This window comes from Mucilaginibacter sp. NFX135, assembly GCF_048565145.1.
Lineage (GTDB): Bacteria > Bacteroidota > Bacteroidia > Sphingobacteriales > Sphingobacteriaceae > Mucilaginibacter.
Map to the genome: position 1 here is coordinate 5303147 of NZ_CP183412.1, position 762526 is coordinate 6065672.

644 protein-coding genes, 5 tRNA genes and 3 rRNA genes (1 of these 652 only partly in view) are annotated in these 762526 nt (G+C 42.6%); 266 read left to right on the forward strand and 386 right to left on the reverse strand.

The genetic code is table 11. The features are described 5' to 3' along the window. Positions 1–823 carry the 5' portion of an aspartyl protease family protein gene (locus ACNURT_RS22045; protein WP_419699527.1) on the reverse strand. 473 nt of this gene lie to the left of the window's left edge, so the window shows 823 of its 1296 coding nt (coding positions 1–823); its start codon is at positions 821–823; its stop codon lies beyond the left edge, outside the window. A 160-nt stretch (positions 824–983) separates the two neighbouring features. On the opposite strand from ACNURT_RS22045, the gene ACNURT_RS22050 reads away from it, so the two are divergent. Both ACNURT_RS22050 and ACNURT_RS22055 read left to right on the forward strand, forming a co-directional pair. Continuing rightward, complete coding sequence (locus ACNURT_RS22050; protein WP_419699528.1) at positions 984–3440, forward strand: AsmA-like C-terminal region-containing protein; 2457 nt, start codon at positions 984–986, stop codon at positions 3438–3440. 315 nt (positions 3441–3755) lie between these two features. After that, positions 3756–4616 (forward strand): sigma-70 family RNA polymerase sigma factor, encoded by an 861-nt coding sequence (locus tag ACNURT_RS22055; RefSeq protein ID WP_076378021.1) that lies wholly within the window; start codon positions 3756–3758, stop codon positions 4614–4616. Positions 4617–4754: 138 nt separating this feature from the next. Here the strand turns inward: ACNURT_RS22055 and ACNURT_RS22060 are convergent, their stop codons facing one another. The 3 genes from ACNURT_RS22060 to ACNURT_RS22070 all read right to left on the reverse strand — a co-directional run bounded on the left by ACNURT_RS22060 (position 4755) and on the right by ACNURT_RS22070 (position 6349). Next, complete coding sequence (locus tag ACNURT_RS22060) at positions 4755–4946, reverse strand: cold-shock protein (protein ID WP_076378023.1); 192 nt, start codon at positions 4944–4946, stop codon at positions 4755–4757. Between the two features lie 297 nt (positions 4947–5243). Continuing rightward, positions 5244–5621, reverse strand: a complete 378-nt coding sequence (locus ACNURT_RS22065; protein ID WP_370996361.1) for a response regulator — start codon at positions 5619–5621, stop codon at positions 5244–5246. 155 nt (positions 5622–5776) lie between these two features. Next, positions 5777–6349: a thymidine kinase gene (locus tag ACNURT_RS22070; protein WP_419699529.1), complete on the reverse strand. Its 573-nt coding sequence runs from the start codon at positions 6347–6349 to the stop codon at positions 5777–5779. Between the two features lie 72 nt (positions 6350–6421). Here ACNURT_RS22070 and ACNURT_RS22075 point away from each other — a divergent pair, with 72 nt between their 5' ends. Next, complete coding sequence (locus tag ACNURT_RS22075; RefSeq protein ID WP_419699530.1) at positions 6422–7474, forward strand: hypothetical protein; 1053 nt, start codon at positions 6422–6424, stop codon at positions 7472–7474. 96 nt (positions 7475–7570) lie between these two features. Here ACNURT_RS22075 and ACNURT_RS22080 read toward each other — a convergent pair whose 3' ends face one another. From ACNURT_RS22080 to purH, 14 genes are all read right to left on the reverse strand, one after another. Continuing rightward, positions 7571–9682, reverse strand: coding sequence for a peptidase domain-containing ABC transporter (locus ACNURT_RS22080; RefSeq protein WP_370996358.1), 2112 nt, complete (start codon positions 9680–9682; stop codon positions 7571–7573). An 11-nt stretch (positions 9683–9693) separates the two neighbouring features. Then, positions 9694–10860 carry an HlyD family secretion protein gene (locus ACNURT_RS22085; protein WP_370996357.1) on the reverse strand — a complete coding sequence of 389 codons (1167 nt, stop codon included), beginning with the start codon at positions 10858–10860 and terminating at the stop codon, positions 9694–9696. Positions 10861–10923: 63 nt separating this feature from the next. Further along, positions 10924–11085, reverse strand: a complete 162-nt coding sequence (locus ACNURT_RS22090) for a hypothetical protein (protein WP_172336958.1) — start codon at positions 11083–11085, stop codon at positions 10924–10926. 113 nt (positions 11086–11198) lie between these two features. Beyond that, complete coding sequence (locus ACNURT_RS22095) at positions 11199–11408, reverse strand: hypothetical protein (protein ID WP_419699531.1); 210 nt, start codon at positions 11406–11408, stop codon at positions 11199–11201. 134 nt (positions 11409–11542) lie between these two features. Then, on the reverse strand, positions 11543–11758 hold the full coding sequence (locus ACNURT_RS22100; protein ID WP_419699532.1) for a hypothetical protein: 216 nt from the start codon (positions 11756–11758) through the stop codon (positions 11543–11545). Positions 11759–11889: 131 nt separating this feature from the next. Continuing rightward, entirely contained in the window at positions 11890–12096 is a 207-nt protein-coding gene (locus ACNURT_RS22105) for a hypothetical protein (protein ID WP_370996354.1), read from the reverse strand. A 147-nt stretch (positions 12097–12243) separates the two neighbouring features. Continuing rightward, positions 12244–12441 carry a hypothetical protein gene (locus ACNURT_RS22110; protein WP_370996353.1) on the reverse strand — a complete coding sequence of 66 codons (198 nt, stop codon included), beginning with the start codon at positions 12439–12441 and terminating at the stop codon, positions 12244–12246. Between the two features lie 187 nt (positions 12442–12628). Further along, the gene (locus ACNURT_RS22115) at positions 12629–12832 is read right to left on the reverse strand and encodes a hypothetical protein (RefSeq protein WP_419699533.1); all 204 of its coding nucleotides are present in this window, start codon (positions 12830–12832) and stop codon (positions 12629–12631) included. Positions 12833–13371: 539 nt separating this feature from the next. Continuing rightward, the gene (rodA, locus tag ACNURT_RS22120; RefSeq protein WP_419699534.1) at positions 13372–14640 is read right to left on the reverse strand and encodes a rod shape-determining protein RodA; all 1269 of its coding nucleotides are present in this window, start codon (positions 14638–14640) and stop codon (positions 13372–13374) included. A 1-nt stretch (position 14641) separates the two neighbouring features. Further along, a complete protein-coding gene (mrdA, locus tag ACNURT_RS22125; protein WP_419699535.1) occupies positions 14642–16654 on the reverse strand; it encodes a penicillin-binding protein 2 in 2013 nt (670 codons plus the stop codon). Next, entirely contained in the window at positions 16651–17169 is a 519-nt protein-coding gene (locus tag ACNURT_RS22130; RefSeq protein WP_370996349.1) for a rod shape-determining protein MreD, read from the reverse strand. The genes mrdA and ACNURT_RS22130 overlap by 4 nt, the downstream gene beginning before the upstream one ends. Continuing rightward, the gene (mreC, locus tag ACNURT_RS22135) at positions 17162–17995 is read right to left on the reverse strand and encodes a rod shape-determining protein MreC (protein WP_419699536.1); all 834 of its coding nucleotides are present in this window, start codon (positions 17993–17995) and stop codon (positions 17162–17164) included. The genes ACNURT_RS22130 and mreC overlap by 8 nt, the downstream gene beginning before the upstream one ends. 97 nt (positions 17996–18092) lie before the next feature. After that, positions 18093–19115: a rod shape-determining protein gene (locus ACNURT_RS22140; protein WP_076378059.1), complete on the reverse strand. Its 1023-nt coding sequence runs from the start codon at positions 19113–19115 to the stop codon at positions 18093–18095. Positions 19116–19329: 214 nt separating this feature from the next. After that, positions 19330–20856, reverse strand: coding sequence for a bifunctional phosphoribosylaminoimidazolecarboxamide formyltransferase/IMP cyclohydrolase (gene purH, locus ACNURT_RS22145; RefSeq protein WP_370996347.1), 1527 nt, complete (start codon positions 20854–20856; stop codon positions 19330–19332). A 254-nt stretch (positions 20857–21110) separates the two neighbouring features. On the opposite strand from purH, the gene fabG reads away from it, so the two are divergent. The 5 genes from fabG to ACNURT_RS22170 all read left to right on the forward strand — a co-directional run bounded on the left by fabG (position 21111) and on the right by ACNURT_RS22170 (position 27693). Then, on the forward strand, positions 21111–21854 hold the full coding sequence (gene fabG, locus ACNURT_RS22150; RefSeq protein WP_370996346.1) for a 3-oxoacyl-[acyl-carrier-protein] reductase: 744 nt from the start codon (positions 21111–21113) through the stop codon (positions 21852–21854). Positions 21855–22080: 226 nt separating this feature from the next. Beyond that, positions 22081–24162 carry a hypothetical protein gene (locus tag ACNURT_RS22155; protein WP_419699537.1) on the forward strand — a complete coding sequence of 694 codons (2082 nt, stop codon included), beginning with the start codon at positions 22081–22083 and terminating at the stop codon, positions 24160–24162. A gap of 299 nt (positions 24163–24461) precedes the next feature. Beyond that, entirely contained in the window at positions 24462–25652 is a 1191-nt protein-coding gene (locus ACNURT_RS22160) for an acyltransferase family protein (RefSeq protein ID WP_419699538.1), read from the forward strand. Between the two features lie 146 nt (positions 25653–25798). After that, positions 25799–26224 (forward strand): endonuclease domain-containing protein, encoded by a 426-nt coding sequence (locus ACNURT_RS22165; RefSeq protein WP_419699539.1) that lies wholly within the window; start codon positions 25799–25801, stop codon positions 26222–26224. A gap of 80 nt (positions 26225–26304) precedes the next feature. Beyond that, the gene (locus ACNURT_RS22170) at positions 26305–27693 is read left to right on the forward strand and encodes an IS4 family transposase (protein WP_419699540.1); all 1389 of its coding nucleotides are present in this window, start codon (positions 26305–26307) and stop codon (positions 27691–27693) included. A gap of 168 nt (positions 27694–27861) precedes the next feature. On the opposite strand, the gene ACNURT_RS22175 is transcribed toward ACNURT_RS22170, so the two are convergent. From ACNURT_RS22175 to ACNURT_RS22220, 10 genes are all read right to left on the reverse strand, one after another. Next, positions 27862–28185: an FtsB family cell division protein gene (locus ACNURT_RS22175; protein ID WP_370996341.1), complete on the reverse strand. Its 324-nt coding sequence runs from the start codon at positions 28183–28185 to the stop codon at positions 27862–27864. A gap of 167 nt (positions 28186–28352) precedes the next feature. Continuing rightward, positions 28353–29726, reverse strand: a complete 1374-nt coding sequence (locus ACNURT_RS22180; RefSeq protein WP_370996340.1) for a DEAD/DEAH box helicase — start codon at positions 29724–29726, stop codon at positions 28353–28355. Between the two features lie 470 nt (positions 29727–30196). Beyond that, entirely contained in the window at positions 30197–30739 is a 543-nt protein-coding gene (gene lspA, locus ACNURT_RS22185; RefSeq protein WP_419699541.1) for a signal peptidase II, read from the reverse strand. A 60-nt stretch (positions 30740–30799) separates the two neighbouring features. After that, positions 30800–31120, reverse strand: coding sequence for a DUF7683 domain-containing protein (locus tag ACNURT_RS22190; RefSeq protein WP_370996338.1), 321 nt, complete (start codon positions 31118–31120; stop codon positions 30800–30802). Positions 31121–31178: 58 nt separating this feature from the next. Beyond that, entirely contained in the window at positions 31179–32474 is a 1296-nt protein-coding gene (gene eno / locus ACNURT_RS22195; RefSeq protein ID WP_419699542.1) for a phosphopyruvate hydratase, read from the reverse strand. Positions 32475–32645: 171 nt separating this feature from the next. After that, positions 32646–33380 (reverse strand): DUF2490 domain-containing protein, encoded by a 735-nt coding sequence (locus ACNURT_RS22200; protein ID WP_419699543.1) that lies wholly within the window; start codon positions 33378–33380, stop codon positions 32646–32648. 82 nt (positions 33381–33462) lie between these two features. After that, on the reverse strand, positions 33463–34956 hold the full coding sequence (locus ACNURT_RS22205) for a TonB-dependent receptor (protein ID WP_419699544.1): 1494 nt from the start codon (positions 34954–34956) through the stop codon (positions 33463–33465). A 180-nt stretch (positions 34957–35136) separates the two neighbouring features. Next, positions 35137–36231, reverse strand: coding sequence for an ABC transporter permease (locus ACNURT_RS22210; protein ID WP_419699545.1), 1095 nt, complete (start codon positions 36229–36231; stop codon positions 35137–35139). A gap of 114 nt (positions 36232–36345) precedes the next feature. Beyond that, positions 36346–37110, reverse strand: a complete 765-nt coding sequence (locus ACNURT_RS22215; RefSeq protein ID WP_419699546.1) for an ABC transporter ATP-binding protein — start codon at positions 37108–37110, stop codon at positions 36346–36348. A 625-nt stretch (positions 37111–37735) separates the two neighbouring features. After that, positions 37736–37936: a hypothetical protein gene (locus ACNURT_RS22220; protein ID WP_419699547.1), complete on the reverse strand. Its 201-nt coding sequence runs from the start codon at positions 37934–37936 to the stop codon at positions 37736–37738. Positions 37937–38439: 503 nt separating this feature from the next. On the opposite strand from ACNURT_RS22220, the gene dctA reads away from it, so the two are divergent. Then, positions 38440–39744: a C4-dicarboxylate transporter DctA gene (gene dctA / locus ACNURT_RS22225; RefSeq protein ID WP_370996331.1), complete on the forward strand. Its 1305-nt coding sequence runs from the start codon at positions 38440–38442 to the stop codon at positions 39742–39744. A 346-nt stretch (positions 39745–40090) separates the two neighbouring features. Here the strand turns inward: dctA and ACNURT_RS22230 are convergent, their stop codons facing one another. Next, a complete protein-coding gene (locus ACNURT_RS22230; protein WP_419699548.1) occupies positions 40091–41095 on the reverse strand; it encodes a hypothetical protein in 1005 nt (334 codons plus the stop codon). Positions 41096–41326: 231 nt separating this feature from the next. Between ACNURT_RS22230 and sucD the strand changes: the two genes are divergently transcribed. From sucD to ACNURT_RS22290, 12 genes are all read left to right on the forward strand, one after another. Continuing rightward, a complete protein-coding gene (gene sucD / locus ACNURT_RS22235; protein WP_166095774.1) occupies positions 41327–42202 on the forward strand; it encodes a succinate--CoA ligase subunit alpha in 876 nt (291 codons plus the stop codon). 89 nt (positions 42203–42291) lie between these two features. Continuing rightward, complete coding sequence (locus ACNURT_RS22240) at positions 42292–42852, forward strand: hypothetical protein (RefSeq protein ID WP_419699549.1); 561 nt, start codon at positions 42292–42294, stop codon at positions 42850–42852. Positions 42853–43254: 402 nt separating this feature from the next. Then, positions 43255–44136: a helix-turn-helix domain-containing protein gene (locus ACNURT_RS22245; protein WP_419699550.1), complete on the forward strand. Its 882-nt coding sequence runs from the start codon at positions 43255–43257 to the stop codon at positions 44134–44136. A 122-nt stretch (positions 44137–44258) separates the two neighbouring features. Beyond that, on the forward strand, positions 44259–44657 hold the full coding sequence (locus ACNURT_RS22250) for a cupin domain-containing protein (protein WP_419699551.1): 399 nt from the start codon (positions 44259–44261) through the stop codon (positions 44655–44657). A 10-nt stretch (positions 44658–44667) separates the two neighbouring features. Continuing rightward, positions 44668–45075 carry a putative quinol monooxygenase gene (locus tag ACNURT_RS22255; protein ID WP_419699552.1) on the forward strand — a complete coding sequence of 136 codons (408 nt, stop codon included), beginning with the start codon at positions 44668–44670 and terminating at the stop codon, positions 45073–45075. Between the two features lie 280 nt (positions 45076–45355). Continuing rightward, positions 45356–46339: an aldo/keto reductase gene (locus ACNURT_RS22260; protein WP_419699553.1), complete on the forward strand. Its 984-nt coding sequence runs from the start codon at positions 45356–45358 to the stop codon at positions 46337–46339. A gap of 363 nt (positions 46340–46702) precedes the next feature. Next, positions 46703–47074 carry a methionine-R-sulfoxide reductase gene (locus ACNURT_RS22265; protein ID WP_419699554.1) on the forward strand — a complete coding sequence of 124 codons (372 nt, stop codon included), beginning with the start codon at positions 46703–46705 and terminating at the stop codon, positions 47072–47074. 560 nt (positions 47075–47634) lie between these two features. Next, positions 47635–48606, forward strand: coding sequence for a ribonucleoside-diphosphate reductase small subunit (locus tag ACNURT_RS22270; RefSeq protein ID WP_419699555.1), 972 nt, complete (start codon positions 47635–47637; stop codon positions 48604–48606). A 183-nt stretch (positions 48607–48789) separates the two neighbouring features. Further along, positions 48790–51162, forward strand: coding sequence for a ribonucleoside-diphosphate reductase subunit alpha (locus ACNURT_RS22275; protein ID WP_370996320.1), 2373 nt, complete (start codon positions 48790–48792; stop codon positions 51160–51162). Positions 51163–51343: 181 nt separating this feature from the next. After that, positions 51344–51550: a cysteine-rich CWC family protein gene (locus ACNURT_RS22280; protein WP_419699556.1), complete on the forward strand. Its 207-nt coding sequence runs from the start codon at positions 51344–51346 to the stop codon at positions 51548–51550. Between the two features lie 217 nt (positions 51551–51767). Beyond that, positions 51768–52163, forward strand: coding sequence for a RidA family protein (locus tag ACNURT_RS22285; protein ID WP_419699557.1), 396 nt, complete (start codon positions 51768–51770; stop codon positions 52161–52163). A 563-nt stretch (positions 52164–52726) separates the two neighbouring features. Next, positions 52727–52921, forward strand: a complete 195-nt coding sequence (locus ACNURT_RS22290) for a hypothetical protein (RefSeq protein WP_419699558.1) — start codon at positions 52727–52729, stop codon at positions 52919–52921. Between the two features lie 81 nt (positions 52922–53002). Here the strand turns inward: ACNURT_RS22290 and ACNURT_RS22295 are convergent, their stop codons facing one another. After that, complete coding sequence (locus tag ACNURT_RS22295) at positions 53003–54160, reverse strand: hypothetical protein (RefSeq protein WP_419699559.1); 1158 nt, start codon at positions 54158–54160, stop codon at positions 53003–53005. Positions 54161–54294: 134 nt separating this feature from the next. Here ACNURT_RS22295 and ACNURT_RS22300 point away from each other — a divergent pair, with 134 nt between their 5' ends. The 6 genes from ACNURT_RS22300 to rpsJ all read left to right on the forward strand — a co-directional run bounded on the left by ACNURT_RS22300 (position 54295) and on the right by rpsJ (position 60478). Next, on the forward strand, positions 54295–55572 hold the full coding sequence (locus ACNURT_RS22300; protein WP_419699560.1) for a hypothetical protein: 1278 nt from the start codon (positions 54295–54297) through the stop codon (positions 55570–55572). Positions 55573–55697: 125 nt separating this feature from the next. After that, entirely contained in the window at positions 55698–56699 is a 1002-nt protein-coding gene (locus tag ACNURT_RS22305; protein WP_419699561.1) for a hypothetical protein, read from the forward strand. Between the two features lie 155 nt (positions 56700–56854). Beyond that, positions 56855–57268 carry a 30S ribosomal protein S12 gene (rpsL, locus tag ACNURT_RS22310; RefSeq protein WP_002993550.1) on the forward strand — a complete coding sequence of 138 codons (414 nt, stop codon included), beginning with the start codon at positions 56855–56857 and terminating at the stop codon, positions 57266–57268. Between the two features lie 19 nt (positions 57269–57287). Further along, on the forward strand, positions 57288–57755 hold the full coding sequence (rpsG, locus tag ACNURT_RS22315) for a 30S ribosomal protein S7 (RefSeq protein WP_090462876.1): 468 nt from the start codon (positions 57288–57290) through the stop codon (positions 57753–57755). A 173-nt stretch (positions 57756–57928) separates the two neighbouring features. After that, complete coding sequence (fusA, locus tag ACNURT_RS22320) at positions 57929–60040, forward strand: elongation factor G (protein WP_370996311.1); 2112 nt, start codon at positions 57929–57931, stop codon at positions 60038–60040. 132 nt (positions 60041–60172) lie between these two features. Next, a complete protein-coding gene (rpsJ, locus tag ACNURT_RS22325) occupies positions 60173–60478 on the forward strand; it encodes a 30S ribosomal protein S10 (protein WP_022830652.1) in 306 nt (101 codons plus the stop codon). Positions 60479–60743: 265 nt separating this feature from the next. Here the strand turns inward: rpsJ and ACNURT_RS22330 are convergent, their stop codons facing one another. Both ACNURT_RS22330 and ACNURT_RS22335 read right to left on the reverse strand, forming a co-directional pair. Beyond that, complete coding sequence (locus tag ACNURT_RS22330) at positions 60744–61154, reverse strand: VOC family protein (protein ID WP_419699562.1); 411 nt, start codon at positions 61152–61154, stop codon at positions 60744–60746. 228 nt (positions 61155–61382) lie between these two features. Continuing rightward, entirely contained in the window at positions 61383–62924 is a 1542-nt protein-coding gene (locus ACNURT_RS22335) for an acyl-CoA carboxylase subunit beta (RefSeq protein WP_370996309.1), read from the reverse strand. A gap of 612 nt (positions 62925–63536) precedes the next feature. Between ACNURT_RS22335 and ACNURT_RS22340 the strand changes: the two genes are divergently transcribed. From ACNURT_RS22340 to can, 5 genes are all read left to right on the forward strand, one after another. After that, on the forward strand, positions 63537–63869 hold the full coding sequence (locus tag ACNURT_RS22340; protein WP_419699563.1) for a hypothetical protein: 333 nt from the start codon (positions 63537–63539) through the stop codon (positions 63867–63869). 141 nt (positions 63870–64010) lie between these two features. Further along, positions 64011–65615 carry a SulP family inorganic anion transporter gene (locus ACNURT_RS22345; protein ID WP_419699564.1) on the forward strand — a complete coding sequence of 535 codons (1605 nt, stop codon included), beginning with the start codon at positions 64011–64013 and terminating at the stop codon, positions 65613–65615. A 7-nt stretch (positions 65616–65622) separates the two neighbouring features. Next, complete coding sequence (locus ACNURT_RS22350) at positions 65623–66315, forward strand: carbonic anhydrase (RefSeq protein ID WP_370996306.1); 693 nt, start codon at positions 65623–65625, stop codon at positions 66313–66315. Between the two features lie 335 nt (positions 66316–66650). Then, positions 66651–67397: a YoaK family protein gene (locus tag ACNURT_RS22355; RefSeq protein WP_419699565.1), complete on the forward strand. Its 747-nt coding sequence runs from the start codon at positions 66651–66653 to the stop codon at positions 67395–67397. Positions 67398–67422: 25 nt separating this feature from the next. Continuing rightward, complete coding sequence (gene can, locus ACNURT_RS22360; protein ID WP_419699566.1) at positions 67423–68085, forward strand: carbonate dehydratase; 663 nt, start codon at positions 67423–67425, stop codon at positions 68083–68085. A gap of 156 nt (positions 68086–68241) precedes the next feature. Here can and pruA read toward each other — a convergent pair whose 3' ends face one another. Continuing rightward, on the reverse strand, positions 68242–69879 hold the full coding sequence (gene pruA, locus ACNURT_RS22365) for an L-glutamate gamma-semialdehyde dehydrogenase (protein ID WP_419699567.1): 1638 nt from the start codon (positions 69877–69879) through the stop codon (positions 68242–68244). A 166-nt stretch (positions 69880–70045) separates the two neighbouring features. Between pruA and ACNURT_RS22370 the strand changes: the two genes are divergently transcribed. Beyond that, positions 70046–70459 (forward strand): GNAT family N-acetyltransferase, encoded by a 414-nt coding sequence (locus ACNURT_RS22370; RefSeq protein WP_419699568.1) that lies wholly within the window; start codon positions 70046–70048, stop codon positions 70457–70459. Here ACNURT_RS22370 and ACNURT_RS22375 read toward each other — a convergent pair. After that, a complete protein-coding gene (locus ACNURT_RS22375; RefSeq protein WP_419699569.1) occupies positions 70449–71315 on the reverse strand; it encodes a DUF6340 family protein in 867 nt (288 codons plus the stop codon). The two genes, ACNURT_RS22370 and ACNURT_RS22375, sit on opposite strands and share 11 nt — an antisense overlap. 278 nt (positions 71316–71593) lie before the next feature. Here ACNURT_RS22375 and ACNURT_RS22380 point away from each other — a divergent pair, with 278 nt between their 5' ends. The 3 genes from ACNURT_RS22380 (at position 71594) to ACNURT_RS22390 (ending at position 74038) form a co-directional block, all read left to right on the forward strand. Beyond that, positions 71594–72709, forward strand: coding sequence for a M42 family metallopeptidase (locus ACNURT_RS22380; protein ID WP_419699570.1), 1116 nt, complete (start codon positions 71594–71596; stop codon positions 72707–72709). 99 nt (positions 72710–72808) lie between these two features. Further along, the gene (locus ACNURT_RS22385) at positions 72809–73711 is read left to right on the forward strand and encodes a nucleotidyltransferase family protein (protein WP_370996299.1); all 903 of its coding nucleotides are present in this window, start codon (positions 72809–72811) and stop codon (positions 73709–73711) included. A gap of 150 nt (positions 73712–73861) precedes the next feature. Further along, a complete protein-coding gene (locus ACNURT_RS22390) occupies positions 73862–74038 on the forward strand; it encodes a hypothetical protein (protein WP_419699571.1) in 177 nt (58 codons plus the stop codon). Between the two features lie 87 nt (positions 74039–74125). Here the strand turns inward: ACNURT_RS22390 and dnaK are convergent, their stop codons facing one another. Next, positions 74126–76036: a molecular chaperone DnaK gene (gene dnaK, locus ACNURT_RS22395; protein WP_370996297.1), complete on the reverse strand. Its 1911-nt coding sequence runs from the start codon at positions 76034–76036 to the stop codon at positions 74126–74128. A gap of 362 nt (positions 76037–76398) precedes the next feature. Here dnaK and ACNURT_RS22400 point away from each other — a divergent pair, with 362 nt between their 5' ends. Then, positions 76399–76761 (forward strand): hypothetical protein, encoded by a 363-nt coding sequence (locus ACNURT_RS22400; RefSeq protein WP_419699572.1) that lies wholly within the window; start codon positions 76399–76401, stop codon positions 76759–76761. A gap of 248 nt (positions 76762–77009) precedes the next feature. Here ACNURT_RS22400 and ACNURT_RS22405 read toward each other — a convergent pair whose 3' ends face one another. From ACNURT_RS22405 to rplC, 30 genes are all read right to left on the reverse strand, one after another. After that, a complete protein-coding gene (locus tag ACNURT_RS22405) occupies positions 77010–77195 on the reverse strand; it encodes a hypothetical protein (RefSeq protein WP_419699573.1) in 186 nt (61 codons plus the stop codon). Between the two features lie 512 nt (positions 77196–77707). After that, entirely contained in the window at positions 77708–78298 is a 591-nt protein-coding gene (gene rplQ, locus ACNURT_RS22410; protein WP_419699574.1) for a 50S ribosomal protein L17, read from the reverse strand. A 187-nt stretch (positions 78299–78485) separates the two neighbouring features. Then, the gene (locus ACNURT_RS22415; RefSeq protein WP_076377379.1) at positions 78486–79478 is read right to left on the reverse strand and encodes a DNA-directed RNA polymerase subunit alpha; all 993 of its coding nucleotides are present in this window, start codon (positions 79476–79478) and stop codon (positions 78486–78488) included. Between the two features lie 188 nt (positions 79479–79666). Beyond that, complete coding sequence (gene rpsD, locus ACNURT_RS22420; RefSeq protein ID WP_076377381.1) at positions 79667–80275, reverse strand: 30S ribosomal protein S4; 609 nt, start codon at positions 80273–80275, stop codon at positions 79667–79669. Between the two features lie 68 nt (positions 80276–80343). Next, complete coding sequence (gene rpsK, locus ACNURT_RS22425) at positions 80344–80733, reverse strand: 30S ribosomal protein S11 (RefSeq protein ID WP_166095849.1); 390 nt, start codon at positions 80731–80733, stop codon at positions 80344–80346. A gap of 132 nt (positions 80734–80865) precedes the next feature. Beyond that, entirely contained in the window at positions 80866–81243 is a 378-nt protein-coding gene (gene rpsM / locus ACNURT_RS22430) for a 30S ribosomal protein S13 (RefSeq protein ID WP_076377385.1), read from the reverse strand. Between the two features lie 71 nt (positions 81244–81314). Further along, the gene (gene rpmJ / locus ACNURT_RS22435) at positions 81315–81431 is read right to left on the reverse strand and encodes a 50S ribosomal protein L36 (protein WP_074487407.1); all 117 of its coding nucleotides are present in this window, start codon (positions 81429–81431) and stop codon (positions 81315–81317) included. 8 nt (positions 81432–81439) lie between these two features. Next, the gene (gene infA, locus ACNURT_RS22440; protein WP_022833270.1) at positions 81440–81658 is read right to left on the reverse strand and encodes a translation initiation factor IF-1; all 219 of its coding nucleotides are present in this window, start codon (positions 81656–81658) and stop codon (positions 81440–81442) included. Positions 81659–81722: 64 nt separating this feature from the next. Next, positions 81723–82514: a type I methionyl aminopeptidase gene (gene map, locus ACNURT_RS22445; protein WP_370996293.1), complete on the reverse strand. Its 792-nt coding sequence runs from the start codon at positions 82512–82514 to the stop codon at positions 81723–81725. An 8-nt stretch (positions 82515–82522) separates the two neighbouring features. Then, positions 82523–83863, reverse strand: a complete 1341-nt coding sequence (secY, locus tag ACNURT_RS22450; RefSeq protein WP_166095856.1) for a preprotein translocase subunit SecY — start codon at positions 83861–83863, stop codon at positions 82523–82525. A gap of 6 nt (positions 83864–83869) precedes the next feature. Beyond that, positions 83870–84316 (reverse strand): 50S ribosomal protein L15, encoded by a 447-nt coding sequence (gene rplO / locus ACNURT_RS22455; protein ID WP_076377391.1) that lies wholly within the window; start codon positions 84314–84316, stop codon positions 83870–83872. Positions 84317–84320: 4 nt separating this feature from the next. Continuing rightward, complete coding sequence (gene rpmD / locus ACNURT_RS22460) at positions 84321–84500, reverse strand: 50S ribosomal protein L30 (RefSeq protein WP_076377393.1); 180 nt, start codon at positions 84498–84500, stop codon at positions 84321–84323. 6 nt (positions 84501–84506) lie between these two features. Then, positions 84507–85025, reverse strand: a complete 519-nt coding sequence (gene rpsE / locus ACNURT_RS22465; protein ID WP_076377395.1) for a 30S ribosomal protein S5 — start codon at positions 85023–85025, stop codon at positions 84507–84509. 12 nt (positions 85026–85037) lie between these two features. Next, complete coding sequence (rplR, locus tag ACNURT_RS22470) at positions 85038–85397, reverse strand: 50S ribosomal protein L18 (RefSeq protein ID WP_419702140.1); 360 nt, start codon at positions 85395–85397, stop codon at positions 85038–85040. Continuing rightward, on the reverse strand, positions 85394–85951 hold the full coding sequence (gene rplF, locus ACNURT_RS22475; protein ID WP_090462794.1) for a 50S ribosomal protein L6: 558 nt from the start codon (positions 85949–85951) through the stop codon (positions 85394–85396). The genes rplR and rplF overlap by 4 nt, the downstream gene beginning before the upstream one ends. A 16-nt stretch (positions 85952–85967) precedes the next feature. Further along, positions 85968–86366 carry a 30S ribosomal protein S8 gene (rpsH, locus tag ACNURT_RS22480; protein WP_076377401.1) on the reverse strand — a complete coding sequence of 133 codons (399 nt, stop codon included), beginning with the start codon at positions 86364–86366 and terminating at the stop codon, positions 85968–85970. 148 nt (positions 86367–86514) lie between these two features. Next, positions 86515–86784 carry a 30S ribosomal protein S14 gene (rpsN, locus tag ACNURT_RS22485; protein WP_166095871.1) on the reverse strand — a complete coding sequence of 90 codons (270 nt, stop codon included), beginning with the start codon at positions 86782–86784 and terminating at the stop codon, positions 86515–86517. Next, the gene (gene rplE, locus ACNURT_RS22490; RefSeq protein ID WP_090462789.1) at positions 86777–87340 is read right to left on the reverse strand and encodes a 50S ribosomal protein L5; all 564 of its coding nucleotides are present in this window, start codon (positions 87338–87340) and stop codon (positions 86777–86779) included. The genes rpsN and rplE overlap by 8 nt, the downstream gene beginning before the upstream one ends. After that, a complete protein-coding gene (gene rplX, locus ACNURT_RS22495; protein ID WP_166095873.1) occupies positions 87340–87684 on the reverse strand; it encodes a 50S ribosomal protein L24 in 345 nt (114 codons plus the stop codon). Before rplX ends, rplE begins: the two co-directional genes overlap by 1 nt. Position 87685: 1 nt before the next feature. Beyond that, complete coding sequence (gene rplN / locus ACNURT_RS22500) at positions 87686–88054, reverse strand: 50S ribosomal protein L14 (RefSeq protein WP_073405786.1); 369 nt, start codon at positions 88052–88054, stop codon at positions 87686–87688. Position 88055: 1 nt separating this feature from the next. Then, positions 88056–88310 carry a 30S ribosomal protein S17 gene (rpsQ, locus tag ACNURT_RS22505; protein WP_090462782.1) on the reverse strand — a complete coding sequence of 85 codons (255 nt, stop codon included), beginning with the start codon at positions 88308–88310 and terminating at the stop codon, positions 88056–88058. A 16-nt stretch (positions 88311–88326) separates the two neighbouring features. Further along, entirely contained in the window at positions 88327–88536 is a 210-nt protein-coding gene (rpmC, locus tag ACNURT_RS22510; protein WP_090462779.1) for a 50S ribosomal protein L29, read from the reverse strand. 120 nt (positions 88537–88656) lie between these two features. After that, a complete protein-coding gene (gene rplP / locus ACNURT_RS22515; protein WP_076377413.1) occupies positions 88657–89079 on the reverse strand; it encodes a 50S ribosomal protein L16 in 423 nt (140 codons plus the stop codon). Positions 89080–89126: 47 nt separating this feature from the next. Continuing rightward, entirely contained in the window at positions 89127–90002 is an 876-nt protein-coding gene (rpsC, locus tag ACNURT_RS22520) for a 30S ribosomal protein S3 (RefSeq protein WP_090462776.1), read from the reverse strand. A 6-nt stretch (positions 90003–90008) separates the two neighbouring features. Next, complete coding sequence (rplV, locus tag ACNURT_RS22525; RefSeq protein ID WP_172337928.1) at positions 90009–90437, reverse strand: 50S ribosomal protein L22; 429 nt, start codon at positions 90435–90437, stop codon at positions 90009–90011. Positions 90438–90443: 6 nt separating this feature from the next. Next, a complete protein-coding gene (gene rpsS, locus ACNURT_RS22530; protein WP_076377419.1) occupies positions 90444–90710 on the reverse strand; it encodes a 30S ribosomal protein S19 in 267 nt (88 codons plus the stop codon). Next, positions 90710–91537 carry a 50S ribosomal protein L2 gene (rplB, locus tag ACNURT_RS22535; RefSeq protein WP_370996291.1) on the reverse strand — a complete coding sequence of 276 codons (828 nt, stop codon included), beginning with the start codon at positions 91535–91537 and terminating at the stop codon, positions 90710–90712. The genes rpsS and rplB overlap by 1 nt, the downstream gene beginning before the upstream one ends. A gap of 7 nt (positions 91538–91544) precedes the next feature. Continuing rightward, a complete protein-coding gene (gene rplW / locus ACNURT_RS22540) occupies positions 91545–91835 on the reverse strand; it encodes a 50S ribosomal protein L23 (protein ID WP_067059752.1) in 291 nt (96 codons plus the stop codon). Positions 91836–91841: 6 nt separating this feature from the next. Then, the gene (gene rplD / locus ACNURT_RS22545; RefSeq protein ID WP_370996290.1) at positions 91842–92471 is read right to left on the reverse strand and encodes a 50S ribosomal protein L4; all 630 of its coding nucleotides are present in this window, start codon (positions 92469–92471) and stop codon (positions 91842–91844) included. A gap of 1 nt (position 92472) precedes the next feature. After that, complete coding sequence (gene rplC / locus ACNURT_RS22550) at positions 92473–93090, reverse strand: 50S ribosomal protein L3 (RefSeq protein ID WP_166095886.1); 618 nt, start codon at positions 93088–93090, stop codon at positions 92473–92475. A 458-nt stretch (positions 93091–93548) separates the two neighbouring features. Here rplC and ACNURT_RS22555 point away from each other — a divergent pair, with 458 nt between their 5' ends. From ACNURT_RS22555 to ACNURT_RS22570, 4 genes are all read left to right on the forward strand, one after another. Further along, a complete protein-coding gene (locus ACNURT_RS22555; RefSeq protein ID WP_419699575.1) occupies positions 93549–94955 on the forward strand; it encodes a C45 family autoproteolytic acyltransferase/hydolase in 1407 nt (468 codons plus the stop codon). Between the two features lie 820 nt (positions 94956–95775). Continuing rightward, the gene (locus ACNURT_RS22560) at positions 95776–96771 is read left to right on the forward strand and encodes a hypothetical protein (RefSeq protein ID WP_419699576.1); all 996 of its coding nucleotides are present in this window, start codon (positions 95776–95778) and stop codon (positions 96769–96771) included. A 625-nt stretch (positions 96772–97396) separates the two neighbouring features. After that, a complete protein-coding gene (locus ACNURT_RS22565) occupies positions 97397–98704 on the forward strand; it encodes a DUF3472 domain-containing protein (RefSeq protein ID WP_419699577.1) in 1308 nt (435 codons plus the stop codon). Positions 98705–98829: 125 nt separating this feature from the next. Then, positions 98830–99507, forward strand: a complete 678-nt coding sequence (locus ACNURT_RS22570; protein WP_419699578.1) for an alpha/beta fold hydrolase — start codon at positions 98830–98832, stop codon at positions 99505–99507. A gap of 86 nt (positions 99508–99593) precedes the next feature. Here the strand turns inward: ACNURT_RS22570 and ACNURT_RS22575 are convergent, their stop codons facing one another. Further along, entirely contained in the window at positions 99594–100079 is a 486-nt protein-coding gene (locus ACNURT_RS22575; protein ID WP_419699579.1) for a hypothetical protein, read from the reverse strand. A 307-nt stretch (positions 100080–100386) separates the two neighbouring features. Continuing rightward, complete coding sequence (locus ACNURT_RS22580; protein WP_370996285.1) at positions 100387–101646, reverse strand: NAD(P)-binding domain-containing protein; 1260 nt, start codon at positions 101644–101646, stop codon at positions 100387–100389. 133 nt (positions 101647–101779) lie between these two features. On the opposite strand from ACNURT_RS22580, the gene ACNURT_RS22585 reads away from it, so the two are divergent. Beyond that, on the forward strand, positions 101780–102511 hold the full coding sequence (locus ACNURT_RS22585; RefSeq protein WP_419699580.1) for a hypothetical protein: 732 nt from the start codon (positions 101780–101782) through the stop codon (positions 102509–102511). 213 nt (positions 102512–102724) lie between these two features. Further along, the gene (locus tag ACNURT_RS22590) at positions 102725–103348 is read left to right on the forward strand and encodes an NUDIX hydrolase (RefSeq protein ID WP_419699581.1); all 624 of its coding nucleotides are present in this window, start codon (positions 102725–102727) and stop codon (positions 103346–103348) included. Positions 103349–103390: 42 nt separating this feature from the next. Here ACNURT_RS22590 and ACNURT_RS22595 read toward each other — a convergent pair whose 3' ends face one another. The 5 genes from ACNURT_RS22595 to ACNURT_RS22615 all read right to left on the reverse strand — a co-directional run bounded on the left by ACNURT_RS22595 (position 103391) and on the right by ACNURT_RS22615 (position 107363). Then, entirely contained in the window at positions 103391–104095 is a 705-nt protein-coding gene (locus tag ACNURT_RS22595; RefSeq protein ID WP_419699582.1) for a carboxypeptidase-like regulatory domain-containing protein, read from the reverse strand. 564 nt (positions 104096–104659) lie between these two features. After that, complete coding sequence (locus tag ACNURT_RS22600) at positions 104660–105661, reverse strand: LiaI-LiaF-like domain-containing protein (RefSeq protein WP_419699583.1); 1002 nt, start codon at positions 105659–105661, stop codon at positions 104660–104662. Between the two features lie 80 nt (positions 105662–105741). Further along, complete coding sequence (locus tag ACNURT_RS22605) at positions 105742–106350, reverse strand: PspC domain-containing protein (RefSeq protein ID WP_419699584.1); 609 nt, start codon at positions 106348–106350, stop codon at positions 105742–105744. A 52-nt stretch (positions 106351–106402) separates the two neighbouring features. Next, positions 106403–106537 carry a hypothetical protein gene (locus ACNURT_RS22610; protein ID WP_419699585.1) on the reverse strand — a complete coding sequence of 45 codons (135 nt, stop codon included), beginning with the start codon at positions 106535–106537 and terminating at the stop codon, positions 106403–106405. 121 nt (positions 106538–106658) lie between these two features. After that, positions 106659–107363 (reverse strand): SDR family oxidoreductase, encoded by a 705-nt coding sequence (locus ACNURT_RS22615; RefSeq protein ID WP_419699586.1) that lies wholly within the window; start codon positions 107361–107363, stop codon positions 106659–106661. A 220-nt stretch (positions 107364–107583) separates the two neighbouring features. Between ACNURT_RS22615 and ACNURT_RS22620 the strand changes: the two genes are divergently transcribed. The 6 genes from ACNURT_RS22620 (at position 107584) to ACNURT_RS22645 (ending at position 114005) form a co-directional block, all read left to right on the forward strand. Beyond that, positions 107584–108315: an MlaE family ABC transporter permease gene (locus ACNURT_RS22620; protein WP_419699587.1), complete on the forward strand. Its 732-nt coding sequence runs from the start codon at positions 107584–107586 to the stop codon at positions 108313–108315. Then, positions 108312–109064 carry an ABC transporter ATP-binding protein gene (locus tag ACNURT_RS22625; RefSeq protein WP_419699588.1) on the forward strand — a complete coding sequence of 251 codons (753 nt, stop codon included), beginning with the start codon at positions 108312–108314 and terminating at the stop codon, positions 109062–109064. The genes ACNURT_RS22620 and ACNURT_RS22625 overlap by 4 nt, the downstream gene beginning before the upstream one ends. A gap of 125 nt (positions 109065–109189) precedes the next feature. After that, positions 109190–110074 carry a class I SAM-dependent methyltransferase gene (locus ACNURT_RS22630; RefSeq protein ID WP_419699589.1) on the forward strand — a complete coding sequence of 295 codons (885 nt, stop codon included), beginning with the start codon at positions 109190–109192 and terminating at the stop codon, positions 110072–110074. A 73-nt stretch (positions 110075–110147) separates the two neighbouring features. Beyond that, complete coding sequence (locus ACNURT_RS22635; protein ID WP_419699590.1) at positions 110148–111806, forward strand: N-acyl-D-amino-acid deacylase family protein; 1659 nt, start codon at positions 110148–110150, stop codon at positions 111804–111806. 64 nt (positions 111807–111870) lie between these two features. Continuing rightward, on the forward strand, positions 111871–112929 hold the full coding sequence (locus ACNURT_RS22640) for a hypothetical protein (RefSeq protein WP_419699591.1): 1059 nt from the start codon (positions 111871–111873) through the stop codon (positions 112927–112929). A gap of 110 nt (positions 112930–113039) precedes the next feature. Further along, positions 113040–114005, forward strand: a complete 966-nt coding sequence (locus tag ACNURT_RS22645) for a Gfo/Idh/MocA family protein (RefSeq protein ID WP_419699592.1) — start codon at positions 113040–113042, stop codon at positions 114003–114005. A 68-nt stretch (positions 114006–114073) separates the two neighbouring features. Here ACNURT_RS22645 and ACNURT_RS22650 read toward each other — a convergent pair whose 3' ends face one another. The 7 genes from ACNURT_RS22650 to ACNURT_RS22680 all read right to left on the reverse strand — a co-directional run bounded on the left by ACNURT_RS22650 (position 114074) and on the right by ACNURT_RS22680 (position 123317). After that, a complete protein-coding gene (locus tag ACNURT_RS22650) occupies positions 114074–114922 on the reverse strand; it encodes a metallophosphoesterase family protein (RefSeq protein ID WP_419699593.1) in 849 nt (282 codons plus the stop codon). Positions 114923–115048: 126 nt separating this feature from the next. Beyond that, a complete protein-coding gene (locus ACNURT_RS22655) occupies positions 115049–115501 on the reverse strand; it encodes a hypothetical protein (RefSeq protein ID WP_419699594.1) in 453 nt (150 codons plus the stop codon). A gap of 93 nt (positions 115502–115594) precedes the next feature. Beyond that, positions 115595–116413, reverse strand: coding sequence for a glycerophosphodiester phosphodiesterase family protein (locus ACNURT_RS22660; RefSeq protein WP_419699595.1), 819 nt, complete (start codon positions 116411–116413; stop codon positions 115595–115597). A gap of 24 nt (positions 116414–116437) precedes the next feature. Next, positions 116438–117532 carry an alkaline phosphatase family protein gene (locus ACNURT_RS22665; RefSeq protein ID WP_419699596.1) on the reverse strand — a complete coding sequence of 365 codons (1095 nt, stop codon included), beginning with the start codon at positions 117530–117532 and terminating at the stop codon, positions 116438–116440. A 77-nt stretch (positions 117533–117609) separates the two neighbouring features. Beyond that, positions 117610–119220 (reverse strand): SusD/RagB family nutrient-binding outer membrane lipoprotein, encoded by a 1611-nt coding sequence (locus ACNURT_RS22670; RefSeq protein ID WP_419699597.1) that lies wholly within the window; start codon positions 119218–119220, stop codon positions 117610–117612. 14 nt (positions 119221–119234) lie between these two features. Then, positions 119235–122552 carry a carboxypeptidase-like regulatory domain-containing protein gene (locus ACNURT_RS22675; protein ID WP_419699598.1) on the reverse strand — a complete coding sequence of 1106 codons (3318 nt, stop codon included), beginning with the start codon at positions 122550–122552 and terminating at the stop codon, positions 119235–119237. A gap of 180 nt (positions 122553–122732) precedes the next feature. Then, positions 122733–123317: a phosphonate degradation HD-domain oxygenase gene (locus tag ACNURT_RS22680; RefSeq protein WP_419699599.1), complete on the reverse strand. Its 585-nt coding sequence runs from the start codon at positions 123315–123317 to the stop codon at positions 122733–122735. A gap of 255 nt (positions 123318–123572) precedes the next feature. Here ACNURT_RS22680 and ACNURT_RS22685 point away from each other — a divergent pair, with 255 nt between their 5' ends. From ACNURT_RS22685 to ACNURT_RS22705, 5 genes are all read left to right on the forward strand, one after another. Beyond that, a complete protein-coding gene (locus tag ACNURT_RS22685; RefSeq protein WP_370996267.1) occupies positions 123573–124151 on the forward strand; it encodes a helix-turn-helix domain-containing protein in 579 nt (192 codons plus the stop codon). A 331-nt stretch (positions 124152–124482) separates the two neighbouring features. Then, the gene (locus ACNURT_RS22690) at positions 124483–124635 is read left to right on the forward strand and encodes a hypothetical protein (protein WP_419699600.1); all 153 of its coding nucleotides are present in this window, start codon (positions 124483–124485) and stop codon (positions 124633–124635) included. 2 nt (positions 124636–124637) lie between these two features. After that, positions 124638–125984: a DUF5690 family protein gene (locus ACNURT_RS22695; RefSeq protein ID WP_419699601.1), complete on the forward strand. Its 1347-nt coding sequence runs from the start codon at positions 124638–124640 to the stop codon at positions 125982–125984. A gap of 4 nt (positions 125985–125988) precedes the next feature. Continuing rightward, the gene (locus ACNURT_RS22700) at positions 125989–127152 is read left to right on the forward strand and encodes a TIGR03364 family FAD-dependent oxidoreductase (RefSeq protein ID WP_419699602.1); all 1164 of its coding nucleotides are present in this window, start codon (positions 125989–125991) and stop codon (positions 127150–127152) included. 123 nt (positions 127153–127275) lie between these two features. Beyond that, complete coding sequence (locus tag ACNURT_RS22705; protein WP_419699603.1) at positions 127276–129825, forward strand: phosphocholine-specific phospholipase C; 2550 nt, start codon at positions 127276–127278, stop codon at positions 129823–129825. 140 nt (positions 129826–129965) lie between these two features. Here ACNURT_RS22705 and ACNURT_RS22710 read toward each other — a convergent pair whose 3' ends face one another. Continuing rightward, the gene (locus ACNURT_RS22710) at positions 129966–131219 is read right to left on the reverse strand and encodes an alkaline phosphatase family protein (RefSeq protein ID WP_419699604.1); all 1254 of its coding nucleotides are present in this window, start codon (positions 131217–131219) and stop codon (positions 129966–129968) included. Positions 131220–131495: 276 nt separating this feature from the next. Between ACNURT_RS22710 and ACNURT_RS22715 the strand changes: the two genes are divergently transcribed. After that, positions 131496–133172, forward strand: a complete 1677-nt coding sequence (locus ACNURT_RS22715) for an ArnT family glycosyltransferase (RefSeq protein ID WP_419699605.1) — start codon at positions 131496–131498, stop codon at positions 133170–133172. A 272-nt stretch (positions 133173–133444) separates the two neighbouring features. Here the strand turns inward: ACNURT_RS22715 and ACNURT_RS22720 are convergent, their stop codons facing one another. Next, positions 133445–134332 carry an alpha/beta hydrolase gene (locus ACNURT_RS22720; protein ID WP_419699606.1) on the reverse strand — a complete coding sequence of 296 codons (888 nt, stop codon included), beginning with the start codon at positions 134330–134332 and terminating at the stop codon, positions 133445–133447. 290 nt (positions 134333–134622) lie between these two features. Here ACNURT_RS22720 and trxA point away from each other — a divergent pair, with 290 nt between their 5' ends. From trxA to ACNURT_RS22740, 4 genes are all read left to right on the forward strand, one after another. Beyond that, positions 134623–134919, forward strand: coding sequence for a thioredoxin (gene trxA / locus ACNURT_RS22725; RefSeq protein WP_370996258.1), 297 nt, complete (start codon positions 134623–134625; stop codon positions 134917–134919). Between the two features lie 112 nt (positions 134920–135031). After that, positions 135032–135685, forward strand: coding sequence for a TetR family transcriptional regulator C-terminal domain-containing protein (locus tag ACNURT_RS22730; protein ID WP_419699607.1), 654 nt, complete (start codon positions 135032–135034; stop codon positions 135683–135685). A gap of 4 nt (positions 135686–135689) precedes the next feature. Continuing rightward, complete coding sequence (locus tag ACNURT_RS22735) at positions 135690–137063, forward strand: ABC1 kinase family protein (RefSeq protein WP_419699608.1); 1374 nt, start codon at positions 135690–135692, stop codon at positions 137061–137063. Between the two features lie 64 nt (positions 137064–137127). Beyond that, positions 137128–137613, forward strand: coding sequence for a DUF4304 domain-containing protein (locus ACNURT_RS22740; protein ID WP_419699609.1), 486 nt, complete (start codon positions 137128–137130; stop codon positions 137611–137613). A 73-nt stretch (positions 137614–137686) separates the two neighbouring features. Here the strand turns inward: ACNURT_RS22740 and ACNURT_RS22745 are convergent, their stop codons facing one another. Further along, a complete protein-coding gene (locus ACNURT_RS22745; RefSeq protein WP_419699610.1) occupies positions 137687–138160 on the reverse strand; it encodes a DinB family protein in 474 nt (157 codons plus the stop codon). A 484-nt stretch (positions 138161–138644) separates the two neighbouring features. Between ACNURT_RS22745 and ACNURT_RS22750 the strand changes: the two genes are divergently transcribed. Genes ACNURT_RS22750 through ACNURT_RS22760 form a run of 3 tightly spaced genes read left to right on the forward strand, consistent with a single transcriptional unit; the run spans position 138645 to position 141760 of the window. After that, the gene (locus ACNURT_RS22750; RefSeq protein ID WP_419699611.1) at positions 138645–139556 is read left to right on the forward strand and encodes an NAD(P)H-binding protein; all 912 of its coding nucleotides are present in this window, start codon (positions 138645–138647) and stop codon (positions 139554–139556) included. Beyond that, positions 139549–140454: a TIGR01777 family oxidoreductase gene (locus ACNURT_RS22755; protein WP_419699612.1), complete on the forward strand. Its 906-nt coding sequence runs from the start codon at positions 139549–139551 to the stop codon at positions 140452–140454. The genes ACNURT_RS22750 and ACNURT_RS22755 overlap by 8 nt, the downstream gene beginning before the upstream one ends. Next, a complete protein-coding gene (locus ACNURT_RS22760) occupies positions 140447–141760 on the forward strand; it encodes a cryptochrome/photolyase family protein (RefSeq protein WP_419699613.1) in 1314 nt (437 codons plus the stop codon). Before ACNURT_RS22755 ends, ACNURT_RS22760 begins: the two co-directional genes overlap by 8 nt. A 1-nt stretch (position 141761) precedes the next feature. On the opposite strand, the gene ACNURT_RS22765 is transcribed toward ACNURT_RS22760, so the two are convergent. The 4 genes from ACNURT_RS22765 to ggt all read right to left on the reverse strand — a co-directional run bounded on the left by ACNURT_RS22765 (position 141762) and on the right by ggt (position 145906). Beyond that, positions 141762–142790, reverse strand: coding sequence for an FKBP-type peptidyl-prolyl cis-trans isomerase (locus ACNURT_RS22765; RefSeq protein WP_419699614.1), 1029 nt, complete (start codon positions 142788–142790; stop codon positions 141762–141764). A gap of 62 nt (positions 142791–142852) precedes the next feature. Beyond that, entirely contained in the window at positions 142853–143350 is a 498-nt protein-coding gene (locus tag ACNURT_RS22770; RefSeq protein ID WP_419699615.1) for an FKBP-type peptidyl-prolyl cis-trans isomerase, read from the reverse strand. Between the two features lie 276 nt (positions 143351–143626). Further along, positions 143627–144058 carry a MarR family winged helix-turn-helix transcriptional regulator gene (locus ACNURT_RS22775; protein ID WP_172337954.1) on the reverse strand — a complete coding sequence of 144 codons (432 nt, stop codon included), beginning with the start codon at positions 144056–144058 and terminating at the stop codon, positions 143627–143629. A 135-nt stretch (positions 144059–144193) separates the two neighbouring features. Beyond that, complete coding sequence (ggt, locus tag ACNURT_RS22780; protein ID WP_419699616.1) at positions 144194–145906, reverse strand: gamma-glutamyltransferase; 1713 nt, start codon at positions 145904–145906, stop codon at positions 144194–144196. 244 nt (positions 145907–146150) lie between these two features. On the opposite strand from ggt, the gene ACNURT_RS22785 reads away from it, so the two are divergent. Beyond that, positions 146151–146645, forward strand: coding sequence for a hypothetical protein (locus ACNURT_RS22785; RefSeq protein ID WP_370996247.1), 495 nt, complete (start codon positions 146151–146153; stop codon positions 146643–146645). Between the two features lie 74 nt (positions 146646–146719). On the opposite strand, the gene ACNURT_RS22790 is transcribed toward ACNURT_RS22785, so the two are convergent. Continuing rightward, positions 146720–150463, reverse strand: coding sequence for a S8 family serine peptidase (locus ACNURT_RS22790; protein WP_419699617.1), 3744 nt, complete (start codon positions 150461–150463; stop codon positions 146720–146722). A 358-nt stretch (positions 150464–150821) separates the two neighbouring features. Then, positions 150822–152471 (reverse strand): NAD+ synthase, encoded by a 1650-nt coding sequence (locus tag ACNURT_RS22795; protein ID WP_419699618.1) that lies wholly within the window; start codon positions 152469–152471, stop codon positions 150822–150824. A gap of 137 nt (positions 152472–152608) precedes the next feature. On the opposite strand from ACNURT_RS22795, the gene gldB reads away from it, so the two are divergent. Continuing rightward, the gene (gldB, locus tag ACNURT_RS22800; RefSeq protein ID WP_419699619.1) at positions 152609–153646 is read left to right on the forward strand and encodes a gliding motility lipoprotein GldB; all 1038 of its coding nucleotides are present in this window, start codon (positions 152609–152611) and stop codon (positions 153644–153646) included. Between the two features lie 175 nt (positions 153647–153821). Here gldB and ACNURT_RS22805 read toward each other — a convergent pair whose 3' ends face one another. From ACNURT_RS22805 to ACNURT_RS22825, 5 genes are all read right to left on the reverse strand, one after another. Beyond that, positions 153822–154016 carry a hypothetical protein gene (locus ACNURT_RS22805; protein ID WP_419699620.1) on the reverse strand — a complete coding sequence of 65 codons (195 nt, stop codon included), beginning with the start codon at positions 154014–154016 and terminating at the stop codon, positions 153822–153824. 59 nt (positions 154017–154075) lie between these two features. Next, a complete protein-coding gene (locus ACNURT_RS22810; RefSeq protein WP_419699621.1) occupies positions 154076–154951 on the reverse strand; it encodes a DUF4349 domain-containing protein in 876 nt (291 codons plus the stop codon). A gap of 202 nt (positions 154952–155153) precedes the next feature. Beyond that, the gene (gene odhB, locus ACNURT_RS22815) at positions 155154–156737 is read right to left on the reverse strand and encodes a 2-oxoglutarate dehydrogenase complex dihydrolipoyllysine-residue succinyltransferase (protein WP_419699622.1); all 1584 of its coding nucleotides are present in this window, start codon (positions 156735–156737) and stop codon (positions 155154–155156) included. A gap of 115 nt (positions 156738–156852) precedes the next feature. Continuing rightward, entirely contained in the window at positions 156853–159672 is a 2820-nt protein-coding gene (locus ACNURT_RS22820; protein WP_419699623.1) for a 2-oxoglutarate dehydrogenase E1 component, read from the reverse strand. A gap of 179 nt (positions 159673–159851) precedes the next feature. Continuing rightward, positions 159852–161159, reverse strand: coding sequence for a DASH family cryptochrome (locus ACNURT_RS22825; RefSeq protein ID WP_419699624.1), 1308 nt, complete (start codon positions 161157–161159; stop codon positions 159852–159854). A 475-nt stretch (positions 161160–161634) separates the two neighbouring features. Here ACNURT_RS22825 and ACNURT_RS22830 point away from each other — a divergent pair, with 475 nt between their 5' ends. From ACNURT_RS22830 to ACNURT_RS22845, 4 genes are all read left to right on the forward strand, one after another. Then, the gene (locus tag ACNURT_RS22830; RefSeq protein ID WP_419699625.1) at positions 161635–162066 is read left to right on the forward strand and encodes a hypothetical protein; all 432 of its coding nucleotides are present in this window, start codon (positions 161635–161637) and stop codon (positions 162064–162066) included. A 171-nt stretch (positions 162067–162237) separates the two neighbouring features. After that, a complete protein-coding gene (locus ACNURT_RS22835) occupies positions 162238–163845 on the forward strand; it encodes a GmrSD restriction endonuclease domain-containing protein (RefSeq protein ID WP_419699626.1) in 1608 nt (535 codons plus the stop codon). A gap of 145 nt (positions 163846–163990) precedes the next feature. Beyond that, positions 163991–164491, forward strand: coding sequence for a hypothetical protein (locus ACNURT_RS22840; RefSeq protein ID WP_419699627.1), 501 nt, complete (start codon positions 163991–163993; stop codon positions 164489–164491). 162 nt (positions 164492–164653) lie between these two features. Further along, entirely contained in the window at positions 164654–165178 is a 525-nt protein-coding gene (locus tag ACNURT_RS22845) for a DinB family protein (RefSeq protein WP_419699628.1), read from the forward strand. 133 nt (positions 165179–165311) lie between these two features. Here the strand turns inward: ACNURT_RS22845 and ACNURT_RS22850 are convergent, their stop codons facing one another. Beyond that, positions 165312–166154, reverse strand: a complete 843-nt coding sequence (locus ACNURT_RS22850) for a 5'-nucleotidase, lipoprotein e(P4) family (protein ID WP_419699629.1) — start codon at positions 166152–166154, stop codon at positions 165312–165314. Between the two features lie 203 nt (positions 166155–166357). Beyond that, the gene (msrA, locus tag ACNURT_RS22855; protein ID WP_370996232.1) at positions 166358–166903 is read right to left on the reverse strand and encodes a peptide-methionine (S)-S-oxide reductase MsrA; all 546 of its coding nucleotides are present in this window, start codon (positions 166901–166903) and stop codon (positions 166358–166360) included. A 112-nt stretch (positions 166904–167015) separates the two neighbouring features. Between msrA and ACNURT_RS22860 the strand changes: the two genes are divergently transcribed. Beyond that, positions 167016–167411 (forward strand): DoxX family membrane protein, encoded by a 396-nt coding sequence (locus ACNURT_RS22860; protein ID WP_419699630.1) that lies wholly within the window; start codon positions 167016–167018, stop codon positions 167409–167411. Between the two features lie 153 nt (positions 167412–167564). Here ACNURT_RS22860 and ACNURT_RS22865 read toward each other — a convergent pair whose 3' ends face one another. Then, on the reverse strand, positions 167565–169901 hold the full coding sequence (locus ACNURT_RS22865) for a M1 family metallopeptidase (RefSeq protein ID WP_419699631.1): 2337 nt from the start codon (positions 169899–169901) through the stop codon (positions 167565–167567). Next, a complete protein-coding gene (locus ACNURT_RS22870; protein WP_172337863.1) occupies positions 169898–170488 on the reverse strand; it encodes a HupE/UreJ family protein in 591 nt (196 codons plus the stop codon). The genes ACNURT_RS22865 and ACNURT_RS22870 overlap by 4 nt, the downstream gene beginning before the upstream one ends. 68 nt (positions 170489–170556) lie before the next feature. On the opposite strand from ACNURT_RS22870, the gene ACNURT_RS22875 reads away from it, so the two are divergent. The 4 genes from ACNURT_RS22875 to ACNURT_RS22890 all read left to right on the forward strand — a co-directional run bounded on the left by ACNURT_RS22875 (position 170557) and on the right by ACNURT_RS22890 (position 175348). Then, complete coding sequence (locus ACNURT_RS22875) at positions 170557–171033, forward strand: DUF6702 family protein (RefSeq protein ID WP_419699632.1); 477 nt, start codon at positions 170557–170559, stop codon at positions 171031–171033. 375 nt (positions 171034–171408) lie between these two features. Next, positions 171409–173835 carry a beta-galactosidase GalB gene (gene galB / locus ACNURT_RS22880; protein WP_419699633.1) on the forward strand — a complete coding sequence of 809 codons (2427 nt, stop codon included), beginning with the start codon at positions 171409–171411 and terminating at the stop codon, positions 173833–173835. 201 nt (positions 173836–174036) lie between these two features. Further along, the gene (locus tag ACNURT_RS22885) at positions 174037–174903 is read left to right on the forward strand and encodes an aldose 1-epimerase family protein (protein ID WP_419699634.1); all 867 of its coding nucleotides are present in this window, start codon (positions 174037–174039) and stop codon (positions 174901–174903) included. A gap of 100 nt (positions 174904–175003) precedes the next feature. Further along, positions 175004–175348 carry a hypothetical protein gene (locus ACNURT_RS22890; RefSeq protein ID WP_370996226.1) on the forward strand — a complete coding sequence of 115 codons (345 nt, stop codon included), beginning with the start codon at positions 175004–175006 and terminating at the stop codon, positions 175346–175348. Positions 175349–175402: 54 nt separating this feature from the next. Here the strand turns inward: ACNURT_RS22890 and ACNURT_RS22895 are convergent, their stop codons facing one another. From ACNURT_RS22895 to ACNURT_RS22905, 3 genes are all read right to left on the reverse strand, one after another. Next, complete coding sequence (locus ACNURT_RS22895) at positions 175403–176173, reverse strand: hypothetical protein (protein WP_419699635.1); 771 nt, start codon at positions 176171–176173, stop codon at positions 175403–175405. Positions 176174–176696: 523 nt separating this feature from the next. Then, positions 176697–179516, reverse strand: a complete 2820-nt coding sequence (locus tag ACNURT_RS22900; protein WP_419699636.1) for a DNA gyrase/topoisomerase IV subunit A — start codon at positions 179514–179516, stop codon at positions 176697–176699. Positions 179517–180037: 521 nt separating this feature from the next. Then, complete coding sequence (locus ACNURT_RS22905; protein WP_419699637.1) at positions 180038–181237, reverse strand: hypothetical protein; 1200 nt, start codon at positions 181235–181237, stop codon at positions 180038–180040. A 390-nt stretch (positions 181238–181627) separates the two neighbouring features. On the opposite strand from ACNURT_RS22905, the gene ACNURT_RS22910 reads away from it, so the two are divergent. The 3 genes from ACNURT_RS22910 to nagB all read left to right on the forward strand — a co-directional run bounded on the left by ACNURT_RS22910 (position 181628) and on the right by nagB (position 186392). Next, entirely contained in the window at positions 181628–182407 is a 780-nt protein-coding gene (locus tag ACNURT_RS22910) for an SDR family NAD(P)-dependent oxidoreductase (RefSeq protein ID WP_419699638.1), read from the forward strand. Positions 182408–183011: 604 nt separating this feature from the next. Then, positions 183012–183818: a phytanoyl-CoA dioxygenase family protein gene (locus ACNURT_RS22915; RefSeq protein WP_419699639.1), complete on the forward strand. Its 807-nt coding sequence runs from the start codon at positions 183012–183014 to the stop codon at positions 183816–183818. A 651-nt stretch (positions 183819–184469) separates the two neighbouring features. Further along, positions 184470–186392, forward strand: coding sequence for a glucosamine-6-phosphate deaminase (gene nagB, locus ACNURT_RS22920; protein ID WP_419699640.1), 1923 nt, complete (start codon positions 184470–184472; stop codon positions 186390–186392). A gap of 145 nt (positions 186393–186537) precedes the next feature. Here nagB and ftcD read toward each other — a convergent pair whose 3' ends face one another. The 5 genes from ftcD to ACNURT_RS22945 all read right to left on the reverse strand — a co-directional run bounded on the left by ftcD (position 186538) and on the right by ACNURT_RS22945 (position 193362). Further along, positions 186538–188196 carry a glutamate formimidoyltransferase gene (gene ftcD / locus ACNURT_RS22925; RefSeq protein WP_419699641.1) on the reverse strand — a complete coding sequence of 553 codons (1659 nt, stop codon included), beginning with the start codon at positions 188194–188196 and terminating at the stop codon, positions 186538–186540. A 100-nt stretch (positions 188197–188296) separates the two neighbouring features. Then, complete coding sequence (gene hutI / locus ACNURT_RS22930; protein WP_419699642.1) at positions 188297–189517, reverse strand: imidazolonepropionase; 1221 nt, start codon at positions 189515–189517, stop codon at positions 188297–188299. 132 nt (positions 189518–189649) lie between these two features. Next, entirely contained in the window at positions 189650–191323 is a 1674-nt protein-coding gene (gene hutU, locus ACNURT_RS22935) for a urocanate hydratase (protein WP_419699643.1), read from the reverse strand. After that, positions 191301–192860: a histidine ammonia-lyase gene (hutH, locus tag ACNURT_RS22940; protein WP_419699644.1), complete on the reverse strand. Its 1560-nt coding sequence runs from the start codon at positions 192858–192860 to the stop codon at positions 191301–191303. Before hutH ends, hutU begins: the two co-directional genes overlap by 23 nt. Further along, the gene (locus tag ACNURT_RS22945; protein ID WP_419699645.1) at positions 192853–193362 is read right to left on the reverse strand and encodes a MarR family winged helix-turn-helix transcriptional regulator; all 510 of its coding nucleotides are present in this window, start codon (positions 193360–193362) and stop codon (positions 192853–192855) included. Before ACNURT_RS22945 ends, hutH begins: the two co-directional genes overlap by 8 nt. Before the next feature lie 380 nt (positions 193363–193742). On the opposite strand from ACNURT_RS22945, the gene ACNURT_RS22950 reads away from it, so the two are divergent. The 3 genes from ACNURT_RS22950 to ACNURT_RS22960 all read left to right on the forward strand — a co-directional run bounded on the left by ACNURT_RS22950 (position 193743) and on the right by ACNURT_RS22960 (position 197333). After that, complete coding sequence (locus ACNURT_RS22950) at positions 193743–195611, forward strand: patatin-like phospholipase family protein (RefSeq protein WP_419699646.1); 1869 nt, start codon at positions 193743–193745, stop codon at positions 195609–195611. Between the two features lie 42 nt (positions 195612–195653). Further along, complete coding sequence (locus ACNURT_RS22955; RefSeq protein ID WP_419699647.1) at positions 195654–196499, forward strand: class I SAM-dependent methyltransferase; 846 nt, start codon at positions 195654–195656, stop codon at positions 196497–196499. A gap of 72 nt (positions 196500–196571) precedes the next feature. Continuing rightward, positions 196572–197333 carry a hypothetical protein gene (locus ACNURT_RS22960; protein ID WP_419699648.1) on the forward strand — a complete coding sequence of 254 codons (762 nt, stop codon included), beginning with the start codon at positions 196572–196574 and terminating at the stop codon, positions 197331–197333. Between the two features lie 10 nt (positions 197334–197343). Here the strand turns inward: ACNURT_RS22960 and ACNURT_RS22965 are convergent, their stop codons facing one another. Then, a complete protein-coding gene (locus tag ACNURT_RS22965; RefSeq protein WP_419699649.1) occupies positions 197344–197856 on the reverse strand; it encodes a YdeI/OmpD-associated family protein in 513 nt (170 codons plus the stop codon). Positions 197857–198029: 173 nt separating this feature from the next. Between ACNURT_RS22965 and ACNURT_RS22970 the strand changes: the two genes are divergently transcribed. Both ACNURT_RS22970 and ACNURT_RS22975 read left to right on the forward strand, forming a co-directional pair. After that, positions 198030–198458 (forward strand): nuclear transport factor 2 family protein, encoded by a 429-nt coding sequence (locus ACNURT_RS22970; protein ID WP_370996210.1) that lies wholly within the window; start codon positions 198030–198032, stop codon positions 198456–198458. A 157-nt stretch (positions 198459–198615) separates the two neighbouring features. Further along, complete coding sequence (locus ACNURT_RS22975) at positions 198616–199044, forward strand: nuclear transport factor 2 family protein (RefSeq protein ID WP_370996209.1); 429 nt, start codon at positions 198616–198618, stop codon at positions 199042–199044. 54 nt (positions 199045–199098) lie between these two features. Here the strand turns inward: ACNURT_RS22975 and ACNURT_RS22980 are convergent, their stop codons facing one another. The 4 genes from ACNURT_RS22980 to ACNURT_RS22995 form a co-directional block, all read right to left on the reverse strand. Further along, the gene (locus ACNURT_RS22980; RefSeq protein WP_419699650.1) at positions 199099–199758 is read right to left on the reverse strand and encodes a GDSL-type esterase/lipase family protein; all 660 of its coding nucleotides are present in this window, start codon (positions 199756–199758) and stop codon (positions 199099–199101) included. 80 nt (positions 199759–199838) lie between these two features. Further along, positions 199839–200333 (reverse strand): cytidine deaminase, encoded by a 495-nt coding sequence (locus tag ACNURT_RS22985; RefSeq protein ID WP_370996207.1) that lies wholly within the window; start codon positions 200331–200333, stop codon positions 199839–199841. A 371-nt stretch (positions 200334–200704) separates the two neighbouring features. Next, entirely contained in the window at positions 200705–202600 is a 1896-nt protein-coding gene (locus ACNURT_RS22990; protein WP_370996206.1) for a DNA topoisomerase IV subunit B, read from the reverse strand. 284 nt (positions 202601–202884) lie between these two features. Beyond that, positions 202885–203574 (reverse strand): hypothetical protein, encoded by a 690-nt coding sequence (locus ACNURT_RS22995; protein WP_419699651.1) that lies wholly within the window; start codon positions 203572–203574, stop codon positions 202885–202887. Positions 203575–203867: 293 nt separating this feature from the next. Here ACNURT_RS22995 and ACNURT_RS23000 point away from each other — a divergent pair, with 293 nt between their 5' ends. Beyond that, complete coding sequence (locus tag ACNURT_RS23000) at positions 203868–204161, forward strand: GNAT family N-acetyltransferase (protein ID WP_370999425.1); 294 nt, start codon at positions 203868–203870, stop codon at positions 204159–204161. Between the two features lie 145 nt (positions 204162–204306). On the opposite strand, the gene ACNURT_RS23005 is transcribed toward ACNURT_RS23000, so the two are convergent. Together ACNURT_RS23005 and ACNURT_RS23010 are read right to left on the reverse strand one after the other, a co-directional pair. After that, on the reverse strand, positions 204307–205074 hold the full coding sequence (locus ACNURT_RS23005; protein ID WP_419699652.1) for an SDR family NAD(P)-dependent oxidoreductase: 768 nt from the start codon (positions 205072–205074) through the stop codon (positions 204307–204309). Between the two features lie 184 nt (positions 205075–205258). After that, positions 205259–206974, reverse strand: a complete 1716-nt coding sequence (locus ACNURT_RS23010; protein WP_419699653.1) for an IlvD/Edd family dehydratase — start codon at positions 206972–206974, stop codon at positions 205259–205261. Positions 206975–207375: 401 nt separating this feature from the next. On the opposite strand from ACNURT_RS23010, the gene ACNURT_RS23015 reads away from it, so the two are divergent. The 5 genes from ACNURT_RS23015 to ACNURT_RS23035 all read left to right on the forward strand — a co-directional run bounded on the left by ACNURT_RS23015 (position 207376) and on the right by ACNURT_RS23035 (position 216930). Continuing rightward, the gene (locus ACNURT_RS23015) at positions 207376–207981 is read left to right on the forward strand and encodes a DUF1684 domain-containing protein (protein WP_419699654.1); all 606 of its coding nucleotides are present in this window, start codon (positions 207376–207378) and stop codon (positions 207979–207981) included. A 242-nt stretch (positions 207982–208223) separates the two neighbouring features. Then, positions 208224–210647, forward strand: coding sequence for a TIM-barrel domain-containing protein (locus ACNURT_RS23020; RefSeq protein ID WP_419699655.1), 2424 nt, complete (start codon positions 208224–208226; stop codon positions 210645–210647). Positions 210648–211176: 529 nt separating this feature from the next. After that, entirely contained in the window at positions 211177–213351 is a 2175-nt protein-coding gene (locus tag ACNURT_RS23025) for a DUF5916 domain-containing protein (RefSeq protein ID WP_419699656.1), read from the forward strand. An 81-nt stretch (positions 213352–213432) separates the two neighbouring features. Beyond that, positions 213433–214608 (forward strand): IS4 family transposase, encoded by a 1176-nt coding sequence (locus ACNURT_RS23030; RefSeq protein ID WP_419699657.1) that lies wholly within the window; start codon positions 213433–213435, stop codon positions 214606–214608. A 234-nt stretch (positions 214609–214842) separates the two neighbouring features. Further along, a complete protein-coding gene (locus ACNURT_RS23035) occupies positions 214843–216930 on the forward strand; it encodes a TonB-dependent receptor (protein WP_419699658.1) in 2088 nt (695 codons plus the stop codon). A gap of 165 nt (positions 216931–217095) precedes the next feature. On the opposite strand, the gene ACNURT_RS23040 is transcribed toward ACNURT_RS23035, so the two are convergent. Together ACNURT_RS23040 and ACNURT_RS23045 are read right to left on the reverse strand one after the other, a co-directional pair. Beyond that, positions 217096–219651 carry a family 20 glycosylhydrolase gene (locus tag ACNURT_RS23040; RefSeq protein ID WP_419699659.1) on the reverse strand — a complete coding sequence of 852 codons (2556 nt, stop codon included), beginning with the start codon at positions 219649–219651 and terminating at the stop codon, positions 217096–217098. Positions 219652–220058: 407 nt separating this feature from the next. Continuing rightward, positions 220059–220988, reverse strand: coding sequence for a cobalamin-binding protein (locus ACNURT_RS23045; RefSeq protein WP_419699660.1), 930 nt, complete (start codon positions 220986–220988; stop codon positions 220059–220061). A gap of 246 nt (positions 220989–221234) precedes the next feature. On the opposite strand from ACNURT_RS23045, the gene ACNURT_RS23050 reads away from it, so the two are divergent. The 6 genes from ACNURT_RS23050 to ACNURT_RS23075 all read left to right on the forward strand — a co-directional run bounded on the left by ACNURT_RS23050 (position 221235) and on the right by ACNURT_RS23075 (position 225411). Then, positions 221235–221858 carry a LysE family transporter gene (locus tag ACNURT_RS23050; RefSeq protein WP_370999075.1) on the forward strand — a complete coding sequence of 208 codons (624 nt, stop codon included), beginning with the start codon at positions 221235–221237 and terminating at the stop codon, positions 221856–221858. A 70-nt stretch (positions 221859–221928) separates the two neighbouring features. Then, entirely contained in the window at positions 221929–222489 is a 561-nt protein-coding gene (locus ACNURT_RS23055) for an NUDIX domain-containing protein (RefSeq protein ID WP_419699661.1), read from the forward strand. A 40-nt stretch (positions 222490–222529) separates the two neighbouring features. After that, positions 222530–223264 (forward strand): lysophospholipid acyltransferase family protein, encoded by a 735-nt coding sequence (locus ACNURT_RS23060; protein ID WP_419699662.1) that lies wholly within the window; start codon positions 222530–222532, stop codon positions 223262–223264. 310 nt (positions 223265–223574) lie between these two features. Further along, complete coding sequence (locus ACNURT_RS23065; protein ID WP_090473820.1) at positions 223575–224048, forward strand: ribonuclease H-like YkuK family protein; 474 nt, start codon at positions 223575–223577, stop codon at positions 224046–224048. 59 nt (positions 224049–224107) lie between these two features. Next, a complete protein-coding gene (locus ACNURT_RS23070) occupies positions 224108–224944 on the forward strand; it encodes a sulfurtransferase (protein WP_419699663.1) in 837 nt (278 codons plus the stop codon). Next, entirely contained in the window at positions 224941–225411 is a 471-nt protein-coding gene (locus ACNURT_RS23075) for an SRPBCC family protein (protein ID WP_419699664.1), read from the forward strand. Before ACNURT_RS23070 ends, ACNURT_RS23075 begins: the two co-directional genes overlap by 4 nt. A 348-nt stretch (positions 225412–225759) precedes the next feature. On the opposite strand, the gene ACNURT_RS23080 is transcribed toward ACNURT_RS23075, so the two are convergent. The 6 genes from ACNURT_RS23080 to ACNURT_RS23105 form a co-directional block, all read right to left on the reverse strand. After that, positions 225760–227067 (reverse strand): acetylxylan esterase, encoded by a 1308-nt coding sequence (locus ACNURT_RS23080; RefSeq protein WP_419699665.1) that lies wholly within the window; start codon positions 227065–227067, stop codon positions 225760–225762. 30 nt (positions 227068–227097) lie between these two features. Continuing rightward, positions 227098–227949, reverse strand: a complete 852-nt coding sequence (locus tag ACNURT_RS23085) for a hypothetical protein (protein ID WP_419699666.1) — start codon at positions 227947–227949, stop codon at positions 227098–227100. A 181-nt stretch (positions 227950–228130) separates the two neighbouring features. After that, the gene (locus ACNURT_RS23090) at positions 228131–229477 is read right to left on the reverse strand and encodes an acetylxylan esterase (protein ID WP_419699667.1); all 1347 of its coding nucleotides are present in this window, start codon (positions 229475–229477) and stop codon (positions 228131–228133) included. Positions 229478–229482: 5 nt separating this feature from the next. Further along, a complete protein-coding gene (locus tag ACNURT_RS23095) occupies positions 229483–230313 on the reverse strand; it encodes a hypothetical protein (RefSeq protein WP_419699668.1) in 831 nt (276 codons plus the stop codon). 19 nt (positions 230314–230332) lie between these two features. After that, positions 230333–231556 (reverse strand): acyltransferase family protein, encoded by a 1224-nt coding sequence (locus ACNURT_RS23100; RefSeq protein ID WP_419699669.1) that lies wholly within the window; start codon positions 231554–231556, stop codon positions 230333–230335. Between the two features lie 178 nt (positions 231557–231734). Continuing rightward, positions 231735–232685 carry a TIGR01212 family radical SAM protein gene (locus ACNURT_RS23105; RefSeq protein WP_419699670.1) on the reverse strand — a complete coding sequence of 317 codons (951 nt, stop codon included), beginning with the start codon at positions 232683–232685 and terminating at the stop codon, positions 231735–231737. 179 nt (positions 232686–232864) lie between these two features. On the opposite strand from ACNURT_RS23105, the gene ACNURT_RS23110 reads away from it, so the two are divergent. The 3 genes from ACNURT_RS23110 (at position 232865) to ACNURT_RS23120 (ending at position 235249) form a co-directional block, all read left to right on the forward strand. After that, positions 232865–233266: a DoxX family protein gene (locus tag ACNURT_RS23110; protein ID WP_419699671.1), complete on the forward strand. Its 402-nt coding sequence runs from the start codon at positions 232865–232867 to the stop codon at positions 233264–233266. 423 nt (positions 233267–233689) lie between these two features. After that, the gene (locus tag ACNURT_RS23115) at positions 233690–233965 is read left to right on the forward strand and encodes an ArsR/SmtB family transcription factor (RefSeq protein WP_419699672.1); all 276 of its coding nucleotides are present in this window, start codon (positions 233690–233692) and stop codon (positions 233963–233965) included. A gap of 75 nt (positions 233966–234040) precedes the next feature. Beyond that, positions 234041–235249, forward strand: coding sequence for an MFS transporter (locus ACNURT_RS23120; RefSeq protein WP_419699673.1), 1209 nt, complete (start codon positions 234041–234043; stop codon positions 235247–235249). Between the two features lie 63 nt (positions 235250–235312). On the opposite strand, the gene ACNURT_RS23125 is transcribed toward ACNURT_RS23120, so the two are convergent. The 3 genes from ACNURT_RS23125 to ACNURT_RS23135 all read right to left on the reverse strand — a co-directional run bounded on the left by ACNURT_RS23125 (position 235313) and on the right by ACNURT_RS23135 (position 236667). Beyond that, positions 235313–235891: a YdeI/OmpD-associated family protein gene (locus ACNURT_RS23125; RefSeq protein ID WP_419699674.1), complete on the reverse strand. Its 579-nt coding sequence runs from the start codon at positions 235889–235891 to the stop codon at positions 235313–235315. 6 nt (positions 235892–235897) lie between these two features. Next, positions 235898–236332 (reverse strand): VOC family protein, encoded by a 435-nt coding sequence (locus tag ACNURT_RS23130; protein ID WP_419699675.1) that lies wholly within the window; start codon positions 236330–236332, stop codon positions 235898–235900. Between the two features lie 134 nt (positions 236333–236466). After that, a complete protein-coding gene (locus ACNURT_RS23135; protein ID WP_419699676.1) occupies positions 236467–236667 on the reverse strand; it encodes a hypothetical protein in 201 nt (66 codons plus the stop codon). 135 nt (positions 236668–236802) lie between these two features. Between ACNURT_RS23135 and ACNURT_RS23140 the strand changes: the two genes are divergently transcribed. From ACNURT_RS23140 to ACNURT_RS23150, 3 genes are all read left to right on the forward strand, one after another. After that, entirely contained in the window at positions 236803–237102 is a 300-nt protein-coding gene (locus ACNURT_RS23140; protein ID WP_419699677.1) for a hypothetical protein, read from the forward strand. A 45-nt stretch (positions 237103–237147) separates the two neighbouring features. Continuing rightward, positions 237148–237624: a hypothetical protein gene (locus tag ACNURT_RS23145; RefSeq protein ID WP_419699678.1), complete on the forward strand. Its 477-nt coding sequence runs from the start codon at positions 237148–237150 to the stop codon at positions 237622–237624. A gap of 149 nt (positions 237625–237773) precedes the next feature. Next, positions 237774–241682 (forward strand): methylmalonyl-CoA mutase family protein, encoded by a 3909-nt coding sequence (locus tag ACNURT_RS23150; RefSeq protein WP_419699679.1) that lies wholly within the window; start codon positions 237774–237776, stop codon positions 241680–241682. Positions 241683–241735: 53 nt separating this feature from the next. Here the strand turns inward: ACNURT_RS23150 and ACNURT_RS23155 are convergent, their stop codons facing one another. Then, positions 241736–242110: a WGxxGxxG-CTERM domain-containing protein gene (locus ACNURT_RS23155; RefSeq protein WP_419699680.1), complete on the reverse strand. Its 375-nt coding sequence runs from the start codon at positions 242108–242110 to the stop codon at positions 241736–241738. A 95-nt stretch (positions 242111–242205) separates the two neighbouring features. Between ACNURT_RS23155 and ACNURT_RS23160 the strand changes: the two genes are divergently transcribed. Beyond that, positions 242206–242781: a pentapeptide repeat-containing protein gene (locus ACNURT_RS23160; RefSeq protein WP_419699681.1), complete on the forward strand. Its 576-nt coding sequence runs from the start codon at positions 242206–242208 to the stop codon at positions 242779–242781. Here ACNURT_RS23160 and ACNURT_RS23165 read toward each other — a convergent pair whose 3' ends face one another. Further along, the gene (locus ACNURT_RS23165; RefSeq protein WP_419699682.1) at positions 242782–243555 is read right to left on the reverse strand and encodes a hypothetical protein; all 774 of its coding nucleotides are present in this window, start codon (positions 243553–243555) and stop codon (positions 242782–242784) included. It lies immediately after the preceding gene. 146 nt (positions 243556–243701) lie between these two features. Here ACNURT_RS23165 and ACNURT_RS23170 point away from each other — a divergent pair, with 146 nt between their 5' ends. Beyond that, on the forward strand, positions 243702–244412 hold the full coding sequence (locus tag ACNURT_RS23170) for a M23 family metallopeptidase (protein ID WP_419699683.1): 711 nt from the start codon (positions 243702–243704) through the stop codon (positions 244410–244412). Beyond that, positions 244409–245170 carry a DUF4846 domain-containing protein gene (locus ACNURT_RS23175; protein ID WP_419699684.1) on the forward strand — a complete coding sequence of 254 codons (762 nt, stop codon included), beginning with the start codon at positions 244409–244411 and terminating at the stop codon, positions 245168–245170. The genes ACNURT_RS23170 and ACNURT_RS23175 overlap by 4 nt, the downstream gene beginning before the upstream one ends. A gap of 417 nt (positions 245171–245587) precedes the next feature. Here the strand turns inward: ACNURT_RS23175 and ACNURT_RS23180 are convergent, their stop codons facing one another. After that, positions 245588–246607: an aldo/keto reductase gene (locus ACNURT_RS23180; RefSeq protein WP_419699685.1), complete on the reverse strand. Its 1020-nt coding sequence runs from the start codon at positions 246605–246607 to the stop codon at positions 245588–245590. A 358-nt stretch (positions 246608–246965) separates the two neighbouring features. Here ACNURT_RS23180 and ACNURT_RS23185 point away from each other — a divergent pair, with 358 nt between their 5' ends. Both ACNURT_RS23185 and ACNURT_RS23190 read left to right on the forward strand, forming a co-directional pair. Beyond that, positions 246966–247292 carry a hypothetical protein gene (locus ACNURT_RS23185; RefSeq protein ID WP_419699686.1) on the forward strand — a complete coding sequence of 109 codons (327 nt, stop codon included), beginning with the start codon at positions 246966–246968 and terminating at the stop codon, positions 247290–247292. A gap of 47 nt (positions 247293–247339) precedes the next feature. Then, on the forward strand, positions 247340–248953 hold the full coding sequence (locus ACNURT_RS23190; protein WP_419699687.1) for a mechanosensitive ion channel family protein: 1614 nt from the start codon (positions 247340–247342) through the stop codon (positions 248951–248953). A gap of 266 nt (positions 248954–249219) precedes the next feature. On the opposite strand, the gene ACNURT_RS23195 is transcribed toward ACNURT_RS23190, so the two are convergent. Further along, positions 249220–250200, reverse strand: coding sequence for an acyl-ACP desaturase (locus ACNURT_RS23195; protein WP_370999046.1), 981 nt, complete (start codon positions 250198–250200; stop codon positions 249220–249222). A gap of 640 nt (positions 250201–250840) precedes the next feature. Further along, positions 250841–251926 carry a glycoside hydrolase family 5 protein gene (locus ACNURT_RS23200; protein ID WP_419699688.1) on the reverse strand — a complete coding sequence of 362 codons (1086 nt, stop codon included), beginning with the start codon at positions 251924–251926 and terminating at the stop codon, positions 250841–250843. A 118-nt stretch (positions 251927–252044) separates the two neighbouring features. Here ACNURT_RS23200 and ACNURT_RS23205 point away from each other — a divergent pair, with 118 nt between their 5' ends. From ACNURT_RS23205 to ACNURT_RS23225, 5 genes are all read left to right on the forward strand, one after another. Further along, positions 252045–253394 (forward strand): sensor histidine kinase, encoded by a 1350-nt coding sequence (locus tag ACNURT_RS23205; protein ID WP_419699689.1) that lies wholly within the window; start codon positions 252045–252047, stop codon positions 253392–253394. Between the two features lie 13 nt (positions 253395–253407). Then, complete coding sequence (locus ACNURT_RS23210) at positions 253408–255492, forward strand: cellulose biosynthesis cyclic di-GMP-binding regulatory protein BcsB (protein ID WP_419699690.1); 2085 nt, start codon at positions 253408–253410, stop codon at positions 255490–255492. Positions 255493–255675: 183 nt separating this feature from the next. After that, entirely contained in the window at positions 255676–257520 is a 1845-nt protein-coding gene (locus ACNURT_RS23215) for a glycosyltransferase family 2 protein (RefSeq protein WP_419699691.1), read from the forward strand. 158 nt (positions 257521–257678) lie between these two features. After that, entirely contained in the window at positions 257679–259244 is a 1566-nt protein-coding gene (locus ACNURT_RS23220; RefSeq protein ID WP_419699692.1) for a hypothetical protein, read from the forward strand. A 138-nt stretch (positions 259245–259382) separates the two neighbouring features. Further along, positions 259383–260357, forward strand: a complete 975-nt coding sequence (locus ACNURT_RS23225; protein WP_419699693.1) for a hypothetical protein — start codon at positions 259383–259385, stop codon at positions 260355–260357. Between the two features lie 139 nt (positions 260358–260496). Here ACNURT_RS23225 and rrf read toward each other — a convergent pair. The 5 genes from rrf to ACNURT_RS23250 form a co-directional block, all read right to left on the reverse strand. Then, a 5S ribosomal RNA gene (gene rrf, locus ACNURT_RS23230) occupies positions 260497–260608 on the reverse strand. A gap of 238 nt (positions 260609–260846) precedes the next feature. Beyond that, positions 260847–263727, reverse strand: a 23S ribosomal RNA gene (locus ACNURT_RS23235). Positions 263728–263989: 262 nt separating this feature from the next. Next, positions 263990–264063 (reverse strand) — tRNA-Ala (locus ACNURT_RS23240). Between the two features lie 96 nt (positions 264064–264159). Further along, a tRNA-Ile gene (locus ACNURT_RS23245) sits at positions 264160–264234 on the reverse strand. Between the two features lie 300 nt (positions 264235–264534). Beyond that, positions 264535–266056: ribosomal RNA gene (locus ACNURT_RS23250) — 16S ribosomal RNA — on the reverse strand. The 16S, 23S and 5S rRNA genes sit together here with 2 tRNA genes alongside, the layout of an rRNA operon. Before the next feature lie 1284 nt (positions 266057–267340). Here ACNURT_RS23250 and ACNURT_RS23255 point away from each other — a divergent pair. From ACNURT_RS23255 to ACNURT_RS23300, 10 genes are all read left to right on the forward strand, one after another. Further along, positions 267341–268273 carry an outer membrane protein assembly factor BamD gene (locus tag ACNURT_RS23255; protein ID WP_370999151.1) on the forward strand — a complete coding sequence of 311 codons (933 nt, stop codon included), beginning with the start codon at positions 267341–267343 and terminating at the stop codon, positions 268271–268273. 11 nt (positions 268274–268284) lie between these two features. Then, positions 268285–268617, forward strand: coding sequence for a DNA-directed RNA polymerase subunit omega (locus ACNURT_RS23260; protein ID WP_076379032.1), 333 nt, complete (start codon positions 268285–268287; stop codon positions 268615–268617). Between the two features lie 195 nt (positions 268618–268812). Beyond that, complete coding sequence (coaBC, locus tag ACNURT_RS23265) at positions 268813–270015, forward strand: bifunctional phosphopantothenoylcysteine decarboxylase/phosphopantothenate--cysteine ligase CoaBC (RefSeq protein WP_419699694.1); 1203 nt, start codon at positions 268813–268815, stop codon at positions 270013–270015. Further along, entirely contained in the window at positions 270012–270923 is a 912-nt protein-coding gene (locus ACNURT_RS23270) for a DUF4835 family protein (protein WP_419699695.1), read from the forward strand. Before coaBC ends, ACNURT_RS23270 begins: the two co-directional genes overlap by 4 nt. 413 nt (positions 270924–271336) lie before the next feature. Continuing rightward, positions 271337–271714, forward strand: a complete 378-nt coding sequence (locus ACNURT_RS23275) for a BlaI/MecI/CopY family transcriptional regulator (RefSeq protein ID WP_370999148.1) — start codon at positions 271337–271339, stop codon at positions 271712–271714. A 6-nt stretch (positions 271715–271720) separates the two neighbouring features. Continuing rightward, a complete protein-coding gene (locus ACNURT_RS23280) occupies positions 271721–273709 on the forward strand; it encodes a M56 family metallopeptidase (RefSeq protein ID WP_419699696.1) in 1989 nt (662 codons plus the stop codon). A gap of 69 nt (positions 273710–273778) precedes the next feature. Then, positions 273779–275476, forward strand: a complete 1698-nt coding sequence (recN, locus tag ACNURT_RS23285) for a DNA repair protein RecN (protein ID WP_419699697.1) — start codon at positions 273779–273781, stop codon at positions 275474–275476. Between the two features lie 149 nt (positions 275477–275625). Next, a complete protein-coding gene (locus tag ACNURT_RS23290; protein WP_419699698.1) occupies positions 275626–276438 on the forward strand; it encodes an enoyl-ACP reductase FabI in 813 nt (270 codons plus the stop codon). Between the two features lie 438 nt (positions 276439–276876). Then, complete coding sequence (locus ACNURT_RS23295) at positions 276877–277890, forward strand: hypothetical protein (RefSeq protein WP_419699699.1); 1014 nt, start codon at positions 276877–276879, stop codon at positions 277888–277890. A gap of 143 nt (positions 277891–278033) precedes the next feature. Next, entirely contained in the window at positions 278034–279485 is a 1452-nt protein-coding gene (locus ACNURT_RS23300) for an IS1182 family transposase (RefSeq protein ID WP_419698415.1), read from the forward strand. A gap of 217 nt (positions 279486–279702) precedes the next feature. Here ACNURT_RS23300 and ACNURT_RS23305 read toward each other — a convergent pair whose 3' ends face one another. Next, positions 279703–280101, reverse strand: a complete 399-nt coding sequence (locus ACNURT_RS23305; RefSeq protein WP_370999143.1) for a hypothetical protein — start codon at positions 280099–280101, stop codon at positions 279703–279705. Between the two features lie 162 nt (positions 280102–280263). Here ACNURT_RS23305 and ACNURT_RS23310 point away from each other — a divergent pair, with 162 nt between their 5' ends. Further along, positions 280264–281379, forward strand: a complete 1116-nt coding sequence (locus tag ACNURT_RS23310) for a carboxypeptidase-like regulatory domain-containing protein (RefSeq protein WP_419699700.1) — start codon at positions 280264–280266, stop codon at positions 281377–281379. Between the two features lie 59 nt (positions 281380–281438). On the opposite strand, the gene ACNURT_RS23315 is transcribed toward ACNURT_RS23310, so the two are convergent. Then, a complete protein-coding gene (locus ACNURT_RS23315; RefSeq protein WP_370999141.1) occupies positions 281439–283973 on the reverse strand; it encodes an ATP-dependent Clp protease ATP-binding subunit in 2535 nt (844 codons plus the stop codon). A 535-nt stretch (positions 283974–284508) separates the two neighbouring features. Between ACNURT_RS23315 and ettA the strand changes: the two genes are divergently transcribed. The 4 genes from ettA to ACNURT_RS23335 all read left to right on the forward strand — a co-directional run bounded on the left by ettA (position 284509) and on the right by ACNURT_RS23335 (position 290153). Next, positions 284509–286191 carry an energy-dependent translational throttle protein EttA gene (ettA, locus tag ACNURT_RS23320; protein WP_370999140.1) on the forward strand — a complete coding sequence of 561 codons (1683 nt, stop codon included), beginning with the start codon at positions 284509–284511 and terminating at the stop codon, positions 286189–286191. Between the two features lie 172 nt (positions 286192–286363). Continuing rightward, positions 286364–286906, forward strand: coding sequence for a hypothetical protein (locus ACNURT_RS23325; RefSeq protein ID WP_419699701.1), 543 nt, complete (start codon positions 286364–286366; stop codon positions 286904–286906). Between the two features lie 90 nt (positions 286907–286996). After that, the gene (locus ACNURT_RS23330) at positions 286997–288982 is read left to right on the forward strand and encodes an AAA family ATPase (RefSeq protein ID WP_419699702.1); all 1986 of its coding nucleotides are present in this window, start codon (positions 286997–286999) and stop codon (positions 288980–288982) included. A 103-nt stretch (positions 288983–289085) separates the two neighbouring features. Further along, complete coding sequence (locus tag ACNURT_RS23335; RefSeq protein ID WP_419699703.1) at positions 289086–290153, forward strand: branched-chain amino acid aminotransferase; 1068 nt, start codon at positions 289086–289088, stop codon at positions 290151–290153. 67 nt (positions 290154–290220) lie between these two features. On the opposite strand, the gene ACNURT_RS23340 is transcribed toward ACNURT_RS23335, so the two are convergent. The 3 genes from ACNURT_RS23340 to ACNURT_RS23350 are packed head-to-tail and all read right to left on the reverse strand — an operon-like array spanning position 290221 to position 292333. Continuing rightward, positions 290221–290931: an SGNH/GDSL hydrolase family protein gene (locus ACNURT_RS23340; protein ID WP_419699704.1), complete on the reverse strand. Its 711-nt coding sequence runs from the start codon at positions 290929–290931 to the stop codon at positions 290221–290223. Beyond that, positions 290931–291686 (reverse strand): lipoyl(octanoyl) transferase LipB, encoded by a 756-nt coding sequence (gene lipB, locus ACNURT_RS23345; RefSeq protein ID WP_419699705.1) that lies wholly within the window; start codon positions 291684–291686, stop codon positions 290931–290933. The genes ACNURT_RS23340 and lipB overlap by 1 nt, the downstream gene beginning before the upstream one ends. Beyond that, a complete protein-coding gene (locus tag ACNURT_RS23350; RefSeq protein ID WP_370999136.1) occupies positions 291686–292333 on the reverse strand; it encodes a 4'-phosphopantetheinyl transferase family protein in 648 nt (215 codons plus the stop codon). Before ACNURT_RS23350 ends, lipB begins: the two co-directional genes overlap by 1 nt. A gap of 232 nt (positions 292334–292565) precedes the next feature. On the opposite strand from ACNURT_RS23350, the gene dcd reads away from it, so the two are divergent. Both dcd and ACNURT_RS23360 read left to right on the forward strand, forming a co-directional pair. Then, a complete protein-coding gene (gene dcd / locus ACNURT_RS23355) occupies positions 292566–293102 on the forward strand; it encodes a dCTP deaminase (RefSeq protein WP_419699706.1) in 537 nt (178 codons plus the stop codon). 166 nt (positions 293103–293268) lie between these two features. Continuing rightward, a complete protein-coding gene (locus ACNURT_RS23360; protein WP_419699707.1) occupies positions 293269–295989 on the forward strand; it encodes a TonB-dependent receptor in 2721 nt (906 codons plus the stop codon). A gap of 106 nt (positions 295990–296095) precedes the next feature. On the opposite strand, the gene ACNURT_RS23365 is transcribed toward ACNURT_RS23360, so the two are convergent. Further along, positions 296096–296968, reverse strand: a complete 873-nt coding sequence (locus ACNURT_RS23365; RefSeq protein ID WP_419699708.1) for a hypothetical protein — start codon at positions 296966–296968, stop codon at positions 296096–296098. Positions 296969–297083: 115 nt separating this feature from the next. Between ACNURT_RS23365 and ACNURT_RS23370 the strand changes: the two genes are divergently transcribed. Next, positions 297084–297365 carry an ATP-dependent Clp protease adaptor ClpS gene (locus tag ACNURT_RS23370; protein WP_076379060.1) on the forward strand — a complete coding sequence of 94 codons (282 nt, stop codon included), beginning with the start codon at positions 297084–297086 and terminating at the stop codon, positions 297363–297365. A 54-nt stretch (positions 297366–297419) separates the two neighbouring features. Then, positions 297420–297980: a histidine phosphatase family protein gene (locus ACNURT_RS23375; RefSeq protein ID WP_419699709.1), complete on the forward strand. Its 561-nt coding sequence runs from the start codon at positions 297420–297422 to the stop codon at positions 297978–297980. A gap of 186 nt (positions 297981–298166) precedes the next feature. Here ACNURT_RS23375 and ACNURT_RS23380 read toward each other — a convergent pair whose 3' ends face one another. Beyond that, positions 298167–299594 carry an L-serine ammonia-lyase gene (locus tag ACNURT_RS23380; protein WP_419699710.1) on the reverse strand — a complete coding sequence of 476 codons (1428 nt, stop codon included), beginning with the start codon at positions 299592–299594 and terminating at the stop codon, positions 298167–298169. A 132-nt stretch (positions 299595–299726) separates the two neighbouring features. Here ACNURT_RS23380 and ACNURT_RS23385 point away from each other — a divergent pair, with 132 nt between their 5' ends. Both ACNURT_RS23385 and ACNURT_RS23390 read left to right on the forward strand, forming a co-directional pair. Further along, positions 299727–300203: a DUF5684 domain-containing protein gene (locus tag ACNURT_RS23385; RefSeq protein WP_419699711.1), complete on the forward strand. Its 477-nt coding sequence runs from the start codon at positions 299727–299729 to the stop codon at positions 300201–300203. Next, complete coding sequence (locus ACNURT_RS23390) at positions 300203–300568, forward strand: DUF2752 domain-containing protein (protein WP_419699712.1); 366 nt, start codon at positions 300203–300205, stop codon at positions 300566–300568. Before ACNURT_RS23385 ends, ACNURT_RS23390 begins: the two co-directional genes overlap by 1 nt. Here ACNURT_RS23390 and ACNURT_RS23395 read toward each other — a convergent pair. After that, a complete protein-coding gene (locus tag ACNURT_RS23395) occupies positions 300550–301296 on the reverse strand; it encodes an RDD family protein (protein WP_419699713.1) in 747 nt (248 codons plus the stop codon). The genes ACNURT_RS23390 and ACNURT_RS23395 overlap by 19 nt on opposite strands. 94 nt (positions 301297–301390) lie before the next feature. Between ACNURT_RS23395 and ACNURT_RS23400 the strand changes: the two genes are divergently transcribed. The 6 genes from ACNURT_RS23400 to ACNURT_RS23425 all read left to right on the forward strand — a co-directional run bounded on the left by ACNURT_RS23400 (position 301391) and on the right by ACNURT_RS23425 (position 307647). Next, on the forward strand, positions 301391–302359 hold the full coding sequence (locus ACNURT_RS23400; RefSeq protein ID WP_370999126.1) for a stage II sporulation protein M: 969 nt from the start codon (positions 301391–301393) through the stop codon (positions 302357–302359). Beyond that, a complete protein-coding gene (locus ACNURT_RS23405) occupies positions 302343–303230 on the forward strand; it encodes a hypothetical protein (RefSeq protein WP_419699714.1) in 888 nt (295 codons plus the stop codon). The genes ACNURT_RS23400 and ACNURT_RS23405 overlap by 17 nt, the downstream gene beginning before the upstream one ends. A gap of 2 nt (positions 303231–303232) precedes the next feature. Further along, positions 303233–303985, forward strand: coding sequence for a hypothetical protein (locus ACNURT_RS23410; RefSeq protein ID WP_419699715.1), 753 nt, complete (start codon positions 303233–303235; stop codon positions 303983–303985). Then, the gene (locus ACNURT_RS23415) at positions 303982–305166 is read left to right on the forward strand and encodes a DUF4350 domain-containing protein (protein WP_419699716.1); all 1185 of its coding nucleotides are present in this window, start codon (positions 303982–303984) and stop codon (positions 305164–305166) included. The genes ACNURT_RS23410 and ACNURT_RS23415 overlap by 4 nt, the downstream gene beginning before the upstream one ends. Further along, the gene (locus tag ACNURT_RS23420; protein WP_370999122.1) at positions 305156–306133 is read left to right on the forward strand and encodes an AAA family ATPase; all 978 of its coding nucleotides are present in this window, start codon (positions 305156–305158) and stop codon (positions 306131–306133) included. Before ACNURT_RS23415 ends, ACNURT_RS23420 begins: the two co-directional genes overlap by 11 nt. Positions 306134–306300: 167 nt before the next feature. Beyond that, on the forward strand, positions 306301–307647 hold the full coding sequence (locus ACNURT_RS23425; protein ID WP_419699717.1) for a DUF58 domain-containing protein: 1347 nt from the start codon (positions 306301–306303) through the stop codon (positions 307645–307647). Between the two features lie 253 nt (positions 307648–307900). Here the strand turns inward: ACNURT_RS23425 and ACNURT_RS23430 are convergent, their stop codons facing one another. From ACNURT_RS23430 to ACNURT_RS23470, 9 genes are all read right to left on the reverse strand, one after another. After that, complete coding sequence (locus tag ACNURT_RS23430) at positions 307901–308689, reverse strand: mechanosensitive ion channel family protein (RefSeq protein ID WP_370999120.1); 789 nt, start codon at positions 308687–308689, stop codon at positions 307901–307903. 542 nt (positions 308690–309231) lie between these two features. Further along, complete coding sequence (gene groL / locus ACNURT_RS23435) at positions 309232–310866, reverse strand: chaperonin GroEL (protein WP_419699718.1); 1635 nt, start codon at positions 310864–310866, stop codon at positions 309232–309234. A gap of 149 nt (positions 310867–311015) precedes the next feature. Beyond that, entirely contained in the window at positions 311016–311291 is a 276-nt protein-coding gene (gene groES, locus ACNURT_RS23440) for a co-chaperone GroES (protein ID WP_076375713.1), read from the reverse strand. A gap of 401 nt (positions 311292–311692) precedes the next feature. Continuing rightward, complete coding sequence (gene secG / locus ACNURT_RS23445; protein ID WP_419699719.1) at positions 311693–312061, reverse strand: preprotein translocase subunit SecG; 369 nt, start codon at positions 312059–312061, stop codon at positions 311693–311695. A gap of 9 nt (positions 312062–312070) precedes the next feature. Continuing rightward, positions 312071–313477 (reverse strand): hypothetical protein, encoded by a 1407-nt coding sequence (locus ACNURT_RS23450; protein WP_419699720.1) that lies wholly within the window; start codon positions 313475–313477, stop codon positions 312071–312073. A gap of 33 nt (positions 313478–313510) precedes the next feature. Next, entirely contained in the window at positions 313511–314041 is a 531-nt protein-coding gene (locus ACNURT_RS23455) for an LptE family protein (RefSeq protein ID WP_419699721.1), read from the reverse strand. 210 nt (positions 314042–314251) lie between these two features. Beyond that, positions 314252–315505 (reverse strand): sigma-54 interaction domain-containing protein, encoded by a 1254-nt coding sequence (locus ACNURT_RS23460; protein WP_370996721.1) that lies wholly within the window; start codon positions 315503–315505, stop codon positions 314252–314254. A gap of 68 nt (positions 315506–315573) precedes the next feature. Continuing rightward, positions 315574–315939, reverse strand: a complete 366-nt coding sequence (locus tag ACNURT_RS23465; RefSeq protein WP_262494189.1) for a four helix bundle protein — start codon at positions 315937–315939, stop codon at positions 315574–315576. A 48-nt stretch (positions 315940–315987) separates the two neighbouring features. Continuing rightward, positions 315988–317484: a MiaB/RimO family radical SAM methylthiotransferase gene (locus ACNURT_RS23470; RefSeq protein ID WP_419699722.1), complete on the reverse strand. Its 1497-nt coding sequence runs from the start codon at positions 317482–317484 to the stop codon at positions 315988–315990. Positions 317485–318067: 583 nt separating this feature from the next. On the opposite strand from ACNURT_RS23470, the gene ACNURT_RS23475 reads away from it, so the two are divergent. Beyond that, a complete protein-coding gene (locus ACNURT_RS23475; protein WP_419699723.1) occupies positions 318068–319870 on the forward strand; it encodes a hypothetical protein in 1803 nt (600 codons plus the stop codon). 272 nt (positions 319871–320142) lie between these two features. Here ACNURT_RS23475 and sprA read toward each other — a convergent pair whose 3' ends face one another. The 14 genes from sprA to ACNURT_RS23545 form a co-directional block, all read right to left on the reverse strand. Then, entirely contained in the window at positions 320143–327168 is a 7026-nt protein-coding gene (sprA, locus tag ACNURT_RS23480) for a cell surface protein SprA (RefSeq protein ID WP_419699724.1), read from the reverse strand. A gap of 25 nt (positions 327169–327193) precedes the next feature. Further along, positions 327194–327778, reverse strand: coding sequence for a Holliday junction branch migration protein RuvA (gene ruvA, locus ACNURT_RS23485; protein WP_370996725.1), 585 nt, complete (start codon positions 327776–327778; stop codon positions 327194–327196). A 116-nt stretch (positions 327779–327894) separates the two neighbouring features. Then, entirely contained in the window at positions 327895–330210 is a 2316-nt protein-coding gene (locus ACNURT_RS23490; protein ID WP_419699725.1) for an NADP-dependent malic enzyme, read from the reverse strand. Positions 330211–330380: 170 nt separating this feature from the next. After that, the gene (locus tag ACNURT_RS23495) at positions 330381–331610 is read right to left on the reverse strand and encodes a transglycosylase SLT domain-containing protein (RefSeq protein ID WP_419699726.1); all 1230 of its coding nucleotides are present in this window, start codon (positions 331608–331610) and stop codon (positions 330381–330383) included. 146 nt (positions 331611–331756) lie between these two features. Beyond that, positions 331757–333181: an Asp-tRNA(Asn)/Glu-tRNA(Gln) amidotransferase subunit GatA gene (gatA, locus tag ACNURT_RS23500; protein ID WP_419699727.1), complete on the reverse strand. Its 1425-nt coding sequence runs from the start codon at positions 333179–333181 to the stop codon at positions 331757–331759. 155 nt (positions 333182–333336) lie between these two features. Then, positions 333337–333510, reverse strand: coding sequence for a twin-arginine translocase TatA/TatE family subunit (tatA, locus tag ACNURT_RS23505; protein WP_419699728.1), 174 nt, complete (start codon positions 333508–333510; stop codon positions 333337–333339). A gap of 43 nt (positions 333511–333553) precedes the next feature. Next, positions 333554–334000, reverse strand: coding sequence for a Sec-independent protein translocase subunit TatA/TatB (locus ACNURT_RS23510; RefSeq protein WP_370996730.1), 447 nt, complete (start codon positions 333998–334000; stop codon positions 333554–333556). A 59-nt stretch (positions 334001–334059) separates the two neighbouring features. Next, positions 334060–335349, reverse strand: a complete 1290-nt coding sequence (locus tag ACNURT_RS23515; RefSeq protein WP_419699729.1) for a murein hydrolase activator EnvC family protein — start codon at positions 335347–335349, stop codon at positions 334060–334062. Positions 335350–335366: 17 nt separating this feature from the next. Continuing rightward, positions 335367–336140 carry a DUF4292 domain-containing protein gene (locus ACNURT_RS23520; RefSeq protein WP_419699730.1) on the reverse strand — a complete coding sequence of 258 codons (774 nt, stop codon included), beginning with the start codon at positions 336138–336140 and terminating at the stop codon, positions 335367–335369. 79 nt (positions 336141–336219) lie between these two features. Further along, complete coding sequence (locus ACNURT_RS23525) at positions 336220–337992, reverse strand: tetratricopeptide repeat protein (RefSeq protein ID WP_419699731.1); 1773 nt, start codon at positions 337990–337992, stop codon at positions 336220–336222. Positions 337993–338046: 54 nt separating this feature from the next. Then, positions 338047–338481, reverse strand: a complete 435-nt coding sequence (dut, locus tag ACNURT_RS23530) for a dUTP diphosphatase (RefSeq protein ID WP_419699732.1) — start codon at positions 338479–338481, stop codon at positions 338047–338049. Next, the gene (locus ACNURT_RS23535; protein WP_419699733.1) at positions 338478–339965 is read right to left on the reverse strand and encodes a lipopolysaccharide biosynthesis protein; all 1488 of its coding nucleotides are present in this window, start codon (positions 339963–339965) and stop codon (positions 338478–338480) included. The genes dut and ACNURT_RS23535 overlap by 4 nt, the downstream gene beginning before the upstream one ends. Before the next feature lie 43 nt (positions 339966–340008). Next, on the reverse strand, positions 340009–340290 hold the full coding sequence (locus ACNURT_RS23540) for an acylphosphatase (RefSeq protein WP_419699734.1): 282 nt from the start codon (positions 340288–340290) through the stop codon (positions 340009–340011). A 125-nt stretch (positions 340291–340415) separates the two neighbouring features. Next, positions 340416–341582: an amidohydrolase family protein gene (locus ACNURT_RS23545; protein WP_419699735.1), complete on the reverse strand. Its 1167-nt coding sequence runs from the start codon at positions 341580–341582 to the stop codon at positions 340416–340418. A 152-nt stretch (positions 341583–341734) separates the two neighbouring features. Between ACNURT_RS23545 and rlmN the strand changes: the two genes are divergently transcribed. From rlmN to ACNURT_RS23560, 3 genes are all read left to right on the forward strand, one after another. Then, positions 341735–342802, forward strand: coding sequence for a 23S rRNA (adenine(2503)-C(2))-methyltransferase RlmN (gene rlmN, locus ACNURT_RS23550; protein WP_419699736.1), 1068 nt, complete (start codon positions 341735–341737; stop codon positions 342800–342802). 23 nt (positions 342803–342825) lie between these two features. After that, positions 342826–343524, forward strand: a complete 699-nt coding sequence (locus ACNURT_RS23555; RefSeq protein ID WP_419699737.1) for a ComF family protein — start codon at positions 342826–342828, stop codon at positions 343522–343524. Positions 343525–343591: 67 nt separating this feature from the next. Beyond that, the gene (locus ACNURT_RS23560) at positions 343592–344770 is read left to right on the forward strand and encodes a glycosyltransferase family 87 protein (protein WP_419699738.1); all 1179 of its coding nucleotides are present in this window, start codon (positions 343592–343594) and stop codon (positions 344768–344770) included. A gap of 7 nt (positions 344771–344777) precedes the next feature. On the opposite strand, the gene ACNURT_RS23565 is transcribed toward ACNURT_RS23560, so the two are convergent. The 3 genes from ACNURT_RS23565 to ACNURT_RS23575 form a co-directional block, all read right to left on the reverse strand. Next, positions 344778–347903, reverse strand: coding sequence for a PAS domain S-box protein (locus tag ACNURT_RS23565; protein WP_419699739.1), 3126 nt, complete (start codon positions 347901–347903; stop codon positions 344778–344780). A gap of 3 nt (positions 347904–347906) precedes the next feature. Beyond that, positions 347907–349193, reverse strand: coding sequence for a serine hydroxymethyltransferase (gene glyA, locus ACNURT_RS23570; RefSeq protein ID WP_419699740.1), 1287 nt, complete (start codon positions 349191–349193; stop codon positions 347907–347909). 167 nt (positions 349194–349360) lie between these two features. Continuing rightward, positions 349361–350107: a segregation and condensation protein A gene (locus tag ACNURT_RS23575; protein WP_419699741.1), complete on the reverse strand. Its 747-nt coding sequence runs from the start codon at positions 350105–350107 to the stop codon at positions 349361–349363. A gap of 206 nt (positions 350108–350313) precedes the next feature. Here ACNURT_RS23575 and dxs point away from each other — a divergent pair, with 206 nt between their 5' ends. Next, positions 350314–352245, forward strand: a complete 1932-nt coding sequence (dxs, locus tag ACNURT_RS23580) for a 1-deoxy-D-xylulose-5-phosphate synthase (RefSeq protein ID WP_419702141.1) — start codon at positions 350314–350316, stop codon at positions 352243–352245. 78 nt (positions 352246–352323) lie between these two features. Here dxs and ACNURT_RS23585 read toward each other — a convergent pair whose 3' ends face one another. The 16 genes from ACNURT_RS23585 to upp all read right to left on the reverse strand — a co-directional run bounded on the left by ACNURT_RS23585 (position 352324) and on the right by upp (position 369466). Next, positions 352324–353910, reverse strand: a complete 1587-nt coding sequence (locus ACNURT_RS23585) for a gliding motility protein RemB (RefSeq protein WP_419699742.1) — start codon at positions 353908–353910, stop codon at positions 352324–352326. Positions 353911–353926: 16 nt separating this feature from the next. Next, a complete protein-coding gene (gene gmd / locus ACNURT_RS23590) occupies positions 353927–355063 on the reverse strand; it encodes a GDP-mannose 4,6-dehydratase (protein WP_419699743.1) in 1137 nt (378 codons plus the stop codon). A 185-nt stretch (positions 355064–355248) separates the two neighbouring features. After that, the gene (locus ACNURT_RS23595; protein ID WP_370996746.1) at positions 355249–355812 is read right to left on the reverse strand and encodes a DUF3109 family protein; all 564 of its coding nucleotides are present in this window, start codon (positions 355810–355812) and stop codon (positions 355249–355251) included. 10 nt (positions 355813–355822) lie between these two features. Continuing rightward, on the reverse strand, positions 355823–356599 hold the full coding sequence (locus ACNURT_RS23600) for a DUF3108 domain-containing protein (RefSeq protein WP_419699744.1): 777 nt from the start codon (positions 356597–356599) through the stop codon (positions 355823–355825). Positions 356600–356789: 190 nt separating this feature from the next. Next, positions 356790–357305 carry a DUF2480 family protein gene (locus tag ACNURT_RS23605; RefSeq protein ID WP_419699745.1) on the reverse strand — a complete coding sequence of 172 codons (516 nt, stop codon included), beginning with the start codon at positions 357303–357305 and terminating at the stop codon, positions 356790–356792. A 189-nt stretch (positions 357306–357494) separates the two neighbouring features. Beyond that, positions 357495–359612: a SurA N-terminal domain-containing protein gene (locus ACNURT_RS23610; protein ID WP_419699746.1), complete on the reverse strand. Its 2118-nt coding sequence runs from the start codon at positions 359610–359612 to the stop codon at positions 357495–357497. A 246-nt stretch (positions 359613–359858) separates the two neighbouring features. Then, the gene (locus ACNURT_RS23615; protein WP_419699747.1) at positions 359859–360428 is read right to left on the reverse strand and encodes an LPS export ABC transporter periplasmic protein LptC; all 570 of its coding nucleotides are present in this window, start codon (positions 360426–360428) and stop codon (positions 359859–359861) included. Between the two features lie 79 nt (positions 360429–360507). Next, positions 360508–361848, reverse strand: a complete 1341-nt coding sequence (locus ACNURT_RS23620) for a hypothetical protein (protein ID WP_419699748.1) — start codon at positions 361846–361848, stop codon at positions 360508–360510. Continuing rightward, positions 361841–362584, reverse strand: a complete 744-nt coding sequence (locus ACNURT_RS23625; protein WP_419699749.1) for a type III pantothenate kinase — start codon at positions 362582–362584, stop codon at positions 361841–361843. The genes ACNURT_RS23620 and ACNURT_RS23625 overlap by 8 nt, the downstream gene beginning before the upstream one ends. Further along, positions 362584–363276: a phosphoribosylformylglycinamidine synthase subunit PurQ gene (purQ, locus tag ACNURT_RS23630; protein ID WP_090471569.1), complete on the reverse strand. Its 693-nt coding sequence runs from the start codon at positions 363274–363276 to the stop codon at positions 362584–362586. Before purQ ends, ACNURT_RS23625 begins: the two co-directional genes overlap by 1 nt. 55 nt (positions 363277–363331) lie before the next feature. Beyond that, complete coding sequence (locus ACNURT_RS23635) at positions 363332–364330, reverse strand: DUF6427 family protein (protein WP_419699750.1); 999 nt, start codon at positions 364328–364330, stop codon at positions 363332–363334. Positions 364331–364549: 219 nt separating this feature from the next. Continuing rightward, positions 364550–365536: a glycosyltransferase family protein gene (locus ACNURT_RS23640; protein ID WP_419699751.1), complete on the reverse strand. Its 987-nt coding sequence runs from the start codon at positions 365534–365536 to the stop codon at positions 364550–364552. Positions 365537–365785: 249 nt separating this feature from the next. Beyond that, entirely contained in the window at positions 365786–366640 is an 855-nt protein-coding gene (locus ACNURT_RS23645; RefSeq protein ID WP_370996755.1) for a UDP-2,3-diacylglucosamine diphosphatase, read from the reverse strand. Between the two features lie 698 nt (positions 366641–367338). Next, on the reverse strand, positions 367339–367851 hold the full coding sequence (locus ACNURT_RS23650) for a DinB family protein (RefSeq protein ID WP_419699752.1): 513 nt from the start codon (positions 367849–367851) through the stop codon (positions 367339–367341). Beyond that, on the reverse strand, positions 367848–368573 hold the full coding sequence (locus ACNURT_RS23655; protein ID WP_419699753.1) for a YjjG family noncanonical pyrimidine nucleotidase: 726 nt from the start codon (positions 368571–368573) through the stop codon (positions 367848–367850). The genes ACNURT_RS23650 and ACNURT_RS23655 overlap by 4 nt, the downstream gene beginning before the upstream one ends. Before the next feature lie 248 nt (positions 368574–368821). Next, positions 368822–369466, reverse strand: a complete 645-nt coding sequence (upp, locus tag ACNURT_RS23660) for a uracil phosphoribosyltransferase (RefSeq protein ID WP_419699754.1) — start codon at positions 369464–369466, stop codon at positions 368822–368824. Between the two features lie 334 nt (positions 369467–369800). Here upp and ACNURT_RS23665 point away from each other — a divergent pair, with 334 nt between their 5' ends. The 6 genes from ACNURT_RS23665 (at position 369801) to ACNURT_RS23690 (ending at position 376950) form a co-directional block, all read left to right on the forward strand. Continuing rightward, positions 369801–370298, forward strand: coding sequence for a GNAT family N-acetyltransferase (locus tag ACNURT_RS23665; protein WP_419699755.1), 498 nt, complete (start codon positions 369801–369803; stop codon positions 370296–370298). A gap of 15 nt (positions 370299–370313) precedes the next feature. Next, positions 370314–370793, forward strand: a complete 480-nt coding sequence (locus ACNURT_RS23670; RefSeq protein ID WP_419699756.1) for a MarR family winged helix-turn-helix transcriptional regulator — start codon at positions 370314–370316, stop codon at positions 370791–370793. Positions 370794–371462: 669 nt separating this feature from the next. Next, positions 371463–373487 carry an excinuclease ABC subunit UvrB gene (gene uvrB, locus ACNURT_RS23675; RefSeq protein WP_419699757.1) on the forward strand — a complete coding sequence of 675 codons (2025 nt, stop codon included), beginning with the start codon at positions 371463–371465 and terminating at the stop codon, positions 373485–373487. Between the two features lie 235 nt (positions 373488–373722). After that, positions 373723–373971 carry a hypothetical protein gene (locus ACNURT_RS23680; RefSeq protein WP_076375620.1) on the forward strand — a complete coding sequence of 83 codons (249 nt, stop codon included), beginning with the start codon at positions 373723–373725 and terminating at the stop codon, positions 373969–373971. 5 nt (positions 373972–373976) lie between these two features. Continuing rightward, positions 373977–374273 carry a hypothetical protein gene (locus ACNURT_RS23685; RefSeq protein ID WP_370996763.1) on the forward strand — a complete coding sequence of 99 codons (297 nt, stop codon included), beginning with the start codon at positions 373977–373979 and terminating at the stop codon, positions 374271–374273. Between the two features lie 190 nt (positions 374274–374463). Next, entirely contained in the window at positions 374464–376950 is a 2487-nt protein-coding gene (locus tag ACNURT_RS23690) for a hypothetical protein (RefSeq protein WP_419699758.1), read from the forward strand. A 70-nt stretch (positions 376951–377020) separates the two neighbouring features. On the opposite strand, the gene ACNURT_RS23695 is transcribed toward ACNURT_RS23690, so the two are convergent. The 6 genes from ACNURT_RS23695 to ACNURT_RS23720 form a co-directional block, all read right to left on the reverse strand. Then, positions 377021–377773 (reverse strand): glycosyltransferase family 2 protein, encoded by a 753-nt coding sequence (locus ACNURT_RS23695; RefSeq protein WP_419699759.1) that lies wholly within the window; start codon positions 377771–377773, stop codon positions 377021–377023. After that, positions 377766–379049 carry a glycosyltransferase gene (locus ACNURT_RS23700; protein ID WP_419699760.1) on the reverse strand — a complete coding sequence of 428 codons (1284 nt, stop codon included), beginning with the start codon at positions 379047–379049 and terminating at the stop codon, positions 377766–377768. The genes ACNURT_RS23695 and ACNURT_RS23700 overlap by 8 nt, the downstream gene beginning before the upstream one ends. A gap of 617 nt (positions 379050–379666) precedes the next feature. After that, the gene (locus ACNURT_RS23705; protein ID WP_419699761.1) at positions 379667–380041 is read right to left on the reverse strand and encodes a hypothetical protein; all 375 of its coding nucleotides are present in this window, start codon (positions 380039–380041) and stop codon (positions 379667–379669) included. Between the two features lie 87 nt (positions 380042–380128). Then, a complete protein-coding gene (locus tag ACNURT_RS23710) occupies positions 380129–381040 on the reverse strand; it encodes a sugar transferase (RefSeq protein WP_419699762.1) in 912 nt (303 codons plus the stop codon). 135 nt (positions 381041–381175) lie between these two features. Then, entirely contained in the window at positions 381176–381949 is a 774-nt protein-coding gene (locus ACNURT_RS23715; protein WP_419699763.1) for a class I SAM-dependent methyltransferase, read from the reverse strand. A gap of 281 nt (positions 381950–382230) precedes the next feature. Continuing rightward, positions 382231–383241 carry a glycosyltransferase gene (locus tag ACNURT_RS23720; RefSeq protein ID WP_419699764.1) on the reverse strand — a complete coding sequence of 337 codons (1011 nt, stop codon included), beginning with the start codon at positions 383239–383241 and terminating at the stop codon, positions 382231–382233. A 49-nt stretch (positions 383242–383290) separates the two neighbouring features. On the opposite strand from ACNURT_RS23720, the gene ACNURT_RS23725 reads away from it, so the two are divergent. Next, complete coding sequence (locus tag ACNURT_RS23725; RefSeq protein ID WP_419699765.1) at positions 383291–384787, forward strand: lipopolysaccharide biosynthesis protein; 1497 nt, start codon at positions 383291–383293, stop codon at positions 384785–384787. Between the two features lie 29 nt (positions 384788–384816). Here the strand turns inward: ACNURT_RS23725 and ACNURT_RS23730 are convergent, their stop codons facing one another. The 3 genes from ACNURT_RS23730 to ACNURT_RS23740 all read right to left on the reverse strand — a co-directional run bounded on the left by ACNURT_RS23730 (position 384817) and on the right by ACNURT_RS23740 (position 388455). Next, positions 384817–385614 carry a LamG domain-containing protein gene (locus ACNURT_RS23730; RefSeq protein WP_419699766.1) on the reverse strand — a complete coding sequence of 266 codons (798 nt, stop codon included), beginning with the start codon at positions 385612–385614 and terminating at the stop codon, positions 384817–384819. Between the two features lie 81 nt (positions 385615–385695). Beyond that, complete coding sequence (gene typA / locus ACNURT_RS23735) at positions 385696–387507, reverse strand: translational GTPase TypA (protein ID WP_370996774.1); 1812 nt, start codon at positions 387505–387507, stop codon at positions 385696–385698. Positions 387508–387666: 159 nt separating this feature from the next. Next, complete coding sequence (locus tag ACNURT_RS23740; RefSeq protein WP_419699767.1) at positions 387667–388455, reverse strand: alpha/beta hydrolase; 789 nt, start codon at positions 388453–388455, stop codon at positions 387667–387669. 279 nt (positions 388456–388734) lie between these two features. Between ACNURT_RS23740 and ACNURT_RS23745 the strand changes: the two genes are divergently transcribed. From ACNURT_RS23745 to ACNURT_RS23775, 7 genes are all read left to right on the forward strand, one after another. Then, a complete protein-coding gene (locus ACNURT_RS23745) occupies positions 388735–389442 on the forward strand; it encodes an esterase family protein (RefSeq protein WP_419699768.1) in 708 nt (235 codons plus the stop codon). Between the two features lie 162 nt (positions 389443–389604). Next, positions 389605–390738, forward strand: a complete 1134-nt coding sequence (locus tag ACNURT_RS23750; protein WP_419699769.1) for an ATP-grasp domain-containing protein — start codon at positions 389605–389607, stop codon at positions 390736–390738. Positions 390739–390920: 182 nt separating this feature from the next. Further along, positions 390921–392018, forward strand: a complete 1098-nt coding sequence (locus ACNURT_RS23755; protein ID WP_172337539.1) for a carboxylate-amine ligase — start codon at positions 390921–390923, stop codon at positions 392016–392018. 265 nt (positions 392019–392283) lie between these two features. After that, positions 392284–393120 carry a type 1 glutamine amidotransferase gene (locus tag ACNURT_RS23760; RefSeq protein ID WP_419699770.1) on the forward strand — a complete coding sequence of 279 codons (837 nt, stop codon included), beginning with the start codon at positions 392284–392286 and terminating at the stop codon, positions 393118–393120. A 160-nt stretch (positions 393121–393280) separates the two neighbouring features. Beyond that, positions 393281–393934: a FadR/GntR family transcriptional regulator gene (locus ACNURT_RS23765; protein ID WP_419699771.1), complete on the forward strand. Its 654-nt coding sequence runs from the start codon at positions 393281–393283 to the stop codon at positions 393932–393934. Between the two features lie 10 nt (positions 393935–393944). Beyond that, positions 393945–394778, forward strand: a complete 834-nt coding sequence (locus ACNURT_RS23770) for a sulfite exporter TauE/SafE family protein (RefSeq protein ID WP_419699772.1) — start codon at positions 393945–393947, stop codon at positions 394776–394778. A gap of 10 nt (positions 394779–394788) precedes the next feature. After that, on the forward strand, positions 394789–395190 hold the full coding sequence (locus ACNURT_RS23775) for a DUF1634 domain-containing protein (protein WP_419699773.1): 402 nt from the start codon (positions 394789–394791) through the stop codon (positions 395188–395190). A 77-nt stretch (positions 395191–395267) separates the two neighbouring features. Here the strand turns inward: ACNURT_RS23775 and ACNURT_RS23780 are convergent, their stop codons facing one another. Both ACNURT_RS23780 and ACNURT_RS23785 read right to left on the reverse strand, forming a co-directional pair. Then, complete coding sequence (locus ACNURT_RS23780; RefSeq protein WP_419699774.1) at positions 395268–396602, reverse strand: efflux RND transporter periplasmic adaptor subunit; 1335 nt, start codon at positions 396600–396602, stop codon at positions 395268–395270. Positions 396603–396638: 36 nt separating this feature from the next. After that, positions 396639–398084, reverse strand: coding sequence for a TolC family protein (locus ACNURT_RS23785; protein ID WP_370996783.1), 1446 nt, complete (start codon positions 398082–398084; stop codon positions 396639–396641). A 96-nt stretch (positions 398085–398180) separates the two neighbouring features. On the opposite strand from ACNURT_RS23785, the gene ACNURT_RS23790 reads away from it, so the two are divergent. The 4 genes from ACNURT_RS23790 to ACNURT_RS23805 all read left to right on the forward strand — a co-directional run bounded on the left by ACNURT_RS23790 (position 398181) and on the right by ACNURT_RS23805 (position 401905). Continuing rightward, positions 398181–398801 carry a polysaccharide deacetylase family protein gene (locus ACNURT_RS23790; protein ID WP_419699775.1) on the forward strand — a complete coding sequence of 207 codons (621 nt, stop codon included), beginning with the start codon at positions 398181–398183 and terminating at the stop codon, positions 398799–398801. Positions 398802–398847: 46 nt separating this feature from the next. Beyond that, the gene (locus ACNURT_RS23795; RefSeq protein ID WP_419699776.1) at positions 398848–399060 is read left to right on the forward strand and encodes a hypothetical protein; all 213 of its coding nucleotides are present in this window, start codon (positions 398848–398850) and stop codon (positions 399058–399060) included. A gap of 1 nt (position 399061) precedes the next feature. After that, positions 399062–399442 (forward strand): type II toxin-antitoxin system VapC family toxin, encoded by a 381-nt coding sequence (locus ACNURT_RS23800; RefSeq protein WP_419702142.1) that lies wholly within the window; start codon positions 399062–399064, stop codon positions 399440–399442. Between the two features lie 195 nt (positions 399443–399637). Then, positions 399638–401905 carry an aconitate hydratase gene (locus ACNURT_RS23805; RefSeq protein WP_419699777.1) on the forward strand — a complete coding sequence of 756 codons (2268 nt, stop codon included), beginning with the start codon at positions 399638–399640 and terminating at the stop codon, positions 401903–401905. Positions 401906–402466: 561 nt separating this feature from the next. Here ACNURT_RS23805 and ACNURT_RS23810 read toward each other — a convergent pair. The 7 genes from ACNURT_RS23810 to ACNURT_RS23840 all read right to left on the reverse strand — a co-directional run bounded on the left by ACNURT_RS23810 (position 402467) and on the right by ACNURT_RS23840 (position 408997). Next, positions 402467–403243: a 5'-methylthioadenosine/adenosylhomocysteine nucleosidase gene (locus tag ACNURT_RS23810; protein WP_419699778.1), complete on the reverse strand. Its 777-nt coding sequence runs from the start codon at positions 403241–403243 to the stop codon at positions 402467–402469. Positions 403244–403279: 36 nt separating this feature from the next. Then, a complete protein-coding gene (locus ACNURT_RS23815) occupies positions 403280–403768 on the reverse strand; it encodes a cupin domain-containing protein (protein ID WP_419699779.1) in 489 nt (162 codons plus the stop codon). A 28-nt stretch (positions 403769–403796) separates the two neighbouring features. Continuing rightward, positions 403797–405428 carry an ABC transporter substrate-binding protein gene (locus ACNURT_RS23820; RefSeq protein ID WP_419699780.1) on the reverse strand — a complete coding sequence of 544 codons (1632 nt, stop codon included), beginning with the start codon at positions 405426–405428 and terminating at the stop codon, positions 403797–403799. Between the two features lie 399 nt (positions 405429–405827). Beyond that, positions 405828–406835 carry a recombinase RecA gene (recA, locus tag ACNURT_RS23825; RefSeq protein WP_370996791.1) on the reverse strand — a complete coding sequence of 336 codons (1008 nt, stop codon included), beginning with the start codon at positions 406833–406835 and terminating at the stop codon, positions 405828–405830. Between the two features lie 203 nt (positions 406836–407038). After that, positions 407039–407800, reverse strand: coding sequence for an endonuclease III (gene nth / locus ACNURT_RS23830; RefSeq protein WP_419699781.1), 762 nt, complete (start codon positions 407798–407800; stop codon positions 407039–407041). A gap of 205 nt (positions 407801–408005) precedes the next feature. Continuing rightward, positions 408006–408200, reverse strand: coding sequence for a hypothetical protein (locus tag ACNURT_RS23835; RefSeq protein WP_370996794.1), 195 nt, complete (start codon positions 408198–408200; stop codon positions 408006–408008). A 212-nt stretch (positions 408201–408412) separates the two neighbouring features. Then, a complete protein-coding gene (locus ACNURT_RS23840; RefSeq protein ID WP_076375554.1) occupies positions 408413–408997 on the reverse strand; it encodes an RNA polymerase sigma factor in 585 nt (194 codons plus the stop codon). Positions 408998–409528: 531 nt separating this feature from the next. On the opposite strand from ACNURT_RS23840, the gene uvrA reads away from it, so the two are divergent. Further along, complete coding sequence (gene uvrA / locus ACNURT_RS23845; protein ID WP_419699782.1) at positions 409529–412441, forward strand: excinuclease ABC subunit UvrA; 2913 nt, start codon at positions 409529–409531, stop codon at positions 412439–412441. Between the two features lie 90 nt (positions 412442–412531). Here uvrA and ACNURT_RS23850 read toward each other — a convergent pair whose 3' ends face one another. From ACNURT_RS23850 to tsaD, 3 genes are all read right to left on the reverse strand, one after another. Beyond that, positions 412532–412930: a contact-dependent growth inhibition system immunity protein gene (locus ACNURT_RS23850; protein WP_419699783.1), complete on the reverse strand. Its 399-nt coding sequence runs from the start codon at positions 412928–412930 to the stop codon at positions 412532–412534. Between the two features lie 49 nt (positions 412931–412979). Next, a complete protein-coding gene (locus ACNURT_RS23855) occupies positions 412980–413150 on the reverse strand; it encodes a hypothetical protein (protein WP_419699784.1) in 171 nt (56 codons plus the stop codon). 123 nt (positions 413151–413273) lie between these two features. Further along, positions 413274–414275: a tRNA (adenosine(37)-N6)-threonylcarbamoyltransferase complex transferase subunit TsaD gene (gene tsaD / locus ACNURT_RS23860; RefSeq protein WP_419699785.1), complete on the reverse strand. Its 1002-nt coding sequence runs from the start codon at positions 414273–414275 to the stop codon at positions 413274–413276. A gap of 190 nt (positions 414276–414465) precedes the next feature. Between tsaD and ACNURT_RS23865 the strand changes: the two genes are divergently transcribed. Beyond that, the gene (locus ACNURT_RS23865) at positions 414466–418899 is read left to right on the forward strand and encodes a translocation/assembly module TamB domain-containing protein (RefSeq protein WP_419699786.1); all 4434 of its coding nucleotides are present in this window, start codon (positions 414466–414468) and stop codon (positions 418897–418899) included. On the opposite strand, the gene ACNURT_RS23870 is transcribed toward ACNURT_RS23865, so the two are convergent. From ACNURT_RS23870 to ACNURT_RS23880, 3 genes are all read right to left on the reverse strand, one after another. Beyond that, the gene (locus ACNURT_RS23870; protein WP_370996800.1) at positions 418893–420098 is read right to left on the reverse strand and encodes a bifunctional 3,4-dihydroxy-2-butanone-4-phosphate synthase/GTP cyclohydrolase II; all 1206 of its coding nucleotides are present in this window, start codon (positions 420096–420098) and stop codon (positions 418893–418895) included. The genes ACNURT_RS23865 and ACNURT_RS23870 overlap by 7 nt on opposite strands. 161 nt (positions 420099–420259) lie before the next feature. Then, positions 420260–421687, reverse strand: coding sequence for an LptF/LptG family permease (locus tag ACNURT_RS23875; protein ID WP_419699787.1), 1428 nt, complete (start codon positions 421685–421687; stop codon positions 420260–420262). A gap of 105 nt (positions 421688–421792) precedes the next feature. Beyond that, complete coding sequence (locus ACNURT_RS23880) at positions 421793–422173, reverse strand: START-like domain-containing protein (RefSeq protein WP_370996802.1); 381 nt, start codon at positions 422171–422173, stop codon at positions 421793–421795. Between the two features lie 160 nt (positions 422174–422333). Between ACNURT_RS23880 and ACNURT_RS23885 the strand changes: the two genes are divergently transcribed. After that, positions 422334–422407: transfer RNA gene (locus ACNURT_RS23885), tRNA-Met, on the forward strand. Between the two features lie 650 nt (positions 422408–423057). On the opposite strand, the gene ACNURT_RS23890 is transcribed toward ACNURT_RS23885, so the two are convergent. The 4 genes from ACNURT_RS23890 to ACNURT_RS23905 form a co-directional block, all read right to left on the reverse strand. Further along, positions 423058–424509, reverse strand: a complete 1452-nt coding sequence (locus ACNURT_RS23890; protein ID WP_419698415.1) for an IS1182 family transposase — start codon at positions 424507–424509, stop codon at positions 423058–423060. 131 nt (positions 424510–424640) lie between these two features. Then, positions 424641–425585 (reverse strand): DUF4397 domain-containing protein, encoded by a 945-nt coding sequence (locus ACNURT_RS23895; RefSeq protein WP_419699788.1) that lies wholly within the window; start codon positions 425583–425585, stop codon positions 424641–424643. Positions 425586–425605: 20 nt separating this feature from the next. Continuing rightward, positions 425606–427195: a SusD/RagB family nutrient-binding outer membrane lipoprotein gene (locus ACNURT_RS23900; RefSeq protein ID WP_419699789.1), complete on the reverse strand. Its 1590-nt coding sequence runs from the start codon at positions 427193–427195 to the stop codon at positions 425606–425608. Between the two features lie 12 nt (positions 427196–427207). Further along, on the reverse strand, positions 427208–430276 hold the full coding sequence (locus tag ACNURT_RS23905) for a SusC/RagA family TonB-linked outer membrane protein (protein ID WP_419699790.1): 3069 nt from the start codon (positions 430274–430276) through the stop codon (positions 427208–427210). A gap of 315 nt (positions 430277–430591) precedes the next feature. Here ACNURT_RS23905 and ACNURT_RS23910 point away from each other — a divergent pair, with 315 nt between their 5' ends. After that, positions 430592–431338 carry a DeoR/GlpR family DNA-binding transcription regulator gene (locus ACNURT_RS23910; protein ID WP_419699791.1) on the forward strand — a complete coding sequence of 249 codons (747 nt, stop codon included), beginning with the start codon at positions 430592–430594 and terminating at the stop codon, positions 431336–431338. 262 nt (positions 431339–431600) lie between these two features. Here the strand turns inward: ACNURT_RS23910 and ACNURT_RS23915 are convergent, their stop codons facing one another. From ACNURT_RS23915 to ACNURT_RS23925, 3 genes are all read right to left on the reverse strand, one after another. After that, positions 431601–433262: a DUF4932 domain-containing protein gene (locus ACNURT_RS23915; protein WP_419699792.1), complete on the reverse strand. Its 1662-nt coding sequence runs from the start codon at positions 433260–433262 to the stop codon at positions 431601–431603. A gap of 404 nt (positions 433263–433666) precedes the next feature. Next, the gene (locus ACNURT_RS23920) at positions 433667–434803 is read right to left on the reverse strand and encodes an acyltransferase family protein (protein WP_419699793.1); all 1137 of its coding nucleotides are present in this window, start codon (positions 434801–434803) and stop codon (positions 433667–433669) included. 279 nt (positions 434804–435082) lie between these two features. After that, positions 435083–436087, reverse strand: coding sequence for a hypothetical protein (locus ACNURT_RS23925; protein WP_419699794.1), 1005 nt, complete (start codon positions 436085–436087; stop codon positions 435083–435085). Between the two features lie 389 nt (positions 436088–436476). On the opposite strand from ACNURT_RS23925, the gene ACNURT_RS23930 reads away from it, so the two are divergent. After that, positions 436477–437361 carry a DUF3078 domain-containing protein gene (locus tag ACNURT_RS23930; RefSeq protein WP_419699795.1) on the forward strand — a complete coding sequence of 295 codons (885 nt, stop codon included), beginning with the start codon at positions 436477–436479 and terminating at the stop codon, positions 437359–437361. 137 nt (positions 437362–437498) lie between these two features. Here ACNURT_RS23930 and ACNURT_RS23935 read toward each other — a convergent pair whose 3' ends face one another. After that, complete coding sequence (locus tag ACNURT_RS23935; RefSeq protein ID WP_419699796.1) at positions 437499–438131, reverse strand: DUF1349 domain-containing protein; 633 nt, start codon at positions 438129–438131, stop codon at positions 437499–437501. Between the two features lie 188 nt (positions 438132–438319). Between ACNURT_RS23935 and ACNURT_RS23940 the strand changes: the two genes are divergently transcribed. From ACNURT_RS23940 to ACNURT_RS23950, 3 genes are all read left to right on the forward strand, one after another. Then, complete coding sequence (locus ACNURT_RS23940) at positions 438320–439198, forward strand: flagellar motor protein MotB (RefSeq protein WP_370996812.1); 879 nt, start codon at positions 438320–438322, stop codon at positions 439196–439198. Between the two features lie 253 nt (positions 439199–439451). After that, entirely contained in the window at positions 439452–440807 is a 1356-nt protein-coding gene (locus tag ACNURT_RS23945; protein WP_370996815.1) for a Gfo/Idh/MocA family protein, read from the forward strand. Between the two features lie 200 nt (positions 440808–441007). Further along, positions 441008–442045 carry a PmoA family protein gene (locus ACNURT_RS23950; protein ID WP_419699797.1) on the forward strand — a complete coding sequence of 346 codons (1038 nt, stop codon included), beginning with the start codon at positions 441008–441010 and terminating at the stop codon, positions 442043–442045. A gap of 331 nt (positions 442046–442376) precedes the next feature. Here the strand turns inward: ACNURT_RS23950 and ACNURT_RS23955 are convergent, their stop codons facing one another. Next, positions 442377–443933 carry an alginate lyase family protein gene (locus tag ACNURT_RS23955; RefSeq protein ID WP_419699798.1) on the reverse strand — a complete coding sequence of 519 codons (1557 nt, stop codon included), beginning with the start codon at positions 443931–443933 and terminating at the stop codon, positions 442377–442379. Positions 443934–444577: 644 nt separating this feature from the next. Between ACNURT_RS23955 and ACNURT_RS23960 the strand changes: the two genes are divergently transcribed. Both ACNURT_RS23960 and ACNURT_RS23965 read left to right on the forward strand, forming a co-directional pair. Further along, entirely contained in the window at positions 444578–445318 is a 741-nt protein-coding gene (locus tag ACNURT_RS23960) for a M17 family peptidase N-terminal domain-containing protein (RefSeq protein ID WP_419699799.1), read from the forward strand. Between the two features lie 81 nt (positions 445319–445399). Beyond that, positions 445400–447688, forward strand: coding sequence for a glycosyl hydrolase family 95 catalytic domain-containing protein (locus ACNURT_RS23965; RefSeq protein ID WP_419699800.1), 2289 nt, complete (start codon positions 445400–445402; stop codon positions 447686–447688). 32 nt (positions 447689–447720) lie between these two features. On the opposite strand, the gene ACNURT_RS23970 is transcribed toward ACNURT_RS23965, so the two are convergent. Both ACNURT_RS23970 and ACNURT_RS23975 read right to left on the reverse strand, forming a co-directional pair. After that, on the reverse strand, positions 447721–449238 hold the full coding sequence (locus tag ACNURT_RS23970; RefSeq protein WP_419699801.1) for an FAD-dependent monooxygenase: 1518 nt from the start codon (positions 449236–449238) through the stop codon (positions 447721–447723). A 41-nt stretch (positions 449239–449279) separates the two neighbouring features. Continuing rightward, entirely contained in the window at positions 449280–450098 is an 819-nt protein-coding gene (locus ACNURT_RS23975; protein ID WP_419699802.1) for a helix-turn-helix domain-containing protein, read from the reverse strand. A gap of 320 nt (positions 450099–450418) precedes the next feature. Here ACNURT_RS23975 and ACNURT_RS23980 point away from each other — a divergent pair, with 320 nt between their 5' ends. Next, positions 450419–450835 (forward strand): acyl-CoA thioesterase, encoded by a 417-nt coding sequence (locus ACNURT_RS23980; RefSeq protein ID WP_419699803.1) that lies wholly within the window; start codon positions 450419–450421, stop codon positions 450833–450835. 108 nt (positions 450836–450943) lie between these two features. Beyond that, complete coding sequence (purD, locus tag ACNURT_RS23985) at positions 450944–452218, forward strand: phosphoribosylamine--glycine ligase (protein ID WP_419699804.1); 1275 nt, start codon at positions 450944–450946, stop codon at positions 452216–452218. Positions 452219–452365: 147 nt separating this feature from the next. Here purD and ACNURT_RS23990 read toward each other — a convergent pair whose 3' ends face one another. The 3 genes from ACNURT_RS23990 to ACNURT_RS24000 form a co-directional block, all read right to left on the reverse strand. After that, positions 452366–453511: a redoxin domain-containing protein gene (locus ACNURT_RS23990; RefSeq protein WP_419699805.1), complete on the reverse strand. Its 1146-nt coding sequence runs from the start codon at positions 453509–453511 to the stop codon at positions 452366–452368. A gap of 72 nt (positions 453512–453583) precedes the next feature. Then, positions 453584–454756 carry a redoxin domain-containing protein gene (locus ACNURT_RS23995; protein WP_419699806.1) on the reverse strand — a complete coding sequence of 391 codons (1173 nt, stop codon included), beginning with the start codon at positions 454754–454756 and terminating at the stop codon, positions 453584–453586. 58 nt (positions 454757–454814) lie between these two features. After that, positions 454815–455996: a formimidoylglutamase gene (locus ACNURT_RS24000; protein ID WP_419699807.1), complete on the reverse strand. Its 1182-nt coding sequence runs from the start codon at positions 455994–455996 to the stop codon at positions 454815–454817. 177 nt (positions 455997–456173) lie between these two features. On the opposite strand from ACNURT_RS24000, the gene ACNURT_RS24005 reads away from it, so the two are divergent. Together ACNURT_RS24005 and ACNURT_RS24010 are read left to right on the forward strand one after the other, a co-directional pair. Continuing rightward, positions 456174–457145 carry an NAD-dependent epimerase/dehydratase family protein gene (locus ACNURT_RS24005; RefSeq protein WP_419699808.1) on the forward strand — a complete coding sequence of 324 codons (972 nt, stop codon included), beginning with the start codon at positions 456174–456176 and terminating at the stop codon, positions 457143–457145. 120 nt (positions 457146–457265) lie between these two features. Beyond that, a complete protein-coding gene (locus ACNURT_RS24010) occupies positions 457266–458555 on the forward strand; it encodes an HAD-IB family phosphatase (RefSeq protein ID WP_419699809.1) in 1290 nt (429 codons plus the stop codon). An 89-nt stretch (positions 458556–458644) separates the two neighbouring features. On the opposite strand, the gene ACNURT_RS24015 is transcribed toward ACNURT_RS24010, so the two are convergent. Then, positions 458645–459115 (reverse strand): universal stress protein, encoded by a 471-nt coding sequence (locus ACNURT_RS24015; protein WP_370996830.1) that lies wholly within the window; start codon positions 459113–459115, stop codon positions 458645–458647. Positions 459116–459311: 196 nt separating this feature from the next. Between ACNURT_RS24015 and ACNURT_RS24020 the strand changes: the two genes are divergently transcribed. Next, positions 459312–460259: a tryptophan 2,3-dioxygenase family protein gene (locus ACNURT_RS24020; RefSeq protein ID WP_419699810.1), complete on the forward strand. Its 948-nt coding sequence runs from the start codon at positions 459312–459314 to the stop codon at positions 460257–460259. Positions 460260–460460: 201 nt separating this feature from the next. On the opposite strand, the gene ACNURT_RS24025 is transcribed toward ACNURT_RS24020, so the two are convergent. The 10 genes from ACNURT_RS24025 to ACNURT_RS24070 all read right to left on the reverse strand — a co-directional run bounded on the left by ACNURT_RS24025 (position 460461) and on the right by ACNURT_RS24070 (position 476415). Then, positions 460461–462512 (reverse strand): M13 family metallopeptidase, encoded by a 2052-nt coding sequence (locus ACNURT_RS24025; RefSeq protein ID WP_419699811.1) that lies wholly within the window; start codon positions 462510–462512, stop codon positions 460461–460463. Between the two features lie 256 nt (positions 462513–462768). After that, entirely contained in the window at positions 462769–464094 is a 1326-nt protein-coding gene (locus ACNURT_RS24030; protein ID WP_419699812.1) for an MFS transporter, read from the reverse strand. 423 nt (positions 464095–464517) lie between these two features. Beyond that, entirely contained in the window at positions 464518–465897 is a 1380-nt protein-coding gene (locus tag ACNURT_RS24035) for a M20/M25/M40 family metallo-hydrolase (protein WP_419699813.1), read from the reverse strand. Positions 465898–466287: 390 nt separating this feature from the next. Beyond that, positions 466288–468387: an ATP-dependent DNA helicase RecG gene (gene recG / locus ACNURT_RS24040; RefSeq protein WP_419699814.1), complete on the reverse strand. Its 2100-nt coding sequence runs from the start codon at positions 468385–468387 to the stop codon at positions 466288–466290. Positions 468388–468590: 203 nt separating this feature from the next. Beyond that, the gene (locus ACNURT_RS24045) at positions 468591–468968 is read right to left on the reverse strand and encodes a RidA family protein (RefSeq protein ID WP_419699815.1); all 378 of its coding nucleotides are present in this window, start codon (positions 468966–468968) and stop codon (positions 468591–468593) included. Continuing rightward, positions 468965–469108: a DUF6728 family protein gene (locus ACNURT_RS24050; RefSeq protein WP_317042954.1), complete on the reverse strand. Its 144-nt coding sequence runs from the start codon at positions 469106–469108 to the stop codon at positions 468965–468967. The genes ACNURT_RS24045 and ACNURT_RS24050 overlap by 4 nt, the downstream gene beginning before the upstream one ends. 225 nt (positions 469109–469333) lie before the next feature. After that, a complete protein-coding gene (locus ACNURT_RS24055; RefSeq protein WP_419699816.1) occupies positions 469334–470680 on the reverse strand; it encodes a M28 family peptidase in 1347 nt (448 codons plus the stop codon). 100 nt (positions 470681–470780) lie between these two features. After that, positions 470781–471323 (reverse strand): transposase, encoded by a 543-nt coding sequence (locus ACNURT_RS24060; RefSeq protein ID WP_419699817.1) that lies wholly within the window; start codon positions 471321–471323, stop codon positions 470781–470783. Positions 471324–471419: 96 nt separating this feature from the next. After that, positions 471420–474590 (reverse strand): ATP-dependent helicase, encoded by a 3171-nt coding sequence (locus tag ACNURT_RS24065; RefSeq protein WP_419699818.1) that lies wholly within the window; start codon positions 474588–474590, stop codon positions 471420–471422. Between the two features lie 97 nt (positions 474591–474687). Further along, on the reverse strand, positions 474688–476415 hold the full coding sequence (locus ACNURT_RS24070) for a glycoside hydrolase family 3 protein (protein WP_419699819.1): 1728 nt from the start codon (positions 476413–476415) through the stop codon (positions 474688–474690). Positions 476416–476661: 246 nt separating this feature from the next. Between ACNURT_RS24070 and ACNURT_RS24075 the strand changes: the two genes are divergently transcribed. Further along, positions 476662–477333 carry a porin family protein gene (locus ACNURT_RS24075; RefSeq protein WP_370996846.1) on the forward strand — a complete coding sequence of 224 codons (672 nt, stop codon included), beginning with the start codon at positions 476662–476664 and terminating at the stop codon, positions 477331–477333. A 160-nt stretch (positions 477334–477493) separates the two neighbouring features. Then, positions 477494–478411, forward strand: coding sequence for a glycosyltransferase (locus tag ACNURT_RS24080; protein WP_419699820.1), 918 nt, complete (start codon positions 477494–477496; stop codon positions 478409–478411). Positions 478412–478509: 98 nt separating this feature from the next. On the opposite strand, the gene ACNURT_RS24085 is transcribed toward ACNURT_RS24080, so the two are convergent. From ACNURT_RS24085 to ACNURT_RS24105, 5 genes are all read right to left on the reverse strand, one after another. Beyond that, the gene (locus ACNURT_RS24085; RefSeq protein ID WP_419699821.1) at positions 478510–480372 is read right to left on the reverse strand and encodes an ABC transporter ATP-binding protein; all 1863 of its coding nucleotides are present in this window, start codon (positions 480370–480372) and stop codon (positions 478510–478512) included. A gap of 95 nt (positions 480373–480467) precedes the next feature. Beyond that, positions 480468–481409 carry a glycosyltransferase gene (locus ACNURT_RS24090; RefSeq protein ID WP_419699822.1) on the reverse strand — a complete coding sequence of 314 codons (942 nt, stop codon included), beginning with the start codon at positions 481407–481409 and terminating at the stop codon, positions 480468–480470. A 37-nt stretch (positions 481410–481446) separates the two neighbouring features. Beyond that, entirely contained in the window at positions 481447–482265 is an 819-nt protein-coding gene (locus ACNURT_RS24095) for a hypothetical protein (protein ID WP_419699823.1), read from the reverse strand. Next, the gene (locus ACNURT_RS24100) at positions 482262–483257 is read right to left on the reverse strand and encodes a glycosyltransferase family 2 protein (protein ID WP_419699824.1); all 996 of its coding nucleotides are present in this window, start codon (positions 483255–483257) and stop codon (positions 482262–482264) included. The genes ACNURT_RS24095 and ACNURT_RS24100 overlap by 4 nt, the downstream gene beginning before the upstream one ends. Positions 483258–483406: 149 nt before the next feature. Continuing rightward, the gene (locus ACNURT_RS24105; protein WP_419699825.1) at positions 483407–484462 is read right to left on the reverse strand and encodes a glycosyltransferase family 4 protein; all 1056 of its coding nucleotides are present in this window, start codon (positions 484460–484462) and stop codon (positions 483407–483409) included. Between the two features lie 404 nt (positions 484463–484866). Here ACNURT_RS24105 and meaB point away from each other — a divergent pair, with 404 nt between their 5' ends. Continuing rightward, positions 484867–485754, forward strand: coding sequence for a methylmalonyl Co-A mutase-associated GTPase MeaB (meaB, locus tag ACNURT_RS24110; protein WP_419699826.1), 888 nt, complete (start codon positions 484867–484869; stop codon positions 485752–485754). Positions 485755–485837: 83 nt separating this feature from the next. Here meaB and ACNURT_RS24115 read toward each other — a convergent pair whose 3' ends face one another. After that, on the reverse strand, positions 485838–487127 hold the full coding sequence (locus ACNURT_RS24115; RefSeq protein WP_419699827.1) for an aminopeptidase P N-terminal domain-containing protein: 1290 nt from the start codon (positions 487125–487127) through the stop codon (positions 485838–485840). A 139-nt stretch (positions 487128–487266) separates the two neighbouring features. Here ACNURT_RS24115 and ACNURT_RS24120 point away from each other — a divergent pair, with 139 nt between their 5' ends. Then, a complete protein-coding gene (locus ACNURT_RS24120; protein ID WP_419699828.1) occupies positions 487267–488637 on the forward strand; it encodes an OmpA family protein in 1371 nt (456 codons plus the stop codon). 411 nt (positions 488638–489048) lie between these two features. On the opposite strand, the gene ACNURT_RS24125 is transcribed toward ACNURT_RS24120, so the two are convergent. From ACNURT_RS24125 to ACNURT_RS24135, 3 genes are read right to left on the reverse strand one after another with little or no spacing between them, the layout of a single operon-like run. Then, a complete protein-coding gene (locus ACNURT_RS24125) occupies positions 489049–489849 on the reverse strand; it encodes an ABC transporter permease (RefSeq protein ID WP_419699829.1) in 801 nt (266 codons plus the stop codon). Positions 489850–489854: 5 nt separating this feature from the next. Beyond that, on the reverse strand, positions 489855–490754 hold the full coding sequence (locus ACNURT_RS24130; RefSeq protein WP_370996857.1) for an ABC transporter ATP-binding protein: 900 nt from the start codon (positions 490752–490754) through the stop codon (positions 489855–489857). Continuing rightward, entirely contained in the window at positions 490748–490957 is a 210-nt protein-coding gene (locus ACNURT_RS24135) for a hypothetical protein (RefSeq protein ID WP_090471301.1), read from the reverse strand. The genes ACNURT_RS24130 and ACNURT_RS24135 overlap by 7 nt, the downstream gene beginning before the upstream one ends. Positions 490958–491255: 298 nt before the next feature. Between ACNURT_RS24135 and ACNURT_RS24140 the strand changes: the two genes are divergently transcribed. Both ACNURT_RS24140 and ACNURT_RS24145 read left to right on the forward strand, forming a co-directional pair. Continuing rightward, positions 491256–492296: a sensor histidine kinase gene (locus ACNURT_RS24140; protein WP_370996858.1), complete on the forward strand. Its 1041-nt coding sequence runs from the start codon at positions 491256–491258 to the stop codon at positions 492294–492296. Between the two features lie 115 nt (positions 492297–492411). Beyond that, complete coding sequence (locus ACNURT_RS24145) at positions 492412–493137, forward strand: LytR/AlgR family response regulator transcription factor (protein WP_166091457.1); 726 nt, start codon at positions 492412–492414, stop codon at positions 493135–493137. 118 nt (positions 493138–493255) lie between these two features. Here the strand turns inward: ACNURT_RS24145 and ACNURT_RS24150 are convergent, their stop codons facing one another. The 3 genes from ACNURT_RS24150 to frr form a co-directional block, all read right to left on the reverse strand. Beyond that, complete coding sequence (locus ACNURT_RS24150) at positions 493256–493534, reverse strand: hypothetical protein (protein WP_419699830.1); 279 nt, start codon at positions 493532–493534, stop codon at positions 493256–493258. Positions 493535–493615: 81 nt separating this feature from the next. Continuing rightward, complete coding sequence (locus ACNURT_RS24155; protein ID WP_419699831.1) at positions 493616–495382, reverse strand: ABC transporter ATP-binding protein; 1767 nt, start codon at positions 495380–495382, stop codon at positions 493616–493618. Between the two features lie 74 nt (positions 495383–495456). Next, complete coding sequence (gene frr, locus ACNURT_RS24160) at positions 495457–496020, reverse strand: ribosome recycling factor (RefSeq protein ID WP_419699832.1); 564 nt, start codon at positions 496018–496020, stop codon at positions 495457–495459. Between the two features lie 329 nt (positions 496021–496349). Between frr and ACNURT_RS24165 the strand changes: the two genes are divergently transcribed. Next, positions 496350–497936: a serine hydrolase domain-containing protein gene (locus ACNURT_RS24165; RefSeq protein ID WP_419699833.1), complete on the forward strand. Its 1587-nt coding sequence runs from the start codon at positions 496350–496352 to the stop codon at positions 497934–497936. A gap of 386 nt (positions 497937–498322) precedes the next feature. After that, positions 498323–498700, forward strand: a complete 378-nt coding sequence (locus tag ACNURT_RS24170; RefSeq protein WP_419699834.1) for a hypothetical protein — start codon at positions 498323–498325, stop codon at positions 498698–498700. On the opposite strand, the gene cdaA is transcribed toward ACNURT_RS24170, so the two are convergent. The 3 genes from cdaA to ACNURT_RS24185 form a co-directional block, all read right to left on the reverse strand. Then, complete coding sequence (gene cdaA, locus ACNURT_RS24175) at positions 498697–499488, reverse strand: diadenylate cyclase CdaA (RefSeq protein WP_076375400.1); 792 nt, start codon at positions 499486–499488, stop codon at positions 498697–498699. The genes ACNURT_RS24170 and cdaA overlap by 4 nt on opposite strands. A 100-nt stretch (positions 499489–499588) precedes the next feature. Next, positions 499589–500074 (reverse strand): group II truncated hemoglobin, encoded by a 486-nt coding sequence (locus ACNURT_RS24180; protein ID WP_419699835.1) that lies wholly within the window; start codon positions 500072–500074, stop codon positions 499589–499591. Positions 500075–500154: 80 nt separating this feature from the next. Further along, the gene (locus ACNURT_RS24185; protein ID WP_419699836.1) at positions 500155–501126 is read right to left on the reverse strand and encodes a polyprenyl synthetase family protein; all 972 of its coding nucleotides are present in this window, start codon (positions 501124–501126) and stop codon (positions 500155–500157) included. A gap of 264 nt (positions 501127–501390) precedes the next feature. Here ACNURT_RS24185 and ACNURT_RS24190 point away from each other — a divergent pair. Together ACNURT_RS24190 and ACNURT_RS24195 are read left to right on the forward strand one after the other, a co-directional pair. Next, positions 501391–501478 (forward strand) — tRNA-Ser (locus ACNURT_RS24190). Positions 501479–501741: 263 nt separating this feature from the next. Further along, on the forward strand, positions 501742–501912 hold the full coding sequence (locus ACNURT_RS24195) for a SidA/IucD/PvdA family monooxygenase (RefSeq protein WP_419702143.1): 171 nt from the start codon (positions 501742–501744) through the stop codon (positions 501910–501912). 260 nt (positions 501913–502172) lie between these two features. Here the strand turns inward: ACNURT_RS24195 and ACNURT_RS24200 are convergent, their stop codons facing one another. The 3 genes from ACNURT_RS24200 to ACNURT_RS24210 form a co-directional block, all read right to left on the reverse strand. Beyond that, positions 502173–505598: a DEAD/DEAH box helicase gene (locus ACNURT_RS24200; RefSeq protein WP_419699837.1), complete on the reverse strand. Its 3426-nt coding sequence runs from the start codon at positions 505596–505598 to the stop codon at positions 502173–502175. After that, positions 505595–506425 carry a hypothetical protein gene (locus ACNURT_RS24205; protein ID WP_419699838.1) on the reverse strand — a complete coding sequence of 277 codons (831 nt, stop codon included), beginning with the start codon at positions 506423–506425 and terminating at the stop codon, positions 505595–505597. Before ACNURT_RS24205 ends, ACNURT_RS24200 begins: the two co-directional genes overlap by 4 nt. 177 nt (positions 506426–506602) lie before the next feature. Then, positions 506603–506986: a YadA-like family protein gene (locus ACNURT_RS24210; RefSeq protein ID WP_419699839.1), complete on the reverse strand. Its 384-nt coding sequence runs from the start codon at positions 506984–506986 to the stop codon at positions 506603–506605. 631 nt (positions 506987–507617) lie between these two features. Here ACNURT_RS24210 and istA point away from each other — a divergent pair. The 3 genes from istA (at position 507618) to ACNURT_RS24225 (ending at position 511346) form a co-directional block, all read left to right on the forward strand. Next, the gene (gene istA, locus ACNURT_RS24215; RefSeq protein WP_419699087.1) at positions 507618–509147 is read left to right on the forward strand and encodes an IS21 family transposase; all 1530 of its coding nucleotides are present in this window, start codon (positions 507618–507620) and stop codon (positions 509145–509147) included. A gap of 19 nt (positions 509148–509166) precedes the next feature. Continuing rightward, positions 509167–509913, forward strand: a complete 747-nt coding sequence (gene istB, locus ACNURT_RS24220) for an IS21-like element helper ATPase IstB (protein WP_128533444.1) — start codon at positions 509167–509169, stop codon at positions 509911–509913. A gap of 320 nt (positions 509914–510233) precedes the next feature. Further along, on the forward strand, positions 510234–511346 hold the full coding sequence (locus ACNURT_RS24225) for a Fic family protein (RefSeq protein ID WP_419699840.1): 1113 nt from the start codon (positions 510234–510236) through the stop codon (positions 511344–511346). A 33-nt stretch (positions 511347–511379) separates the two neighbouring features. Here the strand turns inward: ACNURT_RS24225 and ACNURT_RS24230 are convergent, their stop codons facing one another. Beyond that, positions 511380–512363 carry a 5'-nucleotidase gene (locus ACNURT_RS24230; protein ID WP_419699841.1) on the reverse strand — a complete coding sequence of 328 codons (984 nt, stop codon included), beginning with the start codon at positions 512361–512363 and terminating at the stop codon, positions 511380–511382. Position 512364: 1 nt separating this feature from the next. Continuing rightward, entirely contained in the window at positions 512365–512961 is a 597-nt protein-coding gene (locus ACNURT_RS24235) for a master DNA invertase Mpi family serine-type recombinase (protein ID WP_419699842.1), read from the reverse strand. An 80-nt stretch (positions 512962–513041) separates the two neighbouring features. On the opposite strand from ACNURT_RS24235, the gene ACNURT_RS24240 reads away from it, so the two are divergent. Continuing rightward, complete coding sequence (locus tag ACNURT_RS24240; RefSeq protein ID WP_419702144.1) at positions 513042–514442, forward strand: Eco57I restriction-modification methylase domain-containing protein; 1401 nt, start codon at positions 513042–513044, stop codon at positions 514440–514442. Here the strand turns inward: ACNURT_RS24240 and ACNURT_RS24245 are convergent. From ACNURT_RS24245 to ACNURT_RS24255, 3 genes are all read right to left on the reverse strand, one after another. Further along, entirely contained in the window at positions 514426–517587 is a 3162-nt protein-coding gene (locus ACNURT_RS24245) for an Eco57I restriction-modification methylase domain-containing protein (RefSeq protein WP_419699843.1), read from the reverse strand. The two genes, ACNURT_RS24240 and ACNURT_RS24245, sit on opposite strands and share 17 nt — an antisense overlap. Beyond that, on the reverse strand, positions 517588–520953 hold the full coding sequence (locus ACNURT_RS24250; protein ID WP_419699844.1) for a helicase-related protein: 3366 nt from the start codon (positions 520951–520953) through the stop codon (positions 517588–517590). A 300-nt stretch (positions 520954–521253) separates the two neighbouring features. After that, complete coding sequence (locus ACNURT_RS24255; RefSeq protein WP_419699845.1) at positions 521254–522696, reverse strand: HEPN domain-containing protein; 1443 nt, start codon at positions 522694–522696, stop codon at positions 521254–521256. 187 nt (positions 522697–522883) lie between these two features. Here ACNURT_RS24255 and ACNURT_RS24260 point away from each other — a divergent pair, with 187 nt between their 5' ends. Further along, positions 522884–523297, forward strand: coding sequence for a helix-turn-helix domain-containing protein (locus ACNURT_RS24260; RefSeq protein WP_419699846.1), 414 nt, complete (start codon positions 522884–522886; stop codon positions 523295–523297). A gap of 595 nt (positions 523298–523892) precedes the next feature. On the opposite strand, the gene ACNURT_RS24265 is transcribed toward ACNURT_RS24260, so the two are convergent. The 8 genes from ACNURT_RS24265 to ACNURT_RS24300 form a co-directional block, all read right to left on the reverse strand. After that, on the reverse strand, positions 523893–524495 hold the full coding sequence (locus tag ACNURT_RS24265; RefSeq protein ID WP_419699847.1) for a hypothetical protein: 603 nt from the start codon (positions 524493–524495) through the stop codon (positions 523893–523895). A 39-nt stretch (positions 524496–524534) separates the two neighbouring features. Beyond that, entirely contained in the window at positions 524535–525515 is a 981-nt protein-coding gene (locus tag ACNURT_RS24270) for a relaxase/mobilization nuclease domain-containing protein (protein WP_419699848.1), read from the reverse strand. Beyond that, complete coding sequence (locus tag ACNURT_RS24275; protein ID WP_419699849.1) at positions 525505–525882, reverse strand: MobC family plasmid mobilization relaxosome protein; 378 nt, start codon at positions 525880–525882, stop codon at positions 525505–525507. The genes ACNURT_RS24270 and ACNURT_RS24275 overlap by 11 nt, the downstream gene beginning before the upstream one ends. A 206-nt stretch (positions 525883–526088) precedes the next feature. Next, on the reverse strand, positions 526089–527006 hold the full coding sequence (locus tag ACNURT_RS24280) for a toprim domain-containing protein (RefSeq protein ID WP_419699850.1): 918 nt from the start codon (positions 527004–527006) through the stop codon (positions 526089–526091). Between the two features lie 216 nt (positions 527007–527222). Then, the gene (locus ACNURT_RS24285; protein WP_419699851.1) at positions 527223–528422 is read right to left on the reverse strand and encodes a primase-helicase family protein; all 1200 of its coding nucleotides are present in this window, start codon (positions 528420–528422) and stop codon (positions 527223–527225) included. A gap of 8 nt (positions 528423–528430) precedes the next feature. Continuing rightward, entirely contained in the window at positions 528431–528778 is a 348-nt protein-coding gene (locus ACNURT_RS24290) for a helix-turn-helix transcriptional regulator (protein ID WP_419699852.1), read from the reverse strand. Between the two features lie 129 nt (positions 528779–528907). Further along, a complete protein-coding gene (locus tag ACNURT_RS24295) occupies positions 528908–529861 on the reverse strand; it encodes a hypothetical protein (RefSeq protein ID WP_419699853.1) in 954 nt (317 codons plus the stop codon). 2 nt (positions 529862–529863) lie between these two features. After that, on the reverse strand, positions 529864–530940 hold the full coding sequence (locus ACNURT_RS24300) for a tyrosine-type recombinase/integrase (protein WP_419699854.1): 1077 nt from the start codon (positions 530938–530940) through the stop codon (positions 529864–529866). A 199-nt stretch (positions 530941–531139) separates the two neighbouring features. Here ACNURT_RS24300 and hemW point away from each other — a divergent pair, with 199 nt between their 5' ends. The 4 genes from hemW (at position 531140) to ACNURT_RS24320 (ending at position 535221) form a co-directional block, all read left to right on the forward strand. Beyond that, positions 531140–532261, forward strand: a complete 1122-nt coding sequence (gene hemW / locus ACNURT_RS24305) for a radical SAM family heme chaperone HemW (protein WP_419699855.1) — start codon at positions 531140–531142, stop codon at positions 532259–532261. 210 nt (positions 532262–532471) lie between these two features. Then, the gene (locus ACNURT_RS24310; protein WP_370999260.1) at positions 532472–533020 is read left to right on the forward strand and encodes a fasciclin domain-containing protein; all 549 of its coding nucleotides are present in this window, start codon (positions 532472–532474) and stop codon (positions 533018–533020) included. 208 nt (positions 533021–533228) lie between these two features. Further along, positions 533229–534107 carry a cupin-like domain-containing protein gene (locus ACNURT_RS24315; protein WP_419699856.1) on the forward strand — a complete coding sequence of 293 codons (879 nt, stop codon included), beginning with the start codon at positions 533229–533231 and terminating at the stop codon, positions 534105–534107. A gap of 232 nt (positions 534108–534339) precedes the next feature. Beyond that, positions 534340–535221, forward strand: a complete 882-nt coding sequence (locus ACNURT_RS24320; RefSeq protein WP_090471200.1) for a cupin-like domain-containing protein — start codon at positions 534340–534342, stop codon at positions 535219–535221. A 111-nt stretch (positions 535222–535332) separates the two neighbouring features. On the opposite strand, the gene ACNURT_RS24325 is transcribed toward ACNURT_RS24320, so the two are convergent. Further along, positions 535333–535752 carry a YybH family protein gene (locus ACNURT_RS24325; protein ID WP_370999262.1) on the reverse strand — a complete coding sequence of 140 codons (420 nt, stop codon included), beginning with the start codon at positions 535750–535752 and terminating at the stop codon, positions 535333–535335. Positions 535753–535914: 162 nt separating this feature from the next. Between ACNURT_RS24325 and ACNURT_RS24330 the strand changes: the two genes are divergently transcribed. The 7 genes from ACNURT_RS24330 (at position 535915) to ACNURT_RS24360 (ending at position 543124) form a co-directional block, all read left to right on the forward strand. Further along, the gene (locus ACNURT_RS24330) at positions 535915–536793 is read left to right on the forward strand and encodes a carbohydrate kinase family protein (RefSeq protein ID WP_419699857.1); all 879 of its coding nucleotides are present in this window, start codon (positions 535915–535917) and stop codon (positions 536791–536793) included. Between the two features lie 285 nt (positions 536794–537078). Continuing rightward, on the forward strand, positions 537079–538176 hold the full coding sequence (locus ACNURT_RS24335; RefSeq protein WP_076378770.1) for a vWA domain-containing protein: 1098 nt from the start codon (positions 537079–537081) through the stop codon (positions 538174–538176). An 81-nt stretch (positions 538177–538257) separates the two neighbouring features. Further along, the gene (locus ACNURT_RS24340) at positions 538258–538635 is read left to right on the forward strand and encodes a VOC family protein (protein ID WP_419699858.1); all 378 of its coding nucleotides are present in this window, start codon (positions 538258–538260) and stop codon (positions 538633–538635) included. 12 nt (positions 538636–538647) lie between these two features. Beyond that, positions 538648–540156 carry a sigma 54-interacting transcriptional regulator gene (locus tag ACNURT_RS24345; RefSeq protein WP_419699859.1) on the forward strand — a complete coding sequence of 503 codons (1509 nt, stop codon included), beginning with the start codon at positions 538648–538650 and terminating at the stop codon, positions 540154–540156. Positions 540157–540302: 146 nt separating this feature from the next. Beyond that, entirely contained in the window at positions 540303–541580 is a 1278-nt protein-coding gene (locus ACNURT_RS24350) for a metallophosphoesterase (protein WP_419699860.1), read from the forward strand. A gap of 31 nt (positions 541581–541611) precedes the next feature. Beyond that, a complete protein-coding gene (locus tag ACNURT_RS24355; protein ID WP_419699861.1) occupies positions 541612–542496 on the forward strand; it encodes a hypothetical protein in 885 nt (294 codons plus the stop codon). A 4-nt stretch (positions 542497–542500) separates the two neighbouring features. After that, positions 542501–543124: a class I SAM-dependent methyltransferase gene (locus ACNURT_RS24360; protein WP_419699862.1), complete on the forward strand. Its 624-nt coding sequence runs from the start codon at positions 542501–542503 to the stop codon at positions 543122–543124. Positions 543125–543395: 271 nt separating this feature from the next. Here ACNURT_RS24360 and ACNURT_RS24365 read toward each other — a convergent pair whose 3' ends face one another. The 3 genes from ACNURT_RS24365 to ACNURT_RS24375 form a co-directional block, all read right to left on the reverse strand. After that, positions 543396–544088 (reverse strand): response regulator transcription factor, encoded by a 693-nt coding sequence (locus tag ACNURT_RS24365; protein WP_370997271.1) that lies wholly within the window; start codon positions 544086–544088, stop codon positions 543396–543398. A gap of 3 nt (positions 544089–544091) precedes the next feature. Next, complete coding sequence (locus ACNURT_RS24370; RefSeq protein WP_419699863.1) at positions 544092–545735, reverse strand: sensor histidine kinase; 1644 nt, start codon at positions 545733–545735, stop codon at positions 544092–544094. 108 nt (positions 545736–545843) lie between these two features. Then, positions 545844–547628, reverse strand: coding sequence for an alpha/beta hydrolase family protein (locus ACNURT_RS24375; protein ID WP_419699864.1), 1785 nt, complete (start codon positions 547626–547628; stop codon positions 545844–545846). Positions 547629–547895: 267 nt separating this feature from the next. Between ACNURT_RS24375 and ACNURT_RS24380 the strand changes: the two genes are divergently transcribed. Continuing rightward, complete coding sequence (locus ACNURT_RS24380) at positions 547896–549701, forward strand: tetratricopeptide repeat protein (protein WP_419699865.1); 1806 nt, start codon at positions 547896–547898, stop codon at positions 549699–549701. Between the two features lie 117 nt (positions 549702–549818). Further along, complete coding sequence (locus ACNURT_RS24385; protein WP_419699866.1) at positions 549819–550118, forward strand: DUF4286 family protein; 300 nt, start codon at positions 549819–549821, stop codon at positions 550116–550118. Positions 550119–550462: 344 nt separating this feature from the next. Here the strand turns inward: ACNURT_RS24385 and ACNURT_RS24390 are convergent, their stop codons facing one another. The 20 genes from ACNURT_RS24390 to ACNURT_RS24485 all read right to left on the reverse strand — a co-directional run bounded on the left by ACNURT_RS24390 (position 550463) and on the right by ACNURT_RS24485 (position 571122). Beyond that, positions 550463–551272, reverse strand: coding sequence for an OmpA/MotB family protein (locus ACNURT_RS24390; RefSeq protein ID WP_419699867.1), 810 nt, complete (start codon positions 551270–551272; stop codon positions 550463–550465). A 168-nt stretch (positions 551273–551440) separates the two neighbouring features. Beyond that, positions 551441–552106, reverse strand: a complete 666-nt coding sequence (locus ACNURT_RS24395; RefSeq protein WP_419699868.1) for a DUF2461 domain-containing protein — start codon at positions 552104–552106, stop codon at positions 551441–551443. Further along, on the reverse strand, positions 552084–552488 hold the full coding sequence (locus tag ACNURT_RS24400) for a DUF983 domain-containing protein (protein WP_370997259.1): 405 nt from the start codon (positions 552486–552488) through the stop codon (positions 552084–552086). The genes ACNURT_RS24395 and ACNURT_RS24400 overlap by 23 nt, the downstream gene beginning before the upstream one ends. Positions 552489–552582: 94 nt before the next feature. Further along, positions 552583–552861 (reverse strand): hypothetical protein, encoded by a 279-nt coding sequence (locus ACNURT_RS24405; protein ID WP_166091289.1) that lies wholly within the window; start codon positions 552859–552861, stop codon positions 552583–552585. Positions 552862–553224: 363 nt separating this feature from the next. Continuing rightward, positions 553225–553800, reverse strand: coding sequence for a DUF420 domain-containing protein (locus ACNURT_RS24410; protein WP_370997255.1), 576 nt, complete (start codon positions 553798–553800; stop codon positions 553225–553227). A gap of 218 nt (positions 553801–554018) precedes the next feature. Beyond that, positions 554019–554714, reverse strand: a complete 696-nt coding sequence (locus ACNURT_RS24415; RefSeq protein WP_419699869.1) for an SCO family protein — start codon at positions 554712–554714, stop codon at positions 554019–554021. Beyond that, the gene (locus tag ACNURT_RS24420; protein ID WP_370997252.1) at positions 554714–555058 is read right to left on the reverse strand and encodes a cytochrome C oxidase subunit IV family protein; all 345 of its coding nucleotides are present in this window, start codon (positions 555056–555058) and stop codon (positions 554714–554716) included. The genes ACNURT_RS24415 and ACNURT_RS24420 overlap by 1 nt, the downstream gene beginning before the upstream one ends. Positions 555059–555069: 11 nt before the next feature. Continuing rightward, on the reverse strand, positions 555070–555795 hold the full coding sequence (locus ACNURT_RS24425) for a cytochrome c oxidase subunit 3 (RefSeq protein ID WP_370997251.1): 726 nt from the start codon (positions 555793–555795) through the stop codon (positions 555070–555072). A 22-nt stretch (positions 555796–555817) separates the two neighbouring features. After that, on the reverse strand, positions 555818–556402 hold the full coding sequence (locus ACNURT_RS24430) for a cytochrome c oxidase subunit 3 (RefSeq protein WP_419699870.1): 585 nt from the start codon (positions 556400–556402) through the stop codon (positions 555818–555820). After that, on the reverse strand, positions 556399–557262 hold the full coding sequence (gene cyoE / locus ACNURT_RS24435; protein ID WP_419699871.1) for a heme o synthase: 864 nt from the start codon (positions 557260–557262) through the stop codon (positions 556399–556401). Before cyoE ends, ACNURT_RS24430 begins: the two co-directional genes overlap by 4 nt. Next, entirely contained in the window at positions 557259–558320 is a 1062-nt protein-coding gene (locus ACNURT_RS24440; RefSeq protein WP_419699872.1) for a COX15/CtaA family protein, read from the reverse strand. The genes cyoE and ACNURT_RS24440 overlap by 4 nt, the downstream gene beginning before the upstream one ends. 140 nt (positions 558321–558460) lie before the next feature. Then, positions 558461–560350: a cytochrome c oxidase subunit I gene (locus tag ACNURT_RS24445; protein WP_370997244.1), complete on the reverse strand. Its 1890-nt coding sequence runs from the start codon at positions 560348–560350 to the stop codon at positions 558461–558463. 18 nt (positions 560351–560368) lie between these two features. Continuing rightward, positions 560369–561565 carry a cytochrome c oxidase subunit II gene (locus tag ACNURT_RS24450; RefSeq protein ID WP_419699873.1) on the reverse strand — a complete coding sequence of 399 codons (1197 nt, stop codon included), beginning with the start codon at positions 561563–561565 and terminating at the stop codon, positions 560369–560371. Positions 561566–561613: 48 nt separating this feature from the next. After that, entirely contained in the window at positions 561614–562882 is a 1269-nt protein-coding gene (locus ACNURT_RS24455; protein WP_370997242.1) for a quinol:cytochrome C oxidoreductase, read from the reverse strand. Between the two features lie 13 nt (positions 562883–562895). Beyond that, a complete protein-coding gene (locus tag ACNURT_RS24460) occupies positions 562896–563480 on the reverse strand; it encodes a c-type cytochrome (protein ID WP_370997240.1) in 585 nt (194 codons plus the stop codon). Beyond that, positions 563464–564000, reverse strand: coding sequence for a DUF3341 domain-containing protein (locus ACNURT_RS24465; RefSeq protein ID WP_370997239.1), 537 nt, complete (start codon positions 563998–564000; stop codon positions 563464–563466). Before ACNURT_RS24465 ends, ACNURT_RS24460 begins: the two co-directional genes overlap by 17 nt. A 5-nt stretch (positions 564001–564005) precedes the next feature. Further along, on the reverse strand, positions 564006–565478 hold the full coding sequence (nrfD, locus tag ACNURT_RS24470) for an NrfD/PsrC family molybdoenzyme membrane anchor subunit (RefSeq protein WP_419699874.1): 1473 nt from the start codon (positions 565476–565478) through the stop codon (positions 564006–564008). A gap of 27 nt (positions 565479–565505) precedes the next feature. Continuing rightward, positions 565506–568568 carry a TAT-variant-translocated molybdopterin oxidoreductase gene (locus ACNURT_RS24475; RefSeq protein ID WP_419699875.1) on the reverse strand — a complete coding sequence of 1021 codons (3063 nt, stop codon included), beginning with the start codon at positions 568566–568568 and terminating at the stop codon, positions 565506–565508. Positions 568569–568606: 38 nt separating this feature from the next. Further along, on the reverse strand, positions 568607–569887 hold the full coding sequence (locus ACNURT_RS24480; RefSeq protein WP_419699876.1) for a cytochrome c3 family protein: 1281 nt from the start codon (positions 569885–569887) through the stop codon (positions 568607–568609). A 254-nt stretch (positions 569888–570141) separates the two neighbouring features. Next, the gene (locus ACNURT_RS24485; protein WP_076378712.1) at positions 570142–571122 is read right to left on the reverse strand and encodes a deoxyhypusine synthase family protein; all 981 of its coding nucleotides are present in this window, start codon (positions 571120–571122) and stop codon (positions 570142–570144) included. A 257-nt stretch (positions 571123–571379) separates the two neighbouring features. Here ACNURT_RS24485 and ACNURT_RS24490 point away from each other — a divergent pair, with 257 nt between their 5' ends. Then, a complete protein-coding gene (locus ACNURT_RS24490; protein WP_419699877.1) occupies positions 571380–572513 on the forward strand; it encodes a BamA/TamA family outer membrane protein in 1134 nt (377 codons plus the stop codon). A 120-nt stretch (positions 572514–572633) separates the two neighbouring features. Here the strand turns inward: ACNURT_RS24490 and ACNURT_RS24495 are convergent, their stop codons facing one another. After that, entirely contained in the window at positions 572634–573422 is a 789-nt protein-coding gene (locus tag ACNURT_RS24495) for an O-methyltransferase (RefSeq protein WP_419699878.1), read from the reverse strand. 45 nt (positions 573423–573467) lie between these two features. Between ACNURT_RS24495 and ACNURT_RS24500 the strand changes: the two genes are divergently transcribed. Next, positions 573468–574325 carry a transglutaminase family protein gene (locus ACNURT_RS24500; protein WP_419699879.1) on the forward strand — a complete coding sequence of 286 codons (858 nt, stop codon included), beginning with the start codon at positions 573468–573470 and terminating at the stop codon, positions 574323–574325. 15 nt (positions 574326–574340) lie between these two features. Beyond that, entirely contained in the window at positions 574341–574901 is a 561-nt protein-coding gene (locus ACNURT_RS24505) for a GNAT family N-acetyltransferase (RefSeq protein WP_419699880.1), read from the forward strand. Between the two features lie 6 nt (positions 574902–574907). On the opposite strand, the gene ACNURT_RS24510 is transcribed toward ACNURT_RS24505, so the two are convergent. The 4 genes from ACNURT_RS24510 to ACNURT_RS24525 form a co-directional block, all read right to left on the reverse strand. After that, entirely contained in the window at positions 574908–575312 is a 405-nt protein-coding gene (locus ACNURT_RS24510) for a hypothetical protein (RefSeq protein ID WP_419699881.1), read from the reverse strand. A gap of 5 nt (positions 575313–575317) precedes the next feature. Next, positions 575318–576229 carry an alpha/beta hydrolase gene (locus ACNURT_RS24515; protein WP_419699882.1) on the reverse strand — a complete coding sequence of 304 codons (912 nt, stop codon included), beginning with the start codon at positions 576227–576229 and terminating at the stop codon, positions 575318–575320. A gap of 122 nt (positions 576230–576351) precedes the next feature. After that, positions 576352–577444, reverse strand: a protein-coding gene (prfB, locus tag ACNURT_RS24520) for a peptide chain release factor 2 (RefSeq protein ID WP_370997224.1) whose coding sequence is annotated in 2 segments (ribosomal slippage) — positions 576352–577383 and positions 577385–577444 — 1092 coding nt in all. Because the reading frame shifts where the segments join, the coding sequence is not laid out codon by codon here. Between the two features lie 401 nt (positions 577445–577845). Further along, a complete protein-coding gene (locus tag ACNURT_RS24525) occupies positions 577846–578283 on the reverse strand; it encodes a hypothetical protein (RefSeq protein WP_370997223.1) in 438 nt (145 codons plus the stop codon). Positions 578284–578536: 253 nt separating this feature from the next. On the opposite strand from ACNURT_RS24525, the gene pgi reads away from it, so the two are divergent. The 3 genes from pgi (at position 578537) to tnpA (ending at position 581791) form a co-directional block, all read left to right on the forward strand. Then, positions 578537–580183: a glucose-6-phosphate isomerase gene (pgi, locus tag ACNURT_RS24530; RefSeq protein ID WP_419699883.1), complete on the forward strand. Its 1647-nt coding sequence runs from the start codon at positions 578537–578539 to the stop codon at positions 580181–580183. A gap of 316 nt (positions 580184–580499) precedes the next feature. Next, on the forward strand, positions 580500–580853 hold the full coding sequence (locus ACNURT_RS24535) for a hypothetical protein (RefSeq protein ID WP_419699884.1): 354 nt from the start codon (positions 580500–580502) through the stop codon (positions 580851–580853). Positions 580854–581287: 434 nt separating this feature from the next. Then, complete coding sequence (gene tnpA / locus ACNURT_RS24540; RefSeq protein ID WP_419699885.1) at positions 581288–581791, forward strand: IS200/IS605 family transposase; 504 nt, start codon at positions 581288–581290, stop codon at positions 581789–581791. Positions 581792–581802: 11 nt separating this feature from the next. Here the strand turns inward: tnpA and ACNURT_RS24545 are convergent, their stop codons facing one another. The 4 genes from ACNURT_RS24545 to ACNURT_RS24560 form a co-directional block, all read right to left on the reverse strand. Continuing rightward, complete coding sequence (locus ACNURT_RS24545) at positions 581803–582888, reverse strand: glutaminyl-peptide cyclotransferase (protein WP_419699886.1); 1086 nt, start codon at positions 582886–582888, stop codon at positions 581803–581805. 7 nt (positions 582889–582895) lie between these two features. Then, positions 582896–583264 carry a YraN family protein gene (locus ACNURT_RS24550; protein ID WP_419699887.1) on the reverse strand — a complete coding sequence of 123 codons (369 nt, stop codon included), beginning with the start codon at positions 583262–583264 and terminating at the stop codon, positions 582896–582898. 130 nt (positions 583265–583394) lie between these two features. Beyond that, positions 583395–585329, reverse strand: a complete 1935-nt coding sequence (gene dnaG / locus ACNURT_RS24555; protein ID WP_419699888.1) for a DNA primase — start codon at positions 585327–585329, stop codon at positions 583395–583397. A 118-nt stretch (positions 585330–585447) separates the two neighbouring features. Next, positions 585448–586311 (reverse strand): DMT family transporter, encoded by an 864-nt coding sequence (locus ACNURT_RS24560; protein WP_419699889.1) that lies wholly within the window; start codon positions 586309–586311, stop codon positions 585448–585450. 110 nt (positions 586312–586421) lie between these two features. On the opposite strand from ACNURT_RS24560, the gene asnS reads away from it, so the two are divergent. From asnS to ACNURT_RS24580, 4 genes are all read left to right on the forward strand, one after another. Further along, positions 586422–587858 carry an asparagine--tRNA ligase gene (gene asnS / locus ACNURT_RS24565; RefSeq protein ID WP_419699890.1) on the forward strand — a complete coding sequence of 479 codons (1437 nt, stop codon included), beginning with the start codon at positions 586422–586424 and terminating at the stop codon, positions 587856–587858. Between the two features lie 226 nt (positions 587859–588084). After that, positions 588085–588558: an SRPBCC family protein gene (locus tag ACNURT_RS24570; protein ID WP_419699891.1), complete on the forward strand. Its 474-nt coding sequence runs from the start codon at positions 588085–588087 to the stop codon at positions 588556–588558. 96 nt (positions 588559–588654) lie between these two features. Continuing rightward, positions 588655–589197 carry an RBBP9/YdeN family alpha/beta hydrolase gene (locus ACNURT_RS24575; RefSeq protein ID WP_419699892.1) on the forward strand — a complete coding sequence of 181 codons (543 nt, stop codon included), beginning with the start codon at positions 588655–588657 and terminating at the stop codon, positions 589195–589197. A gap of 137 nt (positions 589198–589334) precedes the next feature. Next, positions 589335–590417 carry an Ldh family oxidoreductase gene (locus tag ACNURT_RS24580; RefSeq protein ID WP_419699893.1) on the forward strand — a complete coding sequence of 361 codons (1083 nt, stop codon included), beginning with the start codon at positions 589335–589337 and terminating at the stop codon, positions 590415–590417. A 421-nt stretch (positions 590418–590838) separates the two neighbouring features. Here ACNURT_RS24580 and lepB (ACNURT_RS24585) read toward each other — a convergent pair whose 3' ends face one another. From lepB (ACNURT_RS24585) to ACNURT_RS24615, 7 genes are all read right to left on the reverse strand, one after another. Next, positions 590839–592308, reverse strand: coding sequence for a signal peptidase I (lepB, locus tag ACNURT_RS24585; protein ID WP_419699894.1), 1470 nt, complete (start codon positions 592306–592308; stop codon positions 590839–590841). Between the two features lie 219 nt (positions 592309–592527). Then, entirely contained in the window at positions 592528–593673 is a 1146-nt protein-coding gene (lepB, locus tag ACNURT_RS24590) for a signal peptidase I (RefSeq protein ID WP_419702145.1), read from the reverse strand. Positions 593674–594028: 355 nt separating this feature from the next. Further along, positions 594029–595471 (reverse strand): signal peptidase I, encoded by a 1443-nt coding sequence (gene lepB / locus ACNURT_RS24595; RefSeq protein ID WP_419699895.1) that lies wholly within the window; start codon positions 595469–595471, stop codon positions 594029–594031. Between the two features lie 14 nt (positions 595472–595485). Then, the gene (dapB, locus tag ACNURT_RS24600) at positions 595486–596232 is read right to left on the reverse strand and encodes a 4-hydroxy-tetrahydrodipicolinate reductase (RefSeq protein WP_419699896.1); all 747 of its coding nucleotides are present in this window, start codon (positions 596230–596232) and stop codon (positions 595486–595488) included. Positions 596233–596366: 134 nt separating this feature from the next. Beyond that, complete coding sequence (locus ACNURT_RS24605; protein WP_419699897.1) at positions 596367–597056, reverse strand: DUF5683 domain-containing protein; 690 nt, start codon at positions 597054–597056, stop codon at positions 596367–596369. A gap of 142 nt (positions 597057–597198) precedes the next feature. Beyond that, the gene (locus ACNURT_RS24610) at positions 597199–598122 is read right to left on the reverse strand and encodes a ParB/RepB/Spo0J family partition protein (protein ID WP_370997198.1); all 924 of its coding nucleotides are present in this window, start codon (positions 598120–598122) and stop codon (positions 597199–597201) included. A gap of 3 nt (positions 598123–598125) precedes the next feature. After that, complete coding sequence (locus ACNURT_RS24615; protein WP_076376030.1) at positions 598126–598929, reverse strand: ParA family protein; 804 nt, start codon at positions 598927–598929, stop codon at positions 598126–598128. 290 nt (positions 598930–599219) lie between these two features. On the opposite strand from ACNURT_RS24615, the gene ACNURT_RS24620 reads away from it, so the two are divergent. Beyond that, positions 599220–599741 carry an NADPH-dependent FMN reductase gene (locus ACNURT_RS24620; protein ID WP_370997197.1) on the forward strand — a complete coding sequence of 174 codons (522 nt, stop codon included), beginning with the start codon at positions 599220–599222 and terminating at the stop codon, positions 599739–599741. Here ACNURT_RS24620 and ACNURT_RS24625 read toward each other — a convergent pair. From ACNURT_RS24625 to ACNURT_RS24635, 3 genes are all read right to left on the reverse strand, one after another. Then, positions 599731–600420: a VIT1/CCC1 transporter family protein gene (locus ACNURT_RS24625; protein ID WP_419699898.1), complete on the reverse strand. Its 690-nt coding sequence runs from the start codon at positions 600418–600420 to the stop codon at positions 599731–599733. The genes ACNURT_RS24620 and ACNURT_RS24625 overlap by 11 nt on opposite strands. Positions 600421–600485: 65 nt before the next feature. Continuing rightward, the gene (locus tag ACNURT_RS24630; RefSeq protein WP_419699899.1) at positions 600486–600917 is read right to left on the reverse strand and encodes a DUF1801 domain-containing protein; all 432 of its coding nucleotides are present in this window, start codon (positions 600915–600917) and stop codon (positions 600486–600488) included. 85 nt (positions 600918–601002) lie between these two features. Then, positions 601003–601620, reverse strand: coding sequence for a class I SAM-dependent methyltransferase (locus ACNURT_RS24635; RefSeq protein WP_419699900.1), 618 nt, complete (start codon positions 601618–601620; stop codon positions 601003–601005). A gap of 393 nt (positions 601621–602013) precedes the next feature. Here ACNURT_RS24635 and ACNURT_RS24640 point away from each other — a divergent pair, with 393 nt between their 5' ends. From ACNURT_RS24640 to ACNURT_RS24670, 7 genes are all read left to right on the forward strand, one after another. Then, the gene (locus tag ACNURT_RS24640; RefSeq protein WP_419699901.1) at positions 602014–602913 is read left to right on the forward strand and encodes a LysR substrate-binding domain-containing protein; all 900 of its coding nucleotides are present in this window, start codon (positions 602014–602016) and stop codon (positions 602911–602913) included. Positions 602914–602988: 75 nt separating this feature from the next. Continuing rightward, on the forward strand, positions 602989–603999 hold the full coding sequence (locus ACNURT_RS24645; RefSeq protein WP_419699902.1) for an NAD(P)/FAD-dependent oxidoreductase: 1011 nt from the start codon (positions 602989–602991) through the stop codon (positions 603997–603999). Between the two features lie 2 nt (positions 604000–604001). After that, the gene (locus ACNURT_RS24650; RefSeq protein ID WP_370997186.1) at positions 604002–604310 is read left to right on the forward strand and encodes a 2Fe-2S iron-sulfur cluster-binding protein; all 309 of its coding nucleotides are present in this window, start codon (positions 604002–604004) and stop codon (positions 604308–604310) included. Positions 604311–604780: 470 nt separating this feature from the next. Then, positions 604781–605128, forward strand: coding sequence for an antibiotic biosynthesis monooxygenase family protein (locus tag ACNURT_RS24655; protein WP_419699903.1), 348 nt, complete (start codon positions 604781–604783; stop codon positions 605126–605128). Between the two features lie 602 nt (positions 605129–605730). Then, positions 605731–606423 carry a flavin reductase family protein gene (locus tag ACNURT_RS24660; protein ID WP_419699904.1) on the forward strand — a complete coding sequence of 231 codons (693 nt, stop codon included), beginning with the start codon at positions 605731–605733 and terminating at the stop codon, positions 606421–606423. Between the two features lie 662 nt (positions 606424–607085). Beyond that, positions 607086–607652 (forward strand): Crp/Fnr family transcriptional regulator, encoded by a 567-nt coding sequence (locus tag ACNURT_RS24665; RefSeq protein WP_419699905.1) that lies wholly within the window; start codon positions 607086–607088, stop codon positions 607650–607652. A 60-nt stretch (positions 607653–607712) separates the two neighbouring features. Then, on the forward strand, positions 607713–608159 hold the full coding sequence (locus ACNURT_RS24670) for a DoxX family protein (RefSeq protein WP_419699906.1): 447 nt from the start codon (positions 607713–607715) through the stop codon (positions 608157–608159). On the opposite strand, the gene ACNURT_RS24675 is transcribed toward ACNURT_RS24670, so the two are convergent. Both ACNURT_RS24675 and acs read right to left on the reverse strand, forming a co-directional pair. Beyond that, positions 608160–608747 carry a hypothetical protein gene (locus tag ACNURT_RS24675; RefSeq protein WP_419699907.1) on the reverse strand — a complete coding sequence of 196 codons (588 nt, stop codon included), beginning with the start codon at positions 608745–608747 and terminating at the stop codon, positions 608160–608162. A gap of 305 nt (positions 608748–609052) precedes the next feature. After that, positions 609053–610954, reverse strand: coding sequence for an acetate--CoA ligase (acs, locus tag ACNURT_RS24680; protein ID WP_419699908.1), 1902 nt, complete (start codon positions 610952–610954; stop codon positions 609053–609055). A 238-nt stretch (positions 610955–611192) separates the two neighbouring features. Between acs and rpmB the strand changes: the two genes are divergently transcribed. The 9 genes from rpmB to lpxB all read left to right on the forward strand — a co-directional run bounded on the left by rpmB (position 611193) and on the right by lpxB (position 619329). Next, positions 611193–611426 (forward strand): 50S ribosomal protein L28, encoded by a 234-nt coding sequence (rpmB, locus tag ACNURT_RS24685; protein WP_090473485.1) that lies wholly within the window; start codon positions 611193–611195, stop codon positions 611424–611426. 107 nt (positions 611427–611533) lie between these two features. Further along, positions 611534–611716 carry a 50S ribosomal protein L33 gene (rpmG, locus tag ACNURT_RS24690; protein WP_022830075.1) on the forward strand — a complete coding sequence of 61 codons (183 nt, stop codon included), beginning with the start codon at positions 611534–611536 and terminating at the stop codon, positions 611714–611716. A gap of 83 nt (positions 611717–611799) precedes the next feature. Beyond that, entirely contained in the window at positions 611800–611964 is a 165-nt protein-coding gene (locus tag ACNURT_RS24695; protein WP_076376000.1) for a DUF4295 domain-containing protein, read from the forward strand. A 182-nt stretch (positions 611965–612146) separates the two neighbouring features. Further along, on the forward strand, positions 612147–613112 hold the full coding sequence (gene ftsY / locus ACNURT_RS24700) for a signal recognition particle-docking protein FtsY (protein WP_370997174.1): 966 nt from the start codon (positions 612147–612149) through the stop codon (positions 613110–613112). 107 nt (positions 613113–613219) lie between these two features. Then, entirely contained in the window at positions 613220–614557 is a 1338-nt protein-coding gene (gene rimO / locus ACNURT_RS24705; protein WP_370997173.1) for a 30S ribosomal protein S12 methylthiotransferase RimO, read from the forward strand. A gap of 110 nt (positions 614558–614667) precedes the next feature. Beyond that, positions 614668–616320, forward strand: coding sequence for a bacillithiol biosynthesis cysteine-adding enzyme BshC (gene bshC, locus ACNURT_RS24710; protein ID WP_419699909.1), 1653 nt, complete (start codon positions 614668–614670; stop codon positions 616318–616320). Positions 616321–617184: 864 nt separating this feature from the next. Continuing rightward, the gene (gene surE, locus ACNURT_RS24715; protein ID WP_419699910.1) at positions 617185–617958 is read left to right on the forward strand and encodes a 5'/3'-nucleotidase SurE; all 774 of its coding nucleotides are present in this window, start codon (positions 617185–617187) and stop codon (positions 617956–617958) included. After that, the gene (locus ACNURT_RS24720; RefSeq protein ID WP_370997170.1) at positions 617951–618220 is read left to right on the forward strand and encodes a hypothetical protein; all 270 of its coding nucleotides are present in this window, start codon (positions 617951–617953) and stop codon (positions 618218–618220) included. Before surE ends, ACNURT_RS24720 begins: the two co-directional genes overlap by 8 nt. Next, a complete protein-coding gene (lpxB, locus tag ACNURT_RS24725) occupies positions 618217–619329 on the forward strand; it encodes a lipid-A-disaccharide synthase (RefSeq protein ID WP_419699911.1) in 1113 nt (370 codons plus the stop codon). Before ACNURT_RS24720 ends, lpxB begins: the two co-directional genes overlap by 4 nt. 56 nt (positions 619330–619385) lie before the next feature. Here the strand turns inward: lpxB and ACNURT_RS24730 are convergent, their stop codons facing one another. The 4 genes from ACNURT_RS24730 to ACNURT_RS24745 form a co-directional block, all read right to left on the reverse strand. Next, positions 619386–619547, reverse strand: a complete 162-nt coding sequence (locus ACNURT_RS24730; RefSeq protein ID WP_419699912.1) for a hypothetical protein — start codon at positions 619545–619547, stop codon at positions 619386–619388. A 41-nt stretch (positions 619548–619588) separates the two neighbouring features. Continuing rightward, positions 619589–619717, reverse strand: coding sequence for a hypothetical protein (locus ACNURT_RS24735; RefSeq protein ID WP_370997166.1), 129 nt, complete (start codon positions 619715–619717; stop codon positions 619589–619591). 30 nt (positions 619718–619747) lie between these two features. Further along, positions 619748–619918: a hypothetical protein gene (locus tag ACNURT_RS24740; RefSeq protein ID WP_419699913.1), complete on the reverse strand. Its 171-nt coding sequence runs from the start codon at positions 619916–619918 to the stop codon at positions 619748–619750. Positions 619919–620134: 216 nt separating this feature from the next. After that, positions 620135–621331: an MFS transporter gene (locus ACNURT_RS24745; protein ID WP_419699914.1), complete on the reverse strand. Its 1197-nt coding sequence runs from the start codon at positions 621329–621331 to the stop codon at positions 620135–620137. A gap of 747 nt (positions 621332–622078) precedes the next feature. Between ACNURT_RS24745 and ACNURT_RS24750 the strand changes: the two genes are divergently transcribed. The 4 genes from ACNURT_RS24750 to ACNURT_RS24765 all read left to right on the forward strand — a co-directional run bounded on the left by ACNURT_RS24750 (position 622079) and on the right by ACNURT_RS24765 (position 628262). Further along, positions 622079–622152 (forward strand) — tRNA-Ala (locus tag ACNURT_RS24750). A 125-nt stretch (positions 622153–622277) separates the two neighbouring features. Next, positions 622278–622592 carry a DUF6660 family protein gene (locus tag ACNURT_RS24755; RefSeq protein ID WP_419699915.1) on the forward strand — a complete coding sequence of 105 codons (315 nt, stop codon included), beginning with the start codon at positions 622278–622280 and terminating at the stop codon, positions 622590–622592. An 80-nt stretch (positions 622593–622672) separates the two neighbouring features. Next, on the forward strand, positions 622673–627052 hold the full coding sequence (locus ACNURT_RS24760) for a CusA/CzcA family heavy metal efflux RND transporter (RefSeq protein ID WP_419699916.1): 4380 nt from the start codon (positions 622673–622675) through the stop codon (positions 627050–627052). Between the two features lies 1 nt (position 627053). Continuing rightward, positions 627054–628262, forward strand: a complete 1209-nt coding sequence (locus ACNURT_RS24765; protein ID WP_419699917.1) for an efflux RND transporter periplasmic adaptor subunit — start codon at positions 627054–627056, stop codon at positions 628260–628262. Between the two features lie 239 nt (positions 628263–628501). Here ACNURT_RS24765 and ACNURT_RS24770 read toward each other — a convergent pair whose 3' ends face one another. The 3 genes from ACNURT_RS24770 to ACNURT_RS24780 all read right to left on the reverse strand — a co-directional run bounded on the left by ACNURT_RS24770 (position 628502) and on the right by ACNURT_RS24780 (position 631086). Then, positions 628502–629203, reverse strand: a complete 702-nt coding sequence (locus tag ACNURT_RS24770; RefSeq protein WP_419699918.1) for an NUDIX hydrolase — start codon at positions 629201–629203, stop codon at positions 628502–628504. 176 nt (positions 629204–629379) lie between these two features. Continuing rightward, positions 629380–629724 carry a TfoX/Sxy family protein gene (locus tag ACNURT_RS24775; protein ID WP_419699919.1) on the reverse strand — a complete coding sequence of 115 codons (345 nt, stop codon included), beginning with the start codon at positions 629722–629724 and terminating at the stop codon, positions 629380–629382. Positions 629725–629844: 120 nt separating this feature from the next. Then, positions 629845–631086: an RNA polymerase sigma factor gene (locus ACNURT_RS24780; protein ID WP_419699920.1), complete on the reverse strand. Its 1242-nt coding sequence runs from the start codon at positions 631084–631086 to the stop codon at positions 629845–629847. 456 nt (positions 631087–631542) lie between these two features. On the opposite strand from ACNURT_RS24780, the gene ACNURT_RS24785 reads away from it, so the two are divergent. The 10 genes from ACNURT_RS24785 to ACNURT_RS24830 all read left to right on the forward strand — a co-directional run bounded on the left by ACNURT_RS24785 (position 631543) and on the right by ACNURT_RS24830 (position 639056). Beyond that, a complete protein-coding gene (locus ACNURT_RS24785) occupies positions 631543–631989 on the forward strand; it encodes a nuclear transport factor 2 family protein (RefSeq protein ID WP_419699921.1) in 447 nt (148 codons plus the stop codon). Positions 631990–632064: 75 nt separating this feature from the next. Beyond that, positions 632065–632967 (forward strand): helix-turn-helix domain-containing protein, encoded by a 903-nt coding sequence (locus ACNURT_RS24790; protein ID WP_419699922.1) that lies wholly within the window; start codon positions 632065–632067, stop codon positions 632965–632967. 431 nt (positions 632968–633398) lie between these two features. Further along, positions 633399–634406, forward strand: a complete 1008-nt coding sequence (locus ACNURT_RS24795; RefSeq protein ID WP_419699923.1) for an aldo/keto reductase — start codon at positions 633399–633401, stop codon at positions 634404–634406. Next, positions 634406–635377 carry a zinc-dependent alcohol dehydrogenase family protein gene (locus ACNURT_RS24800; RefSeq protein ID WP_419699924.1) on the forward strand — a complete coding sequence of 324 codons (972 nt, stop codon included), beginning with the start codon at positions 634406–634408 and terminating at the stop codon, positions 635375–635377. Before ACNURT_RS24795 ends, ACNURT_RS24800 begins: the two co-directional genes overlap by 1 nt. A gap of 235 nt (positions 635378–635612) precedes the next feature. Next, positions 635613–636392, forward strand: a complete 780-nt coding sequence (locus ACNURT_RS24805) for an N-acyl homoserine lactonase family protein (RefSeq protein WP_419699925.1) — start codon at positions 635613–635615, stop codon at positions 636390–636392. Positions 636393–636586: 194 nt separating this feature from the next. Then, positions 636587–636991 (forward strand): tautomerase family protein, encoded by a 405-nt coding sequence (locus ACNURT_RS24810; protein WP_419699926.1) that lies wholly within the window; start codon positions 636587–636589, stop codon positions 636989–636991. A 145-nt stretch (positions 636992–637136) separates the two neighbouring features. Then, a complete protein-coding gene (locus tag ACNURT_RS24815; protein WP_419699927.1) occupies positions 637137–637736 on the forward strand; it encodes a hypothetical protein in 600 nt (199 codons plus the stop codon). A 131-nt stretch (positions 637737–637867) separates the two neighbouring features. Continuing rightward, positions 637868–638356 carry an OsmC family protein gene (locus ACNURT_RS24820; protein WP_419699928.1) on the forward strand — a complete coding sequence of 163 codons (489 nt, stop codon included), beginning with the start codon at positions 637868–637870 and terminating at the stop codon, positions 638354–638356. A 14-nt stretch (positions 638357–638370) separates the two neighbouring features. After that, complete coding sequence (locus ACNURT_RS24825; RefSeq protein ID WP_370997149.1) at positions 638371–638739, forward strand: hypothetical protein; 369 nt, start codon at positions 638371–638373, stop codon at positions 638737–638739. 8 nt (positions 638740–638747) lie between these two features. Beyond that, a complete protein-coding gene (locus ACNURT_RS24830) occupies positions 638748–639056 on the forward strand; it encodes an isochorismate lyase (protein WP_419699929.1) in 309 nt (102 codons plus the stop codon). A gap of 72 nt (positions 639057–639128) precedes the next feature. On the opposite strand, the gene ACNURT_RS24835 is transcribed toward ACNURT_RS24830, so the two are convergent. Together ACNURT_RS24835 and ACNURT_RS24840 are read right to left on the reverse strand one after the other, a co-directional pair. Then, positions 639129–639671 (reverse strand): DUF4199 domain-containing protein, encoded by a 543-nt coding sequence (locus tag ACNURT_RS24835; RefSeq protein WP_419699930.1) that lies wholly within the window; start codon positions 639669–639671, stop codon positions 639129–639131. A gap of 118 nt (positions 639672–639789) precedes the next feature. Then, positions 639790–640263: a response regulator transcription factor gene (locus ACNURT_RS24840; RefSeq protein ID WP_419699931.1), complete on the reverse strand. Its 474-nt coding sequence runs from the start codon at positions 640261–640263 to the stop codon at positions 639790–639792. Positions 640264–640493: 230 nt separating this feature from the next. On the opposite strand from ACNURT_RS24840, the gene ACNURT_RS24845 reads away from it, so the two are divergent. Continuing rightward, positions 640494–640679 (forward strand): CsbD family protein, encoded by a 186-nt coding sequence (locus ACNURT_RS24845; RefSeq protein WP_370997145.1) that lies wholly within the window; start codon positions 640494–640496, stop codon positions 640677–640679. Positions 640680–640717: 38 nt separating this feature from the next. Here ACNURT_RS24845 and ACNURT_RS24850 read toward each other — a convergent pair whose 3' ends face one another. The 10 genes from ACNURT_RS24850 to ACNURT_RS24895 all read right to left on the reverse strand — a co-directional run bounded on the left by ACNURT_RS24850 (position 640718) and on the right by ACNURT_RS24895 (position 652007). Then, the gene (locus tag ACNURT_RS24850; RefSeq protein ID WP_419699932.1) at positions 640718–641644 is read right to left on the reverse strand and encodes a hypothetical protein; all 927 of its coding nucleotides are present in this window, start codon (positions 641642–641644) and stop codon (positions 640718–640720) included. 153 nt (positions 641645–641797) lie between these two features. Then, positions 641798–642982 (reverse strand): M20 metallopeptidase family protein, encoded by a 1185-nt coding sequence (locus ACNURT_RS24855; protein ID WP_419699933.1) that lies wholly within the window; start codon positions 642980–642982, stop codon positions 641798–641800. After that, positions 642975–643436 carry an SPOR domain-containing protein gene (locus tag ACNURT_RS24860; protein WP_370997142.1) on the reverse strand — a complete coding sequence of 154 codons (462 nt, stop codon included), beginning with the start codon at positions 643434–643436 and terminating at the stop codon, positions 642975–642977. Before ACNURT_RS24860 ends, ACNURT_RS24855 begins: the two co-directional genes overlap by 8 nt. A gap of 167 nt (positions 643437–643603) precedes the next feature. Beyond that, positions 643604–646912, reverse strand: coding sequence for a preprotein translocase subunit SecA (gene secA, locus ACNURT_RS24865; protein WP_419699934.1), 3309 nt, complete (start codon positions 646910–646912; stop codon positions 643604–643606). Between the two features lie 326 nt (positions 646913–647238). Continuing rightward, on the reverse strand, positions 647239–648168 hold the full coding sequence (locus tag ACNURT_RS24870) for a bifunctional riboflavin kinase/FAD synthetase (protein ID WP_419699935.1): 930 nt from the start codon (positions 648166–648168) through the stop codon (positions 647239–647241). Between the two features lie 353 nt (positions 648169–648521). Further along, positions 648522–648827, reverse strand: coding sequence for a GIY-YIG nuclease family protein (locus ACNURT_RS24875; protein WP_419699936.1), 306 nt, complete (start codon positions 648825–648827; stop codon positions 648522–648524). A gap of 238 nt (positions 648828–649065) precedes the next feature. Further along, positions 649066–649788: a tRNA pseudouridine(55) synthase TruB gene (gene truB / locus ACNURT_RS24880; protein WP_419699937.1), complete on the reverse strand. Its 723-nt coding sequence runs from the start codon at positions 649786–649788 to the stop codon at positions 649066–649068. A gap of 145 nt (positions 649789–649933) precedes the next feature. Continuing rightward, positions 649934–650728: an undecaprenyl-diphosphate phosphatase gene (locus ACNURT_RS24885; RefSeq protein WP_419699938.1), complete on the reverse strand. Its 795-nt coding sequence runs from the start codon at positions 650726–650728 to the stop codon at positions 649934–649936. A gap of 34 nt (positions 650729–650762) precedes the next feature. After that, a complete protein-coding gene (locus ACNURT_RS24890; RefSeq protein ID WP_370997137.1) occupies positions 650763–651041 on the reverse strand; it encodes a DUF3098 domain-containing protein in 279 nt (92 codons plus the stop codon). 87 nt (positions 651042–651128) lie between these two features. Further along, a complete protein-coding gene (locus ACNURT_RS24895; RefSeq protein WP_370997136.1) occupies positions 651129–652007 on the reverse strand; it encodes a cell division protein FtsX in 879 nt (292 codons plus the stop codon). 249 nt (positions 652008–652256) lie between these two features. Here ACNURT_RS24895 and ACNURT_RS24900 point away from each other — a divergent pair, with 249 nt between their 5' ends. Continuing rightward, complete coding sequence (locus ACNURT_RS24900; protein WP_370997135.1) at positions 652257–652490, forward strand: hypothetical protein; 234 nt, start codon at positions 652257–652259, stop codon at positions 652488–652490. A 113-nt stretch (positions 652491–652603) separates the two neighbouring features. Here the strand turns inward: ACNURT_RS24900 and ACNURT_RS24905 are convergent, their stop codons facing one another. The 3 genes from ACNURT_RS24905 to ACNURT_RS24915 all read right to left on the reverse strand — a co-directional run bounded on the left by ACNURT_RS24905 (position 652604) and on the right by ACNURT_RS24915 (position 655939). Next, positions 652604–654403, reverse strand: coding sequence for an ABC transporter ATP-binding protein (locus ACNURT_RS24905; RefSeq protein WP_419699939.1), 1800 nt, complete (start codon positions 654401–654403; stop codon positions 652604–652606). Between the two features lie 125 nt (positions 654404–654528). Further along, complete coding sequence (truA, locus tag ACNURT_RS24910; RefSeq protein ID WP_419699940.1) at positions 654529–655338, reverse strand: tRNA pseudouridine(38-40) synthase TruA; 810 nt, start codon at positions 655336–655338, stop codon at positions 654529–654531. 70 nt (positions 655339–655408) lie between these two features. Beyond that, entirely contained in the window at positions 655409–655939 is a 531-nt protein-coding gene (locus ACNURT_RS24915; protein WP_419699941.1) for a DUF892 family protein, read from the reverse strand. A 131-nt stretch (positions 655940–656070) separates the two neighbouring features. Here ACNURT_RS24915 and ACNURT_RS24920 point away from each other — a divergent pair, with 131 nt between their 5' ends. Continuing rightward, positions 656071–656538: a DUF4293 domain-containing protein gene (locus ACNURT_RS24920; RefSeq protein ID WP_419699942.1), complete on the forward strand. Its 468-nt coding sequence runs from the start codon at positions 656071–656073 to the stop codon at positions 656536–656538. A gap of 125 nt (positions 656539–656663) precedes the next feature. Here ACNURT_RS24920 and ACNURT_RS24925 read toward each other — a convergent pair whose 3' ends face one another. Further along, positions 656664–657452, reverse strand: a complete 789-nt coding sequence (locus ACNURT_RS24925; RefSeq protein ID WP_419699943.1) for a class I SAM-dependent methyltransferase — start codon at positions 657450–657452, stop codon at positions 656664–656666. A 218-nt stretch (positions 657453–657670) separates the two neighbouring features. Between ACNURT_RS24925 and ACNURT_RS24930 the strand changes: the two genes are divergently transcribed. Next, positions 657671–659518 carry a DEAD/DEAH box helicase gene (locus ACNURT_RS24930; protein ID WP_419699944.1) on the forward strand — a complete coding sequence of 616 codons (1848 nt, stop codon included), beginning with the start codon at positions 657671–657673 and terminating at the stop codon, positions 659516–659518. Positions 659519–659811: 293 nt separating this feature from the next. On the opposite strand, the gene ACNURT_RS24935 is transcribed toward ACNURT_RS24930, so the two are convergent. Genes ACNURT_RS24935 through ACNURT_RS24945 form a run of 3 tightly spaced genes read right to left on the reverse strand, consistent with a single transcriptional unit; the run spans position 659812 to position 661566 of the window. Further along, positions 659812–660138 (reverse strand): hypothetical protein, encoded by a 327-nt coding sequence (locus tag ACNURT_RS24935; RefSeq protein WP_370997128.1) that lies wholly within the window; start codon positions 660136–660138, stop codon positions 659812–659814. Between the two features lie 38 nt (positions 660139–660176). Then, positions 660177–660518, reverse strand: a complete 342-nt coding sequence (locus ACNURT_RS24940) for a hypothetical protein (protein WP_419699945.1) — start codon at positions 660516–660518, stop codon at positions 660177–660179. Positions 660519–660558: 40 nt separating this feature from the next. After that, on the reverse strand, positions 660559–661566 hold the full coding sequence (locus ACNURT_RS24945; protein ID WP_419699946.1) for an NAD(P)H-dependent glycerol-3-phosphate dehydrogenase: 1008 nt from the start codon (positions 661564–661566) through the stop codon (positions 660559–660561). 578 nt (positions 661567–662144) lie between these two features. Between ACNURT_RS24945 and ACNURT_RS24950 the strand changes: the two genes are divergently transcribed. From ACNURT_RS24950 to ACNURT_RS24965, 4 genes are all read left to right on the forward strand, one after another. Beyond that, positions 662145–663338, forward strand: coding sequence for a hypothetical protein (locus tag ACNURT_RS24950; protein WP_419699947.1), 1194 nt, complete (start codon positions 662145–662147; stop codon positions 663336–663338). A 68-nt stretch (positions 663339–663406) separates the two neighbouring features. Continuing rightward, entirely contained in the window at positions 663407–663568 is a 162-nt protein-coding gene (locus ACNURT_RS24955) for a FeoB-associated Cys-rich membrane protein (RefSeq protein WP_419699948.1), read from the forward strand. Between the two features lie 69 nt (positions 663569–663637). Then, a complete protein-coding gene (locus ACNURT_RS24960) occupies positions 663638–667021 on the forward strand; it encodes a glycosyltransferase (RefSeq protein ID WP_419699949.1) in 3384 nt (1127 codons plus the stop codon). Between the two features lie 470 nt (positions 667022–667491). Further along, the gene (locus ACNURT_RS24965; RefSeq protein ID WP_419699950.1) at positions 667492–669402 is read left to right on the forward strand and encodes an alpha-L-fucosidase; all 1911 of its coding nucleotides are present in this window, start codon (positions 667492–667494) and stop codon (positions 669400–669402) included. 13 nt (positions 669403–669415) lie between these two features. Here ACNURT_RS24965 and ispF read toward each other — a convergent pair whose 3' ends face one another. Further along, the gene (gene ispF, locus ACNURT_RS24970) at positions 669416–669898 is read right to left on the reverse strand and encodes a 2-C-methyl-D-erythritol 2,4-cyclodiphosphate synthase (RefSeq protein ID WP_166091114.1); all 483 of its coding nucleotides are present in this window, start codon (positions 669896–669898) and stop codon (positions 669416–669418) included. Beyond that, a complete protein-coding gene (gene porV / locus ACNURT_RS24975; RefSeq protein WP_419699951.1) occupies positions 669898–671079 on the reverse strand; it encodes a type IX secretion system outer membrane channel protein PorV in 1182 nt (393 codons plus the stop codon). The genes ispF and porV overlap by 1 nt, the downstream gene beginning before the upstream one ends. Positions 671080–671320: 241 nt before the next feature. On the opposite strand from porV, the gene ACNURT_RS24980 reads away from it, so the two are divergent. Next, positions 671321–672985: an SUMF1/EgtB/PvdO family nonheme iron enzyme gene (locus ACNURT_RS24980; RefSeq protein ID WP_370997118.1), complete on the forward strand. Its 1665-nt coding sequence runs from the start codon at positions 671321–671323 to the stop codon at positions 672983–672985. Positions 672986–673294: 309 nt separating this feature from the next. Here ACNURT_RS24980 and ACNURT_RS24985 read toward each other — a convergent pair whose 3' ends face one another. The 31 genes from ACNURT_RS24985 to ACNURT_RS25135 all read right to left on the reverse strand — a co-directional run bounded on the left by ACNURT_RS24985 (position 673295) and on the right by ACNURT_RS25135 (position 704323). Continuing rightward, positions 673295–674701, reverse strand: a complete 1407-nt coding sequence (locus ACNURT_RS24985; protein WP_419699952.1) for a RagB/SusD family nutrient uptake outer membrane protein — start codon at positions 674699–674701, stop codon at positions 673295–673297. Positions 674702–674716: 15 nt separating this feature from the next. Then, a complete protein-coding gene (locus ACNURT_RS24990) occupies positions 674717–677776 on the reverse strand; it encodes a SusC/RagA family TonB-linked outer membrane protein (RefSeq protein ID WP_419699953.1) in 3060 nt (1019 codons plus the stop codon). Between the two features lie 126 nt (positions 677777–677902). Then, a complete protein-coding gene (locus ACNURT_RS24995) occupies positions 677903–678400 on the reverse strand; it encodes a biotin/lipoyl-containing protein (RefSeq protein ID WP_419699954.1) in 498 nt (165 codons plus the stop codon). A gap of 112 nt (positions 678401–678512) precedes the next feature. After that, on the reverse strand, positions 678513–679127 hold the full coding sequence (locus ACNURT_RS25000) for a DUF4159 domain-containing protein (protein WP_419702146.1): 615 nt from the start codon (positions 679125–679127) through the stop codon (positions 678513–678515). A gap of 44 nt (positions 679128–679171) precedes the next feature. Continuing rightward, positions 679172–679882: a 16S rRNA (uracil(1498)-N(3))-methyltransferase gene (locus tag ACNURT_RS25005; protein ID WP_419699955.1), complete on the reverse strand. Its 711-nt coding sequence runs from the start codon at positions 679880–679882 to the stop codon at positions 679172–679174. Positions 679883–679979: 97 nt separating this feature from the next. Further along, the gene (locus tag ACNURT_RS25010; RefSeq protein WP_370997113.1) at positions 679980–681320 is read right to left on the reverse strand and encodes a hemolysin family protein; all 1341 of its coding nucleotides are present in this window, start codon (positions 681318–681320) and stop codon (positions 679980–679982) included. Positions 681321–681327: 7 nt separating this feature from the next. Continuing rightward, the gene (locus ACNURT_RS25015) at positions 681328–681873 is read right to left on the reverse strand and encodes an inorganic diphosphatase (RefSeq protein ID WP_370997112.1); all 546 of its coding nucleotides are present in this window, start codon (positions 681871–681873) and stop codon (positions 681328–681330) included. A 19-nt stretch (positions 681874–681892) separates the two neighbouring features. Beyond that, positions 681893–682534, reverse strand: coding sequence for a DedA family protein (locus ACNURT_RS25020; RefSeq protein ID WP_370997111.1), 642 nt, complete (start codon positions 682532–682534; stop codon positions 681893–681895). A 57-nt stretch (positions 682535–682591) separates the two neighbouring features. Then, positions 682592–683968 carry an NADH-quinone oxidoreductase subunit N gene (locus ACNURT_RS25025; protein ID WP_419699956.1) on the reverse strand — a complete coding sequence of 459 codons (1377 nt, stop codon included), beginning with the start codon at positions 683966–683968 and terminating at the stop codon, positions 682592–682594. A gap of 121 nt (positions 683969–684089) precedes the next feature. Further along, on the reverse strand, positions 684090–684329 hold the full coding sequence (locus ACNURT_RS25030; RefSeq protein ID WP_419702147.1) for a four helix bundle protein: 240 nt from the start codon (positions 684327–684329) through the stop codon (positions 684090–684092). Positions 684330–684523: 194 nt separating this feature from the next. After that, a complete protein-coding gene (locus ACNURT_RS25035) occupies positions 684524–685996 on the reverse strand; it encodes a complex I subunit 4 family protein (protein ID WP_419699957.1) in 1473 nt (490 codons plus the stop codon). Between the two features lie 23 nt (positions 685997–686019). Continuing rightward, positions 686020–687936: an NADH-quinone oxidoreductase subunit L gene (nuoL, locus tag ACNURT_RS25040; RefSeq protein ID WP_419699958.1), complete on the reverse strand. Its 1917-nt coding sequence runs from the start codon at positions 687934–687936 to the stop codon at positions 686020–686022. 114 nt (positions 687937–688050) lie between these two features. Continuing rightward, entirely contained in the window at positions 688051–688380 is a 330-nt protein-coding gene (gene nuoK / locus ACNURT_RS25045; protein ID WP_370997105.1) for an NADH-quinone oxidoreductase subunit NuoK, read from the reverse strand. Next, entirely contained in the window at positions 688380–688877 is a 498-nt protein-coding gene (locus ACNURT_RS25050; protein ID WP_370997104.1) for an NADH-quinone oxidoreductase subunit J, read from the reverse strand. The genes nuoK and ACNURT_RS25050 overlap by 1 nt, the downstream gene beginning before the upstream one ends. Positions 688878–688937: 60 nt before the next feature. After that, entirely contained in the window at positions 688938–689435 is a 498-nt protein-coding gene (locus tag ACNURT_RS25055; RefSeq protein ID WP_419699959.1) for a NuoI/complex I 23 kDa subunit family protein, read from the reverse strand. Positions 689436–689440: 5 nt separating this feature from the next. Continuing rightward, complete coding sequence (gene nuoH / locus ACNURT_RS25060) at positions 689441–690484, reverse strand: NADH-quinone oxidoreductase subunit NuoH (RefSeq protein ID WP_419699960.1); 1044 nt, start codon at positions 690482–690484, stop codon at positions 689441–689443. Then, on the reverse strand, positions 690484–691473 hold the full coding sequence (locus ACNURT_RS25065) for a 2Fe-2S iron-sulfur cluster-binding protein (protein ID WP_419699961.1): 990 nt from the start codon (positions 691471–691473) through the stop codon (positions 690484–690486). Before ACNURT_RS25065 ends, nuoH begins: the two co-directional genes overlap by 1 nt. Before the next feature lie 167 nt (positions 691474–691640). Continuing rightward, positions 691641–693005, reverse strand: a complete 1365-nt coding sequence (nuoF, locus tag ACNURT_RS25070; protein WP_370997101.1) for an NADH-quinone oxidoreductase subunit NuoF — start codon at positions 693003–693005, stop codon at positions 691641–691643. 117 nt (positions 693006–693122) lie between these two features. Then, positions 693123–693647, reverse strand: a complete 525-nt coding sequence (nuoE, locus tag ACNURT_RS25075; RefSeq protein WP_419699962.1) for an NADH-quinone oxidoreductase subunit NuoE — start codon at positions 693645–693647, stop codon at positions 693123–693125. Next, complete coding sequence (locus ACNURT_RS25080; RefSeq protein ID WP_370997099.1) at positions 693640–694851, reverse strand: NADH-quinone oxidoreductase subunit D; 1212 nt, start codon at positions 694849–694851, stop codon at positions 693640–693642. Before ACNURT_RS25080 ends, nuoE begins: the two co-directional genes overlap by 8 nt. Before the next feature lie 127 nt (positions 694852–694978). After that, positions 694979–695482: an NADH-quinone oxidoreductase subunit C gene (locus ACNURT_RS25085; protein WP_166091090.1), complete on the reverse strand. Its 504-nt coding sequence runs from the start codon at positions 695480–695482 to the stop codon at positions 694979–694981. After that, positions 695482–696024, reverse strand: coding sequence for an NADH-quinone oxidoreductase subunit B (locus ACNURT_RS25090; RefSeq protein WP_076375850.1), 543 nt, complete (start codon positions 696022–696024; stop codon positions 695482–695484). Before ACNURT_RS25090 ends, ACNURT_RS25085 begins: the two co-directional genes overlap by 1 nt. Positions 696025–696291: 267 nt before the next feature. After that, positions 696292–696663 carry an NADH-quinone oxidoreductase subunit A gene (locus tag ACNURT_RS25095; protein WP_370997098.1) on the reverse strand — a complete coding sequence of 124 codons (372 nt, stop codon included), beginning with the start codon at positions 696661–696663 and terminating at the stop codon, positions 696292–696294. Positions 696664–696771: 108 nt separating this feature from the next. Continuing rightward, positions 696772–698460 carry a tetratricopeptide repeat protein gene (locus tag ACNURT_RS25100; protein WP_419699963.1) on the reverse strand — a complete coding sequence of 563 codons (1689 nt, stop codon included), beginning with the start codon at positions 698458–698460 and terminating at the stop codon, positions 696772–696774. 6 nt (positions 698461–698466) lie between these two features. Beyond that, entirely contained in the window at positions 698467–699393 is a 927-nt protein-coding gene (locus ACNURT_RS25105; RefSeq protein ID WP_419699964.1) for a PstS family phosphate ABC transporter substrate-binding protein, read from the reverse strand. Between the two features lie 219 nt (positions 699394–699612). Then, a complete protein-coding gene (locus tag ACNURT_RS25110) occupies positions 699613–700440 on the reverse strand; it encodes an energy transducer TonB (protein WP_370997094.1) in 828 nt (275 codons plus the stop codon). A gap of 46 nt (positions 700441–700486) precedes the next feature. Then, the gene (locus tag ACNURT_RS25115) at positions 700487–701023 is read right to left on the reverse strand and encodes an ExbD/TolR family protein (RefSeq protein ID WP_370997093.1); all 537 of its coding nucleotides are present in this window, start codon (positions 701021–701023) and stop codon (positions 700487–700489) included. Positions 701024–701029: 6 nt separating this feature from the next. Further along, the gene (locus ACNURT_RS25120) at positions 701030–701653 is read right to left on the reverse strand and encodes an ExbD/TolR family protein (protein WP_419699965.1); all 624 of its coding nucleotides are present in this window, start codon (positions 701651–701653) and stop codon (positions 701030–701032) included. Positions 701654–701767: 114 nt separating this feature from the next. Next, entirely contained in the window at positions 701768–702607 is an 840-nt protein-coding gene (locus tag ACNURT_RS25125) for a MotA/TolQ/ExbB proton channel family protein (protein WP_419699966.1), read from the reverse strand. 400 nt (positions 702608–703007) lie between these two features. Further along, positions 703008–703343 carry a translation initiation factor gene (locus ACNURT_RS25130; protein WP_419699967.1) on the reverse strand — a complete coding sequence of 112 codons (336 nt, stop codon included), beginning with the start codon at positions 703341–703343 and terminating at the stop codon, positions 703008–703010. Positions 703344–703432: 89 nt separating this feature from the next. Further along, entirely contained in the window at positions 703433–704323 is an 891-nt protein-coding gene (locus ACNURT_RS25135) for a diacylglycerol/lipid kinase family protein (RefSeq protein WP_419699968.1), read from the reverse strand. 348 nt (positions 704324–704671) lie between these two features. Between ACNURT_RS25135 and metK the strand changes: the two genes are divergently transcribed. The 4 genes from metK (at position 704672) to ACNURT_RS25155 (ending at position 708840) form a co-directional block, all read left to right on the forward strand. Then, the gene (metK, locus tag ACNURT_RS25140) at positions 704672–705922 is read left to right on the forward strand and encodes a methionine adenosyltransferase (protein ID WP_419699969.1); all 1251 of its coding nucleotides are present in this window, start codon (positions 704672–704674) and stop codon (positions 705920–705922) included. Between the two features lie 136 nt (positions 705923–706058). Beyond that, complete coding sequence (locus ACNURT_RS25145; RefSeq protein WP_419699970.1) at positions 706059–706928, forward strand: tetratricopeptide repeat protein; 870 nt, start codon at positions 706059–706061, stop codon at positions 706926–706928. 172 nt (positions 706929–707100) lie between these two features. Continuing rightward, complete coding sequence (locus tag ACNURT_RS25150; protein ID WP_419699971.1) at positions 707101–707877, forward strand: SDR family NAD(P)-dependent oxidoreductase; 777 nt, start codon at positions 707101–707103, stop codon at positions 707875–707877. 108 nt (positions 707878–707985) lie between these two features. Then, positions 707986–708840 (forward strand): NAD(P)-dependent oxidoreductase, encoded by an 855-nt coding sequence (locus tag ACNURT_RS25155; protein WP_419699972.1) that lies wholly within the window; start codon positions 707986–707988, stop codon positions 708838–708840. 283 nt (positions 708841–709123) lie between these two features. On the opposite strand, the gene fabF is transcribed toward ACNURT_RS25155, so the two are convergent. Then, positions 709124–710368 carry a beta-ketoacyl-ACP synthase II gene (gene fabF, locus ACNURT_RS25160; protein WP_419699973.1) on the reverse strand — a complete coding sequence of 415 codons (1245 nt, stop codon included), beginning with the start codon at positions 710366–710368 and terminating at the stop codon, positions 709124–709126. A gap of 164 nt (positions 710369–710532) precedes the next feature. On the opposite strand from fabF, the gene ACNURT_RS25165 reads away from it, so the two are divergent. Both ACNURT_RS25165 and ACNURT_RS25170 read left to right on the forward strand, forming a co-directional pair. Further along, positions 710533–711273 (forward strand): SDR family oxidoreductase, encoded by a 741-nt coding sequence (locus ACNURT_RS25165; RefSeq protein WP_419699974.1) that lies wholly within the window; start codon positions 710533–710535, stop codon positions 711271–711273. Between the two features lie 141 nt (positions 711274–711414). After that, entirely contained in the window at positions 711415–711900 is a 486-nt protein-coding gene (locus ACNURT_RS25170; protein WP_419699975.1) for an N-acetyltransferase family protein, read from the forward strand. Positions 711901–711915: 15 nt separating this feature from the next. Here ACNURT_RS25170 and ACNURT_RS25175 read toward each other — a convergent pair whose 3' ends face one another. Next, positions 711916–712488 (reverse strand): Crp/Fnr family transcriptional regulator, encoded by a 573-nt coding sequence (locus ACNURT_RS25175; protein ID WP_419699976.1) that lies wholly within the window; start codon positions 712486–712488, stop codon positions 711916–711918. A 138-nt stretch (positions 712489–712626) separates the two neighbouring features. Between ACNURT_RS25175 and ACNURT_RS25180 the strand changes: the two genes are divergently transcribed. Further along, on the forward strand, positions 712627–713490 hold the full coding sequence (locus ACNURT_RS25180) for an NAD(P)H-binding protein (RefSeq protein ID WP_419699977.1): 864 nt from the start codon (positions 712627–712629) through the stop codon (positions 713488–713490). A 91-nt stretch (positions 713491–713581) separates the two neighbouring features. Here ACNURT_RS25180 and ACNURT_RS25185 read toward each other — a convergent pair whose 3' ends face one another. The 4 genes from ACNURT_RS25185 to ACNURT_RS25200 all read right to left on the reverse strand — a co-directional run bounded on the left by ACNURT_RS25185 (position 713582) and on the right by ACNURT_RS25200 (position 729070). Then, positions 713582–713914 carry a hypothetical protein gene (locus tag ACNURT_RS25185; RefSeq protein ID WP_370999014.1) on the reverse strand — a complete coding sequence of 111 codons (333 nt, stop codon included), beginning with the start codon at positions 713912–713914 and terminating at the stop codon, positions 713582–713584. Positions 713915–713985: 71 nt separating this feature from the next. Next, entirely contained in the window at positions 713986–715986 is a 2001-nt protein-coding gene (locus ACNURT_RS25190; protein ID WP_419699978.1) for an OmpA family protein, read from the reverse strand. A gap of 11 nt (positions 715987–715997) precedes the next feature. Beyond that, on the reverse strand, positions 715998–716999 hold the full coding sequence (locus ACNURT_RS25195) for a PorP/SprF family type IX secretion system membrane protein (RefSeq protein WP_419699979.1): 1002 nt from the start codon (positions 716997–716999) through the stop codon (positions 715998–716000). Between the two features lie 77 nt (positions 717000–717076). After that, the gene (locus ACNURT_RS25200; RefSeq protein WP_419699980.1) at positions 717077–729070 is read right to left on the reverse strand and encodes a gliding motility-associated C-terminal domain-containing protein; all 11994 of its coding nucleotides are present in this window, start codon (positions 729068–729070) and stop codon (positions 717077–717079) included. A 390-nt stretch (positions 729071–729460) separates the two neighbouring features. Between ACNURT_RS25200 and ACNURT_RS25205 the strand changes: the two genes are divergently transcribed. Next, a complete protein-coding gene (locus tag ACNURT_RS25205) occupies positions 729461–731995 on the forward strand; it encodes a hypothetical protein (protein ID WP_419699981.1) in 2535 nt (844 codons plus the stop codon). 20 nt (positions 731996–732015) lie between these two features. On the opposite strand, the gene ACNURT_RS25210 is transcribed toward ACNURT_RS25205, so the two are convergent. Next, entirely contained in the window at positions 732016–733764 is a 1749-nt protein-coding gene (locus ACNURT_RS25210; RefSeq protein WP_419699982.1) for a c-type cytochrome, read from the reverse strand. A 201-nt stretch (positions 733765–733965) separates the two neighbouring features. Here ACNURT_RS25210 and ACNURT_RS25215 point away from each other — a divergent pair, with 201 nt between their 5' ends. After that, entirely contained in the window at positions 733966–735276 is a 1311-nt protein-coding gene (locus ACNURT_RS25215; RefSeq protein ID WP_419699983.1) for an amino acid permease, read from the forward strand. 92 nt (positions 735277–735368) lie between these two features. Here ACNURT_RS25215 and ACNURT_RS25220 read toward each other — a convergent pair whose 3' ends face one another. From ACNURT_RS25220 to ACNURT_RS25250, 7 genes are all read right to left on the reverse strand, one after another. Further along, positions 735369–737648 (reverse strand): GH92 family glycosyl hydrolase, encoded by a 2280-nt coding sequence (locus tag ACNURT_RS25220; RefSeq protein WP_419699984.1) that lies wholly within the window; start codon positions 737646–737648, stop codon positions 735369–735371. 232 nt (positions 737649–737880) lie between these two features. Then, a complete protein-coding gene (locus ACNURT_RS25225; RefSeq protein WP_419699985.1) occupies positions 737881–738900 on the reverse strand; it encodes a hypothetical protein in 1020 nt (339 codons plus the stop codon). A gap of 40 nt (positions 738901–738940) precedes the next feature. Continuing rightward, positions 738941–741121, reverse strand: coding sequence for a hypothetical protein (locus ACNURT_RS25230; RefSeq protein ID WP_419699986.1), 2181 nt, complete (start codon positions 741119–741121; stop codon positions 738941–738943). Positions 741122–741229: 108 nt separating this feature from the next. Then, a complete protein-coding gene (locus ACNURT_RS25235; RefSeq protein WP_419699987.1) occupies positions 741230–741979 on the reverse strand; it encodes a DUF3823 domain-containing protein in 750 nt (249 codons plus the stop codon). 10 nt (positions 741980–741989) lie between these two features. Continuing rightward, entirely contained in the window at positions 741990–743897 is a 1908-nt protein-coding gene (locus ACNURT_RS25240) for a RagB/SusD family nutrient uptake outer membrane protein (protein ID WP_419699988.1), read from the reverse strand. A gap of 12 nt (positions 743898–743909) precedes the next feature. Next, positions 743910–747080: a SusC/RagA family TonB-linked outer membrane protein gene (locus tag ACNURT_RS25245; RefSeq protein ID WP_419699989.1), complete on the reverse strand. Its 3171-nt coding sequence runs from the start codon at positions 747078–747080 to the stop codon at positions 743910–743912. A gap of 929 nt (positions 747081–748009) precedes the next feature. Then, positions 748010–750595, reverse strand: coding sequence for a Kelch repeat-containing protein (locus ACNURT_RS25250; protein WP_419699990.1), 2586 nt, complete (start codon positions 750593–750595; stop codon positions 748010–748012). Positions 750596–751027: 432 nt separating this feature from the next. Between ACNURT_RS25250 and ACNURT_RS25255 the strand changes: the two genes are divergently transcribed. Together ACNURT_RS25255 and ACNURT_RS25260 are read left to right on the forward strand one after the other, a co-directional pair. After that, entirely contained in the window at positions 751028–753853 is a 2826-nt protein-coding gene (locus tag ACNURT_RS25255) for an outer membrane beta-barrel family protein (RefSeq protein ID WP_419699991.1), read from the forward strand. Between the two features lie 4 nt (positions 753854–753857). After that, complete coding sequence (locus ACNURT_RS25260; protein ID WP_419699992.1) at positions 753858–754634, forward strand: GLPGLI family protein; 777 nt, start codon at positions 753858–753860, stop codon at positions 754632–754634. Positions 754635–754754: 120 nt separating this feature from the next. Here the strand turns inward: ACNURT_RS25260 and ACNURT_RS25265 are convergent, their stop codons facing one another. The 5 genes from ACNURT_RS25265 to ACNURT_RS25285 all read right to left on the reverse strand — a co-directional run bounded on the left by ACNURT_RS25265 (position 754755) and on the right by ACNURT_RS25285 (position 760169). Then, complete coding sequence (locus ACNURT_RS25265; RefSeq protein WP_419699993.1) at positions 754755–755546, reverse strand: SDR family oxidoreductase; 792 nt, start codon at positions 755544–755546, stop codon at positions 754755–754757. Between the two features lie 29 nt (positions 755547–755575). Next, complete coding sequence (fucP, locus tag ACNURT_RS25270) at positions 755576–756853, reverse strand: L-fucose:H+ symporter permease (protein ID WP_370999031.1); 1278 nt, start codon at positions 756851–756853, stop codon at positions 755576–755578. Positions 756854–756897: 44 nt separating this feature from the next. Beyond that, positions 756898–758049, reverse strand: a complete 1152-nt coding sequence (locus ACNURT_RS25275; protein ID WP_419699994.1) for a DUF6786 family protein — start codon at positions 758047–758049, stop codon at positions 756898–756900. Between the two features lie 67 nt (positions 758050–758116). Beyond that, positions 758117–758974: a fumarylacetoacetate hydrolase family protein gene (locus tag ACNURT_RS25280; RefSeq protein WP_419699995.1), complete on the reverse strand. Its 858-nt coding sequence runs from the start codon at positions 758972–758974 to the stop codon at positions 758117–758119. A gap of 22 nt (positions 758975–758996) precedes the next feature. Beyond that, on the reverse strand, positions 758997–760169 hold the full coding sequence (locus ACNURT_RS25285) for a glycoside hydrolase family 172 protein (protein WP_419699996.1): 1173 nt from the start codon (positions 760167–760169) through the stop codon (positions 758997–758999). Between the two features lie 239 nt (positions 760170–760408). Between ACNURT_RS25285 and ACNURT_RS25290 the strand changes: the two genes are divergently transcribed. The 3 genes from ACNURT_RS25290 (at position 760409) to ACNURT_RS25300 (ending at position 762295) form a co-directional block, all read left to right on the forward strand. Continuing rightward, positions 760409–760984 carry a Crp/Fnr family transcriptional regulator gene (locus ACNURT_RS25290; protein WP_419699997.1) on the forward strand — a complete coding sequence of 192 codons (576 nt, stop codon included), beginning with the start codon at positions 760409–760411 and terminating at the stop codon, positions 760982–760984. Positions 760985–761161: 177 nt separating this feature from the next. Beyond that, positions 761162–761878 carry a pirin family protein gene (locus tag ACNURT_RS25295; protein ID WP_419699998.1) on the forward strand — a complete coding sequence of 239 codons (717 nt, stop codon included), beginning with the start codon at positions 761162–761164 and terminating at the stop codon, positions 761876–761878. Positions 761879–761995: 117 nt separating this feature from the next. Further along, a complete protein-coding gene (locus tag ACNURT_RS25300) occupies positions 761996–762295 on the forward strand; it encodes a hypothetical protein (protein ID WP_419699999.1) in 300 nt (99 codons plus the stop codon). The last annotated feature ends 231 nt before the right edge of the window (positions 762296–762526 follow it).

Sequence of the window (762526 nt, forward strand, 5' to 3'; positions counted from 1 at the left end):
CGCCAAGGGCTTTAATAACAGGCAAGCCGATAATGCCGTTTATTTTATAGGCCCCGCCGGCAAAGCTCAAGGCGCTATCCGGAAATATCAGGAATAGGACATTATTGATCTGTACTTTTCCTATGTACAATTGTTTGGCTATACCTAAATTTACTTTGGTACTTACCCCATTCATGCCACCCTCAATACTCACCTGGGAGTTTTTAACCACATCCAAATGCAGCTTTTGGGCATAGGTAGCGGTTATGGTTGATATATTGGCACCGGTATCAAAAACAAACAGATAATTGCTATCCTGTTGTTGCACAGGGATATTCCACAAACCGGCCATATCCTTTTTTATCAGGATAGATGATGATGCCTGTTTGTGCACCTGTTGAGCAGGGGTAGCTGTAAGTGCCGCCCATATCTTATTTTCTTCCTGCTGATCGGTTAATTCGCTCTTGCTAAACCAGGTACTATAATATTTAACCAATTGTTCAGAAGCAGTTTGGGCGGCTTTATAGTTATTCAGTTTAACATAGTTATCATAAGCTATGCGGTGCAGATAAAATTGCAGTTTGCCGTCATTTGCGGCTATTTTACGGGCAAATATTTTTTTCAGGAGCAAATTGGAAGCTGCGGGTTGATTAAACGCGTTGGTTAAAAACGCACTATAAAGCATTTTGTCATTTGCGGATAGATTAGTGCCGGATAAAGCCTGCTCCAGTTGAATATATTGTTTGGTGTATACCAATTCATTCAATTGTTTTACCTGGGCAGATGCCGGTAGTTTACAAATAAGTAAAATTGCTATAGCAGTTAAAAGGTATAGTGTTTTCATTCGGTAAGGTAAATTATTAAGATATTTCCGGATAAATTTTGTTACAGGATATCGCTGAAATCAATGATAAACTTTGTAAAAAAGAGCAGACATTTTACAACCATACGCTTTATATCCAAACAATTAGGTTATTTAACCCTTTATTGGTAAATTAACAAATATGCCTCATTGGGTTAAAACAGCATTAAAAGTATTGGGTGGTATTATAGTATTAATTATAATAGCAATTGCCGGTATTGCCGCTTATGTAGCATACAACAAGCAAAAAGTACTTAATCTTATTACTACCGAGCTGAACAAAAACATCAACGGAACCCTCACCATCGGAGGTCTCAACCCTACTTTTTTTAAAGGTTTTCCTGGGGTGTCTTTGGCGCTAAAAGATGTTACTTTGAAAGATAGTCTTTGGGTCAATCATCACCATACCCTACTAAGCGCAAAAGATATTTATGTTTCTGTAGATGCCAGCGCTTTACTAAAAGGCACAGTTACTATTAATAAAGTAGAGATCAGCAATGCTAAGATCGACCTGTTTACAGATAGTATCGGTTATAGCAATACGGCGGTTTTTAAAAGCAAACATCCAAAAAGCGCGCCCACTAAAGAAAAAGGCAGTTCATCCATGCAGATAAAACGCTTTGAGTTAAACAATGTTGATTTTGTTGTGAACGACCGTAAGGCGTCTAAATTATTTCAGTTTGAGGTGCAGGATATCGACGGTAAAATGGACTATCCCCTTACCGGCTGGAAAGCGCACCTTCAGTTAAAGACATTGGTAAAAAGCTTCTCGTTTAACACAAAAAAGGGAAGCTTTATGAAGGATAAACTGCTCAACGGCCCCTTTGATATCAGTTACGATAATAAAAACAAGCTGATCACCGTGGCACCCAATAAATTAGGGATTGGTGATGATACCTTTACCATTGGCGGGCAATTTAACCTGGCCAAAGATCCGGTTAATTTTACGCTTAACATAGCCGACGATCATATCCTTTGGAAAAGCGCATCAAATCTGCTGGCGGCCAATATCACTAAAAGTCTGCGGATGTTTGATCTGGATGCCCCTATTGCCGTAACTGCTAATCTGAAGGGAAGCTTTGGCGCCGGTGACCCCTTGATTTTTGTTACCTGTAAGGTAAAGGATAACACGCTCACCACTCCCGGAGGCCGTATTAATAATTGTAGTTTCAATGGTGTGTTCAGCAATAATTATGTTAATGGTAAAGGTTTAGGCGATGAAAATTCAATTATTAAACTCTATCATTTTAATGGCGATTATAAAGGTTTGCCTTTTACCGTTGATACAGCTTTCATTAACAATTTAAATACACCGGTTGCAACCGGTGTATTCAGATCGAAATTTGATGTGGAAAAGCTTAATCCCGTTATTGGCGAGCAGAGCCTTACGTTTACAAAAGGTACTGCTGATATTACCATGGCTTACAAAGCCGACCTGGTAAATTACGAGTTAAACAAGCCTTTACTGAATGGTGTAGTTAACATCAAAAATGCCGACGTAAGTTATTTACCGCGTAACCTTCATTTTAAAAATACGGGTATTGCACTAAGATTTTATAAGAACGATTTGTATATGAATAATATCCGCTTGCAAACTGGTAATAGTGTGGTAAATATGCAAGGAAAGGTGAGTAATTTTTTAAATCTGTACTACACCGCCCCTGAAAAAATACTGATCGTATGGCAAATAACAAGTCCGCAGCTACACATAGCCGAATTTTTAGGTTTTTTGAATGCACGGCAAAGTCAAACATCTGCTAAAACAAAAAACACTAAAATAAATTTAAACAGCAAGCTAAACACGGCCTTTGACAAAGGCAAAGCGGAACTGCACCTGCGTGTTGCCAAAGTTTACTATAAAAAGTTTTTAGCTACCGATGCCACTGCCGATCTCTTACTGGATAATAATATTATAAAGGTGCAGAATGTGAGCGTTAAACATGCTGGTGGTTCACTAAAACTGGCGGGTAACATTGTTCAAAATGGTAAGGTAAATAACTTTTTGCTCAACACCCAGGTTGACAATGTAAACGTGAGTAACTTTTTTTACTCGTTTAATGATTTTGGACTGAAGAGCTTTTCGTCAAAAAATTTAAAGGGATTTCTATCGGCACAGGCGCATATCACCGGCAGCATCAATAATGACGGTAACCTGGTACCACGATCGTTAAATGGAGTGGCGACAATCGATTTGCAGAAAGGCGCGTTGATCAACTTTAGCCCGATAACAAGCGTAGGGAAATTCGCGTTCCCGTTTCGTGACCTGAATAATATTACTTTTTCAAACCTGAAGGGTAAATTTGACATTAACGGCGATAAAATTACTATCAGCCCCATGCAGATCAACTCAAGTGTATTGAATATGGATGTAGCCGGAGTATATTCTTTATCAAGGGGTACCAACATAGCGCTCGACATCCCATTGCGTAATCCCAAAAAGGATACCGCAATAGTTGATCAAACTGAACGAAATAAAAAACGTATGCGTGGTATTGTTTTGCATATATTAGCAACAGACGGGGATGACGGTAAGATTAAGATAAAATGGAATAAGAACCGGGCGAAAAAAGAAGAGACAAGTGCAGAAATAACCAACTAAATTAAAAAAAGAACATAATAAACCGTTATTACATCCTTGCGTCATGTAATTTTGACACAATAATAGCATTTAATTGAGTATCTTTGTGCATCCATTTAAGAGATCATACATTTGATTAAACATTTATTGGTTACTAACACCACGCTTCGTACTGCAATAACAGCATTAGCCAACCCTCGTAACTATCCCGGGTATAGTAAAATTTACGGAAGCAAAGTTTAATTTAATTTATTTTTTAATACCGCCCGGTTAAAGCTAACCGGACAAAAATCTTATCGGACTGTTTATTAGCTTGAAAAAAATCTATTCAAAAAAATGAGACAACTAAAAATATCCCAATCCATTACCAACCGCGAGTCTCAGTCGCTTGAAAAGTATCTGCATGAAATAGGCAAGGTAGATTTAATTAGTGCACAGGAAGAAGTGATCCTGGCGCAAAAGATTCGTGAGGGCGACCAGGCTGCATTAGAAAGGTTAACAAAAACTAACCTTCGCTTTGTAGTATCAGTAGCAAAACAGTACCAAAATCAGGGCCTTACCTTAGGCGACCTTATAAACGAAGGAAACTTAGGTTTGATTAAAGCAGCAAAACGCTTTGACGAAACCAAAGGCTTTAAATTTATTTCATATGCTGTATGGTGGATCCGTCAGTCTATATTATCGGCTGTTGCGGAGCAATCACGTATTGTGCGCTTACCTTTAAACCAAATTGGTTCATTAAGTAAGATTCATAAAGCGGCTTCGAAATTAGAGCAGGAATTTGAAAGGCAGCCAACACCTGAGGAACTGGCTGAAGATTTGGAAGTATCTGTTGATAAAATTGCCGATTCACTGAGCAATGCCGGTCGTCAGATATCTATGGATGCTCCGTTTATACAAGGCGAAGAAAACACTTTGCTTGACGTATTACAAAGCACCGATGCAGCGACTGATACCGAGTTGATGATGGACTCTCTTTCACAGGAGATCAAACGTTCATTAAGCATATTGGCCGAACGCGACCGTGAAGTTATTATTCTATTCTTCGGTTTGGGTGGCTATGCCCCTCACTCCTTAGAGGAAATAGGTGAGAAATTTAATCTTACCCGCGAACGTGTACGCCAATTAAAAGATAAAGCTTTGATGCGCTTGCGTCATAACTCCAAATCAAATCTTTTACAATCGTATTTGAACTAAGTAATTACCGGGTAATAGCCCATGAATAAAAAAGCGGATGGCTGAAACCATCCGCTTTTTTTGTTTATCCAATTATCAGGCACAAAAAAAAGCATCCACACAATGTGCAGATGCTTGTACGATTATAATAATAGTTATTTAACCTACTTTTACATTTACCGCATTTAAGCCTTTTTTACCTTGTTCTACATCGTAGGTAACACTGTCGTTTTCACGGATAGTGTCAATAAGGCCTGAGGCATGTACAAAAACTTCGGCACCACCATTACTTGGTGTAATAAATCCAAAACCTTTGCTTTCATTGAAAAATTTTACTGTTCCTTGCATTATATTGTTATTTAATTACGTAAAGATACGGTTAATAATCAACAATTAACTATAAGTAAGGTAATTAAGTTTTTTTATCATCTTTTAGTTTGAAAAAACACAATAAAAAGGTGCTCATTTGTAAGCGTGTGCAACGTTATACCACCTCATTTATACGCACTCTTAGTGTAACAATAACACGGTTCATAAAACTGACAAAATAGTGCTTGAGTTTAGCAATGGCAGTAAATTATATGGTAATTTCTCGCAAGCATATCACCCGTATCTGTATGCGGCTGTTACACCTATCTTGATCTTCTTTTACAAACTTATTTTGATATGACGCTTCACCAGTTCGGTCAGCTCGGTTAGGTCAAACGGTTTTTTGATGTAGTCATCTGCTTCGCCGGCCTGGGCAATTTCTTTTAAATTATTAACTGCCGAAATAAGAATTACCGGTATATGGCTTGTAGCCGGATCGCTTTTCAATGCTTTGCTCAATTGCTGGCCGCTTAAATCGCTTGTCCAATCGGTAAGCCAGTTATCAAGCATTATCAGATCAGGCTCCAGCTCATGCACCTTTTTCAGTATTCTGGCATTGTCAGAAGCTATCACTTCATAACCCTCCTCTTCCAGCACGTACACAATGGTATCCCTGATGTCCTTATCATCTTCGATCACTAAGATTTTTTTCGCCATAAAGTCATTTGCTTAAGAATGAATACTGTATGGAGCTTTAATTATAATTAAAAAATTAAATTATAAACACCATAATATATCCTAAACATAAACAAACAACATGCTACCTTTTGTTTTGAAAAAGAGAGATTTATGCAAAAAATACTTTGCTTTAGTTAGCTATGGTAGCAAATACGACAGCGAGGCTCATAGCTTTCCTGTTCACCCAGGAGTATTCTGGCTTCATCAGGAACCAAACGATATGAATAAAGCGCCGGGTTACCACATCGTACGCATACGGCATGCAGTTTGGTAACCGACTCGGCAATGGCCATAATAGCCGGCATCGGGCCAAACGGGCGCCCCTTAAAGTCCATATCCAAACCTGCCACTATTACGCGTATTCCTTTATTGGCTAATATATTGCAAACATCGGGCAATTCATCATCAAAAAACTGGGCCTCATCTATACCAACCACATGAACATCACTGCTCAGTAACAATATAGCCGAAGCACTGTCGACTGGGGTAGAAGGAATAGAATTGGCATTATGTGATACCAAGGCATCTTCAACAAAACGAGTGTCGGCTTTAGGACTGAATATCTCTATTTTCAGCTTCGCGATACGGGCACGGTTAAGCCTTCTGATCAGTTCCTCTGTCTTACCAGAGAACATCGATCCGCAGATCACTTCAATACTTCCGCCCAATTCACTTTTACGTTTAAAAATTTCCTCGTTAAATACCATTCTGACTATTGTGGAGGGCAAATATCAGAATTTAATCCTATTTTTGGTAAGCATTTTTCTAAGATTGAAGCCATGAAGCAAATGGATGTATTTAAAAAGATAGGTGGTATTTTAAAAGAGCTTAATGACCAATATAATTACCTTGAAGCAGAAAGCAGTGAACTCAACGAATTGGAGTTGGAGTTGTTTGTTGCCAACGCTCATTTTTTAAAAGATCATGCCGAAATATTACGCCGGCTGCATGAACGTTCTAATCCGGCGCCCCTGGCACCCGTTGCCGAAAAACCGGAGCCTGTAATAGAAATAAGCAAACCTGTTCCATTGCCCACGCCCCCTCCTTCACTTATAGATAAAAAACCGGAGCACATACATGAGCAGCGTTATTTTGAACCTGTTGTACAACAAAAGCCCGCTACCGAAACCAAACTGGAGCTAAGCGATGCTGTTGTTACACCCGTTCAGCCACCTTATAATCCCATTCAAAACGAGCCGGAACCAGAACCGGTACAAGAAGAGCAACCTGTACCGCACATCGATCTGAAGGCCGAAAATACTGGCGACACCTATTCGTTTGAACGCCATGAACCAGAACCTGTAAAAGAAGAACTGGAGATTGACCAGGCTGCCGAATGGGAAGATGAAGAAGACCATTTTGAGCAGGAAGAACTTACGGAACAACTACCTCCGGCAGGTACAGATACCCGATCCGTTCCCGAACCTGCATTCACCCCAACCGATCCGGAACTGGTTGCAGATCATACCAATGACAGCAAGGCTATAACCGACGATAAAGTACTGACCATTAATCAAAAAATATCGGCATTAAAAGCCGAAAAAGATAAAGGAGCGGTGACTGCAGTTGCATCGCCTGCGACTGTTTTGCCTATTACCGATCTAAAGTCGGCCATTAACCTGAACGATAAATTACTTTATATCAAAGATCTGTTTAATGGTTACAGCCTCGCTTACAGTGAAGCTATTGAAATAGTAAACCGCTTTAATTCATTTGATGAAGCCGAACGCTTTTTGAAAACCAATTACGTTGTAAAAAACAATTGGGAAAGTAAGCCTGCTACTACCGAAAAATTCTACGCTTTACTCAAGCGGAGATACCCAGGAGGCTAAAGGCTAAAATAAGAAAAGCCCCGGTATACCGGGGCTTTTCTTATTTTATAGAAAACCGTCATTGCGAGCTGGCTTTTCGCTTTAAGCCTTCAGCTTTTAGCTCAAGCTATAGTTTAATTTTTTATGACTGCCTTGTTCCACAACTACGCCCTTATCCAATACAATAATATTATCGGCATTGTTTAAGGTACTTGAACGGTGAGTAATTACAATTACCGTTTTTTGTTCTTCCTTTAAAAATTCAATCATTTTTTGCACATACTTTTCAGATACGGAATCAAGCGAAGACGTTGCTTCATCTAATATCAGGATCTCGGGGTTACGATACAATGCCCGGGCTATCGCGATGCGTTGTCTTTGACCACCAGACAGCGATGTACCGTTCTCGCCCAAATACGTTTGGAAACCTTTTGGCAATGATTCTATAAAACCGGTTATACCCAGTTTAGCCGAAATGTCGATGATTTTTTTCATATCCGGCTCATTATCACCAACAGCGATGTTATCAATAACGTTACCTGCAAACAAATCAATTTGTTGTGGTACTACCGATATCATCCGGCGAAGAGACGAATTGTTGATGTATTTAAGATCATACTCACCAATACGTACATTACCATTTTGTATAGGATATATGTTTTGCAATATCGACATGAGTGTGGATTTGCCCGAACCACTTTCGCCAACAATAGCGGTAAATTTACCTTTCGGGATAATCAGGTTCAGATTATCAAAAACAGCAACCCGGGTACCGTAGCGGAAGGAAACATTTTCAAAACGTATATCACCAATTTTATCAGGACTAAGATCAATTTGGTTCTCATCTTTTTCGCGCTCCAGGTCCATGATCTCAAATAACCTGTCGGCTGCAATTACCGCGTCCTGTACGGTTCTGTTCATCCCGATCAAGGAAGATACCGGTCCGGTAAAATAACCTATCAATGTATAAAATGATAAAAGCTCACCAGGGGTTATATTATTATCCATCACATAACCGGCACCAACCCAAAGCAAGGCAATAGTTAATAAACGGGATATCAATTCTGAAGAGGTACCTGAAAAAACAGAGTTCAGGTTTGACTTCATGCCGATCTTCAACAACCTGACAAAACGCACTTCTGTTTTTTCATCCGCATGATCTTCCAGCCCGAAGCGTTTAATGGTACCCACCGAGTTTAAGCTTTCTACCAATTGCGATTCCAGCTCCGCGGCATCCTCCATCAGCTTACGCTGTGCCTTTTTATTGAGCTTATCGGTTATATAATAAATAGCCAGATATAAAGGAATAACGGTAAGCATGATGAGTGCCAGTTTCCAGTAATAAGTAAACATCATGATGAATGAGAACACCACGATAAATATGTTTACCAGGAAATTGATACTTACATCGTTTAAAAACGTACGGATTTTTACCGCGTCATTGATACGCGAAATGATCTCGCCCACGCGCATGGTATCAAAAAACTGCTGTGGTAACCTAAGCAAATGCTTGTAATAGCCCAAAATGAGCTTGGCATCAATCATTTGCCCCGTTTTCAGGGTAAATATGGTTTTGGCTGTACCTATAAAAAGCTGCAATGCCAAAATGAGCACCATACCAATACCCATAATATTAAGCAGGTTGCGATTGCCGTCAACCAACACAAAGTCGACCAGTTTTTGTACAAAAACCGAGGTTGATAGACCTAAAATAGTGTAAACAATGGCACCAAACAGGGCTTGTATCAGAATACTTCTGTGCGGTTTGATGAGTGTCCAAAAGCGACTGTTTACAGATTTTTTTTCGTTGCCGACCTCAAACTCTTCTGATGGCAACAGCAAAATCAACGCTCCAGACCATTCTTTTTTAAATTCATCATGGCTTCTGCGGCTTAGTTGCCCGTCAATCGGGTCCATCACCTCAACAAACTTATCCGTAACCTTATATATTACTACGTAGTGGTGCAAAATTTCTTTTACCACTAAGTGCGCTATGGCGGGTTTGGGTATTTTGAACAGGCTTTCAAAAGGTCCTTTTACGCCTTTGGCTTCAAACCCTAATTTCTGAGCGGCCTCAACCATGCCCAATACATTGGTTCCTTTTTTATCGGTACCGGCAAGCTGCCTGATACGGGCTACCGCGAGATCAAGCTTATAATGTGATGCTACTGAAGCTAAACAAGCTGCCCCGCAATCCGTTATATCCCGCTGTTTTATTTTGATGCTCATTGCTTTCTGGTTTAGCTGCCAATATTAGGATTTACCCAATCATCTACCTTATCGTACAATAACTGATATAAGCTCCGCTTGGTTACGTTAAATCGGGCTGTAAAATTCATCCCTTTTTTCAGGTATCCTTTGTAGCCATTCTTTAAAGTGAGGTAGTTTTTATCAAGCGTACATTTTACCTTAAATACCGGTTGGTTTTGGTTTACTATAATAATATCATCAGAAATATCAACCACCTTACCAGTCATCAGTCCCCATTGATTGTAATTGAATGCATCTACCTGGAAACGTACCTGCTGCCCCTTTTTAATCAACCCGATATCTGAGGGTTTGATATAGCAAAAGGCAGTTAAATTGGCATCTGGTGATATTTCACCGATCTTTTGGTTAGCAAACACGTACGCGCCGTTTTGCACACCTGATATATTTTGAACTGAGCCGCTTATAGGAGCCCTCAGCATGTATTGTCTTTTTTGTTCGTTTATCTCAGCTTCCTGTCCGTTTAGCTGGCGCAATTCATTCCTGAAACCATTAGCTTCGGTTTGCCATTGCGTTTTATATTTGGCTAACACCATTAAATAAGCAGATTTAGCCTGTTCATACTCAAATTTATACTTTTCGTACTCCGATTCGGTAAGCACTTTGTTCTTATACAATTCGTTATAGCGGTTAAATGTACTTGCCGACTGTTGTTTGGCAATGGCCGAATTTGCCAGCTCCTGCGAAAATTGCTGCCATGAGGCATTATATTGCCCGGTTTGCAAATTAGGGGTACTTGTTCTTCCCCTGTTAACGCCAGCCAATAATTCGTTGATATCACCTAAAAACTGTCCTATTTGTCTTTTGCGATTATCGGCCAGAGCGCCTTGTTGTTTCTGCACGGAGGCGTCTATCACTAAAATGGTATCGCCACGGGTAATTTTTTGATTGTCGGTAAGTTTAAGCCTGGTGAGCCGGCCGTTAACCGGAATAGTTAACTCGGCTTTTTCAATAGATGATTGTAAAAGCCCGGTCCCCTTGATACTGATGGGGGTTTTAATAAATGGAAGCAGTACAAAAGTTACTATTATTGCTAATACCGTAACTAAATAGATAAGCTGGGTTCTCCTGCTTATCTGTGAACGGTAAACAATAGAGGTTTCAGCAATTGTTTCTGTAGAATAGGTAGATAAAGCCATGCCTTTGCAACATATTAAAATAGTCGTTATCCCAATGAATCGTGATAACGACTATTTATGTTTTTATAAACCTTGAACCAATTTAACAACGGCATCTAAAATAGAGCCTAAAGCTGTAAATACGGCGCCAAGCAGATCACCTAAGCCGTATCCACCGTTAACATTGATCATTTCCTTAGCATCCATTTCCTGAACACCAAGTTCTTTTAATTCTAAATTTTTCATAATTGTGAGTGTTTATTTGTTTTTTTTACGAAAATGAGCCAAATTAAGTTGACTCTGTTGAAAAGAAAATAGCCGTACCCTTAAGCATTTAAGAACAACGGCTATTGCTTATCTTACAAGCCGCCCTGAAGTAATTGAAACAGCGAGCCCAATGTTTTGGTAAGGAGTGAACCTGTATCAGTTAATACACCTGCTAAAAATTTCAAAACGGGCTCAAGGTTAAGGCTGATTGAAATGTCGCCTAAACCACCACCGTTAACTTTTGTCATTTCAGCAGTATTCATTTCCTGAACACCAAGCTCTTTTAATTTTAGATTTTTCATAATTGTGTTTTTTGTATATAAAATCCCTTACTCTGTTAAGGCTTTTCAGGATACGCCTTAATCGGCAAAAGCCGATATATCAAGTATACGGCTGCCTTATAGCTTTTAATTAGCTCAAGTGCTTGTATAAGATCTTAAATTCGATTAAGAAGACCTGACACGGAATGTAAAATATTCACAATTACATTTGAAAGCCCCGGAAGCAGGGAACCAAGCGAACCACCAATAAGAAGGGCGACATTATCAACAAGGGTAGCAACACCATCCAAAATAGCACCACCATTAACCGTAGTCATTTCAGCAGTATTCATTTCCTGGACATCCAGTTCTTTTAATTCAAGGTTTTTCATGATTGTAATCTTAAACATTTTCCTTACTCTGTTATGGCTTTTCAGGATTCGCCATGTATATAATAAGTTTTGGGAATAATCTCAGTTTAAATATATGGGTAAATAACTGTTTAATTCAATTTAAGCAACAGTTATCCGTGCAGCAAACCTTTAAGGGTAGTAAAAAAGGTTTTAAAGTCCTGAATGATCCCATCCAGGTTTACATTTGCCTGAAGGCCGTCTACAAGTGCCTGAACAGCATTGATGATACCTCCAATTACACTGCCGCCATTTACATCGGCCATTTCAGCAACATTCATTTCCTGAACTCCAAGTTCTTTTAACTCTAAATTTTTCATAAGGGTAGTTTTAAAAAATTTCCCTACTCTGTTCATGGCTTTTCGGGATCCGCCATTTATGTGAAATTGAGGAATAGGATTTGTTACGTGCGATAGGAATAAATAGCCGTTAACCCAACCTGGGCAACGGCTATTTAAAAGGTTTTATTATAATGCTCCAAGAATAGCACCAACGATTTTAACTTGAGTAGTAACAAAAGACACAACTTCAGTTACTGTTTTGTTAAGTTGAGCGAAAAGTGGGCCAAGGTCAATGCTGATGCCTAATAAACCACCATTAACGTTAGTCATTTCAGTAGCATTCATTTCTTGAACGCCAAGTTCTTTTAATTCTAAATTTTTCATAATAGTATTTTTTTGTTCAATAATCCCTTACTCTGTTAGGGCTTTTCAGGATTCGCCCGTCTGGCCGGCCAATAATGGCAATGCCACAAATTAATTAGAATCGCAATCAGTGAGATAAGCTGTGTTAGCCACCTTATCGGAACAGGGATCGCGAAATTGTTTTTGGGAAATAGTTAAATAAAACTAATTAGCTTTTAATGAAGCCTAAAAGCGAATTTACAGTGTAACCAACAAACTGAACTGTGTTGTTTACCAAAATGCTTACACCTCCCAAGGCCACAAATAAAGTGTTAACCAGTATGTCGCTTAAAGGACCGCCACCGTTAACTTTTGTCATTTCAGTAGCATTCATTTCTTGAACGCCAAGTTCTTTTAATTCTAAATTTTTCATAATAGTGTTATTTATTGTTTTGTCCCCTTACTCTGTTATAGGCTTTTCAGGATACGCCTCCGTTCGGCCAAACGCTTAAAACAAATATAATATATAACAATAAATACTTAAATGCGTACCAGTTTGCGGGTACTGCTTCTGAAAGGGAAAAAGGCTTAAAAATGGGTTAAAACATTATAAAAACCTGCTTTTTAGACCAAAAGCGCACTTTTATGGCTCTATATTCAATTCATTCATTTTACTCAACAGCAGTTTGCACGCTAATTTACGGGGCTATTTAATAAATAAAATGTTAAAATATGGGATTAACAGGCGATTTTTAAGAAAAGTAATCTATAATTAACACAATTGTTAACAAGTCAATGATTTAACTAAAAGATTAATAATTTAATTATTGGATATTTAAATATTTAACCATTCTGTAACTATATTTACCTTATCAGTATTAAATAAATTAATATTAATGTAACAATATAGTAATAAGACAAATCATACAGTATACATAGTCAAGGCGTTAGCGCCAGACACTTCAGCGTATATTAAACGATGCCCATTCGGTTTGAATCGAGCTTAACGAGGATAAAAAGCAGTATGGTAAAACTGAGCAAAGAAGAGCCGCCATAACTGATAAATGGCAGAGGTATACCAATTACAGGCACCACCCCAATGGTCATGCCAATGTTAATAACCACATGAAAAAACAATACAGAAGCCACCCCATAACCGTATATACGGGAGAAAGGCGATCGCTGCCTTTCGGCCAGGTAGATCACCCGCAATATCAAAAACAAATAAAGCCCGATGACCACAACCGATCCGGCAAAGCCCCACTCTTCGCCAATGGTACAAAAAATAAAATCGGTACTTTGCTCGGGTACAAAGGAGTATTTGGTTTGTGTGCCATGTAAATAACCCTTACCCCATAACTTGCCCGAGCCAATAGCTATTTTCGACTGGTTTACGTTATACCCTTTGCCTTTTAAATCAGTAGTGATACCTAATAGTATATTAATACGTTCGGTTTGGTGCGGCTTTAAAACATGGGAGTAAATAAACTTAACGCTAAAAATAAACGCGACAGATATGGCCAGGCCTACCAGCATAGTAAAAATAAGCTTGCGATGCCGTCTGAATAAAAATATGACCAGGGCGGTTAATGCCACTAATACCAGGATTACATAAACTGGATTATACAAAAGTGAAACTACAAACAGCACAATAAGCAAACCACTGATCACCAAAAAATATGGCGACAGGCCCTCACGGTAAAGTACAAAAATAAGCGAGCAGAACACCAACGTTGACCCGGTATCGGGCTGCAGCATGATCAGCAACATCGGGAAGCCAATTATGGCCGCGGCTATCAGAAATGATCTTAATTCGGTAACTTTAATATTAACCGAGCTCAGATAACGGGCCAATAGCAAACACGTGGAAAACTTAGCAAACTCTGAGGGTTGTAACCGGAACCCACCACCCATGTTTATCCAGGCCTGGTTACCACCCACGTTTCGGCCCACTACTAACACCAATATCAGCAGCAGTACCGTTATACCGTAAAATGCAGGTGCAAGCGCGGTTAAAAACCTGCTCTCCAACAACAGTATAACTATGGCTACTACGATGGATACGTTGATATAAATAAATTGCTTACCATAGTTAGTTGAGGCATCAATAATACTGGGGTGCTTTTCATCAAACACAGCAGCGTGAATATTGAACCAACCAATAGTACACAGGGCCAGATACAGGAGCACTATTAACCAATCTACATTGAAAAAAAAGCTGCGCTGGTTGTTTACACTCATATTATTTACCAGCCCCCCTGCCTGCTAAAAGATTGCTTAAACTTCCTGATTTATTATTGTTAGCCGTTTTGAGCTGAGCCGCCTTTTTGATCGAATCGGCTTTCACCTTCCTGATTGAATCAGCCCGCACAGATCTGATACTATCTCTTTTTCTTTCTTTTAACCTTTCCGGCAGATAAATATTTAAATCGGGCAACAGGTTGGCATTGATGTAATAATCAGGTGTAATACCCGATGGCCGTTGCGATATCGATTTTTTTAAATATTGTTCAACAATAAAACTGGCAATGGGCGCTGCCCATGTACCACCCTGCCCTGCATTCTCAACCACTACGGCTATGGCTATTTTGGGGTTATCCCTTGGGGCAAAAGCAACAAATACCGAATTATCCTTACCTGTTCTGTTTTGAGCCGTACCGGTTTTCCCGCACATGATGATACCCGGTATTTTTGCCCCTTTGGCCGTTCCATAATCAACCACACTTTCCATACCATCAATAACCGGCTTAAAATACTGTGAATCTATGCCCACATAATTCTTCACATTATACTCGTGTTTGATCACCTGTTTATCGCCAATGGCTTTTATCAAATGCGGTTTGTAATAAAAACCACGGTTGGCAATAGTGGCTTCGATATTGGCTAACTGTAAGGGGGTAGCTAATAATTCGCCCTGCCCTATCCCTAATGAAATAACCGTACTTGAACGCCAGCCGCCTTTATGGTATACTTTATCATAGTAGGATGCCCTTGGCAGGTTACCCCGGCCTTCGTTTGGCATATCAAGCCCTAACTTGGTACCCAAACCAAATTTGGCTACATTACCTCGCCAATAATTAAATGATGTATCGGTCTTTTTGGCCCCATTACGGTTTATCAGCTTCTCAAAAACCATATCAAAGTAACCATTACATGACTCTGCTACAGCTTTACTTAAATTAACAGCCCCGTGCACTTCGCCATGAAAACAAGGTATCCTTCTGTTACCCGCTATATAATATCCCGGACAGTAATACATGGTTTCGGGGGTAATTACCCCTTCCTGTATGGCGATAAGTGCGCTCAAAGGCTTAAATGACGACCCAGGAGGATAATAGGCCTGTATAGGCCGGATAAAAAACGGATTATAAGGATCGTTGTATAGTTTGGAGGCATTGTTTCCCCGCTCCCGGCCAACCATCAGGTTGGGGTCATACGTAGGGCTGCTTACATAACATAATATTTCGCCGCTTGACGGTTCAATAGCTACGATACTACCCAGTTTGTTTTTCATCAGCTTTTCGCCCAGCTTTTGCAGGTTCATATCAAGTGATGAAGTAAGTCGTTCGCCGGGATGGGCCAAAGTATCAAAGGCGCCATTGGCAAAAGAACCTTTGGGTATGCCACGCGAATCAACCATTTGTATTTTCACGCCTCTTTGTCCCCGCAAAACTTGTTCATAGGACTTTTCGACACCGGTAACACCAATATAATCGCCCTGGCGATAATAGCCGTTTGAGCGTTCAATATCCCGGTCCTGCACCTCGCCAATAAAACCTAAAAACTGAGCGGCAGTTGAATCGGGATAGGTTCTTACCGTACGTCGCTGCACATAAAATCCCGGAAATTCGGTTAGTTTTTCCTGGAAAGACGCGTACAACTCAAAAGGGAGCTGTTTTTCAAATATCGACTCCTTATTAGGAGAGTATTTGATGGCCTTGATCATACGCTTATCAAAGCCTTCTTTATCAATACCTAATAATTTACAAAACGCCAGCGTATCAAACGGTTTTACTTCTTTTGGATTAACTGTAATGTCATAAATGGGTACATTCTGAACCAGTATTTTACCATAACGATCAAGTATGGGGCCACGCGCCGGGTATTGGATCTCTATGCGCCTTACATTACGATTAGCATATAATGTATAACGATCATCAACTATCTGGATATAGTAAAGCCTACCCAAAAGAGTGATCATAATTACCAGAAAAATACCTGTTACAACGTACCGACGCTCAAAAAACTTGTTCATTTACGTTCTTTCCTTCTGAAAAATAGTAATCCTGAAATAAGCATTAAAAATACAGTAAATATTGAACTCAATACAACACGGCTTAGTGTGTATTGGATTTCAGAAAAACTAAATACCTCTAAATTCAGCAGAAAGAAATGATGAAAGAGGGTAAGCACCAGGGCATAGGTAAAAAACCACCGGAACCCCATAATACTCAAGGTAGGTTCAGGTTCATTATCAAAGCCATCTTTTTGCACCGTGATGCTGATAAACAGGATACGCACTAAAGCCAGTACCACACACGCGGCTGCGTGCAGACCAGGCGTATCATAAAAAGCATCAATGGTTAACCCTAATAAAAACGACAGTACAAACAGCAATATATTAGGCACCTCAAACGGAAGCAGCAAAATAAACAAGATATACAGATACGGGGTCGACAGGTTATAAAAGGTAATGTTCTTGAGCAAAAACACCTGCATAAAAACCAGCACCAGAAACCGGATAGCATTAACTAAAATAGCTCTACTCATTTTTTTTCTGTCCGGCCTCCAGATCCGTTTGCTCCTGCGCAAATTTGTTATTTATCACGTAAACATATTCCAGTTTACTAAAATCAACAGCAAGTGTCACATCCACATTAAGCAGTAAGCCGCCACCTTTAGCATGCAGGTTTGTTATTTTTCCAAAGGGAATGCCCGTAGGAAAAAGCGAATACCCCGAGGTAACTACCTGCTCACCCAGTTTCGGTTGAGCATCGTTCTGGATATCCGTTAACAATCCCTTTTTAGGGTCAAGATCAGCCCCCCATATAAATGAGCCAATCTCTTTATTATTAGCCAGCATAGCACTAAAACGGGTGTTTTTATTCAATACCGATTGCACTATAGCCAAATGCTCTGAAACATCAACTACCATCCCTACTACCCCCGAGCTGCAAATAACCCCCATATCCTTAGTTATACCTTCTTTACTACCCCGGTTAATGGTAATATAGTTACTGCGCTTGTTGGTAGAGTTATTGATCACTCTGGCTACAATATAGGTATACTGTTGTTTGTAAGTGGTATCAACCACCTTATGTTTTTCAATCGTATCTACATACAAAGCCGATTTTAATATCCCGCGCAGTTGGGCGTTTTCGCAGGCGAGGCTGTCATTTACTTCTTTTAACGACAAGTATGCATAAAACTGACTAACCTGTGTGTACAGCGTACCGGTAACCTTGTTGGTTGAATTAATAAAAGTAGCTTTTTGAAAGGAGTTGTATTTGATATAAATAAGCAGCGAGCTTATCTCAAAAATCAGGAATAAAAAAAACGCGTTATACTTAGTGATAAATATCAAGAGGTTACGCATCGTTTTATAATTATTGAATTATTGAATTACCGAGTTATTGAATTAAAAAGATCCTAAAACCACTAATTCAATAACTCAATAATTCAGTAATTATAGGCTATTGCATTAAAAATTTAAAATTTCCTATGTTTTTAAGGGCGGTTCCTGTTCCGCGTACTACGGCACGTAGCGGATCTTCGGCCACGTGAACCGGTAGTTTTGTTTTTGCCGCTACACGTTTATCCAAACCACGTAGCAAAGCGCCACCACCTGTTAAATAAATACCTGTTTGGTAAATATCGGCTGATAGCTCTGGCGGGGTAATTTCCAGTGCTTTCAATATCGCTTCCTCTATTTTAGAGATCGATTTATCCAGGCAGTGTGCAATTTCGGTATAGGATACCATGATCTGCTTTGGAACACCGGTCATCAAGTCGCGGCCCTGAACAGCAAAATCACTTGGTGGATCTGCCAATTCCGGCAAGGCGGCACCAACCTCAATTTTGATCTTCTCGGCAGTACGATCACCAATCATGATGTTATGTTGACGGCGGATATATTGTACAATGTCTGAGTCAAAGTTATCTCCCGCTACGCGGATAGACTGGTCGCAAACGATACCTGACAGGGCGATAACTGCAATCTCGGTAGTACCACCACCAATATCGATGATCATGTTACCCATGGGTTCTTCCACGTCGATACCGATACCTACAGCAGCGGCCATTGGCTCATGTATCAGGTAAACCTCTTTGGCGCCGGCAATCTCGGCAGAGTCACGCACGGCGCGTTTTTCCACCTCGGTAATACCCGAAGGGATACAGATCACCATACGCAATGAAGGGAAAAACCAGCCTTTACCTTGGTTGATCATTTTGATCATACCCCGTATCATGTGTTCGGCAGCGTTAAAGTCGGCAATTACACCATCCTTCAGCGGGCGTACCGTGCGGATGTTATCATGTGTTTTACCTTCCATTTGCATGGCCTGCCTGCCAATGGCAATTACTTTATTAGTTGTCCTGTCAAACGCCACGATAGAAGGTTCGTCAACAACAACTTTGTCGTTATGTATAATGAGGGTATTCGCGGTACCCAAATCGATAGCTATTTCTTGTGTAAAAAAGTTAAATAAACCCATCTGTTGCTTCTTTCAAATAATCTGTAAAGTTTATAAAAATACGCTTAAAAAAATCACATAGTTGCAATTAAGAGCGTATAAATTTCATATTTATTGTTTGGACAGGTCGGTTAAGTTAAATTATGTTAATCGGGCTTTCGGAGTTGTAAAACTACCATTTATTTCCAATCTGCCACACTTCATCCAACCCAACAAGCCCGGTTAATCTTTAATTTTAGTGTTTAAAATGACGAACGCCGGTGGTCACCATCGAAATGTTTTTTTCATTACACATTTCAACAGAAAGTTTGTCGTTTATGGATCCGCCTGGTTGTAATATAGCTGTTATACCCGCTTCTGCAGCCAACTCGGCACAATCCGGGAACGGAAAAAAAGCATCAGATGCCATCACTGCGCCATGCAGGTCGAAGCCAAAACTATGCGCTTTGATAACCGCCTGTTTTAAAGAATCAACTCTTGAAGTTTGACCAACACCGCTGGCCATCAGCTGACCATTTTTTGCAAATACTATAGTGTTTGATTTGGTGTGTTTTACCACTTTGTTGGCAAAAAACAGATCATGCAACTCGTGCTCAGTCGGTTTTCTGTTGGTAACCGGGGTCATTTGAGCGGGACCTTCAATAACCGCGTCTTTATCCTGCTCAATAACGCCATTCAATAAAGTTTTGAACTGCTTGGTTGGCAAAGCCACCGGTTGGCGGACCAAAATAATACGGTTCTTTTTGCTCTGTAAAATTTGTACGGCTTCGTCGGTATAAGCCGGGGCTATCAGTACTTCGTAAAATATTTTGCTGATCTCCGTAGCCGTATCCGCGTTGATTTCATCATTGGCAATGATCACACCACCAAAAGCTGAAACCGGGTCGCAGGCCAGCGCATCGATCCAGGCTTCTTTAATAAAAGATCGCGAGGCAATACCGCAAGCATTGGTATGTTTCAATATCGCCACGGTGGGCTCGGTAAACTCGTCGATCAAAGCAACGGCTGCATCCACATCGACCAGGTTGTTGTAAGATAATTCCTTACCGTGCAGTTTGGTGAACATGGCGTCCAGATCACCATAAAACACACCGCCCTGGTGTGGGTTTTCGCCGTAACGCAAAACCTGACTGCTTTGTATACTTTGTTTAAATACCGGTAGCGGCTCTTCCTGGTTAAAATATTGGAAGATGGCGGTATCGTAATGTGATGATATATTGAATGCTTTTTGAGCGAATGAACGGCGTTGATCAAGCGTGGTTGCGCCACCCTGTGTTTTCAGGATATCTTCCAGCGTACCGTAATCATTTTTGGAAGCTACGATTACTACATCCTTAAAGTTTTTTGCTGCCGCGCGGATCAATGAAATACCACCGATATCGATCTTCTCGATCACATCTTCCTGGGCTGCGCCTGATTTTACGGTTTCTTCAAAAGGATAAAGATCAACAATTACCAGGTCAATCTCCGGTATCTCGTACTGGGCCAGCTGCTGTCCGTCACCATCAAAACTCCTGCGGGCAAGGATGCCTCCAAACACTTTGGGGTGCAGGGTTTTAACACGTCCGCCTAAAATAGATGGGTATGATGTAAGGTCCTCCACGGGCACCACATTAACACCCAAATTACGGATAAAAGTTTCGGTACCACCGGTAGAATAGATCTCGACACCAAGGCGGTTTAACTCCAGGATAATAGGCTCTAAATTATCTTTGTAGTAAACAGAAATTAAAGCGTTTTTTATTTGAACAGACTGGCTCATGCACACGTAATTTTTTGAGCCGCAAAGGTAGTGATATTTTTTATAGTCCGGAAGTTAGAAAGTTAGTAAAGTCCGAAAGTTTATGATATTAAAATCGTACAAAACAGGCCTTTGCTATTTTAGGTTTCAGATTTTAACACTTCTGCCTTACGCAGCTTCCGGACTTACAGACTTTACAGACTTTCGGACTTCCCCCCTTTCGGACTTTCCGACTAATTAACTAACTTCACCGCCCGAAATCATATATTCAATTTATGAAATTATTAGAAGGAAAAATAGCGCTTATTACCGGCGCCTCAAAAGGTATAGGGCGTAAAATAGCCGAGAAATTTGCCGAGCAAGGCGCCAACGTGGCATTTACCTATTTATCGTCGGTTGAAAAAGGCCAGGCGCTGGAGCAGGAGCTGCAAAGCTTTGGCACCAAAGTAAAAGGCTACCGCTCTGATGCTTCCAAATTTGAAGAAGCCGAAAAACTGATCAATGATATTGTAGCCGATTTTGGCACCCTGCATATAGTGGTTAACAACGCCGGCATCACTAAAGATGGTCTGCTGATGCGCATGACCGAAGAGAACTGGGACGAGGTGTTGAACGTAAACCTGAAATCGATATTTAACGTTACCAAAGCCGCCTCCAAGATCATGATGAAAAACCGCAATGGTGTGTTTATCAACATGAGCTCTGTGGTAGGTGTACAAGGTAATGCCGGGCAAGCCAATTATGCTGCTTCCAAAGCGGGCATCATCGGCTTTTCCAAATCAGTAGCTAAGGAGCTGGGTTCACGAAACATCCGTACTAATGTTGTGGCGCCAGGCTTTATCAAAACCGAAATGACAGACGTACTTGATCCTAAAGTGGTTGAAGGCTGGGAAGCAGATATCCCGCTGAAACGTGCCGGACAGCCCGAAGATGTGGCCAATGCCTGTGTTTTCCTGGCATCAGATATGGCTACCTACATTACCGGCCAGGTGATCCCTGTTGACGGTGGAATGCTTTAATTTTAAGTTCTAAGTTTAAGAAAACTTAAATTACAAAGCGTCATTGCTGTAAGGTATGAAGCAATCCCTACATAAGCAGGTCAACTATCCAAGTTTGCTCTGTATAGCATAGAGATTGCTTCGTACCTTGCAATGACGCTTTTTTTATTCCCCGCATTTCACAATAATTTCGCATTTTGCAGCTGAGCGTAAAACGTATTGCGTTATACATTACAACCTATAAAAAATGTTTTCAATAACCTGGGGGTCAGTTTCCGGATGGTGGGTGCCTGTTTGTTTAATACTGGGCATACTTTATGCCTGGCTATTATACCGGCAACCGGTTAACCTGGGCAAAAATTTCAGGTTGTGGTTAGCCGTTCTCCGTGCGTTGGTAGTGTTTGTTATCGCTATGCTGCTGGTTTCGCCACTGGTAAAAACCATTAAATACGATCCGCAGAAACCTTTGGTGCTCGTCGCGCAGGATAATTCATCTTCTATCAATACGTTTAAACCTGCCAGTTTTAATTCTGCTCAATTTATAAGCGACCTGGCTAAACTCAAACAACAACTGGGCGATAAATATGATGTGCAGGAGTTTAATTTCAGTAAAGATCTGAGTAACGGCTTGTCCGATAAATTCAGCGGCAAGCAAACCGATATCGCAGGGGCATTGCAGCAACTCAATAACCGCTTTGTAAACCAAAATATAGGCGCACTGATTTTAGCTACCGATGGTTTGTACAACCAGGGCAACGATCCGCAGTACGAAGCCAAAAACATCAAAACCAGCATTTATACTATTGCCCTGGGCGATACGGTTGCCAAACGCGACCTGCTCATTGGCAACGTTAATTATAACAAGACCGCCTTTTTAGGTAACGATTTTGAAATAGAGGTTTTAGCCGCGGCCTATCAAAGCAAGGGTGAGAATATGCACCTAACGGTTACCGAAGACGGCAGGCAGGTATCCACCCAAACTATTCCCGTTGCTTCGGCCGATTTTAAAAAGACAGCCCCCATCAAGTTAACTGCTGATAAAAAAGGCTTACGTAAATATAACATCAGCATTGCCCCGGTTAAAAACGAACTATCTACCCAAAACAATACCGAAACTATTTATGTAGATGTGCTGGATGCCCGGCAAAAGGTACTGGTTGTGTACCGCAGTCCGCACCCGGATATTACCGTTATTAAGCAGGCTATTGAAACTAATAAAAACTTCGAGGTAAAAACCACGCTGCTCGCGGATATGGCCGGTATTAAACTGGCTGATTATAGCCTGGTTATTCTTTACCAGATCCCGGCAGGTGAATACGCGCCGCTAAAAAACTTTATCACTAAAAGCAAGATCCCCGTTTGGTATATACTGGGCTCGCAAACCGATCTACAGGCTTTTAATGCGGAGCAAAACAGCGTCAAGATCAGTGCGGGTCGTTCCGAATCGCAGGAGGTGCTTGCCCTGCCCGAAGCCGGCTTTTCGGCTTTTACCCTGTCCGATTCATCACGCAAAAAAATAGCGGTAATGCCGCCACTTCTTGCTCCCTTTGGCAGTTATGGCACAGCTGCAAATACCGCTGTACTGTTAAAACAAAAAATTGGCGCGGTAGCTACTACCTACCCCCTGTTGGCTTTTGCCGACGATGCCGGGCGCCGTACCGCTATACTCACCGGCGAAGGCCTGTGGCGCTGGCAACTGGCCGAGTATCAGAATTATGGCAACCGCAACGCTACCGACGAATTGTTGAGCCAAACCGTACAATACCTAACCGCCAATGCCAATCGCCAGCGATTCAGGGTATACCCTGCCCGCAATGTTTTTGACGAGGGCGAAAACGTGATCTTGAATGCCGAACTGTATAACGATGCCCTGGAACTGATCAATACGCCAGATGTCAGGATCGAGCTGAAGAACCAGGCGGGTAAAAATTACAGCTTCCTGTTTAGCCGCAGCGGGCAAAGCTACCAGCTGGATGCCGGTACACTACCCATTGGCGAATATAGTTACACTGCTACTACCCAAAATGGCACCCAACGCTTTAATGCCAGCGGACAATTGACCGTAAAACCGCTTAACCTGGAAACACGCCAAAGTGCTGCCAATCATCAGTTGCTAAACACCATAGCTAAACAAAGCGGCGGCCAAATGCTATATCCGAATCAACTCAACCAGCTTGCCGACCTTATCCGCAAAAATGACAATATCAAAACCGTTGTTTACGAAGACAAACACTACAGCGATGTCATCGATGTAAAATGGATATTTGTGCTGATCCTCCTGTTGCTATCCGGCGAGTGGTTTTTAAGGAAACGTGAGGGGGAGGTTTAGGGCAGAGAGACAAGAGATTAGAGGCAAGAAGTAAGATTGTTTTTGAAGTTTGTGATCGATGTTTGGAAGAGTGACGTTTACAAAAACGATGTCATTTCGATAGAGCATGGGCGGATATGAGCGTGGTGCGAAAGAGAAATCTTCTACTGCGTACAAAGTCCCAATTGCATGTCGAAGAAGATTTCTCCTCCTACCTCGTTCGAAATGACAAACTTTTTTATTAGAAATAAGATAATATCCCCTATTAGTTATCTTATTTATTTCAATAAATTACAGCATAAATTTCCCGATTAAATTTCATGTCAGACAATACCACAGCCAACATATCCAATAAACATAAATTATTGGGTTTAGACCATTTACGGGCATTGGCCATTACCTATGTTTTGCTGTTTCATTACCAGCTGTTCGGGCATCCGGAATGGATAAGTAAAATAGGCGGCTTTGGCTGGACTGGCGTCGACCTGTTTTTTGTTTTAAGTGGTTTTTTGATCGCCGGTCAGCTTTTTAATACCATCAAAAACGGCAAAGCCATTGATATGCGTAAGTTTTTCGCAAAGCGTTTTTTCCGGATCATTCCACCTTACCTGGTAGTGCTGCTATTATATACCGCCATCCCATTCCTGCGCGAACGGGAGCACATGGCCCCACTCTGGAAATATTTCACCTTTACCCTCAATTTTGGGTTGGATCTGAAAACAACCGGAACCTTTACACACGCCTGGTCGTTATGTGTGGAAGAACAGTTCTATTTAATACTGCCTTTAACCTTTTGGCTGCTCAGCTATTTTAAAGCGGGTAAAAAAGCCATCTACATCCTGGCTATGTTGTTTATTGCTGGTTTTATGATCAGGTATGCTGGCTGGCACTATTTTTTAGCGCCCCACCTATCCGGAGATGATTTTGGGGCGATATGGCACCAGGTGATCTACTACCCCACCTACAACCGCTTGGATGGATTGCTTATTGGCGTGAGCATTGCCGGCGCCTATACTTTTTATCCGCGGGTAAAAGAAATAGTGAACAGGTACAATCACCTCCTGATGCTGCTGGGCCTGATAATTTTAATAGCCGCTTACTTTGTTTGCTCACCCGACAATGGTCTAACCAGCACTATCTTGGTTTTCCCCTTGGTTTCGCTGGGATACGGATTGATTTTGGCAACCATCGTTTGTCCATCCAATTTCCTGTATCGTCGCCAGTCGGCCATTACCTCACAACTGGCCACCTTATCCTACAGCATCTATCTTTCGCACAAGCTGGTGATCCACCTTACCCAAAACCTGTTCCAAAAAACCGGCATCGACAAAAACAGTAATCTGATGATGCTTTGCTGCCTCCTCAGCACCATCGCATGCGCGCTGATATTAAGATATGCCGTAGAAAAGCCTGCGCTGAGGGTCAGGGATAAACTATTGCAGCGCTGGAGGCATAGTGAGAAACATATGGCTGGCGGAGGCGGTATGATGGAAAAAGAAGCGTTAGCTTAGTATGATTTCCTCCCTCTGGAGGCTTGCAGGGAAAGATTTCGCTAAGTGAAGAAGAAAACGACACAAAAGACAAAAAAGCGACGCCTGGTGCGATTCCATCCCGTTGGGAGGGTGCAGGGAGGGGTTTCATAAAGCGGATATATAAAATGGCAAAAAAGATTATTCCATACAATCCTGCACTTAAAGTCCTCGCACGCAAACTGCGAAAAGATATGACCGATGGAGAGCTATTGTTATGGAGCGAATTAAAAAACGACAAACTCCTTGGCTTTGACTTTGATCGTCAGCGATTCATAGACAACTATATTGTAGATTTTTATTGCAAGGACTTAATGTTGGCTGTTGAAATTGACGGGATGTCGCATAATCATGATGAGACTTTTAATAAAGATGAAGTAAGACAACAAAAATTAGAGGGCTTTGGAATACGCTTTTTAAGATTTTCAGAATCCGAAATGAAAAGCGATATGCAGAATGTTTTGAGAACGATAGAAAGTACAATAATAGCGTTGATTAAAGATGGTTCGGATATTAAGCTTCCGAAGGGGTTTGACCCAGGATTACTTGAATAGTATGCGAAACCCCTCCCTACACCCTCCCGTTGGGCTACTGTGTGGACACAAGTATGCTATAAAAGTTCGATTTTTGCGAAATGGATGAACCTATAAATTCGAACCCTGATTTTAAGGGCGCATTTGGCGATAAACGGATAGAAAGGCGTGCGACTGATGCATTAAGGAAGCTAACCACGGGCCGTAATAGTAGTTTACGACAGATCACAGAAACAGATGCAGAACAAAAAAGCTTCTATCGTTTGTTTAACAACGAAAGTTTCAGCGAAAGCGCTATAGAAAAAAGTATAGTTGATCGTTGCCGGAGATTAAGTTCGGGCCGCCATTTATTGTGTATACAAGATACCACAGAGTTTAACTTTTCATCCAAGCGGGGACGAATTAAACCTAAAAGTGGATTAGGAACTACTTCAAGGGATGATATTCTGGGCTTTATGTTGCATAGTAGTTTAGTAGTTGATGCAGAGCATAGTCATGCATTGGGCTATTCTTATATTAAAACATGGGAAAGGCCCGCAGATACTCCGGGGAAACATGATCGTGATTATCAGCATTTACCTATCCAGGAAAAAGAATCTTATAAATGGATAGCGGCAGCCAATCAGAGTAAAGCGTTATTGGAGCAGGCAAATGCGATAACCATCGTTGCAGATCGGGAAAGCGACATTTACGATCTGTTTGACGTAGTTGAAAAAGACAAAGTACATTTACTGATCCGCTCTAATCATGACCGGCTGATAAGCGGGAAATTAAAGCTAAGCGGTTGCCTGAATGCCTTACCTGTTATGTATAGTTATGATCTTGCTGTAGCGGGCGATATCAGAAAGGCCAGCAGTAAGGGTATTGTTCGAATGGGGCTAAAATGGGCTAAGGTCGAGCTTTTAAAGCCGGTTTCCTGCAGAAATGAACAATTGGCAAACGTTCAGGAAATATATGTGGTAGAGGCAGCTGAACAAAACAAAGGTATTTACTGGCGGATATTAACCACACATGAAGTAACAACAGCCGAACAGGCCTTGCAGATCATTTGCTGGTATAAAGAGCGCTGGCATATTGAACAGATCCACCGTTTACTTAAAACAGACGGCTTCAGAATCGAAAAATCTCAACTGGAACAAGGTTGGGCTATACGCAAACTTACTTTGTTGGCGATGATGGCAAGTCTGCGTATCCTGCAGATGATGCTCGCATATCAGGATGATAATGAACAATCTATAGATGAGGTATTTGATCACCAGGAACAAAAATGTTTACAAATGATAGCCAAAAAGTTGGAAGGGGCAACAGAGAAGTTAAAGAACACGGCAAAAGTAAACACCCTGAAATGGGCAACATGGATAATTGCACGCATAGGTGGTTGGAAAGGGTATACTTCTCAAAGAAAACCAGGCCCGATCGTCTTGCAAAAGGGCCTGGCTAAATTCTATAACGTTTATGAAGGATGGCTACTCTATCAAGATTACAACTAAAAGATGTGTCCACACAGTAGCCCCACGGGAGGGAATCACACGAGGCCAACGCTTTTTCCCTATCATCATCGTTCAAACGCCCCGTTTTCGAATTTCAATTCGATAAAAAAAGCGATGGGTTTATCCATCGCTTTCTATATCTTAATTCCTGACTCTTATCTCTTGATTCTATTTTTCTTTTTTCTGATGCACAATCACATAAACATCTTCATTGTCTTTTTTCATGAGGTATTTTTCGCGGGCAAATTTTTCGAGTTTTTGGGGGTTCGAGGTTAGCTCGTCCAGTTCTTTGTTTACCTGGTCGGTCTCTTTTTTATAAAAATCGCGTTCTTCTTTTAGCTTATTCACCTGGCGGCGATATTCGTACTGTGAAAACAGATCGTTTTTGTCGAAGAATATCATCCATACTAAAAAAGCCAGGGTAACCAGAAAAAACTTATTCTTTACCAGGTTAATGAGGCGTTTCATGGATATAGGCTCTATAAATTTCATTTAAAAATATTTAAAAAATTGTAGAGGTACAAATATGCTTATTAACTTATTAACAACGAAACGTTCATTGGTTCATTAGCTCATTGGTTCATTGGTATAAAATGGCTACTAAGTAACCCGTAATAAAGACCCAATAAACTAATGAACAAGTGAACCAATGAACTAAACTATCTTCCCGATGAACGGCTGGCTCCACTCATGCCGCTTGCGCCGCCTGGTTTGCTGCCTCCGCGGTTGTTGCCACCGCCTGAGCGGTTACCACCACCCGAACGATTGCCACCTCCGCCATTGCCACCACGGCGTTTGTTGTTACCGCCGCCGCTACGACCACCCGATGAGCCGTTACGTAAATTGGCATTAGCCGTTCCTTTTTTGGCGCCCATGCCAGCGGCTATAGCCACCGGACTAAGTGGGTAAGGATGTGCTTCTTCTACAGGGATCTCCTTAGCTATGAGTTTATGGATATCCTTTAAAAATTCTATTTCATCCTCATCGCAAAAAGAAAGCGCTATACCGCTTGCTCCCGCACGGCCGGTACGGCCAATACGGTGTACATAGGTTTCGGGGATGTTCGGGATCTCGTAGTTGATCACGTGGGTAAGCTCGTCAATATCAATACCGCGTGCGGCAATATCAGTAGCTATCAATACGCGCGTAGTGCGGTTTTTAAAATTGGTAAGGGCACGCTGACGCGCGTTTTGTGATTTATTACCGTGAATAGCTTCGGCAGTGATGCCTGCACGTATCAGGTCTTTCACCACCTTATCGGCGCCGTGCTTGGTACGGGTAAATACCAGGGCTGTTTTAATATTTTTATCCTTCAGGATATGGATCAGCAATGATTTTTTATCGCCTTTATCTACATAAAAAAGCGACTGCTGTATGGTATCGGCAGTTGACGATACCGGGGTAACTTCAATTTTTTCGGGATCAGACAGGATGCTGTCGGCCAGTTGTTGTATCTCTTTAGGCATAGTAGCCGAAAAGAACAGGGTTTGCCTTTTAGCCGGCACTTTGGTAATGATCTTTTTAACATCATGTACAAAGCCCATATCCAGCATCCGGTCTGCCTCATCCAGGATCAGCATTTTTACGTGCTCCAGGTGTACATAGCGTTGGTTAACCAGATCAAGCAAACGACCGGGGGTTGCTATCAGGATATCCACGCCGCGCCTTAAAGCGTCAACCTGTGGATTTTGCGATACACCGCCAAAAATAACCAGGTTTTTTAAACCGGTATGTTTACCGTAGGCTGTAAAGCTTTCGGCAATTTGTATAGCCAGCTCGCGGGTTGGGGTAAGGATAAGCGCTTTGATGGTTTTTTGTTCTTTATGCTGTATCCTATCCTGATGCAGCAATTGCAAAATAGGCAGCGCGAAGGCGGCGGTTTTCCCGGTACCGGTTTGGGCGCAGCCTAAAAGGTCGCGGCGTTGCAGTACAATGGGTATAGCTTGCGCCTGTATAGGGGTTGGTGAGGTATAGCCCTCGGTTTTTAAAGCCTTTAATAAGGGCTCAATTAAATTTAAATTTTCGAATGACATGTAATGATTGTAATGTGTATGTGCTATCGCCAAAGCATAAGCGGGTCTGAAGAGTTTTCGGTGATCAAAACCGTAAGCGATTATGTAATCTTTTTTGCAAAGATACGCTTTTTATTGCAGATGCTAACAAATGTGCAGATGTGCAAATTTCAAATGTGTAGATAACACAAATATCTCCTCTTGTTTCTGTATCTTTATATACGTAGCAGCCCGGGTTTCTGAAAAAAGGAAATTCGGGCTGTTTGGTTAAAGAGGAAAGAGTCAAAACACGACCGGTATGTAGCCACTTGATATCAAAAATTTAATACTTTTTAAACTTTTCAAAACACATCGAAAATTTGTTAAAAAGTGTTAAAATGGCATTAAAGTTTAATTAAAAAGGATAATTCCCGAGCTCTTTTGCTCTGTTTTTGACTAAAAAGTGTTAAAATTTAAGGTTTAAAAAGTTTTTAGCGGAACCTGCGGGTTAATTATACCGCCACTTTTTCGGCGTTATTTTCGGACTTTTTATTTTTGGAACCTCTGTCATTTAAAAACGACTGGATCAGCAACAGGCCTACTCCAATCATGATAGAAACATCGGCCACATTGAACACACCAGTTTTAAACCAGGGATATTTGATGAGCATAAAATCGGTTACACTGCCATAAACCCAACGGTCATATAGGTTACCCATACCACCGGCCAATACCAGGATAATGCCCAGTACGGTTAGTTTATTTAGGTTGGTTTTTACAATAATGTAAGTCAAACCGAACAAAAGCACAGCCGCCGGCATCAGCGTAAGCAGCATAAACCGCCAGGGATTAGCCAATGAATCGCCCAGGCTTAAAAAAGCGCCTGTATTTTCGACCCGGGTAATAAGGTAATGAAGATTATTCTTGAAGGGTAATATCTCTTCGTAATAACGGAAATTATGGCGTATATAATTTTTAGTGATTCTGTCTAAACCAATATCAGCAACCAGGATCAATAGTATTACCAGGCCCCTCAAAACCCCTTTCTTGTTCATTAATGTAGTTTGTATGTGTATATGGTTATAACGTGGCTGGTATGGTTAAATTATTCGGGCTTATTGCTTCGGCATTGGATATTGGCCCATAAAACCTTTGTCGTGTTTAGTTTGCTCCCAGTTATTGGTATAGGCTGCCAGCCAGTAATCATACTTTTCAAAATCAAATTCCAAGGAGGTGTATGGTTTTAAAAAAGTAGCGTCGACAGGTTCCAGCTGATAGGTATCAAATATGGGATCATCGGCATCGGCCTCAAAATAATTTTGCAGGATAGACAGCTCAATAGGCGCAAGCTCAGCTTCGCCTGCTAAGGATTCGTCGGCCTTATTAAAGTACTGTATTTCCCGTTTTAACCATTCCGGCTGTTTGTTCTTTCCCATCTATACCAATTAAAAAGAGCCACCTGTTTTTAGGCAGATGGCTCTTTGATGAGTTAAATTATTTTTTGTAGAATTTGAAATTCTTACCGATGAATTTTGCATTGCTGCCTAATTCTTCTTCGATGCGTAATAACTGGTTGTATTTCGCGATCCTGTCTGAACGTGAAGCCGAACCGGTTTTGATCTGACCGCAATTTAAAGCTACAGCAAGATCGGCAATGGTTGCATCCTCAGTTTCGCCAGAGCGGTGACTCATTACAGAAGTATAGCCATTGGTTTGAGCTAAACTTACCGCGTTGATAGTTTCGGTCAATGAACCTATCTGGTTTACTTTTACCAGGATAGAGTTAGCGATACCTTCGGTAATACCTTTTTGTAAACGGGTGGTGTTGGTTACAAATAAATCGTCGCCTACTAATTGTACTTTAGCGCCCAATTTTTCGGTTAATAATTTCCAGCCAGCCCAATCGTCCTCGTGCATACCATCTTCAATGGATATTACAGGATATTTAGAGGCCAATTCGGCCAAATATTCTACCTGCTCGGCGCTGGTGCGGATGGCACCTTTTTCGCCTTCAAATTTGGTGTAATCGTACTTACCATCTTTGTAAAACTCAGATGCGGCACAGTCAAACGCAAGGAAAATGTCTTCACCGGCTTTGTAACCCGCTTTTTCAATAGCTTTTAAAACGGTTTCAACAGCATCTTCGGTACTATCAAAGGTTGGTGCGAAACCACCCTCGTCACCTACAGCGGTAGAAAGACCACGGTCATGCAGGATCTTTTTCAGATTATGAAATACCTCGGTACCCCAGCGTAATGCTTCGGAAAAAGATGGCGCGCCAACCGGCATGATCATAAATTCCTGGAACGCGATAGGCGCATCAGAGTGAGAACCACCGTTGATGATATTCATCATCGGGATAGGTAAAGTATTAGCGTTTACACCGCCGATATAACGGTATAAAGGCTGACGGCTTTCCTGAGCTGCAGCTTTAGCAACGGCTAAGGAAACACCTAAAATAGCGTTGGCGCCAAGCTTGCCTTTGTTTTCGGTACCATCGATCTCGATCATGATGGCGTCGATAGCGTTTTGTTCAAAAACATCAATACCTTTCAATTCTGGTGCAATGATGTCATTTACGTTGGCAACGGCATTTAAAACGCCTTTACCCATGTATTTTGATTTATCGTTATCGCGAAGTTCAACAGCTTCGTGTGCACCGGTTGATGCACCTGAAGGTACAGCAGCACGACCTAAAGCGCCGTTCTCGGTTAAAACTTCTACCTCCACAGTGGGGTTACCGCGCGAATCTAAGATCTGGCGGGCGTGTACGTCAATTATTAAGCTCATAGTTTATTGTCAGATATTTGTAATTTGTAAACCGCGGGCTAAGTTAAGCAAATTCAGGAAATCGCAAAAAAGAGTTCAGATATTAGAATCAAGCTTTGGGGAATAAAGATTCAGAGAGCAAGGATTATTTGTATTGTCCTTACTCTTTGATCCCTAAGTCCTTGCTCTTAATTAATCGGTTGTTGTAGGTACATGCTCTTGCTGACCAGCCCCTTTGCGACTGATACGATACATCAGCATCAGCATAATATTATTTTTACCGCTGCTTTGTGTAGCCGTATAATTACGCTGATTGATCCAGCCAGCTTGCGCTATCCATTTTTTATCAAACTGATAACCTAATGCTGCAGATATCCGGTTGCGCTCAAAATTGGGCGCCTTATTATTAAAAAACACCTCGTCAAAAATGGACAGGAACCAGGTTTTAGCAACGATCTTGGTATTATTCAATGGGATGAACATATTTAAACGGTACCTGAAACGGTTACGGTAATCGCCATTAACCCAGCGCTGTTCTATACGGTAACGGTGTTCAAATTTAAGGCGGTATAGGAATTGGTTAACGGTCATTTGCTCCCACAATCTAAATTCATTAGTGTTGGGGCCGCTGCCCAAATCGGCATAGTCATAAGTATGATAGGTGCCCGTACCCAGTAAAGCGGTAAAATCTTTGTTGATATCATAACTTACACCAGCTTTAGCCTCGTAATATTGAAATTGGCTAAACGGCCCATTGGTGCGTATCTGCAATTCGGAGTAGCCGCCCCATTTGTGGCTGCTGTCTCCGGGAAGTACTACTGTGGCAATTCCCCATGTCCCAACTTTGGAGTCCTGGGCGTGAGCACGAAATAAGCACGCTGTTAACAGTACAAAAATTACAATTATAATAATAGGGATTTTTAACATCTTACGCAGGTTTTATACCGCAAAGATATTTCCACAATGTTATCTAAATGTTAATTTTAAGATAGTTAATGTTATGATAATGTTAAGCAATATCTTTTACCGCTCCCGAATCTTCATTTGCAGCGGGTAGGTCTTGTTTGGCTCCATCTGCCGTTAAAGGGTATCCAAATAAATGACGTTCTTTGATCATCGCAGCTACCTCGGCCGGAACATATTCTTCCCATCCTGCTGCCCCCTGCTTAATGAGCTGTAATACGTTATCTGTCTCCACGTTCAGGTTATTTTCATTAAAGTGTCTGATATCTTCAATTTTATTATTAGCTATCAGGTATCTGAACAGGTCGATGAGGTGTGAAGGCAGCGAGAATTTCAGGCAATTCCAGATCACGCCATCGCGTAAAGTAGGATAGATAAATAGCTTTACTTTACGGCTAAATAAAGTGGCGAACGACTCGAGGATACCACCCGGCAGATCCTGGTAATGTTCTTCCGAAAAAATGTATTCCAGGTTTGGATAACCTAATACCACGCCCATTTTTAGCTTGGTGATCTTGGATAGGTAAGCTACCAGCTTATAATATTCATGAAAGTTAGAGATCAGTACAGTTTGCCCCAGTGAGCAAAGAATATCTACGCGGTCAAGAAAATCCTTTTCGTCAATCTCGGCATCAAGATCGGCGTCCCTTTCCTTTAACGACTGCAGGGTAAGTTCGGTAACAACAATTACATTGCTCTTATCCACATCGGGTTCCTGCAGAAATTGCTTAACACCCTGGGTTAGCATATCGAGGTGCACGTTGATAACCGGACGGAAACGACCGCGTACCACTACGGCATGCTTTTTATATAATGCCTCTGTTGGCTGCAGGTTTTTACCATCGGGACTAAATACAGCAGCATCCGAAAATCCAAATTTAACCAGGTGAAGACTCATCAAGCGGTTATCTACTTTCTGGAAATCAGGTCCCTCAAAGCTGATCATATCAATCTGGATACGATCTCTTGAAAGGTTATCTATCAGTGAAAGCAAAAACACCGGAGCTATTTCATGATAATAGAAACAAGCATAAATCAGGTTGACACCCAATATACCAGCGGCCTGCTGCTGCAGAATGTTATCATTATCCAATAGCTTTACATGGATCACCACATCATTAAACCCGCCATTGGGCTCTGTTTGGAAGCGAACCCCCATCCAGCCATGCCCTTCGTTTGTTTTATGATAGTTGAGTGCCGAAAAGGTATCAGAAAAAGCAAAAAAGGTTGTAGTATCGCCACGCAATGCGGCCAAACGCTCAATCAGCAAACCATATTCATGGTCAAGCATAGATATCAGCCTCGACTCACTTACATAGCGGCGTGTTTGCTGAACCCCATAAATAGCATCAGAAAAAATCATGTCATAAGCCGACATGGTTTTGGCGATTGTGCCTGACGAAGCACCGGCTTTAAAAAAATTGGCAGCTACCTCCTGCCCTGCACCAATCTCGGCAAATGAACCATAAATTGAGGGGTCGAGGTTAATGGCAAGCGCTTTTTGTTTTGTTCCAATATCCTTATTATGAACGATATTCATAAGCTACGATTATTTATAGTTTACTGCTGCCAGTATGATGATCTGAAATACAGCTCAAAAATACGATTTTTTAAAGAATACAGCGAAAAACTGATAAACAAAGCAAGAAATCGACTTACATTTTTCGGTTTTTGGATTTTACATTAAGGAAGGATTATCACTATGTTAACGAACACTCCTTTATTCCCATTTAAAGGTTTTAACAGCAACAGCGTATATAATCACAAACCATATTAATAATATAAACAGTTGGTGCGTTACATCGCCTAAACCGGCACCTTCAAAAGCCACTTTACGCATGGCATTATTCAGGTGGGTTAACGGCAATGCATTACTGATCCCTTGCAGCCATTTAGGGAAAGCGGTAACCGAAAAGAATGTACCCGACAATAGAAATTGCGGCAGGGTTATAATGTTAGATAATGGAGGCACGGTACTCTCGTTCTTGGCGATGCCTGATATGGTGAAGCCAAAACCCATAAAAATAATAAGCCCTATGGCCGAGAGCACCAGCATATTGAGCACCGTGATTATACCATGTATCAGGGTGAAACCAAACATATAGTGGCCAACCAGAATAATAAACAGGGAGCCTAATAATGAAAACGTCATCCTGGCTAATGCCTCGCCTAATACAATGCTGTAGCGTTTAACCGGCGTAGCAAAAAAACGTTTGATCACCAGCGTTAAACGCAGGCTCAGAAATACGAATGCCGTACCAAAAACACCGCTGCTCAATAAGGAGAAACCTAATTGCCCCGGCAGTATAAAATCAATGTATTTATACTCGCGGCCCTGAATGGTGGTTTCCCTGATCTCGGCTACCGGCGGGGTGTTAATCTGCGCATTGTTATTGATATTGTAATATATATTGCTGAGTACCGACCGCAGGATATTCCCTTTTTCGGCAGAAGCTTTAGTGTATTCTACATTAACCGTAAACGGTGGTCTGGTATTGTTTTTTTGTATATTGATGATCGCGTCAATACTGCCTTTTGACAGGTTCGCGTTCATCTCTTCGGTCGACTGATCTTTTACCAGATGAACCACCTTTACATTTTTCAATGCCTGGTAAACCGGGCTAATGGTATCACAATTTTTAGCCACACCAACATCAACCGTAACGCCACCGCCGCCAATATTGGCAAACACAATAATAAATATCAAAGGGAAAGCCAACGTAAATACCACCGCCGAAGGGCTGCGCAGTATCGACCGGAAACTGGCTTTGGCTATAGCCAGGGTTGCTTTTGTATTGCTGTAATTTTGGTTCATTAGTTCAATCGTTCATTGAGAATCATCGTTCGGTTATTTGTGTGGGGCGCCATTGAGTCATTTTTTTACTGCAAACTCAAAACTGATAACTGCTCCCACTTCAGGGTTGGGGGATTATCCCTCCCGCCATTCTTTACCGGTAAGGTTAATAAACACATCTTCCAGGTTGGCCAGCTTTACTTGTTTTTTGCGTTCAAATCCGGATGCTACCAGCTGATCAATAAAATGATCGGGGGTATCAATACCGATGATATAACCGCCATCAACAAAGGCTACTCTATCGCACAATACTTCAGCTTCATCCATATAATGGGTGGTAATCACAACGGTGGTGCCCTGATCACGGATCTCGCGGATCAAATCCCACAAATTACGGCGGGCCTGCGGATCAAGGCCGGTTGTAGGCTCATCCAAAAAAATTATCCTCGGGTTATTAATAAGTGTGGTAGCTATAGAGAAACGTTGCTTTTGGCCGCCCGACAGATCTTTATATTTAGCTTTCGCCTTATCGGTCAACGCTACTTTCTCCAGCATTTCCATGGGGCTTTTATCGATTCCATATAAGCCCGAAAACAGCATGATCAGTTCCGATAGGTTCAGATTGGGGTAATAGCCTGCCGCTTGCAATTGTACACCGATACGCTTTTTGATGCTATCGGTATCTGTTTCAATATCAAAGCCATCAACTGTGATATGGCCTGATGTTTTTTCGCGCAGGGTTTCAATGATCTCGAGAGTAGTGGTTTTACCGGCACCGTTTGGACCCAACAAACCAAAAATTTCGCCCTCATATACTTCAAAACTAATGCCTTTTACGGCTGCAAAATCGCCATAGTTTTTTACCAGGTCATTTACAGTGATGATGGGTTGTTTTGTCATAGGGTAAAAATGCATTACTATAATGAAATAACCATGAGTTTTATTTATATCCCGAAAATTTTACAGCTTGGATGACTATTGTACCCGGTACTGCTTAGGGCGTATTACTTTATCAGGTGACCAATGGAGTGCCACAATGCTTCGGCATGTTGGGCGGCTTTCATAACCAGGTGAATAATTTGTATGGCGAGTAAAGTTTTCATGATGTGATGATTTTATAGTTCAAATGTGCTAACAGAATATGTTTTTGAGTAGTGCTTTTAGGTAAAGGCGGCTAAACTTCCGGTAAACGGCGGAAAATTACCGATGAATGAACCTGCTTTAGCCGCTTAGTTGGCAAGCATCCCCAGGTACTTTTTCTCAGGTAAATAAATTAGCCATCAGTTGTGTAAACAGGGGTGAATGTTCCTGTAGATATACTATTAATGATATAATGGGAGTAGATAAAGTTTTCATAGCAATGTTGTTTTTTCTTCAAAATTGCTGTGTGGGAGCTATAGTAGCCAAAGCTTTTTGATCAGCTGCGGGAAAATTTCGGTGAACGGCAGAAAATTGCTGGTGAGGATTTTCGCCGATAATCAAAAAGCCGGGCTAAGCCGGCTTCCTGATCCTTTAACAAGTTTTATTATTTACAGGTTTTGTCGCAATTGCCCGAAGTTTTGCAAACCTTGCTGCAATAATCCATACAGGCATTTTTATCGCAGGTTTTTGAACATTTTGTGCAATGGTTCATTTTGCTGTTGCAGCATGGTGTATTAGCGTTAGCGATTGATGTAGTGCCCAAAGATGATACCATCACTATGGCGATGAAAAGAAACTTTTTCATGATTTGAATTTTTTAAATTGTTTAATAATAGAAGTTTAACCTAAACGGATAAGGCAAAGGCAGACAGGAGCATATTATTAAACTTTTGGAGGGCGCCAGGACGACGATGAATAAGCAGACAAGCTCCCCGAAAGGTAAGGTGTAACTGATCGTTCCCTCAAAACCGGAACAATTGGATTTACAGTTACCTGTTCAACAAACAGAAAGCCGCAGGTATTGCAGGATAACATGGTGTTGCACATACCCTTTCCACAATCGTCTTTTTGCTGATGTTCGCAGGACTGGCTTCTGGTTGTTTTATGGCAGCATTTTTCAAGCATGCCGCTACCCTTTGCCCTTACTGTAAAAACAGAAACAAAGACCATACAAATAACCAAAAGGAGCGCTGTTGCTTTCACTATTTCAAAGAACGTTACTTTTTTAATTACATTACAAACCTATTTATCAGGCAAGTGTCATATCAAAATATTGGTATCCTGAACCTAAAGCTGTATCATTGGGTAATGAAACGCTTTTTCTCTAACCTCACTGTTCAGGTACTTATCGCTATTGCTTTGGGCATTGTAGTTGGACTGAATTTTAAACAATTCGGACCAACGGCCGAGATGATCAGCAAAATGTTCATCAGCCTGATTACGATGTTGATTGCACCTATTATATTTTTCACCATTGTATTGGGCATAGCTGGCATGAGCGATATGAAAAAGGTTGGCCGGGTGGGCGGCAAAGCTTTACTCTATTTTGAGATCGTAACCACTTTCGCACTCATTATCGGGGTTACCGTGGCCAATATTCTTAAACCGGGCGCTGGCTTTGTTCGGCAAGGGCCTATTGATACCGGTAAGATCGGGGTGTACGAAAAGGCTGCTTCTGAAATGCATTGGGGCGATTTCTTTGCTCACATTATCCCATCCAATGCTTTTGAAGCCTTTGCCAAAGGCGATATTTTGCAGATCCTGTTTTTTGCAGTACTGTTTGGTTACGGCCTGAGTTTGATGGGCGAAAGCGGGCAGCCCGTAATACAGCTGTTTGATAAGCTGTCAAAAGTATTTTTCAATGTGATGAAAATTGTGATGAAGGTAGCCCCTATAGGCGCTTTTGGGGGTATGGCTTTTACCATCAGCAAGTATGGTTTAAAAACATTAAAACCATTGGCTTTGCTCATGGGTTCGGTTTACCTCACTATGTTCCTGTTTATTTTTGTGGTGCTTAACCTCATCTGCTACCTGTTTAAATTTAGTCTATGGAAATACCTGAAACATATTAAAGAAGAGATCCTGATTGTGCTGGGAACATCCTCCTCAGAATCGGCCCTGCCGGGTATGATGAATAAGATGGAAACTTTCGGCTGCTCCAAATCGGTAGTAGGTTTGGTGATCCCGACAGGATATTCTTTTAACCTGGATGGGACCACCATATATCTTTCTATGTGTGTTATATTCCTGGCGCAGGTTTTCAATATCCCTTTATCCTTATTCCAGGAGCTCACCATTATCGGCATTCTGATGGTTACCTCTAAAGGTGCGGCAGGCGTAACCGGTAGTGGCTTTATAGTATTAACCAGTACCCTGACGGCCATCAAAGTTATCCCGGTGGAAGGGGTAGCAATACTGCTCGGGGTCGACAGATTTATGTCCGAAGCACGGGCCATCACTAATGTGATCGGCAATGGGGTGGCCACCATCGTAATAGCCAAGAGCGAGAAAGAGTTTACACCACAACCGGATAAAGATGACGATGATGACGGTACCGGCGATTTTATAAAAGGAGCGGCAAAGTTTTTAAGTACTTTCCGGGGATTTAATTAGATCAGATGATTTCAGAAACTTTTTAAACCCCAAATTTTAACACTTTTCTGCCCAAAAGCGGCCGAAAATCACTCAAAAAACATTCAAAAAACTTCATTTTAACACTTTTTAACAAATTACAGCCCAGTTTTGAGCAATTTTTAAAACTTTAAAAAGTATTAATTTTTGATAGTCAAATATATTACATACCAAGTGGTCGGTTTATACCTTTTTTACCCTAAACTAAAACGGCCAGTTTCTCCGGATAAAGGAGAACGGGCCGTGGTGTTTTTAAAAGATACTAAATCTTGGAGCAATGTCAAACATCGACGACTCACCAAAAGCCCCCTCTTTAGGGGTCGGCGGGCTAATTACAAATCACTTTCAATTTCTTCGTCACATCGGGGTTCAAAGGCTCATTGGTTTGGGCCAGGCGCTGGGCGCCTACGTTGGCCGGGCAAGCTATGCCATTGGGGCCATCATATGTAAGTCCAGGTTTGGTATCGATCAGCTCTTTGGGCACATAGATCTGTACGGTGGTTTGTGAATAGCCATGCGGGATAAACCGGATATAATATCCATCGGGATGTAATGACCAGATACCCGACGGAACTTCCGGATCGGGTTGCGGAGCCAGACCGGCAATCATGGCATATTTCTCCATTTCTTCGTACGATGCATTACCCGATGCCGCCAGCTGACGGATATTATTCTCAGCCTCAAAAACACTTTGCGCGGCAGGTGGCAGTTGATCCTTGGCTTTGGCCATTACACTGGCGGGCAATACACCCAGGGCACCGCCTTCCAGCATCAGTAGTTCATTGGGCGATAACAGCCTGGTGGCGGTGAGCTTAATATCGGTACCAAAATCGGCAAATTTGGTGCGGGCAATTATCGCCCATAGCAATATCTGGATGCTGTGCTGGTTAACCTCCGGATGCGTTTCGGCATGCTTCAGTATCAGTATCACCACATCGCGCTTGGGGCCAAGCACGGGGGCAAGCATATAACCGTCGCCGCTGCTGGGGCCGCGTGTACCAGCGTGCAGGCAATAGCTTTTATTGGTCATTTCGTAAAAGCCGGCGCAAAGCTTATAAGCGCCTGTGGGTGTTTTGGGTAAAAGATACAAGGGCTCGGGTGTTTGTCCTTCCATAAACGATGGCGGTTTTGAGCCCGTTTTGTTTACATCTTTAAAACTGGTGGTGATGGCCTGCGGTTGTTTCAAGATCTTGTTAAGACCACCTCCAGATGCCATTTCGGTACCTTTATCCAGCAGTTTTTTTCCCAGGCCGCCAAATTGCGCCTGTGCGGCAGTGGCACAAAAAAAGCATGCTATAAGCAAGGGGACCAGGTTTTTGTTTGTTTTTTTCATAGTGTTAAGGCGTAATGTGGGGCTAAATTAATTAAAAATGTTGCAAAACAGATAGCTGATAAAGACGATCCGCTTCTTCGCGCGCCCTAAAACAAGCTCTTTCCGATAACCCGAAAGTCAACTTTATGTTAACAAACAAAATTATTACCGTATAAGCAGTTTGTGCGGCTAAATTTAATTTGACTTTATTGTCAATAACTTTAGCTTTGCCGTACTAAACGAAAAAAGCCAATGAGTGTTCTCGTAAATAAAAATTCTAAAGTTATTGTACAGGGTTTCACAGGTAAAGAAGGTACTTACCATGCGGAGCAAATGATTGCTTATGGTACCCAATTGGTTGGGGGTGTTACACCGGGTAAAGGCGGTCAGCAACATTTAGACAGACCGGTTTTTAATACTGTTAAAGACGCGGTTACTGCTACTGGTGCCGATGTATCTATCATTTTTGTACCTCCGGCTTTTGGTGCGGATGCCATTATGGAAGCTGCCGAAGCTGGTATTAAAGTTATTGTTTGTATCACCGAAGGTATCCCTACAAAGGATATGATCGAGGTAAAAGAATATTTAAGCGATAAGGATTCACGCCTTATCGGTCCTAACTGCCCGGGCATCATTACTGCCGACGAAAGCAAAATTGGTATTATGCCAGGCTTTATCTTCAAAAAAGGTAACGTAGGTGTAGTTTCTAAATCAGGTACCTTAACTTATGAGGCCGTTGACCAGGTGGTTAAAGCCGGTTTAGGTATCACTACCGCTATTGGTATTGGTGGAGACCCTATCATTGGTACACCAACCAAAGAGGCTGTTGAGTTATTGATGAATGATCCTGATACGCATGGTATCATTATGATAGGTGAAATTGGTGGCGGCATGGAAGCTGAAGCTGCCCGCTGGATCAAAGCAAACGGTACAAAACCTGTAGTAGGTTTCATCGCGGGCCAAACAGCGCCTCCGGGTCGCCGTATGGGTCATGCCGGTGCAATTGTTGGTGGGGCCGATGATACTGCTGCCGCTAAAATGAAAATTATGGCCGAATGCGGTATCCGCGTAGTGGCATCACCCGCCGAAATTGGCGCTGCCATGGCAGAAGAACTGGCTAAATTATAACCCCCCAGCCCCCTAAAGGGGGAGCTTGGAAAATCATATTTAAAAATCCCGGTCAGCTTTGATCGGGATTTTTTTGTTATTTTTATTCTATGGAAAGAGCAATAAGCAAATATTATGACTTGAAATTTGATTTAGAAAATTTGAATTATAAATTGAATCTATATAACAACGACGAAGGAAAATACTTGGAAGAAATAAAAGCTATTAATCAAGAGATTAGTTCCAAACAGAATGAATTAAATGATGTCAATATTTATCTTGATAAAGAGAATGAGATAGCAGATAAAATAAGATCTAATTTGATTGCTGTGATGAACAATTTTCTATTTCAATTTAACCTATTCAAAGAAAAAGGTCTATTCCCAACTTTAGGCCAAGGACTTATTATACCCGTGTACATTTTCTGGAAAATATTATCTGACTTAAAATACACTCTTACATATGAGGGATATGGATATCCCATATCTTGGCTTCAGGCAGGAAAAGATAAATGGGAGATAAATAATTTGGAACTTATTCTAAAATCAACAATTGCCGAATTGTCCGCCTCAAAATTCACAACATTTAAACAAGCAATTGGGTTTTATGAAAATATAATTGAAAAATTCAAACAAGAATATAATGTAGTTTACCAAGCTAATTATAAGTGATAACAAGCAAAAGCCCTACCGTTCTTGACCTTTAGAAGCATGGACTGCAATTATTTGCCCTGCTTCGCACTCTCAATGCTCTGCTTCAGCAAAAACTTGCTATGTCCCTGCCACCACATAGGCTAACATCGTTCGGTCCTCTTTCACCCAAAGCTTATCTCCTGACAGGGGTGAAGAAGCAAAAGACAATTCTTACTGTACAAATCCGGATTTGCGGCTCAAACCAACAAAAACTTGTCATCCTGAGCGTAGCGAAGGATATTCTTCAATTTGTCAGGTTGCAATAGATGCTTCACTCCGTTCAGCATGACAAATTTTAATAATGATTATTTCGCACCACCGGCTCGTTCACGGCACGCCTTCACTTACATTTACTATTTGTTTTTCTTATTTTTACCTTATATGGATGATAAAGGAATGGCGGCGCTTTGCGATGCCCACGCGGTTGATTTGAAGCTTAAAGGTTTTAAGGTATATGAAATTGAAACCGGTGCAAGCCGTGTGCCGGCTTACCGGCGTAAGGATTTTTATAAAGTATGTATCCTGAATGCAAAAAGCATCATACATTATGCCGACAAGAGCATTAACCTGGATGGCTCCACTTTATTCTTTGCCAATCCACACATACCTTACGCCGCCGAACTTTTATCCGAAAAACAAACCGGCTATGCCTGTCTATTTACAGAAACATTCCTAAAAGCCAATGAGCGTTCGCAAAGCCTGCAGGAATCACCTTTGTTTAAGATCGGCGGTAACCCTGCATTTTCATTAAATACGGAGCAGTCTGCATTTGTGAACACCATTTTTAAAAAGATGCTGGAGGAACAAAGTACCGATTACCTGTACAAGAATGACCTGATCCGCAATCACATCAATCTGCTTATCCACGAGGCGATGAAAATGCAACCTGCCGATAATTTTATCAAGCATAAAAACGCGTCGTCGCGAATCACTTCCTTGTTTCTGGAACTCCTGGAAAGACAATTCCCGATAGAAAGCGCCGACCGGCCGCTCAGGTTAAAAACAGCGCAGGACTTTGCCCAAAACCTGTCGGTACATGTTAACCACCTCAATCGTTCGGTAAGGGAAATTACAGGCAAACCTACCACCGCGCATATTGCCGACCGCATCATCAGCGAAGCAAAAGCGCTTCTGCAACATACCGACTGGAGTACTGCCGAAATTGCCTATGCTTTAGGGTTTGAATATCCCACCTATTTTAACAATTACTTTAAAAGAATCACCGGCACTATCCCTAAATCTTTAAGGACTAAAGCTGTTTGATTTTCTTACTCTTCTGTTTGATATTCATTAACCGAGGCCTGTTTGCTGGCGATATCTTTGTGCTATCTAAAACACTATGGATAAATTAGTGTAATAATTAAGTATATCAAACAGATCATTTTATGGAAATTAAACGCAGCGGCTCACAACCATCGGGTAAAGGTCCCGCAGAATATTTTACCGGAACGGTACGTATCGATCCGCTTTTTAATCCGCCAGACCCGGCGCGTGTGGCCATGGCCCTGGTTACGTTTGAACCGGGTGCCCGCACGGCATGGCATACACACCCGCTTGGCCAAACGCTTATTATTACCGCCGGCAGCGGCTGGGTACAGCGCGAGGGCGGACCAATAGAAAACGTTCACCCCGGAGATGTAGTTTGGTTTGCCCCGGCTGAAAAACACTGGCATGGCGCTACAGCCACTACAGCGCTGAGCCATATAGCCATCCAGGAAAAATACAATGGTTCGCCGGTTGACTGGATGGAGCAGGTTACGGACGAGCAATACAATAATCAATAAAGGCAAAAAGATGAAACCTGTTATTTCAAAACCCCGTCACGCAATAATGGTTATGATCCTGGTGTTAACGTTGTTTTCGTTCGGTAAAGCCGCTGCGCAGGATAAAAACCAGGTGGTACGCATAGCCAAACTACAGATAGACCCGGCTCAGCTGGAAAACTACAAAGCAGCCTTGAAAGAACATGCGGAAACCGCCGTGCGTGTAGAACCGGGAGTAATAACTTTATATGCAGTGGCCGAGAAAAATAATCCTACGCACATCACGGTTTTTGAAATATATGCCAATGCCGAAGCATACCAGGCGCATTTGCAAACAGCGCATTTTAAAAAATACAAGAGTACGACAAAGGATATGGTCAAGTCGCTCGAATTGGTTGATGTTGAGCCGATCGCTTTGGAAACGAAAATGAAGCAGTAGCATCTAAAAAAGGGCACTGTCAAGCTACACTAAAAAGGCACTGTCAAGCTACAAGGTTAAAGTCAAGGCGCTGAACAGACTCACCCGGTCTACGCTACGCTGGACCACCTTCTCTACGGCTTCGCCGCAAAGAGGGTAAAGAAAAAAGAAAGCCCCCTCTATGCGCGAAGCGGAGAGAGGGGTGACTAGCGAAGCGATGTCGGGGTGAGTCGATTGCCACCATGTTTCGATGACACTCAGCACGCCCCCGTTCGGACATAGTAATTAAAAATTCTACAAAATGGAAAAACGAAAATTAGGAAATAGCGGCCTTGAAGTTTCCGCACTGGGACTGGGCTGCATGGGTTTGAGCTTTGGCTATGGCCCGGCCACAAACATACCGGATGCCATTAAACTCATCCGTACCGCCTTTGAAAGTGGTGTAACCTTTTTTGACAGCGCCGAAGCCTACGGCCCTTTTAAAAATGAAGAATTATTAGGCAAAGCGCTGGCTCCATTCCGGGATGAGGTGGTGATCGCCACCAAGTTTGGCTTTAAGAACGGAAACGTTCAGGAGGGTGTGGATAGTCATCCGGAAAACATCAGACAGGTAACCGAAGCCTCGCTTAAACGATTAAAAACCGATCGTATCGATCTGCTGTACCAACACCGTGTAGACCCCAATGTACCTATGGAAGATGTGGCCGGTACCGTAAAAGAACTTATTGCCGAAGGCAAAGTAAAACACTTCGGCATGTCTGAAGCCGGTGTACAAAACATTCGCCGGGCGCATGCAGTACAGCCGGTTGCCGCCCTGCAAAGCGAATATTCGTTATGGTGGCGCGAGCCAGAGCAGGAAATTCTACCTGCATTGAAAGAACTGGGTATTGGCTTTGTACCCTTCAGTCCGCTGGGTAAAGGTTTTTTGACCGGAGCTATTAATGAGAATACCACGTTTGACAGTACCGACTTCCGCAATATTGTGCCGCGCTTTACGCCCGAAGCTCGCAAAGCTAACCAGGCACTGGTTGATCTGCTGGGTAAGATAGCCGCTCAAAAGCAAGCTACACCCGCCCAGATAGCGCTGGCCTGGCTGCTGGCCCAAAAGCCATGGATTGTACCGATACCGGGAACCACCAAACTGCATCGCCTGCAAGAAAACCTTGGGGCGGCCCAGATAATGCTTACGGCTGATGATCTGCACGAAATTGAAGCGGCAGCTGACAGTGTTACCATTGAAGGCGCCCGTTATCCGCAGCACTTGCAGCAACGGGTTGATCGCTGATTTGATTTGAACGTTGGCGAAGACTCACCCCAACATTGCTTCGCTTGTTGACCCTCTCTCCGGCTGTGCCGGAAAGAGGGTTGGGAAAATACCTATTTTGTCAAGGAACGGAGCAAAGCATCTGTTGTACGACAGGCATATTGAAGAAGATCCTTCGCTGCACTCAGGATGACAACTTTTATATCACTACATCCTCATCTTCACATTTGAAATCCGCACATCTGCACACCCAAATACCCATGTCAAATCAGTGTAAACAAGCCCGTAGCAGGCCATCCGTCCCGGTAAAATTCCGTATCTTTAAGTAACTAAAGAAGGTTTGAGAAATCACTAATTCAGTAATTCACTAAATCAATAATTATCATGTATAATCAGTTAACACCCGATGAAGAATGGGTGATATTGCATAAAGGAACCGAAAGACCATTTACCGGGGCTTTGCTGAACAATAAGGCCGAAGGCCTGTATGTTTGCAAACGCTGCGACACGCCGCTGTATACTTCCGAATCAAAATTTGAATCACACTGCGGCTGGCCAAGTTTTGACGATGAGATACCCGGAGCTGTAAAACGGGTACCGGATGCCGATGGACGCAGGGTAGAAATTGTATGCGCTAATTGTGGCGCTCATTTGGGACATGTGTTTGAGGGGGAATACCTCACGCCAAAAAATGTGCGCCATTGCGTTAATTCGGTATCAATGAAATTTGTATCGGCCGACGACATAAAAAAATAATTAAAACTTTTAGGAATATCCCGACAGATGGTCAACCCCTGTTGGGATATTTCGTTTTCCACAATTGCAAAATCAGCCTGTTTTTCCGATCAATTTCAAAGTTGTAATTGGTGCTTAGCAAAGCCATTATACAATTCGCAATAATTGTCGGTGTTAAGTCAACTAATTCTCAATGTTAAATTATCGTTTTTTGCAAATATTTTCCGGGCAAATTCCACCTGCATTTTTTAACCGACTGTAATCAAGTTCATTAATTTTTTCTTTTATCAGACAAGGGCATTAAAGTGTTAATAACTCGGGGGTTTGTGTAAAACTATCATTAAAAACTTGAGGTTTCAAACATTAACTTTGTTGAACAAGGTTCGCAAAAAGTATTCAAAAGACAGCCGGATGTATTCCCCATCCAAAACAAAAGAACTTAGCTGTCAGTACGTTACATAATAAAACCTGTGATTGGTCAGGCCAAACGCAAATATCCAAACTCCCTAATTGAAAAACTGGGGTGGCTTTCGTGTCTGATTGCTTGAAGTAATAAAAAGGAACAATAAAAAAGGTATCATATGAAACAGGAAGATGAAATATTACTCAAAGAAAACAAGGACAGGTTTGTAATTCTGCCGATTAAATATCCTGCTATTTGGGAAATGTATAAAAAGGCCGAAGCCAGTTTCTGGACGGCCGAGGAGATCGACCTTTCGGACGATATGAAACATTGGGAAAACCTGAATGAAGGCGAGAAACATTTCATCTCACACATCCTGGCCTTTTTTGCGGCGAGTGATGGCATTGTGAATGAAAACCTGGCCGTAAACTTTATGAGCGAGGTACAATTGCCCGAAGCCCGTTGTTTTTATGGTTTCCAGATCATGATGGAGAACATCCACTCCGAAACCTATGCCCTGCTTATTGATACTTATATAAAAGATCCAGCCGAAAAAGACCGTCTTTTCCATGCCATTGATACCGTACCGTGCGTGGGCAAAAAAGCAGAGTGGGCATTACGCTGGATAAACAACGGCAACTTTGCCGAGCGCCTGGTAGCATTTGCTGCCGTAGAAGGCATTTTCTTTTCGGGTAGCTTCTGCTCTATATTCTGGCTTAAAAAACGCGGCCTGATGCCTGGGCTTACCTTCAGCAATGAACTAATATCGCGCGATGAAGGTTCGCATTGCGAGTTTGCCTGCTTATTATACAAAATGCTGAACACCCGCCTTAGCGCAGAAGCTGTAACCAAGATCATTACCGACGCGGTAGAGATAGAAAAAGAATTTGTAACCGATGCCCTTCCGGTTAACCTGATCGGTATGAACGCCAAAATGATGAGCCAGTATATTGAATTTGTGGCCGACAGATGGTTGGGCGAACTGGGTTACGAAAAACATTATGGCGCAACTAACCCATTCGATTTCATGGAAATGATATCCTTACAAGGCAAAACCAACTTCTTTGAAAAACGCGTAGGCGACTATCAGAAAAGCGGCGTAATGAACAATGCCGAAAGCAAAGCGTTTTCGTTGGACGAGGACTTTTAGAGACAGTATCAAGTAGTTAGTATCAAGTATCACGACAAGAATACCAGCAAGTTGAAAATCATGATACTTGATACTAACTACTTGATACCAATAACCACTATATACTAAAATTAATTAACACACTATATACACAAGTTGGTATAGGGCTTGCTACCTGATATCAGCTTCTAAATACTCGAAAACATGCTTGTAGTAAAAAGAGACGGTAGAAAAGAGTCGGTAAAATTCGACAAGATCACAGCACGTATAGAAAAACTGTGCTATGGGTTTAACCTGGTTGACCCCATTGATGTGGCCAAAAAAGTAATTGAAGGTTTGTTTGACGGGGTTACTACCTCCGAGTTGGATAACCTTGCTGCAGAAACGGCGGCATCGTTAACCACCAAGCACCCCGATTATGCTTTGCTGGCATCGCGTATCGCGGTATCCAACCTGCATAAAAACACCATCAAGTCGTTCTCTGAAACCATGCGTTTACTGCATGAATATATCGATCCCAAAACCGGTAAGGACGCGTCACTCATAGCTGATGATGTTTGGGAAGTAATTGAAGCCAACGCTGAATTACTGGACAGCACCATCATTTATGACCGCGACTTTGGTTTTGATTACTTCGGTTTTAAAACCCTGGAGAAATCATACCTGTTAAAGATCAACGGTAAAATAGCTGAGCGTCCGCAACACCTGTTTATGCGTGTATCGGTTGGTATCCACAAAGCCGATATTGAAAGCGCTATTAAAACCTACCATTTAATGAGCGAGCGCTGGTTTACCCACGCTACTCCTACGCTGTTCAACGCGGGTACACCAAAACCGCAAATGTCGTCATGCTTCCTGTTAACCATGAAAGATGACAGCATTGACGGTATATATGATACTTTAAAACAAACCGCCAAAATTTCGCAAAGTGCCGGTGGTATCGGTTTAAGCATCCACAATGTAAGGGCTACAGGCTCGTACATTAGCGGAACAAACGGTACCAGCAATGGTATCATCCCTATGCTGCGTGTATTTAACGATACTGCCCGTTATGTTGACCAGGGCGGTGGCAAGCGTAAAGGCGCCTTCGCTATTTATCTGGAGCCATGGCATGCCGATATATTTGAATTCCTTGACCTGCGTAAAAACCATGGTAAGGAAGAAATGCGTGCCCGTGACCTGTTCTATGCCCTTTGGGTATCTGACCTGTTTATGCAGCGTGTAGAAGCCAACGAAGACTGGAGCTTATTCTGTCCGCACGAAGCACCAGGCTTAGCCGATTGCTTTGGTGACGAATTTGTTGCCCTGTATACCCAATACGAAAAAGAAGGCCGCGCCCGTAAAGTGATCAAAGCACAGGAATTGTGGTTTGCCGTATTGGATGCCCAGGTTGAAACCGGTACACCTTACTTATTATACAAGGATGCCGCCAACTCAAAATCGAACCAACAAAATTTAGGTACTATCAAAAGCTCAAACTTGTGTACCGAAATTATGGAATATACCGATGCCAATGAGATAGCCGTTTGTAACCTGGCTTCATTAGCATTGCCACGCTATATTATCAATGGCGAGTTTGATCATCAAAAACTGTACGAAGTAACCTACCAGGCTACTTTGAACCTGAACCGCATCATCGACGGTAACTACTATCCTGTTGCCGAAGCAGAATACTCAAACCTGCGTCACCGCCCTATTGGTTTAGGTGTACAAGGTTTAGCTGATACCTTTATACAACTGCGCATGCCGTTTGAAAGCGACGAAGCCAAACAGTTGAACAAAGAGATCTTTGAAACTATCTACTTCGCGGCTATGACAGCTTCAAAAGACCTGGCCATTGCCGAAGGTCCGTACGAAACTTTCAAAGGCTCGCCACTGTCAAAAGGTAAATTCCAGTTTGACCTATGGAACGTAGAACCTGCCAGTACCCGTTGGGATTGGAAAACCTTGCGCAAGGATGTGATGAAAAATGGTGTACGTAACTCTTTATTAGTTGCGCCAATGCCAACCGCCTCCACCTCACAAATATTAGGTAACAACGAGTGCTTTGAGCCATATACCTCCAACATTTACACCCGTCGTGTATTAAGCGGTGAGTTTATTGTAGTGAACAAATACCTGCTGCGCGACCTGGTAAACCTTGGTTTATGGAGCCCGGCTATGAAAGATAAGATCATCAGCGCCAACGGATCTATCCAGGACATTGCCGAAATACCTGCTGATATCAAAGAACTGTACAAAACAGTTTGGGAGATCAAGATGCGTAACATCATTGATATGGCCGCTGATAGGGGCGCTTATGTTTGCCAGTCGCAATCATTAAACCTGTTCATCAACTCACCAAACGCTTCGAAATTAACTTCAATGCACTTCTACGCATGGAAAAAAGGTTTAAAAACCGGTATGTACTACCTGCGTACTCAAGCGGCATCACAAGCGGTTAAATTCACCGTTGAAAACCAGGGCGGTTCAAACATGGAGCCTGTAATACCAGAAGTGGTTGAACAACTGGCCGACAATGTACCGGAAGGCCCAAGCTGCTCAATGGAAGAAGGCTGCGTAACCTGCTCTGCATAAGCTAGTCCGGAAGTCGGCATAAGTCAGGAAGTCCGAAAGATAAAAAAGACCGGGAGTGATAGCTTCCGGTCTTTTACATTATAATGATCAGCCGGATTTTTATATCTTGTATAACTTACTGACCTTTGCTTAATACTTCCGGACTTACGCGGACTTCCCGACTATGGACTCCAAAAAACAAATGACCAAACACGAGATCATCCGTTGCGAACGCTGTGAAGCCCCTTTTGAATGTAAAGCCAATTCATTCAGCAAGTGCCAGTGCAGTACCGTTCAGCTCAGCCTCAACGAGGTGCAGTACGTAAGCGAACTATATGACGGATGCCTGTGTGCCAGCTGCCTGTTCGTTATTCAACAGGAATATAGGGTGAGTATGGGTCTGATATAGCGCTATTTTTCCGGATCGATTGCTATTGAAATAAATCCTGACTTAAGGGTCAGCTGTTAAAGCTATTTGTTCTCTTTAATAAAAAGAGGCGAATTGTGTGTAGAAAACTACAGAAAAGCAGCCTGAAAAACCCTTTTTAATAAAAATTGGAATTGTAATAAACCTGGAATACCTTTGTTGAAGTGCAATAATTTAACCATAACAAGAAACCCAATCAATGATGCTCGAGTGCATTAATCCCAAAGATCTCCCAACTCCACAAACATACACCCAGGTCGTCGTTGCAACGGGAAGCAAGATGGTATTCGTCTCGGGTCAGGAACCCGAAGACATAAATGGCAAACTCGTTGGGCCCGGTGATCTTGCTACTCAGGCGCGCCAGGTGTTTGACAATCTCGGCCGGGCACTTGCTGCTGCCGGTGCACAATCTGCGCAGGTCACCAGGATCACGATCTACGTCGTCAATTACAAACGCGACGAATGCTTGCCGATTATTGAAAAGGCCCGGATAGCGCTGTTTGGAGATCACAAGCCAGCAGACGTGGTGCTCGGCGTAGCAGCACTGTCCCCTGGCTACCTGATCGAAGTTGACGCCATCGCGATCATTGATTGACCAAAACATCGGGAGCTGCACAAGTTCGCATACGCCTTTCATATGCTGATCAAAAAACTGATTTGAAATTCTCCAAAAAAGTTAAGGTGAATTAACGCTCTTCATTTAAGCAGCCTACATTATCGCCCCCATTAATCCTTTTCATTTTTATCCAGTCATATAGTTATACATCTTTAATAAGATGGGCAAAACTTTAAATACGATCATCATGAAAAAGAGATTTTTTGCATATATGTTAGCGTTAACAGCGATAGTATCAGTAACCTCAGGTTGCGTAGTACGTGAAGGAGGATATGGATATCATCACAGATATCATAATGGCTATTATAACCATTACCGTGGTTATTAATTGAGTAGTGTTTGAGTGAGTTAGTTTTGATAAATGATGAAAGAGCGGTGCGTGAGTGTTCCGCTCTTTTTTGTTACTATCTGTTGATTGCATATGTCATATCCATACCATTCCTTTCCAACCGTGAACCCTTACCTGTTAATCCTTTTCAATTTAATCCAGTCAAACCTATATAAAGCCTGTTAGTTAGAGGGCCACATTAATGATTATCACCATGAAAAAGAATTTGTTTGCATATATGCTGTTACTAACAGCGATAGTATCAGTAACCTCGGGTTGTATGGTACGTGAAGGATACGGAAACCGCAGGTACCATCATGACAGGTACCACAATAACGGTTATAATAATGGTTATAATAATGGTTATAACCGTGGAGATCATTACCATGACAGCACACATGGTTATTAATAAAAAGTGCTAATTGAGTTAAGTTTTGATAAATGATGAAAGAGCGGAGCGTGAGTGTTACCGCTCTTTTTTTGTTCCGGATTACTGCTGCAAAACCGTAATGCCATCCATATTTTGCATGCGTGCCACAATACCCCAGCCATAAAAATAGTTGGATACTCCAATGATCAATTCATTATCGCCGGCTTTAAGCGGGACATCAAAGGCGGAATTGGCAATATCTAACCGGCCATCGGGATATTTACGAATGGGTTGCGGGTACTGGTTTTTATCTACATAAAGCAATCCACGGTTAATAAACACATACACTTCGTCGCTAAAACCCAATTGAATTCTGGCAATTTGTTCTTTACTGGAGTGTATGGTGGTTTTAAGCCATACATACCTGTTTTTGTCCTGCACGCCGCCATAGCGGTTCTCTACCCCACCAAACATGCGCGTAAGGTTGATCAGTCCCCTTCGTTCGGCCAGTATAGGTTTCCATTTAGTGGTATCTGTTGGCAGATCCTTGATGATAAGCTCCCGCCCGTTTTCCAGGAATTGAGAGGCCGATACATCCCAGCGGCGGATATAATCGATATCATGATTAGTCAGGTCCGCGCCCTCTTCCGGTGACAATCCTTCCGTTTCGTTAGGTTTCACGGTGAGATTGGCAAAATAAGCCGGCCCGTCGAAGGCAATGGTACCGGCATGGCTTTCCCCTTCCAGACGCGGAATTTGCAGTACCGTACGTTCCATATTATTCAGGTACACCTTCATCTGCAAGCCCGATATTACCAATTTAAAATGGTTCCAGTCGTCGTTACGGATAGGTGCGGATGCCTGGAACTGACCATATGTATCCCACATATTGATGCCATGTAGTATTGGGGCGTACTGGATACCATCATTACGCTGCTGGCTTTCATCGGGCCGGGTACGCAAATAAACAATTTCGCTTTCGCCGGGGCTTTGCTGCCTAAAATATACGCTCATGAACGACGGTCGGCTGCCATCAACAGGCTGCGTATCAAATTCAATAGTACCATTGGTAAAACTAAAATCTTTTAATATCACCTGGTTGCTACCGTTTTTACCCCGCACTATTTTCATAGCTTTTACATTTTTGTAGGTTAAAAATTCCGCGTGCTGTTTAGTAGTATCCCAACGGCTTGCTTCAAAGGGAATGGATATGGCTTTGCCCTTGCCTGTTTTGACCTGAGCCGTACCCGCGGTAGTAAGCAGGAGTAGGCATAGCATACTTGTAATTAATGGTTTAATTTTGTGTTGGTTAAGTTTATTTTTCGTCTTTATGAATATTTTAGCTAAAGGTGAAATTGTATCGGCGTAAACCCATATTCAAGTACATTCAATCACGTTCACGGTCATAAACCATGCAGGAAGAGGCCCCATATATCAATACCTGGTGCAAAACGGTCGAGAGATCGCTGGATTGGGGCGAAAGCTCGTCATGGAACGATCATGATTTTGAAAAACTGGGCGAGCTTATATTTCAGAAAACCGGCACACTATTGAGCATCACCACGCTTAAACGCATTTGGGGACGGGTTAAATACAACAACTCGCCCACCATAGCTACATTAAATACCATGGCGCGCTTTGCCGGAGCTGAAGATTGGCGCATCTATAAAAAAAATATAACAGCCGAAAAAAAGATCTGCACCCCGCCGGTATCGCAAACAGGCATTAAACAAAAAGGCTATATTATTGTGGCAATGGGCATGGCATTGGTTGTTGTGGTATTAGGCATATTGGCCGCCCGCAATTTAGCTCCGCCAAAAGTTGTAAAACCCAACCTCAACGGCCCGGTTAAATTCTCGAGCCGGAAAGTGACCGATGGTCTGCCCAATTCTGTAGTGTTTGATTATGACGCATCGGCCCTAAACATTGATAGCGTAACCCTGCAGCAAACCTGGGATCCATCGCGGGTAGAAAGACTGGCTACCAGCGGCCGGCAGCATACCTCTATCTATTATTATCCGGGCTATTTTACAGCAAAACTGATTGCCAACGGCCAGGTAAAAAAAGAGAATTCGGTATTTATTAAAACGCGCGGATGGACAGGCATCATCGGCAGAAATAATAATCCGGTTTACCTGGATGATAAGGACATTCATCGATCCGGGGCTATGGGCCTCGATAGTAAAACACTGGCCTTAAAATTATCATCGCCGGTATTTAATGGCCAATGGCTCAGTTTTTATAATGTACGTGAGTTCGGCGGCCTGGATGGCGGTGATTTTACATTCGAGACCACGCTACGTAATACCTCGGGAATGGATGAATCATCCTGCCGGAAAATGATCCTGTATATTTTAGGTAAACAGAATGCCATCATTATCCCCCTGGCCGATAAAGGCTGTATTTCGGACCTTAATATATATACCTCGTCTGACTGGATATCGGGCAAAGACCATGACCTGAGTGCTTTTGGCTGCGATTTCAGCAATTTTCAAAAACTCAAATGCGAGGTAAGGGATATGAAATTAAGCGTGTATTTAAACAGCAAGCTCATCTTTACAAAACCCATTACGCAAACCATCACCCAGATAGCGGGTATCTGTATAGCTTTTGAAGGTTCAGGCGAAATAAAGGATGTAAAACTTGGCAATCGGGATAAGGTAGTACTGAACGATCAATTTGAGAAGTGATTTCAGGTCGATATCGCAGGTTATTGAATAATAAACCCTCTCTATTAAAAACAACTACCCATGTATTGAAAAAGATTCTTTTATAAAAAACTAATAGCAAGCTTTATAATAACAAGCTATTTTTTATGAAAGGAATTTTACCTGTTAAAGGCGTCTCTATTGCCGGCACTTTCCTTCTAACCCATATCACCCGCAATCTGCTCCTGATTGCTTTGTGTACTCTATGCTCTTTCGGTTATGGGCAAACCAGCATCATAGATACAGGCATCATGCCCCAGGTTTTTGCGCCAGGGGTGATATCCACACCTTATTCTGAATGGTCAACATCTTTTACACCCGATGGGCAGACTGTTTACTCGAGCCAGGGAAGCATTTACTGGACCATTGTTTTTTCAAAACGGCAGAACGGGCAATGGATGAAACCAAAGGTTGCCTCATTTTCGGGTAAGTTCAGGGATACCGATCCGTTTGTAACACCCGACGGGAAAAAGATCTTTTTTATTTCTAACCGTCCGCCAAAAGGTAAGCCTCAGGATAAATCACTGCAAGCCGAGCATATCTGGTATACTGATCATCTCCCGGGTGATGCCTGGGATACACCACAACAACTCGATTCAGTTATTAACTTAACCGGCATCAGCAATTATGCGCCATCGGTAAGTGCAAAAGGTACACTTTTTTACTGCTCGCGCCGTAAAGGGCTTACTGGTATGCAAAGTTTTTACGCCGCATGGCTGGGCAGTCATTATGATAAACCCCGGCAGCTTATTATCCCCGGCGTGAGCGAGATACAAGACCCTTTTATCGCCCCAGATGAAAGCTATCTTGTTTTTTTAAGTGGTAACGATATCTACATCAGTTTTAAACAAAACAACAATTGGGGACAGGCGCAAAAGTTAGGGCCCGCGGTTAATAATGGCGATGGTAATTCATCACCTTATGTTTCGGCTGATGGAAAAACCTTGTATTATAGCTCCAACCGGATGCAGGGATTTTATAAGCGCGACCTGAAAAAACCAGCCCTTAATTATGATGAGCTGATCAAAGAAAACAATAGTCTTTTTAATAGTCAGGGCAATATTTTAATGATTCCTATTCACTTACCACAGCACACTGGTAGTAAATAATTTAGCCTTCTATCCCTCCATAAAACCCGCCTATAAATTGGGGTATCAACCCATTACAAAAACTTTTTTGCGCAACCACTTGAAAATCAAAAAATAAGTCCGTACTTTTGCAGTCCTTAAAATAAGGATAAAACTGTAAATACAAAAAAGGAAAAATGCCTACTATTCAGCAATTAGTTAGAAAAGGTAGAGTAGCTCTGGTTGACAAGAGTAAGTCACCAGCGTTGGACAGCTGTCCACAGCGAAGAGGCGTATGCACCCGTGTGTATACCACTACCCCTAAGAAACCAAACTCAGCAATGCGTAAAGTTGCCCGTGTGCGCTTAACCAATGGAAAAGAAGTAAATGCTTACATCCCTGGTGAAGGTCACAACTTACAGGAGCACTCCATCGTGTTGATCCGCGGTGGTCGTGTTAAGGATTTACCAGGTGTACGTTACCACATCATCCGTGGCGCGTTAGATACATCAGGTGTAGCCGGTCGTAACCAACGTCGTTCTAAATATGGTACTAAACGCCCTAAACCAGGACAAGCTGCTGCAGCCCCTGCAAAAGGTAAAAAGAAATAATTAAGGAGGATAGATAGCAATGAGAAAGTCAAAACCAAAAAAGAGAATTATCCTTCCTGATCCAAGGTTCAATGATACCCTGGTAACAAGGTTTGTAAATAACATGATGTATGATGGTAAAAAATCTACCGCGTACTCTATATTCTACAACGCAGTTGATATTGTTGAGAAAAAAACCAGCGAAAATGGTTTAGAGACCTGGAAAAAGGCTTTAAACAATGTAATGCCTGCTGTTGAAGTAAAAAGCCGCCGTGTAGGTGGTGCTAACTTCCAGGTACCTACAGAGGTTCGTCCGGAGCGTAAAATAGCTTTGGGTATGAAATGGTTGATCAGCTATGCCCGTCGTCGTGGTGAAAAAACCATGATGGAGAAATTAGCCGGCGAGATCATCTCAGCAGCTAAAGGTGAAGGTGCAGCAGTGAAGAAAAAAGAAGATACGCATAAAATGGCTGAAGCCAACAAAGCGTTCTCACACTTTAGGTTTTAATTATTGAATTAGTGAATTAGTGAATTATTGATTACGTAACATTATGCTAATCGGTAATTCACAAATTCGCAATTCCTTAAACAAAATTTACTGAATAACAGAATCAGTGATTTGAAATCTTAAAAAGTAATTTTCACTCACTAATTCACTAATTCAATAACTCAATAATTAACATGTCAAGAGATCTAAGATATACAAGAAACATAGGTATTGCCGCCCACATTGATGCCGGTAAAACCACCACAACCGAACGTATCCTTTATTACGCCGGTGTTAGCCACAAAATTGGTGAAGTGCACGAAGGTGCCGCAACTATGGACTGGATGGCACAGGAGCAGGAACGTGGTATCACTATCACTTCTGCAGCTACAACTGTAAACTGGAAATACAGGGGCCACAACTATCACATGAACATCATTGATACTCCGGGACACGTGGATTTTACCGTTGAGGTAAACCGCTCCCTGCGTGTATTAGATGGTTTGGTTTTCCTTTTTAGCGCGGTTGATGGTGTTGAGCCACAATCTGAAACTAACTGGAGGCTTGCTAACAACTATAACGTTGCCCGTATCGGTTTCGTTAATAAGATGGACCGTTCTGGTGCCGACTTCTTAAACGTTGTTAAACAGGTTAAAAGCATGTTAGGCAGCAACGCCGTTCCATTGCAATTACCTATTGGTGCTGAAGAGCATTTTAAAGGTGTGGTTGACTTAATTAACTGGAGAGGTATTGTTTGGAATGAGCATGATAAAGGTATGACCTTTACTGAAGTGCCTATTCCGGAGGATATGATCGAGGAAGCAACCGAGTGGAGAGAGAAATTATTGGAATCAGTAGCTGAGTATGACGAAAGCCTGATGGAAAAATTCTTTGACGCTCCTGAAACCATTACTGAACGCGAAGTGCTTGACGCTTTACGTAAAGCGGTTTTAGATGCGAAGATTGTTCCTATGGTTTGCGGTTCATCTTTCAAAAACAAAGGTGTACAAACCATGCTTGATTACGTGATGGAATTATTGCCTTCACCAATGGACGTTGAAGGTATCATCGGTACAAACCCTGATACTGGCGAAGAAGTATTACGTAAACCAGATGTTAAAGAGCCATTTGCGGCTTTAGCATTTAAAATCGCGACTGACCCATTCGTAGGTCGTTTGTGCTTTATCCGTGTTTACTCTGGTAACCTGGAAGCCGGTTCATATGTACATAACATGCGTTCTGACAACAAAGAGCGTATCAGCCGTATATTCCAAATGCACGCTAACAAGCAAAACCCTATCCCTAACGTAGGTGCAGGTGATATTGCCGCGGTAGTAGGCTTTAAGGATATCAAAACTGGCGATACTCTTTGTGACGAGAAACACCCGATCATTCTGGAGTCAATGAACTTCCCTGAGCCGGTTATCGGTTTAGCTATTGAGCCTAAAACACAGGCCGACGTAGATAAATTAGGTATGGCCCTTGGTAAATTAGCCGAAGAGGATCCAACTTTCCGTGTAAACTCTGACGAAGAAACCGGCCAAACTGTAATTTCAGGTATGGGCGAGCTTCACTTGGATATCATCATGGACCGCTTAAAACGTGAGTTTAAAGTAGAGGTTAACCAGGGTGCTCCGCAAGTTGCTTACAAAGAATCTATCACAGGTACTATCCAACACCGCGAAACATATAAGAAACAAACCGGTGGTCGTGGTAAATTTGCCGATATACAGGTTATCCTTTCTCCAAATGACGAAGGTAAAGAAGGTTTACAGTTTGTGAACGAAATCAGCGGTGGTTCAATCCCTCGTGAGTTTATCCCATCTGTTCAAAAAGGCTTCGAAGCTTCAATGGTAAACGGTGTATTAGCCGGCTATCCATTAACCAGTTTAAAAGTTCGCTTAATTGATGGTTCATTCCACGCTGTCGATTCAGATGCTTTATCATTTGAGTTAGCTGCTAAAATGGCTTACCGTGAGGCATTGCCAAAATGTAAACCAGTATTGCTGGAGCCGATCATGAAAATCGAGATATTAACCCCTGAAGAAAACATGGGTGATGTTATCGGTGACATGAACCGTCGTCGTGGCCAGCTTTTGGGTATGGATTCACGTGCAGGTGCACAGGTTATTAAAGCTACTGTACCACTTTCTGAAATGTTTGGTTATGTAACCCAGTTACGTACCATTACTTCAGGCCGTGCTACTTCAACCATGGAGTTTGATCACTATGCTGAAGCGCCACGTAACGTACAGGACGAAGTAGTAGCCAAAGCAAAAGGCAAAAAAGCTGCTGCAAACGCGTAAATTAATTTTGAATTATTGAATTAGTGATTTAGTGAATTAAAACACAAAAAACTGATTCAATAATTCATTAATACAATAAATCAACAATTGCTCTAATAAATAGCTCTTAGGGTAATTAAAATCAAAAACAACATGAGCCAAAGAATCAGGATCAAATTAAAATCTTACGATTACAACCTGGTAGATAAATCTGCCGAGAAGATCGTAAAAACAGTAAAGCCAACTGGCGCTGTAGTTAGCGGACCACTTCCGTTACCAACCGAAAAGAAAATTTTCACCGTATTACGTTCACCACACGTAAACAAAAAAGCACGTGAGCAATTTCAATTATGCTCATACAAGCGCTTATTAGACATTTACAGCTCTAATTCAAAAACTGTAGATGCCCTGATGAAGCTTGAATTGCCAAGCGGTGTTGAAGTTGAGATCAAAGTTTGATAGACGACCGGCCCACTGAAAGGTGTGGGACAACATAAAAAAACACCATCCGAAACCGGATGGTGTTTTTTTGTTAAAACTCTTCCTCACCTATCACGTCATTGCGAGCGTAGCGTGGCAATCCCCAATAAGCAGAGCCGCTCTGTAAGTAGGGGATTGCCACGCTACGCTCGCAATGACGCGTTTATGAAATGTAGAGGTCCTCTTTGCAGCTGCACATTTGAAATGGCGAAGCCTTCACCGAAGTTAATCTGCACATCTTACATTACATTTGCTGCGGAATAGCGCTCATATCCATATAGGTAAACTCCCATAAGTGGCCGTCAAGATCCTGGAAACCGTGACCGTACATCCAGCCGTAATCCTGTTTCTCGTTTGGTACTGTTGCACCGCCGGCTACGGCCTTCCGTACCATCTCATCAACAGCTTCCCGGCTATCCAACGAAATACAATTAATAGTTTCGGCTACTTTGGTAGCATCAGCAATATCTTTTTTAATAAATGATTTAAAGAAAGGCTCGGTTAGCAGCATAAAAAATATGTTATCGCTGATAACCAGTGATGCCCCTTGCTCATTGGTGAACTGAGGATTGAAAGAATAACCAAGACTGGTAAAAAATTCGATAGATTTGTTAAGATCTTTAACTGGTAGGTTTACAAAAATTTGAGTTGCCATAATGTTTTAATATTAGATGTTTATTTGTTTAAATGTCTGATACAAACATACAGGCATTAACCCAACCCGATGAGGGGCAAAAACGACAAATTAAGGGTAAATAAGGACAACTGAACAGGGCATATCTTACAGGCGCTTATATCCCCAAGGTCTTTTTCACTTCGCGGGTAGTTTATCGGCAAGTAAAATTCAAAAAATCTTCAATCGAATATCCCAATTCCGAAATCCTTACAACGGCATATTCCCGTGCTTTTTTCGTGGGTTGTTTACTACCTTATTCTCCAGCATTTTAAAGGCCTGTATCAGCTTAAAGCGGGTTTCGGCAGGTTCTATCACTTCGTCAATAAACCCACGTTCAGCAGCCCGGTACGGGTTGGCAAAGGTATCTGAGTATAGTTGCTCCATCTCCCGCCATTTGGCCTCTTTATCTTCGGCAGTACTGATCTCCCGTTTAAAAATAATTTCGGCGGCTCCCTTGGCGCCCATAACAGCTATCTCTGCCGATGGCCACGCAAAATTCATATCGGCGCCTATGTGTTTGGAGTTCATTACATCGTAAGCGCCGCCGTAGGCTTTACGGGTGATCACGGTGATACGCGGTACGGTGGCTTCGCAAAAAGCATACAGCAATTTGGCACCATTGGTGATAATGGCGTTCCACTCCTGATCCGTACCTGGTAAAAACCCGGGCACATCCTCAAATACCAGCAACGGTATATTAAAGCTATCGCAAAAACGAACAAAGCGCGCCGCCTTAATAGAGGAGTGTATATCCAGCACGCCGGCCAGAAAAGCCGGCTGATTAGCCACAATGCCTATACTTCTGCCGGCAAGCCTGGCAAAACCCACTACAATATTTTCGGCAAAATCCTTATGTACTTCAAGGAATGAGCCCTGATCAATTACATGATCAATGATCTCCCTGATATCATAAGGTGTAGAGGCATTTTCGGGCAGCAGGGTGTTCAGCTCGGGCCGAAGCTCGTTGCTGGTTTCGTATGGTAATGCCGGAGCCTTGTCTTCACAATTTTGCGGCATATAACTTAGCAAAGCTTTTATATTTTGAATAGCGGCAATTTCATTGGCGCAGGCAAAGTGGGTAACGCCCGATTTGGTGGCATGAGTAGTTGCCCCGCCCAGTTCTTCGGAGGTCACCACCTCATGAGTAACCGTTTTTACCACGTTTGGCCCGGTCACAAACATATAGGAGGTATTCTCTACCATCAAAATAAAGTCGGTTATAGCAGGCGAATACACAGCGCCACCTGCACAGGGACCCATAATAGCCGATATTTGCGGTATTACACCCGATGCCATAGTATTGCGGTAAAAGATATCGGCATAACCACCCAGGGACACTACCCCTTCCTGTATCCGCGCACCACCAGAATCATTAAGTCCTATCACCGGCGCCCCGTTTTTGATAGCGAGATCCATGATCTTACAAATCTTTTCGGCATGTGTTTCAGACAATGACCCGCCGAAAACGGTAAAATCCTGCGAAAAAACATAAACCAATCGCCCATTTATAGTACCGTAGCCGGTCACTACGCCGTCGCCCGGATATTTTTCTTTCTCCATTCCAAAATCGGTAGAGCGGTGTGCAACCAACATCCCGATCTCCTGGAAAGAGCCTTCATCCATCAAAAAATGCAGGCGCTCCCGGGCTGTAAGCTTTCCTTTTTTATGCTGACTTTCAATACGTAACGCGCCGCCGCCTTCAAACGCTTTTTGGCGCTTATCCCTTAATAATCCGAGCTTTTTATTCACAATTCAGGTTGATTAAAAAGAATCAAGAGGTGAGAGTCAAAAATTAAGACAAAAACAATAGCTACTCATACCAACATTTCAGATAAGCAATCTTATCTACATGGAAGCTATTTTATTATTGTCCTGACTCTTAATTCTAATATCTTGATTCACGATCCAATAGGTTAAAAATAGTAATTAAATTGATAAAATAAGCCTCACCCAGCCCTCTCTCAAGAGCTACTGTGTGTACACATCTTTTCAATGCACTAATAGTTAAAAAAAGCTGCTCCAGAGGAGCAAAATGTCGGTAGAAATAATAAAATTCAACCTCTTTAGTGCTGTTGGTACTCCACTAACCTGGTTCAAGTTTCTTGATGCGCCATTATTTGACCTGCAAAGTTCAATAGTGACGTACCTATGGCACGTAAACTTCTTTTGATTCTATTTCTACCAACATGAAACCCCTCCGGGGGTTTATCAAAAAGATGCGTACACACAGTAGCCCGTGGAGAAGATTATTACATGAGAGTTTCACCGTTTATATGAGATTTAATAGTAATTAAATTGTAAGATTAGACTAAAACTATATTCCCCACGTTTTAACAGCTGTATTTTTATATATTTGTAGTAATGAAGATCAGGAATTTCAAAACGCTGATAGTAGTAATGTTTATGGGTGTCTTTATGATAAAGATGGCCATATCACTTGCGCCTGCGTTTTTATATCTTGATACCAAAACCGTGAGAGCAGTTATATTGCAGCTTGAACAGGAGTCCAAAACCGAAAAAGAAAATCCGGATAAGGATGCATTTAAGGAGAAAAAAGCCTTTGATGAATATTATCTGCACAGTGTAGCTCATATTACATTTGTTGCAGAAACTAATATACTCCATAACCAGGAAGATCATTTGTACAAACAGGTATATCATCCTATTGTCCCCACACCCCCTCCCAACGTTTAAATGATTAACCGGATACTTCCCTATCCGGATGCTAACGCTTTACAATTCATTTAAAATTTTATCAAAATAATTTATTAACGATGATGATTTATCATCCTGATCATATACCGGGACGATACTTTCATTCAAATTATCGATCTTATGCAAGATAAGCAAGGTGGCTTTGCTGTGGGCAATCTCAACCTGAAAAAATATTTCTTACCCAAAAACTTAAAGAAGGATATTCCGTCGAGTATCGTTGTATTCCTGGTAGCGCTGCCTTTATGTTTGGGCATAGCGCTGGCATCGGGCGCGCCTTTGTTTGCCGGGGTATTAACGGGTATTATTGGTGGCATTGTAGTAGGTACATTAAGTGGTTCGCAATTGAGCGTGGCCGGTCCTGCTGCCGGTTTAACCGTAATTGTATTAAATGCCATAACCAAACTTGGCTCGTACGAAACCTTTTTGTTAGCCATTGTGCTGGCCGGTGTTTTCCAGATGCTGTTAGGGATATTAAAAGCAGGTACTATAGCCAATTATTTCCCCTCATCGGTAATTGAGGGCATGCTTGCGGCCATAGGTATTATCCTGATCATGAAGCAGTTTCCACATGCTGTTGGCTATGACGCCGACTTTGAGGGTGATGAACGCTTTAGTCAGACCGACGAGCACAATACTTTTTCAGGTATACTGCGAGCGGTAGCCCGTATCAATTATGGCGCTGTTATTATTACTGTTGTTTCGTTAGCGCTGCTCATCTACTGGCCCAAATTCAAGAAACTGGCTATTATACCAGCCCCGCTGCTGGTTGTTTTAGCCGGTATTGGTTTGAGCACGGCATTTGCGGGTAGCGGTTTTGCCTTGTTGGATAAGCAGTTTGTACACATACCTATTGTAAACAGCAGTGCCGAATTTTTTGGTTTGTTCAAATCGCCGAACTTTAGCGCTATTGGCAACAAAGAAGTTTGGATAACAGCTTTTACCATAGCCGTAGTAGCCAGCTTAGAAACCCTGCTTAGTCTTGAAGCTGTTGATAAGATTGACCCGATAAAGCGTATTTCACCCACCAACCGCGAGCTGGTTGCCCAGGGAATTGGTAACATCACCAGTGGCTTATTAGGTGGCTTGCCCATGACTGCCGTAATTGTACGTTCATCTGCTAACGTAAATGCAGGTGCCCGTACCAAAATGAGCAGCATAACCCATGGTTTGCTCCTGCTGGTATCACTGCTTTGCATCCCCTTCCTTATCAACCTCATCCCGCTATCGTGCCTGGCAGCTATACTCCTCATGACTGGTTACAAACTAACCCGCATCAGCCTGTTTAAGCACATGTGGCATTTAGGCCTGAGCCAGTTTATACCATTTGTGGTTACTATAGTGGCGGTTGTGTTAACAGACCTGCTGAAAGGTGTGGGCATTGGTATGCTGGTCGGTATATTTTATATCCTGCGTACCAATTTGCGCAACCCCTACTTTTACCAAATCGATCGTAATGGCGATAAAAAAGTGATCAGGATAAAGCTCGCCGAGGAAGTATCCTTTTTAAATAAAGCTGCCATACAGATAACGCTAACCAGCTTACCTAAAGGCACAGATGTGATCATCGATGGTTCCAACTCCAGGTTTATAGACCCGGATGTGATCGAGATTATCCACAATTACAAGCACAATGCCTACACTAAAGGTATAGTTGTGCAACTACATGAAGTAAAGGAGAAGTATGATATACCTCCTTTAAAAGAATTAATGTATAACCCTAACTAAGAAAATCATGACCTCAATAAATAATAATTTACACCTGGTTAACAACGACAGTTATAACGCCCTGATACGCGGCAACAGCCAATGGGTTGACCTGAAGCTACAGGAAGACTCAGACTATTTTAAAAAACTGGCCAAAGGCCAAAGTCCGGAAGTATTATGGATAGGCTGCGCCGACAGCCGCGTACCTGCCAATGAAGTAACAGGCACCAGGCCCGGTGAAGTATTTGTACACCGCAACATTGCCAACGTAGTAGTACACTCTGATATGAATATGCTGAGCGTGCTTGACTATGCCGTAAATGTGCTTAAAGTAAAACACGTAATTGTAGCCGGCCATTATGGCTGTGGTGGTGTTGCAGCCGCTATGAGTAACAAACAGTTTGGTGTTATTGACAACTGGTTACGACATATTAAAGATGTATACCGCTTGCATGCCAAAGAACTGGATGCCATCGAAGATCAGCAGGAACGTACCAATCGCCTGGTTGAACTTAACGTAAGCGAGCAGGTATATAATGTTTGCAAAACCACCATTATACAAAATGCCTGGATGGAACGCAGCGATCTGGAAGTTCATGGCTGGGTGATTGATCTGAGCTCGGGCCTGATCAAGGATCTTAAAGTCTCCAGCAGCAGTCCGCATAACCTGGGTTATGTGTATGAGTTCGACAACGCAGATGCTGTTGCTCAACATTCATAAAGGCTGCTGCCCTTAAGCCTTCAAGAATTCTCCCCGCTACCTGCTAAGGGAGAGGTTTATGTTTGGTTTGCCCCGGTTCATGGAAATGGCCGGGGTTCTTTTTTGGGGCATAAGAATTCACATTGATGATAAAGCTCCCCTCTTGAGAGGGGGCGGGTTGAAATGCGCGGTAGCAGGGGTGTGTTATTCTCGTTGTAATAAACACACCCCTCCACCCCTCTCAAGAGGGGAATCGCACAATCTCTTACTCTTTCCGTAAGGCTTTCTATAAATTCATACCCAATCCTCATTATTTTTATCCTATTTTTATCCTGAGCACCAAGCAAGGATATTTTATGCTAAGGCAATCAAAAGAAACACGTACTTTAAAACAGAATTTATTGCTGGCATCGTCAACCGCTTTTGTATCGGGTGTAACCAATGTGGCGGGCATGATCGCTTTTCTGGCTTTTACCTCTAATATCACCGGGCATGTGGCCAACCTGGCCAAACATGTGGTTGAACAGAATTGGGGCGAAATTGTGGTATTTGTTATCTGGCTGCTCATGTTTTTCGCCGGGGCCTTTCTATCCAACTTCATTGTACACTCATTGGAGCATAAAAGCCGCTACCGGGCGCACTCCATCCCTATCGTTATCGAGATCATACTGCTGTTGTTCGTTGCTATTTATGGGCATAACTTTTACCGCGAAACCCAAACCGAGCGCGAAGTAGTGATCGGGGTGATTATTTTTTGCATGGGTTTACAAAACAGCCTGGTATCTACCATATCGGGCGGGCTCATCAAATCCACTCACTTAACCGGTCTGTTTACCGATCTGGGCGGCGATGTATCTGAATGGCTTCATCCCAATACGGCCAAAACCGAAACCATCCGTAACAAGATCTACGTACGACTTACCGTACTGGGCTTCTACTTTTTTGGCGGCATCATGGGCGGCTTCTTTTTTAATTTGTATGATTTTGCTATATTTTATTTCATTCCGCTAATTTTGCTTACCATTTTATATTACGATCTTTCGCCGGTGGCACTGCATAAAATAAGCCGGATATTCCGGACCAACAAAAGCAGACCGGTTTAGATCATTACACTCAACATTTATACCTATGTGCGCAAAAACAAACACTCATGACACCAGCCATATTACCTACGAAGGCTTGCTGGAAGGTAACAAACAGTTTATTACAAACGCGTTAGACTCCGATCCGGATTTTTTTAACAAGCTGGCTAACGGCCAAAATCCACCTGTATTGTGGATAGGCTGCGCCGACAGCCGTGTGCCCGCCAACCAGATCACCAATACTGCACCCGGCGAGATATTTGTTCACCGCAATATTGCCAATATGGTTATTCACTCTGATATGAATATGCTCAGTGTGCTTGACTATGCAGTGAATGTATTGAAGGTAAAACATGTAATTGTAACCGGCCATTACGGTTGCGGTGGTGTGCTTGCCGCCATGAGCAACAAAGCCTTTGGGCTTATTGATAACTGGCTACGCCACATTAAAGATGTATACCGCCTGCATGCCGAAGAACTTGATGCCATTACTGATGATACCGAACGCGGCAACCGCCTGGTGGAGTTTAACGTGATCGAGAACGTATATAACCTATGCAAAACCACCATTGTGCAAAATGCCTGGAAAAATGGGCAGGAACTGGGCGTACACGGCTGGGTTTACAGCCTGAGTACCGGCAAAATTGGCGACATGAACGTGAGCACCTATAACAACGATAATATGGAGGATGTGTTTAGGTTTAAATAACCCCCCAGCCCCCTAAAGGGGAGCTCTTTGATGTGCAGATGTGCAAATTTCAGATGTGCAGATAATTTAAAATAATAAAGCCTTGGTTCTCAAAAGAACCAAGGCTTTATTATTTAATCATACTATTCAAAAGCTCCCCCTTCAGGGGGTTGGGGGTTAAACTTCTTTTTCTAAAAACGGATACCTGTAATCCTTTGGTGGATCAAAGGTTTCTTTGATGGTGCGTGGCGATACCCAGCGCAACAGGTTGATCATAGATCCTGCCTTGTCGTTTGTACCAGATCCTCGGGCGCCCCCAAATGGCTGCTGACCAACAACGGCCCCTGTAGGTTTGTCGTTAATATAGAAATTACCGGCAGCATTGCGTAAACGGTAAGTAGCCTCGGCAATAGCATATCTATCCTGTGATATGATAGAGCCTGTAAGTGCGTAGATAGATGTTTTATCTACAATGTTAAGCACCTCATCAAATTTGGCGTCCTCGTACACGTAAATGGTCAATACGGGGCCAAACAGCTCCTCGCACATGGTTACATAGTACGGATCATCTACTTTTAATACGGTTGGTTCTACAAACCAGCCAACGGTTTTATCATAGTTACCACCGGCAACCACTTCAACACTTTTATCGGCTTTAGCTTCATCAATGTATTTAGCCAGTTTATCAAACGATACTTCGGTGATCACGGCGTTAACAAAATTTTCAAAATTTTCCACCGGACCCATTTTAAAGGATGCGATATCGCGCTGTACATTGGCTTTTACCGCAGGCCATAACGAGGCCGGGATATAGGCACGAGAAGCAGCAGAACATTTTTGTCCCTGATATTCAAAAGCACCACGAACCAGGGCAGTACTTACTACATCGGCATTGGCACTTGGATGGGCCAGCACAAAATCCTTACCACCGGTTTCGCCTACAATACGCGGGTAGGTTTTATATTTATGAATGTTGGTGCCAATAGTTTGCCAGATATTCTGGAATACTTTGGTTGATCCGGTAAAGTGGATACCGGCAAAATCGGGATGGTTAAATATCACCTCACCTGCAACCGGACCATCAACATAAATCAAATTAATAACACCGGCAGGTACACCGGCTTCTTTAAACACCTTCATGATCACGTTGGCCGCATATATCTGGGTATAGGCAGGTTTCCAAACCACTACATTACCCATCATGGCTGCTGATGAAGGCAGGTTACCCGCGATGGCCGTAAAGTTAAATGGCGTTAAAGCAAACACAAAACCTTCCAGCGGGCGTTGTTCCACACGGTTCCAAACACCTTTGCCCGATACAGGCGGTTGTTGTTTGTAGATCTCGGTCATGTATTCTACGTTAAAACGCAGAAAATCGATCAGTTCACAGGCAGAGTCGATCTCGGCTTGGTAGGCGTTTTTCGACTGGCCCAGCATAGTTGCCGCATTAATTTCGGCACGGTACGGACCGGCAATCAGTTCGGCAGCTTTTAAAAATATGGCGGCGCGCTGCTCCCAGGGTAAATTTTCCCAATCGGCCTTGGCAGCCAGGGCAGCATCAATAGCAGCGGTTACGTGACTGGCATCACCTTCAGAAAAAGTGGCCAGTAAATGTTTATGATCATGCGGCGGACGGATCTCGAGCTTAGTGCCCGTACGTACTTCTTTGTCGCCGATGTACATAGGTATATCCAATTGTTGAGCACGGGCAGCCTCTAACGCGGCTTTAAGCGCTACACGTTCCAAACTGCGCGGGCCATAGTTTAAAACAGGCTCGTTCTGCGGCGGCGGAACATTAAAAAATCCTTTAAGCATAGATGGGTTATTTATGTTGCCGCAAAGATACGGATTTTGGAGGGAAGGGTGAATTGAGGCAATGTCAAAAATGCTATGGATACAACACAAACGTTTGTGAAAATTAAACTGGATACCTTACGTCAAAATCAACCGTACTATTAATATCAATATTACTTTTGCATCTATGATCCACATAGAACAAATACGTCCTGAACTCACCTGGCGCTTACGCCGGCAGGTGCTTTATCCTGAGCAAAAGCTGTATGAAATGGAAATGGAAGAGGATAATCACGGTCTGCATTTTGCCGCTTTTCTGGACAATAATGTGGTAGGTGTAATATCCCTTTTTGCCAAAGGTGATGATTACCAGTTCCGCAAGTTCGCGGTTGATGGATCGGTGCAAGGCAAAGGCATCGGTACCCAAATGCTGGCATACGTTACAGATTTTGCCCGCACCAACGGCGCGAAACGCTTATGGTGCAATGCCCGCGTAACCGCCATCAGCTTTTACATCAACGCGGGGTTTCAGCATACTGGGCAGCTGTTTACCCGCCAGGGTTATGATTACGAGATCCTCGAAAAAGACCTTACTCTTTGATCAACGCGGCAATCAACGTAGTGGCATAATTATTTTGCTGTTTCTGATTGGATAGTTTAGCCAGGGCAAGCGCCTCGTCTATATCGCCCTGCGCCTCATAAACTACGGCCAGGTTATAAGCGGCCCTGCTGGCTAATTTGGCATCGGCACCATCAATAAGCGGGTTAAGTATTTTAAAGGCAAGATCAAACCGGCCCGCCAATATTTGTTTTACAGATGAAGCCAGCAGGTCATTCTGATTATAAAGCGGCCGGTAATTGGTAATGGTATAAGGTAAATAATCCTTCAATGCGTCAAGCGCCGCGTTTCGGGCAGCGCCATCAATAGAGTATCCATACCTGCCGTCCTGCGGTTCGGTAGCTACACCCTTAAGCTTTTTAAAAAAGATCCCATTACTTTCATATAAAGTAAAAGCTACATTGGCCTTGGTGCTGTAATAAGCTATCTGGGCATTGCCATCGTACTGTACATTGTCCAGCACAAGGCCTGCATTAAAGCTATCAAGCGTTAAAACATAATTAGCCTTGTATTTGGCTGCCAAATGTTTTACAGAATCTTTATTAGCGCTAAATGTTACAGAATCAATAAGGTTGGAAACTTTAACGCCCGGTAACAGTTTCAATTCCTTTTCAGCCCCCTTTATCGCGCTATAGGCAGCAGCTTTAAGCGCTATGATCTTGCGCTTGTTGATGCGGGTTGAATCAAAAGTAAGTTTATTAACAACCAATATACGTGCGGTATCCGTTCTGAATACCAGCTTTGGGGCATAACTAACCGGTACAGTAGCATATTGCACAACATTGCATGATGTTAGTCCGGCGATAAATAATATACAAATTAACTTAAACAGTTTCACAGCGCGGGTAATTATAGATGATGTAAATTTACGAAACTACAATGAATTTGAAATGAATATTAATATGGCTTTATATGTAAACCATACAGTTAATCACAACTAACTAATCAAGTGGCATAAATTTTACACTTTTCAAAAAAAAACGCTAATACTGTAACATTAGTATTAAATTAATAATAAAAACGTGCTTTTATTTCCAATATGACAGGGTATTTTATCGCTTTAACACCAACTTTATTATATTTGCTTATTGCACATTAATAGATTGCTAAAGAAATATGGCTAAAAAAAAATCAGATGCATCAACGCATGCCCCTGTTGTAAACGAAACCTCTCTTTCATTTTTTGAAAAATATATAAACAACCCATCCCCTACCGGTTTTGAATGGAAAGGCCAGGAATTATGGCTCGACTATCTGAAACCTTACATTGATACCCATTATGTAGATAATTACGGTACCGCGGTAGGTGTAATCAACCCCAAGGCCGACTATAAAGTAGTTATTGAGGCCCATGCCGACGAGATCTCATGGTTTGTAAATTATATTACCAATGACGGCCTAATATACGTGATCCGTAACGGCGGTTCAGACCACCAGATAGCCCCTTCAAAAAGGGTGAACATACATACCGATAATGGTGTGGTAAAAGCGGTTTTTGGCTGGCCGGCTATTCATACCCGCTTAGGCGGCGATAAGGAAGAGGCGCCAACTTTAAAAAACATTTTCCTTGATTGCGGTTGCACTTCAAAAGAAGAAGTAGAAAAGCTGGGCATCCATGTAGGTTGTGTAATTACCTATGAGGATGAATTCATGATCCTGAACGATCGTTATTATGTTGGCCGCGCGCTGGATAACCGTGCCGGTGGTTTTATGATAGCCGAGGTTGCCCGTTTGTTAAAAGAGAACAAAGTAAAGTTACCTTTCGGACTATATATCGTGAATGCGGTACAGGAAGAAATTGGATTGCGTGGCGCCGAAATGATCGCTCACAAAATAAAGCCAAACGTGGCCATTGTAACCGACGTTACGCATGATACGCAAACGCCGATGATCAATAAGATAACCCAGGGCGATCTGGCTTGCGGTAAAGGTCCGGTAGTATCATACGCGCCAGCGGTTCAAAACAACTTGAACAAACTGCTTATCGAAACAGCCCAAAAAGCTAATATACCTTTTCAGCGCCAGGCATCATCGCGCTCAACCGGTACGGATACAGACGCCTTTGCTTATTCAAATGATGGCGTGCCATCGGCGTTGATCTCTTTACCATTACGGTACATGCATACTACTGTTGAAATGATCCATAAAGAAGACGTAGACAACGTGATACGCCTTATTTACGAGTCATTATTAAATATCAAAGCCGGTCAGGATTTCAGATATATCAAATAATTACGCGTTTTTTTAAAACAATTTAGGTAATAGATTCATTTCATTATAAAATTTTATGCAAAAGCATTTGGTTATTCCAAAATACCCCAATATCTATCTATGAAACCAACACTTCTTATTTTGGCCGCGGGAATGGCCAGCCGCTATGGCAGCATGAAACAAGTTGATGGCTTTGGCCCCAACGGAGAAACAATTATCGACTATTCCATTTACGATGCTATCAAAGCGGGTTTTGGCAAAGTTAGTTTTATTATCCGCGAAGAATTTGCTGATAATTTTAAAGCTATTTTTGAACCGAAGCTTAAGGGCCGTATCGAAACCGATTATGTCTTTCAAAGTTTTGATTTAACGCCTTTTGGTATTGATAAAACCATTGAACGCGCCAAACCGTGGGGTACTGCTCACGCGGTGCTTGCCGCACGTAATCAGATCAACGAGCCTTTTTGTGTGATCAATGCGGATGACTTTTACGGTTATGACTCATTTGAAAAGATGGCCAAATTTTTAACCACCGAAGTTGCTGACGACACTTATTCGCTGATCGGTTACCAGATTGACAGAACCCTGTCTGACTATGGTTCGGTATCTCGCGGTGTTTGTAAGGTTGATGATGCAGGTAATATGGTGGAGATCAACGAGCGCACCGAGGTTTACTTTAAAGAAGACGGCAGCGTAGCTTATAAAGATGCTACCGGCGAGCATGCCTTATCAAACGATACCCGCGTATCTATGAATTTTTGGGGCTTTACTCCGGCTGTATTTGCGCAAAGCGAAAACATGTTCAAAGAATTTGTAGCGGCGAATGAAAATAACCCAAAATCAGAGTTCTTTATCCCCCTGGTTGCCGATCAGCTGATCAAATCCGGCACGGCTTCATTCAAAGTTATCCCAACCGGTTCCAAATGGTTTGGTGTAACTTATAAAGAAGATAAACCTATTGTACAAAAAAGCATCTCGGAACTGGTAAATAACGGCACCTATCCTTCAAAACTTTGGGATTAATTTAGTCCTCTTTCTATATTTAAATCCCGCCATTGTGCGGGATTTTTTGTTTTGTGTTAAAAGAATTTTTCAATACTTATCGTTTAATTTACTATTTTAATTTTGCCTTCGAAAAGGATAAGCATTTTTTAACTTTTAAAACTTAACAAAATGAAAAACCAAACAATTAATGAAAAATTGCAGTTAATAGAACTGACGGAAGATGAGCAAAGAAAAATTTCTGGCGGAACCGCCGAATTAGTTCAAGATAGCAGCTTTGCAACCCTTACAAGCATTATGAAGCTGAAACAAGATACAGCAAAAAACGCCATTAATAATCTCAGATAATTATGCTTTTGTTGTGCTAAAAGCCTAACAAAAAAGCCCGGTCAGGAAAATCCTGACCGGGCTTTTTATTATTCAACAACACTTATATTATTTTGTATCGTCTTTTACTTCTTCAAAGTCAACATCGGTTACGCTGTCGCCTTGATCCTGCGGACCTGCACCTGGAGCGCCTTCGGCACCTGGCTGACCTGCTTCGGCAGAGGCTTTGTACATCTCTTCAGATGCAGTTGCCCATGCAGCATTCAGTTCGGTTTGAGCAGCTTCGATAGCATCGAAGTTCTTAGATGCATAGGCTTCTTTCAGCTTGGTTAAACCAGCTTCGATAGGACCTTTTTTGTCGGCTGAAATTTTGTCACCATACTCTTTCAGTTGTTTTTCTGTGGAGAAGATCAGGGCATCAGCAGCGTTCAGTTTTTCAACTTCTTCTTTTGCTTTTTTATCGGCATCAGCGTTAGCTTCAGCCTCGTCCTTCATCTTTTTGATCTCGGCATCAGTTAAACCTGAAGAAGCTTCGATACGGATCTTTTGTTCTTTACCTGTTGCTTTATCCTTAGCAGATACGTGTAATATACCATTTGCGTCAATATCAAAGGTTACTTCGATCTGAGGCACACCGCGAGGTGCTGGTGGTATACCATCCAGGTGGAAACGGCCTATAGTACGGTTACCCGCAGCCATTGGGCGCTCACCCTGTAATATGTGGATCTCAACAGATGGCTGGCTATCAGACGCAGTTGAGAATGTTTCAGACTTTTTGGTTGGGATAGTTGTGTTCGACTCGATTAGTTTGGTCATTACACCACCCATAGTTTCGATACCTAATGAAAGCGGGGTAACATCTAACAGCAACACATCTTTCACTTCACCGGTTAATACACCACCTTGAATAGCAGCACCGATAGCTACAACCTCATCTGGGTTAACACCTTTTGAAGGTGCTTTACCAAAAAATTTTTCAACAGCTTCCTGTATAGCAGGGATACGGGTTGAACCACCTACCAGAATAACTTCGTCGATATCTGATGTGCTTAAGCCAGCGTTTTTCAAAGCTGATTTACATGGATCGATAGTACGTTTGATCAGACTGTCTGCCAGTTGCTCAAATTTAGCACGGGTTAAAGTTTTAACTAAGTGCTTTGGCATACCATCAACAGCAGTGATGTAAGGCAAGTTAATTTCTGTTTGTGCAGAGCTTGATAACTCAATCTTAGCTTTCTCGGCTGATTCTTTTAAACGTTGTAAAGCCATTGGATCTTTACGCAGATCAATACCTTCATCATTTTTAAATTCGTCGGCTAACCAGTCAATAATTACCTGGTCAAAGTCGTCACCACCTAAGTGCGTATCACCATCGGTTGATTTTACTTCGAATACACCATCGCCTAATTCCAGGATAGATACGTCATGTGTACCACCACCGCAGTCAAATACCGCGATCTTCATATCCTTGTGCGCTTTATCAAAGCCATAAGCTAAGGCAGCAGCAGTAGGTTCGTTAATGATACGACGTACTTTTAAACCTGCAATTTCACCGGCTTCTTTAGTAGCCTGACGCTGAGCATCGTTAAAGTAAGCTGGTACGGTAATAACCGCTTCAGTTACTTCGGTACCCAAAAAGTCTTCAGCTGTTTTCTTCATTTTCTGAAGGATCATGGCCGAGATCTCTTGCGGAGTGTATTTACGATCGCCAATTTCAACACGCGGGGTGTTGTTATCACCTTTTACTACCTTGTAAGGTACGCGGGCTGCTTCACTTGTAACTTCGTTAAACTGGTTACCCATAAAGCGTTTAATTGACGAAATGGTTTTTGTAGGGTTAGTGATGGCCTGACGTTTTGCAGGGTCGCCAACTTTACGCTCGCCGTTGTCAATAAAAGCTACTACGGACGGCGTAGTACGTTTTCCCTCACTGTTAGCAATAACTACAGGCTCATTACCTTCCATTACAGCTACGCAGGAGTTTGTTGTTCCTAAGTCGATTCCAATTATTTTAGACATATGATTGTTTTACTTGATTTAATATTTTACTAACTACAGCTATTTATCAACGTTTGTGCCAATAGCCATTTGGCAGTATATATAGTCAGGATGACAAATATTGCGTCAGAAATGCTATAGACATTGGTGACAGGTTGGCAGAAAATTTCCCCGAACCAGAATTTTGTCTGAACCGGAGTTTTCAGATTTATGGGTTATCAGATTATAGAAAAAATCACGAATATCTCTCGATTTCGCTCATGGACAACGCGATCGGAATTACTTAATAAACAAAACAGTAAAACCCAAATCATTTAAAATATACTTTAGCTATAGTCGCACAATACGTTTATATTCATAATTATTATGCAACTAAATAAGCTATGATACGCCAGCTACTATTTTCTGCTTTTTTAATGCTATTTTTTACTGTAGCTATCAGTAAGGCTATGCCAGTAAAAATAGCTGATATTGTTATACCTACCGGCTTTAAAAAATTGATGGAAACCAAAGGCGATCTGGATAAAGATGGTATCCCCGAACTGGTGGTAGTGTTTGATACACCTAAAAAAGTTGAACTGGGTACTGAAAGGCAACTATGGATCTATAAGCAAAATGGTTCCACATGGAAGCTTTGGCACAAAAGCATTGGCCCGGTATTATCAAGCGAACATGGTGGCATGATGGGCGATCCTTTTGAATCCGTTACAATAGAACGTGGCAAGCACGAGTCTTTTTATTTTTAACATTGTAAAAATCCCTTCTGGCGCAAGTCTTGTGTTGCAGTTTGTGAGTAATGGCTGACTTGTGACTTCAATGCTTAGTATAAAAGCACAAGTCATCAGCACACTAAACAGTTGCACAAGATTTGCGCTAATGAAGGAAAGGCCGGATTGTATAGGGAGTTTGAGCTATTAAACAGGTTTTAACATCTAATAAGGCAATCATCATTACCCGCAAAGCGGGTAATGATGATTAAACTGCTTTGTTTTTATTAATTTAAACAGTTATCCAAAGAAGTTACACAAAGGGTTGAAACCGGACAGGTATAAAGTCCATGGCAACACCCCTCTGTCCAAAACTTCGCTTTGTTTCCTTCTATACCGCATCCAATACCGATACCGCCTTTAATTTGTTTCATTTCTTTTCTGCTAATGGTTTTCCCAAAATTAGTTTTCATTTCTCTCTTTAATTTAGTTTTCGGTTATGGTTTTATCATAAGGTACATAACTCCCTACCTAATCTAAAGCAAGTTAATGATAAACGTTTAATTAATGGTTAAAGGAGTTGTAAATCTATTTTTACAATACTCGCATTTGTATTTTGTTTCCCTGGTTGAAAAACCTTTTATAAAATAGTAGGCACCCAATATTAAAGAGGCCACCGCAAGGCAAGGACTCCACATCAGTTCTAAAAGAACAACCCGGTCAACATCTTCTTCTTTTTGCACTGAATTAAAAGAAAACCAACAAAATAAGATCAACAAAAGGCATGCAACCGATTTTATGAAATACTTTCGCTTAGTATAACTTGTTACAAAATCGCTTTTACATTTTGGACACTGTACTTTCATTGCTTTAAGGTTCATTTCAAAGCTATCATAAAAAGAAACCTGGTGTATATAAAATCGATTAAAACAAAAACGCCTTGCTCAAATGAGCAAGGCGTTTTCTTAATATCTCAAAAGAGAAATTATTCTCCTTTTTCAGCGTTTTCTTCTGCTTCTGGTGTTGCAGGAGCTTCAGCAGCCGGAGTTTCAGTAGCTTCAGCAACCGGTGTTTCTGCTTTAACTTCTTCTTCAACAACTTTTGCTTCTTCAACAGGAGCAGTTTCTTTAGCAGGCGCTGCTTTTGCTTTAGCACCAGAACCACCACGACGACGGGTTGATTTTTTAGCTGCAGCTGCAGTATCAGCACCGTAAACGGTGTTGTAGTCTACTAATTCGATGATTGCCATTTCAGCGTTATCACCTAAACGGTTCTCTAACTTCACAATACGGGTGTAACCGCCTGGGCGGGTAGCAATTTTCTCAGCAATTTCGCGGAACAGGATAGTAACCGCGTCTTTGTCTTGTAAATAGCTAAACACTGTACGACGAGAGTGTGTAGTATCGTTTTTTGATTTTGTTAAAAGTGGCTCAACATAACCGCGTAAAACTTTTGCTTTTGCTAATGTTGTAGTGATACGCTTGTGTAAAATAAGCGAAGTTGCCATGTTAGCCAGCATCGCTTTGCGGTGGCTGGTAGTACGGCCTAAGTGATTGTTTTTGTTTCCGTGTCTCATTATTATTAAATTATTTCACGTGCATACCGTCCGGCGATAAAATCAAGCCTTCGGAATTATGCCTTCGCTAATTAGATTTTAGTACTGAGATGTGAGATTTGAGATTGCTCCTGGCCCACACCTTTTAATTATATTTAAAAGTCAGATATGAAATTTGTCTCAAATCTCATATCTAACATCTCAAATCTTATTCTTCGTCTAACTTGAATTTAGACAGGTTCATACCAAAAGATAAGCCTTTTGATTTAACCAGGTCCTGAATTTCAGTTAATGACTTTTTACCAAAGTTTCTGAATTTTAACATATCAGCAACATCGTATGATACCAAGTCGGCCAGGCTGCGGATGTCGGCAGCTTTTAGGCAGTTCAGGGCGCGTACAGAAAGGTCAAGATCAACCAATTCAGTTTTCAGGATCTTGCGCATATGCAGGATCTCTTCGTCAACTTCTTTAGTTTCTTCTTTAGCCTGTGCTTCCAACATCATGTTTTCATCGCTGAACAGCATAAAGTGCTGAATCAGAATTTTGGCTGCTTCTTTTAAAGCGTCTTCCGGATGAATTGATCCATCGGTAGCAATATCCAATACTAATTTTTCATAGTCGGTTTTTTGCTCAACACGATAGTTCTCAATAGTATATTTTACGTTTTTAATAGGCGTAAAGATGGAATCGATAGCTATTACACCAACGTTCGCATCCGGATTCTTATTTTCTTCGCTTGGTACATAACCACGGCCTTTACCTACAGTAAGCTCAATTTCAAGCGTTACAGATGAGTCCATGTTACAGATAACCAGATCAGGATTTAAAACAGTAAAGTTATTAGAGAATTTAGTAACATCTCCGGCTTTAAAAGCGTCCTGGCCATTTATGATAACGAATACCTTTTCAGTATCACCAGACTCGCCTGTTTTTTTGAAACGAACTTGCTTCAGGTTCAGAATGATCTCGGTTACGTCTTCAACAACACCTTTGATGGTTGAAAACTCATGCGTAACTCCTGAAAAACGAACAGAAGTGATGGCAAAACCTTCAAGTGATGAAAGTAAGATACGACGAAGAGCATTACCAATGGTTATACCGAAGCCTGGTTCTAACGGACGAAACTCAAACGTACCATCGAAATCATTTGCTTTCTGCATGATAACCTTGTCTGGTTTTTGAAATGCTAAAATTGCCATTTATATCCTTTATTTATTGTTTACTTGATTATAGATGCGAGATGTGAGATTTGAGATGTGAGACTTACACTCACCCTTTCTGAAATCTTATCATCTAACCTCTTTTACTTATTTCCTTTTGTATATGTATGAAACCAGAAATGAGATTTGAAAACAAGTCTCAAATCTCACATCTAATATCTCATATCTTATTTAGAGTACAACTCGACGATTAGGTTTTCTTTGATATTCTCAGGTATCTCGTCGCGGTTAGGATAGTTTAGGAATTTACCTGTTAAGGCGTTAGCATCCCATTCTAACCAGCTGTATTTATTGATTCTTCTTCCGGCTACTGATGTAGTGATTGCTTCTAATGATTTAGATTTTTCACGTACAGAGATCACATCACCTGCTTTTAAAGCGTATGAAGCGATGTTTACCACAGCACCATTAACATTAATGTGTTTGTGATTAACTAACTGACGGGCTGCAGAACGTGTTGGAGCAATACCTAAACGGTAAACAGCGTTATCTAAACGAGCTTCTAAGAATTTCAGCAGGTTTTCGCCTGTGATACCCTCTTTAGCAGATGCGCGGTGAAACAAGTTCTCGAACTGACGCTCTAACACACCATAAGTGTATTTTACTTTTTGTTTCTCCTGTAACTGAGTTGAATACTCAGATTGTTTTCCTCTTCTTTTTGAGGCACCGTGCATTCCCGGTGGATAGTTCTTACGTTCTAACGCTTTATCCGGACCGAAGATCGGCTCACGGAAACGACGTGCAATTTTGGATTTTGGTCCTGTATATCTAGCCATTTTTGTGTGTTCTTAAAGTATCAAGCAACCTGTAGCTGCCGAATCTTAGCTTTAAAAATAATTGTTAATTAAACTCTTCTTCTTTTTGAAGGACGACAACCGTTGTGCGGAAGCGGTGTGATATCTTTGATAGTTGTAACCTCAATACCTGCAGTTTGCAAAGTACGGATAGCCGACTCGCGACCTGCACCCGGACCTTTTACAAATACTTCAACTTTACGTAGGCCCAGGTCATAAGCTACTTTACCGCAATCGGCAGCTGCTTGTGAAGCGGCATAAGGGGTGTTCTTTTTTGAACCTTTAAAACCCATTTTACCTGCTGATGACCATGATACAGCCTGACCGGTTTTGTTGGTAAGGGTGATGATGATATTGTTAAAAGTAGCATTGATGTGTGCTTCGCCTACAGGCTCAACAATTACAACGCGCTTTTTGGTTACTTTTTTGCTCTTAGCCATTTTTTTAATTTTTGAATTAATGAATTACTGAGTTATCGAATAACCCGGACCCATTAATTATATTGTTAAATGAGGTAATCCTAATGAATTGTTAAGCGACAAAACTCATCGCTCTCCAATCACTATTCAATATTATTTAGTAGCTTTTTTCTTGTTAGCAACTGTTTTACGTTTTCCTTTACGGGTACGTGAATTATTTTTAGTACGCTGACCACGTAATGGTAAACCTTTACGGTGACGTGTACCACGGTAACAACCTATATCCATCAAACGTTTGATGTTAAGCTGCACTTCTGAACGTAGCGCACCTTCCACTTTGATCTGATCGTTGATAATTCCACGAATTGAGGCTAATTGCTCATCGGTCCAGTCTTGTACTTTTGTATTAAAATCAATACCAGCCTCAGTCAAAATCTTTTGAGCTGTTGAGCGGCCTATACCGAAAATGTAAGTAAGTCCGATTTCTCCTCTTTTGTTTTTCGGTAAATCTATACCTGAAATCCTTGCCATATTTATTGTTTGTTTTTTAAATGATAACCGAACGGCGGGCCACCGTTGTACGAATTATCACAGTTTTTTAATTATCCCTGACGCTGTTTGTATTTAGGGTTCTTTTTGTTAATAACATAAAGTTTCCCGTTACGGCGAATGATCTTGCAATCAGCGCTGCGTTTTTTTATGGATGCTCTAACTTTCATCTCTTTGTTTATTTATATCTATAAGTTATTCTACCCTTTGTTAAGTCGTACGGGCTCATTTCAAGCTTCACTCTGTCGCCAGGTAAAATTTTAATGTAGTGCATACGCATTTTGCCGGAAATGTGTGCAATAATCTCATGACCATTTTCCAGTTCAACCCTGAACATTGCATTTGACAATGCTTCCCTAATTGTACCGTCTTGCTCAATCGAAGATTGTTTAGCCATATTTTGTTGATTATTACTTAATTATCCGCCCTAAAACCGGGATGCAAAATTAATAAAAATTTATTTAATTATTATTCTTTTCTTTCAAAACATTTTCAACATACTCAAACGTTGATAAAATGTCTGGTTTACCTTTACCAATAGCTACGGTATGCTCATAATGGGCCGATGGCTTTTTATCGACAGTTGAAACCGTCCATCCGTCGTCCCAAAACTTAACACCCGCACGGCCAGCGTTGATCATGGGCTCAATAGCAATCACCATTCCTTCTTCCAGTTTGATACCCGCTCCGCGCTTACCATAATTAGGCACTTCAGGTTTTTCGTGCAGCTTAACGCCAACTCCATGCCCCACAAGCTCCTTTACTACGCCAAAGCCGTTCTTCTCTGCATGTTCCTGTATCGCATAACCGATATCGCCTATGCGCATACCAACAACCGCTTTCGCAACTCCTAAGTCAAGACACTCCTTGGTTACCCTCATGAGCTTCTTAACAGTATCGCTTACCTCGCCAATAGCGAAGGTATAAGCCGAATCTCCCACAAAGCCATTTAAGGTAGCTCCACAGTCAACAGATACCAGATCACCTTCCTGCAGGGTATAGTTTCCGGGGAAACCATGTACTACCTGATCATTCAGCGATATGCAAAGTGAATAAGGAAAGCCGCCGTAGTTTAAAAAAGTAGGGACTCCGCCGTTGTCGCGTATAAAGGTTTCAGCAAGTCTGTCGAGTTCAATAGTTGTAACACCAGGTCCGATCACTTTGGCAACCTCCGCGTGTGTGCGGGATACCAGTAAGGCGCTTTCTCTGATGAGCTCTATTTCTTCGGCAGACTTGTAAAGAATTTTTGACATGCTTTAAATTAGATAGCCGTCGGAGTTGTTCCGGCAGCAGCAGGCATTGCTGTACGACCTTTAATTCTTCCGGTTTTCATTAAACCATCATAATGACGCATCAACAGGTGACTTTCTATTTGTTGCAGGGTATCCAAAACTACACCCACCAGGATGATCAGGGAAGTACCACCAAAGAATCTTGCGAAAATTGGAGATACGCCAACCAAGCTGGCAATGGCCGGGATAATGGCTATAATAGCCAGGAATATTGATCCCGGTAAAGTTATTTTTGATATTACACCGTCAATAAAATCGGCAGTTGATTTGCCTGGTTTAATGCCAGGTATAAAGCCACCGTTCTTTTTCATATCATCAGCCATCTGGTTAGGATTAACCGTAATAGCTGTATAGAAATAAGTGAACAGGATGATCAGGATACCAAACAACAGGTTATGCTGCCATGAGTTATAGTTTGACAATGCGATCAGGATACCGTTTGATGCAGCATTCGGGAAAAACTGCTGTACAGTTTGCGGAATGAACATCAGGGCCTGGGCAAATATGATAGGCATTACACCGGCAGCATTTACCTTTAAAGGTATATACTGGCGCACACCACCATATTGCTTGTTACCTACTATACGTTTAGCATATTGTACCGCGATTTTGCGTGTACCCTGTACTATCAGTATAGTGAACATTACCACACCTATCAATGCAACAATCTCAACAATGAAAGTTACCAAGCCGCCTGTACCACTGGTACGTGAGCTAAACTCTGTTATAAATGCGCCAGGCAATTGGGCAATAATACCCACCATGATAATTAACGATATACCGTTACCGATACCTTTATCTGTAATTTTTTCGCCCAGCCACATTACAAATAATGTACCCGCGGTTAAAACTACTGTAGTTAATAAGGTAAACAGCGGATCGCCGATTAAACGTGCATCAGGGCCAATTTGTGAACGTACATAACCGATGGCCTGCAAAGCAGTAATACCGATGGTTAGGTAGCGTGTCCACTGGTTAAGCTTGTTACGCCCGCTTTCACCTTCCTTTTGCAGTTTGGTAAAATAAGGCACAGCAATACCCAGCAGTTGCACCACAATTGACGCCGAAATGTAAGGCATTACGCCTAACGCGAAAATAGAGGCACGTGAAAACGAGCCTCCTGCAAACATATTCAACAATCCTACTAATCCTTCTGCTTTTTGGTTTGCGAATGACGCACCGTTCACGCCAGGCAACACTACGAATGAGCCTACGCGATATATTAAAAGAAATAAGAGTGTGTTAATAATACGCACTCTCAGATCTTCGATTTTCCAGATATTGGATAATGTGGTGAAAAATTTCTTCATTGAAACTTACAACTTAACTATGGTACCACCAGCTGCTTCAATAGCTTTTTGAGCTGTAGCAGTAAATGCATGTGCTTTAACTTCCAATTTGGCTTTCAGTTCGCCACGGCCCAGGATCTTCACCAGGTCGTTACGTGAAACCAAACCATGTTCTTTCAGGGTATCGAAATCAACTGCCGCCAGCGAGAATTTCTCAACTAAGCCTTGCAGTACATCCAAATTAACACCTGTGTATTCAACACGGTTAGGGTTTTTGAAACCAACCTTAGGTACACGACGTTGTAAAGGCATTTGACCACCTTCAAAGCCTACCTTAGTGCTGGTACCTGAACGTGAACCGGCGCCTTTGTGGCCACGGGTTGACGTGCCGCCACGGCCAGAACCTGTACCACGGCCAATTCTTTTTCTATTTTTAGTAGAACCTTCTGCAGGTTTTAGATTACTTAAATTCATGATATTAAATGTTTTCTACCGCTACCAGGTGATTAACTTTTCTAACCATCCCAATGATAGCAGGTGTAGCCTCTACTTCCACACTGTGGTTAATTTTACGTAAGCCTAAAGCTTCGACTGTCTTTTTTTGGCGTTCACTTCTGTCGATCACGCTCTTAATCTGAGTTATTTTGATTTTGGCCATGACTGATTATCCGTTAAATACTTTACCTAAACTAACGCCACGTTGCTGAGCTACAGTATGCGCGTCGCGTAATTGCGCTAATGCCGATACAGTTGCTTTTACCACGTTGTGCGGATTTGATGAACCTTTTGATTTTGCCAGTACGTTGTGAATACCTGCCGACTCTAATACGGCACGCATCGCACCACCCGCAATAACACCGGTACCATTTGCTGCTGGTTTAATGAAAACAAAACCGCCAGAAAATTTACCAATTTGCTCGTGAGGTATAGTTCCGTTTAAGATAGGAACTTTTACCAGGTTCTTTTTAGCATCATCAATGCCTTTTGCAATAGCTTCGGTAACCTCTTTGGCTTTACCTAAGCCGTAACCTACAACACCGTTCTCGTCACCTACTACCACAATGGCAGAGAAACTGAATGTACGGCCACCTTTGGTTACTTTGGCAACGCGTTGTATGCTTACCAAGCGGTCTTTTAATTCGATCTCGCTTGTTTTTACTCTTTTTATGTTGATTGTTGACATTTCTCTTTTCGATTAAAAGTTTAAACCACCTTCACGTGCACCTTCGGCCAGTGATTTAACACGACCATGGTACAAATAACCGTTCCTGTCGAAAACCACATCTTTAATACCTGCTGCAATAGCTTTTTGAGCTACCAGTTTGCCTACGGCTACTGATTGATCTGATTTAGTGCCATTGGCTGCAAAATCTTTTGATAAAGATGAAGCCGATACGATAGTTTTACCGGTTAAATCGTCAATGATCTGCGCGTAAATTCCTTTATTACTTCTGTAAACTGACAGGCGAGGACGCTCTGTTGATCCTGAAAGGCGTTTTCTGATGCCTTTTTTAATCCTGTCTCTTCTTGATAATTTAGCTCCCATGACGATTATTTTTTAGATGCTGATTTACCTGCTTTTCTTCTCAATACTTCGCCAACAAACTTGATACCTTTACCTTTGTATGGTTCTGGTGCACGTAACGAGCGTATTTTTGCCGCTACCTGACCGATCAGTTGTTTGTCGATAGATTCCAGGATGATGGTAGGGTTTTTACCCTTCTCAGCAGTGGTTGTAACTTTAATTTCTTTTGGTAATTCAAATACATAGTGGTGAGAGTAACCCAACACCAGATCTAAAGTATTACCTGTATTGGTAGCACGGTAACCTACACCTACTAATTCCTGCTCCACTTTGTAACCAGTGGTTACACCTACTACCATGTTATTTAAAAGCGCACGGTATAAACCATGTAATGCTTTATGACGTTTTTGTTCAGACGGGCGTTGAACTAACAATTGGCCGTCTTCCTGTGCAATGGTGATATCGCTATCAACCGCTTGCTGCAACTCACCTTTAGGGCCTTTTACAGTAACAACATTCTCTGCTGATACGGTAACGGCAACTCCCTGAGGTAGTGCTATCGGTGCTTTTCCTACTCTTGACATTGCTTAATTTCTCCTATTAATAAACGTAGCATAATACTTCGCCACCTACATTTTGCTGACGAGCTTCTTTATCGGTCATTACACCTTTTGAAGTTGACAGGATAGCGATTCCTAAACCATTTAATACTCTTGGCAGGTTATCGGTACCTGCGTATTTCCTCAAACCTGGTTTACTGATGCGCTGAATGCTGCGGATAGCAGAAATTTTAGTTATCGGGTGGTATTTTAAAGCAACTTTAATGCTGCCTTGCGGACCAACTTCCTCAAACTTGTAATTGGCAATGTAACCTTTGTCGAAAAGCACTTTCGTGATTTCCTTTTTCAGATTTGATGCAGGAATTTCAACAACCCTATGGTTGGCTTTAATAGCATTCCTTACTCTTGTAAGATAATCTGCGATTGGATCTGTATTCATTTTATTGTGTTATGATAGTGGTTTCCTTCCGGTAACATCCCGGGCGACCTTCCATCGGTTAAATTCATTTTTTGTGCTTAATGCTAAAAGCACAAAGCCTAAAGCTTCATGAGCCTTACGCTTTATGCCTTAAGCTTTAAGCTTAATATTACCAGCTTGCTTTCTTTACTCCCGGTATTTTACCAGCTAATGCCATATCACGGAATGTTACACGTGAAATGCCAAACTGACGCATATAACCACGAGGGCGGCCGGTTAATTTACAACGGTTGTGTAATTTTACCGGAGATGAAGCTTTAGGCAATTTATCTAAGGCTGCATAATCGCCGGCCTCTTTAAGGGCTGCTCTTTTCTCTGCGTATTTAGCAACCAATTTAGCGCGTTTTAATTCACGTGCTTTTACACCTTCTTTAGCCATTGTTATTTTGATTTTTAAATGGTAATCCAAATTGTTTCAACAACTCCAATGCTTCAACATCGTTTGTTGCGGAGGTTACAAAGGTAATATCCATACCTTGAATTTTATTGATTTTGTCAATATTTATCTCAGGGAATATAATTTGCTCTGTAATACCTAATGTATAGTTACCTCTTCCGTCAAAACCTTTGTCGTTGATACCTTTAAAGTCACGGATACGTGGCAGGGCAACAGCGATTAAACGATCCAAAAACTCATACATTGTGTTGTCACGCAGGGTAACACGTACGCCAACCGGCATATTTTTACGCAATTTAAAGTTTGAGATATCTTTTTTAGATTTTGAAGCAACTGCCTGCTGACCGGTAATGGTAGTTAACTCAGTGATGGTGTTTTCGATCAATTTCTTGTCGGTTGTGGCAGCGCCAACACCCTGGTTAATGGCAATTTTTTCCAGTTTAGGAACCTGCATTACGCTTTTATACTGAAATTTATCTTTCAGAGCGGTACGGATCTCCTCTTTGTATTTTGTTTTGAGTCTTGGTATGTAAGTCATTACTTAATTTCCTCCCCTGATTTTTTTGCTACCCTTACTAATTTGCCGGCATCGTTTTTCTTACGGCCAACACGGGTTGGGTTACCTGTTTTAGGATCAACCAGCATTAGGTTTGAAATATGTATAGCAGCTTCTTGTTTAACAATACCACCGTTTGGATTAGCAGCATTAGGTTTGGTATGTTTTGATACCATATTGGCACCTTCAACAATAGCCCTGCCTTTGTCTAACAAAACCTCAACAATTTTGCCTTGTGTTCCTTTTGAATCACCGGCTATAACTTTAACCAGGTCGCCCTTACGGATCTTTAATTTAGCTGGTTGCTCGTGTTTTTTCTTTTCCATGTTACAATACCTCCGGTGCTAATGATACAATTTTCATAAATTGTTTCTCACGCAGTTCCCTTGCAACAGGGCCAAAGATACGGGTACCTCTCGGCTCGTCCTGGTTATTTAACAATACAGCTGCGTTATCGTCGAAACGGATGTATGAACCATCTTTTCTGCGGATCTCTTTTTTGGTGCGTACTACTACGGCTTTTGATACAGTACCTTTTTTCACGTTACCTGATGGTAAAGCGCTTTTTACAGTAACTACTATCTTATCGCCGATTGATGCGTACCTTTTACCAGTACCGCCCAATACACGGATCACTAAAACTTCTTTAGCTCCGCTGTTATCGGCTACGTTTAATCTTGATTCCTGTTGTACCATCTTATTTAGCCCTTTCTATAATTTGAACTAATCTCCAGTTTTTGCTTTTGCTCAACGGACGTGTTTCCATAATCAATACGGTATCACCAATACCACAGGTATTTGTCTCATCATGAGCCATGAATTTGGTAGTTTTCTTTACGAATTTACCGTAGATAGGGTGTTTTACTTTACGTTCAACAGCTACTACGATTGATTTTTGCATTTTATTGCTAACTACCAAACCGGTACGTGTTTTTCTTAAATTTCTTTCCATTTTTCTGAACGCTTAATTAATTGTTTTCAGAAGTTGACGCAGCTTTACGCTTTGTTAATTCAGTATTTAACCGAGCAATGTCCTTGCGTACTTTTGTTATACGTGTTGGATTCTCAATAGCTGATACTGCATGGGCAAATTTAAGTTTGGTAAGGTTTGTTCTCTCCTCTCCTACTCTTGCAACCAATTCTTCAGTTGATAGCTCCAAAATTTCTGAGTTCTTCATTTTCTTTTGTTATTTGTTGTTGTTCGCAGTTTCAACGCTGTATTGTTTTTTTGATGGGTGAATGTTCGGCATCTAACATCACAACATGAAAACTTTACAACTTTTCAACTAACTTTCCGTTTATGCTTCTACGTAATCTCTACGTACTATAAATCTGGTTTGTACCGGAAGTTTTTGTGCTGCAAGGCGTAAGGCCTCTTTAGCAACGTCCAATGGTACACCTTCGGCTTCAAAAATGATCCTTCCGGGGCGCACTACCGCAACCCAGTATTCTGGAGCACCTTTACCTTTACCCATACGTACCTCTGCTGGTTTTTTGGTTACAGGCTTGTCAGGGAATATCCTGATCCATACCTGGCCTTCACGTTTCATAAAACGTGTTACAGCGATACGCGCAGCCTCGATCTGGCGGCTGGTGATCCAGGCCGCTTCGAGTGATTTTATACCGAAAGATCCGAATGAAAGTTCTGCACCACGGGTGGCTAAACCTTTCATCCTGCCTTTTTGCATCTTTCTGAACTTCGTTCTTTTTGGCTGTAGCATTTTCTTAAGCTTTTATATCGTTACGATATCTTTCTCTACTTTAATTATTATCTCTTTCCTGGACCACCCGGACGATTGCCGCCTTGGCCACCCGGACGGTTGCCACCTTGACCACCACCACGGTTGTTGTTTCCACCACCACGGCGGTCACCACCTGGTTTCCTGTCGCCTCTGCGCTCACCGCCACGTTCGCCACCGCGTTGGTTGTCACGTCCGCCGAATGCCGGAGCACCGTCTGGACGACCACCTTTACCGCTGCTGCTGCTTGTGCCGCCGATGTTTGGAGACAAGTCACGCTTTCCGTAAACTTCGCCTTTGCAGATCCATACTTTAACACCTATTTTACCATAAGTAGTTAAGGCTTCTGCCAGTGCGTAGTCAATATCTGCACGGAAAGTGTGCAAAGGAATTCTTCCTTCTTTGTATTGTTCGCTACGTGCCATCTCGGCACCGCCTAACCGGCCTGATGTCATGATCTTGATTCCTTCTGCACCCATTCTCATGGTTGAAGCAATTGTAGTTTTCATGGCACGGCGGAAAGAGATACGTGCTTCCAGTTGTTTCGCGATACCTTCCGCAACTAATTGCGCGTCAAGCTCAGGACGTTTGATCTCAAATATGTTGATCTGAACTTCCTTTTTGGTAAGTTTTTTCAACTCTTCTTTGATCTTGTCAACTTCCTGACCACCTTTACCGATCACAATACCCGGACGGGCAGTGTGAATAGTTACAGTGATGCGTTTTAATGTGCGTTCGATAACCACTTTGGATACCCCACCTTTAGCTATACGAGCTGAAAGGTATTTGCGGATCTTTTCGTCTTCAACTAATTTGTCAGAGTAGTTGTTGCCTCCGAACCAATTAGAATCCCATCCTCTGATGATTCCTAACCTGTTACCTATTGGATGTGCTTTCTGTCCCATTTCAAATTAATTATTATCATTTTTACTATCCACAATAAGGGTTACGTGGTTTGAGCGTTTGCGTATACGGTAGCCTCTTCCTTGCGGAGCAGGACGTAACCTTTTTAGCTGACGGCCGCCACCTACCGAAACTTCTTTAACAAATAAAGCGCTGTCTTCAACACGTTTGCCTTCGTTTTTTGCTTCCCAGTTTTTGATGGCTGATAACAAAAGTTTTTCTACACGAATAGCAGCTTCTTTGTTAGTATATTTTAATATGTACAACGCTTTTTCAACGTTCTCGCCACGGATAAGATCAACCACCAAACGCATTTTGCGTGGTGAAGTTGGACAGTCCTGTAGTTTAGCAACCGAAGCACCGCCAACCTGGGCTTTTGCTGCTTCTTTTTGTTGCCTGATCAATACAGACTTTTTGATTTTTGTTGTTGCTTCCATTGCCTGTTATTTTTTCTTTTCTGCGTGACCGCGGAATGTACGGGTTGGAGCAAATTCTCCCAACTTGTGACCAACCATGTTTTCTGTTACATACACAGGTATAAATTTATTACCGTTGTGTACTGCGAATGTATGACCAACGAAATCAGGAGAGATCATGGAACGACGTGACCATGTTTTTACAACTGATTTTTTGCTTGATTCATTCAAGGTAAGAACTTTTCTTTCCAGGTTATGATCAATATACGGTCCTTTTTTAATTGAACGTGCCATTATTTTTTCCTTCTTTCAATGATATAACGATCCGACCCTTTTTTCTTATCACGGGTTTTGTAGCCTTTAGCTAATAAACCTTTACGTGAACGTGGATGACCACCTGAGGCTCTACCCTCACCACCACCCATAGGGTGATCTACCGGGTTCATGGCTACACCACGAACTCTTGGTCTGCGGCCCAACCAACGGTTACGGCCTGCTTTACCTAACACCGCGTTTGCTTTTTCGCCATTTGAAACGGTACCGATAGTTGCCAAACAAGTTGACAGTATCATACGTGTTTCGCCTGAAGGCAATTTGATGATAGCATATTTACCATCGCGTGCTGAAAGCTGAGCATAAGTACCGGCGCTGCGGGCAATAACACCACCCTGGCCTGGGTTTAACTCAATGTTGTGGATGATAGAACCTAACGGGATGTTTTTCAAAGGCATGGTATTACCAACCTCTGGAGTAGCAGTCTCGCCAGATACAACTATTGTACCAACTGTTAAGCCTTCCGGAGCTATCATATATCTTTTCTCACCATCTACAAAGTGTAGCAGAGCTATACGTGCAGAACGGTTAGGATCATATTCAATAGTGGCAACTTTTGCCGGGATATCAAACTTATTACGTTTGAAATCAATTAACCTGTATGCTTGTTTATGACCACCACCTAAGTAGCGCATAGTCATTTTACCGCTGTTGTTACGACCGCCCGATCTGGTGTTGGCTGATACAACCAACGACTTTTCAGGAACGTTTGTTGTAATATCTGAGTTAGATACATCAACTCGGAAGCGGGTACCCGGTGTAACCGGTTTAAATCTCTTTACTGCCATGTCTTAATTATATATTGCTGTAAAAATCAATTGTTTCACCGTCCTTCAACGTAATGATCGCTTTTTTATAAGTTGCAGCACGGCCTGAAACGGCGCCTGCCTTAGTGTTGCGAGTTTTAAGTTTGCCGACGTATTTCATGGTGTTTACCGCCGTAACGTTTACACCATACATTGCCTCAATGGCTCCTTTAATCTGAATTTTGTTTGCTCTGTGATCAACTTTGAAAGCATAACGGTTAAGTTTCTCGGTTAATTGAGTTACTTTTTCAGTAAGTAGGGGTTTCTTTAAAATTTCCATAATTACTTAAGCTAATGCTTCCTCCAAAGTTTTAACAGCACCTGTAGTTAATAACAGTTTGCCTGCGTTCAACACATCATAAGTGTTCAACTGCTCAACCGAAATAACTTTTGATTTTTTCAGGTTTCTGCTTGATAAATACACATTGTTATTATCAGCGGCTGCAATTACCAATAATGTTTTATCATTAGTAACATTCAGATCAGCCTCCATTTTAAGGTAGTTTTTAGTTTTGATGCTATCGAAGCTAAAATCTTCCAATACTAAAATGTTGTTATCTTTTGCTTTGTATGATAAAGCTGATTTACGTGCCAGTGATTTCAGTTTCTTGTTTAATTTGAAGCTGTAATCGCGTGGTTGCGGACCGAAAACGCGGCCACCACCGTTAAACAACGGAGATTTTACGCTACCTGCACGGGCACCACCTGTACCTTTTTGTTTATATAATTTGCGGGTTGAACCTGCAATTTCGTTACGCTGTTTTGCTTTGTGTGTACCCTGACGCTGGTTAGCTAAATACTGCTTTACATCAAGATAGATCGCGTGATCGTTGGGTTCAATGCCGAATACCGACTCAGGAAGCTGCACCTTGGCACCTGTTTCTTTACCTGATACGTTTAATACGTTAACTTCCATCTTATTTATCAACTATTACGAATGAACCCTTAGCTCCTGGGATGGAACCTTTAACAACTAACAGATTCTGCTCCGCATAAACTTTCACAACTTGTAAGTTCTGAACTTTAACACGGCCGTTTCCGGTTTGACCAGCCATACGCATACCTTTAAATACGCGAGATGGCCATGATGACGCACCCAAAGAACCCGGTGCACGTAAACGATTGTGCTGACCGTGAGTTTGCATACCCACACCACCAAAACCGTGACGTTTTACCACACCCTGAAAACCTTTACCTTTTGAGGTACCAACCACATCCACAAAATCTCCCGCAGCGAAAATCTCTACAGTAACAGTGTCACCTAAGTTTTTTTCGTCTTCGAAAGTTTTGAATTCAACAAGTTTACGCTTTGGAGCAGTACCTGCTTTTTGGAAGTGACCTTTTAAAGGCGCAGAAGTGTTTTTTTCCTTTTTGTCGCCATATGCCAGCTGTACAGCAGCATACCCGTCTGTATCTACAGACCTAACTTGTGTTACCACGCAAGGGCCAGCTTCGATTACTGTGCAGGGAATATTCTTCCCTGTTTCGTCGAAAATGCTGGTCATTCCTACTTTTTTACCAATAATTCCTGACATTTCTTTAATTTGTTTGTGCCCATCGAAGCAGTAGGGCTTCGTTCAAGGCATATTATTTCCCCTAAAGGGACGGCAAAGATAGGAATTTTGTATTAACTCTCAAATAGTTAGTGAATTATTTTTTAATATTTTTCCACAATCATTTTTAACAAGAGCTTTACGGGTATTTAGCTGGCGCCTAAGGTATTTAATACGTGTCGCGAAATTATGATTTTTGGAGTTTACTCAGAAATGATAAAAACATGATGGCTAAAGATTCCTGAAATGTAAATCCCGGGTTTAAATTTTTCAAAATCTGGTTTTACAACAGCCAACAATAAAGCTCATATTAACTGTAAATGCGCTGCTCTAATTTGATCTGGGTTAATATCCGGCTGAATTAAACTTTTGATCACCTAACTATCTGCAATTCAACATTCTTTTATTAAATTGAGCTTTCTTTAAAACTATTACTGATCATGAAAGCCACTACCCCAACCATTACTATCGCACTCATCTGCTCTCTGCTTTTTAGCTGTAAACCAGAAACCAAACCACATGACCGTATGGGCAAGGCCAGCCGCGCCGATAAAAACGGCTGGATTTACCTGCACATAGAAGGCTCGCCGGCAGATATGGGCTATCAGCATGGATACCTATTATATAAGGAGATAGACACGCTGCTTAAAGTGATGGCCTATTACCTGCCCTACAGCAGTAAAAAAGACTGGGCATTTTACCGCAGCGCATCGGCCCGGTTCTTATGGAAAAAGATAGATAAGGAATACCAGGACGAAATACGCGGGATAGCCGAGGGCCTGCAAGCTCACGGCCTTAAATATGATACATTGGACATCACCGCCCTTAATGCCAACATTGAGCTGGCCCAATATTATGTGCCAGGCCTTATGAATAAGATAAAACCCGGCAGCGGCGATAACAAAGCCCCCGGCAATTGCAGCGCATTTATAGCTACCGGTCGTTATACTAAGGACGGTAAGATAGTAATTGGTCATAATAACTGGACAGACTATATTATAGGTGAACGCTGGAATGTGATAGCCGATGTAGTGCCCCAAAAAGGCAACCATATATTAATGGACTGCGCGCCGGGCTTTATCCACAGCGGCGACGATTTTGTGGTCACCAGTAATGGTATACTCATTACCGAAACCACCATTACCGGTTTTAAAGGTTTCGATACTACCCGTACCCCTGAATTTGTGCGCGCCCGTAAAGCATCACAATACAGTAAGAATATAGATGATGTGATCAGGATCATGAGTGCGGATAATAATGGCGGCTATGCCAACGACTGGCTCATTGGCGATACCAAAACTAACGAGGTAGCCAAACTGGAGCTCGGATTAAAAACCGTAAAAGTATGGCGGTCAAAAGATACGGCCATGATCGGCTCAAACTTCCCGAGTGATCCGGCGCTGATTAAAACAGAAACTACTTTTGATGTGAACGATAAAACCACCTCGCCCAATGCCCGCAAGCTCCGCATGGAAAAACTGGTATGCCTGGATTATAAGGGCAAACTGGATGTTGAGAACGGAAAAATGATTGAGGGTGATACCTTTGACGCCCTGCAAGGTAAAAACGCCTTTAACCGCTGCATTATCGACGGGCACATTGATCAGGACCCTAAAGGCTGCCCCGAATGGAGCGAGGGCCCCTACTTCCCGATGGGTGCCGTACAAGGCAAGGTGACCACAACCGCTCTGGCCGATAAAATGCAACTATGGGCACACATGGGTCATCCGGGCGGAACCGATTTCCTGGCTGCCCCTTTCTTCAAGCAACACCCGGAGTATAATTACCAGGCCAAATACCTACGGGATATGAAAGCTTATCCATGGACCTTGTTTGCAGCGAAGTAGGTGGCTGTCGCTCGCAGACATATTGATCATCAGACTTACGAAGTTTCAAAAACTTCGTAAGTCTTAAAAACCCCTCCCTCTATTGGCGCAAGTCTTGTGTTGTGGAGTTGTGTGTGTATAAAGGCTGACTTGTGACCTCAGCAGAGCACAAGTCAGCCCTCCATAGGCAACCACACAAGACTTGCGCTAAAAGCGGGATATGAAAGCTTATCCATGGACCTTGTTTGCAGCGAAGTAGGTGGCTGTCGCTCGCAGACATATTGATCATCAGACTTACGAAGTTTCAAAAACTTCGTAAGTCTTAAAAACCCCTCCCCACGGCTACTGTGTGGACACATCTTTTAATATGCCCTGTAGGGGCTGAATGTCGGTAGAAGAAGGATCAAAAGAAATTTTTACGTGCCGTAGGTACGTCACTTTTTAACTTTGCAGGTCAAATAATGACGCATCAAGAGACTTGAACCAGGTTAGTGGAGTACCTACAGCACTAAAAGAGGTTAACTTTTATTATTGCTGACATTTTGCTCCTCCGGAGCAGTTTTTTAATTGTTAATTCATCGAAAAAGATGTGTTCACACAGTAGCCCCAAGGGAGGGCTGCGGTGGATTGCGCCGTAATGGCAGGGAGGGATTTATACGAGCGATACAGGTTTGCAACGTCCATTGAATCCTTACCACCTCTCCTCCGGAAGGAATCGCACGGGGCCCAGCTCCTTTGCTACCTCAGGGGTCCTTTCAAAAGACTCTGAGAAGCGAAAATGTTTATATTTAGAAAATTTCTGATGATAATGACGAATCCTGCAAAAGTAAACCGAAATATCATGCTGATCACGGCAATTGCTTTGCTCATTTTTACCGGCGGGCTGCTTATTCTCCATACTGTTCCTTCAACCATTAAAGATAAAGTAGCCGATGGTTTGCTCGCCGATTTTATCATTACTTTCCCGGTGTTCTATTATTTTATCGTTATAAGGCCATTTAAAAAACCGGTAAAAAATCTGCTTATCGTTATCAGCATATGTTCGGTTATAGCTTACCTGGTGCTACCCGCACATCAACAACAGTATATTTTGCAGGTACGAAAACTGACGGCACTGGCTGAATTGCTTTTTCTGATTTATGCCATTACCAAAATAAAAAAGCTCATGACTTTTTACAAGATTCATCAGGCTGTTATGGCCGATCCTATTTATAATTTACGGTCGGCTATGGGCGATGCGTTGGGCGACTCTTTAGGGGTAAAGGTCATAGCATCTGAATTAGCCGTTTTAAGATACGGCTTATTATGCTGGCGTAAAGAAAGATCAGGCCTGCAGCAGAGCATTTCTTTTAGCACACATAAAGAGGCTGGTTACATTGCCATCTGGTGTGTATTAGTTGTTGCTATAATGGTTGAGGTAACAGCCATTCATTTACTGCTGCTCAAATGGAGCCATATTGCAGCTATGGTTGTTACTATACTTTCATTATATGGCGTTATTTTCATTGTTGCCGATCTATCAGCCATTATTAAACGAAAAGTACAGATAAGCGATGATCATATACTTTTACAAACAGGCTTACGCTGGAGGGCCAGAACCAGTTTAAGCAACATTGGCTCCATCAAAAAGATCACCAACGATTATCAGTCTGAAAGCCTTTATTTTAAAGGAGGCATCATTAAAACAAGCGGCAGCCTGCTCATTAGCTTTAAAACACCAGTGCAAATTGATCAGCTTTATGGTTCAGGTAAACAATTTAATACCATATTAATGAACATTGATAATTATGATGCTTTTGCCAATACGCTTCGTGATAAGCAGATAATTTTTGAATGATGAAATAAACTAAGTACGCTGAGGCACCATGCATTTCCATTCCCTCCCCACGGGCTACTGTGTGTACACATCTTTTTGATAAACCCCAGAGGGGTTTAATGTCGGTAGAAATAGAATCAAAAGAAGTTTACGTGCCGTAGGTACGTTACTATTGAACTTTGCAGGTCTATTAGTACATTGAAAAGATGTGTACACACAGTAGCCTCTCAAGAGGGAAATCGCACTATGCCCGGCTTTTTTTCGGACACATAACCGTCTGAAACACAATTTCAAACGTTTGTGTTGTGGTTTACTGCTGTAAACGCGGTTTTACAAAACATGATCAATAAAATTAGTAAGGCGGTGACTATTCATTCCCCACCTAAATACTTGAAAACTATAAAGTTATTGAACATCTCTGCTACGGATACCTACCCAGCTTTATTAAAATACGTTTTAGCACGGTTTTAAACCATGCACCTATCGGTAAAATATTATTTTGCCAATGCTGCTCTACATCCTATAAAAATTATCTTGTGGTTAAATTTTTGACAAACGTTTGCGTGGCCTTTACATAGTTGATTAACTACCCATTTCATAATTTAAGTTAAAATTAACCGACAAAATTTTAACAAACCTTTACATTATGAAAAAGAACCAATTACACTATCTGGTGTGTTTTATGCTGCTTGTATTATTTTCCTGTAAAAAGGACGCGCAAAAGAGTTTAGCCGCCAACAGGGCTTCCGACGTCAAAAGCCAATCGCTGGGCGGCTCATCGCTCCGGGTTTCTATGGGCGGTAATGCCTTCGTAACTACCCTGGCCTCGGGTGGAGTGGAAACCGTAACCTCAACCACACTGGCTAACTGGACAAACCCAAACAGTGTCTTCTCTGCCTATTTCCGTTTAGGCAATACCGGTTCGTTAACCGTAAAGGTAAAAGCCAAAGTGGCATCCGGCAGCAGCGTAATTAAACTGACCATTAACGGGGTAGCCTTCAATGTATCTATGACCGGTTCAGCCTTTACTACCTATGATGTAGGCACGGTAAATGTTACCAGTGCAGGCTATGTACGGGTGGATTTTCAAGGTTTAAGCAAAACCGGCGGCTATTATGCCGATGTATCCGACCTCATTATCAGCGGACCCGTGGTGGCATCCAATGTGCAGTATGCTAATGATTCTACCAATTTTTACTGGTCGCGCAGGGGGCCATCGGTTCACTTAGGTTATACCGCACCGGCCAACTCCCAATGGTTTTATAACGAGGTTACCGTTCCTGTTGGCCAGGATCCGGTTGGCTCCTATTTTATGGCTAACGGCTTTAGCCAGGGATATTTCGGGATGCAGGTAAATTCCTCAAGCGAACGCCGCATCCTGTTTTCGGTATGGAACCCAACCGGCGGTACCACAACCAGTACCCGGGCAGGTGCCGGTGTTGTAGTAAAAACATTTACCGGTGAAGGCGAAGGCGGACAGGCTTACCTGGACTATAACTGGGTTGCAGGTACTACCTATAAATTTTTGACCGAAGCTGTACCCGATGCATCCGGCAATACTACCTTTTCGTCCTGGTTTTACGCGCCCGAAGTTGGTTCATGGAAATTCATCACTTCCTGGTTAAGGCCATCTACCAATACCTATTTAACAGGGCTGTATTCATTTGTAGAGAATTTTACAGATACTAATGGCTACTTGGGCCGTAAAGGAAATTTTGGCAATCAATGGGTAAAAAGCTCCACCGGTACCTGGACCGAGCTAACCAGCGCCTATTTTGACGGCGACGCTACCGCCAACAACCAACAGAGAATGGACTATGCCGGCGGTCTTTCCGGCAGTCAGTTTTATTTACAAAATGGAGGCTTCTTTGCCAATTATGTTACCCTTAACCAAACATTTACACGCACAGCTACAGGCACGCCGCCAAGCATCAATTTTACAACGTTGCCATAATTAACGAGACATTATATATAATAAAGGCCGTGCCGTATTGCGGCATGGCCTTTTGTTTTACTTTTAAAAAAATGCTTTTATCGAGATAATTATAATTTTATATTACCCCTTTGTAATGATGATCAATGGAAATAAAAAAAACATATTTATTTATTCCTGGCGGATGGCATGGGGCATGGGCATTTGACCCGATAACTATAAGGTTAAAAGAATTTAACAAGAAATACTTTTCATTAACCTTGCCGGGACTTGAACCGGAACCTATTGAACAAGATAAAATCATTAACCTGACCACACACATTCAATTCGTAATTGATTTTATAGTTGAAAGAGATATTACCAATGTGATATTGTGCGGACATAGTTACGCGGGAATGGTTATTACCGGCGTAGCAGATAGAATTCCTGAAAGAATATACGCACTTGTTTATATCGACGCTTATATTCCAAAAAATGGCGATTCTTGCTGGAAGCTTACAAGTGATCATTATCGAAATCTTTTTGCATCCGGAGCAGAAAATGATGGTTTTACGGTTGCGGTTCCGCCGGGATCAGAAAACAGGAGACGACCTCAGTCTTTAGCCACATTCATACAAAGTTTACAGCTTACCGGAGGTTATGAGCAAATCCGTAATCGCACGTTTATTTATCTCAGCGGTTGGGAAGGAACTCCTTTCAAAAAACAATACGAAATATTAAAAAATTCCGCCGACTGGCATGTTAAAACCATTAATTGCGGACATAACGTAATGACACAACGCCCGGATGAATTAACAACTATATTATGTGATCTGGATAAATAAAAAATACCGGAAAAAAGAAATAATATCGAATTTGAATAAATCCCCTGCAAATAATTAAACTCGAAAAGTTTTCAGACTCATTCGAATCATTTTTTAATAAGGATAACGTTACCGCTTGTATAAGCGACAGGCGCGTTATTGTTCACCTGTACCTTATTTAAAACATATGTGGTACTGCATTCGGTTTTAGTTGCTGCAACAGTACTGATCATGGTATCTGTTTTCAAGTTCTTTATTTTGATATAACAGGTATCCAGTGTCCGGGTATAAGGAACAGGATATACAAAATGCGATCCGGCAGGCACCGCTTCTTTCAACGGTGGAGGAACAGAATCTAATTTACCTGCGCTGTTTCTGAACACAATTTTAATATCAGTTAAAGCATAGGGAGGGTTTGGAGAGAAAAAGAAGTCTTGCCCGCTGGTTTTATCAACTATCTGAAACCTCACAACCTGCAATATTAATGCAACCGGTGCAGGCGGACAGATCTTGGTCTGATTTTTATTTTTTGAACAGGACACCACGATCCATAAAAGCAACAGACCGGCGATGCATTGGCTTATTTTTTTCATAAACTAATTGATTTAACAAGAGCAATGTATATACATTACGTACCGGATCTATCCATACGCTACAGGGGTTATAGATCTTTGCCGGATATTGCGAATATTTGTATACACTAAGCCAAAAGCCGATCGTTTGGTATATTTTATCTGACAGTCAATAATAATACTTTTTAAAGTTTCAAAAACATGTTAAAACCGTATTGAAATTTGTTAAAAGGTTTAAAATCGATGGTTTTGAATGAATTTTGAGCTGTTTTAGCGCCATTTTCGACCAGAAATTTGTTAAAATTTGAAGTTTAAAAAGTTTTTCCGCTTATTCCATCATCAATCTTCTGATGAGTTCGGCGCTTTGCTTTTTGCCTTCTTCCAGCCGGTCGCCAAAAAAAGCCTGCACCTCGTTGAAATGTTTTTTGTAACCTTCCATATCGCCATAACCAATAATAGACGACCACTCTCGTACCGCCGAATGAAACTCCAGATCGTCGCCCCGGATAGCTTTATCATATAAGGCCGTCTCGATGGATTCTTCCAGCAGATCTTCGTTCTTGAACAGATATTCGGCAATACCCAAACGCAGGCGGAAGGGTGGGGTTTGGCAAATGAGGTTATCATAGGGGTTTACGCCCAGGTGGTACCAGGCATCAACCATACTCAATATGCTTAAATGCGAATTTGGTTTTTGCTGGCCGGGTTTCTGCGACAGGGAAAATTCACGCATCACGGCATCATTCAGCATAATGGGTTTACGGCTTTCGTGAAAAACAAAGTCGCGGCCCCGGTACAAACGCTCTCTGAAGGTTTTGGCCTCCTCCTTGATCATGAGCTTAAACAGCTCCGATTCCGACTCGGCATAGCGTTTAACCTGTTGTCTGGCGTAAGGGTTCAAAATAGCCAAACCGGCATATACGTGTGCTTTATAGCTAAATATACGCAGCATGGTCAATATTTTCACATTGTCGATACCGCCTACGTAAGAGTCATTTTCCCATGGAAAAAATCCCGCCGATTTCCATCCGGTGCCCATGCTTTCAAAACCTACGTGGGTTACGGCCTGGGTATCAGCTACAATTTTATCATGTTCATGATAATCAGCAATTTCAACAATATTGCTGCCAATGGCGGTAAACAGGTCATACATCCGCTGGTAGGCATCGGGCGTGGTACGGTGCGGTATCAGTATCAATGTTTGCCCGGCTGGTTCAAATCCAGGGCCATGCATACCATGAAAAGTGACTATCTGAACATCAGCAGGCAGGTATTTTTCAAAAAGGGCTATCTCCGGATGTTTTACAGATGTTTGACCTGCCACAATAGCGCCATATTTGGTCAGCGGACCGCACTCGGCCACTACCTGCTCCATTTTATCGGCCTCAACCGAATAAATGACCAGATCATTGGTGCGGGCAACATCTTTACCGCTATCCATTATGTTTATTTTGTATGGTGCCAGCTCAGTTTCAAGTCTGTCCCTGTTTTCGGGCAAATCGCATCCGCAAACGGTGTAGCCAGCATTTGCAAAAGCTTTAGCATACAAACGGCCCATGTCGCCTAACCCAATAATACCTATATTCATGCCGCTAATATAACCATGAGTAGCAAAATTACGTATGAAACCTTACATTAGCCCCTACAAACCTGCAGGATATTATAATAAAAACCAATAGATATCCTGTTTTGTTAACATAGGATACCTAATTTTACATCTAATGAGCAAGCATTTTTTATTCCGTATCGGTATTTTAACAGTCGTTTTTTTTAGCAGTATCAGCGCGGGGTTTGCCCAGGATACCTTAAAAAAAACAGGTGCAGTAAAACCAGCCATCCAGAAGCCGGCCACTATAAAACCTGCTACTGTAAAACCAGCAGTGCCTGTTAATCCTTTGGCCCACAGATATACGCTGCCAAAAGCTACCGCGGCCGATTCGGCATTAGAAAAAGACAAATCACTTAATGGTCAGTATAAATACCTGATCAGTAAACTATACCACTACCAGGAACCATTGGCATCGGCTCTTTGGAAGAACATGCGTGATACGCTGAATACCGAAAGACGTAAACTGGCCGAAGCGCAATCAAAGCTCGCAACGCTAACAAAAGATATCAACAGCCTTAAAACTGATGTAACCACTAAGGATCAGACACTTTCTGAATCAAACGCCAAACGCGATGAAATAAACCTCCTGGGTATCTCGCTCACCAAATCATCCTATAATTTATTGATGTGGGGACTGGTTATTGCATTTGGCGCCATAGCCACCATTGTTATTGCCCGTTCAGGCGCACATAGTCGTGAAGCTAAATACAGAACAAAATTGTATGAAGAGCTTGACGAAGAATACAAAGCTTATAAATCAAAAGCCAACGAAAAAGAAAAGAAACTGGCCCGCGAACTGCAAACAGAGCGTAATAAGCTGGATGAACTATTAGGCCGGGGGTAGTTTTTGATTTCGGATTTGAGAATTGCGATCTCGGATTTATCATATCATTTTGCCATCCTGAGGAACCAAGGACCTATTTTAGGCTTTGCAAGTTCCTTTTAGATAATTCACCCCGTTGCCCATGACGTGTTTCATCATGTCATTGCTGCGAGGAGGAACCCTGTATCGCATGCGATTGTCATGCTGCACTCGCAATGACATATTTATTATACCATGAATAACAGCTCTCTTTTAACCCTCATTACCCAGGTAAGATCTATTGCTGATATAGGCCTGCTTTACGCCAAAAACGAGTATGATATAGAACGGTACACCGAACTACAGCACATCAGTACCCAGATGCTGGATCAGGTTTCTGGTTATGGAGAAGAAAAAATCGACATACTTTTTCCGCAGGCTACCGATTACCCCACAGCTAAAGTTGATGTGAGGGGTATCCTGCTCTCTCCCGACAACAAAATATTGCTGGCCCGAGAAAGCACCGACGGCAAATGGTCGTTACCCGGTGGCTGGGGCGATATAGGCTACAGCCCAAAAGAAGTGATCATCAAAGAATTTCAGGAAGAAACCGGGCTTGACGTTGTACCCGAAAGGTTGCTCGCGGTGTTTGACAAGAAAATGCACGCACACCCTCCGCAACCGTTTTATGTATATAAAATGGTGTTCTATTGCAAGGCATTGTCATCAACCCTAAATAAAGGCTTTGATGTGCTTGATGTGCAGTATTTTGATATTGACCAGTTACCCGAGCTATCAGAAGACCGTATACTCAAAAGCCAGATTGAAATGCTTTATCAAAATATCGTATCCGGCAACATGGCCGTTTACGTAGATTGATATCATGCTCAACTGCTAAGCAAACTGCAAACTGGCAACTGCCTACTGCAAAGTTTTACCGGTATTGGGTAAACTTGGCAATGTGCGTTTATCAGGGGGTAAAGCCATAAATTTCTTATAGGAATCGTTGATATACACCGTAAGCGATTCGCCATTATTGTTTTTCAGAAACGCATAAGTTGGGCGGTAAAGGGTCATGAAATTTTCAAGATCCTGACCACGCAATGGCACCAGACTCTGCACATAAGTAGCATTAAATACTTCATCAACATGCCTTTCCTCTTCTTCACGTTTAAAATATTTTTTCAGGCGACGGGCATCACGGGCATCTTTACTAAACCATGATGATGGCGACAATGGATAAACTTTGCTTCGTGTGTAAATCTCGGGATATTCTTTATGCGCATCAAAAGATTGCCTGGTTGAGGTGATATTAACCTGGCGCAGGGCAATGGTTTTGGTTACCATTTCTACCTTTTTAGGCGTAAGATTAGTTACGTACAAGGTATCAGATATATATCCCGGCGAATCAAATATCAGTGTGTGACCAGTTTCGGTATTTATTTGAAAATTACCTTTATCGTCTGTAATGGTTATTTGTTTTTTGTTGTTATCGTCCCTTATAAAAACATTGGGCATCCGGTTGTTTTTACCTGCTTCATAAACGGTGCCCTTTAACACACTTTGAGCGTTCACGGTGCCTGCAATAAAAAGGGCAGAAAATATTATAAAGTATTTAGGTTTCATATGCCGATCAATTAAGCTGTAAATTAAACCTATTTTTTCCAATAATGGTTTTGGATTTAACACTTTTAAGCATGTTTTAACAATTAATGACAAAAGGGTGAGTTCAAGTTCGCCAAAATAGGTCTTCCATCATACTTAGGAAAATGACAAATGTTTGGGCAAATCATTGCTGTGGTAATGGACTCACCCGGTCTGCGCTTCGCTGGACCACCCTCTCTACCGCAAGCGGTAAAGAGGGTCTGGAAAAGTTTTTTACCCTCTTTGCGGCGTAGACGCAGAGAGGGTCGCCCAGCGAAGCGTAGGCGGGGTGAGTCGGTCGCCGACATACCGGCTTTTGCCAAAAGTTATTTACCCTGAGTGGGTTTACATCCAACCCTATTATTTCATGTTAAAATATACATAATTAATTTATTTTCAATTATTTATACGAATATTAACCATAAAAAATGCAGACCATGTAAACCCAATTATTTAGGGATCACAAAAAAAGCCGCCTCATGATATTATCATGAAACGGCTTGCAAAATTTATTATAGATATACTGTCCCGGTATCGGTTGGGTAATTAGTATCTTTTCACCTTAAAGCCAGACATTCCGCCTGTCAAATGAATATATATTTTGTTTTTTGCGGCATCAAAGCCAGGGGTTTCGTACCGGTTATCATCTTTCTTGTCAAAGCCTTCAAAGTCGCTCGATGACAAACCTGAATTGGTTCGGATACTACAAGCCGCGTCTTTTGGTACATTGATCTTTACTTTTGATACACCGGTTGCTACCTCAACGTTGGTAGTTGCCAGCGGGTTGCCCAGCTTTACATCAAATGATGCGGCGCCTCCGCTTAAAGTTAAATTTTTTATTTTGAATTTACTCAGGTCAAAATCAAGTTTTGTGGCGCCGGTTTCTACATTTATATCCCACACGGGGTTGGGGTTTAATTCAATATCGGCCCTGTTGGCTTTGTCTTTGTCTTCATCGCTATCAATATGCCAGCCCTTGTCATTCCGCAAATGCAGGTTTACTATATACATTGAATCGTTTTTGCTGGAAGTAAACTCATATTTGCTACCATAAAACTCTTTGGTTTCGGCTTTAAAAAGCTGATTGGTAGTATCATTTAAAGTATAAGTAGTACCGCCACCGCTAATGTTAAGACGTGCAAGTTTGGCGTCTGGTGTATATTCTTTATTAAAAATACTGCTGCCCTGCAATTTAACCACACCATGACCTACTCCCGTACTATCGCTGTCGTCATCGTCGTTATCATCGTCATCATTCTTATCATCATTATAATGAAAATTATAATGACCAGGCCAGAAGGTGTAACGTTCAAAATGCCCGAATATGAGTAGCCCAAAACCCAGTATAACCACCCCTAATTTTAAGATAGTGGCCCAGGCAGATCTGTTGCCCGCAAAAACCAGGTTAACACCTCCCATGATCAAAAATATGGGCCAAAGGTGCAGGATATTCATCCAATGGAAATCTATATATCCAAAGTTGTTAAGCAGGAATATGGCTCCTATGCAAACCAGGATAGCGCCCGGAACTAATCTATCGTTTCTCATTTTAATATTCTTTTATATTTATGAAGCTGCTATAACCTACATTAACTTTGCCGATCATAGCAGTTTAATAACATCAGATGTTATACAGTTGGTGGATTATCTTTTAAATTATCGTTTTCGGGATTAGCATGATCTTCTTTATTCAAAGCGTCATCTTTTATCTCTTCTTTAACATCAGAGGCATCGGTATTGCCTGAATTATAATCTTCCCAGGGTTTCTTTTTGTTGCCTGTTGCCATTAATGCAAGGCCTGCTCCTACTAAAACCACCGGCCACAATTTTCCAAAATGCCAGAACCTGAACAGATGTAATTCATGCAGCAGAAATGATGCACCTATGAATATCAATATCACACCAATGATCAATGCAGGGGTTGATGATCCCGATTTTTTGGGTGGTACACCAAACGGCACATCCTGTTGAGGAGGTACGCCAGTAGTAAAAGGGTTATAAGGCTCCTCCTGTGGCGGCACGCGATAGTCAACTCCAGGATTAAAATATTGCTGATATTTTTTAGGTAATACAATCCATAAAACAACATAAACCATAAAACCTGTACCCATGAATATAAAGGTGAGCAGGAACAGCGCCCGTACTATGGCTATATCGAGATCAAAATAATCGGCCAAGCCCGCGCAAACACCGCCAATTACCTTCCGGCGTTCATCGCGATAAAGTTTCTTTTCCATAATTTATTAATAATAGTGATTTTATAATTCAAATGTGCAAACAACAAATGTTTTACGGTAACACTATTAGGTAAAAGCAGCCAAACTCTCGGTAAAGCACCTGAAAATACCGATGAAAGTTGATGGTTGATGATTGGTGGTTCATGGTTAATAGATCATAGTTCATGGTTGATAGTTCATGGTTCATAGTAAAATCAATGATATAAAAATATGCATGCTTCTCTTAAACCATGAACTATGAACCATGAACTATCAACCACCAATCATCAACCATGAACCATCAATCATCAACCATGAACTAATCAAATTTATATCTGGCCGGGCGCGGGCTTAATGATCATCTCGTCAACATTTGCGCCGGGACTCATGCGGTATACATTAATGATGGCTGATGAGATATCTTCTGGTAATACCATAGTGTCTTTGTCAACTACCGCGTCTTTCCATGAATCCGTTAAGGTTGATCCCGGAATTATCGCGGTTACCTTTACACCATGCTCCTGCATCTCCAACCTCATTACTTTGGTGAGGCCCAACAGCGCGTATTTGGTTAAACTATACGTACCAGCCTGAGGGAAAGGGTTTAAAGACGCTACCGAACAAATATTGAAGAAATGCCCCTTGCGTGCGGCAATCATGGTTTTACCGAAGTGACGGTAGAGCTCATAAGTGGGCATCAGGTTAGTATGCAGTTGTTTTTCAAAGTCGCCTTCGCTTTCGTCAAGTATGCTGCCGGGGGCAAACATCCCCAGGCTGTTGACCACTACATCAATAAATCCAAGCTCTTGTTGCGCCCCCGATGCAAATTGAAGTAACTGGGCTTTATTACTGCCATCAGCAACCTGTGCAAAAACTTTGATAGATGGGTTGATTAATTCCAGTTCGTCTTTAAATTTTAATAATTCTTGCTCATTGCGCGAACAAATTGCCACGTTCAATCCTTCCTTAGCAAATGAAATAGAAATAGCGCGGCCCATGCCTTTTGTTGAACCGGTGATAAGAGCGTTCTTCATGAAAATAATATAATAATAATGTATTTAAATAATTGTTCTTTTAAAGCGACTTAGAAAATACCGCGTCAATTTTTTTGATCAGAGTTGAAGCTTTACGGGCCGAATTTACGTAAGCAATGGTTAATGGCTTATAAAATTGCATATTTAAATTAATTCAATAGATACAAGCGGTAAAGCTTAATGTAAAAAACGTATTTTTAACCGATTTTTATAAAAACAAATGTTCCATAGTTTAGGAAAATACATTCTTCTGCTGCGTTTAGCTTTCAGAAAGCCCGAAAAGTTTAGTGTTTATTGGAGCGAAGTGATGCGTGAAATGGTTTCGGTGGGGATAGGCTCACTGGGTATCATAGCCATTATTTCGGTATTTATCGGGGCTGTGGCCACTATACAAACCGCATTCCAGCTGGTAAGCGACTTTATTCCTAAAACCATTGTAGGCGGTATCACCCGTGATTCAACTATTCTGGAGTTTAGTCCAACCATTTCTGCACTTGTACTGGCCGGCCGCGTGGGCTCCAGCATGGCCTCGCAAATTGGCACCATGCGGGTAACCGAGCAGATAGACGCGCTGGAGATCATGGGTGTAAACGCGCCCGGATATTTAATATCGCCCAAGATCATAGCTGGTATTTCTATGATCCCCCTGCTGGTTATCGTATCGGTAATTTTAGGTTTAACAGGGGGTTACATTGCCTGCGCCGCTTCCAACGATGTATCCACAGCCGATTATGTGACGGGCTTAACTGACGGTTTTAACCCGCTCATTGTAACTGTTTGTGCCGTTAAATCAATCTTCTTTGGATTCATTATTACCTCTATTTGCTCCTACCAGGGTTTTTATACCGATGGCGGTTCGCTTGAGGTAGGCCAATCGGCTACCCGCGGTGTTGTTTGGAGCTGTATCATGATCTTATTTGTGGATCTCATTATTTCACGCCTGCTACTATGATCGAAATTAAAGATATCTACAAAACATTTGGCGATAACGAAGTACTAAAAGGTATAACCGCGATTTTTAAACCAGGTAAAAACAACCTTATTATTGGCGGTTCCGGATCTGGAAAAACCACCCTGCTGAAGTGCATTGTTGGTTTACACGACCCCACCAAAGGCGATGTGATATTTGACGGTGAAAACTTTACCGATATGGATTTTGAACAACGCGTGCCCATCCGTACCAAAATAGGGATGCTCTTTCAAAATTCAGCCCTGTTTGATTCCATGACGGTGGAAGAGAATATCATGTTTCCGCTTAACCTGTTTACTAATCAAACAAAAGCAGAGAAACTTGACCGTGCCAATTTTTGCCTGGAAAGAGTTAATCTTACCGGCAAAAATAAACTATATCCATCCGAACTTTCAGGAGGTATGAAAAAACGCGTAGGCATTGCCCGCGCTATATCTATGCAACCCAAATACCTGTTTGTAGACGAACCCAACTCGGGCCTTGACCCTAAAACATCCATCCTGATAGATGAGCTGATCAATGAACTGACCGAAGAGTTTGAAATAACAACAGTGATTGTTACGCACGACATGAATTCGGTAATGGGTATTGGCGATCATATCATATTTTTACACCAGGGTAAAAAATGGTGGGAAGGCAGTAACAAAGAGATAGCCCACACCGATAATCAGGAACTGAACGATTTTGTATTCGCCAGTAAATTTATGCAGGCAGCAAAAGCGAAATTGTAGTTTACGGTTATCAGTCCACAGTTAGCAGTCGCTTTTATCAGAATGATTATATTTGCACTTATTAAAATGGCGTAGTAGGTAACTATTTACTGCAAACTGCCCACCGTAAACTGCAAACTAAATACATGATTCAACTATTAACCCCAACGCACTGGAAAGATTACGAACTGATTGATTGCGGCGATTTTGAAAAGCTGGAGCGCTTTGGGAATACTATACTGATACGCCCCGAACCTCAAGCGGTTTGGAGCAAGCAGTTGCCGGCTTCTGAATGGCAGCGCTTACACCACATTAAGTTTAAAGGCCGCTCGGCAACTGCGGGCGACTGGATCAAAAAAGATCCCAAAACACCCGACCGCTGGCATATCGAATACAAGAATAAAGACGCGGCCATTAAGTTCCGTTTGGGTTTAACCTCATTTAAACACTTGGGTATTTTCCCCGAGCAGGCGGTAAATTGGGATTACATCACCCAAAACATCAAAAAATTTAAAACGCCACAGCCTAAGGTGCTCAACCTGTTTGCCTATACCGGTGGTGCATCACTAATTGCACAGGCAGCCGGCGCCGATACCACGCACGTAGATTCGATAAAACAAGTGGTTACCTGGGCCAATGAAAACCAGGAGATCTCAGGTCTTAACAATATCAGGTGGGTTGTTGAAGATGCCTTGAAATTTGTAAAACGTGAGCTAAAACGCGGTAAAAAATATAATGGTATCATCCTGGATCCTCCGGCATACGGCAACGGCCCCAACGGCGAAAAGTGGAAACTGGAAGACAACATCAACGAAATGATGGCCGATGTGATTCAACTGCTTGATCCGGAAGAACACTTCCTGATCCTGAATACTTATTCACTGGGTTTTTCATCGGTCATTATCGAAAACCTCATCAAAAGCGCGTTCCCTAAGGTACAGAACCTGGAGATTGGCGAACTTTATCTGCAGGCCACTGCGGGTTCAAAATTGCCGCTTGGCGTTTTCGGAAAATTCTTTAAAACAAGCTAAGGTGCGGGGTTCGTGGAGCGAGATGCGGGATATAAGATTAATGAGACTTGCTATATTTGTATAAGTTTTACCCATGTCCACAAACCTGCAACATGATCCTTTAATGCCATTCAAACCACGCAACCCAAATCACGCAACCCGCTCCACGCTCTTTAAAAAGCTGTATACGATATGCCTGATCTTAATATCCACAGGTTGTTTCGCGCAGCAGCATTTTGATATCATCTTAAAAAACGGAAAGATCATTGACGGTGCCGGTAATCCCTGGTTTTATGGAGATATAGGTATTGTTAAAGATAAGATCGTAAGTATTGGCGATCTGTCCAAAAACAAAGCCGGCAAAACTATTGATGCCTCCGGCCTGATCATCGCTCCCGGCTTTATTGATGTACATACCCATATTGAAGGCGACGAAAAGAAAACCCCAACTGCCGATAATTTTATTTACGATGGCGTAACCACCGTGATCACAGGTAACTGCGGCAGCTCCAATATCAACATCGCCAAATACTTTAAATTTTTAGATAGCTTAAAACTATCGGTCAACGTAGCCTCGCTGATAGGCCACAATGATGTACGCGAGGCTGTATTGGGCAAGGCAGCCATAACACCCAACGATGCACAGCTGCAAAAAATGCAGGCTATAGTAGAGCAAGCCATGCGCGATGGTGCCGTTGGTTTTTCAACCGGACTAATTTATACACCTGGCTTATATTCCAAAACACCCGAGGTTGTTGCCCTGGCAAAAGCGGCGGCTAAATATCATGGTGTGTACACCTCACATATGCGCAATGAAACCGATAAGATATTTGATGCCATTGCCGAAGCCATTGATATTGGCCGGCAAGCCAATATACCGGTGGAGATCTCGCACTTTAAGGTAGGCTTACCCAACTGGAATTGCTCGACCGAGATGATTGCCATGGTCGAAAAAGCACGTCAGGAAGGTTTAGATGTAACGGTCGATCAATATCCATATACCGCCAGCAGCACCACCCTTAATGTATTATTACCTGATTGGCTGCAGGATGGCGGGCATGATTCCGTATTAAAACGGTTGAATAATCCGCTGATCCATCAAAAGGTTGTGGCCGAGATGATAACGGATATGAAAAGACGCACCCGCGAACATTTTGATTATGCTGTAGTTGCCCATTGCGATGGCGATCCTTCTATCAACGGCAAAAGCATCATGCAGATCAATCTCGCTAAAGGTCGCCCGTCAACCATACCTGATGAGATCGAAACTATTTTAGATATCACCAAAATAGGTGGCGCTTCCATGGTATTTCATGGTTTGAATGAAGCTGATGTGGAGAATATACTCCGTTATCCGCTAAGCATGGTGGCGTCAGATTCGGGCATCCGTTTATTTGGATCTGGTGTGCCCCACCCACGTGGTTATGGCAGCAATGCGCGGGTGCTGGCTTACTATGTACGCGAAAAAAATGTGATTCGCATGGAAGATGCTATACGTAAAATGACCTCCTTACCGGCACAAAAGTTCCATTTAACCAATCGTGGTTTATTGCAACCCGGTATGTTTGCAGATATTGTTATCTTTGACGCCGGTACGGTCAAAGATCAATCAACGTTTGAACATCCCCACGCCTATTCAACTGGTTTTAAGTATGTTTTAGTGAATGGAAACATAACTGTTGATAATTTTAAACACACAGGCACCAGAAAAGGTGTTATTTTGCACGGTCCCGGATATCAACAGAATAATTAATAATTAACCGGTTAATGAATTAAGCTAAGTACATCAAAACGCAAAAATCTCACCTTTATAAATAATGAAACATTTTTTCCTTTACGCCTCGGCGCTTTTATTAACAATTACCCTGCTAACCAATTGCAAACAAAGCGGCAGTACCAGCAAACCGGGCGCTAAACCAACAGCCAAGGCAGATTCGGCTAAAGGCGAAACAGCAGATACGCTGAGTGTGTTAAAGTCAAGCTATCCTCCTTTGGATAAAAAGCTTTACGACTCCCTGTTGAAATTTAACGCCCATGGCGATACCACCGGCAGATGGCCAGTTAAAAACACGCCTTATCCGTTAAACGGTGCTATTTTACCGTTTAAACGCGTGGTAGCTTTTTATGGTAACCTCTACTCAAAAAAAATGGGGATCCTGGGAGAATTACCTCCTAACGAAATGCTGGCCAAATTAAAAGGCGAAGTAAAACACTGGGAAAAAGCAGATCCAAAAACACCGGTACAACCTGCCCTGCATTATATTGCTGTAGTGGCCCAGGGCGATGGCGGTAAAGACGGCAAGTTCCGTTACCGTATGCCATTTAAACAAATTGACAGCGTATTATCATTAGCGAAAAAGGCTCATGCCATTGTATTTTTAGATGTGCAGGTAGCATTAAGCAATATACGTGCAGAGTTACCGCTGCTTGAAAAATACTTAGCCATGCCACAGGTTCATTTTGGCATGGATCCTGAGTTTTCTATGAAAGATGGCACCCACCCGGGCAAAAAAATTGGCACTTATGATGCTGAGGACGTAAATTATGTATCGGGTTATTTAGCTAACCTGGTTAAAAAATACAACCTGCCTCCTAAAATTTTAGTAGTACATCGCTTCACTAAAAAGATGTTGACCAACTATAAAAACATTAAATTGCACAAAGAGGTTCAATTGGTAATGGATATGGATGGCTGGGGCGAACCCGATCTGAAAACAGGTACTTACCGTTACTTCATTAACCAGGAACCGGTACAGTTTACAGGCTTTAAATTGTTTTATAAAAACGACATCAAAAAAGCGCCTCACCATATGTTAACTCCTGAGGAAGTTTTATCAAGATACAAACCATACCCTATTTACATTCAGTACCAGTAGTGTAAGTCGGAAGTCTTTAGATAAAAGTCTTAAGTCAATTAATATTTATATTTTTTGACTTAAGACTTTTTTATTTTAGACTTTTGGCTTCGGACTCAGAACTTAAGACTATGATCAAATGGGGAATAATAGGTTGCGGGCGTATTGCCCACCGGTTTATGCAGGGGCTTCAGGAAGTAGCGGATACCCAACTGGTGGCTTCCTGGTCAAGAACACCATCCACGGTTAATGCCTTCGTAGAACAATATGGAGGTATTGCCTGCGCCAGTGTGGATGACTTGTTAGCCAGCGATATCGACGCGGTTTATATTGCCACCCTACCCGATAGCCATGCCGCTTATAGCATCGCCGCGTTAAAAGCAGGCAAACACGTACTTTGTGAAAAACCGGTTACCGTTAGCCTGCCCGAACTGGAACAGGTGCTTGCCGTGGCCAAAGCTTGTAATTTGCTTTTTATGGAAGGCATGAAACCGGCCTTCTACCCTTTATACCTGCGTTTAAAAGAACATCTTGCCCATGATCCTATTGGCCCGGCTGGTTATGTACGCGCGGGATCATCAGTTGCGGATCTTTCTGCCAATCATCCTAATTTCAGCCTGGAACTTGCAGGCGGGGGGCTAATGCAGATAGGCGTATACGAAGCTTTTTTGGCGATAGACTGGCTGGGTGAACTACAGGATGTACAGGCCATGGGGCGTTTTGGCAGCACCGGGGTAGATATGTTCACCATATTTCAAACGCTGCATACAGGTGGCTATTCACAACTATATGCCGGGTTTGATCTGCATGGCAAAGGCGACGCCCTAATTGCCGGGCCCCTGGGTCATATTACCATACATAAAAACTGGTGGAACCCTGCCCGTGCTACTATCGATTACCTGGATGGCCGGATTGTTGAATTAAACGAACCTTTTACCGCTGGCGGACTTAATTATGAGATAGCTCATTTTTGCGACCTGATCAAGGCGGGCAAAACAGAAAGCCCTGTCATCAGCCACCAAATGTCAAAACAAATGATCGACCTGATTGACAGGGCTCGTGTGCAGATAGGGTTGAAGTTTCCGTCTGAGAAATAATTCTGAGACGCATGTGATGCGTCTCTACATTTCATTTTCGTAGAGACACATTACATGTGTCTCCTTATTTACAATTTATTTGAGTTAAGCACCGGATTTTGACTGGCGTTTACCTGGTAAGTGTAGATAGCGTTTTCATTGTCAACCTCCACTATGCGATATCCCTTATAATCGGTACCCCAGTTGCCCCCAATATGCGAATCAAAAAAATGTGGAAATTTATCGCCGGTATAACGAATGCCATCAAGCAAATGATCGTGCCCATGAAAAGTAGCCTTTACATTTGGGTACCCATGTAGTAGCTCCATGGTTTCTGGGCAATCCACAAAAAAATCATCTTTTTGCCATTTGAACGGGGCGATGTGCAGTATCACAAACACGATCTTCTTATCCTTGAATTTCTCTAATGAAGCCTTGATAAAAACATTATCCGGGCAAACATAGGTGCCTTTGGTATCAGCCGTATTGGCCAGTACAAATGCAATATCACCAAACTCTACTGTGTACTTATCTTCATAACCAAAATTCTTTTGCCAAAGGGCCGCGTCTGCAAAATCATGATTACCGGGGATGGTATGATAAGGCATATTAAACTTATCCAAATATTGGGTTTTTATCTCGGGCAGCAAATCGGGGCGGTTATGAACCAGGTCGCCGTTAACAATTACCATATCCAGGTGGTTCTTAGCATGATCGGCATTGATCCATTTAACCATATTGCCGGTGTTCAGCGCATAATCGGTATCGGGTTGTCCGTAATGGATATCAGATGCCAGGGCAAAGCGCAGTTTAAGTCTGCCTTTATTTTGGCGGTTATACTCGTTATTAACGTTTGCAAAAGTATTAACAGCAGGCAGTAAGGTTAAGGCTGCTATACCGGCCAGTCCGGTACCAATAAATTCTCTGCGGGTACTCATGTCTGTTTTTTTAGTAAAAATACGGTACAGGTGTTAAGTTAGGATTAAGGATAGAGAGTGAATAGAAAAAATATAACCGTTTACCCTACTCTAAAAAAGTAATCTCGTCACTTATCATTTACATTTTTAAGAAGTGCCTTCATTCAACAAGGCCTGTCGAAAGTATTTCTGGGCCGTATTATAAATAATCTTATTATGGCCTGCAACTCTCCTAACTTCAATAGTGATGTTCTTACTACGGTCAACCATTTCAAACGATAAGTATTTTGATCTTCGATACTCCCCCCATGATATCTCTATTACATCTTTCCAATATATCGTTATACCCGTCATATAAATCGTTACCTTCTCTTCATCAAACTCAAGTGCTACTTCGTTTTTGAAAGCAGAAATAATATGCTTCAAAAGAACTAAAATGAAGACCACTGTGAAGAATAAAAGCCCAAATACAACTATTACCCAAGGCTTAAATTCGTTAGCCAATATCCCCATAGAAACTAACGCACTAATAATGAAAATGAAAAAAATCATACCAAACCATGCAAAAATCTTACTATACTTAAATGTTGTTATTCCCATAGATAATATTCTCTTTCAAATATAATAACATAATAAGTCAACTTGTAAGTATTCTATGAGGACGCATACAAGGCAAAGGAGTTAAGAACATACCTACCTTAACCCCTTCCCTTTTAAATATTTCACCAATGCGGCCGGATGATCAGTCTGAAAACCAGATAATCCTACAGCTAAAGCCTTATCCCAATCTGCCGGGCCCTCGCCTCCACTCTGAATATCAGGCCAAACGGGAATGTGCTTATCTTCGGCAAATTTTACCATATCGGCGTTATACTGCTTATAGCTTCCATCCAGTATATCAGGCTGATACTTCATGATAAAGCTATCCATTCCTGCAACTGTTTTTACACTATCAGGCAAACTCAACATCAGGGGCATTTTGGGAGCAGCTTTACGCCAACCGGTAAATTGGGGAGCGCTGTTGATGTAAACCAATACCTGTTTTTCCATACCATATTGCTTGATCATTTGATAGGCCAAAGCCGGATCGGCAGCTTTAAAATCAAGATAGATATTGATCTTGTTTTTACACAATTGCAAGATCTGTTTAAATGTGGGGATGCGATAAATTTCTGTTGATGTTGTATCCTTACTTTTTACCCGGAGTTGTTCAAGCTCTGCCAGGGCCAGGTCTTTAACCTGCCCTTGTCCGTTGGTCATCCGGTTCACAGTACCATCATGCATGCTTACCAGTTCGCCATCTTTTGTTGTCCGCAAATCTATCTCCACATAATCTGCCTCATTTTTGATGGCTTCCTGATAAGCCGCTAATGTATTTTCCGGGTAGATCACGTGATCGCCCCGGTGCGCGGAGATTATAAATTTATGCTTTGATACCGGTGCCGGGTTAGGCTGCCAGTTATCACCGACTGCTAATAAAAATAATACTGTAATTAATATCGCTAAACGCATTTGTTTTTTGTTGATAATGAGTTATTATTTACCAAAAACACTCTCTACAGCATCCCCAACTTCATGACCTGCCGATGCTTTAAAATCAAAGCCCAGTAATTTGGCTATGGTTTGGGCCAGTTGTTTGTGGTAAGTTGTTGCAGGTAATTTCATTTCGCCACCGGCAGGTGTGTCGGGGCCTAAAACGGCAAACCAGGTTTGCTCAGAATGCGGGGTCTCGGTACCATGATCGCGCCATTTGGTTAAAGGCACATCCCCCCTGCCGTGATCACAGGTGATGATGAGGGTGGTTTTATTTTTATAAGCCGGATCGGTTTGCACATATTGCCACAATTGTTTTATATAATCATCTTCCTGACGGATACGATCAAGATAAAACTTATAATTACCAGCATGTGCCAGATCGTCCGGTTCATCGAAGGCTACGTATAAGGCACGCGGTTTAAATTGCTGCATGTAAGTTTTGGCAAACTCAAAGGTTAAAAAGTCGATCCGAGTGGAATCGCCCAGGAAATGCGGCACTTCATTCAGCATTTCGTTCAGATGTTTTAACCGGTCATTCATCCCCGGAATATTTACAGGCATATAACCCGAATTGTTCAGGATGCCCGAACGCGGGGTATTCAATATCTGTGTAAACCTCTCCCATGACGAAAAAGCGGCAACCTTATGCTGAAAGCCTTTTTGCTTATTTAAAAATTCCAGCACATTCATATTTGGGTTAGTAATGGCCTCATTGGTGTTCATGCGCGGGTCAGGGAAACCGGTGAATATCTCATTATAGCCTGGATACGAAAAATGAAACGAATTGGCTACCTCATCTTTGCTGCCCAAATCACGGTTGCCATACATTTGACCTTGCTGAACAAGGGTCGACCAGAAAAACGGCATCAACAGCTTGCGGCGGTCATTGACATTTGGCGTCCAAAAATTTTTACGAACCGCATCTTTCTCATTCGTTTCGTTTGAATTGATCAGGGCCGAATCTGCACCGCGGAAAACCTCCTGCCAGCGTAAGCCATCAATGGTTACAATGATCACGTTCTCCGTCTTGTGCTGTTGCGCAAACAGCACCGAAAACGAGCCGGCAAATAGTACTGTTAAAATTATTTTTTTCATTGGGTTTTTATTTAATTCAACAAAGGCCCCCTGGTATACCGGGGGGCCTTTGTTATTCATTATTTAATATTCATGGTTTATTTCAATATCCACATGGTAGCGTTGATATCATCGCTGCCGCCATATTGGCTGGCTAATGCTTTATTGTAATTAGTTGCATTAACGGTTCTTTCAGACGTTGGATATTCAAAACGCAATGGTATACGTGTACCATTACCGGTACCCGGGCCGGTAGTAAAAGTTGGCACACCGGTACGGCGATAAGTAAAGTATGATTCCAAACCTGAATGACGGAATAAGGCCAGATATTTTTGCTGTAATATTTGTTTGTAACCAGTTGCCCCGCCCGCGTATTTAACTAATGGCTGCGCATAATAAATATTCCAGTTTACGCTAACCTGATAGGTGTTATAACTGGTTCCGTCCGTTACACCCTTAGAACTTGCTGTAGGGTGGTAAAAATAGGCTGTGAATGCCCCGATACCGGTAGGTATGCTGTAAGAATCAAACGAAGCCTGGATACCTTTTTGATAATAAGCCTCGGCATCTCCTGTTGCCCAGCCCAGGTTAATACCTTCGGCAATATTGAACATTAGTTCGGGGTAACCTATCTGGATACTTGGTTCACCGGTATAAGTAGAATAGAAATGCTTACGGTTCAGGAACGAATAACGCTGCAACGTGGCCTTATTATACATCACCCCAAGATCAAGACCAGCATCAGCACCAACAAATGAAGCAAAATCAGTTGGGCTCTGTTTTAGCGTATCAACCAGGTAACGTGAAGGTTCGGCTGTAACAAATACCCTTGGATCTTTAAGCTGTGTAAGCAAGCCAACATAAGTTGCCGACATGTTTTGCCTTGAACCATTTTGCCCAAAATTGTTAGGATTTTGAGGATAGTAATTACTTGGAGAAACAAATACGTATTGCAAATTATCGGATATGTTCTCCATTAACGGATACTTGGCAGGATTACCTACTATAGCGGCAAACTGTGATTTAACGTCAATATCAGCCGTTTTTTTGCTTAGGGCTAATAACAACCTGATATGAAAGGCATTAACCGTTTTTTGCCATTTGGAAAGATCATTATTGAAGTAAATGTCATTACTTAAAGTTGAACCAACACCTGAACCAGCAATGGTTGGATCATTGATCAATTGAGTAAGATCAGCATTGGCACTCTCCAACCAGGCTAATGATTGAGTCATTACCGCTTTTTGAGTATCATAGGCAGGTGTAAGATTAGCTAAGCCTTGTATAGCATTCGTCATTGGTATATCACCCTCTTCTAAACTCATTTTGCTGAAGAAATATGCCCTAAAAAACTTACCTAACGCCTCGTATGGATTAATTGATCCACCACCCGTAGCGGTTGCTTGTTTTTCCATATCCAATACGTTTTTAATAGTGCTATAATAATTGTCGCCACCGCTGGCAAAACCATCATAACGGTTATTACCATAGTAATCGTAATTATAGATGTAATACTGGCAATATATTTCGTTGCTGCTTTGTGGCAGATCGGCCATTTGGTTTAATATACCGTTAAATAACAGCGATGCCGGTACTGTGCTGGGTACGTTGTTGTTTTTGGTCAGATCTTCAAAGCTCTTTTTACAGCCCGTTACCGCCAGTACCATAAATACCGGCAGCAAGTAATTGATAAATATCTTTTTCATCATTATTTAATTTTTAATTAGAATGATACATTTAAGTTAACACCATAGCTACGTACTGTTGGCGACTGTAAAACAGTGCTTGAAGTAGCATAGTTATATTGATCTAAATCCACATCCTTAAAGCGTTTGTCACCATAGAAGTATAATAAGTTACGGCCATATACCGATACAGATGCTTTTCTGATGAACGATTTATCTAACCATGCTTTCGGGAAATCATAACCCAGGGTTACCTCGCGCAATTTGGAAAATGTTTTGCTCATGAGGTTTGACTCATCAACGTTGTAATACTTACTCACGTAATCCTGCACCAGGGCTGTTTGTTTATTTGGTGAGTATTGCAGTGCGGCGTAGTTTATTATTCTGCCTGTTGCCGGGTCATAGTTGATAGAGGTTCCGTTTGATACGGTTACACCTGGGCCAACATAACTACCGTTGTAATCTGCTTTACCAAAATTTTGCCAGTCTTTATAACGGGCATCGCCAAGGGCGCCGGTAGCTGTTTCAATGTTTGAACCACCACGCATGGTTTTGTTGTGCATGTAGTCAATAATTACACCACCAACAGATCCGTCAAACTGAAAACCCAGGTTAAAGTTCTTGTAACGAACTTTATTGGAAATACTCCATTGGTATTTGGCATTTTCATTACCCAGATACTGTGCAACAGGTAGCACTAAAGGTTTACCGGCGGCATCATTGATGATCTGGCCCTGTGGGGTTCTGGCAAAAGCAGTACCATACAATTTGTCGGTACGATCGCCTTGTTTAAAGAACTGCTTGTAGGTATCCTGGTATCCGGTAGGGCTGGTTTTATCCGGTGGCAATTGTTCGTATACATCCTTAAAGGTTGATACGTTTACTAAAACATTCCAGGTAAAGCCACCTAAGTTTCTGATCGGCGTTCCTTCTATAGATGCTTCATAACCGGTTTTTTTGGTTTTTAAAGCATTCAGGTATAAAGTAGTATAACCGGTTGCGGTTGAAATACTGTTAGCCAATATCTGCGGACCGTCAATGTATTGGAAAGCGGTAGCAGAAAGACCTAAACGATTTTGTAAGAATTTAATATCAAAACCCTCTTCGTAGTTAACACGGGTTGAAGTTTTGATACCTGGTTGATACAGGAAGTCCGAAGCTGATGCAGCTGGCTGACTGTTATATGGTTTACTGGTTAAATAAAACGGATTAAGCTGATAGCTTGGACCGTTGTAAGGCGAGTTATAAGTACTGCCATAACCCAGTGGGTTCAGGAATAACGGATTTGAGTTAGGGCTGTTAGTAGTAGTTGAGCCACCCAATGCCGAAATAGCATTAAAGGGAGCAGGACCAATTGTTGGGCTTGATGCATCAGCTTTAACTGTTGAGTATGATGCTCTTGCTTTTAAGAAAGAAATAACCTCGGGCAGTTTAATGTAATCAGAGATCACGGTAGCTACCGATAAACTTGGATAATAATAGGTAGTTACGTTTTGAAATGCGGATGATTTATCAACACGGCCCGTGCTTGATAAGGTAGCATATTTACCAAAAGTAGCATCCAAAGAGTAATAACCGCTTAACACGCGCTCCTGTGAGCTAAAAGCGGTTGACTGTACCGGGTTTCTGGAGTTGGCAAAAGTATAAACTTCTGGTACGTTCAAATAATCGGTTGACGTCCAGCTGGAGTTATAATTAAAGCTACGTAAGTTTGAACCTACCACACCTGATAAATTCAGGAATTTTTGAACAGTGTAGTTATAGTTTAACATCAACTCCGTGTTGTTATCAAACAGGTTGCGGCGGTCTTCGCGGTAATCGCCCTGGTTACCTTCACGGCCATAAGGGTGAGCCGAGAATGGCAGGTCTTCTGTACGCAAAATATTATAGGTATCGATCTGTGAACGTAAAGTAACATTCAGATTATTATCAATCTTAAAATTACCCGACAGATATCCGTATACGTCATTTTTATAATGACCTCTTGTCCATTTTTCTGTTAATAACCAGGGGTTATGGTAACGGGTGTATTCGGCAAATACCGATTGAACACCTTCTTTACCCGGCTGCCAGATAGCTTTGATATCAGGTGCGTTCACATTCCAGTCGGCGCCTGTCCAAACGGCAATGTTATAAATGATACTGTTCGGACCGTATTGCACGTCTGGGAAGTTATCAGTTGATTGTCTGTTGAAATCAACGTTAGCTTCAAATTTCCAACGGCTGGTTGGGGTAAACGAGGCATAAAAATTGGCATTGGCTATATCCAGGTATTGCGCGGGGATGTAGCTGGTTTGATGCTGCTGCGAAACCGAGAAACGGGTTACATAAGTATCGCCTACAGCGCCTAATGAAATATTGTTGTTGGTTTGATACCCGGTTTTCAAGAAGTTTTTCAGGTTATCTTTACCGCGGGCAACCCATGGGGTCCCCTGGCGTACACCATTAACAACGGGGCTATCATACTGAGGTATTAACTGACCGGCAAAATAAGGCCCCCAAACATCATAATCACTATCAACACCACCTGGTGCGCCACCTTTACCATCAACAAAGGTATAAAAGGTATTTTCACCAGGACCATATGAGTTCTGTGTGCGCGGAAATGCCAGGAAGCCGGTATTCATTACCGTACTGCTGTTAATGTCAACGGTTAATCCTTTTTTGTTCTTTTCACCTTTTTTGGTGGTGATCAGGATAGCGCCGTTTTGTGCACGGCTGCCATATAACGCGGCAGCGGCCGGGCCTTTTAATACAGTATAGGTTTCAATATCGTCGGGACTGATATTATAAGTATCTGTATTGATCGGGAAACCGTCGACAACGTATAAAGTTACGGAGTTACCCCTTATTAATACCGAAGGGTTACCCAATAACTCTGCCGATGGACCTACCGATAAACCTGCCACTTTACCTGTTAAACCGGTAATAGGGTTAGGGTCACGGGCGGTAGTTACATCGGCGCCGTTAACTGCCTGCAGGGCGTAGCCAATGCGCCGGGTTTCCTTTTTAACACCAAGAGCGGTTACAACAACCTCATTAAGCGTTTTGCTGTTACCGTTCATACTTACATTAATAATGGCCTTGTCGCTCACAACTACTGATTGTGGGGTATAGCCGATAAATGTAAAAATGAGTGTTTGACCGTTGGCGGCCGTAATAAAGTAACGACCATCTACATCGGTAACAGTACCTTTGTTTTGATCTTTAATTTTCACACTTACTCCGGGAAGCGGCAAATGGTTTTCGTCGGTAACGGTACCGCTTATTTTGGTTTGTCCAAATAAAATAGATGGCGTAATACAAAATAATAAAACCGTGATAAGGTTTTTTAGTCTCTGGTAAAACTTGTTCATCTGCTAAAATTTAAAGGTGAAAGGATTGATTTTTTCATGCAGCAATACTAAACTTTGTTTATTATTAGTAAACCAATTTAGTATTAAGCTATACTTAATCTTATGTTCACCCTGTGTTAAGTAGGCGGTTTTTGTAACAACGGAATTACATATTCCTTACAAAAACTTAATATAGAAATATCAACTGTTTACCAGTTGCAGGTGGGTTAGCGCTATAGATTTTAAATAATCGAGGTTGTTTACGGGTTGGTTCATCTCTTTGGCCATGTCGTCCCAGTACCGTAGTCTTATAATCAGTTCGGCGTCAGGATTTAGCTCAAAATCCGTTGCTTCTTCTTCGGTCATTACACCGCCCTGAAACTCAAGTGTGCCCTTACTTGCGTCAGACAAACGGTTATAATATTCGGGATATTTATAAGTAAGATAACGCTTTGCTATTACGTGGCCCTGTACCAGATTGGCAACCCTTTCAGAAAAACCACGCTCCAATAAATAATCGGCGCCCAGTTTTTCATGATCAACATTACCCATGCCATCCATACTTCCTGCCTCCTCGGCATCAGCGCATAAATGGCCTATGTCATGAAAAAAAGCGGCCAAAATTACCTCATCGTCAAAGCCTTCGGCCTGCGCCAAGGCAGCAGCCTGAGACATGTGCTCCAATTGCGAAACCGGTTCGCCTATATAATCTTCGTCACCAAATTTTTCATAAAGTGAAAACACTTCATTTACAACAGCCTGCGGATCATATTGGGAAAAAGCCATGGTTAGTTTATTTTTTGCAAATAAAGGGTATCCACATTATGAAAATATTAAATGTTTGTAAAATATCGTTTTCGCTTAATATTAACTATCAATTATACGTTATTAACTCATTAATATCATTATTAGGTAATTAGCTACCTGTTTTTATGTTTTTCAGGGATTCATTTTAAGAACGATGCTGATTGATTGAGGTTTTTTGAATTTTGACTTTTGGATTTTGACAACTACTTTGCACCCGCTAATGGAGACTAAATAATGGAAGAAGATATACTGATACAGATCAGTAACCGGATAAAAGAGCGCCGTCGTGAAAAAAATATCACCGTACAGGAACTGGCTATACGGGCCAATGTGAGTAAAGGATTGATATCACAGATCGAGAACAGCCGTACCATACCATCGCTCATGGTACTGATTGAAATTATTAAGGCCCTGGAAATTGACCTGAATGATTTTTTTAAGGATATCCGCTCAAAAAGTGATCATTTACCTGTATTAATAAAACGCAAGAGTGAGTACGAGCATTTTGAAAAAGAACACACCGCAGGCTTCCATTACCAGCGCATTTTTACACAGTCCATCACGCAATCAACCGTTGATATTGTCATACTGGAACTTGAGCCCGGAGCGGAGCGTCCGTTGGTAGAAACGGATGCCTTTGAGTACAAATATATTTTACAGGGTGAAGTAGAATACCAGTTTAATGATGACAGGATAGTTATACACCAGGGCGATTCTATGTTATTTGATGGCCGTATCCCCCATACTCCCAAAAACCTGGGCAACACCACCGCCATTATGCTCGCGGTTTACTTTTTTGAAGAAAAAAAATAGAGTGGTGAATGGTGAGTAGTGAGTAGTGAGTTAAAAAAATAAAGTAAGGAATGTAAACCTCTACATAATGGGGAGTGGTGAATGGTGAGTAGTGAGTTAAAAAAAAGTAGAGAATGTAAAACCTCTACATACTCATAACTACCCACTAACCATATACTAATCCCAAAGTTACCCGTTAACCACTCACTCACCATTCACTACTCATCACTCACTACTCACCACTCACCACTCACTACTCACCACTCACCACTTAACTCAACCTTAACACAAATTTAGCTCAGTATTAATAAACAAAGTTTAGTATTGCTAAACATTGTTTTATTGATATTATATGGCTATTAAATTAGTGGTATTTGACCTTGCCGGCACTGCGGTTAAAGATGATCAAGAGGTGAACAAAGCTTTCCACGCGGCCTTAAAAAAATACAGATCCTCTCACATCAGTGATGATATAGCACAGATAGTTGATATCATAAATCAATAAAAATGATAAAACTGATGGAGCAACTTAGGGCAAAAGTAGCTAAATGGCCGTATTCCCTGTTATCAATAATAGCTGCTGTAGCCTCATTCGGCTTATACACTTCTATGTATGCCTTTCGCAAGGCCTTTGCGGCCGGCACCTTTACCGGTCAGCAATACCTGCATATTGATTATAAGGTATGGTTGGTGATAGCCCAGGTAATAGGGTATACCTTCAGCAAGTTTTACGGCATCCGTTTCATAGCCGAGGTAAACAGCAAAAACAGGGCACGTTATATTTTAACATTAATTGGCATTGCCTGGCTGGCATTGCTGGCTTTTGCTGTGGTACCTGCTCCTTTCAATATCATTTTTCTCTTCATCAACGGCTTTCCGCTTGGGCTGATCTGGGGCCTGGTATTTGGTTACCTGGAAGGCCGGCGTTCTACCGAGTTTATGGCAGCGGTGCTATCTATTAGTTTAATATTTGCTTCGGGCTTTGTAAAAACGGTTGGGCGTACCCTGCTCAGCGTTTTTCACGTAAACGAATATCATATGCCCTTTTTAACAGGAGCCATATTTGTTTTACCCCTGCTACTATTTGTATTTTGGATGGAGCTGATGCCCGCCCCTACAGCCGAGGACCAAAAGCTGCGTACCAAACGCAGCCCCATGAACGCTACCGAACGTAAACAATTCCTGATGCGTTTTTTACCCGGCATCATCCTCACTATTATCATTTATGTGCTGCTCACCATTATGCGCGATGTGCGCGATAATTTTGAGGTGGAGATATGGGCCGATCTGGGCGTAAAAAGCAACAGTATTTATACCAATATCGATTCTATCATATCTATCATTGTACTGGTTGCTATGAGTTTGCTTATTTTGGTTAAAAAGAATTTAAAGGCTTTCAGCATTATCCATCTGCTCATTATTGGTGGCTGTGTATTGGTTGGCGTATCAACCCTGTTATTTACCATGAAGCTGATAAGCCCTATAAGCTGGATGACCATGGCCGGACTCGGTCTTTACCTGGGATACGTGCCGTATAACGCCATATTTTTTGAGCGGATGATAGCCACTTTTAACTATAAAAGCAATGTTGGCTTTATCATGTACGTGGCCGATTCTATGGGTTACCTGGGCAGCGTAAGCATCCTGCTGGTAAAAGAACTGGGCCACCCAAATATTAGCTGGGGTCACTTTTTTCAGGAAGGCGTTATGATTGTTGGTTTTGTTGGTGGTAGCTGTGGTGTACTGTCTCTCATTTACTTTTTGCAAAGCGCAAGGCCAAGTCAAAATTCAAAAGTTAAAAGTCAAAAAAAACCTGATTTAACGGGTGATGATCTGATAACCATATCAAACTAAAAAAATGAATACAAACCCATCAGAAAACTCTCCCATTACGGCGCGTGGCGGCTCTGCCATCATTATTGGCGCGGGCATTGTTGGTTTAGCCACCGCCCGTGCCTTAGCCATGCGTGGCTATAAGGTAACTGTATTTGAGCGTAACGAGCGTGCAGTTGGCGCTTCCATCCGTAACTTTGGGATGGTATGGCCAATTGGGCAGGCAACCGGCCCCATGTATGATCGCGCCATGCTATCGCGCAGCATCTGGAAAACTATTTGTACCGAAGCCGGTATCTGGCATAATGAAGTAGGATCATTGCACCTGGCTTATCATGATGATGAGTTGCAGGCTATTAAAGAATATGTAGAGGTTAATCACCCATTCAGGGACTGTGCCCTATTAACCCCGGCCCAAACTTTTGACAAATCACTGGCTGTAAACCCCGAGGGATTAAAAGGCGCTTTGTGGAGTGGTGAGGACATGATCATAGAATCGCGCGAGGCAGTTGGGCAGGTAGCCAAATACCTGGCCGAAAAATATGGCGTAGAGTTTCACTGGAATACTGCCATTAGCCGTATCGAGCACCCTAAAGTAATATCCGGCAGCCGAAGCTGGCAGGCCGATGAAATATTTGTATGCAGCGGTGCCGAGTTTGAAACCTTGTACCCCGAGCTGTTTGCTCAAACACCTATAACCAAATGTAAACTACAGATGATGCGCCTGGTTACCCAGCCTGATGAATGGCGCATAGGCCCTTCGTTATGCGGTGGTTTATCCATGATCCATTACCCTGGTTTTCAGTCGGCAGCTTCATTACCCGCTTTGCGCAAACGTTACGAAGAACAGTATGCCACACACCTAAAATGGGGTATCCACGTAATGGTTTCACAAAATGGCAGCGGCGAATTAACCATCGGCGATTCGCATGAATATGGCCTGGTACATGATCCTTTTGATAAGGCATTTATTAATAATTTAATAATAGAGTACTTACATACTTTTGCCACCTTTAAGGACTGGAAACTCCTGCAGTCATGGCATGGTATTTACCCCAAAATGACTAATGGGGCTACCGAGCTTATTGTTGATATCGAACCCGGTGTAACCATCATTAACGGAATGGGCGGTAACGGCATGACACTTTCATTTGGCCTGTGCGAGGAAGTAATAGCAGCAAGGAATTAGTCTATGGTTTGTAGTTGATAGTTCATAGTAACTACAAACAATTGACGATTATATTTTGGATTATTTCTATTTTACCATGGTCAATGAACCATCAGCTATGAACCAATAAATAACTAAACACTAATGTTTGATACCCGCAGAGACTTTTTAAAGAAAGCAGCATTATTGACAGGCGCGGCCGGCATAGCCAGCATCTTGCCCGAATCTATTCAAAAAGCGATGGCCATAAACCCGGCCACCGGCAGCACGTACCTGGATGCCGAACATATCGTGATCCTGATGCAGGAAAACCGCTCTTTTGATCATACCTATGGTACGCTTAAAGGCGTGCGCGGATATAACGATCCGCGGGCTATTGACTTGCCTAATAAAAATAAAGTATGGCTGCAATCTAACAAAGCAGGTGAAACTTATGCTCCTTTCCGCCTGGATATCAAAGGTACAAAAGCTACCTGGATGTCGTCGTTACCGCATTCCTGGGCCAACCAGGTAAATGCCCGTAACGATGGCAAGTATGATGAGTGGCTCAACGTAAAACAAAACGGTATTAAGGAATACAAGCACATGCCGCTTACCATGGGTTATTATAATCGGGAGGATCTGCCTTTTTATTATGCCCTGGCCGATGCCTTTACCGTGTGCGATCAGAATTTCTGCTCGGCATTAACCGGTACTAATCCCAACAGATTATATTTCTGGAGCGGCACCATACGTGCCGAGCAGCATGAAGACTCGCTGGCCCACGTGTGGAACGACGATATGGATTATGGCACGCTCAACTGGGCTACCTTTCCCGAACGTTTAGAGGACCATGGCATCTCCTGGAAACATTACCAGAATGAAGTAGCTATCGACAGCGGTTTTGAAGGAGAAGAGGATTCCTGGTTATCAAATTTCCAGGATAATCCTTTGGAGTTTTTTAGCCAATACAACATCAAGCTTCACGATAACCATATTACTTATCTGCAAAAAAGGTTTACCCTTTTACCAGATGAGATAAATGCACTTGAAAAACAGATAGCCGCTTTACCTGCCGGTGATGCGCATATTGATCACCTGCAAAAACAGCTAAAACAGAAAAAGCGTGATCTGGATAATATCAAAAAGGATATGGCCAGTCTTGACCCCGGCAAATTTGCTACTTTATCACAGCGTGAAAAAAACCTGCACCAGAAAGGCTTTGTCACCAATACCAATGATCCGCATTACCGCGAGCTGGTGAACCTGAAATATGATGATAATGGTACCGAACGCGAACTGCTGGTACCTAAAGGAGATGTGCTTCATCAATTCAGAGAAGATGTAAAAACAGGGCAGCTGCCAACTGTTTCCTGGATCTCGGCCCCCGAAAACTTCTCGGACCACCCAAGCGCGGCCTGGTTTGGCGCCTGGTACGTATCCGAAGTAATGGATATACTGACCCAGAATCCCGAGGTTTGGAAAAAGACAATTTTCATATTGGCCTACGACGAAAACGATGGTTATTTTGACCACGTACCTCCATTTGTAGTGCCTCATTCTAAAAAACCGGGTACTGGCCTGGTTTCGAAAGGTATTGATACCAGTGTTGACTTTGTGACCCTTGCCCAGGAAAAAGCCCGCAATAATTTTCCTGAGGTGTACGATCGTGAAAGCTCTATAGGCTTGGGTTACCGTGTACCTTTGGTTATCGCTTCACCTTGGTCAAGGGGCGGATGGGTAAACTCCGAAGTGTTTGACCATACTTCAACCCTGCAATTCCTGGAAGATTTTTTAAGCAAAAAAACAGGTAAAAAAGTAGCCGAACCAAACATCAGCAGCTGGCGCCGTACCATTTGCGGCGATTTAACCAGCGTGTTCAGACCCTACAATGGCGAAAAAATAGCTAACCCTGAGTTTGTAGCCAAAGACGCGTTTTTAGAAAGCATCCATCAGGCCAAGTTTAAAAAATTGCCTACTTATAAACTGCTTACCCCTGCTGAGATTGCGCAGATCAACAAAGATCCACACTCGTCGCCCTACATGCCGCAACAGGAAAAAGGCATCAAACCATCATGCGCCCTGCCCTACCAGCTATATGCCGATGGTAAGCTGAGCGCCGATAAAAAATCGTTCGAAATAAAATTCACTGCCGATAACAAAGCATTTGGCGATAAGGCCATAGGGGCGCCATTTAATGTTTACGCGCCTGGCAAGTACGTTAGCTTTAACGATCCGCAGCAGATGGAGCCGCTCCGTACCTGGGCTTATGCGCTTTCCGCAGGCGATAGCCTCACCGATAAATGGCCCGTACAGGAATTTGAAAGCGATGAATACCATTTGCGTGTTTACGGCCCTAACGGTTTCTTCCGGGAGTACAAAGGCAACACTAACGATCCGCACCTGGATGTAACCTGCGATTACGAACACACAGGTAATAAACTGACCGGTAATATTGCCCTCAAACTGGCCAATGCCGATGGCAAAGCCCATACCATCGAGATCACTGACCATGCTTATAAAACCAATAACCTAAAAAAGGCAATAACAGCCAAAGGACAAAGCACACTGGTACTTAATCTAACTAAAAGCCATGGCTGGTATGATTTCAGCGTAAAAGTTACCGGCAGCCAAACATTCGAAAAGCGCTACGCCGGTCGCGTAGAAACCGGGCAGCACAGCTTTAGCGATCCGCTGATGGGAAAAGTAATTTAGGTAATCCATAATAACAAAGGCCGTGCATTAATGTACGGCCTTTGTGGTTTTCTAAATTCCCTCCCCCAAGGAAGGAATCGCACAAGCCTTGGCTTTTGTGCTTTATCTTGATTCCTGATTCTTATCTCTTGACTCACTCCCTACTTCTTCTCCTCCAAAACCACCCACCTATTCACCGTATTAAATTGCCCTTCAATACAAACCTTATAAAACTTGGATGGCAGATTTTTAACATCCAGCAGCGCATGTTCATTGGTAACTGGTACTTCGGCTAATAGTTTATACTCCTCGGACTGACCTTCTTTGTAATTGTTGGCGGCAGCTACCCAGATCTTTACTTTGCCTTGTGGGCTCAATGCTTTCCAGCTTACATCCAGTGAGCCCTGCACAAAATTAGCCTGTGGCTCTGCAACGGAAACCTGTCCGATCAGCGATATACCATCAACCTCACGCAATTGTGCTTCAGGTACCCTTACATTTAAAAAAGTATTGATAGATGGGGTGATATCCACAATACCGGGTGTATAGTATTTAGCGTAATTATTCAACGGTTTATAGTTGGTTACCATCCAGGTGGAGCGCTGGCGGGTGCTTTGGCCACCGTGATCTTTGCCGTTTAGCTCGCTGCGACCATGATCGGTCGTGATAAATATGAGCCAATCTTCCTTAAAGTTTTTCTGGCGATATTGAATAGCCTGCCAGATACGACCAACCTGCGCGTCCATCTTTTCAATGGCATCATAATATTGCGGACTATCTCCATAACGGTGCCCCATATCATCCGTAAACTCCAGATATACCCATGACAGGTCGGGCGCTTTATCTTTAATGCACGTTGCAGCCGAAGCAACCACCTGCTCATCTATCAGGTGCATATAATTACTCAGCTTATCATGCGGAAATTTCGCGGTATCCAGTTCATAACCATCATAAGCATAATCAGGGTGGATATTGCCAGCAGCAGGCAGATTATCGCCGATGAGTTTAGTACGGTTATCCGTCCAGCTCGAGAAAATAGCTGTCTTTTTATTAGGGTAAGCATTTTTAAACATCCTGAAAACATTCCAATAGTTATAGTTGGGCGCCTTGATATCATTACCCCAAACGTTATGCTTATTTACCCAGGTAGCCGTAAGCAAACTATTGTAACCATTGGCAGATATGGTGGGTGTTTGCGAATAGCCCCCTTTTTCGCCGCCAACGTGAGCTCGCAGATAAGTACCTTGCTGGGCTATCAATTTCAGATTAGGCGTATTCAGCTTTTCGATCACATCGGCCGGGATGCCGTCGGCAATAATAAAAACCGCTTTTTTGGTACGGGTTTGAGCATTTGCGCTTAAAGTTGCCAGTAAAAACAGGCCTGTTACAGTTAATTTTATAGAATTTCGAATCATATATACTTGAATGAAGGCAAGGTACTAAACTACCCCGTTTTAAAAATCAAGACGTTAATAAATTGTTATGTTTTGGGAAGATTTTGGAACAAGGATCTATGGACAATAGATTAAGGCAAACAAAAGCAAAATGTCTTTACCCCTACTCCCCTAATCTTTGCTCCTTCTTCCTAAAATCCTCGCTCTCCAAGTCCTTGCTCCTTGTTCTAAAAATCCTTACTCCTAAAATCTGTTTATATTTGCATACATGATATCCGCAAGATGAGCCCCCTATACATGCAACACGAACCAGTAACCTCAAACCACGGTACCGCTCATCAAACTAAATGGCTCTACCTGTTTATCGGTATGGCGGTTGTTATCAATTTTACCGGTTTGCTCACCACCATTATGGGGCCCGATGCTAACCTGTATGCCATCATCGCCAAAAACATGGTGCAGCGTAACAACTACGCCGACCTGTTTGCCTGGGGTAGCGACTGGCTCGATAAACCACATTTTCCGTTTTGGGTTGCCGCGGTGTCCTTTAAATGTTTTGGTTTTACCACCTGGGCTTATAAGCTGCCGGGCATCCTGTTTATGATGATGGGTGTTGTGTACACCTATCATTTTGCCAAGGATCTGTATAATAAACAAACCGCTTTGTGGGCCGTGTTGATATTGCTTACTGCCCAGCACATCATCCTTTCCAATACCGATGTGCGTGCCGAACCTTATTTAACTGGGTTGATTATTGCTGCAGTTTATCATTTTTATAAAGCGTATATCCGTAATAGTTTTGGGCAGCTGGTATTGGCCTGCCTGTTTACCGCCTGCGCGGTGATGACCAAAGGCATGTTCGCGCTTATTACTATTGGCGGATCGATAGTTGGGCATTTGATCATTACCCGGCAATGGAAACAGTTCTTTCACTGGCGATGGCTGCTGGCCATTATATTAGTGCTGCTATTCATCACACCCGAGGTTTGGTGCCTGTACCGGCAATTTGATCTCCATCCCGAAAAAGTGGTATTCGGGCATACAGGCGTATCCGGTATCAAATTCTTTTTCTGGGACAGCCAGTTCGGGCGTTTTTTTAACACAGGTCCCATTAAAGGCCATGGCGACCCTACCTTTTTTATACATACTACACTATGGGCTTTTTTACCCTGGTCGCTGTTACTATTTGCGGCCATATTTCAGTTCATCAGGAAGGGTATCAAAAATGTACAGGCACAGGAGTGGTATTGTATCTGTGGTTCGCTTATCACTTTCCTGTTGTTCTCGGCATCCCAATTTCAACTGCCGCATTATTTAAATATCGTATTCCCGTTCTTCGCTATTATTACGGCACAGTATCTCGCAGGGCTCAAATCCGAAAGAAGTATCAAAGCGGTACACATTACACAAACTATTGTTATTGTATTGATGCTGATGATTATAACCACATTGTGGTATTTTTATCGCCCCGAAACCTTTGGCCCGCTCACCGGATCAATCATCGCTATCTTCCTGCTGATGCTGATATTTTTGCCAGGTAGAATTTCCACGGGTATGCAGCGGATTATTTTCAGCACCATGCTGGCTTCGTTTATCGTAAACCTGTTTCTTAACCTATGTTTTTATCCCTCGCTGCTGCACTACCAATCGGGCAGTGAGGCCGCCATCTGGATCAACCATAATAATCCACAAAAACTTCCGGTTTATATTAATGACGGCCAGTTTCATGACGATTTTAACTTTTATCTGCATGCGCCCTTTACAGAAATTACTGAATCCTCCCAGATAAGGAACAAGGGCTTGCTATATGCCAATACAGAAGTATTGCATACCCTCGAAACAAAAGGCTGGAAATTTAAGCCGGTCAAAACTTTTAAACATTATTCCGTAACCCGCCTCAATCCCACATTCCTGAACCGGGCTACGCGCGAAAAAGAATTATCAGAGGTGCAGGTAGTGATGTTAAATCCATAGAATTTTAGGCCCCTGCCCCTAAATGGGGAGCTTCTGATTTGCGTGTGTAGACTCACCCTGTCATCGCTACGCTCGACATCCCTCTCTTCGCCTTTGGCGGAAAGAGGGATTTGCATAATATTAAAAAACAACTTCATTGCTGTAAAGAGAGATGAATTTCCTCAACCCTCTTTGCGGCAAAGCCGGAGAAAGGGTGATCCAGCGAAGCGTAGATCGGGTGAGTCGATCCCATCACGCCAATCAGAAGCTCCCCCTTTAGGGGGCTGGGGGGCTCAATGCAACACCTTCGGTCTTTCCCTTCTTACGGGGGTTAAATAGTTATTATCCGTTAGCCAGTCGGCCATGCGCTGCGGCCAGGTGTTGATAGATTGCAGTTTGGACCGGTTACCCATGTTAAAACCATGACTGCCCTGAGTATACAAATGCACCTCTACCGGTATTTTGGCGGTGCGATACAGGTTAAGCAGTTTTACTACCGAGGGCGAGCAGCAAGGATCGTCATTGGCAGCCAGCAAAAAGGCCGGCGGAGCATCGGCAGGCAGCACATCGGGTATATACAGCGGACCAGGATATATCTGGATCACAAAGTTTGGCCGGGCATTCAGCCGGTCGACCGGATCAGGCGCATTGGCATCGCCTTTACCCGGACCATAAGCCACCATATCCACCACCTCGCCTCCGGCCGAAAAACCCATCATCCCTATGCGGTTGGTATCTAAGCCATATTCGGCAGCTTTACTGCGCACCAGTCGCATGGCACGGTAACCATCCTGTTTGGCATGTACATCAATTTTATAAGGCGACAGCGTATCCCTGCCCAAACGATACTTCAGCACAAAAACAGTCACCCCCAGGTTGCTGAGGTATTTACCCGGATCAACACCCTCGGCGGTATATACCAGCAACCGGTGACCACCACCCGGGCACACAACAATAGCCGCGCCGTTGGCTTTACCCGTCGGCGGTGCAAAAACTGTGAGTGAAGGATTGTGGATATTTTTCACCCAGTAATCCTTAGCCTGCTCGGGCTCATTACGGCGGTTCTCAAAACCCGGCGCGCCTTTGGGCCAAAGTGGCATTACAGTTGGTTTATCCTGCGCCATAATGGCTATGGGGGTTAAAAGCAGCAGACAGAGGTAAATGATTAGTTTGGTTTGCATGCTTAAATTTAGGTATTTTAACTTAAAAATCGTCATTGCGAGGTACGAAGCAATCCCTATGCTATACAGAGCGAATAGAACAGTTTAAGCTTTAAATGACCGGCCTGCTTACGTAGAGATTGCTTCGTACCTCGCAATGACGCTTTTTTAGCATTATGCCCGGCTCCCCCTTCATAACCCCAAAGTCATAATATGCCATACCATTACAAATACCCTAAACTTTTACGAAATTAGAGTGTTCATAACAAGTGGACTATGAACTTTCACTCTTGAACTAAAACAAATACGCTATGGCAAATTTCCAGGAAATTATAGCATCAGACACGCCTGTGCTGGTTGATTTTTCGGCCGAATGGTGCGGCCCTTGTAAAATGATGCCGCCCATATTGCAGGATGTAAAACACGCCCTTGGCGACAAGGTAAAGATCCTTAAAATAGATATTGACAAAAACCCGTCGGCAGCAAGCGCCTTCAAGATCCAAAGCGTACCAACCCTCATGATATTTCAAAAAGGGCAAACAAAATGGCGCCAAAGCGGGGTGATACAGGCACGGCAATTACAACATGCGGTTGAGCAGTTTATATAAAGCCTCACCCCTGCCCTCTCCAAAGGAGAGGGAGTTAGAAAAGCAAAAAAATACAAAGTAAAGTCCTCTCCTTTGGAGAGGATTAGGTGAGGCTCTTAAAAAGTTTTAAATTATGGCAACTATCGAAAGCATCCAGAACGCGTATATTGATTATGTACTGACCGAGGGCGCGCAGCCCAAATCGGTTTACATTTTTGCCAAACAGAACGAAATGACCGAGGCTGAGTTTTACCAGTTCTTTGGTTCGTTTGAAGCAGTTGAGCAAAACATCTGGGCCGAATTTGCCCGCAAAACTTTAACAGAGATTCGCGGACAGGAAGTTTGGGCCGGCTATAGCGCCCGTGAAAAAGCCTTATCCTTCTTTTACGGTTTTTTCGAATTACTCAAAGGCAGCCGCAGTTTTGCCATTTACACCATCAACAAACAGCCTAAAGGTTTTACCACCCCTCGTGTGTTTGAGCAGCTGAAGGATATTTACGAAAACTTTGCCGATGAGATATTGAAAGAAGGGTTGGAATCATCAGAACTGAGCGACCGTAAGTTTTTCAGCAAACGCTACAAAGATGCCTTGTGGGTACAATTTGTATTTGTGCTGAACTTTTGGGTGAATGATAACTCGGCCGGATTTGAGAAAACCGACGAAGCTATTGAAAAAGGTGTTAACGTTACATTCGATCTGTTCCAGCGTTCACCTATTGATAATTTGCTGGAGTATGGCAAATTCCTGGTTAAAAACGGCGGTATAAAGGATAAGATGGGATTTTAATACGATGACAGAAGATAAGAAAGTTTCCCCGCCGGCCACCGGCGGAGATTTAACGGGAGATGATAGTACATCCCAACAAAACAGCATGCCCACTACCAAGGTGCAGCGTTCGGCCAGGTTTGTGAGTACGGGTATAAAAATCGGCGGCAACTATATCAAGCACTACTCCAAAAAGCTATTCAACCCGGATCTGGACAAGTCGGAGTTGAACGAAGACAATGCAACCGATATTTACAAATCGTTAAGCGAGCTTAAAGGCAGTGCCCTTAAAGTAGCGCAGATGCTCAGCATGGATAAAAACCTGTTGCCGCAGGCGTATGTTGATAAATTTACGCAATCGCAATACAACGCGCCCCCACTTTCGGGACCGCTGATCGTGCAAACCTTCAGAAAATATTTCGGCAAAAACCCAGATCAGATCTTTGATAAATTTAACATCCGTTCCACCAACGCCGCCTCTATTGGTCAGGTTCACGAAGCCGAACTGAATGGCAAAAAACTGGCGGTGAAGATCCAATACCCTGGTGTGGGCGACGCTATTTCATCCGACCTGAAACTGGTAAAACCCTTCGCCTTCCGGATGCTGGGTATGAGTGAGCGCGAACTGGATGTTTACATGCGCGAGGTGGAAGAACGCCTGCTGGAAGAAACCGACTACGAGCTGGAAGTACGCCGCTCTATCGAATTTTCCACTGCCTGTGCCAACTTGGATAATGTCGTATTCCCCAAATACTATCCCGCACTCAGCAGCAAACGCATCATCACCATGGACTGGCTCGAGGGTAAACACCTGCGTGAATTTCTGGCTACCAATCCATCACAGGAGCTGCGTAACCAGGTCGGTCAAGCCCTGTGGGATTTTTACAATTTCCAACAGCATGAGCTTCGCGCTGTACATGCCGATCCGCATCCCGGCAATTTCCTGATCACCCCCGAAGGTAAACTGGGGGTTATTGATTTTGGCTGCATCAAAGAGATGCCGGAAGATTTTTATTATCCCTTCTTCTCGCTTACCTCTACCAATCTGCTCGATAACAAAACGGAAACCATCAAAGCTTTCCGTCAGCTGGACATGATCCACAAGGGTGATACCCCGGCACAGATCGAGTTTTTTTATACCCAGTTCCGCGAAATGATTGAGCTGTTTGCCATGCCCTATATCCATGATCATTTTGATTTTAGCCAGACAACCTTTTTCGACCAATTGTACCGCTTTCGTGAGCGTTTATCGAAACTACCCGAGTTTAAACAGGCTCGCGGCGTAAAGCATTTTATCTACGTAAACCGTACCAACTTTGGCCTGTACAACATTCTGCATGAGCTTAAAGCCGAGGTTAAAACCGATACGTTTAAGCCGCATGTAGTATTGGAATATTGATTTTTTGAGTTGGCAGCTTTTAGTGGGCAGATAGCAGTAATTTTGATTAAATTACCTGCAGAAAATGACCTCAAAAGAATTTAAAAAGATCGTTATAGATCAATTAGCCTTTATACTTAAGCCCTTAGGGTTTAAGCGTAAAGGCAATATATTTAGTCATGCAACGCCTGATCTTACTTATTATATAGGCTTACAAAGCAGTCAAAGCTCTACAGCCAACCTTTTAAAGATCACACTTAATATCGAGATCTTTTCCTCAAAGCTCTATAAACTTTCCGATTCATCACTCCCTGCCGAACATACCCGGCATTATAACCAACGCATCGGTCAGTTCACGAACAAACCTGAGGATAAATGGTGGCTGATAGACAGCGAAAAAAATGCTGCTTTAGCTGCGGAGGAGATCAATGACTTAGTTGCGAACAAGGTTATTTCCGAGTTTGAAAAATTGAAATCGACGGATGATCTTCACCAGATGTTCAAAGATGGAAAATCGCCGGGTCTTACCCAGGGACAAATGAAATATTACCTTGAAATATTAAAAGAATAACGGTACCAGTGTAGTTATAAAAGCCGGGGATAATGTGATTCCTTCCTCGGGAAAGGGAATAGATTGAGCCATTTTAATCCCTTATTACATCTGTATCAACCGGGATATAGCCCAGTAGCCGGCTCATATTGGCTAATTGCCCTTTATGATGATATTCGTGAGTGATTACATGAGTAAACAGCTCCAGCGGTGTTAAGGTTAATGGCGTTTCGCCCTCCCTTGGCAAAATAAGCGGCCCGTTAACATCCTTATATTGCTGCAAAAAGTCGTTGACCACCTGGTTTACCTGTTCAAACATACCGCGAATAGCCTGCAGATTTTTGTGATTGTCTTCAGTAAAGTAGGGCCGTTGTTCCTGCTGCAAAAAATTCAGCAGCCAGCCTAAATAAGTATTAGCTACATGCCTCATTAAACTATCCATACTATCGTTATTGTACGATGGAATTGACTGGGCCAAATGTTCCGGGTGAATGGTTCCCAAAAAGTCCAGCAATACCCCGTGGGATGATAAAACCAATTGATATTGACGTGATAGTATTGCGTACATATTATTTACTGTTCAATAATTAAACCAAATTTTCGTGTCGGTAAGGCTGGCAGCATATTGTCAATATGACTTGCCCCTCTCCATAAATTTCCGTATACTTATATTCACAGCCCACTTATCTTTTACCAGGATAAGCGGGCTGTTTTGTTAAAGACAAAACAAAGCCAAAAAACCGACCGTTTCGTATGTTTTATTTAACAATCAACAAATTAATACTTTTTAAACTTTTGAAAACCTACCCAAACCTGGTTAAAATTTGTTAAAAAGTGTTAAAACCGATAGTTTCGGATCAATTTTCAAGCGTTTTTAGGCTGTTTTTGCATCGAAAAGTGTTAAAATTTAAGGTTTAAAAAGTTTTGACTCATCAAATTTTGCACAAATCCTGCAACATAGCTGCCAGCATTTCAGATGTAGCCGTTTTGTTCAAAGCTATTATTGCAGTGTAATTTTAAAACACCATACCCTTTTTATTTGTTGCGCATAAATGAAGGTTTTACTTGCCGGTGCTAATAGTTATATAGGTAGGATGCTGATCCCTTTTTTATTGGAGAAAGGTTATGAAATAGTATGTTTGGTAAGTGATAAAAAACGTTTTCAGGAACACAATGATTTTGCAAATGGTGTTACCCTTATAAGCGGCGATCTGTTGCGAGAACAAAGCATAGAGACCCTTCCGGCTGATATTGAGGTTGCTTATTACCTGGTTCACTCCATGGCCCAGTCACAGGATTTGGCTGCACTGGAAGCTTTATCCGCCTATAATTTTGTACATGCGCTTGACCAGACGGATTGCCGCCAAACCATACTTTTAAGTAGTCTCAGCCATGGTAATGGCCAATCCAAACGCGTGGAGTCACGCAAACATGTGGAGGATATATTGAAAGAAGGTAAATCGGCCTTAACCATTTTAAGGGCAACTATTATCATTGGTTCGGGAAGCATTTCTTTCGAGATCATTCGTGATCTTACGGAGAAATTGCCGGTTATAACCATATCTGGCTGGATAAATCCACCTTGCCAGCCCATAGCCATAAGCGATGTACTGACCTATCTGGAAAGTGTGAAGCTGAACGAGAAAACCTTTAACCGGAGTTTTGACATAGGAGGACCCGATATTTTAACTTTTAAGGAGATGATACTGGAATATGCCCGAATACGTCAATTGAAAAGACGCGTTATCACCATACCGTTCCTGCCATCAGGCATATTATCATACTGGCTTAGTCGCACCAATTCTTTTGGTTATGCAGCTACCCATAACCTTGCCAGCCGCCTTAAAGGGGGAACTATTATGCATGAGCACGCCATCCAGGAAATTGTACCCAACCGGTGCTTAACCTATAAAGAATCATTACTTTTAGCTATAAATCACACACCGGTAAAAAGCAATGAGTAAAAACATCCTGATAACGGGCGCATCCGGCTCAATAGGTAAACGCCTCACTAATGTGTTACTTCGTAAGGGCTATAGTATAAGTATGTTGAGCAGGGCACCAGGGCAAAATCCGGCTGTTAAAACCTTTATATGGGATGTTAATAAGGGTATTATTGATGATCGCTGTATAGATGGTATAGACACCATAATACACCTGGCGGGCGCAGGCATAGCCGAAAAAAGATGGACGGATACGCGAAAAAAAGAACTGATCGATAGCCGCACCAGATCGATCGGTCTGATATATAATCTACTCAGAACCAGACAACACCAGGTGACTTCAGTGATCTCTGCATCGGCCATAGGTTATTACAGCGATCGTGCTGATGAATTGATGACAGAAGATAGCGCCCCTAATACGGATTTTATGTCCCATTGCTGTGTGGAATGGGAAAATGCTGTTGATGAGGGCGAAAAGCTGGGTTTGCGCATCGTAAAATTTCGTACCGGGGTGGTATTGGATAAAGATGGCGGTGCGCTGCCTACTCTGGCCAAACCCATCAAATGGTATGTTGGCTCGCCCATGGGTAATGGCCGGCAATGGATCCCCTGGATACACTGGCAGGATGTAGTGGACATGTATGTGTATAGTATCGAAAATATCACTATTAACGGCATTTATAATATGGTAGCCCCAAACCCAGTTACCAATGCACAACTAACCCAGGCGGTGGCCAAACAATTGCACAAGCCACTTTGGGCTCCAAACGTCCCGGCTTTTGTACTGAAGCTAATGCTGGGCGAAATGAGCACCATTGTTTTAGGGAGTACCAAAGTTTCGGCACAAAAGATCCAGGATGCTGGATTCAGCTTTAAATTTGCCGAAGTGCGGACGGCGCTAAAAGAAATTTATGGATAAAAATATACCGGTAACTATTTTCTGGTTTCGCCGCGACTTACGCCTTAATGATAACGCGGGTTTATATCACGCCTTAAAAAGTGGTAGACCAGTGCTTGCACTATTTATTTTTGATAAGGAGATACTGGATGATCTGGAAGATAAAGATGATGCCCGTGTAACTTTTATTCATCAAACTATTGAACAGTTACATCATCAACTATACCAGTATGGAAGTAGTTTGTTGGTGTTATATAATAAGGCCGAAGATGCCTGGGATAATATCATTCGGGACTATCGTATTAATTCGGTTTATACCAATCATGATTATGAACCTTATGCTCTAAAACGCGACAATGCGGTAAAAGAAAAACTAGACAAACAAGGCATCGAACTTAAAACATTTAAAGACCAGGTAATTTTTGAAAAGGACGAAGTTATTAAGGATGATGGTAAGCCTTATACAGTTTATACACCCTATCAGCGCAAGTGGTATAGCTCATTGCGGCCATTTTATCTGAAGGCTTATCCTACCGAAAAATATCTGAAAAATCTGGTTAAAACACAAGCTTTCCCTATTGTATCTCTGGAAGCAATGGGATTTCAGAAAAGCGGTATACATTTCCCCGATCGGGAATATAAAGATATAATTGCCGATTATAAAGCGAAAAGGGATTTCCCGGCCATTAAGGGTACATCCCGCATCAGTTTGCATTTACGCTTTGGTACGGTAAGTATCCGTGAACTGGCCAAAACAGCCTATGCCAACCCCGACAAAACCTGGCTGAATGAGCTGATATGGCGCGAGTTTTATATGATGATCCTGTACCATTTCACGCATACGATGGATCATGCTTTTCGTCCCGAATATGACCGCATTCAATGGGTAAATGATGAAACACAATTTAAGGCCTGGTGCGATGGACAAACCGGTTATCCTATAGTAGATGCAGGTATGCGTGAACTAAATACTACAGGCTTTATGCACAACCGTGTGCGCATGATCGTGGCCAGCTTTTTAAGTAAACATCTGCTGATAGACTGGCGGTGGGGCGAGCATTATTTTGCCCGAAAACTCCTTGATTATGAAATGGCCAGCAATGTAGGGGGCTGGCAATGGGCCGCGGGCTCAGGTACAGATGCAGCACCGTATTTTCGCATATTTAGTCCGGATGCTCAAACTAAAAAGTTCGATCCGCAACTGCAATACATTAAAAAATGGGTTCCGGAATATGCCGATTTTAGCAAATATCCGAAACCCATTATTGATCACGCTTTTGCACGCGAACGTTGTTTAAAAGCTTTTAAAGCAGCGCTGGTTAAATAAATTATGGATTAGTAACCGTTGCTATGGTGAAATCAAAGGATAAACACGCGTTTGGCCCCATAGTTGATCCATTACCTGATTTCCCATAACCTAACCGGGATGGTATAAGTATAGATACACTTGCACCTGCCGTTTGGCCTATTAGTGCTTCCTGCACTCCTACTATAACACCATTTGCCCCATTAGCATCACTCATGTTAAACGAGGACAACGTTGTTGTTCCTGCTGTTGATGGATCTGTTGCCGTACCGCCGAATGTGGCACCATTTAACCATTTACCCGTATAGTTGGCCGTAAAAGCAGATGATAAATTAAGCACATCGGTTCCTGTACCTGGCGTATTTATTTTATAGTACAAACCCTTTCCTCGGCCAGATGTCACATGCGTATAAGTGGATAGCTGTATATTATTTCGCTTTGCATAGTCACTGATCACATAATCATCATAACCAGGTGTTTTAGCATCAATATAATCCAGGTTTGAAATTACATTTACATAATAATCAAGACATTGATTACCTAAAATCCGTGAATTGGTATTGCTTGAACTACCTGTACCAACCCCATTAACCCCATAAGCCACACGTGACGGAACAAGAATCCTTGCTCTTGTACCTTTATATTTAATAATGTCATGTATAGCATTCTGCAATCCCTTAGTAAATCCGAGTATGGGTCCGTTAAATGCAAGAAATGATACATGCCCCAGTAAACCAGAAAAATGACCTAAATTAAGCGTGTCTGTATTGATATACTTACCATCAAATGATTTTACCGATATTACAAAATTAACACTGTCTGAATATTGCAAAGGAGTACTGGTTGAACCTTGCGAAAGTATCTGGTAATATATACCACTGGTATCACCGTTAGACATATCTCTTTGCATGCCGGTAAGCCCGTTAGCGTTAATATAGTTTTGTATCTGGGTTTGATCGTACTGGGTAATATTAGGATCGTTGCGCGTTTTCCGGCAGGATATTAAACCTATAGATGTGATTAATAAAAGCGTAAAAAGTGTTTGTTTCATTTAAGTTATTTTATTTTTTGGCTCAATAGCGACTTTACTCACTATCCGCCCATAGTTCTTTTTTAGTTGATTACGTTATATAATTGTATATCAAAATCAAGTACCGAATTTGCCGGCAAATGTAGTGAATCCTGCGGAAACGGTCCGTAAGCATATCTTGATGGTATAAATAACCTTATTTTACCATTTTTCTTGATCTTAGGTATGCCTAACTGCCACCCCCTGATCACATCACTCAAACGGTACGAGGGATGAAAATCGTTGGTTTTGGCAATTGTATCCTGAGATGTCAATATCCGCCCAACATATCCAACAGTAACCTGTGTAGAATTGGTAAATAAATCGTTACCGCTTCCCTCTTCACCCGGTTTAATACTATAAAAAACCCCTGAAGTATCAATGCGTTTAGCATTCAAATCGGGATGAGCTGCCAAATAATCACTCACAATCTTATCATCAATAGCTTTTTGCTCTTCATAATGGATCGAAGGATCGGTGGATTTTTTACAGGCACCAAAACCAATAGCAATAACCAATAACACTGACAGTATCCTGTTCATTTTTTCAAAAGGCAAATTTATTCTTTTATAATAGAAAAACGGCAGCTTAACATTTTTTAACAATTAATAAGCCCTAAAGCATACCATCGCCCTATATTTAGGGCCTGATTTTCTGAATAAAACGTACAATTTAAGGTAAAAGTGTAACTCATTGGTTCATTACTTCACAGGTTCATTGGTACATGTCTGAACCATTAACAATAAGAGTGTGATGATAGCGTATATACTCCAACATAAAAGACCAATGAACCAGTGACTAATGAATCTGTAAACCAATCATGGTTTATAGTTCAACGTAAGTTTGTTGATCTTCTTCAGCATTTCGGTAAGGTATTGCTTGTCGGCCTCGCTGATATGTGAATCGAGATAATTATTGAATTGCTTTACTATTGCCCGGGCCTGGTGACGCTTTTCTTTCCCCAATTCGGTCAAATATATTTTAACTGAACGTTTATCGCCCTGGTTAGATTCCCGGTATATTAATCCCGTTTTTTCCAGCTGGCTAAGCATCCTGGACAAACTGGTTGACTTCAAGCCCAGCAAAGCCGCAGCCTGCGATACAGTAGTACCTTCTTTTTCGTCAATATTAATCAATAAATACCCAATGGACTGGGTAATGCCAAATTCCGTAACCAACTGGTTATACCGGTTAGCAACCGTTTGCCATACTATCTTTAAAAAATAGTCAATAGTTTCCTGATGTTTAATGCTGTTTTGCATGCATACCAAACGTAAGAAATGCTTGTTGATTACGCAAATTTTAGTTGGCAGTTTTCAGTTGGCAGTAAGCAGCATTTATAATAACTGATAATCCATGCCAACTGCCCACTACGAACTGCAAACTCAATAACCCATCTTCGTGTCATCCCCACGCGGATCTGCCCCGCCCTGGTAGCCTTGTGGGGTTTTCAAAATGGCATCAACCCGGCCAATACCGCCTCTGCTATTTATTTTATAGCCTTTGCTTTGCAATTTTATTATGGTTGCACTATCCAATGCGCCTTTTTCAATCGCTATTGCATCGGGTAGCCACTGGTGGTGAAAACGTTTAGATGTAACAGCCTGCTGCATATCCTGATCAAACTCGATCACGTTAATAATGGTTTGAAAAACCGAAGTTATAATGGTCGATCCTCCGGGTGTACCCACCACCATAAATAATTTACCGTTTTTTTCAACAATAGTAGGTGTCATTGACGATAACATACGTTTGCCGGGTTGAATGCTATTGGCCTTCCCTCCCACCAGCCCGTACATATTAGGCACGCCGGGTTTAGAGCTAAAATCGTCCATTTCATTGTTCAGCAAAAAGCCTGCACCTTTTACAAATATCTTTGAACCATAACTATCATTTAAGGTTGTTGTGATGGATACCGCGTTACCGTCATGGTCAACAATAGAATAATGGGTGGTTTGATCGTTTTCGTAACCCGCAAAAGTGCCTGGTTGTATGCTGTTGCTTGGCGTGGCCGCATCCCAGCTAAAGTTGCTCATGCGCGATGTGATATATGACGGTTTCAGTAAACTATCCACGGGTACTTTGAAAAAATCGGGGTCGCCCATGTATTTGGAACGATCGGCATATACCCGGCGTTCGGCTTCAACGATCAATCTCACGGTGGAATCCTGGTTATATCCCCATTTCTTTAAAGGATCTTTTTCAACCGACTGCAGCAGCTGTAATAATGCAATTCCTCCGCTTGACGGCGGCGGCATGGTAATGATTTTATATCCTTTATAGTTCCCGGTGACGGCCTTGCGCCAAACCGAATGGTAATTTTGCAGGTCAGCTTTGGATATCAGACCGTTACCTGCTTTCATTTCAGCAACTATCTGGTCGGCAACTATACCATCATAAAATCCTTCACGGCCCTTATCACGAATTTGCTCCAGGGTTTTAGCCAGATCTTCCTGTACCAAAACATCACCCTCATGCCATTCGGTATCTTTTATTAAATAAGCTTTGCCAGGATTTAATTTTTCAACTTGAGCCTTTATATGGTTTAATTCGGAGGCAAAACGCTGTGTTACTTTAAAGCCCTTACGCGCCAGATCGATAGCAGGCTGCAGGAGATCGGCCCATTTGAGTTTACCATACTTTTGATGAGCTTGTACCATTCCATCCACAGACCCAGGTACTCCTGATGCCTTATGGGTGTAAAGACTCATATTGGGTATCACATTACCCGCCGCATCCAAATACATATTAGCACTGGCACCGGCCGGGCCCTTTTCTCTAAAGTCGAGTGTATTGGTTTCACCGGTTTTGGAACGGTATACCATAAAACCGCCTCCACCTATATTGCCGGCATCGGGATAGGTAACGGCCAGGGCAAAATGTACCGCTACTGCCGCATCAACAGCGTTACCGCCTTTCTTCAATATATCAAGTCCAACCTTTGCAGCATCCGGATAAGCACATACCACCATGCCGTTATAGTATGGGCCATTAGCATTAGTTACCAGGCGTTTTTGCACGCATCCTAACGGCACAAAACACAGCGCCAACAAAACCATGCCCAAACACCTGTTTTTCTTTAGGTTTAAGTTACTCATCGTTATCACAGTAAGATTATTTTACTAAAATAACCTATTTGCCCTTATAACACCATTCTTAAAAGTTCAATATTTAACACTGATTCTCAGCCTGATAAAATTTTCAGGGCATTGTTTTTTAATTAAAATGCCATAAAATTTCAAATCTGCCGTTTATTTGCAGGATATGTGCAAGTTGAAAAGCTTAACCAAACGTGAGGTTTTGCATGCACGGTAACAAAATTCATTAACTTAAAATCACTACATGAAAAAATTAGCTTACATTTTATTTCTCTCGGTTTCGTTCTTATTAATAGGTAAACGTTCGCAGGCACAGGATTACAAAACAGCAGTTGGACTAAAATTTGGCGCTTATGAAGTAGGCCCTTCCATAAAATACTTTATGGATAACAGCACCGCTCTGGAAGGTATCATCGGTATCCGCGATCATGGTGTGGTAATAACCGGGTTATATGAAATACATCAGCAGGCCTTTGGTGTTGATAAGCTGAATTTTTATTATGGCTTTGGTGGTCACCTCGGGTCGGTAGGCAGCGGTTATTACAAACGTATAGGCGGCGATGATGAATACTATAGCGGTAAGCACATCCTGATTGGTGCTGATGCAACGCTGGGGCTCGAATATAAGATACCAACTGCACCTATAGCTATCAGCCTTGACCTTAACCCACGTCTTGAACTGGCCCGCGGTCCATTCTTTGACATAGCACCGGGTTTGGGATTAAAATATACTTTCTAAAGTTCGGGGAGCGAGTTGCGGGATACCAGCGATCTGACACTCGCACTTCGCAACTCGCTCTTTCAAAATCGTGCTTACCTGCTGATCACTATTTTACGGGCATAGATCTTTTGCCCCAGCAGTATTTTTACTACATAAATACCCGGTATTTGTGTGGAAACATCAATTACCTTACTAAAATTCCCCTGCGGTACAGACTGCGCATCCAGGTATACCATTTGCCCCGCCGGGTTTATCAATGATAATTTAAGATCAGCAGCGGCTTTTGTGGCGAAGATCACATTAAGCTGGCTGCTTGCCGGAACCGGAAATACCGTTAAACCAATCTCTGTAGCGTCATCCGGTTTTTCAACGGTGCGTGCATAGGTGTAAATATCAGACATCGCTACGCATCCACCTGATAAAGTATCTGCTACCTGGTAATCACCGCTTTGCAACGGATCATACGTTTTTCCTATAGCACCGGATATTGCTTTACCATTTAAAAACCATTGGTTACCGGTAGCAAAATTTGAACCTAAAGTATTATTCGTTTGAGTAATAACCGGTTTAGAAAAAATAACGGGCTGCCGTGCTGATGATGCACAGCCTAAGCTTTGTACCTTAATATCGTAAAAATAATAATAGAAATTTTTATAATAGGTAGTATCTGGCGGACCATCGGGCGTGGCATTATTACCGGTAATGCTGAATATACTACCTATGTTGAATGGATACCCTTTTACACCTCCGTTGCTCCGATAAATGGTAGCCGTAGCATCAAACGCCGCTGATATGGTAAAGTTGCCTGCCGCGGGCAATTCCAGGTTCAGATCATATACCTTTCCCTGGTCATTAGGATCATCAGGCTGTGCACCAGGTTGCGGATTGGTTCTGGTAGCCTGGGCATCAATAGTTGTGGTTGATACTGTTTGCCCGTTACTGTTATTTACATTAAATGTTATTTTTCCGGAATTACCAATATATAAACGGGCGCTTTGAATAATCATGGGAACTTTGGTGCTTACTGTTATTGCCGGCGAAAACTGGTTATACCCCCCTGTTGTAAATACATTTTTAGTAGCAGGTCCTACAGATCCCTTAAAATCATTTATACCTGCATAATAGGTATTATTTACCGGTGGTTGCGCGGTAATAGCCGCCGAGCCGTACGCTATCGGAATTACATCATTTATATTTTGATACCAAAGTAATGTACCATCACCCGAGCCTGTTAACAAATATTGCTTGCTATCTGTACAGTAATAAGCGCTTAAACCACCAATTACAGCCGGCGTATTGATTGCCACAGTAGCTGTTACTGTATTATTGGACACAACCGGATCGCTGGCCAGGTTGCTGGTAGCTGTTATAGTATAAGTAGCGCCGGCTACAGCATTAAACTGCTGACTAAAGGTAAAGTTATCCTCAACCAGGGGCTGCAGCGTTGCCGTATAATTTTCGGTATAGGTGGTTTTGGTATTATCGGGTGCGGTAATGGTAACGGTAACCGGGATATTACTAATAGGAGCGCTACCAAAGTTTTTAAGCCTGATGGTAATAGGCGCGCTTGCAGAGCAGGATCCGCTTGAACCAGGGTTTACGATAGCTACTACACCGGCATCAATACTGGTTTGTAAAAACTGTACCCGGTAATCCTGTGTTTCGCCTTTGGCGTAGCTGCCACAGGCTGTTATAGTTGTGGGATCGCTTGTTTCGGTTAACACTACACGCATCAGGCTATAATTACCTGGTATTACAGATCCCGGCACAGTAATATTGGCAGAAAGCGTTCCTGTAGCACTAATTACAGTAGTGGTGGCAGCCAACTCATCGTTATCAAAAACACCGTTACCGTTCCAGTCAATAAATACTTTAGCTGCTTTATTGAAATTACCGCCGCATGTACCCAGGCTAATACTTAAGGGGTAGGTTTTAGCCTGCTCCAACTGAACGGTTAAATTGGTGTAATCCGAATAGCTTTTGCAACCGGCAGCGGGAGTATTATTGATGTTTGATAGCTTTAAATTATCAATGCGGGAGTCGGCATTGGATAGTGGGGCCGAGGCGCAATACGCAGTTCCGCCGGCACCGGTAACAATAAGCGAATATGCCTGTGGCCCCTGCTTCAAGGTACCTTTGTGCGATACAGTAATGGTATAGCTTTTACCAGGTGTGGTGTTAGGTATATAAACCTGTTCAATATTATCCCGGATATTATCCCCTGTGGTAGCAGACGCGGAAGGTGCATTCGGATTTAAAATCCAGGCATTGTAGGTGGTTGTGCCGTCACTGATCTTGATATCAAGGTCATTGATCAGTTTTGGCGTACGGTTGTTAATCGCGCCATCAGCATTGGGTGTACCCTCAGGGTCGGTCCATGAAATAGTAGCGGCCAGCACATCATTACCGGAGGCCACGATATTAAATGTTTGTTTTTGGCTCTGTTGAAGCGAATTTTCGCTAATGAGGCTTTTTGTACCATTATCGGTTATGGCCTGTGCTGCTTTCTTCATATCCAGCAGCCCCCATCCGTAAATATAATCGGGGCCGACATTGCCGGCGTCAAAAGCGGTTTGACAGACTAAACCTTTTAACGTAGCCGCCCGCATAAAAGCACCGTTATTCTTTTGGGCATAATACTCTTGTAGCAAATATAATGAACCGGTAATGTTTGGCGCAGCCATTGACGTACCCGAAAGGGTAAGATAGGCTGTAGGATTAGTTACCCCTACCGATAATACATTTACCCCGTTGCCCACAATATCAGGTTTGATACGACCATCATCGGTAGGCCCCCAACTACTAAAAAAGGCACTGCTGATACTCTGCCGGGTACTTGGCCCATACGGTAGTGGATTTATAGCGCCAACCGTGAGTATATTTTTGGCGTTGCCCGTGGTACTGATAATATCATAACCATTATTATCGCTAATACCAGCCGGTCTCGGTCCTTTATCAACCAGCGTTTGATCGGTTTTACTTTTGTAGCCATAATAGTCGGCCCCTACAGCCGGGCCATTACTTGAGCGGCTGTTACCAGCCGATTCCACAATGAGGTAATAGGGCGCGTTATAGGCTATTTTATCCCATGACTGGGCACGGGTATCATAAAAGCCAAAAGTATAATCAACCGAGTCGCCAGGCAGGCCATACCACTCCCAGCGGTTATCGCTATCATTGAAATTCCAACCCGCCTCATCTCCATAGGAATGGTTGGATAATAACAGGCCCGATGCGGCAGCACTCATTTCGGCTACGTCATTATTAAAATCATATGATTGCAGGGTGGTAGCGTTAAAGGCCATTCCCCTGGCCGGCGCGTATATTCCCCGGGCTATCATGGTACCGGCTACATGCGTGGTGTGATCAAGCACCGAAGCACCGTCTTTAATGGTGATAGTTTTACCGGCAAACTCCTGGTGGGCCGTATATACCGAGCCGCCATCCCAGATGGCCAGCTTATTATTCAAAAATGTACTGGAGCCTGATAGGTTAAGACCAAGCGAACCACCCGGCTGTACGGCATTGGTACCGGTTGTAGCTGCCGATGTAGTATTATTATGGGTGATGAGATAAACAGGAAAACCTAAAGCGTTAACGCCCTGTAGTGATACCAGGTTACCGTTTCTGGTATAACGCTGAACCCGCCAGCCCCGGCTTGCAGCTAATGACAAAGCCCGTGTACGACTGGCCTCGTAATTACTGCGTATCTGGGCAGAAAAGCGTGTTAGTTCCGCACGTTTGGCATCGGTTACCAGCGCTTGTTGGGCAAAAGTGCCGGCTGTTGCACACAGCAATAAAAAAAATATACAAATTGCTGCGTAAGATTTATTCATAGATCTGAGATATAGGCATTTTTACAGCCCTAAATCTATAAATATTCCCTTAGTTATTAAAGCCCAACACGATGAAAGCGTATTAAATACCGATATATAATACAACCTATTTTGAAAAACCTGACTTAGAAGAACTCATATCGAATTTTAAATTCTCAACATCGAAATCATTATTCAATATTCGGCGCCCGATATTAATACTTCATCAACCCTGAGTTAATGGCATGGAATACTTTGCGCTGAGTGGGTTTACATATAAATCCACTATTTGGCGATGGATAACGCGTATTCAATTGATTGTTAACCCATTGAATACGTGTTAACCATAAAAAGTGTAAACCATGTAAATCCACTTTTACTATGACAGATATTTACCCACAATAGGCATCCTGCGGCCCATACCAAATGCCTTTGGTGATACCCTAAGAATAGGTGGTGTTTGATAACGTTTGTGTTCGGCCAGGTTGGTCAGCCTGATCACCCGGCGGACAATTGCTTCGTCGTAACCCATTTTAATAATATCGGTTGATGAACGGCGGTTCTCGATGTACTCGGCCAGGATCTTATCCAGAATATCGTACTCAGGTAAGGAGTCGGTATCCTTTTGATCTGGTCTGAGCTCTGCCGATGGCGGTTTAATGATAGAATTTATCGGGATTATTTCCTTGTCACGATTGATGTATCTGGCCAGTTCAAAAACCTGCGTTTTATAAACATCGCCTATTACAGATATCCCCCCGCACATATCTCCATATAAAGTACCATAACCCACGGCTGCTTCGCTTTTATTGCTGGTGTTTAATAAGATGTAGCCAAATTTATTACACATGGCCATCAGCAATATGGCACGCGTGCGCGATTGTATGTTTTCTTCGGCTATGTTGAAGGGCAGGTTATTGAATTGTGGATGCAGCGCTGTTTCAATAGCTTCGGTAATATTTTTGATCGGAACTAATTCACTTTTACAACCCAGATTATTCACCAGGTCTTCAGCATCCTTTAACGAGTGATCCGTAGAGAAACGTGATGGCAGCAATACAGCCATTACATTTTGAGCTCCCAAAGCCTCGGCTGCCAAAGCGCACACCACTGCGGAGTCAATACCACCAGAAAGGCCCAATATAGCCTGCTTAAAGCCCGATTTATGAAAATAATCGCGGATGCCCAATATAATTGCCTGGTGTATCTGTTCAATATCAGAAGCGCGTTCGGCTTTCAGGGTTGTAGGATGATCAAAACTGATAGAGGCATCATCATTTAAGGTATAGTACGCGAGGTTCTCTTCAAAATATGGCAGTTCATCAATCAATTTACCGGTATTATCAAATATCAATGATCCACCGTCAAATATCAATTCTGTTTGTGCGCCTATCTGGTTTACATACAGCAATGGTAAATGGTAACGACTGGCATTATCGCTCAAAATAGCTATACGTTCCTCATCGTGGTTATAAGCAAATGGCGAGGCGGCTATGTTGATCATTACATCGGGCTGTTGATGGATGAGGCTATCCATTGGCCGTGTAATATATAATGGATTTTCGATGGTATTCCACAAATCCTCGCAAATGGTAAGCGCAATCTTTTTGCCTTTAAATTCAATACAGTTAAACTCGGTTGAAGGTTCAAAATAGCGGTACTCATCAAATACATCATAATTGGGCAGCAGCGCTTTGTTTACCACAGCTTTTACCTGGCCGCTTTCAATGAAGTAGGCTGAGTTATTCAGGTCCTTCCCCTCGTCTTTATGATTATAGGTAGGCAAACCAATGATGCAAGCTATATCGGTACAAATAGCAGCTATCTTTTTGGCAGAATCCTCGCACAGGTCAATAAATTCATCAAACTCCAAAAAATCACGTGAGGGGTAGCCCGAAACGCATAACTCGGCAAACACCACCAGGTCGGCGCCGTTTTGTTTTGCCTTTTGTATATGATCGATAATTTTTGTTGTATTTGATTCGAAATTACCTATATGATAGTTAAGCTGGGCTAATGCGATTTTCATCAATTATGTTTGTTTTTTTAAGGCGATGAAGCTATCGTGAGTTATGTTTATTTTTTGTTGGTAACTCACGATGGATTCATAGACAGTATAGTAACGTATTAATGCAAATAAAAATTATTTTTGCTCAAAGGATAAAGATGATAAACCCCTGGCTCAAAGCAAAGCAAATTTACTTAATTTTTTCCATCGCCCTGATATTCGCGTCATGCGGGCGCAACAAAAAGGTTGATGTCAGTCATATAAATATTGAAGTGAAGATAGAGCGCTTTGATCACGACTTTGATGCCATGCGTACTAAACCTATGGGAGCTCAAGCTGTATACCTGCAGCAAAAATATGGCTCGTTTTACCAGGACTTTATCAGTAGGATACTACAGGCGGGCACTACCAATGATACCGCTTATTTTAAGACCCTTCACGAAGTTTTTAAGGGTAAAGCATATATAGATCTGAAACATGACGTGGATGCCGCATACCCCAACATGGATGCACAGAATGCCAATCTTACCCAGGCTTTTAAATACATTAAATATTATTATCCGCAAAAAAGGCTGCCCAAAGTTTATGCTTATTTTTCGGGTTTCCAGGCACAAACTTCTATTGGTGATGGCTATTTTGCTATCGGACTCGACCTATTTCTGGGCGCCGATTCCCGGTTCTATCCTGCCCTTACCAACGCGTTTCCGCACTACTTGTCCCGGCATTTCACTCCCGAAAACATTACCCCGCGTGTAGTGGAAGGTATCGCCCGCGAGGATATGTTCCCGGAAGACGATAATAATAAATCGATGCTGGAAAAAATGGTATACAACGGTAAGATCATGTATTTTATGGATCAAATACTACCTGATGTTGGTGATACTACCAAAATTGGATATACCACTGCCCAGCTTAAATGGTGCGAAGATTTTAAAGCAAAAATATGGGCTTATTTTTTAGACGAAAATTTGCTTTACGAAACAGATTACCCTAAAATTCAAAAATATTTTACCGAGGCCCCCTTCACCCCTGGCCTGGGCGAAAAAAATGAATCGGCACCTAAATTGGCTGTCTGGACAGGCTGGCAAATTGTCCGGGAATATATGGATAAACACCCCGAAGTTACGCTGCCACAACTAATGGCCGAAAAAGATGCGCAGAAGATATTGAATCAATCGAAGTATAGGCCTAAGTAGATGTGCAAATTAACTTCGTTGAGGGCTTTGCCGTTTTAGATGTGCAGATATGCAAATGATTGATACGTTTGTAATAAGGCAATAAAAAAACAGCCTCCCTGAAATTCAGAGAGGCTGTTTTTTTATATTTGAAATTCATCTGCACATTTAAAATTTGCACATCTGCATATCTAATTTATTTGATGATCCTGAAAACAGTTCTTAAACCGATTGCCACACCCACAATAAGTAACAAGTTGGCTATCCATGAGAAATAGGTTGAATTTTCATCACCAGCAAAACGAATGAAAACACCTGTAATGCCAATAACGATAGCTAAAACCAATACTTTATAATGTTGTTCTGAATTAGCGTTTTGTGTAGAATCCATGGTACTTTGTTTAATGTTGGGCAAAAATAGAAATGTTTACCGAATTTTCCACCAATTTTTTAGGATTTTATCGTGTCGGGTAATATTGAATATTTTCTTCTATAAAAACGGATCAATAGCAAGATACCTATGCCTGTCAGGATAAACACCCAAAGGTTAGCGATCGCTAAAATCGCTTCCATAAAAAGGTGCCAGCCATTGGCAAATGCCCCTGCTAACCCACTAAAGAAGGGTAAATTATAAGCCGATGGATCATCATTAGTGATGTGTTCTTGAAAAATGGTATTGCTTTGGTAAAAACTCAATGTAATAATGCTGTACTTTACCGCATCATCAATTTTAAGATTATCTACCCGTCCGTCAACCATATCGTCTTTCAGCAATAAAACATTCACCGGATTCTTGATCGTAACTTTTCCTTTTTTCTGTTGATCTACCAGCTCCTTTCGACTGTTCAGCTTCAGTTTGGCCGACAGAAAGTCGAGGGATTTATCTTCAATATCCATTTTACGCATGGTAACATACATGCCCATATGCGCTACGTCGGTCATAAACTCTTCCAGGTGTTCCGAGGGTATTTTAACGGTCATATTAGCAGAAGTATTAAATGACGATACCCGGTTAATAGAATCGTCACTGATTCGAAAATTCTTGCTATCCCCAACTGTTGATTCCATTTGATGATGTATGATCATCCCTTTATTTTTTGCCGTGAGCGCCGTTATCTTTTCGGCTGTTTGCTGCACATCTTTTACCTTAAAACGCATATCTGCTGTTTTCACTAATTTAGGAGAAACCGTTGAATCCGTTATGGCTGAGGCAACTGTATCAGCAGAACTACTGTTATTAATAGCCTCATAGCGAGACCCTGAACCCTTACAAGCGCCCAGCAGCAAGACGACCGCCAATGGCAGTAGTAAAATTTTTGTTTTCATGTTATTGTTGATTTTTTTTGGTTACTATTGATACTAAAAAAGGGAATTAGGTAACCCTTGGCAAAGAGAATCAAGAGGTTAGAGGCAAGAATTAAGATAAAATATCTGGCATCTAACAAAACGTGTAATTGCGCGAAGGACAAGAGTAAAACAAAAAAGCCCGGCTTGTGCCGGGCTCTTTAAATATGATTACAGGGAATAATTAAACCCCTAATAATAACCTTGCAGGATCTTCCAGTAATTGTTTTACACGTACCAGGAAGCTTACCGATTCACGGCCATCAATGATGCGGTGATCATAAGATAATGCCAGGTACATCATTGGGCGGATAACCACTTGTCCGTTTATGGCAACCGGGCGTTCAATAATATTGTGCATACCCAATATAGCCGATTGTGGCGAGTTTAATATTGGGGTCGACATCATGGAACCAAATACACCACCATTAGTAATGGTGAAAGTACCGCCTGTCATTTCAGGAATGGTCAGTTTATTTTCGCGGGCCTTACCGGCTAATACCACAATTTCCTTTTCAATTTCGGCCAGGCTTAAAGTATCAGCATTGCGGATCACAGGAACAACCAGGCCTTTAGGAGCCGATACTGCGATAGAGATATCAGCAAAATTACTGTATACCACTTCTTCACCTTCAATACGGGCGCCAACAGCGGGCCAATCTTTCAGAGCCTCGGTAACTGCCTTGGTAAAGAATGACATGAAGCCTAAGCCTACGCCGTGTTTCTCTTTAAATTTATCTTTGTATTTACCGCGCAGTTCCATGATGGGCTGCATGTCTACCTCGTTAAAGGTAGTAAGCATAGCCGTTTCATTTTTAACAGCAACCAAACGTTTGGCAACTGTTTTACGCAGGGAGGTCATTTTTTCGCGTTTCTCACTTCTTTCGCCAGCTACTACAGGGGCAGCGGCAGGAGTTGAAGTAGCTGCTGCAGGAGCAGCAGGCTTAGCCGGAGCAGCTTGTGCATTCAGGGCATCACCCTTAGTGATACGACCGTCGACACCGGTACCATTTACACCTTTAGGATCAACACCTTTTTCGGCCAGTATTTTGGCAGCTGCGGGTGATGGGGTACCAGAAGCGTAAGTTACCGCGCCATCAGCAGTAGTTGGTGCACCACCGCGTGGCGATTCGTCTGTAGCACTTACAACAGCAGGTGTTACAGATGTAGCCTGTACAGCTGTAGCCGAACCTTCAATGGTGCAAACAACCGCGCCAATAGGCAATACATCACCTTCCTTGGCTATAGTTTTTAACACGCCTGCTTTTTCGGCAGTTAATTCAAATGTTGCTTTATCTGATTCCAGTTCGGCAAGGGCTTCATCCATCTCTACAGTATCGCCATTCTTTTTAATCCAGCGCGATAAAGTAACTTCTGTTATAGATTCGCCTACTGCAGGCACTTTAATTTCTATAGAACCGCCACTTGTTGCAGGTGCGGCAGCAACCGGGGCCGGAGCAGGGGCATTAGCCACAACTTCTGGCTGTGGTTGCGCGGCAGGAGCGCTTTCCTTTGCAGGAGCAGCGGCACCAGCTCCTTCTTCAATATTGGCAACAACAGCGCCAATGGCTAATGTATCGCCTTCTTTGGCAACTGTTTTTAAGGTACCTGCTTTTTCGGCAGTCAATTCAAAAGTGGCTTTGTCCGATTCTAATTCGGCTATAACCTCATCCATTTCCACGTGATCGCCATCTTTTTTCTTCCAGCTTGATAGGGTTACTTCTGTTATTGATTCGCCTACCGGCGGAACTTTGATCGCTAAACTCATATTTTAGTTTTGTAGATTTAATATTTTATTTGGTACGAGTTTCCTGTTGCGAGGTTCGTGTAAATAGTTGTTAGCTTAACACCCGCACCCCGAAACCCGTCATTGGCAACAGAACTCAATCAGCTCCGGCATCAGCCATTTTTTTTGTTGTCTTTTTTATTGCTTCTTTTACCACTTTACCGGCAGGTGCTTCAAATGCTTTGGAAACAATATATGCTTGTTGAGCGGCATGTTGTTTGGCAAAACCGGTAGCTGTACTGCTGCCCTCAATGCGTGAAATTACATTAAGGTTGATGACCTTATCATTATGGAACTTACGGCATATATACGGCCATGCACCCATATTTTCGGGTTCTTCCTGTACCCAGATAAACTCGGTGGCTTTATCGTATTTGGCCTTAATTTTTAATATCTGTACAACCGGTGTAGGGTATAATTGTTCTACACGCACAATGGCTACATCCTTACGTTTATCAGCCAATTGTTTCTCCTGCAGATCGTAGTACACTTTACCAGTACAAAGCAATACGCGTTTTACCTTTTTAACATCAGCATAGGTATCGTCTATCAGCTCATGGAATTTACCATTGGTAAATTCATCAATTGGCGATACGCATTTAGGACTACGCAGCAAGCTTTTTGGTGTAAAGATGATCAAAGGCTTGCGGAAATCGCGGTGCATTTGCCTGCGCAGGATGTGGAAGAAGTTGGCCGGTGTGGTACAATTAGCCACCTGGATGTTATCATCGGCACAAAGCTCCATAAAACGCTCTACACGGGCAGAGGAGTGCTCAGGACCCTGTCCTTCATAACCATGTGGCAACAACATTACCAAACCATTACCGCGCTGCCATTTAGTTTCGGCGCTGGCAATGTATTGATCAACAATTATCTGCGCGCCGTTAAAGAAGTCACCAAACTGGGCTTCCCATATGGTTAAGGCGTTGGGGTTTGCCAGGGCATAGCCATATTCAAAACCCAATACACCATATTCAGACAGTAAAGAGTTATAGATGCTTAGTTTAGCCTCGGTATCAATAGTAGCCAGCGGGGTGTACTCATCTTCCGAATCAATCAGTGTTAATACGGCGTGACGATGAGAGAACGTACCACGTTTAACATCCTCACCACTTAACCTCACCGGGAAACCATCTTTTAACAGCGTACCGTAAGCCAGCAACTCAGCCATGGCCCAGTCAAATACTTGGGTGTTGTTCACCATAGCCCGGCGATCTTCAAATAATTTTTCGATCTTCTTGAAAAAGCCTTTGTCTGCCGGCAATGAGGTTATTTTATTACCGATCTCTATGATTTCTTCTTTAGGGACTGAGGTATCAATAGCCGATACCAGTTCTTTGTGGCTGGCTAAGTGTAATCCGCTCCAGGCGCCTTCAAACATGGCGATGGTTTCGGTAAATCTTTCTTCGGCTTTTGATTCATCCAGTTTTTGCTGTAATTCGTCACGGAAAGTTTTTTCCATTGATTTAAGCAGGCTGGCGTCAATGCTGCCCTCGGCCACTAATTTCTCATTATAAATAATCAGCGGATTTGGATGGGCTTCAATAGCTTTGTATAATAATGGCTGCGTGAATTTTGGTTCATCAGACTCATTATGGCCATAACGACGGTAGCACAGGATATCAATGAATACATCTTCATTAAATACCTGGCGGTATTCCATAGCCAGGTTAACTACGTATGCCAATGCTTCTACATCATCACCATTCACATGGAAAACGGGCGAAAGCACGGTTTTGGCCACATCAGTACAATAGGTGCTGGAACGGGCGTCTTTATAATTCGTGGTAAAACCTATCTGGTTATTGATCACCAGGTGAATGGTGCCACCTGTGCGGTAACCATCCAGTTTTTCCATTTGTAAAACTTCGTAAACAATTCCCTGGCCAGCTACAGAGGCATCACCATGGATCAGTATCGGAGCGATCTTGGAATGATCGCCGTTGTATTTAAAGTCGATCTTTGAACGGGTAATACCTTCCACAACAGGGTCCACCGCTTCCAGATGCGATGGGTTTGGACAAAGACTCAGGTGAACTTTTTTACCGCTGGCTGTAGTTACATCTGTTGAAAAACCAAGGTGGTATTTAACATCACCACCAAAAGGTGATTCAGAATCAAAGTTTTTACCTTCAAACTCAGAGAATACCTCTTTGTAGGTTTTCTCCATAATGTTGGTCAGTACGTTTAACCTGCCACGGTGGGCCATACCGATGATAAACTCCTCGATACCCAGATCAGCACCTTTATTAATTACCGAATCCAGTGAAGGGATCAACGCTTCCGCCCCTTCCAGTGAAAAACGTTTCTGGCCCAAAAACTTGGTACCTAAAAAGTTTTCGAAGGTTACCGCCTCGTTAAGCTTATTCAGCATCAATTTCTTTTCTTCAACAGTAAAGGAAGGTGTATTGCGGTTGCTCTCCATCCTGTCTTCAAACCATTTCAGTTTTATAGGATTACGGATATATCTGTACTCCGCACCAATAGCACGGCAATAAGTATCTTCCAGCAATTGGCGAATATCGCGCAGAGTGGCGGCACCCAAACCAACTTCAACACCGGCATTAAATACGGTATCCATGTCAGCCTCGCTTAAGCCAAAAGTCTCCAGTTCTTTACCAGGGAAATAATGACGCCGCTCACGTACCGGGTTTGTTTTAGCAAACAGGTGACCGCGCGAACGGTATCCGTGAATCATATTAAGTACATTGATCTCTTTTAAAAAGTGATCGGGGGTTTTGTCACCTACACTTGGCGCAGTTGAGCCGGCAGGAGCTTGTGTATCCTTACCAAAATCAAAACCTTCAAAAAATTTCTGCCATCCATAATCCACCGATTCGGGATCCTGTTTGTAGCTGTCGTATAGGGTATTAATGTAGTCTGCGTTGCCGCTATTGATATAATTGAGACGATCCATGAGAAACTGATCTTTAAAACGGTACAAAAGTAAGCATATAGGCTTATATACTTCATAATTAATTGTAAAGAAATTTACATATGCCTAATATCTGTGTTATAACAGACAAAACCCGGCATTGATGTAATTATGAGATATAAAATTGATACAATAGTTTAAGCAGAGAACTTAAAAATTGATTATGCACCCACCAGATCACCGGCTTCATTGATGGTAGAGTACTGCCAGGTGGTTACAAAATCGCTCTCCGCGTCTTTAGGTTGCATGGCGGCTATAGCATATTTGCTTTCTTTGGCATCGTTGACCCCGGCAATAAAGGCCCAATTACCCCAATTACTGGCCGGCGAATAATCGATCAGTTTTTCTTCAAAATAAACAGCGCCAAGGGTCCAGTCGGCTTTGAGGTCGTGTACCAGATAAGAGGCTACTATTTGCCGGCATTGGTTACAGATGTAGCCGGTGGCATTGAGCTCATGCATACAGGCATCAACAAACGGAACGCCGGTTTCGCCATGAGCCCATTTGTTAAATTCCAATTCATTAATGGTTATATCGGTCTCTTCACCCTCGTTTTTGGCTTTGATGAATTTTTGACCGTGTTTTTTAAACATGAACCTGAAATAGTCGCGCCAAAGCAGTTCCAGTTTCAGCATGCTGGCATTTTGAGCATAGCTATCGCCGCTGTGTTTAAATATCTCCCAGTAAACCTGTCTTGGCGATATACAACCTACCGACAACCAGGGCGATAATTTCGATGAATTATTTGCACCTGCCCGGGAGCCTTTAGGCTTAATCGTCTGTTCGCTTTGCGAAAAATATTTATGCAGCTGTACCAAAGCAGCGGTTTCGCCGCCCTGAAAATAGTTAGTAGCCCGTGGATCATCAATAGGTTCATCCAACCCTAATTGTTGCAGGGTCGGTAGCTCACCCGCATCAGTTATTTCAGGAATAATAATATGTTCGGGAGTTGGCACGCATGGACGTACATTACTATCACGTTCCACCTTTTTCTTAAATACAGCAAAGCTATCAGGGATATCCTTGATCGGGAATGGCAGATCTTCTTTATGATAGAGAGTATGGCCGATAAAATGTTTGAGATTAAGTCTTAGCTTCCATAAAGCAGCTTCTACCTGTTCAGATATGCCGGTTTCTTCATAAGCTACCTCCCGGTGATGATACACCTCATTTACCTGGTATTCTTCGGCAAGCTGTGGTAATACTTCGGCTGGGTTGCCTGTTCTGATGATCAGTTCGGCGCCATAGCTTTGTAAGTTTTTACGCAGATCGGCCACTGCTTCTAACAGAAACCGGGCCCGGAAACTACCTGTTTTTGAAGCTCCGGATGCCGTACGCTGAAAGTAATAAGGATCAAAACAATATACCGGCAGCACTTTATCAGCCTTACGAACAGCCTCTAACAAGATCTCGTTATCGTGTATCCGCAAGTCATTTCTAAACCAAACCAATATTGTCTTTTCACTCATCGTTAAACAGGGAGTTAACTGAATATATGCAGACCACAAATTTGCAATTTATTTGTGTCATAAACACACTTTGTTGCAATATTTGACACCGTTTCAACATTTTTTCTGTTTTGCCGACAGTTTTAAATGTCATTTTCCAAAAAATCCTGAATCTTTCGTCAGCGATAAATATAGGCTATTATACTACAATGCAGCAGCTTCTTGTACTACACAAAAAACTTTTTAAAGTTTCATTTTTAACATTTTTTTAACTAAAAATCGAGTAAAAACGGATCAAAAACTGATCAAAATTCATTCAAAACCATCTATTTTAACACTTTTTAACAAATTTTTGGTGGATTTTGAAAAGTTTAAAAAGTATTAAAATTATTGACAGTGACTACGCACTAAAGATTTGTCTTGATCCTTCGTGCAAGCATAAAAATTTTTAAATTTATCATTTATAAATTTCTAACACAGCTAAAACCTAAACATTATGCTCAACTCCGTCATTATTACTATTCCAATAGAAAGTGAAGAATACGAAATTTTTGTTAGCCCGTTCCTGTTACAATCCAAAGAACCGCCTAATATCAAATCGGGCAAGATTGAAATTTTATACTTTTATGGTCAACTAAGAGATGATGATTATAAGACGATGCTTGAAAAGGAAACCCTGGCGGAGAAGTTCAAATCAGATGGTTATATTATATATTACGGGCAGGACTTCGGGAAGTACTACCTGGGAAGCTTACATATAGACCTTGATACTAAACGTTACTGGCAATGGGAAGGACAATCAAATAAGCTGTCAGACCAGGATGTAAAGCTTTTAGCCGAATCCATATCCAATCTTAAGGCAAAATCACGGCCGGTTACACTATTTACACCAACACGGCCATCTGACTTTAATTTCGGTTTAATATGAAAAGCAATAGCCTCTGATATGGCGATAACGCCAACCACAGGTAAAATATTCGATAGGGATGGTTGATATATTGGTGCGTGGTACGGTGATAACACCGACCACGGGCTAAAGTGATTATTTACGGTTTATTTTATACATTAGCAATTTGATTGCACCTAAATACTTATCGATATGACACAACAAATTTCTAAGTCACCAGAATTAAATCCTACCTCCGAAAAAATAGACAAGCTCATTAACAGAATTAATTCAGGAGACATTCGGATTCCAGCTTTTCAACGCCCTTACGTTTGGAAGCAAAACCAAATTCTGGAGTTATTAGATAGTGTGGTCAAAAACTATCCGATAGGTAGTATACTTCTTTGGAGCACTTCCGAAAGATTAAATCATACAAGAAATATAGCTGGCTATAGTATCCCTGATAACGCTGTTGAGTATCCTGTAAATTATGTATTAGATGGACAACAACGGCTTTCATCCATTTATGCAACATTTAGTGACAAAACCGTACAAGACGTTGCAACTGCCGATTACAATCCTGATTTGAATATTTTTGAGATATATTATGATTTTAAGTTAGAAAAATTTGTACCAGTAATTGATGTCGATCCAACAGCCGATCATTTCATGGGGTTACGAAATTTTTTATCTGGGGCAAATTTATTCCAAGCTTTTGCAACATTAAACACCGCTTATCATACCTCTGCTCAAAACCTATTTTCAAAATTAATTAATTATGAACTTCCCGTTGTGACGATTAAAAATAGAAATAAGGAAGAAGTTGGGATGATTTTTGAAAGAATTAATAGTACGGGAACTAAACTTACCACCTTAGATCTTATGGTGGCATGGACATGGACAGATGACTTTCATTTATTGGAATCAATAAAGGAGTTACTCGATGATTTGGAAGAAAAAAACTTCGGAGAAATCACACAAAACATTTTGTTACAAACTATTTCGGCAATAATTCAAAATGATACAACAACGCCTGCTATTGTTAACCTTACAGGAGATCAGGTAAGAGATAATTGGAATTTATTTACTGAATCTATGCGGAAAGCGATAGATTTTTTATCAACTCATATAAAGTGTTCAACACAAGATTTTTTACCTTACCAACAACAAATTGTTTCAATATGCAAGTTTTTTAGCGTATCAGGTCGAGAAGATGCCGATCAATTAAAGGCATTAGAAAAATGGTTTTGGAAAACATCTTTTTCAAATAGATATTCCACTGGACAAACCACAGCTAAAATGAATGCTGATATCGATACGATAATTGAAATTCGAAAAAGCAATTTGGTCGCCATAAACAATGTTAGGACGACAGTTACAGAAGCTGAACTAATAGAAACAAAGTTCTCTAAAGCCAACCCTTTAACCAGGGCATTCCTTTTATTGCTTGCTCAAAATGGTCCAAAAGATTTAGCCAAAGGCACCAGTGTAGACATAACAACGGCTTTATCGGAATATAATAGAAAGCAGTATCACCACATTTTCCCAAATGCTTTTTTAAAGAAGCAAGGCTTTCCTCAAAGTAAAATTTTCAGCTTAGTAAATTTTACTTTTTTACCAGCTGATTCTAATAAAAAAATATCTAGTAAAAAACCATCAGAATATTTTATTACTGTTATTCCGCAACTCACTTTTACCGAGATTCTGAATAGTAATCTGATTCCGGTAAAGAGAGAATTATACGAAAAAGATAACTACAATGATTTTCTTAATAAAAGAGCAGAAATTGTAATAGCTGAAATTGATAAACTGACAAATTAAGCCCGTAGTCGGTGTTATCGTCGCACCATTATGATGATATGGCTTTTTATCAAATCACACAGTGAGTGGTACTGTGATACCATCGCACCACAGACCAAATAACGCATGATCTTTATACCCTTAAACATCAAATTTCAAAAAAAACATGCCCCCTAACCCCAACAAGATATTTACAGAAACACAAAAATATGATGACCCAAGGGTAAGATATAGTGCAATTGCGCTATCTGTATTAGCTATTATCGCTTTCGTTTACTGTATTAACGCTCCTGTACATACGGTTCCCGATGCTGTAGGCATTGGATCCTTCGCGGGGCTGGGCGTGATGTTTGGTGTGGATATAGTTATATTCTTGAGCAGTCTGTTTATAAAAATAGATGAGCAGGGCATCCTGCTGAAAGAAAAACCTTCCAAAACCGAAATACTGTGTCATTGGGAAAATATTGATCAGCTAATTTTTCGCTATTATAAATATGGTGTTTGGGGAGTGAGAAGCAGTAGAAAACAAGGAAAGGCTTTTAATGTAAAAGGAAAAGCCGGCATTCAAATTATCTTCAAGAACGGTCAAAAGCTACAACTCGGGATACAAAATATTGAGGAAGCCAAATTGACAATTGAACATTATTTTAAAGCTGAAAATTCCTGATCATAGCGAACATCGTTGGGCATGGTGATATCAACCAAACGCAGGCTAAACCTTTATCACATACCGCCAAAAAGTGATTTTAACATACAAATCAATAACTTAAGTGGTATCCGGACCGGATTTTATATTTAGCTTTATATAATCAACCAATACCAGATCATCATGAAAAAAATATCATTCCTGTTATTCATGTTAACATTTGCCTGCACTACAGTGTTTGCGCAGTTAACTAAAGACCAGCTTGTTGCCGAATGGACTCGCGCTAAGGCCTATACCAAAGCCTACCTGGATGCCATGCCTGCCGATGGTTACACGTTTAAGGCCACACCGGAAGTTCGCAGCTTTGCCGGCCAGATGCTGCATTTAGCCGACGACAACTACTTTTTTTTAAACAAGGTAAGCGATAAGCCAAGTCCGCTGGGTAAAGGTGTTTCTTTAGAGAAAACAGTAGAGCAAAACAAAGAAGCTACCACTAAAGCGGTTTTAGACAGCTATGACTATGCTATCGGCGCCATACAAGGCATGACGGATTCACAATTCAGTCAGGAAGTAGCCCTGGGTAAGCTAAAAACCACCCGCGGCCTGTTATTGGCCAAAGGATTTGAGCATCAAACCCACCACCGCGGCCAAAGCACCATTTACCTGCGCCTGAAAGGTGTTACGCCTCCGCCCGAAATGTTATTTTAACTAAAACAAGAAAGCGTCGGGAGGCTTACTGCCTCCGACGCTTTCTTGAATAGATTGGCATCCGAACATTTACCGGTTCAACCGAAAGATCTTTTTTGACTTTTTAATTTTGACTTTTGACTTATCATTTCCCTTACCTATCCGCCTTTACCTTAGCACGGATCACAGAATCTTTTTGTGCGGGGCTCAGCTTGTAGTTATACTGGAACAATGCGCCCTCAAAATCGCCGTATGATGGATTTGGGATCACGATATAGCGGCTGCCAAATTCTTTTTGCAGTTTCTGGGTTATGGCTGTACGGCTTTCTTCGGTAGGATGATTATCATACAGCATATCAAAATCGGGCAGGTTATCGCCGCAAAGCAGCAGGATCTCGTGCGTTTTTAATACCTCCTGGCGGCGTTCTTCTTTGCTGGAGTTACCATTCTTTAAAAACAAATGCTCATCGTTGGCATTGGGCAGGGCGTATTTCTGCAAGTTGTACAGCGTAGCGCCGCGTTCGTTCTCGTTGCGGTTGGTGATATAGTAAATGGTGATGCCTTTGGAGGCCGCGTATTTTAAAAACGCGGGTGCGCCGGGCACCGTATCGGCCTGGGCTTTGTCGGTCCATTGTTTCCAGGTTTTATCGCTGTAATCAGCATTTTTCAAGCCCTGAGCGGCATCATACGGACTATTATCCAGCAAGGTTTCATCAATATCGGTTACAATAGCCAGCGGTTTGGTACTTACCTTTTTTACACCTTCGTCAACCCGTTGTTTAGCTATGTTATACGCCTGAAAACACAGAGCCCTGTATTCGGCAGCTCTTTGCTGCCATAAAGAGGCCCATATTTTACCATCATTGGCTACGGAGGTATTACCATTTATAACTGATGCAGTATTGGCTGAGGAAGTAGTTGTTGTAGTTGCTTTTTTTGATGCGCAAGCGCCGAGCACTAAAAGGGCTGGTATTAGATAACAATAGCTTTTTTTCATTTTTTAAGATAGGTGGCTTGTGCAGGGATATAAAAAATGACGTAAGATCCTGAAACAAGTCATCCCTTACATATTTCCTATATGTCATTGCGAGGAGGAACGACGAAGCAATCGCAAACTATGCAAGAGGGCCCTGTATAGCATGAGATTGCCGCGCTATCGCTCGCAATGACATAGTTTATAAATCTTGTGAGCCTTTTAATTTATAATAGTTCGGGCTTAATTTTATCCTTGAACTCTTTGGCAAATTTATTCAGTTTTGGTTGGATCACAAATGCGCAATATGATTTATTAGGATTATCATTAAAATAATTCTGGTGATAATCTTCGGCCGGATAAAACTCACTGGCCGGGGTAATTTCGGTAACTATCGGATCATCAAACACATGCTCATTGGTGAGTGTTTTGATCATGGCTTCTGATGCCTGTTTTTGCTCATCGGTATAATAAAATATGGCCGAGCGGTATTGGGTGCCCACGTCATTACCTTGACGGTTCAAGGTGGTAGGGTTATGCGTTTTGAAAAATACTAACAGTAATTCGTCAAGCGAAATCATGTCGGCATCATATTCCAGGTGTATTACCTCGGCATGGCCGCTGGCGCCTGTACACACTTGCTCGTAAGTGGGGTTTAAAATCTTACCGCCCATGTAACCTGATGTTACCGAGGTTACACCTTTAAGGGATTGAAATACAGCTTCGGTGCACCAAAAGCAACCGTTGCCAAATGTTATTTTTTGAATGTTCATGCTATTTATAAACGAAGTTAATACATGTTTGGTTTATGCTGATAATGTGCTCTTTGAAAATGTCATTTAAATTACTAAATTAGTATTTACACATTCACTAAACCCTAAATTCATGAAAATTGCAGTATTAATTGCCCGCATTTTGCTGGGCCTCATCTTTGTGGTATTTGGTCTTCATTTCTTTTTCCATTTTTCGTTTATGCCGGCCCCAACCGCCATGCCCGAAAAAGCACAAGCCTTTAGCGGCGGACTTTATGGTTCTGGTTATTTTTTCCAATACATGAAAGTTATTGAAATTGCAAGCGGTCTGGCTATACTGTTCAATCGTTATACCGCATTATTTTTGCTGATACTGTTCCCGGTAACGGTAAACATATTTCTCTTCCATGCAATTTTAGTGCCGGCAGGCGTACCGGTTGCAGCAGTCATTATCATCCTGCATCTGTTTTTGGCTTTTGCCTATCGTAAATATTATGCCAGCCTGTTTACTGCTGTGCCAACCATATAAAAAAAGAGTGTTAGGATCTGAATTCTTAGATTGTAGAGACGCATATTTGCGTCTCCCACTAAGCGCAACCGGCCATCATAATTAAACGAAAAGAGACGCAAATATGCGTCTTTACAGATAAAAAGCCCTCCGACAATTCGGAGGGCTTTTTGTTTACTGGCCCTTTTTGGCTTCCTGCATAGGGTTTGGCCCGGCGGTGGCGCCACGTGGTAAGGTTTGCTGTTTAAACAACTCAAATCTTGATGGCTGATATTCGCGCGGCCAGCTGTTATTGCTTTCATCAATGTCGGCGGTTTCGCGGTATGGGTCGAGTTTAATGCCTTTTACTTCTTTGGTTTTGGCAAAAACCTTGGTGATCTTATTCTCATTTTTACGCCAGATATAGGCTGATATTTTTTCAAGCTCCTTGGTGCCGTCGGCATAGGTCCACTCTATAATTAAAGGGGTAACCAGGCCGCCTTTGTTAGTAAAGCTAACTTCGTAAAAGTAGTTCTTACTGTCGTACAGTTTCTTTTCGGCAGGACTGGCTGCGTTATACATGGCTTGATAGCTTTGCGAGGTGGCCGGCGTTGCCGCGAAACGATCCCATTTGCTGTAAAAATCTTGCAAGGAAGTATCAGCCTCAACCGCGAAACGGGTTCCTGCTTCTTTATTACGGGTGGTGCTGATATTTTCGAGGTTACGATCATACTGGGCACGGTCGACAGTACCTTCCACAGCCGGATTTTTGGTATTGAGGCGATAATATTTTACGCTGTCGATTGATACATCAACAGGTTCAGTCCCGTAAAACCATCCGCGCCAGAACCAGTCCAGATCAACCGCCGAGGCATCTTCCATCGTACGGAAAAAATCGGCAGGTGTTGGGTGTTTAAAGGCCCAACGGTGCGCGTAGGTTTTAAAGGCGTAGTCAAACAGTTCGCGGCCCATTACGGTTTCGCGCAATACGTTTAACGCCGTTGCAGGTTTGGCGTAAGCGTTAGGGCCGAACATCACGATGTTCTCCGAGTTGGTCATGATAGGCTCTAACTGATCTTTTGGCAATTTCATGTAATCAACGATCTTATAAGCCGGACCGCGTTGCGATGGATATCTACTATCCCACTCCTGCTCGGCCATGTATTGGCAAAAGGTATTCAGGCCTTCGTCCATCCAGGTCCACTGGCGCTCATCGGAGTTCACGATCATCGGGAAAAAGTTATGCCCTACTTCGTGGATAATTACACCGATCATGCCGTTTTTGGTGGCCTCGCTGTAAGTGCCATCCTTTTCGGCACGACCATAGTTAAAGCAGATCATCGGATATTCCATACCGTTGGAGGCTTCTACAGAAATGGCAACCGGGTAAGGATATGGGAAGGTATGTTTTGAATAAGTTTTCAAAGTATGCGCTACAACCTTGGTGGAGTACTTGCGATAAAGCGGATAAGCCTCAGGACCGTAGTATGACATGGCCATCACCTTTTTACCGCCATCGATCTGGGTGCTCATGGCATCCCAAACTATGCGACGTGAGGATACCCAGGCAAAGTCGCGCACGTTTTCGGCATGAAAGGTCCAGGTTTTGCGTGCTGAAGCGTGGTTTTTCATAGCCTGCTTCACCTCATCCAAAGTAACTATCTCTTGTGGACTTGTTGCCGATTGCGCGGCGTTCCAGCGTTTCAATTGTGCCGCGGTAAGCGTTTGCGCATAGTTGGAGCATTGCCCTGTACCGCCTACAATATGATCGGCCGGCACGTTCATGCTTACCTTAAAATCGCCAAAGGTTAGGGCAAACTCGCCCCGGCCGGTAAACTGTTTGTTTTGCCAGCCCTGAAAATCGCTGTAAACAGCCATACGCGGGTACCATTGGGTCATGGTGTACAGGTAATTACCATCCTCCGGGAAATATTCGTAACCACCGCGACCACCGATTGTTAAACGGTCTGATATGTTATACCACCAGTTAATTTTAAAGCGAAATTTTTGTCCCGGCTGTAAAGTAACAGGCAGCTCAATACGCATCATGGTTTGGTTAATGGTATAGGTTAATGAGTTACCATTAGCATCCTTAACGCTCACAATGTGGTTACCCAGGTCAAGATCATGGCCCATGATGCCCTGCAACTGACGGATGGTCATTTTGCTTTGCATTTTGCTCTCGTCAAACTTAGCGCTTTCGGCATCCTTTTTATGCTCATTCTCGTCCAGCTGCAGCCACAGGTAAGTAAGCGGGTCGGGCGAATTGTTGGTGTAAGTGATGGTTTCGTTACCATCTAAACGCTGCTTGTCATCGTTAAGGGTGGCACTGATCTCGTAGTCGGCCTTTTGCTGCCAGTATTTGGGGCCAGGAGCGCCGGAGGCCGAACGGTATTCGTTTGGCGTAGAGATCATGGTACCCAGTTGCTCAAAGCGGTTACCGTGGTTGGAGCCGGGATTATTATCATACTGCGCCCAGGCAGCTGATGTTAATAGGGTACAGGAAAATAATGCGAAGTAAAATTTATTCATCTGAATTTTATGAGTAAAAAGCGTTCAATGCACATGATAAAAGCAATTCCAAATATAGCCGACGAGAGGAACATTGTCCACTCCCGTTGTGGTGTTTTAGCAAATTTGATGAGTAAATAAGAGATAAGTAACGCAGATATTACAATTAACACCTGCCCAAACTCCAATCCCAGGTTAAAAGCAAACAGCTGCGCCGTAATATTACTGCTGCTACCCAGCAAACTTTTGAGGTAATTGGAGAAACCCATGCCATGTATCAATCCAAAAAAAAGCGCCAGTGTATAGTTGAGGCGCATGGTTGTAGCTGTACGTTTTTTGTTAAATACATTTACCAAACTGGTAAAAACGATGGTTACCGGTATCAGGAACTCAATAAGCGAGGTATTGATATGGATGATATTTAAAACACTTAACGCCAGTGTGATAGAATGACCGATGGTGAATGCCGTAACCAACACCAGTACTTTGCGCCAGTCGGCCAGTAAGTAAGTGCCGCAAAGTACGGTTACAAACAAAATATGGTCGTACCCGGCCCAGTTACAGATATGCTGCCACCCCAGCTCAAAGTATAAAGAAAAATCAGTCATGTAGTCAAATTCGCAATTGCCAATAAAATTAACGTTTTTTGTGTAAAACAAAACCATTTAACGCAATTATGTTGCAATTAATAATCCTCAGCTGGCTTAGCTTCTTCCACCCTTTTTATGTAAGCGTTACCGAAATTAATCATAATGCCCACACGCAGGCGGTTGAGGTAAGTTGCCGCATATTTTATGACGACCTGGAACGTACGCTGGAAAAACAATACCATACCCGTGTGGATATTGTTAAACCTGCCGATAAAACCAAAATGAACCAGTTGTTGAACGATTATATTAAAAAACACCTGGTCATTAAGGCAGATGGCAAAGTACTCGCCTTAAGTTATGTAGGTTACGAAATTCAAGAAGATGCGGCCTGGACCTACTTTGAGGTAAAAGGCATTAATAAGGTAAAGAAATTTGAGGTACATGACGATCTGTTGTTCACCGAGCATCCAGAGCAGATCAATATGCTGCATGTAACCGTAGGCGGCCAACGCAAAAGCACCAAACTGAGCAACCCAGAGAGCGAGGCGGCTTTTGAGTTTTAAACCTCACCCCGGCCCTCTCCAAAAGAGTAATAGCCTATGAAAAGGCAGAAGGCGAAAATTAAGCATCTATCTATCGACTCACCCCGACATCGCTGCGCTCGTCACCCCTCTCTACGACTTCGTCGCAAAGAGGGAACTTTCATCATACTTTTTGTCCACGCGTCATTGCGAGGTACGAAGCAATCCCCTACTTGCAGAGTGAACAAGCAATGTCTGCGTCTTGTCCTAAAGAGATTGCTTCGTACCTCGCAATGACGCGTGGAAAGAGGGATTCCTCAGCAGATCAAATCTTATTTTTTTACATACTTCTTCTCTATTTAGTTATTATTTATAATTTAGTGTCAAAAACACAATTAAAATCCAACTCAAATAATTATGCCTCCTTTAAAATTGTCTTTACTAAAGCATGGTCTGCTTTGTATGGTGATGCTGACCTGCTTAAATACCCTGGCCCAACAAGGCCGGCAAACCATTGATTTTGATAAAGGCTGGCGATTTAATTTAGGCGCTGTTACTGATGGACAGCTACCCGGCTTAAACGATGCCGGCTGGCGCTCATTGAACCTGCCACATGACTGGAGCATTGAAGGAAAATTCAGTAAAGATAACCCGGCCACACCCGAAGGCGGCGCTCTGCCGGGTGGTATAGGCTGGTACCGTAAAACATTTACCGTTCCGGTTTCGTCAAAAAACAAACTGGTTTATATTGATTTCGACGGCGTTTACCAAAAAAGCGACGTTTGGATCAACGGGCACCACCTGGGTTTCAGGCCTAACGGCTATATCTCCTTCAGGTATGAGCTTACACCTTATTTAAATTTCGGCGGTAAAAATGTGATCGCTGTTAAGGTGGATAACTCGGTACAACCCAACTCGCGCTGGTACTCGGGCTCGGGAATTTACCGGAATGTATGGCTGGTGACCACCAATAAAGTAGCTATTGATCATTGGGGAACTTATATCACTACACCAGAAGTAAGTGATGCTTCGGCAAGTGTAAACATAAAAGTCAAAGTAAAAAACCGAGCCGGTAAAAAGGAAGTTTTCACTATAAAAACATCTGTTTATGATGCAACTGGCAAGGTAGTATCTGCAGGTGGTTTTATTCCTTCTAAAACAGAGTTAGAAGATACCGTATTTGAAACCTCTATCAATCTTGGCATTAAAGACCCTCACTTATGGTCGGTTAAGCAACCTTACTTATACAAGGTAGTAACACAGGTGATCAGCGAAAAAACAATAGTTGATACATATACCACCCCACTCGGCATCCGCTATTTTAATTTCGACGTTGATAAAGGTTTTAGCCTGAATGGTAAACCGATGAAGATCCTGGGTGTATGTGATCATCACGACCTCGGTTCATTAGGTGCCGCCATCAACACCCGCGCACTGGAACGCCAACTACAAATTTTAAAGGCGATGGGCTGCAATGGTATCCGTACATCGCACAATCCGCCTGCGCCTGAGCTGCTTGATCTTTGCGATAAAATGGGTTTTATTGTAATGGACGAAGCTTTTGACTGCTGGGACTGGAAAAAGGAAAAATATGATTATCACCTGTTTTTTAAAGAATGGCACAAACGCGACCTGGAAGATCAGATCCTGCGCGACCGTAATCACCCCAGTGTGATGATCTGGAGCATCGGCAACGAGATCCCGCAGCAGCACGATACTTCGGCCTTACGAATTGCTCCTGAACTGACCCGAATAGTGCACAGTCTTGATAAAACCCGGCCTATCACCGCTGCCAATAATAATCCTGATACCAGCAACAAGATCATCAAATCGGGCGCTATTGATCTGGTAGGTTATAACTATCATGAAGGTGAATACGCCAAATTTCATGACAGGTATCCCGGCAAAAAATTTATCGCTACGGAAACTACTTCGGGCCTGGAAACCCGTGGGTATTATGAAATGCCATCAGATAGTATCCGGATCTGGCCAGAGCGCTGGGATAAACCTTTTACCCGGCCCGGCAATAACGTTTCGGCCTATGACAATGTACGACCACCATGGGGTTCAACCCACGAGGCTACCTGGAAAGTGATGAAAAAATATGATTTCCTTTCGGGTATGTTCATCTGGACAGGCTTTGATTACCTTGGCGAACCTACGCCTTACAGCTGGCCATCGCGCAGTTCATACTTTGGTATAGTTGACCTGGCAGGTTTTCCTAAGGATGTTTATTATATGTACCAAAGCGAATGGACCGATAAACCAGTGCTCCACATATTCCCGCACTGGAACTGGGAGCCAGGGAAAACAGTTGACGTTTGGGCCTATTACAACCATGCCGATGAGGTGGAGCTTTTCCTGAATGGTAAATCGCTGGGCATTAAAAAGAAAACCGGCGACGATCTGCACATTATGTGGCGGGTAAAATTTGAGCCAGGCATCTTGAAGGCAATATCGCGCAAGGATGGTAAAGTGGTTTTAACTAAAGAAATCCATACCGCCGGTGCACCTGCAAAAATTGAATTATCTGCCGATCGTAAATCGATTGCAGCCGATGGAAAAGACCTGTCGTTCATCACCGTAAAAATTCTGGACAAGGATGGCTACATTGTACCCAATGCCGACAACCTGGTTAACTTTAAAATTAATGGCGAGGCATTTATAGCCAGCGTTGATAACGGCGACCCGGTTAGTCACGATTCTTTTAAGGTAAATTACCGCAAGGCATTCCATGGACTGGCGCTGGCTATTGTACAGGCCAAAGAAAAGGCCGGTGTTATTAACTTTACGGCAACATCAAATGGGCTGCAAAGCGCGTCGGTAGTGTTAACAACCAAATAGCCTATTATATATTGCAGAGGCCCCTATTGGCGTCTCTGCAATATGATTGCGAAAAAGAAACAGGAAACGGTTTATATTGTTAAGAAGATATAGTCTAAAAATTACGCATTTTTTGTACTGTCCGGTACATCCTAATTCACAAAAATTGCTGTAACTTGCTTGCATATTAGTTAATTTTCTAAAAATAATTGCCGTTAACGTATGACTGTAATAGAAAACGAGTTTCTTAAAGTAGCCATTGATTTGAAAGGCGCGCAGCTCAGTTCATTTTATAATAAACAAACCGGTATTGAGCACCTTTGGCAAGCCGATCCTGCTGTTTGGCCCTGGCATTCGCCTAATCTTTTTCCGATTGTGGGCGGCCTGATTAACAACCAGTTACTGGTTGAAGGAAAAGCTTACGATATGTCGCGGCATGGCTTTGCAAGGCAATCAGAATTTATTTTGCTGGAATCTGACGAGGTATCGGCCAGTTTCTCGCTCCCCTACTGCGAAAAAACACTCCAGGTATATCCATACAAATTTGATTACCAGGTTTTATACACGCTGATAGATAATTCGCTTAGGATAACGCACAAGGTGATCAACCTGGACAAAAAAACCATCTACTTTTCGGTCGGCGCGCATCCCGCCTTCAACATACCTTTTTTTAAGGGCGAAAACTATGAGGATTATTATCTTGAATTTGAAACCGACGAGCATCTGGAAGCCAACATGCTTTCGGCCGATGGCTTTTTTACCGGCGAAACTCACCCGGTTGCTACGCCAGGTAATAAACTCTATCTAACCCGCCACCTGTTTGATGCCGACGCGCTTGTTTTTAAACAGCTCAACTCCCGGATGGTAAGCATCAAAAGTAAAAAGCATGATCAATCCGTTTCGGTAGAATTTCCGCATTATAATTATTTGGGCGTATGGGCCAAACCTGGTGCCGATTTTGTATGTATTGAGCCCTGGCTGGGCTGCGCCGATACGCAGGATCATCACGTAAACATCAATAAAAAAGAGGCTATACAAACGCTGCATACGGGCCATGTTTTTGAAGCCCCCTATTTTATTAGTCTTTAGGCCGGATTTTTGCAGCAAAAAATAAAAAAGCGGTAAAACATTTTCGCTGCTTTTTTATTTAACAATAATTAAACACAACACGCTATTAAAACTAATTAACATGAAAAAGAAAATTTATCTTATCGCCCTTACTATGCTGCTTTCTGTCGCGGCATTTAACAGTTATGCCTCTACTGCTACAGACGGTGCTTTAACCATATTGAGTAAGGAGCAAATAGCCAGTATGACCACTGAGCAAAAACAGGCGCGTATTGAAGAGATCAAAGCCAGGGTGAATGAGATTAAAGCTATGGATAAGTCTGAACTTACCAGGCAGGATAAAAAAGAATTACGTACCGAACTTAAAGGTTTAAAACATGAAGCAAACGCTTTAGGCGGTGGTGGTATCTATTTATCAGTAGGTGCTATTATTATTATTATTTTAGTATTGATCCTGATCCTGTAATCAGCATTACCAAATAAAAGAAGGCCTTCTGATGTATTTGGAAGGCCTTTTTATTTATACCGTTTTTTGAACCGAAAGTTTCTTGAGCTCGTCTTTTGCTTTGGCAAACCAAACCCGGTTGCTTTTCCGCTCCATCGGACTCAAATGAGGTTGCTCTTCCAGCATGTCTGTAAAAATCTGATAAGCATCATTATCCCTACCGGCTCTTGTTAAAAACAAACCATATTCATAGCGCGGCTCGAAATAAGAGTATCGCCCTTTCATGGCTTTAAATTCGTTTTCGGCCTGTACTGTTTGCCCGGTGCGCTCCAACGATTGCGCGTACAAAATATGCGCTTTTGAACGGGTAAACTGGGGCAGGTTATAGAGTTTTTTTGCAATCGGGATCACTTCATCATATCGCTGCTGTTCAAAATAGGCAATGATGAGTTGGGCCAGCACATGTTCATTTTCTGAGAAAGCCCCTGTAAGGCTGGCGTTATACAAGTCAACCGCTTTATCGGTATAGCCTGCAGCCAGGTAGGCATCAGCCAGTTTTACTTTATTGGCAAAGGTATCGGTAAAGCGCAGTTCATCTTCCAGTTTTTTTATCTTGCCCCCTGGATTCAACACGGCCCCAACATCTATTTTAGGAGCCCGTATGACGTTCCTGTTTGAAATTATCTCGCTATAGATATATACAATACAGCCTATAACCGGTATAAATACAATAAGCCAGATCCATCTGTTCAGTGTGCCCCGGCGGGCGCTATGTATGGCACACAGGATCTGCAAACCAATGATAATATAATAATAGGAACCGCCGCCGCCAAAAAACATATTCATTGTAAAAGGATAAGGTGATTTGTATGATCAAAAATAAAAAAACGAAGCGGTAAGTAAATATACTTTCATCAGAAAATCAATATTTTACCTGTTTATTTACTTAATTGGTCTTAAAACGGGTATTGGGAAGAATATGTAATCGATTAAACTCCCTTCTTGAGAGTAATAGCCCATAATTAGGCAGAACAGGCTTTTTTGAGAATATCATGGTGCAGAGCCGACTCACCGGTCTACGCTTCGCTGGACCACCCTCTCTCCGGCTTTGCCGGAAAGAGGGTGGAGAAAAAGAAAATAAAATCCCCTCTATGCGCGAAGCGGAGAGAGGGGTGACGAGCGAAGCGATGTCGGGGTGAGTCGATACCGCGCCTTTGATTCTTCTCTCTGTCATATCATAGGCTATTACTCTCTCAAGAGGAAAATCGCACAGCCTCCCGCTTTTTTTGTCTTTCCAACACGTGTGGTCGTAAATGAGCACAAGCAACAAAGCCACCGGTATTTATTCTCGGTGGCTTTGCTATTTTATTTAAAAGAGTCCCAACTGCCCTTTATCATCCAACTGGATGTCATCGGGGTTTGTGATCTCAAAATCTACCTTTTTGTGTACTTCTTTGGGCTGGTCTTCGGGTGGTTCCGGTTCTTTGGCTTCAGGCTCTTTCGGTTCCTGTTTTGAAGCAGCAGGAGGTTTTGGTGGTATCTGCGCTCCCGCCTTAGGCTGCTCTGGTTCCGTTTTCTGTTCGGGCTCTTCATCCGATAACTGATCAACAGGCTCATCCGAACTTGTTTCTTCATCCAACCCGGTTTCCGGTTCTTCTGTATCAACAGGTTCATCCGCGCTTTCGCCATCGGCTATCAATTCAACAGATCTTACCGGGAATTGCGACAGGCGGTTACCCATGGCTTTCATGCCCTTTACATCTATCAGTTCGGCCAGGTTTACTTCAATGGTTTCGGGGGTTTGATCTTTTCCTTTCAGCTGTACCACGCTCACCAAAGGCGATTCCTTAGCTATCAATATCAGTTTTGATCCGGGTTCTTCGCTGATGATGCTCACCTGTTTGCCTAAAGCTATATGCTCAAACGAAAAACGCTTAACCATATAGTTCTTCGATTTGCCATCCAGGTGAATAACCGAATAAACTTTCTTAGGATCGTACTTTTCGATCAGGATCATCTTATCATCAAAATGATTATTCAGATCAAAGCTGGTCAATTCGTATACTCCGTTACTCAGTACATTCAATATACGGTCGTCGCCATCAAATTCGCCCAGGTACTTACCGCGGCTATCGGCATTCAGACGTTTCAGGATATCGTCATACCAGATCTTACGGCCCGCCAGTGTTGATACGCCTTTGCTTTTCAAGATGATCTTTTTAACCGGGTACTTGGTAATGATATTACCCATGGAGCCACGGCCTTTAATAGCCAGGGCAGCAAAATCCTCATCAAACTGCAGTTTTTTCAGTTTCGAATGAGGTTTTAACTGAACGTTCACCACCTCGGCCTCGCCATTAGGGTTAGCGCTAAAATATAATACTTTGGTACCCTTGGTACCTTTGGTGAGGTCGTACTCCTTATCGCGGGTTACACCCACCACCGAGAAACGTTTGATATAGCTGATACCGCTTGTACCATCCTTATAGATCATATTATAAACGGTGCGCTCGTCATTCTTTTTAAATACGGCAACGTGTATGATCTCTTTACCCACAAAAACTTTGTCCTGTACCTTGGTGATAATGCAACGCCCATCCGCCCGGAAAACAATGATCTCGTCAATGTCTGAGCAATCACCTACCAGTTCATCTTTTTTAAGACCGGAACCTATAAAACCATCCTCGCGGTTAACATATAATTTCACGTTAGCCAGTGCTACCTGGGCAGCTTCTACTTTATCAAAGGTGCGCAGTTCGGTTTTGCGTTCCCGATCCTTACCATATTTTTCTTTCAGTTTCTCGAACCAGGCAATGGTATAATCGGTGAGGTGTTTCAGATGATGTTTCACCTGTTTGATCTCGTTCTCGAGCGTTTTCATCAGCTCATCCGCTTTTTTAACGTCAAAGCGGGTGATGCTGCTCATGGGCTTGTCGATCAATTTCTTATAATCCTCAGGTAGTATCTCCCGGTAAAATTGCGGAAAAAAGGGTTCGAACAAACGGTTCAAGACCTCTAATACAGCTTCAAAATTGCCTGAGTTTTCATATTCGGGGTGTTTGTACATCCCCTCCTGTATAAATATTTTGAGTAAGGAGCTAAAGAAGATGCGCTCCATGAGCTCTTTCAGCTTGATCTCCAATTCCTGCTTCAACAGATCTTTGGTGAAGAAAGTGCTTTCACTAAGCATATCATTTACGCTCATGAACCGGGGCTTATCATCCTGGATAACGCAGGTATTGGGCGATATGGATACCTCGCAATCGGTAAAAGCATACAGCGCGTCGATAGTTACATCAGGCGAAATACCGGGTGCCAGATGAATCATGATCTCGACATGCTGAGCAGTATTATCTTCGATCTTTTTAATCTTGATCTTGCCTTTGTCATTGGCCGATATCACGCTATCGATCAAACTGCCTGTAGTGGTCGAGAATGGAATCTCGGTAATAGCCAGTGTTTTTTTATCGCGCTCTACAATTTTGGCACGCACACGGATCTTGCCGCCACGCTGCCCCTCGTTATATAAAGAAGCATCGGCCATACCACCTGTAGGGAAGTCGGGCAGCAGGTTAGGCCGCTCGCCTTTCAGTACGGCGATAGACGCGTCAATCAGTTCAATAAAATTGTGGGGTAATATTTTCGTAGCCAAGCCAACCGCTATACCTTCGGCACCCTGTGCCAGCAGCAAAGGGAATTTTACAGGTAGCGTAATAGGCTCTTTGTTACGCCCGTCATAGCTGGCCTGCCAAACGGTGGTATCGGCGTTAAAAACAACATCAAGCGCAAATTTAGATAAGCGCGCCTCAATATAACGCGGCGCCGCGGCCGAGTCGCCTGTTACCGGATCGCCCCAGTTACCCTGACAGTCGATCAGCAGGTTCTTTTGCCCTATCTGCACCATGGCATCGCCAATAGAGGCATCCCCGTGCGGGTGATACTTCATAGTATTACCTATTACGTTGGCAGCCTTGTTAAAACGTCCGTCGTCCATTTCCTTCAGCGAGTGCAGGATACGGCGCTGTACAGGTTTTAAGCCATCATTGATATGCGGAACAGCACGGTCGAGAATTACGTAAGAGGCATAATCCAGAAACCAGTTTTCGTATAACCCGTCGAGTGAGGTAACATTATGTAATTTTTGTTCATTGCCTGCGGGTATATCGTTTTGATTCAGATCTTCACTCATTATATGCTAAAAAACTTTTGGATGGGTAAAGATAAAAAATTATGCGCGGATGTGCCGAGACCGGATTTGCACAATTTGGATTTTGTTAACAATTGGGGATACTTACTTCCGCTTGTTTGAAAACCACAGGTTTGGGGAAGAAGCAAAAAAAGCGGGAGACAGTGCGATTCCCCTCTTGAGAGTAATAGCCCATGAAGGCGGAGTTTGAACTTACAAGGTTAAAAACAAGTCGCGTAGCCGACTCACCCGGTCTACGCTTCGCTGGACCACCCTCTCTGCGGCTTTGCCGCAAAGAGGGTAAAGAAAAAAGAAAGAAAACCCCTCTATGCGCGAAGCGGAGAGAGGGGTGACGAGCGCAGCGACGTCGGGGTGAGTCGATAGATGCTTGATTTTCGCTTTATACCTCAAGAGGGGGAGCTTGATCCATAACATAGCTCTTCCCAACGCCTGAGGTTGCAAAAGAGCGCAAGCTAAAATCAGATACTGAATACCATATTTGTTTTTCTTAATTCTTGACTGTCTTATTGAGCCAAATCATTACAAATAAATAAATTACAGCTACTATCCATATTCAGCACCTTGCCTTCCAGCACACTTTGCCCGGCACTGGCTGGGTTATTACCCCGCCCCAGCGGCCAGCTGCCGTTAGTATATAAAATACTAATCCCCGCTGTACTGGCCAGGCTCAATCCAAAATCGGTACAATTATTTTTGTTGAGGTTGTAGTTTTTTTGATCGAACTGTCTGATCACTTTAAGGATCCTTTTAAACCGACGCTCTGATATGAATTTGCCAACGGTCTCGTCCCAGTCATGCTGCTCATCATTTTTAAAAACAGAACCCGTTGTAGGGAATAATGGTGTGGCGGACAAAAAATGTTCTTTTTTTGGATAAAATCCGAACGACCGGGATACCGATGTAGAATCGGTATTATACTTAATAAGTGTTATAAAGGTATGCCCTACCTTACTTAACTTTACAAATATTCTCCGTTTACCAGATACGGGTTGTGATATATGGATCAACAGCGCATAGGCCGAAGCCTTTTTACCGTCATCAAAAGGGTCGATGATATTCGCCAGCTGCACCGGGGGCGATTTTATTTCCTTTCCGGGATGATTATAGTTACCAGAATCGGCATCCAGCATTTGTTCATCTGTTCTGTTAATAGCCAATAACCCGGCTACTGATGTGTTGTTCCGTAAATTTGCTTGTGTAAAAGTTGGTTTGCTATCTGAAATACGGGAACTATCCACAGCTACCGAATCTGTTAAATGAATAGCGGTATGTTCGTCATCTACCTGTAGCGTTTTAAAATAGCACTTCATCGCCAGGGGATACATCCGGAGCCGGGCAAATATGTTGGCCATGTGGTAATAAAACTTATGGCTGCGTTTTTTATCGCTGGTTACCGCTTTTACCTGATCGGCCTTTAGCAGCTTAGCAATGGGCCTGGCATCGTGTTTTTTACCATACACATCAAAACTGGCTACTTTTTGCAGATAGCTTTCTTCGTCAAAATCGGCAGCGCTCAGGGTATTATCGGCAGCAACATCGGGCTTTTTAAAGGCATTGGCCGCAATTACGCTGCTATGCACGCCACCAGAATCCACCCGTAACTGTGCATATCTAACTACAGGTGCATCCTGTGCATAAAGAGGTATTTGCAGTGATAGTAATATAATGGCACTATATGCTATCCATCGTAATAATGCTTTCATTTAATTGCGGTTTGGTTGAACAAAACGTATACTAAAACAAAAAGCCTTTCATAAAAACTGAAAGGCTCAACAACAAATATTGATCTGTATTATATGCTGCTGCCTTTACAATAACTTGGTGCTACAACACTTAACGTTGCATAAAGGGTTACTAATATAAGCGGCGTTTGTAATCATATAGATACAAACATACAAATAGTCTACAAATTTAGTAGTCATTTTGTAAAAGAAATTTGTACACTTGTTTAGCCTCACCCCAGCCCTCTCCAAAGGAGAGGAAGCTAAAAACAAGATGCAAAGCAAAGTCCTCTCCTTTGGAGAGGATCTAGGTGAGGCTTGATAAAAGAAATTTGTACACTTGTTTATCAATAGCATTTTAGGGCTTATTATATGAATACTTACGCTTTAATTACCGGGGCCAGCAAAGGCATAGGCCGGGCTTTAGCCTTACAACTGGCCAAAAAAGGTTACCCTGTTTTACTGGTGGCTCGTTCCAAAGATGAACTGCAGGCACTGGCCACCGAAATAATAACCACCTATCAGGTACAAGCCAGGTGGCTGGCTATCGACCTGTCTGACAGCCAGGCTTCGGAAAAAGTTGTTAACTGGTGTACCGATAATTCATACGCTGTATCTGTGTTGATCAATAATGCAGGTTATGGCCTCTGGGGTAGTTTTGAAAATGTGGATATCGAAGGGCAACTTAATGTAATCGGCTTAAATATTAATGCCCTGATAAAACTAACGCATGGGTTCATCCCTTTGTTAAAACAACAACCGAAAGCTTATATTTTAAATGTGGGCAGTACAGCAGCCTACCAGGCTGTACCTACGCTGGCCGTTTATTCGGCAACAAAAGCTTTTGTGTTATCATTTACCAGGGCTTTGCGATATGAGCTCAAAGGTTCTGTTATATCAGTAAGTTTGCTTAGTCCAGGTCCTACCGATACCGGTTTCTCCCATCGGGCGGGTCTGGATGCTTTTGCCGATCTGGCTGCTAAGTTTAATATGCAACCTGAGGAAGTTGCGGCGATAGGGTTAAAAGGCCTGTTTAATAAAAAAGCAGAAATTGTACCTGGTTTGCTGAACAAGCTTTCGGTAAGCGGAGCCCGGCTCCTGCCCAAGGCCCTTATTGAAAAAATAGGTGGAGATCTGTATAAGAGTAAGTAAACCACACAAGTATATTCCTCCGCTGTTCGAAGTCTCTGACTTCGGACGACTATGTCTGTAGTTTAAAACTACAGACATCTGGGTAGTCTGAAGACTACAAGCATAATGGTTCGAAGTCAGAGACTCCGAACAGCGCGGTGTATTTAAATCGTCGTGCGGTGTCGATTCACCCCGCCGACGCTTCGCTGGGCGACCCTCTCTACCGCTTTGCGGTAAAGAGGGTGGGAAATTCTTTTGTTTGATCCCTCTTTTCGCCGTAGGCGGAGAGGGATGTCGAGCGTGGCGATGACAGGGTGAGTCGATACCGCGTGGCACTTGAACGACACCCAATTACCTATTTCAAAAAATATTTTCATAATTATTTGTTTTTTCCGGATCACTTGTTACATTTGCATTGTCTATTAAATCTATAGACATTATATATTAAATAATTGACAACACAATATTCACATATAACCAACGCATGTAACATGCGAATGCCTTTCCCCAAGAAGGTAATGGTTTGTTGTTGTTGATCTTTTTCACCCCGCTGCATACTACAATACAATTACCTGCTATTAGATAGCCAGGGTTTCCACACATTTTTATTATTTATAATTTCAACATGAGTACTGTATATAAAAAATTCACTTTAGGCGATAAGCTTACCACCGAACAGCATCACTTTTTTAATGAGCATGGTTTTATTCATTTCAAAAATTTCATTAACCCCGAAACCGTGCAGCTTATCACCAGGGCATCTGAGCAGGTGCAGGAACAGTGGATAAAAAACGAGGTGGCCAAGGTGAACGGCGTACCTATAAAATATGGCAAGGATTTGAACGGGGATACCATTGTACAGCGTTTCGCTTTTATTAACCAGCATCATCCTGTATTTGCTGAGTTTATACAGGATCCCCGATTTAATACCTTACTTGATATTATCGGCCCCGACGCCAGGTTCGGCACCCATGAAAAAGACGGCATGGTATTGAATCATTATGTTAACAGCGAGCAAAGCAGCTTTAGCAAAATGGGCTGGCATACAGACGGTTTGCGCGATATTTTCCATGGGCAAAAGCTAAACCCCATGCTGAACGTGGGCATCCACCTCAGCACCCTGAAACCAGAAAACGGTGGCTTGAGGATCTTGCCGGGAACCCATAAACAGGGACTTTACCAGATGCTTTTTAAAAAGAAATATTTCCTGGATCATGATGCCGACGAGAACGAACTGGCCATTACACCTGAAGCCGGCGACCTCACCATTCACGACGGAAGGTTATGGCACCGGGTAGCGCAATCCTCTGTAGTTGGAGAGGCCAGCCGCCGCAGGGTGATCTATGTGCCAATCATTGCAGGTAAGTACGCACCGAAGGATGCTAACAGTCCTACCGTGTTTTATCAAAAATTTGCCGGCTTAGTTAAATAACCAGATGCTTATACTTTTATTATTCGGTTATTTAGCACGCACAGGTAAGCTTGCCCCGGCACAAAACGCGTTAATAAAATTAAAATATTATTATAAAGGCAGGCGAGCTGCTTTTGTACGCGTATTGAGTTAATGTGAAAAATCATAAATGAAAAATAATTACAATTTAATCTACTAAATACATAGATTTAATAGATTAAATATTATATTTGCAACAGAAAGTTTATAAATGGTGGTTCATTTAATATAGCAAAGCAGGCGCTGGTTCGGCAGCAAACGGATGGGTTCGACTCCCTCCCCTGCATCTCTCTTCTCTCATATTTATGTTTTATAATTGGTTAATTAGAGTTCCTGCCCATCAGGAGCTCTTTTTTATTTTACACCTGCAGACGATTATTTAATAATTTGATAAAATTAATTTTACTTATTAAAAAAATTTAAAAAGTGTTTGAAATTGAAAATTAGTTTTATTAAGTTTGTAACAATAATGTACAGCATGTTATTCAACGGAATTTACTTTAGCCTCATGTCGGTGAGGTTTAAAAGGTTTTGTTAATTGGTTTGATAAAAATCCTCGTTTCGGCGGGGGTTTTTTGTATAGTGACTTTTTTTTATTCATCATATAACTATAAAACAGGTTCTTAGAAAATTATGGCCCGATTAAATTTATTGGAAGAGACCCGGTACGAGAAGCTGCCGGTAAGCGTTTATGGAACCCAGCAACAAGCCTCGGTAGCGGTGGCTGCCCGCATTGCAGCGCTCATCCGCGACAAACAATCGCGCGGTGAAAAAGCCGTGCTCGGTTTGGCTACCGGTGTTACCCCCATCGGTGTGTATAATGAACTGGTTCGGCTGCACAAGGAGGAGGGGCTGTCTTTTCGTGACGTGATCACTTTCAATCTCGATGAGTATTATCCCATGAAACCTGACGCGGCCCAAAGCTATGTTACTTTCATGTATGAAAACCTTTTCAGCCATGTAGATATTGACAAAACCAATGTACATATCCCTGATGGTACTTTGGATAAAGATGATGTGGTGGCTTTTTGTTTAAATTATGAGCGCCAGATCGAAGAACTGGGTGGTCTGGATCTCCAGATCCTGGGTATCGGCCGTACCGGTCACATCGGTTTTAATGAACCCGGTTCTGCCCCTAACTCGGGTACCCGTTTAGTGACCCTGGATGATTTGACCCGCAGTGATGCCGCCCGTGATTTTGGCGGCAAGGCCAACGTGCCTACCAAAGCCATCACTATGGGTATCGGTACTATTTTTAAAGCCCGCGAAATTATCCTGATGGCCTGGAGCAAGAAAAAAGCGCCGATCATCAAAAAAGCCGTGGAAGGTGAAATGTCTGGCGAGGTGCCGGCTACCTACCTGCAATTGTCTGACCATGTAGAGTTTGTTTTGGATGAAGCCGCGGCTTCGGAACTCACCCGTTTTGATACCCCATGGCTGGTTAAAGATTGTTCATGGGAGGATAATATATTGAAGAAGAAAGCGGTGATCTGGCTGGCGGATACGATCGGTAAACCGGTATTGAAACTAACCGAGGAAGATTACAATAACCATGGCATGGCGCAGCTGGCCGTGGAACAGGGTCCGGTATACAACATCAACATTGATATTTTTAACCAGATCCAGCATACCATTACCGGCTGGCCGGGTGGCAAGCCGGATGCGGATGATTCACAGCGCCCGGAAAGAGCTTTGCCTGCCAAAAAGCGTTCGATCATTTTCTCACCCCACCCGGATGATGATGTGATCTCGATGGGGGGTACATTTATCCGTTTGGTAGATCAGGGGCATGATGTGCACGTGGCTTACCAAACCTCGGGTAATACCGCCGTTTGGGATGATGATGTGTTACGTTATATGGAGTTTGCCATTGATTTTACCAACAGTATCGGTGAAGATCCTGGTCACCTGAAAAAACTGTATGAAGAGATGCGGGCTTTCTTTCCGCAGAAACAGCCTAACCAGATCGATACCCAGGAGATCCGCAATGTAAAAGGCTTCATTCGCAAGACCGAAGCTATCTCGGGTGCCCGTTACGCGGGTTTGCCGGATGACCATATCCATTTTATGGCTTTGCCTTTTTACGAAACCGGCAAAACCAAGAAAAACGCCGTGGGTGAGGAAGATATCCTTTTAACTATCGATTTACTACAAAAAGTAAAACCACAGCAGATTTTTGCTGCCGGTGATTTTGCCGATCCGAATGGTACGCATTTGGTTTGTTTCAACATTATCCTGGCTGCTTTGTCGAGGTTAAAAGGTAAAGAGGCATGGGTGGATGATTGCTGGTTATGGATGTACCGCGGGGCATGGCACGAGTTTGAAACCTATGAAATTGAAATGGCCGTGCCGCTTTCTCCCCAGGAGGTGATCCGTAAGCGCAATGCCATTTTTAAACACCAATCCCAAAAGGACCGTCCTGTTTTCCCGGGTGATGATGCCCGTGAATTCTGGGTGAGGGCTGAGGACCGTACCCGTGATACCGCTCAGCGTTATGACCGCCTCGGACTCGCTGAGTATGAAGCCATGGAGGCGTTTGTGAGATACAGGTTCTAATTTTTTAGTCCATAGACGATGGACCATGGACTTTTTTCTCATAATTATTTCAAAAAAGCCGGTGCAAGCACCGGCTTTTTTATATAAAAACGTCATTGCGAGCGTTTTTTGCATGGTCTATGGATCATCGACTATGGACTTCCTCCTACAACCCTATCTTCCCGTTCACCAGCTCAATAACCTCTGCTTCGAGGGCAATAGCTTTCTGCTCAATATCATTGCCTTTTGCAATTATATCCGTCACAAAATCCTTATCCTTATAACCCGAGGCATTGATCTTTACGTTCATAAAAGCACCCAGAACGGCGGTGCGGGCACAAAGGGCCGCAACACCGCCATCAGTTACTGAATTGGGGTTACCTATCTCCACCATTGCCTTGATCACTTCCATGCTGTTCAATGCGGCCTGCATCACTTTGAATGGAATCTCAATAGCATATTTGGTAGCATCTTGTATGGCTTTATCCCTTGCCGCTTTTTCTTCGGGTGTCGATTTGGGTAAACCAAACGACTCCATAATGCGGTTAAACGCAGTGGTATCCAGATCAACCAGGCGGATCAGTTCATCTTTATAAGCCTGGGCTTTTTCGGCCCAGTTACTGAATTCTTCCCAACGATCATCCCAGCCTTTCTTATGCGAACTAAGATTAGCCACCATCCCCGCAAGCGAAGCTCCTAAAGAACCAACATAAGCAGAGATAGAACCACCACCCGGAGCAGGGCTTTCACTCGCCGTTTCATCTGCAAACTCCACCAGACTCATGCTCACCAGTTTGCTGGCAGCTTTATCTTTCAACAAGTATTCAATAATACGCTCCTCGGGAATAAAAGGCCCAAGCTCATCCAATCCCATTGATTTAATGGCGATCCGGATCAGTTCCTTTTCACTTACCCCAACCGACCGTTTTTGTTTCCGTAGAAAATATTTGCCAGCATCCAGCATGGCTTTCAGCGGGATCAATCCTACCAGTTCGCTGCCGGTAACCCGGATGCCACGTGTATTGGCTTTATCACAAACCTCATCGAAGGCCTTGTGTACGGGTGTTATTTCAATATTGGTGAGGTTCATAGAGATTTGAGCGATGCCATACTCCTCAATATACCAACCAATGGCTTTTACCGCTTTCAATGAGCCTGGAATATTTTGAGGTTTGCCATTCTCGTCGTTAATTGTACGACCAGCTTCGCGCACATCAAAAGCAATAGCGTTCGCTCTGCGGGTTGACGTAGTATTCAGGTTTACATTATAAGCCACCAGGAAATCTCGCGCCCCAATTACGGTAGCACCGCGTCTTACATCATTCTCTGCCGGACCAAAATCGGGCGCCCACTCCGGTAGCTTGATCTTCTTAAAAAAGCCCTCGTACTCTCCTGCCCTGATCACCGACAAATTGCTGCGGTTTTTATTGGGTTGTGCCTGCTCATATAAATAAACCGGGATCTGCAATTCCTCGCCCACACGTTTGGCCAGCTGGCGCGCATACTCCGCGGTTTCTTCCATACTGATATTGCTGATAGGTATCAGCGGACAAACATCAGTTGCCCCCATCCGCGGATGTTCGCCCTTTTGTTTGCTCATGTCAATCAACTCTCCGGCTTTTTTGATAGCAAGGAAAGCTGCCTGGATCACCTTTTCAGGCTCGCCCACAAAGGTTACCACAGTGCGGTTAGTGGCCTTGCCCGGATCAACATTCAACAGGCGCACACCTTCTACAGACTCTACTTCATTGGTAATCTGTTTTATAATATCAAGATTTACACCTTCGCTAAAATTCGGAACACATTCAATTAGTTTCTGGCTCATTGGTTTAGTATTTTATTTGTTCATTGGTTGATATCGTTCATTTGTTCACTCGTTCATTAGTGACCGATCGAAAATAAAATCAGCGAAATCATAAAAATCATTATAAATCAGCGGTCCATACCTTGCCCGGTTTCAATTTTCCCTGGTAATATAGAATATCGCGGTAATCATTACAAGGATAAGCCTGCATATCGGCCAGCTTATTTTTGGCTAAAGTCCCGCGGTCATTTAACTTCAATGCTGATGCAGCCCGGAAAGTTAAACCTGCAAAAACCTCGGCAGCACATAGCTTTTCAGCAGCACCCATCACGGCGGCCTGCATCAACAGATCACCCATCGGGGCCGAACCCGGGTTCCAGTCGCTGGCAATAGCCAGGCATGCTCCGGCATCCAGCAGTTTACGGGCAGGCGCATAAGCCATTCCTAACCCTAATGATGCACCGGGTAAAGTTACTGCTACGGTATCAGATTGAGCAAGCATATTTATTTCCTGTTCGGTACTGGCTTCCAGATGATCGGCTGAGGTCGCTCTTGCTTTAATGGCCACCTCACTGCCACCTGTAGTAAACTGGTCGGCATGAACGGTTACTTCAAAACCCATTTGCTTGGCTTTGGCCAGGTAGTTCAGCGCATCGCTGGTATTAAAAGCGCTTTCTTCAATAAATATATCCACCCGGTTGGTTAACCGTTGTTGTTTAATAGCTGGTAACAGATTTTGTAAAACATGGTTGAGGTATTCCGGATGTGTTCCATCAAAATCTTTGGGCAGCATATGAGCGGCTAAGCAAGTTGATATCAGGCTGGCCCGGGTTTTATCCGCCGCTGATTTGATGGCTCTTAATTGTTTTAATTCAGCATCGACACCTAAGCCGTAGCCACTCTTTACTTCGATGGTAGTAATTCCCTCAGCCAAATGCCGTTGTACCCGGTTTAACAGCAGATTAGTTAAAGTAGCTTCATCAGTTATCCGGGTTTGAGTAACAGAATCCCAAATACCGCCACCTGCTTTGGCTATTTCCAGGTAGGTTTTACCTGCTGTACGCAAAGCATAGTCTTTTGCACGGCTACCGGCAAAACAGATGTGGGTATGACAATCCACAAATCCAGGTAACAATATATGGTCACCTGTAATTTCCTCAATTTGCACCGATGGATTGCCCGATCTTAATTTTTCAAAATCATCAACTGCCACAATCAGGCCATCATCAACTAATACTCCTCCGTTTGGAATAATATGTAATTGCTCATCCTTCAAAGCACCTTTTAACGGCAAGCCTGTTAGTGGTAATATCTGCGTAAACGGACCTATTAGTATTTTCATTTTATTAAGCTAAAAGCTTAAGGCTAAAAGCCGAAAGCCAAGAATATCCATCACGCTGAAAGCTCAATGCTTAAAGCTGAAAGCCTGGAATAGAAATAGCTTTCGGCTTTAAGCTTTCTGCCTTCAGCTTATCTACCACACTTTCAATCCAAATTTATCCGCCCATTCCTGTGCTTTATCATAACCGGCATCGGCATGACGGAAAATACCCATCGCAGGGTCGTTATGCAATACGCGTTTCAGGCAGGTGGAAGCACGCTCGGTACCGTCAGCTAAAATAACCATACCAGCATGCTGCGAATAACCCATGCCAACGCCGCCGCCATGATGGAACGAGATCCAGGTTGCACCTCCTGATGCATTGGCCATCAGGTTAAGCAGTGGCCAGTCAGATACCGCGTCTGAACCATCTTTCATAGCTTCTGTTTCACGATTGGGTGATGCTACCGAGCCGCAATCCAAATGATCGCGACCAATCACTATAGGACCTTTTACCTTACCGGTTTTTACCAGCTCATTAAATAGCAAACCTGCTTTTTCCCTGTCGCCCATGCCCAGCCAGCAAATACGTGCCGGCAGGCCCTGGAAGGATATTTTTTCCTGAGCGTTTTTAAGCCATTTGATGAGCGGTTTATCTTCGGGGAACAACTCCATCAGCGCTCTATCTGTAGTAAAAATATCCTCTGGATCGCCCGATAAGGCTACCCATCTAAACGGCCCTTTACCCTCACAAAACAGCGGACGGATATAGGCCGGCGTGAATCCGGGGAAATTAAACGCGTCGGGTTCGCCGCCTTGTTTGGCAAACTCGCGCAGGTTATTACCATAATCAAATGTAACAGCACCCTTGTTCTGTAATTCCAGCATCAGGCTTACATGGCGGGCCATACTTTTCAATGATAGCCTCTTATATTCCACCGCATCATTTTTCCGCAATGTGGCCGCATCTGTCAACGATAATCCATTAGGGATATAGCCGTTCAACGGGTCATGCGCTGATGTTTGATCGGTTAAAATATCCGGAATAATATGGTCTTTTAGTAAATGCTCCAACATATCGCCGGCATCGCTTACTAAGCCTACCGAAAGCGTTTCTTTTTTGGCGATGGCTTCCTTTACCCAGGCTATTGCCTCATCATACGAGTGTGTAATCCTATCGATGTACTGTGTATCTACCCTTTTTTGAATGCGCGATGCATCAACATCGGCACCTAAAAAAACACCACCTGCCATAGTCGCGGCTAATGGCTGAGCCCCACCCATACCGCCTAAACCCGCACTTACGATCAGTTTGCCGGTCAGATCACCGTTAAAATGCTGGTTGCCGCACTCTACAAAAGTTTCATAGGTGCCTTGTAAAATACCTTGCGTACCTATATAGATCCAGCTACCTGCGGTCATCTGGCCATACATCATCAAGCCTTTGGCGCGCAATTCGTTAAAATGCTCCCAATTGGCCCAGGCAGGTACCAGGTTGCTATTGGCTATCAATACACGCGGCGCTTCGGGATGGCTGCGCACGATACCTACCGGCTTACCCGATTGGATCAGCAGTGAATGGTATTCATCCAACTCCAGCAGCAATTCAATAATCTTTCTCAATGATTCCGGGTTACGGGCCGCCTGACCAATGCCGCCGTAAACCACCAGTTCCTCTGGATTTTCGGCTACCTGGCCATCCAGGTTGTTGAGCAGCATCCGTAGTGGCGCTTCTGTTTGCCAGCTTTTGGCATGCAGCTGCATACCCCGCGGCGCTTTGTACACCGGGTGGTTGGCATAGGTTTTAATAAATTCCGAACTCGTCATGGCTGAGATTGATTTGGTGATGAATAGCTGTTTCGTTGGCAATTGCCAGCAAAGAGCCGTTAGTGATCAGTTGATGTAAGTTATGAATATCTGTAGCAAAAACACGGTCGTCCTGTATGTGGGGTACGTGCTGCCTTACCAGATCATGAATGGCCTCAATAACCGGGGTTGATTTTAATGGCCGTCTGAAATCAACCGCCTGCGCGGCATACAGCAGTTCAATAGCCTGTATATATTCCAGGTTATCAATTACGTGGTGCAGTTTGCGCCCGCTGATAGAGCCCATAGATACATGATCTTCCTGCCCCAGGGAGGTAGGTACACTATCGGCACTGGCCGGAAAACACAGGGTTTTATTTTCGGTGACCAGCGCCGCAGTGGTGTATTGAGGTATCATTAAACCGGAGTTTAAACCGGCATCCTGTGTAAGCAGCTTGGGCAAACCATAACGACCTTCGCTCATAAGGTAACAGCGGCGATCGGCAATATTACCCAGTTCGGCGGCGGCAACGGTGGCATAATCCAGCGGTAAAGCCAATGGCTGTCCGTGGAAGTTACCACCGCTAATGGTATCATCGGCATTAAAAACTACCGGGTTATCGGTTACCGAATTGAGCTCGATCTCAGTCAATTCTTTCAGATGCAGCCAGGCATTCCGCGATGCACCGTGTACTTGCGGCATACACCTTAAGGAATATGGATCCTGCACCCTGTCGCAATTCATATGCGATGAATTGATCTCTGAACCGGTTAATAAGGTAAATAACCTGTCGGCCACCATTTTTGTACCTTTAAAAGGGCGGATGGCATGCAGGCGGGCATCAAATGGTCTTGCCGAACCCATGAGTCCTTCTAATGATAAAGCACCGATCAGATCAGCACGGTTTAGGGCATCATCCAGGCGCTGCACAGCTTTTACCGCAAATGCCAGTATAAATTGTGTGCCGTTGATAAGTGCAAGGCCTTCTTTGGGACCTAATACCAATGGCTGCAGATTATGTTTTATTAGTGATTGCCCGGCAGGCATACGTTCGTTATTTTCATACAGTTCGCCTAAACCAATCAGGGGTAAAAACAGATGTGACAATGGTGCCAGATCGCCAGAGGCGCCAACTGATCCCTTTTCAGGAACTACCGGGATAATATCATGATCAATATGCCAGATAATGCGCTGCAATGTTTCGGGGGCAACTCCCGAATAGCCCTGCGCCAATGCCTGTACTTTGGTGATCAGCATCAGCTTAGCAATTTCCTTTGGGATAGGCTTGCCCACACCTACGCTGTGGCTTTTCAGAATATTACTTTGCAGTAAACTCGTATCAGCTTCAGATATGCGGGTATCACAAAGCGGACCAAAACCGGTATTGATACCGTAAACGGGATGTTGGGCGTGTACAATTTTTTCAACCTCGCGCCATGAAGCACGAATGGCCTTGTCGGCATCAGCGTTAATAATGCCTTTGGTTTTACCAGCGGCTATATCCAGGCAAATGCCTATAGTTAAATGATCGGTACCATAATTAAATATACTATTCATGGTGGGTTGGTTTTAGATCGGTAATTAATTTCTGACTGATGACTTCGGCCAGGTTAGCCTGGCGAAAAGCGGTTTCCAATCCGGTTATAGCCGGTAGTAATTGTTTGGCCATCTCATCGCTTTCCACCAGTTCGGTCATAGCGGCACTGATCGCATCCCACATGGGTAATATCTGTGTTAATAGCTCACGCCCGCTATCCGTCAGTGTTACCAGTTGCCTGCGGCCATCATCGGTACAGGTAGCGGATGTAACTAATTTGCGGGTTTTTAAATTGGAGATAAGCTGACTGGCTGCCGGATGGGAAACCTCGATCTGCTCGCTCAATTCTTTGATGGACAGCGCTTCGTTTTTGGATAACAGATAAAAAACAGGGAACCAGCTGGCATCAAAATCAATACCTTCATTTTGATAGGCACGGTTAATTTCGGCCAGAAAAGCTTCGCTCAGGCGGCGTAAACGGCTGCCTAAAACCAGGTAGCCCAGGCTTTGATATAAATTCATTGTGCAATTTATATAAGTGCTTATATAATTGCAAATTTATTTTAATGGCCTTACACTGCCCTCTCCAATGAAGAATAATACCCATGAAAAGGCATAATGAAAGAAAAACACGAAAAAAGGGGCTGTCACCCTGAGCTTCGTCGAAGGGTCGAGCGCCATGCTTCGACGGGGCAGCATGACACCCTTTTTGGATAGCAGCCTCTTCATGGACTATTACTCTCCAAATGGGGTTAAAAACAATATGCAACGCAAAGCCCTTTCCTTTGGAGAGGGCCGGGCTGAGGCTTTTATACGTGATATTCCCCTTTAAATAAGGTATTTTTACGTATACCGGAATGTGTTTTATTACCTAATTTTATTGTCACTAAACCCAACATTTTATGGCAAACACCATGCCCGATACATTAGCGGAGAACAAACGTGAAGTTGATTATATTAAGCCTTTTGAAAATATAGCGCTGGCATTCTCTGGCGGCGGCTTCCGCGCGGCTTCGTTTGCATTGGGTGTATTATCATACCTGAATAAAGTAACCTTTGACGATGATACCGATGGACTTTTCGGCCAAACACTTTTACAGCAGGTTCGCTATCTGTCATCTGCTTCGGGCGGCACTATTACTACTACCTTGTATGCATTATACAACGCACAGGGTAAAACCTTTGGGCAATTTTATACCAAATTATCTGCCGGGCTTAACGGCGACGATCTGCTAAGGCAATCATTAGAAATATTGTCAGATAAAAAGCACTGGAAAAACAGACCGCAAAAAACCCGTAACATTATCAATTCCTTCGCGCTTGCATACGACCAATATTTATTTGACGGCCTAACGCTGGAGTCGCTTTGCCGTGGCGTATCGCCTACAGCCCATCTCCAGGAGGTTTGTTTTAATACCACCGAATTTTATACCGGCCAATCATTCCGGCAAAACATCAAGCTTGTCCCGGACAAGGGTAAAGATGAGCAATTTAGATATGGCAACGAGGTTATTTATGTGGATAGCGCTGTTGCCGGTAAAATAAAACTGGGCGATGTACTGGCCGCGTCATCCTGTTTCCCGGCCGGATTTGAGCCCATCATCTACCCTAACGATTTTACGCACCAGCATTTAAACATTCACGAACTAAAAAACGCGCTATCCCTGGTACCGCAAACCGGCGACAAAGAAGAAGCCGAATTTATAGAGCATAAACAGTTTGGCCTCATGGACGGCGGTATTACCGATAACCAGGGTTTGCAAAGCATGATGGAAGCGGATGGCCGGCGGCTCGACAAAAAAACCAGTTTCCCTTATTTCGAATTGATGCTGGTGAATGACGTGGGCAGCCATTACATACACCCTTATGTATTACCTAAAATAAGTAAAGGTTATGAACTGAATCTTTGGGGTGTATTTTATATTACCGCTGCTATTTTACTTGCCGCCCTAACGGGGGTTTGGTATGGGATAAGCCACCACAGCACGCCATGGATAATTGCCAGCGCTTTATTTATACCTATTCCCTTTATATGGGTATCCGGTGTATTATATGTAAGGCATCAGTTGTTCAGCGTATCAAAAGCATCCGCAGGGATGAATTTAAAACGCAACTTTACCGAGCAGATCATCCACATACTGGTCAGTTATTTTTCCAAAACATCTATCAGCCTCCTCATACATATGCTCAATACCCGGGCCCAATCTGTGTTGATGCTCAATACCAGCATATTTTTAAAGCGCATCAGACAGTTGCTTTATGACAAATTTTATGGCAGCACCCAGTGGAACAACCGCGGTAAGGGTAATCACCTTTATGATCTCTCATTCTCCAATGATATTAACCGAGGCCAGGGTAACCATCAGTATATGATCACACCGGGCGCCCTTAATCCCAGTGCTGATATGCAGATAGTAGCTCAAACCGCTTACAATATGGGGACCACACTATGGTTCGATAAAAAATCGGCCGAGCAGCAACATACAGAGGCCTGCCTGATAGCCTGCGGCCAGTTTACTACCTGCTATAATTTGATAGAATATATTGACAGGCTGCTGGATAAAAGTACGGGTACCCCATATGATAACGAATACGAAAACCGACTGTTAAAACTCAAAGCCCAGATGACCGCGGATTATGAACACTTTAAAACCGATCCGTTTTTCCTGTACAATACTTCGGGAACCGGTTATAAAATACCCGATTTTAAACCCATCAAAATGATCGATATCCCCTTCCCAAAAAATTGGAAGGAGAAGAGGAAACCATAAATACGGGCATACAAATTTTCCTTAAAACACAAAAGAAAACAGATGGAAAAACAATTTGAACAAATCCGCGAACAGCAAAAAGAGTCATGGAATAAATTTTCATCAGGCTGGAAAAAATGGAATGATCTTACGATGGATTTTTTAAAGCCCGTGGGTGATGAAATTATCCGATCGATCGATCCTAAAAACGGCCAGATAATTCTGGATGTGGCAGGAGGAACCGGAGAACCGGGATTAACTATTGCAGGTATGCTGAATGGTGGAAAAGTGATCATCACGGATCTGTCTCAGGATATGCTGGAAATAGCCCGCGAAAATGCTGACCAAAAAGGTATTAAAAATGTTGAATTTAAGGCTTGTGATGTTTGCGAACTTCCTTTTGCCGATGATACATTTGATGCTATAAGTTGCCGGTTTGGGTTTATGTTTTTTCCTGATATGTTATTGGCAGCTAAAGAAATGTTTCGGGTGCTCAAACCTGGCGGAAAAATTGCCGTTTCGGTTTGGAATGTTCCAGAGAAGAATTTCTGGATTACTGCCACTATGGGCACCATTAATAAAAACATGGAACTACCTGCCCCTCCACCCGGCGCACCAGGTATGTTTCGCTGTGCCAAGGATGGTCTTATTGCCGACCTGTTTTCCCAGGCAGGGTTAAAAAACATTACGCAAGAAGAGATTGCCGGAAAGCTTAATTGCTATACAACCGATACCTACTGGATCATGATGACCGAAATAGCCGCTCCAGTTGTTGCCGCATTAAGCAAAGCTGATGAGGCAACAAAAGAAAAAATAAAAAGAGAGGTTTATCTTGCTGTAGATCAAAAATATCCCGAAGGAGATGTGATAATCGATTCAAGTGCACTGGTAATTTACGGTGAAAAATAATATAAGAAATGATTGTAATTGGGTCAAATTTTAATAAGTCAATTATTTTAACTTTCATTAAATCCTGCTCTTATGCCAACAGCTGAAACAAAAGATGTGGACAACCGTACCGGGCAAACCGGAAAGCCACTTTTTTCAAGTACCGTAACCGCCTGGATAGGAGTTATTACTTCAATAATCACTATTATACTTACCATTTACACTACTTCAAACAAAGTTCGCTTAGATCAGTTGGAGACCGACTTTAAAGACCGCTCCACAAAAGTGGAAGAATCAAAAGAACGGGTTGAGCGTTATAAATGGGTTTATAGCCTTTATAACGATTTAAATGATGTTGATAAACGAAAAAAGAACTTCACTGTTGGTTTAATAACCCTCGCGCTAACCGATGCGGAGTCAAAAAAGCTGTTTTCGGCCCTCCAAACCTCTGGTGATACTTTATTGCAGAGCGTGGGTCAAAGCGGGCTAAAAGCTTTAAAAGCGATAGGTAACGAAGAGATAACCGCCCTGGTATCCAAGATCGATACTTCAAGCGCTGCAGACCGGATAAAAGCTGTTGGCGAACTGGAAAACAAGTATGCCTCATCTTCACCTGCCATAACTATGGTACTAAACCTATACAACCCGGATAATATAACAACACTTTCGCCCGATGGTATTATTAACGGACTGTACTATTTAAACCGAACTAATGTGAAAGTTTGGAATAAGCAGCAAATTAAACAGGGGCAGGATGCTGCTGTTAGAATTGCAGCTTTAAATCCCGGCAAAAACACCAGTAAGGAACTTGTCAATTTCAAATCGTTATTAACACTTGCCGCAACAGGGCAATAAGATAAGCAAACTACTCCCTCGCCTTTTTCAGCGCTCTTATCATTTCGGGATAACCCTGGCGATGCAGCATGGCTTCAATGGTATTGGCTATGCGGTTAGCGCGTGTATTTTCGGTTTTGGCGCTATTGATCCATTTAATAAAATAATCGCGATGGCCTTGTGCAAGGGTAAAAAAGAACTCACTGGCTTCGGGTTCAAAGTCAAAACACTCCTGCAGATCGGCCGGAATCTCAACCTTATAATCGTTATCGGGCTCCAAACGTACCCTAAGCATAGCACCCCGGTGTTTGTGTAGGCCTTTACATATTTCCCGTTTCAGGGCCATAATAAAGTTGCCTTCGCCCATGGGCATTAAGGCCATACCGGCAATGGGCATCTCGTCCAATTTCCCCTTTACCCTGAATGATTTTTTATTGCCAGGCTTCATTTGCTGGGCCAGATCGGCCGGAATTTCGATATAAGTCCAGCCGGTTTTTTCGCCTTGTTCTGCAAATTGCAAAATAATGGTATTAAAATCAATCATAGCGAGGTTTAAGGCAGCTTCTATTGCCAGGAATCTAAAAAAACCAGTAATATATTAAATTTATGTTAAATCAACAAAATTTCTAACATATTCTGTAACGTAAGGCATAGTGCAGATGTCTTATGGATATAAAAATTAATTAATAATAATAAATAACCTTAAACAGCAATACAATGAAAACTTTAAAATCAATATTATTAGGCTTAGCCTTATTAGTTATAGGCACTGCTGCCAAAGCAAATACCTACACCGAAGGTGAAAATTTAACTAAAAATTATGCCATCAGCACATACATAGACGCCATGACCCATGGTAAATTAAAAGGCCTGAGTGAAGTGATTGATCAGGATGCTAAATTCAGCATGTTACGCGGCAAAACCGTTTTAAACTTTAATAAAGATGAGATGATCCAATCATTAAACGCATCTAAAGGTACCGAGCAAACTTGCACTACTACCACATCAATAGTTGAAAGCAACGAAGCTATTGCCGTTATTAAAGTTGATATGCAATATGACGGCTTTACCCGCAGCAATTTTGTAACTGTATCAAATACCGGCAAAGGCTGGAAAATCACCAACGTGTACAGCGTTTTTAAATAAGAGTTTAGTTTTAGTTTAGTGTTAATATGTAAGTAGAGAGCCCCGCCCAGCGGGGCTTTTTATTTTTATTGGTTTTTATTGATTTTCTTGTAACGTATTGAAAATAAGTGTTGTCTTATAGATATAATTTAATCATTGATCAATCACCAACAACAATATGAAAACTTTAAAATCAATAGTACTCGGCCTTGCGCTACTGGTAGTAGGCAGCGCCGCCAAAGCCCTCCCTTATGGCGACGGAGATAACCTGACCAGGGCCTTTGCCATCAACACCTATGTTGATGCCATAACCCGCGGTAAATTGCAAGGACTGAACGATGTGGTAGACCAAAATGCCAAGTTTAGCCTGCTGAGCGGTAAAAAGATCATCACCTTTACCCGCGACGAAATATTTCAATCCTTAAGACTTAACAAAAATGTGGAACAGGATTGTACTACCAGTACCACCATCATCCAAAGCAACTCAGATATCACTGTTGTAAAAGTTGATATGCAGTACGAAAGGTTTGTACGCAGCAATTATGTAACCATTGCCAACACGGGTAAAGGATGGAAGATCACCAGCGTGTACAGTGTTTTTAAATAGATCTGGTTTAGTGTAATAGCCCAGGTAGTGAAGCCCCGCATATCGGGGCTTTTTTTATTTTACCATCGGTTGCAAAACCGATTGCCATTTATCATATCCTTTTGCATTCAAATGCAGGTAATCGCTTTTGAACAGGCTGGAATCAGGTGTGGTAGTGCCGGGTTTATAAATTACATTAACCAGGTTCACAAAATGACTGTTAGGTTTATCCTTCAGGTACGTTTTGATCAGCTCATTTGCCTGTGCCACCGTTGCATAATATTTGGCGCGCACAGGGCTTGGTTTTATGGATAGATAATAGATCTCGGTTTTGGGCAATTTTTGATGCAGCAGGGGCCATAATTTAGCAAACTCCTTGGCCACAAAAAGGGCCGACTTACCAGCGGCAATATCATTTTCGCCGGCATAGATAAATATCTTGCGTGGCTGATATGGGAACAGAATATATGGGGTATAGTAGTCAACCAATTGTTCCAGTGTTGAACCGCCCACACCCCGCTTAATAATGGGCTCGGTTGGAAAACGCTGCTCCAGATCGCTCCATAAACGGATGGATGAGCTGCCAATAAACAATATACCACTCGGTTTAGGGAAGCTTAGGCTATCTTGATGCTTAAAGGCCCGGATCTCGTTATCAAACGGAAAACCCTGTTGTGCAGATACTTTGCCTATAAAAACACAACCAAGCAAAAACAAAAATATTTTCAATTTCATGATGCTAAGATAAGTCTAAAGTCTTGAGTCCAAAGTTAAAGGTCTGTTTTTGTTTTTCACTTTAAACTTAATACTTTCGATTATTGACTTGATAATAGTCGTTCTTCAAAAAATAAAAATGGCAATTGGTTTTCGATACCTTTTATTACCCATACCGGGCCGCCCTCTACAAACAATAAAATTTTGATGGCTTTGTTTTGCTTTTTTTCTACTTCGGCGAGCACCTGCAGACATGAGCCACAGGAGGTTACTGGTTTGGTGAGCGCAAATTCATCTGTTTGGGCGGTAACAGCCATGGCCACAACCGGATCGTCGGGGTGATTGGCGCCCCAATAAAACAGGGCCACACGCTCGGCACACAGGCCCGATGGATAAGCCACGTTTTCCTGATTGCTGCCATAAATAATTTTACCGCTTTGTAAACGCAGGGCCGCGCCTACCCGGAATTTTGAATATGGTGAATGTGAGTTCTTTAACGCTTCGGTTGCCTCCAGGCACAACTCGCGGTCGGCGGTGGGTAGTTCTTTTAATGAATCATATTCATCAAAAGCGATTTTTATTTCATGGTTGGTCATAAATATTCGTCCCGAAAAAAGCGGGGGAAACAAGATAAGGATTTTTTAACAGGATTAAAAGATTTGACAGGATTTATTAGATCCCGATTACCTAAGCTATCCTCCAAAAACTTTTTAAACCTTAAATTTTAACAAATTTCAGATCAAAAACAGTGTAAAAACATCGCAAAATTGATCGAAAAACCCTCATTTTAACACTTTTTAACAAATTCCAAGGCAGTTTTGGCGTGTTTTTAAAACTTTAAAAAGTTTTAAACCTCCCCCTCCCGGGGAAGGGAATCGCGCGGGGCCTGGCTTTTGATTGAAATCTTTGACATAAAAAAAGAGACGCATTTACATGAGCCTCTTACAAAATCATATCTCGCTTAAGCTTATACCGCTACCGGCAGGGCCAGGGTTTCGGCTTCTTCTGCTACCAGCGGGTTAATGCTTTCATCATCTTTTTCAACACGCAGGTTGTTAACGATGTGCAGCTGACGGGTTGGCGTATTTTTGCCCATAAAATATTCCAGCAGGCCTTTGATGTTGGCATCCTTCAGGATCACCGGATCCAGGCGGATATCCTTGCCAATGAACAAACCAAATTCCTCGGGTGAGATCTCACCTAAACCTTTAAAGCGGGTTATCTCGGGCTTGTTGCCCAGTTTTGCAATGGCGTTGCGGCGTTCCTCGTCACTGTAGCAGTAAATGGTTTCTTTTTTATTGCGTACCCTGAACAATGGCGTTTGCAGTATGGATACGTGGCCGGCTTTCACCAGATCTGGAAAAAATTGCAAAAAGAAGGTCATCAGCAGCAAGCGGATGTGCATACCGTCCACATCGGCATCGGTAGCTATCACAATATTATTATAACGCAGACCGTCGATACCGTCCTCAATATTCAGGGCATGCTGTAGCAGGTTAAATTCTTCGTTTTCGTATACTACCTTTTTGGTGAGTCCGTAACAGTTTAACGGCTTACCCTTTAAGCTGAATACCGCCTGGGTCATCACATCGCGCGATTTGGTAATGGATCCGCTGGCCGAGTCACCTTCGGTGATAAACAGTGTGGTATCCTGGCGGCGTTCGTGCGTATCTTCAAAATGCAGCTTACAATCGCGCAGTTTACGGTTATGTAACGATGCTTTTTTGGCGCGCTCATTGGCCAGCTTTTTGATGCCGGCAATATCCTTACGCTCGCGTTCCGATTGCAGGATGCGTTTTAACAGGGCATCGGCAGCAGCCGGGTTTTTATGCAGGTAGTTATCGAGCTCTTTTTTTACAAAATCATTGATGAAACCACGTACCGATGGTCCATCCGGACCAATGTTTTGCGAGCCCAGCTTGGTTTTGGTTTGCGATTCAAACACCGGCTCCTGAACCTTAATAGCGATAGCCGCCACAATAGAAGCGCGGATATCCGACGCATCGTATTCTTTTTTATAAAACTCCCGAACTGTTTTCACTACGGCCTCGCGGAAAGCCGCCTGGTGTGTACCACCCTGGGTAGTATTTTGTCCGTTCACAAAGGAATAATATTCTTCGCCGTAGGCCTGCCCGTGGGTCATGGCTATCTCAATGTCTTCGCCTTTGAGGTGAATGATAGGATAGCGCAGGGTTTCCACATCGGTATTGCGGGTAAGCAGATCATACAGGCCCCGTTCTGAAAAATATTTTTGTCCGTTAAAATTAATCGTTAAGCCCGAATTGAGGAACACATAGTTCCAGATCATGCTTTCCACAAACTCCGGTATAAAGCGGTAATGGCGGAAAATGGTATCGTCGGGTGTAAAGTTAATGGCGGTACCGTTGCGCTGGGTGGTTTCCTTTTCAGCCTCATCGCGGATCAGTTCGCCTTTAGCAAATTCGGCCAGTTTGGTGCGTCCGTCGCGGTATGATTGTACAATGAAAACATTAGATAACGCGTTAACCGCCTTGGTACCCACACCATTTAAACCTACCGATTTCTGGAAGGCCTTGCTGTCATACTTACCACCGGTGTTGATCTTGGATACGCAATCGATCACTTTACCCAGGGGTATACCGCGGCCATAATCACGTACGGATACTTTATGATCGCTCATGCTTACCTCAATGGTTTTGCCCGATCCCATCACAAACTCATCTATTGAGTTGTCAACGATCTCTTTGAGCAACACGTATACACCATCATCATAAGCCGAGCCATCGCCCAGTTTACCAATGTACATGCCGGGGCGTAAACGGATATGTTCTTTCCAATCCAGCGAGCGGATACTATCTTCACTATAATTAACTGCGTCTGCCATTTATAAAGTAGATTTTTTTAAACCAGTGCAAAAAATGCACGTAGCTGCAAAAATATAGTTTAAGTATTGAACTTCGGGTTCAAAACTGTCAACTTATTAACATTTGTGGTGGAGTCGACTCACCCCATCTGCGCTATGCTGGATGACCCTCTCTTCGCCTACGGCGTAAAGAGGGTAGAAAAACCTTCAAAATCCCTCTTTACAGCAAAGCCGGAGAGAGGGTGACAAGCGAAGCGATGTCGGGTGAGTCGATTCTTGAGCGTTGGAAATTACAGCTATTCCCCTTACATTTTAAACTTCAGGCTATTGCCGGCCTTATCAATATTTTTAAAAAACTCGGGATCTTTTTCATTGGCAAAGCATACCATTAAAATGATACCGGTATGACTGCGCATCAGGGTAATTAACAGGGCGTACTTATAATGTTTGGTGGCAGGCAGATCGAGTAGGTTAAGCAGGTATGATTTGCCGGCATCGGCATTGTAGCGGTCAAGCACGTTTTGCGGCAGCTTACGCTCAAAATAATTATTGTCGCCGGTAAGGGCTATCGCATGAGCCTTGCCCATCTCTCCATATAAAGAATCGGGGTTGGCCAACTGACGGCCTTTATCATTCTGCGAACGTTCATAACTGGCCCAGTTTTCTTTTTGCGATTTTACCTGGAACCATACTTCAAACCCCTTCCCGGGCATTTCCATGGCATAATCAAAAGAAAAGTCCTCATTGTTGGTAGCTGGTATTTCTTTAAATCCTTTGGGGAAGGTGAACGTGGCATTGGCCTGTGCCAAAAGCTGCAAAAACTCTTTAAATTGCTCGCTTCCCTGTACCGCGGGCCTAAACAAGGTGGGTATTGGTTTCTTTTTAACCTTAGTTTTAGCATGCTGAAAGCTTACTTGCGCCGAGCCGCTTGTAACAAAAAACAAAAGCGCAAGCTGTAATAATATGTGCTTATTTTGTTTCACAATGGCTTTCATTTTCTGGGAAGGTCCAAATTGCTTTAAGGTCTTGTTATAAATATATAAATACAAATCAAAACTAATTAAAAAATTAAAAAAATAAGCAACTTGCTAAAGCCTTTTAGTTTTACAAAGTAACCCGCTGTACCAAACGTATTCTGGGCTGATTTATTGAACGGCATGTAAAATATTACCTATTAAAGTTGTTTACTATTACGAAATCAAAGCTTGTTCATAACTTTACCTTAGATATAACAAGGATATTTATGTTACCAAACCATATAATTGTATTTAAATAATGCTCAATAAATATGAAGTACGAAGATATTCCATTGATCAATAACGAAGCTATTCATCACTTTGAACTCACGGTTAACGGTACCAGCTCATTTATTGATTATAAGTTAAGAGGCGATGTGGTATACCTGATACATACCGAAGTACCCGAGGAAATGGAAGGCCAGGGCATTGCGGCGGCACTGGTAGAGAAGGCTTTTACCTATATGGAACAGCATAACCTGAAAATGGTACCCCTATGCGCTTACATACAAGCCTACCTGAAACGCCACCCCGAATGGATGAAATTAAGAGCAGTTTTTGAGTAAGTTGGTGAGTGGTGAATGGTGAATAGGGAGCGGTGAGTAGTTAGCAGTGAGTTTTGTTAAGATTTTGACCATTAGCATGATAGCCTATTGATTATAAGTTAAACATTTCCAAATCAACTACTCACCACTCCCTATTCACCACTCTCTAATAAGGTGATGCGCTAACCGCCGACCAGCCGCCATCAACCACGATATTTTGCCCGGTGATTTGGGTAGCCTGCGGCGATACCAGGAACAATACAGCATTAGCTACATCCTGTACCGTGCCCGGCCGGCCCATAGGAGTAATGCGCGACCATGTATCTTTATAACTGGCATCTTCCATGGTGCGCTCGGTTAAAGTAGCGCCAGGGGCTACGGTATTTACCGTGATATGAAATGGCGATAATTCCACGACCAAACTTTTGGCCAGCATTTCGAGTCCGGCTTTGGTCATGCCGTAGGCCGCCAGATCTTTATGCGCCTGGTGCCCCGTTACTGATGACATAAACAGGATACTGCCGCCACTTTTTTGTTTGATGATTTGCTGAGCTGTACGCTGCGCCAGGAAAAAACTACCCTGCAAATTGAGGTTCATGACACTTTGCAATGATTGTGCCGGGTAATTCAAAAAATCGCCAAACAGGGTAATGCCCGCGTTGGCTATGGCTATGGTCAATTTGCCAAACTGTTGTACCGCCGTATCAACCATTTGCTGTATAAAATCAATATCGGCAGCATCGCCGGGCAGGTCGATACAGTTACCACCAAGCCTGTTGATAGCCTCGGCAGCCTCGGCAGCCAGTTGCGGGCTCACATCATTAACCAATACTGCCGCGCCCTGCAAGGATATTTGTTTGGCAATTTCAAAACCAATGCCCTGCCCTGCCCCCGTTACAATGGCTACCTGCCCGGTAAAATTATTTGACGTCATATTTTTGATTGTATTACGATGAGTAGACTCACCCGGTCATCACTTCGTTCGACCACCCTCTCTTCGCCTACGGCGGAAAGAGGGGATTCTTTTATTATTTTCCTCTTCCAGCCGTAAATCATTAATTAGCTAATTAATTTACTCCCTAATCACTAATTCACTAAATCAATAATTCACTAATTAATCAATGCGAATCCCGCACCACCTCGCTGCCCGAGCCGCCTTTTAAAAAGTCAAAGTCGGCGCCGAGGTGGGCCTGCTCCACATGGGTTTGGTACAGGTGTACATACCCACGTTTGGCTATGTTGGTATGCAGCACCAGTCGCTCCTTGCGGGCTGCTATTTCCTGGTCGCTTACGTCCAGGTGTAATGTGCCCGCGTAAACATCCAGGCTGATGATATCGCCATCCTGTACAATAGCCAGTGTACCGCCTACAGCAGCTTCGGGCGATACATGGAGTACCACCGTGCCGAAGCCAGTACCGCTCATGCGCCCGTCTGATATGCGCACCATATCGCGCACACCCTTATCCAATAGTTTTTTGGGGATGGCCATATTACCAACCTCTGGCATACCGGGATAGCCTTTAGGGCCTACATTTTTGAGCACCAGCACATTGGTTTCGTCCACCTCGAGGTTAGGGTCGTTGATCTTATTTTTGTAGTCCTCAATATCCTCAAACACAATGGCCCTGCCTGTGTGGATCATCAGTTCGGTACTCGCTGCGGATGGTTTCATGACTGCACCATTTTCGCACAAATTGCCCTTCAGCACTACTATACCGGCTACCTCGTTAAATGGCTTTTTCCAGCTGGCTATTAGCTCGCGGTTAAAACATTCGGCATGTTCGTAGTTATCTTTAATAGGCTGGCCGGTTACAGTTATGGTATCGCCGTGCAGTACTTCATGCAGTTCTTTCATCAGGGCTGGCAGTCCACCGGCGTAATAAAAATCCTCCATAAAATATTTACCCGATGGCTGCAGATTGGCCAGCAGCGGGATACGTTGGGCGGTAGTATTAAAGTCGTCCATATTCAGATCAACCCCGATGCGGGCCGCAATGGCCAGCAGGTGAATAATAAAATTGGTTGAACCACCAATAGCCGCGTTTACGCTGATGGCATTTTCAAAAGCCGGGCGGGTAAGGATATCAGATAGCCTCAGATCTTCCCGAACCATCTCCACAATACGGTTACCCGACAAGTGGGCGAGCACTTTTCTGCGTGAATCAGCTGCAGGAATGGCAGCGTTCTCGGCCAATGACAAGCCCAACGACTCTACCATACAAGCCATGGTTGATGCCGTACCCATCACCGCGCAATGACCACGACTACGGGCCATACAGGCTTCGGCAGTATACAGGTCCTCATCATTCATGTGACCGGCGCGGTGATCTTCGGAAAAGCGCCAGATATCTGAGGTGCCGATGTCTTGCCCCCTGTATTTACCTGTCAGCATAGCACCACCCGAAACTACAATAGTTGGGATATCCACACTGCAGGCCCCCATAATGAGCGCGGGCGTGGTTTTATCGCAGCCGCAAAGCAGCACCACGCCATCCAGCGGGTTGGCGCGGATAGATTCTTCCACATCCATACTCACCAGGTTGCGGTATAACATGGCCGTGGGTTTGATCAAAGTTTCACCTAATGACATCACCGGGAACTCTACCGGATAACCACCGGCTTCATAAATACCATTTTTTACAGATTCGGCCAACTCGCGGAAATGAGCGTTGCAAGGCGTAAGCTCCGACCAGGTATTGCAAATACCGATAACCGGTTTGCCCTGCAACTGATGTGCCGGGATACCCTGATTTTTCATCCAGGCCCGGTAAATAAAGCCATCCTTGCCCGTTTTGCCAAACCAGCCCCTGCTTCTTAGCGGTTTATTGTCCATAAGTATAATTGGTATATTGAAGGTTCAATAAAGCAAATATAAATTTCTATAAATCGTTTTAGGTATGGATAAAATAAAATTATTTCGACTCACCCCAACCCTCTCCAAAGAGTAATAGCCCATGAAAAGGCATAATGAAAGAAAAACGCGCAAAAAGTGGGTGTCACCCTGAGCACCGTCGAAGGGTAGAGCGCAGAGGCCTGCCCACCATACTTCGACAGGCTCCACCATGACACCCTTTTTTGGATAGCTATCTCTTCATGGGCTATTACTCTCCAAAGGAGAGGGTGTAAAAATCAATAAAAGCAAAGTCCTCTCCTTTGGACGGGATTATTACATGAGGGCTTCGTCGTTAGTGAGGCTTTACTTTTTTACCTATATTGGCTTAAACTTTACCCATCATGGCAAAATACTTCCTTCTCCTGCTTATGCTAACTGGTCTTCGCTCATTCGGGCAGGATTTTAAAATACAGATAGCTGATTACCGTAAGGGTTATATGGAGGATTTCCTGAAAGACGCGCATTCCCCTCTTAAAAAGGACGACCTCCAGTTTTTGCGTTTTTTTGATGCCGACAGTACTTACCGTGTTACAGCGCAGGCCTCAGTGCTGGTAAACGCCCAAGCTTTTATTATGCCGGTATTCAGCGGTAGCGGCAGCGAATATGTGCCTTATGCCGTGCTAAAATTCACCCTCAAGGATAAACCTTTAGAACTAACCGTATATAAAAGTACAAGGTTATCCAAAATTCCGGGATACACCGATTACCTGTTCCTGCCATTTATTGATGATACTAACGGCCTTACTACCTACGGCGGCGGACGATATATTGACCTGCGCACAGGTGATTTTAAAAATGGCAGTGTGGTGATTGATTTTAATAAGGCCTATAATCCCTATTGCGCGTTCAGCTCCGGGTATTCCTGTCCTAAACCACCAAATGGCAACCGCCTGGCTATTGCTGTGGAAGCGGGAGAGAAGCTGTTTGGTAAAGAGGTGAAGCATTGAGTTGAAGTAATTGTATCTATCTCAATATAACCATGTCATTGAGCGTAGCGCGGCAATCTCCTCGCGTTTATGCCCGCGAGGGAATTGCTTTGTCGTTCCTCCTCAATGAAATGTATAAGGGTTGAAGAGATAGTAGTACTTTCTCTTCCAAAAAAATCTCCTTTTAAATTTCAAAAAAGTATTCTATATTCACCCCCGTCAAACAAGTGTCAATCTCACACTCACTATAAACCAATAAACTGATGTTCAATATGCTTAAACCCTTCCATCATTCGCTTGTTAAAAAAATACAATCGATTGCGGTAATAATATCAATTGCTGCTTGCTGCCTTGCACTACAAGCTTCGGCAACCGTTAAATCGTACAAAAAAGCCGTGGATGGCGTTACATTTTCTTTGGATAAAGGTCTGCTGAAAGTGCTGGTGCGCCGGGCTGATATTATTGAGGTTAAATACACCATATTCAATACTTTTGAAACCAAACCATCACTGGTGGTTAATAACAGCTGGAAAACTCCTGCTCTTTATCAGGTTGCAGAAAATAAAACCGAGGTAACTATTACCACGGCCAAATTAAAGATCAGGGTGAATAAGGCTACCAATGCCATTACCTACACCGACCTGAAAGGTAACATTATCACTGCCGAAGACAGCGAGAATAAAACCATTACCCCGGCTACTGTGGCTGGCATCAGCACCAATACCATCAGCACGCAGTTTGTTTCGCCGCAAAACGAAGGTTTATTTGGTTTGGGCTGCCATCCGCTGGATTCTTTATCCATTAATTACAAAGGCCGCAACCAGGAATTACTCATTAAATATCTTACCGGCGCTATCCCCGTACTGTTATCAACCAAAGGTTATGGCCTGATGTGGGATAATTACTCAGCCTCCAACTTTTACGGCGCCGAAGCCGGTAATACCAAATTCAAATACGTATCTGAAAGCGGTAAACAGGTTGATTATTACTTTTTCTATGGTCCTTCATTTGATCATATTATTGATCTGTACCGTACGGCTACCGGCAAAGCGCCTATGTTTGGCAAGTGGGCCTTTGGTTTGTTCCAGTCGCAGGACAGGTATATGAGCGAGGATGAGATCATCAGCGTAAAGGATAATTACCGCAACAACCATATTCCGGTTGACGCGATAGTACAGGACTGGTATTACTGGGACCCATTGCCTATCGGCTCGCACGTGATGAAACCCGAGCGTTACCCGCATCCAAAACAAATGGTTGATGAATTGCATAAAGCAAACATCCATGCCATGATATCGATATGGCCGGTATTTGGCAAGGGCACACCCAACTATGACGCGCTGGAAAAAATGGGCGGCCTCACCGATATTACCTGGGACAACGTAGTTACCCATACTTTTGATACCTATTATGATGCCCACAACCCCAAAGCCCGCGAACTGTACTGGGATCAGGCCCGCGACAGTCTGGTTAAACGCTATGGCTGGGATGCCTGGTGGATAGATCAGTGTGAGCCTGATAACGGCGCTTTGCAGGATGCCCGCCGCCAAAGCAATTTTAGCATTGGTAAAGGGATCGATTATTTTAACACTTACTCTCTGCAACATACCAAAGGTGTTTACGAAGGCTGGCGCAGGGATATTCCGGGCAAGCGTGCTTTCTTTTTGGTTCGTCAGTCATTTGCAGGAGAACAGCGCAATGCTTCAACCTTATGGTCGGGTGACATTGAGTGTACCTTTAAGGACTTTAAAAACCAGGTACCGCAGGGCATAAACGCATGCGCATCGGGCCTGCCTTACTGGACATCGGATATTGGCGGTTACCACTTCCACTGGAAAGCTGCCGATTGGTCGCAGCCCGATAAACGCGAGCTGTTTACCCGCTGGTTCCAGTTTGGCGCGTTTAGTCCCATCTTCCGCATCCATGGCAAAGGCGAACGGGCACTGTTCAGCAAAAACTGGGATGATCATACCAAAGCCATCCTGCTCAATTTTGACAAACTGCGCTACCGCCTGCTGCCCTACATCTACTCGCTGGCAGGTCGTGTTACTACCGATAATTATACCATCATGCGTTCGCTGGCTTTTGATTTCAGGGACGACAGCAAGGTTTATGGCATACCTGATCAGTATATGTTCGGTCCGGCATTTATGGTGAACCCGGTTACCGAGCAGCTCTATACAGCCGCTGATGCCGACAAGAAAGCCAAAGCCCGCCAGGTGTACCTGCCCGCGGCCAGCAAATGGTACGATTTCTGGACAGGCGAACTACTGGATGGCGGACAAACCATCAGCGCTGCCGCACCGATTGACATTCTGCCGCTTTATGTAAAAGCCGGTTCCATCATTCCAATGGGTCCGCACATGGAATACGCTACCGAAAAACCGGCCAACAACATCGAGCTGCGTATTTATCCCGGCGCCGACGGATCATTTAAGTTTTACGAGGACGAGAACGACAATTACAATTACGAAAAAGGACAATACGCAACTTTCAACCTAAACTGGAACGATAAAACCCGCAAACTCACGATATCCGATACCAAAGGTAAATTCCCTGGTATGCTCAAAAGCCGCACCTTTAATATTGTAATGGTAAAAGGCAACCACGGAGCCAATGTAGAGGTAACCGGCAAAGCCGATAAGGTTGTTAAGTATGCAGGGAAAGCGTTGGTAGTGAGTTTATAGAGGAAAAATATATTTAGATAAATAAAGTTATTCTTACTGTAAACATCGACCGCAGAATCGACTCATCCGATCTGCGCTTCACTGGAATCCCCTCTCTTCGCCTTCGGCGGAAAGAGGGGATTCTTTTTTGCGGATCATTGCGAGGCACGAAGTGGAAGCCTCACCCAACCCTCTCCAAAGGAAAGGGCTTCAAAATGCTTTTTTTAAAGTCTCCCCCTTTGAGGGAGATTTAGTGAGGCTTCTATTTTGTACCTCGCAATGACGTGTTTTATAGGATTTCCTCCCACCCTTTTTCCGCCGAAGGCGAAGAGAGGGTCAATGAGTGCCACGATGTTGGGGTGAGTCTTCGTCAACATGGCATATTCATCAGAAGGAAAGCATCCTAAATGCGTGGTAATATCCACCATGCCTGTGGGATCCCGAAATAAATTCGGGATGACCTGTTAATTAATTTCTTCAAAACACTGTAAATCGCTACCTTACCGCATCCAAGTAAATCGATTTAATAAAACCTAACAAAGCATTAATTTTGAATCTTATCTATCCCTTATTACCAGGAAAATTATTAATGCTGATGATATGCTGTCTGCTTGCTTTTACGGCATCGGCCCAAAAAAAGAATGCAGCTTATCAATATCACATCCGTAAGGCAACCGGGCCGATAGTTATTGACGGAATGATGGATGACGCCTGGTATAAAACCGACTCCACCAGCAGCTTCTTTATGGTGCTGCCGATGGATACCAGCAAAGCCAGCTTACAAACCCAGGTGCGGATGACCTATGACAATAACAATATTTACATTATTGCCACTTGTTATACCACTGGACCAGGGCAATACATGGTGGAATCAATGAAGCGGGATTTTGCATTTCAAAAAAACGACAATTTTATATTTTTCCTTGACCCTTTTGATGCCCGAACCGATGGCTTTAGTTTTGGCGCCAACGCCGCCGGGGGTCAGTGGGATGGCACCATGTACGAGGGCGGCAAGGTGGACCTGAGCTGGGATAACAAATGGGTATCGGTAGTAAAAAACTATCCCGACCGTTGGGTGTTTGAGGCGGCTATTCCGTTCAAAAGTATCCGGTACAAAAAAGGGGTAGATGTATGGGGAATCAATTTTAGTCGCAATGATCTTAAAACTACTGAAAAATCAAGCTGGGCGCCCGTACCCCGGCAATTCCCGACCGCTTCGCTGGCTTATACCGGGTCATTGGTTTGGGATGAGCCTCCACCCGAAGCCGGTACCAATATATCCCTGATCCCTTACGCGCTGGCAGGTGTATCCAAAGATTATCAGGCCAAAACGGGTACAGCCTGGAAAAAAGAGATCGGCGGCGATGCCAAGATCGGTCTTACCTCATCCCTTAACCTGGATTTGACCGTGAACCCCGATTTTTCGCAGGTGGATGTGGACCAGCAGGTAGTTAACCTGAACCGATATGAGTTATTCTTCCCAGAGAAACGCCAGTTTTTTTTAGAGAATGGCGACCTGTTCGCCAATTTCGGTTATTCAGATATCCGGCCATTTTTTTCGCGCCGCATCGGGCTCAACGCGCCTATCCGCTTTGGAACCCGACTCACAGGGAAAATTGATAAAGACTGGCGCGTAGGTCTCATGGACATACAAACCGGCGAAGCGGATGCCGCAGCCATGCCTGCTCAAAATTATGGCGTACTTACCCTGCAACGCCGTGTGTTTGCCCGCTCCAACATCGGCTTTATGTTTATCAATAAAGATGCTACAGGCACAGCAACACCGGGCACGCAGTATAACCGCAACGTGGGTATGGAGTTTAACCTGGCATCATCCAATAATTTACTCACGGGTAAACTACTGGGTATTAAATCATTTACGCCAGGATTAAAAGGACATGACTTAGTGGTTGCCGGTCACCTCCAATACCTTAGTAAATACTGGACAGCTTATCTGCAAGACGAGTTTGTAGGCAAAAACTACACCGCAGGTGTGGGTTACGTACCACGAACAGGCTATAATAAGATCAGTCCGCTGTTGCTGCGTAATTTCTTTCCTAAATCCGGCGGGATACTGAGTCATGGCGTACAACTGGTATCCAACTATTATTTCGACGAGCATTTTAAACGCACCGATAACGAAAGCACGCTCTCTTACCTCATTACCCTGCGCAACCGCAGCACCTTTACCTTATCGGCCATTAATGATTATATCAAACTACTGGTACCTTTTGATCCTACCAATACCGGCAAGCCGCTACTACCCATCGGCACAGAAAACCATTGGAACACCGTCGACGCACAGTTTGTGTCTAAGCCACAGGCGCTATTTACCTATCTGGCAGAAACCGCTTATGGCGGGTATTATCAAAACGGTCATAAAACTACCGTTACCATGCAGTTAGGCTATCGTTTTCAGCCTTATGTGAATATCGCGGTGAACAGCTCTTTTAACGACTTGCGGATGGCACTGCCCTATGGCAATACCAGTTTCTGGCTCATTGGCCCACGTACTGATATTACCGTAAGCAATAAGCTTTACTTTACCACTTACATACAATACAACGGGCAGATCCGCAATATCAATACCAATATCCGTATGCAATGGCGCTACAAACCAGCATCCGACTTTTTTATTGTTTACGGCGATAACAACACACCATCGCCCTTCATGGTCAAGAACCGGCAGTTGGTTGTGAAATGGACGTATTGGTGTAATTTGTAGGTAAGGTATTTCTCCGCTGTCGCTCGGCTGGAGCCCACAGGTGTTGGGAAGACGAATGGATAACCTTAACTTTAGGGGTATATGCGAGTACCCGACTTGTTGAAGTTGATTCCGGAGGAACGTCTTTCTTTTTTGGTTGACCATCATAAAACCGACCACAAAGTAAAGAAGCTGCCGGCTTCTTTACTTTTTAAATTATTGCTTTACAGTCAGTTCGAGGTAAAACAGAACAGTCTGAGAGTAATGGAGAATATTTTTAACTCTTATGCATTCAGTCATCTATCTGACAAACCGACAACGCAAAAGATACACTATAGTTCTATAAGTGAACGCCTAAGCCGCGCAGATGCGAGCTTTTTCGAAGCTTTATACACGGATTGTCTCGAACGTTTTTCAGCACAATTACCTCCAAAAGGTAATAAGCGACATCAATTATTGCGTTTTGATTCAACCCTGATATCGCTTTCTTCTAAGCTGATCAAGATCGGATTCCGTTCAGGAGGCAGTCAGGAACATGTAAAGCAGCTCAAATTCACCGTCGGTTTTTCAGAACTACCTGAATATGTGTCCTTTCATCACGAAGCTACGTTTAACAGCGAAAACGTGGCTTTGAAACCGGCTATTCTGAACTGTCCTATATCGGATAAATGTATTGTTGTTGTCGATGCCGGCTTACAGTCAAGGGATGCTTATGACCAGCTTTTCGACCAGGGTATCAGTTTCATTACCCGGGTCAATCCTAACCCGAGAAGTGTAGTTATCGAAGAAAACAGCTTACCCGAAGCCAATCCACAAGCCAACGGATTACAATTGATAGCAGACCGTAAGGTTTACTTATATAACAGGAACGGCAAAAAGACAAAGAATGCTTATCGCTATATCGAGGCGGTCAAACCTGATAATACAACCCTTGCTTTCCTGAGTAATATCTTTGATCTTCAAGCTCATGAGATTGCTGGACTGTATAAAAAACGGTGGGATATCGAAGTGTTTTTCAAGTTCATTAAACAGGAACTTAACTTTTCTCATTTACTATCCAGAAGTATCAATGGTATCAAGTCTGTATTATATGTCAGGATGATATTATCGCTGTTGATCATAACTTATCAAAAGTTAAATCAGATCAAAAGCAGCAAGTCTGCCAAACAACAGTTTGCCCTGGAAATGGAGGCCGAACTCATGAAGTTTATTGTAAGACTTTATGGTGGAGACCCTGACAAACCGCCTCCGAACGGCCATCATACCCCTTTCTGGTAACTCTTCCCAACACCTGTGGGCTCCAGCCGAGTGACGACTATTTGCAGGCCTCTGGCCTGCGATTCGAATATAACACCATTTTTCACATCGGCCGGAGGCCGGGTAATAATGGTCACTCGGCTGGAGCCGAGCGACTGCTTCATTGCACTGGGTTATCTATGATGTAATTTGTTACCTAAACTCACATGGTTTTACAGGTTAAAACACATATTTTTGGATTCTACCTATTGATCCATGTTAAAAACTTATACCACCTTACTTTTCATATTTATCATTGCGGCAAATACAGTTGCGCAGACCTCAAAAAACGCCTCAAAAAGGGACACTACCCATCTGCAAGCGGTTACTGTTAAAGGTTACCTGAGCGAGCAGCCGGTACTCAGCGTACCCGCTTCGGTAAGTGTGCTGGGAGCGGCACAGTTAAAGCTACAACCTGATAACTCCTTTGTGAGCGCGTTGAATACCGTGCCTGGGGTACGGGCCGAAGAACGTTCGCCGGGTAGTTACCGCTTGTCGATCAGGGGTAGTTTACTACGATCGCCTTTTGGGGTGAGAGACGTGAAAATTTATTTTGACGAAATCCCTTTGACCGATGCCGGCGGCAACACTTACTTAAATGCGTTGGATATTGCCAGCGTACCTAATATCGAAATATTAAAAGGCCCCGATGGCAGCTTATTCGGCGCCAACTCAGGTGGGGTAATGTTGCTGAGCCCGGTAAACCGCTATGCCGATACAAGCTATAGGTCCATCGGTATCAACACCGGCTCCTACGGACTTTTTCATGAAAAGGCCAGCATACAGCAACAGTTAGGTAAAAACCTGCTGAGCATTAACCAAAGCTACCAGGCTTACCAGGGCTACCGGCAAAACAGCAATATGAGCCGCAATTATATACAGGTGGCTGATAAATGGAACTATAGCGGTAAAAATGAGCTGCGTTTCCTTGGTCTGTATTCCGACCTGGCTTATGAAACACCCGGCGGATTAAATTTTGCCCAGTTCAATGCCGATCCAAGACTGGCCCGGCTACCAACACCAACCATTCCAGGAGCTATACAGCAACACATCGGTATCACTACCAAAATGTACCTGGGCGGGCTGGTAAATGAGTACCACTTCAACGATCGAATCCGTAACGTGTTATCAGTTTTTGGTAATCATGTTGATTTTGCCAACCCGTTTATCACCAATTACGAACAGCGCGGCGAAAACACTTTTGGCTTCCGCACCTATTTTGAGTTGGCTGGTTTACCACACGAAAACATCAACTGGAAAGTTAACCTGGGCATGGAGTGGCAGCAAACTAATTCTGTGATCAGCAATTACGGTAATAAGACAGGCGCGAAAGACACCACCCAAACCAGCGATTATATCCACACTAACCAGCATTTTATATTCGCCCGTTACTCGGCCGATATTTATAAACGCCTGCACTTGGAAGCAGCACTGAGCCTCAACTGGTATGGCTATGATTTTAAGAATATCTATCCACTGGAGCAAACCAATTTTACCAACCGCGGTTTTACACCCCAGCTGATGCCAAGACTGGCCTTAAGCTACCAGGTAACCAATAACTTTATCTGGCGCGCATCCGTAAGCCGTGGATACTCCACTCCCACCACTGCCGAAGTACGGCCAACCGACAATATTGTGAATACCTCGCTGCAAGCCCAAACCGGCTGGAACTATGAAACCGGTTTCCGCCTGCGTAACCAGGATGAGACCATGTTCCTGGATGTATCGGCGTTTTACTATCGCATCAGCAATGCCATTGTGCGCCGTGTAAATGCTAATGAAACGGAGCATTACATCAATGCCGGCGGCACCAATCAACCCGGAGTTGAACTGTCATTTACCGATTGGCTTATCCGGCCAAATAGTACCCATTTTATAAGAGGGTTGCAATTTAACGAATCATACACCTACAGCAAGTTTACTTTCAGAAATTATGCAGATGCGGTAACCAACGCCAGTTATTCGGGCAATAATCTTACTGGTGTACCGCGTAATGTTATTGTGAGCAGTTTGCAGTTAAGGGTACCGTATAACCTGTCGGTATTTGCTCAACATAATTACACCTCGAAAATCCCGCTGAATGATGGCAACACGGTTTATGCGGGGAGCTATAACCTGTTACAGGCCAAAGCGAGCTGGCAGCCTGCCATCGGCCACAAAACACACCTGGAAATTTATGCCGGTGCCGATAATATCCTGAACGAAAAATACAGCCTGGGTAACGACCTGAACGCCGTAGGCAACCGCTACTATAATGCATCACCCTTGCGGAATTATACGGTGGGCATGGGGGTGGTGTTTTAGCTGATAGTTCATGGCTGATAGTCAATAGACCACGGTTTTAAATTGGATCAAATGAAAAAAGACGCAAATATGCGTCTCTACAGTTACAAAAGGTAGAGACGCATATTTGCGTCTCCCACAATTTAAATTTCGTGTTCAGGCTAACCGGAAACTACCAACTGCCACCTACGGATTCAAACTATTGCTCCCGCCTTCGGCTACATTGCCACCCTGGCCCTTTACATCAAAGGCGCGGAACTTGATCACACCGCCATTGTAATTCACCGGACCGGTATATGGTTTGCTTTTATCATCCGGATCTTTGCCGTTAGTAGTATAGCGGATGGTTAAGCCCGGATAGTCAATATTGCTCAGGTATTTGCCATCTTGTAAACTAATGCCGGGTTTTGGAATCCGGTAGTTATAACCACCTTCGTAATAACTCAAACGTGGCAATTCACGTTTACCCAAAACATTCAAAAAGCCCGACCATGCCGTTTCGTATTCCTGTTTAGCTTTCATGGGGTCGGCTTCGGTGGCCCATTGCGGATCAGGCGCCCAGGCACGCTCGGCTAATGCCAGTAAACGCGGGAATATCATATAGTCCATACGTTCGGTACTCTTCACAGTTTCGGCCCAAAGCGCGCCTTGTAAGCCTACGATGTTGCCTTTGCCATAATCGGTAAGACGTTGTTTGCCTATAAATAAGGACCGGTTAATGGGATTGCCATTTTTATCTACATCCGCATTTTTGAAATAATCAAAGGGGATAAACGAGTAAAATTTATCGATGCCCAAAAACGCGCCCCAATAATAACCCGGCTCATCAAATGATTTGTAACTGGCCATGTCGAAATACAAATTGGTAACACAGGTAAGCACCACTTTGTAGCCAGCATTGGCTAAGCGGTAAGCCAGGTCTTCTTGTCCATCACCCAATACGTTGTTCCATACATCGGCTTGCAGGTGTTCTTTGGTAAAATCGGGATTGGGCACATAAGCCGGACGACCATCTAACGTGGTTTTACGCAACGCCATTTCTTCCCAGCCAGAAAGCAACAGGCCTTTGGCTTTTAATATATCATTTACACGACCATAAAAATAGTACCACAGATCGTTGGTGCTTTGTATCTCGGGGTGACTGGCCTTTAGCGCCAGATAAGCCGGCGATTTTTCCCATACATGTGCGGGCACCTCATCACCACCAAAATGGATAGTTTGCAATGGTGCACCGGCTTCTTTGTAAAGGGCGGCAACATCGCTCACTACGGTTTCTACAAAGTTATAAGTTGATGGCAGCGATACATCGATCACATTATCGTTCCAGTACTGCACGGAGCGATACTCCGATTTATCATTCAGATCTCGCAGAAGGTATTTTTCGGCATCAGCTTTTTTACCTTCGGCCATCAGGCGATCATACCGGGCATCCATCGCTTTGATAGGCGCGCGGGCATGGCCTGGTGTTTCAATTTCGGGGATCACCGCAATGTGGCGATCAGTAGCGTATCTTAATATCTCGATATAATCGGCACGACTGTAAAACCCGGTACCCACCGTATTATTCACATCCGGACCAGAGCCATGTGAGGCGGGTAAAAAATGCTTGCTATCCAGTGTATGCCCACGTTTAGCCCCTACCGAAGTTAACTCCGGCAGCGATGTCAGTTCCAAGCGCCAGCCTTCATCATCGGTTAAATGGAGGTGCAGGGCGTTCAGCTTATACAGGCTCATGGCTTCCAATAGTTTCAGCACCTGCTTTTTAGGCTGAAAATTACGGGCCACATCCAGCATCACGGCACGATAACCAAAACGGGGTTGATCTTTCACATCAACCGCGGGTATCTGTACCGATTTTCCTTTTTTGGCAAATGCAGTAGCAGGTATCAGTGATTTTAAAGACTGAACACCATAAAAAGCGCCGGTACTGGTTGAAGCATTAATGGTGACGCCTTGAGGTGTTACTTTCAATTCATAAGCCTCCGGAGCAAGACTATTTACTTTGGTTAAACTGATAACCGAGGTTTTGGATGTACCGGTGATCGGGCTGATCAGCAATTGATTTAAACCTGATTTTAGTTGCCCGACCTCTTTTGTAAACTCTTTATCGGCGTCAATACGTATTTGATCATCCAGTGTAAATACGCCGCCGGTTTCCTGGTAACTTGCAGGTGTAGGGAACACTTTCGGTAACTGATCGGCCGGAATATCGGCAACATTTTTATTCCGGTCGAAAACAATTTCTGGAGTGATCAAACCCTGGTAAGTGGGCTTATAGGGCTCCACAGTAAATGAGGTGATGGAATATCCTTTTTCGGGTTGTGCGTCCCAAACCAGGTAAATACCTTCGGGCGCATCCGTGGCATTCACTACCGGATCGTCATTAATATATTCTATGCGGATTGATGCACCAGGTTTCAGTTCCTTAAAACCTTCTGTTGGGGTGATGCTGTACAGGTCGCCGTTCACCTGGTTTATTTTGGCGTTATTGCTTACCGTATGTTCTACAAAACCACGGCCTGAATTAAAATAGAACTTCCATCCGCCGGCAGGCAATATCTCGTGCCCGCTGTTGGTGATAATCAAAGCGGTAAGGGCCTGGTTTTTATTCTGGTAATTGTTATCAACCACCTGCCAGGTAATGTGCAGATCGGCTATATTGAACTTGATATCTTGATGAAGGGTAAAGGCCGTGCTCATGAAAAGTGCTACGACCAGCATCGTTGTGAAGATTTTGCGCATAGTATAACCGTGATTGATAATAGATTGAATGGTAAATATAATTTAACATTTCAATTTTAGCTATACTTTTTAAAAAAATTTAAGAAGATATTTCAGGGAGTAAGGATAAGGGGAGCAAAGAGCAAGGACAAAGGGAGAAAAGATGAGTGGAATAAGGAACAAGGACAGAAAAAGGAAGATAAAATAAATCGACGAAGAAAAAACCCCTCATCCTTACTCCCCTCGTCCTTGCTCTAAAAATCCTTGCTCTTTGCTCTCCTCATCCTTACTCCAAAAAAGTAGAATAAGGAACAAGGACAGAAAAAGGAAGATAAAATAATCGACGAAGAAAAAAACCCTCATCCTTACTCCCCTCGTCCTTGCTCTAAAATCCTTGTTCTTTGCTCTCCTCATCCTTACTCCAAAAATCATACTCCAAACCTGATCCAGCCTTCGCCTTCATAGCCAAAGGCAAACTGTTTGGGGCGGAGTATCTCGGCCAGTATTTCGATAGAATCAACTATCTGAGGGCCTGGGCGATTGAAGTATTGGTTACCATCAACTATAAAAAGCTGGTTATTTTTGATTGCCTTAAGTTCTGTAAAGCCGGGCAGGCTCATTAAAATATCGATCTCTTTAAGGGTTCTTTCGATGGAAAAACCGCAGGGCATCACTACTAAAAATTCGGGATCCTGCAGCCGGATATCATCCCATTGTACATAAGGCGAATGTTTGCCATCCTCTCCTACCAATATGGGGGTTCCTCCTGCAATTTTTACCAGGCCGGGTACCCAGTTACCGGATACCATCATGGGGTCGAGCCACTCGATACAAGCTACCGTCGGCCTACTTTCGCTGAATTTCAATTTATGCTTGATGATATCGATGCGTTCCACCAGGTTCTCTACCAGATCGGCACCCGCCTCCGGAACATTCAATGCTTTAGCTATCGTAATAATATCACTCAGGATATTATCCAGGCTGTTGGGTTGAAGCGAAATTATTCGAGCCTTTTTCTCCAGATAATCATCCAATGCCAGCTCTACATCGGCCAGGGAAACTGCACAAACCTCGCATTGATCCTGCGTGATCACCACATCGGGTGCCAGTTCTTTGATCTGTTCGCGTTTTACCGTGTATACTGATAGTGCATTGGCCAGAATCTCCTTTACCTTGATATCAATCTCATTGCTGCTTAAATTATCCGGGAAATTAGCTTCGGTACAAACCGGCAATTGTTTTACGGATGCAGGATAATCGCACTCATGCGAGCGGCCTACCAGGTTATTTTCTAGTCCCAGGGCACAGATGATTTCGGTAGCAGACGGTAGTAAAGAAACTATTTTATCAGTTGACATGGTGTAAATGTGCGGGTATGCAGATGTGCAAATGATAAATCAAATGTGCAGATATGCAGATGTGCAAATGTGCAGATGATTTATTAGATGTGCAAGTGATAGATTAAATGTGCTTATCGAAGTTCAGGCAAAATCCGCACATCTAAAATCTGCACATCTGTAATCTGCACATCTGTAATCTATCATCTGCACATTTGCACATCTATCGTTTGCACATCTGCACATTTAGAACTTATCTTTGCATTAATGATATTCCTAACCTTTTTTATTGGGGTTATTGCCAATTTTATTGGTTATATCCCTCCCGGAAATATAAACCTTACGCTCATACAGATCACCATTAACCGGGGGATGAAAGAGGCCGTGCGTTTTATTACCGCTTTTTCCTGTGTTGAGTTTTTCTTCACCTATTTTATTATGCATGCAGCCCGCTGGTTATCAGGTGAGTTAAGGTTGGCTGTCATTATCGACTGGGTCATGGTGATCTTATTTGGCGTTTTGGGGACTATTACCTGGATAAACCGCAATAAACCACCCGAAACCAATTACTCCGAACATGCCAGTATCAAATATGGTATATTGCTTGGATTTTTAAACCCCATGCAGGTGCCTTTCTGGATGGTGACCGGCACCTATCTTATTACTCACGAGTGGATATTGGATGGCCGCGTGGCACTCATTATTTTCAGCATCGGCTCTGCCGCCGGAGCATTTCTTTGCCTTTTCCTGTATGCCCGATTCGCCAAATTCATGCAGCAAAAATTTGCACTAAGCACGCGTTTTATCAATACAGGTATTGCCATTTTGTTTTTCGCTTTCGCGGGGTACCATATTGTGAAACAGATCTATCTGTCGTTTTTTAAACACTGATACGTTTGCTGTAGACTGACATGGCCAATTAGCGCTTTGCTTTCTTAGTTCTTATTACTACTTTAACGCTATGTACCATCCCGAAGAAAATCCCTGGAAAATAACATCATCCAAAAACATTTATGATAACCCCTGGATAAACGTTACCGAACACCAGGTCATCAACCCTTCGGGCAATCCGGGTATATATGGCCAGGTACATTTTAAAAACACAGCTATTGGTATAATACCACTTGATGATGAGCTAAACACCTACCTTGTAGGACAATTCCGCTTTCCCTTGAATCAATACAGCTGGGAAATACCCGAAGGTGGTGGCCCGGAGGGTACAGATCCGCTTGAGTCGGCTAAGCGTGAACTATTGGAAGAAACAGGTTTGAAAGCCAGCCAGTGGACCGAAATTCAGCGTATGCACCTGAGCAATTCCGTAGGCGATGAACTGAGTATTATTTACCTGGCCCGGGGTCTTAGCCAGTTTGATGCCGAGCCCGAGGATACCGAACAGTTGATCGTCCATAAAGTTCCCTTTGCCGATGTATACCAGATGGTATGCGATGGCCAAATCACCGATTCTGTAACCGTAGCCGCGGTGCTAAAAGTGCAGTTACTTTTGTTAGAAAATCGCTTATAAAACGGCTCATTTACACAAAAAGAATTAAATTTGCTGGTCGATGAAAAAGTTTTTAGGCTATATTTTGTCTCCCTTTGCTATTGCAGCATTTTTTTTGGCACTCCTTATCTTTCATCCCATACAGTGGGTGAGCTTCCGTCTGTTTGGATACGCGGCACACAAACGGTCGGTCGACGCTTTAAACCTATGCTTGCTAAGTACAGCCTATTTACTGGGCAACACGGTTACTTTTATCAATAAACAAAACCTGCCAGCTGGCCGTCCTATTATATTTTTGGCCAATCATCAAAGCTTGTTTGACATACCACCATTGATATGGTATCTGCGTAAATATCATGCAAAATTTATTTCGAAAATTGAATTAACCAAGGGTATTCCTTCCATTTCCTACAACCTGAAACATGGAGGCGGCGCCAATATAGATCGTAAAGACTCCCGTCAATCCATTGCCGAAATTGTAAAGCTGGCCCTGCGTATGAAAGAGAATAAATGGTCGGCAGTGATATTTCCCGAAGGCACACGCTCTAAAGATGGCGAAGTAAAAAGCTTTCAGGTGGGTGGTATAGCAACTATATTAAAAAAATGTCCCGAGGCGCTGCTGGTACCCATCGCTATCAAAGACTCCTGGAAAATGATCCGTTATGGTTATTATCCGCTTAATACTTTTACACCCATGACCTGGGAAGTGCTTGCCCCTATTGAACCAGGTAATGCCCCTATGGAAGACCTGGTACTGGAAGCCGAAAACCGCATTAAAGAAGCGTTAGGCAATTAATTATTGAATTACTGATTTAGTGAATTAGTGATTTTTTGACGGATATTGTCTGAACCACGGTTAACCGGATTAAAGGATTCTCAGGGTTTTAGAAAAATTCAATAAATCAGTAATTCAATAATTGTCTTCGTGGTAATCCCTTAATCCGCGTAATCGTGTTAAGACAATCTTCTTAAAATTTCCAACGTGTTAATAATCAGTTAAATGTTAACAAATAAATGACGTGGTGTTTACGTTAATATGAAACCTTATCGCTTATTTTTATAGACCCATAAAAAAGGTCGGCAAAAATTTACCTAATACAAATTTTATGACCTGGAGAAAATTCAGCGGCGAGGTTATCCAATCGTCCATTTTAGAAGAGGTTGAAAGAGCGATTGAAAGGGAGGCTGCCCTCGGCAATAAACTCAAAGTATGTATCGGCACCGACTCACAGGTGAAAGGGGCTGTAACCGATTTTGCAACCGTTATTGTTTTTTTACGAGAGCAACGTGGCGGTTTTATGTTCATTCATCAGGAACGTACCTCGCAAAAAATGAGCATCAAGGAAAGGATGCTGAGCGAAGTACAAAAGTCTATCGACATTGCTTACAAGCTTTGCGATCTGCTTGACTTGTATGATGTTGATCTGGAGGTACATGCCGATATCAACACCAACCCGATGTTTAAATCGAACCAGGCCCTGCATGAGGCTATGGGTTATATTTTAAGCATGGGCTTTGTGTTTAAGGCCAAACCCGAAGCTTTTGCCAGCTCGTACTGCGCCAATAAAATAGTGCAGTAAAAAGCGCAAAAGTAAAGCGGCATATTTATATTTGATTTTTATACAAATCGAACACACCTATGTCGCCACTAATAGAAATCAACGATCCGGCTTTGTCTGGCTCGAATACCATTCTTATCGACGCCCGTGCCGGGCAGGATGCACATCAACGCTACCTTGCCGGCCATCTGAAAAACGCGGCTTTTGTTGACCTTGATAAAGATCTTGCTGCTAAAGTTACCGATGCATCCCAGGGCGGAAGGCATCCGCTACCTGATATTCATGATTTTGCAGCTTTGCTTGGTAAACTGGGGATAACTCCACAAAGCCATGTGGTAGTTTATGACGACAAGGGCGGAGCTTTTGGCGGGGCCCGTTTCTGGTGGATGCTTAATGCTGCTGGTCATACCCATGTACAAGTACTGAACGGCGGCCTGAACGCCGCGATTAAAGCCGGCATTGAATTAAGCACCGAAGAATATACACCAACACCAGTATCCCCCTACCCTGTAAGCGATGGGTTTAAAGGTACGGTTGACATTGAAGAAACCGGGAGCGCCGCACAAGATGAAAGTCGTATTGTAATAGATGTTCGCGAAACGCCGCGTTACCTGGGCCAAACCGAACCGATAGACCTGATAGCCGGGCACATCCCAGGTGCGCTTAATCTGCCTTACATCTATAACCTGGATGCCGATGGCAAATATCTTCCGGCAGAAACCCTGCGACAGCTTTATAATGATGCTATTGAAAAGGTAGACCACAGCCAGGTGATCGTTCATTGCGGATCGGGTGTTACGGCATGTCATACCCTGTTGGGCATGGCTTACGCTGAAATCATCGGACCAAAATTGTACGTAGGCTCCTGGAGCGAATGGTCGCGCAGGGACTTACCTATTGGCACCACTCACCGATGAAATCATACATATTAAAAACAGAACAGGCTATACCCATTAGTTTGGATGCTGCCTGGGATTTTTTCTCGTCGCCATTAAACCTGGCCAGGATCACGCCTCCTGATATGGGCTTTGTGGTAACATCCGATTATGCCGCCGATACCAAAATATATCCGGGCATGATCATTACGTATAAAATAGCGCCGCTGCTGGGTATCAGCATGAATTGGATGACAGAAATAACCCATGTAGCCGACAAACAATATTTCACTGACGAACAACGCTTTGGCCCTTATGCCCTATGGCACCACCAGCATCATTTTAAAGAGATCGATGGTGGTGTATTGATGAATGATATTTTACATTATGCGATCCCTTACGGTATTTTAGGCAGGCTGAGCAATACTCTTTTCGTAGCCAATAAAGTAAAGGAGATCTTCGCTTTTAGAGAAAAGGCTATTGAAGAGATATTTGGGGTGATGTCTTAATTATTGAATTAGTGATTTATTGAATTAGTGAGTTCCTCGCTCCCGCGAGATTTTGTCCCCTTCGGGTCTCTCGCAGAGGACCCGGAGGTTTGGACATGTCTTAGTATACAAAGTTTTAGAATAATCCTGTCATATGTTTACAGGCTTGTAAGCAGCCTTAGTGTCCCTTTCAGGAAACCCCGAGGGAGCGGAAGGGCTATTAGAATCAAGGGCAAAAATCAAGAGAACAACAAACCCGTCATTGCGAGGTACGAAGCAATCTCTACATAGGCAGGTTAATTCGAAGGTCTCTGTATAGCATAGAGATTGCTTCGTACCTCGCAATGACGCGTGGAAAAGGTATGTCCTTTAGAATAATCCAAAAACATCCCGCATCTTATGCCCATCCTCATCCAAGAATGACTTAGGAACCTCGTGCCCCAAATCTTTATATATGCGGATGGTGGCGTATTTAGACGGGATGTTATTATAAAAAACAAATGAGTTTGCCGGTGGTGCCAGATGGTCAAGCAAACCTACACCCACCATTATAGACGATTTAATAGTTGGGGCAAAGTTCTTGATATCATAATAATCCAGGTTATCCATCACCTTGTTATAGCTTAGAGCCGGCCTGTTGGCAACATATTCTTTAATATCGTTAATGGGCCATTCCACCACGCCTGCCAGATTGCGGATGTCACCCAAAATAGGATTCTGGGCCGATACCAATTTGATACGATTATCTAAACCAGCCAGCGCTACAGCCAAAAAGCCCCCCATACTGCCACCCGATATTTCGATACGGGTAGAGTCCAAATCTGGTCGCGAACAGATAAAATCAATGGTACGTATACAATCCATAATGGCGCCACGCAGCACATATTTATTCTTATCTTCGATATTGAGGGTAATGTAATCAGGGCGTTTAGGGTGTATCACATCACGACTGTTGCCTTGCCCGCGCACATTAATGGTAATAATGGCCAGGTCCTCATCCTCACCCAGCATGGGCTTCAGATCAACCTGGTAGCCGGGCAAACCTACAAACACCGGAAATTTGCGATTTTTGCTACTGCCCTTAGGTATGGTGAGCCACCCCCGCACAGTAATATCATCCAATGATTTCATCTCGAAAAGGAAAACCCGACGGTTATCTTTTTCCAGTTCAGGTTTCTCGGTTACTTTATAGTTGGGTTTAACAGCTGCCAGCTGCGACTTTGCCGTTTGCCAAAAACTATCAAAATCAGCGGGGCGAGGATGACTTGATCTGATCTCTTTTGGGCGTATACCAAAAACACGTTTGGTGGTATCGTCATAATCAGATACGTTGATCATGAAATTGATCTTATAAAAACCCGGTTTCATGGCCGGTATGGTAAAGTTATAAGTGTTGCTGCTGTTTTTGGAGATCTTAACGCCGATAGAATCTTTTACTAAGAGCTTGCCCGCCGGTGTCGTGACCACATAGGCCACACGACCTGTCTGATCGGTATGATAAGTGTTCTTTACCTCGAAAGTATAACTGGCGTTTGAATTAAAGATACCATCATCGCTATGTGCTATCAGGGTGGTTACCACCTCTTCATCGGCTTTTGATACAGGCTTGCCGTTGCCCGTAATTGCGATACAGACACTAACAAGCAGGATAAATGTATATTTAATTTTTTTTACCATTTTATCTATTTAGGACTTAAGACTTGATAGCTACTTAGTATCAATATGATAATTTAACGATGCGGAAACGCTGCTGCCAACGCTGGTATTTCTGCCGCTTACAAAAGTTCCGCCGCTTACAAACAAGGCTACTTTTTTACTGAATGAATGCCCATAACTTACCGATACCTGATTAAAGGCAAAGTTTTTATTGGTAACTGGATTGGGCGAAAACGCCTTGTTATTACTGCTTGCATAAAACCCACCAAAACTTACCGATATCTGCTCCCTGAATTTTTTATCGAGTGTTAAGCCATAAGTAGCATTATATCTATCCTGAAAAACCGACTCGTAACCAAAGTATTCGCGCACACCGTTCTCCAGTATAAAATAGCTGTTTTTGCCAAACAGGTGTCCGCTGCCCGCAAACGCCAGTCTTAATTCACCGCCTTTTTGGTTATAACCCAGGTTAAGATTGGTATACATAGGTATAATAGCCGTAGCCTGCAGACTGAAATAGTATTTGTAGTTGATATTAGCCAGGTAATACCGTATGCCTAACTCAGCATCGCCAAAGCCGTAATTTTTATAAGTGGCAGTGTTATCCTTAAAGGTATTAGCAGCATAAGGGATTAAAGCCGATAAGGTAAAACGCCTGCTAAGGCCATACTCGGCGTATAATGATGTGCTTAACGACGAGAATTTGCCATTATCTGCAAAAGAACCTTTATTTCTATGCGCGTCCCACTGTTTATCAGCAAAAAAGTAACTGACCGATGGAGATAAAGTAAGCCGTCCCGGCCTAACCGGGAAACCGCCGCCCGCATAGCTTTTATATTGCACTATGATAAGCAGCACAACGGCCATTGGTAAACATTTATAAAAAGTATTTTTAAAGATCATATTTACAAGGTATTGATTACTCTTTGCGGGCATGAAGCAACTCCCACCACATATTAGTCACATCATTTCCATTTCCAGGAGATTGCCTCGTTCCGCAAATACCGTTTCGCTATTTTTTATTGCTTAAAATAACTCCCACAAATCCTCACACAGCATACGGTAGTCTAATACCGTGCCGTAATCAGGGTATGCGGAATTTTTCACGAACCCAAAGGTTTTGGAACATGAAATAGTTAAAATCTACCTCATGTGTGGAATTTGGTACACACACAAATTCCTTATTGGTACTGCCCAGATGGTTAAACAAAGCCATACTGCAACGCGGCGGACAAAACTGATCCAGCAGACCGATGCCCATTAATACCGGGCATTTTACCATAGGAGCAAAATTCTGCGGATCATAATAATCAAACGTGGTATAAAACTGCTCCCAGCTAAATTCGGGATGCCGATTTTTATATTGCCTGAACATTTTAAACGGGACCACCTGCTCTTTATATGATGCTGATATACTGTAATTATCGCGGATATCTGCATATAATGGTACCTGCATGGTGAGTACTTTAACCCTTTTATCGAGGCCGGCGGTAACCACAGCCAGTGCGCCGCCCTGGCTGCCACCTTCTATAAATATTTTGGAGGTATCAATACCTAAATTGGCGTGCGAGCACAAAAAGTCGAGCCCGCGCAGGCAATCCATATAAACGCCCCGGTATATGTATTTATCTTTATCCTGTATGTTGGTTGTACTGTAATTATCGGTATTGATGTGTACTACGTCCTTACTGTTACCATTACCACGAACGTTGATATCAAACGCTATATAGTCGTCGTTATCCATATTTGGTTTAAGCTCAACCACATAACCTGGCACGCGGTAATGCACCGGAAATTTACTGCCATCGGTAGGGATCACCAGCCAACCACGGATCAGCAGGTTTTCGTATGATTTCATTTCCACCGAATAAACCTTTTTGTATTTGGTTGAAAGATCGGGCCGAAATATCACTTTATACTGCGGCGCTACCTTTGACAATTGCCGGCGGGTTTCCTGCCAGAACTGATCAAAGTCATCAGGCTTATGTAGCTCGGAGGTAATAGCCTCAGGGTTTACCCCAAAAACCTTACGTACGGTATCATCATACGCTGATAAGTTAAACATGAAATTGATGTGGTAAAAACCTGGCCCTTTCGGTGCTACTTTTACACTCAGGCTTTTAGACCTTCCTGCTCCAACAGAAAAATCGGCGGTGTTCTCCAAGATCCTTTTACCATCATCAGAAGTAACGATGTAGGAGAATTTACCTTCCTGTTTTTCATTGTATGTGTTTTTTATACTTAGCTTATAGCTGATCTCCTCACCCGATTTAAACAAACCGTTTTTGTTAGCCGGCTTAGCATCCAGTATTACATCGCCTTCATTGCTCTTTTGTTGTAGGCACAAGGCATTGGCTTTAGCTACCGGGACGATCGCGGTCAGCAGCATAAACAAGGTCGCCTTTAAATATGTATTGATGTTACGCATCATTAATGTTATATTTTTATAATCGCTAAAACCGAACCACCATAGCCTACACCTGTATTTTTACCAAAAGGTGTATAATAACCACCTATAAACGTCGAGAACCTTCGGCTAAACTGATGCCCATAGTTTAATGATGGTTTAAAAAACGCGTAGTCACGGGCATTGTTAATATTGGGATTAAAAGCCTTGTTAGAGCTGAATGACCGGAAAAACAACAGTTCCAAACTCAATTGATCACGATGGCTAATGGGATAACCAACCGTTCCACTTAAGCTCAGTTGATCCGGTCCTTGTACATCAAAATATCTCCGATAAGCCAGTTCGGTATTGAAATAACCCTTGCTGGCAATAGATTTGGGCAGATTGCCGCAATACATCAGCTTTAACTCCGCACCATAATTACCCAGGCCCAATTCCACGTTACGATTATAGAGCGGGGCTATGCCTGAAACTTGCACCGATAGATAACGTACATAATTAAAATTAACCAGGTTATAACTCAGCCCCATGTACAGATCACCCAAACCCTGATTGGTTACTTTATCACCATTGGCAAATTTGTTTTGCGTATACACATAGGGCACGCTGGCAATAATATCCAACCGGCGCGAAATGCCATAGCCTACATAAAGGTTGGCTGAGTAAGAAGTGAACCCTGCTCCCGGGTCGCCTTTAACACGGTGCCCATTACGGTCAAACCTATCAGTTTGATGATACAGAAACATCGAAGGGATCACAATATCGCGGTATTTACCTATGGGCCAGCTGGCAAATGATCTATAGGGGTTTGCTCCTATAAAAACCAGCATACATAAGCAGGATAGTATCAGTTTTTTCATCTTTGGTTCAGGTAGTTATTTAAACGATGGATTTGGTATGACTTGGTTTATACTTGACCAAAAAATTCGACCGGCGGATGTAGTGGTTTAATGGCTCCTCTATCAGTTTAAACAAGGTTACAGATAGTATATTTAATAAGATAAAAGCATACAACAGGTTCAAACTGTCATATTGAAAAGGCGAATGCCAGGTTACTCCCCACTTGTCATACAGCTCAAAAACCTGGTCGTTTAACTGGTCAAACCAGGTATGCATCAGGTTATATATCCAGCCCAGGTGTATCAGGTAAAATATATACGAGCTTTTACCCAGCAGCTCAATAAAGGGTAATGCCAGGAATTTTTTGAACAGCGTTGTCTCGGTCAATATGCCATAGAAGAACAAAGCAACCGCTATGCATAAAAAGTAATTATTGACGATAATGCCAATTGGGCTTTCAACACCCGCAGCCCAGCCTTTGAGGATAGGTTGCAGCGCCATTACAAATACGCAAACAAATATGAGCAGGAAACCAGTATAGGTATAGTTTACTTTATTGGTACGGGTAAAGCCTTTTTTCAAAACATAGCGGGCCAGTTTTATTCCTACAAAAAATTCAAAGCAACGTCCCAGGAAAGTGAACAGCATAACAAAGGTAAAGTTGCCGAAGAAGCCATGCCAGTTGATATGACTGGATATAAAGTATAATAAAATACCAGTTAAGGTAAGCACAACCGGCTGTATATAAAATTGACCAAAACGCTTGGCGATCAAAAATATAACCGGAGCCGAAAAGTAAAAACATTCCTCCACCGTTAACGACCAGCCCTGGGCTATACCCGTATCCCAAAACTGATAGAAGAACCCACGGATAAAAGTGACGTTCATGAGCATGAGGGCAATAGGATGCTCATATCCTTTGGTAATGGTTTCGTCCTTAGTTATAAAGTAGTAAACAAAGGCCGCCACGGTAAGTAAAAAATACATGGGATAAATACGGGCCACCCGATTTTTGAGGTATTGCATAAACCAGGGTTTACTTAAACCATCAAAGTTTTGGTAATATCTGAATGTGATCAGAAAGCCTGAAAGCACAAAGAAAATGCTTACACCAATGTGGAACTCACCCAGAAAGCGTTGCACAATGTGAGGAAAACTTTCATCAAAAACATAGGCAAAATGCGATATAAAAACCAGGTAAGCGGCCATTGCACGTACACCGGTTAAAGCAGGAATGTAGTTGGATTGCGCTCGTTGTGACAAATCAGGTATAAATTTAACTAATAAACCATTATTTTATAACTAAAGGTTTACAAATCTGATACCAATTGTCTGAATCAGAATTTACAGGATTAAAGAATTTATAGAATTTTACAACTCACAGTTATCTTAAAATTCTAACTTATTAATTCCAGAATTCTTTCATTCGAAAAATTCCGGTTCAGACAGCCGAACCCTGCACTACGCCACGGCTCAGGATTCTTTGGTCAATATAGTATTGGATCTCTGATTTTTTGAGGCCCCAATTGGGTGCTATCAGCAGTTCGCGGTCGCTCAGGCCAAAAAGGCGTTGTATCACAATATCAGGACGTATACGGGGAAGTAACTCGCACAGGAAATCGGCGTATTCATCAATGCTGAAAACTTTGAATGGTTCGCGTTTATATTTTACGCCCATTACCGAACCCTCCACAATGTGCAGGTGATGGAATTTTACGAATTTAATCTGCGGAAAACGATTAATCTCGTCGGCATATTTCAGCATCATATCATGCGTTTCCCAGGGGAAACCGAATATGGTGTGTACACAAATATCCAGCTTGCTGTTCTCCACCAGTTTCAGAGCTTTTACCAGTTCCTCGTGGCTACAACCACGATTGATCTGCGACAGCGTATCATTATAGATGGATTCCATACCCATTTCCAGATCCACATCAAAACGGTCGGTGTAACTCTCCAATAGAGCTACTTTTTCCATGTCGATACAGTCCGGACGGGTTCCCACACTCAGACCTACAATATCTTCGGTACCATAGCTCAAGGCCTCGTCATACATCATTTTTAAATAATGCGCCGGGGCGTAAGTATTGGTATTGGGTTGAAAGTAAATAATGAATTTATCCGCCCTATTACCTTTACGGGCACGCTCCATACCTTCTATCACCTGCTGGCGCACGGTAGGCGCGTTGCGGCTTACAGATGGAGTAAAGGAATCAACATTGCAATAGGTACATCCGCCATAGCCTTTGGAACCATCACGGTTAGGGCAGGTAAAACCACCATCGACAATTACCTTGAACACCCGCTGCCCTTTATATTTATCGCGCAACCACGGACCATAATTATTATAGCCCTTTTCCCATACTCCTGTTGTTGACTCTGTTACCTGCATTTGCCGCAAAGATACGTAATTGGATTGATGTGCAAATATACCTGCATTATCCCAAACCTTTACAGAATCCCTTACTGCAAAACTTGAACCATTTGTCGTAATTCCCCCCTGTAATTGTCATTTATGCGCATCACATGCGGTTTAAATCCAACCTACCTTTACTAAAAAAACAATAACTCATGGAAACTACACAATCACAACCTGCAACTACAAACAGTAAAGCATCATTTATTACGGGTACAGTTATCAGTGTACTTTGTATATTATTTCTGCTATTTGACGCGATAGGCAAAATAATACTCCAAAAAAACGTCATTAGCGCCTCCGCCAAATTAGGCTGGGTCGAAACTACCTTACAGGGGATGGGAATTACTTTATTGATCTCCACCATACTGTACATCATTCCAAAGACCAAAATATTAGGAGCAATTCTGCTTACCGCTTATCTTGGTGGAGCTACCGCCACCATGGTACGCGTTGGGCAACCATTTTACTTCTCAGTAGTATTTGGCATACTGGTTTGGCTGGGTGCTTACCTCACCAATAGTAAACTACGCAACCTGCTGCCGCTGGTTAAATAAGCGGATAATTAATTTTACTTACACATTACCCGGAGATCTGGATGCAGGCTACATCAGATCTCCGGGTTTCTATTTTAGTACTTCTCGCTGCCGCGGGCTTCCAGTTGAACTAAAGCTGAAAGCTTAACCATACCACCCACGAGATACGCTGCGCTAATCTCGCGGGAGAGAGTGAGCAGTTCGGGCCATTTGCCTGCAAAAGTGAGTTTATACAGTTTAAGTTTTTTATGGTTAACATTGATTTAAATAATTTAAAATCAAATAATTACGCGACAACCACCATCATTATATGTAAACCATCATTAGCTTGGCATTAATTAAATGACATAATTAATACATAGAAACATTTCTATATATTAATATTACGCATACCTTTGTACCCAACAAAGATCATAAGTTAACGAATATGATCGACCGAAAATAATGGACAATAAAAAAATAGAGAAAATATCCAGGGCGCTGAGTGATGCCAACCGGATATCTATTTTACAACAATTTAAAAAGAAGAAGGACTGCCTGTATTGCGCCGAGGTAAATGATCTGTTGGATCTGACCCAACCTTCTGTATCTCATCATCTGAAACAATTGGTTGATGCTGAATTATTGTTGCCCCAAAAAGAAGGCCGCAACTTGAAATACGTATTGAATCAACAGGTTCTCGACGAATATATAGCATGCCTGAGCGAATTGAAAGATTAGCCCCTCTTCCCAAAAAGAAGAGGTTTATTTTGACCCTACATATCGAAACATTTGAATATTTAAATACTAAAATCTATGAAAAAATCTATCTATATCATGGCCCTGGGAGCATTCGGCATCATTACCACCGAATTTGGGGTTATCGGCATACTGCCTATGCTGGTGAAAGAGTTTCATATCTCCATTGATACGGCAGGTTGGTTGTTAAGCGCTTTTGCCTTAACTGTTGCCCTGGCCGGACCGTTCACCAATATGCTTACCGCTAACATGAACCGCAAAACCATCATGTGCCTGGTGCTGGGGATCTTTGTGATATCCAACCTGCTTTCGGCAATAGCGCCGAATTTTACGGTGCTGATGATTGCCCGTATTTTACCGGCCTTTTTGCACCCGGTGTTCTGGGCGGTATCTATGACGGCCGCTTCCAAACAAGCCGGACCAAAAGACGCGCCAAAAGCCATTGCTATAATCATGGCCGGGCTCAGCGTAGCTACCGTATTGGGCGTGCCATTAACTACCTATGTAGCTGATCTGTTTAGCTGGCGGGCGTCATTCGTTTTGTCGGCGTTAATTAACTTGCTGGCCTTTGGTGCGCTGGCTTTATTTGTACCGTCTATGCCGGTTAACGAAGCTGATGCAAGTCCCAAAAGTCAGGTACAGTTACTGGGCCGACTACATATATGGGTAAAACTATTAACCGCCACCGTTATATTGGCCGGTATGTTTGCCACCTATGGTTATCTTGCCGAATACCTCAACAAGGTTTCGCACATGAATGGTGTGCAAATCAGCGTAATGCTACTGGTATTTGGTGGTACAGGCATCATTGGTAACTGGCTTACCGGTATCGCCCTCAGTAAAAATATAATGGTTACCAGTCGCTTATTTTTATTGGCGCTGGTGGTAATGCATGCACTGGCTTACCAGTTTGGCGGATTGTTTATCCCCATGGTGATCATTTTATCGGTATGGGGTTTGGTACATACCGGCGGCTTTTTGGTGGCCAACTTGTTGGTTATCGATGGCATACACGGTACCGCGCTTGATTTTATCAACAGCCTGCTGCCATCCTTTTTTAATGCGGGCATAACGGTTGGCACCTTATTGGGAGGCTTTGTTATCGCCCATTATGGCATCCATCAGGTAATCTGGATGACGATACCACTGTTATTGCTTTCTTTTGGTCTGAGCTTTATTAAAGAAAACGCGAAACACAAAGTAATTGAAAAAGCAACAGAAGAAATTCCCGAGCCACAGCCTGTTGAATCTCCTGTTTTCGAATAAAATATTAAATATGAAAGATAAAAAGGGTCACACACGTATAGTTTGTGACCCTTTTTATTTTGATCAGCTTAACTGTTTTGGCTTTTGGTTTTGAGCTGCAGATTCCACAATTTGATCAAGTCTTAATTTTCTTGTTTCCGGCCGTTTTGCCAATACCAGCCATTGCAGTATCCGCTTTTTATCGGAGCGGCTCAATCCTAAAAAGTAAACTTTAGCAACTGGTTTCTTATTGAATTCCTTTTCCAGATCGGGCGGAATGATTAACTCTTCTACTTCATCCAAAATTGACCAATAGCCATTGTTTTTAGCAGCTTCAATGCTCTCAAAGCCGGGTTTGGCCATCAATCCTTCGTTAATAAACCTTTCCGCTTTCTCTTTATTGATCTTGCTCCATACGCTTTTAGGTTTTCGCTTGGTGAACGACTGCATATAGCTTTCCTCATCAAATGATCGGGCCAGGCTATCAATCCAGCCATAGCAAAGCGCTTCCTCAACCGCCTCGTCATGATTAACACCTCTCCCGCCAGCATTCTTTTTTGAGCATATAACCCATATAGTTTCGCCGCTATCATGATTTTCATGCAGCCAATCCCGCCATTGCTGCCGGCTTTCGGGCGAAATTGTGCTTAATTCCTTTGCCATTTGGGGTTATGCTTTGTTAATAGCACCCAGAATCTCCAGGTAATGCGGATTATACATAATGCCCAACACATTGCCAAACGGATCAATAACCGAGGCGGTAACAAAACCGGCTTCCCCGCGCTTAGTGATCGGTTCGTACTCTTTGGCACCCATAATTATCAGCTTTTTAAATACTGCCTCAATATCATCGACATGCCAAAACGCGATAGCTCCGCCCGGGCCAACAGTGGCTGCTTTGGGTGCATATTTACGGTCAATAAAACCCAGTTCATGTTCATAATCGCCGATGCGGAACTCGATGTATGCCGGGTTACCCGTAGGTGGAAAAGCGAAATAAGCATCGATACCCAGGAGCTCGGCATACCATTTTTTCGCCGCAGTCAGGTCGTCGGCAAAAAAGCAGGTGGTAGCAAGCCCCCTTAATGTTTGTGTTGCAGTCATTTAGTATGTTTTAAGGTTAATAATAATCAAAGCTAAAAAAGCAAATGACAACGCTATGGCAAGAGCCGGGTTTATTTCCTTTTGCCGGTAAAAAGTTGTTTTATGCATATTATCTGGCAACCAATCTTTGGTATTTATGCAGCCTCATTCATTTTATATACAGATGAGCTCTCCTCGCCATTATCGCTAATACAAAATTCTACATAACCCCCGAGTGGCTGGGGCGCGAAGTAAGCGTCGATGCCCAGCAGCTCCGCATAACATTTCGACGCTGCCATATCATCTGCTAAAAAGCAGGTGGTGGCGAGTGTTGTTAATGTATGTTTTGCAGCCATTTTGTTGGTTATTGATTTATTAATAACCAAAGTTAAAACCAGCTACTGACAGCCCTATGTCAGCAGGGTTTTACTTTATTTTATGTACCATAAACTTTATATTAGATTGCCAATCAATAAGCTTAAAAGACAAAGATGTTAGACTTTTATTTAATAGATGATCATCAGGCAAAGCCTAACCACCCTGAACAAAAAGAACTTAAGTTTATTGGCAAACTGGACGACCAAACATTTAACAGATTAAAAGACAAAAAAATCATTGCTGATCGTTTTGATTATTACTCAGATTTTAGATGGGACGCTGCGCTAATCAACCAAATGCATGAGAATATCAGTCAAAAACAATTACAAACCGACACTGATGTAAAACAGCTACTCTCATTACTTGGTATCGCCAGAGAAAATCAAAGTGGATTAATTGCTTATGGGGATTAAACGTCGGTTATCAGTAAGCGGAATAATATAAACACTAGCAGGGCAATGGACAAACAAACATTTATAGAACATTTTAAACTTTTACTAACGCATCTAAAGGATTGGACCTCGCAGAATTGCTTCAATGAGCTATCTGATAATTATGCTTTTATTTTAGATTCAAATGAATGGGATATTATAACTAACGCCGAAAATGAACATGTAAAAGGTTGGAGTGAACTCCAAAACAAACAACTTTCATTTGAACAGATTATAGATCTATTTTACCAGGACGGTAAAACGCCCAAATGGGTAGACTGCAACGTTTATTATTCAACACCCGACATTACGGTTGTTGATCTGTTTTTTAGTGATGAATTTAAAGACGAAAGCGAAATTTATTACATGGAGCGCGGAACCGGGCCGTTTAAAGCTGTTGTAGCTATCCCTCCGGACCATCTGAAAGTTATGAAAGGCGATAAATTTGATGTTAATTGGAAAAAACACCTTGATGACAGTAAAGGGAATCATAAACAAAACTAACTCTTAGCTATTTCAAAAAGCCATTCTCATCCAGCCAGTTCCGGCATCAGTCCTCAAATCTCACCCTTGGTAGTCTTTATTTTATTATGCATGCATAGCATTCACTCCGAAACAATTACTAAATTTGTGTTGACCAATTATCTATCTTCATGGAAAGCATTGCCCCATATCAATCCCGGTACAAGATCCGTTTTGTAACAGCGGCTTCGCTGTTCGACGGGCATGATGCTACCATTAACATCATGCGCCGCATACTGCAAAGCAGTGGTGTCGAGGTTATACACCTGGGCCATAACCGGTCGGTTGATGAAGTGGTGAATTCCGCCATACAGGAGGATGTACAGGGCATTGCCCTTACCAGTTACCAGGGCGGTCACCTGGAATATTTTAAATATATGCGTGATCTGCTGGCCGAGCGAGGCGCGGGTCATATCAAAATATTTGGCGGTGGTGGCGGAGTTTTCCTCCCGCAGGAGATCGAAGAACTACAAGCTTACGGTATCAGCCGTATCTACTCACCAGATGATGGTCGTACCATGGGTTTGCAGGGTATGATCAATGATATGCTGCAGCAATGCGATTTCCCTACGGTTACCCATCTTAATGGTGAGATGAATCAGCTGGCCGAAAAAGACCCGGGCGCTATTGCCAGATTGATCAGTATGGCGGAGAACACCCCTCCCAAACCTTCCCCGGAAGGAAGGACTTTTGAAAAGCAAGGAGGACAAAAAGTCTCCCCCCTCGGGGGAGATTTAGAGGGGATTGTCCTCGGCATCACCGGTACCGGTGGCTCTGGCAAATCGTCATTGGTAGATGAAATTGTGCGCCGTTTTTTGATGGCTACGGATAAAACACTGGCCATCATCTCCGTCGATCCATCCAAACGAAAAACAGGCGGTGCACTCCTGGGCGATCGTATCCGCATGAATGCTATTAATAATCCAAGGGTATATATGCGCTCGCTGGCTACCCGGCAGGCTAACCTGGCCCTATCCAAACACGTACAGGAAAGCATCGATATCTGCAAAGCCGCCGGCTTCGATCTCATCATTATAGAAACTTCGGGCATTGGCCAGTCAGACACGATGATCACCGATTATTGTGATGTATCACTCTACGTAATGACGCCAGAGTTTGGTGCGGCCACCCAACTGGAAAAGATCGATATGCTTGATTTTGCTGATTTAGTGGCCCTCAACAAATATGATAAACGCGGTGCATTGGATGCCATCCGCGATGTACGCAAACAATATAAACGCAATCACCAACTCTTCAATGCTAAAGATGGTGACCTGCCTGTATATGGCACCATGGCCTCACAGTTTAATGACCCGGGGATGAATACGCTATTCACCGCTATCATGAAGACCATCAAGGCTAAAACAGGGATTGATCTGTTAGCTGGTACAGGGAATGTGTTGCCTGGCTCGGGTGAAGAATCTGAAAAGATCTACATCATTCCTCCCGAGCGTAACCGATATCTGGCAGAAATTGCCGAAAATAGCAAAGCTTATGACGACTGGGTAAATGAACAATGCAGGATTGCCCAGCAATTGTTCCAGGTAAAAGGGGTGATAGAGCTTGGTCAGACATTGGAGCAAGGAATAAGGAGCAAGGACAAAAATCAGCAGGGCAAAGTCCTCTCCTTTGGAGAGGGTTTAGGTGAGGTGTTTGCTCATTTGGAAGCTCAGCTTCATCCTGAATGTAAGCGCCTGCTTAAAGAGTGGCCCGAAACAGTTAAAAAATATAAGGCCGAGAGTTTTATCTATAAAGTGCGCGACAAGGAGATCAAACAGCCTTTGCATTACACTTCTTTATCTCAATTGCAGATCCCCAAGATCGCTTTACCTCGTTACGAAGCATGGGGCGATGTACTGCGCTGGCTGCTTACCGAGAATGTGCCCGGCGAGTTCCCCTACGCGGCAGGCGTATTCCCGCTAAAGCGTGAGGGTGAAGACCCTACCCGCATGTTTGCCGGCGAAGGCGGACCGGAACGTACCAATAAACGCTTCCATTATGTATCGCTCGGTCAGCCGGCGCACAGGTTATCCACTGCTTTTGATTCGGTTACCCTTTATGGTGAAGACCCACACATCCGACCAGATATTTATGGCAAAATAGGCAACTCCGGCGTGAGCATTGCAACACTGGATGACGCCAAGAAACTATACTCGGGCTTTGACCTTTGCGCGGCGTCTACCTCTGTATCCATGACCATTAACGGACCGGCCCCCATGCTGCTCGGCTTTTTCATGAATGCCGCCATCGACCAGCAATGCGAAAAACACATCAAAGAACATGGTTTAGAGCATCTGGTAGAAGCCAAATTTAAAGAGCTGTATGATGATAAGGGGTTGGGGAGACCGGAGTACAAAAGCCTCACCCCAACCCTCTCCAAAGGAGAGGGAGCTAAAAGCGAGGAGGCTAAAAAGCAAGGCTATGAAACTGCTGATCCTACATTATGGGAGGTATTAAAAGCAAATTCACAATCTAACAGAAAAAATCTTACTGAAGCCGAAAATATATTGTGGCAACATCTAAGAAATAATCAAATAGGATATAAAATCAGAAGGCAACACGCAATAGATGGTTACATTGCTGATTTTGTTTGTATACCAAAAGGCCTTGTTGTTGAAATTGACGGGGGATATCATGAATTAACCACAGAGCAGGATGAACTAAGAACTAAAGTTTTAAATGGTGAAGGCTTTGATGTGGTCCGTTTCACAAATGATGAGGTAATAAAAAACACTCAAAAAGTAGTTGAAACCATAAAACAAACATTGAATAAACAACCTGAAAGGAAAGTCCTCTCCTTTGGAGAGGATTTAGGTGAGGCTGGGGTTCTTCCTCCCGACAACAACGGCCTCGGCTTAATGCTCCTGGGCTTAACCGGCGATCAGGTGCTCCCTGCCGATGTTTATGAAAAAATAAAAGCTTATGCTATCTCTACAGTCCGCGGTACGGTGCAAGCCGATATTTTGAAGGAAGACCAAGCTCAGAATACCTGCATTTTCTCCACCGAGTTTGCCCTGCGAATGATGGGCGACATGCAGCAATATTTTATCCGTGAGAAAGTGCGCAATTTTTATTCGGTGTCCATATCCGGCTATCACATTGCCGAGGCTGGGGCCAATCCTATTACCCAACTGGCCTTTACCTTATCCAATGGGTTTACTTATGTGGAATATTACCTGAGCCGGGGCATGCATATCGACGATTTCGCGCCCAACCTATCGTTCTTTTTCAGTAATGGTATCGATCCGGAATATTCGGTGATCGGTCGTGTAGCCCGGCGCATTTGGGCGAAGGCTATCAAGAATAAATACAAGGGGAATGATCGGTCGCAAAAGCTCAAATATCATATCCAAACCAGCGGACGGTCGTTGCATGCACAGGAGATCGATTTTAATGATATCCGCACTACATTGCAAGCGCTTTATGCCATTTATGATAACTGCAATTCGCTGCATACAAATGCCTATGATGAGGCTGTTACCACCCCTACCGAAGAATCGGTTAGGCGGGCCATGGCTATACAATTGATCATTAACCGGGAGTTGGGTCTTGCCAAAAATGAGAACCCCATACAGGGCGCTTTCATTATAGAGGAACTCACCGATCTGGTTGAACAAGCCGTATTAACCGAATTTAAGGCCATTAACGATCGCGGCGGCGTATTGGGCGCTATGGAAACCATGTACCAGCGCGGCAAGATCCAGGAGGAATCATTGTATTATGAAACCCTGAAACATAACGGCGAATATCCCATCATCGGGGTTAATACCTTCCTGAATAAAAAAGGGTCACCTACCATTGTGCCTGCCGAAGTGATCAGAGCTACTGAAGATGAAAAACAATACCAGATAGAGGCCCTGCACGCCTTTCAGCAACGCAACCAGGAACGTATCCCCGAACTGCTGAAAGCCTTGCAGCACGCCGCCATTGCCGGTGAAAATATTTTTGAAATCCTGATGGAAACCTGCAAATATTGTTCATTAGGGCAGATCAGCCATGCGCTGTACGAGGTTGGCGGGCAGTACAGGAGGAATATGTAGAAGCCTGCAATTCTCACTTATCATTAAAAATCGAATAACTCTATCTATTGATATTAACTTACCTGGCTGTTACTCTTTTTCTTTAACCCTAATAAACCTAATAAGCCAAGTAGACCTAACAGGCCCCAGTTATTGCGACCGCTACCGGCATGTTCGTTACCTGTTTTAATATCATTGATCTGAGCTGTTTTCTTTATTCCGGAATCACCGGACGGCAAGGCATTGCTATCTGCCAATGTGCCTGTTCCTGTACCTGATACGGTTGCAGCACCCGGTGCTCCCTGGCTAACGCCATTACCCGCACCCGAGCCGTTTGGTTTGGTTGTAGCTGTGGTATCCTTTTGAACGGTTTGGGCCGATAAAGGATTTGTTAAGTTCAGCAACATTCCTATGGTTAGCGCTGTTGCCGCGGTTTTTAATGTTTTCATAGCTATAGATATTGATGTATTTATAAAACAACAATAGCTATGCCACTGCATAATTTTATGCTGAAAACCTGCCTTTCAAAACTTAAATTTGCCCCATGCAAGCCAACTACCAGGAAGATCAAACTTTTACAAAAACACCTGTCGACCAACTAACCGGGCGCGACTGTACTTATGAAAATTGCAGGTTTATGAACTGTGATTTTGCTTATGCCAATCTGTACAGCATGGTTTTTATCGATTGCATATTTCAGGATTGCAACCTGTCGTTAGCCGATGTGAGCAATACTGGTTTTCAAAATATCGTATTTAAACATTGCAAACTAAGTGGTGTAAATTTTAGCAAAGCCCGCGATTTTTTGTTCGAAGCGCATTTTGAACATTGCATCCTGGATAATGCCGTTTTCTACCAAAAGAAAAATAAAAAAGCAAGGTTTAGCGAATGTTCCATGGTGGAGACAGACCTTACCGAATGTGATCTTACCGATGCCAAATTAATTAATTGTAATCTGAACAGGGCATTTTTTAGTCGCACTATATTAAAAGGCGCCGACCTGCGCAGCTCTTATAATTTTATGATCGACCCTGACGATAATATGATCAGAAAAGCACAGTTCTCCCTGCATGGGCTGCCAGGCTTATTAGGCAAGTACGATATCAAAATAGAAGGCTGATTAGACCGGTAACTCCACTTTATTTTTTTTTGCATAATTCAGATAGCTATATCCTGCTATTAGGGTACCCAATATAGTGCAAAGCAAGGAATATCCTAAAGTCCTCAAAATATTCATGACGTTAAAATAGATCTTGAGATACGTATCCCTAATATTTCCCATTCCCAGTATGTCTATAAAACTGATTAGCCTTTGGGCCAGTTCCGCACACAAAAAAGTGCAGAGCAGGAAGATAGCCGCATTTTTTAAAACATCGTTGTTTACCAGTGGCTGTCCGGTTCGTTTCAGGTATCGAAAAGCAGCAATTGAGCTGATGAGTAGTGTAAATATCAGGCTAATTACAGGTGCTATTAGCAGGAGATGATTTTGTTTCATAGCCTCATAAAACCGACCGTATATAAAATTGATGGCCTCCGAATTGAGCTGAAAAAAAATGATCAGGATAATAGCAGTTTTAGCCACATACCATACTTTAAGCTTTGTACCTGAATAAAGATTTGCCCGGTATTGGCACAATAAAAAGAAGGTTAGCAGTATGGGAAAAATAAAAAAATTAGGATAATCAGCCTTTTTGAAAACCCCGGCACCCGCCATCGCCATATCAAAAATAAACCATAACGAGTTGAATATCCACGCGGTGATCTCCAAACCCCGGCTTCTTCTTTGTCTGGCCAAAAGCACAATAGAAAATATCAGACCCAGCAACAGGATCAGTAAAATGATTCCCCCTATAGCGAAAATTACAATGGTGGCCTCTAAGGAAAGTGAATACATGTTAAGGTTTTGTTTAAACTACTATAATAAATTAAAATGCGATATTGTTTACCGCCAAGAAAAATACACTTTGTAAAAGTAATCGACTTGTGAATAATTTTCCGGGGCATTTACAATTTCTATAAATTTAATGGGTTATAAACTTTATGAAAAAGATTATTCTGCTACTTAGTTTTTTATGTATATCTGTTATTTCAAATGCACAGGATATCAAAACCATTTGCAACAACATCAATAACTTAAATACGGCTATTTTAAATGGTTCTATAAAAAGACAGGATGCTGCCGGTCAGTTCAAAACGCTAATAGAACAGCTCAAAAAAACCAGTTATAAACCCTCCTCATCCGGTTGGGTATTTCCGCTTAAAAGCTACAAAATCAGCGCCATAGGGGGTACAAATGGCAACGGATACTCAGATAAGGGCTACAATTTTCTTGATGGTAACAAGCATACGGCCCACCCTGCTCATGATATTTTTATTAATGATCGCAATCAAGACTGCCTGGACGACCGTACCCATCAGCCGGTTGATGTACTGGTTGTTGACGACGGCATTGTAATAGCTTGTACCAACGAATGGGACCCGTCAAGCAGTCTCCGTGGTGGAAAATTCATTTGGGTATATCATCCGGCACAAAACTTCTTCACCTATTATGCACACAACCAGGCCATTTTTGTAAAGCCCGGAGACGAGGTAAAACAGGGTCAAAAGATTGCCGAAGTTGGCCGCACTGGCTATAACGCATACAAAAAACGCTCGCCAACGCACCTGCATTTTTCGGCGTTTCACTTGGTGAATGATCTGCCTGTGCCCTATAATCCTTATTTACAGTTGAAAAAAGCCAAAACTATATGAAAGCCTTCATCCTCCTGCTGACATTATTATTTATTGGTACTGTCAAACCCGATAATGTTGTAAGCCGGTTTAAAACCCCGGCGGGTTTTCAGCGAGTAACCGCATTACCCGGTAGTTTTGGGGCCTGGTTGCAGGGGCTTCCTCTTAAGCCCGTGGGTACACCTGCCCGCACCTACAAAGGCGAAATTGCCCGTACCGATCTGTATACCGCGGCCATTGTAGATATGAGCATAGGTACCCAAGACTTACAGCAATGTGCCGATGCCGTAATGCGTCTCCGCGGCGAATACCTGTATCGGCAAAGGAACTATAAAGCCATTACTTTTAATTTTACCAGCGGTTTCAAATGTGATTTTGTGCACTATGCCAATGGCTACCGCTACAGCAATGATCATTGGGTATTAAAGGCCAAAAAAGACTATAGCTACCCTAACTTCCTGCATTATATGAACCTGGTTTTTAGCTATGCCGGTACTTTGTCCTTACAGAAAGAACTCAAAAAAGTAAGCGACCCGGATCAGCTTAAAACCGGGGATGTATTTATCAGGGGTGGTTCGCCGGGGCATTGTTTTATTGTGTTGGATGTGGTGGAAGATGTCCGCCATCATAAAAGATTCCTGCTGGCACAAAGTTTTATGCCCGCCCAAAATATTCAGGTACTTCAGGATAATGGCAACCCCTGGTTCGGCCTGGATAAAAAAAGCACTATCCTTTATGGCGATCTCATCAGCAAAGCATATTTGAAACGTTTTGATTGATCTCCATCCCCCAAAAAACTTTTTAAACCTTAAATTTTAACACTTTCCTGTACAAAACGAGGCTAAAAACAGCTCAAAAGCATTCGAAAAACATGGGTTTTAACACTTTTTAACAAATTTCAGCAGGATTTTAGCATGTTTTTAAAACTTTAAAAAGTATTAAATTATTGGCATTCAAATAACCATATAGCAAACGATCGTTTTTTGGCCTTATTTTTCTTTTAACTAAACAGCCCGGCTTTCTGGTTGGAAAGCCGGGCTATGCCGATTGACATAAATATACGAAAATTTTGGCGGAGATTAAAAAAAACCTCATCTAAACGGCGAAGCCCTCATGTAATAATCCTCTCCAAGGAGAGGGCTTTACTCAGCAATTTTAACTCCCTCTCCTTTGTAGAGGATCGGGGTGAGGCCCTTTTACCTTTTCTCCACCTTATCATAAAACCCGCCGAAGGAATTCATCCTCACACCCTCTTCTTTAAAAAAATCGCCGAGGAAACCGAGCTCAATGGCGCTGGCATCATTCAATCTTTTCAGCTGATCATCGCTCAGGGCAACCTCCACCGTTTTCAGGTTATCCAGCAACTGATCAACTTTAGTGGCACCCACTATCGGGATACACGAAAAACCCTGCTGGCGGGTCCAGTTTAGGGCAACATGACTTTCCGATACGCCCAATTCTGTAGCGATGTCCATGACTACTTTGGTAATGCCTTCGGCACGGCTATCCAAACGCTTGCTTTCGGGTTTGATACGGCCTTTATCGCCTTTCAGATATTTTCCAGTTAAGGCTCCGCCTGCTAAAGGCGCCCATGGGGTTACTGTCATTCCGAAATGTTTGGCCATTGGTATCAGTTCGCGCTCGGCGGTGCGGGCCAGTAGGCTGTACTCTACCTGCAAAGCAATAAACTGGCTCCAGCCCATCAATTCGGCAAGGGTATTGCCCTTGGCTACCACCCAGGCCGGTGTATCGCTAATGGCAGCATAGTTTACCTTGCCTTGTTTAATCAAGTCGTCCATGCCGCGTAGCACTTCGTCAATGGGGGTAATGTCATCCCAAATGTGCAGGTACAGCACATCGATAAAATCTGTTTTTAAGCGTTTCAGGCTTTCCTCTACGCTGCGTATCATATTTTTGCGGCTGTTACCTGATGCATTGGGGTTAGTGATGTTATCTTTCAGAGTATACTTGGTGGCCAGCACAAAATAATCGCGGTCGTGATTACTCATATAATCGCCAATGATCTTTTCGCTGGTACCCAGCTTGTAAATATTGGCCGTATCCAAAAAATTGCCGCCTGCATTGGCGTAGGCATCCATAATGGCAAAGCTGGTATCCTTATCGGCACCCCAGCCGGCTTCGGTGCCAAAGCCCATGGTGCCCAAACATAATTCTGAAACTTTAAGGCCCGAGCGGCCCAGTAATTTGTAATTCATTGGTGTGTGTTTTTAATTCATAGTTGGCGAGCCGACTCACCCCGCCTGTACTTCGTTGGGCGACCCTCTCTTCGCCTACGGCGGAAAGAGGGTGGACCGCCCTTTCTCTGCACACGTCATTGCGAGGTACGAAGCAATCTCTATGCTATACAAAGCGCCCCTGTAAAATCGGGGATTGCTTCGTACCTCGCAATGACGCAACTTTTAAGTCATCATCCCTCTTTCCGCCGCAGGCGAAGAGAGGGATGGCGAGCGAAGCAAAGCCAGGGTGAGTCGATTCCGCGCTTAAATATCGCTTTTATATAACAACAAACAATACCCACCCCGGCTTGTACTTTAAATATAAACACCCATCGCCATGAAAATCATCACCCTCCATAAAGCCATCAAGATACAAGATCTGTACAACCTGCTGCTGCAAAAGCTTAATCCCCTTTTTCATGAACGCCGCAAAAGTGATATTGATTTCACTGTGGAACAAAAAAATGGTTCCATTGAAATAAATAGTCCCAAAATATATGAAGGCTTCCTCTTTAGCCTCACTCTAAATGGCACAGAACTGTGGATAACCCGGTCTGAACATTACGTAGATGATGTAAACTCGCTTACCATTGAATCTATCCTGAACGACCTGTTCAAGGATCTGGCCGGCGACCCGGGCACCGACCTGGTGCAGGAAGGATAAAAAGAATTGAAATATAATTTTTAGCTTTAACAGAAAATCTGCCTGTTATGCCTAAAAGTTATTACCTTTTTGTCCTGTTTCTATTAGCGACCTTTACTGCCCTGGCACAAAAACCGGTTGAAACCAAAGGTTATCCTGTCATCATTAACCGCGATACGCTTTTTACCTTTTATACCGGGCAGGGCTTGTTTGAACCGGCCGAGCGGGCCCAGGTAGTTACTAAACGTATTGAGGGACTGGTTGATCGCATTGATTTCAATCCCGATTCGCTCACGCTGAAAAACGATACCTCGGTTTCGGTGATCTCCTATAATTCGCAAATTATTCTGGCGGTAAATAATAAGGACGCAACCTTCACTGAGCTTAACCGCCCGCAACTGGCAGCCAGTTACCTGGCCATCCTCAAAAAGAAACTGGGTAATTATTTTACCGATAGCAGCACCAAACAAGTGGTTATTAATATCCTGGAAGCCGTTGCCGTAGTGATACTGCTGATTGTTTTAATATGGGCGCTTAATAAGGGCTCGCGCTGGTTAAAACTAAAAACACTAAGAGCCTGGGAGGCCCGGATGGATAAACTGGCCGCCAAAGGCGCCCCGGTTGCTTATGCCAAACGCCTGCTGCCATTAGTTACCGGCCTGTTGCGCATTGGCAGGTTTATATTGATCATTTTGCTGGTTTACCTGGCGCTGCCGGTGTTGTTCTTTATTTTTCCCGCGTCAAAACCTATAGCGGTACAGCTGCTTAGTTATATTGTTAATCCCTTTAAAAGTATACTGCTGGGCATTGTGCACTACATACCTAACCTGCTTACCATTGCCGTAATTTATATAGTAACCCGGTACATCGTAAAGCTGGTAAAATTTATTGCTAACGAAATTGCCCAGGGCGCCATTACCATTAATGGTTTTTACCCGGAATGGGCCATGCCTACCTATAATATTATCAGGGTATTGCTGTTCGCTTTTATGTTTGTGGTGATATTTCCGTATTTGCCGGGCTCCGATTCTAAAGTTTTTCAGGGGGTAACGGTATTTTTAGGGATCCTGTTTTCGCTGGGCTCATCCTCGGCCATATCCAATATGGTATCGGGCATTGTACTTACCTATATGCGTCCCTACAAAATTGGCGACCGGATTAAAGTAGGCGATGTAATGGGCGATGTGGTGGAGAAAAACCTGCTGGTAACCCGTCTGCGTACCATTAAAAACGAGGATATCACCATACCTAATGCTACCATATTAAGCGGGCATACCACCAATTACAGCACCGTAGCCAAAACCATGGGACTGATACTCAACACCACCATAACTATTGGTTACGATGTGCCCTGGCAAACGGTACATAACCTATTGATCAGCGCGGCCGAAGCCACCGAAGGCATCCTGCTTACCGATCATAAACCCTTTGTATTGCAAACCGGACTGAACGATTTTAACGTAGCCTATCAGCTGAATGCTTACACAGAACTATCGAACCAGATGGCGGCTATCTACTCCCGGCTGCATCAGAACATACAGGACAAGTTTAACGAGGCCGGGGTCGAGATCATGTCACCGAATTACTTTGCCCTGCGCGATGGTAACCACATCCAGATCCCGGATGGCTATGTACCGGAAGGGTATAGCAAACCAGGGTTTAAGGTGGAGGGAGAGAAATAGGATTTTAAGCGTACGGGGATGTGGGACTCCCCTTAGAAAGGGGTGAAGGGGTGTGTTATCTACGATGCTGAAGAACACACCCCTGCTTTTGCACATGCCTCACCCTACCCCCTCTCAAGAGGGGAACGCAGGAACTCTCGCAATGAACAGAACATCACCCGCGTAAAAGTTTTTCCCTCGTTCCAATTGACGTGTAGGGATATCCCTGTAAACCAACAAAGGCACCCTATTCAGGCGCCTTTGTTCATATTTTCTGATAAGGAAAATTATCCGTTTATCCAGCTGAATTTGTATTCCAGCATGGGGTTTTTCATGCGTTCCGCAACACGCAGCAGGCGCGATGGCAGGTTCATGATATAATCGCGGGCTTTTTCGCCGGCTTCGTTCAGGTCGATAGTGCTTTCAATATGCCAGTCTTCTATCAGCTCTTTCAATATATCCACATAATCAATAGCGGTATATATACCCAGGCGCTGAGCGGCATCGGTAAAGTGCCCAAAAGTTTGACCTACTTTTAAACCTACTTCACGCAGGAAGTGAGCAGGCATCACGATCTTTTTACGCATCATATCCTCAAAGGCTATCATGGCTTCGCTTGGGTCAACCTCAAATATTTTCTCGATAAAGTATTTATAAGCTCTGGCATGACGGGCTTCGTCGCCGGCAATGGTACCACACATTTTTGACAACAGGGTATCTCCATCCTTTTTAGCCTGTGATGCTACACGTCTGTGCGATACATTTGTTGCCAGTTCCTGGAACGAGGTATATATAAAGTTGCGGTAAGGATCGGTGCCGGTACCGATATCAAAACCATCGGCAATCAGGTACTGGGTTGATACCTCCATCATACGCATATTAACGCGGCCCGACAGGTACAGGTATTTGTTTAGCAGGTCACCATGACGGTTCTCTTCACTGGTCCAGTGGCGGGTCCATTTCATCCAGCCGCCTTCTTCATCTTTAGATACGCCTTCAACCATGGTCAGCCATGATTCATAAGTAGGCAGCGCTTCTTCTGTAATGGTGTCGCCAATTAAAACGGCTATCAGGTCGTAACTTAAACCCTGGGCGCTTTCCTGCAGCTCTTTTATTTCACTAAAAAAGGAATCTCTTGTAGAGTCAGGTAAAAAATCAGATGGCTGCCAAATAGTATCAACAGGTTTTAAATATTCAAACATCTTCTCAAGCATATATTTTTCAATATGCTCCATAACCTCCCGACGTTTTTCTTCAAAAAATTTCATAACAGTATATTACCTGGCAAAGGTAATCAATAAATGAATAATTACGTTAAATGATTTTATGGACAGGGGGAAATGGATTAAAGATAATTAGATAAAGGATTTATTTGGGAGTAAAGATTTTGGGCTATTAGTTAAAGAAGGGCGTTACCTACGGCCCGGGCTATCCGCTCATACTGCCCGGGCATTAGCCACAGGCCGGTATCCGCTGCTATCCCTAACGCGGCAACTAATTAATGATTTAGTGATTTCTTCTTCCCCGTCAGCAGATAAGCTTCGGACGAAAGCGGGCAGAACGATGCTGGCCTGTGCGGCTGTAAGGGCATAGCGAACCTTACCTGAAGCGGAGGGTAATGAGTGAACGAAGTGGAGGTAAGGTTTAGCAGCCCGTGGTTCTGCCAGCTTTGCAGAGCAAAGGCTATGAGCGCAAAGAAGCATTTCTGGTGACAGCCTTTTTGGTTACTTTTGTGGCGACAAAAGTAACTGGCCCTCCCGCGGCCAAGAGCGGGTATACGCTATACATCTCCGTCCTGTACAGCATAGAGATTATTAATATTATTTCTGTTGGTATTAATGAGCTCCCTTTGGTCGGTTGTCTTCATCCTTTACAGCAATGACGCGTGAAAGTAAACTTCCCTCCCCTTTATCGCACAAACCCAATAGCCTCCTTCATACAAGTAGGGAAGGTATTCAAAGCAGGTTTACCGGCAAACACAGAGAACGACCCGCTATAATCCCAAAGCATGCCGGGTATGTTTAGTCGTTTAAGGGCTATTCGCACAGCTTTAATATAACGGCAGCGGCTATCCAGATCGGCATATTTATTATAAACGCCATATTCGCCGCACAGTATAGGTACATCGTATTTAGTGGCCCAATCCTTAACTATCTGTAGTTTATCGTTAATGGATTGTTCATTACCGTCTTTATTATACTTGTTATAATTAAGTTCGCCGGCGGTTCCCCGTGCTTTTGGGTTGAGGGCTGGAAAATTTTCCGCATTATAAGGAAATGATACCCCGGTTGTTGCCACCTGGTCGCCCACCCAAGCCGCACCCTGGTGGGTAAAAAAGAAGGGTTCATAAAAATGAAAAGTGTAAATAATGTTCTCATCGGCCAGGCGCACAAAGCGGCTCAGTTCATAAATACTGTTGTAATTGGATGCGCCAATGATGAGGGTATGCTTTTTATCAATTTTGCGGATGGCGGTTACCATGTTATAGGCGGCGTCCTTCCACACTTTGGGGTCAATTCTGGGCGGTTCGTTATATAATTCAAAAAAAACATCATCAGCGCCCGTATGGATATAATGTTTTACTATTTTTAACCAGCGGTTAATAATTATAGGTGTTTCTACCAAATAATTGGTATCATTTAACTTTCCGTAGTGGTAATCAATCACCAGTTTAAAGCCATAATCATGGCATAGTTTTACTACCTGATCAATACGGCGGAACACTTCCTCATCGGGTACATGCTGCTCTTCAAACCACCCGAAAGCAACGGGCAGCCGGATGCTTTTAAAGCCAAGTTTCTTCAATAACTCCAGATCGCTTTTTTTTAAATCCTCTTCCGCAAACGTTTGTTTAACCCATGTTTGCTCCAGCCATGAAATACTGATGCCATGATCCAAACTTTGCGCACGTTTAAAAGCCAGCGAACGGACTTGCTGCATTTTTGGACTGCTTTTTGCAAGAGCGCCAGCAGTTGATACTATGAGTATTAACACATAGTTTAAGATTTGCGTTAAAAGAATTATTCTCACTCTCACCTCTTAAACCTAAGCTTGATAAAAATCCATAACAAAACAGGGCTTGATTTTTAATTATAATTTAAGATAACGAATAATGTTTGTTCAAATTGCAAAAGACGAATTAATAAAAGAGACCTATAAAAAAGCGTGGTTCCAAACCAATAATATTATTTGGCCCATTATTTTGCTTTACCCGGTTTTCAGCATTATTGATTACGTATATGCTCCCGAAATTTGGATACAGTTTTTTATTGTAAGATTGATCACCAGCGCACTTATATACGGTTTGCATGGTCTTTTTACAGCTAAAAGATATGATTACCGCCTGTTGCTGCATATCAGTTTCTTTATGCTGTCGGTAACATCGGCGCTTTTATGCAATATTGTAAAGATCCAGAACCTTAATATTTATTACCTGGTTTTTGCCACTATTGTATTATTTTTTAACCTGCAGGTTTTTTGGGAACCTATAAATTCATTTATTGAGGTACTGGTAGCTGTGCTGCTATTGGCTATATTTTTTAATCTGTTCAGTGATTACAACCTGGATATCGTGATTGGCACAGGTGGCGGGCAGTTTTTTATTATAACCGCTATTATTTCATGTATCATCCCCGGTACCCGTTACAAGGTAATGCGGAGGGATGTGCGCTCGCAAATCCTGATCGAAAAATCAAACGAGCAGCTCAAACAACAAAATGCCGACATTAATGCCAAAAACAACCTGATCGATGCGCAATATGAACAATTACGCAAGATAGACGGGCAAAAGAACAGCTTTATCAATATAGCCGGGCACGACCTTAAAAATCTCATTGGCTCGGTAGTGATGAGCAACAACATGATCAAGGAAGAAGACTATCGCCTCAGTAACGACCAAAAGGAGTATGTGGGCTATATAGCGGAGTCGGCCGAAAAAATGCAATATCTGCTCAATAAGCTGATGGATGTAAAAGAGATAGAATCTCCGGAAATGCAGTTTAAGCTCGAGATATTTGATGCCAATGTAGAGGTGGCCAACGTTTTCAAAGGCTTATATGAAACCGCGCAGATGAAAAATATCCACCTTACGGATAATATCCTGAAATTGCCGCTTAATGTTAGGCTCGACAGGGTATTTGCAGGTCAAGTATTTCAGAACCTTTTATCAAACGCCATTAAGTTTTCGCAAACCAATAATGATATCAGGGTAGTGACCAGCCTGCAGCGCCAGCGTTTTGTTTTTGAAATTATTGACGAAGGCATAGCCATTGGCCAAAAGGAACTGGATATGATGTTTAACAAGCTAAAAACGCTTAATGATACATCAGGTACCAATGAAAGCCGCCTTGGTTTAGGCCTTTCCATCGCCAAACTAATGACCCAGGAAATGGGCGGCGAACTAACCTATCGCAGTGACGATAACGGTAATTATTTTAGAGTTGAGTTTTACGTTATAAATTAATATTTACAACCAGATGAATAAATTTTTAGCCCTTTTAGCCTTTGTATTTTTAGTGAGTACATCGACACAAGCACAAAGTATAGTAACTTTTAAATCGCTTGGGCATGAAGACGATGTGCTATACGGAATGAGTGGCGCCAATTCATTTTATGTGAAAATAACCCCGCTTACCGAAATGAATGGCAGCAAGCTGGTGTTATATTTTGAGCCTTCACAGGCTTTGATCAAAGAGCGTTCGTACATTAACGTGGTTATCAACAATAAGCCCGCCTATAGCGCCCGCTTAACCAGGGATTCTATACAGAAACTCGTCCTAAACCTGACCCGCGCGGATCTGTCGGCCGATAAGTTCCTGAAGATCCAGATAAAAACCCTGTTAACCATCAGCGATGATGAGTGTAAGGATCTGGATAACCCGGCTATGTGGTTAAAGATCAAAAATTATTCATACCTGTCATTACTAAAAAGCAATAAGAGCTTTTTTGATAACGTCAATATCAGCAACTGCTTCGACTCTAAAAGGGCTATTGTTTATCCGGCAAACCCAAGCCTGTCTGACCTTAAAGCGGTGGCATGGGCCTATTCAAGGTTAAAGAAGACGCAAACACGCAACATCCAGGTTTTTGAGGAAGATAAGCTCCCCGATACCGTGCGTAACTATATACAAGTGGGTAATATAGCAAGCCTGCCTGCCGCCAAACGCGAGTTGGTAAAAGTAACCCCGCAAAGTGGTCAGGGTTTATTTTACCTGCACAAATCGGTGAGCATGGTTACAGATACTATTACCCGCATGGTTGCCGCGCCAAACGGTACGCTTACCCCCGTTAAAACCGTAAGCCAGGAAAGCGTATCTAAAGAAATTTTATTTGTTACCGGCGGTGACGACACTGGTTTTGAAAAAGCTATTACCGCCCTGGGTAACATGAATATCCTGAACTCCACCTATGGCGATTACCTGCTGATCGAGAAAGCACAAAACACTTTCTTTAAGAGCATCGACGAAAACCGCTCTAAATTATCACTGAAACAAATTGGTGGTATCAGCGACTTTTTATCAGGTATTGGTTCGTTAAAAAGTGCCTACTCCTTTAAAAACAGCGACTTTAGCTTTACGCCAAAAGAAGTAGAGATCCATTTTGTGGCCAACTACAGCGGTTTAAGCCCCGGCGACCGCGGTTTCTTTAATATTTACCTCAATGGTTTGCTCATCAGCAGCGAAAAGCTGGATGCATCTGGTAAGTTAAATACTTCTATCACCATTAATCGCTACCAGCACCATAAATACAATACGCTGGAAGCCGAATTCAGGTTTTTCCCAACTACGGGGCATTGTAAAGACAGCTTCATCAATTTCTTTGCCGAGGTTGACGTAGATAAATCATACCTGGAATCAAAAAATCCGTTCATCACCAGCAATCTGAGCTTTTATCAATACCCGGAAGCTTTTAACACAGGTACTACGCGTGTATTAATAAGCAGGGACTATGCCAAATATACCGCTGCCGCGCTTGGCGAAATTATTTATGAGCTGAATAACAACATCAACGCCAATAACTTTCCTGAGTTTGTTTATTCAGATACCATGCAGCCAACTGAGCTTAAAAAATACAATATCATTGCGCTGCTTTCAAAGGATGATAAACTGCTGAAAGAGTTTGCGGAAGCTCCAATACAATTCGAACGTGATTTCCGGCTGTATAATACCGACAATCATGATCCTGTTTATTCCCTGTCAGACACAGTATCAAACGGGCTGGCCCAGATATTTTACGGGCACAGCAATAACGCCACACTGGTACTTACAGCCACTGGCAAGCACATATCAGAGGCATTTTTAGCGGTATCAAAATCCATTACCGAACAGCTTTCAACCCTGTCAAGTAACGTTTGCATATCTGATGTTAACTCCAACAAATATTTGTTCAACATCAATAAATCAAGCGAAAACCTGGAATATATCGACACCAAAAGCGGTTTAACCCGCTTCTGGGACAATTACAACCTGTATATATTACTGGGTTTACTGATACTGATATTGCTGTCGTTCCTGTACGTACGTTCAAAAGTTCAAAAATCACAGGAGTTGTTTAACGATTAATCTTTTATAGTATCAAGTAGTTAGTATCAAGTATCACGACTTTTGGGGTACCTATATTTAACTACTTGATACTAAAAATAAGTATCAAGTAGATAGTATCAAGTATCATGACTTCTTTTGATACTGTTTTAAGCAACTACTTGATACTTGATACTAACTACTTGATACCAAAACACCCAAAATATGAGTATTTCTATTCCTGAACTTTTGGTTAGCGACAGGTTCATCACACCAGGCGATCAGGAAAAAATCAAGCATTTTTCAGAACGGTCGGGAATGTCATACGCCAAAATCGCTTTGAACTTTGGTTATATCTCGCGTAAAAATTACGAGCGGTCATTAACCAACGCGGGCTTTACCTTCGCGCCGGTAAGGGAAGAAGCTTTTGATACCGAAATACTGAAAAAGATAGATCTGAAATTTGCTAACGATCATATTGCCTTACCCCTCCGTATCGAGAACAATAAGGTAGTGACGTTAATGAGCGATCCGAGCAACCAGCTGTTTATTGAGTTTATCCGCTTCACTTATGATCTGGAACCCCATATCATTGTAGCCAGCGATCTGGACATTACCTGGCTGAGCCATAAACTATTGGGCGAAAAATATGTAAAAGCATCTGTGTATGAGCTTTTAAAGCGCGATCCGGCCAGTTCGGCATCCACCACCTTTACCAGTCCGCAGTTGGTTACTATTTTTATCATCATCGGTATCACCGCTGTAGGTTTGGTGCTGAATTTTAAAAACACCTCTATCATCATTAATGTGGTAGTGAGTTTATTTTTCCTGATCGCCATTGTTTTTAAATTGTTCCTGGCCCTCATTGGTTCGCGTTTTGAACTGCACCAGGCGGTAACCAAAACTGATGTACGTGATATTGTGGAAGAAAGCCTGCCTGTTTACACCATATTGCTGCCGGTTTACAAAGAAGATAAACTGATTAAAAAACTCATCTGGAACCTGCAGAGCCTGGATTATCCACGCGAACAACTGGATATTAAACTGTTGATTGAAGAAGATGACGACAAAACCCTGCAGGCGGTTCAAAACCTGGATTTCCCTGGTGTTTTTGAAGTAATTGTAGTGCCTTTTCATATGCCTAAAACCAAGCCCAAGGCCTGCAATTATGGTTTGCACTTTTCAAAGGGTAAATACCTCACCATTTATGATGCCGAGGATATTCCCGATACCGATCAGCTCAAAAAAGTGGTATCTCTTTTTGCCAAGTTACCGCAAAATTATATCTGTATACAAAGCGCGTTAAACTATTTTAACAGGAACGAGAACTTCCTTACCCGGATGTTTACCCTGGAATACTCCTACTGGTTTGATTACATGCTTCCCGGACTGGATACGCTGGACATTCCTATTCCGCTGGGTGGTACCAGCAATCACTTTAAGATGGACGCGCTGATAGAGTTAGGCGCCTGGGATCCGTTCAACGTTACCGAAGATGCCGACCTGGGTGTACGCGCTTACGCCAAAGGCTATAAAATATCCATCATCAATTCCACCACCTACGAGGAAGCTAACAACGAACCTATTAACTGGATACGCCAGCGTTCGCGCTGGATCAAGGGGTACATGCAAACTTACCTGGTGCACATGCGCAACCCGGCTGCATTGGTTAAAAAAATTGGATGGCGGGGATTTTGGGGCTTTAACTTTTTTATAGGCGGCACCTCGGCCACGTTTTTGGCCTACCCCCTTTTGCTCATCATATTTATCAGCTATCTGATATTTGATTTTTCGACTATACGTACCCTGTTCCCTGATTGGGTATTGTTTATGGCGATATTTAACCTGATGGTGGGCAACATCCTGATGATCTATATCAACATGATGGCAGTATTTAAACGCCGGTATTTTGAACTGATATTATTTGCCATTGCCAACCCGGTTTATTGGCTAATGCACTCGGCAGCCGCCTATATGGGCCTGTACCAGTTAATAGTGAACCCTTTTTACTGGGAAAAAACCAATCACGGATTAAGTAAAGTTAATAACCCAACAAATGTTATTAAATAGATTAATAATAGCCTCACCTAAATCCTCTCCAATGGAGAGGACTTTGACGTGCCGAATGAATAAATATTCATTTTTAAGTCCTTCTCCTTTGGAGAAGGGTTGGGATGAGGCCCCTTTGTTGCCTAATCCAACAAACGTTATTAAATAAGATTGTTGTAATGAAGATCACAAAAAATCAATACCTTTTTATTTTAACCCTGATACTTGGCGCTTACTACCTGGTGATCGGCATTTATTTAAATCACCTGGGTTATTATAATCAGGAAAGCATTTTTTACATCGAGAAAACCAAAATAGTTTTTGAAGGCCTGGGCAACCGCATTAAAGTAATGGGTCTTACATCGCCCTTACTGCCTTTTTACAATACCTTTCTTTTTAGCTGGATAGACTCTTATCTGGCGCCGGTAATAGCATCGGCCATTGGTACGGCCGTTTTATTTTACATTATTGCCAGTACCCTAACCAAACGTATTGAAGACGATTTTTATTTATACGCACTGTTATTGTTGTTTTTTCTGCATCCGGGTTTGTTATACACAGCCTGTTCGGGAAAATCCATTTACATGGTGCTCACCTTCTTTTTCCTGTTCTTTTTTAACCTGCTTAAGTTTTATCGTTCCAATACCACGTTTCACGTTTCGCTGGCCAGTATCTGTTTGGTGATCCTTATTTTTTGCGATTATAAGTTTATCTGGCTCACCTTATTCTTTGCTCCGCTGGTATTGGCCATCACTGTTCAAAGCTTAAACCTGGGCGAAAAGGAATCTATTTTCCGCTTATTTTTAAGTTTTAATAGTCCCTCGCTGCGCCGTAAGCTCATCAATAAAACATTTGCCATCTACATTATCCTGTTTATTTTGCCCGTAGCATCGGTGATCTGTTATAAGCTGCTCAATTTGACGCACGCCAATGATCTGAATTATTTTATCGAGAGCCCTTATGCCACCTGGAACGTGCTGGTTGATAAGCTTAATTTTGATATTGCCACTACCAGCGCCAACTATCAGTTACCCGAGCTATCCATCATGGTATCGTTAAGGGTGATCTATTTTTGTCCGATCATATTGGTGGCTATTTATCTTTTCAGGGAAAGTACCTACCAGGCTTTAACTATTTTAACGCCATTTGCCTTTATTGAATTTTTGCACATCAAGTACGATAAGATATTTTTAAACTACGAGTATTACCTCATTTTCCTGATCCTGGCGTTACTGTGCCTGGTGTTTAAGGCGCAAACGGTAAAGCGGCAGCTGCTGTTTAAGGTAATATTATCGGTTGTGATACTGATCCAATTATATACCGGCTATATTTTCCTGAGCGATTCCTTAATAACCGATGAAAAGAGGTTTATAACAACGCTCACAACAGGCAAACAGAATACCGACCAGGAAGAAAGTATGGAGCTGGCAGATATTATTAATAGTCTGCCCAAAACTTCGCGTGTACTAATGGATGATGCCGTAGCCTACCCTGTTGCCGCGTTTACCCATGACATCCAGAAACTGACCCTACCCTACCAGGAGCTGTTTTTAAGTGCTATAGAAACGCCTTACCGCTATGACAATTATATCCTGATAGCGACCCAAAAGAATCCGTTTACGGGCTATACTCAGTTGAGTAGCCGCTATATCCCACTCATTAAGATAGTGAACAGCGGCGTAAACTACCAACGCGTATACGAAACCGACAACTGGATCCTTTACCGCATAGTTTCTACACAGTAACCTTCCTATATCTTATCATATATTAACAAAGAAAACCCGCTGGTAATGGCGGGTTTTTCTGTTTCTAGGGATACTTAGTTCCCCTTTTAATTGAGGATTAGAATTTAATTATATTTAGTATCTCAAAACCAATATTAAATGACAATTAAGGAAGCGATACTAAAAAGCTTAGACGACGTAAACGGCGTTACGAATTACTATGCTATATATCAACATATAATTGCAAAAGGCTATTACGACTTCAAAGAAGCCAAAACACCTGGTGCCACAATTTCCGCTCTATTAGGTGACTTTATAAGAAACGGAGATACAAGGGTTAAAAGGATAAAGGAAACCGGAGGAACATTTTCCTACTACTTAACCAAAAATGAACAGAACATTAGTATTGAAAAATTAGTCCCGACAACGCTTCCCGATAAGAAGTCAGATAAATTCAATAACTATGATGAACGATCTTTACATAAGCTCTTAAGTAGTTATTTAAAAAATATTGGTATTTATTCAAAGACTATTTTTCACGAACAATCATCCAATAGTAAGGATAACCACCAAAAGTGGATTCATCCAGATATGATTGGAATACAACTTCTAAATCTGCATACTAAGGTCAGTCAAACGTTTCTAAAAGCAATTAATCGTGTGGATACATTTAAATTAACGTCCTATGAAATAAAAAAGGAAATCAATTCAGATTATGAATTAAAACGTTCATTTTTCCAAGCCGTTTCTAACTCCAGTTGGGCAAACTACGGGTATCTTGTGGCTTTTGAAATCAGCGATGGATTAACAGAAGAAATGGAACGATTAAATCAATCCTTTGGAATTGGCATCATAAATCTCAAAGCAAATCCTTACGAAAGCAAGATCCTATTCCCATCTAAGTATAGAGATTTAGATTTCAAAACAATAGACAAGTTATGTAGAATAAACAACGAGTTTGAAAAATTCATAGAACAAACGGAAAAGCTATTAACAGCAAATGAGCGTTATGTAAAATCAACTGAAAAAGAGCTCGATGAATTCTGTGATGAATACTTTTCAAACGACAGCGAAATAGAAAAGTATTGTAAGGAAAAGCATATACCCATGGAGGTAACCACAAACAACCTTTAGCAACTACGATTTAAAGGTCGGCAGTCATATAATCTATGATTTCTATTATTACTATAAGATAGTCAAATTTTATAATGTATATTGAAATCAAAGCACACAAAAAAGCCCTTGACTGTTTCCAGCAAGGGCTTGATTTAAGATTGGGCACCGACCTACTCTCCCACGTTTTACCGCAGTACCATCGGCTCTGGCGGGCTTGACTTCTCTGTTCGGAATGGGAAGAGGTAGACACCGCCGATATAGGCACCTGAATATTTTATAGTTTACTATTGGAGTAAGGATTCGGGGAGTAAGGAGCAAGGATTATTTGTCCTTGATCTTTGTTCCATTCATCTTTTATCCTCAATAAACAATGACATATTATTGAAAGAAGTGATTGAGTTAAGAGAAAACAACAGACATTGTTGTTTAGTTTGTGGTTGATAGTTCATGGTTCATGGCACATATTACTATGATCTATGTTCCATTTGCTATCAACCCTTTTTCTATCTGAAGAAAGCTTCGGGCAATTAGTATTACTCGGCTATGATGTCACCACCTTTAGACCTGTAACCTATCAACGTAGTAGTCTCCTACGACCCTCAATGGAAGTCTCATCTTGTGGCTAGTTTCGCACTTAGATGCTTTCAGCGCTTATCTATTCCCAACGTAGCTACTCTGCAATACAGCTGGCGCCATAACAGATTCACCAGAGGTTAGTCCAACCCGGTCCTCTCGTACTAAGGTCAGCCCCACTCAAACTTCCTACGCCCACAACAGATAGGGACCGAACTGTCTCGCGACGTTCTGAACCCAGCTCGCGTGCCACTTTAATGAGCGAACAGCTCAACCCTTGGGACCTTCTCCAGCCCCAGGATGTGACGAGCCGACATCGAGGTGCCAAACCTCCCCGTCGATATGAGCTCTTGGGGGAGATCAGCCTGTTATCCCCAGCGTACCTTTTATCCTTTGAGCGATGGCCCTTCCATGCAGAACCACCGGATCACTATATCCGTCTTTCGACCCAGCTCGACTTGTCTGTCTCACTGTCAAGCAAGCTTATGCTATTGCACTCCACGTACGGTTACCAAGCGTACTGAGCTTACCTTTGAAAGCCTCCGTTACCTTTTTGGAGGCGACCACCCCAGTCAAACTACCCGCCAAACAATGTCCTCCGCTGTGCAGAGTTAGACACCAAATACAGAAAGGGTGGTATTTCAACGTTGACTAACCGACTCCTAGCGAAGCCGGATCACAGTCTCCCACCTATCCTACACATCCTGTATCCGATATCAATGTTAAGTTGTAGTGAAGGTGCATGGGGTCTTTCCGTCCCGTTGCGGGTAACCGGCGTCTTCACCGATACCACAATTTCACCGAGCTCATGGCTGAGACAGCGCCCAGATCGTTACACCATTCGTGCAGGTCGGAACTTACCCGACAAGGAATTTCGCTACCTTAGGACCGTTATAGTTACGGCCGCCGTTTACCGGGGCTTCGATTCAATGCTTCGCCTTGCGACTAACATCCCCTCTTAACCTTCCGGCACCGGGCAGGTGTCAGGCCATATACGTCATCTTTCGATTTTGCATAGCCATGTGTTTTTGTTAAACAGTCGCCTGGGCCTTTTCACTGCGGCTGACATTGCTGCCAGCGCCCCTTCTCCCGAAGTTACAGGGCCATTTTGCCGAGTTCCTTAGCCATGATTCACTCGAGCACCTTAGGATTCTCTCCTCGACTACCTGTGTCGGTTTACGGTACGGGTTTTTATAACCTGAAGCTTAGCGGGTTTTCTTGGAAGTCTGATTACCTGAACTATCACCTCGTCCGAAGATTTGGTGTACTATCAGCTTTCAGCAAGGTCTGCGTACTTAACTACAAACCCTATACCTACGGCCTTTAACGAACTATTCCGTCAGTTCGCGTCAGTGTCACTACTCCGTCACCGCATCGCAGTTATAAAAAGTACTGGAATATTAACCAGTTGTCCATCGGCTACGCCCTTCGGCTTCACCTTAGGCCCCGACTAACCCTGATCCGATTAGCGTTGATCAGGAAACCTTAGTCTTTCGGTGGGCGGGTTTCTCTCCCGCCTTATCGTTACTTATGCCTACATTTGCTTTTCTATAACCTCCACAGTCAGTTGTCCTTCCTGCTTCGCCGGCATATAGAATGCTCCCCTACCAGATGCATTGCTGCAAATCCATAGCTTCGGTATACTGCTTGATGCCCGTTTATTATCCATGCCCGATCGCTCGACTAGTGAGCTGTTACGCACTCTTTAAATGAATGGCTGCTTCCAAGCCAACATCCTAGCTGTCTGTGCAATCGGACCTCGTTAGTTCAACTTAGCAGTAATTTGGGGACCTTAGCTGATGGTCTGGGTTCTTTCCCTCTCGGCCCTGGACCTTAGCACCCAGAGCCTCACTCCAGCGTATATTAATAAGCATTCGGAGTTTATCTGGATTTGGTAGGATTTGACTCCCCCGCACCCAATTAGTAGCTCTACCTCTTATTAACTCAACCGCCAGGCTGTTCCTAAAAACATTTCGGGGAGTACGAGCTATTTCCCAGTTTGATTAGCCTTTCACCCCTACCCACAAATCATCCGGAAACTTTTCAACGTTTATCGGTTCGGTCCTCCAGTACCTGTTACGGCACCTTCAACCTGTCCATGGGTAGATCACAAGGTTTCGCGTCTACCTCCCCTGACTATACGCCCTATTCAGACTCGCTTTCGCTTCGGATCCGTGTCTTAAACACTTAACCTTGCCAGGGAAGAGTAACTCGTAGGCTCATTATGCAAAAGGCACGCCGTCACACATTACTATGCTCCGACCGCTTGTAAGTACACGGTTTCAGGTTCTATTTCACTCCCCTGTTCGGGGTTCTTTTCACCTTTCCCTCACGGTACTGGTTCACTATCGGTCTCTCAGGAGTATTTAGCCTTACCAGATGGTGCTGGTAGATTCCCACAAGGCGTCTCCGACCTCGCGGTACTCAGGATCCCACTATCCTATCATTACTTACCCGTACGCAGCTCTCATGCTCTATGGCCGGGTTTCCCACCCCGTTCCGGTTCATTTTGATATTCATATTGTGGTCCTACAACCCCTGCTATGCCGTAACATAACAGGTTTGGGCTTCTTCCATTTCGCTCGCCACTACTCTGGAAATCACTATTGTTTTCTCTTCCTCTGCTTACTTAGATGTTTCAGTTCAGCAGGTTCGCGCATTTATGCAACTAGTCTTCAACTAGTTAGGTTTCCCCATTCGGAAATCCGCGGATCAATTCATATTTGCTGATCCCCGCGGCTTATCGCAGCTTATCACGTCCTTCATCGCCTCTGAGAGCCAAGGCATCCCCCGTGTACCCTTTCTTACTTTCTTCTACTCTTGCGCCTTTTGCGCCGCAAGGTATGTCTTTATTTTAGTTAGTTATGATTCGGAGCAAGGATTTCTGGAGCAAGGAATAAGGACCGAAGTCTTTTATCCTTGTTCTTTCCGTCTTTGTTCCAAAGTCCACAACGTCCCTATTCTGTTGTTTTCTCTTGTTTCAATTACTTCTTCCAATATGTCAAAGAACTTTACCCCATTCCAATTAAATGGTCATTTGCATGATATCCTATCCTTTTCAGGAAACGGAGGGTGTGTGGAGAATAACGGATTCGAACCGTTGACCCCCTGCGTGCAAGGCAGGTGCTCTAGCCAGCTGAGCTAATCCCCCTAAAAGATGTGTTTGTAGTGAGTGGTTTATTAAGTGAGTGGTTTTAACTACTCTCTATTCAACCATTCTCTATGAACCCGCAGCTGTGCTGCGTTGTAGTCCCGAGCAGATTTGAACTGCTGACCCCTACATTATCAGTGTAGTGCTCTAACCAAGCTGAGCTACAGGACTTTTTGTTTAGTTTGCAGTTTTTAGTTTGCAGTTTGCTTCTTAGTTAGCTCTTGTTGCCAACTGCTAACTGCATTACTGCCCACTGTGAACTGCCAACTGTGTCCTTTGCTTCCTTTCGGCTACAACCACTGATGGCTTCATCTTTTGGGTTTTCCTTTTGTGTTTTTATAGTGTTAAGCTATTGGATAATCGTCATTTGAAACTTTCGTCTCACATCTCATATCTAACGTCTCACATCTATTTAAGAAATAATCATGTAGGTAACACTTGTTATAGTACTTACTGTGGAAACTGCTCCAGAAAGGAGGTATTCCAGCCACACCTTCCGGTACGGCTACCTTGTTACGACTTAGCCCCAGTTACCGACTTTACCCTAGGACGCTCCTTGCGGTTACGCACTTCAGGCACTTCCAGCTTCCATGGCTTGACGGGCGGTGTGTACAAGGCCCGGGAACGTATTCACCGCGTCATTGCTGATACGCGATTACTAGCGAATCCAACTTCACGGGGTCGAGTTGCAGACCCCGATCCGAACTGTGAACAGCTTTAAGAGATTGGCATCCTGTTGCCAGGTAGCTGCCCTCTGTACTGCCCATTGTAGCACGTGTGTAGCCCCGGACGTAAGGGCCATGATGACTTGACGTCGTCCCCTCCTTCCTCTCTATTTGCATAGGCAGTCTGTTTAGAGTCCCCACCTTGACGTGCTGGCAACTAAACATAGGGGTTGCGCTCGTTGCGGGACTTAACCCAACACCTCACGGCACGAGCTGACGACAGCCATGCAGCACCTAGTTTCGTGTCCCGAAGGACTAAAGCGTCTCTGCTTTATTCACTAACTTTCAAGCCCGGGTAAGGTTCCTCGCGTATCATCGAATTAAACCACATGCTCCTCCGCTTGTGCGGGCCCCCGTCAATTCCTTTGAGTTTCACCCTTGCGGGCGTACTCCCCAGGTGGAATACTTAACGCTTTCGCTTAGACGCTGACCGTATATCGCCAACATCGAGTATTCATCGTTTAGGGCGTGGACTACCAGGGTATCTAATCCTGTTTGATCCCCACGCTTTCGTGCCTCAGTGTCAATCAAACCATAGTAAGCTGCCTTCGCAATTGGTGTTCTGTGACATATCTATGCATTTCACCGCTACTTGTCACATTCCGCCTACCTCTAGTTCATTCAAGTTCTTCAGTATCAAAGGCACTGCGACAGTTAAGCTGCCGTCTTTCACCCCTGACTTAAAGAACCACCTACGCACCCTTTAAACCCAATAAATCCGGATAACGCTTGGATCCTCCGTATTACCGCGGCTGCTGGCACGGAGTTAGCCGATCCTTATTCTTACTGTACATTCAGCTTGATTCACGAATCAAGGTTTATTCCAGTATAAAAGCAGTTTACAACCCATAGGGCCGTCTTCCTGCACGCGGCATGGCTGGTTCAGGCTTCCGCCCATTGACCAATATTCCTTACTGCTGCCTCCCGTAGGAGTCTGGTCCGTGTCTCAGTACCAGTGTGGGGGGTCATCCTCTCAGATCCCCTAAACATCGTAGCCTTGGTAAGCCGTTACCTTACCAACTAGCTAATGTTCCGCATGCCCATCTTGTTCCTATAAATATTTGATTATTAAACGATGCCATTCAATAATGTTATGCGGTCTTAATCTCTCTTTCGAGAGGCTATCCCCCTGAACAAGGTAGGTTACATACGTGTTACGCACCCGTGCGCCACTCTCATGGAAAGCAAGCTCTCCAATCCCGTCCGACTTGCATGTATTAGGCCTGCCGCTAGCGTTCATCCTGAGCCAGGATCAAACTCTCCATTGTAAAATGTTTTGTTTGTCTCTGACCCTATTATTAATAATAGAATCTGTATTTCAGTGAGTGGTGGATTATGTTGATTTAGTTAAGTAGTTATTAAACCACTCTCTATTCTCAACTCACCATTCACCATTGTATCTTTATACAGCTTCCCGCTTTCTTATAACGCACCGGAAGGGTTTAGTTTCCGATCGTTACGCTACATGATTTTCTATTTCTTAAAAGAACTTGGCGCTTCACTATCTCAGATCCGCTTTATAATCTTGGAGTTTTTACACTCCTTAACTTTTCATTTTTGTCCGCCGGAATCGCTCTGGCTTCTCTTTTGTTACTCGCTTCCTTTCGGCCGCTTTCTCTCTTTTGCTACTCATTAACCTTCGTTAACTTTCTCTTTGTTTGCTGCCAAAATCGCTTTGGCTTTTCCCTTCTTTCCCGCTCAGCGTTTCCGCTTTTTTCTTTCCTTCGTTTCGGGAGTGCAAAGGTAGAAACCTTTTTCTATTTTCCAAAACTTTTTTTTCTTTTTTTTATTCTAAAGTTTTGACCGCCTTTCCTCTCTTTTCTCTTCCTCCCCCGGCGGGCTGCAAAGGTATAAACCTTTTTGACTTTCCGAAAATTTATTTGAAGTTTTTTTGGTCTTTATTTTTTCTCTTTCAATCTCACTTATCTGTCTTCAAAACCTCTTCACTAACCTTTCTAAGAACAACCCCGCTTCCTCGTTTGCGGGCTGCAAAGGTATGCATAGAAATCAATTTCGCAAACTGTTTTTAACAAATACTTAATACATGTGCATAAGGCGTTAATAATCAGCTCGAAAAATTACTCATCAAATGTTCAAACCGGGCATTTACCTATAAAATCAATTATAGCGGCCCATATTTGTTAATAAAGTTGCCATTTATCCTGATATTTTAGCAATGCCAATCCAAAGCCTTGTTCTTTACTACTTATATACTATAACTATATATATACAGCAACTGAATAAACAGTTCGCCGGCCCTAAAAAGTGCTTTCATCCATTACTTACATATACTATATATATAGTAGCAGATACATAGCCAGTCATCCAGGGAAAACACAACGTTATTTGCTTGCTTATATACTATATATATAGCTCTCCTATTTAACAGTCTCCGGGAAGAATCTGAACACCCCCGAAAACCTGTCCGCACAGGCTCAATCGTTAAAAGATGTTAAATAGTTTGTTATATACATAAGGAGCAGGAAACACGTTATATATTCGCTGATAAATAAATAATTGACTGATTTATATTATTCACCTATCTTTGCAAAATGTTTAAAAAGCAACTTACGTTATTAGCCAGTGTTTTAGCTCTGTTAATTATCACACTTGGCGGTTGTAAAAGCAAATACGAAAAGTTAAAAGCAAGTAACGATTACGCCAAAAAATACCAGGAGGCCATTAAGTACTATAATCAAAAGGATTATAACAAGGCTTTGGGGCTATTTGAGGTGTTGGTTGAGCGCTACCGCGGACGTGCCGAGGCGGAAGATCTGTTTTACTATTATGCCTTCACCAACTACAAGCTGAAGGATTATACATCTGCCAGATATCACTTCAAAACTTTTGCAGATACGTATCCATCAAGCACGCGGGCCGAAGAATGTCGTTTCTTTTCGGCTTACTGCTACTACCTGGATTCGCCTATATACTCGCTCGATCAGGATAATACCATGAAAGCTATTGAAGCTTTACAGTTATTTATTAACTTGTACCCTAAAAGCGACCGCGTTACTGAAGCAAGTAAGCTGATACAAAACCTGCGCGATAAGCTGGAAACAAAAGCTTATGCCAACGCTAAGTTGTATTTAACCATCGGCGATTATCAATCGGCCGTTATCGCCTTTAATAATGCATTACGCGATTACCCCGATACCAAGTATGCCGAAGAAATGGAGTACCTTACCGTTAAGGCGCAATATTTATATGCTAATCATAGTTTAGAGTACAAACAGGAGGAGCGTTTTACACTGGCTGAGGTTTATGCCAATCAGTTTAATGAAAAATACCCGAGCAGTACCTATGGCAATGATGTGAAAACATTAGCTAAAAACAGTGAACGTGGTATCCAGAATGCCAAACATATACTGGCCGAAGCTTTGAGTAATGACAAGTTAGCCAAAAAATTAGCGGAAAAGGGAAAAGATACCTTGAAAACACAGCCGCCATCAGAAAAGAACCAGCAACAAAAAATTCCATATTAAAAAAATTCAATATGACAGCAAATAACCCAAACAAACCAGCAGTAGCCAGCAGCACTGTAACCCGCGATTTACGCGAGCTGGATGTAAACACGAACAACATATATGAGTCGCTTGTAATTATGTCGAAAAGAGCGAACCAGATATCAAACAATATTAAAGAAGAGTTACACCAAAAGCTTTCTGAGTTTGCATCATCAAATGACAACCTGGAAGAGGTTTTTGAAAACCGTGAGCAAATCGAGATCTCTAAATATTACGAGAAACTGCCAAAACCTTCATTGGTAGCAGTTCAGGAATTTTTGGACGACAAGGTTTACTACCGTAACCCTACCAAAGAAGCGTAAGCTCTTTTAATTCAAAAGTTAAAAGTCAAAATTCAAAATTGCAGGCATAGCCGCTTTTGAATTTTGGCTTTTGTTTTTTTATGTATCTTCACACAGCGAAGTCAGAATTCTTTTGAATTTTGAGTTTTTCACTTTAATTTCCATTTTAAAGGTGTTCAAGATTGCTCCGCAATTTTTAATTTTGACTTTAATTAAATGCTTGAAGGTAAAAATATAGTTTTAGGTGTTTGCGGTAGTATAGCCGCTTATAAATCGGCCTTATTGGTCAGATTATTGGTTAAAGCCGGCGCGCATGTAAAAGTGGTGATGACACCTGATGCTACCCATTTTATTACTCCGCTTACCCTATCTACCCTTTCCAAAAACCCTGTTCATGTTAACTATTTTAAGCCGGACACTGGTGAATGGAACAACCATGTTGAGTTGGGTTTATGGGCTGATATGCTGATCATAGCTCCGGCAAGCGCGAATACCCTGGCTAAAATGGCCAATGGCATTTGCGACAACTTATTATTAGCCGTTTACCTGTCGGCTAAATGCCCTGTATATTTTGCACCCGCTATGGATCTGGATATGTGGCTGCATCCGGCTACCCGGCAAAATGTTACCAGGCTGCAATCCTTTGGTAATATATTAATAGCCCCCGGATCGGGCGAGCTGGCGAGTGGCTTGTACGGTGAAGGCCGGATGGCTGAGCCCGATGAGATAGTTGCTTTTTTATCATCAGCCTTAAAAAAAAAACTCCTTTTAGCCAATCATAGTATCGTGGTTACTGCAGGTCCTACTTATGAGGCTATTGATCCTGTGCGTTTCATCGGTAACCATTCGTCGGGCAAAATGGGCTTTGCCATTGCCGATGAACTGGCTTCTATGGGCGCCGACGTAACCCTCATCAGTGGCCCTTCGGCCGAGATAAGCCATCAGCAAAACATCAAACGGATAAACGTAACCTCGGCAGCGGAAATGCTTGCCGCCTGTGAGAGCAACTTTAAAACAGCGAAAGCCTGCATTATGAGCGCAGCTGTGGCCGACTATACCCCTGTTCATGTAGCCGAACAAAAGATCAAGAAACAGGATGACGGCCTCAACATCGAGCTCAAAAAAACGACCGATATTTTAAAATACCTGGGCGAACAAAAAAATCCGGAACAGATATTAGTTGGTTTTGCACTGGAAACCAATGATGAAGAACAAAATGCAATAAGCAAGCTGCAAAGAAAAAATCTTGATTTTATTGTGCTAAATTCGCTTAACGATGCCGGGGCCGGTTTTAAAAAGGATACGAATAAAGTAACCATTATTGACCGCGACCTTCAAAAAACAGTATTTGAGCTTAAAAGCAAGGAAGCTGTGGCTCACGACATTTGCCTAAAAATTGCCCAACTCATCAACAGATGAAAAAAATATTCTTTTATATTATTTTAACCCTCGCCGGTTTCAGGGTTGCCGCCCAGGACCTTAACGCCCGGGTGCAGGTTCTTTCGCCCAAAATACAGGGGAGCAACAAGCGTATTTTCCAGACGCTGGAAACAGCCATGAAGGATTTTTTGAATGGCCGCAAATGGAGCGCCGACGCTATACAACCCCAGGAAAGGGTAGATTGCAATTTTGTACTCAACATTACCAATTGGGATGGCAGCAGCAACTTTAGCGGCGAACTCCAGGTACAATCGTCAAGACCGGTTTATGGTTCAACTTACAATTCCACCATCATTAACCTGACCGATAAGGATGTTGATTTTATTTATAACGAAGGTCAGACTATTGATTATACCGATCAAAGTTTTCAAAGTAACCTGAGCTCTATCATGGCCTTTTACGCCTATGTTATTATCGGGTTGGATTACGATACGTTTTCATCTTACGGCGGATCGCCTTATTTTGCGGCTGCACAAACAGTGATCAATAATGCACAAACCGGATCATACCGAGGCTGGAAAGCTTTCGATGGCAACATTAGCCGGTATTGGCTTTGCGAAAATCTGAACAATAAAGCCTATGCCCCATTACGCAGCTTTTTGTATGATTACCACCGTAATGGTTTGGATATTATGGCCGATAATACATCAAAAGGTCTTAAAGCAATCTCCTCTTTTCTACCATCATTGCAACAGGTAGACAGACTGCGCGTAGGCGCTATGCTCCCGCTTATATTTTATACCGCAAAAAGTGATGAACTGGTGTCGCTGTTTAGCAAAGCCGAACCGCAGGACCGTTTACAAGCCATGAACATACTGGTACAGGTTGATCCGGCCAATGGTAATAAGTACCAGGCCTTACAGGGTAGCAGCCCTACTACACGCTAAGCAAGGTAACTCCAGAACAGGCTACCCACCTTGATAAAGTGGGTTTACATGTAAACCATAACTCAAAGTCATAATAAGTTCGGCAAAACCGGTGTTCCGGCGATTGACTCACCCGGTCTACGCTTCGCTAGACCACCCTCTCTTCGCCTTCGGCGGAAAGAGGGTTGAGAAAAAATAAAAAAGAAAAGAAAAACCCCTCTATGCGCGCAGCGGAGAGAGGGGTGACGAGCGCAGCGATGTCGGGGTGAGTCGATTACCAAAGCGATATTCTGACAAACTTCTTTTGTCATTCCTCCTGTTTTCCGGGAAATAACCCCAATTCCCTTCCCCTCTGAAAATTATTTTCACAAAATCCTTGCAAATACGAAATCTATCGTAGATCTTTGTACGAAGAAATTCGTATTAAAAATAACATGGATATAAAACCAACAGAAAGTGAGCTGGAAATATTGCAGGTGATCTGGAATAAAGGCCAATGTACCGTACGCGATGTGCACGAGCAACTGGCCAAAACCAAGGACGCCGGTTATACCACTACGCTAAAGCTGATGCAGATTATGCACGACAAGGGTTTGGTTGAGCGCGACACTACCTCAAAAACGCATTTGTATAAAGCGCTATTTTCCCAGGAGCAGGCGCAAAGCAACGCTTTGGATAAAATATTGTCTACTGTATTTAAAGGTTCAACATCCGATCTGGTGATACAGGCACTGGGCCAGCACCGGGCATCGGCCGACGAGATTGACGCTATTAAAAATTTCCTTAACAAATTTGATCAGGATAAAAAATAAACAATCATGGAAAATCTGTTCTATAACGTAAGCCAGGTTTTAGGCATCACCATCATCCACTCCTTATGGCAGGGATTATTGGTATGGTTTGTATTGCACCTGTTATTTACCTGTGCGCCGTCTATGTCGTCGGTAAAAAAGCATAACCTGGGCATGGCCGGTATTTTTACCATCTGCGCCTGGTTTATCTATACCTTTATTGTACAGGTACAGCAGCATGTATGGGTCGATCTGGCCGCGATTAGTCCATCGGGCCTATTACCGCACTTTGATTTTCCGTTAAACGCAGCCACCCATGCCATCCCGGCAGCCCGCTTAAATTATGTTATTGAAGGATACCTCCCCTATGTTTCGGCATTGTACTTTGCCGGTCTGGTGTTTAACCTGCTCAGGATGGGGCTTAATCTGCAAAAATTAAGTCTCATAAAAAACACTATGATCCCTGCAGATGAAGTCCAGATCTATGTAGATAGTCTTTGTAAAAAGCTGCGCATCGGTAAATACGTAAGCGCTAATTTCAGCCGCATGGTTGATGTGCCCTGTATGATCGGTTTTTTTAAACCTATTATTCTTTTGCCCATTACACTCACTACCTATTTATCAGCAACCGAGATCGAGGCTATTTTACTGCACGAACTATCACATATTAAACGGAATGATTATCTGCTGAATATGATACAACAACTCATCACCGTATTACTTTTCTTTAATCCCTTTGCCCAATTAATTAACAAAATAATAAACCAGGAGCGCGAAAACCGCTGCGACGATCTGGTAGTACAAACCACAGCCCAACCCTTAATATATGCCCAGGCTCTTTTAAAATTAGAGCAAACCCGGCATATGGACCTGCGACTGGCATTGGCTGCTACCAGCAAAAAATATCCTTTATTAACCAGAATTGAACGTATCATGAAAACAACAAAACCAATAGGCAACATCCGCCACCTGCTTGTGGCCGTTGCCATAATGGCCGCCAGCATAAGCAGCATAGCATGGTTAAATCCAAGCATCAAAAACGGTAAGCTTTCTATTAAAAAAGTGGCGCTGGCGCTACCTAAAATTATTGCCGAACCAATTGACACTACTCATCGTAAATCGACCATCAAATCAAAAAAGATAATTGCTTATAAAAAAGACAAAGAAAGACAGGCTAATCACGAAAAACACCTGGCCGAAGCTTATGGCCTTAATGATGCCGAACTGAGCCGCTTAACCGCTGAGGTAACCAAACATGCCGAAGCCATGGGTAAATATTATAACAGTGAAGAGTTTAAAAAGCAGTCAGAATTGATGGCTCAAAAAGGTAAGGCAATGGCCGATTATTATAACCGTCCAGAAATGAAAGAACTGCACGAACGCCAGCAAAAAATAGCCGCCGATGTTCAAAAAGAATGGGGCGACGGCAGCGAAACCAAAGAACTCAGCGAAAAAATGCACCAGGCCGGCGAAAAAATGGGTGCCTATTTTAAGAGTCCGGAGTTTAAAAAAATGAACGATCAGCTTAAGAAAAAGTATGGCATACCTGATAACGACTATGTTGAAAACAACAAAGACGAAAATTACCGCAAATACCAGGATGAACTGCAAAGCAAAATACCAGCTGAGATAAAACAAGAAACCGACGAAATGAAAAAAATGGGCGAACAAATGCGCGCCAAATATGATTCGCCTGAGTTTCGGAAAAAGCAAGCCGAACTTCGGATGATGGGCGATAGCATGAGAAGGGCTTATAATAACCCGCAGATGAAGGAGCAACAAGCTGAAATGAGAAAGCTGGGCGAGCAAATGCGGTCGTTCCAGAACAATCCGGAGTTAAAAAGAGAAAAGGAATTACTTGAGCAGGCTTCAAAAAGATTGCACGAATATACCCAAAGCCCTGCGTTTAAGAAAAAGATGGCTGAGTATCGTAAACAAGCGTACAACTATAAATATGATTACAAGTACGATAATAAATACGATGCTGACGCTAAAGCAGATACCACCAATAGATAGTTTTAATATTAGCCCAATACACCGAATTTCGTAATTTAGTGTCCTTAATAAAATAAGGACACTTTTTTTATGCTTCAGAAGCTAACCATCAACAACTACGCTTTAATTGATAACCTGGAGATAAGTTTTGGTCAGAGACTAAACATCCTTACCGGCGAAACCGGAGCGGGTAAATCTATCATCCTGGGTGCTTTGTCGCTCATTTTAGGGCAACGGGCCGAGAGTCGTTACTTTTTTAACCAGCAAAAAAAATGCGTTATTGAGGGCCTGTTTAAAATTGACGGCTTTCATTTGAAATCATTTTTTGAGGATAACGACCTGGATTACGAAGCCGAAACCGTTCTGCGCCGTGAAATATCTGCCGATGGCAAGTCGAGAGCCTTTGTGAATGACACACCGGTTAATTTGACTGCGTTAAAACAACTGGGCGAAAAGCTGATCGACATTCATTCCCAACATGCAACGCTCGAAATAAATGATCCTGAATTTCAATTACTGGTGGTTGATTCCGTTGCCAAACACGCTGACTTGCTGAACGATTATCAAAGCAAATTCAAGGCTTACCGAAAATCGGTTACCCGGCTTAACGAGCTTATTGCCGATAGTGAGAAAGCAAAAACCGACCTGGATTATTTTCAGTTTCAGTTTGATGAATTGGAAAAAGCCGCCTTGCACCCCGATGAGCAGGAATTGTTGGAAAGAGAACTATATGCCCTAAACAATGCCGAAGAAATAAAACGCAACCTGTTTGGCGCCTACCACCTGATGCAGGAAGGCGAAGCATCGGCATTGGTACAGCTTAAAGAAGCCGGCTTGCAATTAGGCAATCTCGAAAAATTTGATACACAAATTGGAGAGTTGCATCAGCGATTAAGCAGCACCATTATCGAACTCAAAGATATCGCTGCCGAAATTGAGATCATTGAGCAACGTACCCAAACCAACGAAGTCCGCGTTGAAGAGATCAACACCCGCCTCAGCCTGATCTATAGCCTGCAGAAAAAGCACCGGGTAAATACCAATGCAGAATTGTTGGCTATTCAGGATGACCTGTCTGACAAGATCCAAAAAGTACTATTTAGTGACGAAGCGGTAGAGCAACTGCAAAAACAATTGACCGCCGACAGAGCCGAGCTGGAAAAACTGGCCGCGCAATTAACCGCTAATCGCTTAAAAGCTATCCCGGCTATTGAAAAACAGGTACTGGCAACACTATCCGAAATGGGCATGAGCAATTCGGCTTTGAAGATTGAACATGCCCCCCTGCCCCCTAAAGGGGGAGTTAGTGAATCTGCAAACTCACTAACATTAGATAAGACCGGCGCTGATCATATCAAATTCCTGTTCTCGGCAAACAAAGGTCATGCACTTGCCGAGATGAGCAAAGTGGCGTCGGGCGGTGAGCTTTCCAGGTTGATGCTGAGTATTAAGTCGCTTATTGCACAATACACTGCCTTGCCTACCATTATTTTTGATGAGATAGACACAGGCGTATCGGGTGAGGTAGCTAATAAAGTTGGACAAATTATGGAACACCTGGCCAATAATCTGCAGGTGATCACGATAACCCACCTGCCACAAATAGCCAGCAAAGGCCAGAATCATTATTTTGTTTATAAGGATGACTCGGCTGCTATTACCTATACGCGTATTAAACAGCTGGATCAACCAGAGCGTGTACTGGAAATTGCCAAAATGCTCAGCGGTGATAAACCCGGCGAAAGTGCGCTGCAAAATGCAAGAGAATTGCTTGGGAGTCTGCAGTAGATAGTTGGCAGTGACCAGTTTGCAGTTACCGATTGCCAGCTTGCGGTGGGCAGTAATTTTTTTATAACCGATACCAGCTGCAAACTGCCTACTGATAGCTGCAAACTGATTACAAACTAAACAATACTTCAATTATAAAAATAAAAAATATGGCTTATAATTTATTAAAAGGTAAAAAGGGGATCATTTTTGGTGCCTTGAACGATCAATCCATAGCCTGGAAGGTAGCGCAGCGCGCTGTAGAGGAAGGAGCCGAAATTGTACTCTCCAACGCTCCTATCGCTCTGCGTATGGGCGAGCTCAATAAACTGGCCGAAGAATGTAATGCACCCGTTATTGCTGCTGACGTAACTAATGGTGACGATATTAATAACCTGCTCACCAAAACACAGGAACATTTTAATGGTGGTGTCGATTTTATTTTGCACTCTATTGGCATGAGCGTTAACGTGCGCAAAAGCATTCCTTACACCGAAAACAATTACGATTTTACGCATAAGGGGCTGGACATATCCGCCTTGAGCTTACACCGCGTGTTGCAGGCAGCCATGAAAATGGATGTGATTAACGAGTGGGGCTCAGTAGTGGCCTTAACCTATATTGCGGCCCAGCGCGTGTTCCCGGATTATAATGATATGGCCGATAATAAGGCTTACCTGGAAAGCATTGCCCGTAACTTTGGTTATCAGTACGGTGTGAAAAAACACGTCCGCATTAATACGGTATCCCAATCCCCAACCCGCACCACAGCCGGATCGGGCGTAAAGGGTTTTGACGGCTTTATTAATTATGCCGAGAAGATGAGTCCGCTGGGTAATGCCAGCGCAGATCAATGTGCTGACTATTGCGTAACCCTGTTCAGCGATCTTACCCGTATGGTTACTATGCAAAACCTTTTCCATGATGGGGGTTTCTCTTTCACCGGCGTAACTCCGGCGGTTATTGAGCAGATGGAAAAATAAGGATTAAGCTTGAAAGCATAAAAAAGCTCCCGGTATTTACCGAGGGCACTGAAAAAGTGGCTATTTATCAAAAGAGGTTGTTTTCAAAATTGAAAACAACCTCTTTTTCGTTGACGTATTCGGGTAGGTGGTGGTGGAGAGTGATTTCGTACAGACGATTCTCAGCGCCTCCATTTTATCTGCAAAAGTGCCTTTTTAATTTTAAAGGACTTTTTCAGTGCCCTCGTATTTACCAGGAGCTTTTTTTATGTAATAATAATTTATAATTAAGCACTCTTTGTCAGAGCGATTCATTTTATTAATAATAAAATATCTTTATCTTAATATAAAATATAATTATTATTTTTATATTAGATATTAAATACTTTACCTAAGCCCGCCGATGCTATACTAACAACCTGGTTGGTAAGGTCATTTTTTAACTCTAAAAAACTATTTATGAAAAACACATCTGCAAGCTTAAGCGGCATTGTTGCACTTGCCGTATTATTTTTCTTTAGCTGTAAAAAGGCAGCTATCACCCCAATTAATCAATCACCCGATGCCTCAAAAGTAGCCACACAAGAGGACATGGTGATTACACCTTTCGGTGCAAGGCCTGCATCACAGGTGCATCAAATAGAAAGTGGATATGCCCTAACCTATCAGGGAAACCATTTGGTAAAAGTTCAAAGCCAAACGGGTAAAGTAGCCGAAGACTTTGGCGACCAGCTGGAGATACAGAAAGCTGCAGAGCAATCAAAGAAAACAACAAGCTTAAGTACTTCAGCTCTACCAGGCCTGGGCTCAGGCTGGATCACCTACGCGCAAAACGATGTGCCGGTATCGGGCATAACCGGATTTTCAACCGACTGGATAGTGCCATCTAACCCTCCGGCAAACAATGGCCAATTATTATACCTCTTTAACGGATTACAGGATGGCTTTAGTGCTACCTCGCATATTCTGCAGCCGGTTTTACAATATGGCAATAATGGTCGGTTTGGAGGTAATTACTGGACTATCAATAACTGGTATGTATCCTGCCAAACCTGTCCCGTATTTTATGGAACACCAATAACCGTTACACCTGGTACCGGCCTAACGGGCAATATGAGCGGAACTGCCGCAACTGGTGGAAATTACAATTACACATCCAAATTTTGGGAAGTTGACAACCCGACAGCTCCGGGCCCGCACCGCATTCATTATTACCCGGATAATAACAGCATAACGGTAAACAATGTACCAGAGATGCAGTATATATTTGAAACCATGGAAGCTTATAATATGCAACAATCTTCAAACTATCCGAATGGTGTATGCGCGATGACGAATATTCAGGTATTAACAGGTGGTGGCAGAAGGCCTGTCGTAGCCAACCTGAATTTTATTCCTTATAACGTTGTAACCGATGTTGGGCAGCACACTACAGTAGTTAGCAACCGGGAGGTTGACCTTTACTTTCATTAAAAACAGAACAGCTTCAATAAATAATAAAAAAGCTCCCTGAAATACGAGGGCACTGAAAAAGTCCATTTAGGCTATAGGGGTAGAAAATTTAGTTTTTCTGCCCCATTTTTTGTATCTTAAAGTGTCGAAAGAAAGATACCAAGATGCTTATTCAACAACAGCAGATCCAGTTCAGTGCATATTCAGGGTTATACGATCTGATCGTTCCGAAAGACAATCTTTTGCGGAAGATCAATGACCTGGTCGATTTTACCTTTATCTATGATGAACTGGTTAGTAAGTATTGCATTAATAATGGCAGGACAGCAGAAAGTCCTGTACGGATGTTCAAATATCTGCTATTGAAAACGGTCTACACCGTTTCAGATGTTGATGTGGTGGAACGTTCGCAGTATGATATGTCCTTCAAATATTTCCTGGATATGTCGCCCGAGGAAGGGGTTATCGATCCCAGTTCATTGACCAAGTTTAGAAAGCTGCGACTAAAGGATAATGATCTGTTAAACCTGCTCATCAATAAAACAGTCGCAATAGCCATTGAAAAAGGGATCATCCGTTCCAAGTCCATTATCGTCGATGCCACGCATTCCCTGTCAAGGTCAAATCCCTATTCAGCATTGGAGGTATTACGGGAGCGTTCAAAGCTGCTCCGCAAAGCGGTGTATGCCATAGATGAAGATATGAAGGCCGGTATGCCGGAAAAGAACACCACGGGCGAATTGGAAAAAGAACTGGCCTATTGTAGTGCATTGGAAAAGTATATTGAAGCCGATGGGCCGTTAAGCCAGATACCTGCGGTAAAAGAAAAGCTGAACCTGTTGAAGGAGACGGTGGCAGATACGCAGGAGCACTATACGTTATCCAAAGACAAGGATGCCAAAACAGGCCACAAATCGGCTGATAGCTCTTTCTTTGGTTACAAGACCCATTTGGCGATGACCGAAGAACGCATTATTACCGCTGCGGTGGTCACATCTGGTGAAAAGGGAGACGGCCCGGAACTTTCCAAACTTTTGAAGATCAGCCAGCAAAATGGCATTGAAGTAGAAACGATCATCGGCGATTCGGCTTATTCGGGAAAAGAAAATCTTGAAATGACAGGCGAACAAGATATCAAGATGGTGGCTAAACTAAACCCATCCATCACTCAGGGGGGCAGAAAAGAAGAAGACAAGTTCGATTTCAACAAAGATGCTGATATGTTCGTCTGCCCGGCAGGGCACCTATCCATTAGGAAATCGCGCGGAGGCAAAAAACACACCGGTACGAATCAAGTACATACCTATTACTTTGATGTTGAAAAATGCAAAGTCTGCCCATTGAGAGAAAACTGTTATAAACCCGGGGCAAAAACGAAGACTTATTCGGTCAGTATCAAATCAGACACACACCTTGGGCAAATGGCTTTCCAGGAAACGGAAGAATATAAAGCGGGCATCAAACACAGATATAAGATCGAAGCCAAGAACAGTGAGCTAAAAAACGTTCATGGTTACGACCGGGCGATAGCCTATGGCATTGAAAATATGCAGATGCAGGGTGCATTGGCTATCTTCACAGTCAATCTGAAAAGGATCATCAAACTGATAGCTTAAAACCCTTGAACAGAGATGATTAGCCATCCTCCAGCACCAAAATTGGCCCATATCAGCCTCAATGAATTACCTCCGCAAAATAATCAAAACAAAAAAAGCGACCAAGTAAAAGTTGCCTTTCTCTTGATCGCCTTTAGTGATCTTTATTATTGTATTACTTTTTCAGTGCCCTCACCAGGAAGCTTTTTTTATTTATTGAAATTTTTTCGGCTAATGGTTAAGGAACCAAAACTAATTTAAGTTTAAGAGCACCTGGATTTGCAGGAACAGCTCCAGTTGAACTCTGCGCATCAATGTATAAATGGCCCGCGGTATAATAAGTAACCCTAAAAGTGACATTATCATAAACATTAGGGATTTGCTCATATGAGCCATCACCATAATCGATATAAGCCAATACAGCTCCATTATCATTATAATAATCAGTAATATCTGGTACGGGTACATCTACGGTATAGCCATGCACAGAACCTTGGGCACTACTATTATCTACGTGCCACATATCGGCAGTGATGTTTGTAAAAACTGTCTTAGCACCTGGCGTTACATACTTTTTTGTACAAGATGTTGCTGCCAGTAAAATAGTACAGCAAACGAGAGTCAAGATTTTTTTCATAAATGAATGTATTGATTGTTGATATTTAGTAAAGACGCAAATGTCATTAAAAGGTTTAACGCTTTTTTGGTTATTTTATTTTTATAGCATAATAACTCTGTAATTCTATAAAGTAATAGAAATTTTACTTTATTAAACTAACTTTTTAGTTTAATTTTAGATATGCAGAAGTTCCTGTTGTTATTAATACTCTTATTTCCGTCGTTTTGTTTTGCTCAGTTAAAAATTAGTGGCAAAGTGATCAATCTTAACGACAAAAAACCGATATCCGATGCCAGTGTATTTTTAAACAATGCAAGCGTAGGCAACAAAACTGCTGCCGATGGCTCCTTCATCCTTACCAATGTGCGACCGGGCCAATATGACCTCATCATATCTGTGGTCGGTTATGAAACTTATAGTAAAGCTGTCAGCCTGGTGAATAATAACCTTGTGCTACCTGAAATTGGTTTGATCCCCAAAACTATTGAGCTTAACGAGGTAAAAATTAAGCCCAACCTCGATTGGGGAAAATATTATGACCTGTTTAAACGCCAGTTTCTGGGTACATCAGCCAACGCGGCGCAATGTAAGATACTGAACCCTGATTTGCTCAGCTTCGATTACGATGCTAAAACACATACGCTTGAGGCTTCATCTTATGATTTCCTGGAAATAGAGAATAAAGCCCTCGGTTATAAAATAAAATATAAGCTCAACCAATTTACTTATAATACTAATCGGGGTTTTTTGTATTATGATGGCATATCTGTATTTGAAGAAATGGCGGGCAGCAATTCAAAAATACGCAGGTGGAAAAAGAAAAGACAAACTGCCTACCTGGGCTCGCCGATGCACTTTCTGCGCAGCATTATTACCAACCAACTGCTGCAAGAAGGTTTTGAGGCTTTAAGACTTATCCGCAAACCTAATCCCGAATATAAGGGCGGCTCATTTGAGGATAAGAACAAATACCTGCAAACCCTGATCAGGCAGCCGCTTGATGTAAACACCTTTGCCAAACGCACCGATCAGCCTGGCCTATTCGCGCTGAGTTTTAATGATTGCCTGTATGTTATGTATAACAAAAAAGCCAGTAGCAACCCCCAACGTACACCCGATGTAGCTGATGTTGCCACATCCATAACCACACTGGATGAGCATGAGGCTTATGCTTTTTTTGACAACAACGGCATTATCCGCAACCCGCGCAGCATCATTTTTGAAGGCGACTGGACATCATACCGCTTTGCCGAAATGCTACCTGTAGATTATGAACCTATTGTGACTACCAAATAATTTATAAAACAAAAAACCCGGCTTGCGGCCGGGTTTTGATTATCTGAAAGCAGAAACAATTATTTCTGCTCTTCCTGTTCTGGTTTTTTGCTTTCGCCTTTTTTATCGATGATCTTGATCTCGCCAGCTTCTTTATCATAGTCAACCGCCATGATATCGCCTTCGCTCAGTTCACCTTTCAGTATTTCTTCGGCAATTGGATCTTCCAGATATTTTTGGATAGCACGTTTTAACGGACGTGCACCAAATTGCGAATCATAACCTTTGTCGGCAATAAACTCTTTAGCAGCTTCGGTCAGCTCAATTTTGAAACCTAAACCGTTAACACGGCTAAACAGGAACGCCAGTTCAATATCGATAATTTTGAAGATCTCGTCTTTACCCAATGAGTTAAACACGATCACATCATCAATACGGTTCAAAAACTCCGGTGCAAAAGCACGTTTCAAAGCATTTTCGATCACACCGCGTGAGTGTGTATCGGCCTGTAAGGTTTTAGCATTAGTGCTGAAACCTACACCCTGGCCAAAGTCTTTCAACTGGCGGGCACCGATGTTCGAGGTCATAATGATGATGGTGTTCCTGAAATCAACCTTACGGCCCAATGAGTCGGTCAGCTGTCCTTCGTCCAATACCTGTAACAGGATGTTGAACACATCAGGGTGAGCTTTTTCGATCTCGTCCAGCAATACAACCGCATAAGGTTTACGGCGCACTTTTTCAGTCAGCTGTCCACCTTCTTCATAACCTACGTAGCCCGGAGGCGCTCCTACCAAACGTGATACCGCGAATTTCTCCATATACTCGCTCATATCAATTTGTATCAGCGCGTCTTCGGTATCAAACATAAAGCGGGCAAGCTCTTTAGCAAGCTCTGTTTTACCAACACCTGTTGGGCCTAAGAAAATAAATGAACCGATAGGTTTTTTAGGATCTTTCAATCCCGCACGTGTACGTTGAATAGCACGGGTTAACTTTTTGATGGCATCTTCCTGACCAATGATCTTGCTGCCAACGGTATCGGCCATGTGCAACAATTTCTGACTATCGGCCTGGCCTACCCTTTGTACAGGGATACCAGTCATCATGGATACTACTTCGGCAACATTATCTTCGGTTACGGTGTAACGTTTTGATTTTGTTTCAGCTTCCCATAATGCTTTAGCCTGATCCAATTCAACTAACAGATTCTTTTCAGTATCGCGTAGCTGAGCGGCTTCTTCGTATTTCTGGCTGCGAACAACCTTGTTTTTCTCGATCTTGATCTGCTCAATCTTTTGCTCAATATCCAGTATGTTTTGTGGTACGTGGATATTGGTTAAGTGAACACGTGAGCCCGATTCGTCCAAAGCATCAATAGCTTTGTCTGGCAAAAACCTGTCGGTAATATAACGGGTAGTTAAGTTAACGCAGGCATTGATAGCTTCCGGGGTGTAAGTTACACCATGGTGCTCTTCGTATTTTTCTTTAATGCGGTTCAGGATCTCGATAGTTTCAACAGGAGTAGCCGGTTCAACCATTACTTTCTGGAAACGACGATCCAAAGCGCCATCTTTTTCGATGTACTGACGGTACTCATCTAAAGTAGTTGCGCCAATGCATTGAATTTCGCCCCTGGCCAAAGCAGGTTTAAACATGTTGGAGGCATCAAGCGAGCCCGAAGCACCACCAGCACCTACTATAGTATGTATCTCATCAATAAATAAAATAACATCAGGTGATTTTTCCAATTCGTTCATTACTGCTTTCATGCGCTCTTCAAACTGGCCACGGTATTTGGTACCGGCAACCAATGAAGCCAGATCAAGCGTAACCACACGTTTGTTAAACAACACACGTGATACTTTACGCTGAACTATACGCAATGCCAAACCTTCGGCAATGGCCGATTTACCAACACCCGGTTCACCTATTAATATAGGGTTGTTCTTTTTACGGCGTGATAAGATCTGCGATACCCTTTCGATCTCTTTTTCGCGACCAACAATAGGGTCAAGCTTTCCATCTTCGGCGGCACGGGTCAAATCGCGGCCAAAGTTGTCAAGCACCGGTGTTTTTGATTTAATGTCCGATACCTTTTTAGGCTGGCTAAAGGCTTCTTCTTCTTTAAAGTCGTCGTCGCCGCCGGTTGGTGAGCCGGGCATTTCGTCAGTTACATCATTTTTGTGCGATTCAACTTCACCTTTAAATACTTCGTAGTTTACATTAAACTGCATCAGTATCTGCGAAGCAATATTATCTTCATCGCGAAGTATAGACAGCAACAGGTGCTCAGTTCCAATTACATCGCTTTTAAATATCTTGGCTTCAAGATAAGTTATCTTTAGTACTTTCTCGGCTTGTTTAGTTAATGGGATACTGCCAATATGTACGTTTGTTCCAATAGTTCCTTTTACGGCATCTTCAACGGCACGGCGCAGTTTAGCTGTATCAACGTTTAAACCTTTCAGCAATTTAATTGCAACACCGTCACCGTCCCGGATAAGCCCCAGTAAAAGATGTTCAGTCCCGATATAGTCGTGCCCCAGGCGTAAAGCCTCTTCCCTGCTATATTGAATAACATCTTTAACCCTCGGCGAAAATTTAGCTTCCATATATACCTTTCTATTTATGAACGTCCTAATCTATTAATTTTGTTTTTACAAACCACGACGCTTGACTTAACATTTATCAACAATATTGCCAACATTTAATGGTTTGCAGAAACAGACATTGATATGATACGCAAGCTATTAAAGTTTAGCTTTATTATGCAACTTTTATTAAAAAATTCAACAAATAGCTGAATTATTTTACAATATACAAATCAAATACACCTGTTTGATACAAAAAATTCAAAATAGTTTAAACATATTAACATTTTTTCATGGCAAGCCGGTTATAACTGGTAATTTCGTCATTCAGCATGACATTTAGGCATTGCAACAATTCCCACACTGCCTATATGATATACGTAAAAACAACCCCAACAGTTGCTGTATTGTTTATGTTTAAACGCAATAATTATTTAACAAGTATGTGCAAGCAGCCTGATGCTGAATACTTAATTCAAAAATAGGATATCCGTCGCCTTTTTTCGGGGAATCCGCCAATTTTAACCATATTTGAATTTCTTTTTTAATCAATTATATGGCAGACGAAAAGATCATATTTTCAATGGCTGGGGTTAGTAAGGTCTACCCTCCGCAAAAAACAGTTTTAAAAAACATTTACCTCTCGTTTTTTTATGGTGCCAAGATCGGCGTTATCGGTTTAAACGGTTCGGGTAAATCGTCGTTATTAAAAATTATAGCAGGCATTGATAAAACCAATATAGGCGAAGTTGTTTTTTCGCCGGGATATACCGTAGGCTACCTGAGCCAGGAACCTGAGCTCGACCCGGAAAAAACCGTGCGCGAGGTGGTAGAAGAAGGCGTTGCCGAAACTACAGCCCTATTAAAGGAGTACGAAGAGATCAACGAGAAATTTGGCCTGGAAGAATATTACAGTGATGCTGATAAAATGGATAAGCTGATGGCCCGCCAGGGCGAACTGCAGGATCAGATAGATGCCGTGAATGCATGGGAGTTGGATACCAAGCTGGAACGTGCCATGGATGCACTGCGCTGTCCCGAGCCTGACACCAAAATTTCGGTACTGTCGGGTGGTGAACGCCGCAGGGTGGCATTGTGTCGTCTTTTGCTGAAAGAACCAGATGTTTTACTGCTGGATGAGCCTACCAACCACCTGGATGCCGAATCGATTGACTGGTTGGAGCAGCATTTACAACAATATAAAGGTACCGTGATTGCCGTAACGCACGACCGTTACTTCCTGGATAATGTGGCGGGATGGATCCTGGAGTTGGATCGTGGCGAGGGTATCCCATGGAAAGGCAACTACTCGTCATGGCTCGACCAAAAGGCCAAACGCCTGGCGCAGGAAGATAAAACCGAAAGCAAACGCCAAAAAACATTGGAACGCGAACTGGAATGGGTGCGCATGGGACCGAAAGGCCGCCACGCCAAATCGAAGGCCCGTTTAGGTAATTATGAAAAACTGGCATCGGAAGAAACTAAAGAGCGCGAAGAAAAGCTGGAGCTCTTTATCCCGCCAGGCCCGCGTTTGGGTAATGTGGTGATAGAGGCCAATGGCGTAAGTAAATCATACGGCGATAAATTATTGTTTGATAACCTGAGTTTTTCCTTGCCTCCGGCAGGTATCGTTGGGATCATCGGACCAAACGGCGCAGGTAAAACTACCTTATTCCGTTTGATCACCGGGCAGGATCAGCCGGATGCGGGTACTTTCCGTGTAGGCGAAACCGTCGCATTAGGCTATGTTGACCAATTGCATGACGACCTTGATCCTAACAAATCTGTTTGGGAAAACGTAACCGGCGGACTGGAAACCATTATGGTAGGCAACAAACCACTTAACTCCAGGGCCTATGTATCCAAGTTCAACTTTAACGGTGCCGATCAGCAGAAAAAAGTAGGCGTACTATCAGGCGGTGAGCGTAACCGGGTACACCTTTCCATCACTTTGAAAAAAGGGTCAAACGTATTGCTGCTGGATGAGCCCACCAATGATATCGACGTAAATACATTGCGCGCACTGGAAGAAGCCCTGGAAAACTTTGGCGGTTGTGCCGTAGTGATCAGTCACGACCGCTGGTTCCTGGATCGCATTTGTACGCACATCCTGGCTTTTGAAGGCAACTCGCAGGTTTACTTCTTTGAAGGAAATTACAGCGACTATGAGGAAAATCGCAAAAAACGTTTGGGTGATATAGCGCCAAAAAGGATCAAGTATAAGAAGTTGACGGTGTAACCCCCTCTAAATCTTCTACTAATCCATCGCGTCATTGCGAGGCACGAAGCAATCTCTATACTATACAGAGCGACTCTGTATGTCGGAGATTGCTTCGTACCTCACAATGACGCTTTAGTTATGGCTTTGCAAAGTTTTAATAACTTCGTCATATCTAAATGCCTTTCATAAAATGAGCCAGTTAAACTTCTTCCTAAACTCCAATGAAACTCTTAATATTTTAAATTCTCTTTTGGAAACTTATGAAATCGAGATTTTCAATGGCTGGTCCTTTGAAAATGAGTATCCGCAGGCCATCAAAAACATGACAAAAATGCAAGAATCTGGGATGCTAACTTTTTGGTTCAAAAATAAGTTTCAGGAACCGAAAGTTTCAATTTTAAACAGTGGAATTAATAAAGGTCGATTTTCATTTGATTATTATAAAGATCCTATCATAGAATTTAGAGATTGTAAAAGAACGTCATCCCTTATTTCTCCCGGACGCATTTTTTATAAAGCTGGCTGGGTCGAGGACGAGCAATTAAGAAACGAGCATAAAAAGTGGGCAGCGAAAATATCAAGACATATAGATAAAAAACTCAAGAAAATAGATGGATTTTGGCGAATTTCGGATGAAGTGGAAAATTGGGTAATGGAGGGAGGAAGCCTCGAATTAGGATTAGGAGGAAAGATTATTAATAAAGAAAATTTAAATATTCAAATAAAGCGTTAATTTTTAGACTTACGAAGTCTTGAAAACTTCAGTCTTCTTTATATTTATTTACAATTTGCCGATTTAAAAGCCGTATAAACCTAAATCACAATGAAAATAAACTTTACTGGTAAATACAAGTCTCTTACTTCTTTTGAAAGTGATGATTTGTCGAACTTCACTGTAATCACAGGTAAAAACGGAACAGGCAAAAGTCAGTTAGTTTACTGTATAAACGAATCACTAAAACCAGTATCCAACCAAAATACTGAATTTAAATTAAGTTTTAATCCCCATTTAACAACTGTTCAGGTTAGTGATTTATTATATAAATCGAACGGCCCAGCTACTATTGATATTTTCAAAAAAAAAATAGGGCCTTATTATACCTCCTTTGAAAATATTAAAAAAGAGCGTAAAAAGCTTTATAACACATTAATTGAAAGCGATGTCTCTTTAGCAGATTTCATAAATTTTGAACAATCACAGATTATTGAATTATTAAGAATTCCTGATTTGAAAAATTTCATGGAAAACCTGTTGAGTGAGAATCCACCAGTAGCTATAAGATTTATACCTTCTAAACCTGAAAACAATTTAACTGAGTTGTTTAAGAATTCGCTTAAAGCCGATATCACCTTATTTAACATATTATCTCAAATAAAAGGCCACAAAAAAAAACATATTGACGATCTCGAAAGAGACGATTTTTTTACCACGCCAATACTTGAAAAATACATTGACAGTTCCGATATGTTTGAGTCCCAAGTTGAAACAATATTTTTCAATTATTTAAAACGTAGATATGATAATGACCGTCTAAGCTACAGAAATGAAAGATTTGGTGAAACAAACGCTGTCTTAAATGAGTCGGAATTTGAGACTAAATTTCCTGCGCCTTGGGATTTAGTAAATACCATATTAAGAGAAAATGATATCCCTTTAAAAGTTAAAACTTATAAAATAGAAGATTATTCTGAAAGCATTAGAATTGAACTGAATTTTCAAAAAGAAGGGGTGAATGAAATTGTATTATTTGATGATCTTTCAAGCGGTGAAAAAGTAATAATTGGTTTGGTGTTAAAGCTTTTCACTCAAAAATATTATGAAACCGATTTAAAATTCCCAGAGCTTATAGTTTTGGATGAACCGGACGCTTATCTACATCCTGAAATGTCAAAGTTGCTCATTGATGTACTCTACAAATCCTTTGTCAATAAGCTTGGCATCCGGGTTATCATGACAACCCACTCCCCTTCAACAGTTGCTTTAGCTCCTGAAGATTGTATTTATGAAATGGCTAATACGCCTTCCTGTTCTCTCAAACAAATATCAAAAGACTCGGCTCTCGAAATCTTAACAGGGAAGATTCCGACCCTAAGTATTGATTATAGAAATCACAAACAAATCCTTTTAGAAAGCCCAACCGACGTCACTTACTTTCAAAAACTTTTTAACAAAGTTAACGCTGAAGAAAAGTTAACATTCAAACTTTACTTTATTTCAAATGAAATGGGCAAAGGTAATTGTGATTGGGTTAAATCGACCGTATTAAAATTAAGAGAAGGAGGGGTAAATAGCGCTTACGGAATAATTGATTGGGATGGCAAAAACAGTAGCTCAAATGAAGTATTTGTTCATGGGGAAAAGCGTAGATATTCAGTTGAAAATTTTCTTTATGATGCAATCTATCTATCTGTTCTGTTTTTAGAATCAAACGGGGCGAATAATATTAGATCAGAGCTTAATTTCGATGACACTTATAATCAGTATAATTTATCAAATGAATCCAATGAAAGACTACAAGAGGTTTGGAACTGGTATATAAAAAAGATAGAAGACGTTTTTCCTGCGTTAAAGTCTGATCAATATATAGATATTTTCTACTACAATCAAAAAAGAGTATCGATACCTAAGTGGTTCGTCAATATGCAGGGTCATGATGAACTTGAAACAAAGTTAAGAAAAGTGTTTCCATCTTTGTCAAAGTACACATCAGAAGGGTATTTGCAAGATACGCTCTCAGTTATTGCTGCAAAATGTTATCCTTTAATTCCATTGGAATCGATAGAATTATTAAAACAATTATGTCTATAATATGCAACAATCCCCCAAAATTGGTCTAACTATCAATTCCTTATCGCAAGTACATAAAAAAATTCCTAACTTGCCATTTTCTAAATTATAAACACATAAGGCCATGACTGAGACGCTGGACATCAAGATCACCAAAACCGCACATTCCCGTTTAGCTGAAACGGATTTTGACAACTTACCATTCGGAAAAACATTTTCTGACCACATGTTTGTGGCCGATTATGCTGATGGTGAATGGAAGAACCTGCAGGTCATTCCGTACGGCGAGATTGGGGTTAGTCCGGCTATTTCTGCACTGCATTACGGACAAGCATTTTTTGAAGGGCTAAAAGCTTACAAACATGCCGATGGAAAAGTAACCATTTTCCGTCCGGACAAAAACGCTATCCGTTTAAACAAATCGGCCGAGCGCTTGTGCATGCCGACACTCCCCGAAGAAATATTTTTACAAAGCATGGCCGCCGTGGTTGATATCGACCGCGAATGGGTGCCTGCCAAAGCAAATCATTCTTTGTACATCCGCCCATTCATGTTCGCTACCGATCCGTTCCTGGGCGTAAATCCGTCTGCTACCTATAAATATATGGTAATTGCAGGCCCCGTTGGACCATATTTTTCAAAAACACTGCGCGTGAAGATCGAAACGCACTATACCCGCGCCGCCGAAGGCGGCATGGGCTTTGCCAAAGCGGCAGGTAACTACGGATCATCTATGCTACCAGCACGTAAAGCAGCCGAAGAAGGTTTTGATCAATTGATTTGGACCGATGCCAAAGAACATAAATATATTGAAGAAATGGGCGCTGCCAATGCCATGTTCCTGCTGGATGGTGTACTGATCACTGCCGAAGCAAAAGACACTATACTGGATGGCGTAACCCGTGATACCGTTATTGCTTTAGCTAAAGAATGGGGCATCCCGGTTGAAACACGCAAAGTATCTGTAGCCGAAATTATTGAAGGGGCCAAAAACGGCAAACTGACTGATGCCTTTGGGGCCGGTACTGCCGCCACTATAGCTTCGGTAGGTTCAATAAGTGTTGATGGCGAAGAGTATTTGCTGAGCGATCCAAAAACACGTGAGTTCTCTCAAAAAGTTTTAACAACGCTTGATGCCATTAAATATGGTAACGCGCCTGATACTTACGGTTGGAATTACCTGGTAGGATAATCATTATTATTCCATAAAATAAAAAAGGTGCGCCGTTTGGTGCACCTTTTTATTGAAATATCATTTCTTATTTCTTTTCCAGGGCGCTTAAAACAACCGGTTTCAGTTTATCAACCCACATCTGGTACATCGTGGCGGATGGATGCAAGCCGTCATTAGCAATAAGTGAGGAATTGTTGGCAGCCAGTTTAGATATGGGTGTAATATCGATATAATTAACGCCCGCGTTGGCGCTCTCCTGCCGGTTAATGTCATTAAACTGATCGATCTCTTTACCAATGCGCGCATCGTCGCCATGGGCAAAGGGTGTTACCCCATAATCGGGTATAGATAATACAAAAACATGCCTGGTATTGCCTTTGGCCAATTTGATGGCGGTATTTAAAACCTGTACAAACTTAACACGATAATCGGCCTGACTGCCCCCGCCATATTGATCGTTCACGCCGATAAGCAAGGTTACCATGTCGTAGGTTTTGTCTTTGATGTCGCTGCCGTCAATAGCCGATATTAATTGCTGGGTTGTCCAGCCGGTTCGGGCTATAATGGTTGGGCCGGTTATTTTATGTCCGGGCAACTGCCCTGCAAGTTTGTAGGGGAAGGCATCATGCTCATCTACAGATTGGCCAATAGTATATGAATCGCCAAGAGCCAGGTAGCTTAACGTATCAATTATAGGAATAGGTGGCTGAGCTTGTGGTGTATATGACATCGATGCTGTTTTTGTGCAGGCCGATAAGGTACCTATCGATAATAAAACTAAAAATAATGCTTTCATTATAACATCTCCATATCAAACAATACGGAAATATGATGTTTAAGGATTTCTTTTACTTCATTTATATCAACTTCGCGGCCTAACTCTTTTTGCATAGAGGTTACGGCCTTATCATCGATACCACAGGGTACAATATTATTAAAATAATCCAGATCGGCATTAACGTTAAAAGCCAGTCCATGCATGGTTACCCAGCGGCTGCAGCGCACACCCATCGCACATATCTTGCGGGCGTTTTCATTATCGGCGTCAAACCAAACACCGGTATAACCCGGGTAACGACCAGCCTTTAAGCCATAATTTGCTAAAGTTAAAATAACTGCTTCTTCCAGTGTGCGTAAGTATAAGTGTATGTCGGTAAAAAAATTATCAAGGTCAAGTATCGGGTAAGATACAATCTGGCCCGGCCCATGATAGGTGATATCCCCGCCACGATTAATGCTATAATAAACCGCGTTTTTTTCTTTCAGCCCATTATCATCAAGCAATAAATGCTCAGGTTTCCCGCTTTTTCCCAGCGTATACACATGCGGGTGTTCGCAAAACACCAGGTAGTTAAAAGTTTCCCCGGGCTCAAAAGGCTCGTAAGTGCCGGCTGACACAGGTGTTTTGGCGGCAGCTTCATAAGCTAGCTCGCTGTTGCGGTTATTCAATTTGGTTTTTACCGAAGCAGCAAATAACTCCTCCTGCTTATCCCAGGCCTGCTGATAATCTATCAAACCCCAGTCCTGAAAAAATACTTTTTTGTTCTTCATTACATTTGTCCCTTTACGTAGCCTATCATGTAACCTTCATACTGCATGTAACTTACGATATAATCCAGGTTGATATTGTTTTTATGCAGGCGGGCGCTTAGTTCGCCCCGCGTATTAAAGCTGAAAGGATCTAAAAAAATGTTATCCGCAAATGATACCTCTTTTTCACCATTGCATTTGTAAATAGCCTCTTTGGCGCACCAGCAAACGTAAAGCTGTTCAATTTTGTGCTCATCGTTAATAATAAAGCTCATTTCATCAGGCCGTAAGAATTTACCTGCTATGCGTTCAACTTTTTGTTTTATCAGTTCAATATCTATCCCAACTTTATGTGTTTTGCTGATCATCACGGCGGCATAATCAAAAGAGTGGCTCAGCGAAATATGATAGGGCAGGTTCACCAGGTAGGGTTTGCCATGGGCATCAACTTTGCAATCAATATATTCGTCGGTATGCAACATTTTGCGGAGCAGCACACGGGTACCCAGCCAATGCAGGTGGCGCTTGCCATTGCTTAGTTTTTCAACGTAAGCTTTTTCGTCCTCGTCAAGTTGTAGTTGTTTATACAGGTCGTCAGCCTCTTCTTCGATTTTCCAGAGCGCAAATTCGGTATCATCGTCGATACGCTGCCTGTATGCTATAGCCATAATAAGTAAAATTGCAAAATAGGTAGCAAACTTATGTCAAATAAATTTAATTAAAAATATATCAATTTGAAGATTTGGTAATTTGAAGATTTGAAAATGGAAGGAGTTGGGTTATTTGAAAATAAACAAGATTGGAAAGATTTGAAATTGGGTATCGATACCTTTATTTATTTCATTTTCAAATCTTCAAATTACCAAATCTTCAAATCAAATTTTTAATTTAGGCCCTACCATGATATTATCAGATAAGCGCATTCTCGAAGAAATTGAAAAAGGAAGTATTATTATTGAACCCTTTAAACGCGAATGCCTGGGCACCAACTCCTACGATGTTCATTTAGGCAAGCACCTGGCCACTTACCGCGACAGGGTACTGGATGCCAAACTGCATAACGAGATTGATGGTTTTGAGATCCCCAAAGAAGGATTTATCCTGCAGCCTAATACGCTTTACCTTGGAGTTACCATGGAGTATACTGAAACCCACAGTCATGTACCCTTCCTGGAAGGAAAATCAAGTACCGGCAGGTTAGGGATTGATATACATGCTACCGCAGGCAAAGGCGACGTAGGTTTCTGCAATACCTGGACGCTTGAAATTTCATGCGCCCAGCCTGTACGTATTTATGCAGGTATGCCTATTGGTCAACTGATTTATTTTGTGGTTGAAGGCGATATTGAAACCAGGTACAACACCAAAAGCAACGCTAAATATAATAATCCTACTACACGCCCGGTTGAAAGCATGATGTGGAAGAATAAATTTTAAACGATTTTTTTTCAGAACGATTAAACCATTGTTATTGGGGTAGGTCAAAGTGAAATTAAGCTTTGGATATGGCTTAATTGCATCGTACATTAATCTTACATATAACCTAAAACCTCACAACTCATCGCCTGATTAGATATTTTGTGTAGATTAAACTTTATTTACCATGATAACATTCAAAAAAGTATCTGTCGGCTTGTTGATAACGGTGATTGCTACCGCAATTTTCGGTTTTACCGGCCCAGGCGATGATCTGCTCGGTAAACTGGTCGACCAGCTTTATAAGTGGCGTGCCGAACATCCGCAGGAAAAAGTTTACCTCCATCTGGACAAACCTTACTATGCCGTTGGCGACGACATCTGGTTTAAGGCTTACGTAACCATTGGCAGCAAGCACCAGCTATCCGCTTATAGCGAAATTTTAAATGTCGATCTGATCGGCGAAGATGATTCAGTAAAGCGCAGCATTAAACTTCCACTCACCAGTGGCATAGCTTATGGCGATTTTGCCCTGCCAGATACGATGCAGGATGGTAACTACCGCATAAGAGCCTATACCAATTGGATGCGCAACGCTGGCGATGCCTATTTTTATGATAAAACCATCACTATATCCAAAGGCATCGGTAATACGGTTTTCACCAGAACCGAGTATACTTACGGTGAACAAAATGGAAAACAAAAGGTAAATGCCCTGATCAATTTTACCGATGCAAACGGATCGCCATATGCCGGTAATGAAGTAAGCTACCGCGTTGAATTGAATGGCAAAACAGTTTCTAAAGGCAAGGGCTTAACCAATGATAAAGGCGATTTAACTGCCTCATTTCTTAATACCACTCCAAACCCGGCAGCCACCGGTAACATTATTGCCAATATCAAACTCATCGATAAAAAGTTGATCACCAAGGTAGTGCCCATTAAAGCGGTATCTGCTAAAGTAGATGTACAATTTTTTCCGGAAAGCGGCACCCTGGTAAATGATGCCGGTTCAAAAGTAGCTTTTAAGGCCGTTGGAGCCGATGGCCTTGGTGTTGATGTAAAAGGTACGGTTGTGGATGACCAAAACCAAACAGTAGCTACATTTAACAGTACCCACCTGGGCATGGGCGTGTTTAACTTAACACCCATGAGTGGCAAAACTTATAAAGCCCATGTCATATTTGCTGATGGATCCACGGCTGATTTTAACCTGCCTAAAGCGGTTGATAACGCCTATGTTTTAAACATTGACAATTCTGCTGATGATAACGTGGTAGCAAAAATATTACCCGGATCGGGTATTGCACAAAGCACTACAGCTGCCGGAAGCCTGATGCTGGTAGCGCAAAGCAGCGGTGAAATTTATTATGCCGCTAAAAGTTCCGATAACAGTAAAACATTCAGGGCCGTTATTCCAAAGAGCAAATTCCCGTCGGGCATTGTGCAGTTCACTTTGTTTTCGGCCAGTGGCGAACCATTGAATGAGCGTGTTGTATTTATTCAAAATCCAGATCACCTTAAATTATCGGTTTCGGCACCTAAGCAGCAATTTGCACCTCGCGAAAAAGTAACCATTAGTCTGAATGCGAAAGACAAAGATGACAAGCCCATTATCGGCAGCTTTTCAGCCTCAGTTATCGATCTGTCAAAAGTACCGGTTGATGAAACTACGGAAGAAAGTATTTTTTCGAACATATTACTAAGCTCCGACCTGAAAGGCTATATAGAAAAACCCGGTTATTATTTTGCAGATCAAAGCGCTAAAACCAAAGCCGATCTTGACGTATTGATGCTTACCCAGGGCTACCGCAGATTTGAATGGAAACAGGTGATCAACGATACCTTCCCTCCTGTGGTTTATCAACCCGAAAAAACATTACAGGTAACCGGGCATTTAAAAACATTTGGTGGCAAACCGGTACCTAACGGTAAGGTAACACTATTTACTACTGCCGGCGGCGTATTCATTTTAGATACTATAGCTGATGCCCAGGGTAAATTCACTTTCAATAACCTGGTATTTAGGGATAGCATCAGATTTGTAGTGCAAGCCCGCACGGCTAAGGATCGTAAGAACCTGGAGATAGAACTGGATAACATAGCTCCGCAAGCAGTAGGAAAAAATAAAAATGCCGCCGACATCCAGATAAATGTTAGCGATGGTCGTTCGGTTTATCTACAGAACAGCAAAAAATTATTCAATGAGCAGGTAAAATATGGTATAGGGAACCATACCATCGTACTAAAAGAGGTGGTTGTAAAAGATACCCGTACCACCGCGGTAAAACATTCATCAAACTTAAACGGAGCAGGTAATGCCGACCAGGTTTTAACCTATAAAGACCTGGAGAATATGGGCGGCAATCTTTCCAATATACTACAAGGCCGGCTCCTGGGAGTACAGTTTCGCGGGGGCAAACCCTATTCAACCCGTGGCGGTGGCCCTATGCAAATAGTGGTCGACGGTATTTATATGGAACCAGACTACCTGGACAATATAGTAGTATCGGATATTGCCAGTATTGAAGTTTTACGTTCGGTGGGCAATACCGCCATATATGGTTTCAGAGGTGGTGGTGGAGTTTTGGTGATCACTACTAAACGTGGCGACGAAGGGTCCGTTTATAATCGCTATGCTCCCGGCGTAGTTACTTACTCGCCTAAAGGATATTATAAAGCGCGGGAGTTTTATTCGCCTCAATATGATGGCCCGAAAACAAATGCACAAATGCAGGATCTGCGATCGACCATATACTGGAACCCTAAGATCATCACCGATAAGGATGGTAATGCTTCGATGTCCTTCTTTAATGCCGATGCCAAAGGTACTTACCGCGTAATTATTGAAGGTATTGACGCTGACGGCAACCTGGGCCGGCAGGTATTTAAATATAAGGTAGAGTAGATTCGAAGTCAAAAGTCAAAATCCATATCGGGTTTTGACTTTTTACTTATTTTAGATGCTTCAGAAGAACAGTTTTTTTGACTTTTGAATTTTAACTCTTGAATTATTACTTAGCCAGGTAAAATTTCTCCCAGAAATCAACAGATCTGGCCAATTCGCTGCGGCCGCTTTCCGCCCCGCCTGCACCCGCTCCGCCGCCACGACCGCCTCTGCCGCCGCGACCACCACCGCCCATTCCGCCACCGCCACGACCGCCTCTTCCGCCGCCACCACCTGCCCCAAAGCCACCGCTTTGATGATCGGGATTTTCGGCACCATCACCTTTGGCCCTTTGTAAGCCGTTTATTTTAAAGTTAAATGCCCATTCATTTTTAGCGATGTCCTCTGCATGAAAAAACTGTAAGGGTATGGCCATCTCATAAACCAGGTTACCTTCGGCATCATAATCAATAGCGGCTTTAATACCATAGGTGTTTGAGGTAGTTATCATATCGCCCTCAATATCTTTAAAACCTACCACTTTTATATTGCGTAGTTTGGTTACACGTTCACGTATCAGCTCATCACGGTCTTCTTTGGTAATATCGCCGCCCGGGTTATCCCGTTTTCCAAATGTTGGCGGCGTTCCCGGATCGGCCAGTGGAAAAGTAAGGGAAAAGCTCTCCTTTTTTTTGCCCTTGGTATCAATGCTCAAGGTAATTCCCGCGTTTAAAGTCCTGATCTGATCCATACGGTCACTGATCCTTATAGCAGCGTAAAGCATAGTTTGATCATTGGCCAGCGTGTAATTGATCTTTTTTTCGTCGTTGAAATACCGCAAACTATCGCCCCAGTCTTTCAGGTTACCATCAATAGTAACCGGTGCGGATGGGGTTTTTAATGTCGATTGGGCATTTTTCGCGGTTTGGGCATGCATTACACCGGTAGTTATTAACTGTAAGGTACATACTAAAATAAGATGAGGAGCGATTTTTTTCATTGGGTTGGGGCGTTTAGGGTTTTTGATCGGCGCTATATTGTAACATGATTTTTAAGCCCATAAAACACAATTTTAACACTTTTATTATTGTTTTTGAGTAAATTTGTAGTTACGTATGCCAACCGAAACACAGGAAGAAACACTCACACTCGAAGAGATACTGGCAGGACTTAAAGAAGTTCACCGCCTGATATTGTGGAACGATGATTTTAACACCTTTGATCACGTGATCCATTGCATGATGAAGTATCTCGATTACTCCGAAGCACAAGCCGAAAAAATTGCCTGGAAGGTACACAACGAAGGCAAATGCGCGGTATTGGAAGGTTCATTTACCGAAATGGAGATCTACCGTAAAATACTGCAGCAGGAAGGCCTCACTGTAAGTGTGGAGTAAGCCCCTTTTGATTTCGGAATTCGGATGTTCGATTTGGGATTTAGATTGTTAGTTATGATAAAAAGAATTGCTTTTTTGCCTGCTTTGATCTTATTGGTGATCTGCTTCACCAATTGCAGGTCAAACGCGCAAAGCAAAAATTTGAAGTTGATTTTTATCCGCCATGCCGAGAAACCTGACGATGGCGATAATCTGTCATGTACTGGCTTAAACCGGGCACTAAAACTACCGGCAGTTTTGAAAGCCAAATTCGGTTTGCCCGATCGGGTTTACGTCCCTGCCTTGCATTTGGGTAAATCAACTCCCCGGGCGCGCATGTTTCAAACCATTTCGCCTTTTGCCATTAAGTATAACTTAACAATCAATAGTGTATTTGAAGAAGAGGACACGAAGGACATAGCCGAGGAGCTCACCGGTCGAAAAGGTACCATTTTGGTGGTATGGGAACATAACGAGATCCCATCTATATTAAAAAAGCTCGGCCTAAAAGTTAAAGACCTGCAATGGCCTGATAATGATTACGATACCATTTGGGTGGTAACCTTTAAAAATGACAAACCCGTTTTAACAGTTGATAAAGAGGGAATAAAACCCGCGGCAACTTGTAGTTTTTAAGATTTATTATGCAAAGCCAGGGACCGTGCACCTTACAAAGATAATAGCCCTAAAAACATAGCAAATAAATAATGTTCAAAAAAGAGAGGTGTCACCCTGAGCTCCGTCGAAGGGTTGAGCGCAGAGGCCTGATCACCATGACACCCTCTGCTTTTGATGGGCTACTCTCTCTTCAGTGGGCCGGGGCTAACACTCCGGCAAGCTAATTGGGATGTTGATAGCCAATCCCCCGTCTGATGTTTCCTTATATTTGGAGTTCATGTCAAGGGCGGTTTGCCACATGGTTTTCACCACTGCATCCAAACTCACTTTAGCTTTTTCTGGATTACTCTGCAAAGCCAGCTGCGAAGCTGTTATGGCTTTGATAGCGCCCATGGTATTGCGTTCGATACAAGGAATTTGCACCAGTCCGCCTATCGGATCACAGGTAAGGCCCAGGTGATGCTCCATCGCTATTTCGGCAGCCATGAGTACCTGTCTTTGCGTGCCACCCATACACTCGGTAAGCGCTGCTGCGGCCATGGCTGATGACACCCCAATTTCGGCCTGACAGCCACCCATTGCTGCCGATATGGTAGCTCCTTTTTTAAAGATACTGCCAATTTCTGAAGCAGTGAGTAAAAACTGGATGATACGCTGATCTGTATTACCATCGCAAAAAACTATGTAATATTGTAGTACTGCAGGTATAACACCAGCCGCACCATTGGTAGGCGCCGTAACCACTCTGCCAAACGAGGCATTCTCCTCATTTACAGCCAGCGCAAAACAACTTACCCAATCCAGTATATTTTTAAAACTTTCGCCTGTTTTACGGATGGCTACAACCCATTCATCATAATTTGTATAAGTGTTATTTCCTATTAATTTGCTGTTGAGTTTAAAAGCACGCCGGGCCACGTTTAAACCGCCCGGTAATTGTCCGGTGGTATGGCAGCCACGATAAATGCACTCTTTCAAGGCTTTGAAAATATTAAGCACACCACTACGGGTTTCTTGCTCGATACGCCAGGCCAGTTCGTTCTCCATCACTACTTCTGATATTTTTAGCCCAGTTTTAATGCACCAATGCAGCAGATCGGCAGCGGTATCAATAGGGAAAGGCAAATCAACCTCTTGTTTGGTCTGATTAGATCCACCCTCTTTTACCACAAAGCCACCGCCTATGGAGTAATAAGTTTCTGAAACAGCCTTCCCATTATTCAGAAAAGCCTGAAAAGTTACCGCGTTGGGATGAAAAGGCAAGCTTTCGTTAAACAGGAAAAGCAGATCATCAGCCACCGAAAAAGTAATGGTTTGAACGCCCCCAAGCTGTAATTTATGGGTTGCTGTGATATCTCCAATTTTTGATGTTATCTGATCAACCTCAAAAGTTACCGGATCATCGCCGCTCAGTCCTAATAGTATGGCAATATCGGTACCATGACCACGACCTGTTTTAGCCAACGAACCGTAAAGCAGTATTTTTACCTGTTCAACCAGGGGCAAAACAGCTTGTTGTTCAAGTGAATGTACAAATTGCTGTGCCGCCCGCCAGGGGCCCAATGTATGTGAACTGGAAGGCCCTATGCCTATCTTGAACATATCAAAAACCGAAATTTGTTCTCTCTGCATCTGGTCAAAATTATGAATAAAATGTCATTCCTGCTTTGTAATAAAAAAAGCGTTGCGTTTAATTTTTATTTAAATATTTTATAATTTGCGGGTAATCAAAAACACTCAAACAATCACTTAAACCAAAATCAAATGCAAGATTACGATCCTTCATCAGCAGCCTCGTCCGGAATATTTATTGCCATATTCATGGCATGTATTGTCCCATTAATAATTACAAGTATTATCTCTATTGTTGGACTGTGGAAAATATTTGAAAAAGCCGGTAAACCTGGTTGGGCATCCATTATCCCAATTTACAGTACCATTGTACTTCTTGAGATCATTGGCAAACCTATATGGTGGTTATTCCTTATTATCTTTCCATGCACGAGTTTTATTTTTGCAATTTGGGCAATTAATTTACTGAGCAAGAGTTTTGGCCAAGGCGTTGGTTTTACGATTGGTATTATATTTTTACACTTTATTTTTTTGCCGATTTTAGGTTTTGGCAACTATCCATATTTAGGTCCTGCCGGCGCCGGGTTTGTGGGTGGTGCTAAACCATTTGATCCATCAACCAATTACCAGGATCCGTTCAACACTAATCCGCCTCCGTCACAGGTGTAATGCTGTTCAATAAAAGCTATTTACAAATATTTTGCAGCCAGGCCGGTTTTATCCACTGGCTGCAAAATCATTTGCTCCTCTGCCCTTTCAAATACGTAACCGGGATCGACTGCCCCGGCTGCGGTTTTCAACGCGCGGTTGTAGCTCTTTTGAAGGGCGATCTTCAACAAAGTTTCGCGCTGTATCCTCCGGCCATTCCACTCCTGTTCTTCTTCGCCTACGGTATTGCCGATGGCTGTTTTAAACTGGATACCCCCAAATCAACCATCAAGAAAACCTTGTTCATGATTATGGGTAGTATTGTACTGATTAGCTACGGCATTAAAATGTGGGAGGTATATGGCCATTACAAAACGTCGGCCTGAGCTATAATGTGGGTGTAATCTTTAATAATAGTTTGCAAAAACAACATGTTATTCATTTCGGCGGGAGGGTTGATATTCAGCAGATCTTTGATGCGTTGCGCCATATTATATACCAGCATGCTGTTACCGCTTTTAACATAATTGTTGATCACTTCGTTTATCAGTTCTACATCCTGTTCACTTAACCTGGCAGCATCCGGAAATGCAGGCTGATAATTATCATCTGCCGGTTTAAAGGCGATGTTTTGCATTTTGGTGCGGGGCACGGTTCTGATGAGTGTAGTACCGGCCACCATGTCGCCAACACGCTGCGATTTGTCTGACACGGCTACGCAGACCAACGCGCACAAATTACTGGTTAAGGTAAAATCAACTATCCGGAATAACCAGCGCATGAGGTATTGCCCCAGGCGTGGTCTGGCGCCATCCAGGCTTATTACCTTTATTTTCATGATCTTTTTACCCACACTTTGCCCATTCATGGCTAATTCACATATCAGATCATAAAAAACAAATAATACGGCATAAATAATTAACATTATACCAAGCCCAATACCACTGCTTCCTCTTCCCATTCCACCCGCCGAACCAATAGCTATAAGTGTAGCTATAATGATAACCACAAACATGGCCATATCAATTATATAGGCCACAATACGTTCGCCTAAACCGGCTACCTCGTAATCAATATCTATGTTTTGTGTGGTGGTTACCTTTATCGTTTGCATATGATTCAAATATAAAATGTAAATCTGTCTTTTTTAGTTGTTATATAGCTCTTTTGTAATTATTTTAACCAAATAATTATTTACACGGCAATTCATGCGGGAACCTCTTTTTGTAAAGCAAAACACTCAGAAATGGACCAGCTTTGAGCAGGAACCAACCCAAGATCCTGACGAGCTTGCCGACAGGTTTATCCAGATAACCGATGACCTGGCTTATGCCAAAACATTTTACCCCAAATCAAAAACTACCGCTTACCTTAATGGGCTTGCGGCCGGTTTGCATCAATCCATTTATAAAAACAAAAGCGAAAAGAGCAACCGATTCCTCACCTTCTGGAAGTATGAGCTGCCCCTGTTGTTCAAAACCTATCAAAAGCAGTTGCTTTATGCCTTCCTGTTTTTTATGGTTTTTTGTTTGATAGGCGCATTATCAGCCAAATATGATGAGAATTTTGTACGCCTGATCATGGGCGACCAATACGTGGATATGACCAATGCCAACATCATGAAAGGCGACCCTTTTGGCGTGTACAAAAATGGCAGCGAAACATTGATGTTTTTAGGCATAGCCGCTAACAACATTTACGTATCCCTTGTAACCTTTGTAAGCGGTATCATCTTTACCGTTGGTACGGTTTATTATCTTTTCCGTAACGGTATTATGCTTGGCTCGTTCCAGTACTACTTTTTTAGCAAAGGGTTAGGGGCAAAATCCATCCTGGTGATCTGGATACATGGCACGCTGGAAATTTCGGCCATTATTATAGCGGGTGCTGCAGGCATCATCCTGGGCAACAGCTTATTGTTCCCTAAAACTTACAAACGTATAGTATCTTTAAAAAGAGGGGCTAAAGACGGCATGAAGGTAGCCATTGGCATTATCCCCATATTAATTGTAGCGGCGTTTTTTGAGGGCTTTGTAACCCGGCATACCGAAATGCCGGTATGGCTTAGTATTACTATATTAGCATCGTCACTATTGTTCATTATATGGTATGTGATCATATACCCAAACATAATTTATAAAAAAACCCAAACCACCTATCATGCAACCCAAAGTTGAATTAGCCCGGATCCGCGATTTTGGCGAAATTATAAGCGACACCTTTTTATTTGTAAGGCAGAATATTAAACCACTGCTCAAATACTTTTTTATCTTCTGTGGTATTTTCATAGTTGGAGGAATCATCAGCGCCTCGCTGTTCCAGTTAAAATGGACAGGCACCATGAACAGCATACGTGACGGCGCATTTAATACCAATGAATACAGGCCATCGCCATTTAGCTTTTTCGGACCCGAGTACTTTTTGTTTATCCTTTTTATAATACTCATCTATAACACCACAATTGTTACCTTTTTAAGCTATATAGCCTTATACAAAGAGAAAGATAAGCAGGTACCTACAACCGAGGAGATGTGGGGATACATTAAATACTACTACCTGAAAGTGCTGGGCAGTTCTTTTCTGCTTAATTTATTGCTGGGTATCGCATTGGTATTTTGCCTGGTACCCGGATTTTATCTTGCCCCTATTTTCGCGTTGATATTGCCGATCATGGTGATGGAGAATACCAGCTTTAGTTACGCCTTTAACCGCAGCTTTTTCCTGATCAAAGAAAATTGGTGGGTAACATTTGGTTCATTGATAGTGATATGGATAATTTTTTATGTGGCTATGATGGCAGTTACCATGCCTGCAAGTATACTGAATGGTATAAGTATAGCACTGCATTGGACACTTTCTAAACCATTTGCAATACTTACGGTTGTACTGCAGCAACTTTGTCAGCTATTTATGGTAATACCGGTAACCGCCTTGTCTCTTTGCTATTTTAATTTAACCGAAAGCAAGGATGGCACCAGCTTAATGGATAAGATAAGCAAGCTGGGCAATACCCCAACCAACACTGATTTACCTGCCGAAGAATATTGATCATGCTGCGCTTGTTGTGTACCATTATTTTTGTGCTGTTTGCTTATACAAGCAATGGGGCCGCTCTGGCTGTTAAACCTGTTAAACAACCGCTTGTGCTTAAACCCGACACGACAAAGGTAAGTGTGCGCCGTTTTGATAACGCTGTTATTACCGCGCACAGCAAACAGCCCGAATTTCAATACAAGGATGATACAGATACCACACCCTCCTGGTGGGACCGTTTCTGGCATTGGTTCTGGAATTTGTTTAAGCCTTTAAAACTGAGCAAGCATACTATGAGCCCCTTTTTGAGGATCCTGCTATATTTTCTGCAATACTTGTTTTTGGCCGCGGGTTTGGCTGCCGTGGTGTTCCTGGTTCTTAAACTCATGGGTATTGATATGCTTGGCGTTTTCAGGCGTAAATCCATGTCGGCCAATTTGCCTTTCACCGAATCATTGGAGAATATCCATGACATCAACTTCGACGATGAAATTGAAAGGGCTGTTTCTCAACATAATTACCGACTGGCTGTACGCATGCTTTACTTAAAAAGCTTAAAACAGCTGAGCGATGCGCATTTGATCAAATGGCAAATTGATAAAACTAACAGCGCCTATATTGATGAACTGACCAATGCTCATCAGCGCCAGCTTTTCAGCTCGTTAACCTTGCAGTTTGAATATGTTTGGTACGGGGAATTTGTTATAGACGGGCAAACTTTCAAAAACATCAATACCGTATTCCAGGACTTTAACAAAGGCATAGTATGAGAGACTTTAAGATCTATATCACTATTGCCAGCCTGTTACTGATCGGTTACGTAGTAGCTCAGTATAACAAACCCCAACCCGTTAACTGGCAGTCAACCTTATATTACCAGGACAAGATCCCCTTTGGTACTTATTTATTGTATGACAGGCTGAAAGATATTTATCCGGGTGCCGAATTAACCAGAACCAACAAATCAGTTTATAATGTTTTTCATGGCGACAGCCTGCAACAGGGAAACTACATCATTATAGCCAAAAGCATTACGCTTAATAAGTTTGATTTTGAGGCAATGGTAAAATATATCAAAGCCGGAAACTCGGTATTCATGTCGGCTTTTGAGTGGCGCGGGTTTATTACCGATACTTTACAGATAGAGAGCCGGGCGGAGTATGCCAAAAAGAATGTATCCATCAATTTTACCAATCCACAGTTGAAGGCGTCAAGCAATTATGTATTTAAGCGGGATATTGCCAACCAGTATTTTTCGGCGCTCGACACTGCAAAAGCTACGGTTATAGGTAAAAACTATGCAGATCATTGCACTTTTTTAAGTTATAAATTTGGGAAAGGTACGCTATACCTGTGTGCCACGCCTGATGTTTTTACCAATTACAGCCTGCTAACCCCGCAGGGAGCCGATTATGTATCGAAGGCTCTGTCGTACCTGCCCAAAGCCCAATATGTTTACTGGGACCAATTTCAAAATGGTGATATTCAAGAGGATGAGTCGCCATTACGCGTATTTTTCAGAAACCCTGCTTTACAGTGGGCTTATTACCTGAGCCTGGCCAGCATACTCCTATTTGTTTTTTACGAGATGAAACGCCGTCAGCGCGTGATCCCGGTAATTGAACCGCTGCCAAATTCTACGCTTGATTTTGTTACAGTAGTGGGCCAGGTATATTATGAAAAACGCAATAATGCCAATATCGCCCATAAAAAGGTTATTTACCTGCTTGATCATATCAGGGAGCGCTACCGCTTAAAGACCAGCAAACTCGACCAGGGATTTATCGGTATCCTGTCGCAAAAAACTGGTATCGATGCTGGTTTTGCCAGCTCGCTGATCAATGCTGTAAATTACATCAGCGTTCAGCAGCAAGTAACCGATAGGGAATTGATTGAATTGAATAAATTGACAGAAGAATTTTACAGCCAAACCGGATATAATGGAAAATGAGAATTTTGAAAACAGAACCGATCTGAGCAAACTCAGTAACGCGGTTAATCAAATTAAATATACACTTGCCCAGATCATCGTAGGGCAACAGGATTCTATCGACCTGCTGATCGCAGGCATCCTGGCCGATGGACACATCCTGATAGAAGGTGTACCGGGTGTGGCCAAAACATTAACCGCCAAGCTCATCTCCAAAGCTATTGATGCCAAATACTCGCGCATACAATTTACGCCCGATCTGATGCCTTCGGATATCTTAGGCACCTCGGTATTTAACCCCAAAAGCACGGAGTTTGAATTTAAGCAGGGACCCATTTTTGGCAACATTATCCTCATAGATGAAATTAACCGTGCCCCGGCCAAAACCCAGTCGGCTTTGTTTGAGGTGATGGAGGAACGCCAGGTGACTATCGATGGGCATACCTATAAAATGCAGGAACCATTCACCGTGCTGGCCACACAAAACCCTGTAGAGCAGGAAGGCACCTACCGTTTACCGGAAGCCCAGCTGGACAGGTTTTTGTTTAAAGTAGAGATCAAATATCCAACGCTGGAAGAAGAGATTGCCATCATAACCCGCCAGCATCAGCAAAAAACAACCGACCAGTTAAGTCATATACAGCCGGTTTTATCGGGTGGAGATATTATCGCGCTTCGGCAACAGGTACGGGCGTTCCATGTAGAGGCCAAGCTGCTGGAGTTTACTGCTAAGATCATTTACGAAACCCGCAACCATAAATCATTGTTCCTGGGTGGTTCGCCGCGTGCATCATTGGCCATGATCAACGCTGCTAAAGCCGTTGCCGCTATTAAAGGCCGCGATTTTATTACACCTGATGACATTATTTACGTAGCTGCCCCGGTGCTAAGGCACCGGATTATGCTTACGCCTGATAAGGAGATGGAAGGCGTAAGTCCGGATGATGTGGTAGCACAGATCATACAGAAATTGGAAATACCGAGATAGAGAGTCAAGAATCAAGAGCCAGGAATCAAGAAAAAAGCACAATTTAAAAAGCCCAACACGTCATTGCGAGGAACGAAGCAATCCCCGATTAGCAGAGCTTCTCTGTATAGCATAAAGATTGCTTCGTTCCTCGCAATGACGAATTGGAGAGGATAGTTAAACATATAGTGAAAAAATTCATCAGCCTCTTTTATAGAAACCTTTTTTTAACAAACCGCCTGTTTACAGCTTTAACCTGCAGTGTGGTGTTGTTTTTATTGTCGTTCTTTTTCCCGTGGCTGGGGCTTATCCCAACACTGGCATTTTGGGTGCTGATCATATTATTTTTGATGGACGTGCTGCTGCTGTACTGCACGGCAAACGGCGTATTTGCCAAACGCCATGCGCCCGAACGCCTGAGCAACAGCGATAACAACGACCTGGGTGTTTATATCGAAAACTGGTATGGTTTCCCTGTCAGCGTTGGCATTATTGACGAGATTCCCTTCCAGTTTCAAAAGCGCGATATCTGGTTTAAAACCAATCTGAAACCGCGCGAAAAAAAACTCATCAATTATGTATTAAGGCCAACGCGTCGGGGCGAATATGAATTTGGCGATATCCGGGTGTATGTTAAATCGCCTTTAGGCTTTATCAGGCGGCGCTATAATTTTGAACAAGCAGAAATGCTGCCGGTATACCCATCCTTTCTGCAGATGCGTAAGTATGAGCTGATGGCCATATCCAACCGGCTCACAGACATCGGTATTAAAAAAATACGCCGCATTGGGCATAGTATGGAGTTTGAGCAGGTAAAAAGCTACGTTCAGGGCGATGATTACCGCACCATCAACTGGAAAGCCACCGCAAGGCAGGGTAACCTGATGGTTAATTCATACACCGACGAAAAATCGCAGCATGTATACTGTGTTATTGATAAATCAAGGGCCATGAAAATGCCTTTTGAGGGGTTGAGCCTACTGGATTATGCCATCAATGCCAGCCTGGTACTATCAAATGTGGCGTTACTAAAAGAGGATAAGGCTGGGCTGATCACCATATCTGAAAAGCTTGGAACCGTAATACCTGCCGAAAGACGGCCAGCGCATCTGAACAAGATACTGGAAGCTTTATACAAAGAGAAAACGCGTTACCTGGAAACCAATATGGAGCTACTGTTTGCCACTGTACGCAAAGTGATCAAGCAGCGCAGCCTGGTGGTATTTTTCACCAATTACGAAAGCCTGAACGCCCTGCACAGGCAACTCCCATTTTTAAAAAGAATAGCCAGATACCACCTGCTGCTGGTTGTATTTTTTGAAAATACCGAGCTCAAAAAGCTAAGCGAGCAACCTGCCGCCGATGTGGAAGGCATCTACATTAAAACCATAGCCGAAAAATTTGCCTACGATAAAAAACTCATCGTAAAAGAATTGGCCAAACATGGTATACAATCTATCCTGAGCGCCCCGCAAAAACTCACTATCAATACCATTAACCGGTACCTGGAAATTAAGGCTAAGCAGAAGATTTAAGGGCAAGAGAGAATCAAGAGGTAAGAGTCAAGAATCAAGATCTTTTGACTCTCATCTTCCGCGCGTCATTGCGAGGTACGAAGCAATCTCTTTAGGACATGCTTGTTTGCTCTGTATATCGGGGATTGCTTCGTACCTCGCAATGACGTGTTGGGGATAGATAGTAACTTATTGTGGATGCCGAAACAAGTTCGACGTGAGATACTCGAATAATCCTGATTCTTGACTCTAATCTCTTGATTCTCTTCCCAACCTATCCGGCTTTCGGGAATGCAATACCAGCGCTTCCCAGGTCTTTGATGATCTTTTCCTGCAGAGTCCATTTGGCGGTTAAAAAATTGCCTGGTTGAACCCATACATTAACAACATACCTGATGGAATCGATCTCCAGGCTGTTGACGCCTACTTTTGAAGCCGGTGTTTTTAGCAGACCCGTGGTGGTATTGATCGCATTTTCGATAATCCCTCTTACTTTTTCAACATCGTTGGCATAACCTACCTTCACTTCAAAATCAAGGCGGCGCTTGCCTTCGCGGGTTACGTTAATGATAACCTCGTTAAACAGTTTGCCGTTGGGGATAATAACCGTTTTGTTGTCGGCGGTAAGTAAAACCGTGTAGAACATCTGTATAGAGGTTACGGTGCCATCCTGGCCCTGGGCCAAAATGCTGTCATTAAGCTCAAATGGTTTTAGTAACAGTATCAGTACCCCACCTGCAAAGTTTTGAAATGTACCAGACAACGCCAAACCGGCAGCCACACTAAACGCGCCTATAATGGTAGTAAAAATGGTCATTTCCCACCCAATAATATTCATTACCCAAATTACCAGCAGCACATAAAGCGCGGTAATGGTAAGGCTCAGAAAAAAGGGCTGTAAAGATGAGTGGATACCTCTTCTGATCATCCGGTTGCGCATCCTGGTGCGGATAAGCTTGATGACCCAAAGACCAATAAAAAATATGATGATCCCGCCTACGTAATTTGGCCCGCGGGTAACCAGCCAATGATGAAACTCCTGATAAAATTCTTCTACTTTCATAATATGAAAGCAAAGGTAAAAATTATATAGAAGCTAAAAGCAAAATGCACAAAGCCGAAAGCCAAGTAATTGATATCCAACACGAATAAAGGAATGCACGTAAATTAGTATTTCTTTATGAAACTATTTACCGTAAATAGTAACAAACAGCTCAGGGCCTTTGATCAGCACCCAATCTACTATGGTACTGCGCACTAATTTTGATGTTTGAACTATTTTTTTCATGATTACTTTACCATACACAAATCCTATGCCCGGGAGTACAAGTTTCAGATTTGTTACGCAAAAATACGGAAGCCGGCACAAGTAAATAATAAAAACTAATCAAATGATTAACTCGTGACCATCCGTTTACTTTTTCATGACCAACAAGGGTATAAAAAACAAAACGCCTGTATGCTTTTGCATACAGGCGTTTTGTTTGATGTGCAGATATGCAGATTTTAAATGTGCAGATAAACTGATGACTATATATTAATCATTTGCACATCTGCACATTTAAAATCTGCATATCTAACACCCCCTTCAGGGGGCTGGGGGGCTTACATCATGCCGCCCATGCCGCCGCCACCCATTGGTGGACCACCAGCTGGAACATCTTCAGGATCATCAGCCAATACAACTTCTGTTGTTAACAACATAGCCGCGATTGAAGCTGCGTTCTCTAAAGCTACACGACCTACTTTAGTTGGATCGATAACACCTGCACCGATCAGGTTTTCATATTTGTCGGTACGTGCGTTGTAACCAAAATCGGCAGTGCCTTCTTTAACTTTTTGCACAACGATAGAACCTTCGATACCAGCGTTTTCGCAAATCTGACGTAAAGGTTCTTCAATAGCACGACGGATGATCTGGATACCAGTGTTTTCGTCTTCATTATCACCTTTAAGGTTAGCCAAAGCAGCTACTGCACGGATGAAGGCAACGCCACCACCTGCAACAATACCTTCTTCAACAGCCGCGCGGGTTGCATGTAAAGCATCGTCAACACGATCTTTTTTCTCTTTCATTTCTACCTCTGTAGCAGCACCTACGTACAATACAGCAACACCGCCAGATAATTTGGCTAAACGTTCCTGTAATTTTTCGCGGTCATAATCAGATGTAGTTGATTCGATCTGAGATTTGATCTGGCTTACACGGCCTTTGATCTCATCGGCAGAACCAGCACCATTGATGATCGTAGTATTATCTTTGTCAATAACAATCTTTTCAGCAGTACCTAAGTAAGAAAGATCGGCATTTTCTAATTTGTAACCTCTTTCTTCAGAAATTAAAGTACCGCCAGTCAGGATAGCGATATCCTCTAACATAGCTTTACGACGATCGCCAAAGCCTGGAGCTTTAACAGCAGCCACTTTCAGTGAACCACGGATTTTGTTAACTACCAAAGTAGCTAAAGCTTCGCCGTCAAGATCTTCGGCAATGATCAGCAACGGTTTGCCGGTTTGTACTTGTTTCTCCAGGATAGGAAGTAATTCTTTCATCGAAGAGATCTTTTTATCATAGATCAGGATGTAAGGATTTTCTAATTCAACTTCCATTTTATCGGCGTTGGTTACAAAGTATGGAGAAAGGTAACCACGGTCAAACTGCATACCTTCTACAGTTTTAACTTCAGTTTCGGTACCTTTTGCTTCTTCAACGGTAATTACACCGTCTTTACCAACTTTAGCCATAGCTTCGGCAATTAACGAACCGATAACCTCATCGTTATTTGCAGAAATAGCAGCAACTTGTTTGATCTTGTTATTATCCTCACCAACAGTTTGTGATTGAGCTTTTAAGTTCTCCACAACAACTACTACAGCTTTGTCGATACCGCGTTTCAAATCCATTGGGTTAGCGCCGGCTGCAACGTTTTTAATACCTGCAGTAACAATAGCCTGAGCTAAAACCGTAGCGGTAGTAGTACCATCACCAGCAATGTCAGCAGTTTTTGAAGCTACTTCTTTCACCATCTGGGCACCCATGTTTTCTAAAGCATCTTTTAGTTCGATCTCTTTAGCCACAGTTACACCATCCTTAGTGATAGCCGGTGAACCGAATTTTTTATCAATAATTACGTTACGACCTTTAGGACCTAATGTTACTTTAACCGCGTTGGCTAAAATATCAACACCGCGTTTTAGAGCGTCGCGTGCTTCAACATTGTATTTAACTTGTTTTGCCATTTTTTTAGTTATTGAATTATTGAGTTAGTGAATTAGTGATTTGAGCTTCACTACCTAATAATTGTTTTTTGATTTTAATTTAAATTGGGGTTTCTTTTGATGATCTGTAAATAAAAATTCACTAAATCACTAATTCACCCATTCACTAATTAAAGTACCGCGTAAATATCAGATTCGCGCATGATCAGATACTCTTTACCTTCGTAAGTAATTTCGGTACCTGCGTATTTTCCATATAAAACCTGGTCACCAACTTTTACGGTTAAAGGCTCATCTACTTTACCATCGCCTACTGCAACGATAGTTCCACGCTGAGGTTTTTCTTTAGCGGTATCCGGGATGATAATTCCCGAAGCGGTCTTCTCTTCGGCAGCTGCAGCTTCCACCACAACTCTGTCGCCGATTGGTTTAATGTTTAATGACATAGTTATATCTGTTTATTTTATTTAAGTTTCGTATGCAATTCCTCATCAATTATGCCAAGCAAATACAATGGTCAATATTGACAGGCTAAACTGTTGTAATGTCAGCTAAAGGTTATTTTATTTTTGATGCTTAACAATCTTTTAATATCCCAGTGCCATCGTGTCAGTTACCAGCTTTTGAAGATCAACGGGATTTTACACGTTTAAGGCTGCTCGCAGGATATCTATAACCCCGAGTGCAATATTACTATCAAAAATTATTACGGGTTCTAAATTAATAACATCTTATACTACCAATAACGAATGCATGTCATTTTCCCTTCAAAACTCATTTGAGTTATATCCACAAAAAAAGGCTTTGGAAGTTTTCCAAAGCCTTTTTTATTCTTTTAACCTTATGCTTATTTAGCCGGTTTTGTATCTGGCTTAGCCGGTGCAGGTGTTGGTGTTGAAGGTAAGCTCAACGGTGCACTTGCAGGCGCGCTTGGTTTTGAAGCTTTTTCAATTTGCTCTTTCAATGCCGGGTTACCGCTGCTTGCTGATGAACCACCTTTTACAGCCACGTTAATGGCCAGTGATAAAACCATTACACTAATGGCCAGCACCCAGGTACCTTTTTCTAAAAAATCGCCTGTTTTTTGTACACCCATCAATTGTGATGAGCTGGAGAAATTTGATGATAAACCACCACCTTTAGGGTTTTGGATCAGCACAATAAGGCCTAAAAGGATGCAAACGATAATGGTAATGATAATTAAAACTAAATACATTTCTTTATATTAATTGGTTTTCTTTTCTAACTGTTCAATTTGGGTGGCAAAGTAACGGCTTTTTTCCGGGAATTTCAACATCAATTTTTTATAAGTAGCTATTGCTTTGTGGTAAAGCATTTGGTCGGCGTAAATCTGGGCCAATGTTTCGCTAACCAGGTCGTTACGGTCCTCCGAGCTCTTTTTGGCTTTGTTCTCATTGTCCAGTTTATCCATAGCGGGCGGCCGTATCTGGGGCTCTTCCTGTATAAAGCGTTCAATGATAATATCTTCTTTCCGTTTTACTTCGGGACCATCCGGCTGAGGTGTTTTTTCCAGTTCCTCTAATGACCGTACATGGAAAATATTTTCAACATACTGCTGCTGCAGTGCATCGGCGGCAGGTTCTTTTACGCTATTGTTCTGTTGTATCCGGACTGGCTGTGCAGGAGCCGGTGCAGGATTGGTATAAGGCTGATAAGTTTCGGCATACTCTTTACGGGTTTTATCCAACCACCACATAAAGGTATAAGGCATTTTTTCGTCGTCGTATTTGGATACATGCTGACTTTCGGTATCTGTCGCGATGCTGCCATTGGCATGCGTTGCCGGCTCAGAAATCAGCGGCAGAGCATCTTCTTCTTTTACCTCTTCATGGTGTCTCTGATCAGCGATCGATTTATCAAACATAAAGTAATCGCTGCCTGCTATGCTGCCAATCACCCAATCTTCTGATATCGCATCAGGTTCATTTACTTTTGTTTTTTCATCGGCAATCACTGGCTCCTGTACCTTTTCATGCTCGTGCGCGGGAATGTGGATATGCTCAATACCTAATATCTCGTCATACACCTCATCATCAATACCGTCATGAGGGGGTGTAACTGCTTTTGCCGGTTCATCAATACCTCTTATTTCGTCGTACACCTCGTCTTCAATCTCATGATTAGAAGGTAAAACAGAAGCTACCGGCTCAGTTGCTGCAGGTTGTGCGTGCGGCTGATCTTCATCAGTTTCGGCAGGTGTCCTGTTCTTATTTACAAACTGGTCTTCGGTATGAAGTTCTGCAGCAATGGGTTCATTAACGATCGTGTTTTCGGATACCTGCCCACTATTAAAATAGTTTTCACCGGTATGAACGAAGCTTTCACTGCTTTGATGGCTGCCGGTATCAGCTGGATGACCCACAATTTGTGCCGGTGATACTGCGGCCAGATTGTCGGCCTCATGCGTAAGTTTATACAAAAGTCGCGGATCAAAATAAGCGGCAGCCCGCTTCAGATCAGTGCTATTACCCGCACGGGCAAGCACAGCGCGCAATAAGCCGCTCTGCGGGAATTCATTAACCAACTGCTGCAAATTATAGCTATGCTGCTGCCCGGTATTGGCCGGATTAGCCAACAATTCCAATAGTATTCCGTTCTGCCTGTTATTCAAGTCTTGCTCCACGTGGTTGAAAGTACGAATTGCCTACCAATTAGAAAAGGCTTTGTTAAAAATATCTTCTGTTATTTTATCCGTTATGGTTCTTATCAGGCTTTGCTCCTGTGCCCCTATGTCCCCTTTATAATCCTGATAATTGGTAAATGTTTCTTCAAAAGAAAGCTTTTTCTCGGCAGGAGTCTTTGCTGTATTGTAAACAAATTTAACTCTTACAGTAATCGTCAGCCTGTTCGCATCAGCAATCGGTGCTACATTATTGGCTACCGCCTGGATAGAAACCGGCGCTATAGTATATCCTATGATACTGCCCGACAAGGTAGCATCCGCATCGGCATTACGGGAAATACTTAGCCGGCTTTGGTTACGTATCCTCGTCTTTAGTCCTTCTGTAAAGTTCTGACTTAAATTGGCTACCACCAGGGGCGAATTATTTTCAAAAAACTGTACATCAAGGGTTTTCATACCCGGAGGGATAGAAGCATTTCGGAGTGTATAGCAGGATGACAACAGTAAGCTTAACGAACAAACAATAAATCCTGATAACTTGAAAATTTTCATTCTGTAAATTCTAAAAACTAATCTCTAAATCCTAAAAATTAAATTCTAAACTCTAAAACATAGGTTCTAAACTCTAAAACATAAATTCTAAATTGCTTGGCATTTTTGATCACCACTCACCACTCACCACTCACCACTCACCACTCAACACTCAACACTCAACACTCAACACTCAACACTCAACACTCACCTCTCACCTCTCACCTCTCACTATAAGTTTAATTCTTTTATTTTACGGTACAGGGTACGTTCTGATATACCCAGTTCATTAGCAGCCAGCTTACGCTTGCCTTTATGCTTCTTTAAGGCCTTGCGTATCAGGTCTGATTCCTTTTCAATCAGCGATAACGATTCTTCCACCTCTTCGGCATCATGCGTTATATTATAGGCATCATTATTATTATTGCTGTTGTTATTTACCGTATTAACGGGTTGTTGCAAAGTAAATTGTGCCTCGGGATTTCCGGGCAGTTCAATATCACGGTACAACTGGTTTATGGTTTGCGAATGATTGCTGTAGTTGGCGGCCACTCCTCCATGTTCAATAATATCGGCTACCAGTTTTTTCAGCTCCACCATATCGCGTTTCATATCAAACAGCACTTTGTACAGGATGTCGCGCTCCGAGAAATCCTCCTTAGGCTGATTATCCAAACGCATCGGCAAATTGCGGTTGCCCGGGCCCTCGTGCGGAATATAGGTTAGCAATGTTTGCGCGGTGATGATCCGGTCGCGCTCCAGCACGGCCAGTTGTTCGGCCATATTTTTAAGCTGCCTTACGTTACCCGGCCATGAATAATTCACCAATACCTGCTGTGCCTCGTCATCCAATTGAATGGGTGGCGTGCGATATTTGTCGGTAAAGTCCGATGTAAACTTCCTGAAAAGCAGGTACACATCTTCCTTCCGGTCGCGCAGTGGTGGTATGCGCAGCGGAACGGTATTTAACCGGTAATAAAGGTCTTCTCTGAATTTGCCATTCCTCACCGCCTCGTACACATCAACATTGGTAGCGGCAATAACGCGCACATTCGTTTTTTCAACCTTCGACGAACCTACCTTAATATATTGTCCCGATTCCAGTACGCGCAGCAAACGAGCTTGTGTGCCCAAAGGCATTTCGGCAATTTCATCTAAAAAGATGGTACCGCCGTTCACCGTTTCAAAATAACCTTTACGTTCGCCAACAGCGCCGGTATAAGCGCCTTTTTCGTGCCCGAATAATTCCGAATCAATAGTACCTTCTGGTATAGCGCCGCAGTTCACCGCGATAAACGGCCCGTGCTTGCGCGGGCTCATCTGGTGTATAATGTGCGAAAATACTTCCTTACCACTTCCGCTTTCGCCGGTTATCAATACCGAAATATCTGTAGGCGATACCTGGTTAGCAATATTTATAGCCCGGTTAAGCAATGGCGAATTGCCAATGATACCAAAGCGTTGTTTTATTTCTTGTACTTCCATAAAGAGATTCAAGAATCAGGATATCAAGAACCAAGACAAAAGTTTCAGTATTGAATCCTAATTCGGTTTTAATCATTACTTTTCAAAATATATTCTCTGAAATTGAATATCATCTTTTGAATTTCAATAACTAATTCTAAACATTCTTTTAATTTATCCTCAGAGCCATAAGCTCTGCGTTCACATATCAATAATTGTGTTTCTACTTCAAACGCCGATGAAAGCGATGTAGTTAAAAACTCGGCAAAGTGAACCTTTGTTCTTTTTCCAGACCCTTCAGCTATATTTGAAGGGATCGAACACGAACATCTGTTAAGTTGATCAATCAGGTTGAAGCGTTCATCGATTGGTAATCCCTTACAAAATTCATAAGTTAAATCGGTTAGGTCCATTGACCTTTGCCAAATTTTTAAACTTTTAAAATTGTGCTTCACCAATCTTTAAGCTTCCTTTCTTGTCTCTTGATTCTTGACTTCCTGCCTCTATTCCTCCACTAACACTGTACCTATCAACGTAGCTGATGTGCTGCGCTCAATCAGTACGTTCACGTACTCTCCGGGCTTGTAGTTGTCGCCAACCGGAAAAATTACCATGGCGTTTTGATCGCTGCGACCGCAATAATCTTTGTCTGATTTTTTGGAATAACCTTCTATCAGTACTTTCTCCACTTTGCCTATGCGCGCCTGCATCCGGTAAAACGAATATTCCTGTTGTTTGGCCACAATCTGAGCCAGGCGTTTTTGTTTTATCTCTTCCGGGATGTCATCAGCATAACGTTTCGCAGCTAAAGTACCGGGGCGTTCGCTGTATTTAAACATGTAGGCAAAATCATACTTCACGTAATCCATCATGGTTACGGTATCATGATGTTCCTCATCTGTTTCTGTACAAAAACCGGTGATCACATCTGTTGATACCGCACAATCTGGTATAATACGGCGGATAGCATCGATCCTGTTAATGTACCATTCCCTGTCATAGGTGCGGTTCATCATTTCCAGTATGCGGCTATTGCCCGATTGTACCGGCAAGTGTATATAGTTACAAATATTTTCGTACCTGTTAATGGTGTGCAATACATCATCGGTAATATCCTTTGGATGAGAGGTCGAAAACCGAACCCGCAGATCGGGATTGATCAAGGCTACCAGCTCTAATAGATTAGCAAAGTTGGTGGTGGCCTCACCTAAATCCTCTCCAAAGGAGAGGACTTCCTTTGCCTCAGGCTCATCAGAACCCTCTCCTTCGGGGAGGGCAGGGAGGGGTTTCCATTTATACGAATCCACGTTCTGCCCAAGCAAAGTAACCTCACGATAACCTTTGTTAAACAGGTCGGTACACTCGGCCACTATTGATTTGGGATCACGGCTGCGCTCACGGCCACGGGTAAATGGCACCACGCAAAACGAGCACATGTTATCGCAGCCACGCATAATGGATACAAAGGCGTTGATGCCATTACTGTTTAAACGTACCGGGCTGATATCGGCATAAGTTTCCTCGCGCGACAACAATACGTTCACCGCTTTCTGGCCGCTATCTACCTGGTCAATCAGTTCGGGCAGGTTGCGGTATGCATCCGGACCAACCACTACGTCAACCAGTTTTTCTTCTTCTAAAAATTTCGATTTCAGGCGTTCGGCCATACAACCCAGCACACCTACCACCAGTCCGGGATTTCGTACTTTGGCTACCGTAAACTCTTTAAGGCGATTACGAACCCTTTGTTCCGCATTTTCGCGAATGGAACAGGTATTTATAAAAATAACATCGGCAAGATTATGATCGGCAGTAGTTTCAAAACCCTGCTCGGCTAAAATTGATGCAACTATCTCACTGTCCGAAAAATTCATGGCACAGCCATAGCTTTCAATATAAAGCTTACGGCCATTGTTTTTACCAGCAGCAGGCTCTAAAACCAAGGCTTCGCCCTGCCTGCTTTCGTCATGTGTTTTATCCGGAATTTCCAAATCCATCATGTATTGTAAAAATTAGTCTGCAAAAATACATAAAATTTAAATACCCAAATGACATATTGGCAGCATTTTTCTACTAAACAACGGGTTTAGACTCACCCCGGCTTCGCTCCGCTCGCCGACCCTCTCTTCGCCTGCGGCGGAAAGAGGGTTAGGAATTTCTCCGCGCGTCATTGCGAGGCACGAAGCAATGACGCGTGGAGAGGAGAGTCTTCCCCCCTTTCCACCTGCGGCAAGGAGAGGGTGGCCGAGCGAAGCGCAGACCACGCGAGTCTATTCGTTACTGAAGATAATAATCCAAACAATAAACACGTTTTTAAGCCCGGGACCAATTGACTTGCCGCGCCATCCCGAAAGCTCCATTTTTGATGATTTTTATATATGAACCCTACCTCGACTTAAGCCAAACGCAGATTTTATAAAAAAACACAATTAAGCGTTAAAGCTGTTGCAAATTGGATAACTTATCAGATAAGTTTAATAAATTTAAGGCTGACAGTATACTCAGGCACACAGAATAAAAAAGGAAAAGCTGCTAAAGCAGGATAAACAAAATAACACACCCTAAGAGAAAGAAAACCGGTAAATGGAGTTTAAGTTTTTAAAGCACAGGTGGCAAAAAATAGTATTCAAGTTTGTGCTGATACCGGTGATCATTATTTTTCTGCTGGCATTGGTTGTTAACCGGTATTGGTCGCCTATTTTGGCCAACAAAGTTCACGATGTGGTACTAAGCAGCAGCGATAGCTTATACAGGATTGATTTTACCGATGCCCGCTTGCACGTATTGGAAGGGAAATTAACACTTTACAATATCACCCTAACACCAGATACTGCCGTTTACAATCAAAAAAAGAAACAGCACCTGGCCCCCAACAACCTGGTTGAACTGCGAGTAAAGCGTTTGATATTGCAGCATGTGCACCCGCTTACTTTATATTTCAGTCATAAACTTAATATCGGGCGGATAATTTTAAACGAGCCCGAAGTAAATATCAGCTATCAGCTTAATCATACTAAGGATACTGTTTTAAAAGATCACCGCACGGCCTGGCAAAAGATCTCCAAAAGTTTAAGATCTATCCATGTAGGGCAAATACTGCTCAATGATGTAAAGTTTAAATACCACGACTATTCTGGCAATAAAGTGGCCATTTCTGAACTGAAGGAAATGAACCTTACTGCTAATGATCTGCTCATTGATTCAACAACGCAAACAGACCGTTCGCGCCTGCTTTATTGTAAGGATGTGATAACCGAATTAAATAATTATACTGGCAAAACCAGCAGCGGCCTGTATACTTACAAAATCAAATACCTGAAACTTTCTACCCTTAAATCGCAGTTAAATGTAGAGGGCCTGCAGCTTTCACCTGCCAAAACAGATGTGTTTTTTAACAAAAGCCATAGCGACCGTTTCGGTATAGATATCGACAGTTTGCAGCTCAATAATTTTGATTTTTTAAGCTACCATAAGTACCGGCAGGTAACGGCCTCAAACCTGGTACTCAACCGGGGCAGTATCAGGGTGTTCAATAATCCTAATAAAACCAAAGAGCCGGCAATTGATAAGATAAAAACCTTCCCCAATGTGATGATACACCAGATAGGTATCGATATGAATATCGACACCCTGCGCGTACATCACATTAATGTGGAGTACTCGGAGTTTAACCATAAATCAAACAAAACAGGTACCGTTACCTTTAATAATACCAGCGGTCATTTTTATAATATCAGCAACAACAAGGCTACCCTGGCTAAAAACAATATCACTTCGGTAAATCTTACCACCTATTTTATGAACCGGGGTAAGCTGGATGTGCAATTTGCCTTTAACTTAACCGATAAAGACGCGGCCTTTACTTATAAAGGCACCCTGGGCCCTATGAATCTGCAAACCCTAAACCCGGCGATAATGCCACTGGCTATGGTGAAGGCTACCGCCGGGTCTGTTAAAGAATTAAGTTTTGACATACAAGCCAATGCCAATGTATTTAAAGGCCATGTAGGATTTTTGTATAACGATCTGAAAGTAAATATATTCCAGGCTGATACAGCTAATGACCGGTTGAAAAAACGCTCGGTACTCTCGATGTTCGCCAATCTGTTTGTGATCAAACATGACAACCCTGACAATGCCGGCGAAACACCCCGCTCCGCCAATGTTGTTTACCTGCGTCCTAAAGATTCGCCCTTTTTTAAAACCATGTGGAAAACCCTGCTCGAGGGTATAAAACCTTGTGTGGGTGTTGATGCCAAAAAGCAACAGGAAACCAAAGCCCGGCTGGAGGAGCACCAAAAAAACAAACGCGACCACAAGGCCAGAAAAGAAGCCCGAAAAAAACGCAAAGCCGAAAAAAAGCGCCAGAAAGAATTGAATAAATAGGGGGCTGATAAAACCTCATGAAAAGGTAGAGATAACCGGCTGTTTTGTTAAAGATAAAAAAAGGCCAAAAACCGACCGTTTAGCATGTTTATTTGACAATCAATATTTAATACTTTTTAAAGTTTTCAAAACACATCAAAATCGTGCTAAAATTTGTTAAAAAGTGTTAAAATGGGTGTTTCTCGGTCGCTTTTGAGTTTTTTTTACACTGTTCTTGGGCCGAAAAGTGTTAAAATTTAGGGTTTAAAAAGTTTTTGTAAAATCAATCCCACCTATTGCAGCAGCAATTTAAGATTAATACCAAAATTAGTATAGGCGGTATTAAATGTTTGCGAAGTATAGGGCCGGGTAATATTCGAATCATAAAACAGGTTCAGATTAAACCGCTGGTTAATCACGTAATCAATGGATGGGCGTACCGTAATATTTTGCGCACCTGATGATATTTCAGCTTCCTCCACATCGGCCCGGTATATGAGCGTTTTATTATCACGTAAGGAGAAATCGAGTTTAAAGTTAACATCATTATCCTTACCCGGTCCGCTGAACCAGCCAAACGGAAAATGGAAATTTTTGGTATGATAACCAAAGCCAAATACTATGATGCGCTCGTTTTGCTGTGCCAGCTGGCTGTTAAGCAGACTCAGGCTTAACGAGCGGCTTTGGCGGTATTCCACATTAGTAGTCATACTGTTCTTGAACCTGATGCTGGCACCCAGCAATGGCACAAACTGCTCAAAAATAGTTACCTGCGAAAACTGATATTGTGGTAAAAAGTCGTTGTTGAGATCCCGCGAGGTAACCGCACCATGAGCTTCCTGGTACTGTAATAGAGATGTAAAGCCGTTTACGTTATAGGACGACCGGTAGCCATGACTCAGATCGAACGAATCAAAAATATCCTGGAAAAACGGCATTTTACCCAGCCCATTATAAGTGATCTGCCAGTTAGGTATCGGGATATTGGGGAATTGTGACAGGTTACTTTTAGCCGGATTTTTACCTGTATAAGCGGCCAGGAAAGCCGGCACCAGTACATTTTGTGAGTTTGGCCCGTACCCATCGGCATAACCATCTGTACTACCCGCGGAGTTAGGGTTTGTTGCTCCCAATTTTTGGGATATAACAGCGCGGCTATCCAAAAGCTTTTGATAAATGGGTGATGAGTTATTTATCCCGGTTGTTTTTTTAAACGCGGTTGCAATGCTTAAAAATGATATGCTGTAATTGCCCGTAGTTACCGGGCTCAATGATTCAATGCTATTGGTTGTAGGGAGGTATTTAAAGTTAGCCTGATAGTTACGATCCTGCGTTTTAAAGGCAATAAGCTCAATTCGCAGATCCTTAAATGGCTCAATGATACCGCGGAAGTGCATATCCTCATTCAGGGTGGTTACATACAGTTGGTTTTGCAGGGTATCCCTTGTGATCCAGCCATTGGCTAAAGCTTTAGGCCGGATATCTGCCTGGCTACCCAGTAAAAAACCCAAACCGGGCGCCCCGGCATCTGCCCCAAAAAAGCCCGATTGTGGCAGATAGCCCGGTAAAAATATGCCTTGTGTACGGGTATAGGTAGCACTGAGGTTTTTAATACTGGTTAATAGTCCTATCAAAACACCATCAATGCCGGTTTTGGTATTATTGGGATTATTGGCCTTGCGTATAAACGGAAACTTATTATACAGCGCCACCATATTTAATGTTGGATTTAACTGTATAGCCCTGGAGTTTTGTATACTGTTACCTACATCATACGTAGGATCGTTTATAGCAAACAGGGGCTGTGTTTGCCAGTTGAAATGTGCACTATAACGGGCTACGGTAGTTATCCAGTCCATCCCTGGTATTTTGGCAAACGGTACGTTATAATTAAAGTTAATAGTGTGGTTGTAGTTAGTGGTGCGTCCCAGCTTTTTCAGGTTATCCCACAGTGTATCCCGCTTTAGCCCATTAATACGGCCGGCAGGCTCATCAACCACCGATAAATTGGTTGCGTCGATATCCATTTGTAATGATTTGGAAAGATTCCAGCCAATACCATAAACCCTGGTGATATTAAAGTATTTATTAAACGTAGTTGTTGGTACAGGGATAAAGTTATTAGGGTCATTATCCCGCAAGGTATTTTCGGAATAAAAACGATCAAAATTAATACTCAGGTTTAACCGCGTGGGCAGGATACTGAAATTGATATCGCGGAAAAGAGCCAGGAGGTTACTTTTAATGATCTTGGCAAACGGACTATAGTATTTGGGTTGATTGGTATAATTATAGGCCAGCGTAAGATTGTATGTTTTTTCAAGATCGCTTTGGGTCACAAAATCATGGTGCGTGTACTCTGTATAAGCATATGAGGCCGTCAAATTTTCTACATCCCATAAGTGACTGGCTGCATTCGGGTCTGTTTTTGCCTTGTGAACATTAGTAAAGTTGATACTCCGTCGCAGGGTATAATCAACAGCAGCATTTCGTATGGAGTCGCGTTCCCTACTGGAGGTTGCCGCTGCCAAGGATGCCTTCAGTTCCACATCGGGTGCGCCCGGATCATACTGAGGCATACTGGTTTGCTTTGACAGATTGACGTAAGTTGGTATACGGATACCACTTTTAGCCGGAAAGAACTTTCCAAGCTCCATATTGGCAGATATGTCATATGTTTGGTCGTCACTGCGGCTCCTATCGTTCAACCGGGAATCAAGGGTACCAAAACCAATGGTAGCTTTAGTGCCTGCTACGGTAATATCGGCAAAGTCGGCAAGCTTAGCATCAAACCGGGCTGTTGCTGCCCATCCCCCACGCTGATCAAAATCGGTTAGTCGTAATTCGTCAAACCAAACAGTACCGGTTTTATCCAAACCATCATCAATATTTGACGGCTGCGCACCTCTGTACGGGTTACGCACCCCAAGCATAATAGTACGCAAACGGCTCAAATCGGGCTGGCCTTTGATATAAACCGTTTGATTACCCTCCACGTATTTAAATACTTGGTTATAAGGCACGTTGGAGTGATTACGTTTAAGCTTAGCCCGGGTTAGCAGATCGAGTTCAAGGTCTATGGAGTTAGCGGTGGGCCATATCGCGTCCGGGTCACGGGTACCGGGTATGGTAACCTTTAAGGGCAATTGATATTCATAATAATTGTCCTGGTAATCTACACCTAAACGAATAAAAGCATTCAGATCATTATCCTTCAACTGATCACCTTCGGCATGCACAAACATCTGCAGGCGCTTATACGATCGCAGATCATTAAAAAAGGTTTTGAAGGCGGCTCTTGAATAACCATCGCGCAGGCTTTTAACATTTAATGAAAGCGACTGCTCATTAAGTTTGGTATCTGTTTGCAGGTTATTATAATTACGCTGGCGATTAATACCAGGTGGTACTACATAAGGAATAGGTGTGCGGTTACCGTTTTGCTCAATACTCACCGCCTGTACATCAAGTGTGGAGTTATCAAGCGGCGGATTTGGAATGGCCGGATCGGCAATTACATTGAGGGGGTTTCTTTCGGTATTAAAGGAGCGCCATTCGCCACGAACAAGTTGCAGGGTGGCGAAACGTAATATAGCGGTATCGGCAAAGTTGGTCATAAACATCCGCATAAAACGGATGGCTTTAAAATCCTGGATGTTACCTACTTTGTCCTGATAGTTGGTTATTGGTATCCTGAACTGGTACCAGTTAACCATTTGTGTACTGCCATTGGCCAGTTTTACCGAAGCGGTGAGCTTATCACTGATATAGTTTTGGCCAACTACCATATCCCCGGGACGTATAGATACTTTGTACTGGAAGTAGGAATCTTCAATACTCATATTATTATCGCGGTTGATATCTTCACCATCGGGCAGTGAGGTAGCCGCGGAGTTTTGTATCCCGAGTTCGGCCTGCGATTGCTCGGCTGTTTTAGAGTTTCCGTCGGTACCATTGTATTTACTGTAGCGATCTAATATGCCCGCCCTGGCCTGATCCAAATCGCGGCCCTGGTAATATTGGTAATCATCAGAAGATGGGTCGGCAGAAAAACTGTTGGCCGCCTGCGCGTTTAATCTGCCGGTTGCTTGCTGTACAACTGGAGCAAATTTTCTTTTCTCATCGGCATCATTCAAACCATCTAAACCCACGTCCTGTAACCTGCGCGAATCCGGATTGTTATCAAAGGCGTTTATTACTGGTTGCAGCTTGGCTACGCGGCCCCAATTGGTTTCGTCAACCTGCGACAGGTCGCCATTTACCGGCAAGGCATTCTCCAGACTTTTACGTCCGTCTTTTAATATATCTTCGGATATACTACCCAGGTTAAAATACAGGTCGCCACCAGCTGAGTTTGGTTTGTAAACGAATGGGTCCATCACCCAAAACTCAATGTAGGATACGTTTAATGATTCAAAATCATTGGTTTCCATTTTCCGGAACATGCCGCCCCAGCGCGATTTTGGATTTTGCAGTGTACCATCATTATTGATACCGTTGGTAGTGTAGTTGTAAGGCCCGCGTACGGTTGGGTAAAAAGCAAGGTTAAGTGTGGAAATAGCTAATTGCTGCCCGGTAGCGGGTTGTTTGTAAGGAAACACCTCTTGTTCAATGATCTGCCTTACATAATGGTTTGAAAGTTCGGACTTTGATATCGGGATACTACCGGTATTAGTATAAAATATAGGGTCGATGTTATAAAATGCAAGCCGGGCCCGGTTGTAGCCATAGCTTAAATCGTTCGATAATTTCGATTCGTCAAAGAGTTGCGGCGTGCCTGATATTTGCCAGGTATTGGCGCTTTTTACGTCAATTACCGATTGGCTGTTTTCAAAATCATCCAGATAGGAGGTACCATTTTTTGAGCCGGCAAAATTCAGCGCGCCAGGGCTACCGGGAAGCAATTGTGCAAACTCACCCGAGAAATTGATAGACGATGGAACCTTGGTATGAATAAACGGGATCTTATCAACCAATCGCGTAAGCAATCGTGACTCCGAACTATAATTAGCATCAAAACCCCATATGGTATTGGAGATAGACTCTTGCCCGGCAACTTCATTCTGATTCAGCGGTTGTTCTGTGAGGTGCATAATGGTACCCCCCAGGTTCAGTTTATCATTAACGTGATAATCAAACCGCGACCCGTACAATGACTTTTGCTGCACCCCAAACAGTTCATTGTTCTCCAGTTTAACCGTGATCGGTTGTCCGGATGATAGCAGCGCCTGGTTCAATATCCGGATACGACCGGAGTTATAATCAACCGTGTAGTCATTCCCTTCCTGCAGTTTTAAAGAACCGGCAGTTACATTGACCGATCCCTGCGGAATATTCACCGCATTAAGCTGATACTCCGAGCCGCCCGTGGAGGTATAGGTACCCTTAATCACATACCGGTTTAAATTGGGGAAATATTGCTGCGCTATGGTTTTAGTTGAATCATACAGGGGCTGGTATACATACCGTTTAGCCAGATCTGACTCACCGGGTAAAAACTTTTTATTCAGATCGGAACCGAAAGGCTCCAGTACCGGGAACATGATGCGGCCATTTTGCGAATCGATGGTTATCCCCTCCAAAAAGTCAAAATAGCCATCGGGCTGCGTATTATTTTGCTGATTGAGGTTATCCAGATCCGTAATCTGCAGCCAGAGCTTTCCTTTTGTATTCTGTCCCTCTTCCATCACCGTCTTCTCGATACCTGATTTATCATCAAGCCGGGTTACGGTGAGTTTAAAATCCGTAGGACTTACCTGGAAAGCTCCTAATGAATAAATATTCTTCATCATCAGTTTCCAGGTAGGTAAATTGGTTTTCAGTAATTCGCCTTTCAGCAATTTTACAAATAACACTTTTGGGGTATTCGGATCAACGGCCACATCGCTGCTAAATTCACCTACCTGGTATTGCTGCCCGTTAACCGTATACTGATAAGCTACCGCCAGTACCTCATCATTATTCAAAGGGTAATTAAGCGAGATATATCCCAATTGAGGGTGCAGAGTATACTCTTTATCGGTAAGCTTACGGGCATAGGTAAGCTTGGAATAATTATCTGTGGCTCCGCTACTTTGAAAATAATTGGCTATGGTGTTTGAGTTGGTTTGGCGCACATCTGCGGGTAAATTGTTTAGCAAGGAGTTTGATTGCTGTGCAAAACCAGGGCCTTTAAAACCCGCCGGATAAACGCTTCCGCCACCCTGTATCTTTGTTTTATTATATGGGTTGTTTTCGCCCAGATCCAGGAAGGCTAATATATCCCTTGAATCGGTGGTTACGTTGGTACGATTGGTTGTCCAAACCTCTATTTTGGTAATATTGACATTGGAGCTGATAATAGGTATCCGTGACAATGCCTTATCATAATTATCACGAAAATACTGTGATAAAAAGAAGTGCTTGTTAGCCTCATAATCAGCCGGTGTTACCCGGAACTCGCCTTGCTGCGAACCGTTTGTTATAGTAATGGTTTTGGATTGCGACCGCTGTTGCGACAAAATACTGGTTACATCCAAGCGACCAAACTTCAGTTTGGTTTTAATACCAAACAGCGCCTGGCTACCCGTAATAAGCGTAGTATTTAAAGGCATACTAACCGTACCTGCCTCTATTTTTTGAATGATCTCATCCGGCGATCCGGTATAATCCAGTTTTATCTGGTTATCAAACTGAAACTGGGCGTCGGTATTATAATTGGTAGTTATCTTTAACTTATCACCTATGTTTCCGGTTACATTCAGCTGTATTTTCTGGTCGAAATTAAAATTAAACTGGTTTCGCTGCCTTGTATTAAACAGTGGGTTCTGGTTTTGATTTAACTGCCCGGCCAGGATCATTTCTGCCGAACCCTGCGGCCTGATATCAATAGTTTGGCCACCAAAAATCTGATCGAAAGTACGGCTGCGCACTTTTATTGACGGTATAAAACCCGGTTGCTGCGAAGCATAGGCATAATTATCGGCCAGTTGCTGATAATATATACGCTGATTGGATTTGCTCTTTAACTTTAAATATTGGGCAAATGTTAAATACTGCGGCGGACGATATAATAAATTACCAACCTTTTCATACAATATATATCTGTTTGTTGCAGGGTCGTATTCAATTGTCCGGATCAGATTGGGAGGATCCTGATCAAAGATACCCTCGCGAAGCCTGAGGTTTTTAGGTTCGGTTAGGTTAACGGGAGTGCCCGAGAGTGTCGTATCTCTTTTAGCACTCGTAACGCGTTGTTGTGCATACACACTCCCCAGCCCACTAAATGCCAAAATAAACAACACACTTATAATAATATTATAAGTAAATATTTTTATCAAAGGTCAAGTTAGAATTTGTACGTAATTATAGAGCTTTTAACGCAAACTTTATAAGCTGTTCTACGGTTAAATCTCCATTATTTTTATTGATCTCCTGATCCAATACCTTCTCGGCAGCATTGCGTGCAAAGCCAAGCATAATCAGTGCGGAAAGGGCTTCGTCCTTAACAGTTTTGCTTACAGGCACAACCGTTAAAGTGTCAGGTCCTTCTTTACGCAACTTATCCTGCAGCTCCAATATAATACGCTGTGCCGATTTTGGACCTATGCCTTTGATACGTTGTATTAAAGCAACATTGCCGCTAACAATGGCTGCTTGTATTTCGGCAGGGGTAATTGATGATAACATCATTCGCCCCGTATTTGGCCCTATGCCGGATATGGATACCAGGTGTAAGAACAAGCGCCGCTCACCTTCATCGGCAAAGCCATATAAAGTAAGCGCATCCTCTTTTACGTACTGCCAGATAAATAGTTTACAATTTTCTACTTCTCCGACCCTTGAATATGTATTTAACGATATATTAATGTGATAGCCAATACCGCCGGCGTCTATAACAACGTGCGAAGGACTTTTGAATACCAGTTTACCACTAATATAATCGTACATAATATTATTTAATTTTAAGGTATCAAGTAGTTAGTATCAAGTATCACGACAACTGCATCAGTTTTATAAATGCTTCATCAAAAATCTTGATACTTGATACTAACTACTTGATACTATTATTTACTTCCTTTAAGTTTATCAAAAATACCTTTTGGTTTGCTGGCTTCGGCTTTTTCCTGGGCATCAACAACCGCTATGGTGATCATATTTACAATTTCGCGAACCGAGCTACCCAACTGTAATACGTGCACCGGTTTTTTTAAGCCTAATAATATAGGCCCTACAGCTTCTGCTCCACCTATTTCCTGTAATAGTTTGTAAGCTATATTACCCGACTCCAGGTTAGGGAATATCAGGGTATTAGCTGGTTTTCCGTTTAAGGTTGAAAACGGAAAGTTATCGGCCAGCAAATCAGAATTCAGGGCAAAGTTGGCCTGCATATCGCCGTCAACCACCATATTTGGGTATTGCTTATGCAGCAGTTTTACCGTTTCTCTTGTTTTTTCGGGAATGGGGCCATCATTCGAACCAAAGTTAGAATAGGATAATATGGCTACCCTTGGGCTGATATTAAACTGTTTTACAGATTTCTCTATCAGTACGGTAATATCCACCAGCTCCTGTACACTTGGATTTTCATTCACGGTTGTATCGCCAAAAAATACGGGGCCTTTTTGGGTGATCATCATATACATACCAGCCACCCGGTTCACACCCTCCTCGGTACCTATAATTTGCAGGGCCGGTTTAATAGTGGGCACGTAGTTTTTGGTTAAACCTGATATAAGGGCGTCGGCTCTGCCAAACTGCACCATACAGGCACCGTAATAGTTACGGTCGCTCAGCATTTTGCGGGCTTCAAACAAGGTTACCCCTCTGCGCTGACGTTTCTGATACAGGAACTCCGCATACTCCTCCATGTTTTCACATTTCACACGCGGGTCAATGATCTGTACATCGCCAAGGTCGAGATCATTCTCGCGCATAATGCGCCTGATCTTATCTTCGTTGCCCAACAATATCGGAGTGGCTATACCTTCCTCCTTTACGATCTGGGCCGATCTTAATATCTTGTAATTATCAGCCTCGGCAAAAACTACTCGTTTAGGATTCTGCTTGGCTTTATTGGTGAGGTTACGCAGCAATTTATCATTGGTACCTAATCTTGAGCGTAATTCTTCATAATAAGTATCCCAATCTGTGATCGCTTTACGGGCTACACCCGAATCAATAGCTGCTTTGGCAACGGCGGCCGATACCTCAACAATGAGCCTTTGATCCATCGGTTTAGGGATAATATAATCTCTGCCGAATTTAAGGTTGGTTGTATTGTAGGCCAGATTTACCGCTTCCGGAACGGGCTTTTTAGCCATCTCGGCAATTGCCTGTGTGGCAGCTATCTTCATCGCCTCGTTAATAGCGGTTGCCCTCACATCAAGCGCTCCCCTGAAAATATATGGGAAACCCAATACGTTATTCACCTGGTTTGGATAATCAGATCGACCGGTAGCCATAATGATATCATCGCGGGTTTGTACCGCCAGATCATAATCAACCTCCGGAGTTGGATTAGCCATCGCAAACACGATAGGTTTTTTAGCCATCGATTTCAGCATATCCGCGTCAACTACATTAGCCGCAGAAAGACCGACAAAAACGTCGGCATTTTTCATGGCATCAGCCAGGGTTTTGATATCGGTACGGGTAGTGGCAAATTCCAATCTTATATCGTCCAGATCGGTACGCTCAGGAGTTAACAAACCATTGATGTCAAACATCACCAGGTTTTCTTTTTTAACACCCAATGAAAGGTACATTTTGGTGCAAGATACGGCAGCAGCGCCGGCACCGTTAACCACCATTTTTATCTTATCAAGTTTTTTACCTTGAATTTCACAAGCGTTCATTAAGGCAGCGCCCGATATAATGGCTGTACCATGCTGATCATCGTGCATAACCGGGATATTCATTTCCGCTTTAAGCCTGCGTTCGATCTCGAAACAGGTTGGGGCTGATATATCCTCCAGATTAACGCCGCCAAAAGTAGGTTCAAGCGCCTTTACAATAGTTACAAACTCATCTACACTTTTGGCATTCACTTCCAGGTCAAACACGTCAATATCGGCATAGATCTTGAACAATAGTCCCTTTCCTTCCATTACCGGCTTACTGGCCTCGGGGCCAATATTACCCAGGCCCAATACCGCGGTACCGTTACTGATAACCGCCACCAGGTTACCCTTGGCGGTATATTTATATACATCTTCCACATTTTCTGCTATGCGGAGACAGGGTTCGGCAACACCCGGCGAATACGCCATGGTGAGGTCGCGTTGTGAATTGGTTGGTTTGGTAGGTACTACCTGTATTTTTCCCGGACGACCTTGTGAGTGGTAGTTTAAGGCGTCCTGTTTACGGTTGTTCTTGTTCATTTTCTCAAAATTCAAGCGCTCAAAATTACAATTCTTTTTATGGTAACCCGAATAAAAAAGCCCGGCTTTGAAACACATCAAAACCGGGCTCCTCATATTCAGGTGCTTAATGTTTTTTTATAGTCAATTTCATTTATTGGTGCAGCTTCCTGGCCCTACCTCCCCTGCAATTATAAAACTCTTTTGCTGTGCGGGTTTACTGCCGCACTGGTTGAGTCGTCATCGCCATTACTTACTTTGATGCTTACCCCAACCGGGGCCCGGTTACTTTTCAAATGGTTCCAAACCTTCAAATCCTGCACCTCAACCCCATACTTATCGGCAATAGAAACCAGGGTTTCGCCTTTTCGAACCCGGTGACGGGATGGCATCTTACGTTCCGGTTTATCTTCAGTATAGGAAGCATAAGTTACTTTTGGCTCTGGTGCAACCGCATCGCCACCATTCAATACATTATATAAAACGGCATAATTTTCCTTGGCCACTTGTGGCAGTATCAATCTGCGGGGTTTTGCCGGTGAGCCGTTAACTATTAATCTCCTGTAGGCTGGGTTTAATATAGCCAGCTCATTAATATTTACTTTTAAGGCTTGTGATATGCTGCTCAAGGCAACATATTTTTTCACCATAACCGTATCAGTCTTCATCGAAAAATTACATCCTTGCGGAACAATGTTGTGCTTATTAAAATAATGCATGATGTAATTTACCGCTATAAAAGCCGGTACATAGCCTCGGGTTTCTGCAGGCAGGTATTGGCGGGCGCTCCAAAAATCATTGGCTCCAGCTTTTTCAACCGCGCGCTCTACATTACTTTTACCGCAATTGTAAGATGCGATGGCTAACAGCCAATCGCCAAATTCCTGATAGGCGTCTTTTAAATAAGCCGCTGCTGCGTAGGTGGCCTGTATAGGGTCGCGGCGTTCATCAACATAGCTATCCATATTTAAACCATACAATTTGGCCGTAGTAAACATAAACTGCCATGGACCTGTTGCCCCTACTCTTGATACTGCGTTAGGATCAAGCTTTGATTCAACTATCGAAAGGAATTTGATCTCTTCGGGTATACCCGCATCGCGGAAAGCCTTTTCGTAAATAGGGAAGTAATATTTAGAAAGACCTATCACCTGCCCCATCTCATCGCGGTTTTGCATGTACAGGTCAATATAACTTTGCACATACTCATTATACTCCAGCGGAATGTCTTTGCTGATGGAATCTAACCGACGCTCATAAATGCCTCTTAAAGGCGCTGGGCCGGCAGATTGGGCAACAGCTTTTCTCAGGACGGTATCCTGTGCAATATTCGGCCATTGAAATGTTGATCTTGAAGAAGCGTTTGCGTAAACAATTTGCAGTGATATAAAGCAGATAGTAAGCGTAAGTAGTTTCTTCATTCTTTAGGGATTTAAATGTATAGAATCAAGAGATTAGAGTCAGGAATTAATATAAAACACAAGTCGAATGCTGTTCTCATTGTTCCTATTTCTTGACTCTTGATTCTAATATCTTGATTCTGTTATTTACTAAATTATTAAATTTTTTAAAGTTCAAGGAAATATTTTGAAAAATTCAATAGCTCCTGTTCGTTAAAATGCTTAGCAAGTAATTGTAAACCTAACGGCAAACCTTTGCTATTATTGCCAACCGGCAATGAAATAGCCGGCACACCGGCTAAGGATGCTTGTACGGTAAAAATATCCGAAAGATACGTTACTACCGGGTCTTTTTCTTCTTTGCCAATGGCAAACGCGGGCTCCGGAGCTGTGGGTACCAGTATAAAATCGTATTCGTTGAGTATCTGATCCGTTTTTTCCCTGATCAGCCGGCGTACTTTCTGGGCTTTGGCATAATAGGCATCATAATATCCGGCGCTCAATACAAATGTACCCAGCATAATACGGCGTTTTACTTCTTTACCAAAACCTTCGGACCGGGAACGTTTATAGGTTGATTGCAAATCATCTGCCGATGGGCTCCGATAACCGTAATGCACTCCATCGTACCGGGCCAGGTTTGATGAGGCTTCGGCCATAGCTAAAATATAATAAGCAGGTACCAGGTAATCTAATTGCTCAAAAGCAATAGGTGTTACGGTATGGCCTTCCGCCCGGAGTTTATCAATATATTTTACCAGTACATCTTTTACCTCTGTATCAACACCCGGGCTCGAAATAGCTTCCTGTAAGTAGGCGATCTTCTTTTTTCCTGTTTTTTCGATATGTTCAGAAAACGCGGGGACTTCTTGCTGGGCCAGCGTACTATCGTAATCATCAGGGCCGGCCATAACTTCCAGCAGCAAAGCGGCATCCTCTACCGATCGGGTAATGGGGCCAACCTGGTCAAATGACGATGCGAAAGCGATAATACCATGCCTGGAAATACGGCCATAGGTAGGTTTTAAACCAATAACGCCACAAAATGAAGCGGGCTGCCTTACGGAGCCCCCGGTATCGGTACCAATAGCCGCATGGCACATATTGGCCTGCACAGCAACTGCCGAGCCACCTGATGACCCACCGGAAACCCTGGTTTCGTCGGCCATATTTTTTACCGGGCCGAACCAGGAAGTTTCGTTGGCGCCGCCCATGGCAAACTCATCGCAATTACAGCGGCCAATAATAACCACGTCCTCGGCCAATAAGCGCTCAACAATGGTTGATGAATAAATGGAGGTGAAATCTTTTAATATTTTTGAGGAGGCACTTACCTGGTGCCCTTTATAGCAGATGTTATCTTTTATAGCGATAACCATTCCGGCCAGTTTGCCGGCGGTTCCGTTTTTTATACGGTTGTCAATGTTTTTTGCATTGACCAGTGCTTCCTGTTCAAACACCTCGTTAAAGGCATTCAAATGAGCATTCTTTTTTATTTGATCCAGATAGTTTTTTACCAGTCCTTCAACGGTAATTTCCGCACGTTGCAGCCCACTCCTTATTTCACTTAAAGAGGAATAAAATTTAGCCATGGGGCTAAAATAAAAAACTTATCTGTTGAAATACGAAATAATTCAACAGATAAGTTCGTATGCAGTAAACAAAAGTATCAAGCCACCAGTATCAAGTATCAAGACAGCTGCATTAAAGCTTTCAAAAACTTGATACTAATTACTTGATACTAATATTAAGCTTTAGGTTTTTCTTCGGTAGTTGTGTTGCCTTCGCCGTTTTGCGCGTCTTTAAATTCTTTAACGCCTTTTCCTAAACCTCTCATTAGTTCAGGTATTTTTTTACCGCCGAACAATAAAAGTATTGCAATGATGATCAGAATGATTTCTGGTGCGCCTAATCCACCCATGATTTTTAAGTTTTATGTTATGTAAATATTATTATGACTTGTGTTACTCGTGTTCTGTTTTAACAGGATCTGCGGTTGTTTTCTTGGTCAGATCGATGTGTGTTTCCGCAACCGGCTCCTCTTCATGTGTACTTACGTAAGTATCAGAGATAGGGATTGTATTGGGCACTGTATTTTCTATACCATGTATAGGGTGCTTCACCTCATTATCTTCTGTAATAGCTGCAGTTGTGTGCTCTGTAGTATTTTCTTCAACAAGCGGGGTATCTTTTACCGTTGTCTCGGTTTTCTTTTCTTCGTAATTGTTGATTTGATTGTTGATTTCACGTTTCACATCTTCAGATGCATCTTTAAAATCACGGATACCTTTGCCTAAACCGCGTGCCAGCTCAGGTAGCTTATCACCCCCAAAAAGCATTAATGCTGCAAAAAGTATCAGTACCATCTCGCTCGTACCAATATTTAAAAATAAAAAAACTGAACTTAGCATAGCATTTAAATTAAGGTTACAAATATATACAATTAAAATTTCATAAAGTTCATAACTAATTAGTTAGGTGCCAGCCACGTTTTAGGATTGGTTGGATCCTTCACTTTATACACTTCAAAGTGAACTTCCGTTTCCCCGGTCGACGAATCTGTCGCCACCGTTCCTAATGTTTGCTTGGTGCTAACTTTTTGCCCCCTGGCCACACTAACCGACCGTAAATTGGCATAAACTGTAAAGTACTCCCCGTGAACTATCATCACCAAATAAGTACCGCTTACGTCAACCACCCTCACTACTGTACCATCAAATACGGCCCTTACCGAGCTTCCCGGATTGGTTCTGATATCAATACCGGTACTTTCGCTCTTTATCCCCTCAGGCGTGGTATACATACCAAAACCCTGAGTTATTACTCCATTGGCAACCGGCCATGGCAAACGACCGCGGTTACCCAAAAAGTCATTTGATAGTTTAGCTGCCTCTGGCGTAGCGTTCAACACACTCGATTCACTCCGTGTCACAGGTTTAGAAGGAGCTACAGGAGCAGGTCTGTTTTCGGCCTTTGCTTTAGCTGCCGCTATTCTGGCGGCCTCCCTTGCTTCTGCCTCGGCCTTGCGCCGGGCTTCCTCAATTTCCCTGCGGATGGTTGAGGCAATTTCCCTGTTGGTTTTGGCTATTTTTGCCTGAACCTCCCTTTGTTGCTGTTTCAACTGTCCTTCGTGCTGGGATAGGTCGCTTACTACTTTTACCTGGTTGTTTTTTTCTTTACCAAGCGTTTCCTTTTCCTTTTGCTGATCAGCCAGCAGGTTACTCTTTTCCTGCTTGTTTTTATCCAGCTCGTTTATTTTTACATGCAGTTCTTTTTGAGTTCCCTGTATATAACCTGCCTGCCGCTCACGATAGGTGCCAAACTGCTGTAAATATTTTAATCGTTTATAGGCCTGGTTAAAATCCCTTGAAGCAAAAAGGAACATCAGCTTATTGTAAGCACTCTGATTGCGGTATGCAAAAAGTATCATGGCCGCATATTCCTTTTTTAGCTGGTCAAGCTGGTTTTGTAAACTATGTACGGTATTATTGCTCTCAGAGATCTGGTTATCTAAATTTCTTACTTCCGAATTGATAATATTTATTTTCTCTTCCCGCAGGTTTATCTGCGCTTTTAACAAACTCAGTTGTTTTAAAGTAGCTCTTTTATTTTGAGAGGTTTCCTGGTAATCCTTATTCAGTTGTTCCAGTTCCTCTGATAATTTATCACGCCTGCGTTTTAACTCCTGACTGCTTTGCGCATGTACATCAACCGCTATAAATACCGCTATTATAAAAAATACTGCTTTTAAAAACTTCATCAAACAAACATAATTAATTATTTGGCCGGCTCGTAATTAGCGGGAATATTGAACGGATATTCCTGCTGTACATCAAAGTCGGCCTTTGTATAATGCAAATTAACCTGTATTTTTTTATCTTTTACTACTGATGCGATATCTATTTGTGATGGCATAACCCGGTTAGTTGCCTGGATAAAGCTATTGTTAGCCACTTGCAGCGATTGCCCCGCGCTTTCATTGGACAAATTGGTTTGCGTAACTTTTAAATCGGCACCTAAAACCAGCTTATATAACAAATCCTGCAGGCTGCCACTCAAGGTAGTGTTGCCATCGGCATTGGTCAGCTCGGCTTTTTCATTCAGCAATTCAGGCACGGCATTACCAATCAGTAATGATTCCAATGTTTTATAGTTAACCTGGCTGCTGGCATACTTATATACATAGCTAAAAGGCTTGCGCAGGTACACTCCCTGCAAACGATTAATGAGCAATATACTATCGGGGGTGATCAAGGCACGGGCGGCCTCAACTCCCAAAATAGCTGTAATGGAAACCCAGATCCTTTTATCGCGCTCAATACGAATATTGAGGGTAACATCATTACTATTACCGTTGATATTGAGCTTGGTTTTTGCTTTACCAGAAAAGGTGTTAAAATTTACCTGTTTAGCTCTTATAGCATTTAGCCGGCTGCTTAACTTATTATCAACAGACTTTGCCGATGAATCGGCTTTACGTGTTACCAAAACCTGTTTACGGGCTTTACAACTCACCATAACCAGCAGGCAGCACACTATTAAAAGCCTCACACCGCCCTCTCTAAAAGAGAGGGTTCTAAAAAACTTCTGTTTTAAAGTCCTCGCCTTTGGAGAGGATTTAGGAGAGGCTTTACTCGCTATATCTTTTCTCATTTATTTTACGGTCTAATACCGGCGATTGACCGCCGTTACTTTTAGCTTTTTTCCAGTTCTCTATGGCTTCATCTGTATTACCAAGGTAAAACAAAATGTCGCCATAATGCTCATATTGGGCAGCGCTATTCGTTTTATCATGTGCCAATGCTTTCAATATCCAAATCTTCGCATCGGCATATTTTTTTTTCTTAAAAAGCACCCAGGCATACGTATCTTCAAACGACGCCGTATTGGGCTGAAGCTCGTTAGATCGGGCCGACATTTGTGCGGCTTTATCCAGTTGCTCACTTCTTAACGATAAATAATAGGCATAATTGTTTAATGTGTATGCATTATCCGGATTATAGCTTAACGCCTTATCATAAGCCTCGTCGGAGCTTTTATTATCTTTAAGACTATGATAACAATCGCCTAATAACGAAAAGCTCAGCGAAAGTAAATCCTTATCCTGAATTTCTAATGAAGTTGCATTTGTGGCATAACTAAGGGCTTTTTTGTACTCTTTTTTTTGTGCCCAGGCTACTCCCACCATATAATTCATCCAGCCCTGGTTTGGGAACAATGAAAGCGCGTTTTCGCCATCTTTTATAGTAGCGTCTATATCATTCTCACTCAATTCCACCCGTACCAGCTGTTCGTGTACAACATATACCTGTTCATTAAGCTGAATTGATTTTTTATACGCGGCTTTGGCTTCTTTTAATTTTGTGTTTTGCAACAGCATATCGCCATAAATAGCATAAGCTTTGGCGTCGGCTGGATGCGCTACGGTTATAAGCCGGCTTAGTTCAAGGGCGCTGGCTTTAGCATTTGGATCGGGGAATTTTGGAAAGTACCCGCTTATGATATTTACTTTTTGATCAATACTAACATCGGGATTTGCAAACGCCAGTTTCAATTCATTAAAACAAGCGTCATTATTTTTTTTGTCGCGGTAAACATCGGCCAAAGCCAAATGTACCATGCCGTTATTATTGTCTTGCTTTTCGGCTTGCAGCAAAACTTTCAGGGCTTTATCATTAAGGCCGTTTGAGTTATAAATTTCGGCCAGTAACAGGTAGTAACGCATTTGACCCGGATTATCCGCAATGGCCCGCTCCAGCTCAGCCGCTGCCTGGTCTATCTTGCCCTGTTTTAGGTAGATCTTTTGCCGGCTTGCCAAAATATCGTCACTGGGGCCATCGAGCTTTTCCAACTGATCATATACCTTAAGAGCATCATCATATCTTTTTAAAATAAGATATGCATTGGCCTTATCAAAATAATAATCAGATTTATCCGGATTGATCCTGATGAGCTGATTAAATACATTCTCGAGCTTGTCAATGGCATTTGTTTTTTCATAGTCATCGGCCAGGGCTACCCAATACCACTCATTATCCGGACTAATAGCAACCGCTTTTTCCAATAAAGGTCGCGCCCCGGCATAATCATTCTGTTGTCTTTTCAAGTTGGCTAACTCAAACATGGATGCGTCATTTCCAGGATCGGCCTGTAATATGCGCTCAAACATTTCACCGGCCCGTTTGGAGTTTTCAATAGTTTTTTCGCGAATGGCCGAGAAAAACAGCTGCTTAACCATCATACTATCAGCCTGGGTCAAAGGCTTAGCCAGGGAAGACTTTTGCCCCTGCACAGACCCGGCGCTTAGAATGAGGAATAAAGACAAAAGAGCAAAGACAGCTCCAAAGCGGCCAATGCCGCTCTTATTTACTGTATCACTATATCTCAATTCCTTATTATACATTCTCTTAATCTTTTATCCTTGCTCTTTGCTCTAAAAATCCTTGCTCCTCAAAATCTACTTAACAGCTGTATGACCAAAGCCACCCTCTCCCCGGGTAGTTTCGTTTAACACTTCTACCTCGTCCCAGTTTACGGTTTCATGCCGGGCAACTACCATTTGAGCAATACGATCGCCGTTATTAATTTCAAATATCTCTGTTGAAAAGTTAATTAACAGTACTTTGATCTCCCCACGATAATCAGCATCAATAGTACCCGGTGAATTAACAATACCTATACCATGCTTAAAAGCTAATCCACTGCGTGGCCGTATTTGCGCCTCAAAACCCACAGGCAGTTCGATATATAAACCGGTAGGAATAAGTTTTCGTTCCATAGGTTTTAGCTGTACCGTTTCTTCGATATCAGCACGCAGATCCATACCAGCAGCATGGGCGGTTTCATATGCCGGTAAACTATTCTTCGACTTATTAATTATTCTGATGATCATCGTTTACTAAATATGGCCTTTAATTGTTTGCGTTCCGCGAAAAATGCCGCCCCCGCAAACAGCAACAGCAATAAATTACCTACAAATATATTACGTTTAAATGTGCTGAACGACAAATAAACAAGTATTATTGATGATACGATATATATCACATTCTTTTTAAGATTGTAAGGTATAGGGTAGTGCTTTTGACCCCATATGTACGACATTATCATCATACTGGCATAAGCGATCAGCGAGATCCAGGCTGATGCCATATAACTGTATTTGGGAATAAAAATCACATTGAGTACAATGGTTACTATTGCCCCTATCCCGGATATGTACAGGCCATACTTTGTTTGGTCGGATAATTTGTACCAGATTGACAAATTGGTATAAATACCCAGGCTTACATATCCCAACAGTAAAGGTGGCACAACCGGTAAGCCAACCCAATAGTCGTGGTTGTTTACATAGTGTTTTAGTATTTGGATGTTAGCTACCACGCCTACAAACATCAGGCACATGGTTATTACAAAATAATCCATGATACGGGAGTAGGTTTGCCCTGCGTTTTTATTTTTTGCATGACTAAAAAAGAAAGGCTCGGCTCCCATGCGAAAAGCCTGATTAAAAAGGCTCAGAAAAACTGATATACGTGCACAGCCCGAATAAATACCCACCTCACGCTCACTGATGTTGTCGGGCAGTAATTTCCCCAGTAAAATTTTATCAAAGTTTTCGTTAACGATGTATGATAAACCAGCAATCATTACCGGCCAGCTGTAGGTAAGCATATTTTTAAACATAACACCGTCAAAACTTAATTGCAGCTTTAACAACTCTGGCAGCAGCAACAATAAGGTTATAAAGCTGGCCACCAGATTTGATACAAATATGTAACCCACCCAACCCATGGTAAACCATTGCCTACACCATTCGGCCCCGGGCATATGATGTTTAATGATATACGGGATTATCCAAATAAAAATGAGGTTGAGCGATACAGTAACTACGATATTGATCAGTTTAATGCTGCCGTATTTTATTGGCCGGCTATCTGCACGGAGCTTGGCAAATGGGATAGCGCACCAGGCATCGAGCACCAAAATACCTAAAAAATAACGAATATATAGTTCAAATTCCCCCTGAGAGGTGCCTTTACCAATTTTAATTAAACCTGCTATGGTATGCGTAAAAGGAACGGTTAATATTAAAAACACTACCGTTACCATAAATACGGCCCAGAAACTATTATTGTAAACCTGTCTTTTATTATCAGGAAACTTGTTCAGATACCTGAAAAAAGTAGTTTCCATTCCGAAAGAAAGCACTGCCTGCAAAACAGAAGCATAGCTAAACATGGTACTGAAAATACTATATACATTAGGATTGTATGCTTTTGTATAAAGCGGGGTAAGCAAAGCGCCTAATAAACGCTGTACTATAGTAGTTACACCGTATATAGCCGTTTGCCCGGCAAATTTTTTAGCGGTTGACAATGTTGATGTTTGGGATGGTAGTTAACAAATAAAACCCGGCAAACTACAGGGCTCTTTTTACAACCTCAAAATTACGATAGTTTTTTAATTCGCCCTCATGGCTTTCTACAGAAGTTACCTGGGCATCTTCGGGCCCTTCATGGCACCATTCCATAAACATTTCGAGTAGGGTATCGTCGGCTTCGGCAGCTATAAAAACATCGCCGTTCGGTTCATTTTTTACAAAGCCCCTTACCCCTAACTGATCGGCAACAGCCTTGGTTGATTTACGGTAAAAAACGCCCTGAACTTTTCCTTTAACGGTGATGTCGAGATGCCTGGTCATAGGTCAATTTGAAAATTTGGTGATTTGAAAATTTGAAAACTCCGGCTCACTTAACGAGCTCCTAATGGATTCGCAAATTTGAAAATTTTACTCTTTACTATTCTCATTATCTTCAAATTTTCAAATTAAACTAAACGCCTAACCTTACTTTCTGGTGTGATCTTTAAGCCATCAAGACCAGTTATCAAATTTAGGCCGGGAGTTTTGCCTGGCTCAAGTGTACCCTTTTCGTCATCAATACCTAAAAATGATGCTCCATTTATAGTAGCCCATTCCAATAGTTTAGCGATGCTGATAGCCGGGATTTTTTTCTGGATGGTACGCATTTCGCTCAGGATGCATAAACTATCGTTTGAGGCCAGGCTATCGGTACCCAAGGTGATGTTAAAACCCTGATCAATAAAAAGAGGTATTTTGGGGAGGTGGTTTTCGATATACAGATTGGCGTTAGGACAAAAGCACCAGTTTATTTTACGGTCGAAACGTTTTATAAAGTAGATATCTTTTAAATTGGTACAGGTATTATGTACCAGCAAAACCTGCTGTTTATTGGTTAACAAAGGAATAATGGACTGTAACGAGTTACGCGCTTGTGGTTTAAAGTGACTGATATCAATACCAAAATGCTCATAAAGTTCCAGGAAGCCTCCTAATTTATAACGGTAAAACTTATTTTCGTCTTCGCATTCCTGGTTGTGGATGCTAATGAGGTTATGTTCAGCATCACTATGTTTCCTGATCAGTTTAAAAAGCTCTTTGGATACTGAATACGGCGCATGTGGCGTAATGGAACAGTGCTGCGGCTTAAACTCCTGAAGCAATGCCAACGCTTTATCAAAAATAGCCTGAGCGTTTTGCGGCAAAAAGCCAAAAGTTTCAACAAAGGTATGGTAGTATAACTTGCTGGCAGCTTTAACCGGAATACTGCTATTGCTATTGGAAATATCGCCTACTGCTACAATGCCATTCGTGTACATCTCTTCATCGGCCTTTTGAATGGCATCTGATATCTCTTTATCGTCAGCTTTGCGGGTTGCCTGTATATCTTTTATAAAATTTATCAGACCACCTCCCGGAGTTATTTTACCTTTAAGGTGCGAAAGCTCAACATGGCAGTGGGTATTTACAAAACCCGGAGTAATAATACCGCTTACTTGCTCAACAGGGCCAGTGGGTGGGTTATTATGGTCGGTAACGGAAATGATCTTGCCCTGGTCATTAACAGTAACAATTCCATTCTTAATAGGGTCGGCAAAAATTGGAAAAACGTAATCGGCTCTAAAACTTTTCATTAATTATATCACTTATTATCTATCTCAAAACGTTTTCCTTTAAAACATTTCACAAAATTAATTATAATTAACTTTTAGTTATGTTTTTTTATCATTTAAAAGAATGACTTTAAAATAAGACAGATTTTTTTAAATTTAAGTACTTTTGCACTGTGAATAATGCAAAAGATAAAATAGATATCCGCAGCCTCGGTCTGGAAGCCTTGCAGGAGCATTTTATCCGTATGGGGGAAAAAAGTTTCAGGGCTAAACAAATTTATGAATGGCTTTGGAAAAAATCGTGCGTCTCTTTCAACGAGATGAGCAATATTTCAAAAGAACTGCGCACTAAACTCAACGAAAACTTTGTTATAAACAACGTTAAAATAAATTCATCACAGGTTAGTGCTGATAAAACTATAAAAAATTCTTTTATTTTACACGATACTCATTTAATTGAGGGGGTTTTAATTCCAACCCCAGGCCGGATGACGGCCTGTGTATCGTCGCAAGTGGGCTGCAGCCTCACCTGTAAGTTTTGCGCTACCGGTTACATGGAGCGCAAAAGGAATCTTAATCCTGATGAAATTTATGATCAGGTGGTGCTGATAGACAAGCAGGCTCGTGAAAACTATGGTGTGCCTTTATCAAACATTGTGTATATGGGCATGGGCGAACCTCTGCTGAATTATGCCAACATGATGAAATCTGTTGAGCGCATTACTGCCGAAGATGGATTGAACATGGCAGCCAAAAGAATCACGGTTTCTACAGCCGGCATTGCCAAAATGATCAAAAAACTGGGCGATGACCAGGTGAAATTTAATCTTGCCCTGTCGTTACACGCCGCTAACGACGAAAAGCGCAACACCATAATGCCAATTAATGAGCAAAACTCATTAAAGGCCCTGGCCGAGGCTTTAAAATACTACTACGCCAAAACTAAAAACCCGGTAACCTACGAATACATTATTTTTGATGGGGTTAACGATGGGATACAGGATGCTATAGAACTGGCTAAATTTTGCAAGCACCTGCCCTGCAAGGTAAATATCATTGAATATAACCCCATTGCTTTTGCCAGTTACATTAATGCCGGCGAAGATAAAGTAGAAGCCTTTGCTGCTCATCTGCAAAAGCAGGGCATCAATGTTCACTTGCGCCGCAGCCGGGGTAAGGATATTGACGCCGCTTGCGGGCAATTAGCCATTAAAGAAAAGGGAAAGGTTGCCGAAGTTTAAAATTTCTGCCTTAAATTAACGGCATGAAATTGCTGCGTGGTTACCTGGCCGATTTTGTTTCCCTGCTTTTCCCTGAACTATGTCCGGCCTGCCAGGCCAGTCTTGTAGTCAATGAGTATATTATTTGTTCGGATTGCCGTTACAACCTGCCCTATACCAATTTCCACTTACAAGCTGATAACATTGTTGCCCAACAGTTTTATGGTAAAATAAAAGTTGAGGCAGCCTATGCCCTTTATTATTTTACCAAAGGCGGCAAAGTGCAAAACCTCATGCATCATTTTAAATATAAGGGTATGCAACAGATCGGCAACTTACTTGGCCATATTGCCGGTACCCAATTAGCCCAAAATCCTGTTTTTAATACTGTTGATCTGATCATTCCTGTGCCTCTGCACAAAAAACGCCTTCAGGAGCGAGGGTATAATCAAAGTGCACGTTTTGCCGAGGGGCTCGCGGAAAAGCTAAACGCTATGGTAGAAGATCATAATTTACTGCGCACGATAGCAACGGCAACTCAAACCCATAAGTCGCGCTTTGCCCGTTTCGAGAATATGCAGGATGTATTTATGATCAAACATCCCGAAAAATTAATCAACAAACATGTTTTACTGGTTGATGATATTATAACCACCGGTTCTACATTGGAAGCCTGCGGTATGGAACTGTTAAAAATACCCGGGCTCACCCTAAGTATTGCCACCATTGCTTATGCGCAATAAAACAAAATGAACCCAATATCTTTTTTATCAATACTTTTGTCGATTACAATTATCACAGTTTCCTGCAATGACAAAAAGGTTCCTTTATTTAACCGGGTATCAATGGGTTTGGGTATTATATTTAGCGGTTGCCGCTTATTGCTGGCAATATAAATACTTCAGGCATATTGATAATAACTACCTCATATTCCGTCATGCTTACTATCACGCCAGGGCAGGTGTAAACTTATATTTATTGTACCCGGCAGAATATGCTGATGTGTTTTTATATGGCCCTACATTTACCATATTGGTAGCGCCGTTCGCTATCCCGTCAGAGGCGGTAGGCTTTTTCCTCTGGCAACTCGTTAACGCGCTTGCCTTTCTGCTGGCCGTACATCTCCTCCCCTTTAACAACCGGATAAAAACAGCTATCCTTTTGTTATGTGTTATTGAGTTTTCCAATACCTCGCATTACATGCAGATCAATGCCCTCATTGCGGCCTTGATCATTATAAGCTTTATGCTGGTAAAAAAAGGTAAAGACGAATGGGCTACCCTGTTCATCGTAGCAGGCACTTTAATTAAGTTTTACCCGGTAGTTGGCCTGGCTTTTTTTCTTTTCTCCCGTAACAAATTAAAGTTTATTTCCAGTACCGTAGTATGGGCCGGTGTTTTGTTTGCCCTGCCTATGGTCATTTCCAGTCCTCATTATATTATCCAATCCTATCACGACTGGTTTCATGAGTTAAACCTCAAAAACTCCATGAACGTAAGTTTAACCGGCAGTATTGATTGGTGCATTATGGGGGTGGCACGCCGTTTAACCCAAAACGCGGCCTTACCGAATACCCCTTTCCTGATAGCCGGCGCAATTATTTTTGCTATCCCGCTGTTCCGCTTTAAACAATATAGCTCGCTGAAATTCCAGCTGCAGGTGTTATGTTCGGCCCTGTTGATGGTTGTGCTGTTTAGTACCGGATCTGAGCATCCAACCTACATTATTGCTACAGCTGGCGCCGTAATTTACATCATGATGCAGGATAAGCCTTTTACTACTTTCAATGTTATTATGCTGGTATTACTACTGGTTATTACCGGTTTGGGTCCAAGCGACGCTTTCCCAAGACCTGCCCGCGAGTGGATGAGCAACCTGGCCATGAAAGCCTGGCCCTGCATCATTGTATGGATAAAAATTGCTTATGAACTGATCTTTAATAATTTCCCTGCGGACGAGGAATTTATGATGAATAAACAACGTGCATAAGGGTCTTTTACTGGTGCTGATACCGGCTTAATTTATCGTAAAGAGATTTGGGGTCAAATGGTTTTAATACATAATCGTTCATCCCGGCATTATCTATTTCACCCATCTGGTTGCTCAGCATCGATGCGGTTAAAGCAATGATAGGTAACTTTTGAAAATACGGATCGGGCATAGCGCGTATGATCTGGGTGGCCTCAAGACCACCCATTTGAGGCATATGGATATCCATTAATACCACATTATAATTCCGGTTGTTTTCTATTTTGTGGATAGCTTCAATACCATTTTCGGCAAAATCAGCATTGGCACCCCATTTTTTCAGAATCTTATTGATCAATAACCGGTTTATCTGATTGTCATCAACTACTAAAACATTTATTTTGAGCCCTGTTTCCAAATTGTTGTTATTATTATTCAAATGGGTATTTGTTTTCCTAAACGTTATAGTAAACCAAAAAGTAGAGCCCTTGTTTAGTATGCTATCTACATTTATTCTTGAATCATGTAGTTCAATTAATCTTTTGCTGATAGCTAAACCCAGGCCTGTACCTCCGTATTTGCGTGTAATATCCGGTTCGGCTTGTTTAAACTGTTCAAATATAGTATTCAGTTTTCCCGGGGCAATACCTATACCCGTGTCTGCAACAGAGAATCGGATCCTCACATCCTTATCACTTTCCTGAATTACCTTCAGGTCTGTATTAATTCCGCCTTCGTCTGTAAACTTAAGGGCATTGCTCACCAGGTTCAACAGTATCTGGCATAAGCGGGCTCTGTCGCCTATTACAACCTTGGGTACAGCATCATCAATGCTTTGGCTAAGATAAATATTTTTTTCTTCGGCACGATAACGCATGGAGGTGTTGATACTCTGAATAAGTTCCCTCATATCCACATTTGCCTTCTCCAGCTCAATATTACCTGTTTCTATTTTGGTAAAATCTAGTACATCATTGATCAGTGTCATTAAATTCTCGGCCGAAAATTTGAGGATGCTCAAATTTTCCTTTTGCGATTCCATCGGATCATCTTCGAGCAACAGGTGCGACATGCCAATCACTGCATTAAGCGGTGTGCGTATTTCATGACTCATCACCGATATGAACATGTCTTTAGCACGGCTTAATTGCAAAGCCTCTTCCTTCGCTCTTATCAATTCTATCTCGGCCTTCTTTTTGGCAGTTATATCAATAATTACCTCAATATATTTATCAACGTTACCATCATTTCCAATAATTACCGAATTGATAACCGATATCCACAAAGGTTGCCCGTCTTTACGGTAAATGAGCAGATCTACTTCAAATGATTGCTTATTCCGGGATAATTCGCGCGTTTTTTGGATAATAGATACATCCGTGAGCTCGCCCTTCAGTACATCACCCAAATGGTTTCCGTTTACTTCATTGATCGTATACCCGGTAATATTTTCAAATGCTTTATTTACCCATTCAACCTTTCCATCGTTATTATTTATAACAACCCCGCTTGTAGTATTGCTGGCTACTAACGAAAGTTTTGTAAGCTCCTCCTCACTCTTTTTACGCTCGGCTATATCAACCATGACACCAATCTGACGGTCGACCTTGCCTGCTTCGTTAAATAGCGGACTATTTGATAAAAATACCCAGCATGGGGTATTATCCTTTTTATATATTTTTATCTCGATTTCGTAAGGTCTGTTCTCTTTTACGGCTTTTACCGCGCTTTCAAATACTGTCATATCAGTATCTTCACCCACCAGGGTATTACCCATAATCTTTCCTTCCAGTTCGGCGAATGAATAGCCAATAATATTTTCAAGGGCCTCATTCATCCAGAGCATTTTGCCTTCTGCATCGCGTATAAAAATACCGCTGGGCGATTTTCTGGCTGCAAAAGACAATATCTCTAATTCCTGCTCAATCTTTTTACGGGCAGTAATATCAATAACAATTCTGATGGATTTATCGACCTCTCCATTTTGATTATGAATAACAGAATTGACAACCGTGATCCATATTGGGGTTCCATCTTTTCGATCCATAAGCAGATCTACCTCGTATGATTCTTTCTTTTTTATCGACGCGTCTAATTTTTCAATAGCCGCATTATCAACCGGCTTACCTTTTAAAGTGGCACCAAGGTACTTATTTTCAACATCGGCAAGATTATAACCGGTAATATGTTCAAACGCTTCATTCACCCACACTACTTCATCAGCTGCATTACTGATCACCACACCATTAACAACTTTACTGGCCACCAGTGATAATTGCTTGAGTTCTTTTACAACCTGCTTCTGATAACTTACATCCCTGCCACTGGCAAACCATTTATCGCCTTTAAATGTTGCCGCCCAGCTTAACCATTTAACAGCATGATCAGGGGCAAAAATGGGTGTTTCAAATTCAAATTTATCCTGGCCATTTAAACCCTCCCGTAATTTGTCCAGAAACAGATCCCTTTCCTTCTCCCTGAAGAAATCCCATATCGGCTTTCCGGTTACCTCCTCTACAGTATAGCCTAAAACCTGTTTAACAGACAGGTTGATCCGTTTAATTTTAAAATCGCGATCCAAAATACAATGAATGTCTGGCGAACTGTCAAAAAGATCATGAAACTCTTTATGGATTGCAAGGCTTTCTTCAAGGTCTCTATTTCGTTTGCGCAATAGAAAGTGCGACATTACCTTATCTGCCAGTATCCGCAAAGCATCGCGCTGTTCGGTGCTAAGGATGTGAGGCACAGTATCAACAACGCAAAGCGTACCTAAATGATGCCCATTCGGGTCAATCAAAGGCGCACCAGCATAAAACCGTACATGCTGACTCACAACCTCAATGTTATCCTTAAAGGTTTTATCAAGCAGGGTATCACTTATCTCCAGTATCTGGTCAGTCAGGATAGTACAATTGCAAAAAGCGCCGGCACTGACGATTTCATCAGTACCGGCGCTAAATTTAGACTTAACCCATTGCCTGTCGGCATCAATCAGGGTGATGAAAACAACAGAGGCGTTACATACATAAGATGTAAGGCGGGTAATAGCATCATACTCCTTTTCAGGAGGCGTATCTAAAATATGGTACGACCGCAGGGCCTCTAAACGTTCCTTTTGAGTTATTAAATTTTCCTGCCGTCTTTGGGTCATTAATTATTCCGCGCTGCTTTCTCTGTACAACGGATAGTCGTGCATCAGCTTGTGGACTTTTTTACGTATTTTCTTTAAAGAAGGTTCATTTTCCGGGTCAACAATTACGGCATCTATCAGTTCTACAATGTGTTCCATTTGCTTCTCTTTCATGCCACGGGTGGTTATAGCCGAGGTACCTACACGTATACCAGAAGTAACAAACGGCGACTTATCATCATAAGGCACCATATTTTTGTTTACGGTGATATCGGCAGTTACCAAAGCGTTTTCAGCAGCTTTACCGGTAATGTTTTTATTACGCAGATCAATCAGCATCAAGTGGTTATCTGTACCGCCTGATATGATCTCATAACCACGCTTAACAAAAGCTTCGGCCATAGCCGCGGCATTCTTTTTAACCTGCAGAATATATTTCATATAGCCTTCGCTTAAAGCTTCGCCAAATGCTATCGCTTTTGCAGCGATGATATGCTCCAGCGGGCCGCCTTGCGTACCCGGAAAAACCGCCATATCCAACAATGACGACATCATTCTTACTTCGCCTTTGGGTGTTTTTATGCCAAATGGGTTTTCAAAATCCTTACCTAACAGGATGAGACCGCCACGCGGGCCGCGTAATGTTTTGTGCGTTGTGGTAGTTACAATGTGGCAATGCGGCAGCGGATCTGTTAGTAATCCCCTGGCAATAAGGCCTGCCGGGTGCGATATATCAGCCAGTACCAAAGCACCCACTTTATCGGCTACTTTACGTATAAATTCATAATCCCAATCACGCGAGTAAGCCGAAGCGCCGCAAATGATTAGTTTTGGTTTCTCTTTAAGGGCAACTTTTTCCAGTTGCGCATAATCAACAAGGCCGGTTTCTTTAACCACACCATAAAAATGCGGCTCATATAATTTACCCGAAAAGTTAACCGGTGAGCCATGGGTTAAGTGGCCACCATGTGACAGATCAAATCCTAATATTTTGTCGCCTGGTTGAAGAACTGCCAGCATTACCGCAGCATTGGCCTGAGCGCCTGAATGCGGCTGAACGTTTGCCCACTCGGCATTGAACAGTTGCTTGGCTCTTTCAATAGCAATGGTTTCAATTTCGTCAACTACCTGGCAGCCGCCATAATAACGTTTGCCTGGTAAACCTTCGGCATATTTATTGGTAGCAACAGAACCCGCAGCTTCCATAACCTGACGGCTCACAAAATTCTCAGATGCTATCAGCTCAATACCCTCTTCCTGGCGTTGCTGCTCTTCATCCAATAACTTAAAAATTAATTTGTCTCTTTTCATTATATATAATTAAAACGGCACTGTGTTTATAACGGCGCTAAGTTAGCAAAAATTAGATTTGAGATGTTAGATATGAGATTTGAGATTAAAAAATTAGCTTTTGTAATTAATTAAAAATGAACAACAAACTTTATACATTTCTTGTCTCACATCTCATATCTAACATCTCAAATCTCCCTCGCTGATATCCAGAAATTATTGTATCCCAAACCAATCTGAATATCTATCAGCTCCTGCTGCAGCATTTCTAATACAGCCAAAAAGTTGTAAACAAAGTGTACCTTATTTTCCGAACTTCCCGCAATCGCTTTAAAATCAAGCATTTTATTGATCTTGAGCAAATCGGCAACCGCTTTCTTCTGCTTTTCGATGGTGTATGGGTATTGAACCACGGTGTGCTTTACCTCTTCACTGCGGTTAAGGTAGTTGCGCATTAGCCGTTCATGCACCATCATCAACTTATATAAACTTAACTCCGATAATTCCTCGCCGGGGTGAGTAACCTTTTCTACCTGCTCCAGGTCGTGTTTTATATTACCTCTCTTTTCCTGTTTAAAACGCTCTTCTTCATAAGGGCGTAATTCCTCGCACAGTTCCTTGAATTTTTTATATTCTATCAGTTTCCTGATCAGGTTTTCTTTGGTATCGGCTTCGTCGCCGGCATCATCGGCCTCATAGCGGGGCAATAACATTTTCGCCTTGATACGCATCAGCGTGGCAGCCACAAAAATAAACTCACTGGCCAGCTCCATATTAAGGCTGGTCATCTGGTGTATATAGTTTAAAAAATCATCGGCTATGCGGGCTATGGGGATATCATGGATATCCAGTTCATCCCTTTCAATAAAAAAAAGCAGCAGATCAAACGGACCTTCAAACTGGGGTAATTTTATAGCAAAGCTGTCGTCGATCATATATCTGTTGCAAAAATAAGATTTTTAGTGTCAAGTAGCGAGTATCAAGTATCAAGATACTTCATGCTCACTGATTGGAAAAGAAAAAGTCATGATACTTGATACTCGCTATTTGATACTAACCCCAAACAATAAATACATTTAGATAACCTGTTTTTATAAATAAAATAGCTTACTTTGTAAGTTAAATATTCTTACAAATGTCAATGCAGGTACCAGCCGGGGATTTATTAAAAACAATAAATTATCCATCTGATTTAAAGCGACTTAACGAAAGCGAGCTTGAACAGGTTTGCCAGGAACTGCGCCAGTATATTATTGATGTGGTATCGGTAAATGGCGGCCATTTTGCTGCCAGTTTAGGTGTTGTAGAGTTAACCGTAGCCCTTCAATACGTACTGAACACCCCTTACGATCAATTAGTTTGGGATGTAGGCCACCAGGCTTACGGCCATAAAATACTGACCGGCCGCCGCGACGAATTTCATACCAACCGTGTATATAAGGGCCTGAGTGGTTTTCCAAAACGTTCAGAAAGCGAATACGATACTTTTGGTGTAGGGCACTCCTCTACCTCTATTTCTGTAGCGCTGGGTATGGCTGTGGCCTCGCATTACAAAGGCGAAATCGACAGGCAGCACGTAGCCGTTATTGGAGATGGCGCCATGACCGCGGGAATGGCTTTTGAAGCGCTCAACCACGCCGGTATCGAAAACTCAAATCTGCTGGTGATCCTGAACGACAATAACATGTCTATAGACCCTAATGTGGGCGCGTTAAAGGAATACCTTACAGATATCACCACATCCAAGCCATATAATCGCTTCAGAGACGATATAGCTCATGTGCTGGGCAAATTATCAGCCATAGGACCGGATGCCTTTAAAATAGCGCAGAAGATAGAAAAAAGCATTAAGGGCACGCTGTTAAAACGCAGCAACTTTTTTGAAGCCCTTAAGTTCAGGTACTTTGGCCCTATTGATGGTCATGATGTAAACCACCTGGTAAAGGTTCTGAAAGACCTGCGTGATATACCAGGCCCTAAGTTACTGCATTGTATTACCACCAAAGGTAAGGGTTATGCCCTGGCCGAAAAAGACCAGACCAAGTGGCATGCGCCCGGTTTATTTGACAAAATAACCGGCGAGATCAAGAAAACCAAATACGATAAGCCGCAACCACCTAAATACCAGGATGTGTTTGGGCACAGTATTATTGAGCTGGCAGAGCAAAACCCTAAAATCATGGGTATTACCCCGGCCATGCCTTCGGGATGCTCGCTTAACCTCATGATGAAAGCTATGCCAGCCCGCGCTTTTGACGTTGGTATAGCCGAACAGCACGCGGTAACATTTTCGGCAGGATTGGCTACGCAAGGTTTAGTACCGTTTTGTAATATATACTCCAGCTTTATGCAAAGGGCATATGACCAGGTGATACATGATGTGGCTATTCAAAACCTCAATGTGATATTCTGTTTAGACAGGGCGGGCCTTGTAGGTGCCGACGGGCCAACCCATCATGGCGCTTATGACCTGGCTTTTATGCGCTGCATACCTAATATGACGATATCGGCTCCCATGAACGAAGAAGAGCTGCGTAACCTCATGTATACTGCTCAACAGGAAAATATGGGTCCGTTTGTGATAAGGTACCCTCGTGGTAATGGTGTCATGGTCGACTGGCAACGCCCGTTTAAGGCCATACCTGTTGGTAAAGGCCGCAAAGTTTGCGATGGTGACGAGGTAGCTATCCTATCTATAGGCGCCATCGGTAACGAAGTAGTAAAAGCTACTGCCGAACTGAATACCGAAGGCTATTATCCTGCGCATTATGACCTTCGCTTTGTAAAACCGCTTGACGAAGCTTTACTTCATGAAGTATTTAAGAAATTCAGCAAAGTAATTACGGTTGAGGATGGTTGCCTTGAAGGAGGAATGGGCAGCGCGGTACTGGAATTTATGGCTGATAACGGCTATCAGAATACGCTAGTAAAACGCCTTGGCATACCAGATAAGATCATAGAGCACGGCGAACAACCCGAACTTTGGGCCGAATGCGGTTATGATGCACAACACATTATAACACAGGTTAGAAGTTTAGGCGCTAAACATAATACGCATACTATAGCGTCTTAAGTTCTAAGTCGAAAGTCTTGAGTCTGCGGTCGAGTGTAATTATGACTTCAGGCTCAAGACTTTCGACTTCAGACTTTATTAGTGCGTTTTATAACTTGCTAAATCATTGTAAATGGCCCGGAATGAGCTGCGTATTCCGAAGGTGATCATGCTTGTTTTGTCATGAAACTGGCTGTTCTTTTCAGAACGGTAAAGTCCGCCTAATTCAAAACGCAGATTATATTTAGGGTTTAGCAAATAGGCTACCTTACCTTCCACGTAAATCATATTGGTTGTTAAACCCTGACCGGTGTAGTTACCAAAAGCCCTTGCAGGATCTACATATTGCTGAAAAATATCTTTCCCAAAATTAAGATCATCTGTATCTAAGCCGTAATGTCCATAGTCAAGCTCTCCCGAAAAATCAAATCTTTTATAGGAGTAATTCAACAAACCAACTACTTCACGAAAGTTTGCGCCCCATGGATGCGCTAATGGCTCCCCATTTTCGGCATAGTTAACTATCGAACTCCGTTCTGAGTAGGTATATGGTTTTACGTTATTGGTTTCCAGGAGGTAATTTAATCCGTTTACATTAAACAGGTTTGCTCCTCTAAACCCAAGTTGCCATCCATACTTATTTCGTGAGCTACCATTACTGGAGAAAAAGTTCTTGGCCTCAAATTCATCAAGTGCGAACTGACCATAGGCTGTAACGCCATCTGTAAGCTTATATTTACCAGTAAACCCGATCATAGCATTATCGGGTGATCCGTTTGTCGCCTCAACAGGGCGTAAGAATATAACTGGATTGATATAAGTAAAATCAAAACCACGCGCATGCCCCAAGTCGTCTTTAGCAGGCCAGATAACCGCATCAAAAAAGCCCAGGGAAAGCCGGTTACTTACATTCCAGTCCAGATAATGGAACACGCCATATTTTTTGCGGTCGCCATTATCTACTTTAACCGATAGCGGATCATTAAAGTAGGCCCACATCGCCATATATCTTACGTTACCAAGAGTACCGGTTAGCTTAATAAAAGGATATGGTGAGGCATAATCAGATAAAAGTTCAGAGCGGTAGCCATCACCAATAAAAGTTTTATCCCGCCCGGCGGTTATGTTCAGGTATTTATTGGGTGTGTATGATACCAACGCTGTAATGTACGACCAACGATACTCGTTGCCATAAATACCGGCGTAAGCCTGCCCGGGGGCTATGCCTATTTGGTTGGTATAAGTGGCCAGATAATCAGGCAGTACGGCCCTGTTTTCATAAGCACTCACGTTATAGGATAACTTATTACCAACGGTACCACCCACCTGCAAACCAAGCGAACCTGAATTAGTATTCTTTTTATTGGAAAAATCCCGGCTCAAATTAAAATCCGGTAAAAGATCGGTGTAAAAGGTATAATCTTTCCCCTTTACATCAATCTGGTGCTGGGTAAAAAACTTTCCTTTAAGTCCGCTCAAATTCATTAAGGAATCGTAATGGTGCTTTATCAACGAATCGTCAACAAAAAATGGTTTTAAGGAGCTATGCACCCAGGTTTGGGTAGAATAAACATCGGCATCCAATTTTTGGTAAAACTGATACGAATAAGGTTGATATACTGATTGTGCCTTTACAACCCCGCTCATTAAAAATAATAGTATAACGCCGGTAAATATTTTTTTCATGCAGAATTGATAAATTTTATTCAAAGTAATTAAGCGTTTTAAAACCGCCTTTCTTCAGATAGTCATCCTTTTTAACCAGGTGCAGATCTGATAACACCATATCAGTCACCAGGGCCTGAAGGTCATATTTAGGTTTCCATCCTAATTTTTCAAAAGCCTTTGTGGCGTCCCCAATCAACAGTTCAACCTCCGTTGGTCTAAAATATTTGGCATCAACCTTTACTATAGTTTGCCCAAATTTAAGAGCATCCTTATTTAAACCCAGTTCCGTTACTTTTTGCTCATCAATATCAATAATCACGCCACGCTCATTTTCGTCCTTGCCGCTAAACTCCACTTCGATGCCTAATTCATTGAAGGCCATTTTTATAAAATCACGAACAGTGGTAGTAACACCTGTTGCTATTACAAAATCTTCGGCCTTTTCTTGCTGCAGCATGAGCCACATGGCTTCTATATAGTCTTTGGCATGCCCCCAGTCGCGCTGTGCCGAAAGATTACCCACATACAGGCAATCCTGCAAACCCAGGGCTATTTTTGCAGCTGCGCGGGTAATTTTGCGAGTAACAAAAGTTTCGCCCCTGATAGGGCTTTCATGGTTGAATAAGATGCCGTTACAGGCGTACATTTGATATGCTTCACGGTAATTTACAATGATCCAGTAGCCATATAGTTTTGCCACCGCGTATGGCGAACGGGGATAAAAAGGCGTGGTTTCACTTTGCGGAACAGCCTGCACTAAACCATAAAGTTCGGATGTAGAGGCCTGGTATATCCGTGTTTTTTGGGTGAGGCCCAACAAACGTACTGCTTCCAGGATGCGCAGGGTACCAATACCATCGGCATTGGCGGTATACTCGGGTGTATCAAAACTTACCTTTACATGGCTTTGCGCGGCAAGGTTATATATTTCGTCGGGCTGCACTTCCTGTACTAACCTGATGAGGTTGGTTGAATCGGTCAGGTCGCCGTAATGCAGCTTAAACTTTACGTTGGGCTCGTGCGGGTCATGATAGAGATGATCAATGCGGTCTGTATTAAATAATGACGACCGCCGTTTTACACCATGAACAGTATATCCTTTTTTCAGCAAGAACTCAGCCAGGTATGCCCCATCCTGACCTGTTATACCTGTTATTAAAGCTGTTTTCATAGGCGTTTATCGGATATGACTTATAAGTTACAATATTATCCAAAAACAATGAGAATTAAGATTCCTGGAGCAAGGATTTTTGGAGTAAGGAGCAAAGACAGTAATCATCTATTATCCTTGTTCCAAAAATCTTTTATTCTTTGCTCTAAGAATCCTTGCTCTTTGCTCCAAAAATCTTTGCTCTCTTATATGCCCGATACTTCATTCTCCAGCTCCTGATACCACTCCTTCCCGTATTTGCGTATCAGGGGATCTTTTAAAAATTCATGTACGCGCACTTTAAGCTCATTTCCGAATGAACATGCGGGGCTGCAAATGTTCCAACGATCATAATTCAGCACATCAAACTCGGGGTAGGCGGTAATACGTATGGGATATAAATGGCAGGAGATCGGTTTTTTCCAGCTGACGGCACCTTCTTCATAAGCTTTCTCAATACCACATTTAGTGATGCCATTTTCCCATATCACGTAAGCGCATTCTTTATTTACATCAACACAAGGCGTGGTATAATCGCCTTCAAAATCTTTTACATAAGTGCCTACCTTTTCAATGGTCTTGATCCCCTTCTCGGTAAGGTAAGGTTTCACTTTGGGATATATCTCTTTTAAAATATCAAGCTCATCGGCATTTAAGGGCGCGCCTGAATCACCCTCCAAACAACAGGCGCCTTTGCATTTGTTAAGGTTACAAACAAAGTTCTCTTTCACCACATCCTCGTGCACCAATACATTACCAACCTCAATCATATTCTTTTAATTATTTTTTTATAGGGTTTAACGGATATTTTAAACCGGTAGCGGCCTGAAGATCCATCGTAACACTCCCCAGGATAACCTCCACATGCGCCTTTACAGGTATCCTGTTGCCATCATTTGTTATCCAAAGGTACAACTTACTATCCTTTCTGAAAATACGGCCCGGAATGATTGTTGGATTAAATTTAAGACAGTTGAATTTTCCCATCGAACAACTCACCACTTCGGTACCTACATAAGTGATACCCATGGAGTGAAAACCATCTTCCAGGAAATACTGCAGCTCAAATTTCTCCCCTACTTTCATTTTGGATACATCAATGGTACGGGCAAAATAGTAGGCTGATACAAAATCAAATGTTTGTCCCTTAAATGTAAATACACCCTTATCGGCCGTTACCTTATTATCCTTATGATCAAAGGTCACATTATCGGTATGCTTCCACTTCCCCTCATGCCTGTTCTCGGTATAAAAATAGGGCATTAAGGTATTCTGATCAACGTATGACTCGTACTTATTACGCACCTTGTAAAAAAAGTCAAAGGAGCCTGCTGTTTTGCCCTCCGCTATTAAATGAAATGCCGGCCCATCAAGCTTCTTATCGCTGGCCTCTACCCTGATATCGGCCTCGGCAGCAGTAAATACACCATATTTCATTTTATAGCTTAGCTTTTCACCCACTTTAAAAACAGGTTCGCTGATTTTTGTTAGTTCCTGCGAAAAAACTTTACTACCCGACAAAAGAAATAACAAGATATAGAAAAGGGATTTTTTCATTAGCGCCAATTGCTTTTTATGTCATACACCCACCGACAAATAGTGGCCGAAGATATGACAAAGCTTTACTATAAATGGTTTAATCGCGCTTTTATTGTGTGGGGAATAGTATCAAGTAATTAGTATCAAGTATCATGACATTAAAAAAGGGATTAAATCAAAAGAAATCTTGATACTTGATACTAAAAAATTAGTCTTTTCGCTTATAGATAGGTACGGTTGAGCAGGGCTCACCGAACATGAGGCTTTTTACTATAGGGGTGAGCTTTTTAGTGAGTTCCACATAAGCCGAAACCGGTACTTCAATATCACCGCAACCTTTTAATACAATACGCTGATCGCGATATTGCTCAAAATCGGCTTTGGCTATTTCTTTTTCAAACAATACGGTTTCTAAAACAGCCTCGTCGCCAAAAACAATTTCCCGCGCGTAAGGGGCCATACGGTTAGCTAACAACATATAGGCCCATGCGGGTACAATAGCATCGGCGGTGCAGGTGATACCCACATTTTTACCAGTATATTGTGCCCAGTCATGTTCTTTTATAAATTCCCTGAAATCTTTTTCGCGCAGCATTAAACCGTGGAACAGGTTATCTTTAATATCATAAATAACACGCTCGCCGGCGGGATAAAAAGCAGCAGGATCCAAAGTGACCAGGCCACTCTGTGCTACTTTATTCACTATGTTTTCCTGTATATCCATTTGGAAGCAATTATTGAATTAGTGATTTATTGAATTAGTGATTCCATATCCAGTAATTAACAAAATGGCTGCAAGGTTATCAATCTTGTACCAATGAACTAATGAACCACTGAACAAATGAACCAACAAAAAAAAATCCGGGAACAGCACTCAGACTGATCCCGGATACAAAATTACTTTAAAATTTTATTATAACAGTTTAGCCCTGTTATCTTTTACAATAGCATTATCTTTCAAGGCATCCAGTAGCTGGCCTGCCGCGCGCTGCATCAGTGCCTGGGCTATTTGTTGTTTCTCTCTTACGTTATTGGAAAGTGCCGGAGGATTGGTGAAACCGTCTACAACATAAACATAAACACCCTGCTGACCATTAATTGGTTTAGAAAGTTTGTTAGGCTGTGAACCAAATATAGAACCAATCACTTTATATTCCAATGATGCACCCGGAATAATAGGGTTGGCAAAAACCACGTTTTGAACAGGCACCACTTTAACACCTGCTTTTTGAGCAGCCTGGTCAATGCTTGTAGCTCCCTGGAATTTCTCGGCCAGTTGTTTAGCTTTTACTTCATTGCGTACAGCCGGCTCAATTTGCTTTTTAACGGCATCTAAAGACAATATACCTTTAGGCTTAATTTCGGTTAAGCGGGTAACCACATACTGATCGCCTACAGTAAATACTTTATCGGTGATGTCTCCTTTGTCAGCTTTAAACGCCCATCGTACCAACTCACGAGCATTATCCAAACCTGGTAAACTGGCGGCAACACCTGTAAAGTCTTCAGCTACGCTCTTTTTTAAACCTTCTTTTTTTACTTCCGCGTCAAAGTTATCTTTGGTTAGGTTACCCAAAAACTGTTGCGCGCGGCTATATGCTACCGTTTGTGTTTTGCTGCTCGCGGTTATTGGTTTATCAACAACGGCTACTTTTACAACTTTTACAGATCCTTTCTGATCTTCTACCTGTATCAGGTGCACACCAAATTGCGAAGTAACCACAATCAGGTCGCCTTTGCTTGCTTTAAAGGCAGCATTAGTATATTCCGGAGTGATCTGGCCCTGGCCACCACCCATTGCACCATTTACATCAAATGCTGGTATCTCGCCGCCTTTGGCGCCGCTGCCTTTATCAACAGAGAAAGTTGCGGCCAGATCGGCAAATGATTTACCACCCTGGATCAGTTTTTTGATAGAATCAGCTTTAGCGATCGCTTTTTCAACGCCTCCTTCGGTAGCCGGATTGATTAATATGTGACGGGTTTTTACCGAATCGAAAGTTATTTTTTCATCAGTTAATTTAGCCAGTTTGTAGCTGCCGTTTGATATGTAAGGACCATATACAAAACCTTTGGCCGCGTTAAACATTACCGTATCCAGTTTTGGCTCTAATCCGCCTTTTTTCTGGAAGCTGACAGGTGTTTTTGTTTCAGAATTGATCTGTACAAAAAGCGAATCGTTGGTGCTGGTTTTAAAAGCTTCGGCCAGTTTATCAACCTGTGCCTTTATAGCAAGGCTATCCTCTTTTGAAGGTGCCGCGTTAAAGCTTACGTACTCAAATGAACGTACATCCTGCTGATTCCTGAATTCATTTTTGTGCGCGTTATAGTAGTTGCTATAGTCCTCATCTGTTAAAGTAACTTTAGCATCAGGGATAGAAGCGTAATCCAATGCGGCATATTTAAAGTTCACCAGCTTGTTTTTGGCCTCATAATCATCTTTTGCATCCAGCGAGTTCACATACAAACCATTGGTAACCAAAGCCACGTATTTTGTTACCACTTTCGCCTCAAATAACTGCTCTAAAAATTCGGCCCAGCCTTGTTTTTGCTCAGCACTCACCTGAGGAGATTTCAAATAACTTTTAAACTGCTCCAGTTTACTTCTGTCAAATTGCCCTGTTTGCGGGTTTGTAAACTGACGTGCAATCTGCGGGTCGGGATTATTTCCGCTCACCATAGATGTAGTTTCATCATCGCCTACAACAATCCCAACTTTTTCTGCTTCTTTCTTTAAGAGCATCTGGCCTATTACCTGGTTCCAGGTGTTTTCCTGTACATAACTGGTGATCTGCGGAGAGATAGCCTGTCCTGCTTGTTTAAACTGAGCAGTATTTTGATCCAATCTTTTTTGAAACTCATCCAAAGGCACTTTTTCGCCGTTCACCACAGCCAGTTCATTATTGTCGTCCCTAAAAAAAGAGCCGCCTGACCTTACAACCTCACTTACAATAAAAGCAAGCAGCGCTAAACCAATAAGGATGGCAACAATTTTCCCCATCCGGTCGCGCAAATAACCCATTATACCCATATACTTTTTATAATTATTTTCTCTATAATAATCTGTTCTTTAAAGTAAAACGAAGCTATCATGCACTAATCCATTCTTTTAAAGGAAATCTCATGACGGTTTGTATTGCTCAAAAGAGGGCGCAAGATACAATTTTTAGTAAAATTCTATAACACAAAATAATTCAAAAGTCAAAAGTCAAAAAATCTATCTTAAACACGGTTTTTTGGCGCTTGAATTTTTGCGTTAGCTTTTTAAATTGCGCTGTTATTGAGCCCCGTTTTCGTCTACGTGGAATACGCCTTTACTATTCTTGAGGGAGGGGCGTAAAAAGGTATCGTCGCTTTCAAAGTCGTCTCCGTTCATCACATTCCCGCTTTTCATAAAAACCTCCACATTTTTGTGAGAGTACACCTTTTTTGTTGCCGAATTCCAAAACAGCTCGTCAGATTTGTAAACATCGCCCTGGGCATTAGTAGCCACTACGTTTTTCCGGAACTCATATAGCTTATCGCCTACGTGCAGTATACCGGTATCGGCAATAATGGTACCGTCTTCTTTTTGGGTTAGTTTGTCGTAATGAATTACTTTAATCCCTTTAGGTGCTACTTTATAGGCCTTTTTGGGATTCTCGGGATTGTACTGTAATATTAATGGAGCGGTGAGATGTATGGTCACTTTAGCTGAATCGCTCAGGATGAGGTCAACACCTGTAGTCGGCTCTACTATGGCACCTACCTCGTTTGATGAGATCTCTTTAACCTTATTCAGGTCATTTACACAGGATGACAGGAGAAAAAGTCCTATAAGTATAAAGTATCGAGTATCAAGTATCAAGATTTTTCGTGAGCTGAGAATGCACTTTTTAAAAGTCATGATACTTGATACTAATTACTTGATACTTAACTAAGTAAGATTAATCAAATTTATATTTCTGGAACCATTTATCATTCAGGGTGAAGCCTAAATGTATATTCACATAGTTTTCGCGCACCAGGCCATTTACAAGTGAGCCCCTTCTACCTACTTCGGCAGAGATATTGATCTTGTAAAAACTACCGTTGTTAGGCCTTAAAGGCATACCAACACCCGCGGTAATGGCATATCTTTTAATCCGGGTATTATTAACTACCATATAAGTTTCATCATATATGGCGCCCAGGCGGTAATCAACAGAGGCAAAGTAGTTACGTAAGGTAGCATAATTTGGGGTATACTGACCGCCGATGTTAAACGTACGGCTATCCTGCAATCCCTGATTTACACCACCTATTGACAGCTGCGACCATTTGCTCATGGTATAATCTGCCCCAACCAGGAACTTGCCATCGCTCTGGAACGATATACCAAAGCGGTTGGTTAGCGGAAGTTTTATTTTTGTTTTGGAGCTCTGTTTATTGATCACGCTATCCAGCGGAATATCTTCATTACCACTGGCATCATTAAAATACTGGCTTACAATAAAATGGCTGGTAGAGTTAAGCCTGGAATTTAACGAGCCCGAATAACCGAAAGTAAGGTGTTTGGTTTCAGAAAAATCAACAGAATATTGCAAACCATAATCATAGTTTAAACCGGCTATGGAATTGCTCGATTCAATTTTTGAGTTTGTTGTTCCTGGCAGCGGTACTATAACCCCGTTAATATTAGTGTTTATTTCTGTAGTACTGATATCTTTTAATGTACCAAAAATGTAGGATACGTTGGCACCAATGAGGAGGTGCTTGCCTATACCAAAGCCATAACCAAAATAAGCTTTTGATAAACCACCATCACCGCTGTACGTATAATTGGTAAGGTTAGTATCGGCGGGTATTGCGCCGTTTCCTTTAACGGTGTTTTTATAGTTATAACCACGCTCGCTATAGGGTACCAGGCCAAAACTCAATGCCGAGTGTTTGGTTACAGGTATAGCAAAAGCCACATGGCTCAGTCTGAAATTACTATTTTTTTGACTGGCAGCACCGGCTTGACTCATGGTTAAAAAGCTGCTGTAAATGCCTATATCAATAGTAGTAAGGTTTATAGCGCCGTATGAAGCCGGGTTTATGATATTGATATTGTTAAAAAAACCAATTTTGTTTGTAGCCACACCAATACCGCCCATAGCTACATTCTGAGGCATTAACTGAGGATCGATATCGCCGATACCATACCTGGAGTATGGAGAGCTGGTGGTAGCCGTTGATTGTGCAAATGCTGCAAATGAACTAACAGCTAATAAAAGTGTTATAAAAAACCTGGTATATTTAATCATTATGCTTTTGTATAGCTGCGTTTAATCCTTTTAAAACCAAATAAGGTTCAATTTTAATATAGGGGGCAAAGATGCTATTTTTCAATAGAGTATCAAAAAAAATACTGTCGCCCCCGCTTAATACAATATTTAGTTGGGGGTTGTTGTCCTGGTAGCTTTCAATAAACCCCAATAGTTCATATTTTATTCCATTTTGCACGCCAGAGCGTATCGCTGTTTCGGTACTATCGCCATAAGTTGCATAAAAAGCGGCATCTGTACTAATCAATGGCAAGCCGGCGGTATAATAATTTAAAGCCTTATAACGCATATTTAGTCCCGGTGATATACTGCCGCCAAAATAATTTCCGGCTGCATCAATGTAATCATAAGTTATAGCGGTTCCGCCGGTAATTACAAGGCTGTTGAGGGCCGGATAGGTATGACTTGCACCTATAACAGCCGCTAAACGATCGGTACCAAGCGTTTCAGGGGTTAAATAATGGTTCTGTATACCGCTGTTTATTAACGCGTTGAAATAGGTTACCGGCATTTTTGCCTCTAAACCGGTTTGCCATGGTTCTACATGCTTTTTTACCGATGATACTATTGCCCTGTCTATCTGATAATTATTCAAAAAATTATCGAGTGTGTCGGGGTCAACCGTTTCAAACTGCATTACTGCCAGCAGTTCACTCAGCTTAAAAACCGCGATTTTTGTATACGTATTACCAATATCGATAACCAAATTGGTCATCAGGCCTTAATTAATGATAATATAGATTCAAAAATAGCCAGTCCATCTTCGTTAGCCAGCAAACTATCGGCAGCACGCTCCGGGTGAGGCATTAAACCAAATACGTTCCTGTTGGCGTTGCAGATACCGGCAATATTTTCCAATGATCCGTTAGGATTGGCATCGGCAACAATGTTACCGGCCTCATCACAGTACCTGAACAATACCTGATCGTTATCGTTCAGCGCCTTCACTACATCGGCACTGGCAAAATAATTACCCTCGCCATGCGCGATAGGTATTTTATAAGCCTGATCCTGTACCAACTGGGCAGTAAGCAATGATTGGGTTGTTTGCGGTTTTAAATAGATGTTGCGGCAAATAAACTTGCGGTTTTCATTGTGTAATAAAGCGCCATCAAGCAGACCTGCTTCGGTCAATATCTGGAAACCATTGCAGATACCCATTACGTAACCACCTTTTGCTGCAAATTGTATAACCTCCTGCATGATAGGTGAAAAACGGGATATCGCGCCAGAGCGAAGATAATCGCCAAAAGAAAAACCGCCTGGTAAAACAACAAAGTCAACACCCTGCAGATCATGGTCTTTATGCCATAACCTAACCACCTGCTGACCCATTATTTTTTCTAATACATATATGATGTCTTCATCACAATTAGACCCGGGAAATATAACTACTCCAAACTTCATGCTACAAAACTAATATAACCGTTGAAATTTGAACGAATGTAAAAGTTAAAATTTGTTAAACAGAGCCCAAATGATGGTCAAACTGGAACCAGATGATGCTGATTAACAGCAATAAGAACAGGCCTTCATAAAACCACCGGCGTGTAGCATACAGAAAATAGTAGGCAAAAAACACCGCAACTGATGCCAGACAGAGTAAAAAGTGATTTAAACGGAATGCCGCGTTTACATAAAATGAAAAAGCGGCGATCAGCAAAATAAGAAATAACAACTGGAACGATTTTCGCGTTTGCACGTAACTTTTAAAAAAGTTTTGCTGTAATTTAAAAAAGCAAAGCACCAGAATCAGGATCACCGGGATAAGCAGCAGGTAATTATAGGAGTTGATGCTGATATGATCTGGAAACCTGGTTCCTAAGGGCAGCCAGATATTACCGAATTTTTTTATACGATCATTCAGATAATAAAAAACCGCCAGGAAGAAAAATACCGTAACATAGCCTAATAACCCGGCTACCCACTCGCGCCAATTGAAAGGTTTAAAAAGCACCAGCGCTATCCAAATGGACAAAAACAGATAAATAAAGGGAAAATAGATAAGCGAACCCAGGGCCACGATCATCCCCAGATCATACACGGTTGATTTGGCGTCCTCGCCCTTGTACAAGCTGAACAGCTTAAACAGCATCCATATCAACAGGAAATTGCAGATCAACGGGGCGCTTAGTATCAGGAATGGGGCAAATAAACCCGAAAGCGTAACGTACATTAAAGCCGGCAAAAACGTAGGTTTGCCCAGCAAATTATGAAAGTTGATAAGGTAATTCAATAACAGCGCCTGTATAAAAACCAGTACCGCTGCCAAAAAAATATTCAAAACCGGAGAAAGCGCGTATTCATAAGCTACCGGTATCAGTAAGCGGGCGAAGGGCTCTACAAAGATGAACTCCAGCTTATCCGGAACATGAAACAAATAACCCACCCGCGTCAAAAACAATATGATAACCAGCCATAAAGCGTTGAATGGATTAAAAGTTCTGAAAAGATTGATCATAAGGGCGCTGTTTGCGGCGTAAAATTAAGGATTTTGGAGCAAGGATTTTTGGAGCAAAGAACAAGGACTTTTAGAACAAAAAATTTTGGAACAAAGAGGAAGGTTTTTTGGAGTAAGGATTTCTAAATGTTTGACTCTTGATAAGTTGAATACCGCGATTGGCATGATTCTTCTTTTTTTCCTTAATCTTTGTTCCAAAAATCCTTACTCCCACCAAACCTACCTTCTCGCATACCGCTTTACCAGGTCGTCAACAATTTGGGCGGTTTCGTTGGGGAAATCGACGATCACTTTTTTATCGTCCCGGATCCAGTTATTAAGATGGACGGCAAACTTATCATTGATCTCATTAACCACCGGTACACCCAGCTTTGATGCGGACAGGGCGTTGCATTGCTGCTCATATTGCCCTTTCATCGGGATCATGAGCACTTTCTTTTTCAGGAACAAGGCCTCGGCCGGGCCTTCAAAACCTCCGCCGGTAAGCAAACCTTCGCAATTGGCCAGGCTTTTATTGAATGCCTCGTTATTTACCGGAAAAATCTCCACATTGCCAGAGCGGTAGGGTGTTTTCTGCCGTTTTGAAAATATCTGCCATTGGGCCCCGGTCTGGCTCAAATGCTTCAGCAGGGTTTTATCGTCATAAGCCGGCAGGTAAACGGTATAATGCCCCAGGTTGGCGGTTTCCATTTCACGGATCTCGCTCCTGATCACTGGTGTATGTATAAAATCGTCGTAACGCTCAAAGTGAAAGCCTACATGATGCGTGGTTGGCGAATAATATTTGAACAGCCACTCGGCATAGTTCCACTTTTTGGGGCGTGGTGTTTTGGGCGAAACAAAGGAACACTGGTGACTTAATGATACCGACGGTACTTTTTGCAGGCGGCATGCCCAGGCACTTACCGGCTCAAAATCATTAATGATCAGATCGTACTGATTCAGCGGCAGGCTGTGCATATCGCGCCAAAGCTGGGGCAGGTTCATGATCTTAAAGGTGGCCCAGTTATCAACACCACCTTTTTTGCCAAACACAAAGCTAAAACCGTGAAAACGGTATTTAAGAGGCTGCGATAAGGAAACTTCGGCTTCGGTACCGCTGATTAGCAGGTCAACCTCACCATATTGTTGTAGCAAAGGCACAATTTCACGAGCCCGGCTTATATGCCCGTTACCGGTTCCCTGTATGCCAAAAAGTATTTTCATTTGTAGTAAGCGCGTTTTAACTTTAACTGAGATGGTAAATGCTCCATTTCTGTTACAGTTTCAAACATTATATTTTTATAACGGCGGGTAATTTAGTGATTAGTATCAAGTAGTGAGTATCAAGTATCAAGATTTTGCTATTTTTAGTGTCAAATATCAAGATCGTATGTTTAGCATTGATAACAAAGCTGATCATGAGTATAAAAGCAAGGTCTTGATACTTGATACTAATTACTTGATACTAATGCCTTAATGCGGTTCCTGTTTAAAACGTTCGAGTAAGCTTTTTACATCCAATTTAGCGTCAAGGTCTTCGGCATCGGTTTTGTCATCATCTTCAACCTCGGTTTTAAAGTCGTCGGGGTTATATTTAAATATTTTCCAATCGCCGTTATAATACTCCAGCGAAGTAAGGCTCTCCACCCAGTCGCCCGAATTGAGGTATAACACAGAACCCGTTTTTTCGGTGTTCTCGATAGTCCTTATCTCGGCATGGTGGATATGCCCGCAAATAACATATTGGTAATTTTTGTCCACAGCCAGGTCGGCCGCTGTTTGTTCAAACTGATTGATAAATTTTACGGCCTCTTTAAAACTGGCTTTTACTTTTTGCGAAAAGCTCATTTTTTGACGACCCAAAGTCGTTAAAAACCAGTTCACAAAACTATTGATCAGGATAAGGCTGTCATACCCAACAGCTCCCAGCTTGGCCAGCCATTTGGAGTGCTGCATGGTTACGTCAAAAATATCGCCATGAAAGATCCAGGCTTTTTTACCATCAATATTGAGTACTATCTTATTGAGCAACTGGAACGATCCCAGATTAAAATCGGTGAATTTACGCAACATTTCGTCGTGATTACCGGTGAGGTAATGCACCGGTATGCCATCGGTAACAAATTTAAGTATGCGGCGCACCACCTTCATATGGGCTTCGGGCCAGTACGATTTACTAAACTGCCAGATATCAATAATATCGCCATTAAGGATAAGCATTTTGGGCTTGATGCTTTTTAAATACTTTAGTAATTCTTTGGCATGACAACCGTATGTACCCAGGTGCACGTCAGATATTACTACGATATCAACTTCGCGTTTTGACATTAAAATAAAGGGGTTAATTGCTCATCCGGCAGGTGCTGCCGGTTAATATATATAGTAGAAATGCTTAACAAACGATTACTCGTCGTCTTCGTCTTCATTAACATTCAGTTCATAAGGGCTGATATAGAAGGCTCCAACCAGGAGCAGCAAACTTATAACAACCAAATACGCATACTCAAAATTCATTGTGAAATGATTTTAACAAATGTCGGTAAACTAAATTATCTTACTGTTAAGACTCTGTTAAATGTAAAAGGTTTCACGCGGCGTGAAATTTATTTTTTGAATCGACTCACCCCGACATCGCTGCGCTTGTCACCCCTCTCTCCGCTTCGCGCATAGAGGGGTTTTCTTTTTCTCCCACCTTCTTTCCGCCGCAGGCGAAGAGAGGTGGTCCAGCAAAGCGTAGACCGGTGAGTCGACTCTACGGCTAATTAAATTTTTGTCCACTCAGGGTCTCTCGCAGAGGACCCTGAGTTATTGGTCGACCTACGTGCAGCCTCTGGGTCCCTTTCAGGAGACCCAGAGTGGACGAAAATTTACTTTCGAAATCGACTCACCCCGACATCGCTGCGCTCGTCACTCCTCTCTCCGCTTCGCGCATAGAGGGGTTTTTAATTCTTTTTTTCTTGACCCTCTTTGCGGCGAAGCCGCAGAGAGGGTGGTCCAGCGCAGCGATGCCGGTAGTCAGCTCTGCGCTAATTAAATTTCCTTTTTATCCGCTCCAACTGTTTTAAATGGTGTAGTAAATGTATCCGGGTAAACTTAAACCATTGTTTGGCATTAAGCATACCCAAACGCGGGTGCCCGTAACGTACATCGGGTGGGGCCTTTGCTATAATGGGGGCAATATCATCTATCCGTTTACGGCATTTGATGATCAGGTTGCGGGCATCCTCTTTACTGATCTTTTCTACATTCATGATATCCAGCATTTTGATTTTCACGGGTGGGAAACAGCCAAAAAGCAGCGTAAAATGCCCCTGCAAACTCAAACCTTTTTTTGTGGGCGGACAATTACTGTGCGCACAACGTTCAATAGCTATGGACGAGCGAAGGGCCGATTGCATTACATGGCTGTAAACTTCTGCAGAAGACCAGCCGCCACCTGCCGGCGTTTCGGCAAACAGTTCATCAGGGATAGTATCCAGCCGTTCGCGGTAATTATCCAGCGCGGTCTCAATAGTCCTAAGCTCCTTGGCAATGCTCATAACAATAAAGTTAGCTCTTTTAAATGAGTAATTTGTACGGGTACATCAGCGGGTTTGAGGATGCTGAAGGGGTTAAAGTAGATGGCATCCATGCCATAATTCAAAGCGCCATAAATATCAGCTTCCAAACTATCGCCTATCATTACGCTTTCGGCCCTGGTGGTGCCGGCCAGGTTTACCGCGTATTCAAATATGGCCTTATCAGGCTTATTAACGCCTACATCTTCAGATACGATGATATGCTGAAAGTATCCACCGAGATTTGTACCTGAGATCTTTAACTGCTGCGACTCTTTAAACCCATTGGAAATGAGGTGCAAGGTGTATTTACCCTGCAGATACTGTAAAGTTTCGTGCGCGTGCGGAAACAGGTTGGTTTTGGTAGGACAAAGCCGTACATACGCGTCCTCAAAATCGGCTGGAATCAAATCAGGGTGCAGACCAAGTTGTATAAAAGTTTTTTTGAAGCGGGCATTACGCAACTCTTCTTTGGTGATAACTCCTGTATGGTATTGAGCCCAAAGCTCATGGTTATTACGGGTATAAGTTTCGATGAACAGATCGGCCGATGGTAAACCGATCTCCTTTAAACGATGCAGTATAAAAAGTTCATGCAGCGTTTCTTCCGCGTTTTTATCAAAATCCCAGATGGTATGGTCGAGATCAAAGAAGATGTGTTTGTATTTTATTTCGGAATTGGGATGTTCGATTTCGGATTTCATATACTCACTAAGTATTTTGCCACTCCGTCATTGCGAGGTACGAAGCAAGACCTCACCCAACCCTCTCCAAAGGAGAGGGCTTTAAAACTCTTTCTTGAAGTCTCCCCCTTTGGGGAGATTTAGAGGGGGTGCTTACCTTACAGCAATGACGCGTGCTTTATTAATATTGAAGGCAAAATTAAACTATTCCCTTTCTAAATCTGAAATCAAAATAAATCCGAAATTGAACATCCCAAATCCGATATCAATTACGCTTTTTCTCCAAAAGCCAAATCACCGGCATCACCCAGGCCGGGTACGATGTATGCTTTGCTGGTCATTTCATCATCAATGGCACAGAGCCATAATTTTGCTTTAGGCAGGTTTGCCCGTACATGCGCCACGCCTTCGGTACTGGCAATCACTGCGGCTATATGCAGTTCTTTTATTTTGTACTGGGCCATGAGTTCCTTACATACTACCACGATACTTTGCCCGGTGGCCAGCATGGTATCACAGAGGATAAATATTTTATCATCAAGGTTTGGGGTGGAAATATGATCAACCTGGATCACAAAATCGCCGGTACGTTTCACTTTCCGATAAGCGGTAATAAATGCCGATGCCGATTGATCAAAATAATTTACAAAGCCCTGATGAAAGGGCAAACCGGCACGCAGAATAGTTCCCAGCACCGGCTGATCAACCGGTACACTTACCGTGGCCGTCCCCAATGAGGTCTGCACTTCTTTAACTTCATACTTAAGCGTTTTACTCAGCTCATAGGCCAGTATCTGCCCCAGTTTTTCCTGGTTATACCTAAAGCGCGCTTTATCCTGCTGGATTTCGGCATCACGCAGTTCGGCCAGAAACTGGTTGGCAATGGTATTGGTTTTATTGAGAATAAAGATCATGCTTAAAATTAATGTTTTTAAACGAGTATCAAGTAAATTAACGTGTCTCATTCCGTTAGCATGCGGTGCCGACTCACCCCACCTACGCTTCGCTGGGCGACCCTCTCTTCCGCTTTGCGGCAAAGAGGGTGGGGAAATCTTTTTTTAAAACACCCTCTTTACGTCGAAGGCGAAGAGAGGGATGTCAAGCGCAGCGATGACAGGGTGAGTCAACACCGCGTGCCAATTTGAACCATACTTATTAACTACTCCCAACGTTGGCATTTTGTTTTTTTCACAATTAAATTATGATATATGTAGTTAACTACGTAGTTTTGTATATAAATTTACTCCCATGAATACAGATACTATTATTGAACCTTTGAACAATGATTATTGCGATCAGATCATTGATATCATTTTATCGATACAACAAATTGAGTTTAAATTACCGATCACCATTCAGCAACAGCCCGACCTGCTGGATATCGAAACGAACTATCATCAAACCGGCGGTAATTTCTGGGGTGCCAAACACGATGGGCTGCTGGCAGGTACTATCGGTTTAATTGCTTTTGACAACCATGGCGGCGCCATCCGCAAAATGTTTGTACGCAAAGAATACCGGGGCAAGGAGTTAGGTATAGCTCAGTCGTTGCTGGATACACTTATTAATTATTGCAGGCAGAACAATATCACCGATATTTATTTAGGTACGGTTGACGCATTGAAAGCAGCCCACCGGTTTTATGAACGCAACGGTTTTACCAGGCTGCCTAAGGCCGAATTGCCTGAATCGTTTCCGGTAATGAATACCGATACCTTGTTTTATAGCTTACATTTGACAAACTAAGCACGAGGTTTATACATGAATGTGATAGATGAATCGGGCATTTTAGCCATTGCCACAAGGCTGCAGCGCCTTAGCGATCAGTTACGTAAAGACGGGGTGCTTATATATAAAGCCAACGGTATTGATTTTGAACCCAAATGGTTCCCGGTGATATATACCCTGCACTTACGATCGGTTTTGAGCGTGGTGGAAATTGCCAGCGAAATTGGCTACACCCACCCTTCTACTATCAGTCTGCTGAAGGAATTGGAAAAAGTAAAGCTGATCCGCTCCAAAAAAGATAAGGCTGATGAAAGGAAACGCCTGATCCAACTCACTGCCAAAGGCCAGGAATTAATTGAACAAATGAAACCCGTTTGGGAGGTGATGATAGCGGCTTTAACAGAACTTACAACCACACAAAACAACCTGTTGCTGGCCATAAGTGAAGTGGAAGAACAAATGAAACGCCTGAGTATGTTTGAGCGGGCAAAGCGGATAGGGTTGACAAGTTAATTGTAAGCCGCAGATGACTCACCCCGTCTGCGCTTCGCTGGACGACCCTCTCTTCGCCTGCGGCGGAAAGAGGGTGAGGAAAAAACCTCCCCACGCGTCATTGCGAGGTACGAAGCAATCCCCGATAGGCAGAGCCACTCTGTATAGCTTAGAGATTGCTTCGTACCTCGCTATGACGCTTTTTTGTATGTCATATTTTTTGTATCTTTAAGTATATCACAGACCAGCCCTGCTTACTTTGAAAATTGTAAGCAGGGCTGTTTCGTTAAAGGAATAAAACAATCTAAAAACAACCGTTTGACGTGCAGTTATTTGAACACCAATAAATTAATACTTTTTAAAGTTTTCAAAACCCATCAAAAATTTGTTAAAAAGTGTTAAAATCGATGGTTTTGAATGAGTTTCTGAGCAGTTTTAGGCGATTTTCACCCTGGTTTTGAGCAGAAAAGTGTTAAAATAGAGGTTTAAAAAGTCATTTAAGCAAAGCATCCAGTTTGAATTTTGCAAGTTTTGTTTTTACCAGGTTAAAAACCTGGTGAAAAAATAATCCGGAACATCGTGAAGATTTTTGAAATACCTAAAATCTGCTGACATACGGTTGTCATTATCCTGCACTTATTTTGAATTGCAAAACCTATTGCAGGAATATTTGTATTTTTACATAACAACATGGATTTTAATTTAACTTCCCAATACTTCCCCACCGGCGATCAGCCCGAAGCTATCAGACAACTGGTTGAAGGTGTAAATAATGGCGATCCTTTTCAAACCCTGCTGGGTGTTACCGGATCGGGTAAAACATTTTCTATCGCTAACGTAATACAGCAAACGCAAAAGCCTACACTGATCCTGAGCCATAATAAAACACTGGCTGCACAGCTATACGGCGAGTTCAAACAGTTTTTCCCGGAAAACGCGGTGAACTATTTTGTATCATACTATGATTATTATCAGCCCGAAGCCTTTATACCCACCACCAATACGTACATTGAAAAAGACCTCCAAATAAACGAAGAGATAGAGAAATTACGCTTGCGGACTACCTCGGCCTTAATGTCGGGCCGCAGGGATGTGATCGTGGTATCGTCCATATCTTGCATCTATGGTATGGGTAACCCCGATGACTTTGCCGACTCTGTTTTCAAGTTCGCGGTAGGTACGCGCATTAGTCGCAATGCGTTCTTGCATCGCCTGGTCGAGATACTGTATGCCCGCACCACAGCCGATTTTAAGCGTGGTACTTTTAGGGTAAAGGGTGATACAGTTGATATTTTTCCGGCTTACCTGGATTATGCTTACCGCATTTCCTTTTTTGGCGATGACATTGAAGAGCTCAGCACTTTTGATGTAACTACCGGCAAGACAGTTGAAAAAATGACCCACATGGTCGTATACCCTGCTAACCTGTATGTTGCACCTCGTGAGCGTTTTACCCAATCTATCTGGGCTATACAGGAAGAACTGGAAACCCGCAAAAAGCAATTTATTGAGGATGGCCGTTTCCTGGAGGCCAAACGACTGGAAGAAAGGGTGAACTACGACCTGGAAATGATCCGCGAACTGGGTTATTGCTCTGGTATCGAGAACTATTCTCGATTTTTTGACGGGAGACAGCCTGGTGCACGCCCTTTCTGCCTGCTGGATTATTTCCCGGATGATTACCTGATGGTGATTGATGAAAGTCACGTAACCGTTCCGCAGATCAGGGCTATGTATGGAGGTGACCGGTCACGCAAAATATCACTGGTAGATTATGGTTTCCGTCTGCCTGCCGCATTGGATAACCGTCCGCTGAATTTCCAGGAGTTTGAAAAACTGGCTCCGCAAACTATTTATGTGAGTGCTACTCCCGGCGATTTTGAACTGGAAAAATCGGGCGGTGTAGTGGTAGAGCAGGTAATACGCCCTACCGGTTTGCTTGACCCGGTTATTGATGTCCGGCCGGTGATCAACCAGGTAGACGACCTGCTGGATGAGGTGGATAAAACTATCAAAGCCGGAGACCGTGTACTGGTGACCACGCTCACCAAACGGATGGCCGAGGAACTGGCCAAATATATGGACCGCCTGGGTATCAAGTGCCGCTACATCCACTCCGAAGTGAAAACCCTGCAAAGGGTAGAGATACTAAGGGGTTTACGATTGGGCGAATTTGATGTGCTGATAGGCATCAATTTGTTGCGTGAAGGGCTTGATTTGCCGGAAGTATCCCTGGTAGCTATTCTGGATGCTGATAAGGAAGGTTTCCTTCGGTCTGAACGTTCATTGATACAAACCATTGGTCGCGCCGCCCGTAATGACCGCGGCAGGGTGATCATGTACGCCGATAAGATCACCGATTCCATGCAGATCACGATGGACGAGACTAATCGCCGACGTGATATACAGATAGCCTACAATACAGCGCATGGTATAACACCAACAACGGTTGGTAAATCGCGCGAGGAGATCATGGAGCAAACCTCTGTTGTAGATTTTCAGGGTGGAGTACAAAAAGCCTATGTGGAAGCTGATTCCGTTTCACTGGCTGCCGATCCGATAGTGCAATACATGACCAAAGCCGATCTGAAAAAATCAATCGACAATACCAAAAAAGATATGCTCGCCGCAGCCAAGGATATGGACTTTTTACTGGCCGCCAAGCTCCGCGATGAAATGTTTGCCTTAGAAAAAATGATGGAAGAGAAATTTTAAATGTGCGGATTACAGATGTGCAGATATGCAAATGAGTATCATCAAAAAGTAGATTTTTATCTGCACATCTGTAATCCGCACATCTGCACATCTATCCATATGCAAATGAGTATCATCAAAAAGTAGATTTTTCATCTGCACATCTGTAATCCGCACATTTGCACATCTATCCCCAATCATATTAAAACAATTTTTACGTTATATAACTTATATTTGTAAGCTAAAAATTAATGTGATGCTTTTAATTCGTTTTCTACTCATATCAATTTGTATACTATATATCATACGCAGTTTAGTACGGTACCTGCTACCTTTTCTTTTCGAAAGTGTGGTCAATAAGGCTCAACAACAAGCTCAGCAACAGCAACGTCAATCTACCAGGCGCCCGGATGGTGCTATCAAGGTTGATTATATCCCGCAGGGAAAAAGGGGTACCGTGCCCGATTCTGAAGGCGAGTTTGTTGATTACGAAGAAGTGAAATAAACTATATGCTGCCAGAAGAAGTATACAAAAGACGCCCAAATCATAACAACACCTCCGAGTCTGTTATACTTATAGTGGCCAATTACATTGTGTTCACCGTTGCCTTGCAATTATTTGCTGACTGCGCCAGGATCGGCACATTTTTTTGGGTGACTTTAGGCGCCCTTGCCCTCTATAACTTTTTCAGTATACGCAAAAATCGGGAAGACTATGGCAAAGCACAGGTAATAGCCTATGTGGTGAGCCTTGCTGGCATGATATTGCTGTTTATCCTGCTGCGCAGCCGCGAGCTTACCTGCTAATTCTTGATTTCGGATTTCGAATGTTCAATTTCGGATTTGACGTGAGGTGGTAACAACCTTCTTTTTTGATTTTCAAATCATCAAATTTTCCGAAATCCAAAATCGAACCTCCGAATTCCGAAATATATCTCAATTGTCATTCAAATTTCTATTTTTGAGGAATATATATTATCCATTTCAAAAAACTTAAATGAACAACTGGTTTAAGCGTAATAGTGTTCACTTCATTATTGTAGCAATTCTTTTAGTAATTTCCTATGCTTATTTCTTTAGTCCTATAATACAGGGCAAAGTATTGTTTCAGAGCGATGTATCTCAGGCGCAATCCATGCAAAAGGAGATTAACGATGTTAGGGCAGCAACCGGACATGCACCTTTATGGACAAATCAAATGTTTGGAGGTATGCCTGCTTACCAGATATGGGCATCATTCCCCTCAAACATCACATCGCATGTGATCGATATTTTAAAGGCGGTGTTTCCTAATCCTGTAGATACTGTTTTGCTATATCTCTTAGGCGCTTATTTACTATTTAGCGTTTTACGTCTCTCTCCATGGCTGGCAGCTGCCGGTGCCATTGCATTTGCTTTTTCATCATATAACTTCATTTATATTACTGCAGGGCACTCTAATCAAGCTTATGCTATTGCCTTTTTTGCCCCCATACTTGCAGGTATAATTTTAACATTAAGAGGAAAGCATCTGTTAGGAGCTTCCATAACGGCATTTTCTCTTGCGATGGAAATCAGGAGCAATCACGTGCAAATGACGTATTATCTACTGTTAACCGTTGCTATATTATTGGGCATGGAGCTTTATCATGCCATAAAAGATAAAAAGCTTCAACCTTTTTTAAAATCTATAGGTTATTTGGTAATAGGCATCGTTTTGGCAATTGCAGTAAACGCGAGTATTTTATGGACGACTTATGAGTATAGTCAATATACCATCCGAGGGAAAGCCAATTTAACACAGAAAGGAACAACCGGTCCGAATCATGGTCTGGATAAAGAATATGCTTACACCTGGAGTCAAAGCGTAGGCGAATGTCTTACCTTCTTAATACCCAATGCCTATGGTGGTGGCAGTAGTACTGTTGCAGCAGATGACTCTAAAGTGGTAAAGGCACTTACTGATAATGGAGTTGATCCGGAACAGGCGCGCGGTTTTGCATCACAGCAATTATACTATGGTAATAAACCAAGCACATTCGGTCCATGGTACTTTGGTGCCGCTGTATGTTTTTTATTTATCTTAGGTCTCCTTATCGTTAAAAATCGAATAAAATGGTGGTTACTAAGTGCCGTTTTATTAAGTATGTTTTTGTCATTCGGTAAAAACCTTCCTTTCCTTTCCGACTTTTTCTTCAACTATGTCCCAATGTACAACAAGTTCAGGGCGGTTGAGTCAACGTTGGTTATAGCCGCGCTTTGCTTTCCGATACTTGCCTTACTGGCTATCAATGAAATTATAACTAACACAGATAAAGCTTTTATTCTTAAACGCGGCAAAATAGCTTTTTACATAACCGGAGGACTACTCCTGATTATGATAGCTATTCCTGATGTTATATTAAGCTTTAAGGCAGATGACCACTTAGCCTTTGTCAATAACTTGACCCAGATATTTAAAGGTAATACCGCTTTGGCTAATTCCATTGCAAATGATTTTGTTGACGACAGGATAAGCCTGGAACGCGCCGACGCTATACGTTCACTAATCTTTGTATTACTAACTGCCGGCCTGCTATGGCTGCTTATCAAACAAAAAATCAAAACAAATATGGCTGCTTTGGCTTTGGCGGCTATTGTATTGTTTGATATGTGGGGTGTTGATAAACGTTACCTAAAAGACAGCAACTTTGTATCAAAGTCTGATCTGGAACAACAATATACACCTCGCGAGGTTGATCAATTTATTATGAAAGATCCTGATCCGAACTTCAGGGTATTTGATATGAGCTATGGAGATCCTTTCCATGATTCCCATTCCTCTTACTTCTACAAAACGGTAGGCGGATTCCATTCAGCCCGGTTAAGACGCTTTGACGAGTTGATTCAAAATCAATTTACAAAGAGCGTAAATCAGGATGTTTTGGATATGCTGAACACCAAATACATCATTACCGCTGATCCTAAAACAGGTAATGCAAGCATGCAGGCTAACCCAACCGCCTGTGGCAATGCCTGGTTTGTTAAGAGCATCAAATATGCTGAAAACGCCGATCAGGAAATGCAGGCGATCAGCAGTTTTTCTCCTAAAGATGAAGCTATAGTTGATAAACAGTATAAAAGCATAATAGATGAAAAATCATTAGGGAACAGTCCTTCGGCAACTATTAAACTGGTAAGCTATAAGCCAGAACATCTGGTATATGAAAGCAGTTCACCTGTGTCACAGATTGCTGTTTTCTCCGAAGTGTATTATGACAAAGGCTGGAAAATGTTAATTGATAAAGTTGAAAAACCATACTTCCGCGCTGATTATCTTTTACGTGCAGCGCAGATACCGATTGGTAATCATACGATCGAGTTTATATTTCACCCAACCTCTTATTATGCCGGTGAAAATATTTCTCTGGCAGGATCCATCCTGCTGGTGCTGGCCCTGGGTGGTGCCATTTATACCGAAACCAAAAAGAAACCTGCAGTTAAGCCAATCGCCAAAAAAGCATAAGGCTCAACTATATTAATGAAGAGCGATGGATTTAAGATCCATCGCTTTTTTTATGCGTTAAAAAGCATGGTTAATCGTTTGTACGTTTGTTTTTGAGCCAATACCAGCCCAGGTTAAAGGCTATTACAAAATGATTAAAGACAGTCGGGATCAATCCATAGTACCGTTTCATAATATCAAAACGTTCCTGCAGGCTTTGGCGATGCCTTTTTTTCGACATTCCCCCTACCAGGTATTTAGCTACATACCTGTTCACATTCACTATTTTTTTAGCCTTTTTGGCTGCCCGGATGATCCAGTCAATATCGGCGCTGAGGTGATAACGGTTATCATATGGTTCGGTTAAACTACGCCTGAGGTAGATAGCCTGGTGACTGATGCTCATGCCATATTTAAAATCGCGCCAGGTAAATGCCACGGGAGCCTGGTGCCTTCGTTGCCCAAGATTTTGTCCGCTATCATCAATCATCTCGGTTTCGCCGTAATAAATATCTGCATCTTCTGCCGAGGCAAAAACGGCGGTCACGGTATCAGGGGCATAAAACTCATCGCCGGAGTTCATAAAGATCACATAATCGCCTGTGGCTATGGCCAAGCCTTTGTTCATGGCATCATATATACCTTTATCTTTTTCACTTATGAGTTTACTGATGCGATCGCGATATTTACTGATCACCTCCAGCGTACCATCATTGGATAAGCCATCAACAATAATGTACTCTATATTCGTATAGGTTTGCCCCAAAACCGAAAGCATAGTACGCTCAATATCACGTACATTATTATATACTATAGTGATTACGCTTAGCTTTGGCTTAAACATTGGACTTCTTCTTTTGCAACAGGTTTTCGTAAAGTTCGATATGCTTTTGAGCGATAACTTCTTCCGAAAAGACATCCATGATCGTTTGCCGGGCTTGCTGCTGTATCAATTCCTGCTCCGGATGTTTAATGATCCACTCCATCCCATCAGTAAAGCTCTCTGCCGACTTATAAGCGGCCAGGTAGCCATTGTATTCATGCAGTACCATATCTGGTATTCCTCCGGTTGTAAACGCTATTACAGGCGTTCCGCAGGCCAGGCTTTCCATTACGGTATAAGGCAGGTTGTCTTCCAGTGACGGGATCAGGAAGGCATCGGCAGCGGCATAGTATTGCGCCAGTTGCTCATCGTTATTGATAGTGCCCAAAAAGCTGGTTTTGAATGGAAAATCAGGCATGCCTTCTGTCCCGCGGTTGCCAAATATCACCAGCTCTACCTTGTCGGCATTTGCGCCCAAACGCTGTTTCAGCAGTTCCAGACTATCCAGCAGGTATTGAGTGCCCTTGTGCAGATCTTTCCGGGAGGGCATAAAACCACTCAGGAAAATAAATTTATCTGTTGGCAGCCCGGCTTTTTGTTTAGCCTGCTTTTTATCAGCAGGCTTAAAAATATCAGTCTCCAGCGTATTAGGGATATGATTTACCGCCTTACCCTGCATCAGGCTGCTATTTTTTACCGATGCCTGCATCCAGGTACTTGGGGCGGCTATGGCAAAATCAAGCATATCATAAGCCGTGCGCTTTTGCAGCCATATTTTGTGCGAAATATCGTTGTCTCCAGCGTTAATCAGCAAGGGACAATTACCGCATGCTCGCATATAATGATCGCAGGCATAGCGTACATGGCAGCCACCTGTAAAGGTATTACTATCATGGAAGGTCCATACCACGGGTTTGTTTAGCCTGGCTATTTCGGCTATATGTTTTGGGTCCAGGAAACCGTGATTTATCCAGTGCAAGTGTATAATATCGGCGTTTTTCACCTCGGGATGGTGGATAACCGACCGCCCGAACCAGGTAAATGAAAAGGGTGTGCGTGATAAAGGTTTCAGGTACCTTTTGGCCAATATCCGCTCCAGGATTATAGTAGCCGCGGTATAGGCCTTTTGTATCGGATTACTATTAAAAGTACCTACCTGCGTATTTTTCCCAAACTTATAGTGAACAATAACCTTTGAATCGACATTTTGGCTGAGCAGTGCCCGGTTTAGGCGCATACAGGCCCGGCCTGCGCCGCCATTGCCATCATAGGTATTCAGATGCACTACTTTTAACATGTTCCAAAAATACATTTATTCGGACCGAACCCAAATACCGGTCAGCTCTAAAAACTCGTTTTGTTTTCTATGGGATTTCTGGGCGACCCGCCTTTTAACATTTTCTTCCCGACCTTCTCTGTAAAAACTTTTTAAACCTTAAATTTTAACACTTTTCTGCCTAAAAACGGGGAAAAACAATCGAAAACTGATTTAAAACGCCTCATTTTAACACTTTTTAACAAATTTTATCCTGGTTTTGACGTGTTTTAAAAACTTTAAAAAGTATTAATTTATTGATCGTCAAATAAAACATACCAAACGATTGGTTTTTTGCTTCCTTTTTTCCTTTAACAAAACAGCCCGATTATCCTTTTTTAATCGGATAACCGGGCCGTAGTGTAAACAAATATACTGATTTTTTTGATGGGATAAAATTGGGGGAGATAGCCTCAGGGTCCCTTTCAGGAGACCCTAAGCAGACGGGGAATTAATTAGTTATAATTTTAAATACATACCAAACTATAAAAAACAAAATTCCAATTAAGAAAAATATCATTGGTTTCTTTTCTTTTTTACCAACTTCCTCAACCAATTCATCAACTTTTTTCTTTTGCGATTCTATAATTGTTTTGGCCTTAGTAATTTCCCCAATGATATAGTAATTGAAATATGCTGTTATCTCTTTGCAAGCTTTGTAAACTATACATAAAAGAAATAACCCAACTTATTAAAGCAACAATTATAAAAATATCAATTGCCAAAAACTTTTCCTTGACGGTCAATGATATTGCAAAAGCTATACATGCGGCTGTGAGTGACAATAAATAATATGTAAAGGTAATCCCAGAGCTTAATATTCGAACCATCGTGTCATCCAACCTTTCAAACACCGATCTTTTTAAATCTTCTGTATCTTTTACAGTATCAACAATTGCTTTAAGAGCATCTTTTTTCTGAGCTTCGGTGAAGGGCTTAGTCTGTCGATTTGGTCGGGAAGGCTGAAAAGTCATACTCAAACTTACATAATAATAGGATGAATATTCAAATCGAACAACATCAAATTACTGAAAATCAATACAGAGTCGCACACTCCAGCTTCAGGGGGCCGGGGGGCTCACCCTTTGCCGCACAAACCTCACCATCCGTTTAAACAGGTTGCCTTTGCGGTGGGCCAGAAAATGTTTGATGGCCTGGTACGCTTTTTCGTTTTCCTCGATTACATCGGGGAACTCTTTAACGGGTTGCTGCGAGATGTGCACATCGTACATGTTTTCGCGGTTGGAGTGTACGCCGGTGCCATCGTGCCCGATATTGTTGATGAGCGAGCGCGAAGGGTTAAGTGTAAGTCCGCCCCGTAAAAAGATGGAGGCATACCAGCGGATGGCCCATGAATTATTTTTACCGGCTTTAAACTCCTGCACCTGCCGCCAAAAGTTCATCTTCCCTTCTATCGAAAAACGGATGATGCTGAGCGTATCAAACTGGGCTATCAGCTTGTCAATATCCGGTTCAAAATGGTTCCAGGCACGAGCCCAGGTTGCCCAGCCCCAACTGCTGGCCGCCCGGTAAAAGAACGATTCGGGCAGGTCCTTATCTTTCAGATTGTACATGTAAGCGCCTATATGCATCACTTTTTCCTGATTGGCATAATAGGTTAGTGCTTCGTTAAAATATTCGAGCGTATAGGGCGATGACAACAGATCATCCTCAAAAACGATCACTTTGCCATACTCATACACCAATTGCGTTACCCCGCTGATGATAGATTCGGCCAGACCCAGGTTATGGTCGCGCTCAATAACTTTTACTGATTTAAATCCGGTAGTTTCGCGGGCTATCTGCCTTACCTGCTCTACCTTGTCGCGGTCGGCATCGGTTTTGGCGGCATCGCAAAAAATGTATAATCTCGATTCCTCTGCCAGCACATTTTTTTGCAAATGGATCAATGTACGGCGCGTATGATCGGGCCGGTTATATACAAATAAAGCTATAGGGGCAAGCTGCTGCATAGTTATTTAGTTGGGTAGTGAGTGGTGAGTAGTGAGTGGTAAATAGTATAATTAGTTGTCAAAACAACTGCATTTCTTTTTTATAAAAGCTTAAAATACTCATCATTCACTACTCACAACTCACTGCTATGTTTATCAGAATAATTCGGGTTGATTACTGGCTTTCTTACACAAAACGGTATAAGCGTTGGCAAATTGTTCAGTTATTTTTTTTCCAAAAATTTTTCCCAGGCTTTGTTTCACGGTAAACTCCGCCGCTATCTTCAGATCCTTTACAAAGCTTTTCGCTTTCTTTTGGTTCACGTAAGCATTAAAGCGGGTCACTTCTGGCTCAATCATCGATGTCAGGTCGCTTTCGATCTCAAAACCCTCGGTACGCAACAGATAGCGCAGCGATGTTGGCGTATACACGTTGATATGACCGTAAGCCAAAAAATGTTTGATACGGGTATCCACCCCGGTTTTATAATCACGGGGCACTTCAATAACACATTGTTTGCCCACGCGCCGTAATTCGCGCAGCAGCAGGCGCTCATGCTCAACATGTTCCAGTACATGTGACAGGATCACCAGATCAAAGCTATCATCTTCAAAAGGTAGTTTATAGCCGTCAAATACCTGTGCTGATGCAAGTCCTTTAATACCGCGCGACTGTATATACTCCACCCCACTGCCCGATATTTCAACAGCGTGGTACTCGGAGGCGAAGTTATTATCTGATAGTATCTTGAGGATACTGCCATCGCCAGCGCCTACTTCCAGCACTTTGGTAAAAGAAAGTCCGCGGCAAACCTCTATGATATGCTGCGCCTTGTATTTGGCACTGAGCATACGCCAGGCCTCGTCGTGCTTTTGATAAAACTGATCGTACGCGGTTTTATAGTTTCCGCCAATAATTGATTCCTGCATGAGTTTACGAATGTAAAACTATCACTTTAATGTTTATGTTTTTAAGCAGGTAAAATTTTTGAGTTAATTAAAAATATCTGCGTTTTTAAATGTGAGCATGGAACGCGGTATCGACTCACCCGACATCGCTGCGCTCGTCACCCCTCTCTCCGCTTCGCGCATAGAGGGGCTTTTATTTTCGCCATGCATCATTGAGGAACGACGAAGCAATCCCCAATAAGCAGAGTCACTCTGTATAGCATAGAGATTGCTTCGTACCTCGCAATGACGCGTGGAGAGATTCACCACTTCCCAGACTCCGCCTTACCCATGATGCCTTTAAGCCCATCATTCACAGCCGTTAAAAATTTCCGGTACTCCTGCCGTTTGGAGCTCAGGATGCTGATTATCCACAAATAAGCCAGGTATAAATTTTTGTTCACCCCAAAGATCAAAGCCGAATTCATCGCGTTGCGCGAGTAAAAATACATCCGGTTCCTGACGGCGTAATAGGTACGGAAGCTCCATTGATCGAGCAAATGCGAGTGAAAGGCTTTGGGTTGATAAGTTAAACCTTGTGATTGATCAATGTCGACCACCTTGCATTCCGGGATGAGCCATATCGTTCCGCCGTTTTTAGTGATACGATAGGTATACTCCGAATCGTCTACGTATAAATAAAACTTTTCGTCGGGAAAACCGATCAGCCTGATCATGGCCCTGTGCATCAATAAACCACCATATGGCACATAAGGCATAGCCGCTTTAGCCAGGTATGCAGAAGTGCCCAAAAATTGATCACGTGTTTTTGATAAACGGTTTTTTAAAATGTTGAATATGCTGAAGCCCATAAAATTATTGGGCACCAGGTAATACCGGCCGGGATCCTGCCCCCGGGCTATTTTTACATGGGGCGGCCTGTCTTCGCGCAGGCAATAGAGTGCTTTTTGATCATTGACACCTTCGGTTTGCTCCCAGTTTTGGAGCAGAACATCCAGCGCGTTAACATCGGGTAAATTATCATCATCCAACAGCCAAACCATATCGGCATCTGTTTGCTGATAAGCGTATTCAATAGCTTGTTTATAGCCACCAGCCGAACCCTGGTTTTCGGCATTGTTTAGCACTGTTATACGGTTATCGTTCAATTGGCCAGCGTATTCTTCTACGTTATAAAGCGCGGCATTATTCACTATCACTACCTGTGTTACCGGGGCAAATAACAGCACACGTTTTAGTACCTGCTCCAAAAATTGCCACCTATTTGCATAGGTAAGCGTTAACACACACACTTTATATTTTATATTTGCCATTTGCATTTCAAAATTATCATTTTAACCCGTAACACGGCCAACTAACTGAATGGGCATCATAAAAAAACAAACCATTAAAGGCACTATATATTCCTATCTGGGGGTGCTTATCGGTTTTTTATCTACCAATTACCTGATGCCCCATTCCTTAAGCCCGGCCGAAGTTGGTTTGATAGGCATATTGACATCAGCTCCTTTGGTGTTTGCGCAATTCTCCATACTGGGTTTTAACGGAACGGCCCGGTATTTTCCTTATTTCCGCAGTGAAGAAAAAAACCATCACGGCTACCTTTTCCTGGCCTGTATGGTGTCGTTAGTAGGTACCATTTTATTTGTAACGATAGCCTGGCTGTTTAAAGGCCAGATCGTGAGCCATAATACCGATGGCAGTTCGGCCAAATCATCGGCCCTGTTTAATGTATATTACTGGTACCTGGTGCCGCTTACTGTTTTTACGTTGTTTTTTAATGTGTTTGACCTGTACGCCCGCATGCTTTATAACATGACTACAGGGCTTATACTGCGCGAGTTTACCAAAAGGGTATTTATACTGGTACCTATTATACTCATCTATCTTGGCCTTATCACCTTTGAAAGTTTTATGTGGCTATGGCTGGTGGCCAACCTGATACCCACCTTTTTTATCATAATCCGGATCATACGCGATGGCCAGTTTTCGCTTAAGCCCGACATGGACTTTTTAACCCGCGATATGGTTAATAAGCTCATAGGCATTTGCTTTTTTACCATACTAACTGGCATGGCACCAGTTATTATTCAGAATGTAGACAATTACCTCATTTTTAAAAAACTGGGCTTGAGCGCAACCGGGATATATATACTGGCCTTTAACTTTGGCCTCATTATCTCTTTGCCTACACGTTCGCTGTACAGCATTGCTTATACCATCGTATCTGAATCATGGAAAAGCAACGATCTTAAAAACATCCGTACCGTGTATGAAAAAAGTTGTGTAACACAGCTTATCGCCTCCTTATTCCTGTTTATACTGATGTGGGCAAGTATCGATAATATTCTGGGGCTTACCCCGCCAACATACAGTACAGGCAAATACGCCATATTTTTTGTAAGCCTGGGTTTTTTGATAGAGGCATCAACAGGCATCAATGGGGTGATTATGGCTACATCAAAATATTTCAGGTACGAGGCACTGTTTAACCTGTTATTGGTGGTACTTATTATTGTGGCCAACCTGTTGCTGATCCCTCGTTATGGTATTACCGGATCTGCCATAGCTTCGGCTATCACTTATTTTGTCTTTAACCTGTTCAGGTATATGTTTATCTGGATAAAATTTGGCATGCAGCCTTTTACCATTCAATGCGTACTGGCGTTGGCAGCCGGTATTCTGACATATTACCTATCGGTTTGGATACTGCCGCACATCGGTAATTATGTTGTTGATACTATTTTGCGCACCTCTTTTATTACCGCGCTTTATTTACCGGCCGTTTACTTTTTGAAACTTTCCGAGGATATAAACAGCATTATTGATGGTGCTGTCGCGAAGTTGAAAGGTAGATAGCGATTAAGTGTCGAAGAATGGTGGGTATATTAGTATGTTAATTTAAACAAGTTATTAATCTGACCTGGAGATATCACCCGGTTATATATCCTGATATCATCAAGCTTACCTTTTATAAAATATCCAGGGGTATTGCCACTGGGATCGTCATAACTATTTTTGCCGATAAACAGATCAACCGCGGTGGCTGGATTTGGTGTAGGTATATTACTTATCACGGCATCCGGAACACCATTTATATAAAAGGCTAATGCCTTAAACTGGTTACTATATTGCACGGTGATCATCGTCCACTGACCAATGGGAATAATACCATGACCAACCGCAAAAGGATCACCACCTCCGGATACATTATAAAAGGCAAACCCAGGTCCTCCACCCTCACCTCCTACAGAACCGTACCCGGTGATAGAAGTGTTCCATCCATTTTGATAAGGGCCGTTAGCCTTGGCAAGCACTGCACTGCCCGAATAAACTATATAATCATCAAGGTTAACCCAGTAATTGATCGTAAAATCGGTATTGCTTAATCGTAATGCCTGGTTATCTTTTACCCTGATATAGCTGGAGGTTCCATTAAAATAATAAGCAGTATTAGCCTTACCAAAACGGTTTGGTGCCGAAGTAATATTGTAAACGGTTCCGTCATTACCTTTTCCTGACGAATCAATAACATTGTTATTAAAAGGGTAGTAAGCTACCAAGCCTACTTTAAGGCTATCAACCACTACTGGTTTAGGATTATTTTTTTTGCTGCAGGAAGTAAAAGAAGAAATCATGACACTTACGCATAAGGCCACAATTAATAAGGTTATATATCTGTTCATGTAATAAGCTTTAGGATCCAAATATAACAAAAAAGCCTCCAGGAAATCCTGAAGGCTTTTGTATAATTAGTGTTTTGTTAATTATTGATTAACAAACCTTTTAGCGTTAATTCTTCTTTCATTTTCGTTCAGGAATATTTTACGCAAACGGATGCTTTGTGGGGTTACCTCAATGTATTCATCAGCCTGGATATACTCCATCGATTCTTCTAACGAGAATTTGATAGCAGGCGCAATACGTACGTTGGTATCGCTACCAGATGCACGCATGTTGGTTAACTGCTTGCCTTTGGTTAAGTTGATCACCAGATCGTTATCACGAATGTGCTCGCCTAAAACCTGACCTTCATAAATATCAACACCCGGATCGATAAAGAAACGACCACGATCTTGTAATTTATCGATAGCGAAAGCGGTGGTTTTACCTGTATCCATTGATACTAATACACCATTTAAACGGCCAGGGATAACACCTTTCCATGGCTCATAAGCCTTAAAGCGGTGCGCCATGATAGCTTCACCAGCAGTAGCAGTCAGTACGTTGTTACGTAAACCGATGATACCGCGTGATGGGATCTCGAACTCTAAGTGTTGCAGGTCGCCTTTTGGCTCCATGATCAACAGTTCGCCTTTACGTTGTGTTACCAACTCAATTACTTTACCGGCAACATCGCCCGGTACGTCAACAATTAACGACTCGATAGGCTCGCATTTAACACCGTCAATTTCTTTAACGATAACCTGTGGCTGACCTACCTGTAATTCGTAACCTTCGCGACGCATGGTCTCGATCAATACCGACAAGTGAAGAATACCACGACCGTACACCAGGTATGAATCAGGCGATTCGGTTTCAATAACCTTCAGCGCCAGGTTTTTTTCCATCTCTTTAAACAGACGGTCGCGCAGGTGGCGTGAAGTAACAAATTTACCTTCTTTACCAAAGAAAGGTGAAGTATTGATGGTGAACAACATGTTCATGGTAGGCTCATCAATTTTGATAACTTCCAGTTGTTCTGGTTTTTCAAAATCGGCAATGGTATCGCCAATATCAAAGCCATCGATACCTACAACGGCACAGATATCACCAGAACCTACTTCAGTAGCACGTACTTTACCTAAACCTTCAAAGGTATAAAGCTCCTTGATTCTTGATTTTTGGATAGTGCCGTCGCGTTTTACTAAAGATACCGGCTGGTTTTCTTTGATGGTACCGCGGGCAACACGACCGATAGCGATACGACCTACGAAAGAGGAATAATCCAAAGAAGTGATCTGCATTTGCAAAGTACCTTCGGCGATAGGCGCCGGTGGAATGTTTTCCAAAATGGCATCCATTAACGGGAAGATATCTTCTGTTGGTTTTTTATAGTCGGTGCTCATCCAGCCTTGTTTTGATGAACCGTAGATAACCGGGAAATCCAGTTGCTCTTCAGTAGCTTCAAGGTTGAAGAATAATTCAAATATCTGTTCGTAAACTTCTTCCGGGCGACAGTTTTCTTTGTCCACCTTGTTTACAACCACAATAGGTTTTAAGCCTAAAGCCAAAGCCTTTTGGGTTACAAAGCGGGTTTGAGGCATGGCGCCTTCAAAAGCATCACAAAGTAATAATACACCATCGGCCATTTTCAATACACGTTCCACTTCGCCACCAAAGTCGGCGTGACCCGGGGTGTCAATAATGTTGATCTTGACGTCTTTGTATCTAACCGAAACGTTTTTGGATACGATGGTAATACCACGTTCACGTTCCAGATCGTTATTGTCCAGTATCAGTTCACCGGTTGATTCGTTGTCCCTGAATATTGAACAGCTGTGCAATATTTTGTCAACCAATGTGGTTTTACCGTGGTCAACGTGTGCGATAATCGCGATGTTTCTTATTTTTTGCATGAAAATGCTCCCTAAAATTTGGCGCAAAGGTAAGCTTAATATATGGCATTTTAAAGGATTGTAGGTTTATCTGCAAACATTTATATAATTAAATTACCAAAGCAGTCTAACCGCATACGCTTTTAACCTACTGATTAACTAAATTTTACATAAAAATTCTTACCGCCCAAAAGCCCAGATCAAAAACTTAGGTAGCGCTTTACCCCAGGTGGCCGTATCATGCGTACCGCCTACCAACTCTACATATTGTATATCATCTGGGCGGGTATAACCTTTGGTTTCCAGCTCTTTGATCAGATCGATAGTATCATCAATAGCGTCGATGATACCATTTTTATTGCGATCGGTGGTTTCATCTTTGGTACCGGTTTGCAGCCAGAACTGGAGATCGGGTTTACCTGTAGTATTTCTGATAACCGAGTGCATGATGCGGTCGGCATCGGTATAGCCTTTCGCCAGATCTTTACTCCGCCACCAGAACGATCCGGAAAACACACCCACCTTGTCAAACACATCACTATTATTCCAGGCAATATCAAAAGCCGAAAGTCCGCCTAATGAAAAGCCCGCAAAGGCCCGTTTTTCAAAATCGTTAATCCCGGTTTGTTGCTTGATCTGGGGCAGCAATTCGCTTTTTATAAATTCGGTATAAACATCGGCCTGAGAGCCACGCTTTTTAAAATCGGGTTTGCCCGCTATACCGTATTCCTGTATACGGTCTTCGCCTGCATGTACAGCCACTATCAATACCGGCTTTATGCGGTTGGTATTATATAACTGCTCCAATGTTGCCAGTAGCTGTAGATTTTCCATCTCCTGACCGTCGTTCAATAACAACAGGTTCAGCGGTTCCGTGATCTCCTGTTCATCGGGCATTACCAGTGTGCAGGTAACCTCGCGGTTAAGTAGTGCAGAATTTATAGTGATATTTTTTTCGGTGATCGTCATTTCTGTTTCAGCCCAGCCCCAATACATCTTTATTCAATTTTAAGGGTGCAAAAGTAAACATACTTTTTATTTTTTGAGGTAATAGGCCTCACCCTGCCCTCTCCAAAGGAGAGGGTTCAAAAAAACTTTTGTTTTAAGTCCTCGCCTTTGGAGAGGACTATTACATGAGGGCTTCGCCGTTTAGGTGAGGTTTTTTCGCCCTAACCTTTAATTTATCAGACTGTTGCCTTTTTCAGTCAAACCAGTTAACTTACCGTCTGAAACCAAAAATCTATTATTTTGACCGAAAAATATCACCGCTGGCATTCGCCGAATTTAAGTGCCGACCTGGAAATGCTGGTGTTTGGCGATCGTGGTTATCCTGTGATCCTGTTCCCTACAACTAAGGGCCGGTATTATCAGAATAAGGATTTTGGATTGATTGAAAGTGTACGATGGTTTATTGACCAGGGTCTGGTTAAGATTTACTGCCCCGACACTATCGACGACCGCAGTTGGTACGACAAAGGCATCTCCCCGGCTGATCGTGCCCGTAACTATACCTGGTACGATAAAATGCTGCTGGAAGAACTGGTGCCCTGGGCCATGCACGAAACCGGCGTAGGCAAAGTAGCCATGGCGGGCTGCAGTTTTGGGGGCTATCACGCGGCCAACTTCGCGTTTAAACATCCCGAAAAGGTAAGCAACCTGTTTACCATGGGCGGCGCGTTCGATATTAAAATGTTTACCGATGGCTTTTATAACGACGATGTATTTTACAACAATCCCGTTGATTTTTTACCGGGTGACAATGCCCCGGACTTATGGAACATGAACATCATCCTGGGAACATCGGAGTACGACATTTGTAAAGAATATAACCTGCAGTTATCAAACATTTTAAAGCAAAAAAATATTAAACACTGGCTGGATATCCGTCCATTTGCCAAACACGACTGGCCCATCTGGCGCGAAATGTTCCCGCATTATTTATCAACCATTCGATAGAGAGTCAAGAATCAGGAATCAAGACACAGAAATAAATTATAAAAGGCATTCACCAGCAAAAAACAGAAGCAAGAAATAAGAATCAGGAGTCAAGACAAAGGCTATTGAGCTCTTTTAGGATTTAGAGTTTAGAAATTAGAGTTTAACCTCATCATTTACCCCATGAAAAAAATAGGCATCTTATTCGGACAGGAAAATTCATTTCCACAGGCATTTGTTGACCGCATCAATCAAAAGGCCGAAAAAAATATTTCGGCAGAATTTGTACGTATAGATAAGGTTTTACAGGCCGAACCATTGGATTACGCGGTGATCGTCGACCGTATCTCTCAGGATGTGCCCTTTTACCGGGCCGCTCTCAAAAACGCGGCTATTTGCGGTACCGCGGTGATCAACAACCCGTTCTGGTGGAGTGCCGACGAAAAGTTTTTCAATAATGCCCTGGCTGTAAAGCTGGGAGTGCCTGTGCCCAAAACGGTGATCCTGCCCTCTAAGGAATTGCCCGATGATACGAGCGATCGGTCATTCCGTAACCTAGCCTATCCGTTGGATTGGGACGGTATATTTGACTATGTAGGTTTCCCGGCCTATATGAAACCTTTTGACGGTGGCGGCTGGAAAGAAGTTTACCAGCTGCAAAACCGGGAAGATTTTTTCAACAAGTATGATCAAACCAAGCAATACGTAATGATGCTGCAGGAAGAGGTGGTGTTTGACGATTATTTCCGGTGCTACTGCATCGGCGGTAAACATGTGCGCATTATGCAGTACGAGCCACGCAACCCGCATCATTTACGCTATGAACATGGCAAAGCCCCTGCATCCAAAAAATTGCTGGATACAGTTAAAGATTATGTCATCAAACTGAACCAATACCTGGGATATGATTTTAACACGGTTGAATTTGCGGTGCGCGATGGTGTACCCTATGCTATCGATTTTTGCAACCCGGCTCCCGATGCCGAAGTAACCAGCGTAGGGCAGGAAAACTTTGACTGGGTGGTAGAAACCGCCGCCGATTATGCTATTGAACGTGCCAAAAAACAAAAAGCGGGTCTTGATAACCTCACCTGGGGCGAATATGTAAAAACATCGGCAGCCAAAACACCGCTGGTAAGTCCCAAACCGGCAAAAAAAGAAATTTACATTGGTAAAGTGAACCCTCCCGCTGCAGCCGAGAGCAAAGTAAAGAAAGTAGCAAAAGCGGTAAAAGCAGCAACTCCGGTTAAAGAAGCCGCTCAACCCGCTAAGGTTAAAGCTAAACCTCAAGCAAAAGTTAAGAAAGAAAAGAAGTAAAGAAAGTAACTAAAAAGTCGGTTGCCAAAAAATAAGAAACGCAGGCAGGTGCGATTCCCCTCTTGAGAGGGGTGGAGGGGTGTGTTTATTTCACATAGTACAACACACCCCGGCTACCGCACAGCCATGCCCTCCCCCTCTCAAGAGGGGATTTTGAATGAGTGATAATAACCTAACCAATTATGAACGAGTTTACCTTAGGTGTTGAAGAAGAATTTATGGTGATTGATCCTGTAACCAGGGAATTAAAATCGCATGAGCAGAAAATTGTGGATAGTGCCCAAAAGATCCATGAGGACCAGGTAAAGGCCGAAATGCACCAGGCCGTGGTAGAAGTGGGCACGCATATTTGTCATAACACCCAGGAGGCCCGTCAGGAGGTAAGCAAGCTACGTACTACGGTAGCCCAATTAGCCGGCGACATTGGTTTGCGTATTGGCGCCGCGGGCACACACCCATTTTCGCACTGGCAGCATCAGTTGATCACAGATCATCCAAGGTATTTTGAGATCGTGGACGAAATGCAGGAGGCCGCCCGATCCAACCTTATTTTTGGTTTGCATGTGCATGTGGGCATCCAGTCGCGCGATATGGCTATTCATATCGCCAACCAGGTGCGTTATTTTCTGCCGCACGTTTTCGCCTTATCAACCAATTCTCCTTTTTGGGAGGGGCGTAATACCGGGTTCAGATCCTTCCGCACTAAAGTATTTGATAAGTTTCCACGTACCGGCATACCAGATTCTTTCAGCAGTATTGAGGAGTATGATAGCTACATCAAGCTGCTGGTAAAAACCAATTGTATTGATAATGCCAAAAAGATCTGGTGGGACATCCGCGTACATCCTTTCTTTGAGACCATCGAATTCCGCATTTGCGATTGCCCCATGCTGGTTGACGAAACCATCGCCTTTACAGCTTTGTTCCAGGCCTTGTGTGCCAAACTGTATAAGCTAAGGCAGCAGAATATGAAATTCATCACCTATTCGCGTGCCCTCATCAACGAAAATAAATGGCGCGCGGCCCGCTACGGCATCGACGGTAAAATGATCGACTTTGGCAAGGAAATGGAAGTGAACACCCGTTCGCTGGTATTGGAGCTGCTGGATTTTGTGGATGATGTAGTAGACGAGTTAGGCTCGCGCGACGATCTGCAATACGTACACAAAATATTGGAACACGGCACAGGCGCCGACAGACAGTTAGCCGTTTACCAACAAAACAGTAGCTTTGTAGACGTGGTGGATTATATTACCTCGCAAACTTTAAAGGGATTGTAACCCCATAAAAGCATAAATCAAACTATTATAGCATGGCGCATAGCCGACTCACCCGGTCTACGCTACGCTGGACCACCCTCTCTTCGGCTTCGCCGCAAAGAGGGTAAAGAAAAAAGAAATAAAAACCCCTCTTTCCGCCGCAAGCGAAGAGAGGGGTGACGAGCGTAGCGACGTCGGGGTGAGTCGATGCCGCAATTTATGTTACCTGCTACTTGATGGCCCATTACTCTGAGGAGAGAACTTAACAAATTATTAAAAGAACAAAATGACAAATAAACCGGAAATCAGGGTAGCAATACTTGACTTGTATGATGGGATAGCTAATGAGGGAATGCGTGGTTTCCAGGAGATTTTGAACAGGTATAAGGCACAGCACGAGCTTAATTTAAGTTACCAGATATTTGATGTACGCCGGCGCTGCGAAATGCCGGGCACCAATTTCGATATCTATATTTCCAGTGGTGGCCCTGGTGATCCGCTGATATCTGAAGGTACCGAATGGGAGAAAAAATATTTCAGACTGATAGAAAAATTGGAAGATCATAACCTTTCCAACACCACTGATAAAAAACATACGCTGTTTGTATGCCACTCTTTCCAATTGATGTGCCGCCATTATAAATTGGGCGATATCAATATGCGCCGTTCGCCATCATTTGGTGTGCTGCCGGTTAACCAAACCCCTGCCGGTGCCCATGAACCTGTTTTTGAGGGCTTGGGCGATCCTTTCTATGCGGTCGACTCCCGCAGCTGGCAGGTGATCAATCCCGATGAAAAACGTTTCGAGGAACTGGGCATGCAGCTGGTCGCTATTGAAAAAGAGCGCCCGCATGTTGATCTGCCCCGCGCCATGATGGCCATCCGTTATAACGATTACTTTTTCGCCACCCAGTTTCACCCCGAGGCTGATGCTGGCGGCATGAAGGCCATGCTGTTACGGGACGAAAAAAAGCAGGAAGTGATTAATGAGCATGGCGAAGTAAAATACCGCGAAATGCTCGATCGCCTGGATGATCCCGACAAAATAACCCATACCCAACGCACGCTGATCCCCAATTTTCTTGACCAGGCGGTGAAGTTTGCAGGACTAAGCCCCCTCTAAATCTCCCCCAAAGTGGGGAGACTTAAAAGAATAGTCTAAAGCCCTCTCCTTTGGAGAGGGTTGGGTGAGGCTCCCTCATCACATCAATGTCATAAAACATTCTAAACATCTGATGTTTTAATAAAAACATCATATCTTTACATATCAAATCACCAGCGATATGGATAAGAAAGAAACTCTCGGCAGCCGCGTGATCAGCCAGATCAGGAATGATATAGCGCAGGGCAAATTCAAGCTCAATGAAAAAATACCCGCCGAGCCCGAATTAATGCAATTATATGGCGTTGGTCGCTCCACCATCCGCGAAGCCATTAAAACCCTGGCTACAGCCGGCATACTTAAAGTACAGCAAGGTTCCGGAACATTCGTTAACTCCTTTGTAAGTGAGCAAACCATCGAACAGCGTTTAAAAAATGCCGACTTTGATCAGATCAATGCGGTACGGGTACTGTTGGAAGGTGAAATAGTGCGACTGGCAGCACAAAACCGTACAGACGCGCATATAGCTCAAATTGAGCAATCCCTTGAAAAAAGAAAACAGGCTATCCAATCAGAACAACGCCAGGCTTGTGTTGATGCCGACATCGCTTTTCACATGGCTATAGCTCATGCCTCGCTCAATAATGTGCTGGCCGATCTTTATGAAAGCTTCACTCTTATCATTCGTGATTTCTTTTCCAAACGCGAAGCACAAGGCATCAGTCATTTTGCCATGAGCCACCACTTGCATGAGCAACTGTTTAAGGCCATCAAAGCTCAAAAAGTAAAACAGGCAGAGCAACTGATCCAACAGATCTTAAATAATAATTATTAATACATACATCATGACCATCATAACATTCACCCTCATCTTGCTGGCAGGCGCTTACCTGGCCGGTTTGGTTGGCTCACTTACCGGCTTAGGCGGCGGCGTAGTGGTTATCCCATTGCTCACACTCGTATTTCATGTAGATATACGCTACGCTATCGGCGCGGCCTTACTGGCTTCCATCGCCAATTCCTCGGGTGCGGCAAGTGCTTATATCAAAGAGGGCATTACCAATATCCGCTTAGGGATGTTTCTGGAGATAGCTACTACCATAGGGGCAGTTGGCGGCGCTATCATAGCGGTATATACACCCACCAACACTATTGCCATTCTCTTTGGAGCCATCCTGTTGTTTTCGGCAGCCATGACCCTCCGCAAAAAGAACATGGAAGCTTTAACTGAAGGCAGCGCACTATCCTACAAATTAAAGCTCAACAGCAGCTACCCTACTAAAAACGGCGAGGTGGAATACAAATTAAAAAATATAGGTGCGGGTTTCTCGATTATGACCCTGGCCGGCGTTTTATCCGGGCTTTTAGGTATCGGCTCGGGAGCCTTAAAAGTTTTGGCTATGGATTCGGCTATGCACATACCCTTTAAGGTAAGTACCACAACCAGTAATTTCATGATCGGGGTTACAGCCGCCGCCAGCGCGGTAGTGTACCTGCAAAGGGGCTACATGGATCCGGGAATCGCCTTCCCGGTGATGTTAGGTGTATTGGGCGGCGCGTTTACCGGCTCCAAACTGCTTACCCGCATGGATCCAAAAGTACTCAAATACATCTTCTGCGTGGCCATCACCTTTGTTGCTGCCGAAATGATATTTAATGGCTATAACCACAAATTCTAAGAACAAGATCATGAAAAAGATACTTTCAAAAAGCTTTACCGCTGATCAGGATATAGAAAAGCTGATCAGTTACTTATTAAGATACGGGGTTATTACTGCAAGTCTTATTGTTTTCACAGGCGGCATTATTTACCTGCATCAATATCAACATAGCAGTATACCAGCCTATCACACATTTGTGGGTGAGCGGGCGGGTTATACCACCATCAGCCAGATCATGAGTGGGGTTGGCACGTTTAACGCCAAAGGGATCATACAACTGGGTGTACTGGTTCTGATTGCCACACCTATTTTACGCATCTTTTTTTCATTGATAGGATTTATATTAGAAAAAGACAGACTTTATATCCTGATTACTTTTGTGGTGCTAAGCGTGATGATGTTCAGCATTTTCGGAGGCTTAAAAGTTTAAGCTCCACTGGTATTTAACAAAAAGGGCGGCTTCAATTTTTGGAGCCGCCCTTTTTTATGATTTGATTCCCGACCGGATTACTTGTTATCTGAATTAAATAATTTTGATTTATCAACCTTTTGAACCATCATGCCATCGGCCAGTGTTTTGGATATGGCAGCGTATGGTGCCGACACCACCTCTTCGCCCCCTTTTAAGCCCGACAGGATCTGGATATAGGTATCATTCTGGATACCGGTGGTTACCTGCACCTGTTTTAATTTACCCGGAGCCGCGTAAACAAACACATACTCCTTAGCCGGAGCACTGATCTGTGGTTTATTGTCATCTTTTGCTGCAGTCTCGGCGCCCCTATCTTTTTTCTCATCACGGGTAGTTACCGACTGGATCGGAACCGACAGGGATTTCACATGATTGGTATTGATATCAACCGTAGCGGTTAAACCCGGACGGAAAGGCGACGGATTATCAACTGTTTTTTTAAGCAGTGCAGTATAAGAATTCGCATCAATGCGTACTTTAACTGTAAAATTGGTTACCTGATCGGCAGTAGTGCCTACTACGTTTGCAGAGCTTCCTATCTCAATTACCGAACCCGCAAACTTCTTACCGGCAAAGGCATCAATCTCAATATTTGCCGGATCATTTATTGATATCCGGTTAATATCATTTTCGTTTACATCAACATTCACATCCATCTTGCTCAGATCAGATATGGTCATGATCTCGGTACCGGCAAACTGCTGGGTACCCAAAACACGCTCGCCTTTTTGAATCACCAACTTGGAGATCACCCCATCAACCGGTGAATAAAGACTGGTTTTAGCCAGGTTATCCTGTGCTTCTTTAACAGAAGCTGATTGTTGTTGCAGGCCAAATTGCGCGCCTACCAGGTTTTGTCTGGCCGCCTCCAAACTGGCTTTGGCTCCTTCATAACTGGCCTTAGCGTTATCAAATTCTGATACGGTAAGCACTTTATTTTTAAAAAGTGTTTGGGTCCGTTTAAAAGTAGCTTCCTGGTTAGCAAAAGTGGCTTCTGCCTGTTTAAGCAATTGCGCCATATTGCCGATAGTTGCTTTTTGGGTACTGTAGCTTGCCAGGGCCCTGTCATATCCTGATTTTAAGATATCTGGACGTACACGGCAAACCAGCTGACCTTTTTTAACCACATCGCCTTCTTTAACAGGCAGCTCAACAATTTCACCCGATACTTCGGAGGTTATCTTTACTTCAACATGCGGTTTTATTTTTCCGCTGGCAGATACCGTTTCATTAATTTCACGCACGTCGGCTTTTTCGGTGGCTATCTGGGTTAAAGCTGGCTTACCTATAATACCCGTCACTTTCAATAAAATAAGCAAGACGATTATCGCCCCCAGAGCTATCAAAATATATTTAGTAGTTTTTCCCATGACTGTGCGTTTGGATATTTTATATGTGTTTTAAGATTAAAGCGTTATAGGGTTGCCCAGATAGTAATCGATTACCTTGCTCCTGAAAATGAGCTGGTACTGAGCCTCGATCATATCAAATTGTGATTTATTGAGGTTGGTTAAAGAGGTATTGTAATCCAATGAGTTTACTAAACCAACTGTATACCGTTGCTGAGTAATGTTAAAGGCATCTTTATTAGCCTTGTAAGTTTGCGTTGTCGACAGATATTTTTTCTCGGCGGCGCGCAAGTCCCAAACCGCCTGATAAATAACCTTGCTTAGGGTATTCCGGGCCAGTTGAGCAGTCACCTCCGCGTTTTGAGCCTGGATTTTTGCCTTGCGTACTGAAGTGCGTGCAGAGAACCGGTTAAAAATAGGGATCTGTAAGCTCACAGCAACGGCCTGGTTAAAGTTGTTACTTATCTGGTTAAAAAATGGGTTGCTTTTATACGTTTGTATAAAGCCAGGCTGCACAACAACTTGATTTGTAGCTTGTACAACACCTATGGGTGTAAGTGTCCCGGTGGCTATTACCTGGTCAATCGTATTTTTTGCATTTGAATAATTAGAACCTGCCTGCCCAACCAAAGTAACGGTTGGATAATAATTGCCTTTGGCAACTTTTATAGCCTGTTCATATGATTTCTGCTGAACTTCGGCAAGCAGTACATCCGGGTTTACATTCAACGCGGTTTTTAATATATCCTGCGGGTCATATATTACTTTGATATCGCTCAGTTTACCTATGTCTGGTTTTTGCACCTCGATCTCGGTAGCCGGATTCATCTCCATATATTGCTTTAAAGTAAGCATTGATGACTCTAGCTGATTTTGGGCATTGGTATAGTCAAGTTCCGAAGTTGAAAGCTGTGCTTTAGCTTGTGAAAGATCGGCCAGCGTTTGGTTACCTACATTATAGTTCTGCTGTGCCCTATCCAGCGTTAGCTTTGATATTTCTATTTGCTGTTTTGACGCTTTTACCAGATCCTGATTGGTTAACACCTGCAAAAAAGTAGTAACTACATTTAATATCAGATCATTTTTAACTTTGGATGTGGCTGTTTTATTAGCATCAAGCAATATTTTATTCTGAATGATCTGGTTTCGCAATTGCCCGCCTTGAAATAAGGTGATCTGGGCAGTTGCCTGGCCATATACCTGTAAAATACGCTGATTAATGAACTGATAGGTCGATTGGTCGATATTACGGCCAAAGTTAAACCCGCCTTGCGGCGCCGCTGTAAGACTTGGTAGTTGGTTATACTTTGATTGTTTCAGGTCTTCGTCAGACAAGGCCTCAGTAAATTGCGATTGTTTAATGGTTAAATTTCGTTCAAGGGTAAGGTCGATCGCTTTTTGTAAAGTAATTACTTCCTGCGCTTTAGCTTGAAAACCAAGTGCCGAAAATACAATAGCACCTATAAGAGTTGTTTTAATGGGTAGTGACAATGTTGGTTTCATAAGTTTTTATATGCAATTGTAAGCAACGGATGCTTACCTTGCATGTTCATTTTTGTTTATTTTTTAAAATAAAACATATAAGGCCCGTTTTGTAATATGTATTTGATTAAAACACCCTGGCTGCTCAAAAAGCTGTACCCCCAACTTATCTGGAATAAAAGCAAAGCTGATCGTTGCATTTATCTCACTTTTGACGATGGGCCTATACCAATTGTTACAACACATATATTAAATATTTTAAAACAGTATAATGCGAAAGCCACCTTTTTCTGTATCGGGGATAATGTAGCAAAACATCCCGATATTTTCAAACAGGTAACCAACGATGGGCATGCCATTGGCAACCATACCTATAATCATCTCAAAGGCTGGAAAACGGACAACAAAACTTATCTGGATAATTTTTTACTGGCAGACAAAGCCCTTGATGCTCCTCTTTTTCGCCCTCCATACGGCAGGATCAAAAAACAACAGATCCGCGACCTGCAAGCTGCCCGCCCCGATATCAAAATTATTATGTGGGATGTACTAAGCGGCGATTTCGACATTAAGCTTAGTCCCGAAGCTTGCCTGCAAAATGTATTGAAACATACCGAAGCGGGATCGATCGTGGTATTTCACGATAGTTTGAAAGCATATGACCGGGTGAAATATGCGCTGCCCAAGGCTTTGGAAGTTTGGAGCAAGGCGGGGTATAGTTTTGGTGTATTGAGTTGAGTGGGTTGAAAATATTTTATTAACTTTACCTATTATACGCTTAAGGATGAGAACAGTAACATTAGATATACTTAAAGACGAGGCTTTCAATCTATTGAAGGATCTTGAGGCGTTAAAAATCATTCGAATTAAAAACGATACCCAATCCGCTATAATAGCATCTTCAAGTCTGGCAGATAAGTATAGTGGCGTTATGTCTAAGCAATCTAAAGAGGAAGTAGATAAGCAATTAAACAGCCTGCGTAACGAATGGGATTAAAATATCATGGGATACGAATGCGGTAATTTACTATCTTCAGAATGACTTTTCCGAAGGGGCTCAAGAATTAATGAATAACATCATTAACGAATATCAACCCGCTATATCTGTGATAACCGAAATTGAGCTTTTATGTTGGAAAACTGCATCTGAAAATGACATAGTTATTTTAAAGAATTTCGTTGCAGATAGCTTTGTCATTGAACTGGAAAATAGCATCAAAGTAAAGACTATTGAAATGCGTAAATCGTTTAATTTAAAATTGCCGGATGCTATAATAGCCGCTACTGCTATCTGTATGAACTTGATACTTATTAGTAACGATAGAGCTGGCTTTCAAAAAATACCTTCGTTAAAACTAAACAATCCGTTTGTGATATAGACATTCTTTAGTTCACAAACTGCCAACCAGTAACTGCAAACTCCCTACCCGGTTTCCTATTTAGAATAGCTCCAAATAACATTTACACAATTGACAGACAGCTTTTAGCTGTAATTTTTGTAAATTCGCCCCTCTGAGCCCAGGTACTGGGTTTGGTATCAATTCGTTTACTTTTCACCTAAAAATCAAATACAAATGGCTTTTGATTTAGATATGATCAAAAAAGTTTACGATCGCTACAGCACCCGTGTGGATGCTGCCCGTAAAGCGACCGGTAAACATCTAACCTTAACCGAGAAAATTTTATATGCCCACCTTTCTGAAGGCGATGCTCAAAAAGCATTTGGCCGCGGGGTGGATTATGTTGATTTTGCACCAGACCGTGTAGCTATGCAGGATGCTACTGCCCAAATGGCTCTTTTGCAGTTTATGCAGGCTGGCCGTCCGCAGGTTGCTGTTCCATCTACCGTACATTGCGATCACCTGATACAAGCAAAAGTTGGCGCCGTTGCCGATTTAAATACTGCTGTTGACGTAAATCGTGAGGTTTATGACTTTTTGGCCTCTGTTTCTGATAAGTATGGCATTGGTTTCTGGAAAGCGGGCGCTGGTATTATTCACCAGGTTGTTCTGGAAAACTATGCTTTCCCGGGTGGTATGATGATCGGTACCGACTCACATACGCCTAACGCCGGTGGCTTGGGTATGATTGCGATTGGTGTTGGTGGTGCCGATGCTTGTGATGTAATGGCAGGTTTACCTTGGGAGCTTAAATTCCCTAAATTGATTGGTGTTAAATTAACCGGAAAACTTTCTGGCTGGACTTCAGCAAAAGATGTTATATTAAAAGTAGCTGGTATCTTGACTGTAAAAGGTGGTACCGGCGCTATTGTTGAATATTTTGGCGAAGGTGCACGCTCACTTTCAGCTACAGGTAAGGGTACCATCTGTAATATGGGTGCCGAAATTGGCGCTACTACTTCTATCTTCGGATATGACGAAAAAGCGGCTATCTACCTGAGAGGCACTAAACGTGGCGATATTGCCGACCTTGCTGATAAAATAGCAGCACACTTAACCGGCGACGAAGAAGTTTACGCTAATCCTGAGCAATATTTTGATCAGGTTATCGAAATTAACCTGTCTGAGCTGGAGCCACATGTAAATGGTCCGTTCACTCCGGATCTGGCATGGCCTATCTCTAAATTCGCGACAGCTGTTAAAGAAAACAACTGGCCTACCAAGTTAGAAGTTGGCTTGATTGGTTCTTGTACCAACTCTTCATACGAAGATATCACCCGTTCTGCTTCTATCGCGAAACAGGCTATCGATAAACATTTAAAAACCAAAGCTGAGTTTACCATTACACCAGGATCTGAGCAGGTACGTTACACCGTTGAACGCGATGGCTACCTGAATACTTTTGATCAAATGGGTGGTGTGGTATTGGCTAACGCCTGCGGGCCATGTATTGGTCAATGGGCCCGTCATACCGACGATCCTACCCGCAAAAACTCTATCATCACTTCGTTTAACCGTAACTTCGCTAAACGCCAGGATGGTAACCCTAATACTCACGCTTTCGTGGCTTCGCCAGAAATTGTGACTGCATTTGCTATCGCCGGTGATTTAACCTTCAACCCATTAACTGACACCTTAACCAACGAAAATGGTGAGCAAGTGAAATTTGATGAGCCACAAGGTATAGAAATGCCTGTAAAAGGTTATGCAGTTGAAGATGCAGGCTACCAGGCACCAGCCGAAGACGGCAGCAAAGTATCTGTTATTGTTGATCCAAAATCATCACGCCTGCAATTGCTGGAGCCATTTAAAGCATGGGAAGGTACCGACCTGAAAGGCTTAAAACTGTTGATCAAAGCAAAAGGTAAATGTACTACCGACCATATTTCTATGGCTGGTCCTTGGTTAAAATTCCGTGGTCACCTGGATAACATATCTAACAATATGCTGATCGGCGCTATCAACTACTTTAACAATACTGCCGATAGCGTGAAGAATGAACTGACCGGCGAATATGGTCCGGTACCGGCTACCCAACGCGATTACAAAGCGAATGGCATTGGCACTGTAGTAGTAGGCGACGAAAACTATGGCGAAGGTTCATCACGTGAGCATGCGGCTATGGAGCCACGTCACCTGGGTGTACGTGCCATATTGGTAAAATCATTTGCCCGTATTCACGAAACCAACCTTAAAAAACAAGGCATGTTAGGTATCACCTTTGCGGATTCCAACGACTATGATAAAATTCAGGAAGACGACACCATCGATATTGACGGTTTAACTACTTTTGCCCCTGGCAAACAGTTAACCGTAGTATTACATCACAAAGATGGCTCTGTTGATTCGTTCCCGGTAAATCATACTTACAACGAACAGCAAATTGAATGGTTTAAAGCCGGCGGCGCGCTGAACATCATCCGCAAGCAAATGGCTTCTTAAGCTGAAGCCCGAAAGGTAAAAGCTGAAAGCTAATATAAAAAGCCTCTCCTTTTCGGGAGGGCACTGAAAAAGTGGCTATTTATCAAAAGAGGTTGTTTTCAAAATTGAAAACAACCTCTTTTTCGTTGACGTATTCGGATAGAGGTGGGAGAGTGATTTCGTACAGACGATTCTCAGCGCCTCCATTTTATCTGCAAAAGTGCCTTTTTAATTTTAAAGGACTTTTTCAGTGCCCTCCCTTTTCGGGGAGGCTTTTTTGTTAATAATAGTTTGCGATCTGTTATGGCTCGTTTGGCAGCAATTAATCATATTGCGTAAACCTTCCCAGCCTTGAATGTGGAAAACCATAAATCAGGCCCATCACTATAACAAATAGACCAAGGAGTATGAAAATCATCCAAACTATCAGATCAGCCTGACGCGCTTCCTTTGGGGTTAGTCCGGCTGTGTTCTGAGGTTTGGTTTTAGCGGTTTTTATTTTCGTTAATCGAGCCCTCATTATAATTTAAATATACCAATAATCACATTAATATAGAATGAAAGGGCAACGTGACTAAACGTTTATAAGGCGAGGCCGGAACTTAACGCAAACATATTCCGAATGATCTCATAGGCATACTTGCTGGAAACATTTTGTATGAAATCGGGAAAGTCAATGGATGAATTCTCATTGCATTCGTCAGAGATTATTCTTAAAATCACAAAGGGGATCTCATATTCATAACAAACTTGTGCTACGGCGGCGCCTTCCATCTCTACACAAAGGGTATCAGGAAGAGCAGCGTGTAACTGTTCTTTGTCGGCCTGATCGGCAAAGAATTTATCACCACTGGCTATAGTTCCTTTAAATACCCATGTATTTTGCAGTGAAAATTGTTCTATTTCATGCTCTTCAATAAATGAGTGAATATTATCGCCTATAATGGCATCTATCGCTCTTTTCGCAATAGTGATATAATTAGGATCGCTTTCAAAATAAGTTAGCCCTAACAACGGAATTTCATGCCGCGGCATTAGCGGGCGGGCATCCATATCATGCTGGATCAGCCGGTCGGCAATAACCACATCTCCTATTTTCAATTCGGTATGGATAGCACCGGCGACACCAATAAATATCAGATCGGTAACGTTAAACCTGGTGATCAGACTGGTGACTGTAGTGGCTGCAGCAACTTTGCCCCATCTTGAAAAAACCACCACCGTTTTGATATTGTGGATGGTGCCGGTATAATATGTTCTTCTGCCGAAGGAAGTCTCTTCAACGCCTGTCATCAGATGAAGGATACTGTTAATTTCCTCATGCATGGCACCCATGATGCCTATTATTTTTTCGCTCATATATGTGCGGATGTAGATGTTAATAGTTAAAAATACTTATCGACAAAGCCTGTTAAATAATTCGCTAAACTGAGGATACGTAGTGATCATATCTTCTTTAACCGCCATTTCAAATTCACTGAAATCAAACCCCGGAGCCACGGCACAACTTACCAGGCTAAAGCCTTCCTTCGATGGAATTTCGGATGCGAACCAGGCGCCACCGGGTATGATGACAGAAAGGCTTCCTGTATCTGATGCCGAAAGTTCTTGCAGGAAATAGTTTCCGGAAGCATCGATCATATGGATATAGAGCGGCGAGCCCGCATGAAAGTACCAAAGCTCATCTGATACCAATCTGTGAAAACCCGAAAAATCTTCACCTTCCAGCAAATAATAGATAGATGTACAAGCTTGTTTAATAGCTGTTTCGCCGACCCGGTTTACTTGTTGTTCCGACCGGAACATTTCTTTATAATACCCACCTTCGGGATGTGGTTGCAACGTTAATCGTTGAACCCAGTAAGCTGCATTTTGTGTATTCATATAGGTAGAAAGATGTATTATTCAAAAATCAGGGAGTCTTTTTCACTCTTTTCAACACTAACAAATTTTGCCCATTCAGGCTATACCCGCTAATATTATTCTGATACAAGTTCACCAGCTTATCATAGTATAATACTACCACCGGCGATTGTTCCATGACCAAACTATCCATTTCCTGATACAGGGCATATCGGGCTGCATCATTTTTTTCATGATAGGTTTGCTCAAACAACGCGTCAAATTTTTTATTATTAAACCCGGTATAATTGGGTCCAAAGGGGATCTTGTTTTTTGAATAAAATACCGACAGATAATTTTCACCATCCGGGTAATCGGCTATCCATTGACCGTAAAAAAAGTTAATGCCGTTTTTCGATACCAACTCACGCAGACTGGCACCCTGGGTGATCTCCACATTGGTTTTGATACCTATTCTATCCAATTGTCCCTGCACATATTCTATCAAACTACGGTAACCTACTGTAGTAGCCAATGAAATTTCAGGCAAATTTTTACCGTCTGGAAAACCGGCTTCAGCCAATAGCTGCCGCGCTTTTTCAGGGTCATAAGTATATCCTTTTACATTTTTACTAAAACCTGGCATACCTTCGGGAATAAAACCAGCATAGCCAGGCGTACCCATACTGTTGCGCAGATATTTCATCATCTTCTGCCTGTCAATGGCATAATTAATGGCCTGCCGTACTTTCAATATCTTGAGCGGCGACTTTTTAACGATAGCCAGGTTGGAATCAACCAGGATACCCAGGTACATAGTATTAAGGTATGGCGCGGTATTTAAAACAAATTTTCCTTTATACTTTTGTGTTACTTTACCCGATTTGGTCAGGATATCATCGCGGTAGCTGCCGTCGATATCGTTTAAAAAATCAAGTTTCTTTTTGATGAACTCCAGGAACGAGGTTTGTTTATCGGCAATAAAGCTGGCTTTAACCGCGTCGAGGTAAGGTAAACGATTACCTTTACTGTCCTTCTCCCAGTATTTTTCATTTTTGAGTAGAACCAGCACCTCCCCTTCTTTCCAGTATTTAAACTTAAACGGGCCTGTACCAACGGGATGACTTCTGAAATCTTTTCCATAAAACTCTACTACTTCTTTAGGTACAACAGAACAATACTGTGCCGTAAGCATACTTAAAAAAGGTGCGAAAGGTTGCTTAAGCCTGATGCTAAAAGTACTGTCGTTTAGTGCGGTAAATGAGTTTTTGTCATCTACTTTATCACTAAAGATCCAGGAACCGGATGAGGCTACCTTAGGATCAATCAATCGCCCGAAACTGTAAACAAAGTCTGATGCTACAGCCTTGCAACCAACACCGCCTGCAAAATGCGGATCATCATGAAAATACACATCATTGCGCAAATGAAAAGTATATAAAAGACCATCAGCAGATACATCCCAGCTTTTGGCTATGCATGGAATCACTTTCAAACTATCATTAATTTGTACCAGGCCATTAAAAACCTGGTTATCCATCCAAATAGTATAGTGATTACGGCAGAAAGCCGGATCAAGCGAAGTAAGGCCCTCTTCCAGGTTAATATTGAAAACAGTTTTACCAGAATCAATGGCCGTATTATTGCAGGCGATAAACTGAATGAACAGTACAGAAAATAATAGTAAGCCCCATTTATTCATGCAGAGCTAAATATATTAATTATTGAATTAGTGATTTAGTGAATTAGTGATTTATTACTTGTGGATGAAGATAATTAGCCTTCTTGTCAATGGGCACTTAATAAGTTTGTCATCCTGAGTTATAAAATCCGCTGGATTCTGAAGGTGAAAATGACATATTAGGTGTTGATGCCAGACTTACGAAGTTTTTGAAACTTCGTAAGTCTTTACACGGTTTACTAAACATGTCATGGGTAGCGCAGCGAAGGATCTATTCATCAATTTGTATGTTATATAATAGATGCTTCACTCCGTTCAGCATGACAAGAGAATTTTAGTACAAATAAAAAAGCCTTCCCAAGTGAGAAGGCTTTTCAATATTACAAATCCGAAATCGAAATTCCGAAATCCGAAATCAACTTATTCTTCAACCAAACTTTCGCCGGTAACGGTTTCTTTAATTTTGGTTTCCAGTTCTTCCTGTAGTTCGGGATTATCCAAGATCAGCTGTTTAACGGCATCACGACCTTGACCTAAACGGGTTTCGCCATAGCTGAACCATGAACCCGCTTTTTTAATGATGTTGTACTCAACGCCCAGGTCAATGATCTCACCAACTTTTGAAATACCTTCGCCAAACATAATATCAAACTCTGCTATGCGGAAGGGAGGAGCAACTTTATTTTTAACGATCTTCACTTTAACACGGTTACCTGATACCTCCTCGGTGTCTTTAATTTGTGATATACGGCGTACATCCAAACGCACCGAAGCGTAAAATTTCAGGGCATTACCACCGGTAGTAGTTTCGGGATTACCAAACATTACACCGATCTTATCGCGCAATTGGTTAATAAATATACAGCAGCACCCGGTTTTGCTGATGGTACCCGTTAATTTACGTAAAGCCTGCGACATTAAACGAGCATGCAAACCCATTTTAGAGTCGCCCATTTCGCCTTCAATCTCCGCTTTAGGTACCAACGCGGCAACAGAGTCAATAACCAAAATATCTATAGCGCCAGAGCGGATCAGGTTATCGGCAATTTCCAATGCCTGCTCACCGTTGTCTGGCTGAGAGATCAGCAGGTTCTCTACATCGACACCTAATTTTTTAGCATAGAAGCGATCGAAGGCGTGCTCCGCGTCAATAAACGCGGCAATACCACCTTTTTTCTGCGATTCGGCAATGGCATGTATAGCCAGGGTGGTTTTACCAGAGGATTCAGGTCCATATATTTCTATAACCCTTCCTTTAGGTAAACCGCCAACACCTAAAGCGATATCCAGGCCTAAAGAGCCGGTTGATATTACTTCTGTAGGTTCAATAACGGAATCACCCAATTTCATGATGGTACCTTTTCCGTATGATTTTTCCAGCTTATCTAAAGTAAGCTGTAGTGCCTTCAATTTATCTGTATTGCTCATCTTAAAATTTTCTAAAACAAATATATAAATGTTTTATTTAAAAATACTAATTTTTTTAGTAATTTATTTACTATGCTGTCATTGCGAGCGTAGCGTGGTAATCCCATACTTGCAGAGCGGCTCTGCTTATCGGGGATTGCTTCATGCCTCGCAATGACGCTTGGGTTACTTATTGATAAACTTAATCAACCTGCTAATAACAATCAAATATCTTTATCCACACTTCGCTTCTTAAGCTCTTTAGTTATCGTATTCAATGCTTTTTTCTTTTTAGCTTCTTTGGCTTTTTTAATTTTGGCTGCTTCAGCTTTTAGCAAGGCTGTTTCGGTATTATGCTGTTCATAGTATTTGCAGAACCAGGTTAATGGGCATATTTCGCATTTTGGGCTTCGCGCCAGGCAAATATACCGGCCATGCAATATGAGCCAGTGATGGGCAACACCTATATATTCTTTGGGGATATGTTTAATCAATTGTTTTTCGACCGCCAGTGGCGTGGTTGCATTATGGGTAAGACCGATACGGTTAGCCACCCTAAACACATGCGTATCAACAGCCATTGCAGGTTCTTCAAAAATTACGGATGCGATAACATTGGCCGTTTTTCGTCCTACGCCAGGCATTTTTTGCAGGTTTTCGATACCTGCCGGTATCTCACTGTTAAAAACATCTACCAGCATTTTTGCCATGCCCACTAAATGTTTGGCCTTATTATTAGGATAGCTAACGCTACGGATATAAGTAAAAACCTCCTCGGGGGTTGATGCTGCCAGATCCTCTGGTGTCGGGAAGCGCTCAAATAGCTTTGGTGTAACCTGGTTAATGCGCTTATCGGTACATTGTGCAGACAGGATCACCGCTACCAATAATTGAAAAGGATTATTGTAATGCAGCTCGGTAACGGGATTGGGTTGGTTCTTTGAAAAATATTCAACAAAATGGCGGTAACGTTCGGCCTTAAGCATTTTTAAAATTAAGAAAGTTTTCAGGGTAAAGATTATGCTTCCGCAGATAATACATATATTATAATATATATTAAACTATATTATTAGTTACAAAATCCATATAAAATAGAAAGGTTCATAAATCATGCCGGATTTCGGTTTCAGTTTTTTCAAACATCTGCCTCCATCAACAATTATGATCTATGAACCAGCAAGTTCGGAATACTTAACGCAGGCTTTTTGAGTAGTCAAGTATCTGGTGTATAGTTTGTACCTTTGGTTTTTTGTTCAAAAGGTCCAAGTCAGCGCGAATTGAGTTGTAAAATATCAACTCGTCGGCACCCAGATTTTCTTGTGCATTCTCATCCATCAGAGCCCTGTTGGCAATTCCATTTAACGTTGTTGTAAAAGTTTCATCCATAAGCTTATTTTGTTGTAAATTTTATATGATTTATAACGGCGACTTAAAGATAATATTTTACTAAATGAAAATTAAATGAAATTTTTTTTATAGGTTAATTTTTATCATATCTAAGTGAATAAGTTAAGCTATTTATCATAAAACATTGGGTTATTGATCAGCTTTGTCATTTAACTAACAAATCACCGGTCCAATAACCCAATGGTTTCTGATTAATTTTTTAAACTTAACTCTTTGCTTTGCATCATTTTGCGGAGATTATTGAGGGCATAACGCATCCGGCCTAAAGCGGTATTGATACTTACTTCGGTAATATCGGCAATTTCTTTAAAGCTCATATCGCCAAAGTGGCGCATGATCAATACCTCTTTTTGCTCTGATGGTAAAAGCTGTATCAGCGTTTTAAGGTCTTTATGCGTTTGCTCGCGTACCATCCGATCCTCGGTGCTTTCATCATAATTACCCAATACTTCAAAAATATCAAAATCGTCGCCATTGCTGATCATAGGCGCGCGCTTTTCGCGGCGGAAGTGGTCAATAACCAAATTGTGCGCAATTCGGGTTACCCAGGGTAAAAACTTACCCTCTTCGTTATACTTTCCAGCTTTCAGCGTATTGATAACTTTGATAAAGGTATCCTGAAAAATATCCTCGGCCAGATACTCGTCTTTTACAAGCAGGTAAATAGAGGTATATATTTTGGTCTGATATCGTCTGATCAACTCCACTAACCCAGCTTCATCACCGGCAATGTATAGATGGATTAGATCCTGATCACTTTTCAATTGAAAATCCATAGAAAGTACTACTTTAAACTTAATTTTTAGTTAAAAACTTACAAAGTAAAGTATATTCTATAGCGTGCTCCTTAGGGGTTAAGAAATTGTTACTTCAAATAAAACAAATTCCCAGCTAAAAAACAAATTATATTTTTTACTTACTTCTGTTAATCAGGTTCATTTGGCTTATGAACAGCTTCTTTATTCATAATTCTGACACCTGTCCAGGGGTTTGACAGGAATGGCTGGCGATGGTTTAATCCCCCATCTTAAAAAGTTTGTCAACTGTCGCCATTCCAGGCTATTAAATATTTAAAAGTCAGCAAACTGTAAACTCAGAAATTTATTTAGAGTAAATCCCGAAACAAAGTAAAACCCATTTGGATTCTGCTAAATATTTTAGGATTTTTGCATTCCGGTGAAAGAGGTTCGGGGTATGAGGCTCGAGGTTCCGGGATCATGCCTGTTTTTATAAAGAGTTCTTTGATAAAAGCATATCACGAACCAGGTTACCCGAACCACGAACAAGCTAATGAACTAATTCAAAGAATGACTAAAGAAGCAGAAAAAGATCCGCAGAAACATATCATTATTAAAGGAGCTCGTGTGCACAACCTTAAAAATATGGATGTGGCTATTCCCAAAAACAAACTGGTTGTAGTTACGGGCATGTCAGGTTCGGGTAAGTCATCACTTGCTTTTGATACTTTATATGCCGAAGGTCAGCGCAGGTATGTAGAAAGTCTTTCTTCCTACGCGCGCCAGTTTTTGGGCCGAATGAACAAACCCGATGTTGATTATATTAAAGGTATAGCCCCTGCTATAGCTATTGAACAAAAGGTGATCACCTCCAATCCGCGTTCAACGGTGGGTACATCGACCGAGATATATGATTATTTAAAACTGCTGTTCTCGCGCATTGGCAAAACTATTTCCCCGGTATCCGGTCAGATCGTCAAGAAGGATTCTGTTACCGATGTGGTAAACTTTATATTATCCTTACCCAACGAGAGCCAGGTAACCGTTTTAGCGCCACTATATCCGCATAATAACCGCAGCCTAAAAGAAGAGCTGGCCGTTTTAATGCAAAAAGGTTTTGTACGGGTGGAGTATCTGAACAAGCTATCAAAAATTGAAGCTTTACTGGAGGATGAATCCATTGATAATACTTCATTAGTAGCTGAAGTTCATGGCGAGAAGAAAGCTAAAGGCAAAAAGCTTAAAGCCGAAAGCGATGAACCGGTAACTACTGAAGAGGAAACGCCAACTCATTACCCCGGCGTTAGAATAGTGATCGATCGTATATCAAAAAATGAAGAAGATGAAACCATAAGCCGCCTGGGCGATTCGGTACAGACCGCTTTCTTTGAGGGCAAGGGTGATTGCTATGTACGCTACCAGGAACCTGATGCCGATGGCGAACAGGAACGCTTTTTCTGCGACCGCTTTGAACTCGATGGCATTAAATTCGAAGAGCCTACACCTAATTTTTTCAGCTTTAACAATCCTTATGGCGCCTGCAAAAAATGTGAGGGCTATGGTAAAGTAATTGGTATTGACGAAGACTTGGTGATCCCTGATAAAAGTAAAAGTATTTATGAAGGCGCTATTGCCCCATGGCGCGGCGAAAAGATGCGCGAGTGGAACGACATGCTGATCAAACACGCTTTGCAGTTTGATTTCCCTATACACCGTCAGTACAATCAGCTAACCGAAAAACAACAACGCCTGTTATGGACAGGTAATAAATATTTTCGTGGCCTTGATGAGTTTTTCCAGGAAATGGAGGCGCAGACCTATAAAATCCAATACCGGGTAATGCTGTCGCGCTATCGCGGCAAAACTACCTGCCCGGAATGTAAGGGCAGCCGCCTGCGAAAAGATGCCTCATATGTAAAGATCAGCGAGCGTTCAATCACCGATGTGGTATTGATGCCTTTGGATAAAGCCCTTGAATTTTTCAAAGGTTTACAGTTAAATGAAACGGATGCCAAGGTAGGTAAGCGCCTGCTGATGGAGATCACCAACCGCCTATCGTTTTTAAATGATGTTGGCCTGAGCTACCTGACACTCAACCGCTTGTCCAATACCCTATCCGGCGGTGAGTCACAGCGTATTAACCTGGCCACCTCGTTAGGCAGTAGTCTGGTAGGTTCGGTATATGTATTGGATGAGCCGAGTATCGGGCTGCACCCCCGTGATACCCAACGTCTCATCAGCGTATTAAAATCATTGCGCGATGTGGGCAATACCGTATTGGTGGTAGAGCATGAGGAGGAGATCATGGAAGCCGCAGACCATATCATTGACATTGGCCCCGAAGCCGGAACCCATGGGGGTGAACTGATCTTCACGGGAACTTATAAAGAGATATTAAAGGATGAACACAGCTTAACAGGTAAATACTTGAGCGGCCGTGAATCTATCACCATACCAGCACATCGCCGTAAGTGGAATGATTACATCGAGATCAAAGGCGCGCGTGAGAATAACCTGCAGCATGTTACGGCTAAATTTCCATTAGGCGTTCTTACTGTAGTGACTGGTGTATCCGGCTCGGGTAAAACCAGCCTGGTAAAACGCATCCTGGCACCAGCACTGCAAAAAGCATTGGGCAATTACTCGGGTGAGCAAACCGGCTCATATGATGGTATTGATGGCGACTATGCCAAAATAGAACAGGTAGAATTGGTGGATCAAAACCCTATAGGCCGTTCATCACGCTCAAATCCGGTTACTTATGTAAAAGCATGGGATGAGATCCGTAACCTGTATGCTTCACAACCGGCAGCTAAGGCCGCGGGATTAAAACCCTCGGCATTCTCCTTTAACGTTGAAGGTGGCCGCTGCGATGTTTGCCAGGGCGAAGGCGAAGTGAAGATAGAGATGCAGTTTATGGCCGACATTTTCCTGACCTGCGAAACCTGCGGAGGCAACCGTTTTAAACAGCACATACTGGATATCACCTACAATGAAAAAAATGTAGCCGAAGTGCTGCACATGACCATTGATGAGGCCTTGGTATTTTTTGCCAAAGAGCCAAAGATCATTGCCAAAATAAAACCTTTGGTTGATGTAGGTTTGGGCTATGTACAGTTGGGCCAATCGTCAAATACGCTATCCGGAGGTGAGGCCCAGCGCATTAAGCTGGCATCGTTCCTGGTAAAGGGTAACAATACTAATAAAACACTATTTATTTTTGATGAGCCTACTACAGGCTTGCATTTTGCCGATATTAAAAAGCTGCTCAAATCATTTGACGCGCTGCTTGATCATGGCAATACCATTATTGTAATAGAGCACAATATGGATGTGATTAAATGCGCCGACTGGATTATTGACATTGGTCCCGAAGGTGGCGACCGCGGCGGAAAGGTTGTGTTTGAAGGTATCCCCGAAGATCTGATCAAAGAGAAGAAATCACACACCGGCCATTATTTGAAAGAACGGTTTGGGAAGTAATTGCTCTTAATCATATAAAAGAGCCCGTCTCATAATTACTTATGGGACGGGCTTAAGTCTTTTTTGTTCTATCCTGATTAGAATCTCAATTTAGTTATAGAATTTTTCTACAGAGATCTTTAGCTTATCGATCTCATATTTTCTATTCACGATGAGGTTATCTACTTGCGTCCACAGATCAGGGTTTTGCTTCCAAAAAATGCGATTAATCTTTAACACGTTGGCCAACAAATCACCTTCATACAGGTCACCTTCAGCGAATAAATCATCAGTAAGCTTTTCAATGGCAAGAGGTACCAGATAAGACAAACCCAGCTCCTGCCCTATCATAAGTCTCAAATCTTCAATTGAATATTCATTGAGCGGTATTTTTACCAATTCCGTACAACGGGTAGCCAGTCTTGTTGGCGCTTCACCCGGATTATCCACACGGGTTTTCTCCAGATTAAAAAGCGATTTATACTTCCAGTTATTTTCGGGCTTTATCACAATCCAATCTCTTAATCCCTAAAGGTCCAGGAATCCAAAAATCAACTACTTACTGCCCACCCGTTTTCAGGTACATATAAACTATGCCGCCTACCACAATAATTGCCAATACAATAAGTCCGGTAACACCTTTCTTCTTGTCCTGACGCATCAGCCATACTAAAAAAGCAACCAGCGGCAACACAAAAACCGCCCAGAAAATCAGTGAAGGAATATTCATGTTTTTTAATTATTGAATTAGTGATTTAATGAATTAGTGATTATGGCCAATTAATGAGTTATTGAATTAATACAATATAAAATCTTTTAAATTCACTAAATCATTAATTCAGTAAATCACTAATTAAAAAGGCATCCTTGCCAGTGGAGCAATTTCCTGGCTGGCAAATTCACCTTTTAAATATTTATAGTAACCGGCAATAGCTATCATAGCCGCGTTATCGGTACAATACTCCATTTTGGGTATAAAACTCTCCCAGCCATTTTTAGTACAAAGTTCCTGTAAGCTTAAACGCAAGCCAGTATTGGCCGATACGCCACCAGCTAAAGCGATCTGTTTTATACCATATTCCCGTGCTGCTTTCTGCAGTTTGTTAAGCAGTATAGTAGCTATACGTTTTTCAACCGAGGCACAGATATCAGGCAGGTTCTGATTGATGAAATCCGGGTTCTTAGCTACATTATCCCTGATGAAGTACAAGATAGATGTTTTCAATCCGCTAAAGCTAAAATCCAGACCGGGGATCTGCGGTTCCGGAAATTTGTAAGCATCCGGGTTACCCTGGCGTGCGTATTTATCAATCAGCGGGCCTCCCGGATAAGGCAAACCTAATATCTTGCTGGTTTTATCCATCGCCTCGCCTGCGGCATCATCAAGCGTTTGGCCAATTACCTGCATATCAAAATAATCTCTAACCAAAACTATCTGCGTATGCCCACCTGATACGGTAAGACACAAGAACGGAAATGAAGGCTTATGATCACCAATAAAATGGGCCAGAATATGCGCCTGCATATGATTTATATCAATAAGCGGCAGGCTTTTGGCCAGTGCAAATGCCTTGGCAAATGATACACCTACTAAAAGTGAACCTAAAAGTCCAGGTCCGCGCGTAAAAGCTACTGCATCAATATCATTTTTGCTTACTTTTGCGTTCAATAATGCTTGTTGTACAGCGGGAACAATATTTTGCTGATGAACCCTTGAGGCAAGCTCAGGGACAACGCCTCCGTATGCTTCGTGAATGGTTTGATTGGCAATTACATTGCTCAATATCTCCCCATCAACACAAACAGATGCAGAGGTTTCATCACATGAAGATTCAATTCCTAAAATTACAGACACGTTATTAATTATTGAATTGTTGAGTTAATGAATTAGTGATTTATTAAAATTCAGCAAACTATCACCCTGTTTAATTGTAGCATGGTTTTAGTTATTCAATAAATCAATAATTCAGTAAATCAATCATTAAAAAGGCAAAGTTATTAAAAAAGTACTCAATATAGCGTTAGGGATAGTGTTGTTCATTTTATTGACACTAAGCATACTTTTACTGGCGCTTCAATATAAACCTGTACAAACCTGGGCCGCTAAAAAAGCCGCGGGCTATCTTTCTGACGAGCTGCATACCACAGTTAGTATAAAAAGTCTGTACATCAGGCCTTTTACTTCGGTAGTATTGGAGGGATTGTATGTGCTCGATAAAAAACGCGATACCTTGCTGAATACTCCAAAGCTGGCTGTTGATATTAAAGGTTTTTCGCTTTTATTTAGTATTAAACAACGCACCATTATTTTTGAGTCCATTGAGCTGGATAATGGCTCATTCTATCTCAAAAAGCAAAAAGACAGCACTACCAACCTGAAATTTATACTTGATTATTTTAGTTCTGGTGACACCGCCAAAAAAACTGCCAGCAAACCATGGACGCTTAATTTTGATAAAATAGCCATCAATAACTTTCATTTCCGGTACAAGAACCAACTGATTGACACCATAGAGAACAAAGTTAATTTTGATGATATCGACGTAAGTCATTTTAGCACGGTGGTAACCGGCATGGATATCAAAAATCATCTGTTTAAGGGCAATATCCAGCATCTTACACTACAGGAAAAAAGTGGCTTCTATGTAAAGAATTTTACAGCCCATACTACCATTGATACCAACCAGGTTTTACTGCAACACCTTACTCTGCAAACCAAACACTCGGATCTGAAAGATTATTTCCGGATGAGGTTTAAATCATTTGACGATTTTGACGATTTCGAGAACCGGGTGAACATGGATGCCGACTTTAAATCATCACGCATCTCCTCAACAGACATTGCCTACTTTACCAGCGGCATGGGTAAAACCACATTTGATCTGGGTATTGAAGGCAGAGTTAAAGGACTGGTAAATAACCTGAAAGCCAAGAACGTAACCATTAGCGGAGGGCAGGCTACCTTTATAAAAGGTGATTTTAATTTACGCGGCTTGCCCGATTGGGATAATACTTTCCTTGATCTGAAGTTTGAGCAGGTTGCTTCTAATAAAAAAGACCTGGACTACCTGCTTAGCCATTTTTCGGGCAATGCTACCATGCAGGCGCCGGCCATCATTGGTAAATTTGGTAATATCAATTTTACCGGCAGATTTAATGGTTTGCAGAATGATTTTGTTGCTTATGGTATTTTTAAAACCGGGCTGGGCAGGTTTGATACCGACATTAATCTTAAAATAGACAAAAAAAATATACCCAGCTACAGCGGCAAACTGGATGCTTTCAATTTTGATCTTGGAACCCTGCTTGATGAAAAATCCCTCGGTCGTACTACCTTTAATGCCGACATACAAGGCAGCGGTGATGAGCTTAAAAGTCTACGCGAAAAGGTTGACGCCCGAATTGTTAACATCAACTATAACAACTATACATATAACAACCTCACCGTAAATGGCTCATTCATTAAAAAGCTGGCCAATGGGCATATCACCATCAATGATAAAAATGTTAAGCTCGACCTGAAGGGTAGTGTCAATTTAAATCCGGCTCTCCCCTCATATGATCTGGTGGCGAGCATTAAAGACGCCAACCTGAACAAGCTTAAACTCAGTACAGATACCATCAGTATAAGTACCCAGTTAAAGACAAAATTTTCGGGTAACAGTCTGGCTAACATCGCGGGTAATATTTTACTTTCACCCGCCAGAATTGTTGACCCGCGTAATAATTATGTGGTTGACTCTTTGTACCTATCCTCAACCGGGACAGGAAACAACAGGGAAATAGATCTGCGATCTGACTTTGCCGACGGTAGTATCAAGGGTACTTTTGACCTGGCAACTTTACCTTCGTATTTTAAAACCATTGCCAAAAAATATATCCCCTCATTAAAAACAACTATTGTTACGCCCAAGCCGGAGCAGTTTGCGTTTAATCTTACACTTAAAAATACGGATCCCCTTACAGCTATATTTGTGCCCGACCTGAAAATACCTGATCATGGTACTTTAATAGGCCAGTTTGATTCGGAAAAGAAAACAGCTATCCTATCCGGCTATATTAAAACATTTAAATATGGGAAAATTGTATTTCACGATTTCATTATTGATGAAAACACATCGGAAGATATGCTGGGCCTCAATTTATCCTTACGAAAAGTTGACTTGACTGACAGCCTGTTTATTAAAGACATTAACATTACCAACTTCCTGAAAAACGATAGCCTTAACTTTAACGTTAAACTGTCGGATAAAAACGCGGTAAATCAGCTCGACCTTTACGGTTTGGTTGAATTTGGGCGCGACACAACCGCCAAATTAAAGCTGTTGCCTTCTGATGTTATCCTGGAGAAACAAAAATGGCACATCCAGGAGCAAGTACGTATCAGGTTGTTGGATGGCAAAACCCAGGTATCAGGCTTTGAGCTATCTAACGGTCCTCAAAAGGTGCGTATTAATGGCTTTATATCCGATAACCCCGCTGATGAGCTGAAACTCTCGTTCGAAAAATTTAATATGCGAACGCTTAATCAGCTGACCAGAACATCGGGAATATATCTGAGGGGCTATCTGAACGGTGATGTTAATTTTACATCTATTATCAAATCACCAGGAATTGACGCGCATCTGAATATTGATTCGCTAACCATGAACAGAACCTTGATTGGTGATCTGAAGCTGGTATCGAACCTGGGTAACGACCGTAAACAGGCCGACATGAAGCTGAATATCCTGAACCGCGGGCTCGAGACCATGAACATTGGCGGCACTTATTATTTTGGCCATGAAACTGATGATAACCTGGACTTTGATATAAAGATGAACCAAACCGAAGCCATCATCTTTACCCCTTTTATTAAAGACCTGGTTTCGAACGTAAAAGGGCACATTTCAACCGATCTGAAACTTTCGGGAAAACCATCAAATCCGCAGCTGAATGGTACGTTAACACTTGAAAATACCGGCGTTACAGTTAATTACCTTAAAACTGCCTATACCGTTAATAACAAATTAAGCGTGAATAACAGCGTCATCAATTTGAATAATATGGTATTGAAGGATATACGCGGAGGTACAGGCACAGCTAACGGTACGGTCGACTTGAATAACTTGTCGAATCCTGATATCGAAGTATCTGTTTTAGCCCGTAACCTGATGGCCTTAAATACTACATTTAAGGATAATCACCTTTATTATGGTATCGCTTATGGCAGTGGTACATTTAGTTTTAAAGGCCCTGTTGATAACATGAAGATCGATATCAAAGCTAATACCGAGGCCGGTACGGTTTTCAATATCCCGCTCAACACTTCATCAACGGCCAGCGATTATGATTTTATCAGGTTTGTGGGTCATAAGGATATTGTTAAAGCGGTGGATAAAACCCGTGCGTTTAATGGTGTTACATTAAATTTTGATTTAAGCGCTGATGAAAAAACTGTAGTTAAAATAACCACCGATTATGGTTTGCTCGAGGGCAGCGGTGTTGCCCATAACTTAAAATTGAATATTAACAGCTTGGGCGATTTTGAAATGTATGGCGACTTCCTGATATCCACAGGTAAGTTTGAGTTTACCGCCAAAAACTTCATCAGCAAAAACTTTACGGTAAACCAGGGTGGTACCATCAGGTGGACGGGTAATCCTTCAAACGCCGAAATAAACCTGAAAGCGCTTTATGAAGTACGTACCAGCAAAGCTCCGCTTTATGCAGCGGCTGGCTTACAAACGCCAACTTCATCGCAGCAAACACTGGTACAGGCAGAGTTGATACTAACCAAGTCATTGCTACAACCTAACATTGATTTCGACTTTAGTTTCCCTACCGATCCTTCAGTAAAAGACGATTTGGCTACGTACCTGGCTGATAATAATAACCGTAGCCAACAGGCTATTAACATTATTGTACGTCGTAGTTTCACATCAAACAATAATAACAACAATTTAATTGCAGGCACTGCCGGCCAAATGATAAGTGAATTTGCCTTTAACAAGCTCAACAGCCTGATATCACAATCGCACATCAAAAACTTTGATTTTGATTTGAACATCCGTTCGCTCAGTGAGGCCAATGCATCGGTAAGATTTTTTAACAGCAGACTATCATTTAACGGGAGCTTGTATAACAATAGCGGTTCCAACGATTTGTTCAACAATACCACCAGTAGTTTGTTTAACGGTAATTTAACTAAAGACTTTGAAGCGCTGTACCAGATCAGGAAAGACGGAAACCTTACAGCAAGGTATTCCTACAGGTTATTAAACAATACCACCCTTAATCCATTAAACAACCTTGATTTTCAATATGTAAATGGATTTGGTTTAGTATACTCCCGCGATTTTGATACCTTCGGTGAGTTCATCAGAAACATATTCAGGCGCAGCAGGCGCGACCGGGCTCCGGTAACGCCAACACCTGCACCACCTGCCACAACAGGTGGTGGCACACCAACAACCAAACCCGACGACGACGATCAGTGATCACGCATAATAGCATGATCCATCTTGTCTCTTTTAGTTCGCAAATAGGATTCGTTATGTGGGTTTGATGCTATCTCGATAGGTACATTTTCAACAACCTCCAAACCGTAACCTATCAGGCCTGCACGCTTCTTAGGATTATTGGTCATCAAACGCATTTTGGAGATACCCAGGCTACGCAATATCTGCGCACCGATACCATAATCGCGCTGATCCATTTTAAAGCCTAACTTAATATTAGCTTCCACAGTATCCAAACCATTTTCTTGCAGGTGGTAAGCTTTTAGTTTATTGATCAAACCAATACCCCGTCCCTCCTGATTCATGTATACCACAACTCCCTTACCCTCGTTACTGATCATCTCCATAGCCTTATGCAACTGTGGGCCGCAATCACAACGGCAGGAGCCAAAAATATCGCCGGTAACACATGAGCTGTGCACACGTACTAAAACTGGCTCATCGGGCTCCCAGGTGCCTTTAATAAGGGCCAGATGATTTTCGCCGGTATCCAATTGGGTATAGCCTATCATCTCAAAATCGCCCCATTCGGTTGGCATTTTTACCGATACTTCTTTTCGTACCAGGGTTTCGGCATTTAGGCGGTAAGCTATCAGGTCTTTTATAGATACGATCTTCAGATCGAACTCTTTTGCCATTATCAACAGATCGGGCAAACGGGCCATATCGCCATCTTCTTTCATGATTTCGCATATAACACCTGCAGGTTCAAACCCAGCCAAAACGGCCAGATCAATAGCGGCTTCGGTATGTCCGGTTCTGCGCAATACACCACCATCTTTGGCAATCAGCGGAAATATATGCCCGGGTCTGCCCAGATCTTCTGGTTTGGTAGCCGGATCAATTAATGCCATAGAGGTTTTTGACCTGTCTGATGCCGATATGCCTGTGGTACAACCGTGACCCAACAGATCAACAGAAACTGTAAAGTTTGTTTCATGCGAGGTAGTGTTATGGCTCACCATAGGTTCCAGCTCCAACTCGCGGGCACGTTGCTGCGTAATAGGCGCGCATACCAGGCCCCGGCCATGGCGCACCATAAAATTGATGGCCTCTGGTGTGGCATTACGTGCCGCGGTTAAAAAATCACCTTCATTTTCCCGGTCTTCATCATCAACAACAATGATCATTTTTCCGGCTTTTATATCTTCAATTGCTTCTTGTATCGTATTTAGCATTATATGAGTATTTGACTGGGCTTAAATAAAGATAAGCCACAAAACATTTTAAAAGTTAAACAAATTTATGATATATAAAAATGTTTCTGGTCGGTACTGTGTAAAATCCCTTTCGGTAACAAGGGAGCAGGCTTACTATAAATGATTACGGAGAATGAGGGCTAATTAGTTGCCTTGCGTTTAATTAATTTGTTAAAAAACCTTTTGTACAGCTCCACATCAAATATCGCAGAGTCTGTAGCGGCTTTGTATGACAGGAATAGTCCTATTGGAGTAAGGATGATAATAGCCACCCACATACCAAAAACAACGGATATACTACCCGCCCTTGCAGATTTTTCGCCTATGGTAGAAATAATATAGTATATCAGGAAAAAAATAACAGAGATCACCACCGGTAAACCCAATCCTCCCTTACGGATAATGGCCCCCAGCGGAGCGCCAATGAGGAATAATGCCAGGCAAGCCGCTGAAAGCGTGAACTTCTTTTGAACCTCTGATGCATATCGCCGTATATTAAGTGTATCGTCGTTATAGCGGTCGGTCCGGTTTTTTAATATATCTTTTACCGAACGGATCTCTGAGGCAGCGCTTGAAAGGGCCACTACCTGGTCGCTCAGTTTCATACTTTTCAGCACCCCTGCTTTATCGGCCTGTATATATTTAGCCGCAGGTTTTGCCGGCATGTTAAAAAACTTCAGGTAGGGCGTAATAAGCTTATAATTCTGTACAATACTGCCATCAACCTGGTGTTGTACAGAATCGACATAAGATCTTAACTGCTTCAGGTTCATCATCTGTGATGCCGTCCTAAATTCATTTTCATTGGTACGGTTCATTTTAAGACCATCCAGGCTAAACTTCTGTTCGGTTTCCTTAAAGCGGAACCGAGAAAGGCGCTGTCTGAAATTATAAGTAGCATTATCAGGTGCTGATTCTTCATATCGCACGCCGTCTTTTAATTTCAGTACCAGGTATTTATCGCCCATAGTCCGGAACATGGTCCCTTCACGGGCTATAGTAACCGTATTATTGCCATTATTATCGGGGCTTTTTTGGTATATCATAATACCATATAGCCTTTGCCCATCGGGATCTTTACTTTTTACACGGATGGTGTAACCGGTAAAACTATTGCTGAAAACCATTTGAGGTAACAAATCGGCCGATTTTTGCTTACGGGCATCATATAACAATGAAAAATATTTAAGGTTAGCCACCGGCAGCATATAATCTGAAAAGAAGAAGGCAGAGATACTCAGGATAGTTACCACCACTATCATAGGATACATGGCCCTGCGCAGTGATATACCGGCTGCCTTAATGGCCACCAGTTCGTAATTTTCGCCAAGGGAGCCATAAGTCATGATGGTTGATAGCAACACCGATAAAGGCAGCGCCATAGCCACGTTGGTGGCTGAGTTATACAACATCAGTTCAAGAATGGTGTACCAGGCAAAACCTTTACCTATCAGGTCGTCGATGTATTTAAACAAAAACAGCATCAACAGTACAAACATTACGATGAAAAGCGTACTTACAAACGGTCTTATAAACGATTTTAGGAGTAAAAGATGTATCTTTTTCATTAACGCAATTTGTACAACAGGATATAACGCAGCAGCTTGTGCGTTAATTTTCATTAACGCACAAATAGCGTTTCACGATACAAAATTAGCTAAAATTAAGTTTCTTTAAGCACCCAATACACTGATGAGGTATTCGATCTGGTTATCCCAGATCAATTTACGTTCGGCAATAGCATCTTCTGTTGCGAAATCGGTAATACTGAGGGCAACATCATTGGTTAGCTCATCCTGCAGAATTTCCATTTCAAAATAAAATTGCGCATCGTCATCTACCCATTTAAATCTAACCAGCTTATTTTCTTTTACAGTAAGCAATTTTGCTTTTTGGGCGTCACCATCCCAGGTAAAGGTATAAACCTGGTCCTTGATGTTCACATCATCGGCAAACCATTGCGCTAATCCATTGGGCTCACTCAGAAAGGAAAACAGTATACGTGGAGACGATTTTATCTCATATTCAATGGTAAATTTCTTTTTTTCGGACATTTGGGTTTATACTTGTGAGCTCTAAAAGCTGTAAATGTTAACATTTTTTCTAAAGAAAACGAATTTCTGCTATATTTGCAAACCTTTTTAAGGAAGCCCACTGATTTATTAAGGGCCACTCTTTTATCAAACCATTATAAAAGAGCGAGATACACAAAAAGGCGGGGTAGCTCAGATGGTTAGAGCGTAGGATTCATAACCCTAAGGTCGGCAGTTCGATCCTGCTCCCCGCTACTGATAACGAGGCAGTTACATGAAAAATGTGACTGCCTCCGTTGTTTTTGATCATACGATGTTAATACATTTAATTAACGATGACTATCATCCATATGATAGTATATAAATAAGAGTTCCTTGATTGGATAGTTAAAATTGTACTTATTTCAGGCTTATAACCCTAAGGTCAGCAGTTCGATCCTGCTCGCGAATCGAACAAGCTTAAAAAATCAAGTTTTGCCCGATTCTTTTCAGCTAACTTACTGTTAATTACGTAGATTAGATTGGCGGCTTCGTTCTTCGAGCGGTTCAATAGGCTTCTCCATCAAACACAACTTTTCGGGATACATCGAACCAATAATTCTCCGCTTAACTATAGCATAACCCTCATTATAAGTCATTTAAAGAATTGAAAGGTTCGTTAAAGCCTTATCTAAGCAATCGTCTAAATTGAACGATGTTTTCCCAATAACAAAAAAAGCCCCGAAATCTATTGAGGGCACTGAAAAAGTAATACAATAATAAAGATCACTAAAGGCGATCAAGAGAAAGGCAACTTTTACTTGGTCGCTTTTTTTGTTTTGATTATTTTGCGGAGGTAATTCATTGAGGCTGATATGGGCCAATTTTGGTGCTGGAGGATGGCTAATCATCTCTGTTCAAGGGTTTTAAGCTATCAGTTTGATGATCCTTTTCAGATTGACTGTGAAGATAGCCAATGCACCCTGCATCTGCATATTTTCAATGCCATAGGCTATCGCCCGGTCGTAACCATGAACGTTTTTTAGCTCACTGTTCTTGGCTTCGATCTTATATCTGTGTTTGATGCCCGCTTTATATTCTTCCGTTTCCTGGAAAGCCATTTGCCCAAGGTGTGTGTCTGATTTGATACTGACCGAATAAGTCTTCGTTTTTGCCCCGGGTTTATAACAGTTTTCTCTCAATGGGCAGACTTTGCATTTTTCAACATCAAAGTAATAGGTATGTACTTGATTCGTACCGGTGTGTTTTTTGCCTCCGCGCGATTTCCTAATGGATAGGTGCCCTGCCGGGCAGACGAACATATCAGCATCTTTGTTGAAATCGAACTTGTCTTCTTCTTTTCTGCCCCCCTGAGTGATGGATGGGTTTAGTTTAGCCACCATCTTGATATCTTGTTCGCCTGTCATTTCAAGATTTTCTTTTCCCGAATAAGCCGAATCGCCGATGATCGTTTCTACTTCAATGCCATTTTGCTGGCTGATCTTCAAAAGTTTGGAAAGTTCCGGGCCGTCTCCCTTTTCACCAGATGTGACCACCGCAGCGGTAATAATGCGTTCTTCGGTCATCGCCAAATGGGTCTTGTAACCAAAGAAAGAGCTATCAGCCGATTTGTGGCCTGTTTTGGCATCCTTGTCTTTGGATAACGTATAGTGCTCCTGCGTATCTGCCACCGTCTCCTTCAACAGGTTCAGCTTTTCTTTTACCGCAGGTATCTGGCTTAACGGCCCATCGGCTTCAATATACTTTTCCAATGCACTACAATAGGCCAGTTCTTTTTCCAATTCGCCCGTGGTGTTCTTTTCCGGCATACCGGCCTTCATATCTTCATCTATGGCATACACCGCTTTGCGGAGCAGCTTTGAACGCTCCCGTAATACCTCCAATGCTGAATAGGGATTTGACCTTGACAGGGAATGCGTGGCATCGACGATAATGGACTTGGAACGGATGATCCCTTTTTCAATGGCTATTGCGACTGTTTTATTGATGAGCAGGTTTAACAGATCATTATCCTTTAGTCGCAGCTTTCTAAACTTGGTCAATGAACTGGGATCGATAACCCCTTCCTCGGGCGACATATCCAGGAAATATTTGAAGGACATATCATACTGCGAACGTTCCACCACATCAACATCTGAAACGGTGTAGACCGTTTTCAATAGCAGATATTTGAACATCCGTACAGGACTTTCTGCTGTCCTGCCATTATTAATGCAATACTTACTAACCAGTTCATCATAGATAAAGGTAAAATCGACCAGGTCATTGATCTTCCGCAAAAGATTGTCTTTCGGAACGATCAGATCGTATAACCCTGAATATGCACTGAACTGGATCTGCTGTTGTTGAATAAGCATCTTGGTATCTTTCTTTCGACACTTTAAGATACAAAAAATGGGGCAGAAAAACTAAATTTTCTACCCCTATAGCCTAAATGGACTTTTTCAGTGCCCTCAATCTATTCGGGGCTTTTGATTGGTCTATAACTTTATTTAGTAGTGAAATAGCTTATACCAGGTGGATTAAAATATATTTCGGGTAACAGGCGGTTAGAATCTTTCGGGTCGGTTGGCCTGGCTGTGGCTTTTAAGGTGATGCCGGTAGAGCCCACCACATAATCGGTATACAAACCATTGGCCATAATGGTATAATACCTTCCCGGCGCCATGTTGATGGCTTTAGTAATGGCACCTACTTTGGTGGTTGTACCGGCTAAATATAACTGAAAGGTATATCCGGTAGTACCTATGGGGTTAGCATCAATAGGTAAAAATTCGGTTAATGTATTTGCCGCAATACCGGTAAACGGTGTTAATGTAGTGGCGGCAGGTGCGCCTGTAGCGGTATAAACTCCCGTTACATCAAGCGGTGGACCGTTGGGTATAAAATTGCCAAACCTCACGTAGATCTTGGTCATATCGGCTGTAGGGAATTTATCCTCCACAAACAAAGCAGTTGGCTTATCGGGGTAACCGATGGTAAACAATGAATATGTACCCCTTTCGGCAAGAGATTGTGTTAAGCTCACCACTGTACTGTTAGGTGCTACAGTTTGCGGGCTGACCAATACCGGTACCGGGGTTGAAGTTACAATTTTAATAGCTGCATCGCCAGGAGCTACCAACGCGTAATTAACCGATGTGCCGCCGGGATAAAGACCGCCATATTGAACAGCAGTATTAAAAGCCGATGGATAAGCGATACCCGTGATTACCGAAGTTGGTTTTAAATTATCAGTTAGCCCCACGTTTTGCTGTGGGCTTATCTTTGTCCCGTTCACATATTCGTCAACAGCGGGCAGGCCAGGAATGGCTTGTGCAAACTTGAGTTGAGCACCCGTTGCCGGTTGGGATAGCTGGGTAATGGTATTTTTTTTACAACCCGTGATCATGATCAAAAACAGGCATGTAATGATATAAAAGTTCCTTTTCATAATGTCTTTTTTTGAAATAATTAAGGTAAAATAAACCATGGCTTTTTAGTGTGATAATCCGGATCAAGGGCACCAAAGCTCTTCAGGGCTGGTACGTTCCAGATATACTCCGAGTTATAGCGCGGCCGTACCACATAAACCTGCTTACCCGCGTTATCGGGGTACAGTGTTCCTGGTTTGCTAAAACCCTGGAAAATGTTGGTATCGTAATTATACCGGCGCTCATCAGCCCAGGCTTCTAACGATCCCCATACATATAACGAGATAAATTTTTGCTGCATGATATCGGCCAGAGTTAGGGTACCTGCGCTCTGTTTAACACATGGTCCGCTCATGTAGGCAGCTATGGCAGCTGGAGATATAGCTTGTTTAGCCCCCGTAAGCGAAGTTGCCTGCGGCGGATTACTTACAAAATCCAAACTTGCATTAATCCCATTGATGTAGGCCGCATAAGCACCACTCAGATCACCTTTTTTAAATAAAGCTTCCGCTTTAAAAAACTGTACCTCACCATAGGTCATCAACACGCCGCGCGAATCATCATTATAAATATATCGTTGTGATTTAGGTGCACTGCTTGGGCTGGTTGTTACAGCAGCATCATTAAACAAGTTAGGCACTGAAGTATTAGCATCGGTTGCGTTAGGATCACCGTTGGTGCCAATCACACCCCGATAAACGCCATCTTTACTGGCTGATATGATCTGCTTAATACGCGGATCCAAGGTATAATCGGGGGTGGCAGAGCCGGTAAAAATACGGCCATCCAGCAGGCGTACTATAAAGTCTGATTGTCTGAAGGATCCTAAATTGCTCCTTGTTGGTCCCCAAAAATTGGAATCACCGGATTGCGAGCCTCTACACTCCACACTGGCATTATCGGCGTTGTTTACAAACGAGCTGTCGGCATATTTTTTCACATTGTCGGCATTAAATGTGGCTTTATTGCTTTGGTGCAGCGCGTTTTGGGCCAGTATAGCATAAATAAATTTGATCCATTTACTGCGGTCGCCATAATACATATAATCACCTTTGGCCAATGTTGGCGATATGGTCTGGTTGTCGGTTTTAATAGCCAGGTTCATATAATTTAAGGCCAACTGGCAATCTTTTACCACTTCGGCGTAAACAACAGAACCATCGTCATAATCAAAGGTAAGGCGTGTAGGGTCAAAGGCTTCTTTCACAATCATATGATCATACAGGTCGCCGCCGGTTTGCCATCCCCAGGCCCGCAGCGCATAGCCAACTGCTACATAATCCCATTTCTTTTTAGGAATAGCATCCTGCCATAACAAGGTGATGTTTTGACCCAGGCTAAAATAAACTGTGCGCCACATCTCGCCATTTGAATCAGACGCGGGCAAATATCCTTCCTCGTCCCAAACGTTGTTGGCCGTGGCCGATCCCCATACCTGGGCATACTGACCTATATAACGGCTATCGTACCAAACACCACGTGCCATACCTGCCTGTATAGGCGGCAACAGGGCCGATGCATCAGCCGTGACAGGCGCGTTGGGGTTGGTATTTACATCAATGTATTTTTTACAACTGCTTGCCGAAAACAGCACAAGCATTGTCAATATGGAATATTTAAAACTTTTCATGTCGTCTTCTTTTTATAACTTCACTCTTAAACCTAAAGAAATTACCCTTGGCGTAGGTACAGCACCATAATCAAAGCCGGCAGCACCCGTTCCTAAGGTGGACGAGTTGGTGCCGCTTACGTCAGGATCTGCACCTGAATAATTAGTGATCATAAATACATCAGTAGCAGTTACAAACACACTGGCCGATTTAAAAACGCTCTGACGTTTTAATAATGATTGCGGTAATTTATAGCTTAACGTGATGTCCTTTAACCTAACCCAGTTAATATTGTGCTCAATAAAATCAGCATCAATGGCGTTCACATAATAGTTATTCTGCGTGTTGGGTGTAACCTGAATGTTGTTAACAGTAGGATTGGCTGAGTTTTCGTTACCATCCTTTAAAACACCTGGTACAATAATAGGGTTCATACGGTTCAGGGTACGAGTGCTTAAGCCATATTTGGTCATGAAAAGTTCGTTGCCATTAAATACATCCCCGCCTTTACGTATGTCGAACAGGAAGTTCAGGTCGAAATCTTTAAATGTAAAATGGTTACCCAGGCCTATGCTGAATTTTGGCTGCCTGTCGCCCGCTACACCAAAGGTTACATTGCTGATGGGTAAACCGCTGGTAGGGTCTATCAGTACTTTGCCGGCATTATTGCGGGCATAGCCGAAAGCAGCAATATTAAGGGTGCTGCTGCCCGGAAACAGACTTGAGCGCACATTGGAGTAGATCCAGGTATCGGAGTTATAATACTCTGGTAAGCCGCCCAGGCTAACTACCTTGCCACGGGCCGCGGTAAAGTTTAATAACACATCCCAGCTAAAATTTTTCGATTTAACAGGTACACCGGTTAGTGATACTTCAAAACCATGGTTCTTTACTTCACCACCATTAAGATATTCCAGTATATAGCCAGATGCATAGCTGATACGGGGGTTAAAGATCTGGTTGGTTGCCTTTACCTCATAATAGCTGATGTCGGCACCTAAACGACCGTTGAAAAATTGAAATTCGGCACCCAGGTCAAGCTCTTTGTCGCGTTCGGGCTTTAGGTTGGGATTGTTGCCGGTAACATCATAGGCAAAACCGCCACCGGTGGTGGTTTGTTGTAACAGGGTAGATCGTATTTTGTATGGGGCAGCCGGGTCTTTACCAACCTCGGCATAGGATGCTCGTATTTTACCGTATGATAATATGGAGTTATCCTTTAAGCCAGGCAGCTCGGTAAATATAAAGCCAAGACCGACCGATGGATAAAAATAATGATCCTGCTGTGTGCCTGATAGTTTGGATGAATACTCTTCACGCGCGGTAGCATTCAAAGTCAGTATTTCCTTATAAACTAAGCCCAGTCTGGCGATACCCGAAAGGTAACGCACCTTTTTTATATAGTCAGATGAGCGCTGAGTGGTAGGTGTGGTATTGTTGATATTATTAAAATCGGGCTGGATAAATTTTTCGCCATAATAACCGTTGACTTCATCGGTATTAGAGATGGCTTCGGCACCAACAGCCAGCGTGGTTTTAAAATCGCCAAACTGCTTTTTAGCGGTAGCAAAAAATGAACCATTGATTTGGAGGTTGCCATCGTTATAATTATCAATGATACCGCCGGTGGCGATACCGTTGGTAGCCGCGAAACTATTCAGTGGCGAATTTTGATATGATGAACTATACTGGCTTACAAAGTTATTACCCGCCGTTGAGGCATAATCAACACCGGCCAAAGCCCTGAAATTAAGCCAGGAAGCAGCATCAAATGACAGGTCGACGTTACCAATCATGCGGTTGGTTTTATCACGGCTTATATTGTTATGAGCATCCCAAAGCGGGTTGTCAAAGTCAATCGTGGCATCTGAGGTTATATTGGCGGCACTTGCCGGTAATATCAGTCTGCGGGTGCCATCGGGGTTTAGGTAATTACGTACATCATCGTTAGTAGGCCAGGCCAGCGCGTTAATATAAGTACCTGAGTTGCCTTTGTTTAGTTTACGGTTATCAATATTAAAATAGTTGAACGAAGCGCTGCTGGTTAATTTAGAGGAAATTTTTGAAGTGCCCGAAAAACGTAAAGAAATTTTATCATTATACGCTACTGGCAACACACCCGTAGTGTTGCGGATAGAGGCCGAAAGCCGGTAAGTAGTGATCTCGTTACCGCCTTCAAAAGCAAGGTTGTTGATGGTGGTATGACCGGTTTGCATTACATTCTTGAGATTATTATAGGTTTGCGTTCCCGGTGCATAGGCAGGGCCGAATAGTGTACGTACTGTGCCACTGCTGCTGCCGTTTTGGCCCACGCCAAAAACATCCTGGATTTTTGGAAAACGATAGGCTGTAGCAAAACCAAAATCGTTATCATAAGTAACCGTACCCGGGCCGGCATGGCCTTTCCTGGTGGTAATCACAATAGCACCACCCGAAGCCGATGAGCCGTATACCGCTGCCGCGTCCGCACCTTTTAGTACCGTAACCGTTTCAATATCATCGGGGTTGATATCCGCAATACGGTTGGTAAAATCCTCGCGGCGGTTATCGCCGTTTGATGCCAGTGAGCTTTGGTCAACCGCATCATTACTTACCCGGATACCATCAATAACAAACAGGGGGCTGTTTGAACCGCCGATGGAGTTTAAACCACGTAATACAATAGATGACGACGCACCCGGGTTTCCGCTGGTACCGGTAACGGTAGCACCCGCCACACGACCCTGCAGGGCATTAATGAAGTTTTCGCGCTGGGTTTGCTGGATGGCTTCGCCCTTAACGGTTTGCACGGGTGAAGTTGAATAGCGTTTGTCGGCTTTTACGCCGAAGCCCACCGTAATAGGAACTTCCTTTAACATGGTGGCATCAGACTGGAGCGTTATGTTCATAACGGTGACCGTGCCAACGGTTCTTTCCTGGGGCTTCATCCCTATAAAAGAATAGACGATAACCTGGCCAGGACTTGCACTGATGGCATACGTGCCTTTTGAATCGGACTGGGTACCGGTGTTGGTTCCTTTAATTTTTACGGATACCCCGGGTAATGGACTTCCATCATCAGCCGAGGTGATTTTTCCGGTAATGCTTTGTACTTGCGCCATGGTTTTTAGGGCACAACAACATAATACCAGAAAAAAAAAGAGTAAACTTTTTTTCATACTTAAATGGGTTAATTATATAGTGTTTGTTAGTTGCAAATTCCCGGGCGAAATCCGTTAAGATAATTTTGGCCGGTACCAGGCGGTGAATCCTGCATAAAACCGCATAGTAATAAAGTCTGTGCTAAATATATGTATAATTTATTTTTAATTATGCGCTATTTATCTGATTTTATTTTATAAGTTGCAAATAACCGCATGTTTATAGGGCTATAAATACACCTGATTCAGGATTGTTACAAAAAACTACATTTGTATATGCTTAAAAAGGAACGCCACGCATTTATCATCAAACAAATAAACCTGCATAACAAGGTATTGTCGGCCGATCTGGCCACCGCGCTCAATGTATCCGAAGACACCATACGGCGCGATTTGATGGAGCTGGACGATTCCCGGCAGATCGTAAAAGTGCATGGCGGGGCCCTGTCCAAATCATTTCATTACCCCTTTCAACAAACCGATATCTATGCGGTTGATGCAAAAAAGGCCATCGCTCGAAAAGCCATAGGTCTTATTAAAAGCGGTATGATGGTGTTAACCGGCGGCGGTACCACCGTATTGGAAATGATGCAGGCTCTGCCGCAAAACCTGGCGGTTACGGTGTTTACCATCAGTCCGCTGGTGGCGCTGCAATTGGCCGATCATCCTTTGGTTACCGTGATATTGATTGGCGGGGAGTTCTCCAAAGATTCACAGGTTTGCGTTGGCTCACAGGTAGTGAATTACCTGCATGAGATTAAGTTTGATATTTGTTTTTTAGGCACCAACGGTATTTCGATAGCCGATGGCGTAACCGATTCCGATCTGAACATCGTTCACCTGAAAAAGGCGATGATCAACGCCTCAAATCGCCTGGTGATCATGTGTATTTCCGAAAAATTAAACTCTGTACAACGGATGAACGTTTGTCCACTGGCGAAGGTTGATTACCTTATCACCGATCTTGATCCGGATAATCAAGTGCTAAATAATTATAGGGAAAAGGGTATACAGCTTTATTGAGGGAGCGACTGCGAAAGATTAGACTTAAAAGACAATTCCAATTCCGGCCATTACATTCAAAGAGCCAAATCAGTCGCCATACTTAAGATAAAACGTTTGTAGGGCTGTACCAACGAGTATCGCACTTCTGTCATTTGACGATACGTTTTACGCGGTTATGTTTCCATAGGAATCATTTATCGTTAACATGCCTCGCCTTGCGCATCTTATTTGTGAAAAGCAGATTTTTCCATAAGCCAGTAGTATTCTGCAAAGTAGGTTGCTATTTCGCGAACCAGATCCCGCCGAGGCGGCTGAATGTGCTTTGTTTCAGTGTTATCTTGTTATTAAAAATGTGGTAATTTCCAGAGCCATTGGGAATGTTGTCAAAGTCGACAACATCGGCTGGACTTTGTCCCGTATAAATGGCCATTACCTTGTCTTTGTTCAGCGGATTAACCCAACCGATCAATATCCCATAGCCCGTACCTTCGTATATATTTTCGCCGATTATCCGATTATCCTCAATCAGCAGGGGAATCTGATCAAAGTATTTTTGCAGGAATTTGTTACCCTTCGGTGTTCCCCAAACGGAAAGGTTGTAACCAGAAAGATCCATTTTTAGTGCCGTGGTATCAGCCACTACTTTTGCTTCTTTGAATGCAGGTATCCGGTTAATCGTTTTGGTCATAAAATCTTTTAGTTTCCGGTCGGCGCTTTGATCCGCTTCATTACTGGAAACAATGAACAAAATGTCCTTTTGGCCGTAGATGGCGTCGATTGCCGGCATGGCGCTAACGTCGGGTTTTCTGATCGCGTCGGTTACTGCCATCCACTGATCAATATCACCGGGCTTCACTTGTTTAAACGCTTTTATAATTTCCGGGATAAAACTATCCAATGTCGGGAATTGCTGGCGGCTTTTCTCGTAATGTTTAAGTGCATCCAATAAAGGATGAAGATAGATCCAGCGCATACCATATTGTCTGCGTACATAGTTTAGGTAAGCAGCGCTTTCACCAAACTTAAGTGCCGCCATACGGCATGCAATAGCTTCGGTCAGATGTTCCTTAACAACAGATCGCCAGGAATGATAAGCCTGCGCTTTCATGGACTCCTTTATGGGTTCCCACATCCATTCGAACTGATCGAATTGCACTTCGTATTTTTCGACGGCAGGGTTGGCAAAAGAATGTGCGAATTCATGCCATAGCAGGCGATATAAAGCAGACACATCGAAGGTAGGCACTCTAATGGCAGTTTTTTCCGGGGCAATCACTGCGTATAATTCCGCGCCGTCCTTTTTAAAAATGCGCGGTCCAAAATTGCCCCAGCCCAGGAAGTTCAGAATCACATTGAACTGGATATTTTTGGCGTTACTGTTTCCGCAATAGCTCAGCAGGCGTTCTTTTTCATTAAAATCGGGCAGGTTGTAGGTTACCGTTGCCAACGAGATTCGATAAAAGTTGGCATTATTGTTAAAAAATTTGGCATAGTTCGCTTTTTCAGCAAAATCTTTCATCAGTAGCCGCAACGAGTCGAGCAGCGGGTTTTTAGCCTCGGGAACAGGAATATCCTTACGCCATTCTAAATTATTAGACATGTGAAGCATTGCCCATATGGGTGCATCAATAGAATTAAAAATCTTCCCATAAAGATCATTTCGCTTCAGGAAGGCAAATAAAGGATGCTTTTTATGGACCGCAAAATTGTTCAGGATTCTTTGCTTGTAATCCAACTCAATAAAATTCACTAATGGCATACCACTAAGCAGTTCTACGGTATGAAAAAGCTCGATGCGCGGATCGACGGTGAAGTTTACTCCCTTCACTATAACCCTGTAATCTTGAAAGGTGGTCTTCCCTGTTTTAGTTGACGAGAAGCTTGCCGGAGCAAATAAGCATAAGCAAAAAATGAATGATAAAATACGTAATGTTGATCGCATAAAATTGTGTTAAGTAATTATTGCAACGTACATAGTAAAAAGCCTACGTAATTTAGTTTGCAAGCGCTATGCCATCTTTAACCGTCTTATCCAGTGATAGTTATAATTGATCTTTTCAAAAAAAGTGTCCGATATTGAAAGAAAGCGTCCGGTTTAGGCCATTATTATTCTCTATTTTTATAGTAACGGAGAACTAATCCTATGGCGACATTATTATACTTGATCAAGTGTCCGTATTGCTCAGGAATTTCATAGCTGCCGCTGATGTTTCACATCCAAGGCCGGATCCTAAAATTTGGTTAGGTTCAGGTAAGCCGATACTTCCGCCGAGTATAGCGACGTCTTCAAAACCGAAGTTGTCTGCCCGGCATTAGGGAAATTATTGAGGATCCGTTCCGGGCGGGTTAATCTTCAACCACCTTTTTCATCAGAAAACGCTTTTTAAGCCATTCGCGAAGGGGCTCATCGTAAAATTTCAGACTCAGCCATGCTATAGTTACAGCGACAATTACCAATCCAAAGCCTACCAGAAGGCCCTGTGCCATGGGCACTTTATTGTTGCTTACCCATGCAATATGCCAATATATCAGCGGATAATGAGTGATATAAAGCGGGTACGATATGGCCCCGAGAAATTTACAAACTTTAATAGCGCTTTTGCTGATCAACTTACCTCCCGCACCGATAGATACAATAAGCGGGAAAATTACGATGATAACAAATGCCTCGTATATACCGTTCATCCACAAATGTGTGGCGCCCCCAATCCTGGGGATGGATAAAAAAACAATAATCAATAAACTGCAAACGGCAAACGCTCCTTTAATATGTATCAGTTTACCTATACGCATCAACAATACTCCCGCGAAAAACGGATAAAGCAAACGTATAAAGCCAATGCTAACCTGCGTTTTATCAATGGTCCAGCCGCCAATAACGTCGCCTTGCGGTCCCCATACTAAAAAATCAACAAGCCAACCGGCCGATAATATAACAAATATGGCAAGCACCGTTTTTGAGAAACGGCGAATGAGCACCGCATAAAGAATATTGGCAATATATTCGTACAAAAGCGACCATGCAGCGCCGTTCAGTGGATGCGTTTCCTGCCACCCGCGGATATCCATTGAGGGCAGCAGCGGGATCATAGTAAAGCCAATCACCGTCGCCAGCAACAACTTCCAAACAGGTGTTGCTGCAACCAGCGGCATCGCTGCCCCACCCTGAAAGTAAAAAAGCAATGCGCCCAATAGGGTACCAACAATTACCAATGGCTGCAAACGGATAAGGCGGCGTTTGTAAAAATCCCATTGGGTCATTTTGTCCCAGCGGTCATCATAGGCATAGGCTACCACAAAACCCGACAATAAGAAAAAGAAATCGACCGCCAAATAGCCGTGATTAATTATCTGGTGAAAACGATCGCCGGAGTAAGTTTCAAATACATGAAATATAACTACCATGATAGAGGCCACACCACGTAATCCGTCGAGGATCTCATAATGGCTTTTTGACTGGAGATAAGCTGGGGTTTGGGTCATTGCCCGGGTAAAATAGATAAAAATTAAATAGGTTGTATTTAGGTGATTAATTTTGTTTGATGGCTGGCTTTTTAATAGTATTTGGTAAAGTGCCATGAGAACACCGGCCACAGGCGAACTTTTGGGGTGACCTGCCCCTAAAGCCGATTTAGTTTTGCCACTTCCAATTGATTGTATTTTCCATCACTGTCCCCTTAAGCGCTCACATTGGGGCAATCAATGATACTCCAATGTAAGCGCTGTATATATGGCGAACAAAATCCTTGCACTTTATAAAGATCAGTTTAATTTATAAACCAAAAGCTTAAAACTTTCCGGTACCTGTGTCTTAGTGCCGGGTTGAAAATCAGCTACAGGAAAATAAAGTTTATGCGTTGAAATATCCATAGCCATTGTTTTCGCACGATTTTGTGTTTTCAAGGTCTGGATAATGGTGTAACTATCCGCCGAGTTTTGCTTAAATATGGAAGCTGTTCCGTCCCCGTTAGAAGCAATCACCAATTTATTCGCCGCATCGTAAATTACAGCGTCAACTCCGGCGCCAATTGGTAACGTTTGCACCACTTTTCCGGTTGTAATATCAATAACACTCATGCCCTTATTTTCACGGCAAACAGTAAACAGGCGCTTATTATCCTTGTCAATGGCCAACCCGGTTGGTCCACCGCAAGGTGACAGCGGATAATTCTTTATCACCTTTAAGGTTTTGGCATCAATCACATTCAAGCTGCTTTTATCTTCCAGGTTATTGTAAATCAATCCTTTTCCATCAGACACCGCAAATTCCGGGGCCCCACCAAGTGAAACAGAACCAGTTTGTTTAAGTTCTTTGGGATCCACAACAACTGCTGCGTTATCATCTCCCTCAAAAACAAATACCTTTTTTGAATATGGATCATAAATAATACCGTCGGCATCCTTCCCTGTTATGGGTATTACTTTAATAGTTTTAAATGTTTTAGTATCAAACACAATAACGGCGCTTCCTTTCCCATCGCTGATAAAGCCACGATTCAATTCATTTGACACGGCTATACCATGTACGCCTTTCATGTTTTCAATAACGGCTACTTGCTTCTCGGTTTTCAGATCCACCACATTAACCGTAGTGCCATGCGAAGCATATAAAACATGATTAGCCTGATCAATAAAGGCATAATCATACCCCCCATTACCAGTTAAAGGGATGGTTTTATCCGCTACATAGCCCGGACTTTGGGCCATTCCAAATAAAGGAAACAGAGCGAAAGAAATTAGTTTAATCGTTTTCTTAAGTATTTTCATCGAATTGAGTTTTAAATGACTATGCCAAATTATGTTTGAATTTTGGAAACATTTAGTGTTGATTATCTTTAGTATCACTTTATATGCTCCCCAATTTCATTATAAGTAGTATTGCTTTTTCCATGTGTGGTGAACCACCTCGCAAAATGATAATCGTTGCGAACTATAATTTTAATTATTATATACTATTCTGATAGCCGGAAAGTTAATGACTATATTAATTCATAAGTAATAATAAATAATAAATGCGATATTTGTCATACATCTGTCAGGATGATGATAAATATATCACATCCCAAAGAGCGAATAATTAATAAGGGAAACCTCATTACGGCGGGTAGGGTGAATGGCAGATAATAATTTAAAAAACATCAAACATTTTACCCTTTATGAAAAAAATCTCCCTATTATTAGCCGCACTATGCATGGCTGCCATCAGCTATGCACAAACTCCCCAAACAACAACCGACACCGCCAAAAAATGGAAGATTCACGGCGAAAACACTTTCCTGATCAGCCAAAGCTCGTATAAGAATTGGTCGGCGGGTGGTGTAAATGCTTTTGCCGGTAACCTGATCTTTAACTACGATTTTAACTATAAAAAAGACGTATGGAGCTGGGACAATAAAGTGATCCTGGGATATGGGTTAAGTAAACAGCAGGATGCAGGCTGGCGTAAAAACGACGACCGTATTATCCTGAACAGCTTACTTGGCCGCCAGATATCCAAATATTGGTTATATACATTTTACATGAACTTCCAGAGCCAGTTTACCAAAGGTTATGACTATAACACGACGCCAAAAACGTTGATATCAAATTTTTTGGCTCCGGCTTATTTGACATTCGGACCTGGTTTTGCTTATAAAAAGTCTGATAACTTCAGGATCAATATTTCGCCTGCCGCGGCACGTATTATTATGGTAAGGAATGATTCGCTTTCAAACGTGGGCGCTTTTGGTGTTACCCCCGGTCATAAAAGCCTGTTCCAGTTTGGTGCCTCGTTTGATGCTTACTACAAGGTTAACCTGGTGCAAAACATCAGCCTGGAAAACATCCTGAAACTATACTCAGACTACCTGCACAAACCCGGCGATATTTACACCGACTATACTGTTAATCTATTTATGAAAGTAAACAAGTTTGTAACCGTGAACGCCGGCGCGCAATTGATTTATGATGGTAAAACCCGGATACCGAACGGAGATGGTACTTCCAAGATAGCTCTGCAGGTTAAGCAGATTTTTGGCGCGGGTTTAACGTATAAATTTTAAGCGGATTCGATAGCCATACCAACAAAAAAGCCCCTTAACTTTATGGTTAAAGGGCTTTCCTATTAAAAGCTTTTACCCTTGTCCACTCAGGGTCTCTCGCAGAGGACCTGAGTATCCTCATTAACAAAGCCTTTTACTTACTTTACAGCTTCAACCTTAAAATTCTCGAAAGTTACCGGGAAGCTCAGTTTACCCGGAGCAGCGGCAACCATACCTATCTCGGCTTTTACATTGGGCGGGAAATAAGCCAGGCGCAGCATATCAAATTTCTGTCCGTCAAAAGAATATTTGATCTCCACATAATCTCCCTTTCTTAATAGCTTTAACCATACCGATTTAGGGCTGTCATGGCGTGGCACAACCGACCAGTCAGATACTTCGCGGGTTACCACGGCGCTTATGTTCTGCACTCCGTCAACATACTCAATACCGGTTTTGATCCAGTTTTTTTCGTCGATACGTATCATCAGTCCTGCCTGGTGAAACAGTTCATGGTAGCTGCCGGTAATTTTTACACTGGCCTCAAAATTACCCACTACTTCCTGGTAGTAAAAAGGGCCATTATCGCGCTTAAAACCATAGTGTGTAACCTGCCAGTAATCGGTACCCGGATCAACGGTAAAAGTGAACTTTTTGGTATTGCCTTCAGCCGCTTTTGTTGGCTTGTTAAACCATTTCATATCGGGGATATTTTGTGCAAAAGCGCCGGTAGCGGCAAACAGGCAGATCATAGCGGTTAGTTTAATTTTTTTATTAAAGGATGTTTTCATTTGGTTAGATAGATAATTGGATAAATATGCTGGCAAGATAGGAAATAAGTTTATGGCATTGTACCAGATATATGTACTTTCCCGCATAAAACAGCGTTAACAAGCTGTTGTCATTTATATGTAAGCAAACTTTATGGCGGCTGATTAGTTATTCTTTATTGTACTATATTTAAGCATAAAAAAAACAAATGATGAAATATCGAATATCCATCCTGGCACTGCTTGTAGTAGCAGTGCTTGGACAAAGTTGCGTAAGCACTAAAAAATACAAAGAGCTGGATGCCAACTATACCCAGCTTCAAAACAGCACCCGCGATCTGAGCGTGAAGTACCAGACCAGCGAGCAGGCACTGGCCGTAGCCAATGGCCGGGTAAGCAGCCTGGAAGATCAGCTGAAGTCTGAACAGTCAAACGTAAGAGCATTGCAGGACGCGCTGAACAAATGTTTAAACTCCAGCAACCAGGGTAGTATAAACATTTCCAAACTGGTTGACGAGATCAACAGCTCAAACCGTTACATCCAGCAACTGATAAATGCTAAAAGCAAAAGCGATTCGCTTAACATGGTGTTAACCAACAACCTTACCCGCTCATTAACCCCTCAGGAAACTCAAGACGTTGATGTGAAGGTATTGAAAGGCGTGGTTTACATTTCGCTTTCTGATAACATGCTGTACAAATCAGGCAGTTATGAAATATCTGACAAGGCTGGAGCAACCCTTGCCAAAATTGCCAAGATCATTATGGATTACAGCAATTATGATGTGCTGATAGAAGGTAATACCGATAATGTGCCTATCTCTCAGAAAAACATCCGCAACAACTGGGATCTGAGCGCGCTGCGTGCATCATCGGTAGTGCAGGCCTTGCAAAACAATTACCAGGTTGATCCTAAACGCTTAACAGCGGGTGGTCGTGGTGAATACAACCCGATTGCTGATAACAGTACCCCAACCGGTAAAGCGCAAAACAGGCGTACACAGATCATTATCACACCAAAACTAGATCAGTTTATGGACCTGATAGGCAAAGCGCCAGCGCCACAGCCTTTAACACCCCAGAAATAATAACAACAAGTAATTATTTAAAAGCGGCGGTCATTTTCATGACCGCCGCTTTTTTGGTTGGAGATCTTTGATGGCGGTATCAAGAGAAGCTCAGCCGCGTGTACTTTCTTTGTAACAACCTGTTTACGCAATCGTTTCCGTATATTATTGTGGCATTAACAGTTAAAATTTTGGCTTTTCTATAAGTTTCTTCGATATTTGGTTAGGCTGGTCGAACAGACCACCCATTAATTAACCAATTTACCTATTCTTCATGGAAAAATCACGCCGTACTTTCATCAGGCAGGCCGCGTTGGCGGGTGCCGGTGTAATGCTTGCTCAAAACAGTTGGAGCGCCAAAAGTTATAAACGCATCATCGGTGCTAACGACCGCGTGCGGGTTGGTGTAGTAGGCTTTTCAGATCGGCACCGCAGCTCGCATATCCCCAGCTTTATGAACCATTATAAGGAACTCAACTTTGATGTGGTTGGCGTATCTGATATCTGGAAACGGCGACGTGAAGAAGGATCTGCCATTTGGAAAGAAAAAATGCAGCATGATGTAAAGGCCTACCGCAATAACGAGGAAATGTACGACAGCAAAGCGGTCGACGCGGTATTTATCAGCACCGCCGATTTTCAGCATGCCCGCCATACCATCGAGGCGGTAAAAGCTGGCTGCGATGCTTATGTAGAAAAACCTTTCGCCGAAACCATGGAGGATAACCGTGCCGCGCTCAAAGCGGTGAAGGAATCGGGCAAAATTGTACAGATAGGTTCACAGCGCCGCAGCGGTGCCAATTACCACGCGGCTAATGATTTTATACGCTCGGGCAAATTTGGCCCTATCACCATGGTAGAACTTACCTGGAACGTGAACCAACCCGGCCGCTGGCGCCGGCCCGACTTATTGGGCTTGCTCAAAGAAGAAGATACCGATTGGAAACGGTTTATCATGAATCGCCCGTATGAGGCCTTTGATCCGCGTAAATATTTGGAGTACCGTTTGTTTTGGCCCTATTCCTCTGGTTTGCCCGGGCAATGGATGAGTCACCAGATTGATACCGTACACTGGTTTACCGGGTTAAAACATCCGCGCAGCGTGGTAGCCAACGGTGGTATATACGTATGGAAAGATGGCCGCAGAAACTGGGATACCATTTTGGCCGCGTTTGATTATGGTCCGCTGGATGATCCGTCGACAGGCTTCCAGGTAACATTTGGCTCGCGCATGCACAATGGCGATGAGCACCCGGCGGAGATCTATTACTCCAACGGCGGTGAACTGAACCTGAATACTAACAAAGTTTCGCCAGAAGGTGGTTTGACCCAAAAGATGGCCGATGCCATGCACATGCAGGCCAATCTATTGCCCGAGATCAACCTGGCCAATACCGAAAAGGTGATAGCATCTGCCAACACTGGTGGCGATGTGCTCACCTCAAACCATGTACGCAACTGGATGGAATGTGTACGCAGCCGTAAAGAACCACACGCACCGGTTGAAGCCGGTTACAGCCATTCCATAGCTAATATCATGACCAACGCCGCCGTGCATACCGGCTACAAAGCTACTTTTGATGAAGCTACGCAGGAAGTAATGGCTAATGGGAAGGTGTTTAAATATTAAGAGCCTCACCCAACCCTCTCCAAAGGAGAGGGCTTTAAAACTTTGAGAAAAGAAATTTATCTCCGATACGTCATTGCGAGGTACGAAGCAATCTCTACATAGGCAGATCAACCATGTAAGTCGCCCTGTATGGTATAGAGATTGCTTCGTACCTCGCAATGACGCTTTGTTTGGACAAATAATAACCTTACATAAATAAGATGAGAACCATAAAAACTTTAAGCATCGCCATTCTTGCAGCGGTATCCTCCTTAGCCCAGGCTCAAAAGGCAGAGCAGGTAAAGATCGTTAAAACGTCCAAGGACAAAATAGATATTTCTATCGGCGGTAAACCTTTTACCAGTTTTCTGTTTCCCGATACCCTGGAGAAACCGGTGTTATACCCTTTGTATACCGCCGGAGGCACTGTAGTAACCCGTGGTTTCCCTTTGGCGCCGCGTACCGGCGATCCGGTTGATCATCCGCATCACATCGGGATCTGGTTTAATTTTGAAAACCTCAACGGGCTCGACTTCTGGAACAATTCCTACGCAATCCCCGCAAGTAAAAAACATGCTTACGGCTGGATCCGTACTGACCGTATCCTCGAAACCAAAAGTGGCAGCACAGGCGTACTGTCCTATCATGCCAATTGGACCAATCAGCAAAAAGAAGTGATCCTGGAAGAAACTACCCGCTTTGAATTCAGCGGCGATGCCCATCAGCGTATTATCGACCGGTATACTACCCTGAAAGCTGATATGGATGCCTTGTTTAAAGATGCCAAAGACGGCCTGCTGGGTTTACGCTTTGCCCATGAATTGCAGATCCCCGATACAGCCGACCAGAAATATACTGATGATAAGGGTAATGTAACCGTTGTAAAAGGCGGGAAGGACAATATTGCCAATGGTACCTACCTTACCAGCGCGGGCAAAACCGGTAACGGTGCCTGGAGCACCCGAGGTGTATGGTGCAAGGTTTACGGCAAAATGGGTGCCGACTCGGTAAGCATCGCCATTATCGATCATCCTAAAAATGTAAACTACCCCACTTTTTGGCATGCCCGCGGCTATGGATTATTTGCAGCCAATCCACTTGGCGAAAAGATCTTTACCAACGGCAAATCCGAAAAGAACCTGACGCTTAAAAAAGGAGAATCGGTAACCTTTCGTTACCGTATCGTGATTAGCAACGGCGGGCAAACTATCAGTGTAGCAAAATTGAATGAACTGGCTGGTAGCTTTGGGAAGAAATAAGTGTGTTGTAAGTCGTAGTTTTATATAAATAACAGCCCGGCTACCCAATAAAAAGACAGCCGGGTTGTTGTGTTAAGGAGACAATAAAAGTCCAACCGACCCATCGGTACATAGTTGTTTGATCGTTAATTTGTGAATGACTTTTTAAATTATAAAAACGCTGTCAAAACCGTACTGAAATTTATTAAAACAGGTATTTTGAATAAGTTTTCGGCAATTTTCGACCCGGTTTCATACATTTTCAGGGCAGAAATGTGTTAAAATAAAGCTTTAAAAAGTTTTTGTGCAAAGCCCCGCTTACATGCTAAGGGCTTTGTTATACAATTATTTTTTACTGACCAACTGTAAATGATTCCCATCCCGAAGCTGTAGCCCGGGTACAGGTCATGGCCTGGGTACCGTTTTCGCTGCTGATAAATAAACCATTGTTGCCGCGTAGGGTAACTTTACCATCGGGGGTGGTTATCCAGTCGAACTTTTCCCAGTCGCCGGCGGTTGCACGGTTACAGGTAATGGCCATAGTACCATTTTCCGAGGATACGAATTTGGCTTTGCTGCGTAAGGAAATTTTACCGCCACCGGCATCAATTACGGTAAAATGTTCAGTATCGCCAGCTGTGGTACGGGTACAGGTCATAGCTGTAGAGCCATTCTCGCCGCTTACATAAGCATTGTTAAATCCTTTAAGAGATATGACCGAACCAATAGGCGGATTTGAACCTGTTGGAGGCGTAGTGGTACCCCCACCTACATTAAAGTGGGTATAAGAGGTAAATCCTAAAAAGGTATTGTCGTTAGGAACACCCAGCGGGTCCTGCATGTTGCGTAATGACAGCATATTGGCGGTTCCATAATGATGATAAGCTACCTCAACACCCGGAAAAATAGGACTTGAGGTTGAACAATAGTTACAGCCGGTGCTTTGGTTATAAGCGCTGCGTTCAAAATCATATCCGGAACTGATGCGGTTGGAAAGCGCGGTGTACAATGAGCCATCACCCTGCATGTTCGCAATTTCGGCGGCATAGGTTAAACCGGTTAGGGAATATTGGTAGTGTACGCAGTCCTGGCGGTCGCAAAGCTCGGGCATGGTACCACCGCTTTGTATTACCTGCGGCAACACGGCGTTGATCATATCCTCACCCGCCTGGAAAACACTGGCACTGTTCAGGAAAACCCCGATGGCCATTTTAGCGTAACCGGCAGATACGTTCCAGTTATTATTATAGGTAGGTACGTTGTTGATATAGTTGTTCTTTACATTGTTGAGGTAGTCGTTAAACTTGTTAATATCCGTGGTCGACCAGTTGGCCGATACACCATTTGGCTTATAGTACCGGATAATTTCGGCAGCAGCCACAAAACTGGGTGTGGTCCAGGAGGCTTCCAGGGCAGGTTGATTTGGGTTGTCAGAGGCATCTATAGGGGCGTAGTTCTGGAAGGTGTATGACCAGCCGTTCAATATTGCGATACATTGGTTGGCATAGGTAACATCGGCAGTTTTGGCAAAACGGAGGGCCAGAGCGTAAGCCAGCTCGGCGTCCTTCCTGATCTGGCTTTTTGAGGGACTGGTGTGGCCGTTTGACCCAACATAAACCGTGGTGTAAAATTGAGTTGGCAAGGCGTTATTGCTAATAAAATCAAGCACTTTTTGGTAAGCAGCAGTACGGGTGGCATCACCACTGTTCACCTGCGAAGCGATCAGGTCGAGATTAGCCTGGGTGTTAATTACGCCTGGATGAATAAAAGTAGTTACCGCACGGGGGCTGGTTTGTGGGGTGGCATCTGATATGCCGCTTTTAATAGTTGATTTTTTACACTGGCACAGAAACGCGCACAGGGCAAACAGGCAGGCAAAAGCCAGCCAATAGGTGGTTTTCTTTCTCATAGCTCAAGAAATTTAGTTTATTGGTTTTGGTTAATTAATTCTTTGATCCGTACATCTATGATAAACACTTCGATAAAAGTGTAGCTTCAGCACTCCGAAATGCTTTGCCTTTTGTATAGATATACCTGCGTCGCAAATAGCAGCGTGATCATCCGGATGTTAGTGCAGGTTTTCTCATCATTTTTAAAATAGGTTTATGTTATTTGTTGGTTTACAAAATGCGTAGGAATAGCAACAAACTACCCGGGCGGTTGTCGCGAAAAAAATTGGGTTTATAAAGTATAGGTTAATTAGTGGTTTACCCAAATTTATTTATTAGCTTTTATAAAAAGCTAATTTTCAGGTATTTATTTACGACAACGTTTTCGTTATAGTATAATAGTGAGTATATAAACACGATGCTATATGATTAAAAGGTGGGTTTACACTTTTTCAATCAAAATAAAGCATAATAAGCTTATTTACAGTTATTTGAGATGAAATTTATATTAAAAACCGTAAACCATGTAAACTCAGATTTTGCTTTGTTGATGAGGGCTAAGCCAAACTAATAATGGTGCCAATATGATGAGATATGCTGGATTGGACAATAATTTAATGGATAAGTTTTTAACTTTATATCGGCCCTTTTAACAGGCATCCCTATGAGAAAAATCTACTCATCTTACTTATTTATTACTTCATTACTGATACTGGCGCTATGCGGCATGCGTTCGAATGCCCAGGGAATCAAAGTAACTAAAGATATTTTACCGGCAATTGGTACCACATCGGCGTTGGGACAGATAAGCGGCATAACCATAGCCGCAACAGTCCAAAGTCCTTCTGCCGAAGATACACCCTTGCAAATTGTATGTGTATTTGAATATGAAGAAGGGGATATTTATAAATCTCCGCCTGCTTTGCCGCCTGCATTAAATGGATTGGTACATATCGATCATCAGTTAAACGGACTGATTACGGAACTACGCAAAAGCGGGAAATTTAAAGGACATGCTTTAGAGACTTTATTATTAAGTCCGCCTCCCGGTACTATCCCGGCAAAAAAATTATTGCTGATTGGTTTGGGCAAAAAGACCGACTTTAAACCCGATCTGATGGTGGGTGTTGGAAGTACAGGGATGAGGGAAGCCTTACGTTTGGGTGTAAGCAGCTACGCTCACGCCAGCGATTTAAAAGATGGCGGCCTGGATTCGCCAACGGGGCTCATCGCCACCAATGTTATTCAGGGCGCGGTAGAAGCCTATCAAACAGAGCTCTTTCTAAAACAAAAAAATTATAGCAGCCTTACTCCTGTAACAAAAATAACGCTACTGGCAGGTCCTGCATTTTATGCTATTACAGCAAAGGCGGTATCTGCCTATGTCAAAACCCTAAGTAATTAATTATCATGTCATCAAAAAAGCCATTACAGCAAAATCGCTAATCCAGACGATCATATACTTGATTTGCAACTATCCATATCTATGAAAAAAATAATCCTGATCATCACCTGTATTTTATTTTATAACAGTGTGTTTGCACAAAATGAGATTAGCCATGATTTACAATTTGATACCCTGGCCAGGCGATGGGACGAAGCTATTCCACTGGGTAATGGTATGCTTGGAGCATTGATATGGCAAAAGGGCAATCATTTGCGCTTTTCGTTAGACAGGGCCGATCTTTGGGACCTGCGCCCCATGAAGGGGCTGCACCGTAAAGAATTTAGCTATCAGTGGGTAATTAACCAGGTCAATAAAAAAGATTATGCACCGGTACAAAAGTATCTGGACGAGCCTTATGACCATGAACCAGCCCCTTCCAAAATTCCCGGCGGCGCATTGGAGTTTGATACCAAAGATTGGGGCAAGGTAAAATCTGTTAATTTGCATTTACCCAATGCCTTGTGTGTTGTTAAATGGGCAAATGGCACTATGCTGAAAACCTTTGTACATGCAACAGCACCGGTAGGCTGGTTCAGGTTTGAAAATATTAAAAGCGATTTTGAACCCAAGCTAATTGCCCCAAAATACCAGGGAGAAGTAAAAGTATCCGGCGATCCGGTTGGCGGCGATGACCTGTCACGGTTGGGTTATCCTGCGGGAACCATTAGTCAGCAGCGTAATAGCATTACCTATAAACAAAAGGGCTGGGGTGGTTTTACCTACCAGATCAATGTAAGCTGGCATAAAGTAAATGCAACTACCATAGAAGGCGTGTGGACCATCTCGTCACAATATCCCGCTAAAAAGATTAATCCCACAGCTGCTATAGTATCCGCAAACGCGTTAAAACGGGGGCTTCAGGCTGATTTCGAATCGCATGAAAACTGGTGGGATAATTTCTGGAGTAAATCGGCCATTCATATACCAGACGCGTTGTTGGAGAAACAGTGGTACCTGGAACAATACAAATTTGGCTCGGCATCAAGAACGGGCGCCCCACCGATCTCGCTGCAAGCGGTATGGACGGCAGATAACGGTCGACTTCCGCCCTGGAAAGGCGACTTTCACCACGATTTGAATACCCAGTTAAGCTATTGGCCCAGCTACAGCGCCAATCATTTGAATGAAGGTATGGCCTATCTGAACCATTTGGATGCTAATAAAGCTAATTACCAGCGGTACACAAAAATGTATTTTGGTAAAAATGGGTTGGCCGTACCGGGCGTTACTACCATGACCGGTACAGAAATGGGCGGGTGGATACAGTATTCACTTTCACCAACGGTATCTTCCTGGCTGGGTCAGCATTATTATTTGCAATGGCGCTACAGTATGGATAAAAACTTTTTGCGAACCCGAGCCTACCCCTGGATAAAAGCAACCGCCACATTTATTGAAAGCCTGACCAGTTTGGATAGTAAAGGGCATCGCAAATTGCCTATCAGCTCAAGTCCCGAGATCAATGATAACGATATTACAGCCTGGTTCCACCAGAACACCAATTACGACCTGGCTTTAATGAAATTTACATTTAAAGCCGCTACAGAACTGGCCGCAGAGCTGGATCAAAAGACCGAGGCCGCGCACTGGAAAAAGATATATGATGAGTTTGATGATTTCGCGATAACACCGGCTAATGAACTGATGTTTGCGCCTTCCATGGCTTATAACCAATCGCACAGGCATTTTTCAAATATGCTATGCATTTATCCGCTGGGATTGGTGAAATGGGAAGATGGTGAAAAGGCACAATCCATTATCAAAAATTCCATTCATTTGCTGGATAGTATAGGCCCCGCTTATTGGTGTGGCTATTCCTACTCCTGGCTGGCTAATATGAAAGCGCGGGCAAAAGACGGGCAGGGTGCGGCTAAGGATCTGACCATTTTTGCAAAGGCGTTTTGCTCTATCAATAGTTTTCATTTAAATGGCGACCAAACCAAGTCGGGTTATTCTAAGTTTCAATATCGCCCTTTTACCTTAGAGGGAAACTTCGCCTTCGCTTCTGGTTTGCAGGAAATGTTGCTGCAAAGTTATGCCGGCTTTATTGAGGTAACACCAGCTGTACCAACTACCTGGAAAAACCTTTCCTTTGAAAATTTACGGGCCGAGGGAGCTTTTCTGGTCAGTATAAAAAAAGAAAACGGACAGATAGATGAAGTAAAGATTGTATCAGAAAAAGGTGGAAAAACTAAATTGAAGCTTCCCTTCAAAACGTGGTTTGCCCAAAATCAAACAGATGTTGAAATGGGCGCCGTTAAAGATGGTCTTATTGATCTGGACTTTAAACCCGGCGCCGTGCTGGTTTTAAAAAACGGATATGAATGATAACTCAAGACTCTGTTTTTATTCGTTACAGGTTAAGTAAACCAGAGTCCGGTAGCTTGTTCGACCCCTGCAAGATCAGGTTGGTCAGCAGTCCAGGCGATGATCCCATCAGGGCGTATCAATAAGGCGCTCAAGCCTAATTGGTCCTTCGCCTGGCCCGAAACGTACTTTATCTGATCGCCATAGTGATCAACCAAAGTTTTAAGGGAATCGTTGTTATCAAAATCAAGCAGTATCCCAAGGCCATCATGCATTAAGTCGCCAATTGTAGTATCACACTCCAACTCAAAGTTAGGTACGCTGTGGCCCACTAAGGGATGCTTGCCGGCAAGATTATAATGGGTGTTAACGCCCCACACACGCCCGGCAACGTAGGTGGCCCCATCGCGGGTATTAATAAGGTTCCGGACAATCGCATACAGTGCACGGGCAGCCGGATCTGTTTTCATGATGGCAACCTGGGCTCGCGACCAATCCAGCACCTCAGCACCAATTGGATACCGTTCTGTATAATAACTATCCAGCAAGCCTTCCGGGGCCTTATTTTGGATTGTCGCGGCAAGTTTCCAACCCAGGTTCATGGCATCGCCCAACCCAAGGTTAAGCCCCTGGCCGCCCAGCGGCGCATGTATGTGCGCGGCATCGCCGGCTAAAAATACCCGCCCGTTTCGATAAGTTGTAGCCTGCCGTGCCCGGTCGGTCCAGGTGGTTGCAACATGTAGAGCACTGATCGTAATATCGGTGTTCGAGATGCGGCGGAGCATTTCCTGCAGGTGTTCAAGCGTTATCGGCTTTTTTGAATGATGAAATGCACCGCCGTCAAAATCCTGTATTAATAGGTAACCCGGCTGTGATTGCATGTACATGCCCCTTGGTGTTACATTTCGGCCCGGGTTGAGCTTTTCCGGGTCGGTTAGGTCAACCAGTGTTGAGTAGCCGGTAAATTCCGGCTCTGTTCCGGCGAATTCAAAACCGCCCGTCTTGCGAACGGCACTGCGGGCTCCATCGCAACCCACCAGCCATTTACCTTGAAAAGATTGGTCATCAGACCGAACGGTCACCCCATCCACGGTTTGATGGAAGCCGGTTATGGCATGCCCCCGTCTTAGCTCTACGCCCAGGGCTTCCGCGCGGCGGGTTAATACGGTTTCAAGCTCCCACATCTCCGAAATTAAATTGGTTTCGGTTGAAGCTGGAAGGCGATATTCCCATTGTGAGGTGTCAATATCGCCGAAATTAAATGGAATACCGGCGAAGTGCCCTCCCTGGCGCTGCGCTCCTTGTTTGGCGTTTTGGTGCGGGTTTTTAACTCGTTCGTGGAGCTTAAGGTCTTTTAGTAAATCACGGCGGTAAAGCGCTTCAATGGTAGGTGCATTAAGCCCCCGTATTCCAAAAGGCATTTGTTTTAATGGTGAGTATGGATCTTCGGCCTTTTCCAGTATCAGGACTGAACATTTGGCCAGAGCCAGTTCACAGGCAAGGAACAGGCCTACAGGCCCCGCACCGGCTATAATCACATCGTATATAGTTGAATATTTTGTAGTTTTCATTTTTAAATTATTACTTCACAAAATTCTGAAATGTTCCGCCCTTAGGATTGTATAAACGCGACAAAATCGCCGTTTACTACCGGTCTCTCTTTTTTTGCTTTACGGGCGAACGCCGCCGGCGTGGTACCACTGTAGCGTTTGAATTCCTTGCTCAAGTGGGCCTGATCAGTATAGCCCAGCTCATGTGCTAAGCCGGCAATGTTGGTATCCGGATAACGCCATAATTGGTTTCGCACCTGTTCAAAACGCATCAGGGCCGACACATCCTTAACTGTATAACCAGATGATTGCTTGAAATTCCTTTCCAGTGTACGTACCGTAGCATGGGCCGCCTCTGCAACCTGGCTTACCGGCATAGCACCGTTGGCTTTTCGCATGGCAACTCCCGCTTTGAATAGCATACTGCTGGTAGCTACACCCGACCATGCATCCATGAAATATTGCTTTACCTCTGCTATCGCTTCATCTATTTTACCGGCATGAACCAGCTTATCCAATATAGGTTGAAGCCGGACGATAGGGTGCTCAAATATATGCACCGCACCTTTACCCGATGGTAGTCCGAGCAGATCGAATACCGTCCATGGATAGCACCTGATGGCAATGATCTCTAAACGATTTTTAGAGTAAAAAACAGCAGGTTGATTAAGCAGGCCCATCATAAATGGTGACGGTAAGGCCTGCAAACCTCCTTGATGCATCCTGCTGCAGCAGCCTCCAAAATGAAAAATAATTTCGGCATAGCCATCGGGTTGTACCTCAAAATCTGATGGCACTTCTCCTGATTCTCTTTTGTTGTACCAAAAGCACTTGATGGTATCCCGTAGTTCTTCAGGAGGTTCAAATTCTTGGTGTAGCATTTTTAAAGATAGCACATTTGAGAGCATAGGATACAAACAAGAGATAAAGTAGTTATTTCAGTGTTTTCAGAATGTATTCCCAAACCTTTTGCTTTATTCTTGAACAGGCAAAGCAAGATCTGTAGTTTTTATCCTTTCCTAAGAGAATAGATCAAACTAAACCCAATAGGTCATGTTCATGGTACAAAATCTGTAATACTATGAAAGATATCTTTGCTAAATAAGCTTAATAAATATTGATTTATAAAAAAATCAGACTGCACGTAGCCTAAATTTTTAGTTTATATATTTGCCGTCCTGCCCTATTAAAATACATACTTATGGAATATTCTAAAAATTACGTTGCTAAAGAAGAACACATCGATGTTCAGGAAATTATGGATGGTTTGTATTACCCTTTTTATATGGAATACTGCCGGCATGATTACATCCGCGAAGTACTGGGTTTTGATCTGGAGATCGAAGCTAAAAATGGTGTATACATGGTACTTTCAAACTACAGCATCAGCTTTTTACGCTCCTTAAAAAAAGGCGATAACTTTACCGTAACCTGCGAGCTTTTTGCCGACAAAGGCGGTGCACCGAAGCTGCATTTTAAACAATCCATTATTCTGAATAATAAAGTGATGACCAAGGCTGTTTTTACCGGCACCTGCGTACCAGCTACAGGCGGCAGACCTTATTTACCGGCATCGGTATTGGAAAAAGTAAAAGATGCCCCTGTATTAGAAGCCTAACCTGATCGGGATAGATGAAGAAAAGACCTTTAGCCTGGTGGTTAAAGGTCTTTTTTATGAGATAGAGTATCGTCCGAAACTTAATGTCAAATAACTATCTTTGCCGCCATGAATATCCTGATCCTCGGTTCGGGCGGAAGGGAAAGTGCCTTCGCCTGGAAAATCGCTCAAAGTCCAAAGTGTCAAAACCTTTTTATTGCACCCGGTAATGCCGGTACTACGCAGTATGGCACCAATGTTAACCTTAAAGTTACCGACTTTGAAGGCATCAAGACTTTTGTGCTCAGCAATGACATCAACCTGGTTCTGGTTGGCCCCGAGGAACCGCTGGTAAAAGGCGTTCATGACTTTTTCCTGAACGATGAGCAATTGAAAAGTATTCCTGTGGTAGGTCCGCAGCAGGAAGCAGCCCAGTTGGAGGGCAGCAAGGACTTTTCCAAACAGTTTATGGAAAAGCATAACATCCCTACAGCAGCTTACAAAACCTTCACCAAAGATACTTTGCAGGAAGGTTTAACTTACCTGGCCACCGCCGGATTACCCGTTGTGCTAAAAGCAGATGGATTGGCAGCGGGCAAGGGCGTGTTAATATGCACCACCCTTGAAGAAGCCCAACTGGAGCTTACCGAAATGCTGGCCGAAGCCAAATTTGGTGAAGCCAGTTCGCGCGTGGTTATTGAACAGTTTTTAACAGGTATTGAGCTTTCGGTTTTTGTAATGACCGATGGCAACAACTATAAGATACTACCCGAAGCCAAGGATTACAAACGTATTGGCGAAGGCGATACCGGCCTGAATACCGGTGGCATGGGCTCTGTTTCGCCGGTGCCATTTGCCGATGCTGCCTACATGAAAAAGGTAGAAGAGAAAGTGATCATCCCTACCATTGAAGGCTTAAAAAAGGACGGCATACCTTACAAAGGCTTTATTTTTATTGGTTTGATGAACAGCGAAGGTGAGCCTTGGGTAATTGAATACAACTGCCGCATGGGCGATCCGGAAACAGAAAGCGTGATGCGCCGTATCGATTCGGATTTTGTTGATCTGCTGCAAGGTGTTGCCGAAGTAAACCTTGATCAGAAAGAATTAATAATCAGCCCTAAAACCGCGGCTACCGTAGTGATGGTGGCAGGCGGATATCCGGGCGAGTACCTTAAAAACAAGGTGGTCACCGGAACAGAGAATATTCATGAATCTATTGTTTTTCATGCAGGTACATCAACCGATGGCGATAACGTGATCACCACTGGCGGTCGTGTTTTGGCGATTACAACTCTACAGGACAATATGTTTAAAGCCCTGCAACAAGCCACCGCCGATGCCAGTCGCATTTATTACGATGGCATGTATTTCAGAAGAGATATTGGGTTTGATCTGTTGTAGTTCATTGGTTCACCTGTTCATTAGTTCATTGGGGACATAGTTCAATAAAACCATCATCTCATGAAAAAGCCAGATCGTCTAAATAGCAATCTGGCTTTTTGTACATGTTCACCAATGAACCAGTGAACCAATGAGCTGATAAACCATTTATATCTTCCCGAAAATTTGGGCCAGTTTATTTTCAAGTTCTTCGCCTCTCAGGTTTTTGGCGATGATCTTGCCGTCGGGATCCAATAAAAAGTTTTGTGGAATGCCGCGCACTGCATATAACGCGGCAGCTTTACTATCCCAGAATTTCAGGTCGGATACATGATTCCAGGTCAGGCCATCTTTATGAATAGCTGCCAGCCATTTATCTTTAGCATTTGGTCGGTCTAAAGACACGCCCAGAATAGTAAATTTTTTGTTTTTATATTTATTGTAAGCCACCACAACGTTCGGGTTTTCCCTGCGACATGGGCCGCACCATGAAGCCCAGAAATCAATCAGCACATATTTTCCACGGAATGACGACAGGCTGATCTCCTTACCGCTGGTATCGGCTTCGGCAAATTCAGGCGCTGTTGCACCCAAAGCAACCGCTTTGAGCTTAGGCATACGCTCAGCGAATTTTTTACCGGCCTCTGTTTCCTTTACAGCAGGCGTTAAAGCAGTGAATAAAGGTTCAATATCTACATAGTCGGCACTATAAGCATAGCCTTCCAGCGCATTCAGGCTGATGTAAGAATCAGGATTGTCTTTAATGAATTGTTTATCAACAAGTGTGCTTTTATCGTCAATGGCTTTTTCCTCGGCAGACAGTTGCTTGGCAAACGCCGGATCGGCTTGTTGCTCGGGCGTTGCGGCTTTACGTTTAGCGGCAAGAGCCTCATAAGCATCATTTATCGGCTTTTGAGCCAGCTTATATTTTTCGTTATCCTTATTGGTTTTGGGCCCGTCAACTTTGGCATTGGCCAGCAGATCGGCAGTAGTTACGTTAACGGTTCCGGCTTCAATATAAATGGAACGGTAATCGTCACTATTATTAGCGCCATTACCTTTGTTGTTAAACACTAGGTAAGCATTAACCGGATCACTACCTGTTACGCCCGCAAACTGGAACTTACCCCCGGCCAAAGTAACCGAGTCAATTATAGTTTTACCTTGTTTACGGTATTCCAGGTATACTTTTGCGGGTGCGTTATTGTCACCAATTTTTCCCTGAATGGTATATTTTGCATCCTGTGCAAAACCTATAGCCGGCATGCCTGCCAATGCTAATAAAGCTATCTTTTTTAGTGCGGTGCTGTTCATACGGCAAAATAGTAATATTTTAATTATATAAATACTTATTAATTAAAATATTACCGTACTAATACCACAATACTATATTTTACCAAATAGCTCCTGCAATTTGGCGTCCAGGTCTTCACCACGCAGGTTTTTGGCAATGATCTTACCGTTAGGGTCAATCAGGAAATTTTGGGGGATAGAGCTTACCTGGTAAAGCCCTGCAGCTTCATTATTCCAGAATTTAAGATCGGATACTTGCGTCCACTCCAATCCGTCGCTTTTAATTGCGGCCAGCCAGGCTGATTTGCCTTCGGGCTTATCCAATGATACCCCTAATACGGTGAAGTTTTTGGTTTTATATTTATTATAGTTACGTACCACGTTTGGGTTTTCCTGACGGCAAGGGCCACACCAGGACGCCCAAAAATCAATCAGCACATATTTCCCCCTAAATGATGATAGCTTAACCGGTGCACCGTTTACATCATTCTGTATAAAATCTGGCGCTACGGCTCCTATGGCGGTTACTTTTAATGCGTCAATACCGTGTTTCAGGTTTTTACCGCTCTCGGAATCCCGCAAGCTTTGAGATAAACCATTAAATAAGGGTTCAATCTCCGTAGGGTCAGGTGCTGGTCCTGCTACGGAATTTATAGCCAGCAAACTCAGATAACTATTCGGGTTGTTGGTAATAAAATTTTTGAGCACTGCCTTTTGTTCGGCCTGGATGTTTTTATAACGGGCCTGCATCCTGGCCTGAAAATCAGGCGCTTTTTGCTGATCGGGTGTAGCAGCTTTGGCTTCAGCCATTAATGCCTGTGCTTTTTTATTAATCGCGGCCAGTTGCCCGGTAAGCCTCCGGTTATCATCATTTAAAACCGAACCCGAAATGAGTGATTTAGAAAGCGAATCTTTACTATTGACGGTTATCGTCCCTTTTTCCAGGAAAAGATTCAAATCATCCGCTGTGTTTGATGGACCGCCGTCGGGATAGTTTTGCTGAATAAATTTGTTCAGACCAATACCTTTATAATCCAGTGCCAAAGTTGCATTCACCGGGTTTAATATGGATCCCTTAAAGCTAAAACTACCGGTGGTTACGCTCGATGAATCCACCACATTATTGGAACCCAACTGGTATATCAGGTACACTTTGGCGGGAGCACCAAGAGCGCCTACTTTACCATTGATAGTAAAAGTGTCAGAAGTTTGGGCAAATGCCATTAAGGGCAGCATAGCCGCCATAGAGAAAATCAGTTTCTTCATCAGAATATCAAAACTATAAGCATTCATAACGCAAGAATGCCGGTTGAATTATAATTTATCAGTTTAATTTTTGGTAAGTGCGCCACCAAAGATCAGGTAATTCGCCAGAAGCTGCCATTTTATAATCGGCATAACTGCAGGGCACCAGGTGAAAACGCTCATTCCGGGATCCACCTGTGGGGTACGGCACCTGCATCCACCAGCGGTCAGATTTCTTGCTTTTTACAAACACCACTTCCTGATCTTCGTGCTTTAAACTTGTTTTATAGATGAGGTATTGACTTTTTGGGTTGAGCGGAAAATCGCGCTTACGGTTATAAACTCCCTCAATAAAATACCAGATCATTTGCGCCAGCTGCGTAGCGGTTTGACCGTTGCTGTCATAAGCCGGGTTAAATTCATAGAAACCAATGGAGGTTAGCTTATCATTAAAACCGGCATAACGGCAAAGCTGACAAGCTTCTTCACCGTAAAAACCGTTGGGCGTGGCATTGGCATTGCCCATGGCATCGGCAGATCGGATGGCCCCAACATCAAAACTAATCATACTCGCATTACGGATGGCCGGCTCGGTAACTGCCACATTGCCGGTAAGCTCGCCCAGGCGGTGTACATCAAAATAAAGCTTCTCCATTACCCTCAGGCTCTCCTGACTTACAAAATAAGTTTGGTAACCCAGGTTGCTGTAATTGAACAGGAAATTAGGCTCATGCAAAAATATTTTGTTGAGATAGGATGTTGAGGTGGTTTCAATGCCGCCCTGGATATCGTCCTCATCCAGGTCAAAATGCGAGTCGATCACCACCAGATCAACCTTTTGTTCCAGCTCTTCATAGCCCAGGTATTGCGCATAGGTCAAGTCCTGACCGCCGCCTAATATAATAGGAATAATATCTTTTTTAATGAGCTCGGCCACTACGGTTTTAAGCGCGAAATAAGTATCAGTCACTGTGGCGCCGGCGCGTATATTACCCAAATCGGCAATTTTTACACTGTAGCCACCTTCATAAAGCTGGAAAAGTTTTTCGCGGATATAATCGGGACCAAGGGCACAACCCTGATTATCGGTAGCATTACGATCATCCATAACACCAATGATGGCCAGGTCGGTTTTTTCTTCCAGATCGGGAAAATCGACAGAATAATGCACAATTTTATCGCCAAGCTGGCTGGTATAATATCCCTTTTTAGGAGCGATCTTTTTAAGATCAATAGGTGTAAAAAAATCAGCTAAGGACATAATGTTTTAATGTGCAAATATGCAGATGTGCAAATGTGCAGATTTTTTGTCTGAACCCAAATTTTCAGAATTAATGAATTATTGGAATTGAAGTTAATTTACCCACGAGAAAATCATTTCCCACATCTGCATATCCGCACATCTAAAATCTGCACATTTATTATCACATTTGCACATATGATACTGATCACCGGCGCAACAGGTTTTTTAGGAGCTGAACTGGCAAAACTGCTGGTGAATTCAGGCCAACACATCCGTTGCACAAAAAGGAGTACTTCCAGGATACCCACACTGTTAACCCCCTATCAAACGCAAATAGAATGGGTTGACGCTGATATGCTGGATATATTTGCTTTGGCCGACGCGCTGGAAGGTGTTACACAGGTTTATCATTGCGCTGCCTGGGTATCTTTAAAACAGGCCGATAAAGCTCCCATGATCAATACCAATGTTACGGGTACGGCTAATGTGGTTAACCTGTGTACCGAGCGCGGCATACGGATGGTTCATGTAAGCTCCATAGCTGCCATTGGTATAGCCAAACCGGGGGAGCTGATCACCGAGAACCATCACCTGGAGCAATCAACAGAGAACGATGGTTATGCCATATCCAAGCTGGAAAGTGAAATGGAAGTATGGCGGGGCATAGCCGAAGGCCTGGATGCCGTGATTGTTAACCCTTCCCTTATTTTAGGGGCAAGCGCTGGTACATCTGGTACGGGTGCATTATTCAAAACCGTACAAAAGGGACTTAAATATTATACCGGTGGCAGCGGTGGTTTTGTTGATGTGGAGGATGTGGCCAAATGTATGGTTGCCCTCATGAACAGCGATATTACTGCCGAGCGTTATATCATCAGCGCAGAAAATTATACTTATCAGAATATGACCACCGAAATCGCCCGTGATTTTGGCATAAAACCACCATCCAAATTAGCCAAACCCTGGATGATGGGTCTGGCCTGGCGCGGCGCAACTGTACTGGCTGCCTTAACCGGTGGATCACCTGCTATTGATAAGGTTTCGGCACGGGCAGCTTCCGAGGTCCGCAATTTCGATAATTCAAAGATCAGGGAAGCTATCGGCATAGAGTTTAAACCGGTGAGTGAAACTATCGCGGAGGTTTGTAAAGCGTTAAATGTTCATTAGTTCATTGGGTGATTTAGTTCATTAGTATCATGTTGGAGTAATTGTGCGCTAAAACCAATGAACTAAATCACCCAATGAACTAATGAACCAACAAAAAAAATTCGCACATTTGCGCCCAAGATGGAGCAGTACTTTATTATTGATTTCGACAGCACGTTTACACAGGTAGAGGCCCTTGACGAACTGGCCCGCATTTCCCTCAAAAATCACCCCAACCGGGAGGACATTTATAAACAGATAGAAGATCTGACCAACGCTTCAATGGAAGGCCGGTTGTCATTTACCCAAAGTTTGGAAAACCGCGTTAAACTATTAGAGGCCAACCGCGATCATTTAAAGCAACTCATTACCCATCTTAAGAAAAAAGTATCCACGTCTTTTTCTCGGAATACCATATTCTTTAAAAATCATCAGGACGAGGTTCTCATCGTATCTGGTGGCTTTAAGGAGTTTATTACCCCGGTTGTTACCGAATATCATATCAAAAAAGAAAACATCTACGCCAACACATTCGTGTTTGACGAGGATGGCAAGATCATTGGCTATGATCGTGAAAATCCATTGTCACAAGAAGGTGGTAAGGTTAAACTACTGAAAGAGCTTCAGCTCCCCGGCGATATTTATGGTATTGGTGATGGTTATTCGGATTTCCAGCTGAAGGAATCGGGCATGATCAAAAAATTCTTCGCCTTTACCGAAAACATCGAACGCAAATCGGTAGCCGAAAAAGCCGATCACATAACACCCAGCTTCGACGAGTTTTTATACCTCAATAAACTGCCGCGCGCTATATCATATCCAAAAAACCGCATCAAATGCCTCATAGTAGGTAATGTGGATGATGACGCGCTGGCGCAAATGAAAAAAGAAGGCTATAACCTGCGCCACCGCGAAAGCATTGAAGAAAAATACCTGGAAGAAGCCGGTGTTTTATTTTGTGACGAAGCTAATCAGCCCACTCCTGAACAGGTACAAAACGCGGGCAGACTAAAAGTGATCGGTATTTTTGGCAAAAGCAGTCGTAAGCTGGCTGATGTGGCTACAGAAAGTGGTATCATCATATTTGACGATCCTAAACATAACCCACACAATAACGATTTTATACCTCGTCGCGTAATGGCTTTTATGAATGAGGGTAAAACACATACCAGCTGTAACTTTCCCGATCTGCAGCCACCTCGTGTAAGTAATGCCCACCGGCTTATACATATCCACAAAAACATACCAGGTATACTGGCCAAAATAAACGAAGTATTTGCTCGCCACAATATCAATATAGTAGGCGAATTTTTGGTTACTAACGCCCAGATAGGCTATGTAATTACCGATGTAAACACCGGTTATGATCCGCAGGTACTTAACGAGCTAAAAGCTATTGAGCATACCATTAAGTTTAGGTTGCTGTATTAATACGTTGTGAGTTATATGTTTTACGTAGTACGTTTAAAAGATTCAAAAATCTTATAACGTAAAACGTACCACGTAAAACCTAAACAGCCTTATTCCACAAACGGCACCACCAGCACCGGAACTGCCGAATGGCGCACCACATGCTCGGCAACGCTGCCGATGAGCAAACGGTCGAAGCCTGAACGTTTGTGTGTGCCAATTACAATCATATCAGCATTAAACTCTTTACAGCAGTCAATTATCCCTTCGGCCCGGGAGCCGTATTGCTTAAAGGCTGTTATTTCCACCCCATCTCCAAATTCTTTGATGGTATTAGCGATAAGCATTTCTGTTTGGCTGTTTTGTACCTCGTTTAACTCCACGTCCTGAATGCCAAAAGTGCTATCCATAGGTGTTCCGGTTAAATTATCTGCAGGTGTCGAAGGCATGACAATGGGTTCGATGATGTGCACCAAGCCTACAGCGGCTTTATAATCCCGGGCCATATCAAAGCCATAAGCAGCGGCATTGCGCGCATAAGCGCTATCGTCAATCCCTATAAGTATTTTACTGATCTTCATGAGGTTTAATGCTTTTGATCAGAATTTACAGAATTATTCAATTAACAGAATAACTAAGTACAATTCTGAAAATCCTTACATTCTGAAAATTCCGGTTCAGATAATTGCTATAAAGACATTTATGCCGCAAAAATGTTTCTGCTTTTTGCAGATATCATACCAATTTGCCGATATCTCATTTTTACTACCTTTGATTATGCATTTCCATCCTGAAATTGAAGATCGCCTGGCACGTTTGCAGGAAAAATATGAAGCCATGGGGCAGGACATGACCTCCTACCTCGACGGTCTGCTGCATGCCGACTTTTTAACCTACTGGGATTATATCCACCTGGATACCCTACTAAGTTTACAGAGCCCCAAAACACCCTTTCCTGATGAGGAGATATTCATTATTTATCACCAGATCACCGAACTGTATTTTAAACTGGCCCTGCATGAGTGCCGGCAAATTGCCGAAGCACAGCCGCTAACGGTTGATTTTTTTACCGCGAGGTTAAAACGCATCAACCGGTATTTTGGCGCCCTTACCCAATCATTCGAGATCATGGTTGATGGGATGGAAAAAGAGCAATTCCTGAAATTCCGGATGTCGTTATTACCAGCCAGCGGATTTCAATCGGGCCAGTACCGTATGATTGAGATATATGCCACCGATTTCATTAACCTGGTTGATAAAGACAAACGTCTGGAACTCAGCAAGGCCTCCATTGAAGACCAGTTTGAGTACCTATACTGGAAATTTGGCGCGACAGAACTATCCACCGGCAAAAAGACACTCACCCTTAAACAATTTGAGAAAAAATATTCCAAAACATTTATTGAATTGGGCAAAGCCAGCGTTAACCACAACTTTAACGCCTTGGCCTGCCAGTTTGAAACCGCCGGACAATTAACACCCGAACTCAAACTGGAGCTTAAACAACTGGACGTGAACGTGAATATCAACTGGCCGTTATCGCACTATAAATCGGCGGTAAGATACCTGAACCGCGAGCCCGAAGAGATCAAAGCCACCGGCGGTACCAACTGGCAAAAGTACCTGCCTCCCCGTTTCCAGAAACGGATATTTTATCCATTACTCTGGACTGCCGATGAGCTTGACAACTGGGGTAAGGCCTGGGTAGAGAGCGTATTAGCTTAAAGCAGAAAGCTAAAAGCCCAAAAAGCAGGTCATCCTGAACTTGTTTCACTGTTGTCCGCGGAAGTAAAATCGTAAAAACCTTTACCGGACAACAGTGAAACAAGTTCCGCATGACGTTACTCATAAAATAAAAAGTCCCACCTGGTTTCAGGTGGAACTTTTTATTTTTCCCATTGTCTGTGTCCTCGCGGGCAATTATATCTACCAAACCTTCACACGCTCATTTTCAGGGCGGTAAAGTTTGTCGCCGGGTTTTACGTCAAATGCTTTGTAAAATGCAGGGGTGTTTGACAGCGGACCGTTCACACGGTACATCTCTGGTGAGTGCGGGTCAACGCTGATACGCATACGCATAGTTTCGTCGCGGGTTTTGATGCGCCATACCTGGCCAAACGACAGGAAGAAACGCTGATCTGGCGTAAAACCATCGATTTTGGCATCGCCTTTACCCTGCTCGGTTCTTTTGAACGCTTCGTAAGCGATTGCTACACCGCCAATATCGGCCAGGTTTTCACCCTGGGTAAGGCTGCCGTTTACATGCAGGTTGTTCAATACAGTGAATTTGTTGTACTGTTCGATCATCAGGCCTACACGACTTTTAAACTTATCAGCATCGGCTTTTGTCCACCAGTCTTTCAGGTTACCGTCTTTATCGTACTGGCGACCTTGATCATCAAAACCATGGGTCATTTCGTGACCGATAACCGCACCAATAGCGCCATAATTAATAGCATCATCGGCATCCTTATCAAAGAAAGGAAATTGCAATATACCAGCCGGAAAAACGATCTCATTAAAGGTGGGGTTATAATAGGCGTTAACGGTTGGCGGTGTCATGCCCCATTCGGTTTTATCAACCGGTTTGCCTGCTTTTTTGATCATTTCATTATAATGATGACGGGCAATGGATTCCTGATTTTTGTAATAAGCATCCTTACTAATCGTTACATCATCATAAGTTTTCCATTTATCGGGATAACCAATTTTCTTGGTAAAGGCGGCCAGTTTAGCCAAGGCTTTGGCCTTGGTTTCGGGGCTCATCCAATCCAGTTTTTCAATACGGTCCTTGTATACGCTTTGCAGGTTATTTACCAGCGTAAGCATACGTTGTTTAGCATCAGGGGTAAAATACTTCTCTACATAAAGCTGCCCTAATAATTCGCCAATACCACCATCAACGGTTTCAATAACGGTTTTCCAACGCTCCTGTTCTTGTTTTTTACCACTCAACGTTTTGCCGTTAAACTCAAAGTTGGCATCTCTGAAAGCTTTACTCAGGGCTGTTGAAGCGTTATCTAAAGCAGTAAAAGTTGCCTTATCTTTCCAAACCTCAATAGGTTCAGATTTTAAAAGGCCATCCAACGCTTTAAAATAAGCAGGCTGACCCACCAAAACGGTATCTGCACTTAGCTCCAGGTGTTTAAAAGCATCCTTTAGGTCGATATCCGGGACCTGTTTTTGCAAATCCGCAACGGCGAATTTATTGTAGTTCTTAACCGGGTCGCGCAGTTCGGTTGGTGTCAGGTGCGATTTAGCTATCAAGGTTTCCAGTTTTAAGATACCATCGGCTTTTTTAGTTGCCGTAGCTTCGTCAACACCAGTCAGCGTAAACAATTTGGCTATGTATTTTACATAGGCGGCACGTATTTTAACCGTAGCCGAGTCGCTGTTGAAATAATAGTCGCGGTTAGGTAAGCCTAAACCCGCCTGGTCAAAATGAGCGATATTTTGGGTGCTGATACGGTCGTCCGGGGATACGTAAAATCCTAATAAAAAGCCGCTGCCCTCTTTATAGCTATCGGCCGCCAGGCTTATCAATCCTTTATAATCCTTCACCGCGGCAATTTTTGCCAGTACGGGCTTAACAGGCTCATAACCCAGCTTTTCGATTCCTACGGTATCCATACCGCTGGTGTACAGATCGGCCACTTTTTGCTCCTTGCTGCCTGCAGCGTTATCCTGTTTGGTAATTTCTTCCAGTATTTTGTGCAGGTTTTTCTGGTTATCATCATACAGCGTATAAAACGAACCCCATCCGCGCTGCGATGCTGGTATCTCGGTTTTTTTTAACCATGCACCGCTCGCGTACAAATAAAAATTGTCGCCGGGTTTTACCGTGGTGTCCATACCTGTTTTATCAAAAAATACGGTGCGTTTAGGGGCATCATCCGTTGATGACGACTCCTTTTTTTGGCCGCATGACGCTAAAATAGCGACAGGAATAGCCACCAAAGCCCATTTTGTTATTCTCATAAATTGTTTTTTAAATGTCAGTCCTAAAAAATCTAAGTTATAAAGTTCAATTGATAATAACTAAGACGCAACTGACATATATCTGTTACACAACAGGCTTAACTTCAGCTGCAGAAAGCCTCATCTAAACGGCGAAGCCCTCATGTAATAATCCTCTCCAAAGGAGAGGACTTTGAAATAAACGTGATAAATTCAAATGGCTATTCTGTATAAAAGTATCAGAACCCTCTCCTTTGGAGAGGGCAGGGTGAAGCTTTTACACAACAGGCTTAACTTCGACCTCAGCAGGCGGCTGAATCTGGTTAAGCGACAATGGAATGAGTTTTTTGGTTTTGAGATAAGTGATACCTACAATAAGCATGGTCATGCTGCCGCCAAATATTACGGCAGGTACGGTGCCCAGCAAACGGGCCGCGGTTCCGGATTCAAAAGCACCGATCTCGTTGGATGAGCCAATGAACATCTGGTTTACGGCTGATACCCGGCCACGCATATGATCGGGCGTTAACAATTGCATAATGGTACCGCGGATAATTACGCTGATACTGTCAAAAGCACCCTCGGTAAATATGAAGAAAAGCGACAGATAAAAACTGCGCGATAAGCCAAAGCAAATGATACTTAAACCAAAGCCGGTAACCGCTATCAACAGGTTGCGCCAGGGTTTACCCATGGGCGAAAACCGCGTCATCACCAGCATGGTGAGTACCGCGCCCAGTGATGCTGTGGCACGCATAATGCCCAAACCTTCGGCACCTACTTTCAGTATCTCATTGGCAAATACGGGCAGCAAAGCTACCGCGCCACCAAAAAATACCGAGAATAGATCCAGACTCATAGCACCGATCATCATTTTATTATGGAACACAAAATGGATCCCTTCTGACAGGCTTTTCCAGATACTTTCTTTGGGCACAAAAACCGGCGGATATTTGCGCAGGAAAAAAACCAGCACCAATGATATCAGCAGAAAAAATATAATAACCGAGAATGTTGCCGTAATACCACTTAAACCAGGAACTATTTTACCGGCATAGCCATAGATCAATCCACCCGCTGCCGGCCCGACAATAGAAGCCACCTGCCAGCTGGAACTGCTCCAGGTACTGCCGTTAGGGTAAATCTCTTTGGGAATGCTATGGGCGTAAACTGTAAAAGTAGCCGGGCCGTAAAACGCTCGGGCTATACCATTACAAAATATCATGGCAAAAATAATGGGCACAATCCAGTCTTTGTGTATTATACTGTGCATGCTATCGAGCGTAACGGTAAACATCACCAGCGAAGTGAGGATCACCATAGCAAATATGATGAGCAGCATTTTGCGCTTTTCGGACTTATCGGCAATGTAGCCGCCATACAGCGCTATGCCTATGGCCGGTATAGCCTCGCAAAGGCCCACCAGGCCCAGTGCAAAAACACTTTTGGTGATCTGGTAAATATAAAAGCCGATAACAACGGCCTGCATTTGATAAGCAAAGGTGAAACAAAAGCGCATGCCAATGTAAGATCTGAAATCTTTGTATCGCAATGCTGCAAAGGAATCTACTTTCTGAGGTTTACTATCTCCGTCTTCGGTCACAGTGTTGTTTTAGATGTACTGCAAATTTACGATACCATTTTGGGATTATTAAATGCGATGGCAGGTTTTTTATTGGACAAATTAGGGTAATTGTTGGTCTCGAAAAAGCAATATAAAATTTGTCATCCTGAGCGATAGCGAAGGATCTTCTTCAGTATGAATGCTGTTCAATAGATCTTTCATTTTGGCCGCATAACAAAATTTGGTTTATGAGAGCATTATTTAGGTTTATTTTCTCATGGCGTTCCCTCCTGAGTCGGGGCCGGCTATCCGCTCATACTACTCAGGCCTTAGTCGCAAGGCCGGTATCCGCTGCTATCCTTAACGCAATAAAAAGCCGCCTGTGAGGACACAGACGGCGGGAAAGATTCCTATTTGATCAATCAGACAATCTGCACATCTGAAATTTGCACATCTGCACATCTACAACCCATGCTGATCTATCAGGTAAATAAACGCTGCCATGCCGGCGGCGCCCAGCTCCAGCTCGCGTTTATTTACGTTTTCAAACACATCATTCGGAGTATGGTGAATATCAAAATAACGTTGCGAATCCGGACGGTAACCGATCAGCACTACGCCTGGCAGTTTTTCTTTCATCGGTTCAATATCGGTACCACTGCCGCCGATGGTTAGTTTATCAACCTCGTAAGGCTCCAGGATGGCTTTGTATTTACTGTTGATGTTTTTGATAAAATCGTTGGATACACCGTCAAAACTAAATCCGCGCGGGGTAAAACCGCCTTCATCTGTTTCTATGGCAGCAATGTGTTGTTCTTTATTTTGCACAGCCAGTTCGGCATATTTGGTACCGCCTTTATGGCCGTTCTCCTCATTCATAAAAAATACAGCCCGTACCGAGTTTTTAGGTCGGTAACCTATCGCTTTAAATATGCGCAGTACCTCGGCCGATTGCATGACGCCCGTACCATCATCATGTGCGCCTTCGGCCAGGTCCCATGAATCCAGGTGGCCGCCTACGCTGATAAATTTATTAGGGTTTTCGGTACCGGTCAACTCGCCGATCACGTTGTAGGATAATACATCGGGCAATAACTGGCAGTTTTGTTTAAAGTAAAATTTTATCAATGGCAGTTTGCGCAAACGCAGCATATTGCTCAGTTTATCAGCTGCTTTGGTTGATATGGCAGCTGCAGGTATCAGCTGAGTGCCTGGGCCAGACAACGTAGCGCCGGTATGCGGATAATCGTCAATGCTTTCCGTCAAGGAGCGTACAATAACACCTACAGCTCCATATTTGGCTGCTGCGGCAGGTCCGATAAAACGTTGGTCGCCGGCAGTACCATAGGCATGCCCGGTTTCGATGAAACGTGGATCAAACGGACGATTAAAGAAAACGATCTTGCCTTTGATCACGCTTTCACCCAGTGTCTCCAGTTCTTTCAGACTCCGTACCTCTACCACATTGGCGGTGATACCTTCTTTGGGCGTAGCTATGGTCATTCCCAATGCAGCGATAGGCACAGGAATACGGGTTTTACCATCAATAATAAAAGCGGTCTCCTTTGCACCACGAACCCAATGCGGCACCATTACCTCTTGCAAATAAACCTTATCAAAGCCATAGCTTTCCATTAGCTTTTTGCTCCACTCCACCGCTTTTTGCGCGTTGGCCGAACCGCTTAGGCGCCCGCCAATATTTTTACACAGATAATGCAGGCTTTCATAGGCCTTGCCGTTTACAAGGGCCTCATCATAAATTTTACGAATAGTTAAGGAGTCCTGCGCTTGTAGCAGGGAAGCTGTAAAAAGTGCAGCCAGCACCAGGGAAAATTTCTTCATGTGATATTAAGATCAGTTTTAACAAATGTAATATTTTGAAGGAAAAAAGGAGTATCTGGATATCATTTCCGCTTTACATTCCCTTTCGCTCGTTTGCAACCGCGAGTGCAAGATTGATATTTTAAAGCATGTGTGCTCCGTTAGGAGCTACCCATTTGTAGTCAAATTCATGTTCGTATTTATGCCTCGTAGAGGCTACCCTTATACAGCATAGCAGTTTATTTAGGGTTGCACCTACGGAGCAAAAGATATTTTACCTGGTATGCTACAAATAGGTTGCTCCTAACGGAGCATATGCAATAAGAATCAATTCAATATATGTATAGCTAATATTTTATCTTACCACACCGTGATTATTAAACGAACGCAAGGTATTATCCGAACATGCTATCACGATATCTTATCCCAGCTTAAACCAGCGTTTTTGGTTTCAAAGGCATGATGCAGCACCTGGTTTTCGGGGAGGGCCAGTTGAGGGTCCTTTTCGAAGATCTGTTCAACAATCTTGCGTACTTTGAATAATAATTCCTGGTCGGTAGCCAGGTTGGCTAATTTAAGATCGAGCACACCACTTTGCTGGGTGCCTTCCAGGTTGCCGGGACCACGCAATTGCAGATCGATCTCAGATATTTCAAAACCGTTATTGGTTTTTACCATGGTCTCGAGCCTGATCTTGCCATCGTGGCTCAGCTTGTGGCTGCTCATCAAAATACAGTAGGATTGCTCGGCCCCACGCCCTACCCTACCGCGTAACTGGTGCAACTGCGACAGACCAAAACGCTCGGCATTTTCGATGATCATCACCGAGGCATTGGGCACGTTAACCCCTACCTCAATCACCGTAGTGGCTACCATGATCTGCGTTTCACCTTTGATAAAACGCTGCATTTCAAATTCCTTGTCGGCCGCTTTCAGTTTACCATGTACAATACTGATACGATAATCGGGCAGTGGAAACTCGCGCGACATCACCGCGATGCCATCTTCCAGGTTTTTCAGATCGAGCTTTTCGCTTTCCTGTATCAGCGGGTATACCACGTAGATCTGCCGGCCCAGGGCTATTTCCCTTTTCATAAAACCAAATACGCGCAGGCGCTGGTTCTCGTAAAAATGAAGCGTTTGGATAGGTTTACGGCCGGCAGGTAATTCGTCAATAACAGATACATCCAGGTCGCCATAAAGCGTCATGGCCAGTGTGCGGGGAATGGGTGTGGCTGTCATCACCAATACATGCGGCGGTATAATATTTTTGCGCCATAGCTTGGCCCTTTGCTCTACCCCAAAACGGTGCTGTTCATCAATAACCACAAAGCCCAGGTTTTTAAACTGAACTTTATCTTCGATCAATGCGTGCGTGCCGATGAGAATTTTAAGCTCGCCACTCTCCAGCCTTTCGTGTAATATCCTGCGATCCTTTTGTTTGGTAGAACCGGTAAGCAGGGCCACCTCAATAAAATCGTCACCAACCAAACTTTTTACTGTTTGGTAATGTTGGGTAGCCAAAATTTCGGTAGGCGCCATGATACAGGCCTGGAAACCATTGTCAACCGCTATGAGCATACTCATGAGGGCCACCACGGTTTTACCGCTGCCCACATCGCCTTGCAGCAGGCGGTTCATCTGTACACCGCGCTGGGTATCCTGTCTTATCTCTTTAAGTACCCGTTTTTGTGGAGTAGTAAGCTCAAAAGGTAATTTATGGTGATAAAAATCATTAAAATAATGCCCAACAGACCCAAAAATATTGCCCTTGAACTTCTGTGTATGCAACAATTTGTTGCGCAATAATTTAAGCTGCAGTAAAAACAGTTCTTCAAATTTTAACCGCAGAATAGCTTCATTTAGTAAACGAGCATCAGCCGGAAAATGGATATTACGATAAGCCTCGGCCCGGCTGATGAGCTTGAATTTTTGGATAATGTACAGCGGCAAGTTCTCGCGGATATCCCGGGCATGCAGCTCCAGCAAAGTGGAGGTGATTTTCTGGATGCCTTTGCTGTCCAGCTGAAACTGTTTGAGTTTTTCCGTGGAGTTATATACCGGTTGCAGACTGGCGTTACCCTGCCGTTGTGCCCCCGGCGAGTATACCTCCATTTCGGGATGGGCCATCTGGGCCTGTCCGTTAAAAAAGCCGGGTTTACCAAAAACAACATATACCTGCCCGGGCACAATAGTCTTTTCGATCCAGTTGATGCCTTTAAACCATACCAATTCCAGTAGGCCAGTATCATCTTTAGCCATAACTACCAGGCGTTTCGTATGCTTTTCGCCGACAACCTGTTTGTTCACAATACGTGCCAGCACCTGCACATAAGGCAGATCGGCCTGTATCTCTTTGATCTTATAAAAACGGGTTCGGTCGATATACCGGAAAGGGAAATGCCGTAAAAGATCCTCGAAGTTAGCGAGCGCCAATTCTTTCTTCAACACCTCGGCGCGGGACTGGCCCACTCCTTTCAGATATACAAGCGGTGTTTGAAAAGGATTCATAGATAAAGCTCAATATTTTACCCACCGTCATTGCGAGGAACGAAGCAATCTCTACACTGGCAGGTCGGTCATTCAGGTCCCAAACTTTTCTGTTTGCTCTGTATAGCATAGAGATTGCTTCGTTCCTCGCAATGACGCGTAGTTTATGTTTGTTTTATTCCCAACGCTTCACGCCAGCAGACGGGAAGCGTTGAATGAGGCTCTTACTTTACAGCAATAACCGAGATCTCCACATTTACACCTTTGGGTAATGCAGATACTTGTACCGTTTCGCGGGCCGGGAAATTGGCGGTGAAATATTTTCCGTATACCTCGTTCACCTGACCAAAATTACCCAGATCGGTTAAAAATATGTTGGTTTTTACAATGTTCTCAAAGCCGATACCGGCCTCGGTTAAAATGGCTTTGATGTTTTCCATCACCATCACCGCCTCGTCGGTAATACCAGTGGTTACCAGTTCGCCGGTAACCGGGTTAAGGGGAATCTGGCCCGATACAAATACAAAGTTCCCGGCTACGGTAGCCTGGCTATATGGCCCGATAGGAGCCGGCGCGTTATTGGTGTTTATTATTGTCATCATTTTTTAAGTATGAACACTTGTATCAGTTTGTAAATGATCCCCGCCAAAAACATAATAATAGCCAGCGCATTAATAAAATGCATAATGCGCAGATTAATGTTATTGGGTCTGTTTGGATCTTTCTTTCTGAAAAAATACATATCACAAAACTAATAAAAATTTGCCTCACCCAACCCTCTCCAAAAGAGAGGGCTTTGATTTGCATACTGAATAATCGTTGTCATTTCGAACGGAGAGAGAAATCTTCTACTATCTTCTTATACACTTAGCATCATGTATAAGATTTCTCACTCGTACCTCGTATCGAAATGACATTGAGGGTATTTTTAGTCTCCTCTCCCTTGGAGAGGGCCGAAGTGAGGCTATTACCTCACCGGTTTAGGAAAAACCGGCAAACTCTCGTGCCCATCGGCATCAACAGCTTGTACGGCGAAAAGGTAATTATCTTTTGAATAGGCCAGCGTGGTGGTAGTATCGGTTACATAAAATTTGCGTTCCCAAAAGGCGCTGGTGGTTTCGCGCATGAGCACATAGTAGCCTGCCGGTTTTTTTCCGGTAGCCGGGGCCTCCCAGGTTAGTTTTGTTTTATTGGTAAGATCGCTGGTGATAATGCCTACGTTTTGTGGCCGGGCTGGGGCCGAAGCCAGGTTGGCCAATATCGACAGGTTCATGCGCGCCACTTTTTGTACGTAGTTAAAATCAACAAAGTTGGGCAGGTCGCCGTAATCCATACCGTTTTCGGTACGGATGTTTTGGTGCTGGCGATTAAAGTCCTCATTCATTTCGGTGAAGCGTACCGCGCTGAAGCCCTGTTCCAGGAAAGGCAAATGATCGCCGCCACGCAGATAACGGTCGCGGCGGTAGATGAGTTTTACATCCAGCTGGTCAACATAACGCTCACCGGTTTCCTTGGCATAGCGGGCCAGTTCGCGTGAAGGGCTATCATTTTCGCCACCTAATGATTTCAGTGCGGCCACCTGTTTATCCGTAGCGTTGGTCGGTATACCATCGCTAAAAACACGCACGCTGCGGTTATCTTTCAGGTCGGTTTCCATGCCGTGCGTATTGCCTACAATATCATTATTGAGCATGGCATCTACATTCCAGTTTTCGGTTTTGGCACGTTTGGCCAGGTTGGCCGATCCATACAAACCCTGCTCCTCGCCCACCACCGCCGCGAAAATAATGGTAGCCGGGAACGACCGTTTAGCCATCACCCTGGCCAGCTCCATGGACAGGGCTGTTCCAGAAGCATCGTCATTGGCACCTGGTTCAACCCCATTGGCATCCATCACATCATTGATGCGCGAATCATAATGACCAGATACGATATATACGCGGGTATCCGTAGGATCTGTACCCTTTAATATAGCCAGTACATTTTTAAGCTTTACTGGTTTATCAATGCGCGTCCCTTTTGGCTGGGTAAACGTATCAAACTGAACGGTCATCCTTCCGCCGGAGAGAGCGGCATATTTTTTCATTTCGGCCTTGATCCAATTGCGCGCCGCACCGCTCCCGGTGGTTTTGCTGGTGGTATCGCTCAGGGTATGCCTGCTTTTAAAGGTTACCAGTTTGCGGATGGTAGCTTCGATATTTTTGGAAGATACCTCATCCACCATTTGTTTGATACCTGCATCGGGTTTGATGATGGTTTGTGCCGCGGCAGGCAGGGTTAATAAGAGAAGAATGAATAGTTTTAGGTGTTTCATGCGTTTTTGATGCTTTTATGTTGGGAGACGCATGTGATGCGTCTCTACGTTTTTTTTAATTTGTAGAGACACATTACATGTGTCTCCTATGGATCATATTTTATAAATATAAATTTTCAAATCCATGTTTATTTAAAAGCCAGTTTCCGGGATTATCATAAATATATCCCTGAATATTTTCGTGCTCTTTTTTATCTCTTATCACCCTATCATAATAACGAGGTTGCCAGGAAAATTCAATGTTGTTCCTATCTGCGTATTGCTTTACGGATCCTTTATAACCTCTTAAGACAGATGCGAGATTATTTCTTTGACCACCAAATTTATTAGTTTCCCATGTGGTCTTATCCGGTTTATTGAAAAACAATATCCCATGTAAGTGATCTGGCATAACAACAAAGTCTTCAGGAATAACATAGGGATGAAATTCTCCTATTTTCAACCAGTTATCAGATGCAATTTCAGCTATTTTTGCTTTTCTCAGCATCGCAGTTTCTGAAATATCAGTTTGAATAATTTCGCCAAAAAATGGAATGCGATCTTTTGTACAGATGGTTACAAAATATAGTCCATGTGATCCATAATCCCATCCCTCTAAACGCGGAGAGGAAATTCTATACCTTTTTTGAAATTTATCCTCCATATTTTATACCTGAAATCAGGAGACGCATGTGATGCGTCTCTACATTTTTTTCTTTGTAGAGACACATTACATGTGTCTCCTAATATGCTAAAGAACCTATTCCTCTTCTTCCTCGCTTGCGGTTTGTAACATTTCGTCTACCTGCTTAAAATTGCTTTTTACAAAATGGCACCAGTCGCACTCTTTTTTACCGCAGCCGGTGTTAAAATCGTGGGCCATTATTTTGGCATAGGTATCTTTGATCTGCCAGGTCACTATGTCCATATCATCAGGAATGATCACAAATTTTTCGCGGTGATATTCGCCCTCACTTACCGGCTCTACAAAATCAAATACGGTGCTTACTACTTCCCAATCATTGGTACGATCGTGGTCCACCAGTATTTTATAAAATACACCCTGGCGCCAGTAATCGCCACCGTTCGGGAAATCATTGGTAGGTCTTAACAGTTTGTCTTTCGCGTTTTTGAGCTTGCCCGTTTTATAATCTACTACGGTTACATGTTTGCCATCAAACTCCATCTTATCCAGGTTACCTTTAATCGGTACACCGCCTATCTCAATATTTTTGATGGTGCGTTCGGTAATGGCCACCTTATTCCAATGGTTTACATTTTTTTCATAATAAGGTGGTAATATCTTTTCGCCGTAGGCTACGCGCAATTTATATTCATCCTTGGTAAACGAATCCTTGTTGCGGGCCATATACCAGCGAAACTCATTCATAAACTGCTCGGTCGACAGGAACTCATTATCATTGTCCTTGAGCAATTTATAGGTTTTATTAAGCGCCCAATGCACCGCCTGCCCAAATGTAGCCGATGGACTTTTGCCCGATGGCACCCTGATCAAACACTGAAAATAAAACCGCAACGGGCAATCCAAATAACTGCTCAGGTGCGTTACCGACAGCGTATAGTTTTGCAGCAGCAGGTTGATGTAATTTTTATCCAGCAATTCCACCTTTGGTTTTTCGGCCTCACTAAACTGGGTCAGATAAAAACCGAGCATGGCTCCTTCCGTTACTTTTGGATAATGTACCTGCAGATCGGTGCTGGCGAGTATTTCGCCTACAAACTGACTTGCTTCCTGGTCTTTGGCCTTTTTATCTTTATTAGCATAGGAGATATAAAGATGCTGCTTAGCCCGGGTTATCGCTACATAAAACAACCTCCGGCCTTCTTCTTTTTGGGCGATATCATCGGATGCTGCCTGGGTTAAGGTATCAGGATAGCTGAAGCCGGTGTTACGACCCTTACTATCCCAGGTACGCTTGTCGCAGCCTATAAAAAACACATGTTCAAACTCCAGGCCTTTGGAACCGTGAGCAGTTAAAAAGTTAACGCCATTATCTGAGAAGATCACCTGGTTCAGATCAAGCCTGATCCCGTTCTTCTTCATCAGTTCAATGGTGGCTATCAGCTCGGTGAGCTTAATTTCGGGGTTCTTACGACTTTCATCCTTCAGGAAATCAAAAAAACTGGTGAGCATTTGCATATGTCCACCTTTATCAGTCTGTTGCATAATGTAACGCAGGATACCCATTTTGGCTATTACATCCTGAAAAAGGGCTTGCAAAGTTTTGCTCACTGCCGATTGCAGCAACTCATCAATATCATTAATAAGATACTTCATCGCGGTAACCTTATCCGGGGTAAAAAGGTCGGTTTGTGATGGGGGGCGTAACTCACTAACATAACGGCGGATAGACGTTTTGGGCTTATTGCCCGTTACGGCACCATAATTTTCTTTGGCTACCGCAATGCTGGCCTTGGCAATTTCAATAGGGGCGATGTTAAAGAAATCATAGTGCATGATCTCGAACAACAACTCATCGCCACTATAGGGTGAATCCAGTTCCATAGCCAGGTAGCGTAAGATATTGATGATCTTTTCGCCGAAGGGCTGGGTCAGGATATCGATCTTGCGCTTGGTATTTACCGCAATCTTCTGGATGTCGAGATATTTGATCATCTCTTCCACCTGGCTGTGATTACGATAGATCACCGCGATTTCGCCCGGCGGCGTACCCTTATCGATCAATGCTTTGATCTGTGCCGATACATCAACCAATTCCTGGTCGGGGTTTTCGTATTCGTTGATCACCGGTTCCACGGTCAGCTCGGCAAAACGACTGTGCGATGCGCGCAGCTCCTTATCCAGATTGAGCTGACTGGTTAACCTTTCAAAATTATTATTAATAAGGGCTCTTGAAATATCCAGGATATGTTGATTGGAGCGATAATTATGCTTCAATACCACCGTGTGCAGGGTATCCACATAATCGGTAGCAAAATCAAGGATGTTTTTCATGTTGGCTCCCTGAAATTTAAAGATAGACTGGTCATCATCACCCACTACAAAAACGTTGGGCACATCCCAGTAGCTTAGTAAAAACCGGAGCAACTCGTTTTGCGAACCGCTGGTATCCTGAAATTCATCTACCAAAATATACTGATAGCGTTCCTGGTATTTACGCAGTATCTCTTCATTATCGCGGAAAGCTTTAAGCACCCAGATGATCATATCGTCATAATCATACCGGCCGCGGGCTTTCATCTTGGCATCGTAGTTTTTGTATTCACCTACGGCTGCCAGTAGTTTGCTCATAGTTTCATGGGCGGCATCGATATCCTTTTGTTTAGGATCGCCAACTTTAATGCCGGTTTTAGCATTGGCCCGTTTGTACACAAACTCCTCACGATTGGGAATATCGTCCAGATACTCCTGAACAGCCCTTGTTATCATACCAACGTCCCAGTTCTCCCGTTTCATGGTCGAGAACAGATCTTTAAGACGCTTGGTATCGTAGTAAATATCTCCAGTAAAGCGTTTAAGCAAATGATCGTTCCCAAACTCATCAACCAGCTCACGGAACAACATCGCCGATTCCAGATCAGATAATGATTCCAGGTTCAGTTTGCCAAAATATTCCAGGTTTTCCTGGATGATCTCGTTACAAAAAGCATGAAAGGTATATATGTTGATGCGATAGGCATCAGGACCAATAAATTCAAACAGGCGTTTACGCATGGCCACCGCCCCGGCATCGGTATAGGTAAGGCACAGTATCTCACTGGGCAGGGCGTCGGTATCGGTTAATATTTTACCTATCCTGGCGGCCAGTATCTGTGTTTTGCCCGTACCCGGTCCTGCCACTACCAGTACCGGCCCATCCATTTTATTAACAGCAGCTAACTGCTCGGGGTTTAATCCGGCCAAAGCCGCTTGAAATTTATCGTTATACTTATGAAGATTTGATTGCATATTGTTTAGTAAAGATAAGAAATACCCCCTCTAATCTCCCTCAAAAGAAGAGACTTTTATGCATTCCTAAAGCCTTTTTAGCGAGGATTGGGTAGGGTTACTGCAAACCCAGCCCTGCACCAGTAGGGAAAGACGTATTTACACTCACCGGCAATTTACCCGTTGGCTTTAGTGTGCCGGCAATTACTTTGGCTGCCGACCTTTGCAGTTCCGGACTCATTTGATAACATACCATTAGTGCATTGCTTTTCTCGATGCCAGGTAAACCTGCAATAGTGTAAGCATTAGCAAAAACACTCATTACCATACCCTTGCGGGCAGCAAGCTCGGTTATCATCTGGCGTACGTCACTGCTGTAATCCAGTTTACTTTGCGGGCGCAAACGGGTATCATGTATGCCTACAATTACCTGGTTGTATTGCTTTACCCAGTTCATGATATTTCGCACTTCTATTGCCGGAGCATTTTTAGCTACGATGAATATGCGGCAATTCGGAAAACTTTTAGCTACTTCCTGCTGAAAAACGGTAGGCGCTTCAACCCCTATGCTCACGATGGCTGTTTTCAGGAACGGGTTCAGCTTCAGCGCGGCCGAGTTACCTTTTAACAAAGTTACAGAGGCATCACTCAACTGCTGTACCAGATCCTTCGCAGTCTGACGATTCAAGTCTTCACTTAAATTCACCGGTGAAACCTGTGGCCGGCGGTTAAGACCTGCCCAGTATTTGGCCGCCAATACCTTCTTTACTTTAGTTTGAAATTCTTCCTGACTGATCAAACCTTTACGTATGGCCCGGCGGATGAGCTTAACAGCGCGATCTGAATTTTCTGATAATTCAATAATATCAATACCCGCCAAAAAAGCTTTTACATCGGCCTCGCCGTTAGGAAAATATTTGGTAACCCCTTTCATCTCCATTGCATCGGATACCACCAGGCCTTTAAACCTTAATGAATCTTTAAGAACACCCGTTACGATGGGGCGCGACAAGGTTGATGGTAAGCGTTTAGTACTATCCAGTGCGGGGATGCTCATATGTGCTATCATTACACCGCTGATGCCCGCATTAATAGCCTCCCGAAAAGGATATTCCTCGAGCGAATCCAGGCGGGCACGATTGTAGGGCAACAAAGGCAGATCAAAATGCGAATCGACATTGGTATCGCCATGCCCCGGAAAGTGTTTGGCCGTAGTGAGCAAACCGGCATCCTGCATGCCCTTAAAATAGGCTATCCCTTTTTTGGCCACATTATACATATTATCGCCAAAGGACCGATAATTGATCACCGGGTTATTGGGATTGTTGTTGACATCCATATCGGGCCCAAAGTTAATCTGGATCCCCAGGCGCTTAAAATCATAAGCTACCTGTTGCCCCATTTTGTATATCAGGTTATTATCCTGTATGGCGCCCAGCGTCATTTGGTAGGGGTATGATATGGTAGAATCCAGGCGCATGCCCAGGCCCCATTCACCATCCATAGAAATAAGCAAAGGTACCTGTGCCAGCCTTTGGTATTTATTAACCAGGGTAGCCTGTCTGCCTGGGCCGCCCTGAAAAAACACCAGACCGCCAATCTGCTCTTCTTTAATTACCCGGGCCACCGAATCTTCATAGGCTTTGCCCTTATTGGTATGCGCCCTTACAAAAAGCAACTGGGCCACCCTTTGTTTGCGGCTTAGTTTGTTATACACAGAATCAACCCAGCGGTTCTGTGTATTCAGGCTTTGTATATAGCTTGTCTTTTGGGCGAAAGCATTAACCGCAATAAAATGAAGTGCTATAATTAAAGTGCGGCAAACACCGTTATTGAATTTTGGCATGGTTCGAATGTAGTATAAAATAGTATTGGGTAATCAGCAACAAGTATCGGGATTTTTGAAGATTTCATGAAGAAATACAACTCTCCTGATGTTTAACACGAATTATTGGATATTCAAAATAAACCTTTGTATAAATTTTTAATCTATACATGTACAAATTAAATTAATTAAGGAACAGTTACAGATCCTATTCATAAAACACAAACATCTGTAATTGGTTCTGCTACCGTTAAAAACAAATAAAAAATGAAAAAATTTATCTTTTTTGCAATATGTTTATTTGCAGCCGGCGCTGCCAGCGCGCAAAACTATAATGGCCCTTACCGCAGGCCACCACGCCGCTATGTAAGGCATGAACAACGCAGACCGTATAATGAGAATCAGATCAAAGTGGGTTTTACCGCTGGCCTCAACGTTGCAAATTCGCTTGATGCTTATGATTCCCGTTTTAGCTCAAACAGTATTGCGGCCTTCAATGTGGGGCTTACACTGGATGTTCCTGTTACAAATTATTTTTCATTCGCACCCGAAGTATTATTTTCGCAAAAGGGGTACAGTGCCGACCTTGAAAATGCCCATTTTACTGAACGTACCAACTATATCGACGTTCCCTTATTGGCAAAATTCAAGATCGTGCCCGGGTTTAATTTCTTAATCGGCCCTCAGCTTACCTTTTTAACTTCGCAAAGAGATACTTACCGTGACTTTGGCACCAATGTAGAAACCCGCTATGATGGGCACGAAGGTGATCAAAGCTATGTTGCCGGTGTTGTAGGCCTTAGTTTTGATATTAACCGCAATGTGGAGATCAGAGGCCGTTATAACATTGACCTTTCCAGGAACAGCTCTAATGAAGCCGATCTACCCGATTTTCGTAACCAGGTTTGGCAAATTGGCTTAGGATTTAAGTTTCAATAAATTGCATATTATTAAACATTTTCCTGCAAAAATGACACAAAATGCTGTAGCAAACCTACAGCATTTTGCGTATTTATGGTTTTAGCGCATAACAAAAACTCGCGTAAAGAGTTATTTAACTTAATTAACTATTAATATAGCTTACATTTGCCATTTCCCTATGATATCTGTAATTATTTGTTCGGCCAATAAAAATCTCCTTAAGCAGGTAAGTGAAAATATTTCAGCAACCATCGGTGTTCCATATGAAATTATTGCCACCGATAACAGCGATGGCCAACAGGGAATCTGCTCCGTTTACAATAGGGGAATTTTAAAGGCCCGGTATGATATTTTATGCTTCATGCACGAAGACGTGCTGATTAAAACCGATAACTGGGGGCAAAAAACCGTTCAATTATTTCATAACGATCCGGAGTTAGGCTTAGTTGGTGTTGCCGGCAGTAGCTATAAACCTGTTACACCTTCTGGCTGGGGAGGCACAGGCATTGACACTACCTATACTAACTTATTACAATCCTTTAAGTATAAGGAAAAGAAAACCAAACATATTAATCGCAATCCTAACAACGAATCAATATCCGAGGTAGCTTGTGTTGATGGGGTGTGGCTTTGCACCACCAGAAAAATTGCGAGAGAAATCATGTTTGATGAAAATACCTTCCGGGGATTCCACGGATATGACATCGATTTTTCTTTATCGATTGGCCAAAAATATAAGGTTGCTGTTACGTTTGAGGTTTTACTCGACCATCTTTCGGAAGGACGATACGACAGTACATGGATGAAAGAAAATTTAAAGCTGCATGATAAATGGAGTAAACATTTACCTGTAAATATTGAACCGCTTACTCCTAAACAGGTTATTTATATCGAAAAAACAACATTTAAAGATTTTATAGAACAACTGATTAAATTTGAGTATCCCATTTCAGCAGCATTTAATATATTATGGAAAGATAACAAATTCTTAACGCTTGATCTAAAGCTTTTTCTGAAATTGAATTTTTACATTCTTAAAAAGTACCTGACTTTAGATAGTACCCGGGTGAGTAATAAACAACTTGCGGAAAGTTAAACTTCATATCCGTAGGCTTTAAAAACCGGGGGCCAGAAATCAACAACCACCGACTATTCATTCTCATCGGGATTAATTTAACTTTTACCCACTATTTATTAATCGGCATTAAAAGTTTGCATATCTATCAGCTTCTTGTACAGCCCGTTGTTTTGCAACAGTTCAAGGTGCGAGCCCTGCTCAACTACGCAGCCTTTCTCCAATACAATAATAATATCGGCATTTTGTATCGTACTGAGGCGGTGTGCTATGATAAGCGAGGTACGGTTTTTCATCAAATTGTTCAACGCGTCCTGCACCAGTTTTTCAGATTCGGTATCCAATGCTGAGGTAGCTTCATCAAGCAGCATAATAGGCGGGTTGTTCAATACAGCCCGGGCAATACAGATCCGTTGCCGCTGCCCGCCCGAAAGTTTTGTCCCTCTGTCGCCTGTATTGGTCTGATAGCCTTTTTCAGTTTCCATGATAAAATTATGTGCATTGGCAATCCGCGCAGCGGCTTCAACCTCCTCTTGCGTTACCCCTGTTTTGCCAAAGGCTATGTTATTAAATATGGTATCATTAAACAATATCGACTCCTGGTTCACAATACCCATTTGTGCCCTTAATGATTCCATAGTAACCGCTTGTATATTTATACCATCAATATATATAGTACCCATCTGTGGTTCAATAAACCGGGGCAGCAGATCCATCAGGGTTGATTTACCTCCGCCTGACGGACCAACCAAGGCTACCGTTTTGCCTTTAGGTATTTCGAGGTTGAGATTGTTCAGTACATATTTATCCGGTTCTGGGTCAATGCCCTTGTCATTTGGTTTAACCTTGTTTTTATAAGCAAAAGATACATTTTCAAACCTTACGCTTTTGGTAAAATCGGTTATGGTTACAGCGTCAGGGGCATCTGTTATTTGTGGCTTTTCATCAATAAGTGCCAGTACCCGTTCCCCCGCTGCTATACCGGAATGTATATTGCTGAAAGAATCGGATATGGCCTTCGCGGGCCTCATGATTTGCGAAAACATGGCAATGTATACGATAAAGTTGTCGGCTGATAAGGTACCAGTACCGTTAATAATCAATGAACCGCCATATAATACAATACCAGCCACCATTAAAACCCCTAAAAACTCCGATACAGGTGAGGCCATTTGCTGCCTTTTGGCCATTGAACGGGTTATTCTTGAATATTCCCTGTTCTCATGATCAAATCTGTCTTTTATAAATGAAACCGCATTGAACGCTTTAATGATCTTTATACCTGATAATGCTTCATCAAGGTTACTGATCATGTTACTGTAAGTTTGTTGCGACTCAGTAGCCTGCTCTTTCAGCCGCTTGACTATCCTTGATATAACAAATGCCGAAACAGGAATGATCAGCATAGAAAACAACGTTAACTTAACCGATATAACAAATAAAAATATCAGGTAGGTTAATAGTTGAAAGGGCTCTTTAAACGCAACCTGCAATGTACCGGTAACCGAGAATTGTACCACTTGCACATCGGCTGATATTTTTGAAAGGATATCTCCCTTACGTTCATTACTAAAATAACCCAGGTGCAGGTTCATTACGTTATTAAAAACTGTTTTCCTGAGATTAAGCAAAGTATAAATCCGCAGGTTTTCCATAATGCGCTGCGAAAAATACCTAAATAAATTGCTTAGTAATACTGATGCTACAATGGCAACACAAACAAACTTTAAAGCACCCAGGGGGCCATAATGTTGATTGGCTGTGTAAGCAAAGTAATTAAAATCTTTTAAAGGATCCCACCAGTTGGCGGGCTTGTTTATCACCTCTGTAGTAGCCGGGTTAAAAATTGTTTTTAATAAGGGAGCAAGCAATGCAAGATTAAGCGTATTAAATATTACCGAAAGTAAGGTTAAGATAAAGTATGGAACGGCAAACTTACCGATAGGTCTGGCAAAGGAAAGAAGTCTGAAATAAGTCTTCATTAATTTATTTTATAAAGATGCAAAGCTAATAGTAATTAACAAATTACCGTTATTATATCAGGATGCCATAACCATAGTAATGTTACAATGTATTGTTAGTTTATTTTCAGGCTTTTAATTACAATATCCTTTTCACGCTTTGAAAACCTTAACGCAAAATTAACTTTCGATATACCCTTTCTGACTTTAATGTACGGGAATAAGTTATAATAATCTTCCATTATCATTTTAAACAAGGGCATAGAATATGCTTTGCTCAGTTTTAACCGGAGGGCATTATTTAAATTGTTTACATATATACGATCTTCCTCTTTAAAATTTGGATAAGTAGACAGAGCCTGTACCTGGTAAAACATTACTTCAAAATACCTATTCTTTATAATGCCATTGCTGTTTCTAAATATCCCGGTTACGGCGCTTTCATGATGCCGGTACTTTGTTAACACTTGATCAATAAAAACAATGCGTTTATGATAATGAGCTATAAAACCCATCCACCAATCATAAAATCCGATTGGCGGAAATGGTAATATATAGGTTAAAAACACGCGTGCGAACAAGGTGGTATGCCCGGTAATATAATTGTTTAATAAGAGTGATTTATAGCTGCGCAGCCGGCTTAAAGAAAAATCACTTAACAACTTCTCATCTTTAACAACTCCATTCTCGTCAATAATTACAGAATTTGAAAATATCAGCCAATTGTCTTTTATATTATCCAATAGTATCTGAATTTTGTTGATCTCCCAGATATCGTCCTGATCACTGATAGAGATAAAAGAGCCCTTGGTTAATTTAAGAGCTTTTTCAAAATTTTTATTGAACCCTAAATTAGTATCATTGCGAAAACACCTGATCCTTGCATCACATTTTGCAAAATCATTGACTATTAAAAAAGTCTTATCTGTTGAACAATCGTCTACAATTATGATCTCTATGTTTTGGTATGTCTGATCAATAATGCTTTGCAACTGCTCTTTTATATATTTTTCACCGTTGTAAGTACAAAGTGCTACGGATATTAATGGTTGTTTCATGTACTATTAATAATAAGCCGCAAGTAATCATTTATAGTTAAGACCTGCTTAGCTTTGTTTTTATTTCTTCGGCGGTTTTTATAACTCTCCTTAATACACGGGTATTGAATAACCAGTTTTTTAACGGGAAGCCTGATAAATAAAATTTAGCGATAGTGGTATTCATATACCGGCCTTTCATAAAGCGAACATATTTCTTTTTGACCCTGGCCAAAGTTTCATAAAAAGACTTATCGATATTGCCTTTGCTATAATGAATTAACAAAAAATCAATAACATAAGCCGAATATCCTAATAACCGGGCTACCATACACAAGTCCAATCCGTATAAATGATAACCACCTATATCTGATGAAAAGGCGAGGTTAGCGCTGTTTTTAACCAGCATAAAGTTTTCATCAACACTGCAAACCTGCTGGGGCAATTGTCCTTTTATGTCAACAAAACCATCGGGATAGGCTATCTTTATCGCCAACCGATCATATAAACGATCGGCCGCGCCGGCGTTTCCCAGAATCGCCCAGCGGGGATCAAGAACGCTTATCTCTTCAATCCGCCTATCAAGCAACTGCTTATTGCTGGTACCGGTAAGTAAAATATCCTGATGGCACAAAATCACATATTCACCCTTTGCCTGCTGTAAAAGCACATTAAGACCCTGATAAGCGTCCATGCGATTGATTTCGCTGTTGTCCACAACCAGGTATTCGCAAATATCTTCGGTAAATCCTCCTTCTATAAAAGAGTTAAGCATCTCTGTATATTGCTCTTTGCGGGTTACCAGTGTACAAACAGAATATTTATATTTATAAGCCGGCAGTTCTATTCGTTTAATAAATTCAGGTAGCCCGGTCATTTTTGTTGCATTTTAAAAGTTTGATCAAGCACTTTAATAATATTTTCTTTAACAGTAATAAAGGGAATATACTGCCGCTTTGCAACAGCAGTTGTTATAAACCGTTGTTTATAGCTATGCATTGCCGGTATCAATTTTATAAAAAGCAAGTATGCTTTGTAATAATACAGCTTTCCGCTTATCCATTTTACCACCAGGGATAAAAAGGTTATAAAAGCCCACAAATATAAACGTATCCCCCGCAGATGAAAATAATGCAGTAACAGTCTATTACGCGTACTGATGGTTTTAATTCGTTTTTTTGAACTGTGTGCTTTGATAGTTGTAGATATTGCATGCCAGCATACCGCATCATGTTCATAATAACATTTCCACCCATTTTCCCAGGCTCTTAAAGACAGGTCAAGATCCTCATGATAAAAAGGTGAGAATAATTCATTAAACCCGCCCAGTTCAAGCAACTTTTCACGATTTACCAAGGCATTGGCTCCGCTTAAATAATAGGTATAAATATTGCCGCCTTTATCAAAGGCTACATTTTTTAAATGATTTATCTTAAAAAAAGATTGGCGTGGGTATTTGCAGGCTTCCACCACTTCATCGCTTTCTTCATCACGTATCTGCGCCATTACCCCAAAGGTATCGGCAATAGCAAAATACCTCAGTTGTGTAATAAAATATTCTTCACTGAGTTTGATATCGCTATTAAGCATTAACACCAAGTCAAGTTTGGCAGCGGATATACCTTTATTTATATTGGTGGCAAAGCCGCCATTCTTTTCACTCTTAATTAAAATAATTTCAGGATACTGCTGGCTAATAAAATCAACACTACCATCAGCAGAAGCATCGTCGGCTACGATAACCTCATAAGCCACCCCGCTCGCTTTCAAGGCACTAAATACAAGAGGCAAATTTTTTTCGAGCAGGTTTTTACCATTGTAATTAGGTATCACAACGGATATGCCCGTAACAGTATTGATATTTTGCATTAGATAATAATGAACTATTTATTTCACTTGTTAAAGTTTATGGGCGCCTGATCAATAGCGATGCTATACAAGAGCGCCTTATTAAAATGCCGTGCAAAAATACAATAACAGAACCTGGCTTAGCCTACATGCAATTATATAATTAACGATCATATGCCCAGGCATTCGGAATACAGATCAAGATATTGCCGGGCCGTTTTTTCCCAATCAAATTTAGCCGCATGCTGCATGATGCTTGCCTCCATATTGTTGGCTGCATATTCTTCCAAACCTTTGGCAAAAGTTGCCTGCATGGTTTCGGGCTCAAAGTTATCAAAGTACCAGGCCGCGTCGCCGCCAACCTCTGGCAGCGAAGTATATTTTGATAAAAAAACGGGCTTGCCAAAATGCATAGCCTCAATAACGGGCAACCCAAAACCTTCGGCTATTGACGGAAATGCAAAAGCTTCGCAATTTTTGTAATACCAGGCCTTATCATCATCGCTGATCAAACCGATCAGTTTTACCCTATCCACGCAGTTATACTTATTTGCCTCCTCTATTATTCGCTGCTGATAATCGGTTATTTTACCAGCGATGATCAATTCCAGATCATTATCATGAAGCAAGGCCGGTAAAACATGAAAGTTCTTTTTGGGGGCGAGGCTACCTATAGTAAATATAAATTTTCGCGTTGGTTTGTGCGGCGGTTCATGATGCTGCGGTAAAACAAGCTTATCGGCACCATTATAAATAACCGTTAACTTGCCGGCCGCCTGCGGATAATACTTTATAATATCACCTGCTACAAAATTGGATATAGTTACTATCCTATCACAGCTATCAATATAACCGCCAAGGCGATTGAGGTATTTTTTATAACGTGCCGGTGAACGTGTTTTTTCATGAACCGGGTTCATATCATGAATAGTGAGCACCTTTTTGGCTTTTACCCGCGCAGGTTTTAATTTACAATACTGGTTAGTAAAATGAACCAGGTCAAATTGCTTATATGCCGGGAAAAACACCTTATGCAAAGGCGACATTAAAACAGTACCAGCAAGCTGTTGAAACCAATAAATTGATTTTTTGTGCAGATATCCGAATATGCTGAACCGTCCTTTATTCTCCTTCAGTATTTCATCGCCCAAGCTTCTTTCAAAAAAAAACATGCCCGATGTTGCGCGTCTTAACGAATCGAAGGTAATGAGTATAGCGGGTTTCAAATGTGTAATGATATTTTATATTAAACCGGATCTTAGCAATATTAACTACTACAATTTGTACCCGGCAATCTGTTATAAACAATGCTAAAAAAACAAATATACGGTTTTGATGAATTAAGCCTTTCTGCATTACTTTATTAAATAACAAAGCAGGCATCAGCACCGGCTTTTATGGTAATACTCAAATCATTTGATTTTTTATGATCTGCATTACTTGGTACATTAGTATTGTTATTTTTGGTGCAGCTAAATAGCGTAAACAGGCAGATAGTTATTAAAAGTTTTTATCATTTAGGATAATAAGGTGAGTAATAAAACACCATGTGATTATTACTGACTAAGCATGCCATTTATGTAATTTAAATAGCCTTATTTTAATATTAAAAATTATAAAAATACTTACATTGAGTAACAGCATATATATTAATCCTGATAATCATAACTTTCGTGATATAGCACGTGGCTTAACCGTTGTTGAAAACAACCTGCAGGGCAGCGCTGAATTATTAAGGAATTTAAAATTCACTAAAGCCGCACCTATAGTAGGCATAACCGGACCGCCGGGGGCAGGTAAAAGCACACTGGTTAATTCGTTGATCGATCTGCTGTTAGCCGATGGCAGCAAAATAGCAGTTTTGGCCATCGACCCGACCTCCCCATTTAATTTCGGATCGTTACTGGGCGACAGGATCAGGATGGCCTCGCACTTTAACAGCCCCAATGTATTTATCCGTTCCCTGGCCACACGCGGTTCTTTAGGTGGCTTATCGGCCAAAACCATCGAAATGACCGACGTACTGCGTGCATCGGGCTTTGATTATGTATTGATAGAAACCGTGGGTGTGGGCCAATCGGAAATTGAGATAGCCGGCCTTGCTGATATTACCCTGGTGGTACTGGTGCCTGAAGCCGGGGATGAGATACAGCATATTAAATCGGGCCTGATGGAAATTGCCGACGCCTTTATCATTAACAAAGCCGACAGGGCCGATGCGGATGTATTTGCCAATAATTTAAAAAAGATAATAGGTCAAAACCAGGGGGAGCAACCTCCCGTATTTAAAACCATCGCTTCACAAGCCGGGGGCATCCATGAAATTGCAAATTTTATTAAATCGCCGCCAAAAACACAGCATAGCCGCCGGGAATTGCTACTGACCGAAAAAGCATACAAACTCATTCAGCAAAAATTAATGCAACGTATTGATAAAAAAAAGCTTCAGCATGATGTTACTGAAGCATTAAAAGATGAAAAATTCAATCTGTATAGTTTTGTAGATACTTATGTATAGTTTATGATGAATTAACAATTCAATAACAATTGAAAGATTTGGCTAAATTGTTTTTATTGTAAAAAAATTGTCACAAACTCCGGCTAACTGTTCATAATTTCTTCAATATGCGCGGCTTCAACGGGGATGCCTGCCATCAAATCGCGGTTACCATTTTCTGTAATTAAAATATTGTTCTCTATCCTGATCCCTAAACCTTCTTCGGGTATATAAATCCCCGGTTCGCAGGTGAGTATATTACCCACCTCAAATGGTTTGTACCGGCTTGCAAAATCATGCACATCCAAACCCAAATGATGCGAGGTGCCATGCATAAAATATTTTTTATAAAGAGGTGAGTTTGGGTCTTGCTTTTCCACATCGTGCTTATCCAGCAGCCCCAAACCTATTAATTCTCCAGTCATTATTTTGCCAACCTCTTCCTGATAATCACTCAAGTTAGTTCCGGCAACAATCATTTTAGTGGCCTCGCGCATCACCCTTAAAACAGCATCATAAACAGCACGCTGCCGTGCTGTAAAACGCCCGTTTACAGGTACAGACCGGCTCATATCGGCATTATAGTTAGCGTACTCGGCACCAAAATCAAAGAGTATAACATCACCATCTTTACAAACCTGGTTATTATCGGTATAATGCAGCACAACGGCGTTTTTACCGGAAGCTAAAATAGGATGATAAGCATGTCCGGTGGCCCGTTGACGCAAAAATTCATGTGTAATTTCGGCTTCAATCTCATATTCGGTAACACCAGGTTTCAGAAATTTCAGCACCCGTATAAACGCGTCGTTGGTAATATCACACGCCTGTTGGGTTAAAGCTATTTCAACAGGTGACTTTACAACGCGGAGATCGCGCATGATCACTGCCGCACGCTCATATTTATGCAAAGGATAATTTGCTTTTAAAGTTTCGTACATCCGCAAATCGCGGTAAGGCACAGCGTGGCTATACCTGTCGTTTTCGTTAGTATTGATGTAAATATACTCTGCGTAATAAATAATATTTTGTAAAATGGTTTCATATTCACTGAGCCAGTAAATATTTTCAATACCAGAGGCTGCTTTTGCTTCTTCTTTAGTATATTTATGACCTTCCCAGATAGCAATATGCTCATTGGTTTGTCTTAAAAAAAGTACTTCTTTGTATGCTTTATTAGGACAATCAGGGAATAAAATGAGGATACTTTGTTCCTGGTCGATGCCTGTGAGATAAAAAAAATCAGGATTCTGCTTAAACAGGAAAGTTTGATCACCGCTCCTGGGGAATTCATCGCTCGCATGGAAAATAGCCAAGGAGTTATGTTTTGTTCTCGAGACGAAATTTTTTCTATTATTAATAAATAGACTATTATCAATTGCGGGATATTTCATATTTATCTGCTGATTATCTTTTTTTTTTCTTTATTTGTATAACTATTACAATTTTTGGAACAATGTTTGGTCAGGGTTTCAAACATAATTACTAAATTTGAAAAAAAATCACAATTAAAATCGTTTAATCTTAAAAACTATGAATTATTCTACATTAAAGAAAACAGTCGCATTGTCATTTGCTTCTTTGATGGTTGTGGGAATCGTAAATGCACAAACGGATTCTACTAAAACAACCACAGCAACTACAACGTCGTCTGAAACTACTACCCCCAAGGTATTTGGTGGTTTAGGTCAGTACAAAAAGTTTAGCATCGGTGTAAATGTTGGCGCTACTGCTCCTTCAGTTGCAACTGGTGGTTCAAACGACTTTACACACAATAAAGTTCAGTTAGGTTACGGTATCTCATTCAGAGAGCAACTTGCACACTCTTTTGGTTTACAATTGGATTTCCATGGTGGTAAAGTAGAAGGTGATAATTCTAAAGCACCTGGTGCCAGCTACTCTGCTCAATCTTTCCAAACCAAATTCTGGTCAGGTACTTTAAGCGGTGTTGTAAACGTTGCAACAATTGACTTCTTAAGACGCAAAAATTCAGTTAACTTCTTCGTTACAGCCGGTGGTGGTTTAGCTTTATACCAACCTAAAGTTACTTTCAAAGACGGTACTGTAATTGATTATGATGGTCACGCTGGTTTGCCTCCAGGCCAAGGTACTAACAAATTCGTTAAGGAACTGATTATCCCTGTTGGTGCAGGTGTTAAATTCAGATTAAGTGACGTTGTTGCCTTAAACTTAGGTTACACCGAAACATTTGTTGATGGTGATAACTTTGATGGTCTTAACAAAGGTTACCCAACTAAAGATAAATACAGCTACGGTTATGCTGGCTTAGAGTTTACTTTAGGTTCAAAATCAAAACCAAGCTTAGAGTGGGTTAACCCGGTAGCTTTAATGTATGACGAATTGTACGATGCTGCATTACGTCAGGAAGTTGAAGCTCTGAAAGGTCGTGTTACCAACGTTGAAAACGCTGTTAATGATTTGAAAAAAGATTCAGACGGTGACGGTGTTGCTGATCAATTTGACAAATGCCCAGGTACTGCTGCTGGCAGCGTAGTTGATGGTTCAGGTTGCGTTATCGTATTCCCTAAAGATACCGTTGCTGCTACTCCTGCTGCTACTGCTTACTCAAACATCCAGTTTGAATTTGATAGCTCAGTATTACGTACTTCATCTTACCCAGTGTTAGATGCAACTTCAGCTGACTTACGTTCATCTGGTAAATCTGTTGAAGTAGATGGTTACGCTTCATCTGAAGGTACTGCTGCTCACAACTTATCTTTATCAAAAGACCGTGCTAACTCAGTAAAAACTTACTTAGTTAACTCAGGTGTTGATGCTAAAAAAGTTAAAGTAAAAGGTTACGGTGAAACTAACCCAATTGCTGATAACTCAACTGAAGAAGGCCGCGTGTTAAACCGTCGCGTTCAATTCAAACAAAAATAATATCAATTAAATATTATTGCGAAGGCTCCGGATAACCCGGAGCCTTCTTTGTTTTATACCTTTTTTATTGACCGATCAATTACGTGCTTATTTGAACTGACGATGAATTGAAGGTAGTGTAGTATACTCAGCTATCGCATTAAACCAGGTGCGTATATAACACTCCAGCTAACACACATAACCGCAACACCACAGAGCATGGAATCTTATAGAAACACACACCTATTCAATTGAACAATGCTATAGATTAAGGATATAAAAGAGACTGGCAGGCTCCTGTTGTTGCCCGAACCATGATTAAACGAATGATGGGATTGCCAGAATCTATTGGAAATATTGAGGGTTTATTCTGATCGGGAAGAGCTTCGATCAATCTGCACATCTAAAATCTGCACATCTTCACATCTACCCTTACTTCACACTCTTTTTAAGTACAATAAAGTACCCGCCTATAAAAACAAGCACCGATACCGTAATACCCACAAGAATATCTTTGGTAAAAAGATCGATGACTATTTGAGGTGTTTCGCCTTTAATGGTTTTATGCGGCATTAGTTTTAAAGCCAGCATCGGATGCGCATAAGGGAACAGATAACAATACTCCCAGCCTTTTGACGCGGTTATAACACCTATTATAGTAGCTACAAAACCTATACCCATCGGCTTCAAAAAATCAGACCATAATAAGCTGAGTAAAAACTGGATGGATAATATACCCAATGACGATAAGAAAAGCTTAAAATAAAGCTTAGCCAGCGTATCTTCCATATGATAGTTATCAAAGCGCAGTTCGGGCTTTACCAAACTGAGTAAGTTACCAAAGCCTATAGTAAATAATACAAAAAGGGCCAGACATAAAAATATGAGGAACAAGGCATAAAAGTATTTGGCCGCGTATACGCTCAGGCGTGAAATGGGCAGGCTAAATAAGCTTTTCCAGGTATCTGCCTTATGCTCCATACTATTTACCGAGTAGGCAATAAAAATAACAAACATGGGTAACAACAGCGAACCCATTACAGCCAGAATTGCACCGGCAAACTGCATCCATAATATTGCGGGGGGCATACCTGCCAAACGTTCGCTTTTGGTATAAAAACCCACAAACAGCAGCAGGCAAATTAGCAAGGGCAACAGTATAGCAGCCCAAAACCCGAGTGTTTTACGGCTCTTGAAAAATTCTGACCGGAATGATAAAATAAATCCTTTCATAGCGCTCAGGCATTTTGGGTGATGGATAAAAACAATTTTTCCAGGTCTTTTTGCTGCTTGCTGATACTAAATACAACATACTCGTTTTGTACAAGCAGCGCATTGATATCGCCCATTTGCTCTTTGGAGGTATAGGGTACATACACATAATCATCCGTTACATCCGCAACCGGATAGTTTTTGCGTTTCAATAAGTTGGCAGCGTCAACGGTATTATCAGCTTCAATACGTATTAATGGCTGGCTTAGCGCCTCAAGCTCCTCAATGCTGCCCTGAAACAATAATTGCCCGCCATCAATGATACCTACATGCGTGGCCATACGTTCAATCTCGGCCAGCAAATGGCTCGATATAAACACCGTTTTATGGTGCTGGCTAACCAGTTTCAGCAATAACTCACGAACCTCAATAATACCGTTCGGGTCGAGGCCGTTGGTTGGCTCGTCCAGTATCAATAATTTAGGATCTGTAAGTAGTGCCAGCGCTATGCCCAGGCGTTGTTTCATGCCCAATGAGTACTGGCCGGCTTTTTTATTTGCGGCATTGCTTAGGTGCACCAGGTTAAGCATTTCGTCCACCCGTTTAACCGGTACTTGTAGTAGTAAAGCTCTGTTTAGTAAATTTTCCCGCCCACTCAGGTGCTGATAAATAGCCGGCTGTTCAATAAGCGCCCCCACCTGGGATAATATGCTGATGCGATTTTTTTGGAGTTCCTGTTCAAAGATGTGGATGCTGCCATGTTGAGTTTGGAGCAGGTTTAACAGGAGTTTGATAGTAGTGGTTTTCCCGGCTCCGTTAGGGCCAAGAAAACCATATATACTTCCTTCGGGTACCTGCAGGTTTAATGATTTAACAACCTGCTGACTGCCGAAGTTGAAGGATAGCCCTTCAGTACGAATTACCATACATGGTTATCCTTGGCTACTGAGCAAACAGTTTTAACAAGGGTAACACCTTTGTAAAACAATGATGTGGCATGAACGGATGCCCCAACAATTGCCGATTCCTTTTTTTGTTCAAACTGATAGCTTACACCTAATATTAGGGCAAACATTACAGGTATCAGTAACATGATAAAAGGATTCGAGTTTTTGATAAGCGTTTTCATCGTGAGTGTTTTGATACAACAAAGGAATATTAATTATTTTACCTGCTAAAATGTATTAGACCAACGCACGGAGTTTATAGATGAACGGTTAATTAACCGCATTAACCCGTTCATCGATTTTAAATGCCCGTTCATCGATAAAATAAAATACTATATATAATTGTACCGGCTTATCCACAGCAAAATATTAAATTAGACGGTGGTTAAGAGGCAAGAAATAAGAATCAAGAACCAAGACGATTATACCGGATTGATTTTTACTCTTGATTCCTGACTCCCGGCTCTTCACTCTAAAAAAATGTCATCAGATAAACAAACGCGTATTATAAAAAGAGGCTGGCAGATATTCTGGCATTTGCTTTTCTGGCTGGGCATCATATCGCTCTTTTTGTCCCTGGCCCGCAGCAATACCAAGCTAAGCAACAAGGAACTGCTCATCCTGTTCTTGCTCTATCCTGCCATCAATATCAGCCTGTTTTATATTAACTTCCTGATTTATATACCTAAATTTTTAGATAAAAAACGTTACTGGGCCTATGCCTTGTTTATTATCATAACCATCATTGTTTACGGCCTGGGCAAATACGGTGTAGGACTGATGTTTAAACAATATGTGCTGGTACGTATGAAAGGCGAGGTTATTTCCTTTCCCTCCTACTTTTTAAGTACCATTTTCACCAGTTTGATATTCATCTTTTTAAGCACCGTACTTAAATTTACCACCGACTGGTTTTTGAATGAGCGCATACAGCACGACCTGGAAAACCAGCGCCTGAGCGCCGAACTGGCCTTTTTAAAATCGCAGATCAACCCTCATTTTTTATTTAATTCCCTCAACAGCATTTATTCGCTGGCTTACCAGCGATCCGAAACTACGCCCGAAGCCATTCTGAAACTATCCGAAATTATGCGGTACATGCTGTATGAGTGTAATGATAATAAGGTTGATCTGAGTAAGGAACTACAATATTTACATAATTACATCGACCTGCAAAAAATACGATTCGGCAACAAAGCCTTTATTGATTTTAAGGTGATGGGTGAAGTGACCAACCAGCAAATTGTACCCTTGCTATTGATCGCGTTTATTGAAAACGCTTTTAAACATGGTGTGGCCAGTGATGTAACATCTCCCATCAAATTATTGATCAATGTAGAGGAGAGCAAGCTTCACTTTTACATACAAAATAAAAAGCACTCCCATAACCGCGATACTATAGGCGGTATTGGTTTAAACAATGTGCAAAGGCGGCTCAATCTGCTTTATCCATATAAACACACTTTAAACATTAGGGATGAAGTTGATACTTATACCTGCGAATTATCTATTGTACTATAAATATTTAACTACTCTCCAATTGCTTTTAATTGTATTTTGAACTCTCTCCATTCGAGAGGGCGGGATGAGGCTAAAAAAATTAACGATAAATCATTAGAACACTTATTTTTACAACATGATCCGATGTCTGGTAGTTGATGATGAGCCTTTAGCGCTACACATTTTGGAAGATTATATTTCCAAAATGCCCTTTTTGCAATTGGTAAAAGCCACTACCAATCCCATCGAAGCGCTAACCATAGTACAGGGTGGTAATGTCGATCTGGTGTTTTTAGATGTGCAAATGCCCGAGCTTACCGGCATCCAGTTTTTAAAGATCTCCAATGGCAAAGCTAAAGTGATTTTAACTACCGCCTATCCGCAATACGCCCTGGAAGGCTATGAACTGGATGTGGTTGATTACCTGCTTAAACCTATAGCACTCGACCGTTTTTTTAAATCGGTTCAAAAAGCGCAAAGTATTATACAACCGGTAATTAAAACTGTTCAGCAGGCCGAGCCGGTACAAATGGATGACTTTTCGACCGATTTTATCTTTGTTAAAACCGAGCACAAGATCCAGAAGGTATATCTGCACGATATTTTATTTATTGAAGGACTAAAAGATTACATCTCCATATTTACCACTGCCGAACGCATCATCACGCTTCAAGGAATGAAGAAAATGGAAGACGCCCTGCCCGAAAAGCATTTTATCCGCGTGCACAAATCATACATTGTGGCCCTCAACAAGATCGACAGCATAGAACGAAGCCGCATCCAGATAGGCGACAAGATTATCCCCGTTGGCGACACCTACCGTGATGATTTCTTCAGGATGATTGAGGATAAGAATATTTAAGCTGATGAGGGTATAAAAAAGTGTCATTGCTGTAATGGCACGAAGCAATCCCCCATTTGCAGAGCGACTCTGTATAGCATAGAGATTGCTTCGTACCTTGCAATGACGTGTTATATTGTCATCTCATCACAATAACAGATTTTTTTCCTTTTCTCCCCGTCAGCAGATAAGCTTCGGGCGAAAGCGGGCAGAACAATGGTGGCTTGTGCGGTTGCAGGGGCATAGCAAGTTTTGCAGAAGCAGGGAATTGAGCGGTGCGAAGCAGGGCAAATAATTGCAGCCCGTGGTTCTGTCCGGTTTGCAGGGCAAAGGCCACGTGCGGCAAAGAAGCCTCTCTGCTGACAGCCTTTTTGGTTACTTTTGTGGCGACAAAAGTAATTGGCCCTCCCGCGGCCAAGAGCGGGTATACGCCCTGTATAGTTTGGGATTGCCACGCTGCGCTCGCAATGACGCGATGGGAAGCAGCACTTAAATAAGATTACTTTACCTCTACTTCTTCAACCGTATCTTTCTCCCCAATTTGCTGGCGCCACATGGCATAGTAAAGCCCTTTCTGACTTAATAGATCATGGTGTTTGCCCGATTCAATAATGCGGCCTTTCTCCAACACGTAAATGCAATCGGCATGCATAATAGTTGATAGGCGGTGGGCTATTAATATAGTAATATGATTCTCCAGCTCAGATACATTGCGGATGGTTTCGGTGATCTCCTCCTCGGTGATGGAATCCAGCGAAGAAGTCGCCTCATCAAACACCAGGATATCAGGCCTGCGCAGCAATGCACGGGCTATCGAAAGGCGTTGTTTTTCGCCGCCGGATACCTTTACACCACCCTCGCCAATTACGGTGCTTAAGCCTTTATCGGCACGGGCCAGCAAGGTTTGGCAGGCGGCACGCTGCAGCACATTCATACATTCCTCATCGGTAGCATCAGGACGTACAAACAGCAGGTTTTCGCGAATGGTACCCGAGAACAGCTGCGTATCCTGCGTTACAAAACCAATTTTTTCGCGCAGTTGATCCAAATCAATGTCGCGGCTTAAAATATTGTTGTATAAAACATCCCCATCCAAGGGCTGATATAAACCAACCAACAGTTTTACCAGGGTGGTTTTACCCGAGCCCGACGGACCAACAAAGGCGATGGTTTCACCGGTATTGGTTTCAAAGTTGATGTGATTAAGCGCGTTGCGGTTGGCGGTTAAATGTTTAAAAGTAACATCTCTAAAAGTTAAGGTATTTACCTTTTCCAGCAACACAGGCTTCTCGGGTTTTTTATCAATAGGCGTACTTAATATGCCTTTAAAATTACCCAGGGAAACCTCGGCTTCGCGCCATGATAATATCACATTACCTAACTCCTGCAGCGGATTAAACAGGAAGAAGGAATAGAACAAAAAGCTAAAATATTGTCCCGGCGAAATGGTTTGCTTAAAAATAAGCAGCAATAATACCACTACCATTACGCTCCGTACCAGGTTAACCGTAGTGCCCTGCACAAAGCTCATGCTGCGTACATATTTTACTTTTTTAAGCTCCAGGTCAAGTATCTTGTATGTAGTATTGTTTAAGCGGGCAATTTCCTGCTTGGCTAAACCCAAACTTTTTACCAGTTCAATGTTTCTTAACGACTCGGTAGTTGAACCGGCCAAAGCGGTGGTTTCCGATACGATCTTTTTCTGGATGGTTTTTATTTTACGGCTCATGGCCATACTCACAAAAGTAATAATGGGTATAGCGGCAAAATATACCAGCGTTACCTGGTAGCTCACACTTACCGAGTACACAATAACAAACACCATCCCTATGAGTGATACAAAAAGAATGGAGATAAACGAGGTGATGAACTTTTCGCAATCAAGCCTTACTTTTTGTAAAATGCCCAATGTTTCGCCGCTGCGCTGATCTTCAAATACCTGGTAAGGTAATTCGAGCGAATGGCGTAAGCCATCAGCATACATTTCGGCACCCACTTTTTGGGTAATGATATTGGTAAAATAATCCTGGAAGTTTTTAGCTATACGCGATACCATGGCCACGCCAATGGCAGCGCCGATAAGTATCAATACCTGGTGCAGGTATTCGGTGTACTGGAGCGTGTTGCGTTTTTCGATAACACGGTCAACAATACGACCGGTTATCCAGGGGTCGAGCAGTGAAAAGCCAATGTTCATGGCGGCCAGGAACAATGCCAGCACCACTACTATGCGGTGTTTTTTTAAGTAAGAAAGTAGTATATTCATGTTTGTACGCCAAAAATAAAAAAAGGGAATGGCTAAGTAGCTCATTCCCTCTTAATTTGACATAAGGTTAATATTTAAACCGTCATGATATCTTTTTCTTTGGCTTCTGAAAGCTGATCAATCTTGATAATATAAGCATCTGTTAGTTTTTGAACGTCGGCCTCGCCTACTTTTATCTCATCTTCAGAAACACCTTCTGATTTTAATTTTTTGATCTTCTCGTTAGCATCTTTACGGATGTTACGAATGGCGATCTTACCGGTTTCAGCCTCTGCTTTTGCTTTCTTAACCAGGTCGCGGCGGCGCTCTTCGGTCAATGGCGGTACATTGATGCGGATGATAACACCATCATTTTGTGGATTAAAACCAAGACTCGATTCTTTAATGGCTTTTTCAATAGCACTTAATAATGATTTTTCCCAGGGTTGTACAACAATGGTACGTGCATCGGGCGTATTAACGTTACCTACCTGGCTTAACGGTGTTGGTGTACCATAGTAATCAACCATAATATCATCCAGTAAAGACGGGTTTGCTTTACCCGCACGTATTTTATTTAATTCACTATCGGCATGCTCAATGGCTTTGTCCATTAAAGCCTTTGCATCAGTCACTTGTTTTTTAATGAGTTCGCTCATTGGTTTTAAATTTTCACAAAAGTAATAAAATCTATCATTTTCCTTAGCCTTAGTGTAAAATCAAATTGGGAGGGCTTGAGTATGGTGTAGACGACTCAGCCCATCATCGCTGCGCTTGCCCCCCTCTTCACCCTCTCGGTGGAAAGAGGGGTTTACAAAAATTAAAAGAAAAATTCCTTAATCTTATTTGCGGCGAAGCGGAGAGAGGGTGGTCAAGCGCAGGGCAGACCGGTGAGTCGGCCCCAATATTAAAATTCCCTCATCACCCATTGCAACACATTGAAAAACTGCAACGTCTTATAGATTTATTTATTTTAGTTTACGCTGATATGAGATCAACTCTAACTTTTTTATTGATTTTACTGTTTGCAGCACAAAAAAGTTTGGCGCAGCCTGCCGCTGCAGCCATCGAAAAACAGGTACATGAGATCGCCAATATCCTGCAGTTGCCTGGGTTTAGCCTGGCCATTGTAAAAGATGGTAAAATAGTTTATCGCCAGATGGAAGGCTATTCGGATCTGGAGAAAAAAATACCTGTAAGGGACGACGACCTTTTTATGATTGCCTCGGTAACCAAAACCATGACCGCTAACCTGATCATGCAGTATGAACAGGAACATAAAGGGATTTTGGATAGCTATGTGCTCAATTACCGGTACATTGATATTGGTTTCGGCTGGCCCTATAATGTGGATGTGAATGTCAGGATCAGGCACTTCCTTTCGCAAACATCCGAAGACGGCCCCGGAAATTCATTTGTTTATAATGGCACCCGGTTTAATTATATGTATGGACTTTTTGAAAAGATGGGTGACCATACCGCTGATGTAGACGCCTACCAGTTAGAGTTGCAAAAACGTGTGCTGACACCACTGGGGATGCAACATACCATTTTTGGTTTCCCGAAAAGCCGTACAGATACCCTATTCCGGCACATTGCCAAACCTTATATCTATGATCAGACTAACAAGCGTTTGGTCGAAAACACCGGGAATTATGCACGGTGGACCAGGGCATTTCCATCTGGCGGACTCTTATCTACCATTGCGGACCTGGTTAAATATACCAATAGCTATGATCAGCACACCTTGATCACGGAAGCCAGCTATCAGAAAATAACCGAGCCCACGGAACTGAACGATGGCTCGCTAAGTCCGTACGCCCTGGGGTGGTTCAGTGAAACATTTGAGGGTAAAACTATCCACTGGCATTACGGGCAGGCTGATGATTACGCGGCCCTTTTTATCCGGGTTCCGGAAACAGGTTCTACATTCATCTTTCTGGCCAACTCCAACGCCCCTTCGGCGGCACTAAGGCTGGGCTCCGGACAAATCTGGGAGTCGCCGTTTGCAGCGGCGTTCTTCAGATACTTTATTTTTAACAACGATGCCCGGGCACGACAACGACTTGAATCCGAAGAACTCATAGGTAAGGCATTGTGCTTGCGTTACATGGAAAACAAGGCGGGCATTTACAAAGGCGAAGCTGCAAGCCTCATTACCCAACTGGCCAAAACGAACCCGGAGCGCTTTAAACGTTATGACCCTGGTCTTATTTATCTGCTGACCGATCTGCATGAACCGGCTTTTCAACCACTGATTAATCAACTTGCAGATGCCTATCGTGTAAACGGACATATACAACCTTATGTAATGACCGACCTTGGTGACTATTACCTGTCTGTAGGTAAGAACACGCAGGCGCTGGAATTTTATCAAAAGCTTGCCGATGCTAAAGGTTTTGAATTCTGGCAGCTCTCGGCAGAAGCTGCCCGTAAAGCAGGGCAATTATTGATGAAAGAAGGAAAAACAGCAGAGCGCCGCGTTTATTACTGGAAAGCCATTAATGATATGAAATTGCAATACGCCGATGATAATGCTATCGGGGCGGTGATCAAAGAGATGAATTCTTTGTAGCGCCGCTGCTTCCAATTCCGCCAATTTTTCGTATCTTTATAACAACTAAACGGCCCGGCCCCCTTTTTTGAAGGGAGCCGGGCCGTTTGGTTAAGGTTAAAACAAGACCAAAAACCGACCATTTTGTATATAGTTATTTGACAATCAACTAATTAATACTTTTTAAAGTTTCAAAAACTGCTCAAAACGGTGTTAAAATTTGTTAAAAGTGTTAAAATGCGGGTTTTTTGAGTGGTTTTCATCCGTTTTTAACCCTTTTTTGAGTCGAAATTTGTTAAAATTCGAGGTTTAAAAAGCATATCAGGTTAAACATCAAATGTTAAATAACATTTTTTAACATTTAGATATCCCGGCATTATATTATATTTATGTAAACCTTTTATCGCATGAAAAATATTTGGCTATTTATACTCATGATCGGCGGTGTTACTCAATTAAAAGCCCAACAACTGGCTGTACCACTGCCTGGCAAAAAACCCTACAATTCTGTTTATCCTTATTCTAAAGGTTTATTCGACAATAATACAATAACGCTAACACCAGCCAAACCTAATTTGATCCAACCGTTGACCAGTGTACCACCCGCAAATAATTTATTCACTGCAGAAATGAATGACCGCATGCCGGTAGTCAAACTACAATCTGCTGATAAAATGCCGATAGTAAAAACGGATGAGCCTAATATGCACTATACTATGCTGATCAAAAGGCTTGGTGAAGCAAAGCCAGATTCGGCAGTAAAAACTATTCGGCCTAATTATTAAAAATCCTTATTCAGCACTTTTTCCAGTTCGGCAAAGCTGATATTCATTTTAACACGGCCCTGTTTGGCGTAGGATAATTCGCCGGTTTCTTCGGATATGATTATGGCGGTAGCCTCGTTAGCCTCGGTTACACCAATACCGGCGCGGTGGCGCAAGCCGAATTGCGCAGGCAGATCTGTTTTTTCGGTAAGCGGTAAAATACAACTGGCCGATTTAATTTTATTTTCAGATATCACCACAGCCCCATCATGCAGCGGACTGGTTTTCTGGAAGATACTCTCCAGCAAACGTTTTGATATTTTGGCATCCATTACCTCACAGCTGTTTTGATAAAACTGCTCGTCGTAATATTTGGCAAAAACAATTAAGGCACCTGTGCGGGTTTGTTTCATGCTTTTGCAGGCATCTATGATGGGTTTTATACGGGCGTAATTATTTTTCTCGGCCTCGGCCTTACCAAAAAAGTATTGCCACCAGGCTTTGTTCCGTTGCAGCGAAGCATTTTTGCCTACCAACAGTAAAAAACGTCTTACTTCCTGCTGAAATACCACGATAACCGCGATGATACCCACATCAACAAACTTGCCTAAAATAGCGGTAAGCAGTTTCATGTGCAGGGCGTTCACTACAAAGTTCAATGCAAATATCACGGCGAAGCCGATAAAGATATTGGCCGCGATAGTACCCCGGATGAGGTTATAAAGCTGGTATATGATAAAAGCTACCAGAACCACATCAAGGATATCAAAAAATGTGATCTTGGGGAAGCTGAGGAATATAGATTGCATTTACGAAGTTAATAAGTTTAAGGAGAAGTTAAAGCCGTGCTATCCCTGCACAACAAGCAACGTTCTTTTTTTAAATAGCCATGACTATCCTTCCGAAAATTCAGGGGATGTAAGGACCGCCAACTACGCCCCAGCCCCATTCCGGCATCGGAACATCCGTAGGCTCTGTTACTTCATCTGTTTTGGAGTTAATGACCGCGATGCGGGTTCCCCATTCCAGGTAAGCCATAAATGCCGAACGAAACTCCGGATCGTCAGGTAATGCATATTCATCGGCGGTTTGTAATAGCAGTTCTATCCAGCGTTTGCGATGTGCTTCAGTCAGATATTTTTGCAGATGCTTGCTGATCATGATAAAATGGCTGCCTTCCTGCTCACTATAGGTTTTGGGACCTCCTAATACCTCGGCTACAAAATGGGCCACGTGCAGGCGGTGCTGTGGGCTCATGTGTTTAAATACCGGCTCAAGCAAGTCGTCGGCCAGCACTTTATCATAAAACTTGTCAAAAAGGTTTTCAAAGGCTTTTGTACCACCGGCCCACTCAAAAAGCGTAGGCACAGCTGGTTTACTTGTTGCATCCATCATAAAACGTGTTTTAATTGATGAATAAAGATAGTACAGCCAAACCAAAGTTAAAAGTATAACCGGTAATGATGAAGATGTGCTTATTTGTTACGTTCGGTAGTAAATCTTACCAATTGCTCTAATCCGCGGTGCGAATCGCTGTCGGGGAAAGTGTTGAGGATCTTAAAAGCCTCATCCTGATATTTTTTCATCTGGGTTTCGGCGTACTGCAGTCCGCCGGTATCATTTACAAACTTAACTATCTGGGTAATCTTCGCAGGGTCGTCATTATGATTTTTAACCAGATTAATGATCCTTTTCTTTTCAGAATCAGTAGCATTGGCCAGTGAATAGATCAATGGCAGGGTAACCTTTTTTTCCTTGATATCGATACCAAGTGGTTTGCCTACATCATCGGTACCAAAATCAAACATATCATCCTTAATCTGGAAAGCGATGCCGATCTTTTCGCCAAATAGGCGCATTTTTTCAACAACTTCGTCAGAGGCCCCCGCTGATGCAGCCCCGCAGGCGCAGCACGAAGCAATAAGCGATGCCGTTTTTTGGCGGATCACTTCATAATACACCGGTTCGCCAATATCCATGCGGCGCACCTTTTCAATCTGCATCAGTTCGCCCTCGCTCATCTGCTTTACCGCGTCAGATACGATACGAAGTAACTGAAAATCACCATTATCAATAGATAACAATAAACCCTTTGAAAGCAGGTAATCGCCTACTAAAACGGCGATTTTATTTTTCCATAAAGCATTGATGGAGAAAAAGCCACGACGCTGATAAGAATTATCAACCACATCGTCATGCACTAATGAAGCCGTATGCAACAATTCAACCAAAGCGGCCCCACGATGGGTCGATTCATTAATGCCACCGCATATACTGGCGGCAAAAAACACAAACATGGGTCTTATCTGCTTTCCTTTGCGCTTAACAATATAATGGGTTATCCTGTCGAGCAAAGGTACCGAGCTTTGCATAGAAGATTTAAACTTTTCCTCAAATACATCAATATCGGCAGCAATAGGTTTTTTAATGTTGTTGATGCTCAGCATTTAAACTAAACAAGCTTTTTACGTGTAAAATTACCATACGGCAATATGAAGCAAACATAAGCTAAAATTATTTATCTGCATTACCACCATATATTTTTTACCCAAATTAAACCAAACATGTTATTTACACTCTATACTACAAATGCCATATTTTATAAGTTGAGTTAAAGTTTTCGTGAAGGCGGGGCCCTCTGTAAAGAGGACTTCGCTTTTTTATTCCCTTTGAAAGCAATATTATTTTACCTTTGCAATCCCATTTAATCCGGAGAGGTGTCTGAGTGGTCGAAAGAGCACGCCTGGAAAGTGTGTATACGCCAAAAGTGTATCGAGGGTTCGAATCCCTCCCTCTCCGCTGATAACAAATTTCAGTAGTACTTTAAATTACTGAAAGAATTTAAAGAATTTATGAGACTGTTTCAAAATGAAACAGCCTCTATTATTTAATGGCATAGTGATAGAACGGCCATAGGGTTAATTTAAAATAAACCTGTTCAAATTCTCCCTGCACGTAAAAATTACCAACTCTGAACGCATTAATCTGTATCCCGAATTACATCGAGGTTATATATTTCGCGCATGTTAAAATAGTGTTAGGTACGGGAACAGAACCCCGTTATTCCGATTTCATGCAGGGTGTTCAATCTAAATATTCTGCATACACCCAATTATCTATATAAAAAGACCGACATTCTACAGGGTAAATTGGTAGCGATAATCGGATCGGGGCAAAGTGCCGGCGAGGTTTTTCAGGACCTGCTGCCTCATACCGGCCGTGGCGACTATTGAACTTTATAGTTTGAATAACCGTTAAATAAAACACCGCACAAACGTTTGATAAGTTATTTAAATTAAACTCCCTTAATTTACTTAATATCATTTACTAATATATTTATGAACTTTGCCAAATGGCGGGAATGTAATTAACCATTGATTTTCAAATAGTTGAAAACATAAAGTAACAAATAAGTAACATTCATTTAGAATAATGATCAACTTATCGTTGTAGACCTCGCTAATTGAATAAGCGGGATAATCCGCTACTTAAACTAATCGCCAATCTTTTCCATCTTGACAACAATTTGGTCCCAGTCATTCCGGTCGCTCCAGGTCAATACCACAATAGAATATTCAACCGTGTTAATGTCGATCTCAACTGCGATCAGTTTCGCATATTCCCTCGGCACATAGCCAAGCCTAGAATCACCGTAAAGTATCTCGATGGCAAATGGATCATAGCTATTAGTGCTTTCCCTGCGATAGGTCAGCGCATCGCCAACCTCCAATAAAGTAGATATGCGCATGCTTTCAGCATCATAGGTAATCCCTTTTACTTGAAACTCAAAACTGTCAGGTACATTTTCAAATTTCTGTGGGGTTAGCTTTGTTGCTACGCTCAGGATATTTTGCACGTCGAAGCGGGAAAGCTGAAGCGGTTCCAGGTCGGCAACATTCAAGTTACTGGTCCAGCGGATTAGTTGTCTGCCGGTGAGCTCCCCAGCCTGCCCGGCGAGCAACAGCGCAACGTCACGATTTTTTATACCGATGGAACGCAGTAGGCAAGCTTTTGGGCTGTCGATACCGTATTTAATAAAGCTGATCAGGTTGGCGACACCTTCAGGAAAGTCTTCACGGCTGATATTCATTTTAAAAGCCATCAAGGTTTGGAATGCACTGATCAGCCAGGGGAACCTGAAATAATAACCTTCGGCTACCAACAGGTTAAATAATGCCCGGTCAGTATGTACATTTACCCATTCCGCCTGTATCATATCAATATCCTGCCCTGCGATCCAAAGGATAGTTACGGGCAGGTAAGCGATAAATTTTGCGCCGATCTTGGCGAATTTAAGGGATACCATCTCCGAAAGACTCAGCGCATCGAACATTTGCAAGATGAGTTCGAGCAGGGCCAGGTAGGCATCTTCTTCCAGAATGCCAGCGATGAGTTCGCGGTTCTTTTCAATAAAATTTTCAATATCCTGGTTGCTTTTAAGGCAAAGCCCCGTTTCGGCATAAATCCTGATCTGGCCCAGGTTGGCCGCTTGTTTTATATTACCGAATATGCCGCGAAAGGATTTCTTGATCGGTTCAATATCCAAATTTTGATCCAAGCACTGGATTTTAAACAAACTGTTGTTGAGAATAGCATTTATCACCTCCTCGTCGTCCGTTTCAATCGTCTCCTCGGTGATTAAGTTCAGTAAATAAGGCTCGGCCAGGATGCGGATATTATTTTCATAAGTAGCAATGCTGATGCGGCGCCTGCGGAGTGCCGCCAAAACATTAAAGAAAATGCTGTTAGCTGGTGGAATATTTCCCTTATCGGTATAACGATCATATTCCGTGCCGTCACGAGGCGACTTGACGTTGTATACAATCTGGCCTTCGGTTTCCATTCCTGCGCGTCCGGCACGCCCGATAATATTCCAAAAATCCCTTACTTCCAAATTGTTGATATTGCCTTCTTCCGCATTCATGATCGTCGAATGAATAATCAGGTTCTTGATCGGAAAATTGAGGCCCTGTCCAATGGTATTCGTCGAAATCAGCACCTTCAGGTTTCCCCGGACAAAGTCTTCTTCGACCGACCGCCTGACTGCTTCCGGCAAGTCGCCGAAATGGATGCCGATCCCGTGGGAAAGGCACCTCGAGATATAAGAATCGGCGCTATACCATTTACGGGCATAAAAATACGATTCCCGGTCGCGATTGAGATGAAACCATGCTGGGGTCGCCTCATTATTGTCCCTCAGCAAATCCAATAAGTTTAATAAGGCATCGCCGACCCGTTTGGTTTCCCGCACTTGCGCACAAAATACAAGTGTGTTACCATCCAGCGATAAACGGTAAGCCAGCGCAGCCGAAGTCTGGGCTTTGTTATTACCGTCCGGGAAAGTATTGGCATAAATTCGTTTGCGGATAATAGCTGAAATGAACAAAGGCGTTATTGTACGGGTTTGCTCATCCTGCGTCGACCGGTTCTTATACAGGATTTGTCCACGGCTGCCTTCCCAGGTAAATTTGCCAATCAGTTTGCGGGTGGGCTCCCATTCTTCGGAAGGCGGGCTGTCCGGGAAAAGCGAGGAACGCACCACATTGGCCGGTTTCCCGCTCAACCATAGGGCATATTCGTCGGCATTGGGTGGGGGCATTACTGCCGAGATAAAGAGCACTTTCAAACCCGTGATCTGCATTTTCAGCCGGATGATTAGGAACTCCAGCAGGCTGGAGCGCGGGCTGATATCGCCAAGGATATGGCCCTCATCTACTACAGCCAGTGAAACGCCGGTGAAATAAGCGGGATTCAGCCGCAGCAAAAGATCGATCTTTTCCGGGGTGGCGATCAATACGTCGGTATCAGCCAAGATAATATCCTGGAACTCATCGATCTCGTAATTGCCGGAAATTGCGGACACAGAATAGCCAAGCTTAGACAGGTTATCAGATAGTTCGGCTTCCTTTTCGTTAGTCAGCGCCCTGAATGGGCTGATATATAAACATTTTTGTGCTGGGAATTTCGTGAGTGCGTTAAGAATAGAAAGTTCTGCTATGAATGTCTTGCCTGCGCTGGTCGGCATTTGGATGACATACGATTCATCGGTGCTAAGGACGCCTTTTTGTACAGCACGCAACTGCGAGGTCCAGAACTCAAATTTGGATAAACGTTTATCAACCGACTTGATACCCCGTCCGTCGTAAACATCATTGGCCAGCAGCCGGATATATTTGTTCCAAACTGCATTGCCTTTAATATGGTCGACTCCACTGAGATTCTGCCACACCGAACGGTCCAAATAGAGCCCGATCCGCGTACGGAGCAGGAACAGCAATTGTGTGACGGGTATATTATAAGCGTTCAGGTAAAACCGGTAAACTTTATCGAACTCATCCAGGAAATCATTTTCGGTGCCTTGTAATACCTGGTCATACCATTTAGCCATGGCTCGGTTAAATAATAATAAGCCGAGGTCAACTTCAAGCTGGCGATCGATCAGTGACTTGGCCTTGACGATATTCTTAAGCAGTACCTGCCGGATATGTGTTAAAATATAATTGTCCGACCCTGTGTACACTTGGTCGTCTTCCGACTCAAACTGGTATTCGGTGATCTTTCGGACCAGGCATACCGCATTGGCCTGGTAACCGGCGAGGTCGTAACATAAGGCCGATAGCATTAACGCAAACTCACGGTCGTACTTGTCGCTGATATAGAAAAGGTTTTCATAAATGATAGCGCTTTCCTTTAGCGAATTGATCGCCAGCCTGGTATTATGGCCATGTAGAAGGATCTGGCAACCATTAGACGATAAAAACAGCGCCCGGTTCCAGAGATAGCTTTCATCATAGCTGCGTTTAAAAGCAGTGCTCAGTTTCCAGGCCGCGAGCTGGTTGCTATGGTTAAGGAACTTAGGATCATCCAGTATCTGGTTAAGTCCATTTTCAAGGTCTTCGAAATAATCTGATGCGTTCATGGCGCCGGATGGATATAGTCAACAGCCTGTTGAACCGCACGTTGCTGCAGGTCTACCATTAACCTAGCCAAGTTCCCAATCAGCACTATTGTCACACATAGCGGCTTCAACGTGGGCGGCAGGTTTTCCAAATCATCCAATATCGCCGGGTTGAACTTACTTGTTTCAATGATAAAGAATAATTCATAAGCCCGGTTGTATTTAGTCGGATTCAGAATTATATCATGATATTTCCTTGCCGAATCATAGTCCTTCACGTATGAATACATTTTACTTAGAAAATCTGCGATGCCTTCATTGGGCTGGTTCATATCTTTAAGCAGGCTGTTGTGCGCATGCACAGTGATGTAGAAACGATCCGGCGCTTTTCCTTCCTTGTACGTCGTATTCAGCCGTGATTTGATCTCGTAATAATACAGATCGCTGATCTCGTTACCGGCATTATGGGCAAACATATCGGTACTGAATACAGACTTATCTTTATTAAATTTCCAGCGCATCTTTTTGAGCGGCACGATACGCTTTTCAAAGTAGCTAACTATCAGCGAAGCCAGCACTTCCGAAAAATCACCTTGGCGGACATTGAGGGTAAGTTGGTGTGCATCGGAAGGCAAAACGTAGTCCTTGATATAATCACGTAACCGATTTTCCGGCAAATGCTCATACAATCCTTTCAGGTCATCCAGATTGTGGTATGAGGAAATGATCTCATGACCAAGGTAGTCCTTGACATTGTCAGACGGCGGGCCGATTTCGACCACGCTTATCATTCCGTAAAGCTTATGGGAGGGAACGCTCGGCGTGGATTGCAGCCAGGTATTTATCATAATTGGTTATCAGGTTTGTGCGTAGTAAGTTATATATTATTTCTGAATAGGATGATTATTAACCAATTTCGGAATATTGAAACAGAACATGTACAAAAAAATGCCATTCTTCAACAGCGGAAGAATCCCTTCGCACTGAAGATTTAAATTTTTCTTTGCAACTTACAAAATGCAACCCTAATTTATTTTCCTTCCATAGACAGTAATTTTGATATTTGGTAATAGGGTCAGAATTATTCCCTTGCCAAGCGTGATACTGAAACTTGAATTTTGAATGACTCGGCCATTAACGTCATAGAAGGCGTTCAAGGAATAGGCAACCCGACCATTTTCATGATAAGCAGTACCAAGAGATAACGCCACACGCCCATTTGCATGGTAAGCCGTGCCTAGCGACAGCGCAACTCGGCCGTTCTCGTGATAGGCGGTCCCAAGTGAGAAAGCCACGCGACCATTGTCAAAATAGGCTGTGCCTAATGAAAATGCGATTCGACCGTTTGGATGATAGGCCGTGCCCATATCATTCCATTTGATTCTTTTATTTTCGTGATAAGTTGCCATTAAAAAGATTTAGGATAATTTTATTTAAAGCTTTTGCAATAATAAGTAATTGAAAAACAATAAGTTTTATGCTATTAACATTAATTTCTACTTTCTTAGTTTACGTTAAACTAAACACACACTGGGAGTAGGTAAAGTGAGCTAAAAAGAAAGCAAATTGCCTACGTGTATGATTTAGTTTTTAATACGGGAGTGATTATATTCCTAGAATCCAGAACTAGTTTTAAGCGCATAATCTGTATTATGATATATTTTTGTTGACAAGATTGGGCTTAGTTTATATCTTTGAGCTGTATATATAAATGAGCTGTATATATAAATCTTAGGATATTATGCCATATGTTTGAATCCTAAATCTTGATATAGTTGCTATTTTAAACATGTAAACAGCAATAAAGGAAGCTGTATTTCATGAATGAAAATTTGCCACATCCAGATGGTTTTGGGGTTTTGGAGATTCTGATGAACCAGACCACCTGATTCCGGGGCAAGCTGACCACCAATTCCGGGGCAAACTGACCAGGGGATTCCGGGACAAACTGACCACCCTCAACGTGTAGCAAATGCTGTAGAAGCAACCATCTTTTGGAGGCAACATATACCTCCAAACATGGCCAATTCGACGATCAGCATGAGTAAGATTAGAAAGATTTTAAGGATGTACAGCCAGCAGCGGCCCATAATGACCATCGCTGCCCAGACTGATGCATCCCGGAATACCGTAAAGAAGTACCTGGCCGCCTTTAAAGCCAGCAGCTTTACCTTTGAAGAGATCGATGCCCTTAACGATAAGGAACTCGAAGATCTCTTCGGTAAAAGCAAAGAACACCCGCCCACCAGCCGTATGCAGTCCATGCAGCGCTGTTTTCCCCAAGTAGATAAAGAACTCAAACGCACCGGTGTCAACCGGTATATGTTATGGGAATCCTACCGCAAAGAGTTCCCTGACGGCTACCAGTACAGCCAATTCTGCTTTTATTACAACCAATGGAAGGCCAGGGTCAACCCGACCATGCACATGGATCACAAAGCCGGTGATAAGCTTTATGTGGACTTTGCAGGCGAAAAGCTAAGCTATACCGATAAGGATACCGGTGAAGTTATTGCAGTAGAGGTCTTTGTGGCTATCCTCGGAGCCAGTCAGCTTACCTATGTAGAGGCGGTTCCGAGCCAGCAAAAGGAAGACTTTATTGCAGCTTGCGAGAATACGCTGCACTTTATCGGCGGCGTTCCTGCCGCCATTGTACCCGATAACCTGAAGGCAGCCGTGACCAAAAGCAGTCGCTATGAACCCACTTTGAACGAAACGTTTGAGGACTTTGCAGACCATTACGGTACCACCATACTACCGGCGCGGGCGTACCGCCCGCGTGATAAAGCACTGGTAGAAGGTGCTGTTAAGATCATTTATACCAAGATCTACGCGCCTATCAACCGGGTTACCTATCACTCTTTAAAAGAGCTGAATACAGGTATATGGGAAGCGTTGGAAACCCATAACAGCCAGTTGCTCAAAGGACGTAACTATAGCCGCAGGCTACAGTTTGAAGAGATCGAACGGCATACCCTGATGCCGCTGCCTGTCCTGCTTTACCAGTTCAAAAAGCACTTCTACGCTAAGGTGATCAAGAACGGCCATGTCAATCTTGGCCCTGATAAACACTATTACAGTGTGCCTTACCGCTTCATCGGCAAGCGGGTAAAGCTATTGTATTCCCGCACTATCGTGGAGATCTACTCCAACTATGAACGTATCGCTTTGCATAAGCGGGCAAAGAACCCTTACGGCTATACAACCGATAAAGACCACATGGCCACTACACACCGCTTTGTAACTGACTGGACACCTGATAAGTTCCTGGATTGGGCCGCATCCATCCATGAGGATGTGAGGCTGTATATCCTGAAGATCCTTGACCGGAAGCAACACCCGGAGCAGGCCTACAAGTCCTGCCTGGGTGTACTTGGCTTCGCCAAGAAAGCAGGTAACGAACGGTTAACGATGGCCTGCCAGCGTGCGCTCAGCTATGGTATTCATAACTATAAAACGATACAAACCATCCTGGAGAACAAGATGGATGGCTACGAGGAAAGCCTGTTTGCAGATGAGTTGCCTATGCCTAACCATGATAATATCCGGGGAAAAGACTATTACAAATAACCATTAAACAACAAATAACATGAACACAAGTACACTAGACAAACTGCGGAAGATGAAGTTCTTCGGCATGTTCCATGCCTTCAAAAGCAGCATGGAAACGGGTAAAACGAATGATTATACAGCGGATGAACTGCTGGCCCACCTGGTAGATGCAGAATGGGACGACCGGCAAAACAGGCGTATCGAACGGCAGATACAGTATGCCAAGTTCCGCTATAAAGCCTCTGTGGAGGACGTTCATTACCATGCCGACCGAAGTATCGACCGCAACCAGATCATGCGCCTGGCAGACTGTACCTTCATTGACCGCAATGAAAACATACTGGTTACCGGCAGCACCGGTATCGGTAAAAGCTATGTGGCTTCTGCTATCGGCTATCAGGCCTGTATGCTGGGCTACAGGGTATTTTATGCCAGCACCCCTAAGCTATTCGCTAAACTGAAAATGGCTAAGGCAGACGGCTCTTATATCAAGGAACTCGCTAAACTGGAAAGGACACAGCTGCTCATACTGGATGACTTCGGTATCCAGCCTTTTGATGCACAAAGCAGGGCTGCGCTAATGGAACTGATCGAGGACCGGCACGGCAAGACCTCGCTGATCATAACCTCACAGCTACCGGTAAGCAAATGGTTTGAAGTGATCGGTGAAAAAACGGTTGCTGATGCGATCCTGGACCGGATCGTTCATGATGCGCACCGCATCGAACTAAAGGGAGAATCTATGAGAAGAAAACGTAACGTTGAACCGGAAACCAGCTACTAATGAAAATACCTTTTAAATAACTATTTTTGTACACGCTTTTATAGCGTTTGCTGCACGCCCCACGTCAGCTAATTGCCTGGTCAGTTTGGCCCGGAATCAGGTGGTCAACATCTCCATAACATACAACACCTCATTTCATTGATTCATATGTCCAATTTATATTAAAATATGAACACGTTGATATTTTGTGTCCATGTTTTTTTACTTAATTCGTTCTATGTTCACATTATGCCATAAAATGAACACAATACTTTTTTTGTTCAGAAATGTTTCGTTTATTTGACTTATGTCCAGAATGTAATTAAAAATGGACATAAGATATGGCTTACGACAGAACCAAACCATTTAATGATTTACCGTTATTGCCACCAAAATCGGAAATCGAAAATGACGTTGAAATTTTAAAGAAATTGGTAACGGCATCAAGAGCATTAGCGGCGGTAAACAGTAGTATAATGCGACTACCTAATCCATTGATGTTGGTAAATACAATTGCTCTACAAGAAGCCAAAGCCTCTACTGCTATTGAAAATATTTTTACAACAGAAGACGCCTTATACAAAGCAGTATCAGATACCGTACAAGAAGACAAAGCAAACATTGCAACCAAAGAAGTCCTGCGGTATCGTGAGGCTTTATGGACTGGTTACCAACTTATAAAAGAAGACAACCATATTGATTTAGAAAGCATATTAGGGATTTTCAGGCAAATCAAAAATACATCATCGGGGCTTAGATCTCCGGCATCATTAACTATAATACAGCGAGGCCAAAGTGAATTTCGTTCGGGTGAAGTAATTTATACTCCACCAAGGGGAGCTGGAATACTGGAAAAACTAATGGATAATTTGTTAAACTATTTAAATGATGATCAAAAATACCCTACAGACCCTTTACTAAAAATGTGTTTCGCACACTATCAATTTGAAGCCATACATCCTTTTCCTGATGGCAATGGAAGAACTGGACGCATTTTAAACCTATTGTATCTTGTACATGCAGGTTTGCTAAATCAACCTGTACTTTATCTATCTAAATATATTATCGTTAATAAAGACGACTACTATTATAATCTAGGCATTGTTACTCAACGAGGCTCGTGGAAACCCTGGATACTATATATGCTGGATGCAGTAGAAAAGACAGCTCAGTTAACAAGCCAGTTAATTAACAGCATACTTGCACAAATGGATTCAACGTTGGCACATGCCAAAGGTTTAATAAAATGGTATAATAAAGAGGTAAATGAATTAATTTTCAGTCAACCATATATCAAACCTAAATTCATTGGTGATCAATTAAATATAACATCCAGAACAACCCTAACAAAATACTTCAATGAATTGGTTGATGCTAAAATATTGAGCCCGATAAAAGATGGTAAAGAGCTATTTTATGTGAACAATGATTTGATCCGTATTCTTGAGGGGTAATTACAATATTGAAGAAATTAATTAGTGATCGCGCTAATCTAACTTTTTGATCTCTCTTTTATTTAATAGATCAGGGTCAACAACTTGCAACTTGTCCACTTTTACAAATAAAGGGGAAGAAGTTTTATACGGGACTTTAGCCGACGGAACTACAGCTCTTGCGGGTACTAAATGTGCTTCTTGGTCATCAAAGAAAATATGAGCCTTAAACGCCTTTAATATTTTATCTTTAGATAATCCACCTAAAAAGAAAGCTTCATCAACATAAACATCCCATTCTCTAAGAGTATTAAGAACCCTCATATGAGATGGACTATTACGAGCTGTTACTATAGCGAGGCGTAATGGCGATAACTCAACACCTGTCTCCATCTTCCTTTGTATCATTGAGAGTTTTTTTAACAATTTAGCATATGGCCCTTCGTTTAACGGTACTACAACGTTGTTACTCTCATTATTATGAAATGCCTCAATGCCGTTTGCTTTATAAATTTGCTCAGACTCGTCTGAAAATATAACAGCATCTGCATCAAATGCTATACGAACGGTTGATGTTTCAGGCTGGAAATCATTTGGTGGAGCAAATATTAATGCCGCTGCCGCGCTTCCAGAGTCAATTATTTTTTGCACATCGCTTTCCTCCTTAGACAAAAATAAATCAACCTCGAAGGCCTCAATATAATTGTAAAGTGGCTCTCCACCAGTAAAAGCAGAACGTGTTATATCTAAACCATAGTGTTTCACAGAATTTAGAACTCTAATTCCTGTTTCAGGACTATTTCTTGACATTATAATAACTTCAACAAGTCGCTCTTTAGCCAGACTATTTAAGTTTAATAAGGCTTTGACAACATGAAATCCAGTACCTTCCTTTAAAATATCATTTTCCCTTTCCTTTTGGTATTTTCTATAAGCTACGATACCCTGATCTTGAAATAATTTATTTTCTTCTTCTAAATCAAATAACGCTCTTGATGATACTCCGACAACTAAAGATCCCGCGAATGATAGTGGCATGTTAATTCATTTTTTCTTTAACAAATGAAGATACTGTTAATCTATGAACACCCAACATTTTTCCAATGGTGGTATATGACTTTTTTTTGTTCAATAAGTCCTTAATTTTCTCTTCTTTACCGGAGAGCTTAAAGTAGGAGGACTTACTCCCTAACGGTCTACCTAATATTTGTCCCTCCGCCTTCCTCCGAGCTAACGCCTCCTTAGTACGTTGTGATATAAGATTACGCTCTATCTCTGCTGACAATCCAAATGCAAAAGCCAGCACCTTGGAATTAATATTATTCCCTAATTCGTACCGCTCTTTAATTGTAAACACTTGAATATCTTTCTCCATGCAATCATGAAGTATTTTCATTATTTGCATTAAATTCCGACCTAGCCGTGAGAGCTCACTAACGATTAGCTGATCTCCTTTTTTCATTTTCTTTAGTAGCCGTCCAAACTTTCGTTCGTCCAGCCTTTTCATGGAACTAATGGTTTCCTCAATCCACTCATCAATTATTAAATTTCGATCTTTTGAAAAATTGTTAATCTCAAATTTTTGATTTGCTAGTGTTTGCTTTTCACTACTTACCCTAATATAGCCATATATCATATTTCAATCGTTTAGTGGAATATTGGAGTAATATAAACCACCTTTTTATTGAATAAAATAATAGGGCGTATAAAATTAGCATATGGAATCCTTTTAGCCATGACAAAACAGATTGGTTTGATCCTCAATGGATGTTTGGTATTAAAGAATTCGATATAGTAATAGGTAATCCTCCTTACATAAAGGAATATACTAATAAAAAGGCTTTTGATAGTATAAGAGGAAAGTCTTACTATCAAGGAAAAATGGATTTATGGTATGCCTTTGCTTGTTACTCCCTTGATATGTTAAGCGAAACAGGTATCCAATGCTTTATTGCACAAAATAATTGGACGACGAGTTCAGGTGCTTCCATATTACGAAATAAGATTTTAAAAGAAACCCAAATTAAGTTATTTACAGATTTTGGCAATTATAAAGTCTTCAAAACTGCTGGAATTCAAACTATGGTATATGTATTACAAAAAAGTATCAGTGAACCTATAGAGATGCATTGTGTCAAATTATCTATTTTGAACGATGGCGTACTAAAAGATTCCAATATTATTGACTTTTTGGATTTCAAAATTGATAATTCATTTGCCAAAAAGTCCTTCTTTGAATTATATCCTGAAAAATATCTCGACAAACAACTAACGTTTAACGAAACCGCGGTTGATGCCATTTTAAATAAAATCGAAAGATTAGGCAACTTTAAATTAGATGAAAAGGAAGTAGCGCAAGGCATCGTTTTTCCACAAGATTTTATAAATAAATCTACACAGCAAATATTAGGGGATGGCTCGAAAGTTGGTGATGGCGTTTTTGTGTTAAGTAATGCTGAAAAAAACAAGCTTGATTTATCACCGTTCGAGAACCGGTTAATAAAACCATTATACACCTCTCATCAATTAAAAGAATTTTACGGAGATCCAATAAATAAGTTCTGGGTGATATACACCAGTTCAGAATTCAAAAACAGCGCTTCAATTTCACAATACCCCAATTTGAAAACACATTTAGATAAATATTCAAAAATAATTACCTCTGATAACAAACCCTATGGATTGCACAGAGCTAGGGATGAAAGATTTTTTAACGGTGAAAAAATTGTAGCCCAGCGAAAATGTCCTTCTCGACCATCATTTACCTACACTGATTTTGATTGTTATGTATCGGCTACATTTAATGTAATTAAAACAAATCGAATTAATTTAAAGTATTTAACTGCATTATTAAATTCAAAATTAATCAGATTTTGGCTTAGGCATAAAGGAAAAATGCAAGGTGACAATTATCAAATAGATAAAGAACCTTTATTAAATATACCAATATTCCGCGCAAGTGATCCTCAAATTTTAATAGAAAAAACAGAGTCTATCCTTTTTAAAAAATCATTAACCCTTGATATATCACCAATTGAACAAAAAATGGATGACATCATCTTTAATCTTTATGAATTAGCGGAAGATGAAATCAAACTAATTAATGAAGAACTATAGAGGTAGAATTAAATTCTACTTCTGTTAAATTTGGATCTACTTCTTTGGCGTATGAAAAATCCAAGTCATACATTTTGTATATTAATATATTTATATGTTTTTCTATGGATATTTCACTCTCGCACTTTTCTAATTTTTCTTGTGCTCTAAGTCTAATGAGTTCACTAACTAGTGTTTTTGTTTTATTTTGAACTTCTTCAGCTACAATTATTATCGGCAGTAGTTCTAAGTCTGTCATTAGTATTTGGGGAAAAGCTTGCTTATTAGTGATCATCTTTTGACGAATAAAATATGTTAACAAATCAGAATTAAGCAATGCTAATAAAAAATAATTATCGAAATTTTCGTTTGTACTCCAACAAGAATATAGGGTACTTTCCGTTAAGGCCGGCTTCTCTATTAAAACACTACATAATTTATCACCTGTCCGCCTTATCAATATTCGTGGAGCAACGCTATGTTTAGATTTCTTTTTAGTTCCACCAATGATTGTTAGAGTTTCATAATCAGTATAAAATTTCTTGGTAATTTTCCACCGATCCATGCTCTTACCTAATAAAAAAATGTCATTTCCGTAGCTAGTATCAGTACCAACTACTTTATCCCTTTCCGCCACAACCATACCTTTGAACAATGAACTTATCTCACCTAATGGCACCGTGTTGGAAGATGCTATTTTTTTAATAACGTTATTTTGTTTTATTTCATCATTTTTTAAATTGTAATGTTTATCAAACACAAATCGATCTGGTTGAAATTTACCATTTTTTCCAAAAATGAAAATTAAACTACCTGTTACTGCATTATCAAATACAAAAGACGTAAATGTTGTTATTACGGGTGTCGAGCCATTTGCATTCATGTATTGCACACATTCAATATAACTTCGAGTTATAAATAATCCTTCGGGGACTATAAGAGATAAGAAGCCATTAAAAGAAAGTAAGTCAATGCTTCTTTCTATGAACGGAATATATAAATTTTTGGAACTTGCACCCCTGATTGTACCGTATGATTTAAGGTAGGCACTAAGCACTGTCTTATCTGTATTATTTTTAGTCAAAATTTTATATGGTGGATTTCCCACCACAATATTAAATTCTTTAATACCAAACATCCATTGAGGATCAAACCAATCTGTTTTGTCATGGCTAAAAGGATTCCATATGCTAATTTTATACGCCCTATTATTTTCGACAGATCCAAATAAACCTTGTTGATCAAATATTTCTTTCTGGAGGTCATGAAATTTTTCTTTCAAAATCTGTTTGTTATCCCCAAAACTTTCCAGATAATCTAAACGAACTTGTTGGATTTCGTCTAAAAGCTCAAGCGGATTCTTTTTCTTTTTAGCATTATACATTGGCACTTGCAATGTTTCATCAGGTAATTTTAACAATGTATCAGCTGTTACAAATTTAAACTCCAAATTTGGTAGTGGTTCTACACCACGATTCGGCTTACTCTCATCAATATGCTCATCAACTATTAATGTTAGAAAACAGCGAAGTTTTGATATTTCAGCCGCAATAGGTTGTATGTCGACCCCATACAGGCTGTTTTGAATAATCCCAATTTTACGAGCATAATCAGGATTTTTTTGTAACTTTTCTCTAATTGCGAGCTTTGCTATTGGGTTACTATTTTTACTCACCTGCTGTTCAATCCACCATTCGCCATTTCTATCAAGCTTCTGTAAAGCCAAAACAATTTTCTGTAGAATACCCATCGGAAATGCACCAGAGCCACAAGCCGGGTCAAGAATTTTTAACTTATCTAGTGAAGCCAGTATAGCATGCTCCTCTCTTTTGTCAAAGTTAGGTTCACCTTCAATGTTAAAGATCAATTCTAGTCTGTCTTTTACAATTTTGGTATCAGTGTGCAAATAATAAACTAGGCTTTCTGTGGCCATATAATCAACAACTTCACGTGGGGTATAAAAGCTACCCGTCGCTTTTCTGGCTGTTTCTCCGCTGTCAGGATCGATTTCGGCCAATAAATTTTCAAAAATGCTACCTAACATTTCAGGATCAACACTTACCTCAACATCTAATACTGAATTCTCATCTATTGTGAAATTGTATTGTTCAAGCTTTTCAAAAAAATCTATAAACCATTGATCAGGTATTGTAAGTGAATTTACATTACTAGAGAGATTTGTTGTTTCATTAAATTTATAGTAATCATCTGATTGTGCCTCAAATAATCCGCCATTTAGGAAAGGTATATATTCTGATCCTTTTGGCAAATCTAAAATTCGGCGTTCATTTGGGGTATTTAGAGTTTGAAAAAAAAGTTTTTCAAGCACATTATGGTAATAATTGGGGTTTTCTCTTACGGATACGCTGGAAAGCAAATGCTCTGGTAACAGCGAAATACCTGCTTCTGATTTTTTAACCTTTAAAAACCAGCAAAATACTGTACGTCCGATTAATCGAACTGCAAACTCTTGGTATCTCCTATTATTTTCATTTACAATATTCGGTAATATAAGAGCGCGTTCGTAAACTTTACTGTTTTTTCCTATTCCTGTTGTAGCACCAATAAGTTGATAAAATTGCTCTGTAATGTCTTTATAGAATGCCTTGTTTAGTTTCTCTACTGAGAAAGCATTTATTAGTGCGTCAAAGTTTATCTTCTTTTCAAAGCTTAATATCTCAAGCCTCTCAGCAACAGTTCGACAATTTTCTGAAGGCCCAACTAAATAGGTATATCGTTTAGCATTAGTATATCGTTCTTCTATGCTATCATCTGTTAAAATGCTGTCTTTCGCAATCAAAGTTAATCTCCAAATGCGATTATCAACAGGCGTGATAAAATTGACCAATGCTGCCTGACCTGATGTAAGAAGTTTACGTATATATCTTTGAATAATTACTTTACTTCGTTCAATGCGAACAGTCGGCTGTAAAACAATTTCGTAACAAGTAATTTCAGTATCGTCCTCTAACTTTATATTAGCATAAATTTTCACTTGATCAATTACCTTAGATTCAGATAAATTAGGTTTCTCTGTCGCATCGATCATAGTATTTAATAAATTAAATCCAGAACCAAAAATCGGTTTTAAAACCTCTTTTGCGAAAAGCACCCTGTCATATGGATTTTGTAAGGCATTTTTAATTTGTAAACGAGTAGCTGGCATCTAAATAAAACTTTGAGTTAATACTATTTGAGGGTTTACTATACCAAAAGTTGAAAGTTTATCGTCTTTACTTTCGTCAGCATTGGGACCTAGATCATATCTATCTAGCACTTCAATAAAAAGTTGTTCGATCAATTTTAGCGGCTCCTTGATCAATTTACTGTTGGTCACAAAAAAATCATTAATAGACTTAGGCATACCTTTACTGGCAAACGTGCCCTTTTTAATTAAATCTATGACTCTTTGCAATGCTTTTCTCTTTTGTTCGGTCGGGGCTATTTTTAAAATCGCATTAACGTTATTTATAGCTTTATTTTCAACGGTGCTTAAGTTTTGCTTTGTTACCGCCTGAATGTTATTTTGGTTTTTCTCTGATTTGAAATATTGCAAACCAGCCAGCGCTTGTTCATGATGAAGATCATGAATCTTGACAGGCATTTCATTTATTTTCGCTTTATAAATTTTTACGACTTGTAAAAAATTCAACTCAATAATATTTAGTTCCGGGGTAATTAAACAAAAAATCCCCGGATGGTTATCGCTTTTTAAATAGCATATAGAAGTTTTCTTTAAAGGGTAATTTATCTCATTTGCCTCAGAATCAATAAATGAAAGTTGATTGCCATGTTGCCCTTTGCGCCCGCATCTTGCTTTATTAGGAATTTGTTTGATTTCGTTATAGTACTTTAAATTCTTCTTCTTAAAATCCCTTAGCTCATTTAGATAGGTTAATATCTCACTTTCCTCCTTTTGAATCTTATTGCCAAACAGACCATTGCCATCTTCATTCATTTCTTCCAAAAGTGAAAATATCTTGGTGTCTTCACCGAAAGCGGTGTGAAATGCCTGAAGCTTTCTCAGCGCATTATTAACCAAATTAATTTTAGCATCACCATGTGCGGATGGATAAAAATTGTAAACGTATATTTTCTCAGCAGTACTTCCTATTCGATTTACCCGACCAATTCTTTGCATTAATCTAGTAGAATTCCAAGGAACATCGTAATTAACAATAATATTACTACGATGTAAGTTTACGCCCTCCGCTAGTACTTCTGTAGTTATAATTATCTCGTAGTCATTTTTCCACTTATCTTTTTCGAGATTCGCATCAAAATTTTCAAGTAGTATATTTTCGACTGTTTTTCGGTTTTCCGCACTAACAGTTAGTATTCTATGTTTTGTTATTTTTGATAATTGAGCAGTCAATTCGATGGCTGTTTCCTTACTTTCGGTGAATATTACCAATTTGCCACTTGGGTTTTGCGTCTTGGCAAAAAATGTTTTATCCACCTGCATAGCAAATTGTATCAATTTGGGGTCTGTTTTGACTCTTTTCCAACGTTCTACCAATGCATCAATTTTATCCTTATCTAAATGAAGCAAGTCTATAAAATCCTTGTTAAATGCGTTTCTTTTAAATTCTCTATTGTTGCCCCCTTTTTCGTTGATTTTTACCTCTATATCATCGAAAGAGTAATCATCTTCAAAAAGCTTGTTTATATCCAAGTCAGGAGCAACGAAAACCCGATCCTGGTCAAACATTTCTATCATGTTGTCGATAGCTTTCTGTAAACGCTTAATGGACATTAAAAACGCATAGAAACTACTTTCAAGTCGCTTTACTAATAATGTTCTCATGATTACCGAAAGTCGACCAGATATTGATTTTACATTACCATAAATTTTTATATCTTCCTCGTTTATAAGATGTTCTATTGCGCGATAGCGATAATAACCCAACCCCTCCATTTTATTACCGTTTTCATCAAGCCCTGTTATCAATGATACCGTTTCATAAAACAATTTGCTTAACTCGTCATCTAATTCATAATATAACGGAATGGGATCTCCAACTTTAGGAAATAAAATACCTTGGTTTTTCAAATCCTCTAAATAATCTTTATTATTTTCGATGTCTGTTCTCGTTCTTCTAATAACCAATGGTTCAACTACATCATCTCGTAATTTCTGAAATAACGATTTAAGTTTCGGAATATTCAACTTCTTTTCAGCAGATAGTTTTTTGTACTGGTCGTTTAACGGCTTAAAGTATTCTTGAAGATTTTTAATGCTTTCTAATGTGCTGTTTCTTTTGTCTTGAAATAAGTATAGTTGGTTTTCAATGTCTTGCGGCCGATTATTTAAGGGGGTGGCAGATATTAATATCACTTTTTTACGCACATCTCCATTTTCTGCGGGACGGGAACGTGAAATTTTACATATATCCTGTAATGCTACATACATACTTGTATAGTCATTTCTGAATTTATGAGATTCATCAACAATAACTAAGTCAAATTGGTCGGCATTAGAGTAAGCATAATCTTTTTCATCTAAAATTTTTTGCAAAGAACCAAGCGTGACAAACTCGAAATGATTTTTAATCTGAAACTGTTCGGTTGTTCTTTTCCAATTTGCTTCTAAGGCAGGGGGGACTACAGTCAAAATTTTAGTATGCGTTCCATTTTCGTAAATGAATTTTTTTATCACCATACAAGCGATTATAGTCTTACCCAAGCCAACAACATCTGCAAGTATAAATCCATTATGTTTCATCATTATTGCATATCCTTGATTTGCAGCATCAGATTGATACTTTAGACGCATAAGCTTGTCAGGCAGCAGCAAATCAATATTGTATGGATCATAGTCTACCCGTTTACCAAAATATTCAATAAGCATTTTCATGTATAGCTCAAAAGGTGTAAAATCATCTCTGAGATATGTATTCGCTTTTATCTTTTCTATTTCCGCATGAAGAATCGGCACTGACTCAATCCAAAGTTTTTCAAATTCATCAGTGGCAAATTTCACATCATCGAAATCACGAAGACTGACATTAAACTCGTAATTTGAGTCAGGATTAGCGCCAAGGCCGGAATCGGTCAAATTAGAAGATCCTGTTATAACCTCGCATGGTGCGTGTTCATTGAAATTTTCCGGGCGGAATATGTAGACTTTGGCATGTATTTTTTTTGAGGGATGTGCCCTTAATTCAATTTTTCCATCTGTCAAATCACTAATAAACTGAATTATGCCACTCTCTGTAACAGAATCATAATTTGCTTCTTGAATGTTCTTAATGGTTTCACTAATAAAATCAGCTTTCGTTTCTTCTGGATTTTCAATATAATATTGGCCCCTATCATGGTGCTTCTTAATAAGTTGATCAACATTTATACCAACCAAAATCCTGATTTTTGGAATTTTATCTAAGAACGCTCTAACTTTAAAGTAGCCGGAAGTTCTGAAATAACCAACTAAGGCATCAAAATGCCTTATGCTTTCAATATTGGAGAAAACACCCTCAAATTTCTTAAGGAGGCTATTGTCATCTTGGTTGGTAAAAAATTTTGTAGACATTATAAGTTAGAGAAGTTTGCGATAAGTTCAAATATACTTTATCTCTAAATATAATAAAGACATTTAATTCCTAGTGTAAACTTCATCATAGCGAATAAAAAGGCTTAGGCCAGCCGCTCAAGTGAGCAACTATAACCAGGAATCTCTTTCAGTACACCATTTAAGTAGCAATGTAGGGTAATTTTAAAAATCTCCCTACATACAACTTATTATGCTTAGAGGTTCTATCGTTAATGTAAAACTATCTTTATAGGCAATCTGAGGCGAACAAATGGCCGCCTGCCAATACTGCTGAGGCCGTCAGCCCTTAATGTCTTCTATATATTGTTTGTAAACTCTTTCTGCGACTTTATTGAACTTTGTTACCTGTTTTGATAATATTCTTACTAAATCTCCGTCAGGATCAAATGAACTGTTATACCGTGATTGTGAATAGGCGTTTTGCAGCAATTGATATAGTTGTGCCCCCTCGGTAGTATTAAGCTCAAAAACACCTTTTAACTCATCAGTAAACAACAAGGTAAGCCTTAACAACCTTGATAGATTATGCATCTGTACCCGGTAGCCTATAACGGCTTGTATAATTGCTTTTAAAACGCTCTCAACAGATTGATGCAAAAGAAAGGCTGCAAGCCGGAAATTGTTGTCCATCCGATATAACTCTGCACCTTTTAAAAACTCATTGCCCTGGTTACCCCATCGTTCCCAATTAAACTGTGCTCTTGCTAACAATATTCCCTTAGTTATTTCTGTATGGGCGGGTAAAGCCAACTCCGAAGATTGATACAGAACATTTCCCCTGTCCATAATAGCTGACCAAAATCGTCTGCCTTTAATAAGCGCTTCTTTTGCGCTGTTTACTTTATGGACTATAACATGTACATGAGCCAGGTATTGGCAATTGTCTTCTATCTTGTTGCTTATTTGATGCTCCGGTGTTTTTTCATCATCACCTATCAATATGAGAAGGTAAAATGTAAACGGCTTGGGATGTGTTCCTAAATGAATAATCATTAGACCCTCCGGGCAGCGTTTTAGTATCAGGCTTTTAATTTCTTCCAATGCCAGTTTTTCGGCTACTGTTGGTTCGGGATTTATTGTTCTTAGAACAATTGGTTCGGTGGATGTGTCTGCCAAACTATCTCCAAGCTTATTCCGCTTTAGCTGTGGATGACCACCCTCTCGCTGGCAGATCAACCAAGCTGCCGAATACAGCTTAATTAAGTTTTCATAAACAGTAATAACCTCACCTGCATATAAAGCCTCGTCATCCGCATTATTGTAAAGTGCTACGTGTGACCACTCATGTAACTGATCCCGATATTCTTGCGGCTTAATTTTTTTAAAAACTTTCCTGACGGCCTTGTAGGGTTCAAGCTGTTCTTTTAAGGAAAGGTTTTTAGGATAGTACTCCCATTGTTTCCTCTCTTCCTCCAATTGTTCTTCTGAAAGCTGTTTTCGCTGATAAGAGAAGTTTTTGTAATTGAGCAATAGCAGATACATAGCCTCTAAAATCCTTAAATTAAGATCATAAATAAAAAGCAGGGTGCCGGGGCCATGACGTTTTTCATCGTAATGCTCGTCGTTAACTACATAATAGCGCCACTCCTTTAATCGCCTGCCGTGACCTTTTACTGAATCAGCACTAAAAAAATCGACTACTACAGACATTGGATTTTCAACTTCGTAATGGCGAAGTGTTTTAGGGTAATGTTCCCAGGGTGCATAAGTTCCGTTATACATAATGCTATTTTTAAACCGGCCTCCATTAACCGGCGAAACAAAGGACTCTCCTGAAACATTTCTAACCTATTCTACAACAGTCTATCGAAGTCGCATTAGTGTATATTTTATCCTTGTACAAGCCACAGTAATCCCTTAATTTAAACATTGAAAATTTCTTACATTTGCTTAAACAACCGTTTCTATCATGAGTACTGCTACCGACGCACCGAAAAATATCCATCAAGGCCGAAATGTTAAGCGCTTTCGCGAAATGCTAGGTTTAAAGCAAGAGGCGTTGGCAATTCAACTTGGTGATGATTGGAGCCAAAAACGAGTATCATTACTTGAGGCTAAAGAGATAATTGAAGACGATATAATTGCTAAGGTTGCAAAGGCATTAAATGTTTCCGAAGAAGCGATAAAGAATTTTGATAGTGAAATGGCTGTAAATGTTATTTCAAATACTTTCCATCAGCAGGCATTTATAAACAGCACTGGTACGTTCAACATTAACCCCATTGAAAAGTGGCTCGAAGTACTCGAAGAGAATAAAAAACTTTATGAGCGTTTACTGGCAAGTGAGCGGGAAAAGGTGGAGCTTTTAAAGAATAAGAATTAAGAGTGGAGGACACCAACAACCTTAAATCATACCAAGACAGGATGAGCAGTATTATCGCTGATCCTGAGTTTCAAACCCTCGAAGAAAAATATCAGCCCTAATTAGACCTACATGGTATCGAACAAATTTTTGGTGTTTTTGATATTAAACAAGCCCCGCCAGGTGAAGCTATTACAGGGAAACTGATTTGGCATTCGGAATACGATCTACCTATTGATCTTAAAAAAGATATAACTAAGATTTTCAATAAGTATTTTGTTGACTAATAAACGAAGGGAATTGTTCGGGAATTGTTCCTCTGCACACAGCTACCACATTACCGCTTAAACAACCGAAGCTCAAAACAGGGAAATTGTCAAGGGGCGCGGCGATAGCCGCGGTTTATTATACCCTTGACTGTTTTCCTGTGTCGCTAACTTTGTGACTGCGGTGTAGTGGTTTTTTTTGTTGCGGCTGGAAGACAGGCATGTATGAGGAACGAATAATTGCCTGTGCGCGGCAGCGAGGCTGGCAGCGAAATGGAACCCGGCGCGTAGCGCGTGGTGCAATGCAGCAACCTGCCGCAGCAGCCCGGCCTCTCCACATTATACCCCCATCACTTATTTGCCTTCACCTTTTCCAGCTTTCGCTTAGCCTCCTTTTGATTTTGTTCCGCCTGCGCTGCTACCGCTTCAGCAGCAATGATCGCCTGCTGTTTGACCATTGCTTTTTCAGCCTTGTCTATAAAGCCCTTGGGGTCTTCTGTCAACTTTGCATCTATGGTCTTAGCTACTTCAGGATAAAGCGCCCTAACCAGCCAGAAATTATAGGCTTCGCGATTTAAGCGGTCATTTTGATGATAGAAATATAATGCCGTGCCGATCGATACGGCCATTGTTACAAAACAAACTACCAGGCAGATGATCAAATTCTTTGACCAGGCACCTAAATGATGACTGTTTTTCACGCGAATGACTTTCGGGACTGTTGCTACAACATCTTTCAATTCATCGATCTGCTGTTGTATTTTTTGATCGTTATACCGCTTGTTAGCCGTTTCAATCCGTGCTGAGATCATTTCCAATGTGCCCCTGTATTGTTCCAGAAAGCTTTTCAAGAACTCGGCTATACTGGTCTCCATCACACTGATCCTACCGGCAAAACCCTGGATCAGTTCTTCCATGATATTTACTTTCTCTTCTAATTCTTCATTTTGCATAATAATTCATTTTAATGTTCATTCTAATCGTTAATTCATCTACCTGCTTATACCCTGTGACTGGGAATGTTCCGCTTCATGCTTCTTCCGTTTTCTGCGTGCAATATCTGCGTCACCCATTGGGTCAGGTGGTCCGGCAACAAACTGTGGTTCCAGCAATGCTTCTAATATCCCTTTACCTACAATGGGATTATGTCTATATTCCCCCTGAACGCTCTGCCTGATTGAATCACGCAGCTGGTTAGCAACAAATGGTTGGTTTGCTTCCCTTGCCGCATGATACTGCTGTACCTGCTGATTGCGGTTTAAAGTCGCATCTATGCGGGCAAAGCTCAAACTCCGGTCAATAGCGGAACCTTTCATTTTGATCTTGCCTTTTGCAAAGGATATGCCCTGTACTTCATTGGTACCGCTGCGGAATTTATAATCAATGGTAATTCCCTGTCTGGCAAGCTGGGCTTCCAGCTGTTTCCAAGTCGTGGCTGTTTTCATGCCTGCTTTAATAGCATCATACATTTCATACCGGGTCTTTTCTTTGCCTTTTAATGCTTGGCGGTTCACCAGATCTTTACCTTCGCCTATGTGGTAGCCGTATTTTAGGGTGATCTCCTTACAGGCTTTGACATTTTTAGCGAAGTTGTTTTTGTCGCTAATGGTCTTGCCGTTATTATCCACCCTGTTGTAAATCAAGTGAAGATGTGGGTGGGCTCGGTCGCTGTGACGAACGATCACATATTGTGTATCCCGGATGCCTACATTCTCCATATACTCTTTCGCTCGTTGTATCATGATATCATCGCTTAATTTGAGCAGGTCTTCTTTACTCCAGCTGAGCACCAGATGCCCAACTGCTTTGCCGAGTTCCGGCCGCATTTTACGTTGCAGGTTAAAATCCTGAATCATGGCGTTAGCGTTCTGCATGCGAACACCTTCGGCAGATAATATCTTGGCTTCAGGCTTATTCACCACATAGCGCACACACCCGCCAAAGCTTCTTCCGGTGATCGGCTTACCCATCATGGCTGCTAAGTTTTGTAATTAATTCTTCTACCTTTTTTAGTATGGTCTGGCATTTCATAGCAAGCGTAAAGAGACCTGCCACATGCGCCAGATGGGTCAACTGGTTAAGATTATTTGCTACCCCCGCCAACATCCGGAACCAGCCGGTTTCCTCTACAGTGAAGCGCGGGAAAACCTTGGCGTTTTTCGCAGCTCTTCGAAACCACTCACTGGGTTTCAGCCCGGCATTTTTCGCTCTACCCTCGATCAGAATTCTTTCCGTTGGGGTTAAGCGTACCATTAAAAAGTCACTCCGCCTGATCGACTTTTTCGGTCTACCGGGTGTCCGCACTTTTGTTATTTTTTTATTTTCAGTAGTTGCTGTCATGTGTTCGTTTCGTTTTTTGATGCTTTAAAAACCGACCAACGGGAGCGAGTTCCGAATCACCCCAGCGGGGTGGATTCGGGTTTTTGTGTAGCAAAAACATTAACTCGCTCCTTACGATCCAGAAAATGGGCCGGTGATATATATAGTTATCTGGATATATGCCGGATACCGCCTTGCGGTATCCGAACCCCATTCTAAAAATTGGCTTAGCGCCCAATTCCGCGGTTCCTTTCTTCCGGCATTTTGCGCCGGATCAGCGGTTGTAAAGAAGCTTGTTTTTGTGAAGCCAGGTACTCGTTAATGTCGTTAAAGCCTTTGTAAAAACCTGATGCATCGGTGAAGCTGATACCGGCTGCCTGTAACTTTTCCGCGGCTGCAATCCCGGCTTTGTCATGGTTGAGCATTAGGAAAACTTCCTGGTAGTTTTTCAAAATGGGCACCGCTCTTTCGGCCAAGGCAACGGAATTCAGGATGATAAAATCCGACTGCGGCTGGCCCTGCTTCAGTTGAAGGAGCGAAAGGCAATCCATAAAACCTTCCAGCACAATGGCGGCTTTATGACCGCCATCAATGATGGTAATATCCTTTGGGGAGGCTGCCCCTTTGAACCAATTATTCCGCAGCTCGTAACCGCCCGAACGATTGGCGAAACCAATGGCGAAATAAGGTTTGCCACCTATGGTAAAATTGACCTCTTTGCAATGTCGCTCGGCGATTGCCAGATCAATCCCGCGCGCTTTCAGGTACATAATCAGGGCCGGGTGACCAAGCGCTTTCACGCCGGTAATAATCACTGGGTTCTCCGGCTGTGGATCTGCCTTTAGTGAGGTTTGCTGATGAAAGGAAAAACCATGGTTACCATTATTTAAACGCTCCAGGAATTCCTCTACGCTACAATGGTGCATGCGTATTCCCAGGTCTATTAAATTGCCTCCGATCCCTTCACCAAAATCCATCCAGGCGTTTAGCTTAGTATTTACTTTGAATGAAGCGGTCTTTTCTCCCCGCAGTGGTGATAGGTACCAGTAGTTATGACCTTTGATCCTTTGCGGCTTAATGCCGCATTTTGCCAAATATTGGATGATCGGGATTTGTCTGGCTGCCGCGCAATTGAAAGTTCTCATGTGTTTTGTGATTTATTTGATGATTCGATGAAATCATCGCTTAATGTTTTGTTTTTCAAATAATTAACCCATCACCGTTTGTTCATCAAATGTGTCATCAAATCATTGCGATACTTTTTTCTTTCATCGGCATTAGAAGTTGATGATTCTTTGATGAAGTCTTGATGACTATATTTTTTTGATTATCAATAAATTACATTGCCTGTCATCAAATCATCAGGAGTCGTTGATCTTTTCAATCGCTTTGATACTCATATTGAAGTAGCGGCCTTTCTGTGTGCTCTCATAGATAGCACCGTCCAGCCCAATCTTGTACTGATTATAGGAGTTGGAGTTTGCGGCTGGTTTCAAGTTCCACACGTTCTGAAGTACCCTGCGGATAGAGGTAGTGTCGTGGTTGCGGAAACCTTTTTTGTTTAGCCAGTCCTGTACATCGCCCACACAAAATTTCACTTCCTCTACTTCCTTTCCGTCCGCTATTGTCAATAGTAGCCCGGCAATTTCCATCTCCAGTTTGTTCCGGTTTTGCCGGATGACTTTTTTGAGTGCGGGTGTAGCGATCTGCTGGGCGGTAAACCACATCCGGCTTTGTTTTGGCGTGGACAGCTTCCTACCTGTCAGGTAGTGAATGAGTAAAGGAATTTCCTTTTTAAGAGCGGCTAACAAGCCCTGATCTTCGTTTTCCAGTACGGGTATCTTGCGTATCCAGTACCGGGTTTCGCCGGGGTCAACTAATACAAAATTGTCCTCGTTATTACTGCATAAAATAAACTTGCCGAAAAATTCAATTTCCTGTCTGTCCTGTCCTTTGGCCTCGGATTTGTAGAATGTGGCAGTACTTAGATTTTTCAGGCGCTCGGAGTCTTCCCTGCGTTCCAAAAAAGTTTCATCCACTCCTATGATGACCTTATGCGCCCATTCTGCATTGAAGTTTGAACGAAAGTCCTCGTTTGTGTTGATGGTCATGTTATCCCCGAAAACCGCTTTCAGCAAGTTTAAAAAAGTGGTCTTGCCTGTATTACGCTCGGTGCTGACCAGGCAAAGGATGGGCAGCATCTGCATCGGCATTTCGAGCAGTATTTTTAAATAATCTAAACCGTATTCGAGCTGGTCGCCGAAAATATGGCCCAGGTAGGCCAGCGTCCGTTCCGGCTGTCCAATCTTCGAAATATGTATAAATGGATGATACCGATTATAAAAATTGCCGATAAAGCGCTGGTAATGCAGGTGTGACGGTACAAAGCAAAAGCCATCATACTTCGGTATGCCGGATAGGTAGCTCTTGCCATGATCTTGCTTGATGCACTCTACCGACCAGGGAAGGAGCAGCGTCATGCGGTCACCCGAAGCGAGTGGCTTTTGAACAATCTTGTAATAGGCCGTTCCGATTCGGAGATAAGGATATTCTTGTTCCATATTTCCCCTTATTTTCTGCGCAAACGGCGTTTAAAAACAAAATTTTCTGCTTTCTCGGCTATTTCTTTGTCGGTTAGCCTTTTATGGGACATCAGCCAGCTAACGATCTCCTTTTTAGAGAACCTGACACCACCATTAGGAAGGACAATGCAGGGAATCTTTCCTGCGGATTTTAACTGGTAAAGGGTTTGGCGCGCGTAACCTGTAGTTTTCTCTGCTACCTCATAGCCTCCTATTTCATCTTCGTCGCTTGGCACCGGTATTGGTGCGGGCAAAGCTGTTGCAGATTCTTTTAAGATGGTCAACAGATCTGATACTTTAAGATCTATTACCCTAGTGTTTTCATTGATATTCATTCGACCTCCGTTTTGATTAACGGAAGCAAAAAAATAGAACAAAATAGACCTATACGACCGATTGGGCGGTATCGTACGAACGTACTTTATGTCGCGCTTGGTTACTTTATGGATTTCTATCCAAAACTTTTATTCTTTCATGATTGATTTATATACTTCGACATAATCATCGGGTAAGGTTTTAAATCTTTCATTCTCCAATACCACAAGACCTTTGTTTTGACCAATCACAAAAACGGAATTCAATAATCCCCTATGACTTTTTTTCAAAATATCCTCCGAAAGCATTTTGCGGTCTTTAATGCAGTATTTAAGGAAACCTGCCAACGTTTTATCTGGCGCACCGTTACGTATAATTTCGGTAAGCTCTACTTTTCCCTGCTCATTATATTTAAAAAGTGGCCCGTTTTTACTGTACCTGTTTAGTTCATCTATTAATTCTTTAAATGCTATTTCTTTTTCTTCTGCTGTTTTACCTTGCCGCCAAAAATCATAGAATGTCTGCGGTTTACGGAATAATTCAAAATCCCCCTTGTCTATCTGACCAAGTGCAGAAAGTTGCTTTTGCCAGTCCTTGCTCCAAAACAGATAGAAAACAGCGTCGATATTTTTCTTGTTTCCGGCGGGAAAAATCTGACCGATCAAGACGTAGCCGATAAAAGAGGTAATAATAAATCCCAAAAGGCTTATAGCAACAAAATATGTACCTTGAGAATAGACACCGAAACCCAAAAACAACAGGCCGAGCAACAAAAATGACAGACCATAGAAAACCATTAACAGGTAGTGAAAAAAACTTACATTGATATAAAACAAGCGAAGCTTGCTAACTTCTATCGGGTCAAGACCATTAAAAGTACCCTTAACCTGCAATAAACGCTCCTGTGTCGGCAAATGATGAAAACGGCCACTAAGCTCATCCTGCCAGTTTTTAAAACTTACCGATAAAAATAATTGGACGGGCAATAGCCAAATGCCTAATACGCCAAAGGTAATAATCAGCGGCAAGCGTATTCCTGGAACCAAAAGGTAGACTAGGGTAAACGCTATTACTAAACTGATTTCAAAAAAAACCTTTTTCATATTCAAAGTTTAGGGAATTTCAACATTTCGTTTCGTTTCTTTTCGTCAACGATTTTAGCATAGATTTGGGTCATTTCGATCTTACTGTGTCCCAGCAGTTCTTTCATGGTATATATATCGATTCCAAAAGTCAGGCCAATGGTTGCAAAAGTGTGACGGGCAGCATGGAAATGGAGGTTTTTTTTCAGACCAGCTTCCAATGCCCAGAATTTTAAGTAAACATTCACCACCTGACTTGTTGGCAAATCCCAAAACACTTTCTTATTTATAGGATGCTTGACCACTTTTGCAATAATCATTTTTGCTTCATCGGCCAATGGTACAGTAACAATTTTCTTGGTCGTTTTTGCCGGTCGAAAAATCAGCTGTTCGTTAACAATTTCATCGTAATGCAATTTCTTAATATCCGAAAACCGCAAACCTGTAAAACAAGAAAATATAAAAGCTTCCCTGATCTGACTGTTTCCTCTTTTGGGAACGTAATTAGCTAAGGTTCTTACTTCTTCAATAGTGAGCGTGGTACGCTCCGAGTCTTCCTCCTCGATAATCTTAAAACTACCAAAAGGAGAAGTTTGAATAATCCCTTTAATTACCAGTTTATTGAAATGCTGCCTGAATACGGACATGTAGGCATTAGTTGTATTTCTGCTAACCTGATTAAGCAGGTAACTCTGAAACTTATCTAAAAATTCTTCATCTACTTCCTGGAATAATATGGTTCGTTTGGGGCAATACTTTCCAAGATGGATGATCAGGCATTCCAGTTTATAATTAAATTTCTTTGCAAGGCATTGATCAAGATAGTCCTGAAGATAATAATTGATCTTGGCCGGTTGCTTATAGCCATGCTCCGAGAAATTCAGTTCATCCTCTCTTTTATTACGAAGTGCTTTAATAATCTTCAGTTTCTCTTTATCAGGTTCGCTAATACGGCTTGCTGCATCAGAATAGTCTTTATCGACATAAATCTTAAGGAACTCGTAATTGCGTTTACCTTTACCTTCACCGGTATTGGAATAGACATCTAAATAAGCACTAAATTTGCCTGTGCTTAGCTTTTTGTATCTAATAGTTACCATGACTTACTAATTACTGTTTATTTGTTACTTTTGTTACTCGTTAAACCTGAATAGTAACACGTGAGTAACAAAAGTAACATAAAATAGAATAAAAAACAAAAGATTAAGGAAGCTATTAAAACGTATTTAACATTGATAATCAACACATTAATATCATTAATCTATCCCATTCTTTACGGGACTATATACTCTTAAAAGCATGGCCGGTATCTACATACATATTCCTTTTTGCAAACAGGCATGTCATTACTGTGATTTCCATTTCAGCACTTCACTTAAATATAAAGACGAGCTGTTGCATGCGCTGGTAAAGGAGATCAAACTGCAAAAAAACTACCTGGATAATGAAACTGTAGAAACCATTTACTTTGGCGGTGGCACACCATCGTTATTGGAAACTGATGATATAAACATGTTGATCAATGCCATAACAGAACTGCACACGGTATCATCAAGTGCGGAAATAACCTTAGAGGCCAATCCAGACGACCTGGATGATGCCAAAGTAAAAACACTTCGCCAAACCGATGTGAACCGTTTTAGCATTGGTATCCAATCATTTTTTGATGAAGACCTGCTTTGGATGAACCGGGCCCATCGCAGCAGGCACGCCGAGGCTTCTGTTAAAAGGGTGCAGGATGCCGGTTTTGAAAATATTACTGCCGATTTGATCTATGGCTATCCGTTATTAACGGATAGTAAATGGAAACAAAACCTGGACAAGATATTTGAGCTCTCTATACCCCACATATCTTCCTACTCCATGACAGTTGAACCGCAAACCGCATTAGCAGCCTTTATCAGCAAAAAAAAGCAGCCACCCATGAATGATCAGCAGAGCGCGGCCCAGTTCACTGTATTGATGGATGCGATGACTGATCGTGGTTTTGAACATTACGAAATATCAAACTTTTGCAAACCCGGGCATTATTCCAGGCATAATTCCAATTATTGGCAGGGTGTAAAATACTTGGGGATTGGCCCCTCAGCCCATTCCTATAACAGCGAAGCCAGGCAATGGAACATAGCCAATAATGCCAAATACATACAAAGCATTGAAAGCGATAAGCTCCCGGCCGAAACCGAAATACTTACGGAGGAGAATCGCCTTAACGAATATATCATGACCTCGATACGTACCATGTGGGGACTTGATCTGGATAAATTGAATACCATAGCCAAAGCATCTGCATCTCCATTGCTTATTGCTGCCGGGCAGTATTTTGATAAGGAATGGATAAGGCAACAGGATAATATTTTGTATCTTACCGCTACCGGTAAACTTTATGCCGATAATATTGCTGCCGGTCTATTTTTTTGATTAATTGACAACATTTAAATCTGCAGGTTGTACGAATTAACAGGATCTGTAAAACCGTTAAGTAATGCTCTCCGTATCTTCTTTCAAATAGCGCTTATTATAAACTTAACAAAACTATCAAGAGCTCGTGATAGCTTTGTTACATTGTAAAACAAAACAAACCGGCACCTTTGGGTGTCATTTAAAAACAATTTGTAAACTAATCACATCATGAAAAAATTGATCTTGGCGGTGTTAGCCTTAGCAACTTTTGCAGTAATGCCTAAAGCAAACGCGCAAACAAAAATGGTAGGCGGTGCAGCCATGTACCCAACAAAAAATATTATTCAAAACGCCGTAAACTCAAAAGACCATACTACATTGGTAGCTGCTGTTAAAGCAGCCGGTTTAGTGCCAACATTATCATCAGCAGGCCCATTCACTGTATTTGCGCCAACTAACGAAGCCTTTAATAAATTGCCTGCTGGCACGGTTGATAACCTGGTTAAACCAGCCAATAAAGCTACTTTAATAAAAATTTTAACCTATCACGTGGTTGCGGGTAAGTTAAGCGCGGCCGACCTTTTGGCAAAGGTAAAAGACGGAAATGGCAAAGCCGAACTAAGTACCGTAAGTGGTGGAACCTTAACTGTTATGGAACAAGGCAAAAAGCTATACCTGGTTGATGAGAAAGGTGGCAAATCATGGATCACTATTGCCGATGTTAACCAGAGCAATGGCGTAATACATGTAGTTAACACTGTACTCATGCCTAATTAAGTTTATAAGTAGTGAGTTATAAGTTTTATGGAAACAGCTTAATATCTTAATTCATTTAACTACTCAAAACTCATTACTTAAAGCTCAGAACTCAAAAAGAAACCCGGCAAATGCCGGGTTTCTTTTTGTCAGAAAAGTTTAAAAAAGCGGCCGAACAATTGGGTGTTTTTTCCAATTAATTAATTTTGCATGTTAATTAATTGTGAATATGAGTTTACATCTAACACCCATAGATACCGTTGATAATATAAGCAGAGCCGATTTTGTTAACCATTATTTAAATCCACGTAAACCGCTTATTATTCGTAAAGCAACCCAAAGCTGGCCCGCCTTGCAAAAATGGACTTTTGATTATTTAAAGGAAACTGTTGGCGACCAAACCGTGCCCTTATATGATAGTTCAAAGGCCGATCCGTCAAAGGCCATCAATGCATCGGCAAGTGAAATGAAATTTGCCGACTATATAGACCTCATACAAAAACAACCTACCGATCTTCGCATATTTTTATTCGACCCGATCAAACACGCGCCAATATTATTGAACGATTACCGTTCGCCAACTGATCTGATGGGCGGTTTCCTGGATAAATATCCTAATATGTTTTTTGGAGGCGCGGGCTCGGTAACGTTTTTGCATTATGATATTGACCTTGCTCATATTTTTCACACCCATTTTAACGGGCGCAAAAAAGTGATCCTGTTTGATTACAAATGGAGCGAGCGCCTGTATTGCATCCCCTTTGCTACCTATGCGCTGGAGGATTATGATATTGAAAACCCCGATTTCGAAAAATTCCCGGCGCTGGATGGGATTGAAGGTCAGCAAGCTATTTTAGAACATGGCGATACCTTATTTATGCCCACTGGTTACTGGCACTGGATGAAATACCTGGATGGATCGTTTTCCATATCATTACGCGCCTGGGATAAATCGTGGGCCATCAAGGCAAAAAGCTTATATAATTTGACTGTACAACGCAAGTTTGATAATATGATGAAGGCGCGGTTTAGGAAGGCCTACATAGATTGGAAAGAAAAACTGGCTATTAAGCGTGCCGAAAATGCATTAATGACTGGTAAGCCATAGGGCCAAAGCCTCACCTAAATCCTCTCCAAAGGAGAGGACTTCTCCTTAATATTATTAATACGGATACTTTTAGCCCCCTCGCCTTTGGAGAGGGCCGGGGTGAGGCTCCGCGTCAATTATATTTTTTAACATAAAAGCTTATACCTTTTGAGGTTTTATTTCGTTATTTTGTTTGCTTTTCGGTATTTAAGTTAAATTAATTTAAATAAAACAGCCGAAAAACAATTACAATATGAGTTTTATCCTCCGCCCTATTGATACTGTTGAAAATATTTCTCCTGAAGATTTTAAGAAGAACTATTTAGATCCCCGCCGTCCGCTGGTTATAAAGGGGTTGACCAAAAGCTGGCCCGCCCGCGAAAAATGGACACCTGAATATTTAAAGCAGGTAGTAGGCAAAAAGGTGGTTCCCTTATACGATAACTCAAAAGCCGATCCTTCAAAACCCATCAATTCATCGGCAACCGAAATGCCTTTTGATGAGTATATTGATATGATCCGCAGTCAGCCTACTGAGCTCAGGATATTTTTCTTCAACATTTTTAAACAGGCTCCGCAACTTTTAGATGATATTGTATTGCCAAAAGATCTGATGGGTGGCTTTTTAGAAAGCATGCCCGCTATGTTCTTCGGGGGTTCCAACTCTGTTACTTTTTTACATTACGATATTGATTTGCCACATATTTTCCATACGCATTTTGGTGGCCGCAAGCATGTGATTCTGTTTGAAAACAAATGGAAACGCCGCTTATACTGCATCCCGAATGCTACTTACGCTTTGGAGGACTATGATGTGGCAAATCCTGATGTTAAAAAATTCCCCGCGCTGGATGGTGTAGAAGGGATCGAAGTTTTTTTAGAACACGGCGATACGCTGTTTATGCCTACCGGTTACTGGCATTGGATGAAATACATCGACGGATCATACTCCCTGAGCCTGCGTGCCTGGGATGCTTCCATCAGCCGGAAAGCGGCGAGTTTGTATAACCTGGCCATCAAAGGCGGGGTAGATAGTGTATTAAAAATGGCTTTTAAAGAAAAATATGCCAAATTCCGCGAAGAACTGGCCGTAAAATGGGCTAATCGTGAACTGGCCGCCGGGAAACCTTTTTAAGTTGTAAGTACTGAGTTTTGAGTTATAAGTTATTAAAAAAATCGATGAGCTGTCTCATCGATTTTTTTGAAGCTTTTCCGTCTCAGATCTCATTTCTAACATCTCATATCCTTATGATGTATGATCACACACGATCTTCCACTCGCCTTTTATTTTCCTGAACCATAGCGTATAATAGCCACCAGGCGCATCTTTTTCACGCTTTAGCTTCCAGCCACCAAACACAAAGGCATTTGTAGCATCTAATATTTTCACTTGCAGGATAGTAAAAGTGAGTTGTCCCATAGCCGCTTTATCCGGATAGCCCTTTTTATAGTGATCAAGTGCTGTTTGCCATCCATAATTAGGTACCGCTTTACTTACAAACAACAGCGAATCTGATTTCCAGTACCCCTGCATAAAACCATCAATATCGCCCTTATTCCAGGCCAGTTCCTGGTTGTGCATCACTTTGAGTATGGCCTGCCTGTCCTGGGCATGAGAGAGGTAAGAAACAAGGATCAGGAGGAAAGATAATATGTACTTTTTCATACCCTAATATAAACAGGATTTTCAGGATTAAAAGGATTACCAGGATTGGATGGAAAAATCTTACAGATTCCAAAATCTGGCAAATCCTCTCATCAATCCTTAAATCATGTTAAAAATCCTGCTATATTTGAGTTATACTACACCAAACTTTACATCAACTTTATGAACAATCAGGTATTAAGCTTCGGCGAAGTTTTATGGGATGCTTTTGGCGACGGTAAAAAAGCTGGCGGAGCTCCCATGAATGTGGCAAGACACTTAGTGCAGCAAGGCGTTAATGTTGTTTTTGCCAGTTCTGTAGGAATGGATAGCAGCGGCGACGGACTGATAAACTTTTTACAAAAAAGCAGACTTTATTCACCCTTAATTCAGCGTGATGATGAACTACCTACCTGTGAAGTAACAGTGCAGTTGGACGAAAACAACCAGGCTACCTATATTATACCTGAACCAGTATCCTGGGACAATATCCAAACCACAACTGAATTAACAGGGGCGGGTAAAAAGGCATCAGCCATTGTGTTTGGCAGCCTGGCTTGTCGTAACACAACAACCCGCGAAACCCTGTTAAACCTGCTCGACGAAACACCTGCCCTGAAAATATTTGATGTAAACCTCCGCCCTCCGCATTACACACTATCTACTATCGAAACGCTTGCCGCCCGGGCCCATGTGGTAAAAATGAATGAAGAAGAAGCCAATTTACTTATAGGTGGCAGCAGTGACTCACTACGCGACCAGATCATTGAGTTCCGTTCCAAATATCATAATCAAACTATCTGCGTAACCCGTGGCGAGCGTGGGGCAATAGTATGGCATGATCATGAGTTTTATGAAAGTCCGGGCTGCCCTGTAAAAGTAAGCGATTCAGTGGGTGCCGGAGATGCGTTCCTGGCCACTTTTGTAGCAGGTATATTGGCCCAGCACCCTATGCAAACCATTGTTGATAAAGCGTGTTCCGTAGGTGCCTTTGTAGCCAGCCAGCGCGGCGCCAATCCTGTTTATCCACCAGAATTACTGAATAGCCTGGCGTACTTGTAAATTCGTTAACTCTAAATGCTTTTTATGTCATTGCGAGGAGGGACGACGAAGCAATCTCGTAACTATTCTTATTCAATACGCGAGGAAATTGCAAGGCTTCGTTCGCAATGACATATTTTATAAGTTGCGCATGCTCTTTCATTTTACTTTTCAATCTGCACATCTCAAATACGCACACCTGCACATCTACCTTTTGTCATACTTACCTAACAATTTGCTTTAGTACCCGGCAAACCAAACTTTTAATAATAATTATCCGTTTCTTTATGTAAGAAAGGACACGATATGCGCGGTTTTGGATTTTCCAAATTTAAGCCAAACCAGATCCCCAAAGGCGGATTTGACGAATTATTAAAACTATTCCTGGAATTGCTCAACTATACGTCGGGCGATGCAGGCGAAGCTTTAGCCTGGCTTAACGAACTCGATAAACAATACAACCTTACCAATGATGATTATGGTATGGGTGATTTTATCGACGAACTGAAACAAAAAGGTTATCTGGACGAGGATAGGCAGAACGGTGGTTTCAACATCACCGCCAAAACAGAACAAAGCATCCGGCAATCGGCACTGGAAGAGATCTTCGGCAAGCTCAAAAAGTCGGGCAAAGGCAATCACCGCAGCCCACAATCCGGTCAGGGTGATGAAAAAAATGCCGAGCGCCGGGAGTTTGAGTTTGGTGATAGTTTGGATCAGATAGACATGACCCAATCTATTCATAATGCACAGGTTAATCATGGCATCGGCGATTTTATGATGACCGAACGCGATCTGGAAGTAGAGGAAATGGATTATAAAACCCTTACTTCTACTGTGCTAATGATCGATATATCACACTCCATGATCTTATATGGTGAAGATAGGATAACCCCAGCTAAAAAAGTGGCTATGGCTTTGGCCGAACTAATCCGCACCAAATACCCAAAAGACACATTGGATATTGTTGTTTTTGGTAACGATGCATGGCCCATCACTTTGCAGGATCTGCCTTATTTACAGGTTGGCCCGTACCACACCAATACCTATGCCGGTTTGGAACTGGCTACCGATCTGCTCCGTCGGCGTAAAACACACAACAAACAGATCTTTATGATCACCGATGGTAAGCCTACCTGTTTAAAGGAAGGCACCCGGTACTATAAAAACAGCATCGGGCTCGACAGAAAAGTGGTGAATAAAACACTGAATATGGCCGCCCAATGCAAACGCTTAAAAATACCCATCACCACTTTTATGATAGCTAAAGACCCCTATTTGCAGCAGTTTGTTCGTAAATTTACGGAGACCAACGGTGGCAAGGCTTTTTATAGTTCTTTGAATAATTTAGGGGAGTATATTTTTGAGGATTATGCCAGAAACAGAAGAAAATCGGTGAGGTAAGATCAGATACAAGAAGTTAGAGTCAGGAATCAGGACAAAGACAATCGGTGAAATCAAAAAAGCATCAGTGAAATTTAAGAAATGAAAATTGACCACATTGATCACCTGGTTTTAACCGTAATTGACGTAGAAGCAACCTGCACGTTCTATACCAACGTATTAGGCATGGAAATTGAAACATTTGCCGGGGGGAGAAAAGCGCTAAAATTTGGCAATCAAAAACTCAACCTGCATCAAAAAGGTAAGGAGTTTGAACCGAAGGCACATATGCCAACTCCGGGAGCCATTGATATTTGTTTTATCGCAACAGACACTATTGAACAGCTTAAAGCAGAACTCGAAAATAAGAACATACAAACACAGGGAATATTTGAACGTACCGGTGCTACCGGCAAAATACGGTCGATCTATTTCCGGGACCCTGATCAAAATCTGATCGAGGTTAGTAATTACCTATAACAAAGCATTTAGATGAATAAACTACTGGATATAAAAACGCTCGGTGAGTTAAAAAAAACGGATTACAAAAGCCGATCGGTAAAAGATGAATTACGTGCCAACCTGATTACCCAATTAAAAAAACGCGAAGGCGGTTTTGAAGGTATTGTTGGCTTTGAAGATACGGTTATACCTGATCTGCAAACCGCTATCCTGTCAAGACACAACATATTATTGCTGGGTTTACGCGGTCAGGCCAAAACCCGTATAGCACGCCTGCTGGTGAATCTGCTGGATGAATATATACCTTATATTGAAGGATCGGACTTGTTTGATGATCCGTATAACCCCATTTCATGGTATGGCCATAATGCCGTAACTCAGTTGGGCGATGCTACACCGATAGGCTGGATTCATCGTTCAGAACGTTATACCGAAAAATTGGCCACGCCTGATGTTACCGTTGCCGATCTGATCGGTGATGTCGACCCTATCAAGGCTGCCACACTAAAACTAACTTATTCAGATGAGCGGGTTATCCACTTCGGATTGATCCCACGTGCACATCGTGGTATTTTCGTGATCAACGAACTCCCCGATCTGCAGGCCCGTATTCAGGTTTCGTTATTTAATATCCTACAGGAACGGGACATCCAGATCCGTGGTTTTAAACTGCGTTTACCATTGGATATTCAATTTGTATTTACTGCCAACCCTGAAGATTATACCAACCGCGGCTCTATCGTTACGCCTTTGAAAGACCGTATCGAAAGCCAGATATTAACGCATTATCCCCGCACGGTTGAAATTTCACGTAAGATCACCCAGCAGGAGGCATCTCTTACCGACGAGCAAAAAGCCAATATTGAAGCCGATAGCCTGGTTAAGAACCTGGTAGAGCAGATTGCTTTTGAGGCGCGCAATTCCGAATACATCGATAAAAAATCGGGCGTATCGGCGCGTTTAACTATTTCGGCATTTGAAAATCTGATCAGCAATGCCGAACGCCGCATGATCATCAATAACGAAACCAGCACTTTTGTACGTATCACAGACTTTTTAGGCGTTATTCCGGCCATTACCGGTAAAATTGAACTGGTATATGAAGGCGAACTGGAAGGCCCCGGTAAAGTGGCTAATATCCTCATTGGCAAAGCCATCAAAAGTTTACTGCTGGAGTTTTTCCCTGATCCGGAAAAAGCGAAAAAAGCAAAAGGGGTTAATCCCTATGCCAGCATCATTAACTGGTTTGGCGAGGGCAACAACCTGGCATTAGTTGATGACCTGTCTTTACAGGATTATAAAAAAGCACTTAACGAAGTTGCAGGCCTTAAAGACCTGGTTAAAAAGATACATCCGCGCTTAACCGAGAATCAACAGCTGTTATTGATGGAATTTGTGCTGCATGGCCTATCTGAATTTTCGCAGCTCAACAAAGGTTTCCTGGATAACGGCTTCGCATTCTCCGATATGTTTAACAGTCTGTTTAACTTGCAGCCTGATGACGAAGACGATCTTGATTTAGATGATGATCGTTATTAATTAATTGAAAAAGTATCAAGTTGTTATTTTAGTATCAAGTAATTAGTATCAAGTATCACGACAGGTACAAAATTTTCATTACCAATCAAAAATCTTGATACTTGATACTAATTACTTGATACAAACTACCCGATACTAAAAATAAAATGAGAGAACAGGTTCTCAACATTATACTGATCATTGCGATACTGCTGCTTATTGACCTGTACGTATTGCACGGCATACGCGGCGCGTTTAAAAAATGGAGGTTGCCTCACTCGGGCGACTTTACTTTTTTTTACTGGTTTATTTCTGTTTCGTTAATAGCCGGTTTACTATTGGCTGTTTATGTCAATGTAGGCATGGGTGCCCGTGCCGCATTTTTACTGGGATTTTTCCTAATCTTTTTAGGCAAAATATCTTTTTTGCCCTTCCTGATGATCGACGATCTCAGGCGGATGCTGGTGCTGAGGCGCGACCGGTTAAAAAGAAAATCCGAAGACATCAGCATACCGTCAAAAGAACATGCCATACCCCGCTCAGAGTTTTTAATGAAAGCTGGTTTACTCGCTGGCTCTATACCCCTGGCAGCTATCAGGATCAGTATGCCCAAAGGTTTGTATGATTATCATGTAAAATATCAAACCATGTACCTGCCCAATTTACCAAAAGCCTTTGATGGCATCAAACTGGGGCAGATATCTGATATTCACTCAGGTAGTTTTTACAATAAAAAAGCAGTACTTGGCGGTGTTGAACTATTGTTGAAAGAAAAACCCGATCTCATATTCTTTACAGGCGACCTGGTTAATGGCCAGGCCTCTGAAATGAAAAATTATCAGGACATTTTTTCCAAAGTAAAAGCTCCGCTTGGTGTTTTCAGTTCATTAGGCAATCATGATTATGGCGATTACGGCAAATGGGACTCATTGGCCGATAAAAAGAAAAACCATGATGATCTTATAGCCACTCATAAAAACATGGGTTGGGATCTGCTGCTTAACGAGCATCGCCGGCTGAAGGTAGATGGTGAAGAGATAGGTATTTTAGGTGTCGAGAATTGGGGCGAACTCAATATGTTCCCCAATTACGGTCGGATGGACCTGGCTACCAAAAATACGGATGATTTACCCGTGAAACTGTTGCTATCCCATGATCCGTCACACTGGCGCGGTGAGGTGTTACCTCAGTACCCTCAAATAGACGCCATGTTTTCCGGACATACTCATGGCATGCAGTTTGGCGTACGCACCGAGCATTTTCAGTGGAGCCCTATCAAATATGTTTATAAAGAATGGGCAGGTCATTACCAGGAAGGCAAACAACAATTATATGTAAACGTAGGTTACGGTTTTGTTGGTTTGGCCGGCAGAGTTGGAATATTACCGGAGATTACGATATTTACATTAAAAGCCGGCCAGGAACCTTCGGGATACCGATCCTAACAGATTAAATGCAGGCGGATATTCATAACAAATGAAAAAAATATTTCAACCTGTTTTTGATTTTCTGCTATTCAGTAATATTTTCATGTCGCTCTGTGCTGTTTCGCAGGCCTTGCTCACCTTTCAACTCATCGGTGAAAAACCAATGTTCCCGGTTTTGGCATTGTTATTTACATCAACCCTGGGTATTTACAACTTTTGTATACTTGTAACAAGGCCAAAGCAGCCGGAGTCATCCCCATATAAACGTGTACGCTGGTTTTTTGCGCATTACAGGCTCATGGTAACTTTTACCATTGTGTCTTTATTATCCCTCGTGCCCTTATTCTTTTTAATTACTACCGAATCAAAAATATTGCTCATTTTCCTGGGCTGCCTGTCATTTACCTATGGCCTGCCATTATTCACTATTGGCGATCATAAATTTGGCCTCCGTAATATACCTGGCTTAAAACCATTCCTGATCACGCTGGTATGGACATTAAGTTGTGTACTGTTCCCGGTATTGGAGCTATTACACCTGCATACCAATGATATTTCCATGCACGATATTACCATACTGATTGCCAAGCGCTTTCTGTTTATCGGGGCGCTTACCATTCCTTTTGATATCCGCGATTTGTTTGAGGATCGTAAGCAGGGGTTAAAAACTATACCGGTTGCCTGGGGCGAAAAAAATGCCTACCTGTTTTGCCAGGTTCTGCTTGCCGGCTATGTTGTTTTATTGTTTCTGTTCAAGGCCAACGGCTTTAGTACTGATTTTTGGGCCTTAACCGCTACCGTTATTTTAACAGGCTGGCTCATATTTAAATCGGCCTGGGAAAAGAATGAGTATTACTATTTCTTTTACATGGACGGCGTGCTCATACTACAGTATGTGATCCTGATGGCATTCCGGTTCCTTTTTGGCCATTAAAGCAATGGCGGCTAACTTCAACAATTCAGCCTGGTTTTATGACCGTCTTTCGCGGTTGATATATGGCCGTGCGTTGATAAACGCTCAATTATATCTGCTTCATTTTATTGAGCCTGGCTCCCGGGTGCTTATTGTGGGCGGCGGAACCGGATGGATATTGGAGGAGCTTACAAAAATACATCCTTCAGGTTTACATATTACCTACGTAGAGGTTGCAGCAGCGATGATGGACTTATCAAAAAAAAGAGACACAGGCAGCAACGAGGTAGTCTATATTCAAAGCGCCATTGAACAGGTAAACCTTACGCCTGATTTTGATGTGGTGATCACCCCTTTCCTGTTTGATAACTTTACGGAGCAAACCTTACATACTGTATTCACTCATATCCATACTTTACTAAAACCGAGGGGCTTATGGCTCAATGCAGATTTTCAGCTTACCGGCAGATGGTGGCAGCAGTTCTTATTGAAAAGCATGTTTATTTTTTTCAGGCTGGTTTGTGGCATTGAAGCCAGTCGGCTCCCAGAGATAAAGATGCATTTCAACACTAATAACTATGCTATGGTAGATGAAAAAACTTTTTTTACTTATTTTATTGTGGCGAGTGCGTATAGAAAAAGTCCCTAACCCCCTAAAGGGGAACAACGAATTCAATTTATTAGCACATAACTACGGTTTGCATTTTAGCCACTCTGAGTCTTTCACAGAGTACCCTGCGCAATAAAGTTGGGCTGGAAATCCCCCATCTCCAAAGGAATAAATAACATGGTTTACAGTGTAAGCCCCACTTTTATATTATCTTATTTTCAGATACATATAAAAATATTAACCATAAAAAGTGTAAACCATGTAAACCCATTAATTAGCAAAGAAGCTCCCCTTTTAGAGGGTCGGGGGGCTACTGATTATATACAAACTTATATCCTATTCCCCTTACCGTTTGCAGATATTGCGGCGAGTCGGCATTGGTCTCTATCTTTTTACGCAAACGTACAATGTGCATATCAAGGGTACGGGTATTTACATCGGCATTGTAACCCCAAACCTCCATCATCAGCTCTTCGCGGTTAATCACCTTGTTTTTATTTTTCAGAAAATAAAGCAATATCCTGTTCTCCAGTATAGTCAGCTCAATTTTGCGGTTATCCCTGATCAATAAATGCGTATTGGGCAAATGCTCCATATTGGCAAAGCGATACGATTCCGATTTCTCACTATTTAATGAGAATTTGATCTTATTGTCGATCATCGCTACCAGTACATCCATATTAAATGGCTTGGTAATATAGTCGGATACACCAAAGTTATAAGCCTCTATCTTATCCACATCCTGGGCTTTAGCCGTCATCATAATGATCAGCTTATCATAGCCTTTTTCTCTAATGCTGCTGCATACCTGTGATCCAGGTTTGCCGGGCAACATCCAGTCGAGCAATACAATATCCGGTTGTTCATCCAGTATAATGCTTTCAGCATCATCGCCATTATCCGCTTCCAGTACTTTATATCCTTCTGACTGTAAACGTTCTGCCACCAGGAAACGCAGGTTTTCATCATCTTCAACCAGCGCGATTTTAATTTCTTTGTTCATATTTTAATTTTCATATGGAAGCGTAACTATAAACTCCGAACCTTCATTAACTTTACTATGAACCACTATATCGCCATCCATAAAATTAACCAGTTCTTTACAAAAAGCCAAACCCAAGCCCACGCTTCCGTTTTGGTTATATTGATTTTCTATCCTGTAAAATTTCTTAAATATATTATTTAACTCCTCTTTAGGTATACCTATACCCCTGTCGATAAATGAAAATACAATATCACCCTTTTTATGCGTAATATTTATGTTCAGCTCCTTTTTTTGCGGATGCGAGTACTTATAAGCGTTTTCGATCAGGTTTTGGAACACACTGCCTAACAATACAGGGTCGGTATAAAAAGTATCCACACCGTTTATTTTACAATTTAATTTAAAGTCGGGATACTTTATTTTAAACGTCTCGGTATACCGGCTTACAAAATCATCCATCACTATTTCTTCCTTTTTGAGGGTTATGGATTTATTTTCCAGTTGTGTAAAGGACAGCAGCTTATTCATCAGATCATTAAGTTTATCGGCTTCTTCATCCAGTATTTTGCCATAATGCTTACGCTGCCTTTCGGTAAGCTCCCCGTCGCCGCGCAGGTTTGACCCCGCAATTTTTATAACACTTACAGGTGTTTTAAACTCATGCGTGAAATTATTAATAAAGTCATACTGCAATTTAAACAGCTTGATATTGACATTTAAATTGCGGTAAATAAGCCAGCCGATCAGCACCAAAAAAAGTGATATCAGTAAAATGATCGCTCCAATGGGCATAAAACGCTTGTTAATTTCATTAGCAAGATAACCATGCTCCGAACTAAAAAATAATTTATAATCAGAAAACGAAACAGGGAGCGAAACTTCGGTTATCAACTTATCACCTTCGCTGTCAACAGGGTCATAAACAACAGGTTGTATGGATACACTCTGATACAGTTCATGCCTGGTGTTTTTTATCTTTAACCGGTAGGGGTCAAGATGAAAAGTCATCATGTTTTGTTTGTACGATGCCTTAACGGTATTGCGTTGCTGTAAATCACGGTATATTTTAATATCCTCTCGCCGCAATATATTGGTATATGTGATCTTATTAGGCTTTACATCCCAAAATGTCTTGAACAACTCATCAGTGTTGGATACACGGGTTGTATCAGAAAAAGCGATATAATTATTGAGCTTAACCGCCATTTCTTTAAAGTCAGATTCATCAGACGGACTGATCCTTTTAGCCCCAAACACCTTCCCTTTTTTATACCAATATTCATATATCGCTTTGACAGAGATATCCAGATTATTTCTGCGGATAGTGATAGGAGCTTTACTGCCTATCAGTACATCATAAAAAACGATACTTCTTACAAATGCATAATCATGAAAAACCGATGCAGCATATTTAGCTGCCGAAGCGGAGTCTAAAAAACCCTGGTAAGAGGTGATCTCAGGTATTTTATTCTGATAAAAATCATAATAAGGTTTTATAGTTTGCTCCAATACCTCTATCTTTTTTGAACCAAATTCATTCTCCACATATTTTGCCGTAAGGTTATATGATACAAAAAGCGCTACAACAAAAGTTACCGATATGAGCACCAAAAATATGATGATCAGCAAAAAACTTTTGCGGTAAGCATTTTTATGTACAGGCATATTTTAAATGTCGGATTTCGGATTTGTTTTGATTTATTATTCTGTTAATTTTTAAGTTCTGCTTCAGAAAAATTCCGAAATCGAACATCCGAAATCAAAATAAAGATATTAGGGTTTAACACGCATGTTATAATCCAGGAACTTTTCAATCTCGGTGTACATTTCCATGCGGTTATGTTCATTTTTGAAAAAAGCCCGTTCATTGGGTTTTAAAAAGTATTTAACATCAACATTTCGTTTACGCAGTTCACGCACAAACTGGTTCAGCTCGCTGATGTTGGCCCGCTGGTCTTTGGCTCCCTGGAAAATAATTAACGGGGCCTTTATCTTATCGGTATGAAACACCGGCGAAATAGCCCGTAGCTGATCAGCATCTGTTTCGGGATTGCCTACCATCTCATATATCATTTTTAAATAGGGTTTTAAAAACGGCGGCGCATCCTTAATAAAAGTAAAAAAGTTAATGAGCCCGTTTTGTACAACGGCACAATTATAAAGCTCGGGATGAAATGATATACCATACAAAGCCGAAAAACCACCAAAGCCATTACCAAAAATGGCTATCTTTTTGGGGTTGGCTATTTTTTGCGCTATAAGCCAGTGTACACCATCCGTTATATCATCCTGTATTTTACCGCCCACCTGCTTAAACCCGGCACTCCTGAAGGCTTTGCCATATCCTGTTGAACCACGGTAATTCACCTGGAAAACAGCGTACCCCCTGTTAGCTAAAAACTGTACGCGCTCATCATATCCCCATGAATCCCGGTTGCGCCAAAGCTCATCATGCGGTATAACCACTACAGGTAAATTTGTATGTTTACTACCTTTGGGTAATGTTAAATATCCGTTTAGCAGCAAACCATCGCGCGCTTTGTAAGATATAGCTTGCATGGAGCAAAGCTTTTCCCGTGTTAAAAACGGGTTAACATCACCCAATTTGGTTAACTTATCGGTGTTTTTTTCATACAGGTAATAAGAGCCGGGGTTACGATCAGTATAAGTATTCAGTATAAATTTATTTTCGGCACTGTCCCTATCTATTATCCTTATCTCATTACCCTTCAAATCGGGCCGTTGCAGCAGGCTGTTATATATTTGCTTAACAGCAGGAATCAGGAAGTGCTTATGTGGTATTGAATCCTCCCAGGAGGCAAACTCAGCCCGGTGCTTATTTCTGGAGTATTCTACATTCAATATGTCGGCCTTGTTACAGCTAAAAATAGTTTTTTGCTCTTTACCATCTTCGGCATTGATCTCAACCAGGGCCATTTTGTCGCGGTTAACGTTCGATAGGGCGTAGAAATAGTTTTTTATCCCTGTAAACGCAATTGGTCTTACTGAGTTTTTAAAGTTATTTTCAATAATAGGCTTAAAAGGGGCATCATCCCCGGTTCGGTAGGAGATCGTTTCATTTACACCGTCTGATGATTTAACCAGGCGTATTTTACCATCTGCATCAGGAAACCACTCTGTTATATTACCCGGATTGATGAGATAAGGCTTTAATTCGCCAGTTTTTATATTGAGACGATAGATATCAAAATTCGCGGGATCGCGCTTGTTCATTTTGATAGTGATCACATCAGGTTCGCTCTTACTGCGGTTAAGCATGCCTACCTTTACCCTGTTCAATGTCAGTACGGTGCGTAGCTTTAGGGATTCCACGTCAATAGCATACATCTCAAAACTATCGAAATCAATTGCTTCATGGCTAAAAACCAATTGATCATTATAGGTCCAGAAATAATCAGGGCGTACAGAAAAATCATCAAAAGAGGTCAACATATGCTCTTTACCATCACTCAATGATTGTACAAAAAGATTCCTCTTCTCTTTATATGATTTCAGATAAGACACGTACTTGCCATCGGGCGATAGTTTATAAACCATCTTTTCCGGAGCCTTAAAAAAATCGGCAATAGGAATTGGCCTTACTTTATTCTTGCAGGAATATAAGGTTAGTACAAAAACAATTAACAATAGATGTCTTACTCGACCCAACATGGTAATCACCCCAATTTTATTATTCTGGTCAAATTAGCTAAATAACTTAATGTTATCAAAATGTCACTACAATTTTACCCACCTGTAATGTTATATAATATTAAAATAAATTCCCCGAAACATAGTAATTATTAATTGACTATTTTTGAGCAGATGAGGGCTTTATTAAATACTGTTATTATTGTCTTGGCGATGACCACCCGGCTTTTTGCGCAGGATAATGACCTGCAATTAGCCAAACAATACGCCACCAATGGCGAACCTCAAAAAGCCCTGGAAATATACCAGAAACTATATAAACAGAACAACGAAGGTTATTACTCCTACTATGTGAACACCCTGCTCAGCCTCAAAAAATTTGATGAGGCCGAAAGTGTGGTAAAAAAGCTGGTACGCAAGCACCCAAACGAACATCAGTACCAAATTACACTGGGCACAGTTTATACCCAACAGGGCAACCTAAGCAAGGCCGACGTCATTTATGACGACCTGATTAAAAACCTGCCTGCTGATCGTAATGAGATATCCATGCTCGCCGGTCAGTTTTATCAAAGTTCTAATCTGGATTATGCGATAAAAATATTTCAGCAAGGCCGCAAAATGCTCAATAATAACGAAGCGTTTACTTATGAGCTCATTAATCTTTATCGTTTTAAAAGGGATAAGGTAAATCTTACCGAAGAATACCTGAATTTTTTACCGGCAAACCCTAATTTTATTTCCCAGGCCGAAAACGCATTCTCAACTATTTATGAAGGCGATCCCGATTATAATATGCTAAAATCGAACCTGCTGCGACGCATACAAAAAGACCCGCAGCAAACGATATATGCCGAACTGCTTACCTGGCAATTTATGCAACAAAAGGAGTTTGATCAGGCCCTGAACCAAGCCTTAGCTTTAAGCCGCAGGCAAAATGACGATGGCACCAACATTTTTGAGCTTTGCCGCACCCTAAACTCCAATGAAGCTTATGATGCCGCTATCCGTGGATACGAGTATATTATTAGCAAGGGTAAAACATCGCCCATGTACATACCCGCCAAAATCGAGCTCATCAACACGAAGAACTTAAAAGTAACCTCGGGCAAATACCTTCCTGCTGATCTGACCAGTCTGGAGCAGGATTATACCGATCTGATTACCGAATTCGGGCGTAACAATAGTACCGTTTTTGCCATGCAGAAACTGGCTAACCTGCAGGCTTTTAAACTGCATAAACTTAACGAAGCCCAAAAGCTTCTTGAAGACGCGGTAAACATTCCCAATATCAGACCTGAGTTATTGGCTTCCTGCAAGCTCGACCTGGGCGATATATACCTCATCAATAAACAGCCTTGGGAAGCTACCCTCTTGTACAGCCAGGTTGAAAAAGATTTTCCCAATACTGATATTAACCAGGATGCCAAATTCCGGAATGCCAAGCTTGCTTACTACACCGGCGATTTCACCTGGGCTAAAGGGCAGCTTAATGTGTTAAAAGCTGCCACATCGCAATTAATTGCCAACGACGCCCTTAATTTACAGCTGTTGATTAATGACAATACCGCTGCCGACAGTGTAGGCAATGCCCTGAAAATATATGCCCGGGCCGATCTGCTGATATTTGCCGAACAACCTGATAAGGCTGTGATGACGCTGGACAGTATCGACAAAAAATTCCCGAACAACAGCCTGAGCGACGATATCCTGATGTCGAAATCCAGGATACTGATACAGCAGAAGAATTATGCCGCTGCCGTACCTCTCCTGAAAAAAATAGCCGATGACCATCCGAATGATCTCTGGGCCGATGATGCCGTTTTTATGCTGGGTGATATTTATGAAAACCGACTCGACGACAAAGCCAGCGCCAAAATCTGGTATGAAAAGATCGTTAAAAACTACCCTGGCAGCCTATGGATCAATGAGGCACGCAAACGTTTCAGGCTGTTGCGGGGCGATAAGGCAGATTCGTAATTTAGTTCATTGGTTCGCTGGCTCATTAGTTTAACTCCTATTATCCCGAGTGAACTATTTATCAATAAACTAATGAACCAGTGAACTAATGAACCAATTAATTACTTTTGTACCATCATGATTGTATACAACGATACTATAATAATTGAGGAAACCATTCACGATGAGTGGCTTAACTGGATCAAGACCGTTCATATACCTGCTATAATGGCTACGGGCTGTTTTCAGTCCTACAAGATACTAACGGTTATTGATTCGCCGAATGAGGGGATTACCTATTGCATCCAGTATAATGCCGAAAGTATTGAGCAGTTTCAACAGTTCTATATGAACCACCTGCATAAATTCCAGGCTATCCATCAGCAGCAGTTTGATGAAAAGTTTGTGATGTTTAATACCCTGATGAAAGAGATGTAATAAAACTTTTTAAACCTTAATTTTTAACACTTTCGGGCCGAAATTGAGTAAAAATCGCTCGAAAAATACTTAAAAACCATCGTTTTAACATTTTTTAACAAATTTTAACGCGGTTTTGAGTGGTTTTTGAAACTTTAAAAAGTATTAATTTATTAATCTGTTTTTGACTATTTTTCCTCTTAACAGAACAGCCCGGCTCTCTAAGATAAGAGCGCCGGGCTATTTTTTTGTATAAATACGCAATTTTCATGGCAGTTCAAATAGCAACGTGAGGAGATTGCTTCGTCGTTCCTCTCGCAATGACATATTTTTATACATGCGCCCTTCATTCCCCCTTCAGGGGGTTATTTGGTGATCAAATTATACAGCTCATCCAATCGTGGAGTGAGCACAATTTCGATGCGCCTGTTTTTGGCGCGGGCCTCGTTGGTTGGGGCCGGATCAATGGGCTGGAACTCGCTTTTGCCGGTGGCTGTTAACCGGTGCGGATCAACTTTTTCAACTTCGGTCAGGTAGCGGGTAACCGAGGTGGCACGCAGTACACTCAGGTCCCAGTTATCTTTGATCTGGCCCAGGTTAATTACCTTTTTATCATCGGTATGACCTTCAATGGCCATGTTAATATCGGGTTCTTTGTTCAGTACAACGGCCAGTTGTTTCAGGGCGGCTTTACCTTTATCGTCAATAACAATACTACCCGATGGAAACAGCAGCTTATCGGCCAGCGACACATATACTTTGCCGTTACGGATATCAACCGTTAAGCCGCTCTGCTGAAAGCCCAGCAAGGCCTGCTGTAATTTATTTTTGAGCGCGTTGGCGGCTTCATCGCGTTTACGCAATATATCTTCTACCTCTTTTAAACGGGCCTCGCGTTTTTCCAGATCGGCGGCCAGACGTTTTAATTTTGATGAGCTGGTGCTCAGGTTGCTGTTCAAAGTACTATTGTTATTGCTCAAATTGGCCAGTTCACGGTGCAGGCGCATGGTATCAGCTCTGAGCTGAAAAACCTGGGTTTCCAGTGTTTCGGTTCGGGTGGTTAAGGAATCTCGCTCGGCAATCAAAGCTTTGTAAGCCTTTGGCGACATGATCTTACAGGAGGAGTAAAAAGTAAGACTCAAAGCCAGGGCCAACAGGTAGTAGGTGATCTTCATTGTGATTATGTTTATTTCGGATTTTTAACAGTTATTAATTTTTAATGGTGTTAAAGAGGGGCTTCGCCGTTTCGGATGTTCAAATTCGGATTTATTTTATTTCGGATTTAGCGTTTAGAATTTAGTGATTAGGATTTAGAGCTTAGTATTTAGAATTTAAAAAAACAACTACGCCATCGCATTCCTTAAAAATACGTTAAGCGGGTAAATGAGCTTACAGTCCTGGGCAATTTGCGCCGCCGCGTTCTTCTTAACGATATCTTTATCACTTATCTTATGCCAGGCTATAAAACTTTTAAGCTTCAGCAGGTCGATATTTTCGTTATCAGGGCTGTAACCTTGCGGAGCGGTTTTTAATTGCTCCTGCGCCCTGAAATCGCCAAATAGTTTGATGAATTCCGGGGAGTCAATGATCTGTTTCAGATCATGCGCGTTGTAATCAATTTCCTGACGTATGGCTTTTAAGTGCGCGGCTTCGGGCATCCAGTATCCGCCGGCAATAAAGGAGTTGCCACCGGGCTGGATCTGCAAATAATATTCAGCTCCGCCAAGCTTTGTACCCTGTGTGGGCAGACTGATGCCAAAATTAATTTTATAAGGTGTTTTATCTTTCCGGAAGCGGATGTCGCGGTAAATACGCATCACGCATTTTTTGGGATCGAGTGTTTCATCGATCGCCGGATCCACCCGGTGCATTTCGGTCAATAGCTCAACTGTAAATTCAATTACATTTTCGCGGGCTTTTTCATAGCGCCCTTTGTTCTCTAAAAACCATTCTCGGTTATTGTTTGCTGCGAGATCCTTTAAAAATTCAAGACTTTCCTGGTTTATCATCGGTATCTAAATATGGCTGGTAATGTATCTTGGGTGATAACCAATATAACAATAGTACCCGCGAATATCTGAAATTTATAGGTGCCAATGCAAAGCAACCCAAAATTATGACACTTAGATACAACCAGGGCGAATCGGCATTATGGGTGATGAGAAAGGTGAGCCAGGCCAGGCCCAAAGCTTCGCCCACATTTAAGGCATAGCTTACATACATAGCGGCATAAAAGTATCCCGGCTCAATTTCAAAGTGTAAATTACAATGCGGGCAATTGAGGTTTATTTTATTAGAAAAGCTGTAGGCACCTCCCTGGAACATATCCCCCCTGCGGCAACGCGGACATTTACAGTGAAGCATAGCCCATGATTTGGGAGTTGGAGGCATGATGATTTATGTGTTGTGTGGGTTGGGGTTCGAGGAACGAGGTTCGGGGAATGTCAAACATTACACGCGACCCTCGCAACACGAAACGCGCACCTTAATTCAGATGCAGTTTTTCCTTACGGATATTAAGATCGACGTTTTTACGGCGATATTTTTTGTACCAGATAAAACCAACAACGCCGGCTGCCAGGTAAGGCGCCCCTAATAAAAACAAAATACCATTGTTTAAACCTTTGGCAGCATTACCACCGCTTTTGGCATTGGTTTCAACCGTGGCGGCGCATTGCGCGCATTGAGCTTTTACAGGTTGCCTGCTGCAAACCATAAGGCCCAGGGCAAATACAAATAATATAATTTTAAAACCTGTTTTCATACGGGCAAATTTAACTAATTATTCATGTCGCAGCAAGTGGTTTATCAGTATCAAGTATCACGACCTTTTTACACTTCTACTACTGCCGCGGGTTTCTAACTATAAGTGTTTGGAAGATGAAAATTAATCAATAAAGGTTGTCATCCTGCGCGATAGCGAAGGATCTTCTGCTTCAGAAAAAGCACCCGGTTATTGCAACTCGAAGAAGATTCTTCACTACGTTCAGAATGACAAAGAGCATTTTTGTATCTGCTTTCAGCTGAATGTAAGCCGAAGGCTTGGGTCATGCAACCTACGAGATACGCTGCGCTAATCTCGTGGGAGTTTTATATAATTTTTGTCTTGATACTTGATACTATCCAATCAAAAATGATAATAAGGCCGTATCATTAAATAAACAATAACGCCTGATGCGGTTACATACAACCATATCGGGAAAGTCCAGCGTACCAGTTTTTTGTGTTTGGCCACCTGCATCTGCAAACCGCGGTGAAAGCTGAGCAAAATAAGCGGCAATACACCTGCCGCCAGTATAATATGCGGAGTAAGGATACACAGGTACAAAGTACGCATGCCACCGGCAGCGGCCCTTTCCGAATCAGACAGCAAGCCATCGCCATTAATATCGCCGTATAAGATCTCGTTACGCATGAGGTAGTGAAACAACACGTACGATATCAGGAATAATGCCGACAGGCTAAAAGTGAGGATATTTAGATTTTTATGCACTTGGATATTCCCCTGCCTGATAAAGTATAGCGATACCAGTAACAGTATGGTACACGTGCCATTCAACACGGCATTAAGCATGGGCAAATAAGGTGTAAACGATGGCGCAACGGCAGGGCCCGGTATCAAGTGCCTGTTGAGCAAAACAACCAGCGCTATCACTACTATGGTAATCACCGCTACAAAGCGAAATATAAATTTATCAGACATATTATAAATTGTAAACTCTAAATGCTAAATCCGAAGCACTAAACTCTAAATACTAAATCCTAAATACTAAATCCTAAACTCTAAATACTAAGAACTAAACACTAAATCCTAAACGACGAAGGCTTCTTTAACACCGGCAAAAATCCGAAATCGAACATCCGAAACGGCGAAGCCCTCTTTAACACCATTAAAAATTAACAAAAGTGAAAAATCCGAAATCAATACAACGGTTTATCAACTTTGCGTAGTTCCTCAGCTATTAATACTTTGATCTCGTCGGTAAGGCGGTTAATATCATTGGTATTGGCGCCCTTATAATAGCCGCGGATGCGTTTCTCGGAATCAATCAGTACCAGGTTATCGCTATAAATAAAATCGTCGTCACTTTCCTTCAACGCGTTTACCAGGAAACCCTGGCGGGCAAGGCCGTAGATAGACGTGGTATCGCCAGTTAAAAACAGCCAACGATTGGAGGCCGGCTTAAAGCTGTCGGCATATTTTTTCAATACCGATACCGAATCGCGCTGCGGGTCGACAGTGATCGAAGTAAAATATACCATCTTATTTTTACGGTAGGTATCCACCAAATAACTCATATTACGGTTAATGGTGCTGCATACCGCCGGGCAATGGGTATAAAAAAATCCGGCTACAAATATTTTACCCTTGAAGGTTGAATCACTTACCGGTTTACCATCCTGCGCGGTAAGCTTAAAGGCGGGCAGCTGGTGATAGATGGTATCGGGTATATATTTACCGTGAAATTTGTGCCCGGTTTTGGCCACTATTTTTTGACCGTAAATAGCCAGTGGCTTATACCTGTTTTTACCTTTAGCGGTAAGTAAATAATACAAAAATCCTGGCACTGCTAATATGAGCACCAGGATTACAATTTTTTTCGCTATTGCGGCCATTATCCCCTCAGTGTAATCCAGTGATGGCTTTCGTTAGTCAATACCAGGATCAAACCTATAATAAATAGTATCGGCACAATGATAGACAGGGCTAAACCCACTTTTTCAAACTTTAAGTGCATGAAGAAAGCAACAATATAAAACGCTTTAAACAATGTTAAAACAATGTATACCGGGTTTGCATACTGTATGGCTAAAATTCCTTTTGGCACCAATATTAAAGCGATGATAAACTCTACTGCAGTAATAGCCGATAAGATAAGAGCCACTTTAATGATTCTTCCTTTGGTCATTGTTGCGTGTTCGCCTTCTTCGTGGTGAACTTCTTGTGAATCTGATGACATATAAATATTTTTTATACTAAGTAAAAGAATGTAAATACGAATACCCATACCAGGTCTACAAAGTGCCAGTAAAGGCCCACTTTTTCAACCATTAGATAGCTACCGCGTTTTTCGTAAGTACCCAACAGTACATTAACGGTAATAATGATATTTATGATAACTCCGGTAAATACGTGGAAACCGTGAAAACCAGTGATGGTAAAGAATAAGTTTGCAAATTCCTGCGCCGTTAAATGACGCGTTGCATCAGTACCTGCACCTTCGGTAAAAAACTCTTTTAATTCATGTAATGCTGGAGTACTTCCCCACCAGAAACCTTCATGATGTAAGTGAGCCCACTCCAAAGCCTGGCAACCCAGGAACATAAAACCACCTATAACAGTAGCTATCATCCACCAGATCACTTCTTTTTTAGCGTTACGATGACCTGCTTCCACAGCTAATACCATGGTAACAGAGCTCAGGATTAGGATGAAGGTCATGATACCTACGAAAACCAGTGGCGCGCCATGGTCAATCATACCTGGTACCGATTGGAAAACCTTATCAGCCGCCGGCCATACGCTTGCGCTGAAACGTAATGCACCATAAGAAATCAATAACGATGAAAAGGTAAATGCATCCGAAAGGAGAAAGAACCACATCATTATTTTTCCGTACTCCACATTGAAGGGTGATCTCCCTCCAGACCATGGAGTTGTTTTTATTTCATCAATTTGTGATACTGCTGTACTCATTTGTACTTAATATATGGGTGTATTAATTTTGGTTCAAAAGTAAAAAAACATACAGATAAATCCATATAATTCCGAGAAAATGCCAAAAAATAGAGGTCATTTCCATTTTAAACAGGTTACGCACCTGCGGAATGTTCTTATAGGTACCTATAAGGGTATTCAATAATAACAATATAGCTGCAATTATGTGTAATAAGTGCATCCCCGTAAATATATAAACAAATGAGCGGGACGCGTTTGGATCTGTAAGATACACATTCATTTTGTAGGTTAATACATACCAGGCATAAACCTGAATAGCAAAAAACGCTACACCCAGCGCAAAAGTAAGCCACAAAAACAGCCGCTGTTTGGCAAACTGTAACTGTTTAGCGGCTTTGGAAGCCAAAAACAAGGTAATACTGCTGATAATAATTACGGCAGTGCTATATTTAAATGCATCGGGCATAATTACATTAAGGCCATGCCCCTTCCCACCACTATAAACGATAAACCCGCTGGTTAAAGCTGCAAAAAACATGAACGAGGTGAATATAAATATCCACATGTTGAATTTTTTGGGAGCCAGATCAAGCCTGTCGTTATCTTTTTGAATCTGAGCCATCATTTCACTTTTCCTATAAAATCAAACAAAAACATTAACTGCACTACAGGTAAATACATAAAGGAGCCGAACATTAATTTACGGGCTGTCTCTATGGTCTGTGCGCGTAACAGGCCAAAAGCCTGGTATAAGAATATTAAACTGCAAATTAAGGATACCCCGCCTACATAGTAACCGCCATAACCGTAAAAGGTTGGCAGTAAACTTACCGGCAGCAATATCAATGCAAATATAAAGGTAATTATGGCACTTCCTGCATTACGGTTACCGGTTGGCAATAGCCTGAAGCCGGCCAGTTTATAATCATCATCCAATACCCAGGCAATGGCCCAAAAATGCACAAACTGCCATACAAACTGTATCCCGAACAGGATCAGGGCGATCTCATCAATTCTTTCGTGCGCTGCTACATAGCCAATCAGTGGTGGCAATGCACCAGGGATAGCGCCAACAAACACCGCTATAGGCGATTTACGCTTTAATGGTGTATAAGCAAAGGCGTACAACAAAATAGAAAATACAGATAGCAAACCGGTTAGCAGGTTAAGGCTGCCTAACAAATAAGTACCAGCCATGCCCATACCCAACCCCAAAACAAGGGCCTGACCTGTATTCATTTTTCCAGACGGAATCGGGCGATCCATGGTACGCTTCATGAGCTTATCCAGGTCTTTCTCGATGATCTCGTTAAAGCAATTTGCCGCCGAGGTTACCAGAAAACCGCCTACAATTAATTTTATCCAGTTGATCCAGTCGATATGACCGTTAACCTTACTCCCAATCAAAAAAGATATAGATGCCGAAAACACCACTAAAAGGGTGAGCCGCATTTTTACCAGTTTTGAAAAATCCTTCCAATTCATCGGCTTATCCCCCTAACACTAACTGGTTTATATAAATTTAACAGCAAATAAAATTGTGCACCGAAAATAAGGCTCGCCAACACAATGTGTGCGGCTTGCGCCGCTGGTGGCAAAGCCCAGTATGACAATAATATACCGGTTACTATTTGCAGCATAATCATTAAAAAAGTAAAGCTCATCAATTGCTGATGTACAGAATGACGGCCGAAATTCTTGCGTATTAAAGCGTATAGCATTATGTTGAGCACCAATACCAACACGGCCATATCGCGGTGATGGGTAAAAATATCACCCACGCTGCTGATCCAGTTATTACGGTACCCTCCCTGAAAGTGAGCTGCCACCGCATCAACTTGTTCGCGTACCTCGGTGCCAAAAGCTATCTGGAAAATGCTGGCTACTAAAGCAAGCAACGTGATAATGTATACCAGCGTACCGGTATTTATTTTTTTTGTATCCAGTACTTTCGCTCTATGATAGGTATATATCAATATAGCTAATATGGCCAGCGCCAGCAGCATATGTACGGTAACTATCCAGGCAACCAGGTTAGTTGATACGACGATAGAGCCCAACCATGCCTGAAAACCTACCAGTACAAAGTTAAACAGGCTTAAAAGAGCTATTCGCTTGCTTTGGTTCCAGTAGCTGAAAGCGTATACAGCTGATAAAAACAGGAATAAGCCGGATATGGCACCGATAAGACGGTTGATGTATTCTGTCCAGGTTTTTTCGGCGTTAAATTCTTCGGGAACTAAGATCGATTTATCCTCACGGATCCGTTTAGCCAGATCGCTGTAACCAAATACATCCAATGTTTTGGCAAAACGTTGATTTTTGGCTAAACGCTGGTCTACATATTTCTGCTTGTAATCTTTTGGCAGATCGGCGCTGTTGGTGGGTGGGATATATCTTCCGAAGCATTTGGGCCAGTCGGGGCATCCCATTCCTGAGCCTGAGCTACGCACAACTCCACCGGCCAGTATCAAAACAAAAAGGATAATGATTGTTGTGAGCGTGACTTTCTGGAACCGGATTTTTGATGCTGATATACCCATTGAAATAGTAAGTGGTGAATAGTGAGTGGTGAGTAGTGAGCGGCGAGTGGTGAGCAGTGAGTTTCGGATTAAAAACTCACCATTCACTACTCATAACTCAATCACTATTCACTGCTCACTACTCACCACTCCTCAATAAATTATTTTACTTGTTCGTTTGCTTTCAGCGTACTGTTAAACTTGTTCAATTCTTCTAAACCTTTAGGGTTATCTTCAAAGTCATGAGGTAAGTTTGAGCTCATGGTTTGTGAGAAAGGAACTGTTTGAGGGATATAATCCTCTTCGGCACCTGGCTTGCTGTAATCATATGGCCAACGGTAAACAGTTGGTATTTCGCCAGGCCAGTTACCATGTAAATGTTCAACAGGTGTTGTCCACTCCAGGGTATTTGCTTCCCATGGATTCTGAGTGGCTTTTTTACCGATGAAGATAGAAGATATAAAGTTATACAGGAAAGCTACCTGAGCACAAGCCGCCATGATAGCCGCCCATGTAATAAAGGTATTTACGGTTAACCAGCGTTGCATGCTTACAAACTCGGTAAAGGCATAGTAACGACGTGGTACACCATCCAGACCCATAAAGTGCATTGGGAAAAACACCAGGTAAGCACCGATAAAGGTTAACCAGAAGTGCAGATAGCCCAATTTCTCGTCCATCATTTTTCCAAACATTTTAGGGAACCAGTGATAAACACCCGCAAGCATACCAAATATAGCAGCCGAACCCATTACCAGGTGGAAGTGAGCAACCACAAAGTAAGTATCGTGCAGGTTAATATCCAGTGCGGCGTTACCCAGGAATATACCTGTTAAACCACCTGATATAAAGAATGACACCATACCAATGGCGAACAGCATAGCAGGTGTAAACCTGATGTTACCGCGCCATAAGGTGGCCAGCCAGTTAAATGTTTTTACCGCCGATGGCACAGCGATGATCAGCGTAGTGATCATGAACACACCACCCAGAAACGGATTCATACCCGTAACAAACATGTGGTGACCCCATACGATAAATGATAATACGGTGATACCTATAAGAGAGTAAACCATCGCATGGTAACCGAAGATCGGTTTACGTGAGTTTACTGACATGATCTCTGATGAAATACCCATTGCCGGCATAATTACGATGTATACCTCCGGGTGACCCAGGAACCAGAACAAGTGCTGGAACAGAATTGGGCTACCACCTTCATAAGGCTGTTGTACACCGTTCAGCACGATGTCTGACAGGTAGAAGCTGGTACCAAAGCTGCGGTCAAATATCAATAACACCACACCTGCTACTAATACAGGGAATGCCAGGATACCTAATATGGCGGTAAGGAATAAAGCCCAGATAGTTAAAGGCATTTTCCAAAGGTCCATACCTTTTGTACGCATGTTTAATACGGTACTTACGTAGTTGATACCACCCATTAATGAGGATGCGACGAACATCACCATACTGATGAGCCAAAGGGTCATACCTTCGCCCGAACCCGGCATCGCTTTTGGTAATGCTGATAACGGCGGATAAATTGTCCAGCCACCGCTGGCAGGGCCCTTTTGAACCAGGAACGATGACAACATCACCACACTGGCTAAAAAGAAGAACCAGTAGGATAACATGTTCATGAACGGAGATGCCATATCACGTGCACCTACCTGAAGAGGTATCAGCAAGTTGGCAAAAGTACCGCTCAAGCCGGCTGTTAACACAAAGAATACCATGATGGTACCATGAATGGTAACCAGCGACAGGTAAAAATCGGCGCTTATACGACCATTAGGTGCAAAACGACCCAACAATGTTGTTAACAATGGGAAAGTTTTTTCAGGGTATGCTAACTGGATCCTGAACAAAATAGACAATATCATTGCAATAACTGCCATGGTGATCCCTGTGATCAGGAATTGCTTGGCAATCATTTTATGATCCATACTAAATACATATTTAGACAGGAACGATTGGTTATGATGATGTTCGTGACCGTGATCGTCGTGATGTGCTACTCCGTGGTCGTGAACTGCTAATGTTGACATATCGCTTCTCTTTCTATATTAATTATTTAACGCTAACCTATTTTGTGACTCTTTTTTTGGCTGATCCGCAGCGGCAAAATGTAATTCCTTTCTTAAAGCATCGCTCAAGTAAGGTTTTTGTCTTGACAGCCAAGCCTGATATTCGGCTTCGGTAACCACACGTACAACTTTTTGCATGTTATAGTGACCGCCACCGCATATTTTGTTGCAATAAACCAAGTATTCAAATTTAGGATCGTCAAGCTGGGTGCGCATTTGCGCGGTAGTAATAGTTGGGGTAAACTTAAAGAAGGTTGGTAATCCCGGAACCGCGTTAAGCTGAACCCTGAAATGAGGCATGTATACAGAGTGTATTACATCTAACGCCTGAATATTTAACCTAACTGATTTGTTAACCGGAAGATACATAGTATCAACCTGCAAGTCATCAAAGCTGCTGCGTTTTTTAAAGTTAACACCCAACTTGTTAGCGGCAGTTACCAGCCTGAAATCTTTAGGCCCTAACTTGCCGTCTTTGCCGGGGTAACGTAGTTCCCAAGCAAACTGATGACCGGTAATGTCAACATTGATAGAAGCAGGTTCGCCTTTGGCATCGGTGTTATCCATAATTTTTTGCCAGGTGAAAAAGCCAAACACAACCAGTATAGTTAAAACGATGGCCGGCGCAATTGTCCAGATCTTTTCAATAGTATTGTTATGTGGCAGGAAGTGAGCCCTGCGCTTATCAGAATGCCTGTAGTTGAATAAGAATCCGAACAACAATATCTGGGTTACGAAAAACACGATCATGGTTAAAATCGTAGTGACGGTGAACATCTCATCAATTTTAACACCATGTACAGAAGCAGCCTCCGGCAGGGTCATGCTACCCTGTACCGTAAACGACCAGTAAGCACCGTATAAACCTGCTATCAGGAACACCAGGCAAATTACTGCCATTACTGTGTTCCATTTCATGCCTTTTTTACCTTGTATTTTAAGTGTAAGGTCGTATATCTTCAGAATTTTACCTATTACAGCTACGCCAAGGCATACCAGGAAAAATAAAAGCAAATAGTACGCAACACCGGTCCAATCAACCTGGGGTGTATCCGGTTGTCCTCCGGTATTTGCTGTAGCTTCTGTTTGCGCCATCAGCAGGTTTGTGCCCAAAAGCATAAACGCTGTGATAAACGATAGTAATGTTTTAGACTTTATAAGTTTTCTGAATCCCATTTTAATGTCAGTTTGGTATTCTGTATTTTGTTGCAAAAATAACAATTATTATATGTGATGATGAAGGCTCTCCTGCAGGAACGGATGTTTTTTAGGAACAAGCGACTTGAACTTGCTTAAAGCATTCAACATCAAGTAAGTAAACAAACCGGCAAATCCTATGGCAACACCAATTTCAATAGGCGTTATTTGAGACCACCATTCGCCATGCGCACCTATAGTACCCGGCATAATCATGATAAAATAATCAAGCCAGTGACCAACGATCAAAATGATACAGGTAGCTTTCAATACGCTTGTAGCGCGTTTTGAATCACGTGACATGATGATCAGCAACGGTGCCATAAAGTTCAGGATAATGGTTAACCAGAACCATGGTTTAAATTCAGGCTCCCATCTTCTCAGGAAGTAAACACTTTCTTCGGGGATGTTAGCGTAGTAGATCAGCAGGAATTGTGCAAACCATACATAGGTCCAGAATATCGAGAAACCAAACATTAACTGGCCCAGGTTATGCAGGTGATCCTGTGTGATCCATTGCATGTAACCGCTCTTTCTTAATAATATAATGGTTAAAGTGATAATTGATAAAGTACTTACCCACATGGCAGCAAAGTTATACCAGCCAAACATAGTGGAGAACCAATGTGCCTCTAATGACATTACCACGTCAAATGAAAATACCGGTTGAGTAAAACCAAAGATTACCAGGAATGCAGCCGAAATAGTGAAGCTCTTTTTGTAATAGAACAAACCACCCAATTCGTCTTCAGTTTCAGAATATTTAGCCAGTAACCAGCCAAATATGGCATAGGCGCCTAAAAACACAACTATACGGATCAAAAAGAACGGCATGTTCAAAAATCCGGATTTACCTGCCAAAACAGGATCATAGTTTTCACTGCCTGGAGTAGTAACACCCTCTAAGTGCCATAATTTATATAAATAAGGGGCCACAGCTTCCTTACCTTCTCCAACTTCGGTATGGTGAGTTAAATTTAAACCTGCTATAATGATAACAAGTAATATTACCGCAGCTATTGGCAATACCCTGGCAAAGGCTTGAGGTACACGCAACAAAGATGCCGACCAGCCTGCTTGCGCTACATACTGCAGGGCGCAGAAAAATACGCCGGCCGTACAAACGCAGGCAAAGTAATAACCACACAGCAATAAATTAGCAAATGTGCGCTCACCATGACCGAGTAAAAAACCACCGGCTATGGTTATTACACCAACAACTATGGCAGCTAAACTCCATGTTTTTGCCTTACCGGTAAAAACAAATTGCTCGTCTAAACTATTATGAGTATTCATTCAGTTCTAATTCTTATAAAGTTTGTAAATGGTGAACATACATGATCACTTTCCAGCGTTCTTCCGGGGCCAGCTGTGAAGCGTATGAACCCATTGCATTTACACCGTAAGTAATGGTATGGTATATTTTACCGTCTGTTAAGTCTTTCATGGCACCACCACGTGATGATTGTCCTTTTGAATAGGATGGCGGCGGCGGATAACCATGTTGTGTTACCAAACCATCACCCTGACCATTAACACCATGGCATGGAGAGCAAAAATGTTCAAACAAAATTTTGCCTTCTTTATAGTTTGCCTGGGTTTGGGCCAGCACACTTTTTACTTCAACGCTTGCCAGTTCATATCCATCTTTTGTGTTTGGATAATCAAACTTGGTAAAACCTACCGGTATAGTTCCGGCTGGTGGTACCTGCGCGGTTTTGCCATCCTTAAAATTCGGGTTCTTTTGATCCGGATCGTATGCGATATGCTCGTACATATTAGGCGCGTACTCCCATCCGGTACTCCTTTTATCTTTGCACGACGTTACTACAATCGAAGCAGCGATAATGATAACTATTGTTCCTAATATTCTAAATTTATTCATAGCTAACATATTTTCTGTCGTTATGCTTAACTTCACTTGCCCCTGCTTCTTTTAATATTGTGTTGATATCCTCGTGTGGAACATTTCCTTTTGCGTCAATAGCTATCACAAACTTGTCGTTGGTAGCTCTCAGGTCCATTACCCTTGGTGCACGACCCGGGAAAAGGTGCGTAGCGAAAAAGAAGGTAAAGGCCATACCGTATGATGCAAATAATACTGTCCACTCAAAAGTTACGGGGATAAAATCGGGGATAGCGAAAAAGTTTTTACCGCCGATATCCATTGGCCAGTCATGTACCAGGAAGTAATAAACCAAAGTAAAAATGGTTGTACCGCCCATACAGCCGAACATAAAGGCCGCGTAACCTAATCTGGAATCCCTGATACCCAGTTTAGCGTCGATACCGTGGATAGGCATTGGCGTGTAAACATCGTAAATAGGAACACTATTTTTTTGTAGTTTGTCAATCCCGTGCATCAGATCATCGGGATCATCAAAAATGCCTAATATATATTTGGTGCTACTCATCTTTATTATGCTTTTTCGTATTCAGAATGGTCAATACTATCAAATTTGATCAGGTTCTCTTTGTAGAACTCTACATGGGCCGGATCAAGGTGACCTTCGGCAATTTGTTTCTTCTTAGCCTGCTCACTCGCGCTCTTCAGCAGTAATTTCACTTCCGCAATCGCTACAGAAGGCATCACCCGGATGAACAACAGGAACATGGTAAAGAATATACCGATAGATCCAACAAACACACCTACGTCAACCCAGGTTGGGTAAAACATGGCCCAGCTTGAAGGAATGTAATCGCGGTGTAAGGAAACAACGATGATCACAAAACGCTCAAACCACATACCTATATTTACAATGATAGATAGTACCCATGAAATTGGGATATTGGTTCTAACTTTCTTTGACCACATCATCTGGGTCATCAATACGTTACAGCCATACATCATACAGGCTGCCCACCAGTACGGACCGATAAACCTGTTTAAGAAGGTGTATTGCTCATATTCGCCACCAGAATAGTAAGCGATAAAGAACTCCGTGATATACGCCACACCTACTACCGAACCTGTTACCAGGATAATCTTGTTCATCGATTCGATGTGGAACATGGTGATGTAGTTTTCCAGACCTAATACTTTACGGGTTACCAGTAACAGCGTTTGCACCATGGCGAAACCTGAAAAGATAGCTCCCGCAACGAAGTATGGAGGGAAAATGGTAGTATGCCATCCCGGTTCAAGGGATGTGGCAAAGTCCATAGATACGATGGTGTGTACCGAAAGTACCAGTGGTGTTGATAAACCTGCTAATATTAATGATACGGTTTCAAAACGCTGCCAGGTTTTAACTGAGCCTGTCCAGCCGAATGAAGCTACCGAATAAATACGGCGGCGGATACCGGTTGCGCGGTCACGGATAGAAGCCATATCCGGCAATAAACCTGTGTACCAGAATACCAGTGAAACCGAGAAGTAAGTTGATATCGCGAATACGTCCCAGATAAGCGGTGAGTTAAAGTTAACCCATAATGAGCCATATTGGTTTGGTAAAGGCAATGAATAAACAGCCATCCACGGGCGGCCCATGTGAGCGCCGATATAGGTGGCCGCGCAAATTACCGCGAAGATGGTCATCGCTTCGGCCGAGCGGTTAATAGAGTTACGCCAGTTTTGACGGAATAGTAATAACACAGCCGAGATAAGCGTACCGGCGTGACCGATACCTACCCACCACACGAAACCGGTAATATCCCAGGCCCATCCTACTGTTTTATTTAATCCCCATGACCCGATACCGTACCAGAAGGTGTAGCTGATGGAGAATACCCAAAGTAATGCTCCGAGTGAGGCTACCGTAAAACCGATCCACCAAGCTTTACTTGGCATATTTTCTACGGGACGTAATATATCGTCAGTGATCTGACCATAGGTAATGTCCTTACCCGTTATTAACGGTTCCCTTATTATTGATTCACTATGAGATGCCATATATTTTAATCTCTGTATATAAAAATTTTAAGCCTCTAATTCAACTGCGTTTCTAACCTTTACCTGGTAACCGATACCTGGCTGTACGTTTAACTCTTCCAGCACGTAGTAAGTTCTTTCGCTTTTCAGTGCTTTTGAAACTTCTGAATTAGGATCGTTTCTGTTACCAAAAACAATAGCGTTTGCAGAACATGTTTGCTGACAAGCCATTTTGATCTCGCCGTCTTTAAGCGGGCGTTTTTCAATTTTAGCTTTCAGTTTACCAGCTTGTATACGTTGTACGCACATAGAGCATTTTTCCATTACACCGCGGAAACGGGTAACAACATCTGGGTTTAATACCAGTTGAGTATGCTCATTGTTCAGGTAGTTATCAAAACGTGAATCGTTCCAGTAGTTGAACCAGTTAAAGCGGCGTACTTTGTAAGGGCAGTTATTTGCGCAATAACGGGTACCCACACAACGGTTGTATGCCATCTGGTTTAAACCTTCTGATGAGTGTACGGTTGCTAATACCGGGCAAACTGTTTCGCACGGAGCGTGATCACAGTGCTGGCAAAGCATTGGCTGATGCACTACGGTTACGTTATCAAAGGCATCATCCTTTAATTTATCTATTTCGTACTCCTCGGTAATGTTTTCACCTTTTTCTTCGTAGCTGTAATAACGGTCGATACGGATCCAGTGCATTTCGCGGCGGCGGCGTACTTCGTCTTTACCAACTACAGGAATGTTATTCTCCGCGTTACAAGCTACCACGCAGGCACCGCAACCGGTACAGGCGTTCAGGTCGATAGCCATAACCCAGTCATAAACCGGGCGATCGTGGCTTGGTACATCCCATAAGCTTTCTTCGTCGTAGTTCTTATGGCCTTTTTCATTACCACTGTGAACAGCTGGATTTTTTTTGTATTCGGCAAATTTAGCTTCGCGAATTACACTACGACCTTCGTATGAGTGGTGCGTTTGTGTTTGTGCAAGCGGTGATTTGATACCTGTTGGATTAAATTCGGTAACTACAGCGGTAGTCTGGAAAGTTCCGTTACGGAAGCTGTAGAAAGGGAACGCGTTTTTACCTACGTTATCACCCACCGGACCGGCATTGGTACGACCATAGCCAACAGCTATAGATACAGTACCTTGTGCCTGACCAGGTTGGGCCAGTACAGGTAGATCAACAGTGTAACCGTTAGCGGTTATTTTGATCACATCACCTTCGCTCAGTTTTAATTTTTTGATATCAGCAACAGAAACAGCTACAAAGTTATCCCAGGTAACTTTCGAAACCGGGTCTGGCAATTCCTGTAACCATGGGTTGTTGGCACGTTTACCATCGCCTATGGCAGGTGATTGATAAACCTGCAATTCAAACTTACCATCACCAGCCGCAATTGAAGCGCTGTGTGTCAGGATAGTTTGCGCTACAGCATTCAGGTCACGGTTAAAAGTGTAAGTACCTGCAGTGTTCGGTGTAGTTTTGATCATACCGGTCTGCAACAGGGTTTCCCAGCCTTTTTGGCCAGATAAACCACCTTTGGCAAGCAGGTTATCGTTCCAGTTGTTACGAACGAAGGTATAGTAATCTTTAACCGGGTTTTGTGCCCATACCAGTAAGCTATGCTCGGCCTGGCGGGTGTTATATACCGGGTTAATGGTTGGCTGTATAACAGTATAGTAACCTTCAACGGCGTTAGCATCGCCCCATGACTCCAGGTAATGGTGGTTTGGCGCTATTACATTGGATACTAAAGCGGTTTCATCATCATGATCGGCAAAGGATACTCTCAAACGTGCCTTAGCCAGCGCGTCTTTAAATTCTTTCGCTTTGAAGTAATCGTAAGCCGGGTTAACGTTCAGGAATAATACACCTGCAACTTCACCTCTACCCAACTCATTTACAAACTCAACAAACTCAGCATCGTTACCGGCGTATTGTTTTGATGGGTTATCCAGATCGATAGTAGTACCGTAGCTGCCCAGCAGGGAGTTGATGGCATTTACTAAAACCTGTGTAGCTACATCATTTGAACCTGCTACTACCAAAGCTTTTCCTTTAGCGGCAACCAATTCTTTAGCGGCAATAGTAATAGCGTTCTCCGCTGCTTTGCTGCTTAATTTTTTTGAACCTGGTAAAGTAGTACCAGAAATAGCATTGTATAAGTTGATGATAGCGATACCTTCTTCTGATGGTTTGATCGCTAAACGGTTATCGGCATTGGTACCGGTAAGGCTCATACCGCTTTCAAACTGGATGTGACGTGACATCTTTTTGCTTTCCAGCGATTTGTTGTTACGGTTTGATACGTACTGACGGGTAAACTCTTCACCAGAGATCCAGGTTCCCAGGAAATCGGCGCCAAAGCTTACAATTACATCTGCTTTATCAAAGTTGTAATGTGGTATTACGGCTTTACCAAAGCTGTTTTGGTTGGCTTGTATAATACCGGTATAGGATACGGCATCATAAGTAACATGTTTAGCAGTTGGATATTGCTTAATAAATTCGGCAATTACAGCTAAGGTAGAAGGGCTGTTGATGCTTGATGTTACCAAACGGATGTTTTTACCTGCTGCTTTGATAGCGGCCAGTTCTTTGATCACAAAAGCATCGATCTCAGACCACCCGGCTTCGCCGCCATTCAGTTTTGGATCTTTTAAACGGTTTACATCATACAGATCCAAAACCGAAGCCTGGGCCTGCGCGCTTAAGCCGCCTTTTGAAAAAATATCATTAGGGTTACCTTCTACTTTAATAGGACGACCTTCACGTGTTTTAACTAATATGGCCTGTCCCTCATAACTTGAAGAATAGTAGTTTGCTACGCCCGGTGTAACCTCTTCAGGTTTGATCAGGTAAGGGATTGATTTATGTACAGGTACACGCTGACAAGCTGCCAGGGTAACCGCTCCTACACCAAACCCAAGCGCCTTTAAAAAGTCGCGACGTGGGGTTTTAGCAGATAAACCATCTCCGCTGAGTATTTCCTCAATTGGAATAGGCTCGGCAAATTCGTTTTTATTTTTCTCAACAAATTCTGGTGTTCTGTTTAGTTCTTCTAAACCTTTCCAGTATTTTTTATTGCTGTCCATTTAAGTTATATAAACTGTAATGCTAAAATTCTTATTTATTAATAGTGGCACTTGCCGCACTCGATACCGCCTAACACCGCGGCTGTAACTTTCTCGCCCTTCTTGATCTTATCGTGAGCAGCAAGTATGCTATCGTAGTAAGCGTTTCCTTTACCGTTAACTTCGGTACGTTTGTGGCACTGGATACACCATTTCATAGTTAATGGCGAATACTGGTAAACCTCTTTCATGGTTTGAACCGGGCCATGGCAGGTTTGGCATTTGATGCCGCCAACCTTAACGTGCTGTGAGTGGTTAAAGTAAGCCAGATCCGGCAGGTTGTGAACGCGTATCCACTGGATAGGTTTAGCCTGGGTGCTGTCATACTTTTGAGTTTTTGGATCATAACCCAAAGCATCGTATATTTTATGTATCTCCGGCGACTCGGTTTTAACAACCTTGTGGCAGTTCATACAAACGTTAAGCGAAGGAATAGAAGCGTTCTTTGATTTGTAAGCGCCAGAGTGGCAATACTGACAATCAATTTTCATGGTACCTGCGTGTAACTCATGTGAGTATTTAATAGGCTGTACCGGTTGGTAACCTGTGTGCACGTTAGTGTTCCACAAGGTAACCCATCCCCAGCTGCCCATAGCAAGTGTACCGCAAAGGATAATGAAGAATACCAGCTTCTTATTTTTAAGGATCCTTTTGATCAGATCTTTTTTCTTAGCCTCAGCTACTTCTTCGGCAGTTGGTTCAGCTTCTTCGTCAATTACAACACCTTTACCTTTTAACAGCAGGCGCTCTAAAGTGGCTACAACCCTGTTTAATACCAGTATTACAATAAATGCAATAATGATAACAGCTACTAAGCCCCAGATAACCATACTGCTCGGACCGGTTTCAGCAGCCGCTGCAGCTTTACCGTCACCTTCAGGCTTTTTATCCTTCATGGTTTTCCATTCCGTACGCACATAATCTATAACATTAGTTACATCAGCGTCAGAAAGTTCGGTAAATACCGTCATACCTGCCTGATTGAACTTGTTATAGATCGCCAAAGCTTTAGGATTCTTGGCAGCGATCAAAGCCTGGTTGTTCTGGATCCATTTGATCAGATACTTGTCATCCGTTTCTTCAGTAAGCTGCGGACCCAAGGCAGGGCCAATTAATTGCTGATCGATCTTATGACAGGCAGTACATTTGGATTTGAAGATGGCTTCGCCTTTAGCCGCGTCGGCCTGAGCATAAGCATTTGAAAAACCCCAAAAAGCAAACCCGGCAATTAGAAGAACCGACCTTGAGAATTGTTTAAAAATCAATGAGAAATTTCTCATAAAGTGTATTTATGCTAAATAATTTTTATATTAATGTTTGAAACCGCTGTAAAGATGTACGCTCCATCTCATTATTTCAGGCACAAAAGTAAAATTTATTACAGTATCGCTGACACATAAATGACAGTAACCTATAATTTATAATCGTTCTAAATAACCACAAAAAGCCTTTTAAACAACGCAGGGAGGCTTTTTGGCCAACAATGCAATTTTTCAAACACCAAACTGCATTGCCGGCATATTTGAATTTTAAATTATTGTTTTAATATCCAGGCAAATATCAATGGTGCAACAATGGTTGCGTCGCTTTCTACAATAAACTTAGGGGTATGTATATCCAGCTTGCCCCAGGTTATTTTTTCGTTGGGTACCGCCCCTGAATAAGAGCCATACGAGGTAGTTGAATCTGATATCTGGCAAAAGTAGCTCCAGAACGGAACATCATGCATCTCCATATCCTGGTAAAGCATCGGTACCACGCATATCGGGAAGTCGCCGGCTATGCCGCCACCTATCTGGAAAAATCCTATTCCTTTTCCCGATGAGTTTTTGGTATACCAGTCGGCAAGCCAGGCCATATACTCAATACCGCTTTTCATGGTTGATGCTTTTAGCTCACCTTTGATAATGTACGATGCAAAAATGTTACCCATGGTGCTGTCTTCCCATCCCGGTACAACAATAGGCAGATTTTTTTCGGCAGCGGCCAACATCCAGGAGTTCTTTGGATCTATTTCATAATACTGCTCCAATTCGCCGCTTAATAATATCTTGTACATGTATTCATGCGGAAAATAACGCTCACCGCTATCATCAGCATCTTTCCATATTTTATGGATATGCTTTTGTAAACGACGGAATGCTTCTTCCTCCGGGATACAGGTATCGGTAACACGGTTGTAATGGTTTTCGAGCAGATCCCATTCTTCCTGCGGACTCAGGTCGCGATAGTTTGGCACCCTTTTGTAGTGTGAATGTGCTACCAGGTTCATGATATCCTCTTCCAGGTTGGCGCCTGTACAGGAAATAATGGCGATTTTATCCTGACGGATCATTTCAGCCAGCGAAATGCCCAGTTCGGCCGTACTCATGGCACCGGCAAGGGTAACCATCATTTTGCCGCCTTCGTCAAGGTGTGTTTCATATCCTTTTGCCGCGTCCATTAATGCTGCCGCGTTAAAATGCAGATAGTTCTTTTCAATAAACTGCGAAATAGGTCCTCTTGTGATGCTCATAGTATATCAATAAAATTTCGGTGCAAAAGTAGGGATTTTTATAATGTGCAGATGTGCAAATTTCAGATGTGCAGATGAGTTAACAATGTGTTGATGAAATATTGATGTGCAGACATGCGAATTTCAGATGTGCAGATGTTTTATTGATGTGCGGATGTACAAATTTCAGATGCGCAGATGAAAATATTGATTAAATGTACACATCACCAAAATTTGCACATCTGAAATTTGCACATTTGCACATCTGAATACCATATATGAAAAAACTTATTACCGTTCTCTTTATATTGATCAGCGTTCCATCCGCATTTTCGCAAACACATCTCCTGCCCAAATTTATCAGGAAAATGTATTTTGATAAAGACACTACTAAAAAAAGCAGCTTTGTTATTTTACCCGTACTAAGCTCGGCCCCCGAAACCGGGCTTGAAGCAGGCGGTGCAGGCTTATATTCTTTTTACACCGATACCGTAAGCCGTAATACCCGGGTATCCAACATTTTTGGATATGCTACCATAACTACTAAGGGACAAAACAGGCTAAGCCTGAGCACCAGTTATTGGACTCCGCAAAACAAATATCATTTTACAGCAGGTATTGGTTATATTAACTTTCCTTTTGATTTTTATGGCATTGGCAATAATACCCTCAAAGCAAATACCGACCGGATTGGCCAGAAACGTCTTAAACTAAACTTCGCCGCTGAAAAAAAGGTAGCCGATAATTTTTATGTAGGTTTGGTTGCCGGTGGCGATCACTATAGTTTTAGCGATGGACAAGCCAACAGTATTTTTTATACAGACCCTCGGGTGCAATTCCGAACTGGGGGTACCAGTGTTTACGTAGGCCCAAGCCTTATTTTCGACAGCCGAAACAACAACACTTATACTACCCGTGGTGCATTGATCTCCACTTCCTTACAGTTAACCAAAGGCTTATCCGGTTTTGATTATAAAGGGGGCTTTTTTAATATTGAGTACAGTCAGTTTTTCTCGCTGAGTAAAAAATTGGTATTGGGTATCGACATACAGGATCAGAGCCTGATAGGCGGCCAGTCACCATTTTTTATGATGCCGACTTTGGGTAATGACGAAATTATGCGTGGCTATTACAACGGCCGTTACCGCGACCGCAACCTTACCGTTGGGCAAACCGAGCTGCGCTACCGCCTCACCGAACGCATTGGTGTAGTAGGTTTTATAGGAACAGGCGAGGTTTTTAACAAAGACTTCAGTTTTAGCGACCTGAAACCCAACTACGGCGGCGGTCTCCGTTACTTTTTCGACATAGAAAAAGGCTTGAGCATACGTGCCGACTATGGCATTGGTCAAAAAATTGCCGGAGAAGCCAGACAAAGTGGTTTTTATGTTGGATTAGGGCAGGCGTTTTGATTTTTGAGTAAGGATTTTTGGAACAAAGAGCAAGGATTTTGTATCCCTTGTCTTGTTCATTGCTCCAAAAATATTTATTCTTCCAGTCCTTGCTCTTTGTTCCAAAAATCCTTGCTCCAATCAGTACCTTATCAAAAAATGCTCTTTCTCGGCTCTGCCTGATTTGAAGAATACCAGTCCGATCCAAAACAGATCAACCGTTACGGTAACCTGCGGGTGAGCTTTGATCTGTGCCCAGGCTTCCTTCATACCTTCGCTCCAATAAATATCATCAAATATCAGCAGGGTATCTTCATGCACTTTTGGCAGGCACCATTCAAAATATTTTAAAGTGGCATCTTTTTGATGGTTGCCGTCTACAAACACAAAGTCGAGCTGGTCGAGCTGGCTGATAACGCCCGGTAGGTTGTCATCAAAGTTGCCGGTGATCAGCTCAATCTCATTAAACCCTGCTTGCTCAAATGTTTCTTTGGCCACCCCGGCCGTTTGCGGACAGCCTTCCATGGTATAAATGTGTGCATTGGGGGCACCCTCCTGCAGGTAAAGCGTGGTGATACCCAGGCAGGTACCCAGTTCAATAATGTTGCGAGGTTTAAAGCGGGCAGCCAGCCGGTAAAGCAGTTGAGCCAGTTTGGGTTGCTTTAAAGCATTGGCAGCAATGTCACCTATTCGCTTTTGGCGGTTATTATTCAAATGCGATCCTGCGCCCAAATCGGTCACGGAGATCACACGATTGTCAACAAGTAACTTTTTGCGGATATTTTCGATCTCGTGGTATGTTTTTTGGGCGGTATGATCGTAAATAACTGAATCAACCAGCTGATAAACAAACGGAGAGTGTAAGCCGTGCCTGTTTTTAGCCCGGATGCGGTGCAACAGGTAATCCTTAACAAACCTAAAATTTAACATCGCTGTAAAAATAAATAAAGGTTTAGTATTTTAGCATTACGGCGTATGATTAATCCAACTGAAGTAAATTCCCTGATCCGCTTACTTGACGACCCTGATAGTGAGATATATGAGCATGTGCATGACAAACTATTGGCATATGGCGTGGAGGCCATCGCTTATTTGGAAAGCGCTTTTGAACAAGCTTTTGACGCGATACAGCAAGAACGTATAGCCAACCTGGTTCATGAAATCCAGTTCATTACTCTAAAGAACGACTTAAAACTCTGGCATCAGAGCGGAGCGTTTGACTTGTTGCAGGGTATTCTGATTATTAACCGCTATCAGTACCCCGATTTGGACGAACAAAAGATCATTAACCAGATAGAAGGCATTAAACGCGACATCTGGATACAGATGATGCACGAAGCCAGTCCTAAGGAGCAGATCAAGCTGATCAACCATGTGTTTTATAATATCTATGGTTTTAGCGGTAATACATCTAATCACCTCGACCCGCAGAACAGTTATATAAGCCAGGTGCTCGACATCAAGAAGGGTAACCAGATATCGCTGGCCATCATTTATTCCATCGTGGCTCAAAAACTGGATATACCGGTGTATGGTGTAAATCTGCCGCAGCATTTTATTTTAGCTTATCTGGATGAAAGCCAGCAAAGCGAATTTGAAAGCGGCATCCTGTTTTACATCAACGCCTTTAACAAGGGATTTATATTTGGTCGCCGGGATGTGGATATGTTCCTGAAACAGCTAAACCTGAAAGCCGATAAGCAGTTTTATGAGCCCTGCTCCAATACCGATATCATCCGCAGGGTGATCCGCAACCTGATCAGCGCCTATGAGAATCTGGGCTCAGCAGAAAAAGTTGCCGAGATGAACGAGTTGCTGTTGATTTTGGAATAATCAAATCCCCCATTGATGCATACACCATTGGATGATATCATTACTCCGCGATTGATACTTCGCCTCATGAGCAGTGATGTTGTTGAAGCTTGTTTAGCCGGTAATTTACGCAGCGCCGGACGATTGCTTGGAGCCAGCATTCCCAAAGAACTGCTGGAACACACCAGCAGTTTTGAATATGGTCGGCGACAGCTCAACAATGATCCGGACTATTTCCCCTGGTCGGCCCGGGCTGTTATATTGCCCGAAGAACAGGTGATGATCGGCCTGATCCGTTTCCATAGTCGTCCAGATCCGGAATACCTGCATATTTATGTGCGGGATGCGGTTGAATTAGGCTACCGGATATTTAAAGGTTACCAAAGGCTTAATTATGTAACTGAAGCCATCAAAGCGATGATGACCTGGGCACAAACCGAGTTTGGTGTTACTAAATTTGTTGCTTCTGTATCCCCGGAGAATATACCATCCATGCAATTGGTAAACCGCTTAGGCTTTACAAAAATTGGCGAGGCGATGGATGATGTGGATGGTTTGGAGTATGTGTTGTTATACGAGGCACAAGACGTATTATAGGCTGGATTATAAACTAACTACTTCATATTCCCTACTTATCACAAACCCTTCAACTCCTGTGGAAGTATGAATGAAATAGTATTTTAAATCTTGGTCTATCCTGATACTGTCAAGAAAACCCGGATTAAAATAATTGCGCATTCGCTCTAAGTATAATTTTTGTTCGACCGAAAAATCATCGAAGCTTTCGGATTCGGTTATATCAAATACAATATTGTCTTGCTGAAAACTACTAAACTCCTGTAAAACTACACCATAAAAGCTGAGCTTACGCTTAATAGTTAAGCCGTTAGGTCTATCGTTTTCTAAAAGATAATTTTCTAAGGTTAACGCCGTAATCTTTTTGCGAAAACCTATGCAGATGTCCTGAATAATACTGTCATGAAAATTCTCTGGAATCGATTTTATCATCCTGTTTACTTCCCCTTCAAAAACCCATTTTCGTCCAACCAGTTGGTGGCCCAGTCAAACCACTTCCCTTTATTTTTGGAATTGTTTAAACCAAAGCCGTGACCGCCTTCCTGAAACAGGTGCATTTCGGCCTTTACGCCATTTTTAAGCAGGGCATCATAAAACAGCAGACTGTTTTGTACAGGTACGGTTTTATCATCTTCGGCATGTATTAAAAATGTTGGTGGGGTATTGGTTGTAATTTGTTTTTCATTGGAATACAGATCGACCTGTGCCGCTGATGGTGTTTTACCAATCAAATTCTCGCGCGAGCCTACATGAGCCTGCTCTCCAAAAGTGATCACCGGGTAAATCAGCATCATAAAATCCGGACGAACGTTGATCCCGTTATTTTCAATAACGGGTTTATCAAAATGAGTCCCCGCGGTAGAGGCCAGGTGCCCCCCTGCCGAAAAGCCAATGATACCGATCTTGTTGGGATCGATACCCCATTCTGCCGCCCGTTTGCGCACCATCATAATAGCAGTTTGCGCATCCTGCAGCGGACCAATGGATTTATCCTGCATAATCTGATCACTGGGCAGGCGGTATTTTAAAACAAAAGCGGTAACCCCTATTTTATTAAACTCCTGTGCAACAGCCATACCCTCATGTCCCGAAGCCAAGCCGGAATAACCCCCACCCGGAATAACAATTACCGCAGCCCCGTTAGCCTTATCTTTTGGCAAAAAATAGGGTGTAAGTGTTGGCACGCTAACATGATCTATCCAGGATCGCTGATCAGTTTTCTCGACATAAGCAGCAGGAGTGGGTTTGGAATTGGGTACGCCTTTGGGATATAAGGGGATTGCCTTTTCCTGGCTATAAGCCGCCGTTGTTGCTATCATTAAAATAAAGGCTGATAAAATGGGTTTCATAAATAAAGTTTGTAAATGGGTTTGGCAAGTTACAATTTCTGTTTAAAACAAAAAACGGTGCTTTCAATTATGAAAGCACCGTTGAATTTTTAACGCGACATAGGGACTTGCATGTGCATTACTTAACTTTTAGGCCCGCCAAATTCCATGAGGTAGGCTTTTAAAAATTCGTTAAGCTCACCATCCAGTACGGCTGCGGCATTGGATGTTTCATGATCGGTACGCAGATCCTTCACCAGTTTGTATGGGTGTAGTACGTAGTTTCGGATCTGTGAGCCCCATTCAATTTTCTTTTTGTTGCCTTCAATGGCGTTGGTGATCTCCATGCGTTTACGCATCTCAATTTCATACAGTTGCGATTTGAGTAAGCGGATAGCATTATCCTTATTCTGTAGCTGCGAGCGCGACTCCTGGTTTTTAATAATGATGCCTGATGGCTTGTGGTATAAACGCACGGCGGTTTCCACCTTGTTCACGTTCTGTCCACCGGCACCGCCAGAGCGGAAGGTTTCAAACTCAATATCAGCCGGGTTAATATCAATTTCGATGGTATCATCAACCAATGGATAAACATATACCGACGCGAATGAAGTATGGCGTTTGGCATTGGCATCAAATGGCGACACCCGCACTAAACGGTGAACCCCATTCTCGCCCTTTAAATAACCATAAGCAAAATCACCTTCCAATTGCAGGGTTACGGTTTTCACACCGGCTACATCACCTGGCTGATAATCCTGCTCGGTAACTTTGTAGCCGTTTTTTTCGCCCCACATAATGTACATACGCATGAGCATGCCCGCCCAGTCGCAGCTTTCGGTACCACCGGCACCTGCTGTAATTTGTAATACGGCATTAAACTGGTCTTCCTCGGCCGAAAGCATGTTTTTAAATTCCAGTTCTTCTACTACCTTAATGGCGGTGTTATATTGCTCCTGCATTTCTGCTTCGGAAGCATCACCACTTTGATAAAATTCAAAAAGCACGCCGGTATCATCAATTACCGATGATACTTTCTGAAACTCATCTGTCCATACTTTTTTGGTTTTGATGGATGCCAGTACTTTTTCGGCTTCTTTGGGCTGATCCCAAAAATGGGGGCCTACGGTTATTTCCTGTTCTATTTTTAATTGGTCAAGCTTCTTGTCGATGTCAAAGATGCCTCCTCAGGGAAACTAATCTATCCCTTAAATCCTGAATCTGTTCTTTAGTCATTTGGCAAATATATACAATTTGATAATCGGCATAAATAAAAAAAGGGGCGTTTAAAAATTGATCAAAGATAAAAGGACAGAGGAGCAAAGATTTTTCCCCCACCCTCTTTCCAGCGAAGCTGAAGAGAGGGTCGTCCAGCGAAGCGCAGGCGGGGTGAGTCGATACCGCGCGACAATTTGATAATCGGCATAAAATAAAAAGTTCCGAAACTATACTTCACCGAGAGCTTGAAACATGATCCTTAAGCAGACGGGCTATTTTTCTAAAAAGAGGGTTTACACGGTTTACACTTTTCATGGTTAACACTTGCCCTTAAAATAGTGTAAACCATGATTTTCGGCGTTTACCCAACAAAAAAGGCCCGCAAATTTGCGAGCCTTATCAGGGGTTATATTTTTTTATTAAGCCACCATCAGTTTATCAAGCAATAAACTCAGGTCGGCTTTGTTACCATTTAGTTTTGTAAGCATATTAGTTAAGCCAAATTCTTTGATCTGCTCACTTTTTGATGCCTTTACCAACTCCTGCATTACCTGAGGTATCAGCGCGTTTGCTGTGGCCAATGCTTGTACCGGGTCAATATGATAAAAAGTGTTCAACCGGTTGGCAAAGCGGTTTACAATGCTTGATACTAAAGAATGATTGTAAATACCCGACGATTGAAAGTACTTGATCAGCTCTTTCAATTTGCCATTTTCCATCTGGCCTTTTAAAACCTCAATGATGGAACTTGATGCTTCGATCATCACTGCTTCGCGGTGCTTAGCAGGTATTACAGGATTGTTAACAACAGCCGTCCCGGCGTTATTTTTTATAAGCAAAAAAAGTTTTTCAAACATGACCTCTTTATTTTTACTTTTAAATTTACAAATTGATGATAAATTACTCATTTGATTACCAACAAGACAAATATATCAAATAATCATTTGAAATATCCAAACGATTGTCAAATATTTTTAAAATTTTCGTAATTTTTAGGTGTAAAACAAACACTATGTAAGCAGTGTTAAAACAACACTAAGAATTGTTAGTTTCATATTTAATATCCACCTAACAATTAACTTGTTACTTTTGTTAAAAAACACTTCAATTATGCTGCCAAACATCGATTTTACCACCACCCAGAGTTATAAATATTTAACCGATCATTACATCGACATCGTATCGAAAAGCCTGAAAGAGCTATTTGATACTGATAAAGAGCGTTTTAAGAAATTCCATATCCAGTTTGAAGACATTTTGTTTGATTATTCCAAAAACCGGATAGACGAGCAAACTATCGCTTTATTGATACAGTTAGCAAAGGAATGTTCAGTAAATAAGGCAATTGAAGCCATGTTCTCGGGCGAAAGGATCAACGTTACCGAAGACCGCCCGGTGCTGCATATTGCCCTGCGTAACCGCAGCAACAAACCTATTTACGTTGACGGTAAAGATGTGATGCCAGATGTAAATAAAGTGCTTGACCACATGAAAGATTTCAGTCACGCTATTATTTCAGGCGACTGGAAAGGCTATACCGGCAAACCTATTACTGATGTGGTAAACATCGGTATCGGCGGATCTGACCTGGGCCCGGTAATGGTTACCGAAGCATTAAAGGCTTACAAGAACCATTTGACCCTGCACTTTGTATCTAACGTTGATGGCACCCACATTGCCGAAACCCTAAAAGTGGTTGATCCGGAAACTACTTTATTTCTCATCGCTTCCAAAACATTCACCACCCAGGAAACTATGGCGAATGCGCATAGCGCCCGCGACTGGTTCCTGGCTGCCGGAGCAAAAGAGGCCGATGTGGCTAAACATTTTGCTGCCCTGTCAACCAATTCTGCCGCTGTAGAAAAATTCGGTATCGACACCAAAAACATGTTTGAGTTTTGGGATTGGGTTGGCGGTCGCTACTCTTTATGGAGCGCTATTGGCCTGTCTATCTCTTTAAGCATTGGCTTTGATAATTTTGTGAAACTGCTGGAAGGTGCTCATGCTACAGACGAGCATTTCCGCACTACTGAGTTCGACCAGAACATCCCGGTTATACAGGCTTTGATCGGTATCTGGTATAATAACTTCTTTGAATCAGAAACCAACGTGATATTACCATACGACCAGTACATGCATCGTTTTGCCGCTTACTTTCAACAAGGCGATATGGAAAGTAATGGTAAGCACGTGGATCGAAATGGGAAAGAGGTTGATTACTCTACCGGCCCAATCATCTGGGGCGAACCGGGCACCAACGGTCAGCACGCTTTTTATCAGCTGATACACCAGGGCACTAAACTGATCCCTGCCGACTTTATAGCGCCGGCACAATCGCATAATCCACTTGGCGAACACCATAACATGTTACTATCCAATTTCTTTGCACAAACCGAAGCTTTGATGAATGGTAAAACCGAAGAAGTAGTGATCGACGAGTTAAAAGCCGCCGGTAAATCTGAGGCAGAAATAGCGGAGATAGCTCCTTTCAAGGTATTTGAAGGTAACCGTCCTACCAATTCATTCCTGCTTAAAAAGATCACTCCGCATAGCCTGGGTTCGTTAATTGCGATGTACGAACATAAAATATTTGTACAGGGCATTATCTGGAACATTTACAGCTTTGACCAATGGGGTGTTGAACTGGGCAAACAACTGGCCGGCAAAATTCTTCCAGAATTGAAAGATAACAGCGAGATCAGCAGCCATGATTCATCAACCAATGGTTTGATCAACCAGTATAAAGCCTGGAGGTAAGCCTCCAGCCTCTGCCAATTGGCAGAGGAGCTTTTGATTTGCATATTCATTTTATAATAAAAGAGCCCACAATTGTGGGCTCTTTTATTATAAAATTCTTCACTGTTCGAAGTCTCTGACTTCGGACGACTATGTCTGTAGTTTAAAACTACAGACAGTTGGCTGGTTCAATGTTTTCCTGTAGTCTGAAGACCACAAGCATAATTGTTCGAAGTCAGAGACTTCGAACGGCGCGAGGGCGTTTTTTTATTTTTTCTACGCTTAAACTTTAGCGCTAAAACAGTCTCTATACCTGTATAATTTAAGAGCAATTCATATGACCAAACCTTTTAAACCTATCCTAATAGTATTATTGGCTATTATGCTTGCATCATGCGGCGCAATCCGTGAAAGCCTGGATGCGGCGAGACCTGTAAATCTGAGCGTACTAAAATTAGGGATGAGCAAAGATGAAGTGCAGCAATATTTAAACAAAAAACCAGATAATACCATAGCCGCGAAAAACTACCCTGATACTAAAACATTTATCGAGGTAGTACAATATAGCCAACAATACTATCAGAATGGCGATACAAACCGGCCCGTTAGTGACGCTTACTGGCTATATTTTGTAAACGATAAGCTCGATAAATGGGAAAAAGCCAACTCACATCACACGCCCTGGATTTAGACCAAGCCCCCTGAAGGAGGAGCGTTTGATTAGCATATTTATATTCGGCTAAAGCCAGATTTGTCAATTTATCATCCGTTGGCTGAAGCCAACGGCAATGAATTTGGTCTGCATTCATTTAAAAGGCTATTAATTTAGGCTAACGAAGGCTCTTATTATAATTTCATAGCTGAAGTCAATGACCATGAATTTAATTTGAAATTTATTAAAAAGGTTTACTCATATAGGATAGTCCAGGCTTTTCATTATAAATTTCATAGCCGAAGCCAATGACCACGAATTTAATTTGAAATTATTAAAAAGGTTTACTCATATAGGATAGTCCAGGCTTTTCATTATAAATTTCATAGCCAAGCTAATGGCCATGAATTTAATTTGAAATTTATTTTCCATCCAATAAATCTGCATAACTTAAAAAATCATTAATTTACGTAATGAAATTCATTGCCGTCCCATTTATGGGACGGACTAATTCAAACACAAAAGGCTTTAGCCGAACCTATATCATGTCATTCGTAAAAATCTGGATTCATTTAGTTTTTGCCACAAAAAATCGTGAACCATGGCTTAAAAAAGAATTCAGATATGACCTATATAAACATATTGCCGAAAACTGTTTAGAAAAAGAAATTTTCCTGCAAGCAATTAATGGTTATGCAGATCATTTACATTGCCTTATTTCTTTAGGAAAAGATCAAAATATTGCAAAGATAGGTCAGCTGATAAAAGGCGAATCATCATTTTGGATCAACAAAAACAATCTTGTTCCTGAAAAATTCAGCTGGCAGGATGATTATTTTGCCGTTTCAATAAGTGAATCACAAGTAGAAACCGTTATCAATTATATAAAGAATCAAGAAAACCACCATTCAAAAAAATCATTTCAAGAAGAAGTTGATGAATTTATGACTAAATATGGATGGCAACCTATTAAATAGCCAAAAGCTCCTTATTTGCCCAACTTTATCTGGTACAAATGCGGCCACTTTTTGCCGGTTACAAACAGGCGTTTACCTTTTGCATCCCAGGCTATACCATTCATTACATCCGCATTTGGATTTCTGCTTGCTTCCGGGTATAAATTGCTCAGATCAATCTTTTGTAATACCGCACCTGTTTTAGGATCGATTACTAATATGTAATTGGTATGAAATACATTGGCGTATATTTTACCATCAATATATTCCAGTTCATTCACCTCTTCTACCTGTCCCTTATCGTCATACACATCAATAAAGCCTATTTGTTTATAGGTATCCTTATCCAGGAAAAAGATCCGATTGGTTTTATCGTCCATGTACAGTTTTTTACCGTCAAAACACATACCCCAACCTTCAACGCCAACATTGTTTGTAAAAGTGCTCAGCAGTTTAAAAGTGTCCTTATCATAAACATAACCTATCTTTTCCAGGTAGGTCAATTGGATGAGCTTATTACCTACAATGGAGATACCTTCGCCAAAAACTTTGGGATCAAGCATAATTTGTTTGATCGATTTGCCAGTAGCCAAGTCAACTTTTCTTAATCTCGACTGTACATCTTTTGATTGTCCCGGCGGCGGGTCAAGATAACCGCCCCCGCTTTCATAAAGCACACCATCCTGATAAAGCAAGCCTTCGGTATAGCAGCTGGTATCATGCGGAAACACTTTTTCAACTTTATAGGTCAGCATCTCCGGTGCTTTAGCAGCCGTTAAAATAATATTAGTGGTTACATCCTCGCTTTTACCGGCCGTATAAACTTTAGCGGTAATCACTTTAATACCCAGCGGAATGGTATCTGTTTTAAGACTGATACCCGATGAATCTTTACCCACGCCTAACTTCAGCGCATCCAGCATATATACGATGGAATCGGGCTTTGCATCCGCAGGCAGGCTCACTTTAACTTTTACTTCATCACCAGATTTGTAAGAGGTTCCTGCTTCGGGACTGATGGTATAGTCAGCGCCGCTTTCTTTTGGTTTATTATTGCAGCTACAGCCAAACGCCAATAAGGCGCAGGCGGCAAAAAGTACTTTTATTTTATTATTCATAAGTATATTAGGTGGCCGAAGGCCAAAACGCATCTTCAATGTGGTTTAGTATATAATTTTTATCCCTGTCAAACAAAATGGCGATAATATCAAACCGCACATCGCCCTGGTGGTTCATGAGGTAAATATATTCATCTGCGGCATCAGCCAGTAATTTTTGTTTACGGGCATCCACAAAATCCTCGGGTTCGCCAAAACCATTACCGGTACGGGTTTTTACTTCGGTAAATATAATAACCTTGTTTTTATATGCAATCAGGTCTATCTCAGCTTTTCCGTGGGTCCAATTCTCATCCAGTATTTCATAACCGGCATTTTCCAGGTGGGTTTTAGCTAAAGCTTCGCCGGCGCGGCCCAGGTCAAGGTGTGTGGCCATTATTTAAAGTTAAGAGTCAAGAACCAAGAATTAAGACAGTAGCAAAACAAGGTAACAAGAGCGTAGCCAAATGGATTTGCTTTGTGCTTATCTTGATTCCTGACTCTTATATCTTGATTTCTATTTTGCATTATTTGATAATTACCGAGCCTAAAAAGTCGGAGATCATTTTCTCGACCTTTTTCATGCGGATGTACTGATTCAGTAATATTTCCTGGTCGGCTTCGGTCTCGGCCTTTTGCAGCTCATTGCGCAGGCTCTCGAGCATTTTACCCACCTTATGTTTCTTGAGATGGAAAATAGCACCCAGGATGGCAGCTTTCATGTTGTCCTGCTCATCATGTATCATGATCCTGTGCATCTCGTACCAGTTTTCGCTCAGCGTATACTTGGAGGCCAGCATGGTTACCGTGAGGTCAACAATCCCTTTATCCTGATGATGGATAAAATAGGTATCATCGGGCAGCACACCATTCTCTACTTCCTGCCGGTATATATCCGTAAACATTTTACAAACAGGGTGTTCAAAAGTAACATCACCCAACTCAGCTATCATAAACGGACCGATATAGGTATTGGCGATGCCATCCCAGTCGATCATTCTATTGCCGTATAAAAGCAACAGCCTGATGATCTCTTTTTCCTGCGCGCTTTCATCTTTAGCTTCCTGAACCTCGGGCTCGTCAAAAAAATTGGGCTCGTCTGGTGGCTGCTGCGGCGAGTACCTGGTATTTTGCTGCTGTTGACCATCCTTTTTGGCTTTGGCCTGCCGCATTTTATTGAGTTCGGACAGTAACGACCGCTCATCTATCTGTAATAGATAGCTACACTCCTTAATGAAAACCGAAGCCTTGATCGAGTCGGGGATCTTGGCAATACTCTCTACGATCTCACGGATGATCTCGGCTTTCTTTATCGGATCGTTACCGGCATCTTTTAAAAGCAGGTTGGCTTTATAAAGAATAAAATCTTTTTTATTTTCCTCTATATGCTTTTTGAAAGCGCTGGTACCTACCAGGCGTACGTACGAATCCGGGTCATGTCCGTCGGGAAAAGAGACCACTTTTACGTTGAGGCCTGCTTCCAGTATCATATCCAGCCCGCGCAGGGATGCTTTGATACCAGCCGCGTCGCCATCATACAAAATGGTAATATTTTGCGTAAAACGACTAATCAACCTGATCTGTTCGGTAGTTAACGAAGTACCAGATGATGCTACCACATTTTCGATGCCGGCCTGATGAACCGACAGCACATCGGCATAACCTTCTACCAGGTAACAGTTATCTTCATCGCGGATAGCCTTCTTGGCAAAATACAATCCGTAAAGTACGTTTGATTTATGGTAGATCTCGCTCTCGGGCGAGTTTACGTATTTGGGTACGTTCTTGTCTTTCTTCAGCGTACGACCGCCAAAAGCTATCACACGACCGGTAAAACTATGTATCGGGAACATCACCCGGCCGCGGTACCTATCATACAGCGTACCATTATCGCGTTTAACCGATAGCCCGCTTTCTTCTAAAAACTGCTGCTGATAACCTTGACTGATGGCAGTACCGGTAAAAGCCTCCCACTGATCGGGAGAATAACCAAGCTCGAATTTTTTAATCGTTTCGGTACTAAAGCCGCGCTCTTTAAAATAGCTCAGGCCTATATTCCTGCCTTCTTCGGTATCCAGCAAACTTTCATGAAAAAATTTGGCTGCAAAGGCCGTCACGATCATGAGGCTTTCACGGCGCAGGTCCTCTTCTTTGTTTTCCGGATGATCAACAGTTTCTTCAACCTCGATGCCGTACTTTTTGGCCAGCCATTTTAAGGCTTCAGGATAGCTGAATTTCTCCAGCTCCATTAAAAAAGTAACCGCCGAACCACCTTTGCCTGTCGAAAAATCCTTAAAAATGCCTTTCGCCGGAGATACCGTGAACGATGGGGTACGCTCATTGGCAAATGGCGACAAGCCCACGTAGTTTGCACCGCGCTTTTTTAACTGCACAAACTCCCCTATCACCTCCACAATGTCGGTGGCTTCCATAATACGGTCGATAGTAGATTTTATGATCATGCGCTAAAATGCAAAGGTAGAGTATCGGGTATCAAGTATCAAGTATCAAGTAGTTAGTATCAAGTATCATGGGTTCTTTTATAAAAAGAATTGCGTTTGTCTTGATACTTGATACTAACTACTTGATACTAACCGATTGCTTTCCTTTTAAAAATGTTACCGCGATCCCGACAAGTACAATCACGCTGCCTATTATTTCTTTCAGCTGCAGGCTTTCGTGCAGTAAAATTACGGCTATAATACCTGCAAGTACTGTTTGCCCTAAAAGTGCTATAGCCACCTTGGTACTCTCCAAAAATCGCAGTGAATAGTTAATGGTTATCCAGCCGGTTAACTGGCAAAGCAAACCCATTCCCAAAAAACAAAGCCAGCTGTTTAAAGAAAAACTAACCAAATTATTACCCTGCCAGCAACTGATGATCAGGAGGAAAACACAGGCCGCAAGCATGTTATAAAACATGAATGATAAAGTGCCAATCCGCTGTAAAATATTATTGGTTATCACAATGTAAACCGAATAAAACACACTGGCTAAAAGTGCCAGCACAATGCCAATATTAAATTTAAGGCCCAGGATATTTTGATAACCCACTAAAATAACCATTCCTGCCATGGCAATGGCCGTACCCACCCAATACAGCATCCCCGATTTTTTGCGCAAAATAAAAAAACTGATGAGCCCAACCCAAACCGGAGCCAGATTAGCCACCAAAGTTGATACGGTAGCACTGATATGCTCTAAGGAAATATTCCACACGGCAATATCCGAGGCAAAAATGAGTCCGCCCAGGAAAGCGGTTAGCAGTTCTTTAGTAGCTATTTTAAGCTTAACTTTCCAGAAACACCACGGAGCCAATACCAGCCAGGCCAAAAACACCCTGTAAAAAGCCGCAGTAATTGGAGGCGCCCCGCAAAGTTTTACAAATATGGGCGAAAAGGCGATACATAAAATACCAATGGCAAGACTAATTCTGGGATTCATAGGGGTAACAAATGAGGGCCAAATTTAGTTAAATAGCTTATCATTAAGGCCAAAATTACCCGTACCGTTACATAAATAATTGTATTTTTGCGGCTCTAAAAATAATTTATATGAGTCAGCGAGTAAAGATTAAAGCATTGCTGCAAAGTCAGCAAACCGACATTGATGTAACTGTAAAAGGATGGGTGCGTGCATTCCGTTCCAATCGTTTCATTGCTTTAAATGATGGCTCAACAAATAATAACATTCAGATCGTTGTCGACTTTGAAAATACCGATCCGGCCCTGTTAAAACGCATTACCGTGGGCGCTGCGTTAAGCGTTGGGGGTAAATTAGTTGCGTCACAGGGTAAGGGGCAAACCGTTGAAGTTATAGCTACCGACATTGAGATACTGGGCGACAGCGATCCCGAAAAATACCCTATTCAGCCCAAAAAACATAGTCTGGAATTTTTGAGGGAGAACGCCCACCTGCGTTTCCGTACCAGTACTTTTGGGGCGATATTTAGGGTGCGAAACAGCCTGGCCTTCGCGGTACACCAGTTTTTTCAGGAGCGTGGCTTTGTTTACCTGCATACCCCTGTGATTACTGCATCTGATGCGGAAGGGGCCGGCGAAACCTTCCATGTAACCAATTTCGACCTGGATAACATCCCGAAGACAGATACCGGTGAAATCGATTTTAAGCAAGACTTTTTTGGTCGCCCAACCAATCTTACTGTATCCGGGCAACTCGAGGGTGAGCTTGGCGCGATGGCTCTGAGCGATATTTATACATTCGGCCCTACTTTCCGTGCCGAAAACTCCAATACCACCCGCCACCTGGCCGAGTTTTGGATGATTGAACCGGAAGTTGCCTTTAGCGATCTGAATGATAACATGGACCTGGCAGAGGACATGCTGAAATACGTGATCAGATACACACTGGACAAAAACGCCGATGATATTGAGTTTTTAACCCAGCGCCTGGCCGAGGAAGAAAAACAAAAACCACAGAACGAGCGATCGGAAATGACTCTGCTCAAAAAGCTGCAATTCTGTTTAACCCATGATTTTGAACGCCTTACTTATACCGAGGCTATCGAGATATTGAAGGAATCAACTCCGAACAAAAAGAAAAAATTCCAGTACCCGATCGAGGGCTGGGGAACTGACCTGCAAAGTGAGCATGAGCGTTACCTGGTGGAGAAACATTTCAAAAAACCAGTGATCCTGACCGATTATCCAAAGGAGATCAAAGCGTTTTATATGCGCCAGAACGACGATGGCAAAACCGTAGCTGCCATGGACATCCTGTTCCCCGGTATTGGCGAAATTGTAGGCGGCTCGCAGCGTGAAGAGCGTTTGAGCAACCTGGAACAACGCATGGACGAAATGGGTATCCCTAAAGATGAACTTTGGTGGTACCTGGATACCCGTCGCTTTGGCGCTTGTCCGCATGCTGGTTTTGGATTGGGATTTGAGCGCCTGGTGTTGTTTGTAACCGGCATGGGCAATATCCGCGATGTGATCCCTTTCCCAAGGTTCCCGAAAAATGCTGAGTTCTAAACAGGATCACAGGATTTACTTAGATTGACAGGTTTTTTGAGGATTGCATTATTCAACCATGAAAATCATATCAATCACTAACTAATCCTCAAGTTGCGCTGCGAACGTATTGCATTTTCAAATAGGACTACATAATTTTAGATAGATTAACAGGACCTCCGCTGAATCAATGATGCAGCTTCAAGAAATCCTGTTAATCTTTAAATAATCTTTAAATCGTGTCATTTTGCCTGTAATTGAATTAGCTACCCACATCAACGCGCCCATCGGAAAATGTTTCGATCTGGCCCGGAACATTGATGTGCACGTGGCCTCAACCCGGCATACCGGCGAAACGGCAATTGCCGGCCGTACCAGCGGACTAATTGAACTTGGTGAATGGGTTACCTGGCGTGCCAAACACTTTGGCATTTGGCAAACCCTCACCTCAAAGATCACCGAGCTGGAATATCCCAACCACTTCACTGATGAAATGGTTCAAGGGGCCTTCAAAAACTTTAGGCATGAGCATTATTTTTTTGCGATAAAGGAAGAAACCCTGATGAAGGATATTTTCCGGTATGAATCACCTTATGGCACTATATTCGACCTTGTTATTTTGCAAAACTACATGCGCCGGCTTTTGCAAAAACGTAACCTGGTGATCAAAGAAATAGCCGAGGCCCCCAGCCCCCTGAAGGGCGAACAGTTAGTAATTTAAAATAAAAATATCGTATTTCGAATATCGAACATCGAAGTACTTCGAAATTCATTATTCAAGATTCAGTGTTCAGTATTCTTATTTAAAGCATTTACTATGATCTTTAACTCAACTATTCTTATCCATCCAGGATTGGGCAACTCCGGTCCGGCGCATTGGCAGTCGCTTTGGGAAAAGCAATTTAATTTTGGTCGCATTGAACAGCAGGACTGGGAAACTCCGGTTTGCAGCGACTGGATAACAACGCTCAACAGCTATGTACAGCGATATGATCCCAAAAACGTAATTCTGGTTGGTCATAGCCTTGCCTGCACCACAATAGCCTATTGGGCACAAGCGTATAATATCAAAATTAAAGGTGCCCTATTGGTTGCTCCAAGCGATACCGAAGCTGATACTTATCCCCCTGGTACCAGCGGTTTTACGCCCGTACCACTGATAAAACTGCCTTTCAAAAGCATCACCGTAGCCAGCAGTAACGATTATTATGTAACCAGTGAACGCGCCCGGTTATTTGCCGATAGCTGGGGAAGCGAACTGGTAGAGATAGGCGATGCCGGCCATATTAACCTGGCTTCAGGCTTTGGCGAATGGCCAAAGGGATTGGAGTTGCTGAAGCAATTGGATAATCTTTATTAAATGTGCAGATTTCAGATGTGCGGATATGCAGATGATTGTCCATACATTGGTTAATCATCTTTACCTTTATAATTTGCATATCGCAACTCATTTGTATATCTGAAATCTGCATATTTGCACATCTAACCTCATATATCATGCTGGTAAGCCCATCTACCCTCCGCGTTTTTACCGAAAATATTTTCAAGGCCATTGGCTGCAGTACGGAGCATGCCACGCTTGCCGCTGATGTTTTGCTGCGTTCCGATCTGCGGGGAATAGACTCGCATGGGGTAGCCCGCCTGAGCGGCTATGTGCGCCTCTGGGAAAAGAACCGTATCAATGCCACACCCAACATCCGGATAGTACACGAAACACCCACCACGGCCACCGTTGATGGCGATGCAGGCCTGGGACTTGTGGTAGCACCCTTTGCCATGCAGGTAGCTATCAAAAAAGCCGAATTATATGGTTCGGGTTGGGTATCAGTACGCAATTCCAATCATTTTGGCATTGCCGGCTACCATGCCCTGATGGCAGTGGAAAAAGACATGATCGGTTTTGCCATGACCAATGCCAGTCCGCTGGTGGCGCCTACTTTCTCAAGTGAGCGCCTGTTGGGTACCAATCCTATGTGCTACGCCTTTCCGGCAGGACATTATCCGCCTGTGGTGGTTGATCTGGCTACTTCGGCAGCGGCTAACGGCAAGCTGGAAATTGCCCAGCGCCTGGGCAAACAGGTACCCGAAGGCTGGATACAGGACCAGCATGGCCATTATACCACCGATCCTCATGCTCTTAAAACCGGTGGAGCACTGTTACCCCTGGGTGGCGACCGCGACCATGGCAGCCATAAAGGCTTCGGGCTGAGTGCTACGGTGGACATTTTGTCGGCGGTACTGTCTGGTGCCAATTATGGGCCCTGGGTGCCTCCTTTTGTGGCTTTTCTTGATCCGCCGGCTAACCCGGTGGGGCAAGGTATAGGGCATTTTTTGGGTGCTATGCGGGTTGACGGCTTCCGCCCGGTGGATGAGTTTAAGAGCCACCTGGATAACTGGATAGCCCGGTTCAAGACCTCGGCAACTGTCGACCCCACCCAGAAGGTCATCATCCCAGGTGAGCCCGAGCTGGAGGCCGAACATCATCGCGGTACCCACGGCATCCCTCTGGTTGACGCCGTGGTAGCCGACCTTCATATTTTAGCCGAGCGTTTTGGTGTGGAACCCTTGCAGGGTTTGTAATTACTTTTTAAACCTTAAATTTTAACACTTTTCGGCACGAAAGACGGGTAAAACAGGCTTAAAAATCGTTTAAAAACACTCATTTTAACACTTTTTAACAAATTTAAGCGTGGTTTTAACGCGTTTTTAAAACTTTAAAAAGTATTAGTTTATTGAGTAAATAAATGCATACCAAACGGTTGGTTTTTGAGCTGATTTTGTCTGAATTACATAGTCCTTCCTCCTCGCAGCAATGACACAGTTGGAAATTTTCATTAAACCGACTGTCATACCAATTCCGTCGAAGCATGATGGGTTAGCACGCAACCTTCGGCAAGCTCAGGGTGACCGGCTTACAACACCAGCACAAAAAAGCCTGCCCGGTTTACCGGGCAGGCTAAGCAATTTTTTTATTCTCCCGCCGGCTGGCGGGGTTAGGGGCTTAATGGATAATGTTAAACAACCGGCTCCATCTGATCTTGTTCAGGAAGCTGGCGCTATCGTCAATACTCATCCAGATGAACAGGGCCTTTCCTACAATATGGTCTTCGGGTACAAAGCCCCAGAAACGGGAATCTTCGGAGTTGTGGCGATTATCGCCCATCATAAAGTAGTAGTTGAGCTTAAAGGTATAGCTATCTGCCTTTTTCCCGTTGATCAGGATCTCGTTTCCAGATACCTGTACTTTGTTGCCTTCATAAATTTCAATAGCTCTGCCATAAACAGGGAAGGTTAAACTATCCAGTTTCACAGTCCATCCTTTTTTAGGTACGATGATAGGGCCGTAATTATCCACGTTCCATTTATAATCCGGGAATTTAGGCGTGATCTTATAAGTGGGAAATTTTACCGGATAAACATCATTCAATGGGTCGCGCATACCGGCCGGTGTGATGTTTGGTGTAACCGATTTGATATTGGAATAACCCCTTAAAGTATTGGCCGATGCCAGGGTTGTATTGGTGGTAAATTCAGCGCCTGCTCCCTGCGGAATATCCGACAGATGGAGCTCGTTAACCAGCTGCGGGTTAATTTCGCTGCCGTCTGATTTTACCAGGTAGCTCATTTCGCCATGCGGTGGTGTAATGGCAGGTTTACCGTTAATAACCACCTGCGCGTTAACTACACTCAGCGTATCGCCGGGTGTACCCTGGCAGCGCTTAATATAGTTTTCGCGTTTATCAACCGGGCGGTATAAGGGCGAATCGGCATCCATAGGATAGTTAAATACTACCACGTCGCCTTTTTTCACATCGCTTAAGCCGGGTAAACGGTAATAAGGCAGTTCGATGCCATCCCAATACGCTTTAACCGGGATCAACGGCATGGTATGGTGTGCAAATGGAAAAGCCACCGGTGTCATAGGCAAACGGGCGCCGTAGTTCACTTTACTTACAAACAGGTAATCGCCAATGAGTAAGGAGCTTTCCATGGAAGCACTGGGAATAACGTAAGCCTCAATAAACAGCGTCCGGATCAATGTGGCAGCTATTACCGCGAAAATAATAGCATCAGCCCATTCACGCGCGGCAGTCTTTTTCAGCGCTATTTTATATTTCTCCCTGAACTCCGGACTGGCTGATTGACCCAGGTATTTGGTGTCCTTGTCAAAGCCCCATTTGGGTAAAAATATAAATGGCAGGGCCACACCCAAAATATGATCGAGCAAACTGAATTTACCAAACGATTTGATAAAATCAACCGTAAGGCCAATCATCACCAGTATGTTCAGTCCCGGTATCAGTACCAGTACAAACCACCAGGCGGGCCTGCCGCACAGCTTAATCATGCCGTAAATATTGTATAAAGGTATTACGCCTTCCCAGCCTGGTCTGCCGGCTTTTTCAAACAATTTCCATAACCCTACGTAAGGCAGTATAACCAGTAGTATAATAGCAAGTATAATGTTCACTTTTTTGTATTTAAATTCTAATTATTAATGTATTCTCAATCCCCTCTTGAGAAGGGGAGCGTATGGCAGAGTGTTGGCAGGGGTGTGTTCTTCTGCTTTTTTCCGCTTCAATAAACACATCCCTCCTCCCTCACAAGAGGGGATTCGCTCAATTCCCTTGCTTTAAATTGTTATTTTCTTTTACCGGTTAAACTAACTAAATGTTCAAAATTCTAATTATCAATGTATTCCTCTAAATAACCTGTTCCAGCGGATCTTATTTACGAATGAGGCGGTGCTGTCTACACTCATCCAGGTAAATAAGGCCTTGCCTACTACGTGGTCTTCGGGTAAAAAGCCCCAGTAACGCGAATCTTCTGAGTTATGGCGGTTATCGCCCATCATCCAGTAGTAGTTGAGTTTAAAAGTGTAAGTATCGGCTTTTTTATCGTTTATGTAAATATCCCTGCCCACAACTTTTACTTTATTGTGCTCATAAATTTCAATAGCCCTGCCATAAACCGGGAAGGTTAAACTATCCAGCTTCACCGTCCAGCCTTTTTTAGGGATAATGATGGGACCGTAATTATCTACATTCCAGGTATAATGCGGAAAGTTTGGCGTGTTCTTATACCTTGGATATTTAGCAGGGTAAACCGGGTTCAGATCGTCGGCGATACCTTTAGCAGCGATATCCGCAGTAACCGATTTGATATTGGAATAACCTTTTAATATTTTGGCAGATTCAACCGTGGTATTGGTTTTAAATGTGGTGCTGTCGATAATACCGATGTCGCTTAAATGGAGCTCATTGATAAGTTGAGGATTTATCTGGCTGCCATCGGTTTTTACGATGTAGGCCATTTCGCCTTTGAGGGGAGTAGCTTCGGGTTTGCCATTGATGTAAACCTGGGCATTCACCAGGCTCAGGGTATCGCCGGGAGTTCCCTGACAGCGCTTGATGATATTTTCGCGTTTATCAACCGGACGAAAATAGGGCGAGTCGGCTTCTATCGGTGCGTTAAACACCACAATGTCGCCTTTTTTAATATCGCTGAAACCCGGCAGACGGTAATAAGGCAATTGGATACCATCCCAATAGGCTTTGGCATTGGTAGTATACGGTATGGTATGGTGCATAAATGGTATAGCCACTGGGGTTATAGGCATACGGGCCCCATAGTTCACCTTGCTTACAAACAAATAATCGCCAATGAGCAGGGAGCTTTCCATCGATCCGCTGGGGATAACATAAGCCTCAATAAAAAGGGTACGTATTAACGTGGCCGCAATTACCGCGAAAATGATAGCATCGCCCCATTCACGCAGGGCGCTTTTTTTCTTTTTGGTTTTGCTTTTATCTTTTTTCCAGAATTTCCAGTTCATATTTGAATTGATGTGCAGATTACGCAGATGTGCAGATTTCAAATGTGCAAATGTGCAGATTTTTTAAATGTATGTATTTATTTTTTATTCCCTATGACTACTGTGTAAGCTATATGTTACTAAAAACTGATGTGCAGATATGCGGATGTGCAAATGTGCAGATGATTCATTGATGTGTGGATGATTTTATTTGCACATCTGTAATTTGCACATATATATTTTTTTCATTTGCACATCTGCATATCTGCACATTCGCACATCCATTTTCATATCTGCACATTCACACATCTATTTTCACATCTGCATATCTGCACATTCGCACATCTATTTTCACATCTGCACATCTGAAATCCATCTACCTAATCATCCTCATCAGCCTGCTCCACCTGATGTGGTGGGTTTCGGCGTCCCAGCTCATCCACACAAACAGAGCCTTGCCCACAATATGATCTTCGGGGACAAATCCCCAAAAGCGCGAATCTTCGGAGTTGTGGCGATTATCGCCCATCATAAAATAATAATTGAGCTTAAAAGTATAGCGGTTGGCTGCTTTGCCGTTGATACTGATATTGTTGCCGTTTGTCTGCAGCTTATTATGTTCATAAACCTCAATAGCACGGCGATAGATGGGCAGTGTCAAACTATCAAGTTTTATCGTCCAGCCCTTTTTGGGGATAATGATGGGACCAAAATTATCTACATTCCATCTGAAGTGAGGATCATGCGGAAATACCTCCGGGTCATAAACCCCATTGAACCGGATGTTTGGCCTTACCGATTTAATATCCGGCTGTTGCTTTAACAAAGCAGCCGACCGGGCCGTGGTGTTCAGCATAAAATCCTGGTTGGTAAACTGCTGAATGTCTGACAGGTGCAGATCACGCGCCGCTTGCCGGTTAAAACTACTGCCATTGTTACGCACCATATATTCCATTTCGCCATTTGGCGGTGTAATGGCGGCCTTACCATTTATATATACCCGTGCATTAAGCAGGCTCAGCGTATCGCCGGGGGTTCCCTGGCAGCGCTTGATATAGTTTTCGCGTTTATCAACCGGGCGGTACAAGGGCGAGTCGGCATCCATGGGATAGTTAAACACCACCACATCTCCCTTTTTCACATCGCCAAAACCGGGCAGCCGGAAATACGGTAGTTTAATGCCGTCCCAATAAGCTTTGCCACCGGTAAGCGGCATGGTATGGTGGGCAAAAGGAAAGGCAACGGGTGTCATGGGCAGGCGTGCCCCATAATTTATTTTGCTCACAAACAAAAAGTCGCCCACAAGCAGGGAGCTTTCCATAGATGGAGTGGGTATAGTGTAAGCTTCGATAAAAAGTGAACGGATAAGCGTAGCGGCAACTACCGCGAAAATAATGGCCTCTGTCCATTCGCGGGTACTGGATTTTTGAAGATCATACTGGTGTTCTTCATAAAAATCGACACTTGCTGATTGACCCAGGTAACGGGTATTTTTGTCAAAACCCCATTTAGGCAGATAAATGAATGGCAGCAGGGTAACCGCAGCGTTCTGGCTCATTTTGAATTTACCGTACGATTTGATAAAATCGATCATGATACCCAAGCCCACAATCAGATTGATGCCCGGTATAAGCAACAGCAGCAGTAACCACCAGGGCCTGCCGCTGAGTTTGAGGATGATATACGTATTGTAAACCGGAATGAGTGATTCCCAGCCGGGGCGACCGGCTTTTTCAAACAGTTTCCACAAGCCTATAGTAACTAATACTAATAAAGGACCTGTAATTAAATAAAAACCTATATAGCCTGCTATATCCATTTAAAATAGCGCGGCTATTTAAAATCAAACATGGCATCAACCGAATAGAAACCTTTTTTTCCGATCACCCATTCGGCAGCCAGTACGGCGCCCAGCGCAAAGCCGTTGCGGTTGTGGGCGGTATGCTTAAATTCGATAGTATCCACTTCCGAATCATAGATAACAGTATGCGTACCCGGTACGCTGTCAATACGTAAAGATTCGATGAGCAGCTGGTTGTTTGAAACGGTGTCATCATCGTGCTTGTCATCGGTAGTTAACACATTAACCCATTCAGATTTGGTTTCGAGGTTATCCAGGATACCTTCGGCAATAGTGATAGCGGTGCCGCTGGGTGAATCGAGCTTTTGGGTATGATGAATTTCTTCAACCTGTACATCATAATATGGATAGCTGTTCATTACTTTGGCCAGCAGGCGGTTAACATGAAAAAATATATTTACACCCACGCTAAAGTTTGATCCGTATAGCAGGGTATTGTTGCTTTGCTCACAAAGTTGCTTTATTTGAGGGATTTGATCATACCAGCCTGTGGTACCTACTACAATGGGTACACCTGCATCAAAGCAAAGCTTAATGTTACCCAATACCGATGCCGGCATGGTAAAGTCAATAACCACATCGGCTTTCTGCAGGTTTTCAACCGTCAGATCATCCAGCGTGTCGTGATCAATCGTTAATACAATTTCGTGTTTGCGGCTAATGGCGATCTTTTCGATGATCTTACCCATTTTTCCATAACCCAGTAATGCTATTTTCATGTTTAGTGAGTGGTGAGTGGTGAGTTGTGAGTGAAGAGCGATGAGTGGTGAATATCAGGATGACTGCGTTTTTTATACCAAGTCTTCAATTGTTTCACTACTCACGACTCACCACTTACTACTCACCACTTCTGTTAAAACGTAAAGGTAATTTTTATCGACGGAATATAAGAAGAATTAGCACTTTGCGCGTAAAGCGGCTGGTTTATTAAACCGGGAGTGACCTTCATATTCATGCCCAGGTTATTGTCAACCGTATAGGAGTGTATAAACTTGGCATCGATATAGGCATCAATGGTTTGGATACCCCAGGCAGCTAAAATACCCAGGATACTCAGGTCCCGGTTACGGCGATAGCCATCCATTTCGCTGATGATACTGGCATCCGGTACATTATATTGGGCGTATAACTGGTATTCCTTATAATACGCCTGGCCTTGTGTAGGAGCTATACCTTGCTTTCGGTAATTGTATATCGCTATATCCTGGTTATAATATTTCTGGTTAAATATCACCGCCGAAACCAAAAGACCTATACCGCCATAAACGATAGGCACTTTCCACCAGCGGTGGTTGTATAACTGGCCCCATCCCGGCACCATTAAAGAGTGCATAACCGCTTTGTGCGGACTATGTAAGCTATCGGGATGATAAACTTTTTCTTTTTTAATAGGCGGTGCAAAAGAACCAGGAGCCGTATTCGACGCTTTTTTTAAAGTATCGCCTTTACCACTCTTCGCGGTATCCGGCCCAAGCCCCTGCGCTTTTACCGTTAAGGAAAATACCGAAACCAAACCAATAACAAGCAGGAATTTATACATCATTTAATATAATTTATATGTATCAAGTAGCTAGTATCAAGTATCAAGACCGCTACACAAATCGAGAATCAAAGTTTTCAAAAATCTTGATACTTGATACTAGCTACTTGATACTAAATTCTGATACTAAATCCGATACTAATATTTACCAATCCAGCATCTCGAGGATACGGCCCAGATCATCATCTGAAAGAAAAGGAATTTCGATAACACCGCTTCCTTTGCTGCCTACCTTGAGCTTTACCCTTGTACTAAATTTTGAAGCCAGATCGTCCTGTATTTTTTGCAGCTGGTATGATACCGGTTCGGGTTGTTTACCCTCCTTCTTTACCGGCGGCTTCTGCATATCGCGAGCCAGTTCTTCAGCTTTACGAACGGATAAACCTTGCTGAATGATATGTTGATGTAAATATAATTGTTTGGCGGGGTCGTTAATAGTGATCAAAGCCTTGGCATGGCCCATAGTAAGGGCGCCATCGCGGATGGATGCCTGTATACTTGGCGGCAATCTTAACAAGCGCAGATAGTTGGTTACAGTTGAGCGGTTTTTGCTCACACGGTCGCCCAGTTCCTCCTGTTTCAGGTTACACTCTTCAATCATGCGCTGAAAGCTGAGGGCCACTTCAATGGCATTCAGATTTTCGCGTTGGATGTTCTCGATGAGGGCCATTTCCAGCATTTGCTGGTCGTTGGCAGTACGCACATAGGCAGGCACCTGTGTTAGGCCGGCTATTTTTGAAGCACGGAAACGGCGCTCGCCCGATATGAGCTGATATTTATGCGCGTTGATGCGCCTTACCGTAATGGGTTGTATCAGCCCCTGCAGTTTAATGGAGTCGGCGAGTTCGGCCAGGGCCTGTTCGTCAAAATCGGTACGGGGCTGAAAAGGGTTCACCTCAATTTCGGCCAGCTGTATCTCATTTACCGAGCCCAGGCTGTTAACCTCCACAGCTGATGTGGAGGCTTCTTTATCTTTGTCCTTAGTTTTATTATAAGGTTGTACGTTTACAGAGTCATTCAACAGCGCACTTAATCCTTTGCCCAGGGCATTTCTTCTTTCACTACTCATGGGTTACACTGTTGCTGTCGCGGCTTCCGACTCGTTCTTGGTGAGGCCGTTCTTTTCAATAATTTCGCGGGCCAGGTTTAAATAATTGATGGCACCCTTACAGGTGGCATCGTGCATAATTACCGATACGCCAAAACTTGGCGCCTCGCTTAAACGGGTGTTACGCTGAATGATAGTATCAAAAACCATGTCCTCAAAATGCGTTTTTACCTCGTCAACCACCTGGTTGCTCAAACGCAGACGCACGTCGTACATGGTAAGCAATATACCTTCAATTTCCAGCTGCGGGTTAAGGCGCGACTGTACAATTTTAATGGTATTAAGCAGTTTACCCAATCCTTCCAACGCGAAGTACTCGCACTGTACGGGGATAATTACCGAGTTGGCAGCGGTTAACGCGTTGATAGTGATCAAACCTAACGATGGTGAGCAGTCGATAATAATAAAGTCATACTCGTTTTGTATAGCTTCAAATACCTGTTTCATTTTATACTCGCGGCCGCTCAGGTTGATCATTTCGATCTCGGCACCTACCAGATCGATGTGAGCCGGCAGCAAGTCCAGATTAGGGGTATCCGTTTTCTGGATAGCCTCATGCGGGTCAACCTGGTTAATGATGCACTCGTAAATACTGTTCTTGATGTTACGGGGGTCGAAACCTATACCCGATGTTGAATTAGCCTGCGGATCCGCATCAACCAACAAGGTTTTAAAATCTAATACGGCCAAACTTGCGGCCAGATTTATAGATGATGTAGTTTTTCCTACGCCACCTTTCTGGTTGGCTAAAGCAATTATTTTACTCATTCTATATCCTTACAAAATTTATATTACAATGATTTATAACAACGAAAAATAGATTCAGAAATTTCTACTTTCGTAAAGTTTTTGTCCGGTGATAAAGATACGGATTTAAAACTATTCCGAAATCCACAGGTTTTGGCAATTTACAAACAATTTAATTATTGAATTACTGAATTATTGAGTTATTGAATGAGTGATTTATTGAATAACCGAATTATTGAGTAATATGTGAGCTTCAAGAATATTTGTGCTGCAATCAATAATTCAGTAAATCAATAATTCAATAATTATACATGGTTACTATTATATCATCAACCAACCGTCCCGGGAGCCATACGCTTAGGCTTGCTCAATATTATCAGCAAAAATTGAGTGAAAAAGGCGTTGAGGCGGGTATATTTTCACTCTCCGATCTGCCGGCTAACGTGATACAGACCGATCTGTATGGCAAACGCAGTCCAGAGTTTCTACCCATACAGGATCTCATCAATCGCACGGATAAATTTATATTCATCATTCCCGAATATAATGGCAGCTTTCCCGGTGTGCTGAAAGTTTTTATGGATGCCTGCGATTTTCCGGGTACATTTTATGATAAGAAAGCCGCGCTGGTAGGTCTGTCATCTGGCAAATATGGCAACATTCGGGGTATTGATCATTTTACAGGGGTTTGCCATTATATGCACCTCAATATCATGTCGCTGAAAATCCATATCTCTTCCATCAATAAAGAAATGGACAAGGAGGGCAATCTTTTAAATGCCGACACTTTGAAGTTCACTAATGAGCAAATAGATAAGTTTATTAAGTTTTAGTGATTAGCTTGGCCATGCCAAACGCGGCAGCGGCGGCCAGGGCTCCTATCAACAATACTTTCAGCGCTCCTTTGATGGCAGGCTGCCCGGTTACCCTGCTCTTGAAATAACCGAACACAAACAGGCAGATCATGGTAATGCCGCAAGAGTAATATAAAGCCTGGGTTGAATCGGCAATAAAAAAATAGGGCGACAGGGGTATAATGCCACCAACAATATATGATAAACCTATGGTGATGGCGCTTTGAGTAGCCCGGTTGGCTTTGGGTTCTTCCAGCCCAAGCTCGTAACGCATCATAAAATCTACCCATTTATCTTTGTCTTTAGCCATTTCTTCGGCAACCTCAGCCTGTAATTTTTCCGAAAGACCAAAGGCAGCGAACACTTCCTTTACTTCGGCTTTCTCCTGCTCGGGTACTTTTTCAACCTCCTCATATTCCCGTTTGAGCTCGGAGGCATAATGGTCTGCTTCGGTGCGACCGGCTAAAAAACCACCCAGACCCATAGCAATGGAGCCCGCTACAATTTCGGCTATACCGGCCGTAATCACAATACTTGATGAGTTTACTGCCCCGCTTAAACCCGCGGCCAGCGCAAAAGGTACCGTTAACCCATCAGACATGCCAATAACAATATCCCTGATGGTGTCTGAGCTTTGTAAATGATGTTCGTGATGCATAGGATAAATGTACCTGCATTAAGGTTAGTAATCGGTATAAATAACTATTTGTTATTAGTTTGAATTTAATTTCCACTTGTAGCCTCAACTCCATATCGTATAGCCGCTTCCAATATATCCATATTGATATCTTTTAGCTTTTTGAACCTGATGCAATACCCGGTCACGCTTGCCTTGCCTATTTCCTTCCCATACGTTTGGGGCAGGTACGTCTTATCTTCAATACCGAGGATGTAGACAGAGATCCCACTTTTGTTTGCACTCAAACCAATTTGAAAAAAATCCCTCGTCTTTCCATCAGCATATTTTATAGTGTGAAATCCATAGCCTATAGTAGGATTAGCGACCGTTTTACCTTCGCTGTTTTTACCATCATCAAACCACAGTTTACAACCAGGTAAAACCTGAAGTGTGCGATTGTGCAAGGCCTGCATATCACTACGCTTTGGTTCAGGCTGACTGACGATATATCCGTTGATTTGTTCTTGCACGTTCATACGCAATATTGATTATGGTTTATTCAAGCTGTTTTTTCAAATTTCGCTTTATTTTTAGTTATACCCTAATTCATGTCTTTTACCTTCAATTGTACTGCTTTTGAATGCACCAGGTGGTCATACAACGCAGGTTTTGCACATTAGTAGTTTTAATAGGTTCGTAAAGAGAGCCGTCAAGTTCGGCCGTGTAGCGGAGCAGCGTTTGTTCGTTCACCAGGAAACGTTCGGAACCATCAGGCAGCAGGTAACGGCCATTGCCCCTGCTTACCACCAGTTCCTCGATACCGATATCCGATGCCAGTCGCGCAAATAAATAGCCGCCGGGTTTCAGTACCCGCCACAGAGAACGGACCATGCTATCAAAATGCTGTTCGTTTTTGGCGAAATGCAATACGGCGCTGCAGATCACCAGGTCGAAAAAATCACCGGTCCAGGGCATCTCCTCTACTCCCGATACCCGGAACTTGTTGAGCGCATGTGTTGACGAAAGTTTGGCCGATAATTGCCTTACCGCCTCCACAGCTTCTGTGTTTTGATCTATGCCGTATACATCAAAGCCGTTTTGCATAAAATATACCAGGTTGCGCCCGCCACCGCAGCCGGCATCCAGTATGGTTTCGCAATGATCAAAGCGTCCTTTCAATAACTGATCGAACAAATAGATATCAATATTGCCAAAGCTTTGCTGCAGGTTGTTTTGCATGTGGTGATTGTTTGGAGGGGAAATTAAGGAATTTTATAAGACAGTTTAGGCAATTATGGCATGCAGGCTAAGGAGAATCTATAAAACCGCGTCATTGCGAGGTACGAAGCAATCCCCGATTAGCAGGTTTGCTCTGTATAGTTTGGGATTGCTTCGTACCTCGCAATGACGCGTAACTAAGAAAGGCAATTTTATAATTCCCCTGTAACATTTCCTGCCAAAATAAATCTCATAGGTATGGAAACATTCATCTACCTCAGCACAAGAATTATCTCGGTATGTTGTCTGGCTGTTATTGCCTGTACTTCCGTTCCATTTGGCAATCTCCTGAAATGTTCGAGGGAACAATAGCTCTATCCTGTTTTCTGCCATAAAACCACTAATTTTAACCCAATGATTTTTGATTTCAGGTTAAAGGTTTTTTACACGGTTGCCCAAAGGCTCAGTTTCACTAAGGCTGTCCATGAACTATACATTACCCAACCTGCTGTTACCAAACACATTAAAGAACTGGAGCAGCAGCTCAATGTGCAGTTATTTAAGCGTAACGGTAACAATATAGCGCTTACAGTAGCGGGTAAAATACTGGTCCAATACGCCGAAAAGATCTTCCAGACTTATACCGAGCTCGAAACCGAACTGGCCCAGCTTAACAATATGGAGGCAGGTACACTGCACATCGGCGCCAGCACTACGGTGGCCCAAACCATTTTACCCAAGATCCTGGCGCTTTTCAAAAAGACCTATCCCGATGTTACCTTTAACTTTATACAGGGTAATACCGATCATATTTCGCAGCTCATCCTCGACGAAAAGATTGACGTGGCGATTGTAGAGGGTTCCGCCCATTCGCCCCAGCTGGCTTATTCCCCATTTGCCAAGGACGAGATTGTGCTGGTAACCCGGGCCAACAATAGGTTATCTAAAAAACAAGAAATCAATCCCAAACAATTATTGGAGATTCCCTTAGTGCTGCGTGAAGCCGGTTCGGGCACGTTGGATGTGATCTTTAACGCTTTAGCCGATGTACAGATCAACCCCAAGGACCTTAACATCGAGATTCAGCTGGAAAGCAGTATTGCCATAAAACAATACTTATTATACTCGGATACCGCAGCCTTTCTGTCTATCCAGTCGGTGTTAAGCGAGCTGAAATACAATGAGTTGAGCATTATTGAAATTAAGGGAATGGAAATTTTCCGCACTTTTCAATTCATCCAATTACACGGCAAAAACAGCAAATTGATCGATCTTTTTAAGCGTTTTTGCCTTGCCAACTATAACTTAAAGTAATTATACATTACTAAATATCATTTGATTTTTGAATGACCTATTACCATATTTGAGTGCTTAGTAAAAAGCATTTTTATGGAACACATCAATACCGATATTTGCATTATAGGCGCAGGGCCTGTTGGTTTATTTGCTGTTTTTGAAGCGGGTTTACTCAAGATGCGCTGCCATTTAATTGACGTGCTGCCGCAGGTTGGCGGTCAGCTTTCTGAAATATATCCACACAAACCTATTTACGATATTCCCGGCTATCCGGATATTACTGCACAGCAGCTGGTTGACCGGCTCATGGAGCAGGGTGCGCCCTTCCACCCTACTTTTAGTTTAGGTGAACGGGTAGAAACATTAACCAAAAACGACGATGGCTCTTACTTTATAAAAACCAACGACGGTACCACCGTACATTGTCAGGTAGTAGTAATAGCCGGTGGCCTGGGTTGCTTTGAGCCCCGCAAGCCAGAAATTGACCGCTTACTGGAGTTTGAAGGCAAAGGTGTGGCCTATATGGTTAAAAACCCGGAAGCTTTACGCGACCGCAAAGTGGTGATTGCCGGTGGTGGTGATTCGGCTTTGGACTGGACTATATTTTTGGCCGATGTGGCCGAACGTGTTACGCTGGTGCACCGGGGCGATACCTTCCGTGGTACACCCGATGCTGCCGAAAAGGTTTTTGAACTGGCCAAACAAGGCAAGATCGACCTCGTCCTGAAATCAAACGTGGTGGCTTTAACCGGGGAAGGGCACCTGCAGGAGGTCACTTTATTGGATCGTAATAACGAGGTAAGCCATATTGCTGCCGATAACCTGATACCGCTGTTTGGCCTGAGCCCTAAGTTAGGACCAATTGCCAATTGGGGCCTCAACATAGATTTTTCGGCCATTGTGGTAAACACCCGCGATTACAGCACCAGCGTGGAACGTATTTATGCCATTGGCGATATCAATACTTATCCGGGTAAATTAAAGCTGATCCTTTGCGGTTTTCATGAGGCCGCGCTGATGGCCCAAAGCGCCTTCAAATACGTTTACCCCGAACAAAAACTAAGTTTTAAATACACCACCGTTTACGGTGTAACCGAGTTTTAGCTATGATCAACTTAATTATTGAAGACCGCGAAGGCAATCGTGCACCGGTAGAGATCCCCGAGGGCATCAACCTGAGTTTAATGGAGGTGCTCAAAGCGTCGGAATATGAGATACTGGCTACCTGTGGCGGCATGGCCCTGTGCGCCACCTGCCATGTACAGGTGGTGGAAGGTCCCGAACAATATTTTACCCCAACAGATAATGAGCTCGACATGCTGGATACCTTGCCCAATGCCGGTCCGGACAGCCGCCTGGCCTGCCAGATCCACCTGAGTGAGGATATGGACGGGATGGTGTTTAGATTACTTTAAGTTATGCGCAAAATTTTCGTACACTAAGTAAATTTAACTCATTTTAACAATTTAAGGGATCAAAAAGATCGCTTTTTGATGTAAAAACGTTCAAAAATGGGTCATTTTAACACTTTTTAACAAATAGGGGAAAATAGGTGCAAAATTGATACACTAAGTTATTGCAGTAAAAACCGGGAGATTTGTCCTGACCGCGAAGACTCACCCCGTCTGCCAATCTTGCGCTCGTTTGCAACGAGTGCTTAACATGGGTTTGCGTTTAAAACGCAAGGGCGATGCAATCGCCGCACCACAATAAGCACTCGTTGCAAACGAGCGCAAGTAGAGTCTTCAAAAAAAATATTTTAAAGTCCTCTCCTTTGGAGAGGGTTGGGTGAGGCTCTCCCCACACTTCATCCCAACCCGAAATATTCCTCATCAAACTACGGTACCTTTGATCTGTAACATCATCTAAAACCAAAACAAATAAAATGGTAGCCGTAATTTTTGAAGTGATGCCTCCGGAGAACAAAAAGCAGGAATACCTGGACATAGCCGCCGATCTGAAACCAACGCTGATAACTATTGATGGCTTTATTTCGATAGAGCGGTTTCAGAGTTTGACCGATCCGGGTAAAATATTGTCCTTATCCTTTTGGCGCGATGAGGAAGCCGTAAAACAATGGCGAAATGTGGAAGTTCACCGGGATGCCCAGACTAAAGGCCGCGATCATGTGTTTAAAGACTATCATTTACGGATAGCCCATGTGGTACGTGATTATGGTATGTTCGACAGAAAGGAAGCACCTCAGGATAGTAAGCAGGCTCATCATGGATAACGAAAAAGGCCCGTCAGTCTTAGCTTGTCGAAGAACGCGCGCAGAGGCCTGCCCACCATGCTTCGACGGCGCTCCTTGACATCTATCAAAAGAGCCAGGGCCTTGTGCGATTCCTTCCCTGGGGAAGGGGCAATGTCATTAAGTTAAGATACTCCGTAGGAGTAAAAGCTTTGTAGCAAACAAGGGGCGAGTATTTAGCATGCCGTAGGTATGCAACCAGAGTGCAGTACCTACGGCACTGAATTGGAAATTGCCTTTTTTCTACAAAGCTTTAACCCCGATGGGGGTTTGCAAAATTCCTTAACTTAATGACATTGCGGGAAGAGGAGGAAGGGGTTTATGGAACAGGATGATCATCGCGCGTACAAACCCCTCCCTGCCATTACACCCGCCCTACGCGCCCCGTGGGGAGGGAATTAAAATGAATTCTTAATCAAAAGCTTTTTGCTTTTATCTAAAGCTCAGCATGACATCCCTCCTTCATGTTCATGATGACGCAAGGCTGATCAAACACCGCAAGTTCCGGGTTTCATGGAGGCGTATCATTTGGCAATTTTGAATAAGCAAATAAGCGTATTCAACAATCATCAAAATGTATCATCATGCATAAAATAAGCGAACCCGCCATCCTATACTTCGGCACCCCGGTAGTGCTCATCAGTACTTTGAACGAGGATGGAACCTATAATTTAGCACCCATATCCTCTGTTTTCTGGCTGGGCTGGCGTTGTATCATCGGTATGGCTACCACCTCCAAAACGGTGCAAAATCTGCGGCGTACCGGGCAATGTGTTTTAAACCTGCCATCGGTAAATGAGGTGCAGGCCGTTAATAACCTGGCGCTTAAAACCGGCATGAACCCGGTACCCCAGGCCAAACAAGGCAGGGGCTATTATTATGAGCCCGATAAGTTCGGCGTTGCAGGGCTAACACCTGTGCCATCGCAAAAAGTGGCCGCACCGCGGGCCATGGAATGCCCGGTACAAATGGAAGCCCATGTAGCCGAGATCCATCCCATTGGCGAAGACAACGAGCAACAACGCGGCCGCATTGTGACCATGGAACTAAAAATAGTACAGGTTTACTTAGAGGAATCCATCACCATGAATGGCGACCCTAACCGTGTTGACCCCGACAAATGGCGCCCGCTTATCATGAGCTTTCAACAGTTTTATGGTCTTGGGGAACAGGTACATGACTCATCGCTGGCCAGCATTCCGGAGTATAAATACCGGAGTCCGGATATAGAGATAGCCCGTAATATGAAAAATATCATGGATCCGGTAGATGCCTGACATCGGCCTCAGGGTCCTCTTCGAGAGACACTTGAGGGGATGGGGTGTCACCCTGAGCACCGTCGAAGGGTAGAGTGCAGAGGCCTGCCCACCATGCTTCGACGGTGTTCAGCATGACATCCATCAAAAGAGCCAAGGCCCTGTGCGATTCCTTCCCTTGGGAAGGGGGAGGAAGGGGTTTATGGAACAGGATGATCATCGCGTAAAAACCCCTCCCTGCCATTACACCCGCCCTACGCGCCCCTCCCATGGGGCTACTGGGTGTAGACATCTTTTTGATAAACCCCCAGAGGGGTTTAATGTCGGTAGAAATAGAATCAAAAGAAGTTTACGTGCCGTAGGTACGTCACTATTGAACTTTGCAGGTCAAATAATGGCGCATCAAGAGACGTCAACCAGGTTAGTTGAGTACCTACAGCACTAAAAGAGGATTGAATTTTATTATTTCTACCGACATTTTGCTCCTCTGGAGCAGCTTTTTTTAACTATTAGTGCATTGTGTACACACAGTAGCCCGTGGGGAGGGAATTAAAAATCCTTTGCTTTTATCATAGAAATCACGATGACACCTGAACCATGATAATCTAAAGGAAATGACAGATTTTTAAAACTATTAAAGACACCATTTCGCAAGATAATCCATAGTCCCTATCTTCACCCTTATGGAAAAAATACGGGAATACTTTGAGCGCATAGTTCCCTTGAGCGATAGGGATTGGCAGCTGTTTTCGTCGAAGTTGACCAGGCATGAATTTCCGAAGAAAGCGGTGCTTTTAAAAACCGGACAAACGGAGAATCACCTATCGTTTATAGAAACGGGCATCGCGCGTTATTATATCCCAAAAGACGAGAATGACGTAACCTTTACCTTTGCTTTTGCCGATAGCTTTATCAGCGCCTACGATTCTTTTTTAACCCGGCAGCCATCGCGCTATCAGATCCAGGCATTAACTGATACCACACTATGGCGATTAACTTATGATGATCTGCAGTCTATTTATAAAGATACGGAAGCTGGCCAAACCATCGGTCGCCACGCCAGTGAAGCTATCTTTCTGAGCAAATCCAAACGCGAGCTATCCCTGTTAAATGATAGTGCCGAACAACGTTATCTGAATTTATTTACCGAGCAGCCGCAGCTCATCAAGCAAATCCCGCTAAAGTATATTGCCTCCTACATCGGCGTTACACCACAGGGGTTAAGCCGGATCCGCCGGCGCATTACTTAACTTAGGTTCATTGTTTGTTGCCCGGGGTATATCCACATTTGTATCAAACAAAACACGCACATGAAAGTATTGATCATATTGCTCGGCACCTTTGGTATAGGCCTCGTAGTTACTAAATTATCCGGTGATTTTAATATAAAACTATCCGCCCAGATAGCTATAGCCGTAATGATGGCGTTTACCGCCCTCGGCCATTTCAAATTCACTCAGGGCATGGCTATGATGATGCCCTCATTTATCCCCTACAAAAAACAAGTGGTATATATTACCGGCGTTATAGAAATAGCAGCAGCCGCGGGTTTGCTTATTCCGACTACGCGTACACTGACGGCCTGGTGCCTTATCCTGTTTTTTATTGTGCTTACCCCGGCTAATATCAATGCTGCTATGAAACATATCAATATGGAAAAAGGCACGTTTGACGGCCCCGGGCCAGCGTATTTATGGTTCCGGATACCCTTACAGCTTTTGTTTATTGCCTGGGTTTACTGGAGCTGTTTGTTGTAGTTACTTTTTCACAAACTGCTTGAGTACTTTGCGTTCTATTCGGCTATCAGGCCACATCGTAATTTTATAATGATCCTGGCCTTCATCGGCCTCCGGATCCACATTGCTTAAAGCGGACGAATAAACTCTTACGCGATATTTGCCAGGTTTGATGATGAGCTTGAGGTATGATTTATAATCCGGAAAATTAAGTACCTGCAACAAACCCGATTGAATGGTGATGCCGGCTTCGACCACATGATCATACTGGCTGAAATCTGTTTGAGGATCGGCGCTATCCAGTATTTCCAGGTCGGCTTTTACATGGCCGTAACTTTCAATACCAATGCCCAGGATATCGTAATCAACACCCAATCTGTCGTGATAAGCCTCAGGCGTCCAGAAAGTATTGGAACCGGTATTACTTTTATAAGCAGAATCGCAGAGGTAAAACTGGTTATGTTTGGTAAAAAAATCGAGCCGGTATTTACCGGATGGTTTTGAGGTGAATGCCAGGTTGGAGAGTGATAAAAGAATAAGGATGCAAGGAACCAGGAGAAAAGCCCGGTACTTTATTTTCCCTGATCTTTTACTCTTAATTCCTTGCATCTGTTTTTAATTTCTGATTTTCAAGATAGTCCTTGTTCCTTGATCCAAATATCTTTGCTCCCCCTACAAAGGGGAATAGCCCATGAAAAATCAAACGCGCGGTATCGACTCACCCCGACATCGCTGCGCTCGTCACCCCTCTCTCCGCTTCGCGCATAGAGGGGATTTTTTTCTTTCTTTTTCTCAACCCTCTTTGCGGCAAAGCCGGAGAGAGGGTGGTCCAGCGAAGCGTAGACCGGTGAGTCGACTTTGCATCATGCTATTTCTCAACAAAGCCTGTTCTGCCTTTTTATAGGCCTCTCAACCTACAAAGCTCCCGCCTTGATCTCATCAACCACAGCCGGATCAAGCAAGGTAGAGGTATCGCCTAAATTAGAGGTATCGCCTTCAGCTATTTTACGCAATATGCGGCGCATGATCTTGCCAGAGCGTGTTTTGGGTAATCCGGTTACAAACTGGATCTTATCGGGTTTGGCAATAGCGCCAATAATGCGCGCTACGGTCATCATAATATCTTTACGCGTCAGGTCATCATCTGCATGATGTTTAGGGCATACCACAAAGGCGTAAATACCCTGTCCTTTAATATCATGCGGATAACCCACTACAGCCGATTCAACCACGCTGCTGTGCATGTTAATGGCATTCTCCACCTCGGCAGTACCAATACGGTGACCGGATACGTTCAGCACATCATCCACACGGCCGGTTATACGGTAATAGCCATCTTCATCGCGCAGGCAGCCGTCGCCTGTAAAATACAGATTTTCGTAAGTAGCAAAATAAGTGGTGCGGCAGCGCTCATGATCGCCATAAGTAGTGCGCAGCATACCCGGCCATGGGAATTTGATACACAGGTTGCCGCTTACGCCGTTACCTTCTATCTCTTTACCGTTCTCGTCAACCAAAATAGGCTGAATGCCTGGTAATGGTAAAGTGGCATAACCTGGTTTGGTTGGGGTTACGTTACAGATAGGCGATATCATTAGGCCGCCGGTTTCTGTTTGCCACCAGGTATCGGCAATAGGGCAATTACCGTGACCAATTTTTTCATCAAACCAGTGCCAGGCTTCCTCGTTGATGGGTTCGCCTACTGATCCCAGTTTGGTGAGCGAGCTCAGGTCTTTACCTTTCAAAGGCTCCTCGCCGAAACTCATCAGTGAGCGGATGGCTGTTGGCGCCGTATATAATATGTTTACTTTATACTTATCAACTATTTCCCAGAAGCGGCCTGCATCCGGATAGGTAGGCACACCCTCGAACATTAAAGTAGTGGCACCTTGTGACAGCGGACCATAAGCTATATAAGAGTGCCCGGTGATCCAACCGATATCAGCAGTACAAAAATACACCTCGCCTTTATTATATTGGAATACGTTGGCAAATGTATAGCCGGCATATACCATATAACCACCGCAGGTATGTACCACACCTTTTGGTTTACCGGTTGACCCCGAAGTATACAGGATGAACAGCATATCCTCGGCATCCATTATTTCAACGGGGCATTGCGGGTTACCTTGCGTTTCTACTTTTTTTACTTCATCTTCCCACCAAACGTCGCGGCCCTTTATCATGGATACCGGCGTACGGCTGCGGGTTAATACAATTACTTTTTGTACCGATTTACACTGTACAAGAGCATCGTCTATCACATTTTTTAATGGGATATCTTTATTACCGCGGAAACCGCCATCGGCAGTGATCACGATATTACATTCGGCATCATTGATCCTGTCGGCAATAGACTGGGCCGAAAAACCACCAAATACTACCGAGTGAACGGCGCCGATACGCGCACAGGCCAAAACGGCGATGGCCAGTTCGGGCACCATTGGCATATAAATACAAATACGGTCGCCTTTCTTGGCGCCATTATTTTTAAGTACGTTGGCAAACTGGCAAACCTTATCATGCAGCTGACGATAAGTTAATACGCGATGATCTTCCTGCGGATCATTTGGCTCCCATATAATAGCGGGTTTATCGCCCTGGGTTTCCAGGTGACGGTCAAGGCAGTTTTCGGTAATGTTGAGTTTAGCGCCCTGGAACCATTTTACGCTTGGTTCTTTAAAATTCCAGTCCAGCACCTTATCCCATTTTTTGTGCCAGTAAAAATTATCGGCAATGCCGGCCCAAAACTGCTCAGGCTGTTCAACACTTTGCTGGTAAACCTGCTTGTATTCGTCAAATGATGTAATCTTCATAATGGTTTAATGGAGGGCGTAAATTAGTAATTTATGTGTTAAGTGTAAATTAAAAACGCCACTTATTAAAAAAATTTAATAAGTATTTTCATTACAGTTAACAGGTTGGCGTCAAAGCGAATGCCTGCTTTTAAAAAGAATTTGAAATATTTTAAAAACACCCTTGAATATTTGATTTAAAAGTCTGATATTTGCAAACTCTTTTTGAATAAAGGGTTGATAATTAAAAATATTTGTCATGTCAAGAATTTGTGATCTAACAGGAAAAGGATCTATTGTAGGTAATAACGTTTCTAACTCAAACGTTAAAACAAAACGCAGGTTTCATCCTAACTTAAAACTTAAAAAGTTTTATATCCCTGAAGAAGATAAATGGATTACCTTAAAGGTATCTACATCAGCTGTTAAAACCATCACTAAAAATGGTATTACCGCTTGTATCAATAAATTTGTAAAAAAAGGATACATTTAGTAGGCTGTACGTTTGAGGTTTTACGTTATACGTAAGGCATAAAGCGTACATATATAATTTGAAAAATTGCGTAAGCCGTGAGGCTACACGTACAACATAAAAAGAAAATGGCAAAAAAAGGCAACAGGGTTCAGGTAATTTTAGAGTGTACTGAACACAAAACAAGCGGTATGCCAGGCATGTCTCGCTATATTACCACCAAGAACAAAAAAAATACAACTGAAAGGTTAGAATTGAAAAAATTTAACCCGGTTTTACGTAAAGTAACAGTTCACAAAGAAATTAAATAATTAGTTGATTCAATTGATGGTTGATTTAAGTTTAAAGCTGAAATCACTAATTCAATAATTCACTAACTCAATAATTAAACAACATGGCAAAGAAAGTAGTTGCAACACTGAAAGTAGCAGGTAAAGGCAAAGAATATTCAAAAGTGATCACCATGAATAAATCACCAAAAACCGGTGCTTATTCATTTAAAACACAAATTGTCCCTAACGATTTTGTTAAGGATGCAATTGCAGGTAAAACACTGTAATAACTGCCGATCAAAATATAGAAGCCGTCTTGTTTTTACGAGAGGGCTTTTTTTGTTATGCCTCACCCCGGCCCTCTCCAAAGGAGAGGGAGTAAAAGTGATGATGACAAAAGAGAGTTAATAATTTAATTTTAAACTATTAATAAAAGTCCTCTCCTTTGGAGAGGATTTAGGTGAGGCTTATGGGATTATTTGATTTTTTTAAGAAAAAGGAAAATACACAGCAAGAGCAGCAAGCGCTTGATACCGGGTTAGAAAAAACCAAGGACAACTTTTTTTCAAAGATCACCAAGGTAATTGCCGGTAAATCAACCGTTGACGATGACGTTTTGGATGAGCTGGAAGAAGTACTGGTAACATCTGATGTTGGCGTAAGTACTACCCTCAAAATCATAGAGCGGATCCAGGCCCGCGTAGCTCGCGATAAATACGTAGGCACCGGCGAGCTGAACAACTTGCTGAAAGACGAGATCCAGCAATTACTGGCCGAAAACAACAGCAACGATTTCCGGAACTTTGAATACGGTAACCACAAGCCTTATGTAATTATGGTGGTTGGCGTTAACGGTGTAGGTAAAACCACCACCATTGGCAAGCTGGCCCATAAGCTAAAGCAAGCGGGAAACCAGGTAGTTTTGGGTGCGGCGGATACCTTTCGCGCGGCAGCTGTCGACCAGATCAAACTTTGGGGCGAGCGTGTTGGTGTAAAGGTAGTGGCGCAGGCTATGGGATCCGATCCGGCATCAGTAGCCTATGATACCCTGCGTTCGGCAGTGGCAGCAGGTGATGATGTAGCTATTATTGATACGGCTGGCAGGTTACACAATAAAGTTGGCCTGATGAACGAGCTGACCAAGATCAAAAATGTAATGCAAAAGGTAATTCCCGGCGCCCCGCATGAGATATTGCTGGTGCTGGATGCCTCAACCGGGCAAAACGCCATAGAGCAGTGCAAACAATTTACCGAAGCTACCAATGTTAACGCCCTGGCTTTAACCAAATTGGATGGTACAGCCAAAGGCGGTGTAGTGATCGGAATCTCAGATCAGTTTAAGATCCCGGTAAAATATATAGGTGTGGGTGAAGGTGTAGAACATTTGCAGCTGTTTGACAGGACGGAGTTTGTAAATAGTTTGTTTAAACAATAAAAGATAAAAAACGCGTCATTGCGAGGCACGAAGCAATCCCCGATTTACAGAGCGGATCTGCACAGTTGGGGATTGCTTCGTGCCTCGCAATGACGATTTGATAGCGTATGAGGACGAAAGAATTAGATAAGCCAACAGCAAAACCAGTTAAACAACGTGTAAACGTGGTTACTTTGGGCTGCTCCAAAAATATATACGACTCAGAGATATTGATGGGTCAGCTTAAAGGCAATCAGTTTGATGTGGTGCATGAGGCCGATAAAGTTGGTAAAAACGATATCGTGGTGATCAATACCTGTGGCTTTATAGATAATGCCAAGCAGGAATCTATCGATACCATTCTGCAATACAGCGAACTGAAAGAGCAAGGCAAGGTAGGGAAAGTAATTGTGACCGGCTGCCTGAGTGAACGTTACAAACCCGAGCTGGAAGCCGAGATCACCAATGTAGACGCTTATTTTGGTACCAACGATCTGCAAAATTTATTAACCTCCGTAGGAGCCGATTATAAGCACGAACTCATTGGGGAGCGTTTATTGACCACCCCATCGCACTTCGCTTATTTTAAAATCGCCGAAGGCTGTAACCGCCCTTGTTCCTTTTGCGCTATTCCGCTGATGCGCGGCAAGCACCTGAGCACTCCGATCGACCAACTGGTTAAAGACGCGCAGGCCCTGGTTAAAAACGGCACCAAGGAACTGATACTGATAGCCCAGGACCTTACCTATTATGGTCTTGATCTTTACGGCAAACGCAATCTGGATGAATTACTGCGCCGCCTGAGTGATGTGAACGGTGTAGAATGGATCAGGCTGCAGTACGCTTATCCTTCCGGTTTCCCGATGGAGATACTGGATGTGATGAACGAGCGTGATAACATTTGCAAATACATGGATATGCCTTTGCAGCACATCAGCGATAATATGCTGAAATCTATGCGCCGCGGGCTTACCAAACAAAAAACAATAGATGTAGTGAACGAGATCCGCGACAGGGTACCGGGTATTGCTATGCGTACCACCCTCATCACTGGCTATCCCGGCGAAACCGAGCGCGATTTTGAAGAAATGATGCAATGGGTGGAAGAAACTAAGTTTGACCGTCTGGGCTGCTTCACCTACTCGCACGAAGAAAAAACACATGCGTTCTCTCTGGTTGATGACGTTCCTGCCGAAGTAAAACAGGACCGCGCCGATGCCATTATGGAAATTCAGCAAGGTATTTCATTTGATAAGAATCAGGAAAAAGTTGGTCATACATTTAAAGTATTGATCGATAAAAAGGATGGTGATTACTTTGTAGGTCGCACCGAATTTGATTCGCCAGAGGTGGATAACGAAGTATTGATCGATGCCAGCATTGATTACGCTACTGTTGGAAGCTTTGTAAATGTGAAAGTTAACAGCGCCGAAGACTTTGACCTTTATGGACAAATTGTAAAATAATGCTAATTTGTGGCGCATTACCACTAATGATTTTACATTTGGGCTCCGTACGTTTTTTAGCGGAGTTAAATCGCTAAATCACTAACTCACAAATTCAATAATGCTTACAGATGGAAGCCTCCTGTACAAGTTATAAAGACACCGGATTTTTTTCGCCCACAGTTATTGATTACCTGGAGAACCGGGCCGATCTGAAACCTTTTTACAGTCACCGCCCGGATATGGCCGGCTTTGCCGAACTGTTGAAAAACAAGAAAGTTGTTGCCGATCGGGAGATTTTGCACCGTGTACTGTCAAAGCAATATGGAATTGAGTCCGGAAGTCTAGAAGTCGGAAAGTCCGGAAGTAATGAAGCTAACGTACAACATACAACATATAACGTACAACCTCTTGTAGCTCAAAACCTGCAACTCCTAAAACTCGATAATACTTATACTATAACTACCGGTCATCAGCTTAATATTTTTGCTGGTCCGCTATATTTCCTTTATAAAATTGCTACCGCTATAAAATTAGCACGGCAATTAAAAGCGATTCACCCTGATAAAAACTTTGTGCCTGTTTATTGGATGGCCAGTGAAGATCATGACTTTGCCGAGATTAATTACACCAATATTGGTGGTAAAAAAGTACACTGGTGGTACGAAGCCTCGGGCGCTACCGGGCGTATCAATCCAGATACCATGCGCCAGGCGCTAAACCAATACAAGGGTGTTTTGGGCATGGAAGGTCATTCCAAAGAACTGGCCGAAATTGTAGAAACCGCCTATACCCGTTTTGATAAACTGGCCGATGCTACCCGCTACCTGGTAAACGCGCTGTTTGGTCAATACGGCCTGGTGATCATTGATGCCGACGACCACGAGTTTAAGCAGCAATTCGCCCCAATCATGGAGCAGGATATCATCCATCAAAACAGCTTTAAAAATATAACCATCACCAACGAACAATTGCAAAAGTTGGGTGTCCACATACAGGTTAATCCGCGCGAGATCAACTTTTTTTACCTGAAGGACCAGCTGCGCGAGCGTATCGTTTTTGAGCAGGACAGCTACCAGGTGATGAATACTGATATCCGTTTTACCGAAGCCGAACTAAAAGAGGAAATTGCTACATCCCCGGAGCGTTTTAGTCCGAATGTGGTGATGCGCCCCCTTTACCAGGAATGCATCTTACCCAACATCGCCTACATAGGTGGTGGCGCTGAAATAGTTTACTGGCTGGAACTTAAATCCAACTTTGATTTTTACAAGATTGACTTCCCTATCCTGATCTTGCGTAACTCGGCATTGGTGGTCCGTAAAGAACAAGCGGCCAAAATTGAGCGCATGGATCTGGATGTGGCCGCGCTGTTTAAGCAAACAGATGCCCTGCAAACCGAATGGATAAAAAAACACAGCGACCATAACCTTTCCTTGGAAGGCGAATGGCGCGAACTGACCGCCGTTTTTGAAAAGATAAAACTACGCTCGTATAAGATCGACCCGACACTGTCGCCCTCGGCAGCTGCGGTACAGGCCCGCCTGAAACACGCGGTTGATAACCTCGAAAAGAAACTGATCCGCGCCGAAAAACGCAACTATGAGGTAAGACTGGAGCAGTTATCCGTAGTAAAAGCTGAACTCTTTCCGAAAGACAGTTTACAGGAACGTACCGAGAATTTTGGCTTGATGTATGTAAAATGGGGACAATCCTTCATCGATGAGCTCATCCGCCATTTTGAACCGCTTGATTTTGAGTTTACTATTTTAACGGAGGAGTAAGACGGCTAACAGCTAAATTCATTTGTCATTCTGAGGAACGAAGAATCTATTATTGAATAAGCATAGCGGCAAGCAAATTCGGCATTTATATACTAAGCTGACCAATTAAATTATAGCTAATATAACTAATATAGTTAGAAGTCAAGAAATAAGAGTTAAGCAAGTTTAAAATGGAGATGGAGCTATTGGTGGTAGAAGAATTATAAAATTAAATTCATAATTTATAACTAATTTGTTATATTTGGAATAGAAGAAAAAACAAAAGGCTGGGTAGAAGAGGGACAACATCTATTCTTTTACATCAACTCTTACGTTGAGAACACATACCTTCTTGTCTGGTAATACAATCGCAGTTACACGAGTTACCATTCTTCAGAACATGAAACTTAAAAGCTACTGTTGGACCAGTGGCTTTTTTCAATTATCTGATATTTAAGGCAATATACCTCAAAATAATTGATTTCAAAAATGTTTTAGGATATTGTGCTTACCGGTAAATTTAATCGATTGATAGTGATAGATTTAATTTTTTTACCGGAAATATTAAATTGCAAAAAAGTTCACCATTATTCCTATATATCTCCTTTGACCAGCTTGATACATACTGAAAATAAAGAGGTTATGTTTTCTTCCACAGAGATATTCGCGATCATGAATCTGAGATTTTTAACCATCGTCTGTGTCCTCACAGGCGATTTGCATTGTTGCCTGTGAGGACACAGGCAACGGGGGAAAGAGCGAATTGCTTAGTATTAGGGACCTGCCTAAGTAGAGATTGCTTCGCGCCTTACAGCAATGACGTGAGGGATACACCTCCCCCTTTTTTCTCCCCCACATCCCCCAAAATATCAGTAATTTCGCAGCATGAATAATGCGAAACCAACCATACTTGTTGTAAACGACGATGGCATAACCGCCCCTGGTATAAAAGTGCTGATGGAAGCCATGAGCGAAATTGGCCGGGTAGTAGTGGTAGCACCGGATAGCCCGCAATCAGGCATGGGACACGCCATTACCATAGGCAAACCATTGCGTTTAGATAAGGTAGATCTTTATGAAGGCGTTGAAATGTACCGCTGCTCAGGCACCCCGGTTGATTGTGTAAAGCTGGCCGTAAATAAAATATTCAAAGGCCAAAAGCCCGATCTGTGTGTATCCGGCATCAACCATGGTTTAAATAATTCTATCAATGTGTTGTACTCCGGTACCATGTCGGCCGCTGTTGAAGGTGCTATTGAGGGTATCCCATCCATCGGTTTTTCTTTGGATGATTACACGTTGCAAGCCGATTTTAGTCATTGCGTTAAATATATTAAAGAACTGGCTTTGCAGGTTTTGGCTAACAATCTTCCGCCGGCTACGTTGCTCAATGTGAATTTCCCGAATACTCCCGATATCAAAGGTATCAAAGTGTGCCGTCAGGCGGCCGCAAAATGGGCCGAGGAATTTGACGAAAGAATCGATCCGCATAAACGGCCCTACTATTGGCTTACCGGTGTTTTTCAATTAAATGATGGCGGCGAAGATACCGATGTTTGGGCCCTGGAGCACAATTATGTATCGGTTGTGCCCGTTCAGTTTGATATGACGGCACATCATGCTATTCCTTATTTAAATAATTGGAAATTTAATGTTTAAGCATAATACGGTAACCGCAGGCACAATTTACGGAGCTATATTACCTGCCATAAGTCTGTTCATTTTTTTGTACCTGTTAAAAGGCAATTTTTTATTGTTTAATAAGCCAGGCACACCCTACCTGGTGGCTATTGGCCTCAATCTTATAATTATCCGCTGGTATGGTAAAAATAAGATGGATAAAGCGGTGATCGGTATAGCTGCGGTTACCTTTATATTTATGCTCGCGATATTTGTATTTAAATTGCAGCCCATACGATGAAATATTACCTGGTAGCCGGCGAAGCCTCGGGCGATATGCATGGGGCCAATTTAATGAAAGCACTAAAAGCCCTTGACCCCGATGCCGAGTTCCGTTTTTTTGGTGGTGACCTGATGCTGGCAGAAGGTGGTACCCTGGTAAAACACTACCGTGAAATGGCTTACATGGGCTTTGTAGAAGTGATCGCGAATCTGCCAGCCATCCTTAAAAACATCAAACAGTGCAAACAGGATATTCATTCCTGGCAGCCGGATGTACTTATCCTGATCGACATCCCCGGCTTTAATCTCAAAATTGCCGCATACGCGCAAACCATCGGTTTAAAAGTAAATTACTATATCTCGCCCAAGGTTTGGGCCTGGAACCAAAAAAGGGTGCTAAAGATCAAAAAGATAGTGAACCACCTTTTCTGCATTCTGCCTTTTGAGGTTGATTTTTACAAAACCTGGGGCATGGATGTGGATTATGTAGGCAATCCGCTGCTTGACGCCATTGCCGCATTTAAACCAGATCCCGACTTTTTGCAACAGCATCAGCTTATCGGCAAAAAAATCATTGCGCTGTTACCCGGCAGTCGTAAACAGGAGATCAGCAACCTGCTGCCCGATATGATAGGCATTGCTGAACGTTTTCCGGAGCATCAATTTGTAATAGCCGGCGCCCCATCTTTTAAACAGGATTATTATGATCAGTTTTTAAATGGCAAAAATATTCCGGTATTATTTGATGCTACTTACAATCTGCTCAGCCATGCCCATGCGGCTGTTGTAGCATCAGGTACCGCCACATTGGAAACGGCCTTGTTTCATGTACCGCAGGTGGTTGTTTACAAAGGCAACGCGCTCACTATTGCCGTAGCACGCATGCTGGTTAAATTAGATTTTATATCCCTGGTTAACCTCATCATGAATAAGGGTGTTGTGAAAGAATTGATCCAGGAAGACTGTACTGCATCAAAGATCAGTGAAGAGGTTGATCTGCTGATCAATAATAAAGAGCATAGGCAAAAAGTACTAACTGATTATGCTGAACTGGACATACGTATGGGCCAGCCCGGCGCATCTGCCAAAACCGCCGCTCTCATTGTAAAATACGCTGCAAATAAATAAAGCCCTGTTTTTGCAGGGCTCTATCGTTTTCATAGGTGTGATGTAATATATATTGATCAGGCTGCAGACAGTGTTTGCTGTGCAACAACCCGTTGATGGCTTGGTTTAAATCTGTTCTTCGCTCTGAAATTTCTAAGGTCTTCCAATAAAATATCTAACAACTGATTATCAAAGCGGGCTATTAATTTGCTTGCAGATGGTGTTTTATAGGATTTCATAATGTAATATGTTATAGGTTAATGTTGTAGTTTGTATACAATTAGGCTGCTGTTGGCAATAAAGGTGTTTTGCCTTTAATCGCTTTCAGGTCATTCATGATGATCCTTTTCAACTGGTTATCAAAATTAGCTACTAACTTGCTGATCGATGGTTTTTTGGTGCTTTTCATAGTTTTAGTTTTTGTATATTTTATTTTCTTTTAGTCTTTCCTTTTATCGTCGTCTTCGGTCAGGTTATCTTTCCTTCGCTTGGCTTCCTTGTATTGCCTTAGTATCTGTTCTTCATCACGTTCATCTGATGTTTTTGTCGGCTCTACCGGATTCTCCCATTCTTTCTCTTCTTCCTTAATGGTTTTCTTTGTAGCTTTCATGACAGTTACATTTAATAACTATTATTCCAAATCAGTGCCAAAAAATTAATTTCGCGCCAAAAAAGTCATTAAAATCTCTAAAAAAATTTACAATTAAATGTAAGTGACTGTATTTGAGGTGCTTTTATTCAGATAAAAAAATCCATTTTTTTAGACAGTAACCGGTATGCATCATTGCAAAAACGTACGTTAACCGAACAAATATGTACAGTACCGCTAATTCCGGACGTTTCGTTTATAGTTAATGAAGTGTACCGCTAACGCGATAAGTGCTAATCCGCCGCCAATAGCACATACGCCTGCCCATCCATAATTTTTCCAGAGCAAACTGGCCAGGAATGTTCCGGATGCGCCACCTATAAAATATGATACCATGTATACTGTGTTGAGCCGGTTGCGGGCTTCTGGTATCAAGGCAAAAATGATAGACTGGTTGGAGATGTGGGTAGCCTGCACGCCCATATCTAAAACAATTACGCCAACAATGAGCCCGGCAATGCTGCTGCCGGAGAAGTAAAAAATAATATAAGAGATGAGCACCAGTAATAAAGTATAGCCCGACAGCTTATAAGGATTCATTTTATCGCTCAGGCGGCCCATCAATCCTGCTGCCAGCGCACCAAAGGCACCCACCAATCCAAAGGCGCCGGCTGCCGCGCTTCCTTCGTTAAACTGAGGCTGCTTTAACAAAAATACCAGGGTAGTCCAAAAGGCACTGAATCCGGCAAAGCACAAAGCCCCCCTGAAAGAGGCCATGCGTAGTTTAGGCTGCGTTTTTATTAGATGAATGAGCGAGTGCATCAATTTTTTATAATTGCCTTTATAATCGGGCTCTACCTCGGGCAAAAAGAAAAATATCATCAGCCACATGGCTGCCATTAAACCGGTAGCAATATAATACATGCTCCGCCAGCCAAAATGCTGACCTATAAAACCGCTTAGGGTACGCGAAAGCAATATCCCGATCAGCAATCCGCTCATCACAAAACCCAGCTTTTTACCCCGCTCATGCGGTTTTGCCAGGTGAGCGGCCATCGGTATCAGTAATTGTGGTATAATAGAGGATAAACCCAATAAAAAGCCGGCAATGGTTAATACTAATATAGATGGAGCAAGCGCGCTGATGAGCAATGCAAAAATAACCAGGATAAAATCTAACAATATCAATTGCTTACGCTTTACCATATCTGCCAGGGGCACAATAAACAACAAACCGCTGGCATAACCAATTTGTGTAAACAGGGATAGTTGCTGAGCTTTTTTATCCGTTATACCAAAAGTGTGCGCGATATCGGCAAGCAGGGGTTGATTGTAATAGATATTGGCCACCACCAAGCCGGTGGCGATTGTCATGATCCATAAGGTAAGCGGCGTTAAATGCGGATGTTCTTTAGAAGTATCGGGAGCTGTCATTGAGCAATAAAATATAAAATCTGCTGCAAAAGTGACAAAGCATTTTTAAAATGATGCCTGTTTAAAGTAATTTTTCTTTCACAATAAACAATAAGATGGAATTTATGGAGTTTTATATTTTGATAAAAAGAATTGATTTACAATTACTTTTTTGAAAAACAGGCTCATTAAAATAGGTTTTTTAATAATTTATTGGTTTTTTAATGAAAAAACCAGTTAAAAATGAAATAATCTCTATTAAATATGGGTTTTAACATTTTTTTAACAAAAAATGCACTAAAATTAATTTTTGCTATATAAATAAAAGTGGTTTACTAAAAAATTGGCCTATCAATTTATTACCAATACAAATTTCAATAAAAAAATTAAAAATTTATCACATTATTAAAGTTTTATTAGTATTTTTGATAATCAAATGCAAAATGAATGAGTATTTGATAAATGTTACAAAAAAATTACAAAATAAAATTGGTGAATCTGAAAACTTAGTGTTACTTTTACACCATAACAAAAACGATAAAAAAGTCTTCTCATAATTTAGGTTTATAATTGGTTAGTAAAGGCCCCTGCCCATCAGGGGCTTTACTTATTTTAAAGGGGCAGTTTCCCTGTTACAATCACCTTAACTTTATTATTTTGTGAGGATTCGCCAATGGCGATATTATTGCTATTGAGAGTAGGTAATAAAAAATTATTAACAAGAGATTTTGTTTTACTGCATAATGTGATATATTTGCAGCCCAATCCGGGGGATTAGCTCAGCTGGCTAGAGCGCTTGCATGGCATGCAAGAGGTCATCGGTTCGACTCCGATATTCTCCACAATAATAAAAGGGCTTTACAAAAATGTAATGCCCTTTTTTATGATACCAATCTTAATATCACCCTCTTTTTAACCATAAACAATACCATTGAGTTTTTATATAAATAAGCTAACTTTGTGTTGGATGAAATATTTAGCCATCATCATAAGCTTATACGTTTCCCTCCTCTCGGTAATGCCGTGCCAGGATAGGGATGATGCTGTATTGGCTCAATCGCACCTCACCATCAGGCAGGCGCATGATGGCAATCAGGATTGCACCCGCGAGGCTTGTACCCCGCTTTGTTCATGTTCCTGCTGTTCAAGCGTCAGGGATATTGATTCCCAGGTACATGTTTTATCATTTCAGCAAAATACTTTTATTCCATATCCCGATCTGATCATTCCTGCCTTATCTGAGCAGGATATCGCCATTTGGCAGCCGCCACAATTAGGTTAATACGAATTTCCCGTTTATTTTTTTTGCCCGTCATCACGTATGGCGAGGCATGGATTGTCGCATTAATTTAATAAAATTTCATGTTTGATCATATTATCGCGTTCTCTATCCGGAACAAGGTAACTATTGGGATCATGACGCTGCTGCTGGTCATTGCCGGGATCTATTCCGCTGCCAATTTACCGGTCGACGCGCAACCCGATATTACCAATAACCAGGTACAGATCATTACGCAGGCACCCAATCTGGGTGCACAGGAGGTGGAGCAATTTATAACCGCTCCCATTGAACTATCCATGGCCAATATTGCCGGGATAGTCGAAAAACGGTCAATATCCCGTTCGGGGATATCCGTTATAACCATAGTTTTTAAAGACAATATTGATATATACTGGGCACGCCAGCAGGTAACAGCCCAATTGAAAGAAGCCGAAAGCAGTATCCCTACCGATCTCGGTCAGCCCACGCTGGCGCCAATAACAACCGGGCTTGGCGAAATTTACCAGTACGTGATCCATCCTCAAAAAGGCTATGAGCAGAAATACACGGCTACCGATCTGCGCACTATTCAGGATTGGCTGGTGCGTACGCAGTTAGCCGGTACTGTAGGCGTTGCCGAAGTAAGCGGCTGGGGTGGTTTTGTTAAGCAATACGAAGTTGCGCTGGATAACGATAAGCTCAACTCATTGGGGTTGACTATTCCGGATGTTTATACCGCTCTGCAAAAAAACAACGAAAACACAGGTGGCTCGTATATTGAGCAACTTAATAACGCCTACTTTATCCGTGGCCTGGGGCAGGTGAAATCGCTGGATGATATCAAAAAGATAGTTGTTAAAAATGTAAAAGGCTCGCCCGTTTTGATACGAGATATTGCCATGGTGCAGTTTGGCAGCGCTACCCGCTATGGCGCGGTAACCCGGAATGGCCAGGGCGAAGTTGTTGCCGGTGTAACCCTGATGCTGAAAGGCGAAAATTTTAGCCAGGTGATTAAAAATGTAAAAGAGCGCATGGTGCAAATCAAAAAATCCTTACCAGAAGGCGTGACTATCGAACCTTTTATTGATCGTACCGAACTGGTTGACAGGGCTATCGGCACCGTAAAACGCAATCTATTGGAAGGTGCGCTCATCGTCATTTTTGTGTTGGTGCTCCTGTTAGGTAACTTCAGGGCAGGTTTGGTGGTAGCCTCTGTTATTCCGTTGGCCATGCTGTTCGCGTTTTTAATGATGCGGCTGTTCAATGTTTCGGGTAACCTGATGAGTTTAGGCGCTATCGACTTCGGACTTATTGTGGATGGCGCAGTAATTATTGTGGAAAGCGTGGTGCATCATATTACCAGTGGCCAATATCAGAAGAATGCTATCGAAAAGTTGAGTACCCAACAAATGGATATCGAAGTACAAAGCAGCGCCGGTAAGCTCATGAAATCAGCAGCTTTTGGGCAGATCATCATCCTCATTGTATATCTCCCGCTGTTATCCCTTATTGGTATTGAAGGTAAAATGTTCAGACCGATGGCGCAAACCGTGGCCTTTGCCATCTTGGGCGCATTCATCCTATCGCTCACCTATGTACCTATGGCCAGCGCCTTGTTCCTGAGTAAGAAAACAGTATACAAAACCAATATTTCTGATCATATCATCAATTTCTTACAGCGCATTTATCAGCGTGCGCTGGAGGCTGTTTTAAAGGTTAAGCTACTTACTGTATCGGTAGTTTTTATATTATTTGGCATCTCGATATGGGCCTTCAGCCGCATGGGCGGCGAGTTTATCCCTACACTGGAAGAGGGCGACCTCACCGTGGAGATCTCGATGATGCAAGGCACCTCGCTTTCTGAAGTGGTTAAAACTTTCGGAAAAGCGGAGAAATTATTGAAGGACCGTTTCCCGGAGATTAAACAAGCGGTTACCCGTATCGGCAGTTCTGAAATTCCGACCGACCCTATGCCCATTGAACGGGCAGATATGATGCTGGCGATGAAACCAAAAGCTGAATGGAAAAGCGCCACGACCCGGGAAGAAATGTCTGCAAAAATGGAAACCGCGCTGGAAGAGATCCCTGGCATCCACGCCTCCATTTCACAGCCCATGCAAATGCGCTTTAATGAGCTGATGACCGGCATCAGGCAGGATGTGGCCATTAAAATATATGGCGAAGACCTGGATGTACTGGCTAATGAAGCCAACAAGATAGCCAAGGAGATCTCGACAGTAAAAGGTGTAACCGAGCCCTATATCGAAAAGGTGATCGGCCTACCACAGATCCAGGTGTCCTATAACCGCGACAGGATGGCCCAATATGGCTTAAATATCAGCGATGTGAATCTAATCCTAAAAACAGCCTTTGCCGGTAACGTGGCCGGTGTGGTATTTGAGGGAGAGAAGCGTTTTGATATGGTAGTTCGCATGGATCGCAACCTGCGCGAAAACATTGCCAACGTGGAAAACCTGCTGATCCCCTTACCATCGGGCAATAAAGTACCGCTGAACCAGGTAGCGGATATCGGTATCAAAGATGCCCCGGCCCAGATCTCCCGTGAGGACGGCAGGCGCCGCATCTATGTGGGCTTCAATGTAGAGGGCCGCGATGTGGAATCAACCGTAACCGAAATTCAAAACAAACTGGCTAATAGGATAAAGCTACCCGGTGGTTATTACATGACCTATGGCGGGCAGTTTCAAAACCTGCAAGCGGCCAAAAATCGATTGGCTATCGCTGTGCCCGCAGCCTTGTTATTTATATTGATATTGCTCTATGTCACCTTCCGTTCGGTTAAGGAAAGCCTGCTCATTTTTACGGCTGTTCCATTGGCATCCATGGGTGGGATAGCGGCTTTATTGCTTCGCGGTATGCCTTTCAGTATTTCGGCGGGGGTTGGTTTTATTGCCCTGTTTGGGGTTGCGGTATTGAATGGCATTGTGCTCATTGGCTACTTCAATCAGCTGAAAGAAGAAGGTATGGGCAACATCTATGACCGCGTACTGGAAGGCACCAAAACAAGGTTACGCCCGGTACTCATGACCGCTTCTGTTGCTTCGCTCGGTTTCCTCCCTATGGCCCTGTCATCAAGCGCTGGTGCCGAAGTACAAAAGCCGCTGGCTACCGTAGTCATAGGCGGCTTAGTTACCGCAACATTTTTAACCCTGTTTGTATTACCATGCCTGTACCTATTATTTAACCGGAAAGAGGTAGGCAAAATAAAATTGCCCAAAGCGGTAACAACTATTTTGATCGCGGGCATAGTGGTCATTACCGGTACATCCCGAGCAAATGCGCAGCAAAGCGTACCATTAACGCTGGATAGCGCGATAGCCAAAGCATTAAGTCAAAACCTGAAGGTGCGCTCTGCCGGATTATCAGTAGATCAGGCCCGGGCATTACAAAAATCATCAACCGATCTGCCTAAGACCGAATTTCTGCTTACCCAGGACCCAACAAGCGGCGGCAATATTGATAACAGCATTGGCATAACGCAAAACATTGCCTGGCCGGGGCTTTACAAAAATCAGCGGAAATTGCTGAATCAGCAGACGCAACTGGCCGAAAGCTCGGGCGCGGTAACAAAGGCTGATATTGTGAAGCAGGTACGCAGCGCATGGTATGCTTATCTCCTGAACCGGGAAATGCTAAAGGTTTTGAACCATCAGGATAGTATTTATTCCGGCTTTGTAAAAAAAGCGGAGGTACGACGTAAAACAGGTGAAACATCCGCTTTGGAAGTGATCAGCGCGCGCAATAAGTACCAGGAAATTCAAGCCCTGCGGATAGGTACACAAGCCGACCTTCGCTGTAATGAGCTGGCCCTGCAGCAATTATTGAATATGGATGAACCCGTGACGCTGAGCGAAAGCGCCTTACCTATATTGCTTGATCTCCGGTCTGACACGACCGATATAGCCGATAACCCGCAGATAGGCATGGGTCTCCGGCAAGTGGAAGTGGCCAGGGCAAAGGTGGCTCTTGAAAAGTCGCGCCTGATGCCCGATTTTACTTTAGGATATAACCAGCAGTTGCTCATCGCGGGGTTTAATCCGGCCAACATCAACCGGAGCTACTCGCCGGGCACGCGCATCGGCGGTTTCCAGGTGGGAATTTCCGTACCTGTTTTTAGCAAGGCTTACACGGCACGGATCTGTTCAGAAAGAATAGCCACTCAGGTGGCCGAGATCAATTACCGCCAAACCCGTCAGCAACTCCGCACCCAATATGAACAGGAGTTGCAGCAATATCAAAAATTCAAACAGGCGGTAGAATATTACACCTCCGGCGGCGGATTAAAACAGGCCGATGAGCAGTTAAGAATAGCGCAAGTATCTTTCAATCTGGGCGAGATAGGCTATATCGAATACATCCAGAATACATCAGCAGCCATACAAACCAGGCTTGCTTACCTCGACGCAGTAAGCCGCTTAAATCAATCGGCCATACAAATTCAATATATCAAAGGAAAATAAAATGCAGATTCGAAAATATAAATACGCTATCCCGGTACTGATTTTGAGTATCGGCATACTGGCCGCCTGTTCAGGTAGCTCGGCAAAAAAAGAAAGTGATAGTCCGCAGGAAGCGGCCAATGTAAAAACCGCGAAGCCAGACAACCTTATACTTACGGATGCACAAATGAAAAATGTAGGTATTGAGATAGGCCCTATAACTCAAAAGAACCTCGACGCCGCGATCAAGGCAAACGGACAGCTGGCCGTTCCGCCACAAAACAAAGCCGATGTAAGTATTCTTTCTGGCGGGGTAATCGGTCATATCAGTGTGCTCGAAGGGCAGCAGGTTAAACGGGGGCAGGTATTGGCTACCATCAGCAATCAGGACCTCATCAAAATACAGCAGGATTACCTGGCGGCAAAAAGCAATTTCACCTATGTACAGGCAGAATTTAGCCGGCAGCGCCAGTTGCAGGATGCCGGCGCCGGAACCGGCAAATCATTTCAATCGGCACAGGCTACTTATAACGCGGAGCTTTCGCGGATCAAAGCCTTTGAAAGTCAGCTCAGGCAATTAAGTATCAGTCCAGATCGTATTAACAGTGGCCATATTGTTTCCAGTTTTCCGGTAGTTTCACCCATCACCGGAACCGTAGGTAAAATCTCGGCTAATACAGGCGCGTTTGTACAGCCGGGCACATCCATTATGGAAGTGGTGGATAATTCCAAGATCCATTGCGACCTTACCGTATTTGAAAAGGATCTGATGCAGGTAAAGCTTGGTCAGAAAGTAAATTTTCAGCTCACCAACCAAGGGGATATGATGATCACCGGAAAGATCAATGGTATCAACAAATCTTTTGAAAATGAAAGCAAGGGCGTTATTGTTCATGCTGAGATCGATAACCGGCAGCATAAAAATCTGATCCCGGGGATGTACGTTACTGCCCTCATCAACATAGGCAACCACATGGTACCAGCCGTCCCGGTTGAAGCGGTGGTTCGTTCCGGCGGCAGGCAATATATCTATATAATAACCGATGAGCAAACCGGACCAGGTAAAACAACCAGCTACAATTTTAAAAAGGCCGAGGTTGCAACCGGTGTAATGGAACTGGGTTATGTAGAAATTAAACCCATGACAGATTTACCAGCCAACGCCAAAACAGCGCTAAAGGGAGCATTCTACCTGGAATCAAAAGCCGAAGGCGGCGCGGATGATGATTAACTATTCGGTATAAAAAGAAAACCTCTATGTCATTTCGACAAACAGCGATGGACAAAGTAGTGGAGTGAGGAGAAATCTTCTGCATGATGCAAGGTTCCAAATCCGAATCGTAAAAGATTTCTCCTCGTACCTTCGAAATGACATTGAGTTTTTAATGTTTTTAGTTAATGATTGTTAAAATCGCTTTTATTTATTTTGTCAGAAACTCATTACTAATAAAAAACTTTAAGAGTATAAAATTAAAGTGTATCCGGATTGGGGATAAAATTCATGAAAGCCTGGAATTTGGCGTAGTAATTTTGCATGTTGAGCTGGTAGTAATATGCCCCTCTTTTTGAGCCTGCTTTATCCTTATCGGTCAGCTTAATGAGCAGGCCGGTTGCCAGTACTCTTTTGCTGAAATTACGCTTATCAATGGTGGTATTAAAAACACATTCATAAAGCGTTTGCAGTTGGGGGATGGTAAATTTGGTAGGCAAAAGTTCAAACAATATAGGGTGCATGGCTGCCTTATAACGGATACGTTTTTTGGCCTGCTCCAGCATCTCCTGCTGATCAAATATCAACTTGGGTGTACGTTTAAGCTGGAACCACTCGGCATGGTAATCTGAACTGATCTGGGTTTGATATTTTTGTATATCAATAAGTGCAAAGTACGCTACAGAAACGGTACGTTCCATAGGGTCGCGGTTAGGGTCGCCAAAGGTATAAAGCTGCTCCAGGTATACTCCCTCAAGCCCGGTTAATTGTTTTAGGATGCGGTTTGCTGCCTGATCAATACTCTCATTACTCTGCACAAAACCACCCATCAGGCTCCAGTTCCCTTTCTCGGGCTGAAATCCTCTTTTGATCAGTAATAGTTTTAAAACATCTCCGTCAAATCCAAAAATAATGCAGTCAACAGCCAGTAACAACCTGGTCTGTTTAGAGTATCTAAGCATCTTATATAATCCGAATTATAATAAAAAACAAATATAAAATTACATTCGATATAAGCATAAATAAAAGGAATTCCAAAAATTAAAAGGCAGATATCGATTGACGAAGTAAAGTAGCGAAAAAATTTGATCGGGATTATACAATTGTAAAAAAAACAGTTAAAAAGCGGGACTTGAAACTACTTTTTCCTTTTTTTGGATGGCTTCGCGACCTTGTTAAACTGCAGGCAGAGACCTATCCAATGATCAAGATCCTTTGCTGAGCGAAGATTTTCCGCTTCCACAAAAACAAAATCTTTCATCACCCGGCTCCCCATTATCATCTGGCGGCAATTATCATTTTCCAACGCGATAAGGGCCTGCTCATTGCCTATACGGCATAACATGTCCTTGTCGCGAATACAAACACACATTTTATCATTAACCATAAAACACAAACCCTGAAACATCTTTACTTCATCTACACGTTCTTGTTCGCTAAGGGTCTGGCGTATCCGGTTAGCTAATAATTCGTCATATGCCATAATTGAGAATCAAGATATTAGAGTCAGGAATCAAGATTAAAACCAATGACTATCATCATTGTGTGCTCATTCAAATCAGCTCTTAATTCCTTACTCTAATATCTTGATTCTTTTTTAAAATTACGCCAATTTTTGCAGATCCTTACGGATCCTGTTCTTTTCGGTGCTTGTTTTTGCTTGTTTCAGCGCGGCTTGTAAATGTTTTACGGCCTGCTGCTGATTAACGCCGGTATATAAATTCCCCAGTAAAACATGATATAAATGATTATCATTCAGCTGCAGCTTTTCGGCTTCAGCTATGGCCTCCTGTTTCCCTCTGGCCCTGGAAATTGCGTAAGTGCGGTTAAGTGCGGCAATAGGCGAATAAGCAATTTGCAACAGGCCATTATATAATTGTAATATATTCTCCCACTTTTGAGGTGTATCGGCATTAATGGTATGCCAGTAAGCTATGCCTGCTTCCAGGTGATATTTACTTAATTGGTCACCCTGCGATGCCCGGTTCAGGTAATCATTACCCCTTGCTATCAACTCTGCATTCCATAAGCCGGTATCCTGCTCGTCGTAGCGTATCATTTCGCCGTGTTCATCGGTACGGGCTTCAAAACGCGAAGCGTGAAAGCACATAAGGGCAATAAGCGCATTGGTATCGGGCAAATTGGTGCTTTTGTGTTCGGTTAATAAAACCGCCAGGCGCAGGGCTTCCAGGCAAAGGTCTTTACGCAGGGTAGTATCCTTACTGCTGGAATAATAACCTTCGTTAAACAACAGGTACAGCGTAGTTAAAACCGATTGTACTCTTGTACCGATCTCGGCAGACGGCGGAAACTCGATCTTCACCTTTTGCTCGCGCAGTTTTTCCTTCGCCCGGAATAACCGCTTATTAATATTTTCCTTATTTGATAAAAAGGCATCGGCTATTTCGTTGATGCCAAAACCGCAAAGGATCCGGAGAGACAAACCTATCTGGGCTTCGGCGGGTAGTATAGGCTGGCAAATGGCGAACATCAGTTGGAGCTGACTATCCCTGATGTGCTCGTCAGACAGATCGATCACCATTTCTTCGGTACCTTCGTAAGCTGCCTGCAGGTTGCCGGTAATCTTTTGTGTAAATAGTTTATCGCGTCTCAAATAATCTTTTGCTTTATTACGGGCTACCGTATATAACCAGGCCACCGGGTTATCGGGCAAACCTTTTAAACTCCATACTTCTGATGCGGTTAAAAAAGTGTCACTGGCTATATCTTCGGCAATTTCGGGGTATTCAAAACCAAAGTGCTTATAAAGTACCGAAACTATTTTACGGTATTCGGTACGGAACAAATGGGGTAATAACTCTTGTTTATTAATATCGGCAGCCATATTGGTTTATCATGACGCTAATATAAATGTATTTTGTGCAGACTGTTCAAAAAAGCCCTCCAAAGACTGGTAGTTTTGCCTATTGAATGGGGTCGTTAGCGATCAAAAGAAACAAAAAATTATTGAACCCAAAGTAGTAAAGCTGTACCTGATAACCCTATTTATTGATGTAACTTTATTTATGATTGAGTCGGTTATAAAAATGGGTGCTATTTGAAGAAGTGTTGCGTATATTTGTTTATTCGCATGGATGGCTTTCGCTTATTTCTATCTAATTCCACGAAGAGTTAAAAAGCAACGTGCCGGGTGAGCAACTATTACCGAAAAACTACAAACTATTAACGATCAGCTAACTCAAACCAGATACCTGGAATGATGTACGGCCGATATTGATAAATTATTAATTTATTAGGTTTAAGTTTGAAACAAATTCAATATTTTAACATCTAAAGGGGTATGGAAGGCAATAAAATAATACAAGCAATTACAAATTTGTTCAATAGCGTTGATGCCCGTGACTGGCAATCAGTGCACAACGTAATGGCGGAAACTGTTTTGTACGACTATACTTCAATGGTGGGCGGTGAACCTTCTGTACAAACGCCTCAGGAAATTACAGATCTCTGGTCGCATTTTATGCCGGGTTTTGATTCCACCCATCATCAGATCTCTGAGTTCAGGGTAAAACTGCACGGCAACCAGGCCGATGCGGATTATGTAGGCAAGGCCGACCATTTTTTGGATAATGACGTGTGGACAGTTTCCGGATCATACCATACCAAACTGGAAAAGCAAAACGGCGTTTGGCTCATCACTCATCTTCAATTGAACTACGATAAGCAAAGCGGCAATACAGGTCTGCCTCAACGGGCCAAAGAGCGGTTAGCCAAGCTGCAATCTTAATGTAAAGATTTATGGTGATGACCGCATATTTATTGCGGTCATCTTCCCGGTTATTTGAATTTCATAACTTTGATCATGCAGCCTACTGAAACAATCGAAGAATTTTATGAAGGTCATCCTGCCATGAAGATGAAACTTCCGGGCGATAACCAACGTGGTGCCGGGCACTTTAATGTGTACCCACGTGGCGAGATCTGTCATAACCTCACCAGTTACCATCGTCGCGATTTTTATAAGATATCGCTGAGCATTGGCGGCGGCACTTTGTACTATGCCGATAAGGGCATCACCTTTGATAAATGCGCCCTGGTGTTTTCGAACCCAACCATACCCTATTCCTGGGAAGCTGCCCCGGTTGAGCAAACCGGTTATTTTTGTCTTTTTACAGAGGATTTTATCAGCAGCAACAACCGCAGCGAAAGTTTTATTGATTCGCCTTTGTTTAAGGTGGGTGGCAGCCCGGTCTATTTTGTTAATGATGAACAGGCGAAGATCATCAGCGATATATTTGGTAAAATGCTGGATGAGATCGATAGCGATTATATATACAAGTACGATCTGCTGCGTAATTATGTAAACCTTATTGTACACGAGGCGCTTAAACTAAAACCGGCAGACACTTTTTTTAAACACAGTAACGCTTCATCGCGCATAGCCAATTTATTTATGGAGTTGCTGGAGCGCCAGTTCCCTATTGATTCGCCCAATTACGCGTTAAAACTGCGCACCGCTGCCGATTATGCCAATCGTTTATCAGTACATGTAAACCACCTAAACCGGGCCGTGAAGGAGATCACCGGCAAAACCACCAGCACACACATTGCCGAACGTATTGCAAAAGAAGCCAAGGCCTTGCTGCGGTACACCGACTGGAACGTGTCCGACATTGCCTATAGTCTGGGCTTTGAATACCCGGCCTACTTTAATAACTTCTTTAAAAAACAAACCGCGCTCAATCCAAAAGCCTTTCGCGTTTAATTGTTTGAAAGCCGCTCTCTGCCCTCTCCAAAGAGTAATAGCCCATGAAAAGGCATAAGTGAAATTTTAAGCATCTATCGACTCACCCCGACGTCGCTGCGCTCGTCACCCCTCTCTCCGCTTCGCGCATAGAGGGGGTTCTTTCTTTTTTCTTTACCCTCTTTGCGGCAAAGCCGCAGAGAGGGTGGTCCAGCGAAGCGTAGACCGGGTGAGTAGGCTATACCACTTGTTTTTAACCTTGCAAGTTTAAACTCCGCCTTTTCATGGGCTATTACTCTTTGGAGAGCGTTAAAAAAGCGAAGTTAAAGCCCTCTCCTTTGGAGCGGATATAGGCGAGGCCAATTGTTTGAATTTTATAGGTTTTAGTTTGATAAGTGTAAACGGCACGGTTCGTGGACGCTATATATTTGTACTATCAAAACAGAAACACTATGGAATACAGAAATTTAGGAAACACCAATGAGAAACTATCGGCTATTGGCCTGGGTTGCATGGGCATGAGCTTTGCCTATGGCCCTGTGGATAATGAAGAATCAATAGCTACCCTTAACCTGGCGCTCGACCTGGGTATTAACTTTTGGGATACCGCCGATATGTACGCCGCCGGTAAAAACGAAGAGCTGATATCAAAAGTATTGAAAACCAACCGCGACAAAGTATTCATCGCTACTAAATTCGGTTTTAGGTATCGTGATCCTGATGCGCCCTACGCCGGCAGCGGAAATTCAAATATTTATTTCGACGGATCTCCCGCACATATCAAAAACGCGGTGGAGGGTAGCCTGAAACGTTTAGGCATCGATACCATCGACCTTTACTATGCCCACCGCATTGATCCTAACGTGCCCGTTGAGGAAATGGTTGGCGCCATGGCCGAACTGGTTAAAGAAGGAAAAGTGCGTTACCTGGGCTTGTCAGAAGCATCCGCCGCCAGCATCCGTAAAGCACACGCTGTTCACCCGATAGCCGCCCTCCAAAGCGAATACTCTTTACTGAGCCGCGATGTGGAAGGTGATATCCTGTCTACCCTGCGCGAATTGAATATTTCGCTGGTACCTTACAGTCCGCTGGCCCGTGGCCTGGTCACCAATACAGTAAGCAAGGACGAATTAGCTGCTGATGATTTCCGCAGGCTGCTGCCCCGCTTTAGTGATGATAACTGGGATAATAATCAAAAACTGGCTTACGCCTTTGCCGAAATTGCCCAACAAAAAAATGCTACCCCGGCACAATTGGCTTTAGCCTGGGTATTGGCACAAGGCGATGATATTATACCTATCCCTGGTACCAAAAAACGCAAATACCTGCAGGAAAATGCCGGCGCTGTTGATGTAAAACTATCCGCCGCCGATTTGCAGGAAATAAGCGACCTGCTATTAAAATATCCCGATACCGGCGGCCGTTATAACGAAGCCTCTTTAAAACTGACTAACCTGTAATGAAAGCTCTGTATTTTGAAAAAATGGGTGATCCTCAAAGCGTGCTGTTATTAAAACAATTTGATAAACCCACACCCCAGGCAAACCAGGTAATTGTAAAACTACTGGGCAGTCCTATAAACCCTTCAGATTTTTTCTTCATCGGGGGTAGTTACCGGATTAAGCCCGAGTTACCGCAAATAGCGGGACTGGAAGGGGCCGGCATTATTGAAAATACAGGCCTAGGTGCCGATCTGCCGGTCGGCACCCTGGTATCCTTTTTCAGCCGGAATGCGTGGGCCGAATATGTGGTATTGTCAAAGGATGATGTACTGGTGTTGCCTAATGATTTTCCGGTAGAGAAAGCCATTCAGTTTGCTCTTAACCCGATTACCGCCTGGGGTTTACTGGAGAGGGCCGATCTGAAGACCGGCGACTGGCTATTGATTACCGCGGGTAATTCTGTCGTATCAAAACTGATTATACAAATAGCCAAAATACGTGGCATTAAGGTGATAGCTACTGTAAGGGATGATAAAAACACAGCTACCCTAACATCCTATGGCGCCCATGTGGTCAATGTAAATAAAGATAACTTGATTGAATATGTTCAGCGATTAACTGAAGGCAAAGGCGCTCACGTGGCTTTGGACGCGGTTGGCGGCCAAACCGGCAGCGATGTTTTAAAATGCTTGCAATCCGGCGGACGGTTAATCATTTACAGCCGCTTAAGCCCCGATCCTATACAGCTTTACAGTGCCGATGTGCTTTACAAAAATATCTCCATCAACGGATTTGGCATCAGGGCATACCTGGAGAGTAAAACTGCCGTGCAAAAGGCCGATATTATAAATTCGCTGGTAACTATTATTGGTGATCCTGAATTTAAAATGGAAGTTGCCGCAAGCTTTCCGCTTGATAATTACCGGGAGGCTATCAAAACCGCCGTTGAAGCAAAAAAAGAAGGGAAAGTGCTGTTTAAAATACATTAATTAAGAAATTTGTTAAAACAAATTCCGCAGACTCATCGCTTTCATAGTCGACTCACCGGTCTACGCTTCGCTCGACCACCCTCTACCGCAAGCGGTAAAGAGGGATTGGAAAAGTCTTTTTTTTACCCTCTTTGCGACTCGTCGCAGAGAGGGTGGTCGAGCGAAGCAACGACCGGGTGAGTATTCGCCATCATACTGGCTTGGCAGATATTATTTTGAAAATTACATTAACCATATGCTTAGCAAAGATCTTGTAGTAAATAAATTATACATCATCCCGGCAGGCCATGGGACACTTAAGGAATTTTTCTTCAATACCGATCTGGGGGCCGATAATCCTCAGATGATCCATTCGCCGCTTTGTATTTATTTACTGGATACCAGCGATGGACCAATTCTGATAGATACAGGCTTTGCCGAGGTTTTCCTGAACAATCCCGATTTTTATAAGGGCACCCCGCTTGATGGAGCCCTGTATATGTATATGGAGGAGGAACACCGCCTCCCCAATCTGCTTAAATGTGCCGGTCTGCAACCGGAAGACATCAAACTGGTAATAGCTACGCATTTTCACAGCGACCATTCCGGAGGGAACCCTTATTTCGTTAAGACCCGGACACCCATTTTGGTACAGCAAAACGAGCTGGCCATTTTAGATGATGAAAATTATTCACCACCGGCATGTCGCATTAAGAATATGAACTACCGGGTAATTGATGGCGATTATCAGCTTTGCGATAACATCCGGTTGATATCAACGCCGGGCCACTCACCTGGTCATCAGTCAGTACTGATCAATACGGTAAATTCCGGTTATGTGCTACTTTGTATTGATGCGGCCTTAACAGAGGCTAACTTCAGAAATAACGTTCCTTACGCCACCGCCGATCCGGAATTGGCAGCCGCTTCATTAAACAAAATACAAACCATCGCCGCTGAGTATAACGCATTTCCCATTTTTGGACATGATGAAAAGCAGGCCAAAACCATCAAGGTATATCCCGGGTTCTATTGACCAGAACCAGGATTATCGATAGAATTTATACGTTTAAACAAGTAAAATAAATATGCGCCTACAGGTAATAGGTACATAATTAGCCATGATAATTATCGTGCTAAATCAATAAGTTTTTGTCATTAAGAAGTAACAAAATGCTAAAAAATTTATCTAAACTAAGTTAGTATAATATTTATCCATAATTTAGTTTTATGCCTTTTGTACGAATAAGCTTGTTGAAAACATTGGCTGCTGATGCCAGGGATAAAGTATCCAGGGCGGTACATGAATCATTAATGGCTGAATTTAATGTGCCCCCGGATGATTATTTTCATGTTATTGAAGAACTGGAGGCCCCGCAACTATACTATCCAAAAAGCTATCTTGGTATAACACACAGCGGCAATATGGTGTACGTGCAGATAACAGCAGGTTCTGGCCGCACTTATCAGCAAAAAGAAAAACTATATGCCTCCATTGCCAGTAAAATAGCAGCCGAAACCCCGGTGCTGATCAACGATGTGATCATTACCCTGGTAGAAAACGGCGGTAAAGAAAACTGGTCGTTCGGTGAAGGTAAAATTCAAAACCTGAGCCATATAAAAACTGCAGAGTAAAACTATACCGTATAATAACGGTCGCCATCGCTCAGTCGTCGTTTTTATACAATTTATTACAATAAAACACCTGCAGTTTTGTAAAGAACGGATAGTTTGCTTATTGTATCACCTGGCAATTATCCTGCGTAATAAACTTAAGGTAATGACAAAAGAACCACAAATTTTACCAAAAATAGCGGTCCGCAGTATTGGCGGAGGGTTATTACTTATGGCGCTTTTTACCATGATGTGGGCGGGTATAGCACAGGGTGGCCTGCAACAGCACGACCACTATGCCGTGTTGATCCTTTTTTCTATTTTCAGTGTCATATTTGTGATATACGGCATCACGGTGTTAATAACTGCGCAAAGATTCCCCAAATTTACCAGCGACAGCGATGCTGCTAAAGGTAAAATGATGACTAACCGGTTTGGGATCATTTTTGGTATTGAAGGGACAGCCATACCCATTGTTTCGGTGATATTGCTTATATTAGGGTACCGGGAGTTTACTTTACCCGCCATCGCCCTGATTGTTGGTTTGCACTTTTACCCTATGGCAAAGGTGTTCAACAGAAAAATTGACTATTATTTGGCCACCTGGACCTGCCTTGCTGCTATAAGTGCCATCATCATGATGGCCGGTCACTATTATACGCAGGCACTTACTTTAACTATTATGGGTATTGGAGTGGCTATGGCCACTTCTGCTTATGGCTTTTACATGCTGGTTAACGGATACAATTTAATTAAAAAACAATAGCAGGAAACGGGTTTGAGACCTGCTAACCCTACTTTATATTACATCTATGAAACCATCATGAGCTACCGCTCACACCGGAATGAATAAATCGGCTCATGATAGCTTCGTTGCCATTAAAAACAAATTATCTAATGAAAAATCATCATTATCAAACAACCGTAACCTGGACCGGTAATACAGGTTGCGGAACAAAAGATTACCGGGCTTATGAACGATGCCATGAGATCAACATTGATGGTAAAGAGTGTATCTTAGGTTCATCAGACCCGGATTTTCGCGGCGACAGATCAAAGCATAGTCCGGAGGACCTGTTGGTTGCCGCGGTTTCATCCTGCCACATGCTGTGGTATCTGCATTTGTGCACTACAGCAGGTGTTGTGGTAACCGCTTATGAAGACAACGCCGAAGGTGTAATGCTCGAAAACACAAACGGAAGCGGTTGTTTTACGGTGATCCTGTTAAGGCCGGTGATTACCGTTACCGATGGAGCGATGATTGACAAAGCCAATGAACTGCACAAGGAGGCTAATAAAATGTGTTTTATTGCCAACTCCTGCAATTTCCCGATACTGCATGAACCGCGTTACCAGGTAGTGGAGGAAGAGGATCTGGCTTTATAAATATTTTATAAATCATGAGCAAACTAAAAGATAAAGTTGAGGCTTTTAACCGGCTTATTACTACCGATCAGACCATAAAAGCCATGGAGTTATTTTATAGCGATGAGGTGGCGCTTCAGGAAAACGAAGCTGCCGCTACCACCGGGAAACAAAATTGCATAGCCCGCGAAAAATTTTTGCTGGACAAATTTGGTTTGGCATTGGTAATAACCAAGCAAGCCATTGATGAGGTGAACCAGGTGGTTTTTAGCGAATATGAAATGACCATTACCAACCGGGAAGATCAAAAACTGATGTATAGAACCGAAATTTCGGTACAGCAATGGGAGAACGGTCTGGTGAAAAAGGAGAAGTTTTATTATAACGAAACTAAGCCGCAATAAACAGAAAAATGAATATCACCAACAATCAGCCTGACGAATGCCAGGATATGACCGACATACGGCGGGAAATTGACGCCATAGACCGGCTGGTGATCGCATTGATAGGCCGGCGGTTCAAATATGTACAGGCGGCAGCCAGATTCAAAAGAAACCCCACCGATGTTGCCTCTCCCGAACGGTTTAAAGCCATGCTTGCAGAAAGAAGGTCATGGGCTCAAGCCGAAGGCCTTTGCCCAGACGCGATAGAAAAAATGTACGCCGACCTGGTAAAGCATTTTATAGCCGAGGAATTAAAAACCTGGAAGGCCAATCATTAAGATTTGTTTTTGTAGAGACGCATTATATGCCCCCCTCCCAAAACAAAGCCATCGCAAAAAGACTTAAAATTATTAAACAGTGTGTATCCCCACCTCAGTAGCAGGTTTGCGCTTTAAGATCACAGCGGCTATTAACGCGATAACCAGGCCCACGGGCAAAATCTCGATATAGGTGAGTACAATTACCCCAAACGGATTTTTATACATACTGACATAGCCCGCCATTTGTTGTTTTTGTCGGGCTATCTCGGCCTGGCTGGCACCACCGGCTTTTGCTTTGTCAATAACATGAGCCACGTATTTATCCATAAAATCTGGCATAAAACAATAATATGCAACCAACCAGGTGAGCACATATATGGTTGAGCCTATCAGCACAATGTAAAGCCCCATTTTTAAAGCCTTCCCAAAGGAGATAGTGCCATTGTTATACTTATCTCTGAAATTTTTTACCGCGACAAAAATAAAGGAAAAGGCCACGATCATGGACGCGCAGCCCATCCACATGCTGCCTTCAAAATTTGGATTATTGTAGTGCCCAACAACTGCAACCATCATCCATCCTGCTGTGATGATTCCCGCGATTGCTCCAAAAACAAGTACATTTTTTTTCATGATGTTTATTTTAATGGTTTAACGAGAACAAATTTGGGCGATCACGAACTAATTTTGGTCATACTTTCGGGTGATTTTGAAAAATGCAGTATCATTTCATACCAAAGTGTGAGCTTTATTATGGTATAATGCACAATCTTTTAGCCATTTCAATAGCCTGTGTGCGGCGCTTTACTTCCATTTTATCAAACAGGTTTGATGAATGCGTTTTAATGGTATTGAGCGATACGAACAAGCGCGCCGATATTTCCTGGTTACTTAAGCCTTCGGCCATCAGCTCCAATACTTCCAGTTCACGCCGGCTCAGGTTGAGGCGTTCCAGTTCATGCTGATTAGGTGAAAAATCAGACACATCGTTGATATAAACCGGTTTTTCCACAACTATGGTTTGTACTTTGGGTTTAGTCAGTTTCAGGGCAAGCCAGATACCAAGCAAAGTAAAGAACAGGGCTATGGCGCCTATGTAAACCTCATAAGCATTATTGATAATGATAAAATGAAACTCGAGCCATTTCAATAAAAACAAAAGTACAGCCAGCGCGGCACCATATAGTATAACGCGTTTGTTTTTGGTGAATAGCCTGGATGTCATAGCCATGCTTAATTTATGATTTATCTTAAAAATAAGATATTTTAATAAGATTAAAGATGTTTAGAACTAATAATTAAGGAAAGGATAATGATGATCCTGTTCTCTCCTCGCCTGTGTCTAAACAGGCAATGAGCAGTTCCATATGGCAACCCACAACCCACGGTTTTGATATTGTTAAAAACCCAAACCCATTTCCTGTTGTTATTAAAATACATCTAAATAAAAACATCATGGACAAATTAGAATTAAAGGGTGGCTGGAACGAGTTAAAAGGAAAAATAAAACAAGCCTACGGCGATCTGACAGATGACGACCTGGTACACGAAGAAGGAAAGGACGATGAATTGTTGGGGAAACTTCAGCAAAAAACCGGCAAATCACGCGATGAACTGGTGAAGTGGATCAATAGTTTATAAAAAAAAAGCAGGCTCCTGAAAACGGAGCCTGCTTTTTTTTATTCCTTTTTATAATCCTTATGCACAATTAAAAAGCTGGCGCGTTCTTCTTTGTGGAAAGGGATATTCCAGTTACCCTGGTAGGTTATTTTGGTAGGCAATAACTCTCCCTCAAAACTATTAAGCTCAATGTTCATCTGCACATTAAAATCAACAAACATATTGCTGAACTTCATATCGATATAGCGGCCCAGGATCTGAAAGGTACGCTCATCAAATATGGTGGTCATTTCTTTGATCATAGTATCGCCATCTGATGTACTCGGCTTGCACCGCACCCTGAAACGGTAAACCGGGATAGTATCCAGGTACTTACCCCGCGCAAATTCATAGTAATAATAACCGCGCATATCGCCCGCAAAAATCTCGGTTTTACTACTGATGAAAGGGATCCCTTTTACCCTGCGTCCCGGTGTAAAAATAAGCGTCTTGAGCTTGTCCTTATATGATTCATTTTTGCCTCCCGAACCCGGCAGGGCGTCACCCTTGGCAAAATCAGAGTTATAGGCGTTCATGAAAATATAATCGAACATCTCTACGGTATACAGCTGGTATTTGCCGTTCTTTTTAAACATATTACCGCTATCAGTTTTGGCTATATATTCCATCCGGTGCTTCCCGGCGGCGTTGCTGTGAATGATCTTTCGGTAGATCTTACCATCTACCTTATTCTTTTTATCGTACGTAAAAATGCGGTTCTCGGCGGTAAAACCATAGCGCTTCATATTTTGAAAAGCCTTATAAAAACTGGTATCGGCCAGTACGGCATCAATAAAATCCTGCGCGTTTAACTTGTGCGATTTGATATCAACCAGCGAGTCGATCACAATAGTACGTATAGTATCCGGATTAAAACGCTTGATCTCCTGCGCGAAAGTAGAACTCGAGGTAATGATTAATACCAGCGCTATGATTGTTTTTTTCATCAAGGTATTGATGTTATTTGGCCATAATTGTTATACCATGTCATTGCGAGCGCAGCGTGGCAATCGCGAACTATGCAAGTTAACCCTGTGCTGTTCGCGATTGCTTCGTCGTTCCTCCTCGCAATGACATGGCTTTATTGACGTCTCTTTTGATTAATTTCCTAATTGCTTAATAGCCAGGTAAGCCATCAGGCCGGTACTGATCTTAAAGGCGTCCTCTTCCACATCAAAGGTTGGTGTATGTACCGATGAGGTAATGCCGCGATTTTCGTTACGGGTGCCCAGGCGGTAAAAACAGCTGTCGGCTACCTGCGAGTAGTATGCGAAATCTTCGGCAGCCATCCAGATGTCCAGATCGAGTACGTTTTCTTTACCCAGGTAATCTTCGGCGTGGCCACGGGTCGCGGCGGTTAACACTTCTTCGTTTATCAAGAAGGGATAGCCACGCATAATATTAAAATCGCAGCTGCCGCCCATGCTTTCGGCAATACCTTCGGCCATTTTCTTCATGCGTTTATGGGCCTCTTCGCGCCATTTTTCGTCCATGGTGCGGAAGGTTCCTTCCAGGTAAACCTCATTCGGGATCACGTTGGTGGCGCCATTGGCGATCACCTTACCAAATGACAATACCGACGGGCTTTTCGGATCCGCAAAACGGCTTACTACCTGTTGCAACGCGGTTAATATATGAGCGGTAATAATTACCGGGTCGATGTTTTGTTGTGGCTGCGCTCCGTGCCCTCCTTTACCTTTTACGGTAACATAAAGCTCATCGGTTGAGGCCATATATTTGCCTGCACGAAAACCCACTTTACCTGCATCGATCAATGGCATTACATGCTGCCCCAATACGGCCTGCGGTTTTGGATTTTCCAGCACACCCTCTTTGATCATGAGGCTGGCTCCACCAGGCAGCTTCTCTTCGGCGGGTTGAAATATCAGCTTTACTGTACCGGCGAACTGACTTTTCAGTTCGGTTAATATACGGGCGGTGCCTAATAACGACGAAGTATGCGCATCATGTCCGCAAGCATGCATTACGCCTACGTTCTGCGATTTGTAGGGCACATCATTAGCCTCGGTAATCGGCAACGCGTCCATATCGGCACGAAGGGCTACTACCTTATCGGATGGTAAATCGCCTTTGATTAAAGCAACCAAGCCTGTATCGGCCATTTTTTCGTAGGTTAAACCCAGCTCGTCTAACTTGCCGGCTACAAAAGCAGATGTTTTTTGTTCGTGAAATGACAGCTCAGGATTGGTATGTAAGTGCCGGCGATTGGCTACTACATCGTTAAATATTTTGTGGGATAATTCCTGTATTTGTTCTTTAATCATTGGTATCCGTTTTGGGTAGATTTATTTTTTCTGAGATGATGAACAGGCTCGAGAAGGACGCCCGCAATTCCTGCATCAGCTTCTGCGCTTCCAGGCGGGTCCTGAAATCGCCGGCACGAACTTTAAAATTGGGTTCGTTATATATAATGTAGGTGCGCAGTTCCGGGTATTCGCTTTGCAGCCTGGCCTGGGCATTATAGGCATCCTTGCGGTTTGAGCCGCTGAAGATCTGCACCCGGTAACCGTAAGATGAAAAGGCGGCAGGAACGCCGGCGGCATTGCTCATTTCATAACGTTTGGCTATCAGCGTATCCACAAGGGGATCCCTGACAACTTCAACTCTGCCGCGTGTTTGCTGTGCAAAAGCATGGGTTGATGCTATGATCAGAACAAAAAAAATGCAATATTTGATAAAGGCTGGTTTAGCTTGATGATCAAATACTGCTTTTTTCATTGGTTTGCTCTATTAAAACCGTCATTGCGAGGAACGAAGCAAGAGCCTCACCCAACCCTCTCCAAAGGAGAGGACTTTAAAACACGTTTTTGAAGTCTCCCCCTTTGGGGAGATTTAGAGGGGGCTCTTGCTTCGTTCCTCGCAATGACGTACTGTATTGTATATTCTTAATTCTGCCCTACGCCGTGGCAGTTTTTATATTTTTTGCCGCTTCCGCATGGACAAGGGTCGTTACGGCCGATCTTGTTTTCAACCCTAACCGGGGTGGCTTTCTGCTGCTCGCGGAAATCATCCATTGGTATGCCATTGCTTTCGCTAACCAGCTCGGCTTTGGTGGTTTTCATTTTGCGCAGATCAAGCTTTGGCTCTGGTCTGGCTTCACGTACTTCATCAGCTTGCTGCTGAACCGGTATACCGCCCCTGAACAGGAAGCTCACGATCTCTTTATTCACATTGGCCAGCATCCCTCTGAATAGTTCAAAAGCTTCAAACTTGTAAACCAACAGCGGATCCTTTTGCTCATAAACCGCGTTCTGTACAGATTGTTTTAACTCGTCCATTTCGCGCAAATGCTCTTTCCAGGCATCATCAATCAGGTACAGGGTTACGTTCTTTTCAAACGATTTAAACACCTCTACCCCATGGTTCTCTACCGCTTTTTTCAATGGTACAGAAACCTGGATGCCGTGGATACCATCGCTAAACGGAACCACAATATTTTCCACGTACTGCCCGCGGGTATCAAATACATCTTTCAATACCGGGTAAGCTTGTTGTGCCACCGCTTCTTGTTTACGTTTGTAAAAGTCCATTACCGTTTGGAAAGTTCTGTCGGTAAGGGCAGCGATATTTTTAGACGCGAACTCATCAATGTCCAGCTCAATATCAACCGAGAACAAACGGATCACTTCCAGCGTAAAGCCTTCGTAATTGTTTGCTTCTTTGTATTCGGTCACAATATCTTCAACCACATCAAATATGGTATTGCTCAAATCAACGTCCAAACGTTCGCCAAACAATGCGTTTTTACGTTTGGTATAAATTACGGTACGCTGTGAGTTCATCACATCATCATACTCCAGCAAACGCTTACGGATACCAAAGTTGTTTTCTTCTACCTTTTTCTGTGCACGCTCTATTGATTTGGAGATCATGGAGTGCTGTATTACTTCGCCCTCTTCAATACCCATACGTACCATCAGGTTAGAGATCCGCTCTGACCCGAATAAACGCATCAGGTTATCCTCTAACGATACGAAGAACTGAGACGAACCCGGGTCGCCCTGGCGACCGGCACGACCACGCAGCTGCCTGTCTACCCGGCGCGACTCATGGCGCTCTGTACCTACAATGGCCAAACCACCCGCATCCTTAACACCCGGACCTAATTTTATATCCGTGCCACGACCAGCCATGTTGGTAGCAATGGTTACGGTGCCTGTTTTACCGGCTTCGGCCACAATATCGGCCTCTTTCTGGTGCATCTTGGCGTTCAGTACATTATGTTTGATACCGCGCAGTTTCAGCATGCGGCTCAGCAATTCCGAAATTTCAACCGATGTTGTACCTACCAGTACCGGGCGACCGGCCTCAGTCAGTTTCACGATCTCATCGGCAACCGCATTATATTTTTCACGAACAGTGCGGTAAACCAGATCCTGCCTGTCTTCACGACTTGCCGGCGTATTGGTTGGTATCTCTACCACATCCAGTTTGTATATTTCCCAAAACTCACCTGCTTCGGTAACGGCAGTACCCGTCATACCGCACAATTTGTGGTACATACGGAAATAGTTTTGCAAAGTGATGGTGGCGAAGGTTTGTGTCGCGTCCTCTACCTTAACATTTTCTTTTGCTTCGATAGCTTGGTGTAATCCATCTGAGTAACGACGACCGTCTAACACACGACCGGTTTGCTCATCCACAATTTTCACCTTGCCTTCGTCAAGGATATACTCCGTATCTTTTTCAAACAAAGTATAAGCTTTCAATAACTGGTTTACCGAGTGGATACGTTCAGATTTGATAGAGAAATCACGCATCAGCTCATCCTTGCGGGCAATTTTTTCTTCGGCGCTTAGGCTCGATTTTTCGATCTCGGCAATTTCGGTACCTACGTCAGGCATCACAAAAAAGTGAGGATCTTCGCCTGATGAGGTGATCAATTCGATACCTTTTTCGGCCAGTTCCACCTGGTTATTTTTTTCGTCGATCACAAAGTAAAGCTCCGCGTCAACTTTTGGCATATCCTTACCTTGATCCTGCATGTAGTGATTTTCTACTTTCTGCAAAATCGTCCGATTACCGCCTTCACTCAAAAATTTAATTAAAGCCTTGCTTTTTGGCAAACCTCTAAAGGCACGCAATAGAGCTAAACCTCCGCCGTCAACATCGGTATTACCTTCGTTAATGGCTTTTTTAGCTTCGTTCAATACACCATTCACATAAGCTTTCTGCGCGTTAACCAAACGCTCAATGCGTGGTTTCAGCTCATAAAACTCATGCTCATCACCGCGAGGGATGGGGCCAGATATAATTAAAGGTGTACGGGCATCATCAATTAATACTGAATCGACCTCATCCACCATGGCATAATGCAGTTTGCGTTGTACCAGTTCTTCCGGGCTACGTGTCATATTGTCACGCAGGTAGTCAAAACCAAACTCGTTGTTGGTACCAAAAGTAATATCGGCCAGATAAGCTAAACGGCGTTCCTCAGAATTTGGTTCGTGTTTATCAATACAATCAACCGATAAACCGTGGAACTCATACAAAGGTCCCATCCACTCGCTGTCACGACGTGCCAGGTAATCATTCACCGTTACGATGTGCACACCCTGACCGGCCAGCGCGTTCAGATAAGCAGGCAGCGTGGCTACCAGTGTTTTACCCTCACCTGTGGCCATTTCTGATATTTTACCCTGGTGCAATACAATACCACCAATAAGCTGTACATCATAGTGTACCATATCCCAGGTAACCTCATTACCGGCAGCAAGCCAGGTATTATGGTGTATAGCCTGGTCGCCTTTAATAATCACGTTGTTCTTGCGTGCGGCAAGCTCACGATCAAACTGGGTGGCAGTAACTTCAATGGTTTTATTACCGGCAAAGCGGCGGGCAGTTTCTTTAACAACCGCGAATGCTTCGGGCAATATATTTAACAATATATCTTCCAGCTCTTTATTGCGGTCTTTTTCCAGCTTATCCAACTGGGTATAAAGCTCCACTTTTTCGCTTACATCCATATCCAGCTCATTCTCGGTACGGTCTTTAATAGCTTGAATCTCGCTATCAATGCCGGAAAGCCCCTGGGCAATGGTTTCTTTAAAATTTATGGTTTTAGCTCTAAGCTCATCATTGCTGATGTTTCCGAGTTTTGCAAATTCAGCCTTAATTTTTTCAACTATAGGCTGTATCGCTTTTACATCCCGTTCTGATTTGCTTCCAAAAAGCTTACTGATAAAATCTAACATATTATTTTGATATGAACACATAAACTCAACAATTGCGCCAAGGCAACTGACAGAGCCATATTGACAGGTAAAGGTACAAAAATGTTCATTAGTTCACTGGTTCATTAGTTCATTTGTGGGGGAAATCTCCTTAAAAACATCCCACTTGCAAATTTTGGCTGAAGCCTTTGGAACATTATCATTTAACCGTTGACTAAACCCAGGGAGCTATGAATACAGAAAAATAACTCAAAAAGTTGTTATCGGTATCCTATGATTGTCCACTTTAGAATGGATTTTTCCGAGTTAAGTTATTGCTAAGACTAATGAACCATTGAACAAGTGAACTAATGAGCTAACAACGCCAACACATCTTCCTTATCCCTTGCCAGCTGCACTTTAAGTTCATCAAGAGAGGCAAATTTAACGTCACCACGCACATAATGGTGAAACTCCATGCGGATAGCCTGATTATAGATCTCCTGATCGAAATCAAAAATATTCACCTCGATGTTCCGCGTAAGGCCATTAACCGTTGGCCGGCTTCCAATATAAGCCATGCCCTTATACGTATTGCCTGCAACGGTTACCGTTACGGCAAAAATACCGTCGGTCGGGATAAGCTTATATTTTTCTTCTACCACGATATTAGCTGTAGGATAACCCAATTGCCTGCCGATCTGGTCGCCGCGGATCACGGTACCGGTGATAAAGAATGGATAACCCAAGAAAGAATTGGCCAGGTCTATCTCCCCATTCAATAAGGCGTTACGGATGCGGGTAGAGCTGATGGCTACTTCGTTGATGTCCTGCTCGGGTATTTCTACTACATCAAAACCATAAACCGGACCAAGCTTTTGCAGATCTTCCAGGCCTCCCTGTCGATCTTTCCCGAAGCGGTGATCATAACCGATCACAATTTTTTTAGTGCCTATTTTATTCACCAGCACATCCCGGATATAACTCTCGGCGGTTTGGTTCGAAAAATCTCTTGAAAACGGGGTGATGATCAAATGGTCCACACCCAGATCTTCCATTAATTGTGCTTTTTCGGTAATAGTGGTGATCAGTTTCAGGCTTTCATCCTCCGGGTGCAGTATCATACGCGGATGCGGGAAGAAGGTCAGGATCACCGTTTCGCCACCAATACTATCCGCTATTTCCTTTATCCCCGATATAATTTTACGGTGACCGATGTGTACCCCATCAAAAGTACCGATGGTTACCACCGCGTTTTTTACCGCTGTAAATTCGTCAATATGATTGTAAACCCTCATGATATGCGTAAAAACACAAAGTTAATTTTTTGACCGTTAAGACTATAAAAGTCAATTATTTTGACGTTCGGATGTAATTGTTGGGTTGCCATATTTTTTAAAATACCACCCTGTCATTTCGAACGAGGTACGAGGAGAAATCTTTTGCGCGGGGCATATCTTGCGTAGAAGATTTCTTCCGCTAACATTAAAAACCCCAATGTCATTTCGAACGAGCAGAGGGATGGAAAGCGTAGTGGCGCGAGGAGAAATCTTTTACGCGGGACATGTCAATCGCAAAATATTTTTCACTTCGGTAGAAATGACAACGGTTTTTTTATTGAATTCAACTATTTATAATACATAAAATTCCATTACTCCCCACTTACTTCCTCATTCAGAAATATCCAGTTTGGATTTGTTGTCGCAATCAAAGCCTCTTTCTTTTCTCTCCTCCACTTTTTAATCTCTTTTTCCCTTTCAATAGCATGTTCAATGTGTGTAAAATGCTCGTAATAAACCAAGAGGTAGCAATAGTATTTACCGGTAAATGATCGCTTTGTGCCCTTGTTTTCTGTATGTTGAATAATTCTTACACTGATATCATTTGTAACACCAATATACAGTACTGTCCGATCAGGGTTAGTTGTAATGTAAACATAGTAGTTATGATTCCACATGTTTTAAATGTACAAATTTGGCCTGATTGTAAACGTGGCGCAAAAGATTTCTCCTCGCCCTGCCCTCTTTGCCCCGGCCGCTCGTTCGAAATGACAAGTCGGAGAAAAGAAATGTCATTTCGAACGAGGTACGAGGAGAAATCTTTTGCGCGGAACATATCAGTCGCAAAAGATTTTTCACTTCGTTCAAGAGATAGCTTCTCCCTCCGTTCGAAATGACAACAGCTTTTTATTAAATTTAAATCTCCGGTGCGCCATCGCTGGTCTTTAACTCCCTAATCATGGTTACCAATTCCATTACTTCCCAGGCATCCGCTACCTGGAAATTACCGCTGCGTGTACGCCTGAGTTTGGAAAGATAAGCCCCGTTATTGAGCGCAGCTCCAAAATCATTCACTAACGACCGGATATAAGTTCCCTTGCTGCACACCACTCTAAAATCAACTTCGGGCAGTTCAATCCGCGTCAGTTCAAACTCTGTGATGGTCACGCTGCGCAAACGCAGTTCCACCTCTTCGCCCCTGCGGGCTTTTTCGTACAGACGCTCGCCGTCAATTTTGATGGCCGAATGTGCCGGCGGATACTGTTGTATATCACCGGTAAACTGCCTGCAGTTATTACGCAGCTGCTCTTCGGTAAGTTGGCTAATGTCGAATTTATTGTCGGGCTCGGTTTCCATATCATAGGATGGCGTGGTGGCGCCCAATGTCATGGTACCAGTATATTCTTTTTCTTCGGCCTGGAAGGTGTCGATTTGTTTGGTCATTTTGCCAGTGCAGATGATTAGCAAACCGGTAGCCAGCGGATCGAGTGTACCAGCGTGGCCTACTTTGAGTTTAAGCGGCTTAAACGCGTTGCGGATCTTGCCCACCACGTCAAAGCTTGTCCATTTGTAGGGCTTATTAACCAGCAGTAGCTGTCCTTCGGCAAACTCCTGTATATGCGTATATGTTTTCTTCAATGAGTGCTATTAAAGCGGCAAAGGTAGGGAAATAGTCTGAATGTGGATTTCAGTTTCTGAACCATGATTTATAGGATAAAGGGACTAAAGGATAAATCATGATAATCCTCAAATCCTATAGATCATGGTTCAGACAAAGATAACTTTACAATATCTGCAAAGGATGCCCGCTCAAAATTAAACCGATAATAACAGCGCCCACAACAATACGGTACCAGCCAAATATCATAAAACCCTTACGTTCTAAAAAAGTAATAAATGTTTTGATAGCCAGCATAGCTACTATAAACGCGATCACATTACCTATGGCCAGCAGTTTAATTTCTTCGCCGGTAAATATGTGGCCTTCTTTATGAAAATCATACAGCTTTTTGGCGGTTGCTGCAAACATGGTAGGTACGGCTAAAAAGAAAGAGAACTCCGCTGCCGCGGTACGGGTTAGTTTTTGCGACATCCCACCAACAATAGTTGCTGCCGAGCGCGAAGTACCAGGAATCATGGCCAGACACTGAAAAAAACCGATTTTAAGGGCTGTCAAATAGCTGATATCTTTTTCGGCTTTTACGGTTGGTTTGTTGAACCATTTATCTACAAACAGTAATATGATACCACCTACAAATAAAGTAATGCCCACGGTTAGCGCGCTCTCCAGCAGGGCATCAATCTTTTTGCTAAACAACACCCCAAATACGGCTGCGGGTATAAAGGCCACCAATAACTTAATGTAAAAATTAATCGACTGCAAAAATCTTTTATAGTATAAAACTACCACCGATAATATGGCGCCAAGCTGTATAGCAATGGTAAAAAGCTTAACAAAGGGATCGGCAGCTATGCCCATTACTGATGACGCAATGATCATATGTCCGGTTGATGATACGGGCAGAAACTCTGTTATCCCTTCAATTATAGCCAGGACAATAACGTGAATGATGTTCATTAGGGGTAGATTAGGATTGGATCAGCTATGGTAATTAATTGGTTGCCGGCTTTTTTAATATAGCGAAAAAGCCAAGAGCAAATCCTGCTAATACTACAATGGGCGCTATTACGATTTTGGTAGTACTGTAAATATCAGTTGTGCCTGCCATTAATACAAAGCCAAAAGCTACAACAGCAACGCTGATGATGAGCCATCTGTAATTGCTTTTATCAAATATGAATTGTACCGGTTCGGTACCTGTTGCTTTTGATGCCGGCTTAGCTGCCTGTGTTGTTTTTACAGTCGAAACTGGTTTAACTGGTTGTGCCATATCTTTTTAATGACTGAATTAGTGAGTTATTGAATTAGTGAATTTTCGCGACCTGATGGTTTTGAATTTTGACTTTTTAATTTTGAATTACCTATACAGGTCGTATATTTTTAAACGTAAAAATTTATTAACTGCCAAAAACGTACTGAAGCCCGATATAAAGATGCCCAGGCCAATCACTCCTAAAAATACAATACCAAATTCGGTGTAATTTTGGAGGAAAACCAGGTCTGGAATATTTCTGTAAGCTACATACAGTGTACCCACCAGTAAAATAATAGCGATCAATCCACCCAAAAGGCCGTGCCATATACCATACAGCAAAAACGGCTTGCGGATAAAGCTTTTGGTAGCTCCAACCAACTGCATGGATTTGATTAGGAAACGTTGTGAATAAATAGCCAAACGGATTGTGTTATTGATCAGCGCTACAGATAATACAACAAATATACCTGCAAAAATAAGGATGATCAAACTGATGGAAGTTACGTTTTGGTTCATTTGGTCGACCAAGGATTGCTGGTATTTAACCTCTTTGATCAGCGGGTTTTTCAACAACTCGGCTTTGAACTTTTCAATATCCTTGTTATTGGTATAATCTGCCTTCAGATAAACATCGATAGATTGCGACAGGGGGTTATAACCCAGAAATTTCACAAAATCTTCGCCCAGGTCTTTTTGCAGGTTACGCGCAGCCAGTTCTTTACTTACATATTGGGTTTGCTTTACCATCACATTGCTTTCCAGTTGCTTTTGCAGCTGTAGTACATCGGTTTCATGCGCGGCATCATCAACAAAAATGTTCAACACTATATTTTCTTTTACATAGCGTGATATATTATTGGCATATACCAAAAACAGGCCTAACAACCCTATCATTAACAATACCATAGCAATACCGAATACGGTTGATATGTATATGGTTTTTGTCTTTTTTGCTGATGCGCTTGCTTCAAATTCTTCCATATGTGAGATCTGAGACGCGAGATATGAGATATGAGACAAAGACAGCTAATTCTTGAAGCTCATCTAACATCTCATACCACATATCTCACATCTATGTATTTGTGCGAAATTAACAAACCTGCATTAAAGGTAAAAGTTTATTAGTTATAAATATGGTTTATTAACCGGTTATACCCATAGTTTTAACATTTATTAACGTCTGCAACTTACAAATTAAACAAAAACCTTGCTCCTGTTGTTCCATTTAGTATGACAAAGCCAGCAAATTCACCCAACAAACCTTCGCCTTCTGATACACCATCTAAAAGACCGAACGATAATGGCGGTAAAAGCAAAGTACGCAAGGAAGACAAGCGATATCACGCCGATAAGCCACATGGCGGTAACATTGCCAAAAAGCACGAGAAAGAAGAACAGCCCGTTGAACCGATAAAAAATCCACCAAAGGAAAAGGGAATGGAAAAAGGCAAGGTACAACCGTAATCAAGTCTTAAGTTTAAGGTTTTAAGTCATCAGTTGCTTGCTAAGCCCTCTACTCTATGAATAGGGTAAAACAGAGCGAAGTCGGCTTTATACTAAAAGCTAAGACTCAGAACTCATCTCGCTATTCCAGCCGAATTAAACTGCAGATCATACAGCTTACGGTAGTGGCCGTTCTCAATTTTAAGAAGCTCCTGATGGGTACCACTTTCCATGATCTCTCCATGGTCAAGCACTATAATACGGTCGGCGTTTTGTATGGTAGACAAGCGATGGGCTATCACAATAGCTGTACGCCCTTGCATGAGTTTATTGATGGCATTCTGGATCAGCATTTCAGTTTCGGTATCAACGGATGAAGTAGCCTCGTCCAAAACCAATATAGCAGGATTATATACCAATGCTCTGATAAATGAGATCAGCTGCGATTGCCCTGCCGATAGCGTAGAGCCTCTTTCCATTACATTATAATCGTATCCCCCAGGCAAGCGTTCTATAAACTCATGCGCCCCAACATCTTTTGCCGCGGCTATGATCTGCTCTCGGGTAATGGATTGATTATTCAGACTGATGTTATTAGCAATGGTATCGGTAAATAAAAACACATCCTGTATCACAGTAGCAATCTGTGAGCGTAAAAACTCTACCTGGTAATCGCGAATATCATGCCCGTCAACTTTTACACTGCCTGCCCCTATCTCGTAAAAACGGTTCAGGATATTGATAGTTGATGATTTACCCGCACCGGTGGCACCTACCAGCGCCAGCGTTTCGCCAGGCTTAATATGAAAATTGATGTCCTTTAAAACCCAGTTCTCGTCGTTATAGGCAAACCATACTTTGCTAAACTCGATGTCGCCCCGTAATCTGCCGGTACTGATCTGGCCGGTATCTATGGCAACCTCATCGGTATCCAATACCTTAAATATCCTGTCGGCACCAACCATACCCATTTGCAGGGTGTTAAATTTATCGGCCAGTTGACGGATCGGCCTGAACAACATATTGAGCAACACAATAAAGCCCGTAATAACACCAGGAGTAATACCGCCCGGCCTTGCCGAAATAGCGGACAGCTGATTATCAGATAACATCCTTTTACAACCGTACCATACCAGCAGGCCCATACAAATGGCAAACAAAATTTCGACCACCGGGAAAAATATGGAGTAATACCAGTTGGAGCGAATGTTGGCGTCGCGATATTTCAGGTTAACTTCCTTAAACTTCCGCATCTCCTGGTCTTCACGGGCAAACAGTTGAATGATGCCGATACCCGAAATATGTTCGGCCAAAAAAGTATTCAACCGGGCTACCTGTGTACGCACATCCTGGAATGATGATTTAATGGCTTCTTTAAAAACATAGGTTGATGCAAACAGAAAGGGCATCGGGATCAGCGTGATGAAGGCCAGTTTCCAGTCTTCATATAACATAAAGCCGATCACCGCGAATACCAGCAGCATATCGCCCATGATCGAGATCAACCCTTCGGAAAAAATATCGGCAATGGTTTCCAGATCAGATACCGTACGGGTAATGAGCATACCAATAGGCGTACGATCAAAATATTTAAGGCGCAAACTTGTAATATGGTTAAAAATATCAATCCGCAAATCGCGGATAACGGATTGCCCCAGGGCATTGGTTAAATAGGTTTGATAATACTGGGCAATGGTTAGTACAATGAGCTGGGTTATCATCAACCCCACCATAAAAAGTAAACCATCGTAATTATCATTCAAAATGTCCTTATCTAACGTTCGTTGTATGAGGATTGGTTGCAGCAATGCGCCAGCCGCCAGGAAAATGGTTAAAAATGCCGAAATTACAAACGTGCTGTTATACGGCTTTACATAGTGCATTACCCGTTTTAACAATTTCCAATCAAGCGCTTTTCCGGTTACCTCAGACATAGTATCAAGTAGTTAGTATCAAGTATCAAGACTTTAGCTTAGCAAATATCGAATAAAAAATAGATCAATAGTGTTTGAAGATTGCAACATGGTAGTTATAAGACAAAGTATCGTGATACTTGATACTAACTACTTGATACTAAAAACGAATATTTTACCTCCGTTAAATATAAGCCGCATGCCGGCACGCTGGTACCGGCATTTGAGCGGTTTTTACTTTCAATAATGGCACGCACGGCTTCGGGTTCTATTTCGTGCTTGCCAACCATTATCAGGGTGCCCACAATAGCCCGTACCATGTTACGCAAAAATCTATCAGCCGAAATATGGAAAACAATGCCCTGCTCTGTTTTTACCCATTCGGCCCGGGTTATTTTACAATTATTGGTTTTAACCTGAGTATTCGACTTACTGAAACAGCTAAAATCGGTATACTCTATAATAATAGCAGCCGCCTGGTTCATCAGCACCATATCGGGCACATCACGAACCATCCAGGAATAACCATGTAAAAACGGATCTTTATGAAAATGGATATGATACTGATAAGACCGCTGCGTAGCATCAAAACGTGCATGTGCATTGTTATGAACCGGGATGATATTTTTTATGGCGATATCAGGCGGAAGAAGTGAATTGAGGCCGCGAAGTTGATGGTTTATGGTTGATGGTTCATTGCCTCCTATCTTTTTACTATGATCTACGGTCCATGATCCATGATCTTCATCCACATCAAAATGGGCAAAAAACTCGCGGGCATGTACACCCGTATCCGTGCGACCACAGCCGGTAGTTTCAATGGGTTGGCGCAAAATAGTAGCCAGGGCATTATTTAATAGCTCTTGTACACTCACAGCATTTTGCTGTATCTGCCAGCCGTGGTAATGGGTACCATCATAAGCCAGTTCAATAAAATAACGTTGTTTAGCGGTCACGCGGCAAAGTTACTAATATGCCGGGGAAGGGTGTTCATTATTTCGTCATAAGGATTGATGAGGCAGCTGATCAGGAAGCCGGCTCACTGATATATTCTTTGTAAATAGATTCAAACATGATCTTATCTTCCAAAGCCTGGTTAAATGGCTTATCCAGAAAAGTGTTGCTGTATCCTATAGCTTTAGCCAGATTCCGCAATACTTTAAAATAAGTTACTTCAATACCTTCTATTAACTGTAGATAAAAAACAATAAAAACATCGCGCTCCATGGGAGTTTTGCCCGCTTTAATGGCCGATATATAAGCCTCTAACGTCATGGCTTTCATACCCAGAACACTGATTTTTGACTGATCTTCATTAATGGAATTAAATATACTATCCAAATGCTGTAATTGATCCAGGGCATCATCGCAACATTCCTTTATCGCGTTCTTTAAAAACTTCAATGTTGCCAGCTCTTGAATTTCATCAAAAAACTGTATCAGGTGTTGCTTGCCGCAATAAATACTGTTCAAATGCTCCAGAAATATCTTTTTCAAATGCGCATCATCAAATTTTACTTCCTGGGGCGATAGGTTGTTAACTGGAGGTTTGGTCATCTCAACAAATAATTAAGAAAATAATTATAAATATAATGCATTAGTTATCATAAAAAGAAAATTAACCGCACAATAAAATGCCATAAGGCAACCATTAAAACATTTATATTTGCCTTTATAATTTTAATATCATGCTGCAACGTATTCAAAGCATTTACCTATTATTTGCGAGCCTTGTGCTGTTCGCGCTTTTCTTTTTTCCTTTAGCTCATAACGTTTATGTTTCCGGCAAACCGGTGAGCATTATGGTTACAGGCATATTTCAGGATGTAAATGGCGCCCAGCAAAGCACAGAATCTTTCACAGCACTTACTGCAATAACCGCCATAGTAGCTCTGCTGCCCCTGGTAATTATATTTTTATACAAAAACCGCAAACAGCAAATAGCCATTTGCTATAGCGCCATACTGGTACTAATTGGTTATAGTTTTTGGATGGCCCAAACCGTTAAAAAAGCAATAGGCAGCGTACAGCTTGATACGCATACCATGGGCATAGGCATATTCCTTACCTCGTTAAGTATTGTATTGCTGATACTGGCTGCTAAAAGTATCCAGCGCGACGAAAAACTGGTAAAATCTGCAGACAGACTGAGATAATTTTGGACTAAGGATTTTTGGGAACAAGGATTTTTGGAGCAAGGAGCAAGGATTTTTTTGTCCTTAATCTAAAAATCCTTACTCTTTGTTCCTTCTATCTTTAATCTAAGACTCCTTGCTCTCCATTACGAATAGTCAAAGCTTCCTTTTTTGAATGGCAGTTTAAAAAATGCTGTTACCACATTGGCTATATGCTTTAAGCGGTATCTCAGATTCTTTTTAACTTTTGCCATACCATGTGCCTCCAGGTTCATCGGCGGAGTTTTGATGGTTCCGGTTTGTGATGATGTGGGCTGTGGTGTTGGGCGTTTTTCCACTACTACAATCGAATCATAATAATGTACCGAATTTACCGAACGTGTGAAGGAGCTAACCGGCAATGATCTTTCGACCGAATGGTAAGCATTTAATTGGTCAATGAAGTTTTTTGAGTATTCAATAAAGCTACCGCGTCTTTTATGTCCGCCTCCATATTTTAGCCAGTAAGAAGTGTGTACATCCTCGCACAGATATACACCATCGGGTTTAACATGATCAAAAAGCTCTTCGTATGATACAATTTGCTGTAACATGGTATGTCCGCCATCGTCAATTAAAATATCGATCGGTGGAATCTCCTTCTTCACTTGTCTTAAAAATTGACGGTCTGTTTGTGAACCTATCAGCACTTTAATATTTTCTTCCTCAACCGCTTTACAGGCCGGGTTAATATCCATGCCGTAAATTTTTGCTTTATCGCCAAAATAGTTTTTCCACATCTGCAAGCTACCGCCATGCAGGGTTCCTATTTCCAAAATCACAATATCTTTGCCGCGGTACTTACTAAAATGCCGTTCATAAACATCAAAGTAATGGGCCCATTTATATATTACCCGCTTATTATTATTATTAAAATATAACTCCAGATCGTTCATTTCAGCTTAATTAACGGCTTTAAACCTACATAAAAAAAATTGACTGACAAATTGAAATTCAATTAGTAAGCCACTCCATTATGCCATTGCTATCTAACTCTCAAATTATCAAAAAGTTACCATATTTTTAAAAATTCGACGAGCTATTGTTTTTAAAAAATATAAACTCTATCTTTGCGCCCGATTTGGCGATGTTGCCAAATTCGTTATTTAAATTCATGAACCCATTTATTCAACTGGGAATCCGTCATGATATTGTTAATGCCATCTCTGAGTTAGGGTTTGAAAACCCAACGCCAATCCAGGAACAGTCAATTCCGGTATTGTTAACAGGCAGCAACGATTTTGTCGGATTAGCCCAAACCGGGACCGGTAAGACTGCTGCCTTTGGCCTACCATTATTAGAGCTGTTGGATTTCGAAGAAAATCATCCACAGGCACTTGTTTTATGCCCCACACGTGAACTTTGTTTACAGATCACGAACGACATTAAAAATTACGCCAAGCAAATGAACAACGTACACGTTGTTGCTGTGTATGGTGGTGCAAGTATTTCTGATCAGTTACGCCAGATTAAACGCGGTGTACAGATCGTTGTGGCCACACCTGGCCGTATGCTTGATATCATCAATCGCAAGGCGATAGATTTTTCGCAGGTAAAATTCGTAGTATTGGATGAAGCTGATGAAATGCTCAATATGGGCTTTCAGGAAGACATTGATAATATCTTATCTACCACGCCCGACGAGAAAAAAACCTGGCTGTTTTCAGCCACTATGCCTGCCGAAGTTAGGCGGATCGCCAAAAAATACATGGAGAATCCGTTTGAGCTTACCATGGGCACCAAAAACACTGGCAATGCCAACATTGAGCACGAGTACTATATAGTACGTGCCCGTGATAAGTATGCCGCGTTTAAACGCATTGTTGATTTTAACCCCGATATTTTTGGTATCGTTTTTTGCCGTACCAAGATCGAGACCCAGGACATTGCAGAAGCGCTGATCAAAGACGGTTACAATGCCGATTCTTTACACGGCGACCTGTCACAACAACAACGTGATAAGGTAATGAAACGCTATCGTGAGCGTAACCTGCAGTTATTAATAGCTACAGACGTTGCCGCCCGTGGTATCGACGTTAATGATGTTACCCACGTAATTAACTATTCGTTACCAGACGAGATCGAGAACTATACTCACCGTAGCGGTCGTACAGCCCGTGCCGGTAAAACAGGTGTATCTATCTCTATCGTTAACGGTAAAGAGTTAGGCAAAATACGCCAGATTGAGCGTGTAATTGGTAAAAAGTTTTCAAAAGCCGAGATCCCTACAGGTTTTGACGTTTGCGAAAAACAATTGTTCTCCATTGTACATAAAGTACATAACGTTACCGTTAACGAGGAACAGATTGAACAATACCTGCCACGTATCATCGAAGAGTTTAAAGATATCAGCAAAGAGGATTTTATCAAACGTTTTGCTTCTATCGAGTTTAACCGATTCCTGGATTATTACAAAAACGCCCCAGACTTGAACGCGAGCGTTGAAGAAGGCCGTATCCGCGAGGATCGTGGCGAACGCGCTCCGGGTGGCAAATCAGCTTACACCCGTTTATTTATAAACTTAGGTTCTGTTGATGAATTTAACCGCGGCGATTTGCTGGGTTACATCTGCAACACTACCAAAATAAGCGGTCGTACTGTAGGTAAAATTGATGTAAAAGGCGTTTATTCATTTTTCGAAGTTCCGCATGAGGATGTAGAAAAAGTAATGACCGCTTATAAAGAAATAGAATATAAAGGACGCCCGGTTAGGATAGAAATATCTGGCGAAGGTACCAGTGATAATCGCAGCAGCGGCGGTGGATACCGTGGCGGTGGCGAACGTCGGGAAGGTGGCTATCGTGGTGGCGAGCGCCGTGAGGGCGGTGGTGGTTACCGTGGTGGCGAACGTCGTGAAGGCGGTGGTTACCGTGGTGGTGACAGAAACGGTTCTGGCGGTGGTTTCCGTGATTTCTCTGGAAAACCCCGCGAGGAGCGTCCGGAACGTCGCAGAAGATTCTAATTTAAAGAGTCAAGAGATCAGAATCAAGAGTCAAGACACTGACCTGTTATTTTATATAGCGAAGCTTGTCTTGATTCTTGACTCTTACTTCTTGATTCTAAAAAGAAAATAGTTTTTCATGGCTTCTCTGGTAAAGAAGCATTAGTTTTAGTTTAGTTTTGTTAACAAAGCCTTCAGCCGCACCAGCAGCATGAAGGCTTTTGTTTTTAAGGTAAGAATCGAGCCGATATCTGAAACAAGGCAAAAACTATATTTTTTTTCTTGTATCTTGATTCTTATCTCTTGCCTCTTCTTTAACGGCTAAACTCAACCACGTCAGAGTCTGGGTAAAACAGGGTGAGCTTATGATCATCCAGGTTTTTGATCAGGAATTTGGTAAACGGCCTGCTGCCCTGGTACGATGTAAAAATGGTATCATTCGTTACAAAATAGTCTTCCGTAACAGGTTTACCATCGTCCATCGTAAATCCTTTATCAGTTATTTCAAGCTTGGTTTCACCATCTTTTGATTGCCATTTGCCTACCAGTTTTTTGTTAACCGGGTGCTCAGGAGCGCGGTTACAGGCAAAAATCAATAGCATCAATCCAACTGCCGGGATCAATAAAGCTTTGTGTTTCATATTTAATTTTTATACCCTGTGCTACTTTGCCTGGTTTGTTATTTTTTCTCAACAGGTTTATCTTTCAATTTGGCTTTGCTAACATAAACATGTTTCCCTTTTTTATTCACATAAAAGTAGTGAGAGTTTTTGTCAATGTAAATGGTTTGCCCACCTGGTCCCACTTTGTCGGCATATTTTTTATCAGCTACACCCGCTGCACCTTTGGATGCAATTTCGGCTGTTTTATGCCCAACTGATGTAGCAACTTTACCTGTTTTGTCACCAACTTTTTTAAAGAAGCTGGTATCCTTTTTTGTTTTTGTTTTAGTTTGTGAAAAGGCTGGTGATATTACAAATGTACACACAGCAAGTAACGCGATTTTGAATAGATTTTTCATAAGGAACGGTAATTAAGTTTATTACTAATATAAGAAATAATCAACTCAATTTTTCGGCCAAGTTCTTCATTTCCAATGCGGGGGGGCTTTTCCGATATAAAACGGCATAAACGGCATCACATATAGGCATATCTACATTGTATTGTTTATTCACCTCATGTAGGCAATTTACTGCATAATATCCTTCAGCTATCATATTCATCTCTAACTGTGCCGATGTTACCGTATATCCTTTACCTATCATGTTGCCAAAAGTTCGGTTACGGCTAAATTGCGAATAAGCAGTAACCAGCAGATCGCCCAGATACGCCGATTCCTTGATATCCCTGTTGATGGGATGTACCACGTCAACAAAGCGCTCCAACTCACGTATGGCGTTAGATATGAGCACCGCCTGAAAATTATCGCCATAACCCACGCCATGACAAATGCCACTGGCAATGGCATAAACATTTTTTAAAACAGCACCATACTCGGTGCCATATATATCATCGGATACGATAGTTTTGATGTAACGGGTGTTGATCATCCCTGCAAACTCAGCGGCCAGTTCAGTATCGCCTGACGCGATGGTGAGGTATGACAGTTTTTCAAGGGCTACTTCTTCCGCGTGGCAAGGGCCGCTGATCACCATAAAATCATCAAACGAAATACCCATCTTTTGATTCAAAAAGTCGCCAATGATCAGGTTTTCATCAGGCACAATTCCTTTTATGGCCGATACTATTTTTTTCCCGGCCAGGTCGGCAGGTGTTATTCCGGTTAAGGCGTCTTTTAAAAATGCTGCCGGTACATTGAGCAAAATAATATCTGCATGCTGTATGATCTCTTTCAGGTTAACCGAGATGTTTTGCCTGGGCAATTTAATTTCAACCGAACTTAAATAATGTGGATTATGCCCAAATTTATGCAGATGCTCAACCGCCTGTACATTCCGCATCCACCAAAAAATTTCCTTTTCTGTAGTATTATCAGCCAGCATTTTAATATTGGCTGTAGCCCAGCTCCCTCCGCCAACAACCGCGATCTTCTTTTTATTTTTTTGCATTAAATAGTATTGCCAGGTTTAATTGACAAAGCAAATTAATGAAAAATTGAGGGAAAAGGAGAAAGGATTTTTGGTGAATGGAGCAAAGAGCAAGGACTTTTAGAGCAAGGATTAAAGACTTTTGGAGTAAAGGTGGGTTTAACCATAATCCCTCAACGGGCGGGCCATCTTCTTACAAAGTGGGTTTACATGGTTTACACTTTTTATGGTTAAAATTTATTTATATAATTGATAATCAAATTTCATTTTGCCAGAAAATAGTGTAAACCCACATTTTGTTATAATATAACTTTGGCAAACCGGTATGTCAGCGACCGACTCACCCCGCCTACGCTTCGCTGGGCGACCCTCTCTGCGGCTACGCCGCAAAGAGGGTAAAAACTTTCTAAACCCTCTTTACCGCTTGCGGTAGAGAGGGTGGTCGAGCGAAGCAACGACCGGGTGAGTCCATTATTAAAGCGAGGCTTGTCGAACTTATTTTATCAAGGTTGCTTCCTCCTTATTCCTCCCAATCCTTGTTCCAAAAATCTTTGTTCCTTGCTCCTTAAATAGTTAAGTTTGTTTTATACCCTATATCTATGGATCCATCAGCCAGAGCAATTTTTAACCAGCATTTTACGACAGAAAAGTATGGGACCTTTTTAAGCCGCCTTAATGATGGCTTGCGCAATCCTGTACTTTTTCGCGTGGCCGAAACACCAGTTTTCCTGACCGATGATTTTCGCGATAAACTGGTAGCCGCTGGCGAGGGCATAATGGATACCATTTTGCAACCCGAGTTTAAGGAGCTTACAGAACGTTCCATCCCCCATAAATGGCGTTTGCCCAATGAAAATGATCATCCGCATTTCATCGCCCTTGATTTTGGGGTTTGTAAGGATGCGGATGGCAGCATAGTGCCCAAGCTGATCGAACTGCAGGGCTTCCCCTCCTTGTATGGTTTCCAGGTTCATTTGGGTAATACTTACCGTCAGGTTTTCGATATCGATACTGATAAAACCATCTACTTTAGCGGACTTAACGAGCAATCCTATCTTGATTTACTAAGAAAAACCATCCTCGGTCCCTATCGGCCCGATGAGGTGGTATTAATGGATGTGAACGCTCCCGAACAAAAAACTTCGGTCGACTTTTATATCACCCAGCGATACCTGGGCATTCCTGTTATTTCGCTGAGTGACCTGCAGCAACAGGGCGATCAGCTCTTTTATGAGGCAAATGGCGAAAAAAAACGCATCAAGCGTATTTACAACCGGCTCATATTTGATGAGATTGACAGTGATGACCATACCTTTGACAAGGTAGTTGACATACGCCAGCCGCTTGATGTGGAGTGGATAACACACCCCAACTGGTTTTACCGCATCAGTAAGTTTACCATGCCTTACCTGCATGGCGATTATATTCCCAAAACACAATTTTTACACGAGATAACTCAAATACCTGCCGACCTGGAGAATTATGTACTTAAACCCCTGTTTTCCTTTGCGGGACAGGGCGTGATCATTGATGTAACTATTGATGACATCAAAAACATTACTGATCCCGAAAACTGGATATTACAGCAAAAGGTAAATTATGAACCGGTGGTACAGGCTCCGGATGGTGGCGTAAAGGCCGAGATACGCCTGCTGTATTTATGGCCAGATGGTGATGCTAAACCCACACTGGCCATTAATTTGGCCAGATTAAGCCGCGGAAAAATGATAGGTGTACGCTATAACAAGGATTTTGACTGGGTAGGCGGAACAATTGCCTTTATGCAGCGTTAAACTTTATACTAACCGGAACGTCTATACGTATAATAGGGTATATATTAAAAATGTAGTATTTTTGTGACATGAATATTCAAACCATTATAGTAATTATTCTTTTTGCCGGCGCAATTTTTTACATCGGTCGTATGATGTATAAGAGTATAACCGCAAAAAAGGGATGTGGTGGTAATTGTAAATGTGGGGTTGATTTTTCAGGTATCGAACCAGGGAAAACGCATAAATAAATCAACAATACCATTCATAAAATCTTCATTTGTAACCCGTACTTTTAAATTTAGAAGTAAACTCACTTAATGTCTTCAAATAAGCAAGTTTTTCAAGCCGATTCGCCAGGTAGATGGAATAAATTCAAGTGGCTCAGCCGCATACTTCTTGCAGTACTCGTTATTGGGATAATAGCCGTTATAGTTACCATTAAATCTACCTATTACCCTGATCTGCCAAACCTGAACCCGGCACCAAAAAAAATGTCGAAAGAAGAACTTGACCAGTTAAAAAGGTCAACCAAGTTCAAGTACTTCAATATACAAAAATCCGAGATTGAGGCCATGGAGCGAACCCGGCGTTTGCACCAGCTTAAACACCCCAATAATAAAGACCGCATTAACGCGGCCTTTTACCTGGCCTGGGATCCGCAGGCCTATAATTCACTGATCACCAATCTGGGTCACCTGGATATGGTTGTAAGCGAAGGTTTTTCTATAGCTCCCAAAGTTGATACCGTAATTACTAAAATTGATACCGGGCTTACCCGTATTAATAAAAAGTTTAATAAACCGGTGCTCATCATGCTATCCAACTACGTTAATTATAACAACGTAAGCGGTGGTTTTGATACTAAAGATGTTGAGCGGATCATCAAAAGCAAAAAACTCCGTACCGGTTTTATTAACAGTGTTATCCACAGCCTTACCAAAAATAAGTTCCAGGGTATTAATGTTGATTTTAATGAAATTAAAGACCGCAATAGCAAAGAGTACCTTACTTTTTTACAGGAGCTTTATAAAGCATTGCACGCTAAAAACTTCCTGGTAACCCAGAATGTAATTGCCGATGATGAAGCTTATGATTTGAAGAAGTTACAGCATTATAACGACTTTTTGTTTGTGATGGCTATTGATGAGCATTATGATGCCACTAATGCCGGCGACCTGTCAAACCAGCATTGGGTTGAACAGATACTGGATGACGTTTGCAGCCAGATACCCAGCGAAAAGGTTATTTTAACTTTTGCCGCGGGTGGATATGACTGGCCCGAAAAGAGTGTTGGCCACGCCATAGGTTACCAGCAAGCCATCAGTACCGCGCAGGAAAAACAAAGCAAGATCATTTTTGATCCCCTGTCTGCCAACCTGCACTTTAATTATGTGGACCAGGATAGTCTTGACCATACCATTTACTTTACCGATGCCGCCACCAATTTTAATGTGATCCGCATGGCCGATGATTGGGCTACCGGCGGTGTGGCCTTATGGCGTCTGGGGTCTGAGGATCCGCGTTTATGGTCATATTTCCAAAAAAATCTTTCGATCGATTCTTTAAGAAAAACAGGCATCGATCTGAAAAAATTAACCACAGTAGGCTTAAATAACCGCGTCAATGTTGACTATGACGGAGAAGGGGAAGTACTTGACTTGATCACCTCTCCTACTACCGGTCAAATAGATGTAAAACTGGATACCAGCAACTTTACCATAACCAATCAACAGTATATTAAACTGCCTACCAAATATGTGATACGCCGTTACGGCTATGCACCCAAAAAAGTAGTTTTAACTTTTGATGACGGCCCCGATCCGGATTTTACGCCGCGTATTTTGGATATCCTCAAAAAAGAAAATGTACCTGCGGCCTTCTTTGTTGTAGGCGCTATGGCCGAAAAGAACATGCAGTTAGTACGGCGCGAGTATGAGGAGGGTTATGAAATTGGCAACCATACCTTCTTCCATCCTGATATTTCAACCATCAGTCTTGACCGTGTTATTTTAGAGCTTAACTCCACCCGTAAGCTCATTGAATCTATAACCGGGCGAAGCACCATCCTGTTCAGACCGCCATTTAATGCCGATGCTGAGCCGCAAACGCTGGCCGAGGTTATCCCGGTTGCAGAAAGCCGCAGGCAAAGTTATATCACCATTGGCGAATCTATTGACCCCTGGGATTGGCAACCAGGTGTAACAGCCGACAGTATTATTGCCCGCACCATCAGGCAAAAAGACAACGGATCAATGATATTGCTGCATGATGCCGGTGGCGATACCCGCGAAGAAACGGTAAAAGCATTGCCCGAAATTATTCATTTCTTTAAATCGCACGGTTACCAGTTTACTACCATTGCCGATGTGCTGGGCAAAACCAAAGCCGATTTGATGCCGCCTATTCCAAACGATCCGCACACCGGTATTTTTGGGCCGGTATATGATGCCGCGGTGCATGGTTATTACTATATCAACTGGGTACTCATTTATATATTCCTATCGGCTATTTTCCTGGCTATTGGTCGTATTGTTTTAATTGGCGTACTCGCTGTAAGACAGCATGGTGAAAATAAAAAGATGGTAAAGGCACGTGGCGACAATTTCCCATTACCACCAGTGAGCATTATTGTGCCGGCCTATAATGAAGAGGTAAATGCCGTTGCTACGATACAAAGCTTACTAAAAACTGAATATCCCTCATTCGAGATCATTTTTGTGGATGACGGATCAAAGGATAAAACATTCGAAGTGGTTAATTCTGCCTATGCCGGCAATCCGCTGGTGAAAATATTAACCAAGCCCAATGGAGGTAAAGCATCGGCCCTTAACTATGGCATTACTCATGCCCAAAGCGATTATGTAGTTTGTATTGATGCTGATACACAGCTAAAAACAGATGCTATTTATCATTTAATGACCTACTTTACTGATGAAGAGATAGGCGCGGTTGCAGGTACTGTAAAAGTAGGTAACGAAACCAATATCATTACCCGCTGGCAATCCATAGAGTATATTACAGCTCAAAATATGGATCGTCGGGCATTTGATCTCATTAACAGTATTACAGTGGTACCCGGTGCCATTGGGGCATTCCGCAAATCAGCTATCTTTAAAGCAGGCGGCTTTACCTATGATACCCTTGCCGAGGATTGCGACCTCACCATGCGCATATTAAAACAAGGGTATATAGTAAAAAATTGCGCCGATGCGATTGCCTATACCGAAGCGCCCGAAACGGTAAGTATGTTATTGAAACAGCGTTTCCGCTGGAGCTTTGGCGTAATACAAAGCTTCTGGAAAAACCGCGACGCGCTGTTTAACAAAAAATATAAGTTTTTCGGAATGGTAGGTATGCCCAACATTCTAATCTTCCAGATCATATTGCCGCTGTTTTCGCCACTGGCCGATCTGATGATGATATTTGCTCTTTTTGGCGCCAAGCCCGAGAAAATGCTGTTCTACTATGTAGCCTTTGTTTTGATCGATTTTATTGTGGGCATCATCGCCTTCCGTATGGAAAAAGAGGATTACCGCAAACTCATTTACATTATCCCACAACGCTTTATGTGGCGCCAGCTGATGTATTATGTGTTATTTAAATCTATCAGAAAAGCGCTGAAAGGTGAGCTTAGCGGCTGGGGTGTACTTAAACGTACGGGTAACGTAAAGGTGGAGAAAGAAAAGGAAAATCAGGTTTAAAAGTATATTGGGAAAAGCCCCCTCCTTTGGAGAGGAACAGCCCATGAAAAGGCATAAAGCGAAAATTAAGCATCTATCGACTCACCCCGACGTCGCTGCGCTCGTCACCCCTCTCTCCGCTTCGCGCATAGAGGGGATTTTTAATTCTTTTTTTCTTTACCCTCTTTGCGGCAAGCCGCAGAGAGGGTGGTCCAGCGAAGCGTAGACCGGGTGAGTCGGCTATGCGACTTGTTTTTAACCTTGTAAGTTTAAACTCTGCCTTTTTATGGGCTATTATTCTTTGGAGAGGGTTGGATGAAGCTCTTACTTTGCTCTTCCCAATGACGCCTCAGTTAAAGTTATTACTGCCATACGATCATACAAATAACCCAAAGCAGGTCATCATGTCAATTGAGTGTATACATATGCTCAATTCCGCCATTAAATACGTTAAAAATTAAACGATATTGGTCGGTACCAATTTTTAACCGATGACCAGTAAGACACCTGCAATAGCCCATTCATGGCTCTCATACTTGTTGATTTTATGTTTTAGTATATCTGCGTTAACAACCACAGCGCAGGATAAAGGCGATGAGGATAAAACCATGGCCAACCAGGTTAAAACACGTGATCAAAAAGCTATCGACGAGGCTATGCACAGCTGGTGGCCTGCATCCATGAAAACCCTGGATGCCCGTTTAAACTGGTGGCGCAATGCCCGTTTTGGAATGTTTATACATTGGGGTATATACTCCTTACCAGCCGGGGAGTGGGATGGCAAAAATACCGGCGGTTATGCCGAACACCTGATGCGTAAGGCAAAAATACCACGTTCAGCCTACCTGGAACTGGCACACCGGTTTAATCCTGTAAAATTTAATGCCGATAAATGGGTACAGGCCGCCAAATATGCGGGTATGCGGTATCTGATTATTACGGCCAAACACCATGATGGTTTTGCCATGTACAATTCGCAGGTATCCAACTACAACGTGGTTAAACAAACCGCCTGGAAACACGACCCTATGATTGATCTGGCAGCAGCATGTAAAAAATACGGTATTAAGTTCGGCTTTTATTATTCGCATGCTTTTGACTGGGAGCATCCTGACGCACCGGGCAACGATTGGGATTACCAAAACCCGGGAGGCGATCTGAACTTGTTTGGCGGGCGCGATTGGTATGATGTGCACCCGGAGTTATTACCTAAAGCGGTTAATTATGTAAATAAAAAGGCCATCCCTCAGATAAAAGAACTCATCACCAAATATCATCCGGATATATTGTGGTTTGATACCCCGCAAAAACTACCGCTATCAGAAAACATCCGCATTCTGAAAGCTATCCGTGAAACCGACCCTAATATTGTGGTGAACGGACGACTGGCACGGGGCAGTGGCAATTTACAGATGGGTGACTATAAAAATACCGGCGATCGCCCTGCCGAGTTTTTCCCGGCCACCGGCGACTGGGAAGCCATCCCTACAACCAATGAATCATACGGTTATTCGAAATTTGATAAGAGCCATAAACCTGTTAGTTTTTTTATCCGCTTATTAGCCAAAGCAGCATCGCGCGGAGGTAACCTGCTGATGAATATAGGTCCCATGGGCAATGGAGAATTTGCGCCTGAGGATACGGCCATTTTACAGGGTATAGGCCGGTGGATGAACAAAAACTCAGCAAGTATCTATCAAACTACTAAAACCCCGTTACCTTATCAAAGCTGGGGCGTATCAACAAGAAAAAACAACCTGCTTTATCTGCATGTATTTAACTGGCCCCAAAATGGCAAATTAATAATTGGCGGTTTAAAAAGTAACGTTAATAAAGTGTGGCAGCTGGCTGATAAAAAAGAGTTAAAGTTTACCCGGATCGATCCGCTTAATATGGCTATCCATTTACCTGCTCAAGCGCCTGATACCAGTAACACGGTTTTGGTAATGGAAACCTCCGGACCAATAGAAACCGATACTTTGCGCCTATTGGCAAGCCATGAAACAACCAATCGTTTATTGGCATTTGACGCGCGCCTGGAAGGTAAAGGCTTTGGTTTTGGGGATGGAAAAACCAGCAGCTATTATGTAGATGGCTGGAAAAACATCCATCAATCCGTAAACTGGGACTTCAGATTAATTGAACCGGCAACTTATAAGGTACTCTTAAAATACGTGGCAGATACTGTTGATGAAGGTTCCTATGAGTTAAGTATTGGCCATTTTAAAGTAAAAGACAGCATTGAGGCCCTACCCAAAGGCTCACAGGTTAAAGAACATTCATTAGGTACAGTAACCCTTGAACCGGGCACACATAGTTTAACCATTGCACCGGTTGCAATAAAGGGGGCCGGTTTAATGAAAATATTAGAGGTAGAGCTAATACCAGTGAGCGCGCCTTAAATAGATATAAGTGCTAATCGCGTTCAATAAGGCAAACCGCGTAAGCTACTACCCCTTCTTCGCGACCAATAAAGCCCATTTGTTCGTTAGTAGTTGCTTTAATGGATATATCCTCTTCACTGATGGACGCGGCTTCGGCTATATAGGTTTTCATGGCCGGTATATGCGGGTTTATCTTGGGGGCTTCCAGGCATACCATGGCATCAATATTACCAATACTGAAACCCTTTTCTTTAATCAGCGCTACCACATGCTGTAACAGCACCAGACTACTGATCCCTTTCCAGCGGTTATCTGTATTAGAGAAATGAAAACCGATATCGCGTAAGTTCGCGGCACCCAACAGGGCATCGCAAATAGCGTGTAACAATACGTCAGCATCTGAATGACCATAAGCACCGGAATGGTGCTCTAATTTTACGCCGCCTAAAACAAATGGATGCTGTTCTTTTAACTGGTGTACATCAAACCCAAAACCTACTTTTATCTTACCCATTATCTTTTGCCCACATTTGATATGCCACCAAAATTTGCCGACAAGGTAAAGCGCAGCGTATTTGCCAAAGGACTATTTTGCTGGCTGGCTGCCAGATATGAAAAATCGAAATTGAAAATATTATACCTCATACCTAAACCCAGGGTAAGGTAGTGCCTGTCGCCCTTATCCGGGTTTTCATAAAAATACCCGGCCCTAACCGCAAATTGATGATTATACCAGTACTCAACACCCGGAGAAAAGCTAATTTCTTTCAACTCTTCGCTAAAACCACCAGGAGCATCGCCAAATGACTGGAAGATACCAGCTGGTACAGATACATCGTCGTCATGCCCTTTGATGATATTTCCATTCACATCACGTATGGGTGGTGTAGGCACCAATAACTTATTAATATCAAAAGTGGCGGTAAGCTCATTGGTTTCATCCAGCTCCCAGGTATTGGCTACACCCAGTTTTAAATTGGTTGGTAAAAAGTACTTCGGTCCCACATCACTGTAACCTATTTTTGTACCAATGTTGGATATATGCGCGCCAAAGGCAAAAAGATTAGCGCTGCCGTATGGCTTTTTATAATATAACGACACATCTGCAGCAATCGCGTTACCTGGTTTGTTAACCTGGCCTGATCCCTGAGCAAAGGATATACTTGATATGCTTGAGCGTATATACCGAAGTGTTAATCCCAATGAAAGGTTCTCACCAAATTTACGGGCGAATGAACCATCTATCGAAAATTCGTTAGGCGTATAAGTACCCTGGTCATTTGACTGGTCATCCGTTAATTGTACCGAGCCGTAATTAAAATAACGCAGAGACGCCCCTATAGTATTACGATCATTTAACTTATGTGCATAGCTCAGGTATGAAAGGCTGATATCCGGTACCAAATGCCTTAACCAGGGGCTATAAGATAATGAAAGCGCATCATTACTCTCCAGAAATGCGAGCTTAGATGGATTCCAGAAATTGGCGTTAACATCTGGCGAAATGGCCACGCCGGCATCACCCATAGCGCCTGAGCGCGAATCCGGAGATATATTTAAGAAAGGTACCTGCACAGGTATCGCCCTGATATTGCTGCCATCGGTACTTGTACCGGTTGGGGCTTGTGCAATAGCCGAAACCGGCAGCAAAAAGAGCACGGAATAAACAAAATAACGAAAGGTAGAAAACTTCATTAGGTGCAATTTAGCTTTTATAATTTAATTCATATACAGGTACGCCCAAAATTCACTCAGCATTTTTAAAGAACTATTGCAATAATTGCTCCATCAAAAAAAGCAAACCGGTGCAACTAATTTCAACAAATTTTCGTTCAAATGCCTGATAATAGTTTGAATTATTTTGAATAATGGTTGATGCGCTGTAGCATTATATCCATTTTTTTCTAAATTTACCCTATAATATAACCGTAAAAATATGAAAATACTTTTTACTAAAACTGCTTTCGTGCTGTTGGCTGTAAGTGCCGTGGTAAGCAGCTGCAGTAAACAACACGAAACTTCGCAAAAAACCGGGATCACCTATAACGATAAAAACAATGGTGGTTATGTGCGGTTCAGGCAAACCCATCCCTCACCAGGGCCGGGTCTGGTACCCATTGAAGGCGGTACTTTTGTGATGGGTGGCAGCGCTGACCAGGATGTTGCTTACGACTATAATAATGTGAAGCGCAGAGTAACGGTCCCATCTTTTTACATGGATGAAACCGAGGTATCTAACCAGGATTGGCTCGATTATCTGCATTGGACGGCTATCACTTTTCCGAATGACAGGGAGTTATATTATGATGCTTTGCCCGATACCCTGGTATGGCGCAAGCCCTTATCGTACAATGAACCTTATGTAGATAACTATCTGCGTCACCCGGCGTTTCAGGATTATCCTGTAGTGGGTGTAACCTGGGATCAGGCGCAGGACTATTGCCAATGGCGTACCGACCGCACTAACGAGAATATCTTACGTGAATCAGGCCGCATGGTAGCCTGGAAGGATTTGAATGGCGGCAAAAACGGGCAACCGGCTGCATCAGCAGAACCTTACAATAACGACATGTACCTTAACGGTCAGCAAAGAGGACCTGGTTTTGACGGAAAGAAAATGATGCCAGACCTAAGTCCTAATGCACAGGCCGGCACAGGCAAAAACGGCAAACCGGTAAGGCCTGTACGTATGGAAGATGGTATACTAAAACAAGGTTACCGCCTGCCTTCGGAAGCTGAATGGGAATACGCTGCATTGGCTTTGGCAGGTAACACCCAGTTTGAAAATATCGACGACGGTAAAATGTACCCATGGAATGGCCTAGGTGTACGCTCTGCCAAGAGTAAAACCCGGGGTTTAATAATGGCCAACTTTAAACGTGGTGCCGGCGATAACGCAGGTGTTGGCGGCTACCTGAATGACAAGGCCGATATCACCGCGCCTGTACGTTCATATGCACCAAACGATTTTGGTTTGTACAACATGGCCGGTAACGTAAACGAGTGGGTTGCCGATACCTATCGCCAAACCTCATTTGAAGAGTTTGATGATTTTAACCCCTTCCGTGGTAACGAATACACCAATAAACGTTTAGCCGATCCATCAAAAGGCCTGTACGCTAAGGACAAATACGGTCGCCCGATCAAAGATCCGGCAAAAGCCAATAGAAAATTAAAATACAGTGAGCTTTTAGCCTTACAAGGCCAACGCCCTGATTCAACCAATGCAACACAGGCGGCCCCGGTTGCTAATGGAAGTGTGGCTGCTGCTAACGCGGCGAGTGCTAATGCACAATTAGCTGTCCGCAATTCAGGTAAAGCATTCAACCCCGATCTAAGAGGCGATAAAGACACCGTTAACCTGGCCTTGTACGGAAATACTACGTTGGTTAACAATCGGTCAAAAGTTTACAAGGGCGGTTCCTGGAATGATATGGCTTATTGGTTAAATCCGGCTACCCGTCGTTTTATGGATCAGGACGAAGCCAGTGCCGAAGTTGGTTTCCGCTGTGCGATGACTCTGGTTGGCGCACCTGAAATTTATCCTACCGGCAAACCGCATTACGGCGTTAAAAAAGCAAAAGCTTTTAAATCAAGATAAATTATTCAACTACTCATAAAGAAAGCCTTTTGGATAACCAAAAGGCTTTCTTTATTTATGCCTGCATGGTAAAACATCGAAATGGAGATTGTTAAGTGCTATCCTTACCTAACAGCAGACGCAGTATTCAACACTTATCATAGTGACTTTATTATAGCCAGAAGGAAATAACGATAACATCAGGACCTTGTAATAGCCCGCTTTGCCTAACGCCTGTATCTAAGTAATAAAAGTTTAATGCGTCAACTCGCTTATACAAAAAGCCCCGGCTTTGGTGTAAGGCCGGGGCTTTTGGTTTATGGAAGGCTTTTATTGATAACCTTCGTTTTGCGTTAAATTGGGATTTGCATCCCGTTCACGTTTAGGTATCGGAAATATCAATTTTGGTGAGTTCCATTGAAAAGCTTCTACCGGGTTGCCATCGCCATCTATGGAATGAGTTTCTTCTTTGTAACGCTTTAAATCACCCAATCTAAATCCTTCAAAAGGAAGCTCAACGCGCCGTTCCTGTTTCACTGCCGCAAACAAATCGTCCTTCGTGGTAGCGGTTGTATTGGCCAATTTCGCCCTGTTTCGTATAACATTTATATCATCTGCAGCTCCTGCCAGATCTGGAGTAGCCTTTAGGAGCCTTGCCTCGGCCCTGATCAGGTAGATCTCTGCTAAACGAATAGTAATTACATTACCAAAGGAGTTATTAAACTTAGATGTAAAAACGTCATAGAATTCATTGGCACGATCATCACCTGCTTCATAACGCGCCAAATGCTGATCAAAAATAATCGTTTCTCCACGGCCTGCAAAATCAGAACTTGCATAAACTTCATTTAACGCGTTAAATCCCGACTGCGGCGAAATTTGAATTGCAAATATATCTTCGGCTGAGTTAAATACACGTGTAGCTTGCGGTGGATGCTGAAACTCATCAGCGAAGTTTTTTACCAGCTCAAAAAGCCCACTGCTAATGATCTTTGTGGCTTCTGTTTCTGCCAGATCATATTTTCCTTGAGTAAGGTAAATTCTTGCCAATACAGCCGATGCACAAGAAGAGTTTGCCGTTGGTGGATTACTACCTGCAAGGGGCAGATTTGCTTCCGCAGTAGTTAAATCAGCAATTGCCTGGGCGTATATCTCGGCAACAGTGTTCCTTTTAGGTTTTTGTATTCCTGCTATTGTTGTTGTTGGTGTTAATACTAACGGTACCGCCAGGTTGGTTGTTGGAGAGCCATTAACATCGTTCCATGCTCTACCAAATGCACGGGCAAGGTCAAAATAAGTCATCCCGCGTAAAAATTTTGCTTCACCCTCAACCTCTGCCCTGCCTGTAGCTTCTACCAGGTTCAAATTAGCCAAAACAGTATTACAAACACCAATGGTATTAAAGCCAGCATTCCATACCCCCTCAACAAAACCATTATTAATAGTTACCGTTTTATTATCCAGTTCGGTATAGTCAGAGAAAGTTCCCTGGTATTGAAAATCACCATCATCTGCTAAGAAATCGGTTGTTGCCTGTAATCTGCCACCATAAAGCCCACTTAAACCTGCCGCTGTATACGCTCCAACAAGTACACCTTTTACATCTTTTGCTGTTTTCAAAGCCAGATCCGATTCAACCGAATTTTGAGGTTTGATATCTAATTGCTTTTGACAGCCGGAGCTATATAGCATTGCTAAAGTACTTAATGCTATTATTGAATATTTTATTTTTTTCATCTTCTTCAGCTTAAATTAAAATCCCACGTTAATACCAAAAGTTATTGTTTTAGCCTGCGGGGCTGCATAAAAGTCATAGTTTTGAGTAATGTTGCCAGAAAACGCATCAGAATTTAGCTCCGGATCCCAACCTTTATATTTGGTCCATGTGGCTAAATTCGTTGCTTGTGCATAAATTCTCAAACTATGTAATTTGATTTTCTCCAATACCGCTTTTGGGAAGTTATATCCTAAAACAATATTCTTTAAACGCAGGTATGATCCATCGCTTAAATATCTTGAGCTTGGTGACACACCGTTATTACCAAATAAACGAGCCTCTGGCACCATAGTAATATCACCAGGTTTTTTCCATGACTGAAGCTGATCAATAGTTTGGTTATCAGCTCCATTATTAAATCCTACAGACATATATTGACCGCCTCCGTTATAGATCTGGTCACCATTTACTTCCTGCAGTAAAAAGCTAAAATCAACCCCTTTATAGGTTATAGTATTATTTAAACCAGCAATAAATTTAGGATTAGGATTACCAACAACCACCGGATTTGCCTTGTTGTAATCATTTGTAGTCTCTTTATTTAGTTTTCCCCCTCCCAAGTCATTATTTTTATAATATAGTGCGTCTCCAGTAGCTGGATCAACACCGGCAAATTGTACCGTATAAAATATACCCAAAGGCTGACCCTCAACTGCACGGTTCACCGCATCGCCACTTCCTGTTATAACCTGGCCCTTTAAGTCCGTAATTTTATTTCGGTTTACTGAGAAGTTAAAGCTGGTTGTCCAGGTTAGTTCTTTACCTACAATATTTTTTGAATCTATCTGCAATTCAAAGCCTTTGTTTTGCAATTTACCAAGGTTTTGGGTTATGGTTGTAAAACCAGATGTGGCTGGTACTTGTACATTCAGCAACAGGTCCTTAGTTTTCTTCAAATAAACGTCAAATTGTCCGGATAAGCGTCCGTTAAAGAAACCGACATCTAAACCGATATCTGATTGAGCAGTAGTTTCCCATTTCAAATCGGGATTAGGTAACTGGGTTGGCCTGGAACCGGCAATACCAGCATAGCCAAATTCTGAAAACAATCCGCGTGAAGGAAAATTGCCGATCTCGGAGTTACCGGTTAAGCCATAACTCGCCCTTAACTTCAATTGAGATACGAGTTGTTGCTGTTTCATAAAGCTCTCCTCTGAAATAATCCAGCCCACTGAACCTGCCGGGAAGAAACCATACCGGTGATTAGCACCAAATCTTGATGATCCATCAATACGTCCACTTAATGTTAAAAGATATTTTTCATCGTATTTATAGTTCACTCGACTGAAATAAGATAGTAAAGAATAAGCGGTTGAAGTTGATGAGCCGGCCGTAATATTAGCCGAACTATTTAGTTTTTTATAAGCATCACTCGGAAACTGCTGACCTGTAATGGAGTTAAGGTCATTTTGTTGCCGCTGATAAGTCATACCACCAACAGCATTAATATTATTCTTGCCAAAATCCTTAATAAATTGTAAAAAGTTATTGGTATTGAAATTCACAGATGTTACAGATGAGTTAAAACCCGATCCGTTTGGCGTGCCTGAGTTACGGGATGTTAAACTGCCCGAGTAATTGTCTTCGCTTGAGTTAAGTATATCTACTCCCACTTCTGAGCGGAAACTTAATGACGGAAGTAATTTTACCTGTGCAAAAACATTGCCGAGATTTCTGTAATCAGTTGTATTAAAATAGCTGTTTTCGGCATTTAACAATGGATTAAAATATATAGGAAAACTGGCGTTGGGAAGACCCGTAGCCGGATCAAGCGCACCACTTGTTAAACCAGTACGCGGGTCAATAACCGGCGTAATTGGCGATAATGCAACAATTTGTTCTGGGGTAGAAAATTGATCATCATTAGACAAACGATAGTTTTTTGTACGCGACACACTCAAATTTGCGCCCACCTCTAACCATTTGTTAGCTTGGTTGCTGATATTAGTTCTTAAGCTATACTGATTAATCGCGTTACCGATCAGAAATCCTTTTTGATTATTATATGTACCTGATATATAAAATTTTGTTTTTTCGTTACCGCCAGACAGTACCAGGTTATAGTTTTGTACTGGTGCATGTTGGGTTATTTCTTTCTGCCAGTCGGTGTTTACTGCATAAGTTTTATAATTATCACTGCCAGCGGCATATCTCTGCAATCTCGCAGCAATAGACGCGGTGGAATACCCTCCTGCTATACCTGCAGCAGTTAACGCTGTAACATATTGCTGGGCATTTAAAAATTCACGATCATGGGTTGGCTTACTAAAACCATAATATTGATTATAGGTTACTTTTGTATCGCCGGCCTTACCTTTTTTGGTAGTTACCAAAACCACGCCATTGGATGCTCTTGAACCATAAATTGCAGCTGCAGAGGCGTCTTTTAATATATCAATGGATTCAATGTCATTTTGGTTAAGATCCACCAGCGGATTAGTTGATGCGCCATTGGTTGAAAAATCGTCGACGGTTATAGGCAAACCATCAACTACGTATAAAGGCTGGTTACCTGCCGATACCGATGAAGCGCCACGAATACGTACCTGAATACCCTGGCCCAACTTACCATTTTGCGCTTGTATGTAAACACCCGGTGTTCTACCCTGTATAGCCGATTCTAAACTGGGTACAGGGATGTTTTCGATATCGGCACCTTTAATTTTTGATATAGACCCGGTTAACGATTGCTTGCTCTGTGTACCGTAACCAACAACCACAACTTCGGTAAGTTGTTTTGAGTCTGATATTAGTTGCACATTCAATGGCTTGCTACCGATAGGTGATTCGGTATCTTTAAATCCAAGAAATTTAAAAACCAGCACCTTTGCAGTAGCCGGAACCGTAAGGCTGTATGTTCCATTTACACCGGTTTGAGTGCCCGTTCCCTGGGCTCCCTTCACAGTTACACTTACTCCCGGTAAGGGCGAACCGTCTTTCTGATCTGTTACTTTACCTGTAATAACACGGCTTTGTGCCAAACCAAATGTAATACAAGAAAATAACAACAAAATTGTTAGTAAATTTTTCTTCATATAGTGAATATTAAGTTAAGAAAAGTAAGCTAATAAAAATTGGCCGCAAAAACAATAAGAATCCCAAAAAAGCGTTGCTTTTGTTGCAATTCATATCAAATAATGCACGAAAAGTAAGTGAGATTATTAAAATCCTATCAGAATTTGTCCTTTTTCCACTTTATCTCCGGCTTTTACTTTTATGCTTTTTATAGCAACATCAGCCGGCGATTTGATGATATTTTCCATTTTCATGGCTTCCAACACCAACAGATTATCGCCTTTTTTAACTTCGTCACCTTCAGAAACAAAAACTTTAAGTACCATGCCCGGCATCGGAGCTTTTATTTCGCTTACCCGGGCGCTGTTCAAACTACTTAAGCCTAATTTATCCAACAATACATCAAATTGATCTTTGGCGGTTATAGTATAAGTATTGGCATTTATTTTAATCTCGGCAGTTTTATCAGAGCTGTTAAAACTCACCACTTCTACACGGTATGATCTGTTGTTTTCAATAACGTGGTATGTTCCAGCCCCAATAGGTTTAATATCAGCCTCAATTTTGGTATTGTTTATCAACAGGCTCTCACCGGTCCTGCTAACTTCAATATCATGCCGATTATTTATCTTGAGTTGATACATACGTTTTGGGTATTTAAGAAATAAAGTAGTTAAAGCTGTTTTTAGGAAACAACCATTATAAAATTATCAATTTTATCGTCAATAACAATTATACAAAACACCATCTGGCGGTTTATTGTGTAAATATATATTGGATAAGATTTGCGCCCATTTTCAAGGCTTTTAAGCGGGCTTCCTGGGTATCGCCGGCATAGGTGCCATAATCTTCCCAGCCATTGCCCAAATCGCACTCATAGGTATAAAAACATACCAGTCTACCTTTATAAATAAGCCCGAAGCCCTGCGCTCGTTTACCATCGTGTTCATGAATTTTAGGCAGGCCATTTGGAAAGGGATATTTTTGATGATAGATGGGGTGGTTAACCGGTAATTCCACAAAATCAAGCTCCGGGAAAACCTTTTTCATCTGCGGACGGATAAATTTATCAAAACCGTAATTATCATCGATATGCAAAAAGCCACCGCCGGTTAAATACTTGCGCAGATTGCGTGCCTCCTGATCAGTAAATATCACGTTACCATGACCGGTCATAAAGGTAAATGGATAATTAAACAAAGAAGCGCTGCCAACTTCTACTACGTCATCATCGGCCTCAAAATTCGTTTTCAAATTTTCGTTGCAAAATTTAATCAGGTTAGGCAATGCAGTCCGATCGCCGTACCAGTCGCCGCCCCCATTATATTTAAGCCGTGCAATTTTGTACGCAGGGTTACTAAAACCGCTCATAACGATGACGGCAGCAATTGCAAAACAAAAATTTTTAGCTGTTTTCATACACGGTTTAAAAAGTTCACCTCAAAACAGGCTTCAAGCGCTGCCGTTTCGGTACGCAGACGGCTTTCACCTAAAGTTATGGGTTTAAAACCGTTTTGCAAAGCGCTTTCAATTTCGGCAGGGGTAAAATCACCTTCGGGGCCTATCAATACCAGGTAGCGGCCCTGTAATTGTAATTCATTACGCAGGGTAAGTTTCTCACCGGGTTCGCAGTGGGCTATAAACTTTTGTCCACTAAAGGGGCGTGTCAACAGCTCATTTAGCTTCACGGGTTCATTCAAAAGCGGGTGGTAAGCTTTGAGGGATTGCTTTATTGCGGCGGTAATGATCTTGTTGAGCCGATCGGTCTTAGCTTCTTTGCGTTCTGACCGCTGACTGATGAACAATGATATCTCATCGATACCGATCTCAGTGGCTTTTTCTAAAAACCATTCCAGGCGTTCTATATTTTTGGTAGGGGCTACTGCCAAATGCAGGTAATGGTTACGTTTATTAAAATCTATTGTAACCGAAGTGATGTTTAGTATAGTGCGCTTGGGATGCGCATCCTGTATAACCGCGGTATAAAAGCCACCCCGGCCATCAATCAGTTGTACCTGGCTACCGGCCTCCAGCCGTAATACACGGATAGCATGCTTGCTTTCTTCTTCACTAAGAAAATACTGCGGGTGCGAGGGTGCTATATCGGGTGTATAGAAAAGGTGCATTTATTTAGTATCAAGTAGTTAGTATCAAGTATCACGACAGCTGCATTTGCTTCAGGTAGCTTAAAAGATCTTGATACTAACTACTTGATACTTGTTATTAATGTAAATCTACCGTATCTTCTTCATTGATCAGCAACTCTAACTTAACTGATTCAATATTTTGATCGGATTTACGCAACACGGTAATATTATATCCGTTTGATTCCTTTTGTTCGCCTACGTCAGGGATCTTACCGAATATATCTCCCAGCCATCCAGATACAGTATCAAAGTCGCCATCTTCAGGAAGATCATGAGGCAAATGTTCATTCACATCATATATAGGTGCAAGCGCATTCACGATAAATTCCCGGTCGTTCACTTTTTCAACAATAGGCTTTTCCTCATCGTACTCGTCCTGTATCTCACCCACCAGTTCTTCTACAATATCCTCCAACGTAACCATACCCGCGGTGCCGCCAAATTCATCCAGCACAATGGCTATCTGAATCCGTTTTTGCTGCAGCTCGGCCATCAGATCGTTGATCTTCTTGGTTTCAGGAATAAAATAGGGCTTGCGGATAATATTTTTCAGGACGATCTCCTCATTGCGGGCCAGCAGTGGTAAAATATCTTTGGCGTGTACAATTCCAATGATCTTGTCGATCACATCATCATAAACAGGCATACGCGAATATCCCTCGGTGATGATCATATCCAGCAATTCCTCTTTGGTAGAACTGATGTCAATGCCTGATATTTTTGTACGGGGCACCATGATGTTCTTAACCACACGCTCATTAAAATCAAACACGTTCTGTATCAACTCATGTTCGTTTGAATCCAAAGCGCCCGATTCTTTTCCTTGTTCAAGCAGATATTGCAATTCCTCGGAACTATGGTGGGCCTCCCCACCTTCCAAAGTATTAATACCTAAAAGCTTCAAAATAAAATTAGCGAACCCATTTAACAACCATATCAAGGGTTTGAAAAACACAAAGAAAAACCTAAGCGGAAGAGAAACTGTCAGCACGGTACGTACGGATTTTTGAATGGCTATTGATTTGGGGGCAAGCTCACCAAACACAATATGTAATACCGTAATAGCGGTAAAAGCTAAAATATGACTGGCAGTAATAAAACCACTGGAAAGCGTTATCCCAATGGACAGAAAGCCCCTGATCACAATATTAGTGGCTACTTCTTCGCCCACAACACCCAATGCCAGTGATGCTATGGTAATACCTAACTGTGTTGCAGCCAGGTAACCATCCAAATTGTGCAATATACCACGCGCAACCTTGGCAACCCCGCTTCCCGATTTAGCTTTTATTTCAATTTGTGAGCCCCGTACCCTTACCATGGCAAACTCCGCGGCTACAAAAAAGCCGTTGAGCAAAACCAGTAACACGGTTGCAATTAAATAAAGGGGGCTTATTTCGTAATGCGCGGGGTCCATCTATTAATTATTGCGTAACAGGAAAAGTAGTCTTATACAATTCCAAACTTTCTTGTATCACTTTATGTGCGTAACGAACACCAAGCAAATGCTCGATGGTTACGTTTTTACCTTCCAGTTTTTTGTAATCTTTAAAGAAACGAACGATCTCGGTCATGGCATGCGGAGGCAGCTCATTCAAGTCGTTGATATAATTTACCGACATATCATTTTTGGCTACTGCAATGATCTTATCATCCTGCTCACCATTATCAACCATGTGCATCACACCTACAACTTTAGCCTCGATGATCGACATCGGGAATACGTCAATAGAGCATAACACCAGGATGTCCAACGGATCTTTATCATCACAATAAGTTTGCGGGATAAAACCATAGTTTGCCGGGTACATTACCGAAGAAAATAAAACACGATCAAGCTTTAATAAACCTGAATCTTTATCAATTTCATATTTGGCTTTTGAACCTTTAGGGATTTCGATGATCGCATTAACAATTTCAGGGATATTTTCGCCAGGAGAAACCTGGTGCCATGGGTGTTGTGTACTCATTTAGTATATTCTATTTATATTATTTATTTTCTTTTGCTTCTAATATTTTCTTTCTTACATAAGCTACTATCAACGGAATAGAAGTAGCTATGATCAATCCTAAAACAATGTATTGCAGATAATCTTTTAACTGCGGAAAGCGTTTCCCCAGAAAAAAGCCGCTCAGGGTAAATGCGCATACCCAGGTTACACTGCCTATGAAGTTAAATAAAGTAAATCTCTTTATATCAACCTTTACTACACCTGCAAATATAGGGGCAAATGTTCTAACTATAGGGAAAAATCTGCCTAAAATCAATGCCATGCCGCCATACTTATTATAAAACTCGCTGGCCAGGGTTACGTATCGTTTTTTAAAGAACAGGGAATCATTCTTATTGAACAATACCGGTCCCGTTCGATATCCGAACCAATAGCCGGCAAAGTTACCTAATACTCCGGCACCAATAAGCGATAAAACCAATGTGGATATAGTTACATCAACCTTCCCCGCTGCGCACAGCAGGCCTGCCATGAACAGCAGATAATCTCCCGGTAAAAAAAAACCAAAAAACAGGCCGGTTTCAGCAAACACAACAACAAGCAAGAGATAAAAGCCCCCCCTGCTTATAATGGATTGAGCGTCCGTTAAATTTTGAAGGTATTCCCAAAAACTTTCCATTCACTATATCTGTAAAACTACAAATATTAAATCAATTTGCAGTTATCCAGTTATTGATTAAATGAACCTGGCAATAAAATCCGGATAAACACCGATAAGAATAGTTACCAGCGCCGAAATGATAAATACTATTTTATAGTAGGCAGGTACCACCAGCTCGGTACGATCTGCTGTACGAAAATACATGGCGATAATAACCCGGAAATAATAAAAAATACTAATAATGGCGTTTACTACCGCTATAATAACCAACCAAACATGGTATTTGGCCAATGCTCCGGAAAACATGAAGAACTTACCCATAAAGCCCGCAGTGAGCGGTATACCCGCCAGCGAAAGCATGGCAATAGTTAATACCAATGCCAGGAAGGGGTTACTTTTTGCCAGACCGTTAAAGCTTTCAAAATTATCGCTGCCACTTTGCTGCTGTACCAGTATCAAACTGCCAAAAGCAATGATCGAAGCTATAGAATATGCCGTTGCATAAATAAATACCGAATTAGCAGAGCCTGAGCCTAAAGCTACAATAGCAAAAAGCAGGTAACCCGCGTGTGATATGCTCGAAAAAGCCAGCATGCGTTTAAAGCTTTGCTGATACAGGGCGGTGATGTTACCGATAAACAAAGTAATAACAGTGATAACCAATATGACAGGTACCCAAAAATCAGACAATGGCGCAAAACAGGCCGAGAACAGGCGCAAGAAAGCGGCAAAGCCCGCGGTTTTAACTACGGTTGACATGAACGCCGTGATCAGCGTTGGTGCGCCTTCGTACACGTCTGGTGTCCAGAAGTGGAAAGGGGCAGCGCCTACTTTAAAGCAAAGACCAACAATGATCAGCGCTATGCCGGTGTAAAACATTGGGTCGGCATGTGAATGGGCCAAAACCCAGTCGCGGATCACTTCCAGGCTAAATGAACCTGTTGTGCCATACAATAATGTGATACCAAACAACAGGAAGCCTGTTGAAAAAGCCCCCATCAAAAAGTATTTTAAAGCCGCCTCGTTCGATGCAAAATCGCTTTTCTTGATCCCTGCCAGTATGTATAAGCTTACTGACATGATCTCGATACCGATAAACAGCATCACCAGATTATAGAAGGATACCATCACAATGATACCAGCCAATGAAAACAGAATAATAGCGTAGTACTCGGCCACGTGTTTACTTATCCTGTCAAAATATCCTTTTGATAACATCAGGATAAGTATAGTCGCAATAATGGTGATCCCCGAAAACGCGATAGCAAAATTATCAAACATCATCATACCATGGTATATAGGCAAGGCAACATTATTCCATTGGGCAATGGCTAAACCTAAGGCCGCCAGCAAACCAATAATAGTAACCGGTAATAATGATTTTGTAGCCTTATACAAGCCGAGGTACAAAAGCACTATTGGTAAAACAGATATGATGATTAAAGTATTCATTTATGTGAAATTCTAAATCTAAAATTCTAAGCCCTAAATCCTAATTTCTAAGCTCTAAATCCTAAGCCTTAAATCTTAATTTCTAAGCTCTAAATTTGAACTTTTTAGTTGTGATTATTTTTTAATTAGTGTTTTTCAATTTTTCAAGTATCGCTCCAAAAATTTTCATCAATTCCGTTGCTTCCTGAATTAACGAATCTCTTTTTAGTGCCTGCGGTTCATTTACGTCAATCAATTTGAGCCACAATATACTTTCTTTTGCTTCCTTCCGGCAAATCTTTACCCGGTGTGAAAAATCATTACGGCTAAAACTCTCATTAGCTTCAATAAAGTTTGCCGCTACTGAGCCAGACGAACGAATAAGCTGCTATAATATTCAACGTTATGTATATTTCTATCTATTGTTTTTAAAAATTCTTTACAACTATTAGCAAAGTCAAATGTCCTGCTCTCTAAGTTATATTTCTTGACACTATTTCCTTCAGTATCCATTCCAAAGCTTAAAATTTAATCATCCTCTTTTTAGAATTTAGAAATTAGGGCTTAGAATTTTCTTTAATAAGTTTTAATGTTTATAGTATGTATTAAATTATTAACAGCAGCCTCTGATATATGTAGGATAGGATGCGGGTAAACACCTATTGCGATGATCAGCACGCAAATAATACATAAGGTTAGTTTTTCAGATCCGCTAATGTCAGTAAAAGTAGCGGTTAGCTCGTTGGTTTCGCCCTGCATTACATTTTTGTACATGCGCAGCATATATACCGCGCCAAAAATGATAGTTAAACCGGCAACTGCTCCCAATGCAATATTGAAATAATGATAGGCGCTGTACTCAAACACGCCGTTAAGCAGTAAAAACTCGCCCACAAAGCCATTGGTTAAAGGTAAACCTACCGTACCCAATACTATAATTAAAAAAGCGATGGAAAATTTTGGGGCAACTTTGGCAATACCGCCAAGCTGGCTAATATCGCGGGTATTTAACCTCCGGCTAATGATATCCCAGATAAAGAACATACCTACCACGTTGATCCCGTGGCTAAGCATTTGGATCATAGCTCCCTGAACACCTATCGATGTCCAGGCAAATATACCGGCGGCTATTAAGCCAACGTGTGCTATAGATGAGTATGCCACTAAGCGTTTACCGTCTTTTTGATTAAAGGCGATCAGTGAAGCATATATAATACCGATCACTGCCAGTATCATGACCAGGGCTTGCCAATGTGCAAAGCCAAGTGGTGCATTTGGTATTAACCAGCGGATAACACCATAGATACCCATTTTAAGCATAATACCCGATAACAGCATGGTACCCGCTGTAGGCGCTTCGGTATAAGTATCTGGCTGCCAGGTATGGAACGGGAACAAAGGCATTTTAATAGCGAAGGCCAGGAAAAATGCCCAGAACACCAGCGACTGATGTTTGGCATCTAAACCTATGCGGTAAAACTCATGGATATCATAGGTTTTGCCCGGCGATTGCAGGTACAGGTAAATGATACCTACCAGCATAAATAACGAACCGGCAAACGTGTATATAAAAAACTTAATGGTAATGCGGATGCGGTTTTCGCCACCCCACAGGGCGCATATAAAATAGATCGGAATAAGCGCTGCTTCCCAGCCTACGTAGAACAAAAATCCATCTAAAGCGGTAAATACAACCAGCAGGCCAGCCTGCATAAATAATATCAACCCATAAAAAGCACCTTCATTGTTATGTTTGTGCTGGTAGGTTGATAAAATAATAAGTGGTACAAGCAGTGTGGTTAACAATACCATCACCATGCTGATACCATCAATACCGGCACTAAAGTAAATCCCAAATTTAGGTATCCATGGAACATCGATAGCAAACTGGGTACTTGCATCGGGTATAAACTTGCTTAAAAATAAGCCGGCAATTACCAGTTCGGCAACTGAGAAAAATAATGCAGCGTGCTTAGCGGTCCCATTTTTTAATAAGGCTACTATAACTGCGGCAACTACTGGTAAAAATATTAATATACTAACGGTCATGTTATATGGTAAACGCTTATCGTTTATATTTTAGTTAATCCAAATATGCTATACGCCAATACAGCAATAATTCCAAGTACCATAATAAATATGTAGAAACCAACATTACCGGTTTGCAGTAAACGCAAACCTTTACTGGTTTCAATAGTACCCTTGCCTAATCCGTTCACCAAACCATCAATACCCAGGCGTTCCACAACGTTATAAAAGAAAGTGGACAGAAAATCCAAAGGTTTACGGATAATGAGATCATACAGCTCATCGATATAAAATTTGTTGTAGGATATGCTGGTCAATGCCGGGCGCTCCTCGGTATCTGCAACCGGCAAACTGTTATTCTTAGCGTATTTGATATAGGCATATATCCAGGCGATTGCTGCCACAACTACAGAAATAATCATTAATAGTTTTTCTGTACCGGCCTCTAAATGATGCTCGCCCAAAATAGCATTTGATTTCTCGAACACTGGTGCCAGGAAATGCTCCAGCTCATGGTGGCCACCTAAAACTTCGGGCACACCAATCATACCGCCAATCATCGAAAGAATAGCCAGTACAATCAACGGGATGGTGATGGTTGCCGGCGACTCATGTACATGATGTTCCTGCTCATGTGTACCACGGATCTTTCCGTAAAAAGTAAGATACAGCATCCGGAACATATAGAATGAAGTTAGCATGGCGGTAAATACACCGATCACATAAAATGTGGTGCTGTGTGCATAAGTATGAGCCAGAATTTCGTCTTTTGAAAAGAAGCCGGAGAATGGCGGGATACCAGATATAGCGATGGTACCTATGAGCATGGTGGCAAAGGTTATTTTGATCTTACCTTTCAGTCCGCCCATTTTTCGCATATCCTGCTCGCCGCTCATAGCGTGGATCACGGAGCCTGCACCCAGGAACAATAATGCTTTGAAGAAAGCGTGTGTTAATACGTGGAAGAAAGCACCCGTGTAAGCGCCAACACCCAAACCTAAAAACATATACCCCAATTGCGATACGGTTGAATAGGCCAATACCTTTTTAATATCTGTTTGTGTTAAGGCAATTAATGCAGCAAACAATGCTGTTGCCAAACCAATGATAGCTACCAACTCCATAGTAAACGGAGACAGGGTATAGAAAATGTTGGAACGGGCTATCATGTAAATACCGGCAGTAACCATGGTGGCCGCATGTATCAGTGCCGATACCGGCGTTGGACCGGCCATTGCATCGGGTAGCCAGGTAAACAATGGCAATTGCGCCGATTTACCTACAGCGCCCACAAAAAGCAGCAGCGTTATAGCCGTTAAAGGTACTGCCTGACTGGTAGTTAAAGTAGCCGCTTTAGGGAATATGATAGCAAAATCAATGCTGCCAAATATATGGATGATCAAAAATACACCTAACAAAAAGCCAAGATCACCTATACGGTTCATGACAAAGGCTTTCTTCGCAGCATCGGCATAACTTGGATTGGTATACCAGAAACCGATAAGGAGGTATGAGCATAAACCTACACCTTCCCAACCGATAAACATGATGAGGTAATTGGAACCCATCACCAGTAAAAGCATAAAGAACACGAACAGATTCAGGTAAGCAAAGAATTTACCAAAACCAGTATCATCGTGCATATAACCTATTGAATACAAATGGATCAGGAAACCTACACCTGTAATGATCAGCAGCATAATGGCACTTAACTGGTCGACCAAAAACGCAAAATGAATTTTAAGCTCACCAACAGAGATCCAGTCGAAATAAGTAACATTAATGGGGTGACCGCTTGATTTGATCTGGAAAAAAACAGCCAGACTTAAACCAAAAGACACCAGCACCAGCAGGCTGCCAATAAAGCCAATTACGTTTTTTGATAATGAATTGCGGCCAAGTCCGTTAATAATAAAACCGGCTAACGGTAATATAGGAATAAGCCAGATGTATTGATTCATGTTTTATACGTTGTACGTTTTATGTTGTACGTGATACGTTAATTTTCTACGTAACGCGTTTATATTTTTATAGATCGTAAATCCGAAATCGAAATTCCGAGATCCGAAATCACTCTACCATTTCAGCCTGTTCAGCACGTTGATGTCTATCGAATTGGTATTCCGGTATATCATTACAATAATGGCCAGTCCCACCGCAACTTCCGCGGCGGCCAATGCCATAATAAAAAATACGAAAACCTGTCCGCTGGCGTCACCACGATAAACCGAGAAGGCAGTAAGCAACAGGTTCACCGCGTTAAGCATCAACTCAACCGACATAAATATTACGATAGCATTACGGCGTATCAGTACCCCCATTACACCTATCGAAAAAATAATGGCGCTTAATAATATGTAGTGATTAAGCGGTACCGCGTGTAAGGTATTTGTTAAACTTTCCATTATGTGGTTTTAGGGTCTTTAGTAGCCAGCAAAACAGCACCCACCATTGCCGATAGCAGCAATACAGACGATACTTCAAATGGCAGTAAAAATTCATTAAACAATACTTTACCCAGGTTTTTCACCAGGCCGAGATCGGGATTTTTTAAGATTACCGGGTTTGATGTGGCTATCAGCTTTAATGATGATGCCAAAGCAACCACCAAAATGCCACCACCAAATACACCCGCTATTTTCACCATAAAAGGCTTAACCGGTTCGCTTTCTTTATTCAGGTTGATGAGCATCAGCGTGTACAGGAACAATACCAGGATAGCCCCCATGTACACAATAAAATTAACAACGGCCAGGAACTGGGCATTCAATAAAATATAGTGAATGGTGAATGTAAAAAAGGTAAGTATCAGGTAAAGGATACTATGTACCGGGTTTTTGGCCGAGATAACCAGTATCGAAAAGAATATGGACAAAAACGCGATGAAGTAAAATGTACTCATGTTTATATTTACAAAATACCCTTGCCCGCTCAAAGAGTTGGGCAAAGGTATAAAACTTCTTTATTGATTTAAGGGGGCCTCTACTAATTTGTCTTTACCGTAAATAAAATCCTTCCTCAAATAGTCGGCAGGCACAATATCTCCATCAAGGTAAATAGCTTCTTTAGGGCAAGCCTCTTCGCACAGTCCACAGAAAATGCAGCGCAGCATATTTATTTCATAAACAGCGGCATACTTTTCTTCACGATATAAGTTCTCCTCGCCTGGCTGGCGCTCTGCTGCCGTCATGGTGATAGCTTCGGCCGGGCACGAAAGTGCGCACAGCCCGCAGGCGGTGCAACGCTCTTTACCGTTCTCATCACGTTTCAGAGAGTGCATACCACGAAAATTCTCAGAAAATTCGCGCTTCTCTTCCGGATAACTGATCGTAACCGGTTTCCTGAAAAAGTGCTTCATGGTAGTAGCCAGGCCACTAACAATAGCCGGTAGATAAGCACGCTCCATAAAATTGAGCGGCTTTACTTCCAGTACTTTTTTCTTATTACTTAATGATTCCATTTCAATTAATATCCAAAGTGTGTAAGTAGTGTACTACCTATACCGGTAAGCACAATGTTGGCAATGGCCAATGGTATCAATATTTTCCAGCCCAGATCCATCAACTGGTCATAGCGGAAACGCGGGATAGTCCAGCGAACCCACATGAAAAAGAAGATGAACATGAATATTTTGATAAAGAAAATCCCCATACCAATAAGCGGACCTATAGTTGGGCCGGTATGAGCAAGCACCCAGTCCATTCCCGGATAGTTATAGCCACCCCAGTACAAGGTAGCCATAACGGCCGATGAGATAAACATGTTGATATACTCTGCAAACAGGTAAAACCCCAGTTTCATAGAAGAGTACTCGGTATGATAACCACCCACTAACTCTGTTTCGCACTCGGGTAAGTCAAACGGTGTACGGTTAGTTTCGGCAAAGGCACATACCAAAAACAAAATAAAGCCAAACGGCTGACGCCAAACATTCCAGGCAAAACCATGCTGCTGAATGGCGATCTCTTTTAAGCTCAGCGTACCGGTTAACATCAGTAAAGCGATGATGGATAAGCCCATCGAAATTTCATAGCTGATATTTTGTGATGCCGCACGGATAGCGCCAAGCAATGAATATTTATTGTTTGATGCCCAGCCGCCTATCATTACGCCATATACACCTAATGATACCACACCAAAAATGTATAGGATACCTACGTTGATATCCGTAACCTGCAGATCAAATGTACGGCCACCTATAGTGATAGCCTGTCCCCACGGGATAACCGCCGAGCCGATGCATGCTGTTAATATAGCTAACGATGGCCCTACAATAAACAGGAAACCTGTAGCGTTGGTTGGGATGATCTCTTCTTTCAAAAACATTTTGCCTCCATCAGCCAGGGGTTGTAAAATACCCCACGGACCCGCGCGATTAGGGCCAATTCTGTCCTGGAAAAACGCGGCCACCTTACGCTCGGCATAAGTAGAGTACATGGCCACAACAAGACTGATAGCGAAGATGACCACTATCAATACAATCCTAAATATTAAGTCGGCAGTTTCCATTATAAACGGGTGTCCCTTTCAAATTGTTCTTTATTCGCTTCCATCAATACCGGGTTGGTTTTAACCACCGGCAGCGGTGTAAATTCATAGTGATTTGAGCTGATCACCGATTTATGTGATATCTTGCGCGGACCTTCGATAACCCAGTCGGCTGTTTTCTTTTTATCAAAACGGCAGGTATTGCAAATAAACTCCTCTACCTCGCCATAAACATCTTTACGGCCGGTTACCCTGATCACGTCCTCGCCCTTGTACCACAAAGTTGTTTTACCACAGCATTTATCGCAATCACGATGCGCGTCAACAGGTTTGGTGAACCATACCCTGTTTTTAAAGCGGAAAGTTTTATCGGTTAACGCGCCTACCGGACAAACGTCGATCACGTTGCCGGAGAAATCATTATCGATAGCTTTTGATATATAGGTAGAGATCTCGGAATGATCGCCCCTGTTCAGGATACCATGTAAACGAGTATTGGTGATCTGATCGGCAGTGAATACACAACGGTAGCAAAGGATGCAACGGGTCATGTGCAGCTGGATCTTATCGCCAATATCAATTTTTTCAAATGTACGACGGTCAAACTCGTAGCGGGTTTTAGCCGCGCCATGCTCAAAGCCAAGATCCTGCAGATGACATTCGCCAGCCTGATCACATACCGGGCAATCCAGCGGGTGATTAATCAACAACATTTCCACCACACCTTTACGAGCCTCGATCACTTCGGGCGAGGTAATATTCTGCACTTCCATGCCATCCATTACCGTGGTACGGCATGAGGCTACCAGTTTAGGCATAGGGCGCGGATCTTTTTCAGAGCCTTTGCTTACCTTAACCAAACAGGTGCGGCATTTACCACCACTGCCTTCCAGCTTGGAGTAATAGCACATTGCAGGCGGAACAATATCGCCCCCGATCTGCCTTGCGGCATTCAGGATAGTTGTTCCCGGTTCTACTTCAACGGGAATCCCGTCTATGGTTACTTTCATTGACATTTTATATAACGTCCTTGTATAAACTCTAAATTCTAATTTCTAAACTCTAAGGTTTAGAAACCTATCTTTATTCTTTGATATGTCATTGCGAGCGTAGCGTGGCAATCTCTTCAACTTGTATGCGAGGAGATTGCTTCGTTCCTCGCAATGACATATTTTATTTAAGCTGTAGCTGATTCCAGTTTCGGCAACGGATCTGCGTAATGTGCTAAACCGTAATTCCTTGTTGTTGCTTCTGAAGCATTAGTTACGTGCCATTCAAACTCATCCCTGAAGTGGCGGATAGCGCTGGCCACCGGCCATGCTGCTGCATCGCCCAGCGGACAAATCGTATTCCCTTCAATTTTTTTTGAGATATCAACCAGCAGGTCCATATCACTTTGTTTACCATGACCGTACTCTAAACGGTGTAATACTTTTTCCATCCACCCGGTACCTTCACGGCAAGGCGAACATTGTCCGCAGCTTTCATGGTGATAAAAACGGGCGAAATTCCAGGTATTGCGAACGATACAGGCATCCTCGTCATAAGCTATAAAGCCACCGGAACCTAACATAGTACCGCTCACAAAACCACCATCGCTCAATGATTCATAGCTCATCAGGCGCGGCTCATTGTTCACCGTTTTCAGGATAAGATTGGCTGGTAAAATAGGTACCGATGAACCACCGGCGACAACCGCTTTCAGGCGTTTGCCATTGGCAATACCACCGCAATATTCATCAGAATATATAAATTCTTCAACCGGTAAACCCAGGTCAATTTCATAAACGCCAGGCTTTTTCAGGTTACCACCGGCTGATATCAGCTTGGTACCTGTGCTGCGGCCGATACCCAGTTTAGCATATTCGTCGCCGCCTTCGTTGATGATAGGTACTACTGCAGCAATGGATTCTACGTTGTTTACCACCGTTGGGCAACCATATAAACCTGCAATAGCCGGGAATGGTGGTTTAATACGCGGGTTACCACGCTTGCCTTCCAGTGATTCCAGTAAAGCGGTTTCTTCGCCGCAAATGTAGGCACCGCCGCCTGGCTGTACATAAAGCTCCAGATCATAACCTGAGCCCAAAATATTTTTACCTAAAAAGCCTTTTGCTTTTGCTTCGGCGATAGCTTTTTCCAGGATCCTGATCTGCGGCATCATTTCGCCGCGAACATAGATGAACGAAGTATTGGCACCCAGTGCAAAGCTCGATACGATCATCCCCTCAATTAATAAGTGAGGAATGTAGGTCATCAGGTAGCGGTCTTTAAAAGTACCGGGTTCAGACTCATCGGCATTACAAACCAGATAACGTGCTACACCTTCGGGCTTGGCCAAAAAGCTCCACTTCATACCGGTTGGGAAACCTGCGCCGCCCCGACCACGTAATCCGGACTTCTTTACCTCTTCCACAATCGCATCTGGCGACATGGTTTTGATAGCTTTTTCAACAGAAGCGTAACCACCCTTGGAGCGGTAAACATCAAAGGTATTGATGCCGGGTACGTTTATATGTTCTAATAATAATTTGCGACCCATTTGTTTAAATTCTAATCTCTAAATTCTAAAAGCTAAATACTAATCTCTAAATTCTAAACTCTAATTACTAAATTCTAAAACCAGATTTTTAGTCTTTAATCCTTTGTCTTTAAATCCTTAATCTCTTTTTCCTGCTTTTAAATCGCCTATCAGTTTATCAACAGAATCATTGGTCAGGTTTTCATAAAAAGTGTATTCCGGACCGATCTGTAAAACCGGGCCAAAGCCGCAGGCTGCCAAACACTCTACACCGCGCCAGCTAAACAGGCCATCGGCAGTAACTTCGCCTTCTTTTACACCCAGCTTTTGCTCAATATGATCCATGATCTTTTCGGCGCCTACAAGGCAGCAACCGCTGGTACGGCAAACCTCCAGTACATATTTACCCTGCGGGCGTAAAAAGTACATAGTATAAAATGAAGCTACTTCGTATACTTCAATAGGTAATATATCCAGGTAAGCAGCTACTTTATCCATTGCAGGCACGCTCACCCAGCCAAACTCCGCCTGTACCAGGTGCAGTATCGGCAATAAGCCCGATTTTTGTTTTCCCTGCGGATAACGGCTTACGATATCGTCAAATTTACTGATCAGTTCCGGCGAAAAATCAACCGGTACCTGAGTATCTTCCACTTTAAGCATCTAACTCTCCGGCTATAACGTTTAAACTACTCATGTTAATAATAGCGTCTGATAATAACATACCACGGCTCATGGGCGCATACATTTGGTAATTGATAAAACTTGGTCTGCGGAAATGCAAACGGTATGGGCTGCGTCCGCCATCATTCACCAGGTAAAAGCCAAGCTCACCATTGGCGCCTTCTACCGAATGATATACCTCAGTATTCGGGGTTGGAATTTCGCCCATCACTATTTTAAAGTGATAGATGAGTGCTTCCATGTTATTATAAACTTCCTCTTTTGGAGGCAGGTAAAACTCTGGCACATCGGCATGGAAAATGTCTGATGGCTCTTTTTCCAGTTTTACCAGGGCCTGCTCTATAATGCGCAGACTCTGCCACATCTCTTCGTTACGTACCAAAAAGCGGCTGTAAACATCGCCATTGGTACCTACGGGCACTTCAAAATCAAAATCTTCGTATGATGAGTAGGGGTTCATGGCCCTTACGTCATAATCAACACCGGCTGCACGCAGTAACGGACCTGTCCAGCTGTAGCTTAACGCGGTTTCGGCGGTAACGGCAGCCACATCTTTGGTGCGGTCAACAAAAATACGGTTACGGTTAAACAGCGATTCAAACTCTTTGAGTGTAACCGGGAAATTCTTCAGGAAGGCACGCAGCTTAGCAAAAGCGATGGTATTGAAGTTACGCTCAAAGCCGCCTATGCGGCCAATATTGGTAGTGAGGCGCGATCCGCAGATCTCCTCATATATTTCATAAATAGACTCGCGATGCTCCATCATATACAGGAAACCTGTAAACGCGCCGGTATCTACACCCAATACACCGTTGCAGATGATGTGGTCTGAGATGCGGGCCAATTCCATGATGATCACTCTCAGATAATCCACACGTTTTGGGGTTTGAATGCCCAACAGCTTTTCAACCGTCATGTGCCAGCCCATATTGTTAATGGGCGATGAGCAATAGTTTAAACGGTCGGTAAGCGGGGTTATCTGATAAAATGGTCTGTGTTCAGCAATTTTTTCAAACGCTCGGTGTATATAACCAATAGTTGATACGCCGCTTACAATTCTTTCACCGTCAAGCTGCAGCACGTTCTGGAACACACCATGCGTTGCAGGGTGCGTTGGCCCCAGGTTTAGGGTCGAAAGCTCGTTTTGCGGATCGTTGTCTGTATATACAGGATGATTTTGCATCAGTATAGTTGTTTAGTCAGTATCGAGTAGTTAGTATCAAGTATCAAGACTATTGCCGTGTACTTTTTGAGTATTTCAGAAATCTTGATACTTGATACTAACCACTTGATACCAAATTCTATATATGTTATCTTCCGAAGAAGTAATCCTTTTTATCAACACGGTTTGGATCCTCCAACGGAAATTCTTTTCGCATCGGGAAAGCCGTCATGTCGTCAACATTCAATATACGGCGCAGGTCGGGGTGGCCGTCAAATATAACCCCAAAAAAGTCATACGTTTCGCGCTCCATCCAGTTGGCGCCTTCCCACACTGTAGTAGCCGTAGGAATGTGTACATCGCCATCGGCTAAAAACACTTTAATGCGGATACGGGTATTGGTGGTTAAACTGTGCAGGTGATAAATAATACCAATCTGCTTTTCCTGCTCCGGGTAATGTATAGCGGTAATATCTGTTAAAAATATAAACCGGAGAGCATCGTCGGTCTTTAAAAAGGTTAACAGATCAATGATCTGCTCGCGGCCGGTTTCCACGGTAAGTAAACCATAAGGCTCACCCACAAGGGTTACCTGCTGGTCAAACTTTTCAGCAATTCTTTTTAAGAGCTCTTCGTTAGGGATCTGGGCCATTATTGGATTCCGTATTTAGCTAACAATTCCTGGTACTTAGGTTCGTTCCTTCTGCGAAGCGATTCTGTTTGTACCAGTTTTTGAATATTTATAAAGCCATCAATAATAGCTTCGGGGCGTGGCGGACAACCGGGCACATAAACGTCAACCGGTATCACTTCATCAATACCCTGTAAAACGGAGTACGTATCAAATATACCACCGCTTGATGCACAGGCACCAACAGCCATCACCCAACGGGGTTCGGCCATTTGCAGATATACCTGCCTTAATACAGGAGCCATTTTTTTGGCAATAGTACCCATTACCATCAACAGATCGGCCTGGCGTGGCGAAAAGCTTAAACGCTCGGCACCAAACCTCGAAAGGTCATAATGAGAGGCCATAGTTGCCATGAATTCGATACCACAGCACGAGGTGGCAAATGGCAGCGGCCATAATGAATTTGAGCGTGCTATACCTATTACTTTATCAAGCGAGGTAGCAAAAAATCCGGCGCCTTCTACTCCAGCAGGAGCGTCAACTAATTGAATATCACTCATTGAACTATTTTAATAGAAATCCATTATCCGGAAAAGACGGATAATGAGGGCAAATTTACAATAATAACCATGTAAAAAGTACACGATGGCTACCCTGAAGCCATATTTAGAATCGTTCTAAAAAAGCCCTTAGGTCTTTTTTGATGTGCGGATATGCAGATTTCAAATGTGCAGATGATTATGTCTGAACCAGAATTAATAGAATTTAAGAATTAACGGAATCCTATCATCCGCATATTTGCACATCTATCATCTGCACATCTAAACTTAATCCCAGTCTAAAGCTTTCTTTTTTATTACGTATATAAAACCTAATAAAAGCGTGGCCATGAAAATGAACATTTCGACCATGCCCTTGGCGCCCATTGCCTTGAAATTAACTGCCCAGGGATACATAAATATTACTTCCACATCAAACAGTACAAACAATATGGCTACCAGGAAATATTTAATGGATATGGGGGTACGGGCGTTACCCACTACCTCAATCCCCGATTCAAAGGGGGTCAGCTTGTCCTTAGTTTTACGTTTAGGACCAATTTTATGCGTTACAAACATGGTGGTTACCACAAACCCTAAAGCCACTAACATTTGGATAATGATGGGCAAATAATTAAGCGGTGTACTTTGTAATTCCATGCTGCAAATATACTAATGGAAGCATAATAAAAAAGGCCTCTTTTACAAGAGGCCTTTTTATTTTTAAGCTTTAAGCAAGAAGTGATAACACCCCTGTATAGCAAAACATTATTTGCCTTTACTGGCTCCGCCTTTACGAGCAAAGAAAGCGACCACCTGCTTATTAGTAGGGTCGTTGTCTCTGGCTTTGGTATAATTATCAGTGGCTTTGGTCAAGTCTTTTTCCTTAAACTCGGCATAATTGGCCAAATAAACATAAGCTTCGGCTAAATTCTTTTTGCCCCTATCATCGGGTGCACCTTTAGCATTTAATAATTCAATGAATTTTTCGTAAAATGGCTTTGCAAAACCTTCGATATTATTCCGGTCTTTTTCTTTTAAATCAGCAACCCGGGCACGATACAGGTAAGCATCAGGAGTATTTGGACTCTTTTGCATAACATAACTGAAAGCCGAATCCGCTTTTGTCAATAATGAATCAGCATTAGGTTTCTTTGAATCATAACCAAAGTAGTAGCTTATTCCCTCGTAGAAATAGTCGGTAAGCTTTACATTATGCCCCCCCTTTTCTGTTACCAGTTTGTAAGCATCCCCAGCCTGAACATACTTTTTCTGTCCATACAAGGATTTGGCAATTTCCCCATAAACATCTGTCTGGGTTGAATCAAGAGCCAATGCTTTCTTCAGCGTATTAATACCTACCGAATCCTGACCACCGCACATTTGTAAACGGCCCAGGTATAAATAATCACGTGGCAGGATACGTTTAGGATCGGCTTTCTGGAACCAGGTGTTCATCGCGGTTAAACCGGCAGGGCAATCCTTATTCTCATAAGCTGCATAAGCCAGGTAACGGTATGCTCTCGCATTGGTATTTGCTGATTTTGAAAGATCAGCTGCTACTTGCTGCAGCGTTTTATAATCACCGGCCAACAGCAAGAAGTCGGCATAACGCATTTGCGATTCAATAGAAAGATCTGTTAAGCTTAAATACTTTTTATATTCTTCGGTAGCTTGTTTAATTTTAGCAGATGCCATTTTAGGATCTGTAAATGACCAACGAAGGTCTGTTTCGGCCCATTCGCGGTAAGCCGGACCATAATTAGGGTCGATAGCTAAGGCATCTTGAAATTGCTTTTCAGAATCCTCAAAGTTATTGGCAAATTGCCATAAAACACCTGTAGCTACTTTTGCTGCCGGATTTTTTGGATCGATGGTTGACGCATCAGAGTAAGCCTGGTAAGCTTCGTTGCTCTTTAATTGTGAGCGGTAAGCATTACCCAGGGTAATTAATAATTCCGCGTCTTTAGGATTTACTGCTTTACCTTTTTGTAAAACGGCTATCGCTGCATTAGCATCAGCCGGCGCTACTTTTGCACCAGGTGCAACCAATAAATAAGCTTCGCCTACATACTGATATGGTTTTGAGCTTTTACCAGCCAGTGCAATGGCCTGGTTAAAGTTGTTGGTTGCTCCGGTGTTATCCTTATCTAAACGGGCGGCAGCGCCTAAACCAGCGTAATTTAAAGCTGATTTGGAATTTACAGCAATACCTTTATTAAAAGCTGCTTTTGCAGAGTCGGCATAATCTTGTTTAATATACACCCAACCCAGGTAAAAAAAGTTCTCATCCTTATCGGCCTGAGTGGTCGTAAGGTTTTTTAGCATCGATTTAGCTTTCTGATACTGTTCGGCGTCAATAGCTTTTTTGGCGTCGGCTAGACTTTGCGCAAAAACTGATGAACCTCCTAATAACAGTCCTAATGATGCCGTGGCTATTTTACTGATCATTTTCATCTTTAATTAAAATTTATTTTTTATACTAATCTCTCTCGTTGGTATAGAATCGGGCAACAGGCCTGATTTTAATATGATACGCTGGCCTGGCTGACTGCCCAAAAATTTAGCGAAACCCATGCCCAGGCCTACCTTGCTTGTACAATTGATTATATAAAGCCCTCTGCTTAAAGGATACTGTTTTAAGACAAGCGTTTCTTGTGAGGGTTTAAAATAAGTGTCCGGGTATTGTTTATTTGACTCATCCCTGACACCCACTATCTTAACCTTTTCCACATATCCGGCATAATCCTTATCCGGGTCATTAAGCCAGCTAAAACCGGTTATGCCCAAAGCGTCAGGATGCTCGCTCACATATTTTAAAACCTCTTTATTTGATTTAAGGGCATAAATATTTTTCTGTGTAAATCCTTTGCTTCCGGTAAAGTCCTTCAAATACCTTACCAAACTTGAATTCGGGTTATCAAAAACAATAGTTCTGTTTAAATCGCCCTGTCCGGTGAGCAGTTTTTTCAATTGCCCTACAGTAATGGTGGTATCATTAGAGGCGGTGTTTACGATGAGCGCTACAGCATCAATTGCAAAGCGTACCGTTTCTGCAGATAATGTCCTTTTAGTGATCACGGCGCGTTCGTCGGCTGTAAGATCGCGCGATAATATCGCTACGCGCACGCTATCGTTTAGCAAAGCATTTACGGCTTCGTTCTCCGTTTTATATAAAATATTGATTTTGGCATTGGGAGTTAAATTGGAATAAACATATAACTCCTGATCTAAGATGGGTGAAAAAGAAGCATCGGCCGCAAAAGTTGCTGTACCCGATTTAGCGTCATTATCAACAGTATATTTTGAGGTTTTTTGTTTACAGGCCTGTAAGCCTGCTATTAAAAACAATGCGAAAAATAAAAGTTTACTCTTAAAATTAATCTTCATACTGATCCTTCTTAAACAACCTCGAAAACCGCAGAATGGAATAGGCAATAACAAAGCCGCCAAAAAGCAGACGCTGATATCGCGGTAACTGTAGGGGCAGCTGATCCCAAAACATGATCATTAAGCCTAAAACGACAAAACAAACAAAGGTGACAGCGCCTATAATAAACAAAAACCGCCTTTTGGGCGATTTTTGTTCTTTATTAAAATTAAGTGGCATTATTCGCTCGCTAACGTAAAGCTGATTGGAACGCTATATTGTACACGTACCGGACGACCATTTTGTATACCTGGTTTCCATTTCGGTGAGTTTTTCAATACACGAACCGCTTCCTCATCGCAACCGCTTCCGATACCTCTTGTAACCTTAATATCGGTTAAAGAGCCATCTTTTTCAACTACGAAGGTAACAATTACACGGCCTTGAGTTCCGTTTTCACGGGCAACAGCCGGGTAACGGATAGCTTTACCCAAATAGGCGCCGAATTTATCCAAACCTCCCGGGAATTCCGGAACCTGCTCTACCGAAGTAAAGATCTGGTTAGGGTCTGCCTCTACTACTTGTTTAACATCCGAGTTACCTACCGGCTCATCAATTCTGATGTCGGCGTTAGGGTCACCTTTTTGGTCCTTCTGACCAGGATCGGCAACAGCAAGTTCTTTTATTGTTGGTGGATCCTTCTCCTTAACCTCGTTATCTGGTTTCACAACCGGAGGTGGGAAACGTACCTGGTCAACCTTTGGTTTTGGTGGTTCAGGTGGCGGCGGAGGTGGTTTTTTGGTTTGATCCACGGGTGGTGGAGGTAACAGCACTACGTCTGTTATCTTCACTTTTTGATCAGCTTTAGGGATAAGTCCCTGAATCCTGTTGATGATAGTAGGTAAAGCAACAACAAATACAAACACGATGATTGCTATAATAAGCGCTCTCGATGTATTTTTGGAGTTATCCCTTCTCAGCTCATAAGCCCCGTAAGACTTATTTCTGCTACTAAAAACAACGTCGATCCATTTCTGATCTAATATGTCTAATTTCGATCCAAACATCTTTTAAGATTTAATGGGTATTAATAACGTTATTTTAAATTATTTATTACTGGTATAAACCGTCTTTTTTAAGTAGATCGATCTCAACTGGTGAAATATCAACTATACCATAACTGTCGATATTGGTGATATTCATCTCATCAAGCGCGGCAACTACATTTTTGTATGTTGATTTATCACTTGGCTTAATTACAACAAATATGGCTTTACCTGTTTTTTCCAAAACTTCCTTCTTTTTTTCTAAAAGGGTTTTGCGCAAACCGTCTTTGCTGTAATTATCAATGGTTGGTGCTGATTTACCAGGTTCACCAAGGTACCACTCCAGCTTATCGCCACTGCCCAATAATAGGGTTAGTGAACGTGAAGCCGCAATAGCCAATTGGTCTTTGGTTTTTTCATCTTTATCGGGCATTGCAAGGTCCATCGCTTTTGGCTTGGCCAATGTGGTTGTCATGATAAAGAAAGTGATCAGCAAGAAAGCCAGGTCAACCATCGCTGTTAAATCTACGCGGGTGGATTGCTTTTTACTGCGAACCTTGCCACCCTTATGCTTGCCTCCCCCGGAGGTATCTAATTCTGCCATGATCTTTTATTTTTTAGGAGCAGTACCACCGCCGCCTAAGTTTGTTATTAAACTAAACTTGTTAACCTTTTGCTTTTGCAAAATGCCTATAACATCCTTAATAACCGGATATTCCTCTTTGCTGTCACCTTTTATAGCTATACGCAACTGCACATTGTGCAATGCCACAGTAGCTTTACGGGCTTCACGGATCCAGTTAAATAATTCGTTACTTACAGAATCGCGGGGGATACCTGGTTTGTTATATTTTTTTTGATCATCAGCTGATAATGCAATAAACTGATGTATTTGGTTAAAGGGAACGCCTATTGATGTAATAGTAGAAAACCTGTTTAACTCATCGGGGGTAAACGTTGTTTTATAAAGTTCGCCCATTTGAGTTAAGGTTTGCTTACGCAGATCAACACCCTCCATTCCAAAAAATGCTTTCTGTGAACCCACAGAAATAGTAGCGAAGTCATTCTCCGGAATCGGCTGTTGTATCGATGATTTTGGCACATCGATAGGAACCGGGTCCTCGGTACGTACTTTCGCGGTCATGATAAAGAAAGTAAGCAGCAGGAAGGCCACGTCGCACATGGCGGTCATGTCAATCGCTGTACTCTTTCTTGGAACTTTTATCCTTGCCATATTTGATTTTTTTTAAAATATATAGAATTCAATAATTATAACATCCACGCATTATTCCTGGTTATATTATATAGGACAAATGGAGGGACGAAAGCTAATTAACCTATATATTTATTATCTGTTGGCATTTTTGTGTGATGCAGCAAATGTTTGTACAATGCTGAATCCGGCTTCGTCAATGGCGTAAGTTAACTTGTCAATTTTTGATGTAAATACGTTGTACATTACGATAGACAGTGCAGAAGTACTGATACCGAATGCCGTATTGATCAAAGCTTCAGAAATGTGTGAAGATAGTTCGATCTGGTTTGGTACACCTGATACCGCTAATGAAGAGAAGGCCTTGATCATACCTACAACCGTACCTAACAGACCGGTTAATGTACCGATAGATACCAAAGTAGCGATGATAGTTAAGTTTTGCTCTAACATTGGCATTTCCAAAGCAGTTGCTTCTTCAATATCTTTTTGGATAGCCAAAGTTTTTTGGTCAACGTCAAGGTTTGGTTCAGCTTCCATTTCAGCGTATTTTTTCAATGCTGATTTGATAACGTTTGCTACAGAACCTTTTTGTTTGTCGCATTCTGCTGATGCAGCCTGGATGTTACCGGCATTCAGTTGTGATTGGATCTTTCTAACAAAAGCATCTACACTGCCTGTACCAGAAGCTTTTCCGATTACTACGAAACGCTCGATAGAGAAAACGATAACCATTAACAAAAACGCCATGATCACCGGCACGATTACACCACCGCTATATACTGTTCCGAAAATATCTACTGGAAAAGCAGTTTTGTCGCCGCCTTTGAAGTGGCTTGGATCGCCCAGAACAAATATGAAAATAAGCGTAGTAACAATCAGGCAGATTGGAATAGTTAAGGATGCAAACAAGCCAGATGCACTTGAGCTTTCTTTGTTAACAGGAGTAGTTGGTTTTGTTGGTGCGTTTGCCATTACTTTTAAATTTTAGTTTTAGTTTTTGTTTATATTATAAGTTTGTTAAATGTGCTTTTAATTTGCGAATAACAAAAATAGAATTTTAATGAAATAAAAAAATCTTTTATGTTATTCTTTACAATTTTTTAATACCGAATTACATTTCGTGCCTAATTGGTCATTATTAACGTAACAATGCTTGAATATTGTGTGTTGCCACGACAATTATTTGCAATGAAAACCATTTTTTTTTAGATTATCAAGCATTAACTGATAAAAATTGTGTTATTAATATGTTACAATATTGGTTTTAAAGCCATTTCATAGCGGCCGGGAGTAGTATAACGCCAAAAGTTTTTTTTTATTTTAGTGTACGTTATACGCTTAGCTATTTTATTATCCGGCGTATATACCTTTATTATCCTCCTGCCTTTTTTGCCTTGTATCCATCGGTTTGCAGCAGGGTTAATATTTTATCCCTGAAATCGCCCTGTATCAGTATCTCATTATCTTTTACGGAACCGCCTACCCCGCATTTTGTTTTTAGCTTCTTGCCGATAAGTTCCAGATCGGCATCGGTACCGATAAAACCGGTAATCCGGGTAACCAGTTTACTGCCACCCTTACGGTCAAGATAAATTTTAAGGTTTTGCTGCTGTGGGGGCAATGTTTGCGCGGCGTCTCCTCCGTTTTCCTGGTACTGAAAATCAGGATCTGTTGAGTATACTACCCCGGTGAAATTTTTCTTAGCCATAACATTTTTTTGGAGCGTGAGCGGGGAGCGTGTGCCGGAACTGAATACTTTGAAATCAGACACCCGCACCCCGCACCCGCTCTCTTTACTTAATTCTTTTTATACGTTGGGCCTACAATAACTTTTAATGAACTGGGCACTATATTAATATGTATAGCTGTACCCATTACCTGCGGCTCGCCGTCAAGATGTATGGGTCCTTCGGTTTGGCGGGTTACGTTAATCTGCTTACCGCGTATAATTTCAACATAACTGGTACTCTCTGATGTTTTGGTCAGCATCCGGATACCCATTTCCGGGAAACGCCATAACGGGAACTTCCTGATCAAACAGATATCGAGCAAACCATCTTGCACGGATGCCTTGGGCGATATATGCGCGTTATTACCATACTGCGATGAATTGGCAATGCTCAGCATAAACGCTTTACGCTCATAAACCTTGCCATCAATTTCAATATGATATTGCTGTTCATCATAGGTGGATATTTCCTCTATAGATGATTTGATATAGGATACAAAGCCGCGCTTTTTGCCGTGCGAAAACACCTCGCTGATGTGCGCGTCAAAACCCATACCCGCCATATTAAAAAATGGCTGGCCATTCACTGTACCCGAATCAATACTTTCCATATGACCTTCTACCAAAGCCCGTATGGCCTGATTGGGATTCATGGGGATGCCCAAAAAACGAGCCAGGCCATTGCCCGATCCGTAGGGCACTATGCCCAGGGCCGTACCACTGCCTACAATTGCCGATGCTATTTCATTTACTGTACCATCGCCGCCAACAGCCACAATCATATCGTATTTACCTACCGCTTCCAGTGCAATGATGCGCGCGTGCGATACACCATCACTAAAAACAACGGTTGCGTCAAACACTGCCTTATCAATATTTTGATCAATAAGGTCAGGCACCCCGTCCTTCTTCTTCCCACCCGATATAGGGTTTATTATAAATAACGCTTTACGTTTCAATTATCTGTATTATTTCAGCTTCAAAAACTCTAAACTTTAAATTCTAAATCCGAAACTCTAAATTCTAAAAGGCGTAGCCCTCTTTAAACTAACAACGGTTAAAAATCCGAAATTGAACATCCGAATTCCGAAATCAATTATTTCAGCCCCCAAAAGTAAATGTATTTTCGGCTTTGTGAAATTTGTTTTATTTTTACCACCCGAAAGTGGACTGATTTAATTGCCCGTTAATTGACGGATTGGATTGCAACCACGTAAAAAAGTGCTAAAACCAACGCTTCTTTTTACCTCGATCCGTTAAAACTCGCTCCTTTCGGCTTTATTAATTAAATCTTTTATCAAACTTATATGCCATACTTATTTACCTCTGAATCCGTATCAGAAGGACATCCGGATAAAGTTGCAGACCAAATATCAGATGCCCTCATCGACCATTTTCTGGCGTTCGACGAAAATTCAAAAGTTGCCTGTGAAACTCTGGTAACCACCGGACAGGTAATTTTAGCCGGCGAGGTAAAATCAAAAGCTTATTTAGATGTACAAAAAATTGCCCGCGAGGTGATTAATAAAATTGGTTACACCAAAGGAGAATATATGTTTGATGGCAGCTCCTGCGGCGTATTATCGGCCATTCACGAGCAATCGCCCGATATTAACCAGGGTGTCGACCGTCAGGCCAAGGAAGAGCAGGGCGCCGGCGACCAGGGTATGATGTTTGGTTATGCCACTGTGGAAACCGACAATTATATGCCCTTGGCATTGGATATTGCCCACGCGCTTTTAATTGAGCTGGCAGCTATCCGCCGCGAAAATACCGAGATTAAATACCTGAGGCCCGATGCCAAATCGCAGGTAACTTTAGAGTACAGCGACGACAACAAACCGCAACGCATCGACGCCATTGTAATATCAACCCAGCATGATGATTTTGATGAGGAAGGTGCTATGCTGGCCAAGATCAAACAGGATATCATCAGTATCCTGATCCCGCGTGTTGAAGCTAAATATCCAAAATACGCCCATTTCTTTAATGACCAGATCAAGTATCACATCAATCCAACCGGTAAATTCGTTATCGGCGGGCCGCATGGCGATACCGGCTTAACCGGTCGTAAGATCATCGTGGATACTTATGGTGGTAAAGGCGCGCATGGTGGCGGTGCTTTCTCGGGTAAAGATCCTTCAAAGGTTGATCGTTCGGCGGCTTATGCAACCCGCCACATCGCCAAAAACCTGGTAGCTGCCGGTGTTTGCGACGAAGTACTGGTACAGGTTTCCTACGCTATTGGCGTAGCACAGCCCATGGGTATCTACGTAAACACTTATGGCACAGCCAAAGTAAACCTGCACGATGGAGAGATAGCCCAAAAAGTAGAAGAAGTGTTTAACATGACCCCATACGCTATTGAAACCCGTTTTAAACTGCGCAACCCTATTTACAGCGAAACCGCGGCTTACGGTCACTTTGGCAAACCAAGCGAAACGGTAACCAAAACATTCATTGCCCATGACGGCAGCGAACTGAAACGCGAAGTAGAGCTGTTTACCTGGGAAAAACTGGACTATGTTGACAAAGTAAAACAGGCTTTCGGTTTGTAAGATTCATTATATACCAATATTTAAATAGCGATGAGTAAATACTCATCGCTATTTTTGTTTTATACTTATACGGGTTTAGATGAATATAAAATGACGAAATTGATCATAATCATATAAGCCCCAATAACTGACAGCAATGAGTAACAATTCAGCAGAAGAATATTTAGAACGAGCTATAGAATTTGGAGAACAAGGACAAACAGATGGCGCGATAACGGCATATCAACAAGCTATCTGTTTAGAGCCTGAGTGGTCAGTTCCTCATTATAATTTAGGATTACTGTACAAGTATCAGTGCAACTGGCAACTGTCCTATCAGCATAATCAAAAAGCCGTGGAGCTTGACCCGACTAATGAAGCTGCCTGGTGGAATTTAGGCATTGCTGCTACCGTATTGCTCGATTGGCGAACAGCAAGAGAGGCCTGGAATAAATTTGGGCTTAGCCTGGAAATTAATAATGAAGAACCCGATTTAGATTTAGCCAATGTCCCTATAAGATTAAACCCGGATGATGAAGGAGAAGTAGTATGGTGCAGGCGAATAGATCCGGCAAGAACAGTTATTCTTAATGTGCCTTTAGCCACTTGTGGACATAGATACGGCGATATAGTACTTAATGATGGCGCTCCACAGGGTTATCGTATCCATAACGGAAATGAAGTCCCTGTGTTTAATGAGTTACAATTGTTAACAAGATCAACCTATAGCACCTACTCCATAATGGCTTATACAGATGATCAGGGGCATATTGATAAACTCGAAGAGCTTTGCCATAAAGTAAACGTAGAGTTTGAAGACTGGTCATCGTCAATCACAATGCTATGTAAGCAATGCAGCGAAGGCATACCCCATGAAAATCATGACCATGACTTAAAAGAGGGTTGTGCAAGCGAACGTAACATTGGTCTTGCCTCCAAAAATAAAGACGCTGTGATTCTGGCACTGGCCGATTGGTGCACCATAACACATTGTAAGCATTCGGAGTTAATATTAGCGCTTGAATAAACAACTATTGTACTTGTCCCACAATAAGCACTCGTTGCAAACGAGCGCAAGGTTGAGACTGCGGCATGTAGAGACGCATTACATGCGTCTACCCCACTTCCTTTTTACCATTTGGTAATTTCCCCTTACCTTTTCTGCCCGAAATTTGTTATAACAAAAACAAAAGAAAAAAATGTCAAGGATATTCATAACAGGATCGGCGGATGGGCTTGGGCAAATGGCCGCTCAATTGCTGGTTAAAGCCGGGCATTCGGTAGTATTGCATGCCCGTAACGAACAAAGGGCCCGGGAGGCTTTGGCTGCTGTGCCGGGTGCAGAAATCGCGCTAAGCGGCGACCTGTCCAGCATCCAGGAAACCATTACCCTGGCCGAAAAGGCAAACAATCTGGGCTTGTTCGATGCCGTTATCCATAACGCTGCCGTTGGCTATACCGAGCGGCGGCGCATAGAAACGGTTGACGGCCTATCCCATGTTTTCGCGGTGAACAGTTTGGCGCCTTACCTATTAACCGCATTGATCCATCGGCCCAAACGGTTGATATATCTCAGTTCGGGTCTGCACCGTAGCGGGGATGCCTCCTTGCGCGACCTCAGCTGGACAGATCGCCGATGGAACGGCTTTAGCGCCTATGCCGATTCCAAATTGCATAATGTGATACTGGCCTTTGCCGCGGCCCGCAAGTGGCCCAGCGTATTTTCAAACGCTTTGGAACCTGGTTGGGTGGCCACCAAAATGGGCGGTCCCGGTGCGCCTGATAGCTTGGCGGATGCGCCTAAAACACAAGTATGGCTGGCCACCAGTAATGAAGCACGGGCTATGGTATCAGGCGAATATTTTTACCATATGCAGCCGCGCCAGTTCCTGTCGGCTGCTGCTGACCCAGCGGTGCAGGAAAAATTTATAGCTGAATGTGCCCGCATATCAGGCATTCAATTCCCGGCACCATGATTGCCCGTTAAAAAATGACAATACGTAAAGAAGATTTTACCGTTTTGTTAAGCATTCTATCAGTTTTGTTTACGAAACTTTGCACCATATTTAAATCAACATATACCCATGAATACAACAAAAATAGGATGGATAGGTCTTGGCAATATGGGTATCCCCATGTCGCAGCAACTAATCAATGCCGGTTATCAGGTAACCGTTTACAATCGCAGTAAAGTAAAAGAGGCAGCATTGAAAGCAATGGGGGCGGCTGTAGCATCAACACCCAAAGAATTGATACAGCAAAATGAGGTGGTTTTCATCATGGTTTCCAACGACGAAGCCATCAGTGATATATTTAACGGCAAGGATGGCTTACTAAACGCCAAAGTTAAAGGCAGGATCATCATCAACATGAGCACGGTATCGCCTGCTATCAGCAAAGAAATGGCCGCTTTGTGCCGCGAACAAGGCAGCGACTACCTGGATGCACCCGTATCGGGCAGTGTAAAACAGGCCCAGGATGGCACGCTGGTGATCATGGCGGGTGGTACATTGGCCACATTTGAAAAAACTAAACCCATACTGGAAAAATTGGGCAAAATGGTTTTGCTGGTGGGCGAAACCGGGGCGGGCAACAGCGCCAAGCTGGCCATCAATACCTTATTAAGCTTCCATGCCCAGGGTTTGGCCGAAACAGTGCTGTTCGCGCAGCAAAACGATATCAAAACCGAGGATATGCTCACCATTATTAATAACAGCGCCCTGGGCAACGTTTTTGCTAAAATAAAAGGCGATGCTATTTTGAACGATAATTATAAAGCAGCCTTCGCGCTGAAGCATATTGCCAAGGACCTGCGCCTGGCCAAAGCCGAAGGCCTGAATTCCCCCCTGGCTAAAATAGCTTACCAAACTTTCCAGGAAGCCGAAGCCCAGCATGGCGAAGAAGATGTGATAGCGGTGATTAAACAAATTGGGAAATAGTTGGCACGGGACTCGGTCCGCGCCTGTAATAACAGCCTGGTTATCTTTTTGCAGATAACCGGGCTGTTCAGTTAGGACCAACACAAGGCCAAAAATCGACCGTTTGGTATGCTTATTTAACAGTCAATAAATAATACTTTTTAAAATTTCAAAAACTGCTCAAAACTGTATTGAAGTTTGTTAAAAGCATTAAAATGCAGCTGTTTCAACTGATTTTCGTGCCATTTTAAGCCAATTTCAATCGAAAAATTGTTAAAATTCAAGCTTTAAAAAGTTTCATCCTTTACACTTTACCAAATACCACAATGCCGTTATGCCCGCCGAAACCAAAGGTATTGCTCATGGTTAAATTTACCGAATGACTAATCGGCTCCCCTAAAACAATGTTCATGCTGTCGGGTACGGCGGAGTCGAGCTCGGTAGTATTGATGGTGGGTGGTATCAGACTGTCGCGCATGGCCAGCAGGCAGATAATAGCCTCAATGGCTCCTGCCGCACCCAGCAAATGACCAGTCATGGATTTGGTAGCGCTGATCTGTATATTGTTCTTTTCATTTTTGGTTAGTACCTGTATAGCTTTCAGTTCAGACAAGTCGCCGACCGGTGTTGATGTAGCGTGCATGTTCACATAATCAACATCGAAAACGGAAACACCTGCTTCTTCCAGGGCCAGCTGCATCCCTTTGGCTGCGCCAAGTCCTTCTGGGTGGGTAGCCGTCATATGGTAGGCATCGGCGGTCATGGCGGCGCCTCGCACTTCGCCATAAATATGGGCGCCCCGCTTTACAGCATGTTCATATTCTTCCAGAACCAGTGCACCGGCGCCTTCGCCCATGATAAAACCATCGCGGTGCGTATCAAACGGCCGGGAAGCACCCTCCGGGTCATTGTTCCTTGTAGACATGGCCTTCATCGAGCTAAAACCGCCAAATGACGCGGGCGTAATAGGAGCCTCAGAGCCGCCGGTAATGATCACTCTGGCCTTCCCTAACCTAATGTAGTTAAAAGCGTCCATAATGGCTGTATTTGACGTAGCACAGGCCGATACAGTGGTATAGTTAATGCCCATATAACCATGACGGATAGAGATCATGCCGGAGGCCATATTAGTAATGAGTTTGGGTACAAAAAACGGGCTAAAACGAGGATGACCATCGCCCAAGGTATACTCACGAACCTGCTCTTCAAAGGTTTCCATACCGCCCTGACCTGATCCCCAGATCACACCAACGTCGAAAGGATCCATCTTGTTCAGGTCAAAACCGGAATCTTTGATGGCCTCGTCTGATGCTACCAGGGCGTATTGGGTAAAAGGATCAGTACGCTTAAGATCGGCCCTGTCCAGGAAATCGGCCGCGTTAAAATCTTTCAGCTCGCAGGCAAACTGCGTGCGGAACAAAGTGGGATCAAAATGGGTGATGCGTGCAGCAGCGCTTTTGCCCGCCACTACGTTTTTCCAAAAATCTTTTACTTGGTTGCCCATAGGGGTTAACGCCCCCAGGCCGGTTACCACTACTCGTTTTAACATGGTTGTAAACTTTAAATAAAAATTTGGCAAAAGTAATTATAAAAATACCGGATGGTATATTGATAATGTAAATATTTTTTGTTGACTGGTTAAGCGTTTTTACCAAATGGTAAGTGGATGCGCCTGTAACCTGCAGACCTTTGGGGTATTAAATAATTTATATCATGAACGCACAAAATCAAAACAGTAAGCTACAAGATAAACGAATCATATTAATGGGTGGTACATCAGGCATCGGTTTAGCCACCGCCAAAGCAGCATCAGTAGAAGGAGCTAATGTAGTAATAGTATCAAGCAGCCAGCAACGCGTAGACAGCGCCCTGGCCGAACTGCCGGAAAGTGCAAAAGGCTACGCGATTGATCTGAGCAAGGAGCAAAACATCAAGAACTTTTTTGATGGCATAGGCAATTTTGACCACCTGGTATATACCGCCGCCGAAAACATCAGCTTAATTTATGTGAACGAATTGGACCTGGAAGAAGCGCGCAACTATTTTAACCTGCGTTACTGGGGCGCGCTGGCATCGGTAAAATACGCGGCTCCGCACATCAATAAGGGCGGTTCTATTTCCTTAATGAGCGGTATTGCTAATCCCCGCCCGGGATCGGGTTGGTTGCTGGGGGCAAGTATCTGCGGCGCCATAGAGGGTTTAACCCGCGCTATGGCTGTTGAACTGGCACCTGTACGTGTAAACGCGGTTTCGGCAGGTGTTGTGAAAACTAATCTATGGAACAGCATCCCCGAAGCTGATCGCGAAGCTTATTACAAGACCATTGGCGACGCGCTGCTGGTAAAACGCGTTGGTGAAGCCGATGACATCGCCCAGGCATTTACCTATCTCATGAAACAACAGTTTACCACCGGGCAGATACTCATCACCGATGGCGGCACTGTGTTGGTTTAATAGCTTACTGCCAGTTAAGAAAGATTAAGACTTACAAAGTTTTAAAAACTTTGTAAGTCTGCATTTCAGGAGATAGTAAACTGACATTATCTGTGTAATATTGTCCCGGTCTCAGAAACGGACCGTTTTATATTTATCGCTATGATCATCAGAGAAGCCTCCCTAAATGACCTTGACGGCGTTTGGGAAATTTTTGAACACGTTGTTAAAGGGGGCGATACTTACGCTTATGCCCCTGATAGTACAAAAGACGATTTGCCTAAGCTTTGGTTTGCACCTACTGCAACAGTTTATGTTGCCGAAGAGAATAATAAAATCCTGGGCACCTACTATATTAAACCAAACCAGGTTGGCCTCGGCAAGCATGTAGCAAACTGTGGTTACATGGTGCATCCTGATACGCGCGGCAGAGGTTTAGGTCAGCAACTTGGCGAGCATTCGTTGCTGATGGCCAAAGAAAGCGGGTATAAAGGCATCCAGTTTAATTTTGTGGTAAGCACTAATACCACTGCTGTAAAACTCTGGCAAAAACTGGGTTTCAGCATTATAGGTACCATCCCCAAAGGTTTTAACCATCAACAGTTGGGTTATGTGGATGCCTATATCATGTTTCAGGAGATCCGTTAGCTCGTCAATGTTTTATCAGCGTATATTTTTACGGATACGGCTGAGGGATTGCGGGGTGATGCCTAAATAGCTGGCAATATCTTTTAAAGGCACACGCGGGGCGATATCCGGGTTTTGCTCCACAAACAGTCGGTACTGGTCTTCGGCGGTTTCACCAAGGTAGCGGTTTCGCACGTTTACCTTATGTATCAAGTGCTGCTGATTAATATTATCGATCACATCCCGCAGGTAAGGCAGCTGTGCATACAGGGCCATTAGCCTGGCTTTGGTTATCGCCATAATTTCCGCATTGCAACAGGCCTGTATAGCCGTTGGGGTGATAATTCCTTCATTAAAACTTTGCAGAATGGTGCACAGGTGACTTTCCCGGTAGAAAAAATGAGTGATATCTACACCTCGTTCATTATGGGTTGTAATACGCACCACGCCCTTACAAACAAAATACATTTCAGAGCAGATCCGGTGGCCCTTAAACAGATACTCGCCTTCCTTAAAGCTTTTAAGTTCAAAAGCTTTAAGGATCAGCTGGGCATCTTCGTCGGAAATGTGCCTGAACTGTTGAAAATAACTGATAAGCGGGTTGGGCATGAGCATTTAATGACTAATGATGAGGCAAATATATTAGTGATTTCTGTTTTCAGCTCAAATTAATGTTTTTAAATAAATCCCTTTTGGTTTGGTATTTGTTTCTTCATTATTATTAAAGTTAATGTAATACTTAATATTATGAATATTATTCAGGGAGCATCAGGACAAGTTGGGTCGGCTATTGTGACCGATCTTGTAAAAAAAGGCGAGCCTGTAAGGGGTATCGTAAGAAGTAAGGAAAAAGCAGAACTGCTTAAAAAGAAAGGTGCTGACAGCGCTATTGCAGATGTGTTTGACCAGCAAGCCATAACGAAGGCCCTGGAAAATGGATCAACATTATTTGTCATCACTCCGGAAACCGGGAAAGGCGACGATGTATTAGGCGATACCAAAAAGAGTCTCCAAAATATCCGGAAAGCGATAGAAAAATCGTCTGTAAAAAAAGTGGTTGGTCTGTCGTCAATTGGCGCGCAATATGATGAGGGTACAGGCAACCTGCTCATGTCCTATTTTTTAGAAAACGCCTTTAAAGATCTGGATATTGAGCAGTCCTATATCCGGCCTGCCTATTATTACAGCAATTGGATGGCCTATTTGCCTGTAGTAAAAGAGAGTGGCATTTTGCCCACTTTCTTCCCTGTCAACCTGTCTATCCCAATGATATCACCCATAGATGTGGCCAAATTTGCTGTTGATATCATTACCAGTGATGATTCCGGAAATAAGATTTATGAGGTATCCGGTCCGGAATCAATCAGCTCGGCCGGCGTAGCGGAGGCATTTTCAAAGGCTTTGCATCAAGAGGTGCAGGCGAAACAGATCCCTCGTGATCAGTGGCCGTCGACCCTTAAAAAAATAGGATTCTCAGAAGATGCGATCAAAAACTTTATCGAAATGACCGACGCGGTTATATCCGGCCGGGTGCATGCCGAAAACGAGGGTACTATAGCCTTAAAAGGAAAAACCACGCTGCAAGAATATATTAAGAGTGCGCTAAACTAAATTTCATCTAATACAAAAGGAGCAATGCTGCATGATAAATCATGTTTCATTGCTCCTTACCAGATCAGTTATACGCCTTGAGCGTTAAATTTTATTTGTAAAACTTGGGTGCTATCGCCATAGATAGCAGATCGGTTTTATGCTTATTTAATAGTTTTTTCCACCAGAACTGAAATTTACGAGGATATACCACCCGGTCTTTAAAATCGGCCTTATGAAGATCTTCCATGGCCAACAATTTGTACATCACCTTGCGCGAATGATCAACAACCGCGTGTGATCTTTCGGTATATCCCAAGATCCGGTTTATCTCCCGGTTGGTTTTCCCAATCAGTATATATTCAAATATCTGTAAATGTAAAGTTGAAAATCCTTTGGTTTTGAGTAATGGCCTGCTTACCGATAATCTATCCTGCTTAATCATAAACCCTGATGTTAAAATCTCTACTTTATTTTTTCAAACTCAATAATTTCAATCGTGCTTCAACCAGTGCTTTACTTACACGGATTTGAGCTTTTATTATTCGGATCTTTAAGCACTTTAAACTCGGTACGCCTGTTTAACTGACGTCCGGCCGGGTTATCTTTTCCATTAGGAAGCGAGTTAGGTGCAATTGGCTTTCTTTTACCATAGCCTTTTGCAAATACACGTGCAGCTTCGATACCTTTTGATATAATATAGGTAACGCATGATTGAGCCCTGGCCTGCGATAACTTATCGTTATACTTATTTGAGCCAATGGAGTCGGTATGTGCACTTAATTCAACCTTTATAGTAGGGTTATCCTTAAGTACACCGATCAATGTATCCAAAACAACTTTTGATTCCGGCCTCAATGTAGCTTTGTTAAAGTCGTACAATACATTTTTTATAACTATTGGTTTCTCCGGTGTAAAGGCCTGTAAACAAATGTCGGGACTGTACAAGGTATCATTACGCATAGTACCTGTGGCTGGTGCTGGAAGATTTTTTGCAAAGTAACAGCCTTTCACTAACCGGAGGCTATGCGGGCGTTTATCGGTTACATCAAATGCATAACGTCCTGTTTTATTAGACACCATTTGTTTAATAGTATCTTTTGACAGCGAATCGATAAAGCTTACTTTAACGCCTTCTAATGGCAAATGAGTATCGCAATCCGTTATAATACCTGATAATACATATTTTTTACTTGTAGCCGAAAAGATAGCCAGACAACAGTCTGATTCACGATCGGAACTAATATAAAACTTGGTGGCATCATCATGATCGGGCAGATAATACAGATCGTCTTTGGCCGAGTTAACGGGATAACCGAGGTTCTTAGGCTCGCTCCATTTATCAAGCGTGCTCTGGCTTTCAAAAAAGTCAAAACCGCCCAAACCTATAAATCCTTTTGAACTGTATACCAATCTTTTATTTGGCAGATCGTAATAAGGGGCTTCTTCGTCAAACGCGGTATTGATCACACTGCCCAGGTTGGTTGAGCTTACAGCATCACCATTAAAATTCAGGTAAGCTACCCAAATATCATCGCCACCCTGGCCGCCTGGTTTATTAGAAGCAAAAAACATACGCAAACCATCAGAGGTAACAAATGGTTGTATAGAGTTAAACCCATCTACGTTTACATTGCTGTTCATTTTCTTTGGTGCGGACCAATCGTTCTCAACCCATTCTGTATAATAAATGGCGTGTATGGTTTTGGCCCCTTCTTTATACCAGCGGGTAAAATACATCCGCTTTCCGGTCTCATTAAATGAAGGGGTTCCATACTCTAATTCTTTTTTACCTTTAGTATCAGGATCTTTTAAATTGATCACGGCAGGTACACCAGGCTTTGATTTATCGAGCAGGTATATCCGGTTAAGGTGCTTTTTATCATCCTTAATAAATCTTGAAGATGTAAAATAACTATTGCCTTCCCGTTGAACCAGGGAATAATCAGAACCATCAGAAGCATAGGGTTCTTTCAGCTTGGTTACTTCCATCAACAATGGATATTGATACTGATCCTTTGCAAAATGACAGTTTTTGATTTCTTTGGTTGCTATATCCTGGTATTTATTTTCGCCGCTGTAATTGGTTTTGAATTGCTCAAGTTGCTTTATAGCATCATCAAAGTGCTGGGTCGCCCTTAAACATACGCCATACCAAAGTCTGGCCAAAGGATATTCCTTTTCATAATTGGCGCTGATCACTTTATAATACCAGCCCTCGGCTTCAATATAGTTCTCATATAAACGGTATGACTCGGCTAACTGATAAGATATATAGGCTTGGTCACCCTGTTTAGTAGGTTTCTTGCTGGTTTTTTCGCCTGCATGATAAGGTATTGCCTGTAGTAAGGTAAGACTTAAACCTTCAGCCGCTCTTTTATAGTAGAAAGCAGCCTCATAGTAATCCTTATTATTAAAGGCCTTATCGCCATAAACTCTCGGATTGTCCTTGCTATACTGGGCATTAACCCCCTTAAACACAAGCAGTATGAGTAATGTAAAAATTATTTTCTTCATGTTGATAAAGTTTAAAGCCTTGGACAAATCGCTTCTGGTTCCTGAATGCGTTTGCGAAATACATAACTTACCGATAATTCGATACCTCCGTTGCCAGATGTAGCACGGGTAAGCGATGATGTATTAAAATCATAACTTGCGCCTATGATCAGGCTGTTAACATGGTAACCTATGTTAGCAATAGCCGCATCCTTAAAACGATACATACCGCCCAATATTAAACCTTTATCATCCTGTAGTTTTAATTCTGAATAAGCACCTACGGCTTTTTCCTCGGCTTTTTGTTGCCTGATATAAATGGCATGCGGGATTATGTCAAAATAATCCGAAGCTTTTATGCGTACACCCGCATGTACGGTATAACGTATAGGCAGTTTAAGACTGGACCCATCAACCGCAAAGGGATCCTTTGACCGGGCAAGGTGGGATACACTTACACCACCAAAAAGGTTAGCATTATGCATGGGATCACCATCATAATAAAACACACCGGCTCCAGCATCAAAGATGGTAGCATTTGTATTTAAAAAGTTTTCATTACTTGGCAGCGTTGGGTCAAAACCACTGCTTGGATTAAACTGGCTGCCAAACTGGGCCTTGTTGGGATCAAAACTGCGGTTAATGATACCAGCCTGTACGCCGAAACTTACTTTTTTGTACCCATCATTTGATACGGAAATGGCATAACCAAAAGAGCCGTAAGCCGCAAAATAGTTATATCCAACATCGCCTGCGGCCTGGTTGATCACATTAAAACCTACCCCCACTTTATCAGTTGGCCTGAAATCAACAGACAGGGCACCCGTTTGATACGCGTTGTTGATAGTTGCGTATTGATTTTTAAAATTCGCATTGACACGCACATCGCCATTGATCACACCGGTTAAGGCCGGGTTCAGGTACAAGGGATAGGCGTAATATTGCGAAAAATGCGGATCGATCTGCGCCTTTAATTGACTTATTGCTCCAATCTGAAGCAGTATTGCCATGATAACTATAATTCTTTTTTTCATAGTAGTTTTATTAATTGTGATGCGGTCATGAAGTACGGTATCACGCTATGATACATGATACCGTACATAAATAAGCCTTATCTTAATAGCGTAACTGTACCTTTTCTCTTAATTACCTGACCATCATTCATGGTAGCTTCAACATAATAAACGTATACACCAACCGGTTGCTTGGTACCCTTATAAGTACCGTCCCATCCGCTTGCTTTATTAGTTGATTTAAATTGCAGCTCACCCCATTGATCGTAAATTGATAATGTTAAGGCCTGGATGGTAGTTCCATAAACGTACAGTATGTCGTTATTTCCATCCCCGTTAGGAGTAAACGCATTCGGTATAAATAATCCGTTACCTAAAGGATTGCTTGTGGTTCCGGTAACCGCTGCTGAATTGGCGCTCAGCTGGCAATCAGAACTTCCGGTTGCACGTACAATAATAGTAGCCGATGCACCAGGCTGTAATCCGCTTACGGTGTGGCTTAAGCCTGCGGCACCTGTACTTGGCGCAACAAAGTGCTGTCCGTTATCTAAGCTTACCTGGTAACCGGTGGCACCTGTAACAGCAGCCCAGGTAAAGGTGATGCTCTCTGAAGTAGTTGAACCTACGCTAACAACCGGAGCAGCCAGCGGAGTAAGCATGGTAACGGTTACCGGTGTTCTGGTGGTTGACACGCAACCGCCTGTTACTTCGGCTTCGGCATAATAAGTAGTGTTGGCCGATAATACCGGTGTTGTAAAGTCTGTACCGGTAAACAATGCCGCACCACCTGTATTAGCAGCATACCATTTTATAACAGCACCAGGTGTTGCGCTGGTAGCTGATATGGTAGTACTTGTTCCAGGGCATATAGATGTACCCTGGGTGCTTGCTTGTGGCGCTATTGGCGCGGATGTTACTGTAACGGTAACACTTGTACGTGAAGCAGACGGACAACCTGTATTATTTACCGCCTCGGCAAAGTATATGGTATTGGTAGTAAGCGTAGGTGTAACAAAGCTTGTACCGGTATACAGTGGCGTGCCTCCGCTTGCGGTACTATACCAGTTATAGGTAAAGTTTGCCTGCGGATTATCAATAGTTAATGTTACCGAACCTCCGGCGCAATTATTTACAGAATTACCGCCAGCTACTACCGGTGCTCCAGGTGCAGGAACCGCGGTTACCTGTACAGTTGCCAGACCTGAGCTTGAGCAGGTTCCGCTTGCTGCTTCCACATAATAAGTAGCATTTCCGTTAACGGCTCCAAGCGGGAAGCTTGATCCTGTAAATACCAGGTTAGTTCTTCCGGCATCGGTATACCAGTTGTAAGTAATACCTGCCTGCGGTGAATTTACAGAAAGTGTTGCTGTGCTACCCAAACAAACCTGTAGTGGATTCGGACCCGAAACCGTTGGTGTTGGTGGCTGAGCCGTTACTTTCACCGGCGCGGCTATTCTTGTTGAGGCGCTACAAGCTTGTGCATTTGTAGCCTCAACATAATAGGTTACATTGGCTGTTAACACAGGTGTTGTAAAGGTTGAACCTGTAAATACAGACGTTCCGCCTGTAGCTGATGTATACCAGGTATACGTTGTGCCAGCAATAGGGTTGGTTATTTTGATAGTAGCCGCACTATTCTGACAAGTGGTTAAGCTGGTAGCGTCAACTGTTGGGTCTGGCGCTTTGGTGTTATCTATATTAATAGTTACCGAAGTACGTGGTGAACTTGAGGTACAACCTGTGGCAGTGCTTACAGCCTCTACATAGTAAGTAGTAGCAGCTGCAATTACCGGAGTAGTAAACGTAGAGCCGGTAAATATCGGTGTACCGCCTGTTGCCACATTGTACCATTTGAATGTTACATTAGGCGTAGTGCTTTTTGCAACTAATACCGCCGAACCACCTGAACAAACCGTTGGTGTAGACGAACCCGCCTGAGTAGTTACAGTTGGCCCGTTTGGTAATGTGTTAACAACCACATCAACTTTTGTACGGGTAGCAGATGTACAACCAGCACTGTTTGATGCTTCTACATAATAGGTAGCATTAGCCGTTAATACCGGGGTTTTAAAGGTTACCCCACTGGCCAGTGCTACACCACCTGTGGCCGAGCTATACCATTTGTAGGTAAGTAATACACTTGGGTTAAGGACTGCCAACGTAGCATCAGAACCAGAACAGGTTGGCTGTGTATTACCACCTGCTATTACCGGTGCTCCAGGTGCTGTTACAGGGGTAATTTGGGCAAAGGCTAAACCATTGCTGCTGCAACCAGTGCTGTTTACTGCTTCTACATAAACATCTGTAGTCGCGGTTATCGGTCCGGTTACATATGGGTTACCGGTAAACAGTAAGTGAGCTTTAGTAGCATCGGTATACCATTTATAGGTAATGCCAGCCTGTGGTGTTTTGATTGATAATGTAGCAGGGCTGCCTAAACATACCTGTACGTTAGCCAAGGTCAGTGTCGGATCTGCCGGTAATGGAGTAACTGTTACCGGTGCCTGCGCACGTGCCGATGCATTACAGTTACCTGCTGTTGCTGCCTCAACATAATAAGTTGTATTGGCAGTTAAAGCCGGGCTAATAAACTGTACACCTGTAAATAATAACGTGCCATTAGTTGATGCATCATACCATCTGTAAACCAGACCTGGTTGCGGGTTGGATATATTGATGGTAACTGATGAGCCTGAACAAGCAGTAAGACCGCCAGTTGGGATCTGTATTACAGGGGTTGGAGGTATCGGCAATACCGTTACATCTACTTTTGTACGTGTGGCGCTGCTACAGTTGGTTGAACTGGCTGTATTAACTGCCTCAACATAGTAAGTAACACTTGCTGTTAAATTGTTAAGAGGAACTGACGTTCCGGTAAATACCGGTGTACCGCCTGTAGCTGCGGCGTACCAATTATAGGTAACTCCTGCAACAGGGTTGCGCACACTAACAGTAAGGCTACCGCCATTACAAACCGGGGTTGAAGTATCACTCAATACAGGAGCAACCGGTAAACTGTTTGGTGTAACAGTAACCGTAGTCCGGCCACCGCCATTCAAGCAGCTGGTGGTAGCGTTGGTGGCTTCAATATAGTAAGTAATAGCTTGTGTAATTGCCGGAGTTGTAAATGTAGGTCCGGTATGTGCCAATGTACCGCCGGTAGCTGCAGTGTACCAGTTATAGGTAACACCAGCTTCTGGTGAAGTAACAGCCAACGAAGCAGGGCTGCCTGCGCAAACTGCCACATTTGGTGATGCTACACCTGGTTTTGATGGCAATTGGTTAACTTTTATGGTTGCTGTTGTACGTGCCGGACTTGTACAAGTACCGTTTACAGCTTCAACATAATAAGTGATAGTTGATACCGGTGTTACGTTAAAGCTTGTACCTGTAAATACAGGTGTGCCTCCGGTCGGTGATGTATACCAATTAATAGTAGCTCCGTTAGCATTGGTTACCGCAAGAGTTACCTGTTGGCCTGCACAAATCTCAGCAGGGAAGCTGCTCAGTACAGGGTTCACTGGTGCTGGTGTAACGTTAGCTGTTGCCGCTACCCTGTTCGGATTAGGACATAAGGTTGCAGTATGACTGCTCTCTACATAATAAGTAGTAGTTGCCAATATATTGGTTGGGCTATAGCTTGTACCTGTATGTAACAGTGTACCACCTACTGCCGCGCTGTACCATCTGTAAGTTACACCTGCACGTGGGTTGCTCACGGTAAATGTAGCTGTACCGCCCGCGCAAATGTTTTGCGTATTAGTAGCCAGCCTTGGCGCTTCAACCTGTTTGCTTGCGTAGTAGATATTAGTTGTAGTTAACAATGTCGCTATACCTGAGTTCAAGCGAACCTCTACCCTGTCAAACACTGCTTTTGGCGCGAATTTGATGATAGCTGTTTGTCCGCCAGGCAGGATAGCTATTTTTATTAAGTTACTGCTTAATGTAATGCGGTCATTGTTAAAAGTAGCGCCGTTGTATGAGGCTAATTGTATAGAGCCTAATACGTTGATATCGGCCAGACTTCCCGGAACGCTTATTTTCAAGGTAACGGTGTCACCAACAAGCCCCGGATCTGCAAATATGAGTTTTTGTGATACATATGAACCCAGCACGCTGATTGGCAGATGCAGTTGGCTAAAGTTGGTAGTATCCTGGTCAACCGAGTTATTTTCATCAGTTACACCGCAGGCAATACAAACCAGGCCGCCATTCACATCAAATGTTTGGGTTGACGCGAAATCGCAACTGGTTGAGAATATCGGATTAACTTTTACGGTAACCGCTGTGCGTGTTACACTGGTACAGCCTGAGCTTGCCAATGTTGCTTCAACATAATAAGTAGTATTTGATGTTAAAGGCGGCGTAGTAAATGAAGCTCCGGTAAATATTGCTGTACCACCGGTTGCTGATGTATACCATTTAAAGATAGCACCCGCGGTGGTTGATGTAGCAGTTAATGTAGCTGTTTGGCCGGATGTGATTTGTCCGCCCGGAGCGCTTGAAGTAATAACCGGCGCTACAGGTGTAGGGTTAACAATCACATCTGCTTTGGCTCTTATTGAGCTTGTGCAACCACCTGCTGCCGCTTCAACATAATATGAAGTGTTGGCGGTTAAAGCTGGGGTGGTATATTGATTTCCGGTAAATATTGGCGTTCCACCTGTTGGAGTAGTATACCAGTTAAACGTAACTCCCGATTGGGTTGATGTAGCCGATAATACAGCTGATGAACCAGAGCAGGTTGATACCGGTGTTTGTGATACAATTGGTACCAGTGGTGTGGTGGTTACATTTGCGGTTACCTGTGTACGGGTTGAACTACCGCATGATGCAGCGCTGGTAGCTTCAACATAATAAGATGTTGTTGCTGTTAATGCTGGTGTTGTGAATGTAGGACCCGTAAATACTGGTGTACCGCCGGTTGGTGCAGTATACCAGTTAAAGGTAACATTGGCAACTGCCTGTGCTGTAAATATTGCAGGCTGACCAGAACATACAGTTAAGTTTGGTGCGGTTACAACTGGTTTAGCCGGAGCTGGTGTTACCGTTACTGTAGCTGGTGTTCGTATAGCCTGGGCGCAACCATCAGCGGTGCGGCTGGCTTCGGCATAATACGTTGTTGTGGCAGTTAATGCAGGTGTTAAGAAGGTTGCACCAGTAAATAACAATGTTCCGCCAGTTTTTGCATCGTACCATCTTACGGTAACGTTAGCCGGTACGGTAGCCGTTAAAGTAGCTTGCAAGCCCGAGCAAATAGTAACATTTGGCGTACTGATAGTTGGTGACGCTACTGATTGATAAGCATCATAAACATTCACAGCGGCAAGCAGACCGGCAACACCTGAATTAAAGGTGATCTCAACGCGGTCAAATGTATGCGCGGCTTTAAATTTATATTTGAAACGGGTAGTGCCGTTCAATAAAGTAATTTTTAATAATGATCCGTCAACGGTAACACGGTCGCCGTTATAGGTTGAACCATTATAGGTAGCTACTTGGATCTGTGAAAGCAAACCTACGTCGGCTAATGAACCTGGTATACCCAGATCAACAGTAACACTATCACCCACAATACCTGTATTGGCAAAACGCAGCGTTTGTTGTGCCGAACCGCCTAATAAACCTACAGGTACGTGTATTTGTGAGAAGGTTTCGCTGTTGTTATCAACAGAACCGCCTGCATTGCTCACACCGCACAGTAAACATATACCGTTAACTGAACTTGTTTGATCAATTGCCGCGTCGCAAGGAACTGGGTTAGGCCCTATCGGGTTTACGTTAATTACACCAGATGCCCGGGTAGCTGATACAGCTCCAGTAGCCGGAATACTTGATTCTGCATAATAAGTAGTCTGTGCAAATATGCCAGGGCTTACAAAGTTTGGTCCTGTAAATATGCTGGTACCTCCTGTTGGCGTAGTAAACCAGTTAAATACAGCACCTGGTGTGGTTGATGTCGCTGTTAAGCTGCCTGAAGTACCCGCGTTAACGGTTTGTGTTGGCGGATTAACGGCCACATCAGGTATAATGATAGGCTGGTTAACGGTCAGGATCACCGGAGTACGTTGTGCGCTTACGCAACCAGAAGCCAGTGAGCTTTCTGCATAATAAGTTGTAGTAGCGGTTAAAGGCGGTGTAACAAATACCGAACCTGTAAACACTGGTGTTCCGCCGGTTGCTGCAGTATACCATTTAAATATGGCACCAACAGTGGTTGAACTGGCAGTCAGCGTAGCAGAGCTTCCGGTAGTAACCTGACCACCGGCCGGACTAACAGCTACTGTTGGAGCAACTGGTACCGGGTTAACTGTCACATCTGCCTTGGTACGGGCCGGACTAACGCAGCCGTTTGCCGATGCTTCTACATAATAAGATGTATTGGCAGTAAGTACTGGAGTTGTAAATTGAGCTCCGGTTGCTAAAGGCGTTCCACCAGTTGCAGCCGCATACCAGTTATATACTACACCAGCTTGTGTAGGCGAAACGGTTAGCACTGCCGATGAATTTGAACATACAGGTACGGATGCCTGAGCCAGAACCGGGTTAACCGGTGCCGGAGTAACGTTGGCGGTGGCCGACGCTCTGTTAGCGTTAGCACAACCGCTTGAAGCACGGCTGCTTTCTACATAATAAGTAGTGGTTGCATTTAATGCGGCTGTAGTAAAAGTTGCACCGGTATGTACCAGTGTACCGCCGGTTGCCGAAGTATACCATTTATAAGTTATACCGGCACGAGGATTATTCACGGTAAAGGTAGCCGTGCTACCAGAGCATATACTTACAGCTTTAGCAGCCAATGTTGGCGCTTCTACCTGCTTGGTAGCATAGTAGATGTTCAGTGTATTAAATAATGATGCCAAAGCGCCGTTAAACCTGATCTCAACCCGGTCAAATGCCGATTTTGGAGCAAATTTCACTAATGCGGTCTGGTTACCGTTCAGCAATGTAATTTTCAACAGGTTGCTGCTTAAAGTAACACGGTCATTATTATAAGTGTTTCCGTTATAAGAAGCTATTTGTAATTGGTTCAGCACACCCACGGTAGCCAGACTTGCCGGAACTGCTATTTTAACAGTTACGGTATCACCCACAACACCGGCATCGCTGAAGATTAGTTTTTGCGATACGTTTGATCCAACAAGGCCGATCGGAACACTTAACTGACTAAAGTTAGTGGTATCCTGATCAACAGAATTGTTCGGAAAGTTTACGGCGCAACCAACGCAAAGCAGACCGCCGTTCACATCAAATGTTTGTGTGGACGCGAAATCGCAATTGGTAGAAAATATAGGGTTAACTATAATTGATACCGAAGTACGTGTTGCACTTGTACAACCAGCAGCAGTACTTGCCTCTACATAATAAGTGGTATTTGAAGTTAAAGGCGGGGTAGTAAATGAAGTACCTGTAAATATAGGTGTACCGCCTGTGGCAGAAGCATACCATTTGTAGGTAACACCCGCTGCAGGTGAGGTAACTGATAAAGTAGCGGTCTGACCTGATGTCACCTGGCCGGGGGCAGTGATAGTAGGCGCAACGGGTGTCGGATTAACCGACACATCCGCTTTTGCCCTTGTTGAGCTGGTGCAGCCCCCTGTTGACGCAGCTTCAACGTAATATGATGTATTGGCAGTTAATGCCGGGGTAGTAAATTGAGCGCCAGAAGCTACAGGTGTGCCACCGGTAGCAGTAGTATACCAGTTAAAGGTAACACCAGCCTGGGTTGATGAAGCAGCTAATACAGCTGATGAGCCAGAGCATATTTGTACCGGTGTAACCACAGTTGGTACTATAGGTGTTGCAACCACATTAGCTGTTACCTGGGTACGGGCAGAGCTTCCACATGAACCGGCATTAGCCTGAACGTAGTAGGAAGTATTAGCAGTTAATGCAGGGCTGGTAAATTGTGTTCCGGTAAATAATGAAGTGCCACCGGTTGCCGTAGCATACCAGGTAAAGGTAACACCACTAACAGCTTGTACCGTAAATATGGCCGGTTGACCAGAACACACGGCTACTGTTGTAGCGTTAGCCACCGGTGCGGCTGGTGCCGGAACAATGGTAACTGTTGCCGGTGTGCGTTTAGTTTGAGCGCAACCATCAACAGTGCGGCTGGCTTCGGCATAATAAGTAGTAGTGGCATTCAGTACTGGTGTAACAAAGGTTGCACCTGTAAATACCGCAGTACCGCCTGTAGCGGCAGTGTACCATTTTATAGTTACGTTGGCCGGTACGTTGTTGGCGGTCAGCGTGGCAGTTGTTCCTTGACAGGTGCTTACGTTAGCTGTGTTGATAATCGGCACAGCCACTGATTGGTAAGCGTCATAAACATTTACAGTATTCAGTAAGCCGGCAACGCCTGAGTTAAATTGAACTTCGACACGGTCAAATGCCGCGCCTGCTTTAAAGGCTACTCTGAAACGGCTTGTACCATTCAATAAAGTAACATTTAATAAAGATCCGTTTACGGTAAAGAAATCGTTATTGAAAGTAGCCCCATTATAAGTGCCTATCTGAATTTGTGATAACACACCTACGTCGGCCAGTGAACCGGGGATACCTAATTCAACAATAACACTATCTCCAACAATACCTGCATGAGCAAATTGTAATGTTTGTTGTCCCGAAGCACCTAATAAACCTATAGGTACGTGTATTTGTGAGAATGTATTACGATCGTTATCAATTGCTCCACCAGCGTTGGTAATGCCGCATAATAAACATAAACCATTAACAGAATTGGTTTGTGCTGTTGCGGCGGCACAGGCTACCGGATCAGTACCAACAGGAATAATGTTAACTACTGCAGGTGCACGGGTGGCAGATTTTACGCCGGTTGCTGTTACTACAGCTTCGGCATAATAAGTAGTATTGGCAAATACCGGTGGAGTTACAAAAGTTGGCCCTGTAAATATCGGGGTACCACCGGTTGGTGTAGTGTACCAGTTAAATACGGTTCCGGGAGTGGTTGAACTTGCGGTTATGGTACCGGTTGTTCCTATGTTAACTGATTGTGTTGGCGGATTAACAGATACATCCGGTATTACTATCGGGGTAACGGTTACAGGTACAGCAGTTCTGTCTGGTGATACGCAGCTGCCTAATGAAGCTTCGGCGTAGTAAGTAGTATTGGCATTCAATACCGGAGTAGTGAAAGTACTGCCTGTAAATACTGGTGTACCGCCGGTTGCAGTGGTGTACCATTTTATAGTGGCTCCGTTTACAACAGTCGCTTTGAAAGTAGCTGTTTGTCCGGCAAGTATGGTAGCGCTTGATGGCGTTACCACTGGTTTCACCGGTGTATCGTCAACTATTACCTGTACTGGTGCACGTGTTGGGCTTATACAACTTCCGTTACGGCTATACTCCACATAATAAGTAGTATTAGCTGTTAAGGCAGGGGTGGTATAAGACGTTCCGGTATGAACAGCAGTACCACCGGTTGGCGTAGTGAACCAGGCAAAGGTTCCGTTAGCCGGCGTTGGTGATGTAATGGTCAATGTAGCCGGGCTGCCTTTGCAAATTTCAGGGGCGGCCGGATTAAATTTAGGTGTAGGATATTGCTGTACCGCGTAATAGATCTGCAATGAAGTAAGCAAGGTAGCAACACCTGAATTAAGAGTTACCACTATGCGGTCATAATTCCCAACAGCGGGTATAAATGCAGCATACTTACCGGTTCCACTTAGTAACCTTAAAGTCAGCAATGAGTTATTAAGCGGGTAGCTGCCTACCAATGTAGCTCCATTATAAACAGCAACGGTCACTCCGCCAAGCACACTTACATCGGCTAAACCGCCTGGTGTTTGTAAAGCAAGCTTAATAGTATCACCCGCAAAACCAGGGTTCGGGAATATCAATGTTTGTGAAGCTGATCCGCCTAAAAGTCCAACAGGTACGGTTATAGTTGATGCCGTAGTTGTGTCGGCGTCAGCTGCAAGGACGTCGTTATTGATAGAACATAATAAACACAAACCATTAATGGCCGAGCTTTGCTGGTTAGCAAATGTACAAGGCGAATTATTATTGATGGTTACCGTAATGGTTATTGGTGTACGTGTAGCCGATTCGCAACCTGCAGCATTAGCAGCAGCTACATAATATGTAGTAGTGCTGAAAAGTGCCGGTGTTGTAAATGGATTGCCTGTAAATATCGGTGTAGCAGCCGCAGCCGAAGAGTACCATTTATAGGTAATACCTGTTTGCGCGTTACTTACGTTGATAGTGGCTGTTTGGCCTGCTACAATAGTCGCATTATTTACCGCCAGCGTCGGAGCTGCCGGTTTAGGCGTTACAGTTACATTGGCAGCAGCACGTGTACCGCTTGCACAACCCGCAGCGTTAACCGCTTCAACATAATAAATAGTGTTGGCGCTTAAAGCAGGGCTTGTAAAATTAGTTCCGGTAAACAATGGCGTGCCACCGGTTGCGGCAGCATACCAGTTGTAAGTTTGTCCGGCAACAGGCGAAGCAATAGCCAGTACGGCTACATCACCATCGCAAATTGTTACGTTTGGTGTTGTCAATGTTGGCGCTGCAGGCAGCAGGCTTATAGTAGCGGTTACCTTGGTACGTGTAGTACTTACGCAGGTACCTCCGCTTACTGCTTCGGCATAATAGCTTGTAGTAGCAGATAAAGCAGGGCTGGTAAAAGTATTTCCTGTAAACAACGGCGTGCCACCGGTTGCAGCTGCATACCAATTGATAGTAACACCGGTAACCGGTGTGGCCGCAAATACCGCAGTTGAATTAGGGCATACGGCAACATTAGCATTGGCAACAACAGGCGCTGCCGGAATTTGGTTAACATTAATAGTTACCGGAGCCCGGGTAGATGCCGTAGCGCAACCTGGGCGGGTTGCCGATACATAATAAGTAATATTGTTAGTTAAGGCTGGTGTAGTAAAAGTTGCACCAGTAAATGCAGCAATACCGCCTGTTGGCTGGGTGTACCAGTTAAAGGTTGTACCGGCCAGATTGGCAGTAGCATTTAGCGTAACGGTACTGCCGGCACATAACTGAGCTGTAGTTACCGCTACATTATTCACTTTTATGATTGGTTGTGGTATTAGTATCTCGGCCTCATTCAGATCAAGAGTTGATAACACGCTGGCTATCCCGCCAAGCCTGAGCTGAACACGATCGAATACCTTGGTTGGTACGAAGGTAATCGTTAGCCGTTGCCTGTTATTTGACAAGTCAAGCAAACGTAAACGCAATAATGGTCCATTTATAACCTGTGTATCATTATTATCTGTATTACCATTAAAAGTTGATACGGTTGTGCCGGAAAGAAGGCCAACATCAAGCAAGGCTTTTGGTAAAGTTAAGGTAAGCCGTACAGAATCGCCAAGTGTAGAGGCCGATTGGAAAATGAGTGTTTGTTGTGCAAATGCACCTAACGCGCCAACACCCGCGTTAAGGGTGGATGCTGTATTTGGATTACCGTCGATAGCGTTTTGAGGATTTACTACCCCCCCTACGTTTAAACCAAGACCAAGTAACGCTGATGATATGCCGTGCAATTCATCATAAGTTGTATTACAGATCGGAGGGCCAGGGGTGGTGTAAAATGCGTCATACAGATATATGCTGCTTAATGCCCCTAACAAACCGCCGCTGAGTGTTACCCTTACCCTGTCATAAGCTTGCGTTGGAGCGTAAATTAACTCCAATTGATTGTTGTTACTGGCAACGCTTGCCAAAGTAGGCGCGGTAACCGGGGTTCCAGCCACATTTCCGTTATACGGAGTAATCGTAACCCCTCCAAGAAGCGTCACATCGAGCAGGTTATCGCCCGTTCCCAGTTTAATGGTCAGTTGCGTATTAGCAGGAACGGTAGCAGGAAAAATTAATTCCTGGTACGTTGATGCTAAAAGGCCAACCGGCACGTTTAAAGTGGAATACGTTTGCAGATTCGCATCAATGGCATTGCCTTGATTGTTAACCACGCAGCCCAAGCAAAGTAAACCAGTAGCGCCGCTTTGCTGAGTAGTTGCAAAATGGCGTTGTCCGAATATTTGACTTGTAGCGAACAATAACAGGCATAACACTATTATGTACCTGCTATAAAAGGTAAAGGTTCTCATGCAAATGAAGTTAAGATAGGTGCAAATAGTTACACCTTTCAAAACTACATAGCCCCCGAGGATAATTATTAATACATCTTATTCACTTATCCAGACCAATCAAAATACTGTTCACAGGACAACGGACTGTTCATTTTGTTCATTAAATGCCATTTTAAAACCTACAGCTCTACATTTCTCGTAAACACAGCCAAATACGTCAAAAACCCATGATTTGGGTAAAATATGACTGCAACATTATTTGATATTACCCCCGTATAATAATAGAAAGAACATTAATTGTGTAAATAACAGCAACCTATTCAGATTAATTGCGTAATATAAAATACAAACCTGATAACCTAATTGCTTGAGCCTATGATATCCTTTTCACCAATTCAATTTGAAACGTTGAAATCCCGAGTACTTGCTAACGCTAATATCAGAAGCATTACTCCGGGAGATTGCAAGGCGCTTGCATTTCAAATATATTCAAAAACAAAATTAACCGTAAGCGAAACCACATTGAAAAGGGTATATGGTTTTGCATACAGCAAATTCAAACCATCATTGTTCACTATTGATGTTTTAGCAAAGTTTTGTGACTACGAGGGCTGGGATGATTTTTGCGAACGCGAAAGTGTACCTTCTGAAAAATCGTTAAATGAACATGTTGACTGGAAAACCCTCAGCCAAAATGCCGCTAAGATCACTCACTTTACGCTTCAGGCTTTAAAAAACCGCTCAGGTATCCCTTTCGGCCAAACTATTCGCCGCAAATTTATCGATGATCATTTTGATGAATTTTTAAGGGGCGATTACACTGCAACCGTATTTGCTGCACCCTCTGGCTATGGAAAAACTATCGGTCTTTGCCATTGGATAGATGAAAAATTAGAATCAGACAGTAACGATATCATCCTGTTTTTTAGCAGCAGTGCCTTAATGAACGTTTTTTTAAGCGGACGGGACCTGAACGACTGGCTGCTGGCTCTATTAGGCTACTCCCATGAAGAAGATATTGAAGCGCTGTTTGATATCAATAAACGCAACGACGGCAAATTTTACCTGATTATTGATGGCTTTGATGAACACATGTTCAAGAACGATCAGTTTGAACTGGTGCTGACCCAACTGATGGATATTTTCTCCTTCTATCAATCGCACGAATGGTTCAAGCTGGTTTTAACCATGCGGTCGGCCAATTGGATCAATAACAAACACAACATGGAATTTGGTCTTAAAAACTGGTTCACCGGTTTTATAACGGATCATGACCTTACCACTAATGTGCCTTTGTTCAATATCCAGGAGATCAAAGAACTGAGCCGCAAAATAAACCCTGATGTTCAGAACCTGATTGCCATTGATGTAGCTAATAGCTTCAACCATCCCCTATATTTTCAATTCTACTATAAACAGAATAAGAACAACTTTTCGCTCAACAATATTGACCACATTTGTATTTATGAGCTCATTTCCATATTTATACTCAACAAGGTTTATCTGGGCCATTACGCCACAGAAAAGATCCTGCTGTTAAAAGCACTGGTTGATGAGATGGATTTTCAGGCTGGAGTATATGAACTGGATAAGTTTAAATGCAACGATTTGCTTAAACAATACAACCATGCTTATAACGAATTATTAAGTATTGGTTTTTTACGGGAAATAAACTCCAGCAGCGATTTTCAGTTTAAAACCATGGTTCAGTTCGGGAACAATAATTTCCTGGAATTTACCATAGCCCGCAAGCTGCTTTTAGACAACAATCAGCGGTTCGACCTGCAACTGATCAAACTGATCAACAATGCGTTTAATGATAGTGAGCATAAGCTGCCTGTTATTAAATGGTGTGTGATACATGCTGTTAAAAACGGGCAACAGGAAAGCTTTGAGCTTTTGGCGCAAACCAACCTTAACCCAAAAGAAAAATCGGAACTGATCATTTTTTTAGGCGATTTGCTCCAGCGAGTCTGCTTTGGGTCCACCAACGCTGAAGCTACAGCCAATTATTTCAAGCAGGATTGCAGCGATGGGCTTTTTTACTACTTTTTTGGATTAGAGCTGATTAATACCGATTATAAAAAAGCGCTGCTAACCTTATTAAAATTTGAGCTTTCTGATCATAAAAAGGTACTTACTTACACGGCTTTGGCTACCATAGCCATACTTCAGCTGGATTTGAAGCAACTGGAAGATCACCTGGCGAAATTAAAGAGTTTCCCGCAGCATGATTTTCATCAATTCGCTATCAACCCGCTGCATTGCCTTAATGCTATTTATCAGTACCTGAAATATGGCATGATCAGGAAAGACTTTTTCGCCGAAATCACCCGTTTCTATTTCAATCCGCCCAAACAAGTCGAAACTATACATAACAAAAAGGCGAATGATCTTATTTTCCTGTTAGCTGCTTACTCCACTTTTATTTGCCGTAAGCCTTATAAAACATTAAGGTTTGTTAATACCCTATATACCATTGACAAAACCAGCGGCGAAGCATCGTTCTCTTATAATTTCTTTTTAAAGATCGCAGAATCCGATGCTTATTATTTATTGGAGGACCAAACCACTCTATTGGAAAATAACAATGAGATTTCGGTTTCCTATAAACGGGAAGAATATCTATTTACGCCCTTCATGAAATCATTGTTTTATGGGCTTAAAATTAAAAACACTATTGCTAATAACGATTATTCAACAATTAATGGCTATTTGAATTGCCTGAACCAAGTGTCGGACGAGTCGGGGAACAAATTGTCAAAACTGCTTATATATACCAGTATCTTAAACAACGAGGCACTGCTGAATCTTGATCCGCAATTATATAAACAGGTATCATACAATCATACCCGCTTATTACGCGAATGTGGTTTAAGTGTTGATGTTTTTATAAAGCCCAAAAACGAAGTGCTGGCATTAAAAGTAAAGGTTAACAACTAAATCCATCGTATTTGAAGCAATCATTTTACTTTTAAACTTGCACGTACTTTTTTTACTTCTAACGCGGTGACCAAACTGCTGGTGTTCCCAAAATTGTTGCGGATATAGGTCAGCACCTGGGCTATCTGATCATCGGTCAGAAAATCATGTTTGGGCATCACACTATTATAAGATACATTTTTAACCTTCACAGGACCTTCAAGCCCATTAAGTAGCACCCGGATAGCCGTTTCCTTTTCCATGTATTTGCCCCCGGTAACCCATTCCGATCCGCTCAGTGGCGGAAAAAGATTGCCATCCCCTTTACCGTTTTTCTGGTGGCAGTTGGTGCAATAGGTAGCGTACAGTTTAGCGCCACCGGTTAACATCCCGCTCATCAAATTATTACGCGTTACATCGGGGGTTTTAAAGCTTGGTAATTTTTTCCGCAATTCCATTTTTGCCAGTTGAGCCGTTGTAAATTTGGTTTTGTCGCCCTGGTAAAATATACGCCATACCCTACCCTTCTCGGTATCGCTGATATATAAAGAGCCATCGGGCCCCTGTGAGATACCCATAGGCCGGTAAACGGCATCACTTACGCTTGCTATTGTTGTATGCCCAGCAAATCCATCGGCAAAAATCTCCCATGAACCAGCCGGCTTTCCCCCTTTAAAAGGCACAAAGCCAATAAAGAAACCCGCCTGTGGATAGGGTGATCTGTTGGTTGAACCATGAAACGCGACAAATGCCCCGTTTTTATACCTTGCAGGGAACTGGTTACCTGTATAAAACAACAGATCGTTTGGCGCCCAATGTGCCGCGAAAGCCATTATAGGCTGGGCATATTTGGCGCCATCACCCGCTTTTTTGCCATCGCCGCCATATTCGGGGTTTAAGAGTTTCTTCTTTTTAATAGGATCGTAATAATAATAAGGCCAGCCCACATCCGTACCTTCCTTAATTTTCAAAAACTCTTCGGCAGGCAGTACCGCGCTTTGCCAGGGAGTAAACAATTTAGGGAACTGCAAACGCAGATCATCGCGACCATGCGCTACTACATATAAACAGTTATCAGCCGTATTCCAGTCCATAGCCACTACACTGCGCAGTCCGGTGGCATAGCGTGTGCCTTCGGCCTGTAGCTGATTGGGTTTGTCTTCATCAAAGCGCCAAATACCGCCGTACTCTTTCAGCAGCGGGCAGCCTTTAATACCCATAGAGCCGGGCACGCGATTTTGCTCCTGGCAGGCATTGGATGGTGCGCCAAAAGCCACATACATATGTCCTTTGTTATCAAAAGCAAGTGGTTTGGCGTCATGCTCCTGCGGCGGATGTATATCATGTACGATCAATTCCGGCTTTCCATTGGGCACCAATGTATTAGGGTCGAGTTTCATCCGGTATACATTGATCTCCGAACTGAAATAAAGATATCCCTTATGAACACGCATAGCCGTGCCATAACTCCCCTTATCTTCATAATCTGCGAATTTTTTGATAATGTCAGCCTTACCATCATGGTTTGTATCGCGCATGGCTACATTACCACCAATAGAATCAGGAAAACGGAGCTTTACATATACATCGCCATTGTCATTAACGGCCAGATGACGCGCCCGACCTACCAGGCTATCCACTACCACTACGGCTCTGAAATGGCCTGGTAAAAATAACCCACCGTTGTTTTTATCGGCAATGGGTAATGTGTCCTTATTTCCTGTAATGGTAAAACTGATGATAAAAAACGCGGCAATAGCTACTATGAATAAAACAAAACGGTTTTTCATGTACGGCAAAGGTTGATGTATAATAGATGTATCCTGTTAAAAGGATATTAGGCTTGAAATGTTTAATTTAATCTTATTTTTATAAACATGCATATCTTTTTAAAAAAATAAAAGAAGCCTATTGACTGAAGGATTTTAAAAAGCGATTTCCGGTATCCCATAAATATGCTATCTTATCTTTGCAAAAAATCATTCACAACTATGCCTGCATCATCCTCCGAAAAAAATAAATTAGGTTTATGGACCAGCACCTCCCTGGTGGTTGGCAACATGATAGGCGCTGGGGTATTTTTAATGCCGGCCGCTATGGCCTCATACGGTAGTATCGGTTTATTGGGCTGGATGTTTTCGGCTGTAGGCTCTTACTTTTTGGCCAAAGTTTTCAGTAACCTAAGTAAGCTATTACCGCATGCTACGGGTGGCCCATATGCTTATACCCGCAACGGACTGGGCGATTTTGCTGGCTTTCTGGTGGCCTGGGGATATTACCTGGCTGTAGCCTGCGCCAACGCGGCCATCACCATATCCTTTGTAAGCGCGCTGAGTACTTTTTTCCCGGTGCTTGCTTCCAGTGCTGTTACGGCCATAGTTACCGGTTTATGCACTATATGGTTGCTTACCTATATTAATACCCGCGGCGTGGTAACCGGCGGCAAGGTCCAACTGGTGACTACTATATTAAAGGTAACACCGCTGATATTGGTGGCTATTGGCGGCTTATTTTTTATTCAGGCCAAAAATTTTTCGCCGTTTAACGGCAGTGGCACTTCTGTTTACGGGGCTTTAACAGCTACAGCCACCATGACCATGTTTGCCTTTATCGGTATTGAAAGCGCTACAGTACCCGCCGGCAGCGTGGCCAACCCTGAGAAAACCATTCCCCGGGCTACTTTGCTGGGCTTAATGATCGCCACATTGGTTTATGTGCTGAGCAGTTTTAGTGTGATCGGTATTATCCCGGCAGCAGCTTTAAAACATTCGGTTACCCCCTTTGCCGATGCCGCAGTAGTGATATATGGCAGCAACGCCCGCTACTGGGTGAGCGCCGGTATAGCCATTGCCGCCTTTGGCTCATTGAACGGCTGGACATTATTACAGGGCCAGATGCCCTTTGCCATTGCCAGCGACAAACTATTCCCCGCCGCTTTTGCCCGCAAGAATAAAAAGGGAGTGCCTTATGTGGGCATTTTGGTGAGCAGTGTAATGGTATCACTTTTTATGAGCATGAATTATACCAAAGGACTGGTAGAGCAATTTCGTTTTTTACTGCTGTTATCCTTATTATCTATATTGATCCCTTACCTGCTTTCGGCAGCCTCATATTTAATTATCCGGGTAAAGCAAAAACAGGTTGATGGCTTAACAGGTGCCATAATACTGGCCATTTTAGCCTTTGGCTACGCACTTTGGACCATCGCCGGCACGGGTAAAGAAGCCGTTTATTATGGTTTTTTATTGCTGATGGGCGGTATACCTTTTTATGTGTGGCTGGCTTATCAAAAGAATAGCTAACCCCCTCTAAATCTCCCCCAAAGGGGGAGACTTTATAACAAAAGTATTTTTAAAGCCCTCTCCTTTGGAGAGGGTTGGGTGAGGTCACTCCCCTACTTTTCGTTCGACATAGAGTAAGGTACATCTTCGGCTTTAATACCTCGTTGTTTATTAGGTGTGGCCGACATATCAAAGTTCAGCTCGGCTCCGCCTAACAGAGCTTTATGGCTTAGCCAGTTTAAATCATAAGGTTTGCCGTTTACGATTAAGCTGTTCACGTATTTATTATCAGCATTGTTTTTTGGGGCGTTGATGGTGATGGTTTTGCCATTCTCCAGCTTTACGGTAAGTTTTTTAAACAATGGTGCGCCTAAAACATACTGATCACAGGCAGGGGTTACCGGGTAAAAACCCATAGCCGAAAACACATACCAGGCCGATGTTTGTCCGTTATCCTCATCGCCGCAATAACCATCGGGCGTAGCTTTGTACAATTTGTTCATAGTTTCACGTGCCCAGTATTGGGTTTTCCAGGGTTCGCCCGCATAGTTATATAAATATATCATATGCTGTATAGGCTGGTTACCATGTGCATACTGGCCCATATTGGCGATCTGCATTTCACGGATCTCGTGGATCACGGTACCGTAATAACTATCATCAAAAACAGGAGGCAGCGTAAATACAGAATCCAGTTTGGCCACAAATTGTCGTTTACCACCAACCAGGTTGATCAGCCCTTGTATATCATGAAACACGCCCCAGGTATAATGCCAGCTGTTACCTTCGGTAAAGGCATCGCCCCATTTAAAAGGATTAAAAGGGGTTTCGAACGAACCATCCTTATTTTTACCGCGCATTAGTTTGGTGGATGGATCAAACAGGTTGCGATAGTTTTGGCTGCGTTTTTTGTAAATATCGGTTTCCGATGCGGGTTTGCCTAAGGCTTTGCCCAATTTATATATCGCAAAATCATCATAGGCATATTCCAGCGTACGAGCAGCGTTTTCGTTGATCTTTACATCATAAGGCACATAACCCAGGGTGTTGTAATACTCCACTCCCCTACGACCGGTAGCATTCGGGCCTTCATTATTGGCGCCATGTTTTAATGCCTCGTACAGGGAATTGATATCATATCCGCGCAAACCTTTTAAATAGGCTTCGGCTACTACCGATGCGGAGTTGTTACCGATCATACAATCGGCATAACCCGGGCTCGACCATTCGGGCAGCCAGCCGCCTTCTTTGTAGGAATTAACCAAACCTTCCTGCATTTCTTTATTCATCGATGGATAAACCAGGTTGAGGAATGGATAAAGTGCCCTAAAAGTATCCCAGAAACCAGTACCCGCGAAATAGTACCCCGGCAATACCTTGCCATTGATAGGACTGTAATGAACTGTTTGTCCTTTCTCGCTAACCTCATACATGCGGTTAGGGAAGAAAAGCATCCGATAAAGACTGGAGTAAAAAGTACGGGTTTGGTCGATAGTGCCACCTTCAGGCGTTAAGCGGCCCAGGGTTTTGTTCCATACATCTTTTCCTTTTTGGCAGGTAATATCAAAGCTATCGGTACCTATTTCGCGTTTCAGGTTAAGTTCGGCCTGTGCGATACTGATATAGGATGATGCCACCCGAAGGTGTACCTGTTCGCCTTTTTTTGTTTTAAAGCTGATCACCGCGCCGGCATGATCGCCGGTGTATTCCAACGAGCCATCTTTTTGGTTATCGTGCCAGGTTGATGCCCCTTCAAAAGGCTTATCTATATAAATAACAAAGTAGTTTTTAAAATTGGCCGGCACGGCACCACTGTTTTTGGTACTATAACCGATGATCTTTTGTTCGCCGGGGATAATTTTCAAGTACGATCCTTTATCAAAAGCGTCGATCACGATATGCGAGCTGTCGCTTTTGGGGAAAGTGAACCGGAAATTAGCCGCGCGTTCTGTGGGTGTAAGTTCGGTAGTTACATCATAGTCGGCCAGGTATACACTATAATAATAAGGCTTGGTGATCTCGGCTTTGTGCGAGAACCAGCTGCCACGCTGCATATCGCTTAATTTAAGTTTGCCGGTTTCCGGGAATATGGAAAACATACCATAATCGTTCATCCATGGCGATGGTTGGTGGGTTTGTTTAAAGCTCCGTATTTTGGTAGCATCATAGGTATACTGCCAGCCATCGCCCATTTTACCGGTTTGCGGGGTCCAGAAATTCATACCCCAGGGCAACGCTACTGCCGGGTAGGTATTCCCATTGGAAAGCGCCGGGTTTGATGAGGTCCCCATTAAAGGGTTTATATAATCAACAGGAGTAACAGGCGGGGTGGTTTGCTGCGCAATAGCTGCTACTGGAAAAAGGGCAAACGCCAATAAGAATAATTTTTTCATTATTAATTTTTAGATGGGCTTATATCAACATCGCTAAATCGATTAATCGGGCCATGCAATATACGGGCAGAATTCAATATTTTATAGTTGTACGGTGATATTTTTTGATAGAGCTGAGCGGATTATATGTAACAATATACTATGTATTTATGCGGGTAAAATATGAATACACCACGCCCGCTAAGTTGGGCGCTGTGTAAAAATGATATTATAACTATTAAAAATCAGCGGCTTACAATTTCTTGTAATAGATCAATTCCCCGGCTTCGCCGCTTGCAGACAGCTCCGACGGGATAAACTGGGTAATAACCAACGCGGCTTGCCCAACAACAGTTAAGGCCGTAATGGTTGGATTGGCAAATGCCTGGCTGCCACCATCGGTGTGGATGTTCAGCTTATCGGCATTACCGGTTTGGTAATCATACAGGTAACAGCGCCAGGTACCGAAATCGCCTTTGGTACCCTGCCCTTCGATCAAACCAAAGTTAAAGTTCTGAAATTTCAGGTAGCCGTCACGGTCACCGATATTACCATGCACACCCCAGTACAAAATGGCATTATCAATTTGTGGTTGTGCACTGGCGCTCCATGAAGTCCAGGTGGTGGTACCGCGTGCCTGGCGGTCAACATCGCAGTTGGACCAGTAATGAAAACCCACATCAACAGAAGTACTGCTGGCCGAGTAAATATTAGGCGTACCCTCTGCACAGGTTGATAAAGTATGCGGAGCTTCAAATGTTTTAGCCACGGCGCCGTTCTGCAGATCCGTCCAACTGTTAAAATAGCTGAATTTTAAGTGATTGTTGGGTTCCTGCTCCCATACCATTACAAAACCACCGGTTGAGGTAGCGGCAATGGCAGGCTGCGAGGCTCCGCCATTGTTGCTGCCAGCCAGTTCGCGGATCCAGGTCCAGTGCAGCAGATCGGTTGATGAGGCCACATTGGTTTTGAAGGTACCATTGATCATGGTATGATACACCCCGATATAACCTCCGGATGGGTTGGCAATGATCTTGAGGCAATCCATGGTTTTGCCTGTATTATCTTTGGCGCCGTAAATTTTACCATCGGCTGTGGTTACGTTTTCGATAATATTGCGCAGGGCGGCCCTCGGCGCATCCGATGGAGGGGCGGCAGCTACTTTTTGTACGCTGTCTTTTTGTTTGTTGGCCGAGGTATTATTGTTCTTTTGGCAAGATGCAAATACCAGCAGCATAAGCACGCTTTTGATCATCATGGTGTGTGTTTTCATAGGTGTGTAATTGAGGTTTATAGATAATTGGTTAATTGCTTCACCATTTTAAATCAACCTTAATACCATCCGGACTATTGCCAAAACCCAGGTAAAGGGTATTTGACGATGCATCCCATGATGTTTTTACATCGCTGATATTCTGGCCTGTGCTATCGGTTAACTTTGTTTCTTTAGGTTGCGCGGGCAACAGCACACGTACACTGTTTAATGTTTTGGCCGGGCTTTTAGCTACAAACGAATAACTGCTGCCTTGTCTGTTTTCGTTATAAATTCTTGATGCCGAAGCCAGTACCTGCGGCAATTTTTTATCAGGCACACGATCAACCACATATAATAAGGACTGCTCGCCGGGGTTCACCACCTTCTCAGCCAGTACCGGCAATTGCGGATCGAACAGATCGATCACCGGGCCTTTGATGGTGTAGGGTTTGCTGTCGGCATTTTCATCCATTACCGATACTACATCATACGGACCGCGTTCCAGGTACAGACTGTTCTTAAATGTCAGCTCCCCGGCTTTGGCTTTTTGCTCATAGGCTTGTTTTACGGTACTGATGTAGTTATCATCTTTTCCGGCTTCCAGCACGTACTCTTTAGGATTTTGCCTCAACACATAAACCGCGCCTTTGCCTACTTTAAACTTTTGCTCATCCTTTGTCGGATTAACACCCAACAGTTTAAACAGATGCTGCGATGGAGCGGTAAATTTGTTCCCTTTGGTATCCCACCATTCCATTACTGTTTGGTATGGATCATCATCTCTGCCGCAATAAATCAAAACCCCACCTTGCTTCACCCAGTTAGCCAGGTAAGTATGCACCGCTGGCGACACCGGCTTCATGTTGGAATAACTCATCACCAGCACTTTGATCTCTTTTAGCGATGCCGGATATTCCAGGTTTTCCATGTGCACGGTTTGCACCGGTACGCCACGTTTTAATAAGGGCAGGGTTTGCCCGTAAAAGTTGGAGAACTGCGGATCTTCAAAACCATTATGCGTTGGGAAACGCTGGAACATTAACGTATTACTCATCAGCACACCAATACCATTTACACCCGATACTTTGTTGGTAGATGCCGGCATACTGTTTAAAGCGTTCACCATGATCTGCATCTGGGTAGAATAAAACTGCGGGATCAGCGTCTTTTGGTCAGTACCGGCAACTTTGTATGGGTGGGTGTAGATACGCTCGGGCCATGGCATCACCTCGTAATCGGCTACCATGGGGTATAATAGTTTGGCGGTGAAGGTAGCCTGATAATTGCGTTTGTAATCACTCCAGTCGCGCGGCCAGTCTTCAATAGGATCCGTCAGAAAAAATACTTTACGACCGGTAGGCGCGGTCATGGAAACTACCGAACCATACTCCAGGAAAGCGTTCTCGAACACACGCTCTTTACGCAGGCCATTAAAAAACGTGGGTTCGCGGGATGTACCGGTCCAAACCTGCGCGATGTAACCATCGATACCTGGCAGCGAAGCCAGGCTGGCCTCCGGACTTACAATTTGCCATGATGAATAATTCACCAGCGAGTGGGTAGCGATAAATACTTTAATATTTAACCTTTTGCTTTTGCCATAGGCCTTGGCGTAGTTGGAAACCTCTTTGATGGTTTCGTAATACAGGTGATATTTGAGCTTGCTCGACAGGTAAGTATTCTCGGCCGAGGCATCCTGCGGTTTCCAGGGAAAGCCATAGTATTTTTGCCATTGCTCCTTAAAGCCAGCGCTGTAACCCGCACGAGCCCAAAACTCGGGTTCTTCTAAAAATATATTGGTGATACCCGCATCAATCACCTTTTTTACCACCGCGGTTTTCATGTATTCGATGAACGAAGCATCGGGCACCACATATGGCATATCTCTCCCGTGGAAGATGGTATCCCCTTTCATGGTTACCTGCCCTACGCCCAGGTGGTTTTTGCCATCCCATTTTCCTAAAAAATAATCTTTATAGTCGCCCCAGGCTATGCCGGTCATAAAGTTTACCTGGTAGCCATGGTCGCGCCATGATTGCACGCGCTGTTCAAAGGTTAAACCCGGACGGTCATTAGCACCATAAACAATGGCGATGTCTGACCGTACATCGATCTCGGGGATCCAGGGGCTGCTCGTCTGGAAAGCCGTTTTCTCCGGCAGCTTAATCGGATCTGAGTTTTGCGCATAACCCGCGAACGATAATGCAACGAGATAACTGGAAAACAGAATGTTTTTCATTGGTATATTATTTGCATTTGTAATATAGGGAGGAGACGCATGTGATGCGTCTCTACGCCATTTTTTGTAGAGACACATTACATGTGTCTCCCTATATTATGTGTTAATTTAAGGAACAGTAACCGTTTTAACGTCGGTATAATTATAATAATTCAAGCCATATGAGATCCTGGCCCCTACCCTTATAAAGTATTCGCGTTTTCCCGGTAGCGGACCGCCAATAGTAGTAACACTTAAGGTTTTTCCTACAGAAGTGCTGGCATCAGAGCCGCTAAGCTTTGGGGTATAACGATTATCATAGTTATTGTTGCCCACGTATTTGTTTGAATTAACAAACACCGCTATATCACTTATATCCTGCTGAAAGTTTGGATCAGTGGTGCCGCGGGTAATTTTAAAGCTGGTGGTTATGGTGCCATCGGCGTTAACAACCGGGTCGTCAACCCAATCAATCCTTAAAAATGGTTCTACGGAAAAGTTTACTGTAGTTACGTCCTTCACATCAACTGTCTGGCTTTTATCTACAATAGTTTTGCCGTTATTGTCCACCTGCACCAACGGTACAAAAGGACCTTCGGCCGAGATCACGTTTTTACCGGCGAACAGTTTGGTATTATTATAGGTACCATCCTGAAACGAGGATATATAAAAGGGCGTAGGGTTGCTGCTCCAGCTTATTTCCAACAGTTTGATCCTGGTGCCCGAGCCTTGCTCGGTTTGTACACTTTTACCGGTAACGGCATCAGTTACCACACCTTTTAAAGTTACATCGGGCGCGGCATAATTATCAACCTTTTTGCACGAGCTGCCTGCCGCAACCAGTACACTTAATGCTATGCTATAAAATATAGTTTTCATCTCTCTTAAATTAATAACCCGGGTTTTGAATTAAATTCTGACTCTTCTGTATTTCGCCCTGCGGAATTTGCTCATAGTACCAGCGCACATCAAAAGTATAGCGGCTATTGCGCTCATCTAAACGGGCATCAAAAAAGTACTTACCGTCATTAGCAGAGTAAAATGGCATCAGCGTACGGTAAATGGTACTGTTCTGTTCCTTGTCAATCACTCGCCAGCGGCGCAGATCCCACCAGGTTTTGTTTTCAAAGCCCAGTTCTTTTTTCCGTTCGGTACGTACTACATTAATATTGCTCAGGTCGGTTGGGCTTAGCAGCAGGTTGGCGCCGGCCCTTTCCCGGATCTGGTTAATGGCGGTAAACGCGTCCTGCAAATAGCTTTTATCATTCTGACCTAAAGCATTCAGCTCCACTGCAGCTTCGGCACGATTTAACAATACCTCGGCATAACGCAGCTCTATCCAGGTTTGGTCAGACCGGTTTTCCAGCACTTCTGATGTTGGCTTGTCCGGTACCAGGTTTTTGCGGATCGAAAAACCCGATACCGAGCAGGTTCCGTCGCCGGTAAAATAACCGCTTAAACCGGCTGGGTTCATCGTTGTTCCGTTTGGCAGGGTGTAGGGTTTTTGGCTCGCGTTTGATGATTCCACCATATGATCGGTAGGATAATGCGCTGTTGAACCAGCTGGTAAAAGCGGACTGATACCTCCTGTTGAACTGCCCGTGTAAATACCACGGCGGATCTCGATGCTCACACCTTTAAATACATCGCCAGGCAAAATAACGGTAGCCCGCAACCTGGGTTCGGCATTGGCAAACAGATCCATAGTATTGGTATACAGGTCATACTTACCACCGGTTGTTGTTTTAATGGTACCATCGGCATTTTTAGGGATGCCATCAAACATTTCCACAAAATTCAGCGTAGGATTAATTTCCGAAGAATATCCGTTAGCCCCCATCAGCTGGCGCGGCACGTTGTACGCATCATATCCATGTACCGATTCGGGATAGTGGTACTGGCGTACAAAAACATTCTCCGGACTGCTGGCATCAAAGAATAGGTTCACATAATTCTGATACTGCGCCGTTTTATCGCCGGCTGCCCATGCTTTTTTATACAGGCTGTATTTACCGTCGAGCAACACGGCTGCATCATAAGCAGCTTTAAAATAGGTAACCGCTTTAGCAGCCGGGATACCGCAAAGCCTGTTGCCGCTGGCATCGGTAAGGGTAATGTTATTGTATTTGGCGATGGAGCCCGCGTACAACATGGCACGCGATTTAAAACCTGCCGCCACATATTTATTTGCCCGGCCTACCTGGTTGCTCTCACCTAAATTAGCATAGGCATAATCCAGATCGGTGGCTATAAAATCATAAACCTTTTCTTCTGACGAACGCGGAATCTTTAATTCATCGATACTTTGTTGCGGATACTGCAATACTTTATCAACAATGGGTACACCGCCATAGCGTTTTACTAAGGCAAAATAGGTAGCGGCACGCAAAAAGCGGGCTTCGCCCAACCAGGCACTGATCTGCGCAGGGGTAAAGTTCGATGAATATTTGGGCAGCGTTTCCGCAAAATAGTTGGCATCCCTGATCAGGGTATAGGCCCCGCCCCAGTAACCAAAAGTTTCCTGTGTGGCGCTGTTCTGGTCGCGGCTCAGACCCTCGCCGCTGATACAACTGAACGGACTGATGATCCAGAAGAAATTCAGACCCCGGGTTGGCGAATACCTGAAATCTTCGATAGGCAACTCGGCGTACATGCGGGCCATGTAGGCTTGTATACCGGCGCTGCTTGTAAAAACGTCATCGTCTTTAACGATGCTTGGTGGCAGCGTATCGAGCTTTTTGCATGCCGATGTCCAGCAAAGCAAAACGGCAAATATGATATATGTGTATTTTTTCATGATCTGTATGGATTATAATTTAACATTTACACCAACTGAAAATATTTTATCTAATGGGTATAAATAGCCGTAAGTGGCCGATGGGTGTTCCGGATCAAGGTATTTTAAACCGGTGATGGTTAATACGTTATAACCATTTACAAATATCCTGGCGCCTTTAATACCTATCTTTTTAGCAACCGCGTCGGTAATGCTGTAACCTATCTCGGCAGATTTAAGCCTGATATACGCCGCACTGTGGATATTGGATAGTGAGTTCACATCGGCTGTGGTACCGGTAAGAGCAAAAGTGCCCGGCGTCCATACGGTGTTCGGGTTGTAAGGATCTGCCTTGGGATCAGTTGGGTGATACCTGTCCAGGAACATGCCCAGGGCACTGCCCCCGCCCCACAGCGGTATGTTAAGCTGTTCGATGTAAGACACATTAATGCCTGCAGCTCCCTGCCATACGGTGCTGATATCAAACCCTTTGTATGAACCGCCCAGCGTTAACCCAAATGTGGTTGATGGCACGCTGTAGTTGTTATTACTTACATTTTGGGCTATAGGATGTACATCCTGGTCATTAATCACGCCGTCGCCGTTCCAGTCCTGCAAAATATAATCGCCTACTACCGCGTTACGTGATACAAACTGCGGACTGTTCAGGATTTGCTGGTAATTCTGGAATTGTCCGTTTGAGCCATATCCCCAAAAGATATTGGCGTAGCGGTTATCATTATTATTATGCCAGTTAAGCTGTGAATTGCCATAATCTGAATGCACCTTGCTGATCCATTGTGTACGGGTATAGCCAAAAGTTCCTTTTACAAAATAGTTAAAGCTGCCAATATGATTGCGGTGATTTACCTCGATATCAAAACCCTGCGCGCGGTCGCTGTTCAGATTTTCCTGCGGTAAGCCAGCGCCTACCACACCTGGTAAATTATCGGCACGGGTATCCAGCAAACCACTCCTGTCGCGCCTGAAAGCGTCAACCGTTAAACCCAGCAAACCATGCCAGGCCTGCAGATCGATACCAGCGTTATAGGTTTTGGCCACAAACCAAAAAATATTGGGATTGGGGATGCCCCTGCTTTGCGCGCCGTTTACAAAGGTGCCGTCAAATACCGAACCCGGAGGGGTTTGATTATTATCGCCATCTGAGGGATAGTTATACCCGCTTAAATATTGATAGGCGTTTAACTTGGCATCATCACCCAGTTTGGCGTATGACAGGCGGATCTTGAGATCATCCACAAACGATAGCGACGATGAGTTTTTAAAGAAACCTTCCTGTGATACCCGCCATCCTACTGACGCGCCCGGAAAAAAGCCCCATCTTTTAAGCGGGGAGTTTTGGGAACTGGCATCGTCCCTGAAACTAAACTCGGCCAGGTACTTCCCTTTGTAATCATAATTTATTCTGCCAACAAATGATTTGGTTACAACATCAAACGGATAATCATCATCTACAGTAGCCGTTTGATTTAAGGCATTACCCGCTTTTAACTGATCTACCGGTAATGATAACTGGCGCTGCGCGTTAAAATTATCACCTTTTCGCTCACTCTCTTCATAAAGGGCTAAAGCTGTAATATTGTGCCCGCCTTTAATAGCGCGGTTATAGTTTAATGATAATTGCATTAAACTGGTTGGCTTCTCATAAAATTGCCGGGTTAATGAGCCTGGCGTTTGATTGGCTATCGGGGTATAAACATTGGAGTTGGCATCATAAGTATACTGGTTGTAGGGTTTTTGGTATAACTTATTGCTCGACATGTAATAATCATAGTTATATAAACCTTTGGCGCTCAGCCCCGGTACAAACGGTACATTATAGGTTGCCGAAACTGATGATTGCAGCCATTTGTTATTAATCTGCTTATAACCGTCAATATCAGCATCAGACATGGCAACCGGGTTTGATCCGTCCACCTCGCCGTTGTTCAGGTATTTCGGGTTATTGTTGGCATAAATGCTTTGTGTGGGCACCTGCCGCCAAAACGAGCGGATGATCCACCAGGCATCCTGGTATGGTTGGTTCTTTTGCTCCAGCGTTCCGCTCAGGTTTACATCGACGGTAAGGTTTTTATTGATCCTGGTGGTGAGATTCGAGCGCAGGTTATATCTTTTATAGTTCAGATCGCCGCTCTTGAAAAAGCCATTCTGATCGGTAATACCCATGCTCACAAAATAGCTGCTATTGTCGGTACCGCCGCTGGCATTCAGGTTATGCTGCTGCTGAGGGGCACTGTTAGCAAAAACCTGGCTATACCAGTCGGTGCTGGTTTTGGTACCATTGCGGTAAGCGGCAAAATCGGCATCGGTATATTTTACCTGACCGCCGTTTACGTTATGCAGCAATTGCTCGTTAACCAGCGTCATGTAATCCAAAGCGCCCACCGGTTTTGGCATATACGCCGGTATCTGCCAGCCATAGGTGCCCGAGTAATTCAGATCCACCGTACCCTTCTTGCCTTTTTTGGTGGTCACGATAACCACGCCGTTTGCCGCGCGCACACCATAGATGGCGGCCGAGGCATCTTTCAGTACCGATATGCTTTCAATATCATTGGGATCTAAACGGGTAATGTTATCACGGGGGATCCCGTCAATAACCACCAGCGGGTTACCAAAACCCCGAATGTCAAAAGCGTTATCAAATGATCCGGGCTCGGCCGAGTTTTGTACAATGCGCACACCAGCCACTTTACCGGTAAGCATGTTCAGCACGTTCTCGTTTTTGGTGGTCACGATCTCCTTGTTGGTAACCGATGCGATAGACCCGGTAACGGTGGCCTTTTTCTGTGTACCGTAACCTACCACCACTACCTCGTTCACATTGGTGGCGTTGGATGCCAATGATACTTTAATACTGGTTTGGCCGCCGACGGCGATCTCCTGCGTGGTGTAGCCAACAAACGTAAATACCAGCGTTTGCTCGTTTGAGGCGCTGATAGTGAACTTGCCCTCCACATTGGTAACCGTACCAATGGTTGTACCCTTGATCTTTACGCTTACGCCGGGCAGCCCCTGCCCGGTTTCGTCAACAACTGTACCGGTACGGTTACTTTGGGCCATAGCCGCGGAGCACACAAGCAAAAGAAAAAGAGCCATGATACCATGCCGTACCAGCCCTTTAAATTTTGCCGGATAATGGATACCATGGCACCCACCATAATAGGTAAAAATTTCCTTCATAAATAAGTTGATTAAAATGGTTTATAATAATTTGCCCAAATGAGTGTTATAATTAAGCAGGCTGGTTAAACCTGCACATTGGCACTACACACCCATTTGACGCAACAATTATAGACTCGGCGGTATTAAAAGATGGGTTAATAAATGGATTAACACGGCTAAAATTTCATTAACCATAGGGAATTAGGCGGATTAATTAGGGGCGCGCCTTGTCATCCTGAGCGGAGCGAAGGATCTTCTTCGATATGCATATCGCATACCCGCTCTTGGCCGCAGGAGGGCCAGTTACTTTGTAGCCACAAAGTAACCAAAGGCCTTGTCACCAGAAATGCTTCTTTGCCGCACATAGCCTTCGCCCTGCAAACCAGACAGAACCTGGGCTGCTAAACCTTACCTCTACTTCGTTCGCTCATTATCCCCCGCTTCAGGTAAGGTTCGCTATGCCCTACATCCGCACAATCCACCATTGTTCTGCCCGCTTTCGCCCGAAGCTTATCTGCTGACGGGAAGAAATTAATACACTAATACCTCCGCCGTCGCTCGGCTCCAGCGGAGTGACCACTATTACCCGGCCTCCGGCCGGTTTGTTATTGCCCTTAATTTTTCGTATATTTATATCAATACCAGCCCGCTTGTCTCTCCCGGAGACAACCGGGCTGGTTTGTTAAGGGCAAAACAAGGCCAAAAATCGACCGTTTTTCACATAGTTATTTGATAATCAATAAATTAATACTTTTTAAAGTTTTAAAAACTGCTCAAAACCGTGTTAAAATTTGTTAAAAAGTGTTAAAATCGATGGTTTTGAGTCAACTTTTGAGCGTTTTTAACCCCTTTTCGGGCAGAAAAATGTTAAAATTCAAGGTTTAAAAAGTTTTCTGAGCGGGAAATGTTAAATTGATAGGACGTGATATTTCAATTCCGGCATTTATTTACCGCAACTCCGTTTTGTTGGAACAGATCTTATCAAAGGGAACCTGGTAACTAATCCCCAGTGATTTTTCATACTCGGCGATAAACTCGTCATACACCTTGCGGGCATACTCGATTCCCTTAATACGGCGGAGTGCCTTGAGCTTGTATTTCAAAGCGATATCACTAAACGGATCGATATTTAAAACAACCCGGGCAATATCCAGTGCCCTGCGGAAATCGCCGCTTTCATATACCTTTTTTACCTCGGGTAATATTACGGGCATCAGGGCTTCTTCATAACCCAGCTTAATATCATCCAGCCAGGTTTCGGGGATATGTTGCAGCAGTCCACCACGGGCAATAAGGTCAAAGTATTGCAGGATAGTGGCTTCAGTGATCTTTTGGGGGGCGTTTATATGCTCCAGGGCGCTGGTTACGGTAAAGTAGTCGCAAAAAAGGTTATCGTCAAGCTTAAAGCAATAGGTATCGTTCAAAAAGGTAAGTTCAATACCTGTTATATCGGCTATAATGTTACGTAAGTGATTAATGGTAACGCCTTTAATGTTCTTTGTTTTTACTACGTCCTTATCAGGCCATAAAATGGTGGATATTTTTTTGGATACCACACCGGTCGCATTCCGGCTGTTAAGCAGGAGCAGGATGAACAGCTGCTTTATTTTAGGGCTGAACAGATAGGTAATATCCCGGCTGTTCTTATCGTAAACGGTAAACTCACCCAGCAGGTAAATGGCATTGGCGCGCTTCTCATCGTTCTTTTTATTGGTAACGGTTATACTAATATCTTCTTCTTCAAGAGGTTCCTGCAGGTCTTCTTTTACCCGCCGCTTTTTGATGATTAGAAGTATTATACCGATTATCAGGATAGCCGCTCCGCCAAATATGACATATTTAAAAACCGGGCTGGCTGGTGCAATGGCTTTTTGAGACCGTTCATAATCCTGCCGGCTCACAGGTGGAAATTCCAGCGCCAGGATGCGTATGGTTGATCGGTTTGGATCTGTAAACTCCTGTATGGCGCAAAAGAATTCATCTTGCAGGGAGTTAAAAAACAGGTTAATATCGCTCTCGATCCGTTCAGACCTAACCGGGATGGTTCCGCTTACTACCTGGTACGAACCGTCTTTGATAGAGAATTTATATAAGCGAAGCTGAGTTTTTGGATGTTCGTGCGGATAACACAAAGCATAAAAGTACCGGCCGTCTTTAGAAATGATGAGGTTATTAGTGGGTACAAAATCCTCTTCGTTGGGTTTTATTTCCCAGCATTTTCTGATGGTATGATTAGTAAGATTGACCCGGTACAGATCATAAAAATGCCTGCCGCCTACTATCTGGTTGCCCGACTGGTTACCATAACCGCCAAATATGTACACCTCATTGTTTTCATTGGCCTGGCTGCCGGCCGAAAAAAAGCGCGGGGTGATCCTGTCGCCGGTGAATATTATCTTATCCCAGCTATCGGTTTGCTTATTAAGTCTAAAAAAGTCGTTATGATAGGCAAATGAACCATAGCCGCCAAACAGATAAAGATCGTTTTGATCTTTATCATAAAAAATATTGTGGTGGTGTCTTTGCTCTTTGACATTAGCATTACCCACTACGTCCCATTTCAGCGCGGCCAGATCAAGAGATGCTATGCAAGGGCCAGGTTTAGGAGCCCGAAGCACTTCGTAAGCGTACAGCTTATTCTCCCGTGTATTGATAATACTTTTACCCAGGAATAAAGGTATAGGCACTTTATTTTGAAAAGCCTGAACTGATATGCTACCATTTTTCATATCATAACGGATCAGCGAATCGCTTTTAAAAATAAGTAAGGATTGATCCTTCGGGTTAAAATTGGCACCCGCTACTTCGCGAAAGCTAAAAGCCGCCCTTTTTTCCCAAAAATAAGAGCCGTTAATGAGCCAAACCGGATTATCAACATGCCCGCGAACTTCGCCGGAACTGTCATGCACGTCACTGCCTGACCACTCATTGAGCGGGAAGGTATAAATTTTACTATCATCGCTAACGGTTAAATTCTTAACGGACATTTTAGGCACATCCGAATAATGCGGGTTTTTCCCAAAAGTGATGATCGGTATTATTTTACTATCAAAGCCAAAATCAGTGGCCCTGTACCACTGCCCGTTTACATAGAAACCAACGGTATTGGCTTTTAGGTTGATATCCACTTTAACATTTATCCATGTCCGTTTATTCAGTTGCGACAACCGAAGCGGGATCTTGATCTTGTTGCTTTTGCTGTCGATATTAAAATTAAGCGCGGGTGACCCATCAAGATTAAAAATGTAAGTTAGGCTATAAGAGTTTTTATGACCGTCGATAATATTAAAAACATAGCCTAAGTGTTCATTGTCCCATAACGACAGATCGAAGTCCATCCGCAGATGGTTATAAAAAGCCGGCACATCCGAGCTGAACACTGTATAAGAAGTGCGTTCGCCCATCAGACTGTCGTTTGAATTAAACATTAAACCTTGAGCCTGGCTTTCAAGCGCTGGTGCGAGTAAAATAAAAAGAAATACGATCTTATATACCTTTAAACCAAGTATTAAAACTTTACCTTTTTTTATCATTGCAGGGAATCCGTTTACAAAAAACCAACCTGGGTGGTTAGCTTAAATAACAATGCTAAAATATACTTTTTTTAAGTAACAGACGGCCAAAAGACTGTGGTGTTGCCTGCCTTTTTTACATTAACTTCAGTATTAGAATTACACTCTTCTTATTGATTACCGGGCGCTTTCATCAATTTCGTTGCAAGAAAAAATAATTCACTAAAAACAAAAGCAATACAATTATTACAAAGATCGGAGCTTATTGGGAGTATTACCTTAAACATTTTTAACGTTTGGTATATTATATATGGCGACTCCTCACTTTCAACACTACTAACAATCAGCTACTTATAAGCCAAATGTTAATAAATGTTAAATTCACAGGTTAATTTACTAAAATCTTTTGAATACTAAGGTTTTAGTTATACCTTGGTTTTCATAAAGAACCTTATGAAAATCACAATACCTGCACTAATAATAATACTTTGTTTATGTACGGTTTCCGTATTCGCGCAAAATACTTATTCTGTTAAGGGGTCAGTTGCCGATACCGCCTCCAGTTCCAAACTAACCAATGCCACCGTCAGCGTATTAAACGCCAAGGACTCCATCCTCCAAAAATTCACCAGGGTAAAGGATGGGAACTTTGAGATCAATAATCTGAAAAAAGGGAAATTGATATTGCTGGTAACTTACCCCGGTTACGCCGATTATGTAGATCGCTTCACCCTGGATTCGGCACATACCACGCATGATTTTGGTCGCATTAAAATGATCTTGAAAACCCAGCTGCTTGCCGAAGTGATCATTAAGGCTAAAGCAGCTGCAGTTAAAATAAAAGGAGATACCACCGAATTTAACGCCGCGGCGTTTACCGTACAGCCCAATGCCAAGGTGGAGGATCTGCTCAAAGAACTACCCGGCATACAGGTAGATAAAGACGGCAAAATTACAGCTCAGGGACAAACCGTAAGCAAAGTATTGGTTGATGGCGAAGAGTTTTTTGGTGACGACCCTACACTGGTTACCAAAAACCTACGGGCCGATATGGTTGATAAGGTGCAGTTGTATGATAAAAAGAGCGACCAGGCTACATTTACCGGTATTGATGACGGCGTAAAAAACAAAACCCTGAACATCAAACTCAAGGAGGACAAGAAGAATGGCTACTTTGGCAAGATAGACGTCGAAGGGGGCACCGATAAATACTACCAGGAACAGTTGATGTTTAACCGCTTTAAAGGCAAACAAAAGTTTTCGGTTTACGGTACTATTGGTAATACCGGTAAAACGGGACTGGGCTGGGAAGATAATTCCAAATATGGCAACTCAAGCAATGGTATGGAATTTGGAGATGGCGGCGAGATATATTTTTATGGAGGGGGCGGTGACGATGGATTGGATTCCTTTAGTGGACAATACAACGGCCAGGGTATCCCACTGGCACGCTCAGGTGGCGCTCATTATGATACCAAATGGAATAGCGATAAAGAATCTATCAATACCAATTATAAAATAGGATCCTTAAACGTTGACGGTACCCGTAATACGCAAACGCAAAACAATTTGCCGGGAGTTAACGATCAACCAGGAATTGCTTTGAACAGCAATAGTGACCAAACTTTCCACAATCATATGTTCAGGCAAAAACTGGATGCTACTTATCAATTAAAGATAGATACTTCATCAAACCTCAAAGTATCCGTTGATGGTACCACCAAAAGCTCCATTACCAATAACCATTACAATAGCACAAGCTTTCGTAACGACACCTTGCTGAATAAGAATACCAGGGACGTGATCAATAACGGTGATCAAAAAATATTCAATGCCAATGTATTTTATAATAAGAAATTCAAAAAAGTAGGCCGCAGCTTTTCAGTAAATATCACCGAGGCGTATAATCAAAATAAAACAAATGGCTTTTTGAAATCAGAAACAGATTTTTTTGACAAACAGGCTGGCACTCAAAAAATAGATCAATATAAAACCGGCCTGAGCGAAAGCAACATTATCAATACCAATTTTACCTATTCAGAACCCTTTACCAAAGCGCTCGCGCTGGTACTAAACTATGGCATCAATATTAACAACGGGCGGTCAGACAGGCGCTCATTTGACAAGGATGCCTCAGGAAATTATACTATACTGGACGACACGCTAAGCAATAATTTTAAACTAAATCAGCTATCAAACCAGCTTGGGGCCATATTCAATTATAAAAAGAAAAAAGTGATCATTAATTTCGGCTCCAAAGTATCTACAGTAAACTTTAAACAAATAGACGAGTTTACCAATAATACACTTACCCGCAACTTTGTGAACTGGTACCCGCAAGCCAGTTTCCAGTACAAATTTTCGCAACAGCAATCATTCCGGATAAATTATAACGGTAATACTTCACAACCTTCTATTGAGCAGATACAGCCGGTAAGGGTAAATACTGATCCACTAAACGTAACACTGGGCAATCCCGATCTTAAACCATCGTTTACCAACCGCATCAGTGCCAGTTACAACTCTTACAAGGTTATCAGCGGGCAATCCATCTGGTTGAGCGGTTCTTACTCGCGTACCATTAACCCTATTGTAAGCAATGTAACAACCGACGATGCAACCGGGGTAAGTACGTATCAATCATCAAACCTTAAAGGGCATCAAACCTCCAACATGTACTTTAATGCCTACTTTGATCAAAAAATACCCAAGGTTGAAATTAACGCGGGCCTTGGTTTGAACATGAACGGCAGTAATTATTTTAACCTTGCAAGTAATCAATTGGCTAAAAATCAGCTCAACGAAACCAAAGTATACACCTACTCTGCCAGCTTCAGGCTGTCAAAATACAAGCAAAAGAAATATGATTTTTGGGCTGGTGCAGGCCCAACCTATACGGTAAACTCCCAATCCTTACAACCGCTAATCAATAACAACGGGAGTGGGTTTAATGGCTACGCGGGCTTTAACGTTTATCTGCCAGCCAAGTTCCAGATAGGTACCGACGCTAATTATCAATATAACGCGGCTACACAATCCGTTAGGGAGGATTTCAGGCGTACTACGCTGAATGCCAATATCACCAAATCATTTATGAAGGACGAAAGCCTTAAACTATCCATATCCGGTAATGACCTCCTGAATCAGAACGTCGGTTATAATCGTACGGGATCGGGCAATCTGCTCACCCAGGAACGGTATACCTCTATAAAAAGATACTTTATGCTTTCGCTGGTTTGGGATTTTAACCACATGGGCGGTGGCACACCTAAAAAATAATCACATGAAATACATTATATTAACCATCACCATATTGTTTGTGCTTGGCAACAACAGGCTGTTTGCCCAAAACAAACACTTTACAGAAAACGGCACCATTACATTCGAAAAAACGATAAATATGTATGCCATTTTCGAAAAACAGATCACCAAGGATAATGAAAGCTTTCTGCGACCGGCATTTGACTCCTATAAGAAAACGCAAAAGCAATTCAAAGTACTCAAAAGCACTATGACTTTTGGCAATAACAAAACGCTATATACGCCTATTGAACCCGAAACTGTTACCGGAGGCTTTTTTAGCGATAGCCCGATGGCCGGTCAGGTAAATACTGTTTTTACTGATCTTTCTGCCAGTAGTGTTATCAATCAGAAAAAAGTATTTGAAGAAACTTTCCTGGTGAAAGACAGTACCCGCAAAATAAACTGGAAGATCACCAGCGAAACCCGCGAAATTACCGGTTATACCTGTCGCCGGGCCAATGCCCTGGTGCTTGATTCTATTTATGCCGTGGCTTTTTATACGGATGAAATACCCGTATCAGGCGGCCCCGAATTATTTAACGGCCTACCGGGGATGATATTAGGTGTGGCCCTGCCTCATGAAAACGTTACCTGGTTTGCCACCAAAGTAACGGATGTACCAATTGATGAGAAAGCTTTGGCACCACCAAAAAAAGGTAAAGCGGTTAATAACAAATCATTGTATACCACGCTGTCGTCAGTAATGAAAAACTGGGGCGAGTACGCTCAGATCTATTTAAAGGCTTTCATGCTTTAGCATAACTAAAACGCAATCAACCTAAACATTATACAATAGCTTACCGCAAATTGCTGTAAACAAACAAAGCCATACGTAAATCACGTATGGCTTTTTAATTTTAAAACCTTTAACCTGATGCTATTCGGCGTTGGCTAAGGCCCTATCCAGGTGTACATAACCACCATCTACATAAATAAGTTGCCCGGTGGTATGGCTTGAGCGTGGTGATAACAAAAACGCCGTGGTGCAGGCAATTTCTTCTGCTGTGGTCATGCGGTTACCCAGTGGTATCTTGGATTCGATCTCGCGCAATTTACCATCCGGATCTGGTAGTGTTTTTATCCAATTGGCATATAACGGTGTCCAGCATTCGGCTACCACTATAGCATTAACGCGGATGCCGTATTTCAACAATTCAACCGCCCATTCACGGGTTAAGGCATTGCGCCCGCCATTTGATGCCGCATACCCGGAAGTATGCCCCTGACCGGTATCTGCTGTTTTGGAGGTGATATTCAATATCGCTCCTTTTGATTTTTTCAGTTCAGGTAAAACATGATGCGCCATCAAATAATAATGCACCACGTTTTTATGCAACGATGCCATAAAGCCTTCATAATCGCCGCTCTCTAAACCTACGCCATCATTTACACCAGCATTATTCACCAGGCCATCAATACGGCCGAATTGCGCAACCACAGCTTTAACGGCGTTTTCGCTTGCTACGGGGTCCGTCAGTTCAGCAACTACCTGGAAAGCTCTCCCCCCTGCTGCTTCTACTTCGTATACCACTTTGAGATTATCCGCCTCTACCCGGCCAACTATGACCGGTATGGCGCCTTCGCTGGCCAACACTTTTACAATCCCTTCGCCAATGCCCTTTGCACCACCGGTTACTATAATTACCTTATCTGTGAGTTCTAAATTCATCTTTATATATTATAATTATCTAACATTGATCAATGGGAAACAGAAAGTTTCACCTCTTTTACTTTCAGGTTTTTTATGGCAAAATAAAACACAAACAAAAAGCAGGCTGCCGGTACCAGGTAGGCTATTTGTATGTTGGTTAAGTCGGACAAGCGCCCCATGATAGGAGGAAAAACAGCTCCACCCACAATAGCCATGATCACCAATGACGAGCCTTCCTTTGTTTTGGCTCCCAATCCCCGGATGCTTAAAGAAAAAATGGTAGGAAACATAATCGACATAAAAAAATCAACGGCAATTAAGGCGAACACCGGGAACTTGCCATGCAGAAAAACAGATGCCACAATCAGTATTACATTGGTGATACCAAAAATGGCCAATAGTTTTACCGGATTAATAAACGTCATTAAAAATGTACCGATAGCCCTGCCGGCCAAAAACGCGAACATTCCTGCTGTTAAATAATAGGCTGCCGATTTTTCATCCATCCCTGCCACCCGTTCAGAAAAACGGATGAAAAAACTACCCACGCAGGCTTGCGCACCGACGTAAAAGAATTGTGCAATGACGCCAAACCGTAAATTCTTTTCTTTAAAGAGCGAACTCATCCTTTGAAAAAGCGACAAGCTCTCGTGGTGCTCCATTCCTTCGCCTTCTTCAACTATCTGGGGTAAATGTGTTCTGTATAAAAGTACAGCTACAATGAGTACGCCTACACCAATGATGATAAAAGGTGTTTGTACAGATGAGGCTTCTTTATTTAAATAATCATTTAACTGCCCCGCCGACATGGCTTTTTCTTGTGCGGCTGTTAAAGTTTTGCCCGATAAAATAACCATCCCACCAACAAGTGGAGCCAGAACTGCCGCCAAACCATTAAATGATTGTGCAAAATTGATACGCTGTGTAGCCCCTTCCGGGTCGCCGAGGGCGGTAATATAGGGATTCGCGGCTGTCTCTAAAAAAGCTGCCCCCGAAAATATGATGAATAATGCGCCCAGGAAAAACGCGTAATTACGAACGATAGAAGCCGGATAGAATAAAAATGCCCCGACCGAAAACAAGATCAACCCTAATAATATACCGCCTTTATAACCGTAGCGTTTCATAAACTGGGCAGCGGGTATAGGTAATAAGAAATAGGCAATATAAGAGGCAGAATCAACCAATGACGATTGCAGGTCGCTCAGCTGGCAGGCCTTTTTCAAATGCGGAATAAGGATAGGATTAAGATTTAACGCGAAGCCCCATATAAAAAACAGGGAGGTGATGAGGGCTACGGCAAACAGATTGTTGTTCTTGGTCATTGGGTTGTTGTAATGGGTTTAATAATTAGGTTTTGAATGTTTATTTAAATGTTGTGGGTTTTATCATGAAGCGAAAAACCAAGCGTTTTCCAGGCTATCTTATTCAGGGCATTTATATCGCCCATAAAATGAAATACACTATGCTTGTGTGATAATTTTTCGCCCGGTTTTAAAAATGCCGCGGGGGATACGCTTTCCAATTCGTAAAATGGCCCCATCTGGCTGCCATTTGCAAGGGGACCGTCGTTATAAGCATTAACGGCATCGCCGGTAAAAGGTGCGGTGTCTGGCTTCCATTCCTGGTTTAAATAATCGCCTTTATCGTCCAGATCAAAAAATACAATAGTTAAAATATCATTTGCGCCATCGTAGCTGCCGATCATGTTTTTAGCTCGATTGGGCGGGATACCCAATTTACCGCGTGATTTTCCATCGGCCTTAAATAACAAGGTGCCGTTATTGTACACTATCCTGTCTTTAGGGATCTCACCAAAATAGTTAGTGGTGGCAATTTTACCCGTAGCATCTTCTTTGTAAGGCACAATAATTACTGTTTGTGGCGAAGGGGTAAACATATCCAGGCTCCACAAACAGGGCGCACCAGCAGTTTTATTCCAGGTGGTAGTACCGCTGTTGGTAATGGTGTTTACCGTAGTAAAGCCCACTGATTTTACCGTACTATCCAAATCATCGATCCCCAGCATTTGCTTAATAGCCGCAGGCTCTAATATTTCAACATCACGCTGTAGCTTAATGGATAATGTTGTGCCCGTGTAATTTTGTATGCTGGTGTTTTTTGTAAGGCTGGCTTTTTTACCGGTTGATGAAACCAGGTCCCAGCTTTCATTGTCGATAGCCGGTGGGGTATGCCAATTATCGAACTCCATTTTGGCGCCTGGTTTAAAAAATAAAGAGAACTGGCCACCTTCCGGGCCAAGCCAAAGGCGGTCTTCACCGCCATAGGCATTCATATGGGTATCGGGCTGCTTGGCGTCAAACGTTTCGTATTTTATCCAACCAAAGCTTTTACCATCTGATCCATCGGCCGTTGAAGTAAATATCTTTCCCTGGTATTTGGGCGAAATAATAACCCGTCCCCTGCCATCATCACTATTCAAAACAACAACATTATCCTTTGCTTTTAAAAACTCCAGATCGTAACCAAAAGTGCCTTTTGCATGTTGGGGCACTTGCATAGTGCATGCGCTTAAACCAGCTATACATAAAGCAAAGAATACAATTTTAACGACTCTCATACGATGATCATTTATGTTTTGGATTTAAAGCGATGGTATTTACCAGTGTACCAATACCGTCGATCGTAATTTCAACTACATCGCCCGGTTGCAGGGTAAAGGTAGGTGGTGGCACCAAACAGGTACCGGTCATTAAAAATGCACCCACAGGAAAATCACATTCGCTGTATAAATAACCCACCAGTTCCGTTAATGAACGCTTCATCCGCGATACGGTGGTGGTATCCTGATAAGCCGTTTCACCATTGCGTTTAATAAGCATTTTAATAACCGACTCACCCGCTATAGGTTCGGTTGCTACCAGTAAACAAGGGCCAAGCGCGGCGCTCTTTTCATATATTTTTGCCTGCGGCAGATACAAGGCATTTTCGCCTTCAATACTTCGCGAGCTCATATCGTTACCAATAGTATAGCCCTGTATGTTTCCTTTGGAATTGATAAAAAGGGTAAGCTCTGGTTCGGGCACATTCCACTCGGAGTCTTTACGGATATAAACATCTGCCTCGGTTCCCGAAACTCGTTGTGCTATGGCTTTAAAAAACAGCTCGGGGCGTGAGGCATCATACACCTTATCATACAAACTTGCCCCGCCAGAGCTTTCAGATTCTTCCATGCGGGCGTCCCTGCTTTTTAAATAGGTAACACCAGCCGCCCAAACTTCCTGGCTGCCGATTGGCGGTAATATTTTTCCATTTAAGTGTTCGTCCCTTACTTCGACACTAATGGGGGTGGTATCAGCAGATATTAATTCCAGATACCTGGCCAGGTCATCACGATTAATGAGGCTGTCCCATTCATCATCAATGATGTAAGCGGAATTGTTATGTTCCAGTAGGATGCCTTTTGTTATTTTATATAATTTCATGAGGTAAATCTATACAACAACATTAATTAACTTCTAATTCATCCCGTGAGGGGAACTTGGGGAAAGGGCCATGCGGCCCACTCTGATACCAGAAAACGGTAGAAGCGATATCATCTTGTAAAGGCATATATCGCCCATCGTGCCGCCAGCCTAAGGCCTGTATGGTAACCTTTAAACTTTTCTCAAATCGTATAGGATCAGCAATGTGCCAGCGATACAGGCCAAAGCGCTGCGCTATATTATAATGGCCATCGCCACGAATCACCTGGTGCAAACCACTGTACGGGCTGCAGAATTCGGTGTACTCGGTTTTATCTTCTTCTTTGCCATTGGCATCTTTATGATGGGTATCAAAATCATATGATCCACAGAAATAATCTTCGGTTCCTGTGCCGTTTATCGTAGGGAATTTGGTATCTCCATCCATAAAAAACTTGATCTCGCCCTCGCCCCACCACCCATTCTTGTTGGAGCCATAGGCCAGGTAAGTGCCCACATATTGTCCTTTGCCTTGAATGCTATCAACTAAAACATAATCTTTTTTATATGGTAATGGGTTTACCCTGCGAAACTGCGCATGAAAGTAGGCGGCATCTTCGGGTACTTGAGTGAGTGTATAGTCCACCTGGTAATAAAGCACCATATCGCGGTCGTCGATGTTTTCCATCGTGATACGGCATTTTTTACGGAAAGGCATAGGCCAATAGCAGTTAAAAGCACTGCCCGGATTAACAGCTACAGCCAGTGATTGTAATGGCGCGTATTTACCCCAGCCCATACAAAAAAAATCACCAACCGGTACTTCTACAGAAGGCGTAGTTTCATCATCCCAATAAAAACGAAGTATAGAATAGCGCCAGTTTCCGGTAGGGGTCATCCAGATATGTTGAATGGCTCCTGAGCCATCAATATTGGCAATGGTATAGGTAGTTCCTTTTTTGATAATAACACTTGGGCTCACTTTCCAGGTTTGCCCCAGATCGCGGGAAGCATTGGCGCCTGTTCCCGTAGTGGCCATTCCGCCTTTACCTTTTTCACCATTAAAATTCTCCGGACTTATGGACCGGGTTTTGGCATCAGACAAACGGTAAATGTTTCCGAGGTTTACATCAAGGCCATTAAATTTTTGCTGACCAAATGCAGATGATGTAACAAGAACAAACATCCAGACTACTAAAGCATAATTCTTCATCATAAGGCTATTTATTAACAATTGCTGCATGCACTAATTGGAAATGCACATCGGTTTACATTGCTTGCAATTTACCTCGGGGCATAATATCTCAAGGTATTCACAATCTTATCAATAATTTTCAATTTATAAATGCGGCTTATCAGCATAACATACCTTTATTTTGGCATGAGGGACTGGGCTAAATCATTGATTAATGAAAGCTAATTTACATTTTATAAAAAATAAATCCATTTTTGCGTATGTCATTTCAGCTTATACTGGATAATCTTGCCAAACATATTCATCTAACACCCGATGAACAAGATATTTTTATTACCTATTTACAAACCAAAAAAATAAAGCGGAAACAGTTTTTGCTTACCAACGGCGATATATGTAAATATTCAACCTTTGTTATTTCGGGCTGCCTACGAGGCTATACTGTTGACAAGGGAGGCATTGAACACGTACTGAGCTTTGCCCCGCCAGATTGGTGGATAGCCGATATGTACAGCCTGCTTTCACAAAAACCCGGCATCCTGAATATCGAAGCATTAGAAGACACAGAGGTACTGCTACTGTCTAAAGCCAACCAGGAAAAACTCTATCAGCAAATACCCAAATTTGAGCACTTTTTCAGGATACTAACCGAAAACTCCTTAGTTGCCAGTCAGCAAAGGCTGATTGATGGCCTGAGCCTGACCGCCGAAGAACGTTACAATAATTTTTGCAAACGCTATCCAACATTGATAGATCATTTGCCGCTAAAACAGATAGCATCGTACATTGGTGTTACCCCCGAATTTTTTAGCCGCATGCGAAATAAGAGACATTAATGTTACAAATAGGAACGAATTACACGAATGAATAAGCACTAATTAAAGTTATGATTTAGGCTAATTCGTGTAATTCGAAATAATTCGTGGAATTCGTGCCTGTTTTTCTTAATCTACATCAAGTGTGCATCATTGCCATTGCCTTAAATTTGTTATATAAACAAAAAGGTAAACATCATGGCACAAACCATTTTACATAAAGCAGAAACCCGCGGTCACGCTAACCATGGTTGGTTAAGCAGCTATCAATCATTCAGTTTCGCCGGTTATTATAATCCCGACCGGATGCAGTTTGGCGCGTTACGCGTATTGAATGACGATACCGTAGATGCAGGTATGGGCTTTGGCAAGCATCCGCATGATAATATGGAGATTATTTCTATACCGCTGGAAGGCGACCTGGAACACAAAGATAGCATGAACAATGTAGCGGTAATCAAAAATGGTGATATACAGGCCATGAGCGCCGGTACCGGCATTTACCACAGCGAATACAATAACGACAGGGCCAGCCAGGTAAAGTTTTTACAGATCTGGATATATCCCAATAAAAGAAATGTAGAGCCCCGGTATGATCAACTTACCTTAAACCTGGCCGACAGGCACAACAAGCTACAACAGGTATTATCACCCAACCCCGATGATGCCGGTGTATGGATACACCAGGATGCCTGGTTTCATTTGGGCAAATTTGATAAAGGCATCGATACTGATTATGCTATCAAAAAACAAGGCAACGGCGTTTATGCTTTTGTATTGAGCGGGCAAGTTGAAATAGACGGACAGCTATTGAATGCCCGAGATGCCTTAGGCATTTGGGACACTGATCAGTTTAAAATAACAGCACTTTCAGATGCCGAATTTTTGCTGATAGACGTTCCTATGAAATTTTAAGTTTTTGAATGATGATTGATAGAGCTTTGTTCGCCCCCTCTTTTTTGCCTTTTGCGGAAAGAGGGGTGCCGGGCAAGGTGATCACTAATCATTTCACTATTGATAAGAGTTAAAACAATGGATCAAGTAGAAATATTAGTAATAGGAAGACACCCGGAGATCTTGCAAACAGTGATACGGCTGGTAAACAATAACCCGGCATGGAATGCTACAGGCTGCATAACTGACCAGGAAGCTATCAGTGCTTTTAAAACTCAGGACTTTGCCCTGGTATTACTGGGCGGCGGTATCGAAGAACAATCTGAGCAAGACCTTTGCGCCTACTTTAGGGCCAATAAACCTGATATTAAGATAGCGCAGCATTATGGTGGTGGAAGTGGGTTATTGAGTGCGGAGATTTATGAGGCGTTGAGATAAGTGTTTTACTCATACATAGACGCCCCTTTTAATATGTCCGCAAATGTTCGCCAGGAAGGGATATCTGCATTAATTCCAGGATGGACATTGAAAGACTTACGATCCGTGACTTCCGTTGCTGATATTTGATTACTCATAAGATCTTTTTGAACTAATGATAGTATTGAGTTATATACAACAAGCCGATAGATCCTTTCCTTAGTAGGTTTTATCCTCCTTCAAACTTTCCGC

Bases quoted from the DNA above. Each gene is read 5' to 3' on its own strand.
- ACNURT_RS22050 (WP_419699528.1), top strand. From the start codon at position 984: ATGCCTCATTGGGTTAAAACAGCATTAAAAGTATTGGGTGGTATTATA.
- ACNURT_RS22055 (WP_076378021.1), top strand. From the start codon at position 3,756: ATGAGACAACTAAAAATATCCCAATCCATTACCAACCGCGAGTCTCAG.
- ACNURT_RS22065 (WP_370996361.1), bottom strand. From the start codon at position 5,621: ATGGCGAAAAAAATCTTAGTGATCGAAGATGATAAGGACATCAGGGAT.
- ACNURT_RS22070 (WP_419699529.1), bottom strand. From the start codon at position 6,349: ATGGTATTTAACGAGGAAATTTTTAAACGTAAAAGTGAATTGGGCGGA.
- ACNURT_RS22075 (WP_419699530.1), top strand. From the start codon at position 6,422: ATGAAGCAAATGGATGTATTTAAAAAGATAGGTGGTATTTTAAAAGAG.
- ACNURT_RS22080 (WP_370996358.1), bottom strand. From the start codon at position 9,682: ATGAGCATCAAAATAAAACAGCGGGATATAACGGATTGCGGGGCAGCT.
- ACNURT_RS22085 (WP_370996357.1), bottom strand. From the start codon at position 10,860: ATGGCTTTATCTACCTATTCTACAGAAACAATTGCTGAAACCTCTATT.
- ACNURT_RS22090 (WP_172336958.1), bottom strand. From the start codon at position 11,085: ATGAAAAATTTAGAATTAAAAGAACTTGGTGTTCAGGAAATGGATGCT.
- ACNURT_RS22095 (WP_419699531.1), bottom strand. From the start codon at position 11,408: ATGAAAAATCTAAAATTAAAAGAGCTTGGTGTTCAGGAAATGAATACT.
- ACNURT_RS22100 (WP_419699532.1), bottom strand. From the start codon at position 11,758: ATGAAAAACCTTGAATTAAAAGAACTGGATGTCCAGGAAATGAATACT.
- ACNURT_RS22105 (WP_370996354.1), bottom strand. From the start codon at position 12,096: ATGAAAAATTTAGAGTTAAAAGAACTTGGAGTTCAGGAAATGAATGTT.
- ACNURT_RS22110 (WP_370996353.1), bottom strand. From the start codon at position 12,441: ATGAAAAATTTAGAATTAAAAGAACTTGGCGTTCAAGAAATGAATGCT.
- ACNURT_RS22115 (WP_419699533.1), bottom strand. From the start codon at position 12,832: ATGAAAAATTTAGAATTAAAAGAACTTGGCGTTCAAGAAATGAATGCT.
- rodA (WP_419699534.1), bottom strand. From the start codon at position 14,640: ATGAGTGTAAACAACCAGCGCAGCTTTTTTTTCAATGTAGATTGGTTA.
- mrdA (WP_419699535.1), bottom strand. From the start codon at position 16,654: ATGAACAAGTTTTTTGAGCGTCGGTACGTTGTAACAGGTATTTTTCTG.
- ACNURT_RS22130 (WP_370996349.1), bottom strand. From the start codon at position 17,169: ATGAGTAGAGCTATTTTAGTTAATGCTATCCGGTTTCTGGTGCTGGTT.
- mreC (WP_419699536.1), bottom strand. From the start codon at position 17,995: ATGCGTAACCTCTTGATATTTATCACTAAGTATAACGCGTTTTTTTTA.
- ACNURT_RS22140 (WP_076378059.1), bottom strand. From the start codon at position 19,115: ATGGGTTTATTTAACTTTTTTACACAAGAAATAGCTATCGATTTGGGT.
- purH (WP_370996347.1), bottom strand. From the start codon at position 20,856: ATGAGCCAGTCTGTTCAAATAAAAAACGCTTTAATTTCTGTTTACTAC.
- fabG (WP_370996346.1), top strand. From the start codon at position 21,111: ATGAAATTATTAGAAGGAAAAATAGCGCTTATTACCGGCGCCTCAAAA.
- ACNURT_RS22155 (WP_419699537.1), top strand. From the start codon at position 22,081: ATGTTTTCAATAACCTGGGGGTCAGTTTCCGGATGGTGGGTGCCTGTT.
- ACNURT_RS22160 (WP_419699538.1), top strand. From the start codon at position 24,462: ATGTCAGACAATACCACAGCCAACATATCCAATAAACATAAATTATTG.
- ACNURT_RS22165 (WP_419699539.1), top strand. From the start codon at position 25,799: ATGGCAAAAAAGATTATTCCATACAATCCTGCACTTAAAGTCCTCGCA.
- ACNURT_RS22170 (WP_419699540.1), top strand. From the start codon at position 26,305: ATGGATGAACCTATAAATTCGAACCCTGATTTTAAGGGCGCATTTGGC.
- ACNURT_RS22175 (WP_370996341.1), bottom strand. From the start codon at position 28,185: ATGAAATTTATAGAGCCTATATCCATGAAACGCCTCATTAACCTGGTA.
- ACNURT_RS22180 (WP_370996340.1), bottom strand. From the start codon at position 29,726: ATGTCATTCGAAAATTTAAATTTAATTGAGCCCTTATTAAAGGCTTTA.
- lspA (WP_419699541.1), bottom strand. From the start codon at position 30,739: ATGAACAAGAAAGGGGTTTTGAGGGGCCTGGTAATACTATTGATCCTG.
- ACNURT_RS22190 (WP_370996338.1), bottom strand. From the start codon at position 31,120: ATGGGAAAGAACAAACAGCCGGAATGGTTAAAACGGGAAATACAGTAC.
- eno (WP_419699542.1), bottom strand. From the start codon at position 32,474: ATGAGCTTAATAATTGACGTACACGCCCGCCAGATCTTAGATTCGCGC.
- ACNURT_RS22200 (WP_419699543.1), bottom strand. From the start codon at position 33,380: ATGTTAAAAATCCCTATTATTATAATTGTAATTTTTGTACTGTTAACA.
- ACNURT_RS22205 (WP_419699544.1), bottom strand. From the start codon at position 34,956: ATGAATATCGTTCATAATAAGGATATTGGAACAAAACAAAAAGCGCTT.
- ACNURT_RS22210 (WP_419699545.1), bottom strand. From the start codon at position 36,231: ATGAACCAAAATTACAGCAATACAAAAGCAACCCTGGCTATAGCCAAA.
- ACNURT_RS22215 (WP_419699546.1), bottom strand. From the start codon at position 37,110: ATGACAAAACAACCCATCATCACTGTAAATGACCTGGTAAAAAACTAT.
- ACNURT_RS22220 (WP_419699547.1), bottom strand. From the start codon at position 37,936: ATGAAAAAGTTTCTTTTCATCGCCATAGTGATGGTATCATCTTTGGGC.
- dctA (WP_370996331.1), top strand. From the start codon at position 38,440: ATGAAACGCTTTTTCTCTAACCTCACTGTTCAGGTACTTATCGCTATT.
- ACNURT_RS22230 (WP_419699548.1), bottom strand. From the start codon at position 41,095: ATGAAAAAAACAAACAAAAACCTGGTCCCCTTGCTTATAGCATGCTTT.
- sucD (WP_166095774.1), top strand. From the start codon at position 41,327: ATGAGTGTTCTCGTAAATAAAAATTCTAAAGTTATTGTACAGGGTTTC.
- ACNURT_RS22240 (WP_419699549.1), top strand. From the start codon at position 42,292: ATGGAAAGAGCAATAAGCAAATATTATGACTTGAAATTTGATTTAGAA.
- ACNURT_RS22245 (WP_419699550.1), top strand. From the start codon at position 43,255: ATGGATGATAAAGGAATGGCGGCGCTTTGCGATGCCCACGCGGTTGAT.
- ACNURT_RS22250 (WP_419699551.1), top strand. From the start codon at position 44,259: ATGGAAATTAAACGCAGCGGCTCACAACCATCGGGTAAAGGTCCCGCA.
- ACNURT_RS22255 (WP_419699552.1), top strand. From the start codon at position 44,668: ATGAAACCTGTTATTTCAAAACCCCGTCACGCAATAATGGTTATGATC.
- ACNURT_RS22260 (WP_419699553.1), top strand. From the start codon at position 45,356: ATGGAAAAACGAAAATTAGGAAATAGCGGCCTTGAAGTTTCCGCACTG.
- ACNURT_RS22265 (WP_419699554.1), top strand. From the start codon at position 46,703: ATGTATAATCAGTTAACACCCGATGAAGAATGGGTGATATTGCATAAA.
- ACNURT_RS22270 (WP_419699555.1), top strand. From the start codon at position 47,635: ATGAAACAGGAAGATGAAATATTACTCAAAGAAAACAAGGACAGGTTT.
- ACNURT_RS22275 (WP_370996320.1), top strand. From the start codon at position 48,790: ATGCTTGTAGTAAAAAGAGACGGTAGAAAAGAGTCGGTAAAATTCGAC.
- ACNURT_RS22280 (WP_419699556.1), top strand. From the start codon at position 51,344: ATGACCAAACACGAGATCATCCGTTGCGAACGCTGTGAAGCCCCTTTT.
- ACNURT_RS22285 (WP_419699557.1), top strand. From the start codon at position 51,768: ATGATGCTCGAGTGCATTAATCCCAAAGATCTCCCAACTCCACAAACA.
- ACNURT_RS22290 (WP_419699558.1), top strand. From the start codon at position 52,727: ATGAAAAAGAATTTGTTTGCATATATGCTGTTACTAACAGCGATAGTA.
- ACNURT_RS22295 (WP_419699559.1), bottom strand. From the start codon at position 54,160: ATGCTATGCCTACTCCTGCTTACTACCGCGGGTACGGCTCAGGTCAAA.
- ACNURT_RS22300 (WP_419699560.1), top strand. From the start codon at position 54,295: ATGCAGGAAGAGGCCCCATATATCAATACCTGGTGCAAAACGGTCGAG.
- ACNURT_RS22305 (WP_419699561.1), top strand. From the start codon at position 55,698: ATGAAAGGAATTTTACCTGTTAAAGGCGTCTCTATTGCCGGCACTTTC.
- rpsL (WP_002993550.1), top strand. From the start codon at position 56,855: ATGCCTACTATTCAGCAATTAGTTAGAAAAGGTAGAGTAGCTCTGGTT.
- rpsG (WP_090462876.1), top strand. From the start codon at position 57,288: ATGAGAAAGTCAAAACCAAAAAAGAGAATTATCCTTCCTGATCCAAGG.
- fusA (WP_370996311.1), top strand. From the start codon at position 57,929: ATGTCAAGAGATCTAAGATATACAAGAAACATAGGTATTGCCGCCCAC.
- rpsJ (WP_022830652.1), top strand. From the start codon at position 60,173: ATGAGCCAAAGAATCAGGATCAAATTAAAATCTTACGATTACAACCTG.
- ACNURT_RS22330 (WP_419699562.1), bottom strand. From the start codon at position 61,154: ATGGCAACTCAAATTTTTGTAAACCTACCAGTTAAAGATCTTAACAAA.
- ACNURT_RS22340 (WP_419699563.1), top strand. From the start codon at position 63,537: ATGAAGATCAGGAATTTCAAAACGCTGATAGTAGTAATGTTTATGGGT.
- ACNURT_RS22345 (WP_419699564.1), top strand. From the start codon at position 64,011: ATGCAAGATAAGCAAGGTGGCTTTGCTGTGGGCAATCTCAACCTGAAA.
- ACNURT_RS22350 (WP_370996306.1), top strand. From the start codon at position 65,623: ATGACCTCAATAAATAATAATTTACACCTGGTTAACAACGACAGTTAT.
- ACNURT_RS22355 (WP_419699565.1), top strand. From the start codon at position 66,651: ATGCTAAGGCAATCAAAAGAAACACGTACTTTAAAACAGAATTTATTG.
- can (WP_419699566.1), top strand. From the start codon at position 67,423: ATGTGCGCAAAAACAAACACTCATGACACCAGCCATATTACCTACGAA.
- pruA (WP_419699567.1), bottom strand. From the start codon at position 69,879: ATGCTTAAAGGATTTTTTAATGTTCCGCCGCCGCAGAACGAGCCTGTT.
- ACNURT_RS22370 (WP_419699568.1), top strand. From the start codon at position 70,046: ATGATCCACATAGAACAAATACGTCCTGAACTCACCTGGCGCTTACGC.
- ACNURT_RS22380 (WP_419699570.1), top strand. From the start codon at position 71,594: ATGGCTAAAAAAAAATCAGATGCATCAACGCATGCCCCTGTTGTAAAC.
- ACNURT_RS22385 (WP_370996299.1), top strand. From the start codon at position 72,809: ATGAAACCAACACTTCTTATTTTGGCCGCGGGAATGGCCAGCCGCTAT.
- ACNURT_RS22390 (WP_419699571.1), top strand. From the start codon at position 73,862: ATGAAAAACCAAACAATTAATGAAAAATTGCAGTTAATAGAACTGACG.
- dnaK (WP_370996297.1), bottom strand. From the start codon at position 76,036: ATGTCTAAAATAATTGGAATCGACTTAGGAACAACAAACTCCTGCGTA.
- ACNURT_RS22400 (WP_419699572.1), top strand. From the start codon at position 76,399: ATGATACGCCAGCTACTATTTTCTGCTTTTTTAATGCTATTTTTTACT.
- ACNURT_RS22405 (WP_419699573.1), bottom strand. From the start codon at position 77,195: ATGAAAACTAATTTTGGGAAAACCATTAGCAGAAAAGAAATGAAACAA.
- rplQ (WP_419699574.1), bottom strand. From the start codon at position 78,298: ATGAGACACGGAAACAAAAACAATCACTTAGGCCGTACTACCAGCCAC.
- ACNURT_RS22415 (WP_076377379.1), bottom strand. From the start codon at position 79,478: ATGGCAATTTTAGCATTTCAAAAACCAGACAAGGTTATCATGCAGAAA.
- rpsD (WP_076377381.1), bottom strand. From the start codon at position 80,275: ATGGCTAGATATACAGGACCAAAATCCAAAATTGCACGTCGTTTCCGT.
- rpsK (WP_166095849.1), bottom strand. From the start codon at position 80,733: ATGGCTAAGAGCAAAAAAGTAACCAAAAAGCGCGTTGTAATTGTTGAG.
- rpsM (WP_076377385.1), bottom strand. From the start codon at position 81,243: ATGGCAAGGATTTCAGGTATAGATTTACCGAAAAACAAAAGAGGAGAA.
- rpmJ (WP_074487407.1), bottom strand. From the start codon at position 81,431: ATGAAAGTTAGAGCATCCATAAAAAAACGCAGCGCTGATTGCAAGATC.
- infA (WP_022833270.1), bottom strand. From the start codon at position 81,658: ATGGCTAAACAATCTTCGATTGAGCAAGACGGTACAATTAGGGAAGCA.
- map (WP_370996293.1), bottom strand. From the start codon at position 82,514: ATGTCAAAAATTCTTTACAAGTCTGCCGAAGAAATAGAGCTCATCAGA.
- secY (WP_166095856.1), bottom strand. From the start codon at position 83,863: ATGAAGAAATTTTTCACCACATTATCCAATATCTGGAAAATCGAAGAT.
- rplO (WP_076377391.1), bottom strand. From the start codon at position 84,316: ATGAATTTAAGTAATCTAAAACCTGCAGAAGGTTCTACTAAAAATAGA.
- rpmD (WP_076377393.1), bottom strand. From the start codon at position 84,500: ATGGCCAAAATCAAAATAACTCAGATTAAGAGCGTGATCGACAGAAGT.
- rpsE (WP_076377395.1), bottom strand. From the start codon at position 85,025: ATGTCAACAATCAACATAAAAAGAGTAAAAACAAGCGAGATCGAATTA.
- rplF (WP_090462794.1), bottom strand. From the start codon at position 85,951: ATGTCAAGAGTAGGAAAAGCACCGATAGCACTACCTCAGGGAGTTGCC.
- rpsH (WP_076377401.1), bottom strand. From the start codon at position 86,366: ATGAATACAGATCCAATCGCAGATTATCTTACAAGAGTAAGGAATGCT.
- rpsN (WP_166095871.1), bottom strand. From the start codon at position 86,784: ATGGCTAAAGAAGGTGTAAAAGCACGTGAATTAAAACGCGCTAAATTG.
- rplE (WP_090462789.1), bottom strand. From the start codon at position 87,340: ATGACTTACATACCAAGACTCAAAACAAAATACAAAGAGGAGATCCGT.
- rplX (WP_166095873.1), bottom strand. From the start codon at position 87,684: ATGGAAAAGAAAAAACACGAGCAACCAGCTAAATTAAAGATCCGTAAG.
- rplN (WP_073405786.1), bottom strand. From the start codon at position 88,054: ATGGTACAACAGGAATCAAGATTAAACGTAGCCGATAACAGCGGAGCT.
- rpsQ (WP_090462782.1), bottom strand. From the start codon at position 88,310: ATGGAAAGAAATTTAAGAAAAACACGTACCGGTTTGGTAGTTAGCAAT.
- rpmC (WP_090462779.1), bottom strand. From the start codon at position 88,536: ATGAAGAACTCAGAAATTTTGGAGCTATCAACTGAAGAATTGGTTGCA.
- rplP (WP_076377413.1), bottom strand. From the start codon at position 89,079: ATGCTACAGCCAAAAAGAACGAAGTTCAGAAAGATGCAAAAAGGCAGG.
- rpsC (WP_090462776.1), bottom strand. From the start codon at position 90,002: ATGGGACAGAAAGCACATCCAATAGGTAACAGGTTAGGAATCATCAGA.
- rplV (WP_172337928.1), bottom strand. From the start codon at position 90,437: ATGGAAGCAACAACAAAAATCAAAAAGTCTGTATTGATCAGGCAACAA.
- rpsS (WP_076377419.1), bottom strand. From the start codon at position 90,710: ATGGCACGTTCAATTAAAAAAGGACCGTATATTGATCATAACCTGGAA.
- rplB (WP_370996291.1), bottom strand. From the start codon at position 91,537: ATGGCAGTAAAGAGATTTAAACCGGTTACACCGGGTACCCGCTTCCGA.
- rplW (WP_067059752.1), bottom strand. From the start codon at position 91,835: ATGGAAATTTTAAAGAAACCCCTACTTACTGAAAAAGTAACTCAATTA.
- rplD (WP_370996290.1), bottom strand. From the start codon at position 92,471: ATGGAAGTTAACGTATTAAACGTATCAGGTAAAGAAACAGGTGCCAAG.
- rplC (WP_166095886.1), bottom strand. From the start codon at position 93,090: ATGTCAGGAATTATTGGTAAAAAAGTAGGAATGACCAGCATTTTCGAC.
- ACNURT_RS22555 (WP_419699575.1), top strand. From the start codon at position 93,549: ATGAAAGCCACTACCCCAACCATTACTATCGCACTCATCTGCTCTCTG.
- ACNURT_RS22560 (WP_419699576.1), top strand. From the start codon at position 95,776: ATGCTGATCACGGCAATTGCTTTGCTCATTTTTACCGGCGGGCTGCTT.
- ACNURT_RS22565 (WP_419699577.1), top strand. From the start codon at position 97,397: ATGAAAAAGAACCAATTACACTATCTGGTGTGTTTTATGCTGCTTGTA.
- ACNURT_RS22570 (WP_419699578.1), top strand. From the start codon at position 98,830: ATGGAAATAAAAAAAACATATTTATTTATTCCTGGCGGATGGCATGGG.
- ACNURT_RS22575 (WP_419699579.1), bottom strand. From the start codon at position 100,079: ATGAAAAAAATAAGCCAATGCATCGCCGGTCTGTTGCTTTTATGGATC.
- ACNURT_RS22580 (WP_370996285.1), bottom strand. From the start codon at position 101,646: ATGAATATAGGTATTATTGGGTTAGGCGACATGGGCCGTTTGTATGCT.
- ACNURT_RS22585 (WP_419699580.1), top strand. From the start codon at position 101,780: ATGAGCAAGCATTTTTTATTCCGTATCGGTATTTTAACAGTCGTTTTT.
- ACNURT_RS22590 (WP_419699581.1), top strand. From the start codon at position 102,725: ATGAATAACAGCTCTCTTTTAACCCTCATTACCCAGGTAAGATCTATT.
- ACNURT_RS22595 (WP_419699582.1), bottom strand. From the start codon at position 104,095: ATGAAACCTAAATACTTTATAATATTTTCTGCCCTTTTTATTGCAGGC.
- ACNURT_RS22600 (WP_419699583.1), bottom strand. From the start codon at position 105,661: ATGAGAAACGATAGATTAGTTCCGGGCGCTATCCTGGTTTGCATAGGA.
- ACNURT_RS22605 (WP_419699584.1), bottom strand. From the start codon at position 106,350: ATGGAAAAGAAACTTTATCGCGATGAACGCCGGAAGGTAATTGGCGGT.
- ACNURT_RS22610 (WP_419699585.1), bottom strand. From the start codon at position 106,537: ATGAACCATGAACTATCAACCATGAACTATGATCTATTAACCATGAAC.
- ACNURT_RS22615 (WP_419699586.1), bottom strand. From the start codon at position 107,363: ATGAAGAACGCTCTTATCACCGGTTCAACAAAAGGCATGGGCCGCGCT.
- ACNURT_RS22620 (WP_419699587.1), top strand. From the start codon at position 107,584: ATGTTCCATAGTTTAGGAAAATACATTCTTCTGCTGCGTTTAGCTTTC.
- ACNURT_RS22625 (WP_419699588.1), top strand. From the start codon at position 108,312: ATGATCGAAATTAAAGATATCTACAAAACATTTGGCGATAACGAAGTA.
- ACNURT_RS22630 (WP_419699589.1), top strand. From the start codon at position 109,190: ATGATTCAACTATTAACCCCAACGCACTGGAAAGATTACGAACTGATT.
- ACNURT_RS22635 (WP_419699590.1), top strand. From the start codon at position 110,148: ATGTCCACAAACCTGCAACATGATCCTTTAATGCCATTCAAACCACGC.
- ACNURT_RS22640 (WP_419699591.1), top strand. From the start codon at position 111,871: ATGAAACATTTTTTCCTTTACGCCTCGGCGCTTTTATTAACAATTACC.
- ACNURT_RS22645 (WP_419699592.1), top strand. From the start codon at position 113,040: ATGATCAAATGGGGAATAATAGGTTGCGGGCGTATTGCCCACCGGTTT.
- ACNURT_RS22650 (WP_419699593.1), bottom strand. From the start codon at position 114,922: ATGAGTACCCGCAGAGAATTTATTGGTACCGGACTGGCCGGTATAGCA.
- ACNURT_RS22655 (WP_419699594.1), bottom strand. From the start codon at position 115,501: ATGGGAATAACAACATTTAAGTATAGTAAGATTTTTGCATGGTTTGGT.
- ACNURT_RS22660 (WP_419699595.1), bottom strand. From the start codon at position 116,413: ATGCGTTTAGCGATATTAATTACAGTATTATTTTTATTAGCAGTCGGT.
- ACNURT_RS22665 (WP_419699596.1), bottom strand. From the start codon at position 117,532: ATGAAAAAAATAATTTTAACAGTACTATTTGCCGGCTCGTTTTCGGTG.
- ACNURT_RS22670 (WP_419699597.1), bottom strand. From the start codon at position 119,220: ATGATGAAAAAGATATTTATCAATTACTTGCTGCCGGTATTTATGGTA.
- ACNURT_RS22675 (WP_419699598.1), bottom strand. From the start codon at position 122,552: ATGAACAAGTTTTACCAGAGACTAAAAAACCTTATCACGGTTTTATTA.
- ACNURT_RS22680 (WP_419699599.1), bottom strand. From the start codon at position 123,317: ATGGCTTTTTCCCAATATGATCCGCAGGCTGTTGTAAATGAAGTGTTT.
- ACNURT_RS22685 (WP_370996267.1), top strand. From the start codon at position 123,573: ATGGAAGAAGATATACTGATACAGATCAGTAACCGGATAAAAGAGCGC.
- ACNURT_RS22690 (WP_419699600.1), top strand. From the start codon at position 124,483: ATGGCTATTAAATTAGTGGTATTTGACCTTGCCGGCACTGCGGTTAAA.
- ACNURT_RS22695 (WP_419699601.1), top strand. From the start codon at position 124,638: ATGATAAAACTGATGGAGCAACTTAGGGCAAAAGTAGCTAAATGGCCG.
- ACNURT_RS22700 (WP_419699602.1), top strand. From the start codon at position 125,989: ATGAATACAAACCCATCAGAAAACTCTCCCATTACGGCGCGTGGCGGC.
- ACNURT_RS22705 (WP_419699603.1), top strand. From the start codon at position 127,276: ATGTTTGATACCCGCAGAGACTTTTTAAAGAAAGCAGCATTATTGACA.
- ACNURT_RS22710 (WP_419699604.1), bottom strand. From the start codon at position 131,219: ATGATTCGAAATTCTATAAAATTAACTGTAACAGGCCTGTTTTTACTG.
- ACNURT_RS22715 (WP_419699605.1), top strand. From the start codon at position 131,496: ATGCAACACGAACCAGTAACCTCAAACCACGGTACCGCTCATCAAACT.
- ACNURT_RS22720 (WP_419699606.1), bottom strand. From the start codon at position 134,332: ATGCAAACCAAACTAATCATTTACCTCTGTCTGCTGCTTTTAACCCCC.
- trxA (WP_370996258.1), top strand. From the start codon at position 134,623: ATGGCAAATTTCCAGGAAATTATAGCATCAGACACGCCTGTGCTGGTT.
- ACNURT_RS22730 (WP_419699607.1), top strand. From the start codon at position 135,032: ATGGCAACTATCGAAAGCATCCAGAACGCGTATATTGATTATGTACTG.
- ACNURT_RS22735 (WP_419699608.1), top strand. From the start codon at position 135,690: ATGACAGAAGATAAGAAAGTTTCCCCGCCGGCCACCGGCGGAGATTTA.
- ACNURT_RS22740 (WP_419699609.1), top strand. From the start codon at position 137,128: ATGACCTCAAAAGAATTTAAAAAGATCGTTATAGATCAATTAGCCTTT.
- ACNURT_RS22745 (WP_419699610.1), bottom strand. From the start codon at position 138,160: ATGTACGCAATACTATCACGTCAATATCAATTGGTTTTATCATCCCAC.
- ACNURT_RS22750 (WP_419699611.1), top strand. From the start codon at position 138,645: ATGAAGGTTTTACTTGCCGGTGCTAATAGTTATATAGGTAGGATGCTG.
- ACNURT_RS22755 (WP_419699612.1), top strand. From the start codon at position 139,549: ATGAGTAAAAACATCCTGATAACGGGCGCATCCGGCTCAATAGGTAAA.
- ACNURT_RS22760 (WP_419699613.1), top strand. From the start codon at position 140,447: ATGGATAAAAATATACCGGTAACTATTTTCTGGTTTCGCCGCGACTTA.
- ACNURT_RS22765 (WP_419699614.1), bottom strand. From the start codon at position 142,790: ATGAAACAAACACTTTTTACGCTTTTATTAATCACATCTATAGGTTTA.
- ACNURT_RS22770 (WP_419699615.1), bottom strand. From the start codon at position 143,350: ATGAACAGGATACTGTCAGTGTTATTGGTTATTGCTATTGGTTTTGGT.
- ggt (WP_419699616.1), bottom strand. From the start codon at position 145,906: ATGAGTAACTTAAACCTAAAGAAAAACAGGTGTTTGGGCATGGTTTTG.
- ACNURT_RS22785 (WP_370996247.1), top strand. From the start codon at position 146,151: ATGAAAAAATTAGCTTACATTTTATTTCTCTCGGTTTCGTTCTTATTA.
- ACNURT_RS22790 (WP_419699617.1), bottom strand. From the start codon at position 150,463: ATGAATAAATCTTACGCAGCAATTTGTATATTTTTTTTATTGCTGTGT.
- ACNURT_RS22795 (WP_419699618.1), bottom strand. From the start codon at position 152,471: ATGAAAATCGCATTAGCCCAGCTTAACTATCATATAGGTAATTTCGAA.
- gldB (WP_419699619.1), top strand. From the start codon at position 152,609: ATGATAAACCCCTGGCTCAAAGCAAAGCAAATTTACTTAATTTTTTCC.
- ACNURT_RS22805 (WP_419699620.1), bottom strand. From the start codon at position 154,016: ATGGATTCTACACAAAACGCTAATTCAGAACAACATTATAAAGTATTG.
- ACNURT_RS22810 (WP_419699621.1), bottom strand. From the start codon at position 154,951: ATGAAAACAAAAATTTTACTACTGCCATTGGCGGTCGTCTTGCTGCTG.
- odhB (WP_419699622.1), bottom strand. From the start codon at position 156,737: ATGAGTTTAGCGATCAAAGTTCCGCCGGTAGGCGAATCAATAACAGAA.
- ACNURT_RS22820 (WP_419699623.1), bottom strand. From the start codon at position 159,672: ATGGATCGTCTCAATTATATCAATAGCGGCAACGCAGACTACATTAAT.
- ACNURT_RS22825 (WP_419699624.1), bottom strand. From the start codon at position 161,159: ATGAGTGAAAAGACAATATTGGTTTGGTTTAGAAATGACTTGCGGATA.
- ACNURT_RS22830 (WP_419699625.1), top strand. From the start codon at position 161,635: ATGCTCAACTCCGTCATTATTACTATTCCAATAGAAAGTGAAGAATAC.
- ACNURT_RS22835 (WP_419699626.1), top strand. From the start codon at position 162,238: ATGACACAACAAATTTCTAAGTCACCAGAATTAAATCCTACCTCCGAA.
- ACNURT_RS22840 (WP_419699627.1), top strand. From the start codon at position 163,991: ATGCCCCCTAACCCCAACAAGATATTTACAGAAACACAAAAATATGAT.
- ACNURT_RS22845 (WP_419699628.1), top strand. From the start codon at position 164,654: ATGAAAAAAATATCATTCCTGTTATTCATGTTAACATTTGCCTGCACT.
- ACNURT_RS22850 (WP_419699629.1), bottom strand. From the start codon at position 166,154: ATGAAAAAAAGCTATTGTTATCTAATACCAGCCCTTTTAGTGCTCGGC.
- msrA (WP_370996232.1), bottom strand. From the start codon at position 166,903: ATGAACATTCAAAAAATAACATTTGGCAACGGTTGCTTTTGGTGCACC.
- ACNURT_RS22860 (WP_419699630.1), top strand. From the start codon at position 167,016: ATGAAAATTGCAGTATTAATTGCCCGCATTTTGCTGGGCCTCATCTTT.
- ACNURT_RS22865 (WP_419699631.1), bottom strand. From the start codon at position 169,901: ATGAATAAATTTTACTTCGCATTATTTTCCTGTACCCTATTAACATCA.
- ACNURT_RS22870 (WP_172337863.1), bottom strand. From the start codon at position 170,488: ATGACTGATTTTTCTTTATACTTTGAGCTGGGGTGGCAGCATATCTGT.
- ACNURT_RS22875 (WP_419699632.1), top strand. From the start codon at position 170,557: ATGTTGCAATTAATAATCCTCAGCTGGCTTAGCTTCTTCCACCCTTTT.
- galB (WP_419699633.1), top strand. From the start codon at position 171,409: ATGCCTCCTTTAAAATTGTCTTTACTAAAGCATGGTCTGCTTTGTATG.
- ACNURT_RS22885 (WP_419699634.1), top strand. From the start codon at position 174,037: ATGACTGTAATAGAAAACGAGTTTCTTAAAGTAGCCATTGATTTGAAA.
- ACNURT_RS22890 (WP_370996226.1), top strand. From the start codon at position 175,004: ATGAAAAAGAAAATTTATCTTATCGCCCTTACTATGCTGCTTTCTGTC.
- ACNURT_RS22895 (WP_419699635.1), bottom strand. From the start codon at position 176,173: ATGAATATGTTTTTTGGCGGCGGCGGTTCCTATTATTATATTATCATT.
- ACNURT_RS22900 (WP_419699636.1), bottom strand. From the start codon at position 179,516: ATGAGTGAAGATCTGAATCAAAACGATATACCCGCAGGCAATGAACAA.
- ACNURT_RS22905 (WP_419699637.1), bottom strand. From the start codon at position 181,237: ATGAAAGCATTATTACGATGGATAGCATATAGTGCCATTATATTACTA.
- ACNURT_RS22910 (WP_419699638.1), top strand. From the start codon at position 181,628: ATGAATACTTACGCTTTAATTACCGGGGCCAGCAAAGGCATAGGCCGG.
- ACNURT_RS22915 (WP_419699639.1), top strand. From the start codon at position 183,012: ATGAGTACTGTATATAAAAAATTCACTTTAGGCGATAAGCTTACCACC.
- nagB (WP_419699640.1), top strand. From the start codon at position 184,470: ATGGCCCGATTAAATTTATTGGAAGAGACCCGGTACGAGAAGCTGCCG.
- ftcD (WP_419699641.1), bottom strand. From the start codon at position 188,196: ATGAGCCAGAAACTAATTGAATGTGTTCCGAATTTTAGCGAAGGTGTA.
- hutI (WP_419699642.1), bottom strand. From the start codon at position 189,517: ATGAAAATACTAATAGGTCCGTTTACGCAGATATTACCACTAACAGGC.
- hutU (WP_419699643.1), bottom strand. From the start codon at position 191,323: ATGACGAGTTCGGAATTTATTAAAACCTATGCCAACCACCCGGTGTAC.
- hutH (WP_419699644.1), bottom strand. From the start codon at position 192,860: ATGAATAGTATATTTAATTATGGTACCGATCATTTAACTATAGGCATT.
- ACNURT_RS22945 (WP_419699645.1), bottom strand. From the start codon at position 193,362: ATGAATTTATATCAAAGCCTGGGCTACCTGGTTTTAGGCAGCCGTTTA.
- ACNURT_RS22950 (WP_419699646.1), top strand. From the start codon at position 193,743: ATGGCAAACACCATGCCCGATACATTAGCGGAGAACAAACGTGAAGTT.
- ACNURT_RS22955 (WP_419699647.1), top strand. From the start codon at position 195,654: ATGGAAAAACAATTTGAACAAATCCGCGAACAGCAAAAAGAGTCATGG.
- ACNURT_RS22960 (WP_419699648.1), top strand. From the start codon at position 196,572: ATGCCAACAGCTGAAACAAAAGATGTGGACAACCGTACCGGGCAAACC.
- ACNURT_RS22965 (WP_419699649.1), bottom strand. From the start codon at position 197,856: ATGATTGATTTTAATACCATTATTTTGCAATTTGCAGAACAAGGCGAA.
- ACNURT_RS22970 (WP_370996210.1), top strand. From the start codon at position 198,030: ATGAAAACTTTAAAATCAATATTATTAGGCTTAGCCTTATTAGTTATA.
- ACNURT_RS22975 (WP_370996209.1), top strand. From the start codon at position 198,616: ATGAAAACTTTAAAATCAATAGTACTCGGCCTTGCGCTACTGGTAGTA.
- ACNURT_RS22980 (WP_419699650.1), bottom strand. From the start codon at position 199,758: ATGAAATTGAAAATATTTTTGTTTTTGCTTGGTTGTGTTTTTATAGGC.
- ACNURT_RS22985 (WP_370996207.1), bottom strand. From the start codon at position 200,333: ATGACCAACCATGAAATAAAAATCGCTTTTGATGAATATGATTCATTA.
- ACNURT_RS22990 (WP_370996206.1), bottom strand. From the start codon at position 202,600: ATGGCAGACGCAGTTAATTATAGTGAAGATAGTATCCGCTCGCTGGAT.
- ACNURT_RS22995 (WP_419699651.1), bottom strand. From the start codon at position 203,574: ATGAAAGCCATTGTGAAACAAAATAAGCACATATTATTACAGCTTGCG.
- ACNURT_RS23000 (WP_370999425.1), top strand. From the start codon at position 203,868: ATGAAGTACGAAGATATTCCATTGATCAATAACGAAGCTATTCATCAC.
- ACNURT_RS23005 (WP_419699652.1), bottom strand. From the start codon at position 205,074: ATGACGTCAAATAATTTTACCGGGCAGGTAGCCATTGTAACGGGGGCA.
- ACNURT_RS23010 (WP_419699653.1), bottom strand. From the start codon at position 206,974: ATGGACAATAAACCGCTAAGAAGCAGGGGCTGGTTTGGCAAAACGGGC.
- ACNURT_RS23015 (WP_419699654.1), top strand. From the start codon at position 207,376: ATGGCAAAATACTTCCTTCTCCTGCTTATGCTAACTGGTCTTCGCTCA.
- ACNURT_RS23020 (WP_419699655.1), top strand. From the start codon at position 208,224: ATGTTCAATATGCTTAAACCCTTCCATCATTCGCTTGTTAAAAAAATA.
- ACNURT_RS23030 (WP_419699657.1), top strand. From the start codon at position 213,433: ATGCGAGTACCCGACTTGTTGAAGTTGATTCCGGAGGAACGTCTTTCT.
- ACNURT_RS23035 (WP_419699658.1), top strand. From the start codon at position 214,843: ATGTTAAAAACTTATACCACCTTACTTTTCATATTTATCATTGCGGCA.
- ACNURT_RS23040 (WP_419699659.1), bottom strand. From the start codon at position 219,651: ATGCGCAAAATCTTCACAACGATGCTGGTCGTAGCACTTTTCATGAGC.
- ACNURT_RS23045 (WP_419699660.1), bottom strand. From the start codon at position 220,988: ATGTCAACTGATAAAATAGTTTCTTTACTACCGTCTGCTACCGAAATC.
- ACNURT_RS23050 (WP_370999075.1), top strand. From the start codon at position 221,235: ATGATATTCCTAACCTTTTTTATTGGGGTTATTGCCAATTTTATTGGT.
- ACNURT_RS23055 (WP_419699661.1), top strand. From the start codon at position 221,929: ATGTACCATCCCGAAGAAAATCCCTGGAAAATAACATCATCCAAAAAC.
- ACNURT_RS23060 (WP_419699662.1), top strand. From the start codon at position 222,530: ATGAAAAAGTTTTTAGGCTATATTTTGTCTCCCTTTGCTATTGCAGCA.
- ACNURT_RS23065 (WP_090473820.1), top strand. From the start codon at position 223,575: ATGACCTGGAGAAAATTCAGCGGCGAGGTTATCCAATCGTCCATTTTA.
- ACNURT_RS23070 (WP_419699663.1), top strand. From the start codon at position 224,108: ATGTCGCCACTAATAGAAATCAACGATCCGGCTTTGTCTGGCTCGAAT.
- ACNURT_RS23075 (WP_419699664.1), top strand. From the start codon at position 224,941: ATGAAATCATACATATTAAAAACAGAACAGGCTATACCCATTAGTTTG.
- ACNURT_RS23080 (WP_419699665.1), bottom strand. From the start codon at position 227,067: ATGGTAAAAAAAATTAAATATACATTTATCCTGCTTGTTAGTGTCTGT.
- ACNURT_RS23085 (WP_419699666.1), bottom strand. From the start codon at position 227,949: ATGATCTTTAAAAATACTTTTTATAAATGTTTACCAATGGCCGTTGTG.
- ACNURT_RS23090 (WP_419699667.1), bottom strand. From the start codon at position 229,477: ATGATGCGTAACATCAATACATATTTAAAGGCGACCTTGTTTATGCTG.
- ACNURT_RS23095 (WP_419699668.1), bottom strand. From the start codon at position 230,313: ATGAAAAAACTGATACTATCCTGCTTATGTATGCTGGTTTTTATAGGA.
- ACNURT_RS23105 (WP_419699670.1), bottom strand. From the start codon at position 232,685: ATGCAGGTAACAGAGTCAACAACAGGAGTATGGGAAAAGGGCTATAAT.
- ACNURT_RS23110 (WP_419699671.1), top strand. From the start codon at position 232,865: ATGGAAACTACACAATCACAACCTGCAACTACAAACAGTAAAGCATCA.
- ACNURT_RS23115 (WP_419699672.1), top strand. From the start codon at position 233,690: ATGGACAATAAAAAAATAGAGAAAATATCCAGGGCGCTGAGTGATGCC.
- ACNURT_RS23120 (WP_419699673.1), top strand. From the start codon at position 234,041: ATGAAAAAATCTATCTATATCATGGCCCTGGGAGCATTCGGCATCATT.
- ACNURT_RS23125 (WP_419699674.1), bottom strand. From the start codon at position 235,891: ATGGCAAAGGAATTAAGCACAATTTCGCCCGAAAGCCGGCAGCAATGG.
- ACNURT_RS23130 (WP_419699675.1), bottom strand. From the start codon at position 236,332: ATGACTGCAACACAAACATTAAGGGGGCTTGCTACCACCTGCTTTTTT.
- ACNURT_RS23135 (WP_419699676.1), bottom strand. From the start codon at position 236,667: ATGGCTGCAAAACATACATTAACAACACTCGCCACCACCTGCTTTTTA.
- ACNURT_RS23140 (WP_419699677.1), top strand. From the start codon at position 236,803: ATGTTAGACTTTTATTTAATAGATGATCATCAGGCAAAGCCTAACCAC.
- ACNURT_RS23145 (WP_419699678.1), top strand. From the start codon at position 237,148: ATGGACAAACAAACATTTATAGAACATTTTAAACTTTTACTAACGCAT.
- ACNURT_RS23150 (WP_419699679.1), top strand. From the start codon at position 237,774: ATGGAAAGCATTGCCCCATATCAATCCCGGTACAAGATCCGTTTTGTA.
- ACNURT_RS23155 (WP_419699680.1), bottom strand. From the start codon at position 242,110: ATGAAAACATTAAAAACCGCGGCAACAGCGCTAACCATAGGAATGTTG.
- ACNURT_RS23160 (WP_419699681.1), top strand. From the start codon at position 242,206: ATGCAAGCCAACTACCAGGAAGATCAAACTTTTACAAAAACACCTGTC.
- ACNURT_RS23165 (WP_419699682.1), bottom strand. From the start codon at position 243,555: ATGTATTCACTTTCCTTAGAGGCCACCATTGTAATTTTCGCTATAGGG.
- ACNURT_RS23170 (WP_419699683.1), top strand. From the start codon at position 243,702: ATGAAAAAGATTATTCTGCTACTTAGTTTTTTATGTATATCTGTTATT.
- ACNURT_RS23175 (WP_419699684.1), top strand. From the start codon at position 244,409: ATGAAAGCCTTCATCCTCCTGCTGACATTATTATTTATTGGTACTGTC.
- ACNURT_RS23180 (WP_419699685.1), bottom strand. From the start codon at position 246,607: ATGAATTACAAATTACTGGGCCGCTCGGGCCTTAAAGTTTCAGAATTA.
- ACNURT_RS23185 (WP_419699686.1), top strand. From the start codon at position 246,966: ATGAAAATCATCACCCTCCATAAAGCCATCAAGATACAAGATCTGTAC.
- ACNURT_RS23190 (WP_419699687.1), top strand. From the start codon at position 247,340: ATGCCTAAAAGTTATTACCTTTTTGTCCTGTTTCTATTAGCGACCTTT.
- ACNURT_RS23195 (WP_370999046.1), bottom strand. From the start codon at position 250,200: ATGAAATTTTTTGAAGAAAAACGTCGGGAGGTTATGGAGCATATTGAA.
- ACNURT_RS23205 (WP_419699689.1), top strand. From the start codon at position 252,045: ATGTTTGTTCAAATTGCAAAAGACGAATTAATAAAAGAGACCTATAAA.
- ACNURT_RS23210 (WP_419699690.1), top strand. From the start codon at position 253,408: ATGAATAAATTTTTAGCCCTTTTAGCCTTTGTATTTTTAGTGAGTACA.
- ACNURT_RS23215 (WP_419699691.1), top strand. From the start codon at position 255,676: ATGAGTATTTCTATTCCTGAACTTTTGGTTAGCGACAGGTTCATCACA.
- ACNURT_RS23220 (WP_419699692.1), top strand. From the start codon at position 257,679: ATGAAGATCACAAAAAATCAATACCTTTTTATTTTAACCCTGATACTT.
- ACNURT_RS23225 (WP_419699693.1), top strand. From the start codon at position 259,383: ATGACAATTAAGGAAGCGATACTAAAAAGCTTAGACGACGTAAACGGC.
- ACNURT_RS23255 (WP_370999151.1), top strand. From the start codon at position 267,341: ATGTTTAAAAAGCAACTTACGTTATTAGCCAGTGTTTTAGCTCTGTTA.
- ACNURT_RS23260 (WP_076379032.1), top strand. From the start codon at position 268,285: ATGACAGCAAATAACCCAAACAAACCAGCAGTAGCCAGCAGCACTGTA.
- coaBC (WP_419699694.1), top strand. From the start codon at position 268,813: ATGCTTGAAGGTAAAAATATAGTTTTAGGTGTTTGCGGTAGTATAGCC.
- ACNURT_RS23270 (WP_419699695.1), top strand. From the start codon at position 270,012: ATGAAAAAAATATTCTTTTATATTATTTTAACCCTCGCCGGTTTCAGG.
- ACNURT_RS23275 (WP_370999148.1), top strand. From the start codon at position 271,337: ATGGATATAAAACCAACAGAAAGTGAGCTGGAAATATTGCAGGTGATC.
- ACNURT_RS23280 (WP_419699696.1), top strand. From the start codon at position 271,721: ATGGAAAATCTGTTCTATAACGTAAGCCAGGTTTTAGGCATCACCATC.
- recN (WP_419699697.1), top strand. From the start codon at position 273,779: ATGCTTCAGAAGCTAACCATCAACAACTACGCTTTAATTGATAACCTG.
- ACNURT_RS23290 (WP_419699698.1), top strand. From the start codon at position 275,626: ATGGCTTATAATTTATTAAAAGGTAAAAAGGGGATCATTTTTGGTGCC.
- ACNURT_RS23295 (WP_419699699.1), top strand. From the start codon at position 276,877: ATGAAAAACACATCTGCAAGCTTAAGCGGCATTGTTGCACTTGCCGTA.
- ACNURT_RS23300 (WP_419698415.1), top strand. From the start codon at position 278,034: ATGCTTATTCAACAACAGCAGATCCAGTTCAGTGCATATTCAGGGTTA.
- ACNURT_RS23305 (WP_370999143.1), bottom strand. From the start codon at position 280,101: ATGAAAAAAATCTTGACTCTCGTTTGCTGTACTATTTTACTGGCAGCA.
- ACNURT_RS23310 (WP_419699700.1), top strand. From the start codon at position 280,264: ATGCAGAAGTTCCTGTTGTTATTAATACTCTTATTTCCGTCGTTTTGT.
- ACNURT_RS23315 (WP_370999141.1), bottom strand. From the start codon at position 283,973: ATGGAAGCTAAATTTTCGCCGAGGGTTAAAGATGTTATTCAATATAGC.
- ettA (WP_370999140.1), top strand. From the start codon at position 284,509: ATGGCAGACGAAAAGATCATATTTTCAATGGCTGGGGTTAGTAAGGTC.
- ACNURT_RS23325 (WP_419699701.1), top strand. From the start codon at position 286,364: ATGAGCCAGTTAAACTTCTTCCTAAACTCCAATGAAACTCTTAATATT.
- ACNURT_RS23330 (WP_419699702.1), top strand. From the start codon at position 286,997: ATGAAAATAAACTTTACTGGTAAATACAAGTCTCTTACTTCTTTTGAA.
- ACNURT_RS23335 (WP_419699703.1), top strand. From the start codon at position 289,086: ATGACTGAGACGCTGGACATCAAGATCACCAAAACCGCACATTCCCGT.
- ACNURT_RS23340 (WP_419699704.1), bottom strand. From the start codon at position 290,931: ATGAAAGCATTATTTTTAGTTTTATTATCGATAGGTACCTTATCGGCC.
- lipB (WP_419699705.1), bottom strand. From the start codon at position 291,686: ATGAAGAACAAAAAAGTATTTTTTCAGGACTGGGGTTTGATAGATTAT.
- ACNURT_RS23350 (WP_370999136.1), bottom strand. From the start codon at position 292,333: ATGGCTATAGCATACAGGCAGCGTATCGACGATGATACCGAATTTGCG.
- dcd (WP_419699706.1), top strand. From the start codon at position 292,566: ATGATATTATCAGATAAGCGCATTCTCGAAGAAATTGAAAAAGGAAGT.
- ACNURT_RS23360 (WP_419699707.1), top strand. From the start codon at position 293,269: ATGATAACATTCAAAAAAGTATCTGTCGGCTTGTTGATAACGGTGATT.
- ACNURT_RS23365 (WP_419699708.1), bottom strand. From the start codon at position 296,968: ATGAAAAAAATCGCTCCTCATCTTATTTTAGTATGTACCTTACAGTTA.
- ACNURT_RS23370 (WP_076379060.1), top strand. From the start codon at position 297,084: ATGCCAACCGAAACACAGGAAGAAACACTCACACTCGAAGAGATACTG.
- ACNURT_RS23375 (WP_419699709.1), top strand. From the start codon at position 297,420: ATGATAAAAAGAATTGCTTTTTTGCCTGCTTTGATCTTATTGGTGATC.
- ACNURT_RS23380 (WP_419699710.1), bottom strand. From the start codon at position 299,594: ATGCAGAGAGAACAAATTTCGGTTTTTGATATGTTCAAGATAGGCATA.
- ACNURT_RS23385 (WP_419699711.1), top strand. From the start codon at position 299,727: ATGCAAGATTACGATCCTTCATCAGCAGCCTCGTCCGGAATATTTATT.
- ACNURT_RS23390 (WP_419699712.1), top strand. From the start codon at position 300,203: ATGCTGTTCAATAAAAGCTATTTACAAATATTTTGCAGCCAGGCCGGT.
- ACNURT_RS23395 (WP_419699713.1), bottom strand. From the start codon at position 301,296: ATGCAAACGATAAAGGTAACCACCACACAAAACATAGATATTGATTAC.
- ACNURT_RS23400 (WP_370999126.1), top strand. From the start codon at position 301,391: ATGCGGGAACCTCTTTTTGTAAAGCAAAACACTCAGAAATGGACCAGC.
- ACNURT_RS23405 (WP_419699714.1), top strand. From the start codon at position 302,343: ATGCAACCCAAAGTTGAATTAGCCCGGATCCGCGATTTTGGCGAAATT.
- ACNURT_RS23410 (WP_419699715.1), top strand. From the start codon at position 303,233: ATGCTGCGCTTGTTGTGTACCATTATTTTTGTGCTGTTTGCTTATACA.
- ACNURT_RS23415 (WP_419699716.1), top strand. From the start codon at position 303,982: ATGAGAGACTTTAAGATCTATATCACTATTGCCAGCCTGTTACTGATC.
- ACNURT_RS23420 (WP_370999122.1), top strand. From the start codon at position 305,156: ATGGAAAATGAGAATTTTGAAAACAGAACCGATCTGAGCAAACTCAGT.
- ACNURT_RS23430 (WP_370999120.1), bottom strand. From the start codon at position 308,689: ATGAAAGTAGAAGAATTTTATCAGGAGTTTCATCATTGGCTGGTTACC.
- groL (WP_419699718.1), bottom strand. From the start codon at position 310,866: ATGGCAAAACAAGTTAAATACAATGTTGAAGCACGCGACGCTCTAAAA.
- groES (WP_076375713.1), bottom strand. From the start codon at position 311,291: ATGTCATTAAACATTAAACCAATCGGCGACAGAGTTGTGGTGGAAGCT.
- secG (WP_419699719.1), bottom strand. From the start codon at position 312,061: ATGTATTTAGTTTTAATTATCATTACCATTATCGTTTGCATCCTTTTA.
- ACNURT_RS23455 (WP_419699721.1), bottom strand. From the start codon at position 314,041: ATGAAAATTTTCAAGTTATCAGGATTTATTGTTTGTTCGTTAAGCTTA.
- ACNURT_RS23460 (WP_370996721.1), bottom strand. From the start codon at position 315,505: ATGGAAGTACAAGAAATAAAACAACGCTTTGGTATCATTGGCAATTCG.
- ACNURT_RS23470 (WP_419699722.1), bottom strand. From the start codon at position 317,484: ATGATGGATTTGGAAATTCCGGATAAAACACATGACGAAAGCAGGCAG.
- ACNURT_RS23475 (WP_419699723.1), top strand. From the start codon at position 318,068: ATGGAGTTTAAGTTTTTAAAGCACAGGTGGCAAAAAATAGTATTCAAG.
- ruvA (WP_370996725.1), bottom strand. From the start codon at position 327,778: ATGTACGATTATATTAGTGGTAAACTGGTATTCAAAAGTCCTTCGCAC.
- ACNURT_RS23490 (WP_419699725.1), bottom strand. From the start codon at position 330,210: ATGAACAAGAACAACCGTAAACAGGACGCCTTAAACTACCACTCACAA.
- ACNURT_RS23495 (WP_419699726.1), bottom strand. From the start codon at position 331,610: ATGAAGAAACTACTTACGCTTACTATCTGCTTTATATCACTGCAAATT.
- gatA (WP_419699727.1), bottom strand. From the start codon at position 333,181: ATGGCTAAATTTTATTCCTCTTTAAGTGAAATAAGGAGTGGGCTGCAA.
- tatA (WP_419699728.1), bottom strand. From the start codon at position 333,510: ATGGGTGGATTAGGCGCACCAGAAATCATTCTGATCATCATTGCAATA.
- ACNURT_RS23510 (WP_370996730.1), bottom strand. From the start codon at position 334,000: ATGCTAAGTTCAGTTTTTTTATTTTTAAATATTGGTACGAGCGAGATG.
- ACNURT_RS23515 (WP_419699729.1), bottom strand. From the start codon at position 335,349: ATGAAGTTTTTAAAAGCAGTATTTTTTATAATAGCGGTATTTATAGCG.
- ACNURT_RS23525 (WP_419699731.1), bottom strand. From the start codon at position 337,992: ATGTATAATAAGGAATTGAGATATAGTGATACAGTAAATAAGAGCGGC.
- dut (WP_419699732.1), bottom strand. From the start codon at position 338,481: ATGATCATCAGAATAATTAATAAGTCGAAGAATAGTTTACCGGCATAT.
- ACNURT_RS23540 (WP_419699734.1), bottom strand. From the start codon at position 340,290: ATGACCAGGCATCTCGACATCACCGTTAAAGGAAAAGTTCAGGGCGTT.
- ACNURT_RS23545 (WP_419699735.1), bottom strand. From the start codon at position 341,582: ATGAAAAGTTTTAGAGCCGATTACGTTTTTCCAATTTTTGCCGACCCT.
- ACNURT_RS23555 (WP_419699737.1), top strand. From the start codon at position 342,826: ATGAAATTGCTGCGTGGTTACCTGGCCGATTTTGTTTCCCTGCTTTTC.
- ACNURT_RS23560 (WP_419699738.1), top strand. From the start codon at position 343,592: ATGACAAAAAGGTTCCTTTATTTAACCGGGTATCAATGGGTTTGGGTA.
- ACNURT_RS23565 (WP_419699739.1), bottom strand. From the start codon at position 347,903: ATGACCCAAAGACGGCAGGAAAATTTAATAACTCAAAAGGAACGTTTA.
- glyA (WP_419699740.1), bottom strand. From the start codon at position 349,193: ATGAAAAGAGACAAATTAATTTTTAAGTTATTGGATGAAGAGCAGCAA.
- ACNURT_RS23575 (WP_419699741.1), bottom strand. From the start codon at position 350,107: ATGATCGACGACAGCTTTGCTATAAAATTACCCCAGTTTGAAGGTCCG.
- dxs (WP_419702141.1), top strand. From the start codon at position 350,314: ATGCAGGTACCAGCCGGGGATTTATTAAAAACAATAAATTATCCATCT.
- ACNURT_RS23585 (WP_419699742.1), bottom strand. From the start codon at position 353,910: ATGAAAAAAATATTTACCGGCGTTATACTATTATTTTTAATGAGCGGG.
- gmd (WP_419699743.1), bottom strand. From the start codon at position 355,063: ATGAAAACAGCTTTAATAACAGGTATAACAGGTCAGGATGGGGCATAC.
- ACNURT_RS23595 (WP_370996746.1), bottom strand. From the start codon at position 355,812: ATGATTGAGGTTGGTAATGTATTGGTGCACGAGGATGTGGTGAAAGAG.
- ACNURT_RS23600 (WP_419699744.1), bottom strand. From the start codon at position 356,599: ATGAAAAAATCCCTTTTCTATATCTTGTTATTTCTTTTGTCGGGTAGT.
- ACNURT_RS23605 (WP_419699745.1), bottom strand. From the start codon at position 357,305: ATGGATATACAGGAAAACATAGTGAATAAAGTAGCACAGAGTGGCCTG.
- ACNURT_RS23610 (WP_419699746.1), bottom strand. From the start codon at position 359,612: ATGGGTATAATGGGTTATTTGCGCGACCGGATGGGGAAAATTGTTGCC.
- ACNURT_RS23620 (WP_419699748.1), bottom strand. From the start codon at position 361,848: ATGATTAAATATACCAGGTTTTTTATAACACTTTTATTAGCTGTTAGT.
- ACNURT_RS23625 (WP_419699749.1), bottom strand. From the start codon at position 362,584: ATGACCAATTTGGTTATCGATATTGGTAATACGTATACAAAAATCGCG.
- purQ (WP_090471569.1), bottom strand. From the start codon at position 363,276: ATGAAGTTTGGAGTAGTTATATTTCCCGGGTCTAATTGTGATGAAGAC.
- ACNURT_RS23635 (WP_419699750.1), bottom strand. From the start codon at position 364,330: ATGATCAATCTTTTCAGAACTTTTAATCCATTCAACGCTTTATGGCTG.
- ACNURT_RS23640 (WP_419699751.1), bottom strand. From the start codon at position 365,536: ATGAAAATACTTTTTGGCATACAGGGAACCGGTAACGGGCATATAAGC.
- ACNURT_RS23645 (WP_370996755.1), bottom strand. From the start codon at position 366,640: ATGTCAAAACGCGAAGTTGATATCGTAGTAATATCTGACGTGCACCTG.
- ACNURT_RS23650 (WP_419699752.1), bottom strand. From the start codon at position 367,851: ATGAGCATTGCCAAGGAGCTTAGGACTATTGAGACCGCGCTGGATAAT.
- ACNURT_RS23655 (WP_419699753.1), bottom strand. From the start codon at position 368,573: ATGAAATCCGAAATCGAACATCCCAATTCCGAAATAAAATACAAACAC.
- upp (WP_419699754.1), bottom strand. From the start codon at position 369,466: ATGATCTTTATTCTCAATAAAACCAATACCATTGCCAACCAGTTTCTG.
- ACNURT_RS23665 (WP_419699755.1), top strand. From the start codon at position 369,801: ATGAATACAGATACTATTATTGAACCTTTGAACAATGATTATTGCGAT.
- ACNURT_RS23670 (WP_419699756.1), top strand. From the start codon at position 370,314: ATGAATGTGATAGATGAATCGGGCATTTTAGCCATTGCCACAAGGCTG.
- uvrB (WP_419699757.1), top strand. From the start codon at position 371,463: ATGGATTTTAATTTAACTTCCCAATACTTCCCCACCGGCGATCAGCCC.
- ACNURT_RS23680 (WP_076375620.1), top strand. From the start codon at position 373,723: ATGCTTTTAATTCGTTTTCTACTCATATCAATTTGTATACTATATATC.
- ACNURT_RS23685 (WP_370996763.1), top strand. From the start codon at position 373,977: ATGCTGCCAGAAGAAGTATACAAAAGACGCCCAAATCATAACAACACC.
- ACNURT_RS23690 (WP_419699758.1), top strand. From the start codon at position 374,464: ATGAACAACTGGTTTAAGCGTAATAGTGTTCACTTCATTATTGTAGCA.
- ACNURT_RS23695 (WP_419699759.1), bottom strand. From the start codon at position 377,773: ATGTTTAAGCCAAAGCTAAGCGTAATCACTATAGTATATAATAATGTA.
- ACNURT_RS23700 (WP_419699760.1), bottom strand. From the start codon at position 379,049: ATGTTAAAAGTAGTGCATCTGAATACCTATGATGGCAATGGCGGCGCA.
- ACNURT_RS23705 (WP_419699761.1), bottom strand. From the start codon at position 380,041: ATGACTTTTCAGCCTTCCCGACCAAATCGACAGACTAAGCCCTTCACC.
- ACNURT_RS23710 (WP_419699762.1), bottom strand. From the start codon at position 381,040: ATGCAGCAGCTTGCCCCTATAGCTTTATTTGTATATAACCGGCCCGAT.
- ACNURT_RS23715 (WP_419699763.1), bottom strand. From the start codon at position 381,949: ATGCAGGAATCAATTATTGGCGGAAACTATAAAACCGCGTACGATCAG.
- ACNURT_RS23720 (WP_419699764.1), bottom strand. From the start codon at position 383,241: ATGGCAAATATAAAATATAAAGTGTGTGTGTTAACGCTTACCTATGCA.
- ACNURT_RS23725 (WP_419699765.1), top strand. From the start codon at position 383,291: ATGGGCATCATAAAAAAACAAACCATTAAAGGCACTATATATTCCTAT.
- ACNURT_RS23730 (WP_419699766.1), bottom strand. From the start codon at position 385,614: ATGAACAGATATATAACCTTATTAATTGTGGCCTTATGCGTAAGTGTC.
- typA (WP_370996774.1), bottom strand. From the start codon at position 387,507: ATGCAAAAAATAAGAAACATCGCGATTATCGCACACGTTGACCACGGT.
- ACNURT_RS23740 (WP_419699767.1), bottom strand. From the start codon at position 388,455: ATGACGATCACCGAAAAAAATATCACTATAAATTCTGCACTACTTAAC.
- ACNURT_RS23750 (WP_419699769.1), top strand. From the start codon at position 389,605: ATGAAAAAAATAGGCATCTTATTCGGACAGGAAAATTCATTTCCACAG.
- ACNURT_RS23755 (WP_172337539.1), top strand. From the start codon at position 390,921: ATGAACGAGTTTACCTTAGGTGTTGAAGAAGAATTTATGGTGATTGAT.
- ACNURT_RS23760 (WP_419699770.1), top strand. From the start codon at position 392,284: ATGACAAATAAACCGGAAATCAGGGTAGCAATACTTGACTTGTATGAT.
- ACNURT_RS23765 (WP_419699771.1), top strand. From the start codon at position 393,281: ATGGATAAGAAAGAAACTCTCGGCAGCCGCGTGATCAGCCAGATCAGG.
- ACNURT_RS23770 (WP_419699772.1), top strand. From the start codon at position 393,945: ATGACCATCATAACATTCACCCTCATCTTGCTGGCAGGCGCTTACCTG.
- ACNURT_RS23775 (WP_419699773.1), top strand. From the start codon at position 394,789: ATGAAAAAGATACTTTCAAAAAGCTTTACCGCTGATCAGGATATAGAA.
- ACNURT_RS23780 (WP_419699774.1), bottom strand. From the start codon at position 396,602: ATGGGAAAAACTACTAAATATATTTTGATAGCTCTGGGGGCGATAATC.
- ACNURT_RS23785 (WP_370996783.1), bottom strand. From the start codon at position 398,084: ATGAAACCAACATTGTCACTACCCATTAAAACAACTCTTATAGGTGCT.
- ACNURT_RS23790 (WP_419699775.1), top strand. From the start codon at position 398,181: ATGTATTTGATTAAAACACCCTGGCTGCTCAAAAAGCTGTACCCCCAA.
- ACNURT_RS23795 (WP_419699776.1), top strand. From the start codon at position 398,848: ATGAGAACAGTAACATTAGATATACTTAAAGACGAGGCTTTCAATCTA.
- ACNURT_RS23805 (WP_419699777.1), top strand. From the start codon at position 399,638: ATGGCTTTTGATTTAGATATGATCAAAAAAGTTTACGATCGCTACAGC.
- ACNURT_RS23810 (WP_419699778.1), bottom strand. From the start codon at position 403,243: ATGAGCGAAAAAATAATAGGCATCATGGGTGCCATGCATGAGGAAATT.
- ACNURT_RS23815 (WP_419699779.1), bottom strand. From the start codon at position 403,768: ATGAATACACAAAATGCAGCTTACTGGGTTCAACGATTAACGTTGCAA.
- ACNURT_RS23820 (WP_419699780.1), bottom strand. From the start codon at position 405,428: ATGAATAAATGGGGCTTACTATTATTTTCTGTACTGTTCATTCAGTTT.
- recA (WP_370996791.1), bottom strand. From the start codon at position 406,835: ATGAGCAATACAGATAAATTGAAGGCACTACAGCTTACTTTAGATAAG.
- nth (WP_419699781.1), bottom strand. From the start codon at position 407,800: ATGCTTAAGGCCGAACGTTACCGCCATTTTGTTGAATATTTTTCAAAG.
- ACNURT_RS23835 (WP_370996794.1), bottom strand. From the start codon at position 408,200: ATGGATGAAACTTTTACAACAACGTTAAATGGAATTGCCAACAGGGCT.
- ACNURT_RS23840 (WP_076375554.1), bottom strand. From the start codon at position 408,997: ATGGATTTTCAATTGAAAAGTGATCAGGATCTAATCCATCTATACATT.
- uvrA (WP_419699782.1), top strand. From the start codon at position 409,529: ATGACTAAAGAAGCAGAAAAAGATCCGCAGAAACATATCATTATTAAA.
- ACNURT_RS23855 (WP_419699784.1), bottom strand. From the start codon at position 413,150: ATGAATATTCCTTCACTGATTTTCTGGGCGGTTTTTGTGTTGCCGCTG.
- ACNURT_RS23870 (WP_370996800.1), bottom strand. From the start codon at position 420,098: ATGCTAAATACGATACAAGAAGCAATTGAAGATATAAAAGCCGGAAAA.
- ACNURT_RS23875 (WP_419699787.1), bottom strand. From the start codon at position 421,687: ATGAAAAAGATACATCTTTTACTCCTAAAATCGTTTATAAGACCGTTT.
- ACNURT_RS23880 (WP_370996802.1), bottom strand. From the start codon at position 422,173: ATGTCCGAAAAAAAGAAATTTACCATTGAATATGAGATAAAATCGTCT.
- ACNURT_RS23890 (WP_419698415.1), bottom strand. From the start codon at position 424,509: ATGCTTATTCAACAACAGCAGATCCAGTTCAGTGCATATTCAGGGTTA.
- ACNURT_RS23895 (WP_419699788.1), bottom strand. From the start codon at position 425,585: ATGAAAAGGAACTTTTATATCATTACATGCCTGTTTTTGATCATGATC.
- ACNURT_RS23900 (WP_419699789.1), bottom strand. From the start codon at position 427,195: ATGAAAAGTTTTAAATATTCCATATTGACAATGCTTGTGCTGTTTTCG.
- ACNURT_RS23905 (WP_419699790.1), bottom strand. From the start codon at position 430,276: ATGGCGCAAGTACAAAGCATTACCGGAAAAATCACCTCGGCTGATGAT.
- ACNURT_RS23910 (WP_419699791.1), top strand. From the start codon at position 430,592: ATGCTTAAAAAGGAACGCCACGCATTTATCATCAAACAAATAAACCTG.
- ACNURT_RS23915 (WP_419699792.1), bottom strand. From the start codon at position 433,262: ATGCGATCAACATTACGTATTTTATCATTCATTTTTTGCTTATGCTTA.
- ACNURT_RS23920 (WP_419699793.1), bottom strand. From the start codon at position 434,803: ATGACCCAAACCCCAGCTTATCTCCAGTCAAAAAGCCATTATGAGATC.
- ACNURT_RS23925 (WP_419699794.1), bottom strand. From the start codon at position 436,087: ATGAAAATACTTAAGAAAACGATTAAACTAATTTCTTTCGCTCTGTTT.
- ACNURT_RS23930 (WP_419699795.1), top strand. From the start codon at position 436,477: ATGAAAAAAATCTCCCTATTATTAGCCGCACTATGCATGGCTGCCATC.
- ACNURT_RS23935 (WP_419699796.1), bottom strand. From the start codon at position 438,131: ATGAAAACATCCTTTAATAAAAAAATTAAACTAACCGCTATGATCTGC.
- ACNURT_RS23940 (WP_370996812.1), top strand. From the start codon at position 438,320: ATGATGAAATATCGAATATCCATCCTGGCACTGCTTGTAGTAGCAGTG.
- ACNURT_RS23945 (WP_370996815.1), top strand. From the start codon at position 439,452: ATGGAAAAATCACGCCGTACTTTCATCAGGCAGGCCGCGTTGGCGGGT.
- ACNURT_RS23950 (WP_419699797.1), top strand. From the start codon at position 441,008: ATGAGAACCATAAAAACTTTAAGCATCGCCATTCTTGCAGCGGTATCC.
- ACNURT_RS23955 (WP_419699798.1), bottom strand. From the start codon at position 443,933: ATGAGAAAGAAAACCACCTATTGGCTGGCTTTTGCCTGCCTGTTTGCC.
- ACNURT_RS23960 (WP_419699799.1), top strand. From the start codon at position 444,578: ATGAGAAAAATCTACTCATCTTACTTATTTATTACTTCATTACTGATA.
- ACNURT_RS23965 (WP_419699800.1), top strand. From the start codon at position 445,400: ATGAAAAAAATAATCCTGATCATCACCTGTATTTTATTTTATAACAGT.
- ACNURT_RS23970 (WP_419699801.1), bottom strand. From the start codon at position 449,238: ATGAAAACTACAAAATATTCAACTATATACGATGTGATTATAGCCGGT.
- ACNURT_RS23975 (WP_419699802.1), bottom strand. From the start codon at position 450,098: ATGCTACACCAAGAATTTGAACCTCCTGAAGAACTACGGGATACCATC.
- ACNURT_RS23980 (WP_419699803.1), top strand. From the start codon at position 450,419: ATGGAATATTCTAAAAATTACGTTGCTAAAGAAGAACACATCGATGTT.
- purD (WP_419699804.1), top strand. From the start codon at position 450,944: ATGAATATCCTGATCCTCGGTTCGGGCGGAAGGGAAAGTGCCTTCGCC.
- ACNURT_RS23990 (WP_419699805.1), bottom strand. From the start codon at position 453,511: ATGAACAGCACCGCACTAAAAAAGATAGCTTTATTAGCATTGGCAGGC.
- ACNURT_RS23995 (WP_419699806.1), bottom strand. From the start codon at position 454,756: ATGAAGAAACTGATTTTCTCTATGGCGGCTATGCTGCCCTTAATGGCA.
- ACNURT_RS24000 (WP_419699807.1), bottom strand. From the start codon at position 455,996: ATGTCCTTAGCTGATTTTTTTACACCTATTGATCTTAAAAAGATCGCT.
- ACNURT_RS24005 (WP_419699808.1), top strand. From the start codon at position 456,174: ATGATACTGATCACCGGCGCAACAGGTTTTTTAGGAGCTGAACTGGCA.
- ACNURT_RS24010 (WP_419699809.1), top strand. From the start codon at position 457,266: ATGGAGCAGTACTTTATTATTGATTTCGACAGCACGTTTACACAGGTA.
- ACNURT_RS24015 (WP_370996830.1), bottom strand. From the start codon at position 459,115: ATGAAGATCAGTAAAATACTTATAGGGATTGACGATAGCGCTTATGCG.
- ACNURT_RS24020 (WP_419699810.1), top strand. From the start codon at position 459,312: ATGCATTTCCATCCTGAAATTGAAGATCGCCTGGCACGTTTGCAGGAA.
- ACNURT_RS24025 (WP_419699811.1), bottom strand. From the start codon at position 462,512: ATGAGAATAACAAAATGGGCTTTGGTGGCTATTCCTGTCGCTATTTTA.
- ACNURT_RS24035 (WP_419699813.1), bottom strand. From the start codon at position 465,897: ATGAAGAAATTTTCCCTGGTGCTGGCTGCACTTTTTACAGCTTCCCTG.
- recG (WP_419699814.1), bottom strand. From the start codon at position 468,387: ATGAATCCTTTTCAAACACCGCTTGTATATCTGAAAGGAGTGGGCCAG.
- ACNURT_RS24045 (WP_419699815.1), bottom strand. From the start codon at position 468,968: ATGATGACAATAATAAACACCAATAACGCGCCGGCTCCTATCGGGCCA.
- ACNURT_RS24050 (WP_317042954.1), bottom strand. From the start codon at position 469,108: ATGTATTTTTTCAGAAAGAAAGATCCAAACAGACCCAATAACATTAAT.
- ACNURT_RS24055 (WP_419699816.1), bottom strand. From the start codon at position 470,680: ATGAAACACCTAAAACTATTCATTCTTCTCTTATTAACCCTGCCTGCC.
- ACNURT_RS24060 (WP_419699817.1), bottom strand. From the start codon at position 471,323: ATGGAGGATAAATTTCAAAAAAGGTATAGAATTTCCTCTCCGCGTTTA.
- ACNURT_RS24065 (WP_419699818.1), bottom strand. From the start codon at position 474,590: ATGCAATCAAATCTTCATAAGTATAACGATAAATTTCAAGCGGCTTTG.
- ACNURT_RS24070 (WP_419699819.1), bottom strand. From the start codon at position 476,415: ATGCCAAAATTCAATAACGGTGTTTGCCGCACTTTAATTATAGCACTT.
- ACNURT_RS24075 (WP_370996846.1), top strand. From the start codon at position 476,662: ATGAAAAAATTTATCTTTTTTGCAATATGTTTATTTGCAGCCGGCGCT.
- ACNURT_RS24080 (WP_419699820.1), top strand. From the start codon at position 477,494: ATGATATCTGTAATTATTTGTTCGGCCAATAAAAATCTCCTTAAGCAG.
- ACNURT_RS24085 (WP_419699821.1), bottom strand. From the start codon at position 480,372: ATGAAGACTTATTTCAGACTTCTTTCCTTTGCCAGACCTATCGGTAAG.
- ACNURT_RS24090 (WP_419699822.1), bottom strand. From the start codon at position 481,409: ATGAAACAACCATTAATATCCGTAGCACTTTGTACTTACAACGGTGAA.
- ACNURT_RS24095 (WP_419699823.1), bottom strand. From the start codon at position 482,265: ATGACCGGGCTACCTGAATTTATTAAACGAATAGAACTGCCGGCTTAT.
- ACNURT_RS24100 (WP_419699824.1), bottom strand. From the start codon at position 483,257: ATGCAAAATATCAATACTGTTACGGGCATATCCGTTGTGATACCTAAT.
- ACNURT_RS24115 (WP_419699827.1), bottom strand. From the start codon at position 487,127: ATGAAATATCCCGCAATTGATAATAGTCTATTTATTAATAATAGAAAA.
- ACNURT_RS24120 (WP_419699828.1), top strand. From the start codon at position 487,267: ATGAATTATTCTACATTAAAGAAAACAGTCGCATTGTCATTTGCTTCT.
- ACNURT_RS24125 (WP_419699829.1), bottom strand. From the start codon at position 489,849: ATGAAAGGATTTATTTTATCATTCCGGTCAGAATTTTTCAAGAGCCGT.
- ACNURT_RS24130 (WP_370996857.1), bottom strand. From the start codon at position 490,754: ATGGTAATTCGTACTGAAGGGCTATCCTTCAACTTCGGCAGTCAGCAG.
- ACNURT_RS24135 (WP_090471301.1), bottom strand. From the start codon at position 490,957: ATGAAAACGCTTATCAAAAACTCGAATCCTTTTATCATGTTACTGATA.
- ACNURT_RS24140 (WP_370996858.1), top strand. From the start codon at position 491,256: ATGTCATCAGATAAACAAACGCGTATTATAAAAAGAGGCTGGCAGATA.
- ACNURT_RS24145 (WP_166091457.1), top strand. From the start codon at position 492,412: ATGATCCGATGTCTGGTAGTTGATGATGAGCCTTTAGCGCTACACATT.
- ACNURT_RS24155 (WP_419699831.1), bottom strand. From the start codon at position 495,382: ATGAATATACTACTTTCTTACTTAAAAAAACACCGCATAGTAGTGGTG.
- frr (WP_419699832.1), bottom strand. From the start codon at position 496,020: ATGAGCGAACTCATTAAAAAACAAGTGACTGATGCAAAGGCTTTAATG.
- ACNURT_RS24165 (WP_419699833.1), top strand. From the start codon at position 496,350: ATGAGATCAACTCTAACTTTTTTATTGATTTTACTGTTTGCAGCACAA.
- ACNURT_RS24170 (WP_419699834.1), top strand. From the start codon at position 498,323: ATGAAAAATATTTGGCTATTTATACTCATGATCGGCGGTGTTACTCAA.
- cdaA (WP_076375400.1), bottom strand. From the start codon at position 499,488: ATGCAATCTATATTCCTCAGCTTCCCCAAGATCACATTTTTTGATATC.
- ACNURT_RS24180 (WP_419699835.1), bottom strand. From the start codon at position 500,074: ATGATGGATGCAACAAGTAAACCAGCTGTGCCTACGCTTTTTGAGTGG.
- ACNURT_RS24185 (WP_419699836.1), bottom strand. From the start codon at position 501,126: ATGCTGAGCATCAACAACATTAAAAAACCTATTGCTGCCGATATTGAT.
- ACNURT_RS24200 (WP_419699837.1), bottom strand. From the start codon at position 505,598: ATGAACGCATCAGATTATTTCGAAGACCTTGAAAATGGACTTAACCAG.
- ACNURT_RS24205 (WP_419699838.1), bottom strand. From the start codon at position 506,425: ATGATAAATACCTGGCTGCAATCCACGCCGAGCGTTCCCTCCCATAAG.
- ACNURT_RS24210 (WP_419699839.1), bottom strand. From the start codon at position 506,986: ATGGCAACTTATCACGAAAATAAAAGAATCAAATGGAATGATATGGGC.
- istA (WP_419699087.1), top strand. From the start codon at position 507,618: ATGAGTAAGATTAGAAAGATTTTAAGGATGTACAGCCAGCAGCGGCCC.
- istB (WP_128533444.1), top strand. From the start codon at position 509,167: ATGAACACAAGTACACTAGACAAACTGCGGAAGATGAAGTTCTTCGGC.
- ACNURT_RS24225 (WP_419699840.1), top strand. From the start codon at position 510,234: ATGGCTTACGACAGAACCAAACCATTTAATGATTTACCGTTATTGCCA.
- ACNURT_RS24230 (WP_419699841.1), bottom strand. From the start codon at position 512,363: ATGCCACTATCATTCGCGGGATCTTTAGTTGTCGGAGTATCATCAAGA.
- ACNURT_RS24235 (WP_419699842.1), bottom strand. From the start codon at position 512,961: ATGATATATGGCTATATTAGGGTAAGTAGTGAAAAGCAAACACTAGCA.
- ACNURT_RS24245 (WP_419699843.1), bottom strand. From the start codon at position 517,587: ATGCCAGCTACTCGTTTACAAATTAAAAATGCCTTACAAAATCCATAT.
- ACNURT_RS24250 (WP_419699844.1), bottom strand. From the start codon at position 520,953: ATGTCTACAAAATTTTTTACCAACCAAGATGACAATAGCCTCCTTAAG.
- ACNURT_RS24255 (WP_419699845.1), bottom strand. From the start codon at position 522,696: ATGTATAACGGAACTTATGCACCCTGGGAACATTACCCTAAAACACTT.
- ACNURT_RS24260 (WP_419699846.1), top strand. From the start codon at position 522,884: ATGAGTACTGCTACCGACGCACCGAAAAATATCCATCAAGGCCGAAAT.
- ACNURT_RS24265 (WP_419699847.1), bottom strand. From the start codon at position 524,495: ATGCAAAATGAAGAATTAGAAGAGAAAGTAAATATCATGGAAGAACTG.
- ACNURT_RS24270 (WP_419699848.1), bottom strand. From the start codon at position 525,515: ATGATGGGTAAGCCGATCACCGGAAGAAGCTTTGGCGGGTGTGTGCGC.
- ACNURT_RS24275 (WP_419699849.1), bottom strand. From the start codon at position 525,882: ATGACAGCAACTACTGAAAATAAAAAAATAACAAAAGTGCGGACACCC.
- ACNURT_RS24280 (WP_419699850.1), bottom strand. From the start codon at position 527,006: ATGAGAACTTTCAATTGCGCGGCAGCCAGACAAATCCCGATCATCCAA.
- ACNURT_RS24285 (WP_419699851.1), bottom strand. From the start codon at position 528,422: ATGGAACAAGAATATCCTTATCTCCGAATCGGAACGGCCTATTACAAG.
- ACNURT_RS24290 (WP_419699852.1), bottom strand. From the start codon at position 528,778: ATGAATATCAATGAAAACACTAGGGTAATAGATCTTAAAGTATCAGAT.
- ACNURT_RS24295 (WP_419699853.1), bottom strand. From the start codon at position 529,861: ATGAAAAAGGTTTTTTTTGAAATCAGTTTAGTAATAGCGTTTACCCTA.
- ACNURT_RS24300 (WP_419699854.1), bottom strand. From the start codon at position 530,940: ATGGTAACTATTAGATACAAAAAGCTAAGCACAGGCAAATTTAGTGCT.
- hemW (WP_419699855.1), top strand. From the start codon at position 531,140: ATGGCCGGTATCTACATACATATTCCTTTTTGCAAACAGGCATGTCAT.
- ACNURT_RS24310 (WP_370999260.1), top strand. From the start codon at position 532,472: ATGAAAAAATTGATCTTGGCGGTGTTAGCCTTAGCAACTTTTGCAGTA.
- ACNURT_RS24315 (WP_419699856.1), top strand. From the start codon at position 533,229: ATGAGTTTACATCTAACACCCATAGATACCGTTGATAATATAAGCAGA.
- ACNURT_RS24320 (WP_090471200.1), top strand. From the start codon at position 534,340: ATGAGTTTTATCCTCCGCCCTATTGATACTGTTGAAAATATTTCTCCT.
- ACNURT_RS24325 (WP_370999262.1), bottom strand. From the start codon at position 535,752: ATGAAAAAGTACATATTATCTTTCCTCCTGATCCTTGTTTCTTACCTC.
- ACNURT_RS24330 (WP_419699857.1), top strand. From the start codon at position 535,915: ATGAACAATCAGGTATTAAGCTTCGGCGAAGTTTTATGGGATGCTTTT.
- ACNURT_RS24335 (WP_076378770.1), top strand. From the start codon at position 537,079: ATGCGCGGTTTTGGATTTTCCAAATTTAAGCCAAACCAGATCCCCAAA.
- ACNURT_RS24340 (WP_419699858.1), top strand. From the start codon at position 538,258: ATGAAAATTGACCACATTGATCACCTGGTTTTAACCGTAATTGACGTA.
- ACNURT_RS24345 (WP_419699859.1), top strand. From the start codon at position 538,648: ATGAATAAACTACTGGATATAAAAACGCTCGGTGAGTTAAAAAAAACG.
- ACNURT_RS24350 (WP_419699860.1), top strand. From the start codon at position 540,303: ATGAGAGAACAGGTTCTCAACATTATACTGATCATTGCGATACTGCTG.
- ACNURT_RS24355 (WP_419699861.1), top strand. From the start codon at position 541,612: ATGAAAAAAATATTTCAACCTGTTTTTGATTTTCTGCTATTCAGTAAT.
- ACNURT_RS24360 (WP_419699862.1), top strand. From the start codon at position 542,501: ATGGCGGCTAACTTCAACAATTCAGCCTGGTTTTATGACCGTCTTTCG.
- ACNURT_RS24365 (WP_370997271.1), bottom strand. From the start codon at position 544,088: ATGAACAAAGAAATTAAAATCGCGCTGGTTGAAGATGATGAAAACCTG.
- ACNURT_RS24370 (WP_419699863.1), bottom strand. From the start codon at position 545,735: ATGCCTGTACATAAAAATGCTTACCGCAAAAGTTTTTTGCTGATCATC.
- ACNURT_RS24375 (WP_419699864.1), bottom strand. From the start codon at position 547,628: ATGGTTTATAAACTATCGCCCGATGGCAAGTACGTGTCTTATCTGAAA.
- ACNURT_RS24380 (WP_419699865.1), top strand. From the start codon at position 547,896: ATGAGGGCTTTATTAAATACTGTTATTATTGTCTTGGCGATGACCACC.
- ACNURT_RS24385 (WP_419699866.1), top strand. From the start codon at position 549,819: ATGATTGTATACAACGATACTATAATAATTGAGGAAACCATTCACGAT.
- ACNURT_RS24390 (WP_419699867.1), bottom strand. From the start codon at position 551,272: ATGAAGATCACCTACTACCTGTTGGCCCTGGCTTTGAGTCTTACTTTT.
- ACNURT_RS24395 (WP_419699868.1), bottom strand. From the start codon at position 552,106: ATGATAAACCAGGAAAGTCTTGAATTTTTAAAGGATCTCGCAGCAAAC.
- ACNURT_RS24400 (WP_370997259.1), bottom strand. From the start codon at position 552,488: ATGCCTCCAACTCCCAAATCATGGGCTATGCTTCACTGTAAATGTCCG.
- ACNURT_RS24405 (WP_166091289.1), bottom strand. From the start codon at position 552,861: ATGAAAACAGGTTTTAAAATTATATTATTTGTATTTGCCCTGGGCCTT.
- ACNURT_RS24410 (WP_370997255.1), bottom strand. From the start codon at position 553,800: ATGTCTGATAAATTTATATTTCGCTTTGTAGCGGTGATTACCATAGTA.
- ACNURT_RS24415 (WP_419699869.1), bottom strand. From the start codon at position 554,714: ATGGCCGCAATAGCGAAAAAAATTGTAATCCTGGTGCTCATATTAGCA.
- ACNURT_RS24420 (WP_370997252.1), bottom strand. From the start codon at position 555,058: ATGTCATCAGATTCACAAGAAGTTCACCACGAAGAAGGCGAACACGCA.
- ACNURT_RS24425 (WP_370997251.1), bottom strand. From the start codon at position 555,795: ATGAGTACAGCAGTATCACAAATTGATGAAATAAAAACAACTCCATGG.
- ACNURT_RS24430 (WP_419699870.1), bottom strand. From the start codon at position 556,402: ATGATGGCTCAGATTCAAAAAGATAACGACAGGCTTGATCTGGCTCCC.
- cyoE (WP_419699871.1), bottom strand. From the start codon at position 557,262: ATGAATTGGAAGGATTTTTCAAAACTGGTAAAAATGCGGCTCACCCTT.
- ACNURT_RS24440 (WP_419699872.1), bottom strand. From the start codon at position 558,320: ATGGGTATATCAGCATCAAAAATCCGGTTCCAGAAAGTCACGCTCACA.
- ACNURT_RS24445 (WP_370997244.1), bottom strand. From the start codon at position 560,350: ATGTCAACATTAGCAGTTCACGACCACGGAGTAGCACATCACGACGAT.
- ACNURT_RS24450 (WP_419699873.1), bottom strand. From the start codon at position 561,565: ATGGGATTCAGAAAACTTATAAAGTCTAAAACATTACTATCGTTTATC.
- ACNURT_RS24455 (WP_370997242.1), bottom strand. From the start codon at position 562,882: ATGAATACTCATAATAGTTTAGACGAGCAATTTGTTTTTACCGGTAAG.
- ACNURT_RS24460 (WP_370997240.1), bottom strand. From the start codon at position 563,480: ATGTTAGCTATGAATAAATTTAGAATATTAGGAACAATAGTTATCATT.
- ACNURT_RS24465 (WP_370997239.1), bottom strand. From the start codon at position 564,000: ATGAGTAGCACCAAATATATATTAGGCATTTTTGATGATCCCGATGAT.
- nrfD (WP_419699874.1), bottom strand. From the start codon at position 565,478: ATGGCATCTCATAGTGAATCAATAATAAGGGAACCGTTAATAACGGGT.
- ACNURT_RS24475 (WP_419699875.1), bottom strand. From the start codon at position 568,568: ATGGACAGCAATAAAAAATACTGGAAAGGTTTAGAAGAACTAAACAGA.
- ACNURT_RS24480 (WP_419699876.1), bottom strand. From the start codon at position 569,887: ATGAGAAATTTCTCATTGATTTTTAAACAATTCTCAAGGTCGGTTCTT.
- ACNURT_RS24485 (WP_076378712.1), bottom strand. From the start codon at position 571,122: ATGAGCATCACAAGAGGACCTATTTCGCAGTTTATTGAAAAGAACTAT.
- ACNURT_RS24490 (WP_419699877.1), top strand. From the start codon at position 571,380: ATGAAAAAACTTATTACCGTTCTCTTTATATTGATCAGCGTTCCATCC.
- ACNURT_RS24495 (WP_419699878.1), bottom strand. From the start codon at position 573,422: ATGTTAAATTTTAGGTTTGTTAAGGATTACCTGTTGCACCGCATCCGG.
- ACNURT_RS24500 (WP_419699879.1), top strand. From the start codon at position 573,468: ATGATTAATCCAACTGAAGTAAATTCCCTGATCCGCTTACTTGACGAC.
- ACNURT_RS24505 (WP_419699880.1), top strand. From the start codon at position 574,341: ATGCATACACCATTGGATGATATCATTACTCCGCGATTGATACTTCGC.
- ACNURT_RS24510 (WP_419699881.1), bottom strand. From the start codon at position 575,312: ATGATAAAATCGATTCCAGAGAATTTTCATGACAGTATTATTCAGGAC.
- ACNURT_RS24515 (WP_419699882.1), bottom strand. From the start codon at position 576,229: ATGAAACCCATTTTATCAGCCTTTATTTTAATGATAGCAACAACGGCG.
- ACNURT_RS24525 (WP_370997223.1), bottom strand. From the start codon at position 578,283: ATGTTTGAAAAACTTTTTTTGCTTATAAAAAATAACGCCGGGACGGCT.
- pgi (WP_419699883.1), top strand. From the start codon at position 578,537: ATGCTGCCAAACATCGATTTTACCACCACCCAGAGTTATAAATATTTA.
- ACNURT_RS24535 (WP_419699884.1), top strand. From the start codon at position 580,500: ATGACCAAACCTTTTAAACCTATCCTAATAGTATTATTGGCTATTATG.
- tnpA (WP_419699885.1), top strand. From the start codon at position 581,288: ATGAAATTCATTGCCGTCCCATTTATGGGACGGACTAATTCAAACACA.
- ACNURT_RS24545 (WP_419699886.1), bottom strand. From the start codon at position 582,888: ATGAATAATAAAATAAAAGTACTTTTTGCCGCCTGCGCCTTATTGGCG.
- ACNURT_RS24550 (WP_419699887.1), bottom strand. From the start codon at position 583,264: ATGGCCACACACCTTGACCTGGGCCGCGCCGGCGAAGCTTTAGCTAAA.
- dnaG (WP_419699888.1), bottom strand. From the start codon at position 585,329: ATGATCATAAAATCTACTATCGACCGTATTATGGAAGCCACCGACATT.
- ACNURT_RS24560 (WP_419699889.1), bottom strand. From the start codon at position 586,311: ATGAATCCCAGAATTAGTCTTGCCATTGGTATTTTATGTATCGCCTTT.
- asnS (WP_419699890.1), top strand. From the start codon at position 586,422: ATGAGTCAGCGAGTAAAGATTAAAGCATTGCTGCAAAGTCAGCAAACC.
- ACNURT_RS24575 (WP_419699892.1), top strand. From the start codon at position 588,655: ATGATCTTTAACTCAACTATTCTTATCCATCCAGGATTGGGCAACTCC.
- ACNURT_RS24580 (WP_419699893.1), top strand. From the start codon at position 589,335: ATGCTGGTAAGCCCATCTACCCTCCGCGTTTTTACCGAAAATATTTTC.
- lepB (WP_419702145.1), bottom strand. From the start codon at position 593,673: ATGAACTGGAAATTCTGGAAAAAAGATAAAAGCAAAACCAAAAAGAAA.
- lepB (WP_419699895.1), bottom strand. From the start codon at position 595,471: ATGGATATAGCAGGCTATATAGGTTTTTATTTAATTACAGGTCCTTTA.
- dapB (WP_419699896.1), bottom strand. From the start codon at position 596,232: ATGAAAATAGCATTACTGGGTTATGGAAAAATGGGTAAGATCATCGAA.
- ACNURT_RS24605 (WP_419699897.1), bottom strand. From the start codon at position 597,056: ATGATGTATAAATTCCTGCTTGTTATTGGTTTGGTTTCGGTATTTTCC.
- ACNURT_RS24610 (WP_370997198.1), bottom strand. From the start codon at position 598,122: ATGAGTAGTGAAAGAAGAAATGCCCTGGGCAAAGGATTAAGTGCGCTG.
- ACNURT_RS24615 (WP_076376030.1), bottom strand. From the start codon at position 598,929: ATGAGTAAAATAATTGCTTTAGCCAACCAGAAAGGTGGCGTAGGAAAA.
- ACNURT_RS24620 (WP_370997197.1), top strand. From the start codon at position 599,220: ATGGTTACTATTATATCATCAACCAACCGTCCCGGGAGCCATACGCTT.
- ACNURT_RS24625 (WP_419699898.1), bottom strand. From the start codon at position 600,420: ATGCATCACGAACATCATTTACAAAGCTCAGACACCATCAGGGATATT.
- ACNURT_RS24630 (WP_419699899.1), bottom strand. From the start codon at position 600,917: ATGAACGTGCAAGAACAAATCAACGGATATATCGTCAGTCAGCCTGAA.
- ACNURT_RS24635 (WP_419699900.1), bottom strand. From the start codon at position 601,620: ATGCAAAACAACCTGCAGCAAAGCTTTGGCAATATTGATATCTATTTG.
- ACNURT_RS24640 (WP_419699901.1), top strand. From the start codon at position 602,014: ATGATTTTTGATTTCAGGTTAAAGGTTTTTTACACGGTTGCCCAAAGG.
- ACNURT_RS24645 (WP_419699902.1), top strand. From the start codon at position 602,989: ATGGAACACATCAATACCGATATTTGCATTATAGGCGCAGGGCCTGTT.
- ACNURT_RS24650 (WP_370997186.1), top strand. From the start codon at position 604,002: ATGATCAACTTAATTATTGAAGACCGCGAAGGCAATCGTGCACCGGTA.
- ACNURT_RS24655 (WP_419699903.1), top strand. From the start codon at position 604,781: ATGGTAGCCGTAATTTTTGAAGTGATGCCTCCGGAGAACAAAAAGCAG.
- ACNURT_RS24660 (WP_419699904.1), top strand. From the start codon at position 605,731: ATGCATAAAATAAGCGAACCCGCCATCCTATACTTCGGCACCCCGGTA.
- ACNURT_RS24665 (WP_419699905.1), top strand. From the start codon at position 607,086: ATGGAAAAAATACGGGAATACTTTGAGCGCATAGTTCCCTTGAGCGAT.
- ACNURT_RS24670 (WP_419699906.1), top strand. From the start codon at position 607,713: ATGAAAGTATTGATCATATTGCTCGGCACCTTTGGTATAGGCCTCGTA.
- ACNURT_RS24675 (WP_419699907.1), bottom strand. From the start codon at position 608,747: ATGCAAGGAATTAAGAGTAAAAGATCAGGGAAAATAAAGTACCGGGCT.
- acs (WP_419699908.1), bottom strand. From the start codon at position 610,954: ATGAAGATTACATCATTTGACGAATACAAGCAGGTTTACCAGCAAAGT.
- rpmB (WP_090473485.1), top strand. From the start codon at position 611,193: ATGTCAAGAATTTGTGATCTAACAGGAAAAGGATCTATTGTAGGTAAT.
- rpmG (WP_022830075.1), top strand. From the start codon at position 611,534: ATGGCAAAAAAAGGCAACAGGGTTCAGGTAATTTTAGAGTGTACTGAA.
- ACNURT_RS24695 (WP_076376000.1), top strand. From the start codon at position 611,800: ATGGCAAAGAAAGTAGTTGCAACACTGAAAGTAGCAGGTAAAGGCAAA.
- ftsY (WP_370997174.1), top strand. From the start codon at position 612,147: ATGGGATTATTTGATTTTTTTAAGAAAAAGGAAAATACACAGCAAGAG.
- rimO (WP_370997173.1), top strand. From the start codon at position 613,220: ATGAGGACGAAAGAATTAGATAAGCCAACAGCAAAACCAGTTAAACAA.
- bshC (WP_419699909.1), top strand. From the start codon at position 614,668: ATGGAAGCCTCCTGTACAAGTTATAAAGACACCGGATTTTTTTCGCCC.
- surE (WP_419699910.1), top strand. From the start codon at position 617,185: ATGAATAATGCGAAACCAACCATACTTGTTGTAAACGACGATGGCATA.
- ACNURT_RS24720 (WP_370997170.1), top strand. From the start codon at position 617,951: ATGTTTAAGCATAATACGGTAACCGCAGGCACAATTTACGGAGCTATA.
- lpxB (WP_419699911.1), top strand. From the start codon at position 618,217: ATGAAATATTACCTGGTAGCCGGCGAAGCCTCGGGCGATATGCATGGG.
- ACNURT_RS24730 (WP_419699912.1), bottom strand. From the start codon at position 619,547: ATGAAATCCTATAAAACACCATCTGCAAGCAAATTAATAGCCCGCTTT.
- ACNURT_RS24735 (WP_370997166.1), bottom strand. From the start codon at position 619,717: ATGAAAAGCACCAAAAAACCATCGATCAGCAAGTTAGTAGCTAATTTT.
- ACNURT_RS24740 (WP_419699913.1), bottom strand. From the start codon at position 619,918: ATGAAAGCTACAAAGAAAACCATTAAGGAAGAAGAGAAAGAATGGGAG.
- ACNURT_RS24745 (WP_419699914.1), bottom strand. From the start codon at position 621,331: ATGACAGCTCCCGATACTTCTAAAGAACATCCGCATTTAACGCCGCTT.
- ACNURT_RS24755 (WP_419699915.1), top strand. From the start codon at position 622,278: ATGAAATATTTAGCCATCATCATAAGCTTATACGTTTCCCTCCTCTCG.
- ACNURT_RS24760 (WP_419699916.1), top strand. From the start codon at position 622,673: ATGTTTGATCATATTATCGCGTTCTCTATCCGGAACAAGGTAACTATT.
- ACNURT_RS24765 (WP_419699917.1), top strand. From the start codon at position 627,054: ATGCAGATTCGAAAATATAAATACGCTATCCCGGTACTGATTTTGAGT.
- ACNURT_RS24770 (WP_419699918.1), bottom strand. From the start codon at position 629,203: ATGCTTAGATACTCTAAACAGACCAGGTTGTTACTGGCTGTTGACTGC.
- ACNURT_RS24775 (WP_419699919.1), bottom strand. From the start codon at position 629,724: ATGGCATATGACGAATTATTAGCTAACCGGATACGCCAGACCCTTAGC.
- ACNURT_RS24780 (WP_419699920.1), bottom strand. From the start codon at position 631,086: ATGGCTGCCGATATTAATAAACAAGAGTTATTACCCCATTTGTTCCGT.
- ACNURT_RS24785 (WP_419699921.1), top strand. From the start codon at position 631,543: ATGGAAGGCAATAAAATAATACAAGCAATTACAAATTTGTTCAATAGC.
- ACNURT_RS24790 (WP_419699922.1), top strand. From the start codon at position 632,065: ATGCAGCCTACTGAAACAATCGAAGAATTTTATGAAGGTCATCCTGCC.
- ACNURT_RS24795 (WP_419699923.1), top strand. From the start codon at position 633,399: ATGGAATACAGAAATTTAGGAAACACCAATGAGAAACTATCGGCTATT.
- ACNURT_RS24800 (WP_419699924.1), top strand. From the start codon at position 634,406: ATGAAAGCTCTGTATTTTGAAAAAATGGGTGATCCTCAAAGCGTGCTG.
- ACNURT_RS24805 (WP_419699925.1), top strand. From the start codon at position 635,613: ATGCTTAGCAAAGATCTTGTAGTAAATAAATTATACATCATCCCGGCA.
- ACNURT_RS24810 (WP_419699926.1), top strand. From the start codon at position 636,587: ATGCCTTTTGTACGAATAAGCTTGTTGAAAACATTGGCTGCTGATGCC.
- ACNURT_RS24815 (WP_419699927.1), top strand. From the start codon at position 637,137: ATGACAAAAGAACCACAAATTTTACCAAAAATAGCGGTCCGCAGTATT.
- ACNURT_RS24820 (WP_419699928.1), top strand. From the start codon at position 637,868: ATGAAAAATCATCATTATCAAACAACCGTAACCTGGACCGGTAATACA.
- ACNURT_RS24825 (WP_370997149.1), top strand. From the start codon at position 638,371: ATGAGCAAACTAAAAGATAAAGTTGAGGCTTTTAACCGGCTTATTACT.
- ACNURT_RS24830 (WP_419699929.1), top strand. From the start codon at position 638,748: ATGAATATCACCAACAATCAGCCTGACGAATGCCAGGATATGACCGAC.
- ACNURT_RS24835 (WP_419699930.1), bottom strand. From the start codon at position 639,671: ATGAAAAAAAATGTACTTGTTTTTGGAGCAATCGCGGGAATCATCACA.
- ACNURT_RS24840 (WP_419699931.1), bottom strand. From the start codon at position 640,263: ATGACATCCAGGCTATTCACCAAAAACAAACGCGTTATACTATATGGT.
- ACNURT_RS24845 (WP_370997145.1), top strand. From the start codon at position 640,494: ATGGACAAATTAGAATTAAAGGGTGGCTGGAACGAGTTAAAAGGAAAA.
- ACNURT_RS24850 (WP_419699932.1), bottom strand. From the start codon at position 641,644: ATGAAAAAAACAATCATAGCGCTGGTATTAATCATTACCTCGAGTTCT.
- ACNURT_RS24855 (WP_419699933.1), bottom strand. From the start codon at position 642,982: ATGATTAAAGAACAAATACAGGAATTATCCCACAAAATATTTAACGAT.
- ACNURT_RS24860 (WP_370997142.1), bottom strand. From the start codon at position 643,436: ATGAAAAAAGCAGTATTTGATCATCAAGCTAAACCAGCCTTTATCAAA.
- secA (WP_419699934.1), bottom strand. From the start codon at position 646,912: ATGTTAGATTTTATCAGTAAGCTTTTTGGAAGCAAATCAGAACGGGAT.
- ACNURT_RS24870 (WP_419699935.1), bottom strand. From the start codon at position 648,168: ATGAGGGTTTACAATCATATTGACGAATTTACAGCGGTAAAAAACGCG.
- ACNURT_RS24875 (WP_419699936.1), bottom strand. From the start codon at position 648,827: ATGTGGAATCATAACTACTATGTTTACATTACAACTAACCCTGATCGG.
- ACNURT_RS24885 (WP_419699938.1), bottom strand. From the start codon at position 650,728: ATGAACATCATTCACGTTATTGTCCTGGCTATAATTGAAGGGATAACA.
- ACNURT_RS24890 (WP_370997137.1), bottom strand. From the start codon at position 651,041: ATGGCACAACCAGTTAAACCAGTTTCGACTGTAAAAACAACACAGGCA.
- ACNURT_RS24895 (WP_370997136.1), bottom strand. From the start codon at position 652,007: ATGGAAGAATTTGAAGCAAGCGCATCAGCAAAAAAGACAAAAACCATA.
- ACNURT_RS24900 (WP_370997135.1), top strand. From the start codon at position 652,257: ATGACAAAGCCAGCAAATTCACCCAACAAACCTTCGCCTTCTGATACA.
- ACNURT_RS24905 (WP_419699939.1), bottom strand. From the start codon at position 654,403: ATGTCTGAGGTAACCGGAAAAGCGCTTGATTGGAAATTGTTAAAACGG.
- ACNURT_RS24915 (WP_419699941.1), bottom strand. From the start codon at position 655,939: ATGACCAAACCTCCAGTTAACAACCTATCGCCCCAGGAAGTAAAATTT.
- ACNURT_RS24920 (WP_419699942.1), top strand. From the start codon at position 656,071: ATGCTGCAACGTATTCAAAGCATTTACCTATTATTTGCGAGCCTTGTG.
- ACNURT_RS24925 (WP_419699943.1), bottom strand. From the start codon at position 657,452: ATGAACGATCTGGAGTTATATTTTAATAATAATAATAAGCGGGTAATA.
- ACNURT_RS24930 (WP_419699944.1), top strand. From the start codon at position 657,671: ATGAACCCATTTATTCAACTGGGAATCCGTCATGATATTGTTAATGCC.
- ACNURT_RS24935 (WP_370997128.1), bottom strand. From the start codon at position 660,138: ATGAAACACAAAGCTTTATTGATCCCGGCAGTTGGATTGATGCTATTG.
- ACNURT_RS24940 (WP_419699945.1), bottom strand. From the start codon at position 660,518: ATGAAAAATCTATTCAAAATCGCGTTACTTGCTGTGTGTACATTTGTA.
- ACNURT_RS24945 (WP_419699946.1), bottom strand. From the start codon at position 661,566: ATGCAAAAAAATAAAAAGAAGATCGCGGTTGTTGGCGGAGGGAGCTGG.
- ACNURT_RS24950 (WP_419699947.1), top strand. From the start codon at position 662,145: ATGGATCCATCAGCCAGAGCAATTTTTAACCAGCATTTTACGACAGAA.
- ACNURT_RS24955 (WP_419699948.1), top strand. From the start codon at position 663,407: ATGAATATTCAAACCATTATAGTAATTATTCTTTTTGCCGGCGCAATT.
- ACNURT_RS24960 (WP_419699949.1), top strand. From the start codon at position 663,638: ATGTCTTCAAATAAGCAAGTTTTTCAAGCCGATTCGCCAGGTAGATGG.
- ACNURT_RS24965 (WP_419699950.1), top strand. From the start codon at position 667,492: ATGACCAGTAAGACACCTGCAATAGCCCATTCATGGCTCTCATACTTG.
- ispF (WP_166091114.1), bottom strand. From the start codon at position 669,898: ATGGGTAAGATAAAAGTAGGTTTTGGGTTTGATGTACACCAGTTAAAA.
- porV (WP_419699951.1), bottom strand. From the start codon at position 671,079: ATGAAGTTTTCTACCTTTCGTTATTTTGTTTATTCCGTGCTCTTTTTG.
- ACNURT_RS24980 (WP_370997118.1), top strand. From the start codon at position 671,321: ATGAAAATACTTTTTACTAAAACTGCTTTCGTGCTGTTGGCTGTAAGT.
- ACNURT_RS24985 (WP_419699952.1), bottom strand. From the start codon at position 674,701: ATGAAAAAAATAAAATATTCAATAATAGCATTAAGTACTTTAGCAATG.
- ACNURT_RS24990 (WP_419699953.1), bottom strand. From the start codon at position 677,776: ATGAAGAAAAATTTACTAACAATTTTGTTGTTATTTTCTTGTATTACA.
- ACNURT_RS24995 (WP_419699954.1), bottom strand. From the start codon at position 678,400: ATGTATCAACTCAAGATAAATAATCGGCATGATATTGAAGTTAGCAGG.
- ACNURT_RS25000 (WP_419702146.1), bottom strand. From the start codon at position 679,127: ATGAGCGGTTTTAGTAACCCTGCGTACAAAATTGCACGGCTTAAATAT.
- ACNURT_RS25005 (WP_419699955.1), bottom strand. From the start codon at position 679,882: ATGCACCTTTTCTATACACCCGATATAGCACCCTCGCACCCGCAGTAT.
- ACNURT_RS25010 (WP_370997113.1), bottom strand. From the start codon at position 681,320: ATGGACCCCGCGCATTACGAAATAAGCCCCCTTTATTTAATTGCAACC.
- ACNURT_RS25015 (WP_370997112.1), bottom strand. From the start codon at position 681,873: ATGAGTACACAACACCCATGGCACCAGGTTTCTCCTGGCGAAAATATC.
- ACNURT_RS25020 (WP_370997111.1), bottom strand. From the start codon at position 682,534: ATGGAAAGTTTTTGGGAATACCTTCAAAATTTAACGGACGCTCAATCC.
- ACNURT_RS25025 (WP_419699956.1), bottom strand. From the start codon at position 683,968: ATGAATACTTTAATCATCATATCTGTTTTACCAATAGTGCTTTTGTAC.
- ACNURT_RS25035 (WP_419699957.1), bottom strand. From the start codon at position 685,996: ATGACCGTTAGTATATTAATATTTTTACCAGTAGTTGCCGCAGTTATA.
- nuoL (WP_419699958.1), bottom strand. From the start codon at position 687,936: ATGAATCAATACATCTGGCTTATTCCTATATTACCGTTAGCCGGTTTT.
- nuoK (WP_370997105.1), bottom strand. From the start codon at position 688,380: ATGGAAAGTTTAACAAATACCTTACACGCGGTACCGCTTAATCACTAC.
- ACNURT_RS25050 (WP_370997104.1), bottom strand. From the start codon at position 688,877: ATGAGTACATTTTACTTCATCGCGTTTTTGTCCATATTCTTTTCGATA.
- ACNURT_RS25055 (WP_419699959.1), bottom strand. From the start codon at position 689,435: ATGGAATCATTAAGTAATAAGAAAAAAGTACTGGAAGTAAAGCCGCTC.
- nuoH (WP_419699960.1), bottom strand. From the start codon at position 690,484: ATGGAAACTGCCGACTTAATATTTAGGATTGTATTGATAGTGGTCATC.
- ACNURT_RS25065 (WP_419699961.1), bottom strand. From the start codon at position 691,473: ATGAAAGTAACCATAGACGGGATTCCCGTTGAAGTAGAACCGGGAACA.
- nuoF (WP_370997101.1), bottom strand. From the start codon at position 693,005: ATGGGTCGCAAATTATTATTAGAACATATAAACGTACCCGGCATCAAT.
- nuoE (WP_419699962.1), bottom strand. From the start codon at position 693,647: ATGCTTAAAGTGGAAGATACTCAGGTACCGGTTGATTTTTCGCCGGAA.
- ACNURT_RS25080 (WP_370997099.1), bottom strand. From the start codon at position 694,851: ATGCAAAATCATCCTGTATATACAGACAACGATCCGCAAAACGAGCTT.
- ACNURT_RS25085 (WP_166091090.1), bottom strand. From the start codon at position 695,482: ATGGCCCAGATCCCTAACGAAGAGCTCTTAAAAAGAATTGCTGAAAAG.
- ACNURT_RS25090 (WP_076375850.1), bottom strand. From the start codon at position 696,024: ATGAGTGATATTCAATTAGTTGACGCTCCTGCTGGAGTAGAAGGCGCC.
- ACNURT_RS25095 (WP_370997098.1), bottom strand. From the start codon at position 696,663: ATGGAATTACAAAGTACACCGCTTAATTATTTGCCCATCATTATCCAA.
- ACNURT_RS25100 (WP_419699963.1), bottom strand. From the start codon at position 698,460: ATGAAAATGATCAGTAAAATAGCCACGGCATCATTAGGACTGTTATTA.
- ACNURT_RS25105 (WP_419699964.1), bottom strand. From the start codon at position 699,393: ATGAAGATTAATTTTAAGAGTAAACTTTTATTTTTCGCATTGTTTTTA.
- ACNURT_RS25110 (WP_370997094.1), bottom strand. From the start codon at position 700,440: ATGTTTGGATCGAAATTAGACATATTAGATCAGAAATGGATCGACGTT.
- ACNURT_RS25115 (WP_370997093.1), bottom strand. From the start codon at position 701,023: ATGGCAGAATTAGATACCTCCGGGGGAGGCAAGCATAAGGGTGGCAAG.
- ACNURT_RS25120 (WP_419699965.1), bottom strand. From the start codon at position 701,653: ATGGCAAGGATAAAAGTTCCAAGAAAGAGTACAGCGATTGACATGACC.
- ACNURT_RS25125 (WP_419699966.1), bottom strand. From the start codon at position 702,607: ATGGCAAACGCACCAACAAAACCAACTACTCCTGTTAACAAAGAAAGC.
- ACNURT_RS25130 (WP_419699967.1), bottom strand. From the start codon at position 703,343: ATGGCTAAGAAAAATTTCACCGGGGTAGTATACTCAACAGATCCTGAT.
- metK (WP_419699969.1), top strand. From the start codon at position 704,672: ATGCCATACTTATTTACCTCTGAATCCGTATCAGAAGGACATCCGGAT.
- ACNURT_RS25145 (WP_419699970.1), top strand. From the start codon at position 706,059: ATGAGTAACAATTCAGCAGAAGAATATTTAGAACGAGCTATAGAATTT.
- ACNURT_RS25150 (WP_419699971.1), top strand. From the start codon at position 707,101: ATGTCAAGGATATTCATAACAGGATCGGCGGATGGGCTTGGGCAAATG.
- ACNURT_RS25155 (WP_419699972.1), top strand. From the start codon at position 707,986: ATGAATACAACAAAAATAGGATGGATAGGTCTTGGCAATATGGGTATC.
- fabF (WP_419699973.1), bottom strand. From the start codon at position 710,368: ATGTTAAAACGAGTAGTGGTAACCGGCCTGGGGGCGTTAACCCCTATG.
- ACNURT_RS25165 (WP_419699974.1), top strand. From the start codon at position 710,533: ATGAACGCACAAAATCAAAACAGTAAGCTACAAGATAAACGAATCATA.
- ACNURT_RS25170 (WP_419699975.1), top strand. From the start codon at position 711,415: ATGATCATCAGAGAAGCCTCCCTAAATGACCTTGACGGCGTTTGGGAA.
- ACNURT_RS25175 (WP_419699976.1), bottom strand. From the start codon at position 712,488: ATGCCCAACCCGCTTATCAGTTATTTTCAACAGTTCAGGCACATTTCC.
- ACNURT_RS25180 (WP_419699977.1), top strand. From the start codon at position 712,627: ATGAATATTATTCAGGGAGCATCAGGACAAGTTGGGTCGGCTATTGTG.
- ACNURT_RS25185 (WP_370999014.1), bottom strand. From the start codon at position 713,914: ATGATTAAGCAGGATAGATTATCGGTAAGCAGGCCATTACTCAAAACC.
- ACNURT_RS25190 (WP_419699978.1), bottom strand. From the start codon at position 715,986: ATGAAGAAAATAATTTTTACATTACTCATACTGCTTGTGTTTAAGGGG.
- ACNURT_RS25195 (WP_419699979.1), bottom strand. From the start codon at position 716,999: ATGAAAAAAAGAATTATAGTTATCATGGCAATACTGCTTCAGATTGGA.
- ACNURT_RS25200 (WP_419699980.1), bottom strand. From the start codon at position 729,070: ATGAGAACCTTTACCTTTTATAGCAGGTACATAATAGTGTTATGCCTG.
- ACNURT_RS25210 (WP_419699982.1), bottom strand. From the start codon at position 733,764: ATGAAAAACCGTTTTGTTTTATTCATAGTAGCTATTGCCGCGTTTTTT.
- ACNURT_RS25215 (WP_419699983.1), top strand. From the start codon at position 733,966: ATGCCTGCATCATCCTCCGAAAAAAATAAATTAGGTTTATGGACCAGC.
- ACNURT_RS25220 (WP_419699984.1), bottom strand. From the start codon at position 737,648: ATGAAAAAATTATTCTTATTGGCGTTTGCCCTTTTTCCAGTAGCAGCT.
- ACNURT_RS25225 (WP_419699985.1), bottom strand. From the start codon at position 738,900: ATGAAAACACACACCATGATGATCAAAAGCGTGCTTATGCTGCTGGTA.
- ACNURT_RS25230 (WP_419699986.1), bottom strand. From the start codon at position 741,121: ATGAAAAACATTCTGTTTTCCAGTTATCTCGTTGCATTATCGTTCGCG.
- ACNURT_RS25235 (WP_419699987.1), bottom strand. From the start codon at position 741,979: ATGAAAACTATATTTTATAGCATAGCATTAAGTGTACTGGTTGCGGCA.
- ACNURT_RS25240 (WP_419699988.1), bottom strand. From the start codon at position 743,897: ATGAAAAAATACACATATATCATATTTGCCGTTTTGCTTTGCTGGACA.
- ACNURT_RS25245 (WP_419699989.1), bottom strand. From the start codon at position 747,080: ATGAAGGAAATTTTTACCTATTATGGTGGGTGCCATGGTATCCATTAT.
- ACNURT_RS25250 (WP_419699990.1), bottom strand. From the start codon at position 750,595: ATGATAAAAAAAGGTAAAGTTTTAATACTTGGTTTAAAGGTATATAAG.
- ACNURT_RS25255 (WP_419699991.1), top strand. From the start codon at position 751,028: ATGAAAATCACAATACCTGCACTAATAATAATACTTTGTTTATGTACG.
- ACNURT_RS25260 (WP_419699992.1), top strand. From the start codon at position 753,858: ATGAAATACATTATATTAACCATCACCATATTGTTTGTGCTTGGCAAC.
- ACNURT_RS25265 (WP_419699993.1), bottom strand. From the start codon at position 755,546: ATGAATTTAGAACTCACAGATAAGGTAATTATAGTAACCGGTGGTGCA.
- fucP (WP_370999031.1), bottom strand. From the start codon at position 756,853: ATGACCAAGAACAACAATCTGTTTGCCGTAGCCCTCATCACCTCCCTG.
- ACNURT_RS25275 (WP_419699994.1), bottom strand. From the start codon at position 758,049: ATGCAAGTGCCCCAACATGCAAAAGGCACTTTTGGTTACGATCTGGAG.
- ACNURT_RS25280 (WP_419699995.1), bottom strand. From the start codon at position 758,974: ATGAAATTATATAAAATAACAAAAGGCATCCTACTGGAACATAACAAT.
- ACNURT_RS25285 (WP_419699996.1), bottom strand. From the start codon at position 760,169: ATGATGAAGAATTATGCTTTAGTAGTCTGGATGTTTGTTCTTGTTACA.
- ACNURT_RS25290 (WP_419699997.1), top strand. From the start codon at position 760,409: ATGTCATTTCAGCTTATACTGGATAATCTTGCCAAACATATTCATCTA.
- ACNURT_RS25295 (WP_419699998.1), top strand. From the start codon at position 761,162: ATGGCACAAACCATTTTACATAAAGCAGAAACCCGCGGTCACGCTAAC.
- ACNURT_RS25300 (WP_419699999.1), top strand. From the start codon at position 761,996: ATGGATCAAGTAGAAATATTAGTAATAGGAAGACACCCGGAGATCTTG.